The 922,746-nt window shown below is 47.8% G+C and carries 924 protein-coding genes, 1 tRNA gene, 3 rRNA genes, 2 other RNA genes, 13 pseudogenes, 10 riboswitches and 6 other annotated features (2 of these 959 cut by a window edge); of the genes and pseudogenes, 384 read left to right on the top strand and 559 right to left on the bottom strand.

Annotation, left to right across the window (positions count from 1 at the left end; all coding sequences use genetic code 11):
• The 124 genes and pseudogenes from recG to mutL all read left to right on the top strand — a co-directional run.
• Window positions 1–929, top strand: partial view of an ATP-dependent DNA helicase RecG gene (recG, locus tag ABR335_RS11240; protein ID WP_350346171.1) — the end only. Its footprint begins 1,120 nt before the window's first position; only the last 929 of its 2,049 coding nucleotides appear in the window; its start codon lies off the left edge, out of view; its stop codon occupies window positions 927–929.
• Between the two features lie 108 nt (window positions 930–1,037).
• Window positions 1,038–1,619 (top strand): transcription factor FapR, encoded by a 582-nt coding sequence (fapR, locus tag ABR335_RS11235; RefSeq protein ID WP_017551504.1) that lies wholly within the window; start codon window positions 1,038–1,040, stop codon window positions 1,617–1,619.
• A gap of 115 nt (window positions 1,620–1,734) precedes the next feature.
• On the top strand, window positions 1,735–2,727 hold the full coding sequence (plsX, locus tag ABR335_RS11230) for a phosphate acyltransferase PlsX (RefSeq protein WP_026104619.1): 993 nt from the start codon (window positions 1,735–1,737) through the stop codon (window positions 2,725–2,727).
• Window positions 2,728–2,743: 16 nt separating this feature from the next.
• Window positions 2,744–3,682: an ACP S-malonyltransferase gene (gene fabD, locus ABR335_RS11225; protein WP_017551506.1), complete on the top strand. Its 939-nt coding sequence runs from the start codon at window positions 2,744–2,746 to the stop codon at window positions 3,680–3,682.
• Window positions 3,683–3,698: 16 nt separating this feature from the next.
• Window positions 3,699–4,442, top strand: a complete 744-nt coding sequence (gene fabG, locus ABR335_RS11220; protein ID WP_017551507.1) for a 3-oxoacyl-[acyl-carrier-protein] reductase — start codon at window positions 3,699–3,701, stop codon at window positions 4,440–4,442.
• 83 nt (window positions 4,443–4,525) lie between these two features.
• Window positions 4,526–4,759 (top strand): acyl carrier protein, encoded by a 234-nt coding sequence (gene acpP, locus ABR335_RS11215; RefSeq protein WP_014095485.1) that lies wholly within the window; start codon window positions 4,526–4,528, stop codon window positions 4,757–4,759.
• A gap of 221 nt (window positions 4,760–4,980) precedes the next feature.
• A complete protein-coding gene (gene rnc / locus ABR335_RS11210) occupies window positions 4,981–5,721 on the top strand; it encodes a ribonuclease III (RefSeq protein WP_035181800.1) in 741 nt (246 codons plus the stop codon).
• A gap of 19 nt (window positions 5,722–5,740) precedes the next feature.
• Window positions 5,741–9,313, top strand: a complete 3,573-nt coding sequence (gene smc / locus ABR335_RS11205) for a chromosome segregation protein SMC (RefSeq protein WP_017551509.1) — start codon at window positions 5,741–5,743, stop codon at window positions 9,311–9,313.
• Between the two features lie 156 nt (window positions 9,314–9,469).
• The gene (gene ftsY, locus ABR335_RS11200; RefSeq protein WP_017551511.1) at window positions 9,470–10,468 is read left to right on the top strand and encodes a signal recognition particle-docking protein FtsY; all 999 of its coding nucleotides are present in this window, start codon (window positions 9,470–9,472) and stop codon (window positions 10,466–10,468) included.
• 165 nt (window positions 10,469–10,633) lie between these two features.
• Complete coding sequence (locus tag ABR335_RS11195) at window positions 10,634–10,960, top strand: putative DNA-binding protein (protein ID WP_014095481.1); 327 nt, start codon at window positions 10,634–10,636, stop codon at window positions 10,958–10,960.
• Window positions 10,961–10,971: 11 nt separating this feature from the next.
• A complete protein-coding gene (gene ffh / locus ABR335_RS11190) occupies window positions 10,972–12,315 on the top strand; it encodes a signal recognition particle protein (RefSeq protein ID WP_014095480.1) in 1,344 nt (447 codons plus the stop codon).
• A gap of 95 nt (window positions 12,316–12,410) precedes the next feature.
• Window positions 12,411–12,683 (top strand): 30S ribosomal protein S16, encoded by a 273-nt coding sequence (gene rpsP / locus ABR335_RS11185; protein WP_014095479.1) that lies wholly within the window; start codon window positions 12,411–12,413, stop codon window positions 12,681–12,683.
• Window positions 12,683–12,931 carry a KH domain-containing protein gene (locus tag ABR335_RS11180; protein WP_026104620.1) on the top strand — a complete coding sequence of 83 codons (249 nt, stop codon included), beginning with the start codon at window positions 12,683–12,685 and terminating at the stop codon, window positions 12,929–12,931. The genes rpsP and ABR335_RS11180 overlap by 1 nt, the downstream gene beginning before the upstream one ends.
• Before the next feature lie 158 nt (window positions 12,932–13,089).
• Window positions 13,090–13,482 carry a YlqD family protein gene (locus ABR335_RS11175; RefSeq protein WP_014095477.1) on the top strand — a complete coding sequence of 131 codons (393 nt, stop codon included), beginning with the start codon at window positions 13,090–13,092 and terminating at the stop codon, window positions 13,480–13,482.
• Between the two features lie 4 nt (window positions 13,483–13,486).
• Window positions 13,487–14,005, top strand: coding sequence for a ribosome maturation factor RimM (gene rimM / locus ABR335_RS11170; protein WP_017551514.1), 519 nt, complete (start codon window positions 13,487–13,489; stop codon window positions 14,003–14,005).
• Window positions 14,002–14,736 (top strand): tRNA (guanosine(37)-N1)-methyltransferase TrmD, encoded by a 735-nt coding sequence (gene trmD, locus ABR335_RS11165; RefSeq protein ID WP_014095475.1) that lies wholly within the window; start codon window positions 14,002–14,004, stop codon window positions 14,734–14,736. Before rimM ends, trmD begins: the two co-directional genes overlap by 4 nt.
• A 139-nt stretch (window positions 14,737–14,875) precedes the next feature.
• Entirely contained in the window at window positions 14,876–15,220 is a 345-nt protein-coding gene (gene rplS, locus ABR335_RS11160) for a 50S ribosomal protein L19 (protein ID WP_014095474.1), read from the top strand.
• 170 nt (window positions 15,221–15,390) lie between these two features.
• Window positions 15,391–15,942 (top strand): signal peptidase I, encoded by a 552-nt coding sequence (gene lepB, locus ABR335_RS11155; protein WP_014095473.1) that lies wholly within the window; start codon window positions 15,391–15,393, stop codon window positions 15,940–15,942.
• A gap of 54 nt (window positions 15,943–15,996) precedes the next feature.
• Entirely contained in the window at window positions 15,997–16,836 is an 840-nt protein-coding gene (gene ylqF, locus ABR335_RS11150; RefSeq protein WP_014095472.1) for a ribosome biogenesis GTPase YlqF, read from the top strand.
• Window positions 16,837–16,883: 47 nt separating this feature from the next.
• The gene (locus ABR335_RS11145) at window positions 16,884–17,651 is read left to right on the top strand and encodes a ribonuclease HII (protein WP_014095471.1); all 768 of its coding nucleotides are present in this window, start codon (window positions 16,884–16,886) and stop codon (window positions 17,649–17,651) included.
• Between the two features lie 36 nt (window positions 17,652–17,687).
• Window positions 17,688–18,932: a hypothetical protein gene (locus ABR335_RS11140; protein WP_014095470.1), complete on the top strand. Its 1,245-nt coding sequence runs from the start codon at window positions 17,688–17,690 to the stop codon at window positions 18,930–18,932.
• Window positions 18,929–19,219 carry an EscU/YscU/HrcU family type III secretion system export apparatus switch protein gene (locus ABR335_RS11135; RefSeq protein ID WP_014095469.1) on the top strand — a complete coding sequence of 97 codons (291 nt, stop codon included), beginning with the start codon at window positions 18,929–18,931 and terminating at the stop codon, window positions 19,217–19,219. Before ABR335_RS11140 ends, ABR335_RS11135 begins: the two co-directional genes overlap by 4 nt.
• A gap of 213 nt (window positions 19,220–19,432) precedes the next feature.
• Window positions 19,433–20,593 carry an ADP-forming succinate--CoA ligase subunit beta gene (gene sucC, locus ABR335_RS11130; protein WP_014095468.1) on the top strand — a complete coding sequence of 387 codons (1,161 nt, stop codon included), beginning with the start codon at window positions 19,433–19,435 and terminating at the stop codon, window positions 20,591–20,593.
• 65 nt (window positions 20,594–20,658) lie between these two features.
• Window positions 20,659–21,561, top strand: coding sequence for a succinate--CoA ligase subunit alpha (sucD, locus tag ABR335_RS11125; protein ID WP_014095467.1), 903 nt, complete (start codon window positions 20,659–20,661; stop codon window positions 21,559–21,561).
• 145 nt (window positions 21,562–21,706) lie between these two features.
• Window positions 21,707–22,585, top strand: coding sequence for a DNA-processing protein DprA (gene dprA, locus ABR335_RS11120; RefSeq protein WP_014095466.1), 879 nt, complete (start codon window positions 21,707–21,709; stop codon window positions 22,583–22,585).
• A gap of 270 nt (window positions 22,586–22,855) precedes the next feature.
• On the top strand, window positions 22,856–24,931 hold the full coding sequence (gene topA / locus ABR335_RS11115) for a type I DNA topoisomerase (protein ID WP_104851381.1): 2,076 nt from the start codon (window positions 22,856–22,858) through the stop codon (window positions 24,929–24,931).
• On the top strand, window positions 24,931–25,143 hold the full coding sequence (locus ABR335_RS11110) for a hypothetical protein (RefSeq protein WP_014095463.1): 213 nt from the start codon (window positions 24,931–24,933) through the stop codon (window positions 25,141–25,143). The genes topA and ABR335_RS11110 overlap by 1 nt, the downstream gene beginning before the upstream one ends.
• 361 nt (window positions 25,144–25,504) lie before the next feature.
• Entirely contained in the window at window positions 25,505–26,407 is a 903-nt protein-coding gene (gene xerC / locus ABR335_RS11105; protein ID WP_014095461.1) for a tyrosine recombinase XerC, read from the top strand.
• Window positions 26,408–26,449: 42 nt separating this feature from the next.
• A complete protein-coding gene (hslV, locus tag ABR335_RS11100) occupies window positions 26,450–26,992 on the top strand; it encodes an ATP-dependent protease subunit HslV (RefSeq protein WP_014095460.1) in 543 nt (180 codons plus the stop codon).
• A 47-nt stretch (window positions 26,993–27,039) separates the two neighbouring features.
• A complete protein-coding gene (gene hslU, locus ABR335_RS11095) occupies window positions 27,040–28,458 on the top strand; it encodes an HslU--HslV peptidase ATPase subunit (protein ID WP_014095459.1) in 1,419 nt (472 codons plus the stop codon).
• Window positions 28,459–28,572: 114 nt separating this feature from the next.
• Window positions 28,573–29,352 (top strand): GTP-sensing pleiotropic transcriptional regulator CodY, encoded by a 780-nt coding sequence (codY, locus tag ABR335_RS11090; protein ID WP_014095458.1) that lies wholly within the window; start codon window positions 28,573–28,575, stop codon window positions 29,350–29,352.
• A gap of 389 nt (window positions 29,353–29,741) precedes the next feature.
• The gene (gene flgB, locus ABR335_RS11085) at window positions 29,742–30,131 is read left to right on the top strand and encodes a flagellar basal body rod protein FlgB (RefSeq protein ID WP_014095457.1); all 390 of its coding nucleotides are present in this window, start codon (window positions 29,742–29,744) and stop codon (window positions 30,129–30,131) included.
• A 1-nt stretch (window position 30,132) separates the two neighbouring features.
• Entirely contained in the window at window positions 30,133–30,582 is a 450-nt protein-coding gene (flgC, locus tag ABR335_RS11080) for a flagellar basal body rod protein FlgC (protein ID WP_013859084.1), read from the top strand.
• A 36-nt stretch (window positions 30,583–30,618) separates the two neighbouring features.
• Entirely contained in the window at window positions 30,619–30,930 is a 312-nt protein-coding gene (fliE, locus tag ABR335_RS11075; protein WP_017551517.1) for a flagellar hook-basal body complex protein FliE, read from the top strand.
• A gap of 151 nt (window positions 30,931–31,081) precedes the next feature.
• Window positions 31,082–32,671, top strand: a complete 1,590-nt coding sequence (gene fliF / locus ABR335_RS11070; protein WP_014095455.1) for a flagellar basal-body MS-ring/collar protein FliF — start codon at window positions 31,082–31,084, stop codon at window positions 32,669–32,671.
• 12 nt (window positions 32,672–32,683) lie between these two features.
• The gene (fliG, locus tag ABR335_RS11065; RefSeq protein ID WP_013859088.1) at window positions 32,684–33,697 is read left to right on the top strand and encodes a flagellar motor switch protein FliG; all 1,014 of its coding nucleotides are present in this window, start codon (window positions 32,684–32,686) and stop codon (window positions 33,695–33,697) included.
• Complete coding sequence (gene fliH, locus ABR335_RS11060) at window positions 33,690–34,442, top strand: flagellar assembly protein FliH (protein ID WP_035188467.1); 753 nt, start codon at window positions 33,690–33,692, stop codon at window positions 34,440–34,442. Before fliG ends, fliH begins: the two co-directional genes overlap by 8 nt.
• Window positions 34,439–35,764 (top strand): flagellar protein export ATPase FliI, encoded by a 1,326-nt coding sequence (fliI, locus tag ABR335_RS11055; RefSeq protein ID WP_104851382.1) that lies wholly within the window; start codon window positions 34,439–34,441, stop codon window positions 35,762–35,764. Before fliH ends, fliI begins: the two co-directional genes overlap by 4 nt.
• Complete coding sequence (fliJ, locus tag ABR335_RS11050; protein WP_013859091.1) at window positions 35,761–36,195, top strand: flagellar export protein FliJ; 435 nt, start codon at window positions 35,761–35,763, stop codon at window positions 36,193–36,195. The genes fliI and fliJ overlap by 4 nt, the downstream gene beginning before the upstream one ends.
• Window positions 36,196–36,217: 22 nt before the next feature.
• Entirely contained in the window at window positions 36,218–36,841 is a 624-nt protein-coding gene (locus tag ABR335_RS11045; protein ID WP_014095451.1) for a MotE family protein, read from the top strand.
• Between the two features lie 32 nt (window positions 36,842–36,873).
• Window positions 36,874–38,991: a flagellar hook-length control protein FliK gene (locus ABR335_RS11040; RefSeq protein WP_014095450.1), complete on the top strand. Its 2,118-nt coding sequence runs from the start codon at window positions 36,874–36,876 to the stop codon at window positions 38,989–38,991.
• Between the two features lie 5 nt (window positions 38,992–38,996).
• Window positions 38,997–39,641: a flagellar hook assembly protein FlgD gene (flgD, locus tag ABR335_RS11035; RefSeq protein ID WP_185740930.1), complete on the top strand. Its 645-nt coding sequence runs from the start codon at window positions 38,997–38,999 to the stop codon at window positions 39,639–39,641.
• An 11-nt stretch (window positions 39,642–39,652) separates the two neighbouring features.
• Window positions 39,653–40,108, top strand: coding sequence for a TIGR02530 family flagellar biosynthesis protein (locus tag ABR335_RS11030; RefSeq protein ID WP_026683996.1), 456 nt, complete (start codon window positions 39,653–39,655; stop codon window positions 40,106–40,108).
• 27 nt (window positions 40,109–40,135) lie between these two features.
• On the top strand, window positions 40,136–40,900 hold the full coding sequence (gene flgG / locus ABR335_RS11025; protein ID WP_104851384.1) for a flagellar basal body rod protein FlgG: 765 nt from the start codon (window positions 40,136–40,138) through the stop codon (window positions 40,898–40,900).
• Window positions 40,901–40,939: 39 nt separating this feature from the next.
• Window positions 40,940–41,155: a flagellar FlbD family protein gene (locus ABR335_RS11020; RefSeq protein WP_017551521.1), complete on the top strand. Its 216-nt coding sequence runs from the start codon at window positions 40,940–40,942 to the stop codon at window positions 41,153–41,155.
• Window positions 41,152–41,574, top strand: coding sequence for a flagellar basal body-associated protein FliL (gene fliL / locus ABR335_RS11015; protein ID WP_014095446.1), 423 nt, complete (start codon window positions 41,152–41,154; stop codon window positions 41,572–41,574). The genes ABR335_RS11020 and fliL overlap by 4 nt, the downstream gene beginning before the upstream one ends.
• A 108-nt stretch (window positions 41,575–41,682) precedes the next feature.
• Window positions 41,683–42,684, top strand: coding sequence for a flagellar motor switch protein FliM (gene fliM / locus ABR335_RS11010; RefSeq protein ID WP_014095445.1), 1,002 nt, complete (start codon window positions 41,683–41,685; stop codon window positions 42,682–42,684).
• On the top strand, window positions 42,674–43,792 hold the full coding sequence (gene fliY / locus ABR335_RS11005; RefSeq protein WP_017551523.1) for a flagellar motor switch phosphatase FliY: 1,119 nt from the start codon (window positions 42,674–42,676) through the stop codon (window positions 43,790–43,792). The genes fliM and fliY overlap by 11 nt, the downstream gene beginning before the upstream one ends.
• 15 nt (window positions 43,793–43,807) lie before the next feature.
• Entirely contained in the window at window positions 43,808–44,170 is a 363-nt protein-coding gene (locus tag ABR335_RS11000) for a response regulator (protein ID WP_014095443.1), read from the top strand.
• 24 nt (window positions 44,171–44,194) lie between these two features.
• Window positions 44,195–44,878 (top strand): flagellar biosynthetic protein FliO, encoded by a 684-nt coding sequence (locus tag ABR335_RS10995; protein ID WP_104851385.1) that lies wholly within the window; start codon window positions 44,195–44,197, stop codon window positions 44,876–44,878.
• Window positions 44,871–45,536, top strand: coding sequence for a flagellar type III secretion system pore protein FliP (fliP, locus tag ABR335_RS10990; protein WP_237349204.1), 666 nt, complete (start codon window positions 44,871–44,873; stop codon window positions 45,534–45,536). The genes ABR335_RS10995 and fliP overlap by 8 nt, the downstream gene beginning before the upstream one ends.
• Window positions 45,537–45,550: 14 nt before the next feature.
• Window positions 45,551–45,820: a flagellar biosynthesis protein FliQ gene (gene fliQ, locus ABR335_RS10985; RefSeq protein WP_014095440.1), complete on the top strand. Its 270-nt coding sequence runs from the start codon at window positions 45,551–45,553 to the stop codon at window positions 45,818–45,820.
• Between the two features lie 3 nt (window positions 45,821–45,823).
• Window positions 45,824–46,603 (top strand): flagellar biosynthetic protein FliR, encoded by a 780-nt coding sequence (fliR, locus tag ABR335_RS10980; RefSeq protein WP_017551524.1) that lies wholly within the window; start codon window positions 45,824–45,826, stop codon window positions 46,601–46,603.
• Window positions 46,600–47,682, top strand: a complete 1,083-nt coding sequence (gene flhB, locus ABR335_RS10975; RefSeq protein ID WP_017551525.1) for a flagellar biosynthesis protein FlhB — start codon at window positions 46,600–46,602, stop codon at window positions 47,680–47,682. Before fliR ends, flhB begins: the two co-directional genes overlap by 4 nt.
• A 31-nt stretch (window positions 47,683–47,713) precedes the next feature.
• The gene (gene flhA, locus ABR335_RS10970; RefSeq protein WP_014095437.1) at window positions 47,714–49,756 is read left to right on the top strand and encodes a flagellar biosynthesis protein FlhA; all 2,043 of its coding nucleotides are present in this window, start codon (window positions 47,714–47,716) and stop codon (window positions 49,754–49,756) included.
• Window positions 49,753–50,879, top strand: a pseudogene (gene flhF, locus ABR335_RS10965) (flagellar biosynthesis protein FlhF). The gene flhA and the pseudogene flhF overlap by 4 nt, the downstream one beginning before the upstream one ends.
• A complete protein-coding gene (locus ABR335_RS10960) occupies window positions 50,876–51,736 on the top strand; it encodes a MinD/ParA family protein (RefSeq protein WP_350346170.1) in 861 nt (286 codons plus the stop codon). Before flhF ends, ABR335_RS10960 begins: the two are co-directional and overlap by 4 nt.
• Before the next feature lie 59 nt (window positions 51,737–51,795).
• Window positions 51,796–52,455 carry a CheB methylesterase domain-containing protein gene (locus tag ABR335_RS10955; protein WP_017554485.1) on the top strand — a complete coding sequence of 220 codons (660 nt, stop codon included), beginning with the start codon at window positions 51,796–51,798 and terminating at the stop codon, window positions 52,453–52,455.
• A 12-nt stretch (window positions 52,456–52,467) separates the two neighbouring features.
• Window positions 52,468–54,522: a chemotaxis protein CheA gene (locus ABR335_RS10950; RefSeq protein WP_350346169.1), complete on the top strand. Its 2,055-nt coding sequence runs from the start codon at window positions 52,468–52,470 to the stop codon at window positions 54,520–54,522.
• A 52-nt stretch (window positions 54,523–54,574) separates the two neighbouring features.
• Window positions 54,575–55,003 carry a chemotaxis protein CheW gene (locus ABR335_RS10945; protein ID WP_019721099.1) on the top strand — a complete coding sequence of 143 codons (429 nt, stop codon included), beginning with the start codon at window positions 54,575–54,577 and terminating at the stop codon, window positions 55,001–55,003.
• Window positions 55,004–55,014: 11 nt separating this feature from the next.
• Window positions 55,015–55,653 carry a chemotaxis protein CheC gene (locus ABR335_RS10940; protein ID WP_014095431.1) on the top strand — a complete coding sequence of 213 codons (639 nt, stop codon included), beginning with the start codon at window positions 55,015–55,017 and terminating at the stop codon, window positions 55,651–55,653.
• On the top strand, window positions 55,646–56,146 hold the full coding sequence (locus ABR335_RS10935) for a chemotaxis protein CheD (protein WP_014095430.1): 501 nt from the start codon (window positions 55,646–55,648) through the stop codon (window positions 56,144–56,146). The genes ABR335_RS10940 and ABR335_RS10935 overlap by 8 nt, the downstream gene beginning before the upstream one ends.
• Window positions 56,147–56,200: 54 nt before the next feature.
• Entirely contained in the window at window positions 56,201–56,974 is a 774-nt protein-coding gene (locus ABR335_RS10930; protein ID WP_014095429.1) for a FliA/WhiG family RNA polymerase sigma factor, read from the top strand.
• Window positions 56,975–56,983: 9 nt separating this feature from the next.
• A complete protein-coding gene (locus ABR335_RS10925; RefSeq protein WP_061565825.1) occupies window positions 56,984–57,529 on the top strand; it encodes a hypothetical protein in 546 nt (181 codons plus the stop codon).
• 144 nt (window positions 57,530–57,673) lie between these two features.
• The gene (gene rpsB, locus ABR335_RS10920) at window positions 57,674–58,429 is read left to right on the top strand and encodes a 30S ribosomal protein S2 (RefSeq protein ID WP_014095427.1); all 756 of its coding nucleotides are present in this window, start codon (window positions 57,674–57,676) and stop codon (window positions 58,427–58,429) included.
• A 131-nt stretch (window positions 58,430–58,560) separates the two neighbouring features.
• Complete coding sequence (gene tsf / locus ABR335_RS10915; protein WP_014095426.1) at window positions 58,561–59,445, top strand: translation elongation factor Ts; 885 nt, start codon at window positions 58,561–58,563, stop codon at window positions 59,443–59,445.
• A gap of 130 nt (window positions 59,446–59,575) precedes the next feature.
• Complete coding sequence (gene pyrH, locus ABR335_RS10910) at window positions 59,576–60,301, top strand: UMP kinase (protein WP_014095425.1); 726 nt, start codon at window positions 59,576–59,578, stop codon at window positions 60,299–60,301.
• Window positions 60,301–60,858, top strand: coding sequence for a ribosome recycling factor (frr, locus tag ABR335_RS10905; RefSeq protein WP_026104623.1), 558 nt, complete (start codon window positions 60,301–60,303; stop codon window positions 60,856–60,858). Before pyrH ends, frr begins: the two co-directional genes overlap by 1 nt.
• Before the next feature lie 362 nt (window positions 60,859–61,220).
• Entirely contained in the window at window positions 61,221–62,015 is a 795-nt protein-coding gene (locus tag ABR335_RS10900; protein ID WP_014095423.1) for an isoprenyl transferase, read from the top strand.
• Entirely contained in the window at window positions 62,012–62,815 is an 804-nt protein-coding gene (locus ABR335_RS10895; protein WP_035188483.1) for a phosphatidate cytidylyltransferase, read from the top strand. The genes ABR335_RS10900 and ABR335_RS10895 overlap by 4 nt, the downstream gene beginning before the upstream one ends.
• A gap of 18 nt (window positions 62,816–62,833) precedes the next feature.
• Window positions 62,834–63,979 carry a 1-deoxy-D-xylulose-5-phosphate reductoisomerase gene (locus tag ABR335_RS10890; RefSeq protein ID WP_014095421.1) on the top strand — a complete coding sequence of 382 codons (1,146 nt, stop codon included), beginning with the start codon at window positions 62,834–62,836 and terminating at the stop codon, window positions 63,977–63,979.
• Window positions 63,980–64,042: 63 nt separating this feature from the next.
• Window positions 64,043–65,302: an RIP metalloprotease RseP gene (gene rseP, locus ABR335_RS10885; protein ID WP_014095420.1), complete on the top strand. Its 1,260-nt coding sequence runs from the start codon at window positions 64,043–64,045 to the stop codon at window positions 65,300–65,302.
• A gap of 333 nt (window positions 65,303–65,635) precedes the next feature.
• Window positions 65,636–67,345 carry a proline--tRNA ligase gene (locus tag ABR335_RS10880; RefSeq protein WP_014095419.1) on the top strand — a complete coding sequence of 570 codons (1,710 nt, stop codon included), beginning with the start codon at window positions 65,636–65,638 and terminating at the stop codon, window positions 67,343–67,345.
• A gap of 192 nt (window positions 67,346–67,537) precedes the next feature.
• Window positions 67,538–71,866, top strand: a complete 4,329-nt coding sequence (locus ABR335_RS10875) for a PolC-type DNA polymerase III (RefSeq protein WP_035181738.1) — start codon at window positions 67,538–67,540, stop codon at window positions 71,864–71,866.
• Window positions 71,867–72,012: 146 nt separating this feature from the next.
• On the top strand, window positions 72,013–72,480 hold the full coding sequence (rimP, locus tag ABR335_RS10870; protein WP_017551543.1) for a ribosome maturation factor RimP: 468 nt from the start codon (window positions 72,013–72,015) through the stop codon (window positions 72,478–72,480).
• A 42-nt stretch (window positions 72,481–72,522) separates the two neighbouring features.
• The gene (nusA, locus tag ABR335_RS10865; RefSeq protein ID WP_014095416.1) at window positions 72,523–73,722 is read left to right on the top strand and encodes a transcription termination factor NusA; all 1,200 of its coding nucleotides are present in this window, start codon (window positions 72,523–72,525) and stop codon (window positions 73,720–73,722) included.
• A 12-nt stretch (window positions 73,723–73,734) separates the two neighbouring features.
• Window positions 73,735–74,028 (top strand): RNase P modulator RnpM, encoded by a 294-nt coding sequence (rnpM, locus tag ABR335_RS10860; protein WP_014095415.1) that lies wholly within the window; start codon window positions 73,735–73,737, stop codon window positions 74,026–74,028.
• Window positions 74,025–74,333 carry a YlxQ family RNA-binding protein gene (locus tag ABR335_RS10855; RefSeq protein WP_013859131.1) on the top strand — a complete coding sequence of 103 codons (309 nt, stop codon included), beginning with the start codon at window positions 74,025–74,027 and terminating at the stop codon, window positions 74,331–74,333. Before rnpM ends, ABR335_RS10855 begins: the two co-directional genes overlap by 4 nt.
• A 14-nt stretch (window positions 74,334–74,347) precedes the next feature.
• Window positions 74,348–76,876: a translation initiation factor IF-2 gene (gene infB / locus ABR335_RS10850; protein ID WP_014095413.1), complete on the top strand. Its 2,529-nt coding sequence runs from the start codon at window positions 74,348–74,350 to the stop codon at window positions 76,874–76,876.
• The gene (locus tag ABR335_RS10845; RefSeq protein WP_014095412.1) at window positions 76,873–77,151 is read left to right on the top strand and encodes a DUF503 domain-containing protein; all 279 of its coding nucleotides are present in this window, start codon (window positions 76,873–76,875) and stop codon (window positions 77,149–77,151) included. Before infB ends, ABR335_RS10845 begins: the two co-directional genes overlap by 4 nt.
• Before the next feature lie 14 nt (window positions 77,152–77,165).
• A complete protein-coding gene (rbfA, locus tag ABR335_RS10840) occupies window positions 77,166–77,513 on the top strand; it encodes a 30S ribosome-binding factor RbfA (protein ID WP_014095411.1) in 348 nt (115 codons plus the stop codon).
• A 92-nt stretch (window positions 77,514–77,605) separates the two neighbouring features.
• Complete coding sequence (truB, locus tag ABR335_RS10835) at window positions 77,606–78,508, top strand: tRNA pseudouridine(55) synthase TruB (protein ID WP_014095410.1); 903 nt, start codon at window positions 77,606–77,608, stop codon at window positions 78,506–78,508.
• Between the two features lie 68 nt (window positions 78,509–78,576).
• A complete protein-coding gene (gene ribF, locus ABR335_RS10830; RefSeq protein WP_014095409.1) occupies window positions 78,577–79,539 on the top strand; it encodes a bifunctional riboflavin kinase/FAD synthetase in 963 nt (320 codons plus the stop codon).
• A 112-nt stretch (window positions 79,540–79,651) separates the two neighbouring features.
• Window positions 79,652–79,921, top strand: a complete 270-nt coding sequence (gene rpsO / locus ABR335_RS10825; RefSeq protein WP_013859138.1) for a 30S ribosomal protein S15 — start codon at window positions 79,652–79,654, stop codon at window positions 79,919–79,921.
• A gap of 230 nt (window positions 79,922–80,151) precedes the next feature.
• Window positions 80,152–82,266 (top strand): polyribonucleotide nucleotidyltransferase, encoded by a 2,115-nt coding sequence (pnp, locus tag ABR335_RS10820; RefSeq protein WP_350346168.1) that lies wholly within the window; start codon window positions 80,152–80,154, stop codon window positions 82,264–82,266.
• Window positions 82,266–83,372: a polysaccharide deacetylase family protein gene (locus ABR335_RS10815; RefSeq protein WP_014095407.1), complete on the top strand. Its 1,107-nt coding sequence runs from the start codon at window positions 82,266–82,268 to the stop codon at window positions 83,370–83,372. The genes pnp and ABR335_RS10815 overlap by 1 nt, the downstream gene beginning before the upstream one ends.
• Before the next feature lie 24 nt (window positions 83,373–83,396).
• Window positions 83,397–84,635, top strand: a complete 1,239-nt coding sequence (locus ABR335_RS10810; RefSeq protein WP_014095406.1) for a M16 family metallopeptidase — start codon at window positions 83,397–83,399, stop codon at window positions 84,633–84,635.
• 66 nt (window positions 84,636–84,701) lie between these two features.
• A complete protein-coding gene (locus ABR335_RS10805) occupies window positions 84,702–84,947 on the top strand; it encodes a YlmC/YmxH family sporulation protein (RefSeq protein WP_014095405.1) in 246 nt (81 codons plus the stop codon).
• A 119-nt stretch (window positions 84,948–85,066) separates the two neighbouring features.
• Window positions 85,067–85,975: a dipicolinic acid synthetase subunit A gene (gene dpaA, locus ABR335_RS10800; RefSeq protein WP_258435310.1), complete on the top strand. Its 909-nt coding sequence runs from the start codon at window positions 85,067–85,069 to the stop codon at window positions 85,973–85,975.
• Window positions 85,966–86,571, top strand: coding sequence for a dipicolinate synthase subunit B (locus ABR335_RS10795; protein WP_014095403.1), 606 nt, complete (start codon window positions 85,966–85,968; stop codon window positions 86,569–86,571). The genes dpaA and ABR335_RS10795 overlap by 10 nt, the downstream gene beginning before the upstream one ends.
• Before the next feature lie 104 nt (window positions 86,572–86,675).
• Window positions 86,676–87,722 carry an aspartate-semialdehyde dehydrogenase gene (locus ABR335_RS10790; RefSeq protein WP_026104627.1) on the top strand — a complete coding sequence of 349 codons (1,047 nt, stop codon included), beginning with the start codon at window positions 86,676–86,678 and terminating at the stop codon, window positions 87,720–87,722.
• A 267-nt stretch (window positions 87,723–87,989) separates the two neighbouring features.
• Window positions 87,990–89,234 carry an aspartate kinase gene (dapG, locus tag ABR335_RS10785; RefSeq protein ID WP_017551547.1) on the top strand — a complete coding sequence of 415 codons (1,245 nt, stop codon included), beginning with the start codon at window positions 87,990–87,992 and terminating at the stop codon, window positions 89,232–89,234.
• Between the two features lie 72 nt (window positions 89,235–89,306).
• On the top strand, window positions 89,307–90,179 hold the full coding sequence (gene dapA / locus ABR335_RS10780; protein ID WP_350346167.1) for a 4-hydroxy-tetrahydrodipicolinate synthase: 873 nt from the start codon (window positions 89,307–89,309) through the stop codon (window positions 90,177–90,179).
• Window positions 90,180–90,657: 478 nt separating this feature from the next.
• A complete protein-coding gene (locus tag ABR335_RS10775) occupies window positions 90,658–92,328 on the top strand; it encodes a ribonuclease J (RefSeq protein ID WP_017551550.1) in 1,671 nt (556 codons plus the stop codon).
• Between the two features lie 213 nt (window positions 92,329–92,541).
• Window positions 92,542–93,279, top strand: coding sequence for a ClpP family protease (locus ABR335_RS10770; RefSeq protein WP_014098516.1), 738 nt, complete (start codon window positions 92,542–92,544; stop codon window positions 93,277–93,279).
• On the top strand, window positions 93,276–93,491 hold the full coding sequence (locus ABR335_RS10765; RefSeq protein WP_014098515.1) for a YlzJ-like family protein: 216 nt from the start codon (window positions 93,276–93,278) through the stop codon (window positions 93,489–93,491). Before ABR335_RS10770 ends, ABR335_RS10765 begins: the two co-directional genes overlap by 4 nt.
• A gap of 121 nt (window positions 93,492–93,612) precedes the next feature.
• Window positions 93,613–95,964 carry a DNA translocase FtsK gene (locus ABR335_RS10760; protein WP_014098514.1) on the top strand — a complete coding sequence of 784 codons (2,352 nt, stop codon included), beginning with the start codon at window positions 93,613–93,615 and terminating at the stop codon, window positions 95,962–95,964.
• 197 nt (window positions 95,965–96,161) lie between these two features.
• Window positions 96,162–97,226, top strand: a complete 1,065-nt coding sequence (locus ABR335_RS10755) for a BMP family lipoprotein (RefSeq protein ID WP_017551552.1) — start codon at window positions 96,162–96,164, stop codon at window positions 97,224–97,226.
• 163 nt (window positions 97,227–97,389) lie between these two features.
• On the top strand, window positions 97,390–98,925 hold the full coding sequence (locus tag ABR335_RS10750; RefSeq protein WP_014098512.1) for an ABC transporter ATP-binding protein: 1,536 nt from the start codon (window positions 97,390–97,392) through the stop codon (window positions 98,923–98,925).
• Window positions 98,918–99,961 carry an ABC transporter permease gene (locus ABR335_RS10745; protein WP_014098511.1) on the top strand — a complete coding sequence of 348 codons (1,044 nt, stop codon included), beginning with the start codon at window positions 98,918–98,920 and terminating at the stop codon, window positions 99,959–99,961. Before ABR335_RS10750 ends, ABR335_RS10745 begins: the two co-directional genes overlap by 8 nt.
• Before the next feature lies 1 nt (window position 99,962).
• Window positions 99,963–100,922 carry an ABC transporter permease gene (locus tag ABR335_RS10740; protein ID WP_014098510.1) on the top strand — a complete coding sequence of 320 codons (960 nt, stop codon included), beginning with the start codon at window positions 99,963–99,965 and terminating at the stop codon, window positions 100,920–100,922.
• A 183-nt stretch (window positions 100,923–101,105) separates the two neighbouring features.
• The gene (yfmF, locus tag ABR335_RS10735; RefSeq protein WP_014098509.1) at window positions 101,106–102,380 is read left to right on the top strand and encodes an EF-P 5-aminopentanol modification-associated protein YfmF; all 1,275 of its coding nucleotides are present in this window, start codon (window positions 101,106–101,108) and stop codon (window positions 102,378–102,380) included.
• Window positions 102,381–103,667 carry an EF-P 5-aminopentanol modification-associated protein YfmH gene (gene yfmH / locus ABR335_RS10730; RefSeq protein WP_017551553.1) on the top strand — a complete coding sequence of 429 codons (1,287 nt, stop codon included), beginning with the start codon at window positions 102,381–102,383 and terminating at the stop codon, window positions 103,665–103,667.
• Between the two features lie 37 nt (window positions 103,668–103,704).
• On the top strand, window positions 103,705–104,427 hold the full coding sequence (gene ymfI, locus ABR335_RS10725; protein WP_017551554.1) for an elongation factor P 5-aminopentanone reductase: 723 nt from the start codon (window positions 103,705–103,707) through the stop codon (window positions 104,425–104,427).
• A gap of 183 nt (window positions 104,428–104,610) precedes the next feature.
• Window positions 104,611–104,871: a DUF3243 domain-containing protein gene (locus tag ABR335_RS10720; RefSeq protein ID WP_013859159.1), complete on the top strand. Its 261-nt coding sequence runs from the start codon at window positions 104,611–104,613 to the stop codon at window positions 104,869–104,871.
• Window positions 104,872–105,068: 197 nt separating this feature from the next.
• Window positions 105,069–105,860, top strand: a complete 792-nt coding sequence (locus ABR335_RS10715; protein WP_014098506.1) for a DUF3388 domain-containing protein — start codon at window positions 105,069–105,071, stop codon at window positions 105,858–105,860.
• 16 nt (window positions 105,861–105,876) lie between these two features.
• Complete coding sequence (locus tag ABR335_RS10710; RefSeq protein WP_017551555.1) at window positions 105,877–106,782, top strand: helix-turn-helix domain-containing protein; 906 nt, start codon at window positions 105,877–105,879, stop codon at window positions 106,780–106,782.
• A 56-nt stretch (window positions 106,783–106,838) separates the two neighbouring features.
• Window positions 106,839–107,417 (top strand): CDP-diacylglycerol--glycerol-3-phosphate 3-phosphatidyltransferase, encoded by a 579-nt coding sequence (gene pgsA, locus ABR335_RS10705; RefSeq protein WP_014098504.1) that lies wholly within the window; start codon window positions 106,839–106,841, stop codon window positions 107,415–107,417.
• A 163-nt stretch (window positions 107,418–107,580) separates the two neighbouring features.
• On the top strand, window positions 107,581–108,813 hold the full coding sequence (locus tag ABR335_RS10700) for a competence/damage-inducible protein A (RefSeq protein WP_026104628.1): 1,233 nt from the start codon (window positions 107,581–107,583) through the stop codon (window positions 108,811–108,813).
• 267 nt (window positions 108,814–109,080) lie between these two features.
• The gene (gene recA / locus ABR335_RS10695; protein ID WP_014098502.1) at window positions 109,081–110,148 is read left to right on the top strand and encodes a recombinase RecA; all 1,068 of its coding nucleotides are present in this window, start codon (window positions 109,081–109,083) and stop codon (window positions 110,146–110,148) included.
• Between the two features lie 482 nt (window positions 110,149–110,630).
• Entirely contained in the window at window positions 110,631–112,193 is a 1,563-nt protein-coding gene (gene rny / locus ABR335_RS10690; RefSeq protein ID WP_014098501.1) for a ribonuclease Y, read from the top strand.
• Between the two features lie 86 nt (window positions 112,194–112,279).
• The gene (locus ABR335_RS10685; protein ID WP_014098500.1) at window positions 112,280–113,080 is read left to right on the top strand and encodes a TIGR00282 family metallophosphoesterase; all 801 of its coding nucleotides are present in this window, start codon (window positions 112,280–112,282) and stop codon (window positions 113,078–113,080) included.
• Window positions 113,081–113,454: 374 nt separating this feature from the next.
• Complete coding sequence (spoVS, locus tag ABR335_RS10680) at window positions 113,455–113,715, top strand: stage V sporulation protein SpoVS (RefSeq protein ID WP_014098499.1); 261 nt, start codon at window positions 113,455–113,457, stop codon at window positions 113,713–113,715.
• Between the two features lie 189 nt (window positions 113,716–113,904).
• Window positions 113,905–114,816: a peptidase U32 family protein gene (locus ABR335_RS10675; RefSeq protein WP_014098498.1), complete on the top strand. Its 912-nt coding sequence runs from the start codon at window positions 113,905–113,907 to the stop codon at window positions 114,814–114,816.
• Window positions 114,817–114,826: 10 nt separating this feature from the next.
• Window positions 114,827–116,098, top strand: coding sequence for a peptidase U32 family protein (locus ABR335_RS10670; protein WP_014098497.1), 1,272 nt, complete (start codon window positions 114,827–114,829; stop codon window positions 116,096–116,098).
• Window positions 116,099–116,429: 331 nt separating this feature from the next.
• Entirely contained in the window at window positions 116,430–117,791 is a 1,362-nt protein-coding gene (locus ABR335_RS10665) for an APC family permease (RefSeq protein WP_172653414.1), read from the top strand.
• Window positions 117,792–117,912: 121 nt separating this feature from the next.
• Window positions 117,913–120,048 carry a sigma 54-interacting transcriptional regulator gene (locus ABR335_RS10660; RefSeq protein ID WP_017551560.1) on the top strand — a complete coding sequence of 712 codons (2,136 nt, stop codon included), beginning with the start codon at window positions 117,913–117,915 and terminating at the stop codon, window positions 120,046–120,048.
• Between the two features lie 291 nt (window positions 120,049–120,339).
• Entirely contained in the window at window positions 120,340–121,839 is a 1,500-nt protein-coding gene (locus ABR335_RS10655) for an aldehyde dehydrogenase family protein (RefSeq protein ID WP_014098494.1), read from the top strand.
• A gap of 13 nt (window positions 121,840–121,852) precedes the next feature.
• Window positions 121,853–123,226, top strand: a complete 1,374-nt coding sequence (locus ABR335_RS10650) for a putrescine aminotransferase (RefSeq protein ID WP_014098493.1) — start codon at window positions 121,853–121,855, stop codon at window positions 123,224–123,226.
• 342 nt (window positions 123,227–123,568) lie between these two features.
• Window positions 123,569–125,116 carry a tRNA (N6-isopentenyl adenosine(37)-C2)-methylthiotransferase MiaB gene (miaB, locus tag ABR335_RS10645; RefSeq protein ID WP_026683679.1) on the top strand — a complete coding sequence of 516 codons (1,548 nt, stop codon included), beginning with the start codon at window positions 123,569–123,571 and terminating at the stop codon, window positions 125,114–125,116.
• Window positions 125,116–125,544 (top strand): RicAFT regulatory complex protein RicA family protein, encoded by a 429-nt coding sequence (locus ABR335_RS10640; RefSeq protein ID WP_014098491.1) that lies wholly within the window; start codon window positions 125,116–125,118, stop codon window positions 125,542–125,544. The genes miaB and ABR335_RS10640 overlap by 1 nt, the downstream gene beginning before the upstream one ends.
• Before the next feature lie 189 nt (window positions 125,545–125,733).
• Entirely contained in the window at window positions 125,734–126,273 is a 540-nt protein-coding gene (locus ABR335_RS10635) for an outer spore coat protein CotE (protein ID WP_014098490.1), read from the top strand.
• A 259-nt stretch (window positions 126,274–126,532) separates the two neighbouring features.
• The gene (mutS, locus tag ABR335_RS10630) at window positions 126,533–129,160 is read left to right on the top strand and encodes a DNA mismatch repair protein MutS (protein WP_043052501.1); all 2,628 of its coding nucleotides are present in this window, start codon (window positions 126,533–126,535) and stop codon (window positions 129,158–129,160) included.
• A 15-nt stretch (window positions 129,161–129,175) separates the two neighbouring features.
• Window positions 129,176–131,092 (top strand): DNA mismatch repair endonuclease MutL, encoded by a 1,917-nt coding sequence (gene mutL / locus ABR335_RS10625; protein ID WP_014098488.1) that lies wholly within the window; start codon window positions 129,176–129,178, stop codon window positions 131,090–131,092.
• Between the two features lie 272 nt (window positions 131,093–131,364).
• Here mutL and ABR335_RS10620 read toward each other — a convergent pair whose 3' ends face one another.
• The 4 genes from ABR335_RS10620 to ABR335_RS10605 all read right to left on the bottom strand — a co-directional run bounded on the left by ABR335_RS10620 (window position 131,365) and on the right by ABR335_RS10605 (window position 133,127).
• A complete protein-coding gene (locus ABR335_RS10620; protein WP_017551563.1) occupies window positions 131,365–131,631 on the bottom strand; it encodes an excalibur calcium-binding domain-containing protein in 267 nt (88 codons plus the stop codon).
• Between the two features lie 247 nt (window positions 131,632–131,878).
• The gene (locus ABR335_RS10615; RefSeq protein ID WP_017551564.1) at window positions 131,879–132,283 is read right to left on the bottom strand and encodes a hypothetical protein; all 405 of its coding nucleotides are present in this window, start codon (window positions 132,281–132,283) and stop codon (window positions 131,879–131,881) included.
• A gap of 362 nt (window positions 132,284–132,645) precedes the next feature.
• Complete coding sequence (locus ABR335_RS10610; RefSeq protein ID WP_014098484.1) at window positions 132,646–132,855, bottom strand: aspartyl-phosphate phosphatase Spo0E family protein; 210 nt, start codon at window positions 132,853–132,855, stop codon at window positions 132,646–132,648.
• Window positions 132,856–132,944: 89 nt separating this feature from the next.
• Window positions 132,945–133,127 carry a hypothetical protein gene (locus tag ABR335_RS10605; protein WP_014098483.1) on the bottom strand — a complete coding sequence of 61 codons (183 nt, stop codon included), beginning with the start codon at window positions 133,125–133,127 and terminating at the stop codon, window positions 132,945–132,947.
• A 259-nt stretch (window positions 133,128–133,386) separates the two neighbouring features.
• Here ABR335_RS10605 and miaA point away from each other — a divergent pair, with 259 nt between their 5' ends.
• The 6 genes from miaA (at window position 133,387) to ABR335_RS10575 (ending at window position 139,873) form a co-directional block, all read left to right on the top strand.
• The gene (miaA, locus tag ABR335_RS10600; RefSeq protein ID WP_026104631.1) at window positions 133,387–134,340 is read left to right on the top strand and encodes a tRNA (adenosine(37)-N6)-dimethylallyltransferase MiaA; all 954 of its coding nucleotides are present in this window, start codon (window positions 133,387–133,389) and stop codon (window positions 134,338–134,340) included.
• A 174-nt stretch (window positions 134,341–134,514) separates the two neighbouring features.
• Window positions 134,515–134,745, top strand: a complete 231-nt coding sequence (gene hfq / locus ABR335_RS10595; RefSeq protein WP_013859183.1) for an RNA chaperone Hfq — start codon at window positions 134,515–134,517, stop codon at window positions 134,743–134,745.
• A gap of 269 nt (window positions 134,746–135,014) precedes the next feature.
• On the top strand, window positions 135,015–135,956 hold the full coding sequence (gene spoVK, locus ABR335_RS10590) for a stage V sporulation protein K (protein ID WP_014098480.1): 942 nt from the start codon (window positions 135,015–135,017) through the stop codon (window positions 135,954–135,956).
• A gap of 283 nt (window positions 135,957–136,239) precedes the next feature.
• The gene (gene hflX, locus ABR335_RS10585) at window positions 136,240–137,490 is read left to right on the top strand and encodes a GTPase HflX (protein ID WP_014098479.1); all 1,251 of its coding nucleotides are present in this window, start codon (window positions 136,240–136,242) and stop codon (window positions 137,488–137,490) included.
• 73 nt (window positions 137,491–137,563) lie between these two features.
• Window positions 137,564–138,835: an aminotransferase class I/II-fold pyridoxal phosphate-dependent enzyme gene (locus ABR335_RS10580; RefSeq protein ID WP_014098478.1), complete on the top strand. Its 1,272-nt coding sequence runs from the start codon at window positions 137,564–137,566 to the stop codon at window positions 138,833–138,835.
• A 138-nt stretch (window positions 138,836–138,973) separates the two neighbouring features.
• Window positions 138,974–139,873, top strand: a complete 900-nt coding sequence (locus ABR335_RS10575; RefSeq protein ID WP_035188528.1) for a 5'-3' exonuclease — start codon at window positions 138,974–138,976, stop codon at window positions 139,871–139,873.
• A gap of 87 nt (window positions 139,874–139,960) precedes the next feature.
• Here the strand turns inward: ABR335_RS10575 and sspL are convergent, their stop codons facing one another.
• On the bottom strand, window positions 139,961–140,101 hold the full coding sequence (sspL, locus tag ABR335_RS10570) for a small, acid-soluble spore protein L (RefSeq protein WP_013859188.1): 141 nt from the start codon (window positions 140,099–140,101) through the stop codon (window positions 139,961–139,963).
• A 141-nt stretch (window positions 140,102–140,242) separates the two neighbouring features.
• On the opposite strand from sspL, the gene ABR335_RS10565 reads away from it, so the two are divergent.
• Complete coding sequence (locus ABR335_RS10565) at window positions 140,243–140,419, top strand: zinc-finger domain-containing protein (RefSeq protein ID WP_014098476.1); 177 nt, start codon at window positions 140,243–140,245, stop codon at window positions 140,417–140,419.
• A gap of 234 nt (window positions 140,420–140,653) precedes the next feature.
• Here the strand turns inward: ABR335_RS10565 and cspD are convergent, their stop codons facing one another.
• Window positions 140,654–140,857, bottom strand: a complete 204-nt coding sequence (gene cspD, locus ABR335_RS10560; RefSeq protein WP_013859190.1) for a cold-shock protein CspD — start codon at window positions 140,855–140,857, stop codon at window positions 140,654–140,656.
• 313 nt (window positions 140,858–141,170) lie between these two features.
• On the opposite strand from cspD, the gene mntR reads away from it, so the two are divergent.
• The 10 genes from mntR to ABR335_RS10510 all read left to right on the top strand — a co-directional run bounded on the left by mntR (window position 141,171) and on the right by ABR335_RS10510 (window position 150,828).
• Window positions 141,171–141,590 (top strand): transcriptional regulator MntR, encoded by a 420-nt coding sequence (mntR, locus tag ABR335_RS10555; protein ID WP_014098475.1) that lies wholly within the window; start codon window positions 141,171–141,173, stop codon window positions 141,588–141,590.
• A 312-nt stretch (window positions 141,591–141,902) separates the two neighbouring features.
• Window positions 141,903–143,588, top strand: coding sequence for a formate--tetrahydrofolate ligase (locus ABR335_RS10550; RefSeq protein ID WP_035185072.1), 1,686 nt, complete (start codon window positions 141,903–141,905; stop codon window positions 143,586–143,588).
• A gap of 14 nt (window positions 143,589–143,602) precedes the next feature.
• The gene (locus ABR335_RS10545; RefSeq protein WP_026683684.1) at window positions 143,603–144,103 is read left to right on the top strand and encodes a hypothetical protein; all 501 of its coding nucleotides are present in this window, start codon (window positions 143,603–143,605) and stop codon (window positions 144,101–144,103) included.
• An 83-nt stretch (window positions 144,104–144,186) separates the two neighbouring features.
• Entirely contained in the window at window positions 144,187–144,837 is a 651-nt protein-coding gene (locus ABR335_RS10540) for an HD domain-containing protein (RefSeq protein WP_035185082.1), read from the top strand.
• Window positions 144,834–146,717, top strand: coding sequence for an ABC-F family ATP-binding cassette domain-containing protein (locus ABR335_RS10535; RefSeq protein WP_014098470.1), 1,884 nt, complete (start codon window positions 144,834–144,836; stop codon window positions 146,715–146,717). Before ABR335_RS10540 ends, ABR335_RS10535 begins: the two co-directional genes overlap by 4 nt.
• A 251-nt stretch (window positions 146,718–146,968) precedes the next feature.
• Window positions 146,969–148,093, top strand: coding sequence for a conserved virulence factor C family protein (locus ABR335_RS10530; RefSeq protein ID WP_276211115.1), 1,125 nt, complete (start codon window positions 146,969–146,971; stop codon window positions 148,091–148,093).
• Window positions 148,094–148,111: 18 nt separating this feature from the next.
• Complete coding sequence (locus ABR335_RS10525; protein WP_017550772.1) at window positions 148,112–148,549, top strand: BrxA/BrxB family bacilliredoxin; 438 nt, start codon at window positions 148,112–148,114, stop codon at window positions 148,547–148,549.
• Between the two features lie 110 nt (window positions 148,550–148,659).
• Window positions 148,660–149,238: a YpjP family protein gene (locus ABR335_RS10520; protein ID WP_017550773.1), complete on the top strand. Its 579-nt coding sequence runs from the start codon at window positions 148,660–148,662 to the stop codon at window positions 149,236–149,238.
• A 310-nt stretch (window positions 149,239–149,548) separates the two neighbouring features.
• Complete coding sequence (locus ABR335_RS10515; protein ID WP_026104540.1) at window positions 149,549–150,343, top strand: thymidylate synthase; 795 nt, start codon at window positions 149,549–149,551, stop codon at window positions 150,341–150,343.
• On the top strand, window positions 150,340–150,828 hold the full coding sequence (locus tag ABR335_RS10510) for a dihydrofolate reductase (protein ID WP_017550776.1): 489 nt from the start codon (window positions 150,340–150,342) through the stop codon (window positions 150,826–150,828). Before ABR335_RS10515 ends, ABR335_RS10510 begins: the two co-directional genes overlap by 4 nt.
• Window positions 150,829–150,868: 40 nt before the next feature.
• Here ABR335_RS10510 and trhA read toward each other — a convergent pair whose 3' ends face one another.
• Window positions 150,869–151,507: a PAQR family membrane homeostasis protein TrhA gene (trhA, locus tag ABR335_RS10505; protein WP_017550777.1), complete on the bottom strand. Its 639-nt coding sequence runs from the start codon at window positions 151,505–151,507 to the stop codon at window positions 150,869–150,871.
• A gap of 180 nt (window positions 151,508–151,687) precedes the next feature.
• Here trhA and ABR335_RS10500 point away from each other — a divergent pair, with 180 nt between their 5' ends.
• Together ABR335_RS10500 and ABR335_RS10495 are read left to right on the top strand one after the other, a co-directional pair.
• Window positions 151,688–152,461: an SGNH/GDSL hydrolase family protein gene (locus ABR335_RS10500; RefSeq protein ID WP_017550778.1), complete on the top strand. Its 774-nt coding sequence runs from the start codon at window positions 151,688–151,690 to the stop codon at window positions 152,459–152,461.
• Between the two features lie 26 nt (window positions 152,462–152,487).
• Window positions 152,488–153,045, top strand: coding sequence for a YpmS family protein (locus ABR335_RS10495; RefSeq protein WP_017550779.1), 558 nt, complete (start codon window positions 152,488–152,490; stop codon window positions 153,043–153,045).
• Between the two features lie 145 nt (window positions 153,046–153,190).
• Here ABR335_RS10495 and ABR335_RS10490 read toward each other — a convergent pair whose 3' ends face one another.
• A complete protein-coding gene (locus ABR335_RS10490) occupies window positions 153,191–154,567 on the bottom strand; it encodes an RsmF rRNA methyltransferase first C-terminal domain-containing protein (RefSeq protein ID WP_061565813.1) in 1,377 nt (458 codons plus the stop codon).
• Between the two features lie 134 nt (window positions 154,568–154,701).
• Between ABR335_RS10490 and msrA (ABR335_RS10485) the strand changes: the two genes are divergently transcribed.
• The 3 genes and pseudogenes from msrA (ABR335_RS10485) to ABR335_RS16825 form a co-directional block, all read left to right on the top strand.
• Window positions 154,702–155,238: a peptide-methionine (S)-S-oxide reductase MsrA gene (gene msrA / locus ABR335_RS10485; protein ID WP_017550781.1), complete on the top strand. Its 537-nt coding sequence runs from the start codon at window positions 154,702–154,704 to the stop codon at window positions 155,236–155,238.
• Window positions 155,228–155,650, top strand: a complete 423-nt coding sequence (msrB, locus tag ABR335_RS10480; protein ID WP_017550782.1) for a peptide-methionine (R)-S-oxide reductase MsrB — start codon at window positions 155,228–155,230, stop codon at window positions 155,648–155,650. The genes msrA (ABR335_RS10485) and msrB overlap by 11 nt, the downstream gene beginning before the upstream one ends.
• 190 nt (window positions 155,651–155,840) lie before the next feature.
• Window positions 155,841–155,930: pseudogene (locus ABR335_RS16825) on the top strand (YjcZ family sporulation protein); the annotation flags it as partial.
• A gap of 48 nt (window positions 155,931–155,978) precedes the next feature.
• Here the strand turns inward: ABR335_RS16825 and ABR335_RS10470 are convergent.
• Window positions 155,979–157,775, bottom strand: coding sequence for a methyl-accepting chemotaxis protein (locus ABR335_RS10470; protein ID WP_035188542.1), 1,797 nt, complete (start codon window positions 157,773–157,775; stop codon window positions 155,979–155,981).
• A gap of 178 nt (window positions 157,776–157,953) precedes the next feature.
• Here ABR335_RS10470 and ABR335_RS10465 point away from each other — a divergent pair, with 178 nt between their 5' ends.
• The 8 genes from ABR335_RS10465 (at window position 157,954) to ABR335_RS10430 (ending at window position 163,578) form a co-directional block, all read left to right on the top strand.
• The gene (locus tag ABR335_RS10465; protein WP_014098457.1) at window positions 157,954–158,172 is read left to right on the top strand and encodes a YozE family protein; all 219 of its coding nucleotides are present in this window, start codon (window positions 157,954–157,956) and stop codon (window positions 158,170–158,172) included.
• A gap of 86 nt (window positions 158,173–158,258) precedes the next feature.
• Window positions 158,259–158,900 carry a hypothetical protein gene (locus ABR335_RS10460; protein WP_014098456.1) on the top strand — a complete coding sequence of 214 codons (642 nt, stop codon included), beginning with the start codon at window positions 158,259–158,261 and terminating at the stop codon, window positions 158,898–158,900.
• A 101-nt stretch (window positions 158,901–159,001) separates the two neighbouring features.
• Window positions 159,002–159,181 (top strand): YozD family protein, encoded by a 180-nt coding sequence (locus ABR335_RS10455; RefSeq protein WP_014098455.1) that lies wholly within the window; start codon window positions 159,002–159,004, stop codon window positions 159,179–159,181.
• Between the two features lie 200 nt (window positions 159,182–159,381).
• Window positions 159,382–159,537 carry a hypothetical protein gene (locus tag ABR335_RS10450; RefSeq protein WP_260832616.1) on the top strand — a complete coding sequence of 52 codons (156 nt, stop codon included), beginning with the start codon at window positions 159,382–159,384 and terminating at the stop codon, window positions 159,535–159,537.
• 19 nt (window positions 159,538–159,556) lie between these two features.
• Entirely contained in the window at window positions 159,557–160,351 is a 795-nt protein-coding gene (locus ABR335_RS10445; protein ID WP_014098453.1) for a M15 family metallopeptidase, read from the top strand.
• A gap of 70 nt (window positions 160,352–160,421) precedes the next feature.
• The gene (locus tag ABR335_RS10440; RefSeq protein WP_035188546.1) at window positions 160,422–161,915 is read left to right on the top strand and encodes a S41 family peptidase; all 1,494 of its coding nucleotides are present in this window, start codon (window positions 160,422–160,424) and stop codon (window positions 161,913–161,915) included.
• 108 nt (window positions 161,916–162,023) lie between these two features.
• Entirely contained in the window at window positions 162,024–162,461 is a 438-nt protein-coding gene (locus ABR335_RS10435) for a MarR family winged helix-turn-helix transcriptional regulator (protein WP_014098451.1), read from the top strand.
• Between the two features lie 379 nt (window positions 162,462–162,840).
• The gene (locus ABR335_RS10430; RefSeq protein WP_350346165.1) at window positions 162,841–163,578 is read left to right on the top strand and encodes a CAP domain-containing protein; all 738 of its coding nucleotides are present in this window, start codon (window positions 162,841–162,843) and stop codon (window positions 163,576–163,578) included.
• Between the two features lie 131 nt (window positions 163,579–163,709).
• Here ABR335_RS10430 and ABR335_RS10425 read toward each other — a convergent pair whose 3' ends face one another.
• Entirely contained in the window at window positions 163,710–165,074 is a 1,365-nt protein-coding gene (locus ABR335_RS10425; protein WP_179234381.1) for an MATE family efflux transporter, read from the bottom strand.
• Between the two features lie 184 nt (window positions 165,075–165,258).
• On the opposite strand from ABR335_RS10425, the gene ABR335_RS10420 reads away from it, so the two are divergent.
• Both ABR335_RS10420 and dapF read left to right on the top strand, forming a co-directional pair.
• Window positions 165,259–165,993, top strand: coding sequence for a hypothetical protein (locus ABR335_RS10420; protein ID WP_014098448.1), 735 nt, complete (start codon window positions 165,259–165,261; stop codon window positions 165,991–165,993).
• Between the two features lie 63 nt (window positions 165,994–166,056).
• Entirely contained in the window at window positions 166,057–167,052 is a 996-nt protein-coding gene (dapF, locus tag ABR335_RS10415) for a diaminopimelate epimerase (protein WP_014098447.1), read from the top strand.
• Window positions 167,053–167,110: 58 nt separating this feature from the next.
• Here dapF and ABR335_RS10410 read toward each other — a convergent pair whose 3' ends face one another.
• Window positions 167,111–168,952 carry a DNA ligase D gene (locus ABR335_RS10410; RefSeq protein WP_061577826.1) on the bottom strand — a complete coding sequence of 614 codons (1,842 nt, stop codon included), beginning with the start codon at window positions 168,950–168,952 and terminating at the stop codon, window positions 167,111–167,113.
• 90 nt (window positions 168,953–169,042) lie between these two features.
• Here ABR335_RS10410 and ABR335_RS10405 point away from each other — a divergent pair, with 90 nt between their 5' ends.
• The 3 genes from ABR335_RS10405 (at window position 169,043) to ABR335_RS10395 (ending at window position 172,814) form a co-directional block, all read left to right on the top strand.
• Window positions 169,043–169,876, top strand: coding sequence for a Ku protein (locus ABR335_RS10405; RefSeq protein ID WP_014098445.1), 834 nt, complete (start codon window positions 169,043–169,045; stop codon window positions 169,874–169,876).
• A 91-nt stretch (window positions 169,877–169,967) separates the two neighbouring features.
• Window positions 169,968–170,615, top strand: a complete 648-nt coding sequence (locus tag ABR335_RS10400; RefSeq protein ID WP_026683491.1) for a phosphatase PAP2 family protein — start codon at window positions 169,968–169,970, stop codon at window positions 170,613–170,615.
• Between the two features lie 213 nt (window positions 170,616–170,828).
• Window positions 170,829–172,814 (top strand): LTA synthase family protein, encoded by a 1,986-nt coding sequence (locus ABR335_RS10395; RefSeq protein WP_017550794.1) that lies wholly within the window; start codon window positions 170,829–170,831, stop codon window positions 172,812–172,814.
• Between the two features lie 127 nt (window positions 172,815–172,941).
• Here the strand turns inward: ABR335_RS10395 and ABR335_RS10390 are convergent, their stop codons facing one another.
• The 4 genes from ABR335_RS10390 to ABR335_RS10375 form a co-directional block, all read right to left on the bottom strand.
• Window positions 172,942–173,511 carry a PadR family transcriptional regulator gene (locus tag ABR335_RS10390; protein WP_026683490.1) on the bottom strand — a complete coding sequence of 190 codons (570 nt, stop codon included), beginning with the start codon at window positions 173,509–173,511 and terminating at the stop codon, window positions 172,942–172,944.
• A 187-nt stretch (window positions 173,512–173,698) separates the two neighbouring features.
• Window positions 173,699–174,052, bottom strand: a complete 354-nt coding sequence (locus tag ABR335_RS10385) for a VOC family protein (RefSeq protein WP_026683489.1) — start codon at window positions 174,050–174,052, stop codon at window positions 173,699–173,701.
• Window positions 174,053–174,325: 273 nt separating this feature from the next.
• Window positions 174,326–176,395 (bottom strand): thioredoxin domain-containing protein, encoded by a 2,070-nt coding sequence (locus ABR335_RS10380; protein WP_026683488.1) that lies wholly within the window; start codon window positions 176,393–176,395, stop codon window positions 174,326–174,328.
• Window positions 176,396–176,485: 90 nt separating this feature from the next.
• On the bottom strand, window positions 176,486–177,748 hold the full coding sequence (locus ABR335_RS10375; RefSeq protein WP_017550797.1) for an MFS transporter: 1,263 nt from the start codon (window positions 177,746–177,748) through the stop codon (window positions 176,486–176,488).
• A 253-nt stretch (window positions 177,749–178,001) separates the two neighbouring features.
• On the opposite strand from ABR335_RS10375, the gene ABR335_RS10370 reads away from it, so the two are divergent.
• Together ABR335_RS10370 and ABR335_RS10365 are read left to right on the top strand one after the other, a co-directional pair.
• Window positions 178,002–178,685: a response regulator transcription factor gene (locus tag ABR335_RS10370; protein ID WP_014098436.1), complete on the top strand. Its 684-nt coding sequence runs from the start codon at window positions 178,002–178,004 to the stop codon at window positions 178,683–178,685.
• Window positions 178,682–180,112 (top strand): HAMP domain-containing histidine kinase, encoded by a 1,431-nt coding sequence (locus ABR335_RS10365; protein ID WP_017550799.1) that lies wholly within the window; start codon window positions 178,682–178,684, stop codon window positions 180,110–180,112. Before ABR335_RS10370 ends, ABR335_RS10365 begins: the two co-directional genes overlap by 4 nt.
• Window positions 180,113–180,259: 147 nt before the next feature.
• On the opposite strand, the gene ABR335_RS10360 is transcribed toward ABR335_RS10365, so the two are convergent.
• Window positions 180,260–180,709 (bottom strand): hypothetical protein, encoded by a 450-nt coding sequence (locus ABR335_RS10360; RefSeq protein WP_017550800.1) that lies wholly within the window; start codon window positions 180,707–180,709, stop codon window positions 180,260–180,262.
• Window positions 180,710–181,007: 298 nt separating this feature from the next.
• Here ABR335_RS10360 and ABR335_RS10355 point away from each other — a divergent pair, with 298 nt between their 5' ends.
• Both ABR335_RS10355 and odhB read left to right on the top strand, forming a co-directional pair.
• A complete protein-coding gene (locus ABR335_RS10355) occupies window positions 181,008–183,842 on the top strand; it encodes a 2-oxoglutarate dehydrogenase E1 component (protein WP_017550801.1) in 2,835 nt (944 codons plus the stop codon).
• Window positions 183,843–184,005: 163 nt separating this feature from the next.
• Entirely contained in the window at window positions 184,006–185,313 is a 1,308-nt protein-coding gene (gene odhB / locus ABR335_RS10350; RefSeq protein WP_017550803.1) for a 2-oxoglutarate dehydrogenase complex dihydrolipoyllysine-residue succinyltransferase, read from the top strand.
• Window positions 185,314–185,365: 52 nt separating this feature from the next.
• On the opposite strand, the gene ABR335_RS10345 is transcribed toward odhB, so the two are convergent.
• Window positions 185,366–186,850 carry an aldehyde dehydrogenase family protein gene (locus tag ABR335_RS10345; protein ID WP_017550804.1) on the bottom strand — a complete coding sequence of 495 codons (1,485 nt, stop codon included), beginning with the start codon at window positions 186,848–186,850 and terminating at the stop codon, window positions 185,366–185,368.
• Window positions 186,851–187,154: 304 nt separating this feature from the next.
• Here ABR335_RS10345 and ABR335_RS10340 point away from each other — a divergent pair, with 304 nt between their 5' ends.
• Window positions 187,155–187,709, top strand: coding sequence for a Rok-like winged helix domain-containing protein (locus ABR335_RS10340; RefSeq protein ID WP_225620986.1), 555 nt, complete (start codon window positions 187,155–187,157; stop codon window positions 187,707–187,709).
• A 120-nt stretch (window positions 187,710–187,829) separates the two neighbouring features.
• Here the strand turns inward: ABR335_RS10340 and yidC are convergent, their stop codons facing one another.
• From yidC to ABR335_RS10320, 4 genes are all read right to left on the bottom strand, one after another.
• The gene (gene yidC, locus ABR335_RS10335) at window positions 187,830–188,606 is read right to left on the bottom strand and encodes a membrane protein insertase YidC (protein ID WP_017550805.1); all 777 of its coding nucleotides are present in this window, start codon (window positions 188,604–188,606) and stop codon (window positions 187,830–187,832) included.
• A 13-nt stretch (window positions 188,607–188,619) separates the two neighbouring features.
• The gene (locus ABR335_RS10330) at window positions 188,620–188,928 is read right to left on the bottom strand and encodes a hypothetical protein (protein WP_014098428.1); all 309 of its coding nucleotides are present in this window, start codon (window positions 188,926–188,928) and stop codon (window positions 188,620–188,622) included.
• Between the two features lie 203 nt (window positions 188,929–189,131).
• The gene (locus ABR335_RS10325) at window positions 189,132–190,022 is read right to left on the bottom strand and encodes a YitT family protein (protein WP_017550806.1); all 891 of its coding nucleotides are present in this window, start codon (window positions 190,020–190,022) and stop codon (window positions 189,132–189,134) included.
• Window positions 190,023–190,415: 393 nt separating this feature from the next.
• A complete protein-coding gene (locus ABR335_RS10320; protein ID WP_026683480.1) occupies window positions 190,416–192,503 on the bottom strand; it encodes a DNA topoisomerase III in 2,088 nt (695 codons plus the stop codon).
• 204 nt (window positions 192,504–192,707) lie between these two features.
• Here ABR335_RS10320 and ABR335_RS10315 point away from each other — a divergent pair, with 204 nt between their 5' ends.
• The 8 genes from ABR335_RS10315 (at window position 192,708) to ABR335_RS10280 (ending at window position 202,130) form a co-directional block, all read left to right on the top strand.
• On the top strand, window positions 192,708–193,682 hold the full coding sequence (locus tag ABR335_RS10315) for a rhodanese-related sulfurtransferase (protein WP_035188893.1): 975 nt from the start codon (window positions 192,708–192,710) through the stop codon (window positions 193,680–193,682).
• A 380-nt stretch (window positions 193,683–194,062) separates the two neighbouring features.
• Window positions 194,063–194,737, top strand: coding sequence for an SOS response-associated peptidase (locus ABR335_RS10310; RefSeq protein ID WP_046720820.1), 675 nt, complete (start codon window positions 194,063–194,065; stop codon window positions 194,735–194,737).
• A 57-nt stretch (window positions 194,738–194,794) separates the two neighbouring features.
• Window positions 194,795–194,895, top strand: a riboswitch (TPP riboswitch).
• Between the two features lie 48 nt (window positions 194,896–194,943).
• The gene (thiT, locus tag ABR335_RS10305) at window positions 194,944–195,534 is read left to right on the top strand and encodes an energy-coupled thiamine transporter ThiT (RefSeq protein WP_035188896.1); all 591 of its coding nucleotides are present in this window, start codon (window positions 194,944–194,946) and stop codon (window positions 195,532–195,534) included.
• A 196-nt stretch (window positions 195,535–195,730) separates the two neighbouring features.
• Window positions 195,731–196,585, top strand: coding sequence for an MBL fold metallo-hydrolase (locus ABR335_RS10300; RefSeq protein WP_350346164.1), 855 nt, complete (start codon window positions 195,731–195,733; stop codon window positions 196,583–196,585).
• Between the two features lie 77 nt (window positions 196,586–196,662).
• Window positions 196,663–197,124 (top strand): CBS domain-containing protein, encoded by a 462-nt coding sequence (locus ABR335_RS10295; RefSeq protein ID WP_014098421.1) that lies wholly within the window; start codon window positions 196,663–196,665, stop codon window positions 197,122–197,124.
• A 67-nt stretch (window positions 197,125–197,191) separates the two neighbouring features.
• The gene (locus ABR335_RS10290; protein WP_350346163.1) at window positions 197,192–198,721 is read left to right on the top strand and encodes an FAD-dependent oxidoreductase; all 1,530 of its coding nucleotides are present in this window, start codon (window positions 197,192–197,194) and stop codon (window positions 198,719–198,721) included.
• A 213-nt stretch (window positions 198,722–198,934) separates the two neighbouring features.
• Entirely contained in the window at window positions 198,935–199,729 is a 795-nt protein-coding gene (locus ABR335_RS10285) for a 3D domain-containing protein (RefSeq protein ID WP_026683477.1), read from the top strand.
• A 235-nt stretch (window positions 199,730–199,964) separates the two neighbouring features.
• Window positions 199,965–202,130 carry a DNA topoisomerase III gene (locus tag ABR335_RS10280; RefSeq protein WP_350346162.1) on the top strand — a complete coding sequence of 722 codons (2,166 nt, stop codon included), beginning with the start codon at window positions 199,965–199,967 and terminating at the stop codon, window positions 202,128–202,130.
• On the opposite strand, the gene ABR335_RS10275 is transcribed toward ABR335_RS10280, so the two are convergent.
• The gene (locus ABR335_RS10275) at window positions 202,131–203,492 is read right to left on the bottom strand and encodes an amino acid permease (RefSeq protein ID WP_026683475.1); all 1,362 of its coding nucleotides are present in this window, start codon (window positions 203,490–203,492) and stop codon (window positions 202,131–202,133) included.
• Window positions 203,493–203,564: 72 nt separating this feature from the next.
• Window positions 203,565–204,197: a LysE family transporter gene (locus ABR335_RS10270; protein WP_350346727.1), complete on the bottom strand. Its 633-nt coding sequence runs from the start codon at window positions 204,195–204,197 to the stop codon at window positions 203,565–203,567.
• 168 nt (window positions 204,198–204,365) lie between these two features.
• Between ABR335_RS10270 and ABR335_RS10265 the strand changes: the two genes are divergently transcribed.
• The 10 genes from ABR335_RS10265 to hisIE all read left to right on the top strand — a co-directional run bounded on the left by ABR335_RS10265 (window position 204,366) and on the right by hisIE (window position 212,798).
• Entirely contained in the window at window positions 204,366–205,313 is a 948-nt protein-coding gene (locus ABR335_RS10265; protein ID WP_014098415.1) for a magnesium transporter CorA family protein, read from the top strand.
• A gap of 705 nt (window positions 205,314–206,018) precedes the next feature.
• On the top strand, window positions 206,019–206,366 hold the full coding sequence (locus ABR335_RS10260) for a CHY zinc finger protein (RefSeq protein ID WP_014098414.1): 348 nt from the start codon (window positions 206,019–206,021) through the stop codon (window positions 206,364–206,366).
• A 95-nt stretch (window positions 206,367–206,461) separates the two neighbouring features.
• Entirely contained in the window at window positions 206,462–207,586 is a 1,125-nt protein-coding gene (locus ABR335_RS10255; protein ID WP_350346161.1) for an ATP phosphoribosyltransferase regulatory subunit, read from the top strand.
• Window positions 207,583–208,203: an ATP phosphoribosyltransferase gene (gene hisG / locus ABR335_RS10250; RefSeq protein WP_014098412.1), complete on the top strand. Its 621-nt coding sequence runs from the start codon at window positions 207,583–207,585 to the stop codon at window positions 208,201–208,203. The genes ABR335_RS10255 and hisG overlap by 4 nt, the downstream gene beginning before the upstream one ends.
• On the top strand, window positions 208,200–209,483 hold the full coding sequence (hisD, locus tag ABR335_RS10245) for a histidinol dehydrogenase (RefSeq protein ID WP_014098411.1): 1,284 nt from the start codon (window positions 208,200–208,202) through the stop codon (window positions 209,481–209,483). Before hisG ends, hisD begins: the two co-directional genes overlap by 4 nt.
• Before the next feature lie 5 nt (window positions 209,484–209,488).
• Window positions 209,489–210,076: an imidazoleglycerol-phosphate dehydratase HisB gene (gene hisB / locus ABR335_RS10240; protein ID WP_026683474.1), complete on the top strand. Its 588-nt coding sequence runs from the start codon at window positions 209,489–209,491 to the stop codon at window positions 210,074–210,076.
• Window positions 210,073–210,684 carry an imidazole glycerol phosphate synthase subunit HisH gene (gene hisH / locus ABR335_RS10235; RefSeq protein ID WP_014098409.1) on the top strand — a complete coding sequence of 204 codons (612 nt, stop codon included), beginning with the start codon at window positions 210,073–210,075 and terminating at the stop codon, window positions 210,682–210,684. Before hisB ends, hisH begins: the two co-directional genes overlap by 4 nt.
• Window positions 210,681–211,385 (top strand): 1-(5-phosphoribosyl)-5-[(5-phosphoribosylamino)methylideneamino]imidazole-4-carboxamide isomerase, encoded by a 705-nt coding sequence (hisA, locus tag ABR335_RS10230; RefSeq protein ID WP_014098408.1) that lies wholly within the window; start codon window positions 210,681–210,683, stop codon window positions 211,383–211,385. Before hisH ends, hisA begins: the two co-directional genes overlap by 4 nt.
• A complete protein-coding gene (hisF, locus tag ABR335_RS10225) occupies window positions 211,382–212,143 on the top strand; it encodes an imidazole glycerol phosphate synthase subunit HisF (RefSeq protein ID WP_014098407.1) in 762 nt (253 codons plus the stop codon). Before hisA ends, hisF begins: the two co-directional genes overlap by 4 nt.
• A complete protein-coding gene (gene hisIE / locus ABR335_RS10220; protein WP_014098406.1) occupies window positions 212,133–212,798 on the top strand; it encodes a bifunctional phosphoribosyl-AMP cyclohydrolase/phosphoribosyl-ATP diphosphatase HisIE in 666 nt (221 codons plus the stop codon). Before hisF ends, hisIE begins: the two co-directional genes overlap by 11 nt.
• 63 nt (window positions 212,799–212,861) lie before the next feature.
• Here the strand turns inward: hisIE and yedF are convergent, their stop codons facing one another.
• Together yedF and yedE are read right to left on the bottom strand one after the other, a co-directional pair.
• Complete coding sequence (gene yedF, locus ABR335_RS10215; protein WP_014098405.1) at window positions 212,862–213,104, bottom strand: sulfurtransferase-like selenium metabolism protein YedF; 243 nt, start codon at window positions 213,102–213,104, stop codon at window positions 212,862–212,864.
• Window positions 213,105–213,120: 16 nt separating this feature from the next.
• Complete coding sequence (gene yedE, locus ABR335_RS10210; protein ID WP_026104543.1) at window positions 213,121–214,356, bottom strand: selenium metabolism membrane protein YedE/FdhT; 1,236 nt, start codon at window positions 214,354–214,356, stop codon at window positions 213,121–213,123.
• A gap of 157 nt (window positions 214,357–214,513) precedes the next feature.
• Here yedE and rarD point away from each other — a divergent pair, with 157 nt between their 5' ends.
• The 3 genes from rarD to ABR335_RS10195 all read left to right on the top strand — a co-directional run bounded on the left by rarD (window position 214,514) and on the right by ABR335_RS10195 (window position 217,667).
• Window positions 214,514–215,467 carry an EamA family transporter RarD gene (gene rarD / locus ABR335_RS10205; RefSeq protein ID WP_434063153.1) on the top strand — a complete coding sequence of 318 codons (954 nt, stop codon included), beginning with the start codon at window positions 214,514–214,516 and terminating at the stop codon, window positions 215,465–215,467.
• Window positions 215,468–215,680: 213 nt separating this feature from the next.
• A complete protein-coding gene (locus ABR335_RS10200) occupies window positions 215,681–216,979 on the top strand; it encodes a TrkH family potassium uptake protein (protein ID WP_014098402.1) in 1,299 nt (432 codons plus the stop codon).
• A gap of 10 nt (window positions 216,980–216,989) precedes the next feature.
• Complete coding sequence (locus ABR335_RS10195) at window positions 216,990–217,667, top strand: potassium channel family protein (RefSeq protein ID WP_014098401.1); 678 nt, start codon at window positions 216,990–216,992, stop codon at window positions 217,665–217,667.
• Between the two features lie 137 nt (window positions 217,668–217,804).
• On the opposite strand, the gene ABR335_RS10190 is transcribed toward ABR335_RS10195, so the two are convergent.
• Window positions 217,805–218,557: a DUF1836 domain-containing protein gene (locus ABR335_RS10190; protein WP_014098400.1), complete on the bottom strand. Its 753-nt coding sequence runs from the start codon at window positions 218,555–218,557 to the stop codon at window positions 217,805–217,807.
• 480 nt (window positions 218,558–219,037) lie between these two features.
• On the opposite strand from ABR335_RS10190, the gene ABR335_RS10185 reads away from it, so the two are divergent.
• Window positions 219,038–219,487 carry a hypothetical protein gene (locus ABR335_RS10185; RefSeq protein WP_014098399.1) on the top strand — a complete coding sequence of 150 codons (450 nt, stop codon included), beginning with the start codon at window positions 219,038–219,040 and terminating at the stop codon, window positions 219,485–219,487.
• Entirely contained in the window at window positions 219,475–219,768 is a 294-nt protein-coding gene (locus ABR335_RS10180) for a YxcD family protein (protein ID WP_014098398.1), read from the top strand. The genes ABR335_RS10185 and ABR335_RS10180 overlap by 13 nt, the downstream gene beginning before the upstream one ends.
• Before the next feature lie 33 nt (window positions 219,769–219,801).
• Here the strand turns inward: ABR335_RS10180 and ABR335_RS10175 are convergent, their stop codons facing one another.
• From ABR335_RS10175 to msrA (ABR335_RS10160), 4 genes are all read right to left on the bottom strand, one after another.
• Window positions 219,802–220,995: a CynX/NimT family MFS transporter gene (locus ABR335_RS10175; RefSeq protein WP_014098397.1), complete on the bottom strand. Its 1,194-nt coding sequence runs from the start codon at window positions 220,993–220,995 to the stop codon at window positions 219,802–219,804.
• Window positions 220,996–221,011: 16 nt separating this feature from the next.
• Entirely contained in the window at window positions 221,012–222,682 is a 1,671-nt protein-coding gene (locus ABR335_RS10170) for an ABC1 kinase family protein (RefSeq protein ID WP_014098396.1), read from the bottom strand.
• Between the two features lie 65 nt (window positions 222,683–222,747).
• Window positions 222,748–223,044 (bottom strand): phasin family protein, encoded by a 297-nt coding sequence (locus ABR335_RS10165; RefSeq protein WP_014098395.1) that lies wholly within the window; start codon window positions 223,042–223,044, stop codon window positions 222,748–222,750.
• A 96-nt stretch (window positions 223,045–223,140) separates the two neighbouring features.
• The gene (gene msrA / locus ABR335_RS10160) at window positions 223,141–223,671 is read right to left on the bottom strand and encodes a peptide-methionine (S)-S-oxide reductase MsrA (protein WP_017550823.1); all 531 of its coding nucleotides are present in this window, start codon (window positions 223,669–223,671) and stop codon (window positions 223,141–223,143) included.
• A 247-nt stretch (window positions 223,672–223,918) separates the two neighbouring features.
• Here msrA (ABR335_RS10160) and ABR335_RS10155 point away from each other — a divergent pair, with 247 nt between their 5' ends.
• Window positions 223,919–224,170, top strand: a complete 252-nt coding sequence (locus tag ABR335_RS10155; RefSeq protein WP_046721160.1) for a hypothetical protein — start codon at window positions 223,919–223,921, stop codon at window positions 224,168–224,170.
• A gap of 153 nt (window positions 224,171–224,323) precedes the next feature.
• Here ABR335_RS10155 and ABR335_RS10150 read toward each other — a convergent pair whose 3' ends face one another.
• Window positions 224,324–224,527 carry a cold-shock protein gene (locus ABR335_RS10150; RefSeq protein WP_013859272.1) on the bottom strand — a complete coding sequence of 68 codons (204 nt, stop codon included), beginning with the start codon at window positions 224,525–224,527 and terminating at the stop codon, window positions 224,324–224,326.
• Window positions 224,528–224,928: 401 nt separating this feature from the next.
• Between ABR335_RS10150 and folE the strand changes: the two genes are divergently transcribed.
• Entirely contained in the window at window positions 224,929–225,576 is a 648-nt protein-coding gene (folE, locus tag ABR335_RS10145; protein ID WP_046721159.1) for a GTP cyclohydrolase I FolE, read from the top strand.
• A gap of 162 nt (window positions 225,577–225,738) precedes the next feature.
• Here the strand turns inward: folE and ABR335_RS10140 are convergent, their stop codons facing one another.
• The gene (locus tag ABR335_RS10140) at window positions 225,739–226,962 is read right to left on the bottom strand and encodes an IS110 family transposase (protein WP_013858393.1); all 1,224 of its coding nucleotides are present in this window, start codon (window positions 226,960–226,962) and stop codon (window positions 225,739–225,741) included.
• A gap of 410 nt (window positions 226,963–227,372) precedes the next feature.
• Here ABR335_RS10140 and ABR335_RS10135 point away from each other — a divergent pair, with 410 nt between their 5' ends.
• The gene (locus tag ABR335_RS10135) at window positions 227,373–228,311 is read left to right on the top strand and encodes an NAD(P)/FAD-dependent oxidoreductase (RefSeq protein ID WP_046721158.1); all 939 of its coding nucleotides are present in this window, start codon (window positions 227,373–227,375) and stop codon (window positions 228,309–228,311) included.
• A gap of 155 nt (window positions 228,312–228,466) precedes the next feature.
• On the opposite strand, the gene ABR335_RS10130 is transcribed toward ABR335_RS10135, so the two are convergent.
• Window positions 228,467–228,757 (bottom strand): DUF1292 domain-containing protein, encoded by a 291-nt coding sequence (locus tag ABR335_RS10130; RefSeq protein WP_046721157.1) that lies wholly within the window; start codon window positions 228,755–228,757, stop codon window positions 228,467–228,469.
• A 109-nt stretch (window positions 228,758–228,866) separates the two neighbouring features.
• On the opposite strand from ABR335_RS10130, the gene ABR335_RS10125 reads away from it, so the two are divergent.
• Window positions 228,867–229,166, top strand: a complete 300-nt coding sequence (locus ABR335_RS10125) for a hypothetical protein (protein WP_014098389.1) — start codon at window positions 228,867–228,869, stop codon at window positions 229,164–229,166.
• Between the two features lie 95 nt (window positions 229,167–229,261).
• Here the strand turns inward: ABR335_RS10125 and ABR335_RS10120 are convergent, their stop codons facing one another.
• From ABR335_RS10120 to ABR335_RS10105, 4 genes are all read right to left on the bottom strand, one after another.
• On the bottom strand, window positions 229,262–231,205 hold the full coding sequence (locus ABR335_RS10120; RefSeq protein ID WP_071451896.1) for an ABC transporter permease: 1,944 nt from the start codon (window positions 231,203–231,205) through the stop codon (window positions 229,262–229,264).
• Window positions 231,195–231,956, bottom strand: coding sequence for an ABC transporter ATP-binding protein (locus tag ABR335_RS10115; RefSeq protein ID WP_046721155.1), 762 nt, complete (start codon window positions 231,954–231,956; stop codon window positions 231,195–231,197). Before ABR335_RS10115 ends, ABR335_RS10120 begins: the two co-directional genes overlap by 11 nt.
• 96 nt (window positions 231,957–232,052) lie before the next feature.
• The gene (locus ABR335_RS10110) at window positions 232,053–233,057 is read right to left on the bottom strand and encodes a sensor histidine kinase (RefSeq protein WP_014098386.1); all 1,005 of its coding nucleotides are present in this window, start codon (window positions 233,055–233,057) and stop codon (window positions 232,053–232,055) included.
• The gene (locus ABR335_RS10105; protein ID WP_350346159.1) at window positions 233,054–233,746 is read right to left on the bottom strand and encodes a response regulator transcription factor; all 693 of its coding nucleotides are present in this window, start codon (window positions 233,744–233,746) and stop codon (window positions 233,054–233,056) included. Before ABR335_RS10105 ends, ABR335_RS10110 begins: the two co-directional genes overlap by 4 nt.
• 522 nt (window positions 233,747–234,268) lie before the next feature.
• On the opposite strand from ABR335_RS10105, the gene ABR335_RS10100 reads away from it, so the two are divergent.
• The 8 genes from ABR335_RS10100 (at window position 234,269) to ABR335_RS10065 (ending at window position 241,549) form a co-directional block, all read left to right on the top strand.
• Complete coding sequence (locus ABR335_RS10100; RefSeq protein ID WP_014098384.1) at window positions 234,269–235,183, top strand: DUF1672 domain-containing protein; 915 nt, start codon at window positions 234,269–234,271, stop codon at window positions 235,181–235,183.
• A gap of 220 nt (window positions 235,184–235,403) precedes the next feature.
• Window positions 235,404–236,024: a DUF1672 family protein gene (locus ABR335_RS10095; protein WP_014098383.1), complete on the top strand. Its 621-nt coding sequence runs from the start codon at window positions 235,404–235,406 to the stop codon at window positions 236,022–236,024.
• 29 nt (window positions 236,025–236,053) lie between these two features.
• A complete protein-coding gene (locus ABR335_RS10090; RefSeq protein WP_148261661.1) occupies window positions 236,054–236,278 on the top strand; it encodes a hypothetical protein in 225 nt (74 codons plus the stop codon).
• 321 nt (window positions 236,279–236,599) lie between these two features.
• Window positions 236,600–236,902 (top strand): ArsR/SmtB family transcription factor, encoded by a 303-nt coding sequence (locus ABR335_RS10085; RefSeq protein ID WP_026104548.1) that lies wholly within the window; start codon window positions 236,600–236,602, stop codon window positions 236,900–236,902.
• Between the two features lie 131 nt (window positions 236,903–237,033).
• Window positions 237,034–238,218 (top strand): MFS transporter, encoded by a 1,185-nt coding sequence (locus ABR335_RS10080; protein WP_326244333.1) that lies wholly within the window; start codon window positions 237,034–237,036, stop codon window positions 238,216–238,218.
• A gap of 315 nt (window positions 238,219–238,533) precedes the next feature.
• Window positions 238,534–239,565, top strand: coding sequence for a polysaccharide pyruvyl transferase family protein (locus ABR335_RS10075; protein ID WP_350346158.1), 1,032 nt, complete (start codon window positions 238,534–238,536; stop codon window positions 239,563–239,565).
• A 194-nt stretch (window positions 239,566–239,759) separates the two neighbouring features.
• Window positions 239,760–239,897 (top strand): hypothetical protein, encoded by a 138-nt coding sequence (locus tag ABR335_RS10070; protein WP_014098376.1) that lies wholly within the window; start codon window positions 239,760–239,762, stop codon window positions 239,895–239,897.
• A 287-nt stretch (window positions 239,898–240,184) separates the two neighbouring features.
• Complete coding sequence (locus ABR335_RS10065) at window positions 240,185–241,549, top strand: amino acid permease (RefSeq protein ID WP_199772173.1); 1,365 nt, start codon at window positions 240,185–240,187, stop codon at window positions 241,547–241,549.
• Window positions 241,550–241,576: 27 nt separating this feature from the next.
• Here ABR335_RS10065 and ABR335_RS10060 read toward each other — a convergent pair whose 3' ends face one another.
• Window positions 241,577–242,662 carry a DUF3900 domain-containing protein gene (locus tag ABR335_RS10060; RefSeq protein ID WP_026104549.1) on the bottom strand — a complete coding sequence of 362 codons (1,086 nt, stop codon included), beginning with the start codon at window positions 242,660–242,662 and terminating at the stop codon, window positions 241,577–241,579.
• Between the two features lie 141 nt (window positions 242,663–242,803).
• Between ABR335_RS10060 and ABR335_RS10055 the strand changes: the two genes are divergently transcribed.
• Window positions 242,804–243,622, top strand: coding sequence for a hypothetical protein (locus ABR335_RS10055; RefSeq protein ID WP_014098373.1), 819 nt, complete (start codon window positions 242,804–242,806; stop codon window positions 243,620–243,622).
• Between the two features lie 840 nt (window positions 243,623–244,462).
• Here the strand turns inward: ABR335_RS10055 and ABR335_RS10050 are convergent.
• Entirely contained in the window at window positions 244,463–245,815 is a 1,353-nt protein-coding gene (locus ABR335_RS10050; RefSeq protein ID WP_014098371.1) for an MFS transporter, read from the bottom strand.
• A gap of 377 nt (window positions 245,816–246,192) precedes the next feature.
• On the opposite strand from ABR335_RS10050, the gene ABR335_RS10045 reads away from it, so the two are divergent.
• From ABR335_RS10045 to ABR335_RS10035, 3 genes are all read left to right on the top strand, one after another.
• Window positions 246,193–246,507: a heme biosynthesis protein HemY gene (locus ABR335_RS10045; protein WP_013859293.1), complete on the top strand. Its 315-nt coding sequence runs from the start codon at window positions 246,193–246,195 to the stop codon at window positions 246,505–246,507.
• Window positions 246,508–246,672: 165 nt separating this feature from the next.
• Window positions 246,673–248,424, top strand: coding sequence for an ABC transporter ATP-binding protein (locus tag ABR335_RS10040; protein ID WP_061565328.1), 1,752 nt, complete (start codon window positions 246,673–246,675; stop codon window positions 248,422–248,424).
• Window positions 248,424–250,442 carry an ABC transporter ATP-binding protein gene (locus tag ABR335_RS10035; RefSeq protein ID WP_035188943.1) on the top strand — a complete coding sequence of 673 codons (2,019 nt, stop codon included), beginning with the start codon at window positions 248,424–248,426 and terminating at the stop codon, window positions 250,440–250,442. Before ABR335_RS10040 ends, ABR335_RS10035 begins: the two co-directional genes overlap by 1 nt.
• Window positions 250,443–250,503: 61 nt before the next feature.
• Here ABR335_RS10035 and ABR335_RS10030 read toward each other — a convergent pair whose 3' ends face one another.
• Window positions 250,504–250,779, bottom strand: a complete 276-nt coding sequence (locus ABR335_RS10030) for an alpha/beta-type small acid-soluble spore protein (RefSeq protein WP_017550841.1) — start codon at window positions 250,777–250,779, stop codon at window positions 250,504–250,506.
• Between the two features lie 171 nt (window positions 250,780–250,950).
• Between ABR335_RS10030 and ABR335_RS10025 the strand changes: the two genes are divergently transcribed.
• From ABR335_RS10025 to ABR335_RS10010, 4 genes are all read left to right on the top strand, one after another.
• A complete protein-coding gene (locus tag ABR335_RS10025) occupies window positions 250,951–251,346 on the top strand; it encodes a CidA/LrgA family protein (protein WP_017550842.1) in 396 nt (131 codons plus the stop codon).
• Complete coding sequence (locus ABR335_RS10020; protein ID WP_014098366.1) at window positions 251,315–251,995, top strand: LrgB family protein; 681 nt, start codon at window positions 251,315–251,317, stop codon at window positions 251,993–251,995. Before ABR335_RS10025 ends, ABR335_RS10020 begins: the two co-directional genes overlap by 32 nt.
• Window positions 251,996–252,036: 41 nt before the next feature.
• Window positions 252,037–253,656: a long-chain fatty acid--CoA ligase gene (locus ABR335_RS10015; RefSeq protein WP_017550843.1), complete on the top strand. Its 1,620-nt coding sequence runs from the start codon at window positions 252,037–252,039 to the stop codon at window positions 253,654–253,656.
• Between the two features lie 104 nt (window positions 253,657–253,760).
• The gene (locus ABR335_RS10010) at window positions 253,761–254,369 is read left to right on the top strand and encodes a lytic transglycosylase domain-containing protein (RefSeq protein ID WP_350346157.1); all 609 of its coding nucleotides are present in this window, start codon (window positions 253,761–253,763) and stop codon (window positions 254,367–254,369) included.
• 32 nt (window positions 254,370–254,401) lie between these two features.
• On the opposite strand, the gene ABR335_RS10005 is transcribed toward ABR335_RS10010, so the two are convergent.
• Both ABR335_RS10005 and ABR335_RS10000 read right to left on the bottom strand, forming a co-directional pair.
• On the bottom strand, window positions 254,402–254,653 hold the full coding sequence (locus tag ABR335_RS10005) for a GlsB/YeaQ/YmgE family stress response membrane protein (RefSeq protein ID WP_017550845.1): 252 nt from the start codon (window positions 254,651–254,653) through the stop codon (window positions 254,402–254,404).
• Between the two features lie 168 nt (window positions 254,654–254,821).
• On the bottom strand, window positions 254,822–254,968 hold the full coding sequence (locus ABR335_RS10000; protein WP_014098363.1) for a small acid-soluble spore protein P: 147 nt from the start codon (window positions 254,966–254,968) through the stop codon (window positions 254,822–254,824).
• A gap of 98 nt (window positions 254,969–255,066) precedes the next feature.
• On the opposite strand from ABR335_RS10000, the gene ABR335_RS09995 reads away from it, so the two are divergent.
• Together ABR335_RS09995 and ABR335_RS09990 are read left to right on the top strand one after the other, a co-directional pair.
• Window positions 255,067–255,324 (top strand): hypothetical protein, encoded by a 258-nt coding sequence (locus tag ABR335_RS09995; protein ID WP_014098362.1) that lies wholly within the window; start codon window positions 255,067–255,069, stop codon window positions 255,322–255,324.
• 125 nt (window positions 255,325–255,449) lie between these two features.
• A complete protein-coding gene (locus ABR335_RS09990; RefSeq protein ID WP_014098361.1) occupies window positions 255,450–256,694 on the top strand; it encodes an aminopeptidase in 1,245 nt (414 codons plus the stop codon).
• Between the two features lie 89 nt (window positions 256,695–256,783).
• Here ABR335_RS09990 and sspO read toward each other — a convergent pair whose 3' ends face one another.
• Window positions 256,784–256,933, bottom strand: a complete 150-nt coding sequence (sspO, locus tag ABR335_RS09985) for a small acid-soluble spore protein O (protein WP_013859306.1) — start codon at window positions 256,931–256,933, stop codon at window positions 256,784–256,786.
• 244 nt (window positions 256,934–257,177) lie between these two features.
• Here sspO and acnA point away from each other — a divergent pair, with 244 nt between their 5' ends.
• The 6 genes from acnA (at window position 257,178) to ABR335_RS09955 (ending at window position 261,566) form a co-directional block, all read left to right on the top strand.
• The gene (gene acnA / locus ABR335_RS09980) at window positions 257,178–259,913 is read left to right on the top strand and encodes an aconitate hydratase AcnA (protein ID WP_014098359.1); all 2,736 of its coding nucleotides are present in this window, start codon (window positions 257,178–257,180) and stop codon (window positions 259,911–259,913) included.
• 106 nt (window positions 259,914–260,019) lie between these two features.
• Entirely contained in the window at window positions 260,020–260,154 is a 135-nt protein-coding gene (locus ABR335_RS09975) for an FbpB family small basic protein (RefSeq protein WP_014098358.1), read from the top strand.
• A gap of 66 nt (window positions 260,155–260,220) precedes the next feature.
• Window positions 260,221–260,364 (top strand): acid-soluble spore protein N, encoded by a 144-nt coding sequence (locus tag ABR335_RS09970; RefSeq protein WP_014098357.1) that lies wholly within the window; start codon window positions 260,221–260,223, stop codon window positions 260,362–260,364.
• 27 nt (window positions 260,365–260,391) lie between these two features.
• Complete coding sequence (gene tlp, locus ABR335_RS09965; RefSeq protein WP_013859310.1) at window positions 260,392–260,622, top strand: small acid-soluble spore protein Tlp; 231 nt, start codon at window positions 260,392–260,394, stop codon at window positions 260,620–260,622.
• A 206-nt stretch (window positions 260,623–260,828) separates the two neighbouring features.
• Complete coding sequence (locus tag ABR335_RS09960) at window positions 260,829–261,248, top strand: acyl-CoA thioesterase (RefSeq protein WP_014098356.1); 420 nt, start codon at window positions 260,829–260,831, stop codon at window positions 261,246–261,248.
• Between the two features lie 15 nt (window positions 261,249–261,263).
• Window positions 261,264–261,566, top strand: coding sequence for a hypothetical protein (locus ABR335_RS09955; protein WP_035184938.1), 303 nt, complete (start codon window positions 261,264–261,266; stop codon window positions 261,564–261,566).
• Window positions 261,567–261,619: 53 nt separating this feature from the next.
• Here ABR335_RS09955 and ABR335_RS09950 read toward each other — a convergent pair whose 3' ends face one another.
• A complete protein-coding gene (locus tag ABR335_RS09950) occupies window positions 261,620–261,913 on the bottom strand; it encodes a HesB/YadR/YfhF family protein (protein ID WP_014098354.1) in 294 nt (97 codons plus the stop codon).
• 130 nt (window positions 261,914–262,043) lie between these two features.
• The gene (plsY, locus tag ABR335_RS09945) at window positions 262,044–262,643 is read right to left on the bottom strand and encodes a glycerol-3-phosphate 1-O-acyltransferase PlsY (RefSeq protein WP_017550847.1); all 600 of its coding nucleotides are present in this window, start codon (window positions 262,641–262,643) and stop codon (window positions 262,044–262,046) included.
• Window positions 262,644–262,821: 178 nt separating this feature from the next.
• On the opposite strand from plsY, the gene ABR335_RS09940 reads away from it, so the two are divergent.
• The 17 genes from ABR335_RS09940 to ABR335_RS09860 all read left to right on the top strand — a co-directional run bounded on the left by ABR335_RS09940 (window position 262,822) and on the right by ABR335_RS09860 (window position 283,943).
• The gene (locus ABR335_RS09940; protein ID WP_014098352.1) at window positions 262,822–263,235 is read left to right on the top strand and encodes a CoA-binding protein; all 414 of its coding nucleotides are present in this window, start codon (window positions 262,822–262,824) and stop codon (window positions 263,233–263,235) included.
• Window positions 263,236–263,492: 257 nt separating this feature from the next.
• Entirely contained in the window at window positions 263,493–265,472 is a 1,980-nt protein-coding gene (gene parE, locus ABR335_RS09935; RefSeq protein ID WP_026683453.1) for a DNA topoisomerase IV subunit B, read from the top strand.
• The gene (gene parC / locus ABR335_RS09930; RefSeq protein ID WP_014098350.1) at window positions 265,469–267,916 is read left to right on the top strand and encodes a DNA topoisomerase IV subunit A; all 2,448 of its coding nucleotides are present in this window, start codon (window positions 265,469–265,471) and stop codon (window positions 267,914–267,916) included. Before parE ends, parC begins: the two co-directional genes overlap by 4 nt.
• 9 nt (window positions 267,917–267,925) lie before the next feature.
• Complete coding sequence (locus ABR335_RS09925; protein ID WP_061087236.1) at window positions 267,926–268,789, top strand: hypothetical protein; 864 nt, start codon at window positions 267,926–267,928, stop codon at window positions 268,787–268,789.
• Window positions 268,790–268,901: 112 nt separating this feature from the next.
• Complete coding sequence (locus ABR335_RS09920; RefSeq protein ID WP_061087235.1) at window positions 268,902–270,065, top strand: MFS transporter; 1,164 nt, start codon at window positions 268,902–268,904, stop codon at window positions 270,063–270,065.
• Window positions 270,066–270,213: 148 nt separating this feature from the next.
• On the top strand, window positions 270,214–271,551 hold the full coding sequence (locus ABR335_RS09915; protein WP_350346156.1) for an IS1380 family transposase: 1,338 nt from the start codon (window positions 270,214–270,216) through the stop codon (window positions 271,549–271,551).
• 301 nt (window positions 271,552–271,852) lie between these two features.
• Window positions 271,853–272,272, top strand: a complete 420-nt coding sequence (locus ABR335_RS09910; protein ID WP_061087144.1) for a MerR family transcriptional regulator — start codon at window positions 271,853–271,855, stop codon at window positions 272,270–272,272.
• Window positions 272,273–272,347: 75 nt separating this feature from the next.
• Window positions 272,348–273,214 carry an aldo/keto reductase gene (locus tag ABR335_RS09905; RefSeq protein ID WP_061087143.1) on the top strand — a complete coding sequence of 289 codons (867 nt, stop codon included), beginning with the start codon at window positions 272,348–272,350 and terminating at the stop codon, window positions 273,212–273,214.
• Window positions 273,211–273,834 carry an NAD(P)H-binding protein gene (locus ABR335_RS09900; RefSeq protein ID WP_061087142.1) on the top strand — a complete coding sequence of 208 codons (624 nt, stop codon included), beginning with the start codon at window positions 273,211–273,213 and terminating at the stop codon, window positions 273,832–273,834. Before ABR335_RS09905 ends, ABR335_RS09900 begins: the two co-directional genes overlap by 4 nt.
• Before the next feature lie 123 nt (window positions 273,835–273,957).
• Entirely contained in the window at window positions 273,958–274,605 is a 648-nt protein-coding gene (locus tag ABR335_RS09895; protein WP_230951768.1) for a flavodoxin, read from the top strand.
• Window positions 274,606–274,728: 123 nt separating this feature from the next.
• Window positions 274,729–276,087, top strand: coding sequence for an IS4 family transposase (locus ABR335_RS09890; protein ID WP_155641220.1), 1,359 nt, complete (start codon window positions 274,729–274,731; stop codon window positions 276,085–276,087).
• A gap of 98 nt (window positions 276,088–276,185) precedes the next feature.
• Window positions 276,186–277,484 (top strand): MFS transporter, encoded by a 1,299-nt coding sequence (locus ABR335_RS09885; protein ID WP_081092984.1) that lies wholly within the window; start codon window positions 276,186–276,188, stop codon window positions 277,482–277,484.
• Window positions 277,485–277,867: 383 nt separating this feature from the next.
• Window positions 277,868–279,205, top strand: coding sequence for an IS1380 family transposase (locus tag ABR335_RS09880; RefSeq protein ID WP_350346156.1), 1,338 nt, complete (start codon window positions 277,868–277,870; stop codon window positions 279,203–279,205).
• A gap of 419 nt (window positions 279,206–279,624) precedes the next feature.
• A complete protein-coding gene (locus ABR335_RS09875; RefSeq protein WP_013859320.1) occupies window positions 279,625–280,446 on the top strand; it encodes a pyruvate, water dikinase regulatory protein in 822 nt (273 codons plus the stop codon).
• Complete coding sequence (gene ppdK / locus ABR335_RS09870) at window positions 280,443–283,118, top strand: pyruvate, phosphate dikinase (protein ID WP_061087091.1); 2,676 nt, start codon at window positions 280,443–280,445, stop codon at window positions 283,116–283,118. Before ABR335_RS09875 ends, ppdK begins: the two co-directional genes overlap by 4 nt.
• A 183-nt stretch (window positions 283,119–283,301) precedes the next feature.
• On the top strand, window positions 283,302–283,676 hold the full coding sequence (locus tag ABR335_RS09865) for a VOC family protein (RefSeq protein WP_035188957.1): 375 nt from the start codon (window positions 283,302–283,304) through the stop codon (window positions 283,674–283,676).
• Between the two features lie 147 nt (window positions 283,677–283,823).
• Window positions 283,824–283,943 (top strand): DUF4023 family protein, encoded by a 120-nt coding sequence (locus tag ABR335_RS09860; protein WP_035188959.1) that lies wholly within the window; start codon window positions 283,824–283,826, stop codon window positions 283,941–283,943.
• 156 nt (window positions 283,944–284,099) lie between these two features.
• On the opposite strand, the gene ABR335_RS09855 is transcribed toward ABR335_RS09860, so the two are convergent.
• Window positions 284,100–284,246 carry a hypothetical protein gene (locus ABR335_RS09855; protein WP_013859324.1) on the bottom strand — a complete coding sequence of 49 codons (147 nt, stop codon included), beginning with the start codon at window positions 284,244–284,246 and terminating at the stop codon, window positions 284,100–284,102.
• Between the two features lie 445 nt (window positions 284,247–284,691).
• On the opposite strand from ABR335_RS09855, the gene ABR335_RS09850 reads away from it, so the two are divergent.
• The 3 genes from ABR335_RS09850 (at window position 284,692) to ABR335_RS09840 (ending at window position 286,596) form a co-directional block, all read left to right on the top strand.
• A complete protein-coding gene (locus ABR335_RS09850; RefSeq protein WP_350346726.1) occupies window positions 284,692–284,967 on the top strand; it encodes a DUF4440 domain-containing protein in 276 nt (91 codons plus the stop codon).
• Between the two features lie 79 nt (window positions 284,968–285,046).
• Entirely contained in the window at window positions 285,047–286,138 is a 1,092-nt protein-coding gene (locus ABR335_RS09845) for an NAD(P)H-dependent flavin oxidoreductase (RefSeq protein ID WP_251460346.1), read from the top strand.
• 269 nt (window positions 286,139–286,407) lie between these two features.
• Window positions 286,408–286,596, top strand: a complete 189-nt coding sequence (locus ABR335_RS09840) for a hypothetical protein (protein WP_340702607.1) — start codon at window positions 286,408–286,410, stop codon at window positions 286,594–286,596.
• Between the two features lie 137 nt (window positions 286,597–286,733).
• Here the strand turns inward: ABR335_RS09840 and lepB (ABR335_RS09835) are convergent, their stop codons facing one another.
• From lepB (ABR335_RS09835) to ABR335_RS09825, 3 genes are all read right to left on the bottom strand, one after another.
• Window positions 286,734–287,261 carry a signal peptidase I gene (gene lepB, locus ABR335_RS09835; protein WP_019721229.1) on the bottom strand — a complete coding sequence of 176 codons (528 nt, stop codon included), beginning with the start codon at window positions 287,259–287,261 and terminating at the stop codon, window positions 286,734–286,736.
• 941 nt (window positions 287,262–288,202) lie between these two features.
• Window positions 288,203–288,382 carry a hypothetical protein gene (locus tag ABR335_RS09830; RefSeq protein ID WP_029141588.1) on the bottom strand — a complete coding sequence of 60 codons (180 nt, stop codon included), beginning with the start codon at window positions 288,380–288,382 and terminating at the stop codon, window positions 288,203–288,205.
• A 20-nt stretch (window positions 288,383–288,402) separates the two neighbouring features.
• Window positions 288,403–289,146, bottom strand: coding sequence for a type II toxin-antitoxin system SpoIISA family toxin (locus tag ABR335_RS09825; RefSeq protein WP_013859330.1), 744 nt, complete (start codon window positions 289,144–289,146; stop codon window positions 288,403–288,405).
• A 157-nt stretch (window positions 289,147–289,303) separates the two neighbouring features.
• Here ABR335_RS09825 and ABR335_RS09820 point away from each other — a divergent pair, with 157 nt between their 5' ends.
• The 15 genes and pseudogenes from ABR335_RS09820 (at window position 289,304) to ABR335_RS09750 (ending at window position 305,311) form a co-directional block, all read left to right on the top strand.
• Window positions 289,304–289,816, top strand: a complete 513-nt coding sequence (locus tag ABR335_RS09820; protein WP_013859331.1) for a GNAT family N-acetyltransferase — start codon at window positions 289,304–289,306, stop codon at window positions 289,814–289,816.
• Entirely contained in the window at window positions 289,816–290,310 is a 495-nt protein-coding gene (locus ABR335_RS09815) for a GNAT family N-acetyltransferase (RefSeq protein WP_350346155.1), read from the top strand. Before ABR335_RS09820 ends, ABR335_RS09815 begins: the two co-directional genes overlap by 1 nt.
• Entirely contained in the window at window positions 290,307–290,732 is a 426-nt protein-coding gene (locus ABR335_RS09810) for a GNAT family N-acetyltransferase (protein WP_350346154.1), read from the top strand. Before ABR335_RS09815 ends, ABR335_RS09810 begins: the two co-directional genes overlap by 4 nt.
• A gap of 47 nt (window positions 290,733–290,779) precedes the next feature.
• A riboswitch (TPP riboswitch) is annotated at window positions 290,780–290,891 on the top strand.
• Between the two features lie 67 nt (window positions 290,892–290,958).
• Entirely contained in the window at window positions 290,959–291,720 is a 762-nt protein-coding gene (locus ABR335_RS09805; protein WP_350346153.1) for a 3-oxoacyl-ACP reductase, read from the top strand.
• Window positions 291,721–291,732: 12 nt separating this feature from the next.
• The gene (gene thiM, locus ABR335_RS09800; protein ID WP_019721235.1) at window positions 291,733–292,545 is read left to right on the top strand and encodes a hydroxyethylthiazole kinase; all 813 of its coding nucleotides are present in this window, start codon (window positions 291,733–291,735) and stop codon (window positions 292,543–292,545) included.
• Window positions 292,546–292,550: 5 nt separating this feature from the next.
• Complete coding sequence (thiD, locus tag ABR335_RS09795; protein ID WP_350346152.1) at window positions 292,551–293,357, top strand: bifunctional hydroxymethylpyrimidine kinase/phosphomethylpyrimidine kinase; 807 nt, start codon at window positions 292,551–292,553, stop codon at window positions 293,355–293,357.
• Window positions 293,354–293,998, top strand: coding sequence for a thiamine phosphate synthase (gene thiE, locus ABR335_RS09790; RefSeq protein ID WP_061566654.1), 645 nt, complete (start codon window positions 293,354–293,356; stop codon window positions 293,996–293,998). The genes thiD and thiE overlap by 4 nt, the downstream gene beginning before the upstream one ends.
• Window positions 293,999–294,290: 292 nt before the next feature.
• The gene (locus ABR335_RS09785; protein ID WP_013859340.1) at window positions 294,291–294,887 is read left to right on the top strand and encodes a YkyB family protein; all 597 of its coding nucleotides are present in this window, start codon (window positions 294,291–294,293) and stop codon (window positions 294,885–294,887) included.
• A 117-nt stretch (window positions 294,888–295,004) separates the two neighbouring features.
• Window positions 295,005–295,661 carry an MOSC domain-containing protein gene (locus ABR335_RS09780; RefSeq protein ID WP_029143037.1) on the top strand — a complete coding sequence of 219 codons (657 nt, stop codon included), beginning with the start codon at window positions 295,005–295,007 and terminating at the stop codon, window positions 295,659–295,661.
• Between the two features lie 379 nt (window positions 295,662–296,040).
• A 16S ribosomal RNA gene (locus ABR335_RS09775) occupies window positions 296,041–297,594 on the top strand.
• A gap of 319 nt (window positions 297,595–297,913) precedes the next feature.
• Window positions 297,914–300,846 (top strand): 23S ribosomal RNA (locus ABR335_RS09770).
• A 216-nt stretch (window positions 300,847–301,062) separates the two neighbouring features.
• Window positions 301,063–301,178, top strand: a 5S ribosomal RNA gene (gene rrf / locus ABR335_RS09765).
• Together the 16S, 23S and 5S rRNA genes form the textbook arrangement of a ribosomal RNA operon.
• Before the next feature lie 295 nt (window positions 301,179–301,473).
• Window positions 301,474–302,828, top strand: a pseudogene (locus ABR335_RS09760) (IS4 family transposase).
• Window positions 302,829–303,187: 359 nt separating this feature from the next.
• A riboswitch (TPP riboswitch) is annotated at window positions 303,188–303,299 on the top strand.
• 246 nt (window positions 303,300–303,545) lie between these two features.
• On the top strand, window positions 303,546–304,310 hold the full coding sequence (locus ABR335_RS09755; protein ID WP_013859347.1) for an ABC transporter permease: 765 nt from the start codon (window positions 303,546–303,548) through the stop codon (window positions 304,308–304,310).
• 11 nt (window positions 304,311–304,321) lie between these two features.
• Window positions 304,322–305,311, top strand: coding sequence for an ABC transporter substrate-binding protein (locus tag ABR335_RS09750; RefSeq protein ID WP_019721297.1), 990 nt, complete (start codon window positions 304,322–304,324; stop codon window positions 305,309–305,311).
• A 322-nt stretch (window positions 305,312–305,633) separates the two neighbouring features.
• Here the strand turns inward: ABR335_RS09750 and ABR335_RS09745 are convergent, their stop codons facing one another.
• Genes ABR335_RS09745 through ABR335_RS09735 form a run of 3 tightly spaced genes read right to left on the bottom strand, consistent with a single transcriptional unit; the run spans window position 305,634 to window position 307,489 of the window.
• Window positions 305,634–306,032: a VOC family protein gene (locus ABR335_RS09745; protein WP_013859349.1), complete on the bottom strand. Its 399-nt coding sequence runs from the start codon at window positions 306,030–306,032 to the stop codon at window positions 305,634–305,636.
• Window positions 306,016–306,801 carry a phosphosulfolactate synthase gene (locus ABR335_RS09740; RefSeq protein ID WP_350346151.1) on the bottom strand — a complete coding sequence of 262 codons (786 nt, stop codon included), beginning with the start codon at window positions 306,799–306,801 and terminating at the stop codon, window positions 306,016–306,018. The genes ABR335_RS09745 and ABR335_RS09740 overlap by 17 nt, the downstream gene beginning before the upstream one ends.
• Window positions 306,794–307,489, bottom strand: coding sequence for a 2-phosphosulfolactate phosphatase (locus tag ABR335_RS09735; RefSeq protein WP_350346150.1), 696 nt, complete (start codon window positions 307,487–307,489; stop codon window positions 306,794–306,796). Before ABR335_RS09735 ends, ABR335_RS09740 begins: the two co-directional genes overlap by 8 nt.
• Window positions 307,490–307,662: 173 nt before the next feature.
• A riboswitch (SAM riboswitch) is annotated at window positions 307,663–307,763 on the top strand.
• 120 nt (window positions 307,764–307,883) lie between these two features.
• Here ABR335_RS09735 and ABR335_RS09730 point away from each other — a divergent pair.
• The 13 genes from ABR335_RS09730 to ABR335_RS09670 all read left to right on the top strand — a co-directional run bounded on the left by ABR335_RS09730 (window position 307,884) and on the right by ABR335_RS09670 (window position 324,579).
• On the top strand, window positions 307,884–309,740 hold the full coding sequence (locus ABR335_RS09730; RefSeq protein WP_043052570.1) for an assimilatory sulfite reductase (NADPH) flavoprotein subunit: 1,857 nt from the start codon (window positions 307,884–307,886) through the stop codon (window positions 309,738–309,740).
• A 17-nt stretch (window positions 309,741–309,757) separates the two neighbouring features.
• Window positions 309,758–311,470, top strand: a complete 1,713-nt coding sequence (gene cysI / locus ABR335_RS09725; RefSeq protein WP_017550375.1) for an assimilatory sulfite reductase (NADPH) hemoprotein subunit — start codon at window positions 309,758–309,760, stop codon at window positions 311,468–311,470.
• 197 nt (window positions 311,471–311,667) lie between these two features.
• The gene (locus ABR335_RS09720; protein ID WP_225620885.1) at window positions 311,668–312,186 is read left to right on the top strand and encodes a hypothetical protein; all 519 of its coding nucleotides are present in this window, start codon (window positions 311,668–311,670) and stop codon (window positions 312,184–312,186) included.
• Window positions 312,187–312,235: 49 nt separating this feature from the next.
• A complete protein-coding gene (locus ABR335_RS09715; protein ID WP_017550377.1) occupies window positions 312,236–312,979 on the top strand; it encodes a MerR family transcriptional regulator in 744 nt (247 codons plus the stop codon).
• Between the two features lie 127 nt (window positions 312,980–313,106).
• Window positions 313,107–314,486: a dipeptidase gene (locus ABR335_RS09710; RefSeq protein ID WP_035189837.1), complete on the top strand. Its 1,380-nt coding sequence runs from the start codon at window positions 313,107–313,109 to the stop codon at window positions 314,484–314,486.
• Window positions 314,487–314,549: 63 nt separating this feature from the next.
• On the top strand, window positions 314,550–315,536 hold the full coding sequence (locus ABR335_RS09705; protein WP_061086900.1) for a DMT family transporter: 987 nt from the start codon (window positions 314,550–314,552) through the stop codon (window positions 315,534–315,536).
• A gap of 159 nt (window positions 315,537–315,695) precedes the next feature.
• On the top strand, window positions 315,696–316,688 hold the full coding sequence (locus tag ABR335_RS09700; protein WP_350346149.1) for a thiamine pyrophosphate-dependent dehydrogenase E1 component subunit alpha: 993 nt from the start codon (window positions 315,696–315,698) through the stop codon (window positions 316,686–316,688).
• A 25-nt stretch (window positions 316,689–316,713) separates the two neighbouring features.
• The gene (locus ABR335_RS09695) at window positions 316,714–317,742 is read left to right on the top strand and encodes an alpha-ketoacid dehydrogenase subunit beta (protein WP_035184900.1); all 1,029 of its coding nucleotides are present in this window, start codon (window positions 316,714–316,716) and stop codon (window positions 317,740–317,742) included.
• 26 nt (window positions 317,743–317,768) lie between these two features.
• Entirely contained in the window at window positions 317,769–318,980 is a 1,212-nt protein-coding gene (locus ABR335_RS09690) for a dihydrolipoamide acetyltransferase family protein (protein ID WP_350346148.1), read from the top strand.
• Window positions 318,981–318,996: 16 nt separating this feature from the next.
• Window positions 318,997–320,376 carry a dihydrolipoyl dehydrogenase gene (lpdA, locus tag ABR335_RS09685; RefSeq protein ID WP_035184897.1) on the top strand — a complete coding sequence of 460 codons (1,380 nt, stop codon included), beginning with the start codon at window positions 318,997–318,999 and terminating at the stop codon, window positions 320,374–320,376.
• 150 nt (window positions 320,377–320,526) lie between these two features.
• Window positions 320,527–322,359: a sigma-54-dependent Fis family transcriptional regulator gene (locus ABR335_RS09680; RefSeq protein ID WP_014098301.1), complete on the top strand. Its 1,833-nt coding sequence runs from the start codon at window positions 320,527–320,529 to the stop codon at window positions 322,357–322,359.
• Window positions 322,360–322,419: 60 nt separating this feature from the next.
• Window positions 322,420–323,475 (top strand): mechanosensitive ion channel family protein, encoded by a 1,056-nt coding sequence (locus ABR335_RS09675; RefSeq protein ID WP_035184893.1) that lies wholly within the window; start codon window positions 322,420–322,422, stop codon window positions 323,473–323,475.
• Between the two features lie 132 nt (window positions 323,476–323,607).
• Window positions 323,608–324,579, top strand: coding sequence for an MBL fold metallo-hydrolase (locus tag ABR335_RS09670; RefSeq protein ID WP_014098299.1), 972 nt, complete (start codon window positions 323,608–323,610; stop codon window positions 324,577–324,579).
• 395 nt (window positions 324,580–324,974) lie between these two features.
• Here ABR335_RS09670 and ABR335_RS09665 read toward each other — a convergent pair whose 3' ends face one another.
• Complete coding sequence (locus ABR335_RS09665; protein WP_013858393.1) at window positions 324,975–326,198, bottom strand: IS110 family transposase; 1,224 nt, start codon at window positions 326,196–326,198, stop codon at window positions 324,975–324,977.
• A gap of 410 nt (window positions 326,199–326,608) precedes the next feature.
• Here ABR335_RS09665 and ABR335_RS09660 point away from each other — a divergent pair, with 410 nt between their 5' ends.
• Both ABR335_RS09660 and ABR335_RS09655 read left to right on the top strand, forming a co-directional pair.
• A complete protein-coding gene (locus tag ABR335_RS09660; RefSeq protein ID WP_014098298.1) occupies window positions 326,609–326,947 on the top strand; it encodes an SCP2 sterol-binding domain-containing protein in 339 nt (112 codons plus the stop codon).
• 221 nt (window positions 326,948–327,168) lie between these two features.
• Window positions 327,169–328,074, top strand: coding sequence for a R2-like ligand-binding oxidase (locus tag ABR335_RS09655; protein ID WP_315958372.1), 906 nt, complete (start codon window positions 327,169–327,171; stop codon window positions 328,072–328,074).
• A gap of 175 nt (window positions 328,075–328,249) precedes the next feature.
• Here ABR335_RS09655 and ABR335_RS09650 read toward each other — a convergent pair whose 3' ends face one another.
• The gene (locus tag ABR335_RS09650) at window positions 328,250–328,816 is read right to left on the bottom strand and encodes an O-acetyl-ADP-ribose deacetylase (protein ID WP_014098295.1); all 567 of its coding nucleotides are present in this window, start codon (window positions 328,814–328,816) and stop codon (window positions 328,250–328,252) included.
• Window positions 328,817–328,940: 124 nt separating this feature from the next.
• On the opposite strand from ABR335_RS09650, the gene ABR335_RS09645 reads away from it, so the two are divergent.
• The 5 genes from ABR335_RS09645 to ABR335_RS09625 all read left to right on the top strand — a co-directional run bounded on the left by ABR335_RS09645 (window position 328,941) and on the right by ABR335_RS09625 (window position 333,772).
• A complete protein-coding gene (locus tag ABR335_RS09645) occupies window positions 328,941–329,120 on the top strand; it encodes an H-type small acid-soluble spore protein (RefSeq protein ID WP_014098294.1) in 180 nt (59 codons plus the stop codon).
• A 100-nt stretch (window positions 329,121–329,220) separates the two neighbouring features.
• Window positions 329,221–329,976, top strand: a complete 756-nt coding sequence (locus tag ABR335_RS09640) for a 3-hydroxyacyl-CoA dehydrogenase (protein ID WP_035184886.1) — start codon at window positions 329,221–329,223, stop codon at window positions 329,974–329,976.
• A 250-nt stretch (window positions 329,977–330,226) separates the two neighbouring features.
• Window positions 330,227–331,378 carry a thiolase family protein gene (locus tag ABR335_RS09635; RefSeq protein WP_035184884.1) on the top strand — a complete coding sequence of 384 codons (1,152 nt, stop codon included), beginning with the start codon at window positions 330,227–330,229 and terminating at the stop codon, window positions 331,376–331,378.
• A 101-nt stretch (window positions 331,379–331,479) separates the two neighbouring features.
• Window positions 331,480–332,988, top strand: a complete 1,509-nt coding sequence (locus ABR335_RS09630) for a class I adenylate-forming enzyme family protein (RefSeq protein ID WP_350346147.1) — start codon at window positions 331,480–331,482, stop codon at window positions 332,986–332,988.
• A gap of 406 nt (window positions 332,989–333,394) precedes the next feature.
• Complete coding sequence (locus tag ABR335_RS09625) at window positions 333,395–333,772, top strand: helix-turn-helix transcriptional regulator (protein WP_014098290.1); 378 nt, start codon at window positions 333,395–333,397, stop codon at window positions 333,770–333,772.
• Window positions 333,773–333,986: 214 nt separating this feature from the next.
• On the opposite strand, the gene ABR335_RS09620 is transcribed toward ABR335_RS09625, so the two are convergent.
• Together ABR335_RS09620 and allC are read right to left on the bottom strand one after the other, a co-directional pair.
• Window positions 333,987–335,246 carry a pyridoxal-phosphate-dependent aminotransferase family protein gene (locus tag ABR335_RS09620; RefSeq protein WP_035184843.1) on the bottom strand — a complete coding sequence of 420 codons (1,260 nt, stop codon included), beginning with the start codon at window positions 335,244–335,246 and terminating at the stop codon, window positions 333,987–333,989.
• Window positions 335,247–335,267: 21 nt separating this feature from the next.
• Window positions 335,268–336,506 carry an allantoate deiminase gene (allC, locus tag ABR335_RS09615; protein WP_350346146.1) on the bottom strand — a complete coding sequence of 413 codons (1,239 nt, stop codon included), beginning with the start codon at window positions 336,504–336,506 and terminating at the stop codon, window positions 335,268–335,270.
• Between the two features lie 185 nt (window positions 336,507–336,691).
• Here allC and ABR335_RS09610 point away from each other — a divergent pair, with 185 nt between their 5' ends.
• Window positions 336,692–338,281, top strand: a complete 1,590-nt coding sequence (locus ABR335_RS09610; RefSeq protein ID WP_350346145.1) for a PucR family transcriptional regulator — start codon at window positions 336,692–336,694, stop codon at window positions 338,279–338,281.
• A 342-nt stretch (window positions 338,282–338,623) separates the two neighbouring features.
• Here ABR335_RS09610 and ABR335_RS09605 read toward each other — a convergent pair whose 3' ends face one another.
• Window positions 338,624–339,847: an IS110 family transposase gene (locus tag ABR335_RS09605; RefSeq protein ID WP_014095555.1), complete on the bottom strand. Its 1,224-nt coding sequence runs from the start codon at window positions 339,845–339,847 to the stop codon at window positions 338,624–338,626.
• A gap of 411 nt (window positions 339,848–340,258) precedes the next feature.
• Here ABR335_RS09605 and ABR335_RS09600 point away from each other — a divergent pair, with 411 nt between their 5' ends.
• Genes ABR335_RS09600 through uraH form a run of 4 tightly spaced genes read left to right on the top strand, consistent with a single transcriptional unit; the run spans window position 340,259 to window position 343,919 of the window.
• A complete protein-coding gene (locus ABR335_RS09600) occupies window positions 340,259–341,587 on the top strand; it encodes a nucleobase:cation symporter-2 family protein (protein ID WP_407067034.1) in 1,329 nt (442 codons plus the stop codon).
• Between the two features lie 2 nt (window positions 341,588–341,589).
• Complete coding sequence (uraD, locus tag ABR335_RS09595) at window positions 341,590–342,132, top strand: 2-oxo-4-hydroxy-4-carboxy-5-ureidoimidazoline decarboxylase (protein ID WP_052042176.1); 543 nt, start codon at window positions 341,590–341,592, stop codon at window positions 342,130–342,132.
• Window positions 342,110–343,543: an NAD(P)-binding domain-containing protein gene (locus tag ABR335_RS09590; protein ID WP_061086907.1), complete on the top strand. Its 1,434-nt coding sequence runs from the start codon at window positions 342,110–342,112 to the stop codon at window positions 343,541–343,543. Before uraD ends, ABR335_RS09590 begins: the two co-directional genes overlap by 23 nt.
• A 16-nt stretch (window positions 343,544–343,559) precedes the next feature.
• A complete protein-coding gene (gene uraH, locus ABR335_RS09585; protein WP_035184831.1) occupies window positions 343,560–343,919 on the top strand; it encodes a hydroxyisourate hydrolase in 360 nt (119 codons plus the stop codon).
• A gap of 52 nt (window positions 343,920–343,971) precedes the next feature.
• Here the strand turns inward: uraH and ABR335_RS09580 are convergent, their stop codons facing one another.
• The gene (locus tag ABR335_RS09580) at window positions 343,972–344,766 is read right to left on the bottom strand and encodes a Cof-type HAD-IIB family hydrolase (protein ID WP_014098289.1); all 795 of its coding nucleotides are present in this window, start codon (window positions 344,764–344,766) and stop codon (window positions 343,972–343,974) included.
• A 152-nt stretch (window positions 344,767–344,918) separates the two neighbouring features.
• On the opposite strand from ABR335_RS09580, the gene ABR335_RS09575 reads away from it, so the two are divergent.
• From ABR335_RS09575 to ABR335_RS09550, 6 genes are all read left to right on the top strand, one after another.
• Entirely contained in the window at window positions 344,919–345,479 is a 561-nt protein-coding gene (locus ABR335_RS09575) for a DUF420 domain-containing protein (RefSeq protein ID WP_014098288.1), read from the top strand.
• A gap of 147 nt (window positions 345,480–345,626) precedes the next feature.
• Window positions 345,627–346,010 carry a hypothetical protein gene (locus ABR335_RS09570; protein ID WP_014098287.1) on the top strand — a complete coding sequence of 128 codons (384 nt, stop codon included), beginning with the start codon at window positions 345,627–345,629 and terminating at the stop codon, window positions 346,008–346,010.
• The gene (locus ABR335_RS09565; RefSeq protein ID WP_026683417.1) at window positions 346,003–346,470 is read left to right on the top strand and encodes an aminodeoxychorismate lyase; all 468 of its coding nucleotides are present in this window, start codon (window positions 346,003–346,005) and stop codon (window positions 346,468–346,470) included. The genes ABR335_RS09570 and ABR335_RS09565 overlap by 8 nt, the downstream gene beginning before the upstream one ends.
• A 133-nt stretch (window positions 346,471–346,603) precedes the next feature.
• Window positions 346,604–347,587 (top strand): L-lactate dehydrogenase, encoded by a 984-nt coding sequence (locus ABR335_RS09560; RefSeq protein WP_251460303.1) that lies wholly within the window; start codon window positions 346,604–346,606, stop codon window positions 347,585–347,587.
• A gap of 700 nt (window positions 347,588–348,287) precedes the next feature.
• On the top strand, window positions 348,288–349,034 hold the full coding sequence (locus tag ABR335_RS09555; protein ID WP_013859378.1) for an SDR family NAD(P)-dependent oxidoreductase: 747 nt from the start codon (window positions 348,288–348,290) through the stop codon (window positions 349,032–349,034).
• 311 nt (window positions 349,035–349,345) lie between these two features.
• On the top strand, window positions 349,346–350,536 hold the full coding sequence (locus ABR335_RS09550; protein WP_251460300.1) for an MFS transporter: 1,191 nt from the start codon (window positions 349,346–349,348) through the stop codon (window positions 350,534–350,536).
• Here the strand turns inward: ABR335_RS09550 and ABR335_RS09545 are convergent.
• The 8 genes from ABR335_RS09545 to ABR335_RS09510 all read right to left on the bottom strand — a co-directional run bounded on the left by ABR335_RS09545 (window position 350,533) and on the right by ABR335_RS09510 (window position 360,148).
• Entirely contained in the window at window positions 350,533–350,961 is a 429-nt protein-coding gene (locus ABR335_RS09545) for a cell wall hydrolase (RefSeq protein ID WP_026683414.1), read from the bottom strand. The genes ABR335_RS09550 and ABR335_RS09545 overlap by 4 nt on opposite strands.
• Before the next feature lie 214 nt (window positions 350,962–351,175).
• A complete protein-coding gene (locus ABR335_RS09540; RefSeq protein WP_019721325.1) occupies window positions 351,176–351,931 on the bottom strand; it encodes an exodeoxyribonuclease III in 756 nt (251 codons plus the stop codon).
• Window positions 351,932–351,954: 23 nt separating this feature from the next.
• Window positions 351,955–352,824, bottom strand: a complete 870-nt coding sequence (locus ABR335_RS09535) for an NAD(P)-dependent oxidoreductase (RefSeq protein ID WP_026683413.1) — start codon at window positions 352,822–352,824, stop codon at window positions 351,955–351,957.
• Between the two features lie 362 nt (window positions 352,825–353,186).
• On the bottom strand, window positions 353,187–354,614 hold the full coding sequence (glgA, locus tag ABR335_RS09530) for a glycogen synthase GlgA (protein WP_350346144.1): 1,428 nt from the start codon (window positions 354,612–354,614) through the stop codon (window positions 353,187–353,189).
• A 13-nt stretch (window positions 354,615–354,627) separates the two neighbouring features.
• Entirely contained in the window at window positions 354,628–355,737 is a 1,110-nt protein-coding gene (gene glgD / locus ABR335_RS09525; RefSeq protein WP_251460293.1) for a glucose-1-phosphate adenylyltransferase subunit GlgD, read from the bottom strand.
• A gap of 17 nt (window positions 355,738–355,754) precedes the next feature.
• Window positions 355,755–356,912: a glucose-1-phosphate adenylyltransferase gene (locus tag ABR335_RS09520; protein WP_251460291.1), complete on the bottom strand. Its 1,158-nt coding sequence runs from the start codon at window positions 356,910–356,912 to the stop codon at window positions 355,755–355,757.
• Window positions 356,912–358,852, bottom strand: a complete 1,941-nt coding sequence (gene glgB / locus ABR335_RS09515) for a 1,4-alpha-glucan branching protein GlgB (protein ID WP_251460289.1) — start codon at window positions 358,850–358,852, stop codon at window positions 356,912–356,914. The genes ABR335_RS09520 and glgB overlap by 1 nt, the downstream gene beginning before the upstream one ends.
• Before the next feature lie 300 nt (window positions 358,853–359,152).
• Complete coding sequence (locus ABR335_RS09510) at window positions 359,153–360,148, bottom strand: glycoside hydrolase family 15 protein (protein WP_013859386.1); 996 nt, start codon at window positions 360,146–360,148, stop codon at window positions 359,153–359,155.
• A gap of 680 nt (window positions 360,149–360,828) precedes the next feature.
• Here ABR335_RS09510 and ABR335_RS09505 point away from each other — a divergent pair.
• On the top strand, window positions 360,829–360,981 hold the full coding sequence (locus ABR335_RS09505; protein ID WP_014098273.1) for a YpzG family protein: 153 nt from the start codon (window positions 360,829–360,831) through the stop codon (window positions 360,979–360,981).
• A gap of 232 nt (window positions 360,982–361,213) precedes the next feature.
• Here ABR335_RS09505 and ABR335_RS09500 read toward each other — a convergent pair whose 3' ends face one another.
• The 3 genes from ABR335_RS09500 to ABR335_RS09490 all read right to left on the bottom strand — a co-directional run bounded on the left by ABR335_RS09500 (window position 361,214) and on the right by ABR335_RS09490 (window position 363,098).
• Window positions 361,214–361,720: a DsbA family oxidoreductase gene (locus ABR335_RS09500; protein WP_017550412.1), complete on the bottom strand. Its 507-nt coding sequence runs from the start codon at window positions 361,718–361,720 to the stop codon at window positions 361,214–361,216.
• A gap of 23 nt (window positions 361,721–361,743) precedes the next feature.
• Window positions 361,744–362,253: a GNAT family N-acetyltransferase gene (locus tag ABR335_RS09495; RefSeq protein WP_017550413.1), complete on the bottom strand. Its 510-nt coding sequence runs from the start codon at window positions 362,251–362,253 to the stop codon at window positions 361,744–361,746.
• 218 nt (window positions 362,254–362,471) lie between these two features.
• On the bottom strand, window positions 362,472–363,098 hold the full coding sequence (locus tag ABR335_RS09490) for an NUDIX hydrolase (protein WP_017550414.1): 627 nt from the start codon (window positions 363,096–363,098) through the stop codon (window positions 362,472–362,474).
• 308 nt (window positions 363,099–363,406) lie between these two features.
• Between ABR335_RS09490 and ABR335_RS09485 the strand changes: the two genes are divergently transcribed.
• Window positions 363,407–364,699 (top strand): Nramp family divalent metal transporter, encoded by a 1,293-nt coding sequence (locus ABR335_RS09485; protein WP_014098268.1) that lies wholly within the window; start codon window positions 363,407–363,409, stop codon window positions 364,697–364,699.
• Between the two features lie 85 nt (window positions 364,700–364,784).
• Here the strand turns inward: ABR335_RS09485 and ABR335_RS09480 are convergent, their stop codons facing one another.
• The 4 genes from ABR335_RS09480 to ABR335_RS09465 all read right to left on the bottom strand — a co-directional run bounded on the left by ABR335_RS09480 (window position 364,785) and on the right by ABR335_RS09465 (window position 367,844).
• Complete coding sequence (locus tag ABR335_RS09480) at window positions 364,785–365,234, bottom strand: Dps family protein (RefSeq protein ID WP_014098267.1); 450 nt, start codon at window positions 365,232–365,234, stop codon at window positions 364,785–364,787.
• 80 nt (window positions 365,235–365,314) lie between these two features.
• Complete coding sequence (locus tag ABR335_RS09475; protein ID WP_014098266.1) at window positions 365,315–365,779, bottom strand: VanZ family protein; 465 nt, start codon at window positions 365,777–365,779, stop codon at window positions 365,315–365,317.
• Window positions 365,780–365,961: 182 nt separating this feature from the next.
• Window positions 365,962–366,909, bottom strand: a complete 948-nt coding sequence (locus ABR335_RS09470; protein ID WP_014098265.1) for an ABC transporter permease — start codon at window positions 366,907–366,909, stop codon at window positions 365,962–365,964.
• Entirely contained in the window at window positions 366,906–367,844 is a 939-nt protein-coding gene (locus ABR335_RS09465; RefSeq protein WP_014098264.1) for an ABC transporter ATP-binding protein, read from the bottom strand. Before ABR335_RS09465 ends, ABR335_RS09470 begins: the two co-directional genes overlap by 4 nt.
• Before the next feature lie 167 nt (window positions 367,845–368,011).
• Between ABR335_RS09465 and ABR335_RS09460 the strand changes: the two genes are divergently transcribed.
• Window positions 368,012–368,350, top strand: a complete 339-nt coding sequence (locus tag ABR335_RS09460) for a hypothetical protein (protein ID WP_035184866.1) — start codon at window positions 368,012–368,014, stop codon at window positions 368,348–368,350.
• A gap of 47 nt (window positions 368,351–368,397) precedes the next feature.
• Here the strand turns inward: ABR335_RS09460 and murB are convergent, their stop codons facing one another.
• From murB to ABR335_RS09445, 3 genes are all read right to left on the bottom strand, one after another.
• On the bottom strand, window positions 368,398–369,309 hold the full coding sequence (murB, locus tag ABR335_RS09455) for a UDP-N-acetylmuramate dehydrogenase (protein ID WP_035184818.1): 912 nt from the start codon (window positions 369,307–369,309) through the stop codon (window positions 368,398–368,400).
• On the bottom strand, window positions 369,302–369,811 hold the full coding sequence (locus ABR335_RS09450) for a DUF1189 family protein (protein ID WP_061086794.1): 510 nt from the start codon (window positions 369,809–369,811) through the stop codon (window positions 369,302–369,304). The genes murB and ABR335_RS09450 overlap by 8 nt, the downstream gene beginning before the upstream one ends.
• A gap of 71 nt (window positions 369,812–369,882) precedes the next feature.
• Window positions 369,883–370,128: a YuzB family protein gene (locus ABR335_RS09445; RefSeq protein ID WP_014098260.1), complete on the bottom strand. Its 246-nt coding sequence runs from the start codon at window positions 370,126–370,128 to the stop codon at window positions 369,883–369,885.
• Window positions 370,129–370,417: 289 nt separating this feature from the next.
• Between ABR335_RS09445 and gndA the strand changes: the two genes are divergently transcribed.
• A complete protein-coding gene (gene gndA / locus ABR335_RS09440) occupies window positions 370,418–371,830 on the top strand; it encodes an NADP-dependent phosphogluconate dehydrogenase (protein ID WP_014098259.1) in 1,413 nt (470 codons plus the stop codon).
• 35 nt (window positions 371,831–371,865) lie between these two features.
• Here the strand turns inward: gndA and ABR335_RS09435 are convergent, their stop codons facing one another.
• From ABR335_RS09435 to fabG (ABR335_RS09425), 3 genes are read right to left on the bottom strand one after another with little or no spacing between them, the layout of a single operon-like run.
• On the bottom strand, window positions 371,866–372,270 hold the full coding sequence (locus tag ABR335_RS09435) for a MaoC/PaaZ C-terminal domain-containing protein (RefSeq protein ID WP_017550423.1): 405 nt from the start codon (window positions 372,268–372,270) through the stop codon (window positions 371,866–371,868).
• Window positions 372,267–372,716: a MaoC family dehydratase N-terminal domain-containing protein gene (locus ABR335_RS09430; protein ID WP_017550424.1), complete on the bottom strand. Its 450-nt coding sequence runs from the start codon at window positions 372,714–372,716 to the stop codon at window positions 372,267–372,269. Before ABR335_RS09430 ends, ABR335_RS09435 begins: the two co-directional genes overlap by 4 nt.
• Window positions 372,717–372,731: 15 nt before the next feature.
• Window positions 372,732–373,592, bottom strand: coding sequence for a 3-oxoacyl-ACP reductase FabG (fabG, locus tag ABR335_RS09425; RefSeq protein ID WP_230951731.1), 861 nt, complete (start codon window positions 373,590–373,592; stop codon window positions 372,732–372,734).
• A gap of 92 nt (window positions 373,593–373,684) precedes the next feature.
• Here fabG (ABR335_RS09425) and ABR335_RS09420 point away from each other — a divergent pair, with 92 nt between their 5' ends.
• Both ABR335_RS09420 and ABR335_RS09415 read left to right on the top strand, forming a co-directional pair.
• The gene (locus ABR335_RS09420; RefSeq protein ID WP_251459600.1) at window positions 373,685–375,049 is read left to right on the top strand and encodes an FAD-binding oxidoreductase; all 1,365 of its coding nucleotides are present in this window, start codon (window positions 373,685–373,687) and stop codon (window positions 375,047–375,049) included.
• Window positions 375,050–375,151: 102 nt separating this feature from the next.
• A complete protein-coding gene (locus tag ABR335_RS09415) occupies window positions 375,152–375,565 on the top strand; it encodes a hypothetical protein (protein ID WP_350346143.1) in 414 nt (137 codons plus the stop codon).
• A gap of 84 nt (window positions 375,566–375,649) precedes the next feature.
• Here ABR335_RS09415 and mnmH read toward each other — a convergent pair whose 3' ends face one another.
• Both mnmH and selD read right to left on the bottom strand, forming a co-directional pair.
• Entirely contained in the window at window positions 375,650–376,696 is a 1,047-nt protein-coding gene (gene mnmH / locus ABR335_RS09410) for a tRNA 2-selenouridine(34) synthase MnmH (RefSeq protein WP_014098253.1), read from the bottom strand.
• 33 nt (window positions 376,697–376,729) lie between these two features.
• Window positions 376,730–377,779, bottom strand: a complete 1,050-nt coding sequence (gene selD / locus ABR335_RS09405; RefSeq protein ID WP_014098252.1) for a selenide, water dikinase SelD — start codon at window positions 377,777–377,779, stop codon at window positions 376,730–376,732.
• Between the two features lie 202 nt (window positions 377,780–377,981).
• On the opposite strand from selD, the gene ABR335_RS09400 reads away from it, so the two are divergent.
• The 3 genes from ABR335_RS09400 to ABR335_RS09390 are packed head-to-tail and all read left to right on the top strand — an operon-like array spanning window position 377,982 to window position 379,970.
• A complete protein-coding gene (locus tag ABR335_RS09400) occupies window positions 377,982–378,701 on the top strand; it encodes a metallophosphoesterase family protein (RefSeq protein WP_013859407.1) in 720 nt (239 codons plus the stop codon).
• Window positions 378,694–378,918, top strand: a complete 225-nt coding sequence (locus ABR335_RS09395; RefSeq protein WP_251459598.1) for a hypothetical protein — start codon at window positions 378,694–378,696, stop codon at window positions 378,916–378,918. Before ABR335_RS09400 ends, ABR335_RS09395 begins: the two co-directional genes overlap by 8 nt.
• Complete coding sequence (locus ABR335_RS09390; protein ID WP_251459596.1) at window positions 378,906–379,970, top strand: permease; 1,065 nt, start codon at window positions 378,906–378,908, stop codon at window positions 379,968–379,970. Before ABR335_RS09395 ends, ABR335_RS09390 begins: the two co-directional genes overlap by 13 nt.
• Window positions 379,971–380,033: 63 nt before the next feature.
• On the opposite strand, the gene ABR335_RS09385 is transcribed toward ABR335_RS09390, so the two are convergent.
• The gene (locus ABR335_RS09385) at window positions 380,034–381,281 is read right to left on the bottom strand and encodes a glutamate-5-semialdehyde dehydrogenase (protein ID WP_035184808.1); all 1,248 of its coding nucleotides are present in this window, start codon (window positions 381,279–381,281) and stop codon (window positions 380,034–380,036) included.
• Window positions 381,282–382,376 carry a glutamate 5-kinase gene (gene proB, locus ABR335_RS09380; RefSeq protein WP_179234417.1) on the bottom strand — a complete coding sequence of 365 codons (1,095 nt, stop codon included), beginning with the start codon at window positions 382,374–382,376 and terminating at the stop codon, window positions 381,282–381,284. It abuts the gene before it with no gap.
• 576 nt (window positions 382,377–382,952) lie between these two features.
• On the opposite strand from proB, the gene ABR335_RS09375 reads away from it, so the two are divergent.
• Entirely contained in the window at window positions 382,953–383,402 is a 450-nt protein-coding gene (locus ABR335_RS09375) for a DUF1641 domain-containing protein (protein ID WP_035184804.1), read from the top strand.
• A 34-nt stretch (window positions 383,403–383,436) separates the two neighbouring features.
• The gene (locus ABR335_RS09370; RefSeq protein ID WP_251459594.1) at window positions 383,437–384,618 is read left to right on the top strand and encodes an NAD(P)/FAD-dependent oxidoreductase; all 1,182 of its coding nucleotides are present in this window, start codon (window positions 383,437–383,439) and stop codon (window positions 384,616–384,618) included.
• Window positions 384,619–384,769: 151 nt separating this feature from the next.
• Here the strand turns inward: ABR335_RS09370 and ABR335_RS09365 are convergent, their stop codons facing one another.
• The 3 genes from ABR335_RS09365 to ABR335_RS09355 form a co-directional block, all read right to left on the bottom strand.
• A complete protein-coding gene (locus tag ABR335_RS09365; protein ID WP_251459592.1) occupies window positions 384,770–385,957 on the bottom strand; it encodes a DHH family phosphoesterase in 1,188 nt (395 codons plus the stop codon).
• 52 nt (window positions 385,958–386,009) lie between these two features.
• Window positions 386,010–386,696, bottom strand: coding sequence for a ribose-5-phosphate isomerase RpiA (rpiA, locus tag ABR335_RS09360; protein ID WP_035189947.1), 687 nt, complete (start codon window positions 386,694–386,696; stop codon window positions 386,010–386,012).
• Between the two features lie 261 nt (window positions 386,697–386,957).
• On the bottom strand, window positions 386,958–387,653 hold the full coding sequence (locus ABR335_RS09355; protein ID WP_014098245.1) for a C39 family peptidase: 696 nt from the start codon (window positions 387,651–387,653) through the stop codon (window positions 386,958–386,960).
• Window positions 387,654–388,018: 365 nt separating this feature from the next.
• On the opposite strand from ABR335_RS09355, the gene ABR335_RS09350 reads away from it, so the two are divergent.
• Entirely contained in the window at window positions 388,019–388,339 is a 321-nt protein-coding gene (locus ABR335_RS09350) for a MerR family transcriptional regulator (RefSeq protein WP_014098244.1), read from the top strand.
• Between the two features lie 44 nt (window positions 388,340–388,383).
• Here ABR335_RS09350 and def read toward each other — a convergent pair whose 3' ends face one another.
• From def to ABR335_RS09270, 16 genes are all read right to left on the bottom strand, one after another.
• Window positions 388,384–388,965, bottom strand: a complete 582-nt coding sequence (gene def / locus ABR335_RS09345; protein WP_014098243.1) for a peptide deformylase — start codon at window positions 388,963–388,965, stop codon at window positions 388,384–388,386.
• 217 nt (window positions 388,966–389,182) lie between these two features.
• Complete coding sequence (locus ABR335_RS09340) at window positions 389,183–389,362, bottom strand: FeoB-associated Cys-rich membrane protein (RefSeq protein WP_014098242.1); 180 nt, start codon at window positions 389,360–389,362, stop codon at window positions 389,183–389,185.
• Window positions 389,363–389,379: 17 nt separating this feature from the next.
• Entirely contained in the window at window positions 389,380–391,374 is a 1,995-nt protein-coding gene (gene feoB / locus ABR335_RS09335) for a ferrous iron transport protein B (RefSeq protein ID WP_014098241.1), read from the bottom strand.
• Window positions 391,374–391,601 (bottom strand): FeoA family protein, encoded by a 228-nt coding sequence (locus ABR335_RS09330; RefSeq protein WP_026104508.1) that lies wholly within the window; start codon window positions 391,599–391,601, stop codon window positions 391,374–391,376. Before ABR335_RS09330 ends, feoB begins: the two co-directional genes overlap by 1 nt.
• A gap of 205 nt (window positions 391,602–391,806) precedes the next feature.
• A complete protein-coding gene (locus ABR335_RS09325) occupies window positions 391,807–392,991 on the bottom strand; it encodes an LL-diaminopimelate aminotransferase (protein WP_061577604.1) in 1,185 nt (394 codons plus the stop codon).
• A 238-nt stretch (window positions 392,992–393,229) separates the two neighbouring features.
• Window positions 393,230–394,612, bottom strand: a complete 1,383-nt coding sequence (gene argH, locus ABR335_RS09320) for an argininosuccinate lyase (protein ID WP_026683381.1) — start codon at window positions 394,610–394,612, stop codon at window positions 393,230–393,232.
• A gap of 186 nt (window positions 394,613–394,798) precedes the next feature.
• Complete coding sequence (locus ABR335_RS09315) at window positions 394,799–396,013, bottom strand: argininosuccinate synthase (protein ID WP_014098237.1); 1,215 nt, start codon at window positions 396,011–396,013, stop codon at window positions 394,799–394,801.
• Between the two features lie 68 nt (window positions 396,014–396,081).
• Window positions 396,082–397,035: an ornithine carbamoyltransferase gene (gene argF, locus ABR335_RS09310; protein ID WP_014098236.1), complete on the bottom strand. Its 954-nt coding sequence runs from the start codon at window positions 397,033–397,035 to the stop codon at window positions 396,082–396,084.
• Between the two features lie 17 nt (window positions 397,036–397,052).
• Complete coding sequence (gene carB / locus ABR335_RS09305; protein ID WP_014098235.1) at window positions 397,053–400,256, bottom strand: carbamoyl-phosphate synthase (glutamine-hydrolyzing) large subunit; 3,204 nt, start codon at window positions 400,254–400,256, stop codon at window positions 397,053–397,055.
• A complete protein-coding gene (locus tag ABR335_RS09300; RefSeq protein ID WP_014098234.1) occupies window positions 400,243–401,319 on the bottom strand; it encodes a carbamoyl phosphate synthase small subunit in 1,077 nt (358 codons plus the stop codon). Before ABR335_RS09300 ends, carB begins: the two co-directional genes overlap by 14 nt.
• Window positions 401,320–401,349: 30 nt before the next feature.
• Entirely contained in the window at window positions 401,350–402,546 is a 1,197-nt protein-coding gene (locus ABR335_RS09295) for an acetylornithine transaminase (protein WP_014098233.1), read from the bottom strand.
• Window positions 402,539–403,327 (bottom strand): acetylglutamate kinase, encoded by a 789-nt coding sequence (gene argB, locus ABR335_RS09290; RefSeq protein ID WP_014098232.1) that lies wholly within the window; start codon window positions 403,325–403,327, stop codon window positions 402,539–402,541. Before argB ends, ABR335_RS09295 begins: the two co-directional genes overlap by 8 nt.
• Before the next feature lie 64 nt (window positions 403,328–403,391).
• Window positions 403,392–404,630 (bottom strand): bifunctional glutamate N-acetyltransferase/amino-acid acetyltransferase ArgJ, encoded by a 1,239-nt coding sequence (gene argJ / locus ABR335_RS09285; protein ID WP_014098231.1) that lies wholly within the window; start codon window positions 404,628–404,630, stop codon window positions 403,392–403,394.
• 39 nt (window positions 404,631–404,669) lie between these two features.
• The gene (gene argC / locus ABR335_RS09280; protein WP_014098230.1) at window positions 404,670–405,707 is read right to left on the bottom strand and encodes an N-acetyl-gamma-glutamyl-phosphate reductase; all 1,038 of its coding nucleotides are present in this window, start codon (window positions 405,705–405,707) and stop codon (window positions 404,670–404,672) included.
• Window positions 405,708–405,870: 163 nt separating this feature from the next.
• Window positions 405,871–406,197 (bottom strand): hypothetical protein, encoded by a 327-nt coding sequence (locus ABR335_RS09275; protein ID WP_014098229.1) that lies wholly within the window; start codon window positions 406,195–406,197, stop codon window positions 405,871–405,873.
• Window positions 406,198–406,212: 15 nt separating this feature from the next.
• Window positions 406,213–406,674: a hypothetical protein gene (locus ABR335_RS09270; RefSeq protein WP_350346142.1), complete on the bottom strand. Its 462-nt coding sequence runs from the start codon at window positions 406,672–406,674 to the stop codon at window positions 406,213–406,215.
• A gap of 155 nt (window positions 406,675–406,829) precedes the next feature.
• On the opposite strand from ABR335_RS09270, the gene ABR335_RS09265 reads away from it, so the two are divergent.
• Complete coding sequence (locus ABR335_RS09265) at window positions 406,830–407,654, top strand: manganese catalase family protein (protein WP_014098227.1); 825 nt, start codon at window positions 406,830–406,832, stop codon at window positions 407,652–407,654.
• Window positions 407,655–407,703: 49 nt separating this feature from the next.
• Here the strand turns inward: ABR335_RS09265 and ABR335_RS09260 are convergent, their stop codons facing one another.
• From ABR335_RS09260 to dacB, 5 genes are all read right to left on the bottom strand, one after another.
• Window positions 407,704–408,171 carry a hypothetical protein gene (locus ABR335_RS09260; protein WP_017550441.1) on the bottom strand — a complete coding sequence of 156 codons (468 nt, stop codon included), beginning with the start codon at window positions 408,169–408,171 and terminating at the stop codon, window positions 407,704–407,706.
• Between the two features lie 161 nt (window positions 408,172–408,332).
• Window positions 408,333–408,533, bottom strand: a complete 201-nt coding sequence (locus tag ABR335_RS09255) for a cold-shock protein (RefSeq protein WP_013859436.1) — start codon at window positions 408,531–408,533, stop codon at window positions 408,333–408,335.
• Between the two features lie 308 nt (window positions 408,534–408,841).
• A complete protein-coding gene (locus tag ABR335_RS09250) occupies window positions 408,842–409,087 on the bottom strand; it encodes a hypothetical protein (RefSeq protein WP_014098225.1) in 246 nt (81 codons plus the stop codon).
• Between the two features lie 207 nt (window positions 409,088–409,294).
• Window positions 409,295–410,209, bottom strand: coding sequence for a S66 peptidase family protein (locus tag ABR335_RS09245; RefSeq protein ID WP_046720833.1), 915 nt, complete (start codon window positions 410,207–410,209; stop codon window positions 409,295–409,297).
• A complete protein-coding gene (gene dacB / locus ABR335_RS09240) occupies window positions 410,206–411,693 on the bottom strand; it encodes a D-alanyl-D-alanine carboxypeptidase/D-alanyl-D-alanine endopeptidase (protein WP_046720834.1) in 1,488 nt (495 codons plus the stop codon). The genes ABR335_RS09245 and dacB overlap by 4 nt, the downstream gene beginning before the upstream one ends.
• A 190-nt stretch (window positions 411,694–411,883) precedes the next feature.
• On the opposite strand from dacB, the gene ABR335_RS09235 reads away from it, so the two are divergent.
• Together ABR335_RS09235 and ABR335_RS09230 are read left to right on the top strand one after the other, a co-directional pair.
• Entirely contained in the window at window positions 411,884–412,468 is a 585-nt protein-coding gene (locus ABR335_RS09235) for a lysophospholipid acyltransferase family protein (RefSeq protein ID WP_014098222.1), read from the top strand.
• 231 nt (window positions 412,469–412,699) lie between these two features.
• Window positions 412,700–413,152 carry a DUF2621 domain-containing protein gene (locus ABR335_RS09230; protein WP_014098221.1) on the top strand — a complete coding sequence of 151 codons (453 nt, stop codon included), beginning with the start codon at window positions 412,700–412,702 and terminating at the stop codon, window positions 413,150–413,152.
• A gap of 39 nt (window positions 413,153–413,191) precedes the next feature.
• Here the strand turns inward: ABR335_RS09230 and ABR335_RS09225 are convergent, their stop codons facing one another.
• The 9 genes from ABR335_RS09225 to yneA all read right to left on the bottom strand — a co-directional run bounded on the left by ABR335_RS09225 (window position 413,192) and on the right by yneA (window position 419,574).
• Window positions 413,192–413,671 (bottom strand): CcdC family protein, encoded by a 480-nt coding sequence (locus ABR335_RS09225; protein ID WP_014098220.1) that lies wholly within the window; start codon window positions 413,669–413,671, stop codon window positions 413,192–413,194.
• A 141-nt stretch (window positions 413,672–413,812) separates the two neighbouring features.
• The gene (locus ABR335_RS09220) at window positions 413,813–414,172 is read right to left on the bottom strand and encodes a response regulator (protein WP_013859444.1); all 360 of its coding nucleotides are present in this window, start codon (window positions 414,170–414,172) and stop codon (window positions 413,813–413,815) included.
• A gap of 46 nt (window positions 414,173–414,218) precedes the next feature.
• A complete protein-coding gene (locus ABR335_RS09215) occupies window positions 414,219–414,926 on the bottom strand; it encodes a cytochrome c biogenesis CcdA family protein (protein ID WP_014098219.1) in 708 nt (235 codons plus the stop codon).
• A gap of 200 nt (window positions 414,927–415,126) precedes the next feature.
• Window positions 415,127–415,345, bottom strand: a complete 219-nt coding sequence (locus ABR335_RS09210; RefSeq protein WP_013859446.1) for a YneF family protein — start codon at window positions 415,343–415,345, stop codon at window positions 415,127–415,129.
• A gap of 67 nt (window positions 415,346–415,412) precedes the next feature.
• Window positions 415,413–415,850 (bottom strand): sporulation inhibitor of replication protein SirA, encoded by a 438-nt coding sequence (sirA, locus tag ABR335_RS09205; protein WP_014098218.1) that lies wholly within the window; start codon window positions 415,848–415,850, stop codon window positions 415,413–415,415.
• 286 nt (window positions 415,851–416,136) lie between these two features.
• Window positions 416,137–418,143, bottom strand: coding sequence for a transketolase (gene tkt / locus ABR335_RS09200; protein ID WP_014098217.1), 2,007 nt, complete (start codon window positions 418,141–418,143; stop codon window positions 416,137–416,139).
• Between the two features lie 118 nt (window positions 418,144–418,261).
• Window positions 418,262–418,495 (bottom strand): DUF896 domain-containing protein, encoded by a 234-nt coding sequence (locus tag ABR335_RS09195; RefSeq protein WP_014098216.1) that lies wholly within the window; start codon window positions 418,493–418,495, stop codon window positions 418,262–418,264.
• A gap of 90 nt (window positions 418,496–418,585) precedes the next feature.
• Entirely contained in the window at window positions 418,586–419,239 is a 654-nt protein-coding gene (locus ABR335_RS09190; RefSeq protein ID WP_014098215.1) for a YneB family resolvase-like protein, read from the bottom strand.
• Window positions 419,236–419,574 (bottom strand): cell division suppressor protein YneA, encoded by a 339-nt coding sequence (gene yneA / locus ABR335_RS09185; protein WP_014098214.1) that lies wholly within the window; start codon window positions 419,572–419,574, stop codon window positions 419,236–419,238. The genes ABR335_RS09190 and yneA overlap by 4 nt, the downstream gene beginning before the upstream one ends.
• A gap of 206 nt (window positions 419,575–419,780) precedes the next feature.
• Between yneA and lexA the strand changes: the two genes are divergently transcribed.
• Window positions 419,781–420,401 (top strand): transcriptional repressor LexA, encoded by a 621-nt coding sequence (gene lexA / locus ABR335_RS09180; RefSeq protein WP_014098213.1) that lies wholly within the window; start codon window positions 419,781–419,783, stop codon window positions 420,399–420,401.
• A gap of 449 nt (window positions 420,402–420,850) precedes the next feature.
• Window positions 420,851–421,567 carry a hypothetical protein gene (locus ABR335_RS09175; protein WP_350346141.1) on the top strand — a complete coding sequence of 239 codons (717 nt, stop codon included), beginning with the start codon at window positions 420,851–420,853 and terminating at the stop codon, window positions 421,565–421,567.
• 100 nt (window positions 421,568–421,667) lie between these two features.
• On the opposite strand, the gene ABR335_RS09170 is transcribed toward ABR335_RS09175, so the two are convergent.
• The 22 genes from ABR335_RS09170 to ABR335_RS09065 form a co-directional block, all read right to left on the bottom strand.
• On the bottom strand, window positions 421,668–422,954 hold the full coding sequence (locus ABR335_RS09170; RefSeq protein WP_350346140.1) for a GH25 family lysozyme: 1,287 nt from the start codon (window positions 422,952–422,954) through the stop codon (window positions 421,668–421,670).
• Window positions 422,955–422,969: 15 nt separating this feature from the next.
• Window positions 422,970–423,359, bottom strand: a complete 390-nt coding sequence (locus tag ABR335_RS09165; protein ID WP_061574451.1) for a TIGR04086 family membrane protein — start codon at window positions 423,357–423,359, stop codon at window positions 422,970–422,972.
• 13 nt (window positions 423,360–423,372) lie between these two features.
• Window positions 423,373–423,648 (bottom strand): hemolysin XhlA family protein, encoded by a 276-nt coding sequence (locus ABR335_RS09160; protein WP_061574452.1) that lies wholly within the window; start codon window positions 423,646–423,648, stop codon window positions 423,373–423,375.
• 109 nt (window positions 423,649–423,757) lie between these two features.
• Entirely contained in the window at window positions 423,758–426,907 is a 3,150-nt protein-coding gene (locus ABR335_RS09155; RefSeq protein ID WP_350346139.1) for a hypothetical protein, read from the bottom strand.
• A complete protein-coding gene (locus tag ABR335_RS09150; RefSeq protein WP_350346138.1) occupies window positions 426,904–428,313 on the bottom strand; it encodes a phage tail protein in 1,410 nt (469 codons plus the stop codon). The genes ABR335_RS09155 and ABR335_RS09150 overlap by 4 nt, the downstream gene beginning before the upstream one ends.
• Before the next feature lie 8 nt (window positions 428,314–428,321).
• The gene (locus ABR335_RS09145) at window positions 428,322–429,146 is read right to left on the bottom strand and encodes a phage tail domain-containing protein (RefSeq protein WP_350346137.1); all 825 of its coding nucleotides are present in this window, start codon (window positions 429,144–429,146) and stop codon (window positions 428,322–428,324) included.
• Between the two features lie 7 nt (window positions 429,147–429,153).
• Window positions 429,154–433,461, bottom strand: coding sequence for a phage tail tape measure protein (locus ABR335_RS09140; protein ID WP_350346136.1), 4,308 nt, complete (start codon window positions 433,459–433,461; stop codon window positions 429,154–429,156).
• Between the two features lie 168 nt (window positions 433,462–433,629).
• On the bottom strand, window positions 433,630–433,956 hold the full coding sequence (gene gpG, locus ABR335_RS09135) for a phage tail assembly chaperone G (RefSeq protein ID WP_061574459.1): 327 nt from the start codon (window positions 433,954–433,956) through the stop codon (window positions 433,630–433,632).
• Between the two features lie 53 nt (window positions 433,957–434,009).
• Window positions 434,010–434,618, bottom strand: a complete 609-nt coding sequence (locus ABR335_RS09130; RefSeq protein ID WP_061574460.1) for a major tail protein — start codon at window positions 434,616–434,618, stop codon at window positions 434,010–434,012.
• Between the two features lie 12 nt (window positions 434,619–434,630).
• Window positions 434,631–435,017, bottom strand: a complete 387-nt coding sequence (locus ABR335_RS09125; protein ID WP_104851417.1) for a hypothetical protein — start codon at window positions 435,015–435,017, stop codon at window positions 434,631–434,633.
• Window positions 435,014–435,445 carry an HK97-gp10 family putative phage morphogenesis protein gene (locus ABR335_RS09120; RefSeq protein WP_158657231.1) on the bottom strand — a complete coding sequence of 144 codons (432 nt, stop codon included), beginning with the start codon at window positions 435,443–435,445 and terminating at the stop codon, window positions 435,014–435,016. Before ABR335_RS09120 ends, ABR335_RS09125 begins: the two co-directional genes overlap by 4 nt.
• Window positions 435,445–435,777 carry a phage head closure protein gene (locus ABR335_RS09115; protein ID WP_061574462.1) on the bottom strand — a complete coding sequence of 111 codons (333 nt, stop codon included), beginning with the start codon at window positions 435,775–435,777 and terminating at the stop codon, window positions 435,445–435,447. Before ABR335_RS09115 ends, ABR335_RS09120 begins: the two co-directional genes overlap by 1 nt.
• Window positions 435,778–435,779: 2 nt before the next feature.
• Window positions 435,780–436,064 carry a head-tail connector protein gene (locus ABR335_RS09110; protein ID WP_350346135.1) on the bottom strand — a complete coding sequence of 95 codons (285 nt, stop codon included), beginning with the start codon at window positions 436,062–436,064 and terminating at the stop codon, window positions 435,780–435,782.
• 13 nt (window positions 436,065–436,077) lie between these two features.
• A complete protein-coding gene (locus ABR335_RS09105; protein ID WP_061574464.1) occupies window positions 436,078–437,226 on the bottom strand; it encodes a phage major capsid protein in 1,149 nt (382 codons plus the stop codon).
• 14 nt (window positions 437,227–437,240) lie between these two features.
• Window positions 437,241–437,957: a head maturation protease, ClpP-related gene (locus tag ABR335_RS09100; protein ID WP_350346134.1), complete on the bottom strand. Its 717-nt coding sequence runs from the start codon at window positions 437,955–437,957 to the stop codon at window positions 437,241–437,243.
• A complete protein-coding gene (locus ABR335_RS09095) occupies window positions 437,944–439,230 on the bottom strand; it encodes a phage portal protein (protein WP_081105576.1) in 1,287 nt (428 codons plus the stop codon). The genes ABR335_RS09100 and ABR335_RS09095 overlap by 14 nt, the downstream gene beginning before the upstream one ends.
• 18 nt (window positions 439,231–439,248) lie before the next feature.
• The gene (locus ABR335_RS09090; RefSeq protein ID WP_153016210.1) at window positions 439,249–440,817 is read right to left on the bottom strand and encodes a terminase large subunit; all 1,569 of its coding nucleotides are present in this window, start codon (window positions 440,815–440,817) and stop codon (window positions 439,249–439,251) included.
• Window positions 440,807–441,343 (bottom strand): hypothetical protein, encoded by a 537-nt coding sequence (locus tag ABR335_RS09085; RefSeq protein ID WP_350346133.1) that lies wholly within the window; start codon window positions 441,341–441,343, stop codon window positions 440,807–440,809. The genes ABR335_RS09090 and ABR335_RS09085 overlap by 11 nt, the downstream gene beginning before the upstream one ends.
• A gap of 107 nt (window positions 441,344–441,450) precedes the next feature.
• On the bottom strand, window positions 441,451–441,621 hold the full coding sequence (locus ABR335_RS09080; protein WP_328229709.1) for an HNH endonuclease: 171 nt from the start codon (window positions 441,619–441,621) through the stop codon (window positions 441,451–441,453).
• Between the two features lie 206 nt (window positions 441,622–441,827).
• Window positions 441,828–442,046 carry a hypothetical protein gene (locus tag ABR335_RS09075; protein WP_035184766.1) on the bottom strand — a complete coding sequence of 73 codons (219 nt, stop codon included), beginning with the start codon at window positions 442,044–442,046 and terminating at the stop codon, window positions 441,828–441,830.
• A gap of 323 nt (window positions 442,047–442,369) precedes the next feature.
• Complete coding sequence (locus ABR335_RS09070) at window positions 442,370–442,669, bottom strand: hypothetical protein (RefSeq protein WP_035184764.1); 300 nt, start codon at window positions 442,667–442,669, stop codon at window positions 442,370–442,372.
• Window positions 442,670–442,830: 161 nt separating this feature from the next.
• Entirely contained in the window at window positions 442,831–443,373 is a 543-nt protein-coding gene (locus ABR335_RS09065; RefSeq protein WP_035184762.1) for a site-specific integrase, read from the bottom strand.
• A gap of 411 nt (window positions 443,374–443,784) precedes the next feature.
• Here ABR335_RS09065 and ABR335_RS09060 point away from each other — a divergent pair, with 411 nt between their 5' ends.
• The gene (locus tag ABR335_RS09060; RefSeq protein ID WP_013858393.1) at window positions 443,785–445,008 is read left to right on the top strand and encodes an IS110 family transposase; all 1,224 of its coding nucleotides are present in this window, start codon (window positions 443,785–443,787) and stop codon (window positions 445,006–445,008) included.
• 119 nt (window positions 445,009–445,127) lie between these two features.
• Here the strand turns inward: ABR335_RS09060 and ABR335_RS09055 are convergent, their stop codons facing one another.
• From ABR335_RS09055 to ABR335_RS09025, 7 genes are all read right to left on the bottom strand, one after another.
• Complete coding sequence (locus tag ABR335_RS09055; RefSeq protein ID WP_350346132.1) at window positions 445,128–445,604, bottom strand: ArpU family phage packaging/lysis transcriptional regulator; 477 nt, start codon at window positions 445,602–445,604, stop codon at window positions 445,128–445,130.
• A 102-nt stretch (window positions 445,605–445,706) separates the two neighbouring features.
• Window positions 445,707–446,393 (bottom strand): phage antirepressor, encoded by a 687-nt coding sequence (locus tag ABR335_RS09050; protein WP_061574471.1) that lies wholly within the window; start codon window positions 446,391–446,393, stop codon window positions 445,707–445,709.
• A 40-nt stretch (window positions 446,394–446,433) separates the two neighbouring features.
• The gene (locus tag ABR335_RS09045) at window positions 446,434–447,291 is read right to left on the bottom strand and encodes a DNA cytosine methyltransferase (protein ID WP_061574472.1); all 858 of its coding nucleotides are present in this window, start codon (window positions 447,289–447,291) and stop codon (window positions 446,434–446,436) included.
• Window positions 447,292–447,405: 114 nt separating this feature from the next.
• The gene (locus ABR335_RS09040; RefSeq protein WP_350346131.1) at window positions 447,406–447,708 is read right to left on the bottom strand and encodes a hypothetical protein; all 303 of its coding nucleotides are present in this window, start codon (window positions 447,706–447,708) and stop codon (window positions 447,406–447,408) included.
• Between the two features lie 14 nt (window positions 447,709–447,722).
• Entirely contained in the window at window positions 447,723–447,905 is a 183-nt protein-coding gene (locus tag ABR335_RS09035; RefSeq protein ID WP_035184748.1) for a hypothetical protein, read from the bottom strand.
• Between the two features lie 268 nt (window positions 447,906–448,173).
• Entirely contained in the window at window positions 448,174–448,362 is a 189-nt protein-coding gene (locus tag ABR335_RS09030; RefSeq protein ID WP_035184746.1) for a BH0509 family protein, read from the bottom strand.
• Window positions 448,363–448,494: 132 nt separating this feature from the next.
• A complete protein-coding gene (locus ABR335_RS09025; protein ID WP_350346130.1) occupies window positions 448,495–448,671 on the bottom strand; it encodes an XtrA/YqaO family protein in 177 nt (58 codons plus the stop codon).
• Between the two features lie 226 nt (window positions 448,672–448,897).
• Here ABR335_RS09025 and ABR335_RS09020 point away from each other — a divergent pair, with 226 nt between their 5' ends.
• Window positions 448,898–450,208, top strand: a complete 1,311-nt coding sequence (locus ABR335_RS09020; protein ID WP_013858128.1) for a transposase family protein — start codon at window positions 448,898–448,900, stop codon at window positions 450,206–450,208.
• A 472-nt stretch (window positions 450,209–450,680) separates the two neighbouring features.
• Here the strand turns inward: ABR335_RS09020 and ABR335_RS09015 are convergent, their stop codons facing one another.
• Window positions 450,681–451,676, bottom strand: a complete 996-nt coding sequence (locus ABR335_RS09015) for a DnaD domain-containing protein (protein ID WP_350346129.1) — start codon at window positions 451,674–451,676, stop codon at window positions 450,681–450,683.
• 123 nt (window positions 451,677–451,799) lie between these two features.
• Between ABR335_RS09015 and ABR335_RS09010 the strand changes: the two genes are divergently transcribed.
• Window positions 451,800–451,991 carry a hypothetical protein gene (locus ABR335_RS09010; RefSeq protein ID WP_350346128.1) on the top strand — a complete coding sequence of 64 codons (192 nt, stop codon included), beginning with the start codon at window positions 451,800–451,802 and terminating at the stop codon, window positions 451,989–451,991.
• 225 nt (window positions 451,992–452,216) lie between these two features.
• Here the strand turns inward: ABR335_RS09010 and ABR335_RS09005 are convergent, their stop codons facing one another.
• From ABR335_RS09005 to ABR335_RS08985, 5 genes are all read right to left on the bottom strand, one after another.
• Entirely contained in the window at window positions 452,217–452,408 is a 192-nt protein-coding gene (locus tag ABR335_RS09005) for a hypothetical protein (RefSeq protein ID WP_035184741.1), read from the bottom strand.
• Window positions 452,409–452,494: 86 nt separating this feature from the next.
• On the bottom strand, window positions 452,495–452,776 hold the full coding sequence (locus ABR335_RS09000; protein WP_043052499.1) for a YqaH family protein: 282 nt from the start codon (window positions 452,774–452,776) through the stop codon (window positions 452,495–452,497).
• A gap of 12 nt (window positions 452,777–452,788) precedes the next feature.
• Window positions 452,789–453,058 (bottom strand): group-specific protein, encoded by a 270-nt coding sequence (locus ABR335_RS08995; RefSeq protein WP_035184739.1) that lies wholly within the window; start codon window positions 453,056–453,058, stop codon window positions 452,789–452,791.
• Window positions 453,059–453,082: 24 nt separating this feature from the next.
• Window positions 453,083–453,604 (bottom strand): helix-turn-helix domain-containing protein, encoded by a 522-nt coding sequence (locus ABR335_RS08990; protein WP_061574475.1) that lies wholly within the window; start codon window positions 453,602–453,604, stop codon window positions 453,083–453,085.
• Between the two features lie 196 nt (window positions 453,605–453,800).
• Complete coding sequence (locus ABR335_RS08985) at window positions 453,801–454,058, bottom strand: helix-turn-helix transcriptional regulator (RefSeq protein ID WP_061574476.1); 258 nt, start codon at window positions 454,056–454,058, stop codon at window positions 453,801–453,803.
• 158 nt (window positions 454,059–454,216) lie between these two features.
• Here ABR335_RS08985 and ABR335_RS08980 point away from each other — a divergent pair, with 158 nt between their 5' ends.
• From ABR335_RS08980 to ABR335_RS08950, 7 genes are all read left to right on the top strand, one after another.
• Entirely contained in the window at window positions 454,217–454,612 is a 396-nt protein-coding gene (locus tag ABR335_RS08980) for a helix-turn-helix domain-containing protein (protein ID WP_061574477.1), read from the top strand.
• Window positions 454,613–454,859: 247 nt separating this feature from the next.
• Window positions 454,860–455,255 (top strand): helix-turn-helix domain-containing protein, encoded by a 396-nt coding sequence (locus tag ABR335_RS08975; RefSeq protein ID WP_061574478.1) that lies wholly within the window; start codon window positions 454,860–454,862, stop codon window positions 455,253–455,255.
• A 102-nt stretch (window positions 455,256–455,357) separates the two neighbouring features.
• Window positions 455,358–455,714 (top strand): DUF4064 domain-containing protein, encoded by a 357-nt coding sequence (locus tag ABR335_RS08970; protein ID WP_061574479.1) that lies wholly within the window; start codon window positions 455,358–455,360, stop codon window positions 455,712–455,714.
• A gap of 97 nt (window positions 455,715–455,811) precedes the next feature.
• On the top strand, window positions 455,812–456,729 hold the full coding sequence (locus ABR335_RS08965) for a BRCT domain-containing protein (protein ID WP_350346127.1): 918 nt from the start codon (window positions 455,812–455,814) through the stop codon (window positions 456,727–456,729).
• Window positions 456,730–456,758: 29 nt separating this feature from the next.
• Entirely contained in the window at window positions 456,759–457,721 is a 963-nt protein-coding gene (locus tag ABR335_RS08960) for an exonuclease domain-containing protein (RefSeq protein ID WP_350346126.1), read from the top strand.
• Between the two features lie 201 nt (window positions 457,722–457,922).
• Window positions 457,923–458,441: an ImmA/IrrE family metallo-endopeptidase gene (locus tag ABR335_RS08955; RefSeq protein ID WP_350346125.1), complete on the top strand. Its 519-nt coding sequence runs from the start codon at window positions 457,923–457,925 to the stop codon at window positions 458,439–458,441.
• Between the two features lie 42 nt (window positions 458,442–458,483).
• Window positions 458,484–459,617: a site-specific integrase gene (locus ABR335_RS08950; protein WP_172653412.1), complete on the top strand. Its 1,134-nt coding sequence runs from the start codon at window positions 458,484–458,486 to the stop codon at window positions 459,615–459,617.
• 108 nt (window positions 459,618–459,725) lie between these two features.
• On the opposite strand, the gene glnA is transcribed toward ABR335_RS08950, so the two are convergent.
• From glnA to ABR335_RS08935, 3 genes are all read right to left on the bottom strand, one after another.
• A complete protein-coding gene (gene glnA, locus ABR335_RS08945; protein WP_014098212.1) occupies window positions 459,726–461,063 on the bottom strand; it encodes a type I glutamate--ammonia ligase in 1,338 nt (445 codons plus the stop codon).
• Window positions 461,064–461,132: 69 nt separating this feature from the next.
• The gene (locus ABR335_RS08940) at window positions 461,133–461,522 is read right to left on the bottom strand and encodes a MerR family transcriptional regulator (protein ID WP_179234422.1); all 390 of its coding nucleotides are present in this window, start codon (window positions 461,520–461,522) and stop codon (window positions 461,133–461,135) included.
• Between the two features lie 92 nt (window positions 461,523–461,614).
• Entirely contained in the window at window positions 461,615–465,214 is a 3,600-nt protein-coding gene (locus ABR335_RS08935) for a dynamin family protein (RefSeq protein WP_350346124.1), read from the bottom strand.
• A 165-nt stretch (window positions 465,215–465,379) separates the two neighbouring features.
• Between ABR335_RS08935 and ABR335_RS08930 the strand changes: the two genes are divergently transcribed.
• Both ABR335_RS08930 and ABR335_RS08925 read left to right on the top strand, forming a co-directional pair.
• The gene (locus ABR335_RS08930; RefSeq protein WP_014098209.1) at window positions 465,380–465,583 is read left to right on the top strand and encodes a hypothetical protein; all 204 of its coding nucleotides are present in this window, start codon (window positions 465,380–465,382) and stop codon (window positions 465,581–465,583) included.
• A 124-nt stretch (window positions 465,584–465,707) separates the two neighbouring features.
• Window positions 465,708–466,546 (top strand): annotated as a pseudogene (locus ABR335_RS08925) (SPFH domain-containing protein).
• Between the two features lie 46 nt (window positions 466,547–466,592).
• On the opposite strand, the gene ABR335_RS08920 reads toward ABR335_RS08925, so the two are convergent.
• The 10 genes from ABR335_RS08920 to ABR335_RS08875 all read right to left on the bottom strand — a co-directional run bounded on the left by ABR335_RS08920 (window position 466,593) and on the right by ABR335_RS08875 (window position 477,687).
• The gene (locus ABR335_RS08920; RefSeq protein ID WP_014098207.1) at window positions 466,593–467,906 is read right to left on the bottom strand and encodes a nucleobase:cation symporter-2 family protein; all 1,314 of its coding nucleotides are present in this window, start codon (window positions 467,904–467,906) and stop codon (window positions 466,593–466,595) included.
• Window positions 467,903–468,490, bottom strand: a complete 588-nt coding sequence (locus tag ABR335_RS08915; protein ID WP_014098206.1) for a xanthine phosphoribosyltransferase — start codon at window positions 468,488–468,490, stop codon at window positions 467,903–467,905. The genes ABR335_RS08920 and ABR335_RS08915 overlap by 4 nt, the downstream gene beginning before the upstream one ends.
• 152 nt (window positions 468,491–468,642) lie before the next feature.
• Window positions 468,643–468,744: riboswitch (purine riboswitch) on the bottom strand.
• Window positions 468,745–469,036: 292 nt separating this feature from the next.
• On the bottom strand, window positions 469,037–470,557 hold the full coding sequence (locus tag ABR335_RS08910; protein ID WP_350346123.1) for a carboxypeptidase M32: 1,521 nt from the start codon (window positions 470,555–470,557) through the stop codon (window positions 469,037–469,039).
• Window positions 470,558–470,638: 81 nt separating this feature from the next.
• Window positions 470,639–471,784: a THUMP domain-containing class I SAM-dependent RNA methyltransferase gene (locus ABR335_RS08905; RefSeq protein ID WP_035188103.1), complete on the bottom strand. Its 1,146-nt coding sequence runs from the start codon at window positions 471,782–471,784 to the stop codon at window positions 470,639–470,641.
• A gap of 154 nt (window positions 471,785–471,938) precedes the next feature.
• Window positions 471,939–472,330, bottom strand: an RNA gene (gene rnpB, locus ABR335_RS08900) — RNase P RNA component class B.
• A 183-nt stretch (window positions 472,331–472,513) separates the two neighbouring features.
• A complete protein-coding gene (gene gpsB, locus ABR335_RS08895) occupies window positions 472,514–472,816 on the bottom strand; it encodes a cell division regulator GpsB (RefSeq protein ID WP_013859462.1) in 303 nt (100 codons plus the stop codon).
• A gap of 80 nt (window positions 472,817–472,896) precedes the next feature.
• The gene (locus tag ABR335_RS08890; RefSeq protein WP_014098203.1) at window positions 472,897–473,448 is read right to left on the bottom strand and encodes a DUF1273 domain-containing protein; all 552 of its coding nucleotides are present in this window, start codon (window positions 473,446–473,448) and stop codon (window positions 472,897–472,899) included.
• A gap of 69 nt (window positions 473,449–473,517) precedes the next feature.
• Window positions 473,518–473,769 (bottom strand): CotD family spore coat protein, encoded by a 252-nt coding sequence (locus ABR335_RS08885; protein ID WP_014098202.1) that lies wholly within the window; start codon window positions 473,767–473,769, stop codon window positions 473,518–473,520.
• 338 nt (window positions 473,770–474,107) lie between these two features.
• Window positions 474,108–475,406 carry a ribonuclease H-like domain-containing protein gene (locus ABR335_RS08880; RefSeq protein WP_014098201.1) on the bottom strand — a complete coding sequence of 433 codons (1,299 nt, stop codon included), beginning with the start codon at window positions 475,404–475,406 and terminating at the stop codon, window positions 474,108–474,110.
• Window positions 475,387–477,687, bottom strand: a complete 2,301-nt coding sequence (locus ABR335_RS08875; protein WP_350346122.1) for a DEAD/DEAH box helicase — start codon at window positions 477,685–477,687, stop codon at window positions 475,387–475,389. Before ABR335_RS08875 ends, ABR335_RS08880 begins: the two co-directional genes overlap by 20 nt.
• Window positions 477,688–477,836: 149 nt before the next feature.
• Here ABR335_RS08875 and ABR335_RS08870 point away from each other — a divergent pair, with 149 nt between their 5' ends.
• A complete protein-coding gene (locus tag ABR335_RS08870) occupies window positions 477,837–478,280 on the top strand; it encodes an Hsp20/alpha crystallin family protein (protein WP_014098199.1) in 444 nt (147 codons plus the stop codon).
• Window positions 478,281–478,345: 65 nt separating this feature from the next.
• On the opposite strand, the gene ABR335_RS08865 is transcribed toward ABR335_RS08870, so the two are convergent.
• The 3 genes from ABR335_RS08865 to ABR335_RS08855 form a co-directional block, all read right to left on the bottom strand.
• Window positions 478,346–478,840: a YppG family protein gene (locus ABR335_RS08865; protein WP_350346121.1), complete on the bottom strand. Its 495-nt coding sequence runs from the start codon at window positions 478,838–478,840 to the stop codon at window positions 478,346–478,348.
• A gap of 71 nt (window positions 478,841–478,911) precedes the next feature.
• Entirely contained in the window at window positions 478,912–479,274 is a 363-nt protein-coding gene (locus tag ABR335_RS08860) for a YppE family protein (RefSeq protein ID WP_014098197.1), read from the bottom strand.
• 67 nt (window positions 479,275–479,341) lie between these two features.
• Entirely contained in the window at window positions 479,342–479,581 is a 240-nt protein-coding gene (locus ABR335_RS08855; RefSeq protein ID WP_014098196.1) for a hypothetical protein, read from the bottom strand.
• A gap of 263 nt (window positions 479,582–479,844) precedes the next feature.
• Here ABR335_RS08855 and ABR335_RS08850 point away from each other — a divergent pair, with 263 nt between their 5' ends.
• The 3 genes from ABR335_RS08850 (at window position 479,845) to ABR335_RS08840 (ending at window position 483,571) form a co-directional block, all read left to right on the top strand.
• Entirely contained in the window at window positions 479,845–479,955 is a 111-nt protein-coding gene (locus tag ABR335_RS08850) for a hypothetical protein (protein ID WP_014098195.1), read from the top strand.
• 182 nt (window positions 479,956–480,137) lie between these two features.
• Window positions 480,138–480,743, top strand: coding sequence for a Holliday junction resolvase RecU (recU, locus tag ABR335_RS08845; RefSeq protein ID WP_014098194.1), 606 nt, complete (start codon window positions 480,138–480,140; stop codon window positions 480,741–480,743).
• 92 nt (window positions 480,744–480,835) lie between these two features.
• Entirely contained in the window at window positions 480,836–483,571 is a 2,736-nt protein-coding gene (locus tag ABR335_RS08840) for a PBP1A family penicillin-binding protein (RefSeq protein ID WP_350346120.1), read from the top strand.
• Between the two features lie 87 nt (window positions 483,572–483,658).
• Here ABR335_RS08840 and nth read toward each other — a convergent pair whose 3' ends face one another.
• Together nth and ABR335_RS08830 are read right to left on the bottom strand one after the other, a co-directional pair.
• On the bottom strand, window positions 483,659–484,318 hold the full coding sequence (nth, locus tag ABR335_RS08835; RefSeq protein ID WP_014098191.1) for an endonuclease III: 660 nt from the start codon (window positions 484,316–484,318) through the stop codon (window positions 483,659–483,661).
• A 47-nt stretch (window positions 484,319–484,365) separates the two neighbouring features.
• On the bottom strand, window positions 484,366–485,061 hold the full coding sequence (locus tag ABR335_RS08830; protein ID WP_014098190.1) for a DnaD domain-containing protein: 696 nt from the start codon (window positions 485,059–485,061) through the stop codon (window positions 484,366–484,368).
• A 509-nt stretch (window positions 485,062–485,570) separates the two neighbouring features.
• On the opposite strand from ABR335_RS08830, the gene ltrA reads away from it, so the two are divergent.
• Window positions 485,571–486,980 carry a group II intron reverse transcriptase/maturase gene (gene ltrA, locus ABR335_RS08825; protein WP_014098189.1) on the top strand — a complete coding sequence of 470 codons (1,410 nt, stop codon included), beginning with the start codon at window positions 485,571–485,573 and terminating at the stop codon, window positions 486,978–486,980.
• Between the two features lie 85 nt (window positions 486,981–487,065).
• Here ltrA and asnS read toward each other — a convergent pair whose 3' ends face one another.
• From asnS to ABR335_RS08760, 13 genes are all read right to left on the bottom strand, one after another.
• The gene (asnS, locus tag ABR335_RS08820) at window positions 487,066–488,358 is read right to left on the bottom strand and encodes an asparagine--tRNA ligase (RefSeq protein ID WP_035184709.1); all 1,293 of its coding nucleotides are present in this window, start codon (window positions 488,356–488,358) and stop codon (window positions 487,066–487,068) included.
• A 95-nt stretch (window positions 488,359–488,453) separates the two neighbouring features.
• Window positions 488,454–489,641: a pyridoxal phosphate-dependent aminotransferase gene (locus tag ABR335_RS08815; RefSeq protein ID WP_017550453.1), complete on the bottom strand. Its 1,188-nt coding sequence runs from the start codon at window positions 489,639–489,641 to the stop codon at window positions 488,454–488,456.
• 22 nt (window positions 489,642–489,663) lie between these two features.
• Window positions 489,664–490,116, bottom strand: a complete 453-nt coding sequence (locus tag ABR335_RS08810; RefSeq protein ID WP_014098186.1) for a DUF5590 domain-containing protein — start codon at window positions 490,114–490,116, stop codon at window positions 489,664–489,666.
• 192 nt (window positions 490,117–490,308) lie between these two features.
• Window positions 490,309–493,101 carry an ATP-dependent DNA helicase DinG gene (gene dinG / locus ABR335_RS08805; RefSeq protein ID WP_350346119.1) on the bottom strand — a complete coding sequence of 931 codons (2,793 nt, stop codon included), beginning with the start codon at window positions 493,099–493,101 and terminating at the stop codon, window positions 490,309–490,311.
• 135 nt (window positions 493,102–493,236) lie between these two features.
• Entirely contained in the window at window positions 493,237–493,620 is a 384-nt protein-coding gene (gene panD, locus ABR335_RS08800) for an aspartate 1-decarboxylase (protein ID WP_014098184.1), read from the bottom strand.
• Window positions 493,621–493,646: 26 nt separating this feature from the next.
• Complete coding sequence (gene panC / locus ABR335_RS08795) at window positions 493,647–494,492, bottom strand: pantoate--beta-alanine ligase (RefSeq protein WP_185740949.1); 846 nt, start codon at window positions 494,490–494,492, stop codon at window positions 493,647–493,649.
• 14 nt (window positions 494,493–494,506) lie between these two features.
• Window positions 494,507–495,346, bottom strand: a complete 840-nt coding sequence (panB, locus tag ABR335_RS08790) for a 3-methyl-2-oxobutanoate hydroxymethyltransferase (protein WP_014098182.1) — start codon at window positions 495,344–495,346, stop codon at window positions 494,507–494,509.
• Between the two features lie 265 nt (window positions 495,347–495,611).
• Window positions 495,612–496,589: a biotin--[acetyl-CoA-carboxylase] ligase gene (locus tag ABR335_RS08785; protein ID WP_350346118.1), complete on the bottom strand. Its 978-nt coding sequence runs from the start codon at window positions 496,587–496,589 to the stop codon at window positions 495,612–495,614.
• Window positions 496,562–497,764, bottom strand: coding sequence for a CCA tRNA nucleotidyltransferase (locus tag ABR335_RS08780; RefSeq protein WP_350346117.1), 1,203 nt, complete (start codon window positions 497,762–497,764; stop codon window positions 496,562–496,564). Before ABR335_RS08780 ends, ABR335_RS08785 begins: the two co-directional genes overlap by 28 nt.
• Complete coding sequence (gene bshA, locus ABR335_RS08775; RefSeq protein ID WP_350346116.1) at window positions 497,718–498,902, bottom strand: N-acetyl-alpha-D-glucosaminyl L-malate synthase BshA; 1,185 nt, start codon at window positions 498,900–498,902, stop codon at window positions 497,718–497,720. Before bshA ends, ABR335_RS08780 begins: the two co-directional genes overlap by 47 nt.
• Entirely contained in the window at window positions 498,899–499,606 is a 708-nt protein-coding gene (bshB1, locus tag ABR335_RS08770; RefSeq protein WP_350346115.1) for a bacillithiol biosynthesis deacetylase BshB1, read from the bottom strand. The genes bshA and bshB1 overlap by 4 nt, the downstream gene beginning before the upstream one ends.
• Before the next feature lie 18 nt (window positions 499,607–499,624).
• On the bottom strand, window positions 499,625–500,425 hold the full coding sequence (gene dapB / locus ABR335_RS08765) for a 4-hydroxy-tetrahydrodipicolinate reductase (RefSeq protein ID WP_350346114.1): 801 nt from the start codon (window positions 500,423–500,425) through the stop codon (window positions 499,625–499,627).
• 6 nt (window positions 500,426–500,431) lie between these two features.
• Entirely contained in the window at window positions 500,432–500,776 is a 345-nt protein-coding gene (locus ABR335_RS08760) for a nucleotide pyrophosphohydrolase (RefSeq protein ID WP_014098177.1), read from the bottom strand.
• A gap of 151 nt (window positions 500,777–500,927) precedes the next feature.
• On the opposite strand from ABR335_RS08760, the gene ABR335_RS08755 reads away from it, so the two are divergent.
• The gene (locus ABR335_RS08755) at window positions 500,928–501,791 is read left to right on the top strand and encodes a YitT family protein (RefSeq protein ID WP_350346113.1); all 864 of its coding nucleotides are present in this window, start codon (window positions 500,928–500,930) and stop codon (window positions 501,789–501,791) included.
• Between the two features lie 26 nt (window positions 501,792–501,817).
• Here ABR335_RS08755 and ABR335_RS08750 read toward each other — a convergent pair whose 3' ends face one another.
• The 30 genes from ABR335_RS08750 to ABR335_RS08605 all read right to left on the bottom strand — a co-directional run bounded on the left by ABR335_RS08750 (window position 501,818) and on the right by ABR335_RS08605 (window position 529,116).
• Window positions 501,818–502,300 (bottom strand): QueT transporter family protein, encoded by a 483-nt coding sequence (locus tag ABR335_RS08750; RefSeq protein WP_017550459.1) that lies wholly within the window; start codon window positions 502,298–502,300, stop codon window positions 501,818–501,820.
• A gap of 6 nt (window positions 502,301–502,306) precedes the next feature.
• Window positions 502,307–502,351, bottom strand: a riboswitch (PreQ1 riboswitch).
• 101 nt (window positions 502,352–502,452) lie between these two features.
• Window positions 502,453–503,139 (bottom strand): zinc metallopeptidase, encoded by a 687-nt coding sequence (locus tag ABR335_RS08745; protein ID WP_013859491.1) that lies wholly within the window; start codon window positions 503,137–503,139, stop codon window positions 502,453–502,455.
• 63 nt (window positions 503,140–503,202) lie between these two features.
• The gene (gene ypjB, locus ABR335_RS08740) at window positions 503,203–503,994 is read right to left on the bottom strand and encodes a sporulation protein YpjB (protein ID WP_350346112.1); all 792 of its coding nucleotides are present in this window, start codon (window positions 503,992–503,994) and stop codon (window positions 503,203–503,205) included.
• 115 nt (window positions 503,995–504,109) lie between these two features.
• Window positions 504,110–504,706 (bottom strand): DUF1405 domain-containing protein, encoded by a 597-nt coding sequence (locus tag ABR335_RS08735; protein WP_350346111.1) that lies wholly within the window; start codon window positions 504,704–504,706, stop codon window positions 504,110–504,112.
• 87 nt (window positions 504,707–504,793) lie between these two features.
• Window positions 504,794–505,558 (bottom strand): menaquinol-cytochrome c reductase cytochrome b/c subunit, encoded by a 765-nt coding sequence (locus ABR335_RS08730; protein WP_014098171.1) that lies wholly within the window; start codon window positions 505,556–505,558, stop codon window positions 504,794–504,796.
• Window positions 505,559–505,596: 38 nt separating this feature from the next.
• On the bottom strand, window positions 505,597–506,271 hold the full coding sequence (gene qcrB / locus ABR335_RS08725; protein WP_013859495.1) for a menaquinol-cytochrome c reductase cytochrome b subunit: 675 nt from the start codon (window positions 506,269–506,271) through the stop codon (window positions 505,597–505,599).
• A gap of 10 nt (window positions 506,272–506,281) precedes the next feature.
• Window positions 506,282–506,794 carry a ubiquinol-cytochrome c reductase iron-sulfur subunit gene (locus ABR335_RS08720; protein WP_013859496.1) on the bottom strand — a complete coding sequence of 171 codons (513 nt, stop codon included), beginning with the start codon at window positions 506,792–506,794 and terminating at the stop codon, window positions 506,282–506,284.
• A 162-nt stretch (window positions 506,795–506,956) separates the two neighbouring features.
• Complete coding sequence (locus tag ABR335_RS08715) at window positions 506,957–507,418, bottom strand: YpiF family protein (protein ID WP_014098170.1); 462 nt, start codon at window positions 507,416–507,418, stop codon at window positions 506,957–506,959.
• Between the two features lie 45 nt (window positions 507,419–507,463).
• The gene (locus tag ABR335_RS08710; protein ID WP_046720858.1) at window positions 507,464–508,009 is read right to left on the bottom strand and encodes a ReoY family proteolytic degradation factor; all 546 of its coding nucleotides are present in this window, start codon (window positions 508,007–508,009) and stop codon (window positions 507,464–507,466) included.
• Between the two features lie 135 nt (window positions 508,010–508,144).
• On the bottom strand, window positions 508,145–509,410 hold the full coding sequence (locus ABR335_RS08705) for a tetratricopeptide repeat protein (RefSeq protein WP_350346110.1): 1,266 nt from the start codon (window positions 509,408–509,410) through the stop codon (window positions 508,145–508,147).
• Between the two features lie 442 nt (window positions 509,411–509,852).
• Window positions 509,853–511,136 (bottom strand): 3-phosphoshikimate 1-carboxyvinyltransferase, encoded by a 1,284-nt coding sequence (gene aroA, locus ABR335_RS08700; protein WP_350346109.1) that lies wholly within the window; start codon window positions 511,134–511,136, stop codon window positions 509,853–509,855.
• 15 nt (window positions 511,137–511,151) lie between these two features.
• A complete protein-coding gene (locus ABR335_RS08695; RefSeq protein WP_014098166.1) occupies window positions 511,152–512,252 on the bottom strand; it encodes a prephenate dehydrogenase in 1,101 nt (366 codons plus the stop codon).
• 63 nt (window positions 512,253–512,315) lie between these two features.
• Complete coding sequence (gene hisC / locus ABR335_RS08690; protein WP_014098165.1) at window positions 512,316–513,410, bottom strand: histidinol-phosphate transaminase; 1,095 nt, start codon at window positions 513,408–513,410, stop codon at window positions 512,316–512,318.
• Between the two features lie 91 nt (window positions 513,411–513,501).
• Window positions 513,502–513,864 (bottom strand): chorismate mutase, encoded by a 363-nt coding sequence (aroH, locus tag ABR335_RS08685; RefSeq protein ID WP_014098164.1) that lies wholly within the window; start codon window positions 513,862–513,864, stop codon window positions 513,502–513,504.
• Entirely contained in the window at window positions 513,861–514,943 is a 1,083-nt protein-coding gene (gene aroB / locus ABR335_RS08680; RefSeq protein WP_017550463.1) for a 3-dehydroquinate synthase, read from the bottom strand. The genes aroH and aroB overlap by 4 nt, the downstream gene beginning before the upstream one ends.
• Window positions 514,944–516,113 carry a chorismate synthase gene (gene aroC / locus ABR335_RS08675; protein ID WP_017550464.1) on the bottom strand — a complete coding sequence of 390 codons (1,170 nt, stop codon included), beginning with the start codon at window positions 516,111–516,113 and terminating at the stop codon, window positions 514,944–514,946.
• Window positions 516,114–516,497: 384 nt separating this feature from the next.
• Window positions 516,498–517,913 carry an ISLre2 family transposase gene (locus ABR335_RS08670; RefSeq protein ID WP_014095747.1) on the bottom strand — a complete coding sequence of 472 codons (1,416 nt, stop codon included), beginning with the start codon at window positions 517,911–517,913 and terminating at the stop codon, window positions 516,498–516,500.
• Between the two features lie 114 nt (window positions 517,914–518,027).
• Entirely contained in the window at window positions 518,028–518,816 is a 789-nt protein-coding gene (locus tag ABR335_RS08665; RefSeq protein WP_017550465.1) for a CheR family methyltransferase, read from the bottom strand.
• 104 nt (window positions 518,817–518,920) lie between these two features.
• Entirely contained in the window at window positions 518,921–519,367 is a 447-nt protein-coding gene (gene ndk, locus ABR335_RS08660) for a nucleoside-diphosphate kinase (RefSeq protein ID WP_017550466.1), read from the bottom strand.
• 151 nt (window positions 519,368–519,518) lie between these two features.
• Complete coding sequence (hepT, locus tag ABR335_RS08655; protein ID WP_017550467.1) at window positions 519,519–520,481, bottom strand: heptaprenyl diphosphate synthase component II; 963 nt, start codon at window positions 520,479–520,481, stop codon at window positions 519,519–519,521.
• Window positions 520,482–520,499: 18 nt separating this feature from the next.
• Entirely contained in the window at window positions 520,500–521,204 is a 705-nt protein-coding gene (locus tag ABR335_RS08650) for a demethylmenaquinone methyltransferase (RefSeq protein WP_017550468.1), read from the bottom strand.
• Between the two features lie 2 nt (window positions 521,205–521,206).
• Window positions 521,207–522,016: a heptaprenyl diphosphate synthase component 1 gene (locus ABR335_RS08645; RefSeq protein ID WP_017550469.1), complete on the bottom strand. Its 810-nt coding sequence runs from the start codon at window positions 522,014–522,016 to the stop codon at window positions 521,207–521,209.
• 96 nt (window positions 522,017–522,112) lie between these two features.
• Window positions 522,113–522,343 carry a trp RNA-binding attenuation protein MtrB gene (gene mtrB / locus ABR335_RS08640; protein WP_017550470.1) on the bottom strand — a complete coding sequence of 77 codons (231 nt, stop codon included), beginning with the start codon at window positions 522,341–522,343 and terminating at the stop codon, window positions 522,113–522,115.
• Between the two features lie 247 nt (window positions 522,344–522,590).
• Window positions 522,591–522,863, bottom strand: a complete 273-nt coding sequence (locus tag ABR335_RS08635; RefSeq protein ID WP_013859513.1) for an HU family DNA-binding protein — start codon at window positions 522,861–522,863, stop codon at window positions 522,591–522,593.
• 290 nt (window positions 522,864–523,153) lie between these two features.
• Window positions 523,154–524,632, bottom strand: coding sequence for a stage IV sporulation protein A (gene spoIVA / locus ABR335_RS08630; protein WP_014098155.1), 1,479 nt, complete (start codon window positions 524,630–524,632; stop codon window positions 523,154–523,156).
• Between the two features lie 243 nt (window positions 524,633–524,875).
• Window positions 524,876–525,595, bottom strand: coding sequence for a hypothetical protein (locus ABR335_RS08625; RefSeq protein ID WP_014098154.1), 720 nt, complete (start codon window positions 525,593–525,595; stop codon window positions 524,876–524,878).
• A gap of 18 nt (window positions 525,596–525,613) precedes the next feature.
• On the bottom strand, window positions 525,614–525,820 hold the full coding sequence (locus ABR335_RS08620; RefSeq protein ID WP_014098153.1) for a DUF2768 domain-containing protein: 207 nt from the start codon (window positions 525,818–525,820) through the stop codon (window positions 525,614–525,616).
• 239 nt (window positions 525,821–526,059) lie between these two features.
• Window positions 526,060–527,100 (bottom strand): NAD(P)H-dependent glycerol-3-phosphate dehydrogenase, encoded by a 1,041-nt coding sequence (locus ABR335_RS08615; RefSeq protein WP_350346108.1) that lies wholly within the window; start codon window positions 527,098–527,100, stop codon window positions 526,060–526,062.
• 20 nt (window positions 527,101–527,120) lie between these two features.
• Window positions 527,121–528,431, bottom strand: coding sequence for a ribosome biogenesis GTPase Der (der, locus tag ABR335_RS08610; protein ID WP_014098151.1), 1,311 nt, complete (start codon window positions 528,429–528,431; stop codon window positions 527,121–527,123).
• A gap of 88 nt (window positions 528,432–528,519) precedes the next feature.
• Window positions 528,520–529,116, bottom strand: a complete 597-nt coding sequence (locus ABR335_RS08605; protein WP_017550473.1) for a YphA family membrane protein — start codon at window positions 529,114–529,116, stop codon at window positions 528,520–528,522.
• Between the two features lie 100 nt (window positions 529,117–529,216).
• On the opposite strand from ABR335_RS08605, the gene ABR335_RS08600 reads away from it, so the two are divergent.
• Entirely contained in the window at window positions 529,217–529,345 is a 129-nt protein-coding gene (locus tag ABR335_RS08600) for a YpzI family protein (protein ID WP_014098149.1), read from the top strand.
• Window positions 529,346–529,439: 94 nt separating this feature from the next.
• Here the strand turns inward: ABR335_RS08600 and rpsA are convergent, their stop codons facing one another.
• The 10 genes from rpsA to ABR335_RS08550 form a co-directional block, all read right to left on the bottom strand.
• Window positions 529,440–530,576 (bottom strand): 30S ribosomal protein S1, encoded by a 1,137-nt coding sequence (rpsA, locus tag ABR335_RS08595; protein ID WP_014098148.1) that lies wholly within the window; start codon window positions 530,574–530,576, stop codon window positions 529,440–529,442.
• A gap of 112 nt (window positions 530,577–530,688) precedes the next feature.
• Window positions 530,689–531,393 (bottom strand): (d)CMP kinase, encoded by a 705-nt coding sequence (gene cmk / locus ABR335_RS08590; protein WP_017550474.1) that lies wholly within the window; start codon window positions 531,391–531,393, stop codon window positions 530,689–530,691.
• Window positions 531,394–531,514: 121 nt separating this feature from the next.
• Complete coding sequence (locus tag ABR335_RS08585) at window positions 531,515–532,159, bottom strand: flagellar brake protein (protein WP_014098146.1); 645 nt, start codon at window positions 532,157–532,159, stop codon at window positions 531,515–531,517.
• Window positions 532,160–532,280: 121 nt separating this feature from the next.
• Complete coding sequence (gene ypeB / locus ABR335_RS08580; RefSeq protein ID WP_350346107.1) at window positions 532,281–533,630, bottom strand: germination protein YpeB; 1,350 nt, start codon at window positions 533,628–533,630, stop codon at window positions 532,281–532,283.
• Between the two features lie 15 nt (window positions 533,631–533,645).
• Entirely contained in the window at window positions 533,646–534,440 is a 795-nt protein-coding gene (gene sleB / locus ABR335_RS08575) for a spore cortex-lytic enzyme (RefSeq protein WP_014098143.1), read from the bottom strand.
• A 111-nt stretch (window positions 534,441–534,551) separates the two neighbouring features.
• A complete protein-coding gene (gene prsW, locus ABR335_RS08570; protein WP_014098142.1) occupies window positions 534,552–535,232 on the bottom strand; it encodes a glutamic-type intramembrane protease PrsW in 681 nt (226 codons plus the stop codon).
• 107 nt (window positions 535,233–535,339) lie between these two features.
• Window positions 535,340–536,323: a YpdA family putative bacillithiol disulfide reductase gene (locus ABR335_RS08565; protein WP_315958421.1), complete on the bottom strand. Its 984-nt coding sequence runs from the start codon at window positions 536,321–536,323 to the stop codon at window positions 535,340–535,342.
• A 157-nt stretch (window positions 536,324–536,480) separates the two neighbouring features.
• Window positions 536,481–537,758 (bottom strand): Glu/Leu/Phe/Val family dehydrogenase, encoded by a 1,278-nt coding sequence (locus ABR335_RS08560; RefSeq protein WP_035184678.1) that lies wholly within the window; start codon window positions 537,756–537,758, stop codon window positions 536,481–536,483.
• 97 nt (window positions 537,759–537,855) lie between these two features.
• Entirely contained in the window at window positions 537,856–538,401 is a 546-nt protein-coding gene (locus ABR335_RS08555) for an adaptor protein MecA (protein ID WP_350346106.1), read from the bottom strand.
• Between the two features lie 59 nt (window positions 538,402–538,460).
• Window positions 538,461–539,240, bottom strand: a complete 780-nt coding sequence (locus ABR335_RS08550; protein ID WP_350346105.1) for a metallophosphoesterase — start codon at window positions 539,238–539,240, stop codon at window positions 538,461–538,463.
• 176 nt (window positions 539,241–539,416) lie between these two features.
• On the opposite strand from ABR335_RS08550, the gene ABR335_RS08545 reads away from it, so the two are divergent.
• From ABR335_RS08545 to ABR335_RS08535, 3 genes are read left to right on the top strand one after another with little or no spacing between them, the layout of a single operon-like run.
• Window positions 539,417–539,644, top strand: coding sequence for a spore coat associated protein CotJA (locus ABR335_RS08545; protein WP_014098137.1), 228 nt, complete (start codon window positions 539,417–539,419; stop codon window positions 539,642–539,644).
• Window positions 539,641–539,901, top strand: coding sequence for a spore coat protein CotJB (locus tag ABR335_RS08540; protein WP_014098136.1), 261 nt, complete (start codon window positions 539,641–539,643; stop codon window positions 539,899–539,901). The genes ABR335_RS08545 and ABR335_RS08540 overlap by 4 nt, the downstream gene beginning before the upstream one ends.
• A 23-nt stretch (window positions 539,902–539,924) precedes the next feature.
• Window positions 539,925–540,494, top strand: a complete 570-nt coding sequence (locus tag ABR335_RS08535) for a manganese catalase family protein (RefSeq protein ID WP_014098135.1) — start codon at window positions 539,925–539,927, stop codon at window positions 540,492–540,494.
• A gap of 64 nt (window positions 540,495–540,558) precedes the next feature.
• On the opposite strand, the gene ABR335_RS08530 is transcribed toward ABR335_RS08535, so the two are convergent.
• The 5 genes from ABR335_RS08530 to ABR335_RS08510 form a co-directional block, all read right to left on the bottom strand.
• Window positions 540,559–541,005 carry a YpbF family protein gene (locus ABR335_RS08530; RefSeq protein ID WP_035188060.1) on the bottom strand — a complete coding sequence of 149 codons (447 nt, stop codon included), beginning with the start codon at window positions 541,003–541,005 and terminating at the stop codon, window positions 540,559–540,561.
• Window positions 541,006–541,134: 129 nt separating this feature from the next.
• Window positions 541,135–541,374, bottom strand: a complete 240-nt coding sequence (locus ABR335_RS08525) for a hypothetical protein (protein WP_014098133.1) — start codon at window positions 541,372–541,374, stop codon at window positions 541,135–541,137.
• A gap of 24 nt (window positions 541,375–541,398) precedes the next feature.
• A complete protein-coding gene (locus ABR335_RS08520; RefSeq protein WP_014098132.1) occupies window positions 541,399–541,977 on the bottom strand; it encodes a CPBP family intramembrane glutamic endopeptidase in 579 nt (192 codons plus the stop codon).
• Window positions 541,950–543,434: a RecQ family ATP-dependent DNA helicase gene (locus tag ABR335_RS08515; protein ID WP_014098131.1), complete on the bottom strand. Its 1,485-nt coding sequence runs from the start codon at window positions 543,432–543,434 to the stop codon at window positions 541,950–541,952. The genes ABR335_RS08520 and ABR335_RS08515 overlap by 28 nt, the downstream gene beginning before the upstream one ends.
• Window positions 543,406–544,482, bottom strand: coding sequence for a helix-turn-helix domain-containing protein (locus ABR335_RS08510; protein ID WP_061565207.1), 1,077 nt, complete (start codon window positions 544,480–544,482; stop codon window positions 543,406–543,408). Before ABR335_RS08510 ends, ABR335_RS08515 begins: the two co-directional genes overlap by 29 nt.
• A gap of 265 nt (window positions 544,483–544,747) precedes the next feature.
• On the opposite strand from ABR335_RS08510, the gene ABR335_RS08505 reads away from it, so the two are divergent.
• Entirely contained in the window at window positions 544,748–544,996 is a 249-nt protein-coding gene (locus tag ABR335_RS08505; protein ID WP_014098129.1) for a ferredoxin, read from the top strand.
• 31 nt (window positions 544,997–545,027) lie between these two features.
• On the opposite strand, the gene ABR335_RS08500 is transcribed toward ABR335_RS08505, so the two are convergent.
• The 13 genes from ABR335_RS08500 to ABR335_RS08440 all read right to left on the bottom strand — a co-directional run bounded on the left by ABR335_RS08500 (window position 545,028) and on the right by ABR335_RS08440 (window position 557,552).
• Window positions 545,028–545,606 carry an ECF transporter S component gene (locus ABR335_RS08500; RefSeq protein WP_014098128.1) on the bottom strand — a complete coding sequence of 193 codons (579 nt, stop codon included), beginning with the start codon at window positions 545,604–545,606 and terminating at the stop codon, window positions 545,028–545,030.
• A gap of 147 nt (window positions 545,607–545,753) precedes the next feature.
• Window positions 545,754–545,889: riboswitch (FMN riboswitch) on the bottom strand.
• A 70-nt stretch (window positions 545,890–545,959) separates the two neighbouring features.
• Window positions 545,960–546,685, bottom strand: coding sequence for a peptidoglycan DD-metalloendopeptidase family protein (locus tag ABR335_RS08495; protein WP_235601121.1), 726 nt, complete (start codon window positions 546,683–546,685; stop codon window positions 545,960–545,962).
• Between the two features lie 99 nt (window positions 546,686–546,784).
• On the bottom strand, window positions 546,785–548,554 hold the full coding sequence (locus ABR335_RS08490; protein WP_071451923.1) for an ATP-binding protein: 1,770 nt from the start codon (window positions 548,552–548,554) through the stop codon (window positions 546,785–546,787).
• Complete coding sequence (locus ABR335_RS08485; RefSeq protein ID WP_014098125.1) at window positions 548,551–549,267, bottom strand: response regulator transcription factor; 717 nt, start codon at window positions 549,265–549,267, stop codon at window positions 548,551–548,553. Before ABR335_RS08485 ends, ABR335_RS08490 begins: the two co-directional genes overlap by 4 nt.
• 150 nt (window positions 549,268–549,417) lie before the next feature.
• Window positions 549,418–550,617, bottom strand: coding sequence for a c-type cytochrome biogenesis protein CcsB (ccsB, locus tag ABR335_RS08480; RefSeq protein WP_026104515.1), 1,200 nt, complete (start codon window positions 550,615–550,617; stop codon window positions 549,418–549,420).
• 43 nt (window positions 550,618–550,660) lie between these two features.
• On the bottom strand, window positions 550,661–552,301 hold the full coding sequence (gene resB / locus ABR335_RS08475; protein WP_046720878.1) for a cytochrome c biogenesis protein ResB: 1,641 nt from the start codon (window positions 552,299–552,301) through the stop codon (window positions 550,661–550,663).
• Window positions 552,302–552,316: 15 nt separating this feature from the next.
• Complete coding sequence (resA, locus tag ABR335_RS08470) at window positions 552,317–552,856, bottom strand: thiol-disulfide oxidoreductase ResA (protein WP_014098122.1); 540 nt, start codon at window positions 552,854–552,856, stop codon at window positions 552,317–552,319.
• A gap of 117 nt (window positions 552,857–552,973) precedes the next feature.
• Window positions 552,974–553,711: a pseudouridine synthase gene (locus ABR335_RS08465; protein ID WP_014098121.1), complete on the bottom strand. Its 738-nt coding sequence runs from the start codon at window positions 553,709–553,711 to the stop codon at window positions 552,974–552,976.
• Window positions 553,712–553,842: 131 nt separating this feature from the next.
• Window positions 553,843–554,376 carry a spore maturation protein gene (locus tag ABR335_RS08460; protein WP_014098120.1) on the bottom strand — a complete coding sequence of 178 codons (534 nt, stop codon included), beginning with the start codon at window positions 554,374–554,376 and terminating at the stop codon, window positions 553,843–553,845.
• Window positions 554,376–554,966 (bottom strand): nucleoside recognition domain-containing protein, encoded by a 591-nt coding sequence (locus tag ABR335_RS08455; protein WP_013859547.1) that lies wholly within the window; start codon window positions 554,964–554,966, stop codon window positions 554,376–554,378. The genes ABR335_RS08460 and ABR335_RS08455 overlap by 1 nt, the downstream gene beginning before the upstream one ends.
• Window positions 554,959–556,239, bottom strand: a complete 1,281-nt coding sequence (locus tag ABR335_RS08450; protein ID WP_080666377.1) for a D-alanyl-D-alanine carboxypeptidase family protein — start codon at window positions 556,237–556,239, stop codon at window positions 554,959–554,961. Before ABR335_RS08450 ends, ABR335_RS08455 begins: the two co-directional genes overlap by 8 nt.
• Entirely contained in the window at window positions 556,205–556,807 is a 603-nt protein-coding gene (scpB, locus tag ABR335_RS08445) for an SMC-Scp complex subunit ScpB (protein ID WP_014098117.1), read from the bottom strand. Before scpB ends, ABR335_RS08450 begins: the two co-directional genes overlap by 35 nt.
• A gap of 1 nt (window position 556,808) precedes the next feature.
• Window positions 556,809–557,552, bottom strand: a complete 744-nt coding sequence (locus ABR335_RS08440) for a segregation/condensation protein A (RefSeq protein WP_017550482.1) — start codon at window positions 557,550–557,552, stop codon at window positions 556,809–556,811.
• Between the two features lie 156 nt (window positions 557,553–557,708).
• On the opposite strand from ABR335_RS08440, the gene ABR335_RS08435 reads away from it, so the two are divergent.
• Window positions 557,709–557,801, top strand: coding sequence for a YjcZ family sporulation protein (locus ABR335_RS08435; protein ID WP_014098115.1), 93 nt, complete (start codon window positions 557,709–557,711; stop codon window positions 557,799–557,801).
• Window positions 557,802–557,871: 70 nt separating this feature from the next.
• Here ABR335_RS08435 and ABR335_RS08430 read toward each other — a convergent pair whose 3' ends face one another.
• The 16 genes from ABR335_RS08430 to ABR335_RS08355 form a co-directional block, all read right to left on the bottom strand.
• A complete protein-coding gene (locus tag ABR335_RS08430; RefSeq protein WP_014098114.1) occupies window positions 557,872–558,231 on the bottom strand; it encodes a GNAT family N-acetyltransferase in 360 nt (119 codons plus the stop codon).
• Window positions 558,232–558,379: 148 nt separating this feature from the next.
• Window positions 558,380–559,696 (bottom strand): diaminopimelate decarboxylase, encoded by a 1,317-nt coding sequence (lysA, locus tag ABR335_RS08425; RefSeq protein ID WP_035184659.1) that lies wholly within the window; start codon window positions 559,694–559,696, stop codon window positions 558,380–558,382.
• 142 nt (window positions 559,697–559,838) lie between these two features.
• Window positions 559,839–561,317: a spore germination protein gene (locus ABR335_RS08420; RefSeq protein WP_014098112.1), complete on the bottom strand. Its 1,479-nt coding sequence runs from the start codon at window positions 561,315–561,317 to the stop codon at window positions 559,839–559,841.
• On the bottom strand, window positions 561,310–561,882 hold the full coding sequence (locus ABR335_RS08415; RefSeq protein WP_014098111.1) for a stage V sporulation protein AE: 573 nt from the start codon (window positions 561,880–561,882) through the stop codon (window positions 561,310–561,312). The genes ABR335_RS08420 and ABR335_RS08415 overlap by 8 nt, the downstream gene beginning before the upstream one ends.
• 16 nt (window positions 561,883–561,898) lie before the next feature.
• Window positions 561,899–562,324: a stage V sporulation protein AB gene (locus tag ABR335_RS08410; RefSeq protein ID WP_014098110.1), complete on the bottom strand. Its 426-nt coding sequence runs from the start codon at window positions 562,322–562,324 to the stop codon at window positions 561,899–561,901.
• On the bottom strand, window positions 562,311–562,931 hold the full coding sequence (locus ABR335_RS08405; RefSeq protein ID WP_014098109.1) for a stage V sporulation protein AA: 621 nt from the start codon (window positions 562,929–562,931) through the stop codon (window positions 562,311–562,313). Before ABR335_RS08405 ends, ABR335_RS08410 begins: the two co-directional genes overlap by 14 nt.
• A 205-nt stretch (window positions 562,932–563,136) precedes the next feature.
• Window positions 563,137–563,895 (bottom strand): RNA polymerase sporulation sigma factor SigF, encoded by a 759-nt coding sequence (gene sigF, locus ABR335_RS08400; RefSeq protein ID WP_014098108.1) that lies wholly within the window; start codon window positions 563,893–563,895, stop codon window positions 563,137–563,139.
• A gap of 12 nt (window positions 563,896–563,907) precedes the next feature.
• The gene (gene spoIIAB / locus ABR335_RS08395; RefSeq protein ID WP_014098107.1) at window positions 563,908–564,351 is read right to left on the bottom strand and encodes an anti-sigma F factor; all 444 of its coding nucleotides are present in this window, start codon (window positions 564,349–564,351) and stop codon (window positions 563,908–563,910) included.
• Window positions 564,352–564,702: an anti-sigma F factor antagonist gene (spoIIAA, locus tag ABR335_RS08390; RefSeq protein ID WP_014098106.1), complete on the bottom strand. Its 351-nt coding sequence runs from the start codon at window positions 564,700–564,702 to the stop codon at window positions 564,352–564,354.
• 111 nt (window positions 564,703–564,813) lie between these two features.
• On the bottom strand, window positions 564,814–565,977 hold the full coding sequence (locus ABR335_RS08385) for a D-alanyl-D-alanine carboxypeptidase family protein (protein ID WP_014098105.1): 1,164 nt from the start codon (window positions 565,975–565,977) through the stop codon (window positions 564,814–564,816).
• Between the two features lie 276 nt (window positions 565,978–566,253).
• Window positions 566,254–567,147 carry a site-specific tyrosine recombinase XerD gene (gene xerD, locus ABR335_RS08380; RefSeq protein WP_251459558.1) on the bottom strand — a complete coding sequence of 298 codons (894 nt, stop codon included), beginning with the start codon at window positions 567,145–567,147 and terminating at the stop codon, window positions 566,254–566,256.
• A gap of 5 nt (window positions 567,148–567,152) precedes the next feature.
• Window positions 567,153–567,371, bottom strand: coding sequence for a YqzK family protein (locus ABR335_RS08375; RefSeq protein ID WP_013859564.1), 219 nt, complete (start codon window positions 567,369–567,371; stop codon window positions 567,153–567,155).
• A 140-nt stretch (window positions 567,372–567,511) separates the two neighbouring features.
• Complete coding sequence (locus ABR335_RS08370) at window positions 567,512–567,988, bottom strand: Fur family transcriptional regulator (RefSeq protein WP_013859565.1); 477 nt, start codon at window positions 567,986–567,988, stop codon at window positions 567,512–567,514.
• A 109-nt stretch (window positions 567,989–568,097) separates the two neighbouring features.
• Window positions 568,098–568,742, bottom strand: coding sequence for a stage II sporulation protein M (gene spoIIM / locus ABR335_RS08365; protein ID WP_014098103.1), 645 nt, complete (start codon window positions 568,740–568,742; stop codon window positions 568,098–568,100).
• A 93-nt stretch (window positions 568,743–568,835) separates the two neighbouring features.
• The gene (locus ABR335_RS08360) at window positions 568,836–570,011 is read right to left on the bottom strand and encodes an endonuclease Q family protein (RefSeq protein ID WP_014098102.1); all 1,176 of its coding nucleotides are present in this window, start codon (window positions 570,009–570,011) and stop codon (window positions 568,836–568,838) included.
• Window positions 570,008–570,532, bottom strand: coding sequence for an NUDIX hydrolase (locus ABR335_RS08355; RefSeq protein ID WP_350346709.1), 525 nt, complete (start codon window positions 570,530–570,532; stop codon window positions 570,008–570,010). Before ABR335_RS08355 ends, ABR335_RS08360 begins: the two co-directional genes overlap by 4 nt.
• Before the next feature lie 113 nt (window positions 570,533–570,645).
• Here ABR335_RS08355 and mciZ point away from each other — a divergent pair, with 113 nt between their 5' ends.
• Together mciZ and ABR335_RS08345 are read left to right on the top strand one after the other, a co-directional pair.
• On the top strand, window positions 570,646–570,777 hold the full coding sequence (gene mciZ, locus ABR335_RS08350) for a Z-ring formation inhibitor MciZ (RefSeq protein WP_014098100.1): 132 nt from the start codon (window positions 570,646–570,648) through the stop codon (window positions 570,775–570,777).
• A gap of 69 nt (window positions 570,778–570,846) precedes the next feature.
• The gene (locus ABR335_RS08345) at window positions 570,847–571,758 is read left to right on the top strand and encodes an aldo/keto reductase (protein ID WP_026683310.1); all 912 of its coding nucleotides are present in this window, start codon (window positions 570,847–570,849) and stop codon (window positions 571,756–571,758) included.
• 205 nt (window positions 571,759–571,963) lie between these two features.
• Here the strand turns inward: ABR335_RS08345 and ABR335_RS08340 are convergent, their stop codons facing one another.
• On the bottom strand, window positions 571,964–572,212 hold the full coding sequence (locus ABR335_RS08340; protein WP_026104517.1) for a YqkE family protein: 249 nt from the start codon (window positions 572,210–572,212) through the stop codon (window positions 571,964–571,966).
• Between the two features lie 329 nt (window positions 572,213–572,541).
• Here ABR335_RS08340 and ABR335_RS08335 point away from each other — a divergent pair, with 329 nt between their 5' ends.
• The 4 genes from ABR335_RS08335 (at window position 572,542) to ABR335_RS08320 (ending at window position 577,000) form a co-directional block, all read left to right on the top strand.
• Window positions 572,542–573,192: a 5-bromo-4-chloroindolyl phosphate hydrolysis family protein gene (locus ABR335_RS08335; protein WP_350346708.1), complete on the top strand. Its 651-nt coding sequence runs from the start codon at window positions 572,542–572,544 to the stop codon at window positions 573,190–573,192.
• Window positions 573,189–574,397 carry a toxic anion resistance protein gene (locus tag ABR335_RS08330; protein WP_350346707.1) on the top strand — a complete coding sequence of 403 codons (1,209 nt, stop codon included), beginning with the start codon at window positions 573,189–573,191 and terminating at the stop codon, window positions 574,395–574,397. The genes ABR335_RS08335 and ABR335_RS08330 overlap by 4 nt, the downstream gene beginning before the upstream one ends.
• 198 nt (window positions 574,398–574,595) lie before the next feature.
• Window positions 574,596–575,516, top strand: coding sequence for an alpha/beta hydrolase (locus ABR335_RS08325; RefSeq protein ID WP_350346706.1), 921 nt, complete (start codon window positions 574,596–574,598; stop codon window positions 575,514–575,516).
• 74 nt (window positions 575,517–575,590) lie between these two features.
• The gene (locus ABR335_RS08320) at window positions 575,591–577,000 is read left to right on the top strand and encodes a LysM peptidoglycan-binding domain-containing protein (RefSeq protein WP_026683305.1); all 1,410 of its coding nucleotides are present in this window, start codon (window positions 575,591–575,593) and stop codon (window positions 576,998–577,000) included.
• A 150-nt stretch (window positions 577,001–577,150) separates the two neighbouring features.
• Here ABR335_RS08320 and ABR335_RS08315 read toward each other — a convergent pair whose 3' ends face one another.
• From ABR335_RS08315 to ABR335_RS08305, 3 genes are all read right to left on the bottom strand, one after another.
• Window positions 577,151–577,492, bottom strand: a complete 342-nt coding sequence (locus tag ABR335_RS08315) for a YolD-like family protein (protein WP_026683304.1) — start codon at window positions 577,490–577,492, stop codon at window positions 577,151–577,153.
• The gene (locus ABR335_RS08310) at window positions 577,489–578,724 is read right to left on the bottom strand and encodes a DNA polymerase IV (RefSeq protein WP_350346705.1); all 1,236 of its coding nucleotides are present in this window, start codon (window positions 578,722–578,724) and stop codon (window positions 577,489–577,491) included. Before ABR335_RS08310 ends, ABR335_RS08315 begins: the two co-directional genes overlap by 4 nt.
• Window positions 578,725–578,875: 151 nt before the next feature.
• Window positions 578,876–579,673, bottom strand: a complete 798-nt coding sequence (locus ABR335_RS08305) for an SDR family NAD(P)-dependent oxidoreductase (protein WP_046720759.1) — start codon at window positions 579,671–579,673, stop codon at window positions 578,876–578,878.
• A 500-nt stretch (window positions 579,674–580,173) separates the two neighbouring features.
• On the opposite strand from ABR335_RS08305, the gene proC reads away from it, so the two are divergent.
• Window positions 580,174–581,001: a pyrroline-5-carboxylate reductase gene (gene proC, locus ABR335_RS08300; protein WP_350346704.1), complete on the top strand. Its 828-nt coding sequence runs from the start codon at window positions 580,174–580,176 to the stop codon at window positions 580,999–581,001.
• A 41-nt stretch (window positions 581,002–581,042) separates the two neighbouring features.
• On the opposite strand, the gene rnz is transcribed toward proC, so the two are convergent.
• Window positions 581,043–581,960 (bottom strand): ribonuclease Z, encoded by a 918-nt coding sequence (gene rnz, locus ABR335_RS08295; protein ID WP_350346703.1) that lies wholly within the window; start codon window positions 581,958–581,960, stop codon window positions 581,043–581,045.
• A gap of 269 nt (window positions 581,961–582,229) precedes the next feature.
• Between rnz and zwf the strand changes: the two genes are divergently transcribed.
• Window positions 582,230–583,729, top strand: a complete 1,500-nt coding sequence (gene zwf / locus ABR335_RS08290) for a glucose-6-phosphate dehydrogenase (protein ID WP_350346702.1) — start codon at window positions 582,230–582,232, stop codon at window positions 583,727–583,729.
• Between the two features lie 70 nt (window positions 583,730–583,799).
• Here zwf and ABR335_RS08285 read toward each other — a convergent pair whose 3' ends face one another.
• From ABR335_RS08285 to ABR335_RS08275, 3 genes are read right to left on the bottom strand one after another with little or no spacing between them, the layout of a single operon-like run.
• Window positions 583,800–585,014: a DNA polymerase IV gene (locus ABR335_RS08285; protein WP_350346701.1), complete on the bottom strand. Its 1,215-nt coding sequence runs from the start codon at window positions 585,012–585,014 to the stop codon at window positions 583,800–583,802.
• 19 nt (window positions 585,015–585,033) lie between these two features.
• Window positions 585,034–585,561 carry a chemotaxis protein CheW gene (locus tag ABR335_RS08280; RefSeq protein WP_350346700.1) on the bottom strand — a complete coding sequence of 176 codons (528 nt, stop codon included), beginning with the start codon at window positions 585,559–585,561 and terminating at the stop codon, window positions 585,034–585,036.
• A gap of 6 nt (window positions 585,562–585,567) precedes the next feature.
• On the bottom strand, window positions 585,568–586,689 hold the full coding sequence (locus ABR335_RS08275) for a M20/M25/M40 family metallo-hydrolase (RefSeq protein WP_046720757.1): 1,122 nt from the start codon (window positions 586,687–586,689) through the stop codon (window positions 585,568–585,570).
• 122 nt (window positions 586,690–586,811) lie between these two features.
• Between ABR335_RS08275 and prli42 the strand changes: the two genes are divergently transcribed.
• Window positions 586,812–586,904: a stressosome-associated protein Prli42 gene (gene prli42, locus ABR335_RS08270; protein WP_017550500.1), complete on the top strand. Its 93-nt coding sequence runs from the start codon at window positions 586,812–586,814 to the stop codon at window positions 586,902–586,904.
• Window positions 586,905–586,934: 30 nt separating this feature from the next.
• On the opposite strand, the gene ABR335_RS08265 is transcribed toward prli42, so the two are convergent.
• The 9 genes and pseudogenes from ABR335_RS08265 to ABR335_RS08225 form a co-directional block, all read right to left on the bottom strand.
• A complete protein-coding gene (locus ABR335_RS08265) occupies window positions 586,935–587,438 on the bottom strand; it encodes a L,D-transpeptidase (RefSeq protein WP_046720756.1) in 504 nt (167 codons plus the stop codon).
• A gap of 164 nt (window positions 587,439–587,602) precedes the next feature.
• Window positions 587,603–588,040, bottom strand: coding sequence for a BrxA/BrxB family bacilliredoxin (locus tag ABR335_RS08260; RefSeq protein ID WP_014098083.1), 438 nt, complete (start codon window positions 588,038–588,040; stop codon window positions 587,603–587,605).
• A gap of 266 nt (window positions 588,041–588,306) precedes the next feature.
• Window positions 588,307–589,218 (bottom strand): 1-phosphofructokinase, encoded by a 912-nt coding sequence (pfkB, locus tag ABR335_RS08255; protein ID WP_350346699.1) that lies wholly within the window; start codon window positions 589,216–589,218, stop codon window positions 588,307–588,309.
• A 213-nt stretch (window positions 589,219–589,431) separates the two neighbouring features.
• Window positions 589,432–590,709, bottom strand: a complete 1,278-nt coding sequence (locus ABR335_RS08250; RefSeq protein WP_350346698.1) for a dihydrolipoamide acetyltransferase family protein — start codon at window positions 590,707–590,709, stop codon at window positions 589,432–589,434.
• 24 nt (window positions 590,710–590,733) lie between these two features.
• Complete coding sequence (locus tag ABR335_RS08245; RefSeq protein WP_071451926.1) at window positions 590,734–591,717, bottom strand: alpha-ketoacid dehydrogenase subunit beta; 984 nt, start codon at window positions 591,715–591,717, stop codon at window positions 590,734–590,736.
• An 11-nt stretch (window positions 591,718–591,728) separates the two neighbouring features.
• The gene (locus tag ABR335_RS08240) at window positions 591,729–592,718 is read right to left on the bottom strand and encodes a thiamine pyrophosphate-dependent dehydrogenase E1 component subunit alpha (RefSeq protein ID WP_350346697.1); all 990 of its coding nucleotides are present in this window, start codon (window positions 592,716–592,718) and stop codon (window positions 591,729–591,731) included.
• 23 nt (window positions 592,719–592,741) lie between these two features.
• Entirely contained in the window at window positions 592,742–594,154 is a 1,413-nt protein-coding gene (gene lpdA / locus ABR335_RS08235) for a dihydrolipoyl dehydrogenase (RefSeq protein WP_350346696.1), read from the bottom strand.
• Between the two features lie 22 nt (window positions 594,155–594,176).
• A complete protein-coding gene (locus tag ABR335_RS08230; protein WP_265115212.1) occupies window positions 594,177–595,280 on the bottom strand; it encodes a Leu/Phe/Val dehydrogenase in 1,104 nt (367 codons plus the stop codon).
• A gap of 270 nt (window positions 595,281–595,550) precedes the next feature.
• Window positions 595,551–597,616 (bottom strand): annotated as a pseudogene (locus ABR335_RS08225) (sigma 54-interacting transcriptional regulator).
• Window positions 597,617–597,749: 133 nt separating this feature from the next.
• Between ABR335_RS08225 and ABR335_RS08220 the strand changes: the two are divergent.
• The gene (locus ABR335_RS08220) at window positions 597,750–597,992 is read left to right on the top strand and encodes a DUF2627 domain-containing protein (protein ID WP_035188005.1); all 243 of its coding nucleotides are present in this window, start codon (window positions 597,750–597,752) and stop codon (window positions 597,990–597,992) included.
• Window positions 597,993–598,001: 9 nt separating this feature from the next.
• Here ABR335_RS08220 and ABR335_RS08215 read toward each other — a convergent pair whose 3' ends face one another.
• From ABR335_RS08215 to ABR335_RS08085, 27 genes are all read right to left on the bottom strand, one after another.
• Entirely contained in the window at window positions 598,002–598,745 is a 744-nt protein-coding gene (locus tag ABR335_RS08215; protein WP_035188003.1) for a glycerophosphodiester phosphodiesterase, read from the bottom strand.
• 118 nt (window positions 598,746–598,863) lie between these two features.
• Window positions 598,864–599,649 (bottom strand): sporulation transcription factor Spo0A, encoded by a 786-nt coding sequence (spo0A, locus tag ABR335_RS08210; protein ID WP_014098072.1) that lies wholly within the window; start codon window positions 599,647–599,649, stop codon window positions 598,864–598,866.
• 165 nt (window positions 599,650–599,814) lie between these two features.
• Window positions 599,815–601,098 (bottom strand): SpoIVB peptidase, encoded by a 1,284-nt coding sequence (gene spoIVB / locus ABR335_RS08205; RefSeq protein ID WP_014098070.1) that lies wholly within the window; start codon window positions 601,096–601,098, stop codon window positions 599,815–599,817.
• A 178-nt stretch (window positions 601,099–601,276) separates the two neighbouring features.
• Window positions 601,277–602,980, bottom strand: coding sequence for a DNA repair protein RecN (recN, locus tag ABR335_RS08200; protein WP_014098069.1), 1,704 nt, complete (start codon window positions 602,978–602,980; stop codon window positions 601,277–601,279).
• A 17-nt stretch (window positions 602,981–602,997) separates the two neighbouring features.
• Window positions 602,998–603,447, bottom strand: coding sequence for a transcriptional regulator AhrC/ArgR (gene ahrC, locus ABR335_RS08195; RefSeq protein ID WP_014098068.1), 450 nt, complete (start codon window positions 603,445–603,447; stop codon window positions 602,998–603,000).
• Window positions 603,448–603,616: 169 nt separating this feature from the next.
• Window positions 603,617–604,441, bottom strand: coding sequence for a TlyA family RNA methyltransferase (locus ABR335_RS08190; protein WP_014098067.1), 825 nt, complete (start codon window positions 604,439–604,441; stop codon window positions 603,617–603,619).
• On the bottom strand, window positions 604,442–606,343 hold the full coding sequence (gene dxs, locus ABR335_RS08185) for a 1-deoxy-D-xylulose-5-phosphate synthase (RefSeq protein WP_014098066.1): 1,902 nt from the start codon (window positions 606,341–606,343) through the stop codon (window positions 604,442–604,444). It lies immediately after the preceding gene.
• 148 nt (window positions 606,344–606,491) lie between these two features.
• Window positions 606,492–607,361, bottom strand: a complete 870-nt coding sequence (locus tag ABR335_RS08180) for a polyprenyl synthetase family protein (RefSeq protein WP_017550507.1) — start codon at window positions 607,359–607,361, stop codon at window positions 606,492–606,494.
• Window positions 607,362–607,363: 2 nt separating this feature from the next.
• The gene (locus tag ABR335_RS08175; protein ID WP_013859605.1) at window positions 607,364–607,591 is read right to left on the bottom strand and encodes an exodeoxyribonuclease VII small subunit; all 228 of its coding nucleotides are present in this window, start codon (window positions 607,589–607,591) and stop codon (window positions 607,364–607,366) included.
• Entirely contained in the window at window positions 607,569–608,924 is a 1,356-nt protein-coding gene (gene xseA / locus ABR335_RS08170; RefSeq protein ID WP_017550508.1) for an exodeoxyribonuclease VII large subunit, read from the bottom strand. Before xseA ends, ABR335_RS08175 begins: the two co-directional genes overlap by 23 nt.
• Before the next feature lie 158 nt (window positions 608,925–609,082).
• Window positions 609,083–609,934: a bifunctional methylenetetrahydrofolate dehydrogenase/methenyltetrahydrofolate cyclohydrolase FolD gene (folD, locus tag ABR335_RS08165; RefSeq protein ID WP_014098063.1), complete on the bottom strand. Its 852-nt coding sequence runs from the start codon at window positions 609,932–609,934 to the stop codon at window positions 609,083–609,085.
• A gap of 13 nt (window positions 609,935–609,947) precedes the next feature.
• Window positions 609,948–610,343, bottom strand: a complete 396-nt coding sequence (gene nusB, locus ABR335_RS08160; protein WP_026104520.1) for a transcription antitermination factor NusB — start codon at window positions 610,341–610,343, stop codon at window positions 609,948–609,950.
• Window positions 610,344–610,449: 106 nt separating this feature from the next.
• Window positions 610,450–610,860 (bottom strand): Asp23/Gls24 family envelope stress response protein, encoded by a 411-nt coding sequence (locus ABR335_RS08155; protein WP_014098061.1) that lies wholly within the window; start codon window positions 610,858–610,860, stop codon window positions 610,450–610,452.
• A gap of 25 nt (window positions 610,861–610,885) precedes the next feature.
• A complete protein-coding gene (accC, locus tag ABR335_RS08150; protein ID WP_014098060.1) occupies window positions 610,886–612,235 on the bottom strand; it encodes an acetyl-CoA carboxylase biotin carboxylase subunit in 1,350 nt (449 codons plus the stop codon).
• Between the two features lie 13 nt (window positions 612,236–612,248).
• The gene (gene accB, locus ABR335_RS08145; RefSeq protein ID WP_014098059.1) at window positions 612,249–612,731 is read right to left on the bottom strand and encodes an acetyl-CoA carboxylase biotin carboxyl carrier protein; all 483 of its coding nucleotides are present in this window, start codon (window positions 612,729–612,731) and stop codon (window positions 612,249–612,251) included.
• A gap of 323 nt (window positions 612,732–613,054) precedes the next feature.
• Window positions 613,055–613,597 (bottom strand): SpoIIIAH-like family protein, encoded by a 543-nt coding sequence (locus tag ABR335_RS08140; RefSeq protein ID WP_013859613.1) that lies wholly within the window; start codon window positions 613,595–613,597, stop codon window positions 613,055–613,057.
• A 12-nt stretch (window positions 613,598–613,609) separates the two neighbouring features.
• Window positions 613,610–614,263 (bottom strand): stage III sporulation protein AG, encoded by a 654-nt coding sequence (gene spoIIIAG, locus ABR335_RS08135; RefSeq protein ID WP_035188153.1) that lies wholly within the window; start codon window positions 614,261–614,263, stop codon window positions 613,610–613,612.
• Window positions 614,253–614,894 (bottom strand): stage III sporulation protein AF, encoded by a 642-nt coding sequence (gene spoIIIAF, locus ABR335_RS08130; protein WP_026683273.1) that lies wholly within the window; start codon window positions 614,892–614,894, stop codon window positions 614,253–614,255. Before spoIIIAF ends, spoIIIAG begins: the two co-directional genes overlap by 11 nt.
• A 12-nt stretch (window positions 614,895–614,906) precedes the next feature.
• Complete coding sequence (gene spoIIIAE, locus ABR335_RS08125; protein ID WP_014098056.1) at window positions 614,907–616,103, bottom strand: stage III sporulation protein AE; 1,197 nt, start codon at window positions 616,101–616,103, stop codon at window positions 614,907–614,909.
• 4 nt (window positions 616,104–616,107) lie between these two features.
• A complete protein-coding gene (gene spoIIIAD, locus ABR335_RS08120) occupies window positions 616,108–616,497 on the bottom strand; it encodes a stage III sporulation protein AD (protein ID WP_014098055.1) in 390 nt (129 codons plus the stop codon).
• Between the two features lie 34 nt (window positions 616,498–616,531).
• Window positions 616,532–616,735 (bottom strand): stage III sporulation protein AC, encoded by a 204-nt coding sequence (gene spoIIIAC, locus ABR335_RS08115; RefSeq protein ID WP_013859618.1) that lies wholly within the window; start codon window positions 616,733–616,735, stop codon window positions 616,532–616,534.
• Window positions 616,736–616,766: 31 nt separating this feature from the next.
• On the bottom strand, window positions 616,767–617,282 hold the full coding sequence (gene spoIIIAB, locus ABR335_RS08110) for a stage III sporulation protein SpoIIIAB (protein WP_014098054.1): 516 nt from the start codon (window positions 617,280–617,282) through the stop codon (window positions 616,767–616,769).
• The gene (spoIIIAA, locus tag ABR335_RS08105; protein WP_017550511.1) at window positions 617,275–618,201 is read right to left on the bottom strand and encodes a stage III sporulation protein AA; all 927 of its coding nucleotides are present in this window, start codon (window positions 618,199–618,201) and stop codon (window positions 617,275–617,277) included. The genes spoIIIAB and spoIIIAA overlap by 8 nt, the downstream gene beginning before the upstream one ends.
• 209 nt (window positions 618,202–618,410) lie before the next feature.
• Window positions 618,411–618,968, bottom strand: coding sequence for an elongation factor P (gene efp / locus ABR335_RS08100; protein ID WP_017550512.1), 558 nt, complete (start codon window positions 618,966–618,968; stop codon window positions 618,411–618,413).
• Window positions 618,969–619,017: 49 nt separating this feature from the next.
• Window positions 619,018–620,079, bottom strand: coding sequence for a M24 family metallopeptidase (locus ABR335_RS08095; protein ID WP_017550513.1), 1,062 nt, complete (start codon window positions 620,077–620,079; stop codon window positions 619,018–619,020).
• Window positions 620,073–620,528, bottom strand: a complete 456-nt coding sequence (gene aroQ, locus ABR335_RS08090; RefSeq protein WP_017550514.1) for a type II 3-dehydroquinate dehydratase — start codon at window positions 620,526–620,528, stop codon at window positions 620,073–620,075. The genes ABR335_RS08095 and aroQ overlap by 7 nt, the downstream gene beginning before the upstream one ends.
• A 125-nt stretch (window positions 620,529–620,653) precedes the next feature.
• Window positions 620,654–621,172 carry a YqhR family membrane protein gene (locus ABR335_RS08085; RefSeq protein WP_035184604.1) on the bottom strand — a complete coding sequence of 173 codons (519 nt, stop codon included), beginning with the start codon at window positions 621,170–621,172 and terminating at the stop codon, window positions 620,654–620,656.
• 177 nt (window positions 621,173–621,349) lie between these two features.
• Here ABR335_RS08085 and ABR335_RS08080 point away from each other — a divergent pair, with 177 nt between their 5' ends.
• Together ABR335_RS08080 and ABR335_RS08075 are read left to right on the top strand one after the other, a co-directional pair.
• Window positions 621,350–622,273: a DUF1385 domain-containing protein gene (locus ABR335_RS08080; protein WP_017550516.1), complete on the top strand. Its 924-nt coding sequence runs from the start codon at window positions 621,350–621,352 to the stop codon at window positions 622,271–622,273.
• A gap of 158 nt (window positions 622,274–622,431) precedes the next feature.
• Window positions 622,432–622,797, top strand: a complete 366-nt coding sequence (locus ABR335_RS08075) for an SA1362 family protein (RefSeq protein ID WP_014098047.1) — start codon at window positions 622,432–622,434, stop codon at window positions 622,795–622,797.
• A gap of 17 nt (window positions 622,798–622,814) precedes the next feature.
• Here the strand turns inward: ABR335_RS08075 and ABR335_RS08070 are convergent, their stop codons facing one another.
• The 8 genes and pseudogenes from ABR335_RS08070 to ABR335_RS08035 all read right to left on the bottom strand — a co-directional run bounded on the left by ABR335_RS08070 (window position 622,815) and on the right by ABR335_RS08035 (window position 629,779).
• A complete protein-coding gene (locus ABR335_RS08070) occupies window positions 622,815–623,699 on the bottom strand; it encodes a patatin-like phospholipase family protein (protein WP_328229884.1) in 885 nt (294 codons plus the stop codon).
• Between the two features lie 262 nt (window positions 623,700–623,961).
• Window positions 623,962–624,523: pseudogene (locus tag ABR335_RS08065) on the bottom strand (3-oxoadipyl-CoA thiolase); the annotation flags it as partial.
• 80 nt (window positions 624,524–624,603) lie between these two features.
• Window positions 624,604–624,875, bottom strand: a pseudogene (locus tag ABR335_RS08060) (3-hydroxyacyl-CoA dehydrogenase NAD-binding domain-containing protein); the annotation flags it as partial.
• Window positions 624,876–625,070: 195 nt separating this feature from the next.
• Window positions 625,071–625,481, bottom strand: a pseudogene (locus ABR335_RS08055) (aldehyde dehydrogenase family protein); the annotation flags it as partial.
• A gap of 4 nt (window positions 625,482–625,485) precedes the next feature.
• A pseudogene (locus ABR335_RS08050) lies at window positions 625,486–625,650 on the bottom strand (DUF362 domain-containing protein); the annotation flags it as partial.
• A 15-nt stretch (window positions 625,651–625,665) separates the two neighbouring features.
• A pseudogene (locus tag ABR335_RS08045) lies at window positions 625,666–625,926 on the bottom strand (FAD-dependent oxidoreductase); the annotation flags it as partial.
• A 111-nt stretch (window positions 625,927–626,037) separates the two neighbouring features.
• Window positions 626,038–628,596 (bottom strand): vitamin B12-dependent ribonucleotide reductase, encoded by a 2,559-nt coding sequence (locus ABR335_RS08040; protein ID WP_350346695.1) that lies wholly within the window; start codon window positions 628,594–628,596, stop codon window positions 626,038–626,040.
• Between the two features lie 346 nt (window positions 628,597–628,942).
• Window positions 628,943–629,779 carry a lipoate--protein ligase family protein gene (locus ABR335_RS08035; protein WP_026683249.1) on the bottom strand — a complete coding sequence of 279 codons (837 nt, stop codon included), beginning with the start codon at window positions 629,777–629,779 and terminating at the stop codon, window positions 628,943–628,945.
• Between the two features lie 246 nt (window positions 629,780–630,025).
• Here ABR335_RS08035 and ABR335_RS08030 point away from each other — a divergent pair, with 246 nt between their 5' ends.
• Window positions 630,026–630,412 carry a rhodanese-like domain-containing protein gene (locus tag ABR335_RS08030; RefSeq protein ID WP_179234450.1) on the top strand — a complete coding sequence of 129 codons (387 nt, stop codon included), beginning with the start codon at window positions 630,026–630,028 and terminating at the stop codon, window positions 630,410–630,412.
• A gap of 34 nt (window positions 630,413–630,446) precedes the next feature.
• On the opposite strand, the gene gcvPB is transcribed toward ABR335_RS08030, so the two are convergent.
• From gcvPB to gcvT, 3 genes are read right to left on the bottom strand one after another with little or no spacing between them, the layout of a single operon-like run.
• Window positions 630,447–631,907, bottom strand: a complete 1,461-nt coding sequence (gcvPB, locus tag ABR335_RS08025; RefSeq protein WP_179234451.1) for an aminomethyl-transferring glycine dehydrogenase subunit GcvPB — start codon at window positions 631,905–631,907, stop codon at window positions 630,447–630,449.
• Window positions 631,897–633,249, bottom strand: a complete 1,353-nt coding sequence (gene gcvPA, locus ABR335_RS08020) for an aminomethyl-transferring glycine dehydrogenase subunit GcvPA (protein WP_041818157.1) — start codon at window positions 633,247–633,249, stop codon at window positions 631,897–631,899. Before gcvPA ends, gcvPB begins: the two co-directional genes overlap by 11 nt.
• Window positions 633,246–634,367, bottom strand: coding sequence for a glycine cleavage system aminomethyltransferase GcvT (gene gcvT / locus ABR335_RS08015; RefSeq protein ID WP_035184591.1), 1,122 nt, complete (start codon window positions 634,365–634,367; stop codon window positions 633,246–633,248). Before gcvT ends, gcvPA begins: the two co-directional genes overlap by 4 nt.
• 170 nt (window positions 634,368–634,537) lie before the next feature.
• Window positions 634,538–634,628, bottom strand: a riboswitch (glycine riboswitch).
• A gap of 218 nt (window positions 634,629–634,846) precedes the next feature.
• On the opposite strand from gcvT, the gene ABR335_RS08010 reads away from it, so the two are divergent.
• Both ABR335_RS08010 and ABR335_RS08005 read left to right on the top strand, forming a co-directional pair.
• Window positions 634,847–636,550 (top strand): DEAD/DEAH box helicase, encoded by a 1,704-nt coding sequence (locus tag ABR335_RS08010; protein WP_035184590.1) that lies wholly within the window; start codon window positions 634,847–634,849, stop codon window positions 636,548–636,550.
• Window positions 636,519–637,310, top strand: a complete 792-nt coding sequence (locus ABR335_RS08005) for a YqhG family protein (RefSeq protein WP_014098030.1) — start codon at window positions 636,519–636,521, stop codon at window positions 637,308–637,310. The genes ABR335_RS08010 and ABR335_RS08005 overlap by 32 nt, the downstream gene beginning before the upstream one ends.
• A 32-nt stretch (window positions 637,311–637,342) precedes the next feature.
• Here the strand turns inward: ABR335_RS08005 and ABR335_RS08000 are convergent, their stop codons facing one another.
• The 9 genes from ABR335_RS08000 to comGA form a co-directional block, all read right to left on the bottom strand.
• Window positions 637,343–637,519 (bottom strand): YqzE family protein, encoded by a 177-nt coding sequence (locus ABR335_RS08000; protein WP_014098029.1) that lies wholly within the window; start codon window positions 637,517–637,519, stop codon window positions 637,343–637,345.
• Window positions 637,506–638,063 (bottom strand): shikimate kinase, encoded by a 558-nt coding sequence (locus tag ABR335_RS07995; RefSeq protein WP_014098028.1) that lies wholly within the window; start codon window positions 638,061–638,063, stop codon window positions 637,506–637,508. The genes ABR335_RS08000 and ABR335_RS07995 overlap by 14 nt, the downstream gene beginning before the upstream one ends.
• Window positions 638,060–638,428, bottom strand: coding sequence for a competence type IV pilus minor pilin ComGG (gene comGG, locus ABR335_RS07990; protein WP_014098027.1), 369 nt, complete (start codon window positions 638,426–638,428; stop codon window positions 638,060–638,062). Before comGG ends, ABR335_RS07995 begins: the two co-directional genes overlap by 4 nt.
• Entirely contained in the window at window positions 638,425–638,910 is a 486-nt protein-coding gene (gene comGF / locus ABR335_RS07985; RefSeq protein WP_035184588.1) for a competence type IV pilus minor pilin ComGF, read from the bottom strand. Before comGF ends, comGG begins: the two co-directional genes overlap by 4 nt.
• Window positions 638,873–639,181, bottom strand: coding sequence for a type II secretion system protein (locus tag ABR335_RS07980; RefSeq protein WP_014098025.1), 309 nt, complete (start codon window positions 639,179–639,181; stop codon window positions 638,873–638,875). The genes comGF and ABR335_RS07980 overlap by 38 nt, the downstream gene beginning before the upstream one ends.
• Entirely contained in the window at window positions 639,168–639,611 is a 444-nt protein-coding gene (comGD, locus tag ABR335_RS07975; protein ID WP_014098024.1) for a competence type IV pilus minor pilin ComGD, read from the bottom strand. Before comGD ends, ABR335_RS07980 begins: the two co-directional genes overlap by 14 nt.
• Window positions 639,608–639,919 carry a competence type IV pilus major pilin ComGC gene (comGC, locus tag ABR335_RS07970; RefSeq protein ID WP_014098023.1) on the bottom strand — a complete coding sequence of 104 codons (312 nt, stop codon included), beginning with the start codon at window positions 639,917–639,919 and terminating at the stop codon, window positions 639,608–639,610. The genes comGD and comGC overlap by 4 nt, the downstream gene beginning before the upstream one ends.
• Window positions 639,920–639,986: 67 nt before the next feature.
• Window positions 639,987–640,949: a competence type IV pilus assembly protein ComGB gene (gene comGB, locus ABR335_RS07965; RefSeq protein ID WP_017550533.1), complete on the bottom strand. Its 963-nt coding sequence runs from the start codon at window positions 640,947–640,949 to the stop codon at window positions 639,987–639,989.
• Between the two features lies 1 nt (window position 640,950).
• Window positions 640,951–642,075 carry a competence type IV pilus ATPase ComGA gene (gene comGA / locus ABR335_RS07960; RefSeq protein ID WP_017550534.1) on the bottom strand — a complete coding sequence of 375 codons (1,125 nt, stop codon included), beginning with the start codon at window positions 642,073–642,075 and terminating at the stop codon, window positions 640,951–640,953.
• Between the two features lie 193 nt (window positions 642,076–642,268).
• Here comGA and ABR335_RS07955 point away from each other — a divergent pair, with 193 nt between their 5' ends.
• Together ABR335_RS07955 and ABR335_RS07950 are read left to right on the top strand one after the other, a co-directional pair.
• Window positions 642,269–642,976 (top strand): helix-turn-helix transcriptional regulator, encoded by a 708-nt coding sequence (locus tag ABR335_RS07955; protein WP_014098020.1) that lies wholly within the window; start codon window positions 642,269–642,271, stop codon window positions 642,974–642,976.
• A 77-nt stretch (window positions 642,977–643,053) separates the two neighbouring features.
• On the top strand, window positions 643,054–643,296 hold the full coding sequence (locus ABR335_RS07950; protein WP_014098019.1) for a DUF2626 domain-containing protein: 243 nt from the start codon (window positions 643,054–643,056) through the stop codon (window positions 643,294–643,296).
• 68 nt (window positions 643,297–643,364) lie between these two features.
• On the opposite strand, the gene ABR335_RS07945 is transcribed toward ABR335_RS07950, so the two are convergent.
• The gene (locus tag ABR335_RS07945) at window positions 643,365–643,994 is read right to left on the bottom strand and encodes an MBL fold metallo-hydrolase (RefSeq protein ID WP_014098018.1); all 630 of its coding nucleotides are present in this window, start codon (window positions 643,992–643,994) and stop codon (window positions 643,365–643,367) included.
• A gap of 129 nt (window positions 643,995–644,123) precedes the next feature.
• On the opposite strand from ABR335_RS07945, the gene ABR335_RS07940 reads away from it, so the two are divergent.
• Window positions 644,124–644,297 (top strand): DUF2759 domain-containing protein, encoded by a 174-nt coding sequence (locus ABR335_RS07940; protein ID WP_014098017.1) that lies wholly within the window; start codon window positions 644,124–644,126, stop codon window positions 644,295–644,297.
• 304 nt (window positions 644,298–644,601) lie between these two features.
• On the opposite strand, the gene ABR335_RS07935 is transcribed toward ABR335_RS07940, so the two are convergent.
• The 5 genes from ABR335_RS07935 to rpmG all read right to left on the bottom strand — a co-directional run bounded on the left by ABR335_RS07935 (window position 644,602) and on the right by rpmG (window position 647,867).
• Entirely contained in the window at window positions 644,602–645,570 is a 969-nt protein-coding gene (locus ABR335_RS07935) for an ROK family glucokinase (RefSeq protein WP_014098016.1), read from the bottom strand.
• Complete coding sequence (locus ABR335_RS07930; RefSeq protein ID WP_013859652.1) at window positions 645,563–645,784, bottom strand: YqgQ family protein; 222 nt, start codon at window positions 645,782–645,784, stop codon at window positions 645,563–645,565. The genes ABR335_RS07935 and ABR335_RS07930 overlap by 8 nt, the downstream gene beginning before the upstream one ends.
• 281 nt (window positions 645,785–646,065) lie before the next feature.
• The gene (locus ABR335_RS07925) at window positions 646,066–647,220 is read right to left on the bottom strand and encodes a rhomboid family intramembrane serine protease (protein ID WP_017550537.1); all 1,155 of its coding nucleotides are present in this window, start codon (window positions 647,218–647,220) and stop codon (window positions 646,066–646,068) included.
• A gap of 100 nt (window positions 647,221–647,320) precedes the next feature.
• Window positions 647,321–647,497 (bottom strand): hypothetical protein, encoded by a 177-nt coding sequence (locus ABR335_RS07920; protein ID WP_195854848.1) that lies wholly within the window; start codon window positions 647,495–647,497, stop codon window positions 647,321–647,323.
• A 220-nt stretch (window positions 647,498–647,717) separates the two neighbouring features.
• Window positions 647,718–647,867, bottom strand: coding sequence for a 50S ribosomal protein L33 (rpmG, locus tag ABR335_RS07915; protein ID WP_014098013.1), 150 nt, complete (start codon window positions 647,865–647,867; stop codon window positions 647,718–647,720).
• 273 nt (window positions 647,868–648,140) lie between these two features.
• Here rpmG and ABR335_RS07910 point away from each other — a divergent pair, with 273 nt between their 5' ends.
• Window positions 648,141–648,497, top strand: coding sequence for a hypothetical protein (locus ABR335_RS07910; protein ID WP_017550540.1), 357 nt, complete (start codon window positions 648,141–648,143; stop codon window positions 648,495–648,497).
• A 46-nt stretch (window positions 648,498–648,543) separates the two neighbouring features.
• On the opposite strand, the gene ABR335_RS07905 is transcribed toward ABR335_RS07910, so the two are convergent.
• The 3 genes from ABR335_RS07905 to sodA form a co-directional block, all read right to left on the bottom strand.
• A complete protein-coding gene (locus ABR335_RS07905; RefSeq protein ID WP_017550541.1) occupies window positions 648,544–650,721 on the bottom strand; it encodes a peptidoglycan D,D-transpeptidase FtsI family protein in 2,178 nt (725 codons plus the stop codon).
• 102 nt (window positions 650,722–650,823) lie between these two features.
• A complete protein-coding gene (locus ABR335_RS07900; protein ID WP_017550542.1) occupies window positions 650,824–652,038 on the bottom strand; it encodes an MFS transporter in 1,215 nt (404 codons plus the stop codon).
• Between the two features lie 122 nt (window positions 652,039–652,160).
• Window positions 652,161–652,769, bottom strand: coding sequence for a superoxide dismutase SodA (gene sodA, locus ABR335_RS07895; RefSeq protein ID WP_017550543.1), 609 nt, complete (start codon window positions 652,767–652,769; stop codon window positions 652,161–652,163).
• Window positions 652,770–652,951: 182 nt separating this feature from the next.
• Between sodA and ABR335_RS07890 the strand changes: the two genes are divergently transcribed.
• The 3 genes from ABR335_RS07890 (at window position 652,952) to ABR335_RS07880 (ending at window position 655,209) form a co-directional block, all read left to right on the top strand.
• Window positions 652,952–653,284, top strand: a complete 333-nt coding sequence (locus ABR335_RS07890; protein ID WP_014098008.1) for a hypothetical protein — start codon at window positions 652,952–652,954, stop codon at window positions 653,282–653,284.
• Between the two features lie 107 nt (window positions 653,285–653,391).
• A complete protein-coding gene (gene ispG / locus ABR335_RS07885; RefSeq protein WP_128890997.1) occupies window positions 653,392–654,492 on the top strand; it encodes a flavodoxin-dependent (E)-4-hydroxy-3-methylbut-2-enyl-diphosphate synthase in 1,101 nt (366 codons plus the stop codon).
• A 123-nt stretch (window positions 654,493–654,615) separates the two neighbouring features.
• Window positions 654,616–655,209, top strand: coding sequence for a 5' nucleotidase, NT5C type (locus ABR335_RS07880; RefSeq protein WP_014098006.1), 594 nt, complete (start codon window positions 654,616–654,618; stop codon window positions 655,207–655,209).
• A gap of 237 nt (window positions 655,210–655,446) precedes the next feature.
• On the opposite strand, the gene ABR335_RS07875 is transcribed toward ABR335_RS07880, so the two are convergent.
• From ABR335_RS07875 to ABR335_RS07865, 3 genes are read right to left on the bottom strand one after another with little or no spacing between them, the layout of a single operon-like run.
• Window positions 655,447–655,878 (bottom strand): Fur family transcriptional regulator, encoded by a 432-nt coding sequence (locus ABR335_RS07875; protein ID WP_014098005.1) that lies wholly within the window; start codon window positions 655,876–655,878, stop codon window positions 655,447–655,449.
• A gap of 2 nt (window positions 655,879–655,880) precedes the next feature.
• Window positions 655,881–656,738 (bottom strand): metal ABC transporter permease, encoded by an 858-nt coding sequence (locus tag ABR335_RS07870; protein WP_014098004.1) that lies wholly within the window; start codon window positions 656,736–656,738, stop codon window positions 655,881–655,883.
• A gap of 14 nt (window positions 656,739–656,752) precedes the next feature.
• Complete coding sequence (locus ABR335_RS07865) at window positions 656,753–657,511, bottom strand: metal ABC transporter ATP-binding protein (RefSeq protein WP_026683238.1); 759 nt, start codon at window positions 657,509–657,511, stop codon at window positions 656,753–656,755.
• Window positions 657,512–657,719: 208 nt separating this feature from the next.
• Between ABR335_RS07865 and ABR335_RS07860 the strand changes: the two genes are divergently transcribed.
• Window positions 657,720–657,974 (top strand): DUF2624 domain-containing protein, encoded by a 255-nt coding sequence (locus tag ABR335_RS07860; RefSeq protein ID WP_014098002.1) that lies wholly within the window; start codon window positions 657,720–657,722, stop codon window positions 657,972–657,974.
• Window positions 657,975–658,015: 41 nt separating this feature from the next.
• Here ABR335_RS07860 and ABR335_RS07855 read toward each other — a convergent pair whose 3' ends face one another.
• From ABR335_RS07855 to ABR335_RS07845, 3 genes are all read right to left on the bottom strand, one after another.
• On the bottom strand, window positions 658,016–659,386 hold the full coding sequence (locus ABR335_RS07855; protein ID WP_017550546.1) for a C40 family peptidase: 1,371 nt from the start codon (window positions 659,384–659,386) through the stop codon (window positions 658,016–658,018).
• Between the two features lie 263 nt (window positions 659,387–659,649).
• Complete coding sequence (locus ABR335_RS07850; protein WP_014098000.1) at window positions 659,650–660,549, bottom strand: deoxyribonuclease IV; 900 nt, start codon at window positions 660,547–660,549, stop codon at window positions 659,650–659,652.
• Between the two features lie 15 nt (window positions 660,550–660,564).
• Complete coding sequence (locus ABR335_RS07845) at window positions 660,565–661,875, bottom strand: DEAD/DEAH box helicase (RefSeq protein ID WP_014097999.1); 1,311 nt, start codon at window positions 661,873–661,875, stop codon at window positions 660,565–660,567.
• A 211-nt stretch (window positions 661,876–662,086) separates the two neighbouring features.
• Here ABR335_RS07845 and vrrA point away from each other — a divergent pair, with 211 nt between their 5' ends.
• Together vrrA and ABR335_RS07835 are read left to right on the top strand one after the other, a co-directional pair.
• Entirely contained in the window at window positions 662,087–662,725 is a 639-nt protein-coding gene (gene vrrA / locus ABR335_RS07840) for a VrrA/YqfQ family protein (RefSeq protein ID WP_017550547.1), read from the top strand.
• 290 nt (window positions 662,726–663,015) lie between these two features.
• Entirely contained in the window at window positions 663,016–663,981 is a 966-nt protein-coding gene (locus ABR335_RS07835) for a 4-hydroxy-3-methylbut-2-enyl diphosphate reductase (protein ID WP_014097996.1), read from the top strand.
• A gap of 265 nt (window positions 663,982–664,246) precedes the next feature.
• Here ABR335_RS07835 and ABR335_RS07830 read toward each other — a convergent pair whose 3' ends face one another.
• The 19 genes from ABR335_RS07830 to rpsU form a co-directional block, all read right to left on the bottom strand.
• The gene (locus tag ABR335_RS07830) at window positions 664,247–665,365 is read right to left on the bottom strand and encodes a Nif3-like dinuclear metal center hexameric protein (protein WP_017550548.1); all 1,119 of its coding nucleotides are present in this window, start codon (window positions 665,363–665,365) and stop codon (window positions 664,247–664,249) included.
• Window positions 665,362–666,060 (bottom strand): tRNA (adenine(22)-N(1))-methyltransferase, encoded by a 699-nt coding sequence (locus tag ABR335_RS07825; RefSeq protein WP_035184582.1) that lies wholly within the window; start codon window positions 666,058–666,060, stop codon window positions 665,362–665,364. Before ABR335_RS07825 ends, ABR335_RS07830 begins: the two co-directional genes overlap by 4 nt.
• Before the next feature lie 90 nt (window positions 666,061–666,150).
• The gene (gene cccA / locus ABR335_RS07820; protein WP_017550550.1) at window positions 666,151–666,522 is read right to left on the bottom strand and encodes a cytochrome c550; all 372 of its coding nucleotides are present in this window, start codon (window positions 666,520–666,522) and stop codon (window positions 666,151–666,153) included.
• A gap of 218 nt (window positions 666,523–666,740) precedes the next feature.
• Window positions 666,741–667,277 (bottom strand): hypothetical protein, encoded by a 537-nt coding sequence (locus ABR335_RS07815; RefSeq protein ID WP_026683231.1) that lies wholly within the window; start codon window positions 667,275–667,277, stop codon window positions 666,741–666,743.
• Window positions 667,278–667,427: 150 nt separating this feature from the next.
• Entirely contained in the window at window positions 667,428–668,561 is a 1,134-nt protein-coding gene (rpoD, locus tag ABR335_RS07810; RefSeq protein WP_014097991.1) for an RNA polymerase sigma factor RpoD, read from the bottom strand.
• A gap of 77 nt (window positions 668,562–668,638) precedes the next feature.
• On the bottom strand, window positions 668,639–670,444 hold the full coding sequence (dnaG, locus tag ABR335_RS07805; RefSeq protein WP_014097990.1) for a DNA primase: 1,806 nt from the start codon (window positions 670,442–670,444) through the stop codon (window positions 668,639–668,641).
• Between the two features lie 463 nt (window positions 670,445–670,907).
• The gene (locus ABR335_RS07800; RefSeq protein WP_014097989.1) at window positions 670,908–671,708 is read right to left on the bottom strand and encodes a pyruvate, water dikinase regulatory protein; all 801 of its coding nucleotides are present in this window, start codon (window positions 671,706–671,708) and stop codon (window positions 670,908–670,910) included.
• Between the two features lie 17 nt (window positions 671,709–671,725).
• Entirely contained in the window at window positions 671,726–672,367 is a 642-nt protein-coding gene (locus ABR335_RS07795; RefSeq protein ID WP_014097988.1) for a helix-turn-helix transcriptional regulator, read from the bottom strand.
• A 236-nt stretch (window positions 672,368–672,603) separates the two neighbouring features.
• A complete protein-coding gene (gene recO / locus ABR335_RS07790) occupies window positions 672,604–673,371 on the bottom strand; it encodes a DNA repair protein RecO (RefSeq protein WP_014097987.1) in 768 nt (255 codons plus the stop codon).
• 39 nt (window positions 673,372–673,410) lie between these two features.
• Window positions 673,411–673,554: a YqzL family protein gene (locus ABR335_RS07785; protein WP_014097986.1), complete on the bottom strand. Its 144-nt coding sequence runs from the start codon at window positions 673,552–673,554 to the stop codon at window positions 673,411–673,413.
• Between the two features lie 118 nt (window positions 673,555–673,672).
• Window positions 673,673–674,581, bottom strand: a complete 909-nt coding sequence (gene era, locus ABR335_RS07780) for a GTPase Era (RefSeq protein ID WP_014097985.1) — start codon at window positions 674,579–674,581, stop codon at window positions 673,673–673,675.
• A 495-nt stretch (window positions 674,582–675,076) separates the two neighbouring features.
• The gene (locus tag ABR335_RS07775) at window positions 675,077–675,472 is read right to left on the bottom strand and encodes a diacylglycerol kinase family protein (RefSeq protein ID WP_014097984.1); all 396 of its coding nucleotides are present in this window, start codon (window positions 675,470–675,472) and stop codon (window positions 675,077–675,079) included.
• On the bottom strand, window positions 675,456–675,926 hold the full coding sequence (gene ybeY / locus ABR335_RS07770) for an rRNA maturation RNase YbeY (protein WP_014097983.1): 471 nt from the start codon (window positions 675,924–675,926) through the stop codon (window positions 675,456–675,458). The genes ABR335_RS07775 and ybeY overlap by 17 nt, the downstream gene beginning before the upstream one ends.
• A 34-nt stretch (window positions 675,927–675,960) precedes the next feature.
• Entirely contained in the window at window positions 675,961–678,057 is a 2,097-nt protein-coding gene (locus tag ABR335_RS07765) for an HD family phosphohydrolase (RefSeq protein ID WP_350346694.1), read from the bottom strand.
• 136 nt (window positions 678,058–678,193) lie between these two features.
• Window positions 678,194–679,147 (bottom strand): PhoH family protein, encoded by a 954-nt coding sequence (locus ABR335_RS07760; protein WP_026683228.1) that lies wholly within the window; start codon window positions 679,145–679,147, stop codon window positions 678,194–678,196.
• Window positions 679,144–680,337 (bottom strand): sporulation protein YqfD, encoded by a 1,194-nt coding sequence (gene yqfD, locus ABR335_RS07755; protein WP_061086610.1) that lies wholly within the window; start codon window positions 680,335–680,337, stop codon window positions 679,144–679,146. The genes ABR335_RS07760 and yqfD overlap by 4 nt, the downstream gene beginning before the upstream one ends.
• Before the next feature lie 12 nt (window positions 680,338–680,349).
• On the bottom strand, window positions 680,350–680,634 hold the full coding sequence (gene yqfC, locus ABR335_RS07750) for a sporulation protein YqfC (RefSeq protein WP_013859690.1): 285 nt from the start codon (window positions 680,632–680,634) through the stop codon (window positions 680,350–680,352).
• Between the two features lie 192 nt (window positions 680,635–680,826).
• Window positions 680,827–681,273 (bottom strand): GatB/YqeY domain-containing protein, encoded by a 447-nt coding sequence (locus tag ABR335_RS07745; RefSeq protein WP_026104524.1) that lies wholly within the window; start codon window positions 681,271–681,273, stop codon window positions 680,827–680,829.
• A 14-nt stretch (window positions 681,274–681,287) separates the two neighbouring features.
• Complete coding sequence (gene rpsU, locus ABR335_RS07740; RefSeq protein ID WP_014097977.1) at window positions 681,288–681,473, bottom strand: 30S ribosomal protein S21; 186 nt, start codon at window positions 681,471–681,473, stop codon at window positions 681,288–681,290.
• Between the two features lie 200 nt (window positions 681,474–681,673).
• On the opposite strand from rpsU, the gene ABR335_RS07735 reads away from it, so the two are divergent.
• Together ABR335_RS07735 and ABR335_RS07730 are read left to right on the top strand one after the other, a co-directional pair.
• Complete coding sequence (locus ABR335_RS07735) at window positions 681,674–681,958, top strand: acylphosphatase (RefSeq protein WP_017550558.1); 285 nt, start codon at window positions 681,674–681,676, stop codon at window positions 681,956–681,958.
• Window positions 681,959–682,024: 66 nt separating this feature from the next.
• The gene (locus ABR335_RS07730) at window positions 682,025–682,948 is read left to right on the top strand and encodes a Na/Pi symporter (protein ID WP_017550559.1); all 924 of its coding nucleotides are present in this window, start codon (window positions 682,025–682,027) and stop codon (window positions 682,946–682,948) included.
• Between the two features lie 159 nt (window positions 682,949–683,107).
• Here ABR335_RS07730 and mtaB read toward each other — a convergent pair whose 3' ends face one another.
• The 11 genes from mtaB to gpr form a co-directional block, all read right to left on the bottom strand.
• The gene (gene mtaB, locus ABR335_RS07725) at window positions 683,108–684,460 is read right to left on the bottom strand and encodes a tRNA (N(6)-L-threonylcarbamoyladenosine(37)-C(2))-methylthiotransferase MtaB (protein ID WP_017550560.1); all 1,353 of its coding nucleotides are present in this window, start codon (window positions 684,458–684,460) and stop codon (window positions 683,108–683,110) included.
• 5 nt (window positions 684,461–684,465) lie between these two features.
• Window positions 684,466–685,218, bottom strand: a complete 753-nt coding sequence (locus ABR335_RS07720; protein ID WP_017550561.1) for a 16S rRNA (uracil(1498)-N(3))-methyltransferase — start codon at window positions 685,216–685,218, stop codon at window positions 684,466–684,468.
• Window positions 685,219–685,224: 6 nt separating this feature from the next.
• Complete coding sequence (prmA, locus tag ABR335_RS07715) at window positions 685,225–686,163, bottom strand: 50S ribosomal protein L11 methyltransferase (protein ID WP_014097972.1); 939 nt, start codon at window positions 686,161–686,163, stop codon at window positions 685,225–685,227.
• Window positions 686,164–686,185: 22 nt separating this feature from the next.
• Entirely contained in the window at window positions 686,186–687,322 is a 1,137-nt protein-coding gene (dnaJ, locus tag ABR335_RS07710; protein ID WP_014097971.1) for a molecular chaperone DnaJ, read from the bottom strand.
• 131 nt (window positions 687,323–687,453) lie between these two features.
• Window positions 687,454–689,280, bottom strand: a complete 1,827-nt coding sequence (dnaK, locus tag ABR335_RS07705; protein ID WP_014097970.1) for a molecular chaperone DnaK — start codon at window positions 689,278–689,280, stop codon at window positions 687,454–687,456.
• A 34-nt stretch (window positions 689,281–689,314) separates the two neighbouring features.
• Entirely contained in the window at window positions 689,315–689,977 is a 663-nt protein-coding gene (gene grpE / locus ABR335_RS07700; protein ID WP_017550562.1) for a nucleotide exchange factor GrpE, read from the bottom strand.
• Window positions 689,978–690,087: 110 nt separating this feature from the next.
• The gene (hrcA, locus tag ABR335_RS07695) at window positions 690,088–691,116 is read right to left on the bottom strand and encodes a heat-inducible transcriptional repressor HrcA (protein ID WP_014097968.1); all 1,029 of its coding nucleotides are present in this window, start codon (window positions 691,114–691,116) and stop codon (window positions 690,088–690,090) included.
• Window positions 691,117–691,215: 99 nt separating this feature from the next.
• Entirely contained in the window at window positions 691,216–692,349 is a 1,134-nt protein-coding gene (hemW, locus tag ABR335_RS07690; RefSeq protein ID WP_118498193.1) for a radical SAM family heme chaperone HemW, read from the bottom strand.
• A gap of 91 nt (window positions 692,350–692,440) precedes the next feature.
• Window positions 692,441–694,273, bottom strand: coding sequence for a translation elongation factor 4 (lepA, locus tag ABR335_RS07685; protein ID WP_371729402.1), 1,833 nt, complete (start codon window positions 694,271–694,273; stop codon window positions 692,441–692,443).
• Window positions 694,274–694,398: 125 nt separating this feature from the next.
• Entirely contained in the window at window positions 694,399–695,601 is a 1,203-nt protein-coding gene (locus tag ABR335_RS07680; RefSeq protein WP_350346693.1) for a stage II sporulation protein P, read from the bottom strand.
• Between the two features lie 105 nt (window positions 695,602–695,706).
• On the bottom strand, window positions 695,707–696,858 hold the full coding sequence (gene gpr, locus ABR335_RS07675; RefSeq protein ID WP_350346692.1) for a GPR endopeptidase: 1,152 nt from the start codon (window positions 696,856–696,858) through the stop codon (window positions 695,707–695,709).
• A gap of 135 nt (window positions 696,859–696,993) precedes the next feature.
• Here gpr and rpsT point away from each other — a divergent pair, with 135 nt between their 5' ends.
• Window positions 696,994–697,254 carry a 30S ribosomal protein S20 gene (rpsT, locus tag ABR335_RS07670; protein WP_017550564.1) on the top strand — a complete coding sequence of 87 codons (261 nt, stop codon included), beginning with the start codon at window positions 696,994–696,996 and terminating at the stop codon, window positions 697,252–697,254.
• A 38-nt stretch (window positions 697,255–697,292) separates the two neighbouring features.
• Here the strand turns inward: rpsT and holA are convergent, their stop codons facing one another.
• The gene (gene holA, locus ABR335_RS07665) at window positions 697,293–698,318 is read right to left on the bottom strand and encodes a DNA polymerase III subunit delta (RefSeq protein WP_014097962.1); all 1,026 of its coding nucleotides are present in this window, start codon (window positions 698,316–698,318) and stop codon (window positions 697,293–697,295) included.
• A gap of 268 nt (window positions 698,319–698,586) precedes the next feature.
• Between holA and ABR335_RS07660 the strand changes: the two genes are divergently transcribed.
• The gene (locus ABR335_RS07660) at window positions 698,587–698,721 is read left to right on the top strand and encodes a YqzM family protein (protein ID WP_014097961.1); all 135 of its coding nucleotides are present in this window, start codon (window positions 698,587–698,589) and stop codon (window positions 698,719–698,721) included.
• A gap of 54 nt (window positions 698,722–698,775) precedes the next feature.
• Here the strand turns inward: ABR335_RS07660 and ABR335_RS07655 are convergent, their stop codons facing one another.
• From ABR335_RS07655 to ABR335_RS07645, 3 genes are read right to left on the bottom strand one after another with little or no spacing between them, the layout of a single operon-like run.
• Window positions 698,776–701,058 (bottom strand): DNA internalization-related competence protein ComEC/Rec2, encoded by a 2,283-nt coding sequence (locus ABR335_RS07655; RefSeq protein WP_014097960.1) that lies wholly within the window; start codon window positions 701,056–701,058, stop codon window positions 698,776–698,778.
• 12 nt (window positions 701,059–701,070) lie between these two features.
• A complete protein-coding gene (locus ABR335_RS07650; protein WP_014097959.1) occupies window positions 701,071–701,673 on the bottom strand; it encodes a ComE operon protein 2 in 603 nt (200 codons plus the stop codon).
• A 26-nt stretch (window positions 701,674–701,699) separates the two neighbouring features.
• Window positions 701,700–702,416, bottom strand: coding sequence for a helix-hairpin-helix domain-containing protein (locus ABR335_RS07645; protein WP_014097958.1), 717 nt, complete (start codon window positions 702,414–702,416; stop codon window positions 701,700–701,702).
• A 110-nt stretch (window positions 702,417–702,526) separates the two neighbouring features.
• On the opposite strand from ABR335_RS07645, the gene comER reads away from it, so the two are divergent.
• Window positions 702,527–703,348, top strand: a complete 822-nt coding sequence (gene comER, locus ABR335_RS07640; RefSeq protein ID WP_341289089.1) for a late competence protein ComER — start codon at window positions 702,527–702,529, stop codon at window positions 703,346–703,348.
• Window positions 703,349–703,428: 80 nt separating this feature from the next.
• Here comER and ABR335_RS07635 read toward each other — a convergent pair whose 3' ends face one another.
• The 10 genes from ABR335_RS07635 to glcD all read right to left on the bottom strand — a co-directional run bounded on the left by ABR335_RS07635 (window position 703,429) and on the right by glcD (window position 711,487).
• Window positions 703,429–704,175 (bottom strand): class I SAM-dependent DNA methyltransferase, encoded by a 747-nt coding sequence (locus tag ABR335_RS07635; protein WP_014097956.1) that lies wholly within the window; start codon window positions 704,173–704,175, stop codon window positions 703,429–703,431.
• Window positions 704,172–704,525 (bottom strand): ribosome silencing factor, encoded by a 354-nt coding sequence (gene rsfS, locus ABR335_RS07630; RefSeq protein ID WP_014097955.1) that lies wholly within the window; start codon window positions 704,523–704,525, stop codon window positions 704,172–704,174. The genes ABR335_RS07635 and rsfS overlap by 4 nt, the downstream gene beginning before the upstream one ends.
• Window positions 704,526–705,095, bottom strand: a complete 570-nt coding sequence (gene yqeK, locus ABR335_RS07625) for a bis(5'-nucleosyl)-tetraphosphatase (symmetrical) YqeK (RefSeq protein WP_017550569.1) — start codon at window positions 705,093–705,095, stop codon at window positions 704,526–704,528.
• Window positions 705,085–705,654 (bottom strand): nicotinate-nucleotide adenylyltransferase, encoded by a 570-nt coding sequence (locus tag ABR335_RS07620; protein WP_017550570.1) that lies wholly within the window; start codon window positions 705,652–705,654, stop codon window positions 705,085–705,087. The genes yqeK and ABR335_RS07620 overlap by 11 nt, the downstream gene beginning before the upstream one ends.
• 11 nt (window positions 705,655–705,665) lie before the next feature.
• Entirely contained in the window at window positions 705,666–705,956 is a 291-nt protein-coding gene (gene yhbY / locus ABR335_RS07615) for a ribosome assembly RNA-binding protein YhbY (RefSeq protein WP_017550571.1), read from the bottom strand.
• On the bottom strand, window positions 705,950–706,792 hold the full coding sequence (aroE, locus tag ABR335_RS07610) for a shikimate dehydrogenase (protein ID WP_017550572.1): 843 nt from the start codon (window positions 706,790–706,792) through the stop codon (window positions 705,950–705,952). Before aroE ends, yhbY begins: the two co-directional genes overlap by 7 nt.
• Window positions 706,793–706,825: 33 nt before the next feature.
• Entirely contained in the window at window positions 706,826–707,932 is a 1,107-nt protein-coding gene (gene yqeH, locus ABR335_RS07605; RefSeq protein ID WP_017550573.1) for a ribosome biogenesis GTPase YqeH, read from the bottom strand.
• Window positions 707,933–707,934: 2 nt separating this feature from the next.
• Window positions 707,935–708,453 (bottom strand): YqeG family HAD IIIA-type phosphatase, encoded by a 519-nt coding sequence (locus ABR335_RS07600; protein ID WP_017550574.1) that lies wholly within the window; start codon window positions 708,451–708,453, stop codon window positions 707,935–707,937.
• 287 nt (window positions 708,454–708,740) lie between these two features.
• On the bottom strand, window positions 708,741–710,081 hold the full coding sequence (locus ABR335_RS07595) for a (Fe-S)-binding protein (protein WP_168986047.1): 1,341 nt from the start codon (window positions 710,079–710,081) through the stop codon (window positions 708,741–708,743).
• The gene (gene glcD, locus ABR335_RS07590) at window positions 710,078–711,487 is read right to left on the bottom strand and encodes a glycolate oxidase subunit GlcD (protein WP_014097947.1); all 1,410 of its coding nucleotides are present in this window, start codon (window positions 711,485–711,487) and stop codon (window positions 710,078–710,080) included. Before glcD ends, ABR335_RS07595 begins: the two co-directional genes overlap by 4 nt.
• 167 nt (window positions 711,488–711,654) lie before the next feature.
• Here glcD and ABR335_RS07585 point away from each other — a divergent pair, with 167 nt between their 5' ends.
• Window positions 711,655–712,740: a CdaR family transcriptional regulator gene (locus ABR335_RS07585; protein ID WP_014097946.1), complete on the top strand. Its 1,086-nt coding sequence runs from the start codon at window positions 711,655–711,657 to the stop codon at window positions 712,738–712,740.
• A gap of 254 nt (window positions 712,741–712,994) precedes the next feature.
• On the opposite strand, the gene ABR335_RS07580 is transcribed toward ABR335_RS07585, so the two are convergent.
• A complete protein-coding gene (locus tag ABR335_RS07580) occupies window positions 712,995–714,419 on the bottom strand; it encodes a multicopper oxidase family protein (RefSeq protein ID WP_014097945.1) in 1,425 nt (474 codons plus the stop codon).
• A 177-nt stretch (window positions 714,420–714,596) separates the two neighbouring features.
• Here ABR335_RS07580 and ABR335_RS07575 point away from each other — a divergent pair, with 177 nt between their 5' ends.
• Window positions 714,597–715,037: an Hsp20/alpha crystallin family protein gene (locus ABR335_RS07575; protein WP_013859723.1), complete on the top strand. Its 441-nt coding sequence runs from the start codon at window positions 714,597–714,599 to the stop codon at window positions 715,035–715,037.
• Between the two features lie 38 nt (window positions 715,038–715,075).
• Here the strand turns inward: ABR335_RS07575 and ABR335_RS07570 are convergent, their stop codons facing one another.
• The 6 genes from ABR335_RS07570 to ABR335_RS07545 all read right to left on the bottom strand — a co-directional run bounded on the left by ABR335_RS07570 (window position 715,076) and on the right by ABR335_RS07545 (window position 721,061).
• On the bottom strand, window positions 715,076–715,468 hold the full coding sequence (locus ABR335_RS07570) for a DsrE/DsrF/DrsH-like family protein (protein ID WP_013859724.1): 393 nt from the start codon (window positions 715,466–715,468) through the stop codon (window positions 715,076–715,078).
• Window positions 715,469–715,481: 13 nt separating this feature from the next.
• Window positions 715,482–715,715, bottom strand: coding sequence for a glutaredoxin family protein (locus ABR335_RS07565; protein ID WP_014097944.1), 234 nt, complete (start codon window positions 715,713–715,715; stop codon window positions 715,482–715,484).
• A gap of 188 nt (window positions 715,716–715,903) precedes the next feature.
• Window positions 715,904–716,263 carry a rhodanese-like domain-containing protein gene (locus ABR335_RS07560; protein ID WP_013859726.1) on the bottom strand — a complete coding sequence of 120 codons (360 nt, stop codon included), beginning with the start codon at window positions 716,261–716,263 and terminating at the stop codon, window positions 715,904–715,906.
• Between the two features lie 15 nt (window positions 716,264–716,278).
• Window positions 716,279–718,219, bottom strand: a complete 1,941-nt coding sequence (locus tag ABR335_RS07555) for a CoA-disulfide reductase (RefSeq protein ID WP_014097943.1) — start codon at window positions 718,217–718,219, stop codon at window positions 716,279–716,281.
• 162 nt (window positions 718,220–718,381) lie between these two features.
• The gene (locus tag ABR335_RS07550; RefSeq protein WP_014097942.1) at window positions 718,382–718,636 is read right to left on the bottom strand and encodes an SHOCT domain-containing protein; all 255 of its coding nucleotides are present in this window, start codon (window positions 718,634–718,636) and stop codon (window positions 718,382–718,384) included.
• A 1,204-nt stretch (window positions 718,637–719,840) separates the two neighbouring features.
• Window positions 719,841–721,061 carry a multicopper oxidase family protein gene (locus ABR335_RS07545; RefSeq protein ID WP_014097941.1) on the bottom strand — a complete coding sequence of 407 codons (1,221 nt, stop codon included), beginning with the start codon at window positions 721,059–721,061 and terminating at the stop codon, window positions 719,841–719,843.
• A gap of 206 nt (window positions 721,062–721,267) precedes the next feature.
• Between ABR335_RS07545 and ABR335_RS07540 the strand changes: the two genes are divergently transcribed.
• The gene (locus tag ABR335_RS07540; RefSeq protein WP_013859730.1) at window positions 721,268–721,705 is read left to right on the top strand and encodes an Hsp20/alpha crystallin family protein; all 438 of its coding nucleotides are present in this window, start codon (window positions 721,268–721,270) and stop codon (window positions 721,703–721,705) included.
• 66 nt (window positions 721,706–721,771) lie between these two features.
• On the opposite strand, the gene ABR335_RS07535 is transcribed toward ABR335_RS07540, so the two are convergent.
• From ABR335_RS07535 to ABR335_RS07505, 7 genes are all read right to left on the bottom strand, one after another.
• Entirely contained in the window at window positions 721,772–722,008 is a 237-nt protein-coding gene (locus ABR335_RS07535) for an SHOCT domain-containing protein (protein ID WP_014097940.1), read from the bottom strand.
• Window positions 722,009–722,080: 72 nt separating this feature from the next.
• A complete protein-coding gene (locus ABR335_RS07530) occupies window positions 722,081–722,680 on the bottom strand; it encodes a TlpA family protein disulfide reductase (RefSeq protein ID WP_014097939.1) in 600 nt (199 codons plus the stop codon).
• A gap of 427 nt (window positions 722,681–723,107) precedes the next feature.
• Entirely contained in the window at window positions 723,108–723,893 is a 786-nt protein-coding gene (locus tag ABR335_RS07525) for a TPM domain-containing protein (RefSeq protein ID WP_017550579.1), read from the bottom strand.
• Window positions 723,893–724,471, bottom strand: a complete 579-nt coding sequence (locus tag ABR335_RS07520) for a LemA family protein (protein WP_014097937.1) — start codon at window positions 724,469–724,471, stop codon at window positions 723,893–723,895. The genes ABR335_RS07525 and ABR335_RS07520 overlap by 1 nt, the downstream gene beginning before the upstream one ends.
• A 139-nt stretch (window positions 724,472–724,610) precedes the next feature.
• Window positions 724,611–724,976, bottom strand: coding sequence for a fluoride efflux transporter CrcB (gene crcB, locus ABR335_RS07515; RefSeq protein WP_014097936.1), 366 nt, complete (start codon window positions 724,974–724,976; stop codon window positions 724,611–724,613).
• Window positions 724,977–724,993: 17 nt separating this feature from the next.
• Window positions 724,994–725,404, bottom strand: a complete 411-nt coding sequence (crcB, locus tag ABR335_RS07510; protein WP_014097935.1) for a fluoride efflux transporter CrcB — start codon at window positions 725,402–725,404, stop codon at window positions 724,994–724,996.
• An 86-nt stretch (window positions 725,405–725,490) separates the two neighbouring features.
• Complete coding sequence (locus ABR335_RS07505) at window positions 725,491–726,189, bottom strand: VIT1/CCC1 transporter family protein (RefSeq protein ID WP_014097934.1); 699 nt, start codon at window positions 726,187–726,189, stop codon at window positions 725,491–725,493.
• 202 nt (window positions 726,190–726,391) lie between these two features.
• On the opposite strand from ABR335_RS07505, the gene ABR335_RS07500 reads away from it, so the two are divergent.
• The 3 genes from ABR335_RS07500 (at window position 726,392) to pssA (ending at window position 728,514) form a co-directional block, all read left to right on the top strand.
• Window positions 726,392–727,303 (top strand): cation diffusion facilitator family transporter, encoded by a 912-nt coding sequence (locus tag ABR335_RS07500; protein WP_014097933.1) that lies wholly within the window; start codon window positions 726,392–726,394, stop codon window positions 727,301–727,303.
• Window positions 727,304–727,739: 436 nt separating this feature from the next.
• Window positions 727,740–727,880: a sporulation histidine kinase inhibitor Sda gene (locus tag ABR335_RS07495; RefSeq protein ID WP_013859738.1), complete on the top strand. Its 141-nt coding sequence runs from the start codon at window positions 727,740–727,742 to the stop codon at window positions 727,878–727,880.
• A 94-nt stretch (window positions 727,881–727,974) separates the two neighbouring features.
• Window positions 727,975–728,514 carry a CDP-diacylglycerol--serine O-phosphatidyltransferase gene (gene pssA / locus ABR335_RS07490; RefSeq protein ID WP_017550581.1) on the top strand — a complete coding sequence of 180 codons (540 nt, stop codon included), beginning with the start codon at window positions 727,975–727,977 and terminating at the stop codon, window positions 728,512–728,514.
• Window positions 728,515–728,552: 38 nt separating this feature from the next.
• On the opposite strand, the gene sigK is transcribed toward pssA, so the two are convergent.
• From sigK to mtnN, 6 genes are all read right to left on the bottom strand, one after another.
• Window positions 728,553–729,278, bottom strand: coding sequence for an RNA polymerase sporulation sigma factor SigK (gene sigK / locus ABR335_RS07485; RefSeq protein WP_013859739.1), 726 nt, complete (start codon window positions 729,276–729,278; stop codon window positions 728,553–728,555).
• 321 nt (window positions 729,279–729,599) lie between these two features.
• Window positions 729,600–731,156: an alkyl hydroperoxide reductase subunit F gene (gene ahpF, locus ABR335_RS07480; protein ID WP_014097931.1), complete on the bottom strand. Its 1,557-nt coding sequence runs from the start codon at window positions 731,154–731,156 to the stop codon at window positions 729,600–729,602.
• 14 nt (window positions 731,157–731,170) lie between these two features.
• Window positions 731,171–731,734: an alkyl hydroperoxide reductase subunit C gene (gene ahpC, locus ABR335_RS07475; RefSeq protein WP_013859741.1), complete on the bottom strand. Its 564-nt coding sequence runs from the start codon at window positions 731,732–731,734 to the stop codon at window positions 731,171–731,173.
• Window positions 731,735–732,260: 526 nt separating this feature from the next.
• Window positions 732,261–732,404 (bottom strand): YrzI family small protein, encoded by a 144-nt coding sequence (locus ABR335_RS07470; RefSeq protein WP_014097929.1) that lies wholly within the window; start codon window positions 732,402–732,404, stop codon window positions 732,261–732,263.
• Between the two features lie 374 nt (window positions 732,405–732,778).
• Entirely contained in the window at window positions 732,779–733,057 is a 279-nt protein-coding gene (locus ABR335_RS07465) for a YrhC family protein (RefSeq protein ID WP_230951705.1), read from the bottom strand.
• Window positions 733,058–733,145: 88 nt separating this feature from the next.
• Entirely contained in the window at window positions 733,146–733,838 is a 693-nt protein-coding gene (gene mtnN / locus ABR335_RS07460; RefSeq protein WP_350346691.1) for a 5'-methylthioadenosine/S-adenosylhomocysteine nucleosidase, read from the bottom strand.
• Window positions 733,839–733,954: 116 nt separating this feature from the next.
• Here mtnN and ABR335_RS07455 point away from each other — a divergent pair, with 116 nt between their 5' ends.
• Window positions 733,955–734,161 carry a YrzA family protein gene (locus ABR335_RS07455; RefSeq protein WP_014097926.1) on the top strand — a complete coding sequence of 69 codons (207 nt, stop codon included), beginning with the start codon at window positions 733,955–733,957 and terminating at the stop codon, window positions 734,159–734,161.
• Between the two features lie 17 nt (window positions 734,162–734,178).
• On the opposite strand, the gene ABR335_RS07450 is transcribed toward ABR335_RS07455, so the two are convergent.
• The 12 genes from ABR335_RS07450 to ABR335_RS07395 form a co-directional block, all read right to left on the bottom strand.
• Window positions 734,179–734,793 (bottom strand): DUF1510 family protein, encoded by a 615-nt coding sequence (locus ABR335_RS07450; protein ID WP_014097925.1) that lies wholly within the window; start codon window positions 734,791–734,793, stop codon window positions 734,179–734,181.
• A 171-nt stretch (window positions 734,794–734,964) separates the two neighbouring features.
• Window positions 734,965–735,435 (bottom strand): transcription elongation factor GreA, encoded by a 471-nt coding sequence (gene greA / locus ABR335_RS07445; RefSeq protein WP_013859748.1) that lies wholly within the window; start codon window positions 735,433–735,435, stop codon window positions 734,965–734,967.
• A 153-nt stretch (window positions 735,436–735,588) separates the two neighbouring features.
• Window positions 735,589–736,224 carry a uridine kinase gene (udk, locus tag ABR335_RS07440; RefSeq protein WP_013859749.1) on the bottom strand — a complete coding sequence of 212 codons (636 nt, stop codon included), beginning with the start codon at window positions 736,222–736,224 and terminating at the stop codon, window positions 735,589–735,591.
• Window positions 736,225–736,229: 5 nt separating this feature from the next.
• Window positions 736,230–736,871, bottom strand: a complete 642-nt coding sequence (locus ABR335_RS07435) for an O-methyltransferase (RefSeq protein ID WP_014097924.1) — start codon at window positions 736,869–736,871, stop codon at window positions 736,230–736,232.
• A gap of 101 nt (window positions 736,872–736,972) precedes the next feature.
• The gene (mltG, locus tag ABR335_RS07430) at window positions 736,973–738,073 is read right to left on the bottom strand and encodes an endolytic transglycosylase MltG (RefSeq protein ID WP_014097923.1); all 1,101 of its coding nucleotides are present in this window, start codon (window positions 738,071–738,073) and stop codon (window positions 736,973–736,975) included.
• 189 nt (window positions 738,074–738,262) lie between these two features.
• Window positions 738,263–738,568, bottom strand: coding sequence for a DUF1292 domain-containing protein (locus tag ABR335_RS07425; RefSeq protein WP_013859752.1), 306 nt, complete (start codon window positions 738,566–738,568; stop codon window positions 738,263–738,265).
• A gap of 12 nt (window positions 738,569–738,580) precedes the next feature.
• Window positions 738,581–738,997 carry a Holliday junction resolvase RuvX gene (gene ruvX / locus ABR335_RS07420; RefSeq protein WP_014097922.1) on the bottom strand — a complete coding sequence of 139 codons (417 nt, stop codon included), beginning with the start codon at window positions 738,995–738,997 and terminating at the stop codon, window positions 738,581–738,583.
• On the bottom strand, window positions 738,994–739,266 hold the full coding sequence (locus ABR335_RS07415) for an IreB family regulatory phosphoprotein (RefSeq protein ID WP_013859754.1): 273 nt from the start codon (window positions 739,264–739,266) through the stop codon (window positions 738,994–738,996). Before ABR335_RS07415 ends, ruvX begins: the two co-directional genes overlap by 4 nt.
• A 144-nt stretch (window positions 739,267–739,410) precedes the next feature.
• Window positions 739,411–742,056 carry an alanine--tRNA ligase gene (gene alaS / locus ABR335_RS07410; RefSeq protein WP_350346690.1) on the bottom strand — a complete coding sequence of 882 codons (2,646 nt, stop codon included), beginning with the start codon at window positions 742,054–742,056 and terminating at the stop codon, window positions 739,411–739,413.
• 417 nt (window positions 742,057–742,473) lie between these two features.
• Window positions 742,474–743,565, bottom strand: coding sequence for an AI-2E family transporter (locus ABR335_RS07405; protein ID WP_014097920.1), 1,092 nt, complete (start codon window positions 743,563–743,565; stop codon window positions 742,474–742,476).
• A gap of 261 nt (window positions 743,566–743,826) precedes the next feature.
• Entirely contained in the window at window positions 743,827–743,958 is a 132-nt protein-coding gene (locus ABR335_RS07400; RefSeq protein ID WP_014097919.1) for a DUF3918 family protein, read from the bottom strand.
• Window positions 743,959–743,975: 17 nt separating this feature from the next.
• Window positions 743,976–744,188 carry a hypothetical protein gene (locus tag ABR335_RS07395; protein WP_035188196.1) on the bottom strand — a complete coding sequence of 71 codons (213 nt, stop codon included), beginning with the start codon at window positions 744,186–744,188 and terminating at the stop codon, window positions 743,976–743,978.
• Between the two features lie 159 nt (window positions 744,189–744,347).
• On the opposite strand from ABR335_RS07395, the gene ABR335_RS07390 reads away from it, so the two are divergent.
• Window positions 744,348–744,788 (top strand): YndM family protein, encoded by a 441-nt coding sequence (locus ABR335_RS07390; protein ID WP_014097917.1) that lies wholly within the window; start codon window positions 744,348–744,350, stop codon window positions 744,786–744,788.
• 38 nt (window positions 744,789–744,826) lie between these two features.
• Here ABR335_RS07390 and ABR335_RS07385 read toward each other — a convergent pair whose 3' ends face one another.
• Both ABR335_RS07385 and ABR335_RS07380 read right to left on the bottom strand, forming a co-directional pair.
• Complete coding sequence (locus tag ABR335_RS07385) at window positions 744,827–745,177, bottom strand: Lrp/AsnC family transcriptional regulator (RefSeq protein ID WP_014097916.1); 351 nt, start codon at window positions 745,175–745,177, stop codon at window positions 744,827–744,829.
• Between the two features lie 6 nt (window positions 745,178–745,183).
• Complete coding sequence (locus ABR335_RS07380) at window positions 745,184–745,288, bottom strand: AsnC family transcriptional regulator (RefSeq protein ID WP_014097915.1); 105 nt, start codon at window positions 745,286–745,288, stop codon at window positions 745,184–745,186.
• Window positions 745,289–745,619: 331 nt separating this feature from the next.
• On the opposite strand from ABR335_RS07380, the pseudogene ABR335_RS07375 reads away from it, so the two are divergent.
• Window positions 745,620–745,964, top strand: a pseudogene (locus ABR335_RS07375) (Glu/Leu/Phe/Val dehydrogenase dimerization domain-containing protein); the annotation flags it as partial.
• Window positions 745,965–746,130: 166 nt separating this feature from the next.
• Here the strand turns inward: ABR335_RS07375 and recD2 are convergent.
• The 9 genes and pseudogenes from recD2 to ABR335_RS07330 all read right to left on the bottom strand — a co-directional run bounded on the left by recD2 (window position 746,131) and on the right by ABR335_RS07330 (window position 754,325).
• Window positions 746,131–748,554 carry an SF1B family DNA helicase RecD2 gene (gene recD2, locus ABR335_RS07370; RefSeq protein ID WP_014097912.1) on the bottom strand — a complete coding sequence of 808 codons (2,424 nt, stop codon included), beginning with the start codon at window positions 748,552–748,554 and terminating at the stop codon, window positions 746,131–746,133.
• A 10-nt stretch (window positions 748,555–748,564) separates the two neighbouring features.
• The gene (locus ABR335_RS07365; RefSeq protein WP_350346689.1) at window positions 748,565–749,233 is read right to left on the bottom strand and encodes a tetratricopeptide repeat protein; all 669 of its coding nucleotides are present in this window, start codon (window positions 749,231–749,233) and stop codon (window positions 748,565–748,567) included.
• A 365-nt stretch (window positions 749,234–749,598) separates the two neighbouring features.
• Window positions 749,599–750,714 (bottom strand): tRNA 2-thiouridine(34) synthase MnmA, encoded by a 1,116-nt coding sequence (mnmA, locus tag ABR335_RS07360; RefSeq protein WP_014097910.1) that lies wholly within the window; start codon window positions 750,712–750,714, stop codon window positions 749,599–749,601.
• Between the two features lie 15 nt (window positions 750,715–750,729).
• Entirely contained in the window at window positions 750,730–751,875 is a 1,146-nt protein-coding gene (locus tag ABR335_RS07355; protein ID WP_350346688.1) for a cysteine desulfurase family protein, read from the bottom strand.
• Between the two features lie 16 nt (window positions 751,876–751,891).
• Window positions 751,892–752,311 (bottom strand): cysteine metabolism transcriptional regulator CymR, encoded by a 420-nt coding sequence (gene cymR / locus ABR335_RS07350; RefSeq protein WP_014097908.1) that lies wholly within the window; start codon window positions 752,309–752,311, stop codon window positions 751,892–751,894.
• Between the two features lie 313 nt (window positions 752,312–752,624).
• Entirely contained in the window at window positions 752,625–752,978 is a 354-nt protein-coding gene (locus ABR335_RS07345; RefSeq protein WP_230951703.1) for a hypothetical protein, read from the bottom strand.
• 117 nt (window positions 752,979–753,095) lie between these two features.
• Window positions 753,096–753,290 carry a hypothetical protein gene (locus ABR335_RS07340; RefSeq protein WP_350346687.1) on the bottom strand — a complete coding sequence of 65 codons (195 nt, stop codon included), beginning with the start codon at window positions 753,288–753,290 and terminating at the stop codon, window positions 753,096–753,098.
• Between the two features lies 1 nt (window position 753,291).
• Window positions 753,292–753,441: pseudogene (locus ABR335_RS07335) on the bottom strand (hypothetical protein); the annotation flags it as partial.
• A gap of 140 nt (window positions 753,442–753,581) precedes the next feature.
• Window positions 753,582–754,325, bottom strand: a complete 744-nt coding sequence (locus tag ABR335_RS07330) for an SDR family NAD(P)-dependent oxidoreductase (protein ID WP_014097906.1) — start codon at window positions 754,323–754,325, stop codon at window positions 753,582–753,584.
• 267 nt (window positions 754,326–754,592) lie between these two features.
• On the opposite strand from ABR335_RS07330, the gene ABR335_RS07325 reads away from it, so the two are divergent.
• The gene (locus ABR335_RS07325) at window positions 754,593–755,870 is read left to right on the top strand and encodes a replication-associated recombination protein A (protein WP_026683585.1); all 1,278 of its coding nucleotides are present in this window, start codon (window positions 754,593–754,595) and stop codon (window positions 755,868–755,870) included.
• Between the two features lie 32 nt (window positions 755,871–755,902).
• On the opposite strand, the gene ABR335_RS07320 is transcribed toward ABR335_RS07325, so the two are convergent.
• From ABR335_RS07320 to ABR335_RS07295, 6 genes are all read right to left on the bottom strand, one after another.
• A complete protein-coding gene (locus ABR335_RS07320; protein ID WP_014097904.1) occupies window positions 755,903–756,670 on the bottom strand; it encodes a tRNA threonylcarbamoyladenosine dehydratase in 768 nt (255 codons plus the stop codon).
• A 73-nt stretch (window positions 756,671–756,743) separates the two neighbouring features.
• Entirely contained in the window at window positions 756,744–757,679 is a 936-nt protein-coding gene (locus ABR335_RS07315) for a bile acid:sodium symporter family protein (RefSeq protein WP_044051948.1), read from the bottom strand.
• Window positions 757,680–757,785: 106 nt separating this feature from the next.
• A non-coding RNA gene (gene ssrS, locus ABR335_RS07310) (6S RNA) lies at window positions 757,786–757,970 on the bottom strand.
• 104 nt (window positions 757,971–758,074) lie between these two features.
• Window positions 758,075–759,847, bottom strand: a complete 1,773-nt coding sequence (gene aspS / locus ABR335_RS07305; RefSeq protein ID WP_014097901.1) for an aspartate--tRNA ligase — start codon at window positions 759,845–759,847, stop codon at window positions 758,075–758,077.
• Complete coding sequence (gene hisS, locus ABR335_RS07300; protein WP_026683586.1) at window positions 759,844–761,127, bottom strand: histidine--tRNA ligase; 1,284 nt, start codon at window positions 761,125–761,127, stop codon at window positions 759,844–759,846. The genes aspS and hisS overlap by 4 nt, the downstream gene beginning before the upstream one ends.
• Before the next feature lie 144 nt (window positions 761,128–761,271).
• Window positions 761,272–761,494 (bottom strand) — a binding site (T-box leader).
• A 127-nt stretch (window positions 761,495–761,621) separates the two neighbouring features.
• Window positions 761,622–761,798 carry a hypothetical protein gene (locus ABR335_RS07295; protein WP_168986061.1) on the bottom strand — a complete coding sequence of 59 codons (177 nt, stop codon included), beginning with the start codon at window positions 761,796–761,798 and terminating at the stop codon, window positions 761,622–761,624.
• Window positions 761,799–761,935: 137 nt separating this feature from the next.
• Between ABR335_RS07295 and ABR335_RS07290 the strand changes: the two genes are divergently transcribed.
• Window positions 761,936–763,399: an N-acetylmuramoyl-L-alanine amidase gene (locus tag ABR335_RS07290; protein ID WP_350346686.1), complete on the top strand. Its 1,464-nt coding sequence runs from the start codon at window positions 761,936–761,938 to the stop codon at window positions 763,397–763,399.
• A gap of 29 nt (window positions 763,400–763,428) precedes the next feature.
• On the opposite strand, the gene ABR335_RS07285 is transcribed toward ABR335_RS07290, so the two are convergent.
• The 9 genes from ABR335_RS07285 to ABR335_RS07245 form a co-directional block, all read right to left on the bottom strand.
• Window positions 763,429–765,252, bottom strand: coding sequence for a DHA2 family efflux MFS transporter permease subunit (locus ABR335_RS07285; RefSeq protein ID WP_350346685.1), 1,824 nt, complete (start codon window positions 765,250–765,252; stop codon window positions 763,429–763,431).
• A gap of 9 nt (window positions 765,253–765,261) precedes the next feature.
• Complete coding sequence (locus ABR335_RS07280) at window positions 765,262–765,912, bottom strand: HlyD family efflux transporter periplasmic adaptor subunit (RefSeq protein ID WP_061575629.1); 651 nt, start codon at window positions 765,910–765,912, stop codon at window positions 765,262–765,264.
• A 7-nt stretch (window positions 765,913–765,919) separates the two neighbouring features.
• Window positions 765,920–766,360, bottom strand: a complete 441-nt coding sequence (locus tag ABR335_RS07275; RefSeq protein WP_350346684.1) for a MarR family winged helix-turn-helix transcriptional regulator — start codon at window positions 766,358–766,360, stop codon at window positions 765,920–765,922.
• Window positions 766,361–766,542: 182 nt separating this feature from the next.
• Window positions 766,543–766,983: a D-aminoacyl-tRNA deacylase gene (gene dtd, locus ABR335_RS07270; RefSeq protein WP_017552642.1), complete on the bottom strand. Its 441-nt coding sequence runs from the start codon at window positions 766,981–766,983 to the stop codon at window positions 766,543–766,545.
• A 13-nt stretch (window positions 766,984–766,996) separates the two neighbouring features.
• Window positions 766,997–769,186, bottom strand: a complete 2,190-nt coding sequence (locus ABR335_RS07265) for a RelA/SpoT family protein (protein ID WP_350346683.1) — start codon at window positions 769,184–769,186, stop codon at window positions 766,997–766,999.
• 221 nt (window positions 769,187–769,407) lie between these two features.
• Complete coding sequence (locus ABR335_RS07260) at window positions 769,408–769,929, bottom strand: adenine phosphoribosyltransferase (RefSeq protein ID WP_207368123.1); 522 nt, start codon at window positions 769,927–769,929, stop codon at window positions 769,408–769,410.
• Window positions 769,920–772,283 (bottom strand): single-stranded-DNA-specific exonuclease RecJ, encoded by a 2,364-nt coding sequence (gene recJ / locus ABR335_RS07255; protein ID WP_017551046.1) that lies wholly within the window; start codon window positions 772,281–772,283, stop codon window positions 769,920–769,922. Before recJ ends, ABR335_RS07260 begins: the two co-directional genes overlap by 10 nt.
• An 88-nt stretch (window positions 772,284–772,371) precedes the next feature.
• Window positions 772,372–774,636: a protein translocase subunit SecDF gene (gene secDF / locus ABR335_RS07250; protein ID WP_350346682.1), complete on the bottom strand. Its 2,265-nt coding sequence runs from the start codon at window positions 774,634–774,636 to the stop codon at window positions 772,372–772,374.
• 145 nt (window positions 774,637–774,781) lie between these two features.
• Window positions 774,782–775,102, bottom strand: coding sequence for a post-transcriptional regulator (locus ABR335_RS07245; protein ID WP_017551048.1), 321 nt, complete (start codon window positions 775,100–775,102; stop codon window positions 774,782–774,784).
• A 103-nt stretch (window positions 775,103–775,205) separates the two neighbouring features.
• Between ABR335_RS07245 and spoVB the strand changes: the two genes are divergently transcribed.
• Window positions 775,206–776,750: a stage V sporulation protein B gene (spoVB, locus tag ABR335_RS07240; RefSeq protein ID WP_026683593.1), complete on the top strand. Its 1,545-nt coding sequence runs from the start codon at window positions 775,206–775,208 to the stop codon at window positions 776,748–776,750.
• 33 nt (window positions 776,751–776,783) lie between these two features.
• On the opposite strand, the gene ABR335_RS07235 is transcribed toward spoVB, so the two are convergent.
• Window positions 776,784–777,437, bottom strand: coding sequence for a DUF421 domain-containing protein (locus ABR335_RS07235; RefSeq protein WP_014097886.1), 654 nt, complete (start codon window positions 777,435–777,437; stop codon window positions 776,784–776,786).
• A gap of 146 nt (window positions 777,438–777,583) precedes the next feature.
• Here ABR335_RS07235 and ABR335_RS07230 point away from each other — a divergent pair, with 146 nt between their 5' ends.
• Window positions 777,584–777,979, top strand: a complete 396-nt coding sequence (locus tag ABR335_RS07230) for a TIGR04086 family membrane protein (RefSeq protein WP_014097885.1) — start codon at window positions 777,584–777,586, stop codon at window positions 777,977–777,979.
• 30 nt (window positions 777,980–778,009) lie between these two features.
• Here the strand turns inward: ABR335_RS07230 and yajC are convergent, their stop codons facing one another.
• From yajC to safA, 9 genes are all read right to left on the bottom strand, one after another.
• A complete protein-coding gene (yajC, locus tag ABR335_RS07225) occupies window positions 778,010–778,345 on the bottom strand; it encodes a preprotein translocase subunit YajC (protein ID WP_014097884.1) in 336 nt (111 codons plus the stop codon).
• A gap of 29 nt (window positions 778,346–778,374) precedes the next feature.
• Entirely contained in the window at window positions 778,375–779,514 is a 1,140-nt protein-coding gene (gene tgt / locus ABR335_RS07220; RefSeq protein WP_014097883.1) for a tRNA guanosine(34) transglycosylase Tgt, read from the bottom strand.
• Between the two features lie 17 nt (window positions 779,515–779,531).
• A complete protein-coding gene (gene queA / locus ABR335_RS07215; protein ID WP_014097882.1) occupies window positions 779,532–780,560 on the bottom strand; it encodes a tRNA preQ1(34) S-adenosylmethionine ribosyltransferase-isomerase QueA in 1,029 nt (342 codons plus the stop codon).
• 35 nt (window positions 780,561–780,595) lie between these two features.
• Window positions 780,596–780,802, bottom strand: a complete 207-nt coding sequence (locus ABR335_RS07210; protein ID WP_014097881.1) for a DUF2905 domain-containing protein — start codon at window positions 780,800–780,802, stop codon at window positions 780,596–780,598.
• Window positions 780,799–781,797, bottom strand: a complete 999-nt coding sequence (ruvB, locus tag ABR335_RS07205; protein ID WP_014097880.1) for a Holliday junction branch migration DNA helicase RuvB — start codon at window positions 781,795–781,797, stop codon at window positions 780,799–780,801. Before ruvB ends, ABR335_RS07210 begins: the two co-directional genes overlap by 4 nt.
• Before the next feature lie 16 nt (window positions 781,798–781,813).
• Window positions 781,814–782,416 (bottom strand): Holliday junction branch migration protein RuvA, encoded by a 603-nt coding sequence (gene ruvA / locus ABR335_RS07200; protein ID WP_328014007.1) that lies wholly within the window; start codon window positions 782,414–782,416, stop codon window positions 781,814–781,816.
• Window positions 782,417–782,817: 401 nt separating this feature from the next.
• On the bottom strand, window positions 782,818–783,540 hold the full coding sequence (locus ABR335_RS07195) for a YebC/PmpR family DNA-binding transcriptional regulator (protein WP_258921389.1): 723 nt from the start codon (window positions 783,538–783,540) through the stop codon (window positions 782,818–782,820).
• A gap of 111 nt (window positions 783,541–783,651) precedes the next feature.
• Window positions 783,652–784,620, bottom strand: a complete 969-nt coding sequence (locus ABR335_RS07190) for an aminoglycoside phosphotransferase family protein (protein ID WP_350346681.1) — start codon at window positions 784,618–784,620, stop codon at window positions 783,652–783,654.
• Window positions 784,620–785,903 carry a SafA/ExsA family spore coat assembly protein gene (safA, locus tag ABR335_RS07185; RefSeq protein ID WP_350346680.1) on the bottom strand — a complete coding sequence of 428 codons (1,284 nt, stop codon included), beginning with the start codon at window positions 785,901–785,903 and terminating at the stop codon, window positions 784,620–784,622. The genes ABR335_RS07190 and safA overlap by 1 nt, the downstream gene beginning before the upstream one ends.
• A gap of 186 nt (window positions 785,904–786,089) precedes the next feature.
• Between safA and ABR335_RS07180 the strand changes: the two genes are divergently transcribed.
• Complete coding sequence (locus ABR335_RS07180) at window positions 786,090–786,647, top strand: transcription repressor NadR (RefSeq protein ID WP_026683597.1); 558 nt, start codon at window positions 786,090–786,092, stop codon at window positions 786,645–786,647.
• A gap of 127 nt (window positions 786,648–786,774) precedes the next feature.
• On the opposite strand, the gene pheA is transcribed toward ABR335_RS07180, so the two are convergent.
• The 24 genes from pheA to ABR335_RS07060 form a co-directional block, all read right to left on the bottom strand.
• Complete coding sequence (gene pheA, locus ABR335_RS07175) at window positions 786,775–787,620, bottom strand: prephenate dehydratase (RefSeq protein ID WP_014097874.1); 846 nt, start codon at window positions 787,618–787,620, stop codon at window positions 786,775–786,777.
• 25 nt (window positions 787,621–787,645) lie between these two features.
• Window positions 787,646–788,098, bottom strand: coding sequence for an ACT domain-containing protein (locus ABR335_RS07170; protein ID WP_014097873.1), 453 nt, complete (start codon window positions 788,096–788,098; stop codon window positions 787,646–787,648).
• A 48-nt stretch (window positions 788,099–788,146) separates the two neighbouring features.
• A complete protein-coding gene (gene obgE, locus ABR335_RS07165) occupies window positions 788,147–789,439 on the bottom strand; it encodes a GTPase ObgE (RefSeq protein ID WP_017551053.1) in 1,293 nt (430 codons plus the stop codon).
• A 34-nt stretch (window positions 789,440–789,473) separates the two neighbouring features.
• Window positions 789,474–790,004, bottom strand: coding sequence for a Spo0B C-terminal domain-containing protein (locus tag ABR335_RS07160; protein ID WP_235801185.1), 531 nt, complete (start codon window positions 790,002–790,004; stop codon window positions 789,474–789,476).
• A 207-nt stretch (window positions 790,005–790,211) separates the two neighbouring features.
• A complete protein-coding gene (gene rpmA, locus ABR335_RS07155; RefSeq protein ID WP_013859801.1) occupies window positions 790,212–790,502 on the bottom strand; it encodes a 50S ribosomal protein L27 in 291 nt (96 codons plus the stop codon).
• A gap of 12 nt (window positions 790,503–790,514) precedes the next feature.
• The gene (locus tag ABR335_RS07150) at window positions 790,515–790,844 is read right to left on the bottom strand and encodes a ribosomal-processing cysteine protease Prp (protein ID WP_315958506.1); all 330 of its coding nucleotides are present in this window, start codon (window positions 790,842–790,844) and stop codon (window positions 790,515–790,517) included.
• A gap of 12 nt (window positions 790,845–790,856) precedes the next feature.
• Window positions 790,857–791,165 carry a 50S ribosomal protein L21 gene (rplU, locus tag ABR335_RS07145; protein WP_013859803.1) on the bottom strand — a complete coding sequence of 103 codons (309 nt, stop codon included), beginning with the start codon at window positions 791,163–791,165 and terminating at the stop codon, window positions 790,857–790,859.
• A gap of 11 nt (window positions 791,166–791,176) precedes the next feature.
• Window positions 791,177–791,260, bottom strand: a sequence feature (ribosomal protein L21 leader region).
• A gap of 47 nt (window positions 791,261–791,307) precedes the next feature.
• On the bottom strand, window positions 791,308–792,786 hold the full coding sequence (locus ABR335_RS07140) for an Rne/Rng family ribonuclease (RefSeq protein ID WP_026683600.1): 1,479 nt from the start codon (window positions 792,784–792,786) through the stop codon (window positions 791,308–791,310).
• A gap of 51 nt (window positions 792,787–792,837) precedes the next feature.
• Window positions 792,838–793,704 carry a M50 family metallopeptidase gene (locus ABR335_RS07135; protein WP_014097868.1) on the bottom strand — a complete coding sequence of 289 codons (867 nt, stop codon included), beginning with the start codon at window positions 793,702–793,704 and terminating at the stop codon, window positions 792,838–792,840.
• The gene (locus ABR335_RS07130; RefSeq protein WP_350346679.1) at window positions 793,697–794,449 is read right to left on the bottom strand and encodes a M23 family metallopeptidase; all 753 of its coding nucleotides are present in this window, start codon (window positions 794,447–794,449) and stop codon (window positions 793,697–793,699) included. Before ABR335_RS07130 ends, ABR335_RS07135 begins: the two co-directional genes overlap by 8 nt.
• Before the next feature lie 126 nt (window positions 794,450–794,575).
• Complete coding sequence (gene minD / locus ABR335_RS07125; protein WP_061086577.1) at window positions 794,576–795,385, bottom strand: septum site-determining protein MinD; 810 nt, start codon at window positions 795,383–795,385, stop codon at window positions 794,576–794,578.
• Window positions 795,378–796,070 (bottom strand): septum site-determining protein MinC, encoded by a 693-nt coding sequence (minC, locus tag ABR335_RS07120; protein ID WP_061086576.1) that lies wholly within the window; start codon window positions 796,068–796,070, stop codon window positions 795,378–795,380. Before minC ends, minD begins: the two co-directional genes overlap by 8 nt.
• Window positions 796,071–796,301: 231 nt before the next feature.
• The gene (gene mreD, locus ABR335_RS07115; protein ID WP_029141930.1) at window positions 796,302–796,820 is read right to left on the bottom strand and encodes a rod shape-determining protein MreD; all 519 of its coding nucleotides are present in this window, start codon (window positions 796,818–796,820) and stop codon (window positions 796,302–796,304) included.
• Window positions 796,820–797,692, bottom strand: a complete 873-nt coding sequence (gene mreC, locus ABR335_RS07110; RefSeq protein WP_061086575.1) for a rod shape-determining protein MreC — start codon at window positions 797,690–797,692, stop codon at window positions 796,820–796,822. The genes mreD and mreC overlap by 1 nt, the downstream gene beginning before the upstream one ends.
• 106 nt (window positions 797,693–797,798) lie before the next feature.
• Window positions 797,799–798,815 carry a rod shape-determining protein gene (locus tag ABR335_RS07105; protein WP_211062060.1) on the bottom strand — a complete coding sequence of 339 codons (1,017 nt, stop codon included), beginning with the start codon at window positions 798,813–798,815 and terminating at the stop codon, window positions 797,799–797,801.
• A gap of 173 nt (window positions 798,816–798,988) precedes the next feature.
• The gene (radC, locus tag ABR335_RS07100; protein ID WP_013859812.1) at window positions 798,989–799,672 is read right to left on the bottom strand and encodes a RadC family protein; all 684 of its coding nucleotides are present in this window, start codon (window positions 799,670–799,672) and stop codon (window positions 798,989–798,991) included.
• A gap of 187 nt (window positions 799,673–799,859) precedes the next feature.
• The gene (locus ABR335_RS07095) at window positions 799,860–800,852 is read right to left on the bottom strand and encodes a hypothetical protein (protein ID WP_230951701.1); all 993 of its coding nucleotides are present in this window, start codon (window positions 800,850–800,852) and stop codon (window positions 799,860–799,862) included.
• A 109-nt stretch (window positions 800,853–800,961) separates the two neighbouring features.
• Window positions 800,962–801,723 (bottom strand): prepilin peptidase, encoded by a 762-nt coding sequence (locus ABR335_RS07090; RefSeq protein WP_350346678.1) that lies wholly within the window; start codon window positions 801,721–801,723, stop codon window positions 800,962–800,964.
• Between the two features lie 107 nt (window positions 801,724–801,830).
• Window positions 801,831–802,535 carry a type 4a pilus biogenesis protein PilO gene (pilO, locus tag ABR335_RS07085; RefSeq protein WP_061086572.1) on the bottom strand — a complete coding sequence of 235 codons (705 nt, stop codon included), beginning with the start codon at window positions 802,533–802,535 and terminating at the stop codon, window positions 801,831–801,833.
• Window positions 802,532–802,876 carry a hypothetical protein gene (locus ABR335_RS07080; RefSeq protein WP_230951700.1) on the bottom strand — a complete coding sequence of 115 codons (345 nt, stop codon included), beginning with the start codon at window positions 802,874–802,876 and terminating at the stop codon, window positions 802,532–802,534. Before ABR335_RS07080 ends, pilO begins: the two co-directional genes overlap by 4 nt.
• A complete protein-coding gene (locus ABR335_RS07075; protein ID WP_230951699.1) occupies window positions 802,873–803,058 on the bottom strand; it encodes a PulJ/GspJ family protein in 186 nt (61 codons plus the stop codon). Before ABR335_RS07075 ends, ABR335_RS07080 begins: the two co-directional genes overlap by 4 nt.
• Before the next feature lie 391 nt (window positions 803,059–803,449).
• Entirely contained in the window at window positions 803,450–804,865 is a 1,416-nt protein-coding gene (locus ABR335_RS07070; RefSeq protein WP_350346677.1) for an ISLre2 family transposase, read from the bottom strand.
• Between the two features lie 139 nt (window positions 804,866–805,004).
• Window positions 805,005–806,327, bottom strand: a complete 1,323-nt coding sequence (locus tag ABR335_RS07065) for a bifunctional folylpolyglutamate synthase/dihydrofolate synthase (RefSeq protein WP_061086571.1) — start codon at window positions 806,325–806,327, stop codon at window positions 805,005–805,007.
• Window positions 806,328–806,389: 62 nt separating this feature from the next.
• Entirely contained in the window at window positions 806,390–809,035 is a 2,646-nt protein-coding gene (locus ABR335_RS07060) for a valine--tRNA ligase (protein ID WP_350346676.1), read from the bottom strand.
• Between the two features lie 55 nt (window positions 809,036–809,090).
• Window positions 809,091–809,319, bottom strand: a binding site (T-box leader).
• 142 nt (window positions 809,320–809,461) lie between these two features.
• On the opposite strand from ABR335_RS07060, the gene ABR335_RS07055 reads away from it, so the two are divergent.
• The gene (locus ABR335_RS07055; RefSeq protein ID WP_014097848.1) at window positions 809,462–809,653 is read left to right on the top strand and encodes a hypothetical protein; all 192 of its coding nucleotides are present in this window, start codon (window positions 809,462–809,464) and stop codon (window positions 809,651–809,653) included.
• Window positions 809,654–809,669: 16 nt separating this feature from the next.
• Here ABR335_RS07055 and ysxE read toward each other — a convergent pair whose 3' ends face one another.
• The 8 genes from ysxE to hemA all read right to left on the bottom strand — a co-directional run bounded on the left by ysxE (window position 809,670) and on the right by hemA (window position 819,808).
• On the bottom strand, window positions 809,670–810,686 hold the full coding sequence (gene ysxE / locus ABR335_RS07050) for a spore coat protein YsxE (RefSeq protein ID WP_026104585.1): 1,017 nt from the start codon (window positions 810,684–810,686) through the stop codon (window positions 809,670–809,672).
• Window positions 810,687–810,884: 198 nt separating this feature from the next.
• A complete protein-coding gene (locus ABR335_RS07045; protein ID WP_017551079.1) occupies window positions 810,885–813,002 on the bottom strand; it encodes a LysM peptidoglycan-binding domain-containing protein in 2,118 nt (705 codons plus the stop codon).
• Between the two features lie 385 nt (window positions 813,003–813,387).
• Window positions 813,388–814,677 carry a glutamate-1-semialdehyde 2,1-aminomutase gene (gene hemL / locus ABR335_RS07040; RefSeq protein WP_014097845.1) on the bottom strand — a complete coding sequence of 430 codons (1,290 nt, stop codon included), beginning with the start codon at window positions 814,675–814,677 and terminating at the stop codon, window positions 813,388–813,390.
• Window positions 814,678–814,692: 15 nt separating this feature from the next.
• The gene (hemB, locus tag ABR335_RS07035) at window positions 814,693–815,670 is read right to left on the bottom strand and encodes a porphobilinogen synthase (RefSeq protein ID WP_014097844.1); all 978 of its coding nucleotides are present in this window, start codon (window positions 815,668–815,670) and stop codon (window positions 814,693–814,695) included.
• A 236-nt stretch (window positions 815,671–815,906) separates the two neighbouring features.
• Window positions 815,907–816,695: a uroporphyrinogen-III synthase gene (locus tag ABR335_RS07030; RefSeq protein WP_017551081.1), complete on the bottom strand. Its 789-nt coding sequence runs from the start codon at window positions 816,693–816,695 to the stop codon at window positions 815,907–815,909.
• Window positions 816,692–817,624 carry a hydroxymethylbilane synthase gene (gene hemC / locus ABR335_RS07025; RefSeq protein ID WP_014097842.1) on the bottom strand — a complete coding sequence of 311 codons (933 nt, stop codon included), beginning with the start codon at window positions 817,622–817,624 and terminating at the stop codon, window positions 816,692–816,694. Before hemC ends, ABR335_RS07030 begins: the two co-directional genes overlap by 4 nt.
• Window positions 817,625–817,636: 12 nt before the next feature.
• Window positions 817,637–818,461, bottom strand: a complete 825-nt coding sequence (gene ccsA / locus ABR335_RS07020) for a cytochrome c biogenesis protein CcsA (protein ID WP_014097841.1) — start codon at window positions 818,459–818,461, stop codon at window positions 817,637–817,639.
• Window positions 818,462–818,476: 15 nt separating this feature from the next.
• On the bottom strand, window positions 818,477–819,808 hold the full coding sequence (hemA, locus tag ABR335_RS07015) for a glutamyl-tRNA reductase (protein WP_350346675.1): 1,332 nt from the start codon (window positions 819,806–819,808) through the stop codon (window positions 818,477–818,479).
• Window positions 819,809–819,993: 185 nt separating this feature from the next.
• Between hemA and ABR335_RS07010 the strand changes: the two genes are divergently transcribed.
• On the top strand, window positions 819,994–820,488 hold the full coding sequence (locus ABR335_RS07010; RefSeq protein WP_014097839.1) for a LiaI-LiaF-like domain-containing protein: 495 nt from the start codon (window positions 819,994–819,996) through the stop codon (window positions 820,486–820,488).
• A gap of 176 nt (window positions 820,489–820,664) precedes the next feature.
• Here the strand turns inward: ABR335_RS07010 and yihA are convergent, their stop codons facing one another.
• From yihA to ABR335_RS06975, 7 genes are all read right to left on the bottom strand, one after another.
• The gene (gene yihA / locus ABR335_RS07005) at window positions 820,665–821,249 is read right to left on the bottom strand and encodes a ribosome biogenesis GTP-binding protein YihA/YsxC (RefSeq protein ID WP_014097838.1); all 585 of its coding nucleotides are present in this window, start codon (window positions 821,247–821,249) and stop codon (window positions 820,665–820,667) included.
• On the bottom strand, window positions 821,246–823,570 hold the full coding sequence (gene lon, locus ABR335_RS07000; RefSeq protein ID WP_014097837.1) for an endopeptidase La: 2,325 nt from the start codon (window positions 823,568–823,570) through the stop codon (window positions 821,246–821,248). Before lon ends, yihA begins: the two co-directional genes overlap by 4 nt.
• 43 nt (window positions 823,571–823,613) lie before the next feature.
• The gene (gene lonB, locus ABR335_RS06995; protein ID WP_014097836.1) at window positions 823,614–825,251 is read right to left on the bottom strand and encodes an ATP-dependent protease LonB; all 1,638 of its coding nucleotides are present in this window, start codon (window positions 825,249–825,251) and stop codon (window positions 823,614–823,616) included.
• A 291-nt stretch (window positions 825,252–825,542) separates the two neighbouring features.
• Complete coding sequence (gene clpX / locus ABR335_RS06990) at window positions 825,543–826,811, bottom strand: ATP-dependent protease ATP-binding subunit ClpX (RefSeq protein ID WP_014097835.1); 1,269 nt, start codon at window positions 826,809–826,811, stop codon at window positions 825,543–825,545.
• 368 nt (window positions 826,812–827,179) lie between these two features.
• The gene (gene tig, locus ABR335_RS06985) at window positions 827,180–828,466 is read right to left on the bottom strand and encodes a trigger factor (protein WP_014097834.1); all 1,287 of its coding nucleotides are present in this window, start codon (window positions 828,464–828,466) and stop codon (window positions 827,180–827,182) included.
• 163 nt (window positions 828,467–828,629) lie between these two features.
• Window positions 828,630–829,622 (bottom strand): tetratricopeptide repeat protein, encoded by a 993-nt coding sequence (locus tag ABR335_RS06980; protein ID WP_014097833.1) that lies wholly within the window; start codon window positions 829,620–829,622, stop codon window positions 828,630–828,632.
• Window positions 829,623–829,761: 139 nt separating this feature from the next.
• Window positions 829,762–830,205, bottom strand: coding sequence for a YndM family protein (locus ABR335_RS06975; RefSeq protein ID WP_014097832.1), 444 nt, complete (start codon window positions 830,203–830,205; stop codon window positions 829,762–829,764).
• 134 nt (window positions 830,206–830,339) lie between these two features.
• Here ABR335_RS06975 and ABR335_RS06970 point away from each other — a divergent pair, with 134 nt between their 5' ends.
• Window positions 830,340–830,636, top strand: coding sequence for a hypothetical protein (locus tag ABR335_RS06970; RefSeq protein WP_014097831.1), 297 nt, complete (start codon window positions 830,340–830,342; stop codon window positions 830,634–830,636).
• A 238-nt stretch (window positions 830,637–830,874) separates the two neighbouring features.
• Here ABR335_RS06970 and ABR335_RS06965 read toward each other — a convergent pair whose 3' ends face one another.
• The 6 genes from ABR335_RS06965 to ABR335_RS06940 form a co-directional block, all read right to left on the bottom strand.
• Window positions 830,875–831,288: a hypothetical protein gene (locus ABR335_RS06965; RefSeq protein ID WP_233896578.1), complete on the bottom strand. Its 414-nt coding sequence runs from the start codon at window positions 831,286–831,288 to the stop codon at window positions 830,875–830,877.
• A 533-nt stretch (window positions 831,289–831,821) separates the two neighbouring features.
• Window positions 831,822–831,895, bottom strand: a tRNA-Arg gene (locus ABR335_RS06960).
• A gap of 184 nt (window positions 831,896–832,079) precedes the next feature.
• Window positions 832,080–832,589, bottom strand: coding sequence for a metallophosphoesterase (locus ABR335_RS06955; protein WP_014097829.1), 510 nt, complete (start codon window positions 832,587–832,589; stop codon window positions 832,080–832,082).
• Entirely contained in the window at window positions 832,586–833,194 is a 609-nt protein-coding gene (locus tag ABR335_RS06950) for an XTP/dITP diphosphatase (RefSeq protein ID WP_014097828.1), read from the bottom strand. The genes ABR335_RS06955 and ABR335_RS06950 overlap by 4 nt, the downstream gene beginning before the upstream one ends.
• Before the next feature lie 107 nt (window positions 833,195–833,301).
• Window positions 833,302–834,342, bottom strand: coding sequence for a GerMN domain-containing protein (locus ABR335_RS06945; protein WP_014097827.1), 1,041 nt, complete (start codon window positions 834,340–834,342; stop codon window positions 833,302–833,304).
• 241 nt (window positions 834,343–834,583) lie between these two features.
• On the bottom strand, window positions 834,584–836,104 hold the full coding sequence (locus ABR335_RS06940; RefSeq protein ID WP_350346674.1) for an IS5-like element ISBco3 family transposase: 1,521 nt from the start codon (window positions 836,102–836,104) through the stop codon (window positions 834,584–834,586).
• A gap of 252 nt (window positions 836,105–836,356) precedes the next feature.
• Here ABR335_RS06940 and ABR335_RS06935 point away from each other — a divergent pair, with 252 nt between their 5' ends.
• On the top strand, window positions 836,357–836,659 hold the full coding sequence (locus ABR335_RS06935; RefSeq protein ID WP_071451963.1) for a spore coat protein: 303 nt from the start codon (window positions 836,357–836,359) through the stop codon (window positions 836,657–836,659).
• A gap of 146 nt (window positions 836,660–836,805) precedes the next feature.
• Here the strand turns inward: ABR335_RS06935 and ABR335_RS06930 are convergent, their stop codons facing one another.
• The 14 genes from ABR335_RS06930 to ABR335_RS06865 all read right to left on the bottom strand — a co-directional run bounded on the left by ABR335_RS06930 (window position 836,806) and on the right by ABR335_RS06865 (window position 847,422).
• Window positions 836,806–837,942, bottom strand: a complete 1,137-nt coding sequence (locus ABR335_RS06930; protein WP_017551092.1) for a zinc-dependent alcohol dehydrogenase — start codon at window positions 837,940–837,942, stop codon at window positions 836,806–836,808.
• Between the two features lie 9 nt (window positions 837,943–837,951).
• Window positions 837,952–838,320: a spore coat protein gene (locus ABR335_RS06925; RefSeq protein ID WP_014097823.1), complete on the bottom strand. Its 369-nt coding sequence runs from the start codon at window positions 838,318–838,320 to the stop codon at window positions 837,952–837,954.
• Window positions 838,317–838,532, bottom strand: coding sequence for a hypothetical protein (locus ABR335_RS06920; protein WP_014097822.1), 216 nt, complete (start codon window positions 838,530–838,532; stop codon window positions 838,317–838,319). Before ABR335_RS06920 ends, ABR335_RS06925 begins: the two co-directional genes overlap by 4 nt.
• A 91-nt stretch (window positions 838,533–838,623) precedes the next feature.
• Window positions 838,624–839,433: a glutamate racemase gene (gene racE / locus ABR335_RS06915; RefSeq protein ID WP_014097821.1), complete on the bottom strand. Its 810-nt coding sequence runs from the start codon at window positions 839,431–839,433 to the stop codon at window positions 838,624–838,626.
• 10 nt (window positions 839,434–839,443) lie between these two features.
• Window positions 839,444–839,896 carry a MarR family winged helix-turn-helix transcriptional regulator gene (locus tag ABR335_RS06910; RefSeq protein WP_035184469.1) on the bottom strand — a complete coding sequence of 151 codons (453 nt, stop codon included), beginning with the start codon at window positions 839,894–839,896 and terminating at the stop codon, window positions 839,444–839,446.
• Between the two features lie 441 nt (window positions 839,897–840,337).
• A complete protein-coding gene (locus ABR335_RS06905) occupies window positions 840,338–840,862 on the bottom strand; it encodes a GDYXXLXY domain-containing protein (protein ID WP_035184467.1) in 525 nt (174 codons plus the stop codon).
• Window positions 840,855–841,943 carry a DUF2157 domain-containing protein gene (locus ABR335_RS06900; protein WP_014097818.1) on the bottom strand — a complete coding sequence of 363 codons (1,089 nt, stop codon included), beginning with the start codon at window positions 841,941–841,943 and terminating at the stop codon, window positions 840,855–840,857. Before ABR335_RS06900 ends, ABR335_RS06905 begins: the two co-directional genes overlap by 8 nt.
• A gap of 12 nt (window positions 841,944–841,955) precedes the next feature.
• Window positions 841,956–842,255, bottom strand: a complete 300-nt coding sequence (locus ABR335_RS06895; protein ID WP_026684041.1) for a DUF1648 domain-containing protein — start codon at window positions 842,253–842,255, stop codon at window positions 841,956–841,958.
• 266 nt (window positions 842,256–842,521) lie between these two features.
• Window positions 842,522–842,707: a hypothetical protein gene (locus ABR335_RS06890; RefSeq protein ID WP_035184465.1), complete on the bottom strand. Its 186-nt coding sequence runs from the start codon at window positions 842,705–842,707 to the stop codon at window positions 842,522–842,524.
• 285 nt (window positions 842,708–842,992) lie between these two features.
• On the bottom strand, window positions 842,993–843,217 hold the full coding sequence (locus tag ABR335_RS06885) for a helix-turn-helix domain-containing protein (RefSeq protein WP_014097816.1): 225 nt from the start codon (window positions 843,215–843,217) through the stop codon (window positions 842,993–842,995).
• A 359-nt stretch (window positions 843,218–843,576) separates the two neighbouring features.
• Window positions 843,577–844,053 (bottom strand): acyl-CoA thioesterase, encoded by a 477-nt coding sequence (locus ABR335_RS06880; RefSeq protein ID WP_014097815.1) that lies wholly within the window; start codon window positions 844,051–844,053, stop codon window positions 843,577–843,579.
• A 97-nt stretch (window positions 844,054–844,150) separates the two neighbouring features.
• Window positions 844,151–844,918, bottom strand: a complete 768-nt coding sequence (gene sdhB, locus ABR335_RS06875; RefSeq protein ID WP_014097814.1) for a succinate dehydrogenase iron-sulfur subunit — start codon at window positions 844,916–844,918, stop codon at window positions 844,151–844,153.
• A gap of 72 nt (window positions 844,919–844,990) precedes the next feature.
• On the bottom strand, window positions 844,991–846,742 hold the full coding sequence (sdhA, locus tag ABR335_RS06870) for a succinate dehydrogenase flavoprotein subunit (protein ID WP_014097813.1): 1,752 nt from the start codon (window positions 846,740–846,742) through the stop codon (window positions 844,991–844,993).
• Window positions 846,743–846,813: 71 nt separating this feature from the next.
• A complete protein-coding gene (locus ABR335_RS06865; RefSeq protein ID WP_035184462.1) occupies window positions 846,814–847,422 on the bottom strand; it encodes a succinate dehydrogenase cytochrome b558 subunit in 609 nt (202 codons plus the stop codon).
• 428 nt (window positions 847,423–847,850) lie between these two features.
• Between ABR335_RS06865 and ABR335_RS06860 the strand changes: the two genes are divergently transcribed.
• Window positions 847,851–848,315 carry a YslB family protein gene (locus ABR335_RS06860; RefSeq protein WP_014097811.1) on the top strand — a complete coding sequence of 155 codons (465 nt, stop codon included), beginning with the start codon at window positions 847,851–847,853 and terminating at the stop codon, window positions 848,313–848,315.
• 33 nt (window positions 848,316–848,348) lie between these two features.
• Here the strand turns inward: ABR335_RS06860 and ABR335_RS06855 are convergent, their stop codons facing one another.
• From ABR335_RS06855 to zapA, 12 genes are all read right to left on the bottom strand, one after another.
• Window positions 848,349–849,578 carry an aspartate kinase gene (locus tag ABR335_RS06855; RefSeq protein ID WP_035184460.1) on the bottom strand — a complete coding sequence of 410 codons (1,230 nt, stop codon included), beginning with the start codon at window positions 849,576–849,578 and terminating at the stop codon, window positions 848,349–848,351.
• Between the two features lie 137 nt (window positions 849,579–849,715).
• A riboswitch (Lysine riboswitch) is annotated at window positions 849,716–849,893 on the bottom strand.
• A 102-nt stretch (window positions 849,894–849,995) separates the two neighbouring features.
• A complete protein-coding gene (gene uvrC / locus ABR335_RS06850; protein ID WP_035184458.1) occupies window positions 849,996–851,768 on the bottom strand; it encodes an excinuclease ABC subunit UvrC in 1,773 nt (590 codons plus the stop codon).
• A gap of 105 nt (window positions 851,769–851,873) precedes the next feature.
• Window positions 851,874–852,188, bottom strand: coding sequence for a thioredoxin (gene trxA, locus ABR335_RS06845; protein ID WP_014097808.1), 315 nt, complete (start codon window positions 852,186–852,188; stop codon window positions 851,874–851,876).
• Between the two features lie 185 nt (window positions 852,189–852,373).
• Entirely contained in the window at window positions 852,374–853,354 is a 981-nt protein-coding gene (locus tag ABR335_RS06840; RefSeq protein ID WP_035184453.1) for an electron transfer flavoprotein subunit alpha/FixB family protein, read from the bottom strand.
• Window positions 853,355–853,384: 30 nt separating this feature from the next.
• Window positions 853,385–854,158, bottom strand: coding sequence for an electron transfer flavoprotein subunit beta/FixA family protein (locus tag ABR335_RS06835; protein ID WP_035184451.1), 774 nt, complete (start codon window positions 854,156–854,158; stop codon window positions 853,385–853,387).
• 62 nt (window positions 854,159–854,220) lie between these two features.
• On the bottom strand, window positions 854,221–854,994 hold the full coding sequence (locus ABR335_RS06830) for an enoyl-CoA hydratase (protein WP_017551106.1): 774 nt from the start codon (window positions 854,992–854,994) through the stop codon (window positions 854,221–854,223).
• A 33-nt stretch (window positions 854,995–855,027) separates the two neighbouring features.
• Window positions 855,028–855,621, bottom strand: coding sequence for a TetR/AcrR family transcriptional regulator (locus ABR335_RS06825; RefSeq protein WP_014097804.1), 594 nt, complete (start codon window positions 855,619–855,621; stop codon window positions 855,028–855,030).
• Between the two features lie 142 nt (window positions 855,622–855,763).
• The gene (locus ABR335_RS06820; RefSeq protein ID WP_017551107.1) at window positions 855,764–857,461 is read right to left on the bottom strand and encodes an AMP-binding protein; all 1,698 of its coding nucleotides are present in this window, start codon (window positions 857,459–857,461) and stop codon (window positions 855,764–855,766) included.
• A gap of 236 nt (window positions 857,462–857,697) precedes the next feature.
• On the bottom strand, window positions 857,698–860,052 hold the full coding sequence (locus tag ABR335_RS06815; protein WP_014097802.1) for an endonuclease MutS2: 2,355 nt from the start codon (window positions 860,050–860,052) through the stop codon (window positions 857,698–857,700).
• 75 nt (window positions 860,053–860,127) lie between these two features.
• Window positions 860,128–861,846: a DNA polymerase/3'-5' exonuclease PolX gene (polX, locus tag ABR335_RS06810; protein WP_014097801.1), complete on the bottom strand. Its 1,719-nt coding sequence runs from the start codon at window positions 861,844–861,846 to the stop codon at window positions 860,128–860,130.
• A gap of 278 nt (window positions 861,847–862,124) precedes the next feature.
• Window positions 862,125–862,661, bottom strand: coding sequence for a CvpA family protein (locus tag ABR335_RS06805; protein ID WP_014097800.1), 537 nt, complete (start codon window positions 862,659–862,661; stop codon window positions 862,125–862,127).
• A complete protein-coding gene (gene zapA / locus ABR335_RS06800) occupies window positions 862,648–862,938 on the bottom strand; it encodes a cell division protein ZapA (protein ID WP_013859878.1) in 291 nt (96 codons plus the stop codon). Before zapA ends, ABR335_RS06805 begins: the two co-directional genes overlap by 14 nt.
• Window positions 862,939–863,038: 100 nt before the next feature.
• On the opposite strand from zapA, the gene rnhC reads away from it, so the two are divergent.
• Complete coding sequence (rnhC, locus tag ABR335_RS06795; protein ID WP_061086560.1) at window positions 863,039–863,974, top strand: ribonuclease HIII; 936 nt, start codon at window positions 863,039–863,041, stop codon at window positions 863,972–863,974.
• A 59-nt stretch (window positions 863,975–864,033) separates the two neighbouring features.
• On the opposite strand, the gene ABR335_RS06790 is transcribed toward rnhC, so the two are convergent.
• On the bottom strand, window positions 864,034–864,783 hold the full coding sequence (locus tag ABR335_RS06790) for a MerR family transcriptional regulator (protein WP_052749676.1): 750 nt from the start codon (window positions 864,781–864,783) through the stop codon (window positions 864,034–864,036).
• Window positions 864,784–864,856: 73 nt separating this feature from the next.
• Between ABR335_RS06790 and ABR335_RS06785 the strand changes: the two genes are divergently transcribed.
• Window positions 864,857–866,194: an MATE family efflux transporter gene (locus tag ABR335_RS06785; protein ID WP_061086559.1), complete on the top strand. Its 1,338-nt coding sequence runs from the start codon at window positions 864,857–864,859 to the stop codon at window positions 866,192–866,194.
• Between the two features lie 51 nt (window positions 866,195–866,245).
• On the opposite strand, the gene pheT is transcribed toward ABR335_RS06785, so the two are convergent.
• From pheT to ABR335_RS06765, 4 genes are all read right to left on the bottom strand, one after another.
• The gene (gene pheT, locus ABR335_RS06780; RefSeq protein ID WP_276210390.1) at window positions 866,246–868,660 is read right to left on the bottom strand and encodes a phenylalanine--tRNA ligase subunit beta; all 2,415 of its coding nucleotides are present in this window, start codon (window positions 868,658–868,660) and stop codon (window positions 866,246–866,248) included.
• Between the two features lie 12 nt (window positions 868,661–868,672).
• Window positions 868,673–869,710 carry a phenylalanine--tRNA ligase subunit alpha gene (gene pheS / locus ABR335_RS06775; RefSeq protein WP_035184439.1) on the bottom strand — a complete coding sequence of 346 codons (1,038 nt, stop codon included), beginning with the start codon at window positions 869,708–869,710 and terminating at the stop codon, window positions 868,673–868,675.
• Between the two features lie 49 nt (window positions 869,711–869,759).
• Window positions 869,760–869,993 (bottom strand) — a binding site (T-box leader).
• A 79-nt stretch (window positions 869,994–870,072) separates the two neighbouring features.
• Window positions 870,073–870,207 (bottom strand): hypothetical protein, encoded by a 135-nt coding sequence (locus tag ABR335_RS06770; protein WP_257737693.1) that lies wholly within the window; start codon window positions 870,205–870,207, stop codon window positions 870,073–870,075.
• Window positions 870,208–870,355: 148 nt separating this feature from the next.
• A complete protein-coding gene (locus ABR335_RS06765; RefSeq protein ID WP_035184438.1) occupies window positions 870,356–871,111 on the bottom strand; it encodes a TrmH family RNA methyltransferase in 756 nt (251 codons plus the stop codon).
• A gap of 104 nt (window positions 871,112–871,215) precedes the next feature.
• Between ABR335_RS06765 and sspI the strand changes: the two genes are divergently transcribed.
• The gene (sspI, locus tag ABR335_RS06760; protein WP_014097794.1) at window positions 871,216–871,428 is read left to right on the top strand and encodes a small acid-soluble spore protein SspI; all 213 of its coding nucleotides are present in this window, start codon (window positions 871,216–871,218) and stop codon (window positions 871,426–871,428) included.
• 26 nt (window positions 871,429–871,454) lie between these two features.
• Here the strand turns inward: sspI and ABR335_RS06755 are convergent, their stop codons facing one another.
• From ABR335_RS06755 to ABR335_RS06740, 4 genes and pseudogenes are all read right to left on the bottom strand, one after another.
• A complete protein-coding gene (locus ABR335_RS06755) occupies window positions 871,455–871,880 on the bottom strand; it encodes a hypothetical protein (protein ID WP_035184435.1) in 426 nt (141 codons plus the stop codon).
• A 1-nt stretch (window position 871,881) separates the two neighbouring features.
• Window positions 871,882–873,235: pseudogene (locus tag ABR335_RS06750) on the bottom strand (IS4 family transposase).
• Between the two features lie 563 nt (window positions 873,236–873,798).
• Window positions 873,799–875,052, bottom strand: a complete 1,254-nt coding sequence (locus ABR335_RS06745; RefSeq protein WP_350346725.1) for an IS110 family transposase — start codon at window positions 875,050–875,052, stop codon at window positions 873,799–873,801.
• A gap of 696 nt (window positions 875,053–875,748) precedes the next feature.
• Entirely contained in the window at window positions 875,749–876,621 is an 873-nt protein-coding gene (locus ABR335_RS06740) for a cytochrome b/b6 domain-containing protein (protein WP_035184423.1), read from the bottom strand.
• 159 nt (window positions 876,622–876,780) lie between these two features.
• Here ABR335_RS06740 and ABR335_RS06735 point away from each other — a divergent pair, with 159 nt between their 5' ends.
• Window positions 876,781–877,140: a hypothetical protein gene (locus tag ABR335_RS06735; protein WP_014097789.1), complete on the top strand. Its 360-nt coding sequence runs from the start codon at window positions 876,781–876,783 to the stop codon at window positions 877,138–877,140.
• A gap of 10 nt (window positions 877,141–877,150) precedes the next feature.
• Entirely contained in the window at window positions 877,151–877,489 is a 339-nt protein-coding gene (locus tag ABR335_RS06730; protein ID WP_014097788.1) for an antibiotic biosynthesis monooxygenase, read from the top strand.
• Between the two features lie 450 nt (window positions 877,490–877,939).
• Here the strand turns inward: ABR335_RS06730 and ABR335_RS06725 are convergent, their stop codons facing one another.
• The 3 genes from ABR335_RS06725 to ABR335_RS06715 all read right to left on the bottom strand — a co-directional run bounded on the left by ABR335_RS06725 (window position 877,940) and on the right by ABR335_RS06715 (window position 879,286).
• Window positions 877,940–878,635 carry a DUF1129 family protein gene (locus tag ABR335_RS06725; RefSeq protein WP_035184418.1) on the bottom strand — a complete coding sequence of 232 codons (696 nt, stop codon included), beginning with the start codon at window positions 878,633–878,635 and terminating at the stop codon, window positions 877,940–877,942.
• Window positions 878,628–878,963 (bottom strand): PadR family transcriptional regulator, encoded by a 336-nt coding sequence (locus ABR335_RS06720; RefSeq protein ID WP_035184415.1) that lies wholly within the window; start codon window positions 878,961–878,963, stop codon window positions 878,628–878,630. The genes ABR335_RS06725 and ABR335_RS06720 overlap by 8 nt, the downstream gene beginning before the upstream one ends.
• A gap of 125 nt (window positions 878,964–879,088) precedes the next feature.
• On the bottom strand, window positions 879,089–879,286 hold the full coding sequence (locus tag ABR335_RS06715; RefSeq protein ID WP_013859890.1) for a hypothetical protein: 198 nt from the start codon (window positions 879,284–879,286) through the stop codon (window positions 879,089–879,091).
• 196 nt (window positions 879,287–879,482) lie between these two features.
• Window positions 879,483–879,527, top strand: a riboswitch (PreQ1 riboswitch).
• Between the two features lie 26 nt (window positions 879,528–879,553).
• Between ABR335_RS06715 and queC the strand changes: the two genes are divergently transcribed.
• The gene (queC, locus tag ABR335_RS06710) at window positions 879,554–880,237 is read left to right on the top strand and encodes a 7-cyano-7-deazaguanine synthase QueC (protein ID WP_225620899.1); all 684 of its coding nucleotides are present in this window, start codon (window positions 879,554–879,556) and stop codon (window positions 880,235–880,237) included.
• Window positions 880,238–880,285: 48 nt separating this feature from the next.
• Complete coding sequence (locus tag ABR335_RS06705; RefSeq protein ID WP_035184412.1) at window positions 880,286–881,218, top strand: ketopantoate reductase family protein; 933 nt, start codon at window positions 880,286–880,288, stop codon at window positions 881,216–881,218.
• A gap of 546 nt (window positions 881,219–881,764) precedes the next feature.
• Here ABR335_RS06705 and ABR335_RS06700 read toward each other — a convergent pair.
• Window positions 881,765–882,940, bottom strand: coding sequence for an IS256 family transposase (locus ABR335_RS06700; RefSeq protein ID WP_017551449.1), 1,176 nt, complete (start codon window positions 882,938–882,940; stop codon window positions 881,765–881,767).
• Window positions 882,941–883,899: 959 nt separating this feature from the next.
• Between ABR335_RS06700 and ABR335_RS06695 the strand changes: the two genes are divergently transcribed.
• Together ABR335_RS06695 and ABR335_RS06690 are read left to right on the top strand one after the other, a co-directional pair.
• On the top strand, window positions 883,900–884,454 hold the full coding sequence (locus ABR335_RS06695; RefSeq protein ID WP_014097783.1) for an NADPH-dependent FMN reductase: 555 nt from the start codon (window positions 883,900–883,902) through the stop codon (window positions 884,452–884,454).
• A gap of 248 nt (window positions 884,455–884,702) precedes the next feature.
• Window positions 884,703–886,031, top strand: a complete 1,329-nt coding sequence (locus tag ABR335_RS06690) for a methyl-accepting chemotaxis protein (RefSeq protein WP_014097782.1) — start codon at window positions 884,703–884,705, stop codon at window positions 886,029–886,031.
• Window positions 886,032–886,181: 150 nt separating this feature from the next.
• Here the strand turns inward: ABR335_RS06690 and ABR335_RS06685 are convergent, their stop codons facing one another.
• The 4 genes from ABR335_RS06685 to dut all read right to left on the bottom strand — a co-directional run bounded on the left by ABR335_RS06685 (window position 886,182) and on the right by dut (window position 890,057).
• Window positions 886,182–887,168: a zinc-binding dehydrogenase gene (locus ABR335_RS06685; RefSeq protein ID WP_014097781.1), complete on the bottom strand. Its 987-nt coding sequence runs from the start codon at window positions 887,166–887,168 to the stop codon at window positions 886,182–886,184.
• Between the two features lie 14 nt (window positions 887,169–887,182).
• Window positions 887,183–887,674: a lactoylglutathione lyase family protein gene (locus ABR335_RS06680; protein ID WP_035188383.1), complete on the bottom strand. Its 492-nt coding sequence runs from the start codon at window positions 887,672–887,674 to the stop codon at window positions 887,183–887,185.
• A gap of 426 nt (window positions 887,675–888,100) precedes the next feature.
• Window positions 888,101–889,513: an O-antigen ligase family protein gene (locus ABR335_RS06675; protein ID WP_035188385.1), complete on the bottom strand. Its 1,413-nt coding sequence runs from the start codon at window positions 889,511–889,513 to the stop codon at window positions 888,101–888,103.
• Between the two features lie 91 nt (window positions 889,514–889,604).
• Window positions 889,605–890,057: a dUTP diphosphatase gene (gene dut, locus ABR335_RS06670; protein ID WP_035188387.1), complete on the bottom strand. Its 453-nt coding sequence runs from the start codon at window positions 890,055–890,057 to the stop codon at window positions 889,605–889,607.
• Window positions 890,058–890,162: 105 nt separating this feature from the next.
• Between dut and ABR335_RS06665 the strand changes: the two genes are divergently transcribed.
• A complete protein-coding gene (locus ABR335_RS06665; protein ID WP_168986088.1) occupies window positions 890,163–890,336 on the top strand; it encodes a hypothetical protein in 174 nt (57 codons plus the stop codon).
• Between the two features lie 52 nt (window positions 890,337–890,388).
• Here ABR335_RS06665 and rplT read toward each other — a convergent pair whose 3' ends face one another.
• The 18 genes from rplT to ABR335_RS06575 all read right to left on the bottom strand — a co-directional run bounded on the left by rplT (window position 890,389) and on the right by ABR335_RS06575 (window position 910,559).
• A complete protein-coding gene (gene rplT, locus ABR335_RS06660; RefSeq protein ID WP_013859897.1) occupies window positions 890,389–890,742 on the bottom strand; it encodes a 50S ribosomal protein L20 in 354 nt (117 codons plus the stop codon).
• A gap of 33 nt (window positions 890,743–890,775) precedes the next feature.
• Window positions 890,776–890,973 (bottom strand): 50S ribosomal protein L35, encoded by a 198-nt coding sequence (gene rpmI / locus ABR335_RS06655; protein WP_014097776.1) that lies wholly within the window; start codon window positions 890,971–890,973, stop codon window positions 890,776–890,778.
• 23 nt (window positions 890,974–890,996) lie between these two features.
• On the bottom strand, window positions 890,997–891,518 hold the full coding sequence (infC, locus tag ABR335_RS06650) for a translation initiation factor IF-3 (RefSeq protein WP_071646874.1): 522 nt from the start codon (window positions 891,516–891,518) through the stop codon (window positions 890,997–890,999).
• Between the two features lie 71 nt (window positions 891,519–891,589).
• Window positions 891,590–891,705, bottom strand: a sequence feature (ribosomal protein L20 leader region).
• A 399-nt stretch (window positions 891,706–892,104) separates the two neighbouring features.
• Window positions 892,105–893,358: an MFS transporter gene (locus ABR335_RS06645; RefSeq protein ID WP_035184397.1), complete on the bottom strand. Its 1,254-nt coding sequence runs from the start codon at window positions 893,356–893,358 to the stop codon at window positions 892,105–892,107.
• 111 nt (window positions 893,359–893,469) lie between these two features.
• Complete coding sequence (thrS, locus tag ABR335_RS06640) at window positions 893,470–895,392, bottom strand: threonine--tRNA ligase (protein ID WP_046721129.1); 1,923 nt, start codon at window positions 895,390–895,392, stop codon at window positions 893,470–893,472.
• 123 nt (window positions 895,393–895,515) lie between these two features.
• Window positions 895,516–895,738, bottom strand: a binding site (T-box leader).
• A 115-nt stretch (window positions 895,739–895,853) separates the two neighbouring features.
• Entirely contained in the window at window positions 895,854–896,690 is an 837-nt protein-coding gene (locus tag ABR335_RS06635; RefSeq protein WP_035188393.1) for a putative sporulation protein YtxC, read from the bottom strand.
• Window positions 896,691–896,815: 125 nt separating this feature from the next.
• Window positions 896,816–897,760: a primosomal protein DnaI gene (dnaI, locus tag ABR335_RS06630; protein ID WP_026683631.1), complete on the bottom strand. Its 945-nt coding sequence runs from the start codon at window positions 897,758–897,760 to the stop codon at window positions 896,816–896,818.
• On the bottom strand, window positions 897,757–899,154 hold the full coding sequence (locus ABR335_RS06625; protein WP_251459687.1) for a replication initiation and membrane attachment family protein: 1,398 nt from the start codon (window positions 899,152–899,154) through the stop codon (window positions 897,757–897,759). Before ABR335_RS06625 ends, dnaI begins: the two co-directional genes overlap by 4 nt.
• 14 nt (window positions 899,155–899,168) lie before the next feature.
• On the bottom strand, window positions 899,169–899,627 hold the full coding sequence (gene nrdR / locus ABR335_RS06620) for a transcriptional regulator NrdR (protein WP_013859905.1): 459 nt from the start codon (window positions 899,625–899,627) through the stop codon (window positions 899,169–899,171).
• 284 nt (window positions 899,628–899,911) lie between these two features.
• Window positions 899,912–900,946, bottom strand: coding sequence for a glyceraldehyde-3-phosphate dehydrogenase (locus ABR335_RS06615; protein ID WP_350346673.1), 1,035 nt, complete (start codon window positions 900,944–900,946; stop codon window positions 899,912–899,914).
• A gap of 131 nt (window positions 900,947–901,077) precedes the next feature.
• The gene (gene coaE, locus ABR335_RS06610) at window positions 901,078–901,680 is read right to left on the bottom strand and encodes a dephospho-CoA kinase (protein ID WP_017551261.1); all 603 of its coding nucleotides are present in this window, start codon (window positions 901,678–901,680) and stop codon (window positions 901,078–901,080) included.
• Between the two features lie 16 nt (window positions 901,681–901,696).
• Window positions 901,697–902,335, bottom strand: coding sequence for a sporulation membrane protein YtaF (gene ytaF, locus ABR335_RS06605; protein WP_014097756.1), 639 nt, complete (start codon window positions 902,333–902,335; stop codon window positions 901,697–901,699).
• 64 nt (window positions 902,336–902,399) lie between these two features.
• On the bottom strand, window positions 902,400–903,233 hold the full coding sequence (mutM, locus tag ABR335_RS06600; RefSeq protein ID WP_350346672.1) for a DNA-formamidopyrimidine glycosylase: 834 nt from the start codon (window positions 903,231–903,233) through the stop codon (window positions 902,400–902,402).
• Window positions 903,234–903,268: 35 nt separating this feature from the next.
• On the bottom strand, window positions 903,269–905,935 hold the full coding sequence (gene polA / locus ABR335_RS06595; protein ID WP_350346671.1) for a DNA polymerase I: 2,667 nt from the start codon (window positions 905,933–905,935) through the stop codon (window positions 903,269–903,271).
• Between the two features lie 181 nt (window positions 905,936–906,116).
• Window positions 906,117–907,052 carry a malate dehydrogenase gene (gene mdh, locus ABR335_RS06590; protein WP_014097753.1) on the bottom strand — a complete coding sequence of 312 codons (936 nt, stop codon included), beginning with the start codon at window positions 907,050–907,052 and terminating at the stop codon, window positions 906,117–906,119.
• A gap of 71 nt (window positions 907,053–907,123) precedes the next feature.
• Window positions 907,124–908,398, bottom strand: coding sequence for an NADP-dependent isocitrate dehydrogenase (icd, locus tag ABR335_RS06585; protein ID WP_014097752.1), 1,275 nt, complete (start codon window positions 908,396–908,398; stop codon window positions 907,124–907,126).
• Between the two features lie 198 nt (window positions 908,399–908,596).
• Window positions 908,597–909,712: a citrate synthase gene (gene citZ, locus ABR335_RS06580; protein ID WP_017551265.1), complete on the bottom strand. Its 1,116-nt coding sequence runs from the start codon at window positions 909,710–909,712 to the stop codon at window positions 908,597–908,599.
• A 379-nt stretch (window positions 909,713–910,091) separates the two neighbouring features.
• Window positions 910,092–910,559, bottom strand: a complete 468-nt coding sequence (locus ABR335_RS06575; protein ID WP_014097750.1) for a DUF441 domain-containing protein — start codon at window positions 910,557–910,559, stop codon at window positions 910,092–910,094.
• Between the two features lie 166 nt (window positions 910,560–910,725).
• Here ABR335_RS06575 and ytvI point away from each other — a divergent pair, with 166 nt between their 5' ends.
• Window positions 910,726–911,844: a sporulation integral membrane protein YtvI gene (ytvI, locus tag ABR335_RS06570; protein WP_061086530.1), complete on the top strand. Its 1,119-nt coding sequence runs from the start codon at window positions 910,726–910,728 to the stop codon at window positions 911,842–911,844.
• Between the two features lie 40 nt (window positions 911,845–911,884).
• On the opposite strand, the gene pyk is transcribed toward ytvI, so the two are convergent.
• From pyk to dnaE, 6 genes are all read right to left on the bottom strand, one after another.
• The gene (pyk, locus tag ABR335_RS06565; protein ID WP_061086531.1) at window positions 911,885–913,645 is read right to left on the bottom strand and encodes a pyruvate kinase; all 1,761 of its coding nucleotides are present in this window, start codon (window positions 913,643–913,645) and stop codon (window positions 911,885–911,887) included.
• Between the two features lie 21 nt (window positions 913,646–913,666).
• Window positions 913,667–914,629 (bottom strand): 6-phosphofructokinase, encoded by a 963-nt coding sequence (gene pfkA, locus ABR335_RS06560; RefSeq protein ID WP_046721113.1) that lies wholly within the window; start codon window positions 914,627–914,629, stop codon window positions 913,667–913,669.
• Between the two features lie 515 nt (window positions 914,630–915,144).
• Complete coding sequence (accA, locus tag ABR335_RS06555; RefSeq protein WP_350346670.1) at window positions 915,145–916,119, bottom strand: acetyl-CoA carboxylase carboxyl transferase subunit alpha; 975 nt, start codon at window positions 916,117–916,119, stop codon at window positions 915,145–915,147.
• Window positions 916,113–916,988, bottom strand: a complete 876-nt coding sequence (accD, locus tag ABR335_RS06550; RefSeq protein WP_014097745.1) for an acetyl-CoA carboxylase, carboxyltransferase subunit beta — start codon at window positions 916,986–916,988, stop codon at window positions 916,113–916,115. The genes accA and accD overlap by 7 nt, the downstream gene beginning before the upstream one ends.
• A gap of 125 nt (window positions 916,989–917,113) precedes the next feature.
• Entirely contained in the window at window positions 917,114–918,346 is a 1,233-nt protein-coding gene (locus ABR335_RS06545; protein WP_350346669.1) for an NAD(P)-dependent malic enzyme, read from the bottom strand.
• Window positions 918,347–918,439: 93 nt separating this feature from the next.
• Window positions 918,440–921,784 carry a DNA polymerase III subunit alpha gene (gene dnaE / locus ABR335_RS06540; protein ID WP_350346668.1) on the bottom strand — a complete coding sequence of 1,115 codons (3,345 nt, stop codon included), beginning with the start codon at window positions 921,782–921,784 and terminating at the stop codon, window positions 918,440–918,442.
• A 145-nt stretch (window positions 921,785–921,929) separates the two neighbouring features.
• Between dnaE and ABR335_RS06535 the strand changes: the two genes are divergently transcribed.
• Window positions 921,930–922,262 carry a YtrH family sporulation protein gene (locus ABR335_RS06535; protein ID WP_013859924.1) on the top strand — a complete coding sequence of 111 codons (333 nt, stop codon included), beginning with the start codon at window positions 921,930–921,932 and terminating at the stop codon, window positions 922,260–922,262.
• Window positions 922,259–922,746, top strand: partial view of a sporulation membrane protein YtrI gene (ytrI, locus tag ABR335_RS06530; protein WP_014097742.1) — the 5' portion only. 19 nt of this gene lie beyond the right edge of the window; 488 of the gene's 507 nt are visible here — the first part of the coding sequence; its start codon is at window positions 922,259–922,261; its stop codon lies beyond the right edge, outside the window. Before ABR335_RS06535 ends, ytrI begins: the two co-directional genes overlap by 4 nt.

The following is a 922,746-nucleotide window of genomic DNA, read 5'->3' as shown; positions in this document are numbered from 1 at the left end:
TGGCATTTTCGCGGCTCGGCCTTGTGATCACAGATGAACAGCACCGGTTCGGGGTTGAGCAAAGACGGATCCTTCGCGAAAAAGGGATGAATCCGGATGTGCTTTTTATGACGGCGACGCCCATTCCGCGGACGCTTGCCATCACCGTGTTCGGCGAAATGGATGTTTCTGTCATTGACCAGATGCCAGCTGGCCGGAAAAAGATTGAAACGTACTGGGTGAAAAACAATCTGTTCGAAAGGGTGCTCGGCTTTATCGAAAAAGAGCTCAAAAAAGGCAGACAGGCGTATGTCATTTGTCCGCTCATCGAGGAATCCGATAAGCTTGACGTCCAGAACGCGATTGATGTGTATGCCATTTTAAACCAATATTTTAATGGCAGGTATACAGCCGGGCTGATGCATGGCAGGCTGCCGGGTGACGAAAAGGAAGCAGTCATGAAAGCGTTCAGCCGCAACGAAATTCAAGTGCTTGTGTCGACAACGGTTGTCGAAGTCGGGGTCAATGTGCCGAATGCGACCATTATGGTCATTTATGATGCCGAACGGTTCGGCCTTGCCCAGCTTCACCAGTTGCGCGGCCGTGTTGGCAGAGGCGATGCGCAATCGTATTGTATTTTGCTCGCCGACCCGAAAACAGAAATCGGCAAAGAGCGGATGAAAATTATGACGGAAACGGACAACGGCTTTGTTTTGAGCGAAAAAGATCTCGAGCTTCGCGGACCCGGCGATTTTTTCGGAAAAAAACAAAGCGGGCTGCCGGAATTTAAAGTGGCCGATATGGTCCATGATTTCCGGGCGCTTGAAACAGCCAGGCAGGATGCGCAGCAATTGATCAGTTCCGATACATTCTGGCATGGCCCGGCTTTTTCACACTTGCGGCGCCAGCTTGAAGCATCAGGTGTGCTCGAAGGGGAGAAACTGGACTAAAGGGAGTTTGCGTTTTGCCAGGGCAGCTTTGGCAATTCTTGCAAACTTCCTTTTCTTTCTATATACTACGATTAGTACCAAGTCCTAAAATTTCGGATGGTGTCACCCATGAAAATGAAAAAAAAGGACCGGCAGCAAAGTTTGCAGGAAACCATCAGGCAGAATCCTTTTATCACAGATGAAGAACTGGCGGAAAAATACCATGTCAGCGTGCAGACGATCCGCCTTGACCGGCTGGAGCTTTCCATTCCGGAACTGCGGGAAAGGATCAAAAACGTTGCTGAAAAGCGGTTCGCCAATGAAGTAAGGGCGCTGCCGATCGAAGAAGTCGTCGGGGAAGTGATCGATATCGAATTGGATCGCAGCGCCATCTCTATTTTTGATGTCAAAAAAGAACATGTTTTTAAGCGAAACGCCATCGCCCGCGGGCATCATCTGTTTGCGCAGGCCAACTCGCTTGCCGTTGCCGTCATTGATGATGAACTGGCCCTCACGGCGAAAGCCACCATCCGGTTTTTGCGGTCCGCGAAAATCGGCGACCGCGTCATTGCCAAGGCAAAAGTGGCGAACGTCAATCAGGAAAACGGCAGAACGACTGTGTTTGTTGAAAGCTATGTCGGCCGTGACCTCGTCTTTAAAGGCGAATTTGAAATGTATCGGGATCATGCCGGAAAAGGCGGCAGTGCTTAACTATGCTTCGCGGACAGGTAAACCATTTTCCCGGGGACCGGCAACCCCGGTTGCGGCATGGCCGGGAAAACTTTCGCACGGGAAAAGCTTGATTTTAGAAACGGGGCTGAACAGAATGAAATTAGCAATTGATGCAATGGGCGGGGATTATGCCCCAAAAGAAATTGTACAAGGGATTAACCGGGCTGTAAACGCATTTCCGGACACGGCGTTTATCCTGTTCGGGGACGAAACGCAAATCAGGAAGGAACTGGAAACGTCTGACCGCGTTGCCGTTATCCATACCGATGAGGTAATATCTGGAACAGACGAACCGGTGCGGGCAGTTCGCCGCAAAAAAAATTCTTCCATGGTGCGTATGGCCCAAGCCGTGAAAGACGGGGAAGCGGACGCGTGCATCTCGGCCGGAAATACGGGCGCTCTAATGGCATCCGGTCTCTTTGTGGTTGGCAGGATTGAAGGTATTGAAAGGCCGGCCCTTGCCCCGGTGCTCCCGACAACGGACGGGCGCGGTTTTGTCATGCTCGATCTCGGCGCAAACGCGGAAGCCAAGCCGGAACATTTGCTGCAGTTTGCCATCATGGGCTCGCTGTATGCCGAAAAGGTAAGAGGCTTAAAAAATCCGCGCGTCGGCCTCTTAAATATCGGAACAGAAGAAAAGAAAGGCAATGAATTAACAAAAAAAGCATTTCAACTTTTAAAAGAAACTGATTTGAATTTTACCGGCAATGTTGAAGCCCGCGACTTGCTCGAGGGGGCGGCGGATGTCGTTGTCACAGACGGGTTTACCGGCAATATGGTGCTGAAAACGATTGAAGGTACGGCCGGATCCTTGTTTTCCATGATCAAAAAAGTGTTCATGCACAATCTGAAGACAAAACTGGCCGCTGCGATGATCAAATCAGAACTGTCAGGCCTGAAAAATATCATGGACTACTCGGAATACGGCGGATCGGGTTTAATGGGGCTGAATGCGCCCGTCATTAAAGCACACGGGTCATCAAACGCCAATGCAATTTACAATGCGGTGCGGCAGGCGCGTGAAATGGTACAGTCTGACGTCACCGGCAAAATCAAACACGCAATTCAACAACTTGAACAAAAGTAAGGATGGAGGAAAAGAGATGGGGAAAATAGCATTTGTTTTTCCGGGGCAGGGATCCCAGACGGTTGGCATGGGGCAGTCGGTTGCCGGTGCAAATGAAAAAGCGGCGGCTGTTTTTCAAAAAGCAGATGAAAAGCTTGGGATGGACTTATCCGGGCTCATTCAAAACGGCCCGCTGGACAAACTGACCCGTACCGAAAATGCCCAGCCGGCCCTTTTAACGGTAAGCACTGCGATTTTACAGGTGCTTCAGGAAGCGGGCATCCATGCAGATTTCACAGCCGGGCACAGCCTTGGCGAATATTCGGCGCTTGTGGCAGCTGGCGCTTTGTCTTTTGAAGATGCCGTATATGCGGTACGCAAACGTGGCGAATATATGGATGAAGCATTCCCGAACGGTGCCGGGGCAATGTCCGCCGTGCTCGGGCTTGACCGCGGCGTGCTAGAGGAAGTTGCAGATGAAGTGAGCCGTGAAGGGGAAACGGTCCAGCTCGCGAATTTGAACTGTCCCGGCCAGATAGTCATTTCCGGGACAGCTGCCGGAATTGAGAAAGCGGGCGCCCTTGCCAAGGAAAGAGGGGCGAAACGCGTCCTCCCGCTTCAGGTAAGCGGGCCTTTCCACTCCAAATTGATGGAGCCGGCAGCGGAAAAATATAAGGCGGTTCTTGACGAAATTGCTATCCGGGATGCGGCGGTTCCTGTGATCGCCAATGTTGATGCCGAAGTGGAAACGGGCGCTCAGGACATCAAAGCAAATTGTATCCGCCAGCTCTATTCCCCTGTTTTATGGGAAGATTCTGTCAAAAAAATGATCAGCCTCGGCGTTGATACCTTTATTGAAGTCGGGCCGGGCAAAGTGCTTTCCGGATTAATCCGGAAAATTGACCGCAGCGTAAAAACATATGCCGTCCAGGATATGGAAACCCTGGAAGCTGCGGTTGGCGCGTTGCAAAAATAATGGAGGAGGAGACCGAATGCTTTTAAAAGACAAAGTTGCGCTTGTGACCGGTGCGTCCCGCGGCATCGGCCACGAAATCGCGCTTGCGTTTGCCGCTTCCGGCGCGCATGTTGTGGTCAACTATGCAGGGAATGCTGAAAAAGCGGAAGAAGTGGTAAACGCCGTCCGTTCTTATGGTGTGGAATCCTTTGCCATCCGGGCTGATGTTTCGAATGAATCGGAAGTGCAGGAAATGTTCAGACAGGTGCTGGAAAAATTCGGCAAACTTGATATATTGGTGAATAACGCCGGCATCACCCGGGATAACCTTTTGATGAGGATGAAAGAAGCAGAATGGGATGCAGTCATCGATACCAATTTAAAAGGGGTCTTCCTGTGCACAAAAGCGGCGGCGCGGCCGATGATGAAGCAGCGGAGCGGCAAAATCATTAATATTGCCTCGGTTGTCGGCATCAGCGGCAACCCCGGTCAGGCCAATTATACCGCTGCCAAAGCCGGCGTCATTGGGCTTACAAAAACGGCGGCGCGTGAGCTGGCAAGCCGCGGTATTACTGTAAACGCCATTGCCCCGGGCATGATTGAAACGGATATGACCGATAAGCTGACGGAAGACATCAAAGAAGGCATGCTGGGCCAAATCCCACTTTCCCGTTTCGGCAAGCCGGAAGATGTGGCAAAGACTGCCCTGTTTTTGGCAAGCAGCAGTTCCGACTACATCACCGGGCAAACGATCCACGTCGATGGCGGAATGGTCATGTAACGGTTGCGGCAAAGCTTGTTTTTAAGTTTCACTTTATTAATTATAAAAAATCCTCTATAATACCTTGAGGGGAGGTGAACCGCATGGCAGACGTATTAGAGCGTGTGACAAAGATCATCGTTGACCGCCTTGGTGTCGAAGAATCCAAAGTTACACTGGAAGCGAAATTCAAAGAAGATCTTGGCGCTGATTCCCTTGATGTAGTGGAATTGGTGATGGAATTGGAAGATGAATTCGGAATGGAAATTTCTGACGAGGATGCTGAGAAAATTGTAACAGTGGGTGACGCTGTAAATTACATACAAAATCAGCAGTAATCGTCTTCATGTAAAATGTCCCGCCCCATAAAGCGGGACATTTTTCTCTAATCCGGCGTCAATCGTCTCCTGCCTGAGGATGGTAAATGGGCAAAAAAGCGCGATCCCTTTTTGCCTATTTACGACCGCCCGGGTCCTGGGAGATGCCTTTGCGTTCAGCAGTATTTTTCTATATATTTAAGTTAAGTTGAAACTATATCAAGATATCGGGTGGATGAACGATGGTAAAAAAAATAAAATCAGATGAAGAACATGTAGTAAACAAATTCGGCAAGCTGCAGGAACAACTCGGGATCCATTTTCAAGACGTAAACCTGCTGAAACAGGCTTTTACGCATTCCTCCTATGTGAACGAGCATCCGGAAAAGCGCAGGCACGACAATGAAAGGCTTGAATTTTTAGGCGACGCCGTCCTGGAACTGACCGTGTCCCATTATTTATTTAATCGGTTCCCGTCGATGAACGAAGGGGAAATGACGAAATTGCGGGCGTCCGTCGTCTGTGAGCCGTCGCTTGTCATTTTTGCCAATGAGCTGCATTTTGGCGAGTATATCCTGCTCGGTAAAGGCGAGGAAATGACCGGCGGCAGAACGCGCCCGGCTCTTTTAGCCGATGTGTTTGAAGCGTTTATCGGCGCGCTTTATTTGGACAAGGGGTTAAAGGCTGTTGTTTCCCTTCTTGAAAAAGTTGTATTCCCGAAAATAGACGAGGGGCTCTTCAGCAGCACGGCGGATTATAAAAGCAAGTTGCAGGAGTACGTCCAAAAAAGAACATCCGGTGTGTTGGAATACACGATTCTCGATGAACGCGGCCCTGCGCATGACAAGGAGTTCATCTCCAGCGTGTCGCTAAACAATAAAGCGCTCGGGACAGGAAAAGGCCGCTCCAAAAAAGAAGCGGAACAGCAGGCTGCGCAAACGGCTTTATCCAATTTGCAGAAAGAAGAAAAAAAGAAGCCGTAAAGAATGGAGGGGGAACGGATTGTTTCTGAAACGTCTCGATGTGATCGGATTTAAGTCATTTGCGGACCGGATTTCCTTTGAATTTGTTCCGGGCGTGACAGCGGTTGTCGGCCCGAACGGCAGCGGCAAAAGCAATGTGATCGACGCCGTCCGCTGGGTGCTCGGTGAACAATCAGCGAAAAGCCTGCGCGGTGGAAAGATGGAAGATGTTATATTTGCCGGCAGCGATACAAGAAAACCACTGAATTTTGCAGAAGTGACGTTAACGCTTGAAAACGAAGGCCGCGCCCTTCCAATTGATTACCAGGAAGTGAGCGTGACAAGGCGGGTGTACCGTTCAGGGGAAAGCGAGTTTTATATCAATAAACAGCAATGCCGGTTGAAGGATATTGTGGAATTGTTTATGGATTCCGGCCTTGGCAAAGAAGCTTTTTCCATTATCAGCCAGGGGAAAGTGGAAGAAATTTTAAACAGCAAAGCGGAAGAACGCCGCAGCATTTTTGAAGAGGCAGCCGGCGTTTTAAAATATAAGACGCGCAAGAAAAAGGCGGAAGTGAAGCTTGCCGAAACGCAGGATAACTTAAACCGTGTTAGCGACATTCTGTATGAACTGGAAAGCCAGCTTGAGCCGTTGAAAATGCAGGCATCGGTCGCAAAAGATTATCTGGAACAAAAGGAAGCATTGAAAAATTATGAAATTGCCGTTTTGGCGTATGAAATAGAATCATTGCATGGCGAGTGGGAATCGCTTAAATCGCAGCTTGAAGCACACCGGGATAAAGAAGCGGGGCTCTCTTCCGAAATCCGCAAACAGGAAGCACAGCTGGAAGAAAAGCGCAATCAGCTGGACGCGCTCGATGAATCGATTCAAGACTTGCAGAATGTGCTGCTTCAAGCGACAGAAGAGCTGGAAAAACTCGAAGGGCAAAAAGAAGTGCTGAAGGAACGCAAAAAGAACGCCAGCGAGAACAAAGCCCAGCTTGAGAAAAATATAAATGAAGCGGAGAACGCTTTAAAAGAACTGGAAGCCCAAAAGGAAAAGCTTTTGCAAACGGCGGCGGAAAATGAACAAGCCTTATCGTCCCTGAAAGAAAGCGTGAAAGAGAAGGAAGCGGGCCTTTTCCGCCTCAGCACGAATCTGGAGGGAAAAATTGAGTCTTTAAAAAGCGACTATATTGAACTGCTGAATGAGCAGGCAAGCGGAAAAAATGAAAAGCGCCTGCTTATGCAGCAGCTGCAAACGTCGTTAAACCGCCTCAGCCGGCTTGAAGCCGAAAACCGGAAATATGTCGAAGAACGGGAAAAAGTGCGGGAAAAGAAAAAAATGGCGACCGGCCGCCTTGCAAAAATCAAACAGGAGCTGGAAGCGGCAGCCGGTGCCTATATGGAAAAGCAAAGGCAGCTGGAATCCGTAAACAGTCGGTATCAAAAACAGGAGTCCAATCTGTATCAGGCATACCAATATTTGCAAAAAGCGAAATCACGGAAAGAAACGCTTGAAGAGATGGAAGAAGATTATACCGGCTTTTACCAAGGCGTGCGTGCAATTTTGAAAGCCCGCGGCAAACAGCTGGAAGGCATTGAAGGTGCTGTGGCTGAACTGGTCCGGGTGCCCGCGCCTTACGAAAAAGCGGTTGAAACAGCACTGGGTGCTTCGATGCAGCATATTGTGACAGAAACGGAACGGCATGCGCGGCACGCCATTGCATTTTTAAAAGAACGAAAGGCCGGGCGGGCGACTTTTTTGCCGCTCGATATTATTAAGCCGCGGGCCATTCCGGAAGCAAGCCTCAAACCGCTCCGCAATGAAGAGGCGTACGTCGGCGTGTGCGCGGAGCTTGTCCGCTTTGAAAGCCGCTACCAGTCCATTGTGTCCAATCTGCTCGGCCATGTCCTTGTAGTCCGTGATTTAAAAAGTGCAAACAAAATCGCCAAAATGCTCGGCTACCGCTACCGCATCGTGACGCTTGACGGGGATGTTGTTAATCCGGGCGGCTCGATGACAGGCGGGGCTTCGAAACAAAACAGTGTGTCACTCCTTTCGAGAAAAAGCGAACTGGAAGCATTAAAAGAAAAGCTTGCCGGCATGGAAAAAACAACGATGGCGCTTGAAACGGAAGTCAAAGCATTGAAAGCCGAAGCTTCCCGCATGCAACAGGAGCTGGATGAAGCGAGGAAAAACGGCGAAGCGCTGAGACTTGGAGAACAGCAGGCGAAAGCGGAACTGGAACGGCTTGCGGTTGAGGAAAAAAATCTGGATGAGCACCTGCTCGTCTACGATATGGAAAAACAAGAGGCGGAAAAGCAGCAGGATGAAGCCCGTAAACGGATCGGCGAACTGGAAGATATGCTGGCGCGTACCGGCGAAAAAGCGCAGCAACTGGAAGCGGAAATTGAAGCCCTGACCGTAAAGAAAAACGATGATTCGACGGCAAAAAGCAGGCTCCAGGGCGAACTGAGCGATTTAAAATCGACGCTTGCCGTAAAGATGGAACAGGCGGCGCGCGACCGCGAAGAGCTTGCGCGGCTCGACCGTGAAATAAAGGAGTGGGCGTCACGTAAAGCGCGTTACGATGAGCAGTACCACTTTCTTACGGACGAATCGAAGAAGCATCACATGTCGGAAAGCGAACTGGCAGAAGCGGCCGAACAAAAAGCGCGTGACAAAAACGATACGCTCGCCTTTATCGCCGTGCGCAGGGAAGAACGGGCCCGGCTGACAGCAGAGATGGAAGACCTGGAACGCGGCCTGAAGGAATGGAAACGGCAGCAAAAAGGGCTCCAGCAGGCCATTCAGGATGAAGAAGTCAAAGCAAACCGGCTGGATGTGGAACTTGAGAACCGGCTTCAAAGGCTCCGCGAAGAATACACGCTCACCTTTGAAGCCGCGAAAGAAGCCCGCCCGCTCAATGTTTCCCTGGAGGAAGCACGCAAAAAAGTGAAGCTGATCAAACTGTCGATTGATGAGCTTGGCGCCGTCAATCTCGGCGCGATCGAAGAATATGAGCGTGTATCGGAACGTTACCAGTTTTTAAAAGAACAGGAGACCGACCTGCTTGAAGCAAAAGACACCCTTGACCAGGTGATTACGGAAATGGACGGCGAAATGGTCCGCCGGTTCGATGAGACGTTTAACGCCATCCGGAACGAATTCGAACCGGTTTTCCGCGAGCTTTTTGGCGGTGGGAGAGCGGATTTGCGGCTGACGGATCCGAAAGATTTGCTTACGACAGGCGTGGAAATTTTCGCGCAGCCGCCGGGGAAAAAACTGCAAAATCTCGGGCTGCTTTCAGGCGGCGAAAGAGCGCTGACCGCGATCGCGCTTTTGTTTGCGATTTTGCGTGTGCGCCCGGTGCCGTTTTGCATTCTCGATGAAGTGGAAGCTGCGCTGGATGAAGCCAATGTATACCGGTTTAGCAAATATTTGAAACAATTCAGTGCGGAAACCCAGTTTATTGTCATCACCCACCGGAAAGGAACGATGGAGGAAGCGGACGTCCTCTACGGGGTTACGATGCAGGAATCCGGCGTATCGAAGCTTGTGTCGGTCAAACTGGAAGAATCAACCGACCTCGCTTTTCAAACGTCTTAAACAGGCGAATCAGCGCCGTGTTTAAAAAGAAGCGCCCGTGCCACAAGCGGGCCGGCAGGGATAAAAATCAGGCCGGCGATTTTTACGACTGCTCGTGCGGCTTTTATGCCGCACAAGCTGATACGCAAATTCAGGAAAGCCAAAGGAAGTGGACAAATGAGCTTTTTTAAAACATTAAAAGACAAATTCACCCGGCAAGCCGATACGGTAACCGATAAATTTAAAACCGGGCTTGCAAAAACGCGCGATAATTTCTCGAACAAAGTCAACAATCTTGTCGCGCGTTACCGGAAAATCGATGAAGACTTTTTCGAAGAACTGGAAGAAATTTTAATTCAGGCGGATGTCGGCTTCCAGACCGTGATGGAACTAATCGATGAATTAAAAATGGAAGTGAAACGGAAAAACATTAAAGACCCTTCTGAAGTCCAGTCCGTGATTTCCGAAAAACTGGTTGACATTTATTCGGCCGGCGAAGATGCCCCGAACCGGCTTAACATCCAGGACGGCGCCTTGACCGTTATTTTGTTTGTCGGCGTAAATGGCGTCGGCAAAACGACTACGATCGGTAAGCTCGCCCATATGCTGAAGCAGCAGGGGAAAAAAGTGATCATGGCAGCCGGCGATACATTCCGCGCCGGCGCGATTGAACAGCTTGAAGTCTGGGGAGAGAGGGTCGGCGTGGAAGTGATCAAACATTCGGAAGGATCCGATCCAGCCGCTGTCATGTTTGACGCCGTCCAGGCAGCGAAAGCAAGAAATGCAGATGTGCTGCTTTGTGATACGGCGGGCCGCCTGCAAAACAAGGTCAATTTGATGAAGGAACTGGAAAAAGTAAAGCGTGTCATCGAACGGGAAATCCCGGGCGCCCCGCATGAAGTGCTGCTCGTTTTGGATGCCACCACCGGGCAAAATGCGATGGTGCAGGCTAAGACGTTTAAAGAAGCAACAGACGTAACCGGGATTGTGCTGACAAAATTGGATGGCACGGCAAAAGGCGGGATTGTGCTCGCGATCCGGAATGAACTCCATATTCCCGTCAAATTCGTCGGCCTCGGCGAGAAAATGGATGACCTTCAGCCGTTTGATGCGGAAAAATATGTGTACGGGTTGTTTTCCGATCTGATCGATGAAGTGCCGGAAGAACAAGCCTGACCGTATGTGGGCCGTACTGCGAATCAGAAGGCCGCGGTATTAAAGCCCGCCGGGAGCGCTTCAAATCGGTTGTGGGGAAACGAACTTGTTTTCATTGACAAAAAACAGGAATCTTTGTATTCTGTGTTTATGTAAAGCATTTTCACTTAACAGGGGGAAGAAGCCATGCTGGAGAAAACAACGCGAATGAATGATTTGTACGATTTTTACCAATCGTTGTTGACTCCGAAGCAGCGCAGCTATATGTCCCTCTATTATCTCGACGACTTATCGCTTGGCGAAATCGCCGAACAATACGGTGTGAGTCGTCAAGCGGTTTACGATAATATCAAACGCACCGAACAAACGCTTGAAGACTATGAAAAAAAGCTTGGTTTATTGGAAAAATTTCAAGCGCGCACACGCATTTTCCGGTCGATGCGCAATCTTTTGGCGCATGATGCCAATCCGGAACTGTTGCGGCTTGTCGATGCGCTCGAAAAATTGGAATAGGGGGCGGAAAAATGGCATTTGAAGGACTCGCAGAACGCCTGCAGGGCACGATGCAGAAAATCCGCGGAAAAGGCAAGGTCACGGAAAGCGACGTCAAAGAAATGATGCGGGAAGTCCGTCTTGCCCTTCTGGAAGCTGACGTCAATTTCAAAGTGGTAAAAGATTTTGTAAAAAAAGTGAGCGAACGTGCGGTTGGCCAGGATGTGCTGAAAAGCCTGACGCCCGGGCAGCAGGTCATCAAAATTGTCCAGGAAGAGCTGACCAACCTTATGGGCGGATCACAGAGCAAGATTGCCGTTGCAAAGCGCCCGCCAACCGTCATCATGATGGTTGGCCTGCAGGGTGCCGGGAAAACGACGACATCCGGGAAACTGGCCAACCTGTTGCGAAAAAAATACAACCGGACCCCGCTGCTCGTTGCGGCCGATATTTACCGCCCCGCTGCAATCAAGCAGCTGGAAACGCTCGGCAAACAACTCGGCATGCCGGTGTTTTCGCTTGGCGACAAAATCAGCCCGGTGGAAATTGCCAGGCAAGCGATTGAAAAAGCAAAAGAAGAACATCACGATACCGTCATCATCGATACGGCCGGCCGCCTCCATATTGACAGCGAGCTGATGAATGAACTGAAGGAAATCAAGGAACTTGCGCATCCGGATGAAATTTTTCTTGTCGTCGATGCGATGACAGGCCAGGATGCCGTAAATGTCGCACAAAGTTTTAATGACCAGCTCGGCATCACTGGCGTCATCCTGACGAAGCTTGACGGCGACACGCGCGGCGGGGCGGCTTTATCGATCCGGGCCGTAACCGAAAAGCCGATTAAATTTGCCGGGATGGGCGAGAAAATGGATGCGCTCGAACCGTTTCACCCGGAAAGGATGGCCTCCCGTATTCTCGGCATGGGCGATATTCTGTCGCTGATTGAAAAAGCACAGGAAACTGTCGACGAAGAAAAAGCGCGCGCGCTCGAAAAGAAAATGCGGGACCAGTCATTTACGCTCGATGATTTCCTTGAACAGCTCGGCCAGGTCCGGAAAATGGGGCCGCTCGGCGACATTTTGAAAATGATCCCGGGGGCCAACCGGATGAAAGGGATGGATAATCTGCAAATTGATGAGAAACAAATTGCGCATGTTGAAGCGATTATCCAGTCGATGACAAAGCAGGAAAAAATCCGCCCGGACATCATCAATGCAAGCCGGAAAAAACGGATTGCGAAAGGTTCCGGCCGCCCGGTACAGGAAGTCAACCGGCTTTTGAAACAGTTTGAAGAAATGAAGAAAATGATGAAACAACTGCAGGGCATGAATCAAAAAGGCCGGAAAAAAGGCTTTAAATTCCCTTTTATGTAAAAAACGAGGGTGTTAAGAGAAAAGACTTTACACCATCATGATTTTCTGATATGATACAGTCTTGTGAGAAACTTTTTTGGAGGTGTATGATTAAAATGGCAGTAAAAATCCGCTTGAAACGCATGGGTGCAAAAAAATCCCCGTTTTACCGCATTGTTGTGGCAGATTCCCGTTCACCGCGTGATGGACGTTTTATTGAAACAGTAGGAACTTACAATCCTGTTGCAGATCCTGCAGAAGTAAAAATCAACGAGGAAGCCGCGCTCCAATGGCTGAAAAACGGCGCCCAACCGTCTGATACGGTACGTAACTTGTTTTCAAAACAAGGTATTATGGAAAAATACCATAACGAAAAACACGGCAAATAATCATGGACCAACAGATGGATGATTTAATCCTTTCGATCGTCAGGCCGATTGTCAGCCATCCGAATGAAGTGCGGGTAGAACGGGATGAACAAGAATCCGGAACGCTCTACCGCCTGATTGTCCATCCGGATGATGCCGGCATGGTCATTGGTAAAAAGGGGCGTACCGCAAAGGCCATCCGTACGGTCGTTTATGCGGCGGCCGGCGTGCACGGACATAAAAAAATCCGTCTTGAAATTGCCGAATAATGGACAACGATGGATAGAACACCAGTGAAAGGGAGGGGCACACCTCCCTTTTTTATACATCTTTCGGGCTTTCCCCCTCATCTTAACCGACATCCGCTTTTTCCGGCTGCATTTTTTGGGTTTTTTATTGAATGGCGCGAAAAGGAGGGCAGGGCATTTTGAAAATCCTTCAAAAAGTGACGGTCAAGCAAATCCTGACCGAAAAGAGCAAAGGAATGCTTTTGGATACATACCGGCAAAAGAAACAACAACTTCAAAAAGAGTGTGAGCAGCTCCGGTTTGAAACAAAAAAACTGGAAAAGCAAAAAAAGTTTTCGGGAACCAATTTAAAAATGCATTTTGAAAAAGAAATTGAAAGCCGGCAGGAGAAAATCAAACTGGTGGAGTTCCAAATTGAACAACTGCTTTTGCTTCCGATCGGGACAGAATTAAAAGAAAAAGAAATTCACGCCATTGTTGACGTCCGGGAAGGCGACGATTGGAATGCGGTGACAAAAGAGAAATCGATTATTATAAAAGATGGCATCATCCATGAAATTCGCGAGAGGTGAGCATATGACACAATGGTTTAATGTCGGCAAAATCGTCAATACACACGGCATCCGCGGAGAAGTGCGGGTGATTTCCAAAACGGATTTCAAAGCGGAGCGCTATAAACCGGGCAATACGCTTTACTTGTTTCTTCCCGGCCGCGATGAGCCGCTTGCTGTTACGATTGAATCGCACCGGGTGCATAAGCAGTTTGATTTGCTGAAGTTTGAGGGCTTTGATTCGATTGAGGAAGCCGAGAAATGGAAAGGCGGCATGTTGAAAGTTTCCGAAGAACAGCTGGATGAGCTTGGCGAAAATGAGTTTTATTTTCATGAAATCATCGGCTGTGAAGTCGTGACAACCGCAGGCGAGAAAGTCGGGACGGTAAAAGAGATTTTAACGCCCGGGGCAAATGACGTCTGGGTGGTGAAAACAGCGCAGCAGAAAGAAGCGCTGATCCCGTATATTGAAGACGTCGTCAAAAAAGTCGACAAAAAAGAAAAAAGAATTGTGATTGAACCGATGGAAGGGCTTTTGCCATGAAAATAGATATATTGACGCTGTTCCCGGAAATGTTTGAAGGCGTTCTCGGATCCTCCATTTTAAAAAAAGCAGAAGAAAAAGGGATCGTCCATTATCATCTGGTCAATTTCCGTGAATACAGCGACAACAAGCATAAAACCGTCGATGACTACCCGTACGGCGGCGGGGCGGGCATGGTGTTAAAGCCCCAGCCGGTGTTCGATGCTATCGAAGACCGGCTTGAGGGAAGCGAAAAAAAGCCGCGCATCATTTTGCTCTGCCCCCAGGGGGAAACGTATACGCAACAAAAAGCGGAAGCGTTTGCGGAAGAAGAACATCTGATCTTTATTTGCGGCCATTACGAAGGGTATGATGAACGGATCCGGACGCTTGTAACCGATGAAATCTCAATCGGAGACTATGTGTTAACGGGCGGCGAGCTGGGCGCAATGGTCATGATCGACAGCATCGTCCGCCTGCTTCCCGGTGTTTTGGGCAATGAAACCTCGCCTGTTACTGATTCTTTTTCGACCGGGCTGCTGGAACATCCGCATTATACGCGGCCGGCGGATTTTCGCGGAATGAAGGTGCCGGACGTGTTATTATCCGGAAATCACCGGCTGATTGAAGAATGGCGCGAAAAAGAGTCGCTGTACCGCACCTATACGAGAAGGCCGGATCTTTTACGCGGATATCCGCTCTCCGAAAAGCAAAAAGCGTGGCTGAAAGAATGGGAAGAAAAACGCGGATAGCTGTTGCAATCAGCATGCGTTTATGCTAAGATTGCTTTTGTGGTTTGCTTGAAAACAAGGCAGACCGCCGTAAAACGATGTTCCGCTGCAAATACGATGGAAGATTTGCAAGAGCATTTGTTGGAAGGAGTTGAATACGATGCACAATATTATTGACGAAATTACAAAAGATCAACTTCGCACTGATCTGCCTGCTTTCCGCCCGGGGGATACGGTCCGCGTCCATGTAAAAGTTATCGAAGGTTCACGCGAACGTATCCAGGTTTTTGAAGGTGTGGTCATTAAACGCCGCGGCGGCGGGATCAGCGAAACGTTTACAGTCCGGAAAGTTTCTTACGGTGTCGGCGTTGAACGTACATTCCCGCTCCATACACCAAAAATTGCGAAGCTTGAAGTCGTGCGTCGCGGTAAAGTTCGCCGTGCGAAACTTTACTACCTGCGTAATCTGCGCGGTAAAGCTGCCCGTATTAAAGAAATTCGCTAATTTGCTGCAACGGCTGTTCGAAAAGGGGCTATCATGGCCCCTTTTCTTCATACTTATACATAAATAACCCGGGTGTCTCTGAGGTTTTCAATCGGCAACCAATCCTGTTATAATGCAAAATATCAGGGAATATACGCTTATGGATACATGGAATGAGGCGGTGTAAATAAATGGCAAAACAGAAAAAACCAAAAAATGAACTGTTCGAATGGGTGAAAGCGCTGCTGATTGCTGTGGCACTGGCCGGCATTTTGCGCTACTTTTTCTTCGCCCCGATCGTGGTCGACGGCTCTTCCATGATGCCGACTTTGAAAAACGGCGACCGGATGATTGTGAATAAAATCGGGAGCCCGAAACGGTTCGACATCATCGTTTTCCACGCCCCGGAAGGCAAAGATTATATCAAAAGGGTCATCGGGCTGCCGGGCGACCGGATCGAGTATAAAAATGACATCCTGTATATTAACGGGAAAGCGTATAAAGAGCCTTATCTCGATAAATATAAAAAAGCCGTAGCCGACGGACCGCTTACGGAAGATTTTACCTTAAAAGACTATATCGGGCGCGACACGGTGCCAAAAGGGCAGATTTTTGTGATGGGCGATAACCGCCGGTACAGCAAAGACAGCCGCCAGATCGGGACGATTCCGCTCAGCAAGGTGGTCGGGGAGACAAACTTTGTATACTGGCCGGTGAAAGATGCCCATATGATCAATAAATAAGCGCCCGTTCGTTGCGCATTTTACGGAAAAAAGTAACCGTTATGGAGTTGACGCATGATGGCAATACAATGGTTTCCGGGCCATATGGCGAAGGCAAGGAGAGAAGTGACCGAAAAATTAAAACTGGTCGATATCGTTTTTGAATTGCTTGATGCAAGGATCCCGGTTTCCTCCGCCAATCCGATGCTGGATGAACTGATTCAGCAAAAGCCGCGGATCAAATTGCTGAACAAGGCCGATATGGCAGATCCGGCCGCTACAGCCCGCTGGCTTGAAAAATTGTCCGGCGGCAATACGCATGTCCTTGCCATTGACGCGCAAAGCGGAAAAGGGCTCGACAAAATGGTGAAACTGGCTGAACAGATTTTGGAGCCAAAATGGGAGAGGATGCGGGCAAAAGGCATCCGGCCGCGTGCGATCCGGGCCATGATTGTCGGAATTCCGAACGTCGGTAAATCGACGCTCATTAACCGGCTTGCCGGGAAAAATATCGCCAAAACCGGCAATACGCCGGGCGTGACAAAAGCGCAGGCATGGATAAAAGTCGGGAAAACGATGGAGCTCCTCGATACGCCTGGGATCCTTTGGCCGAAATTCGAAGACAAAGAAACCGGTTATAAGCTCGCTTTAACCGGTGCGATTAAAGACACGATCCTCAACCTGCAGGACGTTTCCGTATTTGGCCTGCGTTTTCTTGAAAAACATTATCCCGGCACATTAAAAGCCCGGTACAAGCTTGAGGATATCCCGGATATTGTCCCCCTTTTTGACCATATCGGTCGCCTGCGCGGCTGCTTGCGGGCGGGAGGGGAAATCGATTACGACAAAACGGCTGAAGTGATTATCCGTGATATCCGCGGCATGAAACTGGGGCCTCTGACATTTGATTTGTAATAAGCGCTCTCCGTAAGGGAGTGCTTATTTTTCGGGGAGGGGAAACATTGAAAATCAGTGAAATTGAAGCGCGTCTTCAGGAAATCACAAACCCGTCCGATCCGTTTATCCAGGCGCTAGGCCGGGACGAACGGAAAGGCGCACAAAAAGCGCTGGAAAAATGGATGAGAAAATTACAAAAAGAGCGTGAACAGCTTGAAAAATTCCGGGAGATGGGACGGTTTGAAGACGCCCTGCGCAGCCACGGCTGCCGCCTGATCGCCGGAATTGACGAGGCAGGCAGGGGGCCGCTTGCCGGGCCAGTTGTAGCCGCTGCCGTCATTCTTCCAGAAGATTTTTACCTGCCCGGCCTGAACGATTCCAAACAGCTTTCCGAAAAACAGCGGGAGGCCTTTTTTGCGCGGATCCAGGAAGAAACCCTTGTCGGCGTCGGCTTTGCCAGCGCAGAAGAAATTGACAGGATGAATATTTACGAGGCGGCCAAAAAGGCGATGCTTGCGGCTTTGGGCCATTTGCCTGCTGCTCCTGACCATTTGCTGATCGATGCGATGGAAATTCCCGCTTCGTACCCGCAAACTTCGATTGTAAAAGGGGATGCGAAAAGCATTTCAATTGCCGCGGCATCTGTGGTTGCAAAAGTAACGAGAGACCGGTATATGCAGGAAATGGATGAAAAATATCCCGGTTACGGTTTCGCCATACATAAGGGGTACGGGACGAAAAAACATCTGGAAGCGCTCATGAAGCTTGGCCCGTGCCCGATCCATCGAAAATCGTTTGCGCCGATTAAAGACAGACCGGCAATCCGCCGATAAATAAGCAAGAAGAAAGAAACAGGGCGGGGGAATAGCATGCAAATTTTTTTAGGCAAACAGCCATTTTCTATTGATGCCGGCTCAAATATCCGCACGTTTGCATTTCAAACGGGGCAGATTTTTTCCGGTGCCATCCAAAAACTGTTTCCAAATGACACCGCACTTGTCCAGGCAGGCGGGCGTACATTTGCCGCGAAACTCGAAGTGCCGCTTGAAGCCGGAAAAAACTACTGGTTTCAAACGGTTTTGGCCGACGGTGAAGTGCAGTTGAAAATGCTTTCGGAAGCCGATGCAAACGGCATGGCCGGGAAAGCTTTGCTCCCGCAAATGCAACTGCCGCCAGGAAAAACGTTCCAGTCCCTTGTTTCGTACTTGGCTGAACAGGAAATTCCGTTTACGAAAAATGACATTGCTGCGATCGGCGCATGGCTGAAGCATGTACCGGATCTGGCAAACGGGCTGGAAACGGCTGCCTTTATGCTCCAAGAAGGCTTTCCTGTGTCAGAGGGCGTGTTCACTTCGCTCCTTGCCGCAGGTCAAAACATACCGGCGGATCAGCTTTTAAACCGGTTGCAGCAGGCGCTCAAGCAGGGGGAACAGACGCCGGAAACGAGGCAATTGCTTGCACTTATCGGGGAGCTTGGGACAGGCAGCGAGCAGGTGACAGGAGAGGCGTTACGCCGGCAAATCAAAGAGAAGATTCAAAAAATGGGACTTTTTTATGAGGCGGGGCTTTTGCATGAGGACAAAGCCGCGGACAAGGACGGGCTGCCTTTAAAAGCGCTGCTTGTTGATTTGCTGCAAAAAGGCGGGGGAACAAAAGCTGCCCGGGATGCAGCAGACGAAATCGTACAGAAACTGAACGGCCAGCAGCTGCTCGCGCTTCCCGGCGGGGTAGTGCAGCACATTTGGATGGAAATTCCGCTTTCATTCGCGCACTTTCAAACGAATGCCGTTGTACAATGGTCAGGCAGGCGGAAAAATGGCGGAAAAATAGACAGTAATTATTGTAAAATCATTTTTTACTTGAATCTTCAGTTTATGAAAGAAACATTGGTCGAGATGAATGTGCAAAACCGGATCGTTTCCATCCGCATTTCCAGTTTGAAAAAGGGTCTTCAGGAAGCCGTGAAGCCTTTTTTGCCGGCTTTAAAGGAAGGCCTTTCCAAAACCGGTTACACATTGTCTGACGTTCGGTTCGGGGAATTCCAGCCGGATGCTGTGCGTGCCACGCTCAGCCGGCCGGAGGTTTCCGGGAAAGGGGTTGATCTTAGGATATGAAGGATCCACAAAAGGACATAAAAGAAGCGGTCGCGCTCCAGTACAGCCCGGATGCGCATTCCGCCCCTGTCGTGAAGGCAAAAGGTAAAGGGGATGTGGCCAGGCGGATTATTGAAGAAGCAAAAAAAGCGAATGTTCCGATCCAGCAGGACCCGGATCTTGCCGCACTGCTCGGCCGGCTTGACATCAACGAAGCGATCCCGGAAGAACTGTATGCAGCTGTGGCCGAGGTGTTTGCCATGATTTACCGCCTCGACCAGTCGCTAAAAAACAAGGATAAAAAATGAACGAAAGCTGACCATTAAGCCTGGGCACCCATTTGCATAAAGGCTGCGGTGACAATAGGCCAACGACCAGTAAAATCACGTCCATTTTATACCGAAAAAAATATTTTTGAATAATAATAGCCATTTTAGTTCATTATGGTAGACATCTTTTCCGATGTTTATTAAAATGAAAGCGCAGTTAATTTTTTGAACAGTTTGATAGGAGGATGGAACATGAATATTCACGAGTATCAGGGCAAAGAGATCCTGAGAAAATACGGGGTCGCTGTGCCGAACGGGAAAGTGGCCTTCACCGTGGATGAAGCGGTGGAAGCAGCGAAATCGCTCGGTACACAAGTATGTGTGGTAAAAGCGCAAATTCATGCCGGCGGCCGCGGAAAAGCAGGCGGCGTCAAAGTGGCAAAAAATTTGGATGAGGTTCGTACATACGCACAGGAACTGCTTGGCAAAACGCTTGTGACGCATCAGACAGGCCCTGAAGGAAAAGAAGTGAAGCGCCTCTTGATCGAAGAAGGGTGCGACATTCAAAAAGAATACTATGTCGGCCTTGTTTTGGACCGTGCCACAAGCCGGGTTGTGCTGATGGCTTCTGAAGAAGGCGGCACGGAAATTGAAGAAGTGGCGGCGAAAACACCGGAAAAGATTTTTAAAGAAACCATTGACCCGGCAGTCGGGCTCTTGCCATTCCAGGCGCGCCGCATTGCGTTCAACATCAATATTCCTGCTAAACTTGTAAATCAGGCCGTTAAATTTATGACAGGCCTTTATCAAGTATTTGTGGAAAAAGACTGCTCGATCGCGGAAATCAATCCGCTTGTTGTAACCGGCGACGGAAAAGTAATGGCGCTCGATGCCAAATTGAATTTTGATTCGAACGGCTTGTTCCGCCAGCAGGATGTTCTGGCGTACCGCGATCTCGAAGAAGAAGATCCGAAAGAAATTGAAGCGTCGAAATACGATTTGAGCTATGTCGCCCTTGACGGCAATATCGGCTGCATGGTAAACGGCGCCGGCCTTGCGATGGCGACAATGGACATTATTAAATATTACGGCGGCGATCCGGCCAACTTCCTTGATGTCGGGGGTGGCGCAACGGAAGAAAAAGTAACGGAAGCGTTTAAAATCATTTTATCGGATGAAAAAGTCAAAGGCATTTTTGTCAACATTTTCGGCGGCATTATGAAGTGCGATGTCATTGCTTCCGGCGTCGTTGCAGCCACAAAACAAGTCGGACTCGACATCCCGCTCGTTGTCCGTCTTGAAGGGACCAATGTGGAACTTGGGAAGAAAATTTTAAACGAATCTGGGCTGAAAATTGTTGCCGCTGAATCGATGGCAGACGGCGCGCAAAAAATTGTCGAACTGGTCAGCTGACAGCAGCTGTTCATTCAGACAAAATGCGAACAAATATTCTTGAATGAAGAAGGCAGGGGAAAAAAGTGAGCATTTATGTAAATAAAGACACGAAAGTCATTGTCCAGGGGATTACCGGGAAAACGGCGCTTTTCCATACAAAACAATGCTTGGAATACGGGACGAAAATTGTCGGCGGCACAAGCCCTGGCAAAGGCGGGACTGAAGTAGAAGGCGTGCCGGTCTTTAATACGGTGAAAGAAGCCGTTGAAAAAACGGGCGCAACCGTTTCAGTTATCTATGTGCCGGCTCCGTTTGCGGCAGATGCGATTATGGAAGCGGTCGATGCAGAACTCGATCTTGTCATCTGTATTACGGAGCATATCCCGGTATTGGATATGGTCAAAGTGAAACGTTATATGGAAGGAAAGAAAACGCGCCTGATCGGGCCGAACTGCCCGGGCATCATCACGCCAGACGAATGCAAAATCGGCATTATGCCGGGTTATATTCATAAAAAAGGCCATGTCGGCGTTGTTTCCCGTTCCGGTACGCTGACTTATGAAGCCGTCCATCAGCTGACGCGCGCCGGCATCGGTCAGACAGGGGCGATCGGCATCGGCGGCGACCCTGTGAACGGCACCAATTTTATTGATGTATTAAAAGAATTTAACAATGATCCGGAAACGGAAGCGGTCATTATGATCGGTGAAATCGGCGGGACGGCGGAAGAAGAAGCCGCCAAATGGGTGCAGGCAAACATGAAGAAACCGGTTGTCGGATTTATCGGCGGTGTCACCGCGCCTCCTGGAAAACGGATGGGCCACGCCGGCGCCATCATTTCAGGCGGCAAAGGAACCGCAGCGGAAAAGATCCGCACGATGAACGAATGCGGCATCCAAGTAGCCGAAACGCCGGCTGTCATTGGGGAAACGCTCGTTCGTGTACTGAAGGAAAGAGGCCTTTACGAGAAATGTAAAAACCTTTAAGCGGCGGCACCGGCCGTCCCGGAACCCGCATTTTCCGGGACAGTCCGGTAAAACTGCCTGGATCCGGCTGCCATTTTTAAGCGTGCAGCCGGGTCCTAAATGTTTTTCTTTTTCAATGAAATACGGTTTGAAAGCGAGGCAAACAATGGAACCATTAAAAATCAAATACATTCATTTGGATCATTGCAGGGGAATTTCCCGCGTGCAAAAAATGAAAATCCTCGAATTTGATCCGCTGCTTGAAAAAATCTGCCGGATTCCCCCTGAAACACTGCGCGCCATGCTTCATATGCAAAAGGAAACATTTGAACGCTTTTATGAAGATCTTCTCCATCTTGACATCAAACCCTATTTAACCCTCTACCAGAAAAAACAGATCCGAATGACAGCCCGTTTTGAACCGGAATATCCGCCGCTTCTGAAAGAAACGTACCAGCCTCCTGCCGTACTCTATTCAATCGGAAATGTATCATTGCTGAAAAACCGTGCGCTGGCCGTTGTCGGGTCAAGAAAGGCCGGTTCCTATGCAGAAAAAGTCGCCGATCATTTGCTGCCACCCCTGATCGAAAAACAGTTTGCCATTGTCAGCGGGCTGGCGAGAGGGGCGGATTCGATTGCCCACCGTGCCGCCATGAAATACGGGGGGAAGACGATTGCGGTGCTCGGAAGTGGGTTTTTTCATATTTATCCGCGGGAAAATATACAAATGGCGGAAAAAATAAAACAGGGCCATTTACTGCTGTCGGAATATCCGCCGTTTACGCGCCCGGAAAAATGGCGTTTTCCGGAACGCAACCGGATCATCAGCGGCATTTCTGAAGGTGTGCTCGTGCTTCAGGCGGAAAAACGGAGCGGCTCCCTGATCACGGCAGATTACGCCCTCCAGGAAGGCCGGGAAGTTTTCAGCGTGCCGGGAAACGTGCTGGACAGCCTGTCGAAAGGAACAAACCATCTTATCCAGCAGGGCGCAAAATTGGTAACATGCAGCGGAGACATTTTGGAAGAACTGCTTCCGACAAGGTAAAAAATAGTTAGAGAAAATTCATAAATGGGCAGTGATTTTCCGATTTTGTGAAAAAACGCATGATTTTTGGATAAAATGGTTATAAAATAGAGAAAGAAAAGATAAAATTTTCAAAATGAAACCGCTTGCGATGTTGATTTTTCATCATTCGTGCTGTTACAATTGACAAATGCGGGCATCCATGCCCATAATTACAAATGATTTTGTTTGAAAAATGAAAGCAAAGTTGCTGCAAAGAGAGGGTATAAGCTCTCCAGGGAGGATTTTTGAATGTCAGACTACTTAGTGATTGTAGAATCACCTGCAAAAGCGAAAACGATTGAAAAATATTTGGGAAAAAAATATAGAGTGAAAGCTTCCATGGGGCATGTGCGCGACTTGCCGAAAAGCCAAATGGGGGTGGATGTGGACGACCATTTTAAGCCGAAGTACATTACAATCAGGGGCAAGGGGCCGGTCTTAAAAGATTTGAAAAACGCGGCCAAAAAAGCAAAAAAAGTCTATCTTGCCGCCGACCCTGACCGCGAAGGGGAAGCAATTGCCTGGCATCTCGCCAACAGCTTGAATCTGGATGTGCATTCGGACTGCCGCGTCGTGTTTAATGAAATTACAAAGGACGCGATTAAAGAATCATTTAAACATCCGCGCCCGATCAATATGGACCTTGTCGATGCCCAGCAGGCAAGACGGATTTTGGATCGTCTCGTCGGTTATAACATTAGCCCGCTTTTATGGAAGAAAGTGAAAAAAGGTTTGAGTGCGGGTAGGGTACAGTCCGTTGCCGTCCGCCTTATCATCGACCGGGAAAATGAAATTAAATCGTTTGTGCCGGAAGAGTACTGGACGATTGCCGGGTCCTTTAAAAAAGGGAAAGACACGTTCCAGGCATCTTTTTACGGTGTGGACGGGAAAAAAATGCAGCTGAAGTCAGAAGCGGATGTGAAAAAAATTACCGGCATGCTGAAAAGCGACAAGTTCCAGGTTTCTTCCGTCATGCACAAAGAGAAGAAACGGAATCCGGCACCGCCGTTTACGACTTCTTCCTTGCAACAAGAAGCCGCCCGGAAGCTGAACTTCAGGGCAAAGAAAACAATGATGGTGGCCCAGCAGCTGTATGAAGGCATCGACCTTGGAAAAGAAGGGACTATCGGGCTGATCACGTATATGAGAACAGACTCGACCCGGATTTCGGAAGTCGCAAAAACAGAAGCCAATCAATATATTCGGGAAAAATTCGGGGAAAACTATTTGCGCCAGGAAGAAAGAAAAGAGAAAAAACAGACAAATGCCCAGGATGCACACGAAGGGATCCGGCCAACAAGCATTTTCCGGGATCCGGGTTCGGTCAAGTCCTTTCTAAGCAGAGACCAGTATAAGCTGTACAAATTGATTTGGGAACGCTTTATGGCAAGCCAGATGGCCCCTGCGATACTGGATACGATGAGTGCCACGCTGGCAAACGGCACGGTTTTGTTCCGGGCGTCCGGGTCAAAAATCCAGTTTCCGGGTTTTATGAAAGTGTATGTGGAAGGTTCCGACGACCAGCAGGAAGAAGGCGAACGTTATTTGCCGCATCTCGAAGAAGGGGATGTTGTCCAATCTGAGTCGATCGAACCGAAACAGCATTTCACCCAGCCGCCGCCACGCTATACCGAAGCCCGGCTTGTCAAAACGCTGGAAGAACTTGGAATTGGGCGGCCGTCCACCTATGCGCCGACATTGGATACAATCCAAAAGCGCGGCTATGTGGCGCTTGAGAATAAGCGGTTTGTCCCGACAGAGCTCGGCGAAATCGTGCTCGAATTGATTCGGGAATTTTTCCCGGAAATCATAGATGTCGAATTCACCGCTGATATGGAAAAAGACCTGGACGAAATTGAAGAAGGAAAAGTACCATGGGTCCAAATCATTGATGCGTTTTATCAAAATTTTGAAGTCCGCCTGAAAAAAGCGGAAACCGAAATGGAAAAAATCGAGATCAAAGATGAAGAAACCGGGGAAATGTGCGAGCTGTGCGGAAGTCCGATGGTGTATAAAATGGGGCGTTATGGCAAGTTTATGGCTTGCAGCAATTTTCCTGATTGCCGCAATACGAAGCCAATCGTCAAAAAAATCGGCGTCACTTGCCCGAAATGTGGTAAAGGTGAAATCATTGAGCGGAAAACAAAGAAAAACCGCATTTTTTACGGGTGCGACCGTTATCCGGAATGTGATTTTGTCTCTTGGGATAAGCCGGTTGGCAGGAAGTGCCCGAAGTGCGGCGACATGCTCGTTGAGAAAAAGCTGAAAAAAGGGACGCAGATCCAATGTGTGCACTGTGACTATAAAGAGCAGTCGGTGAAGTAATGATCGACCTTGCCGGAACTTTGGCGGCCTTGCGTGGAGCGGGCGGCAAAGTTCCGGTTGATCAAAATGAATATTTACATTTTTACGAGAAAATGCATCTTATTCTTTTACTTCTTGGAGCAGCTGTTGTAAAATGCTTAAAGGACAGTTGCGACAAAAAACGACAGAATTCCCGAATCGTTGGCGGGCAGCGGCCAAAAGCTTTTCAATAAACGGCATTCCCGGCTTTTCACGGCAGGAAGCGCCAGTCAAAAGGACAATTCGAAAATTTATGAAAAATATGTAACATTCGTTGCAATCCGATCCGGAAATGTGTTATGATTTAACCGGATTTCCGAATGCCGTCCCTTGGCTTCGAAGCATATGAGCCGGCGGGAGACGGGGTTTCGGTTGGCGCAAGCCGGGGCTTACGGATACCCGGACCGGCGCAAAAAGCCCGGCTGGCGGGTTTGTCCGGGCCGTTTTACCGGCTGAAAAAAATGGCAATAACCCCGGAAAGCCTATTGTTGTCTATCAACGTGAAGAGTGGCGTAAAGCAGGCCCGTTTCCCCGCACATGTGAGGTGTTAAACAGATGAACGGCGAACTGTCCGGCTATTTGCTTTCTTTTATGGAATACATGCAAGTGGAGAAAAACTATTCCGCATACACAATCAAATTTTATCGCCTGGACCTGGAGGATTTTTTTGCGTTTTTAACCGCACAGGGGATTGCCTCGCTGGACGAGGTGGGGTATCCGGCAGGGAGACTGTATTTGACAATGTTGCATGAACACGGATACAGCCGCGCCACGGTAGCACGGAAAATATCCAGCATTCGCAGTTTTTTCAAATTCCTGATGCGGGAGAGAATCGTCAAAGAAAATCCCTTTGCACTTTTATCACAGCCGAAACAACATAAGCGCCTGCCCAAATTTTTTTATGAGGAAGAAATGGAGCAACTGTTTGCGGCATGTGAAGGCGATGATGCACTGTCCCGGCGCAACCGTGCTTTGCTCGAAATCCTGTATGCGACCGGCATCCGCGTGAGCGAATGCGTCAATATTCGGTTGCAGGATATTGATTTTGAATTCGAGACGATCCATGTAAAAGGGAAAGGAAAAAAAGAACGGATCGTGCTGTTCGGCCATTTTGCAGGGGAAGCCGTTTCGGATTATATGGCGCATGCACGGAAAACGTTGATGCGCGGTAAAGAAGACCATCCCTATTTATTTGTAAATGCACGCGGCGGCGCATTGACCGATAAAGGTGTCCGCTATATTTTAAATGAAATGATCAAAAAAGCGGCACTGACCGGAAAAATTCATCCCCACATGTTGCGGCATACATTTGCAACCCATTTGCTGAACCATGGGGCTGATTTGCGCACAGTACAGGACCTTCTTGGGCATGAAAGCTTGTCTTCCACGCAAGTCTACACACATGTAACCAAGGAGCATTTGCGGCAAACTTATATGGCTTACCACCCGAGAGCATAGCAATGCAAGGCGGTTCGCTTTGATTACATAGGAGGTGCTGATATGGGTGATTTTCACGCAACCACAATATTTGCCATCCGCCATAACGGAAAAAGTGCAATGGCTGGGGATGGGCAGGTGACGCTCGGAAACTCTGTCGTGATGAAAAATACGGCCAAAAAAGTCCGCCGGCTGTTTAACGGAAAAGTGCTGGCCGGTTTTGCCGGCTCGGTTGCGGATGCTTTTACGCTTTCCGAAATGTTTGAAGGAAAACTGCAGGAATATAACGGCAACCTGACGCGGGCAGCAGTGGAACTGGCCAAAATGTGGAGAAGCGATAAAGTGCTCCGAAAGCTCGAAGCGATGCTGATTGTCATGGATGAAAACAATTTGCTGCTTGTCTCGGGAACGGGGGAAGTCATTGAACCGGATGACGGCATCCTCGCTATCGGCTCGGGCGGCAATTACGCGCTCGCTGCCGGCCGTGCACTGAAACGGCATGCGGCAGAGAACTTCACCGCAAAAGAAATTGCGCGGGCTTCCCTTGAAATCGCATCTGAAATTTGTGTATTTACAAATTCAAACATTATCGTGGAAGAACTATAAGCGGAAAGGTTCCCGTACCGGTATATTTCCATAAAGGAGTGAGCGGATTGGCCAACACGTTTAGAAAAACAAACAGTTTGACACCAAGGCAGATTGTTGAGCGCCTGGACCAGTATATTGTCGGCCAGAAAGAAGCAAAGCGGGCTGTTGCCGTGGCGCTCAGGAACCGTTACAGAAGAAGCCTACTGTCTGAAAAAATGCGGGAAGAAATTATTCCGAAAAACATTTTGATGATCGGGCCGACCGGTGTCGGAAAGACGGAAATCGCAAGAAGAATGGCACGGCTTGTCGGTGCCCCGTTCGTCAAAGTAGAAGCCACGAAGTTTACGGAAGTCGGATATGTCGGCCGGGATGTGGAGTCGATGGTACGCGACCTTGTCGAGACGGCTGTCCGGCTTGTAAAAGAGGAAAAAATGAACGGCGTGCGCGATCAGGCGGAGAAAAATGCAAATGAACGCCTCGTCGATTTGCTTGTCCCGTCGCGGAAGAAGCAAGGGAATTTCAAAAACCCGTTTGAAATGATTTTTGGCGGCGGCGGGCAGCAGGACACGGCACCGGATGAAGAGGAGGAAGAATACTCCAAAAGGGAACAGAAACAGCGTATACGGGAAAAGCTCTTAAACGGTGAACTGGAAGATGAACCGGTTACCGTGGAAGTGGAAGAGCAGGCTTCGTCCATGTTTGATTTGTTCCAGGGTTCCGGCATGGAACAAATGGGCATGAGTGTGCAGGACGCGCTTGGCAATCTGCTACCGAAAAAAACAAAACGGCGGAAATTGCCGGTCAGGGAAGCAAGAAAAGTGCTTGCACAGGATGAGGCACAGAAACTGATCGACATGGACGAAGTGACCCAGGAAGCCATTTTCCGGGCAGAACAAACCGGCATTATCTTCATTGACGAAATTGACAAAATTGCCTCCAAAAACGGGAACGGGTCCCAAGCGGACGTATCGAGGGAAGGCGTCCAGCGGGATATTCTGCCGATTGTCGAAGGATCGACGGTTGTCACAAAATACGGCTCCATTAAAACGGATTATATTTTGTTTATTGCTGCCGGCGCTTTTCATATGGCAAAACCGTCCGATCTGATCCCCGAACTGCAGGGACGATTCCCGATCAGAGTGGAGCTTGAGAAACTGACCGTCAGCGATTTTGTCAAAATTCTTGTCGAGCCGGATAATGCCCTGGTAAAACAATATATTGCATTATTGGAAACAGAAGGTATACAAATAGAATTTTCTGACGAAGCTATTACCAGAATTGCTGAAATTGCTTTTGAAGTGAACCAAAATACCGATAATATCGGGGCGAGAAGACTTCATACCATCATGGAAAAACTGCTTGAAGATCTGTCTTTCGAAGCACCGGACATCCATTTGGAAAAAGTGTCCATCACCCCGCAGTATGTGGACGAAAAGCTCGGTGCGATTTCACAGAACAAAGATTTAAGCCAGTATATTTTATAACCGTTTTGAAAAATCGGATAAGGGTAGACGTGTAATGAAGGCTTTCTCTCTTTTGCGGCAGGTCCCGGCAATTCAATGCAGTTCAAATACCGAATCAATCTAGGAGGAATGGAAATGAGTTTGTTAGATAAAACAAGGAAAATTAATTCGATGTTGCAAAAAGCAGCCGGACGTCCGGTGAATTTTAAAGAAATGGCGGAAACGCTGAGCGATGTGATTGAGGCCAATATTTACATCGTCAGCCGCCGCGGGAAATTACTCGGTCTCGCCATCAACCAGAAAATTGAAAACGAGCGGATGAAACAAATGTTTGAAGACCGCCAGTTTCCGGAAGAATACACGAACAGCCTGTTTAACATTACGGAAACCTCATCCAATTTGACGATTGAAAGTGAGTACACGGCATTTCCGATTGAAAACAAAGACCTGTTTGAAAAAGGCCTGACAACGATTGTTCCGATCGTCGGCGGCGGGGAAAGAATCGGTACGTTGATTCTGGCTCGTCTTGAGCGGGAATTCGATGACGAAGATCTTGTTTTGGCAGAATACAGTGCGACGGTTGTCGGCATGGAAATCCTCCGCGAAAAAACAGAAGAAATTGAAGAAGAAGCGCGCAGCAAAGCGGTCGTGCAAATGGCCATCAGTTCTTTGTCCTACAGCGAGCTGGAAGCCATTGAGCATATTTTTGAAGAATTAAACGGGAAGGAAGGCCTGCTTGTCGCGTCCAAAATTGCGGACCGCGTTGGCATTACCCGCTCTGTCATCGTGAATGCGCTGCGTAAACTGGAGAGCGCAGGGGTCATTGAATCCCGTTCCCTTGGCATGAAAGGGACCTATATTAAAGTATTGAATAACAAATTCCTCGTTGAACTGGAAAAAGTCCGTTCTAACTAACGGATAAGCTTTACGGCAATTTGCGCCAAAAAAGGATACGATTCGTATCCTTTTTTTTATTGGTATTTAATTTACCATAAAAACACATAAATACCAATATATAGATACTGATAAAATTTAAGGAAATCCGACCTTCCAATAGTGTTTCCTAGTAATTGTAAATTTTTGTAATCCTAGGTGTATTAAGGTGCTTGAAAAATTTTTCGGCATCTTTTTCGCGGTGTGGGAGTAAGGGATTAATCCAAAAGTCCTACTATCAAAAAAATTTTTTTGTGATTTAAGAATATGTTCATTTACAGCCCGTTATGAAATAATTAAAATAAAAAATAGCAAACAATTTGTCGTATAAAAGAAAAAAATGTCAAGTTTATGTAATGAGGTGTCCATTGATGAGTCTCTCTTCCAATACGTTGCGGTCGCTTGAGCATGCATTGCAGTATGCTTCGCTCCGACAGAAAGTGATTTCAAACAATATTGCCAATGCGGATACACCGAATTATAAGGCGCAGGATGTCAGTTTTAAAAATGTGCTGGAGGATTCGGTCAATGCCATTTCAGCGACCCGGACCGACCCCCGGCACTTCCGTTTTTCTGCCGGGGATTCAAGTTCAGAAATCGTGACGGAATCCGGCACCACTTACAACAGCAATGGCAACAGTGTTGACATCGATACCGAAATGGCGAACCTTGCCAGCAACCAGATTTATTACGAGTCACTGATTGAGCTCGAAAAGGGAAAGCTCTCATCCTTATTAAATGTTGTGAGAGGAGGACAGTAAGATGTCCATGTTCACCGGAATGAACATTTCTTCTGAAGCCTTATCGGCACAGCGCCTGCGGATGGATGTCATCTCTTCCAATATTGCGAACGCTGATACAACAAGAGATACGTATGTAAATGGGAAATGGCAGCCATACCGCCGGAAAGAAGTGGTACTTGCTGCAGGAGGCGGTTCTTTTGCCTCCATATTTCGTTCGAAACTCGGAATGCAGGGTGCTGGGTCCGGCGTCCAGGTGGCCGGCATTGTCGAAGATAACAGCGATTTTAAAAAAGAATACAATCCGGATGATCCTGATGCGGATGCAAACGGATATGTGACAAAACCAAATGTGGATCTTTTAACGGAAATGACCGGTATGATCAGCGCCACCCGCTCGTATGAAGCCAATGTCACGGCGCTGAATGCTTCCAAAGCGATGCTGATGAAGACGCTCGAACTCGGCCAATAACAGAGAAAATTCCGCATATGAAAGGAGGGGAATGATGTGTCTGTTCAATCAATCAGTCAGACGCCGTTCGCAAGTTTGAGCGGGCTGTCGCCAAAATCAGCAGGCGCCGCTTCGTCCGCTAACGGCTCCGTTTCATTTTCGGACCTGCTGAAGCAGTCTGTCAATGAACTGAACAAACAGCAGAACCATTCCGACACCTTGATTACAAAACTATCGAACGGCGAAAATGTGGACCTGTACCAGGTAATGGTCGCCGTACAAAAAGCAAACCTTTCAATGCAGACGGCACTCGAAGTCCGAAATAAAGCAGTCGAAGGCTATAAAGAAATGATGCAGATGCAAGTGTAACGTTCTGATCCGGCGTACATAAAAGCCGTTTCCCGGCCGTAACGCCCGGATCCTTTCCGTCTGCCCTAAAGGCGAAAAGGATGCCGGAACGTTTGCTGTCCGACTGTTCTATTGATGAAACACCGTGAATTTTTTATCCCGGGGGATAATGATGAATGAAAAGTTAAAACAATCTTTTCAAAACCTGAAGGGGTTTTGGAAAAGCAGGAGCAAGAAGCAGAAAACAATCGGCATATCCGCCGTTGCCCTTATGCTGGTACTTGCTGCCGGAATCACTTATTTTATGACAAAAACAAAATACGCGCCGCTCTACAGCGGGCTGGATGTCTCCGAAACAGGATCCATCAAGGACGAACTGGACCAGGAAGGCGTACCGTCCAAAATCACGGATGGTGGCAAAACGATCGAAGTGCCTGAAGACCAGGTGGACGATTTGAAAGTCACATTGGCTGCAAAAGGGCTGCCAAAGACCGGCAGCATCGACTATTCTTTTTTCAGCCAGAATGCAAAATTCGGGATGACAGACAATGAATTTAACGTCGTAAAGCTCGATGCGATGCAGACGGAACTGGAAAATCTGATTGAACAGATGGACGGCGTCGAAAAAGCAAAGGTGATGATCAATCTTCCGAACCAAAGCGTCTTCGTAGCCGACAGCCAGGCAAAAGCTTCCGCATCGGTTGTCCTGACGTTAAAACCCGGTTATGAATTGGACCAAAACCAGATAAAAGCCGTTTACAATCTTGTTTCAAAAAGCGTTCCGAATCTTCCTACCGATAATATCGTCATTATGAACCAGAATTTTGAGTACTATGACTTAAATTCTTCAAATTCTTCCGGAAATGCTTATACACAGCAGCAGGCGATCAAAAAACAAATTGAACGGGATATTCAGCAGCAGGTGCAAACGATGCTTTCCACACTGATGGGTGCAGGAAAAGCGGTTGTCACCGTTACAGCGGATATCGATTTTACGCAGGAAAAACGCGAGGAAGATCTCGTTGAACCGGTTGATAAGACGAATATGAAAGGCATTGAAATCAGCGCCAAAAAAATCCAGGAAACATACCAGGGTACAGGCGCAGCAGCCGGAACGCCATCTGGCAGTACAGATTCTGTCGGCTCTTCGTATGTATCCGGGTCGAACGGGAACGGGACGTATTCCAAAACAAGTGACACGATCAACTACGAAGTAAACCGGATTAAACGGAAAATTACAGAGAGCCCGTACAAAATCCGCGATCTCGGCATAGAAGTCATGGTCGAGCCGCCGGTCAGAACAAAACGGTCTTCCTTGCCCGCTTCCCGGTTAAAAGATATTAAATCGATGCTTTCTACGATTGTCAGAACGTCGATTGACAAGTCAAGCGGCACAAGGCTGACCAATCAAACGGTTGCCGATAAAATCGCAGTTTCCGTCCAGCCATTTGCAGCCAATGCGCCGGAGAAGGCGAAAAAAGCTTCGATTCCGTGGTGGGTATACGCGATTGGCGGAGGTTTGCTTCTCGTGATAGCCGGGCTCATCTTCTTCATGATCCGCAACAGAAGGCGGGCCGCTTCGGAGGCTGAAGAAGAGATGGCGGAAGAAACGCCGGAAAAACCGGCACCGCCCCGCATTCCGGACGTAAATGAGGAACAGGAAACCGACGCTTCAGCAAGGCGGAAACAGCTTGAAAAAATGGCAAAGGAAAAACCGGATGAGTTTGCGAAACTATTGCGGTCATGGCTTTCCGAAGAATAGGAGGGAAACAAGATGGCAAGTAAAGAAAAAACGTTATCCGGCAAAGAAAAAGCAGCCATTCTCTTGATTTCTCTCGGCCCGGACGTATCGGCATCCGTCTACAAACATTTAACAGAAGAAGAAATCGAAAAGCTGACGCTGGAAATCTCAGGCGTCAGAAAAGTCGACAATGAAACGAAGGAAAAAGTGCTGACCGAATTTCACCATATTGCTTTGGCACAGGACTATATTACCCAGGGCGGAATCGGTTATGCCAAAATGATTCTCGAAAAAGCACTCGGCCCGGAACAGGCGGCATCCATCATCAACCGGCTCACTTCATCGCTGCAGGTGCGCCCGTTTGATTTTGCTAGAAAAGCAGATGCGGCCCAGATTCTGAATTTTATCCAGGATGAACACCCGCAGACGATCGCCTTGATTCTGTCCTACCTGGATCCGGAAAAAGCCGGGCAGATTCTTTCCGAGCTTCCGCCTGAAATGCAGGGGGACATTGCCAGAAGAATTGCCTTAATGGAAGGCACATCCCCTGAAATTATCAGCGAAGTGGAAGCCATTTTGGAAAGAAAGCTGTCCGCGACGGTGACACAGGATTATACGCAGACAGGCGGGGTGGAATCCGTTGTCGAAGTGTTGAACGGGGTCGATCGTACGACAGAGAAAACGATCCTTGACTCGCTGGAACAGAAAGATCCCGAACTTGCCGAAGAAATCAAAAAACGAATGTTTGTATTTGAAGATATCGTCACCCTTGACAATCGTTCCATTCAGCGCGTCATCCGCGAATGCGAAAATGAAGACCTGCTTCTTGCACTGAAAGTCTCAAGCGACGAAGTAAAAGAAATTATTTTCCGCAATATGTCGCAACGGATGGCCGATTCCATGAAAGAAGAAATGGAATATATGGGCCCGGTGCGGCTGCGTGAAGTCGAAGAAGCCCAGTCGAGAATTGTGTCCATTATCCGCAGGCTGGAAGACAGCGGCGAAATCATTATCGCAAGGAACGGAGGCGACGACATCATTGTCTAATATTATTAAAACAAAGCAAGATGCAGGTGTTGTTTCCAAAATGCGCGTAATCAGCGTGCGCCGGCTCCCGGCGTTGCCCGAAGAAACGGGAGATGCAACCGCTGTGAAAGAGGATATTTTCGCAAAATATCAAACCGAGGCAGAGCGCCTGCTTTTAGACAGTCAAAAAGAAGCAGAAGCAGTACGCCGGCAAATTGCCGAAGAGAAAAAACAGTGGGAGCAGGAAAAAGCAAAGCTCACCGAACAAGCACAGCGCCAAGGGTTTGAAGCCGGTTATGCAGATGGCCGCAAGGAAGGGTTTGAAAGCATCCGCGACCATTTAAACAAGTCCATTGACATCGTCAACCGTTCCAAAGAGGCGTTCAAAAAACATTTAGAAGCATCGGAAAAAGATATTTTGGAAATTGCGATGAAAGCAGCGGGGAAAATTTTGCAAGACACACTTGAAACATCCCCCGAAAAAATGTTTGCCATCGTAAAAAACGTATTAAAAGAAGCGACCGGGTATAAAGAAGTCGATCTCCATATCCATCCGGGGCAGTACGCCTTCGTCATGGACAACAAGGAAGAACTGGATGCCCTCTTCCCGAACGATACAAAATGCTATGTCTACCCGGATGATTCGCTTGAACCGTACCAGGTCTTTATCGAAAGCGGCAGCGGCAGGATTGATGCAAGCATTGACAGCCAGCTGTCTGAACTTAAGGCAAAGCTTTTGGAACTGATCGGGGAGGATGCGGAATGAAAGCAACCGATCTCTTAGACTATATACCCGAAATTGGGACGTTTAAACATTACGGAAAAGTAAAAAGAGTGATCGGCTTAATGATCGAATCACTCGGGCCGAAAAGCTCCATCGGTGACGTCTGTTATATTCATGTGGATAACAAAAAAAATACGAAAAAAATCATTGCCGAAGTTGTCGGGTTCCGTGACGGGAATGTTATTTTAATGCCTTATACGAACATCCAAGAAATTTCTCCCGGCAGCCTTGTGGAAGCAACAGGGAAACCGATGCGGGTGAAAGCAGGCCCACGGCTGTTGGGGAAAGTCATTGATCCTTTGGGCGTGCCGCTCGACCATTCCCCGCTTCCCGCCGGCCTAAAACCGATTCCGATCGACCGGACGCCCCCCAACCCGCTCAAGCGCCCGCCGATCAGGGAACCGATTGAGCTTGGCGTCCGCGCGATCGACAGTCTGCTGACGGTTGGAAAAGGCCAGCGGATCGGCATATTTGCTGGAAGCGGCGTCGGCAAAAGCACCCTGCTCGGCATGATTGCACGCAACACAAATGCCGATCTGAATGTGATCGCCCTAATCGGGGAGCGGGGCAGGGAAGTAAGGGAATTTATTGAACAAGATCTCGGCCCTGAAGGTTTAAAAAAGTCCATTGTTGTCGTGGCAACAAGCGACCAGCCGGCATTGATGCGGATTAAAGGCGCCTATACAGCAACAGCGATAGCGGAATATTTCAGGGACCAGGGGCTAAATGTCATGTTTATGATGGACTCGGTTACCCGGGTCGCGATGGCCCAGCGTGAAGTCGGACTGGCAACGGGGGAACCGCCGGCTACAAAAGGATATACCCCGTCCGTTTTCGCGATTTTGCCGAAACTTTTGGAAAGGACCGGAACAAATGAGTCCGGCACGATTACCGGGATCTACACCGTGCTTGTCGACGGGGATGATTTGAATGAACCGATTGCCGATACGGTGCGCGGCATTTTAGACGGGCATTTTGTTCTGGACAGGGATTTGGCAAATAAAGGGCAATACCCGGCTATCAATATTTTAAAAAGCGTTAGCCGACTGATGAGCCAACTTGCCAGTCCTGCACACAAAAAAGCCGCAGAAAAGATTCGCGAACAGTTAAGCACTTATTTGAATTCAGAGGACCTGATCAATATCGGCGCTTATAAACCGGGCGCATCAAAAGAAATTGATGAAGCGATCGAACGCTATCCGAAAATCGTTTCTTTTATCAAACAAAGCACCGACGAAACCTATAGTATGGAAAGCAGTATCCGGGCTTTAATCGGACTTGCGGAAACGGGTGAGTGGGCATGAATTATCATTATAAATTCGAGAAAATCCTTGATGTCAAAGAAAAGGAAAAAGACGAGGCGCTCAGTGCATACAAAAATGCGGTACAGGCATTTGAAAATGTGGCCCGGGAGCTGTACGCGCTTTTGAAAAAGAAAGAAGACCTGGAAGCCCACCAGGCTGAAAAAATGAAAGCGGGCCTTTCCGTCCAGGAAATCCGGCATTACCGGCGGTTTATTGATGATATTGAAAAATCAATCCATTATTATCAGAGCCTCGTCATGAATGCACGAAACCGGATGAACTGGCATCAGCAGAAACTGCAGGAGAAAAATATAGAAGTCAAAAAATACGAAAAACTGAAAGACAAAGATTATGGCCGTTTTCTGATGAAACTGAAAATACAGGAAGAAAAGCAGGCAGATGAAATTTCAACCCAGACTTTTTATCACTAAAGCCTGAAAACCGGGTGATGTTATGCGCAAACAAATGGAAGAAATCGAGACAGCAGCAGAAGAAAAAAAAGGCGGTAAACTGCAGTGGTTTTTTTACGTGATCCTGATTCCGCTACTGTTTGCCACCGCGATGGCGATCATTATCGCTACTATCTCGGGTGTCAATGTGATCAGTAAAGCATCGGGCCTCGCCCATCAGGTGACCGGGATATTTGGCACAGGCGGGAATGAAAAAGGGAAGAAGCAAAGCGGCACGTTCAGTGAAACACAGTATAAAAGCCAGATCCGTTCTTTACAAAAACAGGCGTCAGAAAAAGACAAAGAAATCAGCAAGCTGCAATCCGAACTGGACAAAAGCCAACAGAACAATTTGAAAATGAAACAAACCGTCTCTGATCTGAAGCAGCAATTGAAGAAAGCCCAGCAACAACAGGCAGCCAATCAGAAAAAATTAAAAGAAATCGCAAGCACCTATGAAAATATGAATCCGGAAAATGCGGCTGCCATTATTCAAAAAATGAGCGATCAGGAAGCAACGGGGATCCTTTCCCAGCTCAGTTCGGAAACATTGGCGAACGTCCTTGAAAAAATGAGTGCCGATAAAGCAGCAAAATACACCCAAATGCTCGGGCGTACAGGATCATAAGCCATCCATTAAACTTGAAAGGAGGTGAAAACATGAATGTAAATTCGGCTCTTCAGGCTGTACCATTTTCTCCGCCAAGTACGCAAACGGCTGGCGCACAGCTGCAGACGCAGCCATCCGGGTTTTTTCAGCAATTGAGCCTTGCCGGCCAGGACAGCGGCCGGATGCCGGAAAACGAGGAGGCAGTGGATGTTTGCCAAAAGCTTCAACAAAGGATTGTCGCGGTTTTAACGGAAAAGGCCGGGGCAACGGAACAGGCTAGAGAAGATGGAAGCCAGGAAGAAGGGGCTGATATGCAGACCATTTCCGCTCTTTTCAACCGGCTGGTGCGGTTTGCCGGCGCTGAAGACGAAAACAGCAAAAAAAAGATACAAGAAACAAAAACGGCCATCGAAACAGGCGATGCCGCAGCTGCCATCATGAATATGGCGCAAATGCTCGCCTCCATGCCAGTCCCGTCTTTAATAAAGCTCGGACTTGAAGATGCGGAAACATTGCTCAGGCAGGTGGGGGCTGTTCTAAAAACGTTTCCCGAAAATACAGCAGCAGGCATCAACATGATGCAGACAACGGAACAATTAGCCCAGTTGTCCGAAAAAATCGGCCGTTTTCTCAAGGCCATTTCAGCAGATGCGCTAAACGCGGGGCAGACGGTTTCAAGCGCGCCGCAACAGCCGGGCATTGCCGTAAAAGAAGAAATATTAAAAACTGCTTATTTGCATTTATCCGGCGGAAAGGCGGATCCATCGCTGTTTAAAAAAGCACCTGTTCTTCCTTTATCTCCAGCTGCCGCGGCTCTAGGAATGGCTTCCAATCCGGATCATGCCAACTCGGCGCAAAATGGACGGGAAAGTAACCAGGTATTGCTTCAAAACGGCCCAGTTTCTGCAAATGGGGCGATTCCGGAAATGAACGAAGCGGTATTGCCGGCAAATGAAAGAAGCGAACCGGCTGCTGCAGGCACGGGCACCACCGGAACAGCACTGCTACAAACAGACAACAATGAAGTGACGGAAGCCTTATCAAAGGATGGCCGCTCATCCCGGCAGGAAGGGGTGCCGTTTAGTCTGGCAGCAGAATCCGTCGCCGCGGATGAAAATGCTGGGAATCCGGCTGCAAAACCGCTGCAGGCGGGTACTTCAGGAGCGGACGCGCAAAATGGCAAAGCAGCGATTCGGGGCAATGCGCCAAGTGAAAGCAGGACAGGCGGGCCATTGCAAAATCAGGCGCCCAGTGTGCAAACGACCGCCCATCCAGAGGCAAATACCGGGCAGCCTGCAGATGGCAGCCAGCTCAAGGCACTAAAAGCAACGGCTGATGAGGTGCAGGCCACTGCAAGCCAGCATATTGAGCTCATGGAAGACGGGATACCGGGAAGCAACGGCAGGGTGAAGACGCAGGCAACAGCTGGTGAAAATGGCCGGATTGCTGTGCCAGGCCAAAATGCGGGTCCCCAGCAGGAAAACGGAAAACTAGAAGACAGCAGCCGGCATGCCGCATTGGATTTTTCCCGGGAAATCCAGCAGACAGGACAATCCGGAAACGATAGCACCGAAGATGGATTGGCAAACGGATGGGAAACCGGAAAAAGAAGCCCCGTTGCGCATAACAGCAGCCATCTTCAAGCAGCAGAAGAAATAAACGGGAACGGCAATACAGCCCCGGCATTTTCACTCTCGGGCAAAGTGGAACAGCTCGTCCTTTACACCGGCGAAAAACATAATCCGGTTTCGTACCGGCAGTTTGTCCAGGAATTCGCCAATATCATTCAAAAGGCGGCCTATTCCAGCCATAAAGGCGCAAACAGGCTGTTGATCCGGCTTGAACCTGAAAACCTCGGTTCTTTGCGCGTGGAATTGCTTGAGCAGGACGGAAAACTGGCAGCAAAGATACTGACAGACACTGGTGCGGCAAAAGATTTGCTTGATTCCCAGCTGCAGCAGCTTAAACATGCTTTGGCAGGCCAGCAGGTCCAGTTAACAAAAATGGATATTGAATACCGTGACACAGCGGCACAAACCGCCCACGGCCAGCCCGGGGACAGCGGGGGCCGCGAACAACGGCAACAGCAGCAAAAACGTCGGGAAAACCCGGAACCGGGACATTTCTCGGCCATGCTCGAAAACAATATGATTGATGCGGAAGCGTAGGTGAAATGACTTTGACTTCTATTGACCCAAGCCTGCTGTTAAGCAATCAAAATACAGCTACCAGCACGCGTACGGGGAGTAAGACGTTGGATAAAGATGCTTTTTTGAAAATATTGATTGCCCAACTTCAAAACCAGGATCCGACCAAGCCAATGGACGACACGCAATTTGTCTCACAAATGGCGCAGTTCTCTTCATTGGAGCAAATGACCAATCTGAAAAACAATATCGACAATCTGATCAAACTTTCGCAGCAATCGCAACAAATTGCATATACGCAGTATATCGGGAGAACGGTTTCCTGGGAAAAAACCGAAACAGCAGATGACGGAACAGCATCCGTTAAGTCGGGAACCGGGACGATTACCGGCATTTCGTTTGGGGATGACAATGCAGTTACCTTCACGCTGGATGACGGAACGAAAATCAGTTCTTCCGATATGACAGGGATCAATAGCAACACTTCAAATGAAGCAGCATTGATTCAGGCAAGCCATTTGATTGGAAAAAAAGTGGCCTATACAAATAATGCCGGAAAAGAAGAAACAGCTTCGGTCAGTGCCGTTTCCATCCAAAACGGCAGCCTCATCTTTACACTTGATAACGGGCAAAAAGCCGCAAGCGGGCAGCTTACGAAAATTGCAAACTAGGAAGTGATTGAATGGATCAATCCTATCCGTCCATTCCATTGCAGCGAACCACGCCTGTGCGTTCTCTTAATGGAACGCGAGAATCCGGCCAGGGGAAGAACCAAACCGGCCATTTTTCGGATTATTTCAAGCAGGCATTGTCCGGGCAGTCTGAACCAGCCACATTAAAAATCAGCAAACACGCCGGCGAAAGGCTGCAGGAACGGGGGATTGAACTCGACGATTCCACCTGGAAGCAGATCAGCGAAAAGGTGGCGGAGGCAAAGCAAAAAGGGCTGGATGAGACACTGGTTCTGGCAGATGATGCCGCGCTGATCGTCAGTGCAAAAAATGCAACCGTGATTACTGCAATGGACCGGAGTGAAGCCGGTTCCCAAATTTTCAGCAATATTAACGGCGCCATCATTTTAGAATCACCGGCCGGACCGGAAGGAAGGCCGCAGCTGCCGAATGACAGACGCAGCTGAAAACAAAAATGGAGAGGGGTTAATGCAATGTTACGTTCATTATATTCAGGTGTAAGCGGCATGAAAAACTTTCAAACAGAACTTGATACAATCGGAAACAACATCGCAAATGTGAATACTTACGGGTACAAAAAAGGGCGTGTGACGTTTAAAGATGCAATCAGCCAGACGCTGGCCAGCGCGACGCCCGGCACAAGCGCCCAGCAGGTAGGCCTTGGGTCTCAGATCGGTTCAATTGATACCGTTGATACTTCAGGAAGTCCGGAATCAACGGGGCGTCCCCTTGACTTTGCGATTACTGGAGACGGGTACTTCAGAGTAGCAGATGGCAACAACACGTACTATACGCGTGCCGGCAATTTTTACTTTGATAATAACAGAAGACTCGTCAATTCAGAAGGTTTTACTGTGCTGGGTACAAATGGACAAGCCATCACCCTTGGCGCAAATGTCAAAAGCTTTTCAGTCGCAACAGACGGAACCATTACCGATCAGGATGGCAATACAATTGGAACAATCAGCATTGCCACTTTCCAGAATCCTGCCGGGCTGACAAAAGTCGGCGGCAATTTATATACCACAACGAATTCCAATGCGGGGACGGTCACAGTAAGCCAGCCGGGACAAAACGGTGCAGGCACAATCAAATCCGGCTATCTCGAAATGTCCAATGTCGACCTGTCGGAAGAGTTGACCAATATGATCGTAGCAGAACGCGGGTTTCAGGCGAATACAAGAATTATTACGACATCCGATGAAATTCTGCAGGAACTTGTCAATCTGAAACGATAGGGGGAAGGGGGCCAGGGCTCTAGCCCCGGCCCGCATAATGTGATTGAAGTGACAAAATTAAACGGCAGGGCATTCTGGATAAACGCTATTCATATTGAAACGGTGGAAAGCATGCCGGATACAAGAATCATCCTGACAAACGGACACGCTTATATTGTTAGGGAGTCGAGCAAAGAAATCGAGCAAAAAGTGACCGCCTTTTTCCGGTCTGTTTCTTTGCTTGGAAGAAATACCGGGGAGGAGGGGCCGGAATGAATAAAATGGTGCGGATCATGCTTGTGATGATTTCCGTCATTTTACTGGCCGGCATCATCACCATCATCGTCATCTATAAATCGAACGAGGCAACAAAGGCAAAAGGGCCAAACATTGATGAAGTTGTCGATTCTTCCGTGGACATTGACACGATGACAACCAATCTGAAAGACAACCACATCGTCCAGATTGCCATCAAAATTGAAGGAAACAATAAAAAAGCAAAAGATGAACTGACAAAAAGAGATTTTCAAATCAAAGACATTATGATTGACGAGCTGTCAAATATGAACATGCAGGATTTGCAAGCTGAAAAGGGGAAACAAAAGTTCAAAACAGACATAAAAAACCGGTTAAATAAAATGATGCAGGACGGCGAAGTTGTAAATGTATATATTACTTCCTTTGTTATCCAATAAAAGTATGCCGCCTGTTGAAGCAATAAAGGCAGAGTGCAGCAAACAGGCAGTGCCGCAGCAGGCAGTCCGGCCCCTGTGCCTGTATGTAAACAAGGGGGGTGGGTAAACTTGCCGGAAGATATTTTATCGCAGTCTGAAATTGATGCGCTGCTATCCGCCCTGTCAACGGGGGAAATGAACGCGGAGGAAATAAAAAAAGAGGAAACCCGGAAAGTCAAAGTATATGATTTCAAGCGGGCACTCCGGTTTTCAAAAGACCAGATCAGAAGCCTGACAAGAATTCATGAAAACTTCTCAAGGATTCTGACAACCTTTTTATCTGCCCAGCTCCGGACTTACGTGCAGATTTCCGTTGCATCGGCTGACCAGATTCCGTATGAGGAATTTATCCGTTCGATACCGAAAATGACGCTTTTGACGGTTTATGAAGTTCCCCCGCTTGACGGGAATATTATTATGGAAATTAACCCGAACATTGCCTATACGATGATGGATCGTGTGTTGGGAGGGTACGGGGAAAGCATCAATAAAATTGACAAACTCACTGAGATTGAAAAGAAAATCATGACGAGAATTTTTGACCAGACCATCGACCAGTTAAAGGAAGCGTGGAGCGAGATCATCGAAATCAATCCCTTTCTGACTGAACTGGAAGTCAATCCGCAGTTTCTGCAGATGATTTCTCCGAATGAAACCGTGGTCGTCATTTCTCTCAACACGACCATCGGCGATACAAGCGGCATGATCAATTTATGCCTGCCGCAAGTGGTGCTTGACCCGATGATGCCGAAATTGTCCGGGCATTATTGGATGCAGCACGCCGGAAAGGAACCGGACCCGAATAATATCCGCCTGCTCGAAGAAGGCATTAAGGAGGCAAAAGTGCCGCTCACCGCCGAACTGGGGACGGCAACAATAAAAATTGAAGATTTTCTGAATCTGGAAATTGGCGACTGTATACGGCTGAACCAAACCATTGAAGAGCCGTTGGTTGTCAAGGTGGATAAAATTCCGAAATTCATCGGGCAGCCGGGCAAGCAAGGCACTAAAATGGCTGTCCAAATCCTTGATATCATAGAGGAAGGGGAAGAAGAACAGTATGAGCGATGATATGCTGTCGCAAGAAGAAATTGATGCCCTTCTTAACGGCACTGCAAATCTGGAAGACGCAAGCGCCAAAGATTCCCTCCGTGTGGAAGATTATCTCGATTCCATGGAAAGGGATGCGCTTGGGGAAATTGGTAACATTTCGTTTGGGAGCTCTGCGACGGCATTGTCCACCCTGCTTTCACAAAAAGTTGAAATTACAACGCCTGAGGTCAGCATTGTCCGGCACGACAAACTGGCGGATGAATTTCCGCATCCTTACGTGGCCATTCAGGTGAAATACACGGAGGGCTTTTCCGGCGTGAATGTGCTCGTCATTAAACAATCCGATGCCGCCATTATTGCCGACTTGATGCTGGGCGGAACCGGCGAAAATCCGAGCAGCGAACTGGATGAGATCCATTTGAGCGCGGTACAGGAAGCGATGAATCAGATGATGGGTTCTGCCGCTACCTCGATGTCTACGGTTTTTAATAAAAGAATCGATATTTCCCCGCCGGCCGTTTCACTTTTAAATATTTTGGAAGGCGAAGGCACGGACAAGCTTCCGGACCAGGATTTGCTTGTGAAAGTCTCGTTCCGGATTATGATCGGGTCATTAATCGATTCGCAGATCATGCAGCTGTTGCCGCTTTCGTTTGCGAAAAAACTGGCGCGCGATCTCATTCATCCTGAACAACCCGCCGAAGCTGAAAAAAAAGCAGAGGAAAAGCAGCCGGATCAAAATATGCGCGGCCATGCTGCGGAAAAACCGGCTGAGCCTGCTCAAAATGCAGCAAAACAGGAGATGTACCAAAATGTGCAGCCAGCTGTTTTTACGAGTTTTGAAGAAACAGCGCCGCGCGTTGAAACGAAAAATCTGGACATGCTCCTTGATATCCCGCTTGAAGTGACTGTTGAACTGGGCAGGACATCGAAAACAGTAAGGGAAATTCTTGAGATGGGCGCCGGCTCCATTGTGGAACTGGACAAGCTCGCCGGAGAACCCGTGGATATTCTCATCAACCATCAGTTAATTGCCATTGGGGAAGTGGTGGTGATTGATGAGAACTTCGGTGTGCGTGTGACAGATATCGTGAGCCAGAAAGACCGGCTGAAAAAACTGAGATAATGGGGGAAGATCCAAATGGCAAAGAAAATTTTGATTGTAGATGACGCTGCGTTTATGCGCATGATGATTAAAGACATTCTGACAAAAAACGGATATGACGTTGTCGCTGAAGCGGGAGACGGCGCACAAGCAATCGAAAAATATAAGGAACACCGGCCGGATCTTGTGACAATGGATATTACAATGCCGGAAGTGGACGGGATCAGCGCGCTGAAGGAAATTAAAAAAATCGACCCGGATGCAAAAGTCATCATGTGTTCGGCAATGGGCCAGCAGGCGATGGTCATTGATGCCATCCAGGCCGGTGCAAAAGACTTTATCGTCAAACCGTTCCAAGCTGACCGTGTAATTGAGGCCATCCAAAAAACGCTCGGCTGACGATGCCAGGAAGGTGACAATGATTTGCAAAGCCAAGTGACGAAGGGGCTTTTGCTGTTTGGGATTCTGCTGTGCCTGCTGTACGGGTTTTCGGCACCCGGCAATGCCCTCGCGGCTTCTTTTAACGGAAATGTGAAAGAATGTATCGACCATCCGAAACAGTGTCAAAAACAAACGGACGGAAAATCCGAAAGCCAGGCTACACAATCGGAAACGGCAAATCCGGCGGTAACCTTCGGGGATATTGCGCGGATGATCCTCGCACTTATTTTCGTGATTTGTTTACTATGCTTTGTTTTAAAATTTGTCAACAAAAGAAGCCGTGCCTATCAAAGCAGTAAAATGATACAGAATTTCGGCGGCACGCCTTTGGGCGGAAATAAGTCGCTGCAAATTGTAAAAGCGGGCGACAGGATTCTTATTTTAGGTGTCGGGGACGATGTGCAGCTTGTCAAAGAAATTGATGACGAGGAAGAGGTCAGGCAGTTCGTTGACCAGTACAATCAAAAGCTCGAGCAGCAACTGGAACCGCGCGATATTGCGACAAGGCTCATAAAAGCGGTGAAAAACAGGGAAACTGGGGCAAAAACAGAAGCAACCCCGTTCGGGCATTTGCTGAAGTCGCAAATTAGCGCGATCAGGGAGGAGCGGGCGCAGGCGATGAAAGAACTGGAACAAAGGGAGAAGGAGAAACAGAACGATGAATGAGTTGTTGAATACATTAAGCAGCACATCCGGCGATACCGTTTCCCTTTCGGTCAAAATCCTTTTGCTTATGACCGTTCTTTCATTGGCACCGAGCATTTTAATCCTATTGACTTCTTTTACGCGGATTGTCATTGTCCTGTCTTTTGTCCGGACTTCGCTCGGCACGCAGACAGCCCCACCGAATCAGGTGATCGTAGGCCTTGCGCTGTTTCTGACGTTTTTTATCATGGCTCCGACGTTTCAACAGGTAAATAAACAGGCGCTCACGCCGTTGTTCCATGATAAACTGACGCTGGAAGAGGCTTATGACAAAGCCCAGAAGCCGTTTAAGGAATTTATGGCGAAACAGACCCGGCAGAAAGACTTGCAGCTGTTTTTGGATTATGCCCATAAAAAGCAGCCTAAGTCGGTGCAGGATATTCCAATGACAACCCTTGTTCCGGCATTTACAATCAGCGAATTAAAGACGGCTTTTCAAATGGGCTTCATGATTTTCATTCCTTTTCTTGTCATCGATATGGTCGTGGCAAGTGTCCTGATGTCGATGGGAATGATGATGCTGCCGCCTGTGATGATCTCGCTGCCTTTTAAAATCTTACTGTTTGTGCTCGTGGACGGATGGTATCTTGTTGTGAAGTCGCTGCTTGAAAGTTTTTAAAGAAGGTGAATGGATTGAGTGAGGAAATGGTCATTTCACTGGCCGAAAAAGGCATCATGGTGACCTTTATGGTCTGCGGTCCGCTTTTATTGATTGCGCTTGTCGTCGGTATGATTGTCAGTATCTTCCAGGCTGCAACGCAAATCCAGGAACAGACGCTGGCATTTGTCCCGAAAATTGTTGCGGTGCTGCTCGGCCTTGTACTGCTTGGCCCGTGGATGCTAAGCCACATGCTTACATACACAAAAGAAATTTTATCCAATTTAACACAATATATAGGTTAACATATGGATGAACTGATTCCGTCATTCAGCATATTTTTACTCGTTTTCATTAGGGTCACCACTTTTTTTATCATGATGCCGTTATTTTCCCACAGGAGCGTACCGGCCCGGTTCCGGATCGGCCTTGGCTTCTTTTTGTCCGTCCTTGTGACATACACGATCCATGCCAAACCGTTCACCATGGATGGCGCCTATTTTATGCTGATGATTAAAGAAGCACTTGTCGGCCTGCTGCTTGGCTTTGTAGCCTATTTCATTTTGTCGGCCGTGCAATTGGCCGGTACGTTTATCGATTTTCAGGCAGGGTTTTCCATGGCCAATGTGATTGATCCGCAATCAGGGGCGCAAACGCCGCTTACCGGGGAATATTTGTACAGTTTTGCGCTGCTTTTATTGCTTTCCCTGAACGGGCACCACCTGCTTTTGGACGGGATTTATTACAGCTATTCGTTTATCCCGCTCGATCAGGCATGGGTCCATCTCGGGTCTTTCAATCTCGCAAAATATTTGGCAACCCTTTTGGCCCGTGTGTTTCTCGTCGCTTTTCAAATGTCGGCACCTGTTGTCGCCGTCCTGTTTTTAACGGACATTGCGCTTGGCATCATCGCCCGGACCGTACCGCAGCTTAATATTTTTGTGGTCGGCTTTCCGGTCAAAATTGCCGTTAGTTTGATCGCGCTGGCGGTGGCAATGGGCACGATTTATATCGCGGTTGAACATTTGTTTGAATGGATGTTTGTTGCGATGCGGAATTGTATGGCACTGTTGGGGGGATCCGTTTGAAGCACCTCTCACTCGATTTGCAGTTTTTCGCAGGGGAGAAAACAGAAAAGGCAACGCCGAAAAAGCGGCGTGATGCCCGCAAAAAGGGGCAGACAGCCAAAAGCCAGGATATCGTAACGGCTGTCATGCTTCTTGCGGTGTTTCTGTTCTTGTATTTCGGGGCCTCCTCGATCGGAAGCCCGATGATGGCACTCTTTCGCCAGGCTTTTTCAAAATATATGCTGCAGGATGTCACGGAGCAAAGCGTTGGCAAATTGATGACCGGCGTCATGAAACAGCTGGCTTCGATGCTTTTGCCGGTTATGGCCGTTGCCCTTTTGGCCGGCGTGGTCGGAAATGTGGCCCAAACCGGCCTCCTTTTTACCGGTGAAGGGCTGAAACCGAATATAAACAAAATCAATCCCGTCGCCGGATTAAAACGGATTTTTTCGATCCGGGCGCTTGTGGAATTGTTAAAATCCGTTTTAAAAATGGCGGTGGTCGGCGTTGTTGCTTTTTACGTCATTTGGGCCAATATCCAGGATATTTCAGGCCTGCCGTTTAAAAGCGCGGGCGATACGCTGGCTGCAGTCGGGCATCTCGCCGCCATAACCGGCATCAGCGCTTCTGTTGCCCTGTTTGTGCTCGCCGTTCTTGATTACTTGTACCAGCGTTTCGATTTTGAAAAAAATATCCGGATGTCCAAGCAGGAAATCAAGGAAGAATTTAAAAATATGGAAGGCGACCCGCTGATTAAATCAAAAATCAGGCAAAAGCAACGCGAAATGGCGATGCGGAGAATGATGCAGGAAGTGCCGAACGCCGATGTCGTCATTACGAACCCAACGCATTTTGCCGTCTGCCTCCGCTACGATGAAACAAAGAGCGATGCGCCCATCGTTGTGGCAAAAGGAGCGGACTTCCTTGCCCAAAAAATCAAATCGATCGCAAAAGAGCATGACATTGTCATGCTGGAAAACAGGCCGCTGGCAAGGGCGCTTTATGAGCAGGTGGAAGTTGGCGGACGCATTCCGGAACAGTTTTTTAAAGCAGTAGCGGAAATTTTGGCGTACGTATACAAAATCAAGCATAAAATTTAAGCTTTTTCATGCAAGTTAGGAGAGAAACCGTATGAGTGCAAGAGATTTGAGAGATATTCCCGTGATCGCAGGTGTCATTTTAATCGTCACTATGCTAATTATCCCTTTTCCGACATGGGCATTGAGCTTTTTAATTATATGTAATATTTCTCTTGCATTGATGGTACTTTTAATCTCAATGAATATGAAAGAGCCGCTTCAGTTTTCCGTCTTTCCGTCATTGCTGCTCATTTTAACCTTATTCCGGCTCGGGCTGAATATCTCAACCACCCGCTCGATCCTTTCCACCGGCAATGCCGGCGGGGTCATTGAGACGTTCGGATCGTTCGTTGTCGGCGGCAACATCGTCGTCGGGCTAGTCGTCTTTACGATTTTGATTATTATCCAATTTATTGTGATTACAAAAGGCGCTGAACGGGTGGCTGAAGTCGCGGCCCGGTTCACGCTCGATGCGATGCCGGGCAAGCAAATGAGCATTGATGCGGACTTGAATGCCGGCATGATATCCGATCAGGAGGCGCGCGCTCGCCGGGAAAAAGTCAGCCGGGAAGCAGACTTTTACGGCGCGATGGACGGTGCCAGCAAATTTGTCAAGGGCGATGCGATTGCCAGCATCATTATCGTTCTCATTAATCTTATCTTCGGGATCATTATCGGCATGACCCAGCTCGGCCTCTCCATTAGTGATGCCGCGAGCCAGTTTTCGCTGATGACCGTTGGCGACGGCATTGTCAGCCAGGTGCCGGCTCTGCTCATTTCGACAGCAACCGGGATCGTGGTCACGAGGGCGGCATCAGACGGCAATCTTGGCCAGGACGTAATGGCGCAGATGCTGTCCTATCCCAAAATGCTATATGTCGCGGGCGGCACGATCTTTCTGCTCGGCTTGTTTACGCCGATTAATGATTTTTTAACCATGACGGTGGCAGCGGCGCTGTTCATCGGCGGTTTCCGGCTCCAGCAAGTCCCGAAAAAGACGGAACAGGAAAGCGCGGAGAAAGCGGAAGAACTCCAGCCTGAGGAATTGAAAAGCCCGGAAAGCGTCATGAGCCTGCTCGATATTGACCCGATCGAATTCGAATTCGGCTACGGCCTGATCCCGCTTGTGGATGCCAACCAGGGGGGCGATTTGCTTGACAGGATTGTCATGATCCGCAGGCAGCTCGCCATCGAACTCGGCATTGTCATTCCGGTTGTCCGGATCCGCGATAATATCCAGCTTGAGCCGAATGAGTACCGGTTGAAAATTAACGGGAATGAACTTGCCAAAGGCGAGCTTCTTCTCGACCATTATTTAGCGATGGCGCCCGGCGAAGATGACGGCTCCGTTGAAGGTATTGAGACGGTCGAGCCGGCTTTCGGAATGCCGGCAAAATGGGTGACGGAAGAACAAAAAGAACAGGCGGAAATGATGGGCTATACGGTCGTGGACCCCCCGACGGTTGTCTCGACCCATATTACGGAAACGATCCGGCAAAACGCGTATATGCTGCTCGGAAGGCAGGAAACAAAAGCGTTGATTGACCATTTGAAAGAGTCGTACCCGGTGCTTGTGGAAGAGGTAACACCGAACCCGTTGTCCGTCGGCGAGATCCAAAAAGTGCTGGCGAATCTTTTGAAAGAAAATGTTTCCATCCGAAAACTGCCGATTATCTTTGAAACGTTAGCCGACTATGGTAAATTAACAACAGATACCGATTTGCTGACGGAATACGCCCGCCAAAGTCTCGCGCGGCAAATTACGGCGCAATATGCGCAAGACGGGCAATTAAAAGTCATCACCGTTTCGGGGAAAGTAGAGAAATTGATTGCGGATGGCATCCAGCGTACGGAACATGGCAATTATCTTTCCCTGGACCCGTCCGTGTCGCAAAAAATTGTGGAATCCGTTGCACAGCAGGTTGAGAGGGTATCGCTTACCGGCAGTTCCGCGGTCATCCTTTGTTCGCCTGCCATCCGCATGTATTTGCGGCAAATGATTGAACGGTTCTTTCCTCAGGTGCCGGTTCTTTCCTATAATGAACTGGAAGCAAACGTTGAGGTACAAAGCACAGGGCTGGTGAACATAGAATGAAAATTAAAAAGTTTATGGCGCCCAATATGTCTGAAGCAATGAAACAGATCCGTCTTGAGCTTGGGGACCAGGCCGTCATTTTAAATTCAAAAGTGGTCCAGCACAAAGGCTTTCTTGGATTTATGAAAAAGCGGAACATCGAAGTAATTGCAGCCGTTGACCCGGATGCCGGGAAAAACAGTCCGGTACAAACGGCCCCTGCCCGTGGTGAAAAACCTGCGCGCGCACCGGATGCCTCCGTCCGTTCAGAAAAAGAAAGCCTGCAAAAAGAAATCGCAGCGCTGAAAAAAGTGGTCCAGGAAGTGTCGAAATTTGGGAATCCCGCTTACCAAAAGTATCCACTGCCGATTCAAAAACGATTAAACACAGGTTTGCAGCAAGGGCTGGATGAATCGCTGCTGGTTGTGATCGGAGATGCCCTGTATGAAGAATGGGAGAAAGCAAACGGCAATCTGACGGAAAACGAAATTTTAAAGCAGGCGAAGGCACTGCTTCAAAAAAAGCTCGCCCATTTGACATACGGGGGGAGCCAGAAAAAGTACGTGAACCTGATCGGCCCAACCGGTGTCGGCAAAACGACGACACTCGCCAAAATGGCTGCACAGGCCGTGCTCGAAAAAAAGAAAAAATTGCTTTCATTACAACGGATACGTATCGGATTGCAGCGATTGAACAATTAAAAACGTATGCAAACCTGCTGAATGTGCCGCTCGAAGTGGTCTATAAATTGTCCGATTTCAAAAAAGCGATCGAAAAATTTTCCGATTTTGACCGTGTTTTTATCGATACCGCCGGCCGGAATTACAGGGAGCTGCAATATGTCCGCGAGCTTTCAGGACTCATCGATTTTCATGCGGAAATGGAAACCTTTCTGACGTTGTCGTTAACGATGAAAGAGAAAGATATGAAAGCCGTTTTTGACAGTTTTCAAAGCATCAGGATTGACCGGTTTATTTTCACCAAGCTGGATGAGACATCCACTTACGGCGCTGCGATCAATTTAATGGAACAGTATGGAAAAGGCTGTGCTTATGTGACAAACGGCCAGGATGTCCCTGATGATATGCTCGAGGCAACCCCCGGTATTTTTGCCGAATACGTATTTGGGGAGAACGACAAATGAGAGACCAGGCAGAACAGCTGCGCGCAAAGTTAAAAATGCAACACGGGATTCCGGCAAAAACGCTTGCAGTCGCAAGTGGAAAGGGCGGCGTCGGGAAGTCGAACATCTCGGTCAATTTGGCAATGGCACTTGCAGAAAGGGGAAAAAAAGTCCTTTTATTTGACCTGGATGTCGGCATGGGCAATATCCACGTCCTTCTCGGGCTTGACGCATCATACACGATCTCGGACTTTATCAACCGGAATATCCCACTTGCCCAAATGATATGCGACGGGCCGGCCGGTATTTCTTATATTTCTGCCGGCAACGGGTTTGCCCAGATTGTCGAGATGGAAGAAGCTGCTGTAACCAGGCTTGTCACAGAGCTCGAACTGCTCCAGTATGATTTTGATTACATCATTTTCGATATGGGTGCCGGCGCCGCGCCATCAAGCCTTAAAATTTTGCTTTCGGCTGATGATATTTTTATTGTCACAACACCTGAGCCGACAGCGATTACCGATGCTTATTCGATGATGAAATATATTTACATGCAGCAATTCAGCGCCCCCCTTTATTTAATTTGCAACCGGGCGGAAAAAGAAAAAGACGGGATGTTGACGTTAAACCGGCTTCAATTTACAGTTAAGAAATTTTTAGGGAAAGAAGTGAACATTCTCGGCGTTGTGCCGGAAGATGCGCATGTAAAAAAAGCTGTATCAAGGCAGCTGCCGTTTTACAGTGCATTTCCACATTCAGCGGCTGCAAGAAGAATCGATGAATTGCTTAACCGTTATGTATCTGGCAATCCGGACGGGCCCGGCCCGCGCGCCCCGGTATTTATGCGGAAACTGAAGGGGCTTTTGCTGAAACATTAAACATGCATGGCAATAACAGGGCAATGAAATGACAGTTTTGAAAAACAGGGGGCAGATTTGTGAAATGGGAAAAACGTAAAGGAAGCGAACCGGAAAAAAACACGCAACCTTTGTCCGATCCTGTTCAAAGCGGACGGATAGCACGGAAAAAATTGGTTTGCATCGGAACATCGACCGGAGGCCCGCGCGCCCTGCAAACCGTCCTTTCTTCCCTGCCCGGGAATTTGGAAGCGCCTGTTCTGGTTGTCCAGCATATGCCAAGCGGATTTACAAAGTCGCTTGCCAGCCGGCTGAATGCCATTTCAAACATCAGGGTGAAAGAAGCCGAGGATGGCGAAATGCTCAAGCCGGGGGCGGTTTATATTGCGCCCGGGGACTTCCATATGGGCGTGGAGGCGCGCGGCGCACATCTCTTTATCCGGCTTGAGCAATCCGCGCCGGTTAACGGGCACAGGCCGGCTGTGGATAAAACATTTGAATCGGTGAGCATGCTGAAAAACTATGAAACACTTGCCGTCATCATGACCGGGATGGGTTCAGACGGAACAAAAGGTTTGATCGCGTTAAAGAATCGCGGGCATGTAAGAGCGATTGTCGAAGCGGAAGAAAGCTGCATCGTTTACGGCATGCCGAGAAGTGCCATTGCCGCGAAAGTGGTGGATGAAGTTTTGCCGCTGGAAAAAATTGCGGAGGCAATCATGAAATTTATTAGTGATTAGGGTGTGGTATAGATGGAAATGAGCCAGTACTTGGAAGTGTTTATTGAAGAAAGCAGGGAACATATCCAGTCGTTAAACGAAAATGTGCTGCTGCTTGAAAAAAACCCGGATGACTTGCAAATTGTCAATGAAATTTTCCGTTCCGCCCACACATTGAAAGGGATGTCGGCAACAATGGGGTATGAAGACCTCGCCAACCTGACTCATAAGATGGAAAATGTGCTTGATGCCATTCGGAACGGGAAGCTGTCTGTAACACCGGACATTATCGATGTGATTTTTACTGCGGTGGACCATCTGGAAGCGATGGTGGAATCGGTTGCAAACGGCGGGGACGGCAAAATGGATGTGAGCGGGACAATCGCCCGCCTGGAAGCGGCAGAACAGGGTTCGGCCGGAGAGAAGAAGGCGGAGAAAGAAGCTTCGGCCGCCACAGCGGAAAAGGCGGAAACAGAGGAAGACGAATTTGACCAGTACGAACAGGCCGTGATTGTTCAATCAGAAGAACAAGGGTACAGCTGTTACCAGTTCACGGTAACATTGCGCAGCGATTGCCTTTTAAAAGCGGCGCGGGTATTCATGGTATTTGATATCCTTGAAAAATGCGGCGAGATTATCCATTCCGATCCGCCGGCCGACCAGCTGGAAGAAGAGCAGTTCGACAATGAATTTAAGGTGACGCTGATCTCAAAAGAGGACAGGGAAGAGATCCGCCAAAAAATCTGCAAGGTGTCAGAGATTGAAGATGTTAAAGCAAGCACCGTGACTCTCACAAAGCAGGATGGGCGCGGTCAACACCCGGAAACGGCAGAATCGGAGAAACCGGCAGAACCAGAGCAGAAAAAACAGGCAGCACCGGACGCAGCGGAAAAGCATCCGCAAAAACCGGCAAAAAAGCATCCGCAAAAACAGAAACATACAACCAAGACGATCCGTGTGAACATCGAGCGGCTGGATAATCTGCTGAATCTATTTGAAGAGCTGGTCATTGACCGCGGGCGCCTCGAACAAATTGCAAAAGAAGTGAACCATCCGGAGCTCAATGAAACCGTAGAAAGGATGTCCAGAATTTCCGGCGACTTGCAAACGATTATTTTGAACATGCGGATGGTGCCGGTCGAAACGGTGTTTAACCGTTTTCCGCGGCTTGTCCGCCAGCTGGCAAGAGAATTGCACAAAAAAATGGATCTCGACATTATCGGCGCCGAAACAGAACTGGACCGCACCGTCATTGATGAAATCGGCGACCCGCTTGTCCATCTGATCCGGAATTCGTGCGACCACGGCATTGAACAGCCGGAAGAAAGAAAGCGGGCAGGGAAGCCGGAAACAGGAACCATTACGTTAAAAGCTTATCACAGCGGCAACCATGTGTTTATAGAAATTGAAGACGACGGCGCCGGCATTAACCGTGAAAAAGTGTTGGAAAAAGCCATTGAAAAAGGCATTGTCAAAAAGGAGGAAGCCGGCAGTTTAACAGACAGCCAGATTTATAACCTGATTTTTGAATCCGGTTTTTCAACCGCTGACCATGTATCTGATATTTCCGGCCGTGGTGTCGGGCTGGATGTGGTGAAATCAACTATTCAATCATTGGGCGGCTCGATTTCTGTCCATTCCGCAGAAGGGCGCGGATCCGTCTTTACGATTCAGCTGCCGCTTACCCTGTCGATCATTTCCGTCATGCTCGTGGAAATCGGGACGGAAAAATATGCTGTCCCGTTATCCTCTATTGTAGAGACGGCCATTATTAAGAAGGGCGAAATATTAAAAGCGCATCACCAAAAAGTGATCGATTTCCGGGGCAAAGTGGTGCCGCTTGTCTTTTTGAATGAAATATTTGAAGTTCCGGACGCAAAGCAAAATGATGAATATGTCTCCGTACTGATTGTGCGGAAAGGGGAAAAACTGGCTGCGTTTGTGGTGGACGCCTTTATCGGCCAGCAGGAAATCGTATTAAAATCTTTAGGGAATTATTTAACGAATGTATTTGCCATTTCCGGGGCCACCATTCTTGGAAACGGCCAGGTTGCCCTTATCATCGACAGCAATGCGCTGATTAAATAGAAAACAGGGTGCTTGCCGCCCATTTCATTGTCCAGGAAAGAGGTTGAGATCGTTGGAGAAAGTGATCGTATTTCAGTTAAATGATAAAGAGTATGCCCTGCCGGTTACGCAGGTTTTGGCCATTGAAAAGCTGCAGCATATTACAAGAGTGCCGCTTACCGCTCCTTTTATACTTGGCGTGATGAATTTGCGCGGTGTCATTATCCCGGTCATTGATCTGAAAAAACGGTTTGGCATGGAGGATGACACGGGCGCTGATACGGAGGAACGCAAGCTGATCATCGTCCGGTTTGGAGAGATTGAAACGGGCCTGCTTGTGGACGAGGCGACGGATGTCCTGGATATCGACGAAAAAAAAGTGGAACCCGAGCCGGAAGTGGTAAACGCGGGCAAAGAGGACTTTATTTCCGGTGTGGCGAATATAAACCAGAGGCTTTTGCTGCTGCTTGATTTAGAAAAAACTTTAACGCCATTACAATAGGGGTATTTTAAATGGATATTAAAAATAAAATCACAAATCTTCACCTTGATGTCTTAAAAGAAATCGGGAATATCGGAGCGGGGCATGCCGCAACGGCGCTTTCCAAATTGCTGCATAAAAAAATCAAAATGACGGTCCCGGATGTCCATATTGCCTCCTTTGAAGAAATTATGGAGCTGATCGGCGGCGCTGAGCTCGTTGTGGTGAGCGTGTTTTTGCGGATTGAAGGCGATGCGCCCGGCAATATTTTTTTCATCGTGCCGGTTGCCCAGGGCGAAAGATTCATTAAAGAAATGATCGAGGATCCGTCGTTCTCCTTTGAAAAGCCGCCATACCCGGAGCTCGGGCTGTCGGCGATGCTGGAACTGGGCAATATTTTGTCGGGGTCTTATTTAACGGCGCTTTCCGATTTTACGAAGCTGGATATGCTGCCTTCCGTCCCGGCACTCAGCATTGATATGTTCGGTTCCATTATCAGCTATGGTTTGATTGAACTGTCCCAGGTCAGCGATTATGCCATCGTGATTGATACAGTGCTGAGCGATGAGCAGGCGGAAAATTCCGATATGAAGGGGCATTTTTTCCTCTTTCCGGATCCGGATTCTTATGAAATCCTATTCCGTGCGCTAAGGGTTGAATTAGATGGATAGCGAAATGAACATTGTCAAAGTGGGCATTGCGGAAATGAAGATCGTCACTTCTCCCGGCCTGATCAGGACAACCGGGCTTGGCTCATGCGTTGGCGTCGTTTTGTACGATTTGCCGGCTAAAACAGCCGGGCTTGCCCATGTAATGCTGCCTTCATCCTTCATTGCGAAGAATGGAGAGCATATGAATAAAGCAAAATTTGCGGATACCGCTATTTTTGAACTGATCGGCATGCTGAAAAGCGCAGGCTGCCACCAGAGCAGACTGCTAGCAAAAATCGCCGGCGGAGCCGAAATGTTTTCTTTTTCTTCCATGAATGAAGCGATGCGGATCGGGCCGCGCAATGTCGAGGCTGTAAAACAGGAACTGAAAAAGTACCGCATTCAATTGGTGGCCGAAGATACCGGGGGAAAAAGCGGCCGCACGATTGAATTTAACCCGGGAAATGCCGTACTGACCGTGAGAACGGTCAACCAGGGTTCTGTCGAAATATGACGAGGCCGCCCCTTTGTTTTCGGGAAAAGCGATGGCAACAAGGAGGGATGCGATATGGCGGAGGAGCCAAAACAGGGTGAGGAGCAGAAAGATTGGGATTTGTGGCTTAAATCCCGTGATCCGGAAGCCGGAAATGCCCTTGTGAAAAGATATATGCCGCTTGTTTCTTTCCATGTCCAAAGAATTGCCGCCGGGCTTCCCCGCAACGTGTCAAAAGAGGATTTAAAAAGCCTTGGCATGTTCGGGCTTTTGGATTCATTAAACAAATTTGATCCGTCCCGCGAACTGAGATTTGATACATATGCTTCTTTTCGGATCCGCGGCGCGATTTTGGACGGCCTGCGGAAAGAAGACTGGCTGTCAAGAGGCACAAGGGAAAAAGCGAAAAAAATTGAAAGCGCCATTGAAAGTCTCGAGCAGAAATACTTGCGCACCGTTTCTCCAAAAGAAGTCGCTTTGGAGCTTGGCATGGAAGAAACGGAAGTCTGCACAACGATGAATGAACAGTTTTTTGCCAATGTCCTGTCGATTGAAGAAACGGGCACCGATAATGATGAACCGGAAGCAGCATCCCGGTTCGTGTCCGGGGACAGGAATGCCGGCCAGCCGGAATCCGAGCTGGAAAAAAAGGAAACCGTAAAGGAACTGGCGGAGGCCATCCGTGCCCTGTCGGAAAAAGAGCAGCTTGTGCTGAGCCTCTTTTATCAGGAAGAATGCACGCTGACAGAAATCGGCGAAGTGATGGGGCTTTCCACTTCCCGGATTTCCCAGATCCATTCGAAGGCCATTTACAAACTGCGGAATATTTTGGAAAAACGGCTGCTGTAATCAGAGGGGGTGAATCAAACGGTTATTTTTTTCCTCATTCTTTCTTTCCTATTTAATGTGCTCTCCATTTTTGCCATCATCCTGCTCTATTTACGGCAAAACCGCTTTGCCCGGGCAGAACAAAACGTCAATAAAATGGTGAAAGAAATTGAAGACATCTTTTCCGTATACCTGATGGAGTTAAAAGAAGAAAACGATGCTTTCATCAAAAAAATGAAAGCAGGCAGGATGAAAGAGGCAAGCCCGGGGGAAAAAGCAGGGCCGGAAACGGGACAGCCGGGTTCGGAAACAAAACAACCGCCTGAGACAGAAGAAACAGCGGAACTGAAGTCAGATGCGCTCATCCAGGTATCCGCAAACCGGGCGTACCGGAATGCGGCCCGGCAAATTTCAGGGGAACAAAGCGATGGGCAGCTTCAGGAAGAAAAAAGCCTTTTGCAAAAAGTGAATGATTTGCAACAAAACGGGTATACTGTTGATGAAATTGCCCAAAAATTAAATAAAGGCCGCACGGAAATCGAGCTGCTTCTCAAATTTCAGACAGGACGCGGATAATGCTTGATTCGCATTTTTTTTTATGGTATAGTAATCGTTGGTGTTATCACACACGCTTCATGATTTAAAGGACGGTGCTGCTTTTAAGCGGTCTCCTTTTGAAAAGGATTGGGGCGGAGGAAAAAAACCATAGGAGGAAATAAAATGTCAGTAATCTCAATGAAACAACTGCTCGAAGCCGGTGTCCATTTCGGCCACCAGACGCGCCGCTGGAACCCGAAAATGAAAAAATACATTTTCACGGAACGGAACGGCATCTATATTATTGACCTGCAAAAAACGGTCAAAAAAGTAGAAGAAGCTTATAACTTTGTAAAAGATCTTGCAGGCAACGGCGGAAATATTCTGTTCGTCGGCACGAAAAAACAGGCGCAGGAATCCGTTAAAGATGAAGCGGAACGTTCCGGCATGTTTTACGTGAACCACCGCTGGCTTGGCGGAACCTTAACCAACTTTGAAACGATCCAAAAACGGATTGACCGTTTGAAACAAATCGAAAAAATGGAAGAAGACGGCACATTTGATGTCCTTCCGAAAAAAGAAGTCGTCCAGTTGAAAAAAGAACACGACCGTTTGGTGAAATTCCTTGGCGGCATTAAAGATATGCGGAACCTGCCGGATGCATTGTTTGTAATCGATCCGCGCAAAGAACGCATCGCGGTAGCGGAAGCAAGAAAATTAAACATTCCGATTATCGGGATTGTGGATACAAACTGCGATCCGGATGAAATTGACTATGTCATTCCGGCAAACGATGATGCGATCCGTGCGGTCAAACTTTTGACCAGCAAAATGGCGGATGCTATTGTGGAAGCAAAACAGGGCGAAGAAGGTGCCGCTGAAGTTCCGGCCGAATCCGGCGAAGCAGCGGGCACGGAAGAAACGACTGTCGAAGCCTGATCCGTTTTCCGGCCGGGGTTTGACAGCGGCCGCACCTTACCCAAAATATCCCAATAAAAAAGGTGATAAGAAGGTTTGTGCTTATCACCTTTTTTTAGGGAGACGTACATAAACTTGAAGGAGGAAATCCGATGGCAATTACAGCTCAAATGGTGAAAGAACTTCGTGAAAAAACCGGCGCAGGCATGATGGATTGCAAAAAAGCGCTGACGGAAACGAACGGCGATATGGAAAAAGCGGTGGACTATCTTCGTGAAAAAGGGATCGCAAAAGCGGCGAAAAAGGCAGACCGCGTTGCTGCAGAAGGAACCACTTACGTATTAAGCGAAGGCAACCACGCCGTCATTCTCGAAGTCAATGCCGAAACAGACTTTGTTGCAAAAAATGCAGAATTCCAAAACCTTGTAAAAGAAATCGCTGAACATTTGCTTCAAAGCAAACCGGCCGATCTGGATGCCGCTTTACAATCAACAATGGCAAACGGATCGACTGTCAATGATTTTATTACACAGGCGATTTCCAAAATCGGTGAAAAAATTTCGCTCCGCCGTTTTGCCCTGAAAACGAAAACGGATAACGGTGCGTTCGGCGAATACCTCCACATGGGCGGCCGTATCGGTGTGCTCACTGTTCTTGAAGGCACAACCGATGCTTCTGTTGCAAAAGACGTTGCCCTTCATGTTGCAGCGATGAATCCGAAATACATCTCCCGCGACCAGGTTTCGGAAGAAGAAGTGGCCCATGAACGCGAAGTATTAAAACAACAGGCGCTGAACGAAGGCAAACCGGAAAAGATTGTGGAAAAAATGGTGGAAGGACGCTTGAAGAAATACTTCGAGGAAATTTGTGTGGCAGACCAGGCGTTTGTCAAAAATCCGGATCAAACGGTTGGGCAGTTCGTCGCTTCCCATAATGCAAAAGTGGCAGATTTTGTCCGTTATGAAGTCGGCGAAGGCATTGAAAAACGCCAGGAAAACTTTGCTGAAGAAGTCATGAATCAAGTGAAGAAAAACTAGTTTTAAAAGGGGAACACAGTGTGTTCCTCTTTTTAAAAGAAGGCAGGATTTTAACCTTGCAAAAAAAACGCCCCGTTTACCGGCAAAGATGGACCGGGGCAATTTTACATAACCATATTGGAGGTTCAAAATGGACACCCCTAAATATAAACGTGTCGTATTGAAATTAAGTGGTGAGGCATTGGCTGGAGAGCAGGGCTTTGGTATTCATCCGACGGTCATCCAGTCCGTCGCGCGGCAAGTAAAAGAAATTGTCGAGCTTGGCGTTGAAGTGGCGATTGTCGTCGGCGGCGGCAATATTTGGCGCGGCAAGATCGGCAGCCAGATGGGAATGGACAGGGCAACGGCTGATTATATGGGCATGCTCGCCACGGTCATGAATGCAATGGCCCTTCAGGACAGCCTGGAACAGAGCGACGTGGAAACACGCGTGCAGACTTCCATTGATATGCGCCAGGTGGCAGAACCTTATATCAGAAGGCGGGCCATCCGCCATCTGGAAAAGGGTCGTGTCGTTATTTTTGCCGCCGGTACGGGCAACCCGTTTTTCTCCACCGATACGACCGCCGCGCTGCGTGCAGCAGAAATTGAAGCCGATGTCATTTTAATGGCAAAAAATAATGTGGACGGTGTTTATTCTGCCGATCCGAAACTGGACAAAGATGCTGTGAAATATGAAGAGCTTTCATATCTGGATGTCATCAAAGACGGCCTCGCTGTCATGGACTCCACCGCGTCCTCTTTATGTATGGACAATGACATCCCGCTTATAGTATTCTCAATTATGGAGGAAGGAAACATCAAACGCGCCGTCTTGGGCGAAACCATTGGGACAATCGTTAGGGGGAAAATATGATGGCAAATCAGGTCATTGACACTGCAAAAGATAAAATGGCAAAAGCAATCCAGGCTTTTCAGCGCGAACTCGGCTCCATCCGTGCGGGGCGTGCAAACGCGGCCCTGCTCGATAAAATCACGATAGATTACTACGGCGCTAGGACACCTGTAAACCAGCTTGCGTCCATTTCCGTGCCGGAAGCGCGCCTGATGGTGATCCAGCCGTATGATAAAACGGTGCTGGGTGAAATTGAAAGGGCCATTTTAAAATCGGATCTCGGCCTTACGCCGAATAATGACGGTTCCGTAATCCGCCTTTCCATCCCGCCTTTAACGGAAGAACGTAGAAAAGAACTGGTGAAGCTCATCAAAAAAGAAGCGGAAGAAGCAAAAGTTGCCATCCGTAACGTGCGCCGTGATGCCAATGATGAACTGAAAAAGCAGGAGAAAAACGGTGAGATTACAGAAGATGAGCATCGTGGTTTCGCGGAAGACGTTCAGAAAATCACCGACCAGCACATTCAAAAAATCGATAAAATGACAAAAACAAAAGAGCAGGAAATTATGGAAGTCTGACTGCCGGACAAAAAACTTCCGTTGGCAAGCGGCCGATGGAAGTTTTTTATTATGTTATCAGTGCGCGCTTTTCCCGGGAGCATGGAATGTTCCGGTTCTAAAATCCTGTCATATTGCCGGAAAATGGGGCTACACACGCGTTTAAAAGGGGATACAAAGCCGGTTTTCCATACACCCCCAAACCAAATGGCCGGATCGTTTAAAAAACAGAACTACACAAACGCATCCATTTTCTCTATAATAGAGGTTGGCAAATGGAATACAAAGGTCATACCACTTTTGCCGGAAACGACTGAACACGTATGGCCGCGGTACCGTGCATAAAGTTGCAGGCGGATACCATTTGGAGGGCAAATGTGCATATGAATTTAAAAAGATGGAAATCTTTCGATAAAGAAGGCCGCGACACGACAACCCGCGGCGAAAAAGTGAAAGCTGCCGCCATCCCGGAACATGTCGCCATCATCATGGACGGCAACGGAAGATGGGCGAAAAAACGCCATTTGCCGCGGGTGGCCGGCCATCACGAAGGCATGAAAACCGTCCGGAAAATTACCCGTATCGCCAACCGGCTCGGAATCAAAGTATTGACGCTGTATGCTTTTTCAACAGAAAACTGGAAACGGCCAAAATTAGAAGTGGAATACTTAATGAAGCTGCCGGAAGAATTTTTATCCACTTATCTTCCCGAGCTGAAAGCGGAAAATGTGAAAGTGCAGATGATGGGGTGCAAAGAAAAAATCCCGCTTCATACTCAAAGGGCCATCAATAAAGCGATCAGTGAAACGGCGCAAAACGACGGGCTGATTCTCAATTTTGCGTTGAACTACGGGAGCAGGGATGAAATTATGCGCGCCGTGAGAAATATTTTAATGGATGTAAAAAATGGTATAATGAATGAAAACGAGCTGACCGAGGAAGTGTTCCACCAGTACTTAATGACGCACGGCCTGCAGGACCCCGACCTTTTAATCCGGACGAGCGGGGAAATCCGGCTCAGCAATTTTATGTTGTGGCAGCTGGCGTATACGGAGTTTGTGTTTACCGATGTGTTATGGCCGGATTTTAATGAGGAACATTTTTTAAGTGCGATTGAAGAATATCAAAAACGTTCCCGAAGATACGGCGGTTTAAAAAGTGAGGAGCAGTCTGAATGAAGCAAAGAATCATTACAGCCATCGTGGCAGCAGCTTTTTTTATTCCTTTTGTGATATACGGGAGATGGCCGTTTGCGCTGCTCGTGTATGCCATGGCGACCGTTGCGCTATACGAGCTGTTGCGGATGGGAAAACAGTCATTTTTTTCCTTTGGCGGCCTCCTTTCCGTCCTGCTGCTTTGGCTGATTTTATTTCCATCAAAGTATATGCATGTCATCGCACAAACAGGCTTTTCAAAGCTTGAATTGGTGTATATGATCGTGCTGCTTTTTCTTGCCTACATGGTGGTGACGAAAAACCGGTTTACATTTGAGCAGGCTGGTTTCCACATTTTGTCCGCCATCTACATTGGCATCGGCTTTTATTATTTTATTGAAACAAGAAATGCGCCAGATGCGGGCATAACCTATATTTTTTACGCCCTGTTTCTCATTTGGGCAACGGATTCCGGCGCTTATTTCGTCGGACGGGCTTTTGGAAAGCATAAGCTGTGGCCAGAGATCAGCCCGAATAAAACGGTTGAAGGCGCGCTTGGCGGCGTACTGTGTGCGGTCATTGTTGCTGTGCTGTTTTTTTTCTATTCCAATATCGGCCTCGGGCTCGGGCGGCTCATGGTGTCCACGGTCGTCCTCTCCGTTTTCGGCCAGATCGGGGATTTGGTGGAATCCGCGTATAAACGGCATTACGGGGTAAAAGACGCAGGGAAAATCCTGCCCGGGCACGGCGGCATTTTGGACCGCTTTGACAGTTTATTGTTTGTCCTCCCGCTTATCCATTTTTTAAAAATGATGGCGGGATAGAAAAAGAGGTGGATAGCATTGAAGCAAATCAGCTTATTGGGGGCGACGGGCTCCATTGGTACACAAACGCTGGATGTGATCCGGAACCATCCGGAAGCATTCCGGCTCGCGGCCTTTTCAGCAGGGAGAAATCTCAATTTAACGAGGAAAATTATTTCGGAGTTTCATCCGGCGCTTGTCTCTGTCGCTGACAAAGAAGACTGTGCCCGGCTGAAAACCGAATTCGGGGACAGCCCGGTTGTGCTCTACGGGGAAAAAGGGATGGTCGAAACGGCGGTATATGCCGAATCGGATATTTTGGTCAATGCGGTGCTTGGCAGTGTCGGGCTGTTGCCGACTTTGGAGGCGATCCGGGCGGGGAAAACTGTTGCGATCGCCAATAAAGAAACGCTCGTCACAGCTGGCCACCTCGTGATGGATGCAGCAAGGCGCGCCGAAACTGAAATTCTTCCGATCGACAGCGAGCATTCCGCCATTTTTCAATGTTTGCAAGGGGAAAACCGGGATGAGATCGAACGGCTCATCATTACCGCATCCGGCGGCAGTTTCCGTGATTATACAAGGGAACAGCTTGAAACCGTCACCGTAAAAGATGCGCTGAACCACCCGAATTGGTCGATGGGCGCCAAAATCACGGTTGATTCGGCAACAATGATGAATAAAGGGCTCGAAGTCATTGAAGCACACTGGCTGTTCGGCCTTCCCTTTGAAAAAATTGATACTATCCTGCACCGCGAAAGCATCATCCACTCTCTCGTCGAATTCCGTGACAGCAGCGTAAAGGCGCAGCTCGGGATGCCCGATATGCGCATCCCGATTCAATATGCGCTCGGATTTCCAAAAAGGTTGCCGCTACCGGATGCAAAGCGGCTCGATTTGGCGGAAATCGGCCGGCTTCATTTTGAAAAAATGGATGAAGAACGCTTTTACTGCCTGAAACTTGCCTATGAAGCCGGAAAAGCCGGCGGATCGATGCCGGCCGTGCTGAATGCGGCCAATGAGGTGGCGGTCCATGCCTTTTTGCAGGAAAAAATTTCGTTTTTGCAAATTGATCAGTTGATTGAAAAGGCGCTTGCAAGGCATAATGTAATTATACACCCTGATTTGGAAACGATCTGGGCCGTTGACCGTGAGACGCGGGACTATGTGGCCTCGCTCATATAAGCGGGAGCTTGCCCGGAGTTCCTGAAAAAGGCGGAGACTATTTTAAAGTAAGGTGGTATTCATTTGACGACAGTTATAGCCTTTATTTTGATTTTTGGTTCACTTGTCATTTTCCATGAAGCCGGGCATTTCTTTGTTGCCAAAAAAGCCGGGATTTTATGCCGCGAATTTGCGATCGGATTCGGCCCGAAGATCCTTTCGTTTAAGAAAAACGAAACGCAGTATACCGTCCGCCTGCTTCCGATCGGCGGATACGTACGGATGGCGGGGGAAGACCCGGATATGCCGGAGTTGAAGCCAGGCCAGCGGGTTGGGCTGCTTTTCGATGAAAACGAAGCCGTTGAAAAAATCGTGGTGAACGGAAAAGACCGGTATACCGGATTGCGCATGATTGAAACGGAATCTGCAGATCTGGAACGTGCGCTTGTAATCAAAGGCTATGAAGAAGGCGATGATGAACACCTCCGGACGTTTAAAGTGAAAAGGGATGCCGTGCTTGTCGAAGACCGGATGGAAATGCAAATCGCGCCTTGGGACCGCCAGTTTGCCTCCAAATCGCTTGGGAAGCGGGCGCTCACGATTTTTGCGGGCCCGCTCATGAATTTCGTTCTGGCAGCCCTTGTCTTTACCCTTATGGCCGTGGTGCAGGGGGTGCCGATGACCGATCCGGTGCTCGGAACGGTTGTCAAGGACAGTGCTGCGGCAAAGGCCGGGCTGCATAAAGGGGATACAGTGATCAGCATTGACGGTGCCGAAATCTCGACGTGGAATGACATTGTCGACGTGATCCAAAAACACCCTGATGAAAAAATTACGTTTACAGTGGAACGGAACGGCAAAACAATGGACATTCCGGTGACGCCAAAAAGCATTTCAGAGGACGGGAAGACCATCGGGAGAATCGGCGTGACCAGCCCGGTTGACCATTCCCCGCTGAAAGTAGCCACGTACGGCATTACACAGACATACGTTTGGACGGTGGAAATTTTTAAACTGCTTGGCCACCTGATCAGCGGCGGCTTTTCCATTGATATGCTGTCAGGCCCTGTCGGCATTTACAAATCAACAGAGACCGTCGCCAAGTCGGGCATCATTTATTTGTTTAAATGGGCAGGATTGTTGAGCATCAACATCGGGATTATGAACCTGCTCCCGCTGCCGGCTTTAGATGGCGGCAGGCTGCTGTTTTTCGGCATCGAAGCATTGCGGGGCAAACCGATTGACCGGCAAAAAGAAGGCATCGTCCATTTTATCGGTTTTGCGCTCCTGATGCTGTTGATGATTATTGTCACCTGGAATGATATCCAAAGATTTTTCCTGTAAAGTTTCCGGTTTCGAGGGGGTTCCAGCGGGCCCTGTTGCAAAAGGGCCTGCTTCCTTACCTGCTTTACGGAGACGGTTATAAAATGGATTTGCATTTTTGATCCGCCATTAGCCCGGTTTGGCCCGCTCGTCTTCACAAGCAACGCCAAATCTTCGTATTTTTACCGTGCGGATCCCTTTTAAAATCTGCATTTCTAGCACCCTGGCCCGGCTTTTGATTTACAATCTCTTACCATCCAACCTTGGACCTGGTTTGCTGAATCGGGGGAATAGAAACGAAGGAACGTAATCAACGTGACTGATCTATAATAAATGAATACGGGAGTGCGATGTATGAAACAGAGCAAATTGTTTATTCCGACATTGCGGGACGTACCGGCAGAAGCCGAGGTGAAAAGCCATCAGCTGCTGCTCCGTGCCGGTTACATACGGCAAATTGCAAGCGGTGTTTATACGTATTTGCCGCTCGCGAAAAAAGTCTTACATAAAATTGAAGCGATTATCCGCGAAGAATTGGAAGCTATCGGTTCCATGGAATTGCTGATGCCGTCCCTCCAGCCGGCGGAATTGTGGCAGGAATCGGGGCGCTGGTATTCTTACGGGCCGGATTTGATGCGCCTTAAGGACCGGCATGAACGGGACTTTGCGCTCGGGCCGACGCATGAAGAAGTGATCACAAGTTTAATTCGGAACGAAGTAAAATCGTATAAACGCCTGCCGCTTTCTTTATACCAAATTCAAACGAAATTTCGGGATGAAAAGCGCCCGCGTTTCGGCTTGCTGCGCGGACGGGAATTCATCATGAAAGACGCGTATTCTTTCCATGCCAACAAAGAGAGCCTTGATGAGACGTATAAGGATATGTATCGGGCTTATACCAATATATTCTCGCGGTGCAAACTGGATTTCCGCGCCGTATTGGCGGACTCGGGCGCGATCGGCGGGAAAGATACGCAGGAGTTTATGGTGCTGTCTGAAATCGGGGAAGACACCATTGCGTATTCCGACTCATCCGATTATGCGGCAAATATTGAAATGGCGGAAGTGAAGACCGTTTACACAAAGCCGGATGAAGCGGAAAAACCGCTCGAAAAAATTCCGACCCCGGGGCAAAGAACGATCGCGCAAATTGCGGACTTTCTAAAGGCAGATCCTGAAAAATGCCTGAAGACCCTTGTGCTGAAAGCGGATGATGAATATGTCATTGTGCTGGTCAGGGGCGATCATGACGTAAATGAAGTCAAAGTCAAACATCTTCTCGGTTCTGAAACGATTGAAATGGCAGATCCGGAAGCCATCAAGTCGATCATGGGGGCGGATCCCGGTTCGCTCGGCCCTGTCGGCGCGCCGGAACAGATCCGGATTTTGGCCGATCACGCCGTCCGCTATGTAGTCAACGGCATTTGCGGTGCCAATGAGAATGACTTCCACTATGTGAATGCGAATCCGGAGAGGGATTACCGCGTCGATCTATACGGGGATCTCCGCAATATCCAGGAAGGCGACCCGTCACCGGACGGAAAGGGAACGATCCGGTTTGCACGCGGCATAGAGGTCGGGCATATTTTCAAACTCGGCACAAAATACAGTGAGGCCATGCACGCCGCCTTTTTAGACGAAAACGGCAGGGAGCAGGTCATGTTGATGGGGTGTTACGGGATTGGTGTCTCCCGCACTTTAACAGCAGTGTGCGAACAGCATAACGATGATAAAGGGCTTGTTTGGCCTGTCAATCTGGCGCCGTTTGACGTGCATCTCGTTCCGGTAAATATGAAGGATGCCCAACAATCCGCCCTTGCAGAATCGCTCCATGCGGAACTTGAAAAGCAGTTTACCGTCTTGATGGATGACAGAAACGAGCGCCCGGGTGTGAAATTTGCGGATTCCGACCTGATCGGCCTGCCTGTCCGGGTAACCGTCGGGAAAAAAGCGGCGGAAGGCATCGTCGAAGTGAAAATCAGAAAAACCGGGGAAGTGCTCGAAGTGAAAAAAGAGGATTTGGCCGAGACAATTTCTAATATTTTAGCACAACTTGCTTCATGACAGGGGCATCGGCTTACCGGCCGGTGCTTCTCTTCTTTTCCTGCAAAAAAGAGGCAGAAAATGTTTTGCCTGGAAAATTTCAACACCCGAACCTTTCAACACTACCGGGAAAAATTCCGGAAAGATTGCATTCGGGACGCTTGTTTTTTAAGATAAAGATAGATTGAATGAAAAAGGATGGGAGAGGACAAGATGATTGAAAATCCCGCCGGAAAGAAAGAAAGGTTCCAGATTTTGCTCCGGCAGCTGGAACTGCTTGATGACAGGTTTTACGAGCATTTTAAATACGGAGAAATTGAAAAACTAGTTGTGGAACGCCAGTCAAAGCGATGGCATTTTTATTTTTTGCTCGAAAAAATTCTCCCCTTTGAAGTGTACTTGACATTTACAACCCGTTTGCGCCAGGCTTTTCAGCATATTGCCGACGTCCGTTTTTCAATCCGGGCGAAAGACCCTTCTTTTGGGCCGGCGCTGATTGCCGATTACTGGAAAGCGTGCCTAGGAGAACTGGAAGGCATGTCGCCGATGCTTTTGTCCCTACTTGCGGAGCAGGTGCCGTCACTTTCCGGCAATAAGCTGGTGGTAACCGGCCGCAATGAACCGGAAGCAGCGACATTAAAACAAAAATACGGGGAATGGATCGTCCGTTTTTACGAACGGGCCGGTTTTCCGCAGCTGATGTTTGACACGGAAATTTCGGCGGCACCTGAAGCAAGTGAAGCATACGCCAAATTTATGGAAGAAAAGAAAAAAGAAGATGAGGAACGGGCAAAACAGGCCGTTCTCGAAATGCAGAAGCACGTGAATGAGCAACAGAGCGGGGAAGAAACGCACGACGCGGGACCGCTTATGATCGGGCTGAGAATCCCGCCCGATGATGATATCCGCCGCCTTTCCGAGATTGTTGATGAAGAACGGCGGATTACGGTGGAAGGCTATGTGTTTGACGTCGAAACGAAAGAACTGCGCAGCGGGCGGACGCTTTTGACGTTAAAAATCACCGATTATACGAGCTCCATTCTCGTGAAGATGTTTTCGCGGGATAAGGAAGATGCCGCACAATTTGCCCGCGTGAAGAAAGGGATGTGGCTGCGTGCGCGCGGCAGCATCCAGAACGATACGTTTGTCCGTGATCTGGTCATGATCGCCAACGATCTTTCTGAAGTAGCCCCGCGCGTCCGGAAAGACCATGCGCCGGAAAATGAGAAGCGGGTCGAACTCCATCTCCATACGCCGATGAGCCAGATGGATGCGGTCACTTCCGCGTCTACCCTTGTCGCCCAGGCAAAAAAATGGGGCCATCCGGCGATTGCGATCACAGACCACGCCGTCGCGCAAAGTTTTCCGGAAGCTTACAGCGCCGGCAAAAAGAACGGTATAAAAGTCATCTTCGGCGTTGAAGCCAATCTTGTCGACGACGGGGTGCCGATTGCCTATAATGATGCGCACGTCCACCTTGATGAAGCGACATATGTCGTCTTTGACGTTGAAACAACGGGATTATCTGCCGTTTATGATACGATCATCGAAATCGCTGCGGTGAAAATCCAAGACGGCGAAGTGGTCGATACGTTTGAACGGTTTGCCAATCCCGGACGTCCGCTGTCCAATACGATTATTGAGCTGACCCATATTACCGACGATATGTTAAAAGATGCGCCGGACATTTCCGAAGTGTTGAAAGAATACAATGAATGGATTGGCGACGCGGTGCTTGTAGCCCACAATGCTTCGTTCGACATCGGGTTTTTAAACGTTGGCCTGAAAAAAGCCGGGCTGCCGAAATCCAATAACCCCGTCATTGATACGCTCGAACTCGGACGGTTTTTATATCCGGATTTCAAAAACTACCGGCTGAACACGCTCGCGAAAAAATTCAATGTGGAACTGACCCAGCACCACCGCGCAATCTACGATACGGAAGCAACAGGACAAATCTTTTTAAAAATGCTGAAAGACGCCCGTAACCGGGGGATCACATACCATGACGAGCTGAACCAGTATATGGGGGAAGGCGGCGCGTACAAGCGGGCGCGCCCGTCGCACTGCACGCTGCTTGTCCGGACGCAGGAAGGCTTGAAAAATTTATTTAAACTGATTTCTCTTTCCCATATCGATTACTTTTACCGTGTGCCGCGTATTCCGCGTTCCGAGCTGCAAAAGTACCGGGAAGGCATTCTCGTCGGGTCCGGCTGTGACAAAGGCGAAGTATTTGAAGGCATGATGCAGAAAGATCCGGCGGAAGTAGAGGAGATCGCCCGCTTTTATGATTATCTTGAAGTCCATCCGAAAGAAGTGTACGCCCCGCTCATCGACCAGGAACTGATAAGGGATGAAAAGGCGCTTGAAGAAATCATCACGAAAATCGTCAGGCTCGGGGAAAAATTAAATCTGCCGGTTGTCGCAACAGGCAATGTCCATTATTTAAACCCCGAAGACAAAATTTACCGGAAAATCCTGATCAGCTCCCAGGGCGGTGCCAATCCGCTGAACCGGCACCGGCTGCCGGACGTGCATTTCCGCACGACGGATGAAATGCTTGCATGCTTCTCGTTTTTAGGCGAAGAAAAGGCAAAAGAAATCGTGGTTGACAACACGAATAAAATTGCCGGCTTAATCGAGGACGTCAAGCCGGTAAAAGATGAGTTGTACACGCCGAAAATTGAAGGGGCGGAAGAAGAAATCCGCGAGCAAAGCTATAAGCGCGCGAAAAGGATTTACGGGGATCCACTTCCCGAAATTGTCGAAGCACGGCTTGAAAAAGAGCTAAAAAGCATTATTGGTCACGGATTTGCGGTCATTTATCTGATTGCCCATAAACTTGTCAAGAAATCATTGAATGACGGTTACCTTGTCGGTTCGCGGGGGTCTGTCGGCTCTTCGCTTGTTGCAACGATGACGGAAATCACCGAAGTCAACCCGCTCCCGCCGCATTATGTGTGCCCGAACTGCAAGCATTCCGAGTTTTTCAATGACGGTTCGGTCGGTTCCGGTTTTGACCTGCCGGATAAAAACTGCCCGGCGTGCGGGGCAAAATACAAAAAAGACGGCCATGATATTCCGTTTGAAACGTTCCTTGGCTTTAAAGGGGACAAGGTTCCGGATATTGACCTGAACTTTTCGGGCGATTACCAGCCGCGCGCCCACGCCTATACAAAAGTGCTGTTCGGCGAAGAGTATGTATACCGCGCCGGCACGATCGGCACGGTTGCGGAAAAAACGGCCTACGGTTATGTAAAAGGGTATGCCCAGGACCATAATCTGACATTCCGGAGCGCGGAAATTGACCGGCTTGTCCAAGGCTGCACCGGGGTGAAACGGACGACCGGCCAGCATCCGGGCGGCATTATCGTCGTACCGGATTATATGGATATATACGATTTTACGCCGATCCAGTATCCGGCGGACGATCACAATTCGGAATGGCGGACAACGCATTTTGATTTCCACTCGATCCACGATAATATTTTGAAGCTTGATATACTCGGGCACGATGATCCGACCGTCATCCGCATGCTCCAGGACTTAAGCGGGATTGACCCGAAAACGATCCCGACCGATGACCCGGAAGTGATGAAAATTTTCAGCGGGCCGGAACCGCTCGGGGTTACGGAAGAGCAGATTATGTGCAAAACCGGCACGCTCGGCATTCCGGAATTTGGCACAAAGTTTGTGCGCCAGATGCTGGAAGATACAAAACCGACGACTTTTGCCGAACTGGTCCAGATTTCAGGGCTTTCGCACGGAACGGACGTATGGCTCGGCAACGCCCAGGAACTGATCCAAAACGGCACCTGCACCCTGCCTGAAGTAATCGGCTGCCGGGACGATATTATGGTCTATTTAATCTATCAGGGCTTAGAGCCGTCCCTTGCTTTTAAAATTATGGAATCGGTACGGAAAGGGAAAGGGCTCACGCCTGAAATGGAAGAGGAAATGATCAAGCAAAACGTGCCGAATTGGTATATTGAATCGTGCAAAAAGATTAAATACATGTTCCCGAAAGCCCACGCCACCGCCTATGTGCTGATGGCGGTAAGGATCGCTTACTTCAAGGTGTACCATCCGCTGATCTACTATGCGACGTATTTTACGGTGCGCGCGGAGGATTTCGATCTCGATGTCATGATCCACGGCTCGAATTCCATCAAGGCAAAAATCAGTGAAATTAATGCAAAAGGGATGGACGCATCGGCGAAGGAGAAAAGTTTGCTGACCGTGCTCGAACTGGCGCTTGAAATGACGGCGCGCGGCTTCCGCTTCCAGCCGATTGATTTGTACCGGTCGGAAGCAGACAAGTTTGTCATTGACGGCGATTCGCTCATTCCGCCGTTTAATGCGATTCCGGGTCTTGGTACAAACGCCGCGGTCAATATCGTAAAAGCGCGTGAAGAAGGCGAATTCCTTTCAAAAGAAGACTTGCAGCGCCGCGGAAAAGTCTCCAAAACGATTATGGAATACCTTGACGGGCACGGCTGCTTAGAGTCGCTGCCGGAGCAGAACCAGCTGTCGCTTTTCTAAATACGGGTTAAGGCCCGCTGTTTGCTTTTTTTTGCCTGTTATGGTATAGTTTTTTATGGAAATACTACGGATAAACGCTCGTGCGAAAGAGTGGGGCCATCACCCCGCTCTTTCGTGTTTTAAATCGGATTTTTGAGGAGGTCAGCATGAGTAAAGTCGTTGAAGTGGTGGAACAACTGGCATCCCCGGTTGTGGAAGGGCTCGGCCTTGAACTTGTTGATATTGAATACGTCAAAGAAGGAAAAAACTGGTTTCTTCGTGTTTATATTGACAAAGAAAACGGGGTCGATATCGAAGAATGCGGGCTCGTCAGCGAACGGCTCGGGGAAAAGCTCGATGAAGCGGACCCGATTCCCCATAATTATTTCCTTGAGGTTTCCTCCCCGGGTGCGGAACGCCCGTTAAAAAAAGCGCGTGACTTTGAACGTGCTGTCGGCCGGACCGTCCTCGTGAAAACGTATGAACCGCTTGACGGGGAGAAAACGTTCCAGGGAAAATTGATTGCTTTTCACAACGGGTGCCTAACATTAGAATGTAAAGTGAAAACGAAGAAAATCGAGAAGGAAATTCCGTATGACAAAGTGGCCAACGCACGGCTTGCCGTTGAATTTTAAAAATGCATCATTTTTCAAAAAATGAAGGGGGATCCAATTTCCATGAGCTCAGAACTGGTAGATGCGCTTACGATACTTGAAAAAGAAAAAGGAATTTCGCGGGATGTGCTCGTTGAAGCCATCGAAGCCGCGCTTGTATCGGCATACCGCCGCAATTTTAACCAGGCACAGAATGTAAGGACGGATTTAAATCTGGCGAACGGGACGATCCGTGTGTTCGCGCGTAAAGACGTGGTTGAAGAAGTATTTGACCCGCGCCTTGAAATTTCGCTTGAAGATGCCCAGAAAATCAATCCGTCTTATGAAATCGGCGATGTTGTCGAATTGGAAGTCACGCCGAAAGATTTTGGCCGGATCGCCGCACAGACAGCAAAACAGGTTGTCACGCAGCGCGTCCGGGAAGCGGAACGGGGAATCATTTACAATCAATTTATCGACCGTGAAGACGAGGTCATGACCGGGATTGTGCAGCGGAAAGATCCGCGTTTTACGTATGTCAGCCTCGGAAAAACAGAAGCACTGCTGCCGCCGGGGGAACAATCCCCGAATGAAACGTACAACCCGCATGACCGGATTAAGGTCTACATTACAAAAGTCGAACGGACAACAAAGGGGCCGCAAATTTTTGTCTCGCGCACCCATCCCGGCCTTTTAAAACGGCTGTTTGAACTTGAAGTGCCGGAAATTTACGATGGCATCGTAGAAATCCGTTCGATCGCCCGCGAAGCAGGGGACCGTTCGAAAATTTCGGTTTACACCGACCGCCCGGAGGTTGATCCTGTCGGCGCATGCGTCGGGCCTAAAGGGCAGCGCGTCCAGGCGATTGTAAATGAACTTCACGGGGAAAAGATTGATATTGTAAAATGGTCGGACGACCCGGCTAAATTTGTAGCAAATGCGTTAAGCCCTGCAAAAGTGCTTGATGTGCTTGTTGACGAAAACAATAAGGCTACAACGGTCATCGTTCCGGATTACCAGCTGTCGCTTGCAATCGGGAAACGCGGCCAAAACGCCCGGCTTGCCGCGAAACTCACAGGCTGGAAAATTGATATTAAGAGCGAAACGGATGCAAGGGAGTCAGGCATTTATCCGCGTTCTGAAACCAATGATGACATAGACGGGGAAACACCGGGGCTTTTTGATGACGATGATGCCGGCCGCACTTCCGAAGCACTGGCCGTACCGGATGCGAAAGAAGCGGATCTGCCTGAAAACGGCGGGAAAGATGAAGAGATCGAATAAGGAGTGGGGCTGATGGCGACACGTAAGAAAATTCCGATGAGAAAATGCGTAGCAACGGGAGAAATGAAACCGAAAAAAGAAATGGTCCGTATCGTTCGTTCCAAGGAAGGCGATGTTTCGATTGACCCGACCGGGAAAAAGTCAGGAAGAGGCGCCTATCTTTCAAAAGACGAGGAAGCGGTGCTGTTGGCAAAGAAAAAAAATATTCTCTCATCCCATCTTGGTGCCGCTGTAGAAGATGCTTTTTACGATGAAATCATCGCGTTTATTCAAAAGGAAAAAAAGGAGAATAAACAAAAATCATGAACGGGAAGCAGGCAATGTCCCTTTTAGGCCTTGCGTTCAAGGCAGGAAAGATCGTTTCGGGAGAGGAGCCTGTCCTGAAAGAAATCCGGGCAGGCCAGGCAAAACTTGTATTGCTTTCAAAAGATGCCTCATCCAATACGTCAAAAAAAATGTTAGACAAATGCCGTTTCTATCATGTACCGGTACGGTGGATAGAGACGAGGGAAATGCTTGGAAAAGCCATTGGGAAAGAGGCGAGAGTCGCAGTTGCCGTAAGTGACCGCGGATTTGCGGAAAAACTTGCTGAACTGCTCGATGAATCATAGGTGGGGGTGACGACATGAGCAAAATACGTGTTTACGAATATGCGAAAGCTCATCATACATCAAGTAAGGAAATTATCACGAAACTAAAACAAATGAATATAGAGGTATCCAATCATATGTCAATGATCGATGGGGAAACAGTAAGGAAGCTGGATACGGTTTACAGCGGCAAAAATCAGCAGGATGGCAAGAAAAACGGGCAAAACGGGCCGACCAGAAATGAAAGAAGCACCAGGTCCGAAACCGGGGACCGACAAGGAAACAAACCCGAAAACCGCACCCGGCGCGAAAACCAGAAGCCGAATCACGGAAACGGCCAAAACAGCAAAAACCAAGGGGATAACGGAAACAGCAGAAACAATAACAATAACCGCTCTGGCGGCAGCAACCGCAGCGATGGGAAGAGCAGAACGGGCGGCAACAATCGGAATAACAGGAACGGCCAAACCGGCGGCAACAACCGGAGCAATGGAAACACCCAGGCCGCAAGCAACAACCGGAATAACGAAAAAAGCCAGGCTGCAAGTAACAACCGGAATAACGGAAACAGCCAGAACACAAGCAACAACCGGAGCAATGGAAACACCCAAGCCGCGGGCAACAACAGGAATAATCAAAACAGCGGGAACAGCCGGAACAACGGGAATAACCGCAACAGTGGCAATGGAAACCGTAGCAATAACGGAAACCGCGGCAACAACGGACGGCCGTTTAACAAACAAAAGAAAAATAACCGGAAAAATAAAAACTTCAAACCGCAGCCGCAGCCGGTCCAAAAGGTAAAAGAACTGCCTGAAAAAATTACGTTCACAGAATCGCTGACCGTTGCGGAACTTGCGAAGAAGCTCTACAGGGAACCTTCCGAAATTATTAAAAAACTGTTCCTGCTCGGCGTTGCGGCAACGATCAACCAGCAGCTTGACAAAGACGCCATTGAACTGATTGCTTCGGAATACGGCGTTGAAGTGGAAGAAAAAGTGATCGTTGACCAGACGGATCTGGAAACGTATTTTACGGAAGACCGTGAAGAAGACCTCGAAGTCCGCCCGCCGGTTGTCACCATTATGGGCCATGTTGACCATGGGAAAACGACAACGCTCGATTCCATCCGCCATACAAAAGTCACCGCCGGAGAAGCAGGCGGGATTACCCAGCATATCGGTGCATACCAGGTGAAAGTAGGCGGCAAAAAAATTACATTTTTAGACACGCCGGGGCATGAAGCCTTTACAACAATGCGTGCGCGGGGGGCGCAAGTGACGGACATTACCGTGCTTGTTGTTGCTGCCGATGACGGCGTGAAGCCGCAGACAGTGGAAGCCATTAACCACGCGAAAGCAGCCGGCGTTCCGATCATTGTTGCGGTCAATAAAATTGATAAACCGACAGCGAACCCCGAACGAGTCATGCAGGAACTGACGGAATACAATCTGGTTCCGGAAGACTGGGGCGGGGATACGATTTTTGTCCCGATTTCTGCTCTAACCGGTGAAGGGATTGACAATCTGCTTGAAATGATTTTGCTTGTCAGCGAAGTGGAAGAACTGAAAGCAAACCCGAACCGCCGCGCACTCGGTTCGGTTATTGAAGCGCGCCTTGATAAAGGCAGGGGCCCGGTTGCCACTTTGCTCGTACAAAACGGCACTTTGCGCATCGGCGACCCGATTGTCGTCGGTCACACTTACGGGCGCGTCCGTGCGATGGTCAATGATCTCGGCCGTCGCGTGAAAGAAGCAGGGCCGTCCACGCCTGTTGAAATTACCGGTTTAAATGATGTACCGGAAGCCGGCGACCGTTTTGTTGTCTTTGAAGATGAGAAAACAGCCCGCCAGGTCGGGGAAGCGCGGAAACAACAGGCTGTCCAGGCGCACCGTAACGAAACCGCGCGCGTCAGCCTTGACACGTTGTTTGAGCAAATGAAGCAAGGGGAAATGAAAGAATTAAATGTGATTGTCAAAGCGGATGTGCAAGGCTCTGTAGAAGCATTGACCGCCGCTTTGCAAAAGATTGATGTGGAGGGCGTCAACATTAACGTTATCCATACGGGCGTCGGCGCGATTAATGAATCCGATGTGACGCTTGCTTCCGCTTCGAATGCGATTATTATTGGCTTTAATGTCCGCCCGGATAATAACGCCAAACGCGCAGCCGAAACGGAAAAAGTGGATATCCGCCTGCACCGCATTATCTACAAAGCGATCGAAGAAATCGAATCTGCCATGAAAGGGATGCTTGATCCGGAATACAAAGAAAAAATCATCGGCCAGGTTGAAGTGCGGCAGACGTTTAAAGTATCACGGATCGGCACGATTGCGGGCGGCTATGTCACCGACGGAAAAATCACCCGTGACAGCGGCGTGCGCGTCATCCGTGACGGCGTGGTCATTTATGAAGGTGTAATTGATACGCTGAAACGCTATAAAGATGATGTGAAAGAAGTCAACCAGGGATATGAATGCGGGATTACGATTAAAAACTTTAATGACATCAAAGAAGGAGATGTCATCGAGTCCTTTATCATGGAGGAAATTGAAAGAGCATGATTGGGAGCGCCCGTTGCGAATTTCGCATTTATGATGCCCGTTCATTGAAAGAAAAAAGGGCAGTGCTGCAAAGAATATTGACGCGGCTAAAGCAAAAATATAATGTTGCAGCCGGTGAAATGGATTTCCAGGATGCCTGGCAGCGGACCCTCGTTGAAGTCGTGACCGTTGCTTCAAGCCGGGCGGCGGCTGAAAGAGAATTGCAGCGGGCAATTCTCTTTCTGGATTCCTTCCCTGAATGGGAGCGTCTTGAAACAAATATTGAATGGCTATAAATGAGGTGTGATTGATGAATCTTCGTGCAAATAGGGTTGGCGAGCAAATGAAAAAAGAGCTGAGCGACATTATCGGGCGAAAACTAAAAGATCCGCGTGTCGGCTTTGTCACTGTAACCGATGTGGAAGTAACAGGCGATCTTCAGCAGGCAAAAGTGTACCTCACCGTCCTCGGCGATGAGGTACAAAAGAAAGACACCCTTGACGGCCTGGAAAAAGCAAAAGGCTTTATCCGCTCGGAAGTTGGCAAAAGGATCCGGCTCCGCAAAACGCCTGAACTGATTTTTGAAATCGATGAATCCATCGAATACGGCAACCGCATTGAGACGCTGATCAAAAAAATCCATGACACGGATGAATGAATGTTTCAGGAAACTGATCGGAGCCGGAACACGGTTCGGTAAGTTTCCTTTTTTTGAGTGATTCTATTGGATTTGCGAAAGGAAGTGGCGCCATGGATGGCATTTTACCGCTCTGGAAACCGGCGGGGATGACTTCCCATGACTGTGTTTTTAAAATCCGGAAGCTTTTCGGCACAAAAAAAGCAGGCCATACCGGCACGCTTGATCCGGATGTGGAAGGGGTCCTCCCGGTTTGCATCGGGCGTGCGACAAAGATTGCCGAATACCTTCAGGATGCCGGCAAAACTTACGAAGGTGAAGCAACGATCGGGATTTCAACGACGACAGAAGATGCTTCCGGCGATATCATTGAAAAAAAGGAAATTAGCCGGCCGATCAGCCGGGAAGAAATTTTAGCCGCACTCGCTTCGTTTACCGGGCATATTACCCAGATCCCGCCGATGTTTTCCGCCGTCAAGGTGAACGGAAGAAGGTTGTATGAATATGCGCGGGCGGGCATCGAAGTGGAACGCCCTAAAAGGAATGTGCAAATTTACAGCCTTGAACTATTGGACGGGCGGGAATATTTTGAAGGGCCGGTTGTGTCGTTCCGTTTCCGCGCTTCATGCAGCAAAGGCACCTATATCCGCACGCTTGCTGTTATGATCGGAGAAAAGCTCGGCTATCCGGCACATATGTCCAATCTTACAAGAATTGAAGCAGGCGGTTTTTCAAAGGAACAATGCGCCACCTTTCAGGAGATTGAAAAAGCCGCGGAAACCGGCGACAGGGAAAGCCTGCTCTACCCGCTCGAGGCCGGGATCCGCCATTTGCCGAAATGGGAAATTAGTGATACATTAGCAGAGAAAGTAAAGAACGGTGCCGTGTTGAAAAAACCGGAGACCTGGCCGGAAACAGGAGACAGGCTTGCTGTCTTTTTCCGCGGAAAAATACTCGCGGTATACGTGGCGCATTCCGGCAGGCCCGGCTTTATCAAACCGGCGAAAGTGATATAAAAAGCCTTCCGGGTATAAAACAAGGAAGGCGGCTGCTTCAATTTGTAAAAGGGAAAAGGTGAGAAATTTTGAAAACAATAACGGTCCATCATCCCCATTCCTTTAAACCCGGCGATTTTCCGCCGCTTGCCATCGCATTGGGTTATTTTGACGGCATCCATCTCGGACATCAGAAAGTGATTAAAACAGCCCGCGGGATCGCTGAAAAAAACGGATGGAAAAGCGCCGTCATGACATTTGAACCCCATCCTTCTATTGTGCTGGGAAAGAAAAAGGATGGCATTGAACTGATTACACCGCTTGAAGACAAGATCAAGTTGATTGAAAAACTTGGTGTCGATTATCTGTTCGTCGTCCGTTTTACCTCCCGTTTTGCGTCTCTTTTGCCGCAGCAATTTGTCGACCAATATCTGGCCGCACTCGGTGTGAAACATGTTGTTGCTGGTTTTGATTATACATACGGCAAATTCGGGAAAGGCAATATGGAGAATCTCCCTGAATATGCAAACGGCAGGTTCGGGATTACGGTGATTGAAAAACTGGCCCTTGAAAATACCGGGGAAAAAGTCAGCTCCACCCTGATCCGGTCAAAAATCAGGGAAGGAAAAGTCGGGGAAGTGAAGCCGCTGCTCGGGCGCGATTATGAGATCAAAGGCATTGTCGTCCATGGGGAGAAGCGGGGACGACAGCTCGGGTTTCCAACGGCAAATCTAAAGCTTACCGCGTCGTATATGCTGCCGCCAAACGGGGTATACATTGTGCAAATGAAGGTCGCGGATACGTGGCATAACGGCTTATGCAGCATTGGCTACAATCCTACGTTTAAAAATCCGGAAGAATATGAAAAAACGACAGAAGTGTATCTGCTTGATTTTTCCGATACCATTTACGGGGAAGAAGCAGTTGTCAAATGGCTTGCGCGCATCCGCGAAGAGAAAAAGTTCGCCCGCGTGGAGGACTTGATTGAAGAAATGAAACGGGATGAAACGGCAGCAAGGCGTTACTTTGAAAAACAGGGAACTGCTACTTGAGTTTTGTGCGAAAAAGTAGTATTCTATTACAGTACCGGAACCTGTGCTTGGCAGCGCGACTCACCGACGCCTGCTCGGCAACAGGGGATAGGAAACAGAGGAGGTGAACAGGATGGCGATTTCAAAAGAACGTAAAAATGAAATCATCAACCAATTTAAAATCCACGAGAACGATACCGGTTCTCCGGAAGTGCAAATTGCTGTATTGACAGAAGAAATCAACAAATTGAACGATCATTTGCGTGTCCATAAAAAAGACCACCATTCACGCCGCGGCTTGATGAAAATGGTAGGGAGACGGCGTAATTTGTTGACCTATCTGCGCAATAAAGATGTGCATCGTTACCGTGAATTGATTAACCGGCTGGGCTTGCGCCGATAAAAAAATGCAGAATGCAAAAAGCGGGAGTATTCCCGCTTTTTTGCAATGTGTTTTTCCCCCCTTAATTTTGGGAACAGATGTATTTCAAATTGCCGCCGGGTTTTCGCACTGACCTGGCGCGGCTTGTACATACATAGCAAACGGTTGATTCGTTTTTGAATCATTACCCGTGCTTATCTTTGCATAAATGTGAAACAATATAGGCAAAAAGAAAGGAGATTTTCATCTGTATGGTACAGGATAAACATACCTATACGATAGATTGGGCCGGCCGCCCGCTCACCGTGGAGATCGGCCAGCTCGCAAAACAGGCAAACGGTGCTGCACTCGTCCGTTACGGCGAAACGGCTGTCCTCAGTACAGCAACCGCTTCTAAAGAACCGAAAAATGTGGACTTTTTTCCACTGACCGTAAATTATGAGGAACGGCTATATGCTGTCGGGAAAATTCCGGGCGGCTTTATCAAAAGAGAAGGGCGCCCGAGCGAAAAAGCCATTTTGTCAAGTCGGCTGATTGACAGGCCGATCCGCCCGCTCTTTGCCGACGGCTTCCGCAATGAAGTGCAGGTTGTCAGTATGGTCATGAGCGTCGACCAGGACTGCACGCCGGAAATGGCCGCGATGCTCGGGTCTTCGCTCGCACTTTCCGTCTCCGATATTCCGTTTGAAGGCCCGATTGCCGGCGTCATCGTCGGAAGGGTGGACGGCAAGTTCCTCATCAACCCGACCGTGGAACAGATGGAAAAAAGCGACATCCATTTAACCGTTGCCGGCACAAAAGACGCCATTAATATGGTTGAAGCGGGTGCGAAAGAAGTGCCGGAAGAAGTGATGCTTGAAGCGATCATGTTCGGGCATGAGGAAATCAAGCGCCTGATTGCTTTCCAGGAAAAAATTGTGGCAGAAATCGGAAAAGAGAAAATGGCTGTCGAATTGTTCGAACTTGACGAAGAACTGGTGGAAAAAGTCAGCGGCATGTGCCGGAAAAAAATGATTGAAGCCATCCAGGTTCATGAGAAGAAAGCGCGCGAAGAAGCGATCAGAAAAGTGGGCGATGAGGTGCTTGCCCAATTTGAAGCAGAAGAAGCCGATGAAGAAACGGTCAAGCAGGTTAAACAAATTTTGCACGATATTGAAAAAGAAGAAGTCCGCAAGCTGATCACGGTCGATAAAATTCGCCCGGACGGCCGCAAAATCGATGAAATCCGGCCGCTTTCCTCCGAAGTCGGGGTTTTGCCGCGCACGCACGGTTCCGGGTTGTTTACCCGCGGGCAAACACAGGCTTTAAGCATTTGTACGTTAGGCGCTTTAGGCGACGTGCAAATTTTGGACGGGCTCGGCATTGAAGAGTCAAAACGGTTTATGCACCATTACAATTTCCCTTCATTCAGCGTCGGGGAAACCGGGCCAATGAGAGGGCCGGGCCGCCGCGAAATCGGGCACGGGGCACTGGGTGAACGTGCGCTGGAACCGGTCATTCCGGATGAAAAAGAATTTCCGTACACGATCCGGCTTGTATCCGAGGTGCTCGAATCGAACGGCTCCACTTCACAGGCAAGCATTTGCGCATCCACCCTTGCCATGATGGATGCCGGCATTCCGATTAAAGCGCCGGTTGCTGGGATTGCGATGGGGCTTGTGAAATCCGGCGAACATTATACGATTTTAACCGATATCCAGGGCATGGAAGACCATCTCGGCGATATGGACTTTAAAGTGGCCGGCACGTTGAAGGGCGTCACCGCGCTGCAAATGGATATTAAAATTGCAGGACTGTCAAGGGAGATACTGGAAGAAGCGTTGCAGCAGGCGAGAAAGGGCAGAATGCAGATTCTCGACCATATGATGTCGACGATTTCGAAAACACGTGACCATTTGTCCGTCTATGCGCCGAAGATTTTAACGATGACCATTCATCCGGATAAAATCCGCGACGTCATCGGGCCAAGCGGTAAACAAATCAATAAAATCATTGACGAAACCGGCGTGAAAATTGACATTGAACAGGATGGCACCATCTTTATTTCTTCGACGGACGAAGAGGCAAACAACAAAGCGAAGAAATTGATTGAGGATATTGTCCGGGAAGTCGAAGTCGGCAAGGTTTATCTCGGTAAAGTAAAACGGATCGAAAAATTTGGCGCTTTTGTGGAAATCTTTAACGGCAAAGACGGCCTTGTCCACATTTCCGAACTCGCCGAAGAACGCGTCCGGAAAGTCGAAGATGTTGTCAAAATCGGCGATGAAATTCTGGTCAAAGTGACGGATATTGACAGCCACGGGCGCATCAACCTTTCCCGCAAAGCTGTTTTAAAGGAGCAGCAAAAAAAAGAAAATAAATCGTGATGAAAGTCAGGGAGCCCTGGCTTTTTTTATTTGTCCCGCGCGCCCGTTCTATGCCCCTTTCCCTTTTCATACTTTTTTTAAAGAAGGGGGAAAATAACGTGAATAAAGCAAAACGCTTGATTGCGCTTGGCTTGATTGCTATTCTAGCATTGTTGCTTGCGGGAAATCCGCTTTCCACCCGGTATTTGCAGGAGCGGGCCGCCTTTAGCACAAAAGAGAACGAGCTTCAGGAAAAAATTGAACAGGCTGCAGAACGGTTTTACCGTCCGCCGGAAAATGCCAAGATTGACAGGGTTTGGAAGGCGATCCCCGGCTATAACGGGGTGGAAGTGGACAAAAAAGCTTCTTACTCGAAAATGAAACAGGACGGCCGTTACGACGAACGCAAACTGGTATTTAAACAAATTCCCCCTGCCGTCCACCTTAAAGATCTGGACCCGGCCCCCGTCTATACGGGAAATCCGGATAAACCAATGGTTGCTTTTTTAATCAATGTCGCATGGGGGAATGAATATTTGCCGGATATGCTAAAAACTTTAAAAAAGCATCATCTTCATGCTACCTTTTTCTTAGAGGGGCGATGGGCAAAAGAAAACCCTGAGCTTGCCCGCATGATTGTAAGCGGCGGGCATGAAACCGGGAACCATTCCTATACCCACCCCGATTTTAGCACTTTGCCGGAATCAAAGATCAAAAGCCAGCTGGTGAAGACAAACCGGGTGCTTGAAGCGATTACGGAAGAAAAAGTGAAGTGGTTTGCCCCGCCAAGCGGCAGTTACCGGGATGAAGCGGTAAGCATCGCAAAATCAATGGGAATGGAAACGATCATGTGGACGGTCGATACGGTCGACTGGCAGAACCCCTCCCCGGAGACGATTGTAGAGCGCGTGACTGCGAAAGCACAGGGCGGTTCGCTTATTTTAATGCATCCGACCGCTTCTACAGCGAAAGCGTTGGAACCGTTGATTGCCAGGCTGGAAAAGAAAAATTTACAAGTCGGAACCGTTTCAAAATTGCTCGATGAGGAAAGAATCATTAAAAATGAGGACGGAACATTTTTAAACAGCGAAAAGGATCCCGCTGATACAAAAGACGGCACAGAGTGAAATGAGACTGCGAGGAGGCACAACATGATACAAAAATATACTTGCCATAACGGCTTGAGGATTGTACTGGAAGAAATTCCAACTGTCCGTTCGGTTGCGATCGGCATTTGGATCGGCACCGGTTCGAGAAATGAAAATGAAAAAAACAATGGCATTTCCCATTTTCTTGAGCATATGTTTTTCAAAGGGACGGAAAAAAGGAGCGCAAAAGACATTGCCGAGGCCTTTGATGCCATTGGCGGCCAGGTGAATGCTTTTACGTCGAAAGAATATACATGCTTTTATGCGAAAGTGCTCGACACGCATGCACCGCTCGCGCTTGAAATTCTGTCGGACATGTTTTTCCACTCCACTTTTTCAGAAGATGAAATGGAACGCGAAAAAAGCGTTGTCAATGAAGAAATCAAAATGTATGAAGATACGCCGGACGATATTGTCCACGATTTGCTTGGCAAGGCCATTTATGAAAACCATCCGCTCGGCTATCCGATTTTAGGGACGGAAGAAACGCTTGCATCGTTTACGAGCGACGATCTCCATCAATATGTATATGATATGTATACCCCTGACCGCGTTGTCGTCTCCGTTGCCGGCAATGTGCTGCCGTCTTTCGTAAAGGAGATTGAAGCGTTGTTCGGTTCCTATGAAGGCGGGAAGGAAGAGACAGGCGGCGAAACGGCCGTTTTTCATACGAATGACCTTGCGCGCAAAAAAGAAACAGAACAGGCCCATCTCTGCCTCGGATTTGAGGGGAAGAAAATCGGCAGTGACGATATTTATGAGCTGATTGTCCTGAATAATATATTAGGCGGCAGCATGTCCTCCCGCCTTTTCCAAAATGTGCGGGAACAGCGGGGGCTTGCATATTCGGTGTATTCCTACCATACCGCCTATAAGGACAGCGGCATTTTAACGATTTACGGCGGAACGGGCGCCTCCCAATTGGACGAGCTGTTTGAGACGGTGCAGGAGACGCTGCAGACGCTGAAAGCAAAAGGGGTAACAGAAAAAGAAGTGCGAAACTGCAAGGAACAGTTAAAAGGGAACCTCATGCTCAGCCTGGAAAGCACGAACAGCCGCATGAGCCGGAACGGAAAGAACGAACTGTTATTAAAGAAGCACCGTTCGCTTGATGAAATGCTCGAGGAAATCGACCGTGTCACCGTGGAAAAAGTCAATGCTTGTGCGAGGGAGATTTTCTCCAAACCGTATTCGGCATCTTTAATCAGCCCGGACGGAAAATTGCCGGAGCGGTTGTCTTAAAGACGGCATATCTTTTCCATCCCCCGCATAAAATGGAATCAGTCCATGAGAGAAAGAAGGGGGAATATGCGGCTCAGCGAACTCAGCGGAAAAGAAATGGTCGATTTTAAAAAAGCGGAACGGCTCGGGGTATTGGGCGCAACGGACCTTGAAATTGATGAAGCGAGCGGAAAAGTGGAGGCCCTGATCATCCCGGTCGGAAGGCGGTTTAAAAAACAGGCGAACGAGATCCGCGTCCCGTGGAACCGGATCAGAACGATTGGTGCCGATATGATGATTTTGGAAGTGCCTGAAAACCAGTACAGCTATTAAAAAGGCAAAGAAGCATGCCGGGTATTCCGGCATTTTTCTTTGCCTTTTTTCACAAAAAACATGCTGCCGCCATAAGATATGGGGAATTCCCCATGCACATGGAAAAGAAGGTGAGGCATTTGTTGACCGGCGTCCAAATTGCCATCATAGGCGGAGATGCGCGCCAATTGGAAGTGATCCGGAAACTTGCGGATCTCGATGCGAAAATTTCATTGATCGGATTTGAACAGCTTGATTTTGTGTATTCCGGCGTCACGAAAGAAAAATTTAAAGATATCCGGTTTTCGGAAATGGATTGCGTCATTTTGCCGATTACCGGGACAGCGGATGACGGGAAAATCGATTTGATTTTTTCAAACGAAGAAGTTGTGCTGACCGGTGATATGCTGGCTGAAACGCCGCCTTATTTTACAATCTATACCGGCATCAGTAATCCTTATTTGGAACAAATTGCGAAAAAAGCGGGCCGCCGCCTTGTGAAACTATTCGAACGGGACGATGTGGCCATCTATAATTCGATTCCGACCGTTGAAGGAACGATCATGATGGCCATCCAGAACACGGAATTTACGATTCACGGCTCAAACGTTGCCGTCCTCGGCCTTGGCAGGGTCGGAATGAGCGTTGCCCGTGCTTTCCACTATCTCGGTGCGAAGGTGAAAGTCGGCGCGAGAAAAAGCGAACATCTTGCGAGGATAACGGAGATGGGACTTGCGCCTTTTCATTTAAACGATCTTGAACAGGAAGTAAAAGACATTGACATCTGCATTAATACGGTTCCACACTTGATCGTCAATGCATCCGTTATCCAAAAGATGCCTTCGCATACGCTCATTCTGGATATTGCCTCCAAACCGGGCGGGACGGATTTCCGATATGCCGAAAAGCGCGGCATTAAAGCGATGCTGGCACCGAGCCTGCCCGGCATTGTCGCGCCAAAAACAGCTGGGCGGATACTCGGAAATGTGCTCGGCCGGCTGATTGAAGAAGACGTTTTAAAAAGAAAGGGGTCATCGCCATGGATGTAAAGGGTAAAAGAATCGGCTTCGGCTTAACCGGCTCCCATTGCACTTACGCGGCTGTTTTTCCTGAAATTGAAAAGCTCGTGGCATTGGGGGCAGAAGTCATCCCGGTTGTCACGCACACAGTGAAAACGACGGATACAAGATTCGGCAAAGGCTCGGAATGGGTGGAAAAAATCGAAAAATGCACCGGGCAAAAAGCGATTGATTCGATTGTTGAAGCCGAGCCGCTCGGGCCAACCTTGCCGCTTGACTGCATGGTGATTGCGCCCCTGACCGGATTTACGATGAGCAAGCTGGCTAATGCACTCACTGATTCCCCAGTGCTAATGGCGGCAAAAGCGACGCTCCGCAATTTGAAACCGGTTGTGCTCGGCATTTCGACCAATGATGCGCTCGGATTAAACGGCGTGAATTTGATGCGGCTGATGGCAACGAAAAACATCTATTTTATTCCGTACGGGCAGGACGACCCGGTCAACAAACCGAATTCAATGGTGGCGAGAATGACTGCCCTTGTCGATACGGTTTCGCTTGCACTCGAGGGGAAACAAATCCAGCCTGTCATTGTCGAACGTTTCCGCGACGGAAAATCAAATTGAAACCGATTTAAAATTAAAAAAATACACACGGTGCCGGAAGACTTGTGATACAATAATAGCTATAAAAATGAATTTGGTTTTGGAATTGGAAGGGGAATACGCCAATGGCAAACACATCAGGTTATCACGTAGCTGTTGTCGGGGCAACCGGCGCTGTCGGCCAGCAAATGATTAAAACTTTGGTAAACCGCAAATTTCCGTATAACAAATTGACGCTGCTGTCATCTTCGCGTTCCGCCGGCAAAAAAATAACGGTAAACGGGGAAGAAATTACGGTCCAAGAAGCGGTGCCGGAAAGCTTTGAAGGAGTGGATATCGCCCTTTTCAGCGCAGGCGGGAGCGTGTCGAAAAAGTTTGCACCGGAAGCGGTGAAACGCGGGGCAATTGTCATTGACAATACGAGCGCCTTCCGCATGGACCCAGAAGTGCCGCTTGTGGTCCCGGAAGTAAACGAAGAAGACATTCAAAAACATAACGGCATCATCGCCAATCCGAACTGCTCGACGATCCAGATGGTTGTTGCGTTGGAACCCGTCCGCAAAAATTTCGGCCTGAAGCGGGTGCTCGTTTCCACGTACCAGGCTGTCTCCGGTTCGGGCGCGGCTGCCATCCAGGAGCTGAACGACGAGACGAAGGCGTTGCTTGAAGGGCAGACTTACGAGCCGCATGTACTGCCGGTAAAAGGTGACAAAAAGCATTACCAGATTGCGTTTAATGCCATCCCGCAAATCGATGTGTTTACGGACAACGGCTTTACATTTGAAGAAATGAAAATGATCAACGAAACGAAAAAAATCATGCATATGCCGGAATTAAAAGTTTCCGCCACATGCGTCCGGATTCCGGTTGCAACCGGCCACTCGGAATCGGTTTATTTTGAAACCGAAAAGGACGGCATAAATGCTGGGCAGATCCGGGAAGTGCTCGCGTCTGCACCTGGTGTTGTACTGGAAGACCGCCCCGAAGAACAGATTTACCCGATGGCCGTCAATGCGGTCGGCAAGTATGACACATTTGTCGGGCGGATCCGCAAAGACCCGGATGAAGACAACGGATTCCATATGTGGGTTGTTTCCGACAATTTGCTGAAAGGCGCTGCCTCAAATTCCATCCAGATTGCGGAAAGCCTGATCAGGATGGGGCTCATCTGATTTGTGGACAATTTAGGCTGACCTTTTTGCAATATTGGTGATAAGATATAGGGAAAGAAAAGTTATGCCGGAATCCGGTATCGGAGAGGGTTCCATTTCCTGATATATTTTATGGACACGTATGCCGTTTCCTTTCCGGCCGGGAAGGAAACGGTTTAAAAACGGCCGGCCCTTAAAACGGCCTTTGGCAAAAAAACGGCCGGCAAAGCCCGCACGTTACCGGAATCACTGTTCTTATTTATCAGTTCATAACAGAGGTGTTCTTCATTGAAAATCGTTGTCCAAAAATTCGGCGGCACATCCGTACGGGATCATGATGCAAGAATGCATGCCAAACATCATGTAGAAAAAGCGCTGGAAGAAGGCTATAAGGTGGTTGCCGTCGTTTCGGCGATGGGTCGCAAAGGGGAACCGTATGCAACAGATACGCTCCTGTCACTCGTTGGCGGATCCGACACCTGTTTAAGCAGGCGTGAGCAGGATTTACTGTTGTCAACCGGCGAAATCATCTCCAGCCTTGTGTTTGCCAATATGTTAAACGCACACGGCATCAGTGCGTGTGCCCTGACCGGTGCGCAAGCCGGTTTCCACACGAACGCGGAGCATACCAATGCGAAAATCACGGACATGAAGTGCGACCGTGTCCTGCGTGAACTGAAACTGCACGATGTTGTCGTCGTTGCAGGATTTCAAGGAGCCGCAAAAAACGGGGACGTCACCACGCTCGGACGCGGGGGCAGTGACACATCCGCTGCGGCGCTCGGTGCTGCGCTTCAGGCGGAGTGGATTGATATTTTTACCGATGTGGAAGGCATCATGACAGCTGACCCGCGGATTGCTGAAAATGCGCGGAAGCTTCAGGTTGTCACGTATAACGAGGTCTGCAATATGGCTTATCAGGGCGCAAAAGTGATCCATCCGCGCGCCGTTGAAATCGCGATGCAGTCGAAAGTGCCGATCCGCATCCGGTCCACTTATTCCGACGATATCGGTACGCTTGTCACATCTTTAAGCCACCGTCAGAAACTCGGGACCGATATAAAAGAACGCACTGTTACCGGAATTGCGCATGTACCGAATGTTTCACAGATCAAAGTATATGCAAAAGACGGGCAGTATGATTTGCAGACGGTTGTGTTTAAAGCGATGGCTGCTGAAAATATCAGTGTCGATTTTATCAATATTTCCCCGACAAGCGTTGTCTACACGGTTTCAGGAGAGGTGGCAAACCGGGCTGAAGCGGTGCTGAAAAAACTGGGGCATGAACCGGTAATTGAACGGAACTGCGCCAAAGTATCGATTGTCGGCGCCGGGATTGCGGGCGTGCCGGGTATCACGTATAAAATCGTGTCGGCGCTTTCCGAAAAAGGGATCCGGATTTTACAGTCTGCTGACAGCCATACAACCATCTGGGTGCTGGTGAAGCAGGAAGATCTGGTTACAGCGGTCAATGCCCTTCATGATGCCTTTAATTTAGAAAGCGAAACGGAAACGTATGAAATTCATGCGTAAAAAATGAAAGATTTTCTGCCGGGTGTTTTCACCTTGCAACTTGCAAAACCTGGCAGGATGAGGAGTGTAAGTATGAGTCGTTTCGGAAAAGTTTCAACGGCAATGGTGACGCCTTTTGACCATAAAGGGAATCTGGATTTGCAAAAGGCGGCAAAGCTGGTTGATTATTTAATTGAAAACGGGACAGAATCTTTGGTTGTTGCTGGAACAACGGGGGAATCCCCGACACTTTCGCCTGAGGAAAAAACCGCGCTGTTCAAGCAGGTTGTGAAAACGTCAGACGGGCGGGTACCGGTCATTGCCGGAACAGGGAGCAACAATACGTATGCTTCGATCGAATTGACGAAGCGTGCGGAATCATGCGGCGTGGATGCCGTTATGGCTGTCGGCCCGTATTATAACAAGCCGAACCAGGCTGGCATGTATGCCCATTTCAAAGCGATTGCAGAATCCACGAGCCTCCCGGTTGTCATTTACAACATCCCTGGCCGGTCGGCTGTCAATATTGAACCGGGAACGATCATCGAACTTTCCAAAATCCCGAATATCGTTGCGGTAAAAGAAGCAAGCGGGGATTTGGATGCGATGGCGCAAATTATTGCCCGTACGCCGGATGATTTTGAATTGTACAGCGGGGATGATGGCCTGACAATTCCCGTGCTTTCAATCGGTGGGGCGGGTGTGATTTCGGTTGCTTCCCATGTTGCCGGCCCGGCCCTACAGGAAATGGTGCAAGCCTTTTTTGCCGGGGATGTAACAAAAGCGGCAAAACTGCATCAAAAGCTGCTTCCATTGATGCGCGGCCTGTTTATGGCGCCTAATCCGGCACCGGTCAAAACCGCTTTGCAATTAAAAGGGATGGATGTCGGCGGCGTCCGCCTCCCGCTCGTTCCGTTAACAAAAGAAGAACGGGAAAACATTCACCGCCTGCTTGGCGATCTTTAAGCAAAAAAACGGCCCTTCCGGAAAAACGGACAGGGCCGTTTTCTTTTGCTTAAGTGATCCCATACCGGCTTCGGGAAAGGAAAACAGGCCCCGTTTCCGCTAATCTTCCGGTAAACAGCAGATTAGCGGAAATGGGCAGCATTTGTCGATAGAAATATCACACGCTCTTCATTGACCGGATATACCCTTTTCGGTTAAGCTATACATAAGAGAAAGGATCGGACAGCAATTTATTTTTACGGGCTCAGAAAGTCTTTTTCGATAGAACCGGAACGGTGCAAGTGATCGTGCGGGCGCCTCATGCCAGGCATGACGTTTTTAAAGGGATGCGGCGGGAGAGCCGGCCGCTTATTTTTATGCCGGAAACTTGAATATGTGCAAAGCCGTATCGGACGGAATCCGGCAATCCTTTGCGATCTATCAAAAAGAAACGTGATTCCTGCTCTAGAATTTCAGACAACACAGGAGGAAAAGAATTTTGCGTAAGGAAAAAAACGAAACCATTAAAGTCATTCCTTTAGGAGGAATTGGTGAAATCGGAAAGAATATGTACGTGGTGGAAACCGGAGAGGACCTGTTTGTGCTCGATGCCGGGCTGATGCTGCCGGAAGACGAAATGCTCGGGATCGATATCGTCATCCCGGATTTTACGTATTTAATGGAAAACAGGCAGCGGATAAAAGGGATTTTCCTGACACACGGGCATGAGGATGCGATTGGTGCCCTGCCGTATATCCTGATGAAATTGAACGTGCCGGTGTATGCCACAAAGTTTACCGTCGCGCTGGCGAAAGAAAAATTGAAGGAATTAAAAGTGAAAAAGCATATCCGCTTTACGGAAATCAATGCCGACACGGTTCTCCATTTTGATGCTTGCGATATTCACTTTTTCAAAACAACGCATAGCATTCCCGACTCGGTCGGCATTTGCATTTCCACATCGGAAGGCAATATTGTGTATACCGGCGATTTTAAATTTGACCAGGAACTGGGCGGGCATTATCGTTCGGAAATCGGAAAAATGTCGAAAATCGGTGAAGAAGGCGTGCTGCTGTTACTATCCGACAGCACGGAAGCGGAACATCCAGGGTACACGACCCATGAGTCTGTTGTGGCGGAAGAAATAACGGATGCTTTCTACGATGCGAAGGGCCGGATTATTATCGCCAGCTTTGCCTCGAATTTAATCAGGGTGCAGCAAGTGCTCGATGCGGCTTCTGCTACCGGCCGCAAAGTTGCGTTTGTCGGAAATTATCTTGAAAAAATATATAAAATTGCATTAAAATTGGGATACTTGCAGGCCCGGACAGAGGATCTCATCATCCCGCTCCAACAAATTTCAAAATACCGGGACGAAGAACTGGCAATTTTGACAACAGGGAGCCAGGGGGAACCGTTTCTCGTCCTCCAGAAAATGGCGAAAAAGAACCATAAGCAGGTCAATATTCAAAAAGGGGATACGGTTATCCTTGCCACAACGCCGTCTCCGGGGCTGGAACTGTTCATGGCGAAAACGATCGACATGCTGTACCGTGCAGGAGCCGATGTTTACGCGGGCGACCGGAAAATTCATGTGACCGGCCACGGCTGTCAGGAAGATTTAAAGCTGATGCTTGATTTAATGAGGCCTAAATACTTTGTCCCGATCCAGGGGGAATACAGGAGCCTGTATGCCCATGCAAAACTGGCGTACAAAACGGGGATGCCGAAAGAGTCAGTCATTATCTCCAGCAACGGGGAAGTATTGGAATACAAGCACGGCAAATTCCAAGCGAGCGGCCGGGTTGCTTCCGGCAATATTCTCATTGACGGAATCGGCGTTGGCGATGTCGGCAATATTGTATTGCGGGACCGGAAACTTTTAAGCCAGGACGGGATATTGGTTGTCGTCGTCACGCTTGATAAAAAGCATAAAAAACTGGCTGCCGGCCCTGAAATTATCTCGCGCGGGTTCGTCTATGTCCGCGAATCCGAAAAGCTGATCAGCCATTCGTCCAACATCGTAAAAGAAGTGGTGGAGCAGAACACGTCACAGGAAGCTTTTGACTGGACGAGTATTAAACAGGGGATCCGCGACCATCTCAGCTCCTTTTTATATGAACAGACGAAAAGGCGCCCGATGATCCTGCCAATTATTATGGAAGTTTGATGCTTAAACGACAGAGAGCGTGGCGGGGGTTCCCGCGTGCCCGCGCTCATTGCGGCACAAGGCCCGCCTGGTGCACCATTAAAAATGCAAAGCAAAGCCCCGCTTCCGGTTCCGGAAACCGCGGGGCTTCCGTATGAAAACCCCTTCCATGCAAATAATAAGGCGTAAAGGCGTCACGCCCTTACATTACAGGCAAAAAGGGGTTTTAGAAAAATGAGCGACCAGCAACCGAATAAAGAAGAACCGAAAGAAGGAAATGCGGCATCCGCGCTTGTAGAGAAAATCCAGCAGCTCGGCCAGACAAATGTACCGCAGCTTGGGCAGGACTCCAATATCCACTGCCTGGCCATCGTCGGCCAGATTGAAGGGCATCTGCAGCTGCCGCCCCAAAATAAAACGACAAAGTATGAGCATATGATCCCCCAGCTTGTGGCGATTGAACAAAATCCAAAAATTGAAGGGGTGCTCGTCATTCTGAACACGGTCGGAGGGGACGTGGAAGCCGGGCTTGCCATTTCCGAAATGCTTGCTTCCCTTTCCAAACCCACTGTTTCGATTGTGCTCGGCGGGGGGCATTCCATCGGCGTGCCGATCGCTGTATCCTGTTCGTATTCCTTTATTGCTGAAACCGCGACGATGACGATTCATCCGATCCGGCTCACAGGCCTTGTCATTGGCGTCCCGCAAACGTTTGAATATCTGGATAAAATGCAGGAACGGGTGATCAAGTTTGTAACGCGGCATTCGCATGTGGAAGAAGAGGTTTTTAAAGACTTAATGTTTGCGAAAGGGAATTTGACTAGGGATATCGGCACCAATATTGTCGGTCAGGAAGCCGTCCAGTACGGTTTGATTGATGAAGTGGGCGGGATTGGCAAAGCGCTTGGCAAATTAAACAGCCTCATTGAAAAATACCGGGATGAAAAAGGGAAAGAGGGGCTGATCCAATGATTCTCTATACGATGATGCCGCAGGAGCTGATTTTTCCTGAAGATGCAAACGCCTGGAATAAAATTAAAATGTTAAACGTAAAAGGCGTGCCGGTACTGGCAGAGCAGCTTGATGAAGGGTACCGGATTACCCGCATTCTCAGCTCCAATCCTTTCGACTATCTGAATCCGGAGCTTGCACCCGGAAATGTGATCCGCCATTTCGGACCGTAAACCACCCGGGCCGCAAATATGCTATAATATGTTAAAACAAGCAGCCACACAGGCTGCTTTCTTGCATCCCGTTCCGGCAGGCAAGACTGAAAAATACGTTTTCACTATCGAAGGTGGTTATATGGCGAAAAAAAAGCGGCGCAGAAGAAAAAAAGCTGCTGAACAAATCAAGATAGATTTAAAGTTTGAGCTGCTCGGTATTATCCTGCTTACGCTCGGCATTTTTACCCTTTACCATATCGGCAAAACGGGCACAACCCTGATTCTGTTCTTCCGGTTTTTCTTCGGCCGGCTGTACTGGGTTGCGGTTGCCTCTCTGGTCGTGCTCAGCGTTTTTCTCATGATTAAACGGGCATGGCCTGCATTTTTCACTGTCCGCATGACCGGTTTTTATTTATTATTTGCGAGCGCCCTCCTATACTGCCATGAGCGGCTTATCGGGTCATTGGCAAATGCGCATGAACTGTCCGGCAACAGCGCGGTCGAAAATACGATCAGGATCTGGCATCAGGAAGAGCAGATCTGGTGGAAGCTTGTGCTCGGCGGGGATGTGCACGGCAATATTTTCAGTACGCAGATCGGCGGCGGCATGGCAGGTGCAATTTTGTATGCGGCCTCCCATTTTTTATTTGACTCGGCGGGTACGAAAATCATTTGCGTTTTACTCGCGCTCATCGCTCTGATGCTTTTAACGGGCAAGCCTGTAAGCCCGTATGTGGAAAAGGCATTGGAAGGGCTCTGGCTGTTTTTAAAAAAGCAATGGAACCAGATGAAAACAGAGTTCCAGGCATGGCGGGAAGCTAAAAAAGAAAAACAGGAAAAGAAACGGCAGAAAGCGCCGTCGCAGCCGCAATCCGCCTCCGCAGACGGGGAAGTCAGCGACGGGGATGCCGGACCGGCAGGCGAGGAAACGCCTCCCCCGATTATTTCCAGCTTTACGGAGCAGTATGCCGGCACGGCTCCGCAAGCGGAAGAAGCGCAGCCGGAAACGCCGGATACAGAAGCGGAAGAGGACCATACGCCTCCGATCCAGTTTACGGAATATGAAAATGAAGACTATCAATTGCCGCCCCTGACGCTGTTAAATAGGCCGCGGGCAGCGGACCAGAGCAGCGAATATAAAGCAATCCATGCCAATGCGGCAAAACTCGAACGGACTTTCCAAAGCTTCGGGGTTAAGGCGCGTGTAACACAGGTGCATTTAGGTCCTGCCGTTACAAAATACGAAGTGCACCCTGATGTCGGCGTGAAAGTCAGCAAGATTGTCAGTTTAAGTGACGACATTGCCCTTGCGCTGGCGGCGAAAGATATTCGGATGGAAGCGCCGATCCCGGGAAAATCAGCGATCGGCATCGAAGTCCCGAATAAGGAAATCGCGGTCGTATCGCTCAGGGAAGTGCTTGAAGGAAAGGAAAATAACCCGCAGGCAAAACTGCAGATCGGGCTGGGCCGGGATATTACAGGGCAGGCGGTACTCGCAGAGCTGAATAAAATGCCTCACCTGCTTGTGGCCGGCGCAACGGGGAGCGGGAAAAGCGTGTGCATTAACGGGATCATTACGAGCATCTTAATGCGCGCCAAACCGCATGAAGTGAAAATGATGATGATTGACCCGAAAATGGTCGAATTGAATGTTTATAACGGTGTCCCGCATTTGCTTGCACCGGTTGTGACCAATCCGAAAAAAGCTTCCCAGGCGCTGAAAAAAGTCGTGAATGAGATGGAGCGGAGGTATGAGCTTTTTTCCCATACCGGCACACGCAACATCGAAGGATACAACGATCATATTAAAAAAAGCAACATCGAAACAGGGGACAAGCAGCCGCTTTTGCCTTATATCGTTGTCATTATCGATGAGCTTGCCGATTTAATGATGGTGGCAAGCGGCGATGTGGAAGATTCCATTACGCGGCTGTCGCAAATGGCGCGGGCGGCAGGTATTCATCTGATTATTGCCACACAACGGCCGTCTGTTGATGTCATTACCGGTGTCATTAAAGCGAACATCCCGTCAAGAATCGCTTTTGCCGTGTCTTCGGCGACTGACTCGAGAACGATTTTGGATACGGGTGGCGCGGAAAAACTGCTTGGCCGCGGGGACATGCTGTTTTTGCCGGTTGGGGCTTCCAAACCGGTACGCGTCCAGGGCGCTTATCTTTCCGATGAAGAAGTTGAAGAAGTCGTGGATTTCGTCATTTCCCAGCAAAAAGCACAGTATCAGGAAGAGATGATTCCGGAAGAGCCTCAGGACCAGCCGGATTTCGACGATGAATTATATGATGAAGCGGTTCTCTTAATCTCGGAAATGCAGACCGCTTCCGTCTCCATGTTGCAGCGCCGTTTCCGGATTGGCTATACAAGGGCGGCGCGGCTGATTGATGCAATGGAAGCAAGAGGGGTTGTCGGGCCGTATGAAGGCAGCAAGCCACGTGCGGTTTTAATCCCGAAGCCGTCGGAAGAACAGAGCTCATAGCACGCCAAAGAAAAAACCTGCGCGCACCTTAGCGGCCACAAAACGCCGCGGTGCGCGCAGGTTTTACTATTTTCGACAAAAATATAAATTTATGTTTCTTTCGCAATTAAAAAATGATATATTTATGTCGGTAAGCAGGATAATGGGCTGTTTCTAAAGACTGTTATCCAAAAATAACTTTCCCGGGGGGAACAAAAGTGAAAAAACGTAAATTTGGTTTGGCTCTTGCCGCTGTCCTGGCAGCAGGGACGATTCTCGGCGCATGCGGCACAAAGAGCGACAATTCCGCAAGCAAGGGTAAGGACAAGTTTACCGCTGCACTCGTAACCGATACGGGCGGAATTGACGATCGTTCTTTTAACCAGTCGGCATGGGAAGGCTTGCAGCAGTTCGGGAAGGACAATCACTTATCAAAAGGTAAAGGCGGCTTTGACTATTTGCAATCCAAATCGGATGCAGATTACACAACAAATCTGAACACGGCCGTCCGGAACCAGTTTGACCTCGTTTACGGCGTCGGCTATAAGCTGAAGCCGGCCATTGAAAAAATTGCGGATCAGCGTAAAAATACCAATTTCGCAATCATTGACGATGTCATTACCGGAAAGAAAAATGTGGCAAGCATTACGTTTAAAGAACAAGAAGGTTCCTTCCTTGTCGGGGTCGTGGCAGGCCTGGCGACAAAAACCAATAAAATCGGATTTATCGGCGGGACAGACAGCGATTTGATCAACAAATTCGCAGCCGGGTTCCGTGCGGGCGTCAAAGCTGCCAATCCGAAAGCAAATGTGCAAATTCAATATGTCGGCTCGTTTGATGATGCAAGCAAAGGACAGTCGATGGCTTCAGCAATGTATAAATCTGGCATCGACGTGATTTACCATGCAGCCGGTGGCAGCGGGAAAGGCGTCTTTACAGAAGCGAAAAATATAAAACAGAATGATCCGAACAAAAACGTCTGGGTGATCGGTGTGGACCGCGACCAGGCAGATGAAGGAAAGGTAACGGTTAAAGGAAAGGAATACAATGTGACACTGACTTCAATGGTCAAACGGGTTGATAAGGCAGTTATCGATTTATCGACCAGAGCGAAGGACGGCAAATTTCCGGGTGGGAAAAATATTGTTTACGGCTTGAAAGAAGATGCCATCGGGATTGCGCCGACACAGGACAATTTAACGCCTGAAATGAAATCGGCCGTGAAAGACTGGAAACAAAAGATCATTAACGGGAAAGTGAACATTCCGTCAAAATTGAAGTAATCGATCCATCTCACGGGACTGGTTTTTGCCGGTCCCGTGTTAAAAATGTTTAAAAAATGAAACAATTTCAGCCACAAAGGCAGGGCGGATTCCCCGAAGCTGCTGTCTAAAGACGCCATGACGATTGCTTTCTTTATACCCCAATGTTAAGGAGTGATAAAGGGTGGATTACGTAATTGAAATGCTCCATATTCGCAAAGAATTTCCGGGAATTGTTGCGAACGATGACATCACCCTGCAGGTAAAAAAAGGAGAAATCCACGCGCTGCTTGGAGAAAACGGCGCCGGAAAGTCGACGTTAATGAATGTGCTTTTCGGGCTGTATCAGCCGGAAAAGGGAGAAATCCGTGTAAACGGCCAGAAAGTGAACATTACAGATCCGAATGTCGCAAATGATCTCGGCATCGGCATGGTTCATCAGCATTTTATGCTCATTGATAAGTTTACGGTGACTGAAAATATTATCCTCGGCAAGGAACCGAAAAAATCCTTTACCATCGATATCAAAAAAGCGGAACAGCAAGTCCGGGAAATTTCCGACCGTTACGGGCTGGATGTGGATCCGCAAGCGAAAATTTCAGATATTTCCGTCGGTATGCAGCAGCGGGTGGAAATTTTAAAAACGCTGTACCGGGGCGCAGAAATCCTTATTTTTGACGAACCAACGGCCGTGCTTACGCCACAGGAGATCCATGAACTGATCGGCATCATGAAGACGCTGATCCAGGAAGGAAAATCCATCATTTTAATTACCCACAAATTGAAAGAAATTATGGAAGTATGCGACAGGGTTACCGTCATCCGCAAAGGGAAGGGCATCGGGACGCTCAATGTCCAAGATACAAACCCGCAGGAGCTCGCCCATTTAATGGTCGGGCGAGATGTCCTTTTCAAGACGGAAAAAACGGAGGGCCGCCCGGGACAAAATGTGCTTGAAATCGAGCAATTGCATGTGAAAGATTCACGCGGGGTGGAAGCGGTCAGAGGGCTGGATTTAACGGTCAGGGCCGGCGAAATTGTCGGTATTGCCGGTGTGGACGGTAACGGGCAGTCAGAGCTGATTGAAGCGATTACAGGGCTCAGAAAAGCAGACAGCGGCACGGTCCGCCTGAACGGTAAAAACATTACGAACTTAAGGCCGCGCAAAGTAACGGAAGCGGGCGTCTCCCATATTCCCGAGGACAGGCATAAATACGGGCTTGTACTCGATTATACGATCGGGGAAAACATGGTGCTGCAAACGTATTACAAAAACCCAATGTCCCGTAACGGTATCTTAAATTACAAAGAAATTTATAAAAAGGCAAAATCGATTATTGCAGAATTCGATGTCCGTACCCCAAGCGAATTTACAAAAGCGCGGGCGCTCTCAGGGGGAAACCAGCAGAAAGCGATCATCGGGCGTGAAGTGGACCGCGATCCGGACCTTTTGATTGCGGCACAGCCGACCCGCGGGCTTGATGTCGGGGCAATTGAGTTTATCCACAGGCGGCTGATTGAACAGCGAGACCACGGAAAGGCTGTCCTGCTTGTATCGTTTGAACTGGATGAAATTATGAACTTAAGTGACCGGATTGCCGTCATCTACGAAGGAGCCATCATTGATATTGTCGATCCGAAGCAGACGACAGAACAGGAGCTCGGGCTCTTGATGGCCGGTTCCAAAAAAGAAAGGGAAGGTGAACAAACCAATGTCTAACCGAACATTGAACCTTCTGATCCCTGTCGTGTCTGTCATTCTCGGACTTTTGGCAGGCGCATTGATTATGCTTGTCAGCGGCTATAACCCGGTGGATGGATATATTGCACTCTGGAACGGCGCTTTCGGCCAGGCTTTTTACGTCGGCGAAACGCTGCGGCTTGCAACGCCTTATATTTTTGCGGGGCTTGCCATTGCCTTTGCGTTCCGGACCGGGCTGTTTAATATCGGGGCTGAAGGCCAGCTGATCGTCGGGTGGATTGCGGCTGTCTGGGTCGGCGTTGCTTTTGATCTGCCAAAAGTGATCCACTTGCCGCTCGCGATACTTGCCGCCTGCTGCGCCGGGGCATTTTGGGGATTCATTCCCGGCCTTTTGAAAGCGCGGCTCAGGGTGCACGAAGTGATTGTGACCATTATGATGAATTATATTGCGCTGCACACATCCAACTATTTAATCCGGAATGTGCTTTCAAAACAGCAGGATACGACACCGCATATTCATCATTCGGCATCGCTTTCGTCTCCGTTTTTTCAGAAGATTACTGACTTTTCCACTTTGCACAATGGCATTTACCTTTCTTTGGTTGCTGTTGTGGTGATGTGGTTTATCATTGAAAAGACCACGCTCGGCTTTGAACTGAAATCGGTCGGGTTTAACCAGAGCGCATCCGAATACGCTGGCATGAGTGTGAATCGCAGCATTATCCTTTCTATGGTCATCTCCGGTGCTTTTGCCGGGCTCGGCGGCGCAATGGAAGGGCTCGGGAATTACGGCTTTGCCTTTTTGCAATCTAACTTCTCCGGCATCGGGTTTGACGGTATTGCAGTGGCGCTGCTCGGCGGGAATACAGCGCCCGGCGTTTTAATCGCAGCTGTTTTATTCGGCGCTTTAAAAGTCGGCTCGCTGAACATGCCGGTCGATGCCAACGTGCCGAATGAGCTGGTCAACATTGTCATTGCTTTGATTATTCTTTTTGTCGCATCCGGCTATATCATCAAATGGTCCCTGGCCCGTTTGAAAAGGGAGGCGAAATAAAATGCATTTTATGACCGCTTTGGAAATCATTATTTCGGCGTCTTTACTATCTGCAGCACCGCTTATTTTTACTGCTTTGGGGGGCGTTTTCTCCGAACGTTCCGGCGTGGTGAACATCGGCCTTGAAGGGTTAATGATCATGGGGGCTTTTATATCGATTGTCTTTAATTTAACGTTTTCTCATGCCCTGGGCGCCTGGACGCCGTGGATCGCGGTAGTGGTGGCGATGCTTGTCGGCGGATTATTTGCCTTGATCCATGCGGCTGCATCCATTTCTTTCCGCGCCGACCAGACAGTCAGCGGCGTTGCGATTAACTTCCTTGCGCTCGGCGTCGCGATGTTTCTCATCAAAAACATTTACGGGAAAGGCCAGACCAATACGATCAGCGAATATTTCCAGCAGGTGGATGTTCCCGGCCTCAGCCATATTCCCGGGATCGGCAAACTGTTTTTCCAGGGGATTACATACCCTTCTTACATTGCCATCCTGATTGCGATTCTCGTCTGGTTTATCCTTTACAAAACGCCGTTCGGCCTACGCCTCCGTTCGGTCGGGGAACATCCGATGGCGGCCGATACGATGGGCATCAATGTTGTAAAAATGCGCTACTTTGCCGTCTTTTTATCCGGTGTATTCGGCGGAATCGGCGGGGCCGTGTACGCACAGTCGATCACCCTGAATTTCAGTTCTTCGACGATTTCAGGGCAAGGGTATATGGCGCTGGCTGCGATGATTTTCGGCAAATGGAATCCGCTCGGCGCGATGGGGGCCGCTTTATTTTTCGGATTTGCACAGAGCCTCAGCATCGTTGGCAACAGCATTCCGTATTTGAAAGAAATCCCGAGCGTTTATTTGCTCATTGCGCCGTATGTCCTGACCATTCTGGCACTCGCCGGATTCATCGGGCGTGCGGAAGCCCCGAAAGCAGACGGCGTCCCTTATATCAAGGGTGAACGCTAGGTTATTCCATCCGGCATCAGGCTGCTTTTCCCGCCTGGTGCCGGTTTCTTTATGTGCCGTAAAACTTGCCGGGACACCTGTCTCCCTTGTATAGTAAAATTAATGCATTTACAGGTTAAACAACCCCCTAGTCAGGCATACTTTTACTATTGGCACGAAGCTCGTTGAAAAAGGAGGATCCATATGGCCATTTCAAAAGAGACGGTTCGCAAAATGAAAGGGTACACACTACATACCATCAAAACGGACAAATACAAAACGAATACGCTTGTATGGAAAATGAAAGCACCGCTTGAAAAAGACACGGTTACGCTGCGGGCCCTGCTCCCGAATGTGCTTCAAAGCAGCACGAAGCGTTTGAATACGACCGCAAAATTAAGGGCGTATCTCGATGATTTGTACGGCGCTCATTTTTATGTCGATACGGCCAAAAAAGGGGAATACCATATTCTAACCTTTACGATTGAAATTGCGAACGAAAAGTTTTTGCAGGATGCAGAACCGCTGCTCCAACGGGGGGTTGAATTTTTGGCGGAAGTTTTGCTGAACCCGCATGCAGACGGCGGGCAGTTTGACAGCCAAACGGTGGAAAAGGAAAAACGGGTGCTGAAACAGCGGATCCAGTCTGTATACGATGATAAAATGCGGTATGCAAGCATGCGGCTGATTGAAGAAATGTGCAAAGGAGAGCCGTACGCACTGCAGGCAAACGGTGTTCTTGATGATGTGGACGCCATCACGCCTGCCGATCTTTATCAATATTATCAAAAAGCCATCCGGGAAGATGAACTGGACTTATTTGTGACAGGTGATGTCGATGAAGACCGGCTTGCGGCCATTTGCGAATGCCTGCGTTTTCCGGACCGCGAGCCGACACGCGCTGCCGCAAGAACGCTTCAAAAGGTCTCCAGCGTCAAAAAAATCAAAGAATCGCAGGATATCCGCCAGGGCAAGCTGAATATCGGCTACCGCACCAATATTACGTTCGGAGACAGCGATTATTTTCCGCTCCAGATGTTTAACGGCATTTTCGGCGGTTTTTCCCACTCCAAGCTTTTCCTGAATGTACGGGAGAAAGAAAGCCTTTGCTATTATGTCGCGAGCCAGATCGAGAGCCATAAAGGGCTCATGATGGTGATGAGCGGCATCGAATCCGCGAATTTTGACAAGGCCGTCTCCATTATTGAAAAACAGCTGGAAGCAATGAAAAACGGCGATTTCAGTGAGCAGGAAATCGGGCAAACGAAAGCCGTTATCCGCAACCAGCTGCTTGAGTCAACGGATACATCCCGCGGCCTCGTTGAAATTTTGTACCATAACGTCATTGCCGGCACCAAGACCGGCGTGGAAGACTGGATAAGGGAAATCAAGGCAGTCGGAAAAGGGGAGATTGTGAAAGTGGCGGCAAAAATTGAACCCGATACGATCTACTTCTTGTCCGGAATGGAGGGGAAATAAATGGAAACCCAACAATTCAGCCAGCTTGGCGAAACGCTTTACGGTGAAACACTTGATAACGGATTAAAAGTCTATGTGCTCCCGAAGCGCGGGTTTAACAAAACATTTGTCACGTTTACGACAAAATACGGTTCTGTTGACAACACGTTTGTCCCGCTTGGAAAAAGCGATTTTGTGCGGGTCCCGGACGGCATTGCCCATTTTCTCGAACATAAAATGTTTGAAAAAGAAGACGGGGATGTGTTTCAGCAATTTAGCCGGCAGGGCGCATCCGCCAATGCTTTTACAAGTTTTAACCGGACGGCCTATCTGTTTTCAAGCACCGATCAGGTGATGAAAAACCTGGAAACGCTGGTCGATATGGTGCAAACGCCGTATTTTACCGCACAGACGGTTGAAAAAGAAAAGGGAATTATCGGCCAGGAAATCATGATGTACAATGACACCCCGGACTGGCGGCTGTATTACGGCCTGATTGAAAATTTATATGCAAATCACCCAGTAAAAATTGACATTGCCGGCACGGTTGACTCGATCGCAAAAATCACCGCGGAGCAATTGTACGAGTGTTACCATACATTTTATCATCCAAGCAATATGTTGCTGTTTGTCGTCGGAAATGTATCGCCGGATGAGGTTCTTTCTTTTATGAGAGAAAACCAGGCGAAGAAAAAGTACGAAAAAGCACCGGAGATTAAAAGACGTTTTCCGGAAGAACCGGCACAGGCGGCCGAAAAAGAGCAGAAATTGCATATGAATGTGCAGATTCCAAAATGCCTTGTTGGCGTTAAGGCACTTCATACGAGCCAGCGCGGCGCTGAAATGCAAAAGAACGAACTTGTGGTCAATCTTCTCCTTGACATGCTGTTCGGGCGCAGTTCAGATGCGTACAATGCGTTGTACAATGACGGCCTGATCGACACCAGTTTTTCTTTTGACTATTCGCAGGAGCAGGGATTTGGATTTGCGATGGCCGGAGGGGATACGAAAGATCCGGACCTTTTGGCAAAACGGCTGAAAGAGGTGATGATTGCGGCAAAAGAAGGAAAAGGTTTGGCGGAAGAAGCGCTTGAACGGACGAAAAAGAAAAAAATTGGGGGATTCCTGCGCCAGCTGAACTTACCTGAATTTATCGCCAACCAGTTTACAAGATATGCGTTTAATGATATGAATTTATTTGACGTCGTCCCTGCGCTTGAACAAATCCGGTTCAGTGATGTGCTGGAAACGGCGGAAGCTTTTTTTGAAGAAGAACGGTTTACCGTTTGCCAAGTTTTACCGAAATAACCCGGGACTCTCCCGGGTTTTTAAGTGGGGGAGAAAATTGAAAAAGTTTGCGTTGATTACGGGTGCGAGTGGCGGCATCGGGAAGGCAACAGCTGAAATGCTGGCAAAAGAAGGATGGAATTTGTATTTGCATTACCATCAAAATGAAGCGGCCATCAAAGAACTGCTTTCCATTTGCCGGCATTTCGGGGCGGAAGCGATCCCGATCCGCGCCGATCTTGCAACGGACGGCACCGTAAAAACGATTGCAGAAAATGTTTTTCATCTCGATGCGATCATCCATGCGGCCGGCATTTCCCACTACGGGCTGCTTTCGGATATCGATGAGGCAGCCATTGACAAGCTTTACCGGATTCATGTGAAGGCGCCGCTTCTGATCATCAGGCAGCTGTTGCCCAAATTGCGGCAAAATGCGGTTTCACACATTGTGCTTGTCAGTTCAATCTGGGGACAGGCAGGCGCGGCGTGCGAAGCCGTATATTCGGCGATGAAAGGCGCACAGATCGCATTTGTAAAAGCGCTCGCCAAAGAAACGGCAAGAAGCGGCGTACGGGTGAATGCGGTCGCGCCCGGGGCGGTTGGCACCAATATGCTTTCAAGGTTTGCGCCGGAAGAAATTTCGGATCTCGAAGCGGACATCCCGCTCGGCCGGCTTGCCAAACCGGAAGAAATTGCCGGCGCGGTTTCTTTCCTGCTCTCGGAAAAAAGCAATTACATCACCGGCCAGACGATTGGCGTCAATGGGGGCTGGTATATGTAGTCCCGCCTGGAGAAAGTTGCAAAGGAATCCTCTTTGTTTTTTCGCGGATTAACCAAAAAAGGGCAACAGCACACCGTTTTGCCCGGCTGGTGCCTTGAAAGAAGCACGGGTTCCATTTTCCATGCATAGCCTTCCACGCCGGGTCACAAACTAAGGTTGAACAACTTGAAAGGAGGCTGTGACATGAACGTATTCGAAAACTGGGACCAATGGAAAAACTTTTTGGGGGACCGCCTCAACCAGGCAAAGCAACAGGGGATGCCCCAGGAAACGATTAACAAACTTGCTGAGCAGGTCGGCGATTATTTGGCCGCACAAGTAGATCCGAAAAATGAACAGGAACGCGTTCTTGCTGACTTATGGTCAGTGGCATCGCAGGAAGAACAGCAAGCCATTGCCAATGTAATGGTAAAACTCGTTCAAAATAACGGTACCCAGTCATAAAGAAATACCGGCGCATCATGATAACAATTGGCTGCTTTTTTACAAGAAAAGCCGGTTGTTTGGCTGATGCCGCCGGTTTTTTCATGTCACGACAAAATTCACGATTTTTAGAGCTTTCGCTTCCTTATTGATGTAAAATCATATATCATATAACCTAGATATGTTCGTTTGGATCCGGATTTCGGGAGGGGTTATGGGTGGATGACAGGAAAGAGTGGTACTTGGAATATGAAATCACGATCAACCGGCCGGGGCTGTTGGGTGATATTTCCTCTCTCTTGGGCATGTTAGCGATCAATATCAGAAGCATTAACGGCGTTGACCATAAAAAACGAGGCTTGCTGCTGTTTGTCAAAAATGAAGAACAGATCGGCCGGCTCGAATCGATATTGCGAACAGTGGAAACGATAAAAGTAACGAAAATCAGGGAATCCAAGCTCAGGGACAGGCTTGCAGTCCGGCACGGAAGGTATATCCAGCGCGATCATGACGACCGGAAAACATTCCGCTTTGTGCGCGATGATCTCGGGATTCTGGTCGATTTTATGGCCGAGCATTTTAAACAGGAAGGCCATAAGCTGATTGGCATTCGCGGGATGCCGCGCGTCGGAAAAACAGAATCGATTGTGGCTGCAAGCGTGTGCGCCAATAAAAAGTGGATTTTTCTCTCCTCCACGATGATCAAACAGACGGTGAGAAGTAGTCTGATTGAGGATGAATACAATGCAAACAATATTTTTATCCTGGATGGTGTCGTATCCGCCGAGAGGGGAAACGAACGGCACTGGCAGCTGATCCGTGAAATCATGCGGCTTCCGGCTGTTAAAGTGGTGGAACACCCGGATATTTTCGTGCAGCGTTCGGAATACACGCTTGATGATTTTGATTACATTATTGAGTTGAGAGAAGACCCGTCACAGGAAATTACATATGACTTACTCCAGCAAAACCGGATGTTTCAAGGCGAATTTGGAGGATTTGATTACTAGATTGGCAGGTGTTACCATGACGGAATTAGGGAATCGTTTAAAAGAAGCAAGGAAAGAAAAGGGCATCAGCCTGGATGATTTGCAGGAGATGACCAAGATCCAAAAAAGATATTTGAAAAACATTGAAGAAGGAAATTATGATTCAATGCCTGGAAAATTTTACGTCCGGGCATTTATTAAGCAGTATGCCGAGGCAGTCGGGCTTGATCCGGAAACTTTATTTGAAGAGTACCAGAGCGACATCCCCCGTACGGAACAGGAAGAATTTCCCGAGCAACTTTCGCGGGTGCAGACGTCCTCCAAAAGGGCCGCACCGGATACCGTCAAGATGATGAACGTGCTGCCAAGGATCCTTGTGGTCGCCGCCATCATCGCGATTTTATTTTTGCTTTGGTTTGTCGTATATAAGTTTGCCGGTCACAACACAAAGGAAAAGTTAAACAGCGGGGCTTCCGGCGATGTGAGCGTACAAAAAGAAAACGTCAAATCGGCTGAAAAGGTGTCATCCGGCAAAAACACCGGCAGCTCTTCCGAAAAAAAGGCGGCGAAAACGTCAAAAAAACCGGCCTCGAAAACGAAGAAAACAGCCCAAAAACTGGAAACCGTATCTTCAAGCGGGTACACGACCACCTATAAACTGGCCGGCACCAACCAGTTCAAACTTGAACTGAAAGCAAACGGCGGACGGTCATGGGTACAGGTGAAAAACAGCGACGGTTCAACGAACTTTCAACAATTGCTGAATGACGGGGACAGCCGGACAGCGGATCTGTCAAAACAAAAACAAGTCACGATCACGGTCGGAAACACCGTCAATACGGAAGTGTATATCAATGGCAAAAAACTAAAATACAATATTCCGGCATCCAAAGAAGTACGCCAGGATATGATCGTCCAGTTTAACGGGTCACAAACGAAATAAGCCTTGTTTTAAGGCTTTTTCTTTGGAAAATATATAGACAGTTGGAGGAAAAGCCAGTGAATTTGCCGAATAAAATTACTGTATCACGTGTATGTTTAATCCCTGTTTTTTTACTCATCATGGCGGTGCCGTTCGATTGGGGCACCTTTGATTGGCTGGGAGCCAAAATTCCGGTCACCCATTTTGTCGGTGCGGTGATTTTTGCCATTGCCTCTATGACAGACTGGATCGACGGCCACTATGCCCGCAAATACAATCTCGTTACCAACTTCGGGAAATTTCTCGATCCGCTTGCGGACAAACTGCTTGTTTCAACGGCGTTTATTTTGCTCGTTGGGCTCAAGCTGGCGCCGGCATGGATTGTTGTCGTAATCATTGCCCGCGAGTTTGCCGTGACAGGCTTGCGACTGATTTTAGCAGAGGGCGGGGAAGTAGCAGCAGCCAATATGCTTGGGAAAATCAAAACATGGACGCAAATCATTGCCATCCTTTTATTGCTGTTGCATAACTTCCCGTTTTCGGCGCTCTCTTTCCGCATGGATCTGGTCGCTTTGTGGGTGGCGCTCATCTTTACCATCTGGTCAGGTGCTGATTATTTCTATTTAAACCGGGGCGTACTTGCCCGCTCGAAATAACCATGCAGTGAAAGGCAGCCTTTCACTGCTTTTTTGCCCGCCGGTGGCTTGTGCTAATCCGGCACGGGAGAAAAAGGCAGCCATTGCTTCGAGTGGATTTGCGGCCTGGATTACGCCGCCATGTGTTCGTTTTTTTGCTCTAAAAGAAAGGGAGGAATGGAAAGTGAATGCCGAAATTATTGCAGTCGGTTCGGAACTTTTGCTTGGCCAGATCACCAATACAAATGCCACATTTATTGCCGCACAATTGGCAGAGATCGGCGTGGATGTGTACTACCAGACCGTTGTCGGTGATAACGCAGAGCGGCTCGAAGCGGCAATCCGGACAGCGGAGGGTCGCGCCGATCTATTGATTTTTACGGGTGGGCTCGGTCCGACAAAGGATGATTTAACAAAAGAAACGATTGCATCGCACATCGAAAAAAAACTGGTGACAAACGAAGATGCCATGCGCTCCATCGAACAGTTTTTTATCCGTACAAAACGAAAAATGACGGAAAACAACAAAAAGCAGGCACTGGTCATCGAAGGTTCAAAAGTGTTTCCGAATGACCACGGTATGGCGCCGGGCATGCTGGCCAAAAGCGGAAACCACTATTATATGCTGCTGCCCGGCCCGCCGCATGAACTGGAACCGATGTTTATCCATTACGCAAGCCCCGCGATCCAGGAAGAACTGGAAACGATCGAAAAAATCGAATCGCGCGTCCTCCGCTTCTTCGGGATCGGCGAATCCCAGCTGGAAACAGACATCCGCCATATACTGGACAGCCAAACCAATCCGACTGTTGCTCCGCTTGCGAAAGAAGGGGAAGTGACACTTAGGATTACGGCGAAACACCAGTCGGCGGAAACGGCGAACCAAATGATCGATCAAGTGGAAAAAGAGATTATGCAAATTGCCGGATCGTATTTTTACGGTTATAACGATACGACATTAATGGAGGCCCTGCTCGAAAAGCTTTCGAAAAAACAGCTGACGCTTGCCTGCGCGGAAAGCCTGACTGCCGGCAAATTTGCAGCGGAAATGGCGTCCATCCAGGGTGTCAGCACAATGTTGAAAGGCGGCGTTGTCGTCTATTCAAACGAAGCGAAGATGAAGCTCGCCAAAGTGAAAAAAGAAACGCTTGACAAGTACGGCGCCGTCAGCAGCCAGTGTGCAAAAGAACTGGCGGAAAATATCCGTAGCATTATGGATGCCGACATTGGCATCAGTTTTACAGGCGTGGCTGGCCCGGACTCCCTTGAAGGCCATCCGCCGGGAACCGTGTGGATCGGCATTGCGATAAAAGGGAAAGAAACTGCCACTTATCTGTTGGAACTTCCCGGATCCCGCAACAACGTCCGCACGCGATCGGTGAAATACGGCTGCTGGCATTTGCTGAAACTGCTTTAGGTCGAAAGCCGCTTCTGCTCATGGCAAGTGACGGAAGCGGCCTTTTTATAAAAAAATTTGTTTGCCAAAAATTCAATTTTCGGCTCTTTTTGCCGGGGGAATTTTCATTTTTACAGGGGGAAAACCCCATTTTTTTGCCGGATTTTTGCAAAAAAGAGACGAATGAGCGTTCGAGATTTTGCTTGGCAAACAAAGAAAAAACGGGTATAGTATAGATATAGATTCATTGCTTTCGAGAGTTTGGAATGAATAAAAGGAGGAAATTTTGTGAATGATCGTCAAGAAGCCTTAGACAAGGCTCTGAAACAAATAGAAAAGCAATTTGGTAAGGGTTCCATTATGCGGTTGGGCGAGCAGACCGACCGGGTTGTCTCCACGATCCCGACCGGTTCGCTTGCGCTTGATATTGCCCTTGGTGTCGGTGGTTACCCGCGCGGCCGTGTCATTGAAATATACGGCCCTGAAAGTTCTGGTAAAACAACGGTTGCCCTGCATGCGATTGCGGAAGTCCAGGCACAGGGTGGACAAGCGGCGTTTATTGATGCGGAACATGCACTTGACCCGGTTTATGCCCAAAAGCTCGGTGTCAATATTGATGAGCTGCTCCTGTCCCAGCCGGATACGGGCGAACAGGCGCTGGAAATTGCGGAAGCGCTCGTCCGCAGCGGCGCAGTGGACATTGTAGTCGTTGACTCCGTTGCTGCGCTTGTGCCGAGAGCGGAAATTGAAGGGGAAATGGGCGATTCCCACGTCGGCCTCCAGGCACGGCTGATGTCCCAGGCGCTGCGGAAATTATCGGGTGCAATCAACAAATCGAACACGATTGCGATTTTCATTAACCAAATCCGGGAAAAAGTCGGCGTAATGTTCGGTAATCCTGAAGTCACACCGGGCGGCCGTGCGCTCAAATTCTACTCATCCGTGCGCCTTGAAGTGCGCCGTGCCGAACAGATCAAACAAGGGAGCGACATTGTCGGCAACAAAACGAAAATCAAGGTTGTCAAAAACAAAGTAGCGCCTCCGTTTAAAACGGCAGAAGTGGATATTATGTACGGCGAGGGGATCTCAAAAGAAGGCGAGATCGTCGATATGGGAAGCGACCTTGACATCATCCAAAAAAGCGGGGCCTGGTATGCTTATAACGGCGAGCGGCTCGGCCAGGGGCGTGAAAATGCGAAGCAATTTTTAAAGGAAAATGCGGATCTGAAAAACGAGATTGCCGCAAAAATCCGGGAACATTACGACCTGACAGAAGATGCCGGTTCCCATGAAACCGAGAAAGCTATAGATGAACAAGAAGCTGTGGAAGGACAGGAAGAATTAAATTTGGAGTAACCGGTGTATAAGCGCCTGAAATGCTGACCGCATCCAGGCGCTTTTTGCCGTCCATTTACCGCACTTTTTTGCGCCACAAAATCTGCATGGCGGAGAGGAATCAACACAAATTTACAATGGCAATCTTTCCGCTTCACTTGACAATAAAAATTCCCACCTTTAAAATTAATATGTATATTTTATTTTTCTAAAAATGACTTTCTCCTGTACGGAAAGCAAATCCTCCCGGAAGTTTCCGGAAGGGGGGCCGGTTTTTTCATCCGGCGGCTTTTCCGCATGCGGCTGATGGAACCATCCTTGTCTTCAGCCGGACCGGGACGAAACGCATGATTGGGTTTTCATGCATATACACCGGAGGGGCTTGCCCCGGGATCGACGTTTTACTTTTTAAGCCAGGCGCTGTATACTGTAAACCTAAGGATTAATGTAACAGCCGACATTTTTAACGTAGAAGAAGTTCATAGCAAGAGGAGGTGAGATTGATGGAGTCTCTCATATGGATCATCTCCCTTTTGCTTGTCCTTATCGTCGGTGTAGTTGTTGGCTATTTCATCCGGAGATCAATTTATGAAGCGAAAATTGCAGGGGCGAAAAATGCGGCAGATCAGATCGTTGATGAAGCAAAACGCGAAGCTGATCGCCTGAAAAAAGAAGCCCTGCTTGAAGCGAAGGATGAAAATCATAAACTTCGTACGGATATGGAACGGGAATTGCGTGAACGAAGAAATGAATTGCAAAGACAGGAAAACCGCTTATTGCAAAAGGAAGAGAACCTCGATCGCAAAGATGAATCGCTCGATAAGCGTGAATCGATGCTTGAAAAGAAAGAGGATTCTTTAAACCTGAGACAACAACATATTGAAGAGATGGAAAGCAAATTGGAGGAGATGGTTAACGAGCAGGAGTCTGAGCTGGAAAGAATCTCGGGCCTCAATCGCGAACAGGCGAAAGCCATCATTATTGAAAAACTGGAAAACGAGCTTTCCCATGACATTGCCGTTAAGGTAAAGGAAGCGGAAACAAGGGCAAAAGAAGAAGCCGATAAAAAGGCGAAAAGCATTCTTTCGCTGGCCATTCAGCGGTGTGCAGCCGAGCATGTTGCTGAAACAACGGTATCGGTTGTCAACCTGCCGAATGATGAAATGAAAGGCCGCATCATCGGAAGGGAAGGCCGCAATATCCGGACACTTGAAACGCTGACCGGGATTGACCTGATCATCGATGATACGCCGGAAGCGGTGATTCTTTCGGGATTCGATCCAGTGCGCCGGGAAACGGCACGCATTGCACTGGAAAAACTGGTTCAAGACGGCCGCATCCATCCGGCCCGCATTGAAGAAATGGTTGAAAAAGCAAGGCGGGAAGTGGATGAACATATACGCGAAGTGGGGGAACAAACCACTTTTGAAGTTGGTGTCCATGGCCTCCATCCGGACTTAATCAAAATTCTTGGCCGGTTAAAATTCCGCACGAGCTACGGGCAAAATGTCCTCAAGCACTCGATAGAAGTCGCATTCCTTTCCGGATTGCTGGCTGCCGAACTCGGGGAAGATGAAATCCTTGCCCGCCGTGCCGGTCTGCTTCATGATATCGGAAAAGCGGTAGACCATGAAGTAGAAGGAAGCCATGTGCAAATTGGCGTCGAACTCGCAACCAAATACAAAGAACATCCGGTGGTCATTAACAGTATTGCTTCTCACCATGGCGATACGGAACCGACCTCTGTTATCGCGGTGCTTGTCGCTGCCGCTGATGCTTTATCCGCTGCACGGCCTGGGGCGCGCAGCGAAACGCTTGAGCATTACATCAGACGGCTTGAAAAGCTGGAGGAAATCGCCGAATCGTATGACGGTGTTGAAAAATCGTTCGCGATCCAGGCGGGGAGAGAAGTACGCATTATGGTGAAACCGGAACAGATCGACGACCTGGAAGCTCATCGCCTGGCACGTGATATCCGCAAAAAAATTGAAAATGAGCTGGATTATCCGGGCCATATTAAAGTAACGGTTATTCGGGAAACGCGGGCTGTTGAATATGCAAAATAAGCGGTGACGTGTTCACCGCTTATTTTCTTTAACGTTTTGAAAAGAAAATAAAGATTGTTTTACAAAGCATAGAAAGGATTTATTGCATGAAGATTTTATTTATAGGGGATGTTGTAGGGTCATTAGGGCGTGAGATGGTGAATGAATATTTGCCGAAGTTAAAGGCGAAATACAGGCCGCATTTGACCATCGTAAACGGGGAAAATGCAGCCGGCGGGCGTGGGATTACCAAAAATATTTACCGCGGCCTGCTGGATGCAGGTGCGGATATCATCACGCTCGGAAACCATGCATGGGACAACAAAGAGATTTTCGACTTTATTGAGGATGCAAAATGGATGGTGCGCCCGGCCAATTTTCCGGACGGGACCCCGGGAAAAGGGATGGCGTTGATCAAAGCGGAAGGAACGGAGTTTGCAGTCATCAACCTGCAGGGCAGAACGTTTATGAACGCGCTCGATGACCCGTTCCGGAAAGCAGAAGAGATGGTGGCACTGGCAAGAAAAAGAACTCATTTTATCTTTGTTGATTTTCATGCCGAAACGACAAGCGAAAAGCAGGCGATGGGCTGGTTTCTCGACGGCAAAGTGTCTGCCGTGATCGGGACGCATACGCATGTGCAAACCGCGGATGCAAGAATTTTGCCAAACGGTACAGCCTATCTGACCGATGCCGGCATGACCGGGCCGTACGATGCCATTCTCGGCATGGACAAAGAAGCGGTAATGAAAAAATTCCTGACTTCGCTTCCTGTCCGTTTTGAAGTGCCGAAATCGGGAAGGAAAATATTAAGCGGATGCATCATCAGCCTTGATAAAAAAACAGGCAAAGCCGCAACGATCCAGAACATTTTAATTAATGAAGACCACCCGTTTATCTCTGAATAAACGGGTTTTTTCTTTTTCCGGATGGGTGCCGGGCAGGACAGCGCCTCTTTTTATGTACCGGTGCTTATGAAGGATGGCATAACTCGCAGAACAAAGGAATATAGTAGCAGTGAAATGATTTTTCCCGCTGTGCGGGGGGCAGCTCCCCGGAGTTTTTTTGAGCAAGAGACGTTCACGAAAGCCCGCACGACAAGCAGGAAAATCAGTAGCCTATATGCGGGGCGGCTGCCGGATTGTTTCGGACAGCCGCCCCGTTTCCAGCGAAGCCGGGAAAAGGCCGGGCTGGAAACGGGCAAGAGATACTTCACGTTCGAACATGAATCGTCACTCTGAACGGACATTCGGTTAACGGAAGGAGACAAGGAGGAGAAGGAATGGAAATATTAAAAGTTTCAGCAAAATCTAATCCTAATTCTGTAGCTGGTGCACTTGCCGGTGTTCTTCGTGAAAGAGGGGGGGCGGAAATCCAGGCGATCGGGGCGGGCGCCATTAATCAGGCTGTAAAAGCCGTTGCCATCGCAAGAGGGTTTGTGGCCCCGAGCGGTGTGGATTTAATTTGCATCCCGGCTTTCACGGATATTCAGATTGAAGGAGAAGAAAGAACCGCTATTAAACTCATCATTGAACCCCGCTGATATAGATTGAAAAGAAACGCTGTTTGCAGAAGCAGACAGCTTTTTTTTGTATGGAAAAAAGGTTTGCGGAAACTGTCATACTTTATCAGCAAAAAGAACCCGTCCACGTGATAAAGTAAAATCGTGGCGCGCTTTATCTTTGCGCCTTTTTTACTGCAGCCTGAAAAGTGGCTGAAGGAGGGGTGGAAGTTGATCCATATCATTGCTACTGCTGAATCGTCCGGGCAGGCTGAAGCGCTGATTGCGGCCGGAGTGGATACCCTCTATATCGGGGGGAACCGTTTCGGCTTGCGCATGCCCGGCCATATCACGCTTGAAGACATAGGCGACATTACAAAGTTTGCACACCGGCAGAATAGAAAAGTGTATACAGCCGTTAACGGATTGATGCATAACGGCCATATAGAGGCGCTTCCGGAATATTTGTTATCACTTGAAAAAGCGGGAGTGGATGCGATTACTGCCGGGGATCCGGGCGTGATACAGCTCTTAAAAGAAATGAAACTGAATCTGCCTTATATTTACGATGCACAGACGCTTGTCACATCGGCAAACCAGATAAAGTTCTGGCTCAAACGCGGGGCAATAGGGGCCGTGGCGGCGCGCGAATGTACTTTTATTGAATTAAAAGAGATACAGGCGCAAATCAAGCAACCCGTCGAGGTACAAGTATACGGCCCGACATGCATCCACCACTCGAAGCGCCGCTTGCTTTCGAATTACACCCAATTTGCGCATCTTAATGCCGGCACAACTGTCCGTGACAGGCTCAGCATCAGCGAGAAAAAAGACAGGGAAAATCAGTATCCGCTTTTTGAGGATGAAAATGGCACCCATATTTTTTCCGCAGAAGACATTGCGCTCATTCGGTATTTGCCGGATCTGCACAGGGCGGGGCTGGATACGTGGAAACTCGACGGCATTTTGGCCGAAGGGGAAACCTTTACGGATATTGCCGCCCTTTATGTCCGGGCAAAAGAAGCGGTGCTGTCCGGCACTTTTGATGCGGCGCGTTTTTCAGCTGAGCTTTTGCAATTGCAGCCGGAAACGCGGAAGCTTGGCACGGGGTTTTTCCTGCGGCAGCCGGATGAAGTACAGTAGGAGGGAGAATATGCGAAACATCATCAAAAAACCGGAAGTGCTTGCGCCGGCCGGAAATCTTGAAAAACTGGAAATCGCCGTCCGCTATGGCGCGGATGCCGTATATATTGGCGGACAGGCTTACGGCTTGCGTTCAAGAGCCGGCAATTTTACGTATGACGAAATGAAGGAAGGGGTCCGCTTTGCGCATGCCCGCGGCGCAAAAGTGTATGTAGCTGCAAATATGGTCGGCCATGAAGGCGATGATGAAGGGGCAGGGGATTTTTTCCGCACATTAAAGGAGATCGGGATTGACGCTGTCATCATCTCCGACCCGGGTTTTATCACCATTTGTATGGAAGAGGCGCCCGGCCTTGCCGTCCATTTGTCGACCCAGGCTTCTGCAACAAATTACAAAGCGCTTCAGTTCTGGGAGCAGGAAGGGGTCGAAAGGGTGGTCCTGGCCCGCGAAGTCAGCCTTGAAGAAATCCGCGAAATCCGGAAAAATACCGGTATGGAAATAGAGGCGTTTGTACAGGGGGCGATGTGCATTTCGTATTCCGGGCGTTGCGTACTGTCCAATCATATGGCGAACCGCGATGCAAACCGCGGCGGATGCGCCCAGTCATGCCGTTGGAAATATGACTTGTTTGAAAATGAAGGAGCCGACATCTTAACAGCTGGCGGCGAGCCGTTTTCCATGAGTGCGGTGGACCTTACGATGATCCATCACGTGCCGGAATTGATTGAAGCGGGTGTGGGAAGTTTTAAAATTGAAGGCAGAATGAAGTCGATCCACTATGTTTCGACTGTGGCGAATGTGTACCGGGCGATTGTCGATGCCTATTGTGAAGATCCGGACCATTTTGTTTTTGACCCGGCGTGGGAGGAAGAAATTTGGAAAGTGGCACAACGGGAACTGGCCACCGGTTTTTACTTTGGGGAACCGGATGCCCACCAGCAACTGTTCGGGCGCCCCCGCAAAATTCCGAAATATACTTTCGCTGCCCGTGTTTTGGATTACGATCCGGCTACAAAAATCGCCACGCTTGAACAGCGCAACCATTTTACGACAGGGGAAGAAGTGGAGTTTTACGGGCCGGGATTTGCCCGTTTCACCCAAACCATCCGCAAGCTTTGGGATGAAGACGGCAAGTGCATTGAACGTGCCCCGAATGCGATGATGACCGTGAAAACAATCGTCGACCATCCTGTAAAACCTTATGATTTGATGCGGATACGCAAAATGCCGGTGAGTACGGCACGCTTTTCAAACTTTCCTGGACAGGCTCCAAGTGAATGAAAATTTACCTCAAAACGGCGGGATACAAAAATACGTTCCCGCCGTTTTTGCATCCCCGGCTTTCGTCAATTTGCCTTCCAATGGTATGCAAAACAGGTGAAACTATGCAATATTGCATAAGAAACTTTCCGTTTTTCCCCCTACCCCTCCGAACTCCCGCGACTGCTTTTCCTGAATTCTGAGTTTTTCAAATCCTCCTCTTGTTTTTCTAATAATTGGTATGAAAATTGCAAAGATGTAGAATAATAGGCCTTCGCATGGATGGAAGCGGAGCAGCCTTATTAGCGTACCAAAAAGCAAACATCTTTGATTCGTGGAAGAGAGAGGGAGGATGATAAAATTGGAGAATGCGACATTAAAGCGTTCACTCGGTTTATGGGCCATCGTCGGACTTGGATTAGGGTATATGACGCCTACCATTGTGTTTGATACTTTTGGCATCGTATCAAAGGAAACCAACGGGGTGGTGCCGCTTGCCTATATCACTGCGTTGATTGTCATGCTGTTTACCGCCATCAGTTACGGGAAGATGGTAAAAGTTTTCCCGAACGCCGGATCTGCCTACACGTATACAAGGGAAACGATGAACCCCCATCTCGGTTTCCTTGTCGGGTGGGCGGCGTTGCTCGACTATTTGCTGTTGCCCATGGTGAATGCTTTAATTATCCGGATTTATATGGTATCCGTCTTTCCAAACGTGCCCGCCTGGATCTGGGTGGTGACGTATGTAGCCGCCGTGACGGGCATCAATGTATGGAGCATGGGGAAAACGTCCAATATGAACACCATTCTTGTCGTTTTTGAACTCGTGCTAATCGGTGCTTTTCTTGTGCTGGCCGTTGTACAATTTTCGCACGGAATGGGAAAAGGTACGGTTTTCACTTTCGATCCGCTTTACCACTCCAATGTCCGTTTGAGCGCGGTCCTGACCGGAGCGACAGTCGTATGCTTCTCGTTTATCGGCTTTGATGCGGTAACGATGTATGCGGAGGAAGCGAAAGATCCCAAAATCATGCCGAGAGCGATCATGCTAACGGTTTTTATCGGCGGTGCGGTCTTCTTTATCGCCAGTTATTTCGCGCAAGCCTTGTTTCCGGACGTTTCCCATTTTAAAAACACGGATGACACATTGCCCGAAATCGGATTGTATGTGGGCGGAACGCTGTTTAAATTATTGTTTATTTCCGGTGCATTTGCCGCCACGGTTGCGTCCGGCCTTGCTTCCCATGCCAGTGTTTCGCGGCTGTTATATGTGATGGGGAGAAACGGCGTCCTGCCGAAGCGATGGTTCGGGTACGTGCATCCGAAATTCCGGACCCCCGCATGGAATGTAATCCTTGTCGGCCTGGTGTCGCTGCTTGCGATCACGCCCAGCCTGGAACTCATTTCCTCGTTTATCAACTTTGGCGCCCTGATTGCTTTTACATTCGTCAATTTATCTGTTATTGCCTTCTTTGTCTTCCGGAAAAAGCGCTATAAAACGGCAAAAGATGTGTTTTCCTACCTGGTGATGCCTTTAGCCGGGGCAGGGCTGACGGGCGTTTTATGGTCCAACTTGCAAAAAGACGCCCTCATTTTCGGCATTATCTGGTCAGGCATCGGATTTATTTATATGGCGATCCAAACGAAATTTTTCCGCAAGCAGGTCATCGATTTTCAATTGGATGAAGCAGAAAAAACTTCTATTCTTTAAGATAAAAAGCAATGGTTACATGGCAGAAGATGTGCAGGCATCTTCTTTTTTTGTGCCGGACTATTTCCAATATTAAAATATAGTGATACTATATTTTTAGAAGGTGCAAGGAGGAATCGCAATGCCGGCAATTGCAAAAGAAAAAATAAAGCCGATCATCCCCTTTTCGGTTGACGGTGAAGAAGATTTAAGGCTGGCGTTACAAAAGCATAAAGGGCCTTTTCTGTTTTTAAAGAAGGACGGAGAATTATTTGCCTATGCCTTGCTGAATCATCAACTGCTGGAAAAGCTTAAAAAAGGCAACTTTTCAAAAGAAACCCTGCTTCGCCACGCAAAACCGCTTGACGGGATCAGCCGTCTCGATGACCATATTTCCATTACGAGCTTGTTCCAAATCATTGGTGAACCATTTGCGCTTGTGAGAAGCGAAGATGGCCGCCCGTCCGGCTACATCCAAAGAGAGGACATGCTGGCGGAGCTCTTTAAACAGGAAAACGAAAGCGCCCACTTTCTGAAAATCTTGCTCGCATCGATCCCAATGGGCATTTTTGTGCTCAACAGGGAAAAACGGATCATCCATTGTAACGAAGCAGGTTTACGAATGATTAAATTGCCGCACGAAGCGGTGCTGAATGCCCCTGGTAAAAGTATTTTCAGCCATGACCATATCGCAAAAGCGTTTGAAACCGGGAAAACGTATCTGAACCATCTTGAATTCGCAAACGGGGTCGGGGTTTTGGCCGACTACAGCCCGATTCAAAATTTCGCCGGTGAAGTTGAAGGCCTGATCATTGTCGTTCAGGATTTGCCGATGGTAGAAGAAATGGCACTTGAAATCGAATATATAAAAGACTTAAATAAAGACTTGAATGCGATTCTGTCGACGATTTATGACGAAATTCTTGTCGTCAATGCAAAGGGCGAACTGCTTCGCTACGGGGAGAACATCATTGAAGATTTCTGGCAGGTGGACGTAAAAACGCTGATCGGGAAAAATATCCTCGATTTTGAAGACCAGGGCTTATTCACCCCGTCGGTTATAAGGCTCGTGATGGAAAAACGGAAAAAAGTATCCGTTGTGCAGGAAACGCGGACGGGAAGAAAAATTCTGGCCGTCGGGAACCCGGTTTTTAATGAAAAAGGCGCGCTTGACCGGATCATTATTGCATCGCGGGACATAACCGAGACGACCCGGTTAAAAACCGAACTGAAAGAGATGAAAGAAATTTCAGCCCGGTACAAAAAAGAGCTCGACCAGTTCAAAAACAAAGACCGGTTTTTGAAAAAAATGATTTACTGCAGCCCGAAAATGGAAAAAATCATGCACCAGGTAAAGAAAATCGCCGAATTTTCGTCCACTGTTTTACTGTCCGGCGAATCGGGCGTCGGAAAAGAAGTCATTGCCCAGGCGATCCACCAATTCGGGAAAAGGTCGGAAAAACCGTTTTTAAAACTGAACTGCGGTGCGATTCCGGAAACTTTGCTGGAAAGCGAATTGTTCGGATATGTCAAAGGCGCCTTTACAGGTGCGGAAAAAAACGGAAAAGAAGGATACTTTAAGCAGGCGGACGGCGGCATTTTGTTCCTTGATGAAATCGGCGAATTGCCGGTGCACCTGCAGGTCAAATTGCTGCGGGTGCTGCAGGAACAGGAAGTGATCCCGATCGGCAGCACAACCCCCATTAAAATCGATGTCCAGATCATTGCGGCGACAAATCAAAACCTGGCAAAAATGGTGGAAGAGGGCCGGTTCCGGGAAGATTTATATTACCGATTGAACGTCATTCCGATCCGGATCCCGCCGCTCCGGGAACGGCCGGAAGATATATCGCTGCTTGCCTTCCACTTTTTGCAGCAATTAAACGAAAAATACGGCCGGAAGTTTTATTTAACGCCTGATGCGATCAATGTGCTGGAATGTTACCCGTGGCCGGGAAATGTAAGGGAACTGCAAAATATTATTGAAAGGCTGGTCGTCACTGCGGACCATGCTGCCATCGATGGCGGGTTTGTCAGCCAGTTTTTAACATTCGGCTCTGAAAGGAAAAAAATGAAGCCGGTCGTCACAAGAATCATGCCGTTGCAGGAGGCGATGGAGTCCGTCGAGGAGCAGCTCATTTTGCAGGCCATGAACCAGTATAAAACGACAACAAAAGCGGCGAAAGCACTGGGCATCAGCCAGTCTTCCGTCAGCCGCAAATACCAAAAAATATTAAACAAGAAAAACAGGAAAACAGAGGATGCCGTTTTCAAGTAAAGCTTCTTCTAAAAACCCCTGCTGCCGCAAACAAAGCCTAAAAAACGGCGGGACGCTACCATTCACAGTGTCCCGCCGTTTTTTTGCAGCCTGCAACTTGTTTCAGTGCCTCCCGGTGTAAACGCGCCGGTTTTCTTTTTTACTTTCCCCGCTCCGTTTCCATGCAGAAAAAAATAGCATTATGCAAAACTGCATAATGCTGTGCGTGCGAAACCGCATAAATCAGGCTGAAAATTAATTGGCACCCTTCTTGCAAGATTATTCGTCGAAGAGAATAAAGGAGGATGAAAAATGGTCGGGGTACAACAATCCGTCATCAACCTGAAAATGTATATTAACGGCGAATGGATCGATGCAGATAACCGGGAAACGCGTGCCATAAAAAATCCTGCGAACGGTGAAACCATCGCCATTGCCCCGGAAGGCACCACCCGTGATGCCCATGAAGCAGTGGATGCAGCTCGAAAAGCTTTTGAATCGGGGATATGGTCCGGCATTCCTGCACAGGAAAGGGCAGCGTATTTATTTCAAGTTGCCGATAAAATCGACGAAAACGCGAAGGCTTTAACCAGGCTTGAAACGTTGGACAACGGGAAACCGTTAAGAGAAGCAAGCTATGATATTGCCGATGCGGCTGCCTGTTTCCGTTACTACGCCGGCTTAATTACGAAGCCTGACGGGTTTACCTACCATGTCGCAGATCCGATGCAGGCAATGGTTGTCCGGGAACCCGTCGGGGTATGCGGCCTTATCGTGCCATGGAATTATCCGCTTTTAATGAGCGTCTGGAAAATCGCGCCGGCACTGGCAGCCGGAAATACGATCGTTTTTAAACCGTCCGAGGTGACGCCGGTGACAGCCATGAAGCTCTTTGAAATCTTTGAAGAAATCGGCTTGCCGAAAGGTGTCGCCAATATGGTCATGGGCGCGGGGCCGGTAGTAGGCGAGGAGATCGTCACCCATCCGGAAGTGGATATGATTTCCTTTACCGGCGGCACGAAAACCGGGAAACATCTGATGCGGCAGGCGGCCGATACGTTGAAAAAAGTTTCCCTTGAACTCGGCGGGAAATCTCCGAATATTATTTTTGCCGATGCAGATTTTGAAACGGCCGTTGATTACGCCTTGTACGGCATTTTCAGCGGGGCCGGCCAGGTATGTTCCGCCGGCTCGAGAATCCTTGTTGAAGAAAGCTTGTACGAAAGATTTGTCTCCCATTTTGTGGAAAGAGCCGCCAAAATTAAAGTCGGGCCGGGGGATGATCCGGATACGGAAATGGGCCCGCTTGTCAGCGAAGAACATATGAAAAAAGTGCTTTCTTATATTGAAATCGGCAAGCAGGAAGGCGCCACCTTAGCGCTTGGCGGCAACCGCCTATTGGAAAACGGGCTGGATAAAGGGTATTTTGTCGGGCCGGCCGTGTTTGTGGATGTTAAACAAAACATGCGGATTGTCCAGGAGGAAATTTTCGGCCCTGTCGTTGTTATTCAAAAATTCAAGGATGAGGCGGAAGCTGTAAAATTGGCCAATGACACGGTATACGGGCTGGCCGGTGCGGTTTTCTCCAATGACGGGGCCAAGGCGTTAAGGGTCATTAAAAAGATCCGGTCCGGCATTACGTGGATCAATTCCTATCATCCTACTTATAACGAAGCGCCGTGGGGCGGCTATAAGCAAAGCGGAATCGGGCGCAGCCTCGGCACATTCGGGCTCGAAGAATTTCAGGAAATCAAACAAATCAACATCAATTTACAAGTGGAACCAACCGGCTGGTTTTCACATGAAAAATAAGGAGAGATCATAAATGGGGATAGATATCAAACAAGAGAAGAAAAACAGCGAAGAACAAGCGGTACTCGGTTATATTCATAAAGTGCTGAATTTAATTGAAAAACAGGAAGTCACGCAGGAAGAAGCGGAATGGATTACGAAGGAAACGGTGGACGGATTCCGCGAATATGTGAATCCGGGCTTTCTGGAATACCGGAAAACCGTGACGGAAGGCGGCCAGTTTGCGGCAGTCGAATGGTCCGACAGCGGCGCCTGTTTTAAAGATGTAAACGGCAAAGAATATATCGACTGTCTGGGCGGTTTCGGAATCTACAATGTCGGGCACCGTAATCCGAAAGTCGTAAAAGCTGTGACCGACCAGCTGAAACGCCAGGCGCTCCACAGCCAGGATTTGCTTGACCCGCTTCGGGCCATGCTTGCAAAAATATTGGCGGATATCACGCCCGGCGATTTAAAATATGCGTTTTTCACAAACAGCGGAACGGAAAGCGTGGAAGCGGCATTGAAACTCGCAAAAATGTACAGCGACCGGACAACCATCATTTCGACTACCCGTGCTTTTCATGGGAAAAGCCTCGGTTCATTGTCCGGGACGGCGAAAGGCATGTTCCGCAAACCATTCCTTCCGCTTGTTCCGGGCTTCCGCCATATCCCGTACGGCGACATTGACATGATGCGAAAAACGTTTGAAACATGCGCCCTTGTCGGAGAAGATGTTGCAGCCGTCATGCTGGAGCCGATCCAAGGGGAAGGCGGCATTATTCTCCCGCCGGAGGGCTACTTGCAACAAGTCCGTGAACTTTGCGATGCGTTTGGCGCGCTGCTCATTTTTGATGAAGTGCAGACCGGCATGGGCCGTACCGGAAAAATGTTCGCGGCGGAACTTTACGGCGTCGTCCCGGATATTCTCTGTCTCGCGAAAGCTTTTGGCGGCGGTGTGATGCCTGCCGGCGCGGTGGTCGCGAAAGAAGAAGTGTTCAAAAGCTGGTTCCCGAATCCGTTCATGCATACTACCACTTTCGGCGGAAATCCGCTTGCCTGTGCTGCGGCAATTGCAACGATCGGTGTCCTCATCGAGGAAAAGCTGCCGGAACGCGCAGCTGTTGCCGGGGATTATTTCCTGAACGGCTTAAAAGAGGCGGCAAAAGGCCACGAAGACATTGTCCAGGAAGTCCGCGGGAAAGGGTTAATGATCGGGATAGAATTCCATTCGGATGAACTCGGTTATGAAGTGGCAAAAGGCATGTTTGACGGGGGCGTGCTTGTCGCAGGCACATTGATTAATTCGAAAACTTTGCGCTTTGAACCGGCACTTACAATCAGCTATGAAGAAATCGACCAGGTTATCCGTACGTTCAAACACGTTTTATCGCAAGTGAAGGCATAAAATGTAAAACGGAAGAGAAACGCAAAAAGCCTCTGCCTGAAACAGGAAGGGGCTTTTTGCGCCGGGCACGAAGGTAACGGCTTCTTTTTTCCCGGTAAAGCGCACAGCCCGGTGTTTTGCCAATGTGACACCGGCACAAACCGCGAATGAATCCGCGTTAAATGGTTAAACAAACGGCTTTTGAAGTCCGGATGTTCCGGGAATCGTGAAAAACTTGACACATACCGGGAACGGGGGTTTGTTGTAATAGGAGAAAAAACCATTTATACTGGTTATACGCATGATTTTTATATGGTTGCCGCAAATTGAGCGCGGCATGGTGCAAACAGAAAGGGGATTGCCATGAACGAGAAACAACGTTTGGAACAGCAGCAAGTGAACCCTGTAGAGCCTGCGGACAAAAAATCCGAAAAGGACTACAGCAAATATTTCCAATCGGTTTATATTCCGCCGAATTTAAAAGAAGCAAGAAAACGGAGCCGGAAACCAGTCCAGTATTTTAAAGACTTCGAAATCGATGAAGACTTAAAAGGCATGGGCGACGGATTGAAATTTTACATCCGGACTTACGGCTGCCAAATGAACGAACATGACACGGAAGTGATGGCCGGCATTTTTATGCAGCTTGGTTACACACCGACCGAAACGGTGGAAGATGCGGATGTGGTTCTGCTAAATACATGCGCCATCCGTGAAAATGCCGAAAATAAAGTGTTTGGCGAAATCGGCCACCTGAAACCGTTGAAAACGGAAAAACCGGACATGCTGATCGGGGTTTGCGGCTGTATGTCGCAGGAAGAATCCGTCGTCAATAAAATTTTGCAAAAACACCCGCATGTCGATATGGTTTTCGGCACCCACAACATTCACCGCCTGCCGCACATTTTAAAAGAAGCGTATATGTCCAAGGCAATGGTTGTGGAAGTATGGTCCAAAGAAGGCGACGTGATCGAAAGCCTGCCGAAAGTGCGCAAAGGCAACATCAAGGCATGGGTAAACATCATGTACGGATGCGATAAGTTCTGCACGTATTGTATCGTGCCGTATACGCGCGGAAAAGAGCGGTCAAGGCGTCCGGAAGACATCATCCAGGAAGTGCGTGAACTGGCAGCCAAAGGCTACAAGGAAATCACGCTGCTCGGCCAGAACGTCAATGCCTACGGAAAAGATTTTGATGACCTTGAATACGGACTTGGCGATTTGATGGATGATCTGCGCAAAATCAACATCCCGCGCATCCGCTTTACCACGAGCCATCCGCGCGATTTCGACGACCGTCTGATCGAAGTGCTGGCGAAAAAAGGAAACCTTGTCGAGCATATCCATCTTCCTGTCCAGTCTGGTTCAAGCGAAATTTTAAAAATTATGGGCCGCAAATATACGCGGGAACAATATTTGGAACTCGTCAGAAAAATCAAAGCCGCGATTCCGAATGTGGCGCTGTCTACCGATATTATTGTCGGTTTCCCAAACGAAACCGAAGAGCAGTTTGAAGAAACCTTGTCCCTGTATAAAGAAGTCGGGTTCGAAACGGCCTATACGTTTATTTATTCCCCGCGCGAAGGCACGCCGGCAGCCAGAATGAAAGATAATATCCCGATGGAAGTGAAAAAGGAAAGGCTGCAGCGCCTGAATGAACTCGTCAATGCCTATTCAAAAGCGGCCATGGAAAAATACGAAGGCCAGGTTGTGGAAGTGCTTGTAGAAGGCGAAAGCAAAAACAATCCGGAAATTTTAGCCGGTTACACACGCAAAAACAAACTCGTCAACTTCAAGGGGCCGAAATCAGCAATTGGAAAACTTGTGCAGGTAAAAATTACGAAGGCGAAAACATGGTCACTGGACGGGGAAATGGTGGCCGTGCCTGATCCGGCCGGGGTGGAAGCGTGATGCAGAAGTTTACAAAAGATGATATCGTCGCAAAAGCTGCCGAACTTGCGAAAATGATTGCGGAAACGGAAGAGGTCGATTTTTTTAAGCGGGCGGAAGCGCAAATCAATGAAAATGAGAGAGTCCGCAATTTAATTGCCAATATTAAAGCTTTGCAAAAGCAGGCTGTCAACTTGCAGCATTATGGAAAAAAAGAAGCATTAAAACAAGTAGAAGCCAAAATAGATAAACTGGAGGAAGAACTGGACGGCATCCCGGTCGTTCAGGAATTCAAGCAGTCACAGGTGGACGTAAACGACCTGCTCCAGATTGTCACAAATACCATTTCCAATACGGTCACGGATGAAATCATCAAATCGACCGGCGGCGATCTTTTAAAAGGCCAAACCGGATCCCAGGTGAAATATTCTTCCGGCACCCTCCACTGAAAAAAACGGTGTGCATCTGTGCACACCGTTTTTTTGGTGCGCAGCACAAGGCAAATCCATTGTACGGGCACCCTCCTATTGTCGCGGCATATGTTAGGATTACCCGGAGGTGGCGAGAAAAAGAATTGGCACACCGGCCTGGGTAAAAGCATAGGATGAATTGAAAATAGATGAGGAGGGTTCGCTCGAATGGCAGAATATAGAGAAATCATTACAAAAGCAGTCGTTGCGAAAGGGCGCAAATTTACGCAGTCCAATCATACGATTTGCCCGCCGCAGCATCCTTCGAGCATTTTAGGCTGCTGGATTATCAACCATAAGTACGAAGCCAGGAAAATAGATAAAGAAGTTAAAATCCGCGGCTCTTATGATGTGAACATCTGGTATTCCCATAATGACAATACGAAGACATCGGTCATGACGGAAAAAGTCGAGTATACCGATACCGTTAAATTGCATTACAGGGATCCGGATTGCCTGGACGACAAAGAAGTCATCGCAAGCGTCCTGCAGCAGCCGAATTGCATTGAAGCGGTCATTTCGCCAAACGGCAATAAAATCATTGTCAGTGTTGAAAGAGAGTTTCTCGTGGAAGTCATCGGAGAAACAAAGGTTTGTGTTGCCATCTCGCCTGAAGGATGCAGCGATGACGATGAATGGGAAGAAGAAAGCAGCGACGAGTTTGAAGAATTAAACCCTGACTTTTTAGTGGGAAGTGAAGAAGAATAGAAGCCACAAACTAGGAGACATGCACTCCTAGTTTTTTTCTGGGCATCCGGCGGTAAAAGCGCGGCCATTTGCCCCACCAAAACGCATGCTTAGAATGCACGCGAAATCCTGTAATGGGTTTTGACACAGGCAGAAAAAACCTGGCATCCCTGGAGGAGACATTGAAAATCAACAGACAAGGCCCGGCTTTGTAAAATGATCCGTATTTCAATTTATGAAGGCCTTCATGCAAATATGTTATAATAAACAGGATTGAAGAATGATTGAAAAGCAGGAAAGGAATTTGGTAAGAATGGCTGCGTATACCCCAATGATCCAGCAATATTTGCAAGTGAAGGCGGAATATCAGGATGCCTTTTTATTTTTCCGTCTCGGCGATTTTTATGAAATGTTCTTCGAAGATGCCATTAAAGCGTCCCAGGAACTGGAAATTACATTAACGAGCAGGGACGGCGGCGGCGACGAGAAAATCCCGATGTGCGGGGTACCGTACCATTCCGCCAGCACTTATATTGAACAGCTGATTGATAAAGGCTATAAAGTGGCGATATGTGAACAGATGGAAGACCCGAAACTGGCAAAGGGTGTTGTCAAGCGGGAAGTCATCCAGCTGATTACCCCTGGCACCTTGATGGAGGGCAAATCGCTCGCGGAAAAAGAAAACCACTATATTGCGTCTGTTGCATCCCCGGCGGACGGGAATTTCGCGATTGCCTATATAGATTTGTCAACAGGGGAGGGCAGGGCTTGTCTTTTGGAAGGCCCGTTTGAAGAAGTACTGAACGAACTGGCGTCGATCGGCGCAAAAGAAGCTGTGGTAGATCCGGAATTTCCGGATGAATACGCGCGGCTAATGAAAAATACAGGAAATATCACCATTTCGTTTGAAACGGATACGGCTGTAAAGGAAGGCTTTGAAAGGCTTCTGCCCCAGTTGGAACCGGAGCTTTTGCGGCTGGCTGCAGCAAGACTGTTAAACTATTTATTCCGCACGCAGAAAAGGAGCCTCGATCATCTGCAGCCGGTTGAAATGTATGAAGTCCGCCGGTTTTTAAATATTGATTATTACTCCAAGCGTAATCTCGAACTGACTGAGACGATCCGCGGGCAAGGCAAAAAAGGATCGCTTTTATGGCTGCTCGATGAAACGATGACAGCCATGGGCGGCAGGCTTTTAAAACAGTGGATCGGCCGGCCGCTGCTTAAGCAGGAAAAAATAGAAGCACGGCTTCAAATGGTGGAAACCTTTTTAAACCATTACTTTGAGCGGGAGGATATCCGCGAGCGCCTGAAGGAAGTATACGACCTGGAAAGGCTTGCCGGCCGGGTGGCATTTGGCAATGTGAATGCACGTGACCTCATCCAGCTGAAATGCTCGCTACAGCAAATTCCGGGTATCCGGGCGGTCATGGAAAGCTTGGAAAGCCCGGAAAGCAAAAAATTGGCGGCGCTTCTTGACCCGTGTGAAGAACTGACAGATTTGCTCGAACGCGCGATTGAGGACAATCCCCCGGTTTCCGTGAAGGAAGGCGGGATGATCCGCGACGGCTATAACGAAGAGCTGGACCGCTACCGCGACGCGAGCAAAAACGGCAAGCAGTGGATTGCAAGCCTCGAACGCGACGAGCGCGAGCGGACCGGAATCAAGTCGCTGAAAGTCGGATACAACCGCGTGTTCGGCTACTATATTGAAGTGACGAAGGCGAACCTCCACCTGCTCGAAGAAGGCCGCTATGAACGGAAACAGACGTTGGCGAACGCCGAGCGGTTCATCACACCGGAATTGAAAGAAAAAGAAGCGCTTATTTTACAGGCGGAAGAAAGAATGATCGATCTGGAATACGAGCTGTTTACGGAAATCCGGGCACATGTAAAAGAATTTATTCCCAGGCTGCAGCGCCTCGCAAAAGCGGTCAGCACGATTGATGTGCTGCAAAGCTTTGCCGTCGTAAGCGAAAAACGCCACTACACAAAGCCGGTATTCCGGGAAGACGGCGTGCTGAAGATTACGGAAGGGCGCCATCCGGTCGTGGAAAAAGTACTCGATTCGCAAAGCTATGTGCCAAACGACTGCCTGATGGATGAAAACCGAGAGATTCTGCTGATTACCGGGCCGAACATGTCCGGGAAAAGCACGTATATGCGGCAAATTGCGCTGACGGTAATCCTTGCGCAAATCGGCTGCTTTGTGCCGGCACGCGAGGCGGAGCTGCCGGTTTTTGACAGGATTTTTACACGGATTGGCGCAGCCGATGATCTCATTTCTGGCCAGAGTACGTTCATGGTCGAAATGCTTGAAGCGAAAAACGCGATTGCAAACGCAACGGAACGAAGCCTGATTTTATTTGATGAAATCGGGCGCGGAACGTCTACATATGACGGGATGGCACTCGCCCAGGCGATGATCGAATACATCCATGATGAAATCGGGGCCAAAACGCTTTTTTCCACCCATTATCATGAGCTGACGGCGCTTTCTGCGGAACTGGGCAAGCTGCAAAACGTCCATGTCAGCGCCATGGAGCAAAACGGCAAAGTGGTTTTCCTCCATAAAATCAAAGAAGGCCCTGCAGATAAAAGTTACGGGATCCATGTGGCAAAGCTGGCCGGCCTGCCGGAACAAGTGATTCGCCGCGCCGAAAAAATTCTCCATGCGCTTGAAAACCAGGATAACGGCGAAACGCAGATGAACCCCCCGGAGGCGGCTGCTGCCACAGAGCCCGCGCAACTGTCCTTTTTTGAAGAGCCGGAAACGCCGCGTCAGAAAACGGTTGAAGCAAAGGAAAGAAAGGTGCTCAAGCAAATTAGGGAACTCGATTTGCTCGAGATGACGCCGCTTGCGGCCATGAATGCACTCTATGAGATTCAGAAAAAATTAAAAAAATAGGTGGTGTTGTCCGCGATGGGAAAAATTGCACAACTGGACGAGTTGCTTTCTAACAGGATTGCAGCCGGTGAAGTGGTCGAACGGCCGGCATCTGTCGTGAAGGAACTGGCTGAAAATGCCATCGACGCGGAAAGCACAGTTATCGAAATTGATGTCTGGGAAGCCGGTATGGAAAAAATCCGTATGATTGATAATGGAACCGGCATCGAGCCTGACGATGTTGAGCTTGCTTTCTCACGCCACGCCACAAGCAAAATCAAAAACGAACATGATCTGTTCCGGATTCGTTCGCTCGGTTTTCGCGGCGAAGCGCTCCCGAGCATTGCTGCTGTTTCCCGTGTTGAAATCGTCACCTCAACCGGAAACGGGCCCGGGACAAAAGCGGTCATTGAAGGCGGGAAATGGGTGGCCCGCGAACAGGCGCCGAGCCGGAGAGGAACGGAAATTACGGTCACCGATTTATTTTTTAACACGCCTGCGCGGTTAAAGTATATGAAGTCGATCCATACCGAGCTCGGCAATATTACCGATGTGGTGAACCGCCTCGCGCTCAGCCACCCCGAGGTGTCTTTCCGCCTCCGCCACGGCGGAAAGATGCTGCTTCAGACAAGCGGGAACGGCGATGTGCGTCAGGTGCTTGCCGCCATTTACGGCGTGAACATTGCCAAAAAAATGATTCCGGTACAAAGTCAAACACTTGATTTTGAAATCAACGGGTTTATCGCTTTGCCGGAAATTACGCGGGCTTCACGCAATTATATTTCCACGATGGTAAACGGCCGGTTTATCAAAAATTATGCGCTTGTAAAGGCCATATTAGAAGGTTATCATACACTGCTCCCGATCGGCCGCTACCCGATTGTGTTGATGTCGCTAAAAATGGATCCGGTTTTAGTCGATGCGAATGTTCACCCGGCCAAGCTTGAAGTGCGGTTCAGCAAAGAAAAGGAGCTGTGCCGGGCGATTACGGGCGCGATTAAAGCTGCTTTCAAAAAGCAGGAATTGATTCCGTCCGGCATGGTGCGGCAAGCAGAAAAACCAAAACAGGAACAGGTGTCGTTCCAGCTTGACCATTTGCCGGGAAAAACGGAACCGGAAACTCCGAAAGCTTTCTCCGCGCCTGTTGCGCCGCACCCATCGCCCCGGCCGGAGGAAACGGAAATGGGGCAGCACGATAAAAGCCCGGATGCAGAACCCCATCTCAGCGTGGAACAGCCGGCCGCAGATTTCCCGGCATTTTCAGGGGAAAATCTGGATTCTGTTTTTCCAGATGAAATCCATGAACCGGCGCGCGATGGATTTGATGTTGAAGAGGCAAGAGGGCAGGACGCGGCACAGCAGCCGGCATCCCGCATCCCGCCGATGTATCCGATCGGCCAGATGCACGGCACGTATATTTTTGCCCAAAATGAAAACGGCTTGTATATCATTGATCAGCACGCCGCCCAGGAGCGGGTCAAGTATGAATTTTTCCGCGAAAAAGTCGGCGAAGTGAAAAAAGAAGTGCAGGAAATGCTTGTGCCGCTGACTTTAGAATACGCAACGGACGAAGCCATTAAAATTCAGGAGAACCTCGATGCGCTGAAAGAGGTCGGCGTTTTCCTTGAACCATTCGGGCACAACAGCTTCATTGTCCGTTCCCATCCGACATGGTTTCCGAAAAATGAGGAAAAAGAGGTCATTGAGGAAATGATCGAGCATGTCCTTTCTATAAAAAAAGTCGATATTAAAAAATTGCGTGAAAAAGCGGCGATTATGATGAGCTGCAGAGGGTCCATCAAGGCGAACCGGCATTTGCGCAATGACGAAATCCAGGCACTGCTCGATGCGCTCCGAATGGCATCCGACCCGTTTACATGCCCGCACGGCCGTCCAATCATCATCCATTATTCGGTGTACGAACTCGAAAAAATGTTTAAACGGGTCATGTAACTCCCGGATCGCGAAACCCCTTGATGATCAAGGGGTTTCAATCTTTTTAACGGGTGTTTGACCACAATTTGACCACATTTCAAACATGTTTGAGATCGTTGTATTGTTCAACCTTTTACTAGCGTATCGATACCATCTTCCACTAAAGGCCCATCAGCCCGTTAACGATAAGTGCTTTGGGTGAAATATGGGAGTTGGTACAGTTTTTGTTCTGGTTCTTTTTGGTTTTTGTCATTCATTGTGATTCTAAGAAAAAGCCTAGGGGGCCTTTACTATCTTTCACAAGCGATATTATCATGGTCCCTGTCTTTTTCTTTATTGTTGTCATACAAGGCTTTTGAAACGTATGGCTTATAATGCGTTTTTCCACCTTTGTTTTTTGCGCTTTTACTTCTTGCAACACCGCCTTTGTAATCTTTATTCAAGGCTTTACAGTTGGCATAAATCTTTGTTTTTGCCGCATCAACATCATGAGAAGTAGCAAATGATACCCCGAAAATTAGGCCGGAAGCCACTGCAACTGAAATGATTTTTCTCACTATAATTCTCCTCCAAGTTCACTTAAATGATTTTATATAGTCACAAATGAAAAGGATGTTATAACTTCCATATATACCTAATTCTTGTAGTGGACGGAACAACTTCGGTATGAGCAATTGGACACCATCGTGTTAAAGAATATAGAATACATATCTATCAAGTAGACTGAGGTTTCGATGCATTCATCCGATTTTCATCTGCAAATGACTTTACAGACGGGCAATTTCCTTGACCTATCCGATTTGGTCATTGATTTTTACTTTGCTTCATCATATTAATTTCGAGTTCTGCGTCTGCAACTTTTCTATTTACAAAAATGACACCATTCCGAAGATCTTTGATTTCCTCTTTGACGCCTGCAATCTCACCGTGGAGATGGTGGACATCCATTGATAGGGCATCAATTTTTGTTGCAGTTGTTTCTTCTGAACGGTCGCGTATGGCTCTGACAATTTGTCCCAGTTCTTTTTGGCCTGATCCCATAACTTCCAATCTTTGTTTCATTTCTTTTTGACCCGATTCTAGGACTTCAAACTTATTGTTCAGCTCTTTTTGGCCGGATTCTAAGGCTTCAAACTTTTGGTTCAGCTCTTTTTGACCCGATTCCAGTGAGCTTAGCTTCTTAAGGATAAGTTCCAGCTTCTGATCCATTATCAATCTCCTTTCAAATGGTTTTGATGAGCTTCTTCTTCGGGGTGAATTTCTATCACCATCCATTATATATTGCATTTTTAATCCAATCCATAGGAATTCATCTCTGTCCTGAAAATATGCGCCGGCTGATTCTCATCTTCCGCTGGCATTCAATACGGCATCGGCATCTTATTTGTTTTGCAAGGCGCAGATTGCTTTCAATCACGGGCCGTACAAGTCCTTTTGTTTCCTCGTCGATTGCAAGCGCCACGCCGGAGGCCACTTTTCCAGGATGCAACGGCTGACGGGCCACCATCACGACGACGTGCAGAAAAGCAGCGACTGGTCTTTGTTTTAAGGTATTGGGCGGATGGAAGGAATTAATCATGGAAAGAGCCGTCTTTGCTTTGTGCGAGCATTACCAGCTGGTATTCATAAATCAGTTTGTCCAATAATTGGCTTTGGCGGATTGTTTCCGGGTGGTTCATGCCGTTTTGTTTGGCACACTGCATCAATTGTTCGCGGAGGATGAAAATATTGCGGGACAGATGGGCAGAGGCAAGTATGAGATACTGATTCGTTTTTTCCATGCAAACATCCCTTTCGGAGAAAAATAAGAAGATTAGAAAAACAGTTTTGAAGAAAAGGCAGCATGAGCGTGTTTTGGAGGCGGTTGTGCTTAAGATGGTTTTTTTGCGGAGCTGGCAGGCATATCGTTTGAATCAGGGTCAATGGCATGCCTGAGCAAAACGATATCTTCATATATGCTTTTTTTCACAGCCTCATACGGGCATTTGTGGTATTCATCTAAAAGCCGCCCTAATTCAATGATGAAAATGATGCGTTCGTCATTTTTAACCATACGAAAAAACCTGCCTTACATAGATCATAATGATTATCCGTATTATATAGTATAAATGGACCGGATGTGAAGCAGGACTTTAGCCCTATACACACTTTTTTAAATATTTTTTCGTAAGTGAATTTTCAAGGATGAATAAAATCCCGAAAAAAGGGAAACTGTATAGATGTTCTGTTTGCTGTTTTATGGTACGATAGAGACGGAAAAATCCGGGGATTTAAAGAATGCTGCAATCTCCGGCATAAAAGGTAGGGTACGAATGGCAAAACAAAAACTGATCGTACTGATCGGCCCGACAGCATCAGGAAAAACGGCACTTAGCATCCGCCTCGCGAAAAAATTCAATGCTGAAATCATCAGCGGCGATTCGATGCAAGTATACAGAGGCATGGATATCGGCACAGCAAAAATTACGCAGGCTGAAATGGAAGGGATTCCCCATCACCTGATCGACATTAAAAATCCGGATGAGTCTTTTTCGGTTGCTGAATTCCAGCAACTGGTACGGGAAAAAATAAGCGATATTGCTTCCCGCGGCAAGTTGCCCATGATCGTCGGCGGCACAGGGCTTTACATACAATCTGTCTTATACGATTACCGTTTTTCGGACATTGCCGGAGATCCGGCATACCGCGCGGAACTTGAAAAGATTGCAAGGCGGGAAGGGCCCGGCCTGCTTTATAAATTACTGGAAAAAACCGATCCGGAAAGTGCCGCAAAGATTCATCCACATAATGTCAGAAGGGTGATCCGGGCGTTGGAAGTATGCCATTTTTCCGGTAGGACGATGCAAGACTACAAGAAACAGCAACAGGATGAACCGCTTTATTGTGCGGCGCTCATTGGGCTTGTGATGGAGAGGGAGAAGCTGTATCAACGCATTAACGAACGGGTCGATCAAATGATGGAACGCGGTTTAATCGAGGAAGTGAGAAAGTTGTATGACAAAAATTTGCGCGGTGTCCAGTCCATCCAGGCGATCGGCTACAAAGAGCTTTACGATTACTTTGACGGGCGCATGACCCTTGACGAGGCTGTTTCCCGCTTAAAACAAAATACAAGGCGTTTTGCCAAAAGACAGCTTACCTGGTTCCGCAATAAGATGGAAATTGAGTGGTTTGACATGACAAAAGAGGAAGAAAAGGAAAAAAAATTTGAAGAAATTTCCGCTTTCATAGCAGGAAAGCTACAATTAAAATCGAATAGTTTATAATATAGAGTATAGCCAGGAACACGCGTGACTTCAGTCATGAGATGCTCCGGGCACCGAACCGCAGAAACTGCGGGGGCTGCCTGCTAAAATCACCGGAGATCCACCGGCGTTTGCAGGAATCTCGCGGCTTTAGTCATGAGCAGGTTAAAATAGAGAGAAAGAGGAGGATTCGCAATGAACAAAGCCATCAATATTCAGGACCAGTACTTAAACCAATTGCGGAAAGACGGTACGGTTGTCACAGTCTTTTTGATGAACGGCTTTCAGCTTCGCGGCCAGGTAAAAGGCTTTGATAACTTCACCGTGCTGATTGAAACAGACGGCAAACAGCAACTCGTTTTCAAACATGCGATTTCAACGTTCCAGCCGCAAAAAAATGTTCAAATCAATTTCGAGGAAAATTAAAACAAAATGTCCGGCAGCTTGCCGGGCATTTTAAATATGTGTACTGTTATCCGCTTCTGAAACATAAACTGATACAGATCATTATTTCTCGGGAAAGCGCAAAAACCGACAATTTCCCCCGCCATTTTGGATGGTGCTGATTTTCGACCGGTGCGGATTTGAAAAACAACCGGTTTTCTTATGCCGGACAACAAGTTTTTGTACGTGGGCATTTGTCACACTCCCGGCCCAATCCGCGTATATTGTCTGTAGAATGCGAGGTGGCGGTGATGGATCAACCGATTCGTATGAAAAATAACGGCCAGATCAATATTGTCCTCCATGCGGGCCAAAGGGAGGCCGTTATTCCCCAGCCGAAAATAGAAACCGGCAAAAAAGATTTATCAGCAGAACATGAAATTTTAAAAGAAATTGAAGATGAACTTGGCACGCTCGTCGGAATGGAAGAAATCAAAAAAATGGTTAAAGAAGTTTATGCCTGGATCTATATTAACAAGAAAAGGGAAGCCGCCGGGTTAAAAACGGGAAAGCAGGCCCTTCATATGATGTTTAAAGGCAATCCCGGAACCGGCAAAACAACTGTCGCCCGATTGATCGGGAAATTGTTCCATAAAATGAATGTATTGTCAAAAGGCCACTTGATTGAGGCGGAAAGGGCCGATCTGGTTGGCGAATACATCGGCCATACGGCGCAAAAGACAAGAGATTTGATTAAAAAAGCGATCGGCGGCATTTTATTTATTGATGAAGCGTACTCTCTCGGCCGCGGCGGCGAGAAAGATTTCGGGAAAGAAGCAATCGATACGCTTGTAAAGCATATGGAAGACAAACAGCACGAATTTATTTTAATTTTGGCCGGCTATTCAAACGAAATGGATTATTTCCTGAGCCTGAATCCGGGACTGTATTCCCGGTTTCCGATCGTGTTCAACTTTCCTGATTACTCGGTAGAGGAACTCATGGATATCGGGAAAAGGATGCTGACGGAAAAAGAGTATACGCTCAGTTTGGATGCAGAACGGAAGCTTCGCGATCATCTGGCTTTTGTCAAAACAACGAGCACCCCTGCCAGTTTTTCAAACGGCCGGTATGTGCGGAATGTAATTGAAAAGTCAGTGCGCGCCCAGGCCATGCGGCTGTTAATGCAGGCTTGCTATGACCGCCATGAGCTGGTCACGCTGCGCAGCAGTGACCTTGTTTTTCCGGACTGACGCCTGCATCCTATGCGGTTTGCAGCAGGCACTTATTTTCCGTAGGGAAGCTTAAATCGGCTTTTTCGGCCAGATGTTTCGCACGGAAAATAAGCAGCCCGGGAAGACATTTTTAAGAAAGGTAAGCCCGGGCATAACAGCGCCCGGGCTTTTTTAATGGGGGCGGTAAAAAAGCGATATCGCATGAAGCCATGCCCTGTTTCCCAAAAAAAGCGCCTCGACATGTTATACTTGGGCGTTTTTTGGTAAGATAACAGGTATACTGGACGGAACAGGTGATGAAATGGAAAATAAAAAAGAAAGAGCAATTCTTGTCGGATGCGAATGGAGCGGCATCAGCCACAGCCGTTTTGCCTATTCAATGGAGGAGCTGAAGCGGCTTGTCGAAACGGCGCAGGGGGAAGCGGTGCTTGAAGTCGTACAAAAACGGGACAGGGTAGATGCTGCTACGTATATCGGAAAAGGCAAGGTAGCGGAACTAAGGGCGCTTGTTTCAGAACTGCAAGCTGATCTGATTGTTTTTAACGCGGAACTTTCGCCGAGCCAGCTCCGCAATCTCCAGGCCGCGGTGGATTGCCGCGTGCTGGACAGGACACAGCTCATCCTTGATATTTTTGCGACGCGTGCCCGCTCAAAAGAAGGGAAGCTCCAGGTGGAACTGGCGCAACTTGAGTATTTGCTGCCGCGTCTTGGCGGGCGCGGGACGGAGCTGTCGCGGCTCGGGGGCGGAATCGGCACGAGGGGGCCGGGGGAAACCCAGCTTGAAACGGACCGCCGCCATATCCGCCGCCGCATTTCTGAAATCAAGGCGCAGCTTGAAACGGTTGTCCACCACCGGGAGCGGTACCGCGAAAGGCGGAAAAAGAACCATGTGTTTCAAATTGCGCTTGTCGGCTATACCAATGCCGGAAAATCGACATTGTTTAACCGCCTGTCTGCCGCAAATTCTTATGAAGAAAACCAGCTGTTTGCCACGCTTGATCCGATGACAAGAAAAGTTGTGTTGCCAAGCGGTTATACGGCTTTGTTGACGGATACGGTCGGATTTATCCAGGACTTGCCGACGACACTGATTGCGGCGTTCCGCTCGACCTTAGAAGAAGTGCGGGAAGCCGATTTGCTTTTGCATGTCATTGACAGTTCCAACCCGGATTATGACAACCATCAAAAAACGGTGCAGCGCCTGCTTTCCGAACTGGAAATGAACCATCTACCGCAGCTTGCCGTTTACAATAAAATGGATATAAAAGACAGCCATTTCGTGCCCAATGCACAAAACAGCATCATGATCAGCGCGAAAGACGAAAAAGACATCCACCGGCTGCTGTTGGAAATTGAAAAACAAGTGTTGGCCGAAATGGTGCCGTATCGCGCGCTTGTCCCGCAAACAGAAGGAAAGCTGCTTTCAGTTTTAAAAAGTGATACCATTTTAAGAGAACTAATTTTTAAAGAAGAAAATGAGGCATACCAGTGCAAGGGATATGCGCTTCCAGGCCATCCGGTTCTGGGCGCGATACAACAATATGCTGAATAAAAACCTTGCGCGCGGGTGCATGCAGCGGGTTGCCTTGCATGCACCCCATATTTTGAACGGAAAGGTGTAGAAGATGTACCAGTATTTGACTCATGGTGCCAAACTCAGGCAAATGGCAGAAGAGGCCGAGCGTCAAATTCGCCCGGTCCACAGCGCAATAGAAAAACGGGCGGAAGCGAACCAGTTCCGCGTTTTGCAAAGTTTTCAAAAGTATAAAGTGAGCGAGTCGCATTTTTATCCGTCGACCGGATACGGCTATGATGACGCCGGCAGGGAAACACTTGAGAACATATATGCCGATGTTTTCGGCGCGGAAGCCGGGCTCGTCCGCCCGCAAATCATTTCCGGGACACATGCGATTACGATTGCGCTTTTCGGCGTCCTCCGCCCGGGGGATGAATTGCTATACATAACCGGAAAGCCGTACGATACGCTTGATGAAATTACAGGGGTGCACGGTAGTGGCAACGGTTCGCTGCAGGAGTTTAACATAACCTATAATTATGTAAACTTGAAGGAAGACGGCACGGTCGATTTTGAAGCGGTAAGAAAAGCGATCCATCCCCATACAAAAATGGTTGCGATCCAGCGCTCAAAAGGATATGCGTCAAGACCTTCGTTTACAGTGGATGAGATCGGGGAAATGATCCGCTTTGTAAAAGAAATCAAGCCGGATGCAGTTGTGTTTGTCGACAACTGCTACGGCGAATTTGTAGAGGAGAAGGAGCCATGCCATGTTGGCGCGGATTTAATGGCCGGTTCGCTTATCAAAAATCCGGGCGGCGGGCTTGCGAAAACGGGCGGCTATATTGTCGGGAAGAAAAAATGGGTGGAAAGCTGCGCTTACAGGATGACATCTCCCGGAATTGGCGCGGAAGCAGGAGCATCGCTTTACAGCCTTCTTGAGATGTACCAGGGCTTCTTTCTGGCGCCGCATGTGGTGGCAGAGGCATTAAAAGGTGCGGTGTTTACATCGGCAATCTTGGAAAAATCCGGGATGAATACGTATCCGAAATGGGATGCGCCGAGGACGGACCTCATCCAGTCCGTTGAATTTGGCGACCCGGACAGCATGGTCGCCTTTTGCCAGGCGATCCAGTTTGCTTCACCGGTGAATTCATATGTGACGCCATACCCGAGTGATATGCCCGGTTATGCGGACGATGTCATCATGGCAGCTGGCACGTTTATCCAGGGGGCAAGCATCGAGCTTTCCGCCGACGGCCCGCTCCGCCCGCCATACACTGCCTATGTTCAGGGCGGCCTTACGTATGCGCATGTCAAAATGGCCGTCCTGCTCGCGCTCGACCGGTTGATGGAAGAAAATCTTGTAGATCCCAGTTGAATTTTTCCCTGCTTTGATCTACGGTCGGCTGGATTTCAACCGGGCACAATGGTTCGCCCGTTTAGAACCGCCTTTTTTCAATGCGGCCAGTTGCTGGTTGTGTTATAATAACAGGATGATATTTGATGAGGTGATCGCATGAATAAGAGGCCGCATTTGCTTTTAATTGACGGGATGGCGCTCCTTTTCCGGGCTTTTTATGCCACTGCCGTGACGGGGCAGTTTATGGTGAATTCTAAAGGGATGCCGACAAACGGCGTGCAGGGCTTTTTGCGCCATTTGCTTTTGGCGGCTGAGAACAAAAAACCGACGCATGTGGCCGTTTGCTGGGATATGGGGAGCAAAACGTTCCGCAACGACCTGTACGGTGAATATAAAGCAAACCGGGACGTCCCGCCGGTTGAGATGATTCCGCAATTTGACCTGGCGAAAGAAACAGTGGAAGCTTTTGAAATTCCAAATGTCGGAGTGGCCGGGTATGAAGCGGACGACTGTCTTGGCACCCTTAGCAGCCGGTTCAAAGACGAGGCGGATATTTCCATTTTGACCGGCGACCGCGACATCTTGCAGCTTTTGGATGACCATGTGGAAGTCCATCTCCTCCAAAAAGGGTTCGGAAATTATAAAACCTATACAAAGGCGGCGTTTATGGACGAATACGGGGTGACGCCGCGGCAGTTTATCGATGTAAAAGCGCTGATGGGCGATGCAAGCGACGGGTATCCGGGTGTGAAGGGGATCGGTGAAAAAACAGCGTTTAAGCTCGTCAGCCGGTTTGGAAACATCAGCGGCATTTTGGAGCATCTCGGGGAGCTCACCCCGTCGCAGCAGAAAAAAATCGAAGCGGGATTGGAGATGCTGCACCTGAGCAGAAAACTTGCTGAAATCCGTTGTGATGTGCCTGTGGCTTTTTCTTTGGAAGAAGCGCGGTTTGGCCAGATTCCTGAAACGTTTATGGAACTGATGGAGGAACTGGAATTAAAAATGGTAAAACGCCATTTGGTTACAGCGCGGATAAACGCAAGCTTCATTTCTTAACCACTTTGCCCGGTTTAATTGGGGACGGAAAGTGGAAAAACAGCATTCAGGACAAGAATGCTGTTTTTCTTCTCCGTTTTGCGATTGTCAGATTTTTGTATTGGACTTTTTCGCGCGGTTTTCAAGGGTTGTTTTTGGGTCCGGCGCGAATGCCGCATCCTGTGCGATTCCTTGCGGCGTAACGGAATTTGCCGCTTTACCGCGGTTTGTATTGTCTTTTTTAGCCATCCTGATCACCTCTTGTTATAGCATGCCCAAATTCGGGGAAATTTTGATAAAGGGATCCCCGGGAAAGTCAGGCGTGCCGCAATGGATAAATGCACGTGCAATGCGGATGGGAAAGCTGGCGGAAAGAAAGAAGGGATAAAGATGGAAAGAAAACAACTCATCCGGGAAGTGGATGAAATATTAAAGACGTATTGTGAAGGCTGTTTTTTAAAATCGCATTTCCGGAAAACACGTGGGAAAAAATATGCCCACCAGTTTTGCATCCGGCAATGCACGGTAGGCGAAAAGCTGAAAAAATACGGCGACCGGTTATCGTGACGGGTGTTACAAAATGCGGGAAACAGGCGGCACCCGAAAACGGTTGCCCGTCTTGCCGTATTAAATCGAACAAAGTCGGCTCAGACAACAGGCGTGGCGGAAGACATCGCAGACTGTAAACAGTATACTGATGCAACAACCGGAAAAATGCCACAATCCGGTATTGTGAGGACTTACACAAATGCAGAAAAATAAAAGGCTGGCATAAAAGCCAGCCTCGTTGCATTCTATGATTTATGAAAGTTTTGTTACATTCGCTGCCTGAGGTCCGCGGTTGCCTTCAACGATGTCGAAAGAAACAGCTTGGCCTTCTTCCAATGTTTTGAATCCTTCACCTTGAATAGCGGTGAAATGAACGAAAACATCGTCTCCACCTTCAACTTCAATGAACCCGTAGCCTTTTTCGTTATTGAACCATTTTACTTTACCGTTTTGCATTTCTTAATCCTCCTAAATCAAAAGCACGTTCGTGCCAAAAAATGTTGCATTAAACAGATGAAAAACCGCTATCAAGGTCTGGGAAATCACTTGTTTAATGTTATAATTAATATACTCCATCCGGTATGGATAGTCAAGACAAACGAATCAAAAATGAGGGAAAATTGTTGTGAATTCTTAAATTTGCAAGCGGTTTAAAACTGGCGCAGCTTTTTTCAGGAATTCTTGTACATCATCCGTGATTATAGTAAACTGATGGTATTGTTATTGTACCGGCAGACTCAATATTTGTTGTAAGAATGGGGGCCCGTGGATGCCGACACCTAGTATGGAAGACTACATTGAACAGATTTTTATTCTGATTGAAAGCAAAGGATATGCGCGTGTTTCTGATATTGCAGAAGCGCTTTCCGTTCATCCTTCATCCGTCACGAAAATGGTACAGAAGCTGGATAAGGATGATTATCTTGTTTATGAAAAATACCGCGGACTGGTCCTCACCCCTAAAGGCAAAAAAATTGGAAAACGGCTCGTCGACCGCCATCATTTGCTTGAACAGTTTTTAAGGATCATCGGGGTCGACGAAGAAAATATTTATAGAGATGTAGAAGGAATTGAACATCACCTGAGCTGGAATTCCATTGACCGGATCGGAGACCTTGTCCAATACTTTGAGGAAGATCCGGGCCGGGTGAACGACCTGAAGCGGCTTCAGGCACAAAACGAGGATTGAATTTTCCGGCCTCCCTGCCCTTGAAATGGGTGCTGGTTCCTTTTTATGCACCGGATGATGGGGCATGTTGCCTAAAAGGCTGTCTGCCGGCACGCATCAGGATTTAGAACCCTCCCTGCTTGATGCAAGCAGGGCTCTTTCCCGCCAGCCGGAAAACAAACTTCGCATGGCGCCTTTATGCAGAAAATTAGGGCTAGAGCCAAACGATTTTCCGGTATGGGTGAAAAAATCCTTTTTTCAGGTGCAATGGGCTACAGGGGTATGTAGAATAGAAGATGGAAGCAGATTTTTGATGAAGCGGAGGATTTGACATTGCCAAGCCATTCGATTGGAAAGACGGATATTGATATTGCACAGCATGCTTCGCTGAAACCGATCAAAGAAATTGCGGAAACCGTGCAGCTTGCAGAAGAAGACCTTGAATATTACGGGAAATACAAGGCGAAAATTACATATGAAAAAATCAAGCAGCTTAAAACCAAAAAAGACGGAAAATTATTTCTTGTCACTTCCATCAATCCGACGCCGGCTGGGGAAGGCAAGTCAACCGTCACAATCGGACTCGGCGATGCATTAAAACAGCTGGGCCATAAAACCGTGATTGCCTTAAGGGAGCCATCACTCGGACCGGTCATGGGGCTGAAAGGGGGCGCAACGGGCGGCGGTTATGCACAAGTCTTGCCGATGGAAGAGATCAATCTTCATTTCACAGGCGATTTTCATGCGATTACCGCTGCCAATAATGCCATTTCCGCTTTGCTGGACAATCATATCCACCAGGGAAATCGATTGCAGATTGACCAGCGCCGCATTGTCTGGAAGCGGGCGGTCGATTTAAATGACCGGGCGCTGCGCCATGTGGTCGTCGGTCTCGGCGGTCCCGGCCAGGGCGTGCCCCGTGAAGACGGATTTGACATTACGGTGGCTTCTGAACTGATGGCCGTTTTATGCCTGGCGGAAGATCTCGAAGATTTAAAAAGGCGGATTGCGAACATCGTTGTAGCCTACAATTACGAAAAGAAACCCGTGACCGTCGGTGACCTCGGAATCGAAGGCGCGATTGCCTTATTGCTGAAAGATGCTTTGAAACCGAATCTTGTCCAGACGATCGAACATACACCGGCGCTTGTCCACGGTGGCCCGTTTGCCAATATTGCGCACGGCTGCAACAGCGTGATGGCGACCAAAACCGCTTTGAAACTGGCCGATTATGTCGTCACGGAAGCCGGCTTTGGTGCCGATCTCGGTGCTGAAAAATTCCTCGACATTAAAGCGCGGGCAGCCGGCTTGAAACCGGACGGCGTTGTGATTGTCGCCACCATCCGCGCATTAAAAATGCACGGCGGGGTGCGCAAGGAAGATTTGGCGGCAGAAAATATTGCAGCTCTTGAAGCCGGGCTTTTAAACCTGCAAAAACATGTTGAAACGATCGCTTCATTCGGTCTGCCGTTTGTCGTTGCCATCAACCGGTTTATATCGGACAGTGATGCGGAAATTGCTGTCTTAGAAAATTGGTGCAGTGAACGTGGCATTCCTGTGTCGCTTACGGAAGTGTGGGAAAAAGGGGGCGCAGGTGGCATAGATCTTGCGGCCAAACTGCTGGAAGCCGCCAAACAGCCACATACATTCAGGCCGGTTTACCCGCTTGAATCAACCATTGAAGAGAAGATAGAGGCGATTGTGCGTCAGGTGTATGGCGGCCGCGGTGCCGAATTTTCCGCGAAGGCGCAAAAACAAATCCGCGAATTTGAACAATTCGGATGGGGACATCTTCCTGTTTGTATTGCAAAAACGCAGTATTCCTTATCCGATGACCCGCACAAAACGTGCCGTCCGTATGATTTTGCGATCCATGTCCGCGAACTTGTCCCGAAGCTTGGCGCCGGGTTTATCGTTGCCCTGACAGGAGACGTTCTGACCATGCCGGGTCTTCCGAAAGAACCGGCCGCTTACCGGATGGATGTTGATGCGGACGGCCGCGCATCCGGGCTCTTTTAAACGGGGGACAGGCGATGTTTGACCCAACTGCTTTTGAAAATATGAAGACTGTATTCGAAGGTGCTGCCTATGAGCTTGATTTACGAGGGGAAGCATCCATCACCGGAAGAAAAGACCTGGTCGACCTGGCGGAAATGTCCCGGGAATACCGCATTACGCTTCAGCTTCCGGAATGGCAGGAAGCAAGCGTAACGATCTGTCTTTCGGCTTCGCTCGGGCAGCTGGCGGCGGAAATACTGGATCTCGCGTCCGGCGCCAAAGCGGGTGCCAGTGCGGCCGTAACTTTTTCCTGGAAAAACAGAGACCGATCCGCTGATTATAAACAGATTATCTTTTCCGCATGGGGAAACGGCAACCGGCGCCGCATCGAGGAAAGGACTGTCCGCTCATCACGCTCGGGTGTAACCGAAGAAGTTGCCATCGATTTTGCCCGGCTGATAACGGAAGATTTAATGGATGATTTGCTTAAGATGCCCGCAGATGCCGTGAAGACTTTGCGCCGGATGAGGGTCTAACAAAAGCTGCATGCTCTGTCGTGCAGCTTTTGGCTTGCTTGCCCAAAAAACATGATAAAATGAAGGCAAAGAAAGGGGCATTTATGTATAAACATCCGGTTCTTTTACAGATTGAACTGTTCGCCCGCGCTTTCCACAGCGGAGATGCTTCCGGTCATGACTGGCACCACATTAGGCGTGTCCGCGGGCTTGCACTCTATATTGCGGAAAAAGAGGAAAAAGGTGATCGATTTATCATTGAAGCTAGCGCCCTTTTGCACGATATTCCGGACGTAAAGCTGAACGCGGACAACCAGAAAGGGGCGAAAAAACTGAAGGCCTTTTTAAACAGCCTGCCGCTAGCGGAATATCAAAAAGAGCAAATTCAAAATATCGTTGCAAGCATTTCTTTTAAAGGCGGCAATGAAACAGAACTGTTGCATTTTGAGGCAATGGCTGTCCGTGATGCCGACCGGTTGGATGCAATCGGGGCAATTGGGATCGCTCGCGCATTCGCATACGGCGGAAAAAAGGGTCAGCCGCTCTATGACCCGGAACTGCCAGTGAGAAAACAAATGACTGAAGAAGAATATCGAAACGGGAAAACTTCCTCGATCCATCATTTTTATGAAAAGCTATTACTTTTAAAAGATAGGCTGTACACTGAGACGGCGAAAAAACTTGCAGAAGAACGCCACTACTTTATGGAGCAGTTTTTACAGGAATTTTTCAAAGAATGGAATGTTGAACGATGAAAATATTTCAAGCTCAGGGACTGACAAAATCTTACGGGGAAAAAGTGCTGTTTGGTGATCTTTCTTTCCACATTGGGGAACAGGAACGGATCGGCCTTGTCGGCGTCAATGGCACCGGAAAATCGAGCCTGCTGAAAATCATTGCGGGACAGGATGAAGCGGATAGCGGGGAACTGAGCACGCCGAACGATTATACCATTGGTTATTTGCCGCAGGAGCCTGAACTGAATCCGGCCTTCACGGTCCTTGAACAGGTATATAAAAGCGAGTCTCCAATTATGGCGCTTTTACGTTCCTATGAAGAGGCGCTGCTTGAAGTCGGGAAGGATCCGGGAAATGCAGACAAACAGGATCGATTGTTCCGGCTGCAAAAAGAAATGGATGCCGGCGGTGCATGGGAAGCCGGCGCCAATGCACAGACGGTCCTTTCAAAACTTGGCATCCGCGATTTGGACAGAAAAATTTCGGGATTGTCAGGCGGACAGAAAAAGCGGGTCGCCCTTGCCCGGGTATTAATGGAAACACCCGATTTGTTGATTTTGGATGAGCCGACCAACCATCTCGACTATCCGGCTGTCAAGTGGCTGGAAGCATTTATTGCAAAATATCCCCGTTCTGTCCTGTTTGTGACACATGACCGCTATTTCCTCGACCGGGCGGCAAACCGGATTTTCGAGCTTAATGGTGGAAAACTGTACAGCTACAAAGGGAATTACCAGGATTTTATGGAAGCAAAAGCGCAGCGGGAAGAAGCGCAACTGCAGCAGGAAGAAAAACGGAAAAATTTGTACAGGCGGGAGCTTGCCTGGATGAAGCGCGGGGCAAAGGCGCGTTCGACAAAACAAAAAGCAAGGATCGGGCGTTTTGAAGAACTGGAATCCAGCCTCGGTAAAAGCCCCCGGCAGCAGGAAGCCGATATCGCTTTGTCCGGCAGCCGCCTCGGCAAACAGGTTTTTGAACTGCAGCATGCTAATAAAGCGTTCGGTTCAGAGACGATTCTAAAGGATTTCAACCTGCTCGTAAAGCCGGGTGACCGGATCGGCATCGTCGGGAAAAATGGAAGCGGAAAATCAACTTTGATGAACATTCTCGCTGGCAGGATTCCGCTCGATTCCGGGGAACGCCTCACCGGGCAGACCGTCAAAATCGCGTATTACCGTCAGGAAACGCCAGGCATGAATGAAGATAAGCGGATGATCGAGTATATACGGGAAGCGGGGGATACGGTGACAACAAAAGACGGGGAAACGATTTCCGCCGCGCAAATGCTGGAAAGATTTCTTTTTGACATGCACACGCACGGCACCCCGGTCAGAAAACTGTCGGGCGGCGAAAAGCGCAGGCTGTATTTGCTCAGGCTTCTGATGTCGCGGCCAAATGTGCTGCTTTTGGACGAACCGACGAATGATCTCGATACGGAGACGCTTACCGTGCTTGAAGATTATATCGGAGAGTTTCCGGGCGTCGTCATCTCGGTTTCACACGACCGCTATTTTCTTGATAAAACCGCGGAGCAGCTGCTTATTTTTGAAGGCGGCGGCAAAATCAGCCGCTTTTTCGGCCGTTACAGCGACTACCTCGAAATCGCGCATGAAACGCCGGCACAGGAGGAAAAAACGGATGTGCCAAAGCCTAAACGGGAACCGAAACGAAAAAAATGGTCTTATCATGAACAACGGGAATGGGAAGAGATAGACGAAAAGATTGAAGCATGCGAGCAAACCATTGCCGAACTGAACGAACAATTGGAACAAGCCGGCTCCGATTTTGTCAAAGCTCAGGAAATTTCAACAGCGCTCGAAGAAGAAAACGAACGGCTGGAAGGCCTTATTGAACGCTGGAGCTATCTTTCCGAACTGCAGGAAAAAAACGACAACTAATTCTGAGGAAGGCGACCCGTTTTTTGCCGGAAAAGCGTGACAGTTGGTCCGTCGCTTTCCGGGCTGGAGGAATAGGTGGTAGCCGGGAACATGCTTTTTGAAAGGAAAAAAGGGTGAGCCTACGAACGCGCAAAAGATGTTTTCCATTTTCAAGATACGCTTGATATTTCCGAAAAGAATCAACTCATTCGTGTATCCACTGTGATTATGTTAAAATGCAAGTAGACTGGAATGGGAAAGGCGGTGTGGAAATGAAAATTAAAGCGATTGAACCAACGCCGAGCCCGAATACGATGAAAGTCGTATTGACGGAAGCACTGCCGGACGGCGCCCGCAGCAATTATAAGAAAGGGCAGGAAGAAGGGGTGCCGCCTGTGATCCGCCGTATTCTTGATATCGAAGGCGTGAAAGGCGTATACCATGTTGCGGATTTTCTCGCGGTGGAGCGGCATGGTAAAACGGACTGGCAGGACATTTTGCCGAAAGTGCGTGAGGTGTTCGGGGAGGCGGAAACAGAAACCGGAAACAGCCCTCGTGCCAATGAGCATTTCGGGGAAGTTCAGGTGTTTGTCCAGATGTTTAAAGGCATTCCACTCCAGGTAAAACTGACGGACGGGGAACAGGAAAAACGTTTTGGGCTGCCGGATTATTTTGCCGAGGCGCTGGCCGCTGCGCAACTGGAAGGCGACAATTATGTTTTCTTGCGGAAATGGAAAGACTTCGGCGTGCGGTACGGAGAGATGCAAGAGATCGGTGCGGAAGTCACAGAAGAAATCATTGCCGCTTATCCGAAAGAAAGGCTAAACCGGCTTGTAAATGAAGCGCAGCATCCGGAACAGGTTCCCGCTGCCAAAAAAAGATTGAAATTAACGCCCGGCATGCTGGAAACGGATGACTGGCGCAAAAGGTACCGGCTCCTTGAACAAATGGAAGACCCTGATCTTTCCGACTTGCCTGTTCTTGAAAAAGCCTTGGGAGATGAAAAGCCATCGATCAGGCGGCTTGCCGTTGTGTATTTGGGCATGGTGAAAGACAAGCGGGTACTGCCGCTTTTATACCGCGGTCTGCATGATGCGAATGCAAGCGTGCGGCGGACGGCAGGCGACTGTCTTAGCGATCTCGGGTTCAAAGAGGCATGCGGGGAAATGGCAAAAGCGCTCAAAGACAAAAGCAAAATTGTCAGGTGGCGCGCCGCCATGTTTTTATACGAAGCGGGTGACGAAGCTTCTCTACCGGCTTTAAGGAAAGCGGAAAACGACCCTGAATTTGAAGTCAGGCTCCAGGTCAGAATGGCGATTGAGCGGATTACAAAAGGCGAAGAAGCAAAAGGCTCGGTCTGGAAGCAGATGACAGAAGCAAGGCAAATCCAGCCATAATTAAAGGAGGACATCAACATGTCAATGGCATATGAAGAATACATGCGGGCGCTTATTACCCCGATGAGGGAAGAATTGACGGCAAACGGGTTTACGGAACTGCGTACACCGGAAGAAGTAGAGGCCTATATGGAAAAAGCGGAAGGCACCACGCTGGTTGTCGTGAACTCGGTGTGCGGCTGCGCAGCCGGGCTTGCGCGTCCGGCAATTGTTGAGGCAATCCGGACGGCTGAAAAGAAGCCGGACCATCTTGTTACGGTATTTGCCGGCCAGGACAAAGAAGCAACGGCAAAAATGCGTGAGTATTTTACCGGCATCGAACCCTCCTCCCCTTCTGTGGCGCTGCTTCAAGGGAAAGAAGTGGCCCATTTTATCCCGAGAAGCGATATCGAAGGGCATGAAGTCGAAGAAATCATCGAAAATCTGCATGCTGCTTTTGACCAACACTGCGCATAAAATTGCGGCCCCGTTTGCATCATTCCGGTTGCAAAATGGGGCCTGTTTTTTCTGTGTAAATATTATATAATAAATACATATTCGAACTGTTGGGATATGGAGGGGATCACGTGAAAAACTGGCTGAAAAAATCAATGGTTATCCTTGTTTCTGTTTTAACATTCGGCCTTGTCCCCCCTTCCCATGCAATCTGGAATCATCTCTATAAAACTGGCAATGAAACGGCGGAAACGACTTCTGCTTATTCCAATCGGACGGCTGCCACAAGCCGCAAGATTGACAGTGCCGCGCTTGCTCGGTCATTCGTTGAAGATGCAGAAAAACGGGCTTATCTGAAATTCGGGGAAAGGATCAGGCCTGTTATTGAAGACGAGTTCCGTGCTGCCGTTTTGCCAAACATTCAAACCGCCATCGCGGAAACGCTGCAGGAATACCCGCAGGACAAACTACCGCTGCTCGCTGTTTCAGACCAGCCGAGTGCGGGAACCGGTGAAAAAATGTTTCATATTTACAATACGGAAACAAATAAAGACATCATCCGTTTCCATGTCCGGCGCGACCATCCGCCCGGCGACGGCTACTATTTTAATTTCCATTACCATGTAGCCTTTGACCATTTCCAAACGCACCGCCACCTTGGCACCATTTACTGGGGCAAAAACATGCCGCCGCAATGGATGAAAGGATAAAGGCGGGTTGAAGAACGCTTGTCGCGGCAGCAGCTGACAGCGCTGCAACGGATAAAAGACTAAAGCGGTGTGGAAGACGGACACCTCATCCAGTCGAACATTTCATGCGCTTTTTGCAAACGCAGTGAATACAGCACCGGCAGAAGGATGTAAAATGAGCGAAACATGGCTTCTTTGTTGCCGGCCGCAAAAAGGAATAATTATGCAAATGGATGGTTTTGCCCCATTGTAAAAACTGGATTTCAATTTATATAACGCAATTTTCCAGGATAGAAACCCGGATATTTGAATGACAAAGGATGGAATCATGATGAAACAATATTTAGATCTTTGCCGCGAAGTGCTTGAAAACGGCGTCAAAAAAGATGACCGGACCGGTACCGGAACGATCAGCGTTTTCGGCCATCAAATGCGGTTTCATCTGGAGGACGGTTTTCCGCTTCTGACAACTAAGAAACTGCATTTGAAATCGATTATTTATGAACTGCTCTGGATGCTTGAAGGAGATACGAATGTAAAATACCTCCAGGAAAACGGCGTCCGCATTTGGAATGAGTGGGCAGATGAAAACGGCGACCTCGGCCCGGTTTACGGGAAACAATGGCGTTCATGGCAAACCCGGGACGGGCGGACGATCGACCAGATCACCCAGGTCATTGAACAAATCAAAACCAATCCGGATTCCAGGCGCCTGATCGTTAACGCATGGAATGTTGGGGAGATTGACAGGATGGCCCTGCCGCCGTGCCATTGCTTTTTCCAGTTTTATGTGGCAAACGGCAAGCTGTCATGCCAGCTGTACCAGCGTTCGGCCGATATTTTCCTCGGCGTGCCGTTTAACATTGCTTCTTACGCGCTGCTTACGATGATGATTGCGCAGGTTACGGGGCTGGAACCGGGGGACTTTGTCCATACGCTTGGCGATGCCCATATTTACTTGAACCATATCGAACAAGTGAAGCTGCAGCTGACACGGGAGCCCCGCAAGCTGCCGAAAATGGTTTTGAATCCTGAAGTAAAAGACATTTTCTCCTTCCGGTACGAAGATTTTACATTAAAAGATTACAATCCGTATCCGCACATCCCGGGGAAGGTGAGTGTATGATTTCCTTTTTATGGGCGGAAGATGAAAAAGGCGTGATTGGAAAGAACAATGCGCTTCCGTGGCATCTTCCCGAAGACTTGAAGTATTTTAAAAACATAACAATGGGTCATCCGGTTGTCATGGGAAGGCGGACGTTTGAATCGATCGGAAAGCCGCTTCCCGGCAGAACGAATATTGTGATGACGAGAGACCCGGATTTTAAGGCCCAAGACTGCGTCGTTGTCGCAGGCAAAACAGAACTGTTAAAATGGGCGGATGCACATGGCGGTGAGATTTTTGTCACGGGCGGCGCGGAGATTTTTGCCCTGCTGCTTGAGGAAGCGGAAAAATTGTACCGGACGAAAATACATGCTGACATGGAAGGCGATACCTATTTTCCGCCTGTTGACTGGGAGGAGTGGGAAATGGCTTCCAGCACAAAAGGGATAAAAAACGAAAAAAATCCTTATGACTACGAATTTCAAGTATTTGTACGGAAAAGGTAAAAAACCATGGAAACATTCCCATGGTTTTTTCTCTGTGCCATCAGACATAAAATAAAATCGTGAAGTACATAAACGCGCTTCCGGCAATGACAAAGATATGCCAGATCGCATGGGAGTAAGGAAGGTTTTTCCATGTGTAGAACACTGCGCCTACCGAGTAGCAGATCCCACCTGAAAAAAGGAGCCAGAATCCCGGAGCCGTAAGCCCTTTATACAAAGGCTCAATCGCAATGAGGATCAGCCAGCCCATGATTAAGTAAAGCATTGTGGACAATAATTTAAAGCGGTGAATGAGAAAACATTTTCCGGCAATGCCAATGGCAGAAACTCCCCATACGACCGAAAACAGTACCCATCCCAAAGTGCCATGCAGTGTAATCAGCACAATCGGCGTATACGTTCCGGCAATTAACAAGTAAATGGCAGAATGGTCCAGAATCGCGAGAAATGTTTTCACTTTCGTCCAGTAAAAGCTGTGCAGCAGTGTGGAAAACAAATACAAAAGCAGCATGGAAACCCCGAAAACAAGAAAACTTCCTAGATAGAGCGGGTTATTCTTTTCTGCGGCGAAAACGACGAGTATAACCATCGCCGGAATGCTGAGCAGAAAACCGATGCCATGCGTAACGGCATTGGCCAGTTCCTGTTTCCAGGATGAAAGCAGTGTTGAAGTTGTCAAAAATTTAAACCACCTTCGTCTTTAAGCTTCTCTTTATTATAGGGTTTTGCGGGGCAATCTGCAATGGAAACAACTTGCGTCTTTAGCGGGTGCAATTTTATGCATTCATCAGCAGAAGATCCCGTTTTTCATGTTATAATGGGTACATTGTAAATTCAGAAAGGCTAAGTGGTGTCAAAAATGAAAAAATGGTTCATTCCTCTTCTCGCTTCCGTTGCGCTTGCTTTATCGGGCTGTTCACACGGCATAACCGGCCTGTTGTTTAAACCGGCAAGCAACGAAAAAAAGATGGTGCCCGTTCCGCTGCACATCGTCTCGATCGGGGACTCCCTGACTGAAGGCGTAGGCGACAGCAAAGGGCGCGGCGGTTACACCTATTACTTGAAAAATGAACTGGACGCCTTAAAGGGTGTGAAAAAAACCACCATTGCCAATTATGGCGTAAAAGGGAACCGGACCGACCAATTGCTTGCCCGGCTCCAGGATGAAAAAATTCGGAAGTCCATCAAGGATTCAGATGTTGTTATGATTACCATCGGCGGCAATGATATGATGAAAGTGCTCCGTGAAAATATTTCCAATTTAAACAAGCAGGAGTTTGAGGCGGCCATTCCAGGGTACAAACAACGGCTCGATCAAATTTTCCGCCGCATCCGCGCGATCAATCCGGATGTAAAGATTGCGCTCGTCGGGCTCTATAACCCTTTTTCGAAGTGGCTGACCGATATAAAAGAAGTGGACCAAATGCTTGCAGCCTGGAATGATGCCAGCAAAGAGGTGGCATCGCGCTATAAAAATACCATTTTTATCCCAGTTGCAGATATTTTTGAGAACAACGAAGATGAATTGCTTTATGACGATCATTTCCATCCGAACGATGAAGGGTATAAACGGATGTCGAAACGGATTTACCGGTATCTCCTGAAAGGGAATTTTTTGGGGATTCCAAAATAGCAAAGTGGTAAAGGAATGATGCTTGCGTGAAAAGAAACCCATGGAAAATCGCTTTTTTTGCACTGGCTTCAGTGGTTGTGGCCTTTGTACTTGTGCTTTCCTTTTTTCTTTTTGTGCCGGATGGCCGCGTGCCCAAACCGGAAAAAACCGGAAAAACGATTGATTTGCGGGTAGAGACAAACAAGGCGGACTTAACGGCGCTCATTAACCGTTATTTGCGGGAAGAAAAAATAAAAGGGAAAGTGCTTTTAAATGATGAAGTCGTCTACTATGGAACTGTCGGGGTCTTTTCTGAAAAAATGCAGTACAAGATGACGTTTAAGCCGAAAGCGTTAAAGAACGGGGATCTCGTTTTAAAACAAAAATCGGTATCCCTCGGTTCCGTCCATCTCCCGGTATCCTATATTTTACAATTCGTCAAAACGACCTACCATCTGCCGAAATGGGTGATCATCCAGCCGGGCGAAAAACTGGTGTATGTCCAGCTGCAAAATATGAAGCTGGAAAACGGCGCCAAGGTGAAAGTCAACGAATTTGATTTGCAGCATGATGACATCTCGTTTACACTTGGATTTCCAAAATAAAGCAAAAAGCCGGCCTTTAAAAGCCGGCTTTTCAATATGCCACAGAAGGTTTCGCCGCCGCCTGTGTACATGATACGGATTTTAAACGATCTTGACGCGGACGTAAACGGCACCAAAACACTTGTCTGGGCGCATTACACGGGTTTTAAACGATCCTTAACCCTTTCGGATAAAAGTTTTTCAAAATGCCGCCCGCTTCTTTGCTCCAGCCGAGCGGAAAACCGTCCACCGTGATCAAGATCCAGCCGCGGTTCTCGCTTGTTCCCGGTAGTGTCTCCCCTTTTAAATAGCGGATGCATTCACTGCTTTCGGCGCGAAGGTCCATCCGGTGTTTGCATTGTCCGGCTTTCAGGGAAAGCGCGAGCGCGTGATTCGGTTCAAATCGATTTTTTTTGAAAGTACCGAGATGCAGGCCGCACCGGACAAGATGGAGCCCCTTTAACTGCGGGCAGTTAAAAGGCAGCAGGAAAAGCTCGTTTTTATACAGAAAAAAGGAGCGCCTGCCCGGGTCAAAATGCTCGAGGGTGTTTTTGGCAAAGGTTGTCCAGTCTTTTTCCTGTTGCTTTGAAAGCTTCATGCCCTTTTCAAGCGGCACCTTTTGCCCCGTTTCCTCCGCGTGTTTGCGCATTTTTGCAGCAAAATGTCCTTCGCCTTTTAAGCGGTGCGGCCATAAACGCGCCGCATTGGACAAATCTTTCCGCTTTTCTGTTGCCCATTCCGGCTTTCCCGGTCCAACGCCGTGTTCATGGGGAATCGGCACCAGTGCCATGTCTTCATGCCGCGCCAAAAAAGCTTCAATTGTCTGTTCGTTTTCTTCCGGAGAAAAGGTGCAGGTCGAATAAACAAGGGTGCCGCCGGGCTTTAGCATCTTCAAGGCATGCTCCAAGATCGTGCGTTGTTTTTGCGCGCACGCTTCGACATGTTCCTGGCTCCAGAAACGCGCGGCTTCGGGATCTTTTCTGAACATGCCTTCCCCGGAGCAGGGGGCGTCAACCAAAATTTTATCGAAATAGTTTTCGAAATGCCGGCTCAGTTTTTCAGGCGTTTCGTTTGTCACAACGGTATTGGAGAACCCAAGCCGTTCAATATTTTCAGAAAGCGCGCGCACCCGCTTCGGATGGATTTCATTTGCAAGCAGAAATCCGTTTTCGCCGATTCCAGATGCAATTTGCGTCGATTTGCCCCCCGGCGCGGCGCATAAATCAAGCACTTTATCGCCTTTTTCAAGTCCGAGCTGCCCTGCGATAAACATCGCGCTCGGCTCCTGGATATAATAGAGCCCGGCGGCATGGTACGGGTGTTTTCCAGGCTTGTCTTTTTCTTCATCAAAATAATAACCGGAGGCAAAAGGAATTTTTTCCAAATGGAAAGGGTTGTGCGCATGCCATTCCGTTTCGCTCACTTTTGTCGGATTCAGGCGCAATCCGGACGCCCGCGGTTTTTCATAGGAGCGGAAAAAATCATCGGCTTCCTTTCCAAGCAGCTTCCCCATCTTTTCCATAAAGGTTTCAGGTAATTCCAATCATGAGACCCCTTTCCGTTAAAATCGCCGCTATGATCCATTATAATGAAATCGGGGCTTGCAGTCACGAAACTGGATGAAAACAACATCAACAGGTAAAATAAAAAATAATCTTTTATAAAGGGGGGAGCCGCATGGCAGAGGAAACCGCGATTTTTGCCGGCGGATGCTTCTGGTGCATGGTCCATCCTTTTGACCAATTGCCCGGCATTCAAAAAGTTGTTTCTGGGTACACAGGCGGAACAAAGCCGAACCCGACATATGAGGAAGTGTGCTCCGGTGCGACCGGGCATACAGAAGCTGTTGAAATTACGTTTGATCCGGAAGTTTTTCCTTACGAAAAGCTGCTTGACATTTACTGGCGGCAAATTGACCCGACAGATGCAGGCGGGCAGTTTTACGACAGGGGGGGCTCTTACCGGCCGGTTATTTTCTATCAAAACGAAGCCCAGCGGCAGGCGGCGGAAGCTTCAAAAAAACGGCTGGAAGAGAGCGGGCGGTTTAAAAAGCCGATTGCTGTCACAATTGAACCGGCTTCTGCCTTTTATCCGGCGGAAAGTTACCATCAGGATTATTACCGGAAAAATCCGACCCATTACGAGGCTTACCGGCAAGGTTCAGGCAGGGCCGCATTTATCCGCAACCATTGGAGGGATGAACATGAAGGATGAAAAACTGACGCCTTTGCAATATGAAGTGACGCGGAAAAACGGAACGGAACCGCCGTTTCAAAATGAATACTGGAACGAGTTCCGCGACGGTATTTATGTCGATGTTATTTCCGGAAAACCGCTGTTCAGTTCAAAAGATAAATATGATGCAGGCTGCGGCTGGCCGAGTTTTACAAAACCGATTGATGCCGGCCAACTTACCGAACGGCTTGATACGAGCCACGGCATGATTCGTACGGAAGTGAGAAGCAAGGCGTCTGACGCGCATTTGGGCCATGTGTTTCCGGATGGGCCAGGCCCTGCGCATCTTCGGTACTGCATGAATTCAGCCGCGATGCGTTTTATTCCGAAAGAAAAGCTTGAGGAAGAAGGATATGGGGAGTATCTTGCGCTCTTTGAAGAAAAAGAATAAGCCGGCTGGGCGGATGCACATACAAAACGGGCCCGTATCCCATACGATGCACTGTACAGAAAAACAGTTTTTTTGAGGAGTGAATGGGATGTATTACGGCCATGAAGGTGCTTACCCTGCATATGACCCCTGCTGCGGCTACGGATACGGTTATGGGTCTGGTTCGGTCGGTTCCGGTTACGGCTGGGGCTTTGCAGGACACAGAAACGGCTTTGCTTTAATTGTTGTGCTGTTTATTTTGCTGATCATTATCGGCGCATGCTGGATCGGCCCCAATTAAAAATGAAAAAAGCCCAGGGCTATGCCCTGGGCTTTTTTCGTGTCCCTTTTATATTTTAAAGTTTCCGATCAGCTTGCGCAGGTTTTCTGCCTGCTTTGACAACTCCGAGGCTGCGGCTGTGACTTCTTCCATCGATGCAGACCCTTCCTCGGTACTTGCTGCGGTCATTTCCGTATTTGCCGCGGTATTCATGGCAATCTTGCTGACGGCATCGAACGAATTGGCGACATCGACAGAAAGTTTTTGCGTTTTTTCAATTTGGGCGGCCATGTCAATAATGACATTTGTCGTTTCATTCGTTTGTTTTTGAATGACTTCTAGCGAGTGCATCGTTTCATTGGAAATTTGCACGCCGGAAGTAACCGCCTCTACCCCTTCCTGATTCTGGCCGATAATGGTGCTAATTTCTTTTTGGATCGAACGCACAATATTCGTGACTTCCTGGGCAGCAGACTGGGATTGTTCGGCCAGTTTTCTGACTTCATCTGCTACGACGGCAAAGCCGCGCCCGTGCTCCCCGGCCCTGGCTGCCTCGATTGCCGCATTCAATGCAAGCAAATTGGTTTGTTTGGCAATCCCGGTGATCGTCATAATGATCTTTGTAATATCATCCGACTTTCCACCGAGCGCCTCTACCGTTTTGCTCGTATTTGTCATGATCGCTTCAATGCTCTTCATTTTGCCGGACGTTTCCATAATGGACCGGCTGCCTTTTTCTGCCGATTCTTTCATATGGAGCGAAGCCTGTTTTACCGTTTCCGCCTGCCGGAAAAGCGTATCGACCACTTCTTCAAGCGACTTCATTTTCGATAAGGATGTATCCATCTTGGAAGAAGTTTGTTCGCTGTCTGCCGCGATTTCATTGGCTGTTTCCGCAATCGACTGGATCGTTTTCGATGTTTCTTCAGAAGAAGCGAGCAGTTCTTCGCTTGAGGCAGAGACACTTTCCGCCATCGCGGATACTTCTTTTACAAGCCGGGCAATGCCGTCTATCAGCTGGTTTGTATCTCTTGCCAGTTTTGCCAGTTCGTCATTGGACGTCACTTCAATCCGCCTTGTCAAATCCCCGCCGGCATCTGCGATTCCCAAAATCGACCGGCTGATTTTTCTCGTGCTCGATTTGATGTTTTTCGTTAGGCTGATGCTGAGCATGACAGCCAGCACGATGGCAAGCAAGGAAAGGGTGACGGTTACGATCCGCGCAATCAGGACGGAACGATGCAAGTCGCCGATCCGGCTTTCTGATGCCTGTGTGGTGCTTATCAGCAAATCATGGATGCTGCTTTTCAAATTTTTCATGTAGTCGGATGCCTGGGAATCCTTCACTTGTGCAACCGCTTCTTGTTCCGACCCGTACTGCCTTGCTTCGACAACCCGGTCAACTGTTCCTACCCAGAAATTATAGGCTTCCGAAATTTTTTCGAGTTTTTGGCTCTGCAACCGGTCATCTTTCAGCATTTTTTGCAAGCGGCTTAACGTGCTGCTGGCTTCCTGTTTCCCCTGGTCATACGGCCGTAACGCAGCTTCATTTCCGGAAATGGCGTAATTCAGGGCGCCCGTTTCAATTTCGCCGGTCTGATTGAGCAGGCTTTGGACACGATCGTGCACGGCGAGGTCATGCTGGACAACATGATTGATTTCATTCTCCAGCTCGCGCATGTTTATGTATGAAGTGACGGTTAATACAATGAGCAAGACGGTTAAAACCCCGAATGAAATCACAATTTTTCCCCTGATCGTCTGCAAATAATAAAGGGGAAGCCGATGCAGCTGGCGGTTCGGACGGGAATTTTTCCGTTTCTCGCTTTTTTGCTTTCTTATTGCAAAAATGTTCCTTTTATTCAATCAAAAGCCCCTCCTTTTTACCCTGTGAACCGCAAATCATCATCTATATTTTAAACATGTTTTCTATCTTTTTCTAGTTTTTTGTAAAAACTTCCTCTTCCCGTAATGCCACCCTTTCTACTTTACGCGGGGGAGACGATCCGCTATATTGGAGTAAAAATCATTTTGGGGGATACTTATGAAATCTTTTTACCAGTTTTTAATGAGATATAGGGATCCGCATCTCCGTGACGAGTTGACGGTTTTTGCCAATGGGGCATACAATGATCACAGTTTTCCGAAACATTCAACCAACTATCATGAAATCAGTTCCTATCTCGAATTAAACGGGCATTATATCCCGTCAATGTCGGTTTTTGATCGGGCATGGGAGATTTATAAAGGCGAAAGCAAATAACCGGCCGAAAATTGTGCTGTTCGCTTTTTCCGGAGCGCATGCATAGAATGAAGTAAAACGTGTTTCGTTTTCAAGGAGCATGAAAAATGGATGCAAAAGCGCCGAAGTTTCAAGTTGGAGATACAGTGGTCGTAAAAGTATACGGGACGGTGGGAAAAATTACGGCTGTGAGACAGCTGGAAGGAGGGTATTTCTATGTGGTCAATGACCGGGAAGGCCTCCTAGCCGAACAAAGCCTCGCCCGCCTGGAAGAATATGACGGGATTCTGTATAAGAAAGAGGAAGTCAATATAGAATTGAAATTTTTTATCGGGGATATTGTAAAAGTAAAAGGCTATGGCGGCGTTCTTTTTAAAATTGTTGGTTTCCGCACGGAGATTTGGCGGTATGCAGAAGATGCATGGGAAGATGTGATTTATGAAATGGTCAGCATTCCAAAGGGCGAATGGCTTGAAGCGGATGAAGAAGAACTTTTGTTAATCGCCGATGCCGGGCAGGCCGATTCGTTTGTCAGCCGTTATCAATTTTTTTACCCGATGAAAAGCAGCCCCCTGTATCAGCTTGTCACTTCCGACTTGAAAACGCAGGAAAAAATCGACCGCCTGCTCGATATGTATAATGATTATGCGCTACTGTTAAACCTGTTTGGTGATGAGGCATACAGGGCCATGCTTGAGGCGGTCAAAATGCAAATCCAGGTTCTTTCGGCGCACGGCGGCCCGGATTAGTTTAGCGGGTTTGGCATATCAGGCCGTACGGGGTCATATTTATATCAACAAACAGAACAAAACGCGGGGTGGCTGCGGGATGAAAAAAGGGGGCGTTTTTAATGGAGAATATGGATGTTTATATTGATACAGAGGAAATCGCCGCATTCTTTTTTAAAGAGCTCGTGAAAAGGGGATTTGCGCCCCGTGAAGAAGAACTGGACGAAATTGCCGATATCACTTTTGAATACTTGCTTGCAAAAAGCATCATAGACGAAGAATATGAAGACGATTCCATATGAGGCGATCTGTTTGCAGGCCGTACAGGGAAAGGTGCAGCATCGGTATCCGGGACAGCCTTTTTCGGTCCCGCACGAAATAGCACTTGATGTCCCGTTGAATTTGCCTTAAAATAAAAAGAGAAATCGCAGGGGGAGAAACCTGCGATTTTTTTTGGCAAAGGAGCGGGATGCGGACGGTTGTGCGCTTAACGGGAATGTGCTTGCTTTTTCCATCGCAGAAAGATCCGGATGGGGCATTCATGCCGCTTCTTTTGCAGTACCGGCTCAAAATGGGGGCGAGCATCCATTTTGGGACAGAAGCCCATGCCGCAGTGAACGCGGTACCGGTAGAAGGATCAAAAGCACAAATTTTTTAGGATAGAGAAAGGTGACAACATGAGAAAATATGTATATACCGGCCTTGCCGCGATTTTTTTGGCCGGCTGCAGTGTAACAAACGGAAACCAGCCGGAAACGGGCGCCCATAAAAGTACCGCGCCGGCGAAACCGGCCCACACGGATACCGCGAAAAAAACCGGTTCCGGTTTGGTGCTTGATGCAAAATATTTTAACAAAATCAAAACGGTTAACGGGAAAAAAGTGATCCAGAATCCGGACAATATTTTGGCGCTTGTCAATAAAAACTATATTCTCGGGGATTACAAACCGAAAGACCTCGTCCGGCCGAATGTCCGCTTTTCATTTGGCGACGAAAGAATCGAAAAAAGCTATATGCGGAAAGAAGCAGCCGCGGCGCTTGAAAAAATGTTTGCCGCCGCCGAGAAGGACGGCATTGAATTATATGCCGCTTCCGCATACCGGTCGTATAACCGCCAGAAAGCTGTGTATGCGGCAGAAGTGCAAAGTTCGGGGGAAGAACATGCAGAACAGGCGGTTGCCATCCCGGGGTCGAGCGAACATCAGACCGGTCTCGCCGTTGATATTACAAGCCAGACCGCCCATTTCCTTCTCTCACAGCAAATGGGGAAGCAGAAGGAAGGCATCTGGCTTGCAAAACATGCGCATGAATACGGGTTTATTTTAAGGTATCCGAAAAACAAAGAGAACATTACGAAATATGAGTACGAGCCCTGGCATTTCCGGTATGTCGGAAAAGAGGCGGCAGCCGTCATTTACAAGCACGGCTGGACGCTTGAAGAGTATTTCGAACATGTACATAAAGCTGAATAAATCCTGGGCTCTTTTATTAAAAAGAAAAAGCTGGTAGAATAAAGAAGTTAGAAATCGGGAGCTATGACTTTTGGAAAACGGCATGAAAGTGGTGAAGCCTTTGGACGATGAGAAGAAACAGACGGAATCCGGCCAGGAAGAACAAACCGGTTATATCCGTATGAAAAAATTTAAATTTGTCATGCTTTTGTTTTTCGTGATTTTCATAACAGCCGGCATTACGACCGCTGCCTTTGCGTTCGGCGACCAAAAAGCCGTCAACGTGACGACTGTCAACCGGCCGGAGTTTGACAAACTGTATAAAGCATATGACAGCATCCAGAAAAAATATTACACAAAAGTAAAACAGAAGACGCTTGTCGATGGGGCCATTAACGGAATGGTGGAATCGCTCAATGACCCGTATTCTGATTATATGTCAAAAACCGAAGCATCAGACTTCAATAACACCATTTCTTCTTCTTTTGAAGGAATCGGTGCGGAAGTGGAAGAAAAAGATGGCTATATTGTGATTGTTTCGCCGATTAAAGGTTCTCCGGCCGAAAAAGCCGGCCTGAAGCCGAACGATAAAATACTCGCGGTTGACGGCAAAAGCGTCCATGGCATGAGCGCCAATGAAGCGGTCATGTTGATCAGGGGCAAAAAAGGGACAAAGGTGACACTCACGATCCAGCATGTCGGATCGAAAGACGAAACGAGAGTGACCTTGACACGCGACACGATCCCGGTCAATACGGTTTATGCGAAGATGTTGAAAAACGGGGTTGCCCATATCCAGATTACGACATTTTCAGACGGCACATATAAAGAATTCAAGGCGGCCGTTGAGAACATGAAAAAGCAGGGCATGAAGTCGATGATTGTCGATGTGCGTCAGGACCCGGGCGGACTGCTTGACCAGGCTATTAAAATTGCGAATATGTTTGTGCCGGAAGGGCGTACGATCCTGCAGACGGAAGACCGGAACGGCTCCCGGGAGAAATATGTGGCAGAAAGTGGCACGAAAATTACGGTCCCGGCGGTTGTGATGATCGACGGCGGCAGCGCGAGCGCTTCTGAAATTTTGGCGGCCGCACTGAACGAATCGGCAGGCATTCCGCTTGTCGGCGAAAAATCATACGGCAAAGGCACCGTGCAGTCTGCTGAAAAATTCAACGACGGATCGATTTTAAAATTCACCGTCCAAAAATGGCTGACACCAAATGGCAGCTGGATCCATAAAAAAGGGATTGAGCCGGATGAGAAAGTGTCGCTTCCGGATTATGCCAAACTTCCGGTGATCGGAACAGATGCAGAATTGAAACTGTATTCGGTCTCGGAAGATGTAAAGACGGCGGAAAAAATGCTAAAAGCACTCGGTTACAATCCGGGCAGGGTTGACGGGTACTTCGACTGGAATACAAAAACGGCTGTCGAAGCTTTCCAAATGCATGAAAAAATGCAGCCGACAGGCATCATCAATGGCGATACGGCAACCAAACTGATGTCTGAAATCAGCAATCTTATTACGCGGCATGATACGCAGCTCAAAAAAGCCGAAGAAGTTGTCCAAAAAGAAAAATAGCAAAATAAGCCGGGAGCAAATCTCCCGGCTTATTTTATGCAATCCCATGCACGAAAAATGATATAATAAAGTCAGGAGATTCGCTGTCCCATATGAGAAAGGAAAGGAATGGGAGTGTTGGAGACAAAAGATACAGTTGATCTGGAATTCATCTTCCGTAGAATATACCGAAAAATTAAAGAAGAACTGCATAGCTTGTTAAAAGAGCATGTGACGCTTAACGAATTTATGGTGTTAAAACTTTTATCGGAATCCTCGATGCGTTCATCCGATTTGTCGAAAATACTGCAAGTTTCCGCCAGCCATATTACTTCTGTAACCGATTCGCTCGTGGAAAAAGGGCTGATTGAGCGGAGAAGATCCAATAAAGACAGGCGCGTGGTCGATTTAATTTTAACGGAAAAAGGAAAATCGTTAATCAGTCAGTTGAAAGAAACCAAATCCCGGTTTCTGAAAGACCAGTTGGACGTTTTTACGGAGGAAGAACGGGAAACATTGTACAGGCTATTCCGGAAGTTTGAAGATCACCTCAATCAAATGCACTGATATGAAAACGCGCCCATATACACAAAAAGCGCCCTGAAGCCGCAAGCCCGGCTTCGGGGCGCTTTTTTTAAATGAATGTGGCAGCATGCAACATTTAAGAAAAAAATGTAACAATACCCGTCCTTTTTCCGCCTTGTCAACCCCGAAATCCTTCCATCTTTTGGATATTTAAAAAGACGGTGCCAATGTGTGAAATGATAGGAAATTCGCACGATGCATGGGAACCTTTGATACAGCTGGCTTTTTCATTTTCAGTTTGCAAGCAGGCCCCTGCTTTGCTGCTTGTTCTATTTTCTCCCAGAAATATTACAAAAATCGTATGTTATGATTCTATTGTGTACGAGAGAGAAACCAACGAAAACGAGGGAGGACATCATTGATGAAAAAGGCCATGTTCACAACAGCAGCAGCACTTGCACTGATCCTTGCACCGGCAGTTTCCGGCAAGGCGGGGGCAGCCTCAAACGAAACAAACTGCAGCCCGAAAACGGTTGTTCAACATGAATACAAGTTTCATAGCATGCAGGAATTGGAGAACTGGTTAAAGCAGCATAACATCCGTTTTTCTTTTAAACCGGCAACCAATCAAACGGCTTCAAACAACGCAGGCAAAACGAACCAGACAACGGCAGCACCAAAGCAATCGGCACCGGAACAAACAGCAGCACCAAAGCAATCGGCATTAAAACAAACTTCAACGCAACCGGCAGGCGGCACGCAGTCACAGGCTGCCAACACGTTAAACGCCTATGAAAAACAAGTGGTGACCCTTGTAAACGAAGAACGGGCGAAAAACGGCCTTGGCGCGCTGAAAATCGATACGGTTTTGAGCAAAATGGCGCGCGTCAAATCGAATGATATGGCAACCCATCAATATTTTGACCATACAAGCCCGACTTACGGCTCTCCGTTCGATATGATGAAGCAATTCGGGATCTCGTATCAATATGCCGGTGAAAACATCGCAATGGGCCAGCAAACACCGCAGGAAGTCATGAATGCATGGATGAACAGCGAAGGCCACAGAGCGAATATTTTAAATAAAAACTTTACCCATATCGGCGTGGGCTATGTTGAAAACGGCCATTACTGGACACAAGAATTTATTGGAAAATAAATTGCTTATCGCAGCCTCTTTTACGGGGGCTGCTTTTTTGTGCGCACTTTTTGAAACGTCACTTACGGAAAACGGGTCCACTTTCCTGTACGCTGGTCCATCTGCCGGATAAGCCCCGCTTGTGCCAAACCTTATCCATTCTTTTTCAGCAAATCTCCGGCTTTTTGCTGGATATAATGCAAGCGTCCTAAAAGTGTTACCGCACCTACAGCAAGGCCTGTGATCAGTCCGATCCAGTAGGCAAACGGGCCGAGGGCGGTGACGGCATCCAGCAAATATCCGAGTGGAAGCCCAATAACCCAATATGAAACAAACGTCATAATGGTCGTAATCCGGACATCTTTATACCCTCGAAGCGCACCTTGCACCGGCGCCTGAACCGCATCTGACCATTGGAAAAAGATGGCATACAGCAAAAAATGTCCGGTTAACCGGATGACAGCCGGATCATCACTGTAAAACGCTGCCACTTGTTCATGGAATAAGTAGAGCAACAGCCCGGTCAAGGTGGCGATCACAACAGCGGTTATAAGTCCGATTGTGCTGTACAGGCGGGCGTCTTTAAATCTTCCGGCCCCTGCTTCAAAACTGACAAGAATCGTCATTGCAAGCGAAATGCTGAGCGGAAGCATGTACAAAAGCGATTCAAAATTCATGGCGGCCTGATGGGAAGCGATCGTGTCAGTGCCAAATTTGCTCATGAACAATGTCACAACCGAAAAAATGCTCGATTCAAAAAAAGTCGACAACCCCATCGGGATCCCAAGCGACAACAGCGCTTTCCAGCTGCGGAAAGAAACCGGGTAAAACGTGCGGAACAGCCGCATTTCAGCAAAACGCGGCAAACGCATAAGCACAAGGATTGCAATCAACAAGATAAGCCAGTAGGTGATGGCGCTCGCAACGCCGGCACCTGCCCCGCCAAGCTGCGGAAATCCGGCATGCCCGAAGATGAACAGAACATTCAATCCAATATTGATGGGCAGCGCCAACAGCGTGATCAACATCGATATTTTTGTCAGCCCGGTCGCATCAATCAGCGAGCGGCAAACCTGGTAACAGAACAACGGAATCAGCCCGAAGGACAGGGCAAATAAAAACCGATGCGCGACCCTCTCCACATGCGGCGCTAAATCCATCCGGCCAAGGACCGGCCCGATCGATAGCCCGCCTGCAAACAGCACCAGTACAGCCATACAGACGGCGACGTAAAGGCTCTGGATAAATGTACGGGGGATTTCATCCGTGTTTTTGCTGCCGATCAAATGGGAAATGATCGGGGTAACCGCCTGTAAAACCGTTCCCAGCCCGGTTGAAACGGGGAACCAGAGGGATGCGCCGATCGCAACACCGGCCAGATCGGCTTTGGAAAAATGGCCGGACATCGTTGTATCGAAAAAATTCATGAGCAGCATCGCAAGCTGGGTGATGAGAATCGGCAGAAATAAATGCCAAAGCTGTGCGATTTTTTCTTTTAAGGTAAAGGTTTGTTTCATGTTCATTCCCCCAACTTTTCCACGGACTCCAAAAAATTATAACATATTCATTTTTCGGGCCGCCATGGATAGCCTGCCATGAAGATGGAAATGCCCGGCGAAAGATTTGCAAACCCGTAAAACCATCATGATTTATAAAAAGTCTCATATAATAGAGTGACCAGACAAAAACGGGAGAGTCTGTATGGAGCTGAAAAAAACCTATTCGACGTTGTCTCACATGTACCTGTGTCAAACCGTTATTCTTGCATGCGGCCTTTCCGCATTTTGTCTCACGCTGATGTATATCGGGCGCGGCGGCATGTTCAACTGGCTGATTTTGGCCGTCTGGCTGTTCATTCTCTACTTTGCTGCGCGCTATTTCTACTATCAAAAGATAGAAGAAAACATATCCGGAGAAAAAGGGGAGGAAGAAAGACAAGCGGACAGCGGGCAGTACTTGATCCAGTTTCCGCCCGGTGCAAAACTCTCGGTGCAGCTTTATGATGGAAGCGGCCGCTTAGGGTGGCTGCTTGAGGAAAAAGCTTTCAGACAACAAATCCGGTATTTCCGCCTTGAACGGGGAGCGGGCGCCACATTTAGCGCCACGGTCCGCAAACGGCAAAATTGGGAAATCAGCATCGGGTTTCCGGCATATGAACGGTTCTTTTCATTAAAAAGAGCAAAGGGAAAAGAAATGATATTTGAAAACGGCAGCCGGACTTGTGCGATCCGGAAAAATGGAAACCATGATTTGGAATTTTACCGGGACGAACAACTTTTAGCAGTGGTGTCACGCGGCGTGATGCCGGTGAGCTGGCAGCAGAAGTTTCCGCTTAATGCACCGGTACTTACTTTTATACGGGGGACGGAAGAAGACGAAGTACTCGTCATCGCACTGCTCGCCTTTTTTTACAGGCATAATAAATATTTCGTGTAAAAAAAAAGAAGAAATGATACAATTTTTGTAAGTATAAAGAAAGAAAAAGAGAGGAAATCCATCATGCATGTGAAACTGATTAAATGCCACGGCTCAGGCAACGATTTTTTGCTGATCGATGAAACGGAAATCTCTGCGCCATTAACGGACGACATCCGCAAAAAAATGGCTCTGTCATTTTGCCGGCGCGATGCCGGGCTCGGGGCGGACGGCCTGCTCTTTGTGTCGGAAAGCCAGCAGGCAGACGCAAAAATGCGGGTATTCAATGCGGACGGTTCCGAGGCGTCCATGTGCGGGAACGGCCTGCGCTGTGTTGCGCGGTACGTATCCGAAAAACGCGGGAAAGACGATCTGTTAATTGAAACGATGAAAGCAAATCTATATGCCCGCAAAGCAGAGCCCCTATTGGACGGCATCCCAACGTTCCGGGTCGAAATCTCGCCTGTCTCCTTTGACTTGAACAAACTGCCGATGCATATTGATAAAGAAGTGCTCATCAATGAACCGGTTAAGGCCTTGTCGGAAGATTTGTCGTTTACAGCAGTTGCGGTGCCGAATCCGCATCTGATCGCCTTTGTCGAAAATGAAGGATTCCGGTCTGATACGCAAAAAACATTGTCCGAGTATGTGAACGGACCAAATGATATCTTTCCGGACGGCGTGAATGTCAGCTTTGCCAAACCGATTGGTGAAAATGGCTTATACGTCCGCACGTTTGAACGCGGCGTCGGTTTTACAAATGCGTGCGGAACGGCGATGTCCGCTTCAAGCCTTGTGGCCTGCCTGTTAAGATTGCGCCCGTTCGGTGAAATGATCGACGTGTTCAATAATGGCGGTAAAGTACGGTGCTTTGTCCAAAAAATTGAAAAAGAAGGGGAACCGGCATACACGATTGACCTGATCGGTAATGCCACCTATTTATACGAAACCGCTGTTTCTTTTGACGATGGGCACCCGGAACAGTTCCGGATTGCAGAAAAAAAGGATTTCGGCGAACAGAAGCTGTATCAAAAGCTCGAAACCCATGCAAAAGAAACGGTAGAGAAAGCATTGGCTTAAAATTTTCGTCTCCTGTAAAAGGGAGGCGTATTTTTTTCGATTGGAAAGCTGCGCCAAACTATATGGGGCGCCCTTTGTTCTGCTTTAAAAATGCAAGTACCGGGGCAAAAGGCTGGCCGCTTTTGCAGGCAAAGAATCGCGCAAACGGGCAGCCGTACCGGTTCACACGCGAAAGGACCGTTTCAATGGTAAAGTCATACGGCGAAAGCGACGCGTTTACTTCTTCCCAGAAAAGCGGCGCCGCCACAAGCGCATCCTCATGCCCGCGCATCGAATAAGGTGCAATGATCGTTTTTCCTTCCGCATGCTGGACGAAATCAACATATAATTTTCCGCCCCGTTTTTTCTTCATCCGTTCGATTGTAAAATGTTCAGGCGATTTCGAAATGAAATAAGCAGCCATAAATTCCGTGAACAGCCTTGTATCTTCCCATGAGAACTGCCTGTCCGGCAATGGAATGTAGACTTGCAGCCCTTTATTTCCAGAAATTTTGACAAAGCTCTCCAAATGAAGGGCATCCGTCACCTGTTTTAACAGCAAAGCCGCTTCTACTGCAAGTTGAAACGCATCCCGGGAAGGGGGGTCAAAATCAAATACAATCTCACTGACGAAACGGCTGTTTACGGTCTGAAACGGGATATGGTATTCCACCGCTAGCTGGTTTGCGAGCCACATCAGTGTTTTTAAATGGTTGCAGACAATATACCGGATGTCTTCATGCATAGCCGTATCCACAAAAGCGGGCGCATAATCGGGGCAGTTTTTCTGGTAAAATGCCTCGCCGAAGACGCCGTGCGGGTAACGGATGACGGTCAAAAGCCTGTCCGAAAGAAACGGCAGCATAAAAGGAGAAATTTCCCGCATATAGGCAAGAAAGTCGAGCTTTGTCACATGGCGCTTTTTCCATAGCGGTTTATCCGGATGCGTCACTTCCACTTCTTCCGGAATGGCGGCGTTACGGAGCCTGAAATCTTCAAACGTACAGGCATCCGGTGAAAGATCAAAGCGGAAGCGGTGGAAATGAGGTTCCCGCAGATTGGCGCCGTCCCATTCCAAATAAAATATCTCGACGCAAATCGAAGGATCGATCGTGTAGACGCCGTTTTCATTGTTTGTGGCATTTTTCCTGACCGCTTCTGTGAGGATTTGTTTTTCGTCCGGATTCATGCTGAAAAGAAACTGGCCGATTGGAAAAATGTCGCCATCTTTAAACACTGCGACATCGAAATACCCGTTTTTCTCGTCGTAAGCCGTAATAAAGCAGGCGGCTGTCTTCCAATTTTTCACTTTTATCCATGTTTCAACTCGTTTTCCCGCTTCCCACTTGCTGTCCGTTTGTTTTGCGACAATGCCTTCACTGTTAAAATTTTTCACCGTCTCTTTTAAGACGGATGCGTCACGGGTGAACGGGATTTGCTGAACCCGTGCCGTTTCGCCCGGGGCGGGGGAGAGCGGCAGCGCGAGCGTTTCACATAAGTTTTCCAATGCTTTTTTTCGCTGCAAATACGGTTTGCCGGCCATATCCTCTCCACCAAGCATGAGCAAATCAAATACGAGATAATGGGCGGGGCGCATTTTCGCCTGCTCTGCAGCTGCTTCAGCTTTCATCCGCCCGCGGCGTTGCAGCTCCCCAAAGCCAGCTTTATACGGATTTTCAAGCAGCACAAGTTCGCCGTCAAGCCGTAACGGAAGCTGCCCTTTTACACGGCCTTCAAGCGTTTGCAAAAAGGTGCGGATTTCCGGAAACCGGGGCAGCAAATCTTTTTCGTTGCGGCTCCATAACCGCATGCCGTCTTCTGTCCAGTCGAGGATCGCGCGATAACCGTCATATTTAATTTCGTATACCCACTTTCCTGTATCTGGCAGAGACCATTTTAAAACCGGCAACATCGGTTTCATTTCGAGCACCCTTTCTTTTTCCAAAAGTTGAAGTACATAGCGGGGTGGATTCGTACATATATTATCTTCAAAAAGCGAGGCGTTTCATTCATGCATACGATGTGGAAAGGCACGATCAGTTTCGGACTCGTCAATATCCCGATTAAACTGCATGCCGCAACGGAAGATAAAGATATCAAATTGCGTTCCCTTCATAAAAAATGCCATTCCCCGATCCGGTATGAAAAGGTTTGTCCGGTGTGCGAGGAAGAATTGGACGCAAAAGAAATCGTAAAAGGATACGAAATCGCGAAAGGAAAGTTTGTCGTACTGGAAGAGGAAGAACTGGAAGAACTGCGCAAACAGACAGAAGAAAAAGCAGTGGAAATTATGGATTTTCTTGATATGCGGGAGATCGACCCGGTCTATTTTAACCGGAGTTATTACATGTCCCCGAATGAAGGGGGCGTAAAAGCTTACGGCTTGTTGCGGAAAGCGCTGACCGAATCAGAGAAAGTCGGACTTGCCCGGATTGTTATGCGTTCAAAGGAGCAGCTCGCCGTTATCCGCGTGTATGAAAACACGCTTTTGATGGAAACGATCCATTACCCGGATGAAGTCCGGAAAGCATCTGACGTTCCGAATGTGCCGCAAGATGATGAAGTCTCGAAAAAAGAAATTGAGACGGCAATTTTGCTGATTGATCAGTTAACGACATCGTTTGAGCCTGAAAAATATACGGATGCATACCGGTCAAACCTGATGGCTTTAATTGAATCGAAACGGACCGGAAAAAAACTCGTCACGGCAAAAGTAAAAGAACCGGAAAACAATGTGACCGACCTGATGGCGGCGCTCCAGGCTTCCATCGACAGGGCAAAGCCGGCAAAAAAACCGGCAAAAAAACCAAAAAAAGCGGCCAAAACAAAGGCAAAAGAAGCGTAAAAACCGGGCGGTACCGGATAGCACGGGGAATGCCGGAAAATTTGCCGGAAAGCCTCCAATATGGTAAATTATTTCATATTGGAGGTTGATGATGAAAAGGCAGACGATTGTGCAATGGGTGTTCGTTTTACTGGTGCTTTCCTTCTGCACCTGGATTTTTTTTGAAATCGCCGGTCACTTCAACCAGGCGGAGATCCGGCATTTTGACCTTCCGATTATCTCATTTGTCCAGGGGAATATTTCCGGCCGGCTAACGAGCGTGATGCTGGCTGTTACCTTTCTCGGATCTGTAAAAGGGGCGGCGGCGGTCACCCTCTTTCTTTCCCTTGTGCTCTGGATCAAAAAATACCGTACACTAGGCCTTTATCTCGCTGTATCTGTCGCGCTTGGAGCCGGGGTTTTTAACACCATATTAAAATACATATTCAAGCGCCAGCGTCCCGATATTATGCGTGTCGTCCAGGAAACGGGTTACAGCTTCCCAAGCGGGCATTCGATGGGATCCATGATTTTATACGGCTGCCTCGTATTGATCCTGTTCCGCATTGCGAAACGCCGGTGGGTGAAGGTCGCGGGGACGCTGTTTGCCCTTTTATTGGTGCTTGCCATCGGCATTAGCCGCATCTATTTAGGGGTCCACTACCCGAGCGACGTTGCCGGAGGATATGCGGCCGGCCTTGTTTGGGTCATTTTATCTGCGCTTGCGTTGAACTTGTTTGAAAGAAAATTGAAATTGTAATAAAATATGGTGGAAATAAAAATATTTGGCGGTGGGTATGCGGAATTCCGGCGCGGACAGCCCCGCTTGGCCGGAAAGGGCTGCCCAGGGGCTGGAAAAGCCGTTGATGAGCGCTTGCTTTTTTTTAAAATTGTATTACAATATGTTGGTATGAATAAATGAAGCGTCCTGAAATTGTTGCCGGAGAGTTTGGCAATTGGGAGGGAATACTGAATGAAGATCTCGTTTAACCAGATTAAAAGTTTGCTAAATAAAAAATACGCCCTGTACTTTCTCATGGTTTTATTGTTCTGGGTAAAAACTTATATTGTCTATAAAGCGGAATTCAATCTGGATCTGCAAAACGGCATGCAGAAATTTTTGCTTGCCATCAATCCCATCAGCTCGGCACTGTTCTTCTTTGCGCTTGCGCTTTTCTTTAAGGGACGCGGCCGGATCATTGCAATGACTGTGATTGACGTGCTTTTGTCTGTTTTGCTGTACGCGAATGTATGCTATTACCGTTTCTTCAATGACTTCATTACGCTGCCGGTTTTGTCGCAGACGAAAAACTTCGGCGACCTCGGCGGGAGTGCAGCTGCATTAATGAAGCCTTATGATATTTTTTACTTTTTTGATACGATCATCCTCATTGCCTTGATTGCAACGAAAACCGTCAGGGCCAACGCAGGGAAAATCAACCGCCGCTCGCTTGCCGGGCTGATGATTGCCGCGATTGCATTTTTCATTTTTAATCTCGGGCTTGCCGAAGCGGACCGCCCGCAGCTTTTAACGCGGACTTTTGACCGTAGCTATATCGTGAAATATCTCGGTATGTACAATTACACGCTTTATGATGCGATCCAGACAACAAAATCGTCTGCACAGCGGGCGATGGCTGACAGCAGTGACGTGAGCGATGTGGAAAACTATGTGAAAGCGAACTATACCGAGCCGGACAGCAAATATTTCGGCGCGGCAAAGGGTATGAATGTCATTTACGTTTCACTTGAGTCGTTCCAGAACTTTTTGATCAATTACAAATTGGACGGCAAAGAAGTCACACCGTTTTTAAACTCGCTGACAAAGGATAAAAACACCTTTTATTTCGATAACTTTTTCCACCAGACAGGCCAGGGGAAAACGTCTGATGCCGAATTTATGATGGAAAACTCGCTGTTCCCGCTGCCGACGGGGTCTGTATTTACGACGAAAGCACAAAATACGTACCAGGCAGCACCTGCCATTCTTGGCCAGAAAGGCTATACATCGGCTGTTTTCCACGGAAACTATAAGACTTTCTGGAACCGTGACGAAATGTACAAATCGTTCGGCTATGACCGTTTCTTTGACGCCAAGTATTACGATATGAGCGACAAAAATACGTTAAACTACGGGATGAAGGACAAACCTTGGTTTAATGAATCGATGCAGTATTTGACCAAATTGCCGCAGCCTTTCTATACGAAGTTTATTACGCTTTCAAACCACTTCCCGTTTCCATTGGATGAAGAGGATGCTGACTTCCCGAAAGGCAATTTCGGTGATAAAACCGTTGATAACTATTTCCAAACCGCCCATTATCTGGATGAAGCGATGCAGCAGTTCTTTACCTATTTGAAGGAATCCGGGCTTTATGACCATACCGTGATTGTCATGTACGGCGACCATTACGGCATTTCGGAAAATCACAATGCGGCAATGGCGAAAGTGCTCGGTGTCCCTGAAATTACGCCATATTTGAACGCGCAGCTGCAAAGGGTGCCGCTGTTTATCCATGTTCCGGGCGTAAAAGGCGGGATCAAGCATACGTACGGCGGTGAAGTCGATGTAATGCCGACGGTGATGCATTTGCTTGGCGTTGATACAAAAGACTACATCCAGTTCGGGTCTGATCTTTTGTCCAGCCAGCATCGCCAAGTTGTTCCGTTCCGTAACGGCGATTTTGTCACCAATAAGTACACGCAAGTATCCGGAACGCTTTACGACAATGCGACCGGTGAAAAAGTCAATCCAAAACTTGGCAAAAATGATGAAAAGATTGCAAAAGAGATGCTGAATCTGTCTGATAAAGTGGTATACGACGACCTGCTCCGTTTCTACACACCAAAAGGTTTTACGCCGGTGAACCGGAACAAGTACGATTATTCCTTTGATCAGACGGATATGAGTGGGTTGCCTGAAACCTCCATTCCGGATTCAGCCAAAAAGAATAAATAAAACAAACAACCCCCGGTGAATCAACCGGGGGTTGTTTGTTGTGCCGTGCAAAAAGGATATTGTGAATGCATCATTCCGGCTTTTTTATGGGTTTGCACAAGTATGTCCGGCTTTCCGTTTTCACGCTTTATTCAAGCCCTTGTCTATTCTCACGATGTTGATGGATTAATTGTAATACCCACTTTTCGTCAAAACGGAGCTTTTCTAACCGGTGTCGGAAAAAGGTCAGGATATACTGCTGTTCTTCCTTGGGAATCCGTTTATCCCCTCCCGCATAAGCCAACCGTTCTTCCTCATGGCGGATTTCATAACGCAAGTAATCTTTATATTGATGCAAAATTAAAAACTGCACTTCCTCACTGACCAGACCAAAATTTTTGAGCTTCATATAAAAATGCAGTTCATAATCCGGTGAGTATGGAATCGGTTCTTCCATCAGCCGGAAAAACCGGATTTTACCTTCATCTGTAAGTTTGTAAATCTTTTTCTTTTTTCCTTTTCCCCGCCGAGCGCCCTCCGGTTGTTCTTCGGGGACCTGCTCGATCAGACCGTCTGCAAGCATGCTGTGAATGAGTGGATAAAGCGCCCCCCAGCTGATTTTTCGTGTGGGGCCCACAATTGCGTTCAAAATTTGATGCAGCAAATAGCCGTGCATCGGGTTGTTCATCAATTCGCCAAGTATGAACAATTCGTTCAAGCGAACGTCTCCTTTCCGTCTAACTGCCTTTTTATGGAACAAGGGATGCTGAACCATGAATATCCAACAAACAGACTCTCGCCATATAATTGTGGGAAGATGGTGCAACGGGAAGCGCCGGGATTCCGCTTAACCTGTCTGGCGGCTGCCAAGTTGGCATGGATGACATTTGAAAGCCGCCTCTTTTTTAATGATCAGATACTAAGTAAAGGGTATTGCCGTCAGGGTCATTGAAGTGTACGACCTGGGCTGCCTTCCCTTCAACATAATCATGGAATTTAACACCATGGGATTTCAATGTCTTGATGGCTGCCTCTAAATCCTGCACCACAAATCCAATCGACATGCTTTCTGATTTTGCCGATTGGGCATTCCGCTCTCCGGTAAGATGCAGGAGCCCAATCGTCAATCTCGGTGCTTCGATCTGTACAAAATGATCGTCCATTTCGCCCTGCAGCTTCAATCCAAGGGTTTCGGTGTAAAATTGAACGGTTTTTTTTAAATCCGCTACCGTAACTGTTACATTCGCACTCGTAAACATGATATTGCCTCCTTCATAGATTTGGTCGCTTTTATTATATCAAAAATTTATAATGTGTAAACATGTTTTTTTGATATAAAAAATTGGAAGAAAGAAGATGAATGGAAAATGCAGGAAGATAGATTTAACGGCAATCAGAAAATGGTGCTTATTTCAAAAAGGGATTATCCTAGCAAAGCAAACAGAGCAGCTCATCATAGTTCCGGGCAACTGTTCATTTTCTGCTCCCCGTATGTAATAAAAAAAGGAAGGCATCCACCTTCCATGCATAAATCATTTTTTAAAAAGCAAATCCAGTGCAGTTTGAAAATCATTTGTCGGTTGATTGCAGCTGAAGTTTTCACAGACATAAATGGTTGGTTGTCCGTTTATCATGGCATAATCTTCAATAAAGGAAGCGATTTTGGAGAGTTTCGCCTGTTCGCGCCTTTTTACCACCATGACGGAAATGCCAGGGTAGAAATTCTCCTGTATATGGTTAATGAAATCAACAACTTCTTTTGTTTTATCATCCATCACGATCACGACTTCTTTTGTTGCCTGCTGTGCGTGCATCCCTGCCTGCAGCATCATGGCGTGGGCAGTGGGTTCATCATGGATATCCTTGCTGAAGACCTGAAACAATTGCTGGACTTTTTCTTCCAACGTAAAATCCCCGGTCAGTTTCGAAAGCCTTAACAACTGGCAGGCTGCGACACTGTTCCCGGAAGGCAGTGCCCCGTCATAAGACTCCTTTTGCCTGACGAGCAATGGTTCATCGTCGTTTCCGCTAAAGAAAAAGCCTCCTCCATGACCATCCCAAAATAAATCGATCATATTGCCGGCCAGTTTTTTTGCTTCCGCCAAATAAAAAGGGGCGAAAGTGGATTCGTACAGTTCCATATATCCCCACAGGAGAAAGGCATATTCGTCTATAAAACCTTTATTCTTTACTTCGCCATCGCGGTATCTCACCATGACCCGGTCATTTTGAATCAAGTTGTCCCTGATAAAAGAAACCGCTTTTTCTGCAGCCTGCACATAGGAGGGTTGATGGAAAACGCGCCCTGCTTTTGCGAGCGCTGCAATCATTAAGCCGTTCCATGATGTTAAAATTTTATCATCGCGGAACGGGCGCACCCGCTTTTCCCGGTGTTGGAACAAGCTTTGCCGTGCCGTTTCTAATTTTTCTGCGAGCGCCGCGGGAGAAATCCCTTCTTTTTTTGCGATTGATTCTAAAGGCGTTGTAATCTGATTCGGGATGTTTTTTCCTTCGAAATTTCCCTGCTCGGTAATGCCGTATGCCTGGCAAAAGAGCGTGCCCAACTGTTCCCCCAGCACATCTTTTACTTCTGCAGGCGTCCACACATAAAACTTTCCTTCCTCACCTTCCGAGTCGGCATCTTCCGCGGAATAGAACCCACCATCCGGATGAGCCATATCACGCAGCACATACGTGATGATTTCTTCCGTTATTTTTTTGTACCAGGCATTTTTCGTCATCCGGAAAGCATCGGTATAGGCTAGCGCAAGTAGCGCATTGTCATAAAGCATTTTTTCAAAATGTGGCACCAAAAATTTTTCATCAACGGAATAGCGGGAAAAACCGTAACCAATATGGTCATAAATCCCCCCGCGCGCCAGCCCGTCCAATGTTTTGGTTGCCATCCTAAGCGCATCCCGGTTTTCATAAAATTTGGCATACATCAGTAAAAATACGAGTGAATGCGGCATTGGAAATTTCGGCGCCTTTCCAAAACCGCCGTAGCGGGGATCAAAACCTTGTTTGTAAGCTTGGAAAGCGCGCCCGATCGTTTCTTTTGTTAAAGCCGTTTGTTTCCCTTTTTCCCGGCTTGCCTCGAGCGCCTGTTTGACTTGTACCCCTACATCCTTGATACGGTCCGGATTTTCGGTATACTGCTGCGATAAATAAAGCAACACTTCTTTAAAACCGGGCATCCCATACCGGCTTTCCCGCGGAAAATAGGTGCCGGCATAAAAAGGGACCTTTTCAGGCGTCAAAAATACACTCAACGGCCAGCCGCCCTGTCCAGTCATCATTTGGCAAACAAGCATATAGATGGCATCAATATCCGGCCGCTCTTCCCTGTCAACCTTAATCGCCACGAATTTCTCATTCAAGATCCGGGCTACCTCTTCGTTTTCAAAAGACTCTCGTTCCATCACATGGCACCAGTGGCAAGTCGAATAGCCGATGGAAACAAAAACCGGTTTGTTTTCCTGCTTCGCTTTCGCAAAAGCGTCTTCACTCCACGGATACCAGTCAACCGGATTACGGGCGTGCTGCAGCAAATAAGGCGATTTTTCATGGATTAACCGATTGAATGGTCTGTTTTCAGCCAAAGCATTCCCTCCTTCTTTCTTTCAGTTTCTTCGTCATCAGTTTACCTGAAACGGTGAGGCGCTACAAATGATATCGCACAGCGCCAAAATTTAGGCAGGGGAAGAAGCTTCAGCGCGTGATTTGTCCGGTTTCACCGCCACAAATGTAAGTCCTGCCGCCACCAGGCAGAAACCGGCCATGATCACCATGCTGATCTCAACCCGCCCTTTCATAAAATTGGCCATAAATAACGGACCTGCCGCCACGCCGATGTAGCGCATAGAACTGTAAATGGCGCTGATCGTTCCGCGGACTTCTTTTTCAATCGACTGATTAATCAGCGCATCCAAAGGCGTAAGGGAGGCGCCGATTCCAATTCCGCAAATGAGAAAGGTCCCTATTAAATAGAAAAAACGGTCCGAAAAAGTGATCACGAGCACGGAGGCTCCGGTAATGAGCACGCTGGAGAAAATAATCCATTTCATCAGTACCATGTTTTCTTTAATGATTTTCCCGGTTATAAAGGAAGAAAGGCACAATGCCGCAAGCGGGACGGCCAAAATAAACCCTTTCTTCACGCCATGGTAGCCGTACTGGTCTTCCAGATTGGACGACAAATAAAACAGCACCGCAAACAAAATAAACATCACGATGGCCCCGATCGCAAATACGGCCGACAGCCAGCGCCAGTGCTTTCGGAACACCTTTTTCGTATTCCCTATAAATGCTTTGATTCCCGGCCCCTGTTTTTCGTGTGCCGGCCTTTTGACAAGAAACAAAACAGACAGGATAGAGATCAGGCAAAAGACAGGGATGGCCGCAAAAGGCAAAAACCAGATCAATCCTGCCAAGAAGGATCCGAGAATCGGGCTCAATACTTTTCCAAACGTATTGGCCGTTTCAATAATGCCGAGGGTGGTGCTCACATCCCGGTTGCGGTGGAACATATCACCGACAAGCGGCAAAACGATCGGTGCTGCGCCGGCCGTCCCAACGCCCTGCAAAGTCCGGCCGATCAAAATAAGGGAATACGGGTGATCAAGTTGCCAGGCCGCGTATGCCGAAATCGCCCCTCCTATAGCCGTAATCGCAAGTGACGGGATAATGACCATTTTTCGGCCGTATCTGTCCGATAAAAATCCGGCAACCGGAATAAGGAAAATGGCGACAATTGAATAAAAGGTGATAATATAGCTGGATTGGACTTTGGTGATGCCCAGTTTGTCCTCCATGAGGGGAAGGACCGGAATCAACATTGAATTCCCCAGTGTCATAATCAGGGGAATGGACGATAATGCAACAATCGCCCATCTTTTTTGATGGATTTCATTGTTTTTATCGGATAAAGGTGTGTTCGTTGTCAAATGATCCATTGTCTGTATTTTCCTTTCTTCTTCTCAATGTCAGCACTCTTCTTTACTATCTGCCCAACCGAAGACATTTATGAATGGAAAAAACGGGTTTTCTTTCTCATCATTTTTTAACAAACCATTCATATCTTTTTCTTTTCATTCGGTTAGCATATAAGAAAAAGCGGATTCTCCTTGATCATGCGCTGTCCGGAGCTATAATAAGGGCAGCGGAAAAGAAAGAGTTCCGGCAAAAGAACTTCGAGGGGGAATCATCATGAAACGGATATTACTGGTAGAAGATGAAAAAAATCTGGCCCGTTTTATTGAGCTGGAGTTAAGGCATGAAGGATACGAAGTGAAAGTGGCGTATGACGGACGGGAAGGGCTGCAGTCGGCTTTGGAGGAGGACTGGGATGTGATTCTCCTTGATTTAATGCTGCCGAAACTGAACGGCCTTGAAGTATGCCGCCGCTTACGACAGGAAAAAGAAACACCGGTCATCATGATTACCGCCCGGGACAGCATTATGGACCGGGTATCCGGGCTTGACCACGGGGCGGATGATTATATTGTCAAACCATTTGCGATTGAAGAATTGCTCGCGAGGCTAAGGGCCATTTTCAGAAGGATGGAGTACGCCGAGCCCAAAAAAGCGGCGCTAACAACGTACAAGTTCCGTGACCTTGTGCTGGAAAAAGAAAGCCGGCTTGTTAAAAAGGCAGGAAAAACGATTGAATTGACAAAACGGGAATACGACTTGCTGCTTACGCTTTTGGAAAATAAAAATATTGTCATGACCCGTGAAGCACTCCTGAACAAAGTATGGGGATATGAAACCGAGGTCGAAACGAATGTTGTCGATGTGTATATCCGGTACTTGCGCAATAAAATTGATACAGAAGGCGAAGACAGCTATATACAGACAGTGCGGGGGACAGGATATGTGATGCGCGAATGAGAGCGGTAAAACACTGGCTGCAAAAAAGTTCCTTGAAAGTAAAATGGTCCGTTGGCGCAAGTATTGCGATCTTTTTAACGTTTCTGATTTTCGGTTTTTTCCAGTATACGCTGATCAGCAGATGGCTTTTGCATGAAGAGGCGACTTCGGTGTCCGAGGCGCTGGATGATTTGAACAACAAGGGGGAAAACATCGATGACATTTTATCGAACCGGACGCTCTTTCAGCAGGTGCTGGAAAAAGACCAGTCGATCCGGATTATCAATGCGGACGGAAAGGAAATGCTTGTCGTAAAAAGCATTCATTCCACCGATGCAAAAGTGCCGTTTGTGCCGGTGAACGAAAAACGGGTCAGCCTGATCCGCGCGGGCAATCATCAAATTTTAGTCGGAAGGAGCCCGTTCCGCTCCCAATCGTTCAACGGCTATATTGAAGTGATCTATCCTTTATACCGGTATGAAAATTTAATGCGGAATGTTCTGTTTGTCATGATGGTCGCCGGATGCGTGGGCTTGCTTTTGAGTGCTTTTCTCGGGTTTATGATGGCAAAAAATTTCCTCAAACCGCTGAAAAAGCTCTCTTCCACGATGCAAAGCATCCGCAAAAAAGGATTCCAAGAACGGATGGAGCCGAGCGCCTCTAAAGACGAAATGGGGGAATTGACCAATATTTTTAACGATATGATGGACCAAATTGAACAGTCGTTCCGGCAGCAGAAACGGTTTGTCGAGGATGCTTCCCATGAATTAAGGACCCCCGTCCAAGTGATGGAAGGGCACTTAAATTTGTTAAACCGGTGGGGGAAAAATGACCCTGCGATTCTTGAAGAGTCGCTCCAGGCTTCGCTGCAGGAATTAAGCAGAATGAAAAAACTGGTGGAGGAACTGCTCGATCTTTCGCGGGCGGAAGAAGCCAAAATATTGGCCAATGAGGAAAAAGCAGATCTTTTGGCGGTCACAGAAAGGGTGATCCGCAATTTTAAAATGATCCATCAGCAGTTCGACTTCAATTTTCAATATGATCCCAATCAGGCCTATGACATCCAAATGAGCGAGAACCATCTTGAGCAGGTGCTGATCATTGTATTTGATAATGCGATAAAATATTCCGACCGCATTTATAAAGTCGATATCCGCCTCAAGCAGGAAAAGGGGAGGGCCATGTTAACGGTAAAAGATTACGGCATCGGGATCCCGAAAGAAGATTTGCCGCAAATTTTCCACCGCTTTTACCGGGTGGATAAAGCAAGGAGCCGCGCAAAAGGCGGGAACGGACTCGGGCTCGCCATTGCCAAACAACTGACTGAAGGATATTCCGGCACGATAGAAGCAGCGAGCGAGGTTGGTAAAGGGACCGAGATCCGGTTTACATTCCCCCTTGTCGCAAAACAAAAAACAGGTGGAAAAGAGGGCGTTTCGAAAAAATGAAACGTTCTTTTTTCTTTTTAAAGAAAAGGTGCAGGGCCGTGTCTGGCAAGGTGCCCGCCTTTCGCCCGTGATGGGTAAGTCTTTTGATACGCAAAAAAACTGGAACTGTCAGAACCAACTGTAAGTTTTATCGAGAAGGCAGAGCCGTTAAAAATCAATGCCGACTTCTGTCATTTCATGTTCGCTTTTTTTCAGGAGCCGGATTTCCAGGATGCCATCCCGGTATTTTGCGGTCGTCCCTTTCCTGCGTACCGGGGAAGGCAGCCGTATCACCTGTTCCGAGTCCGGTTTTGGAAATGATTTTAACATGACTTGAAGGGAAGTGTGGAAGATTTTTAAGCCTGTGAGCATGCTTTCCTCCTGGATAGGGACGCGGATAAAAATAAAATCCAGTGTTTCAAATATTTCTATAGACGGGGCGCCCGTATCCGGGGAAGAGGGAGCCGGATCATCGGCCCCGTCCCCCTTTTTGAACGCGGCGCCCCATTCGTCCCATTGAGAAAGGGCTTGGTTGATATGTTCCTGTACAGGCGGAAACGGCATATTCATCATCTTGAAGATCTCTTCGGTGAACGGAAACGTTTTCCATGGGAACATTTTTCTGCTCCTTTCTGCAACGGGGATATAATAAAATATGCGGTTTTGAACAATCAGGTGAGGCAAATGCAGCATCACTTTCCGGGAAAAAAACAGAATGAATCACTATTCATGCAAATTTTTAAAAATAAGAGTTTTTAACTTTATCTATTACGCTTACAGTGCTAAAATTGAGTTTGTAAGCGTTACAGCTTTCAAAATTCTTTATCGTTACATAATTTCATGGTTCCGTTTTGGTATCCGCCAGACGAAATCATACGAAAGTGAATAAGGGACGAAGGGCTGGAGGTTTTTCAAAATGAATGCAACTACACCAAAGGGATTTTGGGAAAGTTTTTCCGGGCCTAATCTTGGGTATGTCATGGATTTATATGAACAATACCTGGAAGATCCGGAGAGCATCGACGAAGAGGCGAGAAAAGTATTTGACCAGTGGGGCGCGCCCGCTGTTTCCGAAGGCGGGAGCCCGACACAGGGGCAGGCGGATATTTCTTTCCAATTGCCGGCAAACCCGACGATTTTCAGCAAAATGGTCGCTGCCGTCAAATTGGCGGACAATATCCGGACTTTTGGCCATCTCGCAGCGGATATCAACCCGCTCCAAAAACCTGTTGGGGATGTCAGAAGAATTGAACTGGGAGAATTTGATTTAACCGAAGAAGATTTGAAAAAAGTGCCGGCATCCTTTATTTGCCCGGATGCACCTAAAAGGGTCAAAAACGGGCTTGATGCCATCAATTATTTAAAAGAAGTGTACACCCAAAAAGTTGCCTTTGAGTTTGACCATATTCACGACATGGAAGAAAAGCACTGGCTGCAACGGACTGTTGAATCGGGCAGCTTTTTCCGCGAACTCAGCCGGGAACAGAAAATCGGCATTTTAAAACGCCTTTCCGATGTGGAAGGATTTGAAAAATTTATCCACCGGACATTTGTCGGGCAAAAGCGTTTTTCCATTGAAGGGCTTGATGCGCTCGTTCCGCTGATGGAACAAATGATTATTGAAGCGGTAAAAACAGGTGTGAAAACCGTTAATATCGGCATGGCGCACAGAGGCCGCCTCAATGTGCTTGCCCATATTCTTGAAAAACCGTATGAGCTCATTTTTGCAGAATTCAAGCATGCTTCCAATAAAGATTTAATCCCTTCCGAAGGATCGATCGGCATTACGTACGGATGGACCGGCGACGTTAAATACCATCTCGGTGCGGACAGAAAAGGGCAAAACGGCGGACCGATCGGCGCGCGCATCGTACTTGCCAACAATCCGAGCCATTTGGAAGTTGCCGATCCTGTTGTCGAAGGGTATACACGCGCCGCGCAGGATAACCGGAACAAAACGGGCTATCCGGACCGCGATCCGGACCGCGCCTTTGCGATTCTTGTCCACGGGGATGCCGCATTTGCGGGGCAGGGCATTGTCGCAGAAACGCTGAACATGAGCAAACTGAACGGATACGGGACAGGCGGGACGATCCATATCATCGCCAATAACAATATCGGGTTTACGACCGAAACGTATGACTCGCGGTCAACGAAATATGCTTCCGATCCGGCAAAAGGTTATGAAGTGCCGATCCTCCATGTGAATGCGGATGATCCGGAAGCATGCGTACAGGCGGCGCTGTTTGCGTATGCTTACCGCGAAAAATTCCATAAAGATTTTGTGATCGACCTAGTCGGCTATCGTCGCTATGGCCATAACGAAATGGATGAACCGATGGTAACCAACCCGGTAATGTACCATGCAGTGCACAATCATCCGACGGTCAGGGCCATTTACGGTGAACAGCTTGCAAAAGAAGGCGTCCTGACAGCCGAAGAGGTCAAAACCATCGATGAAGCCGTCCAGAAAAAACTGCAGGCGGCTTACGAAAAAGTGCCGGACGGCGAAGCGGAACCCGATACGGCCATGGAACCCCCTGAAAATGTGAAAAAAGGTTATTTGAGCATGGAAACAGGGGTGCCGGAACAGGAACTGCGGGCTTGGAACGCTGAATTGCTCGCCTGGCCTGAAAACTTCCATGTCTTTAAAAAACTGGCGCGGATTTTGAAACGCCGCGAACACGTCTTTGACGGCAAGGGAAAAATTGACTGGGCCCATGCGGAAGCGCTCGCGTTTGCAGCCATTTTAAAAGATGGCGTGCCGATCCGGTTTACCGGCCAGGATACACAGCGCGGCACGTTCGCTCAGCGCAATCTCGTCCTGCACGACGAACAGACGGGGGAAGAATACATTCCGCACCATCATCTGTCCGGCGTTCAAACTTCATTTGCCATTTATAACAGTCCGCTGACTGAAGCTGGCGTCGTTGGCTTTGAATACGGCTATAACGTCTTTTCGCCAGATACGCTCGTCATTTGGGAAGCCCAGTTCGGCGATTTTGCAAACATGGCGCAAGTGATGTTTGACCAGTTCATTTCATCTGGCAGGGCAAAATGGGGGCAAAAATCAGGGCTTGTCATGATGCTGCCGCACGGATACGAAGGACAGGGTCCGGAACATTCAAGCGGCAGGGTGGAACGCTTCCTGCAACTGGCAGCGGAAAACAACTGGACAGTGGCAAATGTTTCGACAGCCGGCCAATACTTCCATATTTTAAGAAGGCAGGCAAAATGGCTGGCAAAAGAAGAAATCCGCCCGCTCATTCTCATGACGCCAAAAAGCCTGCTTCGCCACCCGCTGGCATCTGTAGAGCCGTCTGTACTGACGGACGGAAAATTCCACACCGTGCTGGAAGGCCCGGGTACGAAAAATACGGATGCAGTCGAAAGAATCCTGCTTTGCAGCGGGAAAGTGGCTGTAGACTTGGAAGAAAAGCTGAACAGTGCGGAAAATACCAGCTGGCTGCATACGGTAAGGGTTGAGCAAATTTATCCTTTCCCTGAACAGGAATTAAAGGAAATGTTCGCGCGCTTTAAAAACGCGAAAGAAATTGTATGGATGCAAGAGGAGCCAAAAAATATGGGTTCCTGGTCTTTCGTTGAACCGTATTTAAGAAAGCTGGCGCCTCAGGGAGCGGAAATCCGGTACATCGGCCGGCCGAGAAGATCAAGCCCGTCGGAAGGCGACCCGGTCGTCCATAAAAAGGAACAAAACAGAATTCTGACTGAAGCCATTACCCGCCCTTAAACGGCGGCCCGCTCCTTCCAAAGGGGCGGGGGCTTCAATATGCGCAAAATAACCGCTGCTTTGCCCGCTTCATCCTGCAGCCCGCACATGCCGCGCTGCTCGGAAGATGAAGGAGGAGGCTTTGATATAAAAAAAGTGATACTTTTAAGGGAGGACAAGTGTTGTGGCTGAAATTAAAGTGCCTGAACTGGCAGAATCCATCACGGAAGGAACCATTGCACAATGGTTGAAACATCCGGGGGACCATGTGGACAAAGGTGAATATATTGTAGAACTTGAGACAGATAAAGTAAATGTAGAAGTCATTTCGGAAGAAGAGGGTGTCGTCCAGTCCCTCCTTTTTGAAGAAGGGGACACAGTACAAGTTGGCGATGTCATTGCAATTGTCGGCGAAGGAACAGGGGAAAACAGTGCAACGCCATCCGCGCCGCAAAAAGAAGCGGAAGCACCACAACCGGCACAAGCAGAGGCGCCGGCACAAACACAAGCTTTTGCTGCGGAACAGCAAAAGCCGGCGCAAACAAAAGCGTCTGCTCCGGAACAACAAAAGCCGGCTCAGGAAGAAAGCGAAAGCCGCCCGATTGCTTCTCCGGCTGCCCGCAAACTGGCACGCGAAAAAGGCATTGACTTATCGCAAGTGCCGGCAGTGGATCCGCTTGGCAGGGTAAGGAAACAAGATGTGGAAACTTTCAATCCGCAAGCTGCGGCAAAAGCGCCGGCAGCACCGGAAAAACCTGCAGCTGGAAAAGTTGTGCCGGAAGAAGCCGGCAAACCGATTGAAAGAATCCGCATGTCACGCCGCCGCCAGACGATCGCAAAACGGCTCGTTGAAGTGACACAGACAACGGCGATGCTGACGACATTCAACGAAATTGATATGACAGCTGTCATGGATTTAAGAAAGCGGAAAAAAGAACAGTTCGTTAAAGATCATGACATCCGTCTCGGTTTTATGTCGTTCTTTACAAAAGCCGTGGTTGCGGGATTGAAGAAATATCCGTATGTTAATGCGGAGATTCAGGGCAATGAGCTGCTGCTGAAAAAATATTATGATATCGGCATTGCAGTATCCACAGAAGAAGGGCTTGTCGTACCGGTTGTCCGGGATTGCGACCGGAAATCGTTCGCGGAAATTGAAGCGGATATTGCTGCATTTGCCCAAAAAGCACGCGATAATAAACTTGCATTAAGCGATCTGCAGGGGGGAACCTTTACGATTACAAACGGCGGTGTCTTCGGCTCGTTGTTCTCGACACCGATTATCAACGGGACACAGGTTGGTATCCTCGGCATGCACACCATACAAAAACGCCCGGTTGCAGTCGATGGAGACCGAATTGAGATCCGCCCGATGATGTACGTGGCGCTTTCCTATGACCACCGCGTCATTGACGGAAAGGATGCTGTCGGTTTCTTGAAAACGGTGAAGACATTAATTGAAAACCCTGAAGATTTGCTGCTGGAATCTTAATAGTATGAAAGAAAAGCATCGGTTTTGCCGATGCTTTTCTTTTTGGTGCCCTTTAAGGGTTGGCAATCCAGACGCTTTTGACTTCCGTATAGTTTTGGAGTGCGTAAGAACCCATTTCACGTCCAATGCCGGATTGTTTATAACCGCCAAACGGGGAAGCGGCATCAAACACATTGTAGCAGTTGACCCAAACTGTGCCCGCACGGAGACGGTTTGCAATATAGTGCGCATTGGCCACATTTTCCGTCCAAACCCCTGCCGCAAGCCCGTACTCGCTGCTGTTGGCGCGGCTGATTACTTCATCAAGGGATTCATATGGCATGGCCGCAATAACAGGACCGAAAATTTCCTCTTTGGCGATCGTCATCTCATCACGGACATCTGCAAAAATCGTCGGTTCAACAAAGAAGCCTTCTTCACGCGGTTTTTTCCCGCCTGTTACAATTTCCGCTCCTTCATCGAGTCCTTTTTCAATGTAATTCAAAACGCGCGCTTGCTGCTCATCTGAAACAAGCGGCCCCATTTCCGTATCTTTATTGAGCCCGAAGCCCTGCTTAATCGACTGGGCGTGGGAGGCCATATCGGCAATGACATTATCAAAATGTTTCTTTTGAATGAACACGCGCGAACCGGCACAGCATACTTGCCCCTGGTTGAACATGACACCGTTTAAGGCGCCAGGAATCGCTTTCGACAAGTCGGCATCTGGCAAAATAATATTCGGGGATTTTCCGCCAAGTTCGAGCGTCACCCGTTTTAACGTTTTCGAGGCATTGGCCATAATCAGTTTTCCGACTTCAGTAGAACCGGTAAAGGCAATTTTATCTACAAGCGGGTGGTCGACAAGGGCGGCTCCGGCAGTTTCCCCAAAGCCTGGCACAATATTGACAACGCCGTCCGGGAAGCCAGCCTCGCTTACCAGCTGCGCCAAGTAAAGGGCGGAAAGCGGCGTTTGTTCAGCCGGTTTTAAGATAATCGTGCAGCCGGTCGCAAGCGCGGCACCCATTTTCCACATTGCCATTAAAAGAGGGAAGTTCCAAGGGATAATTTGCCCGACAACCCCGACCGGTTCATGGCGGGTATAGTTAAAGTAAGGGCCGTTTACGGGAATGGTCTGGCCGGTGATTTTCGTTGTCCAGCCGGCATAATACCGCATATGTTCGATGGCAAGCGGAATATCGGCATTTGCCGTTTCACGGATCGGTTTCCCGTTGTCGAGCGTTTCGAGCTGCGCCAGCGCTTCCCGGTGCTCTTCCATCAGATCCGCCAATTTATACATTAACCGGCTTCTATCGGCAGGGTTCATCCGCGGCCACGGGCCTTCGTCAAATGCTTTTCTGGCTGCTTGTACGGCACGGTCGATATCTTGTTTATCCCCTTCATAGATCGTAGCCAGCGTTTCGCCGGTAGCCGGATTCGGCGTATCAAATGTTTTTCCGGATGCACTTTCAACAAATTGCCCGTTGATGAACATTTTCTTTTTGCCCTGAAGGAAATGCTGAACCCTTTCATCCAACTGCACGGTTAATTGTTCCATTCCAACCCCTCCATTTATGTTAATTTCAAGGAGACAAGCCTCCTTATATACTTGCTTTGTGCGCCAGCCTGTCAGCGCTTACATCCATATTCTACTAAATATCAAAAATAGACGCAATAGAAATCATTCGAATAATTTGAACATACTCTGCGGAAAATCGCAAAAATTCGACATACCCCTTTATGAATAATTATTCGCTACTAATTTTCTAATAAAAAATAATTATTTTATCTTTTTATTTTACTAGTTTCATATTATAATCTATATATACATATATTTTAAGAAACGAGGGATAAAATTGACAATGAATGAGAGAATGGCACTAAAAATCCGCCTGGAGCAGCTGGAAGACGCTGAGATTCGGGTTATACAGGAATTCCAAAAAGAACGGGAAAATATTTTTAAAAGATTAAGGGAGCTGGATGAAAATGAAGGCCAGCAGGTAAAAGCATCCGGCAAACCGGAATATGTATCTTTTAATGCGCTTGCGTCCGTCTCGCCGGAAACCTCAGGCGGCGAAGCCCTTACGAATGAAAGAAAGGTGCGGAAATCGCGGTCGTCAAAAAAGGGCAGGTCGGGCAAGATGAGAGAAGAGGCTATCCAAATACTAAAAAACGTTTCGGAACCGATCAGAGGGGCTGAACTGCAGCGGATGATCGAAGAAAAAACCGGCTATAAAATCGCTAATATGACCTCTTTCATGAAATCCGTCGAAAAACTCGATCCGCGTATCCGCAAACCGGACCGTGGGTTGTACGAATTTGTGAATGATACAGCAAATACGGAAGAACCGCATCAGGAAATGGAGCAAAATGAGAACTTGCCGGAGGAAAACGAGGCAGTTACTGAACAGAAGTAAACCGGTATAAAAAACCCCCGGAAACCCGGGGCTGTAAACAACATAAAAGCGGCGGGAACACATCAACTGTGCCCCGCCGCTTTTTTATATTTTGATGACGATAAAACGAGCAAAATACAATTATGAATTGGATTCTTCCTTCGGCGGATGGGTCTGATAAAATTTTTTCTGAATCAGTGTTTGTCCGATCATAAAGAGCCCGCTCACTGTCCAGTACAGCGGCAGAACCGCCGGAGCTGAAAAAGAAACAAACAGGATCATGATCGGCGACATGAGCATCATATATTTCATTTGTTTCTTCTGTTCCTCAGGAATACCGATCAGTGAAATTTGGGCTTGGATAAAATAAATGACACCAGCGAGAATGGCCATCGGAATATCTGTTTGTCCGAGATTAAACCATAAAAAGGAGTGGGTGGCGATTTCTTTCGAGCCGCGGATCGCATAATAAAACCCCATTAAAATCGGCATTTGGATGATAATCGGCAGGCAGCCCATATTCAGCGGGTTAACGCCGTGTTTTTGATACAACCCCATCATTTCCTGCTGCAGCTTTGCCTGTTCTTCTTTCGTTTTGGCCGCTTTGATTTTTGTCTGCAGCTTATCCATTTCCGGCTTCAAAACTTTCATTTTATCCTGCATGATTTGCTGTTTTTTGAATGTATGCAGCATAAAAGGCATGAGAATCAGCCGGATGATTAACGTCAAAACAATAATGGCAATCCCGTAATCACCATGAAGCAGCTGGGCCGTTGCTTTAATGACAACTGAAAACGGGGCAACAAAATAATGATGGAAAAATCCACCGCTGTGCGTGCTGTTTGTTGAATTTGAACATGCGCTTAAAACGAACAGCAAACTGCTTAAAACCAATGTAAAACTGAAAAATCTTTTCATGAAATATCCTCCTTTAGTATATTGCACAAATCCTGTCCTTTCTGACCGGTCTTAAATCCGGTTCCGAATCAGGATCTTCAGAAGGATATGTCCGTATTCTGACGCAACTTAAAATCCAAATCGTAAAGAAATTGCACCGGCATTCCGCAGCCGGGCGGGTGTGTACAGTAAAATCCTGCATGACGGCGGCAGGCCTTGCTTCAACAAACGCTGCCGGCCTGATCACAAACCGGCTCAAATAAAGAAAACCTGCTGCCAGTACGTAAAATGACAGCGTGCAGACGGCCGGGTCATTTACAAAATCGATGATGTTTTGAATCAAAGCTATTCACTCACTTTAAAGAGATCAGTACAAAGTATACTTTAATTTTGTCTGTTTTACAATCGTAATCATCATTTTACCATACACTGCGAAAGAATCCTAATTTAAGGGAGGGGGAGTATGCCCGGGCAGCATGAAAATGGAAAAATTTTTACGCGCATATAAAACGGGGCTGCCCGGATGGACAGTCCTCAGTTACGCTGTTAGTGAATGTCTTTCTTCTTAAATCTGCCGCCGCGCACTTCTGATATGTTTCCAACCGCGATAAAGGCGCTTTCGTCAAATTCTTCTACAATCGATTTCAATTTTGCTTCCTCAAGGCGGGTGATGACGCAGAAAATGACTTTTTTATTGTCTCCGGTATAAGCGCCTTCCCCGTTTAGATAGGTTACCCCGCGGCCGAGGCGGGCCATGATCGCATCACCGATGTCATACATCTCGTCGCTGATGATCCATACCGATTTGGATTCATCCAGCCCCTGTACAACCACGTCGATTGCTTTTGTGGCGATAAAATAGGTAATGACCGAATACATAGCATATTTCCAGCTGAACACAAAGCCGGCACAGGTAAAAATGAAGAGATTGAGGCCGAGTATGATTTCACCGACAGAGAAAGGAAGCTTTTTGTTTAATAGAATGGCAAGCGCTTCTGTTCCGTCAAGGCAGCCACCCCAGCGGATGACAAGGCCGACGCCGATGCCAAGGATAATACCGCCAAAAACCGTACACAGCAGCAAATCATCCGTAAACACTTTTACAGGGGTCAGCAGGATGGTTGTCACCGACATGATGGAGATGCCGTAAAGGGTGGTCAAGGCAAAAGTTTTCCCGATTTGCTTGTACCCGATATAAAAGAATGGGAGATTTAAGATGAAAATAACTGGCCCCAGTTTCCAGCCGGCAAGGTGGGAAAGGATAATCGAGATGCCGGTGATGCCGCCGTCCAGAATCTGGTTCGGGACAAGGAACAGCTCGAGGGCAACCCCCATAATCATCGCGCCGAGGCTGACAAAGATAAAACGCTGGCCAAGTACCGCCCACTTATTTTTCTTCTGCCTGAATTGGGCATATGTTTTTGCCGTTTCTTCCATATTTTATCCCCTTTCCAAATGTTTTTGTGAAAAAATGTACATTTTACGCATACATAAGCCGTTCCTTTAAGAGCGGCGTTTTCCAAAGCCAAGGATTTTTCCCTGAACCGGAGAACGAAAAAATATTTACAATGAAGGACGCTCCCGATCAAACAGATGAGAAAAAGCGGGCTTTTAACACAGAGGAGAAAATCGGTATAAATATCTATAATATAATTATATTATAAGAAAGTTAAAAAGTGAATGAATATGCATTTCCATGTTGTTTAAATTTTTCCCGGCCGTTTTGAATCATGGGGAAGGGCGCGCTTTTAGGGGCCCAAATTGCCCGTATTGACCGCGGAAATGTTTATAAAAAAAGCCCGGCTCGGCCGGGCTTTTCAAATATCCAATCTATTCTTTTTCCAAGGCGGCTTTTAAAGCATCTGCCAGGCTGTTGCCGAAACTTTCCTCTTTCTTTGTGTATTTTTGCAGCAATTTCTTTTCTTCATGTTTTGACAAAGTTTTTTTCTTTTCGTCTGCTTTTTGGACAATATTGCAGTGGCGGCACTGGAAATAGACGCCGGATTTGCCGTGATGGATCTCCATCTTTTTATGGCAGGTCGGGCAGCGCCTATTTGATAGTTTCGGGCTTTTCCGCTTTGTAAACCGGCATTCCCGGTTTGAACAGACAAGCTTTTTCCCGTCTTTGCCGTTTACTTCTTTCATAAGGGAACCGCATTCCGGGCATTTTGTTCCCGTTAAATTGTGGGCGCGGTATTTTTTGTCACTCGTCCGGATTTCACGGACGAGGCGTACGGTTTCCCGGCGGATGGTTTCCAAAAACTGCTTCGGGTTGCCTTTTCCGCGGGCAATTGCTTCAAGCTGTTCTTCCCATTTGGCGGTGAGTTCCGGCGATTTTAGCTCGTCATTGACAAGGTCGATCAACTGCTTGCCTTTCGGGGTCGGCACAAGGCGGCCGGACTCACGGCTGATCGTTTCGGAGGAGACGAGCCGTTCAATGATATCGGCGCGTGTTGCCGGCGTCCCGAGTCCGTATTTTTCCATTCTCGAAAGAATATCCGCTTCGGAATACCGTTTCGGTGCTTCGGTTAAATGCTGGCTGAGCCGGATTTGTTCCAGCTTAAATTTTTTTCCTTCTTTGATCGAAAGCAGCGCCGTATTTTCCCGCTCCTGTTCATGGTGCAAAACAGCGGTAAAACCGGCATTTTTCACGGCCATTGTCCGCCCGGTCATGGTTTTTCCGCCTGCTTGAAGTTTAAATTGGACGGTTTCATATTCATAAACCGGATAGAATAGCGCAAGGAACCGTTTTACAATCAGATCATAGATTTTCCGTTCATCGGCAGACAAATCTGATAAGGCCGGGCGTTCATCTGTTGGAATAATCGCATGGTGGTCCGTCACCTTCGCATCATTGATGACACGTTTGGCCAGTATTTTACCTTTTCGGGAAAGGATCGGCTGAACTTCTTCTTTGTACGCATCTTTCACCGCAAGCAGCCGGTCGTACATCGTATTTTCCATATCTTTCGTCAAATATTTCGAATCGGTGCGCGGGTAGGTAACGAGTTTATGCTGTTCATATAAGTTTTGCAGCACATTCAATGTTTTCTTTGCTGTAAAACCAAAACGGTGGTTGGCGTCGCGTTGCAGTTCCGTCAAATCGTAAGGGAGCGGCTGCTGCTCTTGCTTCTGTTTGCGGATCACTTCTGTCACGACGGCAGTCTGCCCGGATAAAGCCGCATGTATGGCATTTGCTTTTTGCTCGTCAAATATCCGTTTTTCGCCATGATGGTCATACGATACTTCGAGTTTTCCGGCGAGCGCTTCAATGGTCCAGTATTTTTTCGGCACAAAAGACTGGATTTCCCGTTCGCGCTCGAGCACCATCGCCAATGTCGGTGTCTGCACGCGCCCGGCGGAGAGCGGATCGTTGTATTTCACGGTTAAAGCACGGGATACGTTCAATCCGATCAGCCAGTCTGCTTCGCTGCGGCAAACGGCGGAGTGGTACAGATTGTCATACTGCTTTGCCGGTTTTAACTGCTTGAATCCGTCTTTAATCGCTTTATCGGTCTGGGAAGAAATCCATAACCGTTTCACCGGTTTTCTCCAGTGCATTTTTTCCAGAATCCAGCGTGCGACAAGTTCGCCTTCGCGCCCGGCATCGGTTGCGATAATGCAGTCTTTGATGTCGCTTCTTTTGCCAAGCTGTTCGATCGCTTTATATTGCGGATAGGTCTGCCGGATTGTTTTAATTTCCATTTTATCCGGAAGAATCGGCAGGTCTTCCATACGCCATTCTTTATATTTCGGATGATAATCTTCCGGCATTTTCAGTTCGATCAAATGGCCGAGCGCCCATGTCACGATATAGCGCGGCCCTTCAATATAACGTTTTTTATTTTCCGTGCAGCCGAGGACGCGCGCAAGTTCGCGCCCGACGCTCGGCTTTTCGGCGAGTACAAGCGATTTCATTGCATAACACCTTTCTTTTATTCCTGTCTGAACAAGTATAACGCATCAAACAGGATTGATAAATCATTTCGTTTCTTCTGTTTTCACAGTGAAAATTTTGAAATGCAAACGGGCTTTTGGTAAAATGGTGGTTTGTAAGAGACAGTGTAACCTGAAAGCCTGCATTATATCTTGCAAATATAATTGGATAGGTGGTTATCAATAATGGAACAAACAAAGCCGTACAGAGTCTTATTGTATTACAAGTATGTTGAAATTGAAAATCCGGAAGCCTTTGCAGCCGAACATTTGCAGTTTTGCAAAGAGACCGGTTTAAAGGGGCGTATCCTCGTTGCCAAAGAAGGGATCAACGGCACCGTTTCCGGAACGGTTGAACAAACAACCAAATATAAAGAAAAGATGCACGCCGATCCCCGGTTCCGGGACATGGTCTTTAAAGAAGATGAAGCAGATGGCCATGCGTTTAAAAAAATGCACGTCCGCCCGCGCAAGGAACTGGTTACGCTGCGGCTTGAAAAAGACATCAATCCGAATGAAAAAACGGGAAAATATTTGTCTCCGAAAGAATTTCGCGAGGCGCTGCTGGCTGAAGATACCGTCGTACTGGATGCGCGCAATGATTATGAGTATGATCTCGGGCATTTCCGCGGGGCATTGCGCCCGGATATCCGCGCTTTCCGTGAACTGCCGGGATGGGTGCGCGAACATAAAGATCAATTAAAAGGCAAAAGAATTGTGACGTATTGCACAGGCGGCATCCGTTGTGAAAAATTTTCGGGCTGGCTTTTGGAAGAGGGGTTTGAAGATGTCGGCCAACTGCACGGCGGGATTGTAACATACGGAAAGGATCCGGAAGTGCAGGGCGAGCTGTGGGACGGCAAACTGTATGTATTCGACGAACGGATTTCCGTTCCGGTCAACCGAAAAGAACATGTCGTTGTCGGCCGGGATTATTTTACGGGGGAACCGTGCGAACGTTATGTCAACTGCGCCAACCCGGCCTGCAACAAGCAAATTTTATGCTCGGAAGAAAATGAACATAAATATATGCGGAGTTGCTCGCATGAATGCCGCACCGTACCAAATAACTTATATGTAAAAGAACACGGCCTTACACCGGAAGAAGTGGCTGAACGGCTGCGCCGGATCGAAGAAGAAGACGCGGCGTTAAACCGGTAACCGGTGTGGCTTTTAACCTTACGATCCGGAAAGCGGATGGTGAAAAAGGGCATGGAAACCGTGCTCGCTCCCTGCCGGAACGATTCCTTGCTTCGGAAACGGCATTTTCTTGAAAGAAACAAGGCCTAAAGAGCGGAATGTGAAAAAGAGAAGAAAAACCGGGAACTGCTGCAAACATCCCAGCTCGGGGGCAGGGTTAACAAGCGGTGCGTTCCGGAACAGAGAAAGGATTTGGTGCAACTGGGCCAAATCCTTTTTATCTGCCTGTTTTTTGTGTAAAATGGGGAAAAATGGGCATCTTTGCCGCTTCATACGCGGTATGGCAGAGGATGAAAATCAGCGGGCAATATTTTCAGGATAGAAAGAAAGGCGGGATTTGGATGTGCGGGAGGTACACGTTAACGGCATCTGTAAATGAATTGGAAGAAAGGTTCCATGCCAAAGCTTCTTTTTCAAGCAGTGAATATGCCAAAAGTTATAATGTCGCGCCTTCGCAAATGGTGGCTGCCGTGATCAGCGCCCATGGGCAGTACAGACTCGGTTTTTTAAAATGGGGCTTGATTCCTTCCTGGGCAAAAGATCCGAAAATCGGGCATAAGATGATCAATGCCAGAAGCGAAACCGTATTTCAGAAACCGGGTTTCCGGGAGGCAGTGAAAAGGCGGCGCTGCCTCATTCCGGCCGATTCTTTTTTTGAGTGGAACCGAAAAGACGGCACCCGGGCGCCGATGCGGATCAGGCTTAAGAACAGGGGCATTTTTGCGATGGCCGGGCTTTGGGAAAAATGGATGGACCAGGAAGGGAATCCGGTCTTTACTTGCACGATTTTAACGACAAAGGCGAACAGGATGATGGCAAAAATTCACGACCGGATGCCGGTGATTTTACGCAGGGAAGATGAAGAAAAATGGCTGGACACATCGGTCACTGAGGCGGGCCGGCTGTTGCCACTCCTTTCGCAGTATGATGCAGACCTAATGGAAATGTATGCCGTATCTGAACGCGTCAATTCGCCGAAAAACAATTTTCCGGAGCTGTTATTGCCAAAAGATTAAATTTTTTGTTGAAATGTTGTGGCAAAAAGTTTATCATAAAGGTGACAATTTCATGAACGTAACCACAGGGGGAGCGTTAAGCTGAGAGTGAACGCCATGTTCTGACCCTTTGAACCTGTCCGGTTAATGCCGGCGTAGGGATGTGGAATTTCTTTTGTCCTCCCATGGTTCGTTATGTTCATGCATACCAAAAGGGGGATTTTTTTATGGGCAAATTAAGTTTACAGGCTATGATTGAAGCGGCTATTTTTGCGGCGTTCGCGCTCGTGTTGGACTTATTGCCGTCCATTAAGGTGACGTCCGCGATTTCTCTGTCGTTTGCCATGCTGCCGATTTTTGTGGTCGCTTTTCGCTGGGGATTTAAAGCAAGTGTTGCTTCCGGATTTATTTGGAGCCTGCTGCAGATCGTCACCGGTGATGCTAATGATATTCTTAACCCGCTTCAGGGCATCATGGAATATCCGGTCGCTTTTTCGTTCATCGGGTTTGCCGGGCTTTTCCGGCCGCTTGTCGAAAGAAGCTGTCGTCACTATAAAAAGGGCACGATGACTTTTTGGATATGCCTTTCCGTTCTTACCGGAAGTTTTGCCCGCTATTTCTGGCATTTCGTAGCCGGCGTGATTTTTTGGGGTTCCTATGCGCCTAAAGGACAGTCGGCGTTTCTCTATTCTCTCATCATGAATGGCGGCACGATGATTGGGAATGCGATTTTATGCGCAGCTGTTGCGGCGATTCTCTTGAATGCCGCCCCGCAGCTGCTGACAAAATACCGCAATCCGCACAGGCATGCGGCATAAAAGCAACTTGAAAACGGCAAGGCCAACTGCGCCTTGCCGTTTTCGCTGAAGGAAAGAGGCTTCATGGTAACAGGCGCCTTGTAAAGCCGGCAGTCCGGTTTTTACTGCTTTTTCGGTTGATGATAGGAGGCTACGGGTAATGCTTTCGAGAAACGGGAAAAGATAAATAGAAGGAAAATGAAAGAAAGGGGATTTTATGGACAAAGACATTCATCACCCGTTTGGCCACCGGGTCATCCCGATGACTTCGATTGAAAGCGGAACAGGCAGAGAATTGCTGCCGGATCTCTATTGCCTTACCATCCAAATTGTCAATGTGTGCCTGATCGGCAGGGCCGGAACCGATGCATTTGTTCTCGTGGATGCCGGCATGCCGGGTTCTGCCGAAGCGATATTTTCAGCCGTGCGGGCACGCTTCGGGGAAAAGGCAAAACCAAAAGCGGTTTTACTGACGCACGGCCATTTTGACCATGTCGGAGCGATTGCGCCATTATTGGAAAAGTGGGACGTGCCGGTTTTTGCACATCGATTGGAGTTGCCCTATTTAACCGGGCGTGAAACGTATCCGGATCCCGATCCGTCCGTTGAAGGCGGCCTGCTGGCGAAGATTTCCATGATTTATCCGAATGAACCGGTTGATCTTGGCCATGCTGTCCAGCCCCTTCCCGAAGACGGGACGGTCCCATTTTTGCCGGGCTGGAAATGGATCCATACGCCCGGCCATTCGAGAGGGCATGTGTCGTTCTTCAGGGGAGCAGACAGCGTGTTGATCACGGGGGACGCATTTATCACCGTCAGGCAGGATGAATTTTGGAAAGTGCTGGTGCAAAGGCAGGAAGTAAACGGGCCACCGCGCTATTTTACAAATGACTGGAAAGCGGCCAAACGCTCAGTTGAAAAATTAGCTGCTTTAAAGCCGGAAACTGCTGTTTGCGGCCACGGGATCCCGATGTCTGGCTCCGGCTTGAGGAAAGGGCTTGAGGACCTTGCATCCAGATTTGATGAAATCGCGCTCCCGGATCACGGGAAATACGTAGATGGCACACAATAGGCGGTTTGTTCATTGCTTCCTTCCCCGCAAAGGTTTACAATAATTTGTAAATGGATGGATATAAAGGGGCGAGAAAATTGGAAGTCAAAGATTTTATGATCCGGGATGTTATTACGGTAAAAAAAGAGACAACGATCCGGGAACTGTTAAAGGTGCTTGCCCACCACCGGATCGGCGGCGTACCGGTCGTGGACGCGGAAGGAAAGCTGCTCGGTATGATCAGCGACGGGGATGTCATCCGCTTTTTGCAGCCAAAGGCACGGACCGTTTACGATTTTTATATTACGATCGTGGTAAATGAGCAGGAAGACTTTAATGAAAAATTGGTGCACAGCCTGGACTTCCCGGTGGAAAAGATTATGAAACGGCGGGAACTGTATACGGTAAGGCCTGAAGACGATTTTGAAAATGCGCTCAGGATTCTGGCAAAACACCATTTTAAAAAGCTTCCGGTCGTCAATCAGGCAGGGCGTGTTGTCGGCGTCATCTCAAGAGGCGATATCATGCGCCAGATTACGGATAAATTGCTCAACAGCTAAATCGCAATGTTTAGACCGGCCTCCCCGGGGAAGACTATACATAACAGTCTTTCGGGGAGGTCAAATCATGAACGGAACTTCAATGCCGCAATCTCCTGAACCGTTGTGGCGCAAAACGGTCACGATGCCGCAATTTCCATCGTTAACGCAGGATATGGAAGCCGATGTGGCCGTTGTGGGTGCCGGAATGGCCGGGATTGTAACTACCTATTTGCTGGCAAACGAAGGGTATAAAACGATCCTGTTTGATGCCGGATCCATTGCAAATGGCACAAGCGGGCATACGACGGCAAAAATCACCGCACAGCACGGGCTCATTTATGATGAATTGATCCAGCATATAGGAAAAGAAAAAGCATCCCTTTATTACAAAGCAAACGAAACAGCTGCATCGTTCATTGAACAAACGATCCTGAAGCACGGGATCCGCTGTGATTTTTCGCGGCAGGATGCCTTTCTCTATACCAATTCCGATGCATATATTGAAAAACTGGAAAAAGAAATGCAGGCGTATGAAACCCTCGGCATCCCGGGAGAATGGATCGGTTCGCTGCCGGACGGGATTCCCGGGAAAAAAGCGGTGAAAATGGCCGGGCAGGCACAGTTCCATCCGCTTTCGTACTTAAAAGCACTGATTGAATATTTAATGGACAAAAATGTCCCGATTTTTGAACAAACCACTGCGAAAGATATCGATTTTGGCAGCCCATTAAAAATCAAAACGGAAAAAGGGCATACCATGACGTGCAAATACATTTGCATCTGTACACACTATCCTTTTTACAATGCGAAAGGCTTGTATTTCTCAAGAATGTATCCGGAACGTTCGTACTTGCTTGCCGTGAAACCTGTAAAACCTTTTCCGGGCGGCATGTACATTAATGCGGAGCAGCCGTCGCGTTCATTCCGGGAAGCGGAAGGAGCCGGGGAAAAACTGCTTTTGGTCGGCGGAGAGAACCATAAAACCGGCCACGGGGAACCGGAGATCTGCCACTATGAAGCATTGCAGAAGTTTGCAGAAGAAACATTCGGAATCGGGGCATTCTGCTGCCGCTGGTCAGCCCAGGATATGACCACATTGGATAAAATCCCTTATATCGGCCCCATTACCAAAAATGAAGAAAGGGTCATGGTCGCAACCGGATTCCGCAAGTGGGGGATGACCGGCACCCATCTCGCCGCCATGCTGATGCGGGACCGGATTATGCAAAAAGAGAACCCTTATGCCGATATCTTTTCCCCGCAGCGTTTTGAAGCGGATCCGATGGTCAAAAAATTCATCTCTGCGAATACCGACGTTGCCGGGCAGCTCGTCAAAGGAAAACTTGACATGCGGAATCAATCTTTAGATGCGTTAAAAAATGACGAAGGGGCCGTTGTCCGTATCAATGGAAAGCGGGCAGGCGCCTACAAAGACCAGGACGGGAACATCTATCTGCTTGATACGACATGTACCCATATGGGCTGTGAAGTGAAATGGAACTCGGGAGACCGCACATGGGACTGCCCGTGCCACGGTTCGCGGTTTGCTTGTACAGGCGAAGTGGTAGAAGGGCCGGCGAAAGAACCGCTGAAAAAAATCGATCAACAGGACTAAAGTGCTGCAAACACCGCCGCAATTCGACGGTGTTTTTCTGCTTCTATGCGCGAATTCGTGACTTTATGCCTATGTTACAAATTTTTCACGGGATTACAAAGAAGCGTTTTTGTGTAACCAAATCAACATTTTGCCGTTATCCGCCTGTTAAATCCGTGTGTTAGGATTTACGGTGTTGGCACAAAAGCCGGCAAAAAGAGGAGGTTACAATTTATGAAAAAAGCAGTATCAGCACTTGCAGCTGCGGTGACAATCACAAGCGTAATGGCTGTCAATGCACAAGCCGCAGCGCCGGATACTTATACCGTAAAACCGGGGGATACACTTTGGGGGATCTCTCAAAAATACAATACATCCGTTAAAACATTAAAACAAAATAACCAACTTTCCACCGAAATGATTTATCCTTCACAAAAGTTAACCATTTCCCCGAAAAACGTTTATGTCATTAAAGCCGGTGACACGCTGTCGGATATCTCGAAAAAATACGGCGTGCCGGTTGAACAAATAAAAGAATGGAACGATCTGTCATCGGATGTCATTTTCCCGCATGATCAAATCGTGATTCGTTCCAATCCGAACAGCAAAGTGACAGTAAAAGAACGTGCAGCGGAAGTTTCCGTCCAGCCGCAAACAAACACGGAAAATGCAAAAGTGGACGTGAAAAAGCCGACCGTGCACGTGGAATCTTCCAAAGAGGCGGCTCCAAAACCGCAGGGAAAAACGATGACCGTCACCGCGACCGCTTATACAGCCAATGATCCGGGCTGCTCCGGCGTTACAGCGACAGGCATCAATGTTAAAAATAATCCGAATGCAAAAGTGATTGCCGTCGATCCGAATGTAATTCCGCTCGGTTCAAAAGTATATGTCGAAGGTTACGGGACCGCTGTTGCAGGCGATACGGGCGGAGCCATCAAAGGAAACCGTATCGATGTCCTCGTCCCGGATTCAGGAAAAGCCGCCAACTGGGGGCGCCGTACGATCCAAATCACCGTACTGGATTAACAGGCGTACGGATTGATCCGTTACTTGCACCCGAAACATTCAACAGGCACAGCAAAACAGAAAACAACCATTCAGGAAGTGACAATGAACGATGGGGGAAATACCGCATTTTGAAACACCGCCCGGCCGGGTAAATCCAGTGGAAAAGGATTTACCCGGCCGGGCGTTTATTTTTTCTTGGCAGCGTGTGAAAAACATTGTAAAGTAGAGCTAGAAAAAGAAAGGAGTGATCTGTTTGTCTTTTCCTTTGATCATCGCTGAAAAACCTGACCAGGGGCGCACCCTTTGCTCGGTTTTTCCGCATGTGAAACGGGAGGGGTATATTGAAATCCGCCCGAATGAGATCTTCCCGGAAGGCGCTTTCTGCACATGGGCGATCGGCCATTTAACCCAGCTCGCCCCGCCGGAACATTACAATCCCGCCTGGAAGCAGTGGAAACTGGAAACGCTGCCGATCCTCCCGGAAACATTCAAATATGAAGTAGCAAAGTCAAAATACAAGCAATTTCAAATCGTCAAAAAACTGGTGAAAGACGCGCGTGTGACAAATATTATTCATGCAGGCGATGCCGGCCGTGAAGGGGAACTGATCATCCGCAACATCCTTCATTTGTGCGGCGCCAAAAAACCGCTGCGGCGTCTGTGGATCTCGTCTTTAACCCCGCAGTCGATCCGGGAAGGGTTCCGCCATTTATTACATGATGAAGACACCCGCCCTTTGTATGATGAAGCATACGCCCGCGCCTGTGCAGACTGGCTGGTTGGCATGAACGCCTCCCGTGTCTACAGCCTGCTTTTAAGGCAAAAAGGCATGCGCGATGTCTTTTCGGTCGGTCGCGTCCAGACACCTACGCTCGCTTTAATCGTAAAAAGGGAGCTGGAAATTGAACATTTCAAGCCCGAACCGTTTTGGGAAGTCACCGCAATGTTTCAATTTGATGACAAACAATACGAAGGCAAATGGGTGAAAGATGGCGAATCGCGTTTGAATGACCCGGCCATGGCAGCACGGATTGCCGCATTTTGCCGCCAAAAACCGGCGGAAGTTGCAGAATTGAAAAAAGAAAAAAAGGAATTCCAGCCTCCGTTGTTGTTTAACTTGTCATCTTTGCAGGCAGCCGCGAACAGGGCTTTTCAATTTCCGCCGAAAAAAACGCTTGATCTTGTCCAATCCCTCTACCAAAAAGGGATCGTTTCCTATCCCCGTTCCGATTCCCAATATGTGACAAAAGGGGAAGCCGAAACTTTTCCCGGTATTTTGGAAAAACTATCCGCCTGCCCGGAATATGCTCCGTATTTCCCGCTTCCAAAGCGTTCCATCCTTCAAAATAAGCGTTATGTAAATGAGAAAAAGGTTTCCGACCACTACGCGATAATTCCGACCGAACAGGTTGTGGCACCAGGCAGTCTTCCGGACGGTGAGAAAAAAATTTATGATATGATCGTCCGCCGCCTCATTGCTGTCCATTACGGCAATGCCGTTTTTCATTATACGACGGTGAAAACGGTCGTGGACAGCCGTGCAACATTTCTTTCCAAGGGCACGCAAATGGAAGCGGAAGGCTGGCGCAAAGTCATTTTTTCGAAAGAAAAGGAAAAAGATGGCATTTTGCCGGATGTAAAGCAGGGGGAAAAAGGGGTTGTCATCGATACAAACGTCAAAGAAGGCAAAACGCAGCCGCCGAAACGGTACACGGAAGGCCAGCTCATCACGCTGATGAAAACGGCCGGAAAATATATTGAGGATAGGGAACTAGAAAAAGTCATGGCGGAAGTGGAAGGGCTCGGTACGGAAGCAACAAGGGCCGGCGTCATCACCATTTTAAAAGACCGGAAGTATATTGAGGTGAAAAAGAATCAGGTCTATGCCACTGATAAAGCGAAAGTGCTCATCCGTGCCATTGGCGGCAAAATTCTGGCTTCTCCGGAAATGACTGCAAAATGGGAAAAACGGCTCCGCGAAATCGGGAAGGGGGCGGCAGAAGCAGCCGCTTTTATGGAACAGACGAAAAAGCTGTCCAGAAAAATTGTGCAAGATGCTGTTCAGGCAGCGGCCGAATGGGATTTTTCCGGCTTAAAAACGGATGACATTAAAAGGCCGGAATCAAAATATACCATCGGGAAAAAAGCCGGCAAATGCCCGGTATGCGGCGGCGTCATTGTGGACAAGGGCGATTTTTACGGTTGCAGTGCCTATCGGAAATCAGGCTGCACCTTTACGCTGTCAAAATCGATCCTTGGCAAGAAAATCAGCCTGGCCAATGTAAGGAAACTGCTGGCCGGTGAAGAAACAAACATGATCAAGGGATTCCGAAAAAATGGCAAAATCTTTGATGCAAAATTGAAATGGGAGGACGGGAAACTCCGGTTTATTTTTGCAAAGCAACAAACCGGCCGTTGATTATTCAGGGGCCGGTTTGTGCGAAGCTTGTTTTTTCTTTCGGCTCACGAAAACGGCAATGGCAATGATGATCACCATGACGATGAAACTGGCATAAAACCCGGGGCGAATTTCTTTTTCCGCCAGTGTCCCGCTGATCGCAAGCAGCAGGAAAAGGATACCGGCTATGGCCGTGATTTTTCCGCCGCCGTTTAGTTTTAAGACGCGAAAAGCCGAAAGGATAATAAATAGCCAGTTCATCAGCAGCAAAATCCCGGCTGCTGTTGTAATGTATTCATAAATTTTCCCCGGCAGCAAAAGGGCTGTAATAATGGAAAGAACCAGGCCGCAAGCCGCAAGCCCGAGCGAAGGAAGCGGAAGGCTTTTCCATTTTTTTATTTTTTTGCCGAACCATTTTGGCGCATCCCCGTCATTTGACAAGGTTACGAGCAAATTGGTAACCCCGAACAGCGCGGCCGTCATCGTCGAAAATCCGGCAATGATAATGGCGCCGTTAAAGACGTGGGGGAAAAAGGTGAGATGATAGTCCGCCATTGCCTTGACAAACGGACTTTCTTTATCATTAAAAGCCGTATAGTGTTCCATTGTGACGGCAAGCCCGAGCGAGACCACGTAAATCATCGTTAAAACGGCCAGCATAATTGATCCGGCTTTCGGCGCATCTTCTTTGTTTTTCAATTGCATCGCCATCAGCCCGATCACTTCAATGCCGCCAAACGCATAAAACGCATAAATGAGCGAAGCCCAAAAGCCTAACGCGCCATGGGGAAAATAGCCGTGGAGACCATTAGGGAGGAACCCGCCCGTTCCCCGCCCGCCGTCAATCCAACCAAAAAGGGCACAAAAGGCAAGCAAAATAAACATGATGATGGCGGCCGTTTTGATGACAGCGAGAATATTTTCCACCTTATCAAAACCGTTTGTGCCAAGCAGGACAACAACAATGGAAAGGGCTGCGTAAATGGCGGCCAGTATCCATAACGGCACCGTATGAAACCAGAATTTTGTTAAAATGGACAATGCGGTCAGCTGGCTCCCCATAATAAGCACATTCGAACACCAGTAATTCCAGCCGCAGCTGAATCCTGCCCAGTTGCCGTAAGCTTTTTTTGCATAATAACAAAACGAGCCTTCGTGTGGGTCGCGTGCCGTCATTTTCGCAAGCGCGCGGAAAACAATATATGTACCGGCGGCCGCAATCAGGAATGACAACACGAAAGAAGGGCCTGTCGTTTTGATCCCGATACCCGATCCGAGAAAATAGCCGGTTCCGATCGTACAGCCGACACCGACAAGCGAAAGCTGCCACCATGTCAGGTTGCCGTTTTTTGTCGCTTTAGATGGTTGCTTCTGGTTGCCCATCCCGGTTCCCCCCTTTACCTTACATACTGTTTGATAAAGCAGGCCGGTTTATGTACAAGTCCTTGATGTTTCTTAAGACAGAAGCGTTTTGATCCCCTGCACGCTGAAATACAGGCCGAATCCGATTAAAGACGCGCCGGAAGCGAGGGAAATGATTTGCAGTGTCCGGTGATTGAAATAGCGCCGGAATCCGCCCGTCAAACCGGCGATGAACACATCCCAGATGGCAAGTCCCACAAAAACCATGCTGCTGTATGCCAGCAACATGCCCGTCCCGTAATGGCCGGCGGTTTTGACAAGGACAAACCCGTATATGCCAAGCCAGAACAAAATGGATAAAGGACTTGTGATCGACATGATAAATCCTGTTAAAAAGCATGCAGCAAGCGGATCCTTCTTCCGGTTTAAATCAACGGTGATCGTTTTTGAGCTGATCACACTTTCCACGCCGGTATAAATGAGGATAAATCCGCCAAAAAGCCAGAGAAAGACCTGCACCATTTCAATATTTAAAAACCGGACAAGCCCCAAATACACTGCCGCCATAAAAATGCCGTCCGTGATCATCGACCCGGTCCCGACCATCCACGCATGCCAAAAACCGTTTTTAATACCTTTGTCAATGCGCGCGGAATTGACCGGTCCGATCGGCGCAGCCAAAGAAAGCCCGAGAAACACATAGCCGGCAAAAAGGCCGATGTCCACATCCCCCATCCCTCCCTCGGAAAACTTGTACATTTTATGCACGGGCTTGCCTTTTCATGTATGCCATGCTTTGACAAAGCGTGTTACCCGTTCGCTTTTCCGCCACCAACAGTGTTTGATACAGCAGGCAAGCGGGAATAAAAAAGGGAAGAGAAAGGGGGAAGACGTTTGTTACATCTGTATAAAAACAAGGAAAACAACTGGAAATGGTATCAGCTGGAAAGTGCGGATGAGAAAGAAATCGCACGGATTATTGATGAAAACGAGGAATGCAAAACATGGATTAAAAATATAAAAAATGATGATACAAACACTTTAAAGATTGATACAACCCAAAATGACCGGCCGTTTGTCGAAGGCTCGCTTATTTTTGACCAGCACACGATCAACCGTGAGGAACATGATATGTTTCACTTTTACATCACCGAAAAAACGCTGTTGACGGTAGATCTTGATTTTTCCAAGCTGAAAAATACGGAAATCGAAAAAGTCATCGGGCAGATGGCCTATTCCCGCAATGCCATTGAGGCATTTTTTATTATCATCGGCGCGATCGTAAATAATTACCTAGATAAAATAGACGAATTTGAAATTAAATTAAACGAACTGATCTGGGAGATCCAAAAAAGGAACAATATTGACACGCTCGATAAAATATACGAACGCCGCCACGAACTGCTCGTCTGCCGGAATTTGATGATCCCGGTGAAAGAGATATTATACGGCATGCAGGAAGGATTTGGCACTGATATTTTGGAATACCCGCAAGTCCGGCAAAGGGTCATGAAAATCGAAAGATGCCTTGCGCTTTTGCAGGATTACCAACAGGAAATCGATACGCTGCTCAAAGTGGAAGAAGTGGTTTCAGGCCACAGGGGAAATTCGATTATGAAAACTCTGACCGTTTTAACGACGCTGTTTACCCCGATTTCCGCCTGGAGCGCCTTATGGGGCATGAACTTTAAAAACATGCCGGAACTCTCCTGGCGCTACGGCTATATTGCAGCGCTCGGCCTGATTGTCGTAAATACCATCCTGCTTTATATCTATTTGTACCGGAAAGGATGGACAGGCGATATTTTAAAAGGGAATAAGAAAAAATCATTATTTAAATAGCCCTTGCTGAACGAATCCGATTCTGAGTTTGTACCCAATTTGTCAGTAAGTTCTAGAAGAATCCATCTTTAAAAATACGATTCTGTCTTCTCTATACATTGAATCAGCTTTCAAGTGCAAGCTTTTCTCTGGATTTTTATAACACCCTTGCATCTAAATTTTTGCCAAAGCTGTCAGCATCCTTGCCAGATCTAGGAATTTTGGTTATTTTTGCAAGCCCTATGTGAAGAAAGCCTGGAAAATTGACGGCCTTTCTTCACATAGGACTCGTCTACGTTAAGGAAGCAAGCAAAAACGAGGCTCTTCCTTGACATAGAGCCCGTCTATGTTAAGGAAGCGTGGAAAATTGGTGGCCTTCCTTAACATAGGGCGCATCTACGTTAAGGAAGCACGAAAAAACGAGGGTTTTCCTTCATATAGAGCCTGTCTACGTTAAGGAAGCGTGGAAAATTGGTGGCCTTCCTTAACATAGGGTGCGTTTCAAGTGCAAGCTTTTCCCTGTATTCTTTATAAAACCCTTGTATTAAATTTATGCCAAAGCTGTCAGCATCCTTGCCAAATCTAGGAATTTTGCTAATTCAGCAAGCCCTAAATAGCCCTTTTCCGGCTCGGGACTGCCAGCTTTTTTGCGCCCGTTTCATTGATGTGAAAGCCAAATTCCTGTATGTTAAAAACAAAGAAAAAATTTCAAAAGGAGCGTTTCCAATGAAAGTGTACGGCCCGGTGGTAGATGATGAGACGCGCTGCATCCATTATGCTTCTCCGTTGGATGTCGTAGCCATCCGTTTTAAATGCTGCGGAAAGTATTATCCGTGTTATCAATGCCATGAGGAAGCGGAAGCCCATCCGATCGAGCGGTGGGAAAAACGGGAATGGGATACAAAAGCGGTTCTTTGCGGTGTCTGCAAGCATGAAATGACGATCCGGGAATATATGGGGGCAAGCGCTTGCCCGCATTGCGGCGCGCCATTTAACCCCGGATGCGCCGCCCATTATCCGCTCTATTTCCAAATCGACCGGGACAAGCCGGCTTGTCAAAAATTTTCACCTTGACCGCTTTTCTGAAATATGGTATCTTAAATGCAATCAAATCCTTTAGTGTATTAGAGTACTAACATAATAAAGAGAAAGTACAGGATGTGAAACCGATGTTTTTACCGGAAGGCAGCCAGGATGAAATGGGCACGGTTGTCAAAAACCGCGCAACCGTGTTTGAAATGTTCCGTCGCACGGCGGAGAAGCGGAATTATACGGAAATCTCGACACCGCTTGTTGAGTACGCGGATACGTTTACAAATGAAAAGGTTGGCATGAAGCTTCAAAATATGCTGAAATGGTTTGACAGCCGCGGCCAGATTGAAGTTTTGCGCCCGGACTGGACCACCTCCATCGCAAGGGCGCTTTCGCAAAAACCGTTCCGGGCGTGTAAATGGGCTTACCAGGGTTCAGTGTTCAGAATGGATACCCCCGGCCTTGAGAGCCGCCAGGTCGGGATCGAAATGGTGGACCTGCCGGAACTTTTAGGCGAAGGCGAATGCCTGTTTTTTGCCCATGACTTTTTTAACAGGCTTGGCGTTACCGGGGTGATGGTGGAGCTTGGTCACGCCGGTATTTTTGAGGAACTGGTCGCACGCCTGAACCTGGAAGACGGTCAGGTTGACCGGTTAAGGGGGGCCATGCACGATAAACGAAAAGATGAAGTATTCGAGATTGCAAGTTTAAGCGGCAATGCAAAAATTGCCGCGGAACTGGCGGGACTTGTGGATGCGTACGGCTCGTTCGAAATGATCCGGACATTTCAGGAAAGATGGAAAACGGAACCGGCACTTTCGGATATGCTTATTCATATCGAAAAGCTTGGCAAAATTTGCATGGCTGTCGGAATGGAAGACATCATGATTGACCTTGGCCGGGTGAAAAATCTGCCCTATTATACCGGCATTTTGTTCCGGGGATTTTTAAAACAAACCGGCGCTTCCTGCTTTTCTGGCGGGCGGTACGACATGCTGTACGAACAGTTTCACCGCCAAACAACAGCTGTCGGCATTGCTTTTGATGCCGATATGCTGGCAGAGGAACTGGCTCAGGAAGAAAAACCGGAAAAAATCTGCATCATTGCCGGGGAAGAAACGCTTGCGGAAGCAGAAAAGCTGCGAGCTGCATACGGCGGAAAAATCGTGGATATCCGTTTCGCGCCGCCTGCAGAAGGCGAATTCAATAAGGTTCTCAAGTTTAAAAACGTGAGCGGCCATTGGGAGGCGGAAGAAATTTGACGATCAGCATTGCCCTTACAAAAGGGAGAGTGGAAAAACAATTTTTGCAATATTTAAAGTCGCGCGGCTTTCATGTTGAACCGCTCGTTGAAAAAGGGAGAAAACTCCTCGTTGAAACGGATGCATTCACCTGCATTTTCGTAAAAGGCTTTGATGTTGCAACATATGTAGAGTACGGCATTTGCGATCTTGGCATTGTCGGGGAGGACATTTTGGCGGAAACGCATCCCGATGTTTTCGATTTAATGCCGCTTCCGTTCGGGAAATGCCGGTTTGCCCTTGCAGGTAAACCGGAGGCTGTCCGCCATCAGCGGAAACGCCGGATCGCAACCAAATACCCAAATGTGACCGAGCAATTTTTCCGCGAAAAAGGGGAATCTGTGGACATCGTGAAACTCGAAGGCTCCGTTGAACTCGCGCCGATCGTTGGCCTTGCTGATGCAATTGTCGACATCGTGGAAACGGGTAACACATTGAGAGAAAACGGGCTTACCGTCATAGAGGAGATTCAGCCGGTCACAGCGCGGCTGATCGCCAACCGGTCGGCGTTAAAAATAAAAAAGCAGGCAATCTGGCCGTTTATTGAAAAACTACAGGGAGAAGGGGTCGCAAAATGATACGGGAATACACAAAAGAAGCATTTGCCGAAACGTTTTTGCAATCGAAAAACAAGAGCGGCGTGCATGATGAAGGCGTGCTGCGCACCGCGAAGGAAGTGCTGGAAGACATTCGCTTAAATGGGGATGCCGCCGTGAAAAAATATACCGCCAAATTTGACGGGGAAGTGCCGGAATCGTGGGAAGTTTTACCGGAAGAACGCAAACAGGCATGGCACGAAGTCCCGCAAGATGTGATTTCCGCCTTGCAAAAAGCAGCGGAAAATATTCGCCGTTTCCACGCGAAACAGCTGCAAAACTCCCGGATCATGGAAATGAATGAAAACATCATTTCAGGCCAGCTGTTTCGGCCAGTGGAAAAAGCCGGGATTTATGTGCCGGGCGGGACTGCCTGCTATCCGTCATCCGTTCTCATGAACGCAATCCCAGCTGTCCTTGCCGGCGTGGAAGAAGTGATCATGGCGACACCGGCGAGAAACGGCACGAAAATTGCACCGGTTTTATCCGTAGCGGCCGATATTGCCGGTGTCGGGACCATTTACAAACTTGGCGGCATCCAGGCGATCGGGGCGCTTGCATACGGCACGGAAACGATTCCTAAAGTCGATAAAATTGTTGGCCCTGGGAACGCATATGTCGCTGCCGCCAAATCGCTCGTATATGGCACGGTCGGCATCGACATGATCGCAGGCCCGTCGGAAGTCGCCATCATTGCCGATGAAAATGCTAATCCAGTATATATAGCAGCCGATCTGATCGCCCAGGCCGAACACGACGAACGTGCAAGAACGTTTTTGTTCACCACCTCACAGAAACTGATCAATGAAACAAAGTCGGCACTTGAAAAACAGCTTGTTGTCCTCCCACGCCGCGACATCGGGGAAGTGTCCATCAAGATGCAAAGTGCAGCCGTGCTTGTTGAATCGATAGATGAAGCCTTTGCACTTTCGAACCGGCTTGCGCCAGAACATTTGGAAATCCAGGTGGAAAATCCGCTCTTGCAGCTCTCAAAAGTGAAAAATGCCGGCTCCGTTTTTCTCGGAGAAAACACGCCGGAAGCCATCGGCGATTATTACGGCGGCCCGAACCACATCCTGCCGACATCGGGAACGGCGCGGTTTTCTTCCGGTTTGTCTGTTGACGATTTTTATAAAAAAATTACGTATTTATATTATGGTGAAAAAGCTTTACAGCAAGCGGCGCCGGATGTGATGGCGATTGCTACGGAAGAGCAGCTCGCCGGGCATGCGCGGGCGGTCCAAAAACGGGTGAAAGGGTGAGTGCGTTGCGGAAAGCGGCAAAAAGCAGAAAAACAAATGAAACATGTATTGAGATTGCCGTCAATCTGGACGATCCGGCGGAAGTGAAAGTGGATACGGGTGTTGGATTTTTTGACCATATGCTCGAACTGTTCGCGCGGCACGGGCGCATCGGACTTGTTGTAAAAGCGGAAGGCGATTTGCATATTGACAGCCACCATACCGTCGAAGACACAGGGATTGTGCTCGGCCAGCTGGTACGTGAAGCGCTCGGCGATAAAAAAGGCATCACCCGTTACGGCTCCGCTTATGTCCCGATGGATGAAGCGCTCGGCTTTGTCGCCCTCGACATCAGCGGCCGGCCTTTCCTGCATTTTGAAGCGGAATTTGAAAACCCGAAACTCGGCAATTTTGACACAGAACTTGTGCGCGAATTTTTCCAGGCGTTTGCGTTCCAGGCGGCGGTTACTCTTCACGCCAGGGTGCTGTACGGCGAAAACACCCATCACAAAATCGAATCGCTGTTTAAGGCGTTGGGACGGGCGCTTCACCAGGCAGTGGAAGTTGACCCGGAAATCAAAGGCGTCAATTCGACAAAGGGGCTGATAGAATGATCGCAATTGTCGACTACGGCATGGGTAATATTGCAAGCGCCTCGAACGCTTTCCGTACGCTTGGGCTTGAGGTTGCCGTAACGGACGACCCGGAAAAACTCGCTGCCGCCACCCACATCATCCTGCCCGGCGTCGGTGCATTTAAAGCAGCAGTGGACGAAATTGAAAAGCGCGGGCTGCGGCCGGTTTTAACGGAGCTTGGGAAGAAAAAGCCGTTTCTCGGCATTTGCCTCGGGATGCAGCTGTTATTTGAAACAGGATTTGAAAATGGTGTTGCGGAAGGGCTCGGCTTTATTCCGGGGACGGTGGAACGGATTCAGACGAATGAAATTTTACCGCATATCGGCTGGAATACGCTCGATGTGAAACCGGGTTTTCCGGCTTTTGCGCCGTTTCAGCATCAACATGTGTATTTCGTTCACTCCTACCAGGCGAAAACAGAGGCGCCGTATATTGTGGCTTCAACCGATTACGGGGCGGAAATTCCGGCCATTGTCAAAAACGGGAATGTGTATGGGATGCAGTTTCATCCCGAAAAAAGCGGCAAAACCGGCATGGCACTGTTAAAAATATTTTTGCAGGAAAGCAGTTTGGAGGTACAGGCATGAGAATTATCCCGGCTATCGATTTAATTGGCGGAAAATGCGTAAGGCTTTACCAGGGGGATTTTAACCAAACGACAGAAGTGGCACCCGACCCGGTGGCACAGCTGGAACGCTTTATTGAAATGGGGGCGGAAATGGTCCATATTGTCGATTTGGACGGCGCAAAGACAGGCCGGCCGGCACAGTTTGAACTGATTGCCTCTTTATGCAAGACTGCCGCCGTTCCAGTCGAGGTAGGCGGCGGCATCCGCAATTTGGACACAGTCCATCAATATGCGGAAATAGGCGTTTCCCGGATTGTGCTCGGAACGGCCGCAATCGAAAACCGGGATTTTTTAAAAGCGGCGGTCGCCGAATATCCGGAGAAAATCGTCGCCGGCATTGATGCAAAAAACGGGAAAGTCGCGGCACACGGCTGGCTTGCTGTTACCGAAATGGATTACATCGGTTTTGCAAAAGAAATAGAAAGCCTGGGCGTTTCGCGCATCGTCTTTACCGATATATCGAGGGATGGCACGATGAAAGGCCCGAACCTTGATGCGTTAAAAGCGCTCATTGAAGCGGTCAGCTGTGACATCATTGCTTCCGGCGGCATCACAAGCGAACAAGACGTGAAAAACCTGGATGCAATCGGCGTCAAGGAAGGCATTGTTGGCAAAGCGATTTACGAAGGCAAAATCCGGCTCAAGGGGGCGGCACGATGATCGCAAAACGGATTATTCCGTGCCTCGATGTGAAAGACGGGCAGGTTGTAAAAGGAACAAATTTTGTCGGGCTCCGCAATGTCGGCGATCCCGTTGAGCTTGCAACATTTTATTCGGAAAGCGGCGCTGATGAACTGGTTTTTCTTGATATTACCGCAACCCACGAACAGCGCGATACGGTCATCAATATGGTGGAAAGGACAGCTGAAAATGTGTTTATCCCGTTTACGGTCGGCGGCGGCGTGCGGACGATTTTCGACGTGACCCGCCTGTTAAAGGCCGGCGCCGATAAAGTGTCGGTGAACTCGGCGGCGATCAAAAACCCGGACCTGATCCGAAAGGCGTCCGACCGGTTTGGTGCGCAGTGTGTCGTCGTGGCGATTGATGCCAAAAAAACTGCGGAGGGGAAATGGACTTGTGTCGTAAACGGTGGCCGCATCGATACCGGAATCGATGCGATTGAATGGGCGAAGGAAGCAGAACGGCTCGGTGCCGGGGAAATTTTACTGACGAGCGTTGATACCGACGGGGTAAAAGACGGCTTTGACCTGGCGCTGACAAAAGCGGTCGCCGGTGCCGTCAAAATTCCAGTGATCGCATCGGGCGGTTGTGGCAAACCGGAACATTTTGCCGAAGTGTTGAAAGAAACAGGCGCTTCTGCAGCCCTTGCCGCCTCCATTTTTCACGATGGCACGTTTACCATCCGGGAAGTAAAAGACATTTGCAGCAAAGAAGGGGTGAACATCCGTGAAGCTTGATTTTTCGAAAGGGCTGATTCCGGCCATTGTGGTCGACGATGCGACGGGGGATGTGCTCATGCTCGCTTATATGAATGAAGAAGCGTACGAAAAAACGCTTGAAACGAAAGAAACCTGGTTTTATTCCCGGTCCCGCGGCAGCCTTTGGCATAAAGGCGAAACGAGTGGAAACACGCAAAAAGTAAAATCGCTCCAGGTGGATTGTGATGCCGACACGCTTTTAATCCGTGTTGACCCGGAAGGCCCTGCCTGCCACACGGGGGAAAGGACATGCTTTTATACAAGGCTAGATGAAAAAGGGGAAGCGGTGGAAGCGGAAATTCCCTCCAACCGGCGCATCTTTGACGTGCTGGAAGAGGAGATGGAAAGCCGGAAAATCAAGCCGGTTGAAAATTCCTATACCAATTATTTGTTTGAGAAGGGCATCGATAAAATCGCAAAAAAATTTATTGAAGAAGCGGGCGAGGTCATCATCGCTGCCAAAAACAACAGCAAATCAGAACTCATTTACGAAACAGCGGATTTGTTGTTTCATACCTTTGTCCTTCTGTCTAATCAGAATGTCAAACTATCGGAAGTGGAAGCCGAACTGCAGGCCCGTTCTGCCAAAAAAGGCAACAGCAAAGGCGACCGGAAAAAAATCGAAAAATGGTAATGAAAAAAGGATGTCCGGATAAAGGACATCCTTTTTCCATTACTTGATGCCGGCACGGCAGGGTTATTTACAAACGCGGATGTAATAATACAGCGTCGTTCCGTCTTTCACTTTCGAGAGCACTTCATGCCCATGCCGTTTGCACGACGCCGGCACGTTAATAAAAGATTGCGGGCAGTCGGCGATCACTTCCAATATTTTCCCGTCTTCTAATTTTTCGATGGCCTCAAGCGTATAAAGCTCCGGATACGGGCATGATTCGCCACGGACATCCAGTGTTGCATCCACAGTAAAATTTTCCGCCATTTTTACCGCCTCCTGATTACGCAGACGTTTTCTTTTCGAATAACGTGCGTTTTGCGTTTATTTTTTTCGTATACCAATTTTCCCGCCATACGATAAGAAGATAAAGGGCCAGCAGAAAAGCGCCCGTACCGAAAAGCGCCCCGCCCCATCCGAATGACGTGACAATATTGACTTCCGGCCATCCTTTGACAAACACATCGAAAATGCCCCAATGATCCCATCCGTATGCCAGGAGGGTTGCCCCAACGATATTGCCGGCGCCGACTGCAAAAAATTGCACTTGCCCCTCTGTAATGCGGTACATCCACCCTGTTTCACAACCTCCGGCAATGACAATGCCAATGCCAAACAGGACGCCGCCGACAAGGGCACCCGGGCTTGCCCAGTGGATAACAGGGGCTTCGCCTTTAAATATGAAAATAGCGGTGCCTGCCGTCTGGATCGCCATTCCCACAATGATCGCTTTTCCGAGCGTGCCCCGCCCGGTCAGCCATAAATCCCTGAGCCCGGAAGTAAAGCAAATTTGGCCGCGCTGGATCAGTATCCCAAATGCCGCCCCGAACAGTGCGGCAAGCCCCAGCATTATTTTACCGGATATGAGATACCAGGCGGCAATCAGCGCGATAAAAAGCAAAACCAAAACAGCAGCATAAAGCTGGTAGTTCCCGTGTTGCGGATCCGGCTGTGTGCTTTTGGCAGCATGCCGGCTGAACGATATTTTTGGTTTTCCTTTAAAAATGGGCAATACGGCAAGTTTGACGCCAAAATAAGTACCGATCGCGGTGCCGGCAATAAAGAACCAGGCGTGGAGAGAAAATTGCGGCAGTCCCGTAAAAAACGCAGCCAAATTGCAGCCCATCGCAAGGCGCGTTCCGAATCCGGCAATGATGCCGCCAATGAAACCCCACACCCAGCGCCGTTTCTGGCGGGGAACTTTCCATTTAAAATTCTTGCTGGCAAGGGCACTGAACAAACTGCCAAGCAGCATGCCGATGACCAGCCATCCGTCTGTCCGGTCCTGCGGCTCTCCGATCAGTTTGATCGCTTTAAAATACGCCCAATCAGCCGTATCGACGCCGAACAGCTGAAGCAAATTCCCTCCCCAGCGGGTAAATTCGCCTGTGACGGCCCAGAGCGTTCCGGTCAGCCCAAAATAAAAAGCAGCAAACACGCCTGCCAACAGTAAGACAATAAAAGGATTCCAAAACCCGCTGAAGTACTTTTCATGGGCTTTTTCCAACCATATACGCATGCCTTTCCGGCCTCCTTCATGAAAAATCATACATTCCCTATTATAGCAGAGTTTTCCGTCGGCACATTGATAAAAGTAAAGGTTGTAAAGCGGTTTGCTTTTTCAAATCTGAAAATAATGGTAAAATAATGAAACATATCATGGGGAAAGGGGGGAGATGGCCCGGGGACGGCGTATACCTGGACCAGCGAAGCAACAAATGGGAAACAATCAAAAAAGCGGGGTGTTATACACCTTTTTTGCTTATTTTTTGTGGGGGCTTTTTCCGATTTACTGGAAAATGATTGAGCAGGTGCCTGCTATTGAAATTCTCGCACACCGCATTTTCTGGTCTTTTATTTTTATGATCATACTTTTAGCCTTTTTAAGGAAAATGGGTGATTTAAAAACGAGCATAAAAGAAGGGGTCCGCCACCCGCGCACGCCGCTTTTATTGCTTCTCGCGTCCGTGCTTGTGAGCGGGAACTGGTTTATCTACATATGGGCGGTCAACAACGGGCATGTCATTGAAACAAGTATGGGATATTACATCAACCCACTTGTCAGCATCCTGCTCGGGATGGTCTTTTTGAAAGAAAAACTGAACCGATGGCAATGTCTTGCTTTTCTGCTGGCAGCGTGCGGCGTCGCGATCCAGACGTTCAGCTACGGGCATATTCCCTGGATCGCCATCGGCCTTGCCCTCACATTTGGGTTTTACGGCCTTGTGAAAAAGAAAGTGGACATTGATGCTTTTATCGGCCTGACATTCGAAACATTCTTTGTGATGCCGGTTGCGTTCCTCTACTTACTGGTGATCCAGGTAAAAGGCACGGCATCTTTTGCAACGGTTTCACCGGGATTAACCGTATTGTTAATTGGCACAGGCGTTGTGACGGCAATCCCGCTCATTTGCTTTGCACAGGGGGCAAGAAGCATTTCCCTGACAATGATCGGCTTTTTCCATTACTTGACGCCGACGATGACGCTGATCATGGGCATTGCCTTTTTCAAGGAACCTTTTACGCATGTGCAGCTTTTGTCCTTTGCTTTTATCTGGCTGGCGCTTATCGTGTTTTCCGTTTCCGGTTTTTTGCCGAAGAAGAAATTCCATGTGGAAGAAGTTGCCTGAGGTTGCCATGCCGGAACGGGTTTACTGGAAAAGTTTTTAAATGCATACAAAAAAGCGGCGGGAACCCACCTGGTTTGTCCCGCCGCTTTTATATATGCGGCAACTTGTCTGCTAAAAAAGGTATTTTAACAAATGATCTTTTCGGCCGGCTTTTTTTTAACGGGAAATTTCAGGTATAATAGGGAAGATCGAAGTCACAAGGGAGATTGGTTTATGTCCAGGTTCCAGTTCCGCCCGGCAACGTTTAAAATGGTTTTTTTCATGTATTTGCTGGGCACGGTTATTTTTGCCATTTTGTATTTGCTGCCGGTTTCACACAAACAGCCGTTGCTGCCGGTAGATGCTTTTTTCCTGTCCGCAAGCGCCATTAGTGCAACAGGGCTGTCCACTGTTACCGTTGCGCAAGAACTTACAACGGCTGGAAAAATCATCCTGCTCATCCAGATGGAAATCGGCGGGATCGGCGTCATGGCCTTGGTCGGTGCGCTTTTAATTGCATTGCGGACGAACGCGCCTGTTCCGTCTCAAACATTGATGATTTTTGACCAGAACCAGAACAGCAGCCGTTCGATATCCAAACTGATGGCCTTTATTGTAAAATACACATTAATCGTCGAGACGGCAGGCTTTCTGCTGATTCTGCCGTCTGCACTACAGCACGGCAGCCATGCTTTTGCCGCTTTTTTTCTTTCGGTGTCGACATTTACAAACGCCGGCTTTGAAATTTCGGGAAACGGGCTTGATAATTTTAAAGGCGAACCGTTCGTGCTTGCCGTTTTAAGCTGTATGATCATTCTGGGCGTCCTCGGGTTTGCCGTCGTCATGGAGTTTTTGCAGTCGCGCCGGAAAAAGAAAAGCCTTTATTTCAAAGTAAATGTTTTGATGCACGGCATTTTGCTTTTGGTCGGCTTTCTTTTCTTCTTTTTTGTCGATTTTATACATATGCCGGGGCTTTCTTTTACAGAAAAAATTATCCAGTCCCTTTTCTTCAGTGCGGCGCCGAGAAGCGGGGGGCTGGCATCACTCGATTTGCACGTTTTTTCTTTCCCGTCTCTGCTGTTTATGATCATGCTCATGTTTATCGGCGGGTCGCCAAGCAGCTGCGCCGGCGGAATCCGGACGACCACATTCGCCGTCATTCTTGCCAAATTGTGGTCTGTCATCCGCGGTTCAAATGAGACGCATATGTTCAGAAAGACGCTGTTTGCCGAAGACGTAAACAAAGCCTTTCTCGTCTTTTTCGCTTTTCTTTTTTTGTTCTTTTTCTCTTTTTTTGTATTGTCTTTTACGGAAAAAGCAGCACCGTTTCCGCTTGCATTTGAAATTATGTCGGCGCTGTCGACATGCGGCTTTTCACTCGGGATCACGGCCGGCCTGACGGTGTTCGGCAAAATTTGGCTGGCTTTCCTTATGCTGATTGGCCGTCTCGGGGTGATTATTTTGATCTATACTTTTATGAATCAAAAAAAATCCACAATCAAATATGCAAAAGAATCCATTTTAATCGGTTAGGGGTGGGATTGTGAAACATTTAAAAGAAAGTTTTCTAGTGCTCGGGCTCGGCCGCTTCGGGTCAAGTGTGCTGAAAGAATTGGCGAGGCTCGGATACGATGTTGTCGGCGCCGATAAAAATGAAAAGGTACTTCAGGATGAGGAACTGCAGGACGCCGCATCGTACCTTGCAGAAGGCGATGTGACCAGCACCGCTTTTTTGGAAGAACTAAATGTGACCAATTTCGATGCGGTGGTCGTCAGCATGGGAGATGATTTTGAGTCCGCCATTTTAACGGTGCTTGCTTTAAAAGATCTTGGCTGTGAAACGGTTTATGCGAAGGCGAATGATCAAAAGCGGGGGAGAGGCTTGAAAGGGGCCGGTGCGACGGACGTGTTTTTTCCCGAAGAAGAAACGGGGCGCCGGGTTGCCTACCATATTGCAAACCCGGGCATTTTGCAGTATATCCGCCTGTCACCGTATTGCTCCGGCCTTGAGATGACAGTGCCGGAAGATTTTATCGGAAAGTCTCTGACAGAACTCGATTTCCGCAACAGGTATAAAGCCCTTGTTGTCATGGTCACTTCCCAGACTGAAGAAACACCGGTTGTCTCGCCGGCGCCGGATTATATTTTTCAGCCAGGGGACACCATTTTCACAGTCGGTGCGGAAAAAGATTTGGAAAGACTGCGCCGGAAATTTTACTAGAAAGGTGAGGTATTTTCCGGCTGCGTTGAATTGAACTGCAGGAGCTGCCGTTTTTCCGGCCTGGGGATTCCCATTCGGGGCGTCGGCACGGGAGCCGGAAAAACTTATCCGCCGGGGGATAAGTCTCCTGGCCCCTACTACATATTTTGCAGAAAAATCGTTGCGGTTAAATACCGCCTTGCGAGCATTTGAAAATAAGCCGTAAAAACGGAAAGGGTCGCGATGACGATGGTGTTGCGGATGGCTTCTTTTTTCGGGTCGTCCGGCGATATGTATTTCGATATCATCTCTTCCGCTTTTTCAGTAACCATACCTTCCATTGCCGAAATCATATGTTCATGTTTTTCGGCCGGGAACCGCCCGACTTCCCGCATGGAATTCAGCTCCTCGAAAAGCTGGGAATAAGTGGCATACAGCTGTACCGGATTAATCAAATCATCATGCTCATCTTCGGGGTCATTGACGATCAATTGCAACAGCTTACGGATGGAATCGAAATCGAGCGCCGTTTTCAAGTCTTCCACCAGAAACAGTAGCGCCATCTGGTCAATCGAATATTTTTTCCCTTTTTCCGGCGCCACGATCATTTCTTTAATATCGCGCTTTACCCAGTTTTGAATCGCGGTCAGTGTAAAATTTGTATTTTCAATCTGGCTTCCGAGCGCCACGATTTCATTTAACGAAAATCCGAAGTCATCCGTGTTCTTCTTCAGTATTTTTGTAAAGATGGGGGGCATTACAGCAGCTGCAAAGGGGTGATGCGGGTCTTTGCCACCGTTTTTCTTTGCCCATAAGCCTTGTAAAAACGTTGCAGGCGTCATGGGGCCTGCTCCCTTCAGCGCAAGTAGCAGATCTGCCATTTCCCTGCGTGTCATTTGGAATAGTTCCATTAACAGCACCTCCCAAACATTGGCATGCTACTTTTTATCGTAAGATTGATGGATGGAAAAGTCAATGATGATGATAAGACTCTTTGTATCCTTTCATCATCCAGCAATTCGTGATATTATATCTATGGGAAGACCTCTCTATAGATGTTTATTTTACGGTGTACATTTAGATAATAGAGTGTCTTCCCATTTTTTCTCCTCATCTGCCCCTTCGAGAAAAATTTTTACACATACGGCGTGACAAGATTTCTCCGGTGTCCCGGAATGCCAAGGATGCCTTATTCTTTCAGGTGAAACAATCCGCACTTTTAGGAAGAAAATTGCCCCCGCCCTGGTTTGAAAACGTTTAATGTCAGCATTTCAGGGGAAATAAAAACCGGGAATCGCAATCTTTTGTCAAAAAAGCTTGCATTTTGATTGATAAGTTCATATAATAAGTTCATAGGAACCTAGTATAAAAATAGAAAAGGGGAAATGAAGTTGAAGAAATTTTTTGCGCTGCTCCTGGCATTTACGTTTGCCTTTTCAGTTGTCGGGATTCACTTTTCAAACCCGGTTGATGCAAGGGGATACCGTTCTGTAAAACGGTCTTACCAGACGGTGCCAAAGACAACAACACCATCGTCAAAACAACAGTCCCATTACCAGTCGAAAACGAACCAAAATACAAATTCGGTTTCCGGCAATAAAGCCAATACAGCGTCGTCTTCATCGAGAGGCAGCTTTGTAAAGGGGATGCTGCTCGGCGGTCTTGGCGGCATGCTGTTCGGATCGATGTTCGGCCATCTCGGCGGTTTGGGAACGGCTTTGACGGCAATGGTCAATATTTTAATCTTTATTGCGCTGATTCTCATCGTCATCAAATTGTTCCAATCCGTATTCGGCAACAGGAAAAAAGATCGTGAGGCTTATGACAGATGGAAGAATTAAAACTGTCAGAGCAAGATTTGATTAACGCGGTTTGCACGTTTGTGGCAGATCAGCATTATGCTTATCCGGAAAATGTGATGGCGATGCTCACATACGATGATGATACCGGCTACGGCGCAGATGTCGAACTGAACGGTAAAGATCTCGAGCCGCTGACTGAGCCGAAACTGATTCAGGCCATCCGCAAATATTTAGAAGAAGAATACAGCATTGACCCGTTTGCCGTCAGTATCCGACTGGAAATTGAAGATCAAGATGGTATGGTGGCATACGTAGATTAAGAAACAGCCCGGCAAATGCCGGGCTGTTTTACACTATTTTGATACATATTTGTTTCGTCCTGCGCCGGCTCCTGCGGCAAGCATGAGGATGCCACAGATAATCATGACCACAACCGGCATATGCCAGTTATGCGCCCGGTCATACAACCAGCCGATCAAAAATGGGCCGGCTGCCGCCACGAGATAACCAGCAGACTGGCTCATGCCGGACAAATTGGCAGCTTCAGTGGCCGTTTTCGAACGGAGGCCGATAAACGCAAGCGCGAGGCTGATGCTGGCACCCTGGGCGATGCCGATCAAAATGATACAAATCCACATCCACAACATATGCCCGCCGTACAAAAGGCCTGTAAGCCCGCACAAATAAAAAATCGTAATCCCGAAAACAAGGGGAATCTGGTTTTTCATCCGCTCCGCCCAAATCGGCGTCATAAAAGTGGCGGGCAGGCTGACGAACTGCATGATTGACACCATCCAGCCGGCCGCTACGAGGCTTGCCCCATGGCTGACCATAATTTCCGCAAGCCAGGCGATGGTGCTGTAAAATAGAAACGACTGCAGGCCGAGAAAAAGCGTCACCTGCCAGGCGAGCGAAGACAGCCAGACCGATCTTCCGGGCGTTTCCTGATGGGTGGAAAACTTTACTTTGGCGTGCTCACGCAATTGCGGGATCCACACCAAAGCAGCCAGGATAGAGAGGATGCCCCAGACGAGCAGCCCCCATTTCCACCCGAGCCCCAGGCCGTTCACAATCGGGACGCTGACGCCGGAAGCGAGCGCGGCAAATCCGCCCATAACGGTTGTATAAATACTTGTCATCAACCCGAGTTTTGCAGGCACCCGGTGTTTAATGAGGCTTGGCAGCAGCACATTCCCGATGGCAATGCCTGTTCCGATAAAAGCCGTGCCGATATAAAGCATGGCGGCATTCCCGGCCGTACGCGCCAAAATGCCGATAAATAATATGACGATCCCAAGAAGCAATGTCAACTCCTGGCCAATCCGGCTTGCCAGTTTTGGCGCAAGCGGTGAAATCAGTGCGAAGGCAAGAAGCGGGAGCGTTGTAATAAATCCCGCTTGTGCATTTGACATATGAAGGCTGTGGCGGATCGTGCCGATTACGGGCCCGATGGAAGTGATTGCCGGCCTGAGGTTTGCTGCAATACAGATAACGCCTGCCACAAGCAGCCCGGATAATACTTTTTCTTTTTCTTTCTGATCACCCATCTTTTTCTAAACTCCTTTAAAACTTTCCTGATTTAAAAATGGACAGCAACAGCCATAAAAGCATCAATGTTGCGACACCAAATCCGATCTCAATGATCGGGTTTTTCCAGATCACCGTCGATTGGCCGCTGATGGACGTTCCGATCATCAGCCCGACCATCAGGATACTAAAGGCGAGCAGGACGATCGCGAAGGAAAGCCGGTTGCTGATCCTGTCAAGTTTTTCCAAAAATAAATGCAAATCCGGTATGACGACTTCCATCCTGAATTTGCCTTTCCGCATCGTTTTGGAAATATCGCGCAAATTTTTCGGAAGCTCAAGCAAAATTTCCGCCTGGTCCAAAAACGTTTTCCATCCTTTCTGTGCGACCCTGCCCGGCCGCAAACGGTCCCGAAGCAGCCTTTCCCCAAATGGGCGCGCAGCTTCGATCAGGCTGAATTCCGGGTCAAGCGATTCCACGACACCCTCCACCGTAATCAGCGATTTGCCGAGTATCGTCAGATCGGCAGGGAAGCGGATATGGTATTTGAACGCAAGATGGTATAAATCATTGATGGCTTCCCGCAAGCTTAACTGGCTGAGCGGCAGATCATAATATTTTTCGCGGAGAACTTCGACATCTTCCTTCAGCAGATGAAGATCGGTTTCTTCCGGAATTTCCGCAAGCGCATCGACCGACTTCATAATGGCATTCGTATCCGCCCGCATCAGCGCAATGACAAGTGAGGCGCAATGGTACTTGGTCTCTTCCGTAAGCCGGCCGACCATGCCAAAATCCATATAACAAATCACATCGCCGGGCAAAACGACAATGTTTCCCGGATGCGGATCGCCGTGAAAAAATCCCTCCACAAAAATCTGCTGCAGCATCGAATGGATCAGCCGTTCAGAAATGGCTTTTTTTCGGTATCCGGGGACTGTTTCACTGAAAAATTCGCTGATTTTCCTGCCCTTTATGTACTCCATGGTCAGGACTCTTTTTGTGGAAAAGTCCCAGTAAATTTTCGGAATCCGGATGTTTTCATCGCCTTCAAATTGTTTGGCGATCCGTTCCGCATTCCGGCCTTCATGGTAGTAATCTAGCTCGGACAACAGCGCCTGGGAAAATTCTTCGACAATGTCCCGCAATTGGTATGCCCTTGCCCATTCAAAACGGGACTCTAGGGAGAGGGACAGGCTTTCCAATATTTCAAGATCGGTTTCAATGACTGGGCGGATATTCGGGCGCTGGATTTTGATCGCAACCGGCTCTTCCGTATGCAATTTGGCTTTATGCACTTGTCCGATCGATGCGGTTGCGAGCGGCTCCGGATCGAATTCGGCAAAAAGCTCCTCAACGCCCGCTCCAAATTCGTCCCTGATAATCTTTTTTACTTCTTCAAACGGAAACGGCGTGGCCTTATCCTGTAATTTTTCCAGGTCAGCAATAATCGATTCCGGCAAAATATCACGGCGGGAGCTGGCAAGCTGCCCGAGTTTAATAAAGGTCGGGCCCAATTCCTCTAAAAACAGCCGGATCCTTTCCCCGGTGCTGCGGTGGGGGGTGCGGGGAGCCGCTTTTTTCGAGGGAAAAGGAAGTAAATCCGAAAGGCCCCAATCGCTGATTAAATAACCGAGGCCATTTTTAATCAGGGCGCCGGCAATTTCCTGGTATCTTTTTCCGTGCTTCATTTTTCTGGAAAGCAAGCAACCACCCCCGGTTTTGTTTTATGCAAAAAAACAGCCGGCCCCGGGCAAAAGGGCCAACCGGTTTACGGATTCAACCGTTCTTCAAGCTGCTGGATGCGAAGTTCCAGCGCCTTGATTTCATCTTTTGTCGCAACATTCATTTCAGAAAGGATCTCGTTGACCCGGTCTTTCAAGGCCTGATTCAATTCTTGTTTGGATTGTTCCCCTTTTTCCAGCAGTTCATCAATCAATTGTGTCGATTCCGCTTTTGTCAGGTTGCCTTTTTCCACGAGGCGGTTGACTGCTTTTTCCACTTGTTCTTTGCTGAGCACCGCCATGCCAAGGCCGAGTGATAACAATTGGTTCACTTTATCGCGCATTCCAATTCCTTCCTTTCTCCTCTATCTTAATGTAATCATAGCCCAATCCGGCCGGAATCACAAACGGAAAGGTGTGAAAAATGGCCAATGAACGGACTACTTTCCCCAGTGGGAAGCAATAAACGTGTCGCGGCCCGATTTCGCCCGGTCTTCATGATAGGCATTCGGATTTTTCTTATAAAAATCCTGGTGGTAATCTTCGGCGGGATAAAAAGGCTTCGCCGGCAAAATTTCTGTCACAATCGGCTTTTTGAATTTGCCGCTTTCTGCAAGCTGCTTTTTTGAAGCTTCTGCCAGCCGCTTTTGCTCTTCATTATGGTAAAAAATAGCCGTCCGATAGTTGGAGCCGCGATCCTGGAACTGGCCGCCGGCATCGGTCGGATCGATTTGCTGCCAAAAGATTTCGAGCAGTTTTTCGTACGGAAAAACTGCCGGATCATATGTAATTTGGACGGCTTCGTAATGGCCGGTCGTTCCGGTCTTTACTTGTTCATACGAAGGATTGTCGACCGTTCCCCCTGTGTATCCGGAAACAACTTTTTCAATGCCATCCCACTGGTCGAAAGGTTTGACCATGCACCAAAAACAGCCGCCGGCAAAAGTTGCTTTCTGAAATTGTTCTGCCATTTCTTCTCCTCCAAAGGTGTTGCTTTTTCTAAATCGTAACATTTCCTACCCATCACGACAAGAAAGAATGCCCAGTCTGCTGCGAAAAATCGAAAAATTTCGGTTGTATTTGTCCAGCTTTGAATTTTAGAGCATATCATTTTTTCGTTGTCCACTAAAGTGCAAAAAATTTTTAAAAAATGTGTTTAAAATTTGAACATTTTGTGAACATAAGGTAATATAATATACAAAAGGGGAGGGTTGTGAAATGAAGGAATTTAATGGGTACTATTTGGTTGCAACCGCTGAGCTGATCATGAGTGCGATTTTTCTTTCTATTCACTTTATTGTAAGCGCTCACACAACAGACTGGTCTTTGATTTTGTTTTGGGGTTTTCTGCTAGGGGGAATGATTACTTACGGGCTCGGCATGGCATACTTGCTGATGCTTTGCGCGTCAGGGAAAGAATTGCCGCATGAATATCCGGAAAACGATCCGTCATATAGAAAAGCGGGATAATCGTTCGCACAGCATGAACCCTGTATACACGGGGTTTCTTTTTTTGGGGGGAAGTGGGCGCCGATCCATTCGGATTTATGATGGCTGAAAAAATTTAAGCGGCGGGAAATACGGCCTTTTTCATGCAAAAAAACGATGCCGCAAAGGGCACCGTTAGTCTTCTTTTTGAACATTTGCCGCCTGCGGACCGCGTGAACCTTCTTCCACGTCAAACGATACTTTCTGGCCTTCTTCAAGCGTTTTATAGCCTTCACCCTGGATGGCTGAGAAATGGACAAACACGTCGTCTCCGCCTTCCCGTTCAATAAAGCCATAGCCTTTTTCACTGTTAAACCATTTTACTGTACCATGTTCCACGTTTAATGCCTCCTAATTTTTAACCTTTCTTGCTTTTAATATATCCAGAATCCCGGGTTTTAAACGCCATTTCTCACTTGCAGGCAAAATTTGCGGCTTTTTTTGCTGTATCTTTATAAAATGAACTTCAGTTTTTCGTGACAAAATCAATTGCGATCGCGATAGACATTGCTACTGGCAACATTTACAGAAATAGTAATTTAACTTATATGCCCTGAAAATATACGCCGGCCGGTTTTCACCCCCCGTTGGTGCCCGGATCCATCCCAGGCGTGGGCGTCCATTTGGAAAAAGCTTGATACACTTTGCGGCATCAACATTTGATATAATCGGGCAGCCGTTGTACACTTTTAAATAGCCGGATAGTGAAAACTTCATTGCAAAAGGAGCTGTACCCATTCATGATTGTTTCCGGACAAAAGGAACATCAACTCATAGAAGAAACTTTTAAAGATCAAATAGATCATCCCGCTGTGATCAGCAAAAAGCTCGAACAGTCGGGTCAATTTATGGAAGCTGTCCGCAGTCTGGTTGACTTATGCGGCGATGATCCGGACCGCGACGGCTTGCAGGAAACGCCTTACCGGGTGCTGAAGGCCTTTTTGGAATATACAGAAGGGTACCGGGAAGACCCGAAAATGCATTTGGCAAAAACATTTGATGTCGACCACGACCACAAGGAGCTCGTACTTGTAAAAGATATCGAATTTTATTCCATATGTGAGCACCACTTCGCGCCATTTTTCGGCGTCGCTCATGTCGCCTATTTTCCAAATGAAAAAATCACCGGCCTGTCGAAAATTGCGCGCATGGTCGACGGCTACGCCAGGCGTTTTCAAGTTCAGGAACGGCTGACAAAACAAATTGCGGATGCGGTGGAAGAAGTGCTTGAACCGCAGGGCACGATGGTGGTTTTAGAGGCCAAGCATATGTGCATGTGCGGGCGGGGCGTGAAAAAGTCGGATGCGTCCACGACCACGATGTCTTACCGTGGCATTTTTGAAGGGCGGGCGGATTTGCGCGCCGAATTTTTGTCCTTACTCAAATAGAAAAAAGTCCTACGGTGTGATGTCAAGGGTTAAAAACAAGTGAATTGGAAATTTTGTTGGCTCTATGTCGTAAAAATGGCAATACTGAACTAAGCCTCCAGATAATTGGAATAATCTGGAAGTTTTCAAGTTCAGGCTATCGATGATGGTTACCTGGTTACCTCATCGCGTCACCTTCTTTTTCGGCGCATAAATTTGATCGTTGCGGAGCAGCGCATCGATCAGGCGCACCAGTTTTCTTGCCGTTAAGACGAGGGCGCGTTTGTGTGAGTGCTTATGCACCTCACGATATTTCTTTTGGTAAAAGGCGCGGTACTCAGGTTCGTGTCGCCGGACCAGATTGGCAGCCTCAACCAGGTAATACCGGAGATAACGATTGCCTGTACGCGCAAGCATTTTGTCATCAGCCTCAAAATCACCCGATTGGTGGCGGGGCCAGAACAATCCAGCAAATTTTGCGATCGCGGCTTGGTCGTCAAAGCGCTCAATGTCGCCGATTTCAGCGAGAATCCCAGCACAGCTCACCGGGCCTATTCCCGGAATGGTCTGGAGGGTATTCGGGATTCCATCAAGAACGCGGGCAATCGCCTTATCCAAATCCTTGATTTGGCGTTTAAGATGCCGGATGATCTCAATAGAACTGCCCAGGACCAAGTCAATCGAATCCTCCACACATTTAGAAAGCCGGTAAGAGGACCGGGCAGCTTTTTGGATGGATGCGGCCAAATCCTCGGGATCGCTAAAGCGGCCATGGCCTTTGGTCTGGAGATACATCGCTAAGTCCTCCAGAGGCATTTGGGCAATTTCATCGAGGCTATAGGCCTCAAGCAAAAATTCCGTTATGGCATGGCCGAAGACCGGTGTATCCACTTCAAGGTTAAAGGCACTGAATTTGAAAAACAGATGATTCAAAAATACCTGTTGTTCCCGGGTTAAACTTTGAATCAGGTGATAGCGCATCCGTGTTAACCGTTGAAGGGCAAGGTATTGTTCTGACTGAATCACGGATTTCGGCAATCTCCCGAAACGCAAGCGGTCCGCAATTACCCAGGCATCTTTGGGATCGGTCTTGTCCATCTCGGCATAAGCCTTTTTGAAATTTCTCACCAGCTTCGGATTCAGGGTAAACACCTTTGTACGACGCTGTTTCAGCTCGGGATCTTCATGGAAAAACATTGCCGGGTGCCAACTATACACAGATGTGGCCTCCATGGCGATCTGGATGGTGTCATCCGCCTCCGCATGTTGGAGGATGGCGTCTCTTAACTCAGAGGCACCGGGAAGATTGTTTGTCACCGTTTGGGTGGCCAACGTTTCCCCCATTCCATCCATCAGGCAGGCATCGAGGTTTTTGGAGCTCACGTCAATACCGACAAATAAGGGCATATGATTTCCTCCTCTCTGTATTGGGATCGATGGAATCGGACGCTTCGGGATATCCCCAGATGGCTTGCCGATCTGTCAGCCTCGCGTATGAGAACTCATCCGGGCCGTGGGCTGCCTGGAACTGCTCATTTCCAGCACGGAGATCCGGAGGAACGGCCTACGGGTTAGACGTTCAAGCAAGAACCTGGGGATGCAGACTTTTCGAGTAGTCAGGCTACAAGGAGGGGAAGCATTGACCCAAACGATCCTAAGACCATTATCCGGGAACATCGCGAAGCGTCCAAGTCCGAACTTGTATTCCGGGCGAGCCCGGAATACAAAATCTTATATTCACTTGTCAATGAGCAGCAGAATGAACTGGAAATTGACATCCACTTTGGATTTAAACTTATTATACGAGGATGGTGTTTATGCTAGATGCGGACATATTGATCATCGGGGGCGGCCCTGCCGGCATTTCGGCAGCGATCTGGTGCAACCGGCTTGGCATGGACCATCTGCTTGTTGAGGAACACAAGATGCTTGGCGGGCAGCTCAGCCTGATCCATAATCGCATTATTGATTATCCCGGCCTGCAAGCGGAAAACGGGGAGGAAATGCGCCGCTATTTTGTTCGGCATGCCGAGTCGTTGCAATGCCGGTACCGGGTGAATACGCGTGTCGTAAAGATAGATGCCGAAAGAAAAGTTGCGGTGGTGGAAACAGGCGGGCTTAAGACCCAAATCGGTTTTCGCTACTTGATTTATGCCGCCGGTGCCGTGCGTAGAAAACTCGGTGTGCCGGGGGAAAAAGAGATGTTCGCCCGCGGGGAAATTTATTCGGCGACGAAGGACAGCCATTTGTTTAAAGGAAAATCTGCTGCAGTCATCGGCGGCGGCGACCGTGCTTTTGAAGGGGCTTGTTTGCTTGCCGAAGCAGGGGCGCACGTCTATCTTATTCACCGCTCGGAACGTTTCAGGGCCAGGCAGGCATATCTCAGTCGGGCCCAATCTTATAAGAACATCCGGATTTTGCCGAATATGCGTGTGAAAGCCATTATCGGGGAAAACCAAACCGAAGCGGTGGAACTCATCCATTCAAGCGGTGAATCCTGTTTTTTGTCGGTATCCGCGGTTTTCGTCCGGATTGGGATGGAACCAAACAGCGCACTCGTTCAAAATGTTACGGGGACAGATGCGGACGGGTACATTGTTTCGGACGGTTACGGGAAAACCGAATGTGAATGGCTGTATGCAATCGGAGACAACTGCCTTGGTCCGCTTTATTCCAGTATTGCAGGGGCGGCCGGGCAGGGGGCTGCTGCAGCAAAGCATATTGCCTCCCGTTTGGCGGAGGTACCCGCGCGGTAAAATAAACGATCTGCTACCGGCTTTACGGCCCCGCGCACGCCGGCATAAAGCCGGGTAATGCGTCCCGGTGAAAAGATGGAGCGTTTTCGAAAAAAACAACGAAAGTGTACAGAGGCGATAGTTTATAAAACATTTTTCCCCGTGCCTTTTTTGTTTTAATCCCGGCCGCCAGGTTGTGAGGCATCTTCCCCGCCCAACACCCGGCTGAATGCGGCAGAAACTTTTTCATATTCTTCGTTTGAATGGAGAGCGTCAAGATCGCCTTCTTCGTCTGTTTTCAAGAAAAACACATCTAAGTCCCGGCCTGTCTGTTCCTCTAAATCTTCAACAAAAGAAACGGCGGCATATTCTGTTCCTTCTAGCGACAATACGCCGATGATTTCCACTTCTTGCTCACGTCCGTTTTCTGTAATTGTAAACACTTCACCCTGTTCAATATTTGCCATCAGGTCTCCTCCTTCGCTTCTTGTTTGGTATTGTATAAAAAAACGGAAAAAACATGCCGAAAAAATACGCTTATGATCGCAGCCGACTATCGGAAAGGAGTGTTTATATATGGATAAAAAAGACATGGAAGAAAAAATCATTCAGCAATACAAAATGGATGAGAAAATGATGGCACTCATTTTTGCCCAGTGGTGCGTGAACAATGGGCTTGATCCGGAAGAACTTTACAGCAGGGCATATCCGCAACAAGAAAAAAATGGCTTGCTGGAAGAAGCGCTTGCCCTAACGGTACCGAAAGAAGAAGCGGGAGAAATCAGCACCGGGACTGTATTGAATGTATTATCCTTATTTGGCAATGACGATTTGGCTTTCGTTGTGTCGGAAGAAAACGCCAAGTTAAAACGGTGAGTCCAGAAACAAACCTGCGTGGAGACGACCCATAATGGTGTTTTTTCAATTTCGGAAATGACAAAATCACCCCTTGGATGCCCAAGGGGTGATCATTATAAGGAATCGCGTATCGCCTTTTTAAATCCTTCGACAGAGAGCAGGGCAAATACCGAATAAAACAACGTATATAGGCCCATCACGATCAGCATCGGTGTCCACAGTTCGGACCCAAAAAAGAACCAGCCGGATTTTACTGCAAAGTAGCTGTGCGCAAGACCGAGCAAAAGTGGAATGCCAAAATTGTAAAGCTGCTTGATCCGGATCCCTGTTGTTAAATCCTGCATGGTAAAGCCAAGCTTGCGCAAAATGGTGTAGGCCGGTTTTTCCTCTTCGCTTTCTTCCATTTGTTTGAAATACAAAATGCAGCCGGATGTGACCAGAAAAGTGAGTCCAAGAAATCCAACAATAAACATCATCACCCCCATGTTTTCTTTTTGCATTTTGATGATTTCAGGACTGGAGTAGGCAAAGGAATCCGACGGGAAATGCAGACTTTGGAACAGCTGGTTTGCTTTGTCAAGATCTTCATCTTTTTTCAGATTGATGCCGGTAAAGAGATTCGAGTTCAATTGAATTTTCGGGTCCGTATCCTTTTTTAACGCCTGGAATAATACATCATCCGTTACCAGAACGGGCATGCTGCCTGAAAAATAATTGGAAAGAACCTGGTCTTTTCGAAGGGCAACGGTGCGCAGTCTGGCTGTTTTCCGCTTGCCCGTTAAGTCAATCATCCCTTCCGATTTCATCGGCAGAAATCTGGCTAAAGCATCGGAATAGCCGGAAAAAACCGCCTGCCCGGGTTTTACATCCATTCCTTTTACTGCCGCATCGCTTACGACCGCTATCGGTACAGCTTTGGAGTCGAACTTCAGATCTTTTGATTTTTTATCGAACAGGCTGCTTAAATCGGCTGTAACCCGTACGACTTCAATTTCTTCTTTTTCATAGGGGATGTTGTTTTCATTTAAACGTTCTGTAAATTGTTTCGCCTCATTCGTCTTGATAAATGAAAAGTCCGCAGCTGTCATATTATGGGCTGTTTCTTCAGCAGAATAAAAGGTAATGTAGCTTAATGACAATAAGCCGATCGCAAGGGCCGACACGGTTGTGATGATGGTCAGCAGCACTGCGTTTGAACGGATCCGGAACATGATGGCGGATAGTGACATGACATCCCGGATATTCAAATACCCGCCTTTCTTTTTCCGGATGAGGTAAAAAACAAACCGGACAGATGTTTTATAAAAAAGATAGGTCCCGAAAATAACAAGGGCTAAAATGCTAATCATTGCCGTATACAAAGCACGCACTGTTACAAAGTCTCCATTGAACAATTCTGATGAAATATAGTATCCTGCCCCGATGCATACAAATCCGATTATTCCAAGCAGCAATCCCGCTTTGGAGATTCGCCCGGCCCGGTCTTCCGTGGAGGAAACGGTACGGAAAAGGGAAAGGATCGTCTGCCGTTTGATAAAGATGCTGTTGATCAGCAGGATCAGGATGAAAATAATGGTAAAGACAAGGAGCGTCTGCCCGAAAGCCTTCATCGAAAAATAAAGGGAAACCTTTGTTTCCACTTGAATGATCCGGAGCAGCAGCATCATCAGCAGCTTGGATGCCGCAAACCCGAAAAAGATGCCGGCAAAGAGTGAGCCGTAGTAGAGCAAAAAATTCTCCGTCCCTAAAATCCGGAACACTTCTTTTTTCGTCATGCCGACAAGCTGGAAAAGCCCGATTTCCTTGCTCCGCCTTTTCATAAACAAATGGTTGGCATAAAAGAGAAACACCGCCACAATGACGATCAGCAAAACCGACGCCACCTTTAGCGCGGCCAGCCCTTTTACGGAAGATTTTACTTCGGCGAGAGAAGGGGCGTATTGCAGTGTCACAAACGCAAAGTATAATGCAGCACTAAAGGCGAGTGCGAAAATATACAGCGCATAATGTGGAAGGTTCTTTTTAAAATTGCGGTAAATCAAACCGTTAATCGTCATGCTGCACACCTCCCAGCACGGCCTGTGTTTTCAGGATGGCCTGATAGAAATCCTGTCTTGATTCGGTGCCTTTATGCAGTTGCGAATAAATCTGCCCGTCTTTGATGAAAATGACCCTGCCCGAATAGCTGGCTGCGGCCGCATCATGGGTGACCATTAAGATGGTTGCGTTTCTTTTTTCGTTCAGGCGGCTTAATTTATTCAAAAGGTCGGATGCCGACTTTGAATCGAGCGCACCTGTTGGTTCGTCGGCAAAAATAAGACCCGGTTCATGGACAAACGCCCGCGCTGCTGATGTCCGCTGCTTCTGCCCGCCGGATATTTCATTCGGATACTTGTCCTGAATATCGGTAATACCGAGTTCTTCCGCAACCGCATGGAATTTTTCGTTCGCCTCGCGTTTTGAAACTTTTTTCACAGACAGCGGCAGCAATATATTTTCCTTCACCGTTAACGTATCAAGCAAATGGTATTCCTGGAAAATAAAGCCTAAATGCCTTTTCCGGAACTCTGCCAGCTGCTTGTCTTTCATTTTCGTCAACGCCTTGCCTTCGATTTCAATGGAACCGCGGCTGGGCCGGTCAATAGAGGATAAAACATTTAACAATGTCGTTTTTCCGGAACCTGACGGCCCCATAATGCTCGTGAATTCTCCTTTTTCAACATTTAAATCAATCCCTTTTAAAACTTCTTGTTTGTTCCACTTGTTGCCGTACGTTTTATAAACATTTTTTGCTTCAAGGATCATGATTGGCTCCCCCTTTCTGATATGATTTCATTATAGAAAAGCCGGCATGTTTCTTCCTTCGTTTCAGCTAACAATACAGAAAAGCATATGACAGTTTTGTCACATGCCTGTAATTTGCTGCAAGCTATTTCTTTCCGGGAAGATGAGCGTAAAGGTCGAACCGGCGCCGGGAACCGACTGGACAGTAAGCAGGATATTTAATTTTTCTGCCGCCCTTTTGGCAAGATACAGGCCGAGGCCGGTTGCCCCCCTGTTTTGGCTGCGGTCAGAAGAGGTGAAGCCCTTTTCAAAAATGCGCGGCAAATCTTTCGGGTCAATGCCGCGCCCCTTGTCTGCCACCGATAATTGGAAGCGGCCGTCTGCTATTTTTCCGGAAATGGAGATGTCTGTCCCGCAACTGTACTGGACCGCATTTACCAGCAATTGCCGGAGGATAAACGACAGCCATTTTGCATCTGTAACCATTGCCGGAACCCCCGGTGAGACGTCAAAACCGATGCCTTTTTGAATGCACCATGGCTGAATCGCTTTGATTTCCTGGAAGATCAGGCGTTTCAGGTCAACATTTTCCATATAAACGTCATTTTCCATATTGCCGATCCGTTTTTCATGAAGCTGTTTGTCAAGCAGGTGGTGGATGCGCAGCCATTCATAATTGAGCGACACTTTTGCTTCTTCATCTTGAAGCCGGTCAATGATGAGCTGCATGGCGGTCATCGGCGTTTTGACCTCATGTACCCATGCTGTTAATTCATCTTGTTCTTCTTGCACCGCGGACGCGTTCCGGTCGGTTTCCGCCCGTAGATGTTCCGCCTGCGCTTGTACGGCCTGATGCACGATCTGTTCAAAAGGGGTTCTGGGGCGGGTGATCTCGCTCGTATCAAGATCCCCATCCCATTCTGAAAGGCTTTGATAAAATTTCACTTCTTTCCGGGCGCGGAAGAAAAGGAAAAGAAGAAAAGCAATCGTTTCTAAAAAAACGATATAAAGAACGGATGAAAGCGCGATTTGCGGATCAAGCCATGCAATGAAAAGCAGCATCAGCTGGCAGGCGGCAAAAAATATTACCCAGCTTTTTCGTTCAACAAGAAATATCCGGATCATAGGCCGGCATCCTTTTCAAGCGCCATATAGCCTTGGCCCACTTTTGTTTCGATACAGTCACCGAGCCCGATCGTGGAAAGTTTTTTCCGCAGGCGGTTGACGTTCACGGTCAATGTATTATCGCTCACAAACCTTTCATCGTTCCATAAACATTCGATCAGATGCGTGCGGCTCACAATCCGGTTTTTCATGTCCACCAATATTTTTAAAATAAACATTTCGTTTTTTGACAGTTCAATGCATCCATGTTCATTTTCGACCGTGTTTTTCTGCAAATCGATTGTGGCCCCGCACCATGTTTTTAAAACCGTCTGCTCGCTCGTGTAGGCATATACCCGACGCAAAATAGCCTGGATTTTGGCGATTAACACGTCGATATGAAAAGGCTTTTGCACATAATCGTCCGCGCCGAGCTGCATCGCCATCACCATATCTGTCGGATGGTCGCGGGAAGAAAGGAAAAGGATTGGGACATGGGAGTGCGCGCGAATTTGTCGGCACCAGTGGAACCCGTCAAATTTCGGTAGCTGGATGTCAATGACTACCAGATCAGGCCGGAATTCCGCAAATTCCTCCATCACCTGTCCAAAATCGCGGATCCCCGCAACTTCAAATGACCACTGCGAAAGTCTTTCTTTCACTTCACGAAACAGCGTCACATCGTCTTCAATGATTAGAATTTTTATCAACCGGACCACTCTTTCTATTTTTGCTACCCTCCATTTTACAAGAAAAGGCGAAAGCAGGCTACATTAACCATCAACGAGAAAGCGCGGCATACTTCCTTTTGCTGCGCTTTTTCCTTATCACTTCTTTTAGAAAGCAAACCAATGCTCTTCCAAATCACAGAAAAAGGAACGCAATGCCCGAAAGCGCTAAAATATATGAATGATAATCCCAGATGCGTGCAATCAGAATGCTTATCGAGAACCCGAAAAGAATAAATTGGTACCTGTAGAAAGGACGTTTTTCGTTGGAGAAACGCGGGAGATGCGTCAATTGGCTGATGGACGCTATGCAGTACAGCTGTTAAAATCAACTTAAATGAAAATTTTGAGGATGTACAAATATAAAAATTTTGGTTTATTTTCCAAGGAAGATGGGTAGATAATATTGCTTTTTAATAGAATGAAAGTAGAAAGGTAATTTTTTTTCGCGGATTTATGTACTGTTTGCAGCGGGCTAAATGCTGGTATTGTTGAGGTGAGAACATGAAGTTTAAAAGAAGCGTAATAATCATGATGATGCTGTTTTTGTTAGGAAGTTGTAGCTTGATGCCGAATAAAGCGGATGAAAAAAAGCAGGCGGAAGCATCAGAGTACATGCCGGTACAAGATTACACGGGGCAAGGTTATTCGTTTGATAATGGAGAAGAGACAGGGAAATTTGCCAATCAGCACCGGAAACAAATCGTTGAAAAGGTTAAGCAATATTTTAGACAAAAATACCATCTGGATATTACTGTCCATCAGATCTACGGGGCAACTGACGCGGCAGTTGTTTTTGTTGAATCCAAAAAAGATCCGAAATTTCACACCTCTGTCATCGTTGGAATTGATTTGGAAAACAAAAAGATTGGCAATGTAGGCGCCTATGAGGGCTCGGTTGAAGGGGCAATTACATCAGGTTTGTACGTCATGGCATATGAAAAGGAATTTCAAAGACTGGATGATTTTTGTACGGCGATTACGAAAGAATACCCGGTTATTGGCAGGACAAAGGAAGCTGTGGATCATACAGTTGATTCCGGTTATGCTACGCCATATTATTATTTAAATACGACGCATTTAGAGTTTTTAAAGGCTTACAAATCTTTTCTAAATAACCCAAAAACCACTGGTCAGAATCTAAAAAAGCAGATAGAAGATCAAAAATTCGTTCCTGACAATATGATAATAGAATTAACATTTTATATGCGAAAAAAACATGAGCACCCTGATAAAACGCTTGTAAATAAGATAAAAGATGAATTGAAAAAACAAAAAGATTTTCCGCCGGGTGAATATTCAATATCCGTAAATAGTAATGATATTTTAATGCGGACTGGAACCGAAAAGGATTATGAAGATTCAGATACAAAAAACAATGATGTGATTATTGAACCAAATGGGGAAGTGGCGAAATGAAAAAACGTATTTCTGATCAGGATTTGATTAAATTGAGCGGATTCCATATATGTGACCATCCTCAAAAGATAAATAAATTTCGTTCGTATATCTATTGTTAAACAAACTAACTATAATCATTCATCTTCCGGTCCTGATGCAATGGTAGTCGGATACAACGCCAGGCATTTTAGATCAGTTTTTCTAAAAAGGAAAATTACTTTTGTTTGGAGTGTAAATAATGACTTTTAAAAGAAGCGGAATGGTCGTGATGCTGCTGTTTTTATTAGGGGGGTGTAGCTTAATGCCGCATAAAGGGGATGAAAAAAAGCGGGCGGAAGCATCAGAGTACATGCCGGTACAGGATTACACGGGGCAAGGTTATTCGTTTGATAACGGAGAAGAGACAGGGAAATTTGCGAATCAGCACCGGAAACAAATCGTTCAAAGGGTCAAGCAATATTTTATCCAAAAATACCATCTGGATATCACCGTCCATCATATATACGGCGCAACTGACGCGGCAGTTGTATTTGTTGAATCCAAAAAAGATCCGAAATTTCATACCTCTGTCATCGTTGGAATTGATTTGGAAAACAAAAAGATTGGCGATGTGGGCGCCTATGAGGGCTCTGTTGAAGGGGCAATTACAACAGGTTTGTATGTCATGGCATATGAAAAGGAATTTCAAAAGCTGGATGCATTTTGTACGGCGATTGCGAGAGAATACCCGGTTATTGGTAGGACCAAAGAAGCTGTGGATCATACTGCCAGCACTGGTTTCACCACCCCATATTACTACACAAGTACGTCGGATTTAATATTTCCAGAAGCCTATCATGCCTTTCTGCTATACATTTAATAAAGCAAACACCATTCGATAAGGAGGGAATGATGATTACGCTCACATTTTTTATGGAGAAAAAACATAGTCTCCCAGATAAATCAATAGCCAAAGAAGTGATTAATAAATTAAAAAAATCAAATGGGTTACCACCGGGGAATTATGGTGTTTATATCAAAAGTAACGAAATATTAAAAAGAACAGGAACGGCGAAAAAGCAGGAAGGTACGACATCAGGGATAGATGATATCATCTTGGAACCTAGTAAATGAGGTGTGGTTAATGAGCATTTTAAAACAAAATGATAATACTTCTGATCGAGATCTTATTAAATTGTGTGGTTTTAATGTTTATCAACAGTCTAAAAATAAGGGAACACGCTGCCAATGTCAAACGATCCTTTTCTCACGTCCTTTATTGACGGAACCTGTCGGCGCGATACGCTTTTAAATAAGGACCTGTTATAGCTGAAAAAGATGGAGGGTGCCGATCTTGAATTCAAAACACGCACGATGGATCTGATGGAACCCTTTTTGGATTTTGTTTCAGAATCATATGTTGACATATCGTTATTTTTCGATATAATGATTTGTATGGAACTCATTGAAGTCTTTAAAGCCTTATCCAATGAATCAAGATTGCAAATTTTACAATGGCTGAAAGAACCGGATCGTCATTTTACGCCCCACGAAGGGATTGATATGAATACTACAGGGGTATGTGTTAGTCAAATAACAGATAAATTGAAAATGACGCAATCCACAGCATCTCAATACCTTTCCATACTGCAACGAGCTGGGTTAATTACGGCAGAACGTATTGGTAAATATACTTACTACAAAAGAGATGAAGAAGCCATAAAAAAAATTGCCACTCTCTTTGAAAAGAATATTTAAGAAATGAAACTGAATCCTAATTATGAATTCAGTTTCATTTCACTAAACAAATCGACATATCACGATATGTGTTTTTGTCGATACAAAACGTTCAACCCTGATATATTTTGATGATGAAGGAGTGATTTATTTTGTCAAACACTGGTAAGGTCTACATCTTAGCGATCGTAAGTTTTTTAGTTGGAACTTCACAGTATATCATTTCCGGAATTTTGGATAATATTTCAGAATCATTAGGCATTACTCTTGCAGCAGCTGGTCAGTTAATAACCATTTTTTCGCTCGTATATGCTATTTTCACACCCGTATTAATGGCTATCACCTCCAGAATGGATAAACGTAAGTTAATGATATATTCACTTGGTCTATTTGTTATTGGAAATATTCTTGCATTCGTCCTTCCTGGTTATGGATTCTTTATTGTCTCAAGGATTATTATGGCCCTCGGTGCAGGGATGGTTGTAGTGACAGCCTTAACGATTGCGGAGAAAATTGCTCCAAAAGGTAAGAAAGCTAGCGCCATTGCCACTGTCATTATGGGATTGACAGCATCATTAATCATTGGCGTTCCACTTGGAAGAATGACGAGTGAGATACTGGGTTGGAAGGCTGTTTTTGGAGGGATTGCCTTACTTGGATTAGTTGCAATGGTTATTATTTCGCTTACCATTCCCAAAATTCAGGCGGAAAAATTGACACCTTTAAATCAACAACTCGCTTTATTAAAAAAACCAAAAGTGGTACTCGGATTAGCCATCACTTTTTTCTGGCTTGGCGGATATTCCATTGCTTATACCTACTTATCCCCTTACCTGTTAAATATTTCAGGTGTAAGTGACAAATTGCTTAGTAGCGTTCTCCTTATATTTGGTATTGCCAGTCTAGTTGGATCAAAGTTTGGCGGATTTAGTACCGATCGGTGGGGTGTGCGTTTCACACTCATTGGTGGCATGATGTTACATATCACCATGCTCGTTCTGTTATCAATCGTTGCCCACTCTTACGTGGGCGTGTTGGTCATATTAATATTATGGTCATTTGCAGCATGGTCTACTGGCCCGACTCAACAATATCACCTAGCTACAATAGAGCCGGAGTCGTCTAGTTTATTGCTAGGTCTCAATCAGTCAATGATGCAGTTGGCCATGGCGGCAGGTGCAGGAATTGGGGGTATCTTTGTAGAGAGAGTTTCCCTCACTTCCATTACCTGGCTAGGCGCTTTAGGCGTTACAATCGCAATTGGATTAACAATATTGACTTCACGTTCTCCTTCTAAAAAGACCTCAGTCGACTGCAACGTCGTGAAGTCGCAATAAATTGTTAGAATCGTATCTTGTTGTCAAATTAGTGGATTTAGATTTCAAAGTAAGGATGAAGGAATTCATAACGAATATTAAGTAAGAATTTCTGCTCATGCTCAGATTGTAGACAAATAGGGGTTCAGAACTTGTCCCTAAGTTCTGAACCCCATTATGATGCTCATCTTCAAACTCGTAAATAGAATATAAAAAATATACTAAAATAACAAATTTTAGGTTTTGTTCGCTCATCCAAGTGTATTGCCCCTTATAAATGGGTACAAGAAATTATCCGGCAAGCATAATCACGTAACGATGACGGAGGGATAATGTATGAGTGAACAAATCCGAAATGGTCAAAAACCGGCAAAGGGGATTGCCCCAAATGTGGAACCCGATGCCTTATACAATGATAAAAGAAAAGTTTTCCTCTTTGGTTCCCCAAGCTACACAAATATCGGGGACCAGGCCATTGCCTATGCAGAGGAAAAATTTATCCGTAACCATTTTCCTTATTACGAATACATCGAAATAATGGATTATGCGACGGATGAGGGAATTGATTTTGTGAAAAAGATCATTGGGAAAGAGGACATCGTCTGCTTTACGGGCGGCGGTAATCTCGGCAGTCTCTACCTGGACATTGAAGAAGACCGTCGAAAAGTAATCTCGGCTTTTAAAGATTATAAAACCATCTCTATGCCGCAATCCGTTTATTTTGAACCTACCGAAAAAGGACAGCGGGAGAAAAGGAAATCGCAGGAAGCCTATGGCAGTAATCCAAATCTCACCATATGTGTCCGCGAATCACAAAGCCTGGAATTCGTCAAGGAGACCTTCAACGCAAATGTATTGTACACCCCGGATATGGTTCTGTCGTTAAAAATTGAACCGCAGGATCTAAAAAGGGATGGCGTGCTTTTTGTATTAAGGGCGGATAAAGAAAAAGTGACAGATGAAAATTTTGTCTCCGAACTCATGGAAAGAGCTGCGAACATCGGGCCTGTTGACCGCACGGATACCGTTTTATCGGAAGTGGACACGATCGATTATGCGGACAGGGAAACCTATTTTATGAAAATGCTGCACCGGATCGGCTCGCGCAAACTTGTCATTACCGACCGATTGCACGCGATGATTTTTTCGATTATCACCAATACGCCGTGCCTCGTATTCGGCAACAGCTACGGAAAAGCAAAACATTCCTATACCGACTGGCTTTCCGGGTTGAATTTTATCCAGTATACGGACAAGCAGGATCCGGATGAACTGGAACCGTTGATCGCCCGCCTGCTTCAGACGGAACCGAATGAAATAGATTTGTCGGAAGATTTCCAGGTACTGCGGGATTATTTTAAATCTTAAAATGGTGCACGCCTATCCGATGTCGGCCGTATTAAACCCACTTTTATGTTCAGCTTGTATCCGCCGGGCTTTTTTAACAAGGCGTGCATGTTTACCACTTGCCTGCAAATAGTAAAACAAGGGCGCAAAATTAGGCGGGGCAGCCTGACGCGCGGTCCCGGCTGAACGTGAATCAACAACAAAGGAGAATGCACATGAAGAAAAAAGATCGATTTTTGGAAGGCGCGAAAGTCACGAAAGACAATCAAATATTCGGGACACCGAACAGCAAAGCAAAAGATGGAACTGGAAACTCACCGAACGATGATGTAAGAGAAAGAAACAACCGGTAGCGGGCCCGATGCACTGTTTAAAAAGACTGCTCCTCTTTGGGGACAGTCTTTTTTAAAAACAAATAAAAAAAGGAATGTTTAAATTATTCTATGATAATAAAATACTTGTTCCTTGTATATAAACAATTGTATTTCGGGTAAAAACATATTACAATGAAAAAGTAATTTGTTATAAAGACTGACAATGCTATTTTTCTATTTTTTAAGCATGTTTGAAAAAAACAGCGGGAGTGAATGGCGTGGAAGAAAGAGCGTTAAACAGAGGCTTGCATGCGCGGCATATTCAAATGATTGCGATTGGCGGTACAATCGGTGTCGGGTTGTTTATGGGGTCTGCCAGCACCATTAAGTGGACAGGGCCGTCCGTGTTGCTGGCGTATGCGATTGCCGGGATTTTTATCTTTTTTATTATGCGTGCAATGGGAGAAATGCTCTACGTTGAGCCAAGCACGGGCTCCTTTGCCACATTCGGCCATCAGTACATTCATCCGCTCGCAGGTTTTCTCACAGCCTGGAGCAACTGGTTCCAGTGGGTGATTGTCGGTATGTCGGAAATCATTGCCGTTGGATCTTACATGCAATTTTGGTTTCCGCACTTGCCGGCATGGATTCCGGGGCTTGTAGCCATGGTGATCCTCGGAACGGCCAACCTCGTATCTGTAAAATCGTTTGGCGAGTTTGAGTTCTGGTTTGCGATGATTAAAGTGGTAACGATTATTTTTATGATTATAGCCGGGCTTGCCATCATTTTATTCGGGATCGGCAACGGGGGGCATGCCGTCGGGTTTTCCAATCTGTGGGAGCATGGCGGTTTCTTTACCGGCGGGCTGAAAGGTTTCTTCTTTGCCTTATCTTTGGTCGTAGCAGCCTACCAGGGTGTTGAACTGATCGGCATTACGGCAGGCGAAGCAAAAAACCCCAGCCATACATTGAAAAATGCGATCCAAAATATCATTTGGCGCATATTGATCTTCTATATTGGCGCCATTTTCGTCATTGTTACGCTTTATCCGTGGAATGAACTTGATTCCATCGGCAGCCCGTTTGTGGCGACTTTTGCAAAAATCGGCATTACGGCCGCAGCCGGCATCATTAATTTTGTTGTCGTTACCGCCGCATTATCCGGTTGCAACAGCGGTATCTACAGTGCCGGCCGGATGCTGTATACGCTCGGCGTGAACGGCCAGGCACCGAAAATTTTCACGAAAGTATCAAGCAATGGCGTTCCACTTTTAGGTACAATCGGTGTTCTTGTCGGCCTTGTGATTGGTGTAGTGTTAAGCTATATCGCACCGAAAAATCTGTTCGTATATGTATACAGTGCAAGCGTCCTGCCGGGGATGGTGCCATGGTTTGTCATTTTAATCAGTCAGATCCGGTTTAGAAAGATGAAAAAGGCTGAAATGAAAAACCATCCGTTTAAAATGCCGTTTGCACCGGTTTCCAACTATGTAACCATTGCATTTTTAATCGCTGTCCTGATCGGCATGTGGTTTAATGATGAAACAAGGATGTCACTTGTTGCGGGCATTGTCTTTCTTGGCCTTGTCACGGTCTGTTACTTTGTTTTCGGCATTGGCCGTGCAAGTTCAAAAAATGCGAAAGTGCAAGCATCCAAAGGGAAAAAGATACTGGATCACCCCCAATCATGAACAAAAATAGCGTGCGAATGGAGCACGCTATTTTTGTTCATTTACGATGGCCCCGGCTTTCTTCTTCAACCGTTCAAGCACATGATCCAGTTCGTCCGGCTGCAGAAATTCAACGGGGGAAAACCCTTTTTCAAAGAGGATGGATTCAGACTCGACGATCGTGACATACCGGTCTCCGATTTTGGCGAGATGGACCGTTTCGCCAAAATCGGAAAGGAGGGCATTCACCGAAATATGGTCCAGTTTCATTCGCAAATCGGCCTCCGGGGCAGTTTCGACAATCTGGGCCGCGGCTTCGATAACCTGTTCCGCCGGCAATCGTTCCTGTAACGTCCGCTTGGGGCTTGCTTCCCAAATCTCAAGTTCTTTTTCGAATTGCTCGTATTCGATGCTGTCTTCATGCAGCACTTCCTGAAAATGTTCTTCCACCATCGTCTTCACTTGCGCTTTCATGATTTCCGGCATCGATTCGCCGTATTCCACATACTTTAAAAATTCTTCGAAATAACGGGCGTGAGATGCCTGGTGAATTTTCAGCTCTGATTCTTCAATCATGCCTTCTTCCGGCATATGCGGATACTGGATGGATTTCATGCCTTTTGTGGTAATCGCCATTTCCACTTTTTTCAACAATGTGGATTCATCGGCAATCGTGGCGACTTTCGGTTCGAAATCGCATTTCAACAAAAAAACAAACGGTTCATCGAAGTATTTCCGCATCGTTGCATTTGCGATCAGAAACGCGCCGTCCCTGACAGCATTGGTGTCCAGATAGGCGGCGAGAAAGGCTTCGCTTGCTTTTTGAAACTCACCAATCGTGCCGGCCATACGCGCACGGTTAAACAAATTGAAGTTCGGGTTGGAGTCAAGGCCGTAGCCCGGTTCCACAATAAAGCGGCCGATTTTCGTCGGTACTTGTTCGGACTTCGGATGCTTATCCACTTTCCTTTTTACGATTTTTTCAAGTTCGCCATCGAGAAAGTCTTTTACGTTACTTATCTCATAATTTTCGCGATCTAAAGTTTGAAAGTGCCTGAACTGTTTTCTCGTTTGTTCGCCTTCCCCGTCTGTCTGGATGACATAGAAGGAAAGGAAATTGATGTTAAAATCCAATCGTTTCACCCGGTTTCTCTTTTTTCACTGAGCACTATTTTACTTGAAAAAACGGGTTTCCACAATGTGCTTGCTGGACGCGGATGATTTGCGGGATTAAAATGGATAGGAAAACGGATTTTTGAAAAAAGAGGTGGAGATTTGCAAACCTTTTTACATATTCTGCTTTTAAGTACGGTTGAACTTTTCAACCTGCTTGGAACGATCATTGTGGTCGGGTTTGTGCTCGGTTTTTTGGAAAAGCGGGCAACGGCCTTCATTTACCACGTTTTCGGGTGGAAGGGGATTGCGGTGACGGCATGGCTCGGTACGCCGGTCCATGAATTTAGCCATGCCTTGATGTGCGGCATTTTTAGGCATGAAATTGTCGAGATCAAATGGCTCCAGCTGAAAAGCGGTGATGGCACGCTTGGGTATGTAAGCCACCAATACAACCCGGACAGCGTTTACCAAAAAATCGGAAATTTTTTCATTGGAACTGCCCCGGTGTATATCGGCATTTTGATTTTGTCGCTAGGCATGTATGTGCTATTGCCGGATACATACCGGCCGTTCATGCAGGCAATCAGGGCAGGTCTTCATCCGTATTCCGGCCTCGAAAGTTTCTTTGCATTTTTTGGCCATTCCATCGGCGCACTCGCTAGTCATCTTTTTTCAATCGAAAACTTAATGAACCCCCGTTTTTGGATTTTTGCTATTGCCGGCATTTGCATTTCCGCGCATATTTCGTTGAGCACCGCGGATTTAAAAGGGGCATGGAACGGCTGCCTGTCAATTTTTGGTTTTCTTGTTTTCCTGAATGTGGCCGGTTTTCTCTTCGGATTCCGGACAAACGGCCTGATTGCGCGCATCTCGGCTTATAATTTATATATTTTAGCGTTTTCGGGCATTGCGTTCCTGTTTTCTCTTGTTTGGATGAGCATTGGGTTGCTTTCTGTATGGGCAAAAAAGATCCGATAACGAAAAAGCGTGGCATGCTTCCTTTTGCCGCGCTTTTTCCGTTACCCCTCGTGCACACGCAGTTTTCTTCTTGAAGGTTGTAAAAGGAACATCGATGCCTCGAATCATCTCTTTTTTGATAGGCTTCATTTTCGTAGTTGAATGACGCTTAAATGCCCGAAGTAATTGCAACCAAAAGAAAGCTGTTAATCAAAATACTCAACACAATGAGGATGATGGTTAGAATCGGAACAAATTTCAAGTGTTTCGATGATTTGGATTTAGCCAGTTTTATATATCCAATGAACAGATAGATAATACTCACGATTGCCAATATATAAGGTATCGAAAAGGAAATAATCGGATTGTGTATGATCGTAAGTAGGTCTTGTACACCTGCTGATAAAAAAAACGAAAACAAGGAAAAAATCAATGAAACCACAAAGAAATTCGTCTTTTTTGATGACAAAATGATCACCTCTATTCGACTCTACAGTTATACTCCATTATATACCATTACAATAAATAAGGGCTTGCTGAACGAATCCAATTTTGACTTTGTCTCAATATATAGAAGAATGGTGTATCTGTGAAAATGCGTCAAGCTGCCTTCTCTATACATTGAATCAGCTTTCGAGTGCAAGCTTTTTCTGGATTCCATTGAAAACGATATCCAGTGGGTGAAAGAAAAAGCTGGAAAGGCGGAATCAGATGCTTAGAGAAAAAGGCCAGGCGTATGACACCCCTGACCTCATCCGTAAAATAAAATTTGACAAAGAAAAGCAGCATTTGGATGCATAATACATTAGTAAGTTGTATGCTTTGATGACGGGGTCTCAAAAGCCGTTACCTTCCTCTATTTTATACCGCCCGGGCACGCGCAGTTTTTAAGCTGAGCAGAAAGAAAAATGCGCTCACTGCAACTAAAACAGCTGACAGGATAAGAAAACGGGCTGTTGACATGCCGCTTGCGAACACAACGCCGAGCACGACCGATGACAGGATCGAGCCTAAATACCGGCATGTTTGGAAAAGGCCGGAGCTTGTGCCAACCATGGCTTCAGGCGATTCGTTCAGCATTGCCGCCTGCAGCGCAACATTGCCGATCCCGTAACCGATACCGAGGATAAACAGGATCACACCCATCAGCCAGACCGAGGCATGGATAAAGAAAACGGCCATGAAAACGGCGCCGGCAATCATAGTCAAAGCACTGATCCGGATCGGTCCGGCGGTTCCGGCACGGTCAATCCATTTACCCGAAACGAGGGAAATGAGGATGCTTGCGCCGGACATAAAGAGCATCATGAACCCGCTTGTGTGCACGCTGAAATGAAGCCCGTCCTGGTAGAAGCTCGGCAGTCCGAAGAATAAGCAGTAATTAAATAAATTCAGCACGATGAATTGCAAATACACAACAGAAAGGGAACGGTGCTTGGATAAAAAGCGGACATCAATAAACGGGCGGCCTGTTCTGGCTTCATAGATCACAAATAGGACAAGCAGCACAATGCCTGCCACACCCGTCCAAATATGGACAGCCGACTCCAGTTCCAACAGAAAATACAGAAGCAGTACAAGCCCGGCCGCAAATAAGAAAATGCCGGTCCAGTCGAGCTCGTGCACAACATCTTTGAAAGAAGCATGTCTGTTCTCCGGATCTTTCGGGAAGATAAACCAGCCAAGTAGAAAACTAATCACGATAAAAGGGAAGTTCACGAGAAAAATCGACGGCCAGCCGCCAATCCCGATTAAAATTCCGCCGGCAGTCGGTCCGAGCGCCGTCATGGCAGACGCAAAAATGGACAAAACAGCAAGCGCAGAGGCTTGGTTTTCATGAATATGGGTACGAATCAGTGCGACACCGGACGGATAAATAGCACTGGAACCGATCGATTGGAAAAGCCGCATGAGCAGCAGCACGAAAAAGGCCGGGGCAAGCGGCGCACCGATTGCCGAAACGGCAACAAGCAAAAGCCCTGCAAGAAACATTTTTTTGCGCCCGATCATATCGCCGATTTTTCCGGTCACAGGCTGGGCGACCGCGCTTGCCAAATAAAAGGATGAAATGAGCCACGACACAGTTGAAAAACTCAAATGGAAATCTTTTTGAATGCTGTGAAGGGCGAGCGAGATCATCGATGAATTCAGCGGGTTCAGCATCGTACCAGATGCAATGGCTGTTAAAAAAACCGTTCTTTTCGATAAAGGCATCACAATCCTCCTCGCTTCAGATGAAAGCCTTCTTTCTAGAGCATATCTTTTACCTTGTCTTCCACGTCCATTCAAAACAGAAGTATCATACAACAAATATTTCGGGGGTGCAAATATTATGTCAGTGAAGGTCCGCTTTTCTAAGCCCGCCTTTTTCGTGCAGCTGAAACAAGCCATCCTGAGTGCTCTCCCAAGCCGCAAAACCAGCCAAAACTGCCGGAAAGCACCTGCTTAGTAAACTTGAACCCCAGCAATGAAACAAAAGCGGTTTGTCCTGTAAGAATGCTTCAACCCTTTACGTGAAGCATTCCAGTTTGCGATTTCCGTTTTTTCTGTCATAATAAAGAAACAAAAACAAGAAGAATTGAGGTAGGAACATGAACGTTAAAATCAATCGGAATGCCGCAAAAATGTTTAAAAAAATATTGGAGGAGGAAGATGCGGAAGGAAAAATGATCCGCGTCTTTGTGACCGAGATGCACGGCGACCATGCCCATTACGACATCACGCTGGATACACCGGGAGAACATGATGAAATTGTCAAAACGGATAAGGGCATTGATATTTTACTTGATTCACGCGAGCCGTATTTGGACGGCATCTGGATCCAGTATTTTTACGTGCCGCAGGAAGAATTCGTCATTACAAACCCGAGGATTGAACGCGAACACGGTCATCACCATCATCATTGATTTTTTTTATGTTGAAAGGCAGTGCTTTTTAAATTGGCCAGCCATCAGGCGATGCACATTTTGAAAAAGGGGATGAACAAGATGAAGCATCATCCGGTTTTACTGTTGTCTTACGGAGAGAAAGAAGGCGGATAGAGACAGAAATGACGGGAGGAGGACGACGGTTTGTTTAGTGTATTGGGGAAATTAGGGTGGTTTTTTAAAGCCTATTGGAAAAGATATGCGATTGCAGTGCTTGCGCTTTCAATTGTTAACTTGTTGGAAGTGCTCCCGCCGATGATTCTCGGCGATTCCATTGATAAAATATTCACCGGGGAAATGACAGCACACATTTTTTCCCTCTACATCGGCGTCATGCTGGCGATTGCAGCTGCCCTTTACGGCCTGACCTATATATGGCAGTATAACTTGTTTGGCGGGGCGTTTATCGTGGAAAAAATGCTGCGGTCCCGGTTAATGAACCATTTTTTAAAAATGGCGCCTCCTTTTTTTGAGCGGAATCGTACGGGCGACTTAATGGCGCGGACGACGAATGATTTGCGGGCGGTGTCCCAGACAGCGGGTTTCGGGATTCTGACGCTTGTTGATTCAACCATGTATATGCTGACCATTATTCTGACCATGGCCGTGCTGATCTCCTGGAAGTTAACGCTCGTTTCGATCTTGCCGCTTCCGTTTCTGGCAGCCGGCATTAAAGTGCTGGGAGAGAAAATTCATAGACGTTTTACTGTTGCCCAGGACGCCTTTGGGGATTTAAATAACCGGGTGCTGGAATCGGTTGCCGGTGTCCGCGTCATCCGTGCCTATAACCAGGAAATAGCGGACGAAACAAGATTCCAGTCGATGACGGAAGACGTTTATCAAAAAAACATTGCGGTCGAAAAAATTGACGCGCTTTTTAATCCGCTGACAAAAATCATTACCGGGATGAGTTACACGATCGGCCTTGCTTACGGCACTTATCTCGTTTTTCACCAGCAAATTACACTCGGAAATCTTGTTTCCTTTAATGTCTATTTGGGCATGCTGACATGGCCGATGTTTGCGATTGGGGAATTGATGAATGTCATGCAGCGCGGCAATGCTTCACTTGACCGTGTAAATGAAACGTTGCGGCATGTGGAAGATGTAAAAGACCCGGAAGCCCCGAAAACGGTTGAACAGCCGGATATCATAGAATTTGCCGATTATACTTTCCGCTATCCAAAATCGCGGGAAGAGAACCTGAAGCATATTCATTTAAAGATCAAAAAAGGGGAGACGATCGGGATCACCGGTAAAACCGGCAGCGGGAAAACAACGCTGATCAAACAACTGTTGCGCGAATATCCGCTTGGAAGCGGCCGGCTGCTTGTCTCCGGTGTTCCAATTGAACAATTGACCAAAGAGGAAGTATTAAGCTGGATCGGGTATGTGCCGCAGGACCATGTGCTTTTTTCCAGAACGGTGAAAGAAAACATCCTGTTCGGTACCGATTCGGCCGGGGAAGCGGAACTGCAAAAAGCGATCCGGACTGCATCACTTGAAAAAGATATCGAGATGCTCCCGGACGGACTTGAAACGCTTGTCGGTGAAAAAGGGGTCGCTTTATCAGGCGGGCAGAAACAGCGGATCTCGATTGCACGGGCGGTCATAAAAGATCCGGAAATTTTGATCCTGGATGACGCGCTGTCCGCTGTCGATGCCAAGACCGAGGCGTCCATTATTGCGAACATCCGGAAAGAGCGGAAAAATAAAACGACCATCATCGCGACCCACCGGCTGTCGGCGATTGAACACGCCCAGTGGATTGTCGTCCTCGATAACGGCCGGTTCACGGAGGAAGGGACGCACGAACAGCTGTTGAAAAACAAGGGCTGGTATTACGAACAGTACATGCGCCAACAGCTCAAGTCCCGTGAGGAGGTGGAAGCATAATGGCTGCAAAACGGCTTTTCCGCTATGCGATGAACTTTAAACGTTCCATTTTGATTGCGCTCGCGGCCCTTATGGTTGCCGTTGGGGCGGATGTGTTCAGCCCGATCGTGGCAAAAACGATGATTGACCGCCATATCACCGGCATTGAAAGCGTATGGGTGGAGACCCATGATGCCCGCCAGGCGGTTTCTTATCACGGCCGCCATTACAAACGGCTTGTTTATGCTTCCGCTGAGGAGAAAAAAGGGAAGAAGCGGACGATTGTCCAGGCAGGAAGAAACTTTTATTTCGTAAAAGGCCGTGTTGAAACCGGCGGGAAAAATACGTACCGGGACGGAAAACTGTATATGACCTATAATGGCAAAACGGCTTCTTACCGGGCGGAAAAGATATCCTATGCGGGCGTGCTCCGCTTTTACAGCCCGGAAATCCCGTATATTTTGAAACTGTTAATCTTGTATTTCGGCCTTTATGTTGTGTCGGGATTCGGCCAGTTTACGCAATATTTTTATTTGCAAAAAGCTGCAAACCGGATTATCCAGAAAATGCGGAATGACCTTTTTATCCACTTGCAAAAATTGCCGATCCCATTTTTTGACAACCTGCCGGCCGGAAAGATTGTCTCGCGCATCACCAATGATACGGAAGCCATCCACGAATTGTATGTGGCTGTGCTGTCAAACTTTTTCAGCGGCCTGGTTTATATTGCCGGCATTTATATTGCAATGTTTTTGCTCGACTGGAAACTTGCGCTTGTCTGCCTGTTGTTAATGCCAATTTTATGGCTGTGGATGCGGGTATACCGGAAGTTTGCCCAGCAGTACAACCGGATGATCCGTTCGAAAGTGAGCGAAATGAATGCCATGATCAATGAGTCGATCCAGGGCATGCCGGTCATCCAGGCTTTCCGGCGCGAAAAGCAAACGAAGGAAACCTTTGAACAGCTGAATCGGACGCATTTTAAATACCAGAACAAAATGCTGGTGTTAAACGCCTTGTCGTCCCATAATTTAACCGGCATTTTAAAAAATCTCGTGCTTGTGGCGTTTCTCTGGTATTTCGGGCACAGCGCCCTTTCCGGTTTGTCAGCCGGGCTCTCCGTCGGCCTTTTGTATGCCTATGTGGACTATATTAACCGGCTGTTTAACCCGATCAGCAATATTGTCAACCAGTTCAGCAATCTTGAGCAGGCGCTTGTTGCCGGCGAACGTGTTTTCAGGCTGCTGGACGAAAAAGGCGAGGATGCGGAGGCGAAATCCGTACCGCGCTTTAAAGGGCATGTGGAGTTCCGGCACGTCTTTTTCGGCTACAAAGAAAACGAATATGTGCTGAAAGACATTGACTTTGAGGCAAAGCCGGGTGAAACGGTCGCGCTTGTCGGCCATACCGGATCCGGGAAAAGTTCCATTATGAATGTGCTGTTCCGTTTTTACGACTGTAATGAAGGAGAAATCCGGATTGACGGGACGGATATCCGGTCGCTTCCGCGGCAGGCCGTCCGTGAACATATGGCGATCGTGCTGCAGGACCCGTATTTGTTTACCGGCACGATTTATTCAAATGTCAGCCTCGGGGACCCGCGGATTACAAGAGAAAAAGCGGCTGCCGTGTTAAAAGCGGTCGGCGCCGATCAAGTGATCGGAAATCTGGAAGAAGGGCTCGATGAACCGGTCTTTGAAAAGGGGAGCACTTTATCGAGCGGGCAGCGCCAGCTCATCTCGTTTGCCCGCGCACTTGCTTTTGACCCGGCTATCTTAATTCTTGATGAGGCGACGTCCAATATTGATACGGAAACGGAATTGGCCATCCAGCATGCCATGGATGTCCTGAAAAAAGGAAGGACCACGTTTATCATTGCCCACCGGCTTTCCACCATCAAAAATGCCGACCAGATTTTGGTGCTGGACCGTGGCCGGATTGTGGAACGCGGAAGCCATGAAGAGTTAATGGAAAGAAAAGGGAAGTATTATCAAATGTACCAAATGCAGCATTCAGGCGGAACGGAAGCAGCCGGATAAATCCGCAATGTGAAGCGGAGTCTGTACTATAACAAACGGGCAGGGAAATTCTCTGCCCGTTTTATTTTTTCTTTAATTGTTCCTGCGCCATCCGGACCAGTTCTTTCACCATGTTTCCGCCGATCGGCCCGCCGATTTTTCCGGCCTGTTCAGCCGTCAGTTTGCCGTTATAGCCTTTTTGAAGCGGAATGCCGCGTTCACTGGCCACCTCGTATTTGATATCGTCCGGGTGGTCCGTATCGGTACGATATCCTTCTTTGGCCATCACTTCGGTTTTGAACCGGTCAAGCGCGCTCCTTGATTCTGCGATAAGCGGTTTTCTTTTTCGTTTTGGCATGCGGATTCCCTCCCCTTGGGATGCGGATGGCCAGCTGCCTTTATGCGCCGGGGAGAAAAAACGAAAAATGATTTTTTTTGAAAAAATCATACAGGATATTTAAAATCTGTATGGAATATTTGTATAATAAGAACTGTAATAATACAGCAAATCAAAAAGGGAGTATGCAACGTGAAAAAAGCAGTAATTGGTGCATTGCAGATCGGTTTGCTCTGGGTCATTTACGAAATCGGGCTGGAAGCAGTCAAAATCCTGCATTTGCCGGTACCGGGGAATGTATTTGGCATGCTGGTGCTGTTTCTTTTATTGATCACGGGCATTTTGAAGCTGCAGTGGATCGATACGGGCGCAACATGGATTTTAAAACATTTATCCTTCTTTTTTATTCCGATTTCCGTCGGGCTGATGTCGCTCGGTTCATTTTTCCTCCATAATGGCGTGGTGCTGACCGTAATACTGGCTGTCAGCGCGGTAGCCGGCATTGTAGGGACGGGGATGTCCGCCCAGCTTTTGGCAAGGGGGCGTGAGGCAAGCCATGAGCAGCAGTTACGCCGTGACACTTTATAGCATTTTCATCACCGTTTTCGTTTACCTGCTGTCGTTGCGGTTATCGAGAAGGTTTCCTTCCCCGTTCACAACGCCTGTATTTTTCAGTACGGTGGTATTGATCGTGCTATTGGCCGCAAGCCATATATCCTATAAAGCGTATCTTCCCGCAAAAGGGGTCATGACCTATTTTCTCGGCCCGGCCACCGTTGCGCTGGCTGTGCCGCTTTATAAAAACAGGGCGATTCTTGCGCGCTATTTTCTGCCGGTTGTCGGCGGCATTCTTTCAGGCAGCATGCTGACTGTCGGGACCGCCCTCGCCCTGGCCAAAATTTTCCAGCTGTCGCACAATATTTTTGCTTCCCTTGCCGTGAAATCCGTCACCGTGCCGGTTGCAAGCGAGGTAGCAAAAATCATCGGCGGCAATGAGGTGCTGGTTGCGGGGTTTGTCATGATTACCGGGATGATCGGTGCCATGTTCGGCCTGAAGCTCTTAACTTTGGCGCGCGTCCACGACCCGGTATCACGAGGCCTTGCGCTCGGCACGATTTCCCATGGGATTGGAACGGGGGAAGCCGTGAAGGAAGGAGAACTGCAAGGTGCCGTATCAGGGGTGGCGATGGGGATGGCCGCCATTTTAACTTCTTTTATCCTGCCATGGTTGTTCTAAACCGGGATAAACATATATTACAGCTAAAGGGGTAGATACTGATGATGAAGACACCGCTTCTGCTTTCTACTATGATCGAGAGGGCTGAACGCTATTTTCCCGAAAAATATGTCATTTCACGTACACACACCGGGATTCAGCGGATTCCGTATCGTGAAATTGCAAAACGGACACGCCGGCTTGCCAGTGCGCTGGAAAAACTCGGGATGAAAAAAGGAGACCGGGTTGGTACGTTTGCATGGAACCACCACCGCCATTTGGAGGCCTATTTTGCCGTGCCATGCCGCGGGGCTGTCCTTCATATGGTCAACATCCGTTTGTCAGAAGACCATCTCACCCATGTCATTAACCATGCGGAAGATAAAATTTTGCTGATCGATGAAGATCTCGTCCCGGTGATTGAAAAAATCCGGGATCGCCTGAAAACGGTCGAGCATTTTATCATTATGAGCGATGAGAAGGCGGTTCCGGAAACTACCTTGTTTCCTGTCTCCTCTTATGAAGCCATCCTGGAAGAAGGCGATGAGCGTTATCCGTTTTTACACGACCTTGATGAACATGCGCCAGCCGCGATGTGCTACACGTCGGCAACAACCGGCTATCCGAAAGGGGTTGTCTATTCCCACCGCGGCCTTTATTTGCACAGCATGGCGCTCGGGCTTAGTGACCAGCTCAGCGTTCAGGAACGCGACATCGCCATGACGGTCGTTCCGATGTTTCATGTCAATGCCTGGGGGCTTCCCTATGCAGCCACCTGGTTCGGGGCAACCCAGGTGCTGCCGGGGCCTTCTTTTACACCGGAAATTCTCGCACAGCTCATTGAAAAAGAAAAAGTCACGATGACAGCAGGCGTCCCGACGATTTGGATCGGCATGCTGAAAGTGCTGCAGGAAAAGCCGTATGATATCAGCAGCCTGCGCCTGATCGTAAGCGGGGGTGCGGCATCGCCTAAGGGATTGATCCGTGCTTACGAGGAAACGTACAAAGTGCCGTTTATGACCGGCTACGGGATGACGGAAACGACCCCGGTTGTTTCGTTGGCCACGTTAAAAAGCAGCATGGATCATTTTACCGTGGACGAAATGGTGGATGTGAGAGGAAAAACCGGGCTGCCTGTTCCCGGCGTTGAAGTGAAAGTCGTCAATGAGAACGGAGAAGTACCGTGGGACGGAAAAACAATGGGGGAACTGATCGTAAGAGGGCCGTGGATTGCGGATGAATATTACAATGACGAGCGTACGCAGGAAGCATTCAGGGATGGCTGGCTGTATACCGGAGATATTGCAGTCGTGGATCAGGAAGGGTACCTAAAGATTACCGACCGGACAAAAGACCTGATTAAAAGCGGCGGCGAGTGGATTTCTTCCGTCGAACTTGAAAACGCTCTCATGTCGCACGAAGCGGTCTTTGAAGCAGCCGTCATTGCCGTTCCCCACCCGAAATGGCAGGAACGCCCGCTCGGCTGTGTGGTTTTAAAAAGCGGATATGAAAACAAAATCACGTCCGCGGAACTAAAAGATTATTTAAAAACACAATTTGCCTCATGGTGGGTCCCTGACGACATTTTGTTTATGAAAGAAATCCCGAAAACGTCTGTCGGCAAGTTTTTAAAACGGGCATTGCGCGAACAGCTGCAAGACCATTATGCAGGCGTGCAGTAATGCATGCGGGAAAAAGCCGGAATCTTCCTATGGATTTCGGCTTTTTCATTCGATAATATAAAGGGGAGAGGTTTTAACGGAAAGACGAAAGGATTCAAATGGAAATGCCCAAAACATGGAAGAAAAAGAAGCGGAACCGGGGTAAAACGTGGATCGTCCTGCTTATTCCGGTCATCGTGTTAAGCGCCTATTTTATTTTCGAAGAGAACATCCAGAAAAAAACGAATCCCCAAATCCCTGAAAAATATTTGTCCATCTATTTGGAAGCAGAGAAAATATACGGGGTTCCCTGGTATGTGCTTGCCGCTCATCACCGGGTGGAAACCAGGTTTTCAACGATGAAGCCGATGGTCTCGCCGGCCGGCGCCCAAGGCCCGATGCAATTTATGCCGTGCACATTTGTCGGCTGGAAACATCCGTCATGCAGCGGCCTTGGAAAAGGAGACATCCCGAAAAATGAAGAAACGAACCCGGCTGTCATAAAAAAATACGGAGGATTTGGCGTCGATGCGGACGGGGACGGGAAAGCAGACCCGTTTAACGATAAAGATGCGATTTTCAGCGCGGCAAATTATTTGTCGAAAAACGGGGCGGCAAACGGGCAGATTCAAAAAGCGGTTTTTGCGTATAACCACAGCCGTAAATACGTGTCCGAAGTGATGCATTATGTACACCTTTATCAAAAAGAAGGTTTAGAAAAAGCAAGCAAGTAAAAAAGGGCGGTTCTGGCCGCCCTTTTTTACTGTTATGCTTTTCTTGCTGTTCTTAAAATAAAGCTTAACACAAAGACGAGAATGATGGCCCCGATTAAAGCAGGTATGATGGCCATCCCTGCAATATGCGGCCCCCAATTCCCGAAAATTGCGCCGCCAAGCCATGCACCGACAATCCCAGCAATAATATTTCCGATAATTCCGCCTGGGATGTCCCGGCCCATGATCAATCCTGCAAGCCATCCGATAATCCCACCTACGATTAAATATAGAATAAACGACATTTTCACATTCCTCCTGTTAACTTAAGTTTCATGTCTTTTTATCGAACTTGGTGTACTTATTACCTTTTTTGTACCAGACTAAACATGGGCAGGCGTATTCTAAAACGTCTAAAATGACAAATATGCGGAACTTTTCAGGGGAAAGCGGGAAATCCTCCGGTTTGAAGTTTATAGATCATGCCCGGGATTGTGCTTTTGCCTTGAATGATTCCGGTTTTTAACCTTTTTTGAGCCGCTTAACGGTTCCGGCTGCCCGCTGTTGTTTGCTTTTGGCTGGTTTCTGCGTATATCATTTCCGTCGTTTTTATTTACCATTTTCATCCCTCCAACTATACAATTTGCTTTTTGTAAAGCGGTTATACAGCATACCATGAAAAAAATTGAACATACTATCGTTTGAAGGAGAGATGACAATGCCTTACCATAAAGACAAACAGCAGGCGTTCCAAGCGGCCGAGCAGCACATGGCCCTGACGGAAGACATCTTGCAGAATGTAGAGATGGGAAGTGAAGACGCCGGGCACCAGCTCGCCCATTTGAAAGAAGAAATCAACGAAACGTACCAAGAGATCGAAAATGCACTCGAAGTGGCGAGCGAAACGCAACGGGTGCAATTGGAACAGTTCCGGCGCGATTTGGATACAATCGTAAAACATACAGATTTGCATTAAAGCGGGGAGGAGGATCCCTGCTTTTTTTCATCTGCGCCCGGATCTGGTATAATATAGAATGGTATCAAGCCTGCGACCGGGCGGGGTTCATACATATGAAAAATAATAAACAGGAGGGAATCGAAATGGCTTTGCCAAATTTTGAACAGAATTTACAAAAATATGCGAAATTGCTCGTGACAAAGGGCATCAATGTAAAGCAGGGCGACTGGGTAAAAGTATATATTGCAGTCGACCAGGCAAAACTTGCGCGCCTTGTCGTAAAAGAAGCGTATGCACTAGGCGCGGAAAAAGTAATCGTCGAATGGTCGGATGATGAAATTACAAAACAGCATTATCTGAATCAGCCGCAGGAAGTGCTGACACATATTCCGGATTACAAAATTGCCGAGACGGAAGACCATGTGCTCAACCATAAAGTGAGCCGGCTGTCTATTCTTTCAAGCGATCCCGGCCTGCTCAATGATGTCGATCCGCACAAAGTGGCCGCTTATCAAAATACAGCAGCTAAAGCTTTCAAAGCGCAGCGGGTTGCCACGCAAAATGACGATATCAAATGGACGGTTGCTGCAGCGGCGGGGGCCGGATGGGCAAAAGCAGTATTCCCGGATTTAGAAACCGAAGAAGCACAAGTCGATGCGCTTTGGGATCAGATTTTTAAAACATGCCGTGTCTACGCGGACGACCCGGTTGCCGCCTGGGAACAGCATAAACAGACGTTAAATGAAAAAGCGGCGAAGTTAAACGACATTCAATTCGATGCCCTTCATTATACGGCGCCGGGGACGGACCTTACACTCGGCCTTCCGAAAAACCATATTTGGGCCAGTGCGGGCAGCGTGAACCCGAAAGGCGAAGAATTCATTGCCAATATGCCAACGGAGGAAGTGTTTACTGCACCGGATACGCACAGGATGGAAGGCGTCGTGCGCAGCACAAAACCATTAAGTTATGCAGGCACTTTAATCGAAGGCATTGTTGTCCACTTTAAAGACGGGAAAATCGTCGATATTTCTGCTGAAAAAGGCGAAGAAGCGATCAAAAAACTCGTGTTTGAAAACGAGGGTGCAACAGGGCTCGGGGAAGTTGCGCTTGTACCGGATCCGTCGCCGATTTCACAGTCCGGCATTACATTTTTCAATACATTGTTTGACGAGAATGCCTCGAACCACCTGGCCATTGGTGCAGCCTATCCGACAACGATCCAGGGCGGCACGAAAATGAGCGAAGAAGAACTGTTAAAACACGGCATGAATGTCTCCAATGTCCACGTTGACTTCATGATCGGCTCTGCTGATATGAATATTGACGGCATCAAGCAGGATGGAACCGTTGTGCCGGTATTCCGCAATGGGGACTGGGCCATCTAAAGAAAAACATTAATATTATATTGATAAAGATTCTCAATGGGCAAAACAAAGAAATCAGCCCATAAAGCTGATTTCTTTGCCATCCCATGCTACTGGTTTTTCTTGCGTTTTTTGTTAAACTGTCTTTCTTTTTCCGTTAAAGGCTCGTTTGAAAATTCTTCATTGTATCCGGCGCCTTTCCCTTGCGCTTTTGCCGCATTCATGCCCGGCCGGATATGGTTTGCTTTCTGTCTTGTCACAAGGCTCACCTCCCTGGCCACAGTTTCAGTATGTTGAATAAAGGAAAAATCATACCTTGCCGATAAATTTTTTGAAAACCAAACGACAGGTGATATAATTAAAACTTATCACACACAATAATATTATTGTTATTTACTTATGTCATTTCTTGTAATATGATGAAACTGTGAGGCGTTTTTTACGAATCATTCTGTTAATCTTTTAAATGATGAAAATATGAATCTTGACAAAGGGGGAAAAGACATGTCCAATGATGTCTTTAAAGCGCGTTCCATTTTTGAAGTAAATGGGAAACGCTATCACTATTACCGCCTAACAGCGCTGCAAGACGCAGGAATCGCCAATGTGTCGCGCCTGCCTTATTCGATTAAAGTGCTGCTTGAATCGGTGCTCCGCCAAATGGACGGCCGCGCGATTACGAAAGAACATGTTGAAGATTTGGCAAAATGGGGATCGGATGAAGTAAAGGACAAAGAAGTCCCGTTTAAGCCGTCACGCGTTATTTTGCAGGATTTTACCGGTGTTCCAGTTGTTGTCGATCTTGCATCGCTCCGCAAAGCGATGGCTGATTTGGGCGGAAACGCGGATAAAATCAATCCGGAAGTACCGGTTGACCTTGTGATCGACCACTCGGTTCAGGTTGATAAATACGGTGCGCCGGATGCCCTTCAGGTGAATATGGATTTTGAATTCAAACGCAATGCCGAACGCTATAAATTTTTAAACTGGGCCCAAAAAGCGTTTGACAATTACCGTGCCGTTCCGCCTGCAACGGGGATTGTCCACCAGGTAAACCTTGAGTATCTGGCAAGTGTCGTCCATGAAAAAGAACTGGAAAACGGCGAATATGAAACGTATCCGGATACCCTCGTCGGGACCGATTCCCATACGACAATGGTCAATGGACTCGGGGTGCTCGGATGGGGTGTCGGCGGTATCGAAGCGGAAGCCGGCATGCTCGGCCAGCCTTCGTATTTCCCAATTCCGGAAGTTATCGGCGTAAAAATGACCGGATCGCTTCCGAACGGGGCAACCGCAACCGACCTTGCGTTAAAAGTCACCCAGCTTTTGCGCCAAAAAGGCGTGGTCGGCAAATTTGTCGAATTCTTTGGCCCGGGCGTCTCAACGCTGCCGCTTGCAGACCGTGCGACGATTGCAAACATGGCGCCTGAATACGGGGCAACTTGCGGTTTCTTCCCGGTTGACGATGAGTCGCTTGCCTATTTGCGCTTAACCGGCCGCAGCGAAGAACATGTAAAAGTGGTGGAAACTTACTTGAAAGAAAACGGCATGTTCTTTACGCCGGACAAAGAAGACCCGGTTTATACGGATGTGCTTGAACTGAACCTTTCTGAAATTGAAGCCAACCTTTCCGGCCCGAAACGCCCGCAGGATTTGATTCCGTTATCGCAAATGCAGTCCGCTTTCCAAAAAGCGATTACGGCGCCTGCCGGCAACCAAGGTTTCGGACTGGATGAAAAAGAGCTCGATAAAGAAGCTGTGATCCATTTTAACAACGGCGAAACAGCTGCGATAAAAACCGGCGCAGTCGCCATTGCAGCGATTACGAGCTGCACAAACACTTCAAACCCTTACGTTATGCTCGGGGCCGGCCTGCTTGCGAAAAAAGCGGTTGAAAAAGGGCTGGAAGTGCCGAAATATGTGAAAACATCGCTCGCGCCGGGATCAAAAGTCGTGACCGGCTACTTAAAAGACTCCGGTTTAATGCCGTACCTCGAACAACTCGGCTTTAACCTGGTCGGTTACGGTTGTACAACCTGTATCGGAAACTCCGGCCCGTTGAAGGAAGAAATTGAAAAAACCATTATGGACAATGATTTGCTCGTAACGAGTGTCCTTTCCGGGAACCGGAATTTTGAAGGCCGGATCCATCCGCTTGTCAAAGCCAACTATCTGGCTTCGCCGCCGCTTGTCGTTGCTTATGCGCTCGCAGGAACGGTGAATATCGATTTAAACCATGACCCGATCGGCAAAGACAAAGACGGCCAAGACGTCTACCTGAAGGATATTTGGCCGCAAGCGGATGAAATCAAAGAAAATGTTCAAAAAGTCGTCACGCCGGAACTGTTCCGCAAACAATATGAAAACGTCTTTACCGACAATGAACGGTGGAATGCGATCGAAACGAGCGACGAACCGTTGTATACATGGGATGCAGAATCGACTTACATTCAAAATCCGCCGTTCTTTGAAAATCTCTCGCCTGAACCGGGCGAAGTACAGCCGCTGTCGAGCCTGCGCGTCATCGGCAAATTCGGCGATTCGGTGACAACGGACCATATTTCGCCTGCAGGTGCGATCGGCAAAGACACCCCTGCCGGAAAATACCTGTTGTCAAAAGGAGTCGAACCGCGTGACTTTAACTCTTATGGTTCCCGTCGCGGCAACCATGAAGTCATGATGCGCGGAACATTTGCCAACATCCGCATCCGCAACCAAATTGCACCGGGTACGGAAGGCGGCTACACGACTTACTGGCCGACGAATGAAGTGACGTCGATTTATGATGCAGCCATGCGTTATAAAGAAAACGGCACCGGCCTTGTGGTTCTTGCCGGCAAAGATTACGGCATGGGCTCATCGCGCGACTGGGCGGCAAAAGGCACATACCTGCTTGGCATTAAAACCGTGATTGCGGAAAGCTTTGAACGGATCCACCGTTCCAACCTCGTTCTCATGGGCGTGCTGCCGCTGCAGTTCAAAAAAGGGGAAAATGCCGACACACTCGGCTTATCCGGCAAAGAAACATTTGATGTCCATATTGACGAAAATGTTAAACCGCATGACTGGATAAAAGTGACGGCTACCGACGAAAACGGGAAGAAAACGGAATTTGAAGCGCTTGTCCGTTTCGATTCCGATGTAGAAATTGACTATTACCGCCACGGCGGCATCCTGCAAATGGTGCTGCGCGAAAAACTACAGCAGTCCAAAAATGAAGTGAAATCAAAATCATAATGTTTAAAAAAGCTGCGGCCAAAGCCGCAGCTTTTTTTGAATCAAATTTATAATTTTTCCCATAATTGCCCATACTAAGTAAAAATACTTGTAAGGAGTGGCAAATATGAGAAAAACCCATAAAAAGACCCTTTCGGATCTTGTTGCCGAAAATAAACAGGAACTGTTGCGCGACAGGGATGCGCTGATGCGGATAGAAGAACGGCTGGACCGGAAACACGAGATGAAATTAGCAGAATAAGCCACTGTTTGTGAATCATAATCCGCTTTCCTCCTGGGGAAAATGTATAAGGAGGGGGGAGATATGATGGGCAACCCAAACAAGAAAAGCAAATATTTCGTTCCCGATCATCTTGGCACGCAGCCGCGCGGATTTTCCGGCAATAAGGGGAAGAAGATGCAGGACCGTTCGGGACAGCACGCCCAGGTGATACAGACAAAAGGGGAGTAGCTTTCACAGCCGAAGGAGGAGAACACAATGGCGCATAACCGACCGAAACCGGACGACCGCAGCGATAATGTGGAAAAACTGCAAAACATGATCCACAATACGATCGAAAACATGGAAAGCGCGGAAGAATCGCTTGCCGTTACAAGCGATGAAACGCAAATCCAACAAATAAAGGAAAAAAATGAGCGGCGCCGTGAAAGCCTCGAAGCGATGAGAACCGAGGTAAAAGACGAAGCCGCATACAAACAGCAGCAATAAACGAAAACGGCCTTTCGACGGAAAACAGCAGCGTTTCTTTGGAACCACGCCTTTTCCCTCTCGGAAAGGCCGTTTTTTCTCTCCTTTTGCTGCGACCATGCGTGCATCCGAAGTTTTCCCGGCCCCGTATCAGGCATCCTTTTAGGAGGGGGAATTTTCTTTATGCTAAAATAAAATTGACTGTACATATGAAAGAGGTGTCCGGGATGTTTGTATCAGAAACAGAAGTCAAAGTGCGGTATGCAGAAACAGACCAAATGGGGGTTGTGTACCACGCCAATTACCTGATTTGGATGGAAGTGGGGCGGACGAAATTAATCGAAGACCTTGGCTTCCGTTATGCGGATATGGAAAAAGACGGGATTTTGTCGCCGGTCATCGATATTCAAATTTCATACAAAAAACCGGCCCGTTACGGGGAAACAGTGACCGTAAAAACATGGGTCGATGCATATGACGGGCTGCGCGTAACGTACGGCTATGAGATTTACACAGAAACCGGCGACCTTGCCGTGGCCGCGAGTTCAACACATGTCTGCGTAAAGAAAGACAGCTTCCGACCGGTTTCGTTCCGCCGCCTCTACCCAAAATGGCATGAAGCATATGAAAAAGCAAAAAAATCATAAAGCGGGGGGATGGATTTGGCTTTTGGCATACACCGCAACCAGCTTAAAGCGTGGAAAGCGGCGATTGACCGCGGGGAGATTGCGTTTTTAACGCATTTTTGGCTGGACGACCGTTTCCCCGGCGCAAAATCGGTCACAAAAGTCGGCTGTAAAGATCTGGAGAAACTCGCTGCATGGGGAGCACGCTACCAGCTGAAAAAAGAATGGATTCATGTCCGTAAAGACGGTTACAGCCATTTCGACCTGCTTGGCAGGAAGCAGCGAGAAATTTTGCAAAAAGAAGGGCGCCTTGCGGAAGTAAAAAAATTTTTAAAATGAAAAACCGGCATCACTGGCAGCAAAAAAGCAAAAGCTGCCGGATGATCCCGGTTTTAACCTTTTTTATATTCATATACCGGTTCATCCCGTTTCGGGTCATACCCGATATACAAATCATGGCCGTCAAAATACCATTCGTCCGTGCCTTCAATGAAAAAAGCATGGCCGTTCCGTTCAACGGCCGCCACCGGATCGTCGGGAACGTCTTTTTGAACACCAAGTGAAAACCCGTGTTGGACAGGCGTGGAGCCGCCGTATTTGGCAAAAAAACGGACGGACTCGCCGTCGTCCAGTTCCAGTTCCCTTTTAAACCAGTTTACTGCCTCATCTGTAATGTGCATTTTCATGCCGCCACTTCCTTCCAACTGCCTTTTACATTTTCATTATAGACCAAAGCACGTTTTTTTCCCTAACCTTTTGCCTTCGTTTACCGGCCCCGGGTTATAGGAAACATCAGATTTAGAAACAATGGCTGCCTTACAGCCACTTGACTTTTGGCTCGGTCTTATTTTTAATCCGCTTAATATTGGCTTTATGGCGGTAAATAATGAAAGAGGCAAGCGCCAGAACGATGACGAACAGCGGCCAGTCATGTGTTACAATCATATAAATGAGCGTATACAGGATGCCAAAAACAGCCGCCATGATAGAAGAAAGCGAAACGTATTTGCTCCATTTTAATGTAATCAAAAAAACGATGATGACCATGACAAACAATGGCCATTGATAGGCAAGAACAACGCCGGCGGAAGTTGCCACCGCTTTGCCGCCTTTAAATTTGGCAAATACCGGAAGCATATGGCCGATAACAGCGATCATCCCGATTAAAAGCGGGTGCACCGTATGCTCCAGGCCAAAAAAGTGGGGCAATAAGGTGGCGATTGTCCCTTTCAGAATATCCACCACTGTTACGACACTGCCGGCTTTGAACCCGAGCACACGGAACGTATTGGTCGCACCGAGATTTCCGCTGCCGTGTTCGCGGATGTCTATACCGTAAAAAAGCTTACCAACGATCAGGCCTGTCGGGATTGAGCCGAGCAGGTAAGCCAAAAGGATCATCAGGACAATATTCATGTACAAAACTCCTTGGAAAAAATCTATGCTTATTGTAGCATGTTCTTAAAGGAAAGAGGAATATTTTTTGCCGATTCCGTGCAGATTTTCTAACCGAGCAGGAATTGGAAAAGATCAAGCGAATGTTTAAGTTGGGATCAGACTGGCGAAAGTACAAGAAAGGAGAGGTGTTGATCAAATGGCAATCGAAAATCCGAGCAGGGAAGAAATCAGGGAAATTTTACAAAAAGCAAAACGAATTGCAGTGGTTGGCTTGAGCAATAACCCGGAAAAAACATCTTATACGGTAGCCAAAGCCATGCAGGATGCCGGCTATGAGATTATTCCGGTCAATCCGAAAGCAACGGAAATTCTCGGGGAAAAGGCTGTCCCGAGCTTAAAAGATATCGAAGGCCATGTGGACATTGTGGATATTTTCAGGCGGCCCGAATATTTGCCGGAGCTGGCACGGGAGTTTGATGAAATCGATGCGGACGTTTTCTGGGCGCAGCTCGGCATCGAAAACGAGGAAGCATACCGGTTTTTAAAAGAAAAAGGCTATACCGTTGTGATGAACCGCTGCATTAAAGTGGAACATGCCCTGACAAAATAGGCTTTTTCAAGCAGGCGCCAGCTTAAAGGGCGCTTGCTTTCTTTATATTTTCCCAATAAAACGGCCGTTTACTGGAGAAGTTTTTATAACCGTTGCTTTGCCCCTCCCGTTCCCGTCATTTCCGCATGCCCTTTTACAAATTCCGTTTTATCGTTAAAATGAGTATGATAAAAACGGCAAATGATGTTATAATGAGAACGAATATTTGTTCTTATGAACGCCGGTGCACGTGCTTTGCAATTGAAAGGGGAATAGATGTGGCGAAGAAACAAAATATATTGGAATATAATGATGATGCAATCCAGGTGCTGGAAGGGCTGGAGGCCGTAAGGAAAAGGCCGGGCATGTACATCGGGTCGACCGATGCGCGCGGTTTGCACCATCTTGTCTATGAAATCGTCGACAATGCGGTGGATGAGGCGTTGTCCGGGTACGGAAACCATATCATCGTCAACATTCACAAAGATAACAGCATCAGCGTCCAGGACTTCGGGCGCGGCATGCCGGTCGGGATGCACAAGCTCGGTAAGCCGACGACAGAAGTGATCTTGACGATTTTGCACGCCGGCGGAAAATTTGGGCAGGGCGGCTATAAAACGAGCGGCGGCCTGCACGGTGTCGGCGCGTCCGTCGTCAATGCCCTGTCGGAATGGCTTGTTGTTACCATACATCGCGACGGTTACGTGTATGAACAGCGTTTCCGTGACGGCGGCAAACCGGAAACAACGCTCGAGAAAACCGGGAAAACCAATAAGACCGGCACAACGATCCATTTTAAACCCGACCCGTCCATTTTTAGCACCATCACTTTTAACTACGATACATTATGCGAACGGCTGCGCGAATCGGCCTTTCTTTTAAAAGGGTTAAAAATTGAAATCACTGATGAACGTTTCGGGCGGCATGATCTGTTCCACTACGAAAACGGCATTGAAGCCTTTGTCCAGTACTTGAACGAAGGAAAAGAAGTGCTCCATCCGGTTGTGTTTATCGAGGGGGAAACAAACGGAATCGAAGCGGAATTTGCGTTTCAGTTTAACGACGGCTTTTCGGAAAACATTTTATCTTTCGTGAACAACGTGCGCACGAAAGACGGCGGCACGCACGAAGCCGGGGCAAAAACGGCATTGACGCGCGTCGTGAACGATTATGCAAGAAAAACCGGGCTGTTAAAAGAAAAAGATAAAAACTTAGAAGGGACGGATATCCGCGAAGGGCTGTCCGCCATTATTTCCGTCCGCATTCCGGAAGAACTGCTCCAATTTGAAGGACAAACGAAAGGGAAACTTGGCACAAGTGAAGCCCGCTCTGCAGTTGATACGATTGTTTCGGAACACCTTTCTTATTTTCTTGAAGAAAACCCGGATACGAGCAATCTTTTAATCCGGAAAGCCATCAAGGCGTCGCAGGCAAGGGAAGCAGCGAGGAAAGCACGGGAAGAAGCGAGAAGTGGCAAAAAGCGGAAGAAATCGGAAACGACTTTGTCCGGAAAGCTGACGCCGGCGCAAAGCCGCAATCCGCAGCGGAACGAACTGTATCTCGTTGAAGGGGATTCCGCGGGCGGTTCTGCGAAACAGGGGCGCGACCGGAAATTCCAGGCTGTTTTGCCGCTGCGCGGAAAAGTCATCAATACGGAAAAAGCAAAGCTTGCGGATATTTTTAAAAATGAAGAAATCAATACCATTATTTATACGATTGGTGCCGGCGTCGGCCCTGAATTCAATTTGGAAGACGTCAATTACGACAAAGTCATTATTATGACCGATGCCGACACGGACGGTGCCCACATCCAGGTGCTGCTTCTTACGTTCTTTTACCGCTATATGCGGCCTTTGATTGAAGCGGGAAAAGTGTACATCGCGCTGCCACCGCTTTATAAAGTCAGCAAAGGCACCGGCAGGAAAGAAATCGTGGAATATGCTTGGACCGAAAAAGAACTGGATGAAACGATCAAAAAAGTCGGGCGTGGCTATATCCTGCAGCGTTATAAAGGGCTCGGTGAAATGAACGCCGACCAGCTTTGGGAAACGACGATGAATCCGGAAACGCGGACTTTGATCCGTGTCCGTATTGATGATGCGGCCCGGGCTGAACGGCGGGTGACCACGCTTATGGGCGATAAGGTCGAACCGCGTCGGCAATGGATTGAAAGCCATGTGGAATTCGGGCTTGAAGACGACACCAATATTTTAGACAATGAGAATTTGATGATTGAGGAAGGGGACATGAACGGATGAAGACGGCTGAACGTTTTCAAGATTTGCCTTTGGAAGAGGTGCTGGGCGACCGCTTCGGCCGGTACAGCAAATATATTATCCAGGATCGTGCCCTTCCGGATGCGCGGGACGGCCTGAAGCCGGTGCAGCGGCGGATTCTTTATGCGATGCATGTAGAGGGCAACACTGCTGACAAGCATTTCCGGAAATCGGCAAAAACGGTCGGCAACGTCATCGGCAATTACCATCCGCACGGGGATTCTTCCGTTTATGAAGCGATGGTGCGGATGAGCCAGGACTGGAAGCTGCGAAACGTGCTCATCGAGATGCACGGCAATAACGGGAGCATTGACGGCGACCCGGCCGCGGCTATGCGGTATACAGAAGCAAGGCTCGCTCCGATTGCATCCGAACTCCTTCATGATATTGATAAAGAAACGGTTAAATTTATCCCGAATTTCGATGATACCGCAAATGAGCCGGTTGTGCTGCCCGCCCGGTTTCCCAACCTGCTCGTGAACGGATCGACCGGCATCTCGGCTGGATATGCAACTGAAATTCCGCCGCATCACCTCGGGGAAATCATTGACGGGGCCATCATGCGGATGGAAAACCCGGACTGTACGGTAGAAGATTTGATGACGGTCATAAAAGGCCCTGATTTTCCAACAGGCGGCATTGTCCAGGGAATTGACGGAATTAAAAAAGCGTATGAAACCGGAAAAGGCAAAATGGTCGTAAGAGGCAGGACATCGATCGAAGAGATCCGCGGCGGGCGAAAGCAGATTGTCATCGCAGAGATTCCTTATGAAGTCAATAAAGCCAATCTTGTCAAAAAAATCGACGAGCTCCGGATTGACCGGAAAGTGGAAGGCATATCTGAAGTCCGCGATGAAACCGACCGGACCGGGCTCCGGATTGTGATCGAACTGAAAAAAGATGCGGATGCAGATAGCGTCCTGAATTATTTATTCAAAAACACCGATCTCCAGGTATCATACAATTTCAACATGGTGGCCATCCATAACCGTCGGCCGCAGCTGATGGGCCTCCGTGAACTGCTCGATGCTTATATTGAACACCAGAAAGAAGTGGTCACAAAAAGGACGGAATTCGATCTCAAAAAAGCGCGTGACCGCAAGCATATTGTTGACGGCCTGATGAAGGCACTTTCCATCCTGGATGAAGTCATTGCGGCGATTCGGGCATCCAAAGATAAAAAAGATGCAAAAGCGAACTTAATCGCAAAGTTTGCTTTTACCGAACCCCAGGCTGAAGCGATTGTCACGCTGCAGCTCTACCGCCTGACCAATACGGATATTACGACGCTGGAGAATGAAGCGGCAGACCTTGAGAAAAAAATTGAGACCTATCTCGCGATTTTATCCAGTGAGAAAAAACTGTTTACGGTGATCAAAAAAGAACTGAGAGATATCCGGAAAAAATACGCGGATAACAGAAGGACAACGATTGAAGCGGAAATACAGGAATTAAAAATCAATCTGGAAGCGATGATCCCGAATGAAGATGTGATGGTCACCATTACAAAAGACGGTTATATCAAACGGACAAGCCTCCGTTCATATACCGCTTCAAACGGCCGGGACCTTGCTATTAAAGATAGCGACCGCCTGCTCTTTAAACAGCAGCTCAATACCGTCCAGACGGTGCTGCTTTTCACAAATAAAGGGAGCTATATCTATTTGCCGGTCCATGAACTGCCGGATATCCGCTGGAAAGATCTCGGGCAGCATGTTTCCAATCTTGTGACGCTTGAACGCGATGAAGGCATCATCAAAGTGCTCCCGATTGAAGATTTCAACCAGCCGCAGTTTATTTTGTTTTTCACGAAAAACGGCATGGCGAAGAAAACGGAATTGCAGCAATACCAGGCACAGCGCTATTCGAAAGCCCTCGTTGCAATCAACTTAAAGGGCGATGATGAAGTACTCGATGTTCACCTGACAGACGGCTCGAAAGAAGTCTTCCTCGCTTCCCGCCTCGGTTACGGGCTCCGGTTTGATGAAGCGGAAATCAGCGTTGTCGGCCAGCGGGCAGCAGGGGTAAAAGGCATGAACCTAAAAGAAGGCGACAGGCTCGTTAGCGGGAAAATCATTGAAGATCCGGAAAAAGACAAAGTATTTATTGCCACCCAAAGAGGAGCCGTCAAGAAGATGAAAGTGTCCGAATTTGACAAAACAAGCCGGGCCAAACGCGGTGTCATCATGCTGCGCGAATTAAAAGCCCATCCGCACCGGATCGCCGGAGCCGTGATTGCAGGCGACGATGAAACCGTCTCGGTCATCACGGAAAAAGGGCATCAGGAAGACATTCGGCTCCATGATTTGCGCGACCATGACCGTTATTCAAATGGCTCATTTGCCATTGATGAAGAAGAGAACGGGACAGTGGCAGAAGTATGGAAGCAGGAACCGGAAGAGGGTGCTGCGGAAGAAAACGATTGAAAAAAGTGTTTGCCGTTTTCGGCAAACACTTTTTTCATCTTCAGGCAAGTTTTACATAATTCTATTCTTGCGGCGTATCCTAAAGGAAAACGGATGCGGGGTGAGAAGATGAAAAAAGAATACATGCTTGCACTGCTCGCATTATGGTTTATGGCAGCCGGCACGGTTGTGATCGCGGACGCGGGCGGGAAGACGAAAGCCGGCAAAATGGTGATTCACCGGTATGAGGCGGATGTAACCGGGGACGGAAAAAAGGATGCGATTATACTGGAAGGCATCCCGTTTGCTGCTGGCAGCCCGTATATGAAAAAGATTTGGGCGCGGATTGCCGCGTCGGAAGGAAAGAAATATAAACTGCCGTATGAGCCCGGGTATGAACCGGAAATCCGGTTCACCGACCTCAACCATGACGGTGTAAAGGACATGCTCGGATCAAGCAACAGCGGCGGAAGCGGGGGCATAAACCAGTACCGCCTCGATACGCTGAAAGGCGGCATTTTAAAATATTTGCCGATGCCGCCCGTGTTAAAGCTTAGCGGCAAATTTGAAAATGCCCTGTCGGCAAGGCTTAACATTGAAAATACGAACGAAACATTCCTGATTGATTTAAGAAAACGGAAAAAAGATTATATCCGGCTCGGCATTTACCAAAAGGATGGAATGCTCAATGAACCGTTTGAACTGATGATCGATCCGGTGGCGGTTTACAAACCGGTGAAAATAAAAGGCAAAAAAGGATGCGGGCTCGAAGGTTACCAGCAAATAAGCGGCGCCTATCATGCAGATAAACTGGGCGATGTCAAGGCAACATGGTATTTTGAAGACGGCAAATGGATCCTGGTCCGTGCCAAATGGCAGCCGGCAAATGCATAAAAAAACTCCCGCGCCGGGAGTTTTTTTATGCGGATTTGAAAATTGAAAATGTTTTTGCGCAAAAATAGATTATAATAGTAATAAATTACAAATAAAACAGGGGTAGAGCAGATTGGACAGACAAAAAAGCAAGTACAGATGGATTGTTTTTTTCGCGGTGCTGTTTTCCTATATGGTGATTGTCAGCCAGCGAACGGCACCGGGCTTGATTCCGGATAAACTGATGAGCGAGTTTCATTTGACAGCGTCCGTCATCGGTTTGTTGACAGGTGTGCAGTTTCTCGCTTATGCGGGGCTGCAAATTCCGATTGGGATGTTTTCCGACCGGTTCGGGCCGAATATTTTTCTGGTTACAGGCACTTTATTTAGCGGCATCGGCACGTTCTTATACAGCATCTCGCCGAATGAAGCGTGCCTGCTCATATCCCGGGTGCTCGCCGGCATGGGGGATGCGGCCATTTGGATTAATCTTGTCCTGATCTTAAGCCAGTGGTTTTATGCGAAAGAGTTTGTCGGGCTGATCGGTTATGCCGGCATGGCCGGAAGCGTCGGTTCTTTGCTCGCAACCGTTCCGCTGACAGCCTGGATATCAGCTTCAGGATGGCGCCTGCCGTTTTTTGTAACCGGCATCCTGCTGCTTGCAAGTACGGTGATGCTGTATGCCGTGCTTATCCGGCTGCCGCAAAAACGGGAAGGGGGAGCACATGCGCATGCGAAAGTCCGCCATGAAAAAATGCTTTTGGTACTAAAACGCATCCTGAAAAGCAGGCAGGCGTGGGCTGCCTTTTTATGCCATTTCGGCCTTGTCGGCACATATGTTGGTTTTATCGGCACATGGGCAGTGCCGTACGGGATGCATATTTTCGGCATGGACCGCCCGGAAGCGAGCCAGCTGGTCATGACAGGATTAATCGGGGCCATTATCGGCGCGCCGGTTACCGGATGGATCGCAAGCAGGCTCGGTTCAAGGAAGAAGCCGTATTTGCTGATTCAAACCCTGATTTTTCTCGCATGGACGGTTTTCTTTTTATGCGGGGGCAAACCGCCGTTATTTTTCGCGGTGCTTTTAATGTTTGTCATCGGATATGGCAATGGTGCAAGCGCGCTGACGTTTGCGGTCGTCCGCCACTCCTTTGACGTGAGGGAAGTCGGATCGGTTTCCGGATTTGCCAATACCGGCGGCTTTTTAATCCCGGCGTTCTTTTCGCTTTTTGGCGTGCTCGGGACGGTGATGATCCGGGAAAAAACCCGCGCCGGGGAAAGCCAGGCAGCATAAAGATTTTTAAACGGCGCACAGCAGCTGCCCGTTTGAATTATACCTGAATCCGTGACGAAATTTCCGCTTAAAGGCAAACAAATCGCATAAAATTTAGTATAATTGGTATATCAGACAAATTAAATTCATTCCACATTCAGGTGATCTCATGAAAAAGTTTGTGATAGAACCCACAAAAGAACGAATTGTTGCCCAAGCTGGCTTAGCGATAGTAGGAAATTTACTAAATCAAACGAATTTAGTTTCCAGGTTGAATGCCTATAAACTCCCTGATATCTCCCGGTATCCGGCTTGTTCCAATGGCGATGTGGCTAAATCTTATATCGGCTTGCTTTGCCAGGGAAAAAGTGATTATGACAATATTGAAACCTTCCGTGATGATGCTTTTTTTGCACTGGCTTTGGATATCCAGAGGGTTCCTTCCAGCCCGACTCTCAGGCAACGATTGGACCAGGCCGCCTTGGTGGAAAAATGGAAAACGATCTTGCACGAAGAATCGCTGGATCTGATTCGCCATACAAATGCGGAAATCAGCCCGGTTTACGCCAAAGACAAGCCGTATATCCCGGTTGATCTGGATGTCTCCCCTTTCGATAACTCCAAGACAAAAAAGGAAGGGGTAGAAAGAACCTATAAAGGCTGTGACGGTTATGCCCCTATGTTCGCTTACATGGGACAGGAAGGTTACTGCCTGCATGTTGAGATGCGAAAGGGAAGTGTCCACTGCCAAAAAGGTACACCAAATTTCATCCAGGAAACCATTCAATCTGCCCGGAAACTAACAGATCAGCCATTGCTTTTCAGGCTTGATTCCGGAAATGACAGCCGGGATAATCTCATTATTCTCCTAGAAAACCATGCAAGCTTTATTATCAAACGCAATCCCCGTAAGGAAAAAGCTGAGGACTGGCTGAACATTGCCCGAAAATATGGGATCTGTTGTGAAGAACGGGAAGGAAAGAAGGTTTACCTTGGATCCATCCCCGAAACCATTCAAATTAAGGACCAGGAGCGAAACATCCGAAAAGTTTTTAAAGTGACCGAAAGAACCATCTCAAGAGACGGACAAATTTTTTTAATTCCCGAGTATGAATTTGAAACCTACTGGACGGACCTTGAAGTGCCGCCTCATGTGGTGATCTCTCTTTATCATAACCATGGCACTTGCGAACAGTTCCATAGTGAAATTAAATCAGAACTGGATCTCGAACGGCTGCCGTCAGGCAAATATGAAACGAATGGCCTTGTGCTCCATTTCGGTGTATTTGCGTATAACCTGCTTCGCTTGATTGGACAAGAAAGCTTGAAAAAACAAGATACGCCATTGAAAAAGAAAACAACAAGAAGAAGAATCCGAACCGTCATCCAGAATATGATCACACTGGCCTCAAAGCTGGTTTTCCGTGGCCGGCAATGGAAATTAAAAGTCGCGGAGACCAACAAATGGTTACCGGTCTTTACTCGTTTGTATCAAGCCTTTTACTAAACATCCCGATCAATAGACTACTAGGAAAAAAGAAATAAAAAAACGAAAACTTGAAAAAATGGAAATTTGCAGATTTATTTGGCGTGCACAAAAACGAATGAAACAGGGAAATTTTTACATACTGAATCACTAAAAGTGCATTTATCGAATAGTCGGACACCACTATATCCTTACTCTTGGGAAATCTACCTATTAACGGCGTTTGTTATATTTTCGTCACGGATTCAGGTATAACTTTATCATTGCATTGGACTTAGCTCAAAGGTCTATTATAGTTTATATAAGTAAGGAGGAATATTCGATGAATATCAAAAAAGCAGCTGAAATGTTTGATTTAAGTGTTGATACACTCCGATATTATGAACGGGTAGGTGTTATCCCACCTGTTCACCGAAATGCAAGTGGATATCGTGACTATACGACGAACGATTTGAATTGGATTTATTTAGCTAAAAATTTGCGTAATGCCGGATTATCGGTTGAATCCTTAATTGAGTTTGCCCAGTTGGCCCAATTACGAGAAACGCAAGATGTAGAAGAAGCTCAAAAACAGATTTTATTTGATCAGTTGGAGGAGCTGGATAAAAAGTTAGCCGAAATGCAGGAAGTTAGGGAATTACTAGTTTATAAAATTGAAACTTATGATGAGCATATCGCAAAATTCAAGACAGGTGAAATGGCATCTGATAAAGTCGAAAAATTGTGGGAACGAAAAAAATAAAACTTTTTCCTTGCCATGGACTTAACTCCAAGGTTTAGGATAGGTAATGAATCAAAGTTAGAGGAGGAAAACAACATGCAAACAATCAAATTAAACAATGGTGTGGAAATACCACAATTAGGGTTTGGAGTTTACCAAATTCCATTGGATGAAACAGTTGAAGCAGTTTATCAAGCAATCAAAGCAGGATATCGTTTGATCGACACGGCTTCTATATATGGAAATGAAAAAGAAACGGGTGAAGGTATCAAACGAGCAATTGACGAAGGGCTTGTTACACGTGAAGAACTTTTTGTAACCTCTAAGTTGTTTATTTTACAAGCACCGGAATCTAAAGCAACTGAGACGATTGAACACTCACTTGATACTATGGGGCTAGACTATCTTGATCTTTATCTTATTCACCAACCTTATGGCGATGTTTATGGAGCATGGAGAGCAATGGTTGCAGCGCAAAAAGCAGGTAAATTGCGTGCAATTGGTATTTCAAATTTCAAATCAGCTAAGATGATTGAATTTGTTGGGCTGAATGAAGTGAAGCCTCAAATCAATCAAATTGAAGTGAACCCTTGGAATCAGAGAATTGAAGATCAAAAATGGCATGAAAAATATGGTGTACAAGTGGAAGCTTGGGCTCCATTTGCTGAAGGACGTCACGATCTATTCACAAATCCTGTATTAGCAGAAATCGGAGAACAATATGGCAAAACTGTTGGACAAGTCGTGCTTCGCTGGTTAATGCAACGAGGAATTGTTGCATTGGCTAAATCTGTTCGTCCAGAACGAATGGCTGAAAACATTGATATCTTTGATTTTGAACTTTCAAAAGAAGATATTGAAAAAATAGCTGCTTTAGATATGAAAGAATCAGCTTTCTTTGATCATGATGCTCCACAACAAGTTGAATGGTTCATGAATCGCATGTTGGACACAGAAAAATGATGAAAAATATCCTTATCATTGGTGCAGGCGGTCAAATTCCAGAAGTGCTGATACCACTTTTACAAGAACAAGCTGATCTGAAATTAACATTGTTTGGTCGTCATGCAACTAGCCTACCCTATACGAATGTAACAAAGATTTCTGGTAATGCAGGGAATGTATCAGATTTGGTGAACGCCATGCAAAACCAAGAGATGGTTTATATGAATTTTGACAATAAAAAAATTACAGAAACAGTCATTGAGGCAATGCATAAAACTGGCGTTAAGCGCATCATTCAAGCAGGTGTATTAAGTGTATACGGCGAAGTTGCGGAACCTTTTGCCACATGGAATAGTCGAATGATGGGCGGATCGATTGCTCATAACCGTGGAGTAGAATCACTTGAAGCAAGTGATTTAGATTACACCTATATGCGGATGACTTGGTTATATAATGGCAAACGAAAGGATTATGTCGCAAGCCCAAAAGGAGAACCATTTTTAGGCGCTCAAATTACTAGACGTGCAATTGCTCAATTTGTTATCGATAATATTACAGGCAAACGAAACGATATCCGAGCAAGTATCGGCTTATGGGAACCTGGCTCAGAAAATAAATCAAAACCTGATTTTTATTGATTTAAGTGGTGTAGGATGTAAATCAATCAGCAGATCATAGAAAAGGCTGTGACATAGTCCATATTCGTACTATGTCACAGCCTATTTATGGATGAAAAGCACAGTACAAAGGTGGAGATTTAGATGATTAAGAAGAATGCCATTTTCTTGCTGATAACAGTTATATGCGTCATTATCGTTGGTTTCATTATTCTTTCAAAAACAACAAATCAGAATGAAAAGGAAGGAGCAACCATGAAAAATTCAAAAACATTGATTGTCTATTACTCAAGGACGGGGAATACTAAGGCAGTTGCCGAACTTATCCAAGAAAAAGTTGGTGGAGATCTCGTACAAATTGAAACAAAAGAGCCAAGACCAAAGGATTACAGAACGGAAGTAGAACAAAATGCGCAAGAACAAGAGAGTGCTACCCTACCAGAATTAAAAACAACCATTACTAATTTTGAGGACTATGATCGTATTTTTATTGGTGCGCCCACATGGAACATGGCTTTGCCTCAAGCGGTCGTTTCATTTTTAGATAGTTATAATTTTGAGGGGAAAACGGTGATCCCATTTAACACGAATGGCGGTTACGGTCCTGGTTCAACCTTTAGACAGATAAAAGCTGGTGCGAAAGGAGCGAAAGTTCTAGAAGGATATTCTGTAAAGGGCGGGGAAGAAATTAACGGTACCATGCTTGCAATTAAAGGTAAAAATAAAGCTGAGGTATCAAAGGAAATAGATACCTGGCTAGAAAAAATTAAACAATTAAAGACTAAAACTTGAAACACTAAAATTCATTCTCATTACTTGTCTTACAAGGGTTTAGAGCAAAAATAAAAGCATGAACACTGGAAACTCGGTATAATTGAAGTGCTAACTAACAATTAATCGAGGAGTGTTCATGTTATGAAAATTATAACACAAAACGACCATCAATCTCTTGAAGTTTTATCTTCAATCGAAGCATTTTTTTTGCGTTTTCGCTTATCTCAAATTGCGAAGGTTTCAAACGCTGTAAAGACAAAAGGTGTTCCATTTCGAACGCTGTTCTGTTATTTGATCAGTACACTTTTCTCAAACAGATCTGCATACCGTGATTATTTGAAGCATCAAGATCAGCTCGGATTCTCAGATAAGACCTTCCGTAATCTGCTGAATAACGGCAAAATCAATTGGCAAAAGTTCTTGGTTTTGCTCTGCCGCCGTATCATTGTGTTCATCGAACCCTTGACCGAACCAACACGCCGGAATGTATTCATTGTGGATGATTCCATGTATGAGCGAGCCAGCGCAAAGCACGTTGAACTAGCGGCGTTTCAGTTTGACCATGCGAAACACAAACATACCCGTGGCTTTCGGTTTCTTCAACTAGGTTGGAGTGACGGCAACACATTCCTCCCTGTTAACTTTTCCTTGCTTTCTGGCAAGAATCAAGTGTGCAACCCAAAATCCATCGACGGCCATACACTTTCAGGAAAGCGTAAGATTCAGGCACAGCGCAAAGCAACCAATGTAGTGTTGGAATTGTTATCATCAGCCTTGTCTCAAGGAGTGAATGCTTCCTACGTCTTGTTTGATTCCTGGTTTTCTAGCCCTAAGATGTTTCATCAGTTGCGTGAAATGGGACTTCATGGAGTAGCCATGGTGAAACGTTCTAAGAAAGTTTATTACCAGTTCAACGGTGGACTGATGGATGTGAAAACGATCTTTAACACCCAGAAGAAACGTCGCGGATGTTCACGCTATCTGTTATCCGTTCTTGTTGAAGCAGTTGACGGGGAAACGTCGGTTCCAGTCAAACTTGTTTATATCCGCAACCGCAATAAACGAAATGATTACCTTGTCTTGGCGACAACGGACACCCGGCTCTCTGAAGATGAAGTTATTCAGCTTTACGGAAAGCGCTGGTCGATTGAAGTATACTTCAAGATGTGTAAACAGTACCTCCGCCTGGCAAAATATCAAGGATTGTCTTATGACGGTATCTTTGCACATACCGCTCTTGTCGCAATTGGTTACTCAATCCTTGCAGTCCAACACCGTGAACAGGTAGATGATCGGACCCTGGGTGAATTGTTTTATCTCATGGTTGATGAACTTACTGACGTCACCTTCGCAGAAGCGATTCAACAATTGATTGATTTATTTAAAGAAGCTTTTAAGGATGAGTATATCCTTTGTGAAGAAGTACTAAATACTATTATTGAGCAATTTTTAAAAAAGTTACCTGTCAGCTATCAAAAACACCTAATTAAAGCAGCTTAGCTCTAAATTAGCCGGGGTAACCGCAGTGGTGACAAGGGGTTTGCACGATTTTCGTACTTTCAAGTTTTAGTTAAAGAAATAGAAAGGTGTTAGAAAAGTTGCATAAAGAAAAATTTGGAGTCATCTTACCGATTACATTGATATCCTATTTTTTGATATTAATGGATAACTCGATCATTTTTACCAGTTCAGTGCAGATAGGCGAAAGCCTGAACTTATCTGCCGCATCACTTTCATGGGTATCAAGTGCGTACACGCTCATGTTCGGAGGCTTCCTGCTTCTAAGTGGACGGCTTTCTGATTTACTGGGAAGAAAACGTATTTTTCTGTTTGGGCTGCTCATTTTTGGGATCAGTTCACTAATCATTGGTCTATCAAGAACAGCTGAGATGGTGATTGCTATGCGCGCGATTCAAGGGATTGGCAGCTCGATTATTGCACCTACAACCCTTGCATTAATCATGGATGCATATCAGAACAATATGAGACAGCGTGCTATTTCATATTATGGCGCAACAGCAGGAATTGGTTCGAGTGTCGGTTTATTAGTTGGCGGTGGGCTGACTAGCTTGATTTCTTGGCGAGCTGGTTTCCTGATAAATGTACCGTTCACTCTTCTTCTGTTTTTCTTAACATTAAGGTACGTAAAAAATTCAGAACGACGAAAAGAAAGAATTGATTATCTAGGCAGTTTATTAGCAATCACAGGATTAATTGGTATCATATATGGATTTACAGAAAGCAAAGGTATATTCATCATTGCCGGTATGATTATCTTAGGCTTATTCATTTTCTGGGAACGAAGCGTTCCATATCCCCTGTTGCCATTATCACTCTTTAAAAATAAGATACGATCCGGTGCATATGCCGCACGGCTTTTATTTATGATGGCAATGTTGCCATTTTGGTTCTTTTTACCGCAAATGATGCAGAGCCAATATGGCTTTTCGGCCTTACAATCTGGTCTGGCATTTTTACCTCTGACAATCGTCAATTTTATCATAGCCATGCAATTACCGCGATTAATCGCTAAATTTGGAAATAGCAAAGTTTTACTTGTTGGTGAGATAATATTAGTGGCTGGGTTAATTTTACTTGCTTTCTCTAACCCAGCCAATGGTTATTGGCGTACTATTTTCATTCCTATGGTAATACTAGGTTTGGGGCAAGGACTGATTTTAGCACCGGTCACCTCAGCAGGCGTTCATGAAGCGCCAACTGAACTAGCTGGTATTGCGAGCGGCGTTACAAATACCATGCATCAAATTGGCGGGCCAATCGGCTTATCTTTAATTGTCTCGACTGCTACTGATTTTTCTATTGAAATCTGGTTAATGACGTTATTTACACTCGCTTCTATACTGGTGGTTGCTATTTTTGTGAATGAAAAGAAATAGTGATTACTTCTGAACAGAGCAAAAATGATTAATTTAATGATAAACAAAATAAATCCCTGTCTATCTTTATCTTGGCAGGGATTTATTTTTTAAAAATCTTTGAAATTAACAAATAAATGAAAAAGTTAGTGCCATTTAAAAAGAAAAATGACATCTTAATATCAATCACAGCCCCGAATTTACATTATAAAACAAAATTTACCACGTCTATTCATCGTCCAATTTCTTTCACCAAAAATCGAATAAAGAGAGAGATTCTCATGTGAATTGTTAATATCCTGAATCCGTGACGAAATTTCCGCTTAAAGGCAAACAAATCGCATAAAATTTAGTATAATTGGTATATCAGACAAATTAAATTCATTCCACATTCAGGTGATCTCATGAAAAAGTTTGTGATAGAACCCACAAAAGAACGAATTGTTGCCCAAGCTGGCTTAGCGATAGTAGGAAATTTACTAAATCAAACGAATTTAGTTTCCAGGTTGAATGCCTATAAACTCCCTGATATCTCCCGGTATCCGGCTTGTTCCAATGGCGATGTGGCTAAATCTTATATCGGCTTGCTTTGCCAGGGAAAAAGTGATTATGACAATATTGAAACCTTCCGTGATGATGCTTTTTTTGCACTGGCTTTGGATATCCAGAGGGTTCCTTCCAGCCCGACTCTCAGGCAACGATTGGACCAGGCCGCCTTGGTGGAAAAATGGAAAACGATCTTGCACGAAGAATCGCTGGATCTGATTCGCCATACAAATGCGGAAATCAGCCCGGTTTACGCCAAAGACAAGCCGTATATCCCGGTTGATCTGGATGTCTCCCCTTTCGATAACTCCAAGACAAAAAAGGAAGGGGTAGAAAGAACCTATAAAGGCTGTGACGGTTATGCCCCTATGTTCGCTTACATGGGACAGGAAGGTTACTGCCTGCATGTTGAGATGCGAAAGGGAAGTGTCCACTGCCAAAAAGGTACACCAAATTTCATCCAGGAAACCATTCAATCTGCCCGGAAACTAACAGATCAGCCATTGCTTTTCAGGCTTGATTCCGGAAATGACAGCCGGGATAATCTCATTATTCTCCTAGAAAACCATGCAAGCTTTATTATCAAACGCAATCCCCGTAAGGAAAAAGCTGAGGACTGGCTGAACATTGCCCGAAAATATGGGATCTGTTGTGAAGAACGGGAAGGAAAGAAGGTTTACCTTGGATCCATCCCCGAAACCATTCAAATTAAGGACCAGGAGCGAAACATCCGAAAAGTTTTTAAAGTGACCGAAAGAACCATCTCAAGAGACGGACAAATTTTTTTAATTCCCGAGTATGAATTTGAAACCTACTGGACGGACCTTGAAGTGCCGCCTCATGTGGTGATCTCTCTTTATCATAACCATGGCACTTGCGAACAGTTCCATAGTGAAATTAAATCAGAACTGGATCTCGAACGGCTGCCGTCAGGCAAATATGAAACGAATGGCCTTGTGCTCCATTTCGGTGTATTTGCGTATAACCTGCTTCGCTTGATTGGACAAGAAAGCTTGAAAAAACAAGATACGCCATTGAAAAAGAAAACAACAAGAAGAAGAATCCGAACCGTCATCCAGAATATGATCACACTGGCCTCAAAGCTGGTTTTCCGTGGCCGGCAATGGAAATTAAAAGTCGCGGAGACCAACAAATGGTTACCGGTCTTTACTCGTTTGTATCAAGCCTTTTACTAAACATCCCGATCAATAGACTACTAGGAAAAAAGAAATAAAAAAACGAAAACTTGAAAAAATGGAAATTTGCAGATTTATTTGGCGTGCACAAAAACGAATGAAACAGGGAAATTTTTACATACTGAATCACTAAAAGTGCATTTATCGAATAGTCGGACACCACTATATCCTTACTCTTGGGAAATCTACCTATTAACGGCGTTTGTTATATTTTCGTCACGGATTCAGGTTATAATAAAAATTTTTAAAAAAACCGGTAAAATGGTTCACGCATCCTTTTGAATGTGTTATACTAATGAACAACAAGTATAACACATTTGCTAAACAGTGCATATACTGGTGGCATACGGGAGGGGCAGTGAAAAGAAACCACATACATACGGAGCCATTTTCCGGTTCGAAAAGGATGGGAACGATACATGGAACAAAAAGAAATAGTGCATATCATCTCGGACTCGGTCGGAGAAACGGCTGAATTTGTTGTAAAAGCGGTTGCTGCGCAGTTTAACGGCGGCCACATTGAAATCAGGCGGCACCCGCATGTGGAAGAAACAGACGATATCGAACCGGTAATTGAGGCGGCAAAAAAACAAAATGCCATCATTGCTTACACGATTGTCGTTACCCCTTTGAAAGCATACATTGACCGCCGCGCCGGCGAAGAGGGGGTTATTGCGGTCGACCTGATGAATCCGTTGATGGAAGCTTTTATGAAAAAGTTTCACAAGGAGCCGTACCATCGCCCGAAATTAATGCGCAAGCTGGATCAGGAATACTTTAAAAAAATCGAAGCCATTGAATTTGCCGTGAAATATGATGACGGGCGCGATCCAACCGGGCTGAAAAAAGCGGACATTGTTCTGCTCGGCGTCTCCCGGACGTCGAAAACGCCGTTGTCCATGTATTTGGCGCACCACAGCTTTAAAGTGGCGAATGTCCCGATCGTGCCGGAAATCGCGCCGCCTGATGAATTGTTTTCCATCCCGCGGGAAAAATGCATCGGGCTGATGATTTCGCCCGAGAAACTGAATGAAATCCGGAAAGAACGGATCAGGGCAATGGGTTTAAAATCGGACGCCAATTATGCGAGCTTTGAACGGATTTATGAAGAACTCGTTTACGCGGAGAACATCATGCGGAGACTCAGATGCCCGGTCATTGATGTTTCGAATAAAGCGGTGGAGGAAACAGCAAGCCTTATTATTGAAATGTTCAAAAACAGGGAGGAGCTGCTCAAATGACAAAATTTGTCTACTTGTTCAACGAAGGCAACAGCCATATGCGCGACCTGCTCGGCGGCAAAGGGGCCAATCTAGCGGAAATGACAAACATCGGCCTGCCGGTGCCGTTCGGTTTCACAATTACAACCGAGGCATGCAATGACTATTATGCAAACGGCAAAAAAATTTCGGGCGCAGTCGAAACGCAAATTGAAGAAGCGCTTTTGACACTGGAAGAAAAAACCGGCAAAAAACTGGGCGGCAAGGAGAACCCGCTGCTCGTCTCCGTCCGCTCCGGCTCTGTGTTTTCGATGCCGGGGATGATGGATACGGTACTGAACCTCGGCATGAACGACGAGACCGTGGAAGCTGTCGCAGGACTGACCGGCAATCCGCGCTTTGCTTACGATTCGTACCGCCGGTTTATCCAAATGTTTTCTGACGTGGTGCTCGGCATTGATGTATACCATTTCGAACACTTGCTTGAACAAACCCGGGAACAAAAAGGGTATACAGCTGATCCGGAAATGACTGCGGAAGACTGGAAAGACATCATAGCCGGCTATAAAAAAATCGTTAAAAAACATACGAAACAGGATTTCCCGCAAGACCCGAAAACGCAACTGTACCTTGCCGTAAATGCCGTTTTCGATTCGTGGAATAACCAGCGTGCCATTGTATACCGCCGCCTGAATAAAATTCCGGACCATCTCGGGACCGCCGTCAATATCCAAAGCATGGTATTCGGAAATATGGGGGATGATTCCGGAACCGGCGTCGCTTTTACACGGAACCCGTCAACAGGCGAACGCGTGCTGTACGGCGAATATTTAATCAATGCCCAAGGCGAGGATGTCGTCGCCGGCATCCGCACCCCGCAGCCGATCCAGGTGCTGGCAAAAGACATGCCGGAAGTGTACCGCCAGTTTGTAAAAACAAGCAAATTACTGGAAGAACACTACAAAGACATGCAGGACATTGAATTTACGGTGGAACGCGGCAAACTGTACCTTTTGCAAACCCGGAACGGCAAACGGACGGCGCAGGCTGCAATCCGCATAGCCGTTGAAATGGTGAAAGAAGGCATTCTCGATAAAAAGACAGCGCTTTTAAGGGTTGATCCGGAACAGTTGAATCAGCTCCTGCACCGCCGTATTGATGATGTCGCGGCCAAAAACCATCTTGCAAAAGGGCTGCCGGCATCCCCGGGAGCTGCAACCGGCGCCGTTGTATTTGATGCTGATGAAGCGGAACGGCTCGGCAAGGAAGGGAAAAAAGTGATTTTAGTCCGCCCCGAAACGACACCGGATGATATTCACGGCATTATTGCATCCCAGGCGGTTGTGACAAGCCGCGGCGGGATGACGAGCCATGCGGCGGTTGTCGCGCGCGGGATGGGGAAAGCATGCATCTGCGGCTGCGAATCTTTGAAAATTGATTTGAAAGCGGAACAATTTACGGTCGGCGATACGGTTGTCCGTTACGGGGATGTCATCACGATCGACGGTTCGACAGGTGAAGTGATGCTCGGCGAAGTCCCGATGATCGACCCTGAGCTTTCCGACGAATTCAAAACACTGCTTGAATGGGCGGATGAGGTGCGCGATCTCGGCGTGCGCGCCAATGCCGACAACCCGGCGGACGCGAAAAAATCGCTCGAATTCGGTGCAGACGGCATCGGCCTTTGCCGGACGGAGCATATGTTTATGGACATTAAGCGCGTGCCGATCGTTCAGGAAATGATCCTCGCCGAGACTTTGGAAGAGCGCGAAAAAGCTTTGGATAAACTGCTTCCGATGCAGCAGGGCGATTTTGAAGGCATCTTTGAGGAAATGGCCGGCCATCCGGTGACGATCCGCCTGCTCGATCCGCCAATGCACGAATTTTTGCCGGATAAGGAAGAACTGCTAGTAGAAGTAACAAAACTGCAGCTTACGGCACCAGGCTCAAAAGAACTGGAAGAAAAAGAATACTTGCTGAAAAAAGTCCAGCATCTTGCTGAATTCAATCCGATGCTCGGCCACCGCGGCTGCCGGCTCGGCATGATTTTCCCTGAAATCTACGAAATGCAGGTCAAAGCAATTTTTTACGCTGCCGCTGCCGTCCTGCAAAAGGGAATAAAAGTCCAGCCGGAAATTATGATTCCGCTTGTCGGCCATGTGAATGAGCTGAAACGGATGCGCGCGCTCGTGACGGATATGGCGAATCAGGTCATGGAGGAAAAGGGCTTGAAATTCGATTATACAGTCGGCACGATGATCGAAATACCGCGCGCCGCCCTTACCGCAGACCAAATTGCAGAAGAAGCCGATTTCTTCTCGTTTGGCACGAATGACTTAACGCAAACGACATTCGGCTTCAGCCGCGACGATGCGGAAGGAAAATTTTTGCAGCAGTATATCGAGCAAAAAGTGCTGCCGGAAAATCCGTTTGCCGTCCTTGACCAGGAAGGCGTCGGCAAACTTGTCGAAACCGGCGTCAAACTCGGCCGCCAGACAAAACCGGGCTTGAAAACCGGCATTTGCGGCGAACACGGCGGTGAAAAAAGCTCGATCGAATTCTGCTACAAAACGGGCCTGAACTACGTCAGCTGCTCGCCTTACCGCGTACCGCTCGCAAGGCTCGCCGCTGCACAGGCCACCATCCGGAACAAAAAAGAAGACACCGGTAAAGTGACAGTCGCTGCAAAATAAATCATTTTTTACAAAGCGCACGGCGGGTTACCCCCCCCCCGTGTGCTTTTTTTCTGGCAGGCTCATGAAAAAAGCATGCCGGGGCGTGCTAACTCATAAGTAAAACATATCAATTAAGATGAAAAAGCCATTATTTAAATGATAAAAGAAGGAATGTAAGATTAAGGGGGAGGAGGGATGAGGGTGGCATTTCATTTTATCACAATCGACCATGTCCAGCTTGCTGCTCCACGTGGCAGTGAACAGACAGCCAAAAAGTTCTACGCGGAAATCCTCGGATTTACAGAAGTTGAAAAACCGGCAGAATTGAAAAAACGCGGCGGCTGCTGGTTTCAAAACGGAAAAATACAAATCCATATCGGCATTGAAGAACCTTTTTTACCCGCCAAAAAAGCGCATCCTGCATTTGAAGTCAGAAATCTCGAAAGCTTGAAAGACAGGTTTGCTCGCTATCAAGTTAAGTGGGCAGAAGACGGCAAGCTCCCAGGAGCAGCGCGCATTTACGCAACTGATCCATTCGGAAACCGGCTCGAATTTTTAGAATGGAAGAGCAAGTAAAAAAACGTGCAAAATGGTGAAATGAGAAATTGGCAATATCACTGTAAAATTGCGCAATCATGAAAGCAAATCCGTCTGGAAATCCAAAATGCGTGCATGCCTGCCCGGGTCTTGGTTAAAGTAACAAGGACGGAAGGAGGTATAAACATGGACAACACCCATAAATATGTGCAGAAGCTGAATGAACAGCAAAAGAAGCAGGAACAAAATAAAAAACGGCAGGGGAACGGAAGCCCGAGTGAAAAGCTGCCGACAAACCGGCACTAAAAAAATGGCGTGTGGAATACACGCCATTTTTCAAAAGAACGGGACAGCCACGCTCCAAAAAACGGGAACTAGTTTACATAATAATGTTATAAAAAACTAAACATTTCTTTACCGCTGAGATGCCTGTTTACCCGGAAAAATGGAAAAGGCAGCCAATCAGATGGCTGACTGGTTGCCCATGTTTTCTTCCGCTTTCATACTTCGCGCAATTTGTTGTGCATGGCGCTTTGCTTCTTTAACGGACTTTCCTTTTACCGTAATCAATCGTCCGTCAATAATGAAGTTGAAAATTCTGTTTCTCATATGTTATCACCTCTTCTTTGTTTACCCATTGTTCTTTTTTTAAAACATATGCTTCGTTCGGAAAGTTTGTTAGTAGTTGAAGATGCAGTTAGTAGTAAAAATATTGCAGCGGGCAGTTTCATGTTATCCGTCGTGCGCAGGAATTTTTTGCGGGACTCGGGCTTTACACTGATAAAATTATAACAGAAAAACAACGTAAATACAACATATTGATACGGAAAAGTTTTTTCTGCCCATATTTTGAAAAGCTCTGCTTTAAAACTAATAAAAATCACATCATTCATTTGGACAGGCAACAGAATGGCAAAATTTCGTTCGCTTTATGTAGCATGCATAGTAAACAAATCTTAAAGAAGAAAGGATGCAAAATCTTGTCACTTAAAGAACATATCCTCCAATTGGAAAAATCGCTGCTTGAACCTTCGACACGCTCGGATCCGGCAAAATTGGGCGCATTGCTGGGGAATCTTTTTTTGAATTCGGCTCATCGGGAAACATCTGGCATAAACGGAAATATACCGGACCGGGCGGCATTGGGGTGAGGGAGATGGCGCTTACAGATTTTGAAATGCATCCATTGGCTGATGGCGTGGTCCTTGCAACCTGCAGGGTGGACGACCGAACAAGAAAGCAGCAAACCTTGCGCAGTTCCATTTGGAAATATACGGACAGGAGCTGGAAAATGGTTTTTCACCAAGGAACGGTTGCCTCCTCCAAATAATGTTTTCGTTATTTTGAAAACGTTTAAAACAATATGGAAACCTGTTACAATGGGGGAAAGGCAAAAGGGAGGAATTTGGATGTTGAAAAACGATTTGGCCAAACGGCTGAAAACACGGTACCCGTTGATTCAGGCTCCGATGGCAGGGGGCATCACAACACCAGAGTTGGTGGCTGCGGTGTCAAACGCCGGCGGGCTGGGCATGATCGGGGCGGGGTACTTAACCGCTGCTCAAACAAAAGAACAAATCCGGGAAATCAAACAGTTAACCGGAAACCCTTTTGGCATCAATTTTTTTGTTCCCGGCGGGTTTGAAGCGGCAAATGAAAAAATAACAGCCGCAAATGACATTTTAAATCGGGTCCGCAAACAGTTAAAAATAGAGGCAAAAGCGGAAATAGAAGTTCCTGATTTATATAGCGTACAAGATCAATTTTTGGCACAGGTGCAAGTGGCCATCGAAGAGAAAGTGCCTGTTTGTTCATTCACTTTTGGAATACCTTCCGGGAAAGTGATCGAAAGGCTGAAACAAAACGGGATCCTCCTTATTGGAACGGCAACAACCGTCGATGAAGCGGTTGAAGTGGAGCAGGCCGGGATGGACATGGTGGTTGCGCAAGGCAGTGAAGCGGGGGGCCACCGGGGAAACTTTTTGAAAGACCATGAGGAAAGCATGATTGGCCTGATGTCACTGGTTCCCCAGGTTGCCGACAATGTCCGGATTCCCGTCATTGCGGCAGGCGGCGTGATGGATGGCAGGGGGCTTGCAGCAGCGCTTTGCTTGGGGGCGAAAGGCGTGCAAATGGGAACCGCCTTCCTGGCCTGTAAGGAAAGCGGCGCACATCAGGCCCATAAGGAAGCCGTTCTCCATGCGAAAGAAGATGAGCTTGTCCTCACCCGGTCATTTTCCGGAAAATGGGCAAGAGGCGTAAAAAATGCGTTTATCTCGGAAATGAAGCCGCATGAAGCGCTTTTTCCGGATTATCCCGTGCAAAATGCGCTCACACAGGATATCAGAAAGGCTGCCGGAAAGCAGAACAACCGTGAGTTTATGTCACTTTGGTCCGGCCAAAGCCCGCGGCTCGCAAAACAGCAAACGGCAAAAGCATTGATTGACCATGTCATAAAAGAAGCTGAAGAAATCATGGGCAAAATGCCTGAAACTCTATAATTTTTCGCCGGCAATGAAACAAGGCATCAAGGCACCACCTGTAGCGTTAAGTCCAGTCATTGCCTGGACTGTAGCAGAAACCATATTAGGAGCCATATTTGCTCCTCTGAGTGCAAATATAAAGAGTGGCAAACTATTTGGATTTAGACACCCATGCCGCAGTGAACGCGGCACCAGCAGAAGAATGAAAATCAGCCGGTGCAATTTTTCAGGATAGAAAAAACGGAAATTAATGGGCACGATAATCTTATTAAGAGGTGATGAAAACGATGGACAGTATTACAGCTATCTTTATTGTGGTATCAGTGATTATCTTGATTTCGTATTATATCCCCAGATTATCGTTTAATACAAAGTATGATGGATTTAAGTTATATCTAAATAGAGGCTTAATAGGTGTTCCTTCAGCTTTCTTATTAGCAAGCATTATTTTCTTGTTGATTGGAGCAATATTTTAAAAGCATTAGGGGAAGAAATTTGAAATTCATTGATGTAAAGCGGGAAGCATGCCGGTTCTGCCTGCCACTAAAGCGTGTTTCAAGGAAATTCCCCCCTGCTTTTTATTAATAGATACCGGCTCTGCCCGCAAGAATAGTTAACGGACTTCCCGGATTTGCGAGAGCGGGTAAAATACCGCTTCGGTTTTTCCCGCCAGTTCTTTCTTCGGAATAAGGCCGAGCCCGTTTCTGCTGTCTTCGCTGTACATCCGGTTATCGCCCATTACGAAATATTTATTTTTTGGCACGGTGAGAGGCCCGAAATTATTCGTCAGCTTGCTGCCTTCTTTACGTGCTGCTTTCAGGTTTTTCGCAAGGTAAGGCTCTTTGTGCAATTTCCCATTAATATAGAGATGGTCATTTTTGACTTGAATTGTATCTCCGGGAAGGCCAATAATCCGCTTTACATAGTTTTCTGTTTCCCCCTTGATGATGACGATGTCGCCTCTTTGGTAATCGGCAGCAGAATGGGCTTTATAGACGAGAATTTTATCATGGTTATGAAGTGTCGGCTCCATTGATTCCCCTTCAACCATATAAGGGGCAATGAAAAATCCCCTGATGACCCCTACAAGCAGAATGGCAAATATGAATGATTTTAACAAGCTTTTTATTCCTTTGCTCATTTGACCAGCTCCCATAACATATCTTCATCGTAATCTATTCTTCCAGAAAGGCAGGAAATCCTTTATATTATTTAATAATATGCAACATTCCAATGTTATAAACATAAGAAATGGGAACGCGGGAGCGATTTGTGCAAAATAATTTAGGCTATTTGGGTAGGAAAAGGAAGATCAATTTGCAAAAATATGATTATCAATGCCCGGCTTTCTGTTTTGCCAAGTGGGGCTCGGGAGAATAATGTTGCTGCAGATGATTTCACAATATTCAATGCACAAGAAGTGTGCCCGCAATATTTAGTATAGGAAGTAACGCTTGCAGACAGGGGATGATTTTTTGAAACTGGCTGGCGTGATTTTGGTGGAGGCTGGGGTGATTCTTCTTCCGTTTGGCATTTTGTAGTTCAGAAAAGAATGGAAAGCCTACCGGGAATTTTCCCCGAAAACCCAAAAGGTATTTGTGCTGATTGAAATATTCGATGTATTATCGGGTTTCCCTATACTGCCAACCTGGTGGATGTACCTTTCAGCATTCTGTATTGTGATGGGTGCCATCCTGATCAAAACGCATTAAGAATGCTGAAAAACGCGGCAGCAGACAGCGTCCTGCTGTTGTTTTGGGCGGGATGGGAAGTTATAGCCGAGTTTTCATAAAAAAGTGCTGAGCTGAGGGGGCTGCTGGATGTTAAAAAAAGCTTATGGGGCTGACTGTATTTTTACTGGCTGCGGATGTTTCATGTTGCCCGCTTATTTTTCAGCTTATCCATAAAGCTGAGGAGTTCCGCTGTCTGTTTTTTTCTGTTTTTTTCCATTGGGGAAGCGGAAGGGGGCGGAGAGTAAACGCTTGTTTCTTTATGGAACTTTTTCACATGATCACCTCAGCTGATTATCTGCAATAGTGTATGCAAAGCTGCGAAAAAATATGAAGGGCAATAACCGGTTTGTTATTGCCCTGAAGATTTTTTGCCGTACTTTTTCAGGATCTGTTCGTTTTCTTTCATGATTTTTAAAGTCGTCGGGCTTGTGCCAACCGAAGGAACACGGACTCTTGATTTTCTTCTGAAAGTTCTCCGGATATTTCCGGTTTCATTTCTCTGTGCCAGGAGCGCGCTGTTTTTTTTCATTTTTGTCACCGCCTTGTTTTTCAATCCATGTCGTCCGGCGGAGCCGCAAAATCATAAACATGGGCCATGATGACAAACAGGATACAATCCATTTCTGTAATGGCTCTGGAACCGGATATTTTTAATAGATACAATGCATCATGAAACAGATAAATCGGATGGAGCGCATAGTTTTCATCAATATGATACACCGTCTCCAGCCTGTCCAATTTCGCGCGGGCGGAACCGGGATTTGCGAAACTGTACAATGCCTGATCTTTTTCTGGCGGGGTGGTAAACGGCAAAATGTTAACGCTCATATCCGCTTTTTCCGCATAAGATGCCAGCACTTCTTTTAAACCTAACAGATATCCTTCTTTACTACCATAATACCCTACGATGCCCTCATCATTCAAGATGTCGAGCATATTTTTAGCCATTAACAGATTGTCCTGGATCAGAGACTCATTTGCAGAAACGGTTTTCGTAAATCTTTCCAATTCATATTTTCCGGCTTTGCGGAAATACATATTTAAAAAAATAAAACCGTCGATTGCTGCAAAAATAAGCGCGGTGATGGCATAGTTTTTAAAATTCATGAAAATGCTCGCCGGATGGATCGTCCAGTAAACCAGTGCACCGAATAAATAAACCAAATACCAGATTTTCCGGATCAGAAAAACTTTTGCATCCATCTTTTCTTCATTTTTTCCATACAGGTAAGTATAGATCACGAGACCGGCAAAACAAAGCCAAACAAAAGTTTTAAAAAACAGCGTTTCCAAATCTCCGCCTCCCTATATTCCCGAAAAGTACTGTCTGCCATTATTTTATCATAAAAAGGGGAACTTTTGTTTGCATTCCTGCATAAAAGGCAGAATTGATGAAATGTTCCTAGGATGATAGACTGATAAAGAAAGATATGTTAGAATTCAACAAAATATGGATGGGGAGCTGGCAGTTTTGGAAGCAAAAAATGCGTTAAACATCCGGCGGCTGGGCGGCAAGGAAAAACTTCCGATGGATTTACTGCTCCTTGCCGACCCGTCACGCGAAATGGTGATGGCTTATGCCAACCGCGGAGAATGCTATGTGGCGGAAATTGAAGAAAAGGTGATCGGCGTTTACATCCTGCTACCGGCGAGGCCGGGAATCGTGGAATTGGCGAATGTGGCGGTTGCAAAAGAACATCAAGGGAAAGGCTTTGGAAAACGGCTTGTGCTGGATGCCATCCGGAGGGCAGGAAAAAGAGGATTTAAAACGATCGAAGTAGGCACCGGCAATTCCAGCATCAGCCAGCTGGCCTTGTATCAAAAATGCGGTTTCCGGATCTCCGGGGTGGACAGAGGCTTTTTCGTCAGGCATTATGCTGAAACGATATATGAAAACGGGATTCGCTGCCGGGATATGGTACGGTTATCCCTCGATTTGGTAGAAACGACATGCAAGGGGTAATGGAATTGGAACTGGTCTTTTACAATGATGATTTCAAGCAGCAATTGGACAACTATACAATAACGGATGATCAGCTCCGTTTCACCGGCCATCCGGATGAAGCCATTGCCCTTGCAAAAGATGATCCGGAACGGCACCCTGTTGTTGCAATCCGGCATGGCAGGATCACAAACTTTTTTGTGCTCCATGAAAAAAATGGCGCCAGGCCATATACAAATCATCCGCATGCCATATTGCTGCGGACGTTTTCAACCGATTTCCACCAGCAGGGAAAAGGATACGCCAGGCAATGTTTAAAACAGCTGCCCCATTTTGTCCGTACCCATTTTCTGGAAATAGAGCAGATGGTTCTTGGGGTGAATACGGAAAATGTTGCTGCCCAAAATTTGTACAGACAAGCCGGGTTTGTGGATGAAGGGGGCAGGATGTTTGGAAAAAAAGGCGAATTGATTATTATGCATTACCATTTAGGCAAAGAAGGGATATACAGATGAAAATAAAAGAACTTGCAAACCGGGAAGAGTGGAAAGCAGCGTTTCCGGTGATGAAACAGCTGCGTAAACATTTGGACGAAGAACACTATCTCCAGCTGGTGGAAGAGGCGGCAGAAAAATCGGATTACAAGATGGCCGCAGTAATAGATGACGGAAACATTGTGGCGGTAACCGGCTATATGCCGATGATTACCTTGTACAACGGGCGGTTTATTTGGGTATGCGACCTGGTGACGGATGAAGCGCACAGATCAAAAGGGTACGGCGCCAGGCTTTTGGCGCATGTGGAAAAACAGGCCGGCGAAAACGGATACGGCATTGTATCCCTGTCATCCGGCCTGCAGAGAAAAGACGCACACCGGTTTTATGAAGAAAAAATGGATTATGATAAAGTCAGTTATGTTTTTTTAAAAAGATTGTAAACTTTACATCTTTGTTGGAAAGGGATATAATAGCTAAAAATAATCTTTCAAACTACTAGGGGTGCCCGGATCTGGCGGGCTGAGAGAAAAACCGGCGTTTTTCAACCCTTTGGACCTGATCCGGATCATACCGGCGTAGGAAAGTAGGAATTTGTAAAAAAATTTCTTGCTGATAAAGTCAGGTCTTTTCGGGCCTGGCTTTTTTGCATGGAAAGGGGTGGGACAAATGAAACTCGATGAGCAGGTGGTTGCCGTCACCGGCGGAAGCAGGGGGTTAGGCAAAGCAGTTGTAAAAGCTTTTGCAAGAGAAGGGGCGGGCGTTGTCATCAACTATTTTGAGAGTGAGGGGAAGGCAAAGGATCTTCAGAATATTTTAGGAGAAAAAGCGGTTGCCCTGAAGGCGGATGTAAGGGATCCGGCGCAGGTAAGAAAGATGTTCCGGCAGGCCGAAGCTTATTTTTCCAGGCCTGTCACGACAATTGTAAATAATGCCCTCGTGCATTTCCGCTTTGATCCGGAATCCCGGCACGATGCTTCCCGAATTTCGTGGGAGGAATACAGCTTGCAGATGGAAGGTGCGGTTCGCGGCGCATTAAATACCATACAGGCCGGCCTTGCGGAAATGAAACGGCTGCATTTCGGCAGGGTGATCAATATTGGCACAAACCTGTTTCAAAATCCGGTTGTCGCCTACCATGATTACAATACGAGCAAGGCAGCGCTCCTCGGCTTCACCCGGAGCATGGCGAAAGATCTGGGGCAATATGGCATTACCGTTAATATGGTATCCGGCGGCCTTCTGAAAACGACGGATGCAAGTGCAGCCACATCTGAAGCGGTTTTTCAATTGATTCAGGAAACTACTCCGCTGCAAAAGGTGACAGAACCGGAAGACGTTGCGGATGCCGTGTTGTTTTTTGCATCGCCATGGGCCAGGGCGGTAACCGGGCAAAACCTCGTCGTTGACGGCGGACTTGTAATGGATTAGGAGGGAATGAAAATGGAAAAGGAAAAACCAATTGAACTGCTTGAAAAAATCAGGGAAGCCAATCCGCTTATCCATAATATCACGAATATTGTGGTGGCTAATTTCACAGCAAACGGGCTCCTGGCACTTGGCGCATCTCCGGTAATGGCCGATGCGGTGGAAGAAGTTGCCGATATGGCGAAAGCGGCAAATGCGGTCGTGTTAAATATCGGCACTTTGAACGAAAAAGCCGTCGAAGCCATGATTTTGGCGGGAAAGTCTGCAAATGAAAATGGCGTTCCGGTCGTCCTCGATCCGGTAGCTGCCGGTTCAACCCGTTACCGGACAGAAACGGCAAAAAAATTGCTGAAAGAAATCCGCTTCACATCCATCAGGGGAAATGCCGGAGAAATCGCCAATCTGATCGGAATAGATGCCAAAGTTAAAGGCGTCGATGCAGGAGATACCAGCCTGGATACGGGCGAACTCGCTTTAAAAGCGGCAAAAACGCTTCATACTACGGTCGTGGTAAGTGGCAAGACGGATGCGGTGTCAAACGGTTCCGAACTCTATCTCGTACATAACGGCCACCCGCTTTTAACAAAAGTCACCGGGACAGGCTGCCTTTTGTCCGCAGTTTGCGGCGCCTTTCTCGCTGTTGAGGAAGATCCGGTTCAGGCATCCGTTTCGGCGCTTGCGATTTACGGCGCTGCTGCGGAAATCGCAAGAGAAAAAACAGGCGGGGATTTGCCGGGCAGTTTTCAAATGGCGTTTTTAGACCAGCTGGCAGAAATAGGAGCTGAAGAAATCCAAAAATATGCCTCTTTTGAAAAGAAAGAAGGGTGAACATCATGAAAAAAGCACTCACGATTGCCGGTTCTGATTCCGGGGGCGGTGCCGGCATCCAGGCGGACTTGAAAACATTTCAGGAATTGGAAGTATACGGCATGTCCGTGATTACCGCGGTGACAGCGCAAAATACACGCGGCGTCCAGGGGGTATTTCCGCTCGGACCCGAAGCCGTCTCCCGCCAATTGGAGTCCATTGCCGGAGATATGGGGACGGATGCGCTAAAAACCGGCATGTTGTTTGATTCCGGCATCATCGAAGTGGCCGCGGAAAAAATCAAAACCTACCGCTGGGAAAAACTCGTTGTGGACCCGGTGATCATTGCAAAAGGCGGGGAAACCCTTTTGCAAAAGGAAGCGGTTCAAGCCTTAAAAAGCAAGCTGCTTCCGCTCGCCTTCATTGTGACGCCGAATCTTCCGGAAGCAGCGGAACTGGCAGGAATGCCCATCCGCAATGCCGGGGATCGGAAGGAAGCGGCACGCATCATTGCGGATTGCGGTCCCCGGTATTGTCTCATTAAAGGCGGACATCATGAGTCTTCCCCGGTTTCGAGCGACTTGCTTTTTGACGGGGTGAATTTTTACGAATATACAGCGAAAAGGTACGCAACAAAAAATACGCACGGCACCGGCTGTACGTTTTCTTCGGCGATTACGGCGGAATTGGCAAAAGGCGCGGATATATTTGCTGCAGTGTCGACAGCAAAAGCATTCATTTCCGCCGCGATCGAAGACGGCATTCAAATTGGACACGGGCACGGGCCGACAAACCATTGGGCGTACCAAAAAAGGAGAATGAATAACCGATGACAGCCGAATATTTGCGTGGCGCATTGAAACTGTATTTTATTATGGGCAGCCCGAACTGCACGCTGCCGCCGGAACAAGTGCTGGAAAAGGCCATCAGGGGCGGCGTCACCCTTTTTCAATTCCGTGAAAAAGGGAATGGTGCACGAAAAGGCGAAGAAAAGAAAGCGCTTGGTGAAAAATTGAAGTGGATATGCCAAAAAAACGGGATTCCTTTTCTTGTAAATGATGATATTGCACTTGCGTTGGAACTGGATGCTGATGGTGTGCATGTCGGGCAGGAAGATGAACCGCTGGCATCCGTACGAGAAAAGTTGGGGGATAAGATCATCGGCGTCTCGGCCTATACGTTGGAGGAAGCCAGGCAGGCAGCAAACGGAGGCGCGGATTATCTTGGCGTCGGCCCAATTTTTCCGACGAAATCGAAAGAAGATGCGAAAGAAGCGAAAGGCACAGCCGTCATTCGCGAAATCCGCCAAAATGGCATCCGGATTCCAATTGTCGGAATTGGCGGCATAGGGCCGGGCAATGCAAAAAGCGTCATAGAAGCGGGCGCAGACGGCGTTTCCGTCATTTCTGCGATCGCAGGCGCGGAAGATGCAGAAGCGGCAGCTGTCCTGTTGAAAAGGGAGCTCGCTTTATAATGAAGGCGTAAAGCCCCCTGCGCCTTTTGACAGTTTAAAAATGGAATCAAGATAAGCCGGGTGTAGGAGCCTGGCTTTTTTGGTGCCAAGCAGGCTGAATGGCGGTGAATTTTTTGCGAGAATTTTTCAATATCTTGGTTGATAAAACGTTTGTTCTTGTGATAAAATACAAACAAACATTCCGGTGGAAGGGAAGGTGAGGGCTGTTAAAACCAGATAACCTCTCATCATTTGTTGTTTTTTGTGCTGGCAAGGCGCAGAGAATGGTTTATGCGAATAAGGGGGAGAGGCAGTGGAAAATTACAGAAAATGGGAGGATGTACCGGAAAATCTGAAAACAAAAACACAGCTGAAAGCATTAAAACGGAAGCCTGTCGGGGAACCCAAAGCGATGAAAATCGGCTATCGCGGAAAAAAATATCCTTTGTACGATATAAACGAAACACAGGTCGTGAAACAAAGACAAACGGATATATCCAAACTCGAAATGACGATTCATAACATCGCTGAATCTCTATATATTATCAACAAGTCAGCTAAAAAAAGCAGGGATACAAAAAAGATAAACTATTTTGACAGGAATTATGGTGTGGTCAACAGAGCAAAAACACGGCAATTAAAACTGTATGCATTAAAAGATGCTGTCCTCCGCAAGTTGCTTGATGAAAATAAGGCTGAAATGATCGGCTATCATACTCAGAATGGAAAGAAATTGCTGCTCATTCAGCTGGAAGACTACACCTTTCATTTACCGGCAGAACAAGGCCAGACGAAATGTTTGAAGCACCTGGGCGAAATTGCTATTATTCCGGCAGCGGCAACAAGAAAAGTTACGCTAAAATATAATGAAGCGGTAAAACTTTTAGAAACCTTTTTGCAAAAGGATTGAAAACAGCGAATCCGGAAAGTCAAACGGGAGACATGCGGGATTTTCTTAAAATGTTTTTCAAAGTTTACGCAAATGATGGTAAAATTTAGATAGCAATTTGGGAAAGGAGCAGGCATGATGGCGGACGGTGTTGTTGTTTCGGTAAATACAGGCAAACCAAAGGCGCTTGCCTATAAACAGAAAGTGGTGCAGAGTGGCATTTTTAAAACACCACAGGAAGGCCCGGTATATCTGGCAAAAGAAAATTTCGAAGGGGACAAGCAGGCGGACCTTGTGCATCATGGCGGAGCGGATAAAGCAGTCTGCGTGTATGTTGGTGATCATTTTCCGGTATGGGGGAAGAAATTTAACCGGACTTTTGAGCCGGGGGCATTTGGCGAAAATATTACGCTCTCGGGATGTTCGGAAGCAGATATCCATATCGGCGATGTTTTTCAAATGGGGGAAGCGGTTGTGCAGGTATCACAGCCGCGGGAGCCTTGCTATAAAATTGCTGCGAAACACGGATTGGACAGTTTTCCTGCCGATATTGTGGAAACTGGCTGGTCCGGCTTCTATATGCGTGTGCTCGAAGAAGGTTTTGTCCGGAAAAATGACAGCTTTATCCTCCTTGAAAAAGGGGAAAAACAGCTTTCCATCCTGCATATCAATAACATCAGATACCATGATAGAACAAATTTTGATGCGATAGAAGAAATTTTAAGTGTAAAGGTGCTTGCCAGTGACTGGCAAAAACCATTCCGGAAATTATGGCTGAAAAAAGGGAATGGATAAAAGAAACGGCTGCTGTGACAGGAGTACTGCGGTTCCCTGAAAACGACCTGTACGTATGTAACAGAGGAAGCTCAATGCTGTTCCGCCATCTTAACTTGTAGCATAGATCCCTGTTTCTTCATTATATTAAGGAGCAGGGATCTTAAAAAAAGATGGAAAACATTACCTTGCTCTATCTTATTGACTTAAGTTACGGATAAATGTTATGATAAATGAGCTGACCCGTTAGGTGGATAAACAACGGGGTTAAAAAAAGATGTTGACAGCGAATTGATATTTTGATATAATAATTAAGTCACTGTTAAGAACAGCAAAGATTGTTCCTTGAAAACTGGACAAAACGAAATGTCAAATTCTTTTTGAACTTTTATCAAACATCTTTACTGAGAGTTTGATCCTGGCTCAGGACGAACGCTGGCGGCGTGCCTAATACATGCAAGTCGTGCGGGCCTTTTAAAAGCTTGCTTTTAAAAGGCTAGCGGCGGACGGGTGAGTAACACGTGGGCAACCTGCCTGTAAGATCGGGATAACGCCGGGAAACCGGGGCTAATACCGGATAGTTTTTTTCTCCGCATGGAGGAAAAAGGAAAGGCGGCTTCGGCTGCCACTTACAGATGGGCCCGCGGCGCATTAGCTAGTTGGCGGGGTAATGGCCCACCAAGGCAACGATGCGTAGCCGACCTGAGAGGGTGATCGGCCACATTGGGACTGAGACACGGCCCAAACTCCTACGGGAGGCAGCAGTAGGGAATCTTCCGCAATGGACGAAAGTCTGACGGAGCAACGCCGCGTGAGTGAAGAAGGCCTTCGGGTCGTAAAACTCTGTTGCCGGGGAAGAACAAGTGCCGTTCAAACAGGGCGGCGCCTTGACGGTACCCGGCCAGAAAGCCACGGCTAACTACGTGCCAGCAGCCGCGGTAATACGTAGGTGGCAAGCGTTGTCCGGAATTATTGGGCGTAAAGCGCGCGCAGGCGGCTTCTTAAGTCTGATGTGAAATCTTGCGGCTCAACCGCAAGCGGTCATTGGAAACTGGGAGGCTTGAGTGCAGAAGAGGAGAGTGGAATTCCACGTGTAGCGGTGAAATGCGTAGAGATGTGGAGGAACACCAGTGGCGAAGGCGGCTCTCTGGTCTGTAACTGACGCTGAGGCGCGAAAGCGTGGGGAGCAAACAGGATTAGATACCCTGGTAGTCCACGCCGTAAACGATGAGTGCTAAGTGTTAGAGGGTTTCCGCCCTTTAGTGCTGCAGCTAACGCATTAAGCACTCCGCCTGGGGAGTACGGCCGCAAGGCTGAAACTCAAAGGAATTGACGGGGGCCCGCACAAGCGGTGGAGCATGTGGTTTAATTCGAAGCAACGCGAAGAACCTTACCAGGTCTTGACATCCTCTGACCTCCCTGGAGACAGGGCCTTCCCCTTCGGGGGACAGAGTGACAGGTGGTGCATGGTTGTCGTCAGCTCGTGTCGTGAGATGTTGGGTTAAGTCCCGCAACGAGCGCAACCCTTGACCTTAGTTGCCAGCATTGAGTTGGGCACTCTAAGGTGACTGCCGGTGACAAACCGGAGGAAGGTGGGGATGACGTCAAATCATCATGCCCCTTATGACCTGGGCTACACACGTGCTACAATGGATGGTACAAAGGGCTGCGAGACCGCGAGGTTAAGCCAATCCCAGAAAACCATTCCCAGTTCGGATTGCAGGCTGCAACCCGCCTGCATGAAGCCGGAATCGCTAGTAATCGCGGATCAGCATGCCGCGGTGAATACGTTCCCGGGCCTTGTACACACCGCCCGTCACACCACGAGAGTTTGTAACACCCGAAGTCGGTGAGGTAACCTTTACGGAGCCAGCCGCCGAAGGTGGGACAGATGATTGGGGTGAAGTCGTAACAAGGTAGCCGTATCGGAAGGTGCGGCTGGATCACCTCCTTTCTAAGGGGAAAAGCGTAGGGCGCTCGTTCATCGGCGTACGGATTTCGAAGTCTTCGACTGAGATAAAGGAAACATGATGAGCCTTAAAGGCGAATCGATGCCCGCTTATCGTAGGGAGAAGACGTAGAAATACGCTAGCCGATAGCGCCCGGAGCTAGACATAAAAGGAAAACCTTCGTTTTCCGAAATTAAGTTTGGCGTTTCCGTTTTGTTCAGTTTTGAAGGTCCAATCCTTCAGTATGTGTTCTTTGAAAACCGGATAGGAGAAATAAACCAAGTAAACCGAGAATCGCTTATTTTTGGATTTAAACCTTTTTATGGTTAAGTTAGAAAGGGCGCACGGCGGATGCCTTGGCACTAGGAGCCGATGAAGGACGGTACAAACACCGATATGCTCCGGGGAGCTGTACGTAAGCTTTGATCCGGAGATTTCCGAATGGGGAAACCCCCTGTCTTTAATCGGACAGGATTCCTGCCTGAATCCATAGGGCAGGAAGGGCACACCCGGGGAACTGAAACATCTCAGTACCCGGAGGAAGAGAAAGCAATTGCGATTTCCCAAGTAGCGGCGAGCGAACAGGAAACAGCCCAAACCGGAAGGCTTGCCTTCCGGGGTTGTAGGACACTCATATGGGAGTTACAAAAGAACGGGGTAAGTGAAGCGGCCTGGAAAGGCCTGCCGGAGAAGGTAAAAGCCCTGTAACTGAAACTTCGTTCTCTCCCGAGTGGATCCTGAGTACGGCGGGACACGAGGAATCCCGCCGGAATCCGGGAGGACCATCTCCCAAGGCTAAATACTCCCTAGTGACCGATAGTGAACCAGTACCGTGAGGGAAAGGTGAAAAGCACCCCGGGAGGGGAGTGAAAGAGATCCTGAAACCGTGTGCCTACAAGTAGTCAGAGCCCGTTAACGGGTGATGGCGTGCCTTTTGTAGAATGAACCGGCGAGTTACGGTCTCATGCAAGGTTAAGCTGAAGAAGCGGAGCCGCAGCGAAAGCGAGTCTGAACAGGGCGAAAGAGTATGAGGCCGCAGACCCGAAACCAGGTGATCTACCCATGTCCAGGGTGAAGGCAAGGTAACACTTGCTGGAGGCCCGAACCCACGCACGTTGAAAAGTGCGGGGATGAGGTGTGGGTAGCGGAGAAATTCCAATCGAACTTGGAGATAGCTGGTTCTCTCCGAAATAGCTTTAGGGCTAGCCTCAAGCGGAGAGTTTTGGAGGTAGAGCACTGTTTGGACGAGGGGCCCTCATCGGGTTACCGAATTCAGACAAACTCCGAATGCCAAAAACTTATGCTTGGGAGTCAGACTGTGAGTGATAAGATCCATGGTCGAAAGGGAAACAGCCCAGACCGCCAGCTAAGGTCCCAAAGTATACGTTAAGTGGAAAAGGATGTGGCGTTGCTTAGACAACCAGGATGTTGGCTTAGAAGCAGCCATCATTCAAAGAGTGCGTAATAGCTCACTGGTCGAGTGACGCTGCGCCGAAAATGTACCGGGGCTAAACGTATCACCGAAGCTGCGGATGGACACCGTTTGGTGTCCGTGGTAGGAGAGCGTTCTAAGGGCGTTGAAGCCGGACCGGAAGGACCGGTGGAGCGCTTAGAAGTGAGAATGCCGGTATGAGTAGCGAAAGAAGGGTGAGAATCCCTTCCACCGAATGCCTAAGGTTTCCTGAGGAAGGCTCGTCCGCTCAGGGTTAGTCGGGGCCTAAGCCGAGGCCGAAAGGCGTAGGCGATGGACAACAGGTTGATATTCCTGTACCGCCTCTTCACCGTTTGAACGATGGGGGGACGCAGGAGGATAGGGCAAGCGCGACACTGGTTGATCGCGTCCAAGCAGTTAGGCCGGTGCGGAGGCAAATCCTTCGCGCCAAGGCGGAGCTGTGATGGCGAGGGAAATTAAAGTACCGAAGTTCCTGATTCCACACTGCCAAGAAAAGCCTCTAGTGAGGTGAAAGGCGCCCGTACCGCAAACCGACACAGGTAGGCGAGGAGAGAATCCTAAGGTGAGCGAGAGAACTCTCGTTAAGGAACTCGGCAAAATGACCCCGTAACTTCGGGAGAAGGGGTGCTTTTTGGGGTGTATGCCCCGGGAAGCCGCAGTGAATAGGCCCAGGCGACTGTTTAGCAAAAACACAGGTCTCTGCGAAGCCGCAAGGCGAAGTATAGGGGCTGACACCTGCCCGGTGCTGGAAGGTTAAGGAGAGGGGTTAGCCGCAAGGCGAAGCTCTGAACTGAAGCCCCAGTAAACGGCGGCCGTAACTATAACGGTCCTAAGGTAGCGAAATTCCTTGTCAGGTAAGTTCTGACCCGCACGAAAGGTGTAACGATCTGGGCACTGTCTCAACGAGAGACTCGGTGAAATTATAGTACCTGTGAAGATGCAGGTTACCCGCGACAGGACGGAAAGACCCCATGGAGCTTTACTGCAGCCTGATATTGAATTTTGGTACAGCTTGTACAGGATAGGTAGGAGCCTTGGAAACCGGAGCGCCAGCTTCGGCGGAGGCATCGGTGGGATACTACCCTGGCTGTATTGAAATTCTAACCCGCACCCCTTACCGGGGTGGGAGACAGTGTCAGGCAGGCAGTTTGACTGGGGCGGTCGCCTCCTAAAAGGTAACGGAGGCGCCCAAAGGTTCCCTCAGAATGGTTGGAAATCATTCGCAGAGTGTAAAGGCATAAGGGAGCTTGACTGCGAGACTTACAAGTCGGGCAGGGACGAAAGTCGGGCTTAGTGATCCGGTGGTTCCGCATGGAAGGGCCATCGCTCAACGGATAAAAGCTACCCTGGGGATAACAGGCTGATCTCCCCCAAGAGTCCACATCGACGGGGAGGTTTGGCACCTCGATGTCGGCTCATCGCATCCTGGGGCTGTAGTCGGTCCCAAGGGTTGGGCTGTTCGCCCATTAAAGCGGTACGCGAGCTGGGTTCAGAACGTCGTGAGACAGTTCGGTCCCTATCCGTCGCGGGCGTAGGAAATTTGAGAGGAGCTGTCCTTAGTACGAGAGGACCGGGATGGACGCACCGCTGGTGTACCAGTTGTCTTGCCAAAGGCATCGCTGGGTAGCTATGTGCGGAAGGGATAAGTGCTGAAAGCATCTAAGCATGAAGCCCCCCTCAAGATGAGATTTCCCACAGTTTTAACTGGTAAGATCCCTGAAAGATGATCAGGTTGATAGGTCCGGGGTGGAAGCGCGGCGACGCGTGCAGCTGACGGATACTAATCGATCGAGGACTTAACCAAATAGAAAAGCGAAGGTGCCTTGTTTAGCCCCGACAAGCGAATGTTCTGACCGGCATGGAGCCGTCTTTTGGCTCCGTGACGGGCAGGTTATTCGACCTCGAGGGGCTAGGCACCGGAGCTAGACAATTTTCAAAGTTAGAAACCAAAGCTATTCTCCGTTTACAGTTTTTTCTCCCATCCGGTTTTCAGGGAACACATCCCAAAATAAAATACAGGTCCGGTGATGATGGCGGAAAGGCCACACCCGAATACATCCCGAACTCGGAAGTTAAGCTTTCCAGCGCCGATGGTAGTTGGGGGTTTCCCCCTGCGAGAGTAGGACGTTGCCGGGCCAAAGTAAGCCGCAGATTATAATCTGCGGCTTTTTAATTATGATTCATCGTCTTGTTAAACAAAAATGAAGTGTGCGGTAGGGGAACTTTACAAAAAATAGTAATCAAGTTTCCCAAACCCGCTTTAATTAGAAACAGGTTTGGGCTTTATAGATTATCGTCTAAAACTTGAAACACTAAAATTCATTCTCATTACTTGTCTTACAAGGGTTTAGAGCAAAAATAAAAGCATGAACACTGGAAACTCGGTATAATTGAAGTGCTAACTAGCAATTAATCGAGGAGTGTTCATGTTATGAAAATTATAACACAAAACGACCATCAATCTCTTGAAATTTTATCTTCAATCGAAGCATTTTTTTGCGTTTCCGCTTATCTCAAATTGCGAAGGTTTCAAACGCTGTAAAGACAAAAGGTGTTCCATTTCAAACACTGTTCTGTTATTTGATCAGTACACTTTTCTCAAACAGATCTGCATACCGTGATTATTTGAAGCATCAAGATCAGCTCGGATTCTCAGATAAGACTTTCCGTAATCTACTGAATAACGGCAAAATCAATTGGCAAAAGTTCTTGGTTTTGCTCTGCCGCCGTATCATTGTGTTCATCGAACCCTTGACCGAACCAACACGCCGGAATGTATTCATTGTGGATGATTCCATGTATGAGCGAGCCAGCGCAAAGCACGTTGAACTTGCGGCGTTTCAGTTTGACCATGCGAAACACAAACATACCCGTGGCTTTCGGTTTCTTCAACTCGGTTGGAGTGACGGCAATACATTCCTTCCTGTTAACTTTTCCTTGCTTTCTGGCAAGAATCAAGTGTGCAGCCCAAAATCCATTGACGGCCGTACATTTTCAGGAAAGCGTAAGATTCAGGCACAGCGCAAAGCAACCAATGTAGTGTTGGAATTGATATCATCAACCTTGTCTCAAGGAGTGAATGCTTCCTACGTCTTGTTTGATTCCTGGTTTTCTAGCCCTAAGATGTTTCATCAGTTGCGTGAAATGGGACTTCATGGAGTAGCCATGGTGAAACGTTCTAAGAAAGTTTATTACCAATTCAACGATGGACTGATGGATGTGAAAACGGTCTTTAACACCCAGAAGAAACGTCGCGGACGTTCACGCTATCTGTTATCCATTCTTGTTGAAGCAGTAGACGGGGAAACGTCGGTGCCAGTCAAACTCGTTTATATCCGCAACCGCAATAAACGAAATGATTACCTTGTCTTGGCGACAACGGACACCCGGCTCTCTGAAGATGAAGTTATTCAGCTTTACGGAAAGCGCTGGTCGATTGAAGTATACTTCAAGATGTGTAAACAGTACCCCCTCCTGGCAAAATATCAAGGATTGTCTTATGACGGTATCTTTGCACATACCGCTCTTGTCGCAATTGGTTACTCAATCCTTGCAGTCCAACACCGTGAACAGGTAGATGATCGGACCCTGGGTGAGTTGTTTTATCTCATGGTTGATGAACTTACTGACATCACCTTCGCAGAAGCGATTCAACAATGATTGATTTATTTAGAGAAGCCTTTAAGGATGAGTATATCCTTTGTGAAGAAGTACTAAATACTACTTTGAGCAATTTAAAAAAAGTTACATGTCAGCTATCAAAAACACCTAATTAAAGCAGCTTAGCTCTAAATTAGACGGGATAACCGCAGTGGCGACAAGGAGTTTGCACGATTTTCGTACTTTCAAGTTTTAGTTATTAATATCATGGCCTGGGAATCGGAAATTTGCAAGGCCAGTATCATGGTACAAAAAACGATCAGGCCCATTTTTAAAACGGGAAAGCCGGAGAGAAAGCGGAATCCTTCAGTTAGCGCGAACTTTTCCCGATGTTCAGGATCTCTTTTTACCGGGGCCTGTAATGTTGGCGCCTTTATTCCAAACAGCAGGAGGGCAGAAAGGGAAGAAAGAAAATTGAATTAAAAAAAGCTTGCACTACTTTACACAGGCAAATAGAAAGCCTATAATGGAAAAAAGTGAATATTTCAGACTACTAGGGGTGCCCGGATTGGCGGGCTGAGAGAAAAACATTTGGTTTTTCAACCCTTTGGACCTGATCCGGATCATGCCGGCGTAGGAAAGTAGGGATTTTGGGAAATTTTCTTGCTTATTAAAGTCAGGTCTTTTACAGGCCTGGCTTTTTTCTGTTGGAAGGGAGGGAAAATAGCTGCTTTTAGGGCGGTAACCGGAAAAACCCCGTCAATGACGACGGGCAGGAAGAAATAAAAACAAAAAGTAGGTGGAAGATTGCTATAGCAGGAAAAAATTCAAATGGTTGAACGGGCTTTGGAACGGTTTGCAGCTTGTACATATTGGAAGTTCGGATGAAAGGAGGTTTCCTAAATGAAGTGGCGAAAATGGCTGGGGGATTACGGACTTTTTTGCGTTACGATGCTGGTCTTGATAGCCGGCTGGCAGTGGGTCATACAGAAAGGGGTGATCCCGTCTTTCATTTTGCCGTCCCCTACCCAAATCTATGCATCTTTCATAGAAAATCACAGGCAACTAATAAATGTGCATTTGCCTGCGACAGTGGAGGAAGTCGGCATCGGTTTTCTTTTATCTGTTGCGGGTGGAGTGATGATCGGTGTCATCATGTATGTCTCCAAAACGGCTGAAAAAATCTTTTATCCGTTTCTTGTTATTTCGCAAACGATCCCGCTTGTCGCCGTATCACCTGTTTTTATGATGTGGTTCGGCTATTCAGTTTGGAGCAAGGTAGCGATTATTGTGTTAACGGCTATCTTTCCGATTGTAATCAGCACTTTTGACGGATTAAAAACCGTCGATCCCGCCTATCTGAATTTGTTTCGGACAATGGGCGCCAGCCGTTGGGATATTTTCCGAAAACTTTCTGTCCCGATGGCCCTTCCCCAATTTTTATCCGGCTTGAAATTATCGGTTGTATATTGTGTCAGCGGGGCAGCGATCGGAGAGTGGCTTGGCGCAACTGCGGGGCTTGGCTTTTTTAGCAAGCGAATGTCTGGGTATTTGCAGTCGGGCGCTGTTTTTTCGGCCGTTTTTCTTTTGGCTGCACTCGGCATGGGATTATTTTTGCTTATTTATGGGATGGAAAAAAGCTTATTGAAAAACAGAACAAAAATTTAGGGGGATTTTCAATGAAGAAACGATGGGTAATGGTCGCTGTACTGGCGTGTATGCTAGGTGCCTGCAGCAATCATTCGCAGCAAGCAACGAAACATGCGCAAAAAGTAACGATCATGCTGGATTGGTATCCAAATGCGGTTCATTCTTTTCTTTATGTAGCCAAGGAAAAAGGCTATTTTAAAGCGCAGGGCCTTGATGTCAGCATCAAAATGCCTTCTGACACAAATGACCCGTTAAAACTTGCGGCTGCGAATCGAATTGATATTGCATTAAGTTATCAACCCCAAGTGTTAATCGCGCGCGATGAGAATATTCCGGTCCAATCTTTTGGCACCGTCGTCCGCCATACGCTGAACCGTGTGATGGTGCCAGCTTCAAGTGGTATCCGCTCACCGAAAGACCTGGCGGGCAAAACGGTCGGCTATTCTTCCATTCCGCTGGAAGAAGCAGTCGTTCGGACAATGGTCAAAGCAGACGGGGGCGATCCGGACAAGGTGAAAACAGTGGATGTTGGCTATGATTTAATCCCTGCTCTGACAGCCCGTAAAACTGATGCGATCGTCGGCGGTTTTGTTAATCATGAACAGTTGCTGCTGGAAAAGGAAGGCGTACCCGTTAGAGCATTCAATCCGGCAAAATACGGTGTTCCGGATTATGCCGAACTCGTTTTCATCGCAAACGAAAATAAGCTGAAACAGCAGCCAGACATTTTTAAAAAATTTCTTGCTGCTGCCGAAAAAGGCCAGCAATATGTCAAAAAACATCCGGAAAAGGCGCTTGCCATTTTGTTAAAACATGAAGATGCCTCTTCACCGCTGGATAAAAATGTGGAAACGAAGAGCCTGCACATTTTGCTGCCGCTGATGAGCGAAAAAAATAAAACGATTGCCGATCAGGGCCTGAAAAAATGGCAAGACGTTTCGGATTGGCTGTACCAGACAAAGATCACAAAAACACATGTCAATGCCGCAAAAGCTTTTGTCCATTTAGAAAATAAATAAGGAGCATTCTGGAAGCCAAATCGCTTTGGCTTCCGCCAGCATGGGATCACAAAACCGGGTGGCGGAACATGCAGAGTATGTTATTCGCTTCAAGCGCTGCATGTTCCTGCGGGAAGCCGCAAAAAAACCGCAGCTGTATGCCTGCGGTTTGCATGTTAAGCCTAAAAAGGGCCTCCGGGGCTTTGCCATCCTGCTGAACATAACGATCAAACGTCTCGGGCCAGGAAAAAACGCTTATCGCCTGGCCCAAATGGCAAAGCATGCGATGCGGCTCTTTCCGGAAAAAGCCGCATCGCATGCTTTGAGCAATGAATGGGACTGGTTAATACACCATGCTTTCATCGTGGTAATATTTAAATTCGAGCAAGTTGTTGGAGGGATCTTGGAGGAAAAATGTCCAATGTTCCTCTTGCCTGCCCCCAAACCGGACCATTTTCTCCTGGAAAAATGCCAAGCGGTTTTTCTTTGCGGATTGGAGGGTTTCCTCAAATGCTGCTTTATCCAAAAAAGTAATGCCGAAATGGCGGGGATACATTTTCGGGTTGGGGTCTATTTTTTCAGGGCTCAGATGGCAGACAACCTGGTCCCCGAAAAAATTGAAAGTGACCCGGTCATCATACCGGCGCGCCACCTTACAGCCTAATTTCTGATAGAAATCGGCTGTTTCATCAAGATCTTTGCACGGGATCGCCAAATGAAAAATTTTATCCGTTTTTCTCATGGGAATCTCCTCCAATAAAAAAAGTATCTGATCGCAAACCGAGCCTTAATGTTTCAAGCGCAAGGGCATCCGAAAAAGGGATGTTGGCCAGATTGGCATCCGGGCCGAGCTGTTGGATAAAAAAAGCCTGGAGCTGCTTGTTGGGCGCTTCGAAAATGAAAGCATCGCGGGGAATCCCGGAGTCCAGGATGGCCGCAAACATCTCCTCCCGTATTTCCCCGTCCCCGTTGCAAATGCCGCTCGTGCCGCTTTCCCTTGCCTCTGTCATCACTTTATATGCGCCTGCTTCTAAATCTTGACTAATCGATTCCAGCCATAACGCCGGCGTGTCGGCTATTGATTTGGCAGTATCTTTTGAGCCAACTTCACTTAACACTTTAAACTCCTTTGAAAATTCCGCAATATAATGGCACTTTTCCGGATTGGACAGCGGCAGGGTGCCATTTGAGATTTCAACATATTCGCATGCAAACCGCCGGCAGTATTGAACGTACCGATCCGTCTTTCCCTGGCTGGCAAACTTTTCAAATAAAGTGCCGCCGAAAAAGAAGGCAATGACGTTTTGCCTCAGGTGATCTATTTTTTCTTCCAAATGGCGCGAAACCACCGATGTTCCCCAGCCGAATTTGACGAAATCAATATAAGGGGCTGCACTGTTCATGGTATCTTTAAAAAAGTTCAGCGGAATGCCATTGTCAATTAAGATGGTGATTCCGCAATCCCGCGGTTTCTCATTGCGTAAAGGCAGTGTCAAACCATGGTCATTCATCTTCAACCCTCACGATCGTTGGAAATTCTCCTGTTGGATCAATTTTCATAACAAACCCGCAGTCTGTTTCGTTGCTGCAAAATTCCAGGTCAGCCGGGTTAAATGCAGGCTGGCCGGGATCAAGAAATTTCTTTGCAACACTGGCATTTACAATCTCCTTGATCACTGATTCCGGCTTTATCGTGCCGGAGCCGGTAAGGATGCTTTCCATGTATAATGCGCATGCCAGGTCATCTTCCCCCGTCGGATGGGAAGCGATAATATTGATGCGGGCGTTGTCTTTGCCTTTCCATTTGCGCAGGACCCATTTTGCCGTCATTTTTGCATTCGAAAAGCCGGTAACATAGACTTCCTTTGCACAAAGGGCGCGGAAGGCTGCTTTTACCCCGTTTGTGGATGTTTGCACCAACGTTTTGCCGGCTAACGGCTGTTTGGCGATGGCGGCCGGTGAATGGCCCAAATCAAATCCCGGGATCGGAAGGCCGTTCCTTTCGCCCGTGAGCAAAACATGCGGGTATTTGTTTTTGATACGAAAAGCCGTTTCTATTGAGTCAGCCAACCAAATCTCTTTTACGCCGCCCAAAAAGGCATGGTGGGCAACCGTAAACGCGCGGATTACATCGATCACAATATTGGCGTCCCCGTCTTCCGGCGTCATCTCATTCCCCTGGTAAATGCGGATATTCATCCATTCCCCCCTCATTCTGTGCAAAAGATACATAAAGTATATTGGGGGGACGCTTGATGCGGAACTTGCCACCCTTTTCCTTTTTTAAATGTCCCATCTGTTCAAAAAAGAATTGACTGTACCTGCATTTGATTGTATAATGTTTTCAATGATTTCTAAATAATGATTCGTGCTTCTTATCCAGAGAGGTGGAGGGAAAGGCCCTTTGAAGCCTCGGCAACAGGTTGAAAAACACTGTGCCAATTCCTGCAGACAATCGTCTGAAAGATAAGAGAAGTTGACCATTGTGCGCCGGCTCTTCTTATCTTTGTAAGGAGAGCTTTTTTCGAAGGCGCTTCTCATGGAAAGAAGCGGATTAAAATCCAAGTAAACTTCTATGTATATTTGGATTAGGATGTCATACATAAATAAACAAATGAAAAGTGCATGCAAACATTGCGAGGTGGAAGATTTGCCGTTAAGTGTACAAAACAGCCCGTTTAGTAAAGAACAGGCGGAAAAGTTAAATGAACTGCTGCAACTATTAACGGATCAGCAAAAATTATGGCTAAGCGGATATTTAACCTATCCGTTTGCCGAACAAGGAACGAATCCCCCGGGAAGTACAGCTGTTGCTGAAAAACCGGTACAGACGGCAACCAAAACGGTTACGCTGCTGTTTGGTTCCGAGACAGGCAATGCCCAGGCGCTTGCCGAAGCATTCGCCGCCAGATTAAAAGAAATGCAGTTTACCGTATCTTTTTCGGCACTCGATGCAGCCAAGCCGAAAGATTTAAAAAATGCAGGGTATCTGCTCATCATTACAAGTACACAAGGGGAAGGGGATCCGCCTGACAACGCATTGTCTTTCTATGAGCTGATCCACAGCAGAAAAGCCCCGAAACTGGACGGGGTCCAATTTTCCGTTTTGGCGCTTGGGGACCAGACATATGAGTTTTTTTGCAAGGTCGGAAAAGAGATCGACAAGAGGCTGGAAGAGTTGGGCGGGGAACGGCTCTATCCGCGGGTGGATTGCGATGTGGATTATGAAGAAGACGCCCAGGAATGGTTTGAAGGGGTTACAGGCGTGCTCCAGTCATCTGCCTTGCCGCCTTCAACCGCAGCAGATGCCACCCGGCCCGCAAACACCGATTATTCCAAATCCAACCCGTTCCAGGCGGAAGTGCTGGAAAATATCAATTTGAACTGGGAAGGGTCCAATAAAGAAACGCACCATATCGAACTATCCCTTGAAGGTTCCGGTTTTACATTTGAACCGGGGGACAGCATCGGGATTTACCCGGAAAATGACCCGGAACTCGTGGAACGTCTGATCGAAAAGCTCGGCTGGGATCCAAAAGAACCGGTTCCGATCAATAAAAAAGGGGAAGTGCTGCCGGCCAGGGAAGCATTGCTCAGACATTATGAAATTACGAGATTAACAAAACCGCTGCTTCAGCAGGCAGCCGTGCTTTTCGGAAACAAAGGGCTTACGGCTTTGCTTGAAAATGAAGCGGAGGCAAAGGCATACCTTGAAGGGCGGGGCCTGATCGATCTTGTCGAGGAGTATCCGCCGGAAAAAGTGGAAGTGCAAGCTTTTGTACAAATGCTCCGGAAAATGCCGCCGCGGCTTTATTCGATCGCAAGCAGCTGGAAAGCGAACCCCGATGAAGTCCATCTTATCATTGCACTGGACTGCTATACAGCAAACGGAAGGGTGTGCGAAGGGGTTTGCTCCGGACAAATCGCAGGCAGGATAAAACCAGGAGACAAGCTGCCGGTTTATGTCCACCGCAATCCGAATTTCAAACTTCCGGCTGATCCGGATGTGCCGGTGATCATGATCGGGCCGGGAACAGGCGTGGCGCCGTTCCGTTCTTTCCTGGAAGAAAGGGAAGCGGAAGGGATCACCGGCCGTACATGGCTGTTTTACGGGGACCAGCATTTTGCGACGGATTTTCTGTATCAGCTTGACTGGCAAAACTGGCTGAAAAATGGCGTGCTCGAACGAATGGATGTGGCTTTTTCGCGCGACCAGGCAGAAAAAATATACGTCCAGCACCGGATGCTTGAAAAAAGTAAAGATTTTTATGCATGGCTTGAAAAAGGCGCCTGTGTGTATGTGTGCGGCGATGAAAAGCAGATGGCCCGCGACGTCCAAGAAACGCTGCTTCACATTCTTGAAACAGAAGGCAACATGACGAGGGAAGAGGCAGAGGGCTATTTGCAGGAAATGCGCCAAGAAAAACGTTACCAGCGTGATGTGTATTAACAGAGAGGGGCAGGAAGATGGTTGATAAAAAACTTGATCCGCTTGAAACGATAAAAGAAAAAAGCCGGTTTCTAAGAGGAACGATTGCGGAAGGGCTCAAAGATCCGCTGACCGGCGCGATATCCGAGGACGATAATAAACTGTTGAAATTTCATGGCAGCTACCAGCAGGACGACCGGGATATCCGCAACGAGCGGCGCAAAAAGAAACTGGAGCCGGCTTACCAGTTTATGGTGCGTGTCCGCATTCCGGGCGGCGTTGCGACCCCGGAACAGTGGCTTGTGATGGATGAACTGGCGCAAAAATACGGGAACGGAACGCTGCGTATGACGACCCGGCAGACGTTCCAGATGCATGGCATTTTAAAATGGAATTTAAAGCAGGCCATCCGCGAAATGAACGATGCGCTCATGACGACGCTTGCTGCGTGCGGGGATGTGAACCGGAATGTGATGTGCAACCCGAACCCGTACCAGTCGGGTGTGCATGCCGAGGTATATGAATGGGCGAAAAAAACGAGCGACCACTTGTTGCCGCGGACTTCCGCGTATCATGAAATCTGGCTGGAAGATGAAAAAATCATTGATACAAAAGAGCAGGAAGATTCCGAACCGCTGTACGGCCCGAAGTATTTGCCGCGGAAGTTTAAAATCGGGTTTGCTGTGCCGCCTTCCAATGATGTCGATATTTTTTCACAGGATTTAGGGTTTATCGCCATTTTGAATGAAGGGAAGCTTGAAGGGTTTAATGTCGCGGTCGGCGGCGGGATGGGCATGACCCATGGCGATCCGAAGACATATCCGCAGCTTGCCCGGATCATCGGTTTTTGCACCCCGAACCAGGTGATTGAAGTGGCGGAAAAAGTGGTGTCGATCCAGCGCGACTACGGCAACCGCGCGAACCGGAAAAATGCGCGTTTCAAGTACACCATTGACGCACGGGGGCTCGACTGGATCAAGTCGGAATTGAATGAACGGCTCGGCTGGGATCTCGGGGAAGCCCGCCCGTTCCATTTTGACCATAACGGCGACCGTTACGGCTGGATCCAAGGCGATGGCAAATGGCATTTAACGTTATTTGTCCAAAGCGGCAGGATTAAAGATATTGACGGCTATCCTTTGATGACCGGGCTGCGTGAAATTGCAAAAATCCATCAAGGCGAGTTCCGCCTCACCCCCAACCAGAATGTCATCATTTCCAATGTAACCGAGGAAATGAAAGGAAAGATTGACGAACTGGTTGAAAAATACCATCTGACGGACGGCAAGCATGCTTCCGCCCTCAGAAGAAACTCGATGTCCTGTGTCGCATTCCCGACTTGCGGCCTTGCGATGGCGGAAGCAGAACGGTACTTGCCGGAACTGCTCGGAAAAATCGAAGAGATTTTGGATGAAGCGGGGTTGCGCGAAGAAGAAATCGTCATCCGGATGTCAGGCTGCCCGAACGGCTGCTCAAGGCCGGCGCTTGCGGAAATGGCTTTTATCGGGAAAGGCCCCGGAAAATACAATTTGTATTTGGGCGGCAGCTTCACTGGCGACAGGCTCGCTTGCCTTTATAAGGAAAATATCGGGGAAGAAGAGATCCTCGCTTCCCTGCGCCCGATTCTTTTGCAATATGCAAAAGAACGGCAGGAAGGCGAACATTTCGGGGATTTCGTCATCCGCGCCGGAATTGTAGAAGCGATCCGTGACGGACGTGATTTTCATAAACCGGCAGCGGTGAATAAATAATTTTACAAACTGTGCCTAGAAGGATTTTATTCTCCGGGCACAGTTTTTTGTTTCTTTACAAAAGCTTCCAATTGGGACATACTGTTTAGCAGAATACCTCATAAAGGATGGTTGCCATGCTGGGAAAAAATTTAAAAACATATATCGAAAACCAAAAGGATACTATAATAATATTATGTAAACAAGAAATAGCGTATTTGGAGCGCTATAAGGATTTTTTCAAAGATGCTGTCAGGGAAAAAGAAATTGTTGAAAAAGAGGGTACCGCCCGTTTTGCCGATGCATCTATTGAACGGTGCAGCAAGGAAGCCGATGAGACCCTTGCGGTGGAAACGGCGGCGTTTTTAAATGAACCTGTCATCTATTTGAAAAAGCATAGGAAAGAATATGTTTACATCGTGTCAGACTGGTTTGGCATCATCGGCGTCGACGGGATTGCCCTTGAGCTGGATGATGTCTTCGGCCATTACAATTGCATGCTCGGGCTCAAAGTGCAGAAGAAATACGGGCCGGCGATTCAAACGGGATTGTCTGAACTGCTCGAAGGAGACGGGAAGGGGGAAATCCTTTTTGATGGCAATGAAGGCATCTGGGATGTGAACTTTCCGTTGAACGATGTGCCCGGTTTCAGGGAAGAGATGCCACTCATGGAAGCTTTCGTGAAAATATACGAAGTGCTGTTTGCCTTGCAGGAAAAACTCGAAAAAATGTCTTGACCCTCACGCTGCGTCACCCCTTACAGTAAAGAAGAAAGGGGGCTGCATGATGAGAATTAAAGAAGTTGCAGAGCTCGCCGGGGTAAGCATCCGGACATTGCGCCACTATGACGAAATCGGGCTACTTAAACCGGCCGAAGTTTCACCGTCCGGCTACAGGCACTATTCGGAAGAAAACTTGAAAACGCTCCAGCAAATCTTATTTTTCAAGGAATTGGGCTTCCCTTTGCAAAAGATCAAGGAAATCATGGAAAGCCCTTCGTTTGACAGGCTCGGGGCGCTCGAGCTGCAGCGCCATTTGCTGATTGAAAAACAGAATCGGCTCGGGAACATGATTGCCTTGATCGAAAAAACAATCCAATCGGAGAAAGAGGGAATGAAAATGTCCAGTGAAGAAAAATTTGCCGGTTTCCGCTTTGACAGCAATCCGTATGCGCGTGAGGCACGCGAAAAATGGGGGGATCAGGCAGTAGATGCAGCGGAAGCGAAAATGGCGAGACTTGACGGAGATGAAAAATTGGCTTTGGCTGATGAGATGAACGAAATTTACCGTGAACTTGCTGCCATCCGCCACAAGGACCCGCGCGCACAAGAAGCGCAAACAGCGATCCGGAAATGGTTTGATTTTTTAAACCGCCATTTCGGGGATTATACGCCGGAAGCCTTTAAAGGGCTTGGCCAAATGTATATAGAAGACAGCCGGTTTACAAAAAACATTGATCAATTTGGCCCAGGGCTTGCGGCGTTCATGGCCGCAGCCATGGCGGAATTTGCGAATCAAACGCATCAATAAAAAATGCGGGGAGCTGCCAAAAGGGGGCTCCTGCTTTCTTTTTTTCATTTGCCACCTTGCAAATGAATTGGAAAAATAATGAAACTTGTCTTACAATAAAGAGAAAGCATGACGAGGAGGTATAGGCATGTCACAAACGTATCAGCAATATTTAAAGGAACACCATGAACAGCACTTAGAAGAACTGTTTGATTTTCTCCAAATCCCGAGTATCAGTTCCCTATCCGAACATCAACCAGATGTCAGAAAAGCAGCGGAATGGCTGAAAGCAGAGCTTGGGAAAACAGGCCTCGAACATACCGCAGTGATGGAAACGAAAGGCAACCCGGTTGTATACGGTGACTGGCTTCACGCAGACGGGAAGCCGACCGTCCTGATTTACGGGCATTACGACGTCCAGCCGGTTGATCCGCTGAACCTCTGGAAAAGCGATCCGTTTAAACCGGAGATCCGCGATGGCAAAATTTTTGCCCGCGGCGTGAGTGATGATAAAGGACAGGTGTTTATGCATATCAAAGCGATCGAAGCATTGATGGAAACGGAAGGGGAACTGCCTGTCAATATCAAAGTGCTGTTTGAAGGAGAAGAGGAAATCGGCAGCCCGCATCTCGCACCATTTGTAGAAGCACATCAGGAACTTTTAAAAGCGGATTTGATCGTCGTTTCCGATACCGGCATGCCGGAGTTGGGAAAACCGACGATCTGCTACGGGCTGCGCGGCTTATGCGGCCTTGAAATCCATGTAAAAGGCGCATCAAGCGACCTTCATTCCGGCGAATATGGCGGCGGGGTGCAAAATGCTGCCACTGCGCTGGTTGAATTGCTGGCGTCCTTCCACGACCAGGACGGCAGGGTTTTGGTGGAAGGCTTCTATGACAAAGTGGAAGCAAGCACGCCGGAAGAAAAAGAAGCGTTCGCAAAACAGGCGGCAGATGAAGGCCAAATACAGGCGCAGCTTGGCGTACCGGCATTGTTCGGGGAAAAAGGCTACTCGTACGCGGAAAGAACATCCGTCCGGCCGACGCTTGAGATCAACGGCTTACAAAGCGGTTTCACCGGAGAAGGCCTGAAAACCGTTTTGCCGTCTGAAGCCTTTGCGAAAGTGACCTGCCGCCTTGTGCCAAACCAGGACCCGTACGAAATTTTGTCGTTAGTGAAAAAACATATTGAAGCCCATGCCCCAAAAGGCGTAACCGTTTCTGTAACCGAATTTGACAAAGGTTACCCGTATGTCACGCCGCGCAGCCATCCTGCCATCCAACTTTGCGGAAAAGCGTATGAAAAAGTGTACGGCGTGCCGGTTACCTATACAAGGGGCGGCGGGTCGATTCCGATTGTTGCAGAATTTGACCGCATTTTAAACATACCGGTCGTGCTGATGGGGTTTGCCCTTTCGTCGGAAAATGCCCATGCGCCGAACGAGCATTTCCATCTTGAAAATTTTGATAAAGGCATCCAGACCATTTGCACGTATTGGAACGAGCTCAAAACATTGCCGCTTTCATAAGATAAGGAGGAATGCCCCGTATGCGGGTTTTCATTCCAAAATGCTATAAAAAGGATGTGGGAGATGTTGCGTCCGGTCTTATTAGGGGTATGTGCCGCCTTCTTTTTCGCGGTGACATTTGTTTTAAACCGGTCGATGGAACTGTCGGGCGGCAGCTGGATTTGGAGCGCCTCCCTCCGGTACATTTTGATGGTTCCGTTTTTGCTTGTGATCGTGCTTGCCAGGAAAAATTTTCAAGCCTTATGGGCGGAAATGAAAAAGCATCCGGCCGGGTGGTTATTGTGGAGCTTTACCGGTTTTGTTCTTTTTTATGCGCCGTTATGTTTTTCAGCAGCCTATGCGCCCGGATGGCTCGTGGCCGGCACCTGGCAGATCACGATTTTATCCGGTTCACTGCTTGCCCCGTTCTTTTTTAAAACGGTGGAGACGCCGAAGGGCCTGCTGAAAATCCGGGAACCCATCCCGTTCCGCGGCTTGCGCTGGTCGCTTGTGATTTTGCTCGGCGTTTTGATGATGCAGCTTGAGCAGGCCGGCCGGATCAGCTTCCGGGAAATGATGCTGGGTGTCCTTCCCGTCATTGTGGCGACTTTTGCTTATCCTTTGGGCAACCGGAAAATGATGGAATTGTGCGAAGGCCGGCTCGATACATTTCAGCGTGTGCTCGGCATGACACTTGCCAGCCTGCCCTTTTGGTTTATTCTGTCATTGTACGGTTTAAAAGCGTCCGGCCCGCCGTCCGGAAACCAAATCGTGCAATCAGGCGTGGTTGCGGTCTTTTCCGGGGTGATTGCCACGGTATTGTTTTTCCGGGCAACCGATCTTGTCCGCGGCGACATGCAAAAATTATCGCTTGTGGAAGCGACCCAGTCATTGGAAGTGCTGTTTGCGCTGTTCGGGGAGATGGCCATTTTACCGGTTGCGGCGCCATCGCTGTTGTCCTGGTTCGGCATCATCACAGTTGCAGCCGGTATGGTGCTGCACAGCCTGATGTCACGAAAACCCGTTGCACCGGCTGCATGGAAAATGAAAAAGTCAGAAATCAGCGGATAAGAAAATATGGGAAAAAATGAGACAAAATGAGACAGCTGTCCCGGTTTGTCTCATTTTTTTATGTGCCGGGCAGACGAAGCAGGATGAAAGCGGGGTTTTCAATTGGCACGCTTTTTGCTTGTTTACCAAGTGAAAGATGACGATAAGGAGGATGGATAAATGGAAACAGTAAAAGCGGGCGAACTGCAGATCACGAAGGAAAAAGCGCAGTGGATGTTGCAAAAAATGTTTGAAATCCGCAAGTTTGAAGACAAAGTGCATGAAGTGTTTGCGACCGGCATTTTACCGGGTTTTGTCCACTTGTATGCCGGCGAGGAAGCGGTTGCGGTCGGCGTTTGCGCCCACTTAAATGACCAGGATATGATCACAAGCACACACCGCGGCCACGGCCACTGTATCGCGAAAGGCTGCGATTTAAAAGGGATGATGGCGGAAATTTACGGGAAAGCGACAGGCCTGTGCAAAGGAAAAGGCGGTTCCATGCACATTGCCGACCTCGACAAAGGCATGCTCGGCGCAAACGGGATTGTCGGCGGCGGGTTCCCGCTGGCTTGCGGCGCGGCATTGACAGCGAAAGTTAAAAAGACAAGCAATGTAAGCGTTTGCTTCTTTGGGGACGGCGCAAATAACCACGGTACGTTTCACGAAGGCATCAATCTGGCAGCCGTATGGAAACTTCCGGTCATCTTTGTGGCGGAAAATAACGGCTACGGGGAAGCGACGCCATTCCATTATGCATCAAGCTGCAAAACGATTGCCGACCGCGCCGTTGCTTACGATATTCCGGGTGTCCGTGTCGACGGGAAAGATATTGTTGCGGTGTACCAGGCGGCAAAAGAAGCGGTGGAACGCGCCCGCAACGGGGAAGGCCCGTCGCTGATCGAATGCGTGACGTACCGGAACTACGGACATTTTGAAGGGGATGCCCAGACTTATAAAGCGGAAGCAGAAAAGGCGAAGCAGCTGAATGAAAAAGATGCGATCGTCCAATTTAAAAAATTTGTGCTTGAACAAAACCTGCTCAGCGAAGCAGATATCAACAGCCTGGAACAAAAAGTGGAACAGGAGATCGAAGAAGCTGTGAAATTCAGCGAAGAAAGCCCGTATCCGGACCCTTCCGAACTTTTGAAAGATGTCTATGTATCCTACTAATCTATGAAAAAAGGAGGCCTTTCCAATGGGAAGACAAATTTCTTTTTCGCAGGCCATTAACGAAGCGATGAAACTGGCGATGAGAAGAGATGAAAATGTAATTTTGATGGGGGAAGATGTTGCCGGCGGTGCGGAAGTTGATCACCTGCAGGATGAAGAAGCATGGGGTGGCGTGCTTGGCGTGACGAAAGGCCTTGTCCAGGAATTCGGCCGCGGGCGGATTTTGGATACGCCGATTACGGAAGCGGGCTATATGGGGGCTGCGATGGCTGCTGCTTCAACAGGATTGCGGCCGATTGCAGAGCTCATGTTCAACGATTTTATCGGCAGCTGTCTGGACGAAGTGCTCAACCAGGGTGCGAAATTCCGGTACATGTTCGGCGGCAAGGCGCAAGTGCCGGTGACGGTCCGGACGATGCACGGCGCCGGTTTCCGGGCGGCGGCCCAGCACTCGCAAAGCCTGTATGCGCTGTTTACGTCGATACCGGGCTTAAAAGTCGTCGTGCCGTCAACGCCATATGATGCGAAAGGGCTGCTTTTGGCTGCGATCGAAGACAATGACCCGGTTATCTTTTTTGAAGATAAAACGCTTTACAACATAAAAGGGGAAGTGCCCGAAGATTACTATACGATTCCGCTCGGTAAGGCGGACAGGAAACGTGAAGGAAGCGACATCACCATTGTTGCAATTGGCAAACAGGTGCAGACGGCGCTTGAAGCGGCAGAACGGCTTGCCAAAGACGGCATCGAAGCGGAAGTGATTGATCCGCGCAGTTTATCGCCGCTCGATGAAGGGGCGATTCTCCAGTCGGTCGCAAAAACAAACCGGCTCATTGTGGTCGATGAAGCGAACCCGCGGTGCAATGTGGCAACCGATATTGCGGCACTTGTTGCCGATAAAGGGTTTGATGATCTGGATGCCCCGATCAAACGGATCACGGCACCGCACACGCCGGTTCCGTTCTCGCCGCCGCTTGAAGATTTGTATTTGCCGTCCGCCGGGAAAATTGTGCAGGCGGTATCAGAGCTCTTGGGAGAACCGGTCGGGCAATAACAGACAGATAGAAAGGAGTGGTTGGCATGCCGGTTGAAGTTATTATGCCCAAACTTGGGATGGCGATGAAAGAAGGAACCGTTTCACAGTGGAATAAAACAGAAGGAGAAGCCGTTAAAAAAGGCGACCCGATCGCTAGCATCAGTTCGGAAAAAATAGAGATGGAAATCGAGTCCCCTGCGGACGGCAATGTATTAAAAATCAATGTGCCGGAAGGAAAGGGCGTACCGCCGGGAACGGTGATTTGCTATATTGGAAACCCGGATGAAGAAGTGGCGGCAACAGCAGCCCCGGTGCAGGAAGAAAAAGGACAAAAAGAAGAAATAAAGGCGGCCCGTCCCGCACCGCTCCCGAAAAAACCGGGGAAAGTGCGCGTGAAAATTTCCCCGGTCGCGCGGAAAATGGCGGAAGCAGCAGGCATCAAACCGGAAGATATAAAAGGGACCGGGCCAGGGGGCAGGATTACAAAAGAAGATGTGGAACAGGCAATTGCGTCAAAGAAAGAAAGCCGCAAACAGGACAGCCTCATCCAGGCGCCGGCAGGAAAAGAACCGAAGCACACACCGGTATCCGGCATGCGCAAAGTGATCGCAGAACGCATGCATGCCAGCCTGCAATCGGCTGCACAGCTGACGATCACGATGAAAGCGGATGTCACGGAACTATTGGCGCTAAAAACGCAAGTGAAAGAGACAATTGCAAAACGATACGGCAGCAAACTGACGATCACGGATTTTATAGCAAGAGCTGCCATCCTTGCCCTCGAAAACCATCCGGAAATGAACAGTGCGTTTATGGATAACACAATTGTCACTTACCCGGAAATCCATTTGGGCATCGCAACGGCGGTTGAAAAAGGGCTGATTGTCCCGGTCATCCGCAACGCCGACAGCAAATCGCTGATCGACTTGGCAAAAGAAATCAAAGAAAAAACAGCGGCAGCAAGATCCGGGAAACTGCCGGCAGATGAGATGCAAGGGTCCACTTTTACCATTTCAAGCCTGGGTGCAAGCGGCGTCGAATTTTTTACGCCTATTTTGAACCCGCCGGAAGCCGGAATATTGGGTGTCGGTGTCGTTTCGGATGAAGCTGTTTTTATCGGGGACAAAATTGAAAAAAGGAGCCGGCTGCCGCTCAGCCTGACGTTTGACCACCGCGTGCTCGACGGGGCGCCGGCAGCGGCCTTCCTGCAAACGGTCAAGCAATATTTGGAAGAACCGGTTACGATGCTTTTGTAGGAAAGAAGGGATCAGGATGGAAACCATCGGGATTTTAGGCGGCGGGCCTGCGGGCTACGTCGCTGCCATTACAGCAGCACAGCAGGGTGCGGATGTCATTTTATTTGAACAGGCGACACTCGGCGGTACATGCTTAAATGAAGGGTGCATGCCGACCAAGACGCTTTTGGAAAGTGCAGGGCGCTACCGGGACATCCGGGAAGCGGACAAATTCGGGATCCGGGTGAACAAGGAAGCGGTGTCCATTGACTGGTCCTCCCTGCTTGAAAGGAAAAATGCGATCGTTTCCCGGCTTGTACAGGGCATTCAATACTTAATGAAGAAAAACAAAATCAAAATCGTGCAGGGAAAAGCGGCATTCCAGTCACCCCATGTTGTTCTTGCAGAAACAGCAAACGGCACGGTTGAAATAAAAGCGGACCAGTTCATCATCGCAACAGGGTCTGAACCGAGCTCCCTCCCGTTTGCGCCGTTTGATGGCAACTGGATCATCGACAGCACGCAGGCCATGTCTCTTCCCGGCCTGCCTCCATCGCTCGTAATTGTCGGCGGCGGGGTAATCGGTTGCGAGTTTGCGAGCATTTACAGCCGGCTTGGGACAAAAGTGTCGATCATAGAGATGGCCCCACATATTTTGCCGGGGGAAGATGCGGATATCGCGAATATTTTAAAAGAGCAGCTTGAAAAAGACGGGGTGGACATTTATACATCTGCTGCCGTAAAAAAACTGGACCGTGATAAGAAATGCGCGCTGATTGAGCAGGAAGGGGAAACGCGCGAGATTTACGGGGAATACGTGCTTGTTTCAATCGGCCGGAAACCGTCTGTCAACGGGATCGGCCTCGAAAATGCCGGGGTGGCGTATGAAAAATCGGGCATAAAAGTCAATGAAAAGATGCAGACGAACATCCCCCATATTTATGCCTGCGGCGATTGTATTGGCGGCATCCAACTTGCACATGTCGCTTTTCATGAAGGAAAAGTGGCCGCGCTCAATGCATGCGGAATGGAGGCAAGTGCGGATTACAAAGCCGTTCCCCGCTGCATTTATACGTTTCCGGAAATTGCCGGCACCGGCCTCACCGAAAAGCAGGCGAAAGAAATGTACGGCGCTGTTCGGATCGGCGAATTTCCGTTTTCGGCAAACGGAAAAGCGATGATCAGCGGGGAACAGGTTGGGAAAGTGAAAGTCATCATCGAGCCGGAATACGAAGAGGTGGTCGGCTTGTCCATTTGCGGCCCGCATGCAACAGAACTGGTCGGGCAGGGGGTATTGATGCTGAACGGGGAAATGACGGCTGATTTGCTTGAGCGCTTGATTGCCGCTCATCCGACCGTCTCAGAAGCCATCCATGAAGCCGTTTTAAATGCACAGGGGCATCCGGTGCACGTATAATCATTCCCGGCAGTCTCTCAGACTGCCGGGAATATTCATAAGCCCTGTCTACATATTGAAAACGCTTTCCGTATTCGATTATAATAGAAAAGAACATCACGACTTTCTTCCTGATGCGCAATTTTCTATGATGAGTCGGAGGGATGAAAGATGGCTGTATGTTATTGGAATACGTGGAAAAAGTTTGTGCAGGAAGGGACATTGGATCCCGAGAGAATCAACAACCGAATCGCTGAATCGTGGTACCGCTGTAAAAAACGGGATGTGAACCCGTATTTGCGGAAAGGGCAGCATATCCTGCCTGTTGAAAAACTATTGGCACACCGGGAAAGGCATAAAGATTTTTTAAATATTGCCGAACGCCATGTGAAAAAGATGGAGCCTGTGTTTCAGGAAGCCGGCATGATGGCGCTCCTGATTGATCCTTGCGGGCATGTGCTGTCCGTATCAGGAAACCGGAAAACCATTTTTGAAGCGCAAAAAATTAATTTTGTCGAAGGGGTTTGCTGGACGGAAGAGCGGGTCGGCACGAATGCGATCGGCACTACGCTTGAGACAGGGGAAGCCGTGATGGTGAACGGCCCTGAGCATTTTTCGGTTGCCTCCCACCAGTGGAGCTGTGCAGCCGCGCCGGTTTACGACAGCCAAAGGAATCTTGTTGGCGTCATGGACTTAACATGTCCATATACCGAATCCCACCCTTTCATGCTCGCCATGGTTTCATCGCTGGCTTATACAGTAGAGCAGGAAATCGTACGCATGGCAAAAAGCCGGCATGAACGTTTCATCCAAAAAGCTGTTGAACTTTCGGACCAGTACGGGGACCGGTTACTCGTCATTACGGATGAAGAAGGAAAAGCCGTTGCGGCAAGCCGGCCGCTTCGGAAGAAAATGCCGGATTATTTTGGTAGAACGATTGAAGAAATGACCTCCCAAACGGATACCATTGTGAACCAATCCATTCCATTGCCTTCCAGCCGGGAAAAAATCGGCACCTGTTTCTTTTTGTCTGAAAATAAAAATCTTTCCGGCACCCTTCTTCAAAAAGAAAAGTTCGTCTTCCGTGGCGTCACCGGTATAAGTAGAAGTTTTCAGGAAACGTTGCGCAAAGCCCGGATTGCTTCCCTTTCCGATACCACTTGTTTTATCACGGGTGAGACCGGAACTGGAAAGGAGCTGGTCGCACGAGCCATCCATGAAAACAGCAGCCGGAAAAACGGCCCGTTTATTGCCGTCAATTGCGGGGCTGTGCCGAAAGAATTAATGGAAAGCGAGTTTTTCGGTTATGCCGACGGGGCTTTTACCGGCGCAAAACGGGGTGGCCATAAAGGAAAATTCGAGCAGGCCCATGGCGGCACCTTATTTCTTGACGAAGTGGCCGAGCTGCCGTCTGCCATGCAAACGGCGTTGCTCCGCGTCCTGCAGGAAAGAAAAGTCGTGCCGGTCGGTTCTGCAAAAGAAGTAAGTGTGGACGTCCGGATTATTGCCGCGACCCACAAGGATTTACCGAAGCTCGTCAAAGAAGGGAAGTTCCGTGAAGATTTGTTTTACCGCCTGTATGTTTTTCCCGTCCGCCTTCCTGCTTTGCGCGAAAGAAAAGAAGACTTGCCTGCTTTGATTCAGTATATCAGCAGAAAGAAAAATCAAGACGTCGAAATCCCGCCGGCGGTTATGAAGAAAATGCAGGATTATCATTGGCCCGGCAATATCCGTGAACTGATGAATGTGATTGAAAACGTCCGACTGCTTGCTGTGGCCGGTGAAGAAGAAGCGGAACGGTATGTGGACGAATATGTTTCCGGAGAGACCGGGCTTAACGGCATGGAAAAACAGGTCACGACGCTGAACCCGCGGGAAGCGATTGAGCGCGATATGATACTGGAAGCTTTGAAACATACGAAAGGAAATGCGGCGGCAGCGGCGAAAATGCTGGATATTCCGCGCAGCACATTTTACAGAAAACTGCGGAAATACGGCTTGTAACGATTGAATGCCCGGTTTCAGGGTATAGAAAAAATATCATCTTGGAACCGGGTGGTTATGTTGTTGGATACAGTATGGAAAGAATTCTCGGACATTCATCTTTTTCGTTTTGCGCTTGATACGGTCGTTTTGCTTGTTGCCGGCAAGCTGTTGAAGTGGACGGTATCCGTGCTTGCAAAAAGGAACCGCCGGCTGCAAAAAACGGTCGTGCCGGCGGTTTATTCAATTACAAACTGGGCTTGTTTATACGGTGTACTTTTGATCTTCCTGTTTGATTTCTCCGATAACAGGTGGTTGTTTTACCCGCTTTATTCCAAAGGCGGGCTCGATGTCACGCCGTTTTTGCTGATTGTTGCTTTAATGATTGTCACGCTCGCGCACAGGCTTGTGAAGCTTCTGACAAAATATGTGCTTTCAACCGTTTATGACCATTATCACGTTGACCGCGGACTCGGGTATACGTTTAACCGCCTCATTTATTATACCGTCATGATTGCTGCACTTTGTATCAGCTTTACAACGGTCGGCCTTGACCTGTCTGCACTTGGGGCGGTTTTAAGCGTAATCGGGATCGGGCTCGGCTTTGGCATGCGCAACATCGCGGCAAACTTCGTATCCGGGATCATCATTTTATTTGAACGCCCGATTGAAGTCGGTGAAACGGTTGAAATCAATGAGGAAACCGGCAGAGTGGAGAAAATCAATCTCCGCTCTACAACGGTCCGGCTCGATAAAAGCGGTACGCTGATTGTTCCAAATCAATATTTTATTGAACAGGTCATTAAAAACCGGACGACGGAAAAGCCTTCTGCTTCTATTCAGGTCAGCGTCAGTTCCGAAATGGATACAAAAAAGGTGGAAAAGCTATTGCACGAGGCTTTTGAAACAGTAAAAGAAGCAGATCATGGTCTCGCACCGGATACGATAGCGTCTGTAAAGTTGATCCGGTTGCGGAACCATAGCTTTGATTTTCTTGTAGAGATCCCGCTTTTGCCGGGCAACCAGAAAGATGAGATTGAAAATGAAATGCGCCATGTGATCGTCCGGCTGTTCCGCGAAAACGGCATTGAATTTGCAAAAGAACCGATCGAACAGGTGATTTTGCGGGACAGTTGAGCCCAGCCCAAAAAGGCAGGTACTTATGGCACCATCTGCCTGATTGGCGGCATCATGCATACGATTAAAAAAAGTGAAAAAGTTTGCCCCAGTTCCTCCGAAAAGTTATGCTTATGGTAGGAGGGGATGGATTTGGCAAGTTTTACAGAGAAAAAGGATTCATGCGACTTCACGAAAGTGGCGGAAAATGTATGGAAACTGGTCGTCCGTTTTCCATTCGGCATGCGGGAGGTCAATTGCTATCTTTTTAAAGGAAAAAAAGGGTACACGATTGTGGATACCGGGGACTTCCATGAAACGGCGAAGGAAACATGGAACAAAGTGCTGGCATCGGTTTTTCCCATTGAAAAAATTGTGCTGACACATTCGCATCCCGACCATCTCGGGCTTGCGAAATGGCTGAAAGAAAAATACAGTGTACCTGTTTTCATGTCCGATTTAAGCTTTCAGACCATGCAGGAAACAAAGGCCCGTTTTGCCGTTTCACATGATAAATACGAAGCGGTTTTGCAAAAGCATGGCGGGCCGACTTTGCCGAAACGGAATTTTGCACGGGAGATCCCGAAATATGATTTTGAACCGGACGGCCTTTTTAAAAATGGCGAACAGGTTCTGCTCGGTGATGATCCTTACGAAGCGATCCGGACGCCTGGCCATGCGCCGGACCATTTTTGTTTTTACAATCGCAAAAAGCAAATTCTGGTGCTCGGAGACCATGTGTTAAAAGACTTGTCCCCCATTGTTGCCGCCTGGTCTGAGAACGACAAAAACCCGCTTGGGGATTATTTTGATTCGCTTGACCGGATTAAAGACCTGCCTGTCAAAGTGGCGCTTCCGGGGCACGGCGGGCTAATTGAGGATGTAAAGGCGCGGGCGGAGAGCATCCGGATGCGCCATGAGCATAGACTCAAGCAAATTGTCATGTCGCTTCAAGAAGGAGAGAAAACAGCGGCGCAAATCTGCCGGGATACTTATGGGGATATGGCAATAAAGCAATTTTTCGCTCCGTTTATGGCAACAATTACAAGATGTCTTTATCTGGAATTTGCCGGAAAAATATCGAGCCGACTGGTGAATGGACAAATTTTATATTTTTTGCCCTGATCAGCTCGCATCTGCTTCAGCTTAAGAGGCAGATGATTTTTTTGCGCCGAAGGAAAAGACGTGCAGCCGGTAAACCAAAAACCGGTTGTTCAAGTTTGCGCAGAAGGTATGGCTTTAGACGGGCGATAAATATAGGGCAAGCAGAAAACCGGGCTTCCGATTTCCCTACATATATAGGAATTGGCCTTGAAAGGTTCGGAATATATAATCAGTTGTGAAAGCTATTTTTTTATAAAAAAGTCCTACGGTGTGATGTCAAGGGTTAAAAACAAGTGAATTGGAAATTTTGTTGGCTCTATGTCGTAAAAATGGCAATACTGAACTAAGCCTCCAGATAATTGGAATAATCTGGAAGTTTTCAAGTTCAGGCTATCGATGATGGTTACCTGGTTACCTCATCGCGTCACCTTCTTTTTCGGCGCATAAATTTGATCGTTGCGGAGCAGCGCATCGATCAGGCGCACCAGTTTTCTTGCCGTTAAGACGAGGGCGCGTTTGTGTGAGTGCTTATGCACCTCACGATATTTCTTTTGGTAAAAGGCGCGGTACTCAGGTTCGTGTCGCCGGACCAGATTGGCAGCCTCAACCAGGTAATACCGGAGATAACGATTGCCTGTACGCGCAAGCATTTTGTCATCAGCCTCAAAATCACCCGATTGGTGGCGGGGCCAGAACAATCCAGCAAATTTTGCGATCGCGGCTTGGTCGTCAAAGCGCTCAATGTCGCCGATTTCAGCGAGAATCCCAGCACAGCTCACCGGGCCTATTCCCGGAATGGTCTGGAGGGTATTCGGGATTCCATCAAGAACGCGGGCAATCGCCTTATCCAAATCCTTGATTTGGCGTTTAAGATGCCGGATGATCTCAATAGAACTGCCCAGGACCAAGTCAATCGAATCCTCCACACATTTAGAAAGCCGGTAAGAGGACCGGGCAGCTTTTTGGATGGATGCGGCCAAATCCTCGGGATCGCTAAAGCGGCCATGGCCTTTGGTCTGGAGATACATCGCTAAGTCCTCTAGAGGCATTTGGGCAATTTCATCGAGGCTATAGGCCTCAAGCAAAAATTCCGTTATGGCATGGCCGAAGACCGGTGTATCCACTTCAAGGTTAAAGGCACTGAATTTGAAAAACAGATGATTCAAAAATACCTGTTGTTCCCGGGTTAAACTTTGAATCAGGTGATAGCGCATCCGTGTTAACCGTTGAAGGGCAAGGTATTGTTCTGACTGAATCACGGATTTCGGCAATCTCCCGAAACGCAAGCGGTCCGCAATTACCCAGGCATCTTTGGGATCGGTCTTGTCCATCTCGGCATAAGCCTTTTTGAAATTTCTCACCAGCTTCGGATTCAGGGTAAACACCTTTGTACGACGCTGTTTCAGCTCGGGATCTTCATGGAAAAACATTGCCGGGTGCCAACTATACACAGATGTGGCCTCCATGGCGATCTGGATGGTGTCATCCGCCTCCGCATGTTGGAGGATGGCGTCTCTTAACTCAGAGGCACCGGGAAGATTGTTTGTCACCGTTTGGGTGGCCAACGTTTCCCCCATTCCATCCATCAGGCAGGCATCGAGGTTTTTGGAGCTCACGTCAATACCGACAAATAAGGGCATATGATTTCCTCCTCTCTGTATTGGGATCGATGGAATCGGACGCTTCGGGATATCCCCAGATGGCTTGCCGATCTGTCAGCCTCGCGTATGAGAACTCATCCGGGCCGTGGGCTGCCTGGAACTGCTCATTTCCAGCACGGAGATCCGGAGGAACGGCCTACGGGTTAGACGTTCAAGCAAGAACCTGGGGATGCAGACTTTTCGAGTAGTCAGGCTACAAGGAGGGGAAGCATTGACCCAAACGATCCTAAGACCATTATCCGGGAACATCGCGAAGCGTCCAAGTCCGAACTTGTATTCCGGGCGAGCCCGGAATACAAAATCTTATATTCACTTGTCAATGAGCAGCAGAATGAACTGGAAATTGACATCCACTTTGGATTTAAACTTATTATACAAGGAGGAACCGCATGGAAACCGTTGACGAAATTTTTCAAACAATTGATGCTGCCTTAAAGAAAGATCCTTCCCGGTCACAAGGAATGAATGCGGTATACCAGTTTAATTTAAGTGGGGAAGAAGAAGGGACTTACCATGTCGTTATGCGTCCGGAAGGCAGTTACGCTGGGGCGGGGGAAGCGGAGGATCCGAATTGTACGCTCTCCATGTCATCCGCTGACTTTAAAAAACTGGTGCAAGGCAAAATGAACGGCACGACGGCTTTTTTAACCGGCAAACTCCGGCTGAAAGGGGATATGGGGCTGGCTTTGCGGTTGCAGGACGTTTTGTCAGCATATAACGCTTCCTGATGGAAACAAAAGAAGCGAAAGCCCTTTACAACACCGCTCCTGGGATCCGTTTTGAAAAAGGGAAACCCTGGTGTGGCAAGGGATTCCCGCTCGCTTGGGTGTGCCGGCACAGAAGTTGACCGGATTTTTTGGCGGAAGCTGATAAACCGAGCACCATGCCTGCCGGTTAGAGGCACGACAGGACCGTTCCGGCATGGCGCACCTGACAAGGAGATGAAAAGATGGTGCATGAACGTTTTCAAACCGTTGAGGGTCAAATCAACTGGAATGACCCGATGTATAAGCTTTATGAAAAAGCAAAGCGGAACGGCGGGTGGAATCCGGCTGACATTGATTTCAGCCAAGACCGGGAAGATTTTCTCCAATTAAGGGAGGAAGAGAGGATAGCATCGTTACCGCTTATTTCCTCTTTTTCAGCCGGGGAAGAAGCGGTTACGCTCGATATTTTGCCGATGCTCCATGCGATGGCAAGACAGGGCCGGCTTGAAGACACGATGTTTTTGACCACCTTTTTGCACGATGAAGCCAAACATACGGAAATGTTTTCGCGCTGGCAGCAGGCAGTGGGCGTCGGCGATCTTGATTTATCGGCCTACCATAATGACAGCTACAAGCGGATTTTTTACGAAGCGCTGCCCGAAGCAATGGAGCGCCTGTATACAGACGATTCGCCTGAAGAGGTCATCCGTGCGGCGACGGTTTACAATATGATTGTGGAAGGCGTGCTTGCGGAATCCGGTTATTATTCGTTCAGGCAGATTTATAAAAAATCCGGCTTGTTCCCGGGCATTTTACAGGGCATTGATTATTTAAATATGGATGAAGGCAGGCATATCCAGTTTGGCATTTATACGATACAGCGGCTTGTAGTTGGAAATGAGGAAAGGTTTAAATTGTTCCATGACTATATGGATGAGTTGTGGATGCATGCTTACGGCGTTGTCGAATACCTTGTCGGACTGGCGGTTTTACAACGGGAACAGTCAAATTTTGAATCGCAGATTGTATTCGAGCCGGATATAATGCGGCAATACGCTGTTAAACAGTTTCATATTCGAAAAAGCAAGATCGACCGGGCCAGAAAATACAAGAACCTTACCGAATTGGAAGCTGCTGCAGATTCCTAAAACAGAAGACCCCGGGCCCGGGGATCCAGCGGGAGGACAAAGTAAGTTTCCCGGTGAAGCGGCATGGATGTGGAAAAACGGCGGCAGCTGCGAAACATCTGTAAAAATGTCTCTGCTTCCCGGTTTTCCAGCACGTACCGGCCCGGGCAAAAAAGCCGGCATGCTGTGCGAAACCTCAATTTACCAGGATTGTCACTTTATTGCCCGATTTTTCGCTATCATATGAAATGCTTTTCCATTCTGTTGCTGCTTTTTCGTACGCTTGTTTTGTCCGCTCGTCAAAACACACCATCCACACTTCCTGCACCGAGTCGGAAGTTTCAAGGAATGTACAAATGGTGCGGACAGCGATCCGGGCAGCCGCATCCAGCGGGAAATGGTATACACCGGTGCTGATGGAAGGAAAAGCAACCGTTCGCAGTCCTTTCGATTCAGCGAGGCGCAGGCTGTTTTGGTAACTGTTTTCCAATAATTCGGCTTCATGATGGCCGCCTCCCTGCCAGACGGGGCCGGGCGTATGAATGACGTATTTTGCCGGCAGCCGGTATCCTTTCGTCATTTTTGCTTCGCCGGTCGGGCATCCGTTCAATTTCCGGCATTCCTCAAGGAGCTCGGGCCCTGCTGCTCTATGGATGGCCCCGTCCACACCACCGCCGCCGAGCAGTGTTGTATTCGCCGCATTTACGATGGCATCCGTTTTGACTTTTGTAATATCGCCAAGTACGATTTTAAAAGACTTCATCTCCATCATCTCCGTTTCTGTTCTTTGTTTTATTTTAACAGGAAGGGGTGGATGTTTAAATACCGGTATAGTTTCACACTCCCCTATCCATACTTTAATTGTAAAAAGAAACGGAGGTTTTGGTATGGATGCAAGACGTGCGCAGGAAATTATGAATGTGCCAGAAATGGTGACGGTCACTTTGAACGGGGAAAGGATTTACATCGAGCATGTTGACCGGCAGGAAGAAACAGCAACGGTGCATACCCTTGATCATCCGGATAAAAAGATGAGCGTTCCCGTCAACCTTTTGCTGGAACATTAAAACCGCTTTTTGAGCGGTTTTTTTTCGGTTGACAGTGAAAATACAAACATTTAGAATTTTAGATACGGAACAGATCTTCATGGGAGAGGGGTTTAGTCAAATGAATCTGGAAAACAGCACAGCCATTGTAACCGGCGGGGCATCAGGGCTCGGGGAAGCAACGGTAAGGAAATTGGTGGAAACGGGCGCGAAGGCGGTTGTTTTTGACCTTCAACAGGAAAAAGGAGCAAAATTGGAGCAGGAACTAAAAGGGCGGGTTCGTTTTTTCAAAACGGATGTAACGGATGAGAAAAGTGTTCAAGATGCGCTAGAACAAATTGAAAGCGTTAACATACTGGTAAATTGTGCCGGCATCGGAGCGGCGAAAAAAACATACGGCAAAAGCGGCGTACATGATCTTGCCTCTTTTCGGAAAGTGATTGAGGTGAATCTGATTGGCACGTTTAATGTGATCCGGCTTACCGCTGAAAAAATGGCACATAACAGCCCGAACGAAGAAGGGGAAAGAGGAGTGATCATTAATACAGCCTCGGTTGCCGCTTTTGAAGGGCAGATCGGGCAGGCAGCCTACAGCGCGTCAAAAGGCGGCATTGTCGGGATGACGCTTCCGGTTGCCAGGGATCTTGCCAGCCTTGGCATTCGTGTTGTCACGATTGCACCGGGTGTATTTGAAACGCCGCTTTTCGCTTCTTTGCCAGAAAAAGCAAGGGATGCGCTTGGCAAGATGACACCGTTTCCTCCCCGTCTCGGACGGCCGGCAGAGTATGCGCAGCTTGTCCAAAGTATTGTCTTGAATCCGATGCTGAACGGGGAAACGATCCGACTTGACGGTGCGATCCGGATGCAGCCGAAGTAATGTGAAGCTGATGATGGAAAAATCCGCCTGGCAGGCAGGCACGGGAAACATCTCAAAATCGCACGCGCAAGGCGGATTGGGCCGGTTGCTTAACGGGTCGATAAAAACAGTCCGGGCCGGGCACCATTTTCAAAAGAGTCCCGTGCAAATGCGAGACTAAGACAGGAAATACGGGTTTACAAGCGGAATCGCAGTTTAAAAACGCAGGGTATAAGATGAATGGAATATTTTTATGGTGAGGGGAATGCGGATGCGGGAAGCGGTCATTATAGAAGCGGTTCGGACACCCGTTGGAAAGCGGAATGGATTATTAAGCGGGATCCGGGCAGAAGAGCTGGCGGCGAAAGTTTTACAGGAAGTGGTCGAACGGGCGGGGATATCTCCGGATATGGTGGAAGATGTGATCATGGGCTGTGTTTCCCAGGTCGGGGAACAGGCGTCTGATATTGCGCGGCAGGCAACGTTGATCGCAGGATTTCCGATTGAAGTGCCCGGCGTTACCATTGACCGCCAGTGCGGATCCAGTCAGCAGGCGGTGCATTTTGCAGCTCAGGCGGTTCTCTCCGGCGATATGGATGTGGTGATTGCAGGCGGGGTTGAGAGCATGTCGCGCGTTCCGATCGGCTCCAACAGGAACGGCGCCGCATTCAGCAAGTTGCTCACTGCAAAATACAACATGATCCATCAGGGGCTGTCCGCAGACTTGATTGCGGAAAAGTGGGGCATTAGCCGTGAAAAGATGGACCACTATGCGCTTGAAAGCCACAGGCGTGCATTGCAGGCGCAAAAAGAAGGGCGTTTTGACAGGGAGATCATGCCGGTTGAAGCGGAACAGCCTGATGGCAAGACCGTGACAGTTGTGAAAGATGAAGGCCCGCGTTCAGATACATCGATTCAGAAATTGTCCGCGCTGAAACCGGCTTTTCAGGAAGACGGGCGTATCACGGCAGGTAATGCGAGCCAGATTAGCGACGGGGCAGCTGCCGTTTTAATCATGTCCCGCACAAAAGCAGAGGCACTTGGCCTGAAGCCGCGGTTCCGAATTCTCGCCCGGACCGTTGTTGGGTCTGATCCGACACTGATGCTGACAGGGGTGATCCCGGCTACGGAAAAAGTGTTATGTCAGGCGGGGCTTTCGATTGATGACATCGATGTATTTGAAGTGAACGAGGCATTTGCTTCCGTACCGCTTGCCTGGCTTTTAGAAACCGGCGCCAGTCCGGAAAAACTGAACCCGAACGGCGGTGCGATTGCGCTTGGCCATCCGCTTGGCGCAAGCGGGGCGCGGCTCATGACAACGCTAATACACGAGCTGGAACGAACAAACGGTCGTTACGGCTTGCAAACGATGTGCGAAGGTTACGGTATGGCAAACGCGACGATCATTGAAAGATTGGATTAAAAAACATGTTGTTTCCGGCTGGGGAAAGGAGCGTATCACCGCAGCCGGCGCTTTACTGCGGCAAACGGAAAAACCGGGTTTTTCGAACAGGAGGAGTAAAAATGTTTGTTGGGCAACAGCTCAAATGGCATGCCATTCATCAACCGGACCATATCATTACGTCTTACCGGGGAAAGAAAATGACTTATGCTCAATTTTACCGGGAGGCGATAAATGTCGCCGGCTTTTTCCAAAAAAAGGGGTACAAAAAGGGAGACATTATTGCCCTTTTTCTTCATAATTCCGATGTGCTGCTCATTGCCTATTATGCCTGCCAACTGGGCGGTTTCACAGCCATGCCTGTCAATACAAAATTGGCACCACCCGAAGTGCAGTATATTTTTCATCACTCAGAAGCAAAAGCCCTCATCTATGATACCCGTCTGCTCCATATATTGCATGAAATTCCGCGCGAGTTTCATCAATTCCAAGACCGCCTGATGGTCGGCGGGGAAGACACATTCCGGGCTATTGCCGGAGAAAATACGGATGCTTTTATGCCTCCCCAAATAGAGGCAGATGATACTGCTGTGATTTTTTATACATCCGGCACAACCGGCAGGCCAAAAGGCGTCATGCTGTCTGCCGCAAATGTCCGGGCAGCGGCACAAATCTGGGCTGAGGCAATGGATTTAAGCAGGGAAGACCGTGTGCATATTGTCACCCCATTATTCCATTGCGCGGCATGCCATGTCTTTAGCATTCCGGCCATCTACCGTGGTGGCACCATGATCATAGAAGAACAATTTTCCCCTGAGAAAACGCTTGAAACAATGGAAAAAGAAAAAGTTACTGTTTTCTTCGGGGTGCCGGCAATGTACAGTATCCTTCTCAATGCGCCGAAAATGGCTGAAGTTGACCTGTCTTATTTGCGATTGTTCTGTTATGGTGCGTCTCCGATGCCGTATGAACGTGTGCGCCAGTTAAAAACGCGTTTTCCGACAGTAAAAGTACAAAATTTATACGGCCAGACCGAAAATGCGCCGGCAGCTTCAACATTAACTGACCGTTTTGCTATGGAAAAGGCAGGTTCGGTTGGCCAAGCATTGCCGCAAACGGAAATTCAAGTGGTAGATGCGGGCGGTTCACCTGTTCCCGCCGGGGAAGTAGGCGAAATCATCGTTAAAGGGCCGCAAGTCATGAAAGGATATTTGAAAAATGAAGAAGAAACGCGGAGGGTATTGCAAAACGGTTGGCTTTACAGCGGAGATTTGGGCTATTTCGATGAAGCCGGCTTTCTGTATTTAGTTGACCGTAAAAAAGATATGTTAATACGTGGAGGCGAAAATGTTTATCCGGTGGAAGTAGAGGAAGTGCTGTATGAAATGCCGGAAATTTTGGAAGCGGCAGTAGTCGGAATTCCGCATGAAATATACGGGGAAGTGCCAAAAGCCTATATTGTCGTGAAAAAAGGCGAAACATTGACAGAAGAAAAAGTGTTTGCCTATTGTTCGGGAAAACTTGCAAAATATAAATGGCCGGCCGAAATTGAATTTTTACAGACGCTTCCACGAAATGCGAGCGGGAAAGTTTTAAAACACGTTTTGCGAAAACAAATTTCCGGGGTGTAAGGCAAACAGCACGGCAGCAAAAAATACCCATTTTGAGAAAGGGCGCCCGTGCCGTTTGGGAAAAGCGTAATGCCGGCAATGCGCCGGTATTTTTTTGTTTAATTTGGTTTAATAACACTATGTGCTAAAAGATAAATAATATTTGACCAAATGTTTGCACGATAAAAATGAACGAATTTTTACCATTCTTTTGCCGGCTTAGCCGGATGCACGGTTGATATAAAACGCGACTCCATTTTATAGAAATGAAAGGGTTTCAGAGCAGATTTTATAAAAATTACACAATGTGCTAAAAACATAATAAAAAACAAAAAACCTACACAGCTAAAATAACATACGTTCGAGTGTTAATTTTTGTGTGCTGCCGGCACATTTTACTATAATGGAAGAAAAAGGGGTGAGTAGCATGGCGGAAAAACGGCAAAGGGAGAGTACCGGCTTTTTAATCAAACAGCGCGCCTTTTTAAAACTTTATATTATCACCAATATTGAAAACGGACGGTGGTACGGGCTGCAGCTTTTGGATGAATTGAAAAAAGAATTTAAGCCGCTCGGTTTCGAACCGCAGCATTCCGAAATCTACCGGGCGCTTCATGAACTGGAAGATGAGGAGCAAATTTTGACCAAAATAAAAGTAAAACCGGACGGGGCAAAAAGAAAAGAGGTTGTGGTATACAAAATCAAAGACATGGAAAAAGCAAAAGCGTACAAAAAACTTGTCAAGGCTGACTTGGAACGGTGCGAGCAGCTTTTGCGAAAAGCGCTTCAGGATAACTTTTCATAAAAAAAGCCGGGTGTGCCGGCTCTTTTTTATTTATCATTTTTCGTAAGAAGCGGCCCTTTTGGCTGCGAGTATGTGCTTATCCCGCGTATAGGTTTACCCGTCCTGTTTCAAAAAGGGGGATAAAAGAAATATTTTTCCGCACAATGGTCAATCCCCGTTCGGCTCAAGCAAGTATTTTAACATTCGCTGTCCATGCCGAAAAACAGCAGAACGTTCACTTTAAAACAATCGATTTCGTTTTTTCTGATTGATATACATCCAATGCGGCCTGCAATCCTTCTCCACGGTTCACTTTTACGCCATGCCTAATCAGAACGGCTTCAAGGCCGCCTAATAATGCGAGCACATTATCTTTTCGACAGCCGTAGCCCATCGTGCCAATCCTCCAGATTTTTCCGTGCAGTGGGCCAAAAGAAGAAGCGATTTCAATGCCGAATTCCTCAAGAAGCATGTGGCGGACAGATTCGCCGTCGGTTCCGTCCGGTATGTTGACGCAAGTGACGCAGGGGAGTTTGTGCACAGGGTCGCCGAATAAAGACAGTCCCATTGCCAGAAGCCCTTCGATAAGCGCTTTTTCATGCAGTTTATGGCGTGAAAAACGTGCTCCCAGTCCTTCATCCAACACAAGCCGTAATCCTTCTCGTAGCGCGTAGATCATGGACGTTGCCTCTGTGTGGTGGTTCAACCGGCGCGGGCTCCAGTAATCCTGGAGCATGCCCAGATCAAAGTAATTGCTTGTGATCGGGCGCATGCTCCTTGGATAAGCACGGTCCTCATCAGTTGCAATGCCGCGTTCCACTTTTTTGCGTGCCAGCACGATTTTTTCTATACGACTGTTGTACGTAATCGGCGCCATGCCGGCAGGGACTGACAGACATTTTTGCGTTCCGGCAACAAGGGCATCGATATACCATTCATCTGTCCTGACATCTGCTCCTCCGATGGATGCGACTGCATCTACAACAAACAAAACGTCCTGTTCGCGGCATGCCCTTCCGATTTCTGCAAGGGGCTGCATTCTGCCGGTGGAAGTTTCACCGTGCACCATTGCCAGCACTTTCGGCTTTATTTTCTTCATCTCCGCAATGACATGGCCCGGTTCGAATACTTCTCCCCACGGACATTCAATGGTGTGGACTTCAGCACCGTACCGTTCGCAAATTTCTGCAAATAAATGGCCGAATCTGCCATAAATGGGCACCATGACACGGTCTCCGGGTTCAAGAATGCTGCAAAGCACAGCTTCTAATCCGGAGCGGGAAGTTCCGTCAACCGGGTAAGCCCAATGGTTTTTTGTCTGAAATACTTGGCGGAGCATATCCATTACTTCATTCATAATGGCTGTAAATGCCGGATCGAATTGACCGAGGATCGGTGTGCCCATTGCCCGCAACACACGCGGGTCGACCTCAACCGGGCCGGGTGTCAGGATGATTCGTTTCGGTGCCGTTAATTCTGCATATGCCAATTTCATCTTCTCCTTATTGTGCATCATTTAAGTGTAAGCCAGCTTGTATAATACGCTCTCCAATAAATCAATGCCGGTTTCAAGATCGCGAATAGCGCTATATTCTCTCGGCGAATGACTGATACCGTTCCTGCTCGGTACAAATAGCAGCAAAGTCGGGCAAAATGAGCCGAAAATCTGGGCGTCATGCCCGGCGCCGCTCACAATATCTTGAAAAGCAATCTGCCGGGATTTAGCAATGGATCGCGCTATTTCGGCCAATGCCGGATCCAGCGCGACCGGTGCTGTATCGAGCCATTGTGTAATCGAAATATGGATTCCCTTCTTTTTGGCGTTGCGCTTAAATGTTGAAAAAACATCGTTGCAATAGTGTTCCATGACTTCCTGCCTGTGATGGCGAATATCCAGGCTGAATGCCACTTCACCAGCAATCACATTGGCTACATTCGGTTTCACGTCAATCTGGCCAACGGTTGCCACTAAACCGGGATCGGTTTCTTTTGCCTTTCTTGTTAAGTATGAGATGAACTGGGCAGCAGCAGTAACTGCGTCTTTTCTCAGGGCCATCGATGTCGTGCCGGCATGGTTGCTTTCTCCTTTTAGCCGAATCGTATAGCGGCGCTGCCCAACAATATGCGTGGCCACTCCGATAGTCTTATTGTTTTGTTCCAGCACCATTCCTTGCTCGATATGGAGTTCCAAAAATGCCCGGATATCCGTGCGGGCAGGGGAGATGTATTTTCCTGGTCCAAAACCCGCCCGCTTCATCGCATCGGACAGTAAAATTCCATTTTCATCCTGTATGCCATCCGCATCATGAAAATGATACAGGCCGCAAATATTTTTCGATCCCCAGAAAGTGATGGGGAACCTGCTGCCTTCTTCCTCGCACAATGACGCCGTTTCAATTGTTTTTTTGGGCGGCCCGTATTTCCGGAGGAGCCTTGACACAGCGATAAAACCGGCTATCACACCGTATGCGCCATCATATTTTCCGCCTTCTGTGACAGTATCAATGTGCGACCCGGTTAAAATTGCCCCGCTTTTTTCCGTACCTTGGACTCTGCCATATAAGTTCCCAACACTATCAAAATACGTTTCAAGCCCTGTTTCCTTCATTTTTGCTTTCAGGGCGTGCTGTGCCGCTTGCCATTCCGGTGTATACAATCGCCTTGTGACACCGCCCGTTTTTGTTTTTCCAAAGGAGGCGAGCCATTCGATCATCTCGCTTACTTGGTTTGTCTCAGATAATTGGTTTACGGACATTGGAATCGTCAACTCCTTTTCCATAAAATGGACGATTTTCTAACATGGCCTATCTATAGTGTAAAGGGTGTTTTTCGAAACTTCATTATGTATTTCATACAAATTTTCCGACCATTTTGTTTATAATCAACAATTTATGATACAATAATACTTAATTTGAATATTTAGGAAACGGGGGAAAGCAAATGAATGTGCAGGATCTGCTCGAAGTCCCGGAACTTGCCGGCATATCCATTGTTGCGGGGAAATCCGGGCAAAACCATGAAATCCGGACGGTGAATATGATGGACGCGCCCGATATTGTCCATTATTTAAAACCCAATGTCATGCTGATTACAACTGCGTACCATTTTAAAGACGACCCGAAAAAGCTGGCGGAACTGATTCAAGCCATGTCTGACAAAGGTTGTGCCGCACTTGGGATTAAGACAAAACGATTTTTGGGGAAGATACCGGATACCGTCTTAGAACTTGCTGAACGCTTGTCTTTTCCGGTCATTGAGTTGCCGCTTTCCCTCACGCTTGGAGAAGTGGTAGATCTGACATTGCGGGCAATTGTAGACAAGCATGCACGTGAGTTAACGATGGCACTTGAAGCCCATAAGCGGTTTGCTGATGTGGAGATGCGCGGGGACGGCATTCGCCCGATCCTTCATGAACTGTCGAAAATGATCCATTGCCCATGTGAATGCCTTGACCAGCACTTCGATGTGGTTGCTCGTTGTCCGGGTGCAGGAGCTGCTTTCGCTTCGCTTGAGGCAAGCCTGCCCGGCCATTTTCCGGCAAAATCCCCGGCATTCTCCTTAACATTTTCTGTTATACGGGATCAAAAGACATACACGCTGTTTCCTATCCATATAAAAGAAAAAAAGACGGGCTTTTTAGCCATTACGGGGGAGTTAGACCAGGCGGACCACTTGCGCGCGCTGCTGATTGAACAGGCTGTGAATGTCATTTCGTTTGCCCTTATGAAGGAGCAGGCTGTTAAGCAGCACGCCCGCAGCATCCGGAATGATTTTTTTCTTCATTTTCTTGAAGGGGCGTTCTCTTCGCAGGCGGAAATGATAAATCGGGCTGCTGAGTTTGCTTTGCGCAATGATCAGGCATATGTTTGCGTTGCCGGAAAAATAGACGGCGGTTTATTGGATGGTCAGGATGAAATTTATGAATTTATAGAAGACGACGTGGCACATTCGCCAGGGGATGCTCATTTTTTTACGAAGGGGGAGCTCTGTATTCTGCTCTATGAGGTGCAGACATATGACAGCAGCTGGATAGAAGCGCAGCTGCATAAAATCCAGGAAAAAGTACAGGCTTATTTCGGACGAACGATGTCATTTGGAATCAGCAATTTGAGCCATAGCTTTTTAGAAGTCCGGAGTGCTTATAAAGAAGCCATAGACGCGTTAAAATCCGGTGAATTGTCGAGAAAGTCCGCATATATCCAAACGTATTTAACGAAAGATATCGTGTCATTGCTGCGCCTCATCCCGCGTGAAGATCTGGAAAACTTTTACCGGCATGCGTTTAAAGGCTTTCGCCGCATAAAAAAAGAGGAACGGGAATCGCTGCTTCAGACTTTATCTGTATTCTTGGAAACAAACTGCCAGATATCTGAAACGTCCAAACGGCTTTATGTCCATCGCAATACTGTTGTTTACAGGATTGAAAAATGCAGGGAGCTGCTTGGAAAAAATTTAAAAGATCCGGATACCAATCTGCAGCTGCGATTGGCGCTTCGGATCCACAATCTGCTTGAGCCAATCGGCAGTTAGAGCCATGCTGACGTGTGGCTCTTTTTTTATTTGTGAGAAAACCTCACATACATCTTTGCTTTTTATTTAAATTGACCAGTAAAAATGCAAGTTTTTAGTGAATTTATCCATTGATCATCAAAAGCAAAGGGACTATCATGTTAAATAATATAACTCCAATATGTTATTAAATTATCCATGAATAAAGTCCTACGGTGTGATGTCAAGGGTTAAAAACAAGTGAATTGGAAATTTTGTTGGCTCTATGTCGTAAAAATGGCAATACTGAACTAAGCCTCCAGATAATTGGAATAATCTGGAAGTTTTCAAGTTCAGGCTATCGATGATGGTTACCTGGTTACCTCATCGCGTCACCTTCTTTTTCGGCGCATAAATTTGATCGTTGCGGAGCAGCGCATCGATCAGGCGCACCAGTTTTCTTGCCGTTAAGACGAGGGCGCGTTTGTGTGAGTGCTTATGCACCTCACGATATTTCTTTTGGTAAAAGGCGCGGTACTCAGGTTCGTGTCGCCGGACCAGATTGGCAGCCTCAACCAGGTAATACCGGAGATAACGATTGCCTGTACGCGCAAGCATTTTGTCATCAGCCTCAAAATCACCCGATTGGTGGCGGGGCCAGAACAATCCAGCAAATTTTGCGATCGCGGCTTGGTCGTCAAAGCGCTCAATGTCGCCGATTTCAGCGAGAATCCCAGCACAGCTCACCGGGCCTATTCCCGGAATGGTCTGGAGGGTATTCGGGATTCCATCAAGAACGCGGGCAATCGCCTTATCCAAATCCTTGATTTGGCGTTTAAGATGCCGGATGATCTCAATAGAACTGCCCAGGACCAAGTCAATCGAATCCTCCACACATTTAGAAAGCCGGTAAGAGGACCGGGCAGCTTTTTGGATGGATGCGGCCAAATCCTTGGGATCGCTAAAGCGGCCATGGCCTTTGGTCTGGAGATACATCGCTAAGTCCTCCAGAGGCATTTGGGCAATTTCATCGAGGCTATAGGCCTCAAGCAAAAATTCCGTTATGGCATGGCCGAAGACCGGTGTATCCACTTCAAGGTTAAAGGCACTGAATTTGAAAAACAGATGATTCAAAAATACCTGTTGTTCCCGGGTTAAACTTTGAATCAGGTGATAGCGCATCCGTGTTAACCGTTGAAGGGCAAGGTATTGTTCTGACTGAATCACGGATTTCGGCAATCTCCCGAAACGCAAGCGGTCCGCAATTACCCAGGCATCTTTGGGATCGGTCTTGTCCATCTCGGCATAAGCCTTTTTGAAATTTCTCACCAGCTTCGGATTCAGGGTAAACACCTTTGTACGACGCTGTTTCAGCTCGGGATCTTCATGGAAAAACATTGCCGGGTGCCAACTATACACAGATGTGGCCTCCATGGCGATCTGGATGGTGTCATCCGCCTCCGCATGTTGGAGGATGGCGTCTCTTAACTCAGAGGCACCGGGAAGATTGTTTGTCACCGTTTGGGTGGCCAACGTTTCCCCCATTCCATCCATCAGGCAGGCATCGAGGTTTTTGGAGCTCACGTCAATACCGACAAATAAGGGCATATGATTTCCTCCTCTCTGTATTGGGATCGATGGAATCGGACGCTTCGGGATATCCCCAGATGGCTTGCCGATCTGTCAGCCTCGCGTATGAGAACTCATCCGGGCCGTGGGCTGCCTGGAACTGCTCATTTCCAGCACGGAGATCCGGAGGAACGGCCTACGGGTTAGACGTTCAAGCAAGAACCTGGGGATGCAGACTTTTCGAGTAGTCAGGCTACAAGGAGGGGAAGCATTGACCCAAACGATCCTAAGACCATTATCCGGGAACATCGCGAAGCGTCCAAGTCCGAACTTGTATTCCGGGCGAGCCCGGAATACAAAATCTTATATTCACTTGTCAATGAGCAGCAGAATGAACTGGAAATTGACATCCACTTTGGATTTAAACTTATTATACGAGGAGGAATGGAATTGAATCAGAAAACAGGGATTTCAAAAATTTTTTCACTAGGCCTTCAGCATGTGCTTGCCATGTATGCCGGTGCCATTTTGGTTCCAATCATCGTTGGCAACGCGTTAAAGTTTTCCCCCGAGCAGCAGGCATTTCTAATCTCGGTAGATTTGCTGACATGCGGGCTCGCGACCCTTCTTCAATCATGGGCATCAAAATGGTTCGGAATCGGCCTCCCGGTTGTCATGGGTACTTCCTTTGTTGCTGTGTCCCCGATGATTACGATCGGCACCGGATACGGCATTCATGCCATTTATGGCGCCATTATTGCTGCAGGTTTGTTCATTATTTTGTTTTCCAAAGTATACGGGAAATTGTTAAAACTATTTCCGCCTGTCGTAACGGGGACGGTGGTGATGATCATCGGATTATCCCTGATCCCGACCGGTATAAACAATATGGGCGGCGGACAGGGGAGTAAAGATTTCGGATCTCCCGAAAATTTGCTGCTTTCCTTCGGTGTGCTGGCGCTGATCCTCATTATGAACCGCTTTTTTAAAGGTTTTTTGCGCGCCATTTCTGTGTTGCTCGGGATCATTGCCGGCACAATTGCTGCAACCGTTATGGGGAAGGTTGATTTCACAGTCGTTGCGGAAGCTTCCTGGTTCCGTGTTCCGGCCCCTTTTTATTTCGGCATGCCGGCATTCCATATTGTCCCTGTCATCACGATGATCATCGTCGGAACGGTCATTCTGGTGGAGTCCACTGGTGCTTTTCTGGCACTCGGGGAAATGACGGACAGGAAATTAACCGGTAAAGACATTACAAACGGTTACCGGGCAGAAGGAATTTCTTTTATCCTCGGGGGGATTTTTAACGCCTTTCCTTACAGTACTTTTTCCCAAAATGTCGGCCTTGTCCAGCTTGCCGGCATCAAAACGAAAAAAATCACGATTGCTGCCGGCATCATCCTGATCTGTCTCGGAGTGCTGCCGAAAATTGCCGCATTGGCGACGATCATTCCAACTGCTGTATTTGGCGGCGCAACGGTTGTCATGTTCGGAATGGTTGTGTCTTCAGGGATCCGGATGCTGCGGAATGTTGATTTCTCGGAAAACAGCAATTTGCTGATCATTGCCTGCTCCGTTTCGCTTGGGCTCGGTGCGACGGTTGTCCCGGATTTATTTCATGTTTTGCCGCCCATGCTCAGAATCCTGGTGAATGACGGCATCATCTGCGGCAGCCTGTGCGCCATTATTTTAAACTTGCTCTTGCCGAAAAAAGACCGCGTGCGTGCGCCTTCTGACATTCCCGTACGTGTCGTGGATCCGGCTTTGAAAGAAGGATGAAGATGGCGACGATCCATGAATTCAATCAAATCACGAAGGATGCATTTATAGAGCAGCTTGAAGGGATATTTGAACATGCCCGGTGGCTTGCCGAACAAGCAGCAGCTGGCAGGCCTTACCATTCGCCGGATGAATTATTCCGGAAGATGGTAAAAATGGTGGAAGACTCAGGGGAAGACCGGAAACGGGAGTTGATCCGGGCACATCCGGATTTAGGCGGCAGGATGAGGATGAGCGCGCATTCGGCGTCAGAACAAAGGGAATCCGGGCTGCAGAACCTGACAAAGGAAGAATATACAAAGTTTCAAAGAGCCAATGAAAAATATAAGAAAAAATTTGGCTTTCCTTTTATATTGGCCGTTCGCGGAAAAAACAAGGAAGAGATTTACGCGGCAATGCGCGAGCGGCTTTGCCACAGCAGCGAACAAGAATTTCAAACCGCACTGGAGCAGATTTATCAAATTGCTTATTTCAGGTTTACTGCGCTCTTTAACCAATCGAACGAAAATGGAGGAAATAGTGATGAGTTTGGAAGCACTGAATAAACGGGTACAAAAAGATCTATCTTGCCTAGCGTTTGGCGGGGCAGACTGGGTTCGGCCGGTTGTTCATCAGGAAGGCCATGTATATGATGCGATTATAATTGGCGGCGGACAGTGCGGCGTTGGCGTGGCATTTGGTTTGTTAAAAGAGCGGATCTCCAATATTCTTGTAATTGATGAAAATCCCAATGGTTATGAAGGACCGTGGGATACGTATGCACGGATGCTGACGTTAAGAACGCCAAAACACCTGACCTCCATTGATCTCGGGATTCCCTCACTTACTTTCAGGGCCTTTTGGGAAGCGCAATACGGAGAAAAAGCATGGGACGAGCTGGACAAAATCCCACGCCGAGAATGGATGAATTATTTACGCTGGTACAGGAAAGTGCTTCGCCTCCCAGTTCTGAACGAAGTTACTTTAACCTGTATAGCGCCTGAAGGAGGGGTGCACAGGCTGCAGATTGAAGGGAAAGGGGCACCTTCTTCATTTTTACTTGCGCGGAAAATCATCCTTGCCACCGGAATTCAGGGCGGCGGGGAATGGTATGTGCCGGACTTTATAAAGGAAAAACTTCCGTCCTATTTGTATGCCCACACATCGCAAAGGATAGAAATGGAAAAGCTGAGAGGAAAGAAGATCGGCATTTTGGGCGGCGGTGCATCTGCTTTTGACAATGCGAACCATGTGCTTGCAGAAGGGGCGGCAGAGGCCCATGTATTTATCAGGGGAAACGATTTAAAGCGGATTAACCCGATTCGCCAGATGGAACTTTCCGGAATGATTGAACGGTACCATACTTTGTCTGATAAAGATAAATACGCAGCGATGGCCCATTTTTTCAAGTATAGCCAGCCGCCGACAAATGATATTTTTAACCGTGCCAGCGCCTGGCCGGGCTTTCGGCTCCATACCGGGTCACCGTGGCTGGATGTAAGGGAAGAGAGAACACAGGCAGTTGTCACCACCCCGCATGGAGCGTTTGCTTTTGATTTTTTAATCATTGCCACCGGTCTTGTTTCCAATCCATCATTGCGGCCGGAATTGCGGCTGGTTGAGCCGTATATTGCCCGCTGGCAGGATCGGTTCAGTGCGCCGGAAAAAATAAAAAATCCTTTGATTGATGCGCATCCATACCTTGGTCCGGATTTTTCTTTCCTTAGCCGCAATGAAAAGGGGAGGCGGATACTCTATGGTTTGTTTGCTTTTAATTATTCGGCCCTCATTAGCTGTGGGTTGTCTGCTTCCGCTTTATCAGGCTTAAGATTTGCAATCCCGAAAGTTGTCCAAGGCGTTGCAGATCAACTGTTCCTTGATGACCGGGAACAAATATTAAAAGACTATTTTTCCTACCGTGAAATAGAATTTACCGGCAATTGGACAGAAAAAGCGATTGCCTCCGCTGAGTTGTAAAGAAAGGATGGCGCATATGCCCGGTTTAACAACACATATTTTGGATTTAACACATGGCAAACCTGCTGAACATGTAAAAGTACAGTTATTTAAATTTGATCCGGCAACATCAAGGTGGCGGTGTCTTGCCAAAACGGTAACAAATAAAGACGGCCGGACGGATGCCCCACTGTTATCTGCTGAGAAAATAGATTCCGGCTTGTATCAGCTTGTTTTTTCTATCGGTGATTATTTCTGCAGCCAGGGAGCAAATCTTCCGGACCCGCCTTTTTGGGGTGAAGTGCCTGTCCGGTTCAACATTTCTGATCCGGCTGCCGGTTACCATATTCCGCTATTGATTTCTCCCTGGGGGTATCAGACCTATCGCGGAAGTTAAAAAGGGAAGAGGCAGTTTGAACGGCCTTCACCGTTTAAACGGACGCTCCCCCTTATGCTTGATCGATCACCCCGAGCATTTCCAAACCATGGTAAATACCGGATTCGGTAACGCTTGTCGTCCGGTGTTTTGCATAAGCAAACAGTCCGGGGTTGCTGTTTGCCATCGCAAAACTTTCGCCGACTGCCTCCAGCATTTCTTTATCGTTCATGCCGTCCCCAAACGCAACGGCTTTTTCTTTTGGAATGCCGAGGATATCCAGGGTTTTGGCTACAGCCATGCCTTTATTCACTTTATCAAGAATAACGTCGTAACAATGCCTGAATCCATCAATGTTGACCTGGGATAAATGCAGGCCGGGCAAATCTGCATACAATGCGGCGCCGTTTCCCCGGACATTCACAAGCGTAATGCCCAATACTTGATCAAGTACTGCCGGTGTAAAAGGGGCGTTTTGGCGAAGGTGGATTTTTTTTATAAAACTTTTCACTTCAGGCACATCAAAAGAAGTGATAAAGTTTTGCCGGTCCGTATACAAAACGACTTCATGTCCGTGCTTTTCGGCAATGCCAATAAATTTATCGACAATTTTAGGGTCCATTACCGTTTTAAAAAGGTTTTTTCCTCTATAGACAGCAAGTGTGCCGTTATAGCCGATCGCGGATTCGATTTCCAGTTCGTCCATCAGCCACGAAATTTCATGAAGCGGCCTCCCGGTTGCCAGGAAGACTTCCATGCCGTGCTTTTTTGCTTTGACCACGGCCTTTTTTGTTGAAGGCTGGATCGTATCTTCCGGTGTCAAAATCGTTCCGTCTACATCTAAAAAAAGTGCTTCATAGTGTCCCATCATTTCGCTCCAGTATGTATAATTTTTCACTTTTACTTTACCACAAATAAAAATGAATGTGAAAAACTTCGCTATTGTTGTTTGTCTACCAATCTTCATGCTATCATGAAAGCATATGATTACAGAATATAAAATGCGGGGTGCATGAAAACATGAATAAAGGGAACAGTCCTTCTTACCAACCGAAAAGTGATAAAAATTTTACGGCGCTGATTATCACCGTTTCCCTTATCGCAAATATTATCATTTTGCTGCTCTTTTTTACGAACATCGGTTACAAGGGTAAAGTAGGATTTGATATTTATATTTTGCCGAGGATGAACGCCGTTTTTAACAGCTTTACGTTTATTTTTCTCGTCTGCGCGCTCATCGCCATTAAACGGAAAAATATCAATGTGCATAGAGGATTTGTACTGGCCGCTTTTGCGTCAACGTTTTTGTTTTTGCTTTCTTATTTGACATTCCATTATCTTTCGCCTGAAACGGCAAGATATGGCGGGGAAGGGGCAATCCGGTTCATCTATTTCTTTATCTTGATTACCCACAGTTTTCTCGCGGCCATTATTGTTCCGCTTGCTTTGTTCGCACTTGTGTGGGGATGGACAATGCAGGTGAAAAAGCACAAAAAAATTGTCCGTTGGGCGATGCCAATCTGGCTTTATGTCAGCATCACCGGCGTGATCGTTTACTTGATGATGGCACCGTATTATTAAAGAACAGTACACCAGCCGCTGGTCCGGCTGGTGTTTTTTTTGTGCAACTTTTGTCATAAATTCTTGTTTTTTATCGAAAATAAAAGGCTGGACATGTATAATAATAGGGTACAGGAAGAAGATTTTTGAAGGAGGGGTACATATTTGATGGTCTGGACATTGGTAATTTTATTTGCGGTATCCGTTGTGTTGCTGATCATGTCCATCTTTAAAACGCGGAACCGTGCGAAAGAGGAACAGCAGGAATTGGAAACGGTGCATTTGGCACTCATGGATGAAATCAATCATCTGAAAGACGGCATCCGGACGCTTGAACTGGAAATGGACATTCTTGAAAAAGAAGCCGGCATCCAGCTTTCTGCCTTTGATAAACAGTTCAGGCTTGAAGTGCTGGATTTATATAAACGCAACTACTCTATTGAAAGCATTGCAGAAAAAAAACAAGTGACAAAAGCGGAAATTGAGGAAATTCTGGCCCCGTTTATGGCGGCGAAAAACGAAAGGAGCAAGGTTGCCGGTGGGAATGAATAAATTGAGCAGCTTTGCCGCAGGGATTTTGCTCGCCACGGCTGTAACAGGCGCCGTTTATTTTTCCGAAACAGGCAAAGCAGCGGACAATACGGTGAAAAAAACAAATACGGCTGAAACTGCAAAACTCTCCAACAGCCAGATGAAAGACAAACTAGAGCATGCAGGATATGTCGTTCAAACCAAGGCTGCATATGACAAAGATCTGGCTGATGCGAAGTCATCCGCTGAAAAATCCGCGAAAACCAAAACCGTCAACCGGGTTGTGTTCCAGGTGACGGATGGGATGACGAGCATTGATGTCGGCAAATTGCTTGAGAAAGCTAATATCGTGGATGATGCATTTCAATTCAGTAAAGATGTCGAAAAGAAGGGTGTTGAGAATCATCTTCGCCCTGGTACTTATGTCGTGGACAGCACGATGAGTTACGATAAAGTGATTTCAACCATTTTTAAAAAATAATCATGAAGCTAGCTGCCTGCCGTACTGCGGACCGGGCAGCTTTTTTTGCGCCGTTTTTCCGGTTTACGAAATTTTCACTGCAATAGTATGATTTTAAATGTTAAAATAAAGAAAACAAGGAGGGAAGACAACTGTGAAAAAGACAAAATTAGTAGTTGCAGGCGTTGGGCATGTCGGTTCGTATGTGCTTGCAAATGCGATGAAACTGGGCCTTTTTTCGGAAATTGCTGTATTGGATAAAAAGAAAGGGGTCGCATTTGGGGAAGCGCTCGATTGGAGACATGCCACGGCACTTACATATATGCCAAACACAAGCGTGAAAGCAGGGGATTACTCGGAATGCGCCGATGCGGACGTCATTATTTGTGCAGCAGGGCCAAGCGTGCTTCCGTCGGAAAAAGACGAAATGCCGGACCGGGCAGGGCTTGCCAGGACGAATGCCGCCGTGGTGCGGGAAGTCATGGCAGGGATTACGAAATATACAAAAGAAGCTGTCATCATTTTCATTACAAATCCGCTTGATACGATTGTCTATATTGCTGAAAATGAATTTGGCTATCCGAAAGGGCGGATATTCGGAACAGGCACCATGCTTGATTCGGCCCGCCTCCGCCAGATTGTTGCCGAAAATTACAGCATTGATCCGAAAAGTGTAACGGGTTATATGATGGGCGAGCACGGGTTTACCTCATTTCCGGTTTTTAGCCGTTTAAATGTACAGGGATTCCGTGAAAAAGAACTGGACAGCGTGTTTAAGGGAAAAGAACCGTTGGACAGGGAAGCTTTCAGACAAAAGGTGGTGAAAACCGCTTTTGATGTCCTGAATGGGAAAGGGTGGACCAATGCCGGTGTCGCTGAAGCTGCAGTGACATTGGCAAAAGCCGTGATGCTGGATGAAAAAAGCATTTATCCAGTTTCCGCCACTTTGCATGGTCAGTACGGATATAATGGTGATGTCGCTTTAAGCATACCAAGTGTCATCGGCCGTAACGGAATCGAACAACAGCTTGAAATTGAACTCGATGAACAGGAAACATCCTGGCTGCACGAATCGGCAAAATCGATCCAAAATACAATGGCATCGGTAAAAACCGGAAAATCGTATATTCAGGCTTGATCTAAAAAATCCGCTGCATTATACAGCGGATTTTTTAGGTGAAAACGATTCTGGCCAAAGATAATCTCTGGGTACAAGGGAAAAGGAGTGGCCGGGCAACTCCGCAATGTGATGATTTTTATCTAGTTAACATAATATATATTATAACTAGTTGAGGAGTAAAATGAAATTTTATCTCAAAAAAGAAGATTACTTTAAACATTGAGACAGAAACGATTTTTTCGTGAAATACAATCTTTATTGCATCTTTTCATCTCATCAGGACGGGATTTCGGTTTATCCGTATGCGGTCGCGGTCATTGATCGTTCCGGGTTTATTCCATCACTCAGCGTTATTGCATTTTCATCTACATTTTCGCACATTCTTTCATTGAATCGCCCTAAATTTTGGCTTATTCTTTTACTTACAATACCAGCACACTCTTTTTGCTTTAAAATTTTTCTTCTGGCTGATTTCCCTGTTTTTGTGCTTTAATGAGCATTCCGCATCGGTTTGATTTTACGCCTGCTTTTTCTTCAAAGTAACTGCAAACGTTTATACTTTTTTGATGGTTTTAAAACTGTCTATTGAGGTAAGTCAATTTTTCGAACTGTTCTTTCCTTTTATTGTAAACCTTTTCTTGCGGTGGTACACTAAAAATTGTAAAGAAAAGTAAACGCTTACTTTTTCTATAAATATATCCATCAGGAGGCATGCATCATGTCAGGCAGAGTTGCAGTGATTACAGGGGCCGGCAGCGGGATTGGCCGGGAAACAAGTTTAACTTTTGCACGTAAAGGCGATTCCGTTGTGGTTGCCGATATTGATGAAGAAAAAGGGCTTGAAACGGTGGAATTGATCAAACAAGAAGGCGGAGATGCTGTTTTTGCCAAGACGGATGTTTCCAAATTTGAAGAAGTCGAATCACTTGTCAATCAGGCAGTTGAAATATACGGGACGATTGACGTGATGTTCAACAACGCCGGAATCGGAACACTCGGGCATATCCTGAGTATGAAAATAGAAGATTACTTGCGTGTCATTGATGTCAATCAGCACGGCGTGGCATACGGGATCATTGCTGCAGGCAGAAAAATGCGCGAGCTGGATGTAAAAGGCGTCATTATCAACACGGCTTCCGTATTCGGTTATTTGGCAAATTTCGGTACTTTCCCATATCAGGCTGCAAAAGGCGCTGTCCGGATGATGACGCAAAATGCCGCGCTCGAACTGGCACAATACGGCATTCGCGTCGTCGGCATTGCGCCGGGTTGTGTGGATACCCCGATTATACAAGCTTATAAAGATGCCGGAATGACGCAAAAAATGACAGAACAGCAAATGCGCAAAAAACTGATCCGCCCGGAAGCGATCGCAAATGCGGTTTATCTGTTAACGCTTGAAGAAGCAGATGCTATTAACGGAAGCGTTGTCATGCTTGATGACGGCTATGCTTCTTTCAAATAACTTTCTTGGATGCTCAAACTTGCTGCTCTTGAAGTGTTGGAAAAATTTCCGTACACCCCTTCTCCCCCCCTTTCCGGTTCAAAAGGGCCTCCTCCCTTTTGAACCGGAGTATTCTTGTTCATTTCATCTCTGCCCGCACGAAAAAAGTGGCAATCCAAAACGCTATGCAAATAGACTTTACACAAGAGGTTCATTTTGTCATTTTTGTGGAAAATTATGTTACAATATTCATACAGCTCTCGTTTTTGATCCGGCTGTCTTCGTCCCTTCCGGGGCGGTTTGAAAGAAATTACGAGAAAGTGGGAGTATGTATGGGGAGTCAATCATTTACATCAGCGCCGTTAGAGGCAGAAAACCCTTTTTTTCGCCGTGCGCTGTTTACGTTCAGCGGTGCGCATTTTTTAAATGACCTGGTGACAACCGGCATGGTTCCTGCCCTTGTTGTCATGTACAAGCATGCGCTTCATTTGAATTATACGCAATCCACTTTAATTGTACTGGTTTCTTATTTTACTTCATCGGTAACACAGCCGGTTTTTGGCATGCTGACGGACCGGAAACCGCGGGTCTGGCTTTTTTCGCTCGGTGTCTTCTTATCGATTGCCGGCCTGAGCCTAACCGCCATTGTGCCATCTCTCCCATGGCTTTTGGTTTTTATTGCGCTTTCCGGATTCGGGTCGGGCGTCTTTCATCCGGAAGCATCACGCGGCACCCATTTTGCGTCCGGGTATAAAAAAGGATTGGCACAGGCAATATTCCAGGTTGGCGGAAATGCCGGGCAGGCTTTCGGGCCGCTTATGATTCCGCTCTTTTTGGTGCATACCGGCATACACGGCCTGATCTGGCTGCTGCCGGTTGCTCTTTTATCCCTTATTTTAACCGCCCCCCTGCTTGGCTGGATGAACAGCAAAGTGCAAAATATCCAGCGCCGGAAAAAAGAAATCGCCGGAAAAAACCATATTCCCGGCGTCATCCTGCTTGTTCTGGTCATTATTTTGCGTTCCTGGTGCCAGGTCGGGGTTGTTATTTTTCTTCCGTTTTACATGAAACATGCAAGTTTGGAAACAAGCGAACTGTTGAACTTTGTCTTTGTCGGCGCCGGGGCACTGGGCACGCTTTTTGGCGGCATTATTTCAGACCGGGCCGGCATGAAACGGCTGCTTGTCGTGTCCATGTTCCTTGCCACGCCTTTTGCGCTTGTGCTGCCGCATTTAAGCGGCTGGCTGGCTGTACTAGATCTGCTCTGTTTCGGTTTCAGCGTCCTTTCAAGCTTTTCTGTCGGCGTCATCTATATGCAAAAGCTGTTGCCCAAAAATATCGCGCTTGCTTCCGGCCTGTCAATTGGTTTCGGAGTCGGCGCCGGCGGAATCGGTTCCGTTTTCATGGGCGGCGTTTCCGATATGTTCGGGGTTGCTGCAGTATTTACCATTTTATCTTTCTTGCCCATGATCGGCGCTGTCATATCCTGCTTTTTGCCAAATGAAAAAAGGCTCGCAAATTAAAAAGTGTTGTATACATTTTCGCATGTTTCAGCTGTCGGTTCGTAAAAACAATGCAATTTATACCGGGCAACGAACGGCTGGTCATACCATGTGGGCGGGCAGTCCCCCTGCGGCCTGAAATACCATAAACTGTATTTGGCAGGCCAATGCCTTTCGCCGTTAATCGCACGTCTGGCCAACCGCCGTTCGCTTTCCCGTGCCCGCTGGTAAAAATACCCGTGAATCACTGCTTCAAAAGCATGCGGCTGATAAACCATTTGCGGAATGGTCCGGAGCCCGATAAAATCCGAACAATTCGCCCTGATCCGGTTTATGCCGACATTGCCGACAAGCAGCATGCCAAGCTGCCCCTCCCCTTCTGCTTCCGCCCTTAAAAGCCGTGCCAGTAAATCGATGTCTGCACTTGATGCCTTTACGACTGCCATTTTAAGCCTCCCTGGATTTGCAAATTGCGCACAAGTTCCGCTTTTTATCTTATGCTGCAAAACACCAAAAGAGAACCCCACCTGTGCCTGAAATAAATCAAGCACCCGGGCGGAAAAAACCGGATGCTTGATGTTTGTTAAATCCGAAGAGTACCGGGCTATAAGTTTCGGCGCACAGCACAAAAGGGCAATCGGCAGAAACGGATCCTGCCAATTAAAAATTGGTTTCTAAAAATACCGGACAGTGGTCACTGCCCATTATTTCCGGATACATGCCGGCACCTTTTAAACGGCCGGCAAGTCTTTTGGATACGAGAAAATAGTCAATCCGCCAGCCGATATTCCTTTCCCTTACTTTATTCATATAAGACCACCATGTATATGCGCCTTCCCGCTCAGGATAAAAATACCGGAACGAATCAATAAATCCGCTGTTCAGCAGCCCGGTCATTTTATCGCGCTCTTCCGCTGTAAACCCTGAATTGCCGATGTTGCTTTTTGCATTTTTTAAATCAATTTCCTGATGGGCAACGTTCATATCGCCGCATACAATGACCGGCTTCTTTTTATCAAGATCCGTTAAATAGGCCCGCATCCGGTTTTCCCATTCGAGGCGGTAACCGAGGCGGGCAAGATCGCGCTGGGAATTCGGCGTATAAACATTGACCAAATAAAAATCTTCATATTCGAGTGTCAAAATCCGGCCTTCCGGTTCTGTCCGATTTTCCCCGACGCCGTAGCGCACGGAAAGCGGTTCTTTTTTTGTAAAAACGGCCGTGCCCGAATACCCTTTCCGCTCGGCATAGTTCCAATATTGATAATAGCCGTCCAAATCAAGGGCGATCTGGCCTTCCTGCAGTTTCGTCTCCTGCACGCAAAAAATGTCGGCGCCGGTTTCTGCAAAAAATGCAAGAAACCCTTTTTTTACACAGGCGCGGAGCCCGTTCACATTCCAAGAAACAAATTTCATCCCCGGTTTCTCCTCCATTGCATTTAAAAGTTCAGGTGTTTTAATGCTTTATAAACCGCAGCGACGTCCGCTTTTCCGGTTCCGCCTGCTTTTGCCCGGCTGTATGTTTTTTCGGCTGCGTCCGCCAGCGGCAGCGACATCCCGGCTTTTTTGATCTCCTCTTTTGCAAGGCCAAGGTCTTTTGCCATTAATTCAAGCATAAATGCAGCCGGAAAATCCTCTTGTAAAATTGCCTTCTTTTTCATTTGGAAAATAGGTGTATTGCAAGCAGAAGCCGAAATCATTTCAATGAGATCCTTCTTTTCAAGCCCGAGCTTTTCCCCGAGGAGAATGGCCTCGGACGCTCCCTGGATCGTCAGGCCGAGCAGCAAATTAATCGACAATTTCGCGGCACTGCCTTTTCCGTTTTCGCCAAAATGAATGGTGGTTTTCCCTAAAACTTCAAATACGGGGGTCACAGCTTCAATCTCTTCTTTCCGGCCGCCGGCAAGAATGACGAGATTGCCTTCTCTTGCAGGCTGTACCGAACCCGATACCGGTGCATCAATAAAATGCCCGTGCTTTTCTTCCACCCACTTGGCAAAACGGATGGAATCGGAAGGGCTGACGGTACTCATATCCACGACTGTTTTCCCTTCCGTGAGGCCGGCAAGCACCCCGTCTTCCCCTTGTAAAACGTTTTCCACTGCCGCGGCATTGGTCAGCATCGTGACAATGACGTCCGCATTTTCAGCGATTTCTTTCGGCGTTTTGCAAACGGCGGCGCCGGCTTCAGCCAGTTTTTCCGTTTTCTTAATTGTGCGATTATACACAAACAAATCGAAATGCGCATCTAAAAGGCGGCAGGCCATCGGAGATCCCATATGCCCTAAACCAATCCAACCTATCTTCATGACAAAAGCCTCCATATTTAGACAAATTCACCTGAAAAGCCATCAGCTTTAAAGGGATATTCTGTTCTTATTCTAATGTTAAAGAAAAAATGCGGCAAGAAATACGCAATTTTTGTAGAAATATTTGGCGTTTGTATTGAAGAAAAAAGCGGTATTATACAAGTATAATTGATGTTCGCCAATCCTTATGCGGGGGGGGGGGAAAAGTGAAAATCAAAGTCGGAAGTTGGAATATGTTAACGCTCCAAGACAAGTTATCGATTTTAAAAGCCATCAGCCGGCGAAACAAACGTGGGCATCAGTAAAAGGCGCCGGTACGAAGCAGGCGCCTTTTTCCACTCTGTATAAGTGCTCCCTATTCTTTACGGCCATATCCCTTCATACAGCCGGATATATGCATTTGCAGAATTCTCCCAGCTGAAATCAAGCCCCATCACCCGTTCAGACAACGACTGCCATGTTTTCGGCTGGTAGCGGAAAAACCAAACGGCCCTTTCAACTGTGTAAAGCATATCGTGCGCGTTATAGTTTGTGAACGAAAAACCGTTGCCTTCGCCTGTGAATTCATTGTATGGCTTTACGGTATCTTTCAGCCCGCCGGTTTCACGCACAAGCGGCAATGTGCCATACCGCATGGCGATCAGTTGCCCGATGCCGCACGGTTCAAATTTGGATGGCATTAAAAACAAGTCACTGCCCGCATAAATTTTATGGGAAAGGGCTTCATCGAAATAAATATGTACGGATACCCGGCCCGGATACTGGTTTTCAAGATGCCGGAATGCTTCCTCGTACTGATGCTCGCCTGTGCCAAGAAGGACAAACTGGACATTTAAACTTAATATCTCATGTATTACATGTAGCACCAGATCGATGCCTTTTTGTTCCACCAGCCTTGTCACCATCGATATAACGGGAATACCGGAATCCGGCTGCAAATGGAAAGCTTCCTGCAAGGCTTTTTTATTCTTTAATTTTCCCGGATAGTCCTCATATGTAAAATACAGCGCGTCGTCTGTTTTGGGATTATAAGCATCCGTATCAATCCCGTTGACAATGCCTTCGAAACGGTTGCTTTTCATCCGCAAAAAGCCGTCAAGATTTTCCCCGTAATACGGCGTCTGGATTTCCCGGGCGTATGTCGGGCTGACGGTTGTAATGGCATCTGCATAAGCAATCCCCGCCTTTAAGTAGCTGACATTCCCGTAAAACTCAAGGCCATCCACATGGAAATACAATTCGCTTAAATCGAGAAGATCAGACAGAACACTTTTTGGAAATACGCCCTGGTAGCGCAAATTATGAATCGTAAACATCGTTTTGATGCCCTGGTAGAAAGGATGGCTGGAAAAATGCGCTTTTAACAGCACGGGAATCGGCCCGGTTTGCCAGTCATGGCAATGGATGACATCCGGTTTCTCGTTCAAATAAGGAAGAGCTTCAAGCACTGCACGCGAAAAAAAGGAGAACCGTTCGCCATCATCGAAATAGCCGTAACTCCCGTGCCGTTTAAAATAATACTCGTTGTCCAAAAAATAATAGCGGATCCCCCCTTCCTCCAATGTTTCAATCCCGCAATACTGCTTCCGCCACCCAACCGGCACGGTCAGGCTTCCCATAAAGGAGAGGCGCGCTTTTACTTCGGGTTTTAAATCTTCATATTTCGGCAGGATGACTGCCGGATGGATCCCCGCTTTTTTCAAAGCTTTGGGCAATGCCTGGATAACATCGCCCAGCCCCCCTGTTTTAATAAATGGCGCGCATTCTGAAGCAGCGAATAATACGTTCATCTTGTCCCCTCCATCAAATGATCTCTTTTTTGCATAATACTTTTGGATGCGACGGAGTCCCGACAACCACCTTATGCTGGGTAACGGCCACCTGCTTGTCTGCGATGACATTTTCCAGTACCGCATCTTCTTCCACTTCTGTTCTTTGCATGATGATGCTGTTTTTCACGACTGCCCCTTTCTTGATTTTCACGCCGCGGAAAATAATACTGTTTTCCACTGTCCCTTCAATTAAACAGCCGTTTGCAATAAATGAATTTTTTACGTCCGCTGTTTGTCCGTATTTTGCCGGCGGCTCATGTTTGATCTTGGTCAGAATTTCCCAGTCGCTGTAAAAGAAAGCGCGGATCGTATCCGGGTCGAGCATGGCCATGTTTGCCGCGTGGTAACTGTCCATGGAGTGGATAAAGATCATATTGCCGCGGTGGTGATACCCCTTAATTTTAAATTTATGGACATTCGCTTTGATCGCATCCCGCAAAAAGTCATATTCTCCGTTTTCAGAACAGGTTTGGATGAGATCCATCAGCAACGGTTTTGACAGCACATAGGTTTCCAGGCAGACGAAGTCGCCCTTTTGCGGAGTGGTAAACAATTCGATGTCCCGCACGTTGTCCTCTTTATCTACCACCATTTGATGATAGTTCGGTTTTTGGATCGGCTCCCCGTCATATTTCCTGTATACAACCGTGATATCTGCCTGGCTTTTCTCATGGAATGCGACCAGCTCGCAAATATCGAGTTTGCTGACGTTGCTTCCCGGCGAGATGATGACAAGGTCTGCCGAGGCGCGTTCAAAGAATTCGCGATGATCATAAAAGCCCTGGATATCCCCCTTCAATTTTGCATCATCGGCAACCGGCGGCAGGATAAACAGCCCGCCGTCGTACCGGTCCAAATCCCATTCCTTTCCTGAACCAATATGGTCTATGATCGATCTGCCGTTGTCTTTCGTAAAAACGGCAACCTGGGTAATTTCAGCATGAATGAGATTGGAAAGCGCAAAATCAATGAAGCGGTATCTGGCGCCGAACGGAACGGAAGCAAGGCAGCGGTGTTTCGTTAGCTCCTTTAAAATCGGCTTTTCGTTGATCAAATTGATAACTCCTAATACGTTCGTCATGTTTCACCCGTCCCTCTTTATAAAACTTCTTTTATTTCCGCTTCTTCTCCGTTTTGCGGACAGCTGTACAACTGAATATCATTTGGCTTTGAAGGCGTGATTTTTTTGCCGTTTTCAATGACGGTGCCGCTCGCAATAATGGCGCGTTCGATCGTCGCATTGCTGCCGATCGTGACATTCGGCATGATGACGGAATCCCGGATCGTGCTGTTTTTGCCAATATAGACATGATCCGAGATGACAGAATGGAAAACATTCCCGTAAATCCAGCTGCCTTCGTTGATGAGCGCGTTTTTAATATTGGATTGGGGCGCAATGTATTGCGGAGGATGGTTCGCATCTCCGGTGAAAATGCGCCAGTCCGGGTCATCCAGATCAAATGCCGGTTTTTCTTCCAGCAGGTCCATATGTGCTTCCCAGAAGCTTTGGACCGTGCCGACATCTTTCCAATAACCTTGGAATTTATAAGCATACATTTTCTTTTTATCCTTCAGCATTTTCGGAATAATGTCTTTCCCGAAGTCATGCGAGGAAGCGCTGTTTTTCTCGTCCTGTATTAAATATTCGCGCAAATGCTTCCAATTAAACAGATATACGCCCATGGAGGCAAGATTGCTCTTTGGGAATTTCGGTTTTTCTTCAAATTCAACAATTCTTCCTTCCGCGTTTGTTACCATAATGCCGAAGCGCCCTGCTTCCTGCCACGGGACTTCAATGACGGCAATGCTCGCCTGCGCCCCTGCTTCCACATGCGATTTTAACAGTTTCCGGTAATCCATTTTATAAATATGATCGCCTGAAAGAATCACAACATATTCCGGATTGTAGTGGTCAATATACTGGATATTTTGGTAAACCGCATTGGCCGTCCCCTTATACCATTCGCCGCCGTCTTTCCCTACATACGGCGGCAGTACGGTTGTACCGCCGAAATTTTTATCTAGGTCCCACGCTTTCCCGTTTCCGACATACGAATTTAAGAGATGGGGTTCATATTGCGTCAGCACGCCGACGGTATCAATGCCCGAGTGCATGCAGTTGCTTAGCGAGAAATCAATAATTCTGTACTTGCCGCCAAAAGGCACTGCCGGTTTTGCCAGCTGGGATGTCAAATCCCCGAGCCTTGTTCCCTGCCCGCCTGCTAAGAGCATTGCCATCCATTTCTTTTCTGCCATTATTTTTTACCACCCCTTTGCCGTTTTGTTGATTGCTTTTTAAAGATCAATGCACTGAGTGGGGGAATGCTGATTTCCATACTGTATGGCTGGTTATGAAAAGGCTCCTTATTCACTTGGATTGCTTTTTTGTTCAACAAACCGCTGCCGCCGAACTGTTCATCATCCGTATTGAAAATTTCAATATATTTTCCGAATGAAGGCACGCCAATTCTGAATTTGTCATATTTGTTTTTTGAAAAATTGCAGAGGACGATGCAATAATCCCCTTTCCGCTTTCCTCTTCTCATAAAAATTATGATGCTTTGCCTGCGATTATTCGGATCAATCCATTCAAAGCCTTCAGGGTCATGGTCCTGCCGCCACAAGCTTCTTGTGTTTTGATAGAATGTGTTCATGGCTTTTGTAAACTGAAAGAAGGTCCGGTGCGTTTCAAAATCCAGCAGCATCCAATCCAGCTGCGTCAGGTCTTTCCACTCGTCAAACTGTCCGAATTCGCTTCCCATGAATAATAATTTTTTACCCGGATGGGTCATAAAATAAGCATAAAGAAGGCGTAAATTTGCAAACTTTTGTGAAAAATCCCCAGGCATTTTATTGAGCAGCGATTTTTTTCCGTAAACCAGTTCATCATGCGAAAAAGGAAGTACATAGTTTTCCGAAAAAGCATAGTGCATGGAAAAGGTGAGGAGATCGTGGGCATCAGGCCTTTTTTCCTCCGGTGTCTGCATATAGGTGAGCACATCATGCACCCAGCCCATGTTCCATTTATAATTAAAGCCGAGCCCGCCCGCGTAAACCGGCGCTGTCACGAGCGGCCACGATGTTGCTTCTTCTGCAATCATTAAGGCATGCGGAAACTTTTTAAAAACGGCTTCATTTAGCTTTTTGATAAACTCGACAGCTTCCAAATTGACGTCACCGCCATATTGGTTTGCCAATTTCTTTTCGTCTCCCCTGTCATGGTTCAAATAAATAAGAGAAGAAACTGCATCAACCCGGAAGCCGTCAATATGATAAACGTCCATCCAAAAAAGGGCATTGGAAATAAGAAAACTGAAAATTTCAGGTTTCTGAAAGTCAAAATTGTATGTACCCCAAATCGGCCGTTCCGCCATGTCAGGATCTGCAGGCTCGAACAGCGGTGTTCCGTCAAACCGGCCAAGGCCGTGGGCGTCTTTGCAGAAATGGACGGGAACCCAGTCTAAAATCACCCCAAGGCCGTTCTGATGGCATTTGTCGATAAAATACATGAAATCTTCCGGCTTCCCGTACCGGCTCGTCGGTGCATAGAAACCGGTAATCTGGTAGCCCCATGACCGGTCAAACGGATGTTCCATCATCGGCATAAGCTCGATATGCGTATAGCCATGGCCGGCAACGTATGGGACCAGTTCGTCTGCCATTTCACGGTAGGTGTAAAAATCACCATTGGCTTTTTTCTTCCATGAACCGAAATGCATTTCATAAATCAGCATCGGCTCGTGGTATGGGTCGGATTTTGCTTTATGGCTCATCCACTTTCTATCATGCCACTGATACATGCCGGGATCATAAATGACAGATGCCGTTTTCGGGCGTACTTCCGAATAGAACGCATATGGATCCGCTTTAAAAAAAGTATTGCCTGAAGGCCCTGTAATTTCATATTTATACAGTTCACCAGGCGCGAGATCCGGAATAAATAATACCCAGATGCCTGAATCTTTGAGCCGTTTCATTTGGTGTTTGCTGCCATCCCAGCCGTTAAAATCGCCGGCTACGGCAACGGCTTGCGCATTCGGCGCCCAAACTGCAAACCGCACGCCCTTTTTTCCTTCATACTCCATGGCATGTGCCCCGAACAAAGTATAGCTCTCGTAAAGGGTGCCTTCGTGGAATAAATAAAGCTCGAAATCAGTGGGCAGGACTTGTTGCGAATTTTTTACTGAATTTTCCAATGTCGCACCTCCGCTATTTCAGCATACTTTTACTATTCGTTATGAATTTTACGAATCCTGCAAAAAAAGCCATCTAATTTTGTCGAAATGGAAACAAAATGATTTTATTTTCAAATCCGCCATTCCGTTTACCAATAGACGCCCATTCTGCAGTGAACGCTGCATCAGTGGAAAAAGAAAATCAGCCGGCGTATATTTTCAGAATAGAAAAAAGCTGTTTTAAATGCGCCGCATTGGTTTGACATGCAATGAATATGCGGGTCGCGACTTAAAACAGCTTAAAATCGGCTGTTCAATTGTTTAGCGGACGTCCATTGTTTTGAAGAACTGGTACGCCAAAGAAACAGACCAGGCAAGCGGTTTATTTCCATTCGGCACGTACTTGCCGCCGATATAAAGTTCCGGGATTTCCCAATTTTCCGTAATGATGCTTTTGGTTTTTTCCACATATTCATTTGCCTTATCATACATACCCAGTTCATAGAAACATAAACCAAGCCATGGAAAACCAAAGCACCATTCGGCTTCGGCGCCTTCATTATAGTATTGGTCATTGACATAGCGGATCACACCGTATTTCCGTTCAAGCGTTGTGGTGACATCTTCCAGTATTTGAAGCGCCATATCTCGGTTGACAATCCGGTAAGGGTAAATGAGAGACAGTAAAGCAAGGTCGGTCGGTTTGCCTGCGCTCTCCCGCGGCAGCAGTTTATAAAGTGTTTCTTCCCCTTTTTCAATCAGCCCATCCTCCACATGCACGAGCATCCTGACTGCTTTTAAGCCGGCAACGCATGCCCCGACACTTGAAGCATGCACTTCCATATTCTCTTCCCACATCCCGTTATCTTCGGCCTGCCAATATTCCAGACACTCGAGATAGTCAACCAGTTTTTGGATAATCTCCAAATCTTTCTGGCTGCGGATGATTTTTTGGCCGTGGTGGACGCCTTCCCCTACGCCCCAAAGGAAAGCCCCGATAGCATCGTTTTGGGCATGGCCCCATTCTTGCGGGAGTTCCTCGAGGTCAGTGGAATAGCGGGCGTGGATATATTCATATAAATACCGTGGCCTTTTCTTTGTATGAATGTCAATTTTCCACTCATAGCGGATAAACAGATCAAGCAATGCCTGGTATGCTTTTTCATAATACGGGGACGGCGTGGCTAAAAAAGGCAGAACGGTATATACGACATCTCTGATCCAAACATAATGGTAGTCGGAAGACAAACTGGCGGTATAGGCACCGTTTGGCAGGCGCATCCGGTCAATGACCTCAACAGCTTTTTCGATGTTCATCAATCTTCACCTCCAAAAAGTTGATCCATACCATTAGTGTTGGCAAGAGGCTGATCCTTTTATAACCATTCCAACATAACTCCCCTGTTTTAAAGCGCTTTCAATAAGATCTTTGCTTTTTTCAGATGCATTCAAGCCGGGAAAAGCCGTGTTTTGACAAACGGCGTTGCTACCATTGCCAGCCATTTCTTTTCCTGGACGGTTGTTTTTTATATATTATGTCTGCATTTGTTGGATGATTATATAGAAAGCCTAATCAAGCCCGATTTTTTTGCCCATTTCTGCCCGCTTGAATTCCGGCATCCCGGAGTTTTTTCCGTTCCTTTCCCTTAAATGCTTGTTTTGGTTTTTGTTTTTATTGTGTTATCAGCACACAGTGTAATTTGATTACATAGGCGCGGCATGGTTTCCAATTTGGCATAATTGCGGTTTTGTTTGCTATTCATTTTCTGTTATTAGCACAATGTACCATACGTACATCTTAATCTTGATATGGATGGGGAAAATGTGACAATGTATGAGTTTTTAGCACATTGTGTCTTTTGTTTTTTTCGCTCTGCCTTTCAGCCGGATTTTGCCCAAAGCACACACGATGTGTAATTTTGCCCTTTTTGCACAAGCTAGCATTGATATTCGGTATGAATATCACCGGTATCCAAATCCTTCCAAGAGGTGATCGTATGAGCTACAAAGACCAGCTGGATCCGCATTCCGAGTTGTTCCATTACAACTGGACGCGGCGGAAACATACAAATTCCCAGGTCAATGGCGAGACGGAAGTTACACAAAACACCATCATCTTGAGGAGCAATGCAAAAGCGCATCGCTGGTGAGGATACTAAAAAGGCCGGGATGATTCCCGGCCTTTTTTGGTTGTGGTAATAAACGGAAATCCGCCAAAACGCTTGTTTTTCGTTTAAAATCATGCTATATTGGTATAGCGATGAGCTGAATTGCATAAGCCGGCAAGGCAACCTTTTTGGAATGCACAATGTGGAGTGCAAGCCTTAGCCGCCGCAAGAAAGATTGGAAAAAAGCGCCCCGGACCGGGCGCTTTTTTCATGTTTATATGGCCGCTACATAGGTTTCTTCTCGCCATGCTTCATGCATGGACTGAACAATAAAATCAACCGGGCGGGCTCCCGAAATCGCATATTTCCGGTTGATGACCATAAAGGGGGCAAAATCCGCGCTCAATAGATCTGCTTCTGCCTGGTCTTTTTTGATATGCTCCAAGTAAACATCCGTTACAATGGCTTTTTCAGCCGCTCTTTTATTCAGTCCGGCCATTTGGGCAGCCTGTAATAGATCTCCTGTACCTGGTGAAGGCTGCCGGGCATACGTTTCAAACAGGGCCTTCGCAATGAACGCCTGCTTCCCGTGTTGTTTTGCATAGTGCAGCAATTTATGGCTCTCTTCAATATGTACTTCTTTTTCGGGGTTTTTCACGAAACTGCGAAATTCCAGTTGAATGCTTTCCCTGTGGCCAAATTGTTCCAGTGCCTCGCCAAGTCTTACAAAGGCAAGATAAGAATCTGCCGATGAAAAATCCGACCATAATTCTATTTTCATAACTTTATAGCTCCTTAAGCCTTTCAAAATCCTTGAATTTTTTTACCAGTGATGATTAAATCGTGCATGCGTCCGTCAAGCACAGCTACTTCTTTCAAATGCCCCCAAGTTTCAAACCCGAAGGATGCAAACAACTTTAAACTGGCCTTGTTTTCGCTGAAAATAAAGCCGAGCAGTGTTTCCACCCCTAGCTTCGGGCAGGCTTCCAACATTTTCCCGAGCAGGTGCTTCCCGGCTCCTTTACCTCTCCATTTTTCGCTGACATAAATACTGACCTCAGCAGTAGGCTGGTAAGCTGGCCTTCCGTAAAAATCGCTTAAACTGATCCAGGCAGCAATCTCCCCGTCTGCTTCCAACACCCAAAGCGGCCGGCTGTCCGGGTGATGGGCTTTAAACCACGGCAACTTTTCTTCTACGGTGACCGGGACTGTGTCAGCCGTTATAATCCCGTTTCCGATGCAGGCATTATAAATGTCCAAGACCTCCTGCAGATCTTCTTCTGTGGCATTTCTGATTAGGCCATGCTGTATCATCGCTCATTTTCCCTCGATTGTAAAAGTCTCCTCCGTTTTCGGAACGGAAGCTTTGTATTATAAACAACATTTTATAATAATTTCACGTAATTGAACAGTTTTTTTATGTCCTGCACACCAGACCATGCTGAAAACACCCGGTATGAAGGCAACCGGCTGCCGGATTCCGGCGGCATTTCCGGTTTCCGAAAGGGCAGGACAGCCGCCACGGGCATCATTCAAGCTTTGTCCGCACCCAAAATATCCATAAAGTTTTTCAAAATGCCGGCGGTTAATCCCCAAATAACATAATCCCCGTAGTAATAAAAATACTCGTCCATTTGCTGGCTGTTCCATTTATATGATTTACCACCCTGAATTAAATGGAAAGGAAAATCCTGGTCAGGCTCCACCTTAAATTCAATCCGGTAACATTCCGGCGCTGTTTTGGCAAAATGCGAAAGCGGGACTGTAAAGACTTCTTCCACTTCGCCCGGATTCGGATGAAAAGGCATATCCGGCAAAAAACCCGCAAACGGAAAGATCGCGCGCCTTCCATATGATGAAACGACATAGTCAAGCGGGAATACGTTGCGGATGACAGACGCATCCATGCACAGTTCCTCGGTTGTTTCCCGAATCGCGGCTTCCATTGGGTTTTTGTCCGTCGTTTCAATTCTGCCGCCCGGAAAACAAATTTCCCCCGGCTGTTTTCTTAACTGCCGGGACCGGACTTCAAATAAAACATGAAGGCCATCGCCTTTTTGAACGAGCGGCAACAGGACTGCAAACTGGGACAAACGGTCCATTCCAAAAACGGACGGTTTCCGCCTTTTTAATTTTTTAATAATGAATGCCTCGTTCAATCGATTCCCCCCTTTTAAACTTCGTTTCCATGATGTGAAAACAGTTTTCCCTATACCTAATATATACCACAGTTTTCAAGAAAAGGATGCATTTTTCTCCCCTCCTTTTTTCTCCCGGAGCAGAAGCCATAACAGCACAGGAATCGGGCATAATGAACAAAAAGCATGTTTTCCATAAAAAATACAGGGGAAAATGCATGCAAAAGGTTTACTTTTTCGCAAACATTGAATACAATAGTACTAGATAAAGTTTTCCCTAAGGAAACTTTTTTGTTTCAGGGTTAAAATTAAAGAAAGGGGAAACATCTATGAGTGAAAAAACGATGAGCCAAAAAATGCCAGGCCGCACGTCCCATAATACAACGAGCGCACAAGCTGTACTACGGGGGGATGTGAAAGGGTTAAAACGGATTTTGCCTTTCCTAGGCCCGGCCTTCATTGCAGGCGTTGCTTATATCGATCCCGGTAATTTTGCCACCAATATTACGGCAGGATCGAAATACGGCTATATGCTGCTTTGGGTCATTGCCTTTTCAAACTTAATGGCCGTTTTAATCCAGTCCCTTTCCGCAAAGCTCGGCATTGCAACCGGGAAAAATTTGCCGGAAGTGGCACATGACCATTTTCCAAAACCGGTGTCGATCTTTTTATGGATTCAAAGTGAGTTAGTCATTATTGCAACAGATTTGGCAGAATTTATCGGCGCAGCTTTAGGCCTGTATTTAATTTTCGGCCTTCCGCTTTTGCCGGCCGCATTGATTACAGCAGTCGGATCGTTTGCTATCCTCGAATTGCAGCGCCGCGGCTACCGATCGTTTGAGGCAGTGATTGCCGCCCTTGTGATGATTGTCGTGCTCGCTTTTGCTTTGCAAACATTTCTGGCAAAACCGGAATGGGTAAAAGTATTCGGTGGGATTGTCACGCCAAAATTCGATGGCATCCAAAGCATTGTCCTGGCTGCCGGCATTCTCGGCGCCACCGTCATGCCCCATGCCATCTATTTGCACTCTTCATTGACGCAAAACAGAATCGTCGGAAAAAACGAGCTGGAAAAAAGAAAAATTTTCAAATTTGAATTGATCGACATCATCATCGCAATGGTGATCGCCGGGGCCATCAATATGAGCATGCTTGTGATTGCGTCCAGTGTATTTTATAAAAACGGCCTTGTCGTGGAAGATCTGGATGTCGCGTTTCGTGAGTTCTACACCCATATCGGACCGGCAGCGGCGATCTCTTTCGGCCTTGGCCTTTTGATTGCAGGGCTTTCCAGCTCCTCTGTCGGCACATTATCCGGTGATGTCGTCATGCAAGGGTTTATCAACAAACGGATCAATCTTTATTTGCGCCGTGCGATCACAATGATCCCGCCGCTTCTCATTATCATGATGGGCACCAACCCGACAAGCGCGCTTGTAATAAGCCAGGTCATTCTCTCATTCGGGATCATCTTTGCCCTTGTCCCGCTGATTCTGTTCACGAGCAACAGACAGATCATGGGTGAACTGGTGAACCACCGGATAACGAGCATCATCTCGTGGATCGTGGCAGGATTCGTCGTATGCCTGAATCTGTTCCTTTTGATTGATACATTTATATAAAGTGAAACAGCCCTTCCATCAAATGGAAAGGCTGTTTTTTTATTTGCCGCTGCTTTTTCACGGCTTAGGAAAAAAGTAGCGGCATTTACCGTTTGTCCGCCATCGCATCCAGCATCCAAATATCTTTGTCAAACCGGGTCAGAAAACGGGTGAGCAGATTGACGGTGGCATTGTCCTTGTTTTCTTCCGCCAGCGGAATCCCCGTTTCCCGGATTTCCTTTGCCAACTGCGCCAAATCCTCCCTTAATTGCTGCAGCAGTTCGCCCTCTTCATTATCCGCGCTCGCTTCAACAAGCGTCTTCTGGTCAAGGAATTTCGACATGGTCGCAAGCGGCCGTCCCCCGATTGCCAAAATTCTTTCGGCAAGCACATCCATTTGTTTTGAAAATGACCGGTACAAATCTTCAAAATAAGCATGGAGCGTGAAAAAGTTTTTTCCCTGAATATACCAGTGGTAACGGTGCAGTTTGATATAAAGCACTGTAAAATTTGAAAGTTCCTGGTTTAAAAATCGGACCAGTTTTTCTTCATCCAATGCATACTTCCCCCCTTTTACAGGCCGGCCATTGATTGGTCCTCGTTAGATTTTCACCGCAGGGCTTTTCTTATGCATATTTAACGCCAAATCTCAATTTTGATTTTTTTCACAAGCTTGCGGACCAGTAAAAAGATACCGTAACCGCACAATCCACCCGTTGTATTCAGCAAAATATCATCCACATCAAAACCTCCGACATGGAAATATCCTTGAATGGTTTCCACCAAAGCCGATGCCAAAAACGACAGCAATCCCATTATCCAGACCTTTCTCAGCCGCCTGAAAAGAAAGGGCAGGAAAAACCCGAACGGCATAAACATGAAAATATTCCCAAACAGATTGGAAAACCAGACTTCAAATTGAAAGTAACGGTAATAAAGGATATACATTCGGATCGTTTTAAACGGAATGATATTTTGGCTGGCAGAATTGGGCGCATGGCGGTACGGGATAAAGAACAAAAGTTCCGCTAAATAAGCAGCATACACAATGAAAATGAACAAAACGGCCGCATTGATTTTTTTCCGGTTATTTTTTCCCATATCATCCTCCAGCGGTCCGGGCAAGCCCCCATTATCATCCTATTCGGCGGGTGCACACGCTATGCGCCGCCCGTACAGCCTGATGCGTCCGCCGCTTTAAAAAAGCAAAGAGAGACCTGCTCTGGCAGATCCCTCCTTCACCCGGCCTTTTACAGCCATTGTACCTGAATTTACCCGTTGTATCAAAACGCAATGTCGCGTTTTTGAAAATACCAAAAGGTCAAGGTCATAAAAACGACATAATAAACAGCAAGCGTGATTAATGAAAACGGCAAGGTGACACCGTCTGTAAGTTTATCCTGGTACGCATAAACAGACAAGTCCAAATGCGGGAAAATCAGGAATTTCAGCCAATGGTACCGGTTCATCAGAAATAGAATAATCCCACCCAGTGTGTTTGTGATAAACAGGGCAAAAATGCCGATTCCAACAGCCAGAGCCTGACTCTTGAACAAGGTCGAAAGCATGAACGCAATCGCGCTTACCATGACAAGGCTCGGCAAATAAAGGGCAAATTTCAGGAAAAATTGCGGTCCGATTTCTTTAATTTTATATTGGCTGTCACCCACAGTATTTTCTATCATTTTCATATGGAAACTGCCGGATCCCTGAAAAAGAAGGCCAATCAAATAGCCGGCTATAAGCAGAACGGCAAGCAGCAATACCGCATAGGCTGTGACAGCAATGTATTTGGACAGCAAAATTTTCCATCTCGCATGCGGGCGGATCATCAGTTGCTTAATCGTCCCGGATGCAAATTCCGATGAAACGTTGGCGCTCCCAACGATCACACTGAACAAGGTGACAAATGAACCGAGCGGAATGACCACATTGTTCATGAAATGCCAGTTTGAATGGGCATCCGGATTGATATTGTATTTCAAATAATCTTGGTTTTTTTGGATGGTTGGCGCAAGGTCCGCGTATTGTTCAGGATCCTTTTTCATTAGCGCCTCATCCGCTTTGATTTCTTTCTCGATTTTCGTACGCCAGTTTGGATCGTCTTTGCCGTACACCTTATTGTAAAACAGTGCAGCAATTAGCACGAACGCGACAATCAGGAGCATATAGACCCATGCGCTTTTCCGGGCAAATATTTTCATCCATTCATTTCGGATTAAAGCGATCATTGATTTTCCTCCCCTGTTGTATGATTCGTGAGTTCAAGGAAACGGTCTTCCAGCGTTTTCTTTTCAAAATGAATTTCATAGACGTTGCAGCCGCTTCCTACCAATGTTGCGTTGATAACGGCTGCGTCTTTGTAAGCTGCCGAAACCAAAATACGCGTATCATCGACAATGGAAACCGGAAAATGGAGCTGTTTCTCCACCGTCTGCTTCGCGCTTTCGCTGTCATCCGTTGCAAACAAGATATCGCGGCGGTCATCCTGTTTTACCGTTGTCGTTTCTGCCATCGTTTCAATATGGATCAGTTTCCCTTTTTCAATAATGGCATAACGGTCGCACATCAGTTCCATTTCTGAAAGCAGGTGCGAGGAAACGAGGACAGATACCCCGCTTCCTGCCAGCTCCCGCAAATAGCCCCTGAATTCGCGGATGCCTTGCGGGTCAAGGCCGTTTGTCGGCTCATCAAGGATCAATAACGAAGGCTGGTGCAAAATCGCCTGGGCAACCCCGAGCCGCTGCCGCATTCCCAACGAATACGTTTTGACTTTTTGTTTAAGGGCATCTTCCAGTTTGACAAGCTTTGCGACTTCCCATAATCTCTCTTCGGAAACGGGTTTCCTTGACATTCTCTTATAGTGGACGAGATTTTGATAGCCGGTCATGTACGGATAAAATTCCGGATTTTCAACGATCGCGCCGATTTCATTCAAAGCCCCTTTGAAATCTTTATCAAGGCTTTTGCCGTTAATAAAGATTTCCCCGCTTGTGCGTTTCATCAATGAAACAATCATCCGGATAATCGTTGTTTTACCGGCGCCGTTTGGACCGAGAAGGCCGAAAACCTCACCTTTTTTCACTTCAAAACTGACCTGGTCCACAATTTTGCGCGAGCGGATTTGTTTTGTAATCCCTTTGACCGAGAGCGCCATTTCACTCATAACATCCCTACTTTCTGCTAAACGAGTCTAATCCATATACGAAACTGGCCTTAAAAAGTTTCAAAAAAGATTCGGTTAAAAAAGCATTTGATTGTGGTATATACATATTTTAATGAAGAGCCCCATAAAGATATTCATAGAGACGTTCTGGGAGTAGAGGGATGACAATGGAAAAACTGAAATGGAAACTGGCTTTATTCATCATCTGTCTGGCCGTGCTTGCAGGATTGATCTTTTTTCAGCGCCCGGTAAGCTATCAGCGCGTAAAGATTATCGATAAATTTTACACGCCCAACCGGAAAGAAATGCCGGTTGCAACCGGTGTGAAAACAAAGCGAAAAATAAAAGTGGCACCAACAACGACAAAACCGTATTGCGCGATCGCATTCAATAACGGCAAAACGCTTGCGATCGACTGCGATACGTATTTAAATTTTAATATTGGCGACCAAGTGTACATCAAATACCGTGGAAACCGGTTAACCGATATCCGCCGGAAAGGATGAAAAACATCCCGATTCCTTTGCTACATGCAAAAGAACCGGGATATTTTTTAATCTTCCCCGATAATTTTTACTTCTGTCTCAAGATCTACCCCAAATTTTTCTTTTACCGTTTTTTGGACAAATTTGATCAAATTCATATAATCCGTTGCCGTTCCGCCGCCGACATTCACCATAAACCCGGCATGCTTTGTCGAAACCTCGACGCCCCCGATGCGTTTCCCCTGGAGCCCGCTGTCCTGGATCAGTTTCCCTGCAAAATAGCCGGGCGGCCTTTTAAACACGCTGCCGCACGATGGATATTCAAGCGGCTGTTTCGATTCCCTGAGATCAGTCAATTCATCCATTTTGGCTTTGATCTCCTGTGCGTCGCCCGGCTCCAGGCTGAACGTCCCTTCAAGCGCAATCTCCCCATTTTCCGCAATGGAACTTTTCCTGTACTGGAAGGACAAATCGCTTTTTTCAAGCCTTTTCATCTCGCCTGTTTTGGTCAGGACAAGCGCGCTTTTCAGAACATCTTTGACTTCCCCGCCATACGCCCCCGCATTCATATACAGCGCACCGCCGACAGATCCCGGTATCCCGCAGGCGAACTCAAGCCCTGTCAGCTTTTGCTTTAAAGCATAGCGCGAAACATCGATAATGGCTGCACCACACTGGGCTGTAATGTCATTGCCTGTATGCGATATTTTCGCTAATCTAGTCAGAATCAGCACAATTCCCCTGATGCCGCCGTCTTTGATGATCAGATTGGAGCCGTTGCCGAGGATCGTGTACGGCACGCCGTTCAGAGAGGCAAAACGGACCGTCTTCTGCACTTCTTCATATGTCTCGGGGAAAATCAAAATATCCGCTTTTCCCCCTGTTTTTGTAAATGTATATTTGCTTAACGGTTCATCTTCCAGAATTTGACGCGGATAAATGAGCGAACGCAAGTCTTGTAAAATTGTCTTTTCAGCCATGTTCTTCTCCTTCTTTGCTTTGATGCCTCTTTATTTCCGGATAGTGGAGGATCATCGCCGCCAAACAAAAAAGCGGATACCCGATCAGCACCACACCCGAAACAAAACCGTTTTTCGTAAACCATTCATGAATGATTGTATGTAAAATGAACGGGACCGTTATGACAAAGCATGACATTTTCCATAAATGCTGGTAGGCCAGTTTTCTCTTCCACAGCTTCCTGAGCCCGTATCCGGCAAAAGCGAGCAAAGAAATGCCCGCCAATACGCCGCACAGGACAACGAGCACATAAGCGAACAGAAAGTAAAAAACAAATTGGATGGCATTCAGGGCATCAAGGGATCCGCCGGTTAAAAGTGCAGGGATATGCAGACAGGAAACCATAAGAACAAGCAGAACCACATACAAAACCGTCCTGTCCATCGGAAGCCTGTTCAAACGAAAAGCAGCTCTTTTTCCCGGCAATAAACAGCTGTATTTGAACGCAGTCCAAATATCCATCCTGCTATCCCCCTATCCCGAATGCTCCACTCCACATTATAATATAAAAAACAATTTGAAACGAGAACCATTTACGACAGATTCTTTAATTCCGTTTCAATTGCTGCTTTAATTTTTTCAAGGCAAGCCTCAGGCGTTTTGGCAAAAATCCTTTTTCCGTTCACCATCGCAAACGGACTGTAGGTGCATAACCCGCACGCCATTAAGCATTCATTTGAAATCACCGCAACTTCAGGATACCGGGATTCAAGTTCTGCTTCCACATCAATTGTGTTGATCAGGCTGCCTTCACATATTTCGACTAAAATAATGCCCAATCCCGTTTCCTCCTTTTGCTTAAAAGCCGTAAAACGGCATCTTTATCCATTATACTGTAAGCTTTAAAAAAATCCCAACAGGCGCGCTTTCCCGGAGGTCCCCGTTCATCGGAAATCGTATACACGGACACTTCTTTCCCGGAAAATATAAATATTTTCCGGCCAGGCTGTCTTTTTCTTTATAATAACAGGAGATATTTGGTACAATAATGTAAGACTTCCATTTTGCTTGCAGCCACCTGCGCGCAAAGGAAAGACTTTACAATCTAATCATGTTGAGGTGTCTACATTGGAAAAACAGCAAATCGGCGTCATCGGTTTGGCCGTCATGGGGAAAAACCTTGCGTGGAATATCGAAAGCAAAGGTTACACCGTTTCGGTCTTCAACCGTTCCCGTTCAAAAACCGAGCAAATGTTAAAAGAATCGGAAGGAAAAAATATTTTCGGTTATTTTACAATGGAAGAATTCGTCCATTCGCTTGAAAAACCGCGAAAAATCCTGCTGATGGTCAAAGCGGGCGAAGCAACAGACGCCACGATCGAGCAGTTAAAACCGTTTCTCGACAAAGGCGATATCTTGATTGACGGCGGCAACACATTCTTTAAAGATACACAGCGCCGTAACAAGGAATTAAGTGCACTCGGCATCCATTTTATCGGCACCGGTGTCTCAGGCGGTGAAGAAGGCGCGCTGAAAGGCCCTTCGATCATGCCTGGTGGGCAAAAAGAAGCATACGACCTTGTTGCACCGATTTTAAAAGACATTGCTGCTAAAGTAAATGGTGACCCGTGCACAACCTATATCGGTCCGGATGGTGCCGGCCATTATGTGAAAATGGTTCATAACGGCATCGAATACGGCGATATGGAGCTCATCTCAGAGTCCTACAATCTGCTCAAAAATATCCTCGGCCTCACTGCGGACGAGCTGCACGAAGTGTTTGCCGACTGGAACAAAGGCGAGCTCGACAGTTATTTAATCGAAATTACCGCTGATATTTTTACAAAAAAAGACCCAGAAACCGGCAAACCGCTTGTCGACGTCATTTTAGATACGGCCGGCCAAAAAGGGACAGGCAAATGGACAAGCCAGAGTGCGCTTGATCTAGGGGTTCCGCTGCCATTGATTACGGAGTCCGTATTCGCCCGCTTTATCTCGGCCATGAAAGAAGAACGGAAAGCGGCAAGCAAATTGCTAAAAGGGCCTGAAAAACCCGCTTTTTCAGGAGACAAAAAAGCGTTCATTGAAGCGGTCAGAAAAGCATTGTACATGAGCAAGATTTGTTCTTACGCCCAGGGCTTTGCGCAAATGCGGGCCGCTTCGGAAGAATATAACTGGGATTTGAATTACGGTGAAATTGCGATGATTTTCCGCGGGGGCTGCATCATCCGCGCGCAATTTTTGCAAAAAATCAAAGATGCGTACGACCGCGATCGCAATCTTAAAAACCTGCTCCTTGACCCGTATTTCAAGGAAATCGTGGAAAGCTACCAGGATGCGTTGCGCGAAGTCATCGCGACAGCTGTCCGCTTCGGCGTACCTGTGCCGGCTTTGTCCGCAGCGCTTGCCTATTACGATTCGTACCGTTCGGAAGTGCTGCCTGCCAATCTCTTACAGGCCCAGCGTGACTATTTCGGTGCCCATACGTACCAGCGCGTTGACAAAGAAGGCATCTTCCATACGGAATGGCTTGAGTTATAATTCAGAAAAATCCCGCCGCACCTGGCGGGATTTTTTTACTCTCCGTACATTTTGAACACGATTTCGCCTTTGATCACTTTTCCCCCGTCTTGATTGGCCACCACTGCTTCATACGTTTGCCGGGCGCCTTGCGCTTCTTTCAGCGTTGCCGACAGTGTCAAGCGATCGTCTAGAAAAACCATGCCCGCAAAGCGCACGCTAAATTTTTCGATGAATCCTTCGCCAACATACGGTGTAAACAGCTTTCCGAGATTTCCCATTGTCCACATCCCGTGGGCAATAATGCCGGGCAGCCCGGCTTTTTCTGCTGCTTCATCGATCGTATGAATCGGATTAAAGTCGCCGGAAGCACCAGCGTACTTGATTAAGTCCAACCTTGAAACCGGCGGGAGTTCCATGCTTTCCAGGCTGTCCCCGGGTTTTTTCGCGCGAAGGTTCATCCTTTCATCCCCTTCCGGACCGTTTCAGAAAGAATAATCGTTTGGGTTGCGGTCATGACGATTTCACCATTCTTATCTTCCGCCGTGCTTTTTATAAACAAGAAACCCATCTGTCCGAGCTTTCCTTTTCTTTCCTGGTATTTTTCAATTTCCCTATAGCAGTGCAATGCTTCTCCGACATAGAGCGGCCGTTGATATTCGAAATTTTGTTCCCCGTGTATGAGCCCAGCTTTCGGAAGGTCCAGGCCTTCTATTATCCCGTAGTCAAACGTGACCGGGAATGTCGGCGGTGCGATGTTGGCTTTAAACCCTTTTTCAGCCGCAAAGGCAGGATCTGTAAAAACAGGGTGCGGGTCACCGATGGCTTCGGCGAACTTTCTGACAGCGCCCCTTTCGATCGTATTTTGGACCGGATTTGACCGTTTTCCAATCAGTTCTTCAAACATCCGCCCGCCCCCTTATTATGCTTTCGGCCCGCCGGCAACATAGAGCACCTGGCCGTTTACGAACGACGATTCTTCCATCGCAAAGAAAAGGACCGCGTTTGCAATATCTTCCGGCTTTCCTGTCCGACCGACAGGAATCATCGATTGATTAAATGCGATAAAGTCGTCGAATTTAACGCCGAGCCGCTCAGCCGTCGCTTTTGTCATGTCGGTTTCAATAAAGCCGGGCGCAACCGCATTGGCGGTAATGCCAAACTTTCCGAGTTCAAAGGCCAGCGTTTTTGTAAAGCCCTGAATGCCCGCTTTTGCCGCCGCGTAGTTTGCCTGGCCGCGGTTGCCGAGCGCGGAAGTGGAAGAGGTATTGATGATTCTTCCGTATTTATTTTCAACCATGTTTTGCTGGACAGCCCTTGAAAAGAGGAACGCCCCTTTCAAATGGACATTCATGACGGTATCCCAGTCTTCATCCGTCATTTTAAACAGCAGATTATCGCGGATCACGCCTGCATTGTTGACAAGAATATCAATCTTTCCATACCGGGTGCACACAGCTGAAACCACCGCTTCCACCTGCGTGCGGTTTGCCACATCCGCCAGCTGCCCGAATACATCGTAACCGCTTTCTTTGAGAGCCTTTACAGTTTCTTCTAAAGCCTTTTCATTGATATCGACGAGACAGACTTTTGCCCCTTCTTTGGCAAAGGCGGCTGCAACGGCTTTGCCGATCCCTCTGCTTGCACCCGTTACAATCGCAACCCTGTTTTCAAACCTTTTCAAAACCGCTCCCCCCTCGCATGTTCGAATTTTTCTGTTTGTTTTAAATATATACAGTAAACAGTTTAAATTAAACGCTTCCTTTTGTAAATATTTGTGCATCCCTTTCAAGCACTCCACTGCCAAAAATTTTGTCAGCGCTTTATTTTTCGTATATTATAAAAAGTAGAAATATACATAAAGAGGTGGCAAGCTTGGAAAATTTTATTTTAAAACTGAAAGAATTGATCGGCCCGGATTTGGTCAGCGGAAATGAAACGGTTCTTGAGCAGCACAGCAGGGACGAATCCTATCATACACCCCATTTGCCGCAGGCTGTTGTATTTCCCGAGTCGGTGGAGCAAGTAAGGAAAGTGGTTGCTTTTGCCAATGAAAACCGCATTCCGGTGATTCCTTTTGGCCTCGGTTCCAGTCTCGAAGGCCATGTCATTCCTTATCAGGGCGGGATTACGCTTGATATGATGCGGATGAACAAAGTGGTAGAAGTACTTGACCGTGACTTTATTGTCCGGGTGCAGCCGGGTGTGACGCGCACGCAGTTAAACCGGGAGCTGAAAAAGTATGGTTTGTTTTTCCCGGTCGACCCGGGGGCGGATGCAACATTGGGAGGGATGGCCGCGACCAACGCCAGTGGCACCACTTCTGTTAAATACGGGGTCATGCGCGACCAGGTGTATGATTTAGAAGTGGTACTGGCGGACGGAACGGTCATTCATACCGGAAGCCTTGCCGCAAAATCATCGTCGGGCTACCATTTAAACGGGCTCATGGTCGGGTCTGAAGGGACACTGGGCGTCATTACCGAACTGGCTTTAAAAGTATACGGCATTCCGGAAGCAATGGTTGCGGCAAGGGCCGTTTTCGAAACGGTCAGGCAGGCGGTTGATGCTGTTGTCGCGATCCGCCAAGCCGGGATCCCGATGGAAAGGATGGAACTGGTTGACAAACGGTCGCTTCAGCAGGCAAACCGGTTTATGGGGACATCGTATCCGGAATGGCCCACTTTATTTTTGGAATTTACAGGGAACGAATCCGGGTTAAAACAAGATGTCAACTTTGCGAAAGACATCCTTGCCGAATTCCAATGCAAAAATGTTATGTTTGAAAAAGATGAAAAAGCGCGCCATAAGCTCTGGGATGCGCGGCATAAACTTGCCTACGCTTTTGTCCGCGGCACGCCGGGAAAGAAAATGATGGTAACCGATGCCTGTGTCCCCCTTCATTTCCTTCCCGAAGCCATTGAAGATACGCGCAAAACGCTTGACAGAATGGGCATGGACGGGGCCATTGTCGGCCATGTTGGCGACGGCAACTATCATGTCATTTTAATGATCGATATGGGAAATGAAAATGAAATTCGGCAGGCACAGGCGTTAAATGAACATATTGTGTCATTTGCGCTTTCAAAGGGCGGTACCTGCACAGGCGAACACGGCGTTGGGATTGGAAAGGCAAAATATCAGCGTGAAGAACACGGGCCCGCTTATGGGATGATGAAGAAAATCAAGGATCTGTTTGACCCGAATCATATTTTAAACCCCGGTAAAATCTTTATTTGAGGCTTTTGCCCGCATTTTTTTCACTTTTTGGGGCAAATGTCTATAACCATGCGCCCTGATCCACATACTCTAATGTTGAACACCGAAAAGGAGTGGGTTGAGATGGAACAAACATATGGAAATTATCCGCAATCTCAGGGGTTAGGGCATTTCGGCAGCTATGCCGGGGGAAGCCAGCCTTATTATGATGATGATATGGATATGATGCAGCATTACGGTCCGATGGGGCAAATGGGCCAGATGGGAGCAGCAGACGGTTTGGCAGGGCAATATCCGATGGCAGGGCAAATGTACCCGGGACAGCATCCCGCAACTTCGATGTATCCGGGCATGTACGGCATGCCGGGGTACGGTCAGCATATGGGAATGCCGATGGGCCCGGGGTACACAGGCGCCGGTTACGGCCATGGACAAATGCCGGGTTATCCAGGATATGCGGGCGCTGGGATGGGCATGTCCCCGGGAATGATGCACGGTTATTACCCGGGCATGACAGGCAGGGATTGTCATTGCTGACCGGGGCATACCCGCGAGCCAAATCCATAAGGCGTACCAAATAAATCCGCAGTGATACATGTAAACAGCCGGCCTGCCATTGCTTTAGTGCAACGGAAGGCCGGCTGTTTTTAACATTTCTTTTAATTGGCCGAGCGCTTCGTCGGTATGTCCGGCCCGGATCGTTTTCACCCTTTCTGTCTCCTCTATTCCGAGCGAATGGTCATATCTTGGATCATAATAATATTCGAGCAGCCATTTTACGGCCTCATGATATCGTTCAGTCTGTAAATCTTTCTCGATTTCTTTTGCAACCGGCGTGTGAATCCGTTCTTTGATGCTTTGAAAGGCACGGATGCACGCTTCTTTGTTCTCCCACGGCCGGTAATCATCCAAAATATTGCGGACCCGTTCCTCCACCGGCAATTCAATCATAATTTTCGTGCCGCGCGCTTTGTTTTCCATCAAAAATTCCGGCACCACTACTTTTCCGATTCTTTTGCTTTCCGCTTCCATCAGAATATACGGCGCATTTTTCAATTGTAAAATGCGCTCTGCCAACAAAGCATCGAACGTTTTCTGGTTATGGGAGCTTAGGCCGATATCCCCGAAAATGCTGCCGCGATGATTGGCCATGCCTTCCAGGTCAAGGACCGGATAGCCTTCCGAAGCAAGCGCCCGGAGCATATACGTTTTACCGGTGCCTGTATAGCCGCCCAGCACATACGTAACCGGATGAAAGTCCATATTTTCAAGCAGACCTGTCACCCATTTCCGGTAGGCGCGGTAGCCTCCCTGGAGCCGGTAGGCATGGATGTCCATCAGATCCAAAACGGTTGCCGCCGTTTTGCTCCGCATACCGCCGCGCCAGCAAAATACCGCTTTTTCCCCTTCTATTTCACGGAAAGCCTCGATAAAACCGGGCAACTTTTTCGAAAAAATTTCAAGTCCGCGTTCTTTCGCAGCGCGGTTGCCGGATTGGGCATAAATCGTCCCCACTTCCGCCCGTTCTTCATCATTAAATAAAGGAATATTCACGCTCCCCGGAATCGTTGCGTTCCGGTATTCGGAAGGGGAACGGACATCCACCCATGTGAGCTGCTTTTTCTCCATCCGTTTTCTTGCTTCTTCAATGGTAATGTCTTGAAACAAATATTTCCCGCCTTTCTATGGTTCCTGATGGGACTATTGCACTTTGATACGGCCGGGATGACTCGCGACGACTTCACCGATCAGGCTGGCTTCCACCCCTGATTTTACAAGTTCTTCGAGCAGCTGTTCCGCTTCATCGCCGGCAACGGACAGCAATAGGCCGCCTGATGTGACCGCATCACTTAAAATCCATTTATCTATTTGGTCCATGCCTTCTGGGAAGTCGACGACATTTTCAATATGGGCAAAATTATTCTTTGTGCCGCCCGGAACAGCACCTGCTTCCGCCAGTTCACGCACGCGCGGCAGCACCGGCACTTTGTCTTGGTAAATACGGAGCCCATTTTTGCTCCCCTGCGCCATTTCGGATGCATGGCCCAAAAGCCCGAACCCGGTCACATCGGTCGAAGCATGGATGGTGTAATCCCGGGAAATTTCAGCTGCTTTTTTATTTAAGGTGGCCATGACATTGGTCACGCGTGTGATCTCTTCTTCCGTTAATAAATCCCGTTTAATGGAAGTGGTCAAAATCCCGACCCCGATCGGTTTCGTCAATATCAGCTTGTCCCCCGGTTTGGCCCCTGCATTCGTGCGGATATTTGCCGGGTGGATCGTGCCAGTCACCGCCATCCCGAATTTAGGTTCCTGGTCATCAATCGAATGCCCACCGGCTAAAGTGACCCCGGCTTCTTTGCACTTATCACCGGCGCCTTTTAAAATATCGGCAAGAATGGCTTTGTCGAGGGTATGGATCGGAAAAGCAACAATATTCAGCGCAGTTAGCGGCGTACCGCCCATGGCATAAATATCACTAATTGCGTTTGCCGCCGCCACCTGGCCGAATGCATAAGGGTCATTGACAATCGGTGTAAAAAAGTCGACTGTCTGCACGATTGCCAAATCATCCGTCAGCTTGTAAACGCCGGCATCATCGTTCGTATCGAGCCCGACAAGCAAATTCGGATCCGCTGCCTTCGGTGGCAGCGTCCGCATCACCTGCTGCAAATCCGCCGGACCGATTTTGCATCCGCATCCGCCTTTTGTTGTCAGTGAAGTCAATTTTATTTTTTCTGATTGTGCCATATTGCATCAACCTGACCTTTCTTAAAGCATGTCTGATCCTTGTACCATTATAGACCACTTCGCAGCAAAATGCATTTTCTTCCGCTCCGTCCGCCTAATGAGGACGCTGAAAACGGATCCCGGTGGTGAAACCAGGCAGGTCGGGATAAACCCGCAACCCATTATGGTATAATAAAGGAAACAAATTTTTGAGGTGATCGCGTTGAAACTGGCATTTATATCCGATATTCACGGCAATGCGCATGCGCTCGAAGCCGTGCTGGAAGATATTGAACAAAAGCGGGCCGATAAAATTTTTGTCCTCGGCGATCTTTGCTTTCGCGGCCCGGAACCACAGCGGGCATATGAGATGGTGATGGCTTTAAATACGGAAGTGATTAAAGGAAATGCTGATGAATGGGTGTACAGGGGTGTCGGCATGAACGAAGTGCCGGAAAAGGCTTATGAAATGATGAACCGGGAGCGGGACTGGACGGTTTCCCGGATGGAGCAGAATGCAGTGGAGTCGTTGCACCAGCTCCCCGAAGAGGTAAAATACGAATACGGCGGCATCAAAATTCACGGATTTCACGCCACCCCGTACAGTTTGTTTGAAAATGTGCCGCCGGATAGTGAAAACAGCAAGTTGAAAGAGAAGTTAATGCAGGAAGACGCGGATATTTATTTATACGCGCACATCCACCTGCCGTTTATCCGCACGTTTGATGGCAAAACGTTTGTCAATCTCGGCAGTGTCGGTCTGCCGTTTGACGGGATCGCCAAAGCCTCTTATGCGATGGTGGAAATTGGCGATCACGATTACCAGGTTTCCAATGTCCGTGTTTCCTACGATGTGCAAAAGACGATCGGGTTATTTGAAGCTTCCGATTATCCGAATAAAGACAAGCTGATCGACATTTTAACCCGGGCAAAAAATGATTGAACCCACCCCCGGTTTTAACCGGGGGTTTTTTTCGGCAGAAGTTTTTGTGAAATTTTTCACGAAAGAGCATAAAAAAGCGCAGCAGCCCCATGCCAAAAAAGAGACAGCCTTTGGCATCACCCGCCATTTATTTTTTCACCTTATTATGTTATCATTAACAATTGGTATAAATTTTACTGTCATAGAAATGGAGATGTTGTTGCTTTGGCTGTTGTGAATCATACGGCAAAACCTGAACAGCAATCCGGGAAAAAGGCGGCCTGGCTTGCCGTTTTGTTTCTCGTCATTGCCGGATTCGGCCTTTTTTATGTAAAATGGTGGCCGTACTATGAGAAGTCTTTGCTTGCCGCCCATACGCATTCCATCGGGACGTCGATTCTCGGGGATCCGGGCAAATCGGCATCATTTTCATGGGATGGCACCTTCCAATATGTGATCGCGTATTTTCAGGCTGTTTGGAAAGCGGCCGTGCTCGGCATTTTGCTCGGTTCGCTCGTGCAAGTGCTCCTGCCTTCTGCATGGCTGCTTAAAGTGCTCGGCAAAACGTCATTTGGAAGTACGGTCATTGCCGGAGCGAGCGCCATTCCCGGCATGATGTGCACATGCTGCGCAGCACCGATTGCAGTCGGGCTGCGCAAAAAACAAGTGTCCACACCTGCGGCACTCGCCTTTTGGATTGGTAACCCGATGCTGAATCCGGCAACGCTGATTTTCATGGCTTTTGTATTATCATGGAAATTTACCCTTCTCCGCATCGTCGCAGGGCTTATCATGACGTTCGGGGTCAGCTGGCTGGCGGGCCGGCTTGTGAAAAACGAACAACCGGTGAACATCCGCCAGTTCGAGCCAGATGCCGGAGAAAACAACGGGTCCTTTTTCTTAAGATGGGGAAAGGCCGCCGGAAATATGATCCTGTATCTTGTTCCGGCTTATTTGCTTTCGGTTGTTGTGTTAAGTGCGGCCCGTTTCTGGTTGTTTCCGGCATTCGGCCAGCATGCCGGAAACAGCATTACGGCGGTGATCCTGCTTGCTCTTGCCGGCATGCTGTTTGTCATTCCGACAGCAGCTGAAATTCCGATTGTCCAGACGATGATGGCTTTCGGGCTCGGGACAGGTCCGGCCAGCGCACTGCTTGTGACGCTTCCGGCCATCAGCCTTCCTTCCTTGATCATGGTTGGCCGGTCGTTTTCAAAACAAACCCTTCTGTTTGTTGCAGCCTCCTGTGTTGTGGTCGGGATTGTGGCAGGATTATGTGGAATGTTTTTTTAACCAAACGATTGCCCGGAGCATATGAATAAAACGGCGCGGCTATCTGGCCGCGCCGTTTTGCATTCATTCTCTGACTTGGCCGCTCCCGTAAATCCAATATTTTGTGGACGTTAAGGCATCCAACCCCATCGGACCGCGGGCATGCAGTTTCTGGGTGCTGATGCCGATTTCCGCCCCGTATCCGAACTCAAAACCGTCTGTAAAGCGGGTGGACGCATTATGGTACACACAGGCGGCATCCACCATGAACATGAAATGTTCCGCCCGGGCCCCGTCTTCTGTTACAATCGCCTCTGAATGTTTTGTGCCGTAACGGTTGATGTGCCGGATCGCTTCATCTGTATCTTCCACCGTTTTGACGCTGATTTTAAGCGCGAGGTATTCGCAATACCAGTCCTCTTCCGCCGCCTCTTTTGCAGCCGGAAAAATTTTTCGCACCGGCTCGTCTCCGTAAATCTCCACCCCTTTTTCGGCCAGTGCGCTAAGCAGCTTTTCACCGTGCTGGGCGAGCCAATGCGCATGGATTAAAAGCGTTTCGATAGCATTGCAGACGGATGGGCGCTGTGTTTTTGCATTGACTGCGATCCGCACGGCCATTTCCGGCTGTGCTGTTTCGTCAATATATAAATGGCAATTGCCCGCCCCGGTTTCAATCACCGGTACAGAAGCTTCGCGGACAACAGTATCAATCAGCTTTTTCCCGCCTCTCGGGATTAAGACATCAAGATAATCACGAAGGTGGAACATTTCTGTTGCCGCCTCCCTGCCTGTATCTTCGATGAGCTGGACGGCATCTTCAGGAAAGCCTGTCTCCGCCAATGCGCGGTGAATGGAAGAGACGAGCGCCTGATTTGAGCAGATGGAAGACGAGCTTCCCCTTAAAATGACCGCATTGCCCGTTTTGATCGCAAGCGTGGCAGCATCGACCGTAACATTCGGGCGCGCTTCGTAAATCATGCCGATGACACCGACCGGCACTTTCTTTTTGAGGATGAGCAATCCGTTTTCTTTCTTGATTTCCTCGACCGTTTCCCCGACCGGATCTCTTAATTTCACAAGCAGCCGGACCGCTTCTGACATATCATGGATCCGCTTCTCGTTCAGCATCATCCTGTCGAGTATATTTTCCGGAAGGCCCGCCCGGCTCCCCCGCCTGAGGTCTTTTTTGTTTTCGAAAATGATCGTTTCCCGGTCCTCAAGCAAAACACGGGCAATCGCCAAAAGCGCTTTGTTTTTTTCTTCCGTTGTTTTTTTGGCGAGTACCATGCTGATATTCTTCGCTTTTTTTCCTTTTTCTGCGGCTTCAGACATTTAACCCAGCCCCTTTCTGTTTAAAGGCACCCAATGATCGCGGTGAATGACTTCTTCTGCTGCCCGCCCGCTAGGCCTCATAAGCACGCGCAACAGCTCTTCTGCACCGTAAAGCACTTCCCCTTTTCCAAGCAGCCCTTTTGCGCCGTAGACGTCCACGACATCGCCTTTTTGGAATGTGCCGGAAATTTTTTGAATGCCTGCCGGAAGCAGGCTGCTCCCTTTTTGCAGCAAAGCCTGTTCCGCGCCGCGGTCAATGTATATTTTTCCGGCACTTTCCGAAAACAGCGCGATCCATTGTTTCCGGCTCTTTACAGCTGGGCGGGTGGCTCCGATATACGTGCCGTCCCCTTTTCCTTCGAGTATCCTGACGAGTTTATCGCACCCTTTTCCTTTTCCAATAAACACCCGGACGCCGAGGGAAACCGCTGTATTTGCGGCTTTTAACTTTGACAACATGCCGCCTGTTCCTGCTTTCGACCCGGCGCCTCCAGCCATTTTCATCATCTCGGGCGTAATATGATCGATAAAATCAATGCGCTGCGCACAACGGTCGTATTTTGGATTCGTGCTGTACAGCCCATTTACATCCGTTAAAATGATGAGGCATCCGGCGTGGACAAGCCCGCTGACAAGCGCTGACAGCATATCATTATCGCCGAAAGTCAGTTCTGAGACCGACACGGAATCATTCTCATTGATAACTGGGATGACGCCGCGGCGCAAAAGTTCTGTTATCGTTGAATAAGCGTTATGGTACCGGTCTTTTGTGGAAAAATCTTTCCGGGTCAACAAAATTTGCGCCGGTATTAAGCCGTAAGTACCGAGCGCTTCCCTGTAACGCTGGATGAGCACACTCTGGCCGATAGCAGCAGCAGCCTGCTTCCCTTTTAACGTGACGGGCCGCGCCGGGTAACCGAGCAGCCGGAACCCGCACGCGACGGCGCCGGATGAAACGACGACCACCTCATGCCCGGCTTTGTGCAATGCGACAAGGGCGCCGATATGATCGGCAAACTTCTGTTCATCGATTTCACCGGCGTCATTTGTTAAAGAACTGCTTCCGATTTTTACGACGACTCTGTTTTTCTCCATGGCTTTTCTCTCCTTCTAAAAAAGGTGAAACAAAAAGGCCTTTCCGTCCCTGTAAAAAGGACGAAAAGGCCTTGCTTTTCGCGGTACCACCTTTTTTGGGCGACATTTGCGCCCCGCTCTTTTTTGATAACGCAAAACTTTGCGCCCGGTTTTCCGGGACTCGGAAGGCAGGTTCGGCAGGCCGCCTGCTGCTGCACCTTTCAGCCTGTGGGTGCCGCTCTCTTATGCAAGGGTGATCCGCCTACTATTCCTTCGTTCACGTTCAGTATTTTTAATTATCTTACAACAGCAGTCGCAGAAATGCAAGCAAAATATTTTGCTATGCATAACCCAGGCAGCCGGGACAGAAAATAAGCTTACATGCGGATTTCCCCCGAAAATGGAAAGCAAATTACTTTCTATACGGTGAAAATTTGATATACTAGTCATGTATGAGGTTTCATCACCTTTCTTTGTGAATCTTGGTACGTAATTATGGGAGGAAATTCACAATTAGGAGGGGGGAATCAGGGAACCCGTATATTTTTTTGCATCTACATATGTGTGGGAATTCCATCAGAAAAGGAGAAATAGAAGATGGCAGAAACTTCAGCTCAAAAAGGCAATCCTGAAGAAAAACCGGAAGTAACCCCGGAAACGGCAGTCGTACAGAAAGATTTGCTGGATCAATTATTGGATCCGGAAATCCAGCAATCTTTGACGGTGTTGGTTGAAAGCCTGCCGAAAATGGCCGAACTGGTCACCATGTTAAACAAAGCCTATGATTTTGCGCAATCCATTATGACAGATAAAGTGCTGGTCAATGATTTTAAAGGCGGATTTCTAGGCTTTCTGGATCCCGTTGCCGAAAAAGCAAAGGGGCTTGCCCAAACTGCGATTGAAGCAAAAGACCGTGCCGAGACGTCCACAGACACAATCGGATTGTTCGGCCTGTTGAGGTTGCTGAAAGATCCGCAAGCCCAGAAGCTGTTCCGTTTCCTGCAGTCTTATCTTGCAGTCGCGGAAGAACGCAGCAAACAGCAGTAAGGTGAATGAGAACTAATGAAAACGGGGGATCCATATGAGTAAAAAAATTGTCATTTTAGGGGCCGGTTATGGCGGCCTGTTATCTGCGTTATCAGCGCGTGAATATTTGTCAAAAGACGATGCAGCGATCACGGTCGTAAACCGTGTGCCGGACCATCAAATTATTACGGAATTGCACCGTCTGGCGGCGGGCGGCGTTTCTGAAAAACGGGTGTCGCTTCCGCTCAGAAAACTGTTTAAAGGTAAAGATGTCGACGTTCAGGTGGATGAAGTCACAAAAATCTCGCCTGATTCGAAAGAAGTATCGCTCGGAAGCGGCTTTAAGCTGAATTACGATGTGCTCGTTGTCGCACTCGGCAGCGAAACAGCTTTCTTCGGCATTCCGGGCCTTGAAGAAAACAGCTTTCTGTTAAAATCAGTGGACGATGCGAAACGCATTCATGCCCATATCGAGTCCTGCCTTGCGCAGTATGTCAAAACGAAAAACAAAGCGGATGCCACATTTGTTGTCGGCGGTGGCGGCCTGACCGGGATTGAACTGGTTGGTGAGCTGGCGGACAAGGTGCCGGTATGGTCGAAAAAATTTGCGATCGACCCTTCCGAAATCTCGCTTATTTGTGTCGAAGCGGCGCCTTCCATTTTGCCGAACTTCGCGCCAAATCTGATTGAGCGGGCAACGAAGAGCCTGGAAGCGCGCGGCGTGCAATTTTTCACAGGCATCCCTGTTACAAAATTCCAAGACAATGTCGTGGAATTAAAAGACGGCCAGAAAATCGAAACGAAGACGCTTGTCTGGACGGGCGGCGTGCAAGGAAACCGTGTCGTTGCGAATTCCGGGATTGAAGTAAACCGCGGGCGTGCAACGGTAAACGCCTTTTTGCAATCCACTTCCCACCCGGATGTGTTTGTTGCAGGCGACAGCGCGGTTGTCTTCCCGTCAGAAGGCGCACGCCCTTATCCGCCAACAGCACAAATGTCATGGCAAATGGGCGAATTGATCGGCTATAATCTTTATGCTTATTTAAAAGGCGGAAAAATGCAGACGTTCCAGCCGGTCAACTCCGGTACGCTTGCAAGCCTCGGCAGAAAAGATGCCATTGCGTTTATCGGGGAAAACCAAACGCAATTAAAAGGCTTCCCTGCTTCCGCTATGAAAGAAGCAAGCAATATTCGTTACCTGGCCCATATTAACGGGTTATTCTCACTTGTATATTAAGGAAAAAGGCGCATCCAAACGCGGATGCGCCTTTTTTAAGCCTCTTTTTCCCCGGCAAACCTAAGTTGCAGGCCGCGCTTTTTTTTCGTGCAAATTGGCCGCAACCGGCTCTATACCTGCACGAAAAAAAGCCCGGCATCACCGGGCAGCTTTACAAACCACTTTTGCTTCTTTTTTTCTTTTTGTCCATATATTCCAAATACGCCTCATCGTGGGTAAGCCATGCTTGGAACTGGCGCTTTACAAATTTTTCCGCTTCTTCAAAGGCAGAAAAAGAAGGAGACTGCTTTAAGCCTCTTGCTTCGATCGCCCAGCCTTTTTGAGGGTCTTTATAAATAAAGATCGGTTCCCCGCTGCGGTTTTGGTATAAACATCCCGCTTCCTGCCCTTTGATATTGGACTGGTTATGGGCAAAATCGCGTTTCAGCGGTTCTGTTTTAAACGTTTCGACGACAAACTGCCGGAACGCCTCTTCCGTCAGCACGGCCCCCGATGCTTTTTTGTGCCCGCCCCCGTCGTATTTTTTGGCAATTTCCGATACGTCAATATGGTCATGAATCGTCCTGAAACTGATCCGTTTCTTTCCGACCATGCAAATGGCGATATAATCGAGATGCGGGTATTCTTTTGCAACGGCATTCCCCAATTCGGAATGATGCGACTCGGCATGAATAACGCCTGCATAATAACCGTCAATCACAGCCTGGTAGACTTCCCGCTTTTTTCCATTTATATATCTTTCGATTTTTTTCTCTTCCAGATCGAGGATCTTTTCTTCCAAATCATCAAATGAAAACGTTTCACTGCCGCTAAGTTTATGTAGCAAAATCTCTTCAAACTCTTCGATCGGATACAGATAGAAAAGATCATTTAATTTTTTGGCCTGCATATTCCCGTTGCGTTCCCATTCCCATGTATCCATTTGCCGGACAAGTTCGACAAACGCGTCAACAGCACCTGTCGGGTTGATTTTTCCTTCCGCTTGCAGATACCGATAAAACAAAGAAGTGGCGCTTGCCTGTTTGCCGTCTTCCTCCACCTGGACAGAAGCCCATTCATGCTCATTTAAGTGAAGCGCGCTTTTATGGTGGTCAATCAGTTTCACTTTTCCGCCCTGTGCGGCATAGGCATCAAGAAGCTGCGCATTTTTTTCATTGACCGATAAATCGGTAATCCATAACATGTCTTCTTTATGTTCTTTTTTCAAAAAAGCTTCAACCTGGGTATTTAAACCGGACACGGAATTATACTGGATTTCAATGTCTTTGCCGAATGCAAGCCTGGCAAGAATCCCGCAGCCAAGCCCGTCCAGGTCATTGTGGGTTAATAAACGATACATCAATCTTCCTCCGAAATTCAATTTTCTGTATGGTCTCCCATACGGCTGTTTTTCACAAAATAATGCTCTTTGCCTCCGCCCGGTTCTTGGTATATACCTTGCTGCCGTCCCCGATGACAACAAGATCGCAAATGCCGAGAAAAAGCCCGTGTTCAACAACACCTGTGTAACCATCAAGCCAGGCTCCAAACGCGCCGATATCAGGCGATTTGAGCTTTATATCCACGATATAGTGGCCGCCGTCTGTTACATACGGCCGGCCTTCTTTCATCCGGAGGACAGGGTTTAATCCTTCCCGCTCAAACGTTTTCATCAAATGCTTGTATCCGAACGGGACCACTTCCACCGGCAGCGGAAAAGCGCCAAGTTGTTGAACCATTTTCCGGGAATCCACCACCCAGATATTTCTTTTTGATGCCTTTGCCACCAGCTTTTCAAACAACAACGCCCCGCCGCCGCCTTTAATGCCATTTAAGGAAGGGTCCACTTCATCGGCCCCGTCAATGGTCACATCCATTTGTGCCGTGTCGTTCAAGTCTGCTATCGGAATGCCGCATTCGCGCGCAAGTTTTTCTGTCGCACGCGAGGTGGGCACACCGGTGATGTGCAGGCCGCTTTGCACCCGTTCCCCTAATTTTTTTATCGTGTAATAAACAGTTGAGCCGGTCCCAAGCCCGACAATCATTCCATCTTCTACGAGTTCCGCTGCTTTCTCCCCGGCCATCTTTTTCCCGTCCATACCTCTGCACCTGCCTTTACTTTGATTTTATAACAGTCTTAAAGAATTATAAAGGAAAGCGCAAACAGCCATGAAATGAAAATAAAAAAATCGCTCTGCCTTTCAAGGTTTAAACGCAACACGCACACACACGGGCCATTTTTGGATAATATAACCGGACATGCCGGGCCTTATACAAGCATACATTCACGGGCGGCCGCTTTTTGCGCTTTTTCGGGCAATCCAACAACTTTGAAGCTCGTTTTCCGTCAGGCTTTTTGTTCACCGGATCACAATGGCCTGGCTGCCCATCTGCTTCCACGCTTTCTCAAATGCTTCACGGCCAAGCTGCTTATTTTTTGTTCCATACGGGTCATTCACATAAATATGGCCTGGATCGTACCCTGTAATGACAACACTGTGTTCGCTGTATGTGATGTTAATACTTCCCTGGGGCGTGTCCCATGTTTTGAAATCAGAAACCGGCTGAAACCGGGCTGTCGTAATCACCCAGACAGCATGCCCTTCCTCAACATTTTCCAGGATTTTTGAAAAAGGCTGTCCCGTTAAATCCGCCGCTCTTTTGCCGGCATATTTTTTGGCCAGTTCAAAAACAGGGCCGTGGTACACGCCATACCCGGGACCATCCTCCATGTTCCCGACAAAACCTGCGTTCGGATTGCCGTGCTGCCCGTTTTTATAGGTAAACGGCACATACTTGATTTCTTCCGCCAATTGATTCTTGGTCACATGAAAACCGTTATCGACAAGCAGCATCGCGAGGCTTGTCACTTCACAGCCGTTATAAAGGCGGGGCGCATCCATTTGCCTGATAATCGGCACATCGAGCAGTTTTTTGGCAGCAGCGTTATTTTGCGCGGATTTTTGGGCCGATTCTTTATGGGTCAGATACTCATTTAAGGCGAGCAACATGACGATCAATACGATTGCTGCAAAAATGAGCCTGGATGATTTCATCTGTGCTACTCCCCTTTCGGTTATGGCGAAAGCATTCACCGTCTTTCCGTTCTTTCCTGTATGCACTTTAACCCCTGCCGGCCGGGGAAGCGCACGGGAAACTGTCTGTCCCGCTTTTAAGCCGGCCACGGGAAGCCGCCATTCCTGCAGAGAAACCAGTCTTGAATTATTATATGGATAAATTGGAAAGAACTCAACTCCGCGTAAGAGCAATCCAAAATGAACATCAAAGGACTGCTGTTATGTAATCTCACGTGCCGATGAAAAATACGTATATTTTTGTCAGGTTTTCTTACACAAAGATGGTCTAAACGGCTTTTTTGGTATATATTAATAAAAACACCTTACAAAGGGAGGATGCACCGGTGGCAACGAATGAATCATACTTGGAAAAGAAAGTCATCTCGATCGGAACGGTATGTGAATTAACCGGCTTAAGTGAAAGAAGAATCCGCTACTATGAAGAAAGGAAATTGATTTTCCCGGAACGGACAAACAGAGGGATCCGGAAATATTCATTTACCGATGTTGAACGCCTGATGGACATCGCCAATAAACGTGAAGAAGGCATCCAGACTGCGGAAATCCGCAAAGAATATATGAAAGAGAAAAAATACAATGAACGCACGATGCGCGAACAAGTCATCCGCGGCCAGCTGAATGCTTATTTCCGCACAAGAGAATAATGCATCAAACGGCAGCCGGGCAGGCTGCCGTTTGCGCAAGCTGTTTATTCATACACGCTCCGGATATCCGTGTTTGCAGGAAGGGCGAACGGATTGTCCTTGTTAATATGGTCATAGAACATAATCCCGTTCAAGTGGTCCATCTCATGCTGAAAAACAATCGCGGGATAGCCCTTTAATTTAATGAGCACTTCATTCCCGTCCAAATCGTATGCCTTTACTTTAATCCGTTCATAACGCGGCACAAAACCATCCACTTTCCGGTCAACCGACAGGCAGCCTTCCCCTTGCGGAAGGTAGATCATCGATATCGAATGGCTGACCAGTTTTGGATTAAAAACCGTGTACGCCTTTTCACCGTCTTCATCCGCAATATAAACGGCAAACATCCTTTTATTAAGGCCGATCTGATTTGCGGACAATCCAACGCCTGCACGCAAATTGCATTTGCCGGCAATCTCCGGATCCTGGCTGTTTTTTAAAAACTGGAGCATGCAGCGCAGTTCCGCTTTGTCTTCTTCAGTTGGCGGCATGTTCACTTCATCCAGCACTTTTCTTAAAATCGGATCGCCTTCCCTGACGATATCATCCATTGTAATCATATAATCATCATTATATTTGCTCATAGATTGAACCCTCATCTGCCTTTTTCCTGAAATTCTATTTACCCGGCACGGGACGGCCCCGGAACCGGCTGCCATTATACCTGTTTGGACATTGTTAATCTTACCATACCGCAGCAAAAAAATCTAAACAGACGGAACGCCGGACACGGTTTCCGCCAATGCGAACCCCCTGCCTATCATAAACCGGGCACACCTTTTAAAGGGCGGCCCGGTATTTTCAGCTTTTTGCCGTTTTGGCCCGAGATGGAGCGTCCGGCGCACAACAGCTTGCTGTATTGCAGTGGTTTTTCAATGCACAGGAAGCGCACTGCCCTTCCCTGCTTTTTTTGATAAAACGGATCAGCGTAAATGCCGCATAAGCAAAAATCACAACACCGAGCAAAATACTAAATAACATCGGAACATTCCCCCGTTTTAAAAAGCGATGAACCGCCCAATATTGTAAATCAGAAAAGCGATCAAGTAAGCAATCACAAGTGCATAAGCGATCGAAAAAAGCGTCACTTTCCCCGAACCGGTTTCTTTATGGATAATGGCCACGGTCGAAAGGCATGGAATGTATAAAAGAATGAATACCATGAAACTATAGGCCGAAAGCGGTGTAAAAGCATGGGAAATCACACCTGCCAGAGATGCGCCGTCTGGAACAAAATAGAGGACGTTCATCGTCGAAACGACCACTTCTTTTGCCATAAAACCGGTCAGAAGGGCAGCCGCGGCCTGCCATGTTCCAAAACCGAGCGGCTTGAAGACAGGCGCAATCCATCCGCATAGGATCGCCATAAAACTTTTATCGACAGGCACATTGAATCCGCCCGGCCCCGCATTCGAAATGAGCCAAATGGCTACCGTGCCACCGAAAATCAAAGTCCCTGCTTTCCGGACGAAACCTTTCCCTTTATCCCATGTGCTTCTGTACAAACTCCGCGCATTCGGCACGCGGTACGGCGGCAGTTCAATGACAAAAACAGAACCTTCCGTTTTTACCACCATTGAAAATACTTTGGCAAGCAAAAGCGCAACGACAATGCCGAGCACATACAGCGACAGGACAATGAGTGCCTGATGGTGGCGGAAAAAAGCCGCGACAAACAAACTGTAGACCGAAAGCCGCGCAGAACAGGACATCAATGGGGTCAAAAGCGTCGTTAACAGCCGCTCTTTCGGCTGTTCAATCGTCCTTGCTGCCATGACGCCGGGCACATTGCAGCCGAAGCCGATAATAAGCGGAATAAACGCTTTTCCGTTCAAGCCGACTGATTCCATCACCCTGTCCATGACCATCGCTACCCGTGCCATATATCCGGAATCTTCAATCACCGAGATAAAGAAAAACAAAACAAAAATTTGCGGCACAAAAACGAGAACGCCGCCAACTCCGGCCACAATCCCGTTTAACACAAGATCACGGATAAACGGTGTTGCCCCCGCTTCTTTCAACCCTGCTTCAATCCAGGCGGTCAGCGGGCCTGAAAAAAACTTGTCAAGCCAATCCGATAAAGGGGTGCCGAGCCAGTTGAATGTAATGCAAAATACCAAATACATCATCACAAGAAAGATCGGCACGCCAAGGTATTTATTCGTGACGACGGCATCTATTTTCTCCGTCAGCGTTTTCTTTTCTGCCGCCGTTTTTTCAACAGCGGTTTCCATTAGCCTGTCAATAAATTGCTGCCGCTTTTTAAACATTTCCTGCTTAATGGAAGTATGCGGGTTGGCGGCACGGAGCCTGCGCTCCACACCCGCGCAAAAATCTTCGAGTTCCGGCTTTACATTCATAAACGCCGGAATTTGGCGAATCACTTCATTGCCTTCCAAAAACTGGAGCGCCAGCCATCGTTTGTTCAATGACCGGAAATCCGGCAGCCGGTCCATGAGATAGGTCGCCGCATGCTCCAATTCATCGCCGTAATCAATACGGAAATCGGGCACAACCGCCTTTTCTTGCATCTGCTCCGATATGGCCTTGCATCCTTTTCCTGTCCTTGCAATAATCGGCACGACTGGAATGCCGAGGGCTTCTGCAAGTGAACGATCGTTCACTTTCATGCCGCGCGATTTTGCAACATCTATCATATTCAGCCCGATCAAAACCGGCTTTCCGTACTCCATCAATTGGATGGTCAAATGCAGGTTCCGTGCAAGCTGGGAAGCGTCGACGATATTCAAAACGGATGTGAAGTCTTCCTCAATTAAGAATCTCGATGCCACCGCTTCATCTTTAGAAAGCGGGTTCAAGGCATAAATACCGGGCAAATCAATCAGCACCCCGGCATTTTCCTTCAGCTGGCCCACCTTTTTTTCAACGGTGACACCTGTCCAGTTTCCAACATATTCATATGATCCGGTAAGCTCATTAAAGAGTGATGTTTTTCCCGTATTGGGGTTTCCAAATAAAGCGACCTGCATTATAAACACTCCACTTGGATCCGCATTGCTTCTTTTTTGCGGATGCCGATGCACTGCCCGCTGACTTCAAGCATGCAAGGCCCGCCGAAAGGCAATCCGCATTTATAACAAACTTCCCGGCCTTCAAGCACACCCAAATCAAGAAGGCGCCTTTGAATACTTTGATCAATGCTTGATAAATCTGTAATAATCCCTTTGCTTCCGGGTTTCAGTTCGGTCAAGACCATGGTATGCCCCTCCCAGAGATAGAGAAATAGCGTCTGTTCATTGATAATGATTATCATTCTATATTCCTATCATACCGCATTTCATTGTGAGCGTCTATCTTATTTTCAGGAAACAAGGGAAACTTTCACATATTTATGTGAAATTATTCACATAATATGCATTGACAGCCGGCTTGTCCGCCACAACATGCAAAAAGCGGGCCCCTTAAAGGAGTCCCGCTTTTTGCGGCAAATGCACGCCGCTTTTTTCAATGCGGCGGACAGCTTCCATAAGCCTTTCTTCATCCTGTACAAGCGCGATTCTGACATATCCTTCGCCGTGGGGACCAAAGGCGTTGCCAGGCGTAACCACAACGCCGGCTTTGTCCATCAGTTCATATGTAAAAGCGAGGGACTTTTTGCCTTCCGGGATTTTGGCCCACAAAAACATCGTAGCATCAGACGGGCGGATTTCCCAGCCGATCCGCGATAATCCGGAAACAAACAAATCCCTTCTTTTCTCATACAGTGCAGCATTGTGGCGCGCGAATTCCTTGCCGTTTGCCAAAGCAGCGGCAGCCGCCCTTTGGACCGGTTCAAAAATGCCGTAATCCATATGCGATTTCATTTGGGCAAACAGCCGGATCACTTCCCGGTTCCCTGCCAGAAAACCGATCCGTGCCCCCGCCAGGTTAAAGCTTTTCGATAAGGAATTAAATTCAACCCCCACATCTTTTGCCCCGTCAACAGACAGGAAACTGATCGGCTTTTTCCCGTTAAAGACGAGTTCACAATAGGCAAAATCGTGGACGACGACGAGATCATATTGTTTTGCAAACCGGACGGCTTCTTCAAAAAACTTTTTCTCAGCAAGCACCGGGATTGGGTTGCCCGGAAAATTCAGCATCATCATTTTCGCTTTTTTTGCGATCTCTTCCGGGATTTTTGACAAATCCGGCATAAATCCGTTCTCTTCCAGAAGTGGCATCGGATAAGGTACGGCTTCCGCCAGTTTTACCCCTGATTCATAGGCTGTATAACCGGGATCCGGAACGAGAATGATATCGCCGGGGTTACAAAAGACGAGTGGAAGATGGATAATGCCATCCTGGGAACCCGCAAGCTGAATGATTTCGTGTTCAGGATCCAGTTTCACTCCGAACTGTTCGTAATACCGGGCCGCCGCCTCGTAGAAAGCTCCGATCCCGGAAATTGTATACCCGTATTGGCGTGGGTCAGCTGCATTTCGGGCCATTTCTTCCATTACAAAAGCAGGCGGTGCCTGATCCGGACTCCCGATGCTTAAGTCAATCATCCGGTTGCCTTCTTCTATTTTTTTCTTTTTGTACGCCAAAAGCTCATTGAATATCAACGTCGGTAACTGGTTCATGCGTCTTGCAGTGTCAACCAAAAGCTTTTCCTCCCAATTTCCCGGTCCTAGGGCTTTGTGTGCCTGTTCCAGGATGCATTAGCATAAGATTAAAAGGTTTATAATGATTTATTGTACCACACTTTCCGGCATCCTGGGAGCTGTTATCATACAGTTATAGTTGGAAGCGAAGGATCCGGCCTGATTAAAAGCCTGACGATTGCGTAAGAAGCCCGTTTCTTATGCTTTTGATTCCGTAGCCACGTTTGCATCCGCTTGTTCAATCCGGTTTGCGGAGTTGTTTTTCCGCCATCTGAAGCTGTGCCGCCACTTGTGCATGTCCTGTTCCCCCGGCGCTGTTCCGCATTTTTACAACATGAACCGGTTTCAGCACTTCAAAAATATCGGCCTCAAAAAGCGGGCTGAACGACTGGTATTCATCCAGTGTCAGGTCAAGCAAATACTTGCCGTGCTGAATGCCATAAAGGACAATCTGCCCGATCACCGCATGCGCCTCACGGAACGGCAGCCCTTTTTTTGCCAAATAATCGGCAATATCGGTTGCATTCGCGTAATCGTTCGAGACAGCCCGGAACATCTTCTCCCGGTTCACTTTCATCGTTTCAATCATCGGCGCAAGCAGCTTAAGCGCCCCTTGAAGCGTATCAGCCGTATCAAAAATGCCTTCTTTATCTTCCTGCATGTCTTTATTATAGGCAAGCGGCAACCCTTTCAGGACGGTCAACAGCCCGATGAGGTTCCCGAACACCCTTCCCGTTTTCCCGCGCAAAAGTTCGGGGACATCGGGATTTTTCTTTTGTGGCATAATGCTTGACCCCGTGCAAAAAGAATCATCCAGCTCGATAAACTGGAATTCCTGGCTCGACCACAGCACCAGTTCTTCCGACAAACGGGAAATATGCGTCATCAATATAGCGGCATTTGCCAAAAATTCAAGCACAAAGTCGCGGTCGCTGACAGCATCCAGGCTGTTCGGATAAATGCGGGAAAATCCGAGCAGTTCGCGCGTCCGTTCCCTGTCAATCGGAAAAGTCGTCCCGGCAAGCGCCCCGGCACCGAGCGGCAGCCAGTCCGTCCGCTTTAAGCTGTCTGAAAATCTCTCTTTATCACGTTCCAGCATCCAAAAATAAGCGAGAAGATGGTGGGCAAACAACACCGGCTGCGCCCGTTGCAGATGGGTGTAACCGGGCATCATCGTTTCTTTGTTTTCTTTTGCTTTCGTCACGATGGCTTCCTGGACGAGCGCAATCAGGCGGATCATTTCTTTTGTCGTTTTCCGGACATACAGGTGCATATCGGTCGCAACCTGGTCATTCCGGCTCCGCCCTGTATGCAGCTTCCCGCCGGCAGGGCCGATTTCATCCATCAGCATTTTTTCGATATTCATATGGATATCTTCATTCTCAACTGTAAATGCTGCTTCCCCGTTTTTAATTTTTTCGGCAATTTTCCGAAGCCCTGCTTTGATCTGTTCCACATCGTTCTCAGGCAAAATGCCGCATTCGCCAAGCATTTGGACATGGGCAAGGCTCCCTTCAATATCTTCAAAAGCAAGCCTTTGGTCATATCCGATCGAAGCTGTATAGGTTTCAACAAGCTGATTCGTTTCCTTTGTAAAACGTCCGCCCCAAAGCTTTGACAATGTCATTTCCTCCTGCTGCAATAGAATTAAAAAATGAAGGCTGCACGGCAAACCGCCACAGCCTTCCGGATATTTTACCGTTTTCTCCCGGCCCGGTAAACAGGTGAAAAATACCTGAACGGGCCGGTTCCAACCTTGAAATTTGCCGTGCTTATGATTTAACATCAGAAACAACGGCCAAATGGCTTATTGATTTAACACTTTCCCGTTTTCCTGGATTTCGGCAAATACTTTTGTCGGCAGCCCCCACAGTTTGATGAAGCCGACTGCAGCATTATGGTCAAACGAATCGCCTTTCAAATAGGTCGCCAGTTCTTCATTATACAGGCTGTATGGGGATTTTCTTGCCACTACCGTGTGGGTGCCTTTAAACAGTTTCACGCGGACCGTGCCGGTGACCGTTTTCTGTGTTTCCTCGACAAACGCATCGAGCGCGGCCTTTAACGGCGAATACCAGAGCCCTTCATAAATGATTTTGGTCAACTGCTGTTCCACCGTTGTTTTAAATTGTGTCACTTCACGTGGCAGCGTTAAAAATTCCAGTTCTTTATGGGCATTGATCAGCACGACTGCAGCAGGGTTTTCGTATACTTCGCGCGATTTGATCCCGACAAGGCGGTTTTCAATATGGTCGATTCTGCCGATGCCATGTTTGCCGGCTGTCAGGTTCAGCTCTTCGATCATTTGGACGAGGCCCATCGCTTTGCCGTTTAAGGCAACCGGGACGCCTTTTTCAAACGTAATTTCAATATATTCTGGCTCATCCGGCGTCATTTCGATCGGCGCAGTCCAGTCGAATGCTGCTTCCGGCGCTTCGTTCCAAGGATTTTCAAGGACGCCGGCTTCGCACGCTCTTCCCCATATATTGGCATCAATCGAAAACGGATTATCTAAGTCTACCGGAATCGGAATATTGTTTTTCTCCGCATATGCAATTTCTTCATCGCGGGTCATGCCCCATTCACGGACAGGCGCAACGACTTTCAGGTTCGGGTTCAGCGCCTGAACGGACACTTCAAAACGGACCTGGTCGTTCCCTTTTCCGGTACAGCCGTGCGCCACGGCAACGGCGCCTTCCTGTTCCGCGACATCTACCAAAAGCTTTGAAATAAGCGGGCGGCTGATCGCAGAAGACAGCGGATATTTTCCTTCATAGAGCGCATTTGCCTTTAATGCCGGCAATATATAATCTTTTGCAAGCATTTCTTTCCCGTCTATGATCACAGCTTTGATTGCACCGACATTCAGCGCTTTCTGGCGGATTGCATTTAAATCTTTGCCTTCGCCGACGTCAATGCCAAGCGCAATAACATCATAGCCGTATTTTTCCTGAATCCATTTAATCGATACGGATGTATCCAAACCGCCTGAGTAGGCCAATACAATTTTTTCCTTTGCCATTTCTCTCTCCCTGCCTCTTTGTATAATTAATATTGAAGTTGAATTTTTATACACCCATTATATCGGATTCATTCAACATTTTCCAGTAGTTTTTTTAAAATGGCTTTATGGGCATGGAGCCGGTTCTCCGCCTCGTCAAAAACCGCGGAATGCGGGCCGTCAATGACCGCCTCCGTGACTTCTTCGCCGCGGTGGGCGGGCAGGCAATGGAGGAAAAGAAAATCTTTTTTTGCCAGTTTGCATAATGATTCATTTACCTGATAATCTTGTAAATCTTCGAGCCGTTTCTTCGTTTCGTCTTCCTGCCCCATGCTCGCCCACACATCGGTGATGACCACATCGGCATTCCGGATCATTTCTTCCGGGTTTTGGCCCATTTCAATACAGACCCCTTTTTTGGCCGCTTCTTTTTGAGCCCCGGCAAGAATGCCGGCATTCGGCAAATAGCCTTCCGGGGCAGCGACGGACATATGCATACCCGCCTTTGCCGCCCCCTCGAGCAATGAGTGGCACATATTGTTATTGCCGTCCCCGAGGTAGCAGATTTTGAGCCCGGCCAGTTGTCCTTTATATTCCTGAATGGTCAGCAAATCGGCCAAAACCTGGGTCGGATGGTGCAGATCGGTCAGCCCGTTGATCACAGGGACATCTGCGTGGCGCGCAAAAGATTCGATGGTTTCGTGCGCGAATGTGCGGATCATCAGGCAGTCGACATAACGCGACAACACTTTTGCCGTGTCATGGATCGTCTCACCGCGCCCGAGCTGAATATCCCTTGAACTGAGGAAAAGAGCGTGGCCGCCGAGCTGGAGCATGCCGGCTTCAAATGAAACCCGGGTGCGCGTGGATGATTTTTCAAAAATCATACCGAGCACTTTCCCTTTTAAGTACGGGGTCTCCTTCCCTTCTTTATGCGCTTTTTTTAAAGCGGCCGCTTCCTGGAGCAGATCGTTCAGCTCCTCTTCCTGCAGCGCGCCGATTGTTAAAAAATCTTTCTTTTTCGTACGGGCCAATGTCGCCATCTGTATCTTCCTTTCTGCTAAACTTCTGCTTTTATACGGTTAAAATCGTGAAGCGGGGCCACTTTTGGCGTTGTCCCTGTGGCATAGCGGGTAATGGCTTCCAATGTATCCAGACAGGTAAACAGCGGAATATGGAAACGCATCGCTGCTTCACGCAGCTTGCTGCCGCCCCTTCTTTGGTCCCGCCCTTTTGTCGGGATGACCACCGCAGCGGTCACGGGTTGCTGTTCGAAAAAGGCGGAGGCATCCTCAAGGCCTACTGTTTCCGCCGCCACGCCGTTTTTCGCCAGGAACCGGGCCGTATGTTCCGTTGCGGCAATCCGGTAGCCTCTGTCCGCCAATGTTTTCAATACCGGGAGCGCGGCTGCTTTTTCGCGGTCCGTCACCGAGCAAAATACAAATTGTTCTTCAAGCGGCGGCTCAAACACCGGATCTTGGACGGACAGAAGCGTTTTTTCGAGTGCTTCCCCGAATGTCCGGGCAAGGCCGAGCACTTCGCCTGTTGATTTCATTTCAGGCCCTAAAACAGGGTCGACATCTTTCAGTTTTATATAGGAAAATACCGGTGCCTTCACGGCGACAAGTTCCGGCGGTGCAGGAAGCCCTTTTTCTGCAAGCGGTTTTCCGAGTTGTATGGCAATGGCGAGATCAATCATCGGAATGCCGGTGACTTTGCTTAAAATTGGGACGGTTCTTGAAGCACGCGGATTCACTTCCAGCACATAAACGGTCCCTTCATAAATTAAAAACTGGATATTGGCAATGCCTTTGATTTTGCCCTTTAAACAGATTTTTTCGGCATACCGGATAAGCGTTTCCTGCACAGACGGGCTTAAATGCTGGGGCGGATAAACGGCCATGCTGTCGCCGGAGTGGACGCCCGCTTTTTCAATATGTTCAAAAATGCCCGGGATGAGCACCTTCTCCCCGTCACAAATGCAGTCGAGTTCGCATTCCGTACCCGGCAAATACTGGTCAATCATAAGCGGCCAGCTTTTTTCGCTTGCGTACTTCAACGCATCCGCATAAGCGTTGAGTTCGTCTTCGTGGTAAAAAATGAACATTGACTGTCCGCCAATAACATAGGACGGGCGGACAAGCACCGGAAACGACAGGTCTTTTGCCCCCCGTTTCAGTTCTTCTGCATCATAGGCGGTATGCCCTTTAATATGCGGAATGCCAAGCTCATCCAGCAGCTTGTAAAAAAGGTTGCGATCCTCAAGCTGGTCGATTTGTTCCACGTTCGTTCCAAACAGTTTCACGCCTTCAGCTTCAAGGCTCGATGCGACATTGATCGCGGTCTGGCCGCCGAATTGCGTGAAGACGCCTGCCACCTGCTCTTTTTCAATAATATGCAGCAAATCTTCCGGGCGCAGCGGGTCAAAATACAATTTATCCGCCATTGAAAAATCGGTGCTGACCGTTTCCGGATTGTTGTTTACAACAATCGTTTCATAGCCAAGTTGTTTGAGCGCCATAACGGCATGGACCGAGCAGTAATCAAATTCAATTCCCTGCCCAATGCGGATCGGTCCGGAACCGATGATCAGCACTTTCGGGCGGTTTGATACTTCCACTTCATCCCGGCCGCCCCAGGTGGAATAGTAGTACGGCGTTTGCGCCTCAAACTCGGCGGCACAGGTGTCCACAAGTTTATAAACCGGCATAAGCCCGAGCTGTTTTCTTTTTTCGCGCACCGCTTTTTCGCTGCATCCGCATAATGCCGAAAGACACTCATCACTGATGTTCATTTTTTTGGCTGCGCGCAGCAAAGCAGCCGGCATCGTATCGATCGTATATTGCTTGCATGTTTCTTCCATATCCACGATATTTTTTATTTTTTCAAGAAACCAGCGGTCGATTTCCGTGTATTTTTCAATGTCATCCAGCGCCATGCCTTTACGCATCGCTTCCGCCACCGCAAACAGGCGGATATCGGTCGCTTCCGTTAAAAGTGGGACCAAATCATCCGGCTGTTTTTCAGCAAGCGCCGGATAGAACAGACCTGAAAGCCCGAGTTCAAGCGAACGGATTCCTTTGTTAAGCGCTCCTTCAAATGTGCGGTCGATCGCCATTGCTTCGCCGGTCGCCTTCATTTGCGTGCCAAGTTTCCGGTCCGCTTCCGTAAATTTGTCGAACGGAAAGCGCGGAATTTTCACGACAACATAATCAAGGGCCGGTTCGAAGGAAGCAAACGTGTTGCCGGTTACCGGGTTTAAAATTTCATCCAGATGATAGCCGATTGCGCATTTCGTGGCAATGCGGGCGATCGGGTAACCGGTTGCTTTCGAAGCCAAGGCGGATGACCGGCTGACGCGCGGATTGACTTCAATAATATTGTACTGGTCGGAGTGGGGATCGAGCGCAAATTGGATGTTGCACCCGCCGATCACCCCGAGCGCGCGAATCACTTTTAAAGAAGCGTCCCGGAGCAGCTGGTACTGCACATCCGATAAAGTCTGCGATGGCGCGACCACAATCGAGTCGCCCGTATGCACTCCGACCGGATCGATATTTTCCATATTGCAGACAATGATGCACGTGTCGTTTGCATCGCGCACGACTTCGTATTCAATTTCTTTCCAGCCTTTGATGCTTTTTTCAAGCAGCACCTGGTGGATCGGGCTCAGGTCAAGGCCGCGCTGGAGCACTTCCCGAAGTTCTTCATCATTGGCTGCAAATCCCCCGCCGGAGCCGCCAAGCGTATAAGCGGGGCGGATAATGACGGGGTAGCCGATTTTTTTCGCAAATGCCAGCCCGTCTTCCATATTTTCCACAATTTTTGACGGCGGGATCGGTTCCCCGATATCAAGCATCAACTGGCGGAACTTTTCGCGGTCTTCCCCCTTCTGGATCGAATCCACCGGTGTCCCGAGCAATTGTACCCCATACTTATCGAGAATCCCCGCTTCATAGAGCTGGACGGTGAGATTCAGGCCGGTTTGCCCGCCCAATGTCCCGATAATGCCGTCCGGACGCTCTTTTTGTAAAATCTGTTCTATCGACTCCACCGTCAGCGGGTCAAAATAAATCCGGTCGGCCATTTCTTCATCAGTCATGATCGTTGCCGGATTGCTGTTGACAAGCACGACTTCAATTCCTTCTTCTTTCAAGGCAAGGCAGCTCTGCGTACCCGCATAATCAAATTCGGCGGCCTGGCCGATAACAATCGGGCCGGAGCCGATCACAAGCACTTTTTTGATCGATTTATTGAATGGCATAAGACAAAACTCCCGCTCTTTGTTGTACTCGTTGTAAAAAGTGGTCAAAAATGTATTCGGAATCACGCGGCCCCGGATGTGCTTCCGGGTGGAACTGGACGGAATAGACCGGCAAGTCCGGATGGATGCAGCCTTCAACCGTGCCGTCATTCACATTCTTAAAGGAAAGCTCGAGTTCCGATCCGGCAAGTGATGCTTCATCGACAACATAGCCATGGTTTTGGGCTGTCATCAACACTTTTCCAGTCTTTAAATCTTTAACCGGATGGTTGCCGCCCCTGTGGCCGAACGGCAGCTTTTTCGTCTTTGCCCCGTAAGCGAGTGCCAATAGCTGGTGGCCGAGGCAAATGCCAAGCACCGGATAAGCGGCGCTTACTTTTTTGATTTCCGGCAGCCACTCGGCTAGTTTAGCAGGATCCCCAGGGCCGTTTGAAATGACAATGCCGTCAGGTGCAAGTTCCGCCATTTGTTTTGCCGTAAAATCAAAGGGCACGACGGTCACTTTGCAGTTGCGGTCAAGCAAGTATTGCAAAATGGATTTTTTGTAGCCGAAATCCATCAAAGCAATGTGCAAAGGGCCATCTCCATACGTTTCCGGTTGTTTTATGGCCACTTCGGCTACGAAAAATTCATCGCCGCCGCATGGCACTTTTTGATCGCGGGACGTTGAAACAAGGCCGCGCACAGTGCCGCGTTTTCTGATCGTTTTTACAAGCGCGCGCGTGTCCACTCCTGCAAGGCAAGGGACACCCGACTTTTCCAAAAAGGATAGGGCCGTCTTTTCCACTTTATAAAAACTCGGGCTTGCGCATATTTCACCGGTCACAACCGCGCGCGCCGAGATGCTTTTGCTTTCGTGATCATCGCCGTTTACGCCGTAATTGCCGATTAAAGGGTAACAAAACACCAGAATCTGCCCGGTGTACGACGGGTCGGTGAGCATTTCCTGGTACCCCGTCATGCCGGTGTTAAATACCACTTCTCCCGTTGTTTCAGCGGGGTTTCCCGCAAAAAAGCCTTCAAAAATTTCTCCCGTTTCAAGAATAAGATATCCGCTTGTCACGATGTCTGTCCTCCCTTGTCTCTTTGCCGGTTAAAGATTGTTTTGGCTTGCCTTAGTAAAAACAGTTTTCATTTTTTCTGCAAAAAGCGCCGTTTCCTTTTCCGTAATAACAAGCGGCGGCAACAGACGGACAACATGCGGGCCTGCTGTTAATACAAGCAAATGCTCAGCCAATGCCGCCCGGGTGATTTTTACAGCTTCCATTTCCGTTTCAAGGCCGGCCATCAGCCCTTTCCCGCGGATTTCTTTAATAAAAGAAAATTGCGTCTTCAAGTCTTCCAATTTTGTCCAAAAATCGATGCTTTGTTTTTGGACATGTTCGATGATATTTTCTTCCGCAAACGTTTCAAGCGTTGCCAGACCGGCTGTCGCAGATAGCGGGTTGCCGCCAAAAGTGCTGCCGTGCGTACCGGGCGTAAAGCTTTGCGCGATTTTTTCTTTCGCGAGCATGGCGCCAATCGGAATGCCGGACCCCAGCCCTTTTGCAAGCGTCATGATATCCGGTTCGAAGCCGTACTGTTCATAGGCAAACAGTGTACCGGTACGGCCCATGCCCGTCTGCACTTCATCTACAATGATTAAACAATCGTTCTTTCTGCACGTGCGGACAAGGGCATCCACCCAATCCTGTTCCGCAGGGATGACGCCGCCTTCCCCCTGAATCAGTTCAAACATGACGGCAATGGGCTTAAGCTTTTCGAGATCGCGGAGTGCCGTGATGTCGTTAAACGGCAAATAGGTGAATCCCGGCACAAGCGGTTCAAAGCCATGCTGGATTTTTTCCTGTGCCGTTGCCGACAATGTCCCGAGTGTCCGGCCGTGGAACGAAGCCTTGAAGGTGACGATGGGCCCCGATTTTCCGCGTTTTTTTGCATCAAGGCGGGCCAGTTTGATCGCCGCTTCATTGGCTTCCGCGCCGCTGTTTGCGAAAAACACCCGGTCAAATACGCTTTGTGCTGCTAGTTTTTCAGCCAGCTCTTCCTGCGGCCCGATTTCAAACAGATTGGAAGTATGCCAGATTTGGTCCAGCTGGCCGGTCACCTTGGTTTTTACCTTTTCGGGGACATGGCCGAGATTGCAAACGGCAATGCCTGAAGTAAAATCCAAATATTTTTCTCCATTTTCATCCCATACATAACTGCCTTTTCCTTTTACAAACTTTACCGGCGTCCGGCTGTACGTTTGCATAAGTGCTTGCTTTTTTACCGTTTGCGTCATCTTATCCATCGATCAAAACCCCGTTCCCTGTAAATTTCGTCCCGGTTTTTCCGCCGCCTGCCAAAAACAGGAGGCTGTCTTCTTCTGTCCCGTCCACAATCACCACTTCTTTTACGCCGGACCGGATGCATTCCGCTGCTGCCCGGACTTTCGGAATCATGCCACCGGTAATGACTTGTTTTTGGATGAGCCCGTCAACCTGTCCGGGGGTAAGATAAGGGAGCACTTTCCCTTCCATCATGACCCCGGGGACATCCGTCACCATCCAAACACGCGCGTTCATTTTCCGGGCAACCGCGGCTGCTGCCAAATCAGCATTGACATTCAGGCGCTGGCCGTTTTTATCCGTCGCAACCGGGGAAATAACTGGGATAAACTGCTGTCGCAATAAAGCAAGCAGCACCTGTTCGTTTACAGATTCGATTTCCCCGACATACCCGAGATTCGGTGTCTCAATCTTCCTGGCAGTTAAAAGCCGTGAGTCGGTTCCGCTGATGCCGACCGCTTTGGCCCCCGCCTGCGAGAGCCGGCGCGTAATCCATTTGTTGATGGAGCCGGAAAGCACCATCTCAACGACGTTTAACACCGGCTCGGTCGTAACGCGCAACCCGTTTTTAAATTGCGTTTTGATCTGCATTTTTTCCAACATGGCTGAGATCGCCGGTCCCCCGCCGTGAACGATGACAGGTTCAAGCCCGAATCGCGCTTTGATTTGCACCAGATTTTCAAAAAATGCATCCGGCAGCTGATGGAGAATGCTGCCGCCGCACTTGATGACAACGTATGCCAATTTGGCCAACCCCTTATAAATAGTTATTGAATTGTATAATTATGCAACAATGCGTGCACAAACATTATGAGCGATAAGTAGCATTGATTTTCACATAATCATAGGTCAGGTCGCATCCCCATGCAGTACCCTGGCAAGTTCCGGCACCAAGGTCGATGGCGATACAGATTTTATCATTTTCCTTTAAATAGGCATGTGCCTCGTCTTCGGAATAGGAAGCCGGCATGCCCTTTTCCACTACGGGAATCCCGCCGATGCGGATAGAAAGCGTTTGTTCATCCACTTGGACACCGCTGTATCCGATCGCATTGATAATCCTTCCCCAGTTCGCATCGGCGCCAAAGACAGCAGCTTTTACCAAATTTGAGCCGATAACGGTTTTTGCGACCGTTTGTGCCTCTTTTTCCGTTTCAGCCCCGGTTACACAGACTTCAACCAGTTTCGTCGCGCCTTCCCCGTCTCTTGCAATTTGTTTGGCAAGTTCCCGGGCAATATAGGCAAAGCTTTCTGCGAATTTCTTCCAATCCGGGTGTGCATAGGAAAGCGTATCGTTTCCGGCCAGCCCGTTTGCCATTACAACGACCATGTCATTTGTGCTTGTGTCGCCGTCCACCGTGATCATATTGAACGTTTCATCGACCGTTTGTTTCAGCAGGTTTTGCAATGCAGCGGCCTCAACTTTGGCGTCTGTCGTGATAAAAGCGAGCATCGTTGCCATGTTCGGATGGATCATCCCCGATCCTTTGGCGCAGCCGGCAACCGTGACCGTTTTCCCATCAATTTCAAGCGTTACGCAGGCGCGTTTTTGAAAGGTGTCCGTCGTAAGTATCGCTTTTTCAAAAAGGTCCGGATGGGATGTGCCCTCTTTCTCGATACGGCGAATGCCGGTTTCAATTTTTTCAACCGGTAAAAGCTCGCCAATGACACCTGTTGAGGCAACGCCGATCAGGCTTTCGTTTACGCCGATTTGAGCGGCGAACCATTCCCGCATCAGGCGGGCGTGGCGGAGGCCTTCATTGCCTGTAAAGGAGTTCGCGTTTCCCGAATTCACAATGATGCCGGACAGCTTCCCACTTTCCATAATGCTTTCTTTTGTAATCTGGATGGGTGCAGCTTGAAACTGATTCGTCGTGTAGACCGCAGCCGCTTGTGCCGGGACAGCGGAGTAAAGCCACCCAAGATCCGGACGTTTTCTTTTAATGCCGCAATGGAGCCCACCGGCAAAAAATCCTGCCGGGCTCGAGATGTTTCCGTCTGTTTTCGTAAAAAATGCAGTACTTTCTTTTTCATATAATTGATTCATTGCCATCCTCCATATATAAACGGTATGTTTAAGATTGCCTTATGGATAAACCGGAACATGGTCGAGCCCTGTATCTTCTTCCAGCCCGAAAAGCAGATTCATATTTTGGATTGCCTGCCCGCTTGCACCTTTTACAAGATTGTCAATGGCAGAAATGACCACGAGCCTCCCCGTCCGTTCATCCACATGGACGCCTATATCACAGTAATTTGAGGCGTATACTTCCTTTGTAGATGGAAAAGAACCAGCCGGCCTGATCCGGATAAATTTCCGGCCTTTATACACTTTCCTATAATATTGGCGGACATCTTCGGTGGTGACTTTTTTTGCTAAAGGCGCGTATATCGTGCAAAGAATCCCCCTCGTCATCGGAATAAGATGGGGCGTAAATGAAATTTTCGCTTCTTTTCCGGCAAACGCCTTGATGAACCGCTCGATTTCCGGTGTATGCTGGTGGCTTCCGACTTTGTACGCACCGGTATTTTCATTTACTTCAGTAAACAAGTTGCCTAGAGAAGGGGTTCTTCCCGCACCGGAAACACCGGTTTTACCATCAATCACAATAAAGGAAGTATCGATGAACCCCCCTTGAACAGGCGGGAGAAGTCCTAAAAGCGCTGCGGTCGGGAAGCAGCCGGGATTGGCGATCAGTTGAGCCTCTTTTATCCTGTCCGCATTCATTTCTGAAAGGCCGTAGATAGCTTTATCCAGCTCTTTTTGCGGGGCGGGTTCGCGTTTATACCATTGCCTGTACGCTTCCCCATCCAGCCTGAAATCCCCGGACAGGTCGATACACTTTAAACCTTTATCAACAAACCGTGGTACCCAGTTTTTGGCTACCCCAGACGGCGTTGCGAAAAACAATAGTTCTACCCTGCCTGCGATTTCATCCGGAACCATGTCTTCCAATCCGGCTTCTATGATTTGCTGGAAATGCGGGTAATGTGCGGTCAGCATCGTGCCTTTTGTGCGGTGCGATATCAACATTTCCAGTTGTGCGCGGGGATGGCGGGCAAGAAGTCTGACAAGTTCCGCACCGCTGTATCCGTTTGCCCCGACAATCCCTATTTTCAACATTTTCATCTCCCTATTGTTATGTATGTGCATTATTATAATTCATTATGTATGATTATACAAGGTTAAAAATATAAAAAAATAGAAACTTTTCGCTTTCAAGCATAACAAAAAAGATCAAGGCCTGCATCCGGCAGGGCTTGATCTTTTTCGTCTGCAAGGAAAATTAGTCGTGTGCCAATACGACGATTTTTCCGTTTGCCGCCGCACCGACATACCGGGTGGCAATTTCAAGCGGAATTCCGAGCTCAAGGACCTTTTCCAATATTTTTTCCGGGTATGTTTTTCTTTTGACCAGTGCTTTCAGTTCATTCATGAGATCCACATCCGTATGAAGGCATATTCCGTTTACACCTTTTCCGGCTTCGCGGCCGACTTCACGGATGGCCGCAGCATTGTTGGCGATGACAGTAATGCGCCCATTTTCTCTATGATGATGTAAAATGGCTTCCGCTGCTTCCCCGGGTCCGGCAAAAATTCCAATTAACTGCATATGCGTGTCCCCATATTAATCACCAAAAGAAATGACGAGTTTTTCCAGTTCCGCCGCGCTGGGTTCCGTCATCGTAAAGCCGAGTCTTTTCATTTCTTCAGCTACTGCCGCTGCATGGCTTTGATCCGTAACAATAAAGGTGCGGTCGCGCTGAATGGTGTCTTTCACTTTCGCCAAAAAGGAAAACAAAGCAGCGGTTTTCGGTTCTTGAATTTCACGCATAAAATGGGAAGATTTCTCGGTTAACGGCAAAATCCAAATCTCACATGCATATGGCATTTTTAAAATTTCATAGAAAGCATCTGTTTTTTCGAGCGGCGTACGCAGCGTATAATCGAAAAACTCATACACTTTCCGGCTGGAAAAAGGGAAGTTTGCAAACGGGCGAGAATCTTCCTTGTCGAACACGTGAATGTCCACTTTCGATTTATTTTTTTCAAAATAATTGTCTTCTGTTTTTGCAACGATATTTTGCATCGTTATGTTCCCCCTTGTATGTAAATCAGATTTCTTTTTATATTGCCTTTTTGCCCCGTTCTTAAACACCGGCGTTCGTTTTTTTCGAATGTTTAACCCGTTTTTCCTAGGGTAGACAGGAATTGAAGATCAAAACCGGAACAGGAGTGGAGCAGATGTTTTTACACAAAAAAGAGTTGCAGTTTGAAGCAAAACCTGAAAGGCCGGATCCGGTTTTCGCCAATAAAGTGCAGGAAGTGCTCGGCGGGCAATACGGGGAAATCTCTGTGATGATGCAGTATCTTCTCCAAGGATGGAACTGCCGGGCAGATGAAAAATACCGGGATATGCTGCTTGATATCGGGACAGAAGAAATCGGCCATGTGGAAATGCTCGCCACATTAATCGCCCGCCTGCTCGATAAGGCACCGGTCAAAATGCAGGAAGAAGCGGTTGCGAAAGACCCTGCCATTGCAGCTGTCATGGGCGGGATGAATCCGCAACACGCCATTGTCGGCGGGCTCGGCGCGTTGCCGGTCAACAGTGCGGGTGTTCCGTGGAGCGGCAGTTATATCGTATCAAGCGGGAATTTAATCGCTGACTTCCGCGCCAATCTCAACGCTGAATCGCAGGGGCGACTTCAAGTCGTCCGCTTATATGAAATGACGGACGATCCGGGCGTGAAAAAAACACTATCGTTTTTGATCGCGCGGGACACGATGCATCAGAACCAGTGGCTGGCCGCCCTGCGTGAACTGGAAGAACAGGAAGGTGTTGTCGTGCCGAGCACATTCCCTCCTGAACAGGAGCCTGAAGAATTTACCCATCTCTTTATCAATCATTCGGAAGGCAAAGAAAGTGCCAAGGGAAGATGGGCGAGCGGCGAAAGCATTGATGGAAAAGGTGAATTTAAATTTGTCGAACCTTTTGCATCCCATGACCGTGTCGGACAACAACCGGCACCGCCCTATGTGCACGGAACACTGCCAATCGTTAAATAAAGCAAAAACCGAAAGAAGACTTTCCTTCTTCCGGTTTTTTTGCCATTTCTTAATATGCACCCGCCATCACCGGTTGGCGGTAGGCAGATAGCGACTCATCCATGATTTTTTGAAAAAGCGGCTCAAGATGTGCGGGGATCAGCTGGCCGGCAAAATCCCACGCATTTTGCTCAATCGTAAGTGCCAGTGCTTGCTTTTCCGGTAAATGCCCGGACTCTTCAAAGGCGGCGGACAATAGAGGCAGATTTTCATCCATCGCATGGCCGATTTCATGTGCAAGCACAATCGTGGCGTAAGGCAAAAACCATTCGCAGCTTCCAAACAATAGCTCGCACTGCCGCCGGATTGTCTCTATATACAGCGTAATCGTATCGGTGTGCGGATGGTATTTGCCGCCAACAAGGCGCCCGCCGGGGAACTGTTTCTTTATTTTCAAATGGGCGGTGCACCCGGCGTTTTTTAGTAATTCTGTTGCCATTTCTCTGATTTGCAAAATTCCCCTGTCTCCTTTATCCATATTGGCATTGCTCTTATCATATATTATGAAAGATCGCGATTGCAATATGTATCTATTTTTTATCCGAAGCGGCCGGATTAAAAGGATATTTTTTTTCCTAGCAAAGGGACGTGTGAACCTGATTCCCAAGGCAAAAAAAACAGGCCATAAAGGCCTGTTTTTTATAATTTCGAAACGTTTGCAGCTTGTGGTCCGCGGTTGCCTTCTTCAATATCAAAAGATACGGATTGGCCTTCTTCCAAAGTTTTAAAACCTTCGCCCTGAATCGCTGAGAAGTGAACAAATACATCGCTGCCGCCTTCACGTTCGATAAATCCGTAGCCTTTTTCCGAATTAAACCATTTTACTTTACCTTGTTCCATTTTGTTTCCTCCTAATGTGTTTGAACACAAAATTACTATCCTTGCTCAAGTGATTTCAGGGGGTCAGTTTTAAAACTTTTTCCTTCCTTACCATACCGAACAAAAATAATTCTTTATTATAATAGCAGATTATAAATGTGGTGTCAAGACGAATTGATTATTTTTTTCTTTATTTTTTTCTCCACTAATGCCGTGATTTTTTCGGATGAAAACCTTTCATGGCTGCCGAATCCATCCGCCTGGAAAAATGCTGCTGCAAAAATGGGAAAAAGATGCCTGCACGCAGGCATCTTTTTCGGTAAAGCGTTTTATTTTTCTTCCCTGTACCCGTGGCCCGGAAAATTCCCGTATCCGCTGTGGCCGTAATGCCCGGAATGGTAATGATGATGGTGGCCGTGCGGGTAACCATAACCATGTGAGTGGCCGTACGAGTGGCCGTACGAATGCCCGTACGGATAACCGCCGTAACCACCGTATCCTCCATAATGGTGGTGGTGCCCATACGGCATATAATGGCCCGGATAGCCGCCATAATACTGCCTGGATTCTGCCAAATTTGTCACTCCTTTATCCATTGCTGCTTTTACAATATGGCAGTTGGAAGCGCATCGTTTGTGCATCCGCCTGCAAGCGGGAAAACAGGCGCCAATTTAAACGGCCGGATGTGCGTCTGCATTGTAAACCCCTTGCTAGGCCAGCCTGCTTCCGGACATACCGTACGGGCAATAAGTATGCGGTTATGATGAGAACGATATGCAAGCTTATTCAGCGACAATGGTTTCGCAAAAATGCAGGCGTTGGCCTACCGTATCCAGTGTGACCGGGATGCCGAGCGGAAGCGCCAGATTCGGGGTACCGTGCCCGGACTGTATGCCGGCAAGCACCGGCTTACCGCTCCCGTAAAAAAACTTTTTCAGGACATCCTGTGCCGTAAACCCATCCGCGTATGCTTCCGGCTCACAGTCCGTCCATTGCCCGAGCACAAACCCGGAGGCGTCATCCAGTTTTCCGGAAAGCTGAAGCTGGGTCAGCATCCGGTCGATCGCATATGGCTCTTCATGCACTTCTTCAAGAAAAAGAATTTTTCCGCTTGTATCGATTTCAAACGGCGTTCCCATCAGTGCGCAGATTAATGACAGATTCCCGCCTGTAAGCGGCGCTGTCATGACCCCTTCACCCCACGCTTCCCCCGTGTAACTGCCGGTAGGAACACCGGTTGACGCCAGCTTGAGCAATGATTGTACCGAAAGCGCATCGTCTGTGATAAATTCGACAGCCGCCATCGGGCCATGGATCGTGGCGAGGCCGCATTTTTGCTGGAAAACGATGTGTAGTGCTGTAATATCGCTGTAACCGATAAATAATTTCGGATTCTCCCGGATCCATTCAACGTCGAGATACGGTAAAATTTGCGGTGTCCCGTACCCGCCGCGCAAACAAAGAATTGCCCGCACGTCATCGTCTGCAAACATCGCATGCAGATCGGCTGCCCGTTCAAGCGGCGTACCGGCCATATACCCACCGTATACTTTCTCCGCATTTTCTCCCACTTTTACCCGGAAACCGAGCCGCCGCAATTTCGCAACAGCAGTTTGAAGCCTTTCGATTGAGACCGGGCTTGCAGGCGCGACCAGCCCGATCGTATCTCCCGCCTGTAATCGTTTCCCTTTTCTCATCCTTCTCCCCCCTGGTTGATGAATTGCAGTACAATTTGCTCTTCCGCTTGATGTACTGCTTCTTCATCCAGTACATTATTGATCAAAATGGAAAAAATCAGCTTTTCCCCGGATGTTGCCTGCATATAGCCGGAAAGTGTGCTGACGCCTGTAATCGACCCAGTTTTGGCAAACACCTGTCCTCGAGCAGCCGTCCCCTTAAACCGGTTTCTGAGGGTTCCGCCTTCCAACCTGTTTTCAGCCCCCGCAACAGGCAGCGCATCGAAAAAGCACGGAAACCAGTCTTTTTCCTGTATCCGGTATAAAAGCGCCGTCAAATCATTTGCCCGGACCAAATCGGCGTGAGATATGCCCGAACCATCACGGAGCATCATCTGGTCAGGGTCCATGCCAAAGTTACCTGCAACGCTGCGAATGACTTCAAGCCCTTTTTCCCAGCTTCCTTCCCCTTTTTCCGTTTTCCCCATTTCTTTTACAAGCATTTCGGCGATGGTATTATTGCTGAATTTTAAAAACGGCACCATGATGCTTGATAAAGGCGGCGATTGCGAAAAGAGAACCGGAACTGCTGCATCCTTCACCCTGCCCGTTTTGATTGTGCCTTGAACGGTGATCCCGTTTTCCTCTAACGTTTTTTTGAAAACAGACAGCACCCATTTCGCCGGGTCCCAGACCGCTTTCCATTGCCGGACTGCGGCGGAATCGGCTGTAATCGTCCCGCTTGCCGTAAACATATTCCCGCCATGTGCCCGGCTGATGACGATATCGTCCTCCTGCTGCTCACCGTCTCGCACGGTTCGGACATGGTTGACCAGTTTAACCATCCCGCTTTCCGGAACCATTTTGATTCGCGCTTTCATGCCGGGTTTTTTTGCCGGAACAACTTCAAAAATGGCCGTCCCTGCATCATAATCCCGGTTAGGCGATAAAGTTAAAGCCGAAATTTGTGCGCCGTAATATTCCTGTTCATCGCTCCATGGCAAGTCAAGTGAATACCGGGTATCATCATAGCGCGAATCATCCCCGACCAGGTCCCCCTGAATACGCCGGATTCCCTGCTTCTTTAATTCAGCCGCCCAGTCCGCTAAATCGGATTTCAATAAAGCAGGATCTCCTCCCCCTTGTATGTATATATCACCGTAAAGCGTACCGTTTTGGATCGCGCCTGTCCGGTACACGCCCGTTTTAAAACGGGTATTTTTCCCGAGCGTTTCAAGCGCGGCGGCTGCGGTCAGCAGTTTCATATTGGATGCAGGGCGCAGCAGCGTATTGCCATTTTGTTCGTAGAGCAGTTTCCCGCTATCAGCCGAACGGACGCTGATCGCAACGATCCCGCCTTTTAAAGGGGCGGCCTCAAGAATACCGGCAATCTTTGCGTCTGTTTCTTTTTTCCCGCAGCCTTCCCTGTCCCCTGCTGCATAAGGCCCAGTTCCCTGAATAAATAGAAATGCCATCGTCCATATCACGACCCATCTTTTATGCAATCCGTTTCCCTCCGTATGAAATTCTGCCTTGCTTTATCATATTCCTTCTTTATTTTAATCTTTCCGTAAACGCTGTTTTGGCTGCTATCTTCTTTTTTCCAATGATTCATTTCGCGTTTTTAAATATTTTTTTCCAAATTAGTAGAACAAGCATGCCTGTATAGTATAAAATGCTTGTGGGGGTGTAATCATGTACCGGTTTGGCTATTATGTTGTTGCCGGCATTTTTTGGCTGCTTGGCGGCAAAATCAAAAAAGAAAACAAAGAGAAAATCCCTGCGGCTCCGTTTGTGGTCGTTTGTACCCACCAAACATGGCTGGATATTATTTACCTGGCGATTGCCATCTGGCCTGTCCAAATTCATTATATGGCGAAACAGGAACTTTTCTCTAAAAAATGGTCAAAATGGCTATTCACGAAGTTGCACGCTTTTCCCGTCAATCGTGAAAATCCGGGCCCGAGCTCGATTAAAATTCCAATGAAACTTTTAAAAGAAGGGAAGGTCGTCGGCATTTTCCCTTCCGGAACACGCAAAAGCGAACATGTTTCTTTAAAACGCGGTGCCGTGACGATTGCTTTAAAAGCAAATGTGCCGCTTGTCCCGGCCATTTACGAAGGGCCGAAAACGTTCAAAGAAGTCCTCGCGAGAAAGCCGAAACGCGTGCGCTTTGGCGACCCGATCAGGCTGGCAGACGAAAAAAAAGGAACAAAAGAAGAAATTGAAAAAACGATTGTTCTGCTGCAAGACACTTTTGAAGCGCTGAAAAAACAGTAAAAATGCTTTCTGCTTGCCCGAAGCAGATGAAAAAGCACAAAAGAAATCAAAAAAACGGCGAGGCACCGCATTCAAAGTGCCTCACCGTTTTTTTCATGGACAAATAAAGATAAAACATCCCTTTTTCTCTGTCCCCTGCCGGCCGGCGAAAGGGTTTTTCCTTTTTTAATTGAAAAAACAGTCCATCTTTTCTTATAATAAAAGCGAGTACTTGCCAGGGAGGAGAGCGTCATGCTGAGTGGATGGTTTTCTGCCTTTATTTTAATATGGATCCTCTGTCTCGTTTTTCTCTTTTCAGTTGGCGGCTATTTTATGTTCCGGAAATTTTTGAAAAGGCTTCCGAAAGAAGACGGAAAATCAATACTTGACCGGCAGGAGGAGACAATCCTTAAAACGCGGCACCTCTGGACGCCGGAGTACAGGGAACTGCTTGAAGAACTGGTAAGCCCTGTCCCGGAATTGTTCCGCGATGTGGCCAGGAAAAAGATCGCAGCAAAAATCGGGGATGTGGCGCTTTCCAAAAATACAAAAAAAATGACACTGGACAATATCATTCAGGGCTATATTCTCGCTACGCCGAAACGCGACCATAAATTCCTCCGAAAAAAATTGAAGCAGCTGAACATCGACGACAGCCGATATGAGCAATTGTTTGCGCAGGAAAAAACAAAATCGGCCCAATAAATGAAAAAACATCATTCGGCAAAAGCGAATGATGTTTTTTCAAGCACGGACCCCTTCATCCAGTTCCTGCATGAGCCGCCTGTACTGAATATACATGGCGACGCGCCACGGCAGAATCATGCCGAATGCGAGCAGAAAAAACATGCCGCTCAGCTGCCCGATTTGAATCGAAGAACTAAGCACCACCTTCATCAGCAACCGGATGAGAAGAAGCCCGATCAAAATAAACGGAAAAGCTTTCGATCGTTTTAAATATACGTTTCCGTCACGGACTTCGAAACGGGAAGTTTTAATTAAAAATATGGAAAAGAACATTCCGACCACAAATGCTTCCAATACTTCGGCAGGTGTCACACGAAAATACGGGACGACAAACATCAATGCCCCGGTACTCATAAAGACCGGCGGCAACAATATTTTTTTTGTGGAAACGGGCTTGTTCTGCCCTTTTAAACGGACAAAAATGACCAAAGACCCCATCAAAATCGCAACAATGAACGAGATGATAATGCCTTCCATGTCTTAACCCTCTTTAGTAACAGATTTTTAACAAAAGAAATGTAGATACGATAAATATATGTTTCCTATGGTAATATTCAACCATAAAAGCGGGGTTGATGTCCAGCCGGAATGCCTGCCTCCCTTTTTTTGTGGCGCCTGTCAGTTCAAAACGCGTTCAACCGCTTCTAAAACACGCGTTTCATCAAAAGGCTTGACGATAAAATCCTTTGCGCCGGATTCAATTGCTTCGACGACCAGTTTTTGCTGGCCAAGCGCGGAGCAAATAATAATTTTTGCGTCCGGGAATTCGCGCACGATCTTTTTTACCGCTTCAATGCCGGTCATCTCCGGCATAGTAATGTCCATCGTCACAACATCCGGCCTGACTTCACGGTATAATTCAATCGCCCGCTGCCCGTTCTCCGCTTCGCCTACAACGGTATGGCCGCCGTTTTCCAGCATTTTCGCCAAAGTCATCCTCATAAATTTTGCATCATCCACAATTAACACATTTGCCATCGATCGAATTTCTCCTCCTCATTGATCCGTTAAAATGCAACCCGGATTAAAATCCCTGGAATCCCCCGAACAGTGCACTCATATAACCGGAAATGACAGGCATCCAGTCAAAAAAGAGCAGGATTCCGGCGACTATCATCACAACACCGCTCCATTTTAAAAGTTTTACGCTGTATTTTTGCATCCACCCCAACCGTCCGATAAAAAAAGCAAGGACAAAAAAAGGTATGGAAAAGCCAAGTACATATGCAGCCATATAGACCGACGCAGAAGCCGGATGGGCCACTGCCATTGCCAATACCGAGGCAAGAATCGGCCCGGTGCAGGGCGTCCAGCCGGCAGCAAACACTAGCCCGACGAGAAAAGAACCCAAAAATCCCGCCGGCTGCTTTTTTATATCGATTCGGTACACCTTCATAAAGATCCCCGGATGAAAAATGCCCGCTGCAAGCAGCCCAAAAAAAATGAGCGCGACTGCACCGAGCTGCCGGATGACATCCTGGTAACGGATAAAAAAACTCCCGATCCAGGAAGCACCAAACCCCAATGCAATAAAAACAGTGGAAAATCCCGCGAGAAACCAAACGGTATGCAGGATACTTTTCCACTCCCGCATGCCGCCCCCGCTTTTTAACCGGCTGACAGAAGCGCCTGTTATATAAGAAACAAAAGCAGGATAAAGCGGCAGGCAGCAAGGAGATATAAAGCTCATGAAACCTGCCCCGAAAGACAGCCATACAGTTACATCAGCCATCGGTTCACTCCCCATCCCGGCTCATTTTCATTTTAACATAAACTGATTGAAAGAGAAAAAACATCGTGAAAAGCATAAAAATGGAACATGAAATCAAAAACCACCTTTTCTGTGCAGAAAATTGGCAGAAAAAGTGGTTTACAGAATCGTGAGAAGCTTAACAATGGTGATGGATATACCACAAAAGCCGGTCGCCCAGCTTAAGATTTCATTTGTTTGTTCATGGCATTCATCATTTGATTGATTTTCTTTTGAGACGGCTTCATACCCATTTGCATCATCATCATTCTCAGCATTTGTTCATTAATCGGCGGATTTTTCTTCAGGTAATTCATCATATATTTACGGGCGATGAAAAACCCGATTGCTGCGCCTGCCAAAAGAGCAATTAGGGCTACAAGAACGAACACCCAAATCATAATATACCTCCTTCACTCACATACAGTGTACTAAATCCATTTGAATTATACAATACTTGTTTTCTTCTCACACGAATTTTCTTTCTTTAACCGGTTTTATCCAGCCGAATCGTTTATGGTCATAATCGATTGCAAGCAAATCTCCTTTAAAGTTCCTCAGAATTTCAAAAACGGCGGTTTCTGTATCATAACTCCCGTATACGTTCAGCTGGAGCATTCTTTCTTCTATGGTCACTTCCAGCACCTGCCCCTCTTTCTTTGAAAGAAGTTGGCAAGCGCCTGTTTTCGTCATGTTGCTGGTGTCAGAAAATAACGGCTGCAAGACATGATGGACAGACAAGAGCGGAATCGGCTTTGTAATATAATGGATCTGTCTGCTGAGGACATTTTTCAAACTTCCGGAAACGTGCGCATACTGGTGAAAAAGATTAAAAAACATTCGTTCCCTGCCGTAATAATATTGTGCAAACTCCTCTTTTATCAGATAGATAGAATAGGACCGCATATGATCTCACTCCCGCAACTTTGTTACCTTCACTATAATGGACGGGCCTCAAAAAAGTTGTCGTTTGTTGTAACAAAATTTAAAAAATGAGTTTGAAACATTTGATTGCATGTACAGACAAGAAAATAAGCGTAAATACATCAACGCGCTGCCGATTATGCGGTAGCATCCAAGGGAAAAGCCATTCAGCTCAGCCCCCGCACTTTTAGTCCCCCTTTTCTTATACCCTTCCTGCATAAAAAATGAGCCTGCTTTCGCGAATACCGCAAAAGCAGGCCCGGAACGATTACATGCCCAATAATTTTTTTACACGTGCCACAACATTTTCAACGGTAAATCCGTATTTTTCCATAACGGTTTTACCGTTTCCGCTGGCGCCAAACGTATTAACCGACAAAATATCGCCTTCATCCCCGGTATACCTTTCCCAGCCGAATGGTGAAGCCATTTCAATGGCAAGGCGTTTTTTCACCTGTGCCGGCAATACGGATTCTTTGTATGCTTTGCTTTGCTGTTCAAAACGGTCCCATGACGGCATGCTGACAACAGCAGCATCAATCTTTTGTTCCGCCAATTGCTGTTGCGCGAGCACAGCCAGATGGACTTCCGACCCGCTGGCAAGAAGGAGAACGTCAGCCGTTTCTTTTTGTGCAGGGGACACGACATAGGCACCTTTTGAAACGCCTTCCAACGCTTTTTCAGACGTCCCTTTCAAGGTTGGCAGCCCTTGGCGCGTCAAAACAAGCGCTGTCGGATGGTTTTCAGATGACAGAGCAAGGCGCCAGGCAGCCGCCGTTTCATTGCCGTCCGCGGGGCGGATGACCGACAAGCCCGGCATCGCTCTTAAAGAAGGAAGCTGTTCAACCGGTTCATGTGTCGGACCGTCTTCCCCGACAGCGATACTGTCATGCGTAAAGACGTACGTTACCGGAAGGCCCATAAGAGCAGCTAGGCGGATGGCAGGACGCAAATAATCCGAGAAAACAAAGAACGTGCCGCCGTATACATGGACACCACCATGAAGCGCCATACCGTTCATGGCTGCGCCCATCGCAAATTCGCGGACACCGAACCAAATATTGCGCCCTTCATAGGCATCCGGCATATAGTCCTTGTCTTCTTTCAGCCGCGTATTGTTGGATCCGGCAAGGTCTGCAGATCCCCCGAACAAAGACGGCAAATGTTTGGAGACGGCATTTAGCACTTCCCCGCTTGCCGCACGGCTGGCAAGGGTTTTGCCTTCTTCATAGACCGGAATGTCCTTGTCCCATCCATCCGGCAGCCCGCCTTTTATCGCCTGTTTTAGTTCAGCCGCAAGCTGCGGGTATTGTTTTTCATAGGCCTCAAACAGGGACGCCCACTCCTGTTCCTTTTTCACGCCATTTTCCACAACCAATTCACGGAACCGTGCGTAAACTTCATCCGGAACATAGAAGTCTTCTTCAAATGTCCATTTATACGCTTCTTTCGTTAGTTTCAGTTCATCTTCTCCGAGCGGGGCGCCGTGGGCAGCCGATTTCCCGGATTTGTTTGGAGAACCGTAACCGATGATCGTTTTCACTTCAATGAGTGTCGGCCGACTTGTATCCGCCTTTGCTTCCTCGATCGCTTTTGCGACCTGTGCCATATCATTCCCGTCTTCAACCCGCAAATACTGCCAGCCGTATGCTTTAAACCGGTCGGCAACACTTTCGGAAAAGGCCTTATTTAAGTCGCCGTCAAGGGAAATGTCATTGGAATCGTACAATACAATGAGACGTCCCAATTTTAAGTGTCCCGCCAATGAAGCAGCTTCGGCAGATACGCCTTCCATTAAGTCGCCATCTCCGCATAAAGCATATGTATAATGGTCAATGACAGGGAAATTTTCTTTATTGTATACAGCCGCCAGATGCCGTTCTGCCATCGCCATTCCGACTGACATGGCAATCCCCTGCCCGAGCGGACCGGTCGTTGCTTCCACGCCTTCCGTATGCCCGTATTCCGGATGACCCGGGGTTTTGCTGCCATATTGCCGGAAATTTTTAATATCATCCATGCTTAATGCATAACCGGATAAATGGAGCAGGCTATAGAGCAGCATGGAACCATGCCCTGCGGATAATACGAAACGGTCCCGGTTAAACCAGTGCGGGTTTTCCGGATTATGGTTCAAATATCTTGTCCAGAGGGTGTATGCCATTGGTGCAGCCCCCATCGGAAGCCCCGGATGACCGGATTTTGCTTTTTCGATGGCGTCAATGGACAATGTTCGGATTGTTGTGACTGCCAGTTCGTCCGTTTTATCAAACATCTGTTAACATCCTTTCTTCATGGGTTACAACTCTATATTAAGGCAAGTGAAACCCATAACACAACTCTTTTACCATTTTGTATGGATTTTGTAAGAAAAAAGCAGGATGGTTTCCTTTTTAGTGCAGCTTTCTTTTTGTTTGAATTTGCTTAATTTTTTCCGGGGTAACGTCCTGGCCAGCCGGGTCAAGCACACGGACATTTTCAATCGTTTTTCTGAATGAAGAGCGGAACGCCTGCAAATACTCGCTTCGCAATTTTGACTGTTCCTTTGCTTCTTCACTTGTCAGGGCGCCGGTTTTCGCTTTTTTCGCCAATTCGTTAATCCTTGCCATTTTTTCTTTTGAAAGCATATTTTCTCTCCTTTTATCCGTAATTGATGCCATCTTACTAAAATATGGACCCGCCTGCAACGAAAGCGCACCCGTGAAACGGTTTTGATACTATTTATCATGCCCCGTTTCCTCCATATATTCCCTGTAACGCCGGTGGACGGTTGCTTTTGAAACTTGGTAGCCGAAACCGCGCATAGTCGCAGCAATTTCTTGAAAAGTCAAGCCGTTATCCCGCAGGCGGATAATTTCTTCAACCGGCACTTCCTTTCGCTCCCTGCCGTCCGGATTCCGCTTCCCTTTTAAATTTTTTTCCGGACGGTAGCCGTTTTTGACTGCACGCTCCATTCCCCTTTTAATTTTTAAGTTATGCAGCTTTCGCTGATACTCTTCAACCATGCTGACAATTTTCAGCACCATTGAATCAGATTCCGAAAGCTCCAATTCTCCGTTTTGCGCATAACAATATACTTTAATCCCTTTTTTATATAAAAAATGAAGCAATGCAATTTTTGCATTTCCTCTTCCGATCCGTGTTTCATCCTGCACCAGTACGGCGTCAATCTTTTCATTTTCAATCGTATCAAGAAGATCAAGGATGCCGGGCCTGTCCAGGTCATAGCCGCTTGCCCGGTCACAGATCACCCCGGCCACTTGAAAACCGTGGGAATCCGAAAGCTTCTCCAGCTCTTCCCGCTGCCTCGCCAAGGAAGTTTCCTGGCTTTCTTTTTCCGTGCTTACTCTGCAATATAAAACAACTTTCATTTTTTCGTCTCCCGTTGTGATTTCATCGCAAGTTCCCTATTATCATCGCTGAATTCATTTTTTTCTATTGGAATGACAATTTTTTCGCCGGCTTTGATCATGTTGCCGTCAATATCATTATGACGCTCAACCCAGCTGATAAATGCTTCCCTCGACATTTTGCCCTTTTCCGCATACTGCCCGGCGATGTTCCAAAGCGTATCGCCCTCTGTGACGCTGATTTTGATATAGTGTGGGGATGGATCCCGCAGACTTCCAATCATGAAAAATCCGAAAACAAGCGTAAGCCCTGCTAAAATCATAACATAGTTATACTTTTTCCATAATCGTGACATCTCCATCTTCCTCCCGCGAATATTCGTTCGTCCAATCACCAGTTCTATTATAAAACGAACGCCTGTTTTTCGTCAACATTTTTTCGAACTTACGTTTGTTTTATCTGCTGCAATATGATATAATAATAGCAAATAATGGCATTCCTCCCGTAAACGTCCCCATACGCAGCGCGGGTGCCAAACAAAACTGTGACGAGGTGAATAGAATGGCAAAACTATCAAAACGGCAACAGGCGATACTTGATTTCATCAAGCATGAAGTAAAAACAAAAGGTTATCCCCCTTCCGTGCGGGAAATCGGCCAGGCAGTCGGACTTGCTTCCAGTTCAACTGTCCATGGCCATCTCGCAAGGCTTGAAAGCAAGGGGTTGATCAGGCGCGACCCTACAAAGCCGAGAGCGATTGAAATTTTGGACCATGATGAAGAAATACCGGCCCAAAATGTTGTCAATGTGCCTGTTGTCGGAAAAGTAACAGCAGGCATACCGATTACAGCTGTAGAAAATATTGAAGAGTATTTTCCGCTTCCGGAACATCTTGTCCCGTCTGACGAGTCCGTCTACATGCTGGAAATTGAAGGGGACAGCATGGTGGATGCCGGGATTTTAAACGGCGATTATGTGATTGTCCGCTCCCAGCAGACGGCAAACAACGGAGATATCGTGGTCGCTATGACAGATGAAAATGAAGCGACAGTAAAAAGATTTTTCAAGGAAAAAGACTACTTCCGGCTGCAACCTGAAAACCAGACAATGGAACCGATCATATTGAAAAACGTCACCATTCTCGGCGTTGTCATCGGGCTGTACAGGCAAATGGTGCACTGATCAAAAAGAAGCAGTTTCGGCTGCTTCTTTTTTAATAGAGCATATGCGAGTTTGATGGCAAAAATGCCTGTGACACTTGAGGATTTCTGGGCTTCCAATCTATTTTCGAAGGAAAAATCGGGGCAATTAATGGGCATTTTGTTTTTCTGGGCGTTCGACGCAAAAATGCCCATTAAACAAAAACCCCTCAAAGCCTTACGCTTCAAGGGGTTTCTTGCTCAATACATTTCGATATACTGGTCGCGTTCCCATTGGTGGACTTGTGTGCGGAACATGTGTTTTACATTTTTTTACTTTCATGATTTTTGATAATGCCTATATATAAGGAAGTTTCTAGATTTCACTTTCAAAATTTATCATTACTTTTCAAATGTTTTTGGTCATTTTTTGGTCATGATTTTGGTCATGAACTTGAAAATTCAAAGAGAAAAACACGAGGAGGAAGAAGAATGAAGAAAGCAATAATCTTTGGAATTACAGGGTTGTTAACATTTGGTTTGAGTGCCTGCGGGGGAAACGCAACACAATCAAATTCAACATCTAAAGGAGAATCAAAAGCCAGGACTGAAGAAACAGAAAAAAGGCCGGTAGCTAAAACGACATCCGACATATTGGTTGCAGCTAAAAAGAACACTACTTTTGTTGATGAAAACACAGGGAAATATGAGATTACAGGAGAGTATTTAAATGGGCCCACTAATGACGGCATGTATCAGATTATTTTTGGGGAGAACAAGGATGAAGCTTTCATTCTTAATTACGCAGTAAAGCTTGCAACAAATACGGATGGTGAAAAAGGGCTTCTTTTTCTCGAAGAAGGAGATAATACCAAAAGTGGTAAATTCATTGACTATTCGGGAACAAAAATTGATATCATAACTGATACAGCTGAAGAAATCGGGGATGATATCGACCATATGACAAATGGGGAAAATGAAGCAGGAGTTACTTATGGTGGCCCGGTCATTAACAAAGGATTCATTTTTATCAAATTCGAAAACCAGGATAAAACGCCGCAAAAATTGAACATCGATTTTGAAGCCCCTGATTTATTACAGAAAAATGATAATAGGGAATTTGAAACAGTTCCTGGCGATAGCGATACCGGAACACAAAGATTAGGAAAAAACGAGCATGTAACACTTAAACTATCTAAATTAAATTAAATAAGCAGCACACAAACTTGCCCCCGCAAATGCGAGGGCTTTATCTTTGCAGCAGACTCCAGCAGACTCCAGGATGTAAAAGTAATTTACCCGTGACACCTTATTTTACACGCAGATTTTGGCCAACGTAAATCGTATATCTGCTGTCCAGGTGGTTCCACGATTTGATTTTGGCGATCATAGACCCATATTTTGCGGCCAACTCCGAAACAGTATCCCCGCTTCTTACGGTTACATATTTCGTGTTTTCGGCAGCCACGGATCCGGAAATTTTTAGCTTTTGCCCAGCATAAATTAGATTAGCGTTTTTGATGCCGTTAAGGCTTTTTAACCTGGCAACTGTGGTACCGTATTTTTTAGCAACGCCAGACAGCGTATCTCCACGCTTAACCGTGTATGTTTTAGCCGGCACCTTGCTGGATGTTGTCAGTTTGCTATTGACAATATTTGTTTTGGCCGGTTTAACACCGGATTTCAGTTTGCTCAACAATGCCAGGTTTTGGGCGGCTGTCCCAGTGTAGTTTGTAATGCCGTACTGCTTGGCCAACTTGGTGCGGGCGCTGAACGTTGCACTTTTTCCCTTGGATTTTAGATAATCGACCAGGCTTAAGGATCCGATCTTTTTAACCACACCTGTGCTTGTTGCGTTGTCGACTTTAGCAACGTTTGTGTACTTACCGGCATAGTCCTGGCTCACGTCAAAGTAGCCGGGAATGCCAGTAAACTTGTAAGTGCTTGACCACTGCCAAGCCCCTTTTTGCCCATTGTACCAGGCTGGTGTCGGCTGTCCTGTGGACGGGTAGAGAGGGTACCTGGCAAGCCAAGGTTTAGAGATTGTTAGTTTGCTTGGCTGCAGTTCAGTGTTAAAAAATGAGTGACCAGTATACAAGTCAATCTTGCTGTAGCCTAGGGACTTTATTTGTGCTACAAACGCATTTGTAATCTTTGTAAGGGTAGCTGCAGTTAGACTTGCTAATGACTTGTCCTCTACATCAACTACCACTTGGCCATCCTTATTTTTATCAAAGCCAACAAGCTTTAGCTTTTTATCAAACCATTTTGCCTCGGCCTTTGCCTGTACTGTACTTTTAAATCGGGCGTAATGATAAGCATGAACTGCCATGCCAGCCTGTTTTGCATTGGCAATATTCACGCTTGCAGCCGGATCAACATAGCTTTGCCCGTCCGAAACCTTTACGACCACCGCATTAATGCCGCCTGCTTTCATTGTTTGATAAAAACTTAAAGGCAGCCCCTGTTCTGCGTTATGATGGCTGACGTCGATAAAATCCACACTCGGCGCCGCGGCATAAGTATTCGGCGCAAAAGAAAACGCCAGCCCTGTTGCCAGGGCCAGCGCTCCGATGGTTTTGGTTAATCTATTCAATTCGATCACTCCTCCTTATTTAGATGGTGTATCAGTGGTGGCTGTATTTTTTTCTTTGGACGGTGTAGTAGCCGCATTTTGTGCCGCCAATACTTGTTCCACAATTGCTTTAATCCTTTCCCTTTCTGCATCTTCTGTTGTAGGGTTCTGTGCGTAAGAGATCGCCACCTGAGTTGCCTCTTCTTTCTTTTTATTCGTCAGATAGGTGTTTAAGATTGTTGCAATTGATCCAGCAAACAGCGCACCTATTGCCACAATTAGCGATACAAACGCGTTTACCGAGTCAGCTGTAAGCCACTGGAAATGTACGTTTAGTGCGCCAAAAAAGGCAATCAGTGCGGTTAAAACACCACCAACCAATGTTGCTGTTTGTTTCCACCAAGATAAATCAGATAAGTACTTCATTCCAAACATCTCCTCAATTAAAATTTTGAATGGCAGCAAAGAAAATGGCTACGGCCCCGCCAATAAGCGCAACAATAAGCGCATTTGTAATGGCATGCCGTAACCATTTTGTGTCCTCTTTAATCTCTTTCAAATCCTCTTTTATGCTGTCAATCTGCTGATCCTGCATAAGTTCTTTGTCTTGCAGGCGCCGAATGTCGCTTTTCATATTTACCTGCTCGGTCTTTATGGCTTCTAGGTCTTTTTGCAGTGTCTCCCGCCAGATATCCACCTGCTGATCCGCCTCCAATGGACCAACACCCCCAATCTGTCTTTACTTCCTGCCGATTTTTGATTTTGATCATGAAAAAGAGCCCTAAAAGGGCTCTTATTGAACCAGCTTGGAGCAGTTTGCACTATTAATCAAATAAATTCAAATCTCTCATTTTCTTATAAAGCATATGCCCGATAACCGTCTTACACTCAGCGTTATAGTGTACGCTATCAACCAATAAACTTGGCGGCGTTTTACCCATTGCCATCGCATCCATATCCGCTTGCGTTGGTGTAATGCCGGCATCGTCCAATCCGTATTGGCTCAAATACTCCCGCAATGATATGAAATAACGGCCAAACTCATTTGTCATTGCTGCCTCATAACTTTCTCTTTCGGCAGCTGTGCCGGATGAATAACCCAAAATAACGGTATGTTTGGCGTTACTATGTTGGATCATCAATTTATGCAGTCTTACTGCCTCGGCATCGGATGCAAACCCACCGTTTTGACCCATGTAAATAATCATAATGCCATCATTATAATTTTTATCAAAATTAGTAATGAGCGGCGTTGGCCTATTAATTGTTCTTGCTTCTCCCGCCTCGTTTCGTCTCCAAACCCAAGTCCCATTAATATCATCATAACTTGTGCCTGTCCAACGCAATGTTCCCGCAATTCCATCAATGTATGATGGATTAACATGGGCGCCTCCGCCTTGGAGTAGCGGCAATACCGTTTTTCCCAATTGTGTTTTAATTCCGCCATCCGTTGCTCTTGATGCAATTAAAATTTCAGATGTATCCGCTGGGATAGTAATGTTGTTTACTATCATAACATCAGCGCCTTGGCGCGCCATGATCTCCTTAACTCCCTCGCCTCCTGTACCGCCGTTATAAACCGGTAATCCGCATAGATTAGATAGTGTAGTTGTCCAACCTCCACCTGCTGTTAAACTATCACCCCAACACACGATTTTATCAACCTTGTTGGTATTATCTACGATTTCCTGTCGTAATTCATCAACTTCAGTAGCTAATTCATCAGTTGTTACAAATTCACCAATATTCTTTTTTTGCATTTCCGTTTCAATGTTTGGCTTAACAACTTGACCCAAATCGTAAACATACGCATAAACCGGATAATCTCCAACTTGGCCGGTATTCTCAAACGATATGATAAACCAAACGCCTTGTTTTGATGCTCTATTCTCAACCGCATAAAAATCAGCAAAAACTTGTTCTGATAAATCAATATCGATACTGACGACATGATCATTGGCCGCGTTCAGCGTTAAATTTTTTGAGAATGATGTTGCAATTGATCCATCAACACTACCCCATGCGGAATAATTCGTTAGTCTAAAAAGGCAATTTGTATCCTTGCCCTCGGTTTGTATAACAAAACGGAATTTTTTTGTTTTTAAATCGGCAAAATTCGTTGTATCGCTGCCAATTCTTGCGCTTGTATATACATAACCGCCATCGCCTTGTTGTAAATGGGCAACCATTTTAAAACCAATTTGGTTTCTCCCAGCAACATATGGCGTTGCATCAATTGTATTTGTTGATGCACTTAATTTTGTAGCCCAAACGCTTGATAATGCTTGCTTTTGTGGAATTTTCTGCAACGTTGACTCAATGACATCAACGCGATTATCTAATGAGTTGATCGCAACTTTTGCATTCATCAAATCTAACTCTTTAGCAAATCCCAAAACCGTTTTGGATGACAAACTTGCATCGATTGAATTTGTTACCTCATACGCAAAATGCGATATTTCGTATGTCCCCAACGGTTGTTTTATAGCATCATTGATAACAACTAAATAAAATACTCTTTGGTATAAGTCTCCGGCTCTTAATGGATCATTGTACCATGCATCATATGTTGGGTCAGAAAAATCAATATCACAAAATGTTTGCCAATTGTTTGCAGCATTTAAGGTAATGGTAAATTTTTTGATTGCTCCGGTTTTTCCGTCGTCCGAGCCCCATGCACCGGCGTTTGCAACTTCCAATTGCAACGTAACATCTTTTTTTAAATCGGATTGGAGATAAACGCGGTATTTTTTACCTTTGAAATCTCTCCATAGTTTCGTGCCCATTCGATGAAATGAATATGCATATTTTTGATCAACAAAATTAAAGCTTGATTTAACTCCAATAACATCCGTACCGCTTGTATATGTTGCAAAGCTATTGGTATTACCGGTTGTTGACGGATCTTTTGCAACATCATTTTCAGTTAAAACCTCTTTTAATGGCATGTTTTCCAATGATCGCACATTCTCAGCTATGGTTGCAGTTTCCGCTACTTGTGCAATCTCAGCCTTAAATGCAATACCTTCATAGTTTTTATTCTTCCTAACCTCTGTACGAGTGTCCAATACCATAAATTCGAAATATCCGCTTCCTTGCAGGTTGGAGAGATCAAAGACTAATATAACGGTTCCGTTATAATCGGTACGAGCTCTCAATGTGTCTATTTGCGTCTGTAAAATTGGAACTTTAACCCAACGGTTAGTAGGATGATCAACATAGTCTTTTTTCTGCCCTGTTTGCAGGTTTCCCCAGCCCCCCACATTATTTAACAAGTGCCCTATTCTCATAGATGCTCGATTGGTCGTAATACGGACGTAAACAGCAAAATCCCCAACAGTAGAAGGTGTAAACCCTAAGCCTGAGATACTACTTAAGTTAATGGAAGTGTTGCATGATCCTGGATCCACTATTAACGCTCGGTCGAAATATGATTTAAAGTATCCATCCGCATTAATTTTCCAAGAGGAATAGCCACCAGTCCCTGTGTTCTGATTATCCTGAATAACTCCTGGGTAGGATCCAATTTTTTTGAGAGATGTACCCACTGCTGCCCTAACTGCATCCCCTGCTGTAGCAAATACCTTACCAAATCTATCTGTTCTAATATCTAATAGCTCAGCGTTTCCTTCAGTGTTATCCGTATTAGCGACTATGTTGTCTATTCGAGATTTTTGTGTTTCCAAATCTACTTGTTCCGCTTTAGACGCCAATTGCGACATAACGTTTTGGTTTTCACCGTCCAAGCGAGCCTTTAACGTTGTGTAATTCGTCCCGTCTGTTCCCACTCTCGCCTGGGCTGCTTCCGGGCTGCTGTCGCCGTCCGCGACAAGGTTGTCTACCTGCGCCTGGATGTTATCTGCTCGGTTTTTATGCTCTTGCATGTCAGCGCCAATATCGCCAATAATCTTATTTAGTAAATTACGAAATGCTCTTGTCGTAGTAACCCCAATCTTTTCATATGGCCATCTCATCCTGTACCACCTCCATTTTCTAAAGCAGCGATTCTGTTTTCATGGTCCTGCAATGTTTGCAAAACCGTTTGCAAATCCACCGTTCCCGAACCCGAAAAAAGGATCCTTCCCAGTTTGGCAAAATCCTCTTTGCTCATCAATCCATCTTGATTAGCTGCTGCAAGTGGGATGTCTACTACTACGTTCCCGTTATCATCCACAACAATCAAATTTAGCTTTTGCTTATCCGCCGCGGCCATCAACCCATCTGATGTAGGTGTGGCCAGCGAATAATGCGGGATATCCAGCTGTGTGGGATCATACCCTGGGGCAAATGCCGTACTGGGTCCAACGGATACTTTATTATCCGGAAGCCGGCTGATGGCAGACGTTTTTACGTTGCCACTTTTATCGATTGCTGTGTTAACGATTTTCCCCACACGGTTAAAACTGGACAAAATGCCCGTCATATCCTTTGCATCGTTGCTAAATGTCACTTCCGGTGGTTTGTATTTAGAGAAAGGATATTTTTTATATCCGATCACTTCGACATCGGTGTCAAAATTCATAGGTTCGTAAATTAATAACCAATGATCGCCCTTATTGATTTCTTCCTTACGTTTTACTGTTATAGACAATGTGACGGCTGGCGTGTCCTGCAACTGGCTTGGCAAATAAGCAAGCATGGAGCTTGCACTTGTAAACCGATCATCCCGAATAGGGTCGGCATGGCGCTCTCCCCATTGCGCTACATATGGGCTTTTATAAGTCACAAAGGGAAAAACATAGGTTCCATCATCATTCTGTTTTCCATATCCGCGAATGACTGTTTTTAGGTTGGTTGTATCAATTTGGCAGTTAACCGTGTCGGTGTTGTACAGATACCGAAATTGATTATTGGTAACTTGCCCCCAACTGTCCGGAGCATAAAAAATAAGATGCTTGTTATCAGCATCTAAAACCGCGTTAAAACTACTTAGGATAGTTTCGACCATGCTAAGAGCGTTAGCATCCCCAAAATTGTCCATTTGTACCTTTTCAAAATTGCCAACTGCTTCCCACGTAAAACCGAGTTTATTCCCGTCAAAAGTCCAGTGGAGTGCATCCTCAATGCTCCATGTCTGTGATTTTTGATTGTACTGCCGATGATCTTGGCATGTAAAATAAATATGGTTGGCCGTAATGGATTTTGATAGCACCTTACCGCTTGCTGTTGGCTCCAGCTGCTTAATAACAAACCACTGGCCCTCTAGTTTAATCATTGCTTCTTGTTGCAGCATGTTAAACGTGTAGGCATTTTTGTTTGTCTTTGTCACGCTAAAGCTAACTGACCAAGCACTATTTTTCTCCCAATCCTCTGCAAAGTCATCCACATTAAAATCAACCAGGATTTCCTCGTCTATGCCGTTATTTACAATTAAGTCCATGCTATCACCTACTTATATAGGAATCTAAATCCAAAAGTAGAAACCGGATTATTAAGCCCGGTTAAACTGATTTGATTCCATCCTGGTAATAGAGTAAGTAAGCCATGGTTTGTGTCGCGACCGCAGTGGGCGCCGTTAAGTAAAGGGTAGACGCCGTCAATCGTTAACACATCCCCCGCAGAAAGGGATTTATTGTAAGTAAATAAGTCACCGGTCGTAAGATTTTTCAAAGTCGGAGTGCCAATCCCTTGAATGCTGATAGTCAAGTCGTGCTTACGTGGATCAATTGTAATATCTCCAGCATTAAATATTTTAAAACTATTCCCAGGGATATTGGTATAAACCAAATCCTTGTCGAGAACAAACCCTTGTCCGACCATTTGCCACACTTCACTATCCATATCAATTGAATCTTCATCCGTTCTGCCAACGCTCTCTCCAAATCCTTTGAAAGCTTCAAAATCAATATCAAAGGTTCCTGACATTTGGCTTATACTGGAAAATTCAAACGGCTTGATATGGACTAAAAACCTTATTCCAGGCATTCGCGACCAGGTAATGTAATATGGATCATAATCAAATAACGCTTGCCAAGTTTCCTTCTGGGCAAGCGTATAGTCGATATAGTCTTTCGCATCTAAATAAAATTTTGCAGTGATGTTTCTTGTCCCAAATGTAGTTCCGTTATCTATATTTCCATCGGATCCAGCGATTTGTTCATACGTGGTTGACGGTTGCGGCCCACTATCAATTACATCAAGCAAATATGCACCATTTATTTCGCTTACAGTTTGTTTTGTTCCATCCAGTTTTGTGATTGTTAATTCTTCCATCAATCAATCACCCCATCATATAGGCAGCATTATTGTAATTTGCAGCTTGCCGCTTGCTTACATTTTTTTCAAGGGCATCTGCATCAATTTTAATCACATTATTTTTCTGTAATATTTTCATAAGTAAATCAATCGTTTGCTGCATCAAAGATATTTGCTGGTCCTGACGCTGGATTAAAGCAGATAAATCCGCGGCTGATGAGTTGCTTTGGCTTTGCGAACCAACTCCCAAAGCTTTTTGAGTTTGTGATAATAGCTGTAATGCTCTAGTTCTTTTAAGTCTATCAAGTGGTATGATTGCTTCCGGTTTGTTTCCCTCCGCAACCCGGGCAAGCTGCTCTGTAAAGACAAACCCGCCATTTGCATATCCGTGCCCTTCGCCAAGGCCGGATAAATTTTTGCCATAACGATGCTTTGCATAGTTAAGTGCAGCCAGTAGGTTGTCAAAGCCATTAAAAATATTGGAGTGCCCTGGAAATTTATATGCGTTAAACGTTGCAGAAATCGTCTGCATTAAGCCCTTAGCCAGGTCCCCGGTCCTTGTGTTGATATCCGTATAACCGTGTTGTATGGCTTTCGGATCACCACCGGACTCCGTCTTGATTTGTCGCAGAACCTTTTCAACCATGGATTTTGCAGTTGACAAACCGTTCATCTCTAATGCACGTATGACATATGAGCGCCATCTTTCCACGCCGGATCCGGACGGGTTTCCAGCAAGCATTAGGCTTTTAATCCAATTGACTGCGCCTCTTTTTGCTGTCGATACTGCACCTTTCACTATCCCAAGTGTTGGCTGGCTAAGATCCGAAAAGTTAGAAAAAGTGTCAATCGCTTTATCGACCAATTTGCTTGGATTACTAGCATAATCCCAGATGGTTTTTGCACCGTCTACGATGTTTTTGCTGAATCTTTTTGCACTATTCCATACTTTTGACGTAACGTTTTTTGTTTCATCCCATAGATTTTGCATCCACCCGGTTCCGCTAGCATAGCGCGGCATCATCGACAATAGTTGAGCAGTCGCATCGGCATTCAGTACGCTTGCACCTTTTGGCAAGTTCATGACTGTTTCACGCAGTGGAGATAAAAATGCTTGGCCATCAGGGAGCGTGATCAATTCCTGAACATTTTTGCCTTTTCCATCTGACACAACCGCCGGTCCACCAGGATGATTATCAGTACCCTTCGCATAGTGTGGAGGATCCCATTTTGGGATGTGCAATTTTTTTGGCGCATGAACCTTATCTAAAATCCAGTTAATTCCTTTACGTACACCATTAACACCTGCAGCTAAGCCTTCAATCATTGCATTACCAATAGACTTCATGGCACTCTTTAACTTGCTTGCGCCATTTTTAAGTCCAGTTGCCATTCGCCCTGGCAAGCTTTTAATAGTAGAGATCATGCTATTCCAAATTTTGCTGGCGCCGTGTTTCATCGAGTTAAAAATGTTTACGGAACTGTTTTTCATGGATGTAAAACCGGTTTTTAGTAAACTTTTAATGGTTCCGATTGGTAGTGAAAAAATGCCTTTCAAAGCAGTCCACATTTTCGTCATGACCGTTTTTAATCCGCCACTAAAACTGGATGCAAACTTATTCATGGAGCCGAATCCATTTTTCACCAGATTGACAATCCATTTTACTGGTGAACTAAAAATTGTTTTGAGTGCTGTCCATAATGTTTTAAACAGACTCTTAAACGGTCCGACAAACGCCTTGGCAGTCTTGAGCATCTTGCCGATCCAGATCAACTGGACCAGATTCCAAACGTACTGAATGGCACCGCTAAAAATGCTCTTGATGCCGCTCCACATGGTCTTCCAATGCCCAGTAAATAAACCAGAAAAAACTAAAACGACCCCTTCAATGATTTTTAGAGCACCGGAAATAATCCCTTTAATATTTCCCCATACAGATTTAACAACCGCAACAATTATTGCAAAACCAGCCTTAAAAATCGGACCTAAAATAGCTAATGCTACCTTAACAATGACAGTAATTACTTTAAAGACATTTTTTATTGCTTGTATTATTGTTGCGCCGTTCTGATCCCAAAACGATTTGATTTGCGATATTTTACTCATTACAAATGAGCCTATTGCTGACAATGCCTGCTGCAAATATGCTTTTAATGTATTAAAGGCGCTTTGTATTTTCGTAACAATATTGATGGTTTTCTGTACGGCACTGTCGCTTAATCCGATTTTACTCAACAAATCAGCGCCGCCTGCCCAATTGCCTTGGAGCATTTGCATTATTGCGGTAGTAAACTGCCTGACAAAATTTACGGCTCTTCCGATCGCAGATCCGATACTGTTCATGAAAGCATGAAACGGCTTTATTTTGTTATAGGCCAAAACAAACGCAACTCCGAGTGCTGCAATGGCTGCTATGGTTAACGTGACCGGAGAGGTTAATAGACTGATTGCACCGGCCAATATTCCGGTGCTTGCCCCGGCAGCCGTTGCAGCTGCCCCTTCTGCCGCGATAACTCCTGTCGTTGCGGCCATGCCGCCGGCCAGAGTGCCATAGGCAATAACCAAGCTGGATATACCAGATGTCAAAAACCCAAACCCGGTTACAAGGGTTAAAATAACGGCTAACAACGCTGCTGAAATGGCGGCCGCATGCTGAACCGGTTTCGGCAGGGCATTAAACTTGTCCACGATATTTTGAACAATTTCAGCTGTTTTTTTAATGGCTGGTGTTAATGCCTGACCAACCGATATTCCGGCCGTCTCCAAACTTCCTTTTAATTGTTCAATGGAGCCTTTTAGGTTGTCCATTTTCTTTTTGGCAACATCAGCAGCTTTGATTTTATTCATGGCGCCGTTCATGTCTTCGATTCCCTTGGCGCCTTCTTTATACAAAATATTGGCTGCCCTGATAGCATCCGTTCCAAACATTGTTTTTAATGCATATTGCCGCTGTTCTTCCGAAAGGTTTTTGAGCCTGTCATGAAGCAGACCAGAAATTTTGGAAAGAGATTTTAGCTTTCCGTTTTGGTCGTAAAAAGCGCTTGATGCAAAACCGGAGTTTTTCGCAAGTTCCTGATATTCATTTTTTACTTTACTTGCAGAAGCTCCAGCACCTGCCTGAATTTTCGCAAGACGTTGCAAAGAAGCTTCTATGTCATTTGCAGAATGTGAGGCTGGTTTAATCCCCCTATCAACTAACCAATTGTATGCAGAAGATGTATTTCGCGCTGCCAGACCGAGCGAATCCATCATATCGGCAGCAGATTTTGTAGAAGGGGAAAGGTTTAATAACATAGTTTTTAAAGATGTTCCAGCGTCCTGACCTTTAAGACCATTCTGCGCAAATGCCGCAAGCGCCGTAGTCGTATCTTCAAAGCTTAAACCGACTCCACTGGCTACAGCTGAAACAGCAGATAACCCATATTTTAATTCTTCAACATCCGTTGCGCTTGCGTTGGCAGCACCAGCCAGCAGATCTGCAGCGCGGGTTACGGAAATATTGTCTTTCCGGAAAGCATTCAACGCAGTTGACGCGATCTCGGCAGCATCTTTCAGGTCCAGTTCACCGGCAGTCGCAAGATTTAAAGCCCCCGAGAGCCCGCCATGGATGATATCTGTTGTTTTCACGCCGGCTTTGACAAGTTCTTCAATTCCCTGCGCGGCCTCAGTGGCACTGTATTTTGTCTTGGCGCCCATGGTTACAGCAAGATCCTCTAACGCGCCGCCATACTTTTTTACCTCATCCGGCGCCATGACAGACTTTACCGCGCTCATTTGACTTTCGAAATCCATGGCCTGCTTCGCTGCAGCACCAAGACCGGCTCCAATTGCAATGGTAGCCGGTGCAAAAGTTTGTGTAATCCCGTCAGACATTTCTTTTACTTTTCCGCCAACGCTTTTGGCCCGCTCAGAGATGTCATTCAGCCGAGATGAAAACTTGCTAATTGGGCTATCCATCCCCGATAGTTTAGATTTTGCTTGATCCAGCTGTCTGCTCCAGGCTGACTGCTTGGCAACTGCATTATTCACTTGGGAAGCTAATTTGGAAACTTGCTCGGAGCCTTCGCCGTAAGTTTTAATGGCTTCCCGGTGCTTTTTACGGAGCATATCAATTTCGCGCTGGTTAACCGCCATTACTTCATTCAGGCTCTTTACTTTTGCACGGAGAGTTTCATACTTATCGCCGGCGCCACTAATTACTGTCAAATTGGCTTTCATTGCGCTCTGAGCTTGGCGCACCTGCCCCCGTATTTCTTTCAAGGTATTTGCGAACTGAGTACCCTCCATGCTGACACCGATCACCATATTGCCAAGGGGTTGGTCTCCTGCCATGTTTCCTCACCTCCCGTCAAATTGAGTTATAGAAAGCTTCTATATCGTCATACTGTTTGCTGTCCGGCCCGTTCATGACATTCAGAAATCCATATATGTCCATTTCTTCAATATCTCTGAACGTCCATCCATTCTTCATTAACTCCGAATACATTTTGTGCAGATTATTTATGCTTTCTTTGATGGTGGTCGGTTTTTCCCCAGCTTTTTTTTAGCTTCACCGCCCATAATGTCGGTCATAATGCGTTCCATTTCATCACTCAATTTGTCTGCCGGGATTCCGTCGTAGATCGCATCAAAGGTCACCCGATCATCCCGAAAAAAGCTTGCAATCATGGACACCATTTCATCCAACGTCTCAAGCTCACTGGGTTTTTCTCTTTCCTGCTTATCCGCGAATTCCAGCACTTTCCGCAATGTTCTTGCTGGCACGAATCCTTCAGTAAAGGTTTCAGTTCTTTCGGTTTCCGGATTATAAAGTTCAATTTTTAACATTTCCAGCATCTCCTTTTATGCAAAATAAAAAGCCGGGCCTAAGAGCCCAGCTATCAGCCAGCAGTTTGTTGAGTTGCCGTTTGCGTATTTTCATTGTATCCATTAAAAACGAGGGACCGAAATGTCTGCAAATCAAAGTCTGTATTCGAAGAACGAGTTTTGAAATAGGTAAAGCCATCTAATTTCCGGTTTACAAATTGTCCGGTCAGTGCACTGTCAGTTGTATCGGCTTCCTTGCCTTTGTCATCACCCGTTTTCAAATCGACACCATCCGGATGCCCAAATTTTCCTTTAAGCAGTGCGATATAGATGCTGTCGTTTTTAATGCCATCCGCTTCTAGCAGTACAGAAACATATGGTGCCTTCGCATCTTTTCCAAGTTTCAAAATGCCATTTTCATATACAGCGCCTGAAATGGACGCAGCAATTTCCTCACTCAAGTCCGCTGCTGTGAATTCCAATTGTGGCGTTCCCGTACCGCTTGCATCTACAAAAAACGGTACATTAGACGCATATAAAGCATTGATTTGCGCACCAAGACCGCTTAATTTTGCTTCAATTGTGCCACCTTCATTGGCATCTAATTTATAAATTTTCTTAACAATTTCCGTGTCCCCGTCATGGATCCCAAATTCGACACTTTTAAAACCTAAAGTCGCCATTTTCTCATCTCCCTAATTAAAGTGAATCACCTGAACAGCCCGATACCTCCGAGCCATGCGATACAGATCAATATCCGGATCTTTGTCAATCACGCCTGTATATTGACCCCACTCGTTTTCTGTCATGATCTTGTCCAGCACGTCTCTAAAAACAGCTAACTGTTCAATCGTGGCGGCCCAGACATCAATCTGGACGCTAAAAGAAACAGAAAACGGTTTGTTTGAAGCAAATCCATCCTGATAGTCGTTGATTTCATTTATTCGAATGATCGGTGCGTTCTGGACTTGCTGATCATCTTCCGGAACATCGATCATAAAAATCATGTCCCGATTCATCATGTTCGCAATCTCCGGACTGCCCATAAGAATATCGTAGACTGCTTTTGCAGGCAGTGTCATAAGCCCAGACCCCTTTTAAACTCCTTTACCATGATGGTCATAACTTTCCGGCGCATTTCTTCTTCCGTTCGCTGGATAAACGCCTGTGGTTTCTGTTTAATCGTACCCATTTCGGTAAAATGGACACGCCAATAGGTTTCTTTTCCAAATCCAACAAAGACTTCACCAAATTGGTTCATATTTGAAATTTTGATGTCATCCCGCAAATGCGCAAAGTCGCCATTATTTGACCCTGTTTCTTTCTCGAATTGACGCTGTGCTTTCCATTTCCCGTCGCGTTTGCCATCATAATAAGGCGTGTTTTCACGCAATCGGTCAGCAATTGCTTCTGCCGCCTTTTTTAACCCAGCCCTCTGCACCTTTTTTTCCTTCGCAGCTAGCCGCCTCAAACCCGCTTCAATTCCGGAAATATCCACTTCAACTGTCATCATGTCACCTCTTTGCAGATGATCGTGTCAAATTTTTTATATTCGACATCTGGGTTAATTTTGATAATTTCATAAACGCTGTTCCTGTATTTTACAGATAAATCGTTTGTAATTTCTTTGTCATGCTGATGTCGGATCACAAATGTAAGAGTGTCTTCCAGGACAGTGCCAATGCTTGCCTGGATGTCACTTAAAAACTGTGTCTTCACGGCGGCCCAGCATTCCAAATATTTTTCTTTATCTTTTACTTTGTCTCCGTAATCATTCTTTTTGACAACTTCTTTATAAAACGTAATTCTTTCATTCATTTTTCCAGGACTGGTGATCGGCATTTTTATGTCACCTCGTCTTCGCAATAGGTCAGCTGCAGCAGCATGCTCTGAATAATCGGCCGCATTTGCTGGCTCGGCTCAGTGCCGGATAAACCTGTATTGTCGTACCAATCCGTCAGTAGAGTCAGGCAAAAAAGACGGGCAAGTTCATTTGTGCTGTCAAATGTTTTCCCCGTCGCATTGGTTAAATATTGTTCGGCCGCTGCCATCAATGAACTGATCCTGGCATCGTCATTTTCTGTGTCGACTCTCAGCCAATCTTTCGCTTCATTTAGTTCTATAATCATTTACATCACCTGATCAGTTTTCAGGTAAAGCAATCTGGCCAAACTGATACGCATCCGAATCGGTTTTGATGACATCATATCGTTCGATAACCCGGACTGCAGTCGCATTTTTTACGAAATATGCTTCTGTGGAAATGCTTAATTCATATGCGCCACGGTCGACAAAACGGCATCCTGATTTCATATCGCCGAAAAAGATTGGTGCAACATTGTTGTCCGTATCAGATGGAAGCTCCGTGTTTGAGAACATATGGACGACTTTACCCAAGAATAGCAGTTCTGTTGGATTTTGCGGGTTCGGCTGCAAAACAGGCCGGCCAAAACCGTCGAGCGCGCTGTCCAAAACATTAAAGCCATCCTGGTTCGTACAGAAGTATCCATTTGTTGCAATTAATGGATCAAGCTTCGTGTTATAATTCGATTTCAATGCTTTCCAATCTGCAAGAGCAACCGGCGTTTTCCCGGTTTTTAGCACATTGAAAATATCATTATTTTCCGTGCGGATAGCTTTTTTCGCAAACCAGCCGGCAATATACGCAATTAAGTTCGCATCCTCATCCTGCAGCAACGTATTTGGGATTGGAAGAATTGCGCCCATATCTTTTACAGCGTACTGAACAGACCGGAATTTCGGCTGTGAAGAGCTATCCAGGTCTGTCATTTCCGTCATATTGACAAGGGGCGTTAGTGTTGACAAGTCTTCCCACACAAACGAACCGGTTTTGGTGGAAGTCGTGTAAACTTCCGTGCAGCACATTTTTGCGCTTTTATATTGCCGCTTCAAATTGTTAATTTGTGTATTAATGTCTTGTGGAATCAAATATCCACCGTCAGATCCGGTGTTGGAGCTCAACGTATTCTTCATTTCTTCGGTCAACGGCTTCTTCCGCAAGTAATTCAGAAATGCTTTTGTGTGCAGTTCGCGGTACTCCTTGCTGTTTTTGTCAGGTTCAATTACCGATACGACCGGTTTACCACCTACTGGTATCGCTGTTTCTTCATCGATTAGCTTCTGTGCTTCAATTTTCGCTTTCAGCTCATTAATTTCAGCAGCCGCTACCTGGATTTCTTCAGGTGTGGCATCTTCTTTTCCCATCAATACCTTTGCTGCTGCCTTTTTCTGATTCAATTTGTTCAACAATTCCCTGAGTTCTTTACTCATTTTCCTGCCTCCCATCAAATTAAAAGAGCCATCTCAAGCGCCAGTTTGGCTTTCGACAGCTCCAATTCCTTGTTCTTATTCTGTTTTTCGCGCTCATTTTTTGCCTTCTTCGGCAAGTCTAAAGGAATATTTTTATAGAAATTGAGAAACCTGCTGTTCAAACTTGCCGCATAGTCTTTTGCATCCTCAATTTCGTCCGCAAATCCGTAATCAACTGCTTCCCGTGCAGACAGCCATGTTTCAGCATCCATCAATTCCGTCAATTTCACTTCATTAATTTTTGCCTTTGATAAATAGATTGATTTGATGGTTTCATTGATTTTATCCAGACGGTCGGCAACTTCCCGCAAATCCGCCGCATTACCGGCCGTAACAGTCCACGGATTATGAATCATGATCATCGCATTTTCGGGGATGATGATCTTGTCACCGGCCATTGCGATTACGGAGGCAATGCTTGCCGCCAGACCGTCAACATAAACATGAACTGTAGCAGAATGCCGTTTAAGCATCGAATGAATGGCCTGTCCTGCAAATACATCGCCCCCCGGGGAATTGATATAGACGTTTAACGTGCTGATATCGCCAAGCGCATCAAGATCTGCTTTAAAATCTTTCGGCGTGATTTCATCACCCCACCATGAAGTGTCGGAAATTTCGCCATACAGCTGCAGTTCACCTGTATTTTCCGCTTCATTCTTTATAAAATTCCAAAATTTATGTTTGCCCATTTGTATTATCACCGCCTTTTTTATATTGCTCGCCCACCATCGACAACGGAATATAATTCCCGTTCATGACCAGCTGATCACCGCCTGGCATCGGCTCTCTTTCTTCAAGTGCCCTTGCTTCATTTGGCGTGAGCAGGCCGTTTTGTACACCGGTTGCTGCCGCATCAATGCGTGATTTGAAATCTCCACGTAGGATGGCATCCGCATTGAACATAACGTAAAACCCGTTTACCAGTTCACTATCCAAAAACAGCTTATACGTCAATTCCTGTTCATACATGGTCAAAATCGGCATGAGTGTATCTACGTAAAATTCCCGGTTCGCTTCACTCGTGCTTGCATAGCTGGCTTTTACAAGGTCATTGAGCTGATGTGCTTTAATGCCGAATGCACTTGCAATCTGCCGGTAAGTCAGCTGCGTGTTTTCAAGAAACTGAGCATCCGTTAATTTAAGTGAAAGAGGTTGGTAGGTATAGCCAATAGGCATTAAGCTCACACGATTAGCATTTTTCAGCCCGCTTGACATTTCCTCGAATTTTTCCCTGAACTTTTTCTTGGCATTTTCGTTCAGATCTCCGGTATAATGTATGATCCCAGTCGTCTGCATTCCGTTTTTATAGCTGTTATTCAAAAATTTTTCAGCTGAAGCAGCATTTTCAACCATATTTCTGAGCGTATAGATCGGGCTGAGACCGACGATCCCGTCAGTCGTCATGGCTTTAAAATGCAGCAAATCAGTTGATTGAAGCTTGTACTGCACCCCTGCATTGTCTGTATAGACGTACCAGATGGAGTTTTTTGAGCTAATTAAGCCGGAATCATCCACCCATACCTGCATTTGCTGAGCGTCAAGCAAGTAAAGTGCCTGGACCTTGCCGGCATTCCGGCCGCGTGTGACATACTCAATCCAAACATAGCTGTTTCCGTAAATATTCCGCTGCACCTCAACACCTTTCCAAAAATCTGATGCAGACATGTACGGATTCGGCCTTAACCGCAAAATCGGATTCAGGTAATGCCCGGCCACTTTCTTAATTCCCCCGTTGTCCTGGTAAATCTTGACCGGCAGCTTTGAAATATTTTCAGATAAAATTTTGATACATACATACACCGTAATTTCTTTCAGCGCCCGTTTTCCCCGGACGTCCACATCAGACGGGTCCAGGCTAACCCCTAAAAAATCAGCCAGTGTCTGCCATTCTGATAACCAATTCGGATCATCAATATGATAGTTTTTGACCCTTTGCCTTTTAAATCTGCTGAGTAAACTCATTCAATCCCACTCACCTCCTTAGCTCCACAGTTTGTCAAGAAAGTCTTCATTTGCAAATTCTGAAACGTCCAGGCTGACTTCTTCAAACAGCATAGCTGTCGCCATAGCGATGATCATGGCCACAATGACATCAATCCGGTCCTGTGATTTATTTTTCATTGGCTTGATATTCTCATTTCCGTCAACCGCAATAGCGACATTTCCCCAGCACCATCGTGCCAATGGGTTTACTTCGTGGCTCAACAGGCCTTTTTTCATCAGCTGTTCAATCATCTTCATGGCCGGGCTCAACTGCGCCATGGTTTGCTGGATTTCCACAACATTCACGTCTTCTCTCATCAGCCCTTGCGTCAGCATCCGGCTGTTCCATGGGTCGGCGCCCAAGACGGAAAGATCATACTGTTTGCTTGCGTATACAATTTTTGCTTGGACAAAATCATAATCCACAACATTCCCGGGCGTGGCCGTCAAATATTTCTGGTTCACCCACCTGTCATAAGGTACATGGTCACGGGTAACACGTTCTTTCATATTGTCTTCCGGTATCCAGGCATCATAAAGTGTACGCCATTCCGGGATCCCGTCCTGTGGCGGAAACAAATAGCATGCTGCCGTAATATCCGTCGTACTGGAAAGATCAAGTCCGACATAACATTTTTTGCCGACAAGATCGGATAGGTTCCAATTCCCTTCCGTCTTGTCCCACAAGCTTAACGGCTGCCATCCGGTCCGCTTTAAGGATATCCATTGGTTCAGCCGCAGCCACCGGAAAAGTCGCTCGGATGCTTCACTGTTGCGCGCTGCCAGTGCTTCCTGGCGAACAGATTCAATGCTGATCGTTTGGCCAAGCGAAGGGTTCGCTTTGTACCAAGTCTTCTCATCAAAGATGTCGTCATCTTCATCAGCACCATACATTCTGACATACCAGGTCGGATCCGACAGTTCTCCATCCCGGATTTTCCTGGCATGCTCATGGATTTCCCAGCCGATTGATTTCCGGTCCGGATCGTCGCCGGCCGTTGTGATGACCCACCATAACGGTTCTTTACGGGCAGCACCGGCGCCGAAAGTCATGATATCCCACAAATCACGGTTTGGCTGTGCATGCAGCTCATCGAAAATGACGACCGTTGGGTTAATGCCGTGCTTGGTGTATGCTTCCGCTGATAGAACCTTTAAAATGGTACCTGTCTCGACATTCGCAATCTCTTTCCGGCTCTCTGTCACCTTCAGCAGTTTTTTCAGTTCGTCATCCTGGTCAATCATGCTGACAGCTGCTTTATAAACCAGACTGGCCTGGGAACGGTCGGCCGCACAGCAATAAATTTGCCCTTGGGGACCGTCGCATGTTAAGTGATAAACCCCGAGGCCGGCGATTAACGTCGTTTTTGCATTCTTCTTTGGAATTTCCAAATAAGCGTACCGATACTGCCTATATCCCTCATCATTCACCGTGCCATAAACATCCCAGATCGTTTCATACTGCCAATCCATTAAAACAAAAGGCTGACCGTAAAAGTCGTCAACCAGTTTCAGCATTTGAATGAACTCAATGGGCTCCATGGCTCTTGCTTTATCAATCCGCACGGCTACCACCCGCGCGTTTCTTTAAAAATTCAGCCATTGGAGATTGCTTCTCTTCTTCAGGAGGTTTCTTTGGAATGGCTCTGATGCGGGCAGTCGGATTCAGAAAAAGACGGTCCTCAATCTTCAAGATCAAGTCCCGCTTTTTGGTTAGCTTGGTATCGCAGCTGTTGAGCAGTTTGTAAATCTCAATCTTTTCTTTTGGATCTTCTTCCTCTTCAAGAAGTGCATGCAAAGAATCGGCCTGCTCCTGAAGTGCCCGCTCTTCACTTATCATCATGCAGTACCGGTTGACGATCTGCTCATCCAAGCCGTCAATGTACTGGATGCTCTTATAAAGTTTTTTCAGCCGTAAAAATTCTTTGTGGGCAACAGGATCAGATTTGACGGCGGGCGACTCTTTGATCTTTGTTCCAGTATAAAGGGACTTTTCATAATTTTCTCGGTGCTCAAGTTCTGCTTTCGTCCGGCGATCCTTGTTCCCCTCCATTTTGATCAGCTGCACTGGTTTTGACGGCCTGCCCGCCATTCCAATCACCCCCTTAAAAAATTTTCATTTTGCGAAAAAAATTCACGCGAAAGTGGACGCCGTTCGGCAGACGGCCCACCCCGTACTTTTTTAGGGGCCCCCGGCCCTCATGCAAGGTTTCCGTACTTTCGTTTGTCTTCCGCTGTTTTGACATTATGGCATGAAACGCAAAGCGACTGAAGATTGCTTTTATTAAGCCGCAAACTCCAATTAACCCGTACCGGAATGATATGGTCAACAAGCGATGCTGGTACGATTTTTCTATGTTTGAGACACATCTGGCATAGACCATGGTCTCTAACAAGCACCAACTTCCTTGTCATTTCCCATTGCCTCGACTTATAGAAGCGCGTGACCCGCTCGTCTCGTGTCAGATTGTATTCACGATTAGTATCTTTCCTATGCTCATCACAGTAGCCGTTCGTGGTAAGATTGCGGCAGCCGGACTTTGCACATGGCCGCAGTGGTTTGCCTGGCATGCTGATCACCCAAAAGGAATCTTTCTTCTTTTCTTTAAAGGCCTAAATAATTTATTGCCTTCAGCACCAATATTCGGAAGTCCCTCAAATGTTCGTACTTCATTTATTGTCAATAAACCATTATTAAAAAGATAGTTGTATCGTTCTGGTTCAAGATCTTTAATATTAGCCTTCATATCATAAATTCTTTCCGGTCTAATCCTGGCACTTGGAAAGTCAGCCATTTCTTTTTTATCGCTCCCCCACCTTCTTATATGTGTCCATATGTCTCTTTATTAGTTATTGAAGGTCACTTCCTGCGAACTGCACCATGATGTCGGCCATACCTGTCACGATGGATCCCCATCAGGTATTCTAATTCTTTACGCCGCAGTTTCTTTTGCTTCTTCTCTCTGGATTTAGATTTCATGGTCAACACCTTCAATCGATAAAATAAAAAGGAACCGACTGTGTGTCGATTCCTTCGCTTACTTGTCATGGTATTAATGTAACACAGGCAAAAGAAAATGCTCTGCCTTTATCCTGCCAAAATCCTGCCATTATTTTTTCAACACCAACCCCTTTTTCCAGCTTTTTTCTTATTGTATTTAAACATATCGTGAGCGATTTGATGCAGCTCATCATCAGGTTTAGAACGAATAATATCAGATACGTCCTTACCTGAAACTTTCCTTTTACCTATTCTAAATCCTTTCTCATTCAATACTGCCGCTGTCTTATTAACACTTTCAATTAACACATACGTCTTGATCGCTTCCTGCTCAAATGACTGCGGTCGATAGCTTTCTACTAAACTGATAAACCTTTCAATCCTTTTAATCTCTTCCCTTGCTTCCTCTATCCTCATACATATCCCTCCTAAATAATGGCATTGAGTACACTATAATACATAGACTGTTGCACTCGGGCAAACGTTGAAACCCTTGAAATAACAGCCTTCATTCAATATATAAATATGAGTGCACGCCTCGTATTTTTATGATGTAGTGATGCCCAAAAAGAAAAGGACTATATCCTGAATTTGTCCATTGCCTTATCTAACGTATCCTGATTAATTCCGATATACCGTAGCGTAATATCCGGTCTCGAATGATTTAGTAGTTCTTGCAGCAGGGCCACATTCTTTGTTTGCATGTAAAAATGATAGCCAAATGTTTTTCTTAATGTATGCGTACCGATGTCTGTCAGCCCAACATGCTTAGCAGCATCACGCAGTATCCTATAAGCTGTTGAACGGTCAATTGGCCTGTTTGCTCCCTGCCGGCTTTTAATAAGGTAATCGCCGTCTGCAAGTGTTTTGGCGTAAGGTATGATCTCCTTTTTAATGTAACCGGGGATTTTTACCCTTTTGTTTTTCTTTGTTTTCGTTTCCTTAATATCAATATGGCTTCTTAATATATCTTCTTTCTTCAATTTTAAAATGTCGGATATCCTAAGTCCGACGCTTATTCCCAACATAAAAAGAATATAATTCCTTTCACTCTTTGATTTCAAATAGTTCTTCATCTTCTCTATCTTAACGGGATCGCGAATCGGTTGGACGACATTCATACACTCATCTCCTCGTATAATAAGTTTAAATCCAAAGTGGATGTCAATTTCCAGTTCATTCTGCTGCTCATTGACAAGTGAATATAAGATTTTGTATTCCGGGCTCGCCCGGAATACAAGTTCGGACTTGGACGCTTCGCGATGTTCCCGGATAATGGTCTTAGGATCGTTTGGGTCAATGCTTCCCCTCCTTGTAGCCTGACTACTCGAAAAGTCTGCATCCCCAGGTTCTTGCTTGAACGTCTAACCCGTAGGCCGTTCCTCCGGATCTCCGTGCTGGAAATGAGCAGTTCCAGGCAGCCCACGGCCCGGATGAGTTCTCATACGCGAGGCTGACAGATCGGCAAGCCATCTGGGGATATCCCGAAGCGTCCGATTCCATCGATCCCAATACAGAGAGGAGGAAATCATATGCCCTTATTTGTCGGTATTGACGTGAGCTCCAAAAACCTCGATGCCTGCCTGATGGATGGAATGGGGGAAACGTTGGCCACCCAAACGGTGACAAACAATCTTCCCGGTGCCTCTGAGTTAAGAGACGCCATCCTCCAACATGCGGAGGCGGATGACACCATCCAGATCGCCATGGAGGCCACATCTGTGTATAGTTGGCACCCGGCAATGTTTTTCCATGAAGATCCCGAGCTGAAACAGCGTCGTACAAAGGTGTTTACCCTGAATCCGAAGCTGGTGAGAAATTTCAAAAAGGCTTATGCCGAGATGGACAAGACCGATCCCAAAGATGCCTGGGTAATTGCGGACCGCTTGCGTTTCGGGAGATTGCCGAAATCCGTGATTCAGTCAGAACAATACCTTGCCCTTCAACGGTTAACACGGATGCGCTATCACCTGATTCAAAGTTTAACCCGGGAACAACAGGTATTTTTGAATCATCTGTTTTTCAAATTCAGTGCCTTTAACCTTGAAGTGGATACACCGGTCTTCGGCCATGCCATAACGGAATTTTTGCTTGAGGCCTATAGCCTCGATGAAATTGCCCAAATGCCTCTGGAGGACTTAGCGATGTATCTCCAGACCAAAGGCCATGGCCGCTTTAGCGATCCCGAGGATTTGGCCGCATCCATCCAAAAAGCTGCCCGGTCCTCTTACCGGCTTTCTAAATGTGTGGAGGATTCGATTGACTTGGTCCTGGGCAGTTCTATTGAGATCATCCGGCATCTTAAACGCCAAATCAAGGATTTGGATAAGGCGATTGCCCGCGTTCTTGATGGAATCCCGAATACCCTCCAGACCATTCCGGGAATAGGCCCGGTGAGCTGTGCTGGGATTCTCGCTGAAATCGGCGACATTGAGCGCTTTGACGACCAAGCCGCGATCGCAAAATTTGCTGGATTGTTCTGGCCCCGCCACCAATCGGGTGATTTTGAGGCTGATGACAAAATGCTTGCGCGTACAGGCAATCGTTATCTCCGGTATTACCTGGTTGAGGCTGCCAATCTGGTCCGGCGACACGAACCTGAGTACCGCGCCTTTTACCAAAAGAAATATCGTGAGGTGCATAAGCACTCACACAAACGCGCCCTCGTCTTAACGGCAAGAAAACTGGTGCGCCTGATCGATGCGCTGCTCCGCAACGATCAAATTTATGCGCCGAAAAAGAAGGTGACGCGATGAGGTAACCAGGTAACCATCATCGATAGCCTGAACTTGAAAACTTCCAGATTATTCCAATTATCTGGAGGCTTAGTTCAGTATTGCCATTTTTACGACATAGAGCCAACAAAATTTCCAATTCACTTGTTTTTAACCCTTGACATCACACCGTAGGACTTCTCTTTATAGACTTCAACTTTCAACGCAAATGCCAGCTTATAAAATGCCCGAGATTTTATTCTGTGATAAGTCCGCTCGCTCATGTTCAGTTCGTTGTACACTTCATAATCAAATACATCATCCTCCGTCATATACCGGCGGATGAGGATTGCCCGCTCCTTAAACCCGAGACGGTTTACGGACATGGAAACTTTACGGATATAATCGCTCCGCTCGCGTTCATAGTCCACATTCTTTACTGCAGCTTCTTCAGTTGAGGAGTGAAACTGGTTGGTGTTGCTTGGTGGAACCAATGAATAGCTTGAGGTTACTTTTGGCACCTGGTCCAGTTCCTGCGTTAGCAACAAAACCCTATACTTTTCCAATGCACCTTCCACCCGCTTCCTTGTCTCTTCCCGGTCAATCTCTGCCAGCTGAAAACTCAATTGTTCCATCATTGTTCCTCCTTCCAATAAAAAAACGGACACCAACCATCAGCAACAAATGCTGAAAGTCAGTGTCCGCACGCTTCTCCGTTACTTGGACATATTCTACTTCTATTATACAATTATTGATCGTTCTTTCAATAATTTGTCAATATAATGGATACCTTTTGCCGTGACATAGGTCTGGGGCTTATTAATGACCTGGCTGCCCATCTGTATCGGCTTTTCTTTCACAACGAAATACCCGCGGTTGATAAACTCCTGATAAGGTGTATTATCTCTCATCAAGATCTTCATCTCCCGAAGCAGCTTGAAAAAGTTATTTCGGCCATATCCTAATATTTTTGCAACATCCCCCATTTTCTGATAGTTCTCACCGGAAATGAAGCGATCAAAGGATTCAATTTTTGGTTTTGCCTTTTCAATTTGTTCTTGCAGGTCCGCCGCCAGTCGCAAGGCTTCGCTGAATGTTTGCGGAACCTGTGTTGAGTAACTTCCCGTCTTCCGGATTTGCGGAATGACATCATGTGTAATCCATCTTTTGAATGCACGTGCTTCCGGTTTTCGGCTAGACATGATCAGAGAATATAGACCCGGTTCATTCACTAAATTGGTTGCCCCCTGACGACCTATGTTTAACATAGTCCGTTCATCATCTTCAAGTCTAGCGATTGCCTGTGTAGTGTTTCTTACTTCCAGAATATCACATACATCTTTGGCAACAAACCAAACATCATTATCTATTAACATAGTTCGTAGTTGGCTCATTCCATAACCAAATACTTGCTGAATCTGGTTCATTTAATCACCTCATGTTTTCATTTCACACAATATGCCCGTACTACGACGCAAAATATCTTTTTACTTCCTGTCCTATCCACCTTCCCATCGGAACGGCTACCGCATTACCAATCTGCCGATAAGCATCATTGTCAGTGCCAGCGAACCGGAACCAATCCGGAAATCCCTGCAGCCGGGCATATTCTCGAACTGTGTATGGGCGGATTGATTTCCCGTCATTCACGAGCCTAGTAGACCGGTCTTTTGCATAATGCGCCACGCAAGTCGGTGCGCGTCCGTCTAAATCTGTAATGATGGGTCTGTCTCGGTATGCTCCGTTCATCCTTTTGTAAACATAATCGGGAATGTGGACTTTTGCACCAATTTCGATAATATCACGCATTTTAACTGGTTTACTTTCCGGGTATCCAAGAGAGTGAAACGGCCGCTTTGTTCCAATTACGATCAGCCTTTTCCGCTCCTGTGGAAGCCACATGTTTGCATTTACCGGGCACTCTACTCGCACATAATAATTCGGAAGTTTTGTAAGGCATTCCATGACGACCTGGAATTTCTTCATGCCGGGTACATTTTCGACAATGTATACTTCCGGCTGTGCCAAGGCCACATGGCGAAAGAAATGTAGAAACAAATCATCTCCCGTCCTAGTACCATGAATATCCGCTATCTTGCTGTACCGTGTGCAAGGAAATGTCCCAATGTACACATCTGCGTCTTGCTGATCCAGAACGGTTATTTTTGTAATGTCCGTTTCGCTGATCTTATGAGAAAAATTCATTCGCAACGTTTCACACGCAACCTTATCTATTTCAAATGACTCTAAAATCTCAATTCCTGATTCAGCGATGCCAAGATCCATTCCACCGGCACCACTGAAATAACTTTTTGCTGTAATCAAATTTGATACCTCCTTCCGCGAAGTATGGTTCAATCCTTCATCAAGTACAAGCTTCCTATACTGCCAATACGCATACGTTCGTTGGTATCCGTTGACTTTGATATTTCAAATAGATCACCTTTTACGCGCAGGCACATACAGATAACCGATATTCTCATCAAATTCATTAAAAACCGAAAAGCAAAGCTCACAATACGTAATTAAATCGGACGGTCGTCTGCACTTTACAACGCGGTTATCTTTCCAAACGAGCAGAGATCCGCCATCAAATGCAATGCACAGCCCGTTTCCTAAATTCACAGCTTCTTTAATCCAAGCGCTAATTTTAATCCCGTTTTCGGAAAAATGAAATTTAAACTTTGAATGTTCGTCTAAAATATTGATCATCAGTTCTTCAAATTCCAAAACATTTTGCATGATATCCCACCTCCTCACAGAATGTAAGCGATCGTTGTAATCATCCTGCCGAATGCCCTTTCTTCTAGGACATTGATGGCTTCAACAATTGCCAGACAGTCTCTCATTGGTTCAACATCCATGCCGCCTTTCCACTTTTCTCCCGCAGCAATGAGCTGTTCTTTAAGGAAATTAATACTGTTTTCCAATTCATTCACGTCAAAACATCCCTTTCCTAAGAGAACGGAATCAGTGTCCCGTTCTCTTTTTAATCTTTCGGTTTTCCCCAGATGTTCCACCTCATTTTTTAAATTTCGGTATTCTGTCACCGCCAAATTTTTTGCAATCATACCCTAAACGGGTTGAACATCGTTTGTGCTGCTTGCAGAACGTTTGACAAACGTATTTTCTATCTTCCTCCACCATCCACTTCTTCCGGCTGTCTTTGATGATAATTTTGGCCTCCATAGCATTTCACCAACCAATTCATCTTACAAACTCATCTTCCATCTGGTTCATTTCAAGATTGGACTCATATAAACGGATAATTTCTGCATCGCTCTTTTCTTTCCAAAACGACCGGGTGAAACCGGTGATTACATATAGCCATTCAATCAGCAAAAGCCGTTCTTTTTGGCTTAATATTTTTCTGTCGACAGGTTTTTTCCGTAGCAAATTTCAACACCAACCCTTTGCTGCAAGATCCCGGTCCTGACCCTGCAGCGTATTTTTGTACCGCGATTTCTCTGTTATTGGTACATGCAAAATATCATAATAGGTTTAAACAAAAGCTAAATCGGCTATGAATTAGGTAAGATAGGACTCTATAAACGTAATTTTTTTCGATTTCCCATTCACTGTCTCGATGATCGTGCTACCATGCTCAACTGCTTCACATTTGCGGGCAATTCCGCGCTTCCCATCCAGGACAACGATGATCACTTTATCCGGTTCAATGGCTTGTTTAATCGTCAAGTCTTCCAAAAGCTCTATTTCTCCAATTCGCTTTTCCAGCTCTGAGGAGTAAAAATTTTTCGTGATAATTTAAGTATCCCCCCCAAAAATACGGCCAAATATGTAATAATTTAAATAATTAGAGCTTGCTGGACGAATATTTTGGCATGGCTTAGTGACAAGTCGAATACAAGCTAAAATTTGATTCGTTCAGCAAGCCCTAATTAAACTTGGCTGTTTTGAGGGGGTTTTTATTTTGGTTACTAGAAAAGAAAAAAGAAATCGTGAAAAAGAAGCAAATTATTTTTTCGAGTTCCTTAAAATTCAGAAGCATTTTTTCAAAGACCTGATGAATAACCTAAAAAAGGTAGCAGACCACCGACATCAAAGCTATATCACTTATGGTCCAGAGGTCCTTTTATTTACGATGATGTTGAAAAATATGACCGGCCTAAAATCCATGAGAAACATGAGTGAGAGTTTTAATAAAGAAGAATGTATTAAAAATGTAGGGAAGGTGTTAGGCTTAGATTCTCTTGAAGAACTTCCACATTATGATACAATTAACGACTTTTTATCTGGCTTAGATGTAAATGAATTAGAAAAAATTAGAACGTATATGATTAAAGAATTATTGAAAAAAAGGTCTCTCGAGTCTTATCGAATTGAAGGAAAGTACTGGGGTGTCATCATTGATGGAACTGGATTACACACCTTTCATGAGAAACATTGTAAACACTGCCTGAGACGGGCATATACAAATAAAGAAACAGGAGAAACGAACGTACTTTATATGCACCATGTACTTGAAGCCAAGCTTGTCGTGGGGGATATGGTCTTCAGTATTGCCTCCGAATTTATCGAAAATGAATCAGAAAATGTTTCTAAGCAAGATTGTGAATTAAAAGCCTTCGACAGGCTGGCAAAGAAAATAAAAAAAATATTTAAAAGACTACCGATTTGTATCTTGGGAGATAGTCTCTATGCATGTGAAACGGTATTTAATCTGTGCAGGGCGCACAAATGGAAATATATATGCAGATTTAAGGAAGGGAGAATTAAAAGTATCTCGACGGAGTTTAAGGCAATAAAAGAGCTGGAACAAAGTAAGGATCAGAATTCATTAGTTTGGGTGAATGATATTGCCTACAAAGACAGAACGGTCAATCTGATGGAGGCCACAATGAAAACAGAGGATGGGAAATCGAAAGAGTATGTATTTATAACGGATATTAAAATCACGAAAAAGAACGTGGAACGACTCATCGCTGCAGGAAGAAGCCGCTGGAAGATTGAAAATCAAGGATTTAACGAACAAAAAAATAATCGTTACAATATAGAACATGCCAATAGCCAAAACTACACAGCCATGAAAAATCATTATTTATTAGTTCAAATAACAGATATTATTAGACAGCTGTTTGAAAAAGGTTCGTCAATCTTAAAAGCACTCAAAAAAACGGCAAAAGAAAAATCCTCAAATCTGTTGGAATCGTTTCGGACACGCATTTTAACAGACGAGGATTTCACCCATTTAAGTAAGCCAATACAAGTAAGGTTTACTTAATGGTTATATTATAGCAAAGGATGTGATGTAAAAAAAGGTTTTTTTGAAGTTATCCACAATTTTAAAAAAGAAATTTGCAAATTCGGCTCTTTTTGACTTTGAAAGCAGAAAAAATAGATGGAAAAATTTTCTAAATGTGGATAAGTCATTTTATCATAAAACATCTAAAAATTGATGAATTTACTCTTCAGAACTGTCGCTTTTCAGCCAATATCGACACGCCCCTTCTGTGTATGCTATAATGATTGCGTCGATATGGTTTTTCTCCGGGCTGAAAATGCCTGGCTTTTTTATTTTTCAACCTTTTTTACAGGCTGTTCATCCGTTTTCCCGTAATCATGCATTTCTTCACGGATTACCTGCTTTTGCCATTCAATTTGCTTGTCCTGCATGCTTTTTCACCCCTTAAAACGGCAAATTGTCGTCGTTAAACGGCGGCAGATCCTGACTTCCTTATGGTTCATTTGCAAGCCTATTTTTCTTTTTTTCGATACTGTTCCCGGATTTTCTCCAACCGCTTCCGCTTTGTCTCGAGGTCTTCTTGGGCTTCTTGGGCTTCTTGGGCTTCTTGCTCAGCAGTACTGCTTTGGCTATTTCCGGGTTCCTTAAACCAGTCGGGCACCCTCTCCGTTCTCCCGGATCTGCTTCCATAACGCTTTAGCCTCGATCGCTCTTCCTTGTATTTCAGCTGCAATGCACGAGCCTGCTCAACGGTCTGTATGCCTTTGCTTGCCCAGTCCTTTAGGATGGCTTCGCAATACTTCCAGCCTGTTGCGCCGCGCTCCACTGCATTTTTCATTGCTTCGATAACCAAATCCACTGACAGATCCTCACACCAGAAATAAATTTTTTCGGCGACATAAGATCCGACCACACCAAAGCCATTTTGTTCAAAAAACGCAATGGCCTTTTTTGCTTCTTCGTCTTTTTCCGGAATGCACTCTTCCGAAGAAGAAGAAGTAATCTCTGTCGTAATCTCTGAAGTACTCTCTGTAGTACTCTCTGGTATTGGTCTGTCCATTTTGAACAGATCGTCTGTCCATTTTGAACAGCTGGACTGCTCATTTTGACCTGTCGACTGCTCATTTTGAACAATCGTCTGCCCATTTTGAGCAGTCGACTGCTCATTTTGAACAGATGGACTGTTCAACCTCTCCACCTTTTCAAAATCAATTGTGTACCATTTTGTTTTATCAATTTGTGAACGGTTGAAATTGTTTGTAATGATGAATCCTTCTTTCTCAAGTTTAGAAATGGCCCGGCGGATGGTGCTGATAGACCAGAACGGGAATTGCTCTTCCCAATCCTCATAGGTGTTGTAGACCCATGGTTTCCCTTCATAGATGTGGTTGCTTTTTTGCAGCCAGTAATTTAACTGTTGCAAGATGATTGCCTCATTCAAGCCGATTTTTTCAGCCAATGAAGGAATAACAATAATTGGTCTTTCATCCAGAAGCAAATTACCCATGGTTTCCCTCCTTTAATTGCGTACTTTTTCTAATAAGTTCAAATGAATCATTCTCCTATGCACCGAAACCGGCGTCCGGTTCAAGCGCATTGCAAGGTGCTCGTCATCATATAAGCTTGCATGATGGATGAGGTAAAAATCTTCTTCTTCCGTCCAAGTGCCGGTTTTCGCCAAGCTGTGATCCAGTTGCTTTTCATCCTCTATAAGTTTGAATGCCAATTCTTGCAGAAGAGCACCAACCAGGCAGTTTTTCCGGCAATAAATCGTGTTATGATTGATTTTTTGTTCCCGCGAATTGGGCAAGACTTGCAATAAAGGTCCATATTACGGCAAATTTCAAGCCTGATCTCCCGTTTTTCTTTCCTGGTGAGCGTCAATCATTCCACCTCCTCTTTATTCAGTTGTCAAAGATCAGTAGTGCCTTATTCGCACCGTGAGACGCTGAAAATGCAGGTTTCCGGGTTTTGTGGAAATAATTCCTAGGTTACCAGGCCCTATTTCAGCCTCTCACGGCAAGAATAAGGATTCTCGCCGATATGGTTATATGGACGTTGCGTGTTGAATTGACTTTTTCAACGCATCACATAATTCTTCTTTCGAAATGGTTTCTTTATTTTTTAATAAAGCCTTGATACGGCCTAAGAAAAAAGGGAAAACTGCTATTTGATGTTCCAAATCAATTGGCACATCCAAAAAATCTGCCCACAGCGTATCAAAATCCGTTTCATTCATCTCCATCACCCACCCACGCGCAAAGTACGCCATAACCGATCAGCAGCGCCGGCAGAAACAAAATTAGAAAAAATACGCCACCCATCTCATATACCTGCTTTCTTCAAAACGATCGTTTTGATATCAACATTTTGTTGTTGTAACTCAACAGCCACCTTATGGATCCGCTCCAGCATTTCCCTTTTCTCTTTCATCTTCTGCAATGCTTTAAGCGATTTCAGCAGATCTTCCGTATACTGGATGCTCTTTTCAAAGTCATTTTCACGGATCAGCAATGCTGTAGCCTCTTTGCTTAGTTCAAATGCGCATTTGTACTCAACGATTGCCTTGGCCAAATCCTGCCGCAAAAATTGGTCAACTTTCAACATTTCATTTCCTCCTCAATGTCTCGGCTGCTCTTTCAGCCAAGTTAATAGAAACTGTTTTGTTTCTTCCGCCGGGAAGCGCCAATCTCGACCAACTTTGTATTTAGGAAAGCGTTCGTCATAGAAAAATTCCTTTAGAATGGTGTTCCAGCTCATGCCTGTGCGACGCTTCAGCTCGGCTGAATCCCAAAACACAAGCTCTGCATCCACTTGTTTCAATTTTTCTTCGATTCTTTCCAGGTAAAGGTTCCGTACTTCCTGTTCATCGATTTCAACTTTTAACATGGACACTTGGCATCACCTCTTGCATTAAAAATCTTTATCAATGTAATTACGAGATCGGAGAGACAGCCGCCACTGCGTAAAAAGCTGTTTCATGGAAAATTGGTGCTCATTACATATCACCCCTACAAGATTGACCATGCTGGCTGCCGCATCCAGTAATTCGAAAATGAGTTTCTTCGTTTCCTCGAGCTCTTGTGCTGTTCGTGTATGTACCGGTTTTGCCCAGGGAATGTCTTGCAGTTTATCCAACGCCTCATTCGTTTCTGCCTGCACCAGAAAAGCCATGCTTGTCGGATGATGATCGATGTTTTCGCCATTGAAATACGGGATAGAGACTTTTCCGGCAGCATCGCACCAGGCCAGAAAGTAAAATTCCACATCATCCAGCTCATTGGCCATCACTGAACGCAAATCATCTGGAAATGTCCTGGCCCCTGTTTCATATTTGGCAATGCTTTCCCGCGAAACCGGCGTATTTGATGCGAGGCCTTCCTGGGTAATCCCTTTCCGCTTCCGGGCATTCGCCATTTCCTTTCCAAGTTTCATTAGTGACTTCCCCCTTCTGTACCAATGGATTCATTGAAATGTGACAGTATTTTTTAGTAAGTTAAATTCAGTTGCATTTGGATTAAAATCACTGTCATTTGCAGTGCCACTTTCTTGCTGTTGCAAACATGGCATGTTTTATTTCTAGTCACGAGTACTGCGACTGCTTTCTATTCAGCTAATGGGATGTTTACTTTTATCTTCTTGGTATTTCTTTTTCACAACATTTTGTTGTGCTGTTTGTTAAAAAAATAGACTCTGGATTCGCGTTAAAAATGCTCGATATAGCAAGAGCCACATTTAAACTTGGAGTTCTTGCGCCTTGTTCAATCATTCCATAGTAACTTTCAGTTATTTTGATGTTATATTCCCTTTTGAGAATGTTAACCACATCTTTTTGCGTTAAACTTTTTTGTTTTCTCATAAAAATTAAGTAATCTCTTCGCTGAGTCAACTTCGCACCCCCCAACATTTCGTTGTCTTAATAATACACAACAAAATGTTGTATGTCAATAGCAAGCCCACAATTTTTTGTTGTATTTTTAAAAAAATATATTCAATCCAACTATTTGTTGTATAATTGACTATAAGAAATGGTAAAGGAGTATTAGGATGTCAATACTCTCTGAAAGGTTAAAAGAACTTAGAAAGAAGCACAAATTAACACAGAAAGACGTTGCAGATTTCTTAGGAATGTCAGAAAGTGGATACGGATATTACGAACAAGGAAGAAATGAGCCATCTATAGATACGTTAAGAAAACTGGCTGATAAATATGGAGTAAATGTTTCTTATCTAACAGGAGAAGAAGACAAGAAAGACAAGAAGTTCAATTCCTTTGAAGAGATCTCTAAACTTATCGAGCAGTATGGATTTGACCAATTTGGCTTTTTTGACATTGATAAATGGAAAAATCTTTCAAAAGATGATATTGATGAAATCAGGCGACATTTTGAATGGGTTGCCCAGAAAGCAAAAGAACGGAATGATGAAAAGTCTTCGGATTAGTTGACCTTGATTCAAAAAGATTCAAAAATATACATTCTTTTTCTTGTCGCTCAAGTTGACGAATTTTGAATGAATCACATTCTTTGCATTTCCGTCCTGAATTTCCTTTATCCCCGCATACATATTACCTCTTAACTGATGTTTATGCGAGGACGTTCTGTTTTCGTACATGCGCTTTTGACTTTTTGACTATATACAGCCGTCGTTGCCGCGTCTTTCTTTTGGTAACTATAAGGAGGAATATCGGATGTTTGGCAAACGGTTATCTGCTTTAAGAAAGCAAAAAGGTTTAAGCCAGTATGAACTAGCGGATAAATTAGGTTATTCTCGAGGGCAAATTGCCAATTATGAGCAAGGAAAGCGTGAGCCTGATTATGAGACTCTTCAAAAAATCGCCGACTTTTTTGATGTAACAACTGACTATCTCCTTGGCCGCACCGATATTCGCACATTAAACGATGAAGACGATTCACTGGCTGAAATCAACAAACTGATTAAAGAATATGGCATTGAGAAAATTGGTTTTTTTGACATCGATAAATGGAAGAATCTTTCAAAAGATGATATTGATGAAATTCGGCGGCATTTTGAATGGGTTGCCCAGAAAGCAAAAGAATGGAATGATGAAAATTCTTCCGATTAGTTCCAGAAACAAAAATATAAAAAACGTATATAGATAAAAATGGTGTATGCTCTTTTTTAGAGTTTACATAAATTATAAAAAGTACTTTTTGGGGGGAGCCTTATGGAAACAGAAAAAGTTGTAAGCAAAAGTACGACAAGCCGGGTAGCCGAAATGGTCCTTGGAATAATTGGCGGTGTTTTCGGCATAATAGGCGGCATTTTGGCAATGACCGTTGGGGCTGTAGCTAAAGCGTTTGAAGCAAGTGGTTCAGATGGAGTAACTGGCCTTGGCATTGCTTGTATTCTTGTTTCGATTCTCGCAATTATTTTTTCCTGCATCATTAACAAAAAGCGAGTCCTTTTCGGAATCCTTATTATTGTGTGCGGTATCTTGAATATCGTGTTTATTAGCTATTTTGGTATTCTTAGTGGTATTCTAATCGCTATCTCAGGCATTTTAGCCTTAGTAAGAAAATAAAGGGGAAAAAATAAAAAGAGGATGATTAAGCATCTAAAGTTTTGGCTTTGGATGCTTTTTCGAAACACAAATTTTTTGACCAGGGGGAAATGATAAAATGGGAAAACAATATTCCGAAGTCAATGAATACCGCATGTATACAACAAAAGCTGAATTACATAAAGCTGTTAATTCTCTCATGGGACTGATCAGAGGTATTCAATATGACGGCATTATTACTAATGAAGAGCTGGCTGAAGTTTTTCATTGGTGCAATCTTCATCGGCATTTGGAAAACAATTCTCCGTTTAATGAAATCATACCTATGATTGATAGCGCTTTAGATGATGGTCAGCTTGACGAAGAAGAAATTCAGGATATCCAATGGCTTTGCAATCGTATTCTCCATCAGGACGAGTTTGATGAATTTTATGACCTAGTCACCGTGTCCATTCAAGAACTGGAAGGTATTCTACATGGCATGCTGGCAGATCGTAAATTGGATGATACTGAAATTGACCAGTTGGAAGAATGGATGGAAAATCATAGTTTTCTTCTGAAAGGTACCTACCCATTTGACGAAATCGATAGCTTACTAACTGCAGTAAAACATGACGGGGTCGTTACAAAAGAAGAAAAAAGCATGTTGACCGCGTTTTTTGCTAACTTTATTGACACGAAACTCTCTCATAATATTCATGAACCGGAGATTCGGTCCCTGCAAGAAAAATTTTCAATTAATGGTATTTGTGCTGTCTGTCCAGAGATCACTTTTGAAAATAAGATTTTTTCCTTTACCGGCACGTCTGCTCGAGCAACAAGAAATGAAATCGCCGAAATTATCAATAACAAAGGTGGAATCTTTAATAATAACGTCAATAAAAAGACAAATTATCTGATTGTCGGAGCTGATGGCAATCCATGTTGGGCTTACTCCTGCTATGGCCGGAAAGTTGAAAAAGCCGTTCAACTGAGAAAAGCAGGCTCCCCTATCGTGATTGTCCATGAAAATGACTTTTGGGATGAAACTTATTAAAATTTATAAATTTACAAGTGGGGGTTCACATGAATATCTATAAAGAAAAATGGTATCATTCGCCCTGGCTGATCTGCCTGTTGGCTGTTCTTTGGAAAGCAAGTGTCTTCTTCCTTTTTATCGCTATCATTCTTCTAATCACGCGATCTGTTTCAATCAAAAGGTTTAAAAAACATATGCAGCAGTCCAAGCCTGCCACCCACGAACCATATCCAAACAAAGGAGAGATTCAACAGTTGGAACTGAAAAAAGAAAATGTTGTCCAGGATACGATCAAGCTGCAGCAAGAAAAAGATGCACTCGAAAAGCAAATCAGCATGTTAAACACTGAAATTACTGCACTGAAAAAAGAAATCGAGAGCGCAAAAACTGAGAATAAAAAACCTGTTGAAAACATAGTGTCGACGCCTGCCAAAAGGAACATGACAAAGGTCAGCAAAGCCGATTATTTTAAATACACAAAAGCGAGAGTTTATCCGGATAATTATACTGTTATTGATTTTGAAACAACCGGATTGAAACCAGAAAACAGCAAAATCATTCAGATCGGGGCCGTCAAATTTGAAAACCATCAAAAGATTGATGAATTCGTCACTTTAGTCAACCCTGGCATACCCATCCCTACGAACATAACCAGGATAACCGGCATTACAAATGATGACTTAATCGGCGCACCGTCCATCAAAGAAAAATTGCCCGAGTTGCTTTCTTTCATTGAATCTGATACACTCGTCGCCCATAACGCGCCATTCGATATGAAATTCTTGCTACATAACATGTATGCTGAAAATCTGCCTTATCAAAAATTTAGAGTCGTCGATACTCTCACCCTTGCAAGAAGGCACATCAAAGACACGGATAACCATAAACTTGAGACCCTAAAACAATACCTCGGCCTTGACACCTTCTCTTCCCACGAAGCGTTGAGTGACTGTCTGGTTACAGGGGAACTTTATCGGCACTGTTTGGAACTGCAGAGGGTGTATGTATAAAATAATTGAATTATTTTTAAAAAAATATACAAGGGGAATGTGAACAAATTTCAAAGTAATCAAGCCAACATTCACAATACCGTTTACGATGAGTTATCATATTAATATTTGATAAGATTGTTCAATTATTTTTAAATCTCCTTCTTTTAATTGAAGGAGATTTATTTTATAATCTAAATAGGGAACATACGTTTTTAAGAGGTGATTGAAGTGAAATTCCATGATTACTGCACAACTTCGTTAGAAGATTGGGTTACAAAATTTTACTCAAGAATCGGTATTATCAAACCTAAGCAAATCGACATTACGGCAATTTCCCGGTGTTTGCGCATTTATGTCCATTATAAGCCGATTTATTCGTATTTTGAAGTGATTGGCCGTTACCAGGGAATTGTTATTGATTGCCGGGAGCCGCCTGAGAAGCACCGGGAGATCTTTTTCCACGAGCTTTGTCACATTTTACGGCATGCCGGTGTACAGTCGATGATGCCTAAGGCTTTCCGCGAGCTTCAGGAGTGGGATGCACGGCATTTCGTAAAGTATGCCGCTATCCCCTTTCACATGCTGCAATACATCAATTTTGATGATTCACATGTTGTGGAGCAAATGACAGACATATTCAAGGTAAGTCCGGAGCTATGCCTGGAACGGCTGCTACAGCTGCAGCGAAACGGTTATTTCCGTCAATCTGTACCTACCCAGTCATTTCATTGGGACTGATTTTTTGGTAGAGTAAAGTCATTTTAGAGAGGAGAAATGAACATGGCCACTTATAGAAAACGCGGCGACAAATGGGAATACCGGATATCATATAAGGACCCCGTCACTGAAAAATATAAAATAAAGTCAAAATCCGGTTTTTCAACAAAAAAAGAAGCGCAGATAGCCGCTCAAAAAATGGAGAATGAAATTTTGGAAGGTGTTGAGCAGTCCCCTATTTCTTTGAAAAACTTTTTGAACACCTGGCTTTATGAGTTTAAAAAAGATACGATCCGAAAAAATACTTTCAATCTTCATAAACAGAATATCGAAAAGCATATTCTCCCCTATTTTAAGGAAATTAAGCTGGCCAACGTCAAGCCGATTCTATATCAAAAATTTCTAAATCAGTTAATTGACCAAGGTTACAGCAAACGCACAGTCGAAATTGTACACAGCACTTTGTTTAATGCATTTGAGAAGGCCGTGATCTTGGGGAAAGTTACCAAAAATCCATGCATTGGGGCGATTGTAAAGGGGCAGGAGAAAAAAAGAGATTTGAAATATATTGAAACCGACCGTATTGCCGATTTTTTGAAAGAAGCTTACAAGTATGATTATATTTATTGGATGTTTTTCAATGTATTGCTGGAAACTGGCATGAGAAAAGGCGAAGCAGCCGCTCTGCAATGGTCAGATATCGATTTAAAAGCCGGTACGATCAGCATCACCAAAACATTGGACTTTCAGGCAAAATCAAAAGAAGAGCTGTTTGGCGATCCAAAAACTTACAATTCAAAACGGGTGATCACAATTAGCAAGGGCCTGATTAACGATCTGACTTTCCATAAAAAATATCAAAATCAAAATAAGCTCGCCCTGAACGAAATATATCACCACGACTTAAATTTGGTTTTGTGCCGTAATGATGGGAATTTTATGCCGAAGTCCAGCCTGTTTAATGCCTTTTCCCGTATCCTTAAGAGAGCAGGCATTCCTCCCCTTCCGATTCATTCGTTGCGCCATACGCATGCGGTTATTCTGCTGGAAGCCGGAGCTGATTTAAAATACATCCAGGAGCGCCTTGGACATGGCAGCATCCAAATTACATCTGATGTATACAGCCATATCTCGAAAAAAATCGAACGCGAGAAAATCGAAAAGTTTGATGACTATTACAGCCGGATCAAAAACTGAAATTTTTTTGTTCAAATTTTGGTCAACTAATTATTCACCACCCCAAAAAAGCAATTTGACCAAAATACAAAAACCCCTCAAAGCCTTACGCTTCAAGGGGTTTCTTGCTTAATACATTTCGATATACTGGTCGCGTTCCCATTGGTGGACTTGTGTGCGGAACATATCCCATTCAATTTCCTTAGCTTCAAGGAAGTGTTCGAGAATGTGATCGCCAAGGGCGTCTACCATTACATCATCCGATTTTAAGTTTTCCAGCGCCTGCAGCAGTGTGCCCGGGAGGTCGACAATGCCGGCTTCTTCTCTTTCTTCTTTCGTCATGACATAGATGTTGCGGTCGACCGGTTCCGGCGCCTGCAATTTGTTCGCGATGCCGTCAAGCCCTGCTTTTAACAGGACGGCGAGCGCGAGATACGGATTGGCAGACGGGTCAACGCTGCGCACCTCAACGCGCGTGCTTAAACCGCGGGAAGCCGGAATCCGCATGAGCGGGCTGCGGTTGCGAGCGGACCAGGCAACATAACAAGGCGCTTCATAACCCGGCACAAGCCGTTTATAGGAGTTCACCGTCGGATTCGTGACAGCCGTAAAGTTCGAAGCATGCTTCATAATGCCGGCAATGAACTGGTATGCCGTATCGCTCAGCTGCAGTTCTGCATCGTTCGGGTCATAGAATGCATTTTCTTTTCCTTTAAAAAGCGAAAGATTGGTGTGCATCCCGGAACCGTTCACGCCAAACAACGGTTTCGGCATAAACGTCGCATGCAGGCCATGTTTGCGTGCAATCGTCTTGACCACCAGTTTAAAGGTCTGGATATTGTCGCATGCCCTGACTGCATCCGCATATTTAAAATCAATTTCGTGCTGGCCGGGTGCAACTTCATGGTGGGACGCTTCAATTTCAAAGCCCATTTCCTCGAGTTCCAATACGATGTCGCGCCGGCAGTTTTCGCCAAGGTCCGTCGGCGCCAGGTCAAAATAGCCGCCGTTGTCGTTCAGCTCCAGTGTCGGTTCATTTTTTTCATTCAGCTTGAAGAGGAAGAATTCCGGTTCAGGCCCAAGATTAAAACTCGTGAAGCCAAGTTCTTCCATTTCTTTCAATACCCGTTTCAAATTATTCCGCGGATCACCTTCAAACGGGGTGCCGTCCGGATTATAAATATCGCAAATCAGACGGGCGACTTTCCCTTTCTCAGCGGTCCACGGGAAAATGACCCATGTATCATAGTCCGGATACAGATACATATCCGATTCTTCAATCCGGACAAACCCTTCAATCGAAGAGCCGTCGAACATGATTTTATTGTCGAGCGCTTTTTCAAGCTGGCTGAGCGGGATTTCCACGTTTTTAATCGTCCCCAAAATATCCGTGAACTGCAAGCGGATGAATTTCACATTTTGTTCTTCGGCATTCTTCAAAATATCTTCACGTGTAAACTTAGGCATGAACAGTATTCCTCCCTTTAGGCAATAAAAAGTATATATCTAAGCTATAAAACTAGCTTTTCAACAATGTTAATGGAAAAACCGGGGCGCATCGGACAACCGCTGGCTCGGTCTTTGAAAACGGCCGGCCTGCAGCAGTTCCCGGCGAAGCCGTTTGCGGATTTCTTCATCCGTTACATGATTTTTGACGAGTACCGGCCCGGTTCCGCGGCGGTCGTTCATCAATAAGATTTTTTTGATGCCTGCAATATTGATCCCCTGATCCAGCAAATCTTTAATATCAAGAAGCCGGTCGACATCATTTAAAGAATAAAGGCGGCGATTGCCTTCCGTTCTTGCCGGTGTAATCAGCTCGTGTTCTTCATAATAGCGGATCTGCCGGGCCGATAAATCTGTTAGCTTCATAACGGTTCCGATCGGCAAAAGCGGCATCGAACGGCGGATTTCTTTTCGACCCATGTTATACGCTCCTTTTCTTTATATTTTTACTATATTCCATGTGAGTTTTTTTGTCAACAAAATGTTATATTTTCTCACATCATTTTTTATCCTCAGGAAGGCAAAACGAGTTTTTCGCGGATTTCCATCCATTCTGCCACGTTCACACTTTCTTCAAGGGCTTCAAGACGGGCATCGAACTGTTCGGCAATATCGAGTAAAGCTTCCGATTGCATTTTCGCAAACTCTTCCTCCAGCCATGAGCGGAACGAACCGGCAAGCTTTTCTCCTTGCACGTCAAGATACTGCTGCGCAAGCGGTTCAAACATCGCCTGCAGTTCTTCCTGCATGCCGGCTTTTCCCCCTTTTTCAAAAAAAGTGCGCGCATTTTTAAAATGGCGGAATGCCTTTTCAAACGGTTCCAAATCCGTTTCCGAAAAGGCCGCAGGAAAATCAGGCGTAGCGTGTGCGCCCGCTTCAAACGTGCTGACAGACAAATCAGGAAGCAAACGTTTCATCTCCCTGTTCCATTCCGCGCTTTGCAATGTGAATAATTTCCGGCAATGGGCTTCAAGCCTTACATTTGTCGCCCGCATCTCCTGCGCAAAATCATAGCCAACGAGTTCTGCAAGCTCTTGAAGGGCGCCCGGCAAATCTTTCGCTGCCTTCACCGTTGCCGGATTAAAAGCTTCCTTGAAAAAGTCGGCGAAGCGGTAGAAAACGCGCTGTTTTACGTAATAGAGCAGCTCCTTCTGCTCCTGCATGAAGCTGTCCGTGAAAAACGCCGGCTTTGTATTTTTCAAAATGGCTTCTGCCTCTTCCCGCCGTTTCCGGAGAAGTTCCCGTTTCGCTTTCTTTGTTTCAATCGATTCATTGGCATCGCGGATCACGGCATCCACCATGGCAAGGCCGCGTTCCAGCTCGTTTTGTGCAGACTGAAGCACCATATTCAGCAAATCATGGTCGAGAAATTGGCGGAAGCCCGCTTCAAATTCGGCCATTTTCGCTTCCTCCCGCCTGCCTGAAAGCGCAAGCAGGCTTGATACACCATAAAGGCGCGGATTGCGGATGCCGAAATGGAGCAGTTGACCCCTGACATAGTCCATCACTTCTTTATATTCTTCGCCGGACGAGGCAAGATCAATCGCATTGACAATAAAAAACATCTTATCCAGTTCAAATGCTTCTTTTACCCGCCCGAGCTGGATGAGAAATTCCCTGTCTGCGCGCGCGAAGGCATGGTTGTAGTATGTGACGAAGAAAACCGCATCCGAGTCTTTAATATATTCAAATGCTACGCCGGTATGCCGGGCATTGATCGAGTCGGCTCCGGGCGTATCGACAAGCGTAATGCCAAGTCTTGTGAACGGGCAATCATAAAACAAATCAATGGATTCAACAAAACAAGACTGGGTTTCATCGGCAACAAACCGGCGGAACGCTTCCATTCCGACATTCAAGTTCTGTCCGTCCCGCCCGTTAAAATCAGGGAAGCCTTTCGCAAAGGCACGCAAAAAAGATAAATGGACTTTTTCGTTTGCTTTGCCCGTTTCTTTTGCTTGTAAAGTTTCAATTTTTTCAAGCGCTTCTCCGAACGAACGGCAACTATGCCCGAAAACAGCGAGCGACTTGTTTACATCTTCCAGCATCTGCGCCTCCGTTTTCAGCTTTACGGCTGCTGTTTTATGCGGATGTGCCGCATCAGGCGGGCAGATCCTGCAAATGGCCGCTGTGGTGGGATTCGGTGAAACCGGCAGTACTTTTTCGCCGGCAAGCGCGTTTGCAAAAGACGATTTTCCCGCGCTGAACGCGCCGAACAGCGCAACGGTATAGCGGCGGTTTTTCAGGCGCCTGCTTTTGGTTCTGAGCGTTTCGGTATACCGCCCGAAACCGTGCTGGTGCTTAAGCAGCGTAATCGCCTGCTCTATTTTGGCAAGCACGGTTTCAGGCGGCAATGTGCCGGCTTGTTTTTCTGTCGGGCCCGGGCTTTCTAAAGCCTTGCCGGTTTCTTCAGGCTGTTTTGCATCCTTTTCCCCGCGATACACCCGGTAATGCGCCTTTTCACCCGCCCATTCTTTCTCTATTTCAGCCAGCAGCTGTTCCGGATGTGCGGCAGGCGCTTTCAATTCAGTCCGTTTTTCGGCAAGCTGCCTTTCTATTTTTTCGAGATTCCTGTAAGCCTCTGCCAGTTCTTTTGCCTGCACGGCCTTTTTCCGAACCATTTTAAGCTGTTCATCCGTTTCCAAGGCAGCCTGTTTCAGGACGAGCGCTTTCCAATCGTTCCAAGCCTCACGGGCGGCTCGTTTGATTTCATCCGAGACATTTTCGCAATAATGGAGGATATAGTCGCCTGTCAGCCGTGCACCCTCTTTTACCTGGGCGGCGAGCATTGCTTCGCTGAAATCTGCTTTAAGCATGCCGGCCTGTTGTTCCAGCATTTGCGCGCCAGCAAGATAGAGCGTTTTTAAAGCTTCTTGCGCCAGCGGGCGGAGATGCCAGTCGATTTGTGCTTCGGTATTGGCTTCGAGGGCGGCATAGAAATCATGGAGCCGCTGTTTTCTTGCTTCTTCGGTTTTTTTCTTCTTTGCAAAAAAACCGCCGGCATGGAAATCTTTTTGCATGCTTTCAAGATACGCCTTTGCTTTCTCTCTCGTTTCAAACGGCATTAAATAGGCGCCGTCCAGAAGCGTTTGAAGCTTTTGCCGCGTATCCTCATCCCAATTTTCAATGCGGGTAAGAAGCGCCCGTTCTTTTTCAAGCCACTCTTGTTCCGCTTCGTACGCTTCCGTTTTCCCGGTGCCCGAATATTTTGCAAGCACTTCCTCATATGCTGCTTTTTGCGGTGCGTACTGCGCTTCAAGCCAGTCGTCATGCTCTTTTTCCAAGACGCTTAAGGATGCTTCAACAGACCGTTCCAGTCGGGCGGATTTTTCGGAAACGGCGTGGTCAATGAGCGCTTTCAGCCGGCCAAATTCATTATCGGGATGATCCGGGTCTTTTAAAGAGGTGTAAAAAATGCCGCCCGGCTGGACATGCCAGGATGCAAATGCATTTTCAACCCCCCGCCGGAATGCGGAAAACGGCAGCTCTTCGCTCTGGTGCTTGTCAATCTGGTTAATAATTAAATAAAGTTCAAGCCCGTGATCGAGCAGTTCTTTTGTAAAGGTAAAATTGAGTTCCGACTGGACATGGTTGTAATCCATCACATAAAAGACAAGATCCGCCATATAAATAGCCGATTCCGTGGCAATCCGGTGCGCATCGTTGGTTGAATCGACACCCGGCGTATCCATCACCGTCAATCCCGCCGGCAAATCGGAATCGGGCTTAGTGATTTCAATTTCCTGGACATGCCCTTTTTTGCAATAATTTTTGACAACTTCAAAATCATACGGCGCGTGAAAAATCAAAGGGGCTTCCCCTTTTTCATAAACGATGGCACAGTCTTCCGTCCCCTTTTCAATTTTGACAAGATTGGCGCTCGTCGGAATCGGGCTTGACGGAAGAACACGGCTGCCTAAAAGCGCGTTAATCATGGTGGACTTGCCGGCTGAAAAATGCCCGCAAAACGCGATATGAAAGTCTTCGCGGCGGACTTTTTTCAGCAGGTTTTTCGCTTTTTCCACCCTTTGTTCATCCCCGTTTTGCCGGAAATGTTCAATTAAGCTTAAAATCCGTGTTGTGTTTTTGCTTTTTTCCTGTAGTTTGGCCATCACTTTACTCCCCATTGTGTGTTGATAGCTCTATTTTAACGAATTTTTCATCGTATTCATACTATATTAGACTCATTTTTTCCCTTGCCTGGGCGAATGCCGCGGGCCGCGGATAATTTTCCGGAAAAAAACCTATAATATGGCTGTATCAGGAGGTGACCGCAGATGGGATTATTTCGTTCCCTTTCTGCCTGGCAGTCCGCAAGACGTGAAAAATACATATCCACGATGCAGGAACAAAACAAATGTCCGGATTGCGGCGGGCGCGGTTTTATCATGCCGGCCGCATACGAATACGCTTATCCGTTTGACTGTTCCGGATGCAACGGAACGGGCTCCTTTCAGGAATGGCAGTCAAACCGGCAGTAGCCGCCACACTTCGGCGGCTTTTTGTTTTGTTAAAATAGTACGGGATTTTCCCCGCCTCAGCGTGACGGCAATATGCCGGCATGTTATGATGAAGTGAAGAGAAATTAAAAGAGGTGGGGATAAGATGTCCGAAAAGAAAGCCTGGCACATAAACGGTTTTCTCGGGATTTTAGCGATTGTCGTTTTCGCGCTTCTAGGTTTGTTTTTCCTTTTTGCCGTCAATTTTTTTGCCGGTATTGTCCTGCTTGCCATAAGCGTCCTGCTTGTCTCGGGAATTTGTGTCATCCAACCGAATCAGGCGCTGGTTGTCACTTTTTTCGGCCGCTATGTAGGCGCGATCCGGGAAAGCGGCTTTTACGTAACGATCCCGCTCAGTGTAAGGCGGCGCGTTTCGTTGCGGGTAAGGAATTTTAACAGCGCCAAATTAAAAGTGAATGACGTGGACGGAAATCCGATTGAAATTGCGGCAGTCATCGTGTTCCGTGTAGTGGATGCTGCAAAAGCCGTGTTTAATGTGGAGGACTACGAGGAATTTGTTGAGATTCAAAGCGAAACGGCGCTCCGCCATGTTGCCACAAAATACCCTTATGACAGCGCGGAGGAAGAAGGAATTTCACTGCGCGGAAACGGGGAGGAAGTCTCCAAACATTTAAAAGAGGAACTCCAGCCGCGCCTTGACGTTGCCGGCGTGGAAATTATGGAAGCGCGCCTCACGCACCTTGCCTACTCTACAGAAATTGCCAGCGTCATGCTGCAGCGCCAGCAAGCTTCCGCCATTCTTGCCGCCCGGAAAAAAATCGTGGAAGGGGCAGTCGGCATGCCCAGATGGCGATTGCGCAACTGGAAAAAGACGGCTTTGAACTGGACGAAGAGCGGAAAATGGTGATGATCAACAATCTGATGGTTTCGATTGTATCCGACCGGGCCGCACAGCCGGTCATCAATACCGGCGATTTAAATTAACCCGAAAAAAGCTGAACCGGATTCCGGTTCAGCTTTTTTCATGCTGTCAGGATGCCTGTGTCCCGACTTTTTTCACCTTTGCTTTTGCCGCTTGTTTATTCGGAAGGATATGGAAAAAAAGATTCAGCACAATCGCCGTCACACTGCCTGCGACAATCCCACTTTGCGTAAGGAGCTGGATATTCGATGGCAAACCTTTGAAAATATCCGGTACCACCGTGACGCCAAGGCCAATCCCGATTGAACAGGCAATGATAAACAAGTTTTCGTTATTGGCGAAATCGACTTTGCTTAGCATTTTGATGCCTGACGCAATGACCATCCCGAACATCGCAATCATCGCCCCGCCGAGTACGGAAGATGGAATAATCGTCGTTAGGGCGCCTAATTTCGGAATCAGCCCAAAAAGGAGCAAAAAGGAGCCGACAAGTACCATCACGTTTTTCGATTTCACGCCCGAAAGCTGGATGAGGCCGACGTTTTGAGAAAAAGCGGTGTACGGGAAAGCATTAAATAATCCGCCAAGCATGACGGCAAGACCTTCAGCCCGATAACCCCTCGCAAGGTCATCTTCATGGAGCGGCTGTTTGGTGATCCCGCTTAAAGCGAAGTAAACACCGGAAGACTCCACAAGACTGACGAGCGCCACAAGGATCATCGTGATACAAGCGCTCCACTCAAAAGTCGGCATGCCGAAATAAAACGGCTGCACGATATGCACCCATGAGGCTTCCGCAACCGGGGCAAAGCTGACCTTTCCGAACAATGCAGCCGCGACGGTGCCGATTGCCAGCCCGATTAAAATCGAGATCGAACGGATAAACCCTTTTGCAAACCGCTGCAAAAGGACAATAATGAGCAAAGTGCCGAATGAAAGAGCAATATTGGTCAGGGAGCCGAAATCTTTGCTTCCGTCTCCGCCCGCCATATCTTTCATGGCAACCGGAATAAGCGTCACGCCGATAATCGTGACAACCGACCCAGTTACAACTGGCGGGAAAAAGCGGGCCAGCTTGCTGAAAAATTTGCTGATCAAAATGACAAACAGCCCTGATACGAGAATGGCGCCGTACACAGCTGAAACGCCGTACTGCTTGCCGATTGCGATCATCGGCCCAACAGCGGTAAAGGTGCAGCCGAGCACAATCGGAAGCCCGATGCCGAAAAACCGGTTTTTCCAGATTTGCAGCAGTGTCGCAAGGCCGGACATGAAAATATCAACGGAAACAAGATACGTCAGCTGCCTGCTGTTCATCCCCAGGGAACTGCCGGTAATAATCGGCACAATGACAGCACCCGCATACATCGCCAAAACGTGCTGGATCGCCAGTACGGTCATTTTCGTTTTTTCCGGTTTCATTTGGCATGCGCCTCCTCTTGAAATGTGACCGTACCGTTTTCAAGCGACCGGATGGATGCGAGCGACTCCACGCGGATGCCCCGGTCGCGCAGCCTTTTTCCGCCCGGCTGGAATGCTTTTTCAATCACAATGCCGATGCCGCAAAGTTCAGCCCCCGCCTGGTCTATTATATCGATCAGCCCTTCTGCTGCCTGGCCGTTTGCGAGAAAATCATCGACGATAAGCACCCGGTCAGCTTGATTTAAAAAAGCGCGCGAAACGGAAATGATATGGTTTGTTTGTTTTGTAAATGAATGAACGGAAGCTTCATATACGTCCGCGTCCTGCGTGAACGGTTTTCTTTTCCGGGCAAAAACCATCGGAACGTTTAATTCAAGTGCTGTCATTAATGCGGGCGAAATACCAGAAGATTCGAGCGTCAAAATTTTGGTTACACCATCCTGCTTAAACAGCCCGGCAAATGTTTCCCCGATCTGTTTCATAAGGACAGGATCGACCTGATGATTTAAAAAAGCGTCCACTTTCAGCACCTCGTCCGAAAGCACGATGCCATCTTTTCTAATTTTTTCTTGTAAAGCTTTCAATGTTTTTCCTCCTCTTTGCCTTCGCTGCATTGATCTTGATTGAAACATGCGGCCTTCAGAAAAAAAGCCCAAAGGCCGCTGCACCCACAAAAAATGGAGTAAGCAACGCCTTTGAGCTTTTTCATGTGCAAAAAGGAAAAGGAACATCCACAACGTTCCCATTGCCCACCCATAGTCAGGCCGTTTACGGCAGCCTGGTAGAAACTTGCGGGCCATATTCCCGCGATTATATGAGTGAATGCGTTCAGTTTTTATAATAAAAGTATAAGGGTATCTTTCCGGCATGTAAAGACGAAATTTCCGAACGGCGGATTTTCCGTCTTTCTTTTTGTTCGCGTTTGGCAAAATGCAGGCAACATCCGCCGAAAATTTTACAGAAAAGTCGGCGGGCAACATGGATAGAAAAACCGGAATATCCACCGTTTTTTCCATCGTTACAATTGCCTGTGTTAGGCTACGCACACCGGATCTGCAGCATACGCAGGTTTCCGGTTTTCTTTCTGAAACCGGCGGCTGCCGCACTGTTTGTTAGCCGAAAGTTCTATCTTAATCTTTGATCCGGTATACATCGGTATATTTTTCGGTTAAGTAATCAATCAAGTATTTCGGGTTGAGCGCTTCACCAGTGGCATCGCGCAAAATATCGGCAGGTTTTTTCAATTTGCCGAACCGGTGAACATGCGCCGTGAGCCATTCTCGGACCGGCTCCAGATTGCCCGATTCCACAAGCTTGTCAAAATCTGGAAGCGATTTTAACATCGCATGTTTGAACTGGGCGGCGTACATCAGGCCGAGCGCATAAGACGGAAAATAGCCGAAATCCCCGCCGGCCCAATGCACATCTTGGAGGACGCCTTCCCCGTCATGTGCCGGCCGGATGCCAAGATAGTCCTCATATTTCGCATTCCAGATTTCCGGGAGGTCCCCGATTTCGATTTCATCATTGAGGAGCGCTTTTTCAATTTCATACCGCACCATAATATGAAGCGGATACGTCAGCATATCGGCTTCAATCCGGATCAGGGATGGTTTCGCCTCGTTCACTGCACGGTAAAATGCTTCAAGCGGCACGTCATCAAACTGCCCGGATGCAAACTGTTTCAAAAGCGGATAATTTTTCTTCCAGAACGGAAAAGAACGGCCGATGATGTTTTCAAAAAACAGGGATTGTGATTCGTGTATCCCCATTGACGCGCCTTCTGCAAGCGGCGTACCCGACAGATCTTTTGAAATATGCTGCTCATACAAAGCGTGCCCGCCTTCATGCATGACACCGAACACATCGACGCGCCAGTCGTTTTCATTATAACGTGTCGTAATCCGCACATCCCCCTGGTTGATGCCGGTTGCAAACGGATGCACCGTTTCATCCAGCCGTCCCGCCTCAAAGTCAAAGCCCATTTGCTTTAGTATTTCAAGCGTAAACGCTTTTTGCTTTTCTTTCGGGAATGGGTGAAAAAGAAATGCCGTATCCGGTTTTTCTTCCGACATACTGATTTTCTGGACAAGCGGCACAATCGCATCTTTCACTTGTTCGAATACACGGTCGAGTACATCGACCGTCATGCCCGGTTCATACAGATCGAGCAGGGGATTATACGGATGGCCTTCATACCCCCAGTAGCGGACAAATTTCTTTTTGAATGCCACGATTTGTTCGAGATAAGGCTTGAACAAGGAGAAGTCTGCTTTTTCCTTTGCTTCTTCCCAAACATTTTCCGCTTTCGAGACGAGCACCGTATAAGCCTGGTATTCGTCAGGCGGGATTTTTTTGCTGCGTTCGTATGTTTTCCGGCATTCTTCCAATGTACCGGCTGTCCGTTCCGGCAATTGCTGCCGATGCGGCAAAAGCTTCTCCAAAAATTCGGCCATTTCTTTTGAAGTTTGCATGTCAAAGACTTCACCCGATAAAATGCCGATCACTTCCGCGCGCTGCCCGACGCCTTTTTTCGGCGCGCCGGTCCGCAAATCCCAGTATATGAGGGCGAGCGCTTCTTCATAAGCTTTGATTTTTTTGACATATGTCAAAAAGTCCTGCTCCAGTTTTTCAATCGACTCTGTTCCCATCATCATGCCTCCCGTCAAATCACTTGCACGTCCATCTTATCATGTTTCACGCGGCGCACAAACGATAACCATTCGGCTTGCTTAGTTTTCTGTTTTCCGCGGCGGGCGCGGTCCCCAAAACTGGTACAGATCGGTTTTGATCGACCCGTTATAAAGCTTTCTCTTTTTCGTCGCTTTTTTGCCGTATGCGCGTTCAAACTGTTCGTCCGACGTCAAAATATAAACTGACCATGTGTCAAGCTTGGCAAATGCCCGGCCCATCTCCCGGTACATGTTTTCCACTTCCGTCCGTTCACCGATTCTCTCACCGTACGGCGGATTGCCCACAATCGTGCCGTATGCTTCCTGCGCCGTAAAATCGGCCACCTGCATCTGTTTAAACGTGACGATGCCGCCAAGTCCTGCCTCATTGGCATTTTGCCGTGCGATTTCAACCATCCCGGGGTCGATATCTGAACCGGATATATCAAGCGGCTGGTCGTACCGGGCGAGATCTTCCGCTTCTTCGCGCGCTTTTTCAAAGACGGTCTCACTCATCCACGGCCATGTTTCGCATAAAAAATCGCGGTTAAAACCCGGTGCAATATTTTGCCCGATGAGCGCAGCTTCGATCGGAATCGTGCCGGAGCCGGAAAACGGATCGCGAAACGGCCGGTCCGGGTGCCAGTTTGTCAGCCGGATCAGCGCGGCGGCAAGCGTTTCTTTGATCGGCGCCGGCCCTTGCGCCGCGCGGTAGCCGCGTTTATGCAGCCCGGCCCCGCTTGTATCGATCGTAATCGTGGCCACGTCTTTCAATAACGCCACTTCAATTTTAAAAAGCGGGCCGTTTTCTTCAAACCAGCTCGTTCCTTTATAGCGGGACTTTAGCCGTTCAACGATTGCTTTTTTGACGATCCCCTGGCAGTCCGGGACACTGAATAGCTTTGACTTGACCGATTTTCCGGTGACGGGGAACTCGGCATCGCGCGGCAGAAAATCCTCCCAGGGAACCGCTTTTGTCCCTTCAAACAGTTCATCGAAAGTTTCCGCCTTAAATTCAGCGGCTTTGATTTTGACGCGGTCCGCGCACCTCAGCCAAAGATTGGCACGGGCAATCGCCGATTCATCCCCGGCAAATTCGATTTTCCCGTTTTCCACCGTACAGTCGTAGCCGAGTGCGCGCACTTCTTTTGCTACAAGCGCCTCGATCCCCATTGCGCTTGTCGCGATCAATTGAAAGTCAGACATTTTCCCACCATCTCTCGTCTAATATTTCTTATTGTATGGCATGCCGTACCAAATAACACGTTTTAAAAAATTATGTATAAAAAAGGCCGGGCGCCTGCTGTATATCAAAATACCGCAGCGCCGGCCCGATTCTTCCGATTCAGCCAGAATAACGTTCTGTAAGCCATGTTCTGTGCCTTTGTACTGCAAACGATGTGGCGTCATCTCGTACGAAGGCGGTAATCATCTATCTACAAGCAATACGCTTGTCTCTTTCCTCGTTCATTTCCTCAGAAAGAGTGCCTCTACCATGATTTGAGTTGCTCACTTGCGGGGTTTACCTCGTTCCACCTTTACGGTTTCCCGTAAAGCTTCGTCACTGTGGCACTTTCAAGGGTACTCCGCCATGCCGTTAAAGGTTTAGGCGTTTTCCCTGCCGTCAGCCTTGAATCAAGGCTGCCCTGGCTTATGAATTCGCCAGGCACAAACACTACGGGCATCTCAGCACCGTGCGAGCATGGACTTTCCTCAACAGCCGTTTTCAGGCTGCAGCGATTACCCGAACGTTATTCACAACGCTTATCTATTATATAAAAAGAAACCGGGACTTGCAAGCTGTAATTTTTAACGGATGTGTCAATTTCTTCCCCCTGCATTGCCATACCGGGTTCGGGCAAGCGATTGTCTGTTTTTTTATGCCGCTTCCCCGTGCCCTTTTCCACAGAAAAATTTCACACATTTTTTAGCCGGCTATTCATTTAATTTGTTGCCGAAAACATGTTTTTCAAGATTGGACAGCCGTTTTAAAATATCGAAATTCGTTGTCCCGGTCATTTGCTGTACAGGCTGCCGTTTTGCCAGTTCTTCCGCCTGCTTTTTGAGCCGGAGGTTTTCCTGCTGGAGCTCCTCAATCGTCTGATTAAACGTTTCATAATCTTTTATGATCAGATCCAAAAATTTGTCTACTTCTTCCTGCCGGTAGCCTCTGACAGCCGTTTTAAACTCTTTTTCCAAAATGTCTTTCGCCGTCAATTTAATTTGATCCGATAACATGTTTGCACCACCTTACATCTCCCAGACATAATTTCATTTTTTCAAAAACCTTTTTATTTGTCAATTGTACCACAGCTTGCCTAAAAATCTGTCTGTTCTTCTTCTATTATTGCCTGTAAATCGTAAAAGTCAATGATGCGGATGTCATACGGATGCGATTCGCTGAACTTTTTTGCAGCTTCGAACAAGTATTTCGGAGACCCTTCGCGTTCTTCGTCATACACAATCATCAGGCAGTCGCTTTTATGTAAGAAAATCCGGTTTTTATTGCGGAACTGCTGCGGGCTTTCGTACGGCCTTTTCGAGATGGCGGCAACAAAATCGGCCTGGGAAAGCACCATCTCGTAGTATGCTTTTTGTTCGTCTTTCCACTTTTCTTCCTGCCCTTCAAATGGCATTAACACAGCGAGTTTAAGTTCCGGGTATTCCGCTTGTAGATCAAAAACGGTTTCAGCGGCCCAAAGTTCGGTGCCCTGCTGCCCGGAAATGAGGACCCATTCGTACCCTTCATCGAGCAATTCCACTAACCGCCTTCTGATGGCCGTTTGGATATAGCGAATACCCGGGTGGTCCGTCCCGAATATCCCCAGTTCATACGGTTTATAACCTGTAATGGCGACAACTTTTCCCAATGCATTTCGCTCCTCGTTTTTTGTATTCCTAAAAGCAGGACGGCAAGGTTTGCCCTTGCCGTCCATTTGTCAGCAGCACTTCGGCCCGTGCGGTTTGACTGGATCAAAAAAGTTGCTGACCGTTCCCGGATCGGTTTGATTGACGTACGATTCCGTGTGCGGAAAGTAGTTTTGCTGATGAAATACATGGTGATTCACATGGGTTGTATGCGTCGGGAAAACATGCGGCACGATGACATCCTGGACGGTGTGCGTAACGCAGCATTTTGTCGGATGCACAACAGCCGGCATGATCCGCGGCGGGCAATGGTGGTGAAACATGTTCCGATCTCCTTTCATCATCAGACGTCTTTTTTCTTACACTACTAACCTATGACTCGGAAAGGGAACATGTACTAAGGAAAAAACCCAATTTGCCGTTTTAATCCACAACTCCCTCTCCCACGTCGCCCGGTGCATCGTTTTTCGACCTCTTTAACAATTCATTTTGATCAAAAACCATTTTAACGGGACTTTTGGCGGACTGCAATAAAAATGGCGGAAATCGACAAAGGACGCGCATTTTTCTCTGATCCAAAAGAAACCGACAAATCCCAACAAGGGGCGTTTCAAAATCCCGAATTCCCCGTCGAATCATGCGCTTGCCCAGGAAATAGCGGTTAAAAACCGGTTCTTTTCCCGGACATTTCCTTGCTGAAAGAGGATCTCGCCGGGATTTGGGCTTTCCGGTACAACCGTAAAAGGCGTTTTTCCGTTTCCAAACAGCATTTTTTCCATTTCCCTGAACCGAACTTGCCGTACTTTTGATAAATTTCCAGTCCCTTTTCGGCATAGCGGACGGCTTGCAAAAGGTCTTTTTTCTTGTGTTCATACAGTTTGGAAAGCTCAATGCACGCTTCGGCTCTGATCGTATCCGGCGCATTTTCGGCTAATTCAGCCCAAAGCATTCCGGCTTTCCTGTATGCTTTTTGTTTTTTATACTGGAAGGCCAGACGGTGTTTGGCAGCCAGATCATTTTCGCCGGCGGCCGCTTCAAAACTTTTCACGGCGGCATCATCTTCGCCGATATATTCAAACCATTTCCCGATAAGCCGTTTTTCCTTTGCCGTCTGGTTTGGGTCGGTCTCAAGAATTTGAAACGTAAGGTGGGTATACAAAGAAATAAGCGATAAAATGTCCTCTTCGTTATGGCGGATGACGCCAAGCAGGCCTTCCGGATTTTTGCGCTCAACGAAATCAAAATAAATCATCGGCGCCAAATATCCCGGAATATCCTCCTCGCGTTCCACTCCCAGAATTTCACGCTCCACATTCGCTAATTTCACGGACCCAAGTTCATCTTTCCACAGCCTTTTTGCCGCGTGGTACAAGTCAAAATGGCCAAATTCAGGCAGACGCGGCACGTGGTCGCGGATAAGCGTATGGCGCGTCTTTACCTGGGGCCAGTCAAACGCCTTCCCGTTATATGTAACGAGCGCAGTGTAATCGATATTTTCCAGGAAACTGTAGTAAAGCGGCACTTCAAGCCCCGGTTCCGGAAGAATATGCTGTTTTAAAATGACATTTTCTTCGGTAAAGGAAGCATATCCGAGCAAAAAAATCGTGTTGCCCGCCCCTCCCCCGAGGCCGGTCGTTTCGGTATCGAAAAAAAACAAATCAAACGGGCTGTAGCCTTTGGCGGATAAAGGGTGCCGGACCGGCTTTTGCTGCCACAGTTTGACGGCATCAAAATAGTCGCGAAAAGCATATTTGCCGTGCTTTGTTTCAAGCGGGTAGCGGACTTCACGGATGAGGCAGTACTCGCCATCCAAATCATACAGCGAAGCGCCCGCCTTTTCCCACATTTCAAAGAAAGGAACAGAATCGGTCTGGGATGCTTCCACCCGTTCGGCAGGCTCAGGCTGGTCTCTCACGATATGGTTTTTCATCCGGTTTAATTTATCTTTTAATCCCGGCATGTTGCGCCCCTCCTTTGATCGCCCCGAGCCAGAAATCAAACAGCCGGACGGCGGCCTGTTTTGCGCCCGCGGCAGCCGTTTCTGCGCCCGTACAGGAAGGGCACCCGTCTTCGCAAGGGCAGTTTACAACCATCGCTCTTGCAGATTTCAAAATTTCCCTAGCCCCGCCATAGATTTTTTCACTCAGGCCGATGCCGCCCGGATACCGGTCATACAAAAAGATTGTTGGCTTTTCGTCATGGATCGCTTTCACCTGGGGCACGGCCTGGATATCATGGGCATCACACATGGCAAAAAGCGGCGCAATCGACTGGAGTGCGTGCGCAGCGCCGGTAAGCGCGCCTTCCAGCAAATGTTTTGGCACCGCATCTTCCCCCATGGAAAACCAAACGGCATTCGTGTGCAGTTCCATTTCCGGAAGGTGGATCGGCCCCGAGCCAATGTTTTCATGCGTGTTAAATTTAATTTTTTTGAAAATCGTCGGCATCGCCCGGACCATCACATCCCCATAGCCGATGATGGCATCCTGCAAAACGGTCTTTCGGTCTTGTTCCAGCACTTTCAGCTCCACCGCCAGATTGGCATCCGTGTAATAATCAACAGCGACTTCACGGACAAATGCCTTTTTCTCTTCCCAGTCCAGCTTTTCAACCTGATACTGCACCGCCTGATGCAAATAAATCGCCTCTTCATGGAGCAATGTCATCGCGCTGAACTGGTCCATTTCACCGATCACGCGCACATCCGGCGCATGGGTCATATCGATAATGACGACATTTTCCTGCGACGCGGAACGAAGGCTGATATTGTGGGCCGGAAAAGCATCATTCATCCAGTACCAGGCATCCCCGCGCCGGTGGAGAATCCGTTCATCCGCTAAAAACTCGAGCACGTCCTCGATTTCAACGTTGCCAAACGTTTCCCCTTTTTTAAACGGTAGTTCGTATGCAGCGCATTTGACATGGTCCACTAAAATGACAAGATTATCGGGGTTGATGCGCGCTGTCTCCGGGGACCGGTTGAAAAAGAAGCCCGGATTACGGATGATGTACTGGTCAAGCGGGCTTGAGCCGGCAACAAGGATGACGAGCGATTCCCCCTGCCTTCTTCCTGCGCGCCCGGCCTGCTGCCAGGCGCTCGCAATTGTGCCCGGATAGCCGGTCATAATACAGACCTGGAGCTGGCCGATATCGACACCGAGCTCGAGGGCGTTCGTGCTGACAATCCCGTATATGTCCCCATTTCTTAATCCCTGCTCGATTTTCCGCCGCTCCGTTGGAAGATATCCTCCCCTGTAGCCCATGATCGACTTTTCCCCGAGTTCATCTTTTACGAGTTCCTGCAAGTATTTTAAGATGATTTCGACGCGCACACGACTTCTTGCAAAAACAATCGTCTGGATTTTGTTTTTCAAAAGTTCCCCTGCAATTTTCCGGACTTCAAGCGTGGCGCTTCTCCGGATGTTCAACGGCTTATTCACAAGCGGCGGGTTGTAAAAAAGAAAATGCTTCGTTCCACTTGGCGCGCCGTTTTGGTCAATCAGTTCCATTTTTTTGCCGATTAGCTTTTCCGCCAGCTCTTTCGGGTTTTGGATCGTCGCGGACGTGCAAATAAAAACCGGATCGCTCCCGTAATAACGGCAAATCCGCTTTAATCTGCGCAACACATTGGCGACATGGCTGCCGAACACACCGCGGTATATATGCAGTTCGTCGATCACCACAAATCTTAGATTTTCAAAAAACGACACCCATTTTGTATGGTGGGGCAAAATGGCGGAATGCAGCATATCCGGATTGGTAATGACGATATGGCCGGCTTTGCGAACGCGCTGCCGGATATTTGAAGGCGTGTCCCCGTCATATGTATAACTGTTTACCGGCACGCCGGCTTCTTCAATGATTTCGTTTATTTCACTTTTCTGGTCCTGCGCGAGCGCTTTTGTCGGAAACATATAGAGCGCGCGTGCATCTGGGTTTTGAAGGATGGTCTCGAGCACAGGCAGATTATAACAAAGCGTTTTGCCTGATGCAGTCGGGGTAACGGCCGTAAAATCTTTTCCTGCCATGGCAAGCTGATATGCCTCTGCCTGGTGGGTATACAATGACGAAATTCCTCTTTTTTCGAGTGCCGAAAGCACAGCCGGTGTGATGCTGCCAGGAAAAGGCACCGTTACAGCCGGCTTTCCTTCAATCGTATGCCAATGGACAATCCGTTCCTGGAAAGAACGGTCCATCTGCAACTGCTCCAATATTTCCTGCAAATTCTTTTTTCTGAACATCTTTCCTCACCCCGCTATCTATTATATCGAATAGACGTTCGTTTTAAAAGCATTCTTTCACATTTTCCGCTTGGTTTTCATATTATACAGCGAAAGAGTGCTGTGCAACCATTCATTTTCTTTATCATCAATAAGAAAGGAGCCTGCCGATGTCCAATTTATCCGGCCCGGATGAAAAGCATCCTTTTTACGGGCTGATGCAAGCGATGGACCAATTTTTTCAGGAAAAACCGGTCAAACATTTTTTTGAGAATCTCGATGAATTTTTTTCTTTTGATACGATCCCGGTCCGCCTTGAAGAAAAAGATGAAGCTTATGTACTGACAGCCAAACTGCCCGGGTATGAAAAAGGCCAGATTGAGATTGAAGTTTATGATCAATATCTCACCATTAGCGCCAGGCATGAGGAAGCCGTTTCAAGTTTGGATGAAACGAAAAAAGCTTACGAAAAGAAAAGCGCATTCCGCCGGATAAGCCGGACGGTGCCCCTGCCGCCACTGGTGGACGGGGATCAGATTCAGGCAAAATTTGAAAACGGGCTGCTTGTGATTTTGATGCCGAAAGGAAAGAAAAAAAAGCTGAGGATTGAATAAGAGGCCGGGAGCGTCCCGGTTTTTTCCGTTTTTTGTCCCTTTTTTAAGCAAAACGGCCCGGAAGCCTATTTTGTAAACAGGCCCCCGAGCCCTTTGACCATCGATGATACTTGATTAATCGCATTGATCATCTGTCCGGCAGTATTGACCATTTTATTAAAATCAATGGAGCCATCCTGGGATTTGAAGGAATTCAAAAAAGATCCCCCCATTTGCGGCGGCTTTGGCGGAACAGGCTGATGCGGGTACGGATGGCCGAACCCTGCCGCACCGTGCTGGGTGTTTGGCTTTTCAGCTGCCTCGAGCGGGTTTCCGAACAAATGCATGGCAGCTTCTTCCCCGGCATGCTGGCCGCTTTGTCCGTGCATATGCCAGGCCTGACCGTACCCGCCCGGATGCTGGCCGTACGGATACGGCGCTGGGGGGTATCCATAAACATGCGGGGAATGCTGCCCGGGATATGGAAATTGCGGGTAATACGGACCGGCCCCCGGCATTACAGGATACCGTCCTATGTTTCTTGTGCGCCGGCTGATGTAAGGATCTTGAAAAACGCGCATTGCCATCGCCTCCTGCCTGCTTCACCAATAATGTATGTGGCATCTGGCAATTGGTGATGTGTCCATATCCTTTACGATTTCTCCAATGCTTCCTGCAAGCATTGGAGAATATATTTCACCGACTGAAAATGGTCGAGCATCATTTTGCGGCTCGATGACGGGTAAAAAGCACGCACCGCAACCATTTGCAAATTTTCGGCCGTATGTTCAAGCTGGGACGGAAAAAGATGCGCCGGCCTCCGGGCTTCCACCCATGCTTTTGCGGCCGGGAGCCACCTGTCAATGGCATCCTGCAACGTATCGCAAAAAGGCTTGACTTCGCTGAAAAAATCCTTTTCCACCCCTGTTTCCTTTACTTCCTGGTACAGGTCGTAAAGCTCAAGCGTGTACGCAATCAGCTGCTCGTTTAACGCTTGTAATTGCCCTTCTTCCATTTCTGTTCACCCTTCTAACCGGATATTCTCCCTTCGCCGGGTTTTTTTACGGGAGACTTCTTTCATTTTAGGAAGTTTTTTTGTTTTCATCAATCCGCAAGCTTTCCGCCCTGTATGTTTTTCTGAATGCTTCCGCCCTTTTTTCCAAATGATCCAGCTTCATTTCTGCTTTTTTCAAATGGTACCACTGCTTTATCGACTGCTTTCTTGCTTCCTTCTCCGCCTTATGCCGGATCTCTGTCCCAATATTTTCGAGTGCCTCTTCCATTTTTTCCAGCCCGTTTAAAAATGCGGCTTTCGGTATCATTTGTTTTCCCCCTTGAATTTCATCATGCCTATTCATTCTCTGCCAGGCGGCCCGGTCCCTTCATGCCTGACAAAACTAGAAGCAATTCGGCAAAGAAAACGGGTTTCTTCATTTTGCGTTTTCTTTCGACAGCGTGCCTCCATTTTGGGCGCATTTTTCCCGGCTGCGCCAACTTTCGTGCCGGCATGTATGCAAAAGGCGGAACTGCAAACAATAAATATGCCGGAAAATCCGGTGACACCAATTTCAGGAGGTGGGTTTCCATGAAAACGAATGACAACAAAGCACAACAACAGAAAAAAGCACGGGAACAGAAAGGGTCTTTGGCAAAAGGAGATAAGAAGCTGAACGGCCCTGACCGCCCTTCCACCTAATGAAAGCAAAAAGCAAGGAAATGTTTCCTTGCTTTTTGTTTTGCCTGTTTTTAGCGAAAAAAACCGGGCAGGCCGGTTCCTTGTCCCCCGCCGGCGCAAAAGGGGCCGAAAGACTGTTTTTTTTATTACATATTCTTTGTCTGTTCTGCTATGATATAATTTAGCTTATGAGGTGAGGGAACATGGAATTGCGTTATCCAAACGGAAAAAAGTATAAAGGGAAAAAAAACAAAGCCGGACGGAAAAATGCGAACCAAATTTTATACGGCAACCGCGGGATGACACTGGAAGAGGATCTGAATGAAACCAATGCTTATTATTTGCAGGAAGGCATTGCCGTTATCCATAAAAAACCGACCCCGATCCAGATTGTCCAGGTCGATTATCAGTCACGGAGCACAGCCGTCATTAAAGAAGCCTATTTTAAACAGCCGTCCACAACCGATTACAACGGGGTGATGAACGGTAAATATATAGACTTTGAAGCAAAGGAAACGCAAAACCATACTTCTTTTCCGCTTCATAACTTCCATGAGCATCAAATCAGCCATATGAAACAGGTGGTGGCGCAAGGCGGAATTTGCTTTGTCATTCTCCGTTTTGCGAAGGAAGAAGAAATTTTTTTGCTGGAATCCCGCCATTTATTTTTTTATTGGGATAGAATGCTTGCCGGAGGGAGAAAATCGATAAAAAAAGAAGAAATTGAAGAAAACGGGCACCCTATACCGGTTGGATACCGGCCGAGAATTGATTACATCGCCGTTTTAAAACAATTGTATGCTTTATAGTTGTTGCCCGGCCGGATGATTGACGGATCCGGCAACAATATGTTTTGAATCTAAATCGGCTTTTTCAGATTTAGAAGAAAGGAATGCTGAGCATGGCAGAAAAATACCAATCCCGCGAAGAACGCCGGAAACAAATGCAGGCAAATCAACATAAAAAGAAGAGGAAAAAACCGAAAAACAAATTTTTAACATTTATAAATCGGCTCATTCTTGTCTGCTTTCTTGTCGGGCTGGCCGGAGTCATTGCGGGAATCAGCACTTTTGCGTATTACGCAAGCAGCTCCCCAAAACTGACGAAGAAGCAGTTATCCGACCCGATTCCATCGGTGATTAAGGATAAAAGCAACAAAACAGTCGCAACGCTCGGGGCACAGAACCGGAAATATATTGATTATGAAGAGCTTCCAAAACAGATGGAAAACGCGATTCTTTCGACGGAAGACGCACGGTTCTATCATCACCACGGGATCGACCCGATTCGGCTCGGGGGTGCGGTGGTCGCAAACTTTACCAAAGGGTTCGGATCCGAGGGGGCGAGCACCCTCACCCAGCAGGTCGTTTCCATGGCATTAAATAATAAAAACGAAAAAACATTAAAGCGGAAGGCCCAGGAAGCGTGGCTAGCGATCCAGCTTGAGCGGAAATATACAAAGCATGAAATCCTTGAAATGTATGTCAATAAAGTCTATATGTCAGACGGTGTCTTCGGCTTTGAGACAGCCGCTGAACATTATTATGGCAAATCTTTAAGCAAATTATCACTGCCGGAAATTGCCGTACTGGCCGGCATGCCGCAAAGCCCGAATAATTATAATCCGTTTGACCATCCGGATCTGACGAAGAAAAGAAGGGACATTGTCCTGTCAATGATGTACAAAAACAATAAAATTACAAAGGCAGAAATGGAAAAAGCGCAGGCCACCCCGGTTTCGGCCGGACTGGTCAAAGAAAAAGAGCGGAATACAAACGCGAACAAATATCCTGCCTTTGTCAATGAAGTCATTAAGGAAGTGCAGAAACTCGGGAACTATAATGTGTATGCCGATGGTTTAACCATTTATACAACCCTGGATTCTTCCGCACAACAATATACGGAAAAAATCTTAAACACCAATTCGATCATCAATTATCCGGATAAAAAAATGCAGGCCGGCATTGCCCTGATCGATACGAAAACAGGCGAAATCCGTGCGCTCGGCGGCGGGCGCAATATGAAACTTGACCGCGGCTTCAACTATGCCGTTGATACGAAGCGTTCGCCGGGATCAACGATCAAACCGATTCTTGACTACGGGCCGGCGATTGAGTACTTGCACTGGTCAACCGGGCACCAATTGAACGATGTGGCAACCACTTATTCGGACGGAACGCCGATTAATGACTGGGATAACCGGTTCCTTGGCAAGATGAGCATGCGCAAGGCACTGTATTTATCACGGAATATTCCTGCCTATGAAACGTATAAAGAAGTCGGCAAGGAAAGGGCCATCCGTTTTGCAAAAAAACTCGGCCTTGATTTAAACAGCAAAGAAATCGTTGAATCTTCATCCATCGGCGGAGGGGTGCAAGTTTCACCGCTGCAGATGGCTTCCGCTTACGCCGCATTCGGCAATGAAGGCATATACAACAAGCCGCATGCCATCCGGAAAATTGTCCTGCGTGACGGGGTCACGGAAATCAAACCGCATGTCCAGTCCAAAATCGCCATGAGTGATTTTACGGCTTATATGATTACGGACGTGCTGAAAGATGTGCTGACAAAAGGCACCGGGACAACCGCCCATATTCCAGGATTGCCTGCCGCCGGTAAAACGGGCACAACGAATTTTGATAAAGATGAGCTGGCAAAATACGGGATTTTGAGTTCTTCTGTGCGGGATTCCTGGTTTGCGGGCTACACGACAAGATATTCGTTAGCTGTATGGACCGGATACGAAAGCGAGAAAGGCAAAAAATATGGCGTCACAAGGCCGTATCAAACGGTCGCGCAGCAAATTTACCGCCACTTGATGCGCTATGTATCGGAAGGCAAAGAAACGCCTGACTTTACGATGCCGAAAAGTGTCGTCAGAATGGGAAGCGAATTGTATATCCGCGGCCATATCGATACAGCGATTGATAAAAAATCCGTTACCCAGGATGCGCCGGCAAATGTTCACGCAGCGTATGATGCAAACAGCAAAAAAATTACGGTTACCTGGGATTATGAAGGATCAGGTGCAACCTTTAACGTCTCCGGCACAATAAACGGCAGCGCGGCGTCATTCGGTTCGACTTCAGGAAAATCGATCACCGTTGCCAATCCGAAAGCGGGCGCAACGTATGTCTTCAATGTCACCGCCACGGTAAATGGCGTGAAAAGCAAAGCGGCATCCGCCAGTGTAACGGTTCCGGGGGATAGCACGGACACGAAGGCGGATGATAACCAAAACAAGCAACCGGAAGACAATGCCCAAAAACAACCGGATGCAAACAATTCAAATACGAATAGCAATACCGGCACTGACACCAATCAGTCCGGCGAAAACAAAGACAACACCGGCTCAGACAAGGGAACAAACAGCGGCAATTCAAACGGCACCGGCTCGGAAAACAGCGGAAACGGCAACAGCAACAAAGATAACAACAACGGTCCAGGAAACAGTTCAGGCACTGGCCCTTCAAGCGGAAATGACAGACCGGCAAACAATGGAGCAGGCACTCATGGCAAGGGAAACAGCGGTTCAAACGGAAACCAAGGGACCAATACGAACGGCGGGAACAGTTCCAATAAAGACGAAAACAGTTCGGGCAACACGTCCGCAAATAACAATACCGGTTCTGAATAAAAAAGCACGTGATTGATGGCTTCCTGTGCTCCCGCCGGTTCGCACCAAAAAAGCATGGAGAATCAGTTCTCCATGCTTTTTGTATTGTTATTTCTTGTTCTCTTTCTGCTTCATCCGTTTCTTCCCTTCCCTGCACAGGTCAAGAAGCGGGCAGATTTCACATTGCGGGCGCTGGGCCTTACAATGGTAGCGGCCGAAGAAGATCATCCGGTGGTGCGTGATCGACCATTCTTCTTTCGGCACTTTTTTCATTAAGGTTTGTTCCACTTCCAATACACTGTCTTTGTAGCGGCAAAAACCGAGCCGTTTGCTTACTCTCTCCACATGGGTATCGACAGCAATGGCCGGAATGCCAAAAGCAACCGACAGGACAACGTTTGCCGTTTTTCTGCCGACGCCGGGCAGTTTCATTAGTTCTTCACGTGTTTGCGGCACTTCCCGCCCGTATTCCTCGATGAGCATCCGACAAAGTTTTTGGATGTTTTTTGCTTTGTTGCGGTATAGGCCGATCGACCGGATGTCCTGCTGCAGTTCTTCAAGCGGCACGGCAATATAATCATCCGGCGTTTTATACTTTTGAAACAGATTTTTTGTCACTTTATTGACGAGCGCATCGGTGCACTGGGCGGATAATGTTACCGCGATCAGCAGCTCAAAAGGATTTGAATGATTCAATTCACAGCGGGCATCCGGAAACATTTCCCCCATTGTCTCAAGGCAATGCCGGATTTGTTTTTTTGTCAGCATTTCTCAAACTCCTGTAACTAGTTTACATAAAATTATTATTGTCACCTTTATTGTTCGAGCCAGTTATAAAACGGCACCGGATTGGTCGTTTTCGGTTTTTCTGTTTGCGGTTTTGACGATTTACGGAAATTCCTTCCATATTCACGTGCTTCATCCACCGTCCGGATTCCGTTCTTTTTCCATTCAAACAAAATGCGGTCTATGTAGCGGAAATTCAGTTTGCCGGAGATGACGGCTTCGCGCAGGGCGGCTTTGATCAGATCAGGGGATTGCCCGTCCTGGTCAATCCACATCGCCAATGTTTCGCATTCGAGCGGCGACAGCGGCCTGCCAAACTCCTGTTCAAACGTGGTGTATAAATCGGTTTCTTCGTTTACGCTTTTTTCAAGCTCGTCCTGTTTTTTCTCATAGATAAATTCATCGGCGAGTTTCGCCCACAGCGGCATGATCGAATATTTTTCATACAGGATGCCACCTTCCCCTTCCCCTTCTTCAATGGACAAAAACTGATGCTGGATTAGACGCCGCAAAATCGAAACGCACATACTTTCCGGAATGGTAAGCCTGCCTGCCAGATCTTCAGGCGTCGGAAACGCATTTCCCTCTTTTAAAAAAGAATAAACTTGCAGCAAAAGCACAAGTTCCGTTTCATTCAGGCCAAGCTGTTTGTATTTTTTCAATAAGAGCTGGGGGACGGTCAATATCCCTTCTTCCCACCAGGCAAGCAAAAGATCTTTATCCATGTTGGACACCTCAATGTAAGTATAGCAGTTTAAAAACGGCAAGGGAATTGAAAAAAACATCTGAAAAGAAAAACGGCTGCACACCGTCAATGCAGCCGTTTTTTCAGTGCGCCGTGCATGGCGATTCGCTAGGCGGTGTAAGTCCGCTATGGGGGTAGGTAGCGACCAACCATTAGCCAAGAGCAAGGGTGTCCATCGTGAGATGGAATCTGAAGGAAGCTGGAGGCAAAATTCTGACCCGAGGAACACGAACATCATTAGGCGTACTCTCACAGGGTAAGGCTGCTGAACAAGTCAAAGCCCAAAAGCTATCCGGATGTGGAAACGTAAATGGTGCGGGTACATGGAATGAAAGCAAATCACCTTACCACGGGAGGTCTCACGGACAGGTGGAAACAGAGTATGAAACCTGGTTGAAACAAGATTTGCCGTGAGAAGTCAGCAGAAGCCATAGTACGGAGATGCCTGGAGCATCGAAGGAAGGGCTGAACTAAAGGAAGTGGAAGTCAATGAAAGTTACCGAAGAAACGAACAAATGCAGAAAACAGGAAGAAACCTGCTGTCAAAAAGATACTGCGGAACAGGAAGGATATGGCAGAGGGCATAGTTTCAAGAGGATAACTGAAAACAACACCACTAACACCAACAGACAGAACGAATGGATGCTCGAACGAATCCTTTCAAGTAATAACCTGCACCGTGCCTATAAAAAGGTAAAGAAAAACAAAGGTGAGGGCGGTGTCGATGGAATGAAAACAGGTGAACTTTTGGCATACCTAACTGAACATCAGAGGGAACTCGTCCTCTCCATTCGAAATGGGACATACAAGCCCCAACCCGTTAGAAGGGTAGAAATTCCAAAAGACAACGGGAAAACAAGGAAACTTGGAATACCAACGGTAGTAGACCGAGTCATCCAACAAGCCATTTCGCAGGTCCTAGTCCCTATATATGAAAGAAAGTTCTCAGACAATAGCTATGGTTTCCGACCACATAGAAGTACACATCAGGCACTTCTCAAGTGCCAAAAGAATGTAAATGAAGGATACCAGTATGTAGTAGACCTGGACTTAGAACAGTACTTTGACACGGTAAACCATAGTAAGCTTATCCAGATATTGAGTGAAACAATTCACGACGGACGTGTAATCTCCTTAATCCATAAATTCCTAAATGCAGGTGTTATGATCAAAGGAATAAGGACAACAAATGATTTCGGTGTTCCACAAGGAGGACCACTAAGTCCGCTTCTTGCCAATGTAATGTTAAACGAATTGGATAAAGAAATGGAAGCAAGAAATCACCGATTTGTCCGTTACGCTGATGATGTGATCATATTCTGTAAAAGCCGAAGAAGCTGCGAAAGAACATACCATAACATTCTCCCATTCATTGAGAAGAAATTGCGACTCAAAGTGAACCGAGAGAAGACGATGATCACACATATTAGAAACATCAAGTTCCTGAGTTATGGATTTTACCTTTATGAAGGAAAATGCAAATTCCGGGTACACCCGAAGGGTGTTCAAAAATTAAAGGAGAAAATTCGCAGAATCACAGGAAGAAGCAACGGATTAAGCGTAGAGGAAAGAAAGAAAAGGCTAAACGACACTGTCCGAGGATGGGTAAATTACTACAAGCTAGCGGATATGAAAAGTCTGGTAACCAGACTGGACCAATGGACACGAAGAAGAATGCGAATGGTAACTTGGAAAAGATGGAAGAGAGTACGCACAAGATTTTATTGGCTCAAGAAATTAGGGATCAATAAAAGAAAGGCGTGGGAATGGGCTAACACAAGAAAAGGCTACTGGAGAATCTCCGGCAGCCATATCTTAGCTAGAACCCTTACAAACGAACTCTTCCGAAGAGCAAGGTATATAAGTTTTCTGGATTACTATCTGTCTGTACGGTCGTAAACTTTAGAACCGCCGTGTACGGAACCGTACGCACGGTGGTGTGAGAGGTCGGCTAATCAAATAATGATTAGCCTCCTACTCGATATTACGGATAGATCCGGTTTAAAAGCCTCGGGAACGGAATCGTTTCGCGCACATGCTCAACGCCCGAAATCCAGGCAACCGTCCGCTCAAGGCCCAGCCCGAAGCCGGAATGCGGAACAGAACCGTATTTTCGTAAATCAAGATACCATTTGTAAGCTTCTTCCGACAGATTGAAATCCTTGATCCGTTTCAGCAACAAATCATAGTCATTGATCCGCTCGCTGCCGCCGATGATTTCCCCGTACCCTTCCGGCGCAATCAAATCGGCGCACAGCACGACTTCCGGGCGCTTAGCATCCGGCTGCATGTAAAACGGTTTGATTGCAGCCGGATAATGCGTAATGAACACCGGCTTGTCGAAACTTTCGGCAATCGCGGTTTCATGCGGCGCACCAAAATCTTCGCCCCACTTGATATCCTCAAATCCTTTTTCATGGAGCAATTCAATTGCATCATCATACGTAATCCGCGGAAACGGCGCCGACACTTGTTCAAGCTTTGAAGTATCGCGGCCAAGCCGGTGCAGGTCGAGTTTGCAGTTTTCCAAAACGGACCGGACGATATAAGAGACATACTGTTCCTGTACTTTCAGGCTGTCTTCATGTTCATAAAAAGCCATTTCCGGCTCGATCATCCAAAACTCGATCAAATGGCGGCGCGTTTTCGATTTTTCGGCGCGGAACGTCGGGCCGAAAGAAAATACTTTCCCGAATGCCATTGCTGCCGCTTCCATGTAAAGCTGCCCACTTTGTGATAGATAGGCCTCTTCGTCAAAGTACTTCGTATGGAACAGCTCGGTCGTTCCTTCCGGCGCACTGCCGGTTAAAATCGGCGGGTCGATTTTCGTAAACCCGTGCGTATTGAAAAACTCATACGTCGCCCGGATGATCTCGTTCCGGATTTTCATGACGGCGTGCTGGCGGCGGGAACGGAGCCATAGATGCCTGTGGTCCATTAAAAATTCGGTCCCGTGCGCTTTTGGTGTGATCGGGTAATCTACGGCTTCATGAATGATCTCTATGCCGGTCACCTGGAGCTCGTAGCCGAACGGGGAGCGGGCATCTTCCCGGACTGTCCCGGTAACGTAAAAAGAAGTTTCCTGGCTCATCGATTTCGCCGTTTGAAAGACCTCTTCCCCGGCTTCGTTTTTTACGACGACCCCCTGGATAAAGCCTGTCCCGTCACGCAGCTCGAGAAAAGCAATTTTGCCGCTTGAACGTTTGTTGTTCAGCCAGACCCCGATCGTCACTTCCTCCCCGATATGCTGGTGTACTTCTGAAATGGTGATTTTCACGGTATTTCCCTCCAAAACAATTTCCGGCTTGTCTCCCATATGTACCGAAATCCATTATACTAAACAAAGGCGGAAAAAGGAAACAAGCCAAAGTTTCACGCTTTTTTCCGTGTTTCCACGAACTGTTTGATCCGCTTGAGCGCTTCTTCGAGATTTTCCAAAGAAGTGGCATAAGAAAGCCGGATATTGTTTTCCGCGCCGAAACCGGAACCCGGGACGACGGCAACGCGCGCTTCCTCGAGCAAAGCCTCCACAAATGCGTCAACCGTTTGAAACCCAGTCAGCTTTGCGGCTTCTTTCACATTCGGGAATAAATAAAAAGCGCCTTGCGGTTTGATGCAGGTAATCCCGTCAATTTCAATCAGCTGGTTAAAAACAGCATTGAGCCGTGCCTCGAAAGCCTGGCGCATCTCTTCCACGGTGCGTTCATCCCCGCTATATGCGGCGAGTGCCGCGAACTGGGAAGGCGTTGCCGGATTGGAAGTCGAATGGCTGGCAAGATTTGTCATCGCTTTGATGATATCCCCGTTTCCGGCCGCATAGCCGATCCGCCAGCCGGTCATGGAATGGGATTTTGAGACGCCGTTAATGATCACCGTCTGTGCTTTCAGTTCCGGTGAAATGGTGGCGATCGAGACATGCCGGCTGCCGCCGTACACCAATTTTTCGTAAATTTCGTCCGACACGATCAAAATATCGTGTTTCAGGCAGACTTCACCGAGTTTTTCAAGTTCTTCCCTTGTATACATCATGCCGGTCGGATTGCCGGGAGAGTTGAGTACAAACGCTTTTGTCCGCGGCGATATGGCTTTTTCCAGCTGCTCCGGCGTTATTTTATACTGGTTTTCTTCTTTGCCTTCTACAAAGACCGGGACGCCTTCTGCAAGCTTTACCTGCTCGGGATAGCTTACCCAGTAAGGAGACGGGATGATCACTTCATCGCCCTGGTCGAGCAGCACCTGAAACAATGTATACAAGGCGTGTTTTGCCCCGTTGGTAATGATGATTTCATTTGCTTTAAAGCCAAGCCCCTGGTCTTTTTGGAATTTTTCAATGACGGCCTCTTTCAGCGATGCCATTCCGCCGGCCGGGGTATACTTCGTCTGGCCGTCCAGCATCGACTGGTACGCGGCTTCGATAATCTCCCTCGGTGTATTAAAATCGGGTTCACCTGCGCCAAGGCCGATCACATCGATGCCTTGCGCCTTCATTGCTTTTGCCTTTGCCGTAATCGCCAACGTGGATGACGGCGTTAATGCACTTACCCTTGATGCTAGTTTCATACGATTCACCTCTCCAAACGGATCAATTGGATTTTTTTAAAAAAGGAACCTCATCATAGCCGAGGCTGTTTCCTTTTATATAAGCAACTTCCCAAATGGGAACCTGGCTTTCCATGCCGAGCCGCACAGATAAAATTTTATCCGGCTGCCTTTTCTGCACCACTTGTTTCACTGCATCCTGTTTTGAGATGCCGGTATTCAAGTCTAGGACGGTCACACGTTTCGGTTTCTTTTCAGGGATCCAAACCGCTTTTTTCTTCCCGCCTTTTCCTTTCCCCACGACAACATAATAGGTGCTTTTGCCATTGTAAAGATAAAATGCATCGGCAGCCCGGATGCCGGCTTCGCTTTTGGCAACAGCGACCGCTTTGTTGTAGGCTTCATGATACGGTTTCCGTGCTTTCCAATAAGTCTCTGCCGCAAATCCGGCTATCACGATGACCAAAATGCAAATCGAGATCAGTGCTTTTTTCATTCCGAACCCTCATTTTCCATGGCGTAAATCCTTTTAAGCAGAAATTGTCATTCATATCAGTTCCCATGCAGGCCATCCTAAGCTTAGAATCATTTCCTTCATCATTATACAGCAAAAATGAATGAAAAAATGATGCATTTGATCATTTTTCCGGTCTACCCTGTTTTGTGCTGCATTGTCGCAGCACTTTTTTTACAGCCAGCTTTCAATGACCTCAAGCGTCTCGTTCAGATCCAGGTGCCTGATGCGGACCGGCGGCAGAGACTTTGTGAACGCCGGCCCGTATGTGGCCGTTTCAATCCTCCGGTCCAGGACAAGAAAAATGCCGCGGTCATGACGCGTCCGGATAAGCCTGCCAAACCCTTGTTTGAACCTGAGCACGGCTTCAGGCAAGGCATAGGCGGAAAACGGGTTTTTCCCCTTTGCCCTGAAATAATCGGACTTTGCTTCAGTAACCGGTTCATCCGGGGGCAAAAACGGAAGGCGGGCCATCACAAGGCAGGAAAGGTCATCGCCAGGGATGTCGACCCCTTCCCAAAAGCTGCTTAAACCGAAAAGAATGGCTTTGTCAAATTTTTGAAAGCTTTTCGTTAACCTCGACCGGCTGCCGCTTGATATTCCCTGGGCGATAAACATATAATCTTCAAGCATTCCGCTTTCTTTCATCAGGTGGTACACGTTTTTCAGCAAATCAAAGGATGTAAATAAAATCATCATCCTGCCTTTTGTGGCCTCCGCAACGGCAAGCAGATAACCTGCCATTTTTTCCGCAAAGTCTTCTATACTGACGGATCCGATATCGGGAAGGTCGTTCGGGATAATAAACTGCACCTGCCTGTCGAACCGGAAAGGCGACGGAATGCGGACCGTTTTTGTGGTGTGCGCTAGCCCCGTCTCGTCCAGAAAATAGCGGAAGCTTCCGCCAACGGTCAATGTCGCGGAAGTAAGCACAACGCTCTTTTTTCGCGAAAAAAAAGCTTTTTGCAATGTTTCTCCGGCATGCACCGGCTGGCAATAGATGACAAGGCTGTTCGGGAGGGCGCGCAAATCCCCTTCCACCCAGACGACATTTTCATCCCCGCCGTTTTGGCCGGCGAAAATGGCCAGGTTGTCGCGCAAAAGGCGCCAATCTTCCAAAAAGCTGTACATTTCTTCGATAAAAGCGAGTGCCTGTTCTTTCATCTGTTTTTCGGAAAGCAACTGCGAAAGTCTCTCTTCCAAAGCCTGTGAAATCTCTTTCATGGACGCCCTGATCCGTTCCGTACAGAGCAGAACTGCCTGCCATGCTTTTTGTTTCCAATTTTCTTTTTTAATTCTTAATTTGATTTTCTGGTAACCATTTGTTTCCCGGTTCACGCGCATTACTTTTTGGGCAAGCATACCGAATAAATCATCGAGCTCAGCCTCAAGGCCCTGCAGGATTGCATCGCATTCAAACGCGTGCAGTCTGGCTTTTAGCCCATATTTTTCCATCATTTTTTCCAATTTGTAAAACAGTTGTTTTTGCTCATACAGACCAAGCCTTGCCATCATATATTTCATTTGGTTGTAACTTGCGCGTTTCCCGATCGTTTCCCGGGCCGCTTGTTCAAGGCGGTGGGCTTCATCAATGATGACGTATTGAAATCCGTCAAACACCGACTGGTCCCTTTCAAGTTCCGCGCACAGCATCGCATGGTTCGTGACGGCGATGTCAGCAGAGGCTGCGCAGGCTTTGGCGTAAAGATAAAAATCCCGCGATTTCCACGGATCTTTTTTATCCGTATGCCAGCCGTCCTGTTTAATCCGCTGCCAAAAATGTTTTCCGCCGCCAGATAAATGAAGCTCGTCAAGATCGCCGCTTTCTGTTTCGGTAAGCCAGACCAGGATTTGCATTTTGGCAAATACGGCGTCGTACTGCCGGTCCGGTTCTTTTAACGACTGTTCAAACTTAAACAAATGCAGGTAATGGCTCCTCCCCTTTAGCAACACGGTCCTGACCGGGGTTTTCAGCATCTGTTCAAGCCTTTTGATTTCCTTATTTAAAAGCTGGTGCTCAAGCGCAACAGTATACGTGCTGATTAACACCGGTTTCTGTTCCGAAATCGCTTGGAAAGCGGCCGGCACAAGATAGGCAAGGGATTTGCTGATGCCCGTGCCTGCTTCTAATGCGACATGCTCCTCAGCAGAAAAAGCTTCCCGGACATGGTCCATCATTTCAAATTGGGCGGGGCGCGCTTCCATCCCGGTACCTGAAGCCGCAAACCAGGATTCTTTTTCAACTGCATCCTGCGGGTAACGGCCAATCTCACGCGGTCCGTTATCCGGCGGGAGGATTTTCCGCTTTAATGCAATACCACGGTATACTTCCATATCCGGCGGCAAATGCTCGATATGCCGCCGTTTCTCTTCCAGTATATCCTCAAAAATGCCGGCAAGGTCGTTTTTCAAGGAATAAGAAAGCGGCACGAGTTGTTCAAGTGTGACGACAGGAAGGGACGCACACTTTTCCATGCAGGCAAGAAGCAGCTTTGCCGTCACAAAAGCATCACTGTCCGCCCGGTGCGGCCGTTCATGATAAAGAGACAAAGAATCGGCCAGATCCCCCAGTTTATAACTGTTCAAAGTTGGAAATGCAATTCTCGAAAATTCAACGGTGTCAAGGCTCGGCCCGCGAAACGGCGGAAACCCCGCAGCCTTTAATTCCTGCTGCAAAAACGGCAGGTCAAACAGCACATTGTGGGCGACAAATATGCTGTCTTCCAAAATTTCCATAATGCGCGGGGCGATCTCCGAAAATACCGGCGCTTCTTCAAGCATGCCGTTATCGATCCCGGTCAATTCCGAAATAAACGGCGGTACCGGCTTTTCGGGATTAACGAAGCTTGTAAATTGCGTTTTTATCTCCCGGCCTTCAACCACAACAGCGGAAAACTGGATGATGCGATCGCCTTTTTTTGCTGAATTTCCTGTTGTTTCAAGATCTACGACTACATAGCGCTGCATAACATCACCTGACTAAAAATAATTGCCCCGTTTCTTCCATATTGTACTATTTTAACATAAAATCGATCATTCGCCACAAGCAGATGCAGAAATTAAAAAACCGCCCTGCCGGAAAAAGCAGGTGCGGTTTTACCCTTACAAAATCGTGGAAGCCGGTTCTTCCGATAACATTTTTTCAATCCGGTTTTTTGCATCAAGCAGGACAATTTTCGGATGGTGGTTTTTCATTTCTTCTTCCGTCAAAAGGGCGTACGAAATGATAATCACAATATCACCGGGTTGTGCAAGCCGGGCGGCCGCGCCGTTCAGGCAGATGACACCGGATCCCCTTTCACCCGGGATAATGTACGTTTCAAATCGCGCCCCGTTGTAATTGTTCACTATTTGCACTTTCTCATTGGGCGCCATTCCCGCAGCATCCAGCAAATCCGCATCAATCGTGATGCTTCCGACATAGTTTAAATTCGCTTCCGTCACGGTTGCCCGGTGGATTTTTCCGTTCATCACAGTCCGCAGCAAAGCAATCTCTCCTATTCTCATGTTGTTTATTCTGCAAAAATGATATTATCGATAAGCCGTGCTCTTTCAAATTGGACGGCGACTGCGAGGATACAGCGCCCATGTATGGCATGGACCGGTTCGAGGTCAGGATATGAATACAATTCTACGTAATCGATTTTCCCGGACAGATGCGCGGAAAGATGCGCTTTCACAAGGGAAATCACTTTTTCCGGGTTTCTCTCTCCCTGTTCAACCGCTTTGTTTGCCAATTGCAAACTTTTGTATATTTCGGGTGCTTCTTTCCGCTCCGCCTCCGATAAATAGACGTTTCGCGAACTTTTTGCAAGGCCGTCCGGTTCGCGCACGATCGGGCACGGGACAATGTCAATGGGAAAATCCAAATCGCGAACCAAATTTTCGACAACGGCCACCTGCTGGGCATCTTTCAATCCGAAATAAGCGCGGTCCGGCTGAACGAGGTGAAACAATTTCGAAAGAACCGTCGCCACGCCGTCAAAATGGCCCGGCCGCTTTCTTCCGCAAAGGACATCCGTCCCTTTTGTCACTGTCATTTGAACCGATAAAGCGCGCGGATACATTTCTTTAACAGACGGGATAAACAATACATCAACGCCTGCTGCTTCCGCTTTATGCCGGTCCCCTTCCGCATCGCGCGGGTATCGGTCGAAATCTTCATTCGGCCCGAATTGGAGCGGGTTTACAAAAATACTCATGATGACAATATCGTTTTCTTTTCTTGCCTGCTTTGCCAGGGCGAGATGGCCTTCATGCAAGTAGCCCATCGTCGGGACAAACCCGATCGACTTGCCTTCTTTTTTATACCGGGATACAAGCGTCCGGATTTTCTGCTTCGTTTCTGCAACACTCATTACCTGCACGGTTTTCATTTTGCATGCCCCCCGTACAGTGTTGCCAGTTCTTCTTCTTTCATCGTGTACGTATGCTTTTCTTCGGGGAACGTCCGGTTTTTTACTTCCTGTACGTATTGGCGGAGCCCCGCGCGCATCACGGCATCCGCATCGGCAAATTGCTTCACAAATTTTGCCACTTTTTCGCTTCCGTATTTTACCAGGTCATGGAATACAAGGACCTGCCCGTCTACATCAAGGCCGGCCCCAATTCCGATGGTTGGAATGGAAAGTGCGGCTGTCACTTCTTCCGAAAGCTGCCGCGGGACGCATTCCAGGACGACAGCAAAAGCGCCGGCCTCCTCGCACGCTTTCGCATCTTCCAGCAGCTTTTTGGCGGCTTCCGCTGTTTTCCCTTGGACTTTATAGCCGCCGAAAATCCCGACCTTTTGCGGTGTCAGCCCGATATGAGCCATCACCGGGATCCCTGATTCCGTAAGCGCTTCAATTTGAGCCGCGACTTCTTTCCCGCCTTCCAGTTTCACGGCATGGGCGCCTCCGTCCTGAATGATGCGGGCGCCGTTTTTTAATGTTTCTTCGCGGCTCAAATGGTACGACATAAACGGCATGTCGGTGACGATAAAAGTGTTTTTCGCCCCGCGTTTGACCGCTTTCGTATGGTGGACCATATCCGCCACGGTCACCGGAATGGTCGAATCATAGCCGAGCACGACCATGCCGAGCGAATCACCGACAAGAATCATGTCGACGCCGGCTTCTTCTGCAAGCTTTGCAGAAGGATAATCATAAGCGGTCACCATTGCAATTTTTTCTTCTTGCGCCTTCATCTTCACAAAATCCGTCGTTTGTTTCATTTTCCAACACTCCTCACCTGTCATGGATTGACCGGTGCAGAGGAAACAAACAATTGGAAAAAGGAGCCCGTCACTGGACAGACGGGCTCCCTGTTTTTTCAACTGTTCATTTTGGCCCTCTGTCCCCGTCCGTTTAAGGATCAAGGCAGAATCTATTTTGTATAAAAAGCTGAATTGGTATAGTTCCGAAATAGATACTACCCAAGTTGATTATAGCAGGAATGGCCAGATTGCGCTATATCCGGCCAAAAATTTTGTCAATTTTTTAACGTTCGATTTCAATATCTGCGGAGTAAATGGCATGCATCTGTCCGTCTTCCCCTTCAAGCTGGAGCACACCGTCATCCGTGATGCCGACCGCACGCCCTGAAATATCCCCTTTTAACGTATGCGCCGTGATTTTTTTCCCCGTCACATTGGCATAGCTTTCCCATAAAATTTTAAGCGGCGCAAAACCGTTTTGGAGATAAATTTCCTCGTATTTTTCCAATTTCTCAAGGATGCGCTGAATGAGCAGCGCGCGTTTTACTTTTTTACCAGAAGCAAGGGAAAGGGATGTTGCGATCGATTTTAAGGAGTCTGGGAAATCGGTTTCGTTTACATTGATCCCGATCCCTGTGATCACCGCCTGGATCCGATCCGTGTCCGCTTCAAGCTCTGTCAGGATCCCTGCGCATTTTTTTCCGCCGATTAACAGGTCATTCGGCCATTTGATCTCCGGCACAATCCCCGCTGTTTCTTCGATTGCCTGTGCGACCGCAACGGCGGCAATGAGCGTAAACGGGGGCGCCATTTGCGGCGGAAGATCCGGCCGCAGGATAATGCTCATCCAGATCCCGGTATATTTAGGGGAGTACCAGGACCGCCTGAGCCTGCCCCTTCCTCCCGTCTGCTGCTCTGCAATCACAAGCGTGCCATCAGGACAGCCTTCCTGTACGAGCTGGTGCGCAAGCCGCTGCGTCGAATCGATCGTTTCCCGGTAATGAATGTTTCTTGCAAGCCGTTTTGTCCCGAGCCCGTACCGGATTTCATTTTCCGTCACTTTGTCGCCCGTTCCTTTAATCCGGTAGCCTTTTTTCCGGACCGCTTCCAATTCAAAACCTTCTTTGCGCAGCTCTTCCATATGCTTCCAAACCGCCGCCCGCGAGCAGTTCAACTTTTTCGCCAGCGTTTCTCCCGATACAAAGCCGTCCCCAGCTTCCGTCAGCAATTCTATTATTTTTTCTCTTGTGGATATTTGCACAAAACCCACCTCCGGATTGCCTCATATTGGTTTTCGATTTCGCCGTTTATCAGCGCTTTTTCAATCTCACGAAGCATTTCTTTCAGCCATGGACCGCCTTTTTTCGAAAAAAGCGCCATCAGCTTTTTCCCGTCGATTGCTAGCTCGCTGCGGTTTTTCACCGGTAATTTCCGGAAAGCCTGCCGGAGGGCGGAAATGCGGGGCGCCGGGTTTTCGCGGCGAAAAGCACAGAAAACCGCTTCAGCATCCAATGCCGTTTGTTCACCGGCATCATAGAGCATTAGCGGATCCCACTTTCGCTCGGCGCGCATCCTGAAAAAGCCGAGCGTACGTACGATGGCTTTCCGTTTTTCATTCGGCAGTTTCCATTTTCGCAAAAAAGCGTTGGCATCTTCCGGGTTCGCGGCGGCAACAAGGTATACCCAAAGCTGCTGTTCTGACAATTCGTTTAACACCGGGTGCAGGGCGGAAAAAAGCTGCGCTTCCCTGTCGCAAAGACCGGGGAGAAACCCGAGCAGCCCGGTTTCCTCAAGCAGTTGAAGCGCTTCATACGGATGCTCTCCTTCCAGCAATTTGATAAATTCCTGGGTAATCCGCTCAACAGCAATATGTCGGATAAGCGGTGCATGGCGCTTGATGGCCTGCTTCGTCCCGGGTTCAACACCAAAACCAAGCTGACTTGTAAACCGGGCGGCCCGCATCATCCGGAGCGCGTCTTCCCGGAATCTTTCTTCAGGGGATCCGACCGTTTCAATCCGCTTCATCCGGATGGCTTCACTGCCTCTAAACGGATCAATCAGTTTCCCGTTTTTATCCATCGCTATCGCATTCATCGTGAAGTCGCGCCGTTTTAAATCTTCAAGCAATGAGTCCACATATTCAACCGATTCCGGGCGCCGGTAATCTTTATATGCCGACTCGGTCCGGAACGTCGTGATCTCGTACTGGTTTCCTTTATATAATACAAGCACTGTTCCATGTTCAATGCCGATGTCAACAGTATGTTTAAAAAGCGCCTTTACCTCTTCCGGTTTTGCCGAGGTGGCAATATCGACATCGTGCACCGGCCGCCCGAGCAGGCTATCGCGGATCGAACCGCCGACAAAAAAAGCTTGGAACCCTGCGTCTTCAAGCGTCCGGATAATGGGAAGCGCCGTCTGAAATGGCGGGAGCATGTCCATCAACCTCATTTACCGTTTGTTCATATATTTGTTCGTATTGTTTCAAAATGTTGCGGGAATAAAATTTTTCTTTTACCGTCTTTTCGCACGCTTTCGAAAATGCAGCATAAAGGCCTGGATCCTCAAGCAGCCGGACGGCTTTTCGAGCAACGTCGCTCACATCACCCAACGCGCACAAATAGCCGTTCACCCCGTCTGTGATGACTTCCGGAATGCCGCCAACCCGGGTGCCAATGCACGGGACACCGCACGCCATCGCTTCAAGCGCAACAAGGCCGAAACTTTCCTTTTCCGATAAAAGCAGCATCAGGTCGCTGATTGCGTACAGCTCCTCGAGCCGGTCCTGCTTTCCTAAAAACAAGACATCTTTTTCTATACCACATTGGGCAACGAGCCGGGAGACGACGGTCATTTCCGGCCCGTCGCCGACAAGAAGCAGTTTCGCCGGCATTTGTGCCCGCACTTTCGCAAAAGCCTTGACGACATCGGGCACGCGCTTTACCGCCCGGAAATTGGAAACGTGAATCAGCACTTTTTCTTTTTCCGAAATGCCGTAATCATGTTTTAAATGGCCTGCCTCCCTTTTCCGGTATACGCGTTCATCGACAAAATTATAAACCGTCGAAATGTTTTTCTGCGGCCGGATCAAATCGTACGTTTGCCGGACGAGCGCTTCAGAAACGGCCGTCACTGCATCCGACTGTTCAATCCCGAACCGGATGGCAGACACAAGCGACGGATCATACCCGAGCACAGTGATGTCCGTGCCGTGCAGAGTGGTCACGATTTTCATCCGGGTACCGGCCATCATTTTGCCGAGAATGGCGCAGATGGCATGCGGAATTGCATAATGGACATGGAGCACATCCAGCTTTTCTCTTTCCGCCACTTCTGCGATCTTAGAGGCAAGCGCAATATCATAAGGCGGATATTGAAAGACGGCGTACTGGTTCACTTCCACCTGATGGGTATAAATATTCGGGTACATTTTATTGAGCCGGAACGGGACACTCGAGGTAATAAAATGGATCTCGTGGCCGTTTTCGGCAAGCAGCTGGCCGAGTTCCGTTGCAATGACGCCAGATCCGCCTACGGTCGGATAGCACGTAATCCCGATTTTTAACTTTTTCATAAGTCGAGCACATCCAAATTCACAAGAATCGGTTTTTTGCTTAAAAATCCTTCCGCATATTTCACCCCGAGCTCTTTCCCGAACATCCTCTCGCGCGCAGTGACCGCTTCAATATAGCCATCCGTAAGTGGGGTATGGACACTTCTTTCCCGAATCGAAAACTGGCTTTCATAGGCATGGAGGCTCTCAAGTTTTTTGTCCATAAAGTTGGTGACATCGACGACAAAATCGGGCGGATGAAAACCGTTTACCATATAAAAATAAAGATGTTTCGGTTTATGGGAAGGAAGATCCGGTTCAGACCGATATTTCCTGATGCCGGCCGAAAAAAAGGCTTCCTCTGTAAGCCTGCCGCAGTGACCGTGATCAGGATGGCGGTCTTCATGAAAAGGCGCAAACACGACATCCGGCTGAAACTTCCGGATGACACCCGTAACGGCGCGGATAGCGTCCGCTTGCATAAAAAGGCCGCGGTCCGGCAATTTCAGCGTTACTCTTTCTCTAACCCCGAGGCAGGCTGCCGATTTTTGCGCCTCTTTTTTGCGGGTTTCAACCGCCCCGTTCGAAGACAGCTCCGCTTCTGTCAAATCGCATATCGCAATTTTTTTCCCCATTGATGCCCATTTGGCAATAGATGCCGCCATGCCGATTTCGACATCGTCGGCATGGGCCCCGAAAGCGAGAATATCCACCTTGCCGGCCATTTCCTTTCCTCCTTCCGGTTAATCCAAAATATTTTCGAGCCCGTAAACAAATGTATTGAGGTTCATCACCGTTTCAACGGCTACTTTCACCCCTGACATGAAAGAGGCGCGATCCATCGAGTCATGGCGGATCGTAAGCAGCTGGCCGTCCCCGCCGAACAGCACTTCCTGGTGAGCGACAAGCCCGGGCAAGCGGACGCTGTGGATATGCATGCCTTCAAAATCCGCGCCTCTTGCGCCTTGTAATGTTTCTTTTTCATCCGGATGCCCCTGCGTTTTTTTTCTTCTTGCTTCCGAGATCATTTGCGCTGTTTTTACGCTCGTGCCGGACGGGGCATCTTTTTTCCGGTCATGGTGCAGCTCGATGATTTCCACATCCGGGAAATATTTCGCCGCCATTTGCGCAAATTTCATCATCAGCACTGCCCCGATTGCAAAATTTGGTGCAATGATACATCCGATTCTTTTTTGTGCGGAAACAGCCTTTAGTTCTTCCAGTTCCGCATCGGTAAACCCGGTCGTCCCGACAACCGGACGGACACCATGTGCGAGGGCCGTTTTCGCATGGAGGAACCCTGCTTTCGGCACCGTCAAATCAATCCATACATCCGCCGGGCAATTTTCAAGGCATGCTTCCGGGTCGGTATACACCCGGACCGGTTCGCCGTTATAATCGGATACATCATTGAACAGTTTGCCGTCAAAAGTCCTGTCCACTACGCCAACGAGTTTAAAATGTTCCGTCCGCTCGATCAGCCGGACCGCCTCGCTCCCCATTTTCCCGCGGGCCCCGGCAACAATAATCCGAATATCATCCATGTTTCATTACTCCTCCTGCTCTTTTCGCGTCCATCTGTCTTTATCACGCGTGTTAAATTTCTGCAAAACCATTGTATGGGCTTCCTGTAAATCAATATGTAAAGCATTTGCCATGCAAATGACGACAAACAGCAAATCGCCGAGCTCTTCTGCTACGGTTTTCGGCTTCTCATCCGGTTTTTTCGGTTTTTCCCCGTAATAATGATTGATTTCGCGCGCCAGCTCCCCAAGTTCTTCCGTCAGCCTTGCTGTAAGCGCAAGCGGACTGAAGTACCCTTCTTCAAACTGGCTGATATAATCATCGACTTCTTTTTGCATTTGCCGGATCGATTTGTTTTCTGCCATTTTCATCCCCCAATCCTGTAATCCTCTTCCATGTTAGCCAAAAACGGCAGATTTTACAAATCATATATTTGCTTTTCTCTCTGCCTGATTGCCCTTTTGTACCGCTTTCGCTATAATGGGAACGCCGGATATATACCGGGGAAGGAGGATACGGATTATGCTGAAAATGAAAAACATCTTTTTTATCCTGCTCGGCTCTTGCATCTTTGCCTTTGGCATTGTCCATTTTAATATTCAGAACCATCTGGCGGAAGGCGGTTTTACCGGAATTACGCTGCTGCTTTACTATTTATTTCATATCAACCCCTCTTACTCCAATCTGATTTTGAATATTCCCGTATTTTTTGTGGGATGGAAGCTACTTGGGAAAAAATCGTTTTACTATACACTGGTCGGGACGGTCGGCTCCTCTCTTTTTTTATGGATTTTTGAAAAGAAACATTTCCATATTCCGCTTCGTGATGATATGTTTCTTGCGGCGCTGTTTGCCGGGGTATTTATCGGCGTCGGTCTCGGCATTATCTTCCGCTACGGGGGGACATCTGGAGGCGTCGATATCATTGCCAGGCTCGTGTTTAAATATAAAGGCGTGGCGATGGGCAGGACCATGTTCATGTTCGACGCATGCGTGATTACGCTGTCGCTTATCACCTATCTGCATTACCGTGAAGCGATGTACACGCTCGTTGCCGTTTTTGTCGGCTCGCGTGTTGTCGATTTTCTGCAGGAAGGGGCCTATACGGCAAGAGGCGCTTTTATCATTTCGGACAAGCATAATGAAATTGCCGAGAAAATTATGAAGCAGATGGACCGCGGCGTTACGGTTTTTCGCGGGCACGGTATGTTCACGAAACAGGACCGGGATGTGCTGTACTGTGTCGTCGGAAAACATGAGGTGTCCCGTTTAAAAGGCATTATCCATTCCGTTGACCCCCATGCGTTTGTGTCGATGATGGAGGTCCATGATGTGCTCGGGGAAGGCTTTACACTCGATGAGAACAAACAGCCGATTGAAGATTAAAAAAGAGCTGCCGCGGCAGCTCTTTTTTAAATCTGTTTTTCAAAATGCAGGCGTTTGTTGATCAGGTAGATGACCGGCATACCAATCAGCATCACAGCAAGTTCACCGATCCCTGCCGTCAGCCAGCCGAAAAAGAAAGGCACGCCGTTAAACCATTGCATTTCCCATGCGATAATAAACATGGAGGCCGTAAAAGCAATGGAATTAAGGATCATCTGCCCCCAGACACCCTTTATAAACCGTGCGGATAAAATGGTAATCGCAAGCGCAAGGACGGACTGACCCGTGCCGATGAACATATCATACTTGATCGGCGAGAAAAACAAGTTTGAGAGAAAAACGCCTAATACAATGCCAATCATATACTTCTTGTTAAACACAACGAGATGGTTAAAAATTTCAGAAACACGGAACTGGATGTTCATAAACGCAAGCGGCTGAATAAAAAATGTCACCGCAATATACAGCGCCGCGACAATCCCGTTGACGACGAGTGTTTTCAGTTTCATATGCATCTCTCCTTAGTTTTTTTACGTGGGATGGTTTCGAACCACGGGTTGGAAACAACCAAACTTCTTCATTATAATGCAAACTAGAACATGCAGCAAGACAAAAAAAGCTTTCCGGGTTGCCGATTCACCCCGGAAAGCTTTTCGTACTGTTAATTATTGTTGTTATTGCCGTTTAAGTTGGTAAAGATAAGGATTAAACGCAGCAGTTCAATGACCGCAACAGCCGCGGCAGCCACATATGTGAGCGCGGCAGCCGATAACACTTTGCGCGCTTCTCTTTCTTCCCCGCCGCGGACAATGCCGAGCGATGTGACTTGCGCAAGCGCACGGGACGATGCATTGAATTCAACCGGCAATGTCACAAGCTGAAACAACACGGCAAGCCCCATGAGAATAATCCCGAGCAGGAACATGCCTGTCGCATGCGTGAACATCCCGATCAAAATAAAAATCCAAGAGGCATTGCTGCCGATATTCGCCACAGGCACGAGGCGGTGACGGAAACGGAGCGGCCCATAATTGACTTTATCCTGAATGGCGTGTCCGCATTCGTGCGCCGCAACAGCAGCCCCCGCAATCGAACGCCCGTGGTAGTTGGCAGTCGACAAATTGACCGTTTTGTTAATCGGATTGTAATGGTCGCTTAGAAAGCCGCTGTGTTCCAGCACTTTCACATGGTATAAGCCATTTTCGTCCAAGATCATCCTTGCCACCTCGGCGCCTGTCATGCCGGATGCATTTGCGACCTTTTCATACTTGCTGTATGTGTTTTTTACCTTCAGCTGGGCCCAGATCGGAATGATTGCCAAAATGAGATAGTAAATCAAAAACGACATTTGCCACCCTCCATACCCTCCATGGTAATCTTATCTTTATTGTATCCGAATAAGGTCAAAAGGTCAATCCATATGATCGGTCTCGTGACGCTCTTCTTTTTGCCCTTTGTATTTTCTCCATCCGACATACGATAAAGTAAGAATGATGATGCTGCCGGTGGAAATCATAATCCACCAGAGGGAGGGGTCGGCTTCATCTTCCTTCATGGCTTCAAACAGCTGCTTCAAATCTGTCCGGAGCGCCTCCAGTTCCTTTTTTCCGGACCCGCTGCCTGCCACCTTGTCCCGATAACGATCAATATAAGCGATTTTCGAATCGAGCCGCTGTATTTTTTCAACCGGCAGATCCACTCTTAAACTCGGCTCGATCACTGCATATTGTTTGAGGAACAGGTTTAATTTTTCATTGTACGTTTCGCGCTTCCCTGTTGCGGCTGCTTTTTGCACCTCTTTAAATGAAGACATCACCGGCCCTTCCATCTGCGTCCAGAGCGGCTGATACTTCGATTGGATCGCATCCACCACGAGCCGGAATGACGTGCAGGCATCCACTTTCTCCTCAGGCTCTGCGCTTACTTTCGTCAACGCCTTTACCGCTTCATCATGGGTGACGGTCAAAACTCTCAATTCATCCATCGTTAAACGTTTATTTTTAAACGATTGCCTGGAAAATGTTTTCGAAAATTCATTCAGCACATTTTTTGCTTCTGCATATTGCCCGTTTTTCGCCAGCTGCAATGCCTCGTCGCTTAGATCATTTAAATGTGCCAAAGCATCATCCGAACCTTTTGCAAAACTTTTTCCGGCAAAACTTAACATGAACACACAAAGAAGGATCACTACTTTTCTCCTCATCCTTGTCCCCCCTCATACTGTTACTAACTTATGAAGGGAAGGACAAGAGTAGACCATAAAAACAGCCTGGCGTCCATTTCGGGAATTCCTGTTTTCTGCCGGCGGAAAAAGCGATTTAAAGTTCGAGGCGGAGCCGCCTTTTGTGCACGGCAAACCGGTATGCAAGCAAAACAGACAGGATGCTCAGCCAAAAGGTAAAATAGCCGATTTCACGGATGTACCGGTATACATCTTCGTACCGGGGAAACTGCATAAAAACGTAGTCAATGATATCATTGTGCAAAGTCCATACCGCCGCAACCAAAAGATGCTTCCATTTGAATTGGTAAAACGGCGCATACAATATTCCCTCTATCGCCATTGCCAAATGGGAAGCCATCAGCATATATCCCTGCCATGGTAATGAGCCGTTTACGATCAATACGAGAAGGTTCATCGCAACCGCCCAAATCCCGTATTTAAAAAGCGTCACCATTGCAAGCGCCTCCACATACGGCCAGTGTTTCCGCCATAAAAAGGCAAGCAGCACAAACAGAAAGAACAGGCTTGCGGTCGGGCTGTCCGGGACAAACAGCCAAAACGCGGGCGGCGTATCGCGAAGCTGCCACCCGTACCAAATGTAACCGTAAACGGTCCCTGCAGCATTGGCTAAAAAAAGCATCCAAAGGACACGCCTGTCTGCCAGCGCCGCATACAATGCCGGTACATTCATCGTCTTCCCCCATTTCAAAAAAGATAGATTCATTTTAACAAAACAGACAGCACGAAAAAAGCCGGCTTCTGCCGGCTTTTTTTGCTTTTATTTCGATTTTAGCCCGGCGATATAATCCGCCAGTTTTTTCAAATCCTGATCCGAGCCTTTAAATTGGTTAGGCGGCATTTTCCCCTTGCCTTTTTTGGCGATTTTTGCGATTTCATCCGCACTTAAGCCTGTGCCGACTAAAGAAGGGGCTGCCGCACTGCCCTGGAGATTTTCTCCGTGGCACGTCACACACGTCTGCTTGGCAAATATTTTATAGCCTTCTGCGTTTTTATCAATGGCAACCTGTTTCACGATTTTCCCCTGCTCTTTCGCTTTTTTCCAATCGTGGTGGGCCGCCGCTTCCCATGTCAGGTAGAATATTGCACAAACCGCGAGCAGCATAAACCCGGTTGCAAGGGGCCTGTCAAGCGGCCGCCGCTTAGGGCCGCGGTCAATAAACGGTGCCAACAGCAGTGCAAGAAAAGCAACGCCCGGGATCGCGAGCCCGATCACCTGGTACGGGCCGGAAGAATAAGTATACTTTAATAGTTCATACAGGAATAGAAAATACCAGTCCGGCATCGGAATATAACTCGTATCCGTCGGATCCGCAATTCGTTCAAGCGGCGACGGGTGGGCGGCAGTGAGACATAAAAAGCCGACGAGAAAAACAGCGCCGACGAGCCACTCTTTCAGCAAAAAGTTCGGCCAAAAAGCTTCCGTTTTACCGGGATACTCCGAGTAATCCTTAGGAATATTCGGTTTGCGGTCCGCATTAATTCTGGAATCACCAACAAATCTCATTCCTTTTCCGCGATGCATCCTTCCCCCTCCTTTTGCCCGTTATGGATACTTATACATTACAGCGGTCCGGAAATTCCCTGCTTGCGGATCATCAAAAAATGGGCTGCCAAAAGCAGCATCAGCACCGCTGGCAGGAAAAAGACATGGATGGCAAAAAATCTTGTCAGCGTCTGGGCACCGACAATATCCGGATGGCCGGCCAAAAGCGTTTTAATATACGGCCCGATAAACGGTACCGAATCCGCAATCTGCAGGCTGACTTTTGTCGCAAAAAGCGCTTTCATATCCCACGGAAGCAAATAACCGGTGAGGCCGAGCCCGAGCATGACGAAAAAGATGAGCACGCCGACAATCCAGTTCAGCTCGCGCGGCTTCTTGTATGCGCCCTGGAAAAACACCCGCAGCGTATGTAAAAACATCATGACGATGACGAGGCTTGCCCCCCAGTGGTGCATTCCTCTCACAATCTGGCCGTATGCCACATCATGCTGCAAATAATAGACAGAGTGCCAGGCATTTTTAATATCCGGAACATAGTACATCGTTAAAAACATACCCGACAGAATCTGGATGGCTGTTATAAAGAAAGTGAGCCCCCCAAAACAATAGACAAAAGCGGAAAAATGGTGCGCCGGGTTGACATGCTCCGGCACTTCATGGTCAGCAATATCCCGCCAAAGCGGCGTAATATCAAGGCGCTCGTCGACCCAGTCATACAATTTGCTAAGCATCTCTTCCCCCTCACTTCACATATGGATTTTTCTGCGGTTTGCCCAGGTACAGATAGCCGCCCTTTGTTTTGACAGGGTATGCATCCAAAGGCGCGGAAGGTGGTGTTCCCGGTATGTTTTTCCCGTTTTTCTCATACCGTCCGCCGTGGCAGGGGCAAAAAAACTGATTCGGATGTGCTTTGTTCGTATTCCAGTTCACGGTACAGCCAAGATGTTTGCAAACCGGTGAAAGCGCCACAATATCACCTTTACTGTCTTTATACACCCAGGCCGTCTGGGTGACATCCGACTTATACCAGCCGTCCGTCTGTTCGTATTTAAAATCGACACGCACCGGTTCGCTCTTAATATCAGAAACTTTCAATTTGGTTGGATGAAAGTCGCCGGCTGCTTCCGCCTCGAGCACCGGGTCGACGGCAAAACGGAGCATCGGCATCAGCGCACCCGCAGCCATAAATCCGCCTACGCCCATCAGCGTGTAATTTAAAAACTGCCTCCTTGACACCGGATCTTTTTTGCTCAACCTGTTCCCCCCCTTACAGAACTGTTGGTTTCCTAATATTTTCAAGATGTAGCAAATACACTCTTATGATAAAACAAAGATATTTGCCGGTCAATGAATATTGTCTATTTTATGTCAAGTATCTTTCTACTCGAAATAAACTGATATTTTAATATAACTTTTTCAGTTTTCTCCCCATGACCGGACAATAATGGAGATAAGCTGTTTTACCTGTTCATCTACAATGGCATCCTGCTGTTTTTGTTCCATATGTTCAAGCGGGACAGCCGGTAGCCAGACCACATTTCCGTTCAGTTCGGCCTGAAGCCTTTGCCAGCCGGGATCGCTGGTCAAATAAAAAATATGCCGGAACCCGCTTTCAGTCAATTCGGCTTCCCATGACTTGATGGCAGGCCCCGCACTGTCCGGGATCGTCTGCTGCAAATAAGGGAAAGCGGGCAGCAAAACAATCCGGCCTTTAAATTGCGACTCGAGGCAGCCTGCGATCATCTGGATCCATTCATATCCGGAAGCGAGCTGTCGGATATGGTCTCCGAATGAAACCGGGACAAGCGGCAGGACTGCCGTGTCAATAAAGTAACGTTCCTGTTGATACAATTCCATGTCTTTTGCACGCCAGCGCACAGATGATACCCCTTTCATTTTCCCCGCGGGCAGAAACCGGAAAGATTAATCATCCAGTTTTTTCATCTCCCCGCTTAATTCGACAAAACGACCGTAATCTTTCTCATCAAGCGCTTTGTCGATTTCTTCCCGCAGTTTATTCCGTTTAAAGTCTTTCATGCTTTTTTCCAATAATTTTTCCGCCATTTGCCGGTCTGTCTCGTTTATATGGAGATCTTTTGGCATATACGGGTTTTCTTCAAGCACAGCCGCATACTGGTACGATAAATGGGATTTTTTGAAATTGAGCTGGATATAAATGTCTTCCTCACGGTTCAGCCGGATATCATGGAAAGACTTTTCCGCATCCGTTGTCATAATATTATCTTTATAAAAGCGGAACGGCACATTGTCCACGCAATGCGTCGACATGATAATGCCGCGCGGGCAAAGATGCGCTTCCTCGACGAAATGGACTTTTTCCATCAGCTGGTCGTGGCTCATTAAATAATTCAAAATCCAGACTGACTCCCGTCTTTTTAATTGGTAATGATTTAAAAACCAACGGACAAACTCCTTTTTCTCGTTGATTGAAACAGGGGTGAGAGCCATCGTAATCCCTCCTCTGCAAATTGAATGGCCGTGTTTACAGTGGGCAGCTTTTTTGATAAAACATCGGTTTACACCTTCATTATACCTTTTCCCGTCTAAACCGCCTACGAAAAAGTCCGGCAACGATGGCCGCAATTAATTTCCGTCTTCAAGCCTTTCAAGCAGTGCAATCCATTCATCATTTGCCGGATCTTCGCGCAAAAGCTTTTGGAAAATGCCGTAAGCCTCTTTCCTTCTCCCTTCTTCAATCAGGAAATAACCGTAATCCTCCAGAAACGCCGTGTCGTTTTGTAAATCATTATATGCATATCCATAATACTTTAATGCCTGAGAATATTCTTCCAAATGCTTAAGCGATACGGCCAGATCCCAGTAAAGCCGGGGGTCGGTATCCCCTTCTTTTTCCATGCTGAGGGCCCGGTCACGGACTTCTTCGTACCGCTCCTTTTGAAGCAGCAGCTCGTTGTAGGAAAGGGCCGCATCCAAATAGCCGGGATCCAGTTCCAGCGCTTTTTTAAAATAATTTTCCGCTTTTTCCTCATCGCCTGCTTTTGTAGCCATTTTTCCAGCAAAATGATAAAGTTCTTTATCATACTCGTCTTCTTTTATACCCTTTTCAGCAGCAGCAAGCGCTTCTTCCGGCATTTGTTCGTGCTCATATGCGCGGCCAAGATACAGGTAAAGCGGATGGTAGCCGGGATCCGTTTCCCGCAATTCTTCAAACAGCTCTATCGCTTTTTCATAAAATCCTGCCTGGTATGCGGTTAAGGCATATCCAAATAATGTGTTCGCCTCAAAGCGGCCTTCCATCGCATGCTCATATTGGTGCAAGGCCTCTTCAAACGCGCCCGCTGCGCTCAGCACTTCTGCAAGGCGCCCGTGGATGTTTGTATCCGCAAATGTATCGATCCCTTTGCCCAAAAGCCACTCATATTCACGGGAAGCTTCCGCATATCGGGCACAGGAAGCGTAAAACTCGGCAAGCGCAAAATGGATGACAGGTTCTTCCGGCAAAAGCGATGCAGCTTCCATCAGTTTGTTTTCGCTGACCTCATACAGGCCCTGCATTTGATACAAATCCGCAAGCAAAAGCAGTGCACGCGGGTAATCGGGGTCCATCTCCGGAATGCGGTCGAGGTATAATATGGCTTCTTCTTCCTTGTCCATATCAATAAGCGTTTCCGCCATTAAGATCACAAGCTCGCCGTCATCCGGATAAGACGCAAGCAAATCTTTATATAATTGCTGTGCTTCATTCAGAAAACCGAGGCCCTCAAGCTGCCCGGCAAGCGCATATTTCTCTTCGTCCGTGCCGAGCGCGAGAAAATCTTCAAATGTTTTTTTCGCCTCCTCGAGCCGGCCTTCTTCCAAATGATCCAACAATTGTTCCATTAAGCTCATGAAAATCTTCCTTTAATCTTTGATGTGTTTCCTTTTGCTGAACCTTTTGCAACGTTAGCCGCGGGATTTTTGCAAAGCCAAAATCCCCGGTTGCCGCTAAAAGTGCTCCCCCGGTCCCCTGGTGAAATGGCAATCGCCCTTTTCCCGGAGCCCACTTGCCTGCAGGAAAAACCGCGGGTGGCCTTTGGCTAAATCATAATGAATTTTGAAGGCCAGGGCAAATCATTTGCCTTTCCGGGTTCCCTGTTTAAGTATTTCTCCGCCGTGCATGAAAATCCCTTTTTTTCACAGCAAAAATAAAGCGGGGCACGGGATTTTGAATTTCCGCACCCCGCTTTTCCACGGGCATCATGATCAGGCTGTTCTCTGTTATCCTGAAAACAGGCACCGGCTGATTTTCATTCTTTTGCTGGTGCCTGTTTTCAATAGGCGTCTAAAGCCGTTACAGAACGGATTTCAGATCATCAAAAAACTGCGGGTATGATACGGCGATTGCTTCCGCCCCTTTCAGGCAGACAGCATCCTTTGCCACAAGTGATGCAACGGCAAGCATCATCCCGATTCTATGATCCCCGTGGCTTTCCACCGTCCCGCCTGAAAGCCGGCAAGGGCCTTCAATGATCATGCCATCCGCTGTCGCTTCAATATGGGCGCCCAGTTTCTTTAATTCCCGGACAACCGTGTCAATCCGGTTTGTCTCTTTCACTTTCAGTTCTGCGGCATCTTTTATGACTGTCCTGCCTTCCGCCTGTGTAGCAAGAAGGGCAATGATTGGAATTTCATCAATGAGGCGCGGAATCAGCCCGCCGCCGATTTCAACGCCTTGTAAAGCAGCCGGACGGATCACCAACGTGCCTGTTTGCTCGCCGTCAGATGGGGCATGTGTTTCGACCACTTCCATATCCGCGCCCATTTGCTTTAAAACGTCAATGATCCCGGCACGGGTCGGATTGAGCCCGACATCCGGCAAGACGATTTCACTCCCAGGCACGAGCGAAGCAGCAGCCATAAAAAAGGCGGCGGATGAGATATCGCCGGGCACAACGATCTCCGTGCCATGGAAAACCGTGCCGCCCCGGACGGAAATTGTTCTCCCTTCCGTCCTGACCTCGCCGCCAAATGCCCGGATCATTCGTTCAGTATGGTCGCGGGTGGGCTGCGGCTCATACACGATTGTAGTGCCGTCTGCCTGAAGACCGGCTAAAAGAAGCGCGGATTTTACTTGCGCGCTTGCAACAGGCAGCCGGTATTCGATTCCCTGAAGCGCCCCGCCCCTTATAGAAAGAGGGGTGAAATTGCCGCCCCTTCTTCCGTCAATGTGCGCGCCCATTTCGCAAAGCGGTTTTGTGACGCGTTGCATCGGGCGCTTTGCAATCGATTCGTCGCCGGCAATGACCGAATGGAAGGGCCGGCCAGCAAGAAGGCCGAGCATCAGGCGAGTCGTCGTGCCGGAGTTTCCGGTATCGAGCACCGTTTCCGGCTCCGCCAAACCGTCCCATCCTTTTCCATCAATCACCACCCGGGTGCCATCCCGTTCGATCGGCACGCCCATTTGCTGAAAACAATGAATGGTGCTCAAACAGTCGGCGCCGGGGAGAAAATTTTCTACCATCGTTTTTCCCCTGGCGACAGCGGCAAACATAACCGACCGATGGGAAATCGATTTATCCCCCGGAACTTTAATCGTACCTTTTAACCCTGTTTGCGCGGGTGCCAATTTTTCCATTGCAGCCACCACCTTCTATTGGATATAGACTTCATGCGGGGTTTCTTTTTTTAAAAGATTCATGGCTAGATCACGGTCATTTTCCGAGCGAAAACTGATCCGGAGCACGCCGTATATATCTTCCCGCGCCTCAAGGATGCGGATATTCGTAATGGAGATTCCTTTTTCCGCCAGTTTATTGGTAATTTGAGAAACAACCCCCGGGACATCCGGAATATCGACAAATAAATCGTAAAAAGACGGGATTGCGCCCGATCCGCTGATTGGAAGGCAGTCGCGGTATTGTTTCGCTTCCGCATAAAAGCGGTGCAGAAGCTCATACTTGTTGTCTGCAAGCGCCTTTTTCACTTCCTGAAGATTTTTCGCCCATCTATCCAAAAGCCTGATCAGGTTTTCCCTGTTACCGCAAGAGATGTCCGCCCACATTTGCGGGCTTGAGGAGGCAATCCGTGTAATATCACGGAAACCTCCGGCAGCAAGCCTTTTTAAAAGGGGATATTCCGCATCAGCGTCTTTCACAAGATGGACAAGTGACGCTGCGATAACATGCGGAAAATGGCTGATGACCGCAACCATTTCATCATGCATTTCCGGAGAAACGGTGATGAAATTTGCCTTTGTTCCTTTCAGCCACTGTTTCAATTCTTCCGTCCGCTGATCTTGTTCATGGAAAGGCGTAAGCAAATAAAAGGCATTTTCAAACAGGGACAGGCTGGCGGCCGTAACGCCGCTTTTATGGGAACCGGCCATCGGATGCCCGCCGATAAAAACGGTGTTGTTGCCGGCGAGCCGCTGCGCCTTTGCCATGATGCTTTCTTTCGTGCTGCCCGTATCGGTGATGATCACATTTTCCTTCAATTCCATTTGCCCGAGCTGCCCGATCAATTTTTCCGTTACAAGCACCGGCGTGGCCAATATAATTAAATCCGCGCCACGCACGCCGTCTTGGATCGTTTCCACGTAATCATCCACGACCATCAGGGCTTTTGCCATTTTCATTTCTTCCAATTTGGCATCATACCCTGTGACCTTGGCTTCCGGATGTTCCTTTTTAATCGCTAGTGCAATGGATCCCCCGATTAACCCGAGCCCGATCACAAACACATTTCCTTTCAAAGGTGCCACCTCTTTTTGTAAAAAGGCGGCCTTTTGCTGTCAAAAGGCCCGCCGTTGTCAAGTTCATTTGCGGCTTTCCAGAAAAGCCCCGATCGCCCCGAGTACGCCCCGGTTCTGTTCTTCCGACCCGATGGTCACCCGGACCGTCCCCGGCATCCCGAGCGCTTCCCCGGAGCGGACGATATATCCCCTGCCAAGCAAAAACCGGCAAACTTCCTCACTATCGCATTGAAAATCGATTAAAATAAAATTTGCCTGCGACGGGTAAAATGCAAGGCTGTTGCGGCGGCAAAACGCATAAAAGTGTTCGAGCCCCTGCCGGTTTTTGTCGCGGCAGCTCTGGATAAACGCCTGGTCCTCCAACGCCGCCTGGGCAGCCAGCTGGCCAAGGACATTGGTATTAAATGGCGGGCGCACCGGCTCGAGCTTTTGGATGATCGTTCGATCGGCAATCCCGTAGCCGACGCGTAAACCGGCCAGTCCGTAAATTTTCGAAAATGTCCGGCTGACAATCAAATGATGATACCGGCGGAATAATGTCAGCGCCTGTTCGTAATCTTTTGCGACCACGTATTCGCTGTACGCTTCATCGATAAAAACGAGCACGTCTTCCGGCACGCGGTCAAGAAAAGCGGTCAACTCCTGTTCGGTCGTATACGTCCCCGTCGGATTGTTCGGGCTGCAAATCCAGACAACCGCCGTGTTTTCATCAATTTGCCCGAGCATCGCCTCCAGGTCATGCCGCCCGTCTTTTAAGGGTACTTCACGGACTTCGGCGCCCTCGATGATGGCATTATGTTTGTATTGGGAAAATGTCGGTGCGGCCATCACCGTATTTTTGCCTGGTTCGAGGAGTGACCTGGAAACGATTTGGATCAGTTCGTCCGTCCCGTTTGTAAAAATCAGTTCGGTTGGATCAACGCCGAGATGTGCGGCCATTTTCTGTCTCAGTTGTAAGGCGTGCCCGTCCGGATAACGGGTAAAAGCAGGCTGAAAGTTTTTCAAAGCCTCATCCACTTTCGGGGAATAGCCGAACGGATTTTCATTGGATGCCAGTTTCACGATTGAATCGAGCCTGTATTGTTTTTTCACTTCATCAATGGTCTTTCCGGGCACATATGCATGCAAATCCGTAATTTTTGTTCTCCATTTCATCATCTTTAGCGAGAGTCCCCTGCTTCCATGCAAGAGCGCAAGCCAGGGGGTGATCGCATTCTCTCCTTTCGGTTCGTGACACGTTAGCATTCTCTTATTTTGTTAAATCCGGACGAAGCACGGCTGCACGGCGCAAATACACATGTTTTATGTCCTCCTGCCCAATGTCCGTGTCGACATGGATCAGGATACGGATGCAGCGGACAAGGCTTCCTTCAACCGGAATTTCTTGCATATTCATAATCGGGACATACTTCCAGCCGCTGAATTGGCGCATGACTTTCGAAGGAAAAGCCGAACGGATATCGGCTGTTGCCGAGAACAAAAGGGAAGCAACGCGGTCCGGCTTGATCCCGTTTTTTTCGATCAAGGCATTCATCAGCTCAGAAGTAGCAGCAAGGACTTCGCTTTCGTGATCGCGCTCGACCGTAGTCGCTCCGCGTATTCCGCGTATCATGTATGCAAATCCCCCTTTTGCTGCAGCAGAAACAGACGGCTCAGCCGGTCTTTGTCCACTTCAGCCAGCACCGGTTTGCCGACAGACTCAAGCAGGACGAAGTGAATATTGCCGGCAATTGTTTTTTTATCGCGTTTCATATAAGCATAGATTTCGTCAAATGCTGCGCCAGCCGGAATTTTCCAATCATAGCCGAGCGTTTCGATCCAGCTGAGAAATTGCGGCAAATCAAATTGAAGGCCGGTCTGTTCCCTGCTGATCAAAAGCGCGTAGACGATACCGGTCATGACCGCTTCGCCATGGGTGATTTTCCCGAACCCGCCGTGCGCCTCAAGGGCATGCCCAAGCGTATGCCCGAAATTCAAAAAGGCACGCACACCCGTTTCTTTTTCATCTTTGCGGACAATATCTGCCTTTACTTTGATCCCTTTTTTCAACAAGTCCGGAAGATGCGGGGATAAAAGATGCCCGCCGTCCGGAATCTTTGTTTGCAATTCTTTAAGGAACTCCTTATCCGAAAGAAGCGCATGCTTTACAAGTTCGGCAAATCCGCTTAACAGCTGCTTTTTGGGGAGCGTGCGCAGGAAATCTGTGTCATACAATACAAATTCCGGCTGGTAAAAAGCGCCGACGAGGTTTTTTCCAAGCGGGTGATTGATCGCTACTTTGCCGCCGACCGAGCTGTCATGGGCCAAAATGGTTGTCGGGATTTGAATAAACGCAATGCCGCGCATATAGGTTGCCGCCACAAAACCGGCAAGATCGCCGACCGCGCCCCCGCCAAAGGCAAGAATGCATGATTTCCGGTCTAAATGATGTTCCACGGCAAACGTCAAAGCTTCCTGGTAGACTTCAAACGTTTTGGCATCTTCCCCGCCTGGCACGGTCAGTACACACTGTTCCGCGCTTTCCGGAAGCTGCGAAAGCAGTTTGTCCAAGTGAAGCGGCCGGACATTTTGATCTGTTATGACCATGCAGCGCGTATATTTGCGGACGAGCGGACCCAGCTCCTGGAGCGCGCCGCTTGCTATGTATACCGGGTACTGTTTTGTTTCTGTATCAATGATGATCGTTTCCATTTAAAACAACCTTCCGTATTCTCTTTGCTCCGCAACCGTTTTTTTCAGCACATCCATCCTGTCGCTGTAAAACTGGGCAGTGATCGCTTCCGCCAGCTCCCAGGCGACAACGGCCTCACAGACGACGCTCGCTGCCGGCACCGCACAGCTGTCGGAACGTTCGATGCTCGCTGCAAAAGGTTCCTTCGTTTCGATATCAACGCTTTGAAGCGGCTTATACAATGTCGGGATCGGCTTCATGACGCCTCTTACGACAATCGGCATGCCGGTTGTCATACCGCCTTCAAAGCCGCCGAGCCGGTTTGTTTTGCGCGTATAGCCCGTTTCTTCCGACCAGGCGATTTCATCATGGACTTCGCTCCCGGGCCGGTGTGCCATTTCAAAGCCAAGCCCGAATTCCACCCCTTTAAACGCATTGATGCTGATGATGGCGCGTGCCAGCTTTGCATCCAGCTTCCGGTCGTAATGAACATAACTGCCGACACCGGCCGGCATCCCGGTTGCGATCACTTCGACAATGCCGCCGATCGAGTCGCCGTTTTTCTTTGCCGTGTCGATCGCTTCCATCATTTTTTGCGCCGCCCCGTCATCCAAACAGCGTACCGGTGAACCGTCCGCTTTTTCCTGCAAGGAAGCAAGGGAATCATATGGCACCTTTTCCGCGCGTACACCCCCGATTTCAAGCACATGCGAGGCCACTTCAATGCCAAGCTCTTTCAGCAGTTTTTTCGCGACAGCCCCAGCGGCCACACGAACGGTGGTCTCGCGTGCGGAAGAGCGCTCGAGCACATTGCGCAAATCCCTGTGCCCGTATTTGATCCCGCCGGCAAGATCGGCATGCCCCGGGCGCGGACGGGTCACACGCCGTTTCACATCGTCCGCATCATCTGGAAGGGGCTCAATGCCCATGATCTTATTCCAGTGCACCCAGTCCCTGTTTTCAACCGTGAGCGCAACCGGCGAACCGAGCGTCAATCCGTGGCGAACGCCGGCAGAAATGATTGCCCTGTCCTTTTCTATCTGCATTCTCCGTCCCCGGCCGTAACCTTTCTGCCTTCTAGCAAGGTCAGTGTTAATTTCTTCAGCTGTCAGCGGCATGCCCGCCGGAAGGCCTTCAATAATGGTTGTCAGCGCCGGGCCGTGCGACTCGCCTGCTGTCAAATATCTCATTCTGCATCCCCCTTCATCACTTTAAAGCATTACATATCTATTACTATACCACAATCGCTATAAATCGAATAGATGGAGCGCTTTATAGTATGTGTCAAGTTTTTCTCGACAAGGTTTAAATATCGGGTATTCCAAGACACTCTTTTTGTACACTTTCGGCTACCGTGCTTTACTTGCTCGGTGTAATTTTCGGAAAAGATGTAATATTTCCGTATAAAGATGGATAACGGGGATGTTGAGGCGCGCGAAATTCACTCGCTTTCCGCGGGCGGCCGGCGAGCCTCCTCGCTCGTACCTCGCTGCGGGGTCTCTCCTGGCTCGCTTTTCCCGCAGGAGTCTCGTAAATTTCGCGCGCCTCAACGATCAGTCCCCACTGAGCCAGGCTTAAAACGAAAGCTCTAATATTTTGCTTAAATGTCCCATTGCCGATGAACTGCTTGAATGCAGGGCAACTGATCCGTGCTTTACGCCCACTGACGGGCGTACAGGCTGCTTGAGTAGTTGAGACATCCTGATGGATTGTTTCAAGTTCCGTTGCTTTCTCTCGCTTCTTGAACGGTGTTTCAGATAGGCTTCTCTCAATGTCCCATTGAGCATGCCTTGTTTGATTTTCACCATGGCTTCTGCGCCAAGTTCACTCCAATGCATGCCCCTTTTTTTCATCCTGAAGGAGATATGCCTTTGGTTCGATTCCATCGCTCCTAGGCCTCTCGCACCTTCCGGCACGTTTTTCACCCTGTCCCTCCAGTCAAAAATGCGGTCCCAGTTTTTCAAGATATACGAACGGAATTCCTTGATTTTCTTGAGAGCCTTTTTATCCGTCAAGGTGCTTTCGTGCGTATCCAAATATAACGTGAATTGGTCCAGGTTATGCGTTCTAATCGCTTTTCTAATTTGCTCCTTGATCTCGCTCTTTCCGCCCCCAAATGTCCTTATGATGGCTTGTGCAACGTGGTAGGTATCCAGCTGGTTGAGCACCGGAAATTCCGACTGTGAGAATGCTGTTTGAAACCGTTCAGCTGTGTACCCAGCACCTCCATCACTGTTTGTAATGACTTGCGCTTTTTCGAGGGAATAGGTGTTGGCAGCTGTGGCTTGGACTTCATCCCAAAATGTCTGAATGTCTTCCGTCGTCATGATGACTGTGGGCTGACGCAGGGAGACCCTTTTTCCATTGGTTTCCCAACCTTCATAGAGAATGGCATGGCGGACTTCCATACCCTGTTTCTTTTCCAGTCCCCGGATGAATACGCCATCTGCTTCGGAAAACAGGTAGTCTACCTTCTTCCCATCAGGCAGTGAAGCAGCTATTTCCATCTCTTCTACAAGGGCCTTGTCGGCTTCCACCTGCGTTTTTCCTACGCGTTTCACCATTTCCCCTACAGTTGTATGACTAAGACTCACGGCTGTCCATTCTTTTAAAATATTCGCCACCTCCCGATAGGTGTTCTCACTTGCCAACTCTGCCACCTTTAATTCCACTAACGGGCTATATCTCCGGTGGGGTACCAGCCCCAAGCATTCATCCAAGGGATAATGTGAGTTCCCTCTCTTATCACGCATTAATGAACGTTTAAAAGTCACACTTCCAAATAGAAACTGAACGCTTCTGTTATCACTACGGCAGTACTCCCAGCCTTCCTCCAACTTCTTTTGTTTAATTGTTTTATCTAACTCCTCAAATACATCCCCAACCCATTGTGTAAAAGCCTTCTGCATCAGAAGTTTAAGCTGTTCTTCAAATTCGATAAGACTCTTTGTATCCTTTAATAATCCAGCAATTATTGATATAATATCCATGGGAAGACCTCTCTCTCTAGATGTTCATCTTGAAGTGTACAATTAGATGATAGAGCGTCTTCCCATTTTTTTCCACTCATTTGCCCCTTCGAGTAAAATTTTACACATACCGCTTTATATTTTTCTATAGAAAAAGGTGTCTACAATTTCAAATCCATACGCAGCCGGATTGAAAATCTGCTCCGTGCTGCCGACAAATAATATGCCGTTTGCCGACAGCGTTTTGCTGAAATTCCGGTAAACAGACACTTTGGCTTCTTCTGTAAAATAAATCAGCACGTTCCGGCAAATAATCAGATCCGCTGCCGGATAAGGGTCGTGCAGCAAATTATGTTGTTTGAACACCACCGCCCGCCTGATTTCGTCCGCAATTCGATAGAACGGACCTCCGCTGCTTTTTTGAAAATATTTTTGTTTCATTTCGCGCGGCACTTCCAGGATCGAACGTTCGGAATAAACGCCGGCTTCTGCCTTTTGCAGGGCTTTTTGATCAATATCGGTCGCCAGGATCTGAATCTTTTTAAGCGGTAAATACTTGGACAAGATCATCGCCATCGTATACGGTTCTTCGCCCGTAGAAGAAGCGGCGCTCCAGATTTTTAGTTTTTCTCCTTTTTCTTTCAGCAGCCCTGGCAAAATGTTCCGTTCGAGCACATCCCACCTCGATTTATTTCTATAAAATTCTGAAACATTAATCGTCATTCTGTCCAAAAATTCTTCCAGCAAATGTTCGTTTTTGTCCAGTCCGTGAAAAAATTCACTGAAAGATGAAAAACCTCTTTTTTCATATAATGTCGTCAGCCTTCTTTTCATTTGCGCTTCTTTATACAAAGATAAATCGATCCCCGTTTTCTTTTTGACTTGCGCAATGAACCGGCCGTAATCATCCAGTTCTGTTTTCATTATGCAATCCCCGTATTTTTATTCAGATTTGTTGGTTCATACCGTTTATTTTAACATAAAAAAAGATTGGCGCGGAGAGGATCGCCAATCTTTTTTTGCATGATTTAATAAATCGAAGCATCCGCCGGCCGGCTGTATGAGATCAGCTCATCTTCCCGGAAAAACAGGGAAATTTCACGTTTCGCGCTTTCTGCCGAGTCGGAACCGTGAATAATGTTTTTGCTGACAATCACGCCGTAATCACCGCGGATCGTCCCCGGGGCGGCTTCGGCCGGATTCGTTTTGCCCATCATTTGCCGTGCGGTAGCGATGATGTTTTCGCCTTCCCAAACCATGGCAAAGACCGGACCGGAAGTAATAAATGCCACGAGATCATTGAAAAAAGGGCGTTCTTTATGCTCAGCGTAATGCTTTTTTGCAAGTTCATTCGAAATTTGCATCAATTTTGCCCCCGCAAGCCGAAACCCTTTCTTTTCAAAGCGGGAAACGATTTCGCCGATCAGCTGGCGGCTGACCCCATCCGGTTTTACCATTAAAAAAGTCCTTTCCATCTTCATCCACTCCATTCGCATTTCTACTATGTAAGGCATCTTGACCATAGAAAATCGTACCATGGTGGCGGGAAAATCTCAATATGTTTGAAGTAAGCGCTTCAAAACCGGGCCGCCAACGCAGGGCACTGCCCGGCAGCCCTGCTTTCTTTTAAAACTTTCTTTTTCCCATATAACGCGCCAAATCTGCCAGCATTTTTTTAAAACGGGTATCCGGAAGCTGCTCAAGCGTATCGAGCGCTTTCTCTAGATAGCAGTTGCTCACTGCATAAGACTGTTCGATCGCGCCGGACTGTTTAACCAGTCTGACAACGTCTTCAAGCTCCGCTTTTGGCATGTGCTCATGGACATATTCCAGCTTTTTTCTGATTTTTGGGTCTTCCCTTGCAAAAAGCACCGGAAGCGTTACATTGCCCTGGCGCAGATCTTCGCCTGCCGGTTTTCCAAGCTGCTTCTCCGTGCCGGTAAAATCCAGGATATCATCAATAATTTGATAGCTCATCCCGACATTGTAGCCAAACCGGTACAATTGGCGGTGGATGTTTTCGTCGGCGCCCGATGCAATCGCTCCGAGCTGGCAGCTGGCTGCAATCAGCAACGCCGTTTTTCGCTTGATCCGCCTTAAGTAACAGCGCAAGTTTTGATGAAAGCGGTATTTATCCTTAATTTGCTCAATTTCGCCGACGCACACTTCAACAAGTGTATCCGCCAGAATTTGGTGGGCGGAGAGATCCTCCACTTTTGTAATATATTCAAGCGCGGTTGCGAGAATATAATCGCCTGTATACATGGCAATCCGGTTGTCCCATTTGGCTTTTACGGTCGGTTTTCCCCGGCGCAATTCGGCATCATCAATGACATCATCATGCACAAGCGATGCCATATGGATCAATTCCAGTGCAACAGCGACATTTTTGACACGTTCGATTTCGTAATCTCCGAATTTCGCGCCGAGCAGCACAAATACGGGGCGGATCCTTTTTCCTCCCGCTTTCAGCAAACTTTCAGATGCCTGCTGTATCAAGGCAGCGTTTGATGCGACAGCGTTGGCCAGCTCTTGTTCAATAAGCTCAATATCCGTTTTTAAAAACGAGTACAGCATTTGTACCTTCATTCCGTCTCCATCCGATCATCATTTCTCTTTCAAGGCAATATGTGCAGCTGCGGCCCCGCCGGCAAACGGCTTGTACAAAATCCTGCCAAAACCCGCATTGGAAAAAGCAGCCGCCAGTTCTTCCATTCCCGGAAACTGTAGTGCCGATTCCTGAAGCCAGGAATATTCCCGGTAGCTTTTTGCGAACCATTGTCCGAGAAGCGGCATGATCCGGCGGAAATAAAAGTAATAAAGCTGCCTGTACCCGGGAATCACCGGCTGGGAGGTTTCCAGGCAGGCCGCCATGCCGCCGGGCTTCAGCACCCTGTACATTTCCTGCAAAACCTGTTTGTAGTCCGGGACATTCCTGAGCCCGAACCCGACCGTCACATAATCAAACGTTGCATCTTCAAATGGCAGTTCCATTGCATTTCCGTAACGGAGCGCGACATTTTTTAAGCCGAGCGCGTCCACTTTCTGCTTCCCGACTTCAAGCATGCTTTCACTGAAATCGAGACCTGTCACACTGCCGGATTCGCCCACTGCCTGTGCGAGGGCAATCGTCCAGTCCGCCGTCCCGCAGCACAGATCGAGTACGCTGCTCCCTTCTCTTACCGCCATTTTCCGCATCAGGTCTTTCCGCCACCGCTTATGCTGGCTGAAGCTGATCACCGAGTTCATTCTATCGTAGTTTTGCGAAATTTTTTCGAAAACGGCGTGTACCCGTTCTTCTTTTGGCATCATGGTTACCCTTCCTCCGCATATAATCTCGTTGCATCGCCATACCGCCCCATCAGCAGGCGGATCCGCTCTGAAAGCATTTCGTTTCCGCACGACATGGCCGCAGCCTGCAGCGCACGGATGCTTTCTTTCAAATACTTCTCACAAATATAAAATAGTTTCCGCTTTTTCTCATGCGGCAGCTGCTCAAAAGGGCGCCCGTCACCCGGGTAAGCCATTTTGTTCAAGGCTTCAAACAGGATGGAGCGCTTCCCGTTTTCAGCCTGTTTCTTTTCCCTTAACAGCCGGTTAAACAAAAGCAGTTCTTCGCTTAAACGGATGAGCGGCTGCGAACCGAAAAACTGCATAAATTTTGTAATAATCGCGGATTCGGTTTTTTTCAAATGCCCGACGAACGTTTCCGCGTCGGAATCGTCAAATTGGTAAAGCATCACTTTATATTCATTTACGGATTTGATTCCTTCCGCCAGTATGCCGACAAGCCGGACGTTGTGCACGCCCGCAAGCAGTTTGTAGTAAAGGCTGCTGAAATAATCCCCCGCTAGAACAGTAAGCTGGCGGTTTTTTTGATTTTCATTTGCATTGGTTACTTTTTCATGGGTGTCAAGGGCAATCTGGATCAGCATGGCAGTCGCAACAAACTGCTTCACTTCATGTTCCGTATACGGCTGCCCCGCAAGGCTGCTTATCAAAAGCAAAATCCGGTCTTCATCTATGTATGGGGCATCAATAAACTGATTTAAATAGTCGTGTGCCACTTCTTCTTCAATCGCCTGTTTGATTGCGGCAATTTGCTGCTCCCTCTGGTATGACATAACCCTTTCCCCGTTTCTTCGTTGATCTGGCCTAAAAATAAGCTGTAGTTTATTATATCACATATGTAAAACGGCCGTTAACAAATTGATTTCGGTTTATTTTTTCGCTTCGCTTTGCAAACTCCCGATGCCGGTCATGATTTGCGCTTCACCGCGAATCTTGATCATGGAAGTATGTTCGGTAAACTGTGCGACCAGCACTTCGCCATCATCCAGCATTTCCGTATGGTTCAGCTTCGTATCGGTACCCCTTGACAGCCCAATGACGCTCACCCCGTCCTGCAACGCTTTCACGACGATATAATCCGCCTGCGCCTCTGCTTTCATTTTCGGGCCTCCTTTTTATTCGTTTAAAAAACTTTTCATATATTCATCTTACCACAGCGCCGTTTGCAGTCAAAGCGCCGGAAACGCCGCGCTCAGGCTTTCCCCGGCTGTACCGGGATTTCGCAGGCATTTGCCCCGGGAAAACGGGTGCCAAACGTATGCGCGTTTCCCTTTTTTGGGCCCTGCTGTATTAAAAAAAAAGGCTGCCCAGGCAGCCTTTTTTCCGCTCAAAGCCAACCATATGTAATTACTTCACTGCGTCTTTAAGCGCTTTCCCCGGCTTGAATGCAGGCACTTTGCTTGCCGCAATGTCGATTTCCTCGCCGGTTTGCGGGTTTCTTCCTTTACGGGCAGCGCGTTCGCGCACTTCGAAATTACCAAACCCGATCAGTTGGACTTTATCTCCGTTTGCCAATGCATTTTGAATTGTATCAAAAATAGCGTCAACTGCTTTTGTCGTATCTTTTTTGGAAAGTTCGGTAGCTTCTGCCACTGCATTGATTAAATCCGTTTTATTCATTCCATTCACCTCCTCCAAAAGAAACGTAGAAGTCATTTCCAGTTTCTTCTCTTCAGTGTATACGGTTTTCCCTCATCATAAACGTTTAAAACCGGATGGAATCAGGCTTTTCAGCACCAATTCTGTTAAAAGATTATCATAATCGCAAGAGAGGTGCAAGAACTATTCGCTAACAAAGGAAAACTTTTCAATTTTTTTCGGATTTAAAGTACTTTTCCCGAAAAAATTCTAACTTGCGGCCAAAGATGCTCGTCCCACGTATACAAAAAAGGGATACCGCGGTATCCCTCTTACAAAATAATGGCGATCAGGCCGCCTGACCCTTCGTTAATGATCCGTTCGAGCGTTTCTTTTAACTTATAGCGGGCATTTTCCGGCATAAGCGATAATTTTGCCTGGATGCCTTCCCTGACAATGGAACTTAAGTTGCGCCCGAAAATATCCGAATTCCAGATGGACAGCGGGTCATCTTCAAAATCCTGCATCAGGTACCGCACAAGCTCCTCGCTCTGCTTTTCCGTCCCGATGATCGGGGCAAATTCCGATTCGACATCGACTTTGATCATATGGATGGACGGCGCCACTGCCTTCAGCCGGACGCCGAAACGGGATCCTTGGCGGATGATTTCCGGCTCATCCAGGCTCATATCCTGCAGGGAAGGTGAGGCAATCCCGTAGCCGGTTTGTTTCACCATTTTCAGGGCATCGGAAATTTGGTCGTATTCCGATTTTGCATGGGCGAAATCCTGCATCAGCTCGAGCAGATGATCCTTGCCGCGGATTTCAACGCCGACGATTTCCTTTAAGACCTGGTCGTACAGTTCATCCGGCGCCTCGAGGTCGATTTCCGCCACCCCTTGCCCCATTTCAATGCCAGCAAGGCTTGCAGATTCAATAAATTCATATTCGTTAAAAGCCTGGACAACGCGGTCCACATCGCGTAGCCGCTTAATGTCTTTTACTGACTCTTTCACGGCGTCCTGATAATTTTCACGCAGCCAGTGGTTTTCTTTTAACACCATGACCCAGCTCGGCAGGTTCACATTGACTTCCAGTACCGGAAATTCGTACAGCGCTTCCCGCAGCACATTCAGCACATCGGCTTCACGCATGCTTTCCACTGACATGGCGAGCACCGGAAGATCATACTTTTCCTGCAATTCCGCCCTCAGCATTTCCGTCTCCGAATGATGCGGCTTTGCCGAATTGACAACAATGATAAACGGTTTGCCGACTTCTTTTAACTCGGCAACAACCCTTTCTTCCGCTTCCACGTAATCCTCACGCGGAATTTCGCCGATCGTGCCGTCTGTCGTGATCACAACCCCAATGCTTGAATGTTCCTGAATGACCTTTCTCGTGCCGATTTCCGCCGCTTCGTGGAAAGAAATCGGTTCTTCATACCACGGCGTATGGATCATGCGCGGGCCGTTTTCATCTTCATATCCTTTCGCGCCCGGAACCGTGTAGCCGACACAGTCGACAAGCCGGATGTTCACATCAAGCCCTTCGTCGACATGGACAGCAACCGCCTGGTTCGGCACAAATTTCGGTTCTGTCGTCATAATCGTTCTCCCAGCCGCGCTTTGCGGGAGTTCATCCTGCGCCCGGTTTCTGTCCGCTTCGTTTGTAATGTTCGGAAGCACAACGAGTTCCATGAATTTTTTAATAAAAGTGGATTTCCCCGTTCTGACGGCGCCCACGACCCCCAAATAAATATCGCCGCCCGTACGTTCTGCAATATCTTTAAAAATATCAACTTTTTCCAATTTGTTTCCCTCCCCACATTCGTTCCCGGGACACCATCATTCGCGCTGATGATAGGACATTATATGTGTATGATGTTGTCCGACCGCCTTATGTCTATAAAATGATTTTTTATAGATTTTCAAAAAGTTGCTGTACAGGATTTGCCCCTGTTTATTTTTTCAAAATTTTTCCTTACGAAGAGACGCAGGACCAAAAAATAAACCCTTTCTCTAACAATATATTGGGATGAGAAAGGGTTATGACTATTTTGCCATAAATACCGGTTCATTTTTTTGATTTACGGTGCAGGGAAGGGAATAAGCCGGTACAAACGGGGAGCCTTCAGTTAACAGCACGCGGATATCTTCCCCGGGTTTAAACGCCCGCTTGCCCGTTTTGAGCGCTTTTGCCAGATCAGCCCGGTAATCGACATAAATGCCGCCTCTCCCGGTAATGACAAACGGCAGTTTCCGGCCGGTATACGGAGACACCACGTACGGATCTGTTTTGTAACCGAGCTTTTTAAAATCTAAAGCGTATACATTTCTTGCAATCTCTTTTTTAAATGGCGGATAGCCCTGGGACGCAATCCGGATTTGCAAGTCTCTTATTTTCTCGGGTATTCTCGTATCAAACACTTTGACCGTCGGATGATGTTCCGGATCAAGGAGCACATATTGCAACGTGCCGCCGTTGTCATACGCATTTGCCGGCGGATCGGGCAGGTAGTTTTTCGGGCTTTTCAGCTTGTTGAAATCAATCGGGTATTTTAAATAGACCGGCGTATTTTGCGGCTTTGTCTTGATCGGAAGCAGGCCGCTATTGTCTTTCCGGTATTCATCTACAGCTTTTTGCACCATTTGAAGCTGCATGTCATCCGGCAGCCCGCTTTCTTTTTCCTGTGCCCCCGGATAAAGGCAGCCGCCTAAACTGATGCAGGCGCAAACAGCTACAAGCAATAGCAGCATATTTTTGAAGTGCAAAACGATCTCCCCCTCCGGTTAATTTGCCGGCCCGCTCAGCACGATATAAGCCATAATCAGGCCGCCCAGCGCCAGGCAGGCATACGCAATCACAGCAGCCGCCCATTTGAACAGTTTTTGTTTCAGCCTGTATCGGCTTGCAACAATCAATACCATCGCCAAACAGAGCAGGCCCATGCCAAAAAGCGAAATCCACATATTCGCCATCCCCCGGGACAAAACCATCTCCCCTTTCTCCCTTGTAAAATTCGTAAACTTTTCGGACTTCGGACATTATATCATAAGCTTTTGAAATGTTTCAATTTACGGCATAAAAAAGGCCGGGGCGAACGTCTGCCCCGGAGAAAAGGTTGACTATACCCAGCCTGCGCAGTTTAAAGCGAATTCTTTTTCCTTGCAGTTTATGCAACATGCATCCATCCGGTATCGTCCGAAAGCCTACCGGGACTTTTTTGCCAAGATGCCTAGTACTGTTCCCCCAGCATATCCATCAAACCTTCCATTTCATGTTTTTTCAGCCGGCCCATTAAATTGTCGACTGCTTCTTTCGGATCAAGTCCTTCAAATAAGACATGGTAAAGGGCATCGGTAATCGGCATTTTCACTTCGTACCGGCTGGAGAGCTGGTAAGCCGCCTTTGTTGTCCGGACGCCTTCCACGACCATTCCCATTTGTTCCAGCACATCATCGAGCTTTTTGCCTTTGCCGAGCATATTGCCGGCCCGCCAGTTCCGCGAGTGGACACTCGTACACGTCACGATCAGGTCGCCAATTCCGGCAAGCCCGAGAAAAGTGAGCGGATTTGCACCCATTTTAGTGCCGAGCCGGGCGATTTCCGCAAGCCCTCTTGTCATTAAAGCCGCTTTCGCATTGTCCCCGTAGCCGAGGCCGTCCGAAATGCCGGCTGCAAGCGCAATAATATTTTTCAGGGAACCGCCCAATTCGACGCCAATGATGTCGGGATTCGTATAGACGCGAAAATTCGAGTTCATAAAAATGTCCTGCGCTTTTTTGGCAGCTGCCATTTTTTTCGATGAAACGGTTACGGTCGTCGGATGGCGCAGGCTGACTTCTTCAGCATGGCTCGGCCCCGATAAAACCGTGAGATCCCGCAGCAACGATTCCCGCATTTCTTCTTCAATCATTTCCGAAATGCGCATCAGGGAACCCGGTTCAATCCCTTTCGTGACATGGATGATGGAAAGCGGGCTTTTCCGCACCGCTTTTACTTGCCTGCATACATCACGCACCGCTTTTGTAGGGACCGCCAGTACAGCGGTATCAATGTCGTCTAACGCTTCTTCAAGTGAAAAGATGCCGGTAATGGCAGATTGCAGCTGAATGCCCGGCAAATAAAACGCGTTTGTATGGGATGTATTGATTTCATCGATCTGGCCTTTTTTGTTTCCCCACAACCTGACCTGAAAGCCGTTATCAGCCAAAACAATCGACAAGGCAGTGCCCCAGCTCCCCGCGCCGAGCACTGCAATCGTTTTTTTGGACAAATGAAACACCCTCTTTATGTTTATTTACGCGCACGGGCGATGATGTGGATCGGCGTTCCGGTAAAACCAAACGCATCACGGATCCGATTTTCCAAAAACCGTTCGTACGAAAAATGCATCAATTCGGGATCATTGACAAACACAACGATCGTCGGCGGTTTGACGGAGACTTGCGTTGCATAAAAAATTTTCAGCCGCCGCCCTTTGTCCGTCGGCGTCGGATTCATCGCAACCGCATCCGTTATAACTTCATTCAGCACGCTGGACTTCACGCGCATCGCATGGTTCTCGCTGACCGTCTTAAGCAGCGGGAACAGCTGGTCCAGCCTCTTTTTCGTTTTTGCCGATACGTAAATGACCGGCGCATAATCAAGAAACTGAAAATGGTCCCGGATTTTCTGTGTAAACTGATTCATCGTTTTTTCATCTTTTTGAACGGCATCCCATTTGTTGACGACAATGATCACGCCGCGGCCCGCTTCATGGGCGTAGCCGGCAATCCGCTTATCCTGTTCGCGGATCCCTTCCTCGCCGTTTAAAACGACACAGACGACATCGGAACGCTCAATCGCCCTCAATGCGCGCAGCACACTGTATTTTTCCGTGTTTTCATACACTTTTCCTTTTTTGCGCATCCCTGCTGTATCAATCATAACATAAGTTTGATCTTCATAAGTATAGACGGTATCCACTGCGTCTCTTGTCGTCCCTTCTATGTCGCTAACAATGACGCGCTCTTCGCCGAGAATCGCATTAAACAGCGAAGATTTTCCGACGTTCGGCCTCCCGATGAAACAAAATTTAATGACATCTTCCCCGTACTCCTCGTCCGCTTTTTCCGGAAAATGTTTGACAACTGCATCGAGCAGGTCGCCAAGGCCGAGGCCGTGTGCGCCTGATATCGGGAAAGGATCGCCAAAACCGAGGGCGTAAAAATCATAAATCTGGGTGCGCATCTCGGGATTGTCGACCTTGTTCACTGCCAGAACGACCGGCTTTTTTGACCGGTACAATATTTTGGCGACCATTTCATCCGCAGAAGTCACACCTTCTCTGCCGCTTGTGATAAAAATGATCACATCCGCTTCCTGGATGGCGATTTCAGCCTGCTGCCGGATCTGCTCGAGGAACGGTTCATCCCCGATATCAATGCCGCCTGTATCAATCACGTTAAATTCGTGTGTCAGCCATTCAGCCGGACTGTATATGCGGTCCCTTGTCACTCCCGGAACATCTTCCACAATCGAAACGCGCTCTCCTACAATTCGGTTAAAAATGGTAGATTTGCCTACATTCGGGCGTCCGACAATTGCCACAACCGGTTTTGCCATACGATTCACCCTTTCTGTTCCGTTTTCGCAAAACAAATCAACTTTAGTAGTTTATCAATATTTTCTTGTTCAAGCAATATGCCGTAATTCATCCTGGCTTTTCCTTTTTTGCCGCTCTTTCTGAGATGAGATTCAAGGCGGTATCGATGAAATGCCAGCCGCACGCGTAGAGGAGAAAAAGCCCGGCGATATCGAGATATGCCGCAGATCCTGCCGTAATATGGAAATCCCATTTTGCAAGCACGAGCGCATACAGGATTTCCCCTTGTGCCGTACCGGTGAGTGCAGCGGCAACGGCATCCATTTTTGAGCGAAAAAGCAAATGGACAAGGATAAACAAAAACAGGCTATAGCAAATAGTACGCCAGGCAAACATCCAGACCGGATCGTACAGTTCAAATAACAACAGGCCTGCATAACCTGTCATCACGATGAAGACGCCGGCGAGCCGGACCAAAAGTGCCCATTTCGAAAATCTGCCGAAGTACCCATAACCGGCAGCCATAATGACGATGAGCGCCCAGCTCATATCAAGACGGCCCACCGCCGCTTGATGCGGAAAGGCAATCAAAAGCAGCAAAGCAACCAGTGCTGCCGGAAACCGCAAAGGGTGATCCCTTTCCAGCAAAAATGTCGCCCAAATCCATACCGCCCACATCACCCCCAAAAAAAATGCTCCTTCCACGGTGCACCCTCCTTTATCTCCATTATGGGAAAGATTGCACCGGGTTAACCGCAAGTTTTTCGCTTTTTTCAGGCATACTACAAGCGGGGGTGAATGGGCAATGGGAAAAGACCGCCAGGAGAAAAAACTGCGCCAAAGCGGGCGTGTAGAAAGCGACCGTGACCAAGCGCTCCATTACGGAGGGGCAACCCGCCTCGAAAGCGCTGACGCAGCACGCAAACGGCAGTAAAGAAAACGGTTTATAGAAAAGACAAAGCGCAAAAAAGCTGAGCGGCACCGGCAACCCGGGCGCCGCTCAGCTTTTCCATTCCATCCGGACATTTTTACTGTTTAAATTTCTTCAACTGGTCCCCAATCATATCCCCGAGCTGGAACCCGGTATTTTCTTCAGGCAGGTCATAATCAGAAGCTTCTGTATCGGCCTGTTCCAGTTCTTTCATGCTTAAGGACAAGCGGTGTGCCTGTTCGTTGACATCGAGCACTTTCACCTGCACTTCCTGTCCTTCCCTTAACACTTCATGCGGGGTGGACACATGCTTATGGGAAATTTGTGAAATATGAACAAGCCCTTCAACGCCCGGGAATACTTCTACAAACGCCCCGAACGAAACTAGGCGTTTTACCGTTCCTGTAAGGACAGTCCCTTTCGGCGCTTTCTGTTCAATGCCTTCCCAAGGGCCCGGAAGCGTATCCTTGATGGACAAGGAAATCCGCCCGTTGTCCCGGTCCACCGACAACACTTTCACTTTGACTTGCTCTCCTTCTTGGACGACATCGGACGGCGTTTCCACCCGTTCGTGCGCAAGCTGGGAAATATGGACAAGGCCGTCAATTCCGCCGATATCGACAAAAGCGCCGAAACTCGTCAGCCTTTGCACGGTCCCTTCCAGCACCTGGCCTGCTTCGAGATGGTCAAGGATATCCTGGCGTTTTTCTTCTTTTTCTTTTTCCACAACAGCTCGGTGTGATAAAATCAACCGGTTTTTGTCTTCGTCCAGTTCAACGATCAAAAAGGGCAATGTCTTCCCTTTATAGTCGGAGAAGTCTTCAACAAAGTGGTCCTCGACAAGGGACGCAGGAACAAAGCCGCGGACACCCAAATCGACAACAAGGCCGCCTTTTACCACTTCATTGACTTCCGCTTCAATGATTTCCTGGTTTTCAAATTTTTCCTTCAGCTCATCCCAGGCTTTTTCAGCATCATATTTCCGTTTGGAAAGAATGACGGCGTCTTCTTCCACTTTCGTAACGACGAGATTCAGCTCGTCCCCTTCTTTCACGGCATCTGATGCGGTTTCAATATGGAGATTGGAAAGCTCGCTGATCGGAATAATCCCGTCCACTTTGCTGCCTTCAATGGAAACGAGCACTTGCTTTTCCTCCACTTTGACAACCGATGCTTTCACTTTATCCCCTACAGAAAGGGACCGTACTTCTATTTCATTCATTTCGTCTGACATATGTACTTCCTCCTTATCCGGCGCTTCAACTACCATTGAATATACCCGTTCTTTTCAAATTAATTCGTATAATTCAAAAAGAAACGCTTTCCTATCAAATTTCTAACATCTTTTACTTTTTGTCAAGTAAAGAAGCCGATTGCTGCTGTGCCATTTTTTCTTTTGCCATCGCAAGAATCTTTCCGGCAACTTCATCAATATCCATGCTTGTCGTGTCCAGTTCTACGGCGTCCGCCGCTTTAGAGAGCGGTGAAACTTCCCGTTCGGAATCCAGCCTGTCCCTTTCCTCAATCTCCTGTTTTAAACGGCTGAGGTCTGAAGGGATCCCTTTTGCAACATTTTCGGCATGGCGCCGCTTTGCGCGCTCATCGGCGCTGGCTAGCAAAAAAATTTTCAATTCGGCATCCGGCAGTACTTTTGTCCCGATATCCCGGCCGTCCATGACAACGCCGCCACCGCGGGCGAGCATCCGCTGCCGCTTGACCATTTCTTCACGGACAACGGCATGCTTTGAAACAGCCGAAACTGCTCTCGTCACTTCCCTTTCCCTGATCTTGCCGGTTACGTCTTCACCGTCGACAAAAACGACCTGGCCGTTTTCCCCCGGCTCCAGGCGGATATTTGTCTTGTACAAAAGTTCGGCAAGCGCATTGCCGTCTTCAAGGTCCGTTCCGTACTGCAGCGCTTTATAAGTAAGCGACCGGTACATTGCCCCTGTATCAATGTAAATATATTGCAACTGCTCGGCAACTTTTTTCGCCGCCGTGCTTTTCCCTGCAGCAGCAGGACCGTCGATGGCAATATTGATTTTTTTCATACAACGATTTCACCCTATTCTCTCTTGTTGCATATACCCGTTTTTTGGGCAGATAAAAGGATACACCCTTTTTATAGTGTACCATAAAATGGTGAATCCTCCTATCCATGAAATGCAAGTTTTATCCGGAAAGCCCCTTTTTACGGAGCAAAAGCTGCTGCTCGAAGCAAAAACGCAGGATATACTGCCTCTCTTTCGCGCTTGTATTTTTAAACTGGAGCGAGGCCCCTGTTTTTCCGCCGGTTTCAAACAGCCTAACGACGGAAAAATGCAGCTGTAAGTATTGGTAACCTTCTTTTAGCGGCAGGACAAGAAGCGCTTTTCCTGTTTCATGCTCCCTTGGGCGGATATCATCAGGCAAATAGACCGCACAGCCGCCCGAACTGATGTCTTTTGTAACTGCCGTTGTTTTCAAATTGGATTCCGGAAAGGTGAGGGCAATATCGAGTGCGGCGTCTACCCTGACATACTGCCGTCGCTGGATTTTGCGCACATCTTCCGGATCAGGAGCGGATAAAATGAGCATCGGGATATTGCCGAGTTCCCTGCCGGTTACTTTTGATGAAAACCGGTAAGGAATCTGGCCGTCCGAAACGAAATCAACGAGCAGCCCCTGGCCGAGCAGCAAAAATACGGTCCGGTTTGTTTCCATGTCGATCGGGTAATCAATATAAATTTTATCCTCTTTTATATCCGCAATTTTACATCTATATCTTTTACCTGTATCTTTATCTTCCAGTGTGAGTTCCAGCCCGACTTTTAACATCTTCCCAAACCCCTTTTATAGATTCCAATCTTATTATGACACAGGCTGGGCAGTTTTGTATTCTTTTTTCGCGTTTCATTTCATTTTTTGCCAAAAGGCCCGGCTGTACGCCGGGCAATGCTCATATGGACTTGCCGTATGCTCTTTCCGTGTTTTTCAGCTTTTCCACTTTTTCTTCGTTGCCGTTTTCCGCGTTGATATAAATCCGGTACGTTTCATCATGCAACACGCCGAGAAATTCATAACAAAGCACTTCCCGGTTCATGTCGCCGGTCATGATCGCAAGGCGGCTTTCCATAATGTCAAGCTTCGGATTCACACGGGACCTTGCTTCTTTTTCGCTGATGGCGGGCTTTGGAATATCCCTTTTTTGATGGCTTTTCAGAAAATCATCCGCTACAAACCCGATCACCTGGCCGTTGTCAAGCGCCACTTTTAATTTGACCGTTTCCGGATAAATGCGGACATTCCCCTGTTTCGCAGCGAAAGAAAAAACACCGACGTTGTCATATTGTGTGCTTTCAAACATGTCCATTTTCTCAAAATGGTGCCGGTTTAAAAAATCCGCCGCTTTCTTTTGGGCCTCGTTTAAACTGATTTTTTGCTTTCCCACCGGACGCTTGTTGAAAAACCAGACCGGGTATCCCCCTTTCCGCGTCACATCTGCGGTTGTTTCATTGCCGTTTTTGTCTTTTATACGGACGGTGTAAAAAGAAAAACGGGCGCCTTTTTGATTCGGTTTGGCTTCCGCCTGGCGGGCCGTTTTGAGTCCGGCGTATTGTTTTACAGTGGCGACAGCCTGTTTTTTGCTGATCATTTTTCCTTCCAGGTGCTCATAATGGTCATCGCGGTTTTGGAAACTCGTAAAAGACGGGCTGTTCAAATCGGCATTGTCATAGCCTTTGACCGTCCTTTCGACCGTCTTAAAGCCGTCGATGATCGTATTATCCTTCGTTTCTTTTCCTTGGGCAAGGGCGCGTTCCACGTCCATCCAGCGGAGATTGTGCTTTAAAACGTTATTTTGCACGCCACGGAGCTGGTCCTGGATATCCGCGCTCTGTCCGTACAGTTTTTTCAGTGAAGCATACTCTTTATCGGATAGAGGTTCTTTATCCAAATCGCGCACCGCCGTCCGGTAGCTGAAATTCCCGATATCAGTCAGAAATTCTTCCGTTTTATGAAAAGGCAGAAGCGATAACGGAAGCTGGCCGACATCCGCATGCGCTTCTGATGTCAGGCGCCATACTTCAGCCAGTGCCGGTGAAAGGGACTTGCGCGAGTTCATGGCGAGGGTGTTTCCGATTTCATCATGCAAAAGGTCCATTCTGTATGCAAGGTCATGAAAAGCCCTTTGATACGTGCTTTCTGCATTTAACAAGACCGCCTCTTTTTCACGGTGCTCTTTATATGCCCAGGCAGCAGTCCCGCAAAGCCCGAGGGCAAGCACAACAATCATTGCCCGTTTCAGCATATTCATTTCCCCCTCTTATTTACAAAAAATATGTTTGCCGATTCGTTTGATTTGCGGCCTTGACCAGATCCACTTGCTTGTTGCGGTCGCCGGATTAAAATAATACAGCGCATTACCGGACGGATCCCAGCCGTTGATCGCATCGAGGACGGCTTTTTTTGCCGTATCATTCGGCGCAAGCCAGATCTGCCCGTCGGAAACACAGGTAAACGCACCCGGTTCGAAAATCACCCCCGAGATGGTGTTTGGAAAAGACGGGCTGTCAATACGGTTTAAGATAACAGCCGCCACGGCCACCTGCCCTTCATACGGTTCGCCGCGCGCCTCCCCGTAAACCGCTTGCGACAAAAGGCGGATATCGTTTTGCGAAAAGCCGTTCGGCACATTGGTTGCGGTTTGAACGGGTTTTTTGGCTGCCGTTTTCGGTGCCTGTTTTTTTGTGCCGCCGTAATACGTGAATTTTTTCCCGCTTGCAACCATGGACTTTACGTATGCCGCATCGTATTTTGACGCTTTGACGAGTTTCGCTTTGACGCCCGGGCCGGCGAGGCCGTCAACAGGCATTCCGTATGCCTTCTGGAAATTTCTTAAAGCCCAGTAAGTGCTGTAACCAAACACCCCGTCAATCGTTCCTTTATAGTAACCGATGTACTGCAGCCTCGCCTGCAGTTCAATCACATCATCCCCGACCGCTCCTTTTTGAATCACCTGATTCGAAAACGCCCGGGCCGTCCCGCTTGTGCCAAAAGAAAACAAGGCCAATACGGCACAAAGCAGCAACATGTATTTTAAGCGATTTTTTCCAATCATACCGCACCCCCCAAAAACTTTAAGCATTATCCGTAGTTTCTGGAGAAGGCGGCAATTTTATGCAAGACATAAAAAAACAACCGGCGATTGATCCGGTTGTTTTGCCCGTTATCATAATTGTTGTGTCCCTGCCGCATCCTGCGCAAAATGTTTGGCAGAAAGGCTGTGCGCCTGCTTTGCTTTTTTCAGGCCGAGCCACCAAAGCCCGAGCATAAACGGCACCATAAAATACAGCCATTTTTGCTGGGTGAGCATGATCCAGTCGTAAAAACCGTGCAGGATCACCGGCACCATAAAAGAAAAAAGGAACCAGCACTTTTTGCGCGGGGAGAATCTGGATTTTCCCATATAAAAGCCCATCATGACACCGAAAATGGCATGGCTTGATACAGGAAGAAGCGCACGCCCGAACGCCAGGTCAACGCCGCCCGAAAAAAGCGATAAAATATTTTCGAGCGTGGCAAATCCGAGCGAGACGCTGACGCCGTAAACGATGCCGTCAAAAGGTTCATCAAATTCCCGGTTAAAAAACACAATAGCGGCCAAACACAGCCACTTGCAAAGTTCCTCCGGCAAAGCGGAATGGAGGAAAGCATGCCAGATGCTGCCCGAAAAGAGATGCTCCCGTTCGAGGATAAACTGCAAAAACATAACCGGCAGCGTGACAAGCGCACCGTATAAAAACGCTTTTGCAACAACAAGTATCGGCTCTGGCTCAAACTGGTCCCGCAAATAAAAATAGCATAGCAGGGCAAGTCCGGGGGCGATGCCGGCTGACAAAAGGACAAGCATATCGAAACCTCGCTTTTTGCAAAAATCAAATGATCCGTGCCAAGTCATTTGTTTTCATCGTAACATGAAAAAGCCGGAAAAGAAATACTGCCCCCCGAAAAAACCCTTTAATTTCCTTTTTGCAAGAGAGCCTCCCGGTTTTTGATCGCTGTGGCAATTACACCGCCATGGAAGCGCCCGTTTTCAATAAAAATCTCATTGGCATTGTTTCCGGCAGCAAGCACGCCCGCAATAAAAATCCCTTCAACATTCGTTTCCATTGTCTCTTCGTTGTAATGCGGGCGGCCTGTTTCCGGATCAACGTCCACTCCCATTTTCCGCAAAAACGTATGATCCGGATGATAACCGACCATCGCAAATACAAAATCATTCCGGATCTCTTTCACTTCTCCGCCTGCTTCGTATACAACGCTCTGTTCTTTAATTTCTTTTACGTGCGCCTGAAATTCCATTTTCACTTTCCCGTGGCGGATAAGCGAATCAAATTCCGGCAATATCCACGGTTTAATGCTTTCGGAATAATGATCGCCGCGGTACAGCACGGTCACGCGGGCACCCGCCTTGTGAAGCTCAATCGCGGCGTCTACAGCCGAATTTTTTCCGCCGATCACACAAACATCGGTGTCAAAAAACGGATGGGCTTCTTTAAAATAATGGTACACTTTGTTTAAATCTTCCCCCGGAACATCCAGCCTATTCGGATTCTCGTAATAGCCGGTTGCGACGACCACATAAGGCGTCTCATATTGGCCTTTTGTCGTCGTAATGAAAAAGGTTCCGCGTTTCTTTTCGACACGGAGCGCTTCTTCAAACCGGTGGATGCGAAGGGCCTTCAGTTTCGCCACTTCGCGGTAGTATGTAAGCGCCTGGTTGCGTTTCGGCTTTAAATTTTCGGTAATAAACGGCACATCGCCAATTGCAAGCCGGTCGCTTGAACTGAAAAAAGTCTGGTGCGTCGGATACCGGTAAATCGCATTGACGACATTTCCTTTTTCCAGTATAAGCGGATGTTTCCCGATTTCCTGCAGGCTGATTGCAGCAGCCAATCCGCAAGGGCCGCCGCCGATAATAATACAATCTTCTTTTCGCATGTTTGTCCACTCATCCTTTTTTCGTATCTGCCTTTTCGTTTTCATCCGTTTATTTAAAAATCTCCCACCGTGAACACGACAGGAGATTTCAGCCTTTCCTTCTTCTGAACCTGCAAAGCCCCGTTTGCCGCCCGGCTGGAGCCAGATTTCGGAAACTCTAAATCCAGCCTCTGAACCGCGAAGCTTCCGCCACTCTTCTCACACCGATCATATAAGCGGCAAGCCGCATGTTCACCCGGCGTGAGCGGGAAGTATTGTAGACCGTATTAAACGACTGGACAAGCACTTTTTCAAGCTTTTCTTCCACTTCTTCCTCCGTCCAGTAATACCCCTGGTTATTTTGTACCCATTCAAAATACGAAACTGTGACGCCCCCGGCAGATGCGAGCACATCCGGAACGAGCAGAATGCCGCGGTTGGTTAAAATTTCGGTTGCTTCAAGCGTTGTTGGGCCGTTTGCTGCTTCCACCACGATTTTCGCCCGGATATTATGGGCGTTTTCTTCTGTAATTTGGTTTTCAATGGCGGCCGGAACGAGAATATCGCAATCCAGTTCAAGCAATTCCTTGTTCGTAATCGTATTTTTAAACAGGGTTGTAACCGTCCCGAAACTGTCGCGGCGGTCGAGCAAATAGTCAATATCGAGGCCTTCCGGATCATGCAGCGCGCCGTATGCGTCGGATATGCCGATCACTTTTGCACCCGCATCATGCATAAACTTTGCAAGGAAACTTCCGGCATTGCCGAATCCCTGAATGACAACCCTGGCGCCTTTTAAATCAATCCCTTTTTTTCTGGCCGCTTCACGGATGCAGATGGTTACCCCTTTGGCCGTAGCGGATTCGCGGCCGTGCGAACCGCCAAGCACAAGCGGTTTTCCTGTGATAAAGCCTGGCGAATTAAATTCGTCAATCCGGCTATACTCATCCATCATCCAGGCCATAATCTGCGAATTTGTAAACACGTCCGGTGCCGGAATGTCTTTCGTCGGGCCGACAATCTGGCTGATCGCCCGGACATAGCCGCGGCTCAAATTCTCAAGCTCGCGGAAAGACATTTTCCGCGGATCGCAAATGATGCCGCCTTTTCCTCCCCCATACGGCAGATTCACAATGCCACATTTCAGCGTCATCCAGATAGATAAGGCTTTCACTTCATTTTCCGTCACATCCGGGTGAAACCGGACGCCACCTTTTGTCGGGCCAACAGCATCATTGTGCTGCGCGCGATACCCCGTAAAAATCTTAACCGTACCATCATCCATTCTGACGGGAATTTTAACCGTTAACATACGGACCGGCTCTTTTAAAAGTTCGTATACTTCTTCAGGGTATCCAAGCTTTTCAAGAGCTTCGTGAATAATTGTCTGTGTCGATTTCAGCACATCTCGACTTGCTTCCATTGTTTGATGATCTGCGCCCTTTTCGGCTGCCATTATCGCAAACCTCCTAGATACGAAAGAAATATCTGCTATCAAATTTAGTATACAACTTTCCCCAGCAGATGAAAACCTGAAAAAACATGGCGGACGGTTACGGGAAATGCTTCAGGAGTTCCGCAAGCGCATTTTCCTCAAACACCGCGATCCCGTATTCCCGGACCATAAACGGGGAAATCCGGGCGCGCTCGCCGTATTCAAGAATAAGCGGCGCATTTTGTGTTCCCGGTTTTTGCAGCAAATAATACTGGTCTTCGAATATATAAAGGCTGCACGCAGAAATCCGGCCGATCTGGTTTAAAAAGCCCGCGAGCGCAATCATTTCCTCAATCGATGGAAAAAAGTAGGCTTCTTCCTGTTCCAGCGTTTCCGGATCCGCCCATTCGCCCGTATCCGCGTCGTCCACTTCCCCCACTGTCAGAATAAACACCAATTCCTGGACATTAAATGAATAGATTTCAATGGTCAGCATATCGCTTTCGCCGACATGGTAAGCCTGATCCGCCAACTCCAGCATTTCTTCAAATAAATGATTCCAAATGGGCGAGTCGAGATCGTTTTCCATAATACCGCGTTCCGATAACTCTTCAAACGTAATGGAGTATTTAATTTTATTGGATGAAATCCGTTCCAGCTTCATTGATTTCCGCCCCCTGCATACGGATCTTACCTTATCGTATGCGGAAGAGGAAAGATGGTTCATGATGGCCGCCTGCTGCTTTCGATCGTAATCAAATGGGCTTCCGGTTTTGCACAAAGCCTGAGTGGAACAAGTGTCGTGCCGTAACCGTTGCTTATGAGGTGGATGACATTGCGCACTTTCCTCACCCCGCCGCGCCTGTAGCGGCTAAGGCCGAGAATGCGGATCTGCCCGCCGTGCGTATGGCCGCTCAGCATCACATCGATATCGTCCCATTCATGAAGCTGGTGGATCATTTTCGGGTTATGGCTGATTAAAATCCGGAGATCGTCCGGCTGCACCGATTGAAGTGCTTCATCGAGATTTTCGTTTTCCGTCGTCAAATCATCCACGCCGATCAGCGCAATCCGTTTTTTCCCGTTTACATATACAAAATCCGCCGCGTTGCGCAGCGTGCGGACGCCGGTTCTGGCAAAAACGGCCGCGAGCGCTTCGCCGTCCGCTTCATAATCATTATTTCCCCACACAAAAAATACCGGGCCAATTCTTTTCAGCAACCGCAAATTTTCCTCTGTTCTGGAAAGCGGAACCCCCTTTTCCAGCAAATCTCCCCCGATTATTGCAAATCGTGCTTCTCCTGTTGCCTTTTCGACCAGCCCGGGATCAATTTTGCGCCGGTGGATATCGGAAATAAAGAAAAAAGTGCACGGCTCCTCTCCGGCCGGATATTCATCAAGCAAAAACCGGTGCCGGATGAGTCGGTTTAACGATGCTTCATAATGCATATACATCAATAAGACAATGCCAAGCAAAAAGGCAATCGATAAAAATGCAAACATACACGAGTGCTCCTGTTCCGCCGGGTACTGGCCGGCACAAACGAAATTTTCTGCAATCCCTATCCGTATTATATCTTAATCATGGCAGATAGAAAGCATTCCGGCATTGTTTTTGACATAGCGGGAGAGAACCGCACATAAAATGAAAAAGACTTTTAAATGTCAGGAGGACTGAGATGAAAAACCATTATAAAACGTATCATCCCTTTATCGGACCGTTTGACCCCTGCCCGCCGATAACCGAAAAAGTTTATTCCACCCCGCCGAATTTGTATTTAGGGTTTCAGCCCCCGAACCTTCCGCAATTTGCACCGCAGGAAGCGTTGAGGCGCGGGACGCTTTGGAGGCCGCTTTATGACCCGTATTACAGCCCGTATGAACGGGCAAAGGAGGAAAACGATTGAAGCAGCTGCCAAAAGAGTATTACACAAGGCTTGAAGAACTGCAGGCCCTTGATTTTGCACTTGTGGAACTGAACCTTTATTTGGATACCCATCCCGATGACCAGGCAGCGATCGAACAGTATAACACTTTTGTCCATGCCAGGAAAAAAGTCAAAAGAGCATTTGAAAAACAGTTCGGGCCGCTGACAAATTTCGGGCACAGCTATTCGCCAACGCCTTTCCAGTGGAAAGAGCCGCCGTGGCCGTGGCAGGTATAAGCAAATAAAGGAGGAAACCGTACATGTGGATCTATGAGAAAAAATTGCAATATCCCGTCCGGGTCTCAAGCTGTAACCCGAGACTTGCGAAACTTTTAATCGAGCAGTACGGCGGAGCGGACGGAGAGCTTGCGGCAGCGCTCCGGTATTTGAACCAGCGCTACACAATCCCGGATAAAGTGATGGGGCTTTTAAATGATATCGGCACGGAAGAACTGGCCCATCTTGAAATGATCGCGACGATGGTCTTAAAATTAACAAAAGATGCCACGCCGGATCAATTGATTGCTGCCGGCCTTGACGCGCATTATGTGGACCATGATAAAGCGCTCCATTACCATAATGCCGCAGGAGCCCCGTGGACAGCTACCTATATCCAGGCAAAAGGGGATCCGATTGCCGATATTTATGAAGACATTGCCGCCGAGGAAAAAGCGCGGGCTACGTATCAATGGATCATCAATTTAAGTGACGACCCTGACCTAAATGACGGGCTCCGCTTTTTAAGGGAGCGGGAGATTGTCCACTCGCAGCGGTTCCGCGAAGCCGCGCAAATTTTAATGGAAGAAAGAGACAGGAAAAAAATTTTTTAGAAGATGCCGGGGCATCTTCTTTTTTTCGGCGGCTTTTAGTCTCCGTACCTGTTCTGGTGAATGGCTACTTGTTCTCGTGGTATAAATTAATATCAAACTCTTTTTGCATCATTTCGAATACAAGGTGGCGATCCTTCCAGCTTTCCCCTTTCCATAAATCTTTGCTTTTATCAATAATTTCGCAGCGGAGCGCATGAAATTCTTTTTCAGCCTTTTCCCGCTTGTCAAACAAGATTTTGCTCATGCCCCAAAGCGCGGCGGCCAAAAGCAGGAAAAACAGGTGAAACGGGCTTTCAGAAATACCGGAGAAAACGGAGAAAACGGAACCGGCATTTTCAAAAGACCTGTAAACATAGTAAGCCCAAGCGCATGTGTAGAGCATGCTTGTCCAAAGAAAAACAAGATGTCGCTTCCGCAGGCGGTCAAATTTTTTTTTGCGTTTGACAGCACTTTGCAGCATCTGCTTTGTCGCCGCATCTGTCCCTTTTAGCCCGGTGATGGACGGCTCCATACTGATCCCCCCTCACTCTACTATATGCTGCAGGGAACAGATCCATGACAAGCAGGCAGCTGCCCTGTCCTGAAATTTCGCCGGCAGATTCCCCCCCTTTTTGTAGGCCATTTATCGCGGCACGGGCATCTATCTAAAAAACAAAAACGTATAACAGATGTAAACGGCAATCGGCACTAAAATAAAAATGACAGCCAATAGGTTCACAAGCGGCAACCGGGAGCGGGATTCCTTTTCGGTACTTTTCCGCTTTTCTGCCCGCGAAACGGCCGCCGCCGTTTGTTTCTCCGTTTTTTCCTTTGCTTTGCCGGCCGGTTCAAGCTTTTGCCGCCGTTTTTCCATTTCAATGATATATTTTTCGTCTGACATGGCTTCCCCTTCCCCACATCCGGACTAAATCCCCTGTTTTTTGATGCGGATACCTAGTAAACAATCGATTGTAAAATGCATGATGATGACCGCCGGAAGATTTTCATGAGAAAGCGCATAAACGGCACCAATCCAAAAACTCAAAAGCAGCACATTCGCGATTAAATACCAGTGGTCAAAATACCGGATATGCATGAGTGCAAAAATAAGGCTTGCTGCCGGCAATCCAAAATGCGTCTGGATGGCGCCCCGAAACAAGAGCTCTTCCGCCACCGCGATCAGCGCCGTTAAAGCAATAATAGACGGAACCGAACGGGTTTTAAAAATCCGCTCATTCACGCCCCCGTCATCATAATACGCTTTCGGGAGCCATTTCATGAGCAAAGTATCCGCAAAAACGACAGCAACTCCGTTTAATAAACCGTATGCACATTTCGCAAATGACATATGAAAGTGCTGAAAAAATGCTTTGCCATCCGGAAATAACAGAAATCCGAGCAAAGCGGCAGCAAACAGGAGAATCAGCTGTGTCAAAATTAAGTGAAAAGTAAGTTCCCGGTCTGTGAGTTCCTTGATCAAATCCGCCTGTTTTCTTCGTGCCATTTTTGTTCCCCTTTTCTGAATAGGTCCTGCAAAAGCAATTCCCATGCAGGAACGGTTTCGAGGGTGCCCCCGCTTTTTTGATTGCTTTCATATAAGGCTGTTTCAAGGCCGCAAATGTCACAGCACGCTTCATTGCCAGCAGCGGGCGGTTCACCGAAATACCGTAAAATTTCCGAGCGGCGGCATGACGAAGACCGGACCATCTGCACCATTTCCTTTAACTTCCGGCGCTTGTACGCCATCCGCTCGTCCCGGATGGCTGCAACCTCCCGGGTCCATGCTTCTTCCGGCAGGTTAAGCACTCTATGGTGCAGCAGAAACCGGAGTTGCGGTTCCGTGCATCCAAGCGCCGCCCCGGCTTCCTTCAAATCTCCTTTCCATCTGCTGAAAGCGGCCAATTGTGCATCAGTCGGAAGCTCAGCCTCGATCAGCTGAAGCGGGAGCCGTTCATCCCCTTCCGTATACAAAAGGACGGCAATGCTCGGGAGCCCGTCCCGCCCGGCTCTACCGATTTCCTGCAGATAGGCTTCCATCTGCAACGGCAGGTGAAAATGGATGACAAAGCGGATATCTGCTTTGTTCACCCCCATGCCAAACGCGCTTGTCGCACAAATGATCTTGATCTGTCCGTAAATAAACTGCTGCTGGATCAAAATTCTTTGCTCCTGGTCAATGCCGCTGTGATAGGCGGCCGCTTCGGCGATCCCCTCCTGCCTTAACCGCGCCGCCATTTCCTCAGCCGCCTTTTTGCTTGAAAAATAGATGATGCCGGGCTTCTGCAAGTTTTTCGCATAGGCAACTAGTTTTTCCTCTTTTTCGCGGTATGAAGGAATCCGGTCTATTTTAATGGCGATATTGGGCCTGTTGACAGAATAAATAAACCGGTTTGGGTCTTTTAAGCCAAGATACTTGCAAATATCGTCCCTCACCTGTTCTGTTGCTGTGGCGGTCAGAGCTAGGGTAAGCGGTGTGCCCAATTGTTTCCGGACTTCGCCAAGGTTTAAGTATTCCGGCCTGAAATCATGACCCCACTGGGAAATACAATGCGCTTCATCGACTGCAAAGAGCGCAGTCCGGATGGTTTTTAATTTTCCGAGGACATGGCGGTTGTGCAGCATCTCCGGCGAGACAAAGATGAATTTGAAAGCGCCCAGATGCGCAAGGGCCGCTTCCCGCTCCGGACCGGTTAAAAACGAATTTAACGCAACCACACTTTTTTCGCCGCGCATTTTCATCTGCTCTGTCTGGTCCTGCATGAGCGATAAAAGCGGAGAAACAATGATGCAGGATCCGTCCAGCAAATAGGCAGGCAACTGGTAGCATAAAGATTTTCCGGTACCGGTCGCAAGCATCGCCAGTGTATCTTTACCGTCCAGCAGTGAACGGATGACTTCTTCCTGCCCTGGCCGGAATGCGCTGAACCCGAACTTACTTTTCAAAAAGCTTAAAAGATCCACTGCGGCCCATCCTTTCTGCCAATACAAGGCGAATATGGAAATACGGGATGTCCCCTACTTTTTCTTTAATCGGTTTTAATTTCTTTGTATTTAAATCAGCGGCTGCCCGGATGATCTTTTGTTCTTCATCCTTTGGCACATACCGGTTCAGCGGAAAATCCGGGACCGTTAACGCGATTTCAATCAAATGGTCTTCAATCGTGCTTTGTTTTAACCCTCTCAGCGTGCTGATTTCCGCAATCGTTTTCCCTTGCTTCAAGAAGCCAAATGTCACCGCGGCAGACCGGGTCAGTGGCAAGGCCTTTTGCACATCGTGAAGCATTTGGTATAAATACCGGAATGTTTCAGGATCTCCGAGGATGCGCCGGACGATAAAATGAAGCAAATGCAAAAACCGGTACCAGTACTCTACAGGATCAAGGTGCAGGGCGGAGGCAGCCTGCGTGATCGTATATCCGATCCGGCCCGCACCCGTCAACCGAAGGACAAAAATTTCAGGCTTTTCCGGCGGGCTGCCGGAAAACAGACGGTAAAATTCACGGTACAAATGCTCCGCTAACGCAATCCTGCTTTTTGCATGCTGTTTCAGCCAGTTTTTTGCCCAAGCCTGAAGAGCCGGGTCCCTTTGAACCGGATAATATACTTTATTTCCATACACTAAGTTGGATACGGCCTGGGTAATGAGATTCAACCTTTTCCAAAACAGATTTGCCGAATCCTGGTATTTCAAGCCGTCCAGGTAAGGAAACCGTTCTTCCATCCTGCCGGTTGCCAAAAGCAGGGCAGCACCTTTTTCTGTGACCACGCAGGCATCCGGGCCGCTTTTTTGCAGCAACCCGGCTTTTAATAGGGCCTCTACTTCGCGTGTGAAAGCCTCACGGGAAATAAATGGAAACGTTTGAAAGAGCCTGCCAATCTTGAAAAAATGGGAATCCTGGATCGTCTGTGCTGATTTTTTGCCGTTTAATAGATGAAAAACAGCATAAGGGGTGCGTTCTCCATTCAGGTTGCTGAAGCAATCCAGCAATACAGCCTGTAAAAAAGGCATCTGAATCCTCTCCTGTTCTTTAGCTGAAAAAAGGGGGAAGTGCAAGGAAAAATCGGGGGTTGGTTCTATTTTAACATGGAAACCGGCGATTTGTTTACCATTTTTTTCATTGATTCGACAGGTTTCACGAACTCCGCCAGCCCGCTATTGAAATAAGAAAAAAAGAGTTTTAAAATGAAGGAGAAACACCGGCATGCCTTCGTGCACATGACGAGGCTGCCCGTTTTTCTTTTCTGCCATGATTGAACAACGAGGAGGAATCAAAATGGCAAAGTTTACAATCGTGGACAAAGATACATGCATCGCTTGCGGCGCTTGTTCCGCCAGCGCTCCTGATATTTTCGACTATGACGATGAAGGGCTTTCTTTTGTGATTTTGGATGATAATAAAGGCACTGCGGAAGTCCCGGAAATATTGGAAGATGACCTGATGGATGCCTTTGAAGGATGCCCGACAGAATCGATTAAAGTTTCCGACAAGCCTTTTGATGGCGATCCGTTAAAATACGAATGAAAAAAAGCAGGCCGTTTGAGCCTGCTTTTTTTCATATTCTTTTCCCCCCAATGGCGGATGCTTTGTCAATCCAATTTTTCATTTTTGTAAACATGAGCATAAACAAAGCCGTCACGATGAGGCCTTTCACAAGATTAAAAGGCAGCACGCCCGCCACAATATACGCTTTTACATTCCCGACCGAAAAGTTCATGAAGTACAGGTAAGCCGGTAAAATGACGAAATAATTTAAAATGCTCATACATACCGACATGGATACCGTGCCAGTGACTAGACCTACAGTCATGCCTTTTTTTGTCCGCATCCGTTTGTAAATGAGATATGTCGGCAGGACGAACAGCATCCCTGCAAAAAAGTTTGCCACATTCCCGATCGGTACCCCTGCTTCACTGCCGAGTGATAAATAATTCAGGATATTTTTGATTAGTTCCGCTACAACAGAAGCCATCGGCCCGTAAAGAAGGGCTGCCACCAATACCGGAATGTCGCTGAAGTCCACTGTTAAAAACGATGGAAAAGGCGGAACCGGAAATTTAATAAACATCAGCATAAAAGCCAGAGCACTGAGCAACGCGACCGCAACGAATTGCTTTACATCCCATTTCTTCATTTAAACTTCCTCTCTCCTTGTGACCGATTTATCATCAAAGGAAGAAAGGTGCCGCGGACCAAAATGAAAAGCCCCTGACAAAATGTCGGGGGCTTTGTAATAGGCGAGTCCAAATAAGCGTTTAATACGTCATTAAACACTGGCAACCCTTATCTTCTCCCATCCAGACTATACTGTCGGTTTTGGAATTTCACCAAATCCTGCCGGAAATCCGGCTCGCGGACTGAAAGGCAACTGCCTTATCACCGCCGGTCGGGAATCTCACCCAGCCCCGAAGATAAATCGTATGAAATTTTGATTACAAGCTTATTATACATGCCGGCTGCCATTTTGTGAAGCATTCCGCATCACTTTCATTCATTTTTTATTTTCAGCACCTGGCCGGCCATAATCCGGTCCGACCGCAATTTGTTCCAGCTTTTCAGCCTTCCCACGCTCGTATGAAAATGGAGGGCAATGTTCCAGAGCGTGTCGCCTTTTTTCACAGTGTAAGCTGCAGGCTGAGGGACGGTGGAAGCAGCAAAAACCCCGTAAGGATCATGGGTCTTGGCGGAAACCGTCTGGCCCGGCGCGCCTGGTCCGAAGATCAAAAACGGGTCAATGGCGTTTTTCTTATCCGGCGTCCATGGCCCGTTATGCACTTCAAAATGAAGATGGATACCAGTTGAATGGCCGGTCGAACCCATATAGCCGACCACCTTTCCTTTTTCAACATGCTGCCCCGCTCTCACTGCCCTTCCGGCAAGATGGGCGTAAACCGTTTCATAACCGGACGGATGGCGGATAAAAACAACATGGCCGTAGGATGCGGACAGATAGGAACGGATAACGGTACCTTCTTGGGCGCTGAATACTTTTGCGCGGTATCTTCCGGCAATATCAAGCCCTTTATGTGTGCCGTATCTTGTGTTAAATGTGTCGGAGATCGTCCCTGCCGCCGGAAAAATCCAGTCTTTTGTCGCTTCATGGATAACCGACCCGGATGCGGCTACGTCATTTGCCGAACAGGCAAACCCCAGGCATGCAGCTGTCAATGAAACGAAAAGGCATATTTTGATGTATGCCGGCAATTGATCCACCCCATTTTCATTTTTTCAATTCCGTTTCAAGCAAAGCCATCTTCTAAGATGCGCAAAAAACGGGAAAATATACAAAAAAAGGCAGACCCGGCGCAGAGGTCAGCCTTTTTTTGGAAGGAAAAATGAAAAGGTGGTCCCTTCCCCTAATTTGCTTTTGACAAAGATCCGGCCACCATGCCCTTCGACAATGTTTTTGGCAATCGCAAGGCCCAGCCCTGTTCCCGATTTGCCGCGCGTCCTTGCTTTATCCGCTTTGTAAAAGCGTTCAAATACAAACGGCAAATCTTCATCCGGAATACCGGATCCGTTGTCTTCGACGTGTACATATACGCCGCCGGGTGCTTCTTCCTCTTTTACTTTGACGTAACCGTTCGGGGAAGTATGCCGGAGGGCGTTATCAATTAAATTCGTCAGCACCTGTTCAATCCTGTCGGCATCGATTTCAAGGGTGAGATCGCTGTCCGAAGTCTCGCAAACGAGGTCGATTCCTTTTTCTTTCGCGATGCCGTTAAATTTATGTGTCACTCTTTCGATGAAACTGTTGAATGAGACCGGCTCCATTCTAAACGAAAAATGCCCTGCTTCCATTCTTGCCAGATCGAGCAGCTCATTGACAAGCCGGCCGATCCTGAGCGTTTCATCGTAAATGATTTTGGCAAATTCTTTCTTTTCTTCTTCACTTGCCGCAATATCATCAATGATCGCTTCGCTGTATCCCTGCAGCATGGCAACCGGCGTCCGCAATTCGTGCGAAACGTTTGCGATAAAATCATCGCGCAGCTTGTCCAGCTTCCGTTCTTCCGTCATATCGCGGATAATGGTGACAACGCCGCGGATCCGAGACAAATTATAAAGCGGGCTTGCAATCATAACATAGTACCGGCCGTTGATTTCAATTTCATCCGTCTGTTCTTTCTCCGTTTCGACCACTTTTGCAAGCAATGCGGACAGCCCTTCAGGAAGTGGAGCATCTTTTGCAGCCTGGTTATGATACCAGTTTTGAAGAAACATCTCAGCCGGCGGGTTCATGATTAAAATGGCGCCGTCCCGGTTAAAGGTCAAAACACCATCGGCCATGCTGCTTAAAATATTCCGCAGCTGCTCTTTTTCCTGCTTTAAGGCGTCCATATTAAATTTAAGCTGTCGCCCCATCGTATTAAAAGCGGTCGCCAGTTCCCCGATTTCATCACGGGTTAAAATCGGCACCTTTTTGTCAAAACGCCCTTTTGCCACTTCAAAAGCCGCTTCCCGCATTTTATGCAATGGCCCGCCAATCCTTTTTGAAAGGAAGAAAGCAAAGCCGGTCGTTAAAATAATGGCAATGCCTGCACCGAGCAAAATGATTTTTGTCGTTTGCCGCGTCATTTCCTGAAGCACTTCCAATGACTGGTAAACAAATACCGCGCCCGGTTCTTCCCCCTTCACATGAAGCGGGACGGCCGTCACAATCACATGATGGTACTTATTGCGGGAAGACCCGCCAGAAGGGGTTAACTCTTTGCTCACTTTCTTCTTTTCGCTAAACACTTGGGACAGCTGCTTGTCCTTTAAAATCGACGCGTACGGAATCCCTTTGTATGATTTGGAACCGGACGGATAAAAGATATCATTTTTGCGGTAAACGATCATGACTTTCTCGTTTTGGTCCAGAACGCCGAGGGCAATTTCTTTCCCGATCTTTCCGCTTGGGTGCTCCTCCATAATCCCCGAGATTTTTTGCGCCGTATTGGACAAATCCTGCTCAATCTGATTGATATGGTATTCTTCAAAAAACTTGAGCAACAGTACCGTCAGGATGAGCAGAACGCAGGCAACCATCAGCAGAATGGTCATCCACAGTTTTCCGACAACCGTCCGCCAAATTCTCATTCCGGCGCAACCTCAAATTTATACCCGACGCCCCAGACGGTAACGATCATTTTAGCCGCGTTTTCGCTCACTTTATTCAATTTTTCCCGCAAGCGTTTGACATGCGTATCCACCGTACGGAGATCACCGAAAAATTCATAATGCCATACTTCTTTTAAAAGTTGTTCGCGGTCAAACACTTTATCCGGAGATTTGGCGAGAAAATAAAGCAGCTCATACTCTTTCGGGGTCAGATTGACTTCCTTTCCGTCCGCTGTGACGCGGTGAGCATCATTGTCGATGGTAATATGCGGGAAAACGACAATGTCTTTTGCTTTTGTATCCGCGTTTAAGAAACCCGTTTGCAGCGATCGGCGGAGCAGGGCTTTCACCCGCAGTACCACTTCGCGCGGGCTGAACGGTTTTACAATATAATCATCCGCGCCAACTTCAAATCCTTCCACCCTGTTGGCTTCTTCGCCTTTAGCCGTCAGCATGATCACGGGCGTCATTTTCTTTTCGTGCAATTCCTGGCACACTTCAATGCCGTCTTTGCCCGGCATCATAATATCGAGCAAAATGCAGCTGTAGTCTTTTTCAAGCGCCATTTTCAAAGCGGTATCGCCGTCTTCCGCTTCATCTATCGTGTAATTTTCCCTTTCCAAATACATTCGTAACAGGCGCCGGATCCTTTCTTCATCATCAACCACTAAAATTTTTACATCCTCATCCATTGCTATTCCTCCTCAGTCAATATCAGCCGCCTGCTGCGAGCAAGATTCATCCAGCCGGTAAAATCCTTGCGGGCTTCCCGAGGCCATGCAAGCCGCCCGCATCCCCGGGTGGGGCTCCCGGGGATGCGGAGGATTCAAAAGCTTACAAAATCAGGCATACGAATGCAGCCCAGCAATGACAAGATTTACTGCAATCAGGTTAAACAGAATAATGGCAAAGCCAATGACGGCCAGCCAGGCGGATTTTTCACCTTGCCAGCCTTTTGACATGCGCAAATGGAGAAAAGCGGCATAAAACAGCCACGTAACCAGTGCCCACACTTCTTTCGGGTCCCAGCTCCAAAATTTGCTCCAGGCAATTTGTGCCCAGATCATCGCAAAGATTAACGCGCCGAGCGTAAACACCGGAAACCCGATCAATACCGAACGGTAGCCGATCTCATCCATTAAATCCGCATTTATATTTTTGGTGAGCGGTTTTAACAGCGCGCCGATCCGCTTTCTGGCCGCCAACCGGACCAGCACGTAAAGAATGATGCCGCTCAAAACAGACCAGAGCACCGTGTTCAGTTTGACGGCATTGATAAAGGCCGGCACATAAAACCACGGCGTCATTCTCCCAGCTGTTAAAAGTTCCCCGCCATGCGGCCCGATAACAGCCGGCATATGGTAGACGAGGGCATTTTCCCCCGTGTTTTTTGCCCCGTTACGGTCAATCCAGCTGAAATCCGCTTTGTAATGAAACAAGCCGAAAGCGGATTTTGCGACAATAAAACCGGCGATGCAGATTAAACAAAGCATAACAAATTCCAGCCAGAAAGTCTGCCGGTTTGATTTTTGCTGATCAGTGCTTTTCACAAGGTAAATCAGCCCGGCAGCAAAACTGACAGCAAGAATGGCCTCCCCGGCGGCCGCCGTTGTCACATGAATCTGCAGCCAGTAGCTCCTGAGAGACGGCACGAGCGGATTGATGTCTTTCGGGAACATGCTTGCATAGGCAATCAAAAGAAGTGCAACCGGCAAAGCAAACAGCCCGAGCACCGCACTCCTGTAAAGAAAATAAATGACCATAAAGGCTCCAACAAGCATCATACCAAAAAAAGTAGTGAATTCAAATAAATTACTTACAGGGGCATGCCCGGATGCGATCCACCTTGTAATAAAATAACCGGCCTGGCAAATAAACCCCGCAACCGTTGCGAAGATCGCAAAATTTCCCCACTTCGTTTTTTGCGGCCCAGTGCTTCCCTGTCCCTTTTTCGGTGTGCGGATCGCGCCGCCAAACAGTAAAGTGCCGATTAAATACAAAAGAAATGCGGCGAACAACAACCGGCTGCTCGTTTCGACCAGATTTTCCAATTTTCCCCCTCCTCATCCGATTGCTCCTGTCTGTTTAAGCCGTATGGGCCTGTTGCGGATTCTTCCGTTCTTTTCTGTCAACAAGCGCCGGCATGCCGGATGCGCTGAGCACCCATTCCAGCTCCCTTTTTAGCCCGTACCAGTTTTTATTTGTATGGGCTGCCAAAAGCACGGCGCCTTTCTCCCGCTTCAGCCAGAAACGGCGGTGATTCCAGTACGCCCCCTGAATGACCCCGATCATAAAGATCGCGCCCCCAACGGCCAGTACCCAGAGCGTCTCGTCTTTTCTTACGGCCAAAGCAGAAACATTCCGCGTTTCAAGCCCGGCAAAAGCCAGCTTGTAGTCATTTTTTCCGAGCGGTTCCACAGTCTGACGGATGGCAACAAAGCTTTTTTCCCCTTTCGGATGCTCCGGCGAAATTAAGCTGAAAAGAAAAGCAGGATTGTTTGGAATATACGAATCCGTTTGCGGCTCCCCGTTTTTGGCAAACCCCGTAAACGAAGGATAGTAGCCGAGCAGCTTGACTTTATAGCCTTTTCCGAGCGGGTACTCCGCCTTTGGATGGTACAGGTCAATTTTAAGTTTGCCGTATATTTTTTTATTCGACTTCTTCTCAAAAGCAAAAGACATCGCCTGGAATTCATCCAGCTTGTAATCCATTTGATACACGGCGTAATGTCCGAATTTCAAAGGTTTATTGACCTGGATGCGGTAGAATTTCACTTTTTTAAGCGGGGCGTCTTCCCCTAAAACGCGCTTTTTCCCCTGCTTGTAAAGCACGGCATCCGTCTCGAAATTTTTCGCAACATTGCCGACCCTATTCAGTGCCGATTCAAAATTTTGATTGTCTTTTTTGCTGTAAACTTGCAGCTTGAATTGCTTGTTCAGGAGCACATACTGCCCGTTTGTGCCGGGGAGCACCGCTTTTTCTCCTTCCCTCACCCAGACCAGTTCATCGACATACATGCCGGGAACAAAGCGGAGCATAGAGCCGCAAAGAAAGATGATCAATCCGATATGGTTGACGTACGGCCCCCAGCGGGAAAACCGATTTTTCTCGGCAAATAAGTTCCCGCCTTCTTCGCGGATTTTATAATGTTTCGCTTCAAGCCGGTGTTTGACCTGTGTATAAGCGGCGTCATCGATGGACCCTTCCTTTTTCACGTACAGGCGCTGCCGCTTCAGAAACCCTTCATGGCGCGCTGCTTTCTGGTTTAAGAGGGCGCGGCGCAGCGGGATAAAGCGGTCAAGGCTGCAAATGACGAGCGAAACGCCGATCAGGGCGATGAAAAGCAGATACCACCAGGAATTGTAAAGGTTATCAAATCCGAGCGTATACCAGAGCTTGCCGAACCAGCCGTACTGATTCTCGTAATACTCGGACGGGTCGACATTGGAAGGGATATAGTCGGCCTGGGGCAGCACAGTGCCGAGTGCTGACGCAATTAACGTCAGGACAATCAGCCAGACGCCGGTTTTTACGGACGAAAAAAAATTCCAGATTTTATCCACCGGCGTTTTTTTATACACTTGCGACCTGCGCGCGCTCCCTTCATACCGCATATCATGGAGAACTGCCGCCTCCGCTTCTGCTGTCAGCGCTTTCCCACACGACTCGCACAAAACGGTCCCGGGAGGATTCACATGTCCGCACTCACATTTTATATCCTTCATTGTCTCTCTCCTCGGTTATGGTTTGATCATATCCATCATGTCCTGAATGTCTTTTTTGGAGAGGTTTTGGTTTCCAATGATCACTTTTTTGACTTTCCCGTCCGGCCCGATCAAAAAGGTTGTCGGAAGGGGGTCGATGTGATACGCATGCTGAACATCGCCGTTTTTATCAATCAGCACCGGGAACGTTAGCCCATACTGTTTCACGAATTCGTCCACAAGAAAGCGCGTATTTTTTACGTGGACGGCAAGAATTTCCACGCCTTTTGGTTTATAGGATGAATAGAGTTCATTCATATAAGGCATTTCTTTCTTGCACGGCTCACACCATGTCCCCCAAAAATTCAAAAGGACACCTTTCCCTTTATAATCAGATAACCGGTACGTTTTCCCATTCAAATCTTTCAGGATAAAATCAGGGGCCTTATCCCCCGCTGCAAGCGCTCCCCGCGACTCCTTCGTCGCATTTGCATACAGTGTGTAACCGACAGCCAATATCAAAACAGCGAGAATCGCGGCGCGGAAAATGAGACGTTTCTGTTTCGTTTGTGACATTGCTCCTCCCCCTGTCCAAAAGTGTCACACAACTCTCATACATTATAACATTTTTCTGTCCTTTTTCGCTGTTTTTTGAAGTTTTTGTGAACAAAATAAGCCCCTTAACTTGCGCTTTTATTTACGGGAGGCGTCGCCGTTTTCGGCAAGGGATCTTAACGTCTTGACTTCGTGCGGGGTGAGCTCCCTTTTTTCGCCCGCGTTTAATCCTTTTAATGTCAGCATGCCGTATGCTTCGCGCCGCAGTTTTTCAACCGGGTAGCCGAGATGTTCGAACATGCGCCTCACTTGCCTGTTTCTGCCTTCATGGATCGTAAGCTGGACGATCGCTTTCTTTTTTCGTTTGTCCATGGACAACAGTTTTGCCCTGGCAGGCGCAGTCATGCCGTCCTTTAGCCGGATCCCTTTTTCCAGCTGCTTTAATTCCTGCCTGGATGGAATGCCGGAAAGCCTTGCAATATACGTTTTGTCGATTTCAAAACGCGGATGCATCAGAAGGTTTGCAAATTCACCGTCATTGGTGACTACTAAAAGGCCCGACGTGTCGTAGTCGAGCCGGCCGACCGGATAAACCCTTGCACCTGCATCGCGGAAATAATCGCTTACCGTTTTTCTCCCTTTGTCATCGCTGACAGCGGAAATCACCCCTCTTGGTTTATAAAAAAGGTAATATACTTTTTCTTCACGCTCAAGCGGAATACCTTCCACTTCAATTTTATCCGACTGGGACACTTTTGTCCCCAGCGTTCTGACTGTCTCCCCGTTCACTTTTACTTTCCCTTCCAGTATCAGCTGTTCCGCTTTTCTCCGGGATGTGACACCGGCCTGTGCGATCACTTTTTGCAAACGTTCCATCCGTTACACCTCAATCTGTTTTGCTTAAACTATCCTTTAAGCATTATGGCATAACGTAAATAAAATGCAAAGCCGGACGAGCGAAACAAGCACCCTGAAATGACGGAGAAACCGTTTTTTCTTTTACCGCGTCAGAATAACAACAGCACCATGAAAATCGCAATTATAATCCCGAACAGATCGGCGAGCAGCCCGACTTTTAAGGCGTCCCCCATTTTCCGGATGCCGACTGCCCCGAAATAAACGGTTACAACATAAAGGGTGGTGTCCGTGCTGCCCTGGATGACGGATGCCATTCTCCCGATGAGCGAGTCCGGCCCGTATGTTTTGATCAGATCCGCCATCAGGGCAAGAGCGGCATTGCCGGAAACCGGCCGGATCAAAGCAAGCGGCACGACTTCAGATGGGATACCGAGCAAATGCAGGGCCGGTTTTAAAAATCCGACAAAAAAATCGAGCGCCCCTGAGGCCCTGAAAATTGTGATCGAGACAAGCATGCCAACTAAAAAAGGAATGATGGAAAAGGCGATTTTAATGCCTTCTTTGCCGCCTTCCACAAATGTTTCGTAAGCCGGCACTTTTTTCCATGCGCTGTAAAGTAGGATAAATCCGACCATTGCCGGAATCAGCCAAATTGAAATCAGTGAGATCCATTTCAAAAACATCACTTCCTCCGTTTCGTCCGCCGGTGGTAAAAATAGCGGTCAATGCAAATGGCGGCAATGGTCGTTGCAAAAGTGGCGATGCAGGTCGGCGCCACAATCTCGGTCGGATGCGCGGAACCTGCATTCAGGCGGATAGCAATCACCGTTGCCGGAATAAGTGTGAGCCCGGATGTGTTTAAAGCAAGGAACGTGATCATTGAACGGCTTGCTTCCGGTTTCCTTCCGTTCAGTTCGTGCAGCTGCTCCATCGCTTTAATGCCGAGCGGAGTGGCGGCATTTCCGAGCCCAAACATATTGGCAATCATATTGGAGAGGATGTAGCCGAGTGCCGGATGGTTGTCCGGCACATCCGGAAACAATTTTTTTATCACCGGCCGGAACAGGCGGGAAAGTTTCGAAAGGAGGCCTGAAACTTCCGCAATCTTCATCATCCCGAGCCAGAAAACAAGAACGCTGATCAGGCCGATGCTGATCGAGACCGCATCGCGCGCGGATGTAAAAATCGCCTCGTTCACCGCCTGCATCTTGCCATTTACCGCCGCAAAAACGAGCCCGATCACGGCCATGCCGATCCAAATATAATTAACCATTGTTTTTCAGCCCCAATTGGATCCAAAATGTCTCTTTGAACTGTTCAAGCCATGTTTCTTTCTCTTTAACCGGCGTTTTCTGATAATAAATAGGCGTGCTCGCGATCACCTTTTCGTTTAAATAAACAATCGCCCTTCCGACGGTCTCCGGCACTTTTTCCGGGTCTTTCCACGAATTTTCAGGCTTTTTGATCCGGTATTCGACTTTTACGGCGTCTTCTTCTCCGGCTTTAAGCGGGTAGGTGATATCCCGTTTCACATAAACATGCTGTTTCAAATATTTCGTGCGGACGGCGGCAACCGGCCCCTCTTCCACAATCCGTTTCCTGTCATACTGGCTGAAGCCGTACTCATACATCGCAATATGGTCATCCCAGTCATCCGAATCGTTCAGGGTAACGGCGATGAGATTTTCGCCGCCTTTTGCCGCCGTTGTCACAAGTGTCCGTCTGGCCGCTTTCGTATAACCGGTTTTCCCGCCCGTACAGTACCGGTACTTTTCAGTCAGCAGCCGGTTTTTGTTCCGCCAGCCTTTGTAAAATTTCGTGCCGGTAATTTTCCGGAACTCTTTATTTTGCATCGCGTATTTCATTAACAGCGCCATATCGTAAGCGGTCGAATAATGGCGGCCACCCGGGTCTTCAAGGCCGTTCGGGTTAGCAAAATGGGTGTCATGCATGCCGATCTCCTTCGCTTTTTCGTTCATCATAAAAACAAAGCCTTCTATGCTGCCCCCGACATTTTCGGCAATGACATTGGCGGCGTCATTTCCCGACCGGAGCATGAGCCCGTAAACAAGATCCTTCATTTTCCATTTGTCTCCCGGTTTCAAATACAATGATGACCCCTCGGTACGTACGGCGCGGTTCGAAACGACAGCCTCCTTGTCCATTTTTCCCGATTCAATGGCCACTAGCGCCGTCATGATTTTCGTAATCGAGGCAATGCTTCTCGGTTCATATGCATCTTTTTCGTACAAAATCCGCCCTGTATCCTGGTCCATTAATATCGCGCTTTTTGCCTGCACAGACGGCGTATCAGCAGCAGCCGCTCCGGGCGGAAGGGCCGAAAAAACAAGCACTGCAAGCGCCGCATATAGGAAGTACCGTTTCATAAAGAAGCTCCTTTTTTCAGCTTTTCCAAACCGCGTTTTGTACAAGTTTATGCACGGAACAGGAAGAAATAACCGGAATATGTGTGAGACGAAAAAAGCCTGCACCAATTTGGGCAAGCTTTCTTCACGGCGAAAATCCGTTTTCGCCTTTTTCTTCATGGAATTTTTCAAAAAACAGATCTGCTTCTTCCTGCGAAAATTCGTCTTCCGGCTGTTCGGGAAACGGCGGCAGTTCTTTTAAACTTTTCAGCCCGAAATGGTCAAGAAATTCTTTGGTCGTACCGTAAAGGATTGCCCGCCCGGCGCCTTCCTGCCTGCCGACTTCCTGGATGAGCCCTTTTGCCATCAGCGTCTGCAGCGGCCTTTCTGTTTTCACACCGCGGATTTCTTCGATTTCAATTCTTGTAATCGGCTGTTTATAGGAGATGATCGCCAGTGTTTCAAGTGCCGCCTGCGATAATGTATTCGTATTCGGGGATTCGACCAGTTTTTTTAAATACGGCGCATGCTCTTTTTTGGTTGCCAACTGGTACGTGCCGGCCAGTTCAATGAGCGTAATGCCGCGATCCGGGTCGTTTTCATATTGTTCTTTTAAACGCTTTAAAATTTCAACTGCTTCAAACTCTTCAATTTCCATTACATGGGAAATTTGCTTCAGGGAAAGCCCCTCGTCCCCTGCAACAAACAACAGGCTTTCGAGGATGCCTTTCCAATGGACGATTTCCATATCAATCCCCCTCTTTCCTTACAACGGTAATGTCACCGAAATTTTCTTCCTGTACCGCCATAATTTGATGGCGCTTAATCAGTTCCAGGACAGCCAAAAAAGTTACGACAATTTGTTCTTTATCGTGAAAAGAGAATAAGTCGTAAAATTGGACGCTTCCCGGCGCCGTTTCCAGCTGTTTTAAAATTTCATCCATTCTTTCTTCGATCGAGATTTCCTGCCGTGTGATTTTGGTAAACAGCGGTTTTTGCAATTTTTTTCTGCGCAAAAGTTTATTTAACGCGCCGATCATATCATAGATCGTCACATTGGCGCCGATTTTTCTTCCATCTGCGTCCGACGCATACGCCGACAAATCGCTCGGCGGCTTGGTGAAGATTTCGCTGCGGCCGGCTTCAAGGCGTTTGAACGTGCTGGCTGCTTCCTTGTATTTTTTGTATTCGAGGAGGCGCTCGACAAGTTGTTCGCGCGGGTCTTCTTCCACCGTATAATCTTCATCCGGTTCATCTGGCTCCTGTTTTGGCAAAAGCATTTTGCTTTTGATCGCCAAAAGCGTGGCCGCCATCACAAGATATTCGCTTGCGACGTCCAGTTCAAGCTCTTTCATTGTATGGATGTAGTCCAAATACTGCTCGGTAATTTCAGCAACCGGAATATCGTAAATGTCGATTTCAAGCTGGTGGATCAGATGCAAAAGCAGATCGAGCGGTCCTTCAAACGCGCCGATTTTCACCTTATATTCCATAAAATTGTACACCGTTCCTTTTTCAAAGCGTCAAAATAAGTATAGCCTGAAACGTATGTATCTCCAATCAAAAGCGCGCAGATGGGCAGGAGTCCATACACGTTCCGGCGCGCCTACATAGTATACCATGTAATGACTGTTGAGGGAGGGGTTATCATGGCTGACGGTTTTGGCTGGGGCAGCGGATTTGCGTTAATTGTCGTGCTTTTTATTTTGTTGATCATTGTCGGCAGTGCGTATATCTGGTAACCGTAAAAAGGGCCTCCGGCATCATGCCGGCAGGTCCTTTTTGCCGTATCCGAAATAAAAGAAGACCCGGTCAGGACAGGTCTTCTTTTTCAGCACACTTATGGAAGAAGTCAACAATGTATTTATTCGGAACCACTTCTTTTCCTTCATACATTTGTTTTAAAGCCTTGACCATGCTTTTCCCGATTCCTTGGTCGCGATAAGACGGATTGACGGAAATATGCTGGATTTCCACTTTGTCCCCATCCAGTACAACCCCGATCAGGCCAACAATGTCATCATCCTCTTTCCATAAAAAAAGCTGCCACTTGTCTTCTGTTTCGTACAATTGCTTTGTTTGCTGCAGCTTTTTCAAATCTTTTTCATCTGGCATAAAGGACAACAGGCCCATTGCAATCTTATCGAAAGATTTTTTATACCGAATTAACATACTGAATCCCTCGTAATCATCCAATTTAATTCAAACGCTTTACTTATTAGTATATTCCTATTTCAGAGAAAGTAAACAAGGCACGTACAATATTTTCCAAAAGCAAGTCCGGAAAACAAGTGCCATCCGCTTTTCCGCCCCGGATTTGTCAAGAAAGCGGCACGCGCAGACGGAGATCATTGCGGATCAGGTCTTCGTACGTCTCCCGCTTTACGACAAGCTCATCTTTGCCGTTTTCGACAAACACAACCGGCGGGCGTGGGATCCGGTTATAGTTATTTGCCATCGAATAACCGTAAGCGCCAGTGCAAAATACGGCCAAAAGGTCATCGCTGCCTGTCTTCGGCAGCGGCAGATCCCAAATCAGCATATCCCCCGACTCGCAGCATTTCCCGGCAACGGATACGGTCTCTTCGCACTTATCAAGCGGACGGTTGGCCAGCACTGCTTCATATTTTGCGTCATAAAGTGCCGGGCGGATATTGTCGCTCATCCCCCCGTCAACCGCAATATATTTTCTGACATGCGGCACTTCCTTGCGGGACCCGACCGAATAAAGCGTCGTCCCGGCTTCGCCGACAAGCGAGCGGCCCGGTTCGATCCAGATCTCGGGAACCGGCAGGCGGCGGGAACCGGCCTGTTTCTTCACTTCTTTGACGATTTCTTCTACATAATAAGCAGGCGGAAGCGGATGGTCTTCTTCCGTATAGCGGATGCCGAAACCACCGCCAAGGTTAAGCACTTCCGGAAAATAACCGTACCTGGCATGCCACTCGTCCAGTTTATCCATAATTTTCTGCACAGCCAGGACAAAGCCGGCTGTTTCAAAAATTTGCGATCCGATATGGCAATGCACCCCGAGCAATTTTATCCAGCCGGATGAAAGCACCTGCTTCAGCGCCGCCTCCGCCTGCCCGTTTTGCAAGTCAAAACCGAATTTTGAATCTTCCTGGCCCGTTAAAATATAATCATGCGTATGGGCTTCAATGCCCGGTGTGACCCTTAAGAGCGCGGAAACTTTGCGGCCTTTTTCAGCGCACAAGTTTTCCAGCATGTCAAGCTCGTAAAAATTATCGGCAACGATGCAGCCGATTCCGGCATCAAGCGCCATTTCCAATTCTTCCCGGCTTTTATTGTTGCCGTGGAAATGAATGTGTTCAACAGGAAACCCGGCAGCAAGGGCAGTATACAGTTCCCCGCCTGAAACAACATCCAAAGACAGCCCCTCTTCATCTGCAAGCTGGATCATGGCAATGGCGGAAAAAGCCTTGCTGGCATAAGCAACCTGGGATTTGACGCCGAGTTTCCGGAATGTTTCCTTGAACGCTCTGGCCCTTTGCCGTATTAAAGCAACGTCATATACATAAAGAGGCGTTCCGTAACGGGCAGCGAGGCTTACCGTGTCAACACCGCCGATTTCGAGATGCCCCTTTCCATTTACCTTTACCGACCCGTTATGCTTCATGTTTTCAACCCCACCTAATATTCCGCCAATCGGGAGAGAAGCCTTCCCGGCATAAACCGGGGTAGGCTTCCCTCCCTTTCCTAGAGCTTTTGCGTTAATTTTCTACTAACTTTAACATAAAAACAGGCTTTCTGCAATAGTTTCAAGCTTCAGGCGGCTGGCGGAAGCGATCGACCGGGTGGACAATGCTCGGGCGGTACTTGGAGCCCGGAACCGGCCTTCTGAACAGGATTTGGAAAAATGCCTGCGGGTTAAACGGGATAAACGGCCAGAAATACGGCGTGTTCAACGGCCGGATGGACACGAGGAACAGCAGAAAAACGGTGCTGCCGATCACAAAGCCTTTGACTTTAAAAATTGCTACGATAATCAGTAAAATCATTCTCACAAGTTTATTCGCCACGCTCAGCTCATAACTTGGTGTGACAAAAGTGCCAATCGCCGCGGCGGATACATACAAAATGACTTCCGAAACAAACAGCCCGGCTTCAACCGCAATCTGCCCGACCAAAACGGCCGCAATCAAGCCCATGGCGGTGGCGAGCGGCGTCGGCGTATGGATGGCGGCAACCCGCATAAACTCAATGCCTAAATCGGCGATAAGAAGCTGAAGGACAAGCGGGACATGCGACTGCTTATTCGGCCCAATGTAATCCAGTTGCTCCGGCAAAAGCGACGGTTCCACCGCCACTAAATACCAAAGCGGCAGGAGAAAAAGAGAAACGGCAATCCCGAAAAACCGCACCCAGCGGATAAACGTGCCGACAGCTGCAGCCTGGCGGTATTCTTCGGCGTGCTGCATATGGTGAAAAACCGTTGTCGGCATAATCATCACGCTTGGTGAAGTGTCCACCAATACAAGCACATGCCCCTCCAGCAAATGGGTGGCCGCGACGTCCGCCCGTTCCGTATAGCGGATCAGCGGGAAAGGATTATAATTTTGTTTCAAAATAAATTCTTCTACCGTTTTATCTGCCATCGTAATTCCGTCAATATCAATCGCCTTCAGTTCTTTTCTGACCGTTTCGATGACTTCGGGATCTGCCACGCCTTCAATATAAGCAATCGATACATCCGTTTTCGAGCGTTCGCCAACTTTCATCATTTCAAAGCGCAGCCGCTCATCGCGGATCCGCCGCCGCGTCAAGGCCGTATTGATAACAATATTTTCAACATAACCGTCACGCGCCCCACGGACGACTTTTTCCGTATCCGGTTCCATCGGCGTCCTTCCCGGATAACTGCGAACATCGATAATAAATGCTTCTTGTTTTCCTTCGACATAAATGGCGATCAGCCCGGACAGCACTTCATCGACCATTTCATCATAGGTTTTGACTTTTTCGACCTGCATATGGACGATGTAATTTTCAACAAGCTCATGCACTTTCCCGGAAGAAAATTTGCCGTTATTTAATCTCAGCAGTTCTCTCATAATTTGGATAATCGAAATCGTTTCCGTGAGCCCGTTGACATAGTACAGCTGGATTTCTGTATCAAGGACCTGGATTTTTCTGACACCAATATCATAACTGATGCCAAGTCCGACTTTATTTTTAAAAAATGCTTCCACTTCTGCCGGATTGGATGAAATCAGCCTTTTCCTGCCTGTTTCAGCCATGCTTGAACCCGCTCCTTTCCAAGATCAGTCGTACCGCTTTTTCTGTGATCGGGGCGCCGATATGATAATCGTCTTTTTTCGACATTTTGCCGACATCCCCGATGCCGACAATAATGGGCACGTCCAGCCGGTCAAGACTGTAAACCGTGTCCCCGTTGATTTTTTTCAAATCCATTTCCGGAATGCCGAATTTGTCCACCCCGTACGGCGTGATTTCACCGGTATTGTCAATGCACACATCCACCCTTGACCATTCGGCCTGATGGGTTTTCGATGCGACCGCAATCACGCCGAGCACTTCGATGCGCGGATGCCCGGCCACAAAAGTGAGCGCCTCTTCGCCGGGTCCCGGGCCTATCACCCCTGAATCATCGAACATGGCAAAAACAGGGTCTCCGGCCGCCTTGAGGATCAGGTCCGCGATCTGCTCCCCACAAAGCCGGGTTGGATTTCCGTATGATTGTGAAATACAGCGCCCGCCCATTTTTTTCGCGACGCATTCGATTGCTTTTTTCGCATACTCATCCCCGTCCGTGACAAGGATCACCCGCCGTTTTTCCCCCATGCCGGTTGTTCCTTTCTTAATGATTTACATAATAAAGCCATTGAAATAAAGCGCCAGCCACCTTCCCGAGCACGATCGCCATCAATGCGCCGGCAAGACGCCCGTCCATTCCAATTCTTTTGGAAAAAATTGGGATGACATTGACCACTTCTGTGAGCGCCGCAGCAAGCATGCCGACAAACAGGCCGCAAAACAACCCGACAGGCGCCGCAACGATTGCTGAAAGCCGGCCGCCTGCGTCACCAAGCCCCCACCATGTCCCGGACAGCACCCCGAATACAACTGCCCATTCGTATGATTGGATGAACCGTTCTGTCCTGGACAGCTGGACAAGCCGCGGCACAATGCCAAGCACCGTTAAAAAAGCCACATACCCGCAGCCGACCACAAGCCCGCCGCCGAGCCCGCAAAACACGGTGAAGATTTGCTTAAGGATGGTCAAAATGTTTCATGTTCTCCTTATTCTCATTCAACAGGATATAATGGTCGATGTCCTGCTGATAGTTGAAAATTTCAACTTCAAGCGGGCTCGGTTCTTCATTAAATTTCTTTTTAAATGCATGGTTAAAAAAAATTACCATACCCGCCCCGAGGCCGAGCGAATAGGGAATTTGAAACATAAGCGGCGTATTGTCGCGGATGCCTGTAATCAGATAATAAATTTTTTCCTGGGCAGCCCGCATGCCGACATCTTCGTGAAAATTGATAATCCCAAGCGCAGAGCCTAAAAAAAGCAAAATCCAAATCAATATAAAAAACAAAAGCGGCAGGTACCTCTTTTTTGCGGCTACTTCCACAATCGTTGCCGCCGGACCGACCGGAGACACGGCAGCGTCCGGAATCTTTTTCTTGATACAGGAAATAATTTTCATCATATCAATGACAACGGTGTTCCCGTCGGCCTTGGAAATGGTTTGGACGGGGGTGTCCAAAAGGGTTTCCTGTATACCGGACGGCGCGTGAATCTGGGCAATATGGGATAATCTTACAGTAAAGCCCGGATTGACGCGAATACGGTGGCGGAGCCGCAAATAAATCGTTTCATCCACTGCCTTCACCCCCTGCTTTCATACGTTGTGTTTGTAGTATGTGATATTGGAAGATTTTCATGCACCAGTTTCATGCTGTATGTATCGTATGATCAGGCGATTCGCCGGACTTTTGCACGCTTCCTGTACTTTTTTCCATTGCCGGATGATTTTCGGCTTCTGTTGGACGCCACATCCGGGAATAAAAAAGCAAAAAAGCGCACGTTTACAACTCCATGCGCTCTTTCATTACTTCAAGTATTTTCTTTTCAAGCCGTGAAACCTGCACTTGCGAAATGCCAAGCCGTTCGGCCACTTCGGACTGTGTCTGGTCTTTGTAATAGCGGAGGTACACAATCAGCCTTTCGCGCTCCTCAAGCCCTCTGATCGCTTCCTGGAGGGCAATCTGGTCAAACCACTTTTGGTCGTTCTGGTCTGAAATCTGGTCGAGAAGCGTGATCGGGTCGCCATCGTTTTCATATACCGTCTCATGGATCGATGACGGGGCTTTGCCTGCCTCCTGCGCCATGACGACTTCCTCGACCGGCATCCCGAGTTCTGATGCGATTTCGTGCACGGTCGGCGATCTCCCCAGCTTTTTCGTTAACTCATCGCGGGTTTTGCGGATCCGGTTGCCCGTTTCTTTCAAAGAACGGCTTACTTTCACCGTTCCGTCGTCGCGCAAAAACCGCTGGATTTCCCCGATGATCATGGGGACTGCATAGGTGGAAAATTTGACGTCATACGAAAGATCAAATTTATCGACCGATTTTAACAGCCCGATACAGCCGATTTGAAATAAGTCATCCGGTTCATATCCGCGATTCAAAAAGCGCTGGACAACCGACCAGACAAGGCGCATATTTTTTTCAACAATCAGGTCGCGTGCCCCCTGGTCCCCTTCCTGGCTGCGCCTGATCAGGTTTTTCACTTCCTCATCTTTTAACCGGGTTTTCTTTTCTGCCTTTTTCAGTTCTGCATCCATCGGCACGACTCCTTAATTGCATAAGGCGTTTTTCAAGGCCAAATGCTTTTTTAGACGAATGATGGTGCCTGATTCTGGCTGCGACTTGATTTCTACATCGTCCATAAAGTTTTCCATGATCGTAAAGCCCATTCCGGATCTTTCCAGGTCAGGCTTTGTTGTAAATAGCGGCTGCCTGGCTTCTTCAATATCCGCTATGCCTTTTCCTTCATCGCGGACGGTAATTTCAACCGTGCCGTCGTCATAAATGGCAGCCGATACATAAACCATTCCGTCCGGGTTTTCTTCATATCCGTGAATAATCGCGTTTGTTACCGCTTCGGATACGACCGTTTTGATTTCGGTCAATTCATCAAGCGTCGGGTCAAGCTGGGCAACAAAAGCGGCAACCGCCACGCGGGCGAAAGATTCATTCCGGCTGAGCGCGGAAAACTGCAATTGCATTTTATTTTTCATTCAGGCAACCCCCAATCTGTGCAGCGCGTATTGTTCCGATTCATCAAGGCGGATGATTTTAAAGAGGCCGGACAGTTCAAACAACCTTTTTACGGCCGGAGAAATGGCGCAGACGATCATTTCCCCGTTTTTCTGCTTGATCTGTTTGTATCTTCCCAATATCACACCTAAACCGGAGCTATCCATAAAGGAAAGCTGCTCCAGATTTAATACAAGATGGCGGATGCCGTTTTCTTCAATTGCTTTTGTCACACTTGCACGCAAACTTTCAGCCGTATGATGGTCCAATTCCCCCTGCAACCGGATGCACAGGACATCTTTTTTCACTTCCAGGTCAATTGCCAGACTCACAATTAAAGCCTCCTTCGCTGTTAATAGTGAGTCATTTCGACCTTGCTTCCCGTTTTTCCTTCCGGGAGACAAAAGAAGCTTTAAAAAAACAGAAACCAAGCGGATTCGACATCAATCTTTCTGGACAAACATGCCCGCTGCACGTTTAAACAGCTGCCACCAGCCTGCACGTTTCACCGTTTTGTCGGCAACAAGCGTTGTTTTTGAAAGCACCTTTCCGTCTTGGCTGATAGTCAGTGTTCCAATTTCATCGCCTTTTTGGACAGGGGCCTGCACATTTTTTTTGAGCTTCACGGTTTTTTTCAAATTTGACAATTTGACGCCTTTTTTCGTCAGCACCGATACCGGTTCGCTCGTCACCGCCCGGACATGCCGCATGCTCCCTTTTGACACTTTGACCTGGTCAAGCGCCGCGCCTTTTTTGTACAGCGGGTGGGAGGTATACTGGCTGAACGCATAGTCAAGCATTTTTGAAACCTGGGCGTTCCGCACTTTTGTTGATGGCGCCCCGAAAACGACGGCGATCACACGCATGCCGTTTTTCTTTGCCGTTGCGGTCAGGCAGAATTTTGCTTCATTTGTAAAGCCGGTTTTCAGGCCGTCAACGCCGGGATAATGGCGGACCAGTTTATTGGTATTGACGAGCCAGAACTTTTTATCGGAGCCTTCCCTTAAGTAATCTTCATATTTGCCGGTGAAATGGGTAATGCCGTGATGTTTCAGCAATTGCTTCGCCATGATGGCCATGTCATAAGCTGAACTGTAGTGACCTTTGACAGGGAGCCCGGTCACATTTTCAAAATGGGTGTTTTTCAAACCGAGCGCTTTTGCCCGCTCATTCATTTTGTCGACAAAAGCTTCTTCGCTTCCGCCAATTCTTTCCGCCATCGCAACGGCCGCGTCATTTGCCGAACCGATCGCAATCCCTTTCAGCATTTGTTCCACCGTCATTTCTTCGCCGGGCTCGAGAAAAATTTGCGATCCGCCCATGGATGCCGCATACTCACTCGTCCGTACTTTTTCATCCATTTTGATTTCGCCTTTGTCGAGCGCTTCCATAATTAAAAGCATGGTCATGATTTTCGTCATGGAAGCAGGCGGCAATTCTTCATGGCTGTTCTTGCTGTACAGCACTTCGCCCGTGGCCTGTTCAATTAAAATGGCGGATTTCGCTTCCGGCGCCAGTTCATTTTTCTTTTCAGCTGCGAACGCTTCAGGCACAAGGACGCCGGCTGCAAGCATGAAGCAGGTAACCAAACCAATGATTTTCTTCATGATGACCCTCCAACTTGTAAAATCATAAAACGTGAAAACAAAACCTCCGTACACGATGGGAGATATGCATAAAATCATTTTTTCCAGTTGCGCCATTTTTATACTGGATAAATTCCCTTTCTTCTAATCCGCGGGATGCCGGCTGCCAGACAAATAAAAAACGCACGGTTTTTACGCCGTGCGCCTTAAAAATCTGTTTTTAGTTTTGTCCTTATAATTCCCGGAAACAGGGTGCTGCCAAACCCGCCGCGCCCGAAAAAAAGCATGCGGCCGGGTTTAAGCCCTTGGATGGAATTTCGCATAAACATCCTTTAACCTCGTTTTGGAAACATGGGTGTAAATTTGCGTTGTGGAAATGTCGGCATGGCCGAGCATTTCCTGAACCGCCCGCAAGTCTGCCCCGTTTTCAATCAGATGAGTGGCAAATGAATGCCTCAGTGTGTGCGGGGTAATGTCTTTCTCAATATTGGCTTTTTTCGCAAGCGCCTTTAATATTTTCCAAAAGCCTTGCCGTGAGAGACGGGCACCGTGATGGTTCAAAAACAGGGCATCCGTTCTATTCGTTTTTGAAACCAGTTTGGGCCGTCCTTCTTTTAAATACCGGTCAAGCGCAGCCGACGCCGTGCGGCCGATCGGGATAATCCTTTCCTTGTCCCCTTTTCCGATACATTTAATAAATCCCATTGATAAATGCAGATCGTCAAGATTAAGGCCGGTCATCTCACTGACGCGCATGCCGGTCGCATACAACAGTTCAAGCATCGCACCATCCCGCATATGAAGAGGGGTATCCCCTTTTGGCGCAGCAAGGAGCGCTTCCACTTCCTGAACGCTCAGCACTTTCGGAAGCGTCCGCTCAGGCTTCGGGGTTTCAATATGGACAGTCGGATCCTGGCCCGCAAATTTTTCCCGCAACAAAAACTGATGAAAAGACCGGATAGAGGCGACATGCCTGGCAATCGTCTTCGAGGACTTTCCCTGCTGTTTTAAAAAGTTCAGAAAGTGGAGGATGTGAAACCGCGTCACTTCATTCCAAGATGTAACAAGCTCCACTTTTTGCAGGTAGCGGAGATAACTGTGCAGATCGCGTTTATAGGACGCGATCGTATTTTCAGCGAGCCCTTTTTCAACGATCATAAAATGCATGAAATCTTTGATTTGATCTTCCATTCCAATTACTCCCCATCCATATAAAAGAGCAGCAGCCGTTCTGCCCAAGCAGGCTTATGGTCCCCGGCACTCACCTTTACAGCCGCGCCTTTTGGTTTTTCATAACGGTGGTAGCTTTCATATTCCTGATTCACCCAAAGCAGGGCAAAGTAGAACAACAATGTGCAGCATAAAAATAAAATGAAGACTTTAAGCGCATGAAGCAAAAGTTTCAGCCACGGCATATCCCGCCCGCCTTTCTGTATCGCTTTACATACAAGCTATGACAGACTTCCGCCGTTTTATACATCCTTTTATGTAAAAATTCAACCGGCTGAAAATGCGGTGTTATAACAAAAACCTTTTCGTCTTGCGAAAAGGCCGGTTATTTTTCGTTTTTTCCGTTTTCGTTTCCCTTTTCTTTTTGCTGGCACCGGTAACAAATCCCGTGAAATGTCAGGCGATGGTCTTTGATAATAAAATTCCAGCGGCTTTCCACAACTTTTTCGACATTTTCCAGTAAATCTTCCTGAATTTCGTCCACCGCGCCGCATTCAATGCAGACAAGATGATGGTGAAAATGTGCGGCGCCTTCCTGCCTCAAATCATAACGGTACACCCCGTCGCCGAAATTGATTTTGTCCACCACTTTCAGTTCGGACAGCAGTTCCAGCGTGCGATAAACGGTGGCCAGACCGATTTCAGGGGATTTTTCTTTCACAAGGAGGTATACATCTTCCGCACTTAAATGGTCTGTTTCATGTTCCAGCAAAACGCGCACGGTTGCTTCCCGTTGCGGCGTCAGTTTGTAGCTGGCCGAATGCAATTGCTTCTTAATTCTATCAATACGAGCTTCTTCCATGATTCCTCCCCCTTGCCGCTGTCTCTGATATTATAGCAGATTAAGGGGAATAGTCAAAATGAAATGATTATAAACAGTTAAAAACAACATTTATTATTTAAGAATGATTTTAATGGATCATCTTCATCACGGCCTGCATCAGCTGCGGAGAAAGATAAGCCTCGATGCAGGCGGCCGCGAGAGATGCGATGAAAACAGCGAGAAGCGCCGTGCAATACCTTAAAAACAATTGAAAAAAAGCAAAGTGGGCAGCCTGTTTCATAAAAATTTTCCGGATCAGGTTCAAGGAAAACATGACAGCCATCACCGAGGTGAAAATAAACAAAGGAATGATCAGCAAATTTTGCGGAAGAACGGTTACAAACGAAAGCAAAAAACCGCCCCATTTCATCTGGTTGACAAGAAAACCGATCGAAAACCCGACGACAAGCCCCTTTAAAAATAAGAGAACAAGAATGAGCGGCAGGCCGATGATCGAAATACCGAGCAGCCAGATGAGGCCGAGAAATTTCAAATTGTGCAGGAAACTTGAACGGAACAGGTCCTCAGGCGCGGCGAGTTTGCCGGTTGAGACTTGTCCGAAAAATTGCTTTAAGTAAAAAAACAAGTCTTCTTTCTGTGCGATCGACAGGCTGTTGACGATGACGGCGCCAAAAATGACGCCCATCAGGAACAACGCGATGACAAATGCATAAATAGAGGAGTTTTCCCGGATATGGCGGCTGACAGGATTTTGCAGGGCAATTTGCTTCATGAGCGGTGTCCCCTCCTTCAAAAGATTGGCACTTGCTATTAATCTATGAAAGGACATAGCCGCTTATGAAAAAAGTCCAAAACCGGAGCGAAACTATTCCGGCTTTGGATTTTTTACCTTGCCATATTTTCCGCCCCCGCCGGCCTCAAACGCCAATCCCCCGGAACGCTGTTTCAAGATCAGTTCCGAAAGCGGCGGTTTTACAACGCTTTTCAGGGCGGATTCGGGCGCCCGGTGCAAAATATTCATCTCCGTCCCGAAATGGTCCAGCAGCTTGCCCATCGTTTTCGGGCCGAGCCCCGGCAAAAAATCAAGCGGCACCTGGTGGATGTAGGGTGGCCGGGCAGGATGCGTTTTTGCGTCTGTCAGCTCTTCTATTCTTTCCGAGACACCTTTTGTTTTCAGGCGCGACCCGCAATGCGGGCATGGGCCGTTTGAAACAGGGTTCCGGCATTTGGCGCAAGTCGTTGTATAATATTTCCCAAGTTTCGGGTTTAAGCCGTAATTGGCGGCAATCCGGTTTTCCCCTTCGCCGCGCAAAGCTTTTAACAGCCCTGTAAACCCCGGCGTTTCCAGCATCAATTTTTGGTATTCCCTTGCCATTTTGCCGAGGGAATGGGCGTCTGAATTGGTCACGAACGGATAGCGGTGCAGCTCACTGATGTTATCAGCCATGGTGGTATCAGAACTTAATCCCAATTCCACAGCATCTATCAGATCCGGGTCCAGCACTTCTGTTAGCGACCGTTCCACACCTTTTCCATAAAGGCTCTTAAAGGGGGTAAATACATGGGCGGGAATAAACAGCCCGGAGAGTTCTTTCGTTTTTTCCTGCACTTTCCGGGCCTCTGCGCGGACCCGCTGTGTGCTTAAATGTGGATTGGACACGCGCCCGCCATACCATGCGGAAAACTTGCCGAGTGTGTCCATATCCGGAAAATAGCTGAGCAGATGGACCGGCCCACGGCAGTTTTCATCATACACTTCCATTTCAATCCCGGGAATCAGCGTGACTTCCCCCTGGTAGAGGAGGCCGCCTTCATCAAGCTGCACCAGTTCACCGGCTGCAAGAAGCGCCTTCATCTCTTCCCTGACTTCCGGGACATGGCAGTCGATCACCCCGACGAGATCGAGCCCTTTCGGCTGTTTGGCCGCCTTTAATATATTTTCAAGCGTCAGGCTTTTTGCCCCCGTAATTTTGACGGGCCGCCCCGTTTTTGTGCGCCCGATGTGGATGTGTAAATCTGCAAAGTACGGATTGACACTCATTTTCGCGCCTCTTCAAGCATCCAGTGCTGGAGGGCAACCAATGTTTTGGCGTCGCATATTTTCCCCGACCGGATCATTTCCCTGACTTCATCCATGCCCAGTTCCAAAATATCGACAAATTCATCATCATCGCCCGCTTTTGGATTGGAAAGTTTTTCAAGGCCGGTTCCGGCATAAAGATGGATATATTCATCCGCAAAGCCCGGTGAAGTATAAAAAGCGGTTACCGGTTCTAATTTCGCGCAGGCATAACCGGTTTCTTCCTCCAGTTCGCGTTTTGCCGCTTCAAGCGGGTCTTCCCCCGGCTCGAGCTTTCCCGCCGGAATTTCAATGAGCGCGCGTTCAGCCGCTTTCCGGTATTGTTCCACCATCACCACTTTATGCTCATTTGTAACCGCAAGCACACAGACGGCGCCGGGGTGCTTGATGACCTCGCGTTTCGACGTTTTTCCGTCCGGCAGTTCAACCTCCAAGACTTGCACGTGCAAAATTTTGCCGTTGAAAATTTCTTCCGTCTTCAATGTTTTCTCTTCGTATTTATTTTTGCATGTTACCCGGCTCCTTTTGTTCTTCACCTGAAACTAACACATATATTTTACCATAAAAAACAGACTGTTCCGGGAGGGAAAGCTTGATGATCATCATCGTCCATCCGAAAGGCATCCTCATGAAGGGAAAAGCATGGGAAATTCGCGACCGGCTGAAAACATACTGTAAAAAATACGAAACGGTCGCCGAATGGGTTGCAAAAACAACTTCCTCATAAGGGGGCTGTCTCCATATTTGTATTTTTTCCTGCCCCTTCTATACAATAAAAAAAAGGAGGCAGAAAAACATGGAAAAAAACCGGTTGGGAAATTCAGATTTATATGTTTCAAAGCTCGGGCTCGGCTGCATGTCGCTCGGTACGGATCCGAAAAAAGCACGGGTCGTCATTGAAGCCGCACTTGAAGCAGGCATTAACTATTTTGACACGGCCGATCTTTATGACCACGGAGTGAATGAAAAACTGGTCGGCGAAGCGCTCAAACATGTGCGCGGCGAAGTGATCATTGCCACAAAAGCCGGAAACCGCTGGAATGAAGACGGCAAAACGTGGCGCTGGGATGCTTCCAAAGCTTACATAAAAGAAGCGGCAAAACAAAGCCTGAAACGACTCGGCACGGACTATATCGATTTGTACCAGCTGCACGGCGGCACGATCGAAGACCCGATAGACGAAACGATCGAAGCGTTTGAGGAATTAAAGGCAGAAGGCATCATCCGCGCTTACGGCATTTCTTCCATCCGCCCGAACGTGATCCGCGAATATGTGAAAAAGTCATCCATTGCAAGCGTCATGATGCAGTACAGCCTGCTTGACCGGCGGCCGGAAGAGACCATCACGACGCTTTTAGGCGAAAACGGCATCAGCATTGTCGCAAGAGGCCCGGTCGCAAAAGGGATTTTAAGCGGGCTGCCGGAAAAGATTCCAGCAGACGGTTATCTTGATACCGGTTATGAAGAAATTGTCGCCCTTCTTGAGAAAATCAAAAATACGCTTTTAACCGGCGGGCGGACGATGCTTGAACTTGCACTTCAATATGATCTCGCCTGCCCTCCAGTTGCCGCCGTGGTTGCCGGCGCCAGTTCCCCGGACCAGGTGCGCGCCAATGCAAAAGCCGTAAACGCTGCGCCACTTACACCGGAGGAGCACCGGCTTCTGCGCGAGCTCACCAAACAAAACCGATACGAAGCGCATCGGTAATCTGTTTTCAGCAAAGAATGCACCGCGTTCTTTGCTTTTTTGTTTATTTTTTCACCTTGTTCCAACAGCCCTTTCCCGGTTATGCCGGAAACCATCCCGTTTTCCCCCGTGCAAAGGAAGGATTTAAACGGCAAATGGAAATCAGGGCGTAATCAATCGTACAGGCAGTTGTGTCAAGGCGACTGCCTGTGCCATTGCCATCTTTTTAGCCTTTATATCGTTTCCAGTCCAAATCGGATTCTTCCAGCAGTTCCGCAAACGATTTGTTCCGCTCGCGCTGCTTCCGTTCTTCTCTTTTTCGTTCTTCTTCCGCCCTCTTTTTTTCTACTTCCACTGCCGCAAGTTCCTGCTTTGCCTGTTTCAATTTTTCGAGCACATCTTTTTGCAGCGCATCCTTCAGCTGCACTTTCTCATCCTGTTTTCCTTTTTGTTGTGCCTGTCTCTTTTTTGCCATTTGCTGCCGTTTGCAAAAAGCCCGCATGCCTCGAGTGCAGCCGGGGGCATCTTACAAACGGCCTTCACCGCCCTTCTTCTATCATCTTTTTTCATTATAATATATTTACCAATGCTTCATCATCCATCAGGCGGTCCGTTCATGGGCAACCCGGCTCCCAGACTGAAAAATATTTTCCGGAAGCTGCTTTCTCTCTTTAAATCCATGCGCGATCTCTGGTATAGTAGCGTTAAAGAAGAAATTTGCAAGGTTTTTGAATCTTTTCAGGGCTGCTTTTCGTATAAGACGTATGGCCGAATCAACCAAGATCGTGATCAGGGGTGTCGATTATGAAATTTTTTATGGGTACGGTGATTCGCACCGTAATAACCATTTCTAGCGTTATCCTTCTCTTTCTCGTCATTTATTTTTCATCCGGCCATTTGTTCTGGCTGTCGCTTTTGCTTTCGCTTGTCGGCGGCTTTCTGATCAACCGGCTTGTGAAGTGGCAAATGTTGCGGAGTTTTCTGAAAGCGCAGCAGCTAACGCGGAAAGATTATCAATATATCCGGAAAAACCTGAAAGAAGCGGACGAAAAAATCAGGCGATTGCAAAAAACCTTTTTATCCGTTCGTTCCATTAGCACGTTCAAACTTTTTTACGATATGAATAAAGTAATCAGGAAAATACAGGCACTGGTCAAAAGAGAGCCGAAACGTTTCTATCAGGCTGAATCTTTTTATTTTTACCATTTGGATTCCATGACGGAGCTTGCGGAAAAATATGCCCTCCTGCAATCCCAGCCTGTAAAAAACAAAGAAATGGCCGTGCAAATCCGGGAAACGGAAGAAACGTTAAAACAATTGGGACGCGAAACAGAGAAAGATCTGTACCATATGCTGTCAACGGATATGGATGAGCTCGATTACGAACTGGCATACGCCAGGCACACCATCGAACGCAAATCCCCTTCCCGGCATGAAAGGAGTGCAAAAAAATGAACGCAGACAAAGAACTTTGGCAGGAACCAACAGGCGGCGGGCTGGATGATCTGCTTGCCGATCCGTTCGGCACGCATGACGCCATGCTGCCGGAAGAAGGGCAGAAAATAGAGCCTGCCGCCGGAGCAAAACCGTCCCGCCTTGTGGACATGCTGCCGGAGGAAAACCGGCAAAAAGCATACGAACTCGCAAAGCAAATTGACCCTTCAAACCACCAGTCCGTCATTTTATATGGCACGCAGGCGCAGTCGAAGCTGCTGAATTTCTCGCATGCCATGCTTGACCAGGTCCAGAAAAAAGATATCGGGGAAATCGGCGATATTTTAAATGATTTGATGAAAAAACTTGAGCAGGTGAATCCCGAAGAACTTGTCCCAGAAAAGAAAAACTTCTTTTCCCGCATGTTCGGCAAAATTTCCAATTCGGTGCAGGAACTGCTTTCAAAATACCAGAAAACAAGCGCGCAGATCGATCGCATCAGCGTGAAGCTCGATCTCTCGAAAAAGACGTTGCTGAAAGATATCCAGCTGCTCGAACAGCTGTATGAAAAAAACAAAGATTATTTCCATGCGCTTAATATTTATATTGCAGCCGGCGAGCTTAAGCTTGAGGAACTGAACACAAAAACGATTCCTGAAATGAGGAAAAAAGCGGAAGCAACCGGCGACCAGATGGCCTTCCAGGAAGTCAACGACATGATCCAGTTTGCCGACCGGCTTGAAAAACGGCTGCACGACTTAAAATTAAGCCGGCAAATCACGATCCAAAGCGCGCCGCAAATCCGACTGATTCAAAACACAAATCAGACGCTGGCTGAAAAAATCCAGTCCTCTATTATGACGGCGATCCCGCTATGGAAAAACCAGATCGCGATTGCCCTGACGCTCATCCGCCAGCGCCATGCGGTCGAAGCGCAAAAACAAGTGTCCAAAACGACCAATGAACTTCTGTTGCGCAATGCCGAAATGCTGAAATCGAACACGATCGAAACGGCGCAGGAAAATGAGCGCGGCCTTGTCGACATTGAAACGTTGAAAAAAACGCAGGAAAGCCTGATTTCAACGCTCGAAGAAACGCTGCGCATCCAGCAGGAAGGAAGAGCCCGGCGGTTCCAGGCCGAACAGGAACTGGCGACGATGGAAAACGAACTGAAACAAAAACTAATGAACTTGAAAGGACCGGGGCCGGATGCCGGGGCGTCCTGACCAAAACGGGCAAAACGGCAACAGACCGGGCCGGCGGACGGAAAGCCTGCTGCCGCTTTCAAACAAAGATCCATCCGGAAAAGCGGCAGGAGCCTGAAAATAAAACCGGCGCAACCGGAAACTTGCGCCGGTTTTTTCTTTCCGCTTATTAAAGCGCATCCGGCATCCTTTTTTACTTCAACATGCGGAGGGATTTTGATGAAAAAATGGTTTTCCCTGCCCGCCACGGCGGCGCTTGCTGCAGGCGGGCTCGGCTTTTACATGTCAGAGCGGGTGATGCATATCCGAAAAAAAGACGACAGCCTCGTCATAAGCCGAGAAGTGGCCGCGAAAAGGCTGGATCTTAAAGCGTACGAATCATTGCCGAAAGAGGAAGTTTTGATTCCGTCCCCATTCGGTTACAAGCTCAAATCGGTTTTTGTGAAACCGTTCCCCGAGTCGAAAAAATGGATGATTTTTTGCCATGGCGTGACGGAAAACAAAATGAATTCCGTTAAATATATGAACCTGTTCCTGAAGCGGGGCTTTAACGCTGTCCTCTACGACCACCGCCGCCACGGGGAATCCGGCGGCAGTACAACGAGCTACGGATACTATGAAAAGCATGACTTAAAAGCGGTGGCAGATGAACTTCTCAGGCGCGAAGGGGACGGCATCTTTTTCGGGATTCACGGCGAATCAATGGGCGCCGCCACGCTCCTGCTGTATGCCGGCGAGCTTTGCGGCCGCGCCGATTTTTACATCGCCGACTGCCCGTTTTCCTCGTTCCGGGCGCAATTGATCCGGGAATTTACGCGGGAAACGCGGCTGCCCGGAAAATGGTTTTTTCCGCTTGCCGATTTTTTTGTCCGCATCCGCGACGGCTACTCGCTCCGCCGTGTGTCGCCGATTGATGTAGTCGGCCGGATCAAACAGCCGGTCCTCTTTATCCACAGCGCCAAGGACGACTACATTCTGCCCGGGATGACCAAAGCGCTTTATGAAAAGAAAAAAGGGCCGAAGCAGCTGTTTATTGCCGAAAACGGCGCCCACGCCCAGTCGCTCAACTTAAACCGCGAACAGTATGAACAGGTGATTGATGAATTTCTTGAAAAAATGGCGGCGTCCCGTAAGCTTTAATGCCATTTTTTGCGAACGTCCGCCCATGTTGCTGAATATGGTATAGGAGCCTATCAAAACAGGGAGTGTCCATGATGGAAATCTATACCGTACAGCAAGGCGATACCCTTTGGCGGATTGCAAACCGCCTCGATGCCGATCTTGCCCAGCTTTTTTTGGCAAACGGGCTGACTGCATCATCCCCGCTCGTTCCCGGCCAGGCGCTTGCCATTCCCGACCGATTCTTTCAGTACATCGTCCAGGAAGGGGACCAGCTCGGCACAATCGCCGCACGCCTCGGCGTTTTGGCACAAGCGCTTATAAACGCCAACCAACTCCGCAATCCCGCCTCGCTTTTTCCGGGGCAGGTGCTTTTTATCCCCTACCGAAACCATACGGTAAAACAGGGTGAAACTCTGTACGGCATTGCCCGTACTTACGGGGCGGACATGGGGGCCATTATGCAGGCGAACCGGCTTCCCGGCACGGCTCTTTCCGCCGGCCAGGTGCTGCGTATACCCGCACCCCGCCGCCCTGTGAAAGAAGTCAATGCCTATACAACCGGGTTCGGCGCTGCGGGCACCGCTGAAGTTTACCAGCTTGGGCCTTATTTTACGTACTTGTCCCCTTTCCGTCATACGTTCCGTGAAGATGGCAGCCTGACGCCGCTCAACGACCGCTCCGTCCTTCAGGCAGCGGAAGCAAACGGCGTCCTTCCGCTTTTAATCCTGGCCAATTTCACCTCGGAAGGATTTAGCTCCGATCTGGCTGCCCGGCTGCTTCGCAATGAAGCATTGCAGGAAACTTTGATCAGCAATCTTCTCGTCACGATAAGGCAAAAAGGGTACCGGGGAGTCAATTTTGATTTTGAATATGTGTATCCGGAAGACCGCGACCGTTATACGGCGTTTCTCAGGCGCGTCGCCCGCCGGTTCCGCCCGGAAGGACTGCTCGTCTCGACTGCGCTTGCGCCGAAAATTTCCGGCACGCAGCCGGGCCTGCTTTACGAAGCCCACGATTACGGCGCACACGGGGCCATCGTTGATTTTGTCATTTTGATGACGTATGAATGGGGATGGGCCGGCGGCAGGCCGCGAGCCATCGCCCCGATTCCTGAAGTGAGGCGTGTCCTTGATTATGCCGTTACTGTCATTCCGCGGAATAAAATTATGATGGGGGCGCCGCTTTACGGGCGTGACTGGAGAATCCCGTGGCGCGCAGGCACAACGGCGCGCACGATCAGCCCGCATGAAGCCCTTTCCTTGGCGGCACGGTACGGGGCTGACATCCGCTACCACCCGACCGACCAGGCGCCTTATTTCCGTTACACCGATGCATCAGGCCAGCAGCATGAAGTCTGGTTTGAAGATGCGCGCAGCATGCGGGCAAAAATCAATTTGCTAAACGAATACGGGCTGCGTGGAATCAGCTACTGGGTGCTCGGCAACCCGTTTCCCGAAAACTGGGTCGTACAGCAGGCACTCATTCAGGCAAGAAAACGGTAATCCGCAACAAAGCGTACGGATGCCCTAAGATTGATTTCATAAATGCTGCTTCTTGCTGCAACAGGATGCGTCCAAACCGCCGGTGCTGCATTTTTCTGCATCGCCCGCACGAAAATCCATCCGGCAGGCTTTTTCAGGCTTGCCGGTTTTTCATGCCCAGTCCACTTCTGTCACCGCGGAAAGTTTGATCGATATCCGCTCCCCTGTCTCCCCTGCCAGCTCCAGCTTTTTTTCGAGCGACCGGAATTTTGTAATGGTACCGGTGGCGGTAAAGAAATTTCCCGCTTCAAAGAAACGGACCGTAACCGGCACGCGCAGCCGGCAGGCAGATATGAGCATATGGTTCATCTCTTCAAGCTGCTGCTCATCGAGTTCGGGCTTTGCCTGTTTTTCCTGTTCTTTCTGCCATTTTAAAAGTGCCTGCTTATGCTCGGGCAAAAACATGCGTGACCCTTCCCAAAGTTTGTTACCGCGCTGCAGGTATCCGCTCATTTGTAATGCCCTCCTATCTTTTTGGCACGTTCAAGCGCCTGGCCGGCATCAAGCAGCGACACGGCGCGGATGACGGCGTCGGAACCGTATTTCTGCTTGATGCGGTCGACCGCATACCCAATCTTTCTTTCCCCTTCCCTGTTTTCAAACAGATCAAGCTGCCGGATATCATCCCGCGACAGGCGCGACAGCCCGACGCTGATACGGCGGACCGGATTTCCGTCCCAAAACGAAAGAAACAGCCGGCACGCCGCCCGGTAAACGTCCATTGTCCCGTTTGTCGGCGCCAGAAGCGTCATCTGGCGGTGAAAGCCGGACGGATGGGCATAATCCGCCCCCTGGCAGCCGACCGAAACACAAGCGCCCATGACGCCTGAAGTACGCGCCCGGAAACAGACTTCCTCGCAAAGTTCAAGAAGGGCAACTTTGATTTCATGCTCAAAATCGGCGTAGTCGCGCGGCAGCGTCATCGCATGCCCGATCGCTTTCTGTCCGACGTGCGATTCTTTCGAGACGGGCGACTCATCAATGCCGTTTGCCGTCTCCCACAGTACCTGGCCGCCAATCCCCCACCGTTTTTTTAAAACAGAAAGTGGAAAGCAGGCAAGCGCACCGATTGTATAAATGCCGAGCCGCTTCAGATGCTGCTCCATCCGGCTGCCGACACCGAACATCCTGCCAACCGGCAAAGGCCATAAATGCGTTTTGAGATGATGGTGATCCAGTTCAAAAATGCCGGTTTTGTTTTTCTTCGCAAAATGGTCGCACGCCATTTTGGCCAGCACTTTGTTCGGCCCGATCCCGCAGCGGGCATACACGCCGGTTTCTTCCATGATGTCCCGCTGGATTTGCGCGGCGATCTCGCGCGGCTCCCCGAACAGCCGCCTGCTACCCGTTACATCCATGAACTGCTCGTCAACGGAATACGGTTCAACCATGTCCGTATAGCGGGCAAGAATCGAAGAAATCTGCACCGATACATCGAGATAGCGCTGCATGCGCGGCCGGACGATGACGGCATCCGGGCAGAGCTGCTGCGCTTCCCACAGGCGGAGCGCATTCTTCACGCCGCGCTTTTTCGCGAGCGGGCAGGCAGCGAGCACCACCCCGGACCGGCGCGCCGGATCCCCCGATACGATCACGGGTTTATCCCTGTACGCCGGATGATCGGCTTTTTCCACACTTGCATAAAAAGACTGCATATCGACGAGAAAAATCACACGCTGGCTCATCTTTCAACCCCTCTTACCTTAGAAACTAAGCAACCAACACGAACTATAGTTCTTATTCTATTCCTCATTATAAACGAATATACGTTCTTTCGCCAATTGTTTTTTTAGGCAGAGGGGCTATATTTTTCCAAAACGCGCATCACACCGGCTGCTATTTTTTAAAGAAAGCCTGCCGTCCGAGCCTTTCCACAAGCCCGGGGAAAAGCGCATGGATGGTGGCAGATGCATTCATCCATTTTGGCGCATTGATTTCACGCCGATTTACAAGCATCGTATCCGTTATTTTTTCTGCAAGTTTTTCGGGATCCAGCATCCATTTTTCAATATTTTTCCGGTAGGTGCCGGACCGGTCGGCGATGTCGAAAAAACCGGTTGCAACCGGGCCGGGATGAACGGCTGTCACATAGACACCGAACCGCGCCATTTCCATGCGGAGGCTGTCCGTAAAGCCGCGCACTGCAAATTTGCTGGCCGCATAGACGCTTGATTTCGGGGTCGCCATTTTGGCCGCCTGGGAAGCGATATTGATAATATGGCCGGCACGGTTTTTTTGCATATGCGGGACGACCGCTTTGGTGCAGGCGATGAGCCCGATGACATTGACATCAAACATCCCCCTGACATCCTCGATGCGGATATCCTGCACTTCATCAAAAACGCCGAAACCGGCATTGTTCACGAGCACATCAATCTGGCCACAGCGGTTGTAAATCGATTCAAAAACAGCAGGAATTTTGCCGTGCTCCGCTACATCGCAGCGAACGGTCAGACACGAAACCGGGTAAGCTGCTTCGATCTCCGCCTTGATTTTTTCAAGCTTGTCGAGGCTTCTGGCGAGCAGAACAAGGTTAGCCTCGTTTTTGGCGGCGGCAAAGGCGATTTTTTCCCCGAGGCCGCCGGAAGCGCCGGTAATCACGATCGTTTTCTTCCGGATCCGTTTATTTGCCATGTTTCCATCTTCTCCCTCTATCTTGAAAATTTTCATTCCTCCACTGGTGCCATTTGCCGCGGCATGGATGCCTATGCTGAAAAATGGTGCCGGCCGATTTTCATGCTTCCTCCCGTGCCGCGTTCATTGCAGCATGCACGCCTAGTACCATTTTAAAATGGCCGGGCACGGATTTTTTTATCTGAAAATTCACGGAATCGTTCTTGACAACTCCCCGATTTTTCTTCATAATAAGTAATACCATTTTGATAAGCGATCGGCTGTGACCAGGACCAGTAAGCCGGGCATGATGCAAGAGAGCGGGGTTCTCAGGCTGGAAAACTCCGCCATCCGCTGCCCGGCCGAACCTGCCTGTGAGCTGTTTGGCAAAACCAAACCGGATGAAAACCGTTAACCAAATGAGATGCAGGATCGATTCCTGCAATAAAGGTGGTACCGCGGAACATGCCCTTTCGTCCTTTACGGATGAAGGGGTTTTTTGCTTGAAGGGAGGCATTTGCATGAAAATATCATTTATTGGCGCCGGGTCCATGGCTGAAGCGATGATCAGCGGCATGCTTGAAAAAAGAATCGTAAAAGCCGGGGACATCCGCGCCCATAACCGCACGAACAAGAAAAGGCTCCGCACGTTGGAACAGAAATACGGCATCCAGACTGCAAAAGGCCTTAAGCAGCTTTTTGAAGGCCCCGACGTGGTCATCCTGGCCGTAAAACCGAAAGACGCCCCGGATGTGCTCGAATCGGTCCGTCCGCTCATATCTCCGGACACCCTGCTCGTTTCGGTAGCGGCCGGCATCACCATTCCGTTTATCGAAAACAAGATTGGCCAGCATATTCCCGTTGCGCGCGCAATGCCGAACACATCGGCGAAAGTCGGGCTGTCGGCAACCGGCATTGCCTTTAACGCCGCTGCGACAAAACAGCACCGGCACCGGGCGTTTGCCATATTTTCGGCTGTCGGCATAACTACGGCCGTAAAAGAAGAACAGCTCGATGCTGTAACAGGGCTTTCGGGAAGCGGACCGGCGTATATTTATTATATCGCCGAAGCGCTCCAGCAGTCAGCTGCAGAAATCGGGCTCGACGCACAAACGGCAAAACAATTTATCCTCCAGACGATCATCGGCGCAGCAGAAATGCTGAAAACTTCAGCCGAACCGCCGGAAGCGCTCCGGAAAGCTGTCACAAGCCCGAACGGCACCACAGAAGCCGCGATCCGCGTCCTTGACGAACGCGAGGTCAAACAAGCTTTCATTGACTGTGTAAAAGCAGCTGCAAAGCGGGCAAATGAGTTATCGAACGCAGGGAAAGAACCCGCAAGAGAATAACCGGCAATAAAAAAAGCGGCAGGCAAGCCGCTTTTTTTGCTTTACAAAACAGGCACTTCCATCAAATCATGGACAAGCAGACTGTCCGGGAATAAAGCTTGCGCTTCCTGCTCAAGCGCCGGCCAGTCTTCTTTTCCGTACCTGGCACTAATATGGGTAAGAAGCAGCCGTTTTGCCCCCGCCTGCTTTGCTGTTTGCGCCGCGTCCGCCGTTGTCGAATGAAAATAATCATGCGCCATTTGCCCGCTCTCCTTGTTAAACGTTGCTTCGTGAACGAGAAGATCGGCATTGGCTGCGAGCCGGATTTCCGCCTCATTCGGCCTTGTATCGCCAAGGATGGCAATGATCTTCCCCTTTTTCGCCGGGCCGAGATAATCTTTTCCGCTGATCACGCGGCCGTCTTCCAATGTTACCGTCCGGCCTTCTTTCAGCAGCCGGTAAACCGGGCCCGGGCGGATCCCTTCTTTTTTCAATCGATCCGCATCCAGCGCGCCCGGTTTGTCTTTTTCGGTAATCCGGTAGCCGAAGCTTTCGATCCCGTGGTCAAGCCGCAGCGCACAAACCGTAAAGCGGTCGTCTTCAAATACCGTCCCCTCTTCAATTTCGATGATCTCCAAAGGATATTTCAGACGGGTTTCGCTCACTTTCAGGGAAACCTCCACAAACGCTTTTATGCCTTTCGGGCCGTAAACGGTAAGCGGGCCATCCCCGCCCTGGAACGACCGGCTCCCAAGAAAGCCGGGAAGCCCGAAAATATGGTCACCGTGCAAGTGGGTGATAAAAATTTTTTCAACTTTGCGCGGTTTGATCGTAGTGTGCAAAATCTGGTGCTGTGTCGCTTCCCCACAGTCAAAAAGCCAGATGGCATTTCGTTCTTCCAGCAATTTGAGCGCAATGGACATGACGTTTCTTGCTTTGGCAGGCACACCCGCGCCGGTTCCCAAAAATAAAATTTCCAAATGATGTTCCCCCCTTTCCTGCCGGATCCCAGCTGCACATATAGAACTATCTTATCATAATTTTACGGAAAGGAAACTATTGCATATCATTTGCGTATTTGCCCGTGAAAGTCTAGAATATAGTGACAATGAAATGGGGCCGGAAAGCGGAAAAAAATGATTTTTCCCTGCTTTTGAAATGAAATGGCTGCAACAAGGCAAACTATAACCGTATCATGAGACAGGCCGGCCTTAAATCGTGATTTTTTGAACAAAGAGAGGTAAGAAAGATGCAGACAACTGAGACACCGAAATCGTTATTTATGCTTTTTGGCGCAACAGGTGATCTGGCGAAGCGTAAGCTGTTTCCTTCCCTGTACAATTTGTACCGGAAAGGCAGGCTGTCAGAGCATTTCGCTGTGATCGGCACGGCAAGAAGGGAATGGACGGACGAAATCTTCCGTGCGCATATAAAAGATTCCGTTCTGAGCGCGAGAGAACATGCGGAACAGCTTGAAGCGTTTGCCGCTCATTTTTACTATCAGCCGCATGATGTGACAGACAGCAACTCGTACATACAGTTGAAGCAATTGGCGGATGAACTGGATGAAAAGTACCAGCTGGAAGGCAACCGTATCTTCTATTTGGCGATGGCCCCGGAATATTTCGGGACGATTTCGGACCATCTGAAAAGTGACGGGCTTACCGCTACAAACGGGTTTAAACGGCTTGTCATCGAAAAACCTTTCGGACACAGCCTCGAATCAGCGAAACAGCTGAACAACCAGATCCGGAAATCTTTTTCAGAAGACCAGATTTACCGAATCGACCATTATTTAGGTAAAGCGATGGTACAAAATATCGAAGTCATCCGGTTTGCCAACGCCCTGTTCGAACCGCTTTGGAACAATCGTTATATTTCCAACATCCAGATTACATCGAGCGAGATGCTTGGCGTGGAAGAACGGGCGCGGTATTACGAAGCGAGCGGGGCGCTCAGGGATATGGTGCAAAACCATATGCTGCAAATGGTGGCGCTCCTTGCAATGGAACCGCCGATCAGCCTGACAACAAACGAAATCCGGAGCGAAAAAGTGCGGGTGCTGCGTGCCTTGCGCACCATTGAAGGAAAAGATGTGCCTGCATACTTCGTGCGCGGCCAGTACGGTCCGGGCGAAATTGGCGGCAAGAAAGTCCAGGGTTACCGGGAAGAGCTGAATGTAGCGCCGGATTCCCGGACCGAAACGTTTGTCGCCGGGAAACTAATGATTGATAATTTCAGATGGGCGGGCGTACCGTTTTACATCCGCACCGGCAAACGGATGGCGGCGAAATCGACGAAAATTGTCGTGCAGTTTAAAGATATCCCGATGAATTTGTACTACAATACCAATCATGAACTGAACCCGAATCTGCTTGTCATCCATATCCAGCCGGAAGAAGGGATTTCACTTCATCTGAACGCCAAAAAACCGGGCCAGCATATGGAAACCACCCCTGTGCAGCTCAGCTTTGCAAGCAGCAGCAAAAACGGCATCAATACGCCCGAAGCTTATGAAAAATTGATTCATGACTGCCTGATGGGCGACGCAACCAACTTTACCCATTGGGATGAAGTCGCCTTATCGTGGAGCTTTGTCGATAATATTTCAAAAGTGTGGGAAAACAAGCCGATTACATTCCCGAATTACAAATCCGGTTCAATGGGGCCGAAAGCAGCCGATGAACTGCTGGAAAAAGACGGCTTCTTCTGGTGGCCGGTGGAAGATCTGGAAGTCGGGAACTGCTGAACCTGTTAAAAAAGGAACACGCCATCTTTGCGCGTGTTCCTTTTTTATGGGACGTGCCGGAAGCCGGTAATTAACCGCGGGGATCCGGCGGCCGCTTTCCCGCTTCTCTCCCGGTTTGGATAATCTGCTCCCCAAATTTCTTGCGGAGCCGGCTGATTGCCTCATACAGCGGCTCTTTTTTGGCTGCTTCTTCATATGAAAACAGACTCAGCTGTTCTGCTTCCGCCTTCCGGTCCGTTAAACCGGAGGCGGTAATGCCCAAAAGGCGTACGGGCTGCCCGTTCCAGTTCCGGATAAAAAGCGTACGGGCGGCTTGAAACAACGCATCGCCAGTTTCAACCGGCCCTCCGCTTTTTTTGCTCCTCGTCACCGTTTTCCGGTCCGCGTAACGGATCATGATGCCCACATTGGTTGCCGCAACCTCTTTTTTTCTCATCCGCTCCGCCGTTTCATCCGCAAGCTTTTTCAGCACGGCATCGATCCGGTGCTCATCCTCCGTATCCTCAGATAGCGTCACCATCCGTCCAACGCTTTTGGTGACGTTTACGGATTCGGGATCAACAGGGCGCGGGTCTCTCCCGTTCGCCCTTTCTTTCAAACGGATGCCGCGAATGCCGAGAAGCTGCTTTAAAAGAAAATCATCCGCATGCGCCAGATCGCCGATCGTAAAAAGGCCGCAGCCGTTAAGCTTTTCCGCCGTTTTGCCGCCTACACCGTGCATCTCGATCAAGGGCCGCGGCCATAATAAACGGGGAATATCCCGCTTTCTTAAAATGGTGATGCCCATCGGTTTTTTCATATCCGACGCCGTTTTCGCCAAAAATTTATTCGGGGCGATCCCGATGCTTGACGGCAAATCGAGTTCCGCAAGAATTTGCTGCTGGATCGATTCGGCAATGGCAGGCGGCGTCCCCAGTTCCTCGAGACCGGTAATGTCCACATAACCTTCATCGATCGAAACCGGTTCGACCAAAGGCGAATATGCGCGGAGAATTGAAAACATTTCGGCGGATGCTTTTTTATACAGATCAAAACGGGGTGGCACGATTAAAAGATCCGGGCAGCGTTTTTTTGCCTCCCACACCGGCATGGTCGTTTTTACACCGAATTTTCTCGCTTCATAACTGCACGTCACAATGATGCCTTTCCGTTCTTTCGGATTCCCGGCAACGGCCAGCGGCTTCCCTTTAAGCGCAGGGTTTTCCGCCATTTCAACCGAAGCGAAAAAACTGTTCATATCGACATGCAAAATGACACGGCCGTTTTTCGGATAAAATGCTTTCATCTTCACCCACTCCGGCGCTTCACGAATTTCCGGCCGCTTCTTTCATATAAGCGGCAATGTCTGCAATCCCTTCAAGCGATGCCGTAAACAAATCGGCATCCACAATGGTAATCAGCCTGTCCTTCAAACTGGCGACAGCCGTAAAATAATTTGTCCGCCCGTAGCCGGCAAGGCCGATCTGTTTTTTCTCTTCTTCCTGTATTTCCACAATATCGTTTGCCTCTTTGACGAGCAGGCCGACCGGAATGGCTTCTGTCCGGACGACGATAATGCGGGCGTCCTCTATGGAAGAAAGCGGTGTCTGGTAGAAACAATGTTCGACATCAATAATCGGGATCAGTTCATCCCTCACCTTCATGATGCCCCGTACAAATGCAGGCAGTTTTGGGACGGGATTGGCTGCTTGCGCCTTTTCAACAGAAATGACCGATCCGATATGAATGCCGTACTCCTCTTCCCTCGTTTTAAAAATGATATATTTATTGAGCGCTTCCAACTGATCGCTTCCTTTCTTAAAAAGGAAGCGGTTATCCCGCTTCCGCCTCAAATCTTGTTACTCCCCACCGGCCACTTCTGCAATGGCAACCGCCATTTCAGCCAGTTTGACCAGTTCTTTAACCGGGATTCTTTCTTTTGTCGTATGGATTTCTTCATATCCTGTGCCGAGATTGACCGTCGGGATGTTAAATCCTGCAATGACGTTGGCGTCGCTTCCGCCCCCGCTTTGCTCCAGCTTGCTCTCGCGGCCGATTTTTGCCGCTGCTTTTTTGGCCACTTCTACAACCTGGTCGCCGTCTGAGAACTTAAATCCCGGGTACATGACGTTCACTTCGACTTCCGCTTTTCCGCCCATTTCAAGTGCCGTCTGTTCAAAAGCGGTTTTCATTTTGGCAACCTGTGTTTCCATTTTTTCCGGAACGAGTGAACGGGCTTCCGCCAGAATATCGACGCGATCGCAAACGATATTGGTTGCCTGACCGCCTTCAAAGCGCCCGATATTCGCGGTCGTTTCACTGTCAATGCGGCCGAGCGGCATTTTTGCGATCGCTTTTGCGGCAATGGTGATCGCGGAGACCCCTTTTTCCGGCGCCACACCGGCATGGGCGGTTTTGCCTAAAATGGTTGCTTTGATTTTGGCCTGCGTCGGGGCAGCCGTTACAATCGTGCCAACAGGGCCGTCGCTGTCAAGGGCAAAGCCGTATTTTGCTTTTAACAGCGACGGATCGAGCGCGCGCGAACCGACCAGACCAGACTCTTCGCCGACAGTAATGACAAACTGGATATCCCCGTGGCGGATTTGGTCTTCTTTCAATACCCGGATCATTTCCAACATGGCGGAGAGCCCGGCTTTGTCGTCAGATCCGAGGATTGTCGTGCCGTCTGATTGGATCCAGCCGTCTTTGATCGATGGTTTGATGCCTTTCCCCGGAACGACGGTATCCATATGGGAAGTAAAATAAATCGGCGTCGCTTCAGGAACATTGCCTTTCAATGTGCAGATCAGATTGCCAAAGCCATGCCCCGTTTTTGCTTTTGTATCATCCTCATATACTTCAAGGCCAAGGCCTTCAAATTTTTGTTTTAAGACCTTGCCAATTTCTTCTTCATGTCCGGTTTCCGAATCCACCTGAACCAGTTCAAAAAATTCTTTTACTAACCGTTCTTCATTCACCATGGAAAAACCTCCAATATGTATATGTACTTTAATAGTATAACGCGAATGATTTTACTTGTACAACCGGCGGCTTCAGGCTAGAATAAAAATGATTACCGTCCGTTGAAGAGGTGAAGTCTGCTTTGTCGAAAAAAACGCAGAAAATTGTCGTGTACTTAATGCTCATTGCCATGCTGGCAGGAACAGTTCTTTCCGGCCTTTCAATGCTGTTTTAAAAAAGGAACGGGAAAGTCCGCGTTCCTTTTTTAAATGGCGCCTTTTGCTTTCGCCAGTTCGGTCATCGGCCGGGTTGACCGGGTGATGTAAATTTTTGTTCCGACCGGCACTTCATCGTACAGCTTTTCGAGTGCCGCTTTCGGCAGGCGGATGCAGCCGTTTGAAATATACCGGCCGATTGAAGCAGGATTGTTTGTGCCGTGCAGGCCGTAAATCCGGCCGTCCGTGCCGCGCGCATCAAAACCGATCCAGCGCGAGCCGAGCGGATTGCGCGGGTCACCGCCAGGAATATTCTTTTTCCGGTAATAAGGATTTTTCGCCTTGACTTTGACCGTAAAAAAACCTTCCGGCGTCAGGTCATTTGTTTTCCCGGTCGCAACCGGCGTTTCGAGCCGGATTTTCCCGCCGCGGATCCAAGCAAGCCGGTTTGTTGTTTTATTGACAATAATGAGCGGGTCCCCCGGGGCAACATGCCCGTCTGCCGGCCATACCGATAACCCGAAAACAAGCATCCATGCCACCCATATATGCATAAGCCATTCACCTGCTGCGTTGTATTTTTCTTTAGTATGCATCCCGCATGCCGGTTCATACATGCGGAAGATGCGCTTACGCAGAAGGCACACTTTGCACCCGGGTCACGCCCCTGTAAAAAAAGCCTGCCCCTTTCCAAAACGGAAGGGACAGGCTTTATGCATTACAGTTCTTCACAGTATTCTTCAAACAATGCTTGCAGCTCGGCCACGACAGCCGCCGGGTCATGCCCTTCGATCTGGTGCCGTTCAATCATTTTCACAATCTTACCGTCTTTTAAAAGAGCGAAAGACGGGGAGGACGGCGGATAACCGGTAAAATAGCTGCGTGCCCTCGCCGTTGCTTCTTTATCCTGGCCGGCAAAGACGGTTACAAGCTGGTCCGGACGCTTATCATAATGGATGGCGTGCGCCGCAGCCGGCCGTGCAATGCCCCCTGCGCAGCCGCACACAGAGTTGACCAGGACAAGCGTCGTCCCTTTTTTGGAAAACGCTTCGTCCACTTCTTCCGGCGTCCTCAGTTCCCGGTAGCCGGCTTCTACTGCCTCTTCACGGGACATGCGCACGACATCGTTCATATAAAGATTAAAATTGACAGACATGCCACTCATCCTTTCATTCTGCTTTAAAGCTAATCATAGCAGGTTTTCACGTTGCTTTTCAAATATTCTGTTTGCAGCCGTCCCTTTTCTTTTATTTTACGCGTAAAAACGAAAAAATAGCCGGAAAGCGTTTATTTTTCCAAAAAACCGGGTAAAATGACAGTACATCTAGATCCATACCCCTAAACTCCCTAGATGCTTTGGATGGCGCCTCATGCGCTGTCCCTTTTTTATGCAAAAAAACCGGGGCATCCCGGTTTTTCGTTTTATAAAGATTGGACATGGACCTGTTCGAGAAGCGATGTTGCTTCTTGCTTTGTGCACAGTTCCATGGAAAATGCCGTTGCAGAACCGCAGGCAACCCCGAGCGCAAACGATTCTTTGTACGATTTTCCTTTTGCCATCCCGCTTATAAACCCGGCCACGACCGAATCGCCGGCGCCGGCAGAATTTTTTACCTTCCCTTTCGGCGCTTGCGCAAAATAAGATACTTCCTTATTCAAAAAGAGCGCACCCTTTTCTGCCATCGAAACGATCACATTTTCAACGCCCATATCAAGCAAGCGACTGCCGTATTGTTTCGCTTCTTCGGGCATTTCGACTTTCACGCCGAAAATTTCGCCGATTTCATGATGGTTCGGCTTGATTAAGAACGGGCCCGTTTTGATGACATGGCCGAGCGATTCGCCGGAAACATCTGCGATCACGCGGATTTGTTTTTCACGGCATTTTTGAATGAGGCTGGCATAAATGGATGGCGGGAGCGAACTTGGGATGCTGCCGGAAAACAAAATGACATCGTCTTTCCCTAGGCTGTCAATTTTGGCAAGCAGCCGGTCCAGCTCAGCTTCCGAAATGGAAGGCCCCGTTCCGTTGATTTCCGTCTCTACACCGGATTTTAATTTTATATTGATCCGCGTGTCGCCTGAAACTTGGACAAAATCCGTTAAAATGCCTTCTGCTTTAAGAAAATTTTCAATGTAGCTGCCGGTGAAACCGCCGAGAAAGCCGAGTGCCGTAGAATCAACGCCCAGCCTTTTCATGACGCGCGAGACGTTGATGCCTTTTCCGCCCGGAAATTTGGTGTCCATCACGGAACGGTTCAATCCGCCAAGTTCAAAATGTTCCACCTGCACAATGTAGTCAACAGACGGATTCAGTGTTACCGTATAAATCATTTTTTACACAACCTTTGCTTTGGAGATCATTTGTAGTATTCCCCTTTTTGATGGCAATCGTTCCCCGCCTGCGCGATTGCAAGCGGTGTATCCGGTCGTTATTTTACCTTCAAAAACAGTAAAAATCAATTAAAATCGTTCAAAAACAATCAGTTTTGATAAATCGCCACATTTTCCAAAATAGAAAAGCCCGCTTCATCAGCGGGCCTTTCATTAATAGAGCGGTGCCGTTTCCGGTGTGACCGTCTCTAAAATCTCTTTGAGACGCTTTAAGAAGCGACCGGAGACAAGTCCGTCCAAAATGCGGTGGTCAATCGACAGACAAAGGTTCACGATATCGCGCGCCGCAAACATTCCCTCTTCCATGATGACAGGGCGTTTGACAATCGACTCGACCTGGAGAATGGCAGCCTGCGGATAGTTGATAATCCCCATCGACTGCACCGAACCGAATGACCCGGTATTATTGACGGTAAAGGTGCCACCCTCCATGTCTTCCGGGGCGAGTTTCCCGGCGCGGGCTTTTTGCGCCAGGACAGCAATTTCACGGGCAATGCCTTTGATCGATTTTTCATCGGCATGCTTTATGACCGGCACGTACAGCTTGTCTTCGGCGGCAACCGCGATCGAGATGTTGACATCATGTTTCTGGATAATGGCATCCCCGGCCCACGCGGAATTGAGCGCAGGAAACTCTTTCAATGCCCGGGCGACCGCTTTGACAAAAAAGGCAAAGTATGTGAGGTTAAAGCCTTCACGCCGCTTAAACTCTTCTTTTACGGCATCCCGGTAGCGGACAAGGTTCGTAACGTCCGCTTCGACCATCATCCACGCATGCGGAATTTCCTGTTTGCTGCGTGCCATATTGTTCGCGATCGCTTTACGCACGCCGGTAACCGGAATCACCGTATCTTCTTTTCCAGCTTCCCGTACAGGCAAAGGCCGGGAAGCAGGCGGCGTATCACGGGCAGGTGCCGGTTTTGCCGGTTCCGGTTTTGAAGGTGCCGGTTTTGAAGGAGTCGGTTCCGCCTCATTCCCCCTGCTTTCAATGATTTTTAACAGGTCTTTGCGCGTGATCCGGCCTTCCCTTCCCGTTCCTTTGACCTGATTCAAGTCAATGCCGTATTCCTGGGACAGTTTTAAAACGGCCGGGGAATAGCGGACTTTTTTCCCTTTTTCCGCTTCCGGCTGTGGCGCTGCAGCATCCGGATCCGGACCCGGTTCCGTTTCAGGCTGGACATTTGTATCGGCCGCGGTTTTGACCGTGCAAATGACTTCCCCGACAGCAACGGTTTCGTCTTCCGAAGCGATAAGTTCCACGATTTCCCCTTCAAACGAAGAAGGCACTTCGGCATTGACTTTGTCTGTTAATACTTCGCAAAGCGGATCGTATTTATGGACATGATCGCCCGGGGATACAAGCCACTTGCTGATGGTCCCTTCCGTCACACTTTCCCCGAGCTGCGGCATCGTAATGTTTTCTATCGCCAATTGGCACCCTCCTATCCTGCAATTCTAAAATTCGGCCAGTTCCCGCATTGCTTTTTCGACTTTTTCGGGATTGACCATAAAATATTTTTCCATCGTCGGCGCATACGGCATTGCCGGAACATCCGGCCCGGCCAGGCGCATGATCGGGGCGTCCAGGTCAAACAGGCAGTTTTCCGCAATGATCGCAGCAACTTCGCCGATAATGCTCCCTTCTTTATTGTCTTCCGTGATAAGCAGCACTTTCCCGGTTTTGGCAGCTGCCTCGATGATTGCTTCTTTGTCGAGCGGATAAACGGTGCGCAAATCGAGAATATGTGCTTCGATCCCGTCCTCTCTGAGCTTTTCCGCAGCCTGCAGGGCAAAATGGACGCAAAGCCCGTACGTGATCACCGTAATATCCGTTCCTTCCCTTTTTACTTCGGCCTTGCCGATCGGGAGCACATAATCGTCATCCGGCACTTCGCCTTTAATCAGGCGGTACGCGCGCTTATGTTCGAAAAAGAGAACAGGATCATCGTCCCGGATTGCGGCTTTCAGCAACCCTTTTACGTCATAAGGCGTGGACGGCATGACAATTTTCAACCCCGGCTGGTTTGCAAACACCGATTCAAGCGACTGGGAGTGGTATAGCGCCCCGTGGACGCCGCCTCCGTACGGTGCACGCACGACAAGCGGGCATTGCCAGTCATTATTGGTACGATAACGGATTTTCGCCGCTTCCGAAATAATCTGATTGACAGCCGGCAGAATAAAATCGGCAAACTGGATCTCGGCAACCGGCCGCATCCCGTACATCGCAGCCCCTACGCCGACCCCGGCAATTGCCGATTCAGCGAGCGGCGTATCGATCACTCTTTCGGCGCCGAACTGCTCGTATAATCCGGCCGTCGCCTTAAATACCCCGCCTTTTTTTCCGACATCTTCGCCGAGCACAAATACTTTTTCGTCCCGTTCCATTTCTTCCTTCAATGCTTTTGTGATTGCATCAATATATGAAATGACAGCCATCGTTTTCCTCCTTACTCCCCGTAAACAAACCGGAGCGTATCTTCCGGTTTGGCATACGGCGCTTTTTCGGCATAATCAGTTGCCTCATTGACGGTTTGCATGACGCGTGCATCGATTTCTTTTTCTTTTTCCTCGTCAAGAAGACCCGCCTCTTTTAAGTACTGGCTAAATAAAGCAACTGGATCTTTTTCTTTTGCCGTCTTCACTTCTTCCTGCGCACGGTAGCGGTCATCATCATCAGAAGAATGCGGTGTGAAGCGGTAAACAAGCGTTTCAATCAAAGTCGGCCCTTCCCCACGCCGGGCACGGTCCGCCGCTTCTTTGACCACTTCATAGACAGCGAGCGGATCGTTCCCGTCAACTGTCATACCCGGCATGCCGTAGCCGATCGCACGGTCGGAAACGCGCGGGTTCCCGAGCTGCTTTTCAATCGGGACACTGATGGCATACTGGTTATTTTCGCACATGAAAATGACCGGCAGCTTGTGGACCGCGGCAAAATTCGCCCCTTCATGGAAATCGCCCTGGTTGGATGATCCTTCCCCGAAAGTGACAAACGTAACAAAATCCTTTTTCTCCATTTTGCCTGCGAGCGCAATTCCGGCCGCATGCGGTACCTGTGTCGTTACAGGGGAAGATTGGGTGACGATTCTGTTTTTCTTCTGTCCATAATGGCCCGGCATTTGCCGGCCGCCCGAATTTGGGTCTTCCGCTTTGGCAAACCCGGAGAGCATAATGTCGCGTGCGGTCATGCCGAAAGCGAGCACAATCCCGAGATCGCGGTAATACGGCAATACATAATCTTTTGTCCTGTCGAGCGCAAAAGCGGCGCCAACCTGGGCAGCTTCCTGGCCCTGGCAGGATACGACAAACGGAATTTTGCCGGACCGGTTTAAAAGCCACATCCGTTCATCCACCTTGCGCGCAAGCAGCATCATTTCGTACATTTCCAATACTTCCCGGTCGCTTAAACCTAAGTCTTTATGCCGATTTTTATTCATTGTCATCACTCCTTATCCAAAAGCTACGCATGGATTTCAAGCCCGTCTACTGCGAGTGCCGCCTCCCCGATCGCTTCGCTTAACGTCGGGTGCGGATGGATATTCATGGCCACCTCCCACGGCGCCGCATCCAAAACGCGTGCAAGCCCAGCTTCTGAAATCATGTCTGTTGCATGCGGCCCGATGATATGTACGCCTAACAGATCGTCGGTTTTTGCGTCTGCTACGATTTTGACAAAGCCGTCCGTTTCCCCGTAGACAAGCGCTTTGCCGACTGCCTGGAACGAAAACCGGCCGATTTTTACATCATATCCTTTTTCTTTTGCTTTCTCTTCCGTCAGGCCGACACTGGCAATTTCAGGATTGGAATACACACATTTCGGCACCATGGTGTCATCGAGCGGGTCCACGCTTTTCCCGGCGATGCGATCAGCCGCAATGATGCCTTCCCTAGCTGCTACATGGGCAAGCTGCAACCCGCCGATGCAGTCCCCGATCGCATAAATATGGGGTTCTTTTGTCTGGTAAACTTCATTGACCTTAATAACGCCGTTTTCGATTTCAATATCCGTATTTTCGAGGCCGATATTTTCCGTGTTGGCCAGCCGGCCGACCGATAATAAAAGCTTATCTGCCTCAAACGTTTTTCCGTTTTCCGTGCCGATCCGCACCTTGCCGTCCCCTGTCTGGAGAGAAGATGCGTTAAATGCGGTACCGGTGAATACGGCAACCCCTTTTTTCTTCATAAGGCGCGTAATTTCTTTTGAAATGTCGCTGTCTTCTCCCGGCAAAAGGCGCGGGAAAGCCTCAATGATCGTCACCTTTACGCCAAAATCGGCAAGCATCGATGCCCATTCCACACCGATCGCCCCGCCACCTGCAATCAGGATGGATGCAGGGAGTTCTTCCATTTCAAGCGCTTCGTCAGACGTCATGACATATTCCCCATCGACTGCAAACCCGGGAAGCACACGCGGGCGCGAGCCGGTCGCAATGATTAAATTTTTCGGGAGGAGCATCTCATTGTCTGTACCCGCGCCCTCTATTGAAACCGTTCCTGCTACGGGCGAAAAAATGGAGGGGCCGAGGATTCTGCCGGTGCCTTCATACACATCAATTTTCCCTTTTTTCATCAAGGATTGAACGCCGCGGTGCAATTGCGCCACAACTGCGTTTTTCCGTTCCCGGATTTTTGCAAAATTCAAGGCGGCATCACGGACATCCACGCCGAAATCGGCGCTTTTTCGGACCAGCCGGTATACTTCCGCGCTTCTTAACAGGGCTTTTGTCGGAATGCAGCCTTTATGGAGGCAGGTGCCGCCAAGTTTTGATTTTTCAACAATTGCTGTTTTTAACCCGTTTTTTGCTGCGCGGATGGCGGCCACATAGCCGCCTGTTCCGCCGCCCAAAACAACGACATCGTATTCTTTTGCCAATGTTGTTCCTCCTTCACTTGCGTTACCGCGGAAGCCGTTTTTCGAGCACGTGTTTATTGTGCGGCAAAAATTGTGAACGCGCACGGGAAACTTTTGCAATCCGTTCTTCCGCCATCCGGTCTGCCGCCAAATAGGACGGAATCCCGTCGCGTTTTGAAATGTCGATCACTTTCTGTACATTATAGTAGACTTGCTCGACTTTTTTCATCGCTCTTTCCCGGTTGTAACCGTGCAGTTCGTCAGCCACATTGATAACCCCGCCGGCATTGATGACATAATCGGGTGCATAAAGAATGCCCATTTCATGCAGCCGGTCGCCGTGCTTCGGTTCTTTCAACTGGTTATTTGCAGACCCGGCAATCACTTTTGCTTTCAGCTGCGGAAGCGTTTCATCATTCAAAATGGCCCCGAGCGCGCATGGGGCAAAAATATCACAGTCCTGGGCGTAAATGTCAGCCGGGTCCACTGCTTTTGCCCCGAAAGCCTCAACAGCCCGTTTTACCGCCTCCGTTGAAATATCGGTCACAATAAGGCGGGCGCCTTCTTCGTGCAAATAGCGGCACAGTTCAAATGCAACATGGCCGACACCCTGGACGGCTACGGTTTTCCCCTCAAGCGAATCACTTCCGAATGCTTCTTTTGCCGCTGCTTTCATGCCGACATAGCAGCCGTACGCCGTGACAGGCGAAGGATTCCCGGATGAACCGTACGTTTGTGAAACGCCTGTCACAAAATCGGTTTCCTCATGGATGACATCCATATCTTCAACAGTGGTGCCGACATCTTCAGCTGTAATATAGCGTCCCCCGAGCCCCTGGATGAACCGGCCGAACGCCCGGAACATTTCTTCATTTTTGTCTTTGCGCGGATCACCGATGATGACGGCTTTCCCTCCGCCAAGATTGAGCCCGGCGGCAGCGTTTTTATACGTCATCCCCCGCGCAAGCCGCAACGCATCTTCAATGGCGGCTTCTTCCGTTGCGTACGTCCACATTCTCGTGCCCCCGAGCGCTGGCCCGAGTGTTGTATCATGTATGGCGATCACCGCTTTTAATCCGGATGCGTCATCATGGCAAAACAACAGTTGTTCATAATCGTATTTTCGCATATAATCAAAAATTTCCATTGGACTTCCTCCTTTTCCGCAAGCAAAGCTGTCAGAAAGCTGTACCGGCATTTTTGCGGCTGTAACGGACAGCCCGATGCCTCTTTTGAAAACGGCACACCGTTTTTTCCGGAATCCCGGGCCAGCCTTCACTGTTGAAAATGCAAAAAGAATGCCACTTTCGCATTGTTTTCCTGTTTCCGCTTGTGATGCAGAAATGGCGAAAAAAGCGGGGCTCAAAAAAATAAACTTCCGTTTACCAGTTTGCTACTTTTTGCACGAATATGCAAATTATTGCATGCTGATTTTTGCAAGCCGGTATTTTTCCAATTTATAGTACAGGCTTCTTAGTGAAATGCCAAGCTGTTTTGCCGTATTCGTTTTGTTCCCGGCATTTTCTTCGAGCGCTTTTTGGATCAGCTGCTTTTCAAAAGCGGACAGCATTTCATCGAGGTTGCCTTTTTCGGGTATGCCGGCCGCTTCTTGCTTTTCCTCGCGTTTCCCCGGGGATAAACCAAGCCCGTCAAGATGGTCCGCATCAATTGATTTTTCATGGAAGCCCATAAAAATGATGGCGCTCCCGAGCACATTTTCCAATTCACGGACGTTTCCCGGCCAGTCGTAGCGGTACAGGATGGAAAGCGCTCTGCTTGTGATGCCTTCTACATTCCGGCCGTAATCCTGATTGATTTTTTGGATGAGGCGCCTGGCCAGTAACGGAATCTCCTGTTTTCTCGCCCTGAGCGGCGGAATCCGATTGGCATGCGGTCGAGCCGGTAATATAAGTCTTCCCGGAATTTTCCTTCTGCAACAGCTTTTTCAAGGTCGGCATGCGTGGCACAAATAATGCGGACATCCACCGGTACCGGCTTTGTGCCACCGACTTTCACAATCTCTTTTTCCTGCAGGACGCGCAAAAGTTTTGCCTGCATATGGGCGCTCAGTTCACCGATTTCGTCCAAAAACAGGCTGCCATGGTCGGCTTCTTCAAACAACCCCTTTTTGCCGCCTTTTTTCGCGCCTGAAAAAGCGCCTTCCTCATAGCCGAACAGCTCGCTTTCAAGCAGCGACTCGGCAATGGCCGCACAATTGACACGGACAAATTTATGGTTTTTCCGGCTGGATGCCTGGTGGATGGCGTGCGCAAACAGCTCTTTGCCGGTGCCGGATTCGCCGCGCAGCAAAATCGTCACAGGTGTCTGTGCCGCCAGTTTGGCCTGTTCCACGGCGATGCTCATTTCATCGGAAGCATGGATAATGTCCTCAAATGTATATTTTGCCGCAGCAGCCTGCATCATTTGCCTTCTCGCACGGCGCAATTCCGTTGTCAATGTCTCAATTTCTGAGACGTCATGGATCACGCCGACGCTTCCCTTTAGCATGCCGTTGACGATGACCGGCGCAACATTGACAATCACTTCTTTTTTTAACGGGCCAACCCGCATTTTCACGCCGCGTACCGGTTTTTTCGTCTGCAGCACTTTAAAATGCATGCTTTCGCCTTCGGAAATATCCGCTGTTGCCGGTTTGCCGATGACTTCCTCTTCGCTCAATCCGGTAATTCTTGTATAAGCCGGATTGATGAGGATGCCGCGCCCTTTTTCATCGACAACGGAAATCGCATCATCGCTTGAATGGATAATGGCCTGCAGCATCATCTTGATTTCTTTTAAATTCGTAATCTCCTCAGCCTGTTTCACAGCTTCCGTAATATCCCGGAAAACGGAAATGGCCCCGGCGACTTTCCCGTCATCAAACATCGGAATGTGGGAGGCGAGTATTTTGACCCCGTTTTGCAGTTCAATTTCCACGTTTGTTTCCCTTTTCTTTGTTTCAAGGACATGGGCAAGCCGGCTTTTTGGGATCACGCTTGAGATCGGCTTGCCAAGCACTTCCCGGGCCGAAACGCCGTTGATCTTTTCCGCGGCCCTGTTCATAAAGATGATCCGGCCGTTTTTGTCAATCACCGTCATACCTTCTGCCGTCGACTGAAGGATGAGCGCATGTTTTTTTGTTTCGCTTTCCAGCTTCCGGATTAAGGCTTCTTTTTCCTCCAGCAATTTCGCAATCAAATAGGCGACACTGCCGGGGATGACAATCCGGCCCGTGCACTCGGCAGCGATTTCACGAAAAACTTGCTCATCCCCGGTTACCTCAATGATAATATCGACATCGGGACCTGAAAAAACGCGCCAGTTGTTTCCGGTCTTTACGCCCATGTTTTTGGCAAGCCGGATCCCCTCCGCCTGCGGATTGATATCAACGATGCCGGCCACACGGAACCGTGCGCTCTCGGACAATATTTTTAAAATCGCTTTTCCGCCTTTCCCCCCGCCAACGATTAAAACATTTTGCATCGCTGCTCCCCCTTTTCGTGCTGGTCTCCGCTATTCTATTTTATTTGAAAGGGCTTACATTTACAATGGGCTGCATTGCCTGCGTCCAATCCCGGGTGTTATAATGATGGAAACGGTTTAAAGGGGGGCCGGGATGGGCAGGTTGGTGGCACTTTTTGTATTGGCGGTGCCGGTCATCGCCGCTGCTTATGGGATCAAATGGATGCGGGATATGGTTTTCGGGATTCCGGACCGCCCGTTTTCTTCGCTGACGCTCCAGTTTCTGGCCGGGTTTTTGCTCTCTGCCGGCGGCATTGCCTTTACCGCCGGGTTTATCCTGCACCGGGACAGAAAGCACCAAAAGGTACAGAAACGTTTCAGCAAACCATCAAAATAAAGCATCCGGCTATTGCCCGGATGCTTTTTCCCGTTCTGCTTTTCTTTCCTGTACCGCCATTTCCGGGAAATCCGTGATGATTGCCGTGCAACCGATTTTAAACAGCCTTCTCATATCTTTCACTTTATTCACTGTGTACGGCCTGACTGCAACACCGTGGTTCATGGCGGCACGGATGATCCATTCGGCCGTTGTCAAAAGGCGCGGATGGATCGCTTTTGCCCGGATCGATTTCGCGTAGACCCACGGCATAAACATCACTTCCGAATACAGCGGGGCAATCTCCACTTCGGGTGCCAGACGGTAGCATTGAATGATGGAATAGTGGTTAAAGGAAGAAAAAATGACCCTTTCTTCCAAATGGTATGCCCGGATTAACGAAACGGCTTTTTCCTCGATCAGCGGATAATCCACTTTTGCCGTCTTCAGTTCAATATTGCAGAGAAGCTGGTTTTGGGCGAGCCATTCAAAGACTTCTTCAAGTGCCGGGATGCTTAGCGGTTTGCCGGTTTCGAACCGGTCAATCACATCAAGCGACCGCAATTGAGCAAATGTTAAATCTTTCACATACCCTTTGCCTTCTGTCGTACGGTTGACCGTTTCATCATGAATGACGACCAGTTCGCCGTCTTTTGACAACTGAATATCCAGTTCAATCCCGTCCGCTCCGGCCTTTTCCGCTTCGAAAAAAGCTTCCATTGTGTTTTCCGGACGTGTGCCTGCCGATCCCCGGTGGGCAAAAATAAGCGTCACTTGATACACACCCTTTATTTATTTCGTTCATCATTATATATTCCCCGAACAAGAAAAGCGTAACCTTTTACGCACGGGATCCGGCCGGTACAACTCACTGCACCGGCCCCTTTCCCTTTCAGGAAGCTTTGTGTTCGAGGCGGAGTTTATCAGCGACCATGGCAATGAACTCGGAGTTTGTCGGCTTTGCTTTGGTCATGGAAACCGTATAACCGAATAGGGTGGAAATGGATTCGATATTTCCCCTGCTCCATGCCACTTCTATCGCATGGCGGATGGCGCGCTCAACACGGCTGGCAGTGGTATTGTATTTCTTTGCAATTTCGGGGTATAACACTTTTGTAATCGAGCCAAGCAATTCAATATCATTGTACACCATTGCAATCGCTTCGCGTAAATACATATAGCCTTTAATATGGGCCGGCACGCCGATTTCATGGATAATGCTCGTAATGCTTGCATCGAGATTGACAGGCTTCGATTCCGGTTTGGAAGCTGCCATGCCGGGTGATGATTTCAGGACGGAGCCTTTTTTGCTTGTCTGTCGGATTTGTGAAACAAGCATGTCCATATCAAACGGTTTCAGCACAAAATAGGATGCGCCCAGTTCCACCGCTTTTTTCGTTACATCTTCCTGGCCGAAAGCCGTCAGCATGATGACGTTCGGCATCCGGGAATAAGCCGATTCTTTTAGTTTCTCGAGCACGCCGAGACCGTCCAGATGCGGCATAATAATATCCAGCAGCAAAATGTCCGGGTCCGCCTCTTTTAACTGTTCAAGGCATTCCGTCCCGCTGTATGCCGTTCCGCAAATTTCCATGTCTTCCTGCTGGGATATATAATCTTCTAATAAACGAACAAGTTCACGGTTGTCATCAACAATAAACACTCTGATTTTTTTCACTGCCACTGTCCTCCTCAAAAAAATAGCCGTATCTCTGTACAAGAATATGTTTCGACAATGGCGGAAAATTTCCTGCTTTTTTATTCATTATTTTTTGTTGAAAACCGGGACGCTGGAAAATCGCCCGGACAAAACGTCCGCACGCATTAATAATAGATAAGTGCATCATTCTTTAAAAGCGGAAGGGGACTTGCCCCCTCCGTAAATGCCTGCTTCATGGAGCATCCATTCGATATGGACGCCATAGCCGGATGTCGGGTCGTTGACAAACACATGTGTCACGGCACCGACAAGCCGCCCGTTTTGAATGATCGGGCTCCCGCTCATTCCCTGAACAATGCCGCCCGTTTTTTTCAGCAATTCCGGGTCGGTAATTTTGATGACCATTCCTTTTGTTGCCGGAAATTTTTGCGGAATGGTGCTGACAATTTTAATCGAATAGGCTTCCACTTTTTTCCCGTCGACAACCGTTAAAATTTTTGCCGGCCCTGTCTTTACCTGGTCTGACAGTGCAATCGGCATCGGTTTTGCATATGTGCTGTCTTTTGCACCCGGATCCAGCTGTCCAAAAATGCCGAATGGGCTGTTTTTCGTTATATTCCCGATCCGGCCTTCTTCGGTAAAACGCGCCAATTTTTCCCCTGGGCTCCCGTTTTTGCCTTTTTCAATCGACGTCACGACCGAATTGACAATCCTGCCCTTTTCGACGACGATCGGTTTTTTTGTGTCCATATCGGATATGACATGCCCGAGGGCGCCATATTTTTTCGTTTTCGGATCAATAAACGTCATCGTGCCGATTCCAGCGGCCGAATCTCGTATATAAAGCCCGAGTTTATACGACTGCCCGCTTTTATCTTTTAACGGCTTTATCGTTTTCCGGATGGTTTGTCCATCCCTTTTAATGACGGCATCCAGCGGTTTTCCTTCTTCCCCTGCCTGCTGGACAATTGGGGCAATATCGGACATATTTTCGATTTTTTTCCCGTTCATTTCAAGGATCATGTCCCCAACTTCAATTCCGGCCTGTTCACCGGGAGAAAACTTCCCTTTGTCCGTCTGCACAAGATGATGGCCGACGATAAGGACGCCGAGCGTATTCAGCTTGACGCCGATCGACTGCCCGCCGGGGATCATCTTAATATTTGGATGCACTTCTACTTCCGTTTTTTTGACCGGGATGCCCGCCAGTTTAAGAAACATTTCTTCCTTGCCGGCTGACTTCCCTTTTATGGAAACCGTATGTTGATGCGCATGAATTTCCGCACTGTTTCCGCTTGCCATTACAGCGGCAGCAGAAGTTTTATGAAATTCGATTTGCTGGCCTTCCAGTAAGCGAACTTGCTTCGGAAAGTGAAGATATTGTTGAAAAGGCTGCGAAAAAACGCATAATAAAAGTGAAACAAGGAGAAATCCGCCTGTCAGCTTCCTTATTTTTTCAAAGTTCAAACATTCCACTCTCCTCGCTTCCGGTTCACCCTGTTGTTTAGCCTTTGTTTGTTTTGGCTATGATTTTAATTTAGCCTTGAAGCGTTTTAAATATAACAGCGCCTGCGGGAAAAATGCTGCCCAATCTGGATAGAAAGGGTCCGGCTCCACCATTTTTCCAAATAGGCGGACCGGACCCTTATTTTATCGCTTCGGCCAGTTCGAGCAGCTCTTTCGCATGCTGTCTTGTCAACTCTGTCATTTCAACGCCTGAAATCATACGGCCGATTTCTTTAATTTTTTCTTCCTGACCTAAAGGCTTGACTTTTGTCCGCGTTCTCTCCTTTTCAGTCTCTTTCATGATCAACAGATGTGTATCCGCCATGGCGGCAACCTGCGGCAGATGGGTAATGCAGAGGACTTGCGAATGGACCGAAATGCGGTAAATTTTCTCCGCAATCGCCTGCGCAACGCGGCCGCTTACGCCGGTATCCACTTCGTCGAAAATGACGGAAGTGATCCCCTGGTGCCGGGAAAATATCGTTTTTAATGCCAGCATAATCCGCGACAATTCTCCGCCCGAAGCGGTTTTTGCGAGCGGTTTTAGCGGTTCGCCCGGATTGGTGGAAATGTAAAATTCAACCTGGTCGAGCCCGTCGCGCCGGAACGGAATGTCATCCGCCTCATAATAATCATCAGCAGCGGCAAGAAAACGGACTTCAAACTTTGTTTTATCCATATACAGCTGCTTTAATTCGGAATGGATATTTTTAGTCAGCTTTTCCGCCCATTTTTTGCGTAAATCGCTGAGCTGCTTGGCTTCCAAATACAGATCGCGTTTTACCGTTTGCAGTTCTTTTTCTAGAAGCTCCACATGATGGTCACGGTTTACGATCGATTCGATTTCTTCTTCAATTTTGGACCCGTATTCCAGAATTTCTTCGATCGAGCTACCATATTTTCGTTTTAACTGGTTGATCTCATTCAGCCGCGCTTCAATTACGTTAAGCCGTTCCGGGTCAAATTCAAGTCCGTCAAGCCGGGAACGGATTGAGCGGGACATGTCTTCGAGCGTATAAAAACAACTTTGGACGGATTCCAAAATGTCAGAGAGCTCGCCATCCACTTCAGCCGCGGTTTCAAGATGGCTCATGGCAAGGCTGAGCCAGTCGAGGCCATGCTGTTCCCCGGCAAGCGCTTCATACCCCGTATTCAATGATTCAAACAGCCGTTCAAAATTGACGAGTTTTCGTTTTTCTTCCGCTAATTCCTCGTCTTCATGCAGCCTCAGTCCGGCGTTTTGGATTTCCTCATGCTGGAATTGGATGAGGTCAAGGCGCTGGGCGAGCTGCTGGTCGTTTTCATTCATTCTTTTTAACCGCCCGTAAACGGCTTCGTATTTTTTATACAATTTTTCGTAATCAAGGAGAGCCGTTTCAATCTCACTTTGCCCGTACTGGTCAAGCAGTGGCAGATGGTACGTTTCGTTCAGCAGTTCCTGCGTTTCGTGCTGGCTGTGGATATCAATTAAAGTCGACCCGATTTCGCGCAGCACCGAAATCGTCACAAGTTTTCCGTTGATGCGGCAAACGCTTTTCCCTGTTTTCGATATATCGCGCCGCAAAATGACCATGCCTTCCTCAATCTCAATGCCGAATTCGCGGGCGCGATCCATGCACGGATGACCGTCCTCGACCAGAAATAAGCCCTCAATCTCAGCACGGTTTTCCCCGTGCCGGACGAACTCCGATGACCCTCTCCCGCCTGTTAGAAGCTGGATGGCATCGATAATAATCGATTTGCCGGCACCGGTCTCCCCTGTCAGGACGGTCAGCCCGGCTTCAAATGAAAGCGTTAATGCATCAATAATGGCAAAATTTTTAATCGATAATTCCTGCAGCAATCAAACATCACCACTTTCTACAGCAAGTCCAAAAACCGTTGCGAAACCGTTTCGGTCTCATCCTGGTTTTTGCAAATGATCAGGCATGTATCATCTCCGCACAAGGAGCCGATAATTTCTTCCCAATCCAAAATATCAATCAAAGCGCCGATTGCATGCGCGTTACCGGGCAATGTTTTCAATACGATCAGGTGCCCGGCTGTATCAATGCTGACAAATGCATCTGTCAGCGCCCGTTTCAGTTTCTGCATCGGGTTGAAGCGCTGGTCGGCAGGCAAGCTGTATTTGTACCTGCCGTTATTGAGCGGCACTTTGACAAGATGAAGTTCTTTTATATCCCTTGAAATGGTGGCCTGCGTCACATTAAAGCCGGCATTGCGCAAATGCTCGACAAGCTCGTCCTGTGTTTCGATATCATAATTGGTAATCATTTCCCTGATTTTGATCAAGCGCTGTCCTTTATTCATATCCTCACCTCAAGGATGCTCTTTTGTAAATATGCATCTACTTGTATGTTAGCGCATTTACGGGCAAATGTACAAGCAGCTTTTTTCCGTAAACGGGCTTTTTTTCGGGTGCGAAACGCCCTTATACAAAGCAGCCTACCGGTTATCCAATAGGCTGCCAAATCTTTGTCTATCCCTTCCTGAGCGTGGCATGGGCTTCTTCCACCACGTCATTTACGGTTACGCGCAACCGGTTGGCGCCGCCTTCTGTTTCGCTGGCGGGCTTTACGAGGTGGATTAAAAATTCAATATTTCCTTCCCCGCCTGTAATCGGCGAGAAGGAGAGGTTTTCCACCGAAAAGTTTTCACGCAAGGCAAGCTGGATGATTTTTTCGATCACTTCGCGATGGACATTTTTATCTTTTACAATCCCCTTTTTGCCCACCTGCTCGCGCCCCGCTTCAAACTGCGGCTTAATCAGGGCGACCACATCGCTTAAAGGTGCAAGGAGCGTTTTTAATACCGGGAGGATCAAGGACAGGGAAATAAAGGACACGTCAATCGAGGCAAATTCCGGAATGCCCTTTGTGAAATCCTGCGGGGTAACATAGCGGAAATTTGTCCTTTCCATAACAACAACCCGCTCGTCCTGGCGCAGCTTCCATGCAAGCTGGTTATAACCGACATCGAGGGCATAAGACATTTTGGCACCGTGCTGGAGGGCACAGTCGGTAAATCCACCGGTCGAAGCGCCAATATCGAGAACAATTTTGTCTTTTACATTAAGTCCAAATACTTTCAACGCTTTTTCCAGTTTCAGTCCGCCCCGGGAAACGTACGGAAGGGGATCCCCTTTTACGATGAGCGGGGCATCAGCAGCAATTTTTTCACCCGGTTTATCAAGGCGGGTCTCATTTGAAAAGACAAGCCCCGCCATGACCGCCCTTTTTGCTTTTTCTCTTGTTTCGATTAATCCGCGTTCTACGAGGAGAACGTCCACCCGTTCTTTTTTCATTTAAAATGAAGCCTTTCTTTGCTGTTTTTGAGGCAATATCTGCCGGACTTCCCGGATCAGCCGGTCCTTTGTCAGCCCGATTTCCTGCCATAATTCTTTTACGCTGCCGTGCTCGACAAAGCGGTCGGGAATGCCAATACGGCGAATGATCCGATCAGAGAAGCCACGATCACCCGCAAATTCCAACACTGCGCTGCCAAACCCGCCTGCAAGCACGGCCTCTTCCACGGTTAATACCGGCATTCCGGTGCGGAAAACGGCTTCGAGCATTGCTTCATCAAGCGGTTTGATAAAGCGCGCATTGACCACTTTAACCGATATCCCTTGCTTTTGCAAAAATTTCGCTGCTTCCATGGCCATCGGAATCGTCGTCCCAAAGGTAAGGATGCACACGTCATTTCCTTCTTTCAAGACTTCCCAGGTGCCAAGCGGGATTTCTTTTAATTCTTCATCAAGCGCTACGCCGAGGCCATTGCCGCGCGGAAACCGCATCGCGATCGGCCCGCCGTCATATTTTAAAGCCGTGTATACCATATGCTGGCCTTCATTTTCGTCTTTTGGCATCATTAACACCATATTGGGCAGGCTGCGTAAAAAAGCAATATCAAATACGCCCTGATGGGTTTCGCCGTCCGCGCCGACAAGGCCCGCCCTGTCGATCCCGATGAAAACATTTAAGTTTTGCCGGCAAATGTCGTGGACAACCTGGTCATACGCCCGCTGCAGGAATGTCGAATAAATGGCCAAAAACGGTTTCATGCCCTGGGTGGCAAGCCCTGCAGCAAAAGTGGCGGCATGCTGCTCGGCAATCCCGACATCATATACCCGCTCGGGGAGCTCCTGCTGGAACCGTTCCAGCTTCGAACCAACTGTCATTGCCGGCGTAATCGCGACAATGCGCGCATCTTCCTTTGCAAGGCTGAGGACGGTATCGCTAACAAGTTTGCTCCAGGCAGGAGGGGCATCCGCCGGTTTGATAAAATCGCCGGTTTCAATTTTATACTGCCCGGTGCCGTGCCAGGCGCCTTTCGTATCGTTTTCGGCCGGTTCATATCCTTTTCCTTTTTTGGTAACGACATGCAAAAGAACAGGGCCTTTCGTCTTTTTGGCATACTGAATATTTTCGAGCAATGCATCAAAATGATGGCCGTCAACAGGGCCTAAATAAGTGAAACCGAGTTCTTCAAAAAAAATCCCGGAGACAAGCAAATATTTCAATGAGTCTTTCAGCCGTTCTGCAGTGGCCGCAAGCTTTCCGCCGACAGCCGGAATTTTTTTCAGCAGGAATTCCAGTTCATCTTTTGCGCGCCGGTATTTATTCGCCGTTCGCAGTTTGCCGAGCACCTGGTGAAGCGCGCCGACGTTCGGGGCAATCGACATCTCATTGTCATTCAGCACAACGATGATATCCCGTTTTTCATGGCCGATATGGTTGAGCGCTTCAAATGCCATGCCGCCGGTCAGCGCGCCGTCTCCGATCACCGGGACAATATACGATTTTTCTCCTTTTAAATCGCGGGCGACCGCCATGCCCATCGCGGCGGACAAGGAAGTGGAACTGTGCCCGGTTTCCCAGACATCATGAATGCTTTCATTCCGTTTCGGAAACCCTGAAAGCCCGTGGTATTGGCGCAGTGAGCCGAACTCTCCAGCCCGGCCGGTTAAAATTTTATGCACATATGACTGGTGTCCCACGTCCCAAAGAATTTTATCATTCGGGCTGTCAAAGCATTTATGCAGGGCAAGCGTCAATTCCACGACACCAAGATTCGGCCCGATATGCCCGCCGGTCTTCGACAATGTTTCAATCAAAAAGCGGCGGATTTCCGCGCTCAGTTGTTTCAAAGCGGGGATGTCCATTTGTTTCAAAAAGGACGGGTCCTTGATCGATTCAAGATCCAATGCGGATCACTCGCTTTCCTCATCAATATACGGCATCACTTACATCTATTATAAACAATCAACGCGTTTAGACAAGAAATACCTCATTTAAACAAACGCCGCCGGTTTTGCTGTTCCGGCCGTTCGGTTTGCGCCAAATGAACGGCCGTTAATGGTCCCGCGTTTCGATCATCCCCGTCAGTTCCATTAAGGCGCCGGTTTCAGCGCCGGTTTCAGCGAGGCACTGCTTTGCAAGGCGAGTATGGCGCCTGAGTTCTTGTTTGGCACCCTCAAGCGTTAAAAGAGCCGGATATGTACTTTTATGGCGGGATTCATCGCTGCCGACCCGCTTGCCGATTTTTTCCTGTTCCCCCTCGATATCCAATATGTCATCCCGGATTTGAAAAGCGAGGCCGAGATGATCGGCAAATTGCCCGAATTTTTCCAGCTGCTCTGTTGACGCGCCGCCAATCATCGCGCCGGCAAGCACGCTGAAACGAAGCAGTTTGCCGGTTTTGTGGGCATGGATATATTGTAGTTCCTCGAGGGTCAGTGTTTTATTTTCGCCTTCCATATCCGCCACCTGCCCGGCGACCATGCCTTCCGGACCCGCAGATTTTGCAAGGAGCGCAATCAGTTTTACCTTCAAAGCGTCATCCAACCCCGGATCTTCGGCAATCAGTCCGAAACTGTGCGTCAAAAGGCCGTCGCCGGCAAGAATCGCCACCGCTTCGCCAAATACTTTATGGTTGGTCGGCTTTCCTCTCCGCAAATCATCATCGTCCATTGCCGGGAGGTCATCATGGATCAGAGAATAAGTGTGGAGCATCTCGACTGCACACGCGGTCTGCATGCCCCGACCAGCCGGTTTACCGAGCGCGGATACGGTTGACAACAAAAGAAGGGGGCGGATCCTTTTCCCCCCGGCCTGGAGGGAATAATGCATCGCGTCTTTTAATACAGCAGGCGCACGAAGATCCGCGATATATTGTGCCAGGTGTTTTTCAATTTCTTTCACATCATACGCAGGCTTCTGCACGGTTATTCCTCCTCCCGGATCTCAAAATCCTGCTCTTCGCCATCCTCCGACATGATTTTTGCCAGCTGTTCCTCTACATTTTTCAGTTTTCCGTGGAGTAATTTGGACAGCTCCATTCCCTGTTTGTAAATGGAAATGGCTTCTTCGAGGGGCACATCCCCTTCTTCCAGTTTCCGCACAATGTCTTCCAGTTGCACCATCGCTTCTTCAAAAGTTAATGAATCGGCCATCTTTTTTCCCCCTTTCAATTTTATCTACCGTGCACAAAAGGCCGCCGTCCGTCAACCGGACCCGGATCGTTTCACCCGTTTTGGCCTGGCTTGTTTTTTTCAGGATCGTTCCGTCTTCCGCCATAGCCAGACTGTAGCCCCTTTCCATTACTTTCAACGGGCTCAGCGCTTCAAGGGCGGAAATATTTTTGGCAAAACGATGCTGCTTCTCCCGCAAGACCGCTTGCATTTGCTTCACGAGGTTTGCTTCAAGGCTCGTGAAATTCCGCCGCGCCTGCAGCAGTTTCTGTTCAGGACGGTTGCGCAAAAGCCGGCCGTGCAGATTGCGGGTTTGTTCCTCCGCTGTACCGATTAAGCGCCCCGCTTCCCTGTGCAGGCGATCTGTAAGGCGATCAGCCTGCTCGATTTGCTGGCGGATGAGCCGGTAAGGATTTGTCAAAACGGGCGACCGTTCAAGGTAAGCAAGCCGGCTTTTTTCATAGCGTACTTTCTCCCGCATGTTTCGTATAAGCCGCGTCTTTAAATGCAAGATTTTTTCCCGTACGTCATCAATATGGGGAACAGCAAGTTCAGCTGCAGCAGTCGGCGTCGGTGCCCGTAAGTCTGCCGCAAAATCGGCGATCGTAAAATCCGTCTCATGGCCGACAGCAGAAATCACCGGAATATTTGACGCAAAGATCGCCCGGGCCGTTATTTCTTCATTAAAAGCCCACAGCTCTTCGATGGAACCGCCGCCCCTTCCGACGATCAGCACATCCGCTTTGCCGATCCGGTTTGCCTGTTCAATTGCCTTTACAATCGAAGGGGCTGCATTTTCCCCTTGGACAAGGGCCGGATGTAAAATGATTTCAGCAACCGGATATCTTCTCCTGATGGTGGTGATGATATCGCGGACAGCAGCCCCTGTCGGCGATGTGATCACCCCGATCACTTTCGGATAAGCCGGGATGGGCCGGCGGTTTTGAAACAGGCCCTCTTTCTCCAGTTTTTCTTTTAGCTGTTCAAAAGCAAGATAAAGTGCGCCGATTCCGTCAGGCTGCATGCTTTTCACATACAGCTGGTAACTGCCGCCTGCTTCATAAACAGATACGGAACCCGTAACGAGCACTTTCATACCGTTTTCCGGCATAAACTTCAACGTCCGGTTTGCAGAAGCAAACATGACCGAAAGCAGTCTCGCTTTTTCATCTTTTAATGTAAAGTACATATGGCCGCTTGAATGCCGTTTGAAATTGGAAATTTCCCCTTTTACATGGATATCGTTTAAATAAGGGTCCGCGTCAAATTTCCGTTTGATATATTTTGTCAGCGTGTGTACGGATAAATATTGCATCGCTTTCCACCACCTTTCTCATGCATGAAGAAAGCTGCCTTCCCGCCGGAAGTCAGCTTTCTTTTAATGCCGCCCGCTCCCAGCACAAATGTCTCCCGGCACACTTCCGGACGATAAGCGGTTTTCCGGAAAAATGCCGTGACGGCAGGGCAGCCTGTTTAACGGTACAAGCGTTTTGCGGCTTTTACTGTATTGGAAAGCAGCATGGTAATCGTCATTGGCCCTACGCCGCCCGGGACAGGGGTAATATAGGAAGCTTTCTCCTTTACTTCATCAAAGTCAACATCCCCGCACAGCTTCCCGGACGCGTCACGGTTCATCCCGACATCAATGACGGCAGCACCCGCTTTGACAAAATCCGCTTTGATGAATTTTGCTTTGCCGACAGCACTGACCAAAATATCCGCCTGGCGGGTGAAAGATTTTAAATCGGCCGTTTTCGAATGGCAGTATGTGACGGTCGCATTTTCATTGAGGAACAGCTGGCCGCATGGTTTGCCGACAATATTGCTGCGGCCGATTACGACAACATGCTTCCCTTCGATCCGGATGCCCTTTGACTTCACCATTTTTAAAATTCCGTGGGGGGTGCAGGGTAAAAAGGTATCCTGGCCCGTCATCATCCTCCCGATATTTATCGGATGGAAACCGTCCACATCTTTCTCCGGGCTGATCGCTTCCACGATTTTTTGCGCATTGATATGCGGCGGCAAAGGAAGCTGGACGAGAATCCCGTGAATGTCAGGATCTTCATTTAAGGTTGCGATATGTCCGAGCAGTGCCTGTTCCGACACGTCTTCGGGAAGCTCGATTAAAACGGATTTCATTCCGAGCGCGCGGCACGCTTTTTCTTTGTTTTTGACGTATGTACGTGAAGCCGGATCGTTTCCGACTAATATGACAGCAAGCCCCGGGATAATCCCCTGTTGCGTTAACTGCTCCGCTTCCGCCTTTATCTCTTTTCTGAGTGCTTCGGCCAGTTGTTTTCCGTCAATGATTTCCGCTCCCATTATCCATCCCCCGTTATTTAGATTCAATCGAGTCTTTCATTTGATTCAAAACGCCATTAATAAATTTGGCAGATTTTTCATCTGCAAACCGTTTGGCAATCTCGAGTGCTTCGTTGATCGCCACATTGGCGGGCACATCCTCTGCGTACATCAGTTCGTAAGCGGCAAGGCGCAAAATATTGAGTTCCACTTTTGCAAGCCTGTCAAGCGTCCAATTTTCAAGATGCTGGCTGATCATGGCGTCGATTTCCGCGAGATGTGTTGCCGTTCCGTTTACCAATTTCTCAAGATAATCATCACTTTCCTGCCCGTCCAGCGCATTCCGGATCGCATCTTCCGGGCTCGCTTCATTCATATCCATCTGGAATAAAGCCTGAAGCGCTTTTTCGCGGGCGGTTCTTCTTTTCATCATTCGGCAGTAACTCCTTTAAAAAGCTCAAATTCGCATGCTTTTATTGTAACAGAAAGGTGGGACCAAAAAAAGGCCAGGACGCTTTGCCCGGACCCTTTTTCTCTTACTCTTCCGCCTGAAATTCAGGCTCCGCTTTCTGCGTATCAAATTGAATGCCGACAATATGAATATTCACTTCCGACGCTTCCAGGGCAGTCATATTGAGCAAAGCCTGGCGGATATTATCCTGGACTTCCTGGGCAACTGCCGGAATGGAAACGCCAAAATTCATGGTGCAATAGACATCGACTTTAATGCCATCATCACTCAGTTCCACTTTTACGCCTTTCCCGTGGTTTTTCCTGCCAAGGCGCTCCACGACGCCGCTTGCGAAATTGCCACGCATTTGGGCAACCCCTTCGACTTCGGAAGCGGCAATGCCCGCAATCACTTCAATCACTTCAGGAGCAATTTCCACTTTTCCCAAGCCGTCTTCATCATGATGCATTTCCAACATTTGGTTGTCTTCTGCCATCTTCAACACCTCCTATAATTACACGTTATTTCATTACATCATATTTTTCAAGGAATTTCGTGTTGAAATCCCCTTCGACAAAAACTTCATGTTCGAGGAGGCGCTGATGGAACGGAATCGTCGTGTGGACGCCTTCCACGGCATATTCGCTGAGCGCGCGTCTCATGCGAGCAATCGCCTCATCGCGCGTCGCTCCGTAGGCAATGAGCTTGGCAATCATGGAATCATAATACGGCGGAATGCTGTAACCCGGATATACGGCCGATTCCACGCGGATGCCGATCCCGCCCGGCGGCAGGTAAAAGTTAATTTTGCCCGCAGACGGCATAAAATTCTTTTCCGGATTTTCGGCATTGATCCGGCATTCAATTGCCCAGCCGTTCCATGTGACTTCATCCTGCTTTAAGGATAACGGTTCCCCGGATGCCACAAGGATCTGTTCTTTGACAAGATCCACGCCAGTGACCATTTCTGTAACCGGGTGTTCCACCTGGATGCGGGTATTCATTTCCATAAAGTAAAACTTCTGGTTGCGGTGGTCAAAAATAAACTCGATGGTGCCGGCCCCCGTATAGTCAACCGCTTTTGCCGCTTTCACGGCAGCCTGCCCCATTTCTTCGCGCATTTCGCTCGATAGTGCCGGGGACGGGGATTCTTCAAGCAGTTTTTGCAGCCGCCGCTGGATGGTGCAATCCCGTTCGCCCAGGTGGATCACATTGCCGAATTTATCAGCCATGACCTGGATTTCAACATGGCGGAAGTCTTCAATGTATTTTTCAAGATAAACACCCGGGTTGCCGAAAGCAGTCGCGGCTTCCTGCTGGGTGATGTGGATGCCTTTTACAAGCTCTTCTTCATTCAAAGCTACGCGGATCCCTTTGCCACCGCCGCCGGCCGTTGCCTTAATAATCACCGGATAGCCGATTTTTTTTGCGACGACTTTTGCTTCTTCTGCGTCTTTTACAAGCCCGTCCGAACCCGGGACAATCGGCACGCCCGCTTTTTTCATCGTTTCGCGCGCCACATCTTTTGCGCCCATTTTCGCAATGGCTTCCGGGCTTGGCCCGATAAACTCAATATTGCATTCTCGGCAAAGCTCGGCAAAATCGGCATTTTCAGCAAGAAATCCGTAACCGGGATGGATCGCGTCACAGCCTGTTAAAGTTGCTGCGCTGATGATGTTGGCAAAATTTAAATAACTGTCTTTCGATGCTTTCGGGCCGATGCAGTACGCTTCATCCGCAAGCTGGACATGCAGTGCATCTTTGTCCGCTTCCGAATAAACGGCCACGGCTTCAATCCCGAGGTCGCGGCAGGCACGGATAATCCGAACCGCAATTTCGCCGCGGTTTGCAATCAAAACTTTTTTAATCATGAAAGTCCGCTCCTTACTTTGTCTTTACCAAAAATAATGGCTGGCCGAATTCAACAAGCTGGCCGTCTTTGACGAGGATATCTACAATTTCCCCTTCCACTTCCGCTTCGATTTCGTTAAACAGCTTCATCGCTTCAATCATGCATACAACCGTATTCGGGCTGACTTTGGAGCCGATTTGCACATACGGTTCTTCTTCCGGGGAACCCGCCTGGTAAAAGGTGCCAACCATCGGCGACACGATTTTATGCAGATTTTCGTCGGCTGCTTGCGCCGGAGCTTCAGGCTGCGGGTTTTCTGCAAGCTGGCGGGGCTGCGCAGGCATTTGCGGGGGTGCGGAAACCTGAGCCACTTCACGCACCGGGCGTTCAATGACTTGGACGCCGGTGTTTTTCTTCATTTTGATGACGGTCCCGTCGTTTTCAAATTCAAATTCATCGAGGTTTGAACGGTCCACAAGCTCGATCAAAGCCTGGATTTCCTCTACTTTCAGCATATATGACACTCCTTCGTTTTTTCAGCTTCTAAAATTGTTAACAATTTATGAATAAATAACTATCCATATCATACGATAACCGGAGGCGAAAATTCAATCATTTGTATAAAAAACGGATTCCCGGCACATTGCAAAAATGCCCTTCCCCGCTTGGCGCAAAAAGGAGGAAGCGTTTTACGGAAATTTAAAATCACGCGCAAATCTATTTTTCAATCATTTTTTAATCATTTTTTAAATATAGAAAAAAAGCCCGGCAAAAAAGCAATCTCCCTTGTTTTCCGCACAGAAAAAAGGGCTGTAACCGCCCCCTATTCTGGCTTTCCTTAATTTGTCTGGAATTCCACGGCCAGTTTTGGCGTATTGCCCAATTCCTGGTTCACAAGCTTGACGATTTCATTTGCAGCCGCTTTATCGTGCTTTTTCGATTTGACGGTCACGACCACTTCATCGCCGTCTGCCTGAACGAGCGCATCCTCATATCCTTTTGCTTTGATCAGGCTTTCTAAAACCTGTTCTTTATTCGCCGTCTCCGTTAATTTTTTCATTTCATCCATTGCCTTGCTTTTTTCATCCGGCGTCAGGTCGGTCGATGCGAGTTTATTGGTCAGTTCTTCCTGCTTTTTGCTCATTTCATCCTGCCGCTCAAGGCGGAGCGTCTCAAACACTTCATCACTGGCAGACTTTGTTGTCAGTTTGATTTTTTGCGAACCGGAAGCCTTTTCCTTCGTTGCCGCCGATTCCTTTTCTTTCTCTTGCCGGGTAACCTGATTCGTCGTTTTTGGTTCCGCCGTCACATAGTACACGGACAAAACCACAACAAGGCTTAACATGGTCAACAGCCAGACCGTTTGTTTTTTCAAAAGCATACCCATTCCTCCTCATTCTTTTTTTGGCATGACGGAAACACGGTAACTTGCGATATCAAGGGCGCTTGCAACAGCTTCTTTTACCGATTTTTGGATGGAGACGTCGCCGCCGCCCTCGCAAACGACTAACACCCCTGTAATCTCCGGCTTCCTGGTTTCTGTTACAAGCGGCACTTCCTTGTCCCCGTTTTGGACGATGACGACTTTATCATCTTTTGAAATGCTGTCAATTTTCCGTTCCCCGCCGTTTTTATCTGTTTCGGTTGTCGTTTCATTCCGGATGGTGGCGTTTTTCTCATACACTTTACTTTCTGATGTGGCCACATTCACCTGTACGTTTACGGAGCCGACGCCCTTGATTTGTTCCAGAATGCTTTTCAGTTCTTTCTCATATTGGTTTTCGTACGTGGAGATCGATTTTGATTTTTTGGAAGTGCCTGCACCGAATGCGGCTGTCCCTTTTCCGCCTGCCGTTTTTACGGGTGAAGATGCAGTCAGCGCTTCGTTTTTTTCGCTTGAAGTCCCGAAAAGGTCGTTGATAAACATCATCCCGAGACCGGAAATCAATAGTAGGGTTAACAGCACAAGTTTTTTCTTTTTATCCGGCGGGCCGGATGGCAGCCATTTTTCTTTCAGTTTTTTGAACGGTCCCTGGTTACGATCCATTTTCGTTTTCAAGCCCCCCTTCGAAACGGAGATCAATTTTTTCTTTATTGATTTTCCAGCGGTTTGACAACATGGCAATGATCGATTGCTGCTCCCGTGTGCTTTGTTTTTCTGTTTGTTTATCCGTCCCGATTTCAACCGGTTTAATGGCAGCAACAGTCTCTTTTTCGTTTTGCGCTTCCAGATAGACATGGATTTTTTTTACATTTGACGCTTTTAAAGCGGTAAGATCCCCGCTTTTGGCCCCGTCTTTCCACTCGACCGTGATTTTTGAAATCGATTTTCCAAACGCTTCCTCTACCTCCCCTTCCGCATCCTGCTTCAGTTGGACAGCCATTTGTTGTAATGTATATTCCTGCTGCATGTCATTTATTTCTTTTTTCTTCGTTTCAAGCGCATTTTCTTCCGCAGACGGGCTTGAAGTACCGGAATCCCCGAATTTTTCTATCCATATGGCAGGATCTGTGGAAAAGAGCCGGAATACGGGTGTGACGATGATGGCAATGAGCAAAAGCCCGGTCACAAGCTTTGTATATTTCCGCATCCCGGAGTCAGGCAGAAGCATGTCCGTTATGGTCGCCAAAAGGATAAAAATGATGATATTCAGCACCCATTTTGTCAAAACGTCCACAGGTCTCCCCCCTTAACGCATCATCATCGTAAGATTGCCCGCCGTAACGATGATCGTAATGCTGAGAAAAAACATGATGGTCACAATCGCGAGGGCGGCAAATACGTACAGCATGTTTTTGCTGATGATATCAAGACAGCTGATGACCGGCCCCCCGCCGAGCGGCTGCAAAAGGGCGGAAGCGAGCTTGAACATGAACGACATGGCGAAAATTTTGATAGCCGGAAACGCCGCAATGAGCAGCACAATGGCGACACCTGCAATGCCGAGCGTATTTTTCAAAAGGACGGAAGCGCTGATCACCGTATCGGCGGCATCCGTCAGCATCCGCCCGACAACCGGGACAAAATTGCCGGTCACAAATTTTGCGGTCCTGACCGCAAGCCCATCCATCACCGCCGTTGCCGTCCCCTGAACGGACAAGACGCCTAAAAACACAGCCATAAAAGCGCCGAGTATGCCGATCCCGAGATTGCGCAACAGACCGGCCAGCTGTGTTGCTTTGTGCTGTTCCGAGAGGGTGCTGACGACGCCTAAGAGCGTTGAAAGCAGCAGAAGCGGCAGCACGATGATCTCGACCAGCATGCCGCTTGTGCCGGAGAGAAAAATAATGACCGGGTGAAAAAAGGCTGCCGATCCGGCGCCGCCCGATGTGGAAAGCAGCGCCAGCAAGAGCGGCATCAGCGCCAGGATAAAACCTTTCATTGTCCGGATCGCCTCAAGCGCATATTGAAGGGCGACATGAAAACTGTTCAGGGCAATAATGACGAGCACCATGAAAACAACCGCATACGCAATTTTGCTGATCGTCCCTTGCTGGAACGAATGATGCAGGTTTTCCAGCAGGATGCTCAGAATCGTAAGAATGATGAGGGAGCCTAATAGTTTTGCATTGATCAGCAGCTCCTGAAAAATATACGAAAGCAGCCCTTTCAGCCAGGCTTGCAAAGAAAAATGCTTTTCGCCTTTCATAAAATCCATAAGGCTCCCTTTCTGGCTTTCCGGCAAGTATCCGCCGTATTTGCTGACAATTTCATCCCAGTAGTTTTTCAGTTCTGATAAGTCCAATTGATTCAGTTGTTCATCGACCATTTTTTCCGGAATGTTCTCCTGTTTGTCCGTATTTTCCGAAGCGGCGGATGCCGGCTGTGCGAAGAAACAGAAGGCAAACAGAATGAAAAGCGCGATGCACATTTTTTTGCGCCCCATATTCTCAACTCCCTGCACGCGGAACGAGATTGACAATCGTTTCAATCAGCACGGTAAGAATGGGGATGGCCATTGTTAAAATTATGATTTTGCCGGCCAGCTCCACCTTTGCCGCAAGTGCCCCCTGCCCGGCATCTTTTGTAATATTGGATGCAAAATCGGCGATATAAGCGACGCCGATAATTTTCAGGATCGTTTCGATATACATCGTGTCGACATTCCCTTTTTGGGCAATTTTTTGCAGCAGGCGGATGATCTCATATATCTTGTCCACCAGAAATAGAAAGATAAAACAGCCGGCAAAAAGCGTCAGCAAAAAGGCAAAATTCGGTTTCTGCTCTTTTAATATGAGCGCAAGGAAAGTCGTGATGAGCGCCACACCCGCAATTTGCAAAATTTCAATGGGAAATCCCCCCTTTTTTCCCGGCTTACTGAAAAAGAAAGACCGTTTTGATTTTGGAAAACAAATCCCCTACGATGGATGCCACTAAAAACAAAATGTAAAGAAAACCGAGAAGCGTAACCCATTGCGCATATTCTTTTTTGCCAACCTGGTCAAGAATCGTGTGGAGAAATGCGACGACAATCCCGACCCCGGCAATTTTAAAAATGATATCCACATCAATGCCCATTGCTTTTCCCCCAATATGATCCGTGCATCTCTCAGATCAGTAAAATAGCGATCAGTAAACCCGTGAGGACGCCAAGGCTTTTTGCCATTTTTTCATAGCGGAGCTGCCTTTCGTGCGCTTCTTTTTCTTCCCGTTCCAAATGCGAAAGGGCCAGGAGCAGCTGCTTTTGCTCGGTATAGCGGTCATGTTTGCCCAGGTTTTCCCCGAGTTGCCGCAATACTTCATACTCATTTTCTTTCAGGGCCGTCAGTTCCCAAATCCCGTCAAGGCTTTTTTCCCATGCTTCTTTTACCGTTGTTTCCAATGTTGTCAACTGGCCGGCAAAGGAACGGAAGAAGGCGGCAGCCGGATCCGGAAGCTGGTCTGACAGTTTTCTTGCCGCTTCATGCAGCGGGGTATGCCCGTACATGATTTCCACCTCCAGTGCTTGAAGCGCGCTTTGAAAAATTCTTAGCTGGCGGGGGCGTTCGCTTAACCGTTTCGCTGCCTCAAAGCCGATGAAACTGGTGGCGAACACAATCAGTGCTGCTCCAAAAAGTTTAAGCACGGGAAACACCTTCACCGGTACGAATGATGTTCCCTTCCGCATCCCGGACTGCTGTTACCCTTCCCGGCCGGCTCCCCCGCGACAGTTCGAGAAAACGGTCAAACGCATACGATTCGAGGATTTTCTTTAAAATCGGGCGCTTATTTATATCCCGGAAGTTTTCCCCGTGCGTTGTCATGACGAGCGAAATGCCCGCATTTACCGCCTCCATAATTGCCGCCGCATCTTCTTCGCGGCCGATCTCATCCACGATGATGACATCCGGGCTCATCGACCGGATCAGCATCATCATCCCTTCCGCTTTCGGGCAGGCATCCAGCACATCGACCCTTGGCCCGAAATGGAGTTGCGGGATGCCGTGGACGCAGCCGGCAATTTCAGACCGTTCGTCGACAATTCCCACTTTGGCGGGCGAAATGCCGCGTTCCGGGATGCCGGTTGAAATCAGCCGTGCGATATCCCTTAAAAATGTCGTTTTCCCGGTCTGGGGCGCCCCGATGATCATCGCGGACAACCAGTGCCCGTTGTGAAGGGCAGAAAGATAAGGATCTGCAGTCCCGATTTTTTCCCGGGCAATCCGGATATTAAAAGATGAAAAATAGCGGATCGCCTTTACTTGTCCATTTTCAAGAATGACTTTCCCCGCGAATCCGACACGGTGCCCGCCGCTGATCGTGACATATCCCTTTTTCAGCTCTTCTTCAAGGGCGTAAAAGGAGAAATTCGCAAGCCGGCTGATCAGCTGCTCGGCATCGCTCTCCGTTGGCATGTAGCGCAAAAAATGCGGGATTCCTTTTGAAGTAATTTCAAGCGGGCGGTTTACGCGGATGCGGATTTCTTCCACATCTTCGAGTATATCCCCCAACTTTTCCAGCTGGTTGGATAAGGATTTCGGCAAAATGCCCAGCAAATCTTCCATTCTTCATCCCTGCTTTCAAAACATACAGTTTGGTTCATGGATAGTACAATCTATTCGCCGGGTTTGAAAACTATGACAAGGAAGCAGTGGCAGGCTCTGAAAGTTTAAGTTGTTTATAATATGATTATGTAAACTTATTTTTTTCCTATCTTGCCGGAAAAGCAAAAAAGCTTGACGCCGTTTGGGACGCCAAGCTTTTTTCAAAGCAATCAGGCACGGGACACGTATGAACCGTCCGTTGTATTGATGATCAATTTATCGCCTTCATTTACAAAGAAAGGCACTTGTACCGTCAGGCCGGTTTCAAGCGTGGCCGGTTTGGACCCGCCTGTTGCCGTATCGCCCTTTACCCCCGGTTCCGTATGGGTAACTGTCAGCGTGACCGTATTCGGGAGTTCAATGCCGAGCGTTTCTCCTTGGTACATGATCATTTGCACTTCCATGTTTTCCAGCAAGTATTGCAGCTCGTCTTTAATTTGGGCGCTGCTCAGCTCGATTTGTTCATACGTTTCCGTATCCATAAATACGTGCTGGTCGCCGTTTGCATATAAATACTGCATTCTCCGGTTGTCGATCTGTGCCCTTTCGACTTTTTCGCCGGCACGGAACGTTTTTTCCTGGATGGCGCCGGTACGCAAATTGCGAAGCTTCGAGCGCACAAAAGCGGCGCCCTTTCCCGGTTTAACATGCTGGAAATCGAGGACGCGCCAGATGCCGCCATCCACTTCAATCGTTAAGCCGGTGCGAAAATCGTTTACTGAAATCATATTTTTCCTCCTACATGTTCATTCGATCCCCTGTTAAGGGCTGTAACTATTATAATATAATCAGTTCTTTTGCGGAATGCGTCAGCAATTCATTCGAATTTTCGGTCATCACCGTATCGTCTTCAATCCGGACGCCGCCGACACCCGGCACATAAATACCCGGTTCGATGGTGACAACCATGCCCGGTTCCAAAGTATAAGCCGAGCGCATGGAAAGATTCGGGCCTTCGTGGATTTCAAGGCCGATCCCGTGCCCGAGGGAGTGGCCGAACGCTTCACCATAACCTTTCTGGGCAATATAATCGCGGGAAATGGCGTCTGCTTCAACACCGGACATGCCCGGTTTAATGTTTTCGACGGCAAGCAGCTGCGATTCCAGCACAATATTGTAAATTTCCTTCAATTGCTCGGAAGGCTCCCCGACGGCAACCGTCCTTGTTATATCCGAACAATAGCCTTTATAGAGCGCACCGTAATCCATCGTGACCAAATCGCCTTTTTCGATCACTTTGTCCGTCGCCACCCCGTGCGGCATGGCAGAGCGGAGGCCGGATGCGACGATGGTATCAAATGAAGAAGCGGTCGCGCCGCATTTCCTCATGAAAAATTCGAGTTCATTGGAAACTTCCAATTCCGTGACGCCCGGTTTTAAGAAGTCAAGGATATGTTTAAAAGCAGCATCTGCAATATCCGCAGCTTCTTTTAATATCTTAATTTCCGCATCTGTTTTGATCAAGCGCAAATTTTCAACAAGCCCGGAAACCGGAACCAGTTCTGCATCGAGCAGCCCTTCATACGTTTTAAAAAGCGCATAGCTCATATGGTCCTGCTCAAACCCGAGCCGTTTGATTCCCATTGCTTCTACCTGTTTGGCCACTTCCTGTTCCACCGGTCCCTGATGCTGGACGATTTCGTAGCCTTCACACTCTTTTGATGCCTGCTCGACATAACGGAAATCCGTAATAAATTTTGCCGCTTCCCCGGATATAAGGACAATCCCGGTCGTTCCCGTAAAATTGGACATATAGCGGCGGTTATACGGGCTTGTGATGAGCAAGCCGTCAATAGCGGCCTGCGGAAATGCTTCTCTCAGTTTCTCCAATTTTAACATCTTTCTTCCTCTCCCTTTTCTGCCTCAAGCAAGGCCATGAGGGCAAGCTCATAGCCGTACAGCCCAAGGCCTGCAATTTGCCCGCGCGCAACAGCCGCCGTTACAGAATGGTGGCGGAATTCCTCGCGGGCATGGATGTTCGAAATATGTACTTCAATCACCGGTAGGCGGATGGCACTGATCGCGTCCCGCAAAGCATAGCTGTAATGCGTGAACGCGCCTGGATTGAAAATAATCCCGGCAAAGCCTTCATCCCCGGCAGCATGGAGCTTGTCAATCAGGGCGCCTTCATGGTTGGATTGGAAAAAACCGATGGCAACGCCGTGCTCTCGGGCCGCCGCTTCCATGCGTGCCATCAGGGTTTTTATCGAATCTTTCCCGTAAATGCCGGGTTCCCTTTGCCCAAGCAAATTCAGATTCGGGCCGTTTAATACGAGGTATTTTTTCATTTCAAGCACCTTTTTCCCATATTTAACGTGCCCATTTTACCATAAATTGAAGAAAATTTCTATTTTTTACTTTCCGCCTGCATGTATCTGCCTGAATCCTGGGCGTTCCTCCCGCCCGGATCGATTTACGGGAGCGGGTTCGACTGTCTCTCCAGTTTTCTCTTAAAAACCCGGCTTCTTTCATACTCAAACGAAATCGAATAACCGATAAACACCCCATAGAGAATGTAAATGCAACAGCAAGTGATAATCGTATTGGCATCGAGTTTTAAAAAAGGCTTCATGCCGGGAAAAATCGGATTCAGCACAATCAGGACGACCGCGCACAGGCAAAGCCCGTAGATCGCGCCCACCCACATCGATTTCAATTTTTTAAAGAAAAGATAATAGACAAGGGCACAGCCGGTAGAGAACAATCCGTATACCAGTATGGAAATGGTTTTTCCGATCCACATTTTGCGCCAGGATCCTACCGTAAATGGTTCAAGCAGGACATTCGGTTCAATCGCCGTAAAATGAAAAGAAAAGCATAAATAGGCAACCAGGCTCCAAATGATCCCGCCCGCAAATCCGGTCACAAGCACCATTTGAAAAAAGGTCATGGAATGCTCCTGGTTTTTCATTGCTTTGCTGTTATTTTCCATATTTTCCACCCCTTCACATGGACGGCGCGCATCTTTTCTTTCTTATCTTTCCCATAAGTCTTTCCCCTAGTCGTATTTAAAATGATTTAGTAAAATAAGCGTAAGTAACGTTTCGGAAATCCATTCCGTCTTAAACGGGAAAGAAACATTCGAAGTTTAGGTTTGGGGGAGAAGAAATTGACAAAACCAGCTTATGGCGGCCAGGCAGTCGTGGAAGGGGTCATGTTCGGCGGAAAGCGGCATTCGGTCACTGCCATCCGCCGCAAAAACAACCGGATCGACTTCTTTTATCTGCCGAAAGAGACGCGCCCGTTCATTCAAAAATTAAAAAAAATCCCGTTTTTGCGCGGGATCATTGCCATCATTGAATCATCCGCAAACGGGGCAAAGCATTTGAATTTTGCAAGCGAGCGGTATGATGTTGACCCGGAAGAAGACGAAAAAAGGAAGGAAGCAGCCCCGGCAAAAACAACGGTGGTGCTCGGCGTGGCTGCTGCCGGCGTCTTGTCCTTTTTGTTTGCCAAATTTTTCATGACGCTGATTCCCGTTTTTCTGGCAGAACTGACAAGGCCGTTTTTTTCCGGAGATACCGCGCAAATTCTCATTGAAGGCGCGTTTAAGCTGCTGCTCGTGCTTTCGTATATTTATTTGATTTCTTTAACGCCGTTTATCAAGCGGGTATTCCAATACCACGGGGCTGAACATAAAGTCATCAATACATTTGAAAACGGGCTTGCCCTGACCGTTGAAAACGTCCGCTCGCAATCGAGGCTGCATTACCGGTGCGGCAGCAGTTTTATTCTGTTTACCGTGATTGTGAGCGTCCTGATTTATACGCTTGTCCCGACAGATCCGCTCTGGCTTCGCATCATCGACCGGATTTTGCTGATTCCGGTCGTGCTCGGCACGTCGTTTGAAGTTCTTCAGCTGACCAATAAAGTCCGCCATATTCCGGTTCTGAAATATCTTGGCTATCCGGGCCTGTGGCTTCAGCTGTTAACGACAAAAGAGCCGGATGACAAGCAAATTGAAGTTGCGATTTCCTCCTTTCAGGCGCTGCTTGAACTGGAATCGGGTGATATGGCTTCTGCCGCCCGTTAAAAACGGCGTTTGAAGTTTCCAGTGCATGGGAATACATTTACTATCACAAGCTTGTTTGTGCGACGGGGTACCAACCTCAAAATAAAAACGGCCGGAACCGTATAAACTGATAGAATGATGGAAAAAATGGTTAGGAAAACATGAGGAGGTGGCTTTTGTTGAAGACGCGTCAATGGATCATCGCCGGCATTTTTCTTTTGGCCCTGCTTGGCCTGGGTTCCTCTTTGTTTCATGAGCCGGTTGTATTCTTAAAAAGGGTTTTGATAGCCTTCATTTTTGCGGCAGTGCTTTTGGCTGGCATGCGTTTCTTACTCAAGAGAAGCACAAATGTTTCCAACCAGGAACAAAAAGCATTTTTAAAAGCCGCCCGCAAATCCAGAAAAAGAATGAAAAAACGGAATATGAAGGTCCATACTGTCCACACGGTTAAATTTTCAAAACGGCCGCTGCGCAAAAAATCCAATGTCCAGTTAACCGTGATTGAAGGCAAAAAGGGCAAAAAGAAAAATCGAGCTGTCTACTAAGCTCGATTCTTTTTTAATTAATAGGACCACGTTTTCAGAAACGTTTCTGTTTTTTTCCGGCCCGCCTCGATTAAGGCTGCTTTTTGTTCGGCGGAAAGCTGAAAATCTGTGGCAGGTACGCCATCTGCAGCGATAAAAATAATGTCCTTTTCCAGTTTTCTTGAAATATAGCGGGCATCATGGGCGTCTTTCATCGTCTTGAACAAGGCATCGAACAGCTGGATCGCATTTTTTATCTCCGCATTTGGCTCTTCTGATTGTTTTGGGCTAAGCGTGATGCCGAGCACCGGCCGCGCCTTTTTTTCTTCCGGTTTGACAAACAGCCACATCGGAAAATTGCTTAAAACGCCACCGTCTGCAATAAGGCTCGTGCCTTCCAGCGAGCGCAGCCGTACCGGTTCGAAAAAATACGGGATGCTCGCGCTCATCCGGATGGCCTTTGCTACCGGAAAGGTTTGCCATGGCACCCCGTAACGCTCCAGGTCATCAGGCAATACAACAAGCCGGTTATGGGTAAGATCGGATGCCGTGAAATAAAGGGAGCCTTTTGGAACATCTTTGAACGTGTACACCCCTTTAGAGGCGAGTTTTTCCCCGATCCATTCCTCAAACGCGGCGCCCCTGTACAGCCCGAGCCGCCAATACAGCAGCAGCCATTTCGCAAACGGCACCGGCAGCAGCGTTTTCCGCTCGTCAAGGAACGCGGCCGCGTCTGTTTCCGCAAGCATTTGCTTCATTTCGCCGCTTGTATAGCCTGCAGCCAACAGCCCTGCAAAAACGGAACCGACGCTTGTGCCGGCCAGCCGTTTAAACGTAAATCCCCTTTTTTCCAATACTTCCAATGCCCCGATGAGCGCAAGGCCTTTTATGCCTCCGCCGGAAAACACCGCGTCAATCTCCATGGAAATCCACCCTTGGATTTGCACCGGGCGTTTCGGTTTGTTGGTCAGAAAAAATGCGGAATGTTGGCAGGATGCCCCGCTTGAACGAAAGATGAAAAATGCTTTTTTATTATTTTAGCGCATAAGGAAAGGAATTAGAACAAAGAGTTCATACGGGATTATAACCGCGCCATGCTCCTGGTTAGCACAGCCCGTGCTTCTTTTACCATTTCTTCTAATAATTGGGCAACAGACGGGCAGTCCTCAATAAGGCCGGCAATTTGGCCCCCTGCAAAAAGCGGTTTCAACCTTGCCAGTTTTTCCGGCGTAGTATCGGGGCGGGGATGTTCATCCCGGATGACAGATACGGATTCCCCCTTCTGATCCGTATACACGACAGGCACGATTTCATCTTGAAAGCGGTTTGCTTCTATGGCCGCTTTCGCCCTCATTTGGCTCGTAAAAGCAAAGGCATCCTGCGCTTCCCGGCTGATGTGGAATTGCTTTGCGACATTTTCCGCTGTTTCCGGCATGCTGTCTGTCCCGTACATTTTCTTTAATTTTTCATTTACAAATCTCCATCCGATCGTTGTGTCAAACATTTCCAGATTTCCCCTCGGGTAGCCGTTTTCCGGCTTTGCCATGACAAAAGGCGCCCTTGTCATGCTCTCCGTCCCGCCGGCAATATAGATGTCCCCGTCACCAGCCATAATCGCTTTCGCTGCAATATTGACAGCATCGAGGCCTGATCCGCATAAGCGGTTAACGGTTGGGCCGGCGGTTTCGACCGGAAGCCCGGCGAGCAGTGCAGCCATTCTTGCGACATTCCGGTTTTCTTCGCCAGCGCAACGGCAGGGCTGGAACCAAGGCTCATGGTGGATGTATTGGTCGCAAGGATGCAACCGGCAGGCGCAAACCTGTCCATTTTTTCAAACACTTCTTTTTTTATTTCCATTTTTTCCGGCACTGCCTCGATGATCACATCTGCAGAACCGGCTACTGCCGGTAAATCAACGGTATATTCGATATTTGCCTTTATCCTTTCAGCGTCTGCCCCGTTGATTTTCCCCCTCGCCAGCCCTTTTCCATGACGGATCCGATTATGTTTTCCGCTTGATGCAGGATGTCAGACCGGACATCTACCAGCCTGACTTTGAAACCGCCGAGTGCGCCCGCATAAGCGATGCCGCGCCCCATTACCCCTGAACCAATGACAACCAATGTTTCCGCCATCATACCACTTCCTCTTCAAATTTTCTATCTTTTGCGATGATTTTTAAAAGAAGCGAACCCATCCCGAAAGAATGCGTCCGCTTCTTATTTGTCCATCCTGCCCCGCCGGATCCGTTTCACTGCACGTGCCGCAATGAGCGCCTTTATTGGGCCGGAAGCTTACAATTGAAACGGGTTTAAAGGTTTTGCCCCTGCATAAGTGAGCACACTTTTGGTTTCGCTGTATAAATCGAGGCATTCGAAGCTTAATTCGCGCCCGAAACCGGATTGTTTATATCCGCCGAACGGCGTCCCCGGAAATGCGGAGAACGGGCTGTTGACCATGACAATGCCTGCCTGGATGCTGTCCGCGACCCGCTTAATCAGGCCCTGGTCTTTTGCCCAGATGCTTGAAGCCAGGTCGTACTTCGTCGCATTTGCAAGTTTTACGGCTTCCTTCTCCTCTTTAAAAGGCATCACCACCACAACCGGCCCAAAAATTTCTTCCTGGGCAATTTTTTTGTCATTGGTGACGTTTGTGATAATGGTCGGTTCATACCAGTAACCATTTTCAAACCCTTCCACTTTAGCCGGAAATGGCGCCAACCGGGCAGACGGCGGCACATGCGGCACAGTCAATACAAATATCCGGATCGATATAATACATATTCGTTCCTTCATGGATGGCATCTACAGGGCAGACTTCCACGCATTCTGCAGATTTTTCATGTCTGCAAGGCGATGTGATCACAAACGCCATTTTTTCACCCCCTTGTTAAACCTTCACCTTTTCAAACAGGCTGGTGCTGTGCTGCGGCTGCTTGCGGGCGGCCGGATCGAGATAAACTTTTGCGCTTGCAATGGCTGTCGCTGCTTCTCCAAATCCCGTGGCGATCAGCTTTACCTTGCCGTCAAACGTTGTTACATCGCCCGCCGCAAATATGCCTTCGATGTTTGTCCGCATCGCCGAATCTACGACAATCGCATTCTTATCAAAATTCAATCCAATCTTTTTCATCACGTTTTTGCTGTCAATATTCGAATTAAAATTTTTTAACCATTTTTCCGATTATTCTTTTAACCGGTGTTTTGTAAGCAGAAAAAAACGGAGCATCGCTTTGCTCCGTTTTTTTCTCAACTATTCCGTTTACAAGCCGCATTTTAATTGCGCGCCGCAGTTATCGCATGTATTGCAGCCGCCGATTTCCTTCACTTTCCCTTTCCGGCAGATCGGGCAGGTATCGCCGATTTCGTTGCCGTATGTGACGTTTGTTGACCGGATATCCGGGATTGTATCAACCAGGACGACATGCTGTTTCGCATGTTTCACTTCCGCTTTTTCCTGTTTTTCTTCCTGCGGTTCTTCTGCTTTCAATGTCAGGACTTGCGAATCCCGGCTGCCGTCCACATAAACGGTTCCGCCTTTCGCGCCGCCCTTATACAGGCGTTCGTACACTTTTTCCACCTGTTCAACCGTGTAACCGCGCGGGGCGTTGACCGTTTTCGAAATCGAGCTGTCCACCCAGCGCTGGATGACGCATTGGACATCGGCATGGGCTTCCGGTGCAAGATCCATCGCGGTTACAAACCAGTTCGGCAGATGGTCTTTGTCCGCTTCAGGATGCTGATCCAGATATTCCTGGACGATGTCCGCATTGACCTCGATAAATTTGCCGAGGCGCCCGCTGCGGAAATAGGAAAAGGAAAAATACGGCTCAAGCCCGGTGGAAACGCCAACCATGGTGCCGGTGGATCCGGTTGGTGCAACGGTCAGCAAATGGGAGTTCCGGATGCCGTGTTTTAAAATTGCCTTGCGGATGTCTTCCGGCATGTTTTTCATATAACCGGTTTCCGTGAATGCACGGCGCAGGCGGTTTGTCTCTTCTTCGGTTTCCCCCGTTAAAAATGGGAAGCTCCCTTTTTCTTTTGCGATCTCAATGGATGCGCGGTATGCTTCGGTCGCGATTGTTTCAAACACTTTGTCGACAAGTTTGTTGCCTTCTTCGGATCCGTATTCTTTTTCCATATAAATGAGAAGGTCGGCTAAGCCCATAACGCCAAGGCCGACACGCCGTTCCCCGAGCGCCTGTTTTTTGTTTTCTTTCAGGAAGTACGGGGTCGCGTCAATGACATTGTCCTGCATGCGGACGCCGGTATGGACGGTTTGTTTCAATTGGTCCCAGCGCACTTCTTTCGTTTCTTTGTCGACCATTTTTGCAAGATTGACTGCTGCCAGGTTGCAGACGGAATAGGGCGCAAGGGGTTGCTCTCCGCAAGGGTTTGTTGCGACGACTTTCTGGCCGTATGCTTTTGCGTTTGTCATGTCGTTGGCGTTGTCGATAAAGAAGACGCCCGGTTCCGCCGAGTAAGTCGCGCAGATGTTAATCAAATTCCAAAGTTCTTTTGCTTTGATTTTGCGATAGACGCGCACTTTGCGGCCAAGTTTTTCCCATTCGCGCACATCGCCGATCTTATGCCATTCTTCATTGTATATGCGCATTTCTTCTTCGCTGTAATTTTCCACATCCGGAAATTTCAGCTCGAATTCTGCGTCTTGCTCAACTGCTTCCATAAATTCTTTTGTGAGGCAGACGGAAATATTGGCGCCGGTTAAAAATTCCGGATTATGAACGGTGTAATGGCCGCCTGTTTCCAGTTTTTCTTCCGCCTCTTTCATGACTTCTTCCGTAAAGCCGCCTTGGCCCGGAATATGTTTGTAGTTCACAATCCCATGGTACATTTGCCTTTCCATTTCAGAGAGCGGCGTGAATTTCAATTTATCGTGGGCAAGCTTGCGGATCCATTCATCGTTCGTATTTTCGATCAGGAAACGCAAAATCCGCGGATTCTGCATTTTCGAAATGATAAATTCGACAATGTCCGGGTGCCAGACAGCCAGCATGATCATTTGCGCTCCCCTGCGACTGCCGCCCTGTTCGACCAGGTGCGTAAGTTTGGCGATGTCATCGAGCCATGAGACAGAGCCGCTTGATTTGCCGTTGACCCCTCTAGCCAGCGTATTGCGCGGGCGCAGCGTCGAACCGTTTGTCCCAACCCCGCCGCCGCGGCTCATAATTTCCATCACCTGTTTACGGTGTTCGGAAATGCCTTCCCTTGAATCCGGTACAAACGGCATCACATAACAATTAAAATAAGTCACTTCCGTTTCCGAGCCGGCGCCGTAGAGGACGCGGCCTGCCGGGATAAAGTTTAAGTTTACCAGTTCATTGTAAAACTTCTCAAACCATTCTTTCCGTTTCTCTTCTGTTTTTTCCACTGCCGCTAAGCCGGTTGCATTCCGTTTTGCGATTTGTTCGTAGTAGACTTCAAGAGGCTTTTCAATGATATCAAGCGACCTTTTGATGACCCCCGTTTCTCTTTCATCCGGGTGTTCCAGCGCCTGGCGGTAATCTTCTTCAATTAAGACTTCCGCTTCATTTTTTTCCCAGTCGATCCCTTTAATGACGCCGAGCCCCCTGGCCGGAAATTTCGGGTCTTCTTTAATCGTGAGGACAACAAAATCGCCCTTGCCCAATGTGACTTTTTCCGTGTCTTTAAACGCGTATCTGTCAATCATGACAAGCCTTGAAACGCCTTTGTACGTAATGTTCATATCCGGTGTAATCGGATGGACCTGCGGAAATAAGCGGATATCTTCGTTCAGCTTCTCCACATTCCATAATTTTTCTGTCGAAGCAACAGACATAACGACAACTCCTTCTCTATTTCTCCATGCAAATTCTCTGGTGGTTCTGCCTCCTTTAAAATAGCACACCGCAGGGAAAAATTGCAAGCAAAAATACTAGATATTGTATTGACATTTTGTTTTTATATACCATATATTGTGTTTAGGTCAAACCTCTTTCTTTTTGTCAAATGAAAAAAAGAATAAACCATGCCGAAAATCTGAGAAATCCCCCGAAAAAGCAGGCAAACCCGGGCATAACGAAAAAATTTGCCGCTTGCATCAAAAAAGCAGCCATAAAAAGCGCGGCACTTAAGGAAAAAGCGAAAAATCATACCTCTGGCCGCTAAAAAAAACAAATGTTCATTTATCTCTTAAAATTCCATTCATCCGACCGGTACCTTCTGTCTGCCAGTTCTTCGACATACGCCTGTTGCGCCGGTGTCAGCGTGTACGGTTCCAGCCGGATGCCGAGCCCTTCTTCAAACCCCTTATGGAAAGCCTCTTTTGCCTCCCCGTATGTGACGGGAACGTTGCGCAGCTCATTGATTGCAACCGCCTTTTGCTTAAAACTCCGCTGCATTCTTTCTCTCACTCTGTCATTCGGATATTTAAACAGGCTGAACAGCTTGTCCTCATCCATATCGAGCAAAATCGAGCCGTGCTGCAAAATGACGCCTTTCTGCCGCGTCTGTGCGCTGCCGGCGACTTTTCGCCCTTCCACGACCAGTTCGTACCAGCTCGGCGTATCAAAACAAACCGAAGAATGCGGAGACCTTAGTGCCTCCCGTTCTGCTTCCGTTCGCGGCACTGCAAAATACGCCTCCAGGCCGAGCGCACGAAATCCCCTGACAAGCCCCTCTGAAATGACGCGGTAGGCTTCCGTGACCGTTTTCGGCATATCCGGATGCGCTTCCGACACGATCACGCTGTAGGTCAGCTCGTGCTCGTGCAAAACAGCCCTTCCCCCTGTCGGTCGCCGGACAAAACCGAGCCCGTATCGTTTTACCGCTTCGAGATCGATTTCCTGTTTTGCCCGCTGGAAATACCCGATTGAAAGGGTGGCCGGATCCCAGCCGTAAAAGCGGATGGCTGGCGGAATCTCCCCTTTGCTGTGCCAGTCAAGCAGGGCCTCATCCAGCGCCATGTTAAAAAACGGCGGACAGTGGCCTGAATCTACAAACAACCAGGTTTCTTTTCCCATATGTACCCCTCTTCTTTAAAATATCACTTTACCAGTTTACCAAAAAACGACGCAAAACGGCAAAGCCCCGCTCAAGTTTGTGCCGGTTTTTCCGCTGGTGCTTAAAACAGAACGGTTACGGGCTTTTCAAACGGAAAAAGCTGAAAAAATAGCGGTGACATGTTTCTTAAAAAAAGATTTTGATTCAGAAGCGCAACACGAATATAATAGTAGATAGCGCATCAGGTAAGAAAGGGGGCACGAAAGATGTCACAATCGTGGTACACACTCATCATTGTTATTATTGCGGTAGTAGCATATACTCTCGCCAGATACTACCGGCAGAAAAAAATCCTGAAAAACTTGACGGAAGAAGAATTCAAGGCGGGTTATCGCAAAGCGCAGCTCATTGATGTGCGCGAACCGAATGAATTTGCAAACGGACATATTTTAGGCGCACGCAATATTCCGCTGTCTCAGCTGAAAATGAGATTAAAAGAGATCCGGACCGATAAACCGGTTTATTTATATTGCCAGAACGGGACGCGCACCGGGCGCGCCGCTGAAATGCTTTATAAAAACGGCTGCCGCGACCTTTACCAGTTGAAAGGCGGCTTTAAAAACTGGACAGGCAAAATCAAATCAGGGAAATAAAAAATGCCGCGGCAATGCTGCGGCATTTTTTATTTTATTTTTTCACATAACGCAAAACCGGTTTTCGTGCCGCTCGCGTTTCATCCAGACGTTTGACAATGGTTGTATGCGGGGCTTCCTGGACGATTTCCGGATTTTCCTCCGCTTCTTTTGCGATTTGGATCATCGCGTCAATAAAGGCATCCAGCGTTTCCTTCGACTCTGTTTCCGTCGGCTCAATCATCATGCACTCTTCCACATTGAGCGGGAAATACACAGTTGGCGGATGGAAGCCGAAATCAAGCAGCCGCTTGGCAATATCAAACGTCCGCACCCCGAGTTTTTTCTGGCGCCTGCCGCTTAACACAAATTCATGTTTACAATGGCGGTCATACGGCAGGTCGTAATACGGCGCCAGTTTCCTCATCATATAATTGGCATTGATCACCGCATTCTCGGTCACTTCCCGCAAGCCATCCGGCCCCATTGAACGGATATACGTATAGGCCCGGACATTGATGCCGAAATTGCCGTAAAACGGCTTTACCCTGCCGATCGATTGCGGCCGGTCTTCATCCAGCACATAGCGGTCGCCTTTTTTCACAACAACCGGCACCGGCAAAAACGGGATCAGCTCTTTTTTGACGCCGACCGGACCCGAACCCGGGCCACCGCCGCCGTGGGGGCCTGTGAACGTTTTATGAAGATTCAGGTGGACAACATCGAATCCCATATCGCCCGGGCGCGCCTTCGCAAGCACGGCATTCAAGTTGGCACCGTCATAATACAGTTTGCCGCCCGCGTCATGGATGATCTCCGCCATTTCAAGGATATGCGCTTCAAACAGCCCGAGCGTATTCGGATTGGTAAGCATGAGCGCCGCGGTATCTTCCCCGGCAATTTTTCTTAAGTCGTCGAGATCGACAAGCCCTTCTTCATTCGACTTCACAGTGACCGTTTCGAAGCCGGCAACGGACGCGGAAGCCGGGTTGGTGCCGTGGGCGGAGTCGGGAATGATCACTTTTGTCCGCTTTGTATCCCCGTTTGCTTCATGGAAAGCGCGGATCAGCATCAGCCCGGTCCATTCCCCGTGGGCGCCGGCAGCAGGCTGCAAGGTCACCTCATCCATGCCGGTAATCTCTTTTAAATGTTCCTGCAAGTCATACATCAGCCCGAGCGCCCCCTGGACGGTGCTTTCATCTTGAAGCGGGTGGATATGGGCAAATCCCGGAAAGCGCGCAACCGTTTCATTGATTTTCGGATTGTATTTCATCGTGCAGGATCCGAGCGGGTAAAAGCCGGAATCGACGCCGTGGTTGTTTTCTGACAGCTTTGTGTAGTGCCGCATTAAATCCAGTTCCGACACTTCCGGCAGTTCCGCATCCTGTTTGCGGACGTATTCAGGCGGAAAAATGTCAAAAGCGTCCACTTCCGGCACGTCCATTTCCGGCAAGCTGTACGCGATCCGGCCCGATTTGGACCGTTCAAAAATGAGCGGCATTCCTTCATTCGCCATCACACACGACCCCCATTTCTTCAGCCAATTGGTCAATTTCTTCTTTTGACCGCAATTCCGTCACGGCAATGAGCATGCAACCGGCAAATTCCGGGTAATCCTTGCTCACATCATAACCGCCGATGATTTTTTTCTGCAATAAATGTTCATTTACTTCTTGAACACTTTTTGGCAATTTCACGGGAAACTCATTGAAAAAAGGAGACGAAAACGGGATTTCAAACCCTTTTTCCGCCAATTTCTTTTTTGCGTACTGTGCTTTTGCCATATTGGCTAGTGCCATTTCTTTTACGCCTTTTTTGCCGAGGGCGCTCATCGCCACCGATGCGGCAAGGGCATTGAGCGCCTGGTTAGAGCAAATATTGGACGTCGCTTTATTGCGGCGGATATGCTGTTCGCGCGCCTGGAGCGTAAGCACATACCCCCTTTTCCCGTTCTCGTCGACCGTTTCGCCGACGAGCCGCCCCGGCATTTTCCGCATTAGTTTTGACGTTGTAGCAAAGTAGCCGCAATGCGGGCCGCCGAATGCAGTTGGAATGCCGAAAACCTGGCAATCGCCGGTTGTAATATCGGCGCCGAAATCCCCCGGCGGCGCAAGCACCCCAAGGGCAAGCAGATTGGCGGATACAACAAACAAAGCTTTTTCGGCATGGGCCAGTTCGCCGATTTCTTTTAACCGTTCAAGCGAACCGAAAAAGTTCGGGTACTGGACGATGACAGCAGCTGTCCCGCCGTCTATTTGTTTTTTAGCTGCTTCCAGATCGGTGCAGCCGTCTGCGAGCGGTATTTCTTCCACGGTGATGCCTTTTCCCTTGGCATAAGTATGTAAAACGGCCCGGTACTCCGGATGGACAGCTTTTGAAACCAATACTTTCTTTCTCTTCATCTGCCCGGCCGCCAGCATGGCCGCTTCAGCCATGGACGTGCCGCCGTCATACATCGAGGAGTTGGCCACATCCATGCCGGTCAGCTCGCATATCATCGTCTGGAATTCAAAGATAGCCTGCAGTTCACCTTGCGAGATTTCCGGCTGGTAAGGTGTATAGGCCGTATAAAATTCGGATCTTGAGATCACATGGTCCACGACCGTTGGAATATAGTGGTCGTAAACCCCCGCCCCCAAAAAAGAGGCATATTCTTTTAAATTGGCATTTTTCCCCGCAAGTTCTGACAGTTCTTTTAACAGCGCCGTTTCCGATTTTGCTTTTTTGATCCGGTAATCCCCTTTAAACCGCACTTTTTCGGGAATGTCGGAAAACAGTTCCCCGACGCTTCGGACTCCGATCGCATCCAGCATCTCACGTTTATCTTCTTCCGTCATCGGCAGGTAGCGATGCATCACTTTTCCCCTCCTCCGTTTTTTGGCTTTTTATAGAACGGTGTTTGGACAACGACGGCTTTAATCTTTTTGGAACGGACGTCCACTTCTACTTCGGTGCCGGGTGCGTCCCACGGTACACGCAAAAGGGCAAGGCCGATATTTTTCTTTAAAGTCGGCGACTGTGTCCCGGTTGTCACCGTGCCAATCCGCTCATCCCCTGCATAAACGCTGTATCCGTGGCGCGGAATGCCGCGACCGATCATTTCAATCCCAGCAAGGCGCCGTTTCAGGCCTTCTGCTTTCTGTGCAAGGAGCGCCTGCTTCCCGATAAAATCCGCTTCCTTCTTAAGCTTTACAGCAAAACCGATGCCGGCTTCAAGCGGGGAAATGTCTTCCGCCAGCTCCTGGCCGTAAAGACAGAGCCCGGCTTCAAAGCGGAGCGTATCCCTTGCTCCGAGCCCGCACGGCAAAACGCCTTTTTCCCGGCCTTTCGCCAATATCTCATCCCACAGCTTCAGCGCATCTTCACTGCGGCAGTAAATTTCAAAGCCGTCTTCGCCCGTGTAACCGGTTCTTGAAAGCAATACTTTACAACCGGCAACCTTTGCGTTTTCAATAAATGAAAACGTTGGAATGGAGAAAACATCCGCTTCTGGCGCAAGTTTTTGCATCACTTCCGTAGCAAGCGGCCCCTGGAGCGCGAGCTGGGCAACCGATGCGCTGATGTCCGTTATGGAAACATCCTCCGTCCGGTGTGAAACAAGCCATTTGTAATCTTTTTCCGTATTGGCGGCATTCACCACGAGCCCATACCGGTTTTCGCCCAATTGGTAAACCAGCAAATCATCGACTGTGCCGCCGGCTTCATTGCACATGGCAGTATATTGGGCAGCACCCGGCTTCAATTTGGACACATCATTCGTCATCATTTTTTGAAGGAAGCCAAGGCTTTGAGGCCCCTCCACCAGGATTTCGCCCATATGCGAAACATCAAACAGGCCTGCCCGCGTACGGACGGCTTCGTGTTCGGCTTTAATGCCCGAAAATTGCACCGGCAGTTCCCAGCCGCCGAAATCGGTCGTTTTTGCGCCGTATTTCCGGTATACATCATATAATGGCGTCCGTTTTAATTCCGGCATTCGTACCCCTCCATTTTGTTTTTTATCCGGACGTGGATCCGGGGGCAAAAAAACAGGGAATATTCCGCCTGCTTCACGAAATATTCCCTGTCCTTGCACCTGAAAGTTTACCGAAAAACGGTTTTCCCCTTTGGTGGCTTCCCGAAAAAAGAAGCGCTCTCCAGAGATGCGTCAAATTAAGAGTCTTTTTGCCTGAGAGATTCACGTTTCCGCTTGCTCCGTCGGCGCTGCAAAAAATGCAGTCTCTCCTCTTATTCTCATCCGCCAATATTCAGTTCAAAATCGGGCATACTAAAGTTAAAATGCCTGATGCAGGCTGTTCGATACGATTTTTCCCTGTATAACCTGTAAAAACTCTTGATCAGTTTCATCGTATCATGACACCATTCTGAAAATCAATTGAATTTTTTAAAATAAAAAGCGGCTGTAAGAAATCGAAAACGATGATCGGGGACGATTGGAAAAGGAGTGCAGGCAGCATGGAAGTCAACATTGAATTTGACCGCTCATGGGAAACGGGATTGATGGAACGCTATCAGGACGACGGGCCGTGGGGAAAATGGGAACTTTATAAGCTTGCAGTGGAAATGGAAAAACGGCTGGTCATTCCTGAATTTGAAGGATTGCAGGCGCCAAAGCATCTGGCCAATGTCAAACCGCTTGCGCACCAGCTGGAGGTTGCCCGCCAGGTCGTTGAAAAAATGAACGGCAAAGCCATTTTGGCGGATGAAGTCGGGCTTGGAAAAACGATTGAAGCCGGCCTTATTTTAAAAGAATATATGATTCGCGGGCTAGCAAAAAAAGTGCTCATTTTAGTTCCGGCGTCGCTCGTATCGCAATGGGTCGCGGAACTGAACAGCAAATTCCATATCCCCGCTGTCGGGCAAAAGAAAAGTTATATGTGGGAGCAGTATGACTGTGTTGTCTCTTCCATTGACACCGCAAAAAGAAGCCCGCACCGTGACATCATTTACAAGCAGCAGTATGACATGATTATTATTGACGAGGCGCATAAGTTAAAAAATCCGAATACAAAAAATTACGCCTTTGTTCAAGGCTTAAAGAAGAAATTCTGCCTGCTTTTGACGGCAACACCGATTCAAAACCGGATCGATGAAATCTTCCACCTTGTCTCCCTTTTAAAGCCAGGCCATTTAGGCAGCGAATCGAATTTCAGCAAAAAATATAAAAAAGGGGACAGGCAGGTGAAGGAAGACGAACATTTGCGGGAGCTGGTCAGCAAAGTGATGATCCGGAACCGGCGCACAAACACCGGGGTGGAATGGACAAAACGGCGCGTTGAAACGGTGCTGATTGACTTCAGTAAAGAAGAGCGCGAACTGTATGACGCGCTGCAAACGATCCGGCAAGGCAGCGAATCGTACAGCCGCGCCGGCTTTTCGCTGTTGACGCTGCAGCGCGAGGCGTGTTCGAGCCGGGAAGCCGTTTTTGTAACCTTAAAAAACCTGCTGAAAAAAACGGAGCAGCCCTCGCCCGTTTTAGAAGAAACCGTTGCTGCGCTGATCCAGAAAATTGAAGCGGTAAAAACCAATTCAAAAGCGGAAAAAGCGCTCGAGCTGATCCAAAACATTGATGATAAAGTGATTATTTTTACGGAATACCGGGCAACACAGCTTTACCTGCAATGGTTTTTAAAACAACACGGCATTTCATCCGTCCCGTTCCGCGGCGGCTTTAAGCGCGGCAAAAAAGACTGGATGCGGAAGCTGTTTGAAAACCACGCCCAGGTGCTCATTGCGACAGAAGCGGGCGGTGAAGGGATCAACCTGCAATTTTGCCACCATATGATCAATTTTGACCTGCCGTGGAACCCGATGCGGCTCGAGCAAAGGATCGGGCGCGTCCACCGCCTCGGCCAGGAAAAGGACGTGCATATTTACAACTTTGCGACCAAAAATACGGTTGAAGAACATATTCTGAAACTGTTGTACGAAAAAATCCATTTGTTTGAGCGGGTGATCGGGGAACTCGATGAAATTCTGACCCGGCTCGAATTCGGAAAACTGGAAGACCATCTGCTGGATGTCTTCCAAAACTCGCAATCAGAAGGCGAAATGAACATCAAAATGGAAAATCTCACCCAAATGATCGAATTTGCGGAAGCGATACGGAAAGAGGAGGGGCATGCGGATGCTGCAGGAAGAAATACATCAATATCTTGAACGCTTTTTTGAAGCAAACGGCGCTGTATTGGTTGAAAACCGCCCCGGCTGGATGACGGTGCAATTAACCATTGAACTCGATAAAGCGTTAATGAACCGGCCGTTTTACTGGTCCTATCTTGAAAAAACAGGCGGCATCCCGAATCCGATGACCGTCACGTTCATTACGGACCGGGAAAAAGCACCGGATACGGTGAAAGGAGAGCCGGTCCATTTTGGAAGCCCCCGCCTGAACCAGATTTTCGAGACGGCAAAGCAGTTTTCCCGCTATATCCGCCTGTTTGAAGACGTCCATCCCGGGCAGAAACAGGTGCCGCTTTACCCTTGGCTTGGGATGAATGTTAAAATTTCGTACCGCTGTGATTTAAAAAAAGATGTGTTCCGTTCGATCGGGTTGAATTTGATCCACGGCACAATGGCTGAAAATTTTCAGGACTTGTTGGAGCAGCGGACGCTGGCGCCGAAAATTCCGGATTATTGTTTTACCCTGACGCCGATCATCATGCTAAAAAGCGCCGTCAAAAGGATTGAACATTATATCCGGCAGGGCCTGGCGAAAGAGCCGCATCATTGGGCGGAAGAAGCGGTAAAACGGTGGCACCAGGATCTCGCGCTGTTGGACCATTTTTACGAAGATATGGAAGAGTGCCCGGAATCGTATGAAATTGAAAAACAGGCACTAAAGGAACAGTATGAGCCGAAAATTACCGTTCATGTCCTAAACGGTGGCCTCTTTTATTTAAAAGATGCGTTTATATAAGCAGGCAGCCCGCAAAAAAGGCTGCCTGCTTTCTACTGTTTTCTTTTGAAAAAGAGGAAAAAATAAGGGAGGATACCGAACCATCTTTCGGCAAAAGGCGGCATCTCTTCCTTTTTCTCGTTCCGCTTTTTCTGCCGCTCGCTTTTTGGCGTGCTCACATGCTGCATCCATGTTTGTGTCAGCAATTTGACATAATCATTTGTCGACATTGGCGCCACCGTCCTTACAGGCGCCAGTATACCCGAAAGCTTCCGTTTTTATGCGGCCGGAAATTTCCGCAACAATTTCCGCCACCGATTTTCCCGTCGTATCAATAACCAAATCGGCACAAGAAAGGTAAAACGGCCGCCTTTTTTTATAAAGGGAGATGATCTCCTCCTTTGTCCTTCCTGCTGCAACAGGTCTTGAGGGGTCATTTTGAATGCGTGAAACCAATATTTCCGGATCGCAATCCAGAAAAACCGTCACGCCGTCTCGTTTTAATAGACAGACGTTTTCTTCCCGCATGACAATTCCCCCGCCTGTCATGATCACCCCTGCAAGCGATGTGGCCCGTTTCAGCATCTCTGTTTCTTTCCGGCGAAAATAGGCTTCTCCTTTTACAGCGAAAATGGCAGCGGGCGGCATTCCTTCCTCTTCTTCAATCCAGCGGTCCAAGTCCGTCGCCCTACTTCCCAAGAGCGAGGCGAGCGCATGGCCGACAGTCGTTTTTCCGGCACCCATAAACCCGGTCAAATAGATCCTTTTGTTCATCGTTCCTCCCATTGAAACACCTTTTTTTCTGTCTGATTATATCGTATCGTACTTTTAAACGGTTCACCACTCTCATTTTCCGCAGTTAAAGAAATCACTGCAGTATCTCCGTCCTGTTTGATACTGTAAGACACCTTTCCGTCTGAAAAACGGAGTTCCCCCGGGCTTTTGTCGCCTTTTTCCAATTTTTGCGCCGCCTCCCTAATGGCGAAAAGCGACATGGTATTCCGCAAATAATATTCCTTCACCAGCACGGCATATTTCTTTTCGCCGAGATAAATGTCCGTTCCCGAAATGACCATACTGCATGCGGCAAGCGCCAAAAACAGCACCACTGGCAAAATAAACCCTTTTTGCCTGTTCATCGGGCAACGCCTTCCGATTGGCCGGGATCAACCGCATGGCGGGAAAGAAAGGTCATTTCCGCTGTTCTTTCCGCGCCATTCGGATAAACGGCGGCCACTTTGACCCCGTTTCCTGTTGCCGCAAATTGGATGGACTGCACATTTTGAAGCACAATTTGATGCCCTTCACCGTCCACTCTCCGCCGCAGACTGTTCTGGTATGGTTCATACGTAACCGTCCTTCCTGCCTCGTTCAGTTTCAAAGTATTTTGGGCTGCCTGGCACGAGGTGCTTATCCGGATTTCTTTACGCAACTGCATGAGAAAAAGATTCCACTCTTCATCTTCTTCCGGCCGGAATGCTTCCCCGGCTGTCCCGAATGTTTTCACTGCCAGGGGAAAAAGTGAGAACAAGGAAGTGACGAGAAGCAGTACGCACACGCTTTCAAGCAGCGTAAAGCCTTTTTCATTGCTGGAGCGAAACGCAAGTCGTGTTTTGTTCATGTTTGACACATGCCTTTCTGCCATTGTCTTTGATTTGAAATGTCCATGTGGCCCCGCCCGCCTTTTTTTCTTTTTCAACGACTTTTCCGGTAAAAATCCATTCCTCCGTTTTTTCGTATAAAAAACGGGATGCCTCCATCTCCTGCTTTGTCTCTTTGATTTGACCAAGCATATGGAGAAACGGCGGGAATAAGCAGGCCGCCATCAGGCAAAATACGGCAAACGCAGCGATGACTTCCGGAAAAGTAAAGCCCCGTTCATTCTTCGACATAAAACCGCCCGCTTCCAATATGCGTAACCAGCTTGATTTGTTCTTGGCCGGACTGGAAATAGAGCGTGCCGAACTGGGTGACATTCCCGTCCGGCCCAATTGCATAGGAATGAAAGCTGCCGTTTTCGAACATTTTGATGCCTTCCGGAAGCCTTCTTTTTATAATCGTCGCATTTTTCCTCGCTTCGAAAATGGAGTACATATTGTTCTGGCGGAAAAATTGGACGTATACATTCGTCTGGCGGGAAATCGCGTCCGTTTGCGCCAGATACAAATCATTTTCAAGCTGGTTAATGAACATTTTTTTGACGATCGTATGTTTCACCGGCTTAAAACCGGCAAACGCAAGGGCGGTGATCACGGATACAATCAACAAAACAACGAGCATTTCCGGAAAGGTAAAACCGGCTTCATTTTTTGGCCGTTTCACTTTGCAACCTCCGTTACTTTCCCGTCCGCCCCGATGTTCACTCCGTTTCCATTCGGGCAGCTCGTTTTCGATACATAGCCGCCGTCTTTTAACTGGTTGATAGATGACGGATATTCATTGTGGTCCATTTCATACGCCTGCACCTGTCCCTGCACCATCGCAATGAACGCATCGCAGCCTTTATTATTGATCGCATCGGTATGCTTGGAAATGTTCGGAATCATCAAAAACAAGAGAACCGTAATGACGAGCAAAACAATCAGCATTTCGATCAGCGTAAACCCTTTTTCATTTTTGATAAAAGACATGGGCAATTTCTCCTTTCTTTTTTTGGGGGAAGGCTTGAAGCCCCGCCATCCGGCACACCTTCCCCGGTTAAACCGCGTCAATCATCTGGAACATCGGCAGCATGATCGACAAATAAATGGCGACCAAAAAGAAACCGATGAAAATAAACACAACCGGTTGAATCAGCCCGAACAGGCTTTGGATTTTCTCTTCCATTCTTTTCAAGCTAATTTGGCTGTAATAATAGAGCTCCTGATCAAGGCGCCCGTTTTTCTCCCCGTGGCGGACCAAAATGACCAGCTGCGGCTCGATAAACGGGACAGAAGCCAGTGCCCGGGAGAACGTCTCACCAGCAAGCAGTTTTTCGCGCAAAAATTTTGCAGTATCGCGCCAAAGCGGCTTGAAATTTTGCGATTCCATGACATGCAAAATTTCATAGACGGAAAAACCACTTTTCAGCATAAAGCTCCATTCTCTTGCCAAAAACTGGCTGTAATAGCTGGTATAGTAAAAGCGGGATATCGGCAGCCGCGAAAGCCATGCCGCCTGCATCAGCGGTTTTTTTCTTTTAAAATAGAGAAAAAAGAGTGTGAAAAATAGGAAGAGAAAAATACTTGAAACCAGGATATCATTCGGGGCCTGTTCCATGATGGCTAGGAACAGCCGGAGATTTCGCGAAGGTTTGTAGTCCATTGCGACATACATATGTTCAAATTGCGGCAGCAACACGTTTCTCACAAAAGCCGTGGCGATAAAAAGCGCGGCTGCCAATAGGAGCGGATAACGGATCAGTTTCCAAAAGGCAAGGGCATCCTCATGCTTTTTCAATAAGTAAGCGCCCGCCTCTTTAAGGGCAGCAACCATCTCCCCGTGCCGTCCGGCAAAATAAATTTGCATGCACGCATTGGCATCAAACCGGTGTTTCAGCAGCACGTCATGGAGTGGCGTTCCGTTTTGCAGCTGTTTGTTCATGGAACGTGCATCCAGTTCGCCGTCCACATGCCCGAGAAAATCGATAGCATCTGCAATCGGAAATCCGTTTTCGAGCATTTCACCGACCCGGGTAAGAAAGCGCCCCTGCAGTTTGAGGCTTATCCGCTTCTTCCTCTTCGGCAATCCAGCGGTGATACTCTTCTTCAGAAATGTATCCAAGCACAATCCCCTTTCTGAGCCATTCTTTCAGTGTCGGATAATGATAGTAGACCTGTTCCCCCTTTGCTTCTTTCAGCACTCGCTGCAAATTTTTCCCGTACAGCAGCTCATATACCGCGGTTTGCCGCTTTTCTCGGCTGCGTGGGCAATCTTGCGAATCATGCGGACAGCGGATCCCACCGCATACCGGGCATCGCAATGTAATCAGCCGCTGTGCGCTGACTGCGAGCAAAGTCTGCTCCATTTCGTGGATGCTCACCCCAAATTCCATCAGCCTGTAAATCGCGCCCTTTGCGTCACGCGTATGCAATGTCGTCAGCACGAGGTGGCCGGTGAGTGATGCGCGGATCGCAATTCTTGCTGTTTCGGCATCACGGATTTCCCCCACCAGAATAATATCCGGATCATGGCGCAAAATCGCTTTCAGCCCTGTGCTGTAAGTAATACCTGCTTTTTCATTTACCTGCACCTGCAAAAACGAATCGCTTTGTTTTTCAACAGGATCTTCCAGTGTAATCACATTCCGTAAAAACCGTTTTGCGCACTGCTCAACAAGCGTATACATCGTCGTAGACTTGCCGCTGCCGGTTGGGCCGCTGAAAATCAACATGCCATGCGAATGGTTGAGCAGCGCCATTAATTTTTTTGTGCTCGATGGAAAAAGTGAAATTTGGCTGAGCTGGAATTTTTCTTCATGGGGCAAGATCCGAATGACGAGGCTCTCTTTGGAAAGAGAGGTTGGCAGCGTCGAAATCCTTAAGGAGATCGTCTGCTGCAAAACGTTCATGGCGAACGACCCGCTTTGGGGTTTCCGTTTTTCACTGATATCCATGGAAGACATAAATTTCAAATGGGATATCAGCCTTTCCCCGGCTTTCGCGGAAAGGTTGCGGTGGGGGTACAGCCTTCCGTACTGCCGGAACTGGACATGGTAATGCTTTTCTTTCGGAACGATATGGACATCGGTCACATTGTTTTTTACCGCCTGTCCGATCAAAAGTTCCGCAATTTTTTCAACTGACATAATCCATCACATACCACCTTTCTTTTTGGGATATTCTCTCATTTCGACACGGCTTTCAAAATTCCTGCTTTAAAACAAAAATTTTTTCGCTATTTTTTCTCCCGTCCGCAAAAAGTGTGTGATTTTTGTCACAAATTTTGGCGTTATTATCATTTATAATATAAATAGGATAAAAAATATAGAGGTGTTTCATATGGAACCAACATTAAAAGTGATCAATGCCCTTTCTGACCCGACCCGCTACTCGATTTACCAATTTGTACTGAAGAAACGGAGCGAAGTATCCGTCCAGGAAGTGGCCAATGAATTTCATATTCATCCGAATGTGGCAAGGCTCCATTTGTCCAAGCTCGAAGATGTTAAGGTGATTTCATCTGAACTAAACAAAACCGGGAAAGGCGGGCGCCCGGCAAGGCTGTATAAAAGCTCTGAACAAGTGGTAGAACTCTCCTTCCCGCACCGTGAATACAAATTGCTGTCCAACATTTTGCTTGAAGCAATCAACAAAATGAAACTGGCAGATGCAGGCCTTTTGAAAGATATCGGCCGGGAGTACGGAAAACGGATCATCGAAAACATCTTAAAAAACATGAATAAAACAAAAGACCAGCTGACATTTAACGAAAAATTATCTGTGCTCGCAAGCGTGTCCACCGTGGACGGATATTGCATCGAAACGCTGGAAACAACAGACAAGAACGAACTCGATTACCATGTATACAACTGTCCGTTCCGGGAATTAATCCATCACTCGGCGGATGTTTGCGAGATGCATGTCGCCTATATTCATGGGTTGTTTGAGGCGCTGTTTGACGATTTCGACATCAACCAGCAGGAAACGATGCTCCATGATTGCAGCGAATGCATTTATCATGTGAAAGTTGCTAAAGTTGCGAATTAAGCACCGGTTGTGTTTACACCCCTTCTTTATTCCTTTATAATAAAACTTGATGGACATAAAAAGAAGGGGTGGTTCATTTGGATCGTATGTACCGCGTACTGGGTTTCTGGACTGGTGTAATGGCCGTCATGTTTTTTCTCGGCGGCATGAAAGAAACCGCTTTATTGTTTCTGGCCCAGACCGGTTTCTTTGTGCTTGTCAGCTACTTGAAACTGTCCGAACGCATGTATATGTACATCTTTGGGGCATATTTAACGATTTTCTTCGCCGGCTTTACGTACTACACCACGTTTATACTCACACCCGGCTTCGGCGAATAACCTGTTCCTCTTAAAATCTGCTTGCTTTTTTCTTGCACTAAAAAAACCGGCAGCGCATGCCGGTTTTTTTATCCCTCCAAAAACGGGTTGGAGTCTTTTTCCGCCCCGATCGTTGTCTGCGGCCCGTGTCCCGGGAGCACGATCGTGTCCGGATGCAAAACCAATAATTTTGTATGAATGCTTTCCAGCAAAACGCCGTGATTCCCACCCGGTAGATCAGTCCGTCCGATGCTGCCGGAAAAAAGGGCGTCCCCTGAAAAAACAATGTTGTGTTCAGGCAGCCAGTACGAAACACTGCCCGGTGAATGGCCCGGTGTTTCCAGCACGTGAAGCGAAAAAGCGCCGATTTTCAATATGTCTTCCCCGGTGATCAGCTTTTCCGCCCCGCGCGCGCTGATTTCTCCCATCCCGAAAAAATAGGACCCGTTTTGCCCGGGATCCCCAAGCCACATCTCTTCCTTTTGATGGACATAGGCCGGGATCTTGTACGCATCCCGCACTGCATCAAGAGCACCAATATGGTCAAAATGGGCATGCGTTAAAAGCACCGCGTGCGGTTTCAGCCCATTTTCCCCGATAAAAGCATGAAGTCTGTGAAATTCAGCGCCGGGGTCAAAAATCAAACAGTCTTTTTCGTCATTCCACAGGATATAGCAATTCGTCTGAATGGGCCCGACCGGCAATTGTTTCCATTTCATTCGTATCCCTCCTGTCCTATTGTATCATGTTTTCATCCGCAAAAAATGCCTGTTCATTTACTCGACAAATCACCAGACTGGTTGTAAAATAAAGATAATTGAATGCCTTTTCATTATAAGGGGGATGTCATGGGTACAGTCATTATTTTCAGTCTCGTCTCCATTCTGTCACTGATTGGTTTCATTACTGCGGCCAAAAACAAAAATATCCTCGGATTTATTTTCGGTATCATTTCTTTTGCCCTTTTCGGCTGGTTTGCCATCATGACCGTCATCCATTCGGGCTACCCGACCTTTACTTAATGCTTAAAAAAGCGGCGCCATGCCGCTTTTTTGCATCTTTGCATCACCAAAAACCGAAGCAAGTTCCCGTAATTCAATTTGTCTTAAAGCTTAGTGCGCGCTAGCACACAAGTTTGCAACAGGCTGCCCGTCTCTAGATGATTCAGTCCAAAAAAACCATTTCTTTTTCTCTGCAGCATAAAGACTTGCGCAAAACGGCCATACCGCCCTTGTAGTACGGAGGCTGGAAAAAAACTCCTCTTTTCAGATATCGCTGTTTCTCGTATGGCAAAATCAGCGCGTATCATGAAAGAGGGAGCTTTCCTTATATTTTATTTAACGCCAACCACGCTGCCCCGAGCACGCCAGCATCGTTTCCCAATGTGGCAAGTTCCAGTTTTGTCGATTTGCCGACCGTGTTGAACGCGTATTTCAAAAAATAAGCGCGCACTGGGTTTAAGAGCGTTTCGCCTGCTTTTGACACCCCGCCCCCTAACACGATTTTTTCCGGATTTAACGTATTGGCCACACTTGCCAGCGCAAGCCCGAGGTATTTTGCCGTTTCGTCCACAATTTCACAGGAAAGGGCATCGCCCGCTTTCGCAAAATCAAACACATCTTTAGCGGTTACCGAGCCGCTTTGGGCATACAAATCTTTTAACGGAGACGCGCTGCTAAATGCAGCCAGTTTCGCCATGGCTGTCCTGACCACGCCTGTTGCAGAAGCGACCGTTTCAAGGCAGCCGGTTTTCCCGCAGTTACACTTTGCCCCGCCTTCCGGAATAACGGTAATATGGCCAATTTCGCCTGCCGCCCCTTTTACACCGTGGACGATGTCGCCGCCTGTAATGATGCCGCCGCCGACACCGGTGCCAAGCGTAACGAAGACCATTTCCCCGGAACCTTTCCCGGCACCCTTCCACATTTCACCGAGTGCCGCAACGTTTGCATCATTATCAATCACCACTTTTAACCCCGTCCATTTTTGCAATGTCCCGGCAGCCGGATAATGCTGTGCCCAGCCGATATTGACGGTTTCATAGATCACGCCGGCTTCCATATCAACCGGTCCCGGTACGCCGAGGCCGATCCCTGTGATATCTTTTTTCTCCCGCTTTACCCGGGCCAATTCGTCCTCAATCGATTTTGCGATATTCGGAAGGATCGCTTCCCCCTGGTTAGCCGTCACAGTCGGGATCTCCCATCTGTGTAAAATATCGCCTGCTTCATTCACAAATGCCAGTTTTGTGGTGGTGCCCCCCAAATCAATGCCAATGATCCATTTCTCAGCCATTTCGCTCACCCTCAATTTTTTTCTCTTTTTCCAACCGTTTTTCCTGCCTGATGATCAACAGGGCGGTTTCGTATTCGCGGTTTTCCAGCACCCTTGCCTGGTACAATTGTCTCAGTTCCAATTCCATCAGCTCGAGATCGGCAAGCCGGTCCCCGATATAGACAATAATGCCGAATTTTTTCAAAAGCTGCTGCACATCATAAAGCGTTCTCATTTCGACCCAGCTTTCGTTTGATAAAAATCTGTTCCAAAGAAAAGTATAATCGATTGTGCAGCTTCTAACAAGCATCAAATTGCGGCAATTTGCCGGATCATTTGGCCGCTCGGCATGGAAGTGCGCTGTGAAACCATGCCCGGAGCATTTTTTGAAGAATGGCCGTGACAACCCGCGGTCTCAAAGAGGGAATTTTTTATCCCGGCAGAATTCGTCCCCCGAAAGGCCCGCGCTTGCACGCCAAAGAAGCGGGCCGGAACCGAAACGGGGGGCATACTTTATTAGACGCCGCGCAGGCCCATATAAACGAGGAAAGCGGCAAGAAGAAGAGCCGGAAGCTGTACACCGATGCGCTTCCGTTTCGGAAAGTGGACGATGCATGCTGCGAGAAAACCGCCGAAAAGCCCGCCAAGATGCCCGAAATTGTCAATGCCGGAAACGGAGAAGCCGAAAACGAGATTAATGATGATGAGCGTAATGACACTCGATCCCATTGTCCGGAAAAAAAGATCGCGGTAAGCCGTCCCGATGTAAAGCAAAGCGCCAAACAAGCCAAAAATCGCACCGCTTGCGCCGGCAGAAAGGCTTGGCGAAAACAGGAAGCTGGCCAGGCAGCCTGTAAACCCGGCGAACAAATAAATCAGGGCAAAACGCGCCTTACCGTAAATCCGTTCGACAAGCGGCCCGATGTAATATAAAGAGAGCGAATTCATAAAAAGGTGCATGATCCCGATGTGAATAAAAACCGGCGTAATCAGCCGCCAATATTGCCCTTCCATAATCAGCGGGTTGTACTTGGCGCCGAAACGAATCAGGTTTTGCGTATTCTGCGTCCCGCCGGTAAGCGACATGATAATAAACACGGCAATCTGTACGGCCAGAAAGACGTATGTAAAAAACGGCCTGCCCGCATCAAACAGCTGCCGTTCCTCCTCTTCCCGTTGCGCCTCGGCTGCGAACACCATCCGCTGTAATGCATAGGGGTCCCCACCCATGGTTTCGGGCGCAATCGCAAGCCGGCCTTCCGTAAACTGACGCAGCTTGCTGATCCCGGGATCAGGATTCTCCCCTTCAATCAATACGCTGTGGAGTTCCGTTTTTCCGCCATTAATATGCATCGGTTCATCCAAATAAATTTCATAATCGTCAACCGGCGCATACGCACTCACATAAATATTGAGTACGCGCGGAGCAAGCCGTCTTATTTGTTTGCATAAATCTTCAGCCTGTGCGCAACAATCACGGATGTCGCGGTACAACCAGTTGCCCCAGTCGATGTCATACCGCAAAAGGCGCACAAGCGGCAAATTCTTCTTTTTTGGATTGGCAAGCCACATTTCATCCCGGTTTTCACTCAAAAACATGATCCGGTACTCATTTTCCACGACAAAATGGCGGCTGATTGCCCAAAACAAAACATCTGCCCTGCTGTTCACGATTTCCCCTGCCTTTTTCCATCCATTTTATCCTAACTATATCGAAAAAAAGAGCGGAGTGTAAAGCGTTTGGCCTTTTACACCCGCCCTTTTTTCGCCGTTATTGAAAAATCTGGCCCATGACGCGTGACCGCAATCCTGGAATCCGCATTGCTGCCGTGACCGCCAATTTTCTCGCAGGGCCGTACCCCAATACAGTGTTTAATACCCGGTAACGGTTCCGGTAAGCTGCTGAAAACAGAAGCAGTACCGCCATCCACTTCAGCCATCTGTTCATGGCGATTCCTCCCCCAAAAAAATTTTCCGCAACTCATTTCTATTTTTCCTGCCGGGAGAAAAATTATCCGCTATATAAAATGAGCGAAACATCGCTACTTTGTTGCCGGCTGCAAAAAGAAATCTGTGCAAATGGATGACCTTGTTTCAATGTAAAAACTTCAGTTCATTTTATATGTAAGTCCCGGCAAAAGAAAAAACAGCAGGAAAACGCCTGCTGTTTACTTTGTTTCGCGATGTACGGTTGCACGTTTGTCCCGCGGGCAATATTTTTTCAATTCAATACGGTCCGGGGTCGTACGTTTATTTTTCGTTGTAATATAGTTACGCTCACCGCATTCCGTGCAAGCCAGTGTAATGTTTACACGCATGTTTCATCCCTCCATCTTTCTCAATCGATCGTGCATACGACTTATCTATCATAGCATTTTTCACAGACGATTGCCAGTATGTTTTTTCGGGCAAAACCGTTCTTCCCGCCGGCTGCCGGTATAGGTGAAATTTTCACTTGAATGGGGGCAAGTCCGCCGCTCCCCCTTTTCTTGCACGATTTCGCCCCCTCTTGCCAGAAAGGCGGTACACTTCACCGGAAAATCATGATATAACTAACAATAGTACTTTGCAATGAAAAAGGAGAGAAATGGATGGTTATGACGCTGATGGTGTTACTGGCGCTTTCTGTGGTATTGTTTCTTATTTCGTTTTTCCGCCAGGACCGCGTGCATCTGGTAGAACAGGAACTGGAAGATTTGTCTTTAAAATTTTTCCAGGAAACGTACCAGATCAAAAAAAGATTACAGACGCTCGAAGAAGAATTCATGGCGCCTGGAGCCGACCCGCTTCTTCCGGATTCGTCCGGCGAAAGGATGCCGGTCAATGAAATTGTAAAAAACCAGGTGCTCGCTTTGTTCCGGCAAGGTCTTTCATTCGAACAGATTGCAAGGCAGTCCGCCCTCCCTGTAAACGAAGTGAAGCGCATCATTACGGGTGCCATGGAATAGAAAACGGATAGCGGGAAACCCCGTTATCCGTTTTTGATCGCAGCCATTAGTTCGAACCGCCTGCCCCGTTTTCGGCTGTTGGTACGGCCGTGTTGGCAGCATGGCTTTCTTCTTTTTTCTTCAGGTTAAAATAAGCTTTAAACACACGGTTCGCAATCTTTAAATTTGTGTGCGGGTCGGATGCGCCTCCCATGTAAGACCATGGCACAACAACCGAAATGGCAATTTCCGGGTGATTGTAAGGCGCATAACCGACAAAGGTGGAATTCCATGCATCTGACCAAATGGAAGGATGTGCCCTTCCGGCCGCATCGTATTTTTCCACCAGTTCACCGCCATAAACAGCCTGTGCCGTCCCGGTTTTCCCTGCCACTTTCAGACTGGAATCAATCCGCCCGTAAGCTGTTCCGTGGGGAACGTTCACCACGTTATAAAAACCTTGTTTGACGCGGTTGATGTATGACTCCTTCATATCCACACGGTTTAAGACCGTCGTGCCGATTTCTTTTTCGACAGGCCCGAGTGTCTTGCCGTCCGGGCTCGGTTCACGGATTTCCTTCGCAATATGCGGCTGCACGCGATAACCGCCGTTTGCAATCGTGGAAACATACTGGCAGAGCTGAAGCGCAGTATACGTGTCAAACTGCCCGATCCCAAAGTCGAGCACGTTCCCGCTGTTCGGCGGGACTTCCGTTTGATAGCCGCCGACTTCACCCGGAAGATCAATACCGGTTTTAACACCTAGCCCGAATTGGGCAAAATATTTGCGCAATGTCCGGATCGTTTTCATTTTGTCAATATTAAGCGAGCCATTCGGTACATAATTGTGCTGCCCGCCGATCGCCATGACCGTCCGGAACATATATACGTTTGATGAAACCTGCAGGGCCTTTAAGTCGTTAATCGCACCAAAACCAGACGTCACCCACGATTTTTTCACAGGGGTGCTGGCGAAATGGAGCGGCTGGTCGACAAATACACTCCCGGGCGAAATGGCCCCGGTCTGATACCCGGTCAAAACAGTCGCACCTTTCACTGCAGAACCCGAAGGATAAGCAGTTGTCATATTCCCAAGTGCAAAGTCCTTGATTTTCGCAGACCCGTTTTTTGTGACCACCTGCTTGCCGGCCATTGTCAGCACTTCACCGGTATTCGGGTTCATAACGGTGACAAAGGCACGGTCAACAAGCGGATTGCTTGCGCGGGCCGCTTTGATTTCATCGGTAATAATTTTTTCAACTTCTCTTTGCAGGTCAATGTCAACAGACAAAACAAGGTCGCTGCCCGGCTTCCCTTTGCTGATTACTTTTGAAGAGATGACATTTCCTTTTTTATCCTGCTTCGCTTCCACTTTTTCTTTTTCGCCGTTTAAGACATCTTCATACTGCTGTTCAATGTAACTTTTCCCGACGCGGTCATTGCGGCTGTATCCGCGGGCCGTGTAGTACTGTTCCTTATCGGCAGGCAGGCCTTCTTTTTCGGTTGTCACATCGCCAAGGATTGACCCCAAAACCGAATCGTTGCTGTTTGCCTCTTTGAACACATAGTTCCGCTCCCAGTCGGTTGTAATATCCACGCCCGGCAGCGCTGAAAGATTCTCGCTCACAGTCGCATACTCTTTATTCGTCACGTCCGTGTTTTTGATAATTTGCGGGGACAGCACATAGCCGGCCGACATTTTGCTGTAGATCGCGAGCACATTGAGATCATCCCGCGACAGTGAATCCAGATCCTGTTTCGTAATCCGATTCAGCTGCAACTTGTATATTTTGTCGCTGTCGTTGTCGAGCTTTGCCTGTTCCGCTTTGGAAACGAGCTGTTTTGCCGCTTTCGGATGGGTCAGGATCCAAAAGTCTTTTTTATCCCGGTCCGTTAGCCGTTTCACATCCGCATCCGGCACTTTGATGATTTCCCCGAGTTTCCTTGCCACTTTCAGCATTTTCCCGTTGTCATCCGCCTGGGTTCTCGTATATGTGATCGCCTTCAGCGCTTTATTGCCCACAATCACTTTATAGTTCCGGTCAAGAATTCTTCCTCTTGGAACAGAAGTATGGATCGTCTTGTCTTCCGTCTGTTCAAGTTCTTTTTTGTAATCCTGGCCGTAGACAATCTGCACGATGCCCAGACGCACGACTAAGACCGAAAAAAGCACAAAAACAGCAAAGAACAGCATGTTCATTCTAAATGGAATATGCGACCGCTTTTTTCGCTTCTTTTTCTTCAACCTTTTTCTGCTCCTCCCTTCGCCATCGGCTATACATTCCATTTTAGCGAAAAAGTGCGGACATGGCTATAAAAAATACCGCCATTTTTGGAAACGGCGGCCTTACATATCCCCAATCCGGATATTCCTTGTAAAAAGCGAAATGCATAAATGCCCTGCCCCAATCACAAGCATCAGCACGCGGATGCTTACCTGGCTGTTGAAAAAAGTGACGGCTGCAATGAAAAGCAAAATCGAAGCGACTCTGCCGGCATTGGTAAATATTTCAAGCACGACAACATACTCAATCCGTGCTTCCGCTGCTTTCCATGCCCTGCCGATCACATCGTATGTCATCGAATTATATGGGACAAGCAGAAGCGGGTAAGCAATCGCAATCGTTGCGGCATAAAGCAGCATTCTCGGATAGGTGACTTCAAAAATAAACAAAAACACGGCCGCATACAGAAGCAGTCCGCCTAAAAAAATGGAGCGCTGGCGGTGTTTGATTTTTATATAACGGGCAACGAGCGTGTACCCGAGAAACTGCAGGCAGGAATTGATCAACCCGAACGTGCCGAGAGAAAGCTCGCTCCCCGTGGAAAGGAACACGAAAACGGAAATCATAAACACAAACGTGCCATCCCTTAAACCTTGAACAAAATGGGCGCTTGTAATCCGTTTCCAATTCGGGTTGCGATGCCGTTCCTTTACGATTTGCTTAAACAAATAACGGCCGTGTGCAGGTCGTGGTGCAATAAAAAAACTGAGGACGACGGCAAGAGCAAACAGGATGAGGGAGAGCGCAAAAACGACCGTATAACCGCTTTTCCCGATCGCTGAAATGATCAGCCCGGCGGCAAACGGTCCGGCCATGCCGCCGATGGATCCGAATGCCCCCATAAAGCCGTTAAAAAAATCCCTCGTCTCGGGCTCCGTAATTTCAAACGTCAGCACGTTATAGGCGAGCCAGTAAAAGCCATAGCCGATCCCGAGCAGCCCGCCAAGCAAAACGATAAAATCGCCGGCATGCCCCCGCGAAAACAGCACGCTTAAATAAAACAGCGCCAAAAAGGCAACCCCGATCCTGAACACCATGACCCTGTCCACTTTTTTCGCCCATCTTCCCGCGATGATAAAAGTGAGCGGCTGCAGGATAACAACCGATAAATTATATACCGCCAGATCTATGTACTTCCCTGTCTGCTTCCATAAATATATGTTAACGAAAGAATTGGACAGAGAAATGCTTAAAGAATAAAGCCCGCCGATCGCAAGCAGCAGCAGCAGATCTTTTGACAGTTCTATATCTCCGAACCATTTTTGCACATGCTTCATAAATCAAAACTCCCCCCATTCCCCTATATTGTTTTGAAAAACGGGGGCGTTTATGCACGGGCGCATGCAAAAAGGGCGTGCACGCAAATGGCGCGGCACGCCCTTTTTTAAATGGATCGCGATTATTTCGCTGCTTCGTACAGTTTTTCCACTTCGTCCCAGTTCACGACATTCCAGAATGCAGAAATATATTCTGGACGGCGGTTTTGGTATTTCAAGTAGTAAGCATGTTCCCAAACATCAAGGCCAAGAACCGGTTTTTTGCCTTCGGAAAGCGGGTTGTCTTGGTTCGGGGTGCTTGTAATTTCAAGCTCGCCGTTATTGACAACAAGCCATGCCCAGCCGGAACCGAAACGGCCTGCTGCAGCCGCTGCAAATTGTTCTTTGAATTTTTCAAAGCTGCCGAATTTGCTGTTGATCGCGTCAAGCAGCGCGCCTTTAGGTTCGCCGCCGCCATTTGGCGAAAGCAACGTCCAGAACAGCGAATGGTTGGCATGTCCCCCGCCGTTGTTGCGAACCGCTGTACGGATTTCTTCCGGAACCGCATTCAAATCCGAAATTAAGTCCTCAACGGATTTGGAAGCAAGGTCGTCATGGCCTTCCAACGCTTTGTTCAAATTGGTGACATAAGTATTATGGTGCTTCGTATGGTGGATGTTCATCGTTTCCTTGTCAATATAAGGCTCCAGGGCATCATACGCATACGGCAATTGCGGTAAAGTGTACGTCATATCTTTATTCCTCCTTTATGTAGTGTTTTGAACCGAAAAGATTCAAAGATTTGTCATATTTAATGTACCAAAACCGATTGATAAATGGCAAATTTTTCGCCTGCATTTTTGAGAATCATCCCGGGTTCTAATTACAGCATACCGGCATATACTGGTAGCACTCATAAAAGGAGGGAATGTCCATGTTGAAAAAAATATTTGCGCTCTTTATCGTTGCCCTTATCTCTTACAGCATCTACTACGATCTCCACGCAGGCACAATCCCGACGAATGCTAAAGAAACAACCGAAAAAAACGTTGCCATACAACCTGAAACAACCCACGGTCCGTATGTCACAGCCAAGGTCCATTCCGGTGACACGGTGCTTACGATTGTCAAAAAAATATCAGGCGGGACGGCGCCTTCGATTGAAAAAGTGATCCGCGATTTCAGCAAACTAAACGGCGGAATTGCACCGGAAGACATCCAAATTGGACAAACATACCGGTTTCCCATTTACGGCGAATCCCGGTAAAAACCGGAGTATGGCTTGTCAATCGGGGCAGTAAATTGGTAAAATGTAAGTTGGTAAAATGTTTATGGACTGATAGATCATTAAAGGAGCGAATATCCTTGGGTGAGATCATACACCGTACAAAAACGCGCCCTGTCAAGGTAGGTAACTTGACGATCGGGGGCAGCAATGAATTATTCATTCAAAGTATGACGACGACGAAAACACATGATGTCGATGCAACTGTCCGCCAGATTGAGCGGCTTGAAGAAGCAGGCTGCCAGATCGTGCGCGTTGCCGTCCCGGATGAACGGGCGGCAAGGGCTATTCCCGACATAAAAAAAAGAATCCATATCCCGCTTGTCGCGGATATCCACTTTGATTACCGGCTTGCGTTAATCGCAATTGAAGGCGGCGTCGATAAAATCCGGATTAACCCGGGTAATATCGGCAAGCGCGAAAAAGTCGAAGCGGTCGTGAAAGCGGCAAAAGAGCGCGGCATTCCGATCCGGATCGGCGTCAATGCTGGAAGCCTTGAAAAACCAATTTTGCAAAAATACGGATACCCGACAGCAGACGGCATGGTCGAAAGCGCCCTGCACCATATCCGGATTCTGGAAGACCTGGATTTTCACGACATTATCGTTTCGATGAAAGCCTCGGATGTCCGCCTTGCCATCGAAGCGTACGAGAAAGCGGCCCGGACATTTGACTACCCGCTCCATCTCGGTATTACTGAATCCGGGACGCTGTTTTCCGGCACCATCAAAAGTGCCGCCGGGATTGGGACGCTTTTAAATATGGGAATCGGCAACACGCTCCGCATTTCTTTAAGCGCCGACCCGGTGGAAGAAGTGAAAGTCGCGCGTGAACTGCTGAAAATATTCGGGCTTTCCTCCAATGCCCCGACGCTCGTTTCATGCCCGACTTGCGGCCGGATTGCGATCGATTTAATCAGCATTGCAAACGAAGTCGAAGAATATTTACAGACCATAAAAGCGCCGATTAAAGTTTCCGTCCTCGGCTGCGCCGTCAACGGCCCCGGTGAAGCAAGAGAAGCGGATATTGGGATCGCCGGTGCACGCGGGGAAGGCCTCCTGTTCCGCAAAGGGAAAATCATACGGAAAGTGCCGGAAGATAAAATGGTAGAAGAATTGAAAAAAGAAATCGACATGCTTGCCGAAGCGTATTACCAAAAACAGGCCGCGCAAAACGTGAACCCCGTCTGACCGAAACACCGGCGTAAAACAAGCCGGTGTTTCTTCATGCGCGGCAACTTTTATCTTCCAGGCCTGGCCCGGACAACAGGCGGCACGATCGCTTCACATTCAAAACGGAAAAGGAGGCGCACCATGGTGAAAAAATACCGTTTCGGCATTGACATTGACGGGACTGTGACAGATCCTGAAACGCTTATTCCGTTCATTAACGATGCCTTTCACATTGACCTGAAATATGAAGACTTAACGAAGTATGAGATCACAGATGTCGTCGATATTCCTGCCGGGACATTTGCCGACTGGTTTATCCGCTCGGAGCCTGTGATCTATGCAAAATCCCCGGTTGCAAAAGGGGCAAAAGAAGTGTTAAACAAATGGGCAGACCGGTTTGAGCTGTATTTTATCAGCGCACGCGCATCCTATCTCCTTGATGTGACCAAAAACTGGTTTACAAAACAACAGCTGAAATACCATCATATCGAGCTGATCGGCACGCATCACAAAGTGGAAACCGCAAAAAAGTACAACGTTGATTTGTTTTTGGAAGACAAACATGACAATGCGGCCGCCATTGCGCAAACGCTCGGCATCCCCGTCCTTCTGTTTGACACCCCATACAACCGGGATCCCGTCCCGGACAATGTATACCGGGTGAAAAATTGGAAAGAAGCGGATGACTGGGTCAGACGCTGGATCACCCAGTCCAGCCGCTCCGCACGCGATTAAGGGCTTATCCGGGTTTCTGTAAGGGACAGGCTGGGTTGCGGATAGCTTTTTGCGGTGACCCGCGTGCCTGCGCCCGGGTTATTTTTCCCGGAAGGCGTCTTGAAAAATATCCAAAATCATAAAATGAACTTCAGTTTTTCGCGCCAACATCTACTACGATCAGGATCGATATGGATTCTGGCAACACATTCGTTCAACTTATATAGCAAAAACAAACCCTGCCGGAAGCAGGGTTTGTTAAATATTTTGCCGCGTTTCATCTGCCATGCATTCCGGGCACGTGCCGTAAATTTCAAACTTATGGCCGGAAATGGCATACCCTTCCAAACCGCTCACCATTGGCATCGGGCAATCCGGGATTTCTTTCGTCTTCCCGCACGCCAGGCAAATAAAATGGTGATGGTGGTGGTTTGTCGAGCATTTGAAACGGAAATGCTTTTCACCGGACAGCTCTGTCACTTCCAGTATGCCAAGTTCAGCAAAAAGCGATAAATTCCTGTAGATCGTATCAAAACTGAGGCCCGGATACGCATCTTTCATCCATTCGAGCACGTCTTTTGCCGTCAAATACTTATTGCTCTCCGAAAACAAATCGAGCATTTTTTCCCTTTTTCCTGTATGCTTATAGCCGTTTTCCTTCAAGATTTCAATTGCCTCATCCAAAAGCATGTTCACACCTTCTTTTTGTTCAAACCGGCACCGGGCCGGAATCGTTTCATATAAACCGCCAAAAGCAAAATGACGATGGAAATCACCACAATTGTACCACCGGGCGGCAAATTCAGATAAAATGCCGTAACCAGCCCGCCCAAAACGGAAATTTCGCCAAAAAGAACGGAAAACAAAATGGTCTGTTTAAATCCCCGGCTGATGCGGATGCTGGCCGCTACCGGGAGCGTAATCAGCGCGGATACAAGCATAATCCCCACGATCCGCATCGCAGCCGAAATCACAAGCGCAATCAGCACCATAAACAGCAAATGGATCGTTTTCGCAGGAATACCGGACACTTTTGCATATTCTTCATCAAAAGAAAGCAGGAAAAGTTCCTTATACAGCAAAAGGATCACAGCCGCCACAATGACGGCAATCCCCAGAATGAGCCAAAGATCAGCCTGGCTTACCGCGCTTACGCTGCCGAACAGGTAATTCATCAAATCTACATTATACCCTCCGGCCACAGAAATAAAGATCAGCCCGATGCCAATCCCGCCCGACATGATAATCGGAATCGCAAGTTCTTCATAATGCCGGTAAACCCCGCGCAACCGCTCGATCAGCACGGATCCGAGCACGGAAAAGCCGGTGCCAATATAAAGCGGGTTCAACCCGGCAAGAATAGAAAGCTTGCTGCTTAAAAACAGGCTGATCGCAATCCCGGACAATGTGACATGGCTGAGCGCATCCGCAATCAGCGACAAACGGCGTACGACAATAAAACTACCGATCAAAGGGGCAATCAGGCCGATTAAAATGCCGGCCAAAAATGTATTTTGTAAAAAATGATAATGAAAAAGTGCAGCAATCATTCGGTTTCTCCTTCTCACCCATGTTCATGCGCCAGCAACCGGACATCGTGGGCATACCAGGATGAACGTTTTTCTTTATCCAACTGCTGAAACGCGTGGATGTCGCCATGGAAATATAAATGCTGGTTCAAGCATGCAACATGCGTCACTTTGTCGGAAACGGCGCCGATATCATGTGTGACAAGAATCAGGGTAATGCCCCATTCCCTGTTCAGCTGCTCCAGCATTTCGTAAAAAGACCGGACATGGCGCTGGTCCACACCAACTGTCGGCTCATCCAGCATCAAAATCTCCGGCTTGCTGACAATGGCCCGCGCGATAAACACACGCTGCTGCTGGCCGCCACTTAGCTCGCCAATATTTTGATGGGCGTACGCCTCCATCCCGACTGAGCGGATCGCTTCCATTGCTTCTTTTCTGGCGCCGGGGCCAAGGAAACGGAACAGGCCGGTTTTTTTCACCAGGCCGCTTTCGACCACTTCTAAAACGGTCGCAGGATAACCAGTATTAAATGCATTGGCTTTTTGCGAGACAAAACCGATCCGGCTCCAGTCTTTAAAGCGGCTGAGCGGCGTGCCGAAAAGGCGGATTTCCCCTTCCTGCGGTTTTAACAGCCCGAGCATGAGCTTTAGCAGGGTTGATTTTCCGGAACCGTTCGGGCCAATGATGCCGAGAAACGCTCCCTTTGGTATGTTTAAATCGATCTGTTCCAGCACATTCTGCCGGTCATAACGGAAAGAGAGGCCAGAAACTTCTACAACATATTCTTCCATACGCAAACTCCTCAATCAGAATCATTCCGATTTAAACATTATACCTTCTTTCCGAAAGATTGTAAAGCGCGGAGGGGTTCACGTGGAAATGCCGGTAATTGCCGCCTTCTTATCGCTTTTCTTCCTCCGCGGCAATATCCCCTTCCATAAGCATCTGAAACATTTCTTCCCGGCCCGCATATACATGAAGCGGGGAGAGTGATGGATATTGAAACTGATTCAAAATATGGTCAATTATAAGGTGAATATCATTACCGGCGCGGAACTTTTTAAATACGCGCGGCAGTTTAACGTGAAAATCAGCCGCGAAGATGCGGAAAAAATCGCGGATTATGTGCGGGGAAAACAGTTGGACATCTTTGATGACGAGGCCCGCAGCAAAGCACTGAAAGACATTGCAAAAATTACAAGCCCGCTCACCGCAAAAGAAATCAACCGGGTGTTTGTCTTATTGGCAAAATAGAAAAAGAACCGGCCGGAAAAAGCTTTTCGGCCGGTTCTTCCTTATTTCACTACGCGCCTGACAACGCCATTAAAGCACTGTTTCCAGTAACCGCTGCTCATGGTGTCGATGGAAACGCCATCTGAACTATTGCAATCGAGAAATTTGCCGCCGCCCAGGTAAATGCCCACATGGCCGTTGTACTTATAAGTATTGAAAAAGACCAGGTCTCCCCGTTTCATATGCGAAGCACTGACCGCTTGCCCAAGCCCTGCAAGCGTATCCGTATTCGCACCGGAGCCACCCAGGTTCACGCCTGCCTGTGCGTAGGCCCAATGAACAAATGAGGAGCAGTCAAAAAGCCCGTTTGCAATGTCGCTTTTCGTTCTTCCGCCGCCCATTTTATAGGAAGTGTGCCCGATTAAAGCTGAACCGGCGCTGATCGCTTTTTCAACCGTTCCGGAACCGTTGTTTGAAGCGCTGCCGTCATCAGAAAAGGAAGGTACGCGCGCCACATGTTTTGCGCGGGATCCGGACTTTGTCTTTTCCTTCTGTGTATGTGCCGCAGTTTCTCCATTTGAATCGTCTCTTCCGGTGCTCGTGCCGGTAGAGGCGGAATCATCCTGCTTCGATTCCTGAGGCGCGGAAGATTTTGCAGCAGTAGCAGATGGTGCGGTCTCGGTCTCTTTGCTTTCCAGTTCAGCGAGCGCTGCTTTTTCCTGCGCGTTTAAGGAAGCTTCCTTGTCTTTCAGCTTCGCCAATTCAGCTGCAGCAGCTTGTTTTTGCTCCTTCAGCGCCGCTTCTAAGCTTTTCTGGTCCGCAAGCTGGTATTTGTTTGCTTCTTTCAACTCCTCAAGCTCAGCTAAATCCGACTGCACTTTCTGAAGCTTCTTTTCCACTTCAGCTTTTGCTGTATTTAATGTTTTGTTGTCTTTTTCCTGCGCTTTTAAAATGGCGCGGTCTGCTTGGACAAACGTTGTTAACGCTTGCGCTCGGCTGACAAAATCGCTCAGGCTGCTGGATTCAAGCAGCACATTCAGATAACTATCCGCTCCGCCTTTTTGTTGAATGTCACGCGCACGCCGGGCAAGCACGTTGTTGCGCTCTTCTATTCTTTTTTGCGTTTCTTTCATTTTTTCATTTAACGATGCGACCTCGTCTTTCGTCTCTGACACTTCTTGCGTTTTTTCACTGATTTTCTGATTGGTTTGGCGGATCTTAGCCGAAATTTTTTCCATATCCGACTGAAACTGCTTCGCGTTTTCTGCGATCTTCGCAATCTCGTTTTGCTTGCCGGAAATGCTTTCCTTAACGGCCGACTCCTCGTTTTGAATGCTCTTGACAGCGGTTTCTGCATTTGCTTTGCTAAGCGGGACGAAAGCGCTGCCTGCGATCACTGCAGCAGCGGTTAACGACAAAAACTTCCTATTCACCTTAACGCCTCCATTGCTATGTATCGGCTTTTTCTCATTATGTGTAGATTCCGTTCTATTAATCTATTGATATTTCTGATTATAGCATTGATGGTTTGATAAATAGATTACAGTTATATTTCATTTTGCAAATGGAGGTTTATTTTTAAAAAATCCCGGCCAAACGAAAACCACTGAAACTGTCCAGATGCAAAAAACGATGAGACACTAAGAATGTAGTGTCTCACCGTTTTGTTTCAGCGGCTTTAAAACCTGACCAGGATTCAAGCGGGCTGCTCCACAATTTTGGCCAGCAGATTTTCGTCAAATTTCCTGTTTCTAAGCATGGCAATTTCGTATTTGTACGGCGGCTTGCGGTTCTTTTTGTCTTCGCCGACATAAGGGGTTTCCAAAATTTTCGGGATGTCAGAAAGCGCCGGGTGATGCACGATATAGTCAAGGGCTTCAAATCCGATATGGCCAAACCCGATATTCTCATGCCGGTCTTTGTGCGAGCCGGCTTCATTTTTGCTGTCATTGACATGCAATACTTTCAGGCGGCCAATGCCGATGATCCGGTCAAATTCATCCAGCACTTCATCAAACCGGTTTTTCACATCATAGCCGGCATCATGGGTATGGCAAGTATCAAAGCAAACGGAAAGCTTGTCATTGTATTTGACGCCGTCTATAATTTCCGCCAGTTCCTCAAACGTCCTGCCGCATTCGGATCCTTTGCCGGCCATCGTTTCAAGCGCAATCTGGACGGTTTGCTCCGGAACGAGCACCTCATTCAGCCCTTCAATGATTTTCTTGATCGCTTTTTCCGGCCCTGCACCAACATGGGCGCCCGGGTGCAAAACGATCTGCTTCGCTCCGATCGCCTCCGTCCGCTCAATTTCCGACCGCAAAAAACGGACACCGAGTTCAAATGTCGCAGGATTTGTTGTGTTGCCGATATTGATGATATACGGCGCATGGACGACAATCTCCTCTATGCCATGTTCTTTCATATGGGCAAGGCCGGCTTCAATGTTCAAGTCCTCAATTTTCTTCCGCCTTGTATTTTGCGGTGCGCCCGTATAAATCATGAATGTGTTGGCGCCGTATGAAACCGCCTCTTCACTTGACGCAAGCAGCATTTTTTTGCCGCTCATCGAGACATGTGAACCAATTTTAAGCATGCTGTTTCTCCCCTTTTATTTCCGTTTTTGCAATTTCCTTTGCCGTTTTTTCAGCATTTCGATCTGCCGTTCCATTTTCTTTTTGTAGCCCGGCTTCACTTTTTTCGGCCTGCCGATTGCCTTTCTCGCCGCAGTCTCCGTTTGATCCGCCTTTTTTACCCGCTTTTTGCGGCGGTTCCGATCGCCCAGTTCCACCCATTCGCCGCGGCGCACATCGCGGTAGAGAAATGCAATCCCCATTTTCTCAAGCTGGGTGAGGGCAAACTCATCGGAAGGTTCGTAAATGGTCGCGCATATGCCCGACAGATCGGCGCGGGCCGTTCTGCCGGCGCGATGGACGTAAAACGTTAAATCTTTTGGCAGCTCGTAGTTTACAACATGGCTGACCCCTTCGATATCAATCCCGCGCGCGGCCAAATCAGTGGCAATGATGTACCGGTATTCCAGGTTTTTGATTTGTTTCATCGTTTTCGCCCGTTCCCGCGGCGAGAGGTCTCCGTGGATGCGGGCCGTTTTCATCCCTTTTGCTGAGAGCCCTGCTGCAATTTCATCCACCATCGCTTTTGTGTTTGCAAATACAATCGCCAAGTACGGGTTAAACGCCTCGAGGACATCATGCAACACGTCCATTTTCTCCCGCGCGCGTTTTGGGATCAAAATATGTTCAATTTTTTTCGCTGCGATTTGGCGCGGCGCTACCTGCTCGAATTTCGGATTTTCCATGTACTTTTTTAAAAACGGCTTTAATTTTTCGGGAATGGTTGCCGAAAACACGAGCATTTGCAGTTTTTCAGACATCCTCCCCGCGATTTGGTCGACATCCACGATAAAGCCCATATCGAGCATAATATCCGCTTCATCGACAACAAACGTTTTCGCTGTATGGACAAATAACGCCTGTTCTTTCACAAGATCATTTACCCTGCCCGGTGTGCCAACTACAATTTGCGGTTGTTTTTTCAGTTTGCTGATATCCCGCTGCTTGTCCGTCCCGCCGATAAATAGTTTAGCGGTAAGACGGCCTGTTTCTTCCCATTTTAAAATTTCCTGGATTTCATGGTATATCTGTGCCGCCAGTTCCCGCGTCGGGGCCGTAATCACCGCCTGGACTTCCGCAAGAGACGGGTCTGCTTTTTGCAAAAGCGGCAACACATAAGCATGTGTTTTCCCCGTTCCCGTCTGCGACTGTCCGATAGCGCTTTCCCCCCGCAAAACAAGCGGAATCATTTTTCGCTGTATTTCCGTCGGTTCGGCAAAGCCTTTATGTTCGATCGCTTTTTCGATAAATGATTTAAAACCGAAATCTTCCCATTTTGTTCCGTTCATGTTTCCACTCCTTCTCTCATGCAGCAGAACGTCTTGTTATTATAATCGACATCCGCGAAAAATGCCAATTTCCGCATGCCCCCGTATGCAAATGGAAATTTTTGTGCCGTTTACAGGCAGAAAGAAACTTTTTTTGCATGCCAGACGTTTCCGTTTGGCCTGCATATTGTAATATTGAACGAAAAAGCCAAACAGAAAGGGGGTCAAATGGATGCCGCCAAGAAATATGTCGCCCTTTTTCGGCCGGCAAAGTCCGTCCCCGTTCGGCGGAATGCAGCGAAATCCGTTTGCCGGGAACCGCCTGGGCGGGCCGGGCATGCCCGGGCAATTCAGAGCCGGAGGGCAAATGCCGGGATTTCCGGGTAGAGCAGGCGCAACTGCAGGACGGGGCGGAGGGCTTTTATCCAGACTGTTCCAAAGGGGCGGACAAAGCGCAGCCGCCAACCCGGCAGCTGCCTTCCAGCGGGGTGCCGCCGGGGGAGGCGGATCGCTTTTCAAATCCATCGCAAATCCTTCTTCGATCAGTTCGTTTTTAAACAATACACAAAATGTCTTAAAAACCGCGCAGCAGGTCGGCCCGATGATCCAGCAGATTCAGCAGGTCGGCCCGCTCGTCAAAAATCTGCCAGCGATGTGGAAACTGTACCGCGGCCTGAAAAATGCCCCGAATGAGGATGAGCAGGATGAGCAGGAAAATCGCGAATTAAGCAGCAAAGACAAAAAACCTGCGCCAGCAAAAGAGAAAAAAAGCAACCGGCAAGCGGAGCGTCCCGCATCTCAAGCCGCAGAAAGCAAAAATGACGAAAAACGCCCGGAAAAAGGAGTCTCCGTGCCGAAATTGTTTATTTAAGGCGCCAAAACCGTTTGTACCCGTGTGCAGACGGTTTTTTCTGTGGCCGGGAACCATTCGGTATCTGGCGCACCAAAAGTTTGCACCCGCGTATAGACGGTTCGTTCTATTAAAAGCTGGCATTAGCCTCTGCTTTTCCATCCTTCCGGGAGCGCGCCATATTTCGGGCACGGCCGGCTGTGCAAAAACCCGTTTTGTATTCTTTGCCGCATTCCGATATAATACAAATGTAATAGACTCATTTCCCAGCCCGGATGCCGGTGTTCCGGCACCCTGTTAGGAGGATCGCGATGGAAGTGCTGAAAATTTCCCCCCGGGGTTACTGCTACGGCGTTGTTGACGCAATGGTCATTGCCCGCAACGCCGCAATGGATAAAACTTTGCCGCGTCCCATCTATATTCTTGGCATGATCGTCCACAACCAGCATGTGACTGATGCCTTTAAAGAAGACGGGATCCTTACGCTCGACGGCAAAAACCGCAAAGAAATTCTCGAAAAGGTGGAGAAAGGCACCGTTATTTTTACCGCGCACGGCGTCTCCCCCGAAGTGCGCGAACTTGCCCGGAAAAAAGGCTTGACGGCCATTGATGCCACATGCCCGGATGTAACGAAAACCCATGATTTAATCCGTGAAAAAGAAAAAGAAGGCTATGATGTGATTTATATCGGTAAAAAAGGCCATCCGGAACCCGAGGGGGCAGCCGGTGTCGCACCTGCGATTGTCCATCTCGTCGAAACGGAAGCAGACGTTAAAGCCCTCGATATCCGCAATGATAAAATCATTGTAACAAACCAGACGACGATGAGCCAATGGGACGTGGCGGATTTAATGGAACTTATCCAAAAGAAATATCCGCATGCAGAAACGTACAATGAAATTTGCCATGCGACGCAAATTCGCCAGGAAGCCGTTGCCAGGCAGGCCGGGGAGGCTGATTTGCTGCTTGTAGTCGGCGACCCGCGCAGCAACAATTCAAACCGCCTCGCCCAAGTATCAGAAGAAATTGCCGGCACGAAAGCATACCGGATTGCCGATGTCGAAGAAATTGAGCTGGCGTGGCTTGAAGGTGTACAAAAAGTTGCCGTAACGGCAGGGGCATCAACACCGACGCCGATCGTACGTGAAGTCATAGCATTTCTTGAAAAATTTGACCCGGAAGACGAATCAACCTGGGAACGAAAGCGGAACGTACCGTTAACCAAAATTTTGCCGAAAGTGAAAGCGCCGCACCGTTCTTCCGGCCAAAAAGCTTGAAACCTGGTTGAAACGCTTCCGGCCGGAATGGAATATAAGCAAAAGGGCGGATCCCCACCGGACTCCGCCCTTTTGCCTTTCATCATCCATGCTGGAAAAAATGCAGCATCATGAAAATCAATTGGTGTGTATTTTTAGTCCATACGAGATGCAACGGGGCCCCGTCCAAAAGAAGGAAAATGAGCTATCGCAATCTTTTTAGGATAACGGGACCCGGGTTAAAAAAGGCCGTCTTTTTCCCTACTTCGAGCGGCCCGGGCGTTTTTTAAAGAAACTGAAACGGGTCTGTGTTCACTTCGGATGCAATAAAGCGGACATCGAGCTGATGCTCCCTGCATGCTTTCTGCATATAAGCCGCGACCCCTTTTTTCATCACCTTCTCCACGTTATGTCCGGGGTCTACAACATTCAGCCCGAGCGCCAGTGCATCGTGGGCGTTATGGTAATAAAAATCCCCGGTGACGAACACATCGGCCCCCGCCTTTTTTGCCTCAGCAAAATATTTGTTGCCGTCTCCGCCGAGAACAGCTACTTTTTTCACTTTTTCGTCGAGATTTCCGACGACGCGCAATGCCGGAACTTCGAGCGCTTTTTTAACATGTTCCGCAAATTCCCGCAGTGCCATTTCCCGTTCGATTTCGCCGATCCGGCCGAGCCCATACTTCCGGCCTTCATTTAAGACCCGATAAATATCATAGGCAACCTCTTCATACGGGTGCGCCTCAAGCATCGCAGAAAGCACCTGTTTTTCAATCGACACGGGATAAATCGTTTCAATCCTTGTTTCATCTGCTGCTTCGAGCTTTCCCGCTTCCCCGAGGAACGGGTTTGTCCCTTCCCTCGGCAGAAAACGGCCGGTACCGCGGGCAGAGAAAGAACAATGGCTATAATTCCCGATCGCCCCCGCACCGGCATTTCCAAGCGCCGTTCTTACGGCTTCTTCATGGGATACCGGGACAAAAACAACCAGTTTCCTCAATTTGTCTTCATAAAGAGGCGATAATACTTCCGTATCGCGGAGCCCGAGCGCCTCCGCCAGCAAATCGTTTACACCCCCTTCTGCGATATCAAGGTTCGTATGGGCGGCATAGACAGCAATCCCGTGGCGGATGCATTTTTCAATCAGCCGGCCCTGGGGGGTATCTGTCGCCATGTTTTTTAACGGCCGGTAAACGGAAGGATGGTGGGCGATAATCAGCTGGACATCCTTTTCGATCGCTTCGTCCACCACATCTTCCAACACATCAAGCGCCACCAGCACATTTTTCACCGGCCCGTTTAACTGCCCGATTTGGAGCCCGACCGGATCCCCGTCCATTGCAAACTTTTTCGGTGCGAACTGCTCAAATAGCTGGATGACATCATGCCCGTTCGCATGCTTCATGTTAAAACCTCCTCTGCCAAAGCAATCAAATGGCGATATACACGCTTTTTTTCTTCAATTTCCGGGCTTGCGTCTGCCTGCTCCAGATGGCTGAGCACGGATTGCCATTTTTTGATTTCATTACGCCATTTTTTCCGGAAAGCTTCATTTTGGTTTTTGATTAAAACCGGGCCCATCAGGCGTTCCGCTTCCGTGAGCACCACATGGCGGCCCGCGTACTCTGCCGCGATAATTTCGTATATTTTCCCGTCTTCCTCGAGAATGTCTTCTCCTGTGACGGCCCATCCGTTTTCCGCCAGCCATCCGCGGACAATGTGCGACCCGGTATTCGGCTGCAGGATGAGCGTTTCTTTGCCGTTTAGTTTTGCTTTTCCGCGATCGAGGATAGAGGCGATTAATGCGCCGCCCATCCCGGCAATCGTAATGCATCCCGCTTCGCCCGGAGCCAAGATCTCAAGCCCGTCTCCTTTCCGGACGCTGATTTTTTCAGTCAGCCCTGCTTTTTCCACTTGCTTTTGCGCCGAATGGTACGGCCCTTCCGCCACTTCTCCGGCCACCGCCGCTGTTACGCTACCGTCCTTCACGCAGAAAACGGGCAAATAAGCGTGGTCAGACCCGATATCTGCCAATACAGTGCCGGCCGGAATAAAAGCCGCCACCGATTCAAGCCTTCTTGAAAGTTTCCCGCTGTTCATTTCTTCACCACTTTACATGTGATACCTCTATTGTAGCCACTTTTTGCCATAAAAAAAAGGGGGATGCCCCCCGTACGGTGAACCTGCCCTTTATTTTAGCTTTGATACCCAGTCCGCCATTTCATCAATATGGTCTTCTTCGACAAGTCCGGCTGGCATACCGCCGCTCGTGCCGTTCCTGAGTACATCTTTAATCTTATCTTTGGACAATTTCTTGCCGATGCCGTGGAGATTCGGCCCGGCCCCGCCTTGCAAATTATTTCCGTGGCAGGTCACGCAAGTCTTTTTGGCAAAGCTCTCCGGATCAAACTTTTCCGAGGAGGCGGTTTCGGTTTGCTTCGGATGCTCCTTTTCTTTGGCCACTTCTTTCGCATCCCCGATCCCTTTCACGGAAAGAAAAAAGATAAGGGCAAGCCCGAATACCATAATCAGCACATATGGGATTACAGGATTTCTTTTCAATGCATTCCCCCCTTGTTTTTCCGCTTTTCCAGCGTATTTACCGTGCCCATCTCCTCCATTTTAACTGAAAATTCTTTTGAAAGAAAGCCTTTCCACTTAAAAATAACGGTTGAATGCGCTTTCATCTTGTATTATAATAAAAGCAGCAAAAAATTCAATAAAGTGATACAATTGCAGGCGGGCCGGAAAAGGGCAACAGGAAAACTGAAAATTATACATTATATTACTATAGAGACCAGCAAGATGACGAGGCCGAGAAACCCCGATAAGGTAAAATACAGCAGCTTGTATGCCTTTCCGGCGATAAGCCACAACCCGCAGTTGACAAAAAGCAGCAAATATAAAGTATAGCGGTGATTTCCAAACACCTTTTCATTCAAAAACACACTGAGAAGCAGCAAAATAATCGCGGCGCCAACAAAGAAAACCGGGTAAAAAATTTCTTTATTAGCATAATGAATTCCCAGAAAAAGTAAGCATCCGACAAAAGCTGTCAAAATCATCGTTTGCAAAATAAAATGTAATTCAGTAAAATAAATGACAAATACAGCGATTGCAATGAGGGCAAGAATGAAAACAGAAACCGCGGCTTGTTTTTTAACGGATTTCCCTGCGCCGTTTTGTTTGCGGGTATTGGCCTCATTTCCCTCCGTATAGATCGCGAGTAGAAAATCGCAGTATTCTTGTGGAATCATTTTGGTCTCTTTCCACATTTTAATTTCGTTGACAATGATTTGTTTTCTCTTATCGTCCATTTTTCAACACATCCTGTGTAACCTATTCGACAAGCGGGCGGAAAATCCTTTTTTTTGCAAGAAAAAAGTTTACTTCCCGAGGAAGTAAACTAAAAACAAGGCGCCTGTAAAAACAGATGCACAAGCGCCATGTCTGTTTCTTTTTCCGGCTTATTCAAGAAAATCTTTCAGGCGTTTGCTCCTGCTTGGATGGCGGAGTTTCCGCAAAGCCTTTGCTTCAATTTGCCGGATTCGTTCCCTTGTGACACCGAATACTTTGCCGACTTCTTCAAGTGTCCGAGTGCGCCCGTCATCAAGCCCGAACCGGAGGCGGAGCACATTTTCTTCCCTGTCGGTCAATGTATCAAGCACATCTTCCAGCTGTTCTTTCAGCAGCTCATAAGCGGCATGGTCAGAAGGTGATGTGGCATCCTGGTCTTCAATAAAGTCTCCAAGATGCGAATCATCTTCTTCGCCAATCGGCGTTTCAAGTGAAACCGGTTCCTGGGCAATTTTAATGATTTCCCGAACTTTATCCGGAGAAATATCCATTTCTTCAGCAATTTCTTCCGGTGTTGGTTCCCTGCCCAAATCCTGGAGCAGTGACCGTTGCACACGGATGAGTTTATTGATCGTTTCCACCATATGGACCGGTATCCGGATCGTCCGTGCCTGGTCTGCAATCGCGCGCGTGATGGCCTGGCGGATCCACCATGTGGCATAGGTGCTGAATTTGTAGCCTTTTTTGTAATCGAATTTTTCAACCGCCTTGATGAGGCCCATATTGCCTTCCTGGATCAAATCCAGAAACTGCATGCCACGGCCGACATACCGTTTTGCAATGCTGACAACAAGGCGCAAGTTGGCTTCAGCGAGCCGGCGTTTTGCTTCTTCATCGCCCTGCTCGATTCTTTTGGCCAGTTCGATTTCTTCGTCTGCGGAAAGAAGGTCGACCCGCCCGATTTCTTTCAAGTACATGCGTACCGGATCATTGATTTTCACACCCGGGGGAACACTCAAATCATTCAGGTCAAACTCTTCGTCATTCTCTTTTTCCAGTTCGAGATGGGAAGGGGCATCCTCGTCGCTGGTGTCATCTGTCACATCGATTCCTTGTTCACCGAGCGATTCATAAAATTCATCCATCTGATCGGATGTTAAATCAAAATGGCCGAGTTTTTCGGAAATGGTATCATAAGTGAGAAACCCCCGCTTTTTCCCGCGTTCAACGAGTTGCTCTTTTGCTTTTTCTACTGTAAACTCACTTTCTTCTACTTCTTTGGAACGTGCTGACTTTTCAGCCATATGTTCCCCTCCTTCCGACAATTTCAACACTTTCAATGATCCAACAGCAACTTGATCATTTATAAAAAGCAGAGATTTCAAGTCATAGACTTTCTCAGTGCCACAATTTCACCCGCCAATTGCAGCGCTTTTTGGAAATCATTCTGCCGTTCGGCATCTTTTTGTGCCCTCAGTTTTTCCTGAATGCGCAGCAACTTCTGGTGTTTTAGCACATATTGCACATAATCTTCCAATTCCTCATCCGTCAGCTCCCCGCCTACCGTCATCATTTCGATTTCGGCAGCAATCCGCTGCAGTTTTGCATCGGGCAAATAAGACAGGAAAGCGCTCGTATCAGGCGGATTCCCTTCTTCGTACCAGCCAAGCAGGTAAGTAAAAATTGCCTGGTGTTCATCCCCGTAAAAGCTGTTTTCGCCAAGGAAATCTTTCACTTTATAGGCAATTTCCCCGTCCCGCAGCATATGCCAAAGCAGCCTTCTCTCTGCGGTCATATTGGCAGGGAGCATCCGGGCTTCCTCATGTGCAGGCACCGGATTCTCTGCAGGGCGGCTTCTCTTCCGGGTCCCGGTTTCACGGGAACCGTATTGCCTTTCCTGCTCTTTCAGGGCGTCCAAAGACAACGAAAATTCTTCGGACAGCTGGCGCAAGTAAAGGTCTTTCTCCACCGGATTCTCCAGTTTGGCAATTTCCTGAATGACTTCTTCTATATACGCCAGCTTTTCTCCTTCATTTTGGAGATTTTTATTCATGCGGAAATATTGCATTTTAAAAGCCATAAAAGTCAGGCTGGCCCCTATTACATCCATGCGGAACTTTTCTCCGCCATGCTGGTTTATGTAGTCATCAGGGTCCAGCCCATCCGGCATTTGCGCAACCCGCACTTCACAGCCGTTTTCACTGAGCATTTTCCCCGCACGGAAAGCAGCAGTGAGGCCGGCCTGGTCCGAATCGTAGCAAATGACAACGCCGTCCGTGAGCCTTTTTATCATCCGGACGTGTTCCGGTGTAATCGAAGTGCCCATTGTGGCAATACCGTTTTCAACGCCAGCCCGGTCGGCGGAGATCACGTCCGCATAGCCTTCGAAAATGACTGCCTGCTGTTTTTTGCGGATCGGCCCTCTTGCCCGGTTCAGGTTAAAAAGCAGCTTGCTTTTATTAAAAAGCGGCGTCTCAGGGCTGTTTAAATATTTCGGGTGTTCCTGTTTCCGGACCGCTCTTCCGGCAAATGCGACCATGTTTCCCTTTTCATCCATGATCGGAAACATAATCCGGTCCCTGAAACGGTCGAAATATTTGCCGTCCTTTTCATTGCGGATGACAAGCCCGCTTTCTTCCAGCACGGAAAGGGGAAAACCGCGCTTTTGTAGCATATTGGCGGCAAAATCCCAGGCAGGCAGCGCATATCCGATCCCGAACTTTTCGATTGCTTCGTCTGTAAATCCACGCCCGCGCAGGTACTTTAGCGCAGGTTCTCCTTCTTTTGTATGCAAAAGCAAATGGTGGTATAATTTTTGCAGCAGTTCGTGCGCTTCCAGCATCTGCCGGCGCTTCGGATCGATGTTTTTCTGCTCTTCGTGCCGTAAAACGACGCCAAGCTCGATATGCGCTTTTTGTGCCAGTTTCTCTGCCGCTTCCTGAAAAGAGATGCCTTCGATATCCATGAGAAAAGTAAATACATTGCCGCCTGCGCCGCATCCAAAGCAGTGAAAAATCTGCTTATCTGGGGATACGGAAAATGACGGCGTATGCTCACCGTGGAACGGGCACAGGCCGAAATAATTGCGGCCCTGCTTTTTGAGCTGTACATATTCGCTCACGACCTCCACAATATCGGAAGACCGGCGGATCTCATCAATTTTTTCATTTGGAATCATCCCTGTCATCAAACAATCCCTTCTGCTCCACCTTTATTCACAGCATTTCATCCGGGATACGGCAATGCTTATTCGTTTGCTGTTTTTCTTTTCATCCTAAAATATTCTACATTGCTCCGCAGAATCCTGCATGTTTTGCGCTTCTTCCCATAATTTTTTTGGCCCTGTCGAAATTTATTCAAATTCAGACTTGACATTTACTCATAAATAGTTTATTCCTTAAAAGCTTACTCTAAACCCGTATCATACATTTTTATCACAATTTTTTATTATAGTACACTTGCTCCATTTTGACTATAAATAAATACTGAAAAACAGAAAAAAATATGCCTCGTTTTTTTCAAAAGAAAAATTTTTAAAAAAACGGGTGGAAGCAAAGACCGTTTCAGCCTGCTTCCACCGTTTCAATTGGATTTATTTTCATCCGGCCGATGCCGCAAAAAGGCATGCGCTTCTCGAACCTTGACCGCTTTTACTTTCTCATTTCATCCATAATAATATTTGCCGTTTCTTCGACCGCTTTGTTGGTGACATCGATCACTTTGCAGCCAAGCCGCTCCGCTACCTGATTAAAATAATCCAGTTCGTATTTGATGCGTTCAATGGTCGCATAACTTGCCGAACCATCAAGCCCGAGTGTTTTCAGCCGTTCTTTCCGGATATGATTTAATGTATCAGGATCAATTTTTAAACCGATACATTTTTTGGAAGGAATACGAAAAAGTTCTTCCGGCGGATCCACTTCCGGCACAATCGGCACATTCGCAACTTTATAGCGGTGATGCGCCAGGTATTGTGAAAGCGGCGTTTTGGACGTACGGGAAACACCGATGAGGACAATATCCGCCCGGACAATGCCGCGCGGATCCCGGCCGTCATCATATTTCACCGCAAATTCGATCGCTTCCACCTTTTTAAAATAAGCTTCGTCCAATTTTCTGACGAGCCCCGGTTCATAGAGCGGCTTGGATTCATACAATTCGAGCAGCCGGTCCATGAGAGGTCCCATTAAATCGACAGCAGCAAGGCCGTGTTTTACGGCTTGGTCGTTCATGTATTTCCGCATTTCCGGCTTCACAAGCGTATAGACGATCATGCCGAAATTCATGGATGCAAGCGAAACCACTTCATCAATATGGATCGTATCTTCCACATACGGGAAGCGTTTTAATTCTGCGTCCTGGTTTTCAAACTGGCTGATGGCCGCCTTTGTGACGAGCTCCGCCGTCTCTCCGACCGAGTCTGAAACAATATAAATATGGGGTTTTGCCAAAAATGATCACTTCCTTTTTAATCGCCGTCTGCAAGTTCAACGAACGCTTTCGTGATATTCGTTTTCGTTATCCGCCCGGTCACTTCAAGCCCGCTTTCTGTTTCTTTCACAACGGGCACCGAGTCAATTTGTTTTTCAATCAGTTTTTTTGCCACATCAATCAGAAGATCATCTTTTTTACAGCAGGTAATATTCGGCATTCTTGTCATAATGATATGCACCGGCAATGCCGATAGGTCTTTGTTTCCAAGGCTTGCCCGCAACAAATCTTTTCGCGACAAAACACCGATCAGATGGGATGCATTGTCGACGACATAAAGCGTGCCGACATCTTCAAGAAAAACCGTTACGATGGCATCGTACACGGACATATTCTCGTTCACCACGACCGGCAAAGACTGATAATCTTTTACGTAAATATGTTTTAAATTTTCCGTAAGAAGCTGCGTGCTCGTTTTTCCGGTATAAAAATAGCCGACGCGCGGGCGTGCATCCAAGTAACCTGCCATTGTTAAAATGGCAAGATCCGGCCGGAGTGTTGCCCTCGTTAAATTCAGCTTTTCGGCGATGTGCTCGCCTGTAATCGGCCCGTTCGTTTTGACGATCTCGAGAATCTGTTCTTGCCTTTTCGTTAATTCGATCGTAATCACCGCCTTCATTCACACAACCATGCAAGACAATAGTATAACACATTTACGGAAATCTGTCCTTATCTGCCACTATGATACATAAAAATGCCATTGATATTTTGGAAGACAGCTGCGTATACTCAGATAGCGGGTCATGATTTTTCGGCCGGGCAAAAACAGTTAAAGCAGAACCGCGGGCCGTGCGATGCATCATCCGGCCCCGGGCAGCAAGGAAAGTCCCCCTTTTTCTTCGATAGGGGGATGTCTTATGCATTGTCCGGCCCGAGCCTTTTTTCGAGCGACTCTATCTGGCTAAGAAACCGGCCGGCTTTCAGTTGCAGGCCGGTATATTCATCATAGTACATGGAAATCGCCGTTCTCAGCTCTTTTTTTGTCGAGTCTTTAACAGAAATGCTGCCGAGCCGGTTGATGTCCAGAAAATAAAAAAGCCGGAGCAGGCGGATCGCAGGCTGTGACAACGGGAGCCGGTACGGGTCGCGCGCAAAACAGCGGGGGCAAAGAAGGCCGTTTTCCCGGATGGAAAAAGCAAAGGGCCCTTCCGTGTTGCCGCATACCGCACATTTGTCCATCACCGGGTACATACCGAGTACATTCAGCATCTTCATTTCAAAGATGTCCCTGATAATTTCCGGGTCATAGCCTTCATCGATATATTCGAGCGTCCGGAGCAAAAGCTCAAATAAAGACGGATTCTTTTTTTTATCTTCGACCGCCCGGCCCAAAAGTTCCACCACATAGGCAGCATACGCCGTTTTGAAAATATCTTCGCGGATATGGCGCATCGGTGAAACGGTCTCTCCCTGTTGGAGGGTGGCAAGACCGCGCGACGGCTGAAAAAGGAAATTCCCATATGTAAAAACCTGGGAAACCGCCGCCAGTCGGCTGTTCGGCTTTTTGGCTCCGCGCGCCATAAAGCCTAGCTTCCCAAATTCTTTTGTGTAAATATGCAGGATTTTATTGGATTCGCCGTAGTCTGTATTTTTAATGACGATCCCTTCACATTTTTCAAACAACCTCTCCACCTCTTGCCCGACAGGCAGTACGGCTTATCCTTAAGTAATGGAAAAATCCGCATCTGCCGGATCTTCTTCACGTTCATACCGGTCTTGACGCCGGTCCCTTTCCAGTTCCTTAAAAAGCAGGTACGTATCAATATTGCCGGTATCCGCAAAGACTTTCCAGGTAAATTCTAACATATTCACCACGCCTTTCATGTTGTAGGTCATGAAATTTCTTTAAAAGCCTTTTATAGCTTCACCAGGGGACACGCAAACATTCGGGGTAAAAATTTACAACCAGAAGCGGGCGCCAAAATCAATATTCGTCTTCCCGGAAACCGAAATCGCGCAGCTGGCTGATTTTATTCCGCCAATCTTTCTGCACTTTTACCCATAATTCCAAATAAACTTGCGACCCGAGCAAATTTTCGATATCAGCCCTTGCTCTTTTGCCAATCTCTTTCAGCATGCTTCCCTGCCTGCCGATGATAATCCCTTTTTGGGACGGCCGTTCGACAACGATCGTCGCCATCACGTGAATGACATCCTTGTTCTCTTCCCGCTCCATTTTTTCAATAACAACCGCAATCGAATGCGGCACTTCTTCTCTTGTAAGCTGCAGCGCTTTTTCGCGGATCAGTTCCGAAATGATAAAGCGTTCCGGATGGTCTGTCACCTGGTCTGCCGGATAATACTGCGGCCCTTCCGGCAAATATGCCTTGATGGTATCGAGCAGCCGGCTGACGTTGTTTCCTCCGAGTGCGGAAATCGGGACCACTTCACGGAACGGGTATAAATCTTTGTACTGTTCTATGAAGGCAAGCAAATCATCCGGATGAACGAGGTCAATTTTGTTGATGACCAAAAAAACAGGCGTGCGCACGTGTTTAAGCAGTTCGATAATGTACTCGTCCCCGCGGCCGCGTTTTTCTTCCGCATTGACCATAAATAGAATCAGGTCCACTTCTTTTAATGTATCCGTGGCTGATTTTACCATGAAATCGCCCAGCTTATGCTTCGGTTTATGGATGCCGGGTGTATCGATAAAAATCATCTGTGCGTCATCAGCTGTGTAAACGCCCTGTATCTTATTCCGTGTTGTCTGCGGCTTATCGCTCATGATGGCGATTTTTTGCCCGACCACCTGGTTGATGAAAGTGGACTTCCCGACATTCGGGCGTCCAATGATAGAAATAAAGCCTGATTTATATGTTGGTTGTTCCATGCAAATCCTCCGTTGAATAAGTGCCCGAAAGCAGCTTTACCATTGTTTCCATATCTTTTCCCCTTACCTGTATTTTACTACAAATAGACCCGAAAGTTAAAATGTATTTTTCATCACTTTTGAATATTTTAAAAGTTCGTGAAAATATTGTCGACTCGTGGTGAATTTACACTGATTTTAGCGTCACTTAGTATGCCATGGCCGTTTTCAAGTAGTGTGATTACCTTTATTTTAGCGCAACGGCCTGTGCCTTTCAAATTGCGGCATATCCATGGGAAGACCTCTCTCTTGATGTTCATTTAACGGTGTACATTTAGATAATAGAGTGTCTCCCCATTTTTTCCACTCATCTGCCCTTCGAGTAAAATTTTACACATACCAGATCTCGTATGCCGTTTCTGTACGACAGTCCGGCTGAAGCAGGGCATCTGCTTTTTTACGCCGAAATCGCGCAGGTAAGGACATTTGGGGGAGGGCCATAAAAAAGAAGCCGCATTAAAAAGCCGCTCCCTGGAATACATGCCATAATTTTGGAAGAAATACGATGCAGCCGATAATGGCCGCAAGCACGGCCCACATCAGGACTGCTGCCGCCGCTGCGTCTTTCGCAAGCTTGGCAAGCGGGTGGTATTTCTGCCCGACAGTCAGGTCAACCGCCCGCTCAATTGCTGTGTTCATCAGCTCCATTGCGATCACGCCGAAAATGGAAATTAAAATGGCGATCCATTCTGTTTTGGAAAGGGAGAAGAAAAAGCCGAGCAAACAAGCGCAAAACGCCGCCAGAAGATGAAAACGGAAATTCCGTTCCTGCCGGATGGTTGCAAACAGTCCTTCCACAGCCGGCCGGAAAGGGGTGCGGTATTTCGGGATTTTTTTATCGTTTAAGTCCATAGCGATCGAGGATCTCGTTTTGGCGCCCGAACATTTCCGTTTCATCTTCTTTTGTCATATGGTCATAGCCGAGCAGGTGAAGAAATCCGTGAACCGCCAAAAAGCCGAGTTCCCTTTCAAACGAGTGCCCGTACTCTTCGGCCTGCTCCCTTGCCCGCGGCACGGAAATAATGATATCCCCGAGTACGCGCGGTATTTCTGCACCAGTAATTTCGATCTCCCCTTCCCCCATTTCTTCAAGCGCGAACGAAATGACATCGGTCGGCTGGTCTTTGCCGCGGTAATCGCGGTTGATTTCGCGGATCCCTTCATTATCCGTAAACGTTACCGACAACTCGGTGCCGTCCTCCACCCCTTCCTGACGGGCAGCATAATCGAGCAATGTCCGGACAAGCTCGAGATGCTCCGCTTCAAGCTCATTTGTTTCATCCATCATATCGAGTGATAATGTCATGTCAGCCATCCTTTTTCTTATTTTTACGGGATCCTTATTTCGGATACTGGATCCTTGAATGAAAGATGCCGTTAAGCGTCTCGCAAAGCGTGCGTTTAACGGTCTCCAGTTCTTTCAAAGTAATGTCACATTCATTAAATTGCCCATCCATGATCCGCCCTTGCACAATATTGCCGACTAAATTTTGAATATCATCGGGCGTCGGATGGTTCATGGACCGGACAGCCGCTTCCACGCTGTCCGCAATATTGATGACAGCCGCTTCTTTCGTCTGCGGCTTTGGACCTGGGTAACGGAACGCTTCTTCTTTTACATCCGGGTTTTGCGCTTTTGCCTTATGGTAAAAATACTGCAGCAAAGTCGTGCCGTGATGTTGTTCGGCAATATCCGAAAAGGCTTTCGGCAGCTTATATTTTTTCAATGTTTCCGACCCGTCTTTCGCATGGGCAATAATAATGTCCCTGCTTGTTTCAGGCGAAAGGCGGTCATGCGGATTCGGGACGTTCAGCTGGTTTTCGATAAAAAATGCGGGCCGTTTTGTTTTCCCGATATCATGATAATAACTGCCGACCCTGGCAAGGAGGCCGTTCGCCCCGATCGCTTCACAAGCCGCTTCGGCAAGATTGGCAACCATCAGGCTATGGTGATACGTGCCCGGTGCTTCCGTTAAAATCTTTTTCAAAAGCGGGTGGTTCGGATTGGACAGCTCCACAAGGCGGATCGGCGACAAAATGCCGAACGCTGCTTCAAAAAACGGCTGCAGCCCCATCACGAACACAGCGGACAAAATGCCGGAAAGAAACGCAAATAAAAGGGTATATAAAAAGTCCGCTTTTACGATTTGGCCGGCATTCAAAAAATAGATGACACAGACGGCAAGCACATTCAATAGCGCTGCAAAAATCCCGGTTTGAAACAACCGGGTGCGCTCCGGCCGTTTCGGTAAAAGCAAAATGCCCCCTGTCCCTGTAATAAGCGCGTATACAACCATCTCGGCGTTAAATGTATCTGCAATGTCGCCATGAAATTCGATGCTCGCACAAGCGGCAAGCAGGGCTGAAAGCAAAAATGCGGAACGGTCCCTGAGCAAAATCCGAGCGAGCAGCGGCGCCATTGCGGCCGGATAAGCGTATTCGATACCCGGAATCTCAAGATGGGTTAAAATACCCGCCAGCTTCATCAATGCCAGGGCGATGACAAGAATCAGCCCGGCCATGACAAGCCGGTTTTGCTTTTCTTCTTCCGTTGCGCGCATCCGGCTCGTATAGAGGTACAAAACGCCAGATGCAAAAAAGGCAAATAAAGCCAATCCGATATACGGCTTAACCGATCCGCTGCTTTTTAACAGCCCGAGCAGCTGGAGTTCGCGGTAAGTTTCCCGGTCGATCAGATGCCCTTCCTGGACGATAACCTGTCCCTGCAGGATTTTCACCGGTTCAACGTTATCCCTCGCCTGCTGCCTTCTTTTTTCCGTCAGCTTTGCATCGTACACATAATTGGGCACGATCGCATATTGACCAAGCTCGGACGCAGCATTCCGGATACCCGCTTTTAACCCCGACCTTTCGATTTGCGAGGCCACCCGGCTTTTGGCTTCAGCCGCATTGTTTTCTGTCACTTTTTGGCTAAGTGCCTCATTGACATTCGTTTCGACAATGTTTCTTGCCGCTTTCAATTCATCCGGGGTAGCGGACAAAAGCGCGCGAAAACTTGTGTCGGAAATCGAACCGGTCACATTGCCGGACACATTTTCAGACAATATTTCCTTCAATTTTGCCAGCTTCTCTTCCTGCAGCCCGCTGCTGTTTTTTCCGCCGTGTTTTTTATTTTTATATTCCGCGTTCACTTCTTCTGCAACGTCAAAAATCGAATCCATCAGCGAAACCCGGTTTTGTGCCAGGCCGCTGTCAAACGTATAGACTTTCGCAACACTGGCGGCCGCCAGCTGTTTTTCTTCTTTTGTTTTTTCTTCATCGACGATCGTTTTCGGAGAACGGATCGTATTGTTCGCAACTGAAAATAACTTAATATCATACGTCTGTGGCCTGATGTTCGGATAAAAAATGCCGAATAAAATAAGGGCCAGTAAAAACAGGATCACGAATGTAAACCATTTAAAGCTTAACATCATCCGCAACCTGCCCATTTGCCCGGGAATTTTCATTTGCTTTTCGTACACCGCCTTTTGCAATCGCTCTTAACGGTACCATCATATCAGTTTTCCGGCAAAAATGCATGGCAAAACAACCCGGGTGCCACGGCCCGGGTTATGCGTTTTGATAAGCTTCGATAATTTTCGCAACAAGCGGGTGGCGAACGACATCACTTTCTTCCAGATAGACGAATGAAATGCCGCGGACTTTTTCCAGCACTCTTTCAGCCGTCAAAAGCCCAGATTCCGCGCCTTTTGGCAGGTCAATCTGTGTTCTGTCCCCTGTAATCACCATTTTAGAGTGAAAACCGAGGCGCGTCAGAAACATTTTCATTTGTGCCTGTGTCGTATTCTGCGCTTCATCGAGAATGACGAACGCATCATCAAGCGTGCGCCCGCGCATATAGGCTAGCGGGGCAATTTCGATTGTTTCCCTTTCAATCAGGCGCTGTGTATGCTCCGCGCCGAGCACATCGTTTAATGCATCATAGAGCGGGCGCAAATACGGATCAACTTTTTCCTTCAAATCCCCCGGCAAAAACCCGAGGCTTTCCCCCGCTTCAACAGCTGGGCGGGTTAAAATAATCCGTTTTACCTCGCCGCTTTTTAAAGCATTCACCGCCATGACAACGGCCAAATACGTTTTTCCCGTTCCGGCCGGGCCGATGCCGAACACAAGGTCATGATGGCGGATTGCCTGGATATAGTCGCGCTGCCCGAATGTCTTGATCCGGATCGCTTTCCCTTTCGCATTCCGGGCAATTTCTTCTTCGTACAGGCTTGCCAAATATTCAAGATGGCCCTTTTTTTCCATTTCGACAGCGTAAAGCACATCGCGCCCGCTGATCGGGATGCCTTTTTTAATCAAACCAAGCAGTTCGGACATGACGGCGATCACCCTTTGTGCCGCATCTTCTTTGCCGCTTGCCTGGATCGTTTCGCCGCGGGTGAGGATGTGGACCCCGTAGGCATCCTCAAGCATTTTCAAATGATGGTCGGAAATGCCGAATAAAAGCACTGCTTCGTTTGTATTCTCCAATTGAAGTTTTGCCGTACTTTCTTCTGTCATTCTAAGTCTCCTTGAGCAATTGGTTTTGCGATTGCGATATTTTCTACTACTTCATAATAAATCATCATTTTTAATGTACCATTGCGGACATGTTCTTGCAAAACATATTCATCCGTAACGGTTGCTTCTTTTGGCAGTTTTTTGCGCAAATCCTGCCTTGCTAATTTTTTTGCTTCTGCTTCGGCCTCTTTTTTGGTATAATTTCTGTCCCGCTCTTCTTTCTCACGGATCGTTTCCCTGATAAAGCGGACCGGCAATGTCCATTTTAAAAACTTGACTTTTTCTGCTTCTTCCGATGTCCGGTACTGTTTAAAACGGGGGTTCCGGAAGCCCCATACGTGCAGCTTCATCGAGCCGATTCCAAGGTAATATTTTTGGGCTGCATTGCCGGTGTAGACTTGAAAACGGGAGGAAAGCGGAAGTTCAACCGCCGTTTTATACCACGTTTTTCCGTATACTTTCCCTTTGGCTGCCACAGGGTATTTTTCTTTATCATTCCCAATGACACCGGAAACAAGCAGCTGGCCTTTTTTCACATACTGGTTAATTTTTACAACCGGCTTACCTTTTTCAACAAACATATTTTCCACCACTGCTTTCTGTGAAGCGACAAGATGCTGTGGGCCCGGATGTTTCACCGGTTCCGGCATGTTTTTCTCCACAACGGTAAAATGATAGGTTGTCCCGCGCAGCTCCACGCCGACCCATGTCACGTCCGGAAGATTGTTTGTCAGCTTGCGCTGGATGGTTTCAATATCATCGAGAAAAAACTGTGAATGCCCTGTTTGAATACCCAGTTTGTCCAATTGTTTGCGGATTTCGTGCTCGGTTTTTGGTGTTGCACCTTTGATCTCCACGCCCCAAACCATGTTGGAAAGCACCGTGATCACGGCAAGAAAGAGAAAAAAACCGAACAGGAATCCGGCGTTTTTCAGCGTCCTTTTCCATAAAAAAGGAACGCCGCGCCCCCTTAAAAAGCGGACATGCAAATCTTGTCCCCTTACTGCTTTTCTGAGCTGGTGAATGTCTGAAAGGCGCAATTCGAACGTGACGGCCATAGTGCCCTGCCGCCTGACATTCCAAACAGCGAGGCCGGCCCTTGTCAGCTGGTTGATAAAACGTTCGATCCCTTTTCCCTCAATTTTTACAGCCACCGACCCCTGTAAAAAAGTTACCCAATGATTTTTCAACCATAGCCACCCCTATCCGTTCAAATACAACACTTCATCTATTTTGCCTTCCAGTAAAATTTCTTCGGGCAAGATCGTTTTGATGACAAAAGACCGGCCTTTGATTAACAGCTGCCCGTTTTTTAAAAGCAGCCGGACTTCTTTATCGGAAAAAGTCAAAAGGCCGCGGTGGTTCTCAACATAAATATGGATTTGACCGATCATCGTGATTCTCGGAAGGTCCATCATGACATCCTGCGGAAGGTCCATTTTTTGTGACATCCAGTTTTGCAAATGCTGCCGCCATTTTTTTGCCATAAAAAGAACCCCCTTTCATCTCATATTTATGAAACAAAAAAGGGGTTCATCACTTTATTTGCAGTTTTTTTGTCCGAAACGTCCAGGGCCGTTTGGAAACCCTCGTTTCCTGCTCAAGGATACGGCAAAGAGGCGCAAAAAACATAGCGAAAAGCCGGAAATCATAATGATTTCCGGCTTATATGAGAAAGGTCAGGATAATTGCTGCTGCACAATATTTCTCACAACCGTACCGTCAGCTCTGCCTTTTACTTTTGGCATGACGGCTCCCATGACTTTTCCGAAATCAGCTTTTGACCCGGCATGCACTTCTTCAATGGTCTGCCGGACAATTTCACGCACTTCGTCTTCAGAAAGCTGCTCCGGCAAATATGCGTTCACATATGCCAATTCGTTTTGGACTTTTTCAACAAGGTCACTGCGACCTGCATTTTTAAATTCTTGGAGGGAGTCTTTCCGTTGCTTTACTTCGCGAGAAAGGACTGTTAACTCTTCATCATTCGTCAAACCGTCTTTTCCGAGCCTGATCGCTTCGTTTTGAACAGCTGCCTTAAGCATACGAATTACGGAGAGTCTTTCTTTATCTTTGTTCTTCATCGCTTGCTTCATATCGCTATTTAAACGCTCGAGAAGACTCATCATTCCACCCTCTCTTACCACTTACGTTTTTTAGCAGCTTTTCTAGCAGCTTCTGATTTCTTTTTGCGTCTTACGCTTGGTTTTTCGTAAAATTCGCGCTTTCTATATTCCTGTAAAGTTCCGGTTTTCGAAACAGTACGTTTAAAGCGGCGAAGCGCATCATCAAGCGACTCGTTTTTTCGAACGACAGTTTTAGACATTTCTTTCCCTCCCTCCGAACACAAACGGTTACATGTCAGGTTGAGCAACCCGTGCACTTTATTATTATATAATATCCTCCATAACCGGTCAACATTTGCGCCTTGTCTTTCGTGATTTGGCTTTTGCTTATTTGCCCCGCCTGTTCCTCCTTTTGGTATAATAGAGATCAAAGATGGATGGAAACGATTGGAGGGAGACGATGAATCAACAGGAGACGCTACATATCATTGTTTCAGGAAGGGTGCAGGGCGTCGGCTTCCGCTACCACACCCAATTTTTGGCAAAACAATACAATATATGCGGGTGGGTCCGCAACAAAGACGATGGCACTGTCGAAGTGATGGCGCAAGGCGAGAAAAAAGAGATGGAACAATTTATCCGCGGGCTGAAAAAAGGGCCGTCGCGCTTTGCAAAAGTAACCGGAATGGATATTGACTATTTACAGCAACAAGAACAGTACCGTGATTTTCGTGTGTTGTATTAAATGAATTCCCAAATAAAAAGGCATGTTCCTTCTCCCCTTTCCATATGATCATACGGGGGGAAGGACATGCTTTATTTACTTTCATTTCTTTTGTTAACGGTGACGTTTTTATTCGGCATTCACCGGCTGCGGACCGGGCTGTTTGCCTTATCCGGCGGCCATGCCGGAAACATGCTGAAAAAACTGGCAGGCCGGCCGCTGTCCGCGATGCTGTTCGGAATGGTTTTGACGGCGCTTTTACAAAGCAGCTCCGCCGTGATGGTCATCACTGTCGGGCTCGTTTCTGCCGGAATGCTGACGTTTTCGCAATCGATCGGAATCATTTTGGGCACAAATATTGGCACGACTTTCACACTTGAATTGCTGACATTTGACTTCTCCTCTTTGAGCCTGCCTTTTTTGGGGGCAGGGGCAGTTTTCTATTTTTTCGGAAAAGGCCGCGTCAAAAGCGCCGGGATGATTCTGTTCGGCCTCTCGCTTGTGTTCGGGGCGATGCGCGGATTTGAGCAGCTTGCCGTGCCGGTATCAAAAACCGCTTTTGTCCAGCATTTGTTTACCGTTTTAAATACCCACCTCTTGTCCGCTTTCTTACTCGGAATCTTGCTTTCTGCAGCGATCCAGTCTAGCACCGTGACGATCGGGATGGCGATGGGTTTTCTTGCAGCCGGGGTATTCCCGCTTGAAACCGGGATTAGCATCATGCTCGGGGCCAATATTGGGACATGTATCACCGGTCTTCTGGCAAGCATCGGGGCCGGAGAGGAAGCAAGGCTGACGGCATTTACCCATGTCTGGCTGAATGCCGGAGGGGCGCTTGTGTTTTTGCCTTTCCTCCATGTGCTCGCGGACACCTGCCGGATGCTGTCGGCTAATCCGGAACAGCAGCTTGCCCATGCAAGCCTATTGTTTAATCTTCTATCCTCACTGGCTGTTTTGCCCTTTTCCGAAAGATTTGGCCGGTTTATCATCGCTTTTCATGGAAAAAAATAAACAACCGGGCCCAAAGCCCGGTTGTTTTTGCCATATGCTTTAAAGGATGGGCATTTTATCCGAAAGCTGCCCCGGCCTCTTAAACGCCATTCTGTTTGTGGGGGGCTGCCTTTATATCGGGCACGCCTTTTCGGGCAAACAGGCCCATCTTGTTTTTCGTTACATGGCTTCGTTTACGGCCGGCATGACATCGTCCATCACTCTGACGAACTGTGCTTCATTATAAGGATACCCGGCTTTTGTAATTTTCACTTTGACGAGTTTTCCAACCATATCCGGGGTGGCCGGGAAAACGACTTTCAGGTAATTATCTGTATAGCCTTCGTACAGCCCGCTTTCCGGATCTTCTTTGAACGGCTCTTCCGGAATGACTTCAAGCACCTCGTTTTCAAATTGGGATGCATATTCTTTTGCCAGCTGGTCGCTTAATGCAATCATGCGATGGACACGTTCATTTTTGATTTCTTCATCAATCTGGTCCTTCATTCTGGCAGCAGGCGTGCCTGTCCTAGGCGAGTACGGGAAAACATGGAGTTCCGCAAACCGGTGTTCTTTTATGAAATTGTATGTTTCCATAAACTCTTCTTCCGTTTCACCCGGGAAGCCGACGATGACATCAGAAGTCAGTGCAAGACCCGGCAATGCTTCTTTCAATTTGGTAATCCGTTCCGCGAACTGGTCCATCGTATATTTTCGGCGCATTCTTTTCAGCACCGTGTCAGAACCGGACTGGATCGGAACATGCATATGGCGGACAACGACTTTCGAATGTTTAATCACGTCAATCACTTCATCCGTCAGCTGGCTGGCTTCAATGGACGAAATGCGGACGCGTTTCAGCCCCTGCACTTTTTCCTCCAGGTCCTTTAGCAGCATTGCAAGATTGTAATCTTTTAAGTCCTGGCCGTAGCCGCCCGTATGAATGCCGGTTAAAACCAGTTCTTTATAGCCTGCATTGACAAGCTTTTGGGCTTGCGCGATGACCTTTTCGGGATCTCTTGACCGCATCAGGCCGCGTGCCCACGGGATGATGCAAAATGTGCAGAAATTGTTGCAGCCTTCCTGGATTTTCAAGGAAGCCCGGTGCCGGTCGGTAAAATACGGCACTTCCATTTCTTCATACACACGGTTTTTCATAATATTTTTCACAGCATTGACCGGTTTGCGCTCTTTCAGGTACTGTTCAATATACCCAAGCATTTTGGTACGGTCCTGTGTGCCGACAACGACATCGACACCGGGAATTTCGAGGATCTCGCCCGGCGAGGTTTGCGCATAACAGCCGGTCACGCAAACGACGGCGTCCGGGTTTTGTCGGACTGCCCGGCGGATGATCTGACGGCTCTTTTTGTCTCCTGTATTGGTGACCGTACAGGTATTGATCACGTAGACATCGGCATTCGTTTCAAAGTCGGTTCTTTCATAGCCCGCTTTTTTAAACAGCTGCCACATGGCTTCCGTCTCATAATGGTTCACTTTGCATCCTAATGTATGGAATGCTACGGTTGACATCCTCTTCACCTCATTAATTCAAAATGGTAACTTATGGCAGAAAGTACATATAAAGGCGCCGTCTCCGCCCGCAAAATGCGCGGACCTAAGCCGCAGGATACAAATCCGGCTGCTTCAAGCTTTTTGATTTCATCAAGGGACAGGCCCCCTTCCGGCCCGAAAACGGCCAGTACATTGCCGCCTTCCGACATGTTTGACAACATTTCCGCAAACCGGTGCTGTTCCCCTTCTTTTGCATTTTCTTCAAAAGCAACCAGCTTATATTGATATGTATGGCTTTCTTCGATCAGCTGCTGGAAAGAAACAGGGGGGCTGACTTTAGGCAAGTGGCTGCGGTGCGACTGTTCTGCGGCTTCCCGGGCAATCTTTTGCCAGCGTTCGCGTTTTTTTGCTTCTTTCTTTGTGTCCCATTTTACAACGGATCTTTCTGCAAGGAAAGGCAAAAATTGAAAGGCGCCGAGCTCTGTTCCCTTTTGGATGATCCATTCCAGTTTATCCGCTTTCGGGAGTCCGCATGATACCGTCACATGGACCGGAAGCTCTTTTACAGCGGTTTCCCATCCGGTAATCCGGGCCACAACGGCATCACCTGTAATCTCCCCGATTTCACAAATGCACACCTTTTCATCTGAAAATACACCATAGAAGCGGCTTCCGACGGACATTCTCATGACGCGCGCGATATGATGGTAATTTTCGCCACTCAGGCGGATTTCCTGCTCACCGCGATACGGCCGATCCAAAAAATAACGCTGCATGGCCAATCACCCGCGCTTTGCGATGAGCGCAACCCAGTCTTCCATGACCATCGTTTCTTCAATGATGAAGCCGGCAGAAGTGAGTGCGTCCACGACAAGGTCCTTTTTTTGCCGGATAATTCCGGAAGCAATAAAATGGCCGCCCGGTTTGACATGTCCGAATGCGTCTTCAGCAAAACGGGCGATCACTTCAGCAAGAATATTGGCCACCATCACATCGGCTTGTTCGTTTACGCCCTTCAACAGATCATTTTGTTTGACGGTTACCCGGTTTTGGACTTTATTGAGTTTCACATTGAGCGTAGCCGCCCGAACCGCCACCTCGTCCAGATCAAGTGCAAGCACCCGCTCTGCTCCAAGCATGGCGCTGGCAATGCTTAACACGCCGGAACCGGTGCCGACATCCATCACCGAGTCGCCCGGTTTTACCGTTCGTTCCAATGCCTGAATGCACATGACCGTGGTCGGATGGGTGCCGGTGCCGAACGCCATGCCGGGGTCCAGTTCAATGATCAGCTCATCGCTTGATACCGGCTCATAATTTTCCCACGTCGGCACAATCGTAAATTTTTCGGATATTTTCACGGGATTGTAGTATTTTTTCCATGCCGTTGCCCATTCTTCTTCATGCACTTCGCTGATCGTCACCTTGTTCGGGCCGATATCAATATCAAAAGTGGTCAGATTGGTAATCGCCTGTTTAATTTCCTCGACAGTTTCACCTAAAAAGCTGTTCACAGGCAGATAGGCTTTAATGATGACCCCTTCTTCCGGAAAATCGTCCGGATCCAGTTCATAAATTTCACCGTACTGGTCGTCGTGCTCTTTCAGCAGCTCATCCGAGTCCTCGATCACAATCCCGCCGGCGCCCGCTTCATATAAAATATTCGAAATCGGCTCCACCGCTTCATTCGTGGTGTGAATCATAATTTCCGACCATTTCATGAACGCCTCACTCCATTCCTGTTTAGTCCCCTTTAAATGCCCGTTTCATTTTGTCAAAAAAATTGCTGCTTTGTTCATCCGGGACCTCTCCGCTCACTTCGGCGAATTCACGCAATAGTTGTTTTTGCCGTTCGGTGAGCTTCGTCGGGGTGACAATTCTCGTGATGACATGCTGGTCGCCGGTGCCGTGCCCATGGACGTTTGGCACGCCTTTCCCGCGCAGCCTGAATTTCGTGCCGGATTGTGTGCCGGCCGGAATTTTTAATTTAACTTTCCCGTGCAACGTCGGCACTTCGATTTCGTCGCCTAAAGCAGCCTGGGTAAAAGCAATCGGGATTTCGCAGTAGATGTCATCGCCGTCCCGTTCGAACAGTTCATGCGGCCGGACATGGAAAATAATGTACAGGTCGCCGGCCGGTCCGCCGTTTATGCCCGGTTCACCCTGGCCTGCAACGCGGAGCTGCTGCCCGTCATCGATGCCGGCCGGAATTTTGACATGAATTTTGCGGCGCTTTTTCACTCTTCCGGTACCACCGCAAGTTTTGCATTTGTCTGTAATGATCTTGCCTGTACCGCCGCAGTAATGGCATACCCTGCGGTTTACAATCCGACCGAATGGTGTCGATTGCTCGGTATTGAGCTGGCCGGTTCCGTGACAGTGCGGGCATTCTTTCGGATGCGTTCCCGGTTTTGCCCCGGTTCCGTGGCAGGTGTCACAAGTTTCCTCGCGCGGAATCCGGATGTCCGTCTCTTTCCCGAACACCGCTTCCTCAAATTCAAGCGTCATCGTATATTGCAAATCAGCCCCCTGCCTTGGCGCATTCGGGTCATTTCTTCTGCCACCGCCAAAGAAAGTGCTGAAAATATCTTCAAAACCGAAACTGTCAAAATCCGAGCTGCTGAATCCGCCAAAACCGTTTCCGCCCCCGAAGCCCTGGTTCGGCCCTGCATGCCCAAACTGGTCATATTGAGCGCGTTTCTGGTCATCGCTCAACACTTCGTACGCTTCCTGGATTTCCTTGAATTTTTCTGCAGCATCAGGCGCTTTGTTAATATCCGGGTGGTATTTTTTGGAAAGCTTGCGGTACGCTTTTTTTATCTCGTCTTTCGATGCATCTTTCGCGACGCCCAACACTTCATAGTAATCCCGTTTACTCATTTCTTCTCACTCCCGAAACGTTCACATAAAGGTAATTGTAGCATTCGCATAAGAAAAAAGTCAAAGCCGAGAATAGACCAGACTTTGACTTTTTTCCTGACTCATTGAAAAATGGCCATATTGTTTTATCGTTATTTTTTATTATCATCGACTTCTTCAAAATCAGCGTCGACAACATTGTCATCTTTTTTTCCGTCTCCCCCGGCATCCGTGTTTTGCTGCTGTTGTGCCGCCTGCTGATACAGCTTGACGGACAAGTCTTGGACGATTTCCTGCAGCGCATCTTTTTTCTGCCTGATTTCATTGAGATCGTTCTTCTCAATGGCCGCTTTTAATTCGTCTTTTGCTTTTTCGGCTTTGGAAATTTCAGATGCGTCCACTTTTCCTTCCAGTTCTTTCAATGTTTTTTCAGCAGTGAATACAAGCTGGTCGGCTTCATTGCGGAGTTCCGCTTCTTCTTTGCGCTTCTTGTCTTTTTCTGCGTTCGCTTCCGCTTCTTTTACCATCCGTTCGATTTCTTCATCGGACAAAGTGGTGGACGATTTGATCGTAATCTTTTGCTGTTTGCCAGTGCCAAGGTCTTTTGCGCTGACATTGACAATCCCGTTTTTATCAATATCAAACGTAACTTCGATTTGCGGAATGCCGCGCGGTGCCGGCGGAATATCGGTCAATTGGAAACGGCCGAGCGTTTTGTTGTCGGCAGCCATCGGGCGTTCGCCCTGCAGGACATGAATGTCAACGGCTGTCTGGTTATCCGCTGCAGTTGAAAAGATTTGCGATTTTGAAGTCGGGATCGTTGTGTTGCGCTCAATCAATTTCGTGAACACGCCGCCCATTGTTTCAATTCCGAGCGACAGCGGCGTAACGTCGAGAAGCACGACGTCTTTCACATCCCCGGTCAATACGCCGCCTTGGATTGCGGCACCCATCGCCACGACTTCATCCGGGTTGACACCCTTATGCGGTTCTTTCCCGATTTCTTTGCGGATCGCTTCCTGAACGGCCGGAATCCGGGTTGAGCCACCGACTAAGATGACTTTATCGATGTCATTCGCCGTGAGCCCTGCATCCTGCAACGCCTGGCGTGTCGGGCCCATTGTCCGTTCAACAAGGTCTGCCGTCAGTTCGTCGAATTTCGCACGGGTTAACGTCATTTCCAGGTGGAGCGGGCCTGATTCCCCTGCTGTAATAAACGGCAGCGAGATTTGGGTGGAAGTGACCCCTGACAAATCTTTTTTCGCTTTTTCAGCCGCATCTTTTAAACGCTGGAGCGCCATTTTGTCTTTCGACAGGTCGATGCCGTGTTCTTTCTTAAATTCACTGACAAGGTAATCGATGATGGCCTGGTCGAAGTCGTCGCCGCCGAGATGGTTGTCACCGGCTGTCGCGTGCACTTCAAAGACGCCGTCGCCGAGTTCAAGGATGGAGACGTCAAATGTACCACCGCCAAGGTCAAATACAAGGATGGTCTGGTCTTCATCCGTTTTATCAAGGCCGTATGCCAGCGCTGCGGCAGTCGGTTCGTTGATAATCCGTTCGACTTCAAGCCCGGCAATTTTCCCGGCGTCTTTCGTTGCTTGGCGCTGGGCATCATTGAAATAAGCAGGGACCGTAATGACCGCTTTTTCGACTTTTTCGCCCAGATAATCTTCCGCATACGATTTCAAGTATTGCAGAATCATGGCGGAAATTTCCTGTGGCGTATATTCTTTTCCTTCCGCCGTGACTTTGTGTGTCGTGCCCATATGGCGTTTGATCGAGATAATCGTATTCGGATTTGTGATCGCCTGGCGTTTGGCGACTTCCCCTACCTGGCGTTCCCCGTTTTTAAAAGCGACAACAGACGGTGTTGTCCTGCCTCCTTCCGGGTTCGGAATGACTTTCGGTTCGCCGCCTTCCAAAACTGCGACACATGAGTTCGTCGTACCTAAGTCAATGCCGATAATTTTGCTCATGATAATGCCTCCCTTAAAAATTATGTAAAGCGCGTTACTCGTTCACTTTCACCATGGACGGGCGGATCACCCTGTCTTTTAACATGTACCCTTTTTGGAATTCCTCGATCACAACATTGGACGCAGTGCCTTCTTCCTGCCCCTGCATGATCGCCTGGTGATAGTGCGGGTCGAATTCTTTCCCGAGTGCTTCAATCGGTTCTGCGCCTTCTTTTTTCAGCGCCTCCAAAATGCTGCGGTAGACCATTTCCATCCCGTCCAGCAACTGGGCCGTATGTTCATTTTTTTCAGCCATGGACAGCGCGCGTTCAAAATTGTCAAGCGCCGGCAGCAGGTTCACAATCAGATCCTGTGCCCTGTATTTCTCGGCTGCTTCGCGGTCCAGATTTACGCGGCGCCTGTAATTGTCAAAATCTGCGCGCAGGCGGAGATAACGGTTTTCAGCCTGATCGAGCTCATTCCGCAATTTCTCAATCTCCTCTTTTGCTTTATTCAGTTCTTCAGCGGCATTTTCGGTTTCAGGCTTCTCCGCCTTTTCCGCTCCATTACCTTCGCCCTCTGGCGGCGCCTGCTGATTTTCCGTATCTTTTTCTTCCGCAAAAACGGATTCAATTTGTCCTTCTTTCACTTCATCCGAAGCCCGTTTTTGTTCGTCTTTCACTTCTTCTGAAGCACGTTTGTTTTGTTCGTCTGCCATGAGCGTTCACCCCCTTTAAAATGAGACGGGCATAAAAAAGTCCAGTAAGAAAGGACTTAAAGCATGTGCTTTTGCGCTTTAAGCCTCCCTACCCAATATGCCCGTATTGCCTATCCGTCATACAGTTTCGTCAAGGCGTTGGTCATATCATTACTCAAGAAATCCACTATGCTGATGACGCGTGAATATTCCATGCGCGTAGGGCCCAAAATTGCAATTTTGCCGACCGGCTGGTTACCGATCGAATAGGTGGCTGTAATCATGCTGCAATCTGCCATCTCGGAAATCTGGTTTTCTTTCCCGATTTTTACGTGAATGCCGCTCGGCACGCGTTTGACCAGGTCATAAAAACTGTCTTCCCGTTCTATCATATCAAGAAGGGGACGGACTTTCTCAAGGTCATGGAACTCCGGCTGGTTCAAAATATTGGCTTTCCCGCCGACAAAAATTTTATCATGCCGGTTTTCGTTGAACATGCTGATTACGGTCTTCAGGATCGATTCATAGTTTTCAGTATGGCTGCGCAAAATGTCAGCGACTTCTTTATATATTTTATCCCTTAAATCCGGAATCGGCACATTGGCCAGCCGCTCGTTAAAAATATTGACCATTTTTTCAAGTTCGCCCGGGCGGAATCCTTCCGGCAGCGAAATCGTCTTGTTCTCCACGCGGCCGGTATCGGTAATCATAATGGCAACCGCCGTTTTTTCATTCAGCGGGACGATCTGCATATTTTTCAGTTTCGTATCTTTGACTTCCGGGCCAAGCAGAATCGCCGTGTAGTTCGTCATTTCGGAAAGGATTTGGGCAGACTTTTTCACAAGCTCTTCCATTTCGTCTATTTTTTCGGCAAAAATCGAATGAAGCTGCGATATGTCTGCCGGTCCCAGTTTTTGTGGCGACAGAAGATGATCGACGTAATAACGGTACCCTTTTTCAGAAGGTACCCTGCCGGATGACGTATGTGTTTTTTCAATAAACCCAAGTTCCTCAAGATCTGCCATTTCATTCCGGATCGTAGCGGAACTGAAGGAAATGCCGTTTTTCTTGGAAAGCGTCCTGGAACCTACCGGCTGGGCGGAACGAATAAAGTCATCAATGATCACTTGCAAAATCAACAGCTGACGATCAGTTAACAACTTCCATCACCCCTGTTAGCACTCCATATAAACGAGTGCTAATTTATATAAATAAATTAACAAAATCCCCTGTTGTTGTCAATATATTTACTTTGCCCGTCAACTGAGGAGAAAAGCTTCAAAGACTTCATTGCCGAGAAAACGCCCTTCCCTTGTCAGCCGGAGAAAACCGCCCTTTTCTTCAAGAAGCCCGCGTTCTGTCATTTCTTTGATCGCGCCTGCAAAAACCTCCTTCATATCCGCCCCGAATTTTTCACGGAAATGGCGGAAACGGACGCCTTCGTTTTTTCTGAGCCCGAGAAACATTTCTTCTTCCATTTTTTCTTTTTTTGTCTCTGTATGTTTTTCCATGACAGGGAGGCACCCGTCCCGAAGCATGCCGATATATTTCTTCAATGCGCCGTAATTGGACAGACGGACACCCTTTTCATACCCATGTGCGCCGGCGCCGAAACCGAAATATTCTTCATTGTTCCAATAGACGAGATTGTGGCGGCTTTCATAGCCGGGTTTGGCAAAATTGCTGATCTCATACTGTTTCAAGCCGTGCTTTTCCATCTCGTCCATTAACATGCTGTACATATCCGCTTCCGCATCTTGTGACGGCAGGCGGAGTTTTCCTTTCCGCATCAGATTGTAAAAAATCGTCTTTGGCTCAATGATCAGCGAATAACTTGAATAATGCGGCAGCCCCATCGACAAGGCTTCGCCAAGCGTTTCACGGAAATCTTCAAGCGTCTGCCCAGGAAGCGCGAACATCAAATCCATGCTGATATTGGAAAAGCCGATCTTTCTCGCATGACTGATCGTCCGGTGCACATCTTCCCGGCGGTGGGTCCGCCCGATTTTCTCGAGCAGCCGGTCATTGAACGACTGGACGCCGAAACTCAGCCGGTTGACACCGTAATCATGCAGAAGGCGCAGCTTTTCTTCGGACGTTTCCCCAGGGTTGGCTTCAAACGTAAACTCCCCGTCCCCGTCATAAGGCAGAATCGTGCGGATGCCGGCAAGCAGTTTTTCAAGCTGCCGCTCATTCAGCGCGGTCGGGGTGCCGCCCCCGACAAAGACCGTGCTCAGCTTTTCACAAGGGGATTCAGCCGTTTTGATCCGCATTTCTTCCAGCAGCATCTCAATGTATTCATCCACCGGCTGGCCTTTTAATAAAAATTTATTGAAATCGCAGTAATAGCAAATATGTTCGCAAAATGGAACATGGATATATGCGGCTTTCATTCCATCACAACCTTATTTGTTTTCATCACGGGCATGTCCCGGGGAAAAGGAGCGCGCGGACAGCCGCCAATCCGCTCCCTGCCCGCCCCGGTTATTTTTTCGGGGTATCGTCCATCTTCAGCACAGCCATAAACGCTTCCTGCGGGATTTCAACAGAACCGACCTGCTTCATCCTTTTCTTGCCCTCTTTTTGCTTTTCAAGCAGTTTCCGTTTCCGGGAAATGTCCCCGCCGTAACATTTTGAAAGCACGTTTTTGCGCAATGCTTTAATATTGGAACGCGCAATAATTTTCTGGCCGACTGCCGCCTGTACAGGCACTTCAAACTGCTGGCGCGGGATGAGTTCTTTTAATCTTTCGACAATCGTCTTGCCGCGTTCGTACGCAAAGTCGCGGTGGACGATGAAACTGAGGGCGTCCACTTTTTCCCCGTTTAATAAAATATCCATTTTTACGAGATTGGACTGTTTGTAGCCGATCAATTCGTAATCAAAAGAAGCATACCCTTTTGTGCTTGATTTCAGCTGGTCAAAAAAGTCGTATACAATCTCGGAGAGCGGGATTTCATAAATGACATTAACGCGGATATCATCGAGGTACTGCATATCGATAAAATCGCCGCGCTTTGCCTGGGCAATTTCCATCACTGCGCCGACATAATCGTTCGGGACCATAATGGACGCGCGCACGTACGGCTCTTCGATATATTCGATTTTCTGCGGTTCCGGCAAATTCGCCGGGTTATCAACCGTCACTTCACTGCCGTCCGTCAGTTTGGCTTTATAAATGACGCTTGGCGCGGTGGTAATGAGATCAATGTTGAATTCGCGTTCCAGCCGCTCCTGGATGATTTCCATATGCAGGAGCCCGAGAAAACCGCAACGGAAACCGAAACCGAGCGCCTGCGACGTTTCCGGCTCATATTGCAGCGACGAATCATTTAACTCCAGCTTTTCAAGGGCATCCCGCAAATCATTGAATTTCGCGCTGTCTACCGGATACAGGCCGCAGTAAACCATCGGATTCATCCGCCGGTAACCGGGAAGCGCTTCTTTTGCAGGGTTTTCGGCGCCCGTAATCGTATCGCCGACGCGCGTGTCTTTTACATTTTTAATTGATGCCGTTAGAAACCCGACATCACCGACGGTTAATTCGTCTATGTACAACGGTTTCGGGGTGCTTACGCCGAGCGCTGTCACTTCAAATTCCTTGCCGGTTGACATCATTTTAATCTTATCCCCGACTTTGACGGAGCCTTCCATTACACGGATATAGGCAATGACGCCGCGGTACGGATCATACAGCGAGTCAAAAATAAGCGCCTTCAGCGGGGCGTCCGGATCTCCTTCAGGCGCCGGCACTTTTTCGACAACCTGTTCAAGAATATCTTCAATCCCAATCCCGGCTTTAGCGGAAGCAAGAACGGCCTCCGACGCATCAAGGCCGATCACATCCTCTATTTCCTGCTGGACGCGTTCCGGATCGGCGGAAGGCAGGTCAATTTTATTGATGACCGGGATAATTTCAAGATTGTTATCCAGCGCAAGATAAACATTTGCAAGCGTCTGCGCCTCCACCCCCTGCGCGGCATCGACGACGAGTACCGCCCCTTCACAGGCGGCAAGGCTGCGTGACACTTCATATGTAAAGTCTACATGTCCCGGAGTATCAATCAAATGGAGAATGTATTCTTCCCCGTCATTTGCTTTATAGTTCAGCCGGACGGCATTTAATTTAATCGTAATTCCGCGTTCCCGTTCCAGTTCCATCGAATCGAGGAGCTGGTCCTTCATTTCGCGCTTGCTCAGCGCGTGGGTCTTTTCCAGAATGCGGTCGGCCAAAGTCGACTTGCCATGGTCGATATGGGCAATAATGGAAAAGTTGCGGATCCTCCTCTGCCTGTCTAATTTTTCTTCACGGTTCATCATTTACCTTCACTCCTGTATTCGGCACATGTACACTATTTCTGATTATATCAGCAGGAAAGCGCGACTTCAACGAAAAATGATCAGCCGCGCATCGCCAAAAAAAGAACCGCCTGTCAAGACGGCTAACGGTTTCCTGATTGCCCGCTCCCGGCGCCGTTTACACTGTCCGCCTGCCAGTAATACCCGGCGAACACATCGGCAAAAACATCCATTGTCCGGTACATTTCTTCAAAAGTATTATCCACACCGCCGACTTCAATTAAAAAAGCATTTCCCGATAAGTCCTGGTTGAATTTTCCGTTGGTCGACGCCCCTTTTTTCAAAATGACCCCCCTTGACAGATTTTTATACTTCTTTTTGATCAAGTTGTGCAAATCCTCAGCCAGCTTTGCATTCTTTTCCCAGTTCGGGTTTTCCCCGCCGATTACAAAAGCGATTTTCGCATACGATTTTCCATTAATGGTAACGGTCGTATCTTTTTTTCTTCTCGAATCGCGGTGGATATCAATAAAATATTGAAGGTCGCGGTCGTTTCTCATCGCCGATTCGACGACGGTGCGCGATCCCTGGTAAGACTGGTAATACTGCATATGGTTTTTCTCAAGCAGCTTTAAAACATCGGTCGTATTTGCCTCTGCGCCAATTCCCTTGTCCTCGAGATCTTCAGCGAGCCTCTCCCCGACTTTTGTTACGTTGATCTTCGAATGCTGGGCAAGGTCGGGATTCGTGACGCCTTTTAAATACGGCAGATAGGACTCATGTGTATGGGTAAAATAAATCAACACCCGTTTCTTGCCGCCCGTTGTCCGCCCGGGCCGCCGTTTTGCATCGTCCGGACCGCCTTTTTCCTCGATTTTTTCCGTATTTTGTGTGGCCGGGTCTTTCGCTTGCAAGGCGCTGTCAGGCGGGACGGATTCAATCGGCATATTGGTATAGTCAGCGCCGTCTCCGGCAACAAGTATTTTGCTGTCAAAGATTTCAAATCCTGGCAGTTCACGCCCGAGAAAGCTGCGCGGATCTTCAAAGCGGATGTTGGTGAGCATTTCAAAAACAAGATTGCCGACCGGCCGCTCGTCCGTATCCGGAAAATGGTGCACAAGCAGCTGGCTGTCCGACAGCAGGTACTTGTACAATGTTTTGCTTGAAAGATGCTTTGCGGCTTCATTGACAGCTGAAGAGGAAACCCGGTAACCCGGCTTCAAAGACGTCAGCGTGCCAATTAAGATGACAACAAGCACAAGGGACAGGATGATTATAGAGATTAGGCGTATCACACTGGTCAGATTCAATATAAAAAAATGGCTGGAATGCCTGCCGCTTTTCATCGTCCCACCCTTTCCAATCGATTCTATTACATTCTATGAATCTCATGGAAGAATAGAACACCGAAAAGAAGAGGCACCCCCGGGTTATGGCGGAGCGCCTGCAACTTATCTCGTCTTAAAGCCGGTATTTTCCTGGTTCACATGGGGGTGGAGCGCCGCATTTAGCCCGCTCGCCAGAAGATTTGCCATATCTTCCATAAAAATGTCCACTTCTTTTGGCGTCACCATTAAGTTATGGCCGAGCGGCGCGAGCACTTCGTGAATCAGTTTCCGCTTTTCCTGTTCATCCAGATTGCCGACAATTCCCATAAACATTTTCCGTGCTTCACTTCCCGGCAGATCTTCTTCCGTTAGCCTCCGCTTTTCCCCGAACGAAAGCCCTGCCGGTGCAAGCGCCCGTGAAGGCCGGCCTGATTCTTTCATTTCTTTGCCAAAATGTTTTAAAAGAAAATCGATCGCGTCGCTCGTAATCGTCACGGCGTCCACCACTGTCGGAACGCCGATCGCAATTACCGGCACACCGAGCGTTTCTTTCGACAATTCTTTCCGCTTGTTGCCGACACCGGATCCCGGTTGAATGCCTGTATCCGAGATCTGGATCGTGGCATTCACCCTTTCCAGCGAACGGGATGCGAGTGCATCGACGACAATAATAAAATCCGGTTTCGATTTTTCACTGACGCCGAATATAATATCGCTCGTTTCGATTCCGGTCAGCCCCATAACCCCCGGGGCAAGCGCACTCACCGGCCTGTAGCGCGATTCAACATTTTCCGGCTCGATTTTAAACAGATGGCGGGTGACGAGCACTTTTTCGCAAACAAGCGGGCCGAGCGCATCAGGCGTCACATTCCAGTTGCCGAGCCCGACAACAAGGCAGCTCGCTTCCTCTCCAATATTTATATGCTTCAAATATTGGTTAAACTCATCCGCGAACACTTCTTCCACCTTTTGCTGGATGTCCATATCCCCGCTGCGGATGCCCTGCATTTCAATCGTCAAATAATTCCCGGCCTTTTTTCCGATGACTTTTTCCCCTTTTTTGGAAATTTGAACCGTCGTCACCTTTATATCGTTTACGGTCCGTTCTTCCACCGTTACGCCTTCCAGTTCTTCGCTTTCCCGGTTCTTCACTTTCTCTTCCACTGCAAGATCACGCGCTTCAATCGCTAAATCTGTGCGGACGGAATAAACACTGAGATCCATTTGTTCTTCTTCCTCCTTTTGGCCGTTTCCTTTATCCTTGTTTTTCCCCATTCCAGCCAGACCATTCGTTTTGTGCAAATTCCGGCTGTATGTATTGCAATCTTGTCTTCCATTTGTTACAATATCATTTGTTCTAAAGTGAAAGTGGACGAGCCAAACTAAGTTTGCTCGTAGGAGGTGAAACGGGTGCCAAACATTAAATCTGCGATTAAACGCGTAAAAGTGAACGAAAAAAACTATGCTCAAAATACAGCGGCAAAATCCGCCATGCGCACGGCAGTGAAAAAGTTTGAAGCGGCGGTTGAAAACAACGACGAAAACGCAAAAGCACTTTTAGTCGATGCGGTGAAACGCCTTGATAAAGCTGCATCTAAAGGCCTTATCCATAAAAATGCGGCAAGCCGCCAAAAATCACGCCTGATGAAAAAATTATCCGAACAGGCGTAACGCACCAAAATAAAAAAGACGCGCAATCCGCGTCTTTTTTATTTTGCCTTCATTTCATGCAGTTGAAACAAAAACATTTCAATGATCATTTCTTTTTTCAGCCCGCCCGATTTCATCTGGTAGTCGCTATCGGCAAGCAGCGCCATGATCCGGTTCAGTTCATCCGCGGAAAAAAGCCCCGCCTGCCCCGCCGCCAGTTTTACTCTGTATGGATGCACTTTTAAATAAGACGCGATTTGCTGCTGGCCATAGCCGCGCCTTGCCAACTCTTTCGTCTGGTAGATGAGCCGGAACTGGCCGGCAAGGAGCGCCAATATTTTAATCGGCTCTTCATTGAGCTTTAAAAGGTCATAATAGATCCGGAGCGCCTCATCAATGCGGCGGTGAACCACTTTTTCGACAAGTTCAAATACATTTTGCTCAAGCGACCGTGCCGTCAGCAATTCCACCATTCCATCTGTAATTTCATTACCGCTTCCGGCATACAGGGCCAGCTTGTTTATTTCATGATCGAGCGCAATCATATTGGTTCCGGCAAGCGAAATCAAGTGTTCCGCAGCCTTCCTGTCAATCCGGCAGCCTTCTTCAGCGGCGCGGGAAACAAGCCACCCTTCAAGCTCCCTTTCATTTAATTTTTTTGCCTGGAAAGTTGCGGCCTGCTTTTTGATCAATTTCACCAGTTTTTTCCGTTCATCCAGTTTTTCATAAGGCGCAACCAGCACAAAAACCGTGTAAGGGGCGGGAGATTTCACGTATGCTTCCAGCTTGTCCAGCTGGTGTTCCACTTTCTGTTTTTGCTTTTCAGCAGTCAAAAAAAACGGATGGTGCGCAATCACGAGCCGTCTCTCCCCCATAAAAGGGAATGTCTCCGCATCTTCGACCGCTGTCTCGACCGGCACTTCCTCCAGGTCATACGAAGCATAATTAAAATCTGCCTCTTCCGGAGTGAGCGCATGATCCAGCAACTTTTGTTTCGTTTTTTGAATGAAATAATCTTCTGCGCCGTACAATAAATAAAGCGGGGAAAATTGCCCGCGTTCAATCTTTTTCCATAATTCATCCATTCTGTTCCGCTCCCAAACCTTTCTTACTCCCTATGTTAAGAGAACGGGCGCATGGTTGCAAGTAGAAAACAAATGGAAAAGGGGATCCGTAAAATCCCCTTTATCTATATAAACGTTAACGGAACAGTCCCGGGAAGCTTTTCCGTTAACGGTGGACCCGTACCCTTATTGTCACACGCAGCCGGATATCTATGAATGACAACTCCATCCAAAACGGTGGAAATCGTTCTGAAATTATTATATAATCAAAAAACAGGGAGGGATTTGGATGAATGAATTCGAGCAGGATGTCCAGTCAAAAACGAACGATGTTGCCGATGCCGGAGCAGGTTTTCTGATCTCTTTTTTGTTTTTTGCGCTGATATTTATCATTGCCACCGCAGCAGACATCATTGGCAGATAGCCCCGCTCCGGGCAGTGCCGAAGCCATTCCGGACGGTTCCTTAATTAATGTATATTATGGGAGGACGGTAGAAAAGGTTCCCTTTTCTTTGAAAAAGCGGTATTGCACCGCCCCGTCCTCATCCGTCCGGAATATGAATACCCCGTTTTCGCTGAGCCGTTTGACCACTTCCGGAGATGGATGCCCGAAACGGTTATGCTTTCCGACAGAAATGACGGCGATCCGCGGATGATACTTTTGGATGAGCGTTTCGCTTGTCGAAGTTTTGCTGCCGTGATGCCCGGCTTTTAGTACGTCAATGTGGATATCCGGATAAGCCGCCACGAGTTTTTCTTCTCCTTCCTGCTCAAGGTCTCCGGTAAACAGCCACGTCTTTCCCCCTGTTTTCGCATAAAGGACAAGCGAGTCATTATTCCCCTCATACGTTTCGTCAAACGGCGAAAGATATTGAAATACGCCCGATTTGTTTTGCCATCCGTTCCCACTTTTCATTTCATATACCGGGATTTTTTTCTGTCGGGCACAAGCGAGCACCTTCTGCATCAGCGGTTTTTCCCATGAATGGGGCGAGATATCGATTTCTTTGACGCGGAGAGACGTGATCACCGCCGTTGCGCCGCCAATATGGTCCTCGTCGCTGTGCGTTAAAATCAGCTTATCAATCGTTGTAATCCCCTGGCTTTTTAGAAATGGCACCACAATATCTTTGCCGGTTTCAAACGGATGCTCCCTTTTTTTCCATGCCGGTTCCGGAAACTGGACGGTCCCTCCTGTGTCAATCAAATACGTCCCCCTTGAAAGCGGCAGCCGGATTAAAATACTATCCCCCTGCCCGACGTCAATAAAGGTGATTTTACCGAAAAGCGGATATCTGTTTGCCGCAAGGAGGAGCAAAAGCACAGAAAAAAGTGGCAGGACAGCCCGGATCGTTTTCTTGCCGTTTTCCATCGCCACCAAACCATAAAATCCCGCACCTGTCATCAGGATCAATCCCCAGTATGGCGGCCTCCCGGTAACGAGCGTGGACCAGCGGCCGTCGAACGCTTCCCCCGTTTTTTCCGACAGCGTTACAAGCCCGTCAAAACACGTGGCAAAGATGGAAAACAGCGGCGGCGCCCATTCTGAAACAAAGGCAAGCGCAGCAAGCGGGAGCAAAACATACGTATAAAGCGGCACATAAAAAAGATTGGCAACAAGCCCCGCAATAGAAAACGCGTAAAATGAATAAGAAAGGATGGGGAGGGCCGCAAGCTGGGAAATGAACGAGATTGCGAGCCCTTTTTGCAACGGGCCCCGGAACCGCTCTAAAAGAGGCCCTGAAAGAAGCAGTGCGGCGCAAACGGCAAAAGAGAGCTGGAATCCGATATTATACACGATATTTGCATTTTTTAACCCATACAAAATGAAACAGATGGACAAAGCATCGAGCGGCCCGATTGGCAGTTTTTTTTGCCCAGCCAGCACAAGCAGCATCGTCATCGCCGCCGACCGGACAACTGGCGGGTTCATGCCGCATAATACCGCATAAACCGGCATCACCCCCAGTAAACAAACGGCGGCACGTTCCCTTGTCATCCCGAGCCGGATGAACAAATAGTAGCAAAACCCGGCAACGAGCTGCACGTGAAGCCCGGAAATGGCAAGCAGATGGACGACGCCAAGCCGCTGGTACAGCTGGTAAACATCGTCATCAAAGTCTGTTTGCTCGCCAAATAAAAGCGCTTCTGCATACGGTACGGATTTTTCCGGAAATGTTTTTTGAATTTGAAGCAGGAAGTGGTGGCGGATTTTTTTCAAGAAACCGAGCAGATGCTGTGGCGGGCTGTTGCACGCGGAAAGCCGGTCCGCTTTTAAAATCCAGCGGATATGCTGATGAGCCAAATAGGTGCGGTAGTTAAATGTAGACGGGTTGCGGTTTGGCTCAGGGGCTTCCAGTTCCCCTTGAGCCATGCAAACCGTTCCGGGGGATAAGGTTTGTTTCAAAGATTCCAGTTCTGCTTCGTTCCCAGCGTAATACGTTAACATAAACGTTTCTTTCCCGGTTTCCGCCTTTCCCTTGATCGCGTTCCCGTCGATACGCGGATAATCGCTGAAGCGGACGGGCATCCGGGCACTGCCGGCATGAAACTTTGTATCATACGCAACTGTCTGAAAGGTACCGCTCAAAAACCCCAACCCGTAAAAAACAGCGGACAAAAGGAGCAAAGGCCGGTTTCGGGCCAGGAAAATCCGGATCCAAACCAAATGGGCCGAAAGAACCAGAAGCAGCGGCGCGTGAAGGCCAATCAGGATGCCGCTTAACGTGGCGAGCGCGGCGAACAGCCAGTTGCCTTTCACACCATCACCGTGTTACGCTTTCGGAACGGATCCCGTTTCCGTTTCTTGATAAGTGCCTGCAAATAATGCCGCCGCCATTTGCTGCAATTCCTCCAGTTCTGCCGCTTCCGCCCCGTGGTCCTTTGCAATCATGAATAATTTCTCCACCAGTTTGGCTTTTTCTTTCGCCCGGATATCGAGCGTTTCCGGATGGAACGGGACATGTTCGACATGCACCCCCGCTTTTTCAAAAAGCTCCTTTGCATACGGATGTACCCGGTAATCTTGGGCATAGTACACGTTTTGAATCCCTGCCTGAATAATTGCTTTCGTACAGTGCAGGCACGGGTAATGAGTCACATAAAGATCCGCGCCGTTTGTTGCCACCCCGAACTTTGCACATTGCAAAATCGCATTCATCTCCGCGTGGATGGTCCGCACGCAATGTCCATCAATCACGTAGCAGCCTTTGTCAATGCAGTGTTCGTCCCCCGCGATCGATCCGTTGTAGCCGCCTGCGATAATTCTTTTATCCCTGACGATCGTCGCCCCAACCGCAAGCCTTGAACAAGTGCTCCGCCAGGATAATAAATGGCTTTGCGCCAAAAAATACTGGTTCCAGGAAATCCGGTCCATTTTTCTCTTCCTTTCTGCTCATGTGATTACTGTAAAGTGATGGAATTTTCGATTTTCGCAAAAGTCTGGTCCCCAATCCCCGACACATTTTTCAAATCTTCCGGTTTTTGAAAAGGGCCGTTTTTCTCCCGGTATTCGATAATGGCCGCAGCTTTTGACGGCCCGATGCCCGGAAGCGTTTCAAGCTGGGTCTGGTCGGCCGTATTGATATTGACCTGTGCGGCCGCTTCACCGCTTGCCGCCGTCCCGGAAGAAGAGGAAGCGGGCGCAGAAATTCCGGCAGCCGCCGTGGCAGTTTGGGCAGAAGCCGCTTTTTCGCCTTTTTTCGGCACCTCAATCACCATTTCATCTTTTACTTTCTGCGCGAGATTGACCTGATTCCGGTCGGCGTTTTCATTAAAGCCCCCTGCTTCCTGAATGAGGTCATAGACCCGGTCATCCGCTTCTGCTTTATAGATGCCGGGATGCTTCACCGCGCCTTTTACATCCACGTAAACTTCGGCAGCGTTCTGCGTTTGGGCCGGGGCTTGCGTTTGTGCGGTATTTTGGGTCCCGTTTTGATTTTGCACATCTGTCCCGCCCTCCGCAGGCTGTCCGGACTGCACGGCCGTTTCGGGTTGCTGGTAAGCCCCGGAAGCAGTGTCCATACCTCCATTTTGGCTAAAATAGTAAAAGATTGCAATCGTAATGGCTGCGACAGCCGCAGCAGCATGCCAGCGGTATTTGAGAAACAACGTTTTCAAAGACGTTCACCTCTTTTTTTCTTTTTGTTTTTGGATACATAATCGCCTGAATTTGCGCATATATTGTACCGGGCGCTGAAAGATCGGCGGCTTGAGGAGGGGAAGCCAGCATGAACATTGGCGTGATCGGAACGGGAAATATGGGTAGCATGTTAATTGAAGCTTTGATAGAAACAAAAGCCGTTACGCCTGCACAATTCCGGATCACAAATCGCACACCTGAAAAAGCCGCAAAACTTGCAAACAAGTATCCCGGGATGCAGGTTAAAAATATAGAAAATACTATTTTGGAGAGCGACTTAATTTTGCTGTGTGTAAAACCGCTTGAGATTCACGGCATTCTAGAGAAGGCTGGGGGCGCCTTCCGGAATGATCAGTGCCTTGTCAGCATTACAAGCCCGGTTACAGTCGGGCAGCTCGCCACAATGGTTCCCTGCTCGTGCGCAAGAGCCATCCCGAGCATTACAAACAGGGCAGCTGCCGGTGCGGTGTTGCTGACATTTGGCAGCCAGTGCACAAGCGAGTGGCAGGGAAAATTAAAAACATTGTTCTCCAAAATATCCACCCCGGTTGAAGTTGACCAGCAAATCACGAGAGTGGCATCGGATTTGGTCAGCTGCGGTCCTGCTTTTTTCAGTTTTTTGGCACAAAAAATGATAGAAGGAGCCGTCAACAAAACAAAGATTGACAGCGACACCGCTTGCATATTAACGGCTGAGATGTTGATCGGCCTGGGGGAACTGCTGAAGCAGCAAATTTATACGCTACCTGCCCTGCAGGAAAAAGTGACGGTAAAAGGCGGTATCACCGGCGAAGGATTAAAGGTGCTTGAAAAAGGGACGGATGGCTTATTCGAAAAACTGTTTGAAGCGACGCATGAGAAATTTAAGGAGGATACGGACGCGGTGGCCGGGCAATTCGGCACACCATGATATTTCGACATCTTTCTGTTTATTCCTGCTTCTTTTTTAAATTTTTTTCAAAAAAAGCATTCTGCGTAGGCAGAATGCTTTTATCGTTTGATGCACGTAAAAAATATCCTTTCACTTTTTGGGCCGGGCGCTTCTTCTGTAAAATCAGCAGCGGGCGGCATAACATGGAAGCCCGATTCCGTAAGCCAGTTTTCATAATCAGCAACCGGAAACGTCCGCTGTTTATGTAATTCATCAAAACGTTCATACAAGCCGGATTTCTCATCATATACGAAAAAACTGAGATCATGTTCAACGGCATGCGGGCGCTCACCCGGAAAGCAGTTCCAGATATAGGAAACCTCATCCCCGTTATCGGCAAAAGTGTGATGAGGGAATAACACATCTGTTTTATAAACGGAATGCACGTCAAACAAAAACATTCCCCCGGCCTTCAGGGCTGCATGCACATGCCGGAACGTTTCTTTGACCTCTGTTTCCGTTTCCAAATAGTTCAGAGAATCACAAAAAATCGTGACCATATCAAAATCATGCAGGCCGCAAAGCGCGCGCATATCCTGCTGCAGGAAAGTGAGGTGTGCCCCTTCAGCCAGTGCTTTTCCGCTCGCGACTGTAAGCATGTCTTCCGATAAATCAACGCCCGTTACTTCAAAACCTTCCCGTGCAAGCAGCAGTGACAGTTCACCGGTACCGCAGGCAAGATCGAGCATGCGCCTTCCTTTGACACCATGCCGCTCCCTTTGCTGCTTCACCCACTGCAGCCATTGCGGATAGGGGGCATCTTCCATCAACGCATCATATACGTAGGCGAAATTTTCGTAGCTCATTGCAAGACGCTCTCCGCACTAACAGTCGGTGCGTCTCCCCAAAGCCTTTCCAAATTATAGTAATTCCGTTCATCACGGTTAAAAATATGGGCGACAATATCCCCAAGGTCAATCAGCACCCATTTTCCCTCTTCAAACCCTTCCATGCGCCTGACCGCAGTTCCTGCTTCTTCCGCTTTTTCTTTCACTTCACGGGCGATCGCCTGAATTTGTTTATCGGAATTCCCATTGCAGATCAGGAAATAATCCGCAATCAATGAAATCCCGCGCATATCGAGGACCACGATGTCTTCCGCACGTTTATCATCGCAAGCTTTTACGACTGTTTTTAATAACGTCTGATTGTCCATTTACTCCCCTTCTTTCTTCATCACTAAATCATTGTATAACGCAATCGTATCCGGAAAAACGGGCTGATTCCGGCCAATTAAAAATGTAATGGTATGCCCGGCTGCATACAATACTGCTTCATCGAGATCTTTGGCCGCAAGCCGCCTTGCTTCTTCGACACCCGGAAAATTCCGGCCGGGTTCAATATAATCAGCCAGATATACAATTTTTTCAAGCAACGCCATTCCAGCCCTGCCTGATGTATGGTACTTGATGGCATCGAGCACTTCCCAGTCCGTGACGCCGGCTTCTTTTTCCACCAAATAAGCGCCAACAGGGGCATGCCATAATTCATGATGAAAAGAAAGCAGCCGTTCGTCCATTTTCTGGTCGAGGATGATTTGTTTCATTTCCTCTTTCGGGCGGAATTTTGCATAATCATGAAAAATCGCCGCAAGTTCGGCTTTTTTCTGATCAGCATGATATTTTTTCGCCAGCCGGACGGCGCTTTCAGCAACACCGAGCGTATGGATGTAACGGCGCTCCGTCAGCTGTGCTTTGACAAGTTCCAATGCTTTCTCACGTTCCATATAAATGATGCTCCTTTATATATTCCCACACTGCATCCGGAATTAAATATTTTACCGACCGATTTTTTTGCAGACGTTCACGGATCAGTGACGAGGAAATATGAATTTCCGGAATTTCAACAAATTGGACAGGATACTTGGTCTGGTGCGAATATGCCGGCCGGTTGACGCCGACAAAGCGGACGAGCCGAACGAGTTGGTCGATATTCCGCCATTTCGGCAAGTATTCGATCATATCCGCGCCAATGATAAAATAAAAGTCCGTATCAGGTTCCCGCTTTTTAAGCAGCACCATTGTGTCATAGGTGTAGGAGCGGCCGGGCCTCTCCATCTCTATTCCCTCAATCGAAAATGCCGGCTGCCCCGAAATGGCAAGCGTGAGCATTTTGATTCGGTCATGGCCAGTGATGCCGGCCGTTTTTTCTTTATGGGGCGGGTCCTGGTTTGGCATAAAACGGACTTCGTCAAGTTTCAGATCCTGCAAAATTTCGTTCGCGATAATCAAATGACCAATATGCGGAGGGTCGAACGTCCCCCCTAAAATACCCACTCTTTTCATGCCGCCCACCCTTAAGGCAAAACAATCTCTTTATGGTTTTTCGATTCTTTATAAAGGACAATCGTATTGCCGATGATTTGCACGAGTTCCGCACGCGCCCCTTCTGCAAGCGCTGCGGCAACAGTATCTTTATCTTCATCGCAGTTTTGCAGGACGCTGATTTTGATCAGTTCCCGCGCTTCAAGCGCCTCCTGCACCTGTTTGACCATATTTTCATTGACCCCGCCTTTTCCGACCTGAAAAATCGGGCTCAAATGGTGGGCTTTTGCCCGCAAAAAACGTTTTTGTTTACCTGTTAACATGAGTTTCCTCCTAGAATGCTTTCAACGACGTTTTTCATTTTCCTGGTATCCGGCTTCACACCGGTCCATTTTTCAAACGCAATAGCCCCCTGGTAAATAAACATGCCGAGGCCGTTTTGCACCCGGGCGCCGCGTTTTTTTGCTTCGTTTAAAAATTTCGTTTCAAACGGATTGTATATAATATCAGATACAAACGCATCTGGATTTAAATTGCGGACGGAAAGCGGCTGTGCGTCTGTATTTGGATGCATGCCGATCGATGTCGTCTGCACAATCAGCGTATATTCTCCCAGCTGTTCTTCCGCTTCTTTAAGCGTAAGCACCTTTGACGGGCACGGAAAAGGGCTTTCGTCCCGCATTTCTTCCGCTTTTTTTACCGTGCGGTTGCACAGATCAACGGTTACTGCCCCTTCCCGGCATAGCGTATAATAAATCGCTCTTGCCGCACCGCCCGCGCCGATGACAAGCACTTTTTCCCCGGAAATCACCCGACCGCTTTCTTCTTTCAGCGCCTGCATAAACCCCGGGCCGTCTGTATTATACCCGGCCCATCCGTGTGGAGTGCGGACAACGGTATTCACCGCACCGATCGTTTCCGCAAGCAAGTCAATCTCATCCAAATAGGGCATGATCGCCTGCTTATGCGGAATGGTCACATTAAATCCGGCCACGCCGATTGCTTTCATGCCGTTTACGGCGGCTTCCAGATTTTCCGGCGTGACATGGAAAGCATGATAGTCTGCATCAATCCCGAGTGCCCGGAATGCTTCATTGTGCATCGCAGGCGACAGCGAATGGGCAATCGGGTCACCGATCACCCCATATAAATCGCGCACATTTCTCACTCCCCGTTAAAAACAGAACCTTTTTCAGATCAACGACTGGCGCAGCATGACCTGAACACCCTTTGGCACATAGGCCGCGACAACGGCGCCCGGTTCGTTGACCGTCACCCAGCCAAGCCCGGAAAAAACAATATCCGTCTTTCCTTCTTTAATGGAAAATTCATGGCGAACGAGCGCCGGGAAATCCGCGGCTTCCGCTTTTCCCGGCGGCTGGAGCAGTTCCCCGAGCTGGCGCGCATACAAATCATCCGCATTTTCAAGTTTTGTACGGTGAATCTTTAAAGCATTTGAAACATAGCAGACAAATGAACGTCTGCCGCCCTTTATATAATCAAGCCGTGCAAGACCGCCGAAAAACAGCGTCTGCTGCTCGTTCAGCTGGAATACGGTCGGCTTGATTTCTTTTTTCGGCGTAATCACCTTTAATTCGTTCTTCCCGACGAAATGCGCCATCTGGTGGTGGTTGATGATCCCCGGCGTGTCATAAAGAGAGGTCCCGTCATCAAGCGGGATGCCGATCATATCCAGCGTCGTCCCCGGAAAATAAGATGTAGTGATGACATCTTTTTCCCCTGTTGCCTGCCGTATAATGCGATTGATAAAAGTGGATTTCCCAACATTCGTACAGCCGGCAACATACACATCTTTCCCGTTCCGGTACTGTTCGATGGCAACCATCGCTTCATCCATGCCGTGCCCCTTTGCTGCGCTCACAAGCAGCACATCAACCGGACGGAGCCCGAGTTCTTTCGCCTGCTGCTTCATCCAGTTGGCCATTTTCGCTCTTTTCACCGATTTTGGCAGGAGATCCTCTTTATTGCCGATTAAAAGAACCGGGTTTTTGCCCGCGAAACGGTGAAATCCCGGCAGCCAGGACCCGTTGAAATCAAAAATATCGACAATTTTTACAACAAGCGCATCCACTTGCCCGAGCCGGTTTAAAATTTTTAAAAAATCATCGTCTGTAAGCGGCACGTCCTGCACTTCATTGTAATGTTTCAATCTGAAACAGCGCTGGCAAATGACCTGCTCTTTTTCCAGCGCAGATTTTGGCGCGTAACCTGCCTCATCCGGATCTTCCGTCTGGATGAGTGCCCCGCAGCCGATACAATGGACAGCTTGTTTTTCCAAATTCAATCCTCCCAAGTCAAATAACCTTTTTTCCTGAACCAACCCATAATCCGGCGTTCAATCATCCGGTTGAGTTTTGTCGCAAATCCGTCTGATTGCGCAACCGGAACGACGAGAATCGTATAAAAACCGCTTCTATTGCCACCGAGCACATCGGTCAAAAGCTGGTCGCCGATCACGACAGTTTCTTCCTTTTTCACGTTCATGATGGCAAGCGCCTTACGAAACGCTTTGCCAAGCGGTTTTCTCGCTCTGAAAAGAAACGGGATGCCAAGCGGGTCCGCGAATGTTTTGACCCTCATTTCATTATTATTGGAAACAATCGTGATTTTGATATGATGTTCCTGCATGTCTTGGAACCATTGGACCAGTTTTGGCGGCGCACTCGGCCTGTCCCATTCGACCAATGTATTGTCCAAATCGGTGATGATGGCTCTAATGCCATGCTTTTTTAATTCTTCCGGCCTGATTGACAACACCGATTTCACTTGCCGATCCGGCAAAAAATTTTTCAAGATCAATCCGTGACACTCCATTCATTTTACCGTTCTGTCCACAAGATGCAAGCTTATCCGCCCGTTTATGCGTATATTGTCCCGAATATGCTTCATTCAAGTTTCTTTTATCATAACAATTTTTGCAAAAGATTCAACTGATAGCAATACCCAGTTCCCCGAAAGCCGGAAAAACAGGAAAAACCGCCGGGCAGGGTACGCTCAGCGGTTTTGATTGCTTTCTAACAGTTCGGTTCGACTCCATGGGTAAATCGCAAGGTCGCTATGCCCGGTCCGCTAAAAAACTTTGCGCTTTATACCGGCACTTTTTCCCCAATCGCTTCGATCAGCAAGTCGGCGATATGGACAGCGCGGACTTTTCCGCTTAAACCAGCCCGTTCGATCCCGAGTTTCATTTGCAGCAGGCAGCCCGGATTGGCGGTCACAATGGTTGTGGCATGTGTTGCTTTTGCGTGTTCCATTTTATGATCCAAAATTTGCATGGACATCTCCGACTCGACAATATTGTAAATGCCGGCCGACCCGCAGCAATGGTCCGCTTCCTTCATTTCCCGGAATTCCACATTTTCGATCGCGTCAAGGAGCAGGCGCGGGGCAGAAGAGGTCTTCATCACATTGCGCAAATGGCATGAATCCTGGTACGTCACCACTTGTTCCGGGAGGCTGAGTTTCCGTTTATGGAAGCCCAGTTCTACGAGGATAGCAGAGATATCTTTTATTTTGCTTGAAAATGCCGCGGCCCGTTCCGCCCATTCCGGATCGTCTTTTAACAAATGGCCATAATCGATTAAATAGGCGCCGCAACCACCGGCATTCGTAATAATATATTCGGCGTGCAAATCTTCAAAAGCCTTGATATTGCGGCGGGCAAGGTCTTTTGCCATCTCTTTTTCGCCGCCGTGGCCGTGCAGCGCCCCGCAGCATACCTGGTCCTGCGGAATGACAACCTCACAGCCGGCAAGCTGCAATAGTTTCATTGTCGCATCATTGGTCTCCATGAACATCGTATCCATCAGGCAGCCGGTAAAAAAGGCAACGCGTTTTTTTACTTCTGCTTTTGGCATCAGATGTTCCGGGCGCTGTTTCATTTCCTTCCATTTTGGGATGTTTGGCAGCACTTTTTCCATAGACGATAGATTTTTTGGCAAAAGTTTTAAAGCGCCTGTCGCATGCGCCGCTTTTTGCAAGCCGCTTCGCTGGTAAAAGCCGATCAGGCCTGTTAAAGCACGCATCCGGTTCTGGTGCGGAAACAATTCTTCAAAGACCGCTTTTCGGATCACTTTTACCGGCAGAGACTGCTTCTTTTTCTTCGATTGCTGGATAATATCGCGCGCTTCTTCCAAAAGATGCCCGTATTGGACGCCGGGCGGGCATACCGCTTCGCAAGCCCGGCAACCGAGGCACAGGTCCAAAGAGCGCTCCACATCTTCATCCGGTTCGATAACGCCGTCCACAACGGCTTTCATTAATGCAATCCGGCCGCGCGGCGAGTGCGATTCTTTGAACCCCGATTCAATATAGGTCGGGCAAGACGGTAAGCAAAAGCCGCAGCGCATGCAGTTTAAAAGCTGGTCTTCGTCCATTCTATCCCTGAATTTCTGCTGGATTTCTTTTTGCTGTTCTTGTGTTATCATTTTTCCATCACCACTCGATCCGTTTCTTTGGCAAAGACTTTGCCGGGATTTAAAATATGGTTCGGGTCCAGCGCATTTTTGATCGCATTCATGACGCTAATGCCCGGTTTCCCGAGTTTCCATTCAAGGTACGGCGCTTTAGCCATCCCGACGCCATGTTCGCCGGTAATCGTGCCGCCCAGTTCAATCGCTTTTTGAAAAATTTCCGCAAACGCTTTTTCAACCCGCTCCATTTCGTCCTGATCGCGGATATCAGCAAGACAGGTCGGGTGCAGATTCCCGTCCCCCGCATGGCCGAATGTCCCGATATGGAGCCCGTATTTTTCAGCAATTTCATTGATTGCCACCACCATCTTTGCGACTTCGGAACGCGGCACGGTCGCATCTTCCAAAATCGTTGTCGGCTTCAGGCGGGCGAGTGCGCTTAAAGCGCTCCTTCTTGCCGTCATGAGCGCTTCCGCATGTTCCGGGGAAGCTGCCACCTTTACATCGACTGCATGTTGCTTGCGGCAAATTTCCGCGATCTTTTCAATATCGCGTTCCACCACTTCCTGCGGGCCGTCCTGCTCGATCAAAAGCACTGCCTTCACATTGGTCGGTAGGCCGATATGCGCAAAAGCTTCCACCGCCTGCAGTGTCGGCTGGTCCAGAAATTCCAGCGTCGCCGGGATGATCCGGTTCGCAATAATGTCGGAAACCGTTTGCGCACACGCTTCAATATCCTGGTAAAGCGCCAGCATCGTCTTTTTTGCTTCCGGCATCGGCAAAAGTTTCAGCGTCGCTTCCGTAATGACGGCGAGCGTCCCTTCCGAACCGACCAAAAGCCGCGTCAAATCGTAGCCGGCTACATCTTTCGCCAGTTTTCCGCCGGTGCGGATGACCTCACCGCTTGCAAGCACGGCTTCAAGTGCCAGCACATAGTCGCGGGTCACCCCGTATTTCAAACCGCGCAGCCCGCCGGAATTTTCGTTGATATTGCCGCCAATGGTCGAAATCTTCATCGAACTCGGGTCCGGCGGATAAAACAGCCCCTTTGCTTCCACCGCTTTGATCATATCGAGCGTGATCACGCCGGGCTCAACCGTCACCGTCAGATTTTCTTCATCAATTTCCAAAATCTTGTTCATATGCTTAAACAACAGCACGATGCCGCCTTCTATCGGGCATGTGCCGGCACAAAGGTTGGAGCCGGATCCGCGCGGCACAATAGGAATCCGGTGTTTGTTGCAAATTTTTACGATTTTCTGCACTTCTTCTTTATTGCGCGGCGCCACGACCGCATCCGGCATTGACTGAAACTGCGGGCTTGCATCATACGAATACACAAGCCTGCCCGCCTTCGAATCATCGTAATTTTCCGGGCCAACAATTTGCTGCAGTTTTTCTTTTATATCGGCTTGAATCATCAAACCTTCCCCCCGTTCTGCAAATTTTCAATATTTTAACGAGAAAAATATTGTTTTGTGCTTCATTTTATGATAAAGCTAAAAGTGCAAGAATGATATAGATAAAAATACAAAGTTTAGCGGTTACTATTGGTTGATTTTTAAATTTATATACAAAGGTGGTCAACATGCTGTTGTTTCCAAAAATTGCCGGAAAAATCGTGAATGAAGTGCAGTCGGTGATGGATGAGGATATTATTGTTGTGGACGAAAACGGGGTGATCATGGCCTCGACGCAAAAAGACCGGATTGGAAACTTCCATATGGGGGCACAGAAAGTTTTTCAAACGAACAAAAAATTGTATATTGATGAAGAAATGGCGGCGCAAATGGAAGGGGTGCGGATGGGGATCAATATGCCGATCCGGTTCGAAGGGAGGACGATTGGCGTTATCGGCGTCACCGGCAATCCGAAAGAAGTCGAACATTATGCGGAGCTGATCCGCCGGCTGACGGAGCTTATTATTCAGGAAACCGTCCATGCTGAACAAGCACGGTCCAAAACGAGGGGGCTCGAGGCATATTTCTACGAATGGGCGACAGTAAAGGCGTATGACCAGCATTTCGTTGAACGGGGACTGATGCTTGGGATTCCGATGCAGGTGCCTCACATCTGCTGTTTTTTAAAAATGGCGGTGCCGCCATCGGGGGAAACAGAAATATTTGAACGGCTGCAATCCTATATTGAAACGGACCGCGACATGATTGTGCACTGGAGTCCGGGGTTGTTTTTGCTGCTGAAAAGCGTGGAAGCGCCGTTTTCAAAAGAACGGTTTTATGGGCAATTGGAAGATTTTAAGCGGCGATTTGCGCCAAATTGCGCAGTCGGGGTCGGAAAAACAGCCGGTACATATGTGATCCGCCAGTCGTTCAAAGAAGCACAGAAAGCTTTGAAAGTTGCCGGAAAAAATGGCGGTATTGTGTTTTATGAAGACCTGCTCCTTGATCTGCTGATAGAAGAAGTGTCGGAAGAGGCGCGCCAGGAGTATTTGCAAAAAACAATCGCGAAACTGCAGGAACATGCGGGCCTCGCAGAAACATTGCAAGCCTATCTTGCAAACAACCTGTCGCTGAAAGAAACAGCCGCACAGCTCCATGTGCATATTAATACGCTCCATTACAGGCTGAAGCAAATCACCGAAGTCACGGGCATTGATCCGAAAACAGCGGAAGGCATTGCACTGTTTTATTTGGCGGTACATTTGGCGGAGTAGAAGATTTTTCACTGAAAGCGTAACGGAGCTGTCCCAAAAGCCCCATTTAAGTAGGAATTTTGCTCTAACGGTCGTGACACAGCTTCTCAAAGCCGTTTCTCCAGAGATTTTTGCTCTAATGATCCTGACAAAGCTTCTCTGAACCGTTTCCTCGGGAAAATTTTGCTCTAAACAAGAAAACCCTTTGAGAAAAAGTAATTTCTCAACGGGTTTTCTTGTTTAAAAAGGACTTTTGCGAGAACTCCCTTTCTGGCTTATTTCACTTCAAACTGCCCCATCATGCCAAGGTCTTCATGTTCGAGGATATGGCAGTGATACATATAAATGCCTTTAAACGGGAACCGCATTATCACTTTCACCGTATCTCCCGGATTGACGAGCACTGTATCTTTCCAGCCCTGCTCATTTGCAGGCGGCGTTTTGCCGTTTATGCTCAAAATCTGGAACTGGACACCGTGGACATGGAACGGGTGCACCATTTTTTTCGTCCCCATGGAAGTTGAAGCGTTTTTGATTTCCCAAATTTCGATGGAATGCAGTTTCACTGTTTCATCAATGTGGTTCATATCCATTTGCTTGCCGTTGATGCTGACATTCGGGCCCATGCCGCTCATCACAAATTTGCGGGTTTTGACCGCTTTTGAATCCGGGATTTTCTTAATGGTTGCAAGTTTCCTTGGGACGCTGTAAGATTTTGTGTATTTGCCTTTAACTTTAAAATACATCAGCGTTTCTTTTCCGTTTTTCAACTGGAGCATACCGCCGTCTCTTAGCTTGGAAAAATCAACAAGGATTTCCGCGCGCTCTCCGGCTGAAAGTGTCAGTTTTTTCATTTTCACCGGCGATGCAAGGAACCCGCCGTCAGATGCAATTTGCGTAAATGTTTGGTTGCCGCTTAGGTGCAGATTATACGTCCTGCCGTTTGAGCCGTTTAAAATCCGGAGGCGGACAAGACCGCGTTTGACTGTCAATTGCGGCTGGATTACGCCGTTGACGAGTTCGGTCGTGCCCTGAAAGCCGAATACTTGGTCGTTCATGTCCAATTTATAGGACAATTGCCCGTTTTTCGTAAAACGGCGGTCCTGCAGCACGAGCGGAAAATCGTTTTTTCCGTAGTCTTTCGGGATATCTAGTTTCTCCGAATTTTGATCATCGACATAAATCAGCCCGGCCAGGCCTTTATAAACCTGTTCACCCGTCTTTCCCATCGGGTGCGGATGGTACCAAAGCGTGGCTGCCTGCTGGCTTACGGTAAAGCTGACTTTCCACGTTTTGCCCGGCAAAATCGTATTATGTGGGCCTCCGTCTGCGGAACCCGGTACCAGAAGGCCATGCCAGTGTACCGTTGTCACTTCTTTTAAGTCGTTTTTTACTGTCATATTGACCTTTTCGCCTTTTCTCACCCTGATCACAGGACCTAAATAATTGCCGTTATACCCGTATGTCGTTGACGTTTTTCCAGCTATAAATTCTTTTTTGCCATGCTGTGCGGTTAAAGTGAAATCCGCCACATCCGGATCCGGATTGGTGTCTTTAAGCACCGCCGGAATCGGCAGTGCAGGATGCTGCGCGTCTTTTTGCTCCGCGCTCTTTTTCACGTGCCAACTGTAAAAAACGGCACCCCCGATGATCACGATAGCCAATAGGATAATGGCTGTTATCCATACTCTCTTTTTCATATTACCCCTGCTTTTTGTTATTTTTATGTTCGGTATCATCTTAACGTTTTTTTGTGCAGGAGTTCTATTAATAAGTTTTGACGCTTTTGTGAACAAATTTATTTTGAATAGTATCTTTGTTTTAAACCGATTTCAGCAGGGTATAATGATAGTGTAAGTAGAAGGAGGGATTTTGAGATGTTTGATTTAATGCCATTCAGAAGGAATGAAGATGTTTTCGAACGTATGCTTAAGACCTTCAATGATATGTTTGACACAAATGCTTTAACACCGTTCAACGGTAATGCCAACTCGTTCCGGACAGATATTACTGAAAAAGAAGATGCTTATCTCGTTGAAGCGGAATTGCCTGGCTTTTCCAAAGAAGACATTACGATTGATGTGAACAATAACTATTTAACGATCCGCGCAAAACGCGACCAAATGGAAGAAAGCAAAGACGAAAAAAATAAAGTCATTCGGCAGGAACGCCGCTACGGCGAATTCGTCCGGCAGTTCTATGTCGACAATATTAAAGAAGACGAAATCAGCGCCACCCTTGATAACGGCGTCCTGAAAATCAACATCCCGAAGAAAACGAAAGAAGGTTCATCCGGAAAAAGGATTGAAATTCAATAAAAAAGAGCGGGGACTCGAGGGAGAGTCTCCGCTCTTTTTCAAAACGCCAGCGTTACATCCGCATCTTTTGCGTATTCGAGAAAAGTGACAGCGCCGCCGACTTCAGTGCCGTCGATAAAATCTTCTTTCTTCAGGCCCATGACATCCATTGTCATCTGGCAGGCGATGAATTTTACACCCAGGTCTTTTGCTATTTCAACGAGTTCAGGAATAGAAGGGGTGTTGCTTTTCGCAAAACCTTCCGCATAGTTTTCTTTTCCTTCCGGCATCGGCAAATTTTTATGCACTTCTTTATGGATGAGGTTCAATCCTTCAAATGTGAAAAAGATGGCCACCTCCATGTCGGACGCTGCCCCTGCCGTTGCAATGTTAAATACTTTATAGGCATCAAACAATCCGCCGTTGCTTGCAATGATCGCTACTTTTCCCATGTTTCATCTCTCCTCAATTTTGTAATGCCTGCATAATGCCTTCCGGGTCAAAACCGATCACCCATTTGCCGTTGATTTCGGTTTGTGGAACGCCAATCTGCCCGGTTGTTGCGACAAGTTTCCGCATCATCGCAGGGACCCTTTCCACATTTACTTCTCTGTAAGGAATGTTCTGTCCGTTTAAAAAGTTTTTTAGCATCGCGCAAAACGGGCAATGCGTCGTAGTATAAACTGTTACATTGTTCATCTGTCTTCTCTCCTTTTTGTTTTACAAGGGGTATCTCCGATGCTGTTTCATAAAAAATCAGCGGTTCTCATGCTTTTATCAGCGGTTTTTGGAAAATATCAGCGGAAATTCAATACATATCAGCACTTCTTACCTATTTATCAGTGGACTGCCCGAATTATACAGGGAGGGGTATCTGGCATCCCAAGCTATCTCCACGCTGACATGCCGCCTTTTACATTTGTGATCTGCTTAAATCCCTGTTTCTTTAAAATTTTGCATGCTTTGCTGCTTCTCATCCCGCTTCGGCAGATGACCACCACTTCTTTGTCTTTCGAAAGCTGTGCGGATTTTTCGGCCAGCTGGTGCAAAGGGATGTTTTTAAATTCTTTGATGTGGTTCCCTTTGAAATCTGCAGGCGTTCGCACATCAATAAATTGCTTCCCTTTATCTTTTAATTCATTCTTTAACGTTGCTGTGGTGATCTGCCTGACCCCTTTTGCCGGGATCAGGCGGGGAATCACAAGCAGCACGATCAATACCAGGATGACAATATTTAAGATCGTCATATTGCGCCTCCGCTATTATTTTTTCTGAATCCAGAATTTAATCGTTGGTCCGTCTTGTTCGGTTTTCAAAATTTGATGGCCTGCATTTCTTGACCATGCCGGAAGATCATTGAGCGCGCCTCTGTCTGTTGCATGCAGTTCAAGCACTTCGCCGCTTTTAATTGTTTCGATGCCTTTTTTCAAGCGGATCACCGGCATCGGGCAAACCAGACCGCTCACATCCAGTACTTTATCCGCCTGTACTTCACCTGTAACTTCCGTTTCGCCTCTGTCATTCACAGTCGTTTTGCTGTCATTTTCAATGTTGCTTCCAAACACGCCGGAGTATGTTTTCCATCCACCGTCCACGTTTTTCACGTCAAAACCGTTGTTTTTCAGAATCCTCGTAGCCAAATAGCCGCGCAAACCAACCTGGCAGCTGACATAAACGGTTTTGTCTTTCGGAATTTCATCGAGCCTGTCCCTTAATTCGTTCAGCGGAATATTGATCGATCCTTTGATATGGCCGAATTCGCGTTCTATCGGTTCCCGGACGTCTATCAAAATCCCGTCATCTTCAATGATCTTGTCAATTTCATGCCACTGGACATGTTCGAGTTCCCCGTTCATGAGATTGGTAGCGACATAGCCAGCCATGTTGACCGGGTCTTTCGCAGAAGAATATGGCGGAGCATAGGAAAGTTCCAGGTTCGTCAAATCTTCAACAGTTAAGCCGCCTTTAATGGCCGTCGCAATGACATCGATCCGTTTATCAGCGCCGTCCGTACCGACCGCCTGTGCTCCGAAAATTTTTCCAGTATCTTTGTCAAAAATCAGTTTCAAGGAAATCGGCGTGGCGCCCGGATAATAGCCGGCATGCGAACTCGGATGAATATGGACGACTTCGTATGACACGCCAAGCCGTTTCAGCGTTTTTTCGTTATTGCCGGTTACCGCAACAGAGAGGTCAAATACTTTTGCAATCGAAGTGCCGAGCGTCCCCTCGTATTTTTCCTTTTTGCCCATGATGTTATTGGCGGCAATGCGCCCTTGCCGGTTTGCCGGTCCCGCAAGCGGGATCATTGTCTTGTTTCCGTTGATGTAATCCACAACTTCTACCGCATCACCGACTGCGTAAATATCTTCATTTGAAGTTTGCAAGTATTCGTTAACAACAATGCCGCCGCGCCCGCCCAAAGCAAGGCCCGTATCCTTTGCCAATTGGTTTTCCGGACGGACGCCGATCGCCAAAATCGTCATATCCGTTTCAATTTCTGTCCCGTCTGATAAAATCACTTTTTTTCCTTCATTTGCAAAAGCTTGAAGCCCGTTTTCCAACACAAGGCGGACGCCTTTTTCTTTCAAATGGTTGTGTACAAGGCTCGCCATTTCATAATCGATTGGCGCCATCACTTGGTTTGCCATCTCTACGATTGTCACTTGAATCCCGCGATGTGCAAGGTTTTCCGACATTTCAAGGCCGATAAAACCGCCGCCAATAATCACTGCACGTTCCGGTTTTTCCTGATCCACAAAGTTTTTGATGCGATCCGTATCCGGGATATTGCGAAGCGTAAAGAGCGTTTTGTTTTCTCCCAGCCCCGGAACAGGCGGCACAATCGGGCGTGCACCCGGGGACAAGAGCAGCTTGTCGTACGTTTCTTCGTACACTTCATTGGTCCGCAAGTTTTGTATGGTGACAGCCTTCTTCTCCGGATCAATTTTTGTTACTTCGCTTAAAGTGCGGATATCTATATTGAACCGTTTCGACATGCCCTCAACCGTCTGCACAAGAAGATTGCTGCGGTCCTTGATCGTTTCGCCGATATAGTACGGCAATCCACAGTTTGCGAAAGAGATGTATTCACCGCGTTCCACAAGAACGATTTGGATGTCTTCACTCAGCCTTCTGAGTCTGGCGGCAGCGGTTGCCCCGCCGGCTACACCTCCTACGATGATCACTTTCCTTACAGCCATGATATTTACCTCCTAATGATCTGTCTAAATACCCATATAGGTATATTGGAAACCAAAAAATAATTTGATTTTTATTTAACTTGGTATTTACAAAACTCATTTTATACCCCTATAGGTATATTGTCAATAAAATTTAACGAAAAAGGAGCCAATTGCAGCCCCTTATTCCGCCAAGTCTTTCTTCATTTTCTTAAATTCTTCTTCCGTGATCTCGCCTTTTGCATACCGTTCCCGCAATATTTCCAGGCTACGGTCTTCTTTCGGATGAACCCCGAAATCTTTTTCGCTTACTTTTTTAATGCCAATTACAATCAAATAAATAATTAATATGAAAATCAACAGCTGGACGATCATGCCAATCATCCCGAAAACGCCCATCATGCCGTATCCACCGTACTCATTGTACCACATATGCATAGACAAGCATCCTTTCATTTTTAATTTTCGCTCTCCAAATTATATTTCGATCTTCATACTTAATGTATCACCTTTTTCTAAAAAATTCCTTAAACATGCTTATATTGGCCTGTAATGGCTTCCAACTAATTCTTTGTTTTTCGAGGAATATCCGCAACGTCCAGAACAAGCTGAGAAATGCCGGTTTTCGGTATATCATACTTTGATCACCGTTTGGGGAGTGGGGTATAAGGGGTTGTGGACCCAAAAAGATTTTTTATCTCATAATTAGACAGTGTGGATTACTTCATTTTTTATCATCAATTGTCTCTGTAACAAATTTTTTCTTTACCACTCGTTCCCCGCCTCTATTTTTTAGATATAATATTAGTATAATTTAGTAAAATTGCCATTTTTAAAAAGGAGTTTTATCAATGGAAGACATCATCAACACCTATAAAAATGACCCCGAGTCCGTATACCACACTTGGTTCTTAAATAATGATGATAGATTAAAAGCTTTCCGGTCCATTAGAAAAAGCCTGGCAAAGGTTATAGATGAAATTGAAGAAGGCAAGTTTGGAAATGATTTTAAAGGTTCCAGTTTAGAAACGGTAGTGACGGCGATATCAGAACAGAAACAAATATTTGAAGGCGCCGCCCATGCATTTTTTTGGAAACCAAAACTGCGTATCCCGGATATTTACGAAAATGAGGCAAACAAAAAAGCGTTCGGGCGGTTTTTGAAAGCGTGCCTGAATGCAACAAATGAAAAACAAGTTTTGGATGAAATACGTGAATTGAATGGATACAACATAAAAGGGCTAGGACCGGCTGTTGCAAATATAATCTATTTTTTGCATCCGACTTTATTTCCTCCGTTTAATACAGCCATTGTGAAAGGCTTTAATTTGCTGTTCAGCCAAAAAATTAAACTCGGCTCCTGGCCTGAGTATTTAAAAATGAGGGAGATTATTCTCTTTAAAAATCAGGAATACCGTAACATGCTGTCCAAAGATTTGGGCGCTTTCGCCGGCCTTCTCTTTGAAATCGGATCGAACCGTTTAGTCATCGATGAAAATGCAAAACTTGTATTACAAAATGAACTGGATAAGCAGGTAAAAGCAATTGCACGCCGACATAAAGAAGTAGAGAAAGATATGGCGGAGGAAAACTCCCATTCAGAAATGCAATATGATCTTGCCAAATTAGGGCGGGCTTTAGGCTACAAAGTGTGGATAGCACGCAATGACCATAAAAGAAAATGGAACGGTGTAAGTTTAGGTGAGCTCTCCATCGTATTTAATTTAACCGCCTCATCTATCCGGTCCATGTTCATTTGCCTGCCGTTAATGCTGACGTTCGGGCCCATGCCGGACATGACAAATTTCCGCGTTTTCACCGCTTCTTGCACCGGCATTTTTTCGATCACAGCCAGTTTTTGTGGAACTTTGTAGGTCTGGTCGGACTTTCCTTTTACTTTAAAATACATGAGCGTTTCTTTCCCATTTTGGAGCCGGAGCGTGCTGCCGTTTTTCATTTTTGAAAAATCAACCAAAATTTCTGCACGTTCCCCGGGAGAAAGCGTTAATTTTTTCATTTGCACAGGCGTCTTGAGAAATCCCCCGTCGGATGCAATTTGCACAAATGTCCTGTTGCCGCTCAGATGAAGATTGTACGTCCTGCCGTTTGCCCCGTTTAAAATCCGGAAACGGACGAGGCCGCGCCTGACCGTTAACTGCGGCTTCACCGCGCCGTTTACCAGTTCGGTTGTGCCCTGGAAGCCGTACATTTCATCTGTCATATTTAATTTGTACACGAGCTGGCCGTTTTTGTTAAAGCGGCGGTCCTGCAGCACAAGCGGAAAATCATTTTTGCCGTAGTCTTTCGGAATATCAAGGCTTTCCGCATGTTTGTCATCGACATAAATCAGACCGGCCAGGCCTTTGTATACCTGTTCGCCTGTTTTTCCCATCGGATGGGGATGGTACCAGAGCGTGGCAGCCTGCTGGCTCACCGTAAACTTTGCTTTCCATGTTTTGCCCGGCTGGATGGCAGCATGCGGGCCGCCGTCAGCCGAACCCGGGACAATGAGGCCGTGCCAATGGACCGTCGTTGCTTCCGGCAATTTATTTTTTACGGTGATATTCACTTTTTCGCCCGTTTTCAACCGGATGACCGGCCCCAAATAGTCGCCGTTATATCCGTACGTTGCTGTTGTTTTCCCGGAAATAAACGCCTTTTTCCCCTGCTGTGCGGTTAAAGTATACTCCGCCACGTTGGGATCCGGGTTCGTATCTTTTAAAACGGCTGGAATGGGCAGATCCGGATGCTGTGCCGCTTTATGATTTGTGCTGATTTTCACATAGCCATTATAAAAGAAAACACCGCCAATACCCACAATGGCCACGATTAAAATCAGAGCCCCTAACTTTGTCTTGTTCATCCTACCCCTGCTTTTTCTTTTTTGATGTTCAGTACCATTGTAATGGTTTTTAACACCGGAAATCCATCGTTATAGATTGACGATTTTGTGAACATCTGTTGTGCATTGGCATCTTTGTTTTCAACTTTTTTACAGTGGGGTATAATAACTTTGTTTTCAACTTTTTTACAGTGGGGTATAATAATAGTGAAAAGGAGGGATTGAATATGTTTGATTTAATGCCGTTCAGAAGAAACGACGATGTTTTCGAACGTATGATGAAGACCTTCAATGAGATGTTTGATGCGAATGCGTTGGCGCCTTTTGCGAACGCAAACTCGTTCCGTACCGACATTACGGAAAAAGAAGATGCTTATCTTGTGGAGGCCGAACTGCCGGGCTTCTCAAAAGAGGACATTACCATTGATGTCCGCAATAATGAGCTGACCATCCGTGCAAAACGCGACCAAATGGAAGAAAGCAAAGATGAAAAACATAAAGTTATCCGGCAGGAACGCCGCTATGGCGAATTCGTCCGGAAGTTTTACGTGGATAATATTAATGAAGACGAAATCAGCGCCACCCTTGATAATGGCGTCCTGAAAATTCATATTCCGAAGAAAACGAAGGAAGGCCCATCCGGAAAACGGATTCAAATCCAGTAATCATGAAGCGGAGGCTTGTAATGCAAGCCCCCGCTTTTTTGTGTAAAAAAGAAGCCGGATAATCCCTTAATCCATCAAATCCTTCTTCATTTTTTTAAATTCTTCTTCCGTGATTTCCCCTTTTGCATACCGTTCCCGCAAAATGTCGAGGCTTTTGTCTTCCCTTTGATGCGGCCGGAATTCGCTCACTTTTTTGATGCCTGCCACTATCAAAAAAATCACGAGCACAAAGATGACAAGCTGGGCAATCATGCCGATTAGGCTGAATACGCCCATCATGCCATAGCCACCGTACATCATCATGGTCAGCACCTTTCCTTTTTACATTCCCTACTACTGTATACTGTACCACTTTTTTTTTAAAAAATCCTTGATCTATTCGGGCTTCCCTTCCCCCCTTTTTTTGCACTCTTGCGCAAATTCGGCCATCGTTTTCTCATCCATCGGGCCGATGACTTTACGGATGATGGTCCCTTCTGCATCAATAAAGTAAGTCGTCGGAATGGTAACCGTTTTGTAAAGGGTGCCGACGGAGCCGTCCATGTCAAACAGAATTTGAAAAGCAAGGCCGTTTTTCTTCACAAAGTCAAGCGGCGCATTCTCGTTTGTTTCGGTATTCGTTAAATTCACAGCAAGCACTGCGACATCCGGGTTTTTTTCATAGAAACGCTGCATATCCGGCATCTCCGCTTTACACGGCGGGCACCAGGAAGCCCAAAAATTCAGGATCACCGTTTTCCCTTTAAAATCAGACAGTTTGACCGTTTGCCCCGATAGATTTGTCAGTGCAAAATCCGGCGCCTTTTCCCCTTCTTTTGCTTCTGCACCGCCGGATAGCGGTTGTGCCTTCACCGCGGTTTCCTGCCTCTCCCCTGCTGTTTTATTTTTATCGGGATCGTCCGGTTTTTTTAAGGCCATAAGCAAAATGGCTGAGGCCAGAAGCACGGCGGCAGCCAGAAACACTCTTTTTTTCAACCGCTTCAACTCCTTTCCGGGTATTAAAGTGCTTTCTATCATTTTTATTCTTTTTTACGATGAAATAGAAGCAAACGCTATAATACCATTATTTGCAAAAGGGGCAGGAGACGCTCTATAAAACGAGATGGAACCCGACCGGTATTGCAAATGCAAAAAACGTGCTGCCACAAACCAGTATGCGGCCGATATCGGCTGGGCATCCAAGCAGGTTTAAAATACTTATAAGCTGTACAACCTGCTCGATTCGGGCAAAACGAACCTGGCATCCCGAAATCTCAACAGCCATGCAAAGAAAGCAGCAGGGTGCTTTATCCTGCTGCTTTACCCGTTTTCATTTCTCCTATGGCTGCGCCGGGCTTTTGCCAATGCGGGGAGCGGTTTAAAGCGTGCTTCCCGGCCGTTCAAAAAAGGAGAACCTTTGGCGTTACCATCCCCGGCTTGCGCCGCCGCCTCCGGAAGAACCGCCGCCGCCTTTGCTGCCTCCCCCGCCGCCGCTTCCGCCGCCACCGCCGCCGCGAAAGAACATCATCAGGATATTCAGCAGAAAATACGTCATGGTCCCGCCGAGAAACTTGAAATCAATGAAAATCAGGATAAGGATCCCAAGCCCGATCAAAATCTGTTTCCAGAACGAATAAGGGGAAGCCTGGGCGGAAGAGGGCCGCTCATACGCCTTTGGATGGGCTTGAAGATTTACATTGTATTCTTTCGCCGTTTCGGCGGCAAGCTTCTTATACGTATTGATAACCGCCGCATCCGGCTTGTTTTCTTTCAAATACGGTATGGCATACTGATCAAGGATCCGTCCTACTTTTCCGTCCGGAAGCGCCCCCTCCAAGCCGTACCCGACTTCAATTCTAATTTTCCTGTCTTTTACTGCCACTACGAGCAATACCCCGTTGTTCATGGTTTTATTGCCGAGCCCGTACTGGCGGAAAGCTTTGTTGGCGTAAGCATCAATGTTTGTGTCTTTCCCGGTCGTGTCCACAGTCAATACCGCGACTTGCGCTTTTGTTTGCTCATCTAGCTGCCTGCCGAGCGAAACGAGCTCCTGTTTCTGGCTGTCTGTCAGCACCCCGGCAAAATCCTGCACATAGATGTCCCCGGCCGGTTTCGGAATGCCCGCTGCAGCACGCGCACTGGGAACGGCCGTGCATACGGCAAACAGAAAGGCGAGAAAAACGGCTGTAATAAGCGCGGCCCTTTTCATCACTGATCACTGCTGTCCCCAAAATCAACTTTCGGGGTTTTCTTTGCACTTTCATCCGCTTTAAAATATTCCTTTTCCTCAAAACCGAACAGGCCGGCAATAAGTGCGCCGGGCATTCTTTTCACCTTTTTGTTATACGTTGCGACGGCGCTATTGTAATCCTGGCGCGCCACAGCAAGGCGGTTTTCCGTGCCGGCGAGCTCATCCATCAGCTGCGTGTATTGTTGGTTTGCTTTTAAATCCGGATATTTTTCAACCACCACCAACAGCCGGCTCAACGCACTGTCCAGGCGGTCGTTTGCCGCTGCCTGATCTCCGGGTGTTTTCGCCCCGGCCAATTGTGCGCGGGCTTTCGAGACGTCATCTATCACCGCTTTTTCGTGGGAAGCATAGCCCTTGACGGTGTTCACAAGATTCGGGATCAAATCCGTCCGCCGTTGCAGCTGGTTTTGAATTTGCGAATAAGATTGATTTACATTTTCTTCCGCATTCACCAAGCTGTTATAACTTGTAAAAACGCTGACGATCAGAACCACCAATATGGCGGCCACAATCAGCCATGGCATCCACTTCTTCATATACAATCCTCCTCATTTATGCTTATAAATCCAATACCCTGTCAAGAGCATTGAAATACCAGGCTCGGCAAATAAAAAGAAAACATGTACCGGCCGTCTATCATTAAGATACGGAGTGCCTGCCCAAAAGTTTCATGCTTCATGTAAAATATTTTCCGAGCAGGATGCCTGAAAATGCCAGGGCAATGCCGAACAGATAGCTCAACACAAGGTACGGGACAAGAATATGATATTTTTTGTCTGCTTGCAGCTGAATATTCTCAAGTTTAAAAGTGGAGAAAGTTGTAAAGGCACCCAAAAAGCCGGTCCCGAGAAGCAGGCGCCACGAACTCCCGGCACCAGCACCGAACAGAAGGCCGAGCATAAATGAGCCCGAAAGGTTAATGAAAAATGTGGCCAGCGGGAATTTTGCCGGAAAGGCCCGGTTGATCCACCGCGAAAGAGAAAATCGGGAAACCGCCCCGAAAAAGGCGCCAATTGCGATAAAGATGCCGTTTAAAACCATGAATCCGTCTCCTTTATTTATGCTGTATCTGAACCGACGCTGCCTTTAGCCCGCGAATGCAGTATTCCGCCAAGTTTAAAGCCGGCCCATGACATGAACAAGCCGCCAAATAAACTGCAGAAAACATACAACATCGCGGCAAACGCATGCGATTGCCGGATCAGCTGCACCGTTTCCACACTGAAAGTCGAAAATGTGGTGAAGGAACCGACAAACCCGGTGCCAAGTGCGGTTACAACATACGGATGAATCTTTTTAGACTGAAATATATGCATCGTAAGCCAGCCAAGCAGAAAACAGCCGGCCAGATTGATCGCAAGTGTCGGGTATGGAAAAACGGCATGCGTGTACATGCCGATCCATATGCCGAAATAATAGCGTGCCAAGGCACCGAAAATACCGGCAACCCCGACCCAAATATATAACATACAGCTCCCTCCAGTCCATTGCGGCATGGGCTCCCCCCACTGTTTTTTCGTGAAAAGAGTTCCCCGTGCCGTTCTTAAAGTGCGTTTTATTTTGTCAAAAGCCTTGCCAGCCCAAACGCAGCGGCAGCGGCCAAACCGCCAATCACAACCGTTTCAAGCCCGCTCTTCCACACATTGGAACCGGTAAACCGCCCTTTCACTGCCCCGAAAATAAACAGAACAACGAGCGTCACCAGAACGGAAACAAGCAAGGCCTGTGATGCCCGGGTGACAAAAAAGTAAGGGGAAAGCGGGATCAGCCCGCCCACAATATAAGACAAGGCAATCGTTAACGCACTTTTTAAGCTCCGCCCTTTTTCTGGCTTCTCAAGCCCCAGCTCGAATTTCATCATAAAATCCACCCATTTATCAGGGTTTTCCGCCATTTTATCGACGATTGCCTCGATTTGTTCCGGTTTCAGCTCATATGCCTTAAATACATCCCGGACTTCGTCTTTTTCCCGTTCCGGTACCTCTTCTACTTCCCGGTATTCCCTTTTTAATTCACTATAATAATGCTCGGCATCCGATTTTGCTGCCAGATATCCGCCAAGCCCCATGGCAATGGAACCAGCCGCAATTTCCGCCGCGCCGGCTGCGAGAACGAGCACCGGCGAATCCACTGCACCGGATAATCCTGCTGCGAGTGCAAACGGCACAGTCAGCCCGTCTGACATGCCAATCACAATATCACGGACGGTGTCAGATGCCTGGAAATGTTCCTCAACATGTTCATATTCCGGCATTCCTTCTCTTCCTTTCTGTCTTTATAGGTCTTATTGTAGCATTTCAAGCCGGAAATGGGCGAAAATGAACATAAAGTTTACTTTCTTGTAAAAGTTTCTTTGCAAACTTTTGAGATACGCATATAATGAACTTAACAACTGACGTCCGTCCAAAAGCCTGTTTCCCGGCTTTTGGACAGCATGTGTAAAAGGAGCCAATAAAATGTCACACGGCCATGGACACCAACACCATCACCATGAACCGGCACAATACGGAAAAGCTTTCGCCGCCGGCATCGGGCTGAATATTCTTTTTGTTGCGGTTGAAGCCATTTACGGTTTCTTTTCCGATTCCCTTTCGCTGTTGGCGGATGCAGGCCATAATCTGAGCGATGTGCTCGGGCTCATCATTGCTTGGGCCGCTGTCTGGCTTGGCAAAAAATTGCCGACAAAAAAGCGCACATACGGCTATAAAAAATCATCCGTGATGGCTGCGCTTTTAAATGCGATTATTTTGCTGATTGCGATCGGCGCGATTTTTCTCGGGGCAATCCAGCGTTTTGCCCATCCGGAACCTGTCGCAGGCAAAACGGTCATGATCGTTGCCGTGATCGGGATCGTTATTAATACCATTACCGCTTTACTGTTTATGTCAGGAAGAAAAACGGACCTCAACATCCGCGGCGCTTTTCTGCATATGGCTGCCGATGCGCTTGTCTCTCTCGGCGTTGTCATCGCAGGTGCGATTATCCTGTTTACAGGCTGGGAGTGGGTCGACCCGGTTACAAGCATCATTATTGCGATTGTGATTTTTGCGGGGACATGGGGCCTGTTGCGGGAAGCAGCCGACCTTTCGCTTGATGCGGTGCCTGCAGGCGTTGATGCTGATGCGATTAAAACCTATTTAGAACAAATTCCGACCGTGCTCAACGTCCATGATTTGCATATCTGGGGAATGAGCACGACAGAAACGATATTGACGGTCCATATTGTCCGTTCGCAAATTGAAGACAACGACCTGCTGCTTGAAAAACTGGAAAAAGAACTGCATGACAAATTCGGGATCGAACACGCTACCATCCAAATTGAAAAAGGGACATATGTTTGCGGCCTGGCGCCGGACAACAAAGTTTAAACCGGAAAACAAAACTTACGGCAATTCAATAAGCATGCCCGGCACATGAAGCCGGATCCAGCATGCAAAACCCCGATGGAAGCAAGCGGTTTACCTCATAAATACGCCTTTTGCCCGGATTTTCCTTTTGTACCGGCAAAAGAAAAAAGGCTGCCACTGCGCAGTCTTTTTTTTGTCCCTTTAAAAGCACAAAACTTTTCGACAGATTTCTACATTCTCCGTTGCTGTGGATATTCTTATACACATTTTGCACAAAGTAACACCAGGCCTTCTCACGTTTATAAACAATTTACCCACAAGATATAAACATTTTACTGTGGATAAAAGAACGCTTGTTCCGCAAGGCTAAATTTGGTAAAGTAAGAATACAAATACTCTCTCTTTATGATACGCAGGATGCTTAAAAAAAAGAACAACATTTTCAGAGGTGGTACAGATGTATAAGTTATCTGATGAACTATTGATCGAGTCCTATTATAAAGCAAAAGAGCTGAAATTAAGTGCCGAGTTTGTGAAGCTGATTGAAAAAGAGATTGAACGCCGGTCCCTGACCCATAAAATCAAAGCAACGTCCTAGCCACTTTTGCTTGATATGTGGCTTTTTTTGTGTGATCAATCCTTTTTTTCTTGAATATATATATAAATAAATGGCAGTTGGGAGGTTTGCGGGGGTGGACTTTGATCATTGGTATGATGCTATCTTGAATTTTATAAAATCGCAAGCCGCCAATGGATTGACAGTGGCAAACGGATGCTGCGGTGCTGCAGCGCTTTTTTATTGCGGCAATCATCAGCCGGCGGTTTCCGCAGCCTTGATCTTTGCCGCTGTATTGTTCGACCGCTATGACGGGAAACTGGCCAGGAAGTTAAAAATGGAATCCGCGCTTGGCAAGCAGCTTGATTCCCTTTGCGATTTGCTTTCGTTTGGCGCCGCGCCTGCCATGCTGATCCATACAGCGCTGTTTTGCCTGTACGGGGTTCCGGGTATGTTGGCCGCCATTTTTTATATGCTTTGCGGGATGATCCGGCTCGCCCGGTTTAATATCAGCAAGCAAGAGGGATTTTTTTACGGGCTTCCGATCCCCGTGGCAGGCTTATGTGTAACGGCCGGTTTTTTTGCCGTTCCTTATGTCACCCACTTCTGGTTGTTTGTGTGGATGGTGCTGTTGTCGGTCCTGATGGTGGCGCCGTTTAAGTTAAAAAAAATATGAAAAAGGCGCACTGCAAATTTTGCAATGTGCCTTTTTCATTATTCGCCGTTTTGTTCCTTTCTTTTTTCTTTCTCAAGCCGGTAAAATTCGTGGAACATTTTCATGAGCGCCCGCTTTTCAATACGGGATACGTAGCTTCTTGAAATGCCGAGCTCCTTCGCAATTTCGCGCTGTGTTTTTTCCTTTTTTAAATTCAGGCCGAATCTGCCGATGATCACCTGTTTTTCGCGTTCATCCAATATGTCAAAGAATTGTTTCACTTTTTCCAGCTCCATATTCAGCTGGATCGTGTCAAATACGTCTTCCGCTTCAGACTGGAGAACATCAATTAACGAAATTTCATTTCCTTCCTTATCTTGGCCGATCGGGTCATGCAGCGAAACATCTTTTTTTGTTTTCTTTAAAGCTCTTAAATGCATGAGGATTTCGTTTTCTATACACCTTGCTGCATAAGTGGCAAGTTTTGTCCCCTTCCCTTCCGAATAGCTCTCAATTGCTTTGATGAGGCCAATTGTTCCGATCGAGATAAGGTCTTCTGTATCTTCACCGGTATTTTCAAATTTTTTGACGATGTGCGCTACAAGCCGCAGGTTATGTTCGATTAAAATATTCCGGGCATCCGCGTCGCCTTCCGCCATCCGCTTCAAATATTTCCGTTCTTCGCTTGCCGAAAGAGGTTGTGGAAAAGCATTGTTTTTCACATAGGAAACCAAAAAAACAAGCTCTTTCATCATATAGCTTACCGCTGTTAAGATCCCCGACATCCTTCCACCTCCATTAGGCTTGAGCCTATATAGTTCAAACATATGAACAAGGAGGCGGAATTGTGTCTGTCCCGAAGAAAAGACGGCTGGTAAATATTGCACGACACTTAAAAAACAAAAAAAGTTGTCTCAAAATCGCAAAACGGCTGATGGGAGCTTTTATTTTTGCAAGGGATGATAAAGTTGGCTGTTTGATCGCGGCATTCAGCCACTATTCTCGGGAAGCGTTTCGTAAAATACGCGGCCTTCCGCCCAAGGAGTGACATACATGTAAAAACCGCATTACAGCGCGCTGTAATGCGGTTGGGTTGAACAGATTCCTTAATTGTGTACAGCTTCATCCGTTTTAGTTTCCCGGATGATGTAATCAAAAGCACCGAGCGCAGCTGTCGCGCCGGCCCCCATCGAAATAATGATTTGCTTATAAGCGCTATCGGTGCAGTCTCCTGCGGCAAACACGCCCGGAACACTGGTCGCGCCGCGCTTATCCACCACAATTTCACCCCGCGGTGTGCGTTCCACTGTATCACCAAGCCATTCGGTATTCGGGACAAGGCCGATTTGGACAAACACACCCTCGAGTTCAATATGGTGTTCTTCCCCGGTTGCACGGTCAATATATGTGATGCCGTTCACTTTATCCGTGCCGGTAATCTCTTTTGTTTGCGCATTTTTTACAACCGTCACATTTGGAAGGCTGTAAACGCGCTCAAGCAGCACACGGTCCGCCTTTAATTCAGGCATAAATTCAATGACGGTTACATGTTTGACTACACCGGCAAGGTCAATGGCCGCTTCAATGCCGGAATTGCCCCCGCCGATTACGGCGACATGTTTACCGGCAAACAACGGCCCGTCACAGTGCGGGCAATAGGCCACACCTTTGTTTTTGAATTCTGCTTCGCCCGGCACGTTGATGTTGCGCCAGCGTGCACCGGTGGAAATGATCACGGTTTTGCTCTTTAATACAGCCCCGTTTTCCAATTCCACCTCAACGAGATCTTTCTTTTCGACCCTTTTTGCACGTTGCAGATTCATAATATCAACATTATACTGTTTGACATGTTCTTCAAGGTTTGCAGCAAGTTGCGGGCCTTCCGTATACTTCGTGCCGATTAAGTTTTCAATGCCGACTGTATCGAGAACCTGCCCGCCAAAACGTTCAGCGACAATCCCTGTCCGGATGCCTTTGCGCGCCGCATAAATGGCTGCACTTGCGCCGGACGGGCCCCCGCCGATAACGAGCACATCAAACGGGTCTTTCTTTTCAAACTCGGACGGATCCGCTGTGCTGCCGAGTTTGGCAAGAATTTCTTCCACTTCCATCCGTCCGCTTTCAAAGAATTCGCCGTTCAGGTAAATGGAAGGGACGGCCATAATGCCTTTTCCTTCCGCTTCCTCTCTAAACGCAGCCCCGTCAATCATCGTATGCGTAATATTTGGATTGAGCACACTCATGATGTTTAAAGCTTGTACAGCAACAGGGCAGTTCTGGCAAGTCAGGCTGACATAGGTTTCAAAATGGTATTCACCTTTTATGCTTTGAATCTGGTCAATGACCTTCTGATCCACTTTAGGAGGGCGGCCGCTGACCTGCAGCAGGGCCAGAACGAGCGATGTAAACTCATGCCCGAGCGGCACGCCTGCGAATACAATCCCGGTATCTTCTCCCGGCCGGTTTACACTGAAACTCGGGGTTCTGTCGAGTTTTGTGTTTTCCACTTTTATCCGGGGCGACATGGCGGCCAATTGGTCAACCAGTTCGAGCATGTTCCGTGATGTTTCATCGGATCCCGCGCTCACTTTCAGCAGAACGTCGCCCTCCATCATTTGCAGATACTGGGCCAGTTGCGCTTTAATCTCTTCATCCAGTATCATATCGGTTCAGCTCCTCAGATTTTGCCTACAAGATCAAGGCTTGGTTTCAGTGTTTCACCCGTTTCTTTCCATTTTGCCGGGCATACTTCGCCTGGATGCTGGCGTACATATTGTGCGGCTTTGACTTTGTCGATCCATATGCTTGCGTCACGGCCGATGCCGTCAGCGTTGATTTCAACCCCTTGGATGACGCCGTCCGGATCGATCAGGAAAGTGCCCCTGTCAGCAACGCCTTCTTCTTCACGCAATACATCAAACATACGGGTGAGTTTTTGTGTCGGGTCGCCGATCATGGTGTATTCGATTTTGCTGATCGCTTCAGAATGATCATGCCATGCTTTGTGAACAAAATGAGAGTCTGTTGAAACCGAATAGACTTCCACGCCGAGTTCTTTTAAAGCGGCATAATGTTCCTGAAGATCTTCCAGTTCAGTAGGGCAGACAAATGTAAAATCAGCAGGATAGAAGCAGACAATGCTCCATTTTCCTTTGAAATTTTCATCCGTCACTTCGACAAATTCACCGTTGCGGTATGCTTGTGCTTTGAATGGTTCAATTTTTTTGCCAATAAGGGACATCGTGCAATTCCTCCTTAAAATCATTTGTGGTAAATGATCATCGTTCACTGATCAGGCCAGCAAACAATAATCATTTTAATTCAATACCAATTATTATATGGAATTAATTTCGTGTCAAGCAATTACACCCGGTTTTCTATTTTATCGTTTCCTGATTTTAAATGATATAGTCATAAAACCATGATATTTATGTTTTTTATGCTGTTTCCGCCTCTTTTTTTCACCTCTGTAATTGAAAATCAGGGCAGATAATTGAAATTTTTTACGCCCAAAGACCGCCGCTCTCCCATTTCAGTATTGAGAATGCTTTTCAATAGATAGATGTCAAAAAAGCCGGTGGCCGGAGCCATCAGCTTTTTCTTTTCCGCCTGTGGAAAACAGCGGTAAAAATCAAAATATGCAAAAACATAGCGCCATCCCCTGAACCGGTTTTGCTAGGTAGAATCTGTCTCCATAAAGATAAAGTCCAAACGTTTCTGATAACGGGCCATCGTCAACCGCTCCTTTCTTAAGATGTTTTTTTAGCTTAAAAATGCCTTGCTTGGAATGCCTCACGCTTCGCATTCATTTCATCGTACAGCCTGAAAACTTCTTCATCACGCTGCCTTTGTTCTGCCGTCTTTTTCAGCCGTTTAATCGTGACGGTAATAAAGATTAAATTGAGTGTCATATTTTTCCACCTCCTTAAGGGCGCAAAAAAACCGCAGGACAGGCATGATCCCGCGGCTTTCCGGAAAAAAACCGCACGGATCAGGCAAATGCATCCTGCGGCTTGTGCGTCAAGTTAAAAAATCAGCGCAAATTCAAACCGATACGGAGCGGATGCAGAACATGTTCAGTTACAACTGCAGAAAATAGGATTGTGTATGCCATGTTCTTCAACCTCCTTTGAATTTGCTTACATAGGAAAGTATATCCAATTCCGGCGGATTTGTAAACCGCAAATTGGCAAAAAAATAAAAAAAGGCCGAAAACCTTGTATGCCGGACAACCGTGTGCTTCGTTACTGCACCGCCCGGGTTACAAAGGCCCCTGCCTTTTCGATTATGATTTGCGATTATTTCGCTGTAAAAGCTGTGCGCCTTCTTCGCTTTTTAAAAGCCGTTTATGGTAAGCACGTGAAATCGAGAAAAACAAAACAGATACGGCAACAAACCCGCTTGAAGCAACGAGTAAAATTTTTGTCCCCAGTTCGGATTTCCCTTCGATCGGCATCACCGCACCCAAATATAAAAAGCCCGTCACAGCAAGCAGCACGATGCCGTACATTTTAAAATCCACCATTTTCACGTACATCGATTTCGCTTTCTTCAACCGCCTCACCCTTTCTATCAATCTGCTAAACCTACTCTATCACAGATAAAACATAAAAAAGACAAGTAATTACAGGAAAGGAAGGAAAAAAATGGATCTACAGATTTTCAACAATACCTGTAACAAGATGGGCAGAGTTCACGGCCGCCGTTTCAAGATATTCATCAAAAGAGATCCCGGACTCCTGCCCTGCAATATCGGAAAGGGAGCGGATGATCACAAACGGGATGCCAAATTGCCATGCCACTTGTGCGACGGCAACGGCTTCCATTTCCACCGCCTGCACTTCCGGAAACCGCTCCTTTACAGCCGCCGTTTTCGCAGGATCATCCATAAACGAGTCCCCGGTAGCAATCAGTCCTTTCACAACCTGAATGCCAGGCAGTTTCCCTGCGCAGCTTTCCGCAATCCGGACAAGTTTCTCATCCGCCAAAAAAGCGGGCGGCATTTGCGGCACTTGCCCGTATTCATAGCCGAATACTGTCGCGTCCACATCATGGTGGCGCACTTCCGTTGAAATGACGACATTGCCGACGTGAAGGGCGGGGTTTGCGCCGCCTGCTGAACCGGTATTGATTAAGCAATCCGGCGCGTATGTTTGCAGCAAAAGGCCGGTAGAAAGCGCAGCATTCACTTTCCCGATGCCGGATCGGAGCAAGATGACATCTTTCCCTCTCATTTTTCCCGCCGTATATTCATAACCGGCAATCGTTTTAACTTGCGGGTGCTCGATCTGCCCGCGCAAAATCGACACCTCTTCTTCCATTGCGCCGATGATTCCGATTTTCATATGACTCCCTCTTTCGTCCAAAAGTTCCAATCCCCATTATATAGCAAAAAAGCAGAAGTGGATACGGCTTGCCAAAAAAACAACGTCTGATACGATGAACATGGAGGTGTACGAAAATGGCATTTGAGCTTGACAGGATAGAGGATAAGATTGAATTTTTCGAAGCGGACCGGCTTGAGGCGCTCGAGAAAAAAATCAATGATCAAATCGAAGCCAATAAAACCTTGCTGCTCCGGGTGGCGTCCGTTTCCCACCAAATGCAGTTTGACGCGGACGGCAGACCCCATTATTCCGCGGTCGTCCATTTTACGGCACAAAAATAAGCGGCACAGACGGCCGCTTATTTTTTATCGTTCTCGATCAATTCATACATCTTTGTGGGTTTCCACCCTTTTCCGTCCACCCATGTCAAATAAACACGGTAGGTCGTATCGGCATTTTTCGCGGAAACCGTCCCGATCGCCTCATCGGTCGTTGCCCCGTGTTCCAAAAACCAGACCGTCATATTGTCTTCCGGTATGCCTGTTGCATACGACAATGCCTTCAGCTTTTCCTTCCAGTCAAGGGAAGTGGACGAGGCGGAATAGACATGTCCGCCTGTTTGTTCGGTTCCGACCGGTTTCCAGCTGGAATCGGTAATGACTTCTTTCACATTCGGTTCATTGCTTTTTTCCACTTTACGGGTTGATTTTTTGCTGTCTTTGTCCGCCGTTTTTTTGGATGTATGAGATGATGTCGTTTCATGGCCGGATGAAGCAGTCTTTGTTACGGCCGCTTTCTTTTCTTTCGGTGCCGGTTTTGAGTTGTCGTTCCCGGCGAAAAAAATGGAGTAAGCCACAATACAAATAAGCGCGATGACAATCACAATCAGTGTATTTAAAATGATGTTTGTTTTCCGCCGTTTTGACTGCTGCATGGCCTGTTTCCGTTCTTCACGGCTGTAAAATTCAGGCAAGGTCATCCCTCCACTTCATGGCCTTATCATACCACGGTTTTACCGAATCGAAAAGGCGCACAAAGAAAATTCGGCGGGCATGGCCCACCGCAATCCGGATGTGATAAGCGTTTGCAGCAGGCCGTATCCTTTACAACTTGCACCTTGGAACACCTGCGCACCCGCTCCGGATTATTGAATCGAGATGATTTTGACTCTCATATCCCCGCCCGGCGTCTGAACCGTGACTTCCTCTCCGACGCTTTTCCCGAGCAGGCTTTTTGCAATCGGGGAATCGTTTGAAATTTTTCCTTCAAACGGATCGGCTTCAGCGCTTCCGACAATCGTGTACGTTTCTTCTTCCCCGTCCGGTAGTTCCACAAAAGTAACGGATTTTCCGAGCGATACCGTATCTGTCCCGTCATCTTCAATGATTTTCGCGTTGCGGATCATGTTTTCAATCGTCGTAATGCGGCCTTCCACAAAAGCTTGTTCTTCTTTCGCGGAGTCGTACTCGGAATTTTCGGAAAGGTCCCCGAAACTTCTGGCAATTTTTATCCGTTCGACGACTTCTTTCCGTTTGACCGTTTTTAAATATTCCAGTTCCTGTTCCAATTTTTCTTTCCCGTCCTGGGTCATCGGGTAAACTTTTTCCTGAGCCAAATCCCTTCACTCCTATATCTCTTAGTTATCAAATGTGTATGCGTTTCAACATACAAGATGACGCTTTCTGCAAGCGGCTGTGTTTTTTCCACCATGTTGTTTAGCGCGCCGAAAAGATTCCGGCGCGCTCACCATGTATTCTAAATAATCGTATTACAAAAAAGACTTTTGTTCAAGGATGGATTGCAATTTTGTCACGACCAAATCAATCGCCACCCGGTTTTGCCCGCCTTCCGGGATAATGACGTCCGCATATCTTTTTGTCGGCTCGATGAACTGGTTGTGCATCGGCCTGACCACCGTAATATACTGCTCGATGACCGACTGGAGCGTCCTGCCGCGCTCTTCGATGTCCCGTTCAAGCCGCCGGATGATCCGCAAATCGGCATCGGTATCGACATACAGCTTAATATCCATTAAGTTGCGCAATCTCTCATCTTCCAATACTAAAATGCCTTCCAAAATAATGACATCTTTCGGTTCCACATGGATGGTGCGGCTAGCGCGCGTATGTTTGGAAAAATCGTAAACCGGTTTTTCAATTGCCTCATAAGAAAGCAGTTTATGCAAATGCTCAATTAACAGGTCATTATCAAATGCAAACGGGTGGTCATAATTGGTTTTCAGCCTTTCTTCAAACGGGAGATGGCTTTGATCTTTGTAGTAAAAGTCCTGTTCAAGTACCAGAATGGAGTGTCCCTTCAAGCTTTCGTAAATCGCCCGGGTAACGCTTGTCTTCCCGGACCCGGAGCCCCCGGCCACGCCAATCACAGCCGGCTTTCGTTCCATTTTCTTCACCTCTTCATACTGACTGCCAATCCATCTCCGACTGGGAAAATCGCGGTGATAAATTGCTCATGTTGCATTAACCATTCGTTGTAGCTTCTGATTTTCCGCACCAGATTGCTGACTTGTTTCTTTGCGATGAAGTCTTGTACCACAAGGCCTTTAAATAGCACGTTATCCGTGTATACACATCCCTTTTCCCGCAGCAACGGCGTAAACGAATCAAAAAATTTCCGGTACTGCCCCTTTGCCGCATCAATAAAGATCGCATCGTACGGGCCAAGTTCCCGGGCCTTTTGGATGACGTCAGAAGAAAGTGCATCCCCTTTCAGCAGGCGGATCCGCCGGGATAAAGGAGTGCGGGCAAAATACGCATTTGCCTGGGCAACCCTTTCTTCTTCGCGTTCAATGGTGACGATTTTTACATCTGGAAGCGCATCTGCCATTTTCAGGGCCGAATACCCGATCGCCGTCCCGATTTCAAGCACGCTTTCCGGCTTTTGAATCCTTAACAACTGGCAGAGTGTTTCCACTCCGATCGGATCCATAATCGGAATATGCTCTGATTTTGCAAATGACGCCATTTCTTCAAAAAGCGGATCTTTCTTTTGCATCAACTGTTCTATATACGCTTCGACAGGGCCGTTCATCGCTGGGCCCTCCGGCATAAACACATTTCCATAACTTCTCCCTGCTTCTCAAAAAAATTCCGCTTATTATCGTAGCACATTTCAAACGGGAAAGCGAATGTTTACCGTTTCGCCTTCGCAATGTACTTTTCCTTTAAAGCATTATGTTCCTTCAATGTCTTGGCAAAATAGACTTTTCCTGTATCCACATTTGCAAGAAAATAGAGATAATCGGTTTTTTCGGGCTTGAGCGCAGCCTTGATCGATTGTTCTCCGGGACTTGCAATCGGGCCCGGCGGCAGGCCTTTATGTTTGTACGTGTTATAAGGGGAATTCACCCGCAAATCTTTATACGTCACTTTTTCTTTATGCCGGTTTAAAGCATACAGTACGGTCGGGTCCGTCTGCAGCGGCATATTCTTCTTTAATCTGTTGTAAAAGACGCTTGAAATTTTTGCCCTGTCCGCTTTTTCAGTTGCTTCTTCCTCGATAAGTGAAGCCATCGTAAGCAGTTTGTGCGGCGTTAAACGGGCCTGTGTGCTTTTCCCAGCGTAAGCGGAAAAAACCGCATTTGTTTTAGCCACCATCGTTTCCAGTACGGCATCAAGCGGCACATGCTGATCATAAAACGAATAGGTCGCCGGAAAAAAGTAGCCCTCGAGCGGATGCCGGATCTGCTGATTGAAAACTTCTTTTGTCACAAGGCGCGGATATTTTTTCATCAAATGTTGTACAAAAGCAGGGTCATCTGCCCGCTTGAGCACCTCTTCTTTCCGGAAGGAGCTGTGTTTTTGGATGATCTCCGCAATTTCCTCAAGGCCGGCCCCTTCCGGCACGGTAAAGCGGATCATGGCAATGCCGCCTTTTTGCATGCTGCTGACGATCTCGCTCGTATCCATGGACGGCGACATTTGATAGGTGCCGGCCTTTAAACCCGACTGGTGGTGGGATTTCGCATAAATTGCAAAAGCCCAGGCATTTTTGATAATCCCGTTTTTTTGCAAAATATGCCCGATCTCTTTTACCCCGGAGCCGGGCGGAATCGTGACGAGTTTTGTCTTATGGCTTCCAGGCTCCACCGGTTTCAGCGCCGACACGTAAAAAAGGGCAGCCCCTCCAAAAACAACAACAGCCAGCATGATGATGCATGCGGCTATCCATAATTTCGGTTTCTGCTTCATTTTTTGAAGCAACAGTTGAAACGGATTTTTCTTTCCGGCCAAAACAGAATCTTCCTCTCAATAAGAAAAATCTTAAAACAAGTACAGAAAGCCATTTTCGACTTTTTTCCTGTCCATTATACTACAAATTTCGCCAAGTTTTATTTCATTTTCTTTTCAAAAGGGAAAGTCTTCCATTCCGGCAGATGGAAAAAGCACACGGTTTGTCCCGTGTGCATGTTCAAGATGCGTTTATGCTTCTTCTTCATCGAGAAACGTATTCAGCATTTCCTCGATCATTTCCCACTCTTCATCTGTTTCAATCGGCTGGAGATCCCCTTCTGTGCCGTCTTCATTTTCCACATAGGCGGAAGCATGGATTTCGATGCTTTCATCCTCGTCTTCTTCCGCGCCAATCGGATAATACAGGACGTACGATTTTCCGAAATCTTCGGATTCAAACGTAAAAAGCACTTCATACAATTGTTCGTTTCCGTCTTCGTCCACTACGGTAATATGCTGGTGGTCTTCGTGGTCATGTTCATGGTTATGTGTCATTTCTTCACCCCGTTAAGTTTGACTGTCAAGGAATCCTTGCAAAATTACACTTGCCGCCATTTTATCAATTACTTTTTTCCTTTTTTTACGGCTGACATCGGCTTCCAGTAATATTCTTTCCGCTTGTGCCGTGCTTAAACGTTCGTCCCATAAAATAACGGGCAGATTGAGCCGTTTTTTTAATTCTTCGGCATAAACCTTTGAGGCCTCTGCCCGTGGGCCGATCGTGTTGTTCATATTTTTCGGGAATCCGACGACAATTTTTTCGACGCCGTGGATTTGCGCGAGTTCAGCGACCCTGTCGAAACCGAATTTGCCCTTTGCTTCATTGATGGCAATCGTTTCGATGCCTTGGGCAGTCCAGCCCAGGGCATCGCTGACCGCCACACCGACGGTTTTCGAACCGACATCAAGGCCCATAATTTTCAATTTGATCCCCCGCGATGTTGTTTCAAATACGATTTGACCAGTTCTTCGATAATTTCATCCCGTTCCAGTTTGCGAATCATATTCCGGGCATCCTGATGGCGCGGGATATAAGCCGGATCGCCCGAGAGGAGGTATCCGACAATCTGGTTAATCGGGTTATAGCCCTTTTCCTCGAGCGCGCTGTATACATGGAGCAAAACTTCCTTGACCTCGTGTTCCGTCGGTTCTTCCGGAAAATTAAACCTCATCGTTTCATCGAATGAGCTCATTATCGCAGCACCTCTCTACTAAAGCTTGGTTTTTTAGATGTTCCGGTTTACACAAATTTTGAAGGTGCATTTTCCGCTTTCTGCCTGAAAACGATCCGTGTAAACAACCAGCTTTGTTTCATTGTACACTACTTTTTGCTTGAATCAAACGGATTTTACCCATTCTTCTACAATTTGTAATGCGGCATCAATTTGTTCAGGCTGTTTGCCACCGGCCTGCGCCATGTCCGGACGGCCGCCGCCACCGCCGCCGCAGCGCGATGCCACTTCTTTTACAAGCTTCCCGGCATGGTACCCTTTTTCGACAAGGTCTTTGGTGACGCCGGCAATGAAGCTGGCTTTTCCTTCTGTCGCCGCAGCGAGGACAATAATGCCGCTTCCGAGTTTTTGTTTTAAATCGTCCGCCATATTGCGCAGTTGGTTCATGTCGCCGGCTTCGACTTTCGCCGCGAGCACATTTATGCCGTCTACTACTTTTACGCGGTCCACAAGCGATCCGGCTTCGATATTGGCGAGTTTTGCGGCCAGGGATGCATTTTCACGCTGCGCTTCTTTCAATTCCTGCTGGAGGGCGTCGATCCGATCCGGCAATTCTGTTGGTTTTGCTTTTAATTTGGCGCTTGCCTCTTTTAAAAGGTGGAGCTGTTCCTGCATCAATCCGTAAGCATATTTTCCCGTTACCGCTTCAATCCGCCTTGTCCCTGCACCGATTCCGGATTCGGAAACAATTTTGAACAGGCCGATCTGGGCTGTGTTCGAAACATGGCAGCCGCCGCACAGTTCCAGGCTGTAGTCGCCCATTTGAACGACGCGGACGATCTCCCCGTATTTTTCGCCAAACAACGCCATCGCGCCCATCGCTTTCGCTTCGTCCAGTTTTTTCAAATCCGTTGTAACCGGCAGGCTTGCCCAAATTTTTTCATTGACGATCGTTTCAATTTTTTCGAGTTCTTCTTCTGTCACCTGCCCGAAATGCGAGAAGTCAAAACGGAGGCGTCCAGGTTCGACAAGCGATCCCGCCTGGTTGACATGAACGCCGAGCACATCCTTCAATGCCTGGTGTAACAGATGGGTAGCAGAGTGGTTCTTTTCCGTGTCACGGCGTTTTGCTCCGTCCACCTGTGCAAATACTTCCTGGCCGGTTTTGATGGTGCCTGATACGACAACGCCCTGATGCAAATTTTGGCCGTTCGGCGCTTTCTGCACATTTGTGACCTCCACTTTCAGCCCTTCTGCTGTCAAGGTGCCATGATCGGCAATCTGGCCGCCGCTTTCCGCGTAAAAAGGGGTTTGATCTAAAATGAACTGGATTTCCTCTCCGCTGGCAGCCGACTCCGTGATGTCACCGTCTTTTAAAAGGACAGCGACATGGGACGTCCCCTCAAGGTGGTCATAACCGATAAATTCGCTTTTCACTGTAATATTGCCGAGCACGCCGCCCTGGACGGACATCGATTCTGCCTGCTGGCGGGCGTTGCGCGCGCGTTCACGCTGCCGCTCCATTTCTTTTTCAAAGCCTTCATGGTCGGCACGGAGCCCCTGGTCGTGCGCATACTCTTCTGTCAGTTCAACAGGGAAGCCGTACGTATCGTAAAGCATGAAAATATCTTCACCCGGCAGCTGTTCCAGGCCGTTTTTCTTTGCCGCCCTGATCCGTTCTTCCAAAATCGAAAGCCCTTCGTTCAGCGTTTCCTGGAAACGTTCTTCTTCGGAACGAACCACTTTTTGCACAAAATCAGCATTTTTTTCCACTTCCGGATAATAGGAATTCATAATCCGGCCGACCGTTGGCACAAGCTTGTACATAAAAGCGCCGTGAATATCGAGCTGAATGGCATAGCGGACCGCCCGGCGCAAAAGCCTGCGTAAAACATAGCCGCGGCCTTCGTTTGACGGCAGTGCCCCGTCCGCAACCGCAAAGGCAACGGTGCGGATATGGTCGGCAATCACTTTAAATGCCGTATCTGCCTCTTTGTTTCCGGCACGGTATTTTTTACCGGAGATTTTTTCAACCTCTTCAATAATCGGCATGAACAAGTCGCTGTCATAGTTGGTATCGACCCCTTGTAGCACGCATGCCATCCGTTCGAGGCCCATTCCGGTATCAATGTTTTTCTTCGGCAGCTCTGGATACTCGCTGCGCGGAACCCCTGGTATCGCATTAAACTGGGATAACACGATATTCCAGATTTCAATATAGCGGTCGTTTTCCATATCTTCCTGAAGGAGCCGGATTCCTAACCGTTCCGGGTCGTATTTTTCCCCGCGGTCGAAGAAAATTTCCGTATCCGGCCCGGATGGCCCTTCGCCGATTTCCCAGAAATTGCCCTCGAGCGGGATAATATGATCCGGGGACACCCCGATTTTTTTCCAGCATGCAATCGAATCCAGGTCATCGGGATAAACGGTGACATACAGTTTTTCTTTTGGCATGCCGAACCATTTGTCGGAAGTCAGCAGCTCCCATGCCCAGGCAATCGCTTCTTCACGGAAATAATCCCCAATCGAAAAGTTGCCGAGCATTTCAAAAAATGTATGGTGGCGCGCTGTTTTTCCGACATTTTCAATATCGTTTGTCCGGATTGCTTTTTGCGCGTTGACAATGCGCGGGTTTTCCGGAATGACCGTGCCGTCAAAATATTTTTTTAAAGTGGCCACACCGCTGTTAATCCAAAGTAGCGACGGGTCATTGACCGGGATCAGTGAAGCGCTCGGCTCGACTTTATGCCCTTTTTCCTTAAAAAAGTCCAAAAACATGCTGCGGATTTCCGCACTTGATCTTTTCTTCATGAGAAAACCTCCTCTGTTTATTTATGAAAACCGGAACCCCCCGGACGCAAAAAAGCCCCCATCCCGGACAGGGACGAGAGGCTTGCTCGCGGTACCACCCTGATTAAAGGCAAAAAACGCCCTTCTCTTTGGGTGCCTGTAACGGGGCAAAACGGCAGGGTTTGGCTGCACTCCGGATTAGCGTTCTGTTATCCTTCATTTTGGAATTTCTTTCAGCCGCGGAAATTCCTCTCTGGGCCGTACATCACGGTTTAAAATGGGCGATAACATACTCGATCTTTCTTCGTTTTTTGATATGCAGTTCTATCAATAGGAACGGCCTGTGCTGCGCAATTCCCAAGCCCGGACAAAAATCCCTGTCCGGAAGCCTATTTTGCCCACAGGACACGTATGTTCATGGGTAAATTATAAAAAAGTTTACTCCGGTTTGTCAACTTGATTCGTGCGGCCTGAAAAGCGCAAAGTTTTGCGAGCATGGATGATGGCCACTTTCAGCACGGCAAGCGCCGGCACAGCGAGAATCAGTCCTGCGATCCCCGCGATTTCCTCTCCCGCGATCAAGGCGATGATGATAAACAGCGGGTGAAGATGCAAAGATTTCCCGACAATAAAAGGGGAAAGGATATTGCTTTCAATAAATTGCAGGACGAACACAATGATGACCACATAAAGGACAAATTTTAATGAAATGGTCGCCGCAATAACCGAAACGGGAATGGCGCCCAAAACAGGGCCGAAATACGGAATGACATTGGTGACCCCGATGATGATACCGAGTAAAATCGGGTATTTCATGCCAAGGATGGCAAATGCGACAAAAGAAAGAAAGCCGATCAACAGGCAATCCAAAAGCTGGCCGCGGAGATAGCCGCCAATCGACCGGTCGACATCGCGAATAAAGGCTGCAGCGGACGGCCGCCATTTTTCCGGCGTCAATGCCAGTGCCGCTTTTTTGACATGTTCAAAATCTTTCAGAAGGTAAAATGAAATAAACGGAATGACGGCAAGCGCAATGGCGTAATTGACAAGTTGCATCAGCATATTGATTGAATTTGAAACATTTGCAGAGAGCCATAATTCAAAGCGTTCAATGCGCTCGTCAATCTGGTCCTGAAGCCCGTCCGGCCAGTGCTTCATCGATGTTTGCAAGTAAACAACGCCGTCCCTGTACTGGTCTGCAAACTGCGGCAGATGTTCCGACAGATCGTTCATTTGGGCGATCACAAGCGGCAGCCCTCTGTAAACGCCGTAAGCGGTGCCGCCAAAAAACAAAATATAGATAATCAGGATGGCAAGCCCTCTCGGCAGCCCGTTTTTATAAAGAAATTCAACAAGTGGGTGGAGGATGTAAGCGATAAAACCGCCGATTAAAAGCGGCAGGCATACCGCCAGTACGACGCGCAATACGGGCGCCCAAAAAGGCTTGAGTAAAAGCAGCACATATAAAATAATCAGAATAAATAACAACCAAAACAATTTATACAGCCATGTACCGCGAAACCGTTGCATAAAAAAACCTCCCTCCTTCAAGTGTTTGCGAAAGAGGGAAGTTTATGAGGATTTTTATCACCGGTCCAATGCAGCAACCTTTGGGACAACTGAAATACGGAGGACGCAAAACCTTATAAACGAGAACACCGGGCTTCGTGAAAAGGGATGCAGCGGGACAGGGATATCCGCCCATTTGGCAAGATGCATCCGTGCGTTTCCTTTCGTCCGTTGGCGTCCGGCCAGGGAAACGAGACCGGGGTTTTTATCGGATAGGCGGTTTTAACGGAATGCCTTGCGCACCCGCTTTGCCATTTTCCGCATCTGCCGCCTGTCCGCGAAGCCATTCTTCGCCATCTGGGCAGCGGCCATTCCCGCACCAAAACCGACTGCAGCCATCATCATTTTGTTCATTTCCCCATTCCCTCCATTCAGCTGAGTTTGCGTGCTTCTTCCTCAAACAAATCATCCAAAGAGCTCAATGTGCCGTCTTCTTCCACCTGATGCGTATGGATTGTATTTTTTGCAACCGATAGTTCAATAAAACAGTTCCAGCAGTAATACTGGTTCACGCCGATTTTTCCGATGTCCTTGCTTCGGCAATTCGGGCATTGCATGGTAAGCACCTCGCTTTCAAGGTCCATTTTTGCTTACCAATATGCCCAATTTTTCCAAAAAGCATACGTCAAACCGGCATATATAGTTTGCCGGAGCGGACTGACAGCATGCAAGGAAACGGTTCCCAGCGTATGATCGTCCATTCCGGAAAAAATATAGGAAACCAACAGCAGGAAGTGACATGTATGCAAAACATTAAACCGCTTTTGATTAAAATCGCCGGGCATTTTATTTTTTTGTATTTGGTGCTCGGCTTCATTTACGGCATGTCTTTTTTCGGTGTGCTGTTTACAGCGCTCTTGCTTAGCGTGATTTCTTATTTTTTGGCTGATCTTGGCCTTCTTCCGCGCACAGCGGACTGGTTTGTACTGATCTTAGACTTTGGGCTTGCATTTTCTGTCATCTGGGGGATGACTCGGTTTTTCGCCCACAACCATTTGCCGGGGCTTCAGGTTTCGATCGGTGCTGCCGTCGTCATCAGCGTATTCGAACATTTTTATCACCAATATTTAACCGACTATGTGCTCCAAAAAGGGGTTCCGCGGCGGAGCAAAGCACAAACCCTCCGGTACGGCACGGAAACCGCAGAGGAAATCCGTCCGGAAACGGGAAAGAAACAGCAATAAGGGCTTGCCGGGATGTTTAAACCGGGGTTTCGCAAGCCCTAATTTTTTTGTTTTTCTTCAAAAGGAACCGGCGTCATACAGCGAAAAGCGACCGGTGATGACAGTACGATCGATGTGTTGATGTTTCCATAAGGGGTGAGCCGGTCAATCAGCTTGCTCAGATGGTCCATAGAGGTAACGGCAGCTTTCAGCAAATAGCTGACAGCGCCTGTCAAGCGATGGCATTCAACAATTTCGGGAACCTGCACAATCCATTTCTCAAATTCTGTATAAGTGGACATCTTGATCTCACTTACCTGCATGTAAGCAACCACTTCCCTGCCCACAGCTTTCGGGGATACCCTTGCGCTGAATCCTTCGATAATCCCCTTCTCCTGCAGCCGTTTCAACCGTTCCTAAATGCTCGGGCGGCTGAGGGACAATTTCTTCGATAAATCACTTAAAGTCATGCGCCCATCCTTTTGCAGCATTTCAAGAAGACGAATGTCCAACTGATCCATGAAAAAGCCCCCTTTGCAAAATGCAGTTTGCAATACGAAAACTTATTCAAAATAGAAAGGTTTACACCCGAAATTGATACAGTTTATTATTTCGTTTCTTTTTGCAATCATTTATGATGGATTCCGACACAAAATCTTATAAATTTTTAGATTTAACATGATGTTACCGCTTTTATTCTAGCGCATCGTTTCTGGTGCAATAAAGTATTCAATTGCAATGATTTTTAGGCGGCGGTCCGGTGAAATATAAACGCTGTCAAAATAAGTGCAGAAAACCTTTTCTTTTACACTTTTATCACTATATCCACAGTACAAATAGAGGTAATCTGAAATGAATGTGATCAAACCGTATATGCAAACAACGGAAACATTGCTCGATAAAATGCAGGAACATGAACAAATTGTTTTTTGTAATGATCCTGCAACAGGTTTGAAAGCCATTATCGCAATCCATAATACGACACTCGGGCCGGCATTGGGGGGCTGCCGCATGCAGCCGTACCGGACGCTGGATGAAGCGTTGGAAGATGTGTTGCAGTTATCGAAAGGGATGACCTATAAATGTGCAGCGGCGGATGTCGATTTTGGCGGAGGAAAAGCAGTGTTGATCGGCAACCCGTCAAAGGATAAAACCCCCGCCATGTTCAGAGCTTTTGGTCAGTTTGTTGACTCCTTATGATTGCCTGTGTCATCGTTTTAGCCCTATTAACGGCCATATCCATCTTTAAGTTTAAAAACGCCGGGGATAAAAGTGTCCAAATCAGCCAGGTCCAACCTGCCAGAAAACTTGATCCTTGAGCCAAACCAAAAAGCAGCGGGGCCTGCCGCTGCTTTTTGGTTGCTTAATCCGGTTGGGACGCAGTCTGTCCTTCTTCTGCGTACGTGTACGGGGTAATGCCCGCCATGCCAATCATCGGGTCGACCCGGTCCCAATTTTCTTCTGTTAAGGACAGGGCTGTCTCCGTCCCTGCCTCTTTTTGTGCCGTTTTTAATGCTTCAGCCAGTTTTTCACACAGTGTCGTCTTCCGCTTTTGGTCATCTTCCCTTTCCACACCCATCCGGAAAGCCGGTTCTTCGCCAAGCAGAATTAAAATTTTTTTGCTCCTTGTAATCGCCGTATACAGCAAGTTTCGGCGCAGCATCCGGTAATAGCTGCGGACAACCGGCAAAATTACGACCGGAAACTCGCTTCCTTGCGATTTATGGATCGAACAGCAATACGCAAGCGTAATCTGATTGAAATCTGGCTTCGTATACGTCACTTCAATCCCATCAAAAGAAACGATGAGCATATCTTGTTTTTCCGTATTTTCTTTTGCGGTAAAAAGCGAGACAATCTCGCCGATATCGCCGTTATACACCCCGTGTTCCGGCTGGTTGACAAGCTGCAGTACCTTATCGCCGATCCGGTAAACCGCGTCCCCGTGCTTCAGCTCTTTGCGGGCCCCGTTCTCATTCGGATTAAAAATATTTTGCAACAGGCTGTTCAGACGGTCAATGCCGGCCGGCCCCCTGTACATCGGCGCCAGCACCTGAATGTCTTTTGCCGTATAGCCTTTCCGTTTCGCGCTTTTCACCACTTTTTCCACCGCTTCCGCCACCTGCCCGGAAGAACAGCGGATAAACGAACGGTCTGCCTGCATTTGAAAAATATTTTCCGGAATACGGCCATTTTTAACATGGTGGGCCAGTTCAATAATCGAAGAACCATCTTTCTGCCTGTATATGTCTGTCAGCCTAACAACCGGAATGGCGTTCGATTTCAATAAATCTTTCAGCACCTGGCCTGGACCGACGGACGGCAGCTGGTCTTCATCCCCAACCATGATGACTTGGATTTCATCCGGCAGCGCCTTTAACAGCTGGTTCGCAAGCCATGTATCGACCATCGACATTTCATCAATGATGACAAGCTTGCCTTCTACTTGCCGTTCCTCTGAATCGTCCAGGTCCTCCATGCCGGTCATGCCGAGCAGGCGGTGGATCGTCATCGCCGGCAGACCAGTTGACTCCGCCATTCTTTTCGCGGCCCTCCCTGTCGGCGCCGCGAGAACAATCGGAAATACCTCATCTTTTTTATAGGTTTGCGGGTCAAGCGAGACGCCGTGCAATTCACCGTACAGTTCCACAATCCCTTTAATGACCGTTGTTTTCCCTGTGCCGGGCCCGCCCGTTAAAATCATCATCGGACTCATCAGCGCTTTTTGGATGGCTTCCTTTTGCGACGGGGCATACTCGACCCCGATCCGTTCCTCAAGACTGCCTAAAGCAAGCAGGAATTCAGATTCCGGGAACTGTTCCGCATACTCGGTTTGCGACATAATCCGCTCAATATTGGAAACGATTCCTTTTTCCGAAAAATAGAGGGACGGAAGATAGACTTTGTCTTCTTCCATGATGACTTTGCTCTCTTCCTGAAGTTTCACCAGCTCATTTTCAATCAAGTCCATCGGGATTTCAACATGCTGGTATTCTTCCAAAAGGGCTTTGACATCCTGTGCAAGTTCTTCTTTCAGGACGTACACATGACCGTGCTGCATGCTTTCCATTTCCAGCATGTAACAGCAGCCGGCCTGGATGCGGTGCGGATGCGTCCCGCTGATGCCGAGCTGCCGGCCGAGTTCATCGGCCCGCCCGAAACCGATGCCTTTAATATCATCAACGAGCTGGTATGGATTTTGCGCAATTTTTTCGAGCGCCTCATCCTCGTAAACCTGGTAAATGCGCATCGCAATCTGCGGCCCGAAACCGTATTGCGCAAGCCCGATCATAACACGTTCAAGCCCCTGATGTTCAACTAACGTATCACGGATCAGCTGCGCTTTTTCCGGTGCCAGTTTCGGTACTTCGTCAAGGGCGGCGGGATTTTCCAATATTTTGCTGATCGCATTTTCACCGAGCACGCCAACGATCCGCTCCGCCGTTTTTTTGCCGATGCCGTTAAATAAATCACTGGAAAGATACTCAATAACGCCCTGCTTTGTATTGGGGATGTCTTTTTGGAAGCGATTTGCCTGGAACTGGGGGCCGAATTTCGGGTGTTCCTGCATTTTTCCAAAAAAGGTGTACGTTTCCTGTTCATGGATGCGCGGAAAATAGCCGGTAATCACCGTTTCCTTATCTTCCAGCCCGGTATTGGTCTCTTCCACCCGCACACGGATGACGGAATACAAATTTTGCTCGTTATGGAAGATGGTCGCGAGATGCTTTCCTTTTATAAAATTTTCCTCGTCCTGGAATAAATCCATCGCATGCTGTTTTTCCAATTTCATCACCTTACAGCGTTTCAATGTCTTTCAGTTTTTCAACCATTTTCAAGCCGTATCCCGAAAGCAGATGGCCCGGCTGAATCTCCACCGCTTTTTTGAAGTAGCCGGCCGCTTTCTCCAGGTCGCCAAGGAACTGCATATAAATCGCGCCTGTATTGTATAAAGCATCCGTATGTTTTGGGTCCTGTTCCAGCACTTTTTGAAATTGTTTCAGCGCTTCGTCCGCGAAATTGGATTTGATAAGGGAGAGCGCGTACTGAAATCTCGCTTCCGTATCCCCTTCATCCAGTTCAACGCTCCTTTGCAAATACGGCATGGCAAAGCGCGGATTGCCGAGCATCATAAAACACATGCCGAGCATAAAATACGTATCTTTGTCCTTGAGCCCGAGCTGGATTGCTTTTTCAAAACAGCCGGCAGCCGCTTCATAATGCCCCTCTTCGTATTGGATTGTGCCAAGGCTGTAAAAGGGGTGGGGAAGTTCTTTCAATGCCAGCGCTTTCCGGTAAAAATTCTGCGCCTTTTCCCGCTCGCCTGCAGCAAGCAGCACATCGCCGAAATGGATATAGCCGACCGGATCGTCCGGATTGTCTTCGATCACTTCATTAAACCATTTCAGCGCTTCATCATATTTTTTTTTCTGCAAGGCTTTCATACCGCGTTCATGCTTGTTCATTTCGTACACTCCTGATTAATGATACGAGTATTATAACATAAAATGAATCGCTTCACTTTTTAAACGAACCCCGACATTTTGTGAGGGCATGCTTTTGCACTTCCCCCACCCGGTCCAGATCATCGTCTTCGCAGGCTGTGTGAAAGATGAGGTGATTTTTACAGCTGTATGCAAATGGAGCGGGTCTTTTCACGCTGTGTGAAGGAGTACTGCCCTTTCCTGTTTCATGAAAAAACCTGTACTGCGATCATGGCGAGCTTCCCCGTTTCCTTGTTTCCGGCGATCACGTTTCCCCTGGTCAACATTTCACTGTTTTGTCCATAAATAGAGCCATGCCCACAATTGTGTGCATGGCTCCTGTAAGATCAGCCGACGTACATGAGCTGTTCTTCGTTTTTATAAATTTTATCGATCGTGGCACCGCCAAGGCATTCTTCACCGTTGTAAAAAACAACAGCCTGGCCGGGGGTGACGGCACGAACCGGTTCGTCGTAAATGACTTTGACTTCATCATTACCAAGCAGCTGGACCGTTACTTTCTGATCCGGCTGGCGGTAGCGGAACTTCGCGGTGCACCGGAATACTTCAGGCGGCTTTTTGCCCGATACCCAGTTTGCTTTCACGCCGGTCATATAGTCGGAGTAGAGGGCCGGATGGTGGAATCCCTGTTCCACATAAAGAACATTTTCTTTCAGGTCTTTGCCGACAGCAAACCATGGCTCGCCGGAACCGCCGATCCCAAGGCCGTGGCGCTGGCCGATCGTATAGTACATCAAACCTTCGTGTTCGCCCATCACTTTACCGTCGAGCGTTTTCATCAGCCCTTTTTGCGCAGGCAGATAATGGCTTAAAAATTCTTTGAAATTGCGTTCGCCGATAAAGCAGATGCCGGTCGAGTCTTTTTTATTTGCCGTGGCAAGCCCGGCTTCTTTCGCAATTTCGCGGACGCGCGGTTTTTCCAGATCCCCGATCGGGAACATCACGCGCGAAAGCTGGTACTGCCCGAGCTGGTTGAGAAAATACGTCTGGTCTTTATTTCCATCCACGCCCCGCAGCATTTTATATTCGCCGTCCTGGTGAGTCACGCGTGCGTAATGGCCAGTCGCAAGATAATCGGCGCCGAGGTTTAAAGCATGTTCAAGAAAAGCCTTGAACTTGATTTCCTTGTTGCACATTACATCCGGGTTCGGCGTCCTTCCCGCGCGGTACTCATCCAGAAAATAGGTGAACACTTTATCCCAATACTGTTTTTCAAAATTAACGGCATAGTACGGAATGCCGATCTGGTTGCAGACGCGGATGACATCATTGTAGTCTTCCGTTGCCGTACAGACGCCGTTTTCATCGGTATCATCCCAGTTTTTCATAAAAATGCCGATCACATCATAGCCCTGCTGTTTAAGCAAATAGGCGGCAACAGAAGAATCAACGCCGCCCGACATGCCAACAACCACTCTTGTATCTTTTGGTGCTTTTTGCATAATGCCTCCTCTTTTCTATTGTTGCTGGAACTTGCGGACGATTTCTGCCGTTTTACGGGCGGCTGCTTCCACTTGCTCCATCGTATTGGCAATCCCGAAACTGAAACGGATGGAGGTACGGAGCCGTTCCGAATCGCGCCCGAACATGGCAACAAGGACATGGGAAGGCTCAATCGACCCGGCTGTGCAGGCAGAACCGTTCGAGGCCGCAATCCCGGCAAGATCCAGATTGACAAGCATCGATTCCACATCCGTTTTCGGAAAACTTAAGTTGAGCACATGCGGAAGGGCCGCCTCCGCGTTGCCGTTCAGCTGAAATTCCACCTTTTCCTGCTTTAAAATTTCCATAAATCTTTGTTTAAAAGCGCTGTATTGCTTTGGTTTATCCACAAGCGCCTGCTGCGCCCATTTGACGGCCTCGGCAAAACCGGCAATGGACGCCGTATTTTCCGTCCCGGGGCGGCGTTTTAATTCCTGGGCGCCGCCGAAGTTGCGGTTTTTCAATTTTGTTCCGTTCCGAACGTATAAAAATCCGATCCCTTTTGGCCCGCCGATTTTATGGGCCGAAACGGAAAGCATGTCCACGTTCAGGGCATTTACGTCGATCTTCTCATTTCCGTAAGCCTGGACGGCGTCCGTATGAAAAACGGCCGGATGGTTTTTCAGCAGCTCACCGATTTCGGCGATTGGCTGGATCGTTCCGACTTCATTATTTCCATACATCACGCTGACAAGAATGGTATCATCTCGGAGCGCTTTTTGCACGTCTTCCGCCTTAATCCGCCCTGTTTCATCCGGCTGCAAATACGTGACGTCATACCCTTTTGTTTCCAGGTATTCCAGCGGATGCAAAACGGCATGATGTTCGATTGCCGTGGAAATAATATGTTTTCCCTTTTCAGCGGCTGCTTCTGCCGTACCGAGAATCGCGTAATTATCCGCTTCGGTTCCGCCGCTTGTAAAAATGATTTCATTAAACTGTGCGCCGATGCTGTCTGCAATCACCTGGCGCGCTTCGTCCAAAATGCGGCGCGCTTCCCTGCCGAATGCATGAATGCTCGACGGATTCCCGAAATGGCCGGTAAGCACTTGCATCATTTTTTCTGCAACTTGCGGAAGAACAGGGGAAGTGGCCGCATGGTCCAAATAAATTTTTTCCACTTTTCGCACCTCTTAATTAGATATAATACATGTAGGCATCCGGTTCTGTATCTTCCCGGTATTTGGCCAGATCTTCAATGGTTGTGCTGTCAAGAACGTCCTTGACCGCGTCCCGGATCCGGATCCAGAGCTGGCGTTTCACCGGTTCTTCGTCTTCAATGCCCTCTACCGGTGTAATCGGTCCCTCCAGCACACGGATCACATCACCGGCTGTGATTTGCGAAGGTTTTCGCGTTAAAACATAGCCGCCGTAAGCGCCGCGGATGCTTTTGACAAACCCGGCATTACGGAGCGGAGAAATCAGCTGCTCCAGATAATGTTCAGACAAATTCTGGCTCTGGGCAATGGATTTCAGGGAAGTCGGCCCCATGCCGTACCGCTTTGCCAGTTCAATCATAATGGTCAGCCCATAGCGGCCCTTCGTTGAGATTTTCATTTCATTCCACCTCTTTCCGATTATTCCCGAAAAAAAATTGTTAAGCCAAAAACGGCAGATGAGCGCGTAAAAAAATAAGCCCATTCATATAAATGAACGAACAGACTGGTCCCAAACTTAACATATTATAGCATATTTATCGGCATAATGCGAAACAAGAGCGGCGTGTGAATGCTGCTTTAACTTGAAAAACATCATTGAAAACAGGAAAAAGCCCCCTTTAATTCATTAGAGGCTATAGAGGGTGTTTTGCTATGTTCAATTAAGGCGAATTTTTGCGTTTTTTTCACAAGTTCCATAATAAAATCATCTTTTAATCTTTGGTTTTGTCATATTTGGAAATACTTCGTTTTCTATCTGACTTGACTTGGTGTTTCAATGCATTTTTATGCGCTTTCATGGCGGAAGAATGATTAACAGAAGAGGATTCGATTGTGTCACTTGTGTCCGTATCGTCGTTTCCTGAAACCTCTGTATTTGAGTTGGGACCAGAAACAAGTAAAGAACCATCATCTTGTGCGTATGCTAAAAATACATAAGATTGGCCAACTTCAGGAAGCACATCATCATCAAATGTTACGATTGAACTCCCGTCTTCCGAAATGCCGCCAGCTTTTTGAACGGGAATAGGTTTGTCAGTCTCTAGTTCACCTTTTATATTTTCCAATACTGTTATTTTGTAATTGGTATAGGGTGTGGAAATTTCCTTCGTACCCTCTTCTGTTTCAATTTGTGTTGTATTTTTATATGCCGTACCTGTTTTCTCCTCAACGCATGCTAAAAATTAATCGGCGTCCCCGACAGTTTCTTCAGGATGATCCCTATTAATTGAAAAAGCACCGTCCATCTGCACTTTTTTAGGATGTTTGCTCGTTTTATTGGTTGCAGCATGATGAGAGCACGCCCCCATCGCCATTGCAGCAATCAGTACCAGAACAACCACCAATGGAAGCAATGTTTTTTTCTGTGAAAAACTCATTCTAAATCCCTCCTTTGATTTTAGGTTCTTTTAGCCGACAAGGTTTGAATGCGTTTTCATTATCGTTTAATGTTATTCTGATGGTTTCGTATTTATACATCATGTCACTGCTCGTATGATGTTTCAAGCCTAAAGCATGTCCAAGTTCATGGGTCCCGACATTTTGCCTTTCTGATAAATACCATCAGGCGACAATCATTATGGATTAAGACAATTTGAAGGGGGCCTGGTTCTTTCAAAAATCAACTTCATCCGAAAAAACACCATCCGGTTTTCCCCGGATGGTGTTTTTTATTGTGCCGTATAACCCCCGTCCACATGGAGATCCGTGCCGGTAATAAACGATGCGTCATCGCTTACAAGGAACAAAACGGCTTTCGCCACTTCTTCCGGCTTGCCAAGTCTTTTCATCGGATTGTGGTCAATGGTTTCCTGAATTTGTTCTTTTGTGAAATATTTCAGTGCCGGCGATTCTGTTGTACCCGGAGAAACGCTGTTGACGCGGATGCCCTGTTTGGCATACGTAACAGCTTCCGCCCGCGTCAAATTCACAACCGCAGCTTTGGCGGCGGAATAGGCCGCACTGTTGGTAATCCCGACGTGGGCCATAAAAGAGCCCATGTTGACAATCGCGCCTTTTCCGTTTTTCAGCATGTACGGGATCGCATATTTATTGGAAAGCATGACACCGGTTAAGTTAATGTCCAATACTTTTTGCCAGTAGTCCTGGTCGAGTTCATGAACAGGCCCGTGCTTTTCCGGAATCCCGGCACACGCAACCAGAATGTCAAGCTTCCCGTAAGTATCCGTCGCCTTCTCCATTAAATGCCTGACACTGTAATAATCGGAAACATCACAATGAACAAAAAGCGCTTCCCCACCGGTTTCTTTGATTTTGTCGGCAATTTCCATCTTGGATTCCGCCACATCCCCGATGACGACTTTCGCACCTTCGTTCGCAAAAAGCCAGGCCGTCGCTTCCCCGATTCCGGAAGCGCCGCCTGTAATGACGGCAACTTTATTTTTCAGTCTCACCGCGTTCACCTTCCTATGTCAAATCATGCAAAAACCATGCACAGCCGGATCTCATTTTTTTCCATAGCCGTTCATGGCGCCCATTTTCCTAGCCTACAATCATTATATCAAAAAAGCAACAATGTACAGCCGGGAAAACTGAAAAATACAAAAAGCCCCCATCAATGCTATTCCCTTTAAACCTATGCCCGAAAAACCTGATTGCTTCCCGCATGCCCGTGAAATCTGTTAAGATAAGGATACGAAAACAGGTTTGGAGCGATTAAAATGAAAGACGAACCGCTTGCCTACCGGATGCGGCCGCGCACGATTGATGAAGTGATCGGACAGGAGCATCTCGTCGGCAAAAATAAAATTATATACCGGATGGTCAAAGCGCGCCAGCTTTCTTCCATGATTTTGTACGGGCCGCCGGGCGTTGGGAAAACGTCGATTGCCAGCGCGATTGCGGGAAGCACCAAATATGCATTCCGTACGTTAAATGCCGTGACGAACAATAAAAAGGATATGGAGATTGTCGCCGCCGAAGCAAAAATGAGCGGAAAAGTCATTTTGCTTCTCGATGAAGTCCACCGGCTCGACAAAGCAAAACAGGATTTTTTGCTGCCTTATCTTGAGTCCGGCATGATCGTCCTGATCGGGGCCACAACGAGCAACCCGTACCATGCCATTAACCCGGCGATCCGGAGCCGCTGCCAGATTTTTGAGCTTTTCCCTTTATCGCTTGATGAGATCAAGACGGCGCTTACCCGTGCCCTTGATGATGCGGACAGGGGACTTGGCAAATACAAAGTGAAAATAGAGGAAGCGGCTTTCAACCATTTTGCGCAAGGATCGAACGGCGATGTGCGTAGCGCGTTAAATGCGCTGGAACTGGCCGTGATTTCAAGCGAACCTGATGATGACGGCGTGATCCACATTACGCTTTCTATTGCCGAAGAATGCCTGCAGAAAAAAAGCCTTGCCCATGATAAGGACGGCGACGCGCACTACGATGTGCTGAGCGCTTTTCAAAAATCGATCCGCGGTAGCGATGCCAATGCCGCCCTTCATTATTTGGGCCGGCTGATCGAAGCCGGGGACCTGCCGAGCATTGCGCGCAGACTCCTTGTGATTGCTTACGAAGACATCGGCCTTGCAAGCCCGCAGGCCGGCGCGCGCACCCTTGCCGCCATCGAAGCGGCAGAAAGGCTCGGGTTTCCGGAAGCGCGCATCCCGCTTGCAGCTGCGGTCATCGAATTATGCCTGTCGCCGAAATCAAATTCCGCGATCATGGCGATTGATGCCGCCCTTTCTGATATCCGTGCCGGAAAAAGCGGCGAAGTGCCCGCCCATCTGAAAGACGCCCATTATAAAAGCGCAAAACAGCTGGGACGGGGCATCGGTTACAAATACCCGCATGACTTTGAAAATGGCTGGGTCAAACAGCAATATCTTCCGGACACCCTCAAATATGCCCGTTATTATGACCCGAAAAAAACGGGCAAATTTGAACGGGCGCTTGCCCAAGTGTATGAAAAAATGGAGCAGAACCATAAGCCGTAAAAAAAGAAAGCATCCGTGATGCTTTCTTTTTTTCAATGTTCATCTTTTACCCTTTTTACCGGGATGTCTTTCAAAATGTCACGGACAACGAAACTCGCCATAAACAGCCCTGCGGTTGACGGAACAAACGCATTAGATGAAGGTGGCATTTGTGCTTTACGGATTTCGGCTTCATCATTTCCGACCACTTTGCGGACATCTTCGCGGATGACGATCGGGCTTTCGTCGGAAAACACGACCGGAATGCCTTTTTTGATGCCTTCTTTGCGCAGCTTCAGGCGCACAACGCGGGCAATCGGATCGGTGTGCGTTTCGGAAATGTCTGCGATGCGGAGGCGTGTCGGGTCCATTTTATTGGCCGCCCCCATGCTGGATATCATTTTGATCTTCCGTTTCAGGCATTCTTTCATTACATGCACTTTGTAAATAATCGTATCACTTGCATCCACCACATAGTCCGGCTTATAAGAGAAAAACTGTTCAGCCGTTTCTTCCGTATAGAACATTTTTAAAGAAATCACGTCACAATCCGGATTGATATCGGCAATCCGTTTTTTCATCAAATCGGCTTTCGCCTGCCCAACGGTGGAAAGCAGCGCCGGAATCTGGCGGTTAATATTTGTAATGTCAACATCATCTTTGTCAACAAGGATTAACCTTCCGATTGCCGACCGAGCCAAAGCTTCAACCGCAAACGAGCCCACGCCGCCGACACCGAGAATAGCAACGGTGCTGTTTTTCAGCTTTTGCAGCCCTTCCTGCCCGATTGCCAATTCATTCCGTGAAAACTGATGCAGCAATTTCCTCATCTCCAAACATACTCATTTCTTTCCTAGATTATCCAAAAACGGCCCGGAAAGCAAACCTTTATGTTCAGCTGCTTGCCGCCGGCTTTTCCGTTTTTTTATCCCTGTATACGCTCGAAAGCAATGTTCCGAAAAAAGAGGCCAGCACCTGCTGAAAAAGCATGCCGGAGATGACCGGCAGCACAACCTGGGCCGGGAAAAAGGTGACTGCGATGACAGATCCGGCACTGATATTGCGCATGCCGCCGCTGTATGTTAAGGTCACGATCATGCCGCGGTCAAGATGGAACAAAGCGCCGATCAGCCAGCTTAATAAATAGCCGCAAGCCGAAATGAACAGCACAGTCAGGATAATAAACAGCACATGGGCATCCATTCCCCTGAGGTACGGCGATACGACCCCGCCGTTGATCATGACGACAAGAAACATGCCGATTTTGGAAAACGGAGAAAGTACTGAAGAAGCCTTCCGCTGGGTTTCGAGCTGTGTAAACTGGCTGAACAGGATGCCGAGCAAAGACGGGATGACGATCATCGTAAAAAGATCTTGCATGAGCGGCCAAACCTCAATATGTACATTCTTACCGACAAACAAGAGCAAAGTAAGCGGCACAACAACCGGAGAAAGCAGGGTATCTATCAAAATGACCGTTAAAACAAGCGGGATATTCCCTTTTTGCATCATGACCCATACAAAGCTTGTCACACCTGTCGGAATGGCGGCCGAAAGCAAAAACCCGGTTGTCGTCAGCGGGTGCCCGGGAAAGAGCAAATGCCCCGTTCCGTACGCAAACAAGGGCATAAAAAGGTGCAGCACCCCTAAAGCAAGCAAAACCGGAAACGGATGGCGAACAACCGCCCCGAGCTGCTTAAAGGTTGAGCCGATGCTCCCTGTAAAAGTCATAAAAGCAAACAGCCACGGCACTAAAAATAAAAGGCCCGTCAACCGGTGCCCGAGCACCATCCCGATGATCAAGCTTCCCGGGATAAAAACCGGCATCATTTTGCCAAGGAAACGGTTTGCGCGATCAAAAAACGAAAAACACACAAAAATTCCTTCTTTTCCAAAAAATAAAAACCCTCTTTTTCTAAAGAGGGAAAGGAGTGGAATGAGCCCCGGACGTGCCGTTCTTGCAATCCTCTGTTTTGATCCCGCTCTCGAGCAGGTGGGTGCCCTGCACCAGGCTTTATGCGTCCCCGCAAAGGGCATGCACGCCGTCTGGTGACCCCGGGCCCCCGATAATGAAGTGTTCGGTCAAAACGATAGGAACATATACGAACACCCCAGGACTCATTCAACTTGTTTATATCATAGCATTTTTTTCACCCGTTTTCAAACGAAAAAAGGCTCGCAGGCGGCTGGAAAAATTTTACGCCGCCTTTTTCCGGGTTTTGATCTCATTTTTTTGCTTTTAATTTCAATTGCAGCTCATCCAGCTGCGCCTCGCTGACCGCGCCCGGTGCATTCGTCAGCAGGCAGCTGGCGCTGGCTGTCTTCGGAAATGCAATCGTGTCGCGCAAGTTGCTGCGGCCGGCAAGGAGCATGACAATCCGGTCAAGGCCGAGTGCGATGCCCCCGTGCGGCGGCGTGCCATAATCAAACGCATCAAGCAAAAAGCCGAACTGGGACTGTGCCTGCTCTTTTGAAAAGCCGAGCGCCTTAAACATTTTTTCCTGGACATCCCGTTTATAAATCCGGAGCGATCCGCCGCCGAGTTCATACCCGTTCAATACAATATCATAGGCCTGCGCCTTTACGCTTGCCGGGTCGGTTTCCAGCTTCTCAATATCTTCTTCAAACGGCATCGTGAACGGATGATGTGCCGCCGTATAACGCCCTGCATCTTCGTCATATTCCAAAAGCGGCCAGTCCGTCACCCACAGGAAGTTGAATTTCGACTCGTCAATCAGGCCGAGTTCTTTGCCGAGCTTGTTTCTTAGCGCCCCGAGCGCATCGGCGACGACTGATTTTTTATCCGCCACAAACAACAGCAAATCGCCCGTTTCTGCATTTGTAGCAGCCGCTAATTGCGATTGTTCCGCTTCTGTAAAAAATTTTGCGATCGGGCCCTTTAACCCTTCGTTTTCCGCTTTCAGCCAGGCAAGGCCTTTCGCGCCGTAACGTGCGGCAAATTCGCCGAGCGCGTCGATGTCTTTTCTCGAATATTTGCTTGCCGCGCCCTTTGCATTGATCGCTTTTACTTGCCCGCCCGAGGTAACGGCAGATGCGAACACTTTAAAACCGGCGTTTTGGACGATTTCGGAGACGTCCACCAGTTCCATGCCAAAGCGGGTGTCCGGTTTATCCGATCCGTACCGGTTCACGGCTTCCTCGTAGGTCAGCCTCGGCAGCGGCGTTTCGATATCGATGTTTTTCACTTCTTTCATCAGCCGTTTGATCATTTTTTCTGTCATGGTCAAAATGTCTTCCTGGCTCATGAAACTCGTTTCAATATCAATTTGCGTAAATTCCGGCTGCCTGTCTGCACGCAAGTCTTCATCACGGAAACAGCGAGCAATCTGGTAATAGCGGTCAAAACCGGAGATCATCAAAAGCTGCTTAAACAATTGCGGCGACTGCGGCAAGGCGTAAAATTCGCCAGGATGCACCCGGCTCGGCACGAGATAATCGCGGGCGCCTTCCGGGGTGCTTTTTGTCAAAACCGGGGTTTCAACATCGATAAACCCTTCTTCATCGAGAAAGCCTCTAATTGATTTTGTAATCGCATGGCGCATTTTCATCGTTTCAAACATGACCGGGCGCCGCAAGTCGAGGTAACGGTATTTCAGGCGCACATCTTCCGCCACGCCCGTCTCGTTTTCAATCATAAACGGCGGGGTTTTTGCATTGTTGATGATCGCAAGGCGGTCGGCCTGAATTTCAATTTTGCCCGTTTTTAAGTTCGGATTTACCGTATTTTCGGAACGGGCGATGACTTTCCCCTCTACTTCGAGCACATACTCGTTCCGGACTTTTTCCGCAAGTTTAAAAGCTTCTTCAGAGACCGCCGTATTAAATACAATTTGGACGATACCGGCACGGTCGCGCAAATCGATGAAAATGAGGCCGCCCAAGTCGCGCCTTCTCTGCACCCATCCTTTCAGCACCACTTTTTCGCCAATCTGTTGTTCCGTCACATCACCGCAATAGTAAGAACGTCCTTCCATCATGCTTCCCCCCTGTTTGCCATATCTTTAAAAGCTGTAATAAACCCTTCAAGCGGCAGTTCTTTTTGTTCGCCTGTCGCCATATTTCTGACGCTTGCTTTCCCGGCCCGCAGCTCCTCTTCGCCGATGACCGCAACAAATGCGGCTTTCACCCGGTCCGCCGCTTTAAACTGTGCCTTCACTTTGCGTCCCAAATAATCCTGGTCAGCTGAGAATCCGGCACTTCTTAATGCCTGGAGCAATTTAAAAGCAGCCGGTTTCGTCTCCTCGCCGATCGCGACCACATAGCAGTCCGTCCTGTGGCCAACAGGAAGTTCGATGCCTTCCGCGTCCAGTGCCGCAAGCAGCCGTTCAATGCTTAAGGCAAACCCGATCCCCGGCGTTTCCGGCCCGCCCATTTCCTCAACAAGGCCGTTGTAACGCCCGCCGCCGCAAAGGGTGGTGATCGCGCCGAATCCCTCCGCATTGCTCATAATTTCAAAACAAGTATGCACATAGTAATCAAGGCCGCGCACAAGCCCGGGGTCGATTTCATAAGGGATGCCGAGCGTGCCAAGAAACTGCAAAACTTTATCAAAATAAGCTTTTGATGCATCATTTAAATAATCCAAAATGGATGGCGCTGTTTTCATGAGCGGATGGTCATGATCTTTTTTGCAGTCAAGAATACGCAGCGGATTTTGTTCAAGGCGTTTTTGGCAGTCCGCGCAAAACTCCCCGATATGCGGTTTGAAATGATCAATAAGCGCTTCCCGGTGCCTGAGCCGGCTTTCTTTATCGCCGAGGCTGTTGATCACAAGTTTGACATTTTTTAAACCAAGCTGTTTGTAAATATCCATTGCGAGCGCAATGACTTCGGCATCGATGGCCGGGTCTTCGCTTCCGAGCGCTTCAACGCCGAACTGGACAAACTGACGGAAGCGCCCTGCTTGCGGCCGTTCATAACGGAACATCGGGCCGTTATAATACAGTTTGACCGGCTGAACCGCGTTTCCGAACATTTTATGCCCGATAAAGGAACGGACGACCGGCGCTGTTCCCTCCGGCCGCAGTGTCAGGCTGCGCCCGCCCCTGTCATCGAATGTGTACATCTCTTTTTGGACAATATCCGTCGTGTCCCCGACCCCTTTTTGGAAAAGCTCGGTATATTCGAAAATCGGTGTCCGGATTTCCCGGTACTGATAGTTTTCACATATTTTTTTTGCGGTGTTCTCAATATAATTCCATTTTTCCACCTCGCCGGGCAGGATGTCCTGCGTGCCGCGCGGAATTTGAACGGTCATGGCGTACTCCTCCTTCTATTGCTGAAAAATGATGGGTTTTCATTTTCATCCTGCATGCCTAAAAATGTTGATATGAAGACGAGTATCCTCCTTCTCAATCAATGTTTATGTAAAATAAAAAACCCCCGGTCCCTTGTCTTATAAACAAGGGACGAGAGTTGAATTCCCGTGGTGCCACCCTAATTGAAGCGTCTGCTTCCACTTTTACAGTTAACGCCTGTAACGCCCGTCCCTACTGGATTTCCGTTCAGGACAGAACCTACAAAGTGTTCGTTCATTAAGCCGTTGTGCAGAAATGTTTTCAGCCCGGGACATTTCCTCTCTTTTCACACGGATCTTAATTACTCTTCTTTGTCATCGGTTTTGCCAATTTTACCATCTATTTTTATTATGTTACGCGTGGCACCGGCTGTTGTCAAGGCTGCCGGCAAAGTTTTTCCCCGATCTGCGTTCAGCGCCTGAAAAAGTTCGTTTTCCGCGGATCGGGTCTTTCATTATGAGCGCCCCAGTTTCTTTTTCAAAAGTTTCAGGTCCCCTTTTGAAAGACCAGTTTCAATCGCTGATTCAGCGTTGAACGCTTCCTGTCCGGCACTTCCCGGATCCTGGAAATTAACGCCGTAAATTTGATTAAATGCATTACCGGCTGTCCTATTTTTATCCGCTGCTCTCAATGCCGTTCACTCCTTCTCGTTCCATCCTTTCTATTTTTCCCTTTTTTATTTTTTCTTACCCGCAAAAAGGAGTTTTTTTACGGAGCGCGAATAACAAATAGTGGACAATTTTCCGGACAGGGATGAGGGGTGGAGATGTGAAAAAACTTTTTTTCCGGCTGTTTTTCCTGGTGCTCTTTTTTCTGATTGCACCCGGCGTGATCCATGCGGGGGCGGAAGAGGCCGGGACGGTAACGGTGACGCATGCGGCTGTCTACATCCGCAGCGGGCCCGGGGTGTCCTACCCGATCGCAGGCAAAGCAGCCAAAAACGACACGTACACGGTTCTTCAAAAAGACGGGGATTGGTTTCAAATCCGCCTCCCGCAAGGAAATACAGGCTGGATTGCGGGCTGGCTTGTGGAAACAGGCACCCCTTCCGCAAAACAATCAAAACAAGGAAAAATCACCGCTGACCGCCTGCGCATTAGAAAAGCGCCGGACCAGTCTGCCGCAATCGTTGGCACGCTTGAAAAAAATGCCGTAGTCACGGTTACCAGGGCAGAAGGCGGCTGGGTTTATATTGAAAGCGGCAATGTTTCAGGCTGGGCAGACAGCCAGTATGTACAGACGGAAAAAAACAAAAACGCCGGGAAAACGGCGGAAAACAACGTAAGCGCCGCAATTGTTGCCGCCACAAGCCTGAATATCCGCCGGTCTCCTTCGCTTCAAAGCGGAACGGTAGCGACAGTAACGTACGGGACGAGGCTGCAAATTACCGGAACCGACCACGGCTGGTATGAAGTCGAACTGGACGACGGCACGCACGGATGGGTCGCAGGCTTCTACGTGGCGCGCGAAAGCCAGGCAAAGCGCAGCAGTGAAGCAGAGGTGACCCTCCATTCCGGCACAAGCCTTTACAAAAGGCCCCAATCCAGCTCGGACACGGTGGGAACCGCCAAGGCAGGGGACCGTTTTCCCGTAGTTTCAGAAATGGACGGCTGGTATAAAATCAGGATGGAAAGCGGCATTTCAGCCTATATTCCGGCAAAGGTCGCCCAAAAAAGCAATAAGACTGTAAAAAAAGGCATCAAGGGAAAGACGATTGTGCTTGATCCCGGGCACGGCGGAACGGATAACGGCACAACCGGCGCTTACGGCACGCTTGAAAAACTGGCGACGCTGAAAACGGCAAATGCCCTGTACGAAAAGCTGAAAAAAGCAGGCGCCCGCGTCATCCTTACCCGGAACAGCGATACGTACGTATCCTTGCCGGAAAGAACCGCCATCAGCAATACAAACCATGCCGATGCTTTTGTCAGCATTCATTTTGACAGCGCTGAAGATCCTCATACGCGCGGGCATACGACGTACTATTACCACGCGCAGGACTATAATTTCGCAAGGCTTGTCAATAACCAGATCACAAGCCGGCTCGGCACCGTTGACAGGGGCGTAAAATTCGGGGATTTCCATGTCATCCGTGAAAATACACAGCCAGCCATTTTGCTTGAACTCGGTTACTTGAGCAGCCCGGCTGAAGAAAAGCATATCGCGGAGAAATCTTTTCAAACGAAGGCGGTGGCCGGGATTTATAACGGGTTAAAAGCTTATTTTCAGTAAAAAAATGCCGGGGCATCCCCGGCATTTTTTTATTTTTTAATGTTTGGCTGCGGCATTGCGCGTTTGATAAAGAACGACAAAATTAACGCAAACGCTGCGATCCCGGTCGCGACGAAAAAGGCATCGTTTATGCCGCTGATCGTCGCATTCACAACCGATTTTTGATATACAATATAGGAGCCAAGCACCTGTCCGTACTGGGAAGGCAGACCGGAAGCATGGGCCAGGCCTTGTCCGATGGCCGCAATTTTTTCAGACACATACGGGTTGAGGTTTGCATAGGCATTGACATAGTTTGCCGTATGGAAATCGGCACGAGTGGACATTACGGTTACGAGAAATGCCGTTCCGAGACTTCCGGCAACCGTACGGGCGGTGTTGGCCGCAGCCGTCCCATGGCTGGTCATATGAATTGGCAACTGGTTCATCCCTTCTGTCATGATGGTCATCATAATGAAAGACATCCCAAAGCTACGCAAAACATATAGGAACAACAAGTGGCCGTAGGAGGTCGTCATCGACAACTTCGTAAATTCGTAAGTCGTCCAGACGGTGATAATCAAACCAAAGACAGCGAGCGGCCTTGCCCCCATCTTGTCAAACAGCCAGCCGGATATCGGCGACATAATCCCCATGATGATCGCCCCCGGCAGCATCAGCAAACCGGAATCAAGCGCTGTAAACCCGCGGATGTTTTGCAAATAAATCGGCAGCAAAATCATCCCGGCAAACATCGCCATATTCACCACCATGCTGACAATCGTCGTTAAAGCAAAGATATCATATTTGAATACACGCAAATCAAGCATCGGTTTTTCCGTCGTTAATTCCCGCCATACGAACAAAACAAGCGAGATAACGGCAATGATCAGGGAAATGACAACCTGTTTGCTGCTCCAGCCGTCATTCCCGGCTTCACTGAATCCGTACAGCAAAAAGCCGAAACCGAGCGTGGAGAAGATAATACCCGGAACATCGATTTTCGGGTTTGTCGTTTTCATGACATCTTTCATCCATGCCAAAGTGACAAATATATCAATCACGCCGAACGGAATGACAATCCAGAACAAAATGTGCCAGTCGTAATGGCCGACCAGCCACCCTGACAATGTCGGGCCGATCGCCGGGGCGAAAATCATGGCAACCCCCATCATCCCCATCGCGCTGCCGCGTTTTTCCGGCGGGAAGATGGTTAAGAACACCGTCATCATCAGCGGCATGATGATCCCGGCACCGGAAGCCTGGACAATGCGCCCGAGCATCAGGATCGAGAAGTTTGTCGAAATGGCGCACAAAACCGATCCGGCCGTAAAGAGGGAAACGGCTGTAATCATCATTTTCCGCGTGCCCCATTTACTGATCATAAATGCCGTAACCGGAACAAGGATCCCGTTTACAAGCATATATCCGGTTGACAGCCATTGCACCGTATTTGCCGTCACATTCAAGTCGTTCATAATATGCGGAATGGCGACATTCAAAAGCGTTTGGTTCAAAATCGCCACAAATGCCCCGAGCATCATGGCAGCAACAATTTTCCCCCTGCCGTGCCCTTCTTCCACTTCCCGAGGAACAACTCGACTGGGCGCTTCCGTCGGACGTTTTTCGCCGTCCGTTCCGGCGCGGCGCGTTTCCATTTTTTCTGGCCGTGCCGCCAATCCTTCATCTGTTTTTGCCGACACCTGCGTTTCCGCTTTTTCAGGCGGTGCAGGCATTGTTTCCATTTCCGGCACCCGCTTGTCAAGAAGCGGGCTTTCCATCTTTTTCTTCCTTCCCCTGTTCCTTAATATGAGATTCAGGACAAGAAGGACAATGACCGATAAAAGAACATAACCTGCGATAAATTTTCCCATCGGATTCACCTACTTATGAATGCGCACAGTCACGTTCATGCCCGGAACCAGGTCCAGCCCGCCATAGCTGTCAAGTTTAACTTTAACAGGAATGACCTGTGTTTCTTTCGTATAATTGCCGGAGCTTCTGTCCGTCGGCATCAGGGAGAACGTGCTGGCAGTCGCTTTTCCGATTGAATCGACAGTTCCTGTCAGTCTGGTGTTCGGATAGGCATCCACGTACACGTCAACGTCCTGGCCGGTTTTCACGTCATTGAGATCCGTTTCTTTTACTTCAGCGGTGACAAACAAGCTGTCCAAATCATAGCTTTGTGCAAGCGTTGTGCCGGCTGCAACATACGTATTCGCAACCGCGGAATTTTTCACGATCGTGCCATCCGCCGGCGCTTTAATATCCATTTTCACCGTATTGGCGCCGTTTTGTACTTCAACTGTGCCGACTTTATCCCCTTTGGTAAAAGCCTTGCCTTCTTTGCCGTCCCATGAAACGAGTTTGCCGGTTGCAGGGGAAGCGATGGTGACCGACTGGCCGTCAATATAGGCATTATCGGTTGTGACATAGCTGACCGAGCGGTTGTAAAAATAATATCCGGTAAAACCGCCGCCAACGAGAATAACAAGAATAATAATATTGATCAAAATCATCCGTCTTGCGTTCATAAAAAGTTTACTCCTCCTCAGATGTTAAAATTTCCAGCATTTCGTTGTGAAGCCTTAACAGATTTTCCAACTCCGCTCCATAACGTTCTGTGATCAGGTACATTTTTTGTTTCAGCACTGTATTGCCGCCCATAAACGCTTTGAGCTTGCTTCTCCCTTTTTCGCTCAGGCAGAGGACAACGGCTCTCCGGTCATCCTTGGATGATAACCTGTTAACAAATTCCTGCTGCACAAGCCTGTCGACAATGCCGCTGACCGTGCTGTTCGTTAAATAGAGGCTTTCCGCCAGCTCATTTAATCGCATATTGGGATGAAGCGCGATGGCATTCAGCACAAACATTTGCATCGCGGTTAAACCGTGCTGTTCCGCGTCTTTCGCGGCCAAACGAAAAATGGCTTTATTCAGCCTGAAAAGCGATTTTAACAAATCATATGAACCGTTCTCCATGTATCCCCCTTCCTTTAACCTTTAAATGATTCTTTGCGAAATAATTCGCATCCGAATTATTAACGCTATCTATCTTTGCATATCCAAAGTACAATTGTCAACTATATTACACCAAAACTTTTTTGGAAACGTTTTTATTTTGTGAAAAGGAAAAACCCCAGATTTTTCGGGGTTTTGGCTGTTTATTTGCTTTCCAAAATGAGCGTAACCGGCCCGTCATTTACCAGCCGGACATCCATCATCTCCCCGAATCTGCCGGTTTCGACATGGACCCCCATTTCTTCAAGCTTCCGGTTAAACAGATGGTAAAGCTTTTCCGCCTGTCCGGGCTTTGCCGCCGCCATAAAATTCGGGCGCCGCCCTTTCCGGCAATCGCCGTATAAAGTAAATTGGGAAACCGACAAAATGTCCCCGCCGGTATCCAAAAGCGACAAGTTCATTTTTCCCTGTTCATCTTCAAACACGCGGAGATGGACGATTTTGTCGGCGAGATAGGCTGCATCTTTTTCGGTATCCTCGTGCGTTACGCCGACAAGGAGGACAAAGCCTTTTGTAATGCTTCCTACCACTTCTCCGCCTACAGTGACGCATGCTTCCTTGCTGCGTTGCAAAACAACCCGCATTTTTCTGGCTCCTTTAACTCATGATCCTTCTGACTGAATAAATATCTGGAATATGTTTAATTCTTTCCACGACCCGGTGCAGATGGCTGATGTTCTGAATGGAAATCGACATGATAATCGTAGCCATTTTGTTGCGGTCACTGCGCCCGCTGACGGCTGAAATATTCGTTTTCGTTTCATTGACCACCTGCAGGACTTCATTGAGCAGGCCGCGGCGGTCGTACCCGGTAATTTCAATGTCGACATTATACTCTTTCCGGTCGGCTGCATCCGTCTCCCATTCGACCGGGATAAGCCGGTTTTGCGCCTCTTCGTTCTGCACGTTCGGGCAGTCGGCACGGTGGACGGAAACGCCTCTGCCTTTCGTGATAAAGCCGACAATTTCATCGCCCGGCACCGGGTTGCAACATTTCGAAAGGCGGATCAGTAAATTGTCGACGCCCTTCACGGTTACGCCTGCATCCTTTTTCCGGTGCTTTGCGGCCGGTTTCTGCTCGGAGACAATCTCCTTAATCGTTTCTTCGGAATCCCGCTGCTTCCGCCATTTTTCCGTCAGCCGGTTGGCGATTTGGCTTGCGGTGATCCCGTTGTACCCGACAGCAGCATACATATCGTCTTCATTGGCAAAATTAAATTTTTCGGCAACTCTTTTGATGTTGTCGGCTGCCATCACTTCTTTTACGTCGAATTCCATCGCCCGGATTTCTTTTTCCACCATCTCGCGGCCTTTTTCAATATTTTCTTCTTTCCGCTGGCGTTTGAAAAACTGGCGGATTTTGTTTTTCGCCTGCGATGTCTGGGCAAGGTTCACCCAGTCGAGGCTCGGCCCGTATGAGTGTTTTGAAGTGAGAATTTCGACAATATCGCCGGTTTTTAACTGGTAATCGAGCGTCACCATTTTGCCGTTGACTTTCGCGCCGATCGTCTTGTTGCCAATTTCCGAGTGGATCCGGTAGGCAAAATCAATTGGGACGGACCCGGACGGCAGTTCAATGACATCCCCTTTAGGCGTAAAGACAAACACCATGTCGGAAAACAGGTCGATTTTCAGCGATTCCATGAATTCTTCCGCATTATTGGTGTCATTTTGAAATTCCAGAATTTCGCGGAACCACGACAATTTTTTCTCAAAAGACGTTTTCTCATTGACCGTTTTTCCTTCTTTATATGCCCAGTGTGCGGCAACCCCGTATTCGGCAATGCGGTGCATTTCAAACGTCCGGATCTGCACTTCAAGCGGTTCGCCTTTTGGCCCGATCACCGTCGTATGGAGCGACTGGTACATGTTCGGCTTTGGCATTGCAATATAGTCTTTAAACCGGCCCGGCATCGGTTTCCAGCATGTATGGATCACACCGAGCACGGCATAACAGTCTTTGATGCTTTTGACAATAATCCTTACGGCAAGCAAGTCATAAATTTCGTTAAATTGCTTATGCTGCTGGACCATTTTCCGGTAAATCGAGTAAATATGCTTCGGTCTGCCAGAAATTTCCGATTTGATATGGATATCCGCAAGCCGTTCCTTCACTTCTTCAATGACATTTTGCAGGTACTGTTCACGCTCGGCGCGCTTCCGCTTCATCAAATTCACAATCCGGTAATATTGCTGGGGATTTAAATAACGGAGCGAGGTGTCCTCAAGCTCCCATTTGATGGCGGAAATGCCGAGGCGGTGGGCGAGCGGCGCAAAAATTTCGAGCGTTTCATTCGCGATCCGCCGCTGCTTTTCGGGGGGAAGATGTTTCAATGTACGCATATTGTGCAGCCGGTCCGCGAGTTTGATCAAAATGACGCGGATATCCTGCGCCATCGCGACAAACATTTTCCGGTGGTTTTCCGCCTGCTGCTCTTCATGCGATTTATACTTAATTTTCCCGAGTTTCGTCACCCCGTCAACAAGCATCGCCACTTCATCGTTAAATTCTTCACGAAGCTCGTCAAGTGTCACATCTGTATCTTCCACAACGTCATGCAGAAAACCTGCTGCTACCGTTGAAGGATCCATCTCCAAATCCGCCAGTATCCCAGCAACCTGAATCGGGTGAATGATATACGGCTCCCCCGATTTGCGCTTCTGGCCTTCATGCGCTTTACTGGCGAACGCACAGGCATGCCGCACCATTTCAACATGTTCGTCGTTTAAATATTGTTTTGTCCTGTCAATGACGTCTTCGGCGGTCATTATTCGGTCATTCGCCATAAAAAAATCACCTTTAAACTGGAATATATGAATCGATGATTGCAATATCATATTGACATTATTATCATGAAAAAAAAGAAGATTGTAAAGTAAATGACACAGAATGGAAGAAATTTGGCGAAAACAGCCGGTTTTTCCCAGTACGGACAAAACCGGCCCGTCATTTCATCCGGATGAAGGATAAATAAAGAAACCGACAATTTTGCCGATTTCCTTACAATTTATTCATTCTCGTATTCCATCAGGGTGAGGATATCATAGCCCTTCAATTTATCGCGGCCGTGCAAATAATTCAGTTCAATTAAAAAAGCAAGGCCGGCTACAACCCCGCCCAGTTCTTCAACAAGCCGGATGGTTGCTTCCATCGTGCCGCCTGTTGCCAAAAGATCGTCCGTAACCAAAACGCGCTGGCCTGGCCTGATCGCATCTTTATGGATCGTGAGCACCGCTTTTCCGTATTCGAGATCATATTCCGCACGGATCGTTTCCCGCGGCAGTTTGCCTTCTTTGCGGACCGGGGCAAAGCCGACGCCAAGTTCGTATGCGACCGGGCAGCCGATAATAAAGCCGCGCGCCTCAGGGCCGACTACGAGATCAATCTGTTTGTCTTTCGCATACTGGACGATCTGGTCCGTCGCATATTTAAACGCATCCCCGTTGTTCATCAAAGGCGTCACATCCTTAAACATCACGCCTTTTTTGGGCCAGTCCGGGACGAGTGCAATATATTGTTTTAAATCCATTTTGCTGTTTCCTCCTCATACTGTACAGCAGGCTTGATCATTTGGTCAAACCACATCTTGAGCTCCTGGAAAGATGAGTACAGCAGGTCCTTTTCCATTTGATATTGTGCCAGTTTTTTTTGATACGTAAGAGATTCCTTTAAATCGCGTTTTTGTTTGGCTGCTTTCAGGGAAATAAATCCATCCTTTATTGTAACAAAATCAAGTTCAAAAAACACCTGCGAAATAAAATCGATGGTATTTCTCGACCAGCCGCGATAAGCCGCCAGCTCATCCCCGTGCTGCTTTAGGTTGAACGTTTTCCTTTTTGCAAGAAAAGCGTAAAACCATTTAAAATGTTCGCGTGTCGGGAACGTGCTGAAAAAGTGGTTCCCGGCATGGTAAAAATACGCATAAATCCTGGCCGGCGAACCGCCCTCAAGCAGTGCCGCCATCATCCGCGGGCCTTTCGGAAGATCCAGAAACACAATGTTTTTATTTGCCGGATCAAATGCCCTTGCCTCTTCCATTGTCGCAACCGGCACAAGGCGGACGGAAAAATCCGGCAGCGGCAGGTTCCGCAATGTTTCTTTTTGAAAAACAACAAAAGCCTGGTCTTCTTCCGGGACGTACCGTGCCCATTGCTTTAAAGGCCTGTTGCCCCTGAAATCAAACAATTGCCAGTTTGTGATTTTGATATCCTTCACCATCATTTGCGGCTTGCGGATATTGTTCCATTCATTGATGGACAGCTCCCCGACAACCGATATATAGGCAGAAGGAGAAATATGCGGGGCAAGATGCCCGAGCCCGAAGCCGATCCCATCGAGCGTTGTGCCGTTTTTAGAAAGCGTCAATTTCAAATGTTTCCCGTCTGCGCCGATCGCCCGGATTTGCGGGCATTCGGCCCCGTCCAGCAACAGAAGCGGCTTCGGATTCGCCGTGCCAAACGGCGAGAGCAATGCCATTTCGCGGATCGCTTCCATCCCCGCTTCTTCTATGGAAATTTCAGCGCTGATGTTCGTAACCGGCACAAACATCTCATCCGGAAATGCCGCGGCCTGTTCGTTCAGCCGGCGCCGCAGTTCCTCCACATCGGATAAAGAAAGCGTCATCCCCGCCGCCATCGGATGCCCGCCAAAATGCGGCAAAATATCCCTGCATTTCGATAATTCGTTAAACATATGGAAGCCGTCAATGCTGCGCGCCGATCCTTTTGCCAGCCCTGTTTCCGGGTCAAAGCTGAGCACAATCGCAGGCCGGTAAAAGCGTTCTGTAAGGCGCGAGGCGGCAATGCCGATTACGCCGGCATTCCAGCCTTCTTTCCCGACAACAAGGACACGCGCCCCCTTTTCCACTTCTTCTTCCACCAGTTCGATTGCTTCATTTGTCATGTCGTTTACGATTTTTTGCCGTTCTTTATTGAGCCCGTCAATCGTTTCAGCGAGCATCCCGGCTTCTTCTGTGTCTTCGGTCATTAGCAGTTCCGCTGCCGGTGCCGCATGTTGCAGGCGCCCGGCCGCATTTAAGCGGGGGGCGAGCACAAAGCCGATGGTTTCTTCATTGATCTCTTCCTGGCGGATATCCGCACACCGGCACAGCGCCACAAGCCCCGCCCGCTTTGTCGTTCTCAACCGTTTGATGCCGTTTATGGCAATCAGCCGGTTTTCGTCCAGAAGCGGCACAAGATCCGCGACCGTCCCGATAGCGGCCAAATCTTCAAGCTGTTCCGGCACTTTGCCGTACAGCGCATGGGCGACTTTAAAAGCGACGCCTGCGCCCGACAGTTCCCGGAACGGGTATGTACTTTCCGGATGCTTCGGATGGACGATGGCAAAGGCTTCCGGCAATACCGGCCCAGGTTCGTGATGGTCCGTAATAATGAGCGTGATCCCGAGTTTGCGGGCCACTTCCGCTTCGTGGACAGCGGCAATACCGGTATCAACGGTGATGATTAGCTGAAAACCCTCTTCAGCCGCCCGGCGGAAAGCCGCTTCATTTGGCCCATACCCTTCTTTAAACCGGTCCGGGATATAAAATTCAGCATGGGCGCCAAGATCGTTTAAAGCGGCCATCATGATGGCAGTACTCGTTACGCCGTCCGCATCGTAATCGCCGAAGACGAGAACCGGTTCTGCTTTTTTAATCGCTTCGCGGATGCGGGCCGCTGCTTTTTCCATATCATGCAGCAAAAACGGATCATAATACGCTAGCCCTTCATGGAATAAAAAAGACCGCGCTTCTTCAACATCCGTTATGCCGCGGTTTACAAGCAATTTTGAAACAAGTGGCGAAACGTTCAATTGTTGCGAGATCGTTGCGGCTGCTTTTGGTTCCATTTCCGGCACCCGCCATCTTGTTCTTGACTGCAGCATATCTCCACCTCTTTCACAATACTTTATTATAACGTTTCGGCGGAAAACTGTCATTACAAAAAATGCAGGCATTTCGCCTGCATTTTTCTTATACTTGCGGTTCATCCGCGCGGGTACGCCGCGCTTTTTGAATGACGATGGCGCCATGTTTTTTCAGCTGCCGTTTTTTCAGTACAAACCAGATTTGTGCGGCAATGAAAATAGACGAGTATGTTCCGGTAATCAACCCGACAATCAGCGCGATCGAGAAATTGCGGATCGATTCACTGCCGAAAATGGCCAGGGCCACGGACGTCATCAGCACGGTCAAAACGGTATTGACCGACCGGGCCAGTGTCTGGCGGATCCCGGCGTTGACAATATCATGAATTTCCTTCGCGGTTTTAATTTTCCGCCGCCGGTTTAAATTGTCGCGGATCCGGTCGAACGTGACAATCGAGTCGTTGATGGAATAACCGACAATCGTCAGGACCGCCGCAATGAATGTGACATCGACCTCAAGCCTTGTGATGCTGAAAAAGGCGATCATGAAAAAGGCGTCATGGAAGAGTGCGACGATGGAGGCAACCCCCATTCTCCATTCAAACCGGAAGGCCACGTAGATAATGATGCCGACTGCCGCCAACAGCAAAGAATACACGGCGCTTAAGGCCAACTCTTTCCCGACTGTCGGCGAAACGGAGCTGATGCTCGGGCTCTTCCCGTATTTTTCTGTAAAATACTGGTTGATTTGCGTGCTCTTCTCTTTATCGCTGAACGAGCCTTTCACCCGGATCACGGCATGATGCCGGTTGGTCCCCTGCATCACAATATCTTCCGATTTCAAATGCAGATGGTCAAGGTCGCGCTGAATCTCCTGCTGACTGAGTGCTTGATTTGAACTGACTTCAATGCGCGTCCCGCTCGAAAAATCAATGCTCAGATTCAATTTGAAAACAGAAAGGAGAATAAACCCGCCAATGATCAGCACAGCTGAAATCGTAAAGAAAATGTTGCGGTGCTTGACAAAGTCGTACCAGTCAAATTTCGTTTTCAAATCATGCGTATCAATGTTTTCAGCAATATTGTGGATCGCCGATTTTTTCACGCCGAACCAGTGCGGCCGCTTTTTCAGGAAATTGCTGTTCACCCAGAGGCCGAGCAGCCATCTCGAGCCGTAAACCGCCGTCAGGAAGCTGAGCAGAATACTGATAATCAATGTTGTTGCAAAGCCTCTGATCGAGCTTGTCCCGAAATAAAAGAGGATGACCGCCGCAAGAATCGTCGTTAAGTTGGAATCAAAAATGGCCACGAACGATGACTTGTTCCCTGCCCGGAATGCGGATTTCACGCTTTTTCCGACGCGCAGTTCCTCTTTAATCCGCTCATAGGTAATAATATTGGCATCGACCGCCATCCCGACCCCGAGAACAAGCGCAGCAATCCCCGGAAGCGTCAGAACCGCGCCCATTAAACGGTAAATGAGCAGAATCAGGAAAATGTAAACGGACAGCGTAATACATGCGATAAAACCAGGAAAACGGTAGTAGCCGATCATAAAGAGAAAAATGGCTGCAACGCCGATAATCCCGGCAAAAATCGTGTCATGCAGTGCTTCCTGTCCGAAAGATGCGCCGACAGAGGTCGAATAGATTTCGTGCAGTTTCACCGGAAGCGCTCCTGCATTCAAGAGGTCTGCAAGATTGGACGCTTCTTTTACCGTAAAGTTCCCGGTAATTTCAACCTGGTCTGTGTTTAAAACAGAATTCACACTCGGATTGGACAAAAATTTTGGATTCTTCTTCGCCACTTCTTTTTTATAGGAATCGCCCTTTTGAAAGTCCATCCAGATGACAAGCTGGTTATTCGGTGCCATCGCCAGAATTTTTTTCGTGACGTCGGCAAACTTTTTCCGGCTCTTTAACTGCAGGACAACATCCGGTTTGCCGTTCTGGTCAAATGACTGTTTCGCTTTTCCCTGCACAAGGTCTGTCCCGTCCATCATCACTTTGTCATTGACGTCACGGAATGTCAGATTGGCAGTTGTCGAAAGCATCTTTCTCGCTTCGTTCTGGTCTTTCACGCCGGCAAGCTGGACGCGGATCCGGTTATTGCCTTCGACCGAGATCTGCGGTTCGCTGACGCCAAGCGCATTGATCCGCCGGTCCAATGCGGCAGCCGTATCCGCAAGCGCGGCTTTATCGATCTTCTGCCCTTTTTTGGCCGGTTCCACTTTGTAAAGCACTTCAAACCCGCCCCGTAAATCAAGGCCAAGGTTAATTTTTTTGACAATTTTATCCGTCGTTCCCCCTATTAATCCCGCAAACAGCAGGACAATGAGAAAGAAGGCAACGATGCGGCTCCTTTTCACCATTATGTACAGCCTCCTAGCGAATCAAAACATATCACATGCCAAAAAATACATGCGCCCGTGAATCATTTCTATTATGATGCAGGGCAAAAAGCGTGTCAATTTTTCTTATTATTCCGCATGTAGCCGGTTTTGCTTATTTGCCCGCTTATTCTTCCGTCTTGTCCCCGTTAAAAAGCGCATCCAGCTCCTTTTCGTCCAGCTCGGCAAACCAGTTTGGCGAACGGTAAGCTTCCACGGTTTTAAAACTCATCAAATCGCCGGGCTTAACCGATAAAACGTCGGAAACAAGCGCATACATACGGACATGCGCCGGATCCGGATTTTTCCACACTTTCCGGATTAAATATTCCCAGACATCCCTCGCTTCAATCGCGCCGTAGCCAAAGACGGCCAGTTCTTCCGCCTTGCTTTTTACGGCAGGTTCAAGTTTTTTATAGTATTTTTCATAAGGATGGCGGTCCTTCACACGCTCTGCCCCTTTCCTTAGGCATTGATGTATTCTTGTCCATTACCGTGCATATACATCATTGTATAGGAAAATTGCGGATTTGAGAAGGCAGGTTAACAGAATGTCCAAGTTTTTAAGGGGAACGATTATATTGCTCGCCGCAGGCTTTGTAACAAGGGTGCTTGGTTTTATCAACCGGATTGTCATTGCCCGGTCGCTCGGGGAAACGGGTGTCGGGCTCCATCAGATGGCTTTTCCGACCTTAATGCTCGTCATTACGGTAACCCAGCTCGGGCTGCCGGTCGCGATCTCGAAATGTATTGCCGAAGCAGACGCCGTCGGGGACAGGGCGAAAATTAAAAAAATTCTTGTCATCTCCCTAACGGTTACCATTTCGCTATCGGCCGTTTTTACGCCTGGGCTGATTTTACTCGCGCCGTATCTGGCTGATCATTTATTTACAGATCCGCGCGTCTATTACCCGCTTGCCGCCATCACGCCGATTATCCCGATTGTGGCGGTTTCCGCTGTATTGCGCGGCTATTTCCAGGGGAAGCAAAACATGAAGCCTTATGCCGTCTCGCAGGTCATCGAGCAAAGTGTGCGGATTATGCTGATCGCATTTTTTGCCAATTTGCTTCTGCCGTATGGGATTGAATATGCGGCAGCAGGGGTGATGTTTGCATCGATATTGGGAGAACTGTCATCCCTTCTTTATATGTTTACGATGTTTAAACTGAAAAAGCAGATCCGCGTCCGCAAACATTTTTTCAAAGCCGTAAAATCGGGGAAAGATACGTTTTACGAACTGATGCGCGTGGCGGTTCCGACCGTCTGGAGCCGGCTGATCGGCAATCTCTCCTGGTTCCTCGAGCCGATTGTCGTCTCCCACTGTCTTGCCCTTGCTGGTGTCGCTTCACATCTTGCGACAAAGCAGTACGGTTCTTTAACCGGCTTTGCGATGCCGTTGTTAATGCTCCCGTCTTTTGTCACGGTTTCCTTGTCAACCGCCCTTGTGCCCGCAATCAGCGAAGCAAATTCCCGGAAAAATGCCAGACTTGTTGAACACAGGCTCCAGCAGGCATTGCGTTTTTCCCTTCTAACCGGCGGCATCTCGGTTGTCATCCTGTATGTCTTTGCAGAACCGCTCATGCAGGCGATGTACGGGACGGCAAACGGGTCACAGTTTATCAAAATCATGGCGCCGTTTTTTATTTTCCAGGCATGCCAGGCGCCGCTCCAGGCCGCACTGCAGGCAATGGATCTGGCAAAAGCGGCGATGATCAACAGCATCATCGGGGCTGTCGTGAAACTGGGCACCATTTTTGTCCTTGCTTCCCGCCCGGAGTTCGGGATCAACGGCGCCGCGATCGGCATCATGGCGGGAATGGTGCTTGTAACATTTCTTCATTTTGCAACCGTTTTGAAAAAAATCCAGTTTACCCTGTATGTCCATGACTGGGCCAAGCTTCTGGCCGTTTCGGTCGTTTCCGGCGCGGTCGGGCACTGGTGGTTCACCGGTATGATGGCACAAGACGCATCTTTCCTGCGGCTTTTAGCGGGCATTTGTTTGACCGTGGCCGTCTATACGCTGCTGCTTATAATGACAAAATTGATCCGCCGGTCCGATCTCATGTATATTCCGATCCTCAAAAAATGGTTATAAAAAAGCAATAGGCCCTGCATGTTCCGGCCGGGCTTATTGCACATCATCCAGATCAATATAAAACGCGCCATCCTGATAACTGCAAAACGAAATCCGGGCGATATCCCCGTACCCTCTTTTTTGCAGCTCGCTGCGCAGCCACGCTTCGGTTTTGTTGCTTTTCTTTAAATTGCTTTGCTGGATCTTCCCTCCGACAATGAGCGGTTCCGTATAGGATGCCGGTTTGTTTTTATTTTTGTTTTTTTTCACCACCGACAGCTGCCCGGAAGTTTCCAAAATCGCAAATTCCACATCCGCAATATTATCAATATCTTTTGAACGGAGCTGCATTAAAAGGTCGTCAAAATTGTAACGCTGCCTGCGCATTTCCTTTTCATCGATTTTTCCTTTATTGATGAGAATGCTCGGCTTGCCGTCAATCAGTTTGCGGATCCGGCTGCTGCGGAGCGAGAAAAGTGCCAGCGCGATTTGGATGCCGAGCAGGACAACCATTGGCAAAAGGGTATTTACAACGGGCTCACTGTGATTTTCAATGGCGACGACCGCCATTTCCCCGATCATGATGAACACAACAAGATCCAAAACGTTTAGTTCGCCAATCTCCCTTTTTCCCATTAACCGGAAAATAACAAGAATGGCAACATACATGAGCAGTGTCCGAAAAAAAATAATCAATAAATTTTCCAACGCCAATCCCCCCGTTCGGTCAAGGTCAAAATCATGTTTAGTATGCTCAGCCTGCGAAAAAACTTTCTAAAAATCTTTTGCCCGGTTCTTTTTGCTGTTTCCAGGCATATGCTTGTACTGAGGAAAAAGCTTGTCAAAGGGGGAGAATGAAAATCGGAGCGCAAAAATACAGTATCGGCCTTGTTTACGGGCTGGGCGTCATTTTTGTCCTGCTTGCCATATCAAGCCTCGTGATTTCACTGATTCTGCGGTTTTCGGATATGACGGAGCATGCTTTGCATACGGCGGTCACGATGATTTCTTTTTTCAGTTTATTTCTCGGGGGGCTCGTCGGCGGCGGAAAAGGAAAGAAGAAAGGGTGGCTCCTCGGCAGTTTGACGGGGATCCTTTACACAGCGATTGTTTTTCTCGTCCAGTACCTTGGTTATGATGAACTCTTTACGGTGAAACAAGCCATTTACCATGCTTGCTATATTGTTGTCGCCGCAATGGGGGGCATTTTAGGGGTCAACCTCTTCTCAGGAAGGTCACGGGAATCCTGAAAAAAAGCGCCGCATTACACGGCGCTTTTTTTATTTCGTTTCTCCGGCATTTTTTTCTGCCACTGTTTTGTCTGCTTTCTGGCTTTCGACTTTTGCTTTTTTCGCTGCAACGGATTCCGTTACTTCACGGATCGCCGAGCGGTCAAACGTCAGCCGCGTGCCGTTATCGCATCTTAAGACGACTTTATTTTCATCAATCGAATCCACGGTTGCATGCAAGCCGCCGATGGTGACAATTTTGTCCCCTTTCGCCAGATTGCTCTGCATCTGCTGGATGTTTTTCTGCCTCTTTTGCTGTGGCCTGATGAGCAGGAAATAAAACAGGACAAACAGAATCACCAAAGGCAGTAACTGAGCCCACGCCATCTGAATCCTCCCTTCTTTAGTTGCTTGTATTAGAAATTTTTTGCATCCGGACGGTTAAATCCGTATTGCTCAAAAAATTCTTCCCTGAAATCAAGCAGCCGGTCTTCGCGGATCGCCTGCCTTACATTTTCCATTAATTTTAACAAAAAATATAAATTATGGTAAGTGGTCAGACGAATTCCGAAAGTTTCGCCACATTTAATCAAATGCCGGATGTAAGCGCGTGAATAGTGCCGACATGTATAACAGTTGCAATGCTCATCAAGCGGGCGGAAATCGCGGGCGTACTGCGCGTTTTTGACAACGAGCCGGCCGGCTGATGTCATCACCGTGCCGTTTCTTGCAATCCGGGTTGGCAGCACACAGTCAAACATGTCAATGCCGCGGATGGCGCCGTCAATCAAAGAATCGGGCGAACCGACCCCCATCAAATAACGTGGCTTGTCCGCCGGAAGTAGCGGTGTTGTAAATTCGAGCATCCGGTTCATCACGTCCTTCGGCTCGCCAACGGACAGGCCGCCGATCGCATAGCCCGGAAACCCAAGCGAAACAAGGGCATTTGCGCTTTCAAGCCGCAAATCTTCATACGCTCCGCCCTGTACGATCCCGAATAATCCTTGCACATCCGGACGCCGATGCGCACGAAGACAGCGTTCCGCCCAGCGCGATGTCCTTTCCACCGACTGCTTCATATATTCATAAGAAGCAGGGTACGGCGGGCACTCATCGAATGCCATCATGATATCAGAACCAAGTGCATTCTGGATTTCCATTGATTTTTCCGGCGACAAAAACAGCTTGTCCCCGTTTAAATGGTTCCGAAAATGGACGCCCTCTTCCGTAATATCACGGATCTTGCTCAGGCTGAAGACCTGGAATCCGCCCGAATCGGTCAGGATCGCCTGGTCCCAGTTCATAAATTTGTGCAGCCCGCCTGCTTCTTTAACAATATCATGCCCGGGGCGCAGCCACAAATGATATGTATTGCTCAAAATGGTGCCGGCCCCCATTGTTTTTAATTCTTCCGGCGACATCGTCTTCACCGTGGCGAGCGTTCCGACCGGCATGAACATTGGGGTATCATAGGTGCCATGCGGCGTATGGAGTTTTCCAAGGCGGGCGCCCGTATGCTTTTCCGTTTTGATCAGTTCATAAGTAATGGCAGCCAAGTGATGCGCTCCTTCCACTATTTAATCAGCATCGCATCCCCGAAACTGAAGAAACGGTATTTTTCTTTTACCGCCGTCTCGTAGGCATGCAAAATATTTTCCCTTCCCGCCAATGCGCTTACCATCATAATAAGCGTCGACTTCGGCAGGTGGAAATTGGTGATCAGGGCATCAATTGCTTTATATTGATAGCCCGGATAAATGAAAATATCCGTCCAACCGCTTGAGGCGACGATTTTTCCGTCATGGGCGCTTGCCACCGTTTCAAGTGTGCGGGTGGAGGTGGTGCCAACAGAGACCACACGGCCGCCGTTTTCTTTTACTTCCGTAATCGTGCGGGCCGCTTCTTCTGATACCTGATAAAATTCCGCATGCATATCGTGGTTTTCAATATTTTCCTCATTGACGGGGCGGAAAGTGCCAAGGCCGACATGGAGCGTAATATAGACAATTTTCACGCCCATTGCCTCAATTTCTTTCAATAACGCTTCCGTAAAATGGAGCCCGGCAGTCGGCGCTGCGGCAGAACCCGGCTCTTTTGCATACACCGTCTGATAGCGGTCCTGGTCCTCGAGTTGTTCTTTAATATAGGGTGGCAGCGGCATTTTTCCGAGTTCATTCAGCACTTCGTAAAAAATTCCTTCGTACTGGAAATCCATTACCCGGCCGCCATGGTCCAGCTCCTCCGCACAAACGGCGGAAAGCTGCCCGTCGCCGAACCGGACAACCGTCCCTGTTTTCACACGTTTTGCCGGTTTGACAAGCGTTTCCCAGCGGTCTCCTTCGAGCTGTTTTAAAAGCAGCACTTCAATTTTTGCGCCTGTTTCGTCTTTTATGCCGAAAAGCCTTGCCGGCAGCACTTTTGTGTTGTTTAAGACAAGGCAGTCCCCCGGGCGCAAGTATTGTGTAATGTTTTTAAATACGCTGTGTTCAATTTCTCCTGTTTTTTTATCCAGTACCATCAGCCGACTGTCCGAACGATTTTTTAAAGGCGTTTGGGCAATCAGTTCTTCCGGCAGTTCATAATCAAATAAATCGAGTTTCATTGTTGTTTCCCCTTCATTTTGAATCCCATTTGCGGTTATTTGAACCGTCCAATGATATATAATAACACACTTAAGATCACGCTTAAAAGGATCGATGTTGCGATTGGAAAATAAAAGGTTGTGTTCCCTTTTTTAATGAGGATATCGCCCGGCAGCCGGCCGATTTTCGTAAACTGCATCAACAGGCCGATAGCAAAAAGAATCACGGCGATCGTCATCAGCACTTTTCCAAATCCGCTCATTCCGGTACCTCCATATGAAAATGTGCGTAGCAAAGCGGGGTCGCTACCCTGCCGCGCGGCGTGCGCTGCAAAAAGCCAATTTGCAGCAAATACGGCTCATATACATCTTCAATCGTTTCCCTTTCTTCCCCGATGCTGGCCGCAATCGTGTCGAGCCCGACAGGACCGCCCCGGAAGCGCTCTATGATCGCTTTTAACAGCTTATGATCAATATGGTCAAGCCCGCGTTTGTCAACTTGCAAAAGTTCAAGGGCATAATTGGCGATCTCAAGGGTGACCTTTCCGTCTCCTTTGACCTGGGCAAAGTCGCGCACCCTTCTTAACAGCCGGTTCGCAATCCGCGGCGTGCCCCGCGAACGCCTTGCAATTTCCGCTGCCCCCTCAGGCTCAATCGCCGTCTCGAGGATGCCGGCTGTCCGCAGCACAATTTCCGCCAGTTGCGCTTCGTTATAATATTCGAGCCGGCTGATCACCCCGAACCGGTCGCGCAGCGGTGCTGAAACCGAACCGGCCCTCGTCGTCGCCCCGATCAAGGTAAACGGGGGCAGGTCAAGGCGGATGGAGCGGGCACCCGATCCTTTGCCGATCACGATATCAAGGCAAAAGTCTTCCATTGCCGGGTACAGCACTTCTTCAATCGCTTTCGGCAGGCGGTGGATTTCGTCAATAAACAGCACTTCCCCCGGCTCAAGCGCGGTTAACACGCTGGCAAGATCGCCCGGCCGCTCGATGGCAGGCCCTGAAGTCGTCCGGATGTTCGCGCCCATTTCGTTTGCGATCACGGTGGCAAGCGTCGTTTTGCCAAGCCCCGGCGGACCATAAAGCAGCACGTGGTCAAGTGTTTCGCGCCGCCCTTTCGCCGCTTCAATAAACACGGCTAAATTATGCTTCACTTCATCCTGGCCGATATATTGCGCAAGGGTTTGCGGCCTGAGGCTCATTTCAAAGGAAACTTCCTGTTCATTTGCCTCGCCGGAAACTACGCGGTCTTCCATGCTCTCCCCTCCTCCATTATTTTACCATTGCTTTTAAAGCGAGTTTAATATATTCATCCGCAGAAAGCACTTCTTCCGGAAGTTCTGGCACCACTTTCGCGATTTCTTTTTCCGAATAGCCGAGCGCCGCCAAAGCGAGCATCGCTTCTTCGAGGTTTTGGTTGGTGGATGCAGGCACCGCTTTTTCCACGCCTGCCTCGTCCGGCATCTCCGGCACGAGGCCTTGCAGCTTTCCTTTCAGATCAAGAATCATCTGCCTTGCCGTTTTTTTGCCGACACCGGGGAATTTGACAAGGAAAGATTCATTTTCATTCTCAATGGCGTCAACGACCTGCTGTGGCTGCCCGTACGCAAGAATGGCAAGCGCCCCTTTTGGCCCGATGCCGGAAACATTGAGCAGCTTTTGAAACAGCGCCCGTTCTTCCGCCGTTTCAAAACCGTAAAGCGCGATCAAATCTTCGCGCACATGCTGGTATGTAAAAATTTTTCGTTCCTGCCCGATGCTTTTTGAAAAAATATACGGGTTCGGCGCCAGCAGCCGGTAGCCGATCCCCCCGTTTTCCACGACAACGTAATCCGGGCTCACGGAATCAATGATGCCTTTAATATATTCGTACAACCTTCCCACACGCTCCTCAAAAACTTGCTATCCCATATTGTACCACAGAACGCAACCGTTTTGGGAACGAATGTCCGGTCTTTCCCTTTTTTTCCGGCCGGATGGTTCCTAAAGATGAGGCGCTTTTCCTGTTTCCATGGCGGAAGGAAACCGGCATCCGGAGACAGATGAGTGTCCGTCCGGCATACCGGGCCGCCGCTGCCTCCGGATGGGCTTCCCCGGATTTTCAGCTGGAACAATCGCCCGGGTTTAAATGGCACGATTAGCCGCAGTGCATCGGTTTAAAACAGCACGGGCCACACTCCACAGTGTAGCCGGTTTGATACAGGCCTAACCGGCTTTGCCGCAAAAAAAGCACTTTCTGCACCCGGCCGGGCCGGGTGCAGAAAGTGACTGGGACATTATAATTCGGCGTTATGGTAAATTTCCTGGACATCGTCATCGTCTTCCAGCCTGTCCAGCAATCGCTCCATCTTTTCTTTTTGCGCTTCATCCAAAGCAATTGTGTTTTGCGGCACCATGGTGATTTCTGCCCGGGCAAATGTAAAGCCTTTTTCCTCCAGATTCTTCTTCACATCCATGAATTGCTCCGGGTCTGTATAAATTTCAAACACTTCATCGCTCGTTTCCATTTCCTCGGCGCCTGCTTCAATCACGGCAAGCAGCATTCCGTCTTCATCTATCTCGAGCCCTTCCCGCTCGATGACAAGATACCCTTTCCGGTCAAACAGGAAAGACACGCATCCGTTTTCGCCGAGATTTCCGCCGTTGCGCGAAAAAGCAACACGGACATTCGAAGCGGTCCGGTTTTTATTATCGGTTAAAGCCGTGACCATGACGGCAACGCCGCCCGGCCCGTACCCTTCATATGTTATTTCCTCGTAATGTTCGGCGTTTTGGCTGCCGTTTGCTTTCGCGATGGCGCGTTTAATATTGTCATTCGGCATATTGGCGGCCTTTGCCTTTTCAATGACCAGGCGGAGGCTTGAATTTGCTTCCGGGTCAGGCCCGTTTTTCGCCGCTACATAAATTTCCTTTGCCAGTTTTTGAAAGATTTTTCCGCGCTTTGCATCCTGCGCATTTTTTCTGCCCTGAATATTTTTCCATTTGGAATGGCCGGACATGGCCATCACTCCTTTCTGACAGCGCTGATACAGTCCCCTATTACTATACCATACTCGCCCGAAAGGAGGATGAAAATCGTTATGCCGGCGGGGAGCGCCCCTGGTTTTCCGTTATGCTTGCAAACGCCTTTTTACTTCTTTTTGAAACCGGGCGCGTTCCCCGAACTGCCCAATTGAAAGCAGAGAAAGATGCGGCCAGTACTGCTCTTTTTCTTTTTTGCCGCTTCCAGCAAAACGGTTCCACTCCCTTAAAACATCCGTCGGGTAAAGAAGCGCCTCCAGAAAAGTTTCCCGGTCCGGCGCGCCATCCAGCATTCCCCAGTTTTCAAGGGCGGCAAGCGACCATGAAGCAGCGGGCAAAACCCGGTTGCAAAACTGGAGATCATCAGTCCAGGCCGGGGCAAGGCGGGCAAGGTCAAAATCAATCAAATACAGTTTCCCGTTTTTCGCACGCAAAAAATTATGGTGGGCAACATCGCCGTGCGTGATGCAGTACGGCGGGCGGTGAAGCCAATGCTGTTTTTTTTCGAGCCGGTTTAACGCCTCGCCTGCCCATCTTTCGTACGCGGTGAAATACGTTTCCGGCAAATATCGGACAATCTGTTCTTTGTTTTCAAGAAATGCACGGTACCGCGCCTGCCATTTTCTCAGCTGAAAAAAGCGTGGAAATTCCATTTTTACGGCTTGCGGAAAATGTGCGGTCTTTTCGTGATACTGTTTTAACAGGCGGAAAGCGGCGCGGATGTCTTCTTCCGTCCCGAAGGTGAAACCGGCCGGGTCTTCTTCAATGTATGCCATAAAGCCAAAAGTTTTGCCTTGAAAGGGGCTGCCGCTTTCATCTTCCAGAAAACGGCAAGTTTGAGTGAAACCGCTTTTCTGCAGTTCCGATGTAAGCAGCATTTGCCGTTTAAGGCGCGCATCGGAACCATATTGCTTCATAATCACTTTTTTTGTCTTTGTCCCGACAAGCCACACCCGGTCGCGCAACCTGCGCCAGTGAACAATGGGTTCCTGCAGCCTGTTTTCCGCATAAAGAAGGAGACGTTTGGTTTCGTCTCCCTCTTGTCTTCCGCCGCCCATTATTTTTCTTCTTCGCCGGAAGGATCCCGGGTTTCCTGCGGCTGGTCCGTTTTTTCGCCCCGGTCATAGCCGAACGGGGCCTGCATCCCGTACGGTTCCTGCACGCCGTATGGCGGTTGCGGCATCCCGTATGGCGGTTGCGGCATGCCGCCAAATGGTTCCTGCATGCCGTACGGTTGCGCCGCCATCCCGTACGATTCCTGCATGCCGGCGTACGGTTGCTTTTGGCACCCGCATGGCTGCGGCTGGTGCGGCGGATACGGGGCGTACTGCGGCATGGTTTGCGGCGGCATGTACTGCGGCATATAAGCGGGGCTTTCTGAAGCAGCGCCGTATAAAGGAGCCTGCTGCGCTCCCCATTGCGGCACGGCGGCAGGATGTTGCGCAGAAACCCCTGCCTGCATACCGGGGCCATACGGGTAAGGAGAAGATGAAGAAGATTCTTCTTCCCATTCGTAACCCGGCATCACTTGCTGCCCCTCCTGCCACGCCGGCTGCTGTTGCGGCATAAATCCTGCCGGCGCGGACATCACCGGCATTTGCGGATAGGCCATCGGGTACGGCATTGGATACGGGACTTGCGGATAAGACATGCTGAAAGGATGCGGGAAAAATCCGGCGTGCATGTCCTCTCCCCCGCAGCCGCAATCGTATACCGGCATCACGGGCGGACACGGATTGTATGGTACATACATTTCCGGGCACTCTTCCTTTACCGGCATGGTGTAGTGCATGCTTTCCGACGATTCGCTTTCATGGTGCTTCGGCGGCGGTGCCGCTGTATGGGTTTCGATTTCAGCCATATTGGTCACATAGTAATTATGGATGTCAATTTCAGGAATGACCGGTTGCGGCATTACCGGCTTATAAATCGTTTCTTTTTTTTCAACCACTTTTTCTTTCACCGGCATTTCTTTCGGTCCCGCCGCTTTTGGCAACTCTTTTTGAACCGGCATTTCTTTCGGTCCCGCCGCTTTTGGCAACTCTTTTTGAACCGGCATTTCTTTCGCCACAGGCATCTTTACCTCAGGCATTTGCTCGTACGGATGGGTCACGAGCGGCATTTCTTTTGCACCCGCGTGGCCCGTATAACCTGCATGGCCTGTATGTGTCTCTTTTTTTACCATGCCGCCCGTTGTCGGAACTTTAATTTTCATGCCGGGCATAATCATTTCCGGATTGGATAATTGCGCATTCAATTTTTTCAATTCGTCAAAATCGGCGCCGTATTTTTTGGCGATTTTCCAGAGCGTATCGCCTTTTTGCACGATATGGATTTTCACACATTTCCCCTCCTCAAGGCTTAAGTCCATACATTCTATGTGGTGCCGGGCAAAATGCGATTGATTTTACATAAAAACTTATGAACGTCCCGCGTCCTTTATGCCCTTTAAAGGGTTGATTCTTTCATCCCGGCGCCTTCGTATGATAAAATCCGAATGAGGCCGAATGAATGGGGGGAAACGCTGTTGGCAGAGAAGAAAAAAATTCTTGGGGATGAAAGGCGGCATTTGATCCTCGAATGGCTGCAGAATAGCCGGGAGCCGATTACGGGCGGGGAACTGGCAAAAAGGACAAATGTGAGCCGGCAGATTATAGTAAATGATATTACGCTCCTGAAAGCGAAAAACGAACCGATCCTGGCAACGAGCCAGGGATATTTGTACATACACCCCGCCGGTGCGGAAAACAAAGTGGAGAAAACGCTTGTTTGTATGCATAGTCGCGAACAGGTCGCAGATGAGCTGAATTTGCTCGTGGACCACGGGGTGACCGTAAAAGATGTCAAGGTGGAGCATCCGGTATACGGCGATCTGACCGCCTCGATCATGGTCTCCACCCGCGCAGAAGTGGCCCGGTTTATCCGCCAAATTGAAGAAACAAATGCCAGCTACTTATCCGAATTAACAGGCGGCATCCACTTGCATACGGTGGAAGCCGCAAGCGGGCGGCAGGTTGAAGAAGCGGAACAGGCGCTGAAAGAAGCTGGCATTTTATTTGCAGAAAATGAAAAAGAGCTGCCCTAAACATAAAGGACAGCTCTTTTTCATCACCCATCCGGCCTAAAAACCTGGGTTTAAAGCTTGTTTTGCAAAAAAAAAATAAGCCCGGGTTCCAGCCGGGCTTATCCTAACATTCTTGAAGAAGCGATCATCATTTATCCGCCATATACCTATAATAGGTCCCGAGTTCTTTCACGGTGCAGCCGAGCGCGTGGATTTCCTCAAGCGAAAAGCGGACGAGCTTTTCTTCTAAGGAGTGGTTCAGGTCAATCATAAAAAAGTAGTTTCCAAGCCCCGTCTTTAACGGCCGCGATTCAAGCTTGCTCAAGTTAATCTTTCGCCAGGCAAAGGCAGACAACACCTGGTGCAGTGATCCGGCCTTGTCCGTCGGCAATGTGACCATGATCGTCGATTTCAGGAAATCAGGCGTTTTTTCGATATGAAGCTCCTCATTTGAAAGGACAATGAATCTCGTATGGTTAAACGGATAATCATGGATTGCACGCCTGACAATTTCAAGACCGTACAGTTCCGCTGCCATTTCGTTGGCGATCGCCCCCCATTTCAGTTCCGGGTGTTCGCTTACATATTTCGCAGCAGCGGCCGTAGAGCCCATTGCTTCCACTTCCGCATGCCGGAATTCCCGGCGCAGAAACTGGTGGCACTGCGCAAGCGCATGGGAATGGGAAATGATTTTTTCCGTTTCCCGCCAGGCGCCGGCATTTGCAGGATGAACCATAAAATGCTGCTCGATCGGCACGATGATTTCCGCGCGGATCGGCGGCAGTTCTTCATGATACAAGTAATCGACCGTTAAATTTACCGAACCTTCCAGGGCGTTTTCAAGCGGAACAACCGCCATATCCACCTGTTTTGTCTTCACGGCTTCTAGACATTCCGGAATCGTCCGATACGCAACCCGGCTGGCCTCCGGGAACACTGACTGGACCGCGATATCAGTAAACGTCGCTTCCGGCCCGAAAAAAGCTGCTTTCATTTTCTCTCCCCCGCCGGCCGGAGTTCTAGGCTCCGGACCCTAATATTTCTACTTTATTGACAAACTCAAATGCCTGCAGTTCTTCCAGCAGATCATTTAAACTCCTGTTGATCCCGGACACATTCAGCGAAACGGTGACATTTGCCCGCCCCTGGATTGGTATCGTCTGGTGAATCGTTAAAATATTGCATGAGTAAGATGCAATAATCCTTAAAATTTCGGATAATGTCCCGGACCGGTCTTCCAAATAAAAAAACAAGGTCACAATTTTTTCTTTTACAACTGAATGGAACGGAAAAACGGTATCGCGGTATTTATAAAAGGCGCTGCGGCTTAAGCCCGCTTTTTTCGCCGCGTCCCCGACCGATACCGCTTGTCCCCTTTCCAGCAGTTCTTTCGCCTGAAGTGTTTTGATCATCGCTTCCGGCAAAACATCCTCACGCACCAAGATAAACTTATGCTCTGCTTTCTTTTCCAAAGTGCCCTTTCCTCCACTCGGGAGCCGGGATTCCCCGGCCCAGCACGGTTAATCTACAAACTCAAACTCAAAATCCAAAAGGCGGACGGTATCGCCGTTTTTCGCGCCGCGTGCACGGAGCGCGTCATCAATGCCCATTCCGCGCAGCTGGCGGGCAAATCTCCGGACAGACTCGTCATGGCTGAAATTTGTCATTTTAAACAGCTTCTCGACTTTTTCCCCGTGGATGACGAAGCTGCCGTCCGGATCGCGTGTAATGGTAAAATCGGCCTTTTCTTTTTCATGCTTGTACAATACACGGGACGGTTCCGCATCCGGTTCTTCGCCAGCATGAAGCGGGAAGGCAGGTGTTTCATCGAGCAGATCGGCAATCGCAAACAAAACATCCCTTAATCCTTTGCGCGTCACCGCGGAAATCGGGAAGACGCGTGCGACATCGCCCAGCTTCTCTTTAAACGCCGCCAGATTTTCTTCCGCGCCCGGAAGGTCCATTTTATTGGCAATAATGAGCTGCGGGCGCTCAGAAAGGCGTTCATGATAAGCTTTCAGTTCTTTGTTGATCGTCAAATAATCTTCATACGGGTCGCGCCCTTCCACCGCCGCCATGTCAATGACGTGGACGATCAACCGCGTCCGTTCGATATGGCGCAAAAACTGGTGGCCGAGCCCGACGCCTTCGTGCGCGCCTTCGATCAGCCCCGGCAGATCGGCCATGACAAAACTTCTGCCGTCCTCCGTTTCGACTACACCGAGATTCGGCACAAGCGTCGTAAAATGGTATTCCGCAATTTTCGGGCGTGCCGAAGAGATAACGGAAAGCAAGGTTGATTTCCCGACGCTCGGAAAACCAACAAGGCCGACATCAGCAAGCAGTTTTAATTCAAGAACAATATAACGTTCCTGGCCCGGTTCGCCGTTTTCGGCAATTTCCGGAGCGGGATTGGCCGGTGTCGCAAAGCGGATATTGCCCCTGCCGCCGCGCCCGCCTTTGGCAATCACTGCCCGTTCCCCGTGGCGCGTTAAATCGGCAATCGTTTGTTTTGTATCATCATCAATGACGACCGTTCCCGGCGGCACCTTGACAATCATGTCTTTCGCCCCGCGGCCGTGTTTTCCTTTGCTCATGCCGTTTTCGCCATGGTCCGCTTTAAAATGGCGCTTGTAGCGGAAATCCATGAGCGTCCGCAACCCTTCATCGACTTCAAAAATGACATCGCCGCCGCGGCCGCCATCCCCGCCGGCAGGGCCGCCCATCGGCACATATTTCTCGCGGCGGAATGCGACCATCCCGTTGCCGCCGTCCCCGCCTTTCACATAAATTTTCACCTGGTCCACAAACATAAAAGATAAAACCACCTTTGCAATTGCTGTATCGTTAGGCTTTCGGAAAGATTATTTCAACCGGGAAAGCGGATGCCGGGTATGCGTGGATCACGTTCATCCCCGGGCAATCGTTTTCCAGAAACCCGGCAAGCAGTCCGCGCTTTTTTATTGTTCCGCTAAACTCGAAAAAGAAACGGGCACCGGATGGCAAAGTGCTGACCGACAAATATAACCGGTTGTCCCCGTTTGGATCGGCTGCTTCCTCAACAGCCGCGAGAAAATGATTCATCCAGCCGGTTAGCTCCCCGTCATCCGGGAGCGCATTCCGGTCTACATCCAATATTTCATATGCAATCTGCACCGTGTGCCCTTCCCAGTTATATGTAAGCAAAAGTTCGGCAAATTCCGGCCGATGCAAATTTGATAATTTTGACTCCTGCTGCGTTTCCCGGATAATGTCTTCCACAATTTTTTTGACTTTTTCCATCTTGTTCAAGCTGGCGTATCCTTTGATCAGCTGCACCTTGTTCAGCCAGTCATGCCTGGCGTGGCGAAGCACGTCAACCGTCGTCCATTCCCGCATTTTCATAGCTCCCGTTCTCCGAAATAGGTTATGTTTAAGTATAGCAAAAATTGTCCCAGGTTGCACGGGGCGCGAATGGATAGCGCACTCGCCAGGCGGGTGCGGCAGCGCGGTTTTTGTACGTTTTTCGGTACAGACGCGGCGTTTGTACTGCCGGAAAATGCAAAAGCCCCGGGCCGCGAATATCGCAGCCCGGGGCTTTATGGGTCAGGCTTCTTGTGCCACCGGATATACGCTCACTTTTTTCTTGTCGCGGCCGAGGCGTTCAAAACGCACAACGCCGTCAACTTTCGCAAACAAAGTGTCGTCGCCCCCGCGACCGACGTTTTCGCCCGGAAAGACTTTCGTCCCGCGCTGGCGGTAAAGGATCGAGCCGCCTGTTACGAACTGCCCGTCCGCACGTTTTGCGCCGAGGCGTTTTGCGATCGAGTCACGGCCGTTTTTCGTGGAGCCGACCCCTTTTTTGGAAGCGAAAAACTGAAGATCTAATTTCAACATGATGCTCACCTCCTATTCAAAGATTATATGGATAAATTCGCCGTATTCCCGTTCTATCGTCTCGAGGGATACAACCATGCCTTCAAGCAGAATCTGCACTTTTGCCGCCTGTTCTTCCGGCAGCTGCGCAGGGATTTTGCATTCCAAAAGGCCGCTTTCGGACTGGCGGATTTCAGGTTCAACCCCCGCCACTTCCATAATGGCGTTCACCGTCCCGAAAGAAACAGCGGAAGCGCCGGCACAGACAATGTCCTGGCCGTATCCGGCAAATTCGGCATGGCCGCTCATTTCAAAAGACGAGATGTTCCCATTCTTTTTGCGTTTGATGCGGACCCGGATCATGCCGCGTGCACCTTACGCATTGATTTTTTCAATGACCACTTTTGTGTACGGCTGACGGTGGCCTTGTTTTTTGTGGTAATTTTTCTTCGCTTTATATTTGAATACAACGATTTTTTTCGCACGGCCGTGTTTTTCCACTTTACCCGTAACCGTAGCGCCTTCAACAACAGGGCTACCGACTTTTACCGATTCGCCGCCGACAAAAAGAACGCGGTCAAATGTAACCGATTCGCCTTCTGCTGCATCCAATTTTTCAATATATACAGCTTGGCCTTCTTCTACTTTGATTTGTTTCCCGCCGGTTTCAATAATTGCGTACATCACTGCACCTCCTTAAGACTCAGACTCGCCAAAGACAGGCGTTTTACGAAATGTAAAAACTTGCAAAGCCTGTTCCTGAGCGGTTGTAGCACAGGGCGCTACAAACATAACATACTGATGGTAACACACACTTTTTCCTTTGTCAATTGGGATCTTTGCCTTTTGCGGCAAGGCCGGCTGCCGTCCCGAACTGCCGGATGGCATAAAACGGATGCGGATCGCGAGTGATGTGAAAAATGAGTTTCATGCCGAGCAGGTTTTCCAGCCGCTTTAAATGTACGTCCGTTTCCCCGCAAAAACAGTCCTTCACATCTTGCGTGCATTCAATCAAGACGGCTTCGTAATCCGCGTACGGCGCTTCCCACAGCTCGCGTTCGAGGCGGAAAGCAAGCGTCTCGGGGCTTTCGATTTTGCCGCTGCCCCCGCAGACCGGGCAAACGGAAAGCAGTGCCTCGGGGAGCGATTTACGCGTTTTCTTGCGCGTCATTTGTAAAATGCCAAGCTCCGTAAAACCGGTGATGCGGGTTTGTTTCTCGTCGTTTTCCAGTTCTTTTTCAAGCACCGCCCTCACTTGTGCGCGCTGTTCATCGCGCTGCATATCGATAAAATCGACAAGAATGATGCCGCCGTAATCGCGCAGTTTCAGCTGGCGGCCGATTTCTTTCGCCGCAAGCAGATTCGTTTTCAGCACCGTTTCGGCCTGATCCGTTGTACCCGTATATTTTCCGGTATTCACATCTATAATGGTGAGCGCTTCTGTTTCGTCGATGACAAGATAGGCGCCGTTTTCAAGCCAGACCACTCTTTTCAAGGCTTCCTCAAGCGTCCGGTCGATACGGTAGCGGGTAAAAATATTCTGTTTTCCGCTGTAGAGCTCAAACGACCAGTCCAGTTCCGGCCGGCCCGCAAGCAATGCTTTCAGGCGGGCAAGTGCCTCCGCATCATCCACGATCACCGTGCCGCTTTTTAAGCGGACAAGTTCGCGGAAAATTTCCGCTTCCACCGTGCTTTTTTCGTGCAGAACAGCCGGTGCTTTCAGTTGTGCCGCCTTTTCGAGCAGGCATTTGTACCGAAGCCTGAGGCATTTTAGTTCATCGCGCCACCCGTCCCCGCCGGCATGGATGGCTGCGGTCCGGACAATGATTCCTTCCTGCGGTTCAAGCGCTTTGCGGACCCTGTTCCGCCACTTGTTCCGGTCTGCATCATCCGCTTTTTTGGAAACAGCCGTGTACTTTCCTTCCGGCAGATACACAATCTGTTCCCCCGAAAGCTCAATGATGCCGGTTAAAAGCGGACCTTTTTGCCCTGTTTCATCTTTTTTCACCTGGACCATAACCGTCTGCCCGGGCGAAAGATAAGCTGAAATCGTTGGATTCGAATTTTTGCTGTTCACAAAAGCAGGGAGCCGGCTGATATGCAAGTAACCGTGCCGGATGCCGCCGATATCAATAAACGCGGCATTGATTCCGGGTTTGACGTCTGCCACCTTGCCGAGATAAATATTCCCGACTTTTGCCGCATCGCCCGGCTGCCGGATGCGGATGGCAGATACTTTGCCGTTTTCGATGACCGCATATCGTTTTTCCCTTGTTTTCACGTTGATGATGATTGATCTGTCCAAAAAATTCCACCACACTGTCTTCGCTTTCAGCCGCTTCTATTGCGGCTTCCATCAATAACTATACAGGATATCGCTTACTTTCGCATTGGTTTGCTTCTCGGAAAAAAAGGCATGAAGGAGTTCATTTTCATCAAGCTTCCCGACTTCCACCCCGTTTTTAAGGACAATGAGCGGATGTTTGCGTCCCCGTTTAAAGCTTTCGAGCACTTCATACAAGTATGCGCCCGCATCCACCTCGATCGTTTCCAGATGACGGAGCGGATCCCTTTTTCCATAATACCGTTCAAGCAGGAAACGGATAAAAACAAAGTAAAGCTGTTTCCATTCTTTCCAAAGGGCGGCATATAAATAAACGGCGATCGCCCAGACGTTCAAATTTGCCGGCGCATTCAGCAGGGCGGCCGCATGAAAAAGGAGCAGCACGATAAACGAACAGCAAATCGTCATCCGGAATGCGCGCAAAAAAGGATAAACCGTGGAAAACGCCATATTCAGCAATTTCCCGCCGTCAAGCGGCCAAATCGGGAGCAAATTAAAAAAAAGAATGGCCCGGTTCCACTCCCCGATTTGCGTATACATCTGTCCAGGCAAGACATCGAAGCGGAACAACAAATACGCGAAAACGGCGATCCAAACATGCTGGAGGGGGCCTGAGAGTGTCACGATCAGTTCTTCTTTCAGCGGGCGGTTTCCGTGTTCCTCTGTTTCAGCGACGCCGCCAAACGGCAAAATGGCGATTTTTTTAACCCGCCATGAAAAATATTGCGCCGCAACCGCGTGCCCCATTTCGTGAATGAAAATGATCGCAAACAGCAGGATGAGATCTTGGAAACGGGCGGTAACAGCAGCAATGGCAGCCACGAGCCAGAAAAGGGGATGGATTTTGATTTTTTTCAGAAGCCAAAACCGCTCACTCAAATTTAATCACCTGGATCGGGTCGATAAAACCGCCGTCTTTTTTAAGCGCAAAATAAAATTCCCCTTTTTCCCCGCTGCTTCGCGCCGTGCCGACCTTTTCGCCCGTCTTGAGGCTGTCATACTGGCCCACATCAATTTTGCTGAGGTTTGCGTACCATGTTTCCGTTGAATCGGCATGCTGGATAATGACGGTATTGCCCAGTTTCGGCTTTTTCCCGGCAAAAATGACCGTCCCGCCGCTCATCGCTTTTACGCTTGCGCCCGGCTTTGTTTCAATCGTAACCCCTCTTCCATCGGCTGAAAAACTGGTCAGAATTTTTCCCGATACCGGCATCGCATATTGCGGATCTTCATTGGAAGCAGCGGTTTCCGTTTTTAAAGATTTTTCCGGAAAGAGCGCGACCGGCTTGCCAAACTTTTTTTCATACCAGGCGGCTGCTTTTGCAAATTGAAATTCGGACGCCATTACCTGTTTGACGGCGGCTTTCGGTTTGTCAAATTCCGGACGTTCCGATTTAAACAGAATTGCCACAGCGAGGACAAGACAGGCAGAAGCCAGAATTTTAAATAGCACCGTTTCTTTTTTAAAAAGCGGATGCGGCGTTTTGCCCGGCGGTTCATATACATGTGTGCCTTCATCCTTAATCAGGCTCGCATAGACCGTTTCTTTGCCGTTATAAGCCTGTTTCATCGTTTTTCTCCGCTTCGCCATTTGCCTCCGGATTTCATCGGCGCGGTTTCCCAATCGATTCACCCCTTCTGTACAGGCATTCGTTTATTACCAATGTATGACCTGTCCAAAGCGGTTAGAACCGGGAACAAAACAAGCCGCCCTGATCGTTTGGAAAAACGTTCAGAAACGGCTCTGCCATTAAGAAGATTTCGAACTAAATAATTTTTTAAAGCGCGCAAACATGCCGGGTTTCTGGTCTTCAAGCGGCATTAAAGGCACCGTTTCCCCCAAAATCCGGCGAGCAATATTCCGGTAGGCAAGGGATGCGCGGTTCGTCGGATTTAGCGCAATCGGTTCGCCCTGGTTCGAGGCGCGGATCACTTCTTCATCATCGGCTACAATCCCGATCAAATCGATCGATAAATGGTTTGTCACTTCATCGATGTCCAGCATGTCCCCGCTTTTCATCATATGGCTCCGGATCCGGTTGATGATCAGTTTCGGTGGCTCGATATGTTCTTCCTTTTCCAAAAGCCCGATGATCCGGTCGGCATCCCTTACCGCCGAGATTTCCGGTGTTGTCACAACAATCGCCTGGTCAGCACCCGCCACTGCATTTTTATATCCCTGCTCAATGCCGGCCGGGCAGTCAATCAGAATATAATCGTAATCCTGTTTTAACCCGTGGATCAATTGTTTCATTTGTTCCGGCGTGACGGCGGATTTGTCGCTTGTCTGGGCAGCCGGCAGCAAAAAGAGCTTGTCATCGAAACGCTTGTCCTTTACGATTGCCTGGTGGATTTTACAGCGGCCTTCTGCGACATCGACCAGATCGTAGATAATCCGGTTTTCAAGCCCCAGCAGGACATCAAGATTACGGAGCCCGATGTCTGTATCGACAAGGCAGACTTTCTTTCCGAGAAGCGCGAGCGCCGTCCCGAGGTTTGCCGATGTCGTCGTTTTGCCGACGCCGCCTTTTCCGGATGTGATGACAATCGCTTCACCCATATGAGAACCCTCCTTTTAATCTTGTCATATTCGGCCGCAAATATTTCAAAACTTGCAATTTATCAATGATAATATGGTCCGATTCATCTATGTAAGCACATTCCATCTCATGCCGGCCCTCTTCCCTGTAATCATCAGGGGCCCGGTTCAGGCAATCGGCAATCCGGATTTGGGACGGAACCATATTGGAAGCGACAACAACGGCGTCCCTTCTCCCGCTGTAGCCGGCATGCGCAATGCCGCGGAGGTTTCCCATGATAAAAATATTGCCGTTTGCAATCACGGTACCGCCCGGATTGACATTGCCGACAAGCAAAAGATCGCCTTCCGCCTTTAACACCTGCCCGGACCGGACGATGGTGGTGACAGGCACAATTTCATTTTCCGCTTTTTCGCGCGCAGCCGCTTCTTTTGTGATGACATTGCTGATGATTTCATCGACAACAAGGTTCCGCCGGGAACGCACAAGGCTTTTGATCTCCTCTTCCTGACCGGGCGTCAAATAACGGTTGCCAAGCTGAATTTTGACGGCAAGAATCGGGCTGTTCTCTTCCTCATCGGCAGCCTGGGCCAGTAATTTTTGCTCTAACTCCGCCTTTAAAGCTTGAAAGGAGCATTGGTCGTTTAAATGCAGCACAATTCCGTCTTTCGTGCCTTTTATGGTTACATTTTGCGTTTTTTTCATTTCAAACTGCTCACCTCAACGGCTGATAAATGAAACGGCATCCATCCGAAATGGCTTTCAGACGGCGTTTTTCGGCCCGACACACGGGATTTCAAGCCTCCGTGCGTGCGGTTCCTGCCGGTTTTTCGGCCCGCAAACCCCTTTGCTTTTTCCACTCCCCCTTGTCCGGATAATTCGACAAAAAGGCAGGAAATCCTTCTTTCCCATTTTAACAGATTTTCTCCCCGCCGGTTATTCCTTTTCTTCTTCCCTTGCGCGCCGCTTTAAAAAATTTCCCATCGGATACCATGCCAAAATAAAAAAAGCGGCGTTTAAGATCAAAGTCGGCCAAAGCCTGAACAAGAGAAAATCGTCAAATCCCATCACCTGCGGATTAATTAAAGCATTGATGCCATAGACCAAAAATTCGACAATCGCCATGTTTAAGACTGCCACAAGCGTGCCGGTAAAAATATTGGATTGGAGGATCCTGTCCATTTTTTCTGTCAGGTAAACCGCAAGCGGATAGAAAAACAGATAAATGCCCAAAATGCCCGTGTAAAAAGCATCAAACAGCATGCCGAATACAAAGGCATAAATGATGGAGAGCCTTTTGCGGTAATGCATCCCCATTAAAATCAGCATCACGAGCAGAAAATGGGGAACGATGGTAAATTTTCCTCCAAAAGAACGGGCCGCAAAAAATTGGGCAAATAAACTTTCAGCAATATAGCACAGGCTTAAAATCAGAGGGAGCACGATACGTTTCATCACTGCTCTCCTCCCGTGCCGCCCGCGTTGAATTTTTGTGTTTTCCGGTTGATGACGAGCACTTCGCGGACATCATAAAAATTGGCTGCCGGCTTGACATAAGCGGTTTGCGTCAGCCCGTTTTCATCCGGGGTCACTTTTTCGATGTCACCAATCAGAAGCCCGCTCGGAAACATGCCGCTTAAACCGGATGTCACGACATGATCGCCTTTTTTGACTTTGATATTAAAATCAAGCTGTTTCAAAAGCAGCATTTTGGTTTTTTTGTCGTACCCTTCGATTAATCCGTAAGCATCTTTTTTGGCATTTTGCACTTTGGCGGATACGCGGTTCGTTTCATCGGGCGAGCTCAAAAGTTCGACGGTTGAATAAAATTTGTCGACCTGCGTGACTTTTCCGAGGAAACCGCCTGAAGTGACGACAGCCATGTTTTTGGCAACGCCGTTGACTTCGCCTTTATCAATCACCACTTGCTCGTACCAATTATCCGGGTTGCGTGCAATGACCTGGGCCTGAATGGACTCTGAATCTCCGAGACTGTTTTTTTCCTTTATAATAGATCTCAAATTTTCATTTTCTTTTTTTAGTTCGTGATTTTGCGCTTCCAGGCTTGTCAGCTGTTCCAAATGGGATTTCAGCTTTTTGTTTTCGGTATATGTATTTTTTAAGTCCCCGATATTGTCAAAAAAACCGGCAAGGGCATTGGCAGGTTTGGCAATGACGGACTGGCCGAGCCCGACGATATCGCGCACAAACTGTTCCGGTTTTGAAATCCGGTCGCGTTCCCTGATGGAAAATCCGATCATGGCGACAAGCAGGATAACACTGATTAAAAGGACGATCAATCGTTTATTCAAAAAAAACTGTGGCATAAAATCCACTCCCATAACACTTTGTTCCGGCCATTCCCGGATTGAAAACCATTCTCCCGCCAGGAAAGACCGGCAGGAGAATGAGTTAACAGGACACTGGCATTTCTTATTTAGAATCTTTTGCTTTGTTTTTAAACAGTTCAATATTTTCGAGCGCGTTGCCTGTTCCGATTGCTACGCAGTCGAGCGGGTTTTCGGCAATGAGCACCGGCATTTCGGTTTCTTTGCTGATGACATGGTCGAGGTTGCGCAACAGGGCACCCCCACCTGTCAGGACGATGCCGCGGTCCATAATATCAGCTGCCAGTTCAGGCGGTGTCTGTTCAAGCGTGTATTTGACCGCATCGACAATGGCATACACCGTGTCGTGCAGCGCATCGGCCACCTCATCCGCGGAAATCGTGATCGTCTTCGGCAAACCGGTCAGCAAATCCCGGCCCCTGATATCCATCGGTTCGATCCCCTCCGGCTCGCCTGCTGAACCAATTTCCATTTTAATTTGTTCTGCGGTCCGGTCCCCGATTAAAAGATTATAATTTTTGCGGATATAACTGATGATCGCTTCATCCATTTCATCCCCGGCCACCCGGATCGACTGGCTTGTCACAATCCCGCCCAGCGAAATAATCGCCACTTCCGTTGTGCCGCCGCCGATATCGACAACCATGCTTCCGGTCGGCTCCCAGACAGGCAGCCCGGCGCCGATCGCTGCTGCAAAAGGCTCTTCAATCGTAAAAGCATCCCTTGCCCCGGCCTGGCGGGTTGCATCAATCACCGCGCGCTCTTCCACCGCCGTAATGCCGGAAGGGACGCAGACCATGACATACGGATTTTTTGAAAAAAAGCCTTTTTTATTTGTGGCCTGCTGAATATAATACTTCATCATCGCAGCCGTCGTTTCATAATCCGCAATCACGCCGTCTTTCATCGGCCGCGTCGCCACGATGTTTCCCGGCGTCCTGCCGATCATTTTTTTCGCGGCATCCCCGACTGCGACAATTTGTTTCGTATCTGTCTGGATAGCCACAACGGAAGGTTCCCGCACGACAATTCCTTTCCCTTTTATAAAAACCAATGTATTGGCTGTCCCAAGATCAATCCCCAGGTCTTTACTTCCGAACATGGATGTATCTCCCTTTCTTCACGATAAATTTTCATCACCAGTTGGTGCCATACTTTTGCTTATTTATGGATGTCGCTTTGAAAATGCATCCGGAATTCAGGCATTTCCGGCGCAGTGCCGGCCGTAAAAATCATACGATTTATTATATCGTAACCATAAAAAAATTCAAAGCCTTACAAATACCCTTTTTCTCTCAGGCTCACAAATTTTTTCTCACCGATGATCAAATGGTCAAGAATCTCAATCCCCATTATTTTACCACATTCGGCAAGCCGTTTGGTAACTTCGATATCTTCTTTGGAAGGAGAAGGGTCCCCGGATGGATGGTTATGGAAACAAATAATGGAAGCAGCTGAACGCCTGAGCGCTTCTTTGAACACTTCGCGGGGATGGACGATCGAGGCATTTAAACTTCCGATGAAAATCGTCTGCCGGTGGATCACCTGGTTTTTAATATTTAAATACAGGCAGACAAAATGCTCCTGGGACAAAAAGCGCATATCATTCATGACATAATTGGCCCCGTCCTGCGGCGTGCGGATCACATAACGCGTATCGTGCTGCAAATTGGCGATCCTTCTGCCGAGTTCAATGGCGGCCAGAATCTGGACCGCTTTTGCTGTGCCGATGCCTTTGATGGCTGTCATTTCCTCAAGGGAAGCATCTTTTAAAAACCGCAAGCCTTCAAAATGGCGGATCAGCCTGTTGGCAAGCTCGAGCACCGATTCATCTTTCGTGCCGGTACGGAGTAAAATGGCAAGCAGTTCCTGATTGGAGAGGCTCTCCGCTCCTGTGCGGATCAGCCGTTCACGCGGGCGGTCTTCTGCAGGAAAATCTTTGATCAGCATTTTTTCCAAATGAATTCCTCCTTTTCTAAAGCAGGAGGCGGGGGAATCAAACCAATGGGCTTTTGTATGGGAGATACAATTGTATCGTACCAAAAAACGGACCGTGTAACAACTGCAAATTCAACCTTTTCAGACAAAAAATAGTGCCATGCGGGCGTGGCACCGCAGCTTTTCAGCCGGAAGCCCGCATTTGGTTTCAATGCCCGCTGTAGACCTTTACGTAGTCCAGCAGGTTTTGTTCGGCATCCGTTAAATCCTGCCGGTTGCCGCTTTTTTGATAAGCCGCGAGCGATTCATACGCGGCCGTTTCGTATTTTTTCAGCCGGCCGAGCGTTTCCTGCCTGACTTTTGCCAGCTTTTTGACGTTGCCGGCTGCTGTTCCGACTGTCTTCATGCCGTCCGGTGAAACCTCTCCGTTCTGGACAGCGGCGGCCGTTTCTTTTGCCAGTTTTTGAAAAAGCGGAACCGTTTCCCGGGCAAAAATTTGCTCATCCTTTGTCGTCGTTTGGACCTTTTTGCTGGAAAAACTGATTTCTTTTGCATACAGTTCGACGCCTTTGTCTTTCCAGGCACTTTCCATTTTTTTGGCCGTGCCAGGGCTGTCGGCCACACCTGCAAAAATATAGCGCTGCCCGTCCATCGAAAGCTGCATCGACGGGACCTTTTTTGAGGCGAGTTCGCGCGACACTTTAGAGGCGGCGCCTTCCGTGCTGAACACCCCTGCCTGGATGATGCCGATGCTTAGCGCCGGAAGCCTGGCCTCTTGCTGTGCTGCGCCCGTTGCAGCGCCTTCAGCCTGCTGATTCGGGAGTTTTGTTTGATGATCTCCGTACGCAATAAATTTTAATACAACAAACCCGAGCAGCGCCCCAAACACCACTGCGGACACGACAGAAAACAAAATCGCCGGCGCGGCCCTATTCGCCGCCGTTTTTTTCGGGAAGATGCTTTTCTTTTTGGGCGCGGGTGTATAATGGATCGGCCGGAATTCTTCAATCTGATCCGCATCGAGTTCGGGCAGCACCCATTCAAATGATTCCTCTTCTTTTGCGCTGTCTTCCTGTGCGGCAGCCGTTTCCTCGGCCGCTTTCCAGTCATGGACTTTTACGCTGTCTTCCGGCTGCTCCTTTTTTCCGCCCACTTTGACTGTAATTTTCGCCTTTTTTTTCGCCTTGTCCAATGCTTTCACCTCTCCTGCCCGATTTGCTTCATGCTACCATAACCGGCAAAAAAAAGAACAAGACTTTTGTCGCCTTGTCCAAAAACCATTCGCCGATTTCCGGCATTTTATGCAAATTTTATCCGAGCCCGGAGAAACGCAAATACATCCCGATAAGGCTGTTTCCGAAAAAATAGGCGGTAAGCGCACCGATGGCGATAAACGGCCCAAACGGCACCGGTTTTCGTTTTTTAAATTTGCCGGCAGCCATCAAACCGACGCCGTAAAGCGCGCCAAAAAAGCAGGCTAGAAAAAAGGCCAGAAAAGTTTTCTCTATGCCGAGCACAAGCCCGATCACAAAAAACAATTTAATGTCCCCGCCGCCCATCGCGCCTTTTGTGAAAAAGGCAATGAGATAGAGGAGGCAAAAGCCGAAAACCGCCCCGAGCCAGGCGGACCACCACAGCGATGCCGGGTGAAAAAGCCGGACGGCGGCAATGGCGGCTGCAAAAGGAAACAGCACTTTATCAGGAATAAGCATATACGCCAAATCGGAAACGGTAATGATGACAAGCAGCGAAATGAACAAAATGGCAAGCAAAAATTCCAGGCTCCAGCCGAACCGGTAAAAGGAACAGGCAAACAAGCCCCCGGTCAGCGCCTCAAACACCGGATAAATCGGGGAGATCGGCGCGCGGCAGCTTCTGCATCTGCCCCGTAAAATAAGAAAAGACAATACCGGTATATTTTCATTCCAGCTTAACGAGTGCCCGCACTTCGGGCAATGCGACCCGGGACGGATAATCGATTCATGATTCGGCACACGCAGCCCGATGACATTATAAAACGAGCCGAAAACCATCCCCAGTGCCGCAAAATAAGCAGTCCATAATCCATGCATGTTTGATCCCTCTGATCTTTCAGCATATGGTATTTTCTTGGTTCGCTGCCGGCAAGCAACAGGTGATATTAAGCATATGTAATGGCAAGGATGAACATGCCGAAAACTTATTGCGCCGTTGTTGCGACCGGGTCACTTTTACGGCCCGCTGCCGGCACGTCGATTTCCGGCAAATAGTCCGAATACCGGCTTAACGCCGGGTAATAAAAAGTGGAGACCGTGACGGTGTACTGCAATCCACTCGATCCAGGCGCTCCTTCCCCCGGACTGAAATTGAGGCTTTCGATCACCGTAATGCGCGGCAAGTTTTCAATCGTCTGTAAAAATGTTTTCATGCTCTTGTAGCTGTCTGACTCCACTTTTAAAGTATACGACAGTTTTTTGACACCGGCAGGCAGCACGTCTGTTTTTTGCTGTGTGCCGGATGAGGTGCCGCTCGTTGTGCTTTGTGTAGCCTCCTCGCTCCCGGACGTACCGGCGGAGTCCTGCTGGGCGTCTGTTTCCGTAATCCGGCTGCCGGAAAGGGCCTCTGCCATCCTGAACTGAAGCAGCACTTGTTCCGCAAGCGGTTTTGCCGGGATTTTCCGCATCAGGCTGACGACATTGCCAAGCTGCAGTTCCGGGCTTTGCTGTTTTTTTGACTGCAGGCTGGATAGCACCTGCTGTTCCGATTTCAACGCGGCTTTTTGCCCGGCCAGCCCGGACTTGGCCGGCGCCAGCACAAACCAGTACAAACCGGCTGCACCGGCAAGGCAAACGGCAAAGAGGGCAAGAATGATAAAAAGCTGCTTCCGGTTTAAACGGAGGTTCATTGCTGTTCCTCCCTTTTGCCGGCGGCATTGAGCGCGGCTTGATTGAGCTGGATCGTATATGTCGCTTCATAAACCGTGACGCCTTCCGCTTCCCCGGTTGCCGCAGTGTCCGCGCCGGCTGTGCCACCCGCTGCCGCCGGGGCGGAAGAGGAACCGCCCCCCTTTGTTTCACCGGCCGTTTTGGATGCAGCAGATGAGGAAGAGGAACCGGTTTTAGACGTTCCCGAAGAAGATTCGCCGGCCGTTTTGGAAGTGCCGGATGTTGTGCCCGTTCCTGCAGCTGAGCCGGTTGCAGCGCCGGATGTGCCGCTTGACGAAGCACCGGCCGTTTCCGTATTCATTTTGATGCTGTCCAGGACAGCGCCGCTGAAGTACTGGCGCTGTCATCCGCTTTTTTTGTCACACCCGCATTATTGGCCAAGATGGCGCCCACTGTGAGCATCACAATCGCTAAAATCGTAATCGAAGCCAGCACTTCGACAAGTGTAAATCCCCGGCTGTTTTTAAAAAGGGGTTTTTTCATAGCAACCTCCGTAAGCATTTTGTCATGAGCCTTCTTACCTATAAAACTTATTTTATCAAAAAGCGCCGGGAAAGTAATTCAACAAAAGAACAAAGTATGTGTCAAGTTTTTCTCGACAAGGTTTAAATATCGGGTATTCCAAGACACTCTTTTTGTACACTTTCGGCTACCGTGCTTTACTTGCTCGGTGTAATTTTCGGAAAAGATGTGATATTTCCGTATAAAGATGGATAACGGGGATGTTGAGGCGCGCGAAATTCACTCGCTTTCCGCGGGCGGCCGGCGAGCCTCCTCGCTCGTACCTCGCTGCGGGGTCTCTCCTGGCTCGCTTTTCCCGCAGGAGTCTCGTAAATTTCGCGCGCCTCAACGATCAGTCCCCACTGAGCCAGGCTTAAAACGAAAGCTCTAATATTTTGCTTAAATGTCCCATTGCCGATGAACTGCTTGAATGCAGGGCAACTGATCCGTGCTTTACGCCCACTGACGGGCGTACAGGCTGCTTGAGTAGTTGAGACATCCTGATGGATTGTTTCAAGTTCCGTTGCTTTCTCTCGCTTCTTGAACGGTGTTTCAGATAGGCTTCTCTCAATGTCCCATTGAGTATGCCTTGTTTGATTTTCACCATGGCTTCTGCGCCAAGTTCACTCCAATGCATGCCCCTTTTTTTCATCCTGAAGGAGATATGCCTTTGGTTCGATTCCATCGCTCCTAGGCCTCTCGCACCTTCCGGCACGTTTTTCACCCTGTCTCTCCAGTCAAAAATGCGGTCCCAGTTTTTCAAGATATACGAACGGAATTCCTTGATTTTCTTGAGGGCCTTTTTATCCGTCAAGGTGCTTTCGTGCGTATCCAAATATAACGTGAATTGGTCCAGGTCATGCGTTCTAATCGCTTTTCTAATTTGCTCCTTGATCTCGCTCTTTCCGCCCCCAAATGTCCTTATGATGGCTTGTGCAACGTGGTAGGTATCCAGCTGGTTGAGCACCGGAAATTCCGACTGTGAGAATGCTGTTTGAAACCGTTCAGCTGTGTACCCAGCACCTCCATCACTGTTTGTAATGACATGCGCTTTTTCGAGGGAATAGGTGTTGGCAGCTGTGGCTTGGACTTCATCCCAAAATGTCTGAATGTCTTCCGTCGTCATGATGACTGTGGGCTGACGCAGTGAGACCCTTTTTCCATTGGTTTCCCAACCTTCATAGAGAATGGCATGGCGGACTTCCATACTCTGTTTCTTTTCCAGACCCCGGATGAATACGCCATCTGCTTCGGAAAACAGGTAGTCTACCTTCTTCCCATCAGGCAGTGAAGCAGCTATTTCCATCTCTTCTACAAGGGCCTTGTCGGCTTCCACCTGCGTTTTTCCTACGCGTTTCACCATTTCCCCTACAGTTGTATGACTAAGACTCACGGCTGTCCATTCTTTTAAAATATTCGCCACCTCCCGATAGGTGTTCTCACTTGCCAACTCTGCCACCTTTAATTCCACTAACGGGCTATATCTCTGGTGGGGTACCAGCCCCAAGCATTCATCCAAGGGATAATGTGAGTTCCCTCTCTTATCACGCATTAATGAACGTTTAAAAGTCACACTTCCAAATAGAAACTGAACGCTTCTGTTATCACTACGGCAGTACTCCCAGCCTTCCTCCAACTTCTTTTGTTTAATTGTTTTATCTAACTCCTCAAATACATCCCCAACCCATTGTGTAAAAACCTTCTGCATCAGAATTTTAATTTGTTCTTCAAATTCCATAAGACTCTTTGTACCCTTTAATAATCCAGCAATTATTGATATAATATCCATGGGAAGACCTCTCTCTAGATGTTCATTCAAGGTGTACATTTAGATGATAGAGTGTCTTCCCATTTTTTTCCACTCATTTGCCCCTTCGAGTAAAATTTTACACATACAAGAACAAATAAACAAAAAGGGCAGAACTTTTTCAGCTCTGCCCATTTCTCTCTGATTGGCCCAAAATGTATTTCCGGACTTTTGAAATAAAGTATAAGGACCCTGTAATCACTAAAACATCTTCTAAGCCTTTCATTTCTTTTATTTTGGTGCGTACGGTTTCTTTCCAATCCTCCGAAAATGATTTATTTTGATGACGGCTTATCTTATACAACACCTCTGCCGGAATGGCTCTTGGAAAATCAAAAGTTGTGAAAATGATTTCGTCTGTTTTGTGGTCGAGTTTTGGAATCATGTGATCCAAGTCTTTGTCGCCAAGTGCGGAAAAAATCATGCGGATTTTTTTTCCGCGCAGATGGGTGTCCATCGTTTCGATCAGGCTATCAATGCCTTCCGGGTTGTGGGCGCCGTCAATGATAACGGGCGGGTCATCCAGCAGTTTTTCAAAACGGCCGATCCATTTGCTTTCGAGAAGGCCTTTTTCCAGTGCATGCTGCGGGATGCGAAAATGGTGGATATGTCTTAACAGTTCTGCCCCCATAACGGCAAGCGCGGCATTGTAAATCTGATGGCGACCCATCATGGTGATCGACAAGCAGTCATAGGCGCCGTACGGAGAAGCAAAGCGGAAATGTTCACCAGTTAGATCCCCACCAATCTCCGCAAAAGAAAATTCCTTTCCGGCACGGAAAAGCGGTGCCTTTTCTTTTGCCGCTTTTTCTTCAATCACCGCTAGCGCATCAGGCAGCATTGCTGTCGTTGCAACCGGCACCCCGTGTTTGATGATGCCCGCTTTTTCAAATGCGATCTCCGCAATCGTATGGCCAAGCACATTCATATGGTCATGGCCGATATTGGTAATCAGGCTGACAAGCGGTGTGATGACGTTTGTGGAATCAAGCCTGCCGCCAAGGCCGACTTCATAGATAACGATATCTACCGGCTGGATGTCGGCAAAATACAAAAGCGACATCGCTGTAATGACTTCAAACTCTGTCGGTGCGCCGAATGCTGTGTGCTCCAGCTCTTCTGCAAGCAGGCGGATTGCGTTTGTAAGCCGGACGAGGTCTTCATCTGACACCGGCGATCCGTTTATGCTGATCCTTTCGTTAAACTGCTCAATATACGGGGAAGTAAAGGTGCCGACCGTATAGCCTGCCTGCTCTAAAATATTCCGCAAAAAGGTGACGGTCGACCCTTTGCCGTTCGTCCCGGCCACGTGAACCGTCCGGATTTTTTGTTCCGGGTGGTGCAATTTTTCCATCAGCCACTGCATCCGCTCAAGCCCTGGTTTCATCCCGAATTTCGAGCGGGACCGGATCCAGCCGACCGCTTCTTCATAGGTTTCAAACATATGCCTTTCCTCCCGTATGCAAGGAAGACGAATCCGTAAAGAATTCGCCTTCCACCCTTGTATTACTGGTTTTCAAGTTCTTTGATGCGCGCTTCGACGGTGCTTCGTTTTTCAAGATAGTCTTTTTCTTTTGCCCGTTCTTCGGCAACGACATTTTCCGGCGCTTTTTTCAGGAACCCTTGATTGGACAGTTTTTTCTGGACGCGTTCGACTTCTTTATTCCATTTCGCCAACTCTTTCCGGAGCCGGGCCAGTTCTTCTTCAAAATTAATGAGTCCTTCAAGCGGCAGGAACAGTTCGACGCCGGAAACGACTGCAGTCATGGCTTTGTCCGGTGCCTCGAGGTCAAGCCCCATTTTCAATTCATCCGGGTTGCAGAAACGGGTAATGTACGCTTCGTTTCGTTTTAAAGCCGCTAAGACCGTTTCGTCTTTCGCTTTCAAATGCAGTTTGATTTTTTTGCTTAACGGCGTATTCACTTCCGCGCGGATATTGCGGACGGAACGGATGATGTCGACAAGCAGTTTCATTTCTTCGCTAGCCGCTGCATCTGTAAGGCTTTCGTCCACTTCCGGCCACGCGGCTGTTGTGATCGATTCCCCCTGATGCGGAAGGTTTTGCCAAATTTCCTCGGTAATAAACGGCATGAACGGGTGCAAAAGCCGCATCGTATTGTCGAGCACATACGCAAGGACCGAGCGTGTCGTTTTCTTCGCTGCTTCATCTTCGCTGTAGAGCGGCAGTTTTGCCATTTCGATGTACCAGTCGCAGAAATCGTCCCAGATAAAATTGTAAAGTGCGCGCCCAGCTTCGCCAAATTCGTATTTGTCCGCCAGTTTTGTAACGGTTTCGATCGTTTCGTTCAAACGCGTTAAAATCCATTTGTCAGCGACTGATTTTTCACCGGACAGATCCATTTCTTCGTATTTCAGCCCGTTCATGTTCATGAGTGCAAAACGGGAGGCGTTCCAAATTTTATTGGCGAAATTCCAGACCGCTTCAACTTTTTCGTAACTGAAACGCAAATCCTGGCCCGGTGCGCTACCGGTGGTAAGGAAATAGCGGAGCGAGTCCGCGCCGTATTTGTCGATGACTTCCATCGGGTCGACACCGTTGCCGAGCGATTTGCTCATTTTCCGCCCCTGCTCGTCGCGGACAAGACCGTGGATCAGGACGTCTTTGAACGGGCGCTTGCCGGTAAACTCAAGCCCCTGGAAAATCATCCGCGATACCCAGAAGAAAATGATGTCATAGCCAGTCACAAGCGTATCAGTCGGATAATAACGCTTGTAGTCTTTCGCTTCTTCATCCGGCCAACCCATTGTCGAAAACGGCCAGAGCGCCGAGCTGAACCACGTATCGAGCACGTCCGGATCCTGTTCCCAGTTTTCAATGTCGCGGGGCGGCTCGGTGTCAACATACACTTCGCCGGTTTCTTTATGGTACCAGGCCGGAATCCGGTGGCCCCACCAGAGCTGGCGCGAAATGCACCAGTCGCGGATATTTTCCATCCAGTGCAAGTATGTTTTTTCAAAGCGTTCCGGCACAAAATGGACTTTTCCTTCCGACGCCTGCAGTTTTACCGCAGCATCAGCGAGCGGCTGCATTTTCACAAACCATTGCGTCGACAAATACGGTTCGACAACCGCGCCGCTCCGTTCGGAATGGCCGACCGAATGGAGATGGTCTTCCACTTTGACAAGAACGCCGAGTGCTTTCAAGTCCTCCACAATCTGTTTGCGGCATGCAAACCGGTCCATCCCTTTGTATTTTCCGGCATTTTCATTCATTGTGCCGTCCTCGTTCATCACAAGGATGCGTTCGAGATTGTGGCGGTTCCCGACTTCGAAGTCGTTCGGGTCATGGGCCGGCGTAATTTTTACGGCACCGGAACCAAATGTCATGTCCACATACTCGTCTGCGATAATCGGAATTTCGCGGCCGACGATCGGCAATACAATCGTTTTCCCGATTAAATGTTTGTAGCGTTCATCATCCGGGTGGACAGCGACCGCCGTATCACCGAGCATCGTTTCCGGGCGCGTTGTTGCGATTTCGATCGTGCCGGAACCGTCGCTTAACGGGTATGCCAGATGGTAAAATGCGCCCTGCACCTCTTTGTAGACGACTTCAATATCGGAAAGCGCCGTTTTCGTTTCCGGGTCCCAGTTGATGATGTACTCGCCGCGGTAAATCAAGCCTTTTTTATAAAGCGAAACAAATACTTCTTTTACAGCTTTTGACAGCCCTTCATCGAGCGTAAAACGTTCGCGCGAATAATCGAGCCCGAGGCCGAGTTTCGCCCATTGTTTGCGGATAAAGTGAGCGTATTCCGCTTTCCACTTCCATGCTTCTTCCGTAAACTTCTCGCGGCCGAGGTCATAGCGGGATTTGCCTTCTTCACGCAGTTTGGCTTCCACTTTTGCCTGCGTTGCAATCCCGGCGTGGTCCATCCCCGGCAGCCAGAGCACATCATAGCCCTGCATCCGTTTCATCCGGGTTAAAATATCCTGCAAAGCCGTATCCCAGGCATGGCCGAGATGGAGCTTGCCGGTTACGTTCGGCGGCGGAATCACAATCGTGTACGGCTTCTTTTCCGGATCGCCTTTTGCTTCGAAAAATTTGCCGTTCACCCACCATTCATAGCGCCCTTTTTCAACAGCCTGCGGATCATATTTGGTCGGCATGCTGATGTCCTGCTGTTCCATTTGTATCATTCCTTTCTGCGTTTTTTGCGGATAAACACAAAAACTCCCTTCGCCATAAAAGGACGAAAGGAGTCTGTTCGCGGTACCACCTTTTTTCACGGGCAAACGGATGCCCGGCACTCTCGGGTCATTAACGGCACTTCGCCGGCTTTTGCTACTTTCGGTTTCACAAAAGCTACTCCCGGGCGACCTTCCAGCCTGTTTCGCATAGGAAATCTTTCAGCAGCTGATTTCCCTCTCTGCATGGAAACAAAATCTGTACTCTTCCCGTTCATTGTACTTTGATTTTTGAAATTGACTATAGTTTATGGTATCGGTTTTTGTGAAAATCGTCAATAGCATTGCCCATTTTTAGAAAAAATATGCGGCGGATGCACTGATCCGCCCGCTTTTCATACATTATTTTTGAGGGATAGGTGGATGATGATGAAGAAAAAAATTGACAAACAGGCCGTCCGTACATGGGCGCGGAATGCAAAAAAAGTGTGCAAGCAGCTGATTCTTCCGTTCTCCGTCTTTCAGGCCATCCGTACGATTATTTTTCCGACGACGTTTGACGTTTTGCTGCTTGCCATATTTATTCTCATTTATCTCGGGTTTCAGTATGAATGGTTTTAGTGGCCGTTCCTGCTTTTCATGACGCGGGGGCGGCCCCTTGTGACAACTGCATGACGACATACTCGGTATTTTTCATTCGCCAGTACTTTTCCTGCAGTTTCGCGACTGCTCTCGCTTCATGGCGTTTTCCTTCATTTGCAAAGTATTCCTCCACGGTTTGGATGATCGGTGCGGGATAAGCGAGATAGCTGAAAAATAAGCTTTTTTCATCTTCTTTCAGCGGAAAATAGCTGAAATAGGTCTTCACCCAATCCACGCAGTCGTCAAACCGGCTCGGATAGGAATCGAGCGTCCGCGACAAGAAGGGAAGCAAGTCATAAAAAGGCGCAGCGTTTTTCGCCAGTTCGAAATTGGTAAAGTACCCGAGCCCGCGTTCATCGTACAAAAAATGCTCCGTTGAAATTTTTCCGTGGATGGTCACCGTTCTCGCTTTCTCCATCTCTTTTGATTGTTCATACCAGTTTTCCAGCTGCCGGATCGAAAATTTGAGCGCCTGGTTCGTTTCATTGTAAAAGGTGCAGTACAACAGGGCAAACGGGGACATATAGACCTGCTCTTCACACCGTTCAAGGAACTCTTCCAAAAAATCCTGCTGCCCGTACCAGCGGGAAAGGGTTTCTTCATAGTATTCCCGCCGTTTTTCTATTGAGATCTCCGTATCTTTGACGGACAAGCTGTGCAGGCGTGCGAGTTCCCTGAACATTTTTTGATGTTTCTCGCCGCGTGCTTCTTTTTCTTCGTTTGGCAGCCAGGGCATTAAATAGTATAATGCCCCGTTATACAGCACCCCGTAACGGCCGTCCAACGCGGGATAGACCGGGACAATACGGTTGTATCCCCGCTGGTACAGAGACTGGACATGCCGGATAAATCCCATCCCGTTTTGCGGTGCAATTTTTTTTAAAGCAAAGATGCCCTGGCCGGTATAAATTTTATACACTTTTCCGTACCGCCCGACATATTCAGCGTTCAGGCCGTAATGCTTTACAATCCGATTGATGTCCTGCTGCGAAAGGTCAGTCACCCGTTTCACCTTCTTAGAGCGCTTCTCCTGAAAAATAGGCGCTTGCTCATTTTCATTCCCCCGCTGCGCCGCATTCGCCGCGGCTTGAACATAGGCGCAATCTAGGTTAAGAATAGCTCGTTTTGCACGCTTCCTTACGCAGGCGCTTAGCCCCTGAATTTCAGATGCATCCTTCACCTAGACGCCCGTGCCTGTGAATGCTCCGGCTCAGTGATTTTTTTCGGCGCGCGCGTTTGCGGGAACGTACAGCACTTGCCCCTCATATACATCCTGGTTCACTTCCAAATGGTTCATCCTTAAAATCTGCTGGACATTGATATTGTATTTTTCAGCAAGCTGGTCGAGCGTCTCCCCGCTTTGGACGATGCAAACCTTTAACTTGGCAGGCTTTTCTTCATCTCTCCGGGCAAAAAAGTCGGCAAGCGAAATAGATTCGTATTTTTGCTTCTTTTTCTTCTTGGCAGCCGAATCCTTTTCTTCCGGCACTTCCTCTATTTTCTCCCCGCTTTCCGGCGACTCTTCCACAATCGTTTCGCTGCTCGCCACAGAAGAAGATTCATCTTTTTCAGGCGATTCTTGCTTGAGATAAGCAGAAGATTCATCTTCCATTGCCTTGCTCTCGATCCGGAAAACGGGCTCCGTCTTCCCGGCGTCATCCGGCTCAAGAGATTCTTCGTTCAGAGCCGTTTTGCTCTCCGTCCGGAACGCGGATGCGGTTTTTCCGGACAATTCCTGTTCAGGATGCCCTTCATCCCGCACTGGGTCGGCCTGCCATTCGTTCCGCACCGGTACGCTTTCCGGTATGGATGCGGATTCGTTTTTACCAGGAAACTCCGGACCGGCCTGCCATTCGTTCTGCGCAGGTTCACTTTCCGCTATGGATGCAGACTCGTTTTTGCCGGAAAACCCCGGTTCTGCATGCCATTCGTCCCGTACCGGTTCGCTCTCCGCCAATGATGCAGACTCATTTTTTCCTGGAAGATCCGCTTCAGCATGCCATTCGTTCTGCACCAATTCGCTCTCTGCCAACGATGCAGACTCATTTTTACCGGAAAACTCCGGTTCCGCATGCCATTCATCCCGCACCGGTACGCTTTCCGCTATGGATGCAGACTCGTTTTTGCCTGAAAACTCCGGTTCTGCATGCCATTCGTTCTGCACCACTCCGCTCTCCGCCAATGATGCGGATTCGTTTTTGCCGGCAAACCCCGGTTCAGCGTGCCATTCATCCCGCACCGGTTCGCTCTCCGCCAATGATGCAGACTCATTTTTGCCTGAAAGATCCGCTTCAGCATGCCATTCGTTCTGCACCACTCCGCTCTCCGCCAACGATGCAGACTCATTTTTTCCTGGAAACTCCGGCCCAGGATGCCACTCATTCTGTACCAGTTCGCTTTCTGCCAACGATGCAGACTCATTTTTTCCGGAAAACTCCGGTTCCGCATGCCATTCATCCCGTACCGGCGCGGCTGTTTCCGCCTGCCATGAAGCACTTTCCGGCACTTTTCCGCCTGCTTCCGGCAAGAGACTCTCCTCTTCTTCTTCCGGCAGTTCGACCGGTGCTAGCACATTCAGTTCGTTTGTGTACGGTTCCGGCTGAGCAACCGATTCTTCCGGCACCACGCGCGATTCGATCGTAAAAGGTGTATACAATTCCGGGTCAGCGTGAGATTCATCCTCTTCTTCTTTTTCCTCATCTGCACGCAAAGGCACTTCTTCAAAGCTTTCCGCTTCTTCCATAAAATGGCGGGGCGGTTCGGTGCTCTCTTCTTCTTGTTCCGATAAACTCCACTCGGAATGGCTAAAAGGCGCCTGATATGCTGCGTCCGGCTCATCCAAATAGGTTTCCCGGCCGTTCAAATCCGGGTATGGTGCTGTTTCGGCTTCGTCCTCTTCCTCATCCCCGTCTTGCAATATTCCCTCAATCGCAATATCCGCATTGATTTTTAAACAATCGGTTCCGTGAAATTGATAGTCAAATCCTTCTATATTGACGTCCAGTTCCTCAATATCCGCAATTCTTGTCTTCGGAATGGTAACGTCTACCGGGAAAGATTGGTAAAATTCAAATATGCCGTCTTCTTCCCGGTACTGGACCGCCTGCACATACTTCCTGAACAGCACATCTTCCCCTTCTTCTTCCCCGCAACCGATATACTCCCCGGCCAAATAGAGATTGCCTTTGATCACGACATACTGCTTCAATTCCTGTATGGTGATATGGGGATCCAATGATATTGATAAAAGTTCTTCAACTTCCTGTCCTTTTTTAAACCAAATCAATTCTTCTAATGAAAATCGTATGGACGATTGATTTTGCGGCAAAGCGGGTTCCTCCCTTCAATTCCTCCAAATCCCAATGAATATGTCATTTACACTGTATGAAGCAATCGGGGTTTTTATGATCGCAAATAAACCGCAGCATCCGTAAATCACTTGAATGGCTTTTTCGCAACAATATTGGACGGGGAGAGAAATCGATAAAAACCGGCTCATCTGTTTTCAGGTTACCCGTTCAAAAACTTAGATTTGGTCGAGCTAGGCGAACTGATTCGGCCATCCGTTTTCGGAGTGATCCGTTCAAAAACCATCGGGCCACCCACAGAGCGTGAAATTTTCCCTACTGCTACTTCTCTCTCGCCCACAGCGGACAGAATGCAAAAAAAACCGGCTCATCCATTTTTGGACTTGCCGGTTCATAGCCGCAGGATTACCCGCGGATTGCCTTAAATGTTTTTTCTGCTGCTTCAACGGTACGGTCAATATCCTCGTCCGTATGCGCGGCGGACAAGAAGATGCCTTCGAATTGGGACGGCGGGAGGAAAATGCCGTTTTCCGCCATGCCGCGGTAGTAGCGGGCAAACAGATCCAAATCCGAAGTGCTTGCTGATGCAAAATTATTGACTTCTTCATTGGTGAAAAAGATGCCAATCATCGATCCTGCCCGGTTAATGGTATGCGGGATATCGTATTTCACCGCTGCCTCATGAAAACCTTGTTCGAGGCGGTCGGCTTTTCGCCTGAATTCCGCATACGTTTCAGGTGTTAACTGCCGCAATGTTTCATATCCGGCCGTCATCGCAAGCGGATTGCCGGACAAAGTTCCTGCCTGGTAAACAGGGCCGGTCGGTGCGATTTTTTCCATAATGTCGGCCCGTCCGCCAAATGCGCCGACAGGAAGGCCGCCGCCGATTACTTTGCCGAGGCAGGTCAAATCAGGCGTTACATCAAAGTAGCCTTGTGCACAGTGATAGTCGACACGGAAACCGGTCATCACTTCATCAAAGATCAGGAGGGCGCCGTATGCTGATGTGACTTCGCGCAACCCTTGCAAAAAGCCGGGCTTCGGCGGAACAACGCCCATATTGCCGGCAACCGGTTCGACGATGATGCAGGCAATATCTTCTCCGTACTGCTCGAATGCCGATCGGACGGCTTCCAGATCATTGTACGGGACGGCAATGGTATTTTGCGCGATTCCGAGTGGCACGCCGGGGCTATCCGGCAGACCGAGTGTGGCAACGCCCGACCCTGCTTTGATCAGGAGCGAATCGCCATGGCCGTGGTAGCTGCCTTCGAATTTTAAAATTTTATTCCGGCCTGTATAACCTCTTGCTAGGCGCAGAGCACTCATTGTGGCTTCCGTGCCGGATGAGACCATGCGGACGATTTCAATCGACGGTACGCGTTCTTTCACGAGTGACGCCAGTTTATTTTCCATGATCGTCGGCGTGCCGAAACTCGTCCCTTTTTCGGCCGTTTTTTTCAGCGCATCCACGACCCCAGGATTGGCATGGCCAAGGATGAGCGGCCCCCATGACAGCACGTAATCAATATATTCGTTTCCGTCAATATCATAAATTTTTGCGCCTTTGCCGTGGTCCATAAAAATCGGGTTCATGCCGACCGCTTTAAAGGCACGGACAGGGCTGTTCACCCCGCCCGGCATTAATGTGACCGCTTCTTTGTATGCTTCGATTGAATTTTCATATGAGCGCATCTTTCAACCTCCCGTTTATTCCGCAAGCCAGCGAGCAATATCGAGTGAAAAATAGGTAATGATGAGATCGCAGCCGGCACGCTTCATGCTTGTGATCATTTCAAGAACAATCGCCTTTTCATCAATCCAGCCGTTTTGTGCGGCGCCTTTTACCATGGAATACTCCCCGCTCACATTATACCCGACAACCGGGAGGCGGAATTCATTGCGCACATCACGGACGATATCAAGATAAGAAAGCGTCGGTTTTACGATTAGAAAATCTGCCCCTTCTTCCACATCCGACTGTGCTTCACGCAATGCTTCGAGCCGGTTGGCCGGATCCATCTGGTACGTTTTCCGGTCCCCGAAAGCGGGTGTGCTGTCAGCAGCTTCGCGGAACGGACCGTAAAACGCGGATGCATATTTGACCGCATAACTCATGATCGGCACATCTTCAAAGCCTGCTTCATCAAGCCCTTTGCGAATCGCGGTGACAAACCCGTCCATCATATTCGAAGGAGCAATGATATCAGCGCCTGCTTTTGCCTGGCTGACCGCCGTTTTCGCAAGCAGGTCAAGGCTTGGGTCGTTTAAAATTTTCCCATCTTCCACAACGCCGCAATGGCCGTGATCAGTGTACTCGCACAGGCAGGTATCCGCGATCACAATGATATCCGGGTAATTTTTCTTGATGAAACGGATGGCTTCCTGAACGATGCCGTGATCGTGGTACGCTTCCGTTCCGGTTGCATCTTTATGGTTCGGTACGCCGAATAAAATGACGGATTTAATGCCAAGGGAAACGACTTCATCCATGATTTCATGGAGCCGGTCCAGCGACCAGTGATACACACCCGGCATCGAAGCAATTTCATTTTTAATATTTTCGCCTTCAACTGCAAAAATCGGATAAATCAAGTCGTTCACTGTTAAATTCGTTTCGCGCACCAAAGCCCGCATATTGGCACTTTGGCGAAGTCTACGGTGACGGGCAAACTGTAAATCTTTCATTTTATTTCCTCCTAAACTGGTAGAATGCCGCAATGTATTGCATATTTATCCGGGAAGTATGCACAGCTGCCGGCTTGTTGGGAATGATTGCGACGGTCGCGGGCAAATCCCGCTTTTTCTATTTTGTTTTCTTCGTGTCGAACATCGCCCGGCTGGTAATCTCTCGGAGAAAACCGTACATGGCAGCCGGTTTGTTAGGCCGGCCGCTTCAATCCCGGGTTCGTGCCGGTTTCTATCTATTTTTCTTCTAAACGGACAAAATCGCATAATGCCCCAAGCATGGCCTCGACGGTGTATTCATCCGGGCAAACCGCTGCACGGCTGCCGGCTTTTTCCACTGCCTGCCTGGTTGAAGGGCCGATGACTGCGATCCGGGTTGAAAGCCCAGCGATATCCATGCCGCTTTCTTCAAGCGCGCCTTTAAAATGGCGGAAGGCGGACGGGCTTAAAAACAGAGCAAAATCGATGTGCTCCCGCCCGAGCAAACGGGTAAGCTTTTCTTTTGCCCCCTCCGGCATATACGTCTCATAGACAATCCATTCCTCTGCTATTATACCGCTTTTTCTTAGAAAATCCGCAATTTCTGTCCCGGCCATGTTTCCTTTCGGGAGAAGGACGCGGCTTGCCCGGTGTCCGCTCCGCAAAAATTCCCGGGCAAAATCTTTTGCCGTAAACTTCCGGGGCGCAAAAGAAACCTTTAAACCGGACTGTTCCATACAGGCAGCCGTCTTTTTTCCCACAGCTGCCCAGTTTATGTTCAAATGCTCACATGCTATACCCGCACGGCTGCATGCTTCCAAAAAATAACGGACCCCGTTTTTGCTTGTAAACACAACCCAGTCGTATGCCGAGAGTTTTCGCAAAAATACAGATGCGGACAGGTCGGCATATGCACGGAAGGAAACCATCGGGACGACAAAAGGGGTGCCGCCGAGCGCTTCAATTTGTGCGGCGAGCTTTTCGCCGTCTTTTCCGCCTCTTGTGATCAGGATATTTTTCCCGCTTAAAGGCCCATTTGCCGTCATGACTGCCCGAGCTCCGCTTTCACTTGTTCAATCAGCGCCTTTGCCCCTTGCCGGCTTAAAATATCTGCCGCCTTTTCTCCGGCCGTTACCGGGTTGTGGGAGACAACCGTTTCTTTATATACCGTTTTGCCATCAGGGGAAGCGACAAGGGCAGTGAGGGAAATGCCTTCTGCCGTTTTCTTCGCAAGGCCGGCAATCGGTACCTGGCAGCCGCCTTCCATTTTATCAAGGAAGACGCGCTCCGCCTTTACCGTTTCCGCCGTTTCTGCGCTGTCGAGCTTCCGGAGCGCATCGAGCAGTTCCCCGTCATCGGCGCGGCATTCGACAGCGAGCGCGCCCTGCCCGATTGCAGGCAGGCAAATATCCGGATCAAAAAATTCGGTGACGGTATCCGCACTCCAGCCCATCCGTTTTAAACCGGCTGCCGCGAGGACGATCGCATCGTAATCCCCGTTTTTTAATTTTTCCAGCCTTGTATCAATATTGCCGCGAACAGACTTAATGCGGATATCGCTTCTTACAGCAAGCAGCTGGGCGCCGCGGCGGAGGCTGCTTGTCCCGACAACCGCCCCTTCCTTAAGGCTGGAAAAAGGGGTGCCGTTTTTGGAAATCAAGGCATCCCGGACATCTTCACGTTCCGGAATGCAGCCGATCACAAGCCCGTCCGGAAGCACAGCCGGCACGTCCTTCATGCTATGTACAGCCATGTCAATTTCATGATTCAACATGGCATCTTCAATTTCTTTCACAAACAGGCCTTTCCCGCCGACTTTGGACAGGGTGACATCGAGCACTTTATCGCCTTTTGTGGTGATTTCCCTGATTTCAAAACGAAAAGGCAGTCCGAGCTGTTCAAGCTTCGCCACCACCCATTTCGTCTGCGTCAGGGCAAGTTTGCTCCGCCTCGACCCTACGACAATTGTTCTCATCCGGCAATCCTCCTAATAATACAAATGAAAATCCGATAATCCTGTAATTAGAAAAAAGTTAATCAAAATGATTAAAAAAGCAGCCATATTCCAATAAGCCAGTGTTTTTCCGAACATGTGGCGGCGTTCGCCCCCATACAGGAGAAAACTGTATACAAGCAGCACGACAAACGACCCGACAATTTTCGGATCAAGCCAGTGAATGGCCGGAAGCCGCAAGTATGCCCACCATAGCCCGAGAATCAGCCCGAGCAAAAGGACCGGGACCGCAATGGCATTCATCCATTTCGAAAGCCGCTCCAGTTTTGCAAGGTCATTCAGGCGCCAGATTCTGTGGCTCCATTTCTTTTCCTTCAGCCACTTATATTGTAATAAATACAGAACGGAAAAGACAAAGGACAGGGAAAACAGCACATAAGCAATCAGCGTCATCGTAATATGCATGAGCAAAAGTTCCGATACCATTCTTCCTGCCCCTTGTGAGACCTTCTCCGGGGCAAAAGCGTGGACCGTCATGATAAAAAAGCCGATGACATTTGTAAAAAACACGGTAAAGTCAACGCGCAGCAGGCGGTTCAGGGCCAGAGACAGCGTCAGCAATGCCCATGCATAAAAATAAAGCCCCTCAGACAATGTCAAGACCGGGAACCGTCTGGTGTGAGCCATGTACAAAATAAATATAACCGTCTGCAATGCCCAGACAACGGAAAGAAAACGGAAGGCAGCCTTGTTAGCCTTCCGGTTCCGGTGGAGAAAGTCAAGAAAATAAAGCAAAATACTGGCTGCATAAAGCAAAATCATGCCTTCATGCAGTCTGTCCGTCCATACGGCATACATTGCCGGGCTCCCCGGTTAACCCGAATAGGACGGGCGGACTGCATGCCGCGCCATTTCGGCTGCCGGTTCCGCTTGTCCCGTTTCTGTTTCTAAATTAAAAATTTGGCGGAACAGTTCTAGATTCCGGGCTGCATCCGGCGAACCCGCCATTTCTTTTGCCTGCAGAATCGGATCTTTCAGCATCTGGTTAATAATGCTTTTTGTATGTTTGCTGATGACTTTCCGTTCGCGTTCTGTTAAGTCCGGCAGCTTCCGTTCAATGCTTTTCATCGTTTCCGCCTGGATCGCGAGCGCTTTTTCCCTGAGCGCCGTGATCACCGGCACCACCCCGAGTGTATGGACCCATTCATTGAATGCGCAAACGGCATCGGAAATCATGTCCGCAATCTGCCGGGCGGCTTTTTCGCGTTCTTTCAAGTTGGCTTCCACGATGCCTTCCAGGTCGTCAATATCATACAAGAAAACGGATTCAAGGGACGCGGCTTCCGGATCAATATCGCGCGGCACGGCAATATCGACAAGCAGCAGTGGGCGCCCGTTCCGTTTCTTTTCAATGGGTTTCAGCCTGTCTGCTGTAAGGATGTACCCTTTTGCCGAAGTGGAGGTAATCGCGATATCCGCATCCAAAAGCGCCGTTTCCAAAGATGCCAGCCCGAGTGCCTCGCCATCGAAGCGTGCGGCAAGAAGCCCGGCTTTTTCCGGCGTCCGGTTGATGACGGTAATCCGGGTGGCACCGCTGCCGTGAATGTTTTCCGCAGCCAGTTCGCCCATCTTGCCGGCGCCGATGATGACCACTTTTTTATCAGCCATATCGCCAAAAATTTTCTTCGCAAGCTCCACAGCCGCATAACTGACCGAAACAGCATTGGAAGCAATTTCCGTTTCCGTATGGGCTTTTTTCGCTAGTGTGACCGCATCTTTGAACAGGCGGTTAAAAATGGTGCCGGTTGAACCGGATGCTTGGGCCAGCAGAAAACTGTCCCTCACCTGCCCGAGAATTTGCGTTTCACCGAGCACCATCGAGTCAAGCCCGCAAATCACTTTAAACAAATGCGCAATGGCTTCGTTGTCTTCGTAAATAAACAGATAGGGGGCAAATGCTTCCTTATCTATTCCGAACCATTCTGACAGAAAATCTTTAATATAATAACGCCCGGTGTGTGCCTGGTCGGCAACCGCATAAATTTCCGTACGATTGCATGTAGACACGATGACATTTTCCAAAATGCTCTTTTTCTTTTGCAGCGCCGCCATCGCATCCGCGAGTTCCGCCTCATCAAACGACAGCTGTTCGCGGATTTCAACCGGCGCAGATTTATAATTTAATCCGACAGTAAGTATTCTCATTGTTGCCCTCCGGCACCCCCATTTTATCTTGCCAAATGCATAGGATTGAATGTTGATCTATGTTAAGATGAATAGAAGAAAAAAGCTCGTTTTTCTCTTTTGAAATAATACCATTCCTACCTGTAAAATAGCAGAAACAGGCGATGGTTTCAAGCATCTAGATTGAAGGAAAGAAGTGTGTCCCATTGAAAAGCCGCAAAATTTTTTCCGCGATTATCCTGATCGGGTTCGGGCTGTATTTTTATTTGCAGCGTTTTGACCTCACCGGCATGAAGGACTACTTTACATGGCCGACGCTGTTGATCATTGTCGGGCTCGCTTTTTTAGGCGAAGGCTACTGGGGCCGAGACGGGGAATCAATTTTGCCGGGGGTCATTCTCGTCGGGTTCGGCCTCCACTTCCACCTTGCCGGCAAAATCGCCATTTGGCCGGATAATATCGGGGTCTTTGTTCTCATTATTGCCATCGGCTTTTTGCTCCGTTCGCAAAAAACCGGGGACGGCACGTTTTACGGGCTGTTGTTTCTCGTGCTATCCATATTGCTCCTGTTTTCCGATAAAGTAATGGGATGGTTCGGCCTTGTCGAAAACAATGTTTCTTCCCTGATCAATTTCTGGCCGGCCGTGCTTGTCGTAATCGGCGTCTACCTGCTGTTTGCGAAAAGAAGGGGGCGGAAATAACACCCGCCCGTGCAGTCCGGCATGAAAAGCCAAGTACCCAAACAGCCCCGCGCGCCCAAAAAAACAACCAGGCGCTCATTACCGGCATTTTCCGGGGCCGGACCGCTAAAAAATACGATTTTAGATCCGGATCCTGCAGAAAAGCCCGGTGCCCGCATGCTGGCCCCGGGCTTTATTCACTTAATTCTTTCCATCAGGGAAGCCCACACTTTGTCCTTTCCCTCTCCTGTTTCAGATGAAAATAAAATGATTTCGTCTTCTTTTTCCAGATTCAGCGTTTCTTTTGCTGTTTTCAAATGAGATGCCCATTTGCCTTTCGGGATTTTGTCAGCTTTTGTGGCAACGACGATACACGGGATTTTATAGTACTTTAAAAAATTGTACATCAAACAGTCATCGTTTGTCGGCGGATGCCGGACATCGACAATGAGCACGACCGTCTTCAGCTGTTTTCTTGACGTCATGTACGTCTCAATCATCCGGCCCCATTTTTCCCGTTCTTTTTTCGACACCTTCGCAAACCCGTAGCCGGGAACGTCGACAAAGTATAATTTGTTTTCGATTTTGTAAAAGTTCAGCGTCTGGGTTTTCCCCGGCTTGGAAGAGGTTCTGGCAAGGGCTTTACGGTTGATCATTTTATTGATAAAGGAAGACTTTCCCACATTTGACCGTCCGGCAAGCGCAATTTCCGGCAAATGCCCTTCCGGATATTGCTCCTGCCGCACCGCGCTGATGACCAGTTCTGCCTCCGTTACTTTCATTTCTCCTCACCTGCAATGGCAATTTCAATGACTTCATCCATATGCGTGACCGGGTAAAAATGGAGATCCCCGCGCACGCTTTCCGGAATGTCATCCAAATCTCTCTCATTTTCTTTCGGAATAATAATTTTCTTCAGTCCCGCTCTATGTGCGCCGAGCGACTTTTCCTTCAATCCGCCGATCGGGAGTACTCTGCCGCGCAGGGTGATTTCGCCTGTCATCCCGACTTCCTTATGCACGGCATGCTTCGTCAGTGCGGAAATCAGGGCGGTCGCAATCGTGATCCCGGCAGAAGGGCCGTCTTTCGGCACAGCGCCTTCCGGAACGTGGATATGAATATCATACTTTTCATGGAAATCAGGCGCAAGCCCGAGTGCTTCAGCTTTTGAACGGACAAAACTGAAAGCAGTCTGAGCGGACTCTTTCATCACATCACCGAGTTTTCCGGTCAGGACCAGCTTTCCTTTCCCCGGTGAAAGCGACACTTCGATCTGAAGCGTATCGCCACCGACGGTCGTGTAGGCAAGCCCGGTCGCTACGCCAATCTGGTCTTCCATCTCGGCCTGCCCGTAATGGAAAAGCGGCTTCCCGAGAAAGTCAACGATATTTTTTGCTGAGACCGTGACCCGTTTCCTTTTCCCTGATACTATGATTTTCGCCGTTTTCCTGCAAATTTCGGCCAATCTCCGTTCCAGGCCGCGCACGCCTGCTTCGCGTGTATAGCGGCGCACGATCAGGCGGAGGGCTTCCGCATCCATCCTCAGCTGATTGCGAGCAAGCCCGTTTTCTTTTATTTGCTTAGGGAGCAGATGGGTCTTGGCAATTTCAATTTTTTCCAATTCCGTATATCCGGAGATCGAAATGATTTCCATCCGGTCGCGCAAAGGGCCGGGAACCCCAGACAGATCGTTGGCCGTTGCAATAAACATCACTTTCGACAAATCATACGGCTCTTCAATAAAATGGTCGCTGAACGCATGGTTCTGTTCCGGATCGAGCACCTCAAGCATTGCGGCTGAGGGGTCGCCGCGAAAGTCGCTGGCCATTTTATCGATTTCATCGAGCAAAAAAACCGGATTTATCGTGCCGGCTTTTTTCATGCCCTGGATGATCCGCCCCGGCATCGCGCCGACATACGTTCTCCGGTGGCCACGGATTTCCGATTCGTCCCTTACACCGCCGAGCGAAACGCGGACAAATTTTCTGCCCAAAGATTTTGCGATTGACCGTGCCAGGCTCGTTTTCCCGACACCCGGAGGCCCGGCAAGGCAAAGAATCGGCCCCTTGATCGAACGGGTCAACTGCTGCACCGCCAAGTATTCAAGGACGCGCTCCTTTACTTTTTCAAGGCCGTAGTGGTCTTCATTCAAAATCTTTTCCGCTTTCGCGACGTTGAGATCATCTTCCGTAGCGTTCGACCACGGGAGCGTGATCAGCCAGTCCAAATAATTGCGGATCACCGCGCTTTCAGACGAGGCAGCCGGGATTTTTTCATACCGGTCCAATTCTTTGAACGCGGTATTGGCCACATGCTCGGGCATGCCAGCATTTAAAATTTTTTCGCGCAGCTCATGCACTTCCGCCGTTTTGCCTTCTTTATCACCGAGTTCTTTCTGGATGGCTTTCATTTGTTCCCGCAAATAATATTCTTTTTGCGTCCGCTCCATCGACTTTTTCACTTGTTGGCTGATTTCTTTTTCAAGTTGCAAAATTTCCTGTTCATTTTTGATCAGCCCGATCAGCTTTCGTATTCTTTCTTTTATATCAATCGTTTCGAGAATGTCCTGCTTTTGCGGAAGGCGGAGCGGCAAATGGGATGCGATAATATCGGCCGCCTTGCCCCCGTCTTCCATATCGGAGACCGCCTGGAAGGTTTCACCCGAAATTTTTTTCGACTGGCTGATGTACTGATCGAAAAATTCGAGCATCGTGCGCATCAACGCTTCCGTTTCAGCATCCGGCCGAAACTGCTCATCAAATGTTTCGACTTCGACGGAATAAAAGGTGCCTTCATCTTCAAAAGAGACGATTTTTGCGCGCCGCACGCCTTCCACGAGCACCCGGATCGTCCCGTTCTGCAGTTTCATCATCTGGTTCACTTTTGTGAGCGTTCCGGTTTGGTATAAATCTTCCTGTTTTGGTTCTTCGATGGAAACGTCTTTTTGTGTCGTCATGAAAACTTCGCTGCCATGCATCATGGCGTTTTCAAGGGCCTGGACAGAGTAGTCCCGGCCGACGTCCAAGTGCAAAACCATCGATGGATACACAAGAATCCCCCGTAAAGGAAGCAAAGGAATTGTGTATGCGGATTGTGTTGTCATCTCAGCACCCCTATCTTGATACGTCTTTTAGGGGGCCTGTCCATTAACCCCCTATGAGCGCATTGTCGTTAAAATGTTTCTTTAATGCGATATCCAGGACTTCTTCCAGCTGCCGGACCGGAACGATCGCAATGCCTGTGATTTCCTTGAACGAGGCCTGCATGTTTTCGGCAGGAATGATCACCGTTTTGGCTCCTGCCTGTTTTGCTGCTTTTATTTTGGCATACACGCCGCCGACCGGTTTGACCTTGCCGTGCAGGCTGATTTCCCCTGTCATGGCTACTGTCTGGTCAACAGGAATTTTATAAATGGCGGAATAAATGCCGCATGCCATCGCAATCCCGGCGGAAGGGCCGTCAACCGGAATCCCACCCGGAAAATTAACATGGAGGTCATACTGGTCAGCGGGTACACCCATCGTCCGTAAAACGGTAATGACGTTTTCGGCGGAACCTCTCGCCATGCTTTTTCTGCGGACCGATTTCCCTTCGCCGCCGATACTCTCTTCGTCCACAATCCCGGTAATGTTGACGCTGCCCCTTTCTTTTGCCGGAATGGCCGCTACTTCAATTTCAAGAAGCATCCCTGTGTTCGGACCGGTTACGGCAAGCCCGTTAACAAGCCCTGCAGCCGGCTGTTCAGGGGCCTTTTTCTCATAGCGCGGCGACAACTGGCTGGCTGTTGCCACCCATTCCAGGTCCTCCTCCCGGATAAAATCCTGTCCTTCCTGGATTGCAAGCCCTGCAGCAATTTGCACCATATTGACCGCTTCCCTGCCATTTTGCGTATATTGCGCCAAAATGTCCAGGCCATTTTCGCTGATTGCCATATGGATTTTATCAGCTGCTTTTTTTGCAACCTGTTTAATTTCACCACGGTCAAGTTCGCGAAAAAACACTTCCATGCAGCGCGAACGGATGGCAGCCGGAATTTCTTTCGGCGTTCTGGTCGTTGCGCCGATCAGCCGGAAATCTGCAGGTAGTCCATTTTGAAAAATATCATGGATATGATGTGGAATTTCCCGGTTTTCGGGATTGTAATACGCACTTTCCAAAAAAACTTTCCTGTCTTCTAGTACTTTCAATAATTTATTCATTTGGATCGGATGCAATTCCCCGATTTCATCAATAAACAAGACGCCGCCGTGGGCAGAGGTGACCGCACCCTGTTTCGGCTGCGGGATGCCGGCCTGCCCCATGGCGCCCGCCCCCTGGTAGATCGGGTCGTGCACGGAACCGATTAAAGGATCGGCAATGCCCCTCTCATCAAAGCGGGCTGTTGTGGCATCCAGTTCAACAAAAACAGCGTCACGTTGAAAAGGGGATTTCGGATTTTTTTTAGCTTCCTCAAGCACAAGCCGGGCCGCTGCCGTTTTGCCGACACCGGGCGGCCCGTAAATGATACAGTGCTGCGGGTTTGGGCCGCAAAGTGCCGCCCGCAGTGCTTTAATGCCGTCTTCCTGGCCCACAATATCCGCGAATGCTGCCGGGCGGACGCGTTCCGAAAGCGGCACAGATAAAGAAATTTCCCGTAGTTTCCGCAACTGTTCCATTTCTTTTTTTGATTCGCGGTCTATCGTAATTTTTTGTGTTTTTTGGCTTTTTAGCAAGTTCCAAAAGTAAAGCCCGATAATGATCCCGAAAAATAGCTGGATCAATAAGGCAATCCCCGTCCAATTCATCCTGTTCCCTCCAAGCATTTCAGTTGCAGCCTGATCATGCCGCTTCCTTATTTACCTAGTATCTCCGGCTGCCGGAGGGAATAAACGGGGATTTCTGAAAACCAGGAACGGCTGGGCGGAAGAAAAAAGGGCAAGCGCACCGCTCGCCCATTGCTTCTTTATTCTGCTTCGCCTCTCATTTTTCCGGCGCTGTGCCAATACCAGGAATTTAGCCCTGCTGCCTTAGACCGGTTCCTGTTCAAAAAAGAATGTTCACGCCGGATTGCCGGCGGGCAGCCCGGCTCCGCTTATTTATGCCGATTTTGTCTGGTCGCTGCCTTCAATGACTGTGCCGTCTTTCAGCACGAGCCTCGGGAATTCTTTGTCCAGGACGGATTCTTTTGTAACAATACATTTTTCAATATCTTCCCGGGACGGCAAGTCAAACATGACATCGAGCATAATGCCTTCAATAATGGAACGCAAGCCGCGTGCACCCGTTTTTCTTTCGATCGCTTTTTTCGCGATTTCCTTCAGCGCATCCTGTTCAAATTCCAATTCTACATGGTCGAGTTCCAACATTTTTTTGTACTGCTTGACCAGCGCATTTTTCGGTTCGGTCAAAATCTTAATCAATGCTTCTTCATCCAATTGTTCCAAAGTGGCAATAACCGGAAGACGGCCGATGAATTCTGGAATCAGCCCGAAAGAAAGCAAATCTTCCGGCAGTACGTGCTTCAGGAGCGATTGTTCATCGAGTTCGTCATTTTTTAAATCGGTGCCGAAACCGATCACTTTTTTGCCGAGGCGGCGTTTAATGATCTGGTCGATGCCGTCAAACGCACCGCCGCAAATAAACAGAATATTGGTTGTGTCAATCTGGATAAATTCCTGGTGCGGATGTTTGCGCCCTCCTTGAGGCGGAACGCTCGCAACCGTGCCTTCCAGAATTTTCAGGAGCGCCTGCTGCACGCCTTCGCCGGAAACATCGCGTGTAATCGAAGGGTTTTCCGATTTACGGGCAATTTTATCAATCTCATCAATGTAGATGATGCCTTTTTCCGCTTTTTCCACATCATAATCAGCTGCTTGAATCAGCTTTAACAAAATATTTTCGACGTCTTCCCCGACATAACCGGCTTCCGTCAACGATGTGGCATCGGCAATCGCAAACGGCACATTTAAAATACGTGCCAGCGTTTGCGCAAGCAGCGTTTTCCCGCTCCCTGTCGGCCCGATTAAGCAAATATTGCTTTTTGCCAGTTCGACTTCATCGATTTTGCTGTTGGAATTAATCCGTTTATAATGGTTATATACGGCAACCGCAAGCGATTTTTTCGCCTGTTCCTGGCCGATCACGTATTCCGCAAGAATTTCACGGATTTCATGCGGCTTCGGAATGTCTTTGAATTCTACTTCTTCTTCTGTGCCAAATTCTTCTTCAACAATTTCCGTGCACAATTCAATACATTCATCACATATATACACACCCGGACCAGCGACCAATTTTCGCACCTGGTCCTGCGATTTTCCGCAGAAAGAACATTTTAACTGCTGTTTTTCATCGCTGAATTTGAACATTCCATTCACCCCTTATATTGTACTTCTTCCATTCCATTGGCAGTTCCCGAAATAACAGGGACCCTTCATGACTCCCGCTTACCATTATACAAACCCCTTTTGCTGTGATTTGTATATGGATTGTATCACAAAACGATGCCGGCAGGAAATAAACTGCTTATACCATTCTCCATGCATATGTAAAATTCCTGTCTACTCCAGATTTTCCCAAAAACCAGACGAATATGCTTCTCCATCCTGAAAAATTGCATCGGCTAAGTTTCTGGTGCGCTTATCTTACAGTATGGGCTTCTATGTATTTTTTGGCACAGCCCGCAGGTTAGAAAACAAGACACGAGCCAGTGCCGTGCCTTGTATTTCTATTTATATTATGCAACAGTTTTGCTGTTTTGCACAAGAAAATCGATCGCTTTGCGCGCTTTCAGATCGGCTTTAATGCCGTCCGTAGAACCGAGCACCCGCCTGATATCGTCAACGGACATGCCGTACATTTCGGACATGCGCTTCAGTTCTTCATCCACTTCTTCATCGGATACTTCAAGGTTTTCCGCATTGGCAATCGCTTCAAGCGTCAGATTAAAGCGGACGCGTTTTTCCGCATCTTCTTTCATCTGATTGCGGAGCGCTTCTTCATTCTGGCCGGAGAACTGATAGTAAAGTTCGAGGTTCAGCCCCTGGGCACTCAAGTTTTGTTCGAATTCTTGCAGCATGCGGTTTAATTCCGTATTGATCATCGCTTCTGGAATGTCCATTTCTGCATTTTCCGCAGCTTTTTCGACCACTGCATCTTCAACCGCGTGTTTTGCTGCATGTTCTTTCGATTCTTTTAAATCTTTTTGGATTTTTTCTTTTAATGCATCCAGCGTTTCCACTTCGTCATCCGCATCCTGCGCGAATTCATCGTCCAGTTCAGGCAGGTGTTTCGCTTTGATTTCATGGACTTTCACCTTGAAAGTAGCTTTTTTGCCTGCAAGTTCACTAGCGTGGTATTCTTCCGGGAAAGTAACTTCAATTTCTTTTTCATCGCCGGTTTTTACGCCTGCTAATTGTTCTTCAAAACCTGGGATAAAGTTGCCCGAACCAAGTTCAAGCGAATAGTTTTCCGCAGATCCGCCTTCAAACGCTTCGCCGTCAACGAATCCTTCGAAGTCGATGACAACCGTGTCGCCCATTTCCGCTTCGCCGTCTTCTTTGATCACGAGTTCGGCAAGGCGTTCCTGCAATTTCTTCAATTCTTCTTCCACGTCTTCGTCCGTTACGTCTGTATCCGGTTTTTCGACTTCAAGGCCTTTGTATTCGCCAAGTTTCACTTCCGGTTTCACGGTAACAGTCGCTTTAAAGATTAGCGGTTTACCTTTTTCCATTTGTTCGACATCGATATTCGGCGTATCAACCGGTTCAATACCGGTTTCTTCGATCGCTTTTTCGTATTCGCCAGGCACGATCATATCCAGTGCATCCTGGTAAAGAGATTCTACACCGAAACGTTTTTCAAATAAAGGACGCGGGATTTTGCCCTTCCGGAAACCCGGGACATTGATTTGTTTCACTACTTTTTTGAAGGCTTTATCCAGACTTTTATCAACCGTTTCAGCATCTACTTCAACTGTCAGGATCCCCTGGTTTCCTTCAGTTTTTTCCCATTTTGCTGACATACCTTTCCCTCCAACAATCTATAAATAATAATGTAATAATAGGAAATAGACCGGGTCTGTTTCCTGATTCCCTTGTCTATTGCTTTTTTCAAATACGGATTGAAAAAAGACAGTTTACAACCATTTAATTATAACATAGCTTTTTTGTCTTTCAATGATGAGCCTACAGATTCGGCAAAGAAATTTCCTCAAGGCTTTCGAGATAGCGGACGGCCTCAAGCAAGGTATCCGGCTCCACCGAATAGTACATCGCGATTTTATCAAAATACGCTTCCTGCCCGAAAAGCTTCAGGCCCATGCTGTAGTAGGCAGCCGTCCACAGCGCGGGATCTTCCGGCTCCGGTTCAAACGGGTACAGCAGGAAAAAATGCCGGTCCAAAACCGTTTTAATCTGAGCAAAAAGTGTCGGATTTTTTTGTTCGACATCCCTTGAAAGCCGCGTAATCAAAAGATTATACAGCTGCGTTTCAAAAATCGGCAAAAGATGCGCGGGATTTACGGCGCCAGCCTTGCCGAGTTTTTGCACCTCGAATTCATCCGTGATCCCCTGTTCTTTTAAAACGTTCAGCAAAAGGGTCTGGATAAACGGATGTTTGTCCGGATCCCGGATATATGCCCGGATTTCATCGAGATACGGCCGGATATTTTCATGCACAAGATGCGAAACCCGCAAGATTTGTTCTTCCTGGTCCCCGGTTTCAAAAAGCTTACGGCCCGTATGCTCGGGCTCCCGTTCTGGTTTTGGCATTTGCATCCGCTTTTCACTGAAAGCGAGCAGTTTTTCATAATGATCCAGCTTGTCCGGTGGGGCTTCTTTTTCTTCCAGCAGAGCGCGCAAGGTACTGCTGATTTCTTCATGTTCACCGAGCTGGACAAGAATCATGAGAAACAGATCGAGGATTTCGAAGTAGTCACCGTTTCCTTCACGAAGCATTTGTCTGCCTTGTTCTTTCGCCCCTTCATAATCGCCGGCTTCATAGAGCGCAATCATGTAGGCGGTCCCGATTTCCCCATCGTCATGGTCAAGCCGGCGTGCCTGGCGAAGCAGCGCGGCAGCTTCTTTATATTCTTTTTGGCTGATGGATTCGAGTCCCCGCTCCAAGAGGCGTTCTTTCAGACGGGGGAACGGCACCACATTGCTTTTTCCGTTTTTCATTGTCCATTCCGCCTTTTTTTAGATCGTCACTAGTGTAGCATGAACCGGTTTTTTTGCAAAGGGTTTATACTGCCAGGGGGCTTTCTATTATGAAAAAAGCCAAACACAGAAAGCCATAAAGCTTCCGTGTCCGGCTTGCTTATTTCTTGTCCGGTCTGATATCGTGAATGTCCTCTTCCTCAGCCATTTCCGTGCCATAAGCAAGGCGTTGATTTTGCCTTTTTGCCGTGTTTTCAGCGCTTGGGGCATCATGATGCAAAAACCTGTGCACGAGCACTTCCGCAGCCGAAATCAGGCAGGCGGCAATGAAGCTGCCCCATGCAATTTGCAAATAATTGTCAAGCACGACGTTCCCGAAAATCCAGACACTGGCATAAACAAGCAAAAAATCAACAACGGTTGCTTTCCAATTCCCAATGCGTGGCAAAAGGAGCACATCTCCAACAACATAAGACACTATTGTGACAAGCAGGCTGAACGATAAAATGTCTGTGATCGTCGCATCGAAAAAGAGATCAAGCGCAACCGCAAAAGCGACAATGCACGTGATAAATTTTGCCAGTAAAACGATTGCATTTCGCATTTCAATTCCTCCCTTAAACAGGCAGTTTTACTTATAGTTTGTCCAAATGAAAAAGGATTGAAACATGATGGGATGATTTAAAAGAAGAAAAAAGGGGTAATGAATAACAAGTCTACACATGACGGAGGGATTCGATGAAAAGGTCAATGATGAATCTGATTTCAGGCACTTTGCTTTCCGCCGGGGGAGCCGTGCTGGTCATGGCCGCTTGCAATAAACGGCAAAAAGATTCGGCTGAAACGTGGGAAGATACGGATATGAGAAACAGCAAAAAAATCGACCAAATGGAAAGTGTGGATGCGGACAAAGTACCGGAAGAAAAAGGGCTCACACAGCTGGACTCCACATACCGTTCCGAATGGATCGCAAACGGATTTCCGCAAACCCATAAAGAAATGAAAGAACTGGAAAAAGAAGGGAAAAAATCATAACGGCTCTTTACACCCTTTTTACACAAAAGGACGGGTCACAAGGTTTTTCCTTGCTGCCCGGCCTTTTTGCGGTTATGTGCTACGTCCCAGGCGACCCCTTCGCTTCCTTCAACTCCCATCTCCCAATAGACACCCTTGCTCTTGACTGTCCCCCTTACAAACAGATGTCCACACCGAGAGTATCCCACATGCATCGCAATAAAAATAAAGACGGCCTTTTTGCCGCCGTCGTCTTATTTCAATCTTGAGATAAATGCATCAAATGCTCGTGATCAAAAATATGATCAGAAATATTAAAACCAGATTCCACTAACTCCAATAATTTCTGATAATCTGCAGGGCCAGGGTCCACAGGACGTTCATAGAAAAATTTTTCATTGACATGTGTTTTACATAAGTAAGCACAATGGGGCTTCCCGTCTACTAAATCCATTGCAAATTCTTCAAAGATCCCCCGCTCTTCACTACTATAATCATCCCCATCTAATACGATATCTATTTTAATTGTATTCTTGACATCGTCAATATCCTCTTCATCCATTGTACGAAATGGCAAGAGTTGAAGCTCGCTTTCGTTTAGTGGCCTTCTTAAATCCTCGATAATTAAATATCCCATAGAAACATTGTCATTATATAGCATATATATTTCCAAATCCCTTAATCTAACCTCTCTTCTATAGCTAATCAGCTTTATTCACCTCTTCCCTTCTCCGATTTGGAAACATTCATACCCTTGCTCTATTTTCCGCAGGATTCTTTTGATTTTTTCAAATAGATCATCGGGCATTCTAGCGATCGGTTCGGATTCTGTAGCTTCCCTAAACATTTTGATGGAGTGGATTACGTTCTTTTTGTATCCTTTCTTCTTTGAGTCTTTCCCTTCTTCGCGCCGGATTCCAGCATATTCTTTCGTGGTTGGACATCAAGCAGGCCTGTTTTGCCATTCCAGGTAAGGTTTGATCCGTTTGGTGTTCTCATAGTGGACAACCCTCATTCTGTCCTGCCCTTTCCGGTTCAGCAAGCATTCAGAAAGGCGATGCGGCTTGTGTAAAAAATGTGTAAAACGAAATCAAAACCCACCTTTTTGAACTTTTCTCAGAAAAATTAAAAACGCTTGAAAAAGTTGATATAACAGCATTTTCAAGCATCTTTAAGACCTCTATTTGTCCTAACTGGACGTGCATACGTCCCAGGAGGGATTCGAACCCCCGACCTGCGGCTTAGAAGGCCGATGCTCTATCCTGCTGAGCTACTGGGACATTTTAAAATGGTTTGTTACGAACATATATCATTTTAATCAGCAGGCGGGCAAATGTCAATCATGAATTTGAAAAAAACACGATTTTTTCCTGCAACGGGCGGGTGCAGCAGCAGGCAGCGGTTTCCGCAACCGGATTGGCCCGGCTTCGTACCCGCCTTGCTCTGCAGCCGGAGTTCCCGGCGTCATAACGAGAATTCCTGGCGTAAATCCTCAAGTTCGCGGTGCTTGTCCGTATAAAATGAAACACGGATCGTATTTCCGTTTTTCTCCACAACCGCATACGTCCGTTCCGTCCTGCCTCTTGGCATCAAAAGGCTGCCGGGATTCAGGAAAAGAGTATTTTCAATCAGCTCGGCACCGAGAATATGGGAGTGCCCGAAAAAAACAAAATCCGCCCCCACTTCTTTTGCTTTATAAGACAAATTCAACAGGGTCATTTTTACATTATAATGGTGGCCGTGGGTGACAAATATTTTGCTGTCCCCAATTTCTTTCGTGATATCAAGCGGAAATTTCCGCTCATAATCGCAATTGCCGCGCACGGTTAAAAAGTCCCGGATGGCCTCCTCGTCCGCTCGCAACTCCGAATCGCCGCAATGGATCATCGCGTCCATTTCCCCGCCGTACCGCCGTTTAAGCTCGATCAGCTCTTCCGTAAGTCCGTGGCTGTCACTTGCAATCAGCAGTTTCATTTTTTGCCTTCCTCCCCTAAAATCGAATACAGTGCATCCGAAAGTTTTGCCAGTGCATGGGCACGGTGGCTGATTTTATTTTTTTCTTCGGCAGAAAGCTGGGCAAGCGTTTTGCCGGACGGAAGCATAAAAATGGGATCGTACCCGAATCCGTTCTCTCCGATCCTTTCCCGCGTGATCCTTCCCTGAAGCGTCCCGGACACCGTAAATGTTTCTTTTCCAGGGCGGGCAACCGCAAGTGCACAATAAAAAGAAGCTGTACGTTTTTCATCCGGTACCCCTTCAAGCTCGGAAAGCACCTTATCGATGTTTGCCTCATCATTTTTCTCTTTCCCTGCATAGCGTGCAGAATAAACCCCCGGCCTGCCGCCAAGCGCATCGATCATAAGCCCCGAATCATCGGCAATTGCCATCATGCCGTATGCATTGGCCGCCGCTTCCGCTTTTAAAATCGCATTTTCTTCAAACGTTTTCCCCGTTTCCTCTACGTCCGGTGCGCCTTCCATATCCAAAAACGTTTTCACCTCGAGCTCGAACCGGGAAAATAAAGCTGCAAATTCTTTTGCTTTACCTTTGTTTTTTGTTGCAATCAAAACAGCCGCCAATTTTCTCCCCCTTTTAAAGGAAATGTATTATGTATGCACGATACAAATAAGAGGTAGTCTGGCTACCCCTTTTGTCCCATATTCTATAGTATAACAAAAAAACCACGCTAAAAACTACCCGTGTTGACTTTTTCCGGCCTTGTCACCGGTTCTGAAACCGATTTTCCGTCTTCTGTAACAAGCTTTGTACTGCCGTCCACTTCGACTGCAACGCTTTTAATCCCTTTTTGCTCGGTCAGCGTCAGGACGAGCGGATCGAGCACTTCGTTTGAGATCATCTTTTTATCGAGGCTCCCTAAAATTTCTTTATTAAAATCAACCGTCACTTTCCCGTTTGCCACTTCCGGCTGTTTCTTCAGTTTGACATCGTCCATGAATCCGGACACAAGATGGGAACCCGGGGAAGGACCTTTAACCAGTTCTTCAACCGCTGCTGCGACATCGTCCTTGTTACTGTCCGCAACGCGCTTCGTTACCGGCACATAATAGCTTTGCTCCCCTGTTTCCGCCAAATAATAAACGGTGACCGGATGGGTATTTGTAATATCGGCAACATACTTTGTATCCGTATTGATGCCTGCCTCCCTTGTCAAACCATCCGGGCTTACGGGTGTCCCCGCAACCGGCATCGCCTTCAGTTTTTTGCCATTCATTTTAAGCGAGACCTTTTGAATGGAGTCGAACTGGGTCAGCGTCCATGTGACCGATTCCAATATTTTTTGTTCATCGTGCGCTTGATAGTCTTTGAAATCCCCCGAAAAGTCGACCGTCGCCAAACCGTCTTTCACATCTACCGACAACTGCGTATTCGCGGGAAGGACCGCGCGGAAGCCGTTCGGCAGCAAATTGGAAACCGGGCCGTCCTGCACGAGGTATTCCAGTGCCTGTTTTGCAATGCTTTTGCTTTCGGGCAAGGCGATCGTTTGTGGAACGACATAACCGTATTTATCAATCAAATACAGCTCTGTTAGCACCTGCCCTTTCTTTGCTTTTGCGGTTTGTTTCGCTCCGTCTTTTACAGAAACACTTTGATGTGGATCAATTTTTTCCGGCTGCTTCTCAGGTAGCAGGCTGCAACCCGAGATCCAGATGCTGCATGCCGCAAACGCCAGGGCAAGCTTGCCGGCTGCCTTTGCTTTTTTTACCATCCCTTTCCCCTCCCGAAGACTGTTTGTACTACTATGTATACTGGCATTCCGAAAAATTAGACCGGACATGCAAAAATTTCGGGGCAGAATAAAAACGGCACGCTTTTCCATAATAAAAATATAGCTGAACAGGAGGGATTGATTTGGACCAGACACTGGGCGTCCATGAAACGCTTGATATGCACGAAATATTAATGTTTAAAAACATCTGTTTAGGGCTTGCTGAACGAATCAGATTCTGTCAGATACAAGCCAAATTACGGTTATTAAAATATAAAATAGTGTTGTACAAAAATTTCAAAAAAAGAACCCTGAGCTTCCGCTCCAGATTCATTATAAGGAATTGAAGGGCTACTACTGTTTCACTGGTCTCCTGAAGGCGTGCTCGAATAAGGCCTAGCCCATACTTGCGCTTGCCTTCGCCAAATTTGCTTTCAACGGCATTACGTTCGGAGGCATCCTGCCTTGCCACGCGTTCTAAGGTTTTGTCTTCCGTTTTGGATGGGCGTCCCAACCTTGGCCCACTCAGACGAATGCCAAGAGATTTACAGTATGCTAGGTTGTCACGGTTTCGGTAGATTTTATCTGCTAAAATCGCTTCTGGATAAAATCCGAACCGGTTGTAGTAGTTCTCAATAGATTCTCTAAGGGTGATCCCTTCATTGTAATTTTCCCAGTCGAGTTGCTCAATCAAGGCATAGCCATCTACAACGCTAATGGCGACTTTTGAGCCGAATTCCACGTTCGCTTTTGCCTTGCCACGCACAATTGGACGGACATGCGGCTGGGAAATGCTCACAATCCGGTGGTCAATCCGATGTGTTTTCTTTTTGTACATTTCTGCCTGTTGGCGGTAAAGTTCATGAATCACGAGGAGTTGTCGGTATTCATCTTTGCTCAAAAGAGACAGGGAGCTTTGGGAAATGAGATTTCCAATGATCTCCAGATTCCGTTTCACATATCCAAGTTGTTTGCCGACAGCTTTCCGGATTTTCCGGGCTCCAGCTTTGCGTTGCTTAGCGACAGAAAGATAGTCCCTGCGGGCTCTTTTTCTGTAGGTCCTTGGCTTTCGTAATTTTCCTTTGTGCGGTTCATGCGGTACATCAATGATATGCTCCAGTTTCTCACGGGCTTCGTTCAAAAGCCCCAGGTCAGTAGGGTAAGCAATATCAGCCGGTGCACAGGTTGCGTCCAGAATGAGCTTTCCTTTGTTCTTCGTTTTAGGAGAAGCCGATCCAGTTGAATTCTCTTCCGAAGCAGGACCGGAAGGTTGATGATCACCACTACTATGATCGTCATCATCATGGTGATCATCATCGTTGCCATTTTCCTTAGATGCTTCTTCCGATTGGCGTTCTTGTTCTTCCAGAACAATCCATTCATTCAGTTCATTGATGATGTTTGCACCCAAACGTTTTCTAAAACGAGTCATCAGAGAATGATCGAATGGGGCTTTTTCCTGGAATTCAGGCAACCCAATAAAATACTGAAGATACGGGTTTTCCGTGATCTGTTCGACTGTTTCCCGGTCAGATAGCCCAAGCCGTTCTTTGATATAGAGAGCCCCAAGAGCAACTCTGACAGAATAAGCCTTTTCACCTTTGAATTTTTTCTTGAAGGACTTGGCATACTTTTCTTCAGCCTTCCACCAAGGGATTAATTCAGCAAGACGGACCCAGCGATTTTCTTTATTTAATTTTCCACCGAATGGTAGAAAAAAATCTTCTACAAAAGTTAATTGATGTTCGGTCTTTTTGTACATCGTAACGGCCTCCAAGTGCAAGGTTTTTTATACGTTTCCTATAAAATCCTTACACTTTATATTCGACAAAAGTGGCCAAAATCCTTGTCAAATCTGGAATTTTTGTTTATTCAGCAAACCCTGTTTAACAAAATCCGCAACCATGTCGGCCATTGCACAGGATCCGGCTTTAAAAGAACTGCTCGGGCAGGATGCAAAGCAGGCGAAGCAGGATATCGAACAACTCATGTCGCTTTTGGGGAGGGAAGAAAAATGAACGGCTTTCTCCAAAACATCATCGGAATGGGGGACATGTCAGACAGCATCATTGCATCTGACTTGCTCATTTCAACAAAGTCCGGTGTGAAGATGCTCGCGTTTGCGGTAACCGAGGCGGCAACAGCGGAAGCCAGAGCCGCTCTTTCTGCACAGCTTCTGGCGGCCATTGACATGCACGATAAGATCATGGACTTTATGATTGAAAAGGGTTACTATCACCCTTATCATATAGAGGACCAGTTGCATGTCGACATGCAGGCAGCCCGGACCGCCTTAAAAATCCCCCTTCCCGATTAAACGGCGTACCCACTGCTTTACTTTACGTCAGTTTAAAGCGCAGCCGGCCTTCTCCCTCTTATCTGCTGGCTTTCGCTTTACACATTTGAAGAGGACAGGCACGAAAAACCCGGCCTGCTTTTAAAAAAAGCAGCGCCGGGCTTTTTTTACGGCTTGAGGACCACTTTTATGCAATTGTCCGTTCTTGTATCAAACACTTCGTATCCTTTTTCAGCCTGGTCAAGCGGCAATACATGCGTCACGATGTCGCTGAGTGTGACTTTTTCCTGCGCCACAAGGTCATACAGAAACGGCATATAATGAATGACCGGCGCCTGTCCCGTGCGAAGGCTGACATTGCGCTGGAAAATATCGCCGAGCGGAAATGCGTTGTAACGGCCGCCGTAAACACCTGTTACCTGGATGGTGCCGCCTTTTCTCACCGCCTGTGACGCGATGACAAGCGCACTCATCGCCCCGCCCTGGAGTTTCAGCCCGGATGTCAAATATTCCATCGGTGTCATTTTTCCGTCCATGCCAACTGCATCAATGACAACATCCGCACCGCCTTTAGTGAGTTCTTTCAAATATTCGCCGGTATTGTCGTGCTGTTCAAAGTTGACGGTTTCCACTTTGTTATACTTCTTGGCATGCTGCAACCGGTAATCCAGATAATCAACGGCAATGACACGTTTCGCCCCTTTCAGCCATGCAAATTTTTGCGCAAGCAGGCCGACCGGTCCACAGCCGAGCACGACAACCGTGTCACCGTCTTTTACACCCGCATTGTCCACCGACCAGAACGCAGTGGAAGCGGCATCTGAAAGCAACACGAGTTCTTCATCTTTGACTTCGCTGTTTTCCGGAATTTTAAACGGTGTAAAATTCGCATACGGGACGCGTAAATATTCCGCCTGGCCCCCCGGATAGCCGCCTGTCAGATGGGAATATCCAAAATAGCCGCCCATCTCGCCGTTCGCATTCGCATTGTCACACTGGCTTTCCAGATGGTGTGTGCAATACCAGCATTCCCCGCAGGCGACAGTGAACGGTATAATCACCCTATCCCCTTTTTTGACTTTCGTGACATCCGGTCCGGTTTCTTCGACAATCCCGAGCGGCTCATGCCCGATGATATAGTCTTCCGGAAAATTCGGTATCATGCCGTGGATGAGATGCAAATCGGAGCCGCAAATGGCCGATGACGTAATTTTCACAATAATATCATCTTTTTTCTCTATTTTCGGTTCCGGCACATCTTTTACTCTGACATCTTTGATTCCCTGGAAAGTGACTGCTTTCATGTTTTCCTCCTATTCGTCCGCATCAATCTGCGCCATCATGCCCATGCGCGATGTATTGCCGGGAAACAGGTTCAGTTTGCCGATCATCAGCGCCATATCAGCGGATTTCATATCCAGTTTGTACTGGTCATCTACGTTATACGGGTGGAGCCAGCCTTTTTGCATCATGAAATTTGAAACCTCTTCATGAAGGGAAAGGCCCTCTGCAAGCTGTTTCTGGAATGCGGCCCTCACTGCAGGCGTTCTTGATTCCGTAATGGCTGCCGCTGCGTTCCGGATCCCGGTTTTAATACTCATCAAAAATTCAAGTGCAACCGCTGAATCCGCCATTTCTGGCATGCCTTCCGCGTTTTCGATTTCCAAGTAATCATGAATCATTGCAGCATCCCTCCCGGATTCAGCTTGTATAAAGCTTTCATTTCTTGAATGGCTGCTTCTGCCTGCTGCACGTCTTTTTCCATCAATGCCTTCAAATCCTGGTCGAATACCAGGCCGGACATCATTTTCGATTTTAATAAACAAATGGTTTTGAAATTGAGCATTTCATGGAGCTCCCTTGTTTCGTGGTAAGCCAAACCATTGTTTTCCATATATCCACCTCCGTTTTTCAAAAGCTATTGTGCCTATTCGCGGCCGTTTCTATGCGGGCTTGGGCTAAGGCAAAACAAAAAAACCATCCAATCAGGAGAGCGTCTCCCCCAATTGAATGGTTTCCACACAAGTAATATCCTGTTCAAGCCAGTCTGATGCAAGCGCGGCAAATATTTTGCTCGAGCCGGTGGTGTAAAAGCGGTGCTTCTGCCGCGTGTCTTCCATATTAAAAAGGTCGTGGAAGTAAAGAAGCGTGCTTACTTCGCGCGCGGTTTCCTCCCCGGAACTGATGACCGAAACGCCCGCGCCCATCACGTTTTTGATAATCGGCCCGAGGAGCGGATAATGGGTACACCCGAGAATGACTGTGTCAATGCCGCAATTTTGGATCGGATACAAGGTTTCGGCGACAATTTTTTTGGCAATCGGGCTGTTGTACTGGCCGCTTTCCACAAGCGGGACAAATTTCGGGCAGGCAAGCGCCGTAATCTTGACTTTTTTATTGATGCTTTTTAACGCCCGTTCATACGCCTGGCTTTTAATCGTGCCGATCGTGCCGAGCACGCCGATCCGGAAATTTTTAGTATGTTTTAAAGCGGCCCGCGCGCCGGGATAAATGACGCCGAGCACCGGAATCTTCAGCTCTTCTCTGACTTCGTCCAAAATCACTGCCGTAGCCGTATTGCAGGCGATGACCAGCATTTTTATTTGTTTGTCCATCAGAAATCGGATCATCTGCCAAGTGAATTTTTTGACTTCTTCCACCGGCCGCGGTCCATACGGGCATCGTGCTGTATCGCCCACATAATAAATGGTCTCATTCGGAAGCTGGCGCATCATTTCCTTTGCGACGGTCAGGCCGCCAACCCCCGAATCAATCACGCCTATTGGTGCATTCAAACTTCTCGCCTCATTCTGTCTTCATTTCCTGATGCAATTGCAGTAAGTTGTTTTTTAATTTGACCAGTTCATCCGGTGAAAAATGGCTCAGCACACCCTGCAAGTAAGCTTGCCGTTTTCGGATCACTTCGTCGATCAATACTCGTCCCTTTTCCAGTAAATGGATGCGGACAACCCGCCTGTCATGCGGATCTTTTACGCGCCTGACGAGTTCATTTTTTTCCATCCGGTCAATCAGGTCTGTCGTTGTACTGAAAGCCAGGTACATTCGGTTCGACAGTTCCCCGATCGTCATATCGCCTTCCTCAAAAAGCCATTGAAGCGCCAGAAACTGTGGCGGCGTGATTTTATAATCGCTTAATAATTCACGGCCCTTTTGCTTGACAATGCCGGATATGTAACGCAAATCTTTTTCAATTTGTGCTACAACTTCCGGATCATGTATGTATGGTTGCTGTTCCATGTCCAAAGCGGCCCCTCTCTCAAAAATACGGTGATGACTGTTTTACTATAAGCTATTTTGACCCTTTTCACCCGAAATTTCAAGACAGATTTTTACATAGTTTCGTTCCATTGCTTTCCAAGTAAAGCTGTGGAAGGAAAAGCGGCCCGGTATAGGGTTGTGAAAACACTGTCCGGGTAAAATTTGCATATTGAACAAGCTTCCGGTCCGCTATTTTTTGAAAAAGAAAACGGCCCGGTGCGGTTTCAAACCATATGGCGCTGTTGCGAACGACATTTATGTGGGTGTAGACTTGCATAAGCAACACCGTTTCAAACCATATGGCGCTGTTGCGAACGTGCACCGGGTGCGGGATGCAGGGGGATTTTTTGCCCGGCATTTCCCAACCGGATTTCTATATGCGTGAAAAAACGTGCAAGAGAAATTCGGTCGGGTAGGCCGTCACTCAGTTACGAGATTCGTGATAACGGCACGGCCGCGGTAAATTTTTACCACTGCTGCAGCGCGCCCTTTTGTTGCCGCCTGCTCGATTTCTTTCCCGCTATGTTGAGGCACAAAAAATTTATCAAGATGATAATCAATATACACTTTTTGCTCATCGTCTTCCCACTCGTAAGCCTTCCCTTTTAAATATATTCCGCCCCGCGGATTTTCGGCGGATACACTTTTCACATGGCAAATGCCCTTTTCATCTTTTTTAAGCAGGGCATACACGGTCAGTTCCCCGCCTTTATGGCCCGCAAAATACTCGATGGCACTGCGGTCCAGACGGCTGGCCGGTACCGTTTCCGCTTCAAGATTCACCTGTATATAATCGCCCCTGAAGGCATCCGTCGGGTCCACCGGTTCCATTTGCAGTTTGACCGGTTCCCCCACCGCAACCGTATATAACGGCAAAACAATCATCCCGAGTAAAATGGCAATCGGAACAAACGCAGCAAGCCCTCTTTTCACCAGATCATGCATGGCCGTTTCCCCCTTCTTTCCGCTGCTTTTCAAAATAAAAGCCAAAACCGATAAAAATTAGGCCGCCAATGATGAAAACAATGGATTTCGGCAAAAAGTCGTAGGAAAAGTCAAGGTAAAAACGCAGCACAAAAATGCAGAGAATGAAGATATTGGTAAGGCTGCCGGTTTTGATAAAATACAGGACAAGCAGAAAGTACACAACTGAAAATGCTAAATTGAAGTGGCTGCCAAAAACCGTACCTTCCCAAACAGACGAAAAAGTAAGCAGGATGCCCATCAAACCGTGAAGTAAATGGCCTTCCAGCCGCATCACTTCTCTGTACGCTTCCTGAACCGGCAATCGCAGCATCACGAAGCCGGCAACAAAGAGAAGCAGAAAGGCAGCCAAATGTCCGTATGCGGGAAAGAATGCACTGAGTTTAAACAGAAATACGGACAGCACGGCAATCGAAAGCGCGTTTACGAAAAACAGAAGCAGGCGGGAAGCAACCGTTTTTTCATTTATCCAGTAAAGTAATCCTGCTAAAAGTGCGGTAATGAGAACAGCGAAGTACCCGATGCCGGTATTTTCAGCATCCAAATACAAAAGGAAAAGCACTGTGGCAAAAATGGAGAGCCATTTGTCTTTCAGCACATAGGCCATTGGCAGCGATCCAATCCCCCACCATAAAAATGCCTGGCCGAATGAGCCGCCAAGGTTAAAAATTTGCCCGGTGAGAAAAATGCCCGCCCCGAAAAACAGGACACCAAGAAAGTACAAGCCGCGTGCTGTTTTCGGATGGCTGTTCTCCAGTTTGATAGCCGCTCCGTTCACGCCTGCAATCGCAGCAAGGATGATGAGAAATTTGACCGTTTTGCCAAGATAGACCCAATTGCTGGCAATAAAGCTGAAAATGCCCGCCCCAAGCAAAAGGGCCCCGACCATGACAAGAATGCGGACAAGGCTCACCCCCCGGGAAACCTCATACTGTGCAAGCATCTCGTCTTTTTGCGTATGCGTAATGGTCCCTTCTTCTTCAAAAAAAGCAAGCTCGCTTTTCATCCATGCATAGTTTTTTCTGCCAATCTTTCTTTTCATTTTGACTCCCCCTCATTTTGAAAAAAGCGCATACAGAACAAGCAAGACATGGATGATAAATAAAAATAGAATGCACAGTGACGCTTTGTATGACACTCCTTTCCTTGAGAGTAGCCAGATAAGCCACATCACGACAGGCAAAATGGAAAAACCGGCCCACTTATTTATAAATCCGTCCGGCCGTAAATATCCGTTAAAATGGAACGGAATGATCGCCGGTGCAAATGCAAACCCGATCAGGGATACAAGCGCGGCAACCAGTATCAAAATAAGCAAAAATGCCGGATCCGTCACTTTGAGAAAAAACCGCATAAACTCACATCCTTTCATGCTATTGTACTGTATTTTGGCGAATGTTCATATCATTTTTCCAGGCGGGAAAAGCCGGAAACAAAATGCCGGCAAAATATCATTCGCCCGTATGTTAAATTGCGATGCTTGCAGCTATAAATTTATTAATCTACATAAAACGTGCCAAAATCAATGACGTTCAGGACAGACATTGCTTCTGGCAACGTATAAAGAAGTAGTAATGTTTAGTTCAACTATATATCCTGAAAATATGTGCCGGCTGGCTTTCATTCTTCTGCTTGTGGCGCATCCATTGCGGTATGGGCGTCTATTTGCAAATTGGGCACAGCGGCGTTTGATTTTAGCCCAAATCGTCCGGCATCTTTGGAGAAATCTTCACACTGTCTCATTGAGGCGGGCTTGTAAAAAAGATAACATCCGGAAACCTGTAAAAACATCATTTGTTTCTCCATCCTCGTGATTTCCTTATACGGTATCCAGCGTTTAAACGGCCCGCCTTTTTAACATGATCCATTTTCGATCGGAACTTCATTCAAACGTCCATTGAAAACGATTCCGCTACGTGCACTTGTGGTCATTTTACTAAAACCGCCGGCAGATTTCCAGGTTCATCTAAAAATATGCAATCAATGTAAAAAACGGAATCAGAAAGGGTAAACGCTTTGTCCAAAAATCATCCCGTTTCTATCCCTTCTTTAAACCACAAAATCGACTGCAACATTGCAGCCGATTTTGTTTCAAAGCTTTAATTCCCCCATGCGGAGTAATTCAACAACAGCTTGCGAGCGCCCCTTGACTCCCAATTTCTGCATGGCGTTGGAAATATGATTTCGAACTGTTTTTTCGCTGATAAACAATTCGCTCGCGATTTCTTTTGTTGTCTTGTCTTGTACTAACAGCTCGAATACTTCTTTTTCTCTTTTTGTCAGCAGCGGTTTATGTGTGAAATCGTTGTCCTTCAACTATGATAACCCTCCTTGCCTTCGCCAGCTCTAAACCGCGGGGATGGGTATTTTGGTTGTCACGATATCTTATGTTCTTGCGCGGCCGGGAGTGACTTGACGAGGCAAGGAACAGCACAAATCCGAAAAAAAGGGCGGATGCCGGAACCCTTTCTGTATGAAAGGCAAACGAAACATTATCCGGCATTGTAAACTGGCAGATATAGATTCTATTTATGTCCTGGCCGGAGATGGCAAAACAGGCAAACAAGTGTTGTAAAAGCAATAAAATATACCAAGTATTGCCGCTCTTTTCTCCGCTAAAAAACAGTCCTCAACGTAAACACTTAAGCTTATTTTTTATGGCGGGTTACTTTCATTCAGTTGACGGATGAGACGGCGGCTTGCGGGTCGGCGAACCTCGCTCTTTCTTCCGCAGTCCACGGTATTCCTTTTCCGGTTGTGACCGAGATCTGCACCATTGTCCCGCGCCCGGTAAAACAGATTTCATTCGCTTCATTTTTCGCCATGTAGTGCAAGTCGACGGACGAGTTGCCGATTTTTGAAACTTTTACATAAATGCGGAGTTTGTCATTGAAAAAAACCTGTTGTAAAAAATCACACTGCAAATCCGCCACGACCGGGATGGAGCCGGTGCCTTTTTTTGCCCAGTCGCCCATAAACCCGAGTTGCTGGAGAAATTCAATCCGCGCTTGTTCAAAATAAATAAACGGAACCGTATTGTTCATGTGACCAAACATATCGGTTTCAGAAAAACGGACCGTGACCGGGAGATAATAGGAAAATCCTTCTTCCCAGGCGTTCCAGTCATCAATATAAGAGATGTGCTTTTTCAATGGGATACCTCCTTTTAATGAGTGAACAACCATTCATTTTTTATTTGAAAAGAAGTGCCACATCTACTGTTTCCGCTTTGATGTGGCACTTTTGGCATTAGTCAACCGTATGGTCACTGCCAAAGAATTTTTTAAACATATAGATGGTTGTTTCACGGTTTAATGCTGCGATGGATGTTGTCAGCGGGATACCTTTCGGGCAGGCTTGTACACAGTTTTGCGAGTTGCCGCAATTGGCAAGACCGCCGTCACCCATGATCGCTTCAAGTCGTTCATCGCGGTTCATATGGCCGGTCGGGTGCGCATTAAATAACCGTACTTGCGAAAGCGGCGCTGGCCCGATAAAGTTTGAACGGCTGTTGACATTCGGGCAGGCTTCCAAACATACGCCGCAAGTCATGCATTTTGCCAGTTCATAAGCCCACTGCCTTTTTTTCTCCGGCATGCGCGGCCCTTCCCCTAAGTCGTAAGTGCCGTCAATCGGAATCCAAGCTTTCACTTTTTTCAGCGAGTCAAACATGCGGCCGCGGTCAATTTGCAAATCTCTGACAACCGGGAATGTCCGCATTGGGGCAAGGCGGATCGGCTGCTGCAGTTTGTCCACAAGCGCTGAACAAGCCTGGCGTGGTTTGCCGTTAATCACCATGGAACAGGCACCGCAAACTTCTTCCAAACAGTTCATTTCCCAAACAACAGGTGTTGTTTTTTCCCCTTTGGCATTGACCGGATTCCGGCGGATTTCCATCAGGGCCGAAATGACATTCATATTCGGCCGGTACGGAACTTCAAACGTTTCGTCATATGGTTCTGATTCCGGATTATCCTGGCGTTGTATGATAAATGTAACGGTTTTTTGTTCACCCATCCTTATTCTCCTCTTTCCTTATGAAATCACCCGGGAAAAAGCCGGAAAAAATCCGTTTTTGCCCGATCCGAATCAGTGCTTCTTCGTGTAGTCGCGTACGCGCGGTTTGATCAGCGATACATCTACATCTTCATAGCTGAAGACCGGTTCATTGTTCACAGGGTCATAATTTGCCATCGTCGTTTTCAGCCATTCTTCGTCGTTGCGGTCCGGAAAATCAGGTTTATAGTGGGCGCCGCGGCTTTCATTGCGGTTCAGGGCGCCGATCGTGATAACGCGCGCCAGCTGCAGCATATTATACAGCTGCCGTGTAAACGAAGCCGCCTGGTTGCTCCATTTCGATGTATCTACAACATTAATATTTTTCCATCTTTCCATTAATTCCTGAATCTTTTCGTCCGTTTTCTTCAGACGATCATTGTAACGGACAACTGTCACATTGTCTGTCATCCATTCGCCCAGTTCTTTATGCAGCACATAGGCATTTTCGGTTCCGTTAAGCGACAAAATATCTTTCCATTTTTTCTCCTGTTCTTGGACAGCACGTTCAAAGACAGTTGACGGCAGTGCATCCGTGCTCTTTTCAAGCCCGTCGATGTAGTTGACAGCTTCAGGGCCGGCTACCATCCCGCCGTAAATGGCAGAAAGCAGGGAGTTTGCTCCTAAGCGGTTCGCGCCGTGCATCGAGTAGTCGCATTCGCCTGCTGCGAACAGCCCCGGAATGCTCGTATGCTGTTTATAGTCCACCCATAATCCGCCCATGGAATAGTGGACGGCCGGGAACACTTTCATCGGCACTTTATGCGGGTCATCGCCGACGAATTTTTCATAGATTTCAATAATCCCGCCCAGTTTTACGTCCAGTTCATGCGGGTCTTTGTGCGACAAATCGAGATAAACCATGTTCTCGCCGTTAATGCCGAGTTTCAAGTCCACGCAGACATGGAAAATTTCACGGGTTGCAATGTCGCGCGGCACGAGGTTCCCGTATGCCGGATATTTTTCTTCCAGGAAATACCACGGTTTGCCGTCTTTGTACGTCCAGATGCGCCCGCCTTCCCCGCGTGCGGATTCACTCATCAGCCGCAGTTTGTCATCGCCCGGGATGGCAGTCGGGTGAATTTGGATAAATTCGCCGTTCGCATACGTTGCGCCTTGCTGGTATACAATGGAAGCCGCCGAGCCGGTATTGATCATCGAGTTGGTTGATTTCCCGAAAATAATGCCAAGGCCGCCCGATGCCATAATGACGGCATCCGCAGGAAAAGCTTTGATTTCCATTGTTGTCAGGTTTTGCGAAACGATGCCGCGGCAAATGCCTTCATCGTCTTTGATAATGCCAAGAAATTCCCAGCCTTCGTATTTCGTGACAAGCCCGTTCACTTCATGGCGCCTTACCTGTTCATCCAATGCGTATAAAAGCTGCTGACCGGTTGTTGCGCCTGCAAATGCTGTCCGGTGGTGCTGGGTGCCGCCGAAACGCCTGAAGTCCAAAAGCCCTTCCGGCGTGCGGTTGAACATGACGCCCATCCGGTCAAACAGGTGGATAATCCCCGGCGCCGCTTCGCACATCGCTTTTACCGGCGGCTGGTTGGCAAGGAAGTCGCCCCCGTATACCGTATCGTCAAAGTGGATCCATGGCGAATCCCCTTCCCCTTTTGTATTGACAGCGCCGTTAATGCCGCCCTGTGCGCAAACAGAGTGCGACCTTTTTACCGGCACTAGCGAAAACAGATCAACCTGCCGGCCTGCTTCTGCAATTTTTACAGTCGCCATCAAACCGGCAAGCCCTCCGCCGACAACAATGATTTTGCCATTAGCCAACTTGATTCACTCCCTCTTCATACTTGATGCCTCTTACAAACCAGTAAACTGCTATTTTTCGAATCTTTTCATTATGCAAATGCTAATAAAGCCCTGACGCCGACAACAGAAAGCAGCACAAAGACCACAACCATCACATATGTGGAAATTTGCTGTGACCGGCGTGACTGTGTAATGCCCCAGCTGACCAGGAACGACCAGAGACCGTTGGCAAAGTGGAAAACGGCAGCCACTGTCCCAATTATGTACCAGGCGAGCATCCAACGATTTGCTAATAGATTTGCCATCAGATCAAAGTTCAATTCCTTGCCAAACGCCATTTGAATGCGTGTTTCATAGATGTGAAATACGAGAAAGATCAGGACCAACACACCGCTGATTCTTTGCAAAAGGTACATCCAGTTCCGGAAGTAGCCCATCGTGCCGACATTGCTCGATGCCGTAAACGAAATATATAAGCCGTAAATTGCATGGAACAAAAGCGGCAAATAAATGAACACGACTTCCACAAAAAGCAGAAACGGCAGGTTTTCCATAAAACCGGCTGCTTTATTGAAGGCAGCAGCACCGTTTACCGCATAGTGGTTCACGGTCAAGTGGATGACTAAAAATAAGCCGATGGGTATAACACCCAGCAAAGAATGCAGTTTGCGGTTATAAAACTCTCGATTTCCAGCCACATTGTATCCCCCTTTGTAGTGTGAATTTATGCAAAGAAGACAAATTTTGCATTGCTTCCTCCCGCATAAATATTTTATAACAATTATGTGACAGTTTTATTGTACTCCCGACAAATGGGCGCGTCAAGGAAACGCATTCATGAATTTGCGCTGAAAATACCGTTTATTTGTCATATTTGTCAGTCTTTCTCCCATTTTTTAAAATTTTTTCAGTATAGCTCTTTTGCCATATGCTTTTGCATAAAAAAGGAATTTTTATCCAAGGCTTGTCTTTTTTCATCGGATTTTACCGCAACCGGCATAATTTCCCCATGTGACGCGGAAGCCGGCGAAAAAAAGTTCCCATTATTTTTGTGTACACTCAAAAAATGCTTTTAAGTCCGGTTTTATTTTGTATATAATATAGCATATAGAAAGAGGGGAATTGCGTGAAATCTTCTGGCGGAAATGAACAAACCGTTGCGGAACAGCTAATGGTGCCCGCATTCGGATATGAGCTGTTGCGTAATATATTAATTCCGGATATACTCGGCAAGGAAACACCGGATATTCTATACTGGGCCGGAAAACATTTGGCAAGAAAATTCCAGCTGCTTACCTATGAAGAAATGGTTTCTTTTTTCAAAGAAGCCGGCTGGGGAACGTTATCGATCAAAAAAGAAGAGAAATATCATATCGAATTTGAGTTATCCGGGCCGATGATTGAACGGCAGCTGGATATGGGCGCAGGTCAAGAGCCGACATTCAAGCTTGAAGCCGGTTTTTTAGCCGAGCAGTACCAGATGCAGAAAAAACTGATCACGGAAGCTGTTGAGGAAGTTGCGAAAAAAGCAAAAAAAGTCCGGATCACCGTGCAGTGGGATGCGAAAGACCCGGCCGGAGAATCAATATGAAAAAGCAGGGGGCTCCCCTGCTTTTTCATATTTTCATATATTTTGTTCCACTGCATCCAGTTCAAATGCTTCGTGCAGGCACCGGGCGGCCCGGACCATTTCTTTTGCATCGACAACGGTGGACACTTTGATTTCGGACGTGCTGATCATTTTAATGGCAATGCCGTGATCTGCCAGCACCTGGAACATTTTTGCCGCAACGCCCGGGTTGGAAACCATGCCCGATCCGATGATGGACACTTTTGCGAGGCCGGTTTCCGTTTCAAAATGGTCAATACTGAGGGCTTCTTTCCCGGCTTCCAAAAGATCGGCCGTTTCTTTTAAATCTTTATCTTTTATCGAAAAAGATAAATACGTTTTATGGTCCGCTGTCTGGTTCTGGATAATGATATCGACATCAATATGGTGTTCCGCCAGTGTCGTAAAAATATCCGGCAAATTGCGGAAGCCGTTTTCCAGTCCGAAAATGGTCACCCTTGTAATGCCATCTTCAAATGCAACGCCGCGGACAATTAAATTTTTTTCCACCGAAACTTCCTCCTCTATTAACGTGCCTTCCTCCCTTTCAAGGCTCGAACAAACGATCAGCGGCACAGCCGCATTTTTGGCAAACTCCACTGCCCTTGCATGCAAAACGCCCGCCCCGAGACTCGCCAGTTCAAGCATCTCATCATAGGATACAGCCTTAAGCTTCCGGGCATTCGGAATATAGCGTGGGTCGGACGTAAACACGCCGGTGACATCCGTATAGATCAGGCAGCGGTCCGCATGAAGCGCTGCTGCAAGCGCCACTGCCGTTGTATCCGAGCCGCCCCTGCCGAGTGTCGCAATTTCGCCTGCCGGGGTGATGCCCTGAAACCCGGCGACGATTACAATTTGCCCGGCTGCCAGACGGGATTTGATTTTTTCAGTCCGGATTTCCGTGATCCGGGCGTTTCCGTGTACGGGTTCCGTTATAATGCCGGCCTGCCATCCGGTATAAGAAACGGCATCGTAGCCGCGAGCGATCAGTGCCATGGCGACAAGCGAAATCGTCACCTGTTCGCCGGTTGAAAGCAGCATATCCATTTCGCGTTTTGCAGGATACGCAGAAAGTTCATTTGCAAGCCCGACAAGCTGGTCCGTTGTTTTGCCCATCGCGGAAACAACGACGACAACATCATGGCCCTTTTCCTTTTCTTCAATAATCCGGTTGACCGTATTCCGGATCCTTTCCACATTTCCAACCGAAGTTCCCCCGAATTTCTGAACAATGATTCCCAATAACTCCGCCACCTTCTGCAGTTTATAAGTAAGATGAGGCTGTCAGAGTGAAAGGCAAAGCAACTTGGCGCCCATTTAAAAAAAGCAATGAGAACGGATATCTCATCGCTTTTGCATACGCGGGTACGCAGTCATTCCTGTGAGATAGCGCTCCAAGACATTTCATCCTGACAGTTCCGGACTTTTTCAGTACAGAACCAGCAAAAACGGCATTGAGGCCATTTTCACTTCGGCAAAACTTCCTTTCAGAAACGATCCCGGAAGCCCAATCTTCTCCCGCTTCTTACTCTTAAGTTTTGCGCCTCTATCATGTAACGGCTTTGCCGGACGCCGGGATGATCGCACCCGAAAGTCTGAAACAAAGCCTGCCATATGAAATTATCATGATTATACCATATACGGAAAAACCCTGCCAGGTTATTCTTGTAATTTTTTGATTAATGTTTCGGATACCGGACGCGGGATGCCCGCTTCCACAAATTCTTCCAGCTTTGCTTGTTTCATTTTCTTCAAGGAGCCAAAGTGGCGGAGCAGTTGTTTTTTCCGTTTCGGCCCGATGCCCGGAATATCGTCAAGCGCCGATTGAAAAGCGGATTTTCCACGCAATTCCCTGTGGAAGGTAATCGCAAACCGGTGCACTTCATCCTGGATGCGCTGAAGCAGGTAAAATTCCTGGCTGTTCCGCCCGAGCGGCACAACTTCCAGCGGGTTGCCGAACAAAAGCTGCGATGTATTGTGCTTCTCATCCTTTGCCAGGCCGCCGATCGGGATCTCAAGCCCGAGCTCATTTTCAAGCACATCCCTTGCCGCGTCAATTTGCCCTTTTCCGCCGTCAATGATGATGAGATCCGGAAGCGGTAAGTTTTCCCTTAGGGCACGGATGTAACGGCGGCGGATCACTTCGCGCATCGATTCATAATCATCCGGTCCTTCCACTGTTTTGATTTTATATTTGCGGTATTCTTTTTTTGCCGGCTTACCGTCCACAAACACGACCATCGCCGAAACCGGGTTTGTCCCCTGGATATTCGAATTATCGAACGCTTCAATCCGATGCGGTGTGTAGATGCCAAGCTTTTCGCCAAGATTTTCAACGGCTTTGATCGTCCGTTCCTCGTCCCGTTCAATCAACGCGAATTTTTCCTTCAATGCAATCTTTGCGTTTTTCTCGGCCATTAACACGAGTTCCCGTTTCTGGCCTTTTTTCGGCTGGAGTACTTTGATTTCGAGCAGTTGTTCCGCCAGTTCCCGGTCTGCTTTTTCCGTAATCAGCACTTCTTTCGGCTTAATATGCTCCGGTTTGGCATAAAACTGCCCCAAATAGCTCAAAAATTCCTCCTCCGGCTCATCGTAAGACGGAAAAAGCGAGACATCCCGTTCGATCAGCTTTCCTTGGCGCATGAAAAAGACCTGGACGCACATCCAGCCTTTATCCACTGCGTAGCCGAAAATGTCGCGGTCCGTAAAATCTGTCATTGTAATTTTCTGTTTTTCCATCGTCATTTCAATATTGGCGATCTGGTCGCGGTATTCTTTTGCCCGCTCAAATTCAAGCTTTTCTGCAGCCTCATGCATTTTTTCTTCCAGTTCTTTTTTGATTTCCGTGTAACCCCCGTTCAAAAAGCGGGTAATTTGATCGGTGATCTCTTTGTATGTTTCTTCTTTCACCTCATTGACACACGGCGCAAGACACTGGCCTAAATGGTAATAAAGGCAGACGCGGTCCGGCATATTGGTGCATTTCCGCAAAGGATACAACCGGTCCAGCAGCTTTTTTGTTTCATTAGCCGCCTGCACGTTCGGATACGGGCCGAAATATTTGCCTTTATCTTTTTTCACTTTCCGGGTGGTGATCAGACGCGGGTGGCGTTCATGGGTCAGCTTAATATACGGGTATGTTTTATCATCTTTCAGCATGATGTTGTATTTCGGGTCATGCTTTTTGATTAAATTAATTTCAAGAATAAGGGCTTCAATATTGGAAGAAGTGACAATATACTCAAAGTCTTCGATCTCGCTGACAAGCCGCTGCGTTTTTGCGTCATGCGAACCGGAAAAGTAAGAGCGGACACGGTTTTTTAAAATTTTGGCCTTCCCGACATAAATGATGGTCCCCTGTCTGTCTTTCATTAAATAGCAGCCGGGTTGGGCGGGCAGGAGGGCAAGTTTATTGCGGATCGTCTCGTTCAATTTCTCTTCACCTCAAAATCCTGCGTTCTGTAAAAAACCCGGACCACAGCCGGCCCGGATTTTAAAATGCATTTGCGCACGGCTTGAAGCCGAGCGTTTATTGTATTATAAATGTTTGTTCACTAATTCTTGCAAAGCTTCTTTCGGCTGGTAACCGATCACTTTGTCGACCGGTTTGCCATCTTTCATGAGAACAAGGGTCGGAATGCTCATGACGCCGAATTTGCTGGTCGTTTCCTGATTCTCATCCACGTCTACTTTGACGATTTTCACCTTGTCGCCCATTTCAGCATCGATTTCTTCAAGTACCGGTGCAATCATTTTGCACGGACCACACCATGTTGCCCAAAAATCCGTTAATACCAAACCTTGGCTGACTTCCTGCTCGAAAGTCGCGTCGGTAGCATGTGTAATTGCCATATTGAAAGAACCCTCCTAAATCAAACTATTACTGCTTGGGATAAGTATATCATCCTTTATCATATGTTGCGAACAATTTGTCCGGTCCGGAAAAAGCAGTAATGATTTTATTATTTTATACCCTTTTTTCACGAATATCCAACAGAAAACAGGCCCGGAACGAATTTTTTCGTCCGGGCCCGGGATTACGCCGATGTGACTTTCAGTTTTTTGATTTCCTCTGTGAGAAGCGGGACCACTTCGAACAGGTCGCCGACAATGCCGTAATCCGCCACGTTGAAGATGTTCGCTTCCGGGTCTTTGTTAATGGCCACAATCACTTTCGAGTTGGACATGCCGGCCAAATGCTGGATGGCACCGGAAATACCGCATGCGATATACAAATCCGGTGTAACCACTTTGCCCGTCTGCCCGATTTGCAGAGAATAATCGCAATAGCCAGCGTCACATGCGCCGCGCGAAGCCCCAACCGCGCCGCCGAGCACATCGGCAAGTTCTTTCAGCGGTTTGAAGCCATCCGCGCTTTTCACGCCGCGGCCGCCTGAAACGATGACTTTCGCTTCCGAAAGGTCAACCCCTTCACTTACTTTCCGAACCACTTCTTTGATGATCGCGCGTAAATCTTTAATTCCCGCGTCAACGGTTTCGATATCCCCTGTGCGTGATTCATCTTTTTCAAGTGGGCTGATGTTGTTCGGCCGGATGGTTGCAAAGATGATCCCGTCTGTTATGATCTTTTTCTCAAACGCTTTGCCGGAGTATATCGGGCGGGTAAAGACGACATGTTCCCCGGCTGATTCCACTGCGGTTGCGTCCGAAATCAGACCGGCATCCAATTTAGCCGCTACTTTCGGGGCCAGGTCTTTGCCAAGCGCCGTATGGCCGATTAAGATGCCATCCGGCTTTTCAGATTCGATCACCGCAAGCAATGCTTGGGAAAAACCGTCTGAAGAATAGCTTTTCAGCTTCTCGTCTTCCACCACGGCAACACGGTCAGCGCCGTATTGAATCATGTCTTTCCCCAAATCTTTCACAGCGTCCCCGATCAAAACGCCGACCACTTCCCCGCCTTCTGCTACCGTTTTTCCGGCGGCAATGGTTTCATATGATACATTGCGGAGCGATCCGTCACGGACTTCCCCCACTACTAATACTTTTCGACTCATGCTGATCCCCTCCATTTCCGGTTTCTTCGCTTAAATCACTTTTGCTTCATTATGCAATAATTGGACAAGTTCTTTTACCTGGTCGGTGATTTCGCCTTCAAGCACTTTTCCTGCTTCTTTTTTCGGCGGCAGGTAAACCTCGATCGTTTTGGTTTTTGGCTCCACGTCTTCTTCTTCAAGGTCAAGGTCATCCAGTTCCAGCTCTTCAAGCGGTTTTTTCTTCGCTTTCATGATCCCCGGGAGCGAAGGATACCGCGGCTCATTTAAGCCTTGCTGCGCTGTAACGAGCAGCGGAAGGGTCGTTTCAATGATTTCGGAATCTCCTTCGACATCTCTTGTGACCGTCGCTTTGTCGCCGTCAATTTCCAGATTGGTAATCGTCGTTACATACGGGATGCCGAGCAACTCCGCCACCCGCGGGCCGACCTGTCCGGAAGCGTTGTCAATGGCGACATTCCCGCCGATAATGAGATCCGGTTCCTGCTCTTTTAAATAAGCGGCGAGCACTTTTGCCGTTGTGACCTGGTCGCTTGCTTCCACATCGTCTTCAATATTAATGAGGACTGCTTTATCCGCACCCATCGCAAGGGCCGTCCGCAATTGCTTTTCCGCATCTTCATTGCCGACTGTGACAACCGTGACTTCGCCGCCCTGGGCATCGCGTACCTGGATGGCCTCTTCAACGGCGTATTCATCGTACGGGTTGATGATATATTCTGCCCCGTCATCCTGGATGCGGCCGTTTGCAATCGCAATCTTTTCTTCTGTGTCAAAAGTCCGTTTTAATAATACGAAGATATTCATGCCGTTCCCTCCCTAAATCGTTAAAAAATAAAATCTTTTAAGCGCATACAAATCAAAAAATGTTAGGCCCCTGTAAAACGCGGTTCCCTTTTTTCAATAAAAGCTTTGATGCCTTCCTCTGCATCTTTTGAGCCGAACAGCTCAAGAAAACGTGCGGATTCCTGCTCCAAGCCTTTTTCGTAATCGTTTGTTTTTGAATAATTGACGAGTTCAATAGAGGCTTTCAGGGCCAGCGGGCTTTTCTTTGCAATTTTTTCAGCCAGCGCCTTTGCTTTCGGGAGCAATTCCTCTTCCTTATAAGCATGGTTTGCAAGCCCCTGCTGCACGGCCTCCGTTCCGGTCAGCGGTTCGCTTGTCCACAGCATTTCAAACGCTTTGCCGCGTCCGACATACCTTGGCAGCCGCTGCGTTCCGGCAAAACCCGGCACGAGTCCGAGGCTCAGTTCCGGGAGGCCGAGTTTTGCATTTTCTGTGACAAGACGGATATGGCATGCCATCGCAAGTTCGAGCCCGCCGCCAAGTGCCGCGCCGTGGATCGCGGCGATGACCGGTTTCGGGAACGCTTCCACTTTTTCGAACAATTCCTGACCAGAAACCGCCAGCGCATCGGAGCCGCCGGAGTCCCTTAATTGGACAAATTCTTTAATATCCGCTCCTGCCGAGAAAAATCTTCCTTTCCCGTAAAGGAGCACGACCCGGGTTTCAGGATCGTTTTCAAGCTGGCCAAACGCTTGCGCAAGTTCTTGTAAAAGGGCCTGCGCAAGCGCGTTGGCAGGCGGCCTGTTCATTTCAATGCAGGCGACCGCATTTTCCCGTTTGATCGTAATAAATTCCATCCCGTCTCAAACCCCCTTGTGAAAGCTGCGGCATTAAACCGCCGTTTTTTTGCCGCAGCCGTTAATGATCAATTGATGGACGGGAGCAGCCAGTGAAACGAGGTCGTATTTTTCTTTATTCATCACCCATGTCGTTACCGTTTCATCGACTGTCCCGAAAATCATCTGCCGGACGAGCCGGACGTCAAGCCCGGAATCGAATTCACCTTTTTCCATGCCTTCGCGGATGATTTGGTCAACGAGCGTCAAATATTCTTTCAGCACGCTGTTGATTTTAAGCCGCAGATCTAAATTGGTCTGCCGCAGTTCCAGCTGGGTCACGACCGCCAAATGGTGATCGGCGGCAAGGACTTTGAAGTGGTTTTCGATCATCTTGAGCAACTTTTCGGAAGGGGAAAGGTCCCCTGCAATATATTCGGAAACCTTTTCGATAAACAGCTGCATCTTTTCTTCAAACAAAGAAATCAGGATGTCTTCTTTGTTTTTAAAATACAAATAAATCGTGCCGTCCGCTACGCCCGCCTGTTTTGCAATTTTTGAAACCTGTGCCTGATGATAGCCGTGTTGTGCGATAACCACCACTGCTGCATCAATAATTTGTTTGTACTTTGGCCTGTTTTTCCTCACGGGCTATCACCTTTCAATCTCATGATCTGTCAATTTGGCCGGCCGGTTTAATGGCGGCCAGAAAATGAATGACCATTCATTCATATTTTCATATTATACAGGAATGCAGCATTTGTCAAGTCCTGTTTATAAAAAAATTTCCTTACCCGATCTTCTCTCCTCCATTTTCCATCTTTTCTTTTTCTTCTGCAACCAATGAGCGCCGCAAAATTTTCCCAACGGCCGTTTTCGGCAGTTCATCCCGGAATTCGTAAATGCGCGGGACTTTATATGCCGCCAGATATTGGCGTGCAAACCGGTCCAGTTCTTCTTCCGTTACTGTCATATTGTCTTTCAGCACAATATAGGCTTTGACGGTTTCCCCGCGGTACGGGTGCGGTACGCCGGCAACTACGGCTTCCTGGACGGCAGGGTGCTCATACAGCACTTCTTCGACTTCACGCGGATAAATATTATAGCCGCCTGCTATAATGATGTCTTTTTTCCGGTCGACAATATAAAAATAACCTTCCTCGTCCATATAAGCCAAATCCCCCGTAAATAGCCACCCGTCTTTCAGCACTTCCTGCGTTTCTTCCGGGCGGTTCCAGTAGCCTTTCATCACTTGCGGCCCTTTTACCGCCAGCTCGCCGACTTCACCGGGCGGTAACGGCCTGCCGTCTTCGAGCGAGCGGATTTCGCAGTCCGTATCTGGCCATGGCACGCCGATACTGCCTTTGACGCGATTTCCCCATACAAAATTGGCATGGGTGACAGGAGAAGATTCACTGAGACCATACCCTTCCACAAGCTTGCCGCCGGTCACCCCTTCAAATTTCTGCTGGACTTCTACCGGCAGCGGTGCAGAACCGCTGATGCATGCTTCAATCGATGACAAATCATATTCCTTGATTTTCGGGTGGTTTAAAAGCCCGATATAAATGGTTGGCGCACCCGGAAACAAAGTTGGCCGCTGTTTTTCAATCGTCTTCAGCAGTGACTCCGCATCAAAGCGCGGAATTAAAATCATTTTAAAGCCCTGCATGACAGAAAGAATCAGCACGGTCGTCATGCCGTACACGTGGAAAAACGGAAGCATGCCGAGCACTACTTCTTCCCCTTTTTTGGCCCTGTACATCCAGGCATCGCACATTGTCGCGTTTGCAATCAAATTGAGATGTGTCAGCATGACCCCTTTCGGCACGCCGGTTGTGCCGCCGGTGTACTGGAGAATCGCAAGGTCCTCTTCGATATCGAATGGCGTGTCAAGCGGTTCCGGAACTTCTTCCTTCATGATGTTCTTTAGCAAGTGATGGTGCCCACCGTGCTGGACCCGGACAGTAACGCCCGTTTGCTTTTTCTGCAGAAACGGGTAGATGACGTTTTTGGGAAAAGGCAAATACTCGCTGATGGCGGTTACAATAATATGTTCGAGATCGGTTTTCTCAAATACTTTTGCCACTGTCGGGTACAGGAAATCAACTGTCAGGATGGCCTTCGCGCCGGAGTCTTTCAGCTGATATTCCAGTTCCCTTTCCGTATATAGCGGATTCGTCATGACGGCTATCCCGCCCGTGTAAAGGATGCCGTAAAAACCGATGACGGCCTGCGGGGAATTCGGGAGCAGCACGGCAACCCTATCGCCTTTTTCCACTCCGAGTTTTTTTAAATACCCGGCAAATTTGAGCGCCGCTTCATACACTTCACGGTATGTCATTTCTTTCCCCATAAAATGGAGCGCTTTTTTGTCAGGATACTGTTCAGCTGCTTCGGTTAAAAATGCACAAACCGGTTTTCGCGGATACGTAAGGGAAACGGGTATTTCCGGCGGATACTGGGACAGCCATGGCCTGTCTGTCATTTGCATCAACTCCATTTTGCATCTTTTATTGACTTATTTTATTATAACGAAAATTGAAAGCGTTGACAATTATTTGCAGCCGAAACAGGAGAAGGATGCGCTCCTTCTCCTTGTCACGGGCTAATCTGCAACAATCAAATAAATGACGCCAAGCAATGCAAAAACGGCACAGCAAACAAACAAAATTTTTGCCAGCTTTTCGAGAAACAAAAGGCCCTCCCCCTTGCCCTTGAAAATTACTTGAATTCTACAATCGTAACGCCGCTGCCACCTTCGCCTGGTTCCCCGAGACGGATTCGTTTTACGGCGCGGTGATGTTTTAAAAATTCCTGCACCCCGTTCCGGAGCGCACCTGTTCCTTTCCCGTGGATGATCGAAACGCGCGGATACCCGGCTAAAAGCGCATCGTCAATATATTTTTCAACTTTTAAGAGCGCATCTTCATAACGCTCCCCGCGCAAATCGAGTTCCAGGCTGACATGGGAATCGCGCCCCCTGACCGTTGCCAGGTGCTTCTCCGGCTGTTTTTGTTGCGGCGGCCGGATATATTCCATGTCGGATTCTTTTACTTTCATTTTCAAAATACCCATTTGCACGAGCCACTCGCCGCCTGCCGTTTGTTCAAGTAGCGTGCCTTTCTGGTTGAAGCTGAGCACTTTGACTTCGTCGCCCGGCTGGTAGATATGCTGTTTTTTTGCTTTTGCCGCCGGTTTGCGGTCCAGTTTCGGCGCCAGTTCCTCCAGCTGTTTTCTTGCATCAATCAGTTCATGTTCTTTCACATTGGCTTTGGATTCAAGCTGCATTTTCCGCAAGTCGCGGATGATCTCTTCCGCTTTTTCCTTTGCCTCTTCCACCACTTTTGCCGCTTTTTTCTCCGCTTTTCCGTACAGCTCATCGCGGCGGGCATAAAACGCCGCCATTTGTTTTTGCAAATCACGGTGCAGTTCCTCGGCATCCTTCAACAGTTCCTGCGCTTCCTGCCGTTCTTTTTCCGCCTCGCGCCTAGCCGATTCGAGCGCGGCAATCATATTTTCGACCTCGTTTGTGTCCGCGCCGATTAGTGATTGGGCGTGTTCAATAATGGACGGGGAGAGCCCGAGGCGCCTTGAGATTTCAAACGCATTACTCCGGCCGGGAACGCCGATTAAAAGCCGGTATGTTGGGCTTAATGTTTCCACATCAAACTCGACGCTTGCATTGACGACCCCTTCACGGTTATAAGCGTATGCCTTCAGTTCCGGGTAGTGGGTGGTGGCGACAACGCGGGCCTCCCTTTTGTACACTTCGTCCAAAATTGAAATCGCAAGGGCAGCCCCTTCCTGCGGGTCGGTACCGGCGCCGAGCTCATCAAACAGGACGAGCGACTGATCGTCGACCCGTTTCAGGATTTCAACGATATTTGTCATATGGGAGGAGAAGGTGCTAAGGCTTTGCTCAATCGACTGTTCATCACCGATATCGGCAAATACTTCTTTAAAAACAGCCATTTCCGAACCGTCCAAAGCGGGAATTTGCAGCCCGGCCTGCGCCATGAGCGTGCACAGCCCGATTGTTTTCAGCGTAATCGTTTTTCCGCCTGTATTCGGCCCGGTTATCACAATGGTCGTATATTCCTGCCCGATCGTAATATCATTTGGCACCACTTTATCGGCTGGAAGCAACGGATGACGCGCTTTGAACATACGGATGGCGCCATGATTGTTGATCACCGGTTTCGAACCTTTAATGGACCGGCCGTATAAAGCTTTGGCAAACATAAAGTCAAAATCAGCGAGAATTTCAACGATGGTTTCAAGCTCCCCGCCGGCTGCTGCCACTGCGGCGGACAATTCGCTTAAAATCCTTTCAACCTCCTGCTGCTCTTTTAAATGCCATTCACGCAGCTGGTTATTCAAGTCCACCACCGATTGCGGCTCAATGAACAAAGTCTGTCCGGAAGAAGACTGGTCATGGACGATTCCCCCGTAATTTGCCCGGTATTCCTGTTTTACCGGGATACAATAGCGGTCATTCCGGATCGTAATAATCGCATCCGACAGCATTTTCGCCGCATTTTTGCCGCGGATATAGCCTTCCAGTTTTTCACGAATGCGCCGTTCCGTACCGCGCAGCCCGTGCCGGATTTGGCGCAGCGTTTCGCTTGCCGAGTCCAGAATTTCCCCGTTTTCATCCACCGCATTCCGGATTTCATGTTCGAGCGGCGTAAGGACCGCAATCCTGTCCACCATGCTTGTTAAGATCGGCAGTTCTGTTTCTTCTTCCGTGATTCCTTCAATAAACCGTTTCATCGTTCGGCTGACATGGATGGTGCTGGCAATCTGCACCAGTTCCTGCGGGTTCAGCCTGCCGCCGATCGCCGCTCTTTTCAGATGACGGCGGATGTCATAAATGCCGAAAAGCGGCACATGCCCTTTTAAACGCAGCACTTGCGCCGCTTCATCCGTCTCCTCCTGCATCCGGACCACTTCTTCATAGGAAGAGGAGGGAAAAAGGGCTTCAATTTTTTCGGCCCCAAGCGGAGAAGAAGCGTGCTCAAGCAGCAGATTTTTAATTTTATCAAACTCGAGTGTTTTGATGATTTTATGTTGCATCTATTCGTCCTCCATGCATTCCGGATTCCAGCGTTCCGGAAAACTGCCCTCTATTCATTGCAGAAAGGGAATGGATCAGTGCTGATGTTTCTGTTTTAAAAACTCAAGGAGTTGTTCTTTCGTATACGTATTGACCACATTTTTCCTTTCAATCCAGCCTTTTCTCGCGGTGCCGACACCGAAAGCGATATTGCCCAGTTCCGCAGTTGCGTGTGCATCGGTGTTAATCGCGATTTTCACACCGGCTGCCTGCGCTTCTCTTGCACGGGCCGCTGAAAGGTCCAATCTGGCGGGGTCGCCGCTTAATTCAAGGATCGTGCCGGTTTCCTTTGCCCATTGGAAAAGCAAATCAAAATCGACATCGTACCCCTGCCTTTTTTCGATTAATCTTCCGGTCGGATGGGCAATCATGTCCACATGCGGGTTGAATAAAGCGTTGCGCAGCCGTTTCATGATCTGCGCGCGGCTATTCCCGAACCCCGAATGGATGGAAGCAATGACGAAATCAAGGCCTGACAGCACATCATCATCAAAATCCAAAGTCCCGTCCGGCAAAATGTCCATCTCAATACCGGACAAAATCAAGATATCCGGATATTTTTCATTTAACCGGCGGATTTCATTCATTTGCCTGATCAAACGTTCACGTGAAAGCCCGCCGGCGACTTTTAAATATTTAGAGTGGTCCGTGATTGCGATATATTCGTACCCTCTTCTTCTGCATGCATTGACCATGTCTTCAAGCGAATCTTTCCCGTCCGACCAGACGGTGTGCATGTGCAGGTCGCCCTTTACATCATCGATCTGGACAAAAGGCGTCCCCTTATAGGTTTCCACCTCGCTGCCGTCAGCGCGGATTTCCGGAGGGATGTAAGGCAGGCCGTAATGATGATAAAACGAAGCTTCACTCGGAAAACGGAGCAATTCGCCTGTCTTCAGAATTTTGACGCCGGATTGCGTCAGCCGCTCGCCATGAAGACCGGCAATCTGCTGCATTTTTTCCAGATGCGGTTCCGGCCCTGTTGAAAGAAAAAGCGTCATCGCATACAGGTCAGGCAACGCGATCCGGAAATTGATCCGTAAGCCAGGTTCCCCTTTTAATTTAGCCGTTATTTTTATACTCCGGATAGAAACAGCTTCCACGACTTCGTTCATTTGAAGAATGTCCTCCGCAACCGATTTTGGATCGAATGTAGAGATGACATAATCGAGTTCTTCTATTCTTTCTTCAAACCGCCGGATACTGCCGGCACGCGAATAGGTTTCTATTTTCCTGTTTCCGGACAGCGTTTCTTCGATCAGCAAAAGTACCGGCAGCAGCCGGCCGATGGTATAAGCCGGTTTCCCCGAAAGCTGGTCAAGCGCGTGCAAAAGATTGGACTGCGTCGTTTTTCCAAACCCTTTTAACGTTTCAACTTTTCCTTCTTCACAAGCTTTCCTTAAAGAATCCGCATCTGTAATGCCAAGTTCCCTGTAAAGCCTTGATATTTTCCTGGCACCAAGACCCTGTATCTGCATGAGCGGAACCAGCCCTTTTGGAACTTCGTCTTTTAGTTGTTCAAGCAGGGTGGACCGCCCAGTTTCCACGAACTCTTCGATGACGGAAGCGGTTGTTTTTCCAATATGAGGAATATCCGTAAAACGGCTGATTTCTGACAAGTCACGCCCATCCGCTTCCAAGGCAGATGCAGCCCTGCGGTAAGCCGCGATTTTAAAATGGTTTTCGCCTTTCAATTCCAAGTAAACCGCAATTTGTTCCAGCAGCCGGATGACACTGCGTTTATTTGTCCGCATTCGCCTGCCCCCTTTTTAACTTATTAAGTGAAGGATCGGGTTTTTACCGTTTTCCCGCTACGATGATTGGGAAAGCGCCCTTCCAATGGCCGCACATTTTTTCCAGCAGCATGGGAAGTATTTGAATCCGTGCCCGGCATTCAAGCCCCGTCCGGAAAAAACCAGCATGTACACGGGCGATCCCCTCCATAAAGAAACACTCCCCCGTCGCGAGAAGTGCTGTTTTGAAAAACCCATTTTCAACCCGTTTGCAAATGGTAAACGTGCCGCCCGGGTTTCTATTTCACCCACCATGACGCCACAAGAGCTGAAATATAAGGTGTATTTTTAATCATGCCTTCTGCGACTGCGGATGCCTTGAGCGCGGATTGGATCTCATCCACCGGCAGCAAGGATCCAATATATAAAACGATAAAAATGATCAAGTACAGCTCGGCAAACCCGAGGATGCCGCCCGCCCATCCATTGACTTGTTTGAGGACCGGGAGCTGGGCCAAAAAGGTAAGGGATGACCCGACAATATTTAGAAGTATCCTGACGGCAAAGAAAAGAATGGCAAACGCAATGATCCGGTAAAATGCCGTTTCCATATTGCCCTCGTGCATCAGAAGGGCAAATGAGCTGTCGCTGTTAAAAGAAGGATACGGAATCATTAGCTTCAATTTTTCCGCCAGGTCATCATACAATATGTACGCAACTGCGGAGGCAATTACAAACCCTGTGAGGTGGACAGCCTGCAATATAAATCCTTTCCGCTTCCCGTTCAGGAATCCAAGCACAAGCAAAATGATGATGATCAAATTAACCATTTTCATCTTCATCCTTTTTCAACAATTGTAAATAGTGCTGTTCAAGCAGCTCATACTGCTCTTTCAGTTTTATATAATCATGGACAGCATTTACGGCTGTCAGCACAGCCACTTTGCCAGTATCTAATGAAGGATTCTTCGCGCTGATTTCCCGCATTCTTTCATCAACCATCGAGGCAACCAGGCGAATATGGCTTGCCGGATCCGTTCCGATTATGGTATATTGCTGTCCGTATATGCCAACAGTAATTCGGGTTTTTTCCAATGTTGCCTGCCTCCCCATTTGTAAGAATCCTATTCTCTATCATAGCATGACGGAAAAGCCTTTGTCTAACAATGTCGAACAAATTCAAGGAGATCCTGAAACTGCCGGAGGAATCAAAATGTCAAATACTGTCATTCTCGTTTCAGCTTCAACCATGCAAAAAATGAAACAATCTTATCAAAACAGCCTGTCAGGAAAAGTTCCGTCCGGCGCCGTTTTTGCCGCAAAAATACCAGGCTGCTCCATTACCGGCTATAAGTCCGGAAAAGTTTTATTTCAAGGGCCGGCCGCAGAAACGGAAGCGTCAAAATGGGGACAGCCGCTGGAAAAGAAGCCGGATGCCGCCCGGAGCGCAAAATCTTCCGGCAACCCGCTGCCTCCTGATATCGGAGAGCTTTCCGTCATTGGATCGGATGAAGTCGGAACAGGCGACTTTTTCGGGCCGATGACGGTCGTCAGCTGTTACGTTGAAAAGAAACAGCTCCCGCTTTTAAAAGAACTGGGCGTAAAAGATTCAAAAGGATTAACAGACAGTCAGATTGCCGGAATAGCGAAAGAGCTTCTCACCTTTATTCCGTACAGCCTGCTCATTTTGCCGAACGAAAAATACAACCGGCTCCAACAATCGGGCATGTCGCAAGGAAAAATGAAAGCATTGCTCCATAACCGGGCTTTGTACAATACCGCCCAAAAAATTGCGCCGGCAAAACCGGATGCAATTTTAATTGATCAGTTCGCGGAAGCATCCACGTATTACCGGTATTTGCAAAACGAAAAAATCGTCATGCGCGACGGCGTCTATTTCAGCACAAAAGGGGAAAGCGTCCATCTTGCGGTTGCAGCCGCTTCCATTCTCGCACGCTATGCTTTTGTCCGGGAGTTAGAAAAATTAAGCAAAAAAGCCGGCTTTGTTTTGCCAAAGGGCGCCGGCGCACAGGTGGACCAGGCTGCCGCGCGGCTCATCAAGGAAAAAGGCATGGCCGCGCTGCCGCATTTTGTCAAACTGCATTTCGCCAATACGGAAAAAGCGAAAAGGATTGCGGGAATCAGCTAAAGCCCGTTCCGGCCGGAGCCGGCCAAAACTGGCTCCTTTTTTGGGAAAAAAGCCAAAACTCACTTTGCCATGGCACTTATTTTAAATAATATTTTCCCGTCCGGAAACGAAAGAAAATCATTGGCAACATCTTCAAGGTAAATCTCGTTGCCCGCCGTTTCCGTTTCTTTGCAGATCAAGCCGTAAGCTTTTTCTGCAGCCTCATTGATTTTTTGATCTTCCGCAAGAAAATAAAGCCCGGCAAACTTTCCTGCTTTTTTCAAAAAGTTGGCATCTTTCCGGTCATCCGTCTTCCGGTATTTCCACGTTTTCTTTTCCGATGCAGGTTGTTTCATCCCGCTGATGATGACACCTGCATGGTATCCTTCCAGCATGTAATTGACAACAAACGGCCCGGACTGTTCACGAATAATCAAGTATTCTTCCAAACAGGTTTCGATAAAGACCTTCAGGCTCCCCATCTTTTGAAAACGTTCAAGTTCAGCCAGCTTCCGGCCCAATGTTTGCGCTAACTGTTCCAAATCATGAATTTTGTTTGTGATCGCATTTTTCTGGTTAGCGAGCGTCCGGATGCTTTCCGCTACATCTTCCTGATGGAACTGCTTTTTTATTTCAGCCAATGACAGACCGACAGACTGCAAGGCTTTGATTTTGCTCAGCTGATCGATTTGTTCTTCCGTATAATACCGGTAACCATTCCCATCCTGGACTGCCGGTTTTAATAAGCCGGTTTCATCGTAATAATATAAAGTTTTCTTATTCACTCTGCACAGCCGGGCAAATTCTCCTGTTTTAAATTTTTTTATCATACAACCACCTTGACTATCCAGTTACGGGATACTTTATGTTAAAACTATAATCAAACAGACAGGAGTATGCAAGATGTTAAACTTTACAGCGTTTCCCGTAAAAAAGGGATTTCTCCTCTTTTCCATTCCCAATATTTTAAATTTATTGTCACAGCAGCTTTATTTGATCATCAACACAATCGTCGTCGGAAAATATTTAGGCGCACAGGAACTTGCAGCTGTAGGGAATGCAGGAAGCATTATCGGCGTCTTCCTCGTGATTTCCGGCGGGCTTGAAATGGGCTGCGAAATCGTCATCGCAAAATATATGGGGGAACAAAAGTACCAAACAATTGTATCAACGATAAAATGCATCATCCTGTTTGCCGGTTTAGCCGGCATTGTGATGGGCTTCCTTCCGGTTCTCCTGCAGCAGTGGTTATTCAGGCTGATCCACCTGCCTGCATCACTTTGGGCGTTTACCGGAAGTTACATGGCGATTTATTGTTTTGGGCTCGTTTTTATTTTTATATTTGATATTTTGCGGGCTGTGCTGATTTCGATGGGAGATGCGAAAACGCCACTTTTTCTCGTTCTTTTTGCATCCTGCCTGAATATTGGCTTTACCGTTTTGTTCATTTGCGGATTTCATTCCGGGGTTGCCGGCGCTGCTTTTGCCGCTGTCCTTTCGCAAATGGCCGGGATGGCGGCCACGGTATGGGCCATGTTGAAGCGCATCAAAACATTTCCCTTGGAAAAAGGAAAGTTTGTTTTTCCAAAGGCACAGCTTTCGGAACTATTGTCCGTTTCTTATCCGCTCATGCTGCAGCAGGGGGCGGTCACTTTATCTGCACTATTATTGCAAATATTCGTTAATCCCTATGGCAGCGAAATCATCAGCGGGTATATTGCGGTGAATAAAATCCTCACTTTTTTTATGCTCATCATGATCGGTTTTTGCCAGACACTGACCATTTTTACAGCGGCCAACAGCGGCGCGAAACAGTTTGGCAGGATTTTGGAAGGATACCGGTTTTGCATCCGGTTTGCCACGGTTTACGTTCTTTTTCTGACACTCGCGGATTTCGTGTTTGATAAGCAAATCTTATCCATCTTTTTGGATGCAAAAAAATATCCTGATGCTGCCGGCTTTGGCACCTCCTATCTAAAATACAGCTGCATCATGATTTTATTTTCCGCGCTAAAAAACGTGAATGAAAGCATTCTAAGAGGGTACGCGAAAATGAAGCTGTTTTTGCTCTCCAATTTTTCGGATCTTTTTTTCAAAACCGCACTCACTGCCCTCTTTCTGCCTGTCCTCGGGTTAAACAGTTTTTGGGCGGCGTCGGCAATCAGCACTTGCATTGCATTTTTGCTTTCATCCTGCTTCATTCATGATCATCAATTGATTTTCCGTATAAAAAAACAATGACGGTTAAATGGAAAAAGGAGGAATCCCGCGATTCCCCCTTTTTGCATTCCCTTATCCTCTCAACACCGCGCCTGCTTTTTCTTTTACCGCATCCAGCACTTTTTCATGCCGGGCGACGACTTCTTCATCCGTTAATGTACGTTCCGGATCGAAGTAAGTAAGCGAGAAGGCAATTGATTTTTTGCCGGGTTCCATATGCCCGCCTTCATATAAATCAAAAATCGAAACGGATTTCAAAAGGGTTCCGCCGGCCTCCCGGATGATTGCCTGCAGCCGGGCTGCTTCCACATCGCGGTCGACAACAAGCGCAATATCACGGGTGATGGCCGGGAAGCGCGGGATCGGCCGGTATTGGACCGGTTCGGCCGGGTAATCGTACACCGGCTCCAGTTTCAGTTCGAACACGTATGTTTCTTTGATATCGAGTTCTTTTTGCACGTTCGGATGCACCTGGCCGACAAAACCAATCGCTTCCCCGTCCAGCAAAATTTCGGCTGTCCTTCCCGGATGCAGCCCGTTAAATGCGGCCGCGCGGTAGGAAACAGCGCCTGAGACCCCGAGTTTTTCAAACAGGCCTTCCAAAATCCCTTTTGCCACAAAGAAATCAACTGCTTTCTTTTCTCCTTGCCACAAGTTGGCAACCCAAAGCCCGGTGATGGCGCCGGCGAGGTGTTCCTGCTCTTCCGGCTGTGCCCCGTCCGCCTTTTTCAAAAAGACATTGCCGACTTCATACAATGCAACCGACTCGTTTTTACGCGCGACATTATACGCGACAGATTCCAAAAGATGCGGCAAAAGGCTTAAGCGCAGCACACTGCGTTCTTCGCTCATCGGCATGGCGACGCGGACCGGTTCGCGTTTTTCAAGCGCGTACTGGTGTGCTTTTTCTTCGCTTGTTAAAGAATACGTGGTTGCCTGGTACAGCCCCGTTCCTTCAAGAAAACGTTTCGTGGCGCGGCGTTTTTGCTGGATGGCGTTCAAGCCGCCCCGCGTTCCCCTGCCCGCCGGCAATGTTTTTGGCAGCAGGTCATAACCGTACAGGCGCGCCACTTCTTCAATCAGATCTTCCTCAATCGTAATATCGCCGCGGCGGGTTGGCACAATCACTGTAAAACGGCCGTCTTCCCATGATGCTTCAAACTGGAGACGTTTAAAAATACGGAGCACTTCTTCCGCTGAAATTTGCGTTCCGAGCACACGGTTGATTTTTTCCAGCGTAATGGTGACAACAGCCGGCTCAATATGCAAATGATTTTCGGCAACCATTCCGGCAAGCACTTCTCCACCCGCATATTTGGCAATCAGCATTGCGGCCCGTTCTGCTGCGGGCACAACGCGGTTCGGATCAATCCCTCTTTCATAACGGCTGCTTGCCTCGCTGCGCAGGCCGTGGTCTTTTGAAGCCGTCCGAATTGTTCCGGCGTCAAAATAGGCGGATTCCAAAAGTACGTTTGTCGTCGTTTCGGATACTTCCGAATTGGCGCCGCCCATGACACCGGCCATTGCGACAGGTTCAGTGCCGTTCGTAATGACAAGATGGACATCTTTTAACGTGCGCTCCTGGTCATCGAGCGTGACCATTTTTTCCCCTTCACGCGCCATGCGGACGACAATTTCTTTGGAACCGAGCTTGTCATAGTCAAACGCATGGAGTGGCTGGCCGTATTCGAGCAAAATATAGTTCGTAATGTCGACCACATTGTTGTGCGGGCGGATTCCTTCTGCCATGAGCCGCGCCTGCATCCAGAGCGGGGACGGGCCGATTTTCACGTTGCGGATGACTTTTAATGTGTAAAGCGGCGCTGCTTCTTTTGCCTCGACACGGACCGAAATGGCATCAGCAGCTTTATCGGATGCTTCCTGCACTTTTGTTTCCGGCAATTTCACGTCTTTTCCAAGGATCGCTGCTACTTCGTAGGCAACGCCAAGCATGCTCATGCAGTCCGCCCGGTTCGGAGTAAGCCCCAGTTCAATAATCGTATCATCCAATCCTAAAAGTGGCAGCACATCCTTCCCCACTTCCACATCATCCGGGAACACATAAATGCCGTTTGCATACTCTTTTTGGACGAGCTTGCTTTCAACACCGAGTTCCTGCAGTGAGCAGATCATCCCGTTCGACTCCTCGCCGCGCAGTTTCGAGCGTTTGATTTTTACATGCCCCGGCAGCCAGGCGCCCGGTTTGGCAACGGCAACTTTCTGCCCTTTATCGACGTTTGGCGCGCCGCAAATAATTTGGACAGGCTCACCTTCCCCGATATCAACCAGGCATTTGTTTAATTTATCGGCGTTCGGATGCTTTTCTTTTTCCAAAACATGCCCGACAACGACATTTTTAATGCCTTCCCCCTTAAATGCCACGCTTTCGACTTCAATCCCGGTCCGCGTAATTTTTTCAGCCAGTTCTTCCGGCGAAATGCCGTCCAAATCTACATATTCCTGCAGCCATTTATATGAAACAAACATGTTTGACCCTCCTTATTCTTGTACGGAAAACTGCCGTAAAAAACGAATGTCATTTGTGTAAAAGTGGCGGATGTCATCAACGCCGTATTTCAGCATCGCAATCCGCTCCGGCCCCATGCCAAATGCAAAACCGGTATATTTTTCCGGATCAAAGCCGGACATCCGTAATACGCGCGGGTGGACCATGCCGGCGCCCAAAATTTCAATCCAGCCCGTGCCTTTGCAAACATGGCAACCGTGCCCACCGCACATTTTACATGAAATATCCATTTCAACACTCGGTTCGGTGAACGGGAAAAAGCTCGGGCGCAGCCGGATTTCACGGTCTTCGCCGAATAATTTTTTTGCAAACACTTCCAACGTCCCTTTTAAATCGGCCATCGTAATGTTTTCGTCAACAACGAGCCCTTCAATCTGCATAAACTGGTGGGAATGGGTCGCATCATCATTGTCGCGGCGGTATACTTTCCCTGGGCAGATGATTTTGACTGGCCCTTTGCCGTGATGTTTTTCCATTGTCCGCGCTTGGTTTGGTGAAGTATGGGTCCTGAGCAAAATTTCATCGGTTATGTAAAAGGTATCCTGCATATCGCGTGCCGGATGCCCTTTCGGCAGGTTCAGCGCTTCAAAATTGTAGTAATCGGTTTCCACTTCCGGCCCCTCGGCAATCGTATAGCCCATCCCGATAAACAAGTCTTCAATTTCCTCAATGACTTTTGTAAGCGGATGGTGGCTGCCTGCTTTTACCGGGCGGCCCGGCAGCGTGACATCAATTTTTTCAGATGCCAATTGTCGCTCGACGGCTTCCGCTTCCAATGCCGCCTGCTTTTTTTCGATACCTGTTTGAATGGCGGCACGCACTTCATTGGCGAGCGCACCCATTTTCGGCCGTTCTTCCGCTGACAGCTTTCCCATGCCGCGCAAAACTTCCGTAATCGGGCCTTTTTTGCCGAGATAGGCGACACGAATCTCGTTCAGCGTTTTTAAATCAGTAGCCGCTTCAATTTTGGCAAGCGCTTCGGTTTGCAGTGCTTTCAACGTTTCTTCCATTTTCTTGTACCTCCTTTAAGTTTTGGGCGTTAAAAAAGCCCCGCCCTGGAAAAGGGACGAGGCAAATGGTTCGCGGTACCACCCTAATTAACATAATTAAATTATGTTCGCTTCATTTCAATAACGGCTTTTAACCGTCCCGCCTTTACATTGCAGGCAATGGTCCAAGCGGCAACTCGAGGGGTGAACTTCGCTTCATTTCCCCATAAAAATGCTTCCAGTCTACGGCATTTTCTCCCTGCATGGCGAAGATCAAGCTACTTTTCCCTGTCATGGTTTTTATCATTTTTCAATTATGTTTTATTATAGCGGGAAATGCCCGCAATTTCAAACGGAAAGTGACCTCTCTCTAGATGTTTATCTTAGAGGATAAAGTGCCTTCCCATTTTAGTCACAGGCGCGGCCGTTTTCACGCTGAATATTTCCCGTTTTTCGCAATAAATGAACGTGCTGAGGGTCACCTTTTTATCCTGGTCAAGCAGTGCACCCGCTCTCACAAAAACGCCCTCCCCCGTTCCTTATTGGCACCCATACTGAAAAATTGTCCCAGCTGTTTTTCATCTTTCTGCCGCTGCTTCACCTCATGCATTTTATAGGTCTGCTTTTTTGCCTCAAACATGGATACATTCACTTTTTCCGCCGAAATTACGACCGCATCGCAAAGTCATACATTAAAATGCCGGCTGCCACCGCAACATTTAGCGACTCGCTTTTGCCGAAAATCGGGATGGACAAATTTTGTTCCGTTTGCGCAAGCAAGTCAGGGTGTACGCCGCTTCCTTCATTGCCAACAAGGATCGCAAAGGCATCACCTGGATTTACTTCGCGAAACGTTACGCCGTTTTCAAGCGCTGTTCCGTAAACCGGCACTGCCGCTTCGTTCAGTTTTTCAATCCACATGTTTAAATCGCCTTTTAAAAGCCCGACGTGGAGATGGCTTCCTTGTGCCGCACGCAACACTTTCGGGCTGTACGGATCCGCCGTGCCCTTGCCGAAAATAACGGCATCAAACCCGGCTGCGTCCGCCGTCCGGATCATCGTTCCTGTATTGCCGGGATCCTGCACGGCATCAATTAAAAGATAACGCCTGCCGATGATTTTGGACGGCTGTTTTTTCATCCGGCACACAGCAAAAATGCCTTGCGTCGTTTCTGTATCAGCAAGCGTTTTGCTGATTTCATGCGTGACAGTGGTTACCGGCACCCCTTCCGTATTCCAGCGGTTTGGCAGGTCCACACCTTCTTCAACAATAATTTCTGTCACTACTTCTTCTTTCAGCGCTTCTTCGACGAGATGGAACCCTTCCAGCAAATAAGTAAATGTTTTTTCGCGTTCTTTTTTCGCGGCGAGTTTTTTCCAATGCTTTACTTGCGGATTTTGCAAGGATTGTATGTATTTCAACGTGTTTGCTCCCTTTTCGTTAAGTTTTCCTTGGAATAGTATACATAAAAATTGTGGCCATGTGAAATGCTAGCAGTGAAAGCGATCAAAGGAGCTGAACCGAAATGGATTTGGACTTGCGAAAAGCAGTCATTCACAATGTAAAAGAGGACACGCAGGATCAGTTAAAAGATACGATTGTCGATGCCATTCAAAGGGGCGAAGAAAAAATGCTCCCGGGGCTCGGCGTCCTCTTTGAAGTCATTTGGAACCATGCGGATACACAGGAACAAAAAATGATGCTGGAAACGCTCGAGCAGGGGCTGAGCCAGGCGTAACAAGGGAGCGGAAAGAGCCGCTCCTTCTATATGTGCACCGGCTCTTCCAATCCGTTTACAGTTGCAATGAATGACGGCAAATTTCTTTTATGCCACCCGTAACCAATCAGCACTTTGTTTAATCGGAAAACAGCCGTACCATCCGAAGTCCCAACATACAATCTGTGGTAAGTCAGCTTCGAAACAGTTTTCATGCTTGTGATCTTTTCTCCCGGAATAAATGCCGATTCGTCCGGTAACATATTGCCCGTAATATTATTGATTGGAATGACGGTCAGCCCTTGTTCACTATAGCTGAACACATTATACTTTGTCCCCAGTGCTCCCGCCGGCCCTCTCAGCAAATAATCCGAAAACGATGGCAAAATGATCCCGCAAACCGTACACTTCTCCGCTGTTTTATCATATCTGCCAGCCTCTGTTAAAAAAGCAACAAAATCCTTTTCTTTCAACTCAACTTTCGCAGAGTGAAATTGGCAAATAAGCTTTGATATAACTAGGTAGGCCAGAGATCCACTGTTCCAGTTGACTTTGAATTAACTTTTTAAATCTTTTATTGGTCTGTTTTAGTGCGTCTTGAAGAAGCTCGATTAACTGCTGCAATGCAACAGCCCAATCAAGTTCATTTACTTCGTCGCAAAGTTCATAAAACAGCCTGCCTATTGTTCTTTGATCGGTGTTGCAGCGGTTTTGCCACGATAGCACGATAAAACGTGCAAATACAATAGTGGTATGGCTGATTAACCCATCATACGAGCGACTTTGGAGCTCTTTTTCAAGTTTTAAAAGCGATTTTGTCGTCTTAAAGAACACTTCAATATCCCAACGCATCCCATAGATTCGAACAATTTCCTGTTCGGAAAGGGTGCAGTCCGTACTGAGGAGGGCAAGCCATTCACTTTTCTTGTTTCTGTTTTGAACGAATATAACTTTTACAGGAGTTCCATTCGCCATAACGGTACGGATAGAGCGAAGGATACCCTTCTTCGACTGTAGGGGTTGAGCCAGGCGATAGAGCTGCTTTAACGAAACCAGCTTTCCGTCAACGTTGTTTTGTTTCCTTGACCATGCCAATCACGTCTAAACCTTGTTCCACAATGGCTTTGACAAGTGGAGGCAAAGTAAACCAAGAATCCATTAGAACATAGCTTGCATTTATTCCACTGGCAAGCGCTCGTTTGAGCATACTAGGGATCTGTTCGGGTTCTGACTGTAAAGCATTTTTACGGCGTTTATACCCACAGGTACGTTTATCAATTTGTTCAGAGATTCCATTAATCTGAGCCTTCTTGGAACTGAGTAAAGAGAAGTCAATGGGCATGAAGGTGTAGCCGTCCGACCAGCCTAAAGTTAACATGCGAAATCCTTTATAAAAACGCATTTTAAGAGAAGCGTGGTCAAAGCAACGAGCCAGCAGTTCTACTTTTTGACTACGATTTCGATAAAACGATGAGTCATCAACAATGAAGACTTTAGGACGACTTTTGTCAGTAAGGCGTTCTACTTTGCGAATAGTAAATGTGCTCAAAAGAAGTAAAAACTGCCGCCAGTTGAACGTCGATTGGTTTAAGAAACGATACACGGCATCCTTGGCTGGGAATTGATCTGCTTTCTTTGACTCAAGAAGAGAAAACCAATTCTTGTGTTGGAAAATCAAGCAGAAAACAAGTTGAAACAAATAAGAACAACTAAAACCAAAGGATTTTTTTATGCCAGCATGGCGTAAGTGCTTCTTCATTTCAAGCTCAGAAAAAACAGAATCAAGTTCTTTTGGTAGTTGATTGTATTGGCAATTTTGGTCTATCATGTAGAGGACACCTCTTCTATGTGGTAGTGATTTTTTGTCAATCTCACTATACCAAGGAACGAGGTGTTTTTCATTTTATATTCATTTTGTCAAACAACATAATGGATAGACTTAAAGTTCAATACAGCCAACGATTAGCACTTATTTTATTGGTGCGAAAGTTGAGTTTCAACATGAAAAATTCCTCCCTCTATAAATGTTGATGTATCAACGGTTTAAGCCGTTAGTGGGGTGTCAAAAAAATATTTTTTGGCACGCTTCCTAACAAAATTTTTATATTATGTGAAACTATTCCAACATACGGGTACGCTACGCGGTCACTACTGGATAATAATGGGAAGTAGTGATAGGAAATTATACGATGCACAATGGATCTCTGCGTAACTTATGATGACGTACCCTCCCATGTCTCTGGGCATCTGTGTGCCTACATTCCTTCGTTCGGTCTAGTCATAAGGCAGAGGCTAGCGAAGCTCCTTTAGGGACTCGAGGTCGAATGGAAAAAATAGTGCCAGCTTCTCCGTGTCATCCTGTTGTCTAGCTCTTACTAAGGATGTGAGGCCTTATTCAGCCTCTGCGAGACCAGGAATATCCCTCATCATTCGCTGTGCGTCGAACGGTTTGTGCTTCGTGCTAATTCCGTGTAACACTTTTAATAGCTTACCGCATAGAACCACAATGGATTGTTTCTTGCGTAACGGATTAACCTGACGGTTTGTGTAGTATTCATGTAGCTTTCTAAAGGCTTCATTATGGCGAATCATCGGCATCATTACCCGGAAAAGGAGGGCACGCAGTTTTCTTCTGCCTCTTTTGGAGATGCGTTTTTGCCCTTTGTGCAGACCGGAGGAGTTTTCACGTAACGTTAATCCCGCGAGTTTAATTAATTGGCGTGGATCTTGATAATGTGAAAAGCTTCCGATTTCAGCTAATAAGTCGACAATCGTTGTATCTCCAAGCCCTGGTACCGTTGATAGCCATTCGTACTCTGCAGATATTTTTACAAGTTCAATTAACTGCCCTGTAATACTTTCGATATCTTGTTCTAGCTGATGGTAACGGCGGACAAGTGTGGCAATTTCAATACGGGCCATCTCAAGTCCTTCTGTTACTCCGATAGAGCCAGCCGCGACTTCAATAAGACGGACTGTTTTTGGTCTTTGAGGGGATTTTAGCCCCTCAACCTTACGAAAAAGGGATAGAACTTCATCGGGCTGTTTCTGGTAAAGATCACTTGGAAATGGTGTGCATTCAAGTGCAGCTAAAGCCATCTTCCCAAAAGACGGAAACACCTGTACAAACTCTGGGAAATAGCGATCTAACCAACGAATAATCATGTTTTTGACAGCCCCTAATTCCTCTGTCAATTTACTTCTGAACGTCGACCCAACGCGAAGTTCGGCTTCCATGCCTTTTAAGATACGTGGGTAACTGAAACGTCCATCCTTAACTAAACGGGCAATAACCAATGCATCTTTGCGGTCATGCTTGGTTGGCAAATTGTCGTCCAACTCCTTTGATCGCTTTACATGCATAGGGTTTACCATGACCAAGGGAATACCCCTTTCCTCAAGAAAGTAGGCCAAATTGAGCCAGTAATGCCCTGTGGGTTCAATTCCCACAATGACTTCCGATTTCTCGTGTTCTTTCATTGCGGCTAAAACGCGCTGATAGAACAGTTCAAATCCATTTCCTGCTTGGGGCACAGAAAATGATTTTTGGAGCACTCGCCCACGGTCATCTACAATGCAAGCGTAGTGTGTACGCTTGGCAATATCAATTCCCACTACAAGTGTTTGTTCGGTGACTTGATTAATTTTCTAATTTTGTTTAAAATCCATTATGGAGTCCTCCTTGGTTACAAATTAGGGGTCATTCGTTGTGAGATGACACCCCGCATCATACCAGGAGGGCTCTTTTTGTTCAAGTCCCCGAAAGTCCTTCTAACAGGAATGCTCCTTATAAATCAGTTCCCTTTATAAGAATTATAAAACTTGAGTGAGAGAACTTTTTGTTAAACATAGAGGAAATAATAGCATCGTTTAGGAACCTTGAGTTAACAGATGATCTCTTATAACCTTTACAAGCATTTGCCAGCACTATAAACAATAAGGTTTTACCCTCTCACCCCTGATGATTCCTGCTAAATTCAGCATTGGTATTCCTGTGCGAAGAACTACCCGTTAAACTCCTGTCCCCGGCTTCCATGAGCTTCTTCATCGCCCTGTCACATCGCGGCGGCTTTCTTCAACGAGTTGGAGGGCTTTTCGGTCGAATGCATGGAGTTTTTCATTCCACTCGTCTGCAAATTTCCGTGAAGCTTCCGCGCTTTCATATAGCGGTCCAAGTCAGGAACGGGAATGGATACTAATCTAGGGCTGCCTGCCTTGTTTGGCTTTCCTCAAGTTCCATCTTTGCCATTTTGCGGATGAGATCACCTTTTTCCACTATCCGCTCCCCTTTCACAGTAAAACATTTCCACCGCCGGCGCGCAAACCGGCGGTGTTTCCGTGTTAAGCCGTTTTTCTTCTTTTCTTCCTTACCGTGAGTTTTCTCAAATAATAAGTGAGCACAACAAATGCGGACATGATGCCTGTATATGTGAGAAGGACAGTCAAGACATTCGCGCTGCCACCGTCATGATCCCCTCCTCCCCTGCGGTCACCGTCTGCAAAATCTGGCTTCTTTCCATTTGCAAAAGCCGGTTTCTGCCCGTTCGTGAAATCCAGCCTTTGCCCGTTTGTAAAATCCGATTTTTGGCCGCTTTTGCCATTAAAATCGTGATGCCCTTCCATTTCACTGTTGCCCGTGCTTCCGCCAAAAATAGAGGCGGCGCTTGCCATGCGGTTCAGGAACCCTGTTTGTATGATTTCGCAGGAGCTGAACACAAGAATCAGGGTAGCGGCGACTTTTGCAACATAACCTGCCCATTTGTTTTTCGCCTTGAAATGGACCATCCTTTTAAATACATTGACCACCCAATGCCAATGCAGCCCGACATGCACGCCAACAAGAATCAGCACAAGGAAAGAAACGGAAATATGTGTTGTTTTGAACCAGCCTTCATTTCCAAGGTTGATGTTCGGAAAAACAACGCGTGAAATAATGATGCCGCTGATAATAATGAAACACATGGAAATCAGCAGCAACAGATTGAGCGCGTAACTCCCGCGCGCTTTCCACGGTAACCTTTTGTCAAACATTTTCAGCGTAACATTTTTTACCCAGTTTAAATTCAGGCAGACATGCGTCAAAAACACGACGCCGAACACAAGCCCTGCAATTTCATGGTACGCAAGTCCGCCTAAAACATTTTTGTTAAAGAACAAAACAAACATGATCGCCATGAACAAATCGATGGCAAATTTAGCATAATTTTTTTTCATCTTCAGCTCCACCCCGGCACATTTGATATCAAAAATATAGTGCCATATTCTTAAATTCAACTTAAAAACATAATTTTTTGCAAAACAATCTTTGACAAAACGTATATAACCGTATACAATTACTTGTGTATACAACTGTATACAGAAAGGAGCACATATATGAGATCATCAATTGGACCGGGAGGAAAATTTGAAGGGCCTTGCCATCCGGGTGAAGAGGAACATGGCAGAAGAAAACACCATCATCACGGTGCGAAAACATTCCGCCGTGGAAGGGCAATCGAGTTTCTAAACAGGCTGAACATCAAGCGGAACACATTGAAAGAGCAGCTTGCAACACCGGAACTGCAATCCATTAACCCGGTGATTGTCGGCGAGTTAAAGGCAATCGAAATGGTCATCAACGAATTTACAGAGCTGTTTGAAATCCGCGAAGAGGAAATCAGAGAGAAAGCAGCCGGCGCGGAAGAAAAATCAGATAACGAAGAAAAACCGGACAAAGAAGAAAAAGAGGGGTGAACAAGGTTTTATGTTTGTACAATTACGAAGAATGACGGTAGCAAAAGGACATGCAGATCAGGTTATCGAACGATTCAGTAAACCGGGAATCATCGAACAACAGGAAGGCTTTGTTGATATAAAAATCATGCAGAAAAAACAAGGGCGCGGCGAAGAAGAAGTGATTGTCATGATCACATGGGAATCAGAAACGCACTGGAAACAGTGGGAAAAGAGCGATGTCCATATCGCAGGACATAGGGCAAACCGCGGCAAGTCAAAACCGGACTATATGCTCAATATGGAACTCGGCATGTATGAAGTGAAAGCGGTGAAAAAAGCAGCAGGAAAAGCAGAAATTTCCGAGTGAAAAACTCGAGCGAAAAGGGAAGGCCGGCTGTAAGCCCTTTTAATAAAAAGCTGGCGAACCAATTCTAATCAGAGCCCCAAGTAGCCGAACGGAGAAAAAATGAGACTGAACGCCAAATAGATAGGCCGACCCGCATTTTGTCCTTCATTAATCTGATGAAGGACATTTTGCTAGTTGCCGCACCAGCATTTTGTCTTTCATCCACCCGGTGAAGAACATTTAGAAGATCGCAGCCTCTCGAACTGTCTTTCATCCACCCGCTGAAAGACAGTTCAAGAATCCTGGCCGACCATTTTGTCTTTCATCTCCCTGAAAGAAGATATTTCACAGTCCCCGCTGTTTTTTTGCAATACCTTTACGCACAATTGCGTGCAACATAGTTGGCGCATGCAAAACCCGTGGCGAAACCGCACACGGGCTTTTGAACAACAGATTTATTGCACGCTAGAACTATATCCCCCGGGACTTTGCTGCTTTCTCCCAGCTATAGTAAACCCCTAAACTCACCACACCTAAAACGAGCGGCAACCACCACGGATAAGAAAAGGACGGGCCGATTTTCGGCATGAATTTATCCAGCAAAATAACGCCGCCCAGAAAAACAAAGATTACGGCATCTATTTTCAAAAAAGTTAGGATTTGCACCTTTTTTGTCTCTTCCTTAAACAAACTTTTTTTCAAGATACGAAAGATATACCAAATGGCAAAGATCACGTATAGCCCGGCAATGAAAAAGTTCAGGGCCGCGGATACAGGATAAAACGGCGGCAAAGGTCTGGAAAAGAACCGTTCAACAACAAAAGCAGTAATGCCATTAATGACCAAATCAATCCCCAAAAGCAAGATCATTATCCTGATTGTAAAAGAAACCATATTGCGTTTGTTTTCTTTCGGCAGCTGCCTGATGATTTCGTCGGCAAATGCTTTCGGGTCACCGCCGAACATTTGCGCAGCTGTCTTGTTTTCTTTCTGGCCTTCGAGCAGATGGTCAAGCAGTTCCATCAGCACTTCTTCTGTTTGCTGCTCGGACAAAACGGTTTGCAGGCGAAGGTAGTCAAGCATATCGTTGTAAAATTTTTTGTTCTCAGGTGCCAGTTCCTGCCGTTTACGGTTGTTTTCCTCAATCAACTGTTTTACACTAAGCATCCTCACTTCTTCCTTTCAATAAAAGATTTACAGGGGCTGCGATTTGCTGCCACTCTGTTGTAATCTCATCTAGCGCGGATTTTCCTTTTTCCGTCAATTCATAATATTTGCGGCTCGGCCCGGAATCGGATGGCTGCATCTCTCCATGGATCCAGCCGTTCTTTTGCAGGCGTAACAGAACCGGATAGAGCGTCCCCTCGCTAATTTCCTGGAGGCCTAATTGCTGAAGTTTTTTTGAAAGAATGTAGCCATAAACCGGTTCTTTTTCAATCACAGCCAGCACACAGCCGTCTAAAATGCCTTTCAGTAACTGGCTTCGAATGGACATCCCTCCACCCCCATTTCAACTACTTTGTTATGCAAGTTAGTTTATCAAAAAATGAACTACTTTGCAATGCAAAATAGCAAAAAACAATAAAAAAATCCAGCGGCAGGCTAACCGCTGGAAAAATTTTATGATTGCTTTTTTCGCTTGGAAAAATAATGAAGGAAAAAGGACAGAATCATATAGGCTAAAATCAAAAATACGACATAATTGGCCCAAAAGTTTTCAAGGTTCAACACATTCAGTGTGCTCAGCCCTTTCTGGATGCCCATTACAATGAGTACCGTCACCGCAAACATGAAAAATAATTGCACATAGCGTTTCATAGCCGTCCCTCCCAAATAAAGATAATCACTATGATTATCTTAAAAAACGGTCCGGCCGATGACTGTGATCTAGATCATAGCAAAGTCGGTTGTTTATGGCATTTATGTGAAAAATGCCGTACTCCGAAAAAGAACGGATGCTTTAAAAGATGGCGCCTGTTCCATGGTATAATCAATTGGGAAGAATCCTTCATTTATGGAAGAGGTTTTTAGAAAACCCTCTCTAAAAAACTAAGAAAACAGCATCCCTTTTCGGTGCTGTTTTGTGTGAAAGGACGATTATCAATGAAAAAAGAAAAAGCAGTCGTTGTTTTCAGCGGCGGCCAGGACAGCACCACCTGCCTTTTCTGGGCAAAGAAAAAGTTTCAGGAAGTGGAAGCCGTTACGTTCGATTACGGGCAGCGCCACCGTCTTGAAATAGAATGTGCAAAGAATATAGCGGAAGAGCTCGGGGTAAAGCAGCATATTCTGGATATGCAGCTGTTGAACCAACTCGCCCCGAACGCGCTGACGAGGGAAAGCATTACCGTGAAAGCAGGGGCAGACGGGGAGCTTCCGAATACGTTTGTGCCCGGGCGGAATTTGCTGTTTCTTTCTTTTGCCGGGGTGCTTGCCAGCCAAATCGGCGCAAGGCATATCGTAACCGGTGTGTGCGAAACGGACTTCAGCGGTTACCCGGACTGTCGCGATATTTTCATCAAATCTTTAAACGTCACCTTGAACCTTTCAATGGACCAGCAGTTTGTCATTCATACCCCGCTCATGTGGCGTAACAAAGCAGAAACATGGGCGCTCGCGGATGAACTCGGGGCATTTGATTTTGTCCGTGAAAAGACGCTGACCTGCTATAATGGCATCATCGCTGACGGCTGCGGGGAATGCCCGGCGTGCAAATTGCGCAAAAGAGGGCTGGAGCAATACCTGGCCATCCGGAACGGGCAGTCTGAATGACGATTTCGTTGGAATTGTGGTAAAATAATGAAAAAAGGAGGCGGGGGAATGGCTGAAATCAAAACAGTATCGATCATTGGGTTAGGCGCGCTCGGTATTTTATTCGGGCATCATTTATCGAAAAAAATGCCGGCGAAAAACTTGCGGATCATCGCTGACCAACAGCGCATTGAACGATATGAGCGGGAAGGCGTTTATTGTAACGGCGAAAAATGCCACTTTCATTATGTCACACCGGAAGAAACAGTGGAGCCGGCAGATTTGGTGCTATTTACGGTCAAATTCAACGGACTGGACGAGGCAGTTGAAGCAGTCAAACAACATGTCGGGCCGGATACGGTGATTTTGTCTGCCTTAAATGGGATCTCAAGCGAAGAAATCATTGGCCGTACATATGGAATGGACAAAATGTTATACTGTGTCGCCCAGGGGATGGATGCCGTCAAAACCGGAAACCAGCTGACATATGCGCATATGGGCATGCTTTGCTTCGGCGAAAAAGAGCCGGGCCTTTTTTCGGACAAAATGAAAAAAGTGGCCCGCTTCTTTGAGCAAACGGATTTGCCATACGAAGCCGATACCCAAATGATGAAAAGGCTTTGGGGCAAATTCATGCTCAATGTCGGCGTCAACCAGACCGTCGCCGTTTACAAAAGCAATTACGGCGAAATCCAAAAAGACGGCCCTGCACGCGAGATGATGATTGCCGCCATGCGGGAAGTTGAGGCATTGTCCGAAAAAGAAGGGTTTCCGCTTACGGAAGAAGATCTCCGTTACTGGCTGAAAGTGGTCGGAAACCTGAGCCCTGCCGGTAAGCCGTCAATGGCGCAGGATGTGGAGGCAAAACGGTACAGCGAAGTCGGCCTGTTTTCCGGAACCGTCATCAAACTCGGCAAAAAATACGGCGTTCAAGTTCCGGTTAACGAGGAACTGAACCGGCGCATCCGGGAAATCGAAAGCACTTATACCGCAGTACATTGACACGGATCACCAAAAAGGGGAGCTTTCAGGAAAGCTCCCTTTTTGGTATGGCATACAATTGCCTGCTGTTTGTAGATGGAGGCTAGGGAAGGCAGTCATAGAAGCGCCCTATATGAAGAAAGGACACTTTTTTCTGCGTTTCCTTAACTTAGAGGTCCTCTATGTGAAGGAAGAGCCTCGTTTTTGCTTTCTTCCTTAACATAGACACGCTCTATGTGAAGAAAGACCCTCAATTTTCCGCGCTTCCTTAACGTAGACGCACTCTATGTGAAGAAAGACCCTCAATTTCCTTCGCTTCCTTAACGTAGACGCGCCCTATGTGAAGAAAGACCGACTTTTTTCCGCGCTTCCTTAACATAGACGAGTCAAGTCCAGGTTATTGTGTAAATTTATGGGCAAATGTTTTCAACCACCCCTTCATTTTTTCGGCTTAACTTCCATGGATTTTTTTCTTCATCTCCGGGAAGGGATGTCAAATGCCTTTCAATTTGACATCCCTTCCCGGAGATGAAATCATCCATGATGGAAGTTAAGCTGAAAATGCTGCTAACTATTCTTTCCCATAAGTGACTTCCTCTTCGAGTATTCTGTATCTTGATACTGCATTAAAACGGCACCAACCAAACGAAAAGCAGATTGGGTATTAGGAAAAATGCGAATGACCCTTTCCCTTCTACGAACCTCTTGGTTAAGCCGCTCGAGGGAATTAGTACTCCGTATGTGCATACGGATATTCTCAGGAAAGTTCATGTATTGGATAGTATCTTCAAAACCTTCATCTAAAATGGCCAGAGCTTTTTCAAATCTTGCTTCTGTACCAAATTTGTTTATTAATTCATCTTTAAACTTGCGTATGTCCTCAATCGTAACGGCCTCAAACACGCGCTTAATCATCACCCGGATTTCTGCAGTATCTTTTTTGGGCAGTTTTTCAATGATATTGCGTTTAAAATGAACATTGCACCTTTGCCAAGCAGTGCCAATGAATTCCCGTTGTATTGCTTTCTGAAGGCCCATGTGAGCATCGGAAATAACGAGTTTTGGTGATTGGAGTCCACGTGATTTAAGTTGTTTAAAAAATGAACTCCAACTCTCCAAACTTTCTGCATGGTCAACGCTTAAACCCAGTATTTCACGTGTATTCTTCTCTGTAATGGCAGTCGCAATATAAACAGCCTTTGATATGACCTTATGGTGCTCCCGTACTTTTATATACATGGCGTCCACAAACACATAAGGGTAGTAGGTTGTATTCAACGGTCTCTCGGCCCAAGCATTCACAATGGGATCCAGTTTTTGCGTAAGGGAAGAGACAAACGACTTGGATACATTCTTACCGCAAAGCTGTTCTACGACATTTGTGACCTTACGGGTAGAGACGCCATTGATGACCATCTCCAACATAGAAAGGACGAAAGCTTGGTCACATCTGGCATACTTTTCAAATAAGGTAGTTGAGAATTCGCCATTACGTGTCCGGGGAACTTTTAATGTAACATTGCCGATGCTCATCAACAGCTCGCGTTCATAGTAACCGTTCCGGTAATCCCGGCGTTCAACAGCGCGTTCATAAGGGCTCGTTTTTAAATAGTCATCCCTTTCCTTTTCCATAAACTCGTTTAACACGAGGACAACCGCTGATTTAATTACCGCGTCAAGATCGGAAGTCATGATGGCTTCTTTTAAAACATCCAAATTTAAGTTAAACTGTAAGTGAGTCATTTTATCTCCTCTTTTCATTAGTTTATCGTCGTTGAAAACAGTGTTGCCAAGAGTTGATAAAATGACTCCTTCTTTTTACACAATTATACGGACTTAATCCATAGACACGCTCTATGTTAAGGAACAACCTCAATTTCCTTCGCTTCCTTAACGTAGACGCACTCTATGTGAAGATAGACCGACTTTTTTCCGCGCTTCCTTAACATAGACACGCTCTATGTTAAGGAACAACTTCAATTTCCTTCGCTTCCTTAACATAGACGCGCTCTATGTAAAGAAAGGACTCATTTTTTCCACGCTTTCTTAACGTAGACGGGCTCTAGGTTAAAGAAGAGGACCATTTTCCTTCGCTTCCTTAACATAGACGCGCCCTATGTGAAGGAAGGCTGCCTTTTTTCCACGCTTCCTTAACGTAGACGCACTCTATGTGAAGAAAGACCCTCAATTTCCCCCGCTTCCTTTACGTAGACGCCCATGCCGCAAAGAACATGGCGTTAGCAGAAGGCAACGCGACTTGCCAGAATCACGCACGGCTACATGAAGGTTCCATAGATAATTGCCGTCTTCCTTCATTCGTCGTCCTTGCTGCAAAGAACGCGGTACGCAAGAAGAATGAAGCGTGACTACTTTCGTCTGCTGATTGAATGCGTGAAACCTAAAGGGCAAGGCGTTTTGTATTTGCCTCGTGGGCCATCCCGTTAAAACCGAAAATGTTTGGGCAAAATCGGTCCTTTATTTTTGATTACCATAAGGAAGACTGGTCAATACTTTAATCGGGGAACAAAAAACCGGGAACAACCATTGACCTTCGATTGCTTGTGGTTGTCACCAAGAACATCCGGAAACCGCCAGCCGGCTTGAATGGTACATAGCAACATAGCAAGCAGGAATTTTGACTTTCCGGTGCGGTTTTCTTATCATTATCTAGCATAAAATATAAATGGAAGCAGGTCGATAAAATGACGAAAGTTGGAATTTTGCTTGGCTCTTTGCGGAAAGCATCTTTTTCAAGAAAACTTGCGGAAAATGTGGCAAACCTTTTTCCTGAAGGATATGAAACGGAATTTGTCGAGATTGGGAACCTCCCTTTATATAATCAGGATTTTGATGACCATAACCAGGTTCCGGCCGAGTATACGACATTTCGGAATACAGTAAAAGGGCTCGATGCGGTGCTGTTTGTAACACCGGAATACAACCGCTCCATCCCGGCTGTGTTAAAAAATGCAATCGATGTTGGTTCGCGCCCGTACGGCCAAAGTATATGGGATGGGAAACCGGCGGCGATTATCAGCCAATCCCCTGGAAACTTAAGCGGGTTTGGTGCCAACCATCATCTGCGCCAGTCGCTTGTTTGTCTGAACATGCCAATCCTCCAGCAGCCTGAAGCTTATATCGGCAATGTTACTGCACTGTTTGATGAAAACGGAAAAATTGTGAATGAAGGCACAGTCCGGTTCCTGCAATCATTTACAGATGCATTTGTTGATTTAATTAAAAAATACAAAGGCTGATGTACCCATCGGAAGCTGAAAAACAGCGGGATCCCTTTTCCAAAGGGTTCCCGCTGTTTTTCGTCATTGGGCCTTTCCTTGATTGTTTAAAAGCAGGGGGAAATTTTACTTTATTTTATTTTCCCCATTAAAATTTTTCTCCTTTTGCCGATCAATTTATTAGGGATTCCGCAAGCAACAAAAAGATTAAATCTTTTTTAAGTCTTTTTTTCTATACTACATACAGATTTAAATGGTGGAGGAACGTTATGTTAAAGAATGTTAAAAAGATTTCATTCAAGATCATTATGCTCTCAGTGCTCAACTCTGTGATTGTGATTGCCATTAATATTGGGGCATCGGTTTACGGAAATATCGGCAAGGGAAACAGCGGCACCGGAAACCACGTGCCCCCGGCCGGAATCGCAATCATACCGACAAATGTTTTAATCGGTCTTTTCATTTCCCTTATCATCGGTATCATTCTTTCATACATACTGGGTAGGGTAATCTCAAAACCGATCCTGCAAACGGCCGAACTGGCAGAACAGACAGCGGCACTTGATTTACGGGAAGAAAATGGGTCTTTCGATAAAATTCAGTCTTTTCAGGATGAAACGGGCAAGCTTGCCAGGGCGCTCAGGCAAACGAGAATCTCTTTAAGAGAAGTGGCCAAACGGTTGAAGGAATTTTCATCAAAGGTCGCTACCCATACGGATACCCTCTCAAAAAGAACGGAAGAAAGTTTTCAATCTATCAATCAAGTAGCCTCTTCCATTGATGAATTTGCGCAAGGGAACAGTCAGCTGTCAGAAACCGTCCATGACATCAATAAAACTTTAAACGAGGTGGTCAATCTCATTGAAACCATTACGCAGGAAGCTGCCAACGGGGCAGAACATGCAGCTGCTTCGCTTGACGCCGTAAAAGAAGGGCAGAATACGATTGACCATCAGTTCAAAAAAATAGATCAAAATATTGAAATCACAGCGACGGCAAACGAGTCTATTACAGAACTGAGCGGGATGATCGACCAGGTCCAGGCATTTGTCAATGTTATCACTTCCATTGCAGAACAGACGAACCTGCTTGCATTGAATGCTTCCATTGAGGCGAGCCGGGCCGGGGATGCCGGAAGAGGTTTTGCGGTTGTTGCCGGCGAAATTCGCAAACTGGCGGAAGGATCATCAAAAGCAGCCCGGGAAATTAAAGACCTGATCGCCACGACAACGAAAAAGTCGAATGCAGCTGTTGAAAATATTAGCAAAGCAAACGCCTTTATACATGAACAAAAAGATGCGTTCCACAAAACGGAAGCTGCTTTTCATCAGATTCAACATACTTACAGCAACATTGTTGGCAGTTTTCAGCATACCGCAGAAGGGATTGAAACGATCAACGAAAAATCAAAACAAATTTCGAAGCGGATTCAGGAGATAACTTCTACAGTTGAAAATTTTGCGGCAAGTTCCGAAGAGATGTCTGCTTCCGGCCAGGAACAGCGGGCCTTTACAGAGATTATTTCACAATCAGCGAAAGAATTGCAAGAGCTGGCTGGCAAGCTGGATACCGAAATGAATAAATTTAAAGTCAGCTGACGATAAACAGGCAGTGTGATCAACATGCAAGATGTGACCACACTGCCTGTTTTGATGTTCATATTTGAATGGGAATGGATCAAATCCGGCAAAAATCAGGAATGTTCCCGCTTGGGGTACCCGCAAGTCCGGCAGCGGGCGCTTTTAGAATCATGCTTCATGCATTCTGACAATGATTTTTCCTCGTACGTGGCGGCCTTTTAAGGTTTTCAAACCGGCCGGCAGTTCCTCACGCGGGAGCACTTGGTTGACCATCGGATTCAGCGTCCCTTTTTTCACACGCTGCATCAATTCATCCGCCATAAAAGCCAGGTTTTGCTTTGCCCGGACGGAGCCGCTCGCATGGGCTGCACCGAGGGCGACTTCATGAATCGATGGCGCAAGCGTGAACGGCTTTATGCCGGATAAGTCCGGGGCGCCTGCAATATATGCGAGCTGGCCGGAAAAAGCGAGCCGCTTCAAATCTTCGGTCGCTTCGGCGAAACTGACAGTGTTCAATATCAGGTCCACCCCTTCCCCGTCCGTCTCTTCCATGATTCTTTTTGTGACATCTTCTGTATGATAGTCTATCGCTGTATCTGCACCGAGCGATTTGACCCATTCGTGATTGGCGGCGGAAGCGGTGGTGAATACTTTTAACCCGAGTTCTTTCGCGAGCTGAATGGCAAATCCGCCAACTCCGCCGGCGCCGGCATGGATCAAAATCGTTTGCTTGTCAGTATGGTTTAATTTTTGCACCACTGCCTGATATGCGGTCATCCCGGCACAAAGCACAGCTACCGCTTCGTCATAAGAAACGCCATCAGGGATTTTTGCGGCTGCATTTGCATCAATGGCCGCAAATTGTGCAAATGCCCCTTTCCGGTTCAAATCGGTGTGGCATGCTATCCGGTCACCTGTTTTAAAACCAGACGGATCCGGGCCAACTTCAACAACTTCCCCCGCAAGATCGACACCGGTTATATGCGGATACACCCAGTTTGGATTGCCGGATTCAATCAATTGGTAGTCAACCGGGTTTAAAGCGGTGCTCATCACTTTCACAACAAGCTGCCCTTCACCTGCACGGGGATCCGGCACTTCTCCCCATGTGAGGTCGTCAATGCTTGCGGGTTTCCCGATAAGCCATCCTTTCAATTTCCGGTTCCTCCTTAATAAGCGCCTTCTGAATATGTCAATTCATAACTGTGGCTGTAAATTTCCACTAAGTTGCCGAACAGATCTTCGCAGTAAACCATCCAGTAAGGCTTTTTCCCCGGATAATATTCACGGATCGGCATCCGTTGTTTACCCCCGTGCGCTTTTATTTTTTCCACGAGGCCTTCTACATCCGGATCCTGGACGGCATAATGGAAAATGCCCGTTTTCCAGTACTCGAAGTTATTGTCAGGTGTTTCATTGTTTTTGAACTCAAACATTTCAACACCTGTTCCGTCGCCCATTGCCAAGTGTGCGATGCGGAACGACCCCCAGCCAGAGCCGAAAACATCTTTGCACATGATGCCAATGGCGCTGTCGTCTTCTTTAATTTCAGATGGTTCCATGATCACGTACCAGCCCATCACCTCGGTATAAAATTGAACGGCTTTGTCCAAATCAGGAACGGAAAGGCCGATATGTGAAAAAGATCGTGGATACGTCATTTTTTTATCACTCTTTTTTTGGTTACTATACTAGTATAGTATGCGACAATCCATTTTAAAAATGAGACGCATTTTTTCTTGATCCTGTTCTTGAACATTTACTCAGGCCCATTTTCATTCTTTTACCGGTTCCAATCCGTTTAGAAATGGCTCGGTCCATGTCCTCTCCCGCAGCCTATTCTGTGGACCCGAATTCGCCTTTCCCTCTTTTGGGTTCAGCTAACCGTTTCCAGGGCGCGATCGTCATTTGGGCAATTCGTAACCCTTTTTCCACTTTGAACGGATTCCCCATCCTCAACCTATCTTGAACAGCTAGCCGGCAAATCTGCAAACGCTCCTGAAAACATCTGTAGGGACGTTTTTTGCCTGTTGGAAAGCAAGTTTGATCATGCAGTGCCACTTCACACGACAGATATGCTTGTCCCTCTATTCGTTTTCTTTATCCGGTGTTTTATCACTCAGCTCTTTGTCCGGCGTTTTTTCGTCCGGTTTGCCCCGATTGTTCCTGACTTCTTTTTTGCAGATTTCAAATGGCTCTGCCGTTTCATGGACCACGGATTCAATCGCTTTTATTTCTCCCGTGATGGCCCGGCTGATAGACTGCAGTTCCGGTTTGGGAAGCTGCCGTTTTAATATGTTGTGTTTGACGTTCAGCCTGTTTAAAAACGCGACATGCGGTTGAAACATTCGCTTTGAATACCGCTCCCAGTAGGATAAAAGCACTACTGCCAGCATCCCGATTTGGGGCGAGAAAACTGGTTCATCGAGAAAGCCGGTCAGGACGATTACCGGCAGGCTGAGCAGAAAAATGTTCAAGTAACGATAATTTCTTTTTATGAAAAATAATCTGCCCAATTTGCACACCCCCATGGCTAACACAGCAAGAAAAGCAATACCGCCAATTGCCCCGTATTCGACAAAAAAACCGATAAAAATATCATGGGCGTGGTAAATATTTTTATGGAACAGGCTGGCATATACTTTCCCGAAACCAAGTGGTGTTGTGCCAAACAAAAAGTGGGTTTCAAAAATTTTATAGGAATGATACCAGATCTTTTCCCTGCCCGTTAGAGAACCTTCAATGGAATGAACTCTCGGGATGACCGCCGCAAGCTTGCCTGCTCCGAGCGCCAGAAACAGAAGCCCGCCTCCAAAAATCCATTTATTCCATCTGAAAAAGAAAATAAAATAAATGCATATCATCGAAATAAAACCGGCCCGTGATCCAGTATCAAAGACGCCTTTACTAAGGAAAAAAAGCGGGATACATTTCCAAATCAAGTTTTTCCAGTCTTTCTTGCCCGCGTCTTTCAGCATCTCCGCAAACAGAAATGAAATCCCGATCAGTAGCAGAAACATCGTGAAATTCGGATTGTAAGTACTGCCGATTAATCTGTTGTAATGTTTAAAACCGAACAGCTCCGTGCCGGTCAGAAATGCCAGCACTGGGTCATCCGACAACATTTTTGGAAGCCAGCCAATGAAAATACCATAAAGGCCACAGCCGATCACAATCCAGCGGAAATGCTTGAATCTGCCCCTTGTTCCGCTGTCCATAATTTTAAGGAAAATTCCCCAGTAAAACAAAATCCTTAAGCTTTCAGCAAGAAGGAGCGGTTCTCCCATTTGCACAGCCGCTCCGGTGGTTGCTGCCAAAAGACAGAGAAAGAAAAAGGAGACAGGGGAAGATGAAAACAACCGTTTATTTTTGATATGCCTGTACAGTTCCGAAAGGCTGAATACAAGCATGATAAACAGACCAACAGGCGGGAGCGCAAAACACAATACTGCAGCCAGTTCAAATGCATGCTCTTTTATAAAGTGTATTAAACTGTTCATAGGATTCCTCGTTATTCGGATCTAATTGCTCAGGAACCACTATACCATGCACAGATTAAATTTCGTTGAAAAAATCTCATGAAAAGAAATTTTATTTTTCATTTATTTTGGCAATCCCAGTGGATCCGAACCCGCCTTCCCCTCTTTCGGATTCTGCTAACTGTTCCGTAACACTTACGGTGACAGACATGACGGGTGCGATAATCATTTGGGCGATTCGCATCCCTTTTTCAACTTTGAATGGCGTCTTTCCAAAGTTGATTAAAATGACTTTAATTTCTCCTCTGTACCCCTCATCAATCGTACCCGGGCTGTTTAAAACGGTGACCCTGTGTTTTAAAGCGAGCCCGCTTCTCGGCCTGACCTGCGCCTCTGTTCTGCGCGGCAGCTCGATGGCAATGCCGGTACGGATCAGTTCCGCTTCCCCCGGTGCAATGTTTTTTTCTTCGATGGAATATAAATCCAACCCTGCATCTCCAGGATTGGCCCTTTGCGGCAGTTGTGCATCAGGATGCAATAATTTTACCTTTAAAACATCATCCATTGAAATCGCTCCTCGTATAGTTCTTCCATGATTATATCAAACTAAAACAGGTTTTTACTTTTTTCCGGGGAATCCGGAAATTTTTTACCAGAAGGGGGACTATTCTTGGTTAAAATGACGAAAAAGATGCCAAAAATTCCGGCAGAGCCTGAAATGACAATCGCATCCGACCAAAAAGAATTTCAGCCGGGCGAGTCAGTGGACGAACATGCCAATTTGGAAGCTACAAACGAAACTTTGAACCAGGAAGAAATCAGACAGCAGACGGAAAATTTATAATGCTTTTTTTAAAAAACAGAGCCCCCGGCATGCCGGAAGCTCTGTTTTTTGATTATAATGCTGCTTTTGCTTTGTTTGCCAGTTCGGCAAATGCTTGTGCATCGTTCACAGCGAGGTCGGCAAGCATTTTGCGGTTCACTTCAATGCCTGCCTGTTTCAAACCGTGCATCAAACGGCTGTAGGAAAGGCCATTGATTCTTGCCGCAGCGTTAATACGGGTAATCCACAGTTTGCGGAAATCGCGTTTTTTCTGGCGACGGTCGCGATACGCATACATGTAGGATTTCATCACTTGCTGATTGGCAACTTTAAATAATGTATGTTTTGAACCATAATAACCTTTGGCTAATTTCAGAACTTTTTTGCGTCGTCTGCGGGTAACTGTACCGCCTTTTACACGTGGCATAATCTTTTCCTCCTAATTGAAAGCTTTGTTTTCTTACAGATTGTCGAGCATTTGGCGGATGCGTTTCATGTCGCTTTCGGATACAAGCGTTGATTTACGCAGCTGGCGTTTTTGTTTTGTCACTTTATTTGCGAACAAATGGCTTCTGTAAGCGTGGGAACGTTTCAGGCTGCCGGAGCCGGTTTTCTTAAAACGCTTGGCAGAGCCGCGGTGTGTTTTCATTTTTGGCATGATTAGTCCTCCTTAAGTTGACGTTACTTCTTCTCTGTTTTTGGTGCGAGCACTAAGAACATGCTCCGTCCGTCCATTTTCGGTTTGGATTCGACCGTGGCGACTTCGGCACATGCTTCTGCAAACCGGTCGAGGACGCGCTGCCCGATATCTTTATGGGTAATGGCGCGGCCTTTAAAACGGATCGAGGCTTTTACCTTATCGCCTTTTTCCAAAAACTTAATGGCATTGCGGAGTTTTGTATTAAAGTCATGTTCTTCGATGGTCGGGCTCAAACGAACCTCTTTTACGTTAATGATTTTTTGCTTTTTCCGTGCTTCCCTGTCTTTTTTCTGCATCTCGAAACGGTATTTTCCGTAGTCCATGATGCGGGCAACAGGCGGTTTTGCGTTTGGCGCAACAAGTACAAGGTCAAGGTTGGCACGTGCCGCAATCTCCAATGCTTCGTTCCGGGATTTAACTCCCATCTGTTCGCCGTTTTGGCCGATTAAACGGACTTCGCGGGCACGAATGCCTTCGTTCACCATCATGTCTTTGCTAATAATGAGCCACCTCCAAGATAATTTCAAACAAACGTGTGAATATTTCGCTTGCGAAAAAGCCCTGAACGTACTGCACACGAAAAAAAGCGCAGGGAACACACCCGCGCTTATGATCACGATCATTGATAGATACCTGACAACTGCACCATTGCGTCAACAGGTGAGAAGCGGGCTGCTCCTTCTTTTCACAAACTTATATTCAATTTCACTCAATTATTGTATCACTTTACCGTATCCATGTCAATTTGCAAGAATCCCGGAAAATCTGTTTAACTTTTTTTGGCTCAACATGCGTTATTTTATCAAAACGGCAGAGAAATCGCAAGTGTTTTTTTGGTCTCCTCTCTGAAGTGCTTAATGAAAATGCTTGTCTTTGTTGAAACAAAAGCTTCTAAAAATAAAGCTTTTACATCAAGCCTGAGCATCTATTTACATGCTTTTTTCGGTAGGCAAGAGAGCGGCATTTTATATAAAATGAACGGAAATTGGATCAAATGTAAATCAATTTTTCATTTTCCCCTCCTAACCATGCCACCGGTTTCAATCCATTTTTCTGAATGATGGTTGTACCTTCCATTTATCTCCTTTTTTATCTACTTAATTTCACATACGTATGGTCAATCTCCACAACTTTTGGCAGTTTTCTCATTCTTCCGCTTCCCATATAAAACAGTGCCAGGACAAACAACCCTATTCCAAAAAAGCTCATGGTAAGCTGGACAGAAGTGATCTTGGCCATCACGCCGCCGATCAATGATCCTGCCGGCATCGCAAGCGATAGCAAACTCACGTTGATGGTATTGACCCGCCCTAACATTTGTTCATCAGGCAATTGCTGAAATATGGCAGAAAACAAAACATTGATGGCACCAATAGATAACTCGGAAATAAACATAAGCGTATAAACATACCATATCGAAACATTGCTCAATAAAATCATGAAAAGCCAGGACAACCCGGAGAGCAAAAAGCCTGCAGCCAATATTTTGCCAAACGGAAATATCCGGCTGATTTTATCCGCGCCTGCCGCTCCCGCCAAAGCCCCTAAACCCAAAGCCGCTGTCATGATGCCGTAGGATGAAGCGCCTTCGCCCGCAGTATTGGCGAAAGAAGGCAATACGACCATTACAATTGCGAAAAAAAAGTTTAAAAACAGCAAGGGGATTAATAATTGCAAGATGAAAGGCTGTTTGACAAACGATAGGCCTTCTTTAAAATCCCGTTTGTACGCCTGCCATTCTTCCCGTACGCTCCCGGTTTGCTTGCTTCTTTTTACCTGTACTTTTAAAAACAAAAACAGAATGGATGAGAGTATAAAAAGAAGCGAATTCATCCCGAGCACCATCGACATCGAGAAAGCGGCGAGGATAAACCCGGCAATCCCATTAAAGAAAAAATCCGAACCCTTATATGCAATGGACATGAGTGAATTGGCCTTGACGAGATCTTTCTTTTCCACGGCTTTCGGCAATAATACGCTTTCTAACGGGTAAGTCAGTTCCGATAAAAACGAAAGAACCGGGATGGAAAGCAACAGCAGCCAGACATTCATGATTCCATACTTGCTTAAAACAACAAGAAGAAGCAGTAAGCCGGCTTGTAAAACGCTTGCTGTAACCAGCAATTTTTTTGCATTTATTTTGTCAAGAACCGGGCCGTAAAATAAGCTCAGCACCTCTGTCAGCGAAAATAAGAATCCGGCAAATCCGGTATAGACCGTCGAGTTCCCCCCTAATTTTAAAACCATCCACATCATGGCAATATAATAAACACTATCCCCAATATTGGTGAACAGCCTGCCAAAAAACAACGCATTAAAATGACGATTCCGAAATAAGTGCATTGGGCTCCGTCCCCTTCCCCTGTGCCAACCCATTTTTTCCTCTATTATATAATAAAAAGCACCCTGCAAACCTTTTTGTGGTCCTTTAGGGTGCGTGATTTCTTGTCTGTTTTACCGTTTTATTTCTTCTTTTATCTTGCTGAGGAATGTGTCCACCGGCACCGTTTCCGTTTGTTTCTCGCCGTATTTGCGAACATTGACCGCATTGTCTGTGGCTTCCTGGTCGCCGACAACGAGCGCGTACGGGATTTTTTGCACTTGGGCTTCACGGATCCGGTAGCCCAATTTTTCATCGCGGGCATCAAGTTCAGCGCGGACCCCTTCCGCCTTGAGCGCTTCTTGGACTTTCCGCGCATAGTCATAATGGGCATCCGGTGATACCGGGATCACTTGTACTTGAATCGGCGCAAGCCATGTCGGAAACGCCCCTTTGTATTCCTCGATTAAATAAGCGACAAACCGTTCCATTGTCGAGACAACGCCGCGATGGATGACAACCGGGCGGTGCGGCTTACCGTCTTCCCCGACATACGTCAGGTCAAACCGTTCCGGGAGCAGGAAGTCAAGCTGCACGGTTGACAATGTTTCGTCTTTGCCAAGCGCCGTGCGGACCTGGACGTCGAGCTTCGGGCCGTAAAATGCGGCTTCGCCTTCCGCTTCGTAATAGTCAAAACCAAAATCATCCATCGTTTCTTTCAGCATCGCCTGTGCCTTGTTCCACATTTCATCATCATCATAATACTTGTCCGTATTTTCCGGGTCACGGTACGACAGGCGGAACGAGTAGTCGGTAATGTTGAAATCTTTATATACCTCAAGAATCAGTTCGACCACGCGCTTGAATTCTTCTTTAATCTGGTCCGGACGCACGAAAATATGGGCATCATTCAATGTCATGCCGCGCACCCGTTGCAGGCCGGAGAGCGCACCTGACATTTCATAACGGTGCATGAGCCCGAGTTCGGCAATCCGGATCGGCAATTCGCGGTAGCTGTGGATCGTATTTTTATACACCATCATATGGTGCGGGCAGTTCATCGGACGCAACACGAGTTCTTCATTGTCCATTTTCATGACCGGGAACATATCTTCCTGGTAATGGTCCCAGTGGCCGCTCGTTTTATACAGGTCCACGCTGCCAAGCACCGGCGTATAGACGTGGTCATAGCCGAGTTTGACTTCCTTGTCGACAATATACCGTTCAATGGTGCGGCGGATCGTTGCGCCTTTTGGCAGCCAGAGCGGCAGGCCTTGTCCGACTTTTTGCGAGTTCGTGAAAAGTTCAAGTTCTTTCCCGATTTTCCTGTGGTCGCGTTCTTTTGCTTCTTCCAGGAATTTCAAATGGGCTTCGAGATCTTCTTTCTTGAAGAAGGCCGTCCCGTATATGCGCTGCATCATTTTGTTGTTGCTGTCGCCGCGCCAGTATGCACCGGCAATGTTTAATAACTTGAATTCCTTAATTTTTCCGGTTGATGGCACATGGACGCCGCGGCACAGGTCAACAAATTCGCCCTGTTCATAAACCGTGACCGTTTCGTCCGGAATCGCATCAATCAGTTCAAGCTTGTATTCATCATGTGCAAATATTTTTCTGGCTTCGTCACGGGATACGACTTTGCGGACAATTTCAAGATTTTCCGCAACAATTTTTTTCATTTCCTTTTCAATTTTCGGCAAGTCTTCCGGCGTGAGTGACACTTCAAGATCCATGTCGTAGTAAAATCCGTTTTCAATTGCAGGGCCGACACCAAACTTGACATTGCCGTACAGGCGGCGGACAGCCTGTGCCATCAAATGTGCCGTGCTGTGGCGCAAGATTCCGAGCGCATCTTCATGCTCAGGGGTGACGATTTCAATTGCGCCGTCTTCTTCAATCGGTGTGCGCAAATCGAGCAGTTTGCCGTTCAGTTTGCCGGCGAGCGCCTTTTTCCTGAGGCCCGGGCTGATCGATTGGGCAATCTCTTCCGTTGTTGTTCCAAATGGAAATTCCTTTAAAGCACCATCTGGAAAAGTGATTTTTACGATCTCTGCCATATGTCCCACTCCTTTAAAAATTAAGCTGTCACGCGGGCGGCCTGCACGAGGCTGCTTTTTGCAGGCATCCGTACGAGCACGTCCGCACGAAAACACAGCCAAAAAATAAAAAACCCGCCCCCGGCAAGGGACGAGTTTTGTACACGCGGTTCCACCCTCATTTCCGCACGTCTTTACGCGCGGCTTGAGTATGATAACGGAAATATCCGTCAGCCGCTACTGATTTTGTTCACGACTGAAGTTCGGAGGCGGTAAGCATCCTGTCCGTGCCGGAAAGCTTGCAGCCTGAGGCTTTCCTCTCTGAAAGGCGGTAACAGAATCCTGTTGTCCTCGTCATCACATTGACTTTTTCATTTCCAATTGATTATGTAAGTAATTATAGAAGTTTGCAATGAAAAAATCAAGGGATGGCGATTGATTTTGTTGCCGTGCTGCATTTGCCCCCGGTTCAAGCCCCCTTTTTATTCACTGGCGGCGAATTGATCGTGCATAAAATGCATCCGGCTTTTCACGGCCACCCGTTCTTCAAAAATATTGCATATCGTACGAATCAAAGCCTGGTCCGGCGTATCCGTATAAATTTCAATCCGGCTGGGCGCAATCGATAAAAGCGGTGCAATTGTGACTGAGTCAATATAGACAGGGTGGTTGGACAGAAGCCTGCGGTCAATCAATCCGTTCAGTTCTTCCCTCGTCATTTCCCGGAATTGGCCGTTGTAAAATTTCACCTGTTCCCCGAGGCAAAGCTTTATTTTTTCCCTTTTTGGTTCTTTTTGCTTTAAGTAATCCCTAAGGCTTTGCACAAAAATCTGGTATTCCTGTTCCATTTTGTATTCGTCAATCGCAATGCCGATGTATCGGTCAAGACAGTCAAAATAGCCTTTTAAGCGGAACGTCAGCACGGAAGCGAGCGGCAATGTGCACGATTCGCCAACCAGCGGTGCGACCGCTCCTTCAATAGCGGCGCGTTCGTCGATCTCACCCGCCAGATCCGTCAGCTCCGGCCGCTCTCCTTTCAGCATGCCGTCTACGATTTCGAGTATCCGGTTTTGCTCTTCTTCCGCCTGAAAAAAATAGGCTTGTTTCAGTTGGTTACAAATCCACTCGTTTCTTTTTTTCTTCATGATGAAATTTGCAACGGCTGCCTGCAGTTCCTGTTTATTGCCGGCCGCTTCCACAACATAATGTATTTTCCCATGCAGCACTGCTTCCCGGATTTTCACAGTGCGCCGTTTTTCCTTTGCAAAATATGCTTTTATCCATAATGCATCATCCTTGTCCCTGATCAGGAATTCCAATCCAAGCCCCCCCTGTACGGTAAAACATTCTCGTTTGCTTTACCTTATGTATATGAAGCGGCATCAGCAAATAGAAGACGGGAAAGCGTTACGAAATGAAAAAGGCGGGCCCCCTCATGCAAGGGTCAGGCCCGCTGGTTCGGCCCCTCCATCCGGACAGGGGCGCTTAAATATTTGATGCGCTCGAGAATGCGCGCTGCTTTCAATTCTTCCTTTTCCCCGCGCTGGGTATAAGTGAAATGGTACTCTAAATCCTCATAGCTGAAATTGGATGTAAAAAAAGTGGGAAGGTCTTCCTGCATCCTGTATTGGAGAATCGGGCCGAGCACTTCATCCCGCGTCCAGCTCGAGTTCGTTTCCGCACCGATATCATCCAACATCAATACGGGCACTTGCTTCACCGTATCCAGCTTTTCCCCGGTGGAGTGGTCGCCGATCGAGTCCTTCATTTCGCGGAAAAACTCAGGCACATACACGATTAAAGAAGAGACCTGTTTCCGGTCCGCCAGCTCGTTCGCAATTGCACCAAGCAAATACGATTTGCCGACGCCGAAATTGCCGTATAAATATAGTCCCTTCATTTTTTTGCCCGGCTCGTATTCACGGACAAAGCGATGCGCAAAATCGTATGCATCAAGACGCCCCATTTGTTCAAGGAAAAAATCACCAAAGGACGCCTCCAATATTTTTTTCGGCATGTGCATGCTTTGGATCAGCCTGCGCGTTTTATTGCGCTCATCCTCCAATATTTTCTTCTGGCACCTTTTATAGTGGATCTCAATATTGCCATGTTCAATAACGAGTTCCGGCACATACCCTTTCATCATATTCACGCATTCGCCAAGGCTTTTGCACCGGCTGCAATTTTTTTCCTGTGAAATGAATTCGTACAGTTTCATCCAGCTTTTTTCAATCATCGATTTTGTGACTTCACCGTGGTGTGCATCCAAAAAAGCGCGGATGTCGGGATGCGTGATGATTTCCTGCTTCATTTCTTCATAACGCTTGCGGAAACTAGGATTGGATGAAAGCCTTTTGAGTGTCTCATTTATGTTTTCCACCGCCTTCACCCTTTCTTGTATTGTTCACGTATTTTTTCAAGCCTTTTTCTTTTTTCTTCCATTGACTCGCCATCGGCTTGGACCGCGGTCGCAGTGGTTTTTTGGTCTTCTTTTTTAAACCAGTCCGGCAGCTTTTCAACCCGGACCGGCTTTCTCCGTCCGGTGCCGTTCTTCTCTTTATTGTTCAGCCATTGTTTGTACTGGCGGTCTTCTTTTTTGGCAAACGCCATCGCTTCCTTGGCGGTTTTCAGTTTTTTGCGCGCCCAATGGGAAGCCACTTTTTCTAAATAATTTTTCGACAGCTTCATATCGGTTTTAAATAAAACATATTGGATTAGTACATTTACAACCCCAAGGGGAAGCTGCTGGGCAAACATGACTTCTTCAATGGCGGCAAGATCTGCTTTCGCCGGTTCGCTGCCGCCCGAAAAATCGATCAGCATTTGTCTCGGAGAAGTCGTTTCCAGGTAGCGGAGGAATTTCTCCTCATCGTTTTCCGGCTCTTTTTGTTCTTTCGCATCCGCTTCTGGCTGGAAGCGGTCAACAAGGCGTGGCAGTTCGTCATGATGTTCAATCTGGTACCAGCTGCGCGCGATTTTCCGCAAATCCTCCACCCGGATTTCCAAGTCTGCCGTCAATGCCTGGAGCAAAATTTTCTTTATGTCCAGTTCATTTAAACCGTATAAAAATGAAAGCTTCACAATCGCTTCTCTGACTTCCGGCGTAATGGCACGCAGCGGAATCAGTTCATCACGTAAGTTTGCATATAAAAGGTCAAAATTAAAATGGGTGTTTTCGATTTTTATGACCGGGGCGGCGGTTTTTTCGATATAGCGGCGGTTTTCTTCCAGTCGGCTGATTTGCTGCGCTTCCGCCTCATTCAGCACTTCGGGGCCGATTTTTGCGGCATACACATCCTGGAATGAGCGGGTGATGTCCCGGTACTCACCCGGTTCTACGGCGCGGTCGGAGAAGAAGTGTTTCAACCGCTGGAAATGTGTTCTGCCGAGCTGCCGGTACAGGAAAACATTTAACAAACCGTCGTTGAAAAACTGTTCCGGGGACAGGGGCGGCTGCAGTTCGTATATAAACATGCGGATGTCGTCCGTTTGTTTCATATATGTTTTCAAAAGCCCAATGCCTTCAAGCTTCAGCCGGGCTTCGTAAATTTCAGACAAATTCATGGATAAAAAGCTCATCAGATGGTAATGGTTCCAGTCTTCGGACCAGAGCCGGCCGACTTCCACTTCATTCCATAATGTCATATACAGGCTGTAACATTGCGGCCCGATTAACGGCTGGTACAGGAGCGAAATGACCTTTTGATCGTAGTCCTGAAGCAGGCCGTTTGACGATGCACGATAACGGTCAGCTGGCTGTATTTCATTCCAAATCGGTTTCATAAAAGGCACTCCGTTTAAGCATTCTTGTTGAGCAATTCTTTCAGTTCATCGAGAAAAACATTCAAGTCTTTAAATTGGCGGTAAACGGAAGCAAAGCGGACATAGGCCACTTCATCCACTTTCGACAGCCTGTCCATCACCATTTCCCCGATCAGGGTGGAACTGACTTCTGTATATCCTTGCCTGCGGATTTCTTTTTCGATCTCCATGGAGATTTTTTCAAGCTGGTCCAGCGACACAGGCCGTTTTTCACACGCTTTAATCAGCCCGCGCAAAATTTTCTCACGGTTAAATTCTTCGCGGTTGCCGTCTTTTTTCACGACAATGAGCGGGGTTTCTTCCACTTTTTCAAACGTGGTGAAGCGGTACGAGCAGTCTTCGCATTCACGCCTTCTGCGGATGGAACGGCCTTCGTCCACCGGCCTTGAATCGATCACACGCGTATTGTTGCTATGGCAAGACGGACATTTCATATGAACCCCCCGTTCTGATACATTCTTACTACCATCATATATAAAAGAAGGCGAATAGACAACAGAAAGGTTTATCCTATTCCCGAAAGAAATTTATACATGCAGAACATATTGGATGTATCTTCTGTTTGTATATCCGGAAAAGTCCTCACTTTTCATCTATCCATCAATAGAATAGAAAGGTTTACACTTCTATTTCGTCAGCGTCCCGCACAAGTCATCCTCCGGCGCGGCTCTGAAAACTGGTAACGAAAACGGAGCAGGCTGGTGCTGCTCCGTTCGGCTTAGGCAATATTGATTTTCCCGGTTTCTTCCATTTTTTCCGCGACGAGCTGTGCCAGTTGTACGACGCGGCAAGAATAGCCCCATTCATTATCGTACCAGGCCAGCACCTTGACTTTGCTTCCATCCATGACCATCGTGGATAAGCCGTCGACAATGGCCGAGTACGGATTTGTCGTATAATCCGAAGAAACGAGCGGCACTTCTGTATAGTCCAAAATGCCTTGCAGCGAGCCTTTCGCCGCCGCCTTAAATGCATCATTCACTTCTTCCGCCGTCACTTCTTTTTTCAAATCGACGACAAGGTCCACTAGCGATACATCCGGGGTCGGAACGCGCAGCGCCATGCCGTGCAGTTTCCCTTTCAGTTGCGGGAGGACAAGGCCTAACGCTTTTGCCGCCCCGGTTGTCGTCGGAATGATCGATTTGCCACAGGCCCGGGCACGCCTTAAATCTTTATGCGGATTGTCAATATTGTTCTGGTCATTCGTATAAGAATGGACCGTTGTCATCAGACCGTTTACAATCCCGAATTGTTCATCAAGCACTTTCGCGACCGGTGCCAGGCAGTTTGTGGTGCAGGAAGCGTTCGAGATAATATGATGCCGCTCGATATCTAAAACGTTTTCATTTACCCCTAAAACAATCGTGACATCTTCATTCTTCCCGGGCGCTGTCAACAGTACTTTTTTCGCGCCTGCCTGAAGATGGAGCGCGGCTTTTTCCTTTGCATTGAATTTTCCGGTTGCTTCAATTACCACATCAATATCCATTTTTCCCCACGGCAGTTGGGCCGGATTGCGTTCCGCCAAAAGCCGGATGCGTTTGCCGTTCACAATGAGTGCTTCCTCTTCTTCCACTTCCACTTCTCCGGGAAATACGCCGTGGATGGAGTCATATTTAATCAAATGTGCCAGTGTTTCCGCCGGATAGCAGGCATTCACCGCCACAATATTTAAAGCGTTATCCATCATGGCTTTTCTGAAAACCATTCTGCCGATGCGGCCGAAACCATTAATCGCAATTTTTGTTTCCACAGTGCAGACAACTCCTTCGAATAATAAATGACATACTTTTAATCCATTATCCATCAATTAGTATATCATATTTTAAAAGTTATGTAGCGTTATTCCCCTATTTTTGCATAAAAAAAACCATGATGTACCCATCATGGAACGAGCTGCCAATCTGACACGATTTTTTCAAGCTGCTGTTTTGTTTCCTCCAGGCTGCCATTGTTGTCGAGCACCGCATCCGCCAGTGCCTTTTTTTCGCTCAGCGGCATTTGCGCCCGGATCCGCATCTGCGCTTCTTTTTCTGAAAGGCCGTTTCGGGCCATTAATCTCTTTAACTGCGTCTCTTCATCCACGTAAACGAGGATGGTGCGTTCAACCATATAGGTAAGCCGGCTTTCAAAAAGAAGCGGGATATCCAGAAAGACAGTTTTTTTCCCATTTTCAATTGCCCGGTCCTTTTCCCGCGTCATCCAGGCCCGGACTGCAGGATGAACAATGCTGTTTAGTTTCATCCGGAGTGCTTCATCCGCAAAAATGAGTGCCCCGAGTTTTTTCCGGTCAAGCGTGAGATCTTGCAGCAAAATCCCTTCACCGAACGCTTCAATGATTTGTTCATACGCAAGTTCGCCGGGTTCGACCACTTTTCTTGCGGCAATATCCGCATCGACAATCGTAAACCCTTTTGTTTTCAGCATATTGGACACCGTGCTTTTGCCGCTTGCAATCCCGCCTGTTAAGCCGATAATCTTTGCCATATTCCCACCTGCCTTGTTAAAACTTGCATATACCGATCAAAATGAGGAGAACACCTGGTATAAAGGAAATTTTCCGGATCCATTGCAGCCGGGAAAACAGCATGCCGAGCCGGATGCCGGAAGAGACAAGCAAAAAGCTCATGCCGGCAACAAGGAAACTGAGCAGAAACGGGGAGTAGCCCATGATGCCCGCACCGATCCCGGCACCGAATGCATCGAGCGAGAGCGCAATCCCAAGCATGACCGCTTCGATTCCCGTAATGGCCCCGGAACGGTCAAAATCCGCGCTCGTCGGTTTTTTCAAAATATGGATGACGACGCCCAATGAGCGGATTTCAAAGTTGAGCACGACCTTTTCCCCGGGTTCTTCTTTTTCGTCGTTTGACCGGAAAAACTGGACCATCACCCATGCCCCGATCAAAATTAAAATCACGCCGCCAATCCGGTTTGCCGTTTCCGGGCGAATCCAATGGAGTAGGCTCTTCCCGAACAGCACGGAAAGAAATAAAGACGCCCCCGAACAAACGGCGATGATGAGGAGGGACTTAAGCGGAATCTTCATCTTCCGCAGCCCGTATGTAAAACCTGTGCTGAAATTATCCATGCTGACCGCCAATGCCAATAGCAAAATCGAAAGCCGGAAACCCACGGCCATCGCCCCTTCCGTTTTGCATCGCTGCTATTAGTGTATGGAGGGGGCATGGCCAATGTTCAACCTGTTATCTGCGTTTCTTTTGGCAATTCGGGCAGTAATGGGTGCCGCGGCCTGCTGTAACCATCTTTTCAATCGGGGTGCCGCATTTCCGGCACGGCTCCCCTTTCCGGCCGTAAACATACAGCTCGAGCTGGAACATGCCCATCTGTCCTTGCGAATTTACATAGGAACGGACCGTGCTGCCGCCTTTTTCAACGGCTTCCTGCAACGTTTGAATGATCTCGCTGTGTAAAAGATGCACGTCTTTTTTTGTCAGTGACTTTGCTTTTCGCTCCGGATAGATGTGAGCACGGAACAAGGATTCGTCCACATAAATGTTCCCGAGCCCGGAAATGACCGTCTGATCGAGCAAACAGGTTTTGATATTGCGTTCCGTTTTCTTTAGTTGGCCGTATAAATATTTTTCCGTAAACGTATCGGATAGCGGCTCAGGGCCGAGTTTTGAAAGCGGGAGAGAGGACAATTCCTCCCCCTTTAAAAACAAATGCATCGTCCCGAATTTGCGGACGTCTTTATACCTTAGTTCCTTTCCGGATTGAAAATGAAAAATCATATGCGTATGCTTTTCAACCGGTTCATTTTGGTCATAAACCCGGTACCGTCCTTCCATGCGCAAATGGGAGACAAGCGCGTAATGGTCCGTGTAAAAAATGAGAAATTTGCCGCGCCGCCCGAGCGAACGGATCGTTTCACCGGCCAGAGCATCGGCAAACGCCTCTGTGTGAAGCGGCTTTTTGACCATTTTTGGAAAAAGCACCGTTACGCTTTCAATCGTTTCGCCGGCAACGAGCTGTGCCAGCGTTCTTCGTATCGTTTCCACTTCCGGTAGTTCCGGCATGCTTGATTCCTCTTTCCTTTCTTTGTTGCCTGCAGCTATTTTGCATCAAACCAGGTCGGCCCGTATGCGGAATCCACTTTCAGGGGAGCGGCAAGATCTACGGCATGCTCCATCACTTCCGGCACAATTTCTTTCAGCACTTCAATCTCTTCTTCCGGCGCTTCGAAAATCAGCTCGTCATGGACCTGCAGCAGCAGCCGCGCCCGCAGTTTTTCTTTTTTCAGCCTTTTTGCCATATCGATCATCGCTTTTTTAATAATATCAGCTGCGCTTCCCTGGATCGGTGTATTCATGGCCGTCCTTTCAGCAAAGCTGCGCAAGTTGAAATTCCGGCTTGTAATTTCCGGCAAGTAACGCCGCCGCTTTAAAAGGGTGGAGACATAGCCTTTTTGCTTGGCTTCCCTGACAATTTCATCCATATATTCCTTGACGCGCGGGTAGGACGCAAAATACCGTTTGATAAATTCGCCGGCTTCCTTGCGGGAAATGCCGAGATTTTGCGAAAGCCCGTAGTCGCTGATGCCATATACGATCCCGAAGTTGACCGCTTTGGCCTGGCGCCGCATCTCAGACGTTACTTCTTCCGCTTTCACATGGAAAACTTCCATCGCTGTTTTCGTATGGATATCCATGCCTTCGCGGAACGCTTCAATCAGCTTTTCATCGCCGGAAATATGGGCGAGCACCCGCAATTCCACCTGCGAGTAATCCGATGAAAAAATAAGCCAGCCTTCTTCCGACGGGACAAACGCCTGACGAATTTTCCGGCCTTCTTCCATGCGAATCGGGATATTTTGCAAATTCGGATCCGTCGAGCTGAGGCGGCCGGTCTGCGTCAATGCTTGGTTAAAACGCGTATGGACTTTGCCATCCTTGTGGACCACTTTTAAGAGCCCCTCAATATAGGTGGACTGCAGTTTCCCAAGCTGCCGGTAATGAAGGATTTCCCTGACGATTTCGTGGGCAGGCTCCAGTTTTTCCAGCACATCGGCAGACGTGGAGTATCCCGTTTTTGTTTTTTTAATGACAGGCAGCCCCATTTTTTCAAAAAGAATGACGCCAAGCTGTTTCGGCGAATTGATATTGAATTCAGTGCCGGCCATGCTGTAAATCCGCTGCTCAATTTCATGAAGCCGGAGTTTAAATTCTGCGCCCATTTCTTTTAACCGGTCGGTATCGACTTTCACGCCGGTGTATTCCATATCCGCCAGAATAAGGGAAAGCGGGAGCTCGAGTTGTTCAAACAGTTCAAGCTGGCCGTTGTCCTTGAGCGTTTTTGTGCAAGGTTCGCAAAGGGCATCAATCGCTTCCGCTTTCCGGGAAATATGCTCGGCGTACCGTTTTTCCTCGGGCAGCTTCCGTTTCGCGCCTTTTCCGTAGACAGCCTCATCCGTTTCCACGTTCCGATAATCATGCGTTTTTGCCACCGAGGCAAAATCTTCGACCGTATCGGAAGGATTCAAAAGATAGGAAACGAGCAGCAAGTCAAAGTCAGTCCCATGCAGTTCTATGCCGTACCGCCTCAAAGCGACAATCGAACGCTTTGCATCGTAGACGTGCTTGATTTTGCTTTCATCTTCCACCCATTTTTTGAACGCTTCGGAGGCAAGTGCGTCTTCCGCCCGGAGGAAAAAGAGCCCTTTTTCGTTTTTTAAACCAAACCCGATGATCTCGCCAGTATGGTAATTTTCATCGAGAATCTCCACATAAAAAGAAGAGACATCCGCAAACAAGTTGTCCGTAATGTCTTCGGCAATGGAAAAAGAAATGGCTTCCAGTGCCGGTTTTTCTTCCGTCATGGTGCTCCCGCCCATTTTTTCAAGCATCGATTTAAAACCCAATTCCTGATACAAGTGTCGTAATTTTTCCGGGTCGGCGTGCCTGTATGCCGCCTGTTCAATGGAAATCGAAAGCGGAATGTCGCGGTGGATAGTGGCGAGTTCTTTGCTCATCAACGCCTGGTCTTTGTGTGCCTCCAATTTTTCCTGCAGTTTTTTTCCGGATACTTCCCTGATATGGCCAAGCAGCTCTTCAACCGTCGGGAACTGTTTTAACAGCTTAATGGCTGTTTTTTCCCCGATGCCCGGCACGCCAGGAATGTTATCGGATGAATCGCCCATCAGCCCTTTCATGTCGATGATCTGATGCGGCGTTAACCCGTATTTTTCCTCGACATGCGCCGGCGTGTAGGCTTCCATATCGGTGATCCCTTTACGCGTAATCATTACCGTTGTTTTCGGCGAAACAAGCTGCGTCATATCTTTGTCGCCGGAAATGACTTTCACAATAAACCCTTCTTCTTCCGCTTTTTTCGACAGGGTGCCGATGATGTCATCCGCTTCGTAATTTTCCAGTTCGTACCGTTCAATCCCGTGGGCATCGAGCAGTTCCCGAATCAGCGGGAACTGTTCGGACAGTTCCGGCGGGGTTTTTTGGCGCGTTCCTTTATATTCGCTGTATGTTTCGTGGCGGAAGGTCGTTTTGCCGGCATCAAACGCCACCAAAATATGCGTCGGCTTTTCCTCTTCCAATATTTTAGAAAGCATCATCGTAAAGCCGTAAACCGCATTCGTATGTATGCCTTTGTCATTGTTCAAAAGCGGCAAAGCAAAAAACGCCCTATAGGCAATGCTGTTTCCATCAATTAAAATCAATTTTTTCAAAACCAAAACCTCCCGGAAAAATGGAGAATATCCGTTCATATTCCTTTCCCCATTTTACCATGATTCGGCGCAAAGGAAAAATCGCGGCGCTTTTAAAAAAATAAATGAAATATTGCCGCTAAAAAAGGCGCGATCATCACCTTTTCCAGCAATTTTTAGAGGATCAGACGCGAAAAAAAGCCCCAAACCCTTCATGCGGATTTGGAGCAGGATTTTCTGTTTATGCGAGGGCATCCATGACTTTCCGGACGGAGGCGGCGGATTTGTCAAGCGCTGCTTTTTCTTCCGGTGTCAGATCGAGTTCGATGATTTTTTCAAGGCCGTTGCCGCCCAAAATGACCGGAATGCCGAGATAAATGCCGTTGTAGCCGTATTCGCCTTCGAGATAAGCAACGGCAGGCAGGATGCGGCGCTGATCTTTGGCAATGGCTTCCACCATTTCCGTTAATGCTGCTGCGGGCGCATAATAAGCACTGCCGTTACCAAGCAGGTTCACGATTTCCCCGCCGCCTTTTCTTGTCCGTTCCACAATTTTATCGAGGCGCTCTTTGGGAAGTAATGTTTCGAGCGGAATGCCGCCTGCGTAAGCGTAACGGACGAGCGGCACCATCTCATCGCCATGGCCGCCGAGCACAAAACCGGTAACGTCTTTGACGGAGACGTCCAGTTCCTCTGCGACGAAAGCGCGGAATCTTGCCGTGTCGAGCACACCCGACTGGCCGATTACGCGGTTTTTCGGAAAACCGGATGTTTGATAAACCGTGTAGGTCATTGCATCAACCGGGTTCGTCAGTACTATCAGCACGGCGTTTGGCGAGTATTTCACAATTTCCTTTGTCACGTTTTCCATGATCTTTTGGTTTGTCTGCACAAGGTCGTCCCGGCTCATCCCCGGTTTGCGCGCAACGCCCGCCGTGATGACGACAACATCGGAATCCTTTGTGTCTGCATAATCGGACGTGCCGGTGATCTTTGCATCAAACCCCTGTACCGGGGATGCTTCAAACATGTCCAAGGCTTTCCCTTTTACCGGGTTTTCCATTTGCGGGATGTCAACGAGCACCACATCCCCCAGTTCTTTTTGGGCAATCAGAAACGCCGTTGTCGCCCCTGTAAAACCGCCGCCAATGACCGATATTTTTTTCCTTTTCAGCATGACGAGCCCCCTTTGTTTAAATGTCAGCCGGCTGTAAAAAGGCAGCCGGCTTGCCGTAAATCATTTGTCCGTTATTTCCCCATGTTTTTAATCAGTTCATCGCCAAATTCAGAGCATTTGACTTCTCTTGCGCCATCCATCAGGCGGGCAAAGTCGTATGTGACCACTTTGGATGCGATCGTTTTTTCCATCGAACCGATAATCAATTTTGCCGCTTCATTCCAGCCCAAATGTTCAAGCATCAAAACACCCGACAAAATAACGGATGAAGGGTTCACTTTATCCAAGCCGGCATATTTCGGTGCCGTTCCGTGCGTCGCTTCGAAAATGGCATGGCCGGTTTCGTAGTTGATGTTCGCGCCAGGGGCAATCCCGATGCCGCCGACTTGTGCAGCGAGCGCATCCGAAATATAGTCGCCGTTTAAGTTCATTGTTGCGACGACGTCAAATTCGCGCGGGCGGGTCAAAATTTGCTGCAGGAAGATATCGGCAATCGCATCTTTGATGATGATCTTGCCGTTTGCTTCCGCTTCTTTCTGCGCCTGGTTAGCAGCATCCGCGCCTTTTTCTTCTTTAATGCGGTCGTATTCGGACCATGTGAAGACTTTATCGCCGAATTCCCTTTCCGCCAGTTCGTAACCCCAGTTTTTAAACGCGCCTTCCGTAAATTTCATGATATTGCCTTTATGTACCAGCGTAACGGATTTGCGCCCTTCTTTGATCGCATAGTTAATCGCAGCGCGCACCAGCCGTTCCGTTCCTTCTTTCGATACCGGTTTGATGCCGATACCGGAAGTTTCCGGGAAGCGGATTTTTTTCACACCCATTTCATCTTGCAAAAACGAAATGACTTTTTTCACTTCCGGTGAACCTTCTTGATATTCAATGCCGGCATAAATGTCTTCCGTATTTTCGCGGAAAATGACCATATCGGTATCCTGCGGGCGTTTAACCGGGGAAGGGACACCATCAAAATAACGGACAGGGCGCAGGCAGACGAATAAGTCGAGTTCCTGGCGCAGCGCAACATTCAGCGAACGGATCCCGCCGCCGACCGGAGTGGTTAATGGCCCTTTAATGGCAATGAAATATTCGCGGATCGTGTCAAGCGTTTCCTGCGGCAGCCATTCCCCTGTTTTATTAAACGCTTTTTCGCCTGCATAGACTTCTTTCCAGACAATTTTCTTTTCGCCTTTATAGGCCTTCTCAACAGCCGCATCCAATACGCGCTGTGCAGCCGCCCAAATATCAGGGCCGGTGCCGTCCCCTTCGATAAATGGAATAATCGGGTGATTCGGTGTGTTTAATACGCCGTTTTCTACGGTGATCTTTTCTCCTTGTGCCATTTCAAAATCTCCTCCAGTCCCAATATCAGTTTATACTTGTGGTGTACACGGAATGAACCGGCCCCGCGCATGGTCCTGAGCCGGTCCTTCCCCACCAGATGCACGCTTACCCATCCTCAAAAGTCTTCCAGGAACGGGCAGGCGTTTTAAGAAAATAACGGATACATTCAGCCGGGATGGTTCCCCGCCAAGGTCCCGTTACCGGTCTTCAAGCGGAACGTACTGGCGCATGCCCGGGCCAATATATTCCGCGCGTGGGCGGATAATCCGGTTGTTGGCGTATTGTTCCAAAATATGGGCGATCCATCCGGAAATGCGGCTGACGGCAAAAATCGGCGTGAACAGGTCATGGTCAATGCCGAGGCAATGATAGACAGATGCAGAATAAAAGTCTACATTGGCAGGAATGCCTTTTTCGCTCGTGACAATTTGCTCAATTTTTACCGACATATCATAATATTTACGCTGCCCGGTCAGCTCTGTCAATTTTTCCGACATTTTTTTCAGGTGTTTTGCGCGCGGATCGCCTTTTCTGTAAACGCGGTGGCCAAAACCCATAATTTTTTCTTTGTTTATGAATTTTTCATGCAGGTAATCTTCCACTTTATCGACCGAACCGATTTCCGTGAGCATTTTCATGACCTGCTCATTTGCGCCGCCGTGGAGCGGGCCTTTTAATGCGCCGATTGCAGCGGTAACGCCGGAATAGATGTCGGAAAGCGTCGCAACACAAACGCGTGCAGTAAAAGTGGATGCGTTCAGTTCATGGTCCGCATGCAGTACAAGCGCTTTGTTAAAGGCTTCCACTTCAATCGGTTCCGGTTCCTTTTCTTTTAACATGTACAGGAAGTTTGCGGCAAAACCGAGATCTCTGCGCGGTGCGACAGGTTCTAGGCCTTTCCTGACCCTTGCGAAAGCGGCAACAATTGCCGGTATTTTTGCCTGCAGCCGGATGGCTTTGCGCAAGTTTGCTTCCCGGTCCATTACATCTGCTTCATCATCGTAAAGCGCGAGTGCGGAAACAGCGGTACGGAGCGCGGCCATCGGGTGCACTTTCCCGATCGGATAAGTTTTAAAGCTGTCCAAAATTTCTTTCGGCAAATCCATATGATCCGCCAGTTCCTGCTTAAATGTTTCCAGCTCGGATTTTGTCGGCAGTTTTAAATGCCACAGCAGGTAGACGACTTCTTCAAAGCTGGCTTTTTCTGCTAAATCATCAATGCCGTAGCCGACATATGTAAGCGTGTCATCGATGATCGAGCTGATTGAAGTTTCACTTGCAACGACCCCTTCCAGACCTCTTGTTGCTGTCATGCTTATCTCTCCTTCTCCTTAAGGTTGTTTCCCCCATCTCAAACGTAGATAAGTTGATTTCGGGGTATATATTTTTCTGCGGAATAAATAACGGTTGCCGGCCGGCAATATGCAAGCGATCACATACTCTATTATAATATAATAATTATATTTGTCTATTTTTTGACGTACATGCGCCCGCTTACATAAATCATTATAAACAATTTTCAAACACATTGGTACAGAAAAAAGCCAAATTTCTTCTTTTAGTATAGCGCTTTCGCAGCCGTGCTGGCAATCATTTTGATTTTAGCATATGCCCTTCTGTAGCAGCAGGAGAAAAACCGTTGAAAAATCTTTCTTCCAACGGTTTTTACATGTTTAAGCAAATTCCACCCGGCTAAAAACTGTTTGTCACCCATTCGACGATTTTCATGGCCATCCAGGCAATGCCGGCGCCGATCAGCGGCCCGACCGCAACCCCTTTAAACAAAGAAACGGCGAGAATGGTGCCAAGCACGAGCGCCGTCGTAATTTGCGGATCGCTCGCAAGCAGGGTGATACCGTTTTTGGCCAGAAGCGCGACAATGATACCGGATGCAAGTGCAATCCATGCATACGGCGATTTGAGCGATTCATACAAATCTTTAAAGCCGATCTGTCCGGTTGCAATCGGCACAAGGACGGCGATCGTAATAATGGTGACGCCCCAGTTGATCCCTTTCGACTGGACGGTTGAAAAAATTTTCGCATCCAGCCCTGCCACTTTCAGGACAAGCAGCACGATAACAGAAATGATTAACGATTGGTTTTTTGCCGCAAATCCGATCGCTAAAAGCAGCAGCAAAAATAAATACGGCTGGTACATAAGCATCCCTTCTTTCATGCTGAAAATCTTTTGGTGCCGGGTATTTTTTCTGAATTTTTGGTAAAGGTGGAAATAGAAAATCTATCAAAAAAAACGGCTTTTTCTTTGTTTTACGCCCCCCGCCGTGTAAAATAATAACATATTAACGAATACAGGAGGGTCAGACTTGAATTCTGTTTACATACACCGCGCGCTGCGGGGCCTTTTTGTTGCACTGTGCATCCTGGTTGGCTTTTTTGCGGTTTATCTGGCTGTAAAATACGCTTATCCGTTTATTATTGCGCTGTTGATCGCGCTTATGATCAACCCGCTCGTCAATTTTCTGGACAAAAAGGTAAGGCTTCCGCGGGCGCTTGCTGTTTTGATATCCCTGATTCTGATCATTGGCGTCTTTGTCGGCATCATTACGCTGCTTGTTGCCGAGATCGTAACGGGGGCGAATTACCTTGCTGACGTTTTGCCGGAGCATGTCCAGACGCTTGTCAATTATTCGGAATCGCTTGTCACCGCCCAAGTTTTACCGCTGTACGACCAGCTGGCGGGCCTCCTTAAAAATCTCGATGCAGGCCAGCAGGAAACGATCGTGCAAAACATTCAGGCGGCCGGGCAAAAGATCGCTTCTTCAGCAGGTGATTTCCTATCCGGGCTGTTTAAAAAACTGCCGGGGCTTGTTTCCTGGATTCCAAATGCGGCAACCGTGCTGATTTTTGCCCTGCTTGCAACGTTTTTCATCAGCAAGGACTGGAACCAGTTGACAGGCAAAGGAAAGCTGTTACTGCCGAAAAAAGCAAGAAAAAGCGGGATCACCGTGTTTGCCGACCTCCGCAATGCGCTTTTCGGTTTTGTCCGTGCTGAATTGACACTGATTTCCATGACACTTGTCATTGTGCTGATCGGGCTTTTGATTTTGCGCGTGGATTACGCGATTACAATCGCCCTTGTTTGCGGCATTGTCGATATTTTGCCGTATTTGGGAACGGGCGTTGTGTTTGTCCCCTGGATCATTTACGAATTCATTACCGGCAGCCTGCCGCTTGCGATCGGTCTTACCGTCCTTTACATTGTCGTGATCGTGCAAAGGCAGATTATGGAGCCGAAAATTTTATCGTCCAGCATCGGAATGAATCCACTCGCAACGCTTATCGCCCTGTTTATTGGCTTTAAAACAGTCGGGTTCCTTGGCTTGATTCTCGGGCCGATTACACTCGTGTTGCTGACCGCGCTGATCCGCGCCCATGTATTCCATGACATTTGGAACTATATTATGGGCAAAAAAACAATATAAAAAACGCAGAGACCGGATGCCTCTGCGTTTTTTTGTTTATTTACAATACAGTCGCATGGCCGTTGTAAACCGAGCCGGTTGCTGCATCTACCGTAACTTCCTGCCCGTCTTTAAAAATGGAAACGGCTTTTTCAACGCCGACAATGACCGGAATGCCGACATTGATGCCAACAACTGCAGCATGGCTTGTCAAGCCGCCTTCTTCCGTAATGAGCGCGGCGCATTTTTCAATGGCCGGCATGATTTCTTTGTCGGTCGTTCTCGTGATGAGCACACAGCCTTCTGTTGCTTTTGCGTTTGCTTCTTCTGGGCTTTCAGCAACAACGATCGGACCAAATGCCGATTTTCTACCGATTCCCTGGCCTTTTGCCAATATATCGCCGATCAGGTGCACTTTCATCAGGTTGGTTGTGCCTTTCCCGCCAACAGGGACGCCGGCTGTGATAATCACAAGGTCGCCGTGATGGACGATATCGGATTTCAATGCTTCATCCACTGCGATTTCAAGCATTTCATCCGTATTGTTAGCCTTTGTGCCCAATTGCGGGTATACGCCGGACACAACGGTTAAGCCGCGCTGCACTTTCGGATCGCTCGTGACAGCAATAATCGGGGCTGCCGGGCGGTATTTGGAGATCATGCGCGCCGTATAGCCGCTTTCGGTTGGCGCAATAATGGCATTCACATCAAGATTTAAAGCCGTATGGGCAACGGACTGGCAAATGGCGTCTGTCATATTATGGTCCGTGCTCTTGCTGCGTTTGTTCAGAATATCGCGGTGGTTAATCGCTTTTTCCACATGGACCGCGATATTGTACATCGTTTTAACCGCTTCAGCAGGATATTTTCCGGCTGCTGTTTCGCCGGAAAGCATGATTGCATCCGTGCCGTCGAAAATGGCGTTGGCCACGTCGCTTGCTTCTGCGCGGGTCGGACGCGGGTTGCGCTGCATCGAATCCAGCATTTGCGTTGCGGTAATGACCGGTTTACCGAGCGTATTGCATTTTCTGATCATCTCTTTTTGCACGAGCGGTACCGCTTCGGTCGGAATTTCAACGCCGAGGTCACCGCGGGCAACCATTAAGCCGTCCGACACAGCAAGGATTTCATCGATGTTGTCGACGCCTTCCTGGTTTTCAATTTTAGGGAAAATTTTCACATGTAAAGCATCGTGTTCTTCAAGAAGCTGGCGAATTTCCAAAACGTCAGACGGCCGGCGTACAAATGAAGCCGCAATGAAGTCAATGCCTTGTTCAAGCCCGAACAGGATATCGCTCACGTCTTTTTCGGTAATGCCCGGAAGGTTCACGGAAACACCCGGGACGTTGACACCTTTTTTGTTTTTCAAAACGCCGCGGTTCAGTACTTTTGTATGGATTTCACCGGCGTTTTTATCGATGGCCGTCACTTCTAGTTCAATCAAACCGTCGTCAAGCAGAATTTTAGAGCCAACGTGCACATCATCAATCAGCCCTTCATAGGTGACCGAAAATTTTTCCGTTGTCCCGAGCACTTCTGTCATTGAAATGACCGGCGTCATGCCTTCAACGAGCTCAAATCCGCCGTCTTTCATATCGTGGGTGCGGATTTCCGGTCCCTTTGTATCAAGCAAAAGCCCGATCGTTTTGTTTTGGTTTTTTGCAGCTTCGCGGATATTTTTAATCCGGGCAAGATGTTCCTCGTGGCTGCCGTGCGAGAAGTTCAGGCGGCAAACATCCATCCCGTTTGCCATTAATCTTTCAAGCATTTCCACACTTTCACTGGCAGGCCCGATAGTACATACAATTTTGGTTTTTTTCATTCTATTTCCTCCTAAACAACGTTAGATTGACAATTCTTTCGACAGCTTATACATGTTTTGATTAATGGCGTGCGGTTTCCCGAGAATCTCAAGGATGTCATGGTCAACCAGCTGGTTATTTTGAATACCGACAGCGCGGCCCCCTTTTCCTTCGAGCAGCAGTTCAACAGCCCTTGCGCCGAGGCGGCTTGCAAGCACGCGGTCAAATGCAGTCGGAGAACCGCCACGCTGGATATGGCCGAGAACGGAAACGCGGGTATCACCGATCGCACCAGTTTTTTTCAATTTTTCCGCAAACTCGTTACCACTCATCACGCCTTCCGCGACGATGATAATGCTGTGGCGTTTGCCACGTTTTTTCCCTTGTTCAAGGCGATCCACGACATCTTTCAAATCAAACTTTTCTTCCGGTACAATAATCGATTCAGCCCCGCCGGCAAGACCGGACCAAAGCGCGATATCCCCGGCATTTCTGCCCATGACTTCAATAATAAAGGTCCGTTCGTGGGAAGAAGCGGTATCGCGAATTTTGTCAATCGCATCCAGAACAGTGTTCAGCGCTGTATCAAAACCAATTGTAAAATCCGTACCTGGGATGTCGTTGTCGATTGTCCCCGGCACACCGATGCAGTTGAAACCTTGTTCTGTCAGTTTTTTCGCTCCCTGATAGGAACCGTCCCCGCCGATCACAACGAGGGCTTCAATGCCATGGTCTTTCAGCTGCCGGATCGCTTTTTGCTGCCCTTCCGGTGTTTTGAATTCTTCGCTTCTTGCCGACTGCAAAACCGTGCCGCCGCGTTGGAGAATATCGCCGACAGATCCCGCTTCAAGCTTTTGGATGTTACCTTGAATCAACCCGTTATAGCCCTGGTGAATGCCGTAAACTTCCAGGCCGTGGTAAATCCCTTTACGGGTAATCGCGCGGACTGCGGCATTCATCCCTGGTGCATCGCCGCCGCTTGTTAATACTCCAATTCGCTTCATATGATTCACCTCTGTATATGTAATTCTCTTGGCAGGCCGGTATTTCAATCAAGCAAAGTAATTATAGTATCGCCAAGTCTGCCTTCGAATATATCTAAAATACCACTTTAAAAGCATGTTCACAATCGATCATGAAAAAGTAAAAATTTTAAAAATGTGCGTTTATGAACAAACTGTGTCGGAATAATATGAATACGTTACCAATTCTCCTGTCTTCCCTGCCTGCCATGCAAACGGCGTTCTTTTTTCTTTTCCCGGTTTCCATGCCGGTAAACCAGGATCTGAATTTTCTTTTCAACCACTTAGAAGAAAGGGGATCCTATATAAATTGAACTAAACATTACTACTTGTTTATGTGCTGCCATCCCGATCGTCATTGATTTTGGTACGAAAAACTTAAGTTCATTTTATATAGCTGGAAAGCAGAACGCCAAAATTTTGGCCTGCATCCGTTACACCATGTAAAAAGCGAGGCAACCGGTGATGGATGCCGGTTGCCTGGGTGCTTTTTTCGGCTATTGGCGGGCAAACTGTTCGAGCGTTGAAAATACGCCAATTTTACGGTATTTTTCGTACCTTTTTTCCACCAGTTCTTCAGGGGCATATGCCCGCAGCTCCTTTAATGATGCGGCAAGCACAGGGCGCATCAGCTCTGCCTGCGCTCTCGGATCTTTATGTGCGCCGCCTTTTACTTCCGGAATCAGTTCATCGATAATACCCAGTTCTTTCAGCTCGGGCGCGGTCATCTTCATGGTGGCGACGGCCCGTTTTGCCTGCGACACATCTTTCCATAAAAGCGCCGCGGCGGATTCCGGTGAAATCACTGAGAACCATGCATTTTCGAGGACATGGATATGGTCGCCGACGCCAATGCCGAGCGCACCGCCGCTGGCCCCTTCACCGATAATCAGGCAGATGATCGGAACGCTCAACCCGGACATTTCAAACAGATTGCGCGCGATCGATTCAGCGATGCCCCTTTCTTCCGCTGCTTTTCCCGGATACGCACCTTTTGTGTCGATGAAGCTGATAATCGGGCGTTTAAATTTTTCCGCCTGCTTCATTAGCCGCATTGCTTTCCGGTAGCCTTCCGGGTGTGGCATGCCGAAATTGCGGCGGATGTTTTCTTTTGTGTCTTTCCCCCGCTGCTGGCCGATCACGGTGACAGGAAGGCCCTCAAATTTTGCGATCCCGCCGACAACCGCCCCGTCGTCGCCGTATACACGGTCGCCGTGGAGCTCAAGAAAATCGGTAAAAAGATATTGAATATAGTCCAATGATGTCGGCCGTTCGGGAAAACGCGCAATCTGGATTCTGTCCCACGGATCCATATTTTCGTAAATTTCCTCTTCCAGCCGGGAAAGCCTTGCTTCCAGTTTTTCAATCTCGCTTGACAAATCGACATCCGACTGTTTTGTAAATTCCTTTAGCTCGGCAATTTTGCGTTTCAGCTCAATGACCGGTTTTTCAAATTCAAGTTCATTCACCATTGTAGTTCACCTGCGTTTGTTGGTTGATGGATGTCCAGAATGCCTGCCAATGTTTTTTTCAGGTCATGGCGTTTCACAACCGCATCGAGCTGGCCGTGTTCAAGAAGAAATTCTGCAGTCTGGAAAACTTCAGGAAGTTCTTCGCGGATCGTCTGTTCAATGATGCGGCGGCCGGCAAAACCGATCAACGCGCCGGGCTCCGCAAGATTGATATCCCCGAGCGATGCAAAGCTTGCGGTCACGCCGCCTGTTGTCGGATGAGTCATCACGGTTACCGTTAACCCGCCGTGGCGGCTGAACCTTTCGAGCGCCGCGCTCGTTTTCGCCATCTGCATTAAAGAATAGATCCCTTCCTGCATGCGGGCGCCCCCTGAGGCCGTGAAAATGATAAACGGCACATGGAGCCTGTCTGCTTCTTCGATGGCGCGCGTAATTTTTTCGCCGACAACCGAGCCCATGCTGCCCATCCGGAATTGTGCATCCATGACACTAAGCACGACCGGCCTTTCCTGAATGTTGCCCTTACCTGTCAGTACCGCTTCATTCAAGTTTGTTTTTTTGCGGTCTTTTTCCAGTTTTTCAAGGTAACCCGGAAACGCAAGCGGGTTTTTGGAAACAAGCCCGCGGTCGAACTCTTCAAACGTTCCTTCATCCAGCAGGCTTTCCACCCTTTCATAAGCGGTCATTTGATAATGGTAGCCGCAATGGAGGCAGACTTTTAAATTCTTCTGCAGTTCTTTTGTATACATAATTTTGCCGCACTTCGGGCATTTTGACATGATCCCTTCAGGAACTTCCTGCTTTGTATGGTCTGAAGGGATAGTCGCATATTTTCGCTTTTTCGGTTTAGAAAAAAAATCTTTCAGCAAATCTTACCCCTCCTGTATCTGGCACCGGAACCACCGGGCAAGCCGGCGGTTTTTCTGCCGAAGTACCGGCAAATGGCGTTTTCCCGTACCGGCAAAAAGGCGGCTTTTTTTCCGGCATCTGATGCTTATTTGCCAATTTCGGAAAGCTGTTTCGTTTTTTCGCGGATTTCTTCCGGGCTCACCTGGATGCGGGCGACACCGGTTTCCATCGCCGCTTTTGCAACAGCTGCCGCAACCGCCGGCGCAACACGCGGATCAAACGGGCGCGGAATGACATAATCCGCATTCAGTTCATGTTCATCAATTAAACCGGCGATCGCGTGGACAGCGGCTTGTTTCATCTTTTCATTAATATGCGTGGCGCGCACATCCAATGCCCCCCTGAAAATACCCGGGAAGGCGAGGACATTGTTGACCTGGTTTGGAAAATCGGAGCGGCCTGTGCCAATGACTTTCGCGCCGGCCGCTTTGGCATCTGCCGGCATGATTTCCGGATTCGGATTGGCCATTGCAAAAATAATCGGATCTTTTTTCATTGACTGCACCATTTCTTTTGTCAGCGCCCCTTCCACGGAAACGCCGATAAAAACATCCGCTTCTTTGATCACATCCGCCAGGCTGCCTGCTGCTTTGTCACGGTTTGTATATTTGGCCACTTCGGATTTCACCTTGTTCATTCCGAACGGGCGCCCTTCATAAATTGCCCCTTTGGAGTCGCACATGATAATATCGCGGACGCCAAAGTTGTAAAGCAGTTTGATGATCGCGATGCCGGCAGCACCCGCGCCGCTTGCCACCACTTTAATTTCAGACATTTCTTTGCCAACGAGTTTTAAAGCGTTCACGAGCCCTGCAGCCGTTACAATCGCCGTCCCGTGCTGGTCATCGTGAAAAACAGGAATATTCATTTCCTTCTTCAGCTTTTCTTCAATGACAAAGCAGTTCGGCGCGGCGATATCCTCCAGATTCACGCCGCCGAAAACCGGTTCCAGTCGTTTCACCGTCTCCACGATTTCATCAATATCTGTCGTATCGAGGCAAATGGGAAAGGCATCGACGCCGGCAAAGCTTTTGAACAAAATCGCCTTGCCTTCCATGACCGGGAGTGCGGCTTCAGGGCCGATATTTCCAAGCCCGAGAACGGCGGTGCCGTCCGTTACAACCGCGACCATATTGCCTTTCATCGTATATTCATAGACCGTTTCCGGTTTGTCGTAGATCATTTTGCAAGGCTCAGCCACACCGGGCGAATAGGCCAGGCTCAGATCCTTTGCATTTTTGACGGTGACTTTTGACTTGGATTCCAATTTCCCTTTGTGTTCGCGGTGCATATGTAACGCTTCTTCCCGCAATGACATGAACCTCACTCCCCCGTTTTCACTGCACGATATGCGGTTTCTTACTCACAAGCCTATTAAACAATATAACATATTTAATCTAGAGAGAAAAACTTATTTCAATATGACATTTCCTTCACCAAGCAGTTCCGTAAGCTTTCCGAGGCATGCTTCCTCCGCCCGGACCCGGTTTTTTTCCGGAAGCCGGATCGTTTTCCGTTCCGCTTCATAATGAAGAATGACCGGCGAGTCCCCCGGAAAAGCGTCAAGCACCTGCTTCACTTGAACAAGCAGCATGCGGTCCTTTCCAGCCGGAATCTTTAAATATAACGTGGCACCGGTCGGCATGCTGCGGAACGGGCTGGCATCTTCGAGCGCCCGGGCAATCACCTGCTTTTTGCCGTTCCTGTTTTCAACATTTCCTTCCACGACCACAATCAACCCTTTTTGGCATAACGGGCTGTATTTTTTAAAGACATCCGGAAAAACAACACATTCTATCTCATCCGTTTCGTCACTCATGCGCAAAAATGCCATCAGGCTGCCTTGTTTTGTGCGGATCGTTCTTGTGTCCGTAATGCAGGCGCCAAACCGGATTTTTCTCATGCCGGGTTGAAGCTTGCTTACTGCAAGCACGCCGGCTTCGTCCCAACCCGGGCGGTACTGCCCGGCCGGATGCCCGGATAGATAGAGCCCCAAATATTGCTTTTCAAAGGCAAGCTTATCCATCAGTGAAATCGGCTCGGTTTCCACATAATTTGGTTCAATGCTGAACGCTTCATCCTCAAAGAACAGATCCGCCTGCCCGTCATCCGGCTTCATAATCTCCGCGTGCTCAAGGGCGACATCAATGCTGGCAAGCAAAACTGCCCTGTCTTTTCCAAACTCATCCATCGCGCCTGAGAATGCAAACGCCTCTAAAATTTTCCGGTTCAGCCCTTTCACCCGCAGGACAAGATCAAACAGGCTTTTAAACGGGCGCCGTTTTCTTTCTTTAAGCAGCTCTTTGATGGAGGCGTATCCGATCCCTTTTATCGCGGCAAGGCTATAACGGATGGCGCCGTTTTCCACGGTAAACGGATAATGGCTGTGCTGCACGGAAGGCGGCAAAACCCGGATCCCCATCTGCTGCGCTTCGCGAATATACTGGGCAATTTTATCCTCGTTGCCGATCACGCTCGTCAAAAGGCTTGCCATAAAATAGAGCGGGTAATGGGCTTTTAAATAGGCGAGCCGGCAAGCGAGCATGCTGTAAGCGACGGCATGGCTGCGGTTAAAACCATAATTGGCGAAGCGGACGATAAAATCATAAATAGTATTCGCCGTTTTTCTCTCATATCCTTTTTTTTGCGCGCCATTTATAAAATGCAGCCGCTGTTCGTCCAGGATTTCCCTTTTCTTTTTGCTGACGGCACGGCGGAGCAAATCCGCCTCCCCGAGTGAAAAGCCCGCCATCTTTGAAGCGATCTGCATAATTTGTTCCTGGTAGACAATCACACCGTATGTTTTTTCCAAAATCGGCTGGAGGTCGGGATGCGGATATTCGACCGGTTTCAACCCGTGTTTCCGCTCAATATAGGCCGGGATGTTTTCCATCGGCCCGGGCCGGTACAGCGCATTGACCGCGACAATGTCTTCAAATTCAGTCGGTTTAAGCCGCTCGAGCACTTTCCGCATGCCGTCCGACTCGAACTGGAAGATCCCGGTCGTATTGCCCGAACTAAAAAGGCGGAATGTCTGTGGATCATCGAGCGGTACATCCTGGAGGCGGATTTTTCTCCCCATCCCCTTTTCAATCCCCGTGAGGATATGCTCAAGGATGGTTAAATTCCGCAAGCCGAGAAAATCCATTTTCAAAAGCCCGATTTCTTCGAGATGGTTCATCGGATACTGGGTTAAAAAGATGCCGTCATGCCCTTCCTGCACCGGGATGATTCCCGTAAGCGGTTCCCCACTGATAATGACGCCGGCTGCATGGGTCGAAACATGGCGCGGCAATCCTTCCAAAAGCAGGGCCGTTTCAAAAAGCTTGCGGTGCTGATCCGATTGGCCGATCCATTCCCGAAAGGCGCTTGATGCTTCATACGCTTTTTTAAGCGTCATGCCAGGCTGTGACGGGATGAAGCGCGACAACTGTTCAAGTTCTTTTGCGCTGAGACCGAATATCCGGGCTACATCCCGGGCTGCGGCTTTCGCAGCAAATGTGCCGAATGTGATGATCTGCGCGACATGCTGTCTGCCGTATTTTTCCGCAACGTAGCGAATCATCTCGTCCCGCTTGTGATCCGGAAAATCGCTGTCAATATCCGGCATGGAAATGCGCTCCGGATTTAAAAACCGTTCAAACAAAAGCCCGTATTGCACCGGATCGACGTCGGTAATATAAAGCGCGTATGCGACAAGGGAGCCGGCAGCGGAACCGCGCCCCGGCCCGGTAAGAATCCCGTGCTCCCTCGCATATTTCATAAAATCCCAGACAATAAGGAAATAGTCGCTGAACTGCATTTCCTGAATGATTTTTAATTCATACTCCAGCCGGTCTGTATACCGTTCTTCCAGATTCGGAACGCGTGCTGCAAGGCCTTTTCGGCATACTTCTTCTAAGAAGGCATCCGCCGTCTGCCCGCCCGGAACCGGAAATGCCGGCAGCAGCCGCTGTCCCGTTTTGATTTCCACAGAGCAGGCATCTGCAATTTTTTCCGTATTGGCCAAAGCTTCCGGGAAATCGGCAAAAAGCTGTTCCATTTCCTCTTGCGGCTTAAAGTCGTGCGTGCCGCTTTCCGGGCGCGGCCGGTTTTCATCCGTCAGTTTCACCCCAGCTTTGATCGCGCGCAACACTTCATGAGAAAAAGCATCTTCCTTTTTTAAGTATTTCACATTTGCGGCCGCCACTTCTGGGATACCCAGTTTTTCCGAGAGCGCGTGCATATCGGGAAGCACTTTCTTAGCTTGCACTGTCCCGTTGTTTTCAAGTGCAAGATAAAAGCTCGGCCCGAAAATGTCCCGGTATAAAACTGCAACCTCTTCTGCACGCGCTTCATCTCCCCTAAGTAGCGCCTGTTCGATTTCCCCTTCAAGCCCCGGCGTAAAGGCGATCAGGCCGTCGCTGTAGGCGCGCAGCCATTTGATAAAAATGCCGGGTTCGGGTCTCGTCTGGATGGCACTTGAGATTTTCATCAAATGCCGGTAGCCGGTTTCGTTTTTGGCAAGCAACACAACCGGATAGGCTGTGTCAGGTTCAAACGAACTCATGATATCCGCTGTCATGCCGATAATGGGTTTAATGCCATTTTCGCGGCAAGCCTTGTAAAAAGGAAAGGCCCCGTACATCACATTGCGGTCCGTGATCGCAAGGGTGTCGTAATGAAGCGCTTTTGCGTACGCCGCCCATTCAGGGATGGAGATCGTACTTTCCAGCAGGCTGTAGGCCGTTTGGACCTGTAAATGGACAAAACGCATGGTAAACTGCCTCCTATTCGTACCTGTACATGATTCTTATTATACATGTTTTCACGCGAGCAAAAAAGAAGATACGTTCGATTTCATACAGGCATGCATTGTCCCATATATTGTTAGTAATGAAGAAAAGATGGGGATGGTTCGGTTGAGCGAAGGATTTTTTCCCGCATTTTTCAACAGCTATTTTATCGCATTCGGCGTAATGTTCGGCGGCGCCTTGATCGGGGGACTCGCTTCGTTCATTACCGGCGAGCCGCTTTTGACGGAAATTTCGAAGATTGCGCGTGACCTCCGCATCTGGGCGATCATTGCCGCCATCGGGGGGACGTTCGATACCGTTTACAGCTTTGAAAAAGGATTTTTGGAAAGCGAGACGATGGTATTGTTCAAGCAGCTGCTTTTAATTCTGTCGGCCATGGGCGGTGCCAAAACGGCCGCGCTCATTATTTCATGGATAACCCAGGAGAATGTGCTATGAGAATCCCGCCGCTTTACCGGAAACCGGGCTGGCAGCGGTTCATGGCCGGATTTATCGTGGGCGGGTGCATCTGCTGGCTGATTTTTCTGTACATGTTCGGTGTCATGCAGGAAAGGCAGGCGCAAATGATTGAACGACAGGAAAAAACGATCCAGGATTTGCAACAGGAAAAGGCGATCTGGCAGGAAGACTATAAAAAGCTCAATCAAAAAAATGAAAAGCTCCTGACCATCCAGCGTATTGACGTGAAAATCAGCAACTACGAAAAATATGACATTCACGATTCACAAAGCATTTTTGAAGCAGAAGAGGATATTAAACATGACTTAAGCCCGCTGATTGCAAAAAATTTAAAAACCGCTTATTTGAACAAAGACTTGATCACCCGCATGCTTGAAAACAAAGTCATTAAAATCAACCACCGCCGCTATACTTTCGAAGTGCGGGACATTTTGTTTTACTCCGTTGTCCGCGTCCACCTGAA

It is taken from the genome of Heyndrickxia faecalis (assembly GCF_040267745.1).
GTDB lineage: Bacteria > Bacillota > Bacilli > Bacillales > Bacillaceae_C > Weizmannia > Weizmannia faecalis.
The sequence above is the reverse complement of the archived record's forward strand: the minus strand, read 5'-3'. Positions and strand labels throughout refer to the sequence as shown.

Bases quoted from the DNA above. Each gene is read 5' to 3' on its own strand.
- fapR (WP_017551504.1), top strand. From the start codon at position 1,038: ATGAAAATGAAAAAAAAGGACCGGCAGCAAAGTTTGCAGGAAACCATC.
- plsX (WP_026104619.1), top strand. From the start codon at position 1,735: ATGAAATTAGCAATTGATGCAATGGGCGGGGATTATGCCCCAAAAGAA.
- fabD (WP_017551506.1), top strand. From the start codon at position 2,744: ATGGGGAAAATAGCATTTGTTTTTCCGGGGCAGGGATCCCAGACGGTT.
- fabG (WP_017551507.1), top strand. From the start codon at position 3,699: ATGCTTTTAAAAGACAAAGTTGCGCTTGTGACCGGTGCGTCCCGCGGC.
- acpP (WP_014095485.1), top strand. From the start codon at position 4,526: ATGGCAGACGTATTAGAGCGTGTGACAAAGATCATCGTTGACCGCCTT.
- rnc (WP_035181800.1), top strand. From the start codon at position 4,981: ATGGTAAAAAAAATAAAATCAGATGAAGAACATGTAGTAAACAAATTC.
- ftsY (WP_017551511.1), top strand. From the start codon at position 9,470: ATGAGCTTTTTTAAAACATTAAAAGACAAATTCACCCGGCAAGCCGAT.
- ABR335_RS11195 (WP_014095481.1), top strand. From the start codon at position 10,634: ATGCTGGAGAAAACAACGCGAATGAATGATTTGTACGATTTTTACCAA.
- ffh (WP_014095480.1), top strand. From the start codon at position 10,972: ATGGCATTTGAAGGACTCGCAGAACGCCTGCAGGGCACGATGCAGAAA.
- rpsP (WP_014095479.1), top strand. From the start codon at position 12,411: ATGGCAGTAAAAATCCGCTTGAAACGCATGGGTGCAAAAAAATCCCCG.
- rimM (WP_017551514.1), top strand. From the start codon at position 13,487: ATGACACAATGGTTTAATGTCGGCAAAATCGTCAATACACACGGCATC.
- trmD (WP_014095475.1), top strand. From the start codon at position 14,002: ATGAAAATAGATATATTGACGCTGTTCCCGGAAATGTTTGAAGGCGTT.
- rplS (WP_014095474.1), top strand. From the start codon at position 14,876: ATGCACAATATTATTGACGAAATTACAAAAGATCAACTTCGCACTGAT.
- lepB (WP_014095473.1), top strand. From the start codon at position 15,391: ATGGCAAAACAGAAAAAACCAAAAAATGAACTGTTCGAATGGGTGAAA.
- ylqF (WP_014095472.1), top strand. From the start codon at position 15,997: ATGATGGCAATACAATGGTTTCCGGGCCATATGGCGAAGGCAAGGAGA.
- ABR335_RS11140 (WP_014095470.1), top strand. From the start codon at position 17,688: ATGCAAATTTTTTTAGGCAAACAGCCATTTTCTATTGATGCCGGCTCA.
- ABR335_RS11135 (WP_014095469.1), top strand. From the start codon at position 18,929: ATGAAGGATCCACAAAAGGACATAAAAGAAGCGGTCGCGCTCCAGTAC.
- sucC (WP_014095468.1), top strand. From the start codon at position 19,433: ATGAATATTCACGAGTATCAGGGCAAAGAGATCCTGAGAAAATACGGG.
- dprA (WP_014095466.1), top strand. From the start codon at position 21,707: ATGGAACCATTAAAAATCAAATACATTCATTTGGATCATTGCAGGGGA.
- topA (WP_104851381.1), top strand. From the start codon at position 22,856: ATGTCAGACTACTTAGTGATTGTAGAATCACCTGCAAAAGCGAAAACG.
- ABR335_RS11110 (WP_014095463.1), top strand. From the start codon at position 24,931: ATGATCGACCTTGCCGGAACTTTGGCGGCCTTGCGTGGAGCGGGCGGC.
- xerC (WP_014095461.1), top strand. From the start codon at position 25,505: ATGAACGGCGAACTGTCCGGCTATTTGCTTTCTTTTATGGAATACATG.
- hslV (WP_014095460.1), top strand. From the start codon at position 26,450: ATGGGTGATTTTCACGCAACCACAATATTTGCCATCCGCCATAACGGA.
- codY (WP_014095458.1), top strand. From the start codon at position 28,573: ATGAGTTTGTTAGATAAAACAAGGAAAATTAATTCGATGTTGCAAAAA.
- flgB (WP_014095457.1), top strand. From the start codon at position 29,742: ATGAGTCTCTCTTCCAATACGTTGCGGTCGCTTGAGCATGCATTGCAG.
- flgC (WP_013859084.1), top strand. From the start codon at position 30,133: ATGTCCATGTTCACCGGAATGAACATTTCTTCTGAAGCCTTATCGGCA.
- fliF (WP_014095455.1), top strand. From the start codon at position 31,082: ATGAATGAAAAGTTAAAACAATCTTTTCAAAACCTGAAGGGGTTTTGG.
- fliG (WP_013859088.1), top strand. From the start codon at position 32,684: ATGGCAAGTAAAGAAAAAACGTTATCCGGCAAAGAAAAAGCAGCCATT.
- fliI (WP_104851382.1), top strand. From the start codon at position 34,439: ATGAAAGCAACCGATCTCTTAGACTATATACCCGAAATTGGGACGTTT.
- fliJ (WP_013859091.1), top strand. From the start codon at position 35,761: ATGAATTATCATTATAAATTCGAGAAAATCCTTGATGTCAAAGAAAAG.
- ABR335_RS11045 (WP_014095451.1), top strand. From the start codon at position 36,218: ATGCGCAAACAAATGGAAGAAATCGAGACAGCAGCAGAAGAAAAAAAA.
- ABR335_RS11040 (WP_014095450.1), top strand. From the start codon at position 36,874: ATGAATGTAAATTCGGCTCTTCAGGCTGTACCATTTTCTCCGCCAAGT.
- flgD (WP_185740930.1), top strand. From the start codon at position 38,997: ATGACTTTGACTTCTATTGACCCAAGCCTGCTGTTAAGCAATCAAAAT.
- ABR335_RS11030 (WP_026683996.1), top strand. From the start codon at position 39,653: ATGGATCAATCCTATCCGTCCATTCCATTGCAGCGAACCACGCCTGTG.
- flgG (WP_104851384.1), top strand. From the start codon at position 40,136: ATGTTACGTTCATTATATTCAGGTGTAAGCGGCATGAAAAACTTTCAA.
- fliL (WP_014095446.1), top strand. From the start codon at position 41,152: ATGAATAAAATGGTGCGGATCATGCTTGTGATGATTTCCGTCATTTTA.
- fliY (WP_017551523.1), top strand. From the start codon at position 42,674: ATGAGCGATGATATGCTGTCGCAAGAAGAAATTGATGCCCTTCTTAAC.
- ABR335_RS11000 (WP_014095443.1), top strand. From the start codon at position 43,808: ATGGCAAAGAAAATTTTGATTGTAGATGACGCTGCGTTTATGCGCATG.
- fliP (WP_237349204.1), top strand. From the start codon at position 44,871: ATGAATGAGTTGTTGAATACATTAAGCAGCACATCCGGCGATACCGTT.
- fliR (WP_017551524.1), top strand. From the start codon at position 45,824: ATGGATGAACTGATTCCGTCATTCAGCATATTTTTACTCGTTTTCATT.
- flhA (WP_014095437.1), top strand. From the start codon at position 47,714: ATGAGTGCAAGAGATTTGAGAGATATTCCCGTGATCGCAGGTGTCATT.
- ABR335_RS10960 (WP_350346170.1), top strand. From the start codon at position 50,876: ATGAGAGACCAGGCAGAACAGCTGCGCGCAAAGTTAAAAATGCAACAC.
- ABR335_RS10950 (WP_350346169.1), top strand. From the start codon at position 52,468: ATGGAAATGAGCCAGTACTTGGAAGTGTTTATTGAAGAAAGCAGGGAA.
- ABR335_RS10940 (WP_014095431.1), top strand. From the start codon at position 55,015: ATGGATATTAAAAATAAAATCACAAATCTTCACCTTGATGTCTTAAAA.
- ABR335_RS10935 (WP_014095430.1), top strand. From the start codon at position 55,646: ATGGATAGCGAAATGAACATTGTCAAAGTGGGCATTGCGGAAATGAAG.
- ABR335_RS10930 (WP_014095429.1), top strand. From the start codon at position 56,201: ATGGCGGAGGAGCCAAAACAGGGTGAGGAGCAGAAAGATTGGGATTTG.
- rpsB (WP_014095427.1), top strand. From the start codon at position 57,674: ATGTCAGTAATCTCAATGAAACAACTGCTCGAAGCCGGTGTCCATTTC.
- tsf (WP_014095426.1), top strand. From the start codon at position 58,561: ATGGCAATTACAGCTCAAATGGTGAAAGAACTTCGTGAAAAAACCGGC.
- pyrH (WP_014095425.1), top strand. From the start codon at position 59,576: ATGGACACCCCTAAATATAAACGTGTCGTATTGAAATTAAGTGGTGAG.
- frr (WP_026104623.1), top strand. From the start codon at position 60,301: ATGGCAAATCAGGTCATTGACACTGCAAAAGATAAAATGGCAAAAGCA.
- ABR335_RS10900 (WP_014095423.1), top strand. From the start codon at position 61,221: ATGAATTTAAAAAGATGGAAATCTTTCGATAAAGAAGGCCGCGACACG.
- ABR335_RS10895 (WP_035188483.1), top strand. From the start codon at position 62,012: ATGAAGCAAAGAATCATTACAGCCATCGTGGCAGCAGCTTTTTTTATT.
- ABR335_RS10880 (WP_014095419.1), top strand. From the start codon at position 65,636: ATGAAACAGAGCAAATTGTTTATTCCGACATTGCGGGACGTACCGGCA.
- ABR335_RS10875 (WP_035181738.1), top strand. From the start codon at position 67,538: ATGATTGAAAATCCCGCCGGAAAGAAAGAAAGGTTCCAGATTTTGCTC.
- rimP (WP_017551543.1), top strand. From the start codon at position 72,013: ATGAGTAAAGTCGTTGAAGTGGTGGAACAACTGGCATCCCCGGTTGTG.
- nusA (WP_014095416.1), top strand. From the start codon at position 72,523: ATGAGCTCAGAACTGGTAGATGCGCTTACGATACTTGAAAAAGAAAAA.
- rnpM (WP_014095415.1), top strand. From the start codon at position 73,735: ATGGCGACACGTAAGAAAATTCCGATGAGAAAATGCGTAGCAACGGGA.
- ABR335_RS10855 (WP_013859131.1), top strand. From the start codon at position 74,025: ATGAACGGGAAGCAGGCAATGTCCCTTTTAGGCCTTGCGTTCAAGGCA.
- infB (WP_014095413.1), top strand. From the start codon at position 74,348: ATGAGCAAAATACGTGTTTACGAATATGCGAAAGCTCATCATACATCA.
- ABR335_RS10845 (WP_014095412.1), top strand. From the start codon at position 76,873: ATGATTGGGAGCGCCCGTTGCGAATTTCGCATTTATGATGCCCGTTCA.
- rbfA (WP_014095411.1), top strand. From the start codon at position 77,166: ATGAATCTTCGTGCAAATAGGGTTGGCGAGCAAATGAAAAAAGAGCTG.
- truB (WP_014095410.1), top strand. From the start codon at position 77,606: ATGGATGGCATTTTACCGCTCTGGAAACCGGCGGGGATGACTTCCCAT.
- rpsO (WP_013859138.1), top strand. From the start codon at position 79,652: ATGGCGATTTCAAAAGAACGTAAAAATGAAATCATCAACCAATTTAAA.
- pnp (WP_350346168.1), top strand. From the start codon at position 80,152: ATGGTACAGGATAAACATACCTATACGATAGATTGGGCCGGCCGCCCG.
- ABR335_RS10815 (WP_014095407.1), top strand. From the start codon at position 82,266: ATGAAAGTCAGGGAGCCCTGGCTTTTTTTATTTGTCCCGCGCGCCCGT.
- ABR335_RS10810 (WP_014095406.1), top strand. From the start codon at position 83,397: ATGATACAAAAATATACTTGCCATAACGGCTTGAGGATTGTACTGGAA.
- ABR335_RS10805 (WP_014095405.1), top strand. From the start codon at position 84,702: ATGCGGCTCAGCGAACTCAGCGGAAAAGAAATGGTCGATTTTAAAAAA.
- ABR335_RS10795 (WP_014095403.1), top strand. From the start codon at position 85,966: ATGGATGTAAAGGGTAAAAGAATCGGCTTCGGCTTAACCGGCTCCCAT.
- ABR335_RS10790 (WP_026104627.1), top strand. From the start codon at position 86,676: ATGGCAAACACATCAGGTTATCACGTAGCTGTTGTCGGGGCAACCGGC.
- dapA (WP_350346167.1), top strand. From the start codon at position 89,307: ATGAGTCGTTTCGGAAAAGTTTCAACGGCAATGGTGACGCCTTTTGAC.
- ABR335_RS10770 (WP_014098516.1), top strand. From the start codon at position 92,542: ATGAGCGACCAGCAACCGAATAAAGAAGAACCGAAAGAAGGAAATGCG.
- ABR335_RS10765 (WP_014098515.1), top strand. From the start codon at position 93,276: ATGATTCTCTATACGATGATGCCGCAGGAGCTGATTTTTCCTGAAGAT.
- ABR335_RS10760 (WP_014098514.1), top strand. From the start codon at position 93,613: ATGGCGAAAAAAAAGCGGCGCAGAAGAAAAAAAGCTGCTGAACAAATC.
- ABR335_RS10745 (WP_014098511.1), top strand. From the start codon at position 98,918: ATGTCTAACCGAACATTGAACCTTCTGATCCCTGTCGTGTCTGTCATT.
- ABR335_RS10740 (WP_014098510.1), top strand. From the start codon at position 99,963: ATGCATTTTATGACCGCTTTGGAAATCATTATTTCGGCGTCTTTACTA.
- yfmF (WP_014098509.1), top strand. From the start codon at position 101,106: ATGGCCATTTCAAAAGAGACGGTTCGCAAAATGAAAGGGTACACACTA.
- yfmH (WP_017551553.1), top strand. From the start codon at position 102,381: ATGGAAACCCAACAATTCAGCCAGCTTGGCGAAACGCTTTACGGTGAA.
- ABR335_RS10720 (WP_013859159.1), top strand. From the start codon at position 104,611: ATGAACGTATTCGAAAACTGGGACCAATGGAAAAACTTTTTGGGGGAC.
- ABR335_RS10710 (WP_017551555.1), top strand. From the start codon at position 105,877: ATGACGGAATTAGGGAATCGTTTAAAAGAAGCAAGGAAAGAAAAGGGC.
- rny (WP_014098501.1), top strand. From the start codon at position 110,631: ATGGAGTCTCTCATATGGATCATCTCCCTTTTGCTTGTCCTTATCGTC.
- ABR335_RS10685 (WP_014098500.1), top strand. From the start codon at position 112,280: ATGAAGATTTTATTTATAGGGGATGTTGTAGGGTCATTAGGGCGTGAG.
- spoVS (WP_014098499.1), top strand. From the start codon at position 113,455: ATGGAAATATTAAAAGTTTCAGCAAAATCTAATCCTAATTCTGTAGCT.
- ABR335_RS10670 (WP_014098497.1), top strand. From the start codon at position 114,827: ATGCGAAACATCATCAAAAAACCGGAAGTGCTTGCGCCGGCCGGAAAT.
- ABR335_RS10665 (WP_172653414.1), top strand. From the start codon at position 116,430: ATGATAAAATTGGAGAATGCGACATTAAAGCGTTCACTCGGTTTATGG.
- ABR335_RS10660 (WP_017551560.1), top strand. From the start codon at position 117,913: ATGCCGGCAATTGCAAAAGAAAAAATAAAGCCGATCATCCCCTTTTCG.
- ABR335_RS10655 (WP_014098494.1), top strand. From the start codon at position 120,340: ATGGTCGGGGTACAACAATCCGTCATCAACCTGAAAATGTATATTAAC.
- ABR335_RS10650 (WP_014098493.1), top strand. From the start codon at position 121,853: ATGGGGATAGATATCAAACAAGAGAAGAAAAACAGCGAAGAACAAGCG.
- miaB (WP_026683679.1), top strand. From the start codon at position 123,569: ATGAACGAGAAACAACGTTTGGAACAGCAGCAAGTGAACCCTGTAGAG.
- ABR335_RS10640 (WP_014098491.1), top strand. From the start codon at position 125,116: ATGCAGAAGTTTACAAAAGATGATATCGTCGCAAAAGCTGCCGAACTT.
- ABR335_RS10635 (WP_014098490.1), top strand. From the start codon at position 125,734: ATGGCAGAATATAGAGAAATCATTACAAAAGCAGTCGTTGCGAAAGGG.
- mutS (WP_043052501.1), top strand. From the start codon at position 126,533: ATGATTGAAAAGCAGGAAAGGAATTTGGTAAGAATGGCTGCGTATACC.
- mutL (WP_014098488.1), top strand. From the start codon at position 129,176: ATGGGAAAAATTGCACAACTGGACGAGTTGCTTTCTAACAGGATTGCA.
- ABR335_RS10615 (WP_017551564.1), bottom strand. From the start codon at position 132,283: ATGGATCAGAAGCTGGAACTTATCCTTAAGAAGCTAAGCTCACTGGAA.
- ABR335_RS10610 (WP_014098484.1), bottom strand. From the start codon at position 132,855: ATGGAAAAAACGAATCAGTATCTCATACTTGCCTCTGCCCATCTGTCC.
- ABR335_RS10605 (WP_014098483.1), bottom strand. From the start codon at position 133,127: ATGGTTAAAAATGACGAACGCATCATTTTCATCATTGAATTAGGGCGG.
- miaA (WP_026104631.1), top strand. From the start codon at position 133,387: ATGGCAAAACAAAAACTGATCGTACTGATCGGCCCGACAGCATCAGGA.
- hfq (WP_013859183.1), top strand. From the start codon at position 134,515: ATGAACAAAGCCATCAATATTCAGGACCAGTACTTAAACCAATTGCGG.
- spoVK (WP_014098480.1), top strand. From the start codon at position 135,015: ATGGATCAACCGATTCGTATGAAAAATAACGGCCAGATCAATATTGTC.
- hflX (WP_014098479.1), top strand. From the start codon at position 136,240: ATGGAAAATAAAAAAGAAAGAGCAATTCTTGTCGGATGCGAATGGAGC.
- ABR335_RS10580 (WP_014098478.1), top strand. From the start codon at position 137,564: ATGTACCAGTATTTGACTCATGGTGCCAAACTCAGGCAAATGGCAGAA.
- ABR335_RS10575 (WP_035188528.1), top strand. From the start codon at position 138,974: ATGAATAAGAGGCCGCATTTGCTTTTAATTGACGGGATGGCGCTCCTT.
- sspL (WP_013859188.1), bottom strand. From the start codon at position 140,101: ATGGCTAAAAAAGACAATACAAACCGCGGTAAAGCGGCAAATTCCGTT.
- ABR335_RS10565 (WP_014098476.1), top strand. From the start codon at position 140,243: ATGGAAAGAAAACAACTCATCCGGGAAGTGGATGAAATATTAAAGACG.
- cspD (WP_013859190.1), bottom strand. From the start codon at position 140,857: ATGCAAAACGGTAAAGTAAAATGGTTCAATAACGAAAAAGGCTACGGG.
- mntR (WP_014098475.1), top strand. From the start codon at position 141,171: ATGCCGACACCTAGTATGGAAGACTACATTGAACAGATTTTTATTCTG.
- ABR335_RS10545 (WP_026683684.1), top strand. From the start codon at position 143,603: ATGTTTGACCCAACTGCTTTTGAAAATATGAAGACTGTATTCGAAGGT.
- ABR335_RS10540 (WP_035185082.1), top strand. From the start codon at position 144,187: ATGTATAAACATCCGGTTCTTTTACAGATTGAACTGTTCGCCCGCGCT.
- ABR335_RS10535 (WP_014098470.1), top strand. From the start codon at position 144,834: ATGAAAATATTTCAAGCTCAGGGACTGACAAAATCTTACGGGGAAAAA.
- ABR335_RS10530 (WP_276211115.1), top strand. From the start codon at position 146,969: ATGAAAATTAAAGCGATTGAACCAACGCCGAGCCCGAATACGATGAAA.
- ABR335_RS10525 (WP_017550772.1), top strand. From the start codon at position 148,112: ATGTCAATGGCATATGAAGAATACATGCGGGCGCTTATTACCCCGATG.
- ABR335_RS10515 (WP_026104540.1), top strand. From the start codon at position 149,549: ATGAAACAATATTTAGATCTTTGCCGCGAAGTGCTTGAAAACGGCGTC.
- ABR335_RS10510 (WP_017550776.1), top strand. From the start codon at position 150,340: ATGATTTCCTTTTTATGGGCGGAAGATGAAAAAGGCGTGATTGGAAAG.
- ABR335_RS10500 (WP_017550778.1), top strand. From the start codon at position 151,688: ATGAAAAAATGGTTCATTCCTCTTCTCGCTTCCGTTGCGCTTGCTTTA.
- msrA (WP_017550781.1), top strand. From the start codon at position 154,702: ATGGCAGAGGAAACCGCGATTTTTGCCGGCGGATGCTTCTGGTGCATG.
- msrB (WP_017550782.1), top strand. From the start codon at position 155,228: ATGAAGGATGAAAAACTGACGCCTTTGCAATATGAAGTGACGCGGAAA.
- ABR335_RS10465 (WP_014098457.1), top strand. From the start codon at position 157,954: ATGAAATCTTTTTACCAGTTTTTAATGAGATATAGGGATCCGCATCTC.
- ABR335_RS10460 (WP_014098456.1), top strand. From the start codon at position 158,259: ATGGATGCAAAAGCGCCGAAGTTTCAAGTTGGAGATACAGTGGTCGTA.
- ABR335_RS10455 (WP_014098455.1), top strand. From the start codon at position 159,002: ATGGAGAATATGGATGTTTATATTGATACAGAGGAAATCGCCGCATTC.
- ABR335_RS10445 (WP_014098453.1), top strand. From the start codon at position 159,557: ATGAGAAAATATGTATATACCGGCCTTGCCGCGATTTTTTTGGCCGGC.
- ABR335_RS10435 (WP_014098451.1), top strand. From the start codon at position 162,024: ATGGGAGTGTTGGAGACAAAAGATACAGTTGATCTGGAATTCATCTTC.
- ABR335_RS10430 (WP_350346165.1), top strand. From the start codon at position 162,841: ATGAAAAAGGCCATGTTCACAACAGCAGCAGCACTTGCACTGATCCTT.
- ABR335_RS10425 (WP_179234381.1), bottom strand. From the start codon at position 165,074: ATGAAACAAACCTTTACCTTAAAAGAAAAAATCGCACAGCTTTGGCAT.
- ABR335_RS10420 (WP_014098448.1), top strand. From the start codon at position 165,259: ATGGAGCTGAAAAAAACCTATTCGACGTTGTCTCACATGTACCTGTGT.
- dapF (WP_014098447.1), top strand. From the start codon at position 166,057: ATGCATGTGAAACTGATTAAATGCCACGGCTCAGGCAACGATTTTTTG.
- ABR335_RS10410 (WP_061577826.1), bottom strand. From the start codon at position 168,952: ATGAAACCGATGTTGCCGGTTTTAAAATGGTCTCTGCCAGATACAGGA.
- ABR335_RS10405 (WP_014098445.1), top strand. From the start codon at position 169,043: ATGCATACGATGTGGAAAGGCACGATCAGTTTCGGACTCGTCAATATC.
- ABR335_RS10400 (WP_026683491.1), top strand. From the start codon at position 169,968: ATGAAAAGGCAGACGATTGTGCAATGGGTGTTCGTTTTACTGGTGCTT.
- ABR335_RS10395 (WP_017550794.1), top strand. From the start codon at position 170,829: ATGAAGATCTCGTTTAACCAGATTAAAAGTTTGCTAAATAAAAAATAC.
- ABR335_RS10385 (WP_026683489.1), bottom strand. From the start codon at position 174,052: ATGTTTACGAGTGCGAATGTAACAGTTACGGTAGCGGATTTAAAAAAA.
- ABR335_RS10375 (WP_017550797.1), bottom strand. From the start codon at position 177,748: ATGGATCATTTGACAACGAACACACCTTTATCCGATAAAAACAATGAA.
- ABR335_RS10370 (WP_014098436.1), top strand. From the start codon at position 178,002: ATGAAACGGATATTACTGGTAGAAGATGAAAAAAATCTGGCCCGTTTT.
- ABR335_RS10365 (WP_017550799.1), top strand. From the start codon at position 178,682: ATGAGAGCGGTAAAACACTGGCTGCAAAAAAGTTCCTTGAAAGTAAAA.
- ABR335_RS10360 (WP_017550800.1), bottom strand. From the start codon at position 180,709: ATGTTCCCATGGAAAACGTTTCCGTTCACCGAAGAGATCTTCAAGATG.
- ABR335_RS10355 (WP_017550801.1), top strand. From the start codon at position 181,008: ATGAATGCAACTACACCAAAGGGATTTTGGGAAAGTTTTTCCGGGCCT.
- ABR335_RS10345 (WP_017550804.1), bottom strand. From the start codon at position 186,850: ATGGAACAATTAACCGTGCAGTTGGATGAAAGGGTTCAGCATTTCCTT.
- ABR335_RS10340 (WP_225620986.1), top strand. From the start codon at position 187,155: ATGAATGAGAGAATGGCACTAAAAATCCGCCTGGAGCAGCTGGAAGAC.
- yidC (WP_017550805.1), bottom strand. From the start codon at position 188,606: ATGAAAAGATTTTTCAGTTTTACATTGGTTTTAAGCAGTTTGCTGTTC.
- ABR335_RS10325 (WP_017550806.1), bottom strand. From the start codon at position 190,022: ATGGAAGAAACGGCAAAAACATATGCCCAATTCAGGCAGAAGAAAAAT.
- ABR335_RS10320 (WP_026683480.1), bottom strand. From the start codon at position 192,503: ATGAAATCGCTTGTACTCGCCGAAAAGCCGAGCGTCGGGCGCGAACTT.
- ABR335_RS10315 (WP_035188893.1), top strand. From the start codon at position 192,708: ATGGAACAAACAAAGCCGTACAGAGTCTTATTGTATTACAAGTATGTT.
- ABR335_RS10310 (WP_046720820.1), top strand. From the start codon at position 194,063: ATGTGCGGGAGGTACACGTTAACGGCATCTGTAAATGAATTGGAAGAA.
- thiT (WP_035188896.1), top strand. From the start codon at position 194,944: ATGGGCAAATTAAGTTTACAGGCTATGATTGAAGCGGCTATTTTTGCG.
- ABR335_RS10300 (WP_350346164.1), top strand. From the start codon at position 195,731: ATGGACAAAGACATTCATCACCCGTTTGGCCACCGGGTCATCCCGATG.
- ABR335_RS10290 (WP_350346163.1), top strand. From the start codon at position 197,192: ATGAACGGAACTTCAATGCCGCAATCTCCTGAACCGTTGTGGCGCAAA.
- ABR335_RS10285 (WP_026683477.1), top strand. From the start codon at position 198,935: ATGAAAAAAGCAGTATCAGCACTTGCAGCTGCGGTGACAATCACAAGC.
- ABR335_RS10275 (WP_026683475.1), bottom strand. From the start codon at position 203,492: ATGGGCAACCAGAAGCAACCATCTAAAGCGACAAAAAACGGCAACCTG.
- ABR335_RS10260 (WP_014098414.1), top strand. From the start codon at position 206,019: ATGAAAGTGTACGGCCCGGTGGTAGATGATGAGACGCGCTGCATCCAT.
- ABR335_RS10255 (WP_350346161.1), top strand. From the start codon at position 206,462: ATGTTTTTACCGGAAGGCAGCCAGGATGAAATGGGCACGGTTGTCAAA.
- hisD (WP_014098411.1), top strand. From the start codon at position 208,200: ATGATACGGGAATACACAAAAGAAGCATTTGCCGAAACGTTTTTGCAA.
- hisH (WP_014098409.1), top strand. From the start codon at position 210,073: ATGATCGCAATTGTCGACTACGGCATGGGTAATATTGCAAGCGCCTCG.
- hisA (WP_014098408.1), top strand. From the start codon at position 210,681: ATGAGAATTATCCCGGCTATCGATTTAATTGGCGGAAAATGCGTAAGG.
- hisF (WP_014098407.1), top strand. From the start codon at position 211,382: ATGATCGCAAAACGGATTATTCCGTGCCTCGATGTGAAAGACGGGCAG.
- yedF (WP_014098405.1), bottom strand. From the start codon at position 213,104: ATGGCGGAAAATTTTACTGTGGATGCAACACTGGATGTCCGTGGCGAA.
- yedE (WP_026104543.1), bottom strand. From the start codon at position 214,356: ATGCGTATATGGTTGGAAAAAGCCCATGAAAAGTACTTCAGCGGGTTT.
- rarD (WP_434063153.1), top strand. From the start codon at position 214,514: ATGGCCCGGGGACGGCGTATACCTGGACCAGCGAAGCAACAAATGGGA.
- ABR335_RS10200 (WP_014098402.1), top strand. From the start codon at position 215,681: ATGTCCAGGTTCCAGTTCCGCCCGGCAACGTTTAAAATGGTTTTTTTC.
- ABR335_RS10190 (WP_014098400.1), bottom strand. From the start codon at position 218,557: ATGGAACTATTCCAAATGACACGCAGGGAAATGGCAGATCTGCTACTT.
- ABR335_RS10180 (WP_014098398.1), top strand. From the start codon at position 219,475: ATGGAAGAATTAAAACTGTCAGAGCAAGATTTGATTAACGCGGTTTGC.
- ABR335_RS10175 (WP_014098397.1), bottom strand. From the start codon at position 220,995: ATGGGTGATCAGAAAGAAAAAGAAAAAGTATTATCCGGGCTGCTTGTG.
- ABR335_RS10165 (WP_014098395.1), bottom strand. From the start codon at position 223,044: ATGCGCGATAAAGTGAACCAATTGTTATCACTCGGCCTTGGCATGGCG.
- msrA (WP_017550823.1), bottom strand. From the start codon at position 223,671: ATGGCAGAACAATTTCAGAAAGCAACTTTTGCCGGCGGCTGTTTTTGG.
- ABR335_RS10155 (WP_046721160.1), top strand. From the start codon at position 223,919: ATGAAGGAATTTAATGGGTACTATTTGGTTGCAACCGCTGAGCTGATC.
- folE (WP_046721159.1), top strand. From the start codon at position 224,929: ATGATTGTTTCCGGACAAAAGGAACATCAACTCATAGAAGAAACTTTT.
- ABR335_RS10140 (WP_013858393.1), bottom strand. From the start codon at position 226,962: ATGCCCTTATTTGTCGGTATTGACGTGAGCTCCAAAAACCTCGATGCC.
- ABR335_RS10135 (WP_046721158.1), top strand. From the start codon at position 227,373: ATGCTAGATGCGGACATATTGATCATCGGGGGCGGCCCTGCCGGCATT.
- ABR335_RS10130 (WP_046721157.1), bottom strand. From the start codon at position 228,757: ATGGCAAATATTGAACAGGGTGAAGTGTTTACAATTACAGAAAACGGA.
- ABR335_RS10125 (WP_014098389.1), top strand. From the start codon at position 228,867: ATGGATAAAAAAGACATGGAAGAAAAAATCATTCAGCAATACAAAATG.
- ABR335_RS10120 (WP_071451896.1), bottom strand. From the start codon at position 231,205: ATGACGATTAACGGTTTGATTTACCGCAATTTTAAAAAGAACCTTCCA.
- ABR335_RS10110 (WP_014098386.1), bottom strand. From the start codon at position 233,057: ATGATCCGGATATTTCTTGTTGAACGAAAAAGCTGGGTAATATTTTTT.
- ABR335_RS10100 (WP_014098384.1), top strand. From the start codon at position 234,269: ATGAAGTTTAAAAGAAGCGTAATAATCATGATGATGCTGTTTTTGTTA.
- ABR335_RS10095 (WP_014098383.1), top strand. From the start codon at position 235,404: ATGACTTTTAAAAGAAGCGGAATGGTCGTGATGCTGCTGTTTTTATTA.
- ABR335_RS10090 (WP_148261661.1), top strand. From the start codon at position 236,054: ATGATGATTACGCTCACATTTTTTATGGAGAAAAAACATAGTCTCCCA.
- ABR335_RS10085 (WP_026104548.1), top strand. From the start codon at position 236,600: ATGGAACTCATTGAAGTCTTTAAAGCCTTATCCAATGAATCAAGATTG.
- ABR335_RS10075 (WP_350346158.1), top strand. From the start codon at position 238,534: ATGAGTGAACAAATCCGAAATGGTCAAAAACCGGCAAAGGGGATTGCC.
- ABR335_RS10070 (WP_014098376.1), top strand. From the start codon at position 239,760: ATGAAGAAAAAAGATCGATTTTTGGAAGGCGCGAAAGTCACGAAAGAC.
- ABR335_RS10065 (WP_199772173.1), top strand. From the start codon at position 240,185: ATGATTGCGATTGGCGGTACAATCGGTGTCGGGTTGTTTATGGGGTCT.
- ABR335_RS10050 (WP_014098371.1), bottom strand. From the start codon at position 245,815: ATGCCTTTATCGAAAAGAACGGTTTTTTTAACAGCCATTGCATCTGGT.
- ABR335_RS10045 (WP_013859293.1), top strand. From the start codon at position 246,193: ATGAACGTTAAAATCAATCGGAATGCCGCAAAAATGTTTAAAAAAATA.
- ABR335_RS10035 (WP_035188943.1), top strand. From the start codon at position 248,424: ATGGCTGCAAAACGGCTTTTCCGCTATGCGATGAACTTTAAACGTTCC.
- ABR335_RS10030 (WP_017550841.1), bottom strand. From the start codon at position 250,779: ATGCCAAAACGAAAAAGAAAACCGCTTATCGCAGAATCAAGGAGCGCG.
- ABR335_RS10020 (WP_014098366.1), top strand. From the start codon at position 251,315: ATGAGCAGCAGTTACGCCGTGACACTTTATAGCATTTTCATCACCGTT.
- ABR335_RS10015 (WP_017550843.1), top strand. From the start codon at position 252,037: ATGATGAAGACACCGCTTCTGCTTTCTACTATGATCGAGAGGGCTGAA.
- ABR335_RS10010 (WP_350346157.1), top strand. From the start codon at position 253,761: ATGCCCAAAACATGGAAGAAAAAGAAGCGGAACCGGGGTAAAACGTGG.
- ABR335_RS10005 (WP_017550845.1), bottom strand. From the start codon at position 254,653: ATGTCGTTTATTCTATATTTAATCGTAGGTGGGATTATCGGATGGCTT.
- ABR335_RS10000 (WP_014098363.1), bottom strand. From the start codon at position 254,968: ATGGTAAATAAAAACGACGGAAATGATATACGCAGAAACCAGCCAAAA.
- ABR335_RS09995 (WP_014098362.1), top strand. From the start codon at position 255,067: ATGCCTTACCATAAAGACAAACAGCAGGCGTTCCAAGCGGCCGAGCAG.
- ABR335_RS09990 (WP_014098361.1), top strand. From the start codon at position 255,450: ATGGCTTTGCCAAATTTTGAACAGAATTTACAAAAATATGCGAAATTG.
- acnA (WP_014098359.1), top strand. From the start codon at position 257,178: ATGTCCAATGATGTCTTTAAAGCGCGTTCCATTTTTGAAGTAAATGGG.
- ABR335_RS09975 (WP_014098358.1), top strand. From the start codon at position 260,020: ATGAGAAAAACCCATAAAAAGACCCTTTCGGATCTTGTTGCCGAAAAT.
- ABR335_RS09970 (WP_014098357.1), top strand. From the start codon at position 260,221: ATGGGCAACCCAAACAAGAAAAGCAAATATTTCGTTCCCGATCATCTT.
- tlp (WP_013859310.1), top strand. From the start codon at position 260,392: ATGGCGCATAACCGACCGAAACCGGACGACCGCAGCGATAATGTGGAA.
- ABR335_RS09960 (WP_014098356.1), top strand. From the start codon at position 260,829: ATGTTTGTATCAGAAACAGAAGTCAAAGTGCGGTATGCAGAAACAGAC.
- ABR335_RS09950 (WP_014098354.1), bottom strand. From the start codon at position 261,913: ATGAAAATGCACATTACAGATGAGGCAGTAAACTGGTTTAAAAGGGAA.
- plsY (WP_017550847.1), bottom strand. From the start codon at position 262,643: ATGAATATTGTCCTGATGATCCTTTTGGCTTACCTGCTCGGCTCAATC.
- ABR335_RS09940 (WP_014098352.1), top strand. From the start codon at position 262,822: ATGGCAATCGAAAATCCGAGCAGGGAAGAAATCAGGGAAATTTTACAA.
- parC (WP_014098350.1), top strand. From the start codon at position 265,469: ATGAAGACGGCTGAACGTTTTCAAGATTTGCCTTTGGAAGAGGTGCTG.
- ABR335_RS09915 (WP_350346156.1), top strand. From the start codon at position 270,214: ATGAAAAAGTTTGTGATAGAACCCACAAAAGAACGAATTGTTGCCCAA.
- ABR335_RS09910 (WP_061087144.1), top strand. From the start codon at position 271,853: ATGAATATCAAAAAAGCAGCTGAAATGTTTGATTTAAGTGTTGATACA.
- ABR335_RS09905 (WP_061087143.1), top strand. From the start codon at position 272,348: ATGCAAACAATCAAATTAAACAATGGTGTGGAAATACCACAATTAGGG.
- ABR335_RS09900 (WP_061087142.1), top strand. From the start codon at position 273,211: ATGATGAAAAATATCCTTATCATTGGTGCAGGCGGTCAAATTCCAGAA.
- ABR335_RS09895 (WP_230951768.1), top strand. From the start codon at position 273,958: ATGATTAAGAAGAATGCCATTTTCTTGCTGATAACAGTTATATGCGTC.
- ABR335_RS09890 (WP_155641220.1), top strand. From the start codon at position 274,729: ATGAAAATTATAACACAAAACGACCATCAATCTCTTGAAGTTTTATCT.
- ABR335_RS09880 (WP_350346156.1), top strand. From the start codon at position 277,868: ATGAAAAAGTTTGTGATAGAACCCACAAAAGAACGAATTGTTGCCCAA.
- ABR335_RS09875 (WP_013859320.1), top strand. From the start codon at position 279,625: ATGGAACAAAAAGAAATAGTGCATATCATCTCGGACTCGGTCGGAGAA.
- ppdK (WP_061087091.1), top strand. From the start codon at position 280,443: ATGACAAAATTTGTCTACTTGTTCAACGAAGGCAACAGCCATATGCGC.
- ABR335_RS09860 (WP_035188959.1), top strand. From the start codon at position 283,824: ATGGACAACACCCATAAATATGTGCAGAAGCTGAATGAACAGCAAAAG.
- ABR335_RS09855 (WP_013859324.1), bottom strand. From the start codon at position 284,246: ATGAGAAACAGAATTTTCAACTTCATTATTGACGGACGATTGATTACG.
- ABR335_RS09845 (WP_251460346.1), top strand. From the start codon at position 285,047: ATGTTGAAAAACGATTTGGCCAAACGGCTGAAAACACGGTACCCGTTG.
- ABR335_RS09840 (WP_340702607.1), top strand. From the start codon at position 286,408: ATGGACAGTATTACAGCTATCTTTATTGTGGTATCAGTGATTATCTTG.
- lepB (WP_019721229.1), bottom strand. From the start codon at position 287,261: ATGAGCAAAGGAATAAAAAGCTTGTTAAAATCATTCATATTTGCCATT.
- ABR335_RS09830 (WP_029141588.1), bottom strand. From the start codon at position 288,382: ATGAAAAAAAACAGCGCGCTCCTGGCACAGAGAAATGAAACCGGAAAT.
- ABR335_RS09820 (WP_013859331.1), top strand. From the start codon at position 289,304: ATGGATGGGGAGCTGGCAGTTTTGGAAGCAAAAAATGCGTTAAACATC.
- ABR335_RS09815 (WP_350346155.1), top strand. From the start codon at position 289,816: ATGGAATTGGAACTGGTCTTTTACAATGATGATTTCAAGCAGCAATTG.
- ABR335_RS09810 (WP_350346154.1), top strand. From the start codon at position 290,307: ATGAAAATAAAAGAACTTGCAAACCGGGAAGAGTGGAAAGCAGCGTTT.
- ABR335_RS09805 (WP_350346153.1), top strand. From the start codon at position 290,959: ATGAAACTCGATGAGCAGGTGGTTGCCGTCACCGGCGGAAGCAGGGGG.
- thiM (WP_019721235.1), top strand. From the start codon at position 291,733: ATGGAAAAGGAAAAACCAATTGAACTGCTTGAAAAAATCAGGGAAGCC.
- thiD (WP_350346152.1), top strand. From the start codon at position 292,551: ATGAAAAAAGCACTCACGATTGCCGGTTCTGATTCCGGGGGCGGTGCC.
- thiE (WP_061566654.1), top strand. From the start codon at position 293,354: ATGACAGCCGAATATTTGCGTGGCGCATTGAAACTGTATTTTATTATG.
- ABR335_RS09780 (WP_029143037.1), top strand. From the start codon at position 295,005: ATGGCGGACGGTGTTGTTGTTTCGGTAAATACAGGCAAACCAAAGGCG.
- ABR335_RS09755 (WP_013859347.1), top strand. From the start codon at position 303,546: ATGAAGTGGCGAAAATGGCTGGGGGATTACGGACTTTTTTGCGTTACG.
- ABR335_RS09750 (WP_019721297.1), top strand. From the start codon at position 304,322: ATGAAGAAACGATGGGTAATGGTCGCTGTACTGGCGTGTATGCTAGGT.
- ABR335_RS09745 (WP_013859349.1), bottom strand. From the start codon at position 306,032: ATGAGAAAAACGGATAAAATTTTTCATTTGGCGATCCCGTGCAAAGAT.
- ABR335_RS09740 (WP_350346151.1), bottom strand. From the start codon at position 306,801: ATGAATGACCATGGTTTGACACTGCCTTTACGCAATGAGAAACCGCGG.
- ABR335_RS09735 (WP_350346150.1), bottom strand. From the start codon at position 307,489: ATGAATATCCGCATTTACCAGGGGAATGAGATGACGCCGGAAGACGGG.
- ABR335_RS09730 (WP_043052570.1), top strand. From the start codon at position 307,884: ATGTCATACATAAATAAACAAATGAAAAGTGCATGCAAACATTGCGAG.
- cysI (WP_017550375.1), top strand. From the start codon at position 309,758: ATGGTTGATAAAAAACTTGATCCGCTTGAAACGATAAAAGAAAAAAGC.
- ABR335_RS09715 (WP_017550377.1), top strand. From the start codon at position 312,236: ATGAGAATTAAAGAAGTTGCAGAGCTCGCCGGGGTAAGCATCCGGACA.
- ABR335_RS09710 (WP_035189837.1), top strand. From the start codon at position 313,107: ATGTCACAAACGTATCAGCAATATTTAAAGGAACACCATGAACAGCAC.
- ABR335_RS09705 (WP_061086900.1), top strand. From the start codon at position 314,550: ATGTTGCGTCCGGTCTTATTAGGGGTATGTGCCGCCTTCTTTTTCGCG.
- ABR335_RS09700 (WP_350346149.1), top strand. From the start codon at position 315,696: ATGGAAACAGTAAAAGCGGGCGAACTGCAGATCACGAAGGAAAAAGCG.
- ABR335_RS09695 (WP_035184900.1), top strand. From the start codon at position 316,714: ATGGGAAGACAAATTTCTTTTTCGCAGGCCATTAACGAAGCGATGAAA.
- ABR335_RS09690 (WP_350346148.1), top strand. From the start codon at position 317,769: ATGCCGGTTGAAGTTATTATGCCCAAACTTGGGATGGCGATGAAAGAA.
- lpdA (WP_035184897.1), top strand. From the start codon at position 318,997: ATGGAAACCATCGGGATTTTAGGCGGCGGGCCTGCGGGCTACGTCGCT.
- ABR335_RS09680 (WP_014098301.1), top strand. From the start codon at position 320,527: ATGGCTGTATGTTATTGGAATACGTGGAAAAAGTTTGTGCAGGAAGGG.
- ABR335_RS09665 (WP_013858393.1), bottom strand. From the start codon at position 326,198: ATGCCCTTATTTGTCGGTATTGACGTGAGCTCCAAAAACCTCGATGCC.
- ABR335_RS09660 (WP_014098298.1), top strand. From the start codon at position 326,609: ATGGAAACCGTTGACGAAATTTTTCAAACAATTGATGCTGCCTTAAAG.
- ABR335_RS09655 (WP_315958372.1), top strand. From the start codon at position 327,169: ATGGTGCATGAACGTTTTCAAACCGTTGAGGGTCAAATCAACTGGAAT.
- ABR335_RS09650 (WP_014098295.1), bottom strand. From the start codon at position 328,816: ATGAAGTCTTTTAAAATCGTACTTGGCGATATTACAAAAGTCAAAACG.
- ABR335_RS09645 (WP_014098294.1), top strand. From the start codon at position 328,941: ATGGATGCAAGACGTGCGCAGGAAATTATGAATGTGCCAGAAATGGTG.
- ABR335_RS09640 (WP_035184886.1), top strand. From the start codon at position 329,221: ATGAATCTGGAAAACAGCACAGCCATTGTAACCGGCGGGGCATCAGGG.
- ABR335_RS09635 (WP_035184884.1), top strand. From the start codon at position 330,227: ATGCGGGAAGCGGTCATTATAGAAGCGGTTCGGACACCCGTTGGAAAG.
- ABR335_RS09630 (WP_350346147.1), top strand. From the start codon at position 331,480: ATGTTTGTTGGGCAACAGCTCAAATGGCATGCCATTCATCAACCGGAC.
- ABR335_RS09625 (WP_014098290.1), top strand. From the start codon at position 333,395: ATGGCGGAAAAACGGCAAAGGGAGAGTACCGGCTTTTTAATCAAACAG.
- ABR335_RS09620 (WP_035184843.1), bottom strand. From the start codon at position 335,246: ATGAAATTGGCATATGCAGAATTAACGGCACCGAAACGAATCATCCTG.
- allC (WP_350346146.1), bottom strand. From the start codon at position 336,506: ATGTCCGTAAACCAATTATCTGAGACAAACCAAGTAAGCGAGATGATC.
- ABR335_RS09610 (WP_350346145.1), top strand. From the start codon at position 336,692: ATGAATGTGCAGGATCTGCTCGAAGTCCCGGAACTTGCCGGCATATCC.
- ABR335_RS09605 (WP_014095555.1), bottom strand. From the start codon at position 339,847: ATGCCCTTATTTGTCGGTATTGACGTGAGCTCCAAAAACCTCGATGCC.
- uraD (WP_052042176.1), top strand. From the start codon at position 341,590: ATGGCGACGATCCATGAATTCAATCAAATCACGAAGGATGCATTTATA.
- ABR335_RS09590 (WP_061086907.1), top strand. From the start codon at position 342,110: ATGAGTTTGGAAGCACTGAATAAACGGGTACAAAAAGATCTATCTTGC.
- uraH (WP_035184831.1), top strand. From the start codon at position 343,560: ATGCCCGGTTTAACAACACATATTTTGGATTTAACACATGGCAAACCT.
- ABR335_RS09580 (WP_014098289.1), bottom strand. From the start codon at position 344,766: ATGGGACACTATGAAGCACTTTTTTTAGATGTAGACGGAACGATTTTG.
- ABR335_RS09575 (WP_014098288.1), top strand. From the start codon at position 344,919: ATGAATAAAGGGAACAGTCCTTCTTACCAACCGAAAAGTGATAAAAAT.
- ABR335_RS09570 (WP_014098287.1), top strand. From the start codon at position 345,627: ATGGTCTGGACATTGGTAATTTTATTTGCGGTATCCGTTGTGTTGCTG.
- ABR335_RS09565 (WP_026683417.1), top strand. From the start codon at position 346,003: ATGAATAAATTGAGCAGCTTTGCCGCAGGGATTTTGCTCGCCACGGCT.
- ABR335_RS09555 (WP_013859378.1), top strand. From the start codon at position 348,288: ATGTCAGGCAGAGTTGCAGTGATTACAGGGGCCGGCAGCGGGATTGGC.
- ABR335_RS09550 (WP_251460300.1), top strand. From the start codon at position 349,346: ATGGGGAGTCAATCATTTACATCAGCGCCGTTAGAGGCAGAAAACCCT.
- ABR335_RS09545 (WP_026683414.1), bottom strand. From the start codon at position 350,961: ATGGCAGTCGTAAAGGCATCAAGTGCAGACATCGATTTACTGGCACGG.
- ABR335_RS09540 (WP_019721325.1), bottom strand. From the start codon at position 351,931: ATGAAATTTGTTTCTTGGAATGTGAACGGGCTCCGCGCCTGTGTAAAA.
- ABR335_RS09535 (WP_026683413.1), bottom strand. From the start codon at position 352,824: ATGAAGATAGGTTGGATTGGTTTAGGGCATATGGGATCTCCGATGGCC.
- glgA (WP_350346144.1), bottom strand. From the start codon at position 354,614: ATGAACGTATTATTCGCTGCTTCAGAATGCGCGCCATTTATTAAAACA.
- glgD (WP_251460293.1), bottom strand. From the start codon at position 355,737: ATGACGAACGTATTAGGAGTTATCAATTTGATCAACGAAAAGCCGATT.
- ABR335_RS09520 (WP_251460291.1), bottom strand. From the start codon at position 356,912: ATGGCAGAAAAGAAATGGATGGCAATGCTCTTAGCAGGCGGGCAGGGA.
- ABR335_RS09510 (WP_013859386.1), bottom strand. From the start codon at position 360,148: ATGAACATCGAAAAAGCTGTTGAGGTCATTGACCGGATGCGCCTGCCA.
- ABR335_RS09505 (WP_014098273.1), top strand. From the start codon at position 360,829: ATGAGCTACAAAGACCAGCTGGATCCGCATTCCGAGTTGTTCCATTAC.
- ABR335_RS09500 (WP_017550412.1), bottom strand. From the start codon at position 361,720: ATGAAAATAGAATTATGGTCGGATTTTTCATCGGCAGATTCTTATCTT.
- ABR335_RS09495 (WP_017550413.1), bottom strand. From the start codon at position 362,253: ATGATACAGCATGGCCTAATCAGAAATGCCACAGAAGAAGATCTGCAG.
- ABR335_RS09485 (WP_014098268.1), top strand. From the start codon at position 363,407: ATGAGTGAAAAAACGATGAGCCAAAAAATGCCAGGCCGCACGTCCCAT.
- ABR335_RS09475 (WP_014098266.1), bottom strand. From the start codon at position 365,779: ATGGGAAAAAATAACCGGAAAAAAATCAATGCGGCCGTTTTGTTCATT.
- ABR335_RS09470 (WP_014098265.1), bottom strand. From the start codon at position 366,909: ATGATCGCTTTAATCCGAAATGAATGGATGAAAATATTTGCCCGGAAA.
- ABR335_RS09465 (WP_014098264.1), bottom strand. From the start codon at position 367,844: ATGAGTGAAATGGCGCTCTCGGTCAAAGGGATTACAAAACAAATCCGC.
- ABR335_RS09460 (WP_035184866.1), top strand. From the start codon at position 368,012: ATGGAAAAACTGAAATGGAAACTGGCTTTATTCATCATCTGTCTGGCC.
- murB (WP_035184818.1), bottom strand. From the start codon at position 369,309: ATGGCTGAAAAGACAATTTTACAAGACTTGCGTTCGCTCATTTATCCG.
- ABR335_RS09450 (WP_061086794.1), bottom strand. From the start codon at position 369,811: ATGGATATTTGGACTGCGTTCAAATACAGCTGTTTATTGCCGGGAAAA.
- ABR335_RS09435 (WP_017550423.1), bottom strand. From the start codon at position 372,270: ATGAACCTTCGCGCGAAAAAACCCGGGGACAGCCTGGAAAGCATGGAA.
- ABR335_RS09430 (WP_017550424.1), bottom strand. From the start codon at position 372,716: ATGTTTGAAGAACTGATTGGAAAACGGTCAAATCCGGTCCAAAATACG.
- fabG (WP_230951731.1), bottom strand. From the start codon at position 373,592: ATGCACAAATATTTACAAAAGGAAGCGTTTAATTTAAACTGTTTACTG.
- ABR335_RS09415 (WP_350346143.1), top strand. From the start codon at position 375,152: ATGGAACAAACATATGGAAATTATCCGCAATCTCAGGGGTTAGGGCAT.
- selD (WP_014098252.1), bottom strand. From the start codon at position 377,779: ATGGCACAATCAGAAAAAATAAAATTGACTTCACTGACAACAAAAGGC.
- ABR335_RS09395 (WP_251459598.1), top strand. From the start codon at position 378,694: ATGATTGAACCCACCCCCGGTTTTAACCGGGGGTTTTTTTCGGCAGAA.
- ABR335_RS09385 (WP_035184808.1), bottom strand. From the start codon at position 381,281: ATGTCTGAAGCCGCAGAAAAAGGAAAAAAAGCGAAGAATATCAGCATG.
- proB (WP_179234417.1), bottom strand. From the start codon at position 382,376: ATGGAGAAAAACAGAGTCGTCGTAAAAATCGGAAGCAGTTCTTTAACA.
- ABR335_RS09375 (WP_035184804.1), top strand. From the start codon at position 382,953: ATGGCAGAAACTTCAGCTCAAAAAGGCAATCCTGAAGAAAAACCGGAA.
- ABR335_RS09370 (WP_251459594.1), top strand. From the start codon at position 383,437: ATGAGTAAAAAAATTGTCATTTTAGGGGCCGGTTATGGCGGCCTGTTA.
- ABR335_RS09365 (WP_251459592.1), bottom strand. From the start codon at position 385,957: ATGTATCGTTTATTAACCCACAATGACCTGGACGGGCTTGGCTGCGGG.
- rpiA (WP_035189947.1), bottom strand. From the start codon at position 386,696: ATGGACGGGAAAAAGATGGCCGGGGAGAAAGCAGCGGAACTCGTAGAA.
- ABR335_RS09355 (WP_014098245.1), bottom strand. From the start codon at position 387,653: ATGAAATCATCCAGGCTCATTTTTGCAGCAATCGTATTGATCGTCATG.
- def (WP_014098243.1), bottom strand. From the start codon at position 388,965: ATGAGCAAATATAATGATGATTATATGATTACAATGGATGATATCGTC.
- ABR335_RS09340 (WP_014098242.1), bottom strand. From the start codon at position 389,362: ATGTTATTTAGTATTTTGCTCGGTGTTGTGATTTTTGCTTATGCGGCA.
- feoB (WP_014098241.1), bottom strand. From the start codon at position 391,374: ATGCAGGTCGCTTTATTTGGAAACCCCAATACGGGAAAAACATCACTC.
- ABR335_RS09330 (WP_026104508.1), bottom strand. From the start codon at position 391,601: ATGGTCTTGACCGAACTGAAACCCGGAAGCAAAGGGATTATTACAGAT.
- ABR335_RS09315 (WP_014098237.1), bottom strand. From the start codon at position 396,013: ATGGCAAAGGAAAAAATTGTATTGGCCTACTCAGGCGGTTTGGATACA.
- argF (WP_014098236.1), bottom strand. From the start codon at position 397,035: ATGGCGACATTGGCCCGTACGAAAAAGAAAGATTTTTTAACAATCGGC.
- carB (WP_014098235.1), bottom strand. From the start codon at position 400,256: ATGCCATTCAATAAATCGATCAAAAAAGTGCTTGTGATCGGCTCCGGC.
- ABR335_RS09295 (WP_014098233.1), bottom strand. From the start codon at position 402,546: ATGGATAAGATGACGCAAACGGTAAAAAAGCAAGCACTTATGCAAACG.
- argJ (WP_014098231.1), bottom strand. From the start codon at position 404,630: ATGAATCAATTATATGAAAAAGAAAGTACTGCATTTTTTACGAAAACA.
- argC (WP_014098230.1), bottom strand. From the start codon at position 405,707: ATGTTGAAAATAGGGATTGTCGGGGCAAACGGATACAGCGGTGCGGAA.
- ABR335_RS09275 (WP_014098229.1), bottom strand. From the start codon at position 406,197: ATGCAGTTAATTGGAATTTTTGCCGGACCCGGGGAAGCAGCGGAAGCC.
- ABR335_RS09270 (WP_350346142.1), bottom strand. From the start codon at position 406,674: ATGCAAAATATCGTTGCAAAAACAGAAGACAATTATTTTGAAAAAAAT.
- ABR335_RS09265 (WP_014098227.1), top strand. From the start codon at position 406,830: ATGTTTTTACACAAAAAAGAGTTGCAGTTTGAAGCAAAACCTGAAAGG.
- ABR335_RS09260 (WP_017550441.1), bottom strand. From the start codon at position 408,171: ATGGATAAAGGAGACAGGGGAATTTTGCAAATCAGAGAAATGGCAACA.
- ABR335_RS09255 (WP_013859436.1), bottom strand. From the start codon at position 408,533: ATGGAACAAGGTAAAGTAAAATGGTTTAATTCGGAAAAAGGCTACGGA.
- ABR335_RS09245 (WP_046720833.1), bottom strand. From the start codon at position 410,209: ATGAGAAAAGGGAAACGATTACAGGCGGGAGATACGATCGGGCTGGTC.
- ABR335_RS09235 (WP_014098222.1), top strand. From the start codon at position 411,884: ATGTACCGGTTTGGCTATTATGTTGTTGCCGGCATTTTTTGGCTGCTT.
- ABR335_RS09230 (WP_014098221.1), top strand. From the start codon at position 412,700: ATGCTGAGTGGATGGTTTTCTGCCTTTATTTTAATATGGATCCTCTGT.
- ABR335_RS09225 (WP_014098220.1), bottom strand. From the start codon at position 413,671: ATGGAAGGCATTATCATCTCGTTCATTGTTGCGATTTTGATGGGGTCT.
- ABR335_RS09220 (WP_013859444.1), bottom strand. From the start codon at position 414,172: ATGGCAAATGTGTTAATTGTGGATGATGCAAAATTTATGAGGATGACT.
- ABR335_RS09215 (WP_014098219.1), bottom strand. From the start codon at position 414,926: ATGGCTGATGTAACTGTATGGCTGTCTTTCGGGGCAGGTTTCATGAGC.
- ABR335_RS09210 (WP_013859446.1), bottom strand. From the start codon at position 415,345: ATGATTTGGGTGTTCGTTCTTGTAGCCCTAATTGCTCTTTTGGCAGGC.
- sirA (WP_014098218.1), bottom strand. From the start codon at position 415,850: ATGCGGTCCTATTCTATCTATCTGATAAAAGAGGAGTTTGCACAATAT.
- tkt (WP_014098217.1), bottom strand. From the start codon at position 418,143: ATGTTTGATAAAACGGACGAACTGGCAGTCACAACAATCCGAACATTG.
- ABR335_RS09195 (WP_014098216.1), bottom strand. From the start codon at position 418,495: ATGCTTTCAAAAGAAAAAATGGCAAGGATTAACGAATTGGCGAAAAAA.
- ABR335_RS09190 (WP_014098215.1), bottom strand. From the start codon at position 419,239: ATGAAAGTTGTTTTATATTGCAGAGTAAGCACGGAAAAAGAAAGCCAG.
- yneA (WP_014098214.1), bottom strand. From the start codon at position 419,574: ATGTCACGATTATGGAAAAAGTATAACTATGTTATGATTTTAGCAGGG.
- lexA (WP_014098213.1), top strand. From the start codon at position 419,781: ATGGCAAAACTATCAAAACGGCAACAGGCGATACTTGATTTCATCAAG.
- ABR335_RS09175 (WP_350346141.1), top strand. From the start codon at position 420,851: ATGAAGAAAGCAATAATCTTTGGAATTACAGGGTTGTTAACATTTGGT.
- ABR335_RS09165 (WP_061574451.1), bottom strand. From the start codon at position 423,359: ATGAAGTACTTATCTGATTTATCTTGGTGGAAACAAACAGCAACATTG.
- ABR335_RS09155 (WP_350346139.1), bottom strand. From the start codon at position 426,907: ATGAGATGGCCATATGAAAAGATTGGGGTTACTACGACAAGAGCATTT.
- ABR335_RS09150 (WP_350346138.1), bottom strand. From the start codon at position 428,313: ATGGACTTAATTGTAAATAACGGCATAGACGAGGAAATCCTGGTTGAT.
- ABR335_RS09145 (WP_350346137.1), bottom strand. From the start codon at position 429,146: ATGGAAGAATTAACAATCACAAAACTGGATGGAACAAAACAAACTGTA.
- ABR335_RS09140 (WP_350346136.1), bottom strand. From the start codon at position 433,461: ATGGCAGGAGACCAACCCCTTGGCAATATGGTGATCGGTGTCAGCATG.
- gpG (WP_061574459.1), bottom strand. From the start codon at position 433,956: ATGTTAAAAATTGAACTTTATAATCCGGAAACCGAAAGAACTGAAACC.
- ABR335_RS09130 (WP_061574460.1), bottom strand. From the start codon at position 434,618: ATGGCGACTTTAGGTTTTAAAAGTGTCGAATTTGGGATCCATGACGGG.
- ABR335_RS09125 (WP_104851417.1), bottom strand. From the start codon at position 435,017: ATGACACTGCCTGCAAAAGCAGTCTACGATATTCTTATGGGCAGTCCG.
- ABR335_RS09120 (WP_158657231.1), bottom strand. From the start codon at position 435,445: ATGACAGTTGAAGTGGATATTTCCGGAATTGAAGCGGGTTTGAGGCGG.
- ABR335_RS09115 (WP_061574462.1), bottom strand. From the start codon at position 435,777: ATGCCGATCACCAGTCCTGGAAAAATGAATGAAAGAATTACGTTTTAT.
- ABR335_RS09110 (WP_350346135.1), bottom strand. From the start codon at position 436,064: ATGATTATAGAACTAAATGAAGCGAAAGATTGGCTGAGAGTCGACACA.
- ABR335_RS09105 (WP_061574464.1), bottom strand. From the start codon at position 437,226: ATGAGTAAAGAACTCAGGGAATTGTTGAACAAATTGAATCAGAAAAAG.
- ABR335_RS09100 (WP_350346134.1), bottom strand. From the start codon at position 437,957: ATGGGCAAACATAAATTTTGGAATTTTATAAAGAATGAAGCGGAAAAT.
- ABR335_RS09095 (WP_081105576.1), bottom strand. From the start codon at position 439,230: ATGAGTTTACTCAGCAGATTTAAAAGGCAAAGGGTCAAAAACTATCAT.
- ABR335_RS09085 (WP_350346133.1), bottom strand. From the start codon at position 441,343: ATGGCGGGCAGGCCGTCAAAACCAGTGCAGCTGATCAAAATGGAGGGG.
- ABR335_RS09080 (WP_328229709.1), bottom strand. From the start codon at position 441,621: ATGTGTCTCAAACATAGAAAAATCGTACCAGCATCGCTTGTTGACCAT.
- ABR335_RS09075 (WP_035184766.1), bottom strand. From the start codon at position 442,046: ATGGCTGACTTTCCAAGTGCCAGGATTAGACCGGAAAGAATTTATGAT.
- ABR335_RS09070 (WP_035184764.1), bottom strand. From the start codon at position 442,669: ATGAGGATAGAGGAAGCAAGGGAAGAGATTAAAAGGATTGAAAGGTTT.
- ABR335_RS09065 (WP_035184762.1), bottom strand. From the start codon at position 443,373: ATGAATGTCGTCCAACCGATTCGCGATCCCGTTAAGATAGAGAAGATG.
- ABR335_RS09060 (WP_013858393.1), top strand. From the start codon at position 443,785: ATGCCCTTATTTGTCGGTATTGACGTGAGCTCCAAAAACCTCGATGCC.
- ABR335_RS09055 (WP_350346132.1), bottom strand. From the start codon at position 445,604: ATGATGGAACAATTGAGTTTTCAGCTGGCAGAGATTGACCGGGAAGAG.
- ABR335_RS09050 (WP_061574471.1), bottom strand. From the start codon at position 446,393: ATGAACCAGATTCAGCAAGTATTTGGTTATGGAATGAGCCAACTACGA.
- ABR335_RS09040 (WP_350346131.1), bottom strand. From the start codon at position 447,708: ATGCAAAATGTTTTGGAATTTGAAGAACTGATGATCAATATTTTAGAC.
- ABR335_RS09015 (WP_350346129.1), bottom strand. From the start codon at position 451,676: ATGGGTAATTTGCTTCTGGATGAAAGACCAATTATTGTTATTCCTTCA.
- ABR335_RS09010 (WP_350346128.1), top strand. From the start codon at position 451,800: ATGGATGAGGTAAAAATCTTCTTCTTCCGTCCAAGTGCCGGTTTTCGC.
- ABR335_RS09005 (WP_035184741.1), bottom strand. From the start codon at position 452,408: ATGAATGAAACGGATTTTGATACGCTGTGGGCAGATTTTTTGGATGTG.
- ABR335_RS09000 (WP_043052499.1), bottom strand. From the start codon at position 452,776: ATGTTGAAAGTTGACCAATTTTTGCGGCAGGATTTGGCCAAGGCAATC.
- ABR335_RS08995 (WP_035184739.1), bottom strand. From the start codon at position 453,058: ATGTTAAAAGTTGAAATCGATGAACAGGAAGTACGGAACCTTTACCTG.
- ABR335_RS08990 (WP_061574475.1), bottom strand. From the start codon at position 453,604: ATGAAACTTGGAAAGGAAATGGCGAATGCCCGGAAGCGGAAAGGGATT.
- ABR335_RS08980 (WP_061574477.1), top strand. From the start codon at position 454,217: ATGTCAATACTCTCTGAAAGGTTAAAAGAACTTAGAAAGAAGCACAAA.
- ABR335_RS08975 (WP_061574478.1), top strand. From the start codon at position 454,860: ATGTTTGGCAAACGGTTATCTGCTTTAAGAAAGCAAAAAGGTTTAAGC.
- ABR335_RS08970 (WP_061574479.1), top strand. From the start codon at position 455,358: ATGGAAACAGAAAAAGTTGTAAGCAAAAGTACGACAAGCCGGGTAGCC.
- ABR335_RS08965 (WP_350346127.1), top strand. From the start codon at position 455,812: ATGGGAAAACAATATTCCGAAGTCAATGAATACCGCATGTATACAACA.
- ABR335_RS08960 (WP_350346126.1), top strand. From the start codon at position 456,759: ATGAATATCTATAAAGAAAAATGGTATCATTCGCCCTGGCTGATCTGC.
- ABR335_RS08950 (WP_172653412.1), top strand. From the start codon at position 458,484: ATGGCCACTTATAGAAAACGCGGCGACAAATGGGAATACCGGATATCA.
- glnA (WP_014098212.1), bottom strand. From the start codon at position 461,063: ATGCCTAAGTTTACACGTGAAGATATTTTGAAGAATGCCGAAGAACAA.
- ABR335_RS08940 (WP_179234422.1), bottom strand. From the start codon at position 461,522: ATGGGTCGAAAAGAAATCCGCCGTTCGATGCCGCTTTTGCCGATCGGA.
- ABR335_RS08935 (WP_350346124.1), bottom strand. From the start codon at position 465,214: ATGGCCAAACTACAGGAAAAAAGCAAAAACACAACACGGATTTTAAGC.
- ABR335_RS08930 (WP_014098209.1), top strand. From the start codon at position 465,380: ATGGGATTATTTCGTTCCCTTTCTGCCTGGCAGTCCGCAAGACGTGAA.
- ABR335_RS08920 (WP_014098207.1), bottom strand. From the start codon at position 467,906: ATGAAACCGGAAAAAACGAAAATGACCGTACTGGCGATCCAGCACGTT.
- ABR335_RS08910 (WP_350346123.1), bottom strand. From the start codon at position 470,557: ATGGGAACAGAGTCGATTGAAAAACTGGAGCAGGACTTTTTGACATAT.
- ABR335_RS08905 (WP_035188103.1), bottom strand. From the start codon at position 471,784: ATGTCTGACTTTCAATTGATCGCGACAAGCGCAATGGGGATCGAGGCG.
- gpsB (WP_013859462.1), bottom strand. From the start codon at position 472,816: ATGTTATCGGATCAAATTAAATTGACGGCGAAAGACATTTTGGAAAAA.
- ABR335_RS08885 (WP_014098202.1), bottom strand. From the start codon at position 473,769: ATGTTTCACCACCATTGCCCGCCGCGGATCATGCCGGCTGTTGTGCAT.
- ABR335_RS08880 (WP_014098201.1), bottom strand. From the start codon at position 475,406: ATGCCGGGATTAAAAGATAAATTAAACCGGATGAAAAACCATATCGTG.
- ABR335_RS08875 (WP_350346122.1), bottom strand. From the start codon at position 477,687: ATGTTCAGAAAAAAGAATTTGCAGGAAATATTGGAGCAGTTGCAGATG.
- ABR335_RS08870 (WP_014098199.1), top strand. From the start codon at position 477,837: ATGTCCAATTTATCCGGCCCGGATGAAAAGCATCCTTTTTACGGGCTG.
- ABR335_RS08865 (WP_350346121.1), bottom strand. From the start codon at position 478,840: ATGCGCGTTTTTCAAGATCCTTACATCAGCCGGCGCACAAGAAACATA.
- ABR335_RS08860 (WP_014098197.1), bottom strand. From the start codon at position 479,274: ATGGAAGAAGGGCAATTACAAGCGTTAAACGAGCAGCTGATTGCGTAC.
- ABR335_RS08855 (WP_014098196.1), bottom strand. From the start codon at position 479,581: ATGATACCGAAAGCCGCATTTTTAAACGGGCTGGAAAAAATGGAAGAG.
- ABR335_RS08850 (WP_014098195.1), top strand. From the start codon at position 479,845: ATGAAAACGAATGACAACAAAGCACAACAACAGAAAAAAGCACGGGAA.
- recU (WP_014098194.1), top strand. From the start codon at position 480,138: ATGGAATTGCGTTATCCAAACGGAAAAAAGTATAAAGGGAAAAAAAAC.
- ABR335_RS08840 (WP_350346120.1), top strand. From the start codon at position 480,836: ATGGCAGAAAAATACCAATCCCGCGAAGAACGCCGGAAACAAATGCAG.
- nth (WP_014098191.1), bottom strand. From the start codon at position 484,318: ATGCTGACAAAAAAACAAATCCGGCATTGCCTTGAGACAATGGGGGAA.
- ABR335_RS08830 (WP_014098190.1), bottom strand. From the start codon at position 485,061: ATGGATAAAGATCTTTTGCTTGCCTGGTGGGAAGAAGGGATATTGACC.
- ltrA (WP_014098189.1), top strand. From the start codon at position 485,571: ATGAAAGTTACCGAAGAAACGAACAAATGCAGAAAACAGGAAGAAACC.
- ABR335_RS08815 (WP_017550453.1), bottom strand. From the start codon at position 489,641: ATGAAACTAGCATCAAGGGTAAGTGCATTAACGCCGTCATCCACGTTG.
- ABR335_RS08810 (WP_014098186.1), bottom strand. From the start codon at position 490,116: ATGAAAAAAGCACTGATCTCGATTTGCATTTTGGTCATCGTGATAGCC.
- dinG (WP_350346119.1), bottom strand. From the start codon at position 493,101: ATGCAGCGCTATGTAGTCGTAGATCTTGAAACAACAGGAAATTCAGCA.
- panC (WP_185740949.1), bottom strand. From the start codon at position 494,492: ATGAGTGTTGCAGAAACGAAGCAGAAAATCCGGACGCTTGTATCCCGG.
- panB (WP_014098182.1), bottom strand. From the start codon at position 495,346: ATGAAACAAACGACGGATTTTGTGAAGATGAAGGCGCAAGAAGAAAAA.
- ABR335_RS08780 (WP_350346117.1), bottom strand. From the start codon at position 497,764: ATGCTCCCGCCATTTCAGACGGCGCTTCCCATTATCCGGACGCTTGAA.
- bshA (WP_350346116.1), bottom strand. From the start codon at position 498,902: ATGAAAAAGTTAAAAATCGGGATTACGTGCTATCCGACCGTAGGCGGA.
- bshB1 (WP_350346115.1), bottom strand. From the start codon at position 499,606: ATGGCCGGCAAGGTGGATATTCTCGCTTTCGGGGCCCATGCCGACGAT.
- dapB (WP_350346114.1), bottom strand. From the start codon at position 500,425: ATGGATGATATTCGGATTATTGTTGCCGGGGCCCGCGGGAAAATGGGG.
- ABR335_RS08760 (WP_014098177.1), bottom strand. From the start codon at position 500,776: ATGAAAATGGCAGAAAACAAATCGATCCGGCAAATGCAAAAAGAAGTC.
- ABR335_RS08755 (WP_350346113.1), top strand. From the start codon at position 500,928: ATGCTGAAAATGAAAAACATCTTTTTTATCCTGCTCGGCTCTTGCATC.
- ABR335_RS08750 (WP_017550459.1), bottom strand. From the start codon at position 502,300: ATGAAACTGAAAACACTCGTCGTCAACGGGATTGTCGCGGCGCTGTAT.
- ABR335_RS08745 (WP_013859491.1), bottom strand. From the start codon at position 503,139: ATGTCGTTTTTGATTTACTATCTCATTTTGGCAATCATTCCGATCTGG.
- ypjB (WP_350346112.1), bottom strand. From the start codon at position 503,994: ATGAGGAGAAAAGTAGTGATCCTTCTTTGTGTGTTCATGTTAAGTTTT.
- ABR335_RS08735 (WP_350346111.1), bottom strand. From the start codon at position 504,706: ATGAATGTACCGGCATTGTATGCGGCGCTGGCAGACAGGCGTGTCCTT.
- ABR335_RS08730 (WP_014098171.1), bottom strand. From the start codon at position 505,558: ATGCATCGCGGAAAAGGAATGAGATTTGTTGGTGATTCCAGAATTAAT.
- qcrB (WP_013859495.1), bottom strand. From the start codon at position 506,271: ATGCTTAGCAAATTGTATGACTGGGTCGACGAGCGCCTTGATATTACG.
- ABR335_RS08710 (WP_046720858.1), bottom strand. From the start codon at position 508,009: ATGGCTCTCACCCCTGTTTCAATCAACGAGAAAAAGGAGTTTGTCCGT.
- ABR335_RS08705 (WP_350346110.1), bottom strand. From the start codon at position 509,410: ATGAGCTTAATGGAACAATTGTTGGATCATTTGGAAGAAGGCCGGCTC.
- aroA (WP_350346109.1), bottom strand. From the start codon at position 511,136: ATGGAAAAATTGGCACCCGCGCAAACAGGGTTAAAAGGTACGATTAAA.
- hisC (WP_014098165.1), bottom strand. From the start codon at position 513,410: ATGATGAAATGGAGAACAAAAATTACGGATTTGCATGCATATGTGCCC.
- aroH (WP_014098164.1), bottom strand. From the start codon at position 513,864: ATGATACGCGGAATACGCGGAGCGACTACGGTCGAGCGCGATCACGAA.
- aroB (WP_017550463.1), bottom strand. From the start codon at position 514,943: ATGGAAACGATCATCATTGATACAGAAACAAAACAGTACCCGGTATAC.
- aroC (WP_017550464.1), bottom strand. From the start codon at position 516,113: ATGAGATATTTGACAGCAGGCGAGTCGCACGGCCCGGCGCTGACAACC.
- ABR335_RS08670 (WP_014095747.1), bottom strand. From the start codon at position 517,913: ATGGATATTATATCAATAATTGCTGGATTATTAAAGGATACAAAGAGT.
- ABR335_RS08665 (WP_017550465.1), bottom strand. From the start codon at position 518,816: ATGAAAACAGAACTGGATGATTACGGCCGGTTCATTGCGCAAGTCAAA.
- ndk (WP_017550466.1), bottom strand. From the start codon at position 519,367: ATGGAAAGGACTTTTTTAATGGTAAAACCGGATGGGGTCAGCCGCCAG.
- hepT (WP_017550467.1), bottom strand. From the start codon at position 520,481: ATGAAGGTACAAATGCTGTACTCGTTTTTAAAAACGGATATTGAGCTT.
- ABR335_RS08650 (WP_017550468.1), bottom strand. From the start codon at position 521,204: ATGATGCCAAAAGAAGAACGGGTACACGCCGTTTTCGAAAAAATTTCG.
- ABR335_RS08645 (WP_017550469.1), bottom strand. From the start codon at position 522,016: ATGTCATACCAGAGGGAGCAGCAAATTGCCGCAATCAAACAGGCGATT.
- mtrB (WP_017550470.1), bottom strand. From the start codon at position 522,343: ATGAAAGCAGAGGCGCAGGCGGATTATATCGTCGTGAAAGCGTTGCAG.
- ABR335_RS08635 (WP_013859513.1), bottom strand. From the start codon at position 522,863: ATGAATAAAACGGATTTAATCAATGCAGTGGCAGAAGCTACCGAACTT.
- ABR335_RS08620 (WP_014098153.1), bottom strand. From the start codon at position 525,820: ATGGTTTTGTCCCGGGGGATGGCGAATATGTGGATTTCGCTTTTTGGC.
- der (WP_014098151.1), bottom strand. From the start codon at position 528,431: ATGGCAAAACCGGTTGTGGCAATTGTCGGACGCCCGAATGTAGGCAAA.
- ABR335_RS08600 (WP_014098149.1), top strand. From the start codon at position 529,217: ATGGGAAAAGACCGCCAGGAGAAAAAACTGCGCCAAAGCGGGCGTGTA.
- rpsA (WP_014098148.1), bottom strand. From the start codon at position 530,576: ATGTCAGACGAAATGAATGAAATAGAAGTACGGTCCCTTTCTGTAGGG.
- cmk (WP_017550474.1), bottom strand. From the start codon at position 531,393: ATGAAAAAAATCAATATTGCCATCGACGGTCCTGCTGCTGCAGGGAAA.
- ABR335_RS08585 (WP_014098146.1), bottom strand. From the start codon at position 532,159: ATGTTAAAAGTCGGGCTGGAACTCACACTGGAAGATAAAGATACAGGT.
- ypeB (WP_350346107.1), bottom strand. From the start codon at position 533,630: ATGCTGAAACGGGCAATGATTGTTGTGCTTGCCCTCGGGCTTTGCGGG.
- sleB (WP_014098143.1), bottom strand. From the start codon at position 534,440: ATGATTGGAAAAAATCGCTTAAAATACATGTTGCTGCTTTGTGCCGTA.
- prsW (WP_014098142.1), bottom strand. From the start codon at position 535,232: ATGCTTGTCCTTTTGTCAGCCGGCATCGCCCCCGGACTTGCCCTGCTA.
- ABR335_RS08565 (WP_315958421.1), bottom strand. From the start codon at position 536,323: ATGCGAAAAGAAGATTGTATTATTATCGGCGGCGGCCCTTGCGGATTG.
- ABR335_RS08560 (WP_035184678.1), bottom strand. From the start codon at position 537,758: ATGGCAGCCGAAAAGGGCGCAGATCATCAAACAATGGAAGCAAGTCGA.
- ABR335_RS08555 (WP_350346106.1), bottom strand. From the start codon at position 538,401: ATGAAGCTGGAACGGATTTCATCCAATAAAATTAAATACTCCATTACG.
- ABR335_RS08550 (WP_350346105.1), bottom strand. From the start codon at position 539,240: ATGTTTGCATTTTTATCGATTGCCTTTTTGCTTGGCATTGTCTTATTG.
- ABR335_RS08545 (WP_014098137.1), top strand. From the start codon at position 539,417: ATGAAAAACCATTATAAAACGTATCATCCCTTTATCGGACCGTTTGAC.
- ABR335_RS08535 (WP_014098135.1), top strand. From the start codon at position 539,925: ATGTGGATCTATGAGAAAAAATTGCAATATCCCGTCCGGGTCTCAAGC.
- ABR335_RS08530 (WP_035188060.1), bottom strand. From the start codon at position 541,005: ATGGAGCCGTCCATCACCGGGCTAAAAGGGACAGATGCGGCGACAAAG.
- ABR335_RS08525 (WP_014098133.1), bottom strand. From the start codon at position 541,374: ATGTCAGACGAAAAATATATCATTGAAATGGAAAAACGGCGGCAAAAG.
- ABR335_RS08520 (WP_014098132.1), bottom strand. From the start codon at position 541,977: ATGGCACGAAGAAAACAGGCGGATTTGATCAAGGAACTCACAGACCGG.
- ABR335_RS08510 (WP_061565207.1), bottom strand. From the start codon at position 544,482: ATGCCTTTTTTACAGGCTGTATTGCTGGATTGCTTCAGCAACCTGAAT.
- ABR335_RS08505 (WP_014098129.1), top strand. From the start codon at position 544,748: ATGGCAAAGTTTACAATCGTGGACAAAGATACATGCATCGCTTGCGGC.
- ABR335_RS08500 (WP_014098128.1), bottom strand. From the start codon at position 545,606: ATGAAGAAATGGGATGTAAAGCAATTCGTTGCGGTCGCGTTGCTCAGT.
- ABR335_RS08490 (WP_071451923.1), bottom strand. From the start codon at position 548,554: ATGAGAATTTGGCGGACGGTTGTCGGAAAACTGTGGATGACCATTCTG.
- ABR335_RS08485 (WP_014098125.1), bottom strand. From the start codon at position 549,267: ATGGATGAGGATGTAAAAATTTTAGTGGTTGATGATGAAGAAAGGATC.
- resB (WP_046720878.1), bottom strand. From the start codon at position 552,301: ATGAAGGATATAAAATGTGAGTGCGGACATGTGAATCCTCCCGGGACC.
- resA (WP_014098122.1), bottom strand. From the start codon at position 552,856: ATGTCACAAACGAAACAGAAACGTCTCATTTTCCGCGCCGCGATTCTC.
- ABR335_RS08465 (WP_014098121.1), bottom strand. From the start codon at position 553,711: ATGGAACGTTTGCAAAAAGTGATCGCACAGGCCGGTGTCACATCCCGG.
- ABR335_RS08460 (WP_014098120.1), bottom strand. From the start codon at position 554,376: ATGTTTTTGAAATGGATCTCACTGATTTCAATTTGGCTGATTCCGGCA.
- ABR335_RS08455 (WP_013859547.1), bottom strand. From the start codon at position 554,966: ATGGTTAATTATATTTGGATCGGCATGGCCGTGATCGGGCTCGTTTTT.
- ABR335_RS08450 (WP_080666377.1), bottom strand. From the start codon at position 556,239: ATGAAGAAAAAGGCGAAAACGGATTTTCGCCGTGAAGAAAGCTTGCCC.
- scpB (WP_014098117.1), bottom strand. From the start codon at position 556,807: ATGGAAATCGTCCATTGGAAAGGCATCCTCGAAAGCCTGTTGTTTGTT.
- ABR335_RS08440 (WP_017550482.1), bottom strand. From the start codon at position 557,552: ATGGAATATAAGGTGAAAATCGGCGCGTTTGAAGGACCGCTCGATCTG.
- ABR335_RS08435 (WP_014098115.1), top strand. From the start codon at position 557,709: ATGGCTGACGGTTTTGGCTGGGGCAGCGGATTTGCGTTAATTGTCGTG.
- ABR335_RS08430 (WP_014098114.1), bottom strand. From the start codon at position 558,231: ATGTTAATTCGGTATAAAAAATCTTTCGATAAGATTGCAATGGGCCTG.
- lysA (WP_035184659.1), bottom strand. From the start codon at position 559,696: ATGAAGCATAACGGGTCGGTAAAGGTAAATGGAAAGGGGCATCTCGAA.
- ABR335_RS08420 (WP_014098112.1), bottom strand. From the start codon at position 561,317: ATGGCTGAAACAGGCAGGAAAAGGCTGATTTCATCCAATCCGGCAGAA.
- ABR335_RS08415 (WP_014098111.1), bottom strand. From the start codon at position 561,882: ATGGGGGAAAAACGGCGGGTGATCCTTGTCACGGACGGGGATGAGTAT.
- sigF (WP_014098108.1), bottom strand. From the start codon at position 563,895: ATGGATGCAGAACTGAAAAAGGCAGAAAAGAAAACCCGGTTAAAAGAT.
- spoIIAB (WP_014098107.1), bottom strand. From the start codon at position 564,351: ATGAAAAATAAAATGCAATTGCAGTTTTCCGCGCTCAGCCGGAATGAA.
- ABR335_RS08385 (WP_014098105.1), bottom strand. From the start codon at position 565,977: ATGAAGAAAATCATTGGTTTGGTTACCTGCTTCATGCTTGCAGCCGGC.
- xerD (WP_251459558.1), bottom strand. From the start codon at position 567,147: ATGGAAGATCAAATCAAAGATTTCATGCATTTTATGATCGTTGAAAAA.
- ABR335_RS08375 (WP_013859564.1), bottom strand. From the start codon at position 567,371: ATGCCGTGGCTGAAACTTTTGCTTCATGCGCTTAAAGTCTTCATTTTA.
- ABR335_RS08370 (WP_013859565.1), bottom strand. From the start codon at position 567,988: ATGGAAGAAGCTCGTATTGATAGAATTAAGAAGCAATTGCATTCGGCC.
- spoIIM (WP_014098103.1), bottom strand. From the start codon at position 568,742: ATGAAGCAAATTGCCCTGCAAAATCCTGTCAGCCGCCATATCCGGGAA.
- ABR335_RS08360 (WP_014098102.1), bottom strand. From the start codon at position 570,011: ATGAGTGTCAATCCGTACTTTGCAGATTTACACATCCACATCGGGCGC.
- mciZ (WP_014098100.1), top strand. From the start codon at position 570,646: ATGATCATCATCGTCCATCCGAAAGGCATCCTCATGAAGGGAAAAGCA.
- ABR335_RS08345 (WP_026683310.1), top strand. From the start codon at position 570,847: ATGGAAAAAAACCGGTTGGGAAATTCAGATTTATATGTTTCAAAGCTC.
- ABR335_RS08340 (WP_026104517.1), bottom strand. From the start codon at position 572,212: ATGGCAAAAAAGAGACAGGCACAACAAAAAGGAAAACAGGATGAGAAA.
- ABR335_RS08335 (WP_350346708.1), top strand. From the start codon at position 572,542: ATGAAATTTTTTATGGGTACGGTGATTCGCACCGTAATAACCATTTCT.
- ABR335_RS08330 (WP_350346707.1), top strand. From the start codon at position 573,189: ATGAACGCAGACAAAGAACTTTGGCAGGAACCAACAGGCGGCGGGCTG.
- ABR335_RS08325 (WP_350346706.1), top strand. From the start codon at position 574,596: ATGAAAAAATGGTTTTCCCTGCCCGCCACGGCGGCGCTTGCTGCAGGC.
- ABR335_RS08320 (WP_026683305.1), top strand. From the start codon at position 575,591: ATGGAAATCTATACCGTACAGCAAGGCGATACCCTTTGGCGGATTGCA.
- ABR335_RS08315 (WP_026683304.1), bottom strand. From the start codon at position 577,492: ATGAGCGGATACCTGCAGCGCGGTAACAAACTTTGGGAAGGGTCACGC.
- ABR335_RS08310 (WP_350346705.1), bottom strand. From the start codon at position 578,724: ATGAGCCAGCGTGTGATTTTTCTCGTCGATATGCAGTCTTTTTATGCA.
- ABR335_RS08305 (WP_046720759.1), bottom strand. From the start codon at position 579,673: ATGGCAAATAAACGGATCCGGAAGAAAACGATCGTGATTACCGGCGCT.
- proC (WP_350346704.1), top strand. From the start codon at position 580,174: ATGAAAATATCATTTATTGGCGCCGGGTCCATGGCTGAAGCGATGATC.
- zwf (WP_350346702.1), top strand. From the start codon at position 582,230: ATGCAGACAACTGAGACACCGAAATCGTTATTTATGCTTTTTGGCGCA.
- ABR335_RS08285 (WP_350346701.1), bottom strand. From the start codon at position 585,014: ATGAAAGCATTTTATCCGAAAAACGGCCGTGTCATTTTGCATGTCGAT.
- ABR335_RS08275 (WP_046720757.1), bottom strand. From the start codon at position 586,689: ATGGTGAATGAAGAACGGTTAGTAAAAGAATTTTTTGAACTGGTTCAG.
- ABR335_RS08265 (WP_046720756.1), bottom strand. From the start codon at position 587,438: ATGCATATATGGGTGGCATGGATGCTTGTTTTCGGGTTATCGGTATGG.
- ABR335_RS08260 (WP_014098083.1), bottom strand. From the start codon at position 588,040: ATGTCTGTCAATTTTAATCTTTATATGAACGATGTCGTGCGCATGTCC.
- pfkB (WP_350346699.1), bottom strand. From the start codon at position 589,218: ATGATTTATACGGTAACACTGAATCCGTCTGTTGACTACATTGTGCAG.
- ABR335_RS08245 (WP_071451926.1), bottom strand. From the start codon at position 591,717: ATGGCTGTCATTTCATATATTGATGCAATCACAAAAGCATTGAAGGAA.
- ABR335_RS08240 (WP_350346697.1), bottom strand. From the start codon at position 592,718: ATGAATAAAAATCGGCATAAAGACTTAGGTTTAAGCGACCGGGAAGTA.
- ABR335_RS08230 (WP_265115212.1), bottom strand. From the start codon at position 595,280: ATGGAAATTTTTGATTATATGCGAAAATACGATTATGAACAACTGTTG.
- ABR335_RS08220 (WP_035188005.1), top strand. From the start codon at position 597,750: ATGGGCAGGTTGGTGGCACTTTTTGTATTGGCGGTGCCGGTCATCGCC.
- ahrC (WP_014098068.1), bottom strand. From the start codon at position 603,447: ATGAATAAAGGACAGCGCTTGATCAAAATCAGGGAAATGATTACCAAT.
- ABR335_RS08190 (WP_014098067.1), bottom strand. From the start codon at position 604,441: ATGAAAAAAGAACGGGTGGACGTTCTCCTCGTAGAACGCGGATTAATC.
- ABR335_RS08175 (WP_013859605.1), bottom strand. From the start codon at position 607,591: ATGGCCGATTCATTAACTTTTGAAGAAGCGATGGTGCAACTGGAAGAC.
- xseA (WP_017550508.1), bottom strand. From the start codon at position 608,924: ATGCAATATTTATCCGTACACACGCTGACAAAATATATCAAACGGAAA.
- folD (WP_014098063.1), bottom strand. From the start codon at position 609,934: ATGGGAGCGGAAATCATTGACGGAAAACAACTGGCCGAAGCACTCAGA.
- nusB (WP_026104520.1), bottom strand. From the start codon at position 610,343: ATGAAAAGAAGAACCGCCCGCGAAAAAGCGCTTCAGGCTTTATTCCAG.
- ABR335_RS08155 (WP_014098061.1), bottom strand. From the start codon at position 610,860: ATGGCAGAAGACAACCAAATGTTGGAAATGCATCATGATGAAGACGGC.
- accC (WP_014098060.1), bottom strand. From the start codon at position 612,235: ATGATTAAAAAAGTTTTGATTGCAAACCGCGGCGAAATTGCGGTTCGG.
- accB (WP_014098059.1), bottom strand. From the start codon at position 612,731: ATGCTGAAAGTAGAGGAAATCCAGGCTTTGATCGAGCTTGTGGACCGT.
- ABR335_RS08140 (WP_013859613.1), bottom strand. From the start codon at position 613,597: ATGCTTTTGAAAAAACAAACGGTCTGGCTGTTGACCATGTTAAGCCTT.
- spoIIIAG (WP_035188153.1), bottom strand. From the start codon at position 614,263: ATGGATCGTAACCAGGGACCGTTCAAAAAACTGAAAGAAAAATGGCTG.
- spoIIIAE (WP_014098056.1), bottom strand. From the start codon at position 616,103: ATGGGGCGCAAAAAAATGTGCATCGCGCTTTTCATTCTGTTTGCCTTC.
- spoIIIAC (WP_013859618.1), bottom strand. From the start codon at position 616,735: ATGGGCATTGATGTGGATATCATTTTTAAAATTGCCGGGGTCGGGATT.
- spoIIIAA (WP_017550511.1), bottom strand. From the start codon at position 618,201: ATGGAAGATTTGCTGGGCATTTTGCCGAAATCCTTATCCAACCAGCTG.
- efp (WP_017550512.1), bottom strand. From the start codon at position 618,968: ATGATTTCAGTAAACGATTTTCGCACCGGCTTAACGATTGAAGTGGAT.
- ABR335_RS08095 (WP_017550513.1), bottom strand. From the start codon at position 620,079: ATGTTAAAATTGGAGAAACTGAGAGAAGCATTTCCGCAGGCCGCTATT.
- aroQ (WP_017550514.1), bottom strand. From the start codon at position 620,528: ATGAAAAAATACCTCGTATTAAACGGCCCGAATCTGAATTTGCTTGGG.
- ABR335_RS08085 (WP_035184604.1), bottom strand. From the start codon at position 621,172: ATGGAAAATAACAGCAAAGCAATGAAAAACCAGGAGCATTCCATGACC.
- ABR335_RS08070 (WP_328229884.1), bottom strand. From the start codon at position 623,699: ATGGAGATTGACGCGGTGTTTTCCGGCGGAGGCATAAAAGGCCTTGCG.
- ABR335_RS08040 (WP_350346695.1), bottom strand. From the start codon at position 628,596: ATGTCTGTTGCTTCGACAGAAAAATTATGGAATGTGGAGAAGCTGAAC.
- ABR335_RS08035 (WP_026683249.1), bottom strand. From the start codon at position 629,779: ATGGGAAAAGAAACCTGGTTGTTTGTAGATTCAGGCCACTGTCCGCCG.
- ABR335_RS08030 (WP_179234450.1), top strand. From the start codon at position 630,026: ATGTCACAATCGTGGTACACACTCATCATTGTTATTATTGCGGTAGTA.
- gcvPB (WP_179234451.1), bottom strand. From the start codon at position 631,907: ATGGCGAATGAAGGAATGCCGCTCATTTTTGAACGGTCCAAATCGGGC.
- gcvT (WP_035184591.1), bottom strand. From the start codon at position 634,367: ATGCCGGAATTAAAACGGACGCCATTATATGATGTATACCGGAAATAC.
- ABR335_RS08010 (WP_035184590.1), top strand. From the start codon at position 634,847: ATGGAAGTCAACATTGAATTTGACCGCTCATGGGAAACGGGATTGATG.
- ABR335_RS08005 (WP_014098030.1), top strand. From the start codon at position 636,519: ATGCTGCAGGAAGAAATACATCAATATCTTGAACGCTTTTTTGAAGCA.
- ABR335_RS08000 (WP_014098029.1), bottom strand. From the start codon at position 637,519: ATGTCGACAAATGATTATGTCAAATTGCTGACACAAACATGGATGCAG.
- ABR335_RS07995 (WP_014098028.1), bottom strand. From the start codon at position 638,063: ATGAACAAAAGGATCTATTTGACCGGGTTTATGGGTGCCGGAAAAACG.
- comGG (WP_014098027.1), bottom strand. From the start codon at position 638,428: ATGAACAGGCAAAAAGGGTTTATTTTGCCAGTGGTGCTGTTTTTGGCG.
- comGF (WP_035184588.1), bottom strand. From the start codon at position 638,910: ATGAACAAAACACGACTTGCGTTTCGCTCCAGCAATGAAAAAGGCTTT.
- ABR335_RS07980 (WP_014098025.1), bottom strand. From the start codon at position 639,181: ATGTCGAAGAATGAACGGGGCTTTACTTTTCCGGAAGTCATCGCTGCG.
- comGC (WP_014098023.1), bottom strand. From the start codon at position 639,919: ATGTCTTTTATCAAAAATGAAAAAGGGTTTACGCTGATCGAAATGCTG.
- comGB (WP_017550533.1), bottom strand. From the start codon at position 640,949: ATGCTCGAAAACGGATTTCCGATTGCAGATGCTATCGATTTTCTCGGG.
- comGA (WP_017550534.1), bottom strand. From the start codon at position 642,075: ATGTCAGTTGAAAAAATTGCGGAACTTTTGATCGGACAGGCGGTAAAA.
- ABR335_RS07955 (WP_014098020.1), top strand. From the start codon at position 642,269: ATGGAACCAACATTAAAAGTGATCAATGCCCTTTCTGACCCGACCCGC.
- ABR335_RS07945 (WP_014098018.1), bottom strand. From the start codon at position 643,994: ATGAAATGGAAACAATTGCCGGTCGGGCCCATTCAGACGAATTGCTAT.
- ABR335_RS07940 (WP_014098017.1), top strand. From the start codon at position 644,124: ATGGGTACAGTCATTATTTTCAGTCTCGTCTCCATTCTGTCACTGATT.
- ABR335_RS07935 (WP_014098016.1), bottom strand. From the start codon at position 645,570: ATGGCTGAGAAATGGATCATTGGCATTGATTTGGGGGGCACCACCACA.
- ABR335_RS07930 (WP_013859652.1), bottom strand. From the start codon at position 645,784: ATGAGAACGCTTTATGATGTGCAGCAGCTTTTGAAAAAATTCGGCATT.
- ABR335_RS07920 (WP_195854848.1), bottom strand. From the start codon at position 647,497: ATGAACAGATGGCTGAAGTGGATGGCGGTACTGCTTCTGTTTTCAGCA.
- rpmG (WP_014098013.1), bottom strand. From the start codon at position 647,867: ATGCGTGTAAACATTACACTGGCTTGCACGGAATGCGGTGAGCGTAAC.
- ABR335_RS07910 (WP_017550540.1), top strand. From the start codon at position 648,141: ATGGTTATGACGCTGATGGTGTTACTGGCGCTTTCTGTGGTATTGTTT.
- ABR335_RS07900 (WP_017550542.1), bottom strand. From the start codon at position 652,038: ATGAAGCATGTGCAAAAATGGTTCGGAGATATAGAACTGTCAAAAGAT.
- sodA (WP_017550543.1), bottom strand. From the start codon at position 652,769: ATGACGTACACTTTACCGCAATTGCCGTATGCGTATGATGCCCTGGAG.
- ABR335_RS07890 (WP_014098008.1), top strand. From the start codon at position 652,952: ATGTTGAAAAAAATATTTGCGCTCTTTATCGTTGCCCTTATCTCTTAC.
- ABR335_RS07880 (WP_014098006.1), top strand. From the start codon at position 654,616: ATGGTGAAAAAATACCGTTTCGGCATTGACATTGACGGGACTGTGACA.
- ABR335_RS07875 (WP_014098005.1), bottom strand. From the start codon at position 655,878: ATGCTTTTGGATGAGGCAATTGAAATCTTGAAGGAAAACGGCTATAAG.
- ABR335_RS07870 (WP_014098004.1), bottom strand. From the start codon at position 656,738: ATGATTGCTGCACTTTTTCATTATCATTTTTTACAAAATACATTTTTG.
- ABR335_RS07865 (WP_026683238.1), bottom strand. From the start codon at position 657,511: ATGGAAGAATATGTTGTAGAAGTTTCTGGCCTCTCTTTCCGTTATGAC.
- ABR335_RS07850 (WP_014098000.1), bottom strand. From the start codon at position 660,549: ATGCTTAAAATTGGTTCACATGTCTCGATGAGCGGCAAAAAAATGCTG.
- ABR335_RS07845 (WP_014097999.1), bottom strand. From the start codon at position 661,875: ATGAACGGAACAAAATGGGAAGATTTCGGTTTTAAATCATTTATCGAA.
- vrrA (WP_017550547.1), top strand. From the start codon at position 662,087: ATGCCGCCAAGAAATATGTCGCCCTTTTTCGGCCGGCAAAGTCCGTCC.
- ABR335_RS07835 (WP_014097996.1), top strand. From the start codon at position 663,016: ATGGAAGTGCTGAAAATTTCCCCCCGGGGTTACTGCTACGGCGTTGTT.
- ABR335_RS07830 (WP_017550548.1), bottom strand. From the start codon at position 665,365: ATGAAGCATGCGAACGGGCATGATGTCATCCAGCTATTTGAGCAGTTC.
- ABR335_RS07825 (WP_035184582.1), bottom strand. From the start codon at position 666,060: ATGAACAGCGGGAAACTTTCAAGAAGGCTTGAATCGGTGGCGGCTTTT.
- ABR335_RS07815 (WP_026683231.1), bottom strand. From the start codon at position 667,277: ATGGACGATAAGAGAAAACAAATCATTGTCAACGAAATTAAAATGTGG.
- rpoD (WP_014097991.1), bottom strand. From the start codon at position 668,561: ATGGCTGAAAAGTCAGCACGTTCCAAAGAAGTAGAAGAAAGTGAGTTT.
- dnaG (WP_014097990.1), bottom strand. From the start codon at position 670,444: ATGACAGGGATGATTCCAAATGAAAAAATTGATGAGATCCGCCGGTCT.
- ABR335_RS07795 (WP_014097988.1), bottom strand. From the start codon at position 672,367: ATGAAGGCGGTGATTACGATCGAATTAACGAAAAGGCAAGAACAGATT.
- ABR335_RS07785 (WP_014097986.1), bottom strand. From the start codon at position 673,554: ATGTTAGAATTTACCTGGAAAGTCTTTGCGGATACCGGCAATATTGAT.
- era (WP_014097985.1), bottom strand. From the start codon at position 674,581: ATGGAACAACCAACATATAAATCAGGCTTTATTTCTATCATTGGACGC.
- ABR335_RS07775 (WP_014097984.1), bottom strand. From the start codon at position 675,472: ATGGACTTAAACGATAAAAAAATCCCGAAATACCGCACCCCTTTCCGG.
- ybeY (WP_014097983.1), bottom strand. From the start codon at position 675,926: ATGACATTATCACTCGATATGATGGATGAAACAAATGAGCTTGAAGCG.
- ABR335_RS07765 (WP_350346694.1), bottom strand. From the start codon at position 678,057: ATGATGTTAAGCTTTAAATGGTTTACATTCGTGATCCTGTTTTTACTG.
- ABR335_RS07760 (WP_026683228.1), bottom strand. From the start codon at position 679,147: ATGACAGAAGAAAGTACGGCAAAACTTCAATTGGAGAATACAAACGAA.
- yqfC (WP_013859690.1), bottom strand. From the start codon at position 680,634: ATGGCAAAAAAATGGCGGCAGCATTTGCAAAACTGGATGTCACAAAAA.
- ABR335_RS07745 (WP_026104524.1), bottom strand. From the start codon at position 681,273: ATGAGTCTTCTCGAGCGTTTAAATAGCGATATGAAGCAAGCGATGAAG.
- rpsU (WP_014097977.1), bottom strand. From the start codon at position 681,473: ATGTCTAAAACTGTCGTTCGAAAAAACGAGTCGCTTGATGATGCGCTT.
- ABR335_RS07735 (WP_017550558.1), top strand. From the start codon at position 681,674: ATGAATCAACAGGAGACGCTACATATCATTGTTTCAGGAAGGGTGCAG.
- ABR335_RS07730 (WP_017550559.1), top strand. From the start codon at position 682,025: ATGCTTTATTTACTTTCATTTCTTTTGTTAACGGTGACGTTTTTATTC.
- mtaB (WP_017550560.1), bottom strand. From the start codon at position 684,460: ATGTCAACCGTAGCATTCCATACATTAGGATGCAAAGTGAACCATTAT.
- ABR335_RS07720 (WP_017550561.1), bottom strand. From the start codon at position 685,218: ATGCAGCGTTATTTTTTGGATCGGCCGTATCGCGGTGAGCAGGAAATC.
- prmA (WP_014097972.1), bottom strand. From the start codon at position 686,163: ATGAAATGGTCGGAAATTATGATTCACACCACGAATGAAGCGGTGGAG.
- dnaJ (WP_014097971.1), bottom strand. From the start codon at position 687,322: ATGAGTAAACGGGATTACTATGAAGTGTTGGGCGTCGCGAAAGATGCA.
- dnaK (WP_014097970.1), bottom strand. From the start codon at position 689,280: ATGAGCAAAATTATCGGCATTGACTTAGGTACGACGAACTCATGTGTC.
- grpE (WP_017550562.1), bottom strand. From the start codon at position 689,977: ATGGCAGACGAACAAAACAAACGTGCTTCAGAAGAAGTGAAAGACGAA.
- hemW (WP_118498193.1), bottom strand. From the start codon at position 692,349: ATGAAAGCCGCATATATCCATGTTCCATTTTGCGAACATATTTGCTAT.
- lepA (WP_371729402.1), bottom strand. From the start codon at position 694,273: ATGAACCGTGAAGAAAAATTAGACAGGCAGAGGAGGATCCGCAACTTT.
- ABR335_RS07680 (WP_350346693.1), bottom strand. From the start codon at position 695,601: ATGAAAAGCGGCAGGCATTCCAGCCATTTTTTTATATTGAATCTGACC.
- gpr (WP_350346692.1), bottom strand. From the start codon at position 696,858: ATGGGGAAAAACAAGGATAAAGGAAACGGCCAAAAGGAGGAAGAAGAA.
- holA (WP_014097962.1), bottom strand. From the start codon at position 698,318: ATGGATGAATTATGGAAAAAGATTGAACGCGGGCAATTTTCCCCGCTT.
- ABR335_RS07660 (WP_014097961.1), top strand. From the start codon at position 698,587: ATGAATGAATTCGAGCAGGATGTCCAGTCAAAAACGAACGATGTTGCC.
- ABR335_RS07650 (WP_014097959.1), bottom strand. From the start codon at position 701,673: ATGGACCGGATTTCCTGGAACCAGTATTTTTTGGCGCAAAGCCATTTA.
- comER (WP_341289089.1), top strand. From the start codon at position 702,527: ATGAACATTGGCGTGATCGGAACGGGAAATATGGGTAGCATGTTAATT.
- ABR335_RS07635 (WP_014097956.1), bottom strand. From the start codon at position 704,175: ATGAGCTACGAAAATTTCGCCTACGTATATGATGCGTTGATGGAAGAT.
- rsfS (WP_014097955.1), bottom strand. From the start codon at position 704,525: ATGGACAATCAGACGTTATTAAAAACAGTCGTAAAAGCTTGCGATGAT.
- yqeK (WP_017550569.1), bottom strand. From the start codon at position 705,095: ATGGAACGTGAGAAAGCATTGGAACTTGTCAAAGCACAGCTGACGGAG.
- ABR335_RS07620 (WP_017550570.1), bottom strand. From the start codon at position 705,654: ATGAAAAGAGTGGGTATTTTAGGGGGGACGTTCGACCCTCCGCATATT.
- yhbY (WP_017550571.1), bottom strand. From the start codon at position 705,956: ATGTTAACAGGTAAACAAAAACGTTTTTTGCGGGCAAAAGCCCACCAT.
- ABR335_RS07595 (WP_168986047.1), bottom strand. From the start codon at position 710,081: ATGATAACACAAGAACAGCAAAAAGAAATCCAGCAGAAATTCAGGGAT.
- glcD (WP_014097947.1), bottom strand. From the start codon at position 711,487: ATGATTCAAGCCGATATAAAAGAAAAACTGCAGCAAATTGTTGGCCCG.
- ABR335_RS07585 (WP_014097946.1), top strand. From the start codon at position 711,655: ATGCTGTTGTTTCCAAAAATTGCCGGAAAAATCGTGAATGAAGTGCAG.
- ABR335_RS07580 (WP_014097945.1), bottom strand. From the start codon at position 714,419: ATGAAAAAGAGAGTATGGATAACAGCCATTATCCTATTGGCTATCGTG.
- ABR335_RS07575 (WP_013859723.1), top strand. From the start codon at position 714,597: ATGTTTGATTTAATGCCATTCAGAAGGAATGAAGATGTTTTCGAACGT.
- ABR335_RS07570 (WP_013859724.1), bottom strand. From the start codon at position 715,468: ATGGGAAAAGTAGCGATCATTGCAAGCAACGGCGGATTGTTTGATGCC.
- ABR335_RS07565 (WP_014097944.1), bottom strand. From the start codon at position 715,715: ATGAACAATGTAACAGTTTATACTACGACGCATTGCCCGTTTTGCGCG.
- ABR335_RS07560 (WP_013859726.1), bottom strand. From the start codon at position 716,263: ATGACGATCTTAAATATTGTCATCCTGGTATTGATCGTGCTGCTTGTG.
- ABR335_RS07555 (WP_014097943.1), bottom strand. From the start codon at position 718,219: ATGGCTGTAAGGAAAGTGATCATCGTAGGAGGTGTAGCCGGCGGGGCA.
- ABR335_RS07550 (WP_014097942.1), bottom strand. From the start codon at position 718,636: ATGCATATGTGGTACAATGAGTACGGTGGATACGGCATGATGGGCGTT.
- ABR335_RS07545 (WP_014097941.1), bottom strand. From the start codon at position 721,061: ATGAACAAGACAAAGTTAGGGGCTCTGATTTTAATCGTGGCCATTGTG.
- ABR335_RS07540 (WP_013859730.1), top strand. From the start codon at position 721,268: ATGTTTGATTTAATGCCGTTCAGAAGAAACGACGATGTTTTCGAACGT.
- ABR335_RS07535 (WP_014097940.1), bottom strand. From the start codon at position 722,008: ATGATGATGTACGGTGGCTATGGCATGATGGGCGTATTCAGCCTAATC.
- ABR335_RS07525 (WP_017550579.1), bottom strand. From the start codon at position 723,893: ATGAAAAGGGCCGCGCTTATTACAGCCGTTTTTCTCGCCTTTCTGTTT.
- ABR335_RS07520 (WP_014097937.1), bottom strand. From the start codon at position 724,471: ATGAAGAAGTGGATGCCATGGCTGATTGTGGCCGCCATATTGGTGGTT.
- crcB (WP_014097936.1), bottom strand. From the start codon at position 724,976: ATGGTTTTAAACGGCATCTTTATCGCAATTGGCGCCTTTTTCGGGGCG.
- crcB (WP_014097935.1), bottom strand. From the start codon at position 725,404: ATGTTATATATTTGGGTCGGGGTTGCCGGTATTTTCGGTGCCTTGGCA.
- ABR335_RS07505 (WP_014097934.1), bottom strand. From the start codon at position 726,189: ATGCCGGAATATGAACATGTTGAGGAACATTTCCAGGCATCTGACACC.
- ABR335_RS07500 (WP_014097933.1), top strand. From the start codon at position 726,392: ATGTCACACGGCCATGGACACCAACACCATCACCATGAACCGGCACAA.
- ABR335_RS07495 (WP_013859738.1), top strand. From the start codon at position 727,740: ATGTATAAGTTATCTGATGAACTATTGATCGAGTCCTATTATAAAGCA.
- sigK (WP_013859739.1), bottom strand. From the start codon at position 729,278: ATGTCGGGGATCTTAACAGCGGTAAGCTATATGATGAAAGAGCTTGTT.
- ahpF (WP_014097931.1), bottom strand. From the start codon at position 731,156: ATGATACTGGATGAAGAGATTAAAGCGCAACTGGCCCAGTATCTGCAA.
- ahpC (WP_013859741.1), bottom strand. From the start codon at position 731,734: ATGTCCCTTATTGGCAAAAAAATTGAACCATTCAAAGCACAAGCATAC.
- ABR335_RS07470 (WP_014097929.1), bottom strand. From the start codon at position 732,404: ATGACACTCAATTTAATCTTTATTACCGTCACGATTAAACGGCTGAAA.
- mtnN (WP_350346691.1), bottom strand. From the start codon at position 733,838: ATGAAAATCGGAATCATCGGCGCAATGGAAGAAGAGGTGTCGATTTTG.
- ABR335_RS07455 (WP_014097926.1), top strand. From the start codon at position 733,955: ATGGCATTTGAGCTTGACAGGATAGAGGATAAGATTGAATTTTTCGAA.
- udk (WP_013859749.1), bottom strand. From the start codon at position 736,224: ATGGAACGAAAGCCGGCTGTGATTGGCGTGGCCGGGGGCTCCGGGTCC.
- ABR335_RS07435 (WP_014097924.1), bottom strand. From the start codon at position 736,871: ATGAACGGCCCTGTCGAAGCGTATATAGAACAGTTGATGCAAAAGAAA.
- ABR335_RS07425 (WP_013859752.1), bottom strand. From the start codon at position 738,568: ATGACACATAACCATGAACATGACCACGAAGACCACCAGCATATTACC.
- ABR335_RS07415 (WP_013859754.1), bottom strand. From the start codon at position 739,266: ATGAGCTCATTCGATGAAACGATGAGGTTTAATTTTCCGGAAGAACCG.
- alaS (WP_350346690.1), bottom strand. From the start codon at position 742,056: ATGAAGAAAAGATCAAGTGCGGAAATCCGCAGCATGTTTTTGGACTTT.
- ABR335_RS07405 (WP_014097920.1), bottom strand. From the start codon at position 743,565: ATGCAACGGTTTCGCGGTACATGGCTGTATAAATTGTTTTGGTTGTTA.
- ABR335_RS07400 (WP_014097919.1), bottom strand. From the start codon at position 743,958: ATGAACAAAATGATGATGGCTGCAGTCGGTTTTGGTGCGGGAATGGCC.
- ABR335_RS07395 (WP_035188196.1), bottom strand. From the start codon at position 744,188: ATGGACCTTGAAAGCGAGGTGCTTACCATGCAATGCCCGAATTGCCGA.
- ABR335_RS07390 (WP_014097917.1), top strand. From the start codon at position 744,348: ATGCAAAACATTAAACCGCTTTTGATTAAAATCGCCGGGCATTTTATT.
- ABR335_RS07380 (WP_014097915.1), bottom strand. From the start codon at position 745,288: ATGGATCAGTTGGACATTCGTCTTCTTGAAATGCTGCAAAAGGATGGG.
- ABR335_RS07365 (WP_350346689.1), bottom strand. From the start codon at position 749,233: ATGAACAAGCATGAACGCGGTATGAAAGCCTTGCAGAAAAAAAAATAT.
- mnmA (WP_014097910.1), bottom strand. From the start codon at position 750,714: ATGCAAAAAGCACCAAAAGATACAAGAGTGGTTGTTGGCATGTCGGGC.
- cymR (WP_014097908.1), bottom strand. From the start codon at position 752,311: ATGAAAATCTCAACGAAGGGCCGCTATGGGCTGACCATTATGATTGAA.
- ABR335_RS07340 (WP_350346687.1), bottom strand. From the start codon at position 753,290: ATGAGTTTTTCACAGAAAAAAACATTGCTTCCATTGGTGGTTGTTCTG.
- ABR335_RS07325 (WP_026683585.1), top strand. From the start codon at position 754,593: ATGAAAGACGAACCGCTTGCCTACCGGATGCGGCCGCGCACGATTGAT.
- ABR335_RS07315 (WP_044051948.1), bottom strand. From the start codon at position 757,679: ATGATGCCGGTTTTTATCCCGGGAAGCTTGATCATCGGGATGGTGCTC.
- aspS (WP_014097901.1), bottom strand. From the start codon at position 759,847: ATGATGGAAGGACGTTCTTACTATTGCGGTGATGTGACGGAACAACAG.
- hisS (WP_026683586.1), bottom strand. From the start codon at position 761,127: ATGACCGTTCAAATTCCGCGCGGCACGCAGGACATCCTGCCCGGCGAG.
- ABR335_RS07285 (WP_350346685.1), bottom strand. From the start codon at position 765,252: ATGGGAAAATTTATCGCAGGTTATGTTCTTTTATCGGTCATTGTCCTT.
- ABR335_RS07280 (WP_061575629.1), bottom strand. From the start codon at position 765,912: ATGAACGCAAGACGGATGATTTTGATCAATATTATTATTCTTGTTATT.
- ABR335_RS07275 (WP_350346684.1), bottom strand. From the start codon at position 766,360: ATGGAGAACGGTTCATATGATTTGTTAAAATCGCTTTTCAGGCTGAAT.
- dtd (WP_017552642.1), bottom strand. From the start codon at position 766,983: ATGCGGGTTGTTTTGCAACGCAGCAAGGAAGCATGCGTCACTGTAGGC.
- ABR335_RS07265 (WP_350346683.1), bottom strand. From the start codon at position 769,186: ATGGCGAATGACCGAATAATGACCGCCGAAGACGTCATTGACAGGACA.
- ABR335_RS07260 (WP_207368123.1), bottom strand. From the start codon at position 769,929: ATGGATTTAAAACAATATATTGCACTCGTCCCGGACTGGCCCAAAAAA.
- recJ (WP_017551046.1), bottom strand. From the start codon at position 772,283: ATGCTGCAGTCAAGAACAAGATGGCGGGTGCCGGAAATGGAACCAAAA.
- secDF (WP_350346682.1), bottom strand. From the start codon at position 774,636: ATGGTGAAAAGGAGCCGCATCGTTGCCTTCTTTCTCATTGTCCTGCTG.
- spoVB (WP_026683593.1), top strand. From the start codon at position 775,206: ATGTCCAAGTTTTTAAGGGGAACGATTATATTGCTCGCCGCAGGCTTT.
- ABR335_RS07230 (WP_014097885.1), top strand. From the start codon at position 777,584: ATGAAAATCGGAGCGCAAAAATACAGTATCGGCCTTGTTTACGGGCTG.
- yajC (WP_014097884.1), bottom strand. From the start codon at position 778,345: ATGGCGTGGGCTCAGTTACTGCCTTTGGTGATTCTGTTTGTCCTGTTT.
- queA (WP_014097882.1), bottom strand. From the start codon at position 780,560: ATGAAACTCGATTTATTTGATTATGAACTGCCGGAAGAACTGATTGCC.
- ABR335_RS07210 (WP_014097881.1), bottom strand. From the start codon at position 780,802: ATGAGCGGATTTGGAAAAGTGCTGATGACGATCGCCGTGATTCTTTTT.
- ruvB (WP_014097880.1), bottom strand. From the start codon at position 781,797: ATGGAAGACCGCGTAGTTTCCGGCGAGGCAAATGAACAGGAAGTTTCC.
- ABR335_RS07195 (WP_258921389.1), bottom strand. From the start codon at position 783,540: ATGTCCGGCCATTCCAAATGGAAAAATATTCAGGGCAGAAAAAATGCG.
- ABR335_RS07190 (WP_350346681.1), bottom strand. From the start codon at position 784,620: ATGGGCGGCGGAAGACAAGAGGGAGACGAAACCAAACGTCTCCTTCTT.
- pheA (WP_014097874.1), bottom strand. From the start codon at position 787,620: ATGAAAGCAGCTTTTTTCGGGCCGGAAGCGACGTTTACTGATATCGCG.
- obgE (WP_017551053.1), bottom strand. From the start codon at position 789,439: ATGTTTGTGGACCAGGTGAAAATTTATGTGAAAGGCGGGGACGGCGGC.
- ABR335_RS07160 (WP_235801185.1), bottom strand. From the start codon at position 790,004: ATGCGGGAATGGACGACGGTTGACGTGCTTCGCCACGCCAGGCATGAC.
- rpmA (WP_013859801.1), bottom strand. From the start codon at position 790,502: ATGTTGAAATTAGATCTTCAGTTTTTCGCTTCCAAAAAAGGGGTCGGC.
- ABR335_RS07150 (WP_315958506.1), bottom strand. From the start codon at position 790,844: ATGATCCGGGTCCGCATCAAACGCAAAAAGAATGGGAACATCTCGTCT.
- rplU (WP_013859803.1), bottom strand. From the start codon at position 791,165: ATGTACGCAATTATTGAAACCGGCGGGAAACAAATCAAAGTAGAAGAA.
- minD (WP_061086577.1), bottom strand. From the start codon at position 795,385: ATGGGTGAAGCGATTGTCATCACATCCGGAAAAGGCGGCGTCGGCAAA.
- minC (WP_061086576.1), bottom strand. From the start codon at position 796,070: ATGAAAAAAACGCAAAATGTAACCATAAAAGGCACGAAAGACGGAATT.
- mreD (WP_029141930.1), bottom strand. From the start codon at position 796,820: ATGAAACGTATCGTGCTCCCTCTGATTTTAAGCCTGTGCTATATTGCT.
- mreC (WP_061086575.1), bottom strand. From the start codon at position 797,692: ATGCCACAGTTTTTTTTGAATAAACGATTGATCGTCCTTTTAATCAGT.
- ABR335_RS07105 (WP_211062060.1), bottom strand. From the start codon at position 798,815: ATGTTCGGAAGTAAAGACCTGGGGATTGATCTTGGGACAGCCAATACA.
- ABR335_RS07090 (WP_350346678.1), bottom strand. From the start codon at position 801,723: ATGCATGGATTATGGACTGCTTATTTTGCGGCACTGGGGATGGTTTTC.
- pilO (WP_061086572.1), bottom strand. From the start codon at position 802,535: ATGAACCTCCGTTTAAACCGGAAGCAGCTTTTTATCATTCTTGCCCTC.
- ABR335_RS07080 (WP_230951700.1), bottom strand. From the start codon at position 802,876: ATGAATACGGAAACGGCCGGTGCTTCGTCAAGCGGCACATCCGGCGCT.
- ABR335_RS07075 (WP_230951699.1), bottom strand. From the start codon at position 803,058: ATGAAAAAACCCCTTTTTAAAAACAGCCGGGGATTTACACTTGTCGAA.
- ABR335_RS07070 (WP_350346677.1), bottom strand. From the start codon at position 804,865: ATGGATATTATATCAATAATTGCTGGATTATTAAAGGGTACAAAGAGT.
- ABR335_RS07065 (WP_061086571.1), bottom strand. From the start codon at position 806,327: ATGTTTGAAACCTATGAAGAAGCGGTCGGCTGGATCCGGTCCCGCTCG.
- ABR335_RS07060 (WP_350346676.1), bottom strand. From the start codon at position 809,035: ATGGAACAGCAGGACATCAGCATGCCGACCAAATATGATCCGCAGGCT.
- ABR335_RS07055 (WP_014097848.1), top strand. From the start codon at position 809,462: ATGAAGAAAAAAATTGACAAACAGGCCGTCCGTACATGGGCGCGGAAT.
- hemL (WP_014097845.1), bottom strand. From the start codon at position 814,677: ATGCGCTCATATGAAAATTCAATCGAAGCATACAAAGAAGCGGTCACA.
- hemB (WP_014097844.1), bottom strand. From the start codon at position 815,670: ATGAAAGATTTACAGTTTGCCCGTCACCGTAGACTTCGCCAAAGTGCC.
- ABR335_RS07030 (WP_017551081.1), bottom strand. From the start codon at position 816,695: ATGACGGCAAATGGGCCTTTAAGCGGGAAAAATATCCTGATCACAAGA.
- hemC (WP_014097842.1), bottom strand. From the start codon at position 817,624: ATGAGAACAATTGTCGTAGGGTCGAGGCGGAGCAAACTTGCCCTGACG.
- ccsA (WP_014097841.1), bottom strand. From the start codon at position 818,461: ATGTATGCCGTATGGACGGACAGACTGCATGAAGGCATGATTTTGCTT.
- hemA (WP_350346675.1), bottom strand. From the start codon at position 819,808: ATGAGAATACTTACTGTCGGATTAAATTATAAATCTGCGCCGGTTGAA.
- yihA (WP_014097838.1), bottom strand. From the start codon at position 821,249: ATGAAAGTAACGGAGGCAGAACTGGTCATCAGCGCGGTGCGGCAGGAG.
- lon (WP_014097837.1), bottom strand. From the start codon at position 823,570: ATGACAACACAATCCGCATACACAATTCCTTTGCTTCCTTTACGGGGG.
- lonB (WP_014097836.1), bottom strand. From the start codon at position 825,251: ATGAATTGGACGGGGATTGCCTTATTGATCCAGCTATTTTTCGGGATC.
- clpX (WP_014097835.1), bottom strand. From the start codon at position 826,811: ATGTTCAAATTCAGCGATGAAAAACAGCAGTTAAAATGTTCTTTCTGC.
- tig (WP_014097834.1), bottom strand. From the start codon at position 828,466: ATGTCAGCAAAATGGGAAAAAACTGAAGGAAACCAGGGGATCCTGACA.
- ABR335_RS06980 (WP_014097833.1), bottom strand. From the start codon at position 829,622: ATGAAAAACGGAAAAAGCAATGTGGTGCCGTTCCCCCGTCTGAAAGAA.
- ABR335_RS06975 (WP_014097832.1), bottom strand. From the start codon at position 830,205: ATGCGAAATGCAATCGTTTTACTGGCAAAATTTATCACGTGCATTGTC.
- ABR335_RS06970 (WP_014097831.1), top strand. From the start codon at position 830,340: ATGAAAAGGTCAATGATGAATCTGATTTCAGGCACTTTGCTTTCCGCC.
- ABR335_RS06955 (WP_014097829.1), bottom strand. From the start codon at position 832,589: ATGAAACTGCTGATTGCAAGTGACAGCCACGGACTTACGGAAGAGCTG.
- ABR335_RS06945 (WP_014097827.1), bottom strand. From the start codon at position 834,342: ATGGTAAAAAAAGCAAAGGCAGCCGGCAAGCTTGCCCTGGCGTTTGCG.
- ABR335_RS06940 (WP_350346674.1), bottom strand. From the start codon at position 836,104: ATGTACAAAAAGACCGAACATCAATTAACTTTTGTAGAAGATTTTTTT.
- ABR335_RS06935 (WP_071451963.1), top strand. From the start codon at position 836,357: ATGAACGGCTTTCTCCAAAACATCATCGGAATGGGGGACATGTCAGAC.
- ABR335_RS06930 (WP_017551092.1), bottom strand. From the start codon at position 837,942: ATGAAAGCAGTCACTTTCCAGGGAATCAAAGATGTCAGAGTAAAAGAT.
- ABR335_RS06925 (WP_014097823.1), bottom strand. From the start codon at position 838,320: ATGATTCATGATTACTTGGAAATCGAAAACGCGGAAGGCATGCCAGAA.
- ABR335_RS06920 (WP_014097822.1), bottom strand. From the start codon at position 838,532: ATGGAAAACAATGGTTTGGCTTACCACGAAACAAGGGAGCTCCATGAA.
- ABR335_RS06910 (WP_035184469.1), bottom strand. From the start codon at position 839,896: ATGGAACAGCAACCATACATACATGATCCGGAAGTTGTAGCACAAATT.
- ABR335_RS06905 (WP_035184467.1), bottom strand. From the start codon at position 840,862: ATGCATGATCTGGTGAAAAGAGGGCTTGCTGCGTTTGTTCCGATTGCC.
- ABR335_RS06900 (WP_014097818.1), bottom strand. From the start codon at position 841,943: ATGAAAAGAAAGATTGGCAGAAAAAACTATGCATGGATGAAAAGCGAG.
- ABR335_RS06895 (WP_026684041.1), bottom strand. From the start codon at position 842,255: ATGCGGTTTTTTCTCAAAGTGACGGATCCGGCATTTTTGCTTATTTTG.
- ABR335_RS06890 (WP_035184465.1), bottom strand. From the start codon at position 842,707: ATGGAGAAACAAATGATGTTTTTACAGGTTTCCGGATGTTATCTTTTT.
- sdhB (WP_014097814.1), bottom strand. From the start codon at position 844,918: ATGGGTGAACAAAAAACCGTTACATTTATCATACAACGCCAGGATAAT.
- trxA (WP_014097808.1), bottom strand. From the start codon at position 852,188: ATGGCAATTACACATGCTACCGACGCGACTTTCGAGCAGGAAGTCAGC.
- ABR335_RS06840 (WP_035184453.1), bottom strand. From the start codon at position 853,354: ATGAGTCGAAAAGTATTAGTAGTGGGGGAAGTCCGTGACGGATCGCTC.
- ABR335_RS06835 (WP_035184451.1), bottom strand. From the start codon at position 854,158: ATGAATATCTTCGTATTATTAAAACGGACTTTTGACACAGAAGAAAAG.
- ABR335_RS06830 (WP_017551106.1), bottom strand. From the start codon at position 854,994: ATGGAATTTATTACGATCAAACGGGAAAATGCGGTCGCCTGCATTGAA.
- ABR335_RS06820 (WP_017551107.1), bottom strand. From the start codon at position 857,461: ATGACAGACAGGCCATGGCTGTCCCAGTATCCGCCGGAAATACCCGTT.
- ABR335_RS06815 (WP_014097802.1), bottom strand. From the start codon at position 860,052: ATGCAACATAAAATCATCAAAACACTCGAGTTTGATAAAATTAAAAAT.
- polX (WP_014097801.1), bottom strand. From the start codon at position 861,846: ATGCGGACAAATAAACGCAGTGTCATCCGGCTGCTGGAACAAATTGCG.
- ABR335_RS06805 (WP_014097800.1), bottom strand. From the start codon at position 862,661: ATGAAAATGGTTAATTTGATCATCATCATTTTGCTTGTGCTTGGATTC.
- zapA (WP_013859878.1), bottom strand. From the start codon at position 862,938: ATGGGGAGGCAGGCAACATTGGAAAAAACCCGAATTACTGTTGGCATA.
- rnhC (WP_061086560.1), top strand. From the start codon at position 863,039: ATGTCAAATACTGTCATTCTCGTTTCAGCTTCAACCATGCAAAAAATG.
- ABR335_RS06790 (WP_052749676.1), bottom strand. From the start codon at position 864,783: ATGATAAAAAAATTTAAAACAGGAGAATTTGCCCGGCTGTGCAGAGTG.
- ABR335_RS06785 (WP_061086559.1), top strand. From the start codon at position 864,857: ATGTTAAACTTTACAGCGTTTCCCGTAAAAAAGGGATTTCTCCTCTTT.
- pheT (WP_276210390.1), bottom strand. From the start codon at position 868,660: ATGTTTGTTTCATATAAATGGCTGCAGGAATATGTAGATTTGGACGGC.
- pheS (WP_035184439.1), bottom strand. From the start codon at position 869,710: ATGGAAGAAACGTTGAAAGCACTGCAAACCGAAGCGCTTGCCAAAATT.
- sspI (WP_014097794.1), top strand. From the start codon at position 871,216: ATGGATTTGGACTTGCGAAAAGCAGTCATTCACAATGTAAAAGAGGAC.
- ABR335_RS06740 (WP_035184423.1), bottom strand. From the start codon at position 876,621: ATGAAAAAAAATTATGCTAAATTTGCCATCGATTTGTTCATGGCGATC.
- ABR335_RS06735 (WP_014097789.1), top strand. From the start codon at position 876,781: ATGAGATCATCAATTGGACCGGGAGGAAAATTTGAAGGGCCTTGCCAT.
- ABR335_RS06730 (WP_014097788.1), top strand. From the start codon at position 877,151: ATGTTTGTACAATTACGAAGAATGACGGTAGCAAAAGGACATGCAGAT.
- ABR335_RS06725 (WP_035184418.1), bottom strand. From the start codon at position 878,635: ATGCTTAGTGTAAAACAGTTGATTGAGGAAAACAACCGTAAACGGCAG.
- ABR335_RS06720 (WP_035184415.1), bottom strand. From the start codon at position 878,963: ATGTCCATTCGAAGCCAGTTACTGAAAGGCATTTTAGACGGCTGTGTG.
- ABR335_RS06715 (WP_013859890.1), bottom strand. From the start codon at position 879,286: ATGAAACGCTATGTGCAATTATTTTTCATGTTTGCGGTGACGGTACTC.
- ABR335_RS06705 (WP_035184412.1), top strand. From the start codon at position 880,286: ATGGCTGAAATCAAAACAGTATCGATCATTGGGTTAGGCGCGCTCGGT.
- ABR335_RS06700 (WP_017551449.1), bottom strand. From the start codon at position 882,940: ATGACTCACTTACAGTTTAACTTAAATTTGGATGTTTTAAAAGAAGCC.
- ABR335_RS06695 (WP_014097783.1), top strand. From the start codon at position 883,900: ATGACGAAAGTTGGAATTTTGCTTGGCTCTTTGCGGAAAGCATCTTTT.
- ABR335_RS06690 (WP_014097782.1), top strand. From the start codon at position 884,703: ATGTTAAAGAATGTTAAAAAGATTTCATTCAAGATCATTATGCTCTCA.
- ABR335_RS06680 (WP_035188383.1), bottom strand. From the start codon at position 887,674: ATGACGTATCCACGATCTTTTTCACATATCGGCCTTTCCGTTCCTGAT.
- ABR335_RS06675 (WP_035188385.1), bottom strand. From the start codon at position 889,513: ATGAACAGTTTAATACACTTTATAAAAGAGCATGCATTTGAACTGGCT.
- dut (WP_035188387.1), bottom strand. From the start codon at position 890,057: ATGGATGATGTTTTAAAGGTAAAATTATTGCATCCTGATGCACAACTG.
- rplT (WP_013859897.1), bottom strand. From the start codon at position 890,742: ATGCCACGTGTAAAAGGCGGTACAGTTACCCGCAGACGACGCAAAAAA.
- rpmI (WP_014097776.1), bottom strand. From the start codon at position 890,973: ATGCCAAAAATGAAAACACACCGCGGCTCTGCCAAGCGTTTTAAGAAA.
- ABR335_RS06645 (WP_035184397.1), bottom strand. From the start codon at position 893,358: ATGCACTTATTTCGGAATCGTCATTTTAATGCGTTGTTTTTTGGCAGG.
- thrS (WP_046721129.1), bottom strand. From the start codon at position 895,392: ATGGCAGAGATCGTAAAAATCACTTTTCCAGATGGTGCTTTAAAGGAA.
- ABR335_RS06625 (WP_251459687.1), bottom strand. From the start codon at position 899,154: ATGAAACCGATTTGGAATGAAATACAGCCAGCTGACCGTTATCGTGCA.
- nrdR (WP_013859905.1), bottom strand. From the start codon at position 899,627: ATGAAATGTCCGTCTTGCCATAGCAACAATACGCGTGTGATCGATTCA.
- coaE (WP_017551261.1), bottom strand. From the start codon at position 901,680: ATGGCAAAGATTATCGGCTTAACAGGCGGGATTGCAAGCGGCAAAAGC.
- ytaF (WP_014097756.1), bottom strand. From the start codon at position 902,335: ATGGCCGTGGGTTTCCGGCTTTCGATTTTGCTATTGGCATTGGCGGTC.
- mutM (WP_350346672.1), bottom strand. From the start codon at position 903,233: ATGCCGGAACTACCGGAAGTGGAAACGATACGAAGAACGCTGGCACAG.
- polA (WP_350346671.1), bottom strand. From the start codon at position 905,935: ATGAACGGATATTCTCCATTTTTCCGGGAGGTTTTGGTTTTGAAAAAA.
- mdh (WP_014097753.1), bottom strand. From the start codon at position 907,052: ATGCTGAAAAGGAAAAAAATATCGGTCATTGGCGGCGGTTTTACAGGG.
- icd (WP_014097752.1), bottom strand. From the start codon at position 908,398: ATGGCACAAGGAGAAAAGATCACCGTAGAAAACGGCGTATTAAACACA.
- citZ (WP_017551265.1), bottom strand. From the start codon at position 909,712: ATGACAGCAACAAGAGGTCTGGAAGGGGTCGTTGCAAGTGAAACTTCA.
- ABR335_RS06575 (WP_014097750.1), bottom strand. From the start codon at position 910,559: ATGTACCAGCCGTATTTATTTTTGCTGCTGCTTTTAGCGATCGGATTT.
- pyk (WP_061086531.1), bottom strand. From the start codon at position 913,645: ATGAAAAAAACCAAAATTGTATGTACTATCGGGCCTGCCAGTGAAAGT.
- pfkA (WP_046721113.1), bottom strand. From the start codon at position 914,629: ATGAAGCGAATTGGAGTATTAACAAGCGGCGGCGATGCACCAGGGATG.
- accA (WP_350346670.1), bottom strand. From the start codon at position 916,119: ATGGTGAATGAACTTGAATTTGAAAAACCGGTCATTGAGCTGAAACGC.
- ABR335_RS06545 (WP_350346669.1), bottom strand. From the start codon at position 918,346: ATGTCATTGCGGGAAGAAGCGTTACATATGCACCGCGAACACAAAGGG.
- dnaE (WP_350346668.1), bottom strand. From the start codon at position 921,784: ATGCGTTTTGTCCATTTACAGGTCCAAACGGCCTACAGCCTGCTGGAA.